Source organism: Exiguobacterium sp. R-39 (assembly GCF_049942815.1).
GTDB lineage: Bacteria > Bacillota > Bacilli > Exiguobacteriales > Exiguobacteriaceae > Exiguobacterium_A.
Map to the genome: position 1 here is coordinate 1,247,702 of NZ_CP187965.1, position 914,804 is coordinate 2,162,505.

Annotated in this window: 1004 protein-coding genes, 2 tRNA genes, 2 other RNA genes, 10 pseudogenes, 2 riboswitches and 5 other annotated features (2 of these 1025 running past the window's edge); of the genes and pseudogenes, 383 read left to right on the forward strand and 635 right to left on the reverse strand. The window is 46.9% G+C overall.

The features are described 5' to 3' along the window. The 6 genes from ACP26N_RS06390 to ACP26N_RS06415 all read right to left on the reverse strand — a co-directional run. Positions 1-75, reverse strand: the beginning of a protein-coding gene (locus ACP26N_RS06390) for a manganese catalase family protein (protein WP_131973016.1). 807 nt of this gene lie to the left of the window's left edge; 75 of the gene's 882 nt are visible here — the first part of the coding sequence; the start codon lies at positions 73-75; its stop codon lies beyond the left edge, outside the window. Between the two features lie 146 nt (positions 76-221). Continuing rightward, on the reverse strand, positions 222-1,193 hold the full coding sequence (locus tag ACP26N_RS06395) for a DUF2817 domain-containing protein (RefSeq protein WP_188005380.1): 972 nt from the start codon (positions 1,191-1,193) through the stop codon (positions 222-224). Between the two features lie 15 nt (positions 1,194-1,208). Beyond that, positions 1,209-1,754 (reverse strand): cysteine hydrolase family protein, encoded by a 546-nt coding sequence (locus tag ACP26N_RS06400; protein WP_426355087.1) that lies wholly within the window; start codon positions 1,752-1,754, stop codon positions 1,209-1,211. A 15-nt stretch (positions 1,755-1,769) separates the two neighbouring features. Then, complete coding sequence (locus ACP26N_RS06405; RefSeq protein WP_131973013.1) at positions 1,770-2,075, reverse strand: hypothetical protein; 306 nt, start codon at positions 2,073-2,075, stop codon at positions 1,770-1,772. Between the two features lie 31 nt (positions 2,076-2,106). Further along, a complete protein-coding gene (locus tag ACP26N_RS06410) occupies positions 2,107-4,479 on the reverse strand; it encodes an ATP-binding protein (protein WP_426355088.1) in 2,373 nt (790 codons plus the stop codon). A gap of 168 nt (positions 4,480-4,647) precedes the next feature. Next, a complete protein-coding gene (locus ACP26N_RS06415; protein WP_131973011.1) occupies positions 4,648-4,941 on the reverse strand; it encodes a hypothetical protein in 294 nt (97 codons plus the stop codon). Positions 4,942-5,113: 172 nt separating this feature from the next. On the opposite strand from ACP26N_RS06415, the gene ACP26N_RS06420 reads away from it, so the two are divergent. Beyond that, positions 5,114-5,506 carry an RrF2 family transcriptional regulator gene (locus ACP26N_RS06420; RefSeq protein ID WP_131973010.1) on the forward strand — a complete coding sequence of 131 codons (393 nt, stop codon included), beginning with the start codon at positions 5,114-5,116 and terminating at the stop codon, positions 5,504-5,506. A gap of 215 nt (positions 5,507-5,721) precedes the next feature. Further along, positions 5,722-6,147 (forward strand): hypothetical protein, encoded by a 426-nt coding sequence (locus ACP26N_RS06425; RefSeq protein ID WP_131973009.1) that lies wholly within the window; start codon positions 5,722-5,724, stop codon positions 6,145-6,147. A 154-nt stretch (positions 6,148-6,301) separates the two neighbouring features. On the opposite strand, the gene ACP26N_RS06430 is transcribed toward ACP26N_RS06425, so the two are convergent. Further along, entirely contained in the window at positions 6,302-6,619 is a 318-nt protein-coding gene (locus ACP26N_RS06430; protein ID WP_426355090.1) for a hypothetical protein, read from the reverse strand. 118 nt (positions 6,620-6,737) lie between these two features. Here ACP26N_RS06430 and ACP26N_RS06435 point away from each other — a divergent pair, with 118 nt between their 5' ends. The 4 genes from ACP26N_RS06435 (at position 6,738) to ACP26N_RS06450 (ending at position 9,422) form a co-directional block, all read left to right on the forward strand. Beyond that, positions 6,738-7,481 carry a nuclease-related domain-containing protein gene (locus ACP26N_RS06435; protein WP_426355091.1) on the forward strand — a complete coding sequence of 248 codons (744 nt, stop codon included), beginning with the start codon at positions 6,738-6,740 and terminating at the stop codon, positions 7,479-7,481. Positions 7,482-7,508: 27 nt separating this feature from the next. After that, on the forward strand, positions 7,509-7,817 hold the full coding sequence (locus tag ACP26N_RS06440; RefSeq protein ID WP_131973007.1) for a hypothetical protein: 309 nt from the start codon (positions 7,509-7,511) through the stop codon (positions 7,815-7,817). A gap of 80 nt (positions 7,818-7,897) precedes the next feature. Then, the gene (locus ACP26N_RS06445; RefSeq protein ID WP_426355093.1) at positions 7,898-8,320 is read left to right on the forward strand and encodes a MarR family winged helix-turn-helix transcriptional regulator; all 423 of its coding nucleotides are present in this window, start codon (positions 7,898-7,900) and stop codon (positions 8,318-8,320) included. Positions 8,321-8,393: 73 nt separating this feature from the next. Next, on the forward strand, positions 8,394-9,422 hold the full coding sequence (locus tag ACP26N_RS06450) for a YhgE/Pip domain-containing protein (RefSeq protein WP_426355095.1): 1,029 nt from the start codon (positions 8,394-8,396) through the stop codon (positions 9,420-9,422). Between the two features lie 44 nt (positions 9,423-9,466). Here the strand turns inward: ACP26N_RS06450 and ACP26N_RS06455 are convergent, their stop codons facing one another. Next, positions 9,467-10,108, reverse strand: a complete 642-nt coding sequence (locus ACP26N_RS06455; protein ID WP_188005384.1) for an SDR family oxidoreductase — start codon at positions 10,106-10,108, stop codon at positions 9,467-9,469. 203 nt (positions 10,109-10,311) lie between these two features. Between ACP26N_RS06455 and ACP26N_RS06460 the strand changes: the two genes are divergently transcribed. The 3 genes from ACP26N_RS06460 to ACP26N_RS06470 all read left to right on the forward strand — a co-directional run bounded on the left by ACP26N_RS06460 (position 10,312) and on the right by ACP26N_RS06470 (position 12,948). Continuing rightward, the gene (locus ACP26N_RS06460; RefSeq protein WP_426355097.1) at positions 10,312-11,133 is read left to right on the forward strand and encodes a transporter substrate-binding domain-containing protein; all 822 of its coding nucleotides are present in this window, start codon (positions 10,312-10,314) and stop codon (positions 11,131-11,133) included. A gap of 128 nt (positions 11,134-11,261) precedes the next feature. Then, positions 11,262-12,179 carry an ATP-binding cassette domain-containing protein gene (locus ACP26N_RS06465; RefSeq protein WP_131502868.1) on the forward strand — a complete coding sequence of 306 codons (918 nt, stop codon included), beginning with the start codon at positions 11,262-11,264 and terminating at the stop codon, positions 12,177-12,179. 1 nt (position 12,180) lies between these two features. Continuing rightward, on the forward strand, positions 12,181-12,948 hold the full coding sequence (locus ACP26N_RS06470) for an ABC transporter permease (RefSeq protein ID WP_131973003.1): 768 nt from the start codon (positions 12,181-12,183) through the stop codon (positions 12,946-12,948). Positions 12,949-12,991: 43 nt separating this feature from the next. Here the strand turns inward: ACP26N_RS06470 and ACP26N_RS06475 are convergent, their stop codons facing one another. From ACP26N_RS06475 to ACP26N_RS06495, 5 genes are all read right to left on the reverse strand, one after another. Beyond that, entirely contained in the window at positions 12,992-14,356 is a 1,365-nt protein-coding gene (locus ACP26N_RS06475) for an amino acid permease (RefSeq protein ID WP_131973002.1), read from the reverse strand. A gap of 195 nt (positions 14,357-14,551) precedes the next feature. After that, positions 14,552-15,421, reverse strand: coding sequence for a hypothetical protein (locus ACP26N_RS06480; RefSeq protein WP_426355098.1), 870 nt, complete (start codon positions 15,419-15,421; stop codon positions 14,552-14,554). Between the two features lie 57 nt (positions 15,422-15,478). After that, positions 15,479-16,072, reverse strand: a complete 594-nt coding sequence (locus ACP26N_RS06485) for a DedA family protein (protein WP_131502864.1) — start codon at positions 16,070-16,072, stop codon at positions 15,479-15,481. 199 nt (positions 16,073-16,271) lie between these two features. After that, the gene (locus ACP26N_RS06490; protein ID WP_026828620.1) at positions 16,272-17,594 is read right to left on the reverse strand and encodes a Na+/H+ antiporter family protein; all 1,323 of its coding nucleotides are present in this window, start codon (positions 17,592-17,594) and stop codon (positions 16,272-16,274) included. 151 nt (positions 17,595-17,745) lie between these two features. Then, positions 17,746-18,297, reverse strand: a complete 552-nt coding sequence (locus ACP26N_RS06495) for a beta-class carbonic anhydrase (RefSeq protein WP_026828619.1) — start codon at positions 18,295-18,297, stop codon at positions 17,746-17,748. A 334-nt stretch (positions 18,298-18,631) separates the two neighbouring features. Here ACP26N_RS06495 and adhE point away from each other — a divergent pair, with 334 nt between their 5' ends. Then, positions 18,632-21,226, forward strand: a complete 2,595-nt coding sequence (gene adhE / locus ACP26N_RS06500; protein WP_188004126.1) for a bifunctional acetaldehyde-CoA/alcohol dehydrogenase — start codon at positions 18,632-18,634, stop codon at positions 21,224-21,226. A gap of 95 nt (positions 21,227-21,321) precedes the next feature. Here the strand turns inward: adhE and ACP26N_RS06505 are convergent, their stop codons facing one another. Continuing rightward, positions 21,322-21,732, reverse strand: coding sequence for an Lrp/AsnC family transcriptional regulator (locus ACP26N_RS06505; protein ID WP_131502861.1), 411 nt, complete (start codon positions 21,730-21,732; stop codon positions 21,322-21,324). A gap of 117 nt (positions 21,733-21,849) precedes the next feature. On the opposite strand from ACP26N_RS06505, the gene ACP26N_RS06510 reads away from it, so the two are divergent. From ACP26N_RS06510 to ACP26N_RS06565, 12 genes are all read left to right on the forward strand, one after another. Next, on the forward strand, positions 21,850-22,608 hold the full coding sequence (locus ACP26N_RS06510; RefSeq protein WP_426355100.1) for an MBL fold metallo-hydrolase: 759 nt from the start codon (positions 21,850-21,852) through the stop codon (positions 22,606-22,608). Between the two features lie 222 nt (positions 22,609-22,830). Further along, positions 22,831-24,003, forward strand: coding sequence for an IS200/IS605 family element RNA-guided endonuclease TnpB (gene tnpB, locus ACP26N_RS06515; RefSeq protein ID WP_426355396.1), 1,173 nt, complete (start codon positions 22,831-22,833; stop codon positions 24,001-24,003). 79 nt (positions 24,004-24,082) lie between these two features. Continuing rightward, positions 24,083-25,156 carry an MFS transporter gene (locus ACP26N_RS06520; protein ID WP_426355101.1) on the forward strand — a complete coding sequence of 358 codons (1,074 nt, stop codon included), beginning with the start codon at positions 24,083-24,085 and terminating at the stop codon, positions 25,154-25,156. Between the two features lie 117 nt (positions 25,157-25,273). After that, positions 25,274-25,828 (forward strand): GNAT family N-acetyltransferase, encoded by a 555-nt coding sequence (locus ACP26N_RS06525; RefSeq protein WP_426355103.1) that lies wholly within the window; start codon positions 25,274-25,276, stop codon positions 25,826-25,828. Positions 25,829-26,150: 322 nt separating this feature from the next. Beyond that, positions 26,151-27,545, forward strand: a complete 1,395-nt coding sequence (locus ACP26N_RS06530) for a hypothetical protein (RefSeq protein WP_426355104.1) — start codon at positions 26,151-26,153, stop codon at positions 27,543-27,545. 204 nt (positions 27,546-27,749) lie between these two features. Continuing rightward, positions 27,750-30,467: a bifunctional 2',3'-cyclic-nucleotide 2'-phosphodiesterase/3'-nucleotidase gene (locus tag ACP26N_RS06535; RefSeq protein ID WP_426355105.1), complete on the forward strand. Its 2,718-nt coding sequence runs from the start codon at positions 27,750-27,752 to the stop codon at positions 30,465-30,467. A gap of 84 nt (positions 30,468-30,551) precedes the next feature. Further along, entirely contained in the window at positions 30,552-31,067 is a 516-nt protein-coding gene (locus tag ACP26N_RS06540; protein WP_214853632.1) for a GrpB family protein, read from the forward strand. Further along, positions 31,060-31,506 (forward strand): DinB family protein, encoded by a 447-nt coding sequence (locus ACP26N_RS06545; RefSeq protein ID WP_426355107.1) that lies wholly within the window; start codon positions 31,060-31,062, stop codon positions 31,504-31,506. The genes ACP26N_RS06540 and ACP26N_RS06545 overlap by 8 nt, the downstream gene beginning before the upstream one ends. Before the next feature lie 12 nt (positions 31,507-31,518). Continuing rightward, positions 31,519-32,388: an alpha/beta fold hydrolase gene (locus ACP26N_RS06550; RefSeq protein WP_131502850.1), complete on the forward strand. Its 870-nt coding sequence runs from the start codon at positions 31,519-31,521 to the stop codon at positions 32,386-32,388. 149 nt (positions 32,389-32,537) lie between these two features. Further along, positions 32,538-33,662 (forward strand): GTP-binding protein, encoded by a 1,125-nt coding sequence (locus tag ACP26N_RS06555; protein ID WP_426355109.1) that lies wholly within the window; start codon positions 32,538-32,540, stop codon positions 33,660-33,662. 103 nt (positions 33,663-33,765) lie between these two features. Beyond that, the gene (locus ACP26N_RS06560; RefSeq protein ID WP_131502848.1) at positions 33,766-35,289 is read left to right on the forward strand and encodes a cardiolipin synthase; all 1,524 of its coding nucleotides are present in this window, start codon (positions 33,766-33,768) and stop codon (positions 35,287-35,289) included. A 157-nt stretch (positions 35,290-35,446) separates the two neighbouring features. After that, positions 35,447-37,822, forward strand: a complete 2,376-nt coding sequence (locus ACP26N_RS06565) for a TIM-barrel domain-containing protein (protein WP_426355111.1) — start codon at positions 35,447-35,449, stop codon at positions 37,820-37,822. A gap of 184 nt (positions 37,823-38,006) precedes the next feature. Here the strand turns inward: ACP26N_RS06565 and ACP26N_RS06570 are convergent, their stop codons facing one another. The 3 genes from ACP26N_RS06570 to ACP26N_RS06580 form a co-directional block, all read right to left on the reverse strand. Then, on the reverse strand, positions 38,007-38,804 hold the full coding sequence (locus ACP26N_RS06570) for an SMI1/KNR4 family protein (protein ID WP_426355113.1): 798 nt from the start codon (positions 38,802-38,804) through the stop codon (positions 38,007-38,009). A gap of 112 nt (positions 38,805-38,916) precedes the next feature. Next, on the reverse strand, positions 38,917-39,498 hold the full coding sequence (locus tag ACP26N_RS06575; RefSeq protein WP_131502843.1) for a DUF1643 domain-containing protein: 582 nt from the start codon (positions 39,496-39,498) through the stop codon (positions 38,917-38,919). Positions 39,499-39,512: 14 nt separating this feature from the next. Beyond that, on the reverse strand, positions 39,513-40,196 hold the full coding sequence (locus ACP26N_RS06580; protein ID WP_131502842.1) for a lytic transglycosylase domain-containing protein: 684 nt from the start codon (positions 40,194-40,196) through the stop codon (positions 39,513-39,515). A gap of 345 nt (positions 40,197-40,541) precedes the next feature. On the opposite strand from ACP26N_RS06580, the gene ACP26N_RS06585 reads away from it, so the two are divergent. Next, entirely contained in the window at positions 40,542-40,964 is a 423-nt protein-coding gene (locus tag ACP26N_RS06585; RefSeq protein ID WP_131502841.1) for a hypothetical protein, read from the forward strand. A 144-nt stretch (positions 40,965-41,108) separates the two neighbouring features. Here the strand turns inward: ACP26N_RS06585 and ACP26N_RS06590 are convergent, their stop codons facing one another. Further along, the gene (locus ACP26N_RS06590) at positions 41,109-42,008 is read right to left on the reverse strand and encodes a hypothetical protein (protein WP_131972986.1); all 900 of its coding nucleotides are present in this window, start codon (positions 42,006-42,008) and stop codon (positions 41,109-41,111) included. A gap of 337 nt (positions 42,009-42,345) precedes the next feature. Continuing rightward, positions 42,346-42,573, reverse strand: coding sequence for a DUF1659 domain-containing protein (locus tag ACP26N_RS06595; protein WP_426355114.1), 228 nt, complete (start codon positions 42,571-42,573; stop codon positions 42,346-42,348). 69 nt (positions 42,574-42,642) lie between these two features. On the opposite strand from ACP26N_RS06595, the gene ACP26N_RS06600 reads away from it, so the two are divergent. The 4 genes from ACP26N_RS06600 to ACP26N_RS06615 all read left to right on the forward strand — a co-directional run bounded on the left by ACP26N_RS06600 (position 42,643) and on the right by ACP26N_RS06615 (position 46,279). Further along, on the forward strand, positions 42,643-43,638 hold the full coding sequence (locus ACP26N_RS06600; RefSeq protein ID WP_233494548.1) for a potassium channel family protein: 996 nt from the start codon (positions 42,643-42,645) through the stop codon (positions 43,636-43,638). 68 nt (positions 43,639-43,706) lie between these two features. Beyond that, the gene (locus ACP26N_RS06605) at positions 43,707-44,399 is read left to right on the forward strand and encodes a hypothetical protein (protein ID WP_114596059.1); all 693 of its coding nucleotides are present in this window, start codon (positions 43,707-43,709) and stop codon (positions 44,397-44,399) included. Between the two features lie 59 nt (positions 44,400-44,458). Continuing rightward, positions 44,459-44,875 carry a hypothetical protein gene (locus ACP26N_RS06610; RefSeq protein WP_147511357.1) on the forward strand — a complete coding sequence of 139 codons (417 nt, stop codon included), beginning with the start codon at positions 44,459-44,461 and terminating at the stop codon, positions 44,873-44,875. A gap of 60 nt (positions 44,876-44,935) precedes the next feature. After that, positions 44,936-46,279: a S8 family peptidase gene (locus ACP26N_RS06615; protein WP_426355116.1), complete on the forward strand. Its 1,344-nt coding sequence runs from the start codon at positions 44,936-44,938 to the stop codon at positions 46,277-46,279. A 55-nt stretch (positions 46,280-46,334) separates the two neighbouring features. On the opposite strand, the gene ACP26N_RS06620 is transcribed toward ACP26N_RS06615, so the two are convergent. Further along, complete coding sequence (locus ACP26N_RS06620; RefSeq protein ID WP_233494547.1) at positions 46,335-46,778, reverse strand: hypothetical protein; 444 nt, start codon at positions 46,776-46,778, stop codon at positions 46,335-46,337. A 134-nt stretch (positions 46,779-46,912) separates the two neighbouring features. On the opposite strand from ACP26N_RS06620, the gene rnpB reads away from it, so the two are divergent. Further along, an RNA gene (gene rnpB / locus ACP26N_RS06625) (RNase P RNA component class B) lies at positions 46,913-47,286 on the forward strand. A gap of 109 nt (positions 47,287-47,395) precedes the next feature. Next, positions 47,396-48,541 carry a THUMP domain-containing class I SAM-dependent RNA methyltransferase gene (locus ACP26N_RS06630; protein WP_026828599.1) on the forward strand — a complete coding sequence of 382 codons (1,146 nt, stop codon included), beginning with the start codon at positions 47,396-47,398 and terminating at the stop codon, positions 48,539-48,541. Positions 48,542-49,287: 746 nt separating this feature from the next. Here ACP26N_RS06630 and ACP26N_RS06635 read toward each other — a convergent pair. Next, positions 49,288-50,487, reverse strand: a complete 1,200-nt coding sequence (locus tag ACP26N_RS06635) for a hypothetical protein (protein ID WP_426355117.1) — start codon at positions 50,485-50,487, stop codon at positions 49,288-49,290. Positions 50,488-50,684: 197 nt separating this feature from the next. Continuing rightward, the gene (locus tag ACP26N_RS06640; RefSeq protein ID WP_188004143.1) at positions 50,685-51,011 is read right to left on the reverse strand and encodes an ABC transporter permease; all 327 of its coding nucleotides are present in this window, start codon (positions 51,009-51,011) and stop codon (positions 50,685-50,687) included. A 159-nt stretch (positions 51,012-51,170) separates the two neighbouring features. On the opposite strand from ACP26N_RS06640, the gene ACP26N_RS06645 reads away from it, so the two are divergent. Together ACP26N_RS06645 and ACP26N_RS06650 are read left to right on the forward strand one after the other, a co-directional pair. Further along, positions 51,171-51,785, forward strand: a complete 615-nt coding sequence (locus ACP26N_RS06645) for an SMI1/KNR4 family protein (RefSeq protein ID WP_426355118.1) — start codon at positions 51,171-51,173, stop codon at positions 51,783-51,785. Between the two features lie 36 nt (positions 51,786-51,821). Further along, positions 51,822-52,295: a GNAT family N-acetyltransferase gene (locus tag ACP26N_RS06650; RefSeq protein WP_188004145.1), complete on the forward strand. Its 474-nt coding sequence runs from the start codon at positions 51,822-51,824 to the stop codon at positions 52,293-52,295. 382 nt (positions 52,296-52,677) lie between these two features. Here the strand turns inward: ACP26N_RS06650 and ACP26N_RS06655 are convergent, their stop codons facing one another. After that, positions 52,678-54,471 carry a type I phosphomannose isomerase catalytic subunit gene (locus ACP26N_RS06655; RefSeq protein WP_426355119.1) on the reverse strand — a complete coding sequence of 598 codons (1,794 nt, stop codon included), beginning with the start codon at positions 54,469-54,471 and terminating at the stop codon, positions 52,678-52,680. A gap of 148 nt (positions 54,472-54,619) precedes the next feature. On the opposite strand from ACP26N_RS06655, the gene ACP26N_RS06660 reads away from it, so the two are divergent. The 5 genes from ACP26N_RS06660 (at position 54,620) to ACP26N_RS06680 (ending at position 58,866) form a co-directional block, all read left to right on the forward strand. Continuing rightward, entirely contained in the window at positions 54,620-54,916 is a 297-nt protein-coding gene (locus ACP26N_RS06660; protein ID WP_131502825.1) for a PTS sugar transporter subunit IIB, read from the forward strand. A 5-nt stretch (positions 54,917-54,921) separates the two neighbouring features. Continuing rightward, a complete protein-coding gene (locus tag ACP26N_RS06665) occupies positions 54,922-55,251 on the forward strand; it encodes a PTS lactose/cellobiose transporter subunit IIA (RefSeq protein ID WP_426355120.1) in 330 nt (109 codons plus the stop codon). Positions 55,252-55,266: 15 nt separating this feature from the next. Next, complete coding sequence (gene celB, locus ACP26N_RS06670) at positions 55,267-56,604, forward strand: PTS cellobiose transporter subunit IIC (RefSeq protein WP_426355122.1); 1,338 nt, start codon at positions 55,267-55,269, stop codon at positions 56,602-56,604. A 29-nt stretch (positions 56,605-56,633) separates the two neighbouring features. Beyond that, entirely contained in the window at positions 56,634-58,055 is a 1,422-nt protein-coding gene (locus ACP26N_RS06675) for a glycoside hydrolase family 1 protein (RefSeq protein WP_426355123.1), read from the forward strand. A gap of 82 nt (positions 58,056-58,137) precedes the next feature. Beyond that, entirely contained in the window at positions 58,138-58,866 is a 729-nt protein-coding gene (locus ACP26N_RS06680; protein ID WP_131972974.1) for a GntR family transcriptional regulator, read from the forward strand. Between the two features lie 672 nt (positions 58,867-59,538). On the opposite strand, the gene ACP26N_RS06685 is transcribed toward ACP26N_RS06680, so the two are convergent. Together ACP26N_RS06685 and ACP26N_RS06690 are read right to left on the reverse strand one after the other, a co-directional pair. Further along, positions 59,539-60,138, reverse strand: coding sequence for a DUF624 domain-containing protein (locus ACP26N_RS06685; RefSeq protein WP_131972973.1), 600 nt, complete (start codon positions 60,136-60,138; stop codon positions 59,539-59,541). 27 nt (positions 60,139-60,165) lie between these two features. Continuing rightward, the gene (locus tag ACP26N_RS06690; RefSeq protein WP_131972972.1) at positions 60,166-61,290 is read right to left on the reverse strand and encodes a GntR family transcriptional regulator; all 1,125 of its coding nucleotides are present in this window, start codon (positions 61,288-61,290) and stop codon (positions 60,166-60,168) included. 364 nt (positions 61,291-61,654) lie between these two features. On the opposite strand from ACP26N_RS06690, the gene ACP26N_RS06695 reads away from it, so the two are divergent. From ACP26N_RS06695 to ACP26N_RS06755, 13 genes are all read left to right on the forward strand, one after another. Beyond that, positions 61,655-63,004: an ABC transporter substrate-binding protein gene (locus tag ACP26N_RS06695; RefSeq protein ID WP_131972971.1), complete on the forward strand. Its 1,350-nt coding sequence runs from the start codon at positions 61,655-61,657 to the stop codon at positions 63,002-63,004. Positions 63,005-63,072: 68 nt separating this feature from the next. Continuing rightward, the gene (locus tag ACP26N_RS06700; protein ID WP_131972970.1) at positions 63,073-63,969 is read left to right on the forward strand and encodes a carbohydrate ABC transporter permease; all 897 of its coding nucleotides are present in this window, start codon (positions 63,073-63,075) and stop codon (positions 63,967-63,969) included. 72 nt (positions 63,970-64,041) lie between these two features. Then, complete coding sequence (locus ACP26N_RS06705) at positions 64,042-64,884, forward strand: carbohydrate ABC transporter permease (protein ID WP_131973272.1); 843 nt, start codon at positions 64,042-64,044, stop codon at positions 64,882-64,884. 68 nt (positions 64,885-64,952) lie between these two features. Next, positions 64,953-66,353: an arabinan endo-1,5-alpha-L-arabinosidase gene (locus tag ACP26N_RS06710; RefSeq protein ID WP_426355125.1), complete on the forward strand. Its 1,401-nt coding sequence runs from the start codon at positions 64,953-64,955 to the stop codon at positions 66,351-66,353. Positions 66,354-66,850: 497 nt separating this feature from the next. Then, entirely contained in the window at positions 66,851-68,542 is a 1,692-nt protein-coding gene (gene araB / locus ACP26N_RS06715; RefSeq protein WP_426355126.1) for a ribulokinase, read from the forward strand. Further along, the gene (gene araD / locus ACP26N_RS06720; RefSeq protein WP_188004151.1) at positions 68,536-69,234 is read left to right on the forward strand and encodes an L-ribulose-5-phosphate 4-epimerase; all 699 of its coding nucleotides are present in this window, start codon (positions 68,536-68,538) and stop codon (positions 69,232-69,234) included. The genes araB and araD overlap by 7 nt, the downstream gene beginning before the upstream one ends. 33 nt (positions 69,235-69,267) lie before the next feature. After that, on the forward strand, positions 69,268-70,755 hold the full coding sequence (gene araA, locus ACP26N_RS06725) for an L-arabinose isomerase (protein WP_131972966.1): 1,488 nt from the start codon (positions 69,268-69,270) through the stop codon (positions 70,753-70,755). Positions 70,756-70,798: 43 nt separating this feature from the next. Beyond that, positions 70,799-72,325 carry an alpha-N-arabinofuranosidase gene (locus tag ACP26N_RS06730; RefSeq protein WP_188004153.1) on the forward strand — a complete coding sequence of 509 codons (1,527 nt, stop codon included), beginning with the start codon at positions 70,799-70,801 and terminating at the stop codon, positions 72,323-72,325. A gap of 88 nt (positions 72,326-72,413) precedes the next feature. Further along, on the forward strand, positions 72,414-72,566 hold the full coding sequence (locus ACP26N_RS06735) for a DUF6171 family protein (protein WP_426355398.1): 153 nt from the start codon (positions 72,414-72,416) through the stop codon (positions 72,564-72,566). A gap of 15 nt (positions 72,567-72,581) precedes the next feature. Continuing rightward, positions 72,582-73,583, forward strand: coding sequence for an aldose epimerase family protein (locus ACP26N_RS06740; RefSeq protein ID WP_426355129.1), 1,002 nt, complete (start codon positions 72,582-72,584; stop codon positions 73,581-73,583). Continuing rightward, complete coding sequence (locus tag ACP26N_RS06745) at positions 73,580-74,749, forward strand: sn-glycerol-1-phosphate dehydrogenase (protein WP_165871649.1); 1,170 nt, start codon at positions 73,580-73,582, stop codon at positions 74,747-74,749. The genes ACP26N_RS06740 and ACP26N_RS06745 overlap by 4 nt, the downstream gene beginning before the upstream one ends. Further along, the gene (locus tag ACP26N_RS06750) at positions 74,746-75,690 is read left to right on the forward strand and encodes a glycoside hydrolase family 43 protein (protein ID WP_131972962.1); all 945 of its coding nucleotides are present in this window, start codon (positions 74,746-74,748) and stop codon (positions 75,688-75,690) included. Before ACP26N_RS06745 ends, ACP26N_RS06750 begins: the two co-directional genes overlap by 4 nt. Further along, the gene (locus ACP26N_RS06755) at positions 75,687-76,637 is read left to right on the forward strand and encodes a glycoside hydrolase family 43 protein (protein WP_426355130.1); all 951 of its coding nucleotides are present in this window, start codon (positions 75,687-75,689) and stop codon (positions 76,635-76,637) included. The genes ACP26N_RS06750 and ACP26N_RS06755 overlap by 4 nt, the downstream gene beginning before the upstream one ends. Positions 76,638-76,759: 122 nt before the next feature. Here the strand turns inward: ACP26N_RS06755 and ACP26N_RS06760 are convergent, their stop codons facing one another. The 4 genes from ACP26N_RS06760 to ACP26N_RS06775 form a co-directional block, all read right to left on the reverse strand. After that, complete coding sequence (locus ACP26N_RS06760) at positions 76,760-77,221, reverse strand: DUF2975 domain-containing protein (RefSeq protein ID WP_131972960.1); 462 nt, start codon at positions 77,219-77,221, stop codon at positions 76,760-76,762. Positions 77,222-77,572: 351 nt separating this feature from the next. Then, a complete protein-coding gene (locus tag ACP26N_RS06765) occupies positions 77,573-78,097 on the reverse strand; it encodes a hypothetical protein (RefSeq protein WP_131972959.1) in 525 nt (174 codons plus the stop codon). An 885-nt stretch (positions 78,098-78,982) separates the two neighbouring features. Further along, positions 78,983-79,324, reverse strand: a complete 342-nt coding sequence (locus ACP26N_RS06770) for a hypothetical protein (RefSeq protein WP_188004158.1) — start codon at positions 79,322-79,324, stop codon at positions 78,983-78,985. A 91-nt stretch (positions 79,325-79,415) separates the two neighbouring features. After that, a complete protein-coding gene (locus ACP26N_RS06775; RefSeq protein ID WP_426355132.1) occupies positions 79,416-81,257 on the reverse strand; it encodes a mechanosensitive ion channel in 1,842 nt (613 codons plus the stop codon). A gap of 352 nt (positions 81,258-81,609) precedes the next feature. Here ACP26N_RS06775 and ACP26N_RS06780 point away from each other — a divergent pair, with 352 nt between their 5' ends. Beyond that, the gene (locus ACP26N_RS06780; protein ID WP_131972956.1) at positions 81,610-81,879 is read left to right on the forward strand and encodes a hypothetical protein; all 270 of its coding nucleotides are present in this window, start codon (positions 81,610-81,612) and stop codon (positions 81,877-81,879) included. 358 nt (positions 81,880-82,237) lie between these two features. Here ACP26N_RS06780 and ACP26N_RS06785 read toward each other — a convergent pair whose 3' ends face one another. From ACP26N_RS06785 to ACP26N_RS06795, 3 genes are all read right to left on the reverse strand, one after another. Next, positions 82,238-84,124 (reverse strand): DUF4084 domain-containing protein, encoded by a 1,887-nt coding sequence (locus ACP26N_RS06785; RefSeq protein ID WP_165871648.1) that lies wholly within the window; start codon positions 84,122-84,124, stop codon positions 82,238-82,240. 205 nt (positions 84,125-84,329) lie between these two features. Beyond that, complete coding sequence (locus ACP26N_RS06790; RefSeq protein ID WP_131972954.1) at positions 84,330-86,594, reverse strand: bifunctional diguanylate cyclase/phosphodiesterase; 2,265 nt, start codon at positions 86,592-86,594, stop codon at positions 84,330-84,332. A gap of 569 nt (positions 86,595-87,163) precedes the next feature. Further along, on the reverse strand, positions 87,164-87,604 hold the full coding sequence (locus ACP26N_RS06795) for a hypothetical protein (RefSeq protein ID WP_131972953.1): 441 nt from the start codon (positions 87,602-87,604) through the stop codon (positions 87,164-87,166). Between the two features lie 546 nt (positions 87,605-88,150). On the opposite strand from ACP26N_RS06795, the gene ACP26N_RS06800 reads away from it, so the two are divergent. Beyond that, positions 88,151-88,780 (forward strand): hypothetical protein, encoded by a 630-nt coding sequence (locus ACP26N_RS06800; RefSeq protein WP_131972952.1) that lies wholly within the window; start codon positions 88,151-88,153, stop codon positions 88,778-88,780. Between the two features lie 58 nt (positions 88,781-88,838). Here the strand turns inward: ACP26N_RS06800 and ACP26N_RS06805 are convergent, their stop codons facing one another. Continuing rightward, positions 88,839-89,807 carry a DUF2268 domain-containing protein gene (locus ACP26N_RS06805; RefSeq protein WP_426355134.1) on the reverse strand — a complete coding sequence of 323 codons (969 nt, stop codon included), beginning with the start codon at positions 89,805-89,807 and terminating at the stop codon, positions 88,839-88,841. Between the two features lie 156 nt (positions 89,808-89,963). On the opposite strand from ACP26N_RS06805, the gene ACP26N_RS06810 reads away from it, so the two are divergent. The 3 genes from ACP26N_RS06810 to ACP26N_RS06820 all read left to right on the forward strand — a co-directional run bounded on the left by ACP26N_RS06810 (position 89,964) and on the right by ACP26N_RS06820 (position 91,128). Next, positions 89,964-90,263, forward strand: a complete 300-nt coding sequence (locus tag ACP26N_RS06810) for a hypothetical protein (RefSeq protein ID WP_131972950.1) — start codon at positions 89,964-89,966, stop codon at positions 90,261-90,263. A gap of 94 nt (positions 90,264-90,357) precedes the next feature. Further along, on the forward strand, positions 90,358-90,576 hold the full coding sequence (locus ACP26N_RS06815; RefSeq protein WP_131972949.1) for a hypothetical protein: 219 nt from the start codon (positions 90,358-90,360) through the stop codon (positions 90,574-90,576). Positions 90,577-90,648: 72 nt separating this feature from the next. Continuing rightward, positions 90,649-91,128, forward strand: coding sequence for a glutathione peroxidase (locus ACP26N_RS06820; protein WP_131972948.1), 480 nt, complete (start codon positions 90,649-90,651; stop codon positions 91,126-91,128). Between the two features lie 84 nt (positions 91,129-91,212). On the opposite strand, the gene ACP26N_RS06825 is transcribed toward ACP26N_RS06820, so the two are convergent. Then, positions 91,213-91,677, reverse strand: a complete 465-nt coding sequence (locus ACP26N_RS06825) for a hypothetical protein (protein ID WP_131972947.1) — start codon at positions 91,675-91,677, stop codon at positions 91,213-91,215. A 14-nt stretch (positions 91,678-91,691) separates the two neighbouring features. Then, on the reverse strand, positions 91,692-92,597 hold the full coding sequence (locus tag ACP26N_RS06830) for a DMT family transporter (RefSeq protein ID WP_131972946.1): 906 nt from the start codon (positions 92,595-92,597) through the stop codon (positions 91,692-91,694). Positions 92,598-92,768: 171 nt separating this feature from the next. Here ACP26N_RS06830 and ACP26N_RS06835 point away from each other — a divergent pair, with 171 nt between their 5' ends. The 5 genes from ACP26N_RS06835 (at position 92,769) to ACP26N_RS06855 (ending at position 95,685) form a co-directional block, all read left to right on the forward strand. Beyond that, the gene (locus tag ACP26N_RS06835; protein ID WP_131972945.1) at positions 92,769-93,713 is read left to right on the forward strand and encodes an SMI1/KNR4 family protein; all 945 of its coding nucleotides are present in this window, start codon (positions 92,769-92,771) and stop codon (positions 93,711-93,713) included. A 15-nt stretch (positions 93,714-93,728) separates the two neighbouring features. Beyond that, positions 93,729-94,679, forward strand: coding sequence for an SMI1/KNR4 family protein (locus ACP26N_RS06840; protein WP_131972944.1), 951 nt, complete (start codon positions 93,729-93,731; stop codon positions 94,677-94,679). 74 nt (positions 94,680-94,753) lie between these two features. Then, positions 94,754-95,170: a hypothetical protein gene (locus ACP26N_RS06845; protein ID WP_131972943.1), complete on the forward strand. Its 417-nt coding sequence runs from the start codon at positions 94,754-94,756 to the stop codon at positions 95,168-95,170. A gap of 21 nt (positions 95,171-95,191) precedes the next feature. After that, complete coding sequence (locus tag ACP26N_RS06850) at positions 95,192-95,458, forward strand: hypothetical protein (RefSeq protein ID WP_214853504.1); 267 nt, start codon at positions 95,192-95,194, stop codon at positions 95,456-95,458. A 26-nt stretch (positions 95,459-95,484) separates the two neighbouring features. Continuing rightward, on the forward strand, positions 95,485-95,685 hold the full coding sequence (locus tag ACP26N_RS06855) for a hypothetical protein (protein WP_426355136.1): 201 nt from the start codon (positions 95,485-95,487) through the stop codon (positions 95,683-95,685). Between the two features lie 117 nt (positions 95,686-95,802). Here ACP26N_RS06855 and ACP26N_RS06860 read toward each other — a convergent pair whose 3' ends face one another. Beyond that, complete coding sequence (locus ACP26N_RS06860; RefSeq protein ID WP_214853498.1) at positions 95,803-96,642, reverse strand: helix-turn-helix transcriptional regulator; 840 nt, start codon at positions 96,640-96,642, stop codon at positions 95,803-95,805. A 119-nt stretch (positions 96,643-96,761) separates the two neighbouring features. Between ACP26N_RS06860 and fabF (ACP26N_RS06865) the strand changes: the two genes are divergently transcribed. Both fabF (ACP26N_RS06865) and ACP26N_RS06870 read left to right on the forward strand, forming a co-directional pair. Then, the gene (fabF, locus tag ACP26N_RS06865) at positions 96,762-98,000 is read left to right on the forward strand and encodes a beta-ketoacyl-ACP synthase II (protein WP_426355138.1); all 1,239 of its coding nucleotides are present in this window, start codon (positions 96,762-96,764) and stop codon (positions 97,998-98,000) included. Between the two features lie 160 nt (positions 98,001-98,160). Beyond that, positions 98,161-98,976 carry an HAD-IIB family hydrolase gene (locus ACP26N_RS06870; protein WP_426355139.1) on the forward strand — a complete coding sequence of 272 codons (816 nt, stop codon included), beginning with the start codon at positions 98,161-98,163 and terminating at the stop codon, positions 98,974-98,976. A gap of 53 nt (positions 98,977-99,029) precedes the next feature. Here the strand turns inward: ACP26N_RS06870 and ACP26N_RS06875 are convergent, their stop codons facing one another. Continuing rightward, entirely contained in the window at positions 99,030-99,671 is a 642-nt protein-coding gene (locus tag ACP26N_RS06875) for a DUF3885 domain-containing protein (RefSeq protein WP_426355141.1), read from the reverse strand. A 594-nt stretch (positions 99,672-100,265) separates the two neighbouring features. On the opposite strand from ACP26N_RS06875, the gene ACP26N_RS06880 reads away from it, so the two are divergent. Beyond that, positions 100,266-101,611 (forward strand): IS3 family transposase gene (locus tag ACP26N_RS06880; protein WP_426355143.1). Its coding sequence is split into 2 segments (ribosomal slippage): positions 100,266-100,704 and positions 100,704-101,611, totalling 1,347 coding nucleotides; the frame shifts between segments, so codons are not numbered across the junction. 265 nt (positions 101,612-101,876) lie between these two features. Here ACP26N_RS06880 and ACP26N_RS06885 read toward each other — a convergent pair. Both ACP26N_RS06885 and ACP26N_RS06890 read right to left on the reverse strand, forming a co-directional pair. Then, positions 101,877-102,860 (reverse strand): aldo/keto reductase, encoded by a 984-nt coding sequence (locus tag ACP26N_RS06885; RefSeq protein ID WP_131972912.1) that lies wholly within the window; start codon positions 102,858-102,860, stop codon positions 101,877-101,879. After that, complete coding sequence (locus ACP26N_RS06890) at positions 102,835-103,245, reverse strand: MerR family transcriptional regulator (protein WP_165871638.1); 411 nt, start codon at positions 103,243-103,245, stop codon at positions 102,835-102,837. Before ACP26N_RS06890 ends, ACP26N_RS06885 begins: the two co-directional genes overlap by 26 nt. A gap of 439 nt (positions 103,246-103,684) precedes the next feature. Between ACP26N_RS06890 and ACP26N_RS06895 the strand changes: the two genes are divergently transcribed. Next, positions 103,685-104,134, forward strand: coding sequence for a DUF1569 domain-containing protein (locus tag ACP26N_RS06895; RefSeq protein WP_131972910.1), 450 nt, complete (start codon positions 103,685-103,687; stop codon positions 104,132-104,134). Positions 104,135-104,199: 65 nt separating this feature from the next. On the opposite strand, the gene ACP26N_RS06900 is transcribed toward ACP26N_RS06895, so the two are convergent. Together ACP26N_RS06900 and ACP26N_RS06905 are read right to left on the reverse strand one after the other, a co-directional pair. Then, the gene (locus ACP26N_RS06900; protein WP_214855119.1) at positions 104,200-104,763 is read right to left on the reverse strand and encodes a GNAT family N-acetyltransferase; all 564 of its coding nucleotides are present in this window, start codon (positions 104,761-104,763) and stop codon (positions 104,200-104,202) included. A 17-nt stretch (positions 104,764-104,780) separates the two neighbouring features. After that, entirely contained in the window at positions 104,781-105,128 is a 348-nt protein-coding gene (locus ACP26N_RS06905; protein ID WP_131972908.1) for a hypothetical protein, read from the reverse strand. A 203-nt stretch (positions 105,129-105,331) separates the two neighbouring features. Here ACP26N_RS06905 and ACP26N_RS06910 point away from each other — a divergent pair, with 203 nt between their 5' ends. Next, complete coding sequence (locus ACP26N_RS06910; RefSeq protein ID WP_131972907.1) at positions 105,332-105,787, forward strand: NUDIX hydrolase; 456 nt, start codon at positions 105,332-105,334, stop codon at positions 105,785-105,787. Here the strand turns inward: ACP26N_RS06910 and ACP26N_RS06915 are convergent. Continuing rightward, positions 105,778-106,356 (reverse strand): histidine phosphatase family protein, encoded by a 579-nt coding sequence (locus ACP26N_RS06915; protein WP_426355147.1) that lies wholly within the window; start codon positions 106,354-106,356, stop codon positions 105,778-105,780. The genes ACP26N_RS06910 and ACP26N_RS06915 overlap by 10 nt on opposite strands. Before the next feature lie 441 nt (positions 106,357-106,797). Between ACP26N_RS06915 and ACP26N_RS06920 the strand changes: the two genes are divergently transcribed. Both ACP26N_RS06920 and ACP26N_RS06925 read left to right on the forward strand, forming a co-directional pair. Beyond that, positions 106,798-107,016: a His/Gly/Thr/Pro-type tRNA ligase C-terminal domain-containing protein gene (locus ACP26N_RS06920; protein ID WP_426355148.1), complete on the forward strand. Its 219-nt coding sequence runs from the start codon at positions 106,798-106,800 to the stop codon at positions 107,014-107,016. Positions 107,017-107,182: 166 nt separating this feature from the next. After that, positions 107,183-107,554 (forward strand): hypothetical protein, encoded by a 372-nt coding sequence (locus ACP26N_RS06925; RefSeq protein WP_426355150.1) that lies wholly within the window; start codon positions 107,183-107,185, stop codon positions 107,552-107,554. Positions 107,555-107,698: 144 nt separating this feature from the next. On the opposite strand, the gene ACP26N_RS06930 is transcribed toward ACP26N_RS06925, so the two are convergent. Continuing rightward, positions 107,699-107,920: a hypothetical protein gene (locus ACP26N_RS06930; RefSeq protein WP_426355151.1), complete on the reverse strand. Its 222-nt coding sequence runs from the start codon at positions 107,918-107,920 to the stop codon at positions 107,699-107,701. Positions 107,921-108,060: 140 nt separating this feature from the next. On the opposite strand from ACP26N_RS06930, the gene ACP26N_RS06935 reads away from it, so the two are divergent. After that, positions 108,061-108,735, forward strand: a complete 675-nt coding sequence (locus ACP26N_RS06935) for a hypothetical protein (RefSeq protein WP_426355153.1) — start codon at positions 108,061-108,063, stop codon at positions 108,733-108,735. Between the two features lie 53 nt (positions 108,736-108,788). Here ACP26N_RS06935 and ACP26N_RS06940 read toward each other — a convergent pair whose 3' ends face one another. Further along, a complete protein-coding gene (locus ACP26N_RS06940; protein ID WP_188004182.1) occupies positions 108,789-109,697 on the reverse strand; it encodes a helix-turn-helix transcriptional regulator in 909 nt (302 codons plus the stop codon). 77 nt (positions 109,698-109,774) lie between these two features. Here ACP26N_RS06940 and ACP26N_RS06945 point away from each other — a divergent pair, with 77 nt between their 5' ends. The 5 genes from ACP26N_RS06945 to ACP26N_RS06965 all read left to right on the forward strand — a co-directional run bounded on the left by ACP26N_RS06945 (position 109,775) and on the right by ACP26N_RS06965 (position 112,548). Next, positions 109,775-110,230: a VOC family protein gene (locus ACP26N_RS06945; RefSeq protein WP_426355155.1), complete on the forward strand. Its 456-nt coding sequence runs from the start codon at positions 109,775-109,777 to the stop codon at positions 110,228-110,230. 178 nt (positions 110,231-110,408) lie between these two features. Next, positions 110,409-110,729 carry a hypothetical protein gene (locus tag ACP26N_RS06950; RefSeq protein WP_426355156.1) on the forward strand — a complete coding sequence of 107 codons (321 nt, stop codon included), beginning with the start codon at positions 110,409-110,411 and terminating at the stop codon, positions 110,727-110,729. A 46-nt stretch (positions 110,730-110,775) separates the two neighbouring features. After that, on the forward strand, positions 110,776-111,051 hold the full coding sequence (locus ACP26N_RS06955; RefSeq protein ID WP_426355157.1) for a hypothetical protein: 276 nt from the start codon (positions 110,776-110,778) through the stop codon (positions 111,049-111,051). A 26-nt stretch (positions 111,052-111,077) separates the two neighbouring features. Next, entirely contained in the window at positions 111,078-111,947 is an 870-nt protein-coding gene (locus ACP26N_RS06960; RefSeq protein WP_426355158.1) for an SMI1/KNR4 family protein, read from the forward strand. Next, positions 111,937-112,548, forward strand: a complete 612-nt coding sequence (locus tag ACP26N_RS06965; protein WP_426355160.1) for a hypothetical protein — start codon at positions 111,937-111,939, stop codon at positions 112,546-112,548. The genes ACP26N_RS06960 and ACP26N_RS06965 overlap by 11 nt, the downstream gene beginning before the upstream one ends. Positions 112,549-112,609: 61 nt before the next feature. Here the strand turns inward: ACP26N_RS06965 and ACP26N_RS06970 are convergent, their stop codons facing one another. Further along, positions 112,610-113,137 carry a hypothetical protein gene (locus ACP26N_RS06970; RefSeq protein WP_426355162.1) on the reverse strand — a complete coding sequence of 176 codons (528 nt, stop codon included), beginning with the start codon at positions 113,135-113,137 and terminating at the stop codon, positions 112,610-112,612. A gap of 367 nt (positions 113,138-113,504) precedes the next feature. Here ACP26N_RS06970 and ACP26N_RS06975 point away from each other — a divergent pair, with 367 nt between their 5' ends. The 26 genes from ACP26N_RS06975 (at position 113,505) to sstT (ending at position 129,941) form a co-directional block, all read left to right on the forward strand. Then, positions 113,505-114,086 carry a hypothetical protein gene (locus ACP26N_RS06975; RefSeq protein ID WP_426355164.1) on the forward strand — a complete coding sequence of 194 codons (582 nt, stop codon included), beginning with the start codon at positions 113,505-113,507 and terminating at the stop codon, positions 114,084-114,086. Between the two features lie 144 nt (positions 114,087-114,230). Further along, the gene (locus ACP26N_RS06980; protein ID WP_426355165.1) at positions 114,231-114,770 is read left to right on the forward strand and encodes a hypothetical protein; all 540 of its coding nucleotides are present in this window, start codon (positions 114,231-114,233) and stop codon (positions 114,768-114,770) included. Positions 114,771-114,800: 30 nt separating this feature from the next. Next, a complete protein-coding gene (locus ACP26N_RS06985; protein ID WP_426355166.1) occupies positions 114,801-115,457 on the forward strand; it encodes a hypothetical protein in 657 nt (218 codons plus the stop codon). Positions 115,458-115,495: 38 nt separating this feature from the next. Next, positions 115,496-116,218 (forward strand): DUF2750 domain-containing protein, encoded by a 723-nt coding sequence (locus ACP26N_RS06990; RefSeq protein ID WP_426355168.1) that lies wholly within the window; start codon positions 115,496-115,498, stop codon positions 116,216-116,218. Positions 116,219-116,332: 114 nt separating this feature from the next. Further along, complete coding sequence (locus tag ACP26N_RS06995; protein WP_131972892.1) at positions 116,333-116,569, forward strand: hypothetical protein; 237 nt, start codon at positions 116,333-116,335, stop codon at positions 116,567-116,569. A gap of 18 nt (positions 116,570-116,587) precedes the next feature. Further along, positions 116,588-116,980, forward strand: a complete 393-nt coding sequence (locus tag ACP26N_RS07000; RefSeq protein WP_131972891.1) for a DUF5412 family protein — start codon at positions 116,588-116,590, stop codon at positions 116,978-116,980. A 29-nt stretch (positions 116,981-117,009) separates the two neighbouring features. Continuing rightward, complete coding sequence (locus ACP26N_RS07005) at positions 117,010-117,576, forward strand: hypothetical protein (RefSeq protein WP_214855088.1); 567 nt, start codon at positions 117,010-117,012, stop codon at positions 117,574-117,576. 26 nt (positions 117,577-117,602) lie between these two features. Beyond that, the gene (locus tag ACP26N_RS07010) at positions 117,603-117,791 is read left to right on the forward strand and encodes a hypothetical protein (RefSeq protein WP_426355171.1); all 189 of its coding nucleotides are present in this window, start codon (positions 117,603-117,605) and stop codon (positions 117,789-117,791) included. Positions 117,792-117,814: 23 nt separating this feature from the next. Next, on the forward strand, positions 117,815-118,288 hold the full coding sequence (locus ACP26N_RS07015; protein WP_426355173.1) for a hypothetical protein: 474 nt from the start codon (positions 117,815-117,817) through the stop codon (positions 118,286-118,288). Next, the gene (locus tag ACP26N_RS07020; protein WP_165871637.1) at positions 118,285-118,455 is read left to right on the forward strand and encodes a hypothetical protein; all 171 of its coding nucleotides are present in this window, start codon (positions 118,285-118,287) and stop codon (positions 118,453-118,455) included. Before ACP26N_RS07015 ends, ACP26N_RS07020 begins: the two co-directional genes overlap by 4 nt. Positions 118,456-118,489: 34 nt before the next feature. Then, positions 118,490-118,936, forward strand: coding sequence for a DUF4304 domain-containing protein (locus ACP26N_RS07025; protein WP_426355174.1), 447 nt, complete (start codon positions 118,490-118,492; stop codon positions 118,934-118,936). A gap of 111 nt (positions 118,937-119,047) precedes the next feature. Then, on the forward strand, positions 119,048-119,533 hold the full coding sequence (locus ACP26N_RS07030) for a hypothetical protein (protein WP_426355175.1): 486 nt from the start codon (positions 119,048-119,050) through the stop codon (positions 119,531-119,533). 153 nt (positions 119,534-119,686) lie between these two features. After that, positions 119,687-120,166, forward strand: coding sequence for a hypothetical protein (locus ACP26N_RS07035; RefSeq protein ID WP_426355176.1), 480 nt, complete (start codon positions 119,687-119,689; stop codon positions 120,164-120,166). A 142-nt stretch (positions 120,167-120,308) separates the two neighbouring features. Next, the gene (locus ACP26N_RS07040; protein WP_426355177.1) at positions 120,309-120,539 is read left to right on the forward strand and encodes a hypothetical protein; all 231 of its coding nucleotides are present in this window, start codon (positions 120,309-120,311) and stop codon (positions 120,537-120,539) included. A 102-nt stretch (positions 120,540-120,641) separates the two neighbouring features. After that, complete coding sequence (locus tag ACP26N_RS07045; RefSeq protein WP_426355179.1) at positions 120,642-120,944, forward strand: hypothetical protein; 303 nt, start codon at positions 120,642-120,644, stop codon at positions 120,942-120,944. A 194-nt stretch (positions 120,945-121,138) separates the two neighbouring features. Further along, on the forward strand, positions 121,139-121,756 hold the full coding sequence (locus tag ACP26N_RS07050; RefSeq protein WP_426355180.1) for a hypothetical protein: 618 nt from the start codon (positions 121,139-121,141) through the stop codon (positions 121,754-121,756). Between the two features lie 45 nt (positions 121,757-121,801). Next, a complete protein-coding gene (locus ACP26N_RS07055) occupies positions 121,802-122,197 on the forward strand; it encodes a hypothetical protein (RefSeq protein WP_426355181.1) in 396 nt (131 codons plus the stop codon). A gap of 480 nt (positions 122,198-122,677) precedes the next feature. Then, a complete protein-coding gene (locus tag ACP26N_RS07060) occupies positions 122,678-123,163 on the forward strand; it encodes a DUF2691 family protein (RefSeq protein ID WP_426355182.1) in 486 nt (161 codons plus the stop codon). 258 nt (positions 123,164-123,421) lie between these two features. Then, positions 123,422-123,601, forward strand: coding sequence for a hypothetical protein (locus tag ACP26N_RS07065; RefSeq protein ID WP_426355183.1), 180 nt, complete (start codon positions 123,422-123,424; stop codon positions 123,599-123,601). A 109-nt stretch (positions 123,602-123,710) separates the two neighbouring features. Beyond that, a complete protein-coding gene (locus tag ACP26N_RS07070; protein ID WP_131972873.1) occupies positions 123,711-124,337 on the forward strand; it encodes a hypothetical protein in 627 nt (208 codons plus the stop codon). Then, complete coding sequence (locus ACP26N_RS07075; protein WP_426355185.1) at positions 124,327-125,010, forward strand: hypothetical protein; 684 nt, start codon at positions 124,327-124,329, stop codon at positions 125,008-125,010. The genes ACP26N_RS07070 and ACP26N_RS07075 overlap by 11 nt, the downstream gene beginning before the upstream one ends. A 529-nt stretch (positions 125,011-125,539) precedes the next feature. Beyond that, on the forward strand, positions 125,540-125,689 hold the full coding sequence (locus tag ACP26N_RS07080) for a hypothetical protein (RefSeq protein WP_426355186.1): 150 nt from the start codon (positions 125,540-125,542) through the stop codon (positions 125,687-125,689). 564 nt (positions 125,690-126,253) lie between these two features. Beyond that, complete coding sequence (locus ACP26N_RS07085) at positions 126,254-127,030, forward strand: ankyrin repeat domain-containing protein (RefSeq protein WP_426355187.1); 777 nt, start codon at positions 126,254-126,256, stop codon at positions 127,028-127,030. 16 nt (positions 127,031-127,046) lie between these two features. Continuing rightward, the gene (locus ACP26N_RS07090) at positions 127,047-127,280 is read left to right on the forward strand and encodes a hypothetical protein (protein ID WP_426355189.1); all 234 of its coding nucleotides are present in this window, start codon (positions 127,047-127,049) and stop codon (positions 127,278-127,280) included. A 126-nt stretch (positions 127,281-127,406) separates the two neighbouring features. After that, positions 127,407-128,258, forward strand: coding sequence for a hypothetical protein (locus ACP26N_RS07095; protein WP_426355190.1), 852 nt, complete (start codon positions 127,407-127,409; stop codon positions 128,256-128,258). A 411-nt stretch (positions 128,259-128,669) separates the two neighbouring features. Then, positions 128,670-129,941 (forward strand): serine/threonine transporter SstT, encoded by a 1,272-nt coding sequence (sstT, locus tag ACP26N_RS07100; protein WP_426355191.1) that lies wholly within the window; start codon positions 128,670-128,672, stop codon positions 129,939-129,941. A gap of 128 nt (positions 129,942-130,069) precedes the next feature. Here sstT and ACP26N_RS07105 read toward each other — a convergent pair whose 3' ends face one another. Beyond that, positions 130,070-130,975 (reverse strand): TerC family protein, encoded by a 906-nt coding sequence (locus tag ACP26N_RS07105; RefSeq protein ID WP_131972868.1) that lies wholly within the window; start codon positions 130,973-130,975, stop codon positions 130,070-130,072. Positions 130,976-131,132: 157 nt separating this feature from the next. On the opposite strand from ACP26N_RS07105, the gene ACP26N_RS07110 reads away from it, so the two are divergent. After that, a complete protein-coding gene (locus tag ACP26N_RS07110) occupies positions 131,133-131,876 on the forward strand; it encodes a class I SAM-dependent methyltransferase (protein WP_426355194.1) in 744 nt (247 codons plus the stop codon). A 54-nt stretch (positions 131,877-131,930) separates the two neighbouring features. Here ACP26N_RS07110 and ACP26N_RS07115 read toward each other — a convergent pair whose 3' ends face one another. Next, entirely contained in the window at positions 131,931-132,167 is a 237-nt protein-coding gene (locus tag ACP26N_RS07115; protein WP_188004212.1) for a hypothetical protein, read from the reverse strand. A gap of 2 nt (positions 132,168-132,169) precedes the next feature. Continuing rightward, the gene (locus ACP26N_RS07120; RefSeq protein ID WP_426355196.1) at positions 132,170-133,372 is read right to left on the reverse strand and encodes an MFS transporter; all 1,203 of its coding nucleotides are present in this window, start codon (positions 133,370-133,372) and stop codon (positions 132,170-132,172) included. Positions 133,373-133,714: 342 nt separating this feature from the next. Between ACP26N_RS07120 and ACP26N_RS07125 the strand changes: the two genes are divergently transcribed. Beyond that, positions 133,715-134,044 (forward strand): winged helix-turn-helix transcriptional regulator, encoded by a 330-nt coding sequence (locus ACP26N_RS07125; RefSeq protein ID WP_012370213.1) that lies wholly within the window; start codon positions 133,715-133,717, stop codon positions 134,042-134,044. 68 nt (positions 134,045-134,112) lie between these two features. Here the strand turns inward: ACP26N_RS07125 and ACP26N_RS07130 are convergent, their stop codons facing one another. Further along, positions 134,113-134,988: a LysR family transcriptional regulator gene (locus tag ACP26N_RS07130; RefSeq protein WP_426355198.1), complete on the reverse strand. Its 876-nt coding sequence runs from the start codon at positions 134,986-134,988 to the stop codon at positions 134,113-134,115. 103 nt (positions 134,989-135,091) lie between these two features. Between ACP26N_RS07130 and ACP26N_RS07135 the strand changes: the two genes are divergently transcribed. Together ACP26N_RS07135 and ACP26N_RS07140 are read left to right on the forward strand one after the other, a co-directional pair. Then, entirely contained in the window at positions 135,092-136,114 is a 1,023-nt protein-coding gene (locus ACP26N_RS07135; RefSeq protein WP_426355200.1) for a ketopantoate reductase family protein, read from the forward strand. Positions 136,115-136,127: 13 nt separating this feature from the next. Beyond that, positions 136,128-136,862: an acetoacetate decarboxylase gene (locus ACP26N_RS07140; RefSeq protein WP_426355202.1), complete on the forward strand. Its 735-nt coding sequence runs from the start codon at positions 136,128-136,130 to the stop codon at positions 136,860-136,862. Between the two features lie 87 nt (positions 136,863-136,949). Here ACP26N_RS07140 and ACP26N_RS07145 read toward each other — a convergent pair whose 3' ends face one another. Then, the gene (locus ACP26N_RS07145) at positions 136,950-137,465 is read right to left on the reverse strand and encodes a hypothetical protein (RefSeq protein WP_214855035.1); all 516 of its coding nucleotides are present in this window, start codon (positions 137,463-137,465) and stop codon (positions 136,950-136,952) included. Between the two features lie 220 nt (positions 137,466-137,685). On the opposite strand from ACP26N_RS07145, the gene ACP26N_RS07150 reads away from it, so the two are divergent. The 3 genes from ACP26N_RS07150 to ACP26N_RS07160 all read left to right on the forward strand — a co-directional run bounded on the left by ACP26N_RS07150 (position 137,686) and on the right by ACP26N_RS07160 (position 142,045). Then, on the forward strand, positions 137,686-139,626 hold the full coding sequence (locus ACP26N_RS07150; RefSeq protein ID WP_426355204.1) for a glycoside hydrolase family 3 N-terminal domain-containing protein: 1,941 nt from the start codon (positions 137,686-137,688) through the stop codon (positions 139,624-139,626). Positions 139,627-139,774: 148 nt separating this feature from the next. After that, positions 139,775-140,659, forward strand: coding sequence for an N-acetylmuramic acid 6-phosphate etherase (gene murQ / locus ACP26N_RS07155; RefSeq protein ID WP_426355206.1), 885 nt, complete (start codon positions 139,775-139,777; stop codon positions 140,657-140,659). A 12-nt stretch (positions 140,660-140,671) separates the two neighbouring features. Then, entirely contained in the window at positions 140,672-142,045 is a 1,374-nt protein-coding gene (locus tag ACP26N_RS07160) for a PTS transporter subunit EIIC (RefSeq protein WP_426355208.1), read from the forward strand. An 89-nt stretch (positions 142,046-142,134) separates the two neighbouring features. On the opposite strand, the gene ACP26N_RS07165 is transcribed toward ACP26N_RS07160, so the two are convergent. After that, positions 142,135-142,623, reverse strand: coding sequence for a DUF4825 domain-containing protein (locus ACP26N_RS07165; protein ID WP_426355210.1), 489 nt, complete (start codon positions 142,621-142,623; stop codon positions 142,135-142,137). Between the two features lie 134 nt (positions 142,624-142,757). Here ACP26N_RS07165 and ACP26N_RS07170 point away from each other — a divergent pair, with 134 nt between their 5' ends. After that, a complete protein-coding gene (locus ACP26N_RS07170) occupies positions 142,758-143,828 on the forward strand; it encodes a DUF871 domain-containing protein (RefSeq protein WP_426355212.1) in 1,071 nt (356 codons plus the stop codon). After that, positions 143,825-144,331 carry a DNA topology modulation protein gene (locus ACP26N_RS07175; RefSeq protein WP_426355214.1) on the forward strand — a complete coding sequence of 169 codons (507 nt, stop codon included), beginning with the start codon at positions 143,825-143,827 and terminating at the stop codon, positions 144,329-144,331. Before ACP26N_RS07170 ends, ACP26N_RS07175 begins: the two co-directional genes overlap by 4 nt. Positions 144,332-144,397: 66 nt before the next feature. Here the strand turns inward: ACP26N_RS07175 and ACP26N_RS07180 are convergent, their stop codons facing one another. Further along, entirely contained in the window at positions 144,398-145,270 is an 873-nt protein-coding gene (locus ACP26N_RS07180) for an alpha/beta fold hydrolase (protein ID WP_426355216.1), read from the reverse strand. A gap of 112 nt (positions 145,271-145,382) precedes the next feature. Between ACP26N_RS07180 and ACP26N_RS07185 the strand changes: the two genes are divergently transcribed. Next, entirely contained in the window at positions 145,383-146,063 is a 681-nt protein-coding gene (locus tag ACP26N_RS07185; RefSeq protein ID WP_426355217.1) for a VOC family protein, read from the forward strand. 25 nt (positions 146,064-146,088) lie between these two features. On the opposite strand, the gene ACP26N_RS07190 is transcribed toward ACP26N_RS07185, so the two are convergent. Then, positions 146,089-146,598: a hypothetical protein gene (locus tag ACP26N_RS07190; RefSeq protein ID WP_426355218.1), complete on the reverse strand. Its 510-nt coding sequence runs from the start codon at positions 146,596-146,598 to the stop codon at positions 146,089-146,091. A gap of 60 nt (positions 146,599-146,658) precedes the next feature. Between ACP26N_RS07190 and ACP26N_RS07195 the strand changes: the two genes are divergently transcribed. The 9 genes from ACP26N_RS07195 (at position 146,659) to ACP26N_RS07235 (ending at position 153,539) form a co-directional block, all read left to right on the forward strand. Continuing rightward, positions 146,659-147,030 carry a hypothetical protein gene (locus tag ACP26N_RS07195; RefSeq protein WP_131972855.1) on the forward strand — a complete coding sequence of 124 codons (372 nt, stop codon included), beginning with the start codon at positions 146,659-146,661 and terminating at the stop codon, positions 147,028-147,030. A 42-nt stretch (positions 147,031-147,072) separates the two neighbouring features. Beyond that, on the forward strand, positions 147,073-147,636 hold the full coding sequence (locus ACP26N_RS07200) for a DUF1349 domain-containing protein (protein WP_131504023.1): 564 nt from the start codon (positions 147,073-147,075) through the stop codon (positions 147,634-147,636). A gap of 182 nt (positions 147,637-147,818) precedes the next feature. Beyond that, positions 147,819-149,432 (forward strand): nickel ABC transporter substrate-binding protein, encoded by a 1,614-nt coding sequence (nikA, locus tag ACP26N_RS07205; RefSeq protein WP_426355220.1) that lies wholly within the window; start codon positions 147,819-147,821, stop codon positions 149,430-149,432. Between the two features lie 14 nt (positions 149,433-149,446). Continuing rightward, positions 149,447-150,391 (forward strand): ABC transporter permease subunit, encoded by a 945-nt coding sequence (locus tag ACP26N_RS07210; protein ID WP_131504025.1) that lies wholly within the window; start codon positions 149,447-149,449, stop codon positions 150,389-150,391. Further along, complete coding sequence (gene nikC, locus ACP26N_RS07215; protein ID WP_426355222.1) at positions 150,388-151,233, forward strand: nickel ABC transporter permease subunit NikC; 846 nt, start codon at positions 150,388-150,390, stop codon at positions 151,231-151,233. Before ACP26N_RS07210 ends, nikC begins: the two co-directional genes overlap by 4 nt. A 23-nt stretch (positions 151,234-151,256) precedes the next feature. Continuing rightward, on the forward strand, positions 151,257-152,054 hold the full coding sequence (locus ACP26N_RS07220; RefSeq protein ID WP_131504027.1) for an ATP-binding cassette domain-containing protein: 798 nt from the start codon (positions 151,257-151,259) through the stop codon (positions 152,052-152,054). Beyond that, positions 152,051-152,839 carry an ATP-binding cassette domain-containing protein gene (locus tag ACP26N_RS07225; protein WP_426355224.1) on the forward strand — a complete coding sequence of 263 codons (789 nt, stop codon included), beginning with the start codon at positions 152,051-152,053 and terminating at the stop codon, positions 152,837-152,839. Before ACP26N_RS07220 ends, ACP26N_RS07225 begins: the two co-directional genes overlap by 4 nt. 125 nt (positions 152,840-152,964) lie before the next feature. Then, on the forward strand, positions 152,965-153,183 hold the full coding sequence (locus ACP26N_RS07230) for a helix-turn-helix transcriptional regulator (RefSeq protein WP_426355226.1): 219 nt from the start codon (positions 152,965-152,967) through the stop codon (positions 153,181-153,183). Further along, on the forward strand, positions 153,180-153,539 hold the full coding sequence (locus ACP26N_RS07235; protein ID WP_426355228.1) for a hypothetical protein: 360 nt from the start codon (positions 153,180-153,182) through the stop codon (positions 153,537-153,539). The genes ACP26N_RS07230 and ACP26N_RS07235 overlap by 4 nt, the downstream gene beginning before the upstream one ends. 38 nt (positions 153,540-153,577) lie before the next feature. On the opposite strand, the gene ACP26N_RS07240 is transcribed toward ACP26N_RS07235, so the two are convergent. The 4 genes from ACP26N_RS07240 to ACP26N_RS07255 form a co-directional block, all read right to left on the reverse strand. Beyond that, entirely contained in the window at positions 153,578-153,937 is a 360-nt protein-coding gene (locus tag ACP26N_RS07240) for a hypothetical protein (protein WP_426355230.1), read from the reverse strand. A 19-nt stretch (positions 153,938-153,956) separates the two neighbouring features. Next, on the reverse strand, positions 153,957-154,382 hold the full coding sequence (locus ACP26N_RS07245) for a MarR family winged helix-turn-helix transcriptional regulator (RefSeq protein ID WP_214854964.1): 426 nt from the start codon (positions 154,380-154,382) through the stop codon (positions 153,957-153,959). A gap of 175 nt (positions 154,383-154,557) precedes the next feature. After that, the gene (locus tag ACP26N_RS07250) at positions 154,558-154,779 is read right to left on the reverse strand and encodes a PLD nuclease N-terminal domain-containing protein (protein ID WP_251138750.1); all 222 of its coding nucleotides are present in this window, start codon (positions 154,777-154,779) and stop codon (positions 154,558-154,560) included. Between the two features lie 23 nt (positions 154,780-154,802). Further along, positions 154,803-155,345: a hypothetical protein gene (locus ACP26N_RS07255; RefSeq protein ID WP_131504033.1), complete on the reverse strand. Its 543-nt coding sequence runs from the start codon at positions 155,343-155,345 to the stop codon at positions 154,803-154,805. Between the two features lie 168 nt (positions 155,346-155,513). Here ACP26N_RS07255 and ACP26N_RS07260 point away from each other — a divergent pair, with 168 nt between their 5' ends. Then, on the forward strand, positions 155,514-155,975 hold the full coding sequence (locus tag ACP26N_RS07260) for a MarR family winged helix-turn-helix transcriptional regulator (protein ID WP_131504034.1): 462 nt from the start codon (positions 155,514-155,516) through the stop codon (positions 155,973-155,975). A gap of 5 nt (positions 155,976-155,980) precedes the next feature. Further along, positions 155,981-156,502, forward strand: a complete 522-nt coding sequence (locus ACP26N_RS07265) for a GNAT family N-acetyltransferase (RefSeq protein WP_426355233.1) — start codon at positions 155,981-155,983, stop codon at positions 156,500-156,502. Positions 156,503-156,658: 156 nt separating this feature from the next. Here the strand turns inward: ACP26N_RS07265 and ACP26N_RS07270 are convergent, their stop codons facing one another. From ACP26N_RS07270 to ACP26N_RS07285, 4 genes are all read right to left on the reverse strand, one after another. Then, positions 156,659-157,159 (reverse strand): DinB family protein, encoded by a 501-nt coding sequence (locus ACP26N_RS07270; RefSeq protein ID WP_354021019.1) that lies wholly within the window; start codon positions 157,157-157,159, stop codon positions 156,659-156,661. 112 nt (positions 157,160-157,271) lie between these two features. Next, a complete protein-coding gene (locus ACP26N_RS07275; protein ID WP_131504037.1) occupies positions 157,272-158,507 on the reverse strand; it encodes an MFS transporter in 1,236 nt (411 codons plus the stop codon). 126 nt (positions 158,508-158,633) lie between these two features. Next, positions 158,634-158,921, reverse strand: a complete 288-nt coding sequence (locus ACP26N_RS07280) for a hypothetical protein (protein WP_131972845.1) — start codon at positions 158,919-158,921, stop codon at positions 158,634-158,636. Positions 158,922-159,059: 138 nt separating this feature from the next. Next, positions 159,060-159,269: a DUF4177 domain-containing protein gene (locus ACP26N_RS07285; protein WP_214854951.1), complete on the reverse strand. Its 210-nt coding sequence runs from the start codon at positions 159,267-159,269 to the stop codon at positions 159,060-159,062. Positions 159,270-159,376: 107 nt separating this feature from the next. On the opposite strand from ACP26N_RS07285, the gene ACP26N_RS07290 reads away from it, so the two are divergent. Then, complete coding sequence (locus ACP26N_RS07290; protein WP_426355235.1) at positions 159,377-159,925, forward strand: GNAT family N-acetyltransferase; 549 nt, start codon at positions 159,377-159,379, stop codon at positions 159,923-159,925. 60 nt (positions 159,926-159,985) lie between these two features. Here ACP26N_RS07290 and ACP26N_RS07295 read toward each other — a convergent pair whose 3' ends face one another. Both ACP26N_RS07295 and ACP26N_RS07300 read right to left on the reverse strand, forming a co-directional pair. Continuing rightward, on the reverse strand, positions 159,986-160,225 hold the full coding sequence (locus tag ACP26N_RS07295) for a hypothetical protein (RefSeq protein ID WP_426355236.1): 240 nt from the start codon (positions 160,223-160,225) through the stop codon (positions 159,986-159,988). Between the two features lie 25 nt (positions 160,226-160,250). Next, the gene (locus tag ACP26N_RS07300) at positions 160,251-161,375 is read right to left on the reverse strand and encodes a diguanylate cyclase (protein ID WP_131504041.1); all 1,125 of its coding nucleotides are present in this window, start codon (positions 161,373-161,375) and stop codon (positions 160,251-160,253) included. 160 nt (positions 161,376-161,535) lie between these two features. Between ACP26N_RS07300 and ACP26N_RS07305 the strand changes: the two genes are divergently transcribed. The 8 genes and pseudogenes from ACP26N_RS07305 to ACP26N_RS07340 all read left to right on the forward strand — a co-directional run bounded on the left by ACP26N_RS07305 (position 161,536) and on the right by ACP26N_RS07340 (position 165,795). Continuing rightward, complete coding sequence (locus ACP26N_RS07305) at positions 161,536-161,790, forward strand: type II toxin-antitoxin system Phd/YefM family antitoxin (RefSeq protein ID WP_114595958.1); 255 nt, start codon at positions 161,536-161,538, stop codon at positions 161,788-161,790. Continuing rightward, a complete protein-coding gene (locus ACP26N_RS07310) occupies positions 161,783-162,049 on the forward strand; it encodes a Txe/YoeB family addiction module toxin (protein ID WP_290830926.1) in 267 nt (88 codons plus the stop codon). Before ACP26N_RS07305 ends, ACP26N_RS07310 begins: the two co-directional genes overlap by 8 nt. Positions 162,050-162,224: 175 nt before the next feature. Beyond that, entirely contained in the window at positions 162,225-162,641 is a 417-nt protein-coding gene (gene arr, locus ACP26N_RS07315; protein ID WP_131972843.1) for an NAD(+)--rifampin ADP-ribosyltransferase, read from the forward strand. 114 nt (positions 162,642-162,755) lie between these two features. Further along, positions 162,756-163,454 (forward strand): response regulator transcription factor, encoded by a 699-nt coding sequence (locus ACP26N_RS07320; RefSeq protein WP_426355238.1) that lies wholly within the window; start codon positions 162,756-162,758, stop codon positions 163,452-163,454. Next, on the forward strand, positions 163,447-164,547 hold the full coding sequence (locus tag ACP26N_RS07325; RefSeq protein WP_426355240.1) for an ATP-binding protein: 1,101 nt from the start codon (positions 163,447-163,449) through the stop codon (positions 164,545-164,547). The genes ACP26N_RS07320 and ACP26N_RS07325 overlap by 8 nt, the downstream gene beginning before the upstream one ends. Before the next feature lie 71 nt (positions 164,548-164,618). After that, a pseudogene (locus tag ACP26N_RS07330) lies at positions 164,619-165,170 on the forward strand (M15 family metallopeptidase); the annotation flags it as partial. Positions 165,171-165,266: 96 nt separating this feature from the next. Further along, complete coding sequence (locus ACP26N_RS07335) at positions 165,267-165,404, forward strand: hypothetical protein (protein ID WP_426355425.1); 138 nt, start codon at positions 165,267-165,269, stop codon at positions 165,402-165,404. Between the two features lie 79 nt (positions 165,405-165,483). Then, positions 165,484-165,795 (forward strand): DUF402 domain-containing protein, encoded by a 312-nt coding sequence (locus ACP26N_RS07340; protein ID WP_370528997.1) that lies wholly within the window; start codon positions 165,484-165,486, stop codon positions 165,793-165,795. 19 nt (positions 165,796-165,814) lie between these two features. Here ACP26N_RS07340 and ACP26N_RS07345 read toward each other — a convergent pair whose 3' ends face one another. Further along, the gene (locus ACP26N_RS07345) at positions 165,815-166,603 is read right to left on the reverse strand and encodes a hypothetical protein (protein ID WP_131504047.1); all 789 of its coding nucleotides are present in this window, start codon (positions 166,601-166,603) and stop codon (positions 165,815-165,817) included. 127 nt (positions 166,604-166,730) lie between these two features. On the opposite strand from ACP26N_RS07345, the gene ACP26N_RS07350 reads away from it, so the two are divergent. The 5 genes from ACP26N_RS07350 (at position 166,731) to ACP26N_RS07370 (ending at position 170,132) form a co-directional block, all read left to right on the forward strand. After that, positions 166,731-166,928: a hypothetical protein gene (locus ACP26N_RS07350; RefSeq protein WP_131504048.1), complete on the forward strand. Its 198-nt coding sequence runs from the start codon at positions 166,731-166,733 to the stop codon at positions 166,926-166,928. Between the two features lie 149 nt (positions 166,929-167,077). Next, positions 167,078-167,884, forward strand: coding sequence for a helix-turn-helix domain-containing protein (locus ACP26N_RS07355; protein WP_426355241.1), 807 nt, complete (start codon positions 167,078-167,080; stop codon positions 167,882-167,884). A gap of 14 nt (positions 167,885-167,898) precedes the next feature. Continuing rightward, the gene (locus ACP26N_RS07360; protein WP_426355243.1) at positions 167,899-168,561 is read left to right on the forward strand and encodes a M15 family metallopeptidase; all 663 of its coding nucleotides are present in this window, start codon (positions 167,899-167,901) and stop codon (positions 168,559-168,561) included. Next, positions 168,558-168,824 carry a phage holin gene (locus ACP26N_RS07365; RefSeq protein WP_131504051.1) on the forward strand — a complete coding sequence of 89 codons (267 nt, stop codon included), beginning with the start codon at positions 168,558-168,560 and terminating at the stop codon, positions 168,822-168,824. Before ACP26N_RS07360 ends, ACP26N_RS07365 begins: the two co-directional genes overlap by 4 nt. A 165-nt stretch (positions 168,825-168,989) precedes the next feature. Continuing rightward, positions 168,990-170,132 carry a GGDEF domain-containing protein gene (locus tag ACP26N_RS07370; RefSeq protein ID WP_426355245.1) on the forward strand — a complete coding sequence of 381 codons (1,143 nt, stop codon included), beginning with the start codon at positions 168,990-168,992 and terminating at the stop codon, positions 170,130-170,132. Positions 170,133-170,211: 79 nt separating this feature from the next. On the opposite strand, the gene ACP26N_RS07375 is transcribed toward ACP26N_RS07370, so the two are convergent. Continuing rightward, a complete protein-coding gene (locus tag ACP26N_RS07375) occupies positions 170,212-170,508 on the reverse strand; it encodes a hypothetical protein (RefSeq protein WP_114595950.1) in 297 nt (98 codons plus the stop codon). Positions 170,509-170,715: 207 nt separating this feature from the next. Then, a complete protein-coding gene (locus ACP26N_RS07380) occupies positions 170,716-171,387 on the reverse strand; it encodes a hypothetical protein (RefSeq protein WP_426355247.1) in 672 nt (223 codons plus the stop codon). 131 nt (positions 171,388-171,518) lie between these two features. Between ACP26N_RS07380 and ACP26N_RS07385 the strand changes: the two genes are divergently transcribed. Then, the gene (locus ACP26N_RS07385; RefSeq protein WP_131504054.1) at positions 171,519-172,589 is read left to right on the forward strand and encodes a beta-eliminating lyase-related protein; all 1,071 of its coding nucleotides are present in this window, start codon (positions 171,519-171,521) and stop codon (positions 172,587-172,589) included. Here ACP26N_RS07385 and ACP26N_RS07390 read toward each other — a convergent pair. Then, positions 172,586-172,966 carry a MerR family transcriptional regulator gene (locus ACP26N_RS07390; protein ID WP_131504055.1) on the reverse strand — a complete coding sequence of 127 codons (381 nt, stop codon included), beginning with the start codon at positions 172,964-172,966 and terminating at the stop codon, positions 172,586-172,588. The two genes, ACP26N_RS07385 and ACP26N_RS07390, sit on opposite strands and share 4 nt — an antisense overlap. An 83-nt stretch (positions 172,967-173,049) precedes the next feature. Here ACP26N_RS07390 and ACP26N_RS07395 point away from each other — a divergent pair, with 83 nt between their 5' ends. Next, positions 173,050-173,808: an SDR family NAD(P)-dependent oxidoreductase gene (locus ACP26N_RS07395; protein WP_131504056.1), complete on the forward strand. Its 759-nt coding sequence runs from the start codon at positions 173,050-173,052 to the stop codon at positions 173,806-173,808. 80 nt (positions 173,809-173,888) lie between these two features. On the opposite strand, the gene ACP26N_RS07400 is transcribed toward ACP26N_RS07395, so the two are convergent. Next, positions 173,889-174,185, reverse strand: coding sequence for a hypothetical protein (locus ACP26N_RS07400; protein WP_426355249.1), 297 nt, complete (start codon positions 174,183-174,185; stop codon positions 173,889-173,891). Positions 174,186-174,414: 229 nt separating this feature from the next. On the opposite strand from ACP26N_RS07400, the gene ACP26N_RS07405 reads away from it, so the two are divergent. Next, on the forward strand, positions 174,415-175,614 hold the full coding sequence (locus ACP26N_RS07405) for an MFS transporter (protein ID WP_426355250.1): 1,200 nt from the start codon (positions 174,415-174,417) through the stop codon (positions 175,612-175,614). A gap of 290 nt (positions 175,615-175,904) precedes the next feature. On the opposite strand, the gene ACP26N_RS07410 is transcribed toward ACP26N_RS07405, so the two are convergent. Then, on the reverse strand, positions 175,905-177,059 hold the full coding sequence (locus ACP26N_RS07410) for a globin domain-containing protein (RefSeq protein ID WP_426355252.1): 1,155 nt from the start codon (positions 177,057-177,059) through the stop codon (positions 175,905-175,907). Positions 177,060-177,236: 177 nt separating this feature from the next. After that, a complete protein-coding gene (locus ACP26N_RS07415; protein ID WP_426355253.1) occupies positions 177,237-178,862 on the reverse strand; it encodes an ABC transporter substrate-binding protein in 1,626 nt (541 codons plus the stop codon). Between the two features lie 102 nt (positions 178,863-178,964). On the opposite strand from ACP26N_RS07415, the gene ACP26N_RS07420 reads away from it, so the two are divergent. Further along, on the forward strand, positions 178,965-180,200 hold the full coding sequence (locus tag ACP26N_RS07420) for an MDR family MFS transporter (protein ID WP_426355255.1): 1,236 nt from the start codon (positions 178,965-178,967) through the stop codon (positions 180,198-180,200). Positions 180,201-180,272: 72 nt separating this feature from the next. Here the strand turns inward: ACP26N_RS07420 and ACP26N_RS07425 are convergent, their stop codons facing one another. Both ACP26N_RS07425 and ACP26N_RS07430 read right to left on the reverse strand, forming a co-directional pair. Beyond that, positions 180,273-180,515: a hypothetical protein gene (locus ACP26N_RS07425; RefSeq protein ID WP_426355256.1), complete on the reverse strand. Its 243-nt coding sequence runs from the start codon at positions 180,513-180,515 to the stop codon at positions 180,273-180,275. Between the two features lie 43 nt (positions 180,516-180,558). Then, positions 180,559-180,744, reverse strand: a complete 186-nt coding sequence (locus ACP26N_RS07430) for a hypothetical protein (protein WP_290830959.1) — start codon at positions 180,742-180,744, stop codon at positions 180,559-180,561. 165 nt (positions 180,745-180,909) lie between these two features. On the opposite strand from ACP26N_RS07430, the gene ACP26N_RS07435 reads away from it, so the two are divergent. Genes ACP26N_RS07435 through ACP26N_RS07445 form a run of 3 tightly spaced genes read left to right on the forward strand, consistent with a single transcriptional unit; the run spans position 180,910 to position 183,242 of the window. Then, on the forward strand, positions 180,910-181,578 hold the full coding sequence (locus tag ACP26N_RS07435; RefSeq protein WP_426355257.1) for a GntR family transcriptional regulator: 669 nt from the start codon (positions 180,910-180,912) through the stop codon (positions 181,576-181,578). After that, complete coding sequence (locus tag ACP26N_RS07440) at positions 181,563-182,480, forward strand: DMT family transporter (RefSeq protein ID WP_426355258.1); 918 nt, start codon at positions 181,563-181,565, stop codon at positions 182,478-182,480. The genes ACP26N_RS07435 and ACP26N_RS07440 overlap by 16 nt, the downstream gene beginning before the upstream one ends. A 51-nt stretch (positions 182,481-182,531) precedes the next feature. Next, the gene (locus ACP26N_RS07445; protein ID WP_188004255.1) at positions 182,532-183,242 is read left to right on the forward strand and encodes a DUF554 domain-containing protein; all 711 of its coding nucleotides are present in this window, start codon (positions 182,532-182,534) and stop codon (positions 183,240-183,242) included. A gap of 63 nt (positions 183,243-183,305) precedes the next feature. Here ACP26N_RS07445 and ACP26N_RS07450 read toward each other — a convergent pair whose 3' ends face one another. Further along, on the reverse strand, positions 183,306-183,785 hold the full coding sequence (locus ACP26N_RS07450) for an NUDIX hydrolase (protein WP_131972824.1): 480 nt from the start codon (positions 183,783-183,785) through the stop codon (positions 183,306-183,308). A gap of 14 nt (positions 183,786-183,799) precedes the next feature. Beyond that, positions 183,800-184,561, reverse strand: a complete 762-nt coding sequence (locus ACP26N_RS07455) for an arylamine N-acetyltransferase family protein (RefSeq protein WP_255508287.1) — start codon at positions 184,559-184,561, stop codon at positions 183,800-183,802. Between the two features lie 169 nt (positions 184,562-184,730). Here ACP26N_RS07455 and ACP26N_RS07460 point away from each other — a divergent pair, with 169 nt between their 5' ends. The 4 genes from ACP26N_RS07460 (at position 184,731) to ACP26N_RS07475 (ending at position 188,817) form a co-directional block, all read left to right on the forward strand. Further along, the gene (locus tag ACP26N_RS07460; RefSeq protein WP_426355259.1) at positions 184,731-185,660 is read left to right on the forward strand and encodes an ABC transporter substrate-binding protein; all 930 of its coding nucleotides are present in this window, start codon (positions 184,731-184,733) and stop codon (positions 185,658-185,660) included. A 55-nt stretch (positions 185,661-185,715) separates the two neighbouring features. Further along, positions 185,716-186,708, forward strand: a complete 993-nt coding sequence (locus tag ACP26N_RS07465) for a FecCD family ABC transporter permease (protein ID WP_188004256.1) — start codon at positions 185,716-185,718, stop codon at positions 186,706-186,708. Continuing rightward, the gene (locus tag ACP26N_RS07470; RefSeq protein WP_426355260.1) at positions 186,709-187,689 is read left to right on the forward strand and encodes a FecCD family ABC transporter permease; all 981 of its coding nucleotides are present in this window, start codon (positions 186,709-186,711) and stop codon (positions 187,687-187,689) included. Between the two features lie 186 nt (positions 187,690-187,875). After that, entirely contained in the window at positions 187,876-188,817 is a 942-nt protein-coding gene (locus ACP26N_RS07475; RefSeq protein WP_131972819.1) for a sensor domain-containing protein, read from the forward strand. A 91-nt stretch (positions 188,818-188,908) separates the two neighbouring features. Here ACP26N_RS07475 and ACP26N_RS07480 read toward each other — a convergent pair whose 3' ends face one another. From ACP26N_RS07480 to ACP26N_RS07500, 5 genes are all read right to left on the reverse strand, one after another. Further along, positions 188,909-189,289, reverse strand: coding sequence for a VOC family protein (locus tag ACP26N_RS07480; protein ID WP_131972818.1), 381 nt, complete (start codon positions 189,287-189,289; stop codon positions 188,909-188,911). A 25-nt stretch (positions 189,290-189,314) separates the two neighbouring features. Further along, positions 189,315-190,493: an MFS transporter gene (locus ACP26N_RS07485; RefSeq protein ID WP_426355263.1), complete on the reverse strand. Its 1,179-nt coding sequence runs from the start codon at positions 190,491-190,493 to the stop codon at positions 189,315-189,317. Continuing rightward, positions 190,490-191,506, reverse strand: coding sequence for an ROK family protein (locus ACP26N_RS07490; protein ID WP_426355264.1), 1,017 nt, complete (start codon positions 191,504-191,506; stop codon positions 190,490-190,492). The genes ACP26N_RS07485 and ACP26N_RS07490 overlap by 4 nt, the downstream gene beginning before the upstream one ends. Before the next feature lie 166 nt (positions 191,507-191,672). Then, complete coding sequence (gene chbG, locus ACP26N_RS07495; protein WP_426355266.1) at positions 191,673-192,377, reverse strand: chitin disaccharide deacetylase; 705 nt, start codon at positions 192,375-192,377, stop codon at positions 191,673-191,675. After that, the gene (locus ACP26N_RS07500) at positions 192,374-193,108 is read right to left on the reverse strand and encodes a GntR family transcriptional regulator (RefSeq protein WP_188004259.1); all 735 of its coding nucleotides are present in this window, start codon (positions 193,106-193,108) and stop codon (positions 192,374-192,376) included. Before ACP26N_RS07500 ends, chbG begins: the two co-directional genes overlap by 4 nt. A 188-nt stretch (positions 193,109-193,296) precedes the next feature. Here ACP26N_RS07500 and ACP26N_RS07505 point away from each other — a divergent pair, with 188 nt between their 5' ends. The 8 genes from ACP26N_RS07505 to ACP26N_RS07540 all read left to right on the forward strand — a co-directional run bounded on the left by ACP26N_RS07505 (position 193,297) and on the right by ACP26N_RS07540 (position 198,669). Next, positions 193,297-194,625 carry a 6-phospho-beta-glucosidase gene (locus ACP26N_RS07505; RefSeq protein WP_223146464.1) on the forward strand — a complete coding sequence of 443 codons (1,329 nt, stop codon included), beginning with the start codon at positions 193,297-193,299 and terminating at the stop codon, positions 194,623-194,625. Then, positions 194,622-195,905: a PTS sugar transporter subunit IIC gene (locus ACP26N_RS07510; protein ID WP_026833097.1), complete on the forward strand. Its 1,284-nt coding sequence runs from the start codon at positions 194,622-194,624 to the stop codon at positions 195,903-195,905. The genes ACP26N_RS07505 and ACP26N_RS07510 overlap by 4 nt, the downstream gene beginning before the upstream one ends. Next, positions 195,905-196,234 carry a PTS lactose/cellobiose transporter subunit IIA gene (locus ACP26N_RS07515; RefSeq protein WP_426355267.1) on the forward strand — a complete coding sequence of 110 codons (330 nt, stop codon included), beginning with the start codon at positions 195,905-195,907 and terminating at the stop codon, positions 196,232-196,234. The genes ACP26N_RS07510 and ACP26N_RS07515 overlap by 1 nt, the downstream gene beginning before the upstream one ends. Continuing rightward, positions 196,231-196,539, forward strand: a complete 309-nt coding sequence (locus ACP26N_RS07520) for a PTS sugar transporter subunit IIB (RefSeq protein ID WP_188004261.1) — start codon at positions 196,231-196,233, stop codon at positions 196,537-196,539. Before ACP26N_RS07515 ends, ACP26N_RS07520 begins: the two co-directional genes overlap by 4 nt. A gap of 256 nt (positions 196,540-196,795) precedes the next feature. Then, positions 196,796-197,383, forward strand: a complete 588-nt coding sequence (locus ACP26N_RS07525) for a YdeI/OmpD-associated family protein (protein WP_131972811.1) — start codon at positions 196,796-196,798, stop codon at positions 197,381-197,383. A 26-nt stretch (positions 197,384-197,409) separates the two neighbouring features. Then, positions 197,410-197,535, forward strand: coding sequence for a VLRF1 family aeRF1-type release factor (locus ACP26N_RS07530; RefSeq protein ID WP_370528999.1), 126 nt, complete (start codon positions 197,410-197,412; stop codon positions 197,533-197,535). A gap of 50 nt (positions 197,536-197,585) precedes the next feature. Next, complete coding sequence (locus ACP26N_RS07535; RefSeq protein WP_188004262.1) at positions 197,586-198,170, forward strand: GNAT family N-acetyltransferase; 585 nt, start codon at positions 197,586-197,588, stop codon at positions 198,168-198,170. 25 nt (positions 198,171-198,195) lie between these two features. After that, positions 198,196-198,669 carry a GNAT family N-acetyltransferase gene (locus ACP26N_RS07540; protein WP_131504082.1) on the forward strand — a complete coding sequence of 158 codons (474 nt, stop codon included), beginning with the start codon at positions 198,196-198,198 and terminating at the stop codon, positions 198,667-198,669. Between the two features lie 52 nt (positions 198,670-198,721). Here ACP26N_RS07540 and ACP26N_RS07545 read toward each other — a convergent pair whose 3' ends face one another. Further along, complete coding sequence (locus tag ACP26N_RS07545) at positions 198,722-199,774, reverse strand: C45 family autoproteolytic acyltransferase/hydolase (protein WP_131972810.1); 1,053 nt, start codon at positions 199,772-199,774, stop codon at positions 198,722-198,724. A 160-nt stretch (positions 199,775-199,934) separates the two neighbouring features. Here ACP26N_RS07545 and ACP26N_RS07550 point away from each other — a divergent pair, with 160 nt between their 5' ends. The 8 genes from ACP26N_RS07550 to ACP26N_RS07585 all read left to right on the forward strand — a co-directional run bounded on the left by ACP26N_RS07550 (position 199,935) and on the right by ACP26N_RS07585 (position 206,974). Beyond that, a complete protein-coding gene (locus ACP26N_RS07550) occupies positions 199,935-201,641 on the forward strand; it encodes a methyl-accepting chemotaxis protein (RefSeq protein ID WP_188004264.1) in 1,707 nt (568 codons plus the stop codon). A 107-nt stretch (positions 201,642-201,748) separates the two neighbouring features. Then, entirely contained in the window at positions 201,749-202,141 is a 393-nt protein-coding gene (locus ACP26N_RS07555; protein ID WP_426355268.1) for a hypothetical protein, read from the forward strand. A gap of 67 nt (positions 202,142-202,208) precedes the next feature. Next, positions 202,209-202,784: a GNAT family N-acetyltransferase gene (locus ACP26N_RS07560; RefSeq protein WP_426355270.1), complete on the forward strand. Its 576-nt coding sequence runs from the start codon at positions 202,209-202,211 to the stop codon at positions 202,782-202,784. After that, a complete protein-coding gene (locus ACP26N_RS07565) occupies positions 202,781-203,218 on the forward strand; it encodes a VOC family protein (protein WP_131504087.1) in 438 nt (145 codons plus the stop codon). The genes ACP26N_RS07560 and ACP26N_RS07565 overlap by 4 nt, the downstream gene beginning before the upstream one ends. A 12-nt stretch (positions 203,219-203,230) precedes the next feature. Then, the gene (locus ACP26N_RS07570; protein WP_131972806.1) at positions 203,231-203,515 is read left to right on the forward strand and encodes a hypothetical protein; all 285 of its coding nucleotides are present in this window, start codon (positions 203,231-203,233) and stop codon (positions 203,513-203,515) included. A gap of 85 nt (positions 203,516-203,600) precedes the next feature. Further along, complete coding sequence (locus ACP26N_RS07575) at positions 203,601-203,915, forward strand: ArsR/SmtB family transcription factor (RefSeq protein ID WP_131504088.1); 315 nt, start codon at positions 203,601-203,603, stop codon at positions 203,913-203,915. A 73-nt stretch (positions 203,916-203,988) separates the two neighbouring features. Then, positions 203,989-205,293, forward strand: a complete 1,305-nt coding sequence (locus ACP26N_RS07580) for an arsenic transporter (protein ID WP_426355272.1) — start codon at positions 203,989-203,991, stop codon at positions 205,291-205,293. A gap of 19 nt (positions 205,294-205,312) precedes the next feature. Continuing rightward, the gene (locus ACP26N_RS07585; protein ID WP_426355273.1) at positions 205,313-206,974 is read left to right on the forward strand and encodes an FAD-dependent oxidoreductase; all 1,662 of its coding nucleotides are present in this window, start codon (positions 205,313-205,315) and stop codon (positions 206,972-206,974) included. 47 nt (positions 206,975-207,021) lie between these two features. Here ACP26N_RS07585 and ACP26N_RS07590 read toward each other — a convergent pair whose 3' ends face one another. After that, on the reverse strand, positions 207,022-207,579 hold the full coding sequence (locus tag ACP26N_RS07590) for a hypothetical protein (RefSeq protein WP_426355275.1): 558 nt from the start codon (positions 207,577-207,579) through the stop codon (positions 207,022-207,024). A gap of 339 nt (positions 207,580-207,918) precedes the next feature. On the opposite strand from ACP26N_RS07590, the gene ACP26N_RS07595 reads away from it, so the two are divergent. The 4 genes from ACP26N_RS07595 to ACP26N_RS07610 all read left to right on the forward strand — a co-directional run bounded on the left by ACP26N_RS07595 (position 207,919) and on the right by ACP26N_RS07610 (position 210,934). Next, a complete protein-coding gene (locus ACP26N_RS07595; protein WP_426355277.1) occupies positions 207,919-209,382 on the forward strand; it encodes a SulP family inorganic anion transporter in 1,464 nt (487 codons plus the stop codon). An 18-nt stretch (positions 209,383-209,400) separates the two neighbouring features. Then, on the forward strand, positions 209,401-209,820 hold the full coding sequence (locus ACP26N_RS07600) for a universal stress protein (RefSeq protein WP_131972801.1): 420 nt from the start codon (positions 209,401-209,403) through the stop codon (positions 209,818-209,820). Positions 209,821-209,908: 88 nt separating this feature from the next. Continuing rightward, positions 209,909-210,412, forward strand: a complete 504-nt coding sequence (locus ACP26N_RS07605; protein ID WP_131972800.1) for a YusW family protein — start codon at positions 209,909-209,911, stop codon at positions 210,410-210,412. A gap of 102 nt (positions 210,413-210,514) precedes the next feature. Next, the gene (locus tag ACP26N_RS07610) at positions 210,515-210,934 is read left to right on the forward strand and encodes a GNAT family N-acetyltransferase (protein ID WP_426355279.1); all 420 of its coding nucleotides are present in this window, start codon (positions 210,515-210,517) and stop codon (positions 210,932-210,934) included. Positions 210,935-210,938: 4 nt separating this feature from the next. Here ACP26N_RS07610 and ACP26N_RS07615 read toward each other — a convergent pair whose 3' ends face one another. Both ACP26N_RS07615 and ACP26N_RS07620 read right to left on the reverse strand, forming a co-directional pair. Continuing rightward, positions 210,939-211,415, reverse strand: a complete 477-nt coding sequence (locus tag ACP26N_RS07615) for a hypothetical protein (RefSeq protein ID WP_426355281.1) — start codon at positions 211,413-211,415, stop codon at positions 210,939-210,941. After that, positions 211,412-211,621: a helix-turn-helix transcriptional regulator gene (locus ACP26N_RS07620; RefSeq protein ID WP_131972797.1), complete on the reverse strand. Its 210-nt coding sequence runs from the start codon at positions 211,619-211,621 to the stop codon at positions 211,412-211,414. The genes ACP26N_RS07615 and ACP26N_RS07620 overlap by 4 nt, the downstream gene beginning before the upstream one ends. Before the next feature lie 218 nt (positions 211,622-211,839). On the opposite strand from ACP26N_RS07620, the gene ACP26N_RS07625 reads away from it, so the two are divergent. The 4 genes from ACP26N_RS07625 (at position 211,840) to ACP26N_RS07640 (ending at position 213,843) form a co-directional block, all read left to right on the forward strand. Continuing rightward, positions 211,840-212,016, forward strand: coding sequence for a hypothetical protein (locus ACP26N_RS07625; protein ID WP_012370320.1), 177 nt, complete (start codon positions 211,840-211,842; stop codon positions 212,014-212,016). Between the two features lie 98 nt (positions 212,017-212,114). After that, positions 212,115-213,200 (forward strand): flavin monoamine oxidase family protein, encoded by a 1,086-nt coding sequence (locus ACP26N_RS07630; RefSeq protein WP_426355282.1) that lies wholly within the window; start codon positions 212,115-212,117, stop codon positions 213,198-213,200. Then, positions 213,197-213,709 carry an NUDIX hydrolase gene (locus ACP26N_RS07635; RefSeq protein WP_426355283.1) on the forward strand — a complete coding sequence of 171 codons (513 nt, stop codon included), beginning with the start codon at positions 213,197-213,199 and terminating at the stop codon, positions 213,707-213,709. Before ACP26N_RS07630 ends, ACP26N_RS07635 begins: the two co-directional genes overlap by 4 nt. Then, a complete protein-coding gene (locus ACP26N_RS07640; RefSeq protein WP_207904762.1) occupies positions 213,694-213,843 on the forward strand; it encodes a hypothetical protein in 150 nt (49 codons plus the stop codon). Before ACP26N_RS07635 ends, ACP26N_RS07640 begins: the two co-directional genes overlap by 16 nt. A 78-nt stretch (positions 213,844-213,921) precedes the next feature. Here the strand turns inward: ACP26N_RS07640 and ACP26N_RS07645 are convergent, their stop codons facing one another. The 3 genes from ACP26N_RS07645 to ACP26N_RS07655 form a co-directional block, all read right to left on the reverse strand. Next, a complete protein-coding gene (locus ACP26N_RS07645) occupies positions 213,922-215,106 on the reverse strand; it encodes an MFS transporter (RefSeq protein WP_426355284.1) in 1,185 nt (394 codons plus the stop codon). Positions 215,107-215,132: 26 nt separating this feature from the next. Beyond that, the gene (locus ACP26N_RS07650) at positions 215,133-215,711 is read right to left on the reverse strand and encodes a TetR/AcrR family transcriptional regulator (RefSeq protein ID WP_426355285.1); all 579 of its coding nucleotides are present in this window, start codon (positions 215,709-215,711) and stop codon (positions 215,133-215,135) included. Positions 215,712-215,816: 105 nt separating this feature from the next. Continuing rightward, on the reverse strand, positions 215,817-216,869 hold the full coding sequence (locus ACP26N_RS07655) for a hypothetical protein (RefSeq protein ID WP_426355286.1): 1,053 nt from the start codon (positions 216,867-216,869) through the stop codon (positions 215,817-215,819). Between the two features lie 337 nt (positions 216,870-217,206). On the opposite strand from ACP26N_RS07655, the gene ACP26N_RS07660 reads away from it, so the two are divergent. The 5 genes from ACP26N_RS07660 (at position 217,207) to ACP26N_RS07680 (ending at position 223,779) form a co-directional block, all read left to right on the forward strand. Continuing rightward, the gene (locus ACP26N_RS07660) at positions 217,207-218,511 is read left to right on the forward strand and encodes a hemolysin family protein (RefSeq protein ID WP_426355287.1); all 1,305 of its coding nucleotides are present in this window, start codon (positions 217,207-217,209) and stop codon (positions 218,509-218,511) included. Between the two features lie 248 nt (positions 218,512-218,759). After that, complete coding sequence (gene licT, locus ACP26N_RS07665) at positions 218,760-219,611, forward strand: BglG family transcription antiterminator LicT (RefSeq protein WP_426355289.1); 852 nt, start codon at positions 218,760-218,762, stop codon at positions 219,609-219,611. 104 nt (positions 219,612-219,715) lie between these two features. After that, on the forward strand, positions 219,716-221,545 hold the full coding sequence (locus ACP26N_RS07670) for a beta-glucoside-specific PTS transporter subunit IIABC (protein WP_426355290.1): 1,830 nt from the start codon (positions 219,716-219,718) through the stop codon (positions 221,543-221,545). A 24-nt stretch (positions 221,546-221,569) separates the two neighbouring features. Continuing rightward, positions 221,570-223,015 (forward strand): glycoside hydrolase family 1 protein, encoded by a 1,446-nt coding sequence (locus ACP26N_RS07675; RefSeq protein WP_426355292.1) that lies wholly within the window; start codon positions 221,570-221,572, stop codon positions 223,013-223,015. Positions 223,016-223,155: 140 nt separating this feature from the next. After that, entirely contained in the window at positions 223,156-223,779 is a 624-nt protein-coding gene (locus ACP26N_RS07680) for a histidine phosphatase family protein (RefSeq protein WP_426355293.1), read from the forward strand. A 105-nt stretch (positions 223,780-223,884) separates the two neighbouring features. Here the strand turns inward: ACP26N_RS07680 and ACP26N_RS07685 are convergent, their stop codons facing one another. Beyond that, positions 223,885-225,270: an MFS transporter gene (locus ACP26N_RS07685; RefSeq protein ID WP_426355294.1), complete on the reverse strand. Its 1,386-nt coding sequence runs from the start codon at positions 225,268-225,270 to the stop codon at positions 223,885-223,887. Between the two features lie 330 nt (positions 225,271-225,600). Between ACP26N_RS07685 and ACP26N_RS07690 the strand changes: the two genes are divergently transcribed. Next, positions 225,601-225,954 carry a hypothetical protein gene (locus ACP26N_RS07690; RefSeq protein ID WP_188004279.1) on the forward strand — a complete coding sequence of 118 codons (354 nt, stop codon included), beginning with the start codon at positions 225,601-225,603 and terminating at the stop codon, positions 225,952-225,954. Between the two features lie 46 nt (positions 225,955-226,000). On the opposite strand, the gene ACP26N_RS07695 is transcribed toward ACP26N_RS07690, so the two are convergent. The 3 genes from ACP26N_RS07695 to ACP26N_RS07705 form a co-directional block, all read right to left on the reverse strand. After that, positions 226,001-226,441, reverse strand: a complete 441-nt coding sequence (locus ACP26N_RS07695) for a hypothetical protein (protein WP_318091684.1) — start codon at positions 226,439-226,441, stop codon at positions 226,001-226,003. Then, positions 226,438-226,899 (reverse strand): GNAT family N-acetyltransferase, encoded by a 462-nt coding sequence (locus ACP26N_RS07700; RefSeq protein WP_426355295.1) that lies wholly within the window; start codon positions 226,897-226,899, stop codon positions 226,438-226,440. Before ACP26N_RS07700 ends, ACP26N_RS07695 begins: the two co-directional genes overlap by 4 nt. Positions 226,900-227,115: 216 nt before the next feature. Further along, a complete protein-coding gene (locus tag ACP26N_RS07705) occupies positions 227,116-227,826 on the reverse strand; it encodes a GntR family transcriptional regulator (RefSeq protein WP_426355297.1) in 711 nt (236 codons plus the stop codon). 166 nt (positions 227,827-227,992) lie between these two features. Between ACP26N_RS07705 and ACP26N_RS07710 the strand changes: the two genes are divergently transcribed. The 4 genes from ACP26N_RS07710 (at position 227,993) to ACP26N_RS07725 (ending at position 232,748) form a co-directional block, all read left to right on the forward strand. Beyond that, the gene (locus ACP26N_RS07710; protein WP_426355299.1) at positions 227,993-229,894 is read left to right on the forward strand and encodes a beta-glucoside-specific PTS transporter subunit IIABC; all 1,902 of its coding nucleotides are present in this window, start codon (positions 227,993-227,995) and stop codon (positions 229,892-229,894) included. Between the two features lie 26 nt (positions 229,895-229,920). Continuing rightward, on the forward strand, positions 229,921-231,381 hold the full coding sequence (gene bglA / locus ACP26N_RS07715) for a 6-phospho-beta-glucosidase BglA (RefSeq protein ID WP_426355301.1): 1,461 nt from the start codon (positions 229,921-229,923) through the stop codon (positions 231,379-231,381). A 172-nt stretch (positions 231,382-231,553) separates the two neighbouring features. Beyond that, complete coding sequence (locus tag ACP26N_RS07720) at positions 231,554-232,051, forward strand: hypothetical protein (RefSeq protein ID WP_426355302.1); 498 nt, start codon at positions 231,554-231,556, stop codon at positions 232,049-232,051. Next, a complete protein-coding gene (locus tag ACP26N_RS07725) occupies positions 232,029-232,748 on the forward strand; it encodes a permease (RefSeq protein ID WP_426355303.1) in 720 nt (239 codons plus the stop codon). The genes ACP26N_RS07720 and ACP26N_RS07725 overlap by 23 nt, the downstream gene beginning before the upstream one ends. A 95-nt stretch (positions 232,749-232,843) precedes the next feature. On the opposite strand, the pseudogene tnpB (ACP26N_RS07730) reads toward ACP26N_RS07725, so the two are convergent. Together tnpB (ACP26N_RS07730) and ACP26N_RS07735 are read right to left on the reverse strand one after the other, a co-directional pair. Further along, positions 232,844-234,019, reverse strand: a pseudogene (tnpB, locus tag ACP26N_RS07730) (IS200/IS605 family element RNA-guided endonuclease TnpB). 119 nt (positions 234,020-234,138) lie between these two features. Further along, on the reverse strand, positions 234,139-234,609 hold the full coding sequence (locus ACP26N_RS07735; RefSeq protein ID WP_426355304.1) for a GNAT family N-acetyltransferase: 471 nt from the start codon (positions 234,607-234,609) through the stop codon (positions 234,139-234,141). A 90-nt stretch (positions 234,610-234,699) separates the two neighbouring features. Between ACP26N_RS07735 and ACP26N_RS07740 the strand changes: the two genes are divergently transcribed. After that, positions 234,700-235,305, forward strand: coding sequence for a GNAT family N-acetyltransferase (locus ACP26N_RS07740; RefSeq protein WP_426355306.1), 606 nt, complete (start codon positions 234,700-234,702; stop codon positions 235,303-235,305). A 46-nt stretch (positions 235,306-235,351) separates the two neighbouring features. On the opposite strand, the gene ACP26N_RS07745 is transcribed toward ACP26N_RS07740, so the two are convergent. Further along, on the reverse strand, positions 235,352-236,014 hold the full coding sequence (locus ACP26N_RS07745; protein ID WP_426355308.1) for a hypothetical protein: 663 nt from the start codon (positions 236,012-236,014) through the stop codon (positions 235,352-235,354). Positions 236,015-236,207: 193 nt separating this feature from the next. Next, positions 236,208-236,687, reverse strand: a complete 480-nt coding sequence (locus tag ACP26N_RS07750; protein ID WP_426355309.1) for a DUF2975 domain-containing protein — start codon at positions 236,685-236,687, stop codon at positions 236,208-236,210. A gap of 203 nt (positions 236,688-236,890) precedes the next feature. On the opposite strand from ACP26N_RS07750, the gene ACP26N_RS07755 reads away from it, so the two are divergent. From ACP26N_RS07755 to ACP26N_RS07770, 4 genes are all read left to right on the forward strand, one after another. Next, positions 236,891-237,109 (forward strand): AbrB/MazE/SpoVT family DNA-binding domain-containing protein, encoded by a 219-nt coding sequence (locus tag ACP26N_RS07755; RefSeq protein WP_188004290.1) that lies wholly within the window; start codon positions 236,891-236,893, stop codon positions 237,107-237,109. A 38-nt stretch (positions 237,110-237,147) separates the two neighbouring features. Continuing rightward, entirely contained in the window at positions 237,148-237,648 is a 501-nt protein-coding gene (locus tag ACP26N_RS07760; protein WP_188004291.1) for a cation:proton antiporter regulatory subunit, read from the forward strand. A gap of 3 nt (positions 237,649-237,651) precedes the next feature. After that, positions 237,652-238,872: a cation:proton antiporter gene (locus ACP26N_RS07765; RefSeq protein ID WP_188004292.1), complete on the forward strand. Its 1,221-nt coding sequence runs from the start codon at positions 237,652-237,654 to the stop codon at positions 238,870-238,872. 100 nt (positions 238,873-238,972) lie between these two features. Then, on the forward strand, positions 238,973-239,905 hold the full coding sequence (locus ACP26N_RS07770) for an NAD(P)-dependent alcohol dehydrogenase (RefSeq protein ID WP_188004293.1): 933 nt from the start codon (positions 238,973-238,975) through the stop codon (positions 239,903-239,905). An 87-nt stretch (positions 239,906-239,992) separates the two neighbouring features. On the opposite strand, the gene ACP26N_RS07775 is transcribed toward ACP26N_RS07770, so the two are convergent. Next, on the reverse strand, positions 239,993-240,514 hold the full coding sequence (locus tag ACP26N_RS07775; protein ID WP_426355312.1) for a dihydrofolate reductase family protein: 522 nt from the start codon (positions 240,512-240,514) through the stop codon (positions 239,993-239,995). A gap of 84 nt (positions 240,515-240,598) precedes the next feature. On the opposite strand from ACP26N_RS07775, the gene ACP26N_RS07780 reads away from it, so the two are divergent. After that, complete coding sequence (locus ACP26N_RS07780) at positions 240,599-241,486, forward strand: helix-turn-helix transcriptional regulator (RefSeq protein ID WP_426355314.1); 888 nt, start codon at positions 240,599-240,601, stop codon at positions 241,484-241,486. Between the two features lie 82 nt (positions 241,487-241,568). Further along, positions 241,569-243,581 (forward strand): Na+/H+ antiporter, encoded by a 2,013-nt coding sequence (locus ACP26N_RS07785; protein ID WP_188004296.1) that lies wholly within the window; start codon positions 241,569-241,571, stop codon positions 243,579-243,581. A gap of 45 nt (positions 243,582-243,626) precedes the next feature. On the opposite strand, the gene ACP26N_RS07790 is transcribed toward ACP26N_RS07785, so the two are convergent. Then, positions 243,627-245,042, reverse strand: coding sequence for an NAD-dependent succinate-semialdehyde dehydrogenase (locus tag ACP26N_RS07790; RefSeq protein WP_426355316.1), 1,416 nt, complete (start codon positions 245,040-245,042; stop codon positions 243,627-243,629). A gap of 194 nt (positions 245,043-245,236) precedes the next feature. Here ACP26N_RS07790 and ACP26N_RS07795 point away from each other — a divergent pair, with 194 nt between their 5' ends. Continuing rightward, positions 245,237-246,481: a polysaccharide deacetylase family protein gene (locus ACP26N_RS07795; RefSeq protein ID WP_426355317.1), complete on the forward strand. Its 1,245-nt coding sequence runs from the start codon at positions 245,237-245,239 to the stop codon at positions 246,479-246,481. A 119-nt stretch (positions 246,482-246,600) separates the two neighbouring features. Here the strand turns inward: ACP26N_RS07795 and ACP26N_RS07800 are convergent, their stop codons facing one another. Together ACP26N_RS07800 and ACP26N_RS07805 are read right to left on the reverse strand one after the other, a co-directional pair. Next, on the reverse strand, positions 246,601-247,113 hold the full coding sequence (locus ACP26N_RS07800; RefSeq protein WP_426355319.1) for a GNAT family N-acetyltransferase: 513 nt from the start codon (positions 247,111-247,113) through the stop codon (positions 246,601-246,603). A gap of 121 nt (positions 247,114-247,234) precedes the next feature. Next, positions 247,235-247,582: a hypothetical protein gene (locus tag ACP26N_RS07805; RefSeq protein WP_214720953.1), complete on the reverse strand. Its 348-nt coding sequence runs from the start codon at positions 247,580-247,582 to the stop codon at positions 247,235-247,237. Positions 247,583-247,856: 274 nt separating this feature from the next. Between ACP26N_RS07805 and ACP26N_RS07810 the strand changes: the two genes are divergently transcribed. Then, complete coding sequence (locus ACP26N_RS07810; protein WP_426355321.1) at positions 247,857-248,846, forward strand: hypothetical protein; 990 nt, start codon at positions 247,857-247,859, stop codon at positions 248,844-248,846. 30 nt (positions 248,847-248,876) lie between these two features. On the opposite strand, the gene ACP26N_RS07815 is transcribed toward ACP26N_RS07810, so the two are convergent. Both ACP26N_RS07815 and ACP26N_RS07820 read right to left on the reverse strand, forming a co-directional pair. Further along, positions 248,877-249,176 carry a hypothetical protein gene (locus ACP26N_RS07815; protein ID WP_426355322.1) on the reverse strand — a complete coding sequence of 100 codons (300 nt, stop codon included), beginning with the start codon at positions 249,174-249,176 and terminating at the stop codon, positions 248,877-248,879. Continuing rightward, the gene (locus tag ACP26N_RS07820; RefSeq protein WP_426355324.1) at positions 249,164-249,940 is read right to left on the reverse strand and encodes a hypothetical protein; all 777 of its coding nucleotides are present in this window, start codon (positions 249,938-249,940) and stop codon (positions 249,164-249,166) included. Before ACP26N_RS07820 ends, ACP26N_RS07815 begins: the two co-directional genes overlap by 13 nt. Before the next feature lie 154 nt (positions 249,941-250,094). On the opposite strand from ACP26N_RS07820, the gene ACP26N_RS07825 reads away from it, so the two are divergent. From ACP26N_RS07825 to ACP26N_RS07840, 4 genes are all read left to right on the forward strand, one after another. After that, positions 250,095-250,976, forward strand: a complete 882-nt coding sequence (locus ACP26N_RS07825) for an ABC transporter ATP-binding protein (protein ID WP_026833021.1) — start codon at positions 250,095-250,097, stop codon at positions 250,974-250,976. Next, the gene (locus ACP26N_RS07830; RefSeq protein ID WP_426355326.1) at positions 250,973-252,094 is read left to right on the forward strand and encodes a hypothetical protein; all 1,122 of its coding nucleotides are present in this window, start codon (positions 250,973-250,975) and stop codon (positions 252,092-252,094) included. The genes ACP26N_RS07825 and ACP26N_RS07830 overlap by 4 nt, the downstream gene beginning before the upstream one ends. After that, entirely contained in the window at positions 252,091-253,209 is a 1,119-nt protein-coding gene (locus tag ACP26N_RS07835; RefSeq protein WP_426355327.1) for an ABC transporter permease subunit, read from the forward strand. Before ACP26N_RS07830 ends, ACP26N_RS07835 begins: the two co-directional genes overlap by 4 nt. Before the next feature lie 438 nt (positions 253,210-253,647). After that, entirely contained in the window at positions 253,648-253,800 is a 153-nt protein-coding gene (locus tag ACP26N_RS07840) for a hypothetical protein (RefSeq protein WP_165871626.1), read from the forward strand. A gap of 81 nt (positions 253,801-253,881) precedes the next feature. On the opposite strand, the pseudogene ACP26N_RS07845 reads toward ACP26N_RS07840, so the two are convergent. Together ACP26N_RS07845 and ACP26N_RS07850 are read right to left on the reverse strand one after the other, a co-directional pair. Then, positions 253,882-254,487 (reverse strand): annotated as a pseudogene (locus ACP26N_RS07845) (SDR family NAD(P)-dependent oxidoreductase); the annotation flags it as partial. Positions 254,488-254,550: 63 nt separating this feature from the next. Then, complete coding sequence (locus ACP26N_RS07850) at positions 254,551-255,318, reverse strand: SDR family NAD(P)-dependent oxidoreductase (protein WP_188004303.1); 768 nt, start codon at positions 255,316-255,318, stop codon at positions 254,551-254,553. Positions 255,319-255,437: 119 nt separating this feature from the next. Here ACP26N_RS07850 and ACP26N_RS07855 point away from each other — a divergent pair, with 119 nt between their 5' ends. From ACP26N_RS07855 to tnpB (ACP26N_RS07865), 3 genes and pseudogenes are all read left to right on the forward strand, one after another. Next, entirely contained in the window at positions 255,438-255,629 is a 192-nt protein-coding gene (locus tag ACP26N_RS07855; RefSeq protein WP_255508292.1) for a hypothetical protein, read from the forward strand. Then, positions 255,626-255,976, forward strand: coding sequence for a hypothetical protein (locus ACP26N_RS07860; protein ID WP_426355330.1), 351 nt, complete (start codon positions 255,626-255,628; stop codon positions 255,974-255,976). The genes ACP26N_RS07855 and ACP26N_RS07860 overlap by 4 nt, the downstream gene beginning before the upstream one ends. A gap of 93 nt (positions 255,977-256,069) precedes the next feature. Further along, positions 256,070-257,241: pseudogene (gene tnpB, locus ACP26N_RS07865) on the forward strand (IS200/IS605 family element RNA-guided endonuclease TnpB). Between the two features lie 152 nt (positions 257,242-257,393). On the opposite strand, the gene ACP26N_RS07870 reads toward tnpB (ACP26N_RS07865), so the two are convergent. Then, positions 257,394-258,260: a LysR family transcriptional regulator gene (locus tag ACP26N_RS07870; protein ID WP_426355332.1), complete on the reverse strand. Its 867-nt coding sequence runs from the start codon at positions 258,258-258,260 to the stop codon at positions 257,394-257,396. Between the two features lie 144 nt (positions 258,261-258,404). Between ACP26N_RS07870 and ACP26N_RS07875 the strand changes: the two genes are divergently transcribed. From ACP26N_RS07875 to ACP26N_RS07890, 4 genes are all read left to right on the forward strand, one after another. After that, the gene (locus ACP26N_RS07875) at positions 258,405-258,743 is read left to right on the forward strand and encodes an ArsR/SmtB family transcription factor (protein ID WP_426355334.1); all 339 of its coding nucleotides are present in this window, start codon (positions 258,405-258,407) and stop codon (positions 258,741-258,743) included. Between the two features lie 6 nt (positions 258,744-258,749). Next, positions 258,750-259,265, forward strand: a complete 516-nt coding sequence (locus ACP26N_RS07880) for an SRPBCC family protein (RefSeq protein WP_426355336.1) — start codon at positions 258,750-258,752, stop codon at positions 259,263-259,265. Between the two features lie 173 nt (positions 259,266-259,438). Next, a complete protein-coding gene (locus ACP26N_RS07885; RefSeq protein ID WP_426355337.1) occupies positions 259,439-260,731 on the forward strand; it encodes a protoglobin domain-containing protein in 1,293 nt (430 codons plus the stop codon). 13 nt (positions 260,732-260,744) lie between these two features. Beyond that, the gene (locus tag ACP26N_RS07890; protein ID WP_131504136.1) at positions 260,745-261,182 is read left to right on the forward strand and encodes a DUF4362 domain-containing protein; all 438 of its coding nucleotides are present in this window, start codon (positions 260,745-260,747) and stop codon (positions 261,180-261,182) included. A 42-nt stretch (positions 261,183-261,224) separates the two neighbouring features. Here the strand turns inward: ACP26N_RS07890 and ACP26N_RS07895 are convergent, their stop codons facing one another. Both ACP26N_RS07895 and ACP26N_RS07900 read right to left on the reverse strand, forming a co-directional pair. Then, on the reverse strand, positions 261,225-261,872 hold the full coding sequence (locus ACP26N_RS07895; protein WP_131504137.1) for a homing endonuclease associated repeat-containing protein: 648 nt from the start codon (positions 261,870-261,872) through the stop codon (positions 261,225-261,227). Positions 261,873-262,004: 132 nt separating this feature from the next. After that, positions 262,005-262,373, reverse strand: coding sequence for a hypothetical protein (locus ACP26N_RS07900; protein WP_131504138.1), 369 nt, complete (start codon positions 262,371-262,373; stop codon positions 262,005-262,007). 85 nt (positions 262,374-262,458) lie between these two features. Here ACP26N_RS07900 and ACP26N_RS07905 point away from each other — a divergent pair, with 85 nt between their 5' ends. Next, positions 262,459-262,869 carry a MarR family winged helix-turn-helix transcriptional regulator gene (locus ACP26N_RS07905; protein ID WP_131504139.1) on the forward strand — a complete coding sequence of 137 codons (411 nt, stop codon included), beginning with the start codon at positions 262,459-262,461 and terminating at the stop codon, positions 262,867-262,869. After that, the gene (locus tag ACP26N_RS07910) at positions 262,850-263,197 is read left to right on the forward strand and encodes a DUF3147 family protein (protein WP_426355338.1); all 348 of its coding nucleotides are present in this window, start codon (positions 262,850-262,852) and stop codon (positions 263,195-263,197) included. Before ACP26N_RS07905 ends, ACP26N_RS07910 begins: the two co-directional genes overlap by 20 nt. A gap of 9 nt (positions 263,198-263,206) precedes the next feature. Here the strand turns inward: ACP26N_RS07910 and ACP26N_RS07915 are convergent, their stop codons facing one another. Together ACP26N_RS07915 and ACP26N_RS07920 are read right to left on the reverse strand one after the other, a co-directional pair. Beyond that, entirely contained in the window at positions 263,207-264,094 is an 888-nt protein-coding gene (locus ACP26N_RS07915; protein ID WP_131972734.1) for an NAD-dependent epimerase/dehydratase family protein, read from the reverse strand. A gap of 21 nt (positions 264,095-264,115) precedes the next feature. Then, positions 264,116-264,409 (reverse strand): hypothetical protein, encoded by a 294-nt coding sequence (locus tag ACP26N_RS07920; protein ID WP_131972733.1) that lies wholly within the window; start codon positions 264,407-264,409, stop codon positions 264,116-264,118. Between the two features lie 149 nt (positions 264,410-264,558). Between ACP26N_RS07920 and ACP26N_RS07925 the strand changes: the two genes are divergently transcribed. From ACP26N_RS07925 to ACP26N_RS07935, 3 genes are all read left to right on the forward strand, one after another. Continuing rightward, complete coding sequence (locus tag ACP26N_RS07925) at positions 264,559-265,206, forward strand: hypothetical protein (RefSeq protein ID WP_426355340.1); 648 nt, start codon at positions 264,559-264,561, stop codon at positions 265,204-265,206. Positions 265,207-265,537: 331 nt separating this feature from the next. Continuing rightward, positions 265,538-266,044, forward strand: a complete 507-nt coding sequence (locus ACP26N_RS07930; RefSeq protein ID WP_131972731.1) for a GNAT family N-acetyltransferase — start codon at positions 265,538-265,540, stop codon at positions 266,042-266,044. A 26-nt stretch (positions 266,045-266,070) separates the two neighbouring features. After that, positions 266,071-266,397, forward strand: coding sequence for a hypothetical protein (locus ACP26N_RS07935; protein ID WP_131972730.1), 327 nt, complete (start codon positions 266,071-266,073; stop codon positions 266,395-266,397). A gap of 46 nt (positions 266,398-266,443) precedes the next feature. Here the strand turns inward: ACP26N_RS07935 and ACP26N_RS07940 are convergent, their stop codons facing one another. From ACP26N_RS07940 to ACP26N_RS07950, 3 genes are all read right to left on the reverse strand, one after another. Further along, positions 266,444-266,875, reverse strand: a complete 432-nt coding sequence (locus ACP26N_RS07940) for a hypothetical protein (protein ID WP_214854714.1) — start codon at positions 266,873-266,875, stop codon at positions 266,444-266,446. A 224-nt stretch (positions 266,876-267,099) separates the two neighbouring features. Beyond that, on the reverse strand, positions 267,100-267,795 hold the full coding sequence (locus ACP26N_RS07945) for a DUF3169 family protein (protein ID WP_131972728.1): 696 nt from the start codon (positions 267,793-267,795) through the stop codon (positions 267,100-267,102). Further along, positions 267,792-267,998 carry a helix-turn-helix transcriptional regulator gene (locus tag ACP26N_RS07950; protein WP_131972727.1) on the reverse strand — a complete coding sequence of 69 codons (207 nt, stop codon included), beginning with the start codon at positions 267,996-267,998 and terminating at the stop codon, positions 267,792-267,794. Before ACP26N_RS07950 ends, ACP26N_RS07945 begins: the two co-directional genes overlap by 4 nt. A 248-nt stretch (positions 267,999-268,246) precedes the next feature. On the opposite strand from ACP26N_RS07950, the gene ACP26N_RS07955 reads away from it, so the two are divergent. Next, complete coding sequence (locus tag ACP26N_RS07955) at positions 268,247-269,896, forward strand: M3 family metallopeptidase (RefSeq protein WP_131972726.1); 1,650 nt, start codon at positions 268,247-268,249, stop codon at positions 269,894-269,896. Positions 269,897-270,016: 120 nt separating this feature from the next. Here ACP26N_RS07955 and ACP26N_RS07960 read toward each other — a convergent pair whose 3' ends face one another. Genes ACP26N_RS07960 through ACP26N_RS07970 form a run of 3 tightly spaced genes read right to left on the reverse strand, consistent with a single transcriptional unit; the run spans position 270,017 to position 271,327 of the window. Continuing rightward, positions 270,017-270,223 carry a hypothetical protein gene (locus tag ACP26N_RS07960; protein WP_131972725.1) on the reverse strand — a complete coding sequence of 69 codons (207 nt, stop codon included), beginning with the start codon at positions 270,221-270,223 and terminating at the stop codon, positions 270,017-270,019. A gap of 42 nt (positions 270,224-270,265) precedes the next feature. Next, positions 270,266-270,832 (reverse strand): hypothetical protein, encoded by a 567-nt coding sequence (locus ACP26N_RS07965; RefSeq protein ID WP_426355343.1) that lies wholly within the window; start codon positions 270,830-270,832, stop codon positions 270,266-270,268. Between the two features lie 24 nt (positions 270,833-270,856). Continuing rightward, positions 270,857-271,327: a GNAT family N-acetyltransferase gene (locus ACP26N_RS07970; RefSeq protein ID WP_426355344.1), complete on the reverse strand. Its 471-nt coding sequence runs from the start codon at positions 271,325-271,327 to the stop codon at positions 270,857-270,859. Positions 271,328-271,489: 162 nt separating this feature from the next. Here ACP26N_RS07970 and ACP26N_RS07975 point away from each other — a divergent pair, with 162 nt between their 5' ends. The 7 genes from ACP26N_RS07975 to ACP26N_RS08005 all read left to right on the forward strand — a co-directional run bounded on the left by ACP26N_RS07975 (position 271,490) and on the right by ACP26N_RS08005 (position 277,948). Then, positions 271,490-271,927: an NUDIX domain-containing protein gene (locus ACP26N_RS07975; protein ID WP_165871623.1), complete on the forward strand. Its 438-nt coding sequence runs from the start codon at positions 271,490-271,492 to the stop codon at positions 271,925-271,927. 14 nt (positions 271,928-271,941) lie between these two features. Continuing rightward, positions 271,942-272,406 carry a GNAT family N-acetyltransferase gene (locus tag ACP26N_RS07980; RefSeq protein ID WP_131972722.1) on the forward strand — a complete coding sequence of 155 codons (465 nt, stop codon included), beginning with the start codon at positions 271,942-271,944 and terminating at the stop codon, positions 272,404-272,406. A gap of 248 nt (positions 272,407-272,654) precedes the next feature. Then, the gene (locus tag ACP26N_RS07985) at positions 272,655-273,029 is read left to right on the forward strand and encodes a YciI family protein (protein WP_426355346.1); all 375 of its coding nucleotides are present in this window, start codon (positions 272,655-272,657) and stop codon (positions 273,027-273,029) included. Positions 273,030-273,138: 109 nt separating this feature from the next. After that, the gene (locus tag ACP26N_RS07990) at positions 273,139-273,843 is read left to right on the forward strand and encodes an ABC transporter ATP-binding protein (RefSeq protein WP_426355347.1); all 705 of its coding nucleotides are present in this window, start codon (positions 273,139-273,141) and stop codon (positions 273,841-273,843) included. Further along, positions 273,840-274,613 (forward strand): ABC transporter permease, encoded by a 774-nt coding sequence (locus ACP26N_RS07995; protein ID WP_426355348.1) that lies wholly within the window; start codon positions 273,840-273,842, stop codon positions 274,611-274,613. The genes ACP26N_RS07990 and ACP26N_RS07995 overlap by 4 nt, the downstream gene beginning before the upstream one ends. Positions 274,614-274,739: 126 nt before the next feature. Then, complete coding sequence (locus ACP26N_RS08000) at positions 274,740-275,483, forward strand: ABC transporter ATP-binding protein (protein ID WP_426355350.1); 744 nt, start codon at positions 274,740-274,742, stop codon at positions 275,481-275,483. Next, on the forward strand, positions 275,480-277,948 hold the full coding sequence (locus tag ACP26N_RS08005; RefSeq protein ID WP_426355351.1) for an FtsX-like permease family protein: 2,469 nt from the start codon (positions 275,480-275,482) through the stop codon (positions 277,946-277,948). Before ACP26N_RS08000 ends, ACP26N_RS08005 begins: the two co-directional genes overlap by 4 nt. A gap of 41 nt (positions 277,949-277,989) precedes the next feature. Here ACP26N_RS08005 and ACP26N_RS08010 read toward each other — a convergent pair whose 3' ends face one another. Continuing rightward, complete coding sequence (locus tag ACP26N_RS08010; protein WP_426355353.1) at positions 277,990-278,178, reverse strand: hypothetical protein; 189 nt, start codon at positions 278,176-278,178, stop codon at positions 277,990-277,992. Between the two features lie 104 nt (positions 278,179-278,282). Here ACP26N_RS08010 and ACP26N_RS08015 point away from each other — a divergent pair, with 104 nt between their 5' ends. Further along, positions 278,283-278,603 carry a hypothetical protein gene (locus tag ACP26N_RS08015; protein ID WP_426355355.1) on the forward strand — a complete coding sequence of 107 codons (321 nt, stop codon included), beginning with the start codon at positions 278,283-278,285 and terminating at the stop codon, positions 278,601-278,603. A gap of 10 nt (positions 278,604-278,613) precedes the next feature. Here ACP26N_RS08015 and ACP26N_RS08020 read toward each other — a convergent pair whose 3' ends face one another. Then, positions 278,614-278,961, reverse strand: a complete 348-nt coding sequence (locus ACP26N_RS08020) for a hypothetical protein (protein WP_426355357.1) — start codon at positions 278,959-278,961, stop codon at positions 278,614-278,616. Between the two features lie 115 nt (positions 278,962-279,076). On the opposite strand from ACP26N_RS08020, the gene ACP26N_RS08025 reads away from it, so the two are divergent. Both ACP26N_RS08025 and ACP26N_RS08030 read left to right on the forward strand, forming a co-directional pair. Continuing rightward, positions 279,077-279,379 (forward strand): antibiotic biosynthesis monooxygenase, encoded by a 303-nt coding sequence (locus ACP26N_RS08025; RefSeq protein WP_131504161.1) that lies wholly within the window; start codon positions 279,077-279,079, stop codon positions 279,377-279,379. Between the two features lie 60 nt (positions 279,380-279,439). Beyond that, positions 279,440-279,889 (forward strand): hypothetical protein, encoded by a 450-nt coding sequence (locus ACP26N_RS08030; protein ID WP_290826747.1) that lies wholly within the window; start codon positions 279,440-279,442, stop codon positions 279,887-279,889. A gap of 71 nt (positions 279,890-279,960) precedes the next feature. Here the strand turns inward: ACP26N_RS08030 and ACP26N_RS08035 are convergent, their stop codons facing one another. The 4 genes and pseudogenes from ACP26N_RS08035 to ACP26N_RS08050 all read right to left on the reverse strand — a co-directional run bounded on the left by ACP26N_RS08035 (position 279,961) and on the right by ACP26N_RS08050 (position 281,305). Next, positions 279,961-280,803 (reverse strand): IS3 family transposase, encoded by an 843-nt coding sequence (locus ACP26N_RS08035; RefSeq protein WP_426355359.1) that lies wholly within the window; start codon positions 280,801-280,803, stop codon positions 279,961-279,963. Further along, a complete protein-coding gene (locus ACP26N_RS08040) occupies positions 280,800-280,955 on the reverse strand; it encodes a hypothetical protein (RefSeq protein ID WP_426355427.1) in 156 nt (51 codons plus the stop codon). Before ACP26N_RS08040 ends, ACP26N_RS08035 begins: the two co-directional genes overlap by 4 nt. Before the next feature lie 6 nt (positions 280,956-280,961). After that, positions 280,962-281,033, reverse strand: a pseudogene (locus ACP26N_RS08045) (hypothetical protein); the annotation flags it as partial. A 23-nt stretch (positions 281,034-281,056) separates the two neighbouring features. Further along, complete coding sequence (locus ACP26N_RS08050; protein WP_426355361.1) at positions 281,057-281,305, reverse strand: transposase; 249 nt, start codon at positions 281,303-281,305, stop codon at positions 281,057-281,059. A gap of 128 nt (positions 281,306-281,433) precedes the next feature. Between ACP26N_RS08050 and ACP26N_RS08055 the strand changes: the two genes are divergently transcribed. The 4 genes from ACP26N_RS08055 to ACP26N_RS08070 all read left to right on the forward strand — a co-directional run bounded on the left by ACP26N_RS08055 (position 281,434) and on the right by ACP26N_RS08070 (position 283,973). Further along, positions 281,434-282,396: a DMT family transporter gene (locus ACP26N_RS08055; protein ID WP_290826746.1), complete on the forward strand. Its 963-nt coding sequence runs from the start codon at positions 281,434-281,436 to the stop codon at positions 282,394-282,396. A 131-nt stretch (positions 282,397-282,527) separates the two neighbouring features. Next, on the forward strand, positions 282,528-283,004 hold the full coding sequence (locus tag ACP26N_RS08060) for a hypothetical protein (RefSeq protein WP_426355363.1): 477 nt from the start codon (positions 282,528-282,530) through the stop codon (positions 283,002-283,004). A 14-nt stretch (positions 283,005-283,018) separates the two neighbouring features. Then, positions 283,019-283,561, forward strand: coding sequence for a nucleotidyltransferase family protein (locus tag ACP26N_RS08065; RefSeq protein WP_426355365.1), 543 nt, complete (start codon positions 283,019-283,021; stop codon positions 283,559-283,561). Between the two features lie 34 nt (positions 283,562-283,595). After that, on the forward strand, positions 283,596-283,973 hold the full coding sequence (locus tag ACP26N_RS08070) for a hypothetical protein (RefSeq protein WP_131503825.1): 378 nt from the start codon (positions 283,596-283,598) through the stop codon (positions 283,971-283,973). A 67-nt stretch (positions 283,974-284,040) separates the two neighbouring features. Here the strand turns inward: ACP26N_RS08070 and ACP26N_RS08075 are convergent, their stop codons facing one another. Together ACP26N_RS08075 and ACP26N_RS08080 are read right to left on the reverse strand one after the other, a co-directional pair. After that, the gene (locus tag ACP26N_RS08075; RefSeq protein WP_131503824.1) at positions 284,041-284,442 is read right to left on the reverse strand and encodes a VOC family protein; all 402 of its coding nucleotides are present in this window, start codon (positions 284,440-284,442) and stop codon (positions 284,041-284,043) included. A gap of 108 nt (positions 284,443-284,550) precedes the next feature. Beyond that, entirely contained in the window at positions 284,551-286,299 is a 1,749-nt protein-coding gene (locus ACP26N_RS08080) for a methyl-accepting chemotaxis protein (protein ID WP_290826738.1), read from the reverse strand. Between the two features lie 226 nt (positions 286,300-286,525). Between ACP26N_RS08080 and ACP26N_RS08085 the strand changes: the two genes are divergently transcribed. From ACP26N_RS08085 to ACP26N_RS08105, 5 genes are all read left to right on the forward strand, one after another. After that, entirely contained in the window at positions 286,526-286,975 is a 450-nt protein-coding gene (locus ACP26N_RS08085) for a MarR family transcriptional regulator (RefSeq protein ID WP_131972709.1), read from the forward strand. Continuing rightward, complete coding sequence (locus ACP26N_RS08090; protein WP_131972708.1) at positions 286,972-287,766, forward strand: SDR family NAD(P)-dependent oxidoreductase; 795 nt, start codon at positions 286,972-286,974, stop codon at positions 287,764-287,766. The genes ACP26N_RS08085 and ACP26N_RS08090 overlap by 4 nt, the downstream gene beginning before the upstream one ends. A gap of 24 nt (positions 287,767-287,790) precedes the next feature. Further along, positions 287,791-288,534 (forward strand): SDR family NAD(P)-dependent oxidoreductase, encoded by a 744-nt coding sequence (locus tag ACP26N_RS08095; RefSeq protein ID WP_426355367.1) that lies wholly within the window; start codon positions 287,791-287,793, stop codon positions 288,532-288,534. Between the two features lie 115 nt (positions 288,535-288,649). After that, on the forward strand, positions 288,650-289,684 hold the full coding sequence (locus ACP26N_RS08100) for a hypothetical protein (RefSeq protein WP_426355369.1): 1,035 nt from the start codon (positions 288,650-288,652) through the stop codon (positions 289,682-289,684). Between the two features lie 20 nt (positions 289,685-289,704). After that, entirely contained in the window at positions 289,705-290,208 is a 504-nt protein-coding gene (locus tag ACP26N_RS08105) for a DUF1572 family protein (protein ID WP_426355370.1), read from the forward strand. A 43-nt stretch (positions 290,209-290,251) separates the two neighbouring features. Here ACP26N_RS08105 and ACP26N_RS08110 read toward each other — a convergent pair whose 3' ends face one another. Next, positions 290,252-290,866 carry a hypothetical protein gene (locus ACP26N_RS08110; RefSeq protein WP_426355371.1) on the reverse strand — a complete coding sequence of 205 codons (615 nt, stop codon included), beginning with the start codon at positions 290,864-290,866 and terminating at the stop codon, positions 290,252-290,254. A 94-nt stretch (positions 290,867-290,960) separates the two neighbouring features. On the opposite strand from ACP26N_RS08110, the gene ACP26N_RS08115 reads away from it, so the two are divergent. Further along, positions 290,961-292,271: a right-handed parallel beta-helix repeat-containing protein gene (locus ACP26N_RS08115; RefSeq protein ID WP_426355372.1), complete on the forward strand. Its 1,311-nt coding sequence runs from the start codon at positions 290,961-290,963 to the stop codon at positions 292,269-292,271. A 70-nt stretch (positions 292,272-292,341) separates the two neighbouring features. Here the strand turns inward: ACP26N_RS08115 and ACP26N_RS08120 are convergent, their stop codons facing one another. Beyond that, the gene (locus ACP26N_RS08120; RefSeq protein ID WP_426355373.1) at positions 292,342-292,557 is read right to left on the reverse strand and encodes a hypothetical protein; all 216 of its coding nucleotides are present in this window, start codon (positions 292,555-292,557) and stop codon (positions 292,342-292,344) included. A 136-nt stretch (positions 292,558-292,693) separates the two neighbouring features. On the opposite strand from ACP26N_RS08120, the gene ACP26N_RS08125 reads away from it, so the two are divergent. From ACP26N_RS08125 to ACP26N_RS08140, 4 genes and pseudogenes are all read left to right on the forward strand, one after another. Next, positions 292,694-292,882 carry a PspC domain-containing protein gene (locus ACP26N_RS08125; protein ID WP_012370394.1) on the forward strand — a complete coding sequence of 63 codons (189 nt, stop codon included), beginning with the start codon at positions 292,694-292,696 and terminating at the stop codon, positions 292,880-292,882. Between the two features lie 25 nt (positions 292,883-292,907). Then, on the forward strand, positions 292,908-293,087 hold the full coding sequence (locus ACP26N_RS08130) for a hypothetical protein (RefSeq protein WP_426355374.1): 180 nt from the start codon (positions 292,908-292,910) through the stop codon (positions 293,085-293,087). 18 nt (positions 293,088-293,105) lie between these two features. Next, positions 293,106-293,926 (forward strand): annotated as a pseudogene (locus ACP26N_RS08135) (hypothetical protein). Next, a complete protein-coding gene (locus ACP26N_RS08140) occupies positions 293,923-294,399 on the forward strand; it encodes a VOC family protein (RefSeq protein ID WP_426355400.1) in 477 nt (158 codons plus the stop codon). Before ACP26N_RS08135 ends, ACP26N_RS08140 begins: the two are co-directional and overlap by 4 nt. Before the next feature lie 47 nt (positions 294,400-294,446). Here the strand turns inward: ACP26N_RS08140 and ACP26N_RS08145 are convergent, their stop codons facing one another. Both ACP26N_RS08145 and ACP26N_RS08150 read right to left on the reverse strand, forming a co-directional pair. After that, positions 294,447-294,962 (reverse strand): DUF2812 domain-containing protein, encoded by a 516-nt coding sequence (locus ACP26N_RS08145; protein WP_165871621.1) that lies wholly within the window; start codon positions 294,960-294,962, stop codon positions 294,447-294,449. Beyond that, positions 294,934-295,275 (reverse strand): PadR family transcriptional regulator, encoded by a 342-nt coding sequence (locus ACP26N_RS08150; protein WP_207904755.1) that lies wholly within the window; start codon positions 295,273-295,275, stop codon positions 294,934-294,936. Before ACP26N_RS08150 ends, ACP26N_RS08145 begins: the two co-directional genes overlap by 29 nt. 240 nt (positions 295,276-295,515) lie before the next feature. Here ACP26N_RS08150 and ACP26N_RS08155 point away from each other — a divergent pair, with 240 nt between their 5' ends. Continuing rightward, positions 295,516-296,427, forward strand: a complete 912-nt coding sequence (locus ACP26N_RS08155) for a methyl-accepting chemotaxis protein (protein ID WP_131972700.1) — start codon at positions 295,516-295,518, stop codon at positions 296,425-296,427. A gap of 139 nt (positions 296,428-296,566) precedes the next feature. On the opposite strand, the gene ACP26N_RS08160 is transcribed toward ACP26N_RS08155, so the two are convergent. The 3 genes from ACP26N_RS08160 to ACP26N_RS08170 form a co-directional block, all read right to left on the reverse strand. After that, positions 296,567-297,019, reverse strand: a complete 453-nt coding sequence (locus tag ACP26N_RS08160; protein ID WP_426355401.1) for a GNAT family N-acetyltransferase — start codon at positions 297,017-297,019, stop codon at positions 296,567-296,569. Between the two features lie 130 nt (positions 297,020-297,149). After that, positions 297,150-298,358: an MFS transporter gene (locus ACP26N_RS08165; protein ID WP_426353472.1), complete on the reverse strand. Its 1,209-nt coding sequence runs from the start codon at positions 298,356-298,358 to the stop codon at positions 297,150-297,152. Beyond that, a complete protein-coding gene (locus ACP26N_RS08170) occupies positions 298,345-298,962 on the reverse strand; it encodes an ArsR/SmtB family transcription factor (protein ID WP_114595801.1) in 618 nt (205 codons plus the stop codon). Before ACP26N_RS08170 ends, ACP26N_RS08165 begins: the two co-directional genes overlap by 14 nt. A gap of 163 nt (positions 298,963-299,125) precedes the next feature. Between ACP26N_RS08170 and ACP26N_RS08175 the strand changes: the two genes are divergently transcribed. After that, complete coding sequence (locus ACP26N_RS08175) at positions 299,126-299,545, forward strand: SRPBCC domain-containing protein (RefSeq protein WP_426353474.1); 420 nt, start codon at positions 299,126-299,128, stop codon at positions 299,543-299,545. Positions 299,546-299,598: 53 nt separating this feature from the next. On the opposite strand, the gene ACP26N_RS08180 is transcribed toward ACP26N_RS08175, so the two are convergent. Then, positions 299,599-300,684 (reverse strand): hypothetical protein, encoded by a 1,086-nt coding sequence (locus ACP26N_RS08180; RefSeq protein WP_426353476.1) that lies wholly within the window; start codon positions 300,682-300,684, stop codon positions 299,599-299,601. A gap of 204 nt (positions 300,685-300,888) precedes the next feature. Here ACP26N_RS08180 and ACP26N_RS08185 point away from each other — a divergent pair, with 204 nt between their 5' ends. Then, positions 300,889-301,434, forward strand: coding sequence for a PadR family transcriptional regulator (locus tag ACP26N_RS08185; protein ID WP_131972695.1), 546 nt, complete (start codon positions 300,889-300,891; stop codon positions 301,432-301,434). Further along, positions 301,431-301,898: a DUF4188 domain-containing protein gene (locus ACP26N_RS08190; protein ID WP_426353478.1), complete on the forward strand. Its 468-nt coding sequence runs from the start codon at positions 301,431-301,433 to the stop codon at positions 301,896-301,898. The genes ACP26N_RS08185 and ACP26N_RS08190 overlap by 4 nt, the downstream gene beginning before the upstream one ends. A gap of 47 nt (positions 301,899-301,945) precedes the next feature. Here the strand turns inward: ACP26N_RS08190 and ACP26N_RS08195 are convergent, their stop codons facing one another. Beyond that, entirely contained in the window at positions 301,946-302,233 is a 288-nt protein-coding gene (locus tag ACP26N_RS08195) for a DUF1272 domain-containing protein (protein WP_426355403.1), read from the reverse strand. 20 nt (positions 302,234-302,253) lie between these two features. On the opposite strand from ACP26N_RS08195, the gene ACP26N_RS08200 reads away from it, so the two are divergent. After that, a complete protein-coding gene (locus tag ACP26N_RS08200) occupies positions 302,254-302,697 on the forward strand; it encodes an Lrp/AsnC family transcriptional regulator (protein WP_426353480.1) in 444 nt (147 codons plus the stop codon). A 73-nt stretch (positions 302,698-302,770) separates the two neighbouring features. On the opposite strand, the gene ACP26N_RS08205 is transcribed toward ACP26N_RS08200, so the two are convergent. Together ACP26N_RS08205 and ACP26N_RS08210 are read right to left on the reverse strand one after the other, a co-directional pair. Continuing rightward, the gene (locus ACP26N_RS08205; RefSeq protein ID WP_290826703.1) at positions 302,771-302,974 is read right to left on the reverse strand and encodes a hypothetical protein; all 204 of its coding nucleotides are present in this window, start codon (positions 302,972-302,974) and stop codon (positions 302,771-302,773) included. An 11-nt stretch (positions 302,975-302,985) separates the two neighbouring features. After that, positions 302,986-303,459, reverse strand: coding sequence for a M50 family metallopeptidase (locus ACP26N_RS08210; RefSeq protein ID WP_290826701.1), 474 nt, complete (start codon positions 303,457-303,459; stop codon positions 302,986-302,988). A 105-nt stretch (positions 303,460-303,564) separates the two neighbouring features. On the opposite strand from ACP26N_RS08210, the gene ACP26N_RS08215 reads away from it, so the two are divergent. Next, positions 303,565-304,269 (forward strand): alpha/beta fold hydrolase, encoded by a 705-nt coding sequence (locus tag ACP26N_RS08215; RefSeq protein WP_426353481.1) that lies wholly within the window; start codon positions 303,565-303,567, stop codon positions 304,267-304,269. A 152-nt stretch (positions 304,270-304,421) separates the two neighbouring features. Here the strand turns inward: ACP26N_RS08215 and ACP26N_RS08220 are convergent, their stop codons facing one another. The 4 genes from ACP26N_RS08220 to ACP26N_RS08235 form a co-directional block, all read right to left on the reverse strand. After that, the gene (locus tag ACP26N_RS08220) at positions 304,422-304,769 is read right to left on the reverse strand and encodes a DUF2200 domain-containing protein (RefSeq protein ID WP_426353482.1); all 348 of its coding nucleotides are present in this window, start codon (positions 304,767-304,769) and stop codon (positions 304,422-304,424) included. A gap of 119 nt (positions 304,770-304,888) precedes the next feature. Continuing rightward, positions 304,889-306,061, reverse strand: coding sequence for a hypothetical protein (locus tag ACP26N_RS08225; RefSeq protein ID WP_426353483.1), 1,173 nt, complete (start codon positions 306,059-306,061; stop codon positions 304,889-304,891). Positions 306,062-306,101: 40 nt separating this feature from the next. Further along, entirely contained in the window at positions 306,102-306,341 is a 240-nt protein-coding gene (locus ACP26N_RS08230) for a hypothetical protein (RefSeq protein ID WP_426353484.1), read from the reverse strand. Between the two features lie 159 nt (positions 306,342-306,500). Continuing rightward, entirely contained in the window at positions 306,501-307,499 is a 999-nt protein-coding gene (locus ACP26N_RS08235; protein WP_426353485.1) for an NADP-dependent oxidoreductase, read from the reverse strand. A gap of 135 nt (positions 307,500-307,634) precedes the next feature. On the opposite strand from ACP26N_RS08235, the gene ACP26N_RS08240 reads away from it, so the two are divergent. The 3 genes and pseudogenes from ACP26N_RS08240 to ACP26N_RS08250 all read left to right on the forward strand — a co-directional run bounded on the left by ACP26N_RS08240 (position 307,635) and on the right by ACP26N_RS08250 (position 309,017). Continuing rightward, positions 307,635-307,874, forward strand: a complete 240-nt coding sequence (locus ACP26N_RS08240) for a hypothetical protein (protein WP_255508299.1) — start codon at positions 307,635-307,637, stop codon at positions 307,872-307,874. Then, positions 307,871-308,574: pseudogene (locus ACP26N_RS08245) on the forward strand (phosphotransferase). The gene ACP26N_RS08240 and the pseudogene ACP26N_RS08245 overlap by 4 nt, the downstream one beginning before the upstream one ends. A gap of 59 nt (positions 308,575-308,633) precedes the next feature. Beyond that, complete coding sequence (locus tag ACP26N_RS08250; RefSeq protein WP_426353487.1) at positions 308,634-309,017, forward strand: YkvA family protein; 384 nt, start codon at positions 308,634-308,636, stop codon at positions 309,015-309,017. A gap of 2 nt (positions 309,018-309,019) precedes the next feature. Here the strand turns inward: ACP26N_RS08250 and ACP26N_RS08255 are convergent, their stop codons facing one another. Continuing rightward, positions 309,020-309,541 carry a shikimate kinase gene (locus ACP26N_RS08255; RefSeq protein WP_426353489.1) on the reverse strand — a complete coding sequence of 174 codons (522 nt, stop codon included), beginning with the start codon at positions 309,539-309,541 and terminating at the stop codon, positions 309,020-309,022. 175 nt (positions 309,542-309,716) lie between these two features. On the opposite strand from ACP26N_RS08255, the gene ACP26N_RS08260 reads away from it, so the two are divergent. Further along, positions 309,717-310,064 (forward strand): potassium channel family protein, encoded by a 348-nt coding sequence (locus ACP26N_RS08260; protein WP_131972681.1) that lies wholly within the window; start codon positions 309,717-309,719, stop codon positions 310,062-310,064. Between the two features lie 90 nt (positions 310,065-310,154). Here the strand turns inward: ACP26N_RS08260 and ACP26N_RS08265 are convergent, their stop codons facing one another. The 3 genes from ACP26N_RS08265 to ACP26N_RS08275 are packed head-to-tail and all read right to left on the reverse strand — an operon-like array spanning position 310,155 to position 314,300. Continuing rightward, on the reverse strand, positions 310,155-312,791 hold the full coding sequence (locus ACP26N_RS08265) for an ABC transporter permease (protein ID WP_426353490.1): 2,637 nt from the start codon (positions 312,789-312,791) through the stop codon (positions 310,155-310,157). 16 nt (positions 312,792-312,807) lie between these two features. Beyond that, entirely contained in the window at positions 312,808-313,584 is a 777-nt protein-coding gene (locus ACP26N_RS08270; RefSeq protein ID WP_426353491.1) for a hypothetical protein, read from the reverse strand. Positions 313,585-313,604: 20 nt separating this feature from the next. Continuing rightward, positions 313,605-314,300, reverse strand: coding sequence for an ABC transporter ATP-binding protein (locus ACP26N_RS08275; protein ID WP_426353492.1), 696 nt, complete (start codon positions 314,298-314,300; stop codon positions 313,605-313,607). A gap of 165 nt (positions 314,301-314,465) precedes the next feature. Between ACP26N_RS08275 and ACP26N_RS08280 the strand changes: the two genes are divergently transcribed. Genes ACP26N_RS08280 through ACP26N_RS08300 form a run of 5 tightly spaced genes read left to right on the forward strand, consistent with a single transcriptional unit; the run spans position 314,466 to position 319,148 of the window. Next, complete coding sequence (locus ACP26N_RS08280; protein WP_131972677.1) at positions 314,466-315,326, forward strand: HlyD family secretion protein; 861 nt, start codon at positions 314,466-314,468, stop codon at positions 315,324-315,326. Beyond that, on the forward strand, positions 315,326-316,006 hold the full coding sequence (locus ACP26N_RS08285; protein ID WP_165871619.1) for an ABC transporter ATP-binding protein: 681 nt from the start codon (positions 315,326-315,328) through the stop codon (positions 316,004-316,006). Before ACP26N_RS08280 ends, ACP26N_RS08285 begins: the two co-directional genes overlap by 1 nt. Then, positions 316,003-317,148 (forward strand): ABC transporter permease, encoded by a 1,146-nt coding sequence (locus ACP26N_RS08290; protein ID WP_426353493.1) that lies wholly within the window; start codon positions 316,003-316,005, stop codon positions 317,146-317,148. The genes ACP26N_RS08285 and ACP26N_RS08290 overlap by 4 nt, the downstream gene beginning before the upstream one ends. 12 nt (positions 317,149-317,160) lie before the next feature. Further along, complete coding sequence (locus ACP26N_RS08295) at positions 317,161-317,832, forward strand: response regulator transcription factor (RefSeq protein ID WP_131972674.1); 672 nt, start codon at positions 317,161-317,163, stop codon at positions 317,830-317,832. Further along, entirely contained in the window at positions 317,829-319,148 is a 1,320-nt protein-coding gene (locus ACP26N_RS08300) for a HAMP domain-containing sensor histidine kinase (RefSeq protein ID WP_426353494.1), read from the forward strand. The genes ACP26N_RS08295 and ACP26N_RS08300 overlap by 4 nt, the downstream gene beginning before the upstream one ends. Before the next feature lie 9 nt (positions 319,149-319,157). Here the strand turns inward: ACP26N_RS08300 and ACP26N_RS08305 are convergent, their stop codons facing one another. Together ACP26N_RS08305 and ACP26N_RS08310 are read right to left on the reverse strand one after the other, a co-directional pair. Beyond that, positions 319,158-319,688 carry an AAA family ATPase gene (locus ACP26N_RS08305; protein ID WP_426353496.1) on the reverse strand — a complete coding sequence of 177 codons (531 nt, stop codon included), beginning with the start codon at positions 319,686-319,688 and terminating at the stop codon, positions 319,158-319,160. Next, complete coding sequence (locus ACP26N_RS08310) at positions 319,685-320,089, reverse strand: group-specific protein (protein WP_426353497.1); 405 nt, start codon at positions 320,087-320,089, stop codon at positions 319,685-319,687. Before ACP26N_RS08310 ends, ACP26N_RS08305 begins: the two co-directional genes overlap by 4 nt. A 95-nt stretch (positions 320,090-320,184) precedes the next feature. Between ACP26N_RS08310 and ACP26N_RS08315 the strand changes: the two genes are divergently transcribed. Beyond that, positions 320,185-320,712, forward strand: coding sequence for an RNA polymerase sigma factor (locus ACP26N_RS08315; protein WP_426353498.1), 528 nt, complete (start codon positions 320,185-320,187; stop codon positions 320,710-320,712). Beyond that, positions 320,709-321,548 carry a hypothetical protein gene (locus ACP26N_RS08320; protein WP_426353500.1) on the forward strand — a complete coding sequence of 280 codons (840 nt, stop codon included), beginning with the start codon at positions 320,709-320,711 and terminating at the stop codon, positions 321,546-321,548. The genes ACP26N_RS08315 and ACP26N_RS08320 overlap by 4 nt, the downstream gene beginning before the upstream one ends. A 6-nt stretch (positions 321,549-321,554) precedes the next feature. Here ACP26N_RS08320 and ACP26N_RS08325 read toward each other — a convergent pair whose 3' ends face one another. Together ACP26N_RS08325 and ACP26N_RS08330 are read right to left on the reverse strand one after the other, a co-directional pair. Continuing rightward, positions 321,555-321,950 carry a GNAT family N-acetyltransferase gene (locus tag ACP26N_RS08325; RefSeq protein ID WP_426353502.1) on the reverse strand — a complete coding sequence of 132 codons (396 nt, stop codon included), beginning with the start codon at positions 321,948-321,950 and terminating at the stop codon, positions 321,555-321,557. Next, complete coding sequence (locus ACP26N_RS08330) at positions 321,947-322,324, reverse strand: HAD family hydrolase (protein ID WP_426353504.1); 378 nt, start codon at positions 322,322-322,324, stop codon at positions 321,947-321,949. Before ACP26N_RS08330 ends, ACP26N_RS08325 begins: the two co-directional genes overlap by 4 nt. 305 nt (positions 322,325-322,629) lie before the next feature. On the opposite strand from ACP26N_RS08330, the gene ACP26N_RS08335 reads away from it, so the two are divergent. Further along, a complete protein-coding gene (locus tag ACP26N_RS08335; protein WP_426353505.1) occupies positions 322,630-323,529 on the forward strand; it encodes an alpha/beta fold hydrolase in 900 nt (299 codons plus the stop codon). An 11-nt stretch (positions 323,530-323,540) separates the two neighbouring features. On the opposite strand, the gene ACP26N_RS08340 is transcribed toward ACP26N_RS08335, so the two are convergent. From ACP26N_RS08340 to ACP26N_RS08360, 5 genes and pseudogenes are all read right to left on the reverse strand, one after another. After that, complete coding sequence (locus tag ACP26N_RS08340) at positions 323,541-324,383, reverse strand: sensor domain-containing diguanylate cyclase (RefSeq protein WP_165871616.1); 843 nt, start codon at positions 324,381-324,383, stop codon at positions 323,541-323,543. A 346-nt stretch (positions 324,384-324,729) separates the two neighbouring features. Next, the gene (locus ACP26N_RS08345) at positions 324,730-325,761 is read right to left on the reverse strand and encodes a serine hydrolase domain-containing protein (protein WP_426355405.1); all 1,032 of its coding nucleotides are present in this window, start codon (positions 325,759-325,761) and stop codon (positions 324,730-324,732) included. A 108-nt stretch (positions 325,762-325,869) separates the two neighbouring features. Next, a pseudogene (locus tag ACP26N_RS08350) lies at positions 325,870-326,040 on the reverse strand (DUF4256 domain-containing protein); the annotation flags it as partial. Between the two features lie 198 nt (positions 326,041-326,238). Then, complete coding sequence (locus tag ACP26N_RS08355; RefSeq protein WP_426353507.1) at positions 326,239-327,003, reverse strand: ABC transporter permease; 765 nt, start codon at positions 327,001-327,003, stop codon at positions 326,239-326,241. Further along, complete coding sequence (locus ACP26N_RS08360) at positions 327,000-327,890, reverse strand: ABC transporter ATP-binding protein (RefSeq protein ID WP_426353509.1); 891 nt, start codon at positions 327,888-327,890, stop codon at positions 327,000-327,002. The genes ACP26N_RS08355 and ACP26N_RS08360 overlap by 4 nt, the downstream gene beginning before the upstream one ends. A 366-nt stretch (positions 327,891-328,256) precedes the next feature. Between ACP26N_RS08360 and ACP26N_RS08365 the strand changes: the two genes are divergently transcribed. Beyond that, a complete protein-coding gene (locus tag ACP26N_RS08365) occupies positions 328,257-328,865 on the forward strand; it encodes a transcriptional regulator (RefSeq protein WP_426353510.1) in 609 nt (202 codons plus the stop codon). 46 nt (positions 328,866-328,911) lie between these two features. Here ACP26N_RS08365 and ACP26N_RS08370 read toward each other — a convergent pair whose 3' ends face one another. From ACP26N_RS08370 to ACP26N_RS08380, 3 genes are all read right to left on the reverse strand, one after another. After that, positions 328,912-329,436 carry a DUF4256 domain-containing protein gene (locus ACP26N_RS08370; RefSeq protein WP_131972660.1) on the reverse strand — a complete coding sequence of 175 codons (525 nt, stop codon included), beginning with the start codon at positions 329,434-329,436 and terminating at the stop codon, positions 328,912-328,914. Between the two features lie 58 nt (positions 329,437-329,494). Further along, complete coding sequence (locus ACP26N_RS08375) at positions 329,495-330,037, reverse strand: recombinase family protein (RefSeq protein WP_131972659.1); 543 nt, start codon at positions 330,035-330,037, stop codon at positions 329,495-329,497. A gap of 258 nt (positions 330,038-330,295) precedes the next feature. Beyond that, positions 330,296-330,922, reverse strand: coding sequence for an NAD(P)-dependent oxidoreductase (locus tag ACP26N_RS08380; protein WP_131972658.1), 627 nt, complete (start codon positions 330,920-330,922; stop codon positions 330,296-330,298). Positions 330,923-331,049: 127 nt separating this feature from the next. On the opposite strand from ACP26N_RS08380, the gene ACP26N_RS08385 reads away from it, so the two are divergent. From ACP26N_RS08385 to ACP26N_RS08400, 4 genes are all read left to right on the forward strand, one after another. Continuing rightward, positions 331,050-331,466: an Rrf2 family transcriptional regulator gene (locus ACP26N_RS08385; protein WP_426353511.1), complete on the forward strand. Its 417-nt coding sequence runs from the start codon at positions 331,050-331,052 to the stop codon at positions 331,464-331,466. 55 nt (positions 331,467-331,521) lie between these two features. Next, the gene (locus ACP26N_RS08390; RefSeq protein ID WP_131972656.1) at positions 331,522-331,920 is read left to right on the forward strand and encodes a hypothetical protein; all 399 of its coding nucleotides are present in this window, start codon (positions 331,522-331,524) and stop codon (positions 331,918-331,920) included. A gap of 92 nt (positions 331,921-332,012) precedes the next feature. Continuing rightward, positions 332,013-332,705 carry an ABC transporter ATP-binding protein gene (locus tag ACP26N_RS08395; protein WP_131972655.1) on the forward strand — a complete coding sequence of 231 codons (693 nt, stop codon included), beginning with the start codon at positions 332,013-332,015 and terminating at the stop codon, positions 332,703-332,705. Between the two features lie 62 nt (positions 332,706-332,767). Beyond that, a complete protein-coding gene (locus ACP26N_RS08400; protein WP_426353512.1) occupies positions 332,768-333,757 on the forward strand; it encodes an LLM class flavin-dependent oxidoreductase in 990 nt (329 codons plus the stop codon). A gap of 37 nt (positions 333,758-333,794) precedes the next feature. Here ACP26N_RS08400 and ACP26N_RS08405 read toward each other — a convergent pair whose 3' ends face one another. After that, complete coding sequence (locus ACP26N_RS08405; protein ID WP_131972653.1) at positions 333,795-334,523, reverse strand: SDR family oxidoreductase; 729 nt, start codon at positions 334,521-334,523, stop codon at positions 333,795-333,797. A gap of 106 nt (positions 334,524-334,629) precedes the next feature. Here ACP26N_RS08405 and ACP26N_RS08410 point away from each other — a divergent pair, with 106 nt between their 5' ends. From ACP26N_RS08410 to ACP26N_RS08440, 7 genes are all read left to right on the forward strand, one after another. Next, a complete protein-coding gene (locus ACP26N_RS08410) occupies positions 334,630-335,070 on the forward strand; it encodes a hypothetical protein (protein WP_426353513.1) in 441 nt (146 codons plus the stop codon). Between the two features lie 291 nt (positions 335,071-335,361). Then, positions 335,362-335,904: an alkaline shock response membrane anchor protein AmaP gene (amaP, locus tag ACP26N_RS08415; RefSeq protein WP_012370438.1), complete on the forward strand. Its 543-nt coding sequence runs from the start codon at positions 335,362-335,364 to the stop codon at positions 335,902-335,904. Positions 335,905-335,919: 15 nt separating this feature from the next. Then, on the forward strand, positions 335,920-336,126 hold the full coding sequence (locus ACP26N_RS08420) for a DUF2273 domain-containing protein (protein ID WP_114595755.1): 207 nt from the start codon (positions 335,920-335,922) through the stop codon (positions 336,124-336,126). Positions 336,127-336,173: 47 nt separating this feature from the next. Continuing rightward, positions 336,174-336,617 carry an Asp23/Gls24 family envelope stress response protein gene (locus tag ACP26N_RS08425; RefSeq protein WP_426353515.1) on the forward strand — a complete coding sequence of 148 codons (444 nt, stop codon included), beginning with the start codon at positions 336,174-336,176 and terminating at the stop codon, positions 336,615-336,617. A 157-nt stretch (positions 336,618-336,774) separates the two neighbouring features. Further along, positions 336,775-337,533, forward strand: a complete 759-nt coding sequence (locus tag ACP26N_RS08430; RefSeq protein ID WP_426353516.1) for an SDR family oxidoreductase — start codon at positions 336,775-336,777, stop codon at positions 337,531-337,533. Positions 337,534-337,709: 176 nt separating this feature from the next. Next, positions 337,710-338,618 carry a methyl-accepting chemotaxis protein gene (locus ACP26N_RS08435; protein WP_426353518.1) on the forward strand — a complete coding sequence of 303 codons (909 nt, stop codon included), beginning with the start codon at positions 337,710-337,712 and terminating at the stop codon, positions 338,616-338,618. A gap of 321 nt (positions 338,619-338,939) precedes the next feature. Then, positions 338,940-340,274, forward strand: a complete 1,335-nt coding sequence (locus ACP26N_RS08440) for an MATE family efflux transporter (RefSeq protein WP_426353519.1) — start codon at positions 338,940-338,942, stop codon at positions 340,272-340,274. Here the strand turns inward: ACP26N_RS08440 and ACP26N_RS08445 are convergent. Then, positions 340,271-340,654, reverse strand: coding sequence for a hypothetical protein (locus ACP26N_RS08445; RefSeq protein WP_131503755.1), 384 nt, complete (start codon positions 340,652-340,654; stop codon positions 340,271-340,273). The genes ACP26N_RS08440 and ACP26N_RS08445 overlap by 4 nt on opposite strands. A gap of 142 nt (positions 340,655-340,796) precedes the next feature. Between ACP26N_RS08445 and ACP26N_RS08450 the strand changes: the two genes are divergently transcribed. From ACP26N_RS08450 to ACP26N_RS08480, 7 genes are all read left to right on the forward strand, one after another. Further along, the gene (locus tag ACP26N_RS08450; RefSeq protein WP_426353520.1) at positions 340,797-341,201 is read left to right on the forward strand and encodes a hypothetical protein; all 405 of its coding nucleotides are present in this window, start codon (positions 340,797-340,799) and stop codon (positions 341,199-341,201) included. Between the two features lie 147 nt (positions 341,202-341,348). Then, positions 341,349-341,831 (forward strand): hypothetical protein, encoded by a 483-nt coding sequence (locus ACP26N_RS08455; protein ID WP_114595749.1) that lies wholly within the window; start codon positions 341,349-341,351, stop codon positions 341,829-341,831. Beyond that, positions 341,824-342,237 (forward strand): nucleotidyltransferase domain-containing protein, encoded by a 414-nt coding sequence (locus tag ACP26N_RS08460; protein ID WP_426353522.1) that lies wholly within the window; start codon positions 341,824-341,826, stop codon positions 342,235-342,237. Before ACP26N_RS08455 ends, ACP26N_RS08460 begins: the two co-directional genes overlap by 8 nt. Continuing rightward, positions 342,195-342,536 (forward strand): nucleotidyltransferase, encoded by a 342-nt coding sequence (locus ACP26N_RS08465; RefSeq protein WP_426353523.1) that lies wholly within the window; start codon positions 342,195-342,197, stop codon positions 342,534-342,536. The genes ACP26N_RS08460 and ACP26N_RS08465 overlap by 43 nt, the downstream gene beginning before the upstream one ends. 66 nt (positions 342,537-342,602) lie before the next feature. Beyond that, positions 342,603-343,211, forward strand: a complete 609-nt coding sequence (locus ACP26N_RS08470; RefSeq protein ID WP_131503751.1) for a hypothetical protein — start codon at positions 342,603-342,605, stop codon at positions 343,209-343,211. 71 nt (positions 343,212-343,282) lie between these two features. Then, entirely contained in the window at positions 343,283-343,606 is a 324-nt protein-coding gene (locus tag ACP26N_RS08475) for an antibiotic biosynthesis monooxygenase (protein WP_426353525.1), read from the forward strand. Positions 343,607-343,716: 110 nt separating this feature from the next. Next, positions 343,717-343,947 carry a hypothetical protein gene (locus ACP26N_RS08480; RefSeq protein ID WP_214854529.1) on the forward strand — a complete coding sequence of 77 codons (231 nt, stop codon included), beginning with the start codon at positions 343,717-343,719 and terminating at the stop codon, positions 343,945-343,947. Between the two features lies 1 nt (position 343,948). On the opposite strand, the gene ACP26N_RS08485 is transcribed toward ACP26N_RS08480, so the two are convergent. Next, complete coding sequence (locus tag ACP26N_RS08485; RefSeq protein WP_426353526.1) at positions 343,949-345,169, reverse strand: hypothetical protein; 1,221 nt, start codon at positions 345,167-345,169, stop codon at positions 343,949-343,951. Between the two features lie 2 nt (positions 345,170-345,171). Beyond that, a complete protein-coding gene (locus ACP26N_RS08490) occupies positions 345,172-346,416 on the reverse strand; it encodes a hypothetical protein (protein ID WP_426353527.1) in 1,245 nt (414 codons plus the stop codon). Between the two features lie 168 nt (positions 346,417-346,584). Here ACP26N_RS08490 and ACP26N_RS08495 point away from each other — a divergent pair, with 168 nt between their 5' ends. Then, on the forward strand, positions 346,585-347,403 hold the full coding sequence (locus ACP26N_RS08495; protein WP_131503747.1) for an alpha/beta fold hydrolase: 819 nt from the start codon (positions 346,585-346,587) through the stop codon (positions 347,401-347,403). 108 nt (positions 347,404-347,511) lie between these two features. On the opposite strand, the gene ACP26N_RS08500 is transcribed toward ACP26N_RS08495, so the two are convergent. From ACP26N_RS08500 to ACP26N_RS08535, 8 genes are all read right to left on the reverse strand, one after another. Then, a complete protein-coding gene (locus ACP26N_RS08500) occupies positions 347,512-348,702 on the reverse strand; it encodes a hypothetical protein (protein WP_426353528.1) in 1,191 nt (396 codons plus the stop codon). A gap of 198 nt (positions 348,703-348,900) precedes the next feature. Next, complete coding sequence (locus ACP26N_RS08505; RefSeq protein ID WP_426353530.1) at positions 348,901-349,941, reverse strand: FAD-dependent oxidoreductase; 1,041 nt, start codon at positions 349,939-349,941, stop codon at positions 348,901-348,903. A 76-nt stretch (positions 349,942-350,017) separates the two neighbouring features. Next, a complete protein-coding gene (locus ACP26N_RS08510; RefSeq protein WP_188004397.1) occupies positions 350,018-350,743 on the reverse strand; it encodes an energy-coupling factor transporter transmembrane component T family protein in 726 nt (241 codons plus the stop codon). Continuing rightward, the gene (locus tag ACP26N_RS08515; RefSeq protein ID WP_255508305.1) at positions 350,709-352,268 is read right to left on the reverse strand and encodes an ABC transporter ATP-binding protein; all 1,560 of its coding nucleotides are present in this window, start codon (positions 352,266-352,268) and stop codon (positions 350,709-350,711) included. Before ACP26N_RS08515 ends, ACP26N_RS08510 begins: the two co-directional genes overlap by 35 nt. Next, positions 352,265-352,840 (reverse strand): ECF transporter S component, encoded by a 576-nt coding sequence (locus ACP26N_RS08520; protein WP_426353531.1) that lies wholly within the window; start codon positions 352,838-352,840, stop codon positions 352,265-352,267. The genes ACP26N_RS08515 and ACP26N_RS08520 overlap by 4 nt, the downstream gene beginning before the upstream one ends. Positions 352,841-352,945: 105 nt before the next feature. Further along, positions 352,946-353,044: riboswitch (TPP riboswitch) on the reverse strand. A gap of 92 nt (positions 353,045-353,136) precedes the next feature. After that, positions 353,137-353,814, reverse strand: a complete 678-nt coding sequence (locus ACP26N_RS08525; RefSeq protein WP_026828270.1) for a 50S ribosomal protein L25/general stress protein Ctc — start codon at positions 353,812-353,814, stop codon at positions 353,137-353,139. A 349-nt stretch (positions 353,815-354,163) separates the two neighbouring features. Beyond that, positions 354,164-356,794 carry a DEAD/DEAH box helicase gene (locus ACP26N_RS08530; protein ID WP_426353532.1) on the reverse strand — a complete coding sequence of 877 codons (2,631 nt, stop codon included), beginning with the start codon at positions 356,792-356,794 and terminating at the stop codon, positions 354,164-354,166. 41 nt (positions 356,795-356,835) lie between these two features. Further along, positions 356,836-357,876: a tyrosine-type recombinase/integrase gene (locus tag ACP26N_RS08535; RefSeq protein ID WP_426353533.1), complete on the reverse strand. Its 1,041-nt coding sequence runs from the start codon at positions 357,874-357,876 to the stop codon at positions 356,836-356,838. 424 nt (positions 357,877-358,300) lie between these two features. Here ACP26N_RS08535 and ACP26N_RS08540 point away from each other — a divergent pair, with 424 nt between their 5' ends. From ACP26N_RS08540 to ACP26N_RS08595, 12 genes are all read left to right on the forward strand, one after another. Next, positions 358,301-358,702 carry a CoA-binding protein gene (locus tag ACP26N_RS08540; protein ID WP_131972640.1) on the forward strand — a complete coding sequence of 134 codons (402 nt, stop codon included), beginning with the start codon at positions 358,301-358,303 and terminating at the stop codon, positions 358,700-358,702. A 167-nt stretch (positions 358,703-358,869) separates the two neighbouring features. Then, entirely contained in the window at positions 358,870-360,831 is a 1,962-nt protein-coding gene (gene parE, locus ACP26N_RS08545) for a DNA topoisomerase IV subunit B (protein WP_131503739.1), read from the forward strand. Between the two features lies 1 nt (position 360,832). Then, positions 360,833-363,238: a DNA topoisomerase IV subunit A gene (gene parC, locus ACP26N_RS08550; RefSeq protein WP_426353535.1), complete on the forward strand. Its 2,406-nt coding sequence runs from the start codon at positions 360,833-360,835 to the stop codon at positions 363,236-363,238. Between the two features lie 330 nt (positions 363,239-363,568). After that, positions 363,569-364,039, forward strand: coding sequence for an NUDIX domain-containing protein (locus ACP26N_RS08555; RefSeq protein WP_233494529.1), 471 nt, complete (start codon positions 363,569-363,571; stop codon positions 364,037-364,039). Positions 364,040-364,276: 237 nt separating this feature from the next. Continuing rightward, positions 364,277-364,924: a hypothetical protein gene (locus ACP26N_RS08560; protein ID WP_426353537.1), complete on the forward strand. Its 648-nt coding sequence runs from the start codon at positions 364,277-364,279 to the stop codon at positions 364,922-364,924. Beyond that, positions 364,921-365,715, forward strand: coding sequence for a DUF3307 domain-containing protein (locus ACP26N_RS08565; protein ID WP_214854502.1), 795 nt, complete (start codon positions 364,921-364,923; stop codon positions 365,713-365,715). The genes ACP26N_RS08560 and ACP26N_RS08565 overlap by 4 nt, the downstream gene beginning before the upstream one ends. An 18-nt stretch (positions 365,716-365,733) precedes the next feature. Then, complete coding sequence (locus tag ACP26N_RS08570) at positions 365,734-366,342, forward strand: histidine phosphatase family protein (RefSeq protein ID WP_426353538.1); 609 nt, start codon at positions 365,734-365,736, stop codon at positions 366,340-366,342. A 2-nt stretch (positions 366,343-366,344) separates the two neighbouring features. Continuing rightward, positions 366,345-367,217 (forward strand): ComEC/Rec2 family competence protein, encoded by an 873-nt coding sequence (locus ACP26N_RS08575; RefSeq protein WP_131503735.1) that lies wholly within the window; start codon positions 366,345-366,347, stop codon positions 367,215-367,217. A gap of 15 nt (positions 367,218-367,232) precedes the next feature. Then, positions 367,233-367,448 carry a DUF3006 domain-containing protein gene (locus ACP26N_RS08580; RefSeq protein ID WP_131503734.1) on the forward strand — a complete coding sequence of 72 codons (216 nt, stop codon included), beginning with the start codon at positions 367,233-367,235 and terminating at the stop codon, positions 367,446-367,448. A gap of 151 nt (positions 367,449-367,599) precedes the next feature. Continuing rightward, the gene (locus ACP26N_RS08585; RefSeq protein WP_131972637.1) at positions 367,600-368,508 is read left to right on the forward strand and encodes an AAA family ATPase; all 909 of its coding nucleotides are present in this window, start codon (positions 367,600-367,602) and stop codon (positions 368,506-368,508) included. Position 368,509: 1 nt separating this feature from the next. Then, entirely contained in the window at positions 368,510-369,556 is a 1,047-nt protein-coding gene (locus ACP26N_RS08590; protein WP_131972636.1) for a DUF58 domain-containing protein, read from the forward strand. Then, positions 369,553-370,527 carry a hypothetical protein gene (locus tag ACP26N_RS08595; RefSeq protein ID WP_426353539.1) on the forward strand — a complete coding sequence of 325 codons (975 nt, stop codon included), beginning with the start codon at positions 369,553-369,555 and terminating at the stop codon, positions 370,525-370,527. Before ACP26N_RS08590 ends, ACP26N_RS08595 begins: the two co-directional genes overlap by 4 nt. A gap of 224 nt (positions 370,528-370,751) precedes the next feature. Here the strand turns inward: ACP26N_RS08595 and ACP26N_RS08600 are convergent, their stop codons facing one another. Both ACP26N_RS08600 and ACP26N_RS08605 read right to left on the reverse strand, forming a co-directional pair. Further along, complete coding sequence (locus ACP26N_RS08600; protein WP_131503730.1) at positions 370,752-371,078, reverse strand: hypothetical protein; 327 nt, start codon at positions 371,076-371,078, stop codon at positions 370,752-370,754. Positions 371,079-371,220: 142 nt separating this feature from the next. Then, a complete protein-coding gene (locus ACP26N_RS08605) occupies positions 371,221-372,246 on the reverse strand; it encodes a helix-turn-helix transcriptional regulator (RefSeq protein WP_131503729.1) in 1,026 nt (341 codons plus the stop codon). A gap of 112 nt (positions 372,247-372,358) precedes the next feature. Here ACP26N_RS08605 and ACP26N_RS08610 point away from each other — a divergent pair, with 112 nt between their 5' ends. Continuing rightward, positions 372,359-373,207: an alpha/beta fold hydrolase gene (locus ACP26N_RS08610; protein ID WP_426353541.1), complete on the forward strand. Its 849-nt coding sequence runs from the start codon at positions 372,359-372,361 to the stop codon at positions 373,205-373,207. Here ACP26N_RS08610 and ACP26N_RS08615 read toward each other — a convergent pair. Then, the gene (locus tag ACP26N_RS08615; protein WP_214854485.1) at positions 373,193-373,861 is read right to left on the reverse strand and encodes a hypothetical protein; all 669 of its coding nucleotides are present in this window, start codon (positions 373,859-373,861) and stop codon (positions 373,193-373,195) included. The genes ACP26N_RS08610 and ACP26N_RS08615 overlap by 15 nt on opposite strands. 196 nt (positions 373,862-374,057) lie before the next feature. On the opposite strand from ACP26N_RS08615, the gene ACP26N_RS08620 reads away from it, so the two are divergent. Further along, a complete protein-coding gene (locus ACP26N_RS08620) occupies positions 374,058-374,387 on the forward strand; it encodes a YolD-like family protein (protein ID WP_165871615.1) in 330 nt (109 codons plus the stop codon). A 116-nt stretch (positions 374,388-374,503) separates the two neighbouring features. Here ACP26N_RS08620 and ACP26N_RS08625 read toward each other — a convergent pair whose 3' ends face one another. From ACP26N_RS08625 to ACP26N_RS08665, 9 genes are all read right to left on the reverse strand, one after another. Then, on the reverse strand, positions 374,504-374,965 hold the full coding sequence (locus ACP26N_RS08625; RefSeq protein ID WP_114595719.1) for a general stress protein: 462 nt from the start codon (positions 374,963-374,965) through the stop codon (positions 374,504-374,506). 94 nt (positions 374,966-375,059) lie between these two features. After that, positions 375,060-376,742, reverse strand: coding sequence for an FTR1 family iron permease (locus ACP26N_RS08630; protein WP_426355406.1), 1,683 nt, complete (start codon positions 376,740-376,742; stop codon positions 375,060-375,062). Then, positions 376,726-377,967 carry an iron uptake transporter deferrochelatase/peroxidase subunit gene (gene efeB, locus ACP26N_RS08635; RefSeq protein ID WP_131972631.1) on the reverse strand — a complete coding sequence of 414 codons (1,242 nt, stop codon included), beginning with the start codon at positions 377,965-377,967 and terminating at the stop codon, positions 376,726-376,728. Before efeB ends, ACP26N_RS08630 begins: the two co-directional genes overlap by 17 nt. A gap of 3 nt (positions 377,968-377,970) precedes the next feature. After that, positions 377,971-378,801: an iron uptake system protein EfeO gene (gene efeO, locus ACP26N_RS08640; RefSeq protein ID WP_131503723.1), complete on the reverse strand. Its 831-nt coding sequence runs from the start codon at positions 378,799-378,801 to the stop codon at positions 377,971-377,973. Positions 378,802-378,932: 131 nt separating this feature from the next. After that, positions 378,933-380,597: a DUF2339 domain-containing protein gene (locus ACP26N_RS08645; protein ID WP_188004412.1), complete on the reverse strand. Its 1,665-nt coding sequence runs from the start codon at positions 380,595-380,597 to the stop codon at positions 378,933-378,935. A gap of 163 nt (positions 380,598-380,760) precedes the next feature. After that, complete coding sequence (locus ACP26N_RS08650; protein WP_131503721.1) at positions 380,761-381,840, reverse strand: C39 family peptidase; 1,080 nt, start codon at positions 381,838-381,840, stop codon at positions 380,761-380,763. A 180-nt stretch (positions 381,841-382,020) separates the two neighbouring features. Then, positions 382,021-383,064, reverse strand: a complete 1,044-nt coding sequence (locus tag ACP26N_RS08655; protein ID WP_131503720.1) for an oxidoreductase — start codon at positions 383,062-383,064, stop codon at positions 382,021-382,023. A gap of 73 nt (positions 383,065-383,137) precedes the next feature. Beyond that, positions 383,138-383,623, reverse strand: coding sequence for a GNAT family N-acetyltransferase (locus ACP26N_RS08660; RefSeq protein WP_131972627.1), 486 nt, complete (start codon positions 383,621-383,623; stop codon positions 383,138-383,140). Between the two features lie 232 nt (positions 383,624-383,855). Then, positions 383,856-384,728 (reverse strand): SDR family NAD(P)-dependent oxidoreductase, encoded by an 873-nt coding sequence (locus ACP26N_RS08665; RefSeq protein WP_426353544.1) that lies wholly within the window; start codon positions 384,726-384,728, stop codon positions 383,856-383,858. A gap of 162 nt (positions 384,729-384,890) precedes the next feature. Between ACP26N_RS08665 and ACP26N_RS08670 the strand changes: the two genes are divergently transcribed. Next, positions 384,891-386,354: a potassium/proton antiporter gene (locus tag ACP26N_RS08670; protein WP_426353546.1), complete on the forward strand. Its 1,464-nt coding sequence runs from the start codon at positions 384,891-384,893 to the stop codon at positions 386,352-386,354. A gap of 57 nt (positions 386,355-386,411) precedes the next feature. Here the strand turns inward: ACP26N_RS08670 and ACP26N_RS08675 are convergent, their stop codons facing one another. Together ACP26N_RS08675 and ACP26N_RS08680 are read right to left on the reverse strand one after the other, a co-directional pair. Further along, positions 386,412-387,614 carry a hypothetical protein gene (locus tag ACP26N_RS08675; RefSeq protein WP_426353547.1) on the reverse strand — a complete coding sequence of 401 codons (1,203 nt, stop codon included), beginning with the start codon at positions 387,612-387,614 and terminating at the stop codon, positions 386,412-386,414. Between the two features lie 19 nt (positions 387,615-387,633). Then, positions 387,634-388,227 carry a hypothetical protein gene (locus tag ACP26N_RS08680; protein ID WP_426353548.1) on the reverse strand — a complete coding sequence of 198 codons (594 nt, stop codon included), beginning with the start codon at positions 388,225-388,227 and terminating at the stop codon, positions 387,634-387,636. Positions 388,228-388,372: 145 nt separating this feature from the next. On the opposite strand from ACP26N_RS08680, the gene ACP26N_RS08685 reads away from it, so the two are divergent. After that, positions 388,373-388,525 (forward strand): hypothetical protein, encoded by a 153-nt coding sequence (locus ACP26N_RS08685; protein WP_165871614.1) that lies wholly within the window; start codon positions 388,373-388,375, stop codon positions 388,523-388,525. 46 nt (positions 388,526-388,571) lie between these two features. Here the strand turns inward: ACP26N_RS08685 and ACP26N_RS08690 are convergent, their stop codons facing one another. The 4 genes from ACP26N_RS08690 to ACP26N_RS08705 form a co-directional block, all read right to left on the reverse strand. Then, positions 388,572-389,360 carry a protein phosphatase 2C domain-containing protein gene (locus ACP26N_RS08690; protein WP_131503714.1) on the reverse strand — a complete coding sequence of 263 codons (789 nt, stop codon included), beginning with the start codon at positions 389,358-389,360 and terminating at the stop codon, positions 388,572-388,574. A gap of 66 nt (positions 389,361-389,426) precedes the next feature. Beyond that, positions 389,427-390,350: an alpha/beta hydrolase gene (locus ACP26N_RS08695; protein ID WP_426353551.1), complete on the reverse strand. Its 924-nt coding sequence runs from the start codon at positions 390,348-390,350 to the stop codon at positions 389,427-389,429. A 40-nt stretch (positions 390,351-390,390) separates the two neighbouring features. Further along, positions 390,391-391,845, reverse strand: coding sequence for a PH domain-containing protein (locus tag ACP26N_RS08700; RefSeq protein WP_426353553.1), 1,455 nt, complete (start codon positions 391,843-391,845; stop codon positions 390,391-390,393). Beyond that, the gene (locus ACP26N_RS08705; RefSeq protein WP_255508308.1) at positions 391,842-392,345 is read right to left on the reverse strand and encodes a PH domain-containing protein; all 504 of its coding nucleotides are present in this window, start codon (positions 392,343-392,345) and stop codon (positions 391,842-391,844) included. Before ACP26N_RS08705 ends, ACP26N_RS08700 begins: the two co-directional genes overlap by 4 nt. Positions 392,346-392,477: 132 nt before the next feature. Here ACP26N_RS08705 and ACP26N_RS08710 point away from each other — a divergent pair, with 132 nt between their 5' ends. Next, entirely contained in the window at positions 392,478-392,933 is a 456-nt protein-coding gene (locus tag ACP26N_RS08710) for a hypothetical protein (RefSeq protein ID WP_114595703.1), read from the forward strand. A 22-nt stretch (positions 392,934-392,955) separates the two neighbouring features. Here the strand turns inward: ACP26N_RS08710 and ACP26N_RS08715 are convergent, their stop codons facing one another. Further along, entirely contained in the window at positions 392,956-393,390 is a 435-nt protein-coding gene (locus tag ACP26N_RS08715; protein ID WP_214854445.1) for a MarR family winged helix-turn-helix transcriptional regulator, read from the reverse strand. Between the two features lie 105 nt (positions 393,391-393,495). On the opposite strand from ACP26N_RS08715, the gene ACP26N_RS08720 reads away from it, so the two are divergent. After that, positions 393,496-393,918: an organic hydroperoxide resistance protein gene (locus ACP26N_RS08720; protein WP_131503710.1), complete on the forward strand. Its 423-nt coding sequence runs from the start codon at positions 393,496-393,498 to the stop codon at positions 393,916-393,918. A 201-nt stretch (positions 393,919-394,119) separates the two neighbouring features. Here ACP26N_RS08720 and ACP26N_RS08725 read toward each other — a convergent pair whose 3' ends face one another. Further along, positions 394,120-395,259, reverse strand: coding sequence for a Six-bladed beta-propeller, TolB-like protein (locus ACP26N_RS08725; protein WP_131503709.1), 1,140 nt, complete (start codon positions 395,257-395,259; stop codon positions 394,120-394,122). A 133-nt stretch (positions 395,260-395,392) separates the two neighbouring features. On the opposite strand from ACP26N_RS08725, the gene ACP26N_RS08730 reads away from it, so the two are divergent. The 3 genes from ACP26N_RS08730 to ACP26N_RS08740 all read left to right on the forward strand — a co-directional run bounded on the left by ACP26N_RS08730 (position 395,393) and on the right by ACP26N_RS08740 (position 397,960). Further along, positions 395,393-396,472, forward strand: coding sequence for a GTP pyrophosphokinase (locus ACP26N_RS08730; RefSeq protein ID WP_255508309.1), 1,080 nt, complete (start codon positions 395,393-395,395; stop codon positions 396,470-396,472). 63 nt (positions 396,473-396,535) lie between these two features. Next, the gene (locus ACP26N_RS08735) at positions 396,536-396,979 is read left to right on the forward strand and encodes a MarR family winged helix-turn-helix transcriptional regulator (RefSeq protein WP_026828229.1); all 444 of its coding nucleotides are present in this window, start codon (positions 396,536-396,538) and stop codon (positions 396,977-396,979) included. Between the two features lie 69 nt (positions 396,980-397,048). Then, positions 397,049-397,960 (forward strand): tetratricopeptide repeat protein, encoded by a 912-nt coding sequence (locus ACP26N_RS08740; RefSeq protein WP_131503708.1) that lies wholly within the window; start codon positions 397,049-397,051, stop codon positions 397,958-397,960. A 93-nt stretch (positions 397,961-398,053) separates the two neighbouring features. On the opposite strand, the gene ACP26N_RS08745 is transcribed toward ACP26N_RS08740, so the two are convergent. From ACP26N_RS08745 to ACP26N_RS08765, 5 genes are read right to left on the reverse strand one after another with little or no spacing between them, the layout of a single operon-like run. Continuing rightward, positions 398,054-398,971, reverse strand: coding sequence for a phosphotransferase family protein (locus ACP26N_RS08745; RefSeq protein WP_426353555.1), 918 nt, complete (start codon positions 398,969-398,971; stop codon positions 398,054-398,056). A 59-nt stretch (positions 398,972-399,030) separates the two neighbouring features. Further along, entirely contained in the window at positions 399,031-399,600 is a 570-nt protein-coding gene (locus ACP26N_RS08750) for a guanylate kinase (RefSeq protein WP_131503706.1), read from the reverse strand. After that, positions 399,590-400,066, reverse strand: coding sequence for a hypothetical protein (locus tag ACP26N_RS08755; protein WP_131503705.1), 477 nt, complete (start codon positions 400,064-400,066; stop codon positions 399,590-399,592). Before ACP26N_RS08755 ends, ACP26N_RS08750 begins: the two co-directional genes overlap by 11 nt. Positions 400,067-400,078: 12 nt before the next feature. Then, positions 400,079-400,810, reverse strand: a complete 732-nt coding sequence (locus tag ACP26N_RS08760; RefSeq protein ID WP_131503704.1) for a glycerophosphodiester phosphodiesterase — start codon at positions 400,808-400,810, stop codon at positions 400,079-400,081. Continuing rightward, positions 400,807-402,285: a carboxypeptidase M32 gene (locus tag ACP26N_RS08765; RefSeq protein ID WP_426353557.1), complete on the reverse strand. Its 1,479-nt coding sequence runs from the start codon at positions 402,283-402,285 to the stop codon at positions 400,807-400,809. Before ACP26N_RS08765 ends, ACP26N_RS08760 begins: the two co-directional genes overlap by 4 nt. Before the next feature lie 144 nt (positions 402,286-402,429). On the opposite strand from ACP26N_RS08765, the gene ACP26N_RS08770 reads away from it, so the two are divergent. Continuing rightward, positions 402,430-403,050 (forward strand): serine/threonine protein kinase, encoded by a 621-nt coding sequence (locus ACP26N_RS08770; protein ID WP_188004424.1) that lies wholly within the window; start codon positions 402,430-402,432, stop codon positions 403,048-403,050. 85 nt (positions 403,051-403,135) lie between these two features. After that, positions 403,136-403,453: a hypothetical protein gene (locus tag ACP26N_RS08775; RefSeq protein WP_426353559.1), complete on the forward strand. Its 318-nt coding sequence runs from the start codon at positions 403,136-403,138 to the stop codon at positions 403,451-403,453. Between the two features lie 227 nt (positions 403,454-403,680). On the opposite strand, the gene ACP26N_RS08780 is transcribed toward ACP26N_RS08775, so the two are convergent. From ACP26N_RS08780 to ACP26N_RS08790, 3 genes are all read right to left on the reverse strand, one after another. Beyond that, entirely contained in the window at positions 403,681-404,049 is a 369-nt protein-coding gene (locus tag ACP26N_RS08780; protein WP_131503700.1) for a PH domain-containing protein, read from the reverse strand. A 92-nt stretch (positions 404,050-404,141) separates the two neighbouring features. Then, positions 404,142-404,336: a hypothetical protein gene (locus ACP26N_RS08785; RefSeq protein ID WP_426353560.1), complete on the reverse strand. Its 195-nt coding sequence runs from the start codon at positions 404,334-404,336 to the stop codon at positions 404,142-404,144. A 2-nt stretch (positions 404,337-404,338) separates the two neighbouring features. Further along, on the reverse strand, positions 404,339-404,842 hold the full coding sequence (locus tag ACP26N_RS08790; RefSeq protein WP_426353561.1) for a hypothetical protein: 504 nt from the start codon (positions 404,840-404,842) through the stop codon (positions 404,339-404,341). Positions 404,843-405,061: 219 nt separating this feature from the next. Between ACP26N_RS08790 and ACP26N_RS08795 the strand changes: the two genes are divergently transcribed. From ACP26N_RS08795 to ACP26N_RS08805, 3 genes and pseudogenes are all read left to right on the forward strand, one after another. Continuing rightward, entirely contained in the window at positions 405,062-405,415 is a 354-nt protein-coding gene (locus ACP26N_RS08795; protein WP_114595690.1) for a YciI family protein, read from the forward strand. 14 nt (positions 405,416-405,429) lie between these two features. Next, positions 405,430-406,194 carry a creatininase family protein gene (locus ACP26N_RS08800; protein ID WP_426353562.1) on the forward strand — a complete coding sequence of 255 codons (765 nt, stop codon included), beginning with the start codon at positions 405,430-405,432 and terminating at the stop codon, positions 406,192-406,194. 2 nt (positions 406,195-406,196) lie between these two features. Next, positions 406,197-406,900: pseudogene (locus ACP26N_RS08805) on the forward strand (class I SAM-dependent methyltransferase). A 64-nt stretch (positions 406,901-406,964) separates the two neighbouring features. On the opposite strand, the gene ACP26N_RS08810 reads toward ACP26N_RS08805, so the two are convergent. After that, a complete protein-coding gene (locus tag ACP26N_RS08810) occupies positions 406,965-407,627 on the reverse strand; it encodes an HAD hydrolase-like protein (RefSeq protein WP_131503696.1) in 663 nt (220 codons plus the stop codon). 256 nt (positions 407,628-407,883) lie between these two features. Further along, on the reverse strand, positions 407,884-408,429 hold the full coding sequence (locus tag ACP26N_RS08815; RefSeq protein ID WP_131972614.1) for a DUF402 domain-containing protein: 546 nt from the start codon (positions 408,427-408,429) through the stop codon (positions 407,884-407,886). Positions 408,430-408,581: 152 nt separating this feature from the next. Here ACP26N_RS08815 and ACP26N_RS08820 point away from each other — a divergent pair, with 152 nt between their 5' ends. Next, positions 408,582-409,331 (forward strand): SDR family oxidoreductase, encoded by a 750-nt coding sequence (locus ACP26N_RS08820; RefSeq protein WP_131503694.1) that lies wholly within the window; start codon positions 408,582-408,584, stop codon positions 409,329-409,331. 44 nt (positions 409,332-409,375) lie between these two features. Continuing rightward, entirely contained in the window at positions 409,376-409,846 is a 471-nt protein-coding gene (locus tag ACP26N_RS08825; RefSeq protein ID WP_426353565.1) for an NUDIX hydrolase, read from the forward strand. Between the two features lie 74 nt (positions 409,847-409,920). On the opposite strand, the gene ACP26N_RS08830 is transcribed toward ACP26N_RS08825, so the two are convergent. Genes ACP26N_RS08830 through ACP26N_RS08845 form a run of 4 tightly spaced genes read right to left on the reverse strand, consistent with a single transcriptional unit; the run spans position 409,921 to position 412,118 of the window. Then, entirely contained in the window at positions 409,921-410,331 is a 411-nt protein-coding gene (locus ACP26N_RS08830; protein WP_426353567.1) for a cupin domain-containing protein, read from the reverse strand. Then, complete coding sequence (locus ACP26N_RS08835) at positions 410,328-410,798, reverse strand: cyclophilin-like fold protein (RefSeq protein WP_426353569.1); 471 nt, start codon at positions 410,796-410,798, stop codon at positions 410,328-410,330. The genes ACP26N_RS08830 and ACP26N_RS08835 overlap by 4 nt, the downstream gene beginning before the upstream one ends. Before the next feature lies 1 nt (position 410,799). Then, entirely contained in the window at positions 410,800-411,384 is a 585-nt protein-coding gene (locus tag ACP26N_RS08840; RefSeq protein WP_370528929.1) for a DapH/DapD/GlmU-related protein, read from the reverse strand. Further along, a complete protein-coding gene (locus ACP26N_RS08845; protein ID WP_188004433.1) occupies positions 411,381-412,118 on the reverse strand; it encodes an SDR family oxidoreductase in 738 nt (245 codons plus the stop codon). The genes ACP26N_RS08840 and ACP26N_RS08845 overlap by 4 nt, the downstream gene beginning before the upstream one ends. Before the next feature lie 112 nt (positions 412,119-412,230). On the opposite strand from ACP26N_RS08845, the gene ACP26N_RS08850 reads away from it, so the two are divergent. Beyond that, complete coding sequence (locus ACP26N_RS08850) at positions 412,231-413,115, forward strand: LysR family transcriptional regulator (RefSeq protein ID WP_426353572.1); 885 nt, start codon at positions 412,231-412,233, stop codon at positions 413,113-413,115. Positions 413,116-413,183: 68 nt separating this feature from the next. Here the strand turns inward: ACP26N_RS08850 and ACP26N_RS08855 are convergent, their stop codons facing one another. From ACP26N_RS08855 to ACP26N_RS08875, 5 genes are all read right to left on the reverse strand, one after another. Next, on the reverse strand, positions 413,184-415,244 hold the full coding sequence (locus tag ACP26N_RS08855; RefSeq protein ID WP_426353573.1) for a beta-galactosidase: 2,061 nt from the start codon (positions 415,242-415,244) through the stop codon (positions 413,184-413,186). A 44-nt stretch (positions 415,245-415,288) separates the two neighbouring features. Beyond that, a complete protein-coding gene (locus ACP26N_RS08860; RefSeq protein WP_114595678.1) occupies positions 415,289-416,137 on the reverse strand; it encodes a sugar ABC transporter permease in 849 nt (282 codons plus the stop codon). 5 nt (positions 416,138-416,142) lie between these two features. Continuing rightward, entirely contained in the window at positions 416,143-417,399 is a 1,257-nt protein-coding gene (locus ACP26N_RS08865) for a carbohydrate ABC transporter permease (RefSeq protein WP_214854398.1), read from the reverse strand. A 57-nt stretch (positions 417,400-417,456) separates the two neighbouring features. Beyond that, positions 417,457-418,731 carry a sugar ABC transporter substrate-binding protein gene (locus tag ACP26N_RS08870; protein WP_426353575.1) on the reverse strand — a complete coding sequence of 425 codons (1,275 nt, stop codon included), beginning with the start codon at positions 418,729-418,731 and terminating at the stop codon, positions 417,457-417,459. A gap of 130 nt (positions 418,732-418,861) precedes the next feature. Further along, positions 418,862-419,854, reverse strand: coding sequence for a LacI family DNA-binding transcriptional regulator (locus ACP26N_RS08875; protein WP_426353577.1), 993 nt, complete (start codon positions 419,852-419,854; stop codon positions 418,862-418,864). Between the two features lie 176 nt (positions 419,855-420,030). On the opposite strand from ACP26N_RS08875, the gene ACP26N_RS08880 reads away from it, so the two are divergent. Then, on the forward strand, positions 420,031-420,939 hold the full coding sequence (locus ACP26N_RS08880) for a hypothetical protein (protein ID WP_426353579.1): 909 nt from the start codon (positions 420,031-420,033) through the stop codon (positions 420,937-420,939). 87 nt (positions 420,940-421,026) lie between these two features. On the opposite strand, the gene ACP26N_RS08885 is transcribed toward ACP26N_RS08880, so the two are convergent. The 3 genes from ACP26N_RS08885 to ACP26N_RS08895 all read right to left on the reverse strand — a co-directional run bounded on the left by ACP26N_RS08885 (position 421,027) and on the right by ACP26N_RS08895 (position 422,624). Further along, complete coding sequence (locus tag ACP26N_RS08885; protein WP_426353580.1) at positions 421,027-421,422, reverse strand: RDD family protein; 396 nt, start codon at positions 421,420-421,422, stop codon at positions 421,027-421,029. Between the two features lie 107 nt (positions 421,423-421,529). Continuing rightward, positions 421,530-421,727: a hypothetical protein gene (locus ACP26N_RS08890; protein ID WP_131503682.1), complete on the reverse strand. Its 198-nt coding sequence runs from the start codon at positions 421,725-421,727 to the stop codon at positions 421,530-421,532. Positions 421,728-422,039: 312 nt separating this feature from the next. Further along, the gene (locus ACP26N_RS08895) at positions 422,040-422,624 is read right to left on the reverse strand and encodes a hypothetical protein (RefSeq protein WP_251138723.1); all 585 of its coding nucleotides are present in this window, start codon (positions 422,622-422,624) and stop codon (positions 422,040-422,042) included. A 217-nt stretch (positions 422,625-422,841) separates the two neighbouring features. Here ACP26N_RS08895 and ACP26N_RS08900 point away from each other — a divergent pair, with 217 nt between their 5' ends. Further along, positions 422,842-423,774, forward strand: coding sequence for an alcohol dehydrogenase catalytic domain-containing protein (locus ACP26N_RS08900; RefSeq protein WP_426353581.1), 933 nt, complete (start codon positions 422,842-422,844; stop codon positions 423,772-423,774). Here ACP26N_RS08900 and ACP26N_RS08905 read toward each other — a convergent pair. From ACP26N_RS08905 to ACP26N_RS08920, 4 genes are all read right to left on the reverse strand, one after another. Continuing rightward, positions 423,739-424,383, reverse strand: a complete 645-nt coding sequence (locus tag ACP26N_RS08905) for a hypothetical protein (protein WP_426353583.1) — start codon at positions 424,381-424,383, stop codon at positions 423,739-423,741. The genes ACP26N_RS08900 and ACP26N_RS08905 overlap by 36 nt on opposite strands. A 12-nt stretch (positions 424,384-424,395) precedes the next feature. Continuing rightward, on the reverse strand, positions 424,396-425,127 hold the full coding sequence (locus ACP26N_RS08910; RefSeq protein ID WP_131972597.1) for a DUF5694 domain-containing protein: 732 nt from the start codon (positions 425,125-425,127) through the stop codon (positions 424,396-424,398). Between the two features lie 179 nt (positions 425,128-425,306). Beyond that, the gene (locus ACP26N_RS08915) at positions 425,307-426,665 is read right to left on the reverse strand and encodes a phenylacetate--CoA ligase family protein (protein WP_426353585.1); all 1,359 of its coding nucleotides are present in this window, start codon (positions 426,663-426,665) and stop codon (positions 425,307-425,309) included. Positions 426,666-426,925: 260 nt separating this feature from the next. After that, positions 426,926-427,315: a hypothetical protein gene (locus ACP26N_RS08920; RefSeq protein ID WP_131503677.1), complete on the reverse strand. Its 390-nt coding sequence runs from the start codon at positions 427,313-427,315 to the stop codon at positions 426,926-426,928. A 198-nt stretch (positions 427,316-427,513) separates the two neighbouring features. Between ACP26N_RS08920 and ACP26N_RS08925 the strand changes: the two genes are divergently transcribed. Next, a complete protein-coding gene (locus tag ACP26N_RS08925) occupies positions 427,514-428,974 on the forward strand; it encodes an NAD(P)H-binding protein (RefSeq protein WP_188004445.1) in 1,461 nt (486 codons plus the stop codon). 266 nt (positions 428,975-429,240) lie between these two features. Then, positions 429,241-432,828, forward strand: a complete 3,588-nt coding sequence (locus ACP26N_RS08930) for a dynamin family protein (RefSeq protein WP_426353588.1) — start codon at positions 429,241-429,243, stop codon at positions 432,826-432,828. 56 nt (positions 432,829-432,884) lie between these two features. On the opposite strand, the gene ACP26N_RS08935 is transcribed toward ACP26N_RS08930, so the two are convergent. The 3 genes from ACP26N_RS08935 to ACP26N_RS08945 form a co-directional block, all read right to left on the reverse strand. Further along, on the reverse strand, positions 432,885-433,838 hold the full coding sequence (locus ACP26N_RS08935) for a LysR family transcriptional regulator (RefSeq protein ID WP_131972593.1): 954 nt from the start codon (positions 433,836-433,838) through the stop codon (positions 432,885-432,887). 14 nt (positions 433,839-433,852) lie between these two features. Beyond that, positions 433,853-434,809: a magnesium/cobalt transporter CorA gene (gene corA, locus ACP26N_RS08940; RefSeq protein WP_131503673.1), complete on the reverse strand. Its 957-nt coding sequence runs from the start codon at positions 434,807-434,809 to the stop codon at positions 433,853-433,855. A 112-nt stretch (positions 434,810-434,921) separates the two neighbouring features. Beyond that, the gene (locus tag ACP26N_RS08945; RefSeq protein WP_114595662.1) at positions 434,922-435,470 is read right to left on the reverse strand and encodes a hypothetical protein; all 549 of its coding nucleotides are present in this window, start codon (positions 435,468-435,470) and stop codon (positions 434,922-434,924) included. 270 nt (positions 435,471-435,740) lie between these two features. Here ACP26N_RS08945 and ACP26N_RS08950 point away from each other — a divergent pair, with 270 nt between their 5' ends. Together ACP26N_RS08950 and ACP26N_RS08955 are read left to right on the forward strand one after the other, a co-directional pair. Further along, positions 435,741-436,841: an FAD-dependent oxidoreductase gene (locus tag ACP26N_RS08950; protein ID WP_165871611.1), complete on the forward strand. Its 1,101-nt coding sequence runs from the start codon at positions 435,741-435,743 to the stop codon at positions 436,839-436,841. Between the two features lie 99 nt (positions 436,842-436,940). Next, a complete protein-coding gene (locus ACP26N_RS08955; protein WP_131503671.1) occupies positions 436,941-437,279 on the forward strand; it encodes a hypothetical protein in 339 nt (112 codons plus the stop codon). Between the two features lie 131 nt (positions 437,280-437,410). Here ACP26N_RS08955 and egtD read toward each other — a convergent pair whose 3' ends face one another. From egtD to ACP26N_RS08975, 4 genes are all read right to left on the reverse strand, one after another. Beyond that, positions 437,411-438,373: an L-histidine N(alpha)-methyltransferase gene (gene egtD / locus ACP26N_RS08960; RefSeq protein WP_131503670.1), complete on the reverse strand. Its 963-nt coding sequence runs from the start codon at positions 438,371-438,373 to the stop codon at positions 437,411-437,413. Beyond that, the gene (gene egtB / locus ACP26N_RS08965; protein ID WP_251138721.1) at positions 438,374-439,645 is read right to left on the reverse strand and encodes an ergothioneine biosynthesis protein EgtB; all 1,272 of its coding nucleotides are present in this window, start codon (positions 439,643-439,645) and stop codon (positions 438,374-438,376) included. Between the two features lie 136 nt (positions 439,646-439,781). Then, the gene (gene guaC / locus ACP26N_RS08970; protein WP_131503668.1) at positions 439,782-440,765 is read right to left on the reverse strand and encodes a GMP reductase; all 984 of its coding nucleotides are present in this window, start codon (positions 440,763-440,765) and stop codon (positions 439,782-439,784) included. A 261-nt stretch (positions 440,766-441,026) separates the two neighbouring features. Then, complete coding sequence (locus ACP26N_RS08975; RefSeq protein WP_131503667.1) at positions 441,027-441,569, reverse strand: GNAT family N-acetyltransferase; 543 nt, start codon at positions 441,567-441,569, stop codon at positions 441,027-441,029. A 158-nt stretch (positions 441,570-441,727) separates the two neighbouring features. On the opposite strand from ACP26N_RS08975, the gene ACP26N_RS08980 reads away from it, so the two are divergent. The 9 genes from ACP26N_RS08980 to ACP26N_RS09020 all read left to right on the forward strand — a co-directional run bounded on the left by ACP26N_RS08980 (position 441,728) and on the right by ACP26N_RS09020 (position 447,786). Further along, positions 441,728-441,988 (forward strand): hypothetical protein, encoded by a 261-nt coding sequence (locus ACP26N_RS08980; RefSeq protein ID WP_251138720.1) that lies wholly within the window; start codon positions 441,728-441,730, stop codon positions 441,986-441,988. Positions 441,989-442,274: 286 nt separating this feature from the next. Then, positions 442,275-442,475 carry a cold-shock protein gene (locus tag ACP26N_RS08985; protein WP_012370557.1) on the forward strand — a complete coding sequence of 67 codons (201 nt, stop codon included), beginning with the start codon at positions 442,275-442,277 and terminating at the stop codon, positions 442,473-442,475. Between the two features lie 202 nt (positions 442,476-442,677). Then, positions 442,678-442,878 carry a cold-shock protein gene (locus ACP26N_RS08990; RefSeq protein ID WP_012370557.1) on the forward strand — a complete coding sequence of 67 codons (201 nt, stop codon included), beginning with the start codon at positions 442,678-442,680 and terminating at the stop codon, positions 442,876-442,878. 202 nt (positions 442,879-443,080) lie between these two features. After that, positions 443,081-443,281 carry a cold-shock protein gene (locus ACP26N_RS08995; protein ID WP_012370557.1) on the forward strand — a complete coding sequence of 67 codons (201 nt, stop codon included), beginning with the start codon at positions 443,081-443,083 and terminating at the stop codon, positions 443,279-443,281. A 202-nt stretch (positions 443,282-443,483) separates the two neighbouring features. Beyond that, on the forward strand, positions 443,484-443,684 hold the full coding sequence (locus ACP26N_RS09000; RefSeq protein ID WP_012370557.1) for a cold-shock protein: 201 nt from the start codon (positions 443,484-443,486) through the stop codon (positions 443,682-443,684). 89 nt (positions 443,685-443,773) lie between these two features. Then, complete coding sequence (locus ACP26N_RS09005; RefSeq protein ID WP_165871610.1) at positions 443,774-444,160, forward strand: nuclear transport factor 2 family protein; 387 nt, start codon at positions 443,774-443,776, stop codon at positions 444,158-444,160. 188 nt (positions 444,161-444,348) lie between these two features. After that, complete coding sequence (gene serC, locus ACP26N_RS09010) at positions 444,349-445,413, forward strand: 3-phosphoserine/phosphohydroxythreonine transaminase (RefSeq protein ID WP_131972589.1); 1,065 nt, start codon at positions 444,349-444,351, stop codon at positions 445,411-445,413. Continuing rightward, the gene (locus ACP26N_RS09015; protein ID WP_426353593.1) at positions 445,414-446,571 is read left to right on the forward strand and encodes a phosphoglycerate dehydrogenase; all 1,158 of its coding nucleotides are present in this window, start codon (positions 445,414-445,416) and stop codon (positions 446,569-446,571) included. It begins immediately after the preceding gene. 12 nt (positions 446,572-446,583) lie between these two features. Then, a complete protein-coding gene (locus tag ACP26N_RS09020) occupies positions 446,584-447,786 on the forward strand; it encodes a DUF1015 family protein (protein WP_131503663.1) in 1,203 nt (400 codons plus the stop codon). 70 nt (positions 447,787-447,856) lie between these two features. Here ACP26N_RS09020 and ACP26N_RS09025 read toward each other — a convergent pair whose 3' ends face one another. Continuing rightward, positions 447,857-449,641, reverse strand: coding sequence for a glycoside hydrolase family 13 protein (locus ACP26N_RS09025; protein WP_426353594.1), 1,785 nt, complete (start codon positions 449,639-449,641; stop codon positions 447,857-447,859). A 202-nt stretch (positions 449,642-449,843) separates the two neighbouring features. On the opposite strand from ACP26N_RS09025, the gene ACP26N_RS09030 reads away from it, so the two are divergent. Both ACP26N_RS09030 and ACP26N_RS09035 read left to right on the forward strand, forming a co-directional pair. Further along, a complete protein-coding gene (locus ACP26N_RS09030) occupies positions 449,844-450,557 on the forward strand; it encodes a YebC/PmpR family DNA-binding transcriptional regulator (protein WP_131503661.1) in 714 nt (237 codons plus the stop codon). A gap of 361 nt (positions 450,558-450,918) precedes the next feature. Next, entirely contained in the window at positions 450,919-451,212 is a 294-nt protein-coding gene (locus ACP26N_RS09035) for a hypothetical protein (protein ID WP_131972585.1), read from the forward strand. Positions 451,213-451,253: 41 nt separating this feature from the next. Here the strand turns inward: ACP26N_RS09035 and ACP26N_RS09040 are convergent, their stop codons facing one another. After that, positions 451,254-451,526, reverse strand: a complete 273-nt coding sequence (locus ACP26N_RS09040) for a hypothetical protein (RefSeq protein ID WP_426353595.1) — start codon at positions 451,524-451,526, stop codon at positions 451,254-451,256. A 349-nt stretch (positions 451,527-451,875) separates the two neighbouring features. Here ACP26N_RS09040 and ACP26N_RS09045 point away from each other — a divergent pair, with 349 nt between their 5' ends. Genes ACP26N_RS09045 through mnhG form a run of 7 tightly spaced genes read left to right on the forward strand, consistent with a single transcriptional unit; the run spans position 451,876 to position 457,668 of the window. Continuing rightward, positions 451,876-454,281, forward strand: coding sequence for a Na+/H+ antiporter subunit A (locus tag ACP26N_RS09045; RefSeq protein ID WP_131972584.1), 2,406 nt, complete (start codon positions 451,876-451,878; stop codon positions 454,279-454,281). After that, the gene (locus ACP26N_RS09050) at positions 454,278-454,718 is read left to right on the forward strand and encodes a Na(+)/H(+) antiporter subunit B (protein ID WP_034769866.1); all 441 of its coding nucleotides are present in this window, start codon (positions 454,278-454,280) and stop codon (positions 454,716-454,718) included. Before ACP26N_RS09045 ends, ACP26N_RS09050 begins: the two co-directional genes overlap by 4 nt. A 3-nt stretch (positions 454,719-454,721) precedes the next feature. After that, positions 454,722-455,063 (forward strand): Na(+)/H(+) antiporter subunit C, encoded by a 342-nt coding sequence (locus ACP26N_RS09055; protein WP_114595646.1) that lies wholly within the window; start codon positions 454,722-454,724, stop codon positions 455,061-455,063. Beyond that, on the forward strand, positions 455,056-456,540 hold the full coding sequence (locus ACP26N_RS09060; protein WP_131972583.1) for a Na+/H+ antiporter subunit D: 1,485 nt from the start codon (positions 455,056-455,058) through the stop codon (positions 456,538-456,540). Before ACP26N_RS09055 ends, ACP26N_RS09060 begins: the two co-directional genes overlap by 8 nt. A 3-nt stretch (positions 456,541-456,543) precedes the next feature. Further along, positions 456,544-457,020: a Na+/H+ antiporter subunit E gene (locus ACP26N_RS09065; RefSeq protein WP_131972582.1), complete on the forward strand. Its 477-nt coding sequence runs from the start codon at positions 456,544-456,546 to the stop codon at positions 457,018-457,020. Continuing rightward, positions 457,020-457,304, forward strand: a complete 285-nt coding sequence (locus ACP26N_RS09070) for a Na(+)/H(+) antiporter subunit F1 (protein WP_014970528.1) — start codon at positions 457,020-457,022, stop codon at positions 457,302-457,304. The genes ACP26N_RS09065 and ACP26N_RS09070 overlap by 1 nt, the downstream gene beginning before the upstream one ends. Next, entirely contained in the window at positions 457,288-457,668 is a 381-nt protein-coding gene (gene mnhG, locus ACP26N_RS09075; RefSeq protein ID WP_131503655.1) for a monovalent cation/H(+) antiporter subunit G, read from the forward strand. The genes ACP26N_RS09070 and mnhG overlap by 17 nt, the downstream gene beginning before the upstream one ends. Before the next feature lie 56 nt (positions 457,669-457,724). Here the strand turns inward: mnhG and ACP26N_RS09080 are convergent, their stop codons facing one another. From ACP26N_RS09080 to gltB, 23 genes are all read right to left on the reverse strand, one after another. Continuing rightward, entirely contained in the window at positions 457,725-458,171 is a 447-nt protein-coding gene (locus ACP26N_RS09080; RefSeq protein WP_426353598.1) for an Rrf2 family transcriptional regulator, read from the reverse strand. A gap of 194 nt (positions 458,172-458,365) precedes the next feature. Then, positions 458,366-459,256: a glycerophosphodiester phosphodiesterase gene (locus tag ACP26N_RS09085; protein WP_188004456.1), complete on the reverse strand. Its 891-nt coding sequence runs from the start codon at positions 459,254-459,256 to the stop codon at positions 458,366-458,368. Between the two features lie 176 nt (positions 459,257-459,432). Further along, complete coding sequence (gene odhB / locus ACP26N_RS09090) at positions 459,433-460,686, reverse strand: 2-oxoglutarate dehydrogenase complex dihydrolipoyllysine-residue succinyltransferase (RefSeq protein ID WP_426353600.1); 1,254 nt, start codon at positions 460,684-460,686, stop codon at positions 459,433-459,435. Between the two features lie 51 nt (positions 460,687-460,737). After that, positions 460,738-463,593: a 2-oxoglutarate dehydrogenase E1 component gene (locus tag ACP26N_RS09095; protein ID WP_426353601.1), complete on the reverse strand. Its 2,856-nt coding sequence runs from the start codon at positions 463,591-463,593 to the stop codon at positions 460,738-460,740. Positions 463,594-463,944: 351 nt separating this feature from the next. Continuing rightward, entirely contained in the window at positions 463,945-464,673 is a 729-nt protein-coding gene (locus ACP26N_RS09100) for an amino acid ABC transporter ATP-binding protein (protein ID WP_131503650.1), read from the reverse strand. Further along, complete coding sequence (locus ACP26N_RS09105) at positions 464,670-465,314, reverse strand: amino acid ABC transporter permease (RefSeq protein WP_131503649.1); 645 nt, start codon at positions 465,312-465,314, stop codon at positions 464,670-464,672. Before ACP26N_RS09105 ends, ACP26N_RS09100 begins: the two co-directional genes overlap by 4 nt. 36 nt (positions 465,315-465,350) lie before the next feature. Then, positions 465,351-466,070, reverse strand: coding sequence for a transporter substrate-binding domain-containing protein (locus tag ACP26N_RS09110; protein WP_426355407.1), 720 nt, complete (start codon positions 466,068-466,070; stop codon positions 465,351-465,353). Between the two features lie 244 nt (positions 466,071-466,314). Further along, positions 466,315-466,398: transfer RNA gene (locus ACP26N_RS09115), tRNA-Leu, on the reverse strand. A 63-nt stretch (positions 466,399-466,461) separates the two neighbouring features. After that, positions 466,462-467,406, reverse strand: a complete 945-nt coding sequence (locus ACP26N_RS09120; RefSeq protein WP_131503647.1) for an alpha/beta hydrolase — start codon at positions 467,404-467,406, stop codon at positions 466,462-466,464. Between the two features lie 22 nt (positions 467,407-467,428). Beyond that, positions 467,429-467,770: a hypothetical protein gene (locus ACP26N_RS09125; RefSeq protein ID WP_131503646.1), complete on the reverse strand. Its 342-nt coding sequence runs from the start codon at positions 467,768-467,770 to the stop codon at positions 467,429-467,431. 20 nt (positions 467,771-467,790) lie between these two features. Then, a complete protein-coding gene (locus tag ACP26N_RS09130; RefSeq protein WP_426353604.1) occupies positions 467,791-468,807 on the reverse strand; it encodes a S66 family peptidase in 1,017 nt (338 codons plus the stop codon). 30 nt (positions 468,808-468,837) lie between these two features. Then, a complete protein-coding gene (locus ACP26N_RS09135; protein WP_131972574.1) occupies positions 468,838-469,179 on the reverse strand; it encodes a thioredoxin family protein in 342 nt (113 codons plus the stop codon). A 164-nt stretch (positions 469,180-469,343) separates the two neighbouring features. Continuing rightward, on the reverse strand, positions 469,344-469,712 hold the full coding sequence (locus ACP26N_RS09140; protein WP_131972573.1) for a DUF779 domain-containing protein: 369 nt from the start codon (positions 469,710-469,712) through the stop codon (positions 469,344-469,346). 21 nt (positions 469,713-469,733) lie between these two features. Further along, complete coding sequence (adh, locus tag ACP26N_RS09145; RefSeq protein WP_426353606.1) at positions 469,734-471,254, reverse strand: aldehyde dehydrogenase; 1,521 nt, start codon at positions 471,252-471,254, stop codon at positions 469,734-469,736. A 206-nt stretch (positions 471,255-471,460) separates the two neighbouring features. After that, positions 471,461-471,982 carry a TraR/DksA C4-type zinc finger protein gene (locus ACP26N_RS09150; protein ID WP_131972571.1) on the reverse strand — a complete coding sequence of 174 codons (522 nt, stop codon included), beginning with the start codon at positions 471,980-471,982 and terminating at the stop codon, positions 471,461-471,463. Between the two features lie 85 nt (positions 471,983-472,067). Continuing rightward, positions 472,068-472,865: a hypothetical protein gene (locus ACP26N_RS09155; protein WP_426353607.1), complete on the reverse strand. Its 798-nt coding sequence runs from the start codon at positions 472,863-472,865 to the stop codon at positions 472,068-472,070. Positions 472,866-473,116: 251 nt separating this feature from the next. Beyond that, entirely contained in the window at positions 473,117-474,262 is a 1,146-nt protein-coding gene (locus ACP26N_RS09160) for a mannitol-1-phosphate 5-dehydrogenase (protein WP_188004461.1), read from the reverse strand. Positions 474,263-474,265: 3 nt separating this feature from the next. Further along, complete coding sequence (locus ACP26N_RS09165) at positions 474,266-474,703, reverse strand: PTS sugar transporter subunit IIA (RefSeq protein WP_255508447.1); 438 nt, start codon at positions 474,701-474,703, stop codon at positions 474,266-474,268. Between the two features lie 24 nt (positions 474,704-474,727). Then, complete coding sequence (locus ACP26N_RS09170) at positions 474,728-476,161, reverse strand: PTS mannitol transporter subunit IICB (RefSeq protein WP_131972568.1); 1,434 nt, start codon at positions 476,159-476,161, stop codon at positions 474,728-474,730. 168 nt (positions 476,162-476,329) lie between these two features. Next, positions 476,330-478,366, reverse strand: a complete 2,037-nt coding sequence (locus ACP26N_RS09175) for a BglG family transcription antiterminator (protein ID WP_426353610.1) — start codon at positions 478,364-478,366, stop codon at positions 476,330-476,332. After that, the gene (locus tag ACP26N_RS09180; RefSeq protein ID WP_426353611.1) at positions 478,359-478,649 is read right to left on the reverse strand and encodes a hypothetical protein; all 291 of its coding nucleotides are present in this window, start codon (positions 478,647-478,649) and stop codon (positions 478,359-478,361) included. The genes ACP26N_RS09175 and ACP26N_RS09180 overlap by 8 nt, the downstream gene beginning before the upstream one ends. A 170-nt stretch (positions 478,650-478,819) precedes the next feature. Then, complete coding sequence (locus tag ACP26N_RS09185) at positions 478,820-480,289, reverse strand: glutamate synthase small subunit (protein ID WP_131503637.1); 1,470 nt, start codon at positions 480,287-480,289, stop codon at positions 478,820-478,822. Continuing rightward, on the reverse strand, positions 480,286-484,764 hold the full coding sequence (gene gltB, locus ACP26N_RS09190) for a glutamate synthase large subunit (RefSeq protein WP_426353613.1): 4,479 nt from the start codon (positions 484,762-484,764) through the stop codon (positions 480,286-480,288). The genes ACP26N_RS09185 and gltB overlap by 4 nt, the downstream gene beginning before the upstream one ends. Before the next feature lie 285 nt (positions 484,765-485,049). Here gltB and ACP26N_RS09195 point away from each other — a divergent pair, with 285 nt between their 5' ends. Next, positions 485,050-485,892 (forward strand): transporter substrate-binding domain-containing protein, encoded by an 843-nt coding sequence (locus ACP26N_RS09195; RefSeq protein WP_114596547.1) that lies wholly within the window; start codon positions 485,050-485,052, stop codon positions 485,890-485,892. Then, positions 485,889-486,575 carry an amino acid ABC transporter permease gene (locus ACP26N_RS09200; protein WP_131503635.1) on the forward strand — a complete coding sequence of 229 codons (687 nt, stop codon included), beginning with the start codon at positions 485,889-485,891 and terminating at the stop codon, positions 486,573-486,575. Before ACP26N_RS09195 ends, ACP26N_RS09200 begins: the two co-directional genes overlap by 4 nt. A 67-nt stretch (positions 486,576-486,642) precedes the next feature. Here the strand turns inward: ACP26N_RS09200 and ACP26N_RS09205 are convergent, their stop codons facing one another. Continuing rightward, positions 486,643-488,475 (reverse strand): putative bifunctional diguanylate cyclase/phosphodiesterase, encoded by a 1,833-nt coding sequence (locus ACP26N_RS09205; protein ID WP_131972563.1) that lies wholly within the window; start codon positions 488,473-488,475, stop codon positions 486,643-486,645. A gap of 156 nt (positions 488,476-488,631) precedes the next feature. On the opposite strand from ACP26N_RS09205, the gene ACP26N_RS09210 reads away from it, so the two are divergent. Further along, positions 488,632-489,261, forward strand: a complete 630-nt coding sequence (locus ACP26N_RS09210) for an FMN-dependent NADH-azoreductase (RefSeq protein WP_426353616.1) — start codon at positions 488,632-488,634, stop codon at positions 489,259-489,261. On the opposite strand, the gene ACP26N_RS09215 is transcribed toward ACP26N_RS09210, so the two are convergent. The 5 genes from ACP26N_RS09215 to ACP26N_RS09235 form a co-directional block, all read right to left on the reverse strand. Then, entirely contained in the window at positions 489,258-490,133 is an 876-nt protein-coding gene (locus ACP26N_RS09215) for a helix-turn-helix domain-containing protein (RefSeq protein WP_131503632.1), read from the reverse strand. The two genes, ACP26N_RS09210 and ACP26N_RS09215, sit on opposite strands and share 4 nt — an antisense overlap. Before the next feature lie 23 nt (positions 490,134-490,156). Continuing rightward, positions 490,157-491,038, reverse strand: coding sequence for a helix-turn-helix domain-containing protein (locus ACP26N_RS09220; protein ID WP_114595616.1), 882 nt, complete (start codon positions 491,036-491,038; stop codon positions 490,157-490,159). Positions 491,039-491,072: 34 nt separating this feature from the next. Next, the gene (locus ACP26N_RS09225; protein WP_426353618.1) at positions 491,073-491,945 is read right to left on the reverse strand and encodes a helix-turn-helix domain-containing protein; all 873 of its coding nucleotides are present in this window, start codon (positions 491,943-491,945) and stop codon (positions 491,073-491,075) included. A gap of 92 nt (positions 491,946-492,037) precedes the next feature. Next, positions 492,038-492,108: transfer RNA gene (locus tag ACP26N_RS09230), tRNA-Thr, on the reverse strand. Positions 492,109-492,222: 114 nt separating this feature from the next. Next, positions 492,223-492,420, reverse strand: coding sequence for a hypothetical protein (locus ACP26N_RS09235; protein ID WP_014970552.1), 198 nt, complete (start codon positions 492,418-492,420; stop codon positions 492,223-492,225). A 149-nt stretch (positions 492,421-492,569) separates the two neighbouring features. Here ACP26N_RS09235 and ACP26N_RS09240 point away from each other — a divergent pair, with 149 nt between their 5' ends. Next, positions 492,570-493,748: a PatB family C-S lyase gene (locus ACP26N_RS09240; RefSeq protein ID WP_131503630.1), complete on the forward strand. Its 1,179-nt coding sequence runs from the start codon at positions 492,570-492,572 to the stop codon at positions 493,746-493,748. 339 nt (positions 493,749-494,087) lie between these two features. Further along, a complete protein-coding gene (putP, locus tag ACP26N_RS09245; RefSeq protein ID WP_131503629.1) occupies positions 494,088-495,560 on the forward strand; it encodes a sodium/proline symporter PutP in 1,473 nt (490 codons plus the stop codon). A gap of 53 nt (positions 495,561-495,613) precedes the next feature. On the opposite strand, the gene ACP26N_RS09250 is transcribed toward putP, so the two are convergent. Further along, positions 495,614-496,330: a class I SAM-dependent methyltransferase gene (locus ACP26N_RS09250; RefSeq protein WP_426353620.1), complete on the reverse strand. Its 717-nt coding sequence runs from the start codon at positions 496,328-496,330 to the stop codon at positions 495,614-495,616. A 123-nt stretch (positions 496,331-496,453) separates the two neighbouring features. Further along, positions 496,454-496,768, reverse strand: coding sequence for a hypothetical protein (locus ACP26N_RS09255; RefSeq protein WP_012370605.1), 315 nt, complete (start codon positions 496,766-496,768; stop codon positions 496,454-496,456). A gap of 204 nt (positions 496,769-496,972) precedes the next feature. On the opposite strand from ACP26N_RS09255, the gene ACP26N_RS09260 reads away from it, so the two are divergent. The 3 genes from ACP26N_RS09260 (at position 496,973) to ACP26N_RS09270 (ending at position 498,684) form a co-directional block, all read left to right on the forward strand. After that, positions 496,973-497,452 carry a GNAT family N-acetyltransferase gene (locus ACP26N_RS09260; RefSeq protein ID WP_131502495.1) on the forward strand — a complete coding sequence of 160 codons (480 nt, stop codon included), beginning with the start codon at positions 496,973-496,975 and terminating at the stop codon, positions 497,450-497,452. Positions 497,453-497,546: 94 nt separating this feature from the next. Then, positions 497,547-498,245, forward strand: a complete 699-nt coding sequence (locus ACP26N_RS09265; protein WP_131502496.1) for a queuosine precursor transporter — start codon at positions 497,547-497,549, stop codon at positions 498,243-498,245. A gap of 73 nt (positions 498,246-498,318) precedes the next feature. Further along, on the forward strand, positions 498,319-498,684 hold the full coding sequence (locus ACP26N_RS09270) for a PilZ domain-containing protein (protein WP_255508321.1): 366 nt from the start codon (positions 498,319-498,321) through the stop codon (positions 498,682-498,684). A gap of 138 nt (positions 498,685-498,822) precedes the next feature. Here ACP26N_RS09270 and ACP26N_RS09275 read toward each other — a convergent pair whose 3' ends face one another. Further along, positions 498,823-500,496: a glycoside hydrolase family 13 protein gene (locus ACP26N_RS09275; protein WP_131972555.1), complete on the reverse strand. Its 1,674-nt coding sequence runs from the start codon at positions 500,494-500,496 to the stop codon at positions 498,823-498,825. A gap of 210 nt (positions 500,497-500,706) precedes the next feature. Here ACP26N_RS09275 and ACP26N_RS09280 point away from each other — a divergent pair, with 210 nt between their 5' ends. The 3 genes from ACP26N_RS09280 to ACP26N_RS09290 are packed head-to-tail and all read left to right on the forward strand — an operon-like array spanning position 500,707 to position 502,659. Beyond that, positions 500,707-501,324: a hypothetical protein gene (locus ACP26N_RS09280; RefSeq protein WP_131502499.1), complete on the forward strand. Its 618-nt coding sequence runs from the start codon at positions 500,707-500,709 to the stop codon at positions 501,322-501,324. 58 nt (positions 501,325-501,382) lie between these two features. Then, positions 501,383-502,177 (forward strand): thymidylate synthase, encoded by a 795-nt coding sequence (locus ACP26N_RS09285; RefSeq protein ID WP_131502500.1) that lies wholly within the window; start codon positions 501,383-501,385, stop codon positions 502,175-502,177. Continuing rightward, complete coding sequence (locus ACP26N_RS09290; RefSeq protein ID WP_131972553.1) at positions 502,174-502,659, forward strand: dihydrofolate reductase; 486 nt, start codon at positions 502,174-502,176, stop codon at positions 502,657-502,659. Before ACP26N_RS09285 ends, ACP26N_RS09290 begins: the two co-directional genes overlap by 4 nt. A gap of 67 nt (positions 502,660-502,726) precedes the next feature. Here ACP26N_RS09290 and ACP26N_RS09295 read toward each other — a convergent pair whose 3' ends face one another. Both ACP26N_RS09295 and fumC read right to left on the reverse strand, forming a co-directional pair. After that, a complete protein-coding gene (locus ACP26N_RS09295) occupies positions 502,727-504,247 on the reverse strand; it encodes a diguanylate cyclase (protein WP_188004469.1) in 1,521 nt (506 codons plus the stop codon). 78 nt (positions 504,248-504,325) lie between these two features. Next, a complete protein-coding gene (gene fumC, locus ACP26N_RS09300; protein ID WP_426353624.1) occupies positions 504,326-505,720 on the reverse strand; it encodes a class II fumarate hydratase in 1,395 nt (464 codons plus the stop codon). 116 nt (positions 505,721-505,836) lie between these two features. Between fumC and ACP26N_RS09305 the strand changes: the two genes are divergently transcribed. Further along, positions 505,837-507,153 carry a hemolysin family protein gene (locus ACP26N_RS09305; RefSeq protein WP_214854322.1) on the forward strand — a complete coding sequence of 439 codons (1,317 nt, stop codon included), beginning with the start codon at positions 505,837-505,839 and terminating at the stop codon, positions 507,151-507,153. 35 nt (positions 507,154-507,188) lie between these two features. Here the strand turns inward: ACP26N_RS09305 and ACP26N_RS09310 are convergent, their stop codons facing one another. The 3 genes from ACP26N_RS09310 to ACP26N_RS09320 are packed head-to-tail and all read right to left on the reverse strand — an operon-like array spanning position 507,189 to position 509,738. After that, on the reverse strand, positions 507,189-507,584 hold the full coding sequence (locus tag ACP26N_RS09310; RefSeq protein WP_114595601.1) for a ribonuclease HI family protein: 396 nt from the start codon (positions 507,582-507,584) through the stop codon (positions 507,189-507,191). Then, positions 507,577-508,536: a CobW family GTP-binding protein gene (locus ACP26N_RS09315; protein ID WP_165871609.1), complete on the reverse strand. Its 960-nt coding sequence runs from the start codon at positions 508,534-508,536 to the stop codon at positions 507,577-507,579. Before ACP26N_RS09315 ends, ACP26N_RS09310 begins: the two co-directional genes overlap by 8 nt. Before the next feature lie 11 nt (positions 508,537-508,547). Then, entirely contained in the window at positions 508,548-509,738 is a 1,191-nt protein-coding gene (locus ACP26N_RS09320) for an HD domain-containing protein (RefSeq protein ID WP_165871608.1), read from the reverse strand. 147 nt (positions 509,739-509,885) lie between these two features. On the opposite strand from ACP26N_RS09320, the gene ACP26N_RS09325 reads away from it, so the two are divergent. Further along, positions 509,886-510,368 carry a hypothetical protein gene (locus ACP26N_RS09325; protein ID WP_131502507.1) on the forward strand — a complete coding sequence of 161 codons (483 nt, stop codon included), beginning with the start codon at positions 509,886-509,888 and terminating at the stop codon, positions 510,366-510,368. A 258-nt stretch (positions 510,369-510,626) separates the two neighbouring features. On the opposite strand, the gene ACP26N_RS09330 is transcribed toward ACP26N_RS09325, so the two are convergent. The 10 genes from ACP26N_RS09330 to yvfG all read right to left on the reverse strand — a co-directional run bounded on the left by ACP26N_RS09330 (position 510,627) and on the right by yvfG (position 519,393). Then, entirely contained in the window at positions 510,627-511,208 is a 582-nt protein-coding gene (locus tag ACP26N_RS09330; RefSeq protein WP_165871607.1) for a deoxycytidylate deaminase, read from the reverse strand. Positions 511,209-511,260: 52 nt separating this feature from the next. Further along, positions 511,261-512,481 carry a toxic anion resistance protein gene (locus ACP26N_RS09335; protein WP_131502509.1) on the reverse strand — a complete coding sequence of 407 codons (1,221 nt, stop codon included), beginning with the start codon at positions 512,479-512,481 and terminating at the stop codon, positions 511,261-511,263. Next, a complete protein-coding gene (locus ACP26N_RS09340) occupies positions 512,468-513,214 on the reverse strand; it encodes a 5-bromo-4-chloroindolyl phosphate hydrolysis family protein (protein ID WP_131972549.1) in 747 nt (248 codons plus the stop codon). Before ACP26N_RS09340 ends, ACP26N_RS09335 begins: the two co-directional genes overlap by 14 nt. A gap of 267 nt (positions 513,215-513,481) precedes the next feature. Then, positions 513,482-514,828: a sodium-dependent transporter gene (locus ACP26N_RS09345; RefSeq protein WP_131972548.1), complete on the reverse strand. Its 1,347-nt coding sequence runs from the start codon at positions 514,826-514,828 to the stop codon at positions 513,482-513,484. A 196-nt stretch (positions 514,829-515,024) separates the two neighbouring features. Next, complete coding sequence (locus ACP26N_RS09350) at positions 515,025-515,909, reverse strand: diacylglycerol/lipid kinase family protein (protein WP_131502512.1); 885 nt, start codon at positions 515,907-515,909, stop codon at positions 515,025-515,027. Next, positions 515,906-517,423 carry an ABC transporter permease/substrate-binding protein gene (locus ACP26N_RS09355; protein WP_131502513.1) on the reverse strand — a complete coding sequence of 506 codons (1,518 nt, stop codon included), beginning with the start codon at positions 517,421-517,423 and terminating at the stop codon, positions 515,906-515,908. The genes ACP26N_RS09350 and ACP26N_RS09355 overlap by 4 nt, the downstream gene beginning before the upstream one ends. Further along, positions 517,420-518,151, reverse strand: coding sequence for an ABC transporter ATP-binding protein (locus ACP26N_RS09360; protein WP_114595592.1), 732 nt, complete (start codon positions 518,149-518,151; stop codon positions 517,420-517,422). The genes ACP26N_RS09355 and ACP26N_RS09360 overlap by 4 nt, the downstream gene beginning before the upstream one ends. Before the next feature lie 145 nt (positions 518,152-518,296). Further along, on the reverse strand, positions 518,297-518,503 hold the full coding sequence (locus ACP26N_RS09365) for a hypothetical protein (protein ID WP_012370627.1): 207 nt from the start codon (positions 518,501-518,503) through the stop codon (positions 518,297-518,299). Positions 518,504-518,563: 60 nt separating this feature from the next. Then, entirely contained in the window at positions 518,564-519,175 is a 612-nt protein-coding gene (locus ACP26N_RS09370; protein ID WP_131972546.1) for an NUDIX hydrolase, read from the reverse strand. Further along, positions 519,172-519,393, reverse strand: a complete 222-nt coding sequence (gene yvfG, locus ACP26N_RS09375; RefSeq protein WP_131502515.1) for a protein YvfG — start codon at positions 519,391-519,393, stop codon at positions 519,172-519,174. Before yvfG ends, ACP26N_RS09370 begins: the two co-directional genes overlap by 4 nt. Positions 519,394-519,482: 89 nt before the next feature. On the opposite strand from yvfG, the gene ACP26N_RS09380 reads away from it, so the two are divergent. Beyond that, on the forward strand, positions 519,483-521,057 hold the full coding sequence (locus ACP26N_RS09380; RefSeq protein ID WP_131502516.1) for an FAD-dependent monooxygenase: 1,575 nt from the start codon (positions 519,483-519,485) through the stop codon (positions 521,055-521,057). A gap of 31 nt (positions 521,058-521,088) precedes the next feature. Continuing rightward, positions 521,089-521,397 carry a hypothetical protein gene (locus ACP26N_RS09385; protein WP_131502517.1) on the forward strand — a complete coding sequence of 103 codons (309 nt, stop codon included), beginning with the start codon at positions 521,089-521,091 and terminating at the stop codon, positions 521,395-521,397. 77 nt (positions 521,398-521,474) lie between these two features. On the opposite strand, the gene gpsB is transcribed toward ACP26N_RS09385, so the two are convergent. The 6 genes from gpsB to recU all read right to left on the reverse strand — a co-directional run bounded on the left by gpsB (position 521,475) and on the right by recU (position 529,254). Then, complete coding sequence (gene gpsB / locus ACP26N_RS09390) at positions 521,475-521,801, reverse strand: cell division regulator GpsB (protein WP_131972545.1); 327 nt, start codon at positions 521,799-521,801, stop codon at positions 521,475-521,477. A 5-nt stretch (positions 521,802-521,806) separates the two neighbouring features. Continuing rightward, the gene (locus ACP26N_RS09395; RefSeq protein ID WP_131502519.1) at positions 521,807-522,367 is read right to left on the reverse strand and encodes a DUF1273 domain-containing protein; all 561 of its coding nucleotides are present in this window, start codon (positions 522,365-522,367) and stop codon (positions 521,807-521,809) included. Then, on the reverse strand, positions 522,364-523,545 hold the full coding sequence (locus ACP26N_RS09400; RefSeq protein WP_131972544.1) for a ribonuclease H-like domain-containing protein: 1,182 nt from the start codon (positions 523,543-523,545) through the stop codon (positions 522,364-522,366). The genes ACP26N_RS09395 and ACP26N_RS09400 overlap by 4 nt, the downstream gene beginning before the upstream one ends. Then, positions 523,542-525,806: a DEAD/DEAH box helicase gene (locus ACP26N_RS09405; protein WP_426353631.1), complete on the reverse strand. Its 2,265-nt coding sequence runs from the start codon at positions 525,804-525,806 to the stop codon at positions 523,542-523,544. The genes ACP26N_RS09400 and ACP26N_RS09405 overlap by 4 nt, the downstream gene beginning before the upstream one ends. Before the next feature lie 106 nt (positions 525,807-525,912). Then, the gene (locus ACP26N_RS09410) at positions 525,913-528,606 is read right to left on the reverse strand and encodes a PBP1A family penicillin-binding protein (RefSeq protein WP_426353632.1); all 2,694 of its coding nucleotides are present in this window, start codon (positions 528,604-528,606) and stop codon (positions 525,913-525,915) included. A gap of 33 nt (positions 528,607-528,639) precedes the next feature. After that, positions 528,640-529,254: a Holliday junction resolvase RecU gene (recU, locus tag ACP26N_RS09415; protein ID WP_188005442.1), complete on the reverse strand. Its 615-nt coding sequence runs from the start codon at positions 529,252-529,254 to the stop codon at positions 528,640-528,642. 74 nt (positions 529,255-529,328) lie between these two features. On the opposite strand from recU, the gene ACP26N_RS09420 reads away from it, so the two are divergent. From ACP26N_RS09420 to ACP26N_RS09435, 4 genes are all read left to right on the forward strand, one after another. Next, positions 529,329-529,622 (forward strand): DUF1798 family protein, encoded by a 294-nt coding sequence (locus ACP26N_RS09420; protein WP_026828103.1) that lies wholly within the window; start codon positions 529,329-529,331, stop codon positions 529,620-529,622. Between the two features lie 231 nt (positions 529,623-529,853). After that, positions 529,854-530,099 carry a hypothetical protein gene (locus tag ACP26N_RS09425; RefSeq protein ID WP_131972541.1) on the forward strand — a complete coding sequence of 82 codons (246 nt, stop codon included), beginning with the start codon at positions 529,854-529,856 and terminating at the stop codon, positions 530,097-530,099. 901 nt (positions 530,100-531,000) lie between these two features. Further along, the gene (locus ACP26N_RS09430) at positions 531,001-531,207 is read left to right on the forward strand and encodes a hypothetical protein (protein WP_426353634.1); all 207 of its coding nucleotides are present in this window, start codon (positions 531,001-531,003) and stop codon (positions 531,205-531,207) included. Between the two features lie 212 nt (positions 531,208-531,419). Then, positions 531,420-532,193, forward strand: a complete 774-nt coding sequence (locus ACP26N_RS09435) for a hypothetical protein (RefSeq protein WP_426353636.1) — start codon at positions 531,420-531,422, stop codon at positions 532,191-532,193. Positions 532,194-532,207: 14 nt separating this feature from the next. On the opposite strand, the gene ACP26N_RS09440 is transcribed toward ACP26N_RS09435, so the two are convergent. The 46 genes from ACP26N_RS09440 to ACP26N_RS09665 form a co-directional block, all read right to left on the reverse strand. Next, positions 532,208-532,891 carry a M15 family metallopeptidase gene (locus ACP26N_RS09440; RefSeq protein ID WP_426353638.1) on the reverse strand — a complete coding sequence of 228 codons (684 nt, stop codon included), beginning with the start codon at positions 532,889-532,891 and terminating at the stop codon, positions 532,208-532,210. Next, positions 532,891-533,409: a phage holin family protein gene (locus tag ACP26N_RS09445; protein ID WP_426353640.1), complete on the reverse strand. Its 519-nt coding sequence runs from the start codon at positions 533,407-533,409 to the stop codon at positions 532,891-532,893. Before ACP26N_RS09445 ends, ACP26N_RS09440 begins: the two co-directional genes overlap by 1 nt. Before the next feature lie 77 nt (positions 533,410-533,486). Then, positions 533,487-533,633: a hypothetical protein gene (locus ACP26N_RS09450; RefSeq protein ID WP_214849028.1), complete on the reverse strand. Its 147-nt coding sequence runs from the start codon at positions 533,631-533,633 to the stop codon at positions 533,487-533,489. Positions 533,634-533,665: 32 nt separating this feature from the next. Continuing rightward, positions 533,666-533,953, reverse strand: a complete 288-nt coding sequence (locus ACP26N_RS09455) for a hypothetical protein (RefSeq protein WP_214849025.1) — start codon at positions 533,951-533,953, stop codon at positions 533,666-533,668. Between the two features lie 14 nt (positions 533,954-533,967). Beyond that, positions 533,968-537,009 (reverse strand): pyocin knob domain-containing protein, encoded by a 3,042-nt coding sequence (locus ACP26N_RS09460; protein WP_426353643.1) that lies wholly within the window; start codon positions 537,007-537,009, stop codon positions 533,968-533,970. A gap of 17 nt (positions 537,010-537,026) precedes the next feature. Beyond that, positions 537,027-537,671, reverse strand: a complete 645-nt coding sequence (locus ACP26N_RS09465; RefSeq protein WP_426353645.1) for a hypothetical protein — start codon at positions 537,669-537,671, stop codon at positions 537,027-537,029. After that, entirely contained in the window at positions 537,672-538,841 is a 1,170-nt protein-coding gene (locus tag ACP26N_RS09470) for a baseplate J/gp47 family protein (protein ID WP_426353647.1), read from the reverse strand. It lies immediately after the preceding gene. Beyond that, on the reverse strand, positions 538,841-539,194 hold the full coding sequence (locus ACP26N_RS09475) for a DUF2634 domain-containing protein (protein ID WP_426353649.1): 354 nt from the start codon (positions 539,192-539,194) through the stop codon (positions 538,841-538,843). Before ACP26N_RS09475 ends, ACP26N_RS09470 begins: the two co-directional genes overlap by 1 nt. Further along, entirely contained in the window at positions 539,191-539,535 is a 345-nt protein-coding gene (locus tag ACP26N_RS09480) for a Gp138 family membrane-puncturing spike protein (protein WP_426353651.1), read from the reverse strand. Before ACP26N_RS09480 ends, ACP26N_RS09475 begins: the two co-directional genes overlap by 4 nt. After that, positions 539,535-540,428 carry a phage protein gene (locus ACP26N_RS09485; RefSeq protein WP_426353653.1) on the reverse strand — a complete coding sequence of 298 codons (894 nt, stop codon included), beginning with the start codon at positions 540,426-540,428 and terminating at the stop codon, positions 539,535-539,537. The genes ACP26N_RS09480 and ACP26N_RS09485 overlap by 1 nt, the downstream gene beginning before the upstream one ends. After that, positions 540,409-540,789 (reverse strand): phage baseplate plug family protein, encoded by a 381-nt coding sequence (locus tag ACP26N_RS09490; protein ID WP_426353655.1) that lies wholly within the window; start codon positions 540,787-540,789, stop codon positions 540,409-540,411. The genes ACP26N_RS09485 and ACP26N_RS09490 overlap by 20 nt, the downstream gene beginning before the upstream one ends. 9 nt (positions 540,790-540,798) lie before the next feature. Continuing rightward, positions 540,799-541,365: a LysM peptidoglycan-binding domain-containing protein gene (locus tag ACP26N_RS09495; RefSeq protein WP_426353656.1), complete on the reverse strand. Its 567-nt coding sequence runs from the start codon at positions 541,363-541,365 to the stop codon at positions 540,799-540,801. Then, a complete protein-coding gene (locus ACP26N_RS09500; RefSeq protein WP_426353658.1) occupies positions 541,365-544,811 on the reverse strand; it encodes a phage tail protein in 3,447 nt (1,148 codons plus the stop codon). The genes ACP26N_RS09495 and ACP26N_RS09500 overlap by 1 nt, the downstream gene beginning before the upstream one ends. Before the next feature lie 15 nt (positions 544,812-544,826). Continuing rightward, a complete protein-coding gene (locus ACP26N_RS09505) occupies positions 544,827-544,955 on the reverse strand; it encodes a hypothetical protein (protein WP_426353660.1) in 129 nt (42 codons plus the stop codon). Between the two features lie 64 nt (positions 544,956-545,019). Further along, a complete protein-coding gene (locus tag ACP26N_RS09510) occupies positions 545,020-545,292 on the reverse strand; it encodes a hypothetical protein (protein ID WP_426353662.1) in 273 nt (90 codons plus the stop codon). A 93-nt stretch (positions 545,293-545,385) separates the two neighbouring features. Beyond that, the gene (locus ACP26N_RS09515; RefSeq protein WP_426353664.1) at positions 545,386-545,775 is read right to left on the reverse strand and encodes a phage structural protein; all 390 of its coding nucleotides are present in this window, start codon (positions 545,773-545,775) and stop codon (positions 545,386-545,388) included. Positions 545,776-545,796: 21 nt separating this feature from the next. Beyond that, a complete protein-coding gene (locus ACP26N_RS09520) occupies positions 545,797-546,786 on the reverse strand; it encodes a DUF3383 family protein (protein ID WP_426353665.1) in 990 nt (329 codons plus the stop codon). Between the two features lie 16 nt (positions 546,787-546,802). Further along, a complete protein-coding gene (locus ACP26N_RS09525; protein WP_426353667.1) occupies positions 546,803-547,258 on the reverse strand; it encodes a phage neck terminator protein in 456 nt (151 codons plus the stop codon). Next, positions 547,258-547,620 carry a hypothetical protein gene (locus ACP26N_RS09530; RefSeq protein ID WP_426353669.1) on the reverse strand — a complete coding sequence of 121 codons (363 nt, stop codon included), beginning with the start codon at positions 547,618-547,620 and terminating at the stop codon, positions 547,258-547,260. Before ACP26N_RS09530 ends, ACP26N_RS09525 begins: the two co-directional genes overlap by 1 nt. 13 nt (positions 547,621-547,633) lie before the next feature. Beyond that, positions 547,634-548,125 (reverse strand): hypothetical protein, encoded by a 492-nt coding sequence (locus ACP26N_RS09535; protein ID WP_426353670.1) that lies wholly within the window; start codon positions 548,123-548,125, stop codon positions 547,634-547,636. 17 nt (positions 548,126-548,142) lie between these two features. After that, positions 548,143-548,502, reverse strand: a complete 360-nt coding sequence (locus ACP26N_RS09540; protein ID WP_426353672.1) for a phage head-tail connector protein — start codon at positions 548,500-548,502, stop codon at positions 548,143-548,145. Positions 548,503-548,504: 2 nt separating this feature from the next. Then, a complete protein-coding gene (locus tag ACP26N_RS09545) occupies positions 548,505-548,756 on the reverse strand; it encodes a hypothetical protein (protein WP_426353674.1) in 252 nt (83 codons plus the stop codon). Between the two features lie 31 nt (positions 548,757-548,787). Next, positions 548,788-549,759: a phage major capsid protein gene (locus tag ACP26N_RS09550; RefSeq protein ID WP_426353676.1), complete on the reverse strand. Its 972-nt coding sequence runs from the start codon at positions 549,757-549,759 to the stop codon at positions 548,788-548,790. Between the two features lie 18 nt (positions 549,760-549,777). After that, positions 549,778-550,422, reverse strand: a complete 645-nt coding sequence (locus ACP26N_RS09555; protein WP_426353677.1) for a hypothetical protein — start codon at positions 550,420-550,422, stop codon at positions 549,778-549,780. Positions 550,423-550,517: 95 nt separating this feature from the next. Then, on the reverse strand, positions 550,518-551,438 hold the full coding sequence (locus tag ACP26N_RS09560; RefSeq protein ID WP_426353679.1) for a phage minor head protein: 921 nt from the start codon (positions 551,436-551,438) through the stop codon (positions 550,518-550,520). Further along, positions 551,435-552,871 (reverse strand): phage portal protein, encoded by a 1,437-nt coding sequence (locus ACP26N_RS09565; protein ID WP_426353680.1) that lies wholly within the window; start codon positions 552,869-552,871, stop codon positions 551,435-551,437. Before ACP26N_RS09565 ends, ACP26N_RS09560 begins: the two co-directional genes overlap by 4 nt. Before the next feature lie 13 nt (positions 552,872-552,884). Continuing rightward, positions 552,885-554,147: a PBSX family phage terminase large subunit gene (locus ACP26N_RS09570; RefSeq protein WP_426353682.1), complete on the reverse strand. Its 1,263-nt coding sequence runs from the start codon at positions 554,145-554,147 to the stop codon at positions 552,885-552,887. Next, a complete protein-coding gene (locus ACP26N_RS09575; RefSeq protein WP_426353684.1) occupies positions 554,144-554,581 on the reverse strand; it encodes a terminase small subunit in 438 nt (145 codons plus the stop codon). Before ACP26N_RS09575 ends, ACP26N_RS09570 begins: the two co-directional genes overlap by 4 nt. A 109-nt stretch (positions 554,582-554,690) precedes the next feature. Continuing rightward, on the reverse strand, positions 554,691-555,170 hold the full coding sequence (locus ACP26N_RS09580; protein ID WP_426353686.1) for a hypothetical protein: 480 nt from the start codon (positions 555,168-555,170) through the stop codon (positions 554,691-554,693). 85 nt (positions 555,171-555,255) lie between these two features. Further along, on the reverse strand, positions 555,256-555,708 hold the full coding sequence (locus ACP26N_RS09585; protein WP_426353687.1) for a hypothetical protein: 453 nt from the start codon (positions 555,706-555,708) through the stop codon (positions 555,256-555,258). A 653-nt stretch (positions 555,709-556,361) separates the two neighbouring features. Continuing rightward, positions 556,362-557,423, reverse strand: coding sequence for a hypothetical protein (locus ACP26N_RS09590; RefSeq protein WP_426353688.1), 1,062 nt, complete (start codon positions 557,421-557,423; stop codon positions 556,362-556,364). A 257-nt stretch (positions 557,424-557,680) separates the two neighbouring features. Beyond that, complete coding sequence (locus ACP26N_RS09595) at positions 557,681-558,145, reverse strand: hypothetical protein (protein ID WP_426353689.1); 465 nt, start codon at positions 558,143-558,145, stop codon at positions 557,681-557,683. A 47-nt stretch (positions 558,146-558,192) separates the two neighbouring features. Beyond that, positions 558,193-558,855, reverse strand: a complete 663-nt coding sequence (locus ACP26N_RS09600; RefSeq protein ID WP_426353691.1) for a hypothetical protein — start codon at positions 558,853-558,855, stop codon at positions 558,193-558,195. 2 nt (positions 558,856-558,857) lie between these two features. Further along, positions 558,858-560,282 (reverse strand): AAA family ATPase, encoded by a 1,425-nt coding sequence (locus tag ACP26N_RS09605; RefSeq protein ID WP_426353692.1) that lies wholly within the window; start codon positions 560,280-560,282, stop codon positions 558,858-558,860. A gap of 442 nt (positions 560,283-560,724) precedes the next feature. Continuing rightward, on the reverse strand, positions 560,725-561,177 hold the full coding sequence (locus ACP26N_RS09610; RefSeq protein ID WP_426353693.1) for a hypothetical protein: 453 nt from the start codon (positions 561,175-561,177) through the stop codon (positions 560,725-560,727). 157 nt (positions 561,178-561,334) lie between these two features. Then, positions 561,335-561,571 carry a hypothetical protein gene (locus tag ACP26N_RS09615; RefSeq protein ID WP_426353695.1) on the reverse strand — a complete coding sequence of 79 codons (237 nt, stop codon included), beginning with the start codon at positions 561,569-561,571 and terminating at the stop codon, positions 561,335-561,337. Beyond that, positions 561,568-561,801 (reverse strand): hypothetical protein, encoded by a 234-nt coding sequence (locus ACP26N_RS09620; RefSeq protein WP_426353697.1) that lies wholly within the window; start codon positions 561,799-561,801, stop codon positions 561,568-561,570. The genes ACP26N_RS09615 and ACP26N_RS09620 overlap by 4 nt, the downstream gene beginning before the upstream one ends. Before the next feature lie 12 nt (positions 561,802-561,813). Further along, on the reverse strand, positions 561,814-562,713 hold the full coding sequence (locus ACP26N_RS09625) for a helix-turn-helix domain-containing protein (RefSeq protein ID WP_426353699.1): 900 nt from the start codon (positions 562,711-562,713) through the stop codon (positions 561,814-561,816). Positions 562,714-562,724: 11 nt separating this feature from the next. After that, the gene (gene recT, locus ACP26N_RS09630) at positions 562,725-563,609 is read right to left on the reverse strand and encodes a recombination protein RecT (RefSeq protein ID WP_426353701.1); all 885 of its coding nucleotides are present in this window, start codon (positions 563,607-563,609) and stop codon (positions 562,725-562,727) included. Positions 563,610-563,611: 2 nt separating this feature from the next. After that, the gene (locus ACP26N_RS09635; RefSeq protein WP_426353703.1) at positions 563,612-564,589 is read right to left on the reverse strand and encodes a YqaJ viral recombinase family protein; all 978 of its coding nucleotides are present in this window, start codon (positions 564,587-564,589) and stop codon (positions 563,612-563,614) included. A 12-nt stretch (positions 564,590-564,601) separates the two neighbouring features. After that, positions 564,602-564,739 carry a hypothetical protein gene (locus ACP26N_RS09640; RefSeq protein ID WP_426353704.1) on the reverse strand — a complete coding sequence of 46 codons (138 nt, stop codon included), beginning with the start codon at positions 564,737-564,739 and terminating at the stop codon, positions 564,602-564,604. Then, the gene (locus ACP26N_RS09645; protein ID WP_426353706.1) at positions 564,736-564,984 is read right to left on the reverse strand and encodes a hypothetical protein; all 249 of its coding nucleotides are present in this window, start codon (positions 564,982-564,984) and stop codon (positions 564,736-564,738) included. Before ACP26N_RS09645 ends, ACP26N_RS09640 begins: the two co-directional genes overlap by 4 nt. Positions 564,985-565,036: 52 nt before the next feature. Beyond that, a complete protein-coding gene (locus tag ACP26N_RS09650; RefSeq protein ID WP_426353708.1) occupies positions 565,037-565,189 on the reverse strand; it encodes a hypothetical protein in 153 nt (50 codons plus the stop codon). 105 nt (positions 565,190-565,294) lie between these two features. Continuing rightward, on the reverse strand, positions 565,295-565,588 hold the full coding sequence (locus ACP26N_RS09655) for a hypothetical protein (protein ID WP_426353709.1): 294 nt from the start codon (positions 565,586-565,588) through the stop codon (positions 565,295-565,297). After that, positions 565,575-565,868: a helix-turn-helix domain-containing protein gene (locus ACP26N_RS09660; protein ID WP_426353711.1), complete on the reverse strand. Its 294-nt coding sequence runs from the start codon at positions 565,866-565,868 to the stop codon at positions 565,575-565,577. The genes ACP26N_RS09655 and ACP26N_RS09660 overlap by 14 nt, the downstream gene beginning before the upstream one ends. A gap of 63 nt (positions 565,869-565,931) precedes the next feature. Beyond that, entirely contained in the window at positions 565,932-566,120 is a 189-nt protein-coding gene (locus tag ACP26N_RS09665) for a helix-turn-helix domain-containing protein (RefSeq protein ID WP_426353713.1), read from the reverse strand. Positions 566,121-566,313: 193 nt separating this feature from the next. Here ACP26N_RS09665 and ACP26N_RS09670 point away from each other — a divergent pair, with 193 nt between their 5' ends. Both ACP26N_RS09670 and ACP26N_RS09675 read left to right on the forward strand, forming a co-directional pair. After that, positions 566,314-566,739, forward strand: a complete 426-nt coding sequence (locus tag ACP26N_RS09670; RefSeq protein ID WP_426353714.1) for a helix-turn-helix domain-containing protein — start codon at positions 566,314-566,316, stop codon at positions 566,737-566,739. A gap of 154 nt (positions 566,740-566,893) precedes the next feature. Continuing rightward, positions 566,894-567,715 carry an HNH endonuclease gene (locus ACP26N_RS09675; protein WP_426353716.1) on the forward strand — a complete coding sequence of 274 codons (822 nt, stop codon included), beginning with the start codon at positions 566,894-566,896 and terminating at the stop codon, positions 567,713-567,715. 37 nt (positions 567,716-567,752) lie between these two features. Here the strand turns inward: ACP26N_RS09675 and ACP26N_RS09680 are convergent, their stop codons facing one another. Next, positions 567,753-567,935 (reverse strand): hypothetical protein, encoded by a 183-nt coding sequence (locus ACP26N_RS09680; RefSeq protein WP_426353718.1) that lies wholly within the window; start codon positions 567,933-567,935, stop codon positions 567,753-567,755. Positions 567,936-568,378: 443 nt separating this feature from the next. Between ACP26N_RS09680 and ACP26N_RS09685 the strand changes: the two genes are divergently transcribed. The 5 genes from ACP26N_RS09685 to ACP26N_RS09705 all read left to right on the forward strand — a co-directional run bounded on the left by ACP26N_RS09685 (position 568,379) and on the right by ACP26N_RS09705 (position 573,126). Next, positions 568,379-569,020 carry a hypothetical protein gene (locus ACP26N_RS09685; protein WP_426353719.1) on the forward strand — a complete coding sequence of 214 codons (642 nt, stop codon included), beginning with the start codon at positions 568,379-568,381 and terminating at the stop codon, positions 569,018-569,020. Positions 569,021-569,307: 287 nt separating this feature from the next. Further along, on the forward strand, positions 569,308-570,375 hold the full coding sequence (locus ACP26N_RS09690; protein ID WP_426353721.1) for a hypothetical protein: 1,068 nt from the start codon (positions 569,308-569,310) through the stop codon (positions 570,373-570,375). A 37-nt stretch (positions 570,376-570,412) separates the two neighbouring features. Beyond that, positions 570,413-570,916, forward strand: coding sequence for a hypothetical protein (locus tag ACP26N_RS09695; RefSeq protein WP_426353723.1), 504 nt, complete (start codon positions 570,413-570,415; stop codon positions 570,914-570,916). A gap of 150 nt (positions 570,917-571,066) precedes the next feature. Next, the gene (locus tag ACP26N_RS09700; RefSeq protein WP_426353724.1) at positions 571,067-572,188 is read left to right on the forward strand and encodes a tyrosine-type recombinase/integrase; all 1,122 of its coding nucleotides are present in this window, start codon (positions 571,067-571,069) and stop codon (positions 572,186-572,188) included. Between the two features lie 23 nt (positions 572,189-572,211). Beyond that, a complete protein-coding gene (locus ACP26N_RS09705; protein ID WP_426353726.1) occupies positions 572,212-573,126 on the forward strand; it encodes a DUF3800 domain-containing protein in 915 nt (304 codons plus the stop codon). A gap of 50 nt (positions 573,127-573,176) precedes the next feature. On the opposite strand, the gene nth is transcribed toward ACP26N_RS09705, so the two are convergent. The 13 genes from nth to bshA all read right to left on the reverse strand — a co-directional run bounded on the left by nth (position 573,177) and on the right by bshA (position 586,126). Further along, the gene (nth, locus tag ACP26N_RS09710) at positions 573,177-573,845 is read right to left on the reverse strand and encodes an endonuclease III (protein ID WP_426353728.1); all 669 of its coding nucleotides are present in this window, start codon (positions 573,843-573,845) and stop codon (positions 573,177-573,179) included. 5 nt (positions 573,846-573,850) lie between these two features. Beyond that, positions 573,851-574,429: a DnaD domain-containing protein gene (locus tag ACP26N_RS09715; protein ID WP_026828099.1), complete on the reverse strand. Its 579-nt coding sequence runs from the start codon at positions 574,427-574,429 to the stop codon at positions 573,851-573,853. 71 nt (positions 574,430-574,500) lie between these two features. Next, entirely contained in the window at positions 574,501-575,799 is a 1,299-nt protein-coding gene (gene asnS / locus ACP26N_RS09720; RefSeq protein WP_131502526.1) for an asparagine--tRNA ligase, read from the reverse strand. Between the two features lie 20 nt (positions 575,800-575,819). Next, positions 575,820-577,001: a pyridoxal phosphate-dependent aminotransferase gene (locus ACP26N_RS09725; RefSeq protein WP_131502527.1), complete on the reverse strand. Its 1,182-nt coding sequence runs from the start codon at positions 576,999-577,001 to the stop codon at positions 575,820-575,822. Between the two features lie 16 nt (positions 577,002-577,017). Next, on the reverse strand, positions 577,018-577,485 hold the full coding sequence (locus ACP26N_RS09730) for a hypothetical protein (protein ID WP_131502528.1): 468 nt from the start codon (positions 577,483-577,485) through the stop codon (positions 577,018-577,020). After that, positions 577,482-577,652 (reverse strand): YpmA family protein, encoded by a 171-nt coding sequence (locus tag ACP26N_RS09735; RefSeq protein ID WP_012370646.1) that lies wholly within the window; start codon positions 577,650-577,652, stop codon positions 577,482-577,484. The genes ACP26N_RS09730 and ACP26N_RS09735 overlap by 4 nt, the downstream gene beginning before the upstream one ends. A gap of 61 nt (positions 577,653-577,713) precedes the next feature. Then, positions 577,714-580,527, reverse strand: a complete 2,814-nt coding sequence (dinG, locus tag ACP26N_RS09740) for an ATP-dependent DNA helicase DinG (RefSeq protein WP_426353731.1) — start codon at positions 580,525-580,527, stop codon at positions 577,714-577,716. Between the two features lie 101 nt (positions 580,528-580,628). Further along, on the reverse strand, positions 580,629-581,012 hold the full coding sequence (panD, locus tag ACP26N_RS09745; protein WP_026828094.1) for an aspartate 1-decarboxylase: 384 nt from the start codon (positions 581,010-581,012) through the stop codon (positions 580,629-580,631). A gap of 2 nt (positions 581,013-581,014) precedes the next feature. Further along, the gene (gene panC, locus ACP26N_RS09750; protein WP_426353733.1) at positions 581,015-581,845 is read right to left on the reverse strand and encodes a pantoate--beta-alanine ligase; all 831 of its coding nucleotides are present in this window, start codon (positions 581,843-581,845) and stop codon (positions 581,015-581,017) included. Next, positions 581,842-582,681, reverse strand: a complete 840-nt coding sequence (gene panB, locus ACP26N_RS09755) for a 3-methyl-2-oxobutanoate hydroxymethyltransferase (RefSeq protein ID WP_114595574.1) — start codon at positions 582,679-582,681, stop codon at positions 581,842-581,844. Before panB ends, panC begins: the two co-directional genes overlap by 4 nt. Before the next feature lie 238 nt (positions 582,682-582,919). Continuing rightward, the gene (locus tag ACP26N_RS09760; protein WP_426353735.1) at positions 582,920-583,891 is read right to left on the reverse strand and encodes a biotin--[acetyl-CoA-carboxylase] ligase; all 972 of its coding nucleotides are present in this window, start codon (positions 583,889-583,891) and stop codon (positions 582,920-582,922) included. Continuing rightward, positions 583,852-584,997, reverse strand: coding sequence for a CCA tRNA nucleotidyltransferase (locus tag ACP26N_RS09765; RefSeq protein WP_426353737.1), 1,146 nt, complete (start codon positions 584,995-584,997; stop codon positions 583,852-583,854). Before ACP26N_RS09765 ends, ACP26N_RS09760 begins: the two co-directional genes overlap by 40 nt. After that, positions 584,984-586,126, reverse strand: coding sequence for an N-acetyl-alpha-D-glucosaminyl L-malate synthase BshA (bshA, locus tag ACP26N_RS09770; RefSeq protein WP_026828089.1), 1,143 nt, complete (start codon positions 586,124-586,126; stop codon positions 584,984-584,986). The genes ACP26N_RS09765 and bshA overlap by 14 nt, the downstream gene beginning before the upstream one ends. Before the next feature lie 174 nt (positions 586,127-586,300). Here bshA and ACP26N_RS09775 point away from each other — a divergent pair, with 174 nt between their 5' ends. Next, the gene (locus tag ACP26N_RS09775) at positions 586,301-587,188 is read left to right on the forward strand and encodes a YitT family protein (protein WP_114595571.1); all 888 of its coding nucleotides are present in this window, start codon (positions 586,301-586,303) and stop codon (positions 587,186-587,188) included. Between the two features lie 66 nt (positions 587,189-587,254). Here ACP26N_RS09775 and ACP26N_RS09780 read toward each other — a convergent pair whose 3' ends face one another. The 26 genes from ACP26N_RS09780 to prsW form a co-directional block, all read right to left on the reverse strand. After that, positions 587,255-587,935, reverse strand: coding sequence for a zinc metallopeptidase (locus ACP26N_RS09780; protein ID WP_114595570.1), 681 nt, complete (start codon positions 587,933-587,935; stop codon positions 587,255-587,257). A 46-nt stretch (positions 587,936-587,981) separates the two neighbouring features. Beyond that, positions 587,982-588,581, reverse strand: coding sequence for a DUF1405 domain-containing protein (locus ACP26N_RS09785; RefSeq protein ID WP_426353739.1), 600 nt, complete (start codon positions 588,579-588,581; stop codon positions 587,982-587,984). Positions 588,582-588,637: 56 nt separating this feature from the next. Next, positions 588,638-589,429 carry a menaquinol-cytochrome c reductase cytochrome b/c subunit gene (locus ACP26N_RS09790; protein WP_114595568.1) on the reverse strand — a complete coding sequence of 264 codons (792 nt, stop codon included), beginning with the start codon at positions 589,427-589,429 and terminating at the stop codon, positions 588,638-588,640. 41 nt (positions 589,430-589,470) lie between these two features. Next, positions 589,471-590,142, reverse strand: coding sequence for a menaquinol-cytochrome c reductase cytochrome b subunit (gene qcrB, locus ACP26N_RS09795; protein WP_012370658.1), 672 nt, complete (start codon positions 590,140-590,142; stop codon positions 589,471-589,473). 3 nt (positions 590,143-590,145) lie between these two features. Further along, entirely contained in the window at positions 590,146-590,652 is a 507-nt protein-coding gene (locus tag ACP26N_RS09800) for a ubiquinol-cytochrome c reductase iron-sulfur subunit (protein WP_026828085.1), read from the reverse strand. 104 nt (positions 590,653-590,756) lie between these two features. Beyond that, entirely contained in the window at positions 590,757-591,197 is a 441-nt protein-coding gene (locus ACP26N_RS09805; RefSeq protein WP_114595567.1) for a DUF2487 family protein, read from the reverse strand. Positions 591,198-591,393: 196 nt separating this feature from the next. Next, on the reverse strand, positions 591,394-591,921 hold the full coding sequence (locus ACP26N_RS09810) for a ReoY family proteolytic degradation factor (protein WP_114595566.1): 528 nt from the start codon (positions 591,919-591,921) through the stop codon (positions 591,394-591,396). A gap of 28 nt (positions 591,922-591,949) precedes the next feature. Further along, positions 591,950-593,212, reverse strand: a complete 1,263-nt coding sequence (locus ACP26N_RS09815) for a tetratricopeptide repeat protein (protein ID WP_114595565.1) — start codon at positions 593,210-593,212, stop codon at positions 591,950-591,952. Positions 593,213-593,256: 44 nt separating this feature from the next. Beyond that, positions 593,257-594,510 (reverse strand): 3-phosphoshikimate 1-carboxyvinyltransferase, encoded by a 1,254-nt coding sequence (aroA, locus tag ACP26N_RS09820; RefSeq protein ID WP_131972538.1) that lies wholly within the window; start codon positions 594,508-594,510, stop codon positions 593,257-593,259. Beyond that, positions 594,501-595,559: a 3-dehydroquinate synthase gene (gene aroB / locus ACP26N_RS09825; protein WP_426353744.1), complete on the reverse strand. Its 1,059-nt coding sequence runs from the start codon at positions 595,557-595,559 to the stop codon at positions 594,501-594,503. Before aroB ends, aroA begins: the two co-directional genes overlap by 10 nt. Further along, positions 595,556-596,710, reverse strand: coding sequence for a chorismate synthase (gene aroC / locus ACP26N_RS09830; RefSeq protein ID WP_188004484.1), 1,155 nt, complete (start codon positions 596,708-596,710; stop codon positions 595,556-595,558). Before aroC ends, aroB begins: the two co-directional genes overlap by 4 nt. Before the next feature lie 22 nt (positions 596,711-596,732). After that, the gene (locus tag ACP26N_RS09835) at positions 596,733-597,506 is read right to left on the reverse strand and encodes a CheR family methyltransferase (protein WP_131502538.1); all 774 of its coding nucleotides are present in this window, start codon (positions 597,504-597,506) and stop codon (positions 596,733-596,735) included. Between the two features lie 140 nt (positions 597,507-597,646). Further along, the gene (ndk, locus tag ACP26N_RS09840) at positions 597,647-598,063 is read right to left on the reverse strand and encodes a nucleoside-diphosphate kinase (protein ID WP_131502539.1); all 417 of its coding nucleotides are present in this window, start codon (positions 598,061-598,063) and stop codon (positions 597,647-597,649) included. Positions 598,064-598,157: 94 nt separating this feature from the next. Beyond that, positions 598,158-599,120, reverse strand: a complete 963-nt coding sequence (locus tag ACP26N_RS09845) for a polyprenyl synthetase family protein (RefSeq protein WP_131502540.1) — start codon at positions 599,118-599,120, stop codon at positions 598,158-598,160. Position 599,121: 1 nt separating this feature from the next. Beyond that, a complete protein-coding gene (locus tag ACP26N_RS09850) occupies positions 599,122-599,829 on the reverse strand; it encodes a demethylmenaquinone methyltransferase (RefSeq protein WP_131502541.1) in 708 nt (235 codons plus the stop codon). Positions 599,830-599,851: 22 nt separating this feature from the next. Next, entirely contained in the window at positions 599,852-600,430 is a 579-nt protein-coding gene (locus tag ACP26N_RS09855) for a heptaprenyl diphosphate synthase component 1 (protein WP_114595557.1), read from the reverse strand. Between the two features lie 142 nt (positions 600,431-600,572). After that, on the reverse strand, positions 600,573-600,845 hold the full coding sequence (locus tag ACP26N_RS09860) for an HU family DNA-binding protein (protein ID WP_012370671.1): 273 nt from the start codon (positions 600,843-600,845) through the stop codon (positions 600,573-600,575). A gap of 85 nt (positions 600,846-600,930) precedes the next feature. Then, the gene (locus ACP26N_RS09865; RefSeq protein WP_426353747.1) at positions 600,931-601,665 is read right to left on the reverse strand and encodes a hypothetical protein; all 735 of its coding nucleotides are present in this window, start codon (positions 601,663-601,665) and stop codon (positions 600,931-600,933) included. Beyond that, the gene (locus ACP26N_RS09870) at positions 601,662-601,859 is read right to left on the reverse strand and encodes a DUF2768 family protein (RefSeq protein WP_026828071.1); all 198 of its coding nucleotides are present in this window, start codon (positions 601,857-601,859) and stop codon (positions 601,662-601,664) included. The genes ACP26N_RS09865 and ACP26N_RS09870 overlap by 4 nt, the downstream gene beginning before the upstream one ends. A gap of 18 nt (positions 601,860-601,877) precedes the next feature. Beyond that, a complete protein-coding gene (locus ACP26N_RS09875) occupies positions 601,878-602,903 on the reverse strand; it encodes an NAD(P)H-dependent glycerol-3-phosphate dehydrogenase (RefSeq protein ID WP_426355408.1) in 1,026 nt (341 codons plus the stop codon). 17 nt (positions 602,904-602,920) lie between these two features. After that, a complete protein-coding gene (der, locus tag ACP26N_RS09880) occupies positions 602,921-604,231 on the reverse strand; it encodes a ribosome biogenesis GTPase Der (protein ID WP_026828069.1) in 1,311 nt (436 codons plus the stop codon). Positions 604,232-604,355: 124 nt separating this feature from the next. After that, positions 604,356-605,489, reverse strand: coding sequence for a 30S ribosomal protein S1 (rpsA, locus tag ACP26N_RS09885; RefSeq protein ID WP_114595553.1), 1,134 nt, complete (start codon positions 605,487-605,489; stop codon positions 604,356-604,358). Positions 605,490-605,582: 93 nt separating this feature from the next. Next, entirely contained in the window at positions 605,583-606,182 is a 600-nt protein-coding gene (locus ACP26N_RS09890; protein ID WP_114595552.1) for a lysophospholipid acyltransferase family protein, read from the reverse strand. Next, entirely contained in the window at positions 606,179-606,850 is a 672-nt protein-coding gene (cmk, locus tag ACP26N_RS09895; protein WP_131502544.1) for a (d)CMP kinase, read from the reverse strand. The genes ACP26N_RS09890 and cmk overlap by 4 nt, the downstream gene beginning before the upstream one ends. A gap of 77 nt (positions 606,851-606,927) precedes the next feature. Then, entirely contained in the window at positions 606,928-607,584 is a 657-nt protein-coding gene (locus ACP26N_RS09900; RefSeq protein WP_426353750.1) for a flagellar brake protein, read from the reverse strand. Positions 607,585-607,609: 25 nt separating this feature from the next. Then, positions 607,610-608,269: a glutamic-type intramembrane protease PrsW gene (prsW, locus tag ACP26N_RS09905; protein WP_114595549.1), complete on the reverse strand. Its 660-nt coding sequence runs from the start codon at positions 608,267-608,269 to the stop codon at positions 607,610-607,612. Between the two features lie 151 nt (positions 608,270-608,420). Between prsW and ACP26N_RS09910 the strand changes: the two genes are divergently transcribed. Further along, positions 608,421-609,389, forward strand: a complete 969-nt coding sequence (locus ACP26N_RS09910; RefSeq protein ID WP_426353752.1) for an asparaginase — start codon at positions 608,421-608,423, stop codon at positions 609,387-609,389. Positions 609,390-609,446: 57 nt separating this feature from the next. On the opposite strand, the gene ACP26N_RS09915 is transcribed toward ACP26N_RS09910, so the two are convergent. From ACP26N_RS09915 to ACP26N_RS09950, 8 genes are all read right to left on the reverse strand, one after another. Then, on the reverse strand, positions 609,447-610,436 hold the full coding sequence (locus ACP26N_RS09915; RefSeq protein WP_131502547.1) for a YpdA family putative bacillithiol disulfide reductase: 990 nt from the start codon (positions 610,434-610,436) through the stop codon (positions 609,447-609,449). A gap of 115 nt (positions 610,437-610,551) precedes the next feature. Then, a complete protein-coding gene (locus ACP26N_RS09920; RefSeq protein WP_012370683.1) occupies positions 610,552-611,817 on the reverse strand; it encodes a Glu/Leu/Phe/Val family dehydrogenase in 1,266 nt (421 codons plus the stop codon). A gap of 131 nt (positions 611,818-611,948) precedes the next feature. Then, positions 611,949-612,896, reverse strand: coding sequence for a D-alanine--D-alanine ligase (locus tag ACP26N_RS09925; protein WP_131502548.1), 948 nt, complete (start codon positions 612,894-612,896; stop codon positions 611,949-611,951). Between the two features lie 178 nt (positions 612,897-613,074). Beyond that, entirely contained in the window at positions 613,075-613,665 is a 591-nt protein-coding gene (locus tag ACP26N_RS09930; RefSeq protein ID WP_131502549.1) for an adaptor protein MecA, read from the reverse strand. A gap of 59 nt (positions 613,666-613,724) precedes the next feature. Continuing rightward, positions 613,725-614,609: a MerR family transcriptional regulator gene (locus ACP26N_RS09935; protein ID WP_131502550.1), complete on the reverse strand. Its 885-nt coding sequence runs from the start codon at positions 614,607-614,609 to the stop codon at positions 613,725-613,727. Between the two features lie 71 nt (positions 614,610-614,680). After that, positions 614,681-614,878: a hypothetical protein gene (locus ACP26N_RS09940; RefSeq protein WP_233494518.1), complete on the reverse strand. Its 198-nt coding sequence runs from the start codon at positions 614,876-614,878 to the stop codon at positions 614,681-614,683. A gap of 39 nt (positions 614,879-614,917) precedes the next feature. Next, a complete protein-coding gene (locus ACP26N_RS09945; protein WP_426353756.1) occupies positions 614,918-616,351 on the reverse strand; it encodes a RecQ family ATP-dependent DNA helicase in 1,434 nt (477 codons plus the stop codon). Beyond that, positions 616,348-617,361 (reverse strand): helix-turn-helix domain-containing protein, encoded by a 1,014-nt coding sequence (locus ACP26N_RS09950; RefSeq protein ID WP_214852662.1) that lies wholly within the window; start codon positions 617,359-617,361, stop codon positions 616,348-616,350. The genes ACP26N_RS09945 and ACP26N_RS09950 overlap by 4 nt, the downstream gene beginning before the upstream one ends. Before the next feature lie 292 nt (positions 617,362-617,653). On the opposite strand from ACP26N_RS09950, the gene ACP26N_RS09955 reads away from it, so the two are divergent. Next, the gene (locus tag ACP26N_RS09955) at positions 617,654-617,902 is read left to right on the forward strand and encodes a ferredoxin (protein ID WP_012370689.1); all 249 of its coding nucleotides are present in this window, start codon (positions 617,654-617,656) and stop codon (positions 617,900-617,902) included. Between the two features lie 102 nt (positions 617,903-618,004). Here the strand turns inward: ACP26N_RS09955 and ACP26N_RS09960 are convergent, their stop codons facing one another. From ACP26N_RS09960 to smc, 85 genes are all read right to left on the reverse strand, one after another. Next, positions 618,005-618,964 carry an ABC transporter permease gene (locus ACP26N_RS09960; protein WP_131502553.1) on the reverse strand — a complete coding sequence of 320 codons (960 nt, stop codon included), beginning with the start codon at positions 618,962-618,964 and terminating at the stop codon, positions 618,005-618,007. Continuing rightward, positions 618,964-620,037: an ABC transporter permease gene (locus ACP26N_RS09965; protein ID WP_131502554.1), complete on the reverse strand. Its 1,074-nt coding sequence runs from the start codon at positions 620,035-620,037 to the stop codon at positions 618,964-618,966. The genes ACP26N_RS09960 and ACP26N_RS09965 overlap by 1 nt, the downstream gene beginning before the upstream one ends. After that, complete coding sequence (locus ACP26N_RS09970) at positions 620,034-621,563, reverse strand: ABC transporter ATP-binding protein (protein WP_114595537.1); 1,530 nt, start codon at positions 621,561-621,563, stop codon at positions 620,034-620,036. The genes ACP26N_RS09965 and ACP26N_RS09970 overlap by 4 nt, the downstream gene beginning before the upstream one ends. Positions 621,564-621,628: 65 nt before the next feature. Further along, complete coding sequence (locus ACP26N_RS09975) at positions 621,629-622,702, reverse strand: BMP family lipoprotein (RefSeq protein WP_131502555.1); 1,074 nt, start codon at positions 622,700-622,702, stop codon at positions 621,629-621,631. A 128-nt stretch (positions 622,703-622,830) separates the two neighbouring features. Next, on the reverse strand, positions 622,831-623,550 hold the full coding sequence (locus tag ACP26N_RS09980; protein ID WP_012370694.1) for a GntR family transcriptional regulator: 720 nt from the start codon (positions 623,548-623,550) through the stop codon (positions 622,831-622,833). Between the two features lie 222 nt (positions 623,551-623,772). Further along, positions 623,773-624,792: a BMP family lipoprotein gene (locus ACP26N_RS09985; protein WP_131972528.1), complete on the reverse strand. Its 1,020-nt coding sequence runs from the start codon at positions 624,790-624,792 to the stop codon at positions 623,773-623,775. Positions 624,793-625,024: 232 nt separating this feature from the next. Continuing rightward, positions 625,025-627,190, reverse strand: coding sequence for a DNA translocase FtsK (locus ACP26N_RS09990; RefSeq protein ID WP_131502557.1), 2,166 nt, complete (start codon positions 627,188-627,190; stop codon positions 625,025-625,027). A 71-nt stretch (positions 627,191-627,261) separates the two neighbouring features. After that, the gene (locus tag ACP26N_RS09995; RefSeq protein ID WP_114595533.1) at positions 627,262-628,926 is read right to left on the reverse strand and encodes a ribonuclease J; all 1,665 of its coding nucleotides are present in this window, start codon (positions 628,924-628,926) and stop codon (positions 627,262-627,264) included. 153 nt (positions 628,927-629,079) lie between these two features. Then, on the reverse strand, positions 629,080-629,742 hold the full coding sequence (locus ACP26N_RS10000) for a M15 family metallopeptidase (RefSeq protein ID WP_114595532.1): 663 nt from the start codon (positions 629,740-629,742) through the stop codon (positions 629,080-629,082). Continuing rightward, positions 629,742-631,001: a lipid II:glycine glycyltransferase FemX gene (locus tag ACP26N_RS10005; protein ID WP_131502559.1), complete on the reverse strand. Its 1,260-nt coding sequence runs from the start codon at positions 630,999-631,001 to the stop codon at positions 629,742-629,744. Before ACP26N_RS10005 ends, ACP26N_RS10000 begins: the two co-directional genes overlap by 1 nt. Continuing rightward, positions 630,998-632,461 carry a UDP-N-acetylmuramoyl-L-alanyl-D-glutamate--2,6-diaminopimelate ligase gene (locus ACP26N_RS10010; RefSeq protein WP_131502560.1) on the reverse strand — a complete coding sequence of 488 codons (1,464 nt, stop codon included), beginning with the start codon at positions 632,459-632,461 and terminating at the stop codon, positions 630,998-631,000. Before ACP26N_RS10010 ends, ACP26N_RS10005 begins: the two co-directional genes overlap by 4 nt. Positions 632,462-632,525: 64 nt before the next feature. Next, positions 632,526-633,767, reverse strand: coding sequence for a M16 family metallopeptidase (locus tag ACP26N_RS10015; protein ID WP_426353762.1), 1,242 nt, complete (start codon positions 633,765-633,767; stop codon positions 632,526-632,528). A 78-nt stretch (positions 633,768-633,845) separates the two neighbouring features. After that, on the reverse strand, positions 633,846-636,065 hold the full coding sequence (gene pnp / locus ACP26N_RS10020; RefSeq protein ID WP_131972525.1) for a polyribonucleotide nucleotidyltransferase: 2,220 nt from the start codon (positions 636,063-636,065) through the stop codon (positions 633,846-633,848). A gap of 135 nt (positions 636,066-636,200) precedes the next feature. Then, on the reverse strand, positions 636,201-636,470 hold the full coding sequence (gene rpsO / locus ACP26N_RS10025) for a 30S ribosomal protein S15 (protein WP_012370703.1): 270 nt from the start codon (positions 636,468-636,470) through the stop codon (positions 636,201-636,203). Between the two features lie 123 nt (positions 636,471-636,593). Continuing rightward, the gene (locus ACP26N_RS10030) at positions 636,594-637,523 is read right to left on the reverse strand and encodes a bifunctional riboflavin kinase/FAD synthetase (RefSeq protein WP_426353764.1); all 930 of its coding nucleotides are present in this window, start codon (positions 637,521-637,523) and stop codon (positions 636,594-636,596) included. A 17-nt stretch (positions 637,524-637,540) separates the two neighbouring features. Further along, on the reverse strand, positions 637,541-638,449 hold the full coding sequence (gene truB / locus ACP26N_RS10035; RefSeq protein ID WP_131502564.1) for a tRNA pseudouridine(55) synthase TruB: 909 nt from the start codon (positions 638,447-638,449) through the stop codon (positions 637,541-637,543). Between the two features lie 51 nt (positions 638,450-638,500). Next, positions 638,501-638,842, reverse strand: a complete 342-nt coding sequence (gene rbfA, locus ACP26N_RS10040; RefSeq protein WP_012370706.1) for a 30S ribosome-binding factor RbfA — start codon at positions 638,840-638,842, stop codon at positions 638,501-638,503. A gap of 36 nt (positions 638,843-638,878) precedes the next feature. Further along, entirely contained in the window at positions 638,879-641,047 is a 2,169-nt protein-coding gene (infB, locus tag ACP26N_RS10045; protein WP_026828043.1) for a translation initiation factor IF-2, read from the reverse strand. 15 nt (positions 641,048-641,062) lie between these two features. Then, a complete protein-coding gene (locus ACP26N_RS10050; RefSeq protein ID WP_012370708.1) occupies positions 641,063-641,365 on the reverse strand; it encodes a YlxQ family RNA-binding protein in 303 nt (100 codons plus the stop codon). After that, a complete protein-coding gene (gene rnpM, locus ACP26N_RS10055; RefSeq protein WP_012370709.1) occupies positions 641,358-641,627 on the reverse strand; it encodes an RNase P modulator RnpM in 270 nt (89 codons plus the stop codon). The genes ACP26N_RS10050 and rnpM overlap by 8 nt, the downstream gene beginning before the upstream one ends. 3 nt (positions 641,628-641,630) lie before the next feature. After that, a complete protein-coding gene (nusA, locus tag ACP26N_RS10060) occupies positions 641,631-642,758 on the reverse strand; it encodes a transcription termination factor NusA (RefSeq protein WP_131502565.1) in 1,128 nt (375 codons plus the stop codon). A gap of 16 nt (positions 642,759-642,774) precedes the next feature. Beyond that, positions 642,775-643,242 carry a ribosome maturation factor RimP gene (gene rimP, locus ACP26N_RS10065; protein ID WP_114595525.1) on the reverse strand — a complete coding sequence of 156 codons (468 nt, stop codon included), beginning with the start codon at positions 643,240-643,242 and terminating at the stop codon, positions 642,775-642,777. Positions 643,243-643,371: 129 nt separating this feature from the next. Continuing rightward, positions 643,372-647,667 carry a PolC-type DNA polymerase III gene (locus ACP26N_RS10070; protein ID WP_188004499.1) on the reverse strand — a complete coding sequence of 1,432 codons (4,296 nt, stop codon included), beginning with the start codon at positions 647,665-647,667 and terminating at the stop codon, positions 643,372-643,374. Positions 647,668-647,791: 124 nt separating this feature from the next. Then, positions 647,792-649,492 carry a proline--tRNA ligase gene (locus tag ACP26N_RS10075; RefSeq protein ID WP_426353766.1) on the reverse strand — a complete coding sequence of 567 codons (1,701 nt, stop codon included), beginning with the start codon at positions 649,490-649,492 and terminating at the stop codon, positions 647,792-647,794. 29 nt (positions 649,493-649,521) lie between these two features. Continuing rightward, a complete protein-coding gene (gene rseP, locus ACP26N_RS10080; protein ID WP_188004501.1) occupies positions 649,522-650,763 on the reverse strand; it encodes an RIP metalloprotease RseP in 1,242 nt (413 codons plus the stop codon). Positions 650,764-650,776: 13 nt separating this feature from the next. Next, a complete protein-coding gene (locus ACP26N_RS10085) occupies positions 650,777-651,931 on the reverse strand; it encodes a 1-deoxy-D-xylulose-5-phosphate reductoisomerase (RefSeq protein WP_131502569.1) in 1,155 nt (384 codons plus the stop codon). Between the two features lie 12 nt (positions 651,932-651,943). Continuing rightward, entirely contained in the window at positions 651,944-652,744 is an 801-nt protein-coding gene (locus tag ACP26N_RS10090; protein ID WP_131502570.1) for a phosphatidate cytidylyltransferase, read from the reverse strand. Positions 652,745-652,763: 19 nt separating this feature from the next. Then, entirely contained in the window at positions 652,764-653,501 is a 738-nt protein-coding gene (locus ACP26N_RS10095; RefSeq protein WP_131502571.1) for an isoprenyl transferase, read from the reverse strand. Positions 653,502-653,584: 83 nt separating this feature from the next. Next, positions 653,585-654,142, reverse strand: a complete 558-nt coding sequence (frr, locus tag ACP26N_RS10100; protein ID WP_114595519.1) for a ribosome recycling factor — start codon at positions 654,140-654,142, stop codon at positions 653,585-653,587. Position 654,143: 1 nt separating this feature from the next. Continuing rightward, a complete protein-coding gene (gene pyrH / locus ACP26N_RS10105; RefSeq protein ID WP_026828033.1) occupies positions 654,144-654,863 on the reverse strand; it encodes a UMP kinase in 720 nt (239 codons plus the stop codon). A gap of 110 nt (positions 654,864-654,973) precedes the next feature. Then, complete coding sequence (tsf, locus tag ACP26N_RS10110; RefSeq protein WP_114595518.1) at positions 654,974-655,855, reverse strand: translation elongation factor Ts; 882 nt, start codon at positions 655,853-655,855, stop codon at positions 654,974-654,976. An 82-nt stretch (positions 655,856-655,937) separates the two neighbouring features. After that, positions 655,938-656,672 (reverse strand): 30S ribosomal protein S2, encoded by a 735-nt coding sequence (rpsB, locus tag ACP26N_RS10115; RefSeq protein WP_012370721.1) that lies wholly within the window; start codon positions 656,670-656,672, stop codon positions 655,938-655,940. A 129-nt stretch (positions 656,673-656,801) separates the two neighbouring features. Then, a complete protein-coding gene (locus tag ACP26N_RS10120) occupies positions 656,802-657,257 on the reverse strand; it encodes a hypothetical protein (RefSeq protein WP_426353769.1) in 456 nt (151 codons plus the stop codon). Positions 657,258-657,268: 11 nt separating this feature from the next. Beyond that, positions 657,269-658,042: a FliA/WhiG family RNA polymerase sigma factor gene (locus ACP26N_RS10125; RefSeq protein ID WP_114595516.1), complete on the reverse strand. Its 774-nt coding sequence runs from the start codon at positions 658,040-658,042 to the stop codon at positions 657,269-657,271. A gap of 13 nt (positions 658,043-658,055) precedes the next feature. Continuing rightward, a complete protein-coding gene (locus tag ACP26N_RS10130) occupies positions 658,056-658,538 on the reverse strand; it encodes a chemotaxis protein CheD (protein ID WP_131502573.1) in 483 nt (160 codons plus the stop codon). Next, positions 658,531-659,139, reverse strand: a complete 609-nt coding sequence (locus ACP26N_RS10135) for a chemotaxis protein CheC (protein ID WP_114595514.1) — start codon at positions 659,137-659,139, stop codon at positions 658,531-658,533. Before ACP26N_RS10135 ends, ACP26N_RS10130 begins: the two co-directional genes overlap by 8 nt. Beyond that, positions 659,132-659,560: a chemotaxis protein CheW gene (locus tag ACP26N_RS10140; protein WP_026828027.1), complete on the reverse strand. Its 429-nt coding sequence runs from the start codon at positions 659,558-659,560 to the stop codon at positions 659,132-659,134. Before ACP26N_RS10140 ends, ACP26N_RS10135 begins: the two co-directional genes overlap by 8 nt. Positions 659,561-659,571: 11 nt before the next feature. Then, positions 659,572-661,560 carry a chemotaxis protein CheW gene (locus ACP26N_RS10145; protein WP_426353771.1) on the reverse strand — a complete coding sequence of 663 codons (1,989 nt, stop codon included), beginning with the start codon at positions 661,558-661,560 and terminating at the stop codon, positions 659,572-659,574. Positions 661,561-661,581: 21 nt separating this feature from the next. Further along, positions 661,582-662,436, reverse strand: coding sequence for a MinD/ParA family protein (locus ACP26N_RS10150; protein ID WP_131502575.1), 855 nt, complete (start codon positions 662,434-662,436; stop codon positions 661,582-661,584). Continuing rightward, complete coding sequence (locus ACP26N_RS10155; protein ID WP_188004504.1) at positions 662,433-663,500, reverse strand: AAA family ATPase; 1,068 nt, start codon at positions 663,498-663,500, stop codon at positions 662,433-662,435. The genes ACP26N_RS10150 and ACP26N_RS10155 overlap by 4 nt, the downstream gene beginning before the upstream one ends. A gap of 3 nt (positions 663,501-663,503) precedes the next feature. Then, positions 663,504-665,528: a flagellar biosynthesis protein FlhA gene (gene flhA, locus ACP26N_RS10160; RefSeq protein ID WP_131502577.1), complete on the reverse strand. Its 2,025-nt coding sequence runs from the start codon at positions 665,526-665,528 to the stop codon at positions 663,504-663,506. A gap of 14 nt (positions 665,529-665,542) precedes the next feature. After that, positions 665,543-666,634 (reverse strand): flagellar biosynthesis protein FlhB, encoded by a 1,092-nt coding sequence (gene flhB / locus ACP26N_RS10165; protein ID WP_131502578.1) that lies wholly within the window; start codon positions 666,632-666,634, stop codon positions 665,543-665,545. A gap of 1 nt (position 666,635) precedes the next feature. Continuing rightward, positions 666,636-667,403 (reverse strand): flagellar biosynthetic protein FliR, encoded by a 768-nt coding sequence (fliR, locus tag ACP26N_RS10170; protein ID WP_114595507.1) that lies wholly within the window; start codon positions 667,401-667,403, stop codon positions 666,636-666,638. Beyond that, complete coding sequence (gene fliQ, locus ACP26N_RS10175; protein WP_012370733.1) at positions 667,400-667,672, reverse strand: flagellar biosynthesis protein FliQ; 273 nt, start codon at positions 667,670-667,672, stop codon at positions 667,400-667,402. The genes fliR and fliQ overlap by 4 nt, the downstream gene beginning before the upstream one ends. An 11-nt stretch (positions 667,673-667,683) precedes the next feature. After that, positions 667,684-668,352 (reverse strand): flagellar type III secretion system pore protein FliP, encoded by a 669-nt coding sequence (gene fliP, locus ACP26N_RS10180; protein WP_114595506.1) that lies wholly within the window; start codon positions 668,350-668,352, stop codon positions 667,684-667,686. Then, positions 668,349-668,825: a flagellar biosynthetic protein FliO gene (locus ACP26N_RS10185; protein WP_251138584.1), complete on the reverse strand. Its 477-nt coding sequence runs from the start codon at positions 668,823-668,825 to the stop codon at positions 668,349-668,351. The genes fliP and ACP26N_RS10185 overlap by 4 nt, the downstream gene beginning before the upstream one ends. 14 nt (positions 668,826-668,839) lie before the next feature. Next, on the reverse strand, positions 668,840-669,205 hold the full coding sequence (locus ACP26N_RS10190; protein WP_026828018.1) for a response regulator: 366 nt from the start codon (positions 669,203-669,205) through the stop codon (positions 668,840-668,842). A 12-nt stretch (positions 669,206-669,217) separates the two neighbouring features. Further along, positions 669,218-670,348 (reverse strand): flagellar motor switch phosphatase FliY, encoded by a 1,131-nt coding sequence (gene fliY, locus ACP26N_RS10195; RefSeq protein ID WP_131502580.1) that lies wholly within the window; start codon positions 670,346-670,348, stop codon positions 669,218-669,220. A gap of 1 nt (position 670,349) precedes the next feature. Further along, positions 670,350-671,333, reverse strand: a complete 984-nt coding sequence (gene fliM, locus ACP26N_RS10200) for a flagellar motor switch protein FliM (RefSeq protein WP_012370738.1) — start codon at positions 671,331-671,333, stop codon at positions 670,350-670,352. A 9-nt stretch (positions 671,334-671,342) separates the two neighbouring features. Continuing rightward, the gene (locus ACP26N_RS10205; RefSeq protein WP_026828016.1) at positions 671,343-671,792 is read right to left on the reverse strand and encodes a flagellar basal body-associated FliL family protein; all 450 of its coding nucleotides are present in this window, start codon (positions 671,790-671,792) and stop codon (positions 671,343-671,345) included. After that, on the reverse strand, positions 671,767-672,003 hold the full coding sequence (locus ACP26N_RS10210) for a flagellar FlbD family protein (RefSeq protein WP_026828015.1): 237 nt from the start codon (positions 672,001-672,003) through the stop codon (positions 671,767-671,769). The genes ACP26N_RS10205 and ACP26N_RS10210 overlap by 26 nt, the downstream gene beginning before the upstream one ends. Beyond that, the gene (gene flgG, locus ACP26N_RS10215) at positions 672,000-672,896 is read right to left on the reverse strand and encodes a flagellar basal body rod protein FlgG (protein WP_014970679.1); all 897 of its coding nucleotides are present in this window, start codon (positions 672,894-672,896) and stop codon (positions 672,000-672,002) included. Before flgG ends, ACP26N_RS10210 begins: the two co-directional genes overlap by 4 nt. Beyond that, positions 672,896-673,366, reverse strand: coding sequence for a flagellar hook capping FlgD N-terminal domain-containing protein (locus ACP26N_RS10220; RefSeq protein ID WP_131502582.1), 471 nt, complete (start codon positions 673,364-673,366; stop codon positions 672,896-672,898). The genes flgG and ACP26N_RS10220 overlap by 1 nt, the downstream gene beginning before the upstream one ends. Continuing rightward, the gene (locus tag ACP26N_RS10225; RefSeq protein ID WP_426353772.1) at positions 673,359-674,531 is read right to left on the reverse strand and encodes a flagellar hook-length control protein FliK; all 1,173 of its coding nucleotides are present in this window, start codon (positions 674,529-674,531) and stop codon (positions 673,359-673,361) included. The genes ACP26N_RS10220 and ACP26N_RS10225 overlap by 8 nt, the downstream gene beginning before the upstream one ends. Positions 674,532-674,547: 16 nt before the next feature. Then, a complete protein-coding gene (locus ACP26N_RS10230; protein WP_426353773.1) occupies positions 674,548-675,102 on the reverse strand; it encodes a MotE family protein in 555 nt (184 codons plus the stop codon). Further along, the gene (locus tag ACP26N_RS10235) at positions 675,099-675,533 is read right to left on the reverse strand and encodes a flagellar export protein FliJ (RefSeq protein ID WP_026828010.1); all 435 of its coding nucleotides are present in this window, start codon (positions 675,531-675,533) and stop codon (positions 675,099-675,101) included. The genes ACP26N_RS10230 and ACP26N_RS10235 overlap by 4 nt, the downstream gene beginning before the upstream one ends. Positions 675,534-675,545: 12 nt before the next feature. Beyond that, positions 675,546-676,859 (reverse strand): flagellar protein export ATPase FliI, encoded by a 1,314-nt coding sequence (fliI, locus tag ACP26N_RS10240; RefSeq protein ID WP_131972514.1) that lies wholly within the window; start codon positions 676,857-676,859, stop codon positions 675,546-675,548. Then, positions 676,852-677,577: a FliH/SctL family protein gene (locus ACP26N_RS10245; RefSeq protein WP_426353776.1), complete on the reverse strand. Its 726-nt coding sequence runs from the start codon at positions 677,575-677,577 to the stop codon at positions 676,852-676,854. The genes fliI and ACP26N_RS10245 overlap by 8 nt, the downstream gene beginning before the upstream one ends. After that, on the reverse strand, positions 677,561-678,568 hold the full coding sequence (gene fliG / locus ACP26N_RS10250; protein ID WP_131972512.1) for a flagellar motor switch protein FliG: 1,008 nt from the start codon (positions 678,566-678,568) through the stop codon (positions 677,561-677,563). The genes ACP26N_RS10245 and fliG overlap by 17 nt, the downstream gene beginning before the upstream one ends. Positions 678,569-678,572: 4 nt before the next feature. Further along, positions 678,573-680,141 carry a flagellar basal-body MS-ring/collar protein FliF gene (gene fliF / locus ACP26N_RS10255; protein ID WP_131972511.1) on the reverse strand — a complete coding sequence of 523 codons (1,569 nt, stop codon included), beginning with the start codon at positions 680,139-680,141 and terminating at the stop codon, positions 678,573-678,575. 28 nt (positions 680,142-680,169) lie between these two features. Continuing rightward, complete coding sequence (fliE, locus tag ACP26N_RS10260) at positions 680,170-680,457, reverse strand: flagellar hook-basal body complex protein FliE (RefSeq protein ID WP_131502589.1); 288 nt, start codon at positions 680,455-680,457, stop codon at positions 680,170-680,172. A 15-nt stretch (positions 680,458-680,472) separates the two neighbouring features. Then, positions 680,473-680,871: a flagellar basal body rod protein FlgC gene (gene flgC, locus ACP26N_RS10265; RefSeq protein ID WP_131502590.1), complete on the reverse strand. Its 399-nt coding sequence runs from the start codon at positions 680,869-680,871 to the stop codon at positions 680,473-680,475. 3 nt (positions 680,872-680,874) lie between these two features. After that, positions 680,875-681,237, reverse strand: a complete 363-nt coding sequence (flgB, locus tag ACP26N_RS10270) for a flagellar basal body rod protein FlgB (protein ID WP_131502591.1) — start codon at positions 681,235-681,237, stop codon at positions 680,875-680,877. A gap of 248 nt (positions 681,238-681,485) precedes the next feature. Further along, positions 681,486-682,265 carry a GTP-sensing pleiotropic transcriptional regulator CodY gene (gene codY, locus ACP26N_RS10275; protein WP_012370753.1) on the reverse strand — a complete coding sequence of 260 codons (780 nt, stop codon included), beginning with the start codon at positions 682,263-682,265 and terminating at the stop codon, positions 681,486-681,488. A gap of 16 nt (positions 682,266-682,281) precedes the next feature. Continuing rightward, a complete protein-coding gene (hslU, locus tag ACP26N_RS10280) occupies positions 682,282-683,652 on the reverse strand; it encodes an ATP-dependent protease ATPase subunit HslU (RefSeq protein WP_131502592.1) in 1,371 nt (456 codons plus the stop codon). Next, positions 683,645-684,241, reverse strand: coding sequence for an ATP-dependent protease subunit HslV (hslV, locus tag ACP26N_RS10285; RefSeq protein ID WP_369835017.1), 597 nt, complete (start codon positions 684,239-684,241; stop codon positions 683,645-683,647). Before hslV ends, hslU begins: the two co-directional genes overlap by 8 nt. Continuing rightward, on the reverse strand, positions 684,210-685,088 hold the full coding sequence (locus ACP26N_RS10290; RefSeq protein WP_426353778.1) for a tyrosine-type recombinase/integrase: 879 nt from the start codon (positions 685,086-685,088) through the stop codon (positions 684,210-684,212). Before ACP26N_RS10290 ends, hslV begins: the two co-directional genes overlap by 32 nt. A gap of 171 nt (positions 685,089-685,259) precedes the next feature. Continuing rightward, positions 685,260-686,564, reverse strand: coding sequence for an FADH(2)-oxidizing methylenetetrahydrofolate--tRNA-(uracil(54)-C(5))-methyltransferase TrmFO (gene trmFO / locus ACP26N_RS10295; protein WP_131972510.1), 1,305 nt, complete (start codon positions 686,562-686,564; stop codon positions 685,260-685,262). 3 nt (positions 686,565-686,567) lie between these two features. Beyond that, positions 686,568-688,664: a type I DNA topoisomerase gene (gene topA / locus ACP26N_RS10300; protein WP_131502595.1), complete on the reverse strand. Its 2,097-nt coding sequence runs from the start codon at positions 688,662-688,664 to the stop codon at positions 686,568-686,570. A gap of 65 nt (positions 688,665-688,729) precedes the next feature. Then, on the reverse strand, positions 688,730-689,539 hold the full coding sequence (gene dprA, locus ACP26N_RS10305) for a DNA-processing protein DprA (protein WP_131502596.1): 810 nt from the start codon (positions 689,537-689,539) through the stop codon (positions 688,730-688,732). A 64-nt stretch (positions 689,540-689,603) separates the two neighbouring features. Beyond that, positions 689,604-690,518: a succinate--CoA ligase subunit alpha gene (gene sucD / locus ACP26N_RS10310; RefSeq protein ID WP_114595489.1), complete on the reverse strand. Its 915-nt coding sequence runs from the start codon at positions 690,516-690,518 to the stop codon at positions 689,604-689,606. A 13-nt stretch (positions 690,519-690,531) separates the two neighbouring features. Beyond that, complete coding sequence (gene sucC, locus ACP26N_RS10315; protein ID WP_026827995.1) at positions 690,532-691,692, reverse strand: ADP-forming succinate--CoA ligase subunit beta; 1,161 nt, start codon at positions 691,690-691,692, stop codon at positions 690,532-690,534. Positions 691,693-691,780: 88 nt separating this feature from the next. Further along, positions 691,781-692,041 (reverse strand): EscU/YscU/HrcU family type III secretion system export apparatus switch protein, encoded by a 261-nt coding sequence (locus ACP26N_RS10320; RefSeq protein ID WP_026827994.1) that lies wholly within the window; start codon positions 692,039-692,041, stop codon positions 691,781-691,783. Continuing rightward, positions 692,038-692,916: a hypothetical protein gene (locus ACP26N_RS10325; RefSeq protein ID WP_426353779.1), complete on the reverse strand. Its 879-nt coding sequence runs from the start codon at positions 692,914-692,916 to the stop codon at positions 692,038-692,040. The genes ACP26N_RS10320 and ACP26N_RS10325 overlap by 4 nt, the downstream gene beginning before the upstream one ends. Positions 692,917-692,929: 13 nt before the next feature. After that, a complete protein-coding gene (locus ACP26N_RS10330; protein WP_131972508.1) occupies positions 692,930-693,682 on the reverse strand; it encodes a ribonuclease HII in 753 nt (250 codons plus the stop codon). 59 nt (positions 693,683-693,741) lie between these two features. Continuing rightward, a complete protein-coding gene (gene ylqF, locus ACP26N_RS10335) occupies positions 693,742-694,608 on the reverse strand; it encodes a ribosome biogenesis GTPase YlqF (protein ID WP_426353781.1) in 867 nt (288 codons plus the stop codon). Positions 694,609-694,822: 214 nt separating this feature from the next. Continuing rightward, on the reverse strand, positions 694,823-695,362 hold the full coding sequence (lepB, locus tag ACP26N_RS10340) for a signal peptidase I (protein ID WP_131502599.1): 540 nt from the start codon (positions 695,360-695,362) through the stop codon (positions 694,823-694,825). 100 nt (positions 695,363-695,462) lie between these two features. Next, positions 695,463-695,816: a 50S ribosomal protein L19 gene (rplS, locus tag ACP26N_RS10345; RefSeq protein WP_012370767.1), complete on the reverse strand. Its 354-nt coding sequence runs from the start codon at positions 695,814-695,816 to the stop codon at positions 695,463-695,465. Positions 695,817-695,928: 112 nt separating this feature from the next. Then, positions 695,929-696,657 carry a tRNA (guanosine(37)-N1)-methyltransferase TrmD gene (trmD, locus tag ACP26N_RS10350; RefSeq protein WP_426353782.1) on the reverse strand — a complete coding sequence of 243 codons (729 nt, stop codon included), beginning with the start codon at positions 696,655-696,657 and terminating at the stop codon, positions 695,929-695,931. Beyond that, positions 696,654-697,163: a ribosome maturation factor RimM gene (rimM, locus tag ACP26N_RS10355; RefSeq protein WP_026827988.1), complete on the reverse strand. Its 510-nt coding sequence runs from the start codon at positions 697,161-697,163 to the stop codon at positions 696,654-696,656. The genes trmD and rimM overlap by 4 nt, the downstream gene beginning before the upstream one ends. Positions 697,164-697,252: 89 nt before the next feature. Beyond that, on the reverse strand, positions 697,253-697,528 hold the full coding sequence (gene rpsP / locus ACP26N_RS10360; RefSeq protein ID WP_012370770.1) for a 30S ribosomal protein S16: 276 nt from the start codon (positions 697,526-697,528) through the stop codon (positions 697,253-697,255). Positions 697,529-697,621: 93 nt separating this feature from the next. Continuing rightward, the gene (ffh, locus tag ACP26N_RS10365; protein ID WP_026827987.1) at positions 697,622-698,974 is read right to left on the reverse strand and encodes a signal recognition particle protein; all 1,353 of its coding nucleotides are present in this window, start codon (positions 698,972-698,974) and stop codon (positions 697,622-697,624) included. Between the two features lie 11 nt (positions 698,975-698,985). Further along, positions 698,986-699,306, reverse strand: coding sequence for a putative DNA-binding protein (locus ACP26N_RS10370; protein WP_426353783.1), 321 nt, complete (start codon positions 699,304-699,306; stop codon positions 698,986-698,988). A gap of 101 nt (positions 699,307-699,407) precedes the next feature. Beyond that, positions 699,408-700,412 carry a signal recognition particle-docking protein FtsY gene (gene ftsY / locus ACP26N_RS10375; RefSeq protein ID WP_114595480.1) on the reverse strand — a complete coding sequence of 335 codons (1,005 nt, stop codon included), beginning with the start codon at positions 700,410-700,412 and terminating at the stop codon, positions 699,408-699,410. Then, positions 700,409-703,978, reverse strand: coding sequence for a chromosome segregation protein SMC (smc, locus tag ACP26N_RS10380; protein WP_426353784.1), 3,570 nt, complete (start codon positions 703,976-703,978; stop codon positions 700,409-700,411). The genes ftsY and smc overlap by 4 nt, the downstream gene beginning before the upstream one ends. Before the next feature lie 126 nt (positions 703,979-704,104). Here smc and ACP26N_RS10385 point away from each other — a divergent pair, with 126 nt between their 5' ends. Further along, positions 704,105-704,305: a DUF1128 family protein gene (locus tag ACP26N_RS10385; protein WP_026827983.1), complete on the forward strand. Its 201-nt coding sequence runs from the start codon at positions 704,105-704,107 to the stop codon at positions 704,303-704,305. A gap of 49 nt (positions 704,306-704,354) precedes the next feature. Here ACP26N_RS10385 and rnc read toward each other — a convergent pair whose 3' ends face one another. From rnc to ACP26N_RS10440, 11 genes are all read right to left on the reverse strand, one after another. Beyond that, complete coding sequence (gene rnc / locus ACP26N_RS10390; RefSeq protein WP_034769816.1) at positions 704,355-705,125, reverse strand: ribonuclease III; 771 nt, start codon at positions 705,123-705,125, stop codon at positions 704,355-704,357. Positions 705,126-705,183: 58 nt separating this feature from the next. Further along, positions 705,184-705,423 carry an acyl carrier protein gene (gene acpP, locus ACP26N_RS10395; protein WP_012370777.1) on the reverse strand — a complete coding sequence of 80 codons (240 nt, stop codon included), beginning with the start codon at positions 705,421-705,423 and terminating at the stop codon, positions 705,184-705,186. Positions 705,424-705,492: 69 nt separating this feature from the next. Beyond that, positions 705,493-706,224, reverse strand: coding sequence for a 3-oxoacyl-[acyl-carrier-protein] reductase (fabG, locus tag ACP26N_RS10400; RefSeq protein WP_131502602.1), 732 nt, complete (start codon positions 706,222-706,224; stop codon positions 705,493-705,495). After that, on the reverse strand, positions 706,221-707,141 hold the full coding sequence (fabD, locus tag ACP26N_RS10405) for an ACP S-malonyltransferase (RefSeq protein WP_131502603.1): 921 nt from the start codon (positions 707,139-707,141) through the stop codon (positions 706,221-706,223). Before fabD ends, fabG begins: the two co-directional genes overlap by 4 nt. A gap of 13 nt (positions 707,142-707,154) precedes the next feature. Then, positions 707,155-708,150, reverse strand: coding sequence for a phosphate acyltransferase PlsX (gene plsX / locus ACP26N_RS10410; protein WP_131502604.1), 996 nt, complete (start codon positions 708,148-708,150; stop codon positions 707,155-707,157). Continuing rightward, positions 708,147-708,716, reverse strand: a complete 570-nt coding sequence (gene fapR / locus ACP26N_RS10415) for a transcription factor FapR (RefSeq protein ID WP_114595475.1) — start codon at positions 708,714-708,716, stop codon at positions 708,147-708,149. The genes plsX and fapR overlap by 4 nt, the downstream gene beginning before the upstream one ends. Positions 708,717-708,801: 85 nt before the next feature. Beyond that, positions 708,802-710,832 (reverse strand): ATP-dependent DNA helicase RecG, encoded by a 2,031-nt coding sequence (gene recG / locus ACP26N_RS10420; protein ID WP_131502605.1) that lies wholly within the window; start codon positions 710,830-710,832, stop codon positions 708,802-708,804. Then, positions 710,816-711,712: an L-serine ammonia-lyase, iron-sulfur-dependent, subunit alpha gene (sdaAA, locus tag ACP26N_RS10425; RefSeq protein ID WP_026827977.1), complete on the reverse strand. Its 897-nt coding sequence runs from the start codon at positions 711,710-711,712 to the stop codon at positions 710,816-710,818. Before sdaAA ends, recG begins: the two co-directional genes overlap by 17 nt. Positions 711,713-711,716: 4 nt before the next feature. Beyond that, positions 711,717-712,379, reverse strand: coding sequence for an L-serine ammonia-lyase, iron-sulfur-dependent subunit beta (gene sdaAB, locus ACP26N_RS10430; protein WP_131972502.1), 663 nt, complete (start codon positions 712,377-712,379; stop codon positions 711,717-711,719). A gap of 92 nt (positions 712,380-712,471) precedes the next feature. Beyond that, positions 712,472-714,145, reverse strand: coding sequence for a DAK2 domain-containing protein (locus tag ACP26N_RS10435; protein ID WP_370528937.1), 1,674 nt, complete (start codon positions 714,143-714,145; stop codon positions 712,472-712,474). Positions 714,146-714,170: 25 nt separating this feature from the next. Further along, positions 714,171-714,533 (reverse strand): Asp23/Gls24 family envelope stress response protein, encoded by a 363-nt coding sequence (locus ACP26N_RS10440; RefSeq protein ID WP_026827974.1) that lies wholly within the window; start codon positions 714,531-714,533, stop codon positions 714,171-714,173. A gap of 283 nt (positions 714,534-714,816) precedes the next feature. Between ACP26N_RS10440 and rpmB the strand changes: the two genes are divergently transcribed. Next, complete coding sequence (gene rpmB / locus ACP26N_RS10445; protein WP_012370787.1) at positions 714,817-715,005, forward strand: 50S ribosomal protein L28; 189 nt, start codon at positions 714,817-714,819, stop codon at positions 715,003-715,005. A gap of 129 nt (positions 715,006-715,134) precedes the next feature. After that, on the forward strand, positions 715,135-716,538 hold the full coding sequence (locus tag ACP26N_RS10450) for an amino acid permease (protein ID WP_131502608.1): 1,404 nt from the start codon (positions 715,135-715,137) through the stop codon (positions 716,536-716,538). A gap of 55 nt (positions 716,539-716,593) precedes the next feature. Here ACP26N_RS10450 and ACP26N_RS10455 read toward each other — a convergent pair whose 3' ends face one another. The 12 genes from ACP26N_RS10455 to gmk form a co-directional block, all read right to left on the reverse strand. Beyond that, positions 716,594-717,202, reverse strand: a complete 609-nt coding sequence (locus ACP26N_RS10455; RefSeq protein WP_131502609.1) for a thiamine diphosphokinase — start codon at positions 717,200-717,202, stop codon at positions 716,594-716,596. After that, positions 717,202-717,762 carry an energy-coupled thiamine transporter ThiT gene (gene thiT, locus ACP26N_RS10460; protein ID WP_131502610.1) on the reverse strand — a complete coding sequence of 187 codons (561 nt, stop codon included), beginning with the start codon at positions 717,760-717,762 and terminating at the stop codon, positions 717,202-717,204. The genes ACP26N_RS10455 and thiT overlap by 1 nt, the downstream gene beginning before the upstream one ends. Before the next feature lie 64 nt (positions 717,763-717,826). Further along, positions 717,827-717,933: riboswitch (TPP riboswitch) on the reverse strand. A gap of 23 nt (positions 717,934-717,956) precedes the next feature. Next, a complete protein-coding gene (gene rpe / locus ACP26N_RS10465) occupies positions 717,957-718,613 on the reverse strand; it encodes a ribulose-phosphate 3-epimerase (protein ID WP_131502611.1) in 657 nt (218 codons plus the stop codon). Between the two features lies 1 nt (position 718,614). Next, positions 718,615-719,520, reverse strand: a complete 906-nt coding sequence (gene rsgA / locus ACP26N_RS10470; RefSeq protein WP_188004513.1) for a ribosome small subunit-dependent GTPase A — start codon at positions 719,518-719,520, stop codon at positions 718,615-718,617. Between the two features lie 37 nt (positions 719,521-719,557). Beyond that, on the reverse strand, positions 719,558-721,483 hold the full coding sequence (gene pknB, locus ACP26N_RS10475; protein WP_131502613.1) for a Stk1 family PASTA domain-containing Ser/Thr kinase: 1,926 nt from the start codon (positions 721,481-721,483) through the stop codon (positions 719,558-719,560). Positions 721,484-721,485: 2 nt separating this feature from the next. Further along, complete coding sequence (locus ACP26N_RS10480) at positions 721,486-722,220, reverse strand: Stp1/IreP family PP2C-type Ser/Thr phosphatase (RefSeq protein ID WP_131972498.1); 735 nt, start codon at positions 722,218-722,220, stop codon at positions 721,486-721,488. Between the two features lie 24 nt (positions 722,221-722,244). Continuing rightward, positions 722,245-723,585, reverse strand: a complete 1,341-nt coding sequence (rsmB, locus tag ACP26N_RS10485) for a 16S rRNA (cytosine(967)-C(5))-methyltransferase RsmB (RefSeq protein WP_131972497.1) — start codon at positions 723,583-723,585, stop codon at positions 722,245-722,247. Further along, positions 723,582-724,967 (reverse strand): methionyl-tRNA formyltransferase, encoded by a 1,386-nt coding sequence (gene fmt / locus ACP26N_RS10490; RefSeq protein ID WP_426353787.1) that lies wholly within the window; start codon positions 724,965-724,967, stop codon positions 723,582-723,584. The genes rsmB and fmt overlap by 4 nt, the downstream gene beginning before the upstream one ends. A gap of 11 nt (positions 724,968-724,978) precedes the next feature. Next, a complete protein-coding gene (gene priA, locus ACP26N_RS10495) occupies positions 724,979-727,303 on the reverse strand; it encodes a primosomal protein N' (protein ID WP_426353788.1) in 2,325 nt (774 codons plus the stop codon). Continuing rightward, on the reverse strand, positions 727,300-728,490 hold the full coding sequence (gene coaBC, locus ACP26N_RS10500; RefSeq protein WP_131502618.1) for a bifunctional phosphopantothenoylcysteine decarboxylase/phosphopantothenate--cysteine ligase CoaBC: 1,191 nt from the start codon (positions 728,488-728,490) through the stop codon (positions 727,300-727,302). The genes priA and coaBC overlap by 4 nt, the downstream gene beginning before the upstream one ends. Positions 728,491-728,546: 56 nt before the next feature. Then, positions 728,547-728,750, reverse strand: coding sequence for a DNA-directed RNA polymerase subunit omega (gene rpoZ, locus ACP26N_RS10505; RefSeq protein WP_012370799.1), 204 nt, complete (start codon positions 728,748-728,750; stop codon positions 728,547-728,549). Position 728,751: 1 nt separating this feature from the next. After that, the gene (gmk, locus tag ACP26N_RS10510; RefSeq protein WP_188005445.1) at positions 728,752-729,369 is read right to left on the reverse strand and encodes a guanylate kinase; all 618 of its coding nucleotides are present in this window, start codon (positions 729,367-729,369) and stop codon (positions 728,752-728,754) included. Positions 729,370-729,537: 168 nt separating this feature from the next. Between gmk and ACP26N_RS10515 the strand changes: the two genes are divergently transcribed. Further along, on the forward strand, positions 729,538-731,232 hold the full coding sequence (locus ACP26N_RS10515) for an Rqc2 family fibronectin-binding protein (RefSeq protein ID WP_426353790.1): 1,695 nt from the start codon (positions 729,538-729,540) through the stop codon (positions 731,230-731,232). A 58-nt stretch (positions 731,233-731,290) separates the two neighbouring features. Here ACP26N_RS10515 and ACP26N_RS10520 read toward each other — a convergent pair whose 3' ends face one another. The 4 genes from ACP26N_RS10520 to ACP26N_RS10535 all read right to left on the reverse strand — a co-directional run bounded on the left by ACP26N_RS10520 (position 731,291) and on the right by ACP26N_RS10535 (position 734,335). Continuing rightward, positions 731,291-732,202: an FUSC family protein gene (locus ACP26N_RS10520; protein WP_214852717.1), complete on the reverse strand. Its 912-nt coding sequence runs from the start codon at positions 732,200-732,202 to the stop codon at positions 731,291-731,293. Next, positions 732,199-733,098 carry a DUF4097 family beta strand repeat-containing protein gene (locus ACP26N_RS10525; protein ID WP_426353792.1) on the reverse strand — a complete coding sequence of 300 codons (900 nt, stop codon included), beginning with the start codon at positions 733,096-733,098 and terminating at the stop codon, positions 732,199-732,201. Before ACP26N_RS10525 ends, ACP26N_RS10520 begins: the two co-directional genes overlap by 4 nt. Positions 733,099-733,305: 207 nt before the next feature. Then, the gene (locus ACP26N_RS10530; RefSeq protein WP_131502622.1) at positions 733,306-733,995 is read right to left on the reverse strand and encodes a metal-dependent hydrolase; all 690 of its coding nucleotides are present in this window, start codon (positions 733,993-733,995) and stop codon (positions 733,306-733,308) included. A 40-nt stretch (positions 733,996-734,035) separates the two neighbouring features. After that, on the reverse strand, positions 734,036-734,335 hold the full coding sequence (locus ACP26N_RS10535; RefSeq protein ID WP_114595454.1) for a winged helix-turn-helix transcriptional regulator: 300 nt from the start codon (positions 734,333-734,335) through the stop codon (positions 734,036-734,038). A gap of 106 nt (positions 734,336-734,441) precedes the next feature. Between ACP26N_RS10535 and ACP26N_RS10540 the strand changes: the two genes are divergently transcribed. After that, entirely contained in the window at positions 734,442-734,933 is a 492-nt protein-coding gene (locus ACP26N_RS10540) for a lactoylglutathione lyase family protein (RefSeq protein WP_426353794.1), read from the forward strand. Between the two features lies 1 nt (position 734,934). Further along, positions 734,935-735,906: a zinc-binding dehydrogenase gene (locus ACP26N_RS10545; protein ID WP_214852729.1), complete on the forward strand. Its 972-nt coding sequence runs from the start codon at positions 734,935-734,937 to the stop codon at positions 735,904-735,906. A gap of 82 nt (positions 735,907-735,988) precedes the next feature. Here ACP26N_RS10545 and ACP26N_RS10550 read toward each other — a convergent pair whose 3' ends face one another. From ACP26N_RS10550 to ACP26N_RS10720, 35 genes are all read right to left on the reverse strand, one after another. Then, positions 735,989-736,798 (reverse strand): GNAT family N-acetyltransferase, encoded by an 810-nt coding sequence (locus ACP26N_RS10550; protein WP_214852735.1) that lies wholly within the window; start codon positions 736,796-736,798, stop codon positions 735,989-735,991. Between the two features lie 110 nt (positions 736,799-736,908). Then, on the reverse strand, positions 736,909-737,550 hold the full coding sequence (pyrE, locus tag ACP26N_RS10555; RefSeq protein WP_131502626.1) for an orotate phosphoribosyltransferase: 642 nt from the start codon (positions 737,548-737,550) through the stop codon (positions 736,909-736,911). After that, positions 737,547-738,245, reverse strand: a complete 699-nt coding sequence (pyrF, locus tag ACP26N_RS10560) for an orotidine-5'-phosphate decarboxylase (RefSeq protein WP_131502627.1) — start codon at positions 738,243-738,245, stop codon at positions 737,547-737,549. The genes pyrE and pyrF overlap by 4 nt, the downstream gene beginning before the upstream one ends. Beyond that, the gene (locus ACP26N_RS10565; RefSeq protein ID WP_131502628.1) at positions 738,220-739,149 is read right to left on the reverse strand and encodes a dihydroorotate dehydrogenase; all 930 of its coding nucleotides are present in this window, start codon (positions 739,147-739,149) and stop codon (positions 738,220-738,222) included. Before ACP26N_RS10565 ends, pyrF begins: the two co-directional genes overlap by 26 nt. Continuing rightward, positions 739,146-739,877 (reverse strand): dihydroorotate dehydrogenase electron transfer subunit, encoded by a 732-nt coding sequence (locus tag ACP26N_RS10570; protein ID WP_131502629.1) that lies wholly within the window; start codon positions 739,875-739,877, stop codon positions 739,146-739,148. The genes ACP26N_RS10565 and ACP26N_RS10570 overlap by 4 nt, the downstream gene beginning before the upstream one ends. After that, positions 739,874-743,086, reverse strand: coding sequence for a carbamoyl-phosphate synthase large subunit (gene carB / locus ACP26N_RS10575; protein ID WP_426353797.1), 3,213 nt, complete (start codon positions 743,084-743,086; stop codon positions 739,874-739,876). Before carB ends, ACP26N_RS10570 begins: the two co-directional genes overlap by 4 nt. Next, positions 743,079-744,167 carry a carbamoyl phosphate synthase small subunit gene (locus ACP26N_RS10580; protein WP_426353798.1) on the reverse strand — a complete coding sequence of 363 codons (1,089 nt, stop codon included), beginning with the start codon at positions 744,165-744,167 and terminating at the stop codon, positions 743,079-743,081. Before ACP26N_RS10580 ends, carB begins: the two co-directional genes overlap by 8 nt. After that, on the reverse strand, positions 744,160-745,431 hold the full coding sequence (locus tag ACP26N_RS10585; RefSeq protein ID WP_426353799.1) for a dihydroorotase: 1,272 nt from the start codon (positions 745,429-745,431) through the stop codon (positions 744,160-744,162). The genes ACP26N_RS10580 and ACP26N_RS10585 overlap by 8 nt, the downstream gene beginning before the upstream one ends. A 1-nt stretch (position 745,432) precedes the next feature. Then, a complete protein-coding gene (locus tag ACP26N_RS10590) occupies positions 745,433-746,332 on the reverse strand; it encodes an aspartate carbamoyltransferase catalytic subunit (RefSeq protein WP_426355409.1) in 900 nt (299 codons plus the stop codon). A 138-nt stretch (positions 746,333-746,470) separates the two neighbouring features. Continuing rightward, positions 746,471-747,787 (reverse strand): uracil-xanthine permease family protein, encoded by a 1,317-nt coding sequence (locus ACP26N_RS10595; RefSeq protein WP_426353800.1) that lies wholly within the window; start codon positions 747,785-747,787, stop codon positions 746,471-746,473. A gap of 51 nt (positions 747,788-747,838) precedes the next feature. Beyond that, the gene (gene pyrR, locus ACP26N_RS10600) at positions 747,839-748,369 is read right to left on the reverse strand and encodes a bifunctional pyr operon transcriptional regulator/uracil phosphoribosyltransferase PyrR (RefSeq protein ID WP_012370818.1); all 531 of its coding nucleotides are present in this window, start codon (positions 748,367-748,369) and stop codon (positions 747,839-747,841) included. Between the two features lie 242 nt (positions 748,370-748,611). Further along, positions 748,612-749,535: an RluA family pseudouridine synthase gene (locus ACP26N_RS10605; RefSeq protein ID WP_026827946.1), complete on the reverse strand. Its 924-nt coding sequence runs from the start codon at positions 749,533-749,535 to the stop codon at positions 748,612-748,614. After that, positions 749,536-750,009 carry a signal peptidase II gene (gene lspA, locus ACP26N_RS10610; protein ID WP_012370820.1) on the reverse strand — a complete coding sequence of 158 codons (474 nt, stop codon included), beginning with the start codon at positions 750,007-750,009 and terminating at the stop codon, positions 749,536-749,538. It lies immediately after the preceding gene. A 72-nt stretch (positions 750,010-750,081) separates the two neighbouring features. Beyond that, on the reverse strand, positions 750,082-752,817 hold the full coding sequence (gene ileS, locus ACP26N_RS10615) for an isoleucine--tRNA ligase (protein WP_426353801.1): 2,736 nt from the start codon (positions 752,815-752,817) through the stop codon (positions 750,082-750,084). A gap of 57 nt (positions 752,818-752,874) precedes the next feature. After that, positions 752,875-753,103, reverse strand: a binding site (T-box leader). Then, positions 753,104-753,625 (reverse strand): DivIVA domain-containing protein, encoded by a 522-nt coding sequence (locus tag ACP26N_RS10620; protein ID WP_131502637.1) that lies wholly within the window; start codon positions 753,623-753,625, stop codon positions 753,104-753,106. A 26-nt stretch (positions 753,626-753,651) separates the two neighbouring features. After that, positions 753,652-754,425, reverse strand: coding sequence for a YlmH/Sll1252 family protein (locus ACP26N_RS10625; protein WP_131972483.1), 774 nt, complete (start codon positions 754,423-754,425; stop codon positions 753,652-753,654). Further along, positions 754,425-754,697: a YggT family protein gene (locus ACP26N_RS10630; RefSeq protein ID WP_034769807.1), complete on the reverse strand. Its 273-nt coding sequence runs from the start codon at positions 754,695-754,697 to the stop codon at positions 754,425-754,427. Before ACP26N_RS10630 ends, ACP26N_RS10625 begins: the two co-directional genes overlap by 1 nt. 2 nt (positions 754,698-754,699) lie before the next feature. Further along, entirely contained in the window at positions 754,700-755,023 is a 324-nt protein-coding gene (locus ACP26N_RS10635) for a cell division protein SepF (RefSeq protein ID WP_233494514.1), read from the reverse strand. 201 nt (positions 755,024-755,224) lie between these two features. Next, a complete protein-coding gene (locus ACP26N_RS10640) occupies positions 755,225-755,896 on the reverse strand; it encodes a YggS family pyridoxal phosphate-dependent enzyme (protein ID WP_131502638.1) in 672 nt (223 codons plus the stop codon). Then, positions 755,883-756,659, reverse strand: a complete 777-nt coding sequence (pgeF, locus tag ACP26N_RS10645) for a peptidoglycan editing factor PgeF (RefSeq protein WP_114595437.1) — start codon at positions 756,657-756,659, stop codon at positions 755,883-755,885. Before pgeF ends, ACP26N_RS10640 begins: the two co-directional genes overlap by 14 nt. An 82-nt stretch (positions 756,660-756,741) precedes the next feature. Further along, positions 756,742-757,899, reverse strand: coding sequence for a cell division protein FtsZ (ftsZ, locus tag ACP26N_RS10650; protein ID WP_114595436.1), 1,158 nt, complete (start codon positions 757,897-757,899; stop codon positions 756,742-756,744). Between the two features lie 38 nt (positions 757,900-757,937). Continuing rightward, positions 757,938-759,242: a cell division protein FtsA gene (gene ftsA / locus ACP26N_RS10655; RefSeq protein WP_426353803.1), complete on the reverse strand. Its 1,305-nt coding sequence runs from the start codon at positions 759,240-759,242 to the stop codon at positions 757,938-757,940. 229 nt (positions 759,243-759,471) lie between these two features. Next, positions 759,472-760,251, reverse strand: coding sequence for a cell division protein FtsQ/DivIB (locus tag ACP26N_RS10660; protein WP_131502640.1), 780 nt, complete (start codon positions 760,249-760,251; stop codon positions 759,472-759,474). A 61-nt stretch (positions 760,252-760,312) separates the two neighbouring features. Beyond that, on the reverse strand, positions 760,313-761,407 hold the full coding sequence (gene murG, locus ACP26N_RS10665; protein ID WP_426353804.1) for an undecaprenyldiphospho-muramoylpentapeptide beta-N-acetylglucosaminyltransferase: 1,095 nt from the start codon (positions 761,405-761,407) through the stop codon (positions 760,313-760,315). Continuing rightward, positions 761,404-762,753, reverse strand: a complete 1,350-nt coding sequence (gene murD / locus ACP26N_RS10670) for a UDP-N-acetylmuramoyl-L-alanine--D-glutamate ligase (protein ID WP_131502642.1) — start codon at positions 762,751-762,753, stop codon at positions 761,404-761,406. The genes murG and murD overlap by 4 nt, the downstream gene beginning before the upstream one ends. Positions 762,754-762,786: 33 nt before the next feature. Next, complete coding sequence (mraY, locus tag ACP26N_RS10675) at positions 762,787-763,749, reverse strand: phospho-N-acetylmuramoyl-pentapeptide-transferase (RefSeq protein ID WP_131502643.1); 963 nt, start codon at positions 763,747-763,749, stop codon at positions 762,787-762,789. A 22-nt stretch (positions 763,750-763,771) separates the two neighbouring features. Further along, the gene (locus ACP26N_RS10680) at positions 763,772-765,091 is read right to left on the reverse strand and encodes a UDP-N-acetylmuramoyl-tripeptide--D-alanyl-D-alanine ligase (protein ID WP_188004529.1); all 1,320 of its coding nucleotides are present in this window, start codon (positions 765,089-765,091) and stop codon (positions 763,772-763,774) included. A 104-nt stretch (positions 765,092-765,195) separates the two neighbouring features. After that, positions 765,196-767,334: a penicillin-binding protein gene (locus tag ACP26N_RS10685; protein ID WP_131502645.1), complete on the reverse strand. Its 2,139-nt coding sequence runs from the start codon at positions 767,332-767,334 to the stop codon at positions 765,196-765,198. Beyond that, positions 767,331-767,717, reverse strand: a complete 387-nt coding sequence (gene ftsL, locus ACP26N_RS10690) for a cell division protein FtsL (protein WP_114595428.1) — start codon at positions 767,715-767,717, stop codon at positions 767,331-767,333. Before ftsL ends, ACP26N_RS10685 begins: the two co-directional genes overlap by 4 nt. Before the next feature lie 13 nt (positions 767,718-767,730). Then, positions 767,731-768,669 (reverse strand): 16S rRNA (cytosine(1402)-N(4))-methyltransferase RsmH, encoded by a 939-nt coding sequence (rsmH, locus tag ACP26N_RS10695; RefSeq protein ID WP_114595427.1) that lies wholly within the window; start codon positions 768,667-768,669, stop codon positions 767,731-767,733. Positions 768,670-768,829: 160 nt separating this feature from the next. Beyond that, positions 768,830-770,389 (reverse strand): bacillithiol biosynthesis cysteine-adding enzyme BshC, encoded by a 1,560-nt coding sequence (gene bshC, locus ACP26N_RS10700; protein WP_426353806.1) that lies wholly within the window; start codon positions 770,387-770,389, stop codon positions 768,830-768,832. A gap of 25 nt (positions 770,390-770,414) precedes the next feature. Continuing rightward, positions 770,415-770,771, reverse strand: coding sequence for a DUF3397 family protein (locus ACP26N_RS10705; protein WP_131502647.1), 357 nt, complete (start codon positions 770,769-770,771; stop codon positions 770,415-770,417). Then, positions 770,768-771,589 (reverse strand): ketopantoate reductase family protein, encoded by an 822-nt coding sequence (locus ACP26N_RS10710; protein ID WP_131972481.1) that lies wholly within the window; start codon positions 771,587-771,589, stop codon positions 770,768-770,770. Before ACP26N_RS10710 ends, ACP26N_RS10705 begins: the two co-directional genes overlap by 4 nt. 87 nt (positions 771,590-771,676) lie before the next feature. After that, the gene (gene rpmF, locus ACP26N_RS10715) at positions 771,677-771,850 is read right to left on the reverse strand and encodes a 50S ribosomal protein L32 (RefSeq protein WP_012370841.1); all 174 of its coding nucleotides are present in this window, start codon (positions 771,848-771,850) and stop codon (positions 771,677-771,679) included. 47 nt (positions 771,851-771,897) lie between these two features. After that, positions 771,898-772,422: a YceD family protein gene (locus ACP26N_RS10720; RefSeq protein WP_114595423.1), complete on the reverse strand. Its 525-nt coding sequence runs from the start codon at positions 772,420-772,422 to the stop codon at positions 771,898-771,900. Positions 772,423-772,577: 155 nt separating this feature from the next. Here ACP26N_RS10720 and ACP26N_RS10725 point away from each other — a divergent pair, with 155 nt between their 5' ends. Next, positions 772,578-773,729 (forward strand): tRNA(Met) cytidine acetate ligase, encoded by a 1,152-nt coding sequence (locus tag ACP26N_RS10725; RefSeq protein WP_131972480.1) that lies wholly within the window; start codon positions 772,578-772,580, stop codon positions 773,727-773,729. On the opposite strand, the gene ACP26N_RS10730 is transcribed toward ACP26N_RS10725, so the two are convergent. From ACP26N_RS10730 to ACP26N_RS10750, 5 genes are read right to left on the reverse strand one after another with little or no spacing between them, the layout of a single operon-like run. Beyond that, on the reverse strand, positions 773,702-774,700 hold the full coding sequence (locus ACP26N_RS10730) for a SepM family pheromone-processing serine protease (protein ID WP_131972479.1): 999 nt from the start codon (positions 774,698-774,700) through the stop codon (positions 773,702-773,704). The two genes, ACP26N_RS10725 and ACP26N_RS10730, sit on opposite strands and share 28 nt — an antisense overlap. Then, positions 774,697-775,191 carry a pantetheine-phosphate adenylyltransferase gene (coaD, locus tag ACP26N_RS10735; RefSeq protein WP_131972478.1) on the reverse strand — a complete coding sequence of 165 codons (495 nt, stop codon included), beginning with the start codon at positions 775,189-775,191 and terminating at the stop codon, positions 774,697-774,699. The genes ACP26N_RS10730 and coaD overlap by 4 nt, the downstream gene beginning before the upstream one ends. Further along, positions 775,188-775,757: a 16S rRNA (guanine(966)-N(2))-methyltransferase RsmD gene (rsmD, locus tag ACP26N_RS10740; RefSeq protein ID WP_426353807.1), complete on the reverse strand. Its 570-nt coding sequence runs from the start codon at positions 775,755-775,757 to the stop codon at positions 775,188-775,190. Before rsmD ends, coaD begins: the two co-directional genes overlap by 4 nt. Positions 775,758-775,811: 54 nt before the next feature. Next, entirely contained in the window at positions 775,812-776,069 is a 258-nt protein-coding gene (locus ACP26N_RS10745; RefSeq protein ID WP_114595418.1) for a YlbG family protein, read from the reverse strand. A gap of 25 nt (positions 776,070-776,094) precedes the next feature. Next, the gene (locus ACP26N_RS10750) at positions 776,095-776,535 is read right to left on the reverse strand and encodes a YlbF family regulator (RefSeq protein WP_131972476.1); all 441 of its coding nucleotides are present in this window, start codon (positions 776,533-776,535) and stop codon (positions 776,095-776,097) included. A 101-nt stretch (positions 776,536-776,636) separates the two neighbouring features. Here ACP26N_RS10750 and ACP26N_RS10755 point away from each other — a divergent pair, with 101 nt between their 5' ends. Together ACP26N_RS10755 and ACP26N_RS10760 are read left to right on the forward strand one after the other, a co-directional pair. Next, positions 776,637-777,404, forward strand: a complete 768-nt coding sequence (locus ACP26N_RS10755; protein ID WP_233494513.1) for an ATP-grasp domain-containing protein — start codon at positions 776,637-776,639, stop codon at positions 777,402-777,404. Positions 777,405-777,514: 110 nt separating this feature from the next. Continuing rightward, on the forward strand, positions 777,515-777,865 hold the full coding sequence (locus tag ACP26N_RS10760) for a YugN family protein (RefSeq protein WP_012370850.1): 351 nt from the start codon (positions 777,515-777,517) through the stop codon (positions 777,863-777,865). Positions 777,866-778,022: 157 nt separating this feature from the next. On the opposite strand, the gene ACP26N_RS10765 is transcribed toward ACP26N_RS10760, so the two are convergent. From ACP26N_RS10765 to cyoE, 9 genes are all read right to left on the reverse strand, one after another. Next, complete coding sequence (locus ACP26N_RS10765) at positions 778,023-778,280, reverse strand: hypothetical protein (protein ID WP_114595416.1); 258 nt, start codon at positions 778,278-778,280, stop codon at positions 778,023-778,025. Positions 778,281-778,288: 8 nt separating this feature from the next. Then, positions 778,289-778,894 (reverse strand): SCO family protein, encoded by a 606-nt coding sequence (locus tag ACP26N_RS10770; protein ID WP_114595415.1) that lies wholly within the window; start codon positions 778,892-778,894, stop codon positions 778,289-778,291. A gap of 12 nt (positions 778,895-778,906) precedes the next feature. Next, entirely contained in the window at positions 778,907-779,368 is a 462-nt protein-coding gene (locus ACP26N_RS10775; RefSeq protein ID WP_114595414.1) for a DUF420 domain-containing protein, read from the reverse strand. Positions 779,369-779,386: 18 nt separating this feature from the next. Then, positions 779,387-780,292, reverse strand: coding sequence for a cytochrome c oxidase assembly factor CtaG (gene ctaG, locus ACP26N_RS10780; protein WP_114595413.1), 906 nt, complete (start codon positions 780,290-780,292; stop codon positions 779,387-779,389). A gap of 130 nt (positions 780,293-780,422) precedes the next feature. Next, the gene (locus ACP26N_RS10785; RefSeq protein WP_426353808.1) at positions 780,423-780,752 is read right to left on the reverse strand and encodes a cytochrome C oxidase subunit IV family protein; all 330 of its coding nucleotides are present in this window, start codon (positions 780,750-780,752) and stop codon (positions 780,423-780,425) included. Between the two features lies 1 nt (position 780,753). Continuing rightward, the gene (locus tag ACP26N_RS10790; RefSeq protein WP_012370856.1) at positions 780,754-781,383 is read right to left on the reverse strand and encodes a cytochrome (ubi)quinol oxidase subunit III; all 630 of its coding nucleotides are present in this window, start codon (positions 781,381-781,383) and stop codon (positions 780,754-780,756) included. Between the two features lies 1 nt (position 781,384). Further along, the gene (gene ctaD, locus ACP26N_RS10795) at positions 781,385-783,253 is read right to left on the reverse strand and encodes a cytochrome c oxidase subunit I (RefSeq protein WP_026827913.1); all 1,869 of its coding nucleotides are present in this window, start codon (positions 783,251-783,253) and stop codon (positions 781,385-781,387) included. 34 nt (positions 783,254-783,287) lie between these two features. After that, on the reverse strand, positions 783,288-784,319 hold the full coding sequence (gene coxB, locus ACP26N_RS10800) for a cytochrome c oxidase subunit II (RefSeq protein ID WP_114595411.1): 1,032 nt from the start codon (positions 784,317-784,319) through the stop codon (positions 783,288-783,290). Positions 784,320-784,383: 64 nt separating this feature from the next. Then, positions 784,384-785,316, reverse strand: coding sequence for a heme o synthase (cyoE, locus tag ACP26N_RS10805; protein ID WP_188004533.1), 933 nt, complete (start codon positions 785,314-785,316; stop codon positions 784,384-784,386). 325 nt (positions 785,317-785,641) lie between these two features. Between cyoE and ACP26N_RS10810 the strand changes: the two genes are divergently transcribed. Next, complete coding sequence (locus ACP26N_RS10810; RefSeq protein ID WP_114595409.1) at positions 785,642-786,535, forward strand: COX15/CtaA family protein; 894 nt, start codon at positions 785,642-785,644, stop codon at positions 786,533-786,535. A gap of 64 nt (positions 786,536-786,599) precedes the next feature. Here ACP26N_RS10810 and ACP26N_RS10815 read toward each other — a convergent pair whose 3' ends face one another. From ACP26N_RS10815 to ACP26N_RS10830, 4 genes are all read right to left on the reverse strand, one after another. Next, positions 786,600-787,955: a cryptochrome/photolyase family protein gene (locus ACP26N_RS10815; protein WP_188004534.1), complete on the reverse strand. Its 1,356-nt coding sequence runs from the start codon at positions 787,953-787,955 to the stop codon at positions 786,600-786,602. A 103-nt stretch (positions 787,956-788,058) separates the two neighbouring features. Then, positions 788,059-791,493 carry a pyruvate carboxylase gene (locus tag ACP26N_RS10820; RefSeq protein ID WP_114595407.1) on the reverse strand — a complete coding sequence of 1,145 codons (3,435 nt, stop codon included), beginning with the start codon at positions 791,491-791,493 and terminating at the stop codon, positions 788,059-788,061. Next, entirely contained in the window at positions 791,486-792,757 is a 1,272-nt protein-coding gene (locus ACP26N_RS10825) for an FtsW/RodA/SpoVE family cell cycle protein (protein ID WP_188004535.1), read from the reverse strand. The genes ACP26N_RS10820 and ACP26N_RS10825 overlap by 8 nt, the downstream gene beginning before the upstream one ends. A gap of 77 nt (positions 792,758-792,834) precedes the next feature. Next, on the reverse strand, positions 792,835-793,113 hold the full coding sequence (locus ACP26N_RS10830; RefSeq protein WP_014970798.1) for a YlaN family protein: 279 nt from the start codon (positions 793,111-793,113) through the stop codon (positions 792,835-792,837). 122 nt (positions 793,114-793,235) lie between these two features. On the opposite strand from ACP26N_RS10830, the gene ACP26N_RS10835 reads away from it, so the two are divergent. Continuing rightward, the gene (locus tag ACP26N_RS10835; protein WP_426353810.1) at positions 793,236-793,697 is read left to right on the forward strand and encodes a hypothetical protein; all 462 of its coding nucleotides are present in this window, start codon (positions 793,236-793,238) and stop codon (positions 793,695-793,697) included. 79 nt (positions 793,698-793,776) lie between these two features. Here the strand turns inward: ACP26N_RS10835 and ACP26N_RS10840 are convergent, their stop codons facing one another. Both ACP26N_RS10840 and ACP26N_RS10845 read right to left on the reverse strand, forming a co-directional pair. Further along, positions 793,777-795,093 (reverse strand): PhoH family protein, encoded by a 1,317-nt coding sequence (locus ACP26N_RS10840; protein WP_114595404.1) that lies wholly within the window; start codon positions 795,091-795,093, stop codon positions 793,777-793,779. 39 nt (positions 795,094-795,132) lie between these two features. Beyond that, complete coding sequence (locus ACP26N_RS10845; RefSeq protein WP_131502661.1) at positions 795,133-795,585, reverse strand: hypothetical protein; 453 nt, start codon at positions 795,583-795,585, stop codon at positions 795,133-795,135. Positions 795,586-795,701: 116 nt separating this feature from the next. On the opposite strand from ACP26N_RS10845, the gene ACP26N_RS10850 reads away from it, so the two are divergent. Further along, complete coding sequence (locus ACP26N_RS10850) at positions 795,702-795,905, forward strand: YlaI family protein (protein ID WP_131502662.1); 204 nt, start codon at positions 795,702-795,704, stop codon at positions 795,903-795,905. 29 nt (positions 795,906-795,934) lie between these two features. Here the strand turns inward: ACP26N_RS10850 and ACP26N_RS10855 are convergent, their stop codons facing one another. The 3 genes from ACP26N_RS10855 to typA all read right to left on the reverse strand — a co-directional run bounded on the left by ACP26N_RS10855 (position 795,935) and on the right by typA (position 799,354). Continuing rightward, on the reverse strand, positions 795,935-796,984 hold the full coding sequence (locus ACP26N_RS10855) for a PQQ-dependent sugar dehydrogenase (protein ID WP_426353811.1): 1,050 nt from the start codon (positions 796,982-796,984) through the stop codon (positions 795,935-795,937). A 141-nt stretch (positions 796,985-797,125) separates the two neighbouring features. Then, entirely contained in the window at positions 797,126-797,479 is a 354-nt protein-coding gene (locus ACP26N_RS10860) for a YlaH-like family protein (RefSeq protein WP_012370870.1), read from the reverse strand. Between the two features lie 27 nt (positions 797,480-797,506). Next, positions 797,507-799,354, reverse strand: coding sequence for a translational GTPase TypA (gene typA / locus ACP26N_RS10865; RefSeq protein ID WP_014970803.1), 1,848 nt, complete (start codon positions 799,352-799,354; stop codon positions 797,507-797,509). 187 nt (positions 799,355-799,541) lie between these two features. Between typA and ACP26N_RS10870 the strand changes: the two genes are divergently transcribed. Then, a complete protein-coding gene (locus ACP26N_RS10870) occupies positions 799,542-799,712 on the forward strand; it encodes a DUF5325 family protein (protein WP_012370872.1) in 171 nt (56 codons plus the stop codon). Between the two features lie 18 nt (positions 799,713-799,730). Here ACP26N_RS10870 and ACP26N_RS10875 read toward each other — a convergent pair whose 3' ends face one another. The 3 genes from ACP26N_RS10875 to ACP26N_RS10885 form a co-directional block, all read right to left on the reverse strand. Continuing rightward, positions 799,731-800,510 carry an inositol monophosphatase family protein gene (locus tag ACP26N_RS10875; protein ID WP_131502810.1) on the reverse strand — a complete coding sequence of 260 codons (780 nt, stop codon included), beginning with the start codon at positions 800,508-800,510 and terminating at the stop codon, positions 799,731-799,733. 138 nt (positions 800,511-800,648) lie between these two features. Further along, positions 800,649-800,837, reverse strand: a complete 189-nt coding sequence (locus tag ACP26N_RS10880) for a hypothetical protein (RefSeq protein ID WP_012370874.1) — start codon at positions 800,835-800,837, stop codon at positions 800,649-800,651. A 234-nt stretch (positions 800,838-801,071) separates the two neighbouring features. Further along, complete coding sequence (locus tag ACP26N_RS10885; RefSeq protein WP_131502664.1) at positions 801,072-801,344, reverse strand: UPF0223 family protein; 273 nt, start codon at positions 801,342-801,344, stop codon at positions 801,072-801,074. 132 nt (positions 801,345-801,476) lie between these two features. Between ACP26N_RS10885 and ACP26N_RS10890 the strand changes: the two genes are divergently transcribed. After that, complete coding sequence (locus ACP26N_RS10890; protein ID WP_114595399.1) at positions 801,477-802,964, forward strand: aminotransferase class I/II-fold pyridoxal phosphate-dependent enzyme; 1,488 nt, start codon at positions 801,477-801,479, stop codon at positions 802,962-802,964. A gap of 53 nt (positions 802,965-803,017) precedes the next feature. On the opposite strand, the gene ACP26N_RS10895 is transcribed toward ACP26N_RS10890, so the two are convergent. From ACP26N_RS10895 to pdhA, 5 genes are all read right to left on the reverse strand, one after another. After that, on the reverse strand, positions 803,018-803,326 hold the full coding sequence (locus tag ACP26N_RS10895) for a DUF3055 domain-containing protein (RefSeq protein ID WP_131972468.1): 309 nt from the start codon (positions 803,324-803,326) through the stop codon (positions 803,018-803,020). A 102-nt stretch (positions 803,327-803,428) separates the two neighbouring features. Beyond that, complete coding sequence (gene lpdA, locus ACP26N_RS10900) at positions 803,429-804,841, reverse strand: dihydrolipoyl dehydrogenase (protein WP_026827898.1); 1,413 nt, start codon at positions 804,839-804,841, stop codon at positions 803,429-803,431. Positions 804,842-804,844: 3 nt separating this feature from the next. Beyond that, entirely contained in the window at positions 804,845-806,143 is a 1,299-nt protein-coding gene (locus tag ACP26N_RS10905) for a 2-oxo acid dehydrogenase subunit E2 (RefSeq protein ID WP_131502666.1), read from the reverse strand. Between the two features lie 99 nt (positions 806,144-806,242). Then, the gene (locus tag ACP26N_RS10910; protein WP_131502667.1) at positions 806,243-807,220 is read right to left on the reverse strand and encodes an alpha-ketoacid dehydrogenase subunit beta; all 978 of its coding nucleotides are present in this window, start codon (positions 807,218-807,220) and stop codon (positions 806,243-806,245) included. 3 nt (positions 807,221-807,223) lie between these two features. Continuing rightward, the gene (gene pdhA / locus ACP26N_RS10915) at positions 807,224-808,306 is read right to left on the reverse strand and encodes a pyruvate dehydrogenase (acetyl-transferring) E1 component subunit alpha (protein ID WP_012370881.1); all 1,083 of its coding nucleotides are present in this window, start codon (positions 808,304-808,306) and stop codon (positions 807,224-807,226) included. 378 nt (positions 808,307-808,684) lie between these two features. Between pdhA and def the strand changes: the two genes are divergently transcribed. Continuing rightward, positions 808,685-809,224: a peptide deformylase gene (gene def / locus ACP26N_RS10920; RefSeq protein WP_012370882.1), complete on the forward strand. Its 540-nt coding sequence runs from the start codon at positions 808,685-808,687 to the stop codon at positions 809,222-809,224. A 56-nt stretch (positions 809,225-809,280) separates the two neighbouring features. On the opposite strand, the gene rnjA is transcribed toward def, so the two are convergent. After that, positions 809,281-810,948: a ribonuclease J1 gene (gene rnjA, locus ACP26N_RS10925; RefSeq protein ID WP_012370883.1), complete on the reverse strand. Its 1,668-nt coding sequence runs from the start codon at positions 810,946-810,948 to the stop codon at positions 809,281-809,283. After that, positions 810,945-811,163: a DNA-dependent RNA polymerase subunit epsilon gene (locus ACP26N_RS10930; RefSeq protein ID WP_114595395.1), complete on the reverse strand. Its 219-nt coding sequence runs from the start codon at positions 811,161-811,163 to the stop codon at positions 810,945-810,947. The genes rnjA and ACP26N_RS10930 overlap by 4 nt, the downstream gene beginning before the upstream one ends. Positions 811,164-811,333: 170 nt before the next feature. Here ACP26N_RS10930 and ACP26N_RS10935 point away from each other — a divergent pair, with 170 nt between their 5' ends. After that, positions 811,334-812,110 carry a Cof-type HAD-IIB family hydrolase gene (locus ACP26N_RS10935; protein ID WP_131972465.1) on the forward strand — a complete coding sequence of 259 codons (777 nt, stop codon included), beginning with the start codon at positions 811,334-811,336 and terminating at the stop codon, positions 812,108-812,110. A gap of 52 nt (positions 812,111-812,162) precedes the next feature. Here the strand turns inward: ACP26N_RS10935 and ACP26N_RS10940 are convergent, their stop codons facing one another. From ACP26N_RS10940 to ACP26N_RS10960, 5 genes are all read right to left on the reverse strand, one after another. Then, positions 812,163-812,831, reverse strand: a complete 669-nt coding sequence (locus ACP26N_RS10940; protein WP_012370886.1) for a potassium channel family protein — start codon at positions 812,829-812,831, stop codon at positions 812,163-812,165. A gap of 187 nt (positions 812,832-813,018) precedes the next feature. Beyond that, positions 813,019-814,041 carry a cytochrome d ubiquinol oxidase subunit II gene (locus ACP26N_RS10945; protein ID WP_012370887.1) on the reverse strand — a complete coding sequence of 341 codons (1,023 nt, stop codon included), beginning with the start codon at positions 814,039-814,041 and terminating at the stop codon, positions 813,019-813,021. A gap of 12 nt (positions 814,042-814,053) precedes the next feature. Continuing rightward, complete coding sequence (locus ACP26N_RS10950; RefSeq protein ID WP_131502670.1) at positions 814,054-815,442, reverse strand: cytochrome ubiquinol oxidase subunit I; 1,389 nt, start codon at positions 815,440-815,442, stop codon at positions 814,054-814,056. A gap of 222 nt (positions 815,443-815,664) precedes the next feature. Further along, complete coding sequence (locus ACP26N_RS10955) at positions 815,665-816,777, reverse strand: N-acetyldiaminopimelate deacetylase (protein WP_114595392.1); 1,113 nt, start codon at positions 816,775-816,777, stop codon at positions 815,665-815,667. After that, entirely contained in the window at positions 816,761-817,651 is an 891-nt protein-coding gene (locus ACP26N_RS10960) for a LysR family transcriptional regulator (RefSeq protein ID WP_012370890.1), read from the reverse strand. Before ACP26N_RS10960 ends, ACP26N_RS10955 begins: the two co-directional genes overlap by 17 nt. A gap of 65 nt (positions 817,652-817,716) precedes the next feature. Between ACP26N_RS10960 and ACP26N_RS10965 the strand changes: the two genes are divergently transcribed. Next, positions 817,717-818,109, forward strand: a complete 393-nt coding sequence (locus ACP26N_RS10965) for a disulfide bond formation protein B (protein ID WP_131502672.1) — start codon at positions 817,717-817,719, stop codon at positions 818,107-818,109. On the opposite strand, the gene ACP26N_RS10970 is transcribed toward ACP26N_RS10965, so the two are convergent. The 7 genes from ACP26N_RS10970 to ACP26N_RS11000 form a co-directional block, all read right to left on the reverse strand. Then, complete coding sequence (locus ACP26N_RS10970; RefSeq protein ID WP_131502673.1) at positions 818,103-819,398, reverse strand: FAD-dependent oxidoreductase; 1,296 nt, start codon at positions 819,396-819,398, stop codon at positions 818,103-818,105. The two genes, ACP26N_RS10965 and ACP26N_RS10970, sit on opposite strands and share 7 nt — an antisense overlap. 106 nt (positions 819,399-819,504) lie before the next feature. Next, on the reverse strand, positions 819,505-820,320 hold the full coding sequence (nadE, locus tag ACP26N_RS10975; protein WP_131502674.1) for an ammonia-dependent NAD(+) synthetase: 816 nt from the start codon (positions 820,318-820,320) through the stop codon (positions 819,505-819,507). A gap of 37 nt (positions 820,321-820,357) precedes the next feature. Beyond that, positions 820,358-820,822: a BsuPI-related putative proteinase inhibitor gene (locus ACP26N_RS10980; protein ID WP_426353815.1), complete on the reverse strand. Its 465-nt coding sequence runs from the start codon at positions 820,820-820,822 to the stop codon at positions 820,358-820,360. A 91-nt stretch (positions 820,823-820,913) separates the two neighbouring features. Then, positions 820,914-821,126, reverse strand: coding sequence for a hypothetical protein (locus ACP26N_RS10985; RefSeq protein ID WP_114595387.1), 213 nt, complete (start codon positions 821,124-821,126; stop codon positions 820,914-820,916). Positions 821,127-821,483: 357 nt separating this feature from the next. Further along, on the reverse strand, positions 821,484-822,575 hold the full coding sequence (locus tag ACP26N_RS10990; protein ID WP_426353816.1) for a virulence factor: 1,092 nt from the start codon (positions 822,573-822,575) through the stop codon (positions 821,484-821,486). Between the two features lie 139 nt (positions 822,576-822,714). Next, positions 822,715-823,440 carry an alpha/beta fold hydrolase gene (locus ACP26N_RS10995; RefSeq protein WP_131502678.1) on the reverse strand — a complete coding sequence of 242 codons (726 nt, stop codon included), beginning with the start codon at positions 823,438-823,440 and terminating at the stop codon, positions 822,715-822,717. Between the two features lie 8 nt (positions 823,441-823,448). Further along, positions 823,449-824,006 (reverse strand): GNAT family N-acetyltransferase, encoded by a 558-nt coding sequence (locus ACP26N_RS11000; RefSeq protein ID WP_012370898.1) that lies wholly within the window; start codon positions 824,004-824,006, stop codon positions 823,449-823,451. A 122-nt stretch (positions 824,007-824,128) separates the two neighbouring features. On the opposite strand from ACP26N_RS11000, the gene ACP26N_RS11005 reads away from it, so the two are divergent. From ACP26N_RS11005 to ACP26N_RS11025, 5 genes are all read left to right on the forward strand, one after another. Then, positions 824,129-824,860, forward strand: coding sequence for a hypothetical protein (locus tag ACP26N_RS11005; RefSeq protein WP_426353818.1), 732 nt, complete (start codon positions 824,129-824,131; stop codon positions 824,858-824,860). Between the two features lie 250 nt (positions 824,861-825,110). Then, positions 825,111-825,404, forward strand: coding sequence for a hypothetical protein (locus ACP26N_RS11010; protein ID WP_026832492.1), 294 nt, complete (start codon positions 825,111-825,113; stop codon positions 825,402-825,404). A 202-nt stretch (positions 825,405-825,606) separates the two neighbouring features. Beyond that, entirely contained in the window at positions 825,607-825,918 is a 312-nt protein-coding gene (locus ACP26N_RS11015) for a branched-chain amino acid transport system II carrier protein (RefSeq protein ID WP_426353820.1), read from the forward strand. Then, positions 825,863-826,930: a branched-chain amino acid transport system II carrier protein gene (brnQ, locus tag ACP26N_RS11020; RefSeq protein ID WP_426353822.1), complete on the forward strand. Its 1,068-nt coding sequence runs from the start codon at positions 825,863-825,865 to the stop codon at positions 826,928-826,930. The genes ACP26N_RS11015 and brnQ overlap by 56 nt, the downstream gene beginning before the upstream one ends. A 64-nt stretch (positions 826,931-826,994) precedes the next feature. Further along, positions 826,995-827,867 (forward strand): DegV family protein, encoded by an 873-nt coding sequence (locus ACP26N_RS11025; RefSeq protein ID WP_131502681.1) that lies wholly within the window; start codon positions 826,995-826,997, stop codon positions 827,865-827,867. Between the two features lie 163 nt (positions 827,868-828,030). Here ACP26N_RS11025 and ACP26N_RS11030 read toward each other — a convergent pair whose 3' ends face one another. The 3 genes from ACP26N_RS11030 to ACP26N_RS11040 are packed head-to-tail and all read right to left on the reverse strand — an operon-like array spanning position 828,031 to position 829,707. Beyond that, positions 828,031-828,537, reverse strand: a complete 507-nt coding sequence (locus tag ACP26N_RS11030) for a hypothetical protein (RefSeq protein ID WP_131502682.1) — start codon at positions 828,535-828,537, stop codon at positions 828,031-828,033. Further along, positions 828,524-829,162, reverse strand: a complete 639-nt coding sequence (locus ACP26N_RS11035; protein ID WP_426353824.1) for a phosphatase PAP2 family protein — start codon at positions 829,160-829,162, stop codon at positions 828,524-828,526. Before ACP26N_RS11035 ends, ACP26N_RS11030 begins: the two co-directional genes overlap by 14 nt. Next, on the reverse strand, positions 829,162-829,707 hold the full coding sequence (locus ACP26N_RS11040; protein ID WP_026827879.1) for a phosphatidylglycerophosphatase A family protein: 546 nt from the start codon (positions 829,705-829,707) through the stop codon (positions 829,162-829,164). Before ACP26N_RS11040 ends, ACP26N_RS11035 begins: the two co-directional genes overlap by 1 nt. A 145-nt stretch (positions 829,708-829,852) precedes the next feature. Between ACP26N_RS11040 and ACP26N_RS11045 the strand changes: the two genes are divergently transcribed. Beyond that, a complete protein-coding gene (locus ACP26N_RS11045; RefSeq protein WP_131502684.1) occupies positions 829,853-830,365 on the forward strand; it encodes a YjcG family protein in 513 nt (170 codons plus the stop codon). A gap of 2 nt (positions 830,366-830,367) precedes the next feature. Here ACP26N_RS11045 and ACP26N_RS11050 read toward each other — a convergent pair whose 3' ends face one another. Continuing rightward, positions 830,368-830,571 carry a hypothetical protein gene (locus tag ACP26N_RS11050; protein ID WP_114595378.1) on the reverse strand — a complete coding sequence of 68 codons (204 nt, stop codon included), beginning with the start codon at positions 830,569-830,571 and terminating at the stop codon, positions 830,368-830,370. A 133-nt stretch (positions 830,572-830,704) separates the two neighbouring features. Next, a complete protein-coding gene (fabI, locus tag ACP26N_RS11055) occupies positions 830,705-831,478 on the reverse strand; it encodes an enoyl-ACP reductase FabI (RefSeq protein ID WP_114595377.1) in 774 nt (257 codons plus the stop codon). Positions 831,479-831,622: 144 nt separating this feature from the next. On the opposite strand from fabI, the gene ACP26N_RS11060 reads away from it, so the two are divergent. After that, complete coding sequence (locus ACP26N_RS11060; RefSeq protein ID WP_131502685.1) at positions 831,623-832,792, forward strand: FtsW/RodA/SpoVE family cell cycle protein; 1,170 nt, start codon at positions 831,623-831,625, stop codon at positions 832,790-832,792. A 45-nt stretch (positions 832,793-832,837) separates the two neighbouring features. On the opposite strand, the gene ACP26N_RS11065 is transcribed toward ACP26N_RS11060, so the two are convergent. Genes ACP26N_RS11065 through ACP26N_RS11075 form a run of 3 tightly spaced genes read right to left on the reverse strand, consistent with a single transcriptional unit; the run spans position 832,838 to position 835,202 of the window. After that, positions 832,838-833,719: an RluA family pseudouridine synthase gene (locus ACP26N_RS11065; RefSeq protein ID WP_131502686.1), complete on the reverse strand. Its 882-nt coding sequence runs from the start codon at positions 833,717-833,719 to the stop codon at positions 832,838-832,840. Between the two features lie 18 nt (positions 833,720-833,737). Further along, on the reverse strand, positions 833,738-834,541 hold the full coding sequence (locus ACP26N_RS11070) for an NAD kinase (protein ID WP_114595374.1): 804 nt from the start codon (positions 834,539-834,541) through the stop codon (positions 833,738-833,740). 10 nt (positions 834,542-834,551) lie between these two features. Beyond that, a complete protein-coding gene (locus tag ACP26N_RS11075; RefSeq protein ID WP_034769792.1) occupies positions 834,552-835,202 on the reverse strand; it encodes a GTP pyrophosphokinase in 651 nt (216 codons plus the stop codon). Positions 835,203-835,307: 105 nt separating this feature from the next. Here ACP26N_RS11075 and ACP26N_RS11080 point away from each other — a divergent pair, with 105 nt between their 5' ends. Both ACP26N_RS11080 and ACP26N_RS11085 read left to right on the forward strand, forming a co-directional pair. After that, entirely contained in the window at positions 835,308-835,883 is a 576-nt protein-coding gene (locus ACP26N_RS11080; RefSeq protein ID WP_251138588.1) for a CYTH domain-containing protein, read from the forward strand. A gap of 92 nt (positions 835,884-835,975) precedes the next feature. Beyond that, the gene (locus tag ACP26N_RS11085; protein ID WP_114595373.1) at positions 835,976-836,767 is read left to right on the forward strand and encodes a DsbA family protein; all 792 of its coding nucleotides are present in this window, start codon (positions 835,976-835,978) and stop codon (positions 836,765-836,767) included. A gap of 170 nt (positions 836,768-836,937) precedes the next feature. Here the strand turns inward: ACP26N_RS11085 and pepF are convergent, their stop codons facing one another. Genes pepF through cls form a run of 3 tightly spaced genes read right to left on the reverse strand, consistent with a single transcriptional unit; the run spans position 836,938 to position 841,339 of the window. Next, on the reverse strand, positions 836,938-838,740 hold the full coding sequence (gene pepF, locus ACP26N_RS11090; RefSeq protein ID WP_188004545.1) for an oligoendopeptidase F: 1,803 nt from the start codon (positions 838,738-838,740) through the stop codon (positions 836,938-836,940). 5 nt (positions 838,741-838,745) lie between these two features. Continuing rightward, positions 838,746-839,813 (reverse strand): competence protein CoiA family protein, encoded by a 1,068-nt coding sequence (locus ACP26N_RS11095; RefSeq protein WP_131502688.1) that lies wholly within the window; start codon positions 839,811-839,813, stop codon positions 838,746-838,748. A gap of 14 nt (positions 839,814-839,827) precedes the next feature. After that, positions 839,828-841,339, reverse strand: coding sequence for a cardiolipin synthase (gene cls, locus ACP26N_RS11100; RefSeq protein WP_426353827.1), 1,512 nt, complete (start codon positions 841,337-841,339; stop codon positions 839,828-839,830). A gap of 61 nt (positions 841,340-841,400) precedes the next feature. Here cls and ACP26N_RS11105 point away from each other — a divergent pair, with 61 nt between their 5' ends. Continuing rightward, a complete protein-coding gene (locus ACP26N_RS11105) occupies positions 841,401-842,123 on the forward strand; it encodes an SDR family NAD(P)-dependent oxidoreductase (protein WP_131972455.1) in 723 nt (240 codons plus the stop codon). 72 nt (positions 842,124-842,195) lie between these two features. Here the strand turns inward: ACP26N_RS11105 and mecA are convergent, their stop codons facing one another. From mecA to ACP26N_RS11120, 3 genes are all read right to left on the reverse strand, one after another. Continuing rightward, a complete protein-coding gene (gene mecA / locus ACP26N_RS11110; RefSeq protein ID WP_131502691.1) occupies positions 842,196-842,822 on the reverse strand; it encodes an adaptor protein MecA in 627 nt (208 codons plus the stop codon). A gap of 169 nt (positions 842,823-842,991) precedes the next feature. Further along, entirely contained in the window at positions 842,992-843,390 is a 399-nt protein-coding gene (spxA, locus tag ACP26N_RS11115) for a transcriptional regulator SpxA (RefSeq protein WP_012370920.1), read from the reverse strand. Between the two features lie 178 nt (positions 843,391-843,568). Next, complete coding sequence (locus tag ACP26N_RS11120; RefSeq protein ID WP_012370921.1) at positions 843,569-843,706, reverse strand: hypothetical protein; 138 nt, start codon at positions 843,704-843,706, stop codon at positions 843,569-843,571. A 222-nt stretch (positions 843,707-843,928) separates the two neighbouring features. On the opposite strand from ACP26N_RS11120, the gene ACP26N_RS11125 reads away from it, so the two are divergent. Further along, complete coding sequence (locus tag ACP26N_RS11125; RefSeq protein ID WP_131502693.1) at positions 843,929-844,462, forward strand: HD domain-containing protein; 534 nt, start codon at positions 843,929-843,931, stop codon at positions 844,460-844,462. Positions 844,463-844,511: 49 nt separating this feature from the next. Here ACP26N_RS11125 and ACP26N_RS11130 read toward each other — a convergent pair whose 3' ends face one another. From ACP26N_RS11130 to ACP26N_RS11150, 5 genes are all read right to left on the reverse strand, one after another. Next, positions 844,512-845,465, reverse strand: coding sequence for an ABC transporter ATP-binding protein (locus ACP26N_RS11130; RefSeq protein ID WP_131502694.1), 954 nt, complete (start codon positions 845,463-845,465; stop codon positions 844,512-844,514). After that, positions 845,465-846,538 carry an ABC transporter ATP-binding protein gene (locus ACP26N_RS11135; RefSeq protein ID WP_426353830.1) on the reverse strand — a complete coding sequence of 358 codons (1,074 nt, stop codon included), beginning with the start codon at positions 846,536-846,538 and terminating at the stop codon, positions 845,465-845,467. Before ACP26N_RS11135 ends, ACP26N_RS11130 begins: the two co-directional genes overlap by 1 nt. Before the next feature lie 27 nt (positions 846,539-846,565). After that, positions 846,566-847,597, reverse strand: a complete 1,032-nt coding sequence (gene opp3C / locus ACP26N_RS11140; protein ID WP_114595364.1) for an oligopeptide ABC transporter permease — start codon at positions 847,595-847,597, stop codon at positions 846,566-846,568. Then, positions 847,597-848,523 carry an oligopeptide ABC transporter permease gene (gene opp3b / locus ACP26N_RS11145; protein WP_131502695.1) on the reverse strand — a complete coding sequence of 309 codons (927 nt, stop codon included), beginning with the start codon at positions 848,521-848,523 and terminating at the stop codon, positions 847,597-847,599. Before opp3b ends, opp3C begins: the two co-directional genes overlap by 1 nt. Before the next feature lie 338 nt (positions 848,524-848,861). Then, entirely contained in the window at positions 848,862-850,478 is a 1,617-nt protein-coding gene (locus ACP26N_RS11150; RefSeq protein ID WP_131502696.1) for a peptide ABC transporter substrate-binding protein, read from the reverse strand. Positions 850,479-850,748: 270 nt separating this feature from the next. On the opposite strand from ACP26N_RS11150, the gene ACP26N_RS11155 reads away from it, so the two are divergent. Both ACP26N_RS11155 and trpS read left to right on the forward strand, forming a co-directional pair. Next, a complete protein-coding gene (locus ACP26N_RS11155; protein WP_426353833.1) occupies positions 850,749-851,129 on the forward strand; it encodes a DUF3899 domain-containing protein in 381 nt (126 codons plus the stop codon). 56 nt (positions 851,130-851,185) lie between these two features. Next, positions 851,186-851,390, forward strand: a binding site (T-box leader). A gap of 52 nt (positions 851,391-851,442) precedes the next feature. After that, the gene (gene trpS / locus ACP26N_RS11160; protein WP_426353834.1) at positions 851,443-852,444 is read left to right on the forward strand and encodes a tryptophan--tRNA ligase; all 1,002 of its coding nucleotides are present in this window, start codon (positions 851,443-851,445) and stop codon (positions 852,442-852,444) included. A gap of 111 nt (positions 852,445-852,555) precedes the next feature. Here trpS and ACP26N_RS11165 read toward each other — a convergent pair whose 3' ends face one another. The 14 genes from ACP26N_RS11165 to recD2 form a co-directional block, all read right to left on the reverse strand. After that, positions 852,556-854,202 (reverse strand): peptide ABC transporter substrate-binding protein, encoded by a 1,647-nt coding sequence (locus tag ACP26N_RS11165; protein ID WP_426353836.1) that lies wholly within the window; start codon positions 854,200-854,202, stop codon positions 852,556-852,558. Between the two features lie 305 nt (positions 854,203-854,507). Beyond that, the gene (fabF, locus tag ACP26N_RS11170) at positions 854,508-855,746 is read right to left on the reverse strand and encodes a beta-ketoacyl-ACP synthase II (protein WP_131972451.1); all 1,239 of its coding nucleotides are present in this window, start codon (positions 855,744-855,746) and stop codon (positions 854,508-854,510) included. Between the two features lies 1 nt (position 855,747). Then, the gene (locus ACP26N_RS11175) at positions 855,748-856,692 is read right to left on the reverse strand and encodes a beta-ketoacyl-ACP synthase III (RefSeq protein ID WP_426353837.1); all 945 of its coding nucleotides are present in this window, start codon (positions 856,690-856,692) and stop codon (positions 855,748-855,750) included. A 111-nt stretch (positions 856,693-856,803) separates the two neighbouring features. Next, positions 856,804-857,508, reverse strand: a complete 705-nt coding sequence (gene mtnN / locus ACP26N_RS11180) for a 5'-methylthioadenosine/S-adenosylhomocysteine nucleosidase (protein WP_318090744.1) — start codon at positions 857,506-857,508, stop codon at positions 856,804-856,806. Positions 857,509-857,566: 58 nt separating this feature from the next. Then, positions 857,567-858,040, reverse strand: a complete 474-nt coding sequence (gene greA / locus ACP26N_RS11185) for a transcription elongation factor GreA (RefSeq protein ID WP_012370935.1) — start codon at positions 858,038-858,040, stop codon at positions 857,567-857,569. Positions 858,041-858,096: 56 nt separating this feature from the next. Continuing rightward, positions 858,097-858,744 carry a uridine kinase gene (udk, locus tag ACP26N_RS11190; protein ID WP_012370936.1) on the reverse strand — a complete coding sequence of 216 codons (648 nt, stop codon included), beginning with the start codon at positions 858,742-858,744 and terminating at the stop codon, positions 858,097-858,099. A gap of 20 nt (positions 858,745-858,764) precedes the next feature. Next, positions 858,765-859,406, reverse strand: a complete 642-nt coding sequence (locus ACP26N_RS11195; RefSeq protein WP_012370937.1) for an O-methyltransferase — start codon at positions 859,404-859,406, stop codon at positions 858,765-858,767. A 72-nt stretch (positions 859,407-859,478) separates the two neighbouring features. Then, entirely contained in the window at positions 859,479-860,627 is a 1,149-nt protein-coding gene (mltG, locus tag ACP26N_RS11200) for an endolytic transglycosylase MltG (RefSeq protein ID WP_114595354.1), read from the reverse strand. Between the two features lie 81 nt (positions 860,628-860,708). Continuing rightward, the gene (locus tag ACP26N_RS11205; RefSeq protein WP_026827849.1) at positions 860,709-861,002 is read right to left on the reverse strand and encodes a DUF1292 domain-containing protein; all 294 of its coding nucleotides are present in this window, start codon (positions 861,000-861,002) and stop codon (positions 860,709-860,711) included. Further along, positions 860,989-861,276 carry a DUF1292 domain-containing protein gene (locus ACP26N_RS11210; RefSeq protein WP_012370940.1) on the reverse strand — a complete coding sequence of 96 codons (288 nt, stop codon included), beginning with the start codon at positions 861,274-861,276 and terminating at the stop codon, positions 860,989-860,991. Before ACP26N_RS11210 ends, ACP26N_RS11205 begins: the two co-directional genes overlap by 14 nt. A 12-nt stretch (positions 861,277-861,288) precedes the next feature. After that, positions 861,289-861,711, reverse strand: a complete 423-nt coding sequence (gene ruvX / locus ACP26N_RS11215) for a Holliday junction resolvase RuvX (protein ID WP_026827847.1) — start codon at positions 861,709-861,711, stop codon at positions 861,289-861,291. Next, positions 861,708-861,977 carry an IreB family regulatory phosphoprotein gene (locus tag ACP26N_RS11220; RefSeq protein ID WP_026827846.1) on the reverse strand — a complete coding sequence of 90 codons (270 nt, stop codon included), beginning with the start codon at positions 861,975-861,977 and terminating at the stop codon, positions 861,708-861,710. Before ACP26N_RS11220 ends, ruvX begins: the two co-directional genes overlap by 4 nt. Positions 861,978-862,011: 34 nt before the next feature. Continuing rightward, positions 862,012-864,654, reverse strand: coding sequence for an alanine--tRNA ligase (alaS, locus tag ACP26N_RS11225; RefSeq protein WP_131502703.1), 2,643 nt, complete (start codon positions 864,652-864,654; stop codon positions 862,012-862,014). A gap of 60 nt (positions 864,655-864,714) precedes the next feature. Next, positions 864,715-864,932, reverse strand: a binding site (T-box leader). Positions 864,933-864,974: 42 nt separating this feature from the next. Beyond that, on the reverse strand, positions 864,975-867,200 hold the full coding sequence (gene recD2 / locus ACP26N_RS11230; protein ID WP_131502704.1) for an SF1B family DNA helicase RecD2: 2,226 nt from the start codon (positions 867,198-867,200) through the stop codon (positions 864,975-864,977). Positions 867,201-867,317: 117 nt separating this feature from the next. On the opposite strand from recD2, the gene ACP26N_RS11235 reads away from it, so the two are divergent. Next, positions 867,318-867,866 (forward strand): VOC family protein, encoded by a 549-nt coding sequence (locus ACP26N_RS11235; protein ID WP_131502705.1) that lies wholly within the window; start codon positions 867,318-867,320, stop codon positions 867,864-867,866. Between the two features lie 49 nt (positions 867,867-867,915). Here ACP26N_RS11235 and ACP26N_RS11240 read toward each other — a convergent pair whose 3' ends face one another. From ACP26N_RS11240 to cymR, 4 genes are read right to left on the reverse strand one after another with little or no spacing between them, the layout of a single operon-like run. Beyond that, a complete protein-coding gene (locus ACP26N_RS11240; RefSeq protein ID WP_426353842.1) occupies positions 867,916-868,572 on the reverse strand; it encodes a tetratricopeptide repeat protein in 657 nt (218 codons plus the stop codon). Positions 868,573-868,585: 13 nt separating this feature from the next. Further along, a complete protein-coding gene (gene mnmA / locus ACP26N_RS11245) occupies positions 868,586-869,710 on the reverse strand; it encodes a tRNA 2-thiouridine(34) synthase MnmA (protein WP_426353843.1) in 1,125 nt (374 codons plus the stop codon). A 12-nt stretch (positions 869,711-869,722) separates the two neighbouring features. Beyond that, positions 869,723-870,853, reverse strand: coding sequence for a cysteine desulfurase family protein (locus tag ACP26N_RS11250; RefSeq protein ID WP_131972447.1), 1,131 nt, complete (start codon positions 870,851-870,853; stop codon positions 869,723-869,725). Between the two features lie 13 nt (positions 870,854-870,866). Continuing rightward, complete coding sequence (gene cymR, locus ACP26N_RS11255) at positions 870,867-871,274, reverse strand: cysteine metabolism transcriptional regulator CymR (protein ID WP_026827839.1); 408 nt, start codon at positions 871,272-871,274, stop codon at positions 870,867-870,869. Positions 871,275-871,337: 63 nt separating this feature from the next. Between cymR and ACP26N_RS11260 the strand changes: the two genes are divergently transcribed. Next, positions 871,338-872,651 carry a replication-associated recombination protein A gene (locus ACP26N_RS11260; protein WP_131502709.1) on the forward strand — a complete coding sequence of 438 codons (1,314 nt, stop codon included), beginning with the start codon at positions 871,338-871,340 and terminating at the stop codon, positions 872,649-872,651. A gap of 35 nt (positions 872,652-872,686) precedes the next feature. Here ACP26N_RS11260 and ACP26N_RS11265 read toward each other — a convergent pair whose 3' ends face one another. The 3 genes from ACP26N_RS11265 to ACP26N_RS11275 form a co-directional block, all read right to left on the reverse strand. Then, a complete protein-coding gene (locus ACP26N_RS11265) occupies positions 872,687-873,451 on the reverse strand; it encodes a tRNA threonylcarbamoyladenosine dehydratase (protein ID WP_131502710.1) in 765 nt (254 codons plus the stop codon). A 98-nt stretch (positions 873,452-873,549) separates the two neighbouring features. Continuing rightward, positions 873,550-873,739: non-coding RNA, 6S RNA (ssrS, locus tag ACP26N_RS11270), on the reverse strand. A 67-nt stretch (positions 873,740-873,806) separates the two neighbouring features. Further along, positions 873,807-875,009, reverse strand: coding sequence for a DASH family cryptochrome (locus tag ACP26N_RS11275; RefSeq protein WP_426353844.1), 1,203 nt, complete (start codon positions 875,007-875,009; stop codon positions 873,807-873,809). Positions 875,010-875,149: 140 nt separating this feature from the next. Here ACP26N_RS11275 and ACP26N_RS11280 point away from each other — a divergent pair, with 140 nt between their 5' ends. Then, positions 875,150-875,272 carry a hypothetical protein gene (locus ACP26N_RS11280; protein WP_012370953.1) on the forward strand — a complete coding sequence of 41 codons (123 nt, stop codon included), beginning with the start codon at positions 875,150-875,152 and terminating at the stop codon, positions 875,270-875,272. 91 nt (positions 875,273-875,363) lie between these two features. On the opposite strand, the gene ACP26N_RS11285 is transcribed toward ACP26N_RS11280, so the two are convergent. From ACP26N_RS11285 to ACP26N_RS11360, 16 genes and pseudogenes are all read right to left on the reverse strand, one after another. Continuing rightward, positions 875,364-875,951 carry a DNA-3-methyladenine glycosylase gene (locus ACP26N_RS11285; protein WP_131502712.1) on the reverse strand — a complete coding sequence of 196 codons (588 nt, stop codon included), beginning with the start codon at positions 875,949-875,951 and terminating at the stop codon, positions 875,364-875,366. A 61-nt stretch (positions 875,952-876,012) separates the two neighbouring features. Beyond that, entirely contained in the window at positions 876,013-877,779 is a 1,767-nt protein-coding gene (aspS, locus tag ACP26N_RS11290; RefSeq protein ID WP_131502713.1) for an aspartate--tRNA ligase, read from the reverse strand. Continuing rightward, positions 877,779-879,056, reverse strand: coding sequence for a histidine--tRNA ligase (gene hisS / locus ACP26N_RS11295; protein WP_114595342.1), 1,278 nt, complete (start codon positions 879,054-879,056; stop codon positions 877,779-877,781). Before hisS ends, aspS begins: the two co-directional genes overlap by 1 nt. 41 nt (positions 879,057-879,097) lie before the next feature. Next, positions 879,098-879,321: a binding site (T-box leader), on the reverse strand. 56 nt (positions 879,322-879,377) lie between these two features. Continuing rightward, complete coding sequence (gene dtd / locus ACP26N_RS11300; RefSeq protein WP_426353846.1) at positions 879,378-879,815, reverse strand: D-aminoacyl-tRNA deacylase; 438 nt, start codon at positions 879,813-879,815, stop codon at positions 879,378-879,380. Positions 879,816-879,828: 13 nt separating this feature from the next. After that, the gene (locus tag ACP26N_RS11305; protein ID WP_114595340.1) at positions 879,829-882,027 is read right to left on the reverse strand and encodes a RelA/SpoT family protein; all 2,199 of its coding nucleotides are present in this window, start codon (positions 882,025-882,027) and stop codon (positions 879,829-879,831) included. 139 nt (positions 882,028-882,166) lie between these two features. Next, the gene (locus ACP26N_RS11310) at positions 882,167-882,685 is read right to left on the reverse strand and encodes an adenine phosphoribosyltransferase (RefSeq protein WP_012370959.1); all 519 of its coding nucleotides are present in this window, start codon (positions 882,683-882,685) and stop codon (positions 882,167-882,169) included. After that, positions 882,664-884,973: a single-stranded-DNA-specific exonuclease RecJ gene (gene recJ, locus ACP26N_RS11315; protein WP_131502715.1), complete on the reverse strand. Its 2,310-nt coding sequence runs from the start codon at positions 884,971-884,973 to the stop codon at positions 882,664-882,666. Before recJ ends, ACP26N_RS11310 begins: the two co-directional genes overlap by 22 nt. 69 nt (positions 884,974-885,042) lie before the next feature. Continuing rightward, positions 885,043-887,254: pseudogene (gene secD / locus ACP26N_RS11320) on the reverse strand (protein translocase subunit SecD). Positions 887,255-887,407: 153 nt separating this feature from the next. Continuing rightward, complete coding sequence (yajC, locus tag ACP26N_RS11325) at positions 887,408-887,698, reverse strand: preprotein translocase subunit YajC (RefSeq protein WP_012370963.1); 291 nt, start codon at positions 887,696-887,698, stop codon at positions 887,408-887,410. A 71-nt stretch (positions 887,699-887,769) separates the two neighbouring features. After that, positions 887,770-888,915, reverse strand: coding sequence for a tRNA guanosine(34) transglycosylase Tgt (gene tgt / locus ACP26N_RS11330; RefSeq protein WP_114595336.1), 1,146 nt, complete (start codon positions 888,913-888,915; stop codon positions 887,770-887,772). Next, a complete protein-coding gene (gene queA / locus ACP26N_RS11335; protein WP_114595335.1) occupies positions 888,912-889,955 on the reverse strand; it encodes a tRNA preQ1(34) S-adenosylmethionine ribosyltransferase-isomerase QueA in 1,044 nt (347 codons plus the stop codon). Before queA ends, tgt begins: the two co-directional genes overlap by 4 nt. Positions 889,956-889,957: 2 nt before the next feature. Further along, entirely contained in the window at positions 889,958-890,953 is a 996-nt protein-coding gene (gene ruvB / locus ACP26N_RS11340) for a Holliday junction branch migration DNA helicase RuvB (RefSeq protein WP_026832440.1), read from the reverse strand. A gap of 4 nt (positions 890,954-890,957) precedes the next feature. Next, entirely contained in the window at positions 890,958-891,551 is a 594-nt protein-coding gene (gene ruvA, locus ACP26N_RS11345) for a Holliday junction branch migration protein RuvA (RefSeq protein ID WP_012370967.1), read from the reverse strand. A gap of 216 nt (positions 891,552-891,767) precedes the next feature. Next, positions 891,768-892,865 (reverse strand): quinolinate synthase NadA, encoded by a 1,098-nt coding sequence (gene nadA, locus ACP26N_RS11350; protein ID WP_131502719.1) that lies wholly within the window; start codon positions 892,863-892,865, stop codon positions 891,768-891,770. Then, complete coding sequence (gene nadC / locus ACP26N_RS11355) at positions 892,855-893,697, reverse strand: carboxylating nicotinate-nucleotide diphosphorylase (RefSeq protein WP_131502720.1); 843 nt, start codon at positions 893,695-893,697, stop codon at positions 892,855-892,857. Before nadC ends, nadA begins: the two co-directional genes overlap by 11 nt. Beyond that, entirely contained in the window at positions 893,666-895,096 is a 1,431-nt protein-coding gene (locus ACP26N_RS11360; protein ID WP_131502721.1) for an L-aspartate oxidase, read from the reverse strand. The genes nadC and ACP26N_RS11360 overlap by 32 nt, the downstream gene beginning before the upstream one ends. 97 nt (positions 895,097-895,193) lie before the next feature. Between ACP26N_RS11360 and ACP26N_RS11365 the strand changes: the two genes are divergently transcribed. Both ACP26N_RS11365 and ACP26N_RS11370 read left to right on the forward strand, forming a co-directional pair. After that, positions 895,194-896,297 (forward strand): cysteine desulfurase family protein, encoded by a 1,104-nt coding sequence (locus ACP26N_RS11365; protein WP_426353849.1) that lies wholly within the window; start codon positions 895,194-895,196, stop codon positions 896,295-896,297. Between the two features lie 8 nt (positions 896,298-896,305). Beyond that, positions 896,306-896,848, forward strand: a complete 543-nt coding sequence (locus ACP26N_RS11370; RefSeq protein ID WP_131502723.1) for a transcription repressor NadR — start codon at positions 896,306-896,308, stop codon at positions 896,846-896,848. An 86-nt stretch (positions 896,849-896,934) separates the two neighbouring features. On the opposite strand, the gene ACP26N_RS11375 is transcribed toward ACP26N_RS11370, so the two are convergent. From ACP26N_RS11375 to ACP26N_RS11475, 21 genes are all read right to left on the reverse strand, one after another. Beyond that, complete coding sequence (locus ACP26N_RS11375) at positions 896,935-898,218, reverse strand: hemolysin family protein (RefSeq protein ID WP_426353851.1); 1,284 nt, start codon at positions 898,216-898,218, stop codon at positions 896,935-896,937. A gap of 41 nt (positions 898,219-898,259) precedes the next feature. Next, positions 898,260-899,555 (reverse strand): GTPase ObgE, encoded by a 1,296-nt coding sequence (obgE, locus tag ACP26N_RS11380; RefSeq protein ID WP_026827820.1) that lies wholly within the window; start codon positions 899,553-899,555, stop codon positions 898,260-898,262. Positions 899,556-899,570: 15 nt separating this feature from the next. Next, entirely contained in the window at positions 899,571-900,056 is a 486-nt protein-coding gene (locus ACP26N_RS11385) for a Spo0B domain-containing protein (protein ID WP_131502725.1), read from the reverse strand. Between the two features lie 70 nt (positions 900,057-900,126). Further along, positions 900,127-900,405 (reverse strand): 50S ribosomal protein L27, encoded by a 279-nt coding sequence (gene rpmA / locus ACP26N_RS11390; RefSeq protein ID WP_012370976.1) that lies wholly within the window; start codon positions 900,403-900,405, stop codon positions 900,127-900,129. 14 nt (positions 900,406-900,419) lie between these two features. Next, entirely contained in the window at positions 900,420-900,758 is a 339-nt protein-coding gene (locus ACP26N_RS11395; protein ID WP_026827819.1) for a ribosomal-processing cysteine protease Prp, read from the reverse strand. Positions 900,759-900,761: 3 nt separating this feature from the next. After that, the gene (gene rplU / locus ACP26N_RS11400; RefSeq protein WP_012370978.1) at positions 900,762-901,070 is read right to left on the reverse strand and encodes a 50S ribosomal protein L21; all 309 of its coding nucleotides are present in this window, start codon (positions 901,068-901,070) and stop codon (positions 900,762-900,764) included. Positions 901,071-901,085: 15 nt separating this feature from the next. After that, positions 901,086-901,156: a sequence feature (ribosomal protein L21 leader region), on the reverse strand. A 77-nt stretch (positions 901,157-901,233) separates the two neighbouring features. Beyond that, positions 901,234-902,571 (reverse strand): ribonuclease E/G, encoded by a 1,338-nt coding sequence (locus ACP26N_RS11405; RefSeq protein ID WP_131502726.1) that lies wholly within the window; start codon positions 902,569-902,571, stop codon positions 901,234-901,236. 63 nt (positions 902,572-902,634) lie between these two features. Further along, the gene (gene minD, locus ACP26N_RS11410) at positions 902,635-903,438 is read right to left on the reverse strand and encodes a septum site-determining protein MinD (RefSeq protein ID WP_188005451.1); all 804 of its coding nucleotides are present in this window, start codon (positions 903,436-903,438) and stop codon (positions 902,635-902,637) included. A 50-nt stretch (positions 903,439-903,488) separates the two neighbouring features. Beyond that, complete coding sequence (locus tag ACP26N_RS11415; RefSeq protein WP_131502727.1) at positions 903,489-904,163, reverse strand: septum site-determining protein MinC; 675 nt, start codon at positions 904,161-904,163, stop codon at positions 903,489-903,491. A 3-nt stretch (positions 904,164-904,166) separates the two neighbouring features. After that, positions 904,167-904,670 (reverse strand): rod shape-determining protein MreD, encoded by a 504-nt coding sequence (gene mreD / locus ACP26N_RS11420; RefSeq protein ID WP_131502728.1) that lies wholly within the window; start codon positions 904,668-904,670, stop codon positions 904,167-904,169. Then, entirely contained in the window at positions 904,663-905,547 is an 885-nt protein-coding gene (gene mreC, locus ACP26N_RS11425; RefSeq protein WP_131502729.1) for a rod shape-determining protein MreC, read from the reverse strand. The genes mreD and mreC overlap by 8 nt, the downstream gene beginning before the upstream one ends. Before the next feature lie 14 nt (positions 905,548-905,561). Beyond that, positions 905,562-906,596 (reverse strand): rod shape-determining protein, encoded by a 1,035-nt coding sequence (locus ACP26N_RS11430; protein WP_012370984.1) that lies wholly within the window; start codon positions 906,594-906,596, stop codon positions 905,562-905,564. Positions 906,597-906,757: 161 nt separating this feature from the next. Next, positions 906,758-907,390, reverse strand: coding sequence for a RadC family protein (gene radC, locus ACP26N_RS11435; RefSeq protein WP_188005452.1), 633 nt, complete (start codon positions 907,388-907,390; stop codon positions 906,758-906,760). A gap of 47 nt (positions 907,391-907,437) precedes the next feature. Continuing rightward, a complete protein-coding gene (locus ACP26N_RS11440) occupies positions 907,438-908,016 on the reverse strand; it encodes a Maf family protein (RefSeq protein WP_426355412.1) in 579 nt (192 codons plus the stop codon). 107 nt (positions 908,017-908,123) lie between these two features. Further along, complete coding sequence (locus ACP26N_RS11445; protein WP_426353853.1) at positions 908,124-908,855, reverse strand: hypothetical protein; 732 nt, start codon at positions 908,853-908,855, stop codon at positions 908,124-908,126. Further along, a complete protein-coding gene (locus ACP26N_RS11450) occupies positions 908,852-910,597 on the reverse strand; it encodes a fimbrial assembly protein (RefSeq protein ID WP_131502731.1) in 1,746 nt (581 codons plus the stop codon). Before ACP26N_RS11450 ends, ACP26N_RS11445 begins: the two co-directional genes overlap by 4 nt. An 18-nt stretch (positions 910,598-910,615) precedes the next feature. After that, on the reverse strand, positions 910,616-911,374 hold the full coding sequence (locus ACP26N_RS11455; RefSeq protein ID WP_426353855.1) for a prepilin peptidase: 759 nt from the start codon (positions 911,372-911,374) through the stop codon (positions 910,616-910,618). Between the two features lie 56 nt (positions 911,375-911,430). Further along, complete coding sequence (locus ACP26N_RS11460) at positions 911,431-911,955, reverse strand: type II secretion system protein (RefSeq protein WP_214852832.1); 525 nt, start codon at positions 911,953-911,955, stop codon at positions 911,431-911,433. 138 nt (positions 911,956-912,093) lie between these two features. Then, a complete protein-coding gene (locus tag ACP26N_RS11465) occupies positions 912,094-913,311 on the reverse strand; it encodes a type II secretion system F family protein (RefSeq protein WP_131502734.1) in 1,218 nt (405 codons plus the stop codon). Between the two features lie 4 nt (positions 913,312-913,315). Further along, on the reverse strand, positions 913,316-914,359 hold the full coding sequence (locus tag ACP26N_RS11470) for a type IV pilus twitching motility protein PilT (RefSeq protein ID WP_131502735.1): 1,044 nt from the start codon (positions 914,357-914,359) through the stop codon (positions 913,316-913,318). Then, positions 914,356-914,804, reverse strand: partial view of a GspE/PulE family protein gene (locus ACP26N_RS11475; RefSeq protein WP_131502736.1) — the end only. 1,216 nt of this gene lie beyond the right edge of the window; the window shows 449 of its 1,665 coding nt (coding positions 1,217-1,665); its start codon lies off the right edge, out of view; it ends in the stop codon at positions 914,356-914,358. Before ACP26N_RS11475 ends, ACP26N_RS11470 begins: the two co-directional genes overlap by 4 nt.

Consider the following 914,804-nt stretch of genomic DNA (forward strand, 5'->3'; position numbering starts at 1 on the left):
GACAGCCCGTGCAAGTTTCGGATCCGGCCGGTCGACCTTAACTTCGAACTGTAATTCCTTTTGGTGTCTGAACATGATTCATTCCTCCCTCAGATTAAAAACATATATAAAACGCACATGATATATATACCTGTTTAAGAAAAACGAAAACCAAAGGGGAAGGATTGTCATCAAAATGTAATGTTTTAGAAAATGATTTGGACCGGTGATGTAGGCAGTTATCAGGAGGACGACCAAGTCAGATTCCGCTTGAGCAACGGATAGTTCAACGGATCATTCATTAATTCCACCATATGCGAAAAGAGCAAATCCGTTTCGTTCATGACATGCTGACGCCAAAGCCGGTTTTCGGTAAAGATCGCTTGCAGAGGCAGTCGAAAACCGGATGAGTCTTTAGCTGTTCCGCATTCGATGATCAGTCCAAGGAAACCAATCTGCTTTTCATGCGTCCACTGATACAGTGAGTTCAACCATTCACCTTCAAAGAGATAAAGTGGATGTTCGACAATCGGATAACGGGTGAATTCTTTTAAATGATCCGGTGTGCGGCAATCAGCGGAAGGCAGGACCAGTTGAACTTCTGTCTGGAGGCCGTGACCCGTGTGACAGTCAAGAAACAAAACGTGCGAGTAGGGAGTGATGAGGTCGGAAACTGCAGAAAGGACGTCATGAATATACGGGTCAGGCGGCTGTCCGTCAAAATGAATACTTATCGGTTGAGGAACTGGTACGGTTGTGGCGCTTTTGAACAAACGACCGGGACCGATTGGAAGTAACCGGCTTACTGTTTGGAACGAAAACGGGAAGTGTCCGAATCGACTACCGGAGCCCGCCTTCGGGATGAAAACACCACGAAACGGTGCATAAGTGTGATGGTCCATGGTGTCTACATTCATAGCGTGAATGAATAAAAGATCGACTTCGCTGCTGTTAAGCCGGGCGAGATGTTCTTCTAAAAATCGCAATTGCATCGCGCTCCCCGTAAACCCTTCGATTCCATGCAGACCGCTGCTGAGAATGAGCAACGCATGATTTCCCTCACGTTTCGCATGAATCAAGTCGCAGCTGGCATTTTGTGCCTGGTTGATCGGCAGGTGTGAAATGGACGGGTATTTTGTCGGCAAATGATGCAGTGCGGTTTCGAGGAGTCGTTTTCGTGCCGTCTCACATGTTCCTGAAAAGTATTGCAACATGATGCTGTCCTCCTTTTAGTCGAACGATACGTCACTGCTGCTGGAACAATCAATGGATAATGTCGTGTGGAGAATTTCCAATGCGTGCTCTTTCGCATCTTGCGTCTCGGCTGCGGTACAGTCTTTTGGCACCCAGATTTCGTATTCCCGCATATAAGCGTCGTTTGCCGTAAACAGGATACACATGTCGGTCGTGATGCCCGTAATGATCAGGCGTGAGATATTGAGATGCTTTAAGAGAATATCCAACTGTGTCCCGTAAAAACCGGAATGTTTCGGCTTGATGATGAAATAATCATCTTCTTGCGGATGCAACGCTTTAACGAAGACATCGCCGAGCCCGCCGCGGCACTCTTCGACAATCTGATCAACGTTTTCTTGCCATAAACCAAAATTGTCATTTACATAAATGACCGGTATATCATGTTCTTTACATATATGTTTAAGGTCGATCAAAGACTTCAATATGGGGCGTGTCTCAGCAAGCAGATTTTCTGCGCCTTCAAAATCCATTTTATTGATGATATCAACGATTAACAAGGCGGTTCCGGTTATTTTCATACTGCAGTCCACTCCTTATAAAAATGTGATGAGGTAATGATAGGGAGAATATAACTGGGCTTTAGCAATAAAGATTTCCGTTGGATCTTCCGATTCTTTTTCCCCCCGGACATCGATGAGACACCGGAAAATCGTCTCTTCGATTTCAGAGACGAATTCCGGATATTGATATAAGGCATACGCTAAATGCCGCCGGACATGATCCTCAATTAAGATAATGGCCGGCGAGGTATCTTTCAAAATCGTGCCTGAGAATGATCCGAGATGATTGCGAAAATCTCGGTTCAAGTAATAAATGATACGATCTAACTCATAATCCATACGTATTCACTTCCTCTGTCTTTAAATCAATTTATGGTTTTCCGTCTTTGGTCCGTTGCACCATCGGCAGCCGGACTAGGAAATCCGTTCCGACATCCAGTTCGGATGAAACAGAAATTTGTCCGGAATGAGCTTCGACGATTTCCTTACAAATCATCAGCCCGAGTCCGGTTCCTTGAATCCGCTTATGGTCGTTGCGCTCCACGCGGTAAAAGGACTCGAACAAATACGGTAGGTCTTGTTTCGGAATGCCGAGTCCGTTATCGCTGATTGTCAGGACAACCTCTTCCTCACTGCAGTCGAGCAGGACCTCGATCTTCGGACTCGACGGCGAGTATTTGATTGCATTACCCAAAAGGTTCGTCAGCAGTTGACGTATTTTTCCACGGTCCGCTTCAATCGTACAGGTCGTATGAGCCGAATCAAACAGGACCTGATGGGAGGTGTTGGAGACATTCATCCAGTCGGCTACTTCCTGTACCAAAGCTGCTATGTCAAAGGATTCAAACGAATAGACTTCCTTTTGGTGACTCAAGCGTTGATAGTCCAAGAAAGCGGTGACAAGCTTACCTAAGCGTTGGGCTTCACTGCGGACAGTTTTTAAATATTTCAATTGTTTTTCACCGGAGACGTTGCGGTGAATCATCAGCTCACTGAATCCTTCAATCGAGGCTAGGGGCGTCCGGAGTTCATGTGAAATCATTGAAATGAAGGCATGCTCCTTTTGTACCGCTTCGACTTCAGCCGTCCGTTCACTTAAGACAAAGATGATACCTTTGCTGTCCGGCAGAAATTCCGTATACAGACGGACGTGACGATTCCTGCTGACTTCGAAATCTTGGGCGTCCATGGCATGGCCGTTCGCTAAATGAATTTTTAATTGTTTCATATAGTCGGTAAGGGCCTCTTTTTCAGTAAAGACCCGGCGAAGGATGGCCATGATGGATTCAAAATCATGCAAAGTATCCGGCAGGTCTCGTAATTCGGGGAACATAGTGACCAACGTCCCGTTGTGAATCAATCGTGAATCGGGAAAATTGACGTACATGACGGCTTCTCGAAGGCTGTCCAAAATCCGTTGGACGTGCTGTTTATCTTCTTTCAGTGCCCGCATATGCTCGATTCGCAAAATCCCGAGTGACAGAATATCGCTGACTGCCGAAAGCTTTTCATATACTTCTGCCGTCGGCTCAGTGAATGTCAACAAGGCAAACGGTTCAGCTTCACGCGAATTCAGCAATGGAATAATCCGTTCAACAAGGTATTGATCCTCTCTGACAGGCTGCGCCAGCCGGGGGATGCTGCCTTCAGACAAAGGATTTTGCCGGTAAATGACTTCTTCTTGCCTCGAAACCAGAGTCAGCTTCAACTCCGGTAAGCCGAACGATCGGGCCACATCCCGTAGCAAATCTTGCGTGCAGTGAAACGTCTCGTATTCCAATAAGTGACGGGCAAGATCCGTCTGAAGTTGTAGCTTGATTTCCGTTTTGTTTTTTTCCGACAGGCTGTCAGAAAGTTCACGGTTCCGGCTTGATAATTGCTGATTGGCACGATCTGTTTCGGATTGTTGAAACGCAAGCATCGTCATCATGTTCTGCATGGCTTTGGCGAGGACGCCGATTTCATCCTGTCGTTTGATCAGAGGCATCAAAGAATAAGCATATGGATTTTTTGTTTGCTTGACCAGACGAACGAGATCATTTGTCAACCGTTGCATGAATCGGAACGTCCAGCTGTTTAAAAGGAAAAAGACAGCAACAAGAACTGTCAACGTTTTCCAAAGGGTCGTTCGCATCTGATCGGCAAGTGTCTGCTGTGCTCTTTTTTCCAGTGTATGAATAGAGTTGATATATTGATCCGCTGCTTGTCGGGTCGTCGAAAAAAAATACATGGTATCGAGTGAAGAACGTTCTGTCCCGCTCAAAGTCGATTGCAACGGGATGACGAAGGACGCATCCTTTAACATCCGTCGCATGGCGGTAAAATCGGTATATCGGTTGGCGGACTGTCGATTTTCCGTTAATGGAATCAATATTTTTTCGTAGTACTGTATTAAAATCATTGCCGTTTTTGAGTAAGAATCTGTTTCTGGGGACGGGTAAGTATGCGCCAAATGTTCAAGATTTTGCTTTGTCCGCTTTAAGTCATTCGACAGTCCGAGAGAAGCCGGTGTTTCATTTAATAAGGCTTCCTGAATCTCAATATTCGTCTCCTGCAAATCATTCCAAATCTCACGTGCAGCAGTTTTTTGATTGGTCAAACGCAACAGCATGACATTATTCTCTTCTAGTTGCTGAATGGAATAGGAATAGGCACCCATCGTCACGCACACTAAAATCATAAAATTTAATAGTAGCAGTCCTGAAAAGGTCCGGGTAATTTTACTGAATATCCATTTCATCATGACCTCTTTCTACAGCGGACAACGGAGATACGTAGTTCGTGTCCCTGATGATCGCTCTGTGAATAACATACTATGATTATACATGTTATGGGAGAGGTTTTGACCCGTTTCATCAATGGAACTTCTATTAAATTTTTGATGGTAGTATACAGACGATCAGTCTGGACTTTATTCTATTAAGTGATGAATGGATCCAATTAATTCATCAAGAGGCTCAAAACTCTCTAGAAAAAATTGATAATTGGATGGATGCCGAATGCCGCGAATGAAAATTCGTTTTTCGAGTGTCGGTAAAAACAGCAGATATTCGATATCCATGATCCGCTCTTCAGAAAATTCGCGACGGAAAACGGAAATTTTAGCTGAATTAGCAGTTAAATACGTCGGATCGACCCGGTAGCGTTCTTCAGAGAATTGTCTTTTGATAAATACTAAAAAGTCCGAACCACTAAAAAATTTCATATGAGTGAACTCCTTCCTATAATCGTTCTTTATATATTAAGTATTTCCTGTACATGTTTAAAGGAAACGTATTTCAGCAAAAAAATAGATACATTTCATAACACTTAAAACTATATCTTATGTCGTTTTTTTTGTACTATAAGTGATATAGAGAACAAAGTAGGTGGAAATAATGAAAATGACTCGATCGACGGATTATGCGATTCGAGTACTATTGTATACGACTCTTCACCCGACTCGACTCGTTCAAATTCAAGAAGTAGCCGATTATTATGATATTTCGAAAAATCATTTAATGAAAATTGTTCATGCACTAAGCCGATTCGGACTCATCACATCCTATCAGGGACGTAACGGAGGTTTTAAGTTGGCGAAAGATCCGTTGGACATCACGTTGGGTGAAATCGTACAGCTTTTTGAAAAGGTCTCTTATCTTGAAAGTATTCCAGCCGTCCATGAAGATGAAAATCTGGGAAATATGAAAGAAGCGTTTGATGATGCATTTTTTCAATTTTCGGAAGCACTCAAGGCATACTCACTGCAAGATTTGATTCAAACGGATTGACGGTGTGTAAAAAAAAGAGTTTAAAACACGTGGCAGATTGGTAAAATTCTGTAGCGTGTTTTTTTGTCATGAACAGAAGATAAAATTCCCTAATAAAACTGGTAAATGTTATACTTAATTTCGGATGAAAATAGGGAACTAAAGTGGTTTCTTTCGTTGCATGTCCTCATCCGGAATAATCATAACTTGAATTCTGTCAGAAAGGAGTTTCCAGAATGTCTGAGATCACCATTGACACATTCACATCCTTTATCAAGACCATAATCAGACCTCCCTTATTTCTTGTAGAGAAAAAAGAACAGCCTGAAAACATAACGGTTGAGATTCGATACGCACAGTTGCGTTCTACAACCAAAGCTCAATTGTTAGAACCCCTTGTCCGTTTGTTCGAGGAAGAGGCGACGGATGAAGCAAGGGAAGTGTTGACGAAGGAATTGATTCATTTAGCTGCACATACACTACATCATTCGAATCATCTTTTAACCGCTTGCTTGACGAAAGAGACAAACTCAAATCGTCATTATGCTTATTTGTATATTGAAGGAAAAGAAGTACTACACCGAATTATGACGGATGAGAAAGATATCCTGCCGTTTGTTCGCCAGATCGATCAATTGATTCAGAAATTTGAATCAGACTAACGCTGACTGAAAATGGTGCAAGCCATTTTATATATAAGGATCACGTTCGAAAAACTGAAATGTACAGTAATCATGTAGGATTGCTGGAACAAGTCCGTTGAACATGACAACAGGCAAGCCTTCCGAAATAACGGAGGACTTGCCTGTTGTTCATTTAACGATTCTCGGACGAGGTATCTTTGAACGTATCGACATATTGTTTCGCTTCAAGTAACGGATAACCAAGCGTTTCCCGGACAAGCTTGATGGCTTCGACCGTTTGATGCTCATTAATAAGACGTTGGATTTGTTCATTGAGTAAGCTATGACTGCTTGCGGCATCCGTCATGCCGAGATGTTCCTGAATCCGGGTCAGTTCGCGCAGGAGCTGTTGCTGCATGACCCTTTGTTTTACAAGTTGTTGCGAGACGAATTGCCAAAACAGAATCAATAGAATAAAGGGCAACCAAATCGAAAAAAATGAGTCCAGCATAAAATCCCTCCTTTCCCTCACCGTACCATAACAAGAATGATGTAACAATTAGTGGAAATTGAAAAGAATACCGTTTATTCTGAAATAGTGGAAAATTAAGGATTTAAAAAAGAGAGGAATGAAAAGTGTGGAAGATTTGTTAGAAACGCTGATTCCGACGTTGCTTCTGATGGGTAGTGTCCTATTGGTCGGGTTCGGGGTTACGCTCGGCAGTTTATTTTATTTCCGTAGACGTTCGTTTGAGAAAAGTACATATAAGCAGGTTACGCAGGAGCGGTTTTTAAAAGCCGTTCGCGATAAAGGGATTTGGGGAGAGTATTTAACGACCCGACAACTTGAAAAAGTCGGAGGCTACGGGAAGTTTGTCATGAATACGTATGTCCCGAAAGCGCGCGGAAAAGGATTGACGGAAATCGACGTGACGTTTATCCATGAGAGTGGCATTTACGTGCTCGAGTCGAAAAATTACAGCGGCTGGATTTTTGGAAAAGAAGCGGACCGGCAGTGGACTCAGATGTTTAAAAACCGGTACAAACAAAAGTTCTATAATCCGATTAAACAAAATGAGCAACACCTCAAAAGTATGGAGCAGTTTTTAGCAGGCACGATCGGAGAAGAAGTGTTCCATTCGGTCATCGTCTTCAGCGAGCGCTGTGAACTAAAAAAAATCACGGTGGATTCGAGTCATGTCCACGTCATCAAACGGAATGAGTTACACCGGACAATTAAGAAACTGGCGACCGTCAACCGTTTAACACCAGCGCAAGTTGATGCTGTCTATAAGCAGCTCAAGCAACAATCGCAGGTTGAACAAGAAATCAAGGATGCCCATATCGAATCGGTTAAATCGTTTACGTCTTAAATTAAACAATCAGAAGGAAGTGGAAACATGGCCATTCATAAAAAGCCGATTGATTACATTGATATTCCTGCTCCGCAACATAGTGAAGGCGCCTATTACCGGGTTGTCTACGGGGATGTCGACTGGGAGGAAAATGAAAACTTTCATCGGGCGATCTACGTGTTAATGGGATACGAGGAAAAAATCATGTATCGCCGAGTCGCGCACATCTTAACGACACCGAATCACCCGAATGATTTGTCGGACTTCGATAAAGTGATGGCTGCAATGACCCGATTGAAAGACCGCAATGCTGTCTATAACGATAAAAAGAGAGAAAATCAGACATCTGTTTGACAATCCACCGATTCCGGCATATAGTAAATAAGTTCAATTAATAAGTAGTGCAACTATTATGCCGAAAGTGGGGAGTCTTAATGAAAGAAGCGGATTGGTCACTTGGTATGCAATTGTCACGCAGCTATCTTTCCTTTAAACGGGCTGCCACGAAACGGATGGAACAACATGGCCTGACACCGGAACAATTTTCAGTGTTGAGTGAGCTGCATAAGCAGGAAGGCATCTCACAAAAACAGTTGGCGTTGACGACCGAGCGGGATCAGACGACAGTGGGAAAAATCCTAGATAAGCTCGTGAAGAAAGGTCTTGTCATTCGTTCAGCGGATCCGAGAGACCGGAGGGCTTTCATTTTGTTGACAACAAAAAAAGGCATACAGACGATTCAGCTGCTCGAACCGACGCTCGATGAACTCCAGCAGCAGGCGTTTTTTGGTCTGTCGAAAAAAGAGATTAAACAATTCATCAAAACACTCGAGACCATTTACAAAAATGTGACGTAAGTGGTTTCTCTTTTTAAACTAATAGTTGCACATGCTATTATAAGTAATGCATATAAAAAGGAGAGTACATTACATGAAGAGTTTTAAAGAAGTATGGTCCATCACACAAACGAAAGTCGGGTTAATGTTTGCCTTGATTGTTCCGGTCTTGTTCCTTGTCGTCTGGATGACCGGTTACCACGGCGCGACGGACCGGTTGGATCAGTTACGCGTCGCCGTCGTCAAAGATGCAACGACGGAAGGACTATATCAAAACCTCAAAGCCGATAGTCCGTTTACCGTCAAAGCCGTTTCGTCCGAAGCGGAAGGAATGAAACAACTCGATGCCGGAAACGTCGAGATGGTGCTTGCGGCAGACTTGACCGATGCAAAACAAATGACGTTTCATGTCAACCAGGCAAATGCCGAGTTCGCGAACGGTATTCTGAAACAGGCGACAGCTGAAATCGCCAAAGGAATCAACGGTCAACCGGCTATCCAATCGGACATCATCATCGAACACGAGGTATCCGATTTCTCAATGTCGATGTTGCCGTTGTTGCTTGGATTTGTCATTTATATTGCCGTCATGACGATGGGAATTCAATTTAATCTCGTGACACAAATTCTCCAAAAACGTTTTTCGAAATGGTCACTCTTTTGGAGCAAACAACTGTTGCACGGGATCGTCCTGCTGGTTGTTCCGCTCGTCATGGTATCGCTTGCGTTTGCCTTTGCCGATATCGAGACATCATTCTTGAAAGTATGGGCGTTCCAACTGTTGCTGACAGCAACGTGTATCAGTGTCACGCAGATGAACTTCACAATTTTTGGTCCGATTGCCCCGCTTGTGAATGTCGCATTGATTCCGTTCCAACTGATGACGGCGGGCAATATCGTTCCGTCTTCGATGCTGGCTCCGTTTTACCAAACGATTGGTCATTATCTGCCGGTTCCGAATGCCGTCGGCGGTTTGACCCGGTTGCTGTATTTTGACGGTGATATCTCGACCTATCTCTTACGATTGGCGGTTATTCTGCTCGTGACGCTTGTGGTCACATTGATTTTGACAGCAGTTCGCCGGGAACAGGCACATATCGTCGAAGTCAAACAGGCTTCCTGAATCAAAAAAACGAGCTTGATCCAATGGATCAGCTCGTTTTTTAGTTAAGCAAACAGTTCAGCAATCGCGGTTTGACCCGTCAATAACGGAATCGTTTGGTGGAATGCCGACTGTTGTCCGATTGATGCGACGACGACACGTGCGACATCCTCGCGGGCAATCGTCGTTTCGTCCGTTGATGCCGGATCCGTCGTCACCGCTCCCATTCCCGCCTCGTCCGTCAGGCCACCCGGGCGCAGAATCGTATAGGCAAGAGAACTTTCACGCAACAGACGATCCGCATAATGTTTCGCGACATAATACGGTTTCATGCTGTCGGACCACGTTTCTGGCGAATCGGCATTTAACGCACTGACCATGATGAACTGGCCTGCCTGAATCCCTTCTGCTGCCGCAACCGATTTTGCGGCTCCGTCGAGATCAATCAAAATGGTTTTGTCGGCACCGGTGTGACCGCCGGATCCTGCTGTGAAGATGACGATGTCACTGCCTTGGATCGCATCTTGAATCGACGCGACATCCTGCTCCAAATCGAGAAAAACCGGTGTTGCCCCGAGGGCTTCAAAATCGGCATACTGTTCTTTTGAACGTAATCCGACGCGGACGTCGTGACTCGATCCGCTTAATTGTTTCGCCACCTGACGACCGACTTTTCCGTTTGCTCCAATAATGAATACGTTACTCATCTTCCATTCCTCCCATTCGTTGATTCGTTCTCTGTCAGTATGGAAGAAAGTAAGTGTATCCTGCAATCAAGAGGACTTGATGAAAGAACATTGCCTCTTTTTGACGAAATAATCAAAAAATTGTTGGAACCGTTAGAACAATATGGTACTGTTTTGAGTATTATACAAAACAGAGTGTCAGACAGAGAGAGGAAGCGGGCAGAGTGAATAAACGAGGATTGGCACTTGGAGGAAGTCTGTTGCTTTCCGGTCTCATGGTAGCGACACGATTAAAGAATGCGATGGGTTCATTCAGCGTTAGTAAACAAAATGTATTCACCAAGAAGAAGATTGTCGTCGGAACGACCGGAGATTATAAACCGTTTACGTACCTGAACCGTCAGACCAACCAATATGAAGGGTTTGACATCGATGTCATCCGTTCGTTTACGGAAGTAGCCGGTCTTGAAGTCGAGTTTGTTCCAACGACATGGGGAACACTGACCCGTGATCTGCGTGCCGGAAAATTTCATATGGTCGTCGGTGGTGTCACGAAAAACATTGAACGCGAAATCGTCGGTGACTTCACGAAAAGTTACTTGTCGTTTCAAAAGACACCGCTCGTCCGGACAACGGATCTCGACCTGCTGACGTCAATCGAGGCAATCAATCGACCGGACGTGACAATCGGCTTAAACCCAGGAGGAACGAACGAACAATTCGTCCGGCAGACGTTTGATCAAGCCTATATCGTCATGTATGCCGATAATTTGGCTATCCCGGCAGCTGTCGCGACCGGCGAAGTCGATGTCATGATCACGGATACGGTTGAAGCGATTTATTATGCGTCGCTGGATACGCGGCTAGGGGCTCCGAAAATCACTGAAAAGTGGATTCCGGCCGAAAAAAGTTATCTGATTCAGGATCGACAGACCGAAGTCCTGGATGTCATGAATCTATGGATGAATTCCTATGAAGGACAGGAACGGATTCGAGCCTTAAAAGAAAAGTGGTCTGTCGCTTCTGTCGTGCATGGTGTCATCTAACTGAAGAAACCGAGGGACAAATCCAATTTGGGATTTGTCCTTTTTTGTGCAACCGATAAAAAAACGGGTAAAGATAAAAATAAGGAAGTGACTGAACGATTGTCTGACCAACGGAAGGGCGGATGAACATGATTGAAGTAGACCGGTTGACGAAGGAATATAACGGGAAAAAAGTCGTGGATCAGATTTCCTTTCATGTCGACAAGGGAGAGATTTTTGCCTTTTTGGGACCGAACGGTGCCGGTAAATCGACGACGGTTCAAATGCTGACGACATTGATTGCCGTCTCGTCCGGCAGTGCAACGATCAACCAGTACGACATTCAGCGAAACCAAAAAGACGTCCGGCTGCAGATTGGTGTTGCCCTCCAGGAAACTGGGATCGACAATGATTTGACAGGTGAGGAGTTACTCGTGCTGCAAGGGAAACTGTTTGGTTTTTCACACGACAAAGCCGTCGGGCGGGCCGTTGAATTGCTTGAGCTCGTCGGATTATCGGCAGACGGGAAACGCCGCGCCGGAACGTACTCCGGCGGGATGAAACGCCGGCTTGATTTAGCTTTGACCCTTGTTCATCAGCCGACCATACTGTTTTTGGATGAACCGACGACCGGACTTGATCCGGCGAGCCGTCAGCAAATCTGGACGGAAGTCCGGCGATTGAATGAAGAATACGGAACGACGATTTTTTTGACGACACAGTACCTGGAAGAAGCGGATCAGCTGGCGGACCGGATCGCGATCATCAATGACGGGAAGCTGATTGCCGAGGGCACGGCGGCGGAGCTGAAAGCGCTGAACGGAACAGAACGGATCGAGGTCGTCCTTGAAGGGGAACAGTCGAGCGAGGCTTTCCGCCAGGCGTTTGATGGTCGGATCGAGAAGGGTCTGATCATTTTGCCGTCCGACGGGACAGAGACGCTGAAGCAGGTCGTCCGCTATCTCGATGAACAGCACTTGACGGCCCGTTCGCTTGTCGTCAAACAGCCGTCGCTCGATGATGTCTTCATTCAACTGACGGGTCAGGCCTATAAGGAGGAGAGCTGATATGTGGCGGGAAACTTTGATATTGACGAAACGCAGCCTGCTCGTGACCTTACGCAATCCGTTTTCGTTCATCCCGAACTTGATCATCAGCGTTTTTTTCCTGCTCGTCTACACGAGCGGGCTGTCCGGCATCTCCAGTCTGCCCCAGTTCGGCGGCGTCGACTATTTGAACTTCATCCTGCCGGTCTCAATCGTCTCCGGTGCCGTCGGAGGAGCCGGGGGAGCGGGGCAGGCACTCGTCAAAGATATTGAGAGCGGTTATTTTGCCCGTTTGCTGTTGACACCGGTCTCACGGACAGCGATCGTTCTCGGTCCGATGCTTGCCGGGATGTTGCAATTATTCGTTCAGACGTTATTGATTTTCGGAATGGGCTTTCTACTTGGTCTATCGATTCCGGCGGGGATCAGCGGCTTTTTCCTGACGATTGTCCTCGCTCTCGGCTTCGGTCTTGCCTTTGCCGGTTATTCCGTCGGTGTTGCTCTGAAAACTCGGAACGCCCAGGCGGCACAAGCCGGGACATTACTGTTCTTTCCATTGATTTTCTTATCGACGACGTTTGTCCCGAAAGAGTTGATTGAAGCGGAATGGTTAAAGGTAGCCGCGACCCTCAATCCGACGACGTATATCATGGAAGGGATGCGGGCCGTCCTGCTACGCGAGACGATTGATTGGAGTGTTTATACGCAGGGTGTCATCGTCGCTGCCGTTTTGAGTATTGCGATGGTCGTATTTGCGGCACTCAACGCAAGGGGTGCCTTGAAGAAATGACAAAACGCTGTCTCCGACTTTTTTAGCCGGGGACAGCGTTGTTTTAAGACGACTTAGGTGTGCGTACTACATAATAGATACCGGAGAGAATCAGGAAAACGAGTCCGATCAGAATCGAGACACGGGTCTCATCATTGAACAACATTCCGACGAGGACGATCAGCAGCATCACAATCGTGATGTAGTTCGTATACGGTGCGCCGGGCATCTTAAACGGATGATCGGCAATCCGGTCGGCTTCGATTTTCCGGTACTGGATATGGCTGACCAGGATGGCGAACCATGGTACCATTCCCGGCAAGACTGACGCACTGTAGACATAGACGAAGATATTCGTGTCTTTGCCGAGAAACAATGGCAGGACGATGTCGAGGATGATTCCGACAAAGATACCGGCTGACACGGCAAGGACCGTGTAGAGTGGAATCCCGTTTTTGTTGACCTTCAGGAAAAGCGACGGCATTTGTCCTTTTTCCGCGAGCGTATAAATCATCCGGCTCGAGCTGAAGATGCCGGAGTTACAACCGGACATCGCAGCCGTGATGACGACGACATTGATGACGGCTGCTGCGGCTGTAATCCCGACTTTAGCAAACGTCGCAACAAACGGGCTGCCGAGATCGGCCAGCTGATCCCACGGATAGACGGTGACGATGATGAAAATTGCTCCGACGTAGAAAATCAGGATCCGCCAGATGACGCCGTTGATGGCACGGGTGATGTTCGTTTCCGGATCCTTCGTCTCCCCGGCTGTCACACCGATTAGTTCAACGCCGATATAAGACGCGAAGACAATCGAGAGGGCGAAGAAGAAGCCGCTGACGCCGTTCGTGAAGAAGCCGCCGTGTGACCACAGGTTCGAGAAGCCGATCGGCGTCCCGTCGTTTCCGAAACCAAACAGGATGATGCCGAGACCGGCGATGATCATCAGGATGATTGTGATAACTTTGACGGAGGCAAACCAAAATTCGAGTTCGCCGAACATTTTGACCGAGGCGAGGTTCGCAAGCGTCAGGATGACGATGACGACGACACCCGGAATCCAGGTCGGTAGATCCGGCCACCAAAACCGCATGTAGGTCCCGACGGCAATGACTTCACTCATCCCGACAATGACCCAGTTGAAAATGTTGCTGCTCGCCGTCATGAAGCCGGCTGCCGGATGAATGTAATCATTCGCGAACTTTGCATACGATCCGGTGTGTGGATGGGTGTAGACCATCTCACCTAAGGCGCGCATGATTAAAAAGATGAAGGCCCCTGCCAACATGTAGGCAAGAATGACAGATGGACCGGTCCAGGCAATCGTACTTGACGATCCAAGAAATAGGCCGACGCCGATGGTCCCCCCTAAGGCAATCATTTGTACTTGTCGTGCTGTTAATTCCCGCTTTAAGTTCGATTCCATAAGTACCCCCATGTACCAAAAAAATGATTACTCTTGAACTTGTCAGACAAGTCCGAAACACTATAACCATGAGTATACTATCTTAAAAAAGAGAATTGAAAGCTTTTTCTGAAAACATTTTCGTTTTTCCTAATATAAATGAAAAGAAATGAAAAAAAGCCGAATCCCTTCAAAATGAAGGGATTCGGCAACTTGTCATTTTGGAATGAAATCTGTAAACGTTCCCGCATAAAGACGGGTATCCGTTGAGAGGACGATTCGGTTTTGGCGCATTTTGATGGTTCCTTGCAGCGGAGAGCCTTTTTCCGACTCGAATAAAATCCGTGCCATCTCGACATACTTATCGCTTTCCCGCTTTAGCAAATACGTATGTTCATTGTCCGTTGAAATCAAATACTCGCCTTGGACGACGAAATCTGAAAAATGCCGACGCGGGACTTGATAGCTTGTACTGTTTCCTTGATGAAAGTGGACGACCCGGTAATCCGGATGATAAAAGAACCAGGCATCGTCCGACGCACAGACGTTCAGCGCATAACAGTCATCAATCGGATAATCCTTGTTCTTAAAAACGGCTTGTCCAAATTCATCGAAGACTACTAATCCAAAGGAACCAACCGAATTGGTCACGGCATCGGCAAAGACGCCCTCATCGAAGTAACTGACCCAAATTTGGTTTTTTTCATCAATATGGACGTTTTGAATCCCGTCATCAAGACAAAAACTATCGAGGAGATGTCCCGCTGAATCGTAAATAAAAGCATTCGGCAGCCACAAACCGTCGATATCATCGTCGCATCGTGAAGCGACAAGGAGAATCCGTCCGTCAGAAAATGAGTCGACATAACTGAAATCTGTTTCGGCCTGAGCGATGATCGTCGTTGTCCGCCATTGGTCATGCAGACGATGGACATGCAGTACGTTCCGATGTCGTTTTGTATCATAAATTTCTTCAATCATCATGATTTGTCCTGAAATCGTCAATCCCGTGGCAATGTGTTTACCGGTAACTTGAGACGCCGTAACGCGGTCGAGGTGAATTTTTAATGTGTTGGAAGTATCCAAGATAAGTCGCTCCTTTTTAAAAACAGTCTGCCGCGGGGACAGACTGCAAAACTTGAATTAGGTTGTACGTTGACGCTTTTTCAGGAAGACATATAAGAGAATCATAACGACAGCAGCAATCAGGACACCGTTCGTATAAGGTGCGGCCACTTCTTTAATCGAGCGCCAGTTCGTTCCGAGCGTCTCACCGAGGTAGAGGAAAAGAATCGACCAGGGAATGATGGCGAGGACAGTGTAGAATGAGAATTTCGTCTGATCCATTTTTGCAAGACCGGCTGGAATCGAAATCGCATGACGGACGACCGGAATGAAGCGGGCTCCGAAAATGACGCCTTGTCCGTATTTCAGGAACCAGCGTTCTGCGAGATCGAGATGGTGTTCCGTAATCAGCAGGTACTTTCCGTATTTTAAAATCAATGGTCGACCGCCGTAACGGGCAAACCAGTATAAAAATAATTGCGAAAACAAACCGCCGATGACAGCAGCAACAACGGCAAGCGGCCAACCGATCGTTCCTTGGGAAATCATGAATCCGCCGTAAGACAAGACGATTTCGCTCGGAATGATCTCAATCATCAATCCTAAGGCAATACCGAAATACCCTAGATCAGCGAGGTATAATAAAACGTTATTAACAACTTGAGATAACACATCGAACACTCCTTCAGCTTCACTTCATTCCTTTATATTAGAGAAGAAAGCCGGAAAATGAAAGAAAAAATCTTTAATCTGACGAAGCAAATATTTACTAAGCATCTTTAAGTAGAAGGTACAGCCCGTTTAATGAAGCAAAATGATTCAAAAAAAGAACCAATACCGATTATGGCATTGGTTCCTGAAAACATACTTTTTATAACACCATCGCGGCAATCGTTCCGAAAACGAGCAGCGGCAGATTGTAGTGCAGGAATGTCGGGATGACGGTTTCCCGCATGTGATCATGCTGTCCGTCAGCGTTCAATCCACTTGTTGGACCGAGCGTCGAATCGGATGCCGGGCTTCCGGCGTCGCCAAGGGCACCGGCCGTCCCGATGATAGCAATCGTCGCTTCCAGACTGAATCCGTACTGGACACAAAGCGGGACGAAAATCGCAGCGATGACAGGAACCGTCGAGAAACTCGAGCCGATCCCCATTGTGACGAGCAGTCCGATCAATAGCATGACGAAAGCGGCAACGAGTTGGGAATCGCCCATCAAGGCTTTTGAATTCTCAACGAGCGGATCGATGTCACCGGTTTTCCGGAGGACGTTCGAAAATCCATTCGCTGAAATCATGACGAATCCGATGAACGACATCATTCGCATACCTCGGGTGATGACATCGTCTGCTTCACTGAAGCGGACGAGACGAAGAAGGAGAAACAGGACGAGACCTGTTGTCGCAGCAAAAATCATCGATTCGGTCGTCAGCTGGACAGCGAGGGTCGCGAGGACGACGAGTCCGCTGAGGAACAATTTTGTTTTCGTGATGACGGGAATCTCATAGTCGTCCGGTGCGATGTTCCTCATTTCGTATTCCCGTGGTTTCCGGTAAACGTAAAGACCAATCAACAGACCAACGAGCATTCCGAGTGCCGGAATCGCCATTGCCTGAATGACGGAAGCACCAGCCGTGTCCATTCCGTTTTTCGAAATGTTCGGCAAAAGGATCTGGTTCAAGTAGATATCCCCGAAGCCGACCGGCAGGAACATGTACGGTGTGACGAGACCAAACGTCATGACGATGGCAATCAGGCGACGGTCAATCTTCATCTCATTAAACAGACCGAGGAGCGGTGGAATGATGATCGGGATGAAGGCGATGTGAATCGGCAAGACGTTTTGTGAGCTGATCGCGAGCAACAAGATTGCAAAGACGATAAAGCCTTTTAACTTCTTGACTGACGCCGCGTCAGCGGATCCTTTTGAACGTTTGATCAGAGCATGTGCCAACGCATCCGGAAGTCCGGTTTTCGACAAGGCGACAGCAAACGCACCGAGTAAGGCATAACTGAGGGCGATTTCGGCCCCGGCGCCAAGTCCTTCAGCAAACGTCGCGATCGTCTTGTTGATGCCGAGACCGCCGATCAGTCCGCCGGCGACGGCACTGAGAACCATCGCGAGGACGATATGGACCCGGAAGATGGCTAAAAGAAATAATAGAGCAACGGCAATAATGACTGCATTAAACATGAACTAAAACCACACTTTCTTTTGGTATCACTGTACTATACTAAAGTATCATACAGACCGATCTTTTGACTGTCAAGAAAAAAACACAAAAAAGGTATGACCGACGTCAAATTGAGGTTGGCCATACCTTTCTTCTTCATTAAAACGTGATTCAGCAATCGACTTGGTCGAGTTTACCTGTTCCCGGATCGATGACAAGTCCGTGGACTTCCGTGCCCGGTGGCAACAATGGATGGTTTTTGATCAGTCCGACCGAGTGGCTGACATTTTCTTCGACCGATGTGAAGCCGCGTAACCATTGCTTCAAATCGACGCCGGAAGCATCCAGCGTGTGCAGAACCTGTTCATTGATGCCACGATCCTGCATCTCGGCGATCATCTTCGCCGGGTCAATCGTGCTCATGCCGCAGTCATGATGTCCGATGACAATGACTTCCTCTGCTCCAAGAGCATAGAGCGCGACGAGAATCGACCGCATGACAGATCCGAATGGATGGGACAGGACGGCTCCGGCATTTTTGATGATTTTCGCATCACCGTTTTTCAGACCAAGTGCGTGGGGAAGGAGCTCCGTCAAACGTGCATCCATACAGGTCAGAATCACAACCTTCTTATCCGGGAACTTATCCGAGATGAATGGTTCGTATTGTTTTTCCTCAACGAACTGTTGATTAAACGCAAGCATTTGATTAACGACTGACATTGAAACTTCCTCCTTTAAGACAAATGAATGATGGAACTATTCCTAGCGTACACGATGAACGATTGGTCAGACAAGCAGATTCATCGATTGCTGTGACAGTTATCACAGGAGCGGTACAAAAAAGCGAATCCTTACGTCAGAACAGGTTGTTTCTTTGAAAACGCTATCATTCGTGTGAAATAGTTCACAGGATAGCCATGCACAAATGTAACAAAAGGCGGTATGATTGATTTGTGAAGGAAAGCACAAACTATTGAAAATCAGCTTGGCATTCCTAACATCTAATAGGGAATTGCAGACTCAGATTCGTTCCAAAATAGGGAGGAAACCTAACATGGCTGTCAAAGAAAAAATCAAACAAGATGTCTCACCTGTCGAACAAGCAATCAATCAAATCGTCGCGAAAGGTCAAACGGCACTTCAAGAATTACTGACATTTGATCAAACGAAAATCGATACGATCGTGCGGGACATGGCGCTCGCCGGTCTTGAACGTCACGTCGAACTGGCGCGTCTCGCGGTTGAAGAGACAGGACGCGGTGTCTTTGAAGATAAAATGATCAAAAACATGTTCGCAACAGAATACATCTACAATAGTCTCCGGAATGAAAAAACGGTCGGGATTTTAGAAGAAGACGTCCAAAACGGTATCACGTACATCGCGGAACCGGTCGGTGTCGTCTGTGGCGTCACACCGGTGACGAATCCGACGTCAACGACGATGTTCAAAGCGTTGATCGCGATCAAGACGCGTAACCCGATTGTGTTCGCCTTCCATCCATCAGCACAAAACTGTTCCCTCGAAGCAGCGAAAACATTACGCGATGCGGCCGTCAAAGCGGGTGCACCGAAAGATTGTATCCAGTGGGTCGAACAACCGTCACTTGAAGCAACAAAAGTTTTGATGAACCATACCGACATCGCGATGGTCCTCGCGACAGGCGGAGCCGGCATGGTCAAATCCGCTTACTCAACCGGTAAACCAGCACTTGGTGTCGGGCCGGGTAACGTACCGTGTTACATCGAAAAATCAGCTAAAATCAAACGCGCCGTCAGTGATTTGGTTCTCTCCAAAACATTTGATAACGGAATGATTTGTGCGTCCGAGCAAGCCGTCATCGTCGACCAGGAAATTTATGCGGAAGTCCGGGCAGAGATGGAAGCACTCGGTTGTTACTTCTGTACACCGGATGAGAAAAAACGTCTCGAAGCACTCGTCATCAAAACCGATACATGTGCCGTCAATGCGGATATCGTCGGAAAACCTGCGACATGGATTGCAGCAAAAGCCGGCATCGATGTTCCGGGCAACACCGTCATGCTCGTCGCGGAACTCGAAAAAGTCGGGGCTGAAGAACCGTTATCACACGAAAAACTAAGTCCGGTTCTCGGTGCGTACAGCGTTGCGTCAACGAATGACGCCTTCCATGTCGCGGAACGGATGCTTGAAATCGGCGGACTCGGTCATACGGCAGTCATTCACACAACAGATGATGAGTTGATGACAGCGTTTGGTCTCCGGATGAAAGCCTGCCGGATTCTCGTCAACAGTCCGTCAGCACACGGCGGAATCGGCGATCTCTACAATGAATTGACACCGTCACTCACACTCGGTTGCGGATCATACGGGAAAAACTCGGTCTCAGAAAACGTAACGGCGAAACATCTACTCAATGTCAAAAAGGTGGCGAGACGACGCGTGAACATGCAGTGGTTCAAAGTACCGGAAAAGATTTTCTTTGAGAAAAACTCGGTTCAATACTTGAAATCGATTCAAAATGTCTCACGTGCATTGATCGTCACCGATCAATCGATGGTTGAGTTCGGTTATGCCGACAAAGTCATCCGTAACTTGCCTGCAGGCGTCAGCTACCGGATCTTTGACCAAGTCGAACCGGATCCATCCGTGACGACCGTTCAAGTCGGTGCCCAGGCGATGCGTGACTTTAAACCGGACCTGATCATCGCCCTCGGTGGCGGATCGGCGATGGATGCTGCGAAAGGGATGTGGTTGTTCTACGAGCAGCCAAACGAAACGTTCTCGAACCTCCGTCAAAAATTCATGGATATCCGGAAACGGGCCTATAAATTCCCGGAACTCGGTAATAAAGCGAAGTTCGTCGCCATTCCGACGACATCCGGTACGGGATCAGAAGTCACACCGTTCACTGTCATCACCGATAAAGAGAAAAACGTTAAGTATCCGATTGCTGACTATGCGTTGACACCAGACGTCGCAATTGTTGATCCGGAGTTCGTCATGACGGTGCCTGCCTCTATCACGGCCGATACAGGGATGGATGTCCTGACCCACGCGACGGAAGCTTTCGTCTCTGTCCTTGCGAACGACTACACGGATGGATTGGCATTAAAAGCAATCAAGATGATTTTTGAGTACTTGCCACGCGCTTACGATAACGGTTCAGACGCCGAAGCACGCGAAAAAGTCCACAATGCGTCCACGATGGCCGGAATGGCGTTTGCCAATGCCTTCCTCGGCATCAACCACTCGATCGCACACAAAATCGGTGGGGAGTTCCACACACCACACGGTCGGACGAATGCGATTCTGATGCCGCACGTCATCCGTTACAATGCAACAAAACCAACAAAACTGGCCGCTTTCCCGAAATACGAATCGTTTATTGCAGATGAACGGTATGCGGAAATCGCCCGTTACCTCGGTCTGCCGGCAGCGACGACAGAACAAGGTGTCGAATCATTCATCCAAGCTGTCAGTGAACTCGGACAACGCCTCAACATCAAGATGTCGTTCAAAGCCCAAGGAATCAAAAAAGCCGACTTTGAAGCGAAACTCGACAAGATGGCCGTCGATGCGTTTGAGGATCAATGTACGACTGCGAATCCGAAAATGCCGCTCGTGACGGAACTCCGTCAAATCATGGAACTCGCTTACGAAGGTATCTAATAGAGAGAAAAACATCATGGCAATTCAAAAGAGCCTTGCTTCCGGTTAACGGAGGCAAGGCTTTCGTGTGTTCATAATCGTGAAGTAAAGTTTACTCATTTGTTAATCACGATCGATAACTGATAATTCACATGCTCATTTAATTCAGTTAAAAACGAATCCAGTTCCTTGTTCGATGGAAAACGACACTCCAATAGATAACAACTGTCCCCGCTGATTTTATAATTATTCAGAACATATAACGGATGTTTTTTGAGAAACGAGAGATACGGCTGGTGATGGGTATCTTTCGTATAGATACTAATCATCGCATGAATCGTATAGCCCATCTTTAAAGGGTTAACAAGAATCGTATACCCTTCGATGATGCCTTGATCCTCTAATTTTAAAACCCGGGCCGATGTTGCGGGTCCACTTAAGTGAATTTTTTGACCCAATTCTTTCATCGTGATCCGGCTGTTTTGTGACAGCTCGTTGATGATTTGTAAGTCCGTTTGATCCAACACGATTTCAAATCCCTTCATAAGTAAAGTAAAACGGCAAAAATACCTTCAGTAAGCTCTGTATCGGGATGACGTTCAAATTATATACTAGGCTCCTAACAACGAAAAGGAGTGGTATACATGAACATCCAACATATCCGTAATGCAACGTTAAAACTGGACTATGCCGGTAAAACATTTTTGATTGACCCGTTTTTAGCAGACAAGGGAGCATATCCGGCATTTCCAAATTCGGCACGACAAGATCAAAAAAATCCGTTAAACGAATTGCCGGTTTCACTCGACTCTATTATCGAGGCAGATGCTGTCATTGTCACACATTTGCACCTCGATCATTGGGACGATGTGGCAAAAGAAGTACTATCAAAAGACATTCCTTTGTTCACTCAGAATGAACAGGATGCCCAAGAAATTAGAAACAGCGGATTCCAAAACGTCAAAGTCTTACAAGAAGATACCGTTTTTGAAGGAATTCAGTTGATTCAAACAAAAGGCGAGCACGGCAGAGGACCCATTTTGGAAATCGCCGGTTCGGTATGCGGAGTCGTCTTTAAACATGAAGATGAAAAAACCGTATATATCGCTGGCGACACGGTCTGGTATGAAGAAGTGGAGAAAGTGATCAAGCAGCATCAACCGGAAGTCATCGTCGTCAACGCAGGCGACAACCAGTTTGTGGAAGGTGGCTCACTGGTGATGGGAGCGGAAGACGTCTTAGCTGTCCACGAGGCCGCACCAACCGCACGGATTCTTTCCGTCCATATGGAAGCTGTGAATCACTGGGCATTGTCTCGGACAGATTTAAGAACGTTTGCCGTTGAACATCACTTTTCTTCTCAACTCATCGTGCCGGAAGATGGCGAGCGGTTTGTGTTTTAAGTTTAACTGGAGTTGCCGTAATTTTTGGAGGCACTCATTTTGAAACAGATAGATAAACGGTCTTTATGGACAAAAGAATTTGTGCTGTTATCAAGTATCAACTTTTTCTTGATTTTTATCAAAATTAGGCGAGAATACTCCCACTTCTAAACGAAGTGAAAGTGGGAGATGAATCGCTGGCCTGCCTTTCGGGTATATTCCCCTTGAAGGAGGTGAAAAATGGTGTTGAAGCACAAGGCCTACAAATTCAGGATCTATCCGACAAAAGAGCAGGAAATCCTGATCGCGAAGACGATCGGGTGTTCGCGCTTCGTTTTTAACCACTTCTTGGCGAAGTGGGAGGAAATGTACAAGACCACTGGAAAAGGACTGTCCTACGGTTCTTGTTCTAAAGAAATTCCTTTGTTGAAGCAGGAGTTCGACTGGTTGAAGGAAGTCGATAGTACATCTGTTCAGATCAGCGTCAAACATCTTGCTGATGCGTTTGACCGCTTCTTCAAGAAGCAGAATAAACGCCCTCGATTCAAGTCCAAGCGCCATCCCGTCCAGTCGTACAAGACCAACATCCAAGGCAAAAACCAGCTTCCTGAAGTCTCGATTGGATGCAACAAGCTCAAACTTCCGAAGCTGAAATGGGTTCGTTTCGCCCATTCGAAACAGGTCAAAGGCCGTATCTTGAACGCCACAATCCGAGGTAACGCATCAGGAAAATACTTCGTTTCCCTGCTCGTCGAGCAGGAGATCAACGAGCTGCCGAAGACCGGTTCATCTGTCGGCGTCGACGTCGGACTCAAGAACTTCGCCATCCTGTCGGACGGCACGATCTATAAGAACGACCGTTACTTCCGTAAGCTCGAGAAGAAACTGGCGCGCGAACAGCGCAAGCTCTCCCGCCGTCAACGCATCGCTTTGAACAAGAAAGTCACGCTTTCCGAGGCGAGGAACTATCAGAAGCAGAAGCGGAAGGTTGCCCGTATCCATGAGAAGATTGCCAACAAGCGAACAGACTTCCTGCACAAGGTATCGACCGAAATCGTCAAAAACCACGACGTCATCGGCATCGAGACCTTGCAGGTGAAGAACATGCAGAAGAACTGCAAGTTGAGCAAGGCCATCTCGGACGTCAGCTGGTCGGCGTTCTTCCGCATGCTGGAGTACAAGGCGGAATGGTACGGGAAGGCCGTCGTGAAAGTCGGCAAGACCTTTGCTTCCAGTCAACTGTGCTCCAGTTGCGGACATCAACACAAAGACGTGAAACACCTCGGCTTGCGTGAATGGACATGCCCGAGTTGTGGCATCCATCACGACCGAGATGTGAACGCAGGACTGAATCTCAAACAAGAAGCAGAACGCATCTTAGCTTCTTCAACCGTCGGAACGACGGGGTTAGCCTGATCAGGTTTCGACCGTCAGGTCGGATAACTCAGGAATCCTCCACCTCCAAGTGAAGCGTAGGTGGAGGTAGTTCAAGTATTTGTTGCTCAACTCCATCATCACACTGTATACCCTCAATGAGTTGGGGACGACGACTGGTCAGGCGGGGTTAGTTGCAGGTATTTTTATCATCGGTGCGTTGGCAGGGCGTCTGGTGACAGGGATGCTTTTGTCGAAAGTGAACGGTCAGTCTTTATTACGCTTTGGATTACTGTTCTTTGCCCTGACGATGGCTCTCTATATTTTGGATTTTGGATTTACCTTTTTTGCCTTTACCCGTTTGTTAAATGGTTTTGCGATGGGGATTGCAACAACTATCATCGGAACGATCGTCGTCTTGACGATTCCGGAAGAAAGAAGCGGAGAGGGCATCGGATATTTTGCAGTAAGTACAGCGTTGGCCACCGGAATCGGTCCGTTCGTTGGACTGTTTTTGATGCCCCGCACAGGATTTACGACAATCTTTTTATTCTGTTTGCTGCTGGCAGTCCTGAGTGTGGTGTGTGGATGGTTTCTTTCGGTTCCAGCGAAGAAAACGAATAAGCCGACTTCGGATTTGAAGTGGACGCATGTGTTTGAACGAAAAGCATTACCCATCAGCTTGATTATTTTAGTGATGACTTTTTGTTTTTCCAGTATTCTCTCGTATATCAGTTTATTTGCCATCGAGCGTAATCTAATCACTGCTGCCAGTTATTTCTTTATCGTCTACACGCTGGCGGTTTTGGTTTCACGTCCTGTCACGGGACGTTTGATGGATCAGCGCGGACCCGACGTCGTCATGTATCCTGCCTTTCTCCTGTTTGCCGTCGGGCTGTTTTTACTGAGTAATGCAACTGATGCCGTTGTCTTTTTATTTGCCAGCCTGTTGATTGGACTCGGATTCGGGAATCTCTCTTCGATCAGCCAGACGATGGCTGTGAAAGCGGTCCCGCGCGAAGGAAAAGCCCGTGCAACGGCGACGTTTCTTATTTTTTTTGATATCGGAAATGGACTCGGTCCGGTTTTACTCGGCTTGATGTTGCCGGTTATTGGATATACCGTCATGTATGTACTGCTTGGAATCATCGTGCTGTTGACGATTCTCTTTTACCGGCGTTTGTCTCTGCGATGAATGCAAAATAGGATGCACCTCTTTCAAAACAATGACTTTAAAAAAACTTGATGTGGTCGGAGAAGACTTTGGTCCTTCGACCACATCAAGTTTATTTTTTTAAAAGGAGTAGTGAAAATGTTTTTGGAAATAGAACAATTGACGAAAGGCCATCGGGATATCGACCGGGTAACTCAATTATACCTGGAAGCATTCCCGGATCATGAACGGATGCCAATGAACATGTTGTTGAGAAAAGCCAACAAACGCTCTGTGGATTTTTGGGCGCTGTATGATCAAAACATTTTTGTTGGTTTTACCTATCTGATCACGCATCAAGATTTAACGTACGTTTTGTATGTTGCTGTTGACGGTCAAGCAAGATCCAGCGGCTACGGCAGTCAACTCTTAAAGAAGATTGAAGAACACCGGCCGGGAAATCGGATTCTATTAAACATCGAGAACCTGGATGAGAGTGCTGAAAATTATCAACAGCGGGTGACACGGAAAAAATTCTATGTGCGGAATGGCTATCGGGATTCCGGGCTGGTGTACGAAGACCGATGGGCAAAATATGAAGTGTTATTGCAGGGAACAGCGGTAGAAACACATGAATTTTATCAGTTACTGCGAAAGTTTGCGGGAATCCTGCTATTTCTCCTCTTTAAACCGCGTATTACCAAAACAGATTGATTCGTTAAACAGTATTAACGAAACCAGTCCCAATACATCGCCCCTTGCGCAACAATCAGATAATCGAGCCATTTGTTGAAAGAAAGTGGGAGCTACTCGAAGCCTCCAACAGCATCCGGCGTGAACACTTAATTATTGAATGCTTTTCTCTTCGTGACACGTCGTTCCTCCTCGTGAAAGCAAAATCCCTCTTCCATACAGATTTGGTTATAATTAGAGTATATCGTACAGAAATGACCAAAAGTTATTGAAAATAGGCAGTTGGCGTTTCTGAACGGCATAGAACAGGAATAATCAAACAAAGGAAAAGGAGGGATTGACGATGGAGCAACGACAAGAGCGGCGCAACAGGCGTTTCTCGATTATGGATTTCGTGTTCGGGATCGGGTTCGGGCTCATCTTCTTTGCCGTGTTATATGGCCTGATGACAGTCGTAACCGGACAAATCGAGTCTTCCAGTGATTATCAGTCACTCGTGAAGCAAATGCAGGACGCGGACGTTACCTGGGGAAGCAGCGACGTGACGGTCACACTGATGTTGCTGTTTATCGGTGGACTCGACGTAACGATGCCGGCTGCCGTCCGGGAAGCAATCATCAACCAAGTAATTGGTGCCAGTTCGGCCGGTGATGTCCTGTCTATCTTCGGAATCGATTTGAACCAGGTTCTATCACCGCTGACGTTCGACGTGACGTATGGTTCCTTGTTGCTGTCGGTATTTGGTATCGTTTTTGTTTTTATTCTCTTTTTAATGATGCGGATCAAAGCCAACCGGCTCGGCTGGACAGTCCGGTCCGTCAGTTTTTTGATAACGGCGTGGATTGGCTGGTTCATGCTCGTTCAGCGCAGTGATTCGGTTCCCTTTTTATCGTTCCAGGACGGTGTGTTGACCCAAGGGTTGCTTGCACTCGGCATCGTGATTGCATTAAGTTATCTGGCCTTGTATCCGCAAGGGTTGTCCGGGTTGTCGGCAGCCGCACGGGGAAGCTTGCTCGTCTTAATGTTTGCGAGCTGTCTTCAGCTGTATCTCGTCGTGACGGATGAAACGCAGTATGACGGGGATTCGGCCCTTCGGACAGCTTTGACCGTCGCCAGTCTTGATGCCGGCAGCGGCGGCATGTATGAATTGTTGCATGGTGGACAGATCACCTATAAGGCGAATGTACTCGGTGCGGATGTTGATGTCCCGGTGACGATGCTGAACGGTGAGACCTCGACCGGTCAATTAAATCAATCGATCGAAGATGTTCTGGAAGAAGTCGACACCGATCGGGTGACGGAACAACTGTTGACGATTATCGGCGGGGAACGACCTGATTTGTCGGATACCCGGTTGAATCTCGAACCGATCGATTACGGCATCGCCCGGCAGACGATTCAAGCGCTTGATGCTGAATCGGCCGGAGTCACGCCGGAGCCGGTCAACTCGGAAAGTGCGTACTGGGTCTTGATTCTGATTCCGTTCCTGCTGTATCTGCTTGCCGGTATCCGGTCCTTCAAGACCATCCTTGATCCGATTGTCTTCGCTGTCCTCGTTGGGGTCACGAGTTTCCTCGTCGCTCAAGCGACGACGGCAGACTTTACGGTCGCTTGGCGCAATGAAGCGCTGTTGCAGTTTTCACAGCAACCGACCGGACTGACACCGCTCTATGCTGCTGGAATGGCATTGATTGCCGGATTGATCGGATTTGTCATCAAACGAAAACCAACTGTATAGTCCATGGCGCCGGTCGACCTGAAAGGGCAGACCGGCGCTTTTTCTTTGGCATGTAAAGTTCATTTAAAGATTATTAATCCAGTATTTGGAATTAGTTAAGCAGGTTAAATAAGACGGATGTCCGACCTATTCAAAGAAGCTATAAGCTACAATGAAAGCGTGTTAAATTAGTTGAGCAGTCAATTATACTTAGGGGGAAATCAGATGAAACAAATCACGAAAATCGTTATTGCCAGCACGTTGATCGCACCGATGCTTGCGCCCGTCATTCAAGTCAAGACACTCGCCGCCGATAACAGCGTCGTCAAACTTCGTTTTTTAGAGACTACTGATTTACATACTAACTCGATGAACTACGATTACTTCAAGGATGTGCAAGATGAGACGATTGGTCTTGTCAAAGCGGCAACCGTCATTAAACAGGAACAAAACGTCGTCGGCGAAGCCAACAGCTTCGTATTCGACAATGGGGATACGTTACAAGGGACACCATTTGGCGATTACGTCAAAAATCAGTACGACAAAGGCAACAAAGGGAAACATCCGATGTACGAACTGATGGAATACATCGGTTATGACGCCGTGACACTCGGCAACCACGAGTTTAACTTCGGGCTCGACTTCCTGAAGTCAGCGATGAAAGCATCAAGCGGCGAAATCAAATTCGTGAACTCGAATGTGCTCGATGCCGTTACGAAAAAACCGATCGTTTCCGAATTCAACACGGACGGGAAAGATTATCAAATCATCGAACGTCAAGTCAAAGACCAAAACGGTCAGATGAAAACGGTCAAAGTCGGTGTCTTTGGTGTCGTCACTCCACAAATCATGGCGTGGGATGCCGGAAACCTGACAGGAAAAGTGACAGCGGAAGATATCGTACCGGTCGCTAAAGCAACGGCGAAGAAATTAAAAGATGCCGGTGCAGACGTCGTCGTCGCACTTGCGCACACAGGAATCGGTGATACAGCGGATCAAAAAGACGGCGATGAAAATGTCGGATACGCGTTGACAAAAATCACGGACATCGATGTCTTGATGACGGGTCACCAGCACGGAAAATTCCCGGACAAGACATCAGCGTTCAATAACTTACCGAACGTCGACGCAGCAAACGGTCTCATCAACGGCAAACCGGTTGTCATGGCCAACACACAAGGAAAAAACGTCGGCGTGATTGATTTGCAATTGAAGCAGGACGGCGAGAAATGGATCGTCGATACAGCCGGATCAAAACTGGCAGACGTCACAAAAGACACGGCAGCTGATGCCGGTGCCGTCAAATTGATTGAAAAAGCACACGAAGGCACACTTGCCTACATCCGCCAGCAAGTCGGAACAATCAATGATGATATCCAAAGCTTCTTTGCGCTCGTTCAGGATGACGATTCCGTCCAGTTCGTCACGAACGCGCAAAAATGGTACGTCGAGAAACAACTGAAAGAAAATGCCGATCTCGCCCAATATAAAGATTTACCGCTCCTGTCTGCCGGTGCACCGTTCAAGACAGGCGGACGCAACCAAGTGAACGCGTCAGACTACACGTTGATCAAAAAAGGACCGATCGCGTTGAAAAACGTCGCTGATCTGTATGTTTATCCGAACACACTCGAAGTCGTCAAAGTGACAGGAGCTGACGTCAAAAACTGGCTCGAGATGTCAGCCGGTCAATTCAACGAAGTGACGGATGCGCAGACAGATTTGCTGAACAAAGAGTTCCGCAGCTACAACTTCGATATTCTGGACGGTTTGACGTACGATATCGACATCACGAAACCGGCGAAGTTTGATTTCAACGGGGTGGTCGTCAAAGAAGACGCAAGCCGTGTTCAAAACATCAAATACCAAGGCAAGGAAATCACGGATGATCAGGAGTTCCTCGTCGCAACGAACAACTACCGTGCCGGCAGCGCAAGCTTCCCTGGTCTCGGCGGCGGAAAGAAAATCGTCTACAAATCGGCTTACGAAACACGCAACGTCATCTCGGATTTCATCAAAGCAAAACAACCGGTTGATTATCAAGCGGACAACAACTGGTCACTCGTCGCAAGCAAACCAATCACGGTTGATTTTGATTCAGCCGAAGCCGCAGCGGACTACACGAAACGTTACGAAGGCATCACGAACACGGGCGTCAAACGCGCCGGTGAGACCGGTACGTTCCTGAAGTTTAAACTCGACGTCCCGATGAAAGACTTTAACGTCAGCGTCAGCGCTGTGAAACCGGGAGCAAAACTTGTCACGGGAACAGCGGTTGCCGGAGCAAAAGTTACAGTCAAACGCGGCACGACAGTCCTTGGCACGACGACAGCCGACGAAACCGGCAAGTATGCCGTGACGGTCCGTCCGGTCAAACTGCGTGACAAGTTGACGGTCGTCTCGGAGCTCGGTTTCATGAAAAAAGAAACGACGGTCACGGTCGGAACAGGTGTCGTGGCGACGCCGGCCATCGACAAGAAATCAGCCGTCTACGGTTCGACGGTCTTGACAGGAAAAGCAACGGAAGGACTCGATGTCACGCTCTATAAAGGGTCGACGAAAATCGCGAAAGCGAAAACGACGGCAAGCGGCTTCAAGATTCCGGTCAAAAATGGTCTGATGACGGGCACGTACACAGTCAAGTCGACGGACATCTCAAACAAGATTACGAAAAAGGCGTCATTTACGATTAAAAATACGTATCCGGTCAAAAAATGGGCGGGTAAAAAGACATTGACGGGCAAAGTGGAAAAACGTCAAATCGTCCGCTTGTTCGAAAAAACAAGCAGCGGTTACAAATTTATTGCGCAGGACGTTGCCGACAACCACGGCAACTACGTCCTGAAGATGCGGACCGGTCTTGCGACAGGGTCATACAAGATGAACATCTATACAGCATCTGATCGTCTCGATCAATCGCGTTACTTCATCACGAAAAAATAAGGCAGGAAAACGGCTTCTCGTCTGAGGAGTCGTTTTAGTTTTGCAGAAAAAACTGGCATACTATATACGAGGGGAGCGGATAGCATGCGGCAAGTCATCGTCACACCATATCAAGCGTCGTGGCCGGAGGCGTTTCAAGAGGCAAAAGAGCAGTTGGAGAAGATTTTCGGCGAACGTCTGCTGGCGGTTCATCATATCGGCAGTACATCGGTTCCGGGATTGTTGGCTAAACCGATTCTCGATATTCTGCCGGTCGTCGATTTAATCGACGGGATTGAAGCGTTTGACGCAGCGATGGAACAGATCGGCTATGAAGCGAAAGGGGAGTTCGGGATGCCCGGGCGCCGCTATTACCGGAAGGGCGGAGACGCGCGGACGCATCACATTCATCTTTATGCAAGCGGCAACCCGGAAATCACCCGTCACGTCGTCTTTCGGGATTACTTGCGGGAACATCCGCACGAAGTCGAAGCGTACAGTACAATCAAAGAGCAACTGGCGAATTGGTATCCGGAAGACATCAGTGCCTACATTGCCGGAAAGGACAGCTTCGTTAAAGCGATGGAACAACGGGCACTGGCCTGGTGGTCGCATGACTGACTGGCAACAGGCACTTGACCGGCATGTTGGTGTCGGCGTCCGGACGACACGTGAGCTGATCAGGCTGATTCAGCCGGAGGATTGGGACAAACGTCCGATTTCCGGCAAACGGTCCGTCTATGAAGTGGCGGTTCATCTCGCTGTGTTGCTCGAAGCCGATCTGCGGATTGCAACAGGGGCGACGGCGGACGAGATGGCACAGTTCTATGCCGTTCCGGTGCTGCCGGAGCAACTTGTCGACCGGCTAGACCAGTCGTGGCGGTATTATCAAGATCGGCTTACGGCCGGTTTTTCGACGGAGACGACCTACTGGAGCGTCACCGATAATTCGACCGGTTGGCTGCTGGAAGCAGCTGTTCACTTGTACCACCACCGGTCACAGTTATTTGATTACTTGAACCTGCTTGGGTATGACATCAAGTTAGATTTGTTTGAATAGGAGAGGATTTTAATGGAACGAATTGTCGATACAGCAGACGGCCGCTTTGATACACGCTTGACGGGGACGGGCAATGTGACATTCATTCTTGATCACGGGATGATGTCGAGTCATTACCAATGGGGCTGGCTCCGCGGGGAATTGTTGAAACAGGGACGGGTCTTTGAATATTCCCGACTCGGTTACGGTCGATCGACCCGTGGCAAAACGAAACGGTTGTTTACGCAACAAGCGGACGAACTGGAACGGGTCCTCGCTTTGCTTGATATTAAAGGGCCGTTCGTCTTCATCGGCCACTCGCTTGGTGCCTACATCTCGCTTGAACTCGGACGCCGCCGTCCGGACGAGACGGCAGGAATCGTTCTGCTCGATCCGTCGCATCCGGAAGTCGACGCCGAACTGCCGAACTGGTACGAACGGACGCAGGAGGAATGGAACCGTTTTTTATATGTCTTGAGTCATGTCCGGCCACTCGCCTGGCTGATTCCGGATGACCTCGGTGCCCGGATGTTTACGAGTCTGCCGGAAGCCGACCGCATTCCGATGTGGCGGAATATGGCACGGAAAAACCACTGGCGGGGGACGCTGGATGAGTGGCAGGCAGTCGAAGCGAATAATCAGAACGTCTTGGAAGTCGTCGAGCATATCACGCCGCCGGTCCTCGTGTTATCCGCATCAGACTGGGCCGGCGGAATGCCCGAGAACTGGCTGAACCCGGAACTGACGAAGCGGATCAATGCGGCGCATGAACGGTTTGCTGCGAGTTTGCCGGACGCGGAATTTCACGTCATTCCGGACACGAATCATTATACGATTGCCGGTTTCTCGGAAGAGGCCGCGACAACAATCGTCCGCTTGATCCGCAACGCCTTTTTTAAATGAGTTTGATCCGAATACCCCGTTTCCATGACGCCTTAAGGATTGTCACGGAAACGGGGATTTTATAATGTTGTGAAACAGCAGTTGACAAGCTAAACCGGAACGATTACTATTTAAAACGTAATGATTCCGATTTAAAAAGGAGACTGTGTATGAATCCGATTCCGATCACCGTCTTGTCCGGCTACCTGGGTGCCGGCAAGACAACTGTATTAAATCATCTGTTGAACAACCGGCAAGGACGCAAGCTGGCCATCATCGTCAACGACATGAGTGAAGTGAACATCGATGCCGTGTTGATTGAACAAGGCGGCTTTTCACGGACGGAAGAATCATTCGTGACGCTATCGAACGGTTGCATCTGCTGTACGCTGCGGGACGATTTATTGCAGGAAGTCCGGCGTCTCGTCGACCAGGGCGATATCGACGGCATCGTCATTGAATCAAGCGGGATCTCGGAACCGATTCCGGTTGCCCAGACGTTTACATATCTTGACGAAGACAGTCAGATTGATTTGACGGAGACGACAAAAATCAATGCGATGGTAACAGTCATCGACGGCTATCGTTTCCTGAAAGACTTTGAGTCCGGTGAATCGTTGATTGAGCGGCAACAGGCAGTCGACGAGACGGATGTCCGGGAAGTCGTCGATCTCCTCGTCGATCAGGTCGAGTTCGCGGATATCATTTTGCTGAATAAAATCGACCGGTTGACCGAGTCGGAAAAACATGATGTCACAAGCTACTTAAAGGCGCTCAATCCGATCGCCAAACTGATCGAGACGACCCACGGGCAAGTCGATCCGGCTGAGATTCTTGACGTCGATCTGTTTGACTTCGAACAGGCGGCAGCAAGTGCCGGCTGGATCCGTGAGCTGAACGCCGAGGAACACGTACCGGAAACGGAAGAATACGGCATCAGCTCGTTCGTCTACAAACGCGATGTCCCGTTTCATCCCGAACGGTTGATGGCACTGATTGAGGCCTGGCCGGAAGAAATCGTTCGCGCGAAGGGCTTTGTCTATCTTGCGACGCGCCCGGAAATCGCCTTGCTGTTCCATCAGGCTGGATATGCTTCGAATATGGAATACGCCGGACGCTTCGAGTCGGTCGCAGATCGCCGGACGGAGTTGGTCTTGATCGGGATTGGTTTCGATCAGGTAACGCTTGAAGCGGAGTTCGACACCTGCCTCGTTCAAGAGCACGAAACGGATTGGGTCAGCCTGAATGATCCGATTCCGGGACGTGAGATGTACGATCTGAATTTTTCAAAATAGGTCAACTTTTCAAGAAATCACATCTGTGGTTTCTTTTTTTGCTATATTTTTAGAGGAGACAGGGAATTAGAAGAACAGAGTACGTTACAGAGGAGGAAGTCTAGTGCGCAATCGGATTTTACAGTTCGCGCTCGTGTTTTTAGTCGCAGGCGGAATCATTTGGGGACTATACCAATTGGGCTACCTGTTTTATGTTTTGACGATTTCCGCGACCGTCGTACCCTTGGCCGTCATCATGATTATCTTCATTGAGAACCGGACGGCGGAGTCGACGATTGCCTGGTTTTTAGTTTTGATCTTCTTACCGATTCTCGGTGTCATCATCTGGATGATGTTCGGGCGCAATCCGCGCCGCCGTCGCCGGAACCGGCGGTCGCACGATGAACGGATGTTGCTGAAACAGGCCATTCGTCCCGTCCGGTCGCTCGCGGTCAGTGAGTTGCCGCCGAACCACCTGAAGCTTGCCAATACGATCCGCAACTTTGGTGGAGGTGGGGTCGACGTCCATACAGCCAGTCAAATCCTGACGAACGGCAACGAGACGTTCCCGGAAATTCTACGGATGATCCGCTCCGCCAAGCATCATGTTCACATCCAGTATTACATTTACCGGAACGACGAGACCGGGCAGGCGATCCGCGAAGCATTGATTGACCGGTTGAACGACGGAGTCGAAGTCCGGTTCATGTTTGACGGTCTTGGCAGTTACATGCTCGGCGAAGGATTTTTGAAACCGCTCCGGGAAGCCGGGGCGAAGATTGCTGCCTACGATCCGATTTCCAGTCCGTTGTTCATCTTCACGGCGAACTTCCGCAATCACCGGAAAATCGTTGTCGTCGATGGGAAAATCGGTTTTACCGGGGGGCTGAACGTCGGCGACGAGTATGACGGAAAAAGTAAGAAGTTCGGCTTTTGGCGCGATACCCATTTGCGGCTCGAAGGACGTGCCGTCAAGGAATTACAGGCGACGTTCCTCGATGATTGGCTGTATGCCCATCTAGACGGCAGTGATACTTGGGAGACATTTGCCGGTGAGGGTGCAATCGAACATTACTTCCCGAAACACGATGTCGAGACGGACGGTGCGGTCCAAGTGGTGACGAGTGGACCGACGTCCAAAGATCCGGCGATCCGGAACGCTTTGATTGCCGCCATCATTTCGGCTCAGCGGTCAATTTGGATTTCAACACCGTATTTGATTCCCGATAACGAGACGATGACACTGCTCCGCCTCGCGGCCCGTGCCGGACTCGATGTTCGGATTCTGACACCGGGTAAGGGGGACAGTTTTACGTCCTACTATGGAACACGGTCTTATTTCGGACCCTTGCTAAAAGACGGAGTCAAAATTTATACGTACAACCGTCATTTCATCCATGCCAAACTGTTTCTCGTCGACGGAAAGATTGCTGTCGTCGGAACGGCGAACATGGATATCCGGAGTTTCGTCTTGAACTACGAACTGATGGCCTTCATGTATGATTCCGAGAGTGCGGCCCGGCTCGAGCGCGATTTCATCGATGATTTCGACGTCTCGATTCAGTTGTCCTCGGCGGATTATCTCAAACGGCCGATGCGGTTCCGGATCTTTGAATCGTTCTCCCGTTTGATTTCACCATTGTTATGATGACAAACGCACCATCCTTGATTTTCAGAGGACTGGTGCGTTTTTTGATTAGTTGTGACTTGAAACGGGAACAACAACTCTTATACACTATTAGTGTAATCGGTTGCACATTCATTTTTGGAAGGAAGTGACAAGGACGTTCGCGTCCTGATCCCGTATGCGCACAATTGACGAATCCCATTTCTATACCCGAGACATGAAACCATTGGCACGACCGGAAGCGATTGTTCAAGGAGACACTTACCGCTTCACCGTTCTCACCAGTCGTCTGATTCGACTCGAGTACGCAGCAGACGGTCGATTTGAAGATCGTCCGACCCAAACCGTCTGGAACCGCGATTTTCCGGTCCCCTCGTATCGAATTGTCGAGGACGAGACGGAACTGCAAATCATCACGGAACACGTCCATTTGCATTATACGAAAGGACCTTTTGCGTCGAACACCCTCTACATCGACGTCCTTGGAAACTTCAGTACGTATTACAGCCGCTACACGTTCGGCGGACCCCTCCGGACTCTTAAGGGGACGGCGCGGACGCTTGACCATGCCGACGGTGAGATTCCGCTCGAAGAAGGAATCATCTCCCGCCAAGGCTACGCGGCAATCGATGACTCGGCGTCATTCGTCCTGACGGAAGACCACTTCGTCGAACCGCGTCAGGAAGGGGCGCAGGACATCTATTACTTCGGTTACGGCCATGATTATAAACAAGCCCTAAAGGACTTTTACCGTCTGACCGGTCCGACGCCGATGTTGCCGCGGCAAGTGCTCGGAAACTGGTGGAGCCGGTACTGGCGGTACAACGAAAAAGAATACAAAGATTTGATGACCCGCTTCAAGGCGGAGGATGTTCCATTCTCAGTCAGCGTCATCGACATGGACTGGCATGTGACGGATATTCCGGAGAGATACGGCAGCGGCTGGACGGGCTATACGTGGAACCGTGATTTGTTCCCGGATCCGAAAGGCTTCCTGCAGTGGCTGAAAGCGGACGACCGGATGGTGACGCTCAACCTTCACCCGGCGGACGGAGTCCGTGGTTTTGAAGAGTCTTATGAAGCAATGGCCGTTGCGTTGGGTGTCGACCCGGATACGGAAGACCGGATTCCGTTTGACTTCTCGGACCGCGACTTCATTGAACATTACTTCACGAAACTCCATCATCCGCACGAAGAGGATGGTGTCGACTTCTGGTGGATCGACTGGCAACAGGGGGCGAACTCAAAGATGAAAGGGCTCGATCCGCTTTGGATGCTCAATCATTACCATGCGCTCGATATCGCGCGTGACGGCAATCGTCCGCTGATTTTCTCACGCTATGCCGGACCCGGCAGTCATCGCTATCCGGTCGGTTTCTCAGGCGATACGTTAATTTCCTGGGCATCACTCAAGTTCCAACCGTACTTCACGGCGACGGCATCAAACATCGGTTACGGCTGGTGGAGTCATGATATCGGCGGTCACCAGCGCGGGGAAAAGGACGATGAACTGTCGACCCGCTGGCTACAGTACGGCGTATTCAGCCCGATTATGCGTCTGCACAGTACGATGAGTATCTTTAACGGGAAAGAACCGTGGCGGTATTCGGTCGAATCGGAACAAGTGATGAAGAAGTATTTACGACTTCGTCATCAGCTCGTGCCGTACATCTATACGATGAACGCCCGCAATCACTTTGACGGCTTACCACTCGTCTCCCCGATGTATTATGAACATCCGGAAGAAGAACTCGCCTACGCGGTGCCGAACCAGTACTATTTCGGGACGGAACTGATGGTCACGCCGATCGTCGAACCGATGAATCCGAAGCTGCACGTCGCGGCGACAACGGCCTGGTTACCGGAAGGGGAATGGTTTGATTTCTTCACCGGTCACCGCTACTCGGGCGGCAAACAGATGCGTCTGTTCCGTAAGCTCGAGGATCAAGGCGTCCTCGCGAAAGCCGGAGCCATCGTTCCGCTCGGTCAACACCTCGAACATTCGAACGCGCTCCACAATCCGGAGCATCTCGAACTGCTTGTCTTCCCGGGGGCGTCGAACCGCTTCACGTTATTTGAGGATGATAACGTCGGTGTCGCGCACCGCGACGGGGAAAATGTCGAGACGGCCTTTGAACTCGACTGGGCGGCCCGGACGTTGACGATTGCAACGCCGTTCGGTAAACGGGAACTGTTGCCGGAAAAACGTGAAGTGACACTGATCCTGCGTGGTGTCAACGAAGGACACGTCTCACGGGATGGAGAAGTGCTGCCGAGCCGTTATGATCATCAGACCCAATCGTTGTCGGTTGATCTTGGTGAACTCGGTGAGACGCAAGTCCTGTCGCTGCAGGTTGACATGTCGACGAACGATAACCGGATGGAGCGGCTCTATACCTTCCTCGACCAGGCGGAAATCGGTTATGATCTGAAAGACCGCCTGTACCGTTTGTTGTCCCAACGACTCGATCCGGTCAATATGATGCATCAGTTGCAGGCCCTAAATCTTGAGAAGAATCTGGTCGACTGTCTGCTTGAAATCATGTTGTTCTAAAAACAAAGCAAGGTGATGTGAAATCTCACTGTCTTTTCATCTGCTTTTCCCTATAGGAGTCGTATGAAGAGTAGTGAGATTCACGAAAATAAAAAAGAAGCGGTGGATACGTCCATCGCTTCTTTTTTATGCAAACATCAATTGGTCAATCAGCATTGCACCAAACTTCAAGATCCGTTTTTCATCAAATTTCTTCATCCAACCATTCGATAAGATCACTCAAATCTGTAATAAGATGTTTGCTCTTCAATAAGTCGATGACGTTTTCAAGAGAATTCTTCAGTTTTTCTGAATGATTGATCATTGTCTCGGCTAGGTATCCCGCATAACTGTCAATCTGATCTTCATTATTACTCTGTTCAATCCGTTGCATCAATTCACGTACCAATCGTTCCGGTTCTTGACCAATCACCATCCAATGGGAGTAAGCAAGTAAAGCGTTATCCTCATCGCCGTGATTAATTAACTCAAGAATTTCTTCCATCGTCAAAAAACTCACAGAAGCGTCAGTTGCATCAATCGGTTCACCTTCCTGGACAGACAACTTCATCAGTAATTCGTCAAAGGAGCTTGCCACAAAATGATTAGAAATAACTGAGATATCCAAACACCAGACGGACGGTTCGTGCGTATTGTCTTCAAAATTGAAATAGTAGAAGTAACTGCCATCACCATTGGCAAAAATCATCTTTTTTCCGGTTACATCCCATTCACTTAAAGTACCTACATTTGATTGGTAAACATCGTAAGATAACGGTTGTACGAAGGAGAACGGCAAAAACGGTTTAATGTCCTGATCTGACCAAGTGTTTTCAAAATCCACTGAAACAGAATTAAAAACGACAGATCCTCCATTTTGTTCTGATAATTTTTCTATGTAGCCTTCAGGAAAACGACCAGCAAGTTCCTGTTGAATCCTGTGGATGTCCGCTTCAAGTAAAGCAGGTGCTTTCAACTCTTCCTCTTCATTCCAAAACTTCAAAGTATCTAACCTTCTTTCTAGTAGTATTCAATTGGTAGCATTTTTCCAAGATATAAAAAACAGTATACAAGAAAGGTGTTCTTCCGCAACTGCGAAAAGAACACCTTTAAGATTATTTACGTTTTAATTTCTTCGCCTTCAACTTCATATCCTGATAAGTGATCATCGGGCTGTCGTCGACGGTCAACCGGAGATGGTTCGGTTCACCTTTTGATGTGATACCGGAACAATACAGAATGTCGGCATACTGGTCAAACAGCTTTTCATAAGCCGGCAAATGGTGCATCAGGCGGCCGGGTGAACCCCAACCGCACAAGACGACACCATTCGTTTCCTTGACCCGGCGTAACGTCTGTTCGATGAACTCGTAATTGATTTCGTCGAAACTGGCTTGAGCGAACGGTAAATCTTCACTGACAAGCAGGTCCGGCATCAGGCTGATGATATCGTATTGTTTGATTGGATCTTCAATGTGTTTCTTCATCAAATTATACGCACGCTGCGTCGTCGTTCCGGATAAAAAAGCATCCGTCGTCCGCGGTGTGTAAATCAGGGCGGCCACGTACGCGCCGTCCGTCACATCATCAAAGATGTAACTCCGGAGATAGCGTTTTGTTTTTGCTTCGTCAAACGTCGTCTTGACGCGGATTGACGATTCCTCAATCGTCAATGACGAACGATCGGGTTGTGTCATGGTGGTGCCTCCTTTTAGTTGGTCAAACGTAAGCTGATGCGAAGGAGTTGGGCAAGTGTCTGTTGTTTGAAATCGAGATCGTTCGCATCAATCAATTCGATTTTTTGTTGATAGGCATCGTATTGGTCGAGGACGTCAATGACATACTGTTCACTGCGATTGTATTCAAACAGGGCAGTTTCAAGCGTTCCTCGGTCAGACCGTTTCGTGACGTCATGCTGATTGAGGTACTTTGCTGCCGTGTGGGCGCTGTCCGTCAAATCTGTCGGATCGGCTTTACCGTCTCCGTTTGCATCGACGCCAAGGCCACCATATTGTTTGATGGCTTCTGGATCGGTCAAATCAATTCCGTCATGCTCGATGTCGCCAAGTGACGTTCCACCTTCATACCCCCAACCGACCCACGTTTTCGGCATGAACTGAAAAGGGCCGATTGCGCCGACAGAAGACTGCATCGCGGACGATTTCGAGAAGATGGTCTCGACGCGGTGAATCGCGGCAAGTAACTTCCAATCGACCTCGTACCGGTCACCGGCTTGTTCGTAGATGTCGATATTCTCGGCTGGGACACCGTACTGTCCATAATAGGTGCGATACAGCTCATTTTGGACGCGTTCCCGGTTTTGCCAGTAGATGATGCTACTACCGATGAGGACGATCAGTACGAACAAGATGCTTAATCGAAAAACTTTTCGCATATTGTTCTCTCCTCTTTCTGTGATTCCACTGAATGGTATCATATTTCGCAAGGCGCTAATAGTTTTTTTATGAACTCCGTTCCCGGGCAACGGTGAGAGCGGTCACACCTTCGATGGATCATGTCCGATTTTTAACATGAAACAAGAGCAGAGTGGATTTAAAAAACAGCTAAATGGGAATGAGGATGTTAATTACTGACATCGTCAACACAACGAAAATTTGTTAGACTAAACGTCAGATGAAGTCATCGTTCATTTTTAAGAAATTGACGGTTGCAGGAACTGTTGATGGGCTTGTAAAATGAAGAGGTAAACGCTTACACATCAAAGGAGATGGACGAAACCATGCGAACGATCACTTCCACTGGCGAACGAAAGAAAACAAGTTGGACTCTAAATATCGGGAGTCAACCGAAGTTGATGATGGATGGACTGACGGAGAAAGAAACAGATCAAGAACAACGGATCATCTTCGATCACTTTTACATTCCGACGACGGCTACACTGATTTTTCGGTTCAAGGAGCGTTTCCCGAACCATCTCTGCGAGAACGGGTATGATGTGTATGGAGCAGCAGCATTTGATGAACAGGTCGTGGAACTGATTTCGAACTGGTTCATCGAACTGGTCACCGTCTTGACGGCCATTCAACGTACAAAAGGCATCCAGCACTTTTTGATTGAGGGTGGGGTCGCCAAACGGACGGATTTCCTTCCGACCGTGCGCCGGACCTGCCGGGCACTTGAATCAACGGTTGATATCGCATAATTCCTTTTGACCGACGGCAGATGCCGTCGGTTTTTTTTGTGAACAGCAAAACGATCCCCTTCATCGCCGAAACAGATGGGAGGACCGTCATTGAAAAATGATTTTAAAACTAACGAGGAAAAGACTTCCCCGTAGTCGAATGCCTTACATAGGGTTCGAGAAGCTTTTTTCAGCCGCCCGACATGCCCGGAGCAAGGCATCTTTGAAGAACCGGTCTTCCTGCGAGGCGAGCAAACGTGTTGCTTCCTCGTCACCGCGTAACGACTTACCGAGCATCTGGATGACTTTGACCCAGCGCCGGACGTGATCGAGCTGTGGACGACCCATTGCGACGTAGACCGTAAACCAGTCGTTCTGATCACGGCGGATCATCCGTTGGAAGAGTGATTTCGCGAGATCGACTTCTTCCGTTGACGGGACCGTCATCGTCTCGAAGTACTGGCGAAGCGAAGCGATGGCCGTAACATAGGCTTCTTTTACGTCAGCGGACGGTTGGTGTTTTCCGTAGTCGGACGTCGACAGGTGAATCAAGGCCGGTTTCTTTTCGATTCCGGTGATCCAGGCGGACATCGTCTTGCTGCTTTTGATGGCTTGACGGTTCGCGACGGGCAGTTTCGCCGTCACTTGGCCGACCTTGCCGATGACGTTGACTTTTCCGTTACGTTCCTGGACTTCCGTCACGGTCATTTCGACCGTGTCGCCCATCTCGAACGGGATGGCTTTCGGTTGCAGTTTTTCACCGGCCGTCAACGGCGCGCGTTTGCGGATCATCCGTAACGCTTCCTGCTCCATCCGGTCGTCGAGCGACCAAAGATGTTCCGGAGGGACGTTTCGGAACCGGCGGCGGCGCACTTTGATGTATTGATCGAGGGCGTCGGCAGCCTGATCCCGGGACATCTCGCCGGTAGCGACCGGTCCGATGATGTCGCGCAATGTGATGGATTCGAGTCGTTCCATGATTCCTTCGAATGGAATCAGCTCCATCACGTAGAGGCTGCTGACGACGAGTTCACATTCGCGGGGCGTAAGAGGGCGTTTGGCCATAAATTGACTTCCTTTCCAGTTGCTTGATGTTTCTAGTATACCAAAAAAAAGTCACCATCACCTTTATTGGTGATGATGACGGAAGAAGTTTTTCAGCTTAAATGACGTAAGGTGATTCCGAACTGTTTTGCAGCTCGGCTTGGCTCAACTTGACGAGCCCGTCATGAAACGGATCGTGGTCGACCATCAATTGTCCGAGTGCCTTGATCTCGGCGACCGACGTGTCGGGTTTCGCACCCGTCAGACGTAAGCGGTACGGTTTTTAAGTAACGTATCGAATGTCAAAACAATCGTGTGTTCCATCCAATTCCTCCTTCATTAGTGTAGTGAGAGTGAATTAAGCGTTAAGTAAAGCGAAGTCACGGCTGATTTCCGTGTGTGTGTACGAACCGGCAAGCATATTGCCGATGGCTTGACCAATCGACGCGACGACTTGCGGTTCGAGATCCGACCGCAGACCGTTAAAACGGCGACGGGCGAGAGCAGCGTCCCCGTTTGGTGTCACCTTGTCGTTTCGTTCGAAGACGACGACTAGACTGGTTTTGATTTCCTCAGCTTGTGTCATGTGTATCACCTCCTTCGCCCTTATTGACAGGACGAAAACAGCAAATGTTCGGAAAGGGTGAAAAAAAGTATGGTCTGGTTACGATTTTTACGACGGATGTCCTTTTTAAAGATGCGAACGCTCGCCTATGCGTCGTTTCTGTTTGTATTCGGTGTCGCCCTGATCATGTATCTGGCGGAGCCGGACACGTTCGGAACTTACTTCCGGGCTGTCTACTGGACGATGACGACGGTCGTGACGGTCGGGTACGGGGACTTTTTCCCGAATACGGATTTCGGACGTTTCATGACGATTTTCGTCTTCATCTTCGGGATCGGAATCGTCGGGGGTTTGATTTCGAAACTCGTCGATGGTGTCCAACTGATTCGCAATCAAAAGGAAAGAGGGTTATTGCAAGTGAAAGAGACGGGACATACGTTAGTATTCGGCTACAGCCGGCGTTCAAAACACGTCATCGACGAGTTGCTTGAAACGACGGACGTCATCCTGATTGACGATCTTGAGCGGGAACCGTTCAGTCATCCGCGGTTCCATTATGTCAGCGGTGATCCGGCGCTTGACGCGACCTTACAGCGGGCGAACATCAAAAAAGCGACCCGGGCGATCATTCTCGCCGATCATTCGATTCCGCCGGCACTTGCCGACGGCCGGACATTGTTGATTGCCGCGAGTATCGAACGGGCGAATCCAAACATCTATACGATCGTCGAGATGATGCTTGAGGAACATCTTGACAGCTTTGAACAGGTCAAAGTCGATGAAGTGCTGCTCGGTGACGAGACGGTCGCCCGTATGGCGATTCTTGCCGCGTATCATCCCGGCGTCTCGAAAGTCGTGACGAACCTGTTGACGAAGGACGGGGACGGCATGTTTTCGATTCCTGCGAAACCAGAGTGGCAAACGTTTCGGGACGCATTCCACGTCCTGCTCGAAGACGGGGTGACGATTTTGTCGGACGGTAAACGACTCGACTTGAACCGGCGGCTGAACGAACCGATTCCTCCGAATACGACGCTGATTGTCTTATGCAGTGAAGAGACGGCGCAGCGAATCGGGGCTTTATAAGGAAAAGGATTACATTAATTCTTTTTCGGGTATAGTAAATACATTTACTATGAAGAGGAGAAAAGTGTATGACAAACCCACAACCAGAATGGATTCAGGAATTATTTGAGACGGTCGATCAAGGGGAATTAAAAGATGTCCCGAAATTACTCTATATGGCGTTGACATTAGAGCCAAGTTATTTCACAAAAGCAGTTAGTCGGTTAAATCAGCGACTCGAAGTAGAGCAGCTTCAGGAAGTCTCGGAACTGTTGACGGTCTATCGCCAATTCTTCATTTCCGCCAATCCGTCGGAAGAATACTGGTCCATCGCCTGGAACGAATTGATTCAGACGATGCACCATTTCATCGACCGCAATGAAGCGCAACAGTTGTTTAAAGAACATATTGATTTGATCGATTGGTGGTCAAGTGAATCGTTATTGTCGTTACCAAGTTGGTTGACGGTACTTGATCTCGCAGAACGAATTGACGCGCTTGATCAATTTTCCAGTTACTTACCAGACATTTTTGAAAGCTATGCGCTTGAGACAGCGAAGGATGAACCGTTTGCCCGCCTCGCGTGGTACGCGCTCGCGAGCGGTCAGCAGGATTTACTGACACCGTTCCGGTCACGGATTGAGCAGTCGGACGCACCGGTCATCCGTTCGCTCGCAGAAGCGGATTTACTTGATCAAATTGATACGACACGGGTTCGTATGTTAAAGTCAAAGGATAACGAACCGATAGAATTGATGTTTGATCGAAAATGGACATTATAAATTAACCCATAGAAAGTGACATCTAGATACTGCATGAATTTAATTCAAGGGGTGTAGGGATGATACACGTCAATTTGCCGCAAGGTGATTATGTCGTTTTGGTTGAAATCAACCGGGAAGTCTTATTGTGCCACTCGCTGGAAGAGGCCGATCAGGCGGAACGGGATCGATATGAACTGGTTGGTCGGATGAGCGAACGTTTGCCGTCTGAAGTAATCGGTCCGTCGATTGCTGATTTTGTTCGGTTTTCCACCGGTTTCATCGGGGAGGCCGTGACGTGGAGCGAGGCAGAGGAAGCATTCTTCTGCCAACAGTTCGAAACGTTTGACGGCTCCCCACTCGGTGAAGATTTGACCGGGATTGATGCCAAGCGTTGGCGTGCCGTTCTCGTCCGTTATTACTCCTATGTCACGATCGGAAAAATCATTCCATTTGAAGTCAGCGAAGAATCCGATGGGACGGTACCATTTTTTTAGTCTGTTTGGATCAGCACATCAATAGAATCGGCGTGTCAAAAGAGAAGGGCAGGGTCCACATTGAAAAAGAAACTTGCACTACTCACATTTGCTGTCGTTGTAGGGTTACCTACTTCTGCGTTCGCTAATTCTCAATATGTGCAGTATGATCCGACGTTTAATGAACAACAGAAACAAACATGGCTTGCAGAACAAGGTCTGCAGGAAGTCCGGGAATTGAAACAGGACGGGTTCTCACTCGTCGAACCGTTGCCGCATATCGACAAAAAAGATGTCGACGCCGACTTGATTCCGGTCAGTGTCGTCGAAAAGGCGACCGATTCCGCCCAATTGCAACAGACATATCTCGATCAATCGCGTATTCCTACTTACTGGAAGTACAGCCGTGGTAAATCGGACGTTCGTGTTGCGGTCATCGATGATGCGATTGATGTCAATCATTCCGAGTTTAAAAACGTCATCTATAAGACGACGACGATTTCCGGCATCCGGAAACCGGACGATCACGGGACGCATGTCGCGGGAATCGTTGCGGCGGCGGAAGACGGCAAAGGAACGGTCGGTGTCGCATCCGGTGTCAAACTGATCGGCGCAGACGTCTTTGATGGCGACTTCGCCAGTTCAATCGATATCGGGGACGGCGTGTTGTATGCCATTTCCCAAGGCGCCGACGTGATCAATCTGTCGCTCGGCCAATACGAATACGATCCGTACATGGAAGCCGCGATTAAAAAAGCGGAAGCGAAAAATATCGTCGTCGTCAGTGCAGCCGGAAACGACGGCCGCAATAAACTGTTATTCCCGGCGTCGATGAAATCCGTCATTGCCGTCGGTTCAGTCGGAACGCTCGGACGCGCTTCGACGTTCTCGAACTACGGCAGAGGGCTGAATATCATGGCACCCGGGGAAGGGGTTTATTCGACGATGGTCGGCAACAAGTACGGGTATCTCGACGGGACATCGATGGCGACACCGATCGTCAGCGGTGTCATTGCCCTGGCAAAATCGAAGAACCCGTTCATTAAGAACAGTACGCTTCGCAGCAAGCTGTATGCGGCAGCAGCGAAAAAGACCGGCGATACGTTGCTACATTACGGGACAGGCCGTCTGAATGCCGGGATGCTCGCAACGATTCCGTCACCGGTCTCGAAAGTGTCCGTCCCGTCCGTCTTAAAGCCGAATCAGCCGTTCGCGCTTTATTTTGACGAGTATTCGAATGCGAAGACGCTGACCCGTCTGTACAAGGACGGCAAAATCGTCAAGACGTTTACGAATGACTATTTGCGTAACGGCACGCATAAGTATACGTACGCCTTAAAAGAAGCAGGGACGTATAAACTCGTCTTTGCGACATCGAGCGGGCGTCATACACGTGTGACGGAGCGGGTCATCACCGTCAAATAACAACAAAAAAGCCGTCTCACCTGAGGAGAGACAGCTCGTTAAGGACTCAAAGTATTTACTTTGGGTCTTTTCCTTTTTTATAGATGGGCGTCGGAACGTCTAGCGTTTCGCCGGTCCACTGAATCGTTGCTTCCATTTTGTACCCGGTATCGTCTTCATGGATGAACGACAAGCGTCCTGAATCGATCAGCTGATACAGACCGTATTCCACTTGATTCGCCCAAGACCGTAACGTCATCGCTTCATCGTACAGCGGAATCTGTTGCGGGAACCGTTCATTCATCAATAAGATGTCATGCTGGTCAAAATGGTAACTCCGTTTCGAAAATGCATCAGGTTGTTTTACATTAAATGGCTCGAACGCATGGATGAGTTCACCCTTGCGGTAAAAGGCAAAAATGCCGTTCCGGAGATGAAGGGCCTTGATTTCATCAATCTCGATCAAGAACGTCAACTTCCGTACGGTACGCTGGTTCGTACCAGAGCGTCTTTTTTTCATGGTATATGCCCCTTTCTGAACCATTGTACTATACCGTGAAATCAGGAAGAATTGCAACTTTTCCGCCCACTAAACGTGAAATACCTCTTGCTAGAAACGCTTACGTGCGCTACACTGTTAAGCAGTGACTATGTTGGTTCGGACAATTGCGGGGCACTTCGGTGCTTTGAGGAAAGTCCATGCTCGCACAACCTGCGATGGTTGTAGTGATCGTGCTACACGAAAAGATAAGTGTAGGCAGCGTCGTGCTGACGGCAGAAGGAACGCCTAAGTCTTCGGATATGGCCGAAACTTCTTGAAAGTGCCACAGTGACGGAGCCTTACTGGAAACAGTAAGGGTGGAACGAGGTAAACCCCACGAGCGAGAAACCCAAATTTGGTAGGGGAATTTCCGGAGCGGAACTGAACGCAAAGGAGAGCGTATGAAAATACGGAGATAGATGATTGTCGCCCGCGTGTGAGGGTCAAACCGTTTGCAACACTAGGGAACAGAACATGGCTTACAGGACCACATAGGCTGTTATTTTTACTTTGAACGAGAGTCCAGGTCCAACTGGGCTCTTTTTTTATTGAAATGATTTTGGAAATTCTAGAAACAGGTAGGAGCGTGAACAATCATGGCAAAACGTTTAGTCATCGCGACGGCGGCAATGGGAATCGAATCCCTCGTCGCCAAGGAAGTCCGCGATTTAGGATACGAGTGTACGGTCGAGGACGGAAAAGTCTACATCGATTGTGAGCTTGAGGACATTCCACGTCTCAACCTTTGGTTACGGACAGCGGACCGTGTCAAACTCGTCGTCGCGGAATTTAAGGCGACATCATTCGAAAAATTATTTGATCAGGTCAAAGACCTCCCGTGGAGCGAACTGTTGCCGTGGGAAGCGAACTACGTCGTCAACGGCCGCTCGGTCAAATCGAAGTTGTTCTCAATACGTGACTGTCAGAAGATCACGGAAAAAGCAATCGTCTCGCACATGCAGGAAGCCTACAACATGGGCGACGAGTGGTTACCGAAAACGGGAGCCAGCTTCCCGATCGAAGTCGCGCTTCTAAAAGACATCGCGACGCTGACGATCGATACGTCAGGCGATGCCCTCCATAAACGCGGTTACCGCGAGTTCCATTCAGCGGCACCGCTGAAAGAAACGATGGCGGCAGCGATGCTGATGCTGACGAACTGGAAACCGGATATGCCGCTTTATGACGTCTTTACGGGATCCGGGACACTGGCAATCGAAGCCGCCATGATCGGCCGTAACATCGCACCCGGTATCAACCGTGAGTTCGCGTCGCAAGAATGGGCCTGTATTCCGAAAAAAGCCTGGTTCGATGCGATCAAGGAAGCGAACGACAAAGCCGAGTGGGACAAGCCGCTTAAAATCTATGCCAACGATACGGACCCGGAGATGGTCAAGCTCGCGAAACAAAACGCCGAGCTCGCAGACGTCCGGGACGCGATCAACGTCATGCAACGCGACGCGGCCGACTTCAAGCCGAAGGAAGACTTTGGTGTCATCATCGGGAACCCGCCATACGGGGAACGTCTCGAGGACGCACGTGAAGTCCATCAGCTGTACCGGAAAATCGGCAATGCGTTCCGTGAATTCCCGTATTACAGTGTCTACATGATTACGTCATACGTCGAGTTCGAAAAAGCATTCGGCCGCCCAGCGACGAAACGCCGTAAGCTGTATAATGGGAATATCGAAGTTCAATTTTATCAGTATTATGGTCTCCGTCGGAAAAGACCACAGTCTTAAGCGGTTTTCAAGGGTAGGGAAGTCGCTAGTTCCCATTCAGTTCCCACTTTTTTTATTTTTCTGCCGAATATTCACGAACCGCTCTGTTGAGCGGTTTTTTGTCGTCCAATGAAGATGCGAACTGAGAAGCCATATTTCTCTTGTTGAATTCGTGTCAGTTCCTTGACGCTTTCACTCAATTTCGTCATCTTTGAGAATGGGTTCAGGTGATGGTCCGTGAAGTCCCATCCGTTTCATCCAAGAAAACAGAACGATCATGATGGCCCGGTAGGAGTTGATGGTCGATGCCTTGAGTCCTTTTTTGTCCCGCTCGATGAGTACACGCTGGGTATACGGTGGTGTGTGACTTTCTTCGATTAGAGTTCTTGAACTAAAGTAGCGGTATTCCCTTGACGATGTTTTGATACGAATGATAGGTCTTTTTCGCTTTGCTCAGGCGAATGTGTTTTTCCAAACAAACGACGAACAGGTCTTCCATACGACGCTTATTGATCATCTGACGGATGAAACCCTCTCGTCGTTTTCGGAGTTGGTCTGCCACCAAAAACTCGACTTTCTTCTTATGTTCAGACGAGTAGGCGAGTTGAACGCGTTTCCTAGTCTTGTCAAATCCCGGATTGATTCGTACTTTCCATCGGCCGTTTGGTTGCTTGGTGATTTTTATATTCTTATTCTTATCCTTTGACGTACATATGTTCTATTCTTAGTTATAAAAAAGGCACTTGGGTGCCTTCAGTGTAATACGGTTAGTTCCTTTGTTCATCTGCGTTTTCTTTAAAATATTTGCTGTATGCCGAAACGTCAGGATGAGTGAGTTTCTCCATCATACTAAAGTTCTGTTTGATGGCACTCACGAGTTGTGCAGCATCCGGATAATCCTGTTTGTCGATGCTATAAAACTGTTGTTGAAGTTCCTCATAAATCTGATTCATTTCAGCTTGGTTAGTGGCAAGTTGTTCTGTCGTGGCGCCAATATCAGACGGTGTACTTGTTTGTTGTAACTTTGTGATTTCTTGACCAGTGTGATCCATCATTTCTTTCAAGCTGAATAGCGAAGACGATAGTGGGGCGGTGATGAGGTCCCCCTTCGTACCAACCATGACGCTAAGTTCTTCGATTTTGAAAGAGAGTTGATCGAATCCTTGCGTAATGATGAATGTACTATTGACGATGGCGGGAGCATCATATGAAATAGATTGTTCAGCTTCTGTTTGCGGTTCTTCCACTGCGTCTTCCGTGACTGGTTCCGCAACGATCGGTTTCTCTTTTTTCACGGAATCAGGTTGTTCTACTACATCATTCGTAGCACCATCTCGCATGTTGTAACGGGATTCATCCATGTTGTCGAAGTTGATAGGGGAGCGAATACCTTCACGTAACTTCTTATCGACATTCAAGAAGATGCCAGGATGTAGCCAGTACCCGTCTGCTTTTTGAAAATAACGCTTCCTATCAACGAGAACCATGTCCGTGAAGTTATCAAGATTCATCTGATCCAGTGTATTGCGGGTATAAAAAGATTTGAATACCGTATCTAACTTCTCATTCCCGTTATCGTCTGTCATCACGGTAGGGCGTTCAAAAGCGAATAAATCAAAGTTTTGGTTCGAATAAAGATCCTCAATCAGGTTGATTGAATCATAGGCGTATTCTTCCAAAAGAGAATTGTCACTCCAAAATGCCGAATCTTTATAGGTCACAATCAATGCTTTATCTCGCACGACGACCTTATCAATATTCTCATCATACAATTTCAAGTCGTTCTCGATTGTGTCCGGCGCCGAGTTTTTCAAATCTGTACTTTTGATTTCTGGCTGCTTTTCAGCAGTTGTTTTTTTCTCATCAGCCACTTTGATTTCCTTCTTAGGTTCATCTGCGATTTTGCTTTGATTGTTTATAGCCCCTAAAAATGCACCAATCATCAGCACGACAAAGATTGCGATCAAAGTCAATTTCCCGCTAAGTGTAGAACGTTACTTATCTAAACGTCTTTTCACGAAGTCCCTCCTTGTTCCATAAAATTAATTGAGTTAATTGTAAAATTGTTGTTTCTGAAAATAGAGACACTTTGTTCAATGAGTTTATACAGATTTATCTGTTCTTTAATTTAATAAGATAAATTCACTTCATATTTTTGTATTCATCATCGTTGATTTAGTTGACGTTTTCTAATGAAGTTCGTAATCACTATTACAAGACCGACAATAAAATAAAGGATTCCGTTACCAACGATAACGAATCCAATAAAAGCTGCTGAAAAAGCAGCCCCAAAACCCTCTCCGTCCGCACTGTAGTCTATCTTTAAAAAGATAGAACCTGATATTAAAGCAATGATTGGTCCAAGAAATCCGATTATTAAACCGGATCCCCATAAGGGCATTTTACCTTTCCTGTATAAAAGAACAGCCGACAAATTTAATACGATTAAGCTTGATATTAGAACACTCCAAACTAGTCCATCACCACTCATTCAAAAACCTCCTTCCTTTTAAAAAGGTAATATATGTATTTTTATTGAGTTGATCATATCATAAACGCGAGAAGTTGGTATCTTTATTTCCAATTAAAGGTATAGAATGAAGAGAATGCTTTTATGTAGGAGCAGTTCGAAAATTGAGGAGGATATAAGATGAAACCGATTGAAAGAACCTTGACTTTGCTCAAACAAATGTTTAAAGATGATCCGAGATTTATTATGGGAAGATACGGTAGAAACGGATGGGCAACTTGTAGTTTTAATAAACCTTTAACTTCTCAAGAAATTGAATCCTGCTTGTCTGAAGATAATTTTTCTTTACCGAAAGACTATAAACATTTTTTAACGTTGCATGATGGATGTGGCTTATTTAGAACTGAATCTGATCTAATCCTAGAATTGTTTTCTATTAAGGAAATGCTGGAAATGTCGGAAGAACACCATTCAGAAGACGGTCTCCTTTCAGAAGGAAACTACTGGATCATAGGTCAAATAGATGAGAATTGGATTTTAATTGATAAAAATCAATGTACGGATGCAGAAGAATCCTTTAAAAAACCATATATCACAGTTGTGCATCCATCAGATGGTCTCGATATGGCGGTTCCATTAAATTTAAATTTCGAATGTTTTTTAGAACGCGCTATTATTGCCCAAGGCGAATACTTTTGGGAGTGGTTAGAAGACACTGAGCTAACTGTAATATACGATGATGCTTCTACATATGAAGAAGTTGACGAAACACTTTACCTTGAAAATAAAAAATAAAGCATTCTGAGTGATTTTAAAAAAGGAGAATGTATGATGACCTATACCTTTTTACCGCTGACGCAAAATCAGGCGGAACAGATTGCCTATGACTGGACATACGAGGGTGACTTTGCCTTCTACGATATGCCGAACGACCAAGAAGACTTGGCGGAATTTCTCGATCCCAATCAACGGACGGAACATTATTATGCGGTGATGAATGGAACACAACTAATCGGATTTTTTGTATTTGAGCTCGGACAGGACAGCCTTGATGTGGCACTGGGGATGCGTCCGGATTTGACGGGGCAGGGGAACGGTACAACGTTTTTAGAAAGCGGTCTTGCCTTTGCGATCGAGAAATATCAACCACATCAAATCGAATTAGCCGTCGCGACGTTTAACGAACGGGCAATCCGGCTGTACACAAAAAGCGGTTTTGAGCCGGTCGAACGGTTTCAGCAGGAAACGAACGGCGAAAGTTATGAATTCGTCAAAATGCGTCTACACACAGGAATGATGAAATAAAATCAAACAGCTGATGATTTTTTATGATGCCGCGGGTTTTGATTTTGTTGGGAACTTTACGGAGCATTCTTTTCAAGAGATAGAAATCATCGATGACTAAAACTGATTCAAATACGATCTATTGAGGTCAGGAAGTATCGTGGGTAGTCTGATTGCTTTTGCATTCTATAGTTCGAAGAAGATGTTGAAGAACTGAACTACCAAATGCATTCACTGCCATAACAAAGGAAAATTCAGTCTACATATTTCCTAAAAGAGGAGCCTTCACATGAAATTGATGTGCAGGCTCCTCTTTTTTAGATTCCTAAATAAAAACAATCAGCGAAAGTTCTAATAAAGAGGACATCTTTGAGATGAAAAAGTCTGTGGGGTAGTGGACGAATTAATCGATATATGCCGCCCCGATGACTCCTGCATGACCCTCCAGCGTCGCGAGACGAATGTCGATAGTTGATCGGAGCGCCGGATAAACCAGTCCGCTGACTGCTTCAAGCAACTCTTCCCAATACAAATCAGCTGATCCGGTAACACCACCACCGATGACGATGACATCTGGATCAATTGTGTGAATAATATTTGCTAGACCTGTCGCCAGGTGGTTGATGAAACGAGTACGCTCTTGCGGGTCCTCGAGTAATCGTTCGATGGACGATGTCTGCTTTTCTAAAGCACGTGATTGAAGAGCTGTGCCGCTGGCTAGTCCTTCAAGCGAACCGGCATTAAGCACAGGATGAACCGGACCGGATGAATCGATGATCGTATTGCCGATTTCTCCAGCATACCCATGTGCCCCGCGGATGAGTTTTTTCTCATAAACATATCCGCCTCCGATCCCTGTGCTGACCGTCACGTAATAGACAGAAGAGTACGGTTGACCCGCTCCGAACAATGCTTCGCCGAGTGCTGCGGCATTCGCATCATTCTCAAGCGACACCGGGATGTCGAACATCGAGGATAGAGGGGTGACGAGATCGACGTCATCCCAACCCGGCAGATTCGGAGGAGACAGGAGATGGCCGGTCTTGGTATCGAGCGGACCAGGTGCGGCGATACCGATTGTCGTCAGCTGGAATTCGTCCGAGAACAGTTGAATGGCTTGTTTGATGTGAGAGATAGTTTGTTCCGGACCGGCTGCCGGACGTGTCGGAAATGACAGCTGTTTGATGATGGTATCTTGATCGACGACGGCGACCCGTGTTTGAGTGCCACCTAAATCGATACCGATCCGGAGCGGACGAGTTATTTTTAGTGCGGGACCGGTGACGATCAGAAGTCCTGTTCCAGAGACGGTATGCTCGCTGTTGGCGGGTAAGAGGACCGTTGTGCCGACCGATAATTTGATACCATTCAATTCTATCGTTCCTTCAATGACCGTAATGATCTGGAACAACGGGGATGACTCCAAGGTATGTGTCTGGCGGATGGTCCATTCTTCCACGAAGAAGTCGGGGGTCTGCGTCAAGATTTTGCGGAATGGAGATAGAACGACAGGCGGCTCCGCGTAGTGAAAATGCGGGAAACGGATGACACGTCGGGCTTGCTCGAGATGAAGAGGACGCTTCAATCCTGTAACAGGATCGAGACGATCATAATCATATAGCCGGTATGTCGTATCTGAACTTTGCTGGATTTCGAGGACGACACAGCCTTTCGTCAAGGCATGGACCGTGCCGGCTGGTACATAGAAGAAGTCACCTTTTGAGATCGGGACGTGTTTCAGCGATTGGACTAAGGTTCCCTGGTCGATTGCCGTATCAAACTCGGATGGTGAGGACAGGGAATGACCATAGATGAGCGTGGCATTCTCTGGACAATCGATGATGTACCAACATTCATTCTTACCGAACGGCTGGTCTTCATAGCGTCTGGCATCTGAATCGGTCGGATGGACTTGGACGGATAAATCCGTCGAGGCATCAATCCACTTCAACAAAAGCGGGAAGTCGGAGTCCGTCTCCCTTCCGAATATTTCAGGGTGGTTTGACCATAATTCTTCCAGTGTCATGCCTGCCATCGGACCGGAGCGGACGGTCGTCATACCGTTCGGATGACTGGCGAGCGTCCAGACTTCGCCTGTCCGTTGCTCATCTGAAATGGAAAACCCATACTGTTGAAGCTTCTGACCACCCCATATCCGCTCTTTTACGATGGGTTCAAAAAAAATCGGTTTCTGCATGCTTCATTCCTCCTTCAATCTGTTTTCAATGACAACTCTACACTTTTGATAAATAAAAATAAACAAAATAATTATCAAGTATAGACATGAGTTTGAAAATCCGTATAATCAAATGTGTAAGCGATTTCAAAAAAGGAGGAAATATCAAATGAAAAAAATTATGTTGGCGTGCAGCTCGGGAATGTCGACGAGTATCCTGGTATCGAAAATGCAGGAACATGCGAAGGGAATCGGAGAAGAAGCCAAGATTTGGGCAGTGGGTCAAGATCAGGCATTGAAGGAGATCGACGGTGCTGATGTCATTCTGATCGGACCTCAAATGCGCTTTTTATTATCGAAATTTCAAAAGGCGACAGATAAGCCGGTCGAAGTGATCGATATGATGGCATATGGAATGGCTGACGGAAAAGCGGCGTACGAACAAGCCGTAAAATTAATGGGGTGAACAATATGCCGACAAATGAACAGACGATCGAACAAGTAGCGTTCATGATGATTTTGCACAGCGGAAATGCACGAAGCACAATCCGCGAAGCCATCGAAGTATACAAAGAGGGCACTTTTGAAGAGTTTGATCAATTAATGACCAGTGCACGTTCGCAACTGCAGGAAGCGCACCAGGTTCACTTCAGCCAAGTCCAAAAGGAAGCAAATGGTGAACCGACGACGTTATCTCTTCTCTTGTTGCATGCAGAAGACCATTTGATGTCGACACAGACGATGCTTGATTTAACCTCAGGGCTCATTGAGCTCATGGAACATAAGTTTTCTAAAAAATAATAAGGAGTGTTTGAGATGACTGAGAATAGTAAGTGGTTCGACCTGTTGAGTCGTTTCCTGATGCCGATGGCGGCATTTTTGAATAACAGTCGTTACCTGCAAACGTTACGTGATGCGTTCATGCTTGCTTTTCCGATTACGATGTTCGGTTCGTTGATCGTCGTCGTCGCCAATCTGCCGTTTCTTGATAAGTTCATGTCTCCCGGCGTACTCGATGCCTTCAAGACGTCACTCGGAAATGCACCGTCCGCGACGATGGGAATCATGTCATTGTTTGTGGTGTTTGGAATTGGCTATTATCTTTCTAAAAGTTACGAAGTTGAAGCCGTATTCGGTGGTGTCATCGCTTTAGTCTCGTTCTTATTACTTACTCCGTTTTTTGTTTCAGTTGAAAATGTCACAGGTCCGGTCGGAAACGTCATTCCACTCGACCGTTTAGGTGCGAAAGGCATGTTCCTTGCCATGATCACCGGATTCTTGGCAGGAGAAATCTACCGCTTCGTCGTCCAAAAGAACTGGACGATCAAAATGCCGGCCGGCGTACCGACCGCGGTCGCCAAATCGTTTTCGGCCCTCGTTCCAGCCTTGTTGACCCTCACGATTTTCCTCGGGATCAACATTGCAGTCACTTCTATTTTGAACACGAACTTACATGACCTTATCTTTGATCTCGTTCAAAAGCCGCTCGTCAATCTAGGAAATGGACTCGTCCCGACCTTGATCGCGATTTTCTTTGTCCAGCTGTTTTGGTTTTTCGGTCTGCATGGTCAGGTCATCGTCAACTCGGTGATGGACCCGATTTGGAACACGCTTTCTCTCGAAAACCTGAACGCCTACACATCGAACGGAGAAATTCCGAACATCATCAGCAAACAGTTTATCGAGATCTATACCGTCGGGATCGGCGGATCAGGTTCGACATTGGCTGTTGTCGTCGCCATCCTGTTGTTCATGCGCTCCAAACAATTGAAACAAATCGGGAAGCTGTCGATTGGACCGGGTGTCTTCAACGTCAATGAACCGATGATTTTCGGACTCCCGATCGTCATGAATCCACTCATCATGATTCCGTGGATCGTCGCACCGCTGATTACTGTCACCGTGACGTACTTCGCCATGTCATCCGGTCTCGTTCCTCCTCCGACCGGTGTCGCCGTTCCGTGGACCGTTCCGATGTTCATCAGTGGAATGATGGCGACGAATTCCCTTGCCGGCGGGTTATTACAGCTCGTCAACTTCGCTATCATCATGGCCGTATGGTTCCCGTTCCTCGTTTTCATCGATCGTCTGAACCTGAAGAAGGAAAGAGAAGAAGAAAAGGCTGCACAAGAGAAGGACCAACAAATCGGTTAAGTGAAAACTACAGATAGGATGTGCATACGATGAATCAGATTGAAAATATGACCGGACGGACAAAAAAATATACCTTCCCGACTGACTTTTGGTGGGGAACGGCTGCTTCCGCAACGCAAATGGAAGGTGCCGCTGATGAAGCGGGGAAAGGCCCGAACATTTGGGACTATTGGTACGAACAGGAACCGAATCGCTTCTTTGACGGCGTTGGGGCCACGGTAGCTTCGAACTTCTATCATCAGTATGAGGAAGACATCGCCCTGATGAAGGAACTGGGACACAACTCTTTCCGTATGTCGATCTCCTGGTCCCGGCTGTTCCCGACAGGTGAAGGGGACATCAATCCGTTGGCCGTGGATTTCTATAATCGTGTCATCGATGAGCTGATCGAGGCAGGGATTGAACCTTTCGTCAATCTCTATCATTTCGATATGCCGCTTGCGTTACAGCAGAAAGGTGGCTGGGAGAGCCGGGACGTCGTCCTGCATTTTGTCGACTATGCTAAGAAATGCTTTGATTTGTTCGGGGATCGCGTGGCGAAATGGTTCACACATAACGAACCGATCGTCCCGGTCGAGGGTGGATATTTATATGATTTCCACTATCCGAACGTGGTGGACTTCAAAAGAGCCGTTCAGGTCGCGTATCATTCGATCCTGTCAAGTGCGCTGGCGATCAAGGCGTATCAGGATTCAGATCAGGCGGGCAAGATTGGTATCATTCTGAACCTGACGCCTTCTTATCCGAGAAGTCAGAATGAGGCGGACGTCCAAGCTGCTCATTTGGCGGACATCCTGTTCAACCGCTCCTTCCTGGATCCGTCCGTCTTAGGCAGCTTCCCGCAGGAATTGGTCAAACTGTTAGAAGAACAGGACGCTTTACCGGTCATGGAAGAAACGGACCGGCAGATGATTGCGACGTATACGGTCGACCTGCTCGGTATCAACTATTACCAGCCAAGACGCATCAAAGTGAAGGAGCATCTTCCGAATCCGGCGGCTCCATTCATGCCGGAGCATCTGTTCGATTATTATGAGATGCCGGGACGTAAAATGAACCGTCACCGGGGATGGGAAATCTACGAGAAGGGTGTCTATGACATCTTGACGAACTTGCGTGAGAACTATGGAAACATCGAGTGCTTCATTTCGGAGAACGGCATGGGCGTCGAGGGGGAAGAACGGTATCGTGATGCGGACGGAAGCATTCAGGATGATTACCGGATTGATTTCATCGCGGAGCATCTCAAGTGGGTGCATCTTGCCTTACAGGAAGGTTCGAACGTCAAAGGGTATCATCTCTGGACGTTCATGGACAACTGGTCATGGAGCAACGCCTATAAAAACCGCTATGGTTTTGTCGGGGTAGATCTGTCCAGTCAGACGAGAACGGTCAAAAAGAGTGGGCATTGGTTCAAGCATTTGATTGAAGAGAACGGATTCATAAAATGAGGAAAGATAATCAGGGTATATCTAGCCCTGATTATCTTTTTTTGTTATATTGTTCTTATATGTCTATACATGGGGTGGAATCATGTCTACAAAAAAGAAACCAAAATATGAAAAAATCGCAGATGAGTTACGCAAACGGATTCTTAACGGAGGTTATGATGTCGAAGAGGCGATGCCGGACGAGATTCAATTAGCCGAGGAATTCGAGGTCAGCCGGATGACGATGAAACGCGCCTTGGAGATCTTAGTACTCGAAGGCATCATCTACCGGCAACGAGGACAAGGAACGTTCATCCTGCCGTCGAGCTTTTCGCAGGGAAGAATCAATGTATTGAACAAAGAATCGCAGGGCTTGACGAAGCTGCTTGGCGAACGGGCAGTCAAGAGTGAGGTCTTGCAGTTCGAGGTCCGTTTTCCGGAAGCGGAAGTTGCGCGTCACCTGATGATCGAAAAGACGGATCCAGTCTACGAAATTCGACGTGTCCGTTACGTAGAAGAAGAACCATATGTCATTGAACATACGTTCATGCCATCTTCCCTGATCACCGGATTGACGAAAGAAATTCTGGATACTTCAATTTACCGGTACATTCAGGAAGAGCTTGGGTATACGATCACCAGCTCACACAAGATGATTCGCGCGGACAAACCGAATCAGTGGGACCGTGAATACCTCGGGAACGAAGAAACCGATCCTGTGATTGAAGTCGAACAAGTGGTATTCCTCGGAAACGGAAAACCGTTCGAGTATTCATTTTCGAGGCACCGGTATGACAAGTTTGTCTTTACGTCTGTTCACATCGGTCGATAAAAATAAAAACACAAATGTATTGTGAAAAATTTAATTCTTATTTGAGGGTTATTAGAAAAATAACGGTAGGAATTAATAATGAAGTGATTATATTTTTCGGGTGGAACATAATTATCCCCTCCTTCCTGATTGATGAACTGAACCTTGAATGGTGGACACTTGATAAAAGCCCCCATTCAGTGTTCAGTTCAGAATGGGGCTTAGCTGGGGAAAAAATGATATTTGGTGAAAATGAAGGGAATTATTCTTGGTATTTTGATTTTTGATGAAAACTTGAAAATCCAAAAGTATGGTGTTTAGAAATCTCTGACGAGACTGCACATTTTGTAACAGAATCTTTTGAAGAACTACTACCAAATCTCGAAAAACGAGATAACGATGTTGAGCTATTATACGACGATGTATTTGCGGACTATCCTAGTATGGATGAAATTCGAGAAACAATTAAAGGAAATGATGAGGATGCACGATTCGAAGCGAACAAAAAACGCTTTTTCTTGATAAAGAAAAGAATGACTACTTTGTCTTCAATCTGAAACACCTCCGATACTAGTACTTTTAAAAGTACTAGTATCGGAGGTGTTTCATGTTATCTCATAAATTTAGATTATCCTAATTGCAATAAAAAGGGAATTTTTCTTTTCTCTTCGTTAAAATTTAAAAATACATTTTTTATGTTTTCGATAATGTACAATTTAATTGATGAAGATACAACTTTGTTGTAAAAAACATAATAAAAGAGAAACCAAACAATAGGTAGAGAGGTGATTGATAAGCCAGGACACCTAATGTTGCTAGTAAGAGGAAAGCAAGCAATAAAACGTGCACGTAACGAATAGTGCTAAAGAAAGCTAACTTCAAGACATCGATTTTTTTCATTTCAAAATGTGACAAAATCGGGAAAAGAAATAGAGAAAGAGCACAAAAGACCAAGCTAACGACGATGAGACCCGTAAATAGAATAGTCTGACCCGAGTCAATCTGACGAATGATCAAGAAATCGAATATCAAGAACAACACTATACACGTCCATACGATTCCGAATTTAAAATGCTGTTGCGTCGCTTCTTTAAAAAAATGAACGTATGAACGAAACACACTATAATCTTGATGAATGGACCACTGCCGAGCTACTGAGGTCAGAGCATACAGAGCTGGAAATATCGTAAAGACGGGTAATAGGGTTAACAGAAAAATGAAATTTAATTGTACGAGCCCGGTGACGAATTCAAGCAACTGAAATAATTTACTTTGTTCATGTTTTAAATTCATAATGGCCTCCTTGAAATTTCCATAAAATTAACCTAATTTGGATTCGAGACGATTGAAGGGTGCTGTCGAATTCCGAATGATAAGCTCAGGTTCATAGATGTGAGAGGGTGGAGCCTCCTGTTTTTCGACTGCAGCGATAATCCATTCTGCTGCTGCGCGGCCTAATTCTTGCTTAGGATGAAGGACTGACGTGAGCTTTACTTCTGTCGCGACCGCAAGAATCGAGTCATCATATCCGACGAGCGAGATATCTTGTGGCACTGATAAATGTAACTTTCGTAACTGATCCAATACGCTTAATGCAAGTTGATCATTGTAGCAAACAACAGCACTCGGTCTTTCTTCCGCATTCTCAAAAAAATATCCAATCGAGTCATAGAAACTCGGAACCATGTCTTCTGTTGTATAGGTAACGATCAGCTCTGGTTCTAAAGGAAGACCGTATTCACGAAATGCTCGGATGAAACCACTCATTCGATGGACACCCTGTAAATCATCTGTTTTGAATAGACCTAGGATTCGTTCATGTCCGAGTTTAATCAAATGTTCCGCCGCTAAAAATCCACCTTTTTCGTCATCCATTATGAGGTGAGCAGGTACCAATTGTGAATAGAACTGATTGATCATGAGGTAAGGTATATGTTGCTGTTCTAGTTCCAAATAATACTTAATATTTGGATTATAGTTACTACTCTTCGTTGGTTCGACAATCAAACCGTCGATTTGACGATCAATCATCATTTCAAGGCATTGACGTTCTCTTTCTACATCATTATCTGTACACGATAAGGTTAACGTATAACCTTTAGAGGCTAAGTGTGATTCTATCCCACGGATGATGGAGGGAAAAATATAATCTGACATATAGGTCGTGATGACGCCGATGTTTTTTCCATTACTTATTCGTTCAATGGTTTCCGGAATGGGATTCGGTAACACATGGGAACAATAAGTTCCTGAACCTTGTTCGCGATAAAGATAGCCTTCATTGACAAGCTCACCGACAGCTTGTCGAATCGTATGTCGACTTACTCCGAAAGAGTGGACCAGTTCACTTTCCGGAGGAATTTTTTCGCCTGGTTTTACTGTTCCATCATTTATCCAATTAAGAATATGATCTTTGACCATACTGTACTTTGTACGTTGTGCCATGAGGCGTCCCTGCTTTCTTTCTTGTACCGGTATCAACTCATCCGTACAAGACATGATATTAACTTCATAGTAGCAAATAATTGTATGGTTTGCCACGAATATAAAGAAAAAAACCAGATTTGTTGAATATATGTACGTACAAAAAAGGAAAAAATGACAAAAATCAAATTGACATGTTCAAATCCATGTAATAGACTCAAGTTGTGTAGAAAACGCTTTCATTACCGTTATGAAAGCTTTTTAGTCGATTTAAGTATAATGTTGTGTGGGCTTCGTTATACATCTATTACTTTTTATTAATTAAATATGTACGTACATCTTAGTTTTTTTGAATCCGAAAAATTAATCAATGGAGGAATTGACGATGAATCGTAAATCAAAAAAGATGTTTGCGTTAACGATGACTGCCCTCATGACAACTTCTATCGCACTTGCTGGTTGTTCAGGAGACGGAAAGAGCGCCGATGGAAAAGTGGAACTGACATTCATGTTCCGTGGAAATCCTGAAGAATTAAAAGCCTATAAAGCGACAGTTAAGCGATTTGAAGAAGCACATAAAGATGTCAAAGTAACGATGGTTCAGACGGCCCCCGATCAATATGATACAAAATTAAAATCTGCTATTGCGGGACGCAAAGTACCTGACGTCTTCTTCTATAATCCAGCGCAAGTCAAAGCGTATGTGAACTCGGGTGTGCTATTAGATATTACAAAAGACGTCGAAGGTTCAAAAGACATCAAATTAGAAGACATCTGGCAAAAAGGTGTTGATAAGTACCGTTATGATGGAAAAGCCCTTGGTAAAGGTGCGATTTACGGGCTACCGAAGGACTTAGGACCTTTTGCACTTGGTTATAACAAGACGATGTTTGAGAAAGAGAATGTTCCACTTCCGGATAAAGATAAACCCTATACATGGGATGAATTTGTGAAAGTAGCTAAAAAATTGACGAAAGATACGAATGGCGACGGAAAGATGGATCAGTATGGTACTGGTTTTAACGCGAACTGGGCACTACAACCGTTCGTTTGGAGCAACGGTGCAGATTGGATCAATGAAGAGGGAACAAAGGTGACGATCGACGACCCGAAATTTATCGAAGCCTTGCAATTCTTCGTCGACCAACAAGTGAAACATAAAATTACGCCTTCTATCGGTGAGACGCAAACACTGGATACGTATCAACGTTGGATGAAGGGGCAACTCGCGTTCTTCCCAGTCGGGCCGTGGGATATGGCAGCGTTCAAAGATCAATTGAAATTTGAGTATGATCTACTTCCTTGGCCAGCGGGATCAACGGGTAAGCCATCTGGTTGGGTCGGATCGCTCGGTATCGGTGTCGGATCTACGACGAAACACCAAAAAGAAGCGGCTGAATTAGCCATGTACTTATCGGCTGATCAGGAAGGACAACAGGAATTAGTCGATGCACAAGTCCAGTTGCCAAATAGCATGGAGATTGCAAAAGACTGGGTGGAGGACACATCCATCCAACCAAAGAACAAAGAAGAGTTCTTAGACTTGATCAATGATTACGGTCGTGGTTTCCCAGCCGAGAAAACGTACACAGCAGAATGGTACGACGAGTTCTTTAAAAACATCCAACCTGTCCTTGATGGTAAAACATCAGTCGAAGACTATGTAAAGAAAGAGCAACCAAAAATGCAGAAGTTGCTGGATGCTGCCATCGCACAAGAGAAACAGGCGAACTGATCAAAGGTTTTAGAAAGGGTGGTGTTTATCACTACCTGACCCTTTGACGTGGAAAGGATGGAAGAACGATGAAAACAAAAACGATTTCTAAGTTATATCGAACCGAGCAACGTTATGCCTACTTGTTTGTTGCAGCGCCAGTCATTGGATTCTTTCTTTTCGCATTATTGCCATTGATGTACTCCTTCTATGGCGCATTCACCAATTGGAATGGACTTGGACAAATGAAATTCATTGGTCTAGAGAACTTCATTAATTTGTTCCAAGATGAGTATTTCTATAAGTCGATGTATAACACGCTCTTCATGATGCTTGGTATTCCAATCGGGATCGTACTCGCTCTCATGCTCGCTTTAGCACTGAATCGCGGAATTTTTGGCACGAATACCTTCCGAGTCATTTACTACATCCCCGTCATTTCCTCTATTGCTGCTGTTTCGATTTTATGGCAGTGGGCGTATAACGGAGATTACGGTCTAGTAAATCAGTTCTTAGATCTGATTGGTATTGACGGTCCGAATTGGCTACAAAATACAAATACGGTCAAACCAGCATTGATTGTCATGGCCATCTGGAAAGGGTTAGGCTATACGATGCTCCTTTATTTGGCGGCATTGCAAAGTGTACCTAAATCCTACTATGAAGCAGCGAAATTAGATGGTGCGAATGCGTGGCACTGTTTTTGGTACATCACTCTCCCGATGGTCAAGCCTGTGACATTCTTCATTATCGTGACAAACATTATCGGTGGTGCTCAAATCTTTACGGAAATTAACGTCATGACGCCAACGGGTGGACCGGAGTATTCTTCTGCTTCTGCTGTCTTTTATATTTGGCAAAAGTCGTTCGGGAACTTCCAGTTGGGATATGCTTCGGCGATGGCACTTGTGCTAGGTCTCTTTATCTTCATCATCACGCTACTTCAATTCCGGATGAACGAAAAATCATCATTCGACATCGATTAAGCAACTAGCACCTTGGAAAGGAGAATAACCATGCAGTTAGCTCTTACGCGTAAAAAAGAAAACGTGGAGAAGATGTCAGTAAAGAAAAAGGATCGGATTACGGATGTCTTTGTCTTTGTCTTCTTAACGATGGGAGCGGTCGTCATGATCGCACCGTTACTTTGGATGGTATCGACATCCTTGAAGTCGAAAGAAGAGGTATTTTCGCTTCCACCGGTATGGATTCCGACTGACATATCGTTTAATAAGTATTTTGAGATTTGGAATATGGGTCCACTCTTATCAGGGATATCAAACAGTTTAATTGTTGCGTTGTCTGTCACGATCGTAGGAACATTTACTTCAAGCTTAGCAGCGTTCGCTTTTGCTAAATTGAATTTTAGAGGGAAAAATAAAATCTTTCTACTTTTGTTCGCCTCAGTCATGATTCCATACCCGGTCCTGATGATTCCACAGTTTATGATGTTCTCGAATATTGGATGGGTCGATACATTACTGCCGCTGATTGTACCTGGATTGTTTGGAAACATCTTCATGATTTTCTTCTTGCGTCAATTCTTGAACAGCATTCCGAACTCAATTATCGAAGCAGCTAAAATCGATGGTTGTTCGTATTTCCAAATCTTCTATAAAATCATCTTTCCACTGATCAAGCCCGCTGTAGCGGCACAATTGATTCTTTGGTTTATGGCCATTTGGAATGATTATCTAGGTCCAATTCTATATCTGAATTCACCTGAGAAACAAACGCTTCAACTGGTTATTGCAAATTTCAATGCATCTTATGCAATTCAAAGTGATTATCCATTAATCATGGCTGCATCCGTTGTGGCATTACTCCCGATGTTAATCGTCTTCATGATATTTCAAAAACAGATCATCGAGTCGATTGCCATTTCTGGTGTGAAGGGCTGAGGTGTATAGAGAGAAGAACACCCGTCTTGATTAAAGGCGGGTGCTTTTGATTGAAGGAGGAAACATGTATGAGAAAAATCATGATAGGAATAACAATGTTAATCCTTGTGATTGGCAGCTTTTTGTTTTGGTGGTCTACGAGTGCATCTATCAAAGATTTGGCACTACCAAAAGCACCTTTTGAAAAACAGATTTCAGATGTACGACCTGAAATACTCCATCAAGAGAACAAATGGACGACCAACTTTACGCATGATGGTGCCATTCTAAAGGAAGCGGATACCTATTACGTCTTTTCAACAGATTATATGGTAGGAAGTCCACCAAAACCTGGGATTCAAATACGAAAATCAAAAGACCTTATTCATTGGCAATTCGCGGGTCGTGTATTTGATCAAGTAACAGAAGAAGCCTTTGATTGGACAGGTGGAAACACATTCTGGGCTCCAGCCATTACGAAAATAGCAGGGAAGTTTTACTTGTACTATTCTGTCTCCAAAGTCGGGAGTCGTACTTCTTATATTGGATTAGCGACCGCTGCGCACATTGATGGACCATGGGAAGATAAAGGAGTCGTCGTAGCATCGAAAGACGGAGATGGAAAGACGGTGAACGCCATTGATCCACACGTTCTTCAAGATGAGCACGGTAAGTGGTGGATGACGTACGGTTCGTACTTTGGTGGTATTTTCTTGACGGAGATTGATCCGAAGGACGGTAAGCTCATGAAGGAATCCTACGAAGGTATGTTGCTCGCCAAAAGAAAAGATATGACGATGGGAATCGAAGGGCCGGAAATTCTCTACAATGCTAAAACAGGTTATTACTATTTGATGGTTTCATATGGATGGTTAGAAGATACATATAACGTTCGAATCGGCCGTTCGAAATCGATAAAGGGTCCTTATGTGGACTCCCGTGGGCGTGATTTACGTGATACATCAGATGAATCGTTTGATACTGGCGTGAAGATTATAGGTGGTTATCAATTTAGAGGAGATGATGGATTCGTCGGCACAGGCCACGCTGCATTCTTAAAGGATGGGAAAGATACGTTCATCATTCACCAAGCGCGGCCTAATGAAGATATTTACTGGTCCCAATTGCAAGTTCGAAAAGTGTACTGGACAAAAGACGGTTGGCCCGTCGTCTCACCTGAACGCTATGCGGGAGAATCTGAAATTAAAATTAAAGACGCGCATATGGTCGGTGAATGGGACATCCTTACATTTCCCCGCTTTGATGATGGACAACAGAAATCGGAAAAAGTGACGTTGAAAAAGAATGGAAAGTTACTAAATGAAAAGGGATCATGGCGTCTGAAAAACCATATGCTTACACTTCGTGTAGGGCAAGAAACGTATGATATGCAAATGGGTGCAGCATGGGATTGGGAGAACTGGAAGTCGACGATAATTATGACCGGTATGAGTAAGGATGGAACTACTATTTGGGCAAAACGCTTATGAAAAATAAGAATGCAATGCTGAATAAGAGAAGCATATATTGAAACGAATACCTGATGTAAGAAGGGTCAACTAATCAAATGCGGATTCAAAAGCAACCTATCTTACTGTGTGCTTTGGTTTGAATTCTAATCTAGTCTCTGAATAATTAGACAAACACAAATGGTGTTCATCATTAAATTAGTCATCTGAATGAACTAAAACTATTGAACGCAATTCAACATGTACGTACCAATGGTGATAAAATAGACATGAAAGAGTCTTGAAACAACCTTAAAAGTCTTTTTGAACAAAAAAATAGCCTTATTTACGAAAAAATAGTTGATTAATTGGAAATAATTGATACAATCATAGTGTAAGTTATACGTACAAATTTTTATTTTTATTTTATTTTTCTACACATTTCTATTAATTGTCCGGATGAAAAAAAAGAGTGCCCACACACTTTATTTTTTTATTCCGAAATGTAAGCGTATTCTTTTTGGAAGTAGGGTGATGAAATGTCTAAGTATACAATTGGAATTGACTATGGGACACAATCAGGTAGAGCGGTCTTGATCGACGTAGAAACAGGTCGCGAAGTAGCGACTGCTGTCAAAATGTATACACATGGTGTCATGGATAAATTTTTACCAGATGGAAAAACGCGTTTGGAACATGATTGGGCACTCCAGCATCCGCGAGATTACCTTGAAGTGTTAGAAGTCACCATACCATCCGTTGTAAAAAAAGCAGGTGTCCTGGCGGATCAAGTGATTGGTCTTGGTATTGATTTTACTGCATGTACGATTTTACCGATTGATAAAGACTTGAATCCGTTATGTTTCCGTGATGAACATCAACAAAACCCACATAGCTATGTAAAGTTGTGGAAGCATCATGCAGCCCAAGATGAAGCAGATGCTTTGAACCGGATTGCTAGTGAACGTGGAGAAAGCTTCTTGCAACGTTACGGTGGGAAAATTTCATCAGAGTGGATGATACCGAAAGTCTGGCAAATCTTAAATGAGGCACCGACTATTTATGCGGAAGCACATGAAATTTTAGAAGCGACAGACTGGGTGGTCTCTCAGTTAACAGGAAAAGTTGTACGTAATAGTTGTACGGCTGGATATAAAGCAATGTGGCATAAACAAGAAGGCTATCCTTCAAAATCATTCTTTAAAGCGCTGGATCCCCGACTAGAGAACGTGGTGGAAGAGAAACTCTCCAACGACATCTCGCCTATCGGAGCAAAAGCAGGTGAACTAACGAAAGCTTTCGCCGCTCGGATTGGACTTCTTCCAGGAACAGCCGTTGCGGTAGGGAATGTAGATGCGCATGTAGCAGTACCAGCCGTTGGAATTACCGAACCGGGTAAATTATTGATGGTGATGGGCACATCCACCTGTCATATCTTGCTTGGAAAAGACGAACAAGTCGTACCGGGTATGTGTGGAATCGTAGAAGATGGCGTTCTACCCGGATTAATGGGCTATGAGGCGGGTCAGTCCTGTGTCGGAGATCATTTTGAATGGTTCACTGAAAATTGTGTGCCAAGCAACTATATAGAAGAAGCAGCTCTAAAAGGAATGAGTATCCATCAACTCCTGACAGACAAGGCGGCAGCACAGCGTGTCGGAGAGCACGGTCTGATTGCTCTAGATTGGTGGAATGGAAATCGCTCTACGCTTGTCGATACGAATCTGACAGGAATACTGCTTGGAGCCACCTTGCTCACAAAAACGGAGGATATGTATCGAGCGCTGATTGAAGCAACTGCCTATGGAACACGAACCATCGTCGAAGCGTTTCGGACAAGTGGCGTTCCGGTACACGAAGTCTATGCAGCAGGTGGAATCGCAGAGAAGAACACACTGATGATGCAAATTTACGCGGACGTATTGAATATGGAAATCAAAATTTCAGCCTCTTCTCAAACGCCAGCGTTAGGATCTGCAATGTTCGGTGCCGTCGCAGCAGGAGCAGAGCGAGGAGGATATGCCACGATCACAGAAGCAGCGACGAAAATGGGACGCGTGAAGGACAAGACCTATGTTCCGATTCCAGAAAATGTCGAGGTGTACGATGCCTTATTCGCTGAGTATACGAAACTGTATGATTATTTCGGTCGTGGAGAGAACGATGTGATGAAGCGTTTGAAAAAAATTAAAGCTGAAGCGTCACGTCAGAAGGGGGAACCCGTATGGTAAGTCGTCAATTGAAAGAAGAAGTACTAAAAGCCAATCTAGCTTTACCTCAACATGATTTGGTTACGTTCACGTGGGGCAACGTCAGTGGAATCGATCGCAATACAGGTTTGGTTGTCATCAAACCGAGCGGGGTGCCCTATGAGCAATTGACGATAGAAGATTTAGTCGTCGTTGATTTAGAAGGAAATATTGTAGAAGGTGAACTGCGTCCATCCTCAGATACACCGACTCATCTTGCATTGTATCGTGCTCTTCCAGAGATTGGGGGCATTGTTCACACGCACTCACCGTGGGCGACGAGCTGGGCCCAAGCAAAACGATCGATTCCTGCTTTTGGGACGACGCATGCTGATTACTTCTATGGAGAAATTCCTTGTACGCGGGAGCTATCAGATGAAGAAATCGAGGCAGCTTATGAGTTAGAGACGGGACATGTCATTATTGAAACATTGAGCGAACTCCACTTAGAAGCCGTTGCTGTACCTGGTGTGCTTGTCGCCAATCATGCTCCCTTCTGTTGGGGAAAGGATGCGGATGAAGCAGTGCATAATGCCGTCGTACTTGAAGAAGTAGCAAAGATGGGAATCCATGCCTTGAACTTGAATCCGAATTTGACACCAATCAAACAAAGCATATTAGACAAACACTATCTGCGGAAGCATGGAGCGAACGCATATTACGGTCAGAAATAATACCTGCTCATAGCTAGATTAGGGGGACTTTAGATGTTGACAGCAAATACGCATGAATTTTGGTTTATAACAGGAAGCCAGATGCTTTATGGAGAGGATGTTCTGCGCCAAGTCGAAACGCATTCAAAAGAAATGGTTTCAGGGTTAGACGGAGCCGACGTCTTTCGTGATCGGATTGTCTTTAAAGGAGTCGTCAAAAATGCCGAGGAAATTCGGCAGATGATGCTCCAAGCCAATGCAGATGATACGTGTGCTGGTGTCATTACATGGATGCATACCTTCTCTCCATCCAAAATGTGGATCAGTGGGATGCGCGTTCTACAAAAACCATTGCTTCATTTTGGTACACAATTCAACCGTGACATTCCATGGGATGCCATCGATATGGATTTCATGAACCTCAATCAGTCGGCACACGGGGATCGAGAACATGGCTTCATCACAAGCCGGATGAATGTGAAACGCAAAGTGCTAGTCGGGCATTGGGAAGATACAGGTACTCGCCAAAAGATGGCGTCTTGGATGAGTGTCGCCCATGCTTTAGCGGAAAGTAAAGTCTTGAAGGTAGCGCGTTTTGGTGACAACATGCGTAATGTTGCCGTGACGGAAGGCGATAAAGTTGAGGCACAGATTCGGCTTGGCTGGACGGTTGACGGTTATGGCGTTGGGGATCTCGTCACATACATGGATGCAGTGACGGAGACAGCGTTGGATGAGCTGATGGAAGAATATCAAACACGATATGAATTGACGAATAAAGGAATGAAAGAAGAAGCATTCCTCGCCTCAGTTCGCTACCAAGGACGCATCGAACTCGGGATGAAAGCTTTCTTGGAAGCGGGAGAATACACAGCTTTCACTACAACTTTCGAAGATTTACATGGAATCAAGCAATTACCCGGTCTAGCTGTTCAACGTTTAATGGAACAAGGCTACGGATTTGCGGGAGAAGGGGACTGGAAGACAGCGGCTTTAGTGCGTCTTATGAAGATCATGGCCAGCAACGAGCGCACCTCCTTCATGGAAGATTATACGTACCACTTTGAGCCTGGAAACGAGATGGTCCTCGGTGCACATATGCTCGAGATCTGTCCGACGATTGCTGTAGACAAGCCACGAATCGAGGTACATCCGCTCGGCATCGGAGATCGGGAGGCACCGGCGCGAATGGTATTCGAAGGACAGAACGGTAAGGCACTTAATGCCAGTCTGATTGATCTAGGACATCGCTTCCGCCTTCTAGTCAACACGGTGGAAGGAATCCAACCTGATGAAGAAATGTCGAACTTACCAGTTGCACGTGTTCTTTGGAAAACACAACCGTCGATGGCTCAGGCCGTTGAAAACTGGATTCAAGCTGGAGGCGCTCATCATACTTGTTACTCTTATGAAGTCACAACAGACCAACTGCGCGACTTTGCGGAACTTCTCAATGTCGAAATTGCTGTCATCGACGAACAAACGGAGACAGTCAGGTTCAATAATGAATTACGCTGGAACGAGCTGTATTATCGACCATAATCTATTGGGACCTGATCAGGTCCCTTTTCATGGAGGAGATATTATGAATAACCAACTCATTAAATCAACACTGAAGACAAAAGAAGCGACAACACAACTGATCGTCAATGCGGATCTACCGAGAGGCAAAATCAGCAAGCATATCTATGGGCACTTCGCGGAACACCTCGGACGTTGCATCTATGAAGGTCTCTGGGTCGGTCCGGAATCGCACATCCCAAACACGGATGGCATTCGGAATGACGTGTTAGCGGCGCTGAAGAAATTGAGTATTCCTGTCTTGCGTTGGCCTGGCGGTTGCTTTGCTGATGAATACCATTGGAAAGATGGAATCGGACCGAACGAGAACCGAAAACGGATGGTCAACACGCATTGGGGTGGCGTTGTCGAAAACAATCATTTTGGGACACATGAATTCATGCGTCTCTGTGAACTACTCGAATGCGAGCCATATATCTGTGGGAACGTCGGAAGTGGAACGGTTCAAGAAATGTCTGAGTGGGTCGAATACATGACATTCAACGGAGAGTCACCGATGGCGAACTGGCGTCAGGAGAATGGTCGCACGGAACCGTGGTCGCTTACATACTTCGGCGTCGGCAACGAGAACTGGGGTTGTGGTGGAAACATGCGTCCTGAGTATTACGCAGACCTGTATCGCCGCTATCAGACTTATGTACGAAACTATGATGGCAATCAGCTCTACAAGATTGCTGGTGGCGCCAATATTGATGACTACAAATGGACAGAGGTTCTCATGCGTGAAGCAGGTACGATGATGGACGGACTCAGCCTTCACTATTACACGATCCCGGGTGATTTCTGGTTAGGTAAAGGATCGGCGTTAGATTTCACAGAAGACGAGTGGTTCATCACATTAAAACGTGCTTATTATATGGATGAATTGATCACGAAGCACGGTCAAATTATGGACCAATATGATCCGGAGAAGCGAGTCGGCCTGATCGTCGATGAGTGGGGAACATGGTTCGATGTAGAACCAGGAACGAACCCAGGCTTCTTGTATCAACAAAATTCAATCCGTGATGCACTCGTAGCAGCGATTCACTTCAATATCTTCCATAAGCACAATGATCGTGTTCACATGGCGAACATTGCACAAATGGTCAACGTGCTTCAGGCGATGATATTGACGGAAGGTGATCAGTTCATTCTTACTCCGACGTATCACGTGTTTGAAATGTATCGTGTCCATCAAGATGCTGAACGTGTCGAACTAGCAGCCATTACACGTGACTATGTCACTAAACAGGAAGCCATTCCCGCGATAAATGCAACAGCTTCTCGTGACGCAGAAGGTGTGTTGCATATCAGTCTTTGTCAGCTCGATCACGAGAACGGCGATAAGGTAGAAATTGATTTGCGTGGTATCGGGATAATTTCTGAAGTATCGGCACGTATTTTAACAGCAGATCATCTCAATGCCCATAATACGTTCGAACAACCTGATTTGGTTTCTCCACGCGATCATGAAGTGCAGCTGACGGAAGAAGGAAAACTTATTTTTGATGTACCCGCAATGAGCGTCATTACGCTTACGGTTAGCTGAGATGAAGGTCGCAGAGACACGACGTTGTCGGACTTGTTCTCCCACAGCGCTAGAGACAGATTGGTTGTTGACGATTGATGCAGAAGTGATGCAACAAGTTACGGATGCCGAGTATCAAGAACGACTTCGTCAGTGTTCGACCTGTCCGTTTCATCAGGACGATACCTGTTTAAAGTGTGGATGTTATATCTCTTACCGAGCACGTCTTGCAACGAAGCATTGTCCTATGAAGGTTTGGTGAGAAAGGAGCAACAATATGGAACGACAGACAGAAGTAGTGGATCAGACGGCAATCATGCTTGAGAATGAGACGTGTCGTTTGCGTATCTTGACATATGGAGCTACGCTTCAAGAATTTTCGATACAAGATGAAGGATGGAAAAATCTTATCCTGTCTTACGATACGTTGGAAGAGTATATGGCAGATACCTATTACTTAGGAGCGACCATCGGGCGCGTCGCAGGTCGAATCGAAAACGGCGCATTTGATCTAGAGAAAATGACGTATCAGTTACCGCAAAACGAAGGGAATCATCATTTACATGGTGGAGACGGTCTGCACTGTCAGTTTTGGAAAGTAGAAGACGTGTCAGCAGATTTCCTAACCCTTCGTTACGTAAGTCCTGATGGTGAGAATGGCTATAAAGGAATGCTTGATATTCGGGCTTCTTTTGAGTTACTTTCTGATGGTATGAGGATTAGCTATGAGGCAACCAGTGATACTGATACGGTGTGTGATCTGACGAACCATACGTACTTTAATCTGAGTGCAGGTAAACGTGATATTTTACAACATGAATTGACATTATCTGCTGATCGCTTTGCTGAGCTACGTGAGGATTTGATACCTACAGGAAAATTACTAGAGGTAGACCAAACACCATTCGACTTCCGATTAGGCCGAACCTTATCGGAAGGTTCTGCTTCGCATCATCCTCAAAACCAATTGGTCGGTGGTTATGATCATCCGTTTGTGTTCGCCGATCAACGAAAAGCGAAGCTCTATGATCCTGAAAGCCAACGCACATTGACATTGTTTACATCTACTCCCGCACTCGTTTTGTACTCAGGAAATCAGATGAATGAGGAGACGGTGTTACGTGAAGGACAATCAAGAAAACATTACGGTGTATGTTTAGAGCCGCAGCATCTTCCTGACGCGGTCCATCATGAAGAGTTCCCTTCTATCCTATTAGCAGCAGGACAGACATATCGATGGGAAACGGTGTATCGAGTCGAGAAAGGAGTCAGCCGATGAACCTCGAACAGATTCAGGAACAGGTAGCCGCTTGCACATGTGGAAATCCGCATCACACCATTACAATAGAACAGATTAGTGCTTCAGAAAATGTTTGGCAATCGTTAGCCGAGTTTGTACAGAAAAAAGAATGGCGTCACCTTCTCGTCATCGCAGATGCAAATACGCAGGCTGTCGGTTATTCTCCATTGAAAAAAGTATTAGAAGAAGTGGGCATCGACGTATCATTCGTCTCACTTTCCTCGAACGAACAAGGGGATGTCTTAGCTGGTGAATTATCAGTTGTTCAAGTGTTGTTAGAGCAAGATGCGAGTGTAGATGCATTGATTGCACTAGGAACAGGTACGATTCATGATGTGACTCGATTCTGTGCTGCAAAAACAAAAGTGCCATTTCTCTCGGTGCCAACTGCTCCTTCAGTGGATGGTTTTACATCGAAAGGGGCACCATTGATTGTAAGAGGTAAAAAGATCACCTATCAACTTGTTTCGCCGATTGCTGTATTTGTACCGAATGATATTATTCGCAACGCACCACAAGCTTTAGTGGCAGCAGGTGTAGGTGATATGCTCGGAAAATATACATCCTTATTGGATTGGCACTTTGGCGCTTTTGATGGAAATGAACCGTTTTGTCCTATTGTCGCTCGATTAACAGAACGAGCATTGTTTGCCTGTATGGAGGTTCTACCAGAGATCTACGAAGGAAAAGCGAAAGGTTTGGATCAACTCATGGACTCGCTACTCCTATCTGGAATTGCCATGTTGATCTTTGGTCATTCGCATCCCGCTTCTGGTGGGGAACATCACCTGTCTCATTACTGGGAGATGGATTTCATTACGCACCATCGCCCGGCAGTCTTACATGGTACAAAGGTGGCTGTCGCCACAATGGAACTCATTGATCTCTACAGAACAATGATCCAGGAACGTTCTGATACGCCAGTGAAGCTGAACGATTGGGCACAACATATGCCGACTCGACAGGAGATGGAGTATATCTTTGGTGCTTTAAAAGCACCTCTTCGACCAGAAGAAATTGGTGTGTCACCCCTTCTGCTAGCAAGTAGTAAACAAGAAGCTTACCGATTGCGAGAACGGCATACACTTTTAAAACAGATGAGCCTACAGTCTACTCATTCTGAGGCAGAGGAGAATTCTTTATGAGAGAAGCAATTATAAACCCTATCGTTGAACAACGCGCAGATCCATGGATAATGCGTCATACAGACGGCTATTATTATTTCACAGCTTCCTTACCTGATTTTAGTGGGATTCCCCTCCGTCGAGCTCAGACTATTAAAGAGTTAACAGAAGCAGAGGAACAAATCATATGGACGAAACGTCCGACAGGTATCATGAGTGCTAACATTTGGGCGCCTGAACTGCATCATATTCAAGGGAAATGGTATCTCTATTTCGCAGCAGCACGTGAGGATGCTATTTTTGATCATCGTATGTATGTTCTTGAAAATAGCGCAGCTAATCCTTTGGAAGGTGACTGGATAGAAAAAGGGCAGATCAAAACATGGCGAGAATCGTTTGCACTCGATGCGACAACGTTCGAACATGAAGGACATCTGTATTACATCTGGGCACAGAAAGATCCTGAAATTGAAGGGAACTCTAATCTGTACATTTCAGAAATGAAAAATCCTTGGACTTTAATCGGACCACAAACGATGATTGCTAGTCCGAAGCATCCATGGGAAAAGATTGGTTTTCTTGTAAACGAGGGTCCGGCTGTTTTGAAGCGACACGGGCGTATATACGTAACGTTTTCAGCAAGTGCGACCGATCATAATTACTGTATGGGTCTTCTTAGTATTGATGAGACGGAGAATGTGCTGGACGTAACCCGTTGGAAGAAGCATCCGAATCCTGTTCTTACAACAAATGAAGCGATCAGCGAATACGGACCGGGTCACAATAGTTTTACGACGCTTACAGATGGGACGGATATTTTGGTTTATCATGCCCGTAGCTATAAAGAAATCGATGGCGATCCACTATGGGATCCAAATCGTCATACGTATATACGACCGTTTACTTGGCAGGGAGAACTACCTGTATTCGAGAAGAGTTTAGCAAACGAGGAGGTAATATGATGAATCAGACAGAGGATCAGCATCTTATAGTAGAGCAACGAGCAGATCCGTGGGTGTATTTACATTCTGATAACTACTATTATTTCACGGCGTCCGTTCCTGAATATGACCGAATTGAATTACGTCGTGCCACATCGCTTCAAGAATTAAGTGATGCAACACCTGTAACAGCCTGGGTCAAACACGAAACAGGTCCGATGAGTGATTTGATTTGGGCTCCAGAGTTACATTATATTGATGGGAAATGGTATATCTATTTCGCAGCTGCAAAATCACGTGAGATTGTGAATGGACTCTTTGATCATCGGATGTTCGTACTGGAAAGTAGTTCTACGAATCCTCTTGAAGGCGAGTGGGTAGAAAAAGGACAAATCGAAACGGAATGGGATTCATTTGCGCTTGATGCGACTGTATTTGAGCATCGAGATGTTCATTATTTAGTCTGGGCACAAAAAGATCCAGCTATTGAAGGGAATTCTAATCTCTATATTGCAGAGTTAGAAAGTCCGTGGACCATCAAATTACCACAAATTATGCTCACAAAACCCGAGTTAGAATGGGAAACAAAAGGGTTTCTCGTCAATGAAGGTGCGGCAGTATTAAAACGCGATGGTCAGATTTTTATAACGTACTCTGCTAGTGCAACAGATGAAAACTATTGCATAGGTATGTTAAGTGCTTCTGAAGAAGGAGATATACTCAATCCTTCCATATGGAAAAAAGTACTTAAGCCAGTATTTAAAACAAATATAGAGGCCGGCCAATATGGTCCTGGGCACAATAGTTTTACTGTGAACGAATATGGTGAAGATGTCATTGTCTATCATGCCCGCACTTATACGAACATTGAGGGCGATCCATTGTATGATCCTAATAGGCATACACGCGCACAAGTGTTTACATGGGATAGAGATATGCAACCCATCTTTGGTAAACCTTCTGAATAAGTAATAGAAATCATAAAAGGTATACATTTCGACGTCGAAATGTATACCTTTTATGATTTCTTGATTGTATAAGAAAGCGTAACACTGTTTTATACTTAATTCCTCATACTAGTTTTTAATCTTTAAGAAAGAAAATGATCTTTAAGAATGTATTGAAAACATCTAAATATAGCGCTTACTGCTAACGGTACTACAATAAGAATTATGCCCACTAGTACCAAACCTGGAGCATCGTCCATTTGCCCAATATAAAAAAATATCGGTAAAATACAAAGAGCTAAAAAGGCAATAAATAAAAACGACTTTCTTATCATTTGAGCCGATAAAAAAATCAAATCGATTGATTTAGAGCTTTTTGATATGAATTGTAATATACGAAGGCCATGAAAAATAGAGAATATTAAAGGTATTAAAGCCATATAAGCAACTAGCAATACTATATATCCGGGTTTTTCAAATATTAAAGAACTTGTTATTCCTTTCATCAGTGCAGAAACTCCATATCCTGCTAATCCAATTAAAAGAAGTAATAGTATGATAAGACATGTTTTTAAAAAAAGAATACTTTTTTGAGGTAACTCCATTTAATTTACTCCTTTCCTTGTTAGAATAAGCCTTACCTTCAAATCAAACTATACAACTAAAGTATAAAAGTTACATTGCACTTAAGACTGACTTTCTCAAAATAGTTAATGAAAATTACTGAGGGATTTTTTTCTACAAATGTCTATTTATTATGTTGAGTTTTTAAAAAATTTTTTTGTTATTCACTGTACTAATTCTTATTAAAAGAGTCGTAGAAAGTAAATAAATTATAAAATTAAAAATGGAGCAAAAAAGTATACTTTCTATTAAAGAAATAGATGAAATAAATAGAAAGCTCCATAATAAAAACATCTTTTATTTGTGTAGATACTCCATAAATAAAAGATGTTTTATGATGATGTATAAATTAACTCATTATTATTCAACTTGAAACCGAAACGAGTGAAACATTCAATAGATATTTTCCCCGAATCAGAGATGTGGTTGAAATTTCCATGAATGCTGAATTTGTCATATCGATTCTTGAAATCACAAATCAATGCTTCGAGCAAAAGTCCTCTCTCTCCGATTCCTTCTTTTCGAACATGAAGATCTAACAACTCAAACTCAGAAGAAGTAGAAGAATTTTCGATTCCTGTACTTATCAGCTGAACACTCATGCAAGACTGTGTATTTAATATAAAAGAGGGTTCAAGTGGTCCCTCGAGAAGAGTTATATAAAAAATGGATGCCGTGTATAAAGAATTTTTTGTGATTTGAACCAGTTGCTTTTCTTTATTAAAAGCCAGTCCAATCAACGTTTCGTGAGGAAGACAATTTAATTTTACCCTTCGGCTATCACATGTTTGTTGCCACTCGGATTGAGGGATCCAAGAATGTTCAAAGACAAGTAGACCTCTTCGAAAAAAACGCAAATCAAGTACCTCCAATATTTGTACATGTGTAAATTATACATGTTTATTAAAGTAATAAAAAGTAATTATTATATAAAATGTAGAAAAAAACTCATTTATAGAATGGTTGGTAGTAAAACAGTAGATAACTAGTTGACCGTGTATGGGTGGCTAACAATGATGTTGTAAACCGTATCTTAGGAAAATCTACTTTTCCACTGCGAGATTTTTAAATTACCTTCTCTACTCATGATCTCATCCTCCTTTTTTAAATGAGAGCGCTCTATAAATAGGCATTTTAAATTTCCCTTCCTTTTTTTCGAATTAAACATCCTCGATATAAATTTTCAGATAATACAAAAGGTACATGTGAACCTGTCTTTTAATAAAGGTTTAAGTAAGGTATAGGAATATGTAAATAAACATTTGAGTTTTTCTAATGAAAAATCGTAAGCGAGAATTATGAGCTGAAAACTGACTAATAGGGAAAAGAAATAAAAAGGAATAACATTTGCATACAACTAAGGAGGTATAGTAATGCACAAAAAAACCTACAAAAATTCGAAAAGAGAAAATATCTTTGAACGAATTTTCAAGGGAGAATTAAATAAATTTTCAATTCTATTTGTTGCATGTCTAATAATTTTCTTTGTTTTAACCTCCTATTTTTAAACACCAAAAAGAACTGATTATTTTTTGGTATAAAAGTGAGTACACGTGCTCTCCGTGAGGCTAAAAATATCTTTCATATCGAATGTTTAAATACTTATCATTTGGGAAAATCAATACTATTCCATTTGATTAGATGACTTGTTTGGTACCGCATTATTAAATGAGCATCGGTATAATCAATCTCCTTTAAAAACGAGTATCAGTTCAAGAACTGATACTCGTTTTTTATTTGTTTCATTGAGAGTGATTTTCGAAGAAGTGGTGAAGTAGGGTAACAATTTTTTCTATAGGTTCATATGATAGAAGAACGATTTGGTGTTTGCTCCCGTTCGAGAATTCTATATCAAAACGTTTTTCGAGTGTTGATAAATTTAGATAATAGTGTATTTCACCTACGACAGACCGTGAAATATCAAATTGTTGAAGATTAGTAGAATACAATGAAACCGGATGATTGGAATAGATTTTTATTTTTGCAACATTAGCGGTACTGATAACTTCTTCAAAAACGAAATCTTGCGGAAAGTCTTGTTTTTCTAGATACTTTTTAAGTTGTTCTCCTTTGAGAAGTTTCACAATTGTTTACCTCCTCACCGTAAGTAAAAGGACATTAATAAATAATGTCCTTTTTGATTACAAAAAATTCTTTGAATTTTCACCTACAACTTTATAATTGATCGTAGTCTGATGGAGGATTGTTCAATTCACGACGAGTATTCGAACGATTAATGTTTGGACCGATAGGATCATTCGGATTGATCGGGTAATCGTCTTGTTGTGCTAAATCATTTTCAGGAAGTGCCCCTTTTGGTGTACCGTGTGTCGGGTTCACGTTCGTAGAAGATGATGGTTTAGAAGCTTTTGGTGCTTGATCTGGTGTGACGTCATCTGCTGCTTTTGACGCGGCACCTTTTGCTGCTTCTTTTAAGCTTGGCTTCGTCGAAGCAGACGATGTGTGGTTTGACGGCAGGTTCGATGTGTCGATATCTGCATTCTCTGCTTTTTTCTGGAGACGATCGAGGTAACGTGATGCATTATCACGGCCACCTAAGCCAAACGCGAGTCCGAAAGCAAGAGCAACAGCACCGAGGATCAAGATGAACGCTGAGTTAACGATTGTAGCAGCAACACCAAGTTGATCAAGTGCCATGAATACAGCAAGAGCAAGGATGGCATATTTTGCGACGCTTGAAAGAACTTTTAAATCTGAGTTAGCAAACAGGCTGTCCATTGTGCGTTTCACCAAGTTGCTGATGATGATACCGATGGCCAAGATGATGATCGCTGTCAAGACGCTTGGAAGGAAAGCAAGAACCGCGCGACCGAGATCAACCATGAAGTTGAGACCGATCAGATTGAATGCTTCAACGACGAACAAGACGACGATGACGATTTCAACGAGTGATCCAACGATTGATGATGGTGATGTCGAGGCATTGTTTGCATCCCAGTTACCGATTTTCAAGTGGCGTGTTAAGTTATTGAAACCGAGGCGTGACAAGAGGTCTGCGACGAATTTCTTAACGAAACGACCGACATAAAGACCGACAAGGATCAAGACGACACCGATAATGATGTTCGGAATCATACCAAGAACATCATTTAACATGTTGATGGCTGGTCCTGTAATCCCTTTGATGTTGAGCTGGTCAAGTGCCGAAATCGTAATCGGGATTAAGATCAGGATGAAGACGACTGTACCTAAGATGGAAGAAAGTGATTTTGTATCTTTTTGTTCGTTTGTACCGATGTTGAAGCGTGAAGCAAATTTGTCTGTACCGACTGCATGCAGGAAGTTCGTGACGATATCGCGAACGATTTTCGCAACGAGGAATCCGACGAAGAAGATCGCTGCTGCAGCAATCAGACGTGGGATGAATCCAAGGAACGACGAGAGTAATTGGCTGAACGGCTCAGAAACACTTTCAATGTTGAGCGCACCCAGTACACCTGGTAGGAACAATAACAAGACAAGATAGAAGACGATTTCGCCTGCAATCTTCGGATAGTTCGAAAGATCCGTTTGACCTTGAAGCATTTTGTTCGAACGGACTTTTTCGTTCGACATCAATTTCGTTCCGCCTTTGACTATGACCATGCGCAGTACGACCGCGATGACGTAAGCCAAAAGAAGAATCAATGCTGCTTTCAGGATGTTCGGGATCGCTGCGAGCAATGTGCTCATCGTATCCGCAAGCGGTCCTGCGATGATGTTCAAGTTCAAGATGTTAAAGACTAGGATGAGAACGAAAACCATCAAGACCCAGAAAATGACTGTCCCGATAATTTTTTCAGGCGTCCACTTTTTCTTTTGTGGTGGTGTACCTTCTTTTTGTGGTGACAACTTATGAACGACACCAGATTTTTCTAATGCTTTTTGAATACCGTTTGCGATCAGTTTCGCAATCAGCCACCCAATCAGGAATACGATAAGTGCTCCTAAAATATTTCCGAGAGTTCCTAGAATCCTGTTGACGTCAAATGACGTCGTGTTCCAAAAGTTGTTCATCATTACACCTCCATATAAGTTTAAGGTATCCAATACATACATGTTTATTTATTCCCTGTTTTAATCAAAAATAGTATAAATATTTATATTTAAGTTCTACTATTTTTTTCAATTAATATGATTAAGTAAAAAAACGTTTTCTTCAGATTTTTTACTTTAAGGAATAAATATTTTTCTAAAGACTTTACGGATCATATACATTTTAAACTTTATAAATCTTAAATTGGTATATTGGAAGGACTTATAATTTTTTTAACCAAAGGTATGATTATCGCCATACAAAAAGGCTCCCTAATAGGAAAACAGATTTTTTATTTCATCTGTCTACAAATTTGGAAGCACATCATAATAAATGATTTTTTTTATTTTTCAGTCAGTCAGTATAGTTTATACAGTTCAAGCCCATAAAGAACCAATTAAATCAACTGCTCCTGTTATGAATACAAAGGCTAAATTGATTATGAGAGTAATTAGAACTCCAATAGTTGCTTTTTTATCATTAAATGAACTGGTTTTTATGATTAGCATGATTGAACAAATACAAGTAATGAAACTAAACGCTAGACAAAAATGTATAGGTTTTGTTGAAGAAAGAGAGAAAATAAATTTAAAAAAATCATAATTGAAAAAAGAATTGTAAATAAATAAAAATAATAAAAAAGTAATAATATATAACAAGTATCTTATGTTTTTCATAAATTCTCCTTTCTGGAAAGATATCCAAAAAAGTACTGAAAAGGATATAGATGCATGTGTCAGATACATCATCAAATGTTGCTCTTCTACTACAATAATAATTAGAAAGGCGACTTCATAGTGCGTACCTCTATATTCCTAATTATTGATCTATAAAACATGGAGCGCTTTAGAAATTTAGAAGAATTGATTTGAAATAGTTCAATAACCGTATATTGTACAGTCTATTCGAGATATTCGATACGTCCATGGAAACGAAAGAGTTTCAGTAGAATGGGGTGCGCTTATAGTGGCATATGTTGAAGTTCACTGTAAAAAACATAGCTTCCTGTTTTGGTTTGTTTCGCATGATACATCGCGAGATCCGCGTGCTTCATCATTTCTAGCATAGTCAAAGCATCATTCGGGTGACAAGAAATTCCGATACTTGGGGGACAAGTGATGACATGATGATCGATTTGATAGGGTTCCTGTAATGCCGTCAACAATCGGTCTGCTAAATGAAGCAACTGTTCATACGTGGCAACATCTCTCAACAAAAGCGTGAACTCGTCGCCTCCCTGTCGCGCCATCATCTCGAAAAGATCTTCGAATGTTTTTAATCGTGTAGCAACGGCTTTGAGTAATTGATCTCCGACATCGTGTCCGAGTGTATCGTTGACATGTTTAAACTGATTTAAATCCATAAAAAACAAAGAAACGTTTGAGTCATTTTTCGAGGGGCGGTGTTTAATAAGTCCAGACAGACGCTCCTCGAAAGCAGGACGATTGAAAAGTCCCGTAAGTGCATCGTGGTAAGCGAGGTAATGAATCTCTTGTTCAATTCGTCGCGCTTCGGTTACATCCTTACCGATGCCAAAAATTCCGACCAATTCGTTTCGGACGATGATCGGGACGTTCGTGATGTTCACATGTAGTGCGGAGCCAGCCACGTTTTGGACGACCGTCTCATAACTACGGGGCATGCCATTAAAGACTGCTTTTAATTCTTGCGATACACGCTTTCGGTGAGAGTCCTTGACGTACCGCAAACTGTTTTGGCCGATCAAATCAACCTTGGATATGCCGAGTAGATGAGTACACGCTGTATTGGCACTATCGAATTTCCCGCTGAGATCCGTTGAATAGACAGGGTCCGGATGGTATTCGAATAACGATTTATAGCGCTCCTCACTCATTTCGAGAATCTGAGCTTGATGATAATAACGCCGGACTAATTTGTGATTTTCGAAAATGATTAAAATTTGCCGGATGATGACCAATAAAATCGAAAGACCAGAACCCATCGTCACGATATCAAAGTTTGTAGAGTGAAATCCCATGAAGACGAACAGGATCAACACGCCGCCATAAGGCGTCAGCATTTGAAACACGTTTAGTCTTTCGATTTCTTCAGGAGAATCTATATTTTTTTGGTCTAAGTTACTTTGAAGACCAGCGAAGCTTAAGAGAATCATTCCAACAATGAACAAAGGATCAATCCAACTACCTGTAATATAAGTGTCTTGCGCGATTAAGTACAGATAGACGGAGTCGGCAATGGCTTGCAATGCCACCGCTACGATAATGAGATACATTGAATGATTTTTGTCTTTAGTCGATAAATTGAAAAATAGAAAAGAAACAGCGACCAGCATGCCTAGGTCTCCAATCGGATAGATCAAAGAAACGACTAAAGCCTCCATAGAAGCAACACTTGTAGTCAGGATAGGTGCAATCAAAAAGTGCCATGAGAACGTACTGGCCACGACTAGAATAATCATGACATCAAACAAAAAAGAAATCCGTTGTTGGATAGCTGCTTCCTTTAAAATTTTATGGATCAAAGCATAGAGGAGGCAAAGAGCCTGTAAAATGTAAAAAATATCTGGTGATCCTGGAAATGACACGTCTTCGTTTAAGACACTCTCTGAAAAAAACCAAATCAATTCAGCGATTAAATAAAAAAAGGTTCCGAGTCCGATGAAGGACCAAAACTTACGGTCTTTGGAATTCGCTTGACTGACGGCTAATTTTAGATAGAAGAGCGCAATCAAGAGTCCGACGATCGAAAAGAGACTTCCTCCTACTATTTGTAGAGAGGCTGAATCAGGGAAGGTGAATATCCAGCCGTAATATCCTAAAACATATAGGAGAATGATCAGGATAAAAATCTTAGGTCGTTTAGACATGCTATTCATATACTCCTTTTAATCATATTTTCTAAGTATACAATGAGTTCTTCTTTCATAAAATATGGTTTATAAAACAGGTCTATGATTTTATAAAGTGAACTCTAGGTATTCCTGTCATATAACTGAATTCATCATACGATTAATAAATCATGAAATGCATGATAGAGACAGTCAAGCATCGTCTCCATCATGCACTTCAATTTCAATAGGACATTTCTTTAGGAATAGGATGATTTTGTAGTAGATGAATGAACGAGTCAAAATCGATGGGCCGAGAAAATAGATAGCCTTGGCCAATCATACATCCATAGGATTCCAGCTGCGATTTTTGCTCAATCGTTTCGATTCCTTCCGCTACGATGGTTAAATTGAGATTTAATCCAAGATCGATAATCGTTTTCACCATGGGGGAAGACGTATTTTGAGTCAAGCGGTCGATGAATGACTTATCAATTTTCAACGTATCAATGGGTAATTGTTCTAATACATTCAAAGAGGAATATCCCGTCCCAAAATCATCGATGGATGTCTTGATGTTTAAAGACCTCAGTTGTTGCAAGATGGAGACACTTTCCTGAATGTTTTGAACGATACTCTCTGTAATCTCCAGTTCAAGCCATTGAGGATCTAACTGTGTTTCTTGAATGATCTGATGGATCATTTTGCAGAAGTACGGATTTTGGAATTGAAGTGCCGATACGTTCACAGACAGGAGTAACGGATCAAATCCAATCAGTTGGAGTTGCTTACTTTGATAGGCCGCAGTTCGAATCACCCATTCGCCGATTTCGTTAATCAAACCAGATTCTTCAGCGATTGGAATAAATTCTATAGGCGATATCCATCCATGTTTTGGATGATACCAACGGAGTAGAGCTTCCATTCCGACAATCCGTCCCGACTTCAAATCAATTTTAGATTGATAGTAGACAGTCAATTGATTTTGGCTGATGGCATGACGTAAATGAGATTCCATTTCGAGTTTACGCACAACGTTTGATTTTAGTTCGGAATCATAAAATACGAAAGAATGATTTCCATGTTGTTTCGCTTGAGATAGAGCTTCCGCTGTTTGTAACTGCACTTCCTCAATGGTTTGACTTTGATCAGGGAATGTCGTGATGCCACCGTGCGCGATGATATTTAATTCAAAGTCCTTTAATTTAAATGAATCTTCTAAAGACATCAGGATATGTTCCTTTACTTTTCCAATAGCTGATTTCGAACTATTCTTGAGAACAAGTAAAAACTCATCTTCACTGAAACGATAGATCGTAACCTTCATCGTATCTAACTCTTTCAGTCGTGAAGAAACTTCCTGAATGAGTTGTTCGCCGACCTGATAACCAAAGGCGTCGTTGAATATCTTTATCCGGTCAATTTGTAACAATATGAAAGAAAGAGATCGTTCTTTATTGTTGAACAAGGATGCTGTTTCTTGTTTAAACGCAGAACGATTACCTAGTCCTGTCAATACATCTATATAAGCAGTCTTTTTTAATTCAAGTAACAACGTATTATTTTTAAGGACAGTAAAAGCTTGTCTTACTATGACGAGAAGAAAAATGATGATCCAACCGGCACTCAATGCATTTAAATTCCATTCGTAACTCTGCATCATCAAGATAGAGAGAATAAGGATGCTCGTGTAAGGAAAGATAAATTCTTTTTTTAAGTAAGGTCCTGTCGCAGGAGGAACATCTCTCTCATTCTGTTCATCTTTGTAAAAAAGAGCAGTGAATCCAATGAAGAGCAATGCGATTGTCCAAATGAAATCCACAATCCCGCCGGTTTTATAACCGCTCTCCATATTCATCTGTGCAAAAAGAACATCGCCTAGAACTTGAAGGGATAATCCAGTAACAAGAAAGAGGAGTGAATGGTTTTTTTTATTGAATTGAATCAGATAAAAAAGTGTGATGACAAAAAATAAAATGCCTAAATCGGCAAGTTGAAAAAGAAATGTGAAGGCTATATTCCATATCGAATGTTGCTCGATCCGATAAAGCGGATAAAGTAGATAGTAATAACTGATTGAGCTGGCTGTAATCATATAGATCATGGTATTAAAAAGGTAGGTGGCGTTCGATACTCCAAGCGAGCTTTTTTTTAGTCTGTTTAAAAGTGCTGCAAAATAAAAGAGATAGGACCCTGTCCATGCAAGATAGGATGTAGTAGGGAAACTCATCGTCTGTTCGAAATAAAGTAAAATGATCCATATGAAGGTACCTGTAGCGGACATGCTAGTTGCTAGGCTCAAAAAAAGCCAAAATTGCTTGAGTGATGGATGAGAGCGATAGTAAGCTCTTGCAATCCAAAAAGTGCTTAATAGACCAACTAGAAACTGAATAATATTTAGTAAAACCAATGCATTCCATTGAGATGCTTCAAAAAAGTTGTTACCATACCAAAATAACAAACCAATTCCAGTGGTTAAAAGAAAAGGATAACTTTTATTTTTGGGCAAAATAGTTCCTCTCCTTTTAAAAATAAGTAAAGTATGTCTTAAAGTAATATCGGATATTTTAGATTGATTTTTAATATAAAAATGATTTTTATAAAATATTGTTGATAATCTAAATTTCTATGTAGATAAAGGTGAACAAGATAGACGAACTGTTCTAGGGTAGATTTGAAAGAAAAAAAGTCCACATCTGAGGAATGATGTGGACTTCTTTCTATAGTAACTATGCTGTTTGCTAGGTTAATTATTTAATTATTCTTCACAACAATCATTTATAAACATCACGACGATGCCCGATATCGAGAATCAAGATGACGAATTTTGTAAGCGATCAAACGATAGTCCGATGCGATACCGCCATTCACCCGAACGATTCGAAACAAGTCCCTTTCCATGACAACGCGAATCATCCGTCCTGACCATATTCTTCTTGATCCAGGACATGATGATCCGCGGATCTATCTTGTTAAGAGACTTTTGAGCTCCGCGCTCAAACTATACCGTACATCTCCTTTGCAATACATTGTAATACGTATTTAGATGTATAGACACAAGATCTATTCGTTCTTCCTTCAATCTACTTTGATTAAGAAAGCAAACTGACCGTCACCATTCTTTGACCATCTTGCTTGAAGTTCATAGGCATATGTGCCGGCTTCTTTCGGTGTTACGAGTTGATTATTTTTTAACCTAACCGGGTTACCGGTCTTCTTGTTGTTAAATTGAAGGATGTTGATTGTATCAGGTTCTGGATCGAAGGCAATCCGGATTTTCTCGTTCGGCATGACGGTGACCGGTTTACTTTTTTCAGTCATGTGTAAACCGTCTACATAGATTTTGTCTACGCATTGGCCGCTAAACAGGCCACTCCAGCAAAATGTCCCTTGAACCGTTGGAATACTTTTTCCCTGTATCTCGACACGGGGATCGGGTGGTTCATCACGGAAGGGTTCGAATTGAACGAACAAAGCAATGATGATAATCACAGAGCCGATTAATAAAAATTTACGCATCTGAAACTGTCCTCCTTCGTAAATGGTATCTTAAAAGGTCAATCGTATGCTTAATCCGATAATCTAATATGGGTTAAACTGAAATGTGGCTTACACTGTATATCAATTTCTGTTTTTCCTGAATTGGCTCTGATTTTTAAACACTCATTTTCATTTCTTATTGATTCTATATGATATAGTTCAAATTCGAAGATTGTTCACCTGTACATATCATTACTTAGACTGACGTTGCATTTATGTTCATATTGTGAGATATACAATAATAGCTGAAACCCAAGTTTGTCGACCTTCTTATACATATAAAAACCGGCACCTTCCTGATAAAGTTCTTCCGGTTCGGATTCGAATAACTCAAGCAGTTCGTATTCATCATAAAACATGTTTTCTACTCCTTCATTTTGTATTTGTTGTATACAGGTACCCGGTTATGACTTTTATTAGGATTTCGTTCTTAAGGTTTAGGAGTAGGTATATTTGTACCTGGTTTTGATAAAACTACTGGAATCAAGCAAGGTGATCTTGCTTGATTCCTTTTGGAGGTTCTAAATGACAATCGAAGTGATTAAAAATATTAGCGTTTTATTTCGTGAAGAAGCGAAAAGACCAGTTTCATTGTTGGACTATCTTAAACTAAATGATTTACGAATCAATGAACTTCTGGAAGATGAAAATAGGAATGGTGAATTTATTATTGAATTCGAGCTGGAACAAGACACCATCACATTATCTTACGAAATGCATGAGCTGGAAGAAACATCGCAAGTAGAATACATCGTGTATTTCATCTGTAAGTGGAAATGGATTTGGGAATGGTATTCGGAACGATTTTTAGAATACGACATACCATTTGGCATTTATCCGACAATCATCGATTACGCGAAAGCCCGCATACGTCCGCTCGAATTAATGGAAGAAAAGATTCTAGAATTAGAAGGATTTACAAAAGAAGACTTACTCTTTTATTATGGTTCAGGACCGTTCGATGACTTTGAGGAAGCCAATCGAAATCTGAATCAAATTTTAGAATTTGATGAAGTGAACAATAAAGAAAACATGCGAAAACAAGGACTTTATTTTGACCAGGTAATGGAAAAATGGATTCAGATTCCAGCTTCTCTCGACATCATCGAAAATGTAATTCGGGCATTATCCAACGTAAGTTTAAGAGAAGATTGAAATCCGTTTACTAAGTAACCATCCTACAATGATAGTTTTTTCGAAATGTATTAATGTATCATTCCAGAATATCTTGGTACTTGTAGCCTTTTAAAATATCCTGTTGATCTGCAAATGTCCATTCCGATATGGAATGATCAGGATTCGTTTTAAAGTAATGATCCATGACATCCCGTCCTAAGATATAGTTACTCCATTGGGGAATGTCTTTTTGCTGACTACCGCCTACAACTTCTTCATAAGTAGCTTCACCGCTCTCGATCAAACTGGCTACATGTTTCTTGGACTTGTCATCCATCGGTACGTTCCACGGCGGTGAAACGTCCTTGACGACACGGTCGGCAAAGGCATCCGCCTTGCCCTCGGTGATGATTGAATCAAGAATCTCATTCATTTTATATTCGGCTGTATCTTGAAGAATCAAATGATGGTATTCATGTGCGACTGTGTAAGCAAGTGTATCCTGATCAAAGTTTGTATCGAGATACAGGATGAACGTGTCCTTATATGCTGCGGCAAATACGCCTTTCATAGATTCACTCATAGAAGAATATTCCGAGTTGGTAGGTACGATGAAAATCGTACTTTTCTTTTTCGGAAGTACCTTATTTGCAGCGGTATAGTTTTTTATGATGATGTCTTTGATTTCGTCATGGTGTTTCATCAACTCGTTTGTCCGATCCACCAGTTCTTGCTCGTAAACAGTTGATTGCAATAAAAAGTAGCCTTTTAAACTGGTCGTATCAAAGTTTTCCTTCTCTCCAATTTCACCTATGTAACCGAGAACAGATTTCGCATAACTATTTTTATCCGCTTCTGGATCATTTTCTTTAAGGGATGCCTTCAAATAGTTTTGATAGGGCGTATAAAGCGGAACGATGTTTAATTCACTATCCTTGTTGATTTTCACAGTTTCCGGTTTAAATTCTTTACTTTCAGAGTGCGTCACTGTTTTTTCTGTTTCGTCTGTACAGGATGATAACAGCAGGAACGGGATGCAAAGAAAAGGAGTAATTACTTTTTTCAACGGGATGACCTCCATTTCTAAATCGTTAGGACTATGAACTTCTTTGTTTCACGATGAGGATAGAGTTCAGAACTTCATATGTAAAATTATACCATAAAAATTAAAGGATTTAATGCCTGAATTATTCATATGATTATTTAATTGGGAGATGATGACATGAGAACTATTCAAATCGATGATGTAATAAAAAAACTGGAACACGTTCTGAAAAAACAACTGACACGAGAGGAAGTATCCGAGTGGGCATATGAACGGATGGCGGATTTGGAGTGGATGGAAGAGAAAGAAGGCAGGTCGTTGACGAAGCAGGAATTGGCTGTTTTTCGTTGTCTGACGACAGTCTGTGGAATGGATTTGCAAAATAGTCCGGACGAGTATTTTCATGTAGACGACGATTTTCGGGATTGGATCAAAGCATTTCAGGAAGTGGAGAGAAGCTTTAAAGCTAGAGGATGAGCCCGTTTCGCTAATTGAATTTTCTCAACCAATTATCATATTCATGAAACCTTTGTTTAAAAAAACAGGTAAAAAGAGGAAAGGGGATGATGAGATGGTACGATGCACGAATTGTGATTATAAGTGGAAAACGAAGGATGTGCTCGCTGTCACTATTGCAAACCATGGCAAGGCCTGTCCGAACTGCGGAAAGAAACAGTATCTATCAAAAGATACCCAACATTATCTGTCACTCGGATACATCAGTCTGTTTTTTCTGTTGATCATGCCGTTTGTCATTAAGCTGAGCGACCGGGAAGAACACATCTGGTAAGTAAGTTGACGCGTGTTCAAAAAAGACGGTGCTTTTTCAGCGAGGTATACTGATGACAAAGGGGGAATGAAAATGAATACATCGCTCTATGAAATCGAGGTACAGGACGCAACCGGTCAGACTGTTTCACTCAACGACTACGCCGGAGAGGTGCTTGTCATCGTCAATACTGCAAGTAAGTGCGGGCTCGTAAAGCAACTCGGAGACCTGCAACAGTTGCATGACAAGTATGCGGATCAAGGTGTCAAAGTGCTCGGATTCCCGTGTGACCAATTCAACAATCAGGAGTTTGCCGATCAGCAGGAAACGATGCAGTTTTGTCAGTTGAATTACGGTGTGACATTCCCGATGTTTCAGAAGATTGACGTAAACGGACCGACGGAACATCAGTTGTATACGTATTTGAAGCAACAGCAGGGTGGTCTGTTATCGTCAAAAATCAAATGGAATTTCACGAAGTTTCTTGTCGATCGAAAAGGACGGGTCGTCAAACGGTTTGCGCCGGTCGATTCGATTCAGACGATTGAAAAAACACTGGAGCGCTATGTATAATTGAATTACGTCCCGTCCGGCGCAAGCCGTCGGGCGGGACGAGTCGCATCACCCTACCTTTGGCGAGGTAGGGCTTTTTTTATATTAATTCTCTTTCGGCAGATTAAAAGAATGTCTGACCGTAAAATCACTCATCTTATGACCAAGATCCGTAAAGACCGGTGGACGCGGGGACAGGACATGAAAGTCCTGTTCAAATGCCCGGATGGCATAGTGCGTCCAGTCGCGCGACGGGTCCCGCTTCAAGCCCATCCAGGCCGTCGCAAAGGTCAGAAGTGCCGAGTCTTGATACAGAGTGAGCGGAACCGGACTGAACTCCAGTCCGTCATCCAGTTCATGTAAATCCGACGAGCGGAGCAGGACGCAATCTGCTTCAAACAACAGTTCAAAATAATTGCAGGAATAGTCACCGATGAGTACCATGATTTCGTCCGTATGGCCGCGAAAATAAAAGGCCAATCGATCACCGTTTTTTTCATCCATGACAAAGTGGTCGAGCGCAATCTGATAGTCTTCCCGGTACAACAGCTTTTCGAATGTGATGTGCATAACGGATTCCCTCCTTAAGAATGTTTTTCCTTGGCGAGTTCGGGAATGTTCGGCTGCCGGATCGAACGCGACGACCAGACGAGCAACCCGATACCGCAAAATAAAAGTAAAATACCGCTCCAGGACAACAGACTGAGCGTCTCCCCGAGGACAAACACACCGAGCAAGGCAGCGGTCAATGGCTCGCCGAGTGACAGTGTAACAGCGGTTGACGACGAGACGTGCGCAAGACCGCGGGCAAACAATAAGTAGGCAAATCCTGTTGCGAGGACACCAAGGTGGAGACTGATACCGGCACCGCGCAGACTGAAGACCCACGACAGATCAAACAGGAATAACAGTGGCGATAACAAGAGGGCGCTGAGTGTAAAGACGACCGCGACGACGGATAGCGGAGGGTGTGTTTTCACTAAGTCCCGGCTGACAAACGTGTAGACGGCAAACGATAGTCCGGCACCGAGTGCGAGCACGATCCCGAACGGATCGACTGAAACGGATGCCTGATTCATGACCAACAGTAAACAACCGGCAATCGAAAGCAATGTCGACAGCCACCAAATGGTACCCGGTCGATTTCTTAAGACAAGCCATTCAATCACTCCGGAAAAAATCGGTGCACTGCCGATTGCGACGACGGTTCCGACGGCGACTCCGGTCATAAGGACAGCGGAAAAGAACAACGGCTGATAAGCGGCCATGCTGAGAGCAGCGAGGAAAATCGTGGGCAGCGGCCAATCTTTCAGAGTCAGCTTTCCGGTCAATAAGACGAGACTGAGTAAAAAGAAGCCGCCGACCGCCAAGCGGACTGCGCCGATTGCAATCGGGTGGGCCGTTTCCGGCGCAAAGGCTTGCGACGTTCCGGTTGTTCCCCAAAGCATCGCCGCCAGTAAAATCAGCAACATCGAAGACTGTTTTTGCATGATTCACCTCCAAATCAATAGACATAGATGCTGTTCGAGTATCATTTTTGATTAGAAAAAGAATACCACAGAAACAGGAAGCTTGAACCACCCAAATTATTGGTAAAATGGTAGACTAAAGGAAGATGAGGCAAAACAGCTCATACATAGAGAAGTAAGAGGGTGGATCCAATGAATCAAATTGCAGTTGTCCTTGACGGACTCAAACAAAAAATCAGCCAGGGATCGACGTTTATTCAACGTAGTTACAATTCAATCGGTCACGCCACGTTCCATTTGCCGAAACCGGTCAAACCGGAAACACTTCAAGCATTCGAAACCGCGTTCAAGCAACCGTTACCGAGCGAATACCAGACTTTTCTCGAACTCCATGACGGAGCGAAACTGTTCATGTTAGGTGACGAGGGACTGGTCTTGTATCCGCTCGAGGAAGTGATCGAAAAGACGATCGAAGCTAAGGAAGACGGTCTGATTGATGAAGACTATGATCATTACTGGATCATCGGTGAGGTGAACGAAGGGTACCTTCTGATTCATACGGATCATGCAAAAACGGAAGATACCCCCTACATGTACTGGAAGTATCATGAAGGGTCCACTGAAGACACCGATGCCATCGGTCAAAACTTTGGGACATTCCTTGAACGGTCGATCATCGCCCAAGGCGACATGTACTGGGAATTTAACATTTTCGATGTCCGGGAAGACGATTACTATGTCGAAGAAGACACCGAACAGGTACAGGCGGGCGTGTCGATTGCATCCAAGGAACGGGTCCGGATTGAAATCGAGTATCCGATTTACCGCCGGGGAGGTTTTATCGTTTCTTTTTATACATATGAAAATGAAAAACCTGATTTATGGTGGAAATCTGACTACGATACGATGAAACAGGTGCATCGTTCTCTCATGAGCACGCTGGAAGAACCACAGTTCCATTTTACAGAAATCACTGTGTTCCAAAAAGAAGCACCGATTTGGCAAAACGAAGATGCATCCGGTGAAGAAATCGCGAAACGAGTCGAACATCCGCAAACCCAAATCATGCAGTACGACGGGTATCAAGCATTTGTGAACGACTTACCGCGTCCGTTACCGGGCTGGGAAAAAGCATGACAGGGAGAGAATGATATGAATCAAATCGCAGCAGTACTCGGTGGGCTTCAGCAGAAAATCAGTCATGGATCAACGTTCATTCAACGGAAGTACAATGAAATCGGGCAGGCAAAATTCAATCTTCCGGCACCTGTGACGGCAGAGTCACTTGCGGCATTCGAAGCCGAATTTAATCAAAAATTACCGAGTGAATACCAAACGTTTCTTGAACTGCATGACGGAGCGGATCTGTTTATTCTTGACGACGGTCTTGGTCTGGTGTTGTATTCTCTTGATAAAGTAATCGAATCGACAATAGAAGCAAAAGAAGATGGTCTTATTGATGAAGATTTTGATTATTTTTGGGTGATTGGTGAAGTCAGTGAAGGATATCTTTTGATTCATACGGAACATGCTAAAACAGAAGACACACCTTACATGTACTGGAAGTATCATGAGGGAACAACTGAGGACACCGATCCAATCGGCCAAAACTTCGGCACGTTCCTTGAGTATTCGATCATCGCCCAGGGTGATATGTTTTGGGAGTTCAAGGGCTTCAGTATTGAAAAGGATAGTTATTTTGTCGACGAAGATACTCCAGAAGAAAACGTCAAGCCGCCATTGCCGATTAAGTTCGTTGATTCCGTCCGGGTCGAAATCGAATATCCGATTTCAAAATCCGGTTCTTACTATACGGTCTCGATCTATGAAGGCAAGTCTCGAAAAGAGCAGTTGATGTCAAAATATAACGATGGACCGCGTTTTAAAAAGCTGATGGAAGACGTCCGTGAGTTACTTGCAGATCGACGATTTCAGTATTCTTCCATCCACGTCCTGCAGGCGGAACCAAGCTTTTTTAGAAATGAAGCCGAAACCGGTGATCCACTGATTCGAAACGAACATCCGCAACGTCAAGGTTTGACGTATGACGGCTACCGCGCCTTTGCGGATCAGTTACCGCGCCCGTTACCAGGCTGGGAATAAGCAAAGCATTACGTTCAAGGAGCACTTTCATTTCATCTACTCTTTTGAAACGCATGCGAAAAGGAGGAATTGAAATGAAAAAAATACTGATTATTCCGTTGTTATTCAGTTTAGCCGGATGTATGTCCCTCGACGTGAAGCCGAGCAGTCAGACAATCGAAACGGGGTACACAGGAAGTGTCAAAGACGGGTTTGTATTTGAATACAAACTGACCAATACCGGCGATTATCCGGTGAAAGTCGCCTCCCGGGCCGGTCATCTGCTCAACGTCAAGGTCCGTAAACATGGTTCACAAAAAGTCGTCTATGATTCGTACGAAGAGGTGGAACCGAAACGGTTGTCGAAAGAAGTACAACCGCATAAAACGGTGACGCTTAAGAGAAAAGTCAAAGCCGGTGTCATTCCGGCGGGTGTGTATGACATTGACTATATCGTTCGTGACGATAAAGGTGAAAGTAGCGGTGGCGATATAGAAATCAGATTAAAATAATTCAATCCAGGAGGAACACACATGTTGAAGAATCCAAATTATCGTTATGGCACGTGGGCATTGATTGTCAGCTTTTTCTTGTTTTTCATTGTTCAACTGTTCAGTGCCTACATCGAGCTGTCACCGAACTTTGCCGGTGAATCGCTTGATGATTATTACCTGAAGTATTTCCCGATTGGTGCTTTGATTGTCGGCTGTACGTTTTTCATCAATGGCTGGTGGAATGAAGATGCAAAACAGGAAGCTCAAAAACGGACAGCACTCGGTGCGGATAAATCGGCAGAGTAAATGTGATTTTAGGAGGAGCGACGATAATGATTAAGAATTTTCCTGCTTTAGTGATGCTGACGATAGCCGGCATCGTCTTCATGCGTTTCTTATCGGATACGGAAATGGGACCATTTTTGAAGATTATTTTAACGCTCGTCGGACTCGTTATGATATTATCGGGCATCATCGGAATGATGTTACATGGTTGGGTCATAGGTTATGAGCGAAACCAAAAACGGATATAAACAGGATAGATGCTTTGAAACCAACTGACGTGAACTCTTCCCGACGCTAAATACAGCGTAGGAGAAGAGTTCACGTTTTTTTGATGAAGAAGATACAAAGCAAAAGCTAGACGTATGTTAAGTGTTGGCGATTAACCGTTTTAACTTTTGTTCCGTCGTCGTGCCCTCCATTGGTGTATAGATACTGCATCTTAAATCAGTCTCTCCCTGAACTTGTAGCGAGGTCAGATCAAACAGCATTTTTCCGGCTTTTGCATGCCGAAATTCAATCATGATCTCGGGAGCTTTACTGACCTGGCTTTGAGTCCATAATTCTAGGAAATCCGGATATGTGATACTCATCTCCTCGATAAAGGCGGTATACCACTCGTCTCCAGAATACTGACCGTAATAGGTGCGGAAAATGGACAAAAAGCCTTTTGCGAAATGTTCCCAGTTAACAGCTAACACCTTAAATTCCTTTTGGGAAAAAACGAGCCGAATTAAATTCCGTTGAGATTCCGGAATGTTTGAAAAGTCTACGAATACGTGGGCCGCCGCCGTATTCCAACCGACGATCTGGCAATAGCGGTCCGTGACAATCGTCGGACAATAAGTCAGGTCCGATAAAATTTTTTCGAGCGATGAACTGATCGGGGATGGATCTTTTTTTAACGACGGAGTGACGGATTTCGCATCAATCGTTAAATCATACAGGTACTCCCGCTCATCCTTGTTCAAACGCAATGCTTGCGCCACACAATCCAATACACTTCTCGAGACTTTGATGTCTCTGCCTTGCTCGAGCCAGGTATACCATGTCGTGCTGACGCCTGCTAATTGGGCGACTTCTTCCCGGCGTAACCCCGGGGTGCGCCTTCTTGCACCTGACGGAAAACCGAGGGATTCCGGTTTAAGCTCGGCTCTTTTGGTTTTTAAAAACGTTGAAAGGGCGTCGAGTCTGTTTTTATCGTTCATGTCTTGGTCCTCCAATCGAAATCACCATCCAAGTATAATTTATAATAGGATAAACAGCCACTTGTAATAGGATAGTAAACGGATATGATTACCCTATACGATTACGAGGAGTGAGGAATTTGGAACGAGTGGTTATTACAGGTGTTGGTGTGATTTCTCCTATTGGAAATGATGTCGATACATTTTGGAAGCATTTAATTGAAGGAAAGTCCGGTATTTCAATGATTGATACGTTTGATACAACGCCGCATAAAGCGAAGATTGCTGGAATCGTCCGTGATTTTGATGCGGAACAGGTCATCGGGAAAAAAGAGGCACAGCGACTGGATCGGTTCACACAGTTTGCACTCGCAGCAGCAACTCAAGCCTGGGAAGATGCGGAATTAGAAGGCATTTCCATCGATCCAGAGAAGATGGGTGTGTATGTCGGTTCAGGAATAGGCGGAATCGAGACCCTGATTCAGAACGTGGATGTCCTGGATAAGCGGGGACCGAGAAGAGTAAGTCCGAGTTTAGTACCGTCCATCATGTCAAATGCGGCTGCGGCTCATATCAGCATCAAATGGAAAACCATGGGCCCGACGATGTCGCCTGTATCGGCATGTGCCATTGGAAATACGGCAATCGGAGAAGCATTCCGGCTGATTCGTATGGGAGAAGCGGATGTCATGTTTGCAGGAGGGACGGAAGCCGCAATCACGGATTTATCTTTAGCAAGTTTCGGAAACGCGACTGCCTTATCTACACGAAACGATGCCCCCACTCAAGCCAGCCGTCCGTTTGATGCAGGACGGGACGGGTTTGTGATGGCCGAGGGGGCGAGCATCCTAATCGTCGAATCACTGACACATGCTTTAGCAAGAGGCGCAAAAATTTATGCCGAGATTACGGGATATGGTGCGAGTTCTGATGCGTATCATATCGTGGCCACCCATCCGGAAGGTCAGGGCGCATATCTGGCCATGAAAAAGGCATTGCAGAGTGCCGGAATCGAAGCCGGTCAAATTGACGTCATCAGTGCGCATGCAACCAGTACCTTGGTGGGCGACCAGTCAGAAACGTTGGCCATCAAAAAACTGTTTCAGGAGCATGCCTACACGATTCCCGTTACAGCAAACAAGTCTATGCTTGGACACATGCTCGGAGCGGCAGGAGGAGCGGAAGCGATTGCCTTGGCGAAGAGTTTACAGGAGGGGATTATCCCGCCGACGATCAATCTCGAAACAGCAGATCCTGTATGTGATCTGGATTATGTTCCGGGAGAGGCCCGGACTGCAGAGATGACATTCGGTTTATCCAATTCCTTTGGGTTTGGCGGTCATAATGCGGCGATTGTCTTAAAAAAATACGAAGGATAACCGATTGATTTCTTAATGAGATGGACGCAACAGGAAACAGTTCGTCACGACCAGTCTTATTCGGCACCGTCTTGACCGGGTATCACTTGCATCGAATTCAGCAGTGAGCCAATATGAAGGGGAAGCTACAAAATCGAGTATTCAAAAGGGGATTCGACAGATGATTAAGCTGATTTTGACTGACATGGATGGCACGTTCTTAAACAGTAGCGGCGATTTTAATAGGACCTTTTTTCAAGAAATCCAGACGTTGTTGAAGCAACACGATATTCAATTTGCACCAGTCAGCGGTAAGCAGTGTGAACGGATTGAAGAGCTCTTTTTGGAAGCCGCCAACGGGATGTGGATTTTAGGCGACAGTGCGACGCGGATTAAACGGGCGGGTACTTACGTTTATGAATCCCTGCTTCCGAACAACATCGGTCGTCAAATTATCCGGCAATTGGAGAAACTGGAGCTCGGACATACGATCATCGCCTGTACAAAAACAGCAGCAGTCGTCAGCGAGACGATTTCAGACGAGAAGTGGGCAATCATCCGTGGATCGTACAGACAGGTGGAGCGGGTCGCAGACTTAACGGCGATTGAAGACGATTTTGTCAAAATTACCATTCATTATCCGAAGTTACGTTGTTTTGAGACGGTCAAGTCACTGGAACCGTTCCGGGATAGTGTTTATTTTGTTGCCTCGGAAGCCGCCTGGATCGATATCGCGAATCATGGGGTCCACAAAGGAACGACCGTTGAACAATTGCAACGGATCTTACAGGTCCGGCCGGATGAGACGATGGCATTTGGTGACGGCTATAATGATTTGGAACTGTTTGAACAGGCGGATTTCAGCTATGCCGTCAGTAATGCCGTACCGGAGTTGAAGGCCCGGGCGCATGCCGTAATCGGATCAAATGATGCGGACAGTGTGTTGCAAACGATTCAGCGGACGATCGAGGAACAGGCGGAAATCAAGATAACTTGAGGACACGTAAGGAAAGCTGAAATAGATGGAGGCAAAACAGTCAAATTAAAATGTCATGGTTTCTCAATCGGAAAGCTATCTGACTGATCCGATTTATATGTTTCCTTCAGACGGTGAAAGGTTTCTTCCTCATTGAGCAGAATGAAACAACCCCGGTCGTCAAAAATATACAGGATGATGTCTTTGCCCGGATTCACAAAATAAATCTCGGGATAGTACGTCTGTCTTGATTTAAATCGGGGATACAACTCAGGAAAGTCTTGATTACAGATCGCTTGAAGCAACTTTTTATAACGAATGGTCTGTCTGCTCGGCAACAAACGGGCGTATTGGTAAATGACTTCCTCCTCACCACGGACATGCTTTTTTTCAAACTCAATCGCGTATCGTTCCTTGTTATTTTTGAGAAAACGCTCAAAAATTTCCGTACTTTTCATTGCAGGAGAATAAAGTTCTTTTCGGACACGTACAATGAGATACAGACGATCATCTTCTTGAAACAGATCTTCAAACAAAGTGAGGGATTTTTGATAGACCTTCTCAAAGTACGCCATGTTCAGTTCGTCAGAATCCTCTTGAATTTGGTAAAGTCCTTTTTGCAAGTCGAGACTGAGTGTCAGCGGACGCTCCGCAAAAGATTCTTCCAAAATATCTGGATTGTCAAAGTGAGTGCGGAAATAAGCATTTAGATTCATAAGGACTTCCTTTCTTATTGATCGTTATGTACTTTTCTGATGGGATTAAATAAAGAATGATGCCTCCAGATAAATAAAAATGTTAGCGTATACATAAGCAAAATAAAACGATTTACCAAAAAAGAATTGAATTCCTAGCGAATCAGCATGTAACATCTCATCCAAAGGACATTATGGACTTTTTTGTTTTCGGATAAATGCAGCACTTAATATTACAATTCAGTTCTTGTATTCGATTTTTTTCAAGATTAGTCGATAGACTAAAAGCAAATAAGACAAATGACCGTCAAGTAGACAAGACAAAATCTTTTAAGCAACTTAATTCCTGATTCTAATAAATTCAAGCTATTTAGTTGTTACTGGTACCGTTCTTCATTATAAAATTGAAGGTGCCACCGAATCGCTTGACAGAGTTGATTAGGAATTACGATTGGTATGTAGAACAAGATGTCATACAGAGTGCACTCCAAGGTGAATTCAAACGTTAGGAAATATGAATGAAAATTCTTCATGTAACCATTAAAAAGCACCCCTCAAAATGAACTGCCCCATAAAAGTTGGACATGAAAATCCAACTTTTATGGGGTGTTTTTTATGGTCAAATATACGAAGGCGTTTAAAATCCAGGTCGCTGAACGTTATCTGACGGGACGAGACGGATACCAAGGTGTGGCGAAAGAATTCGGGATAGCGCGTCAACTGATCCGTGACTGGTCGCGTCTCTATGAAAGTTGGGGGGAGACGATCTTCGATCCTTCCTATACAACCCACTCGCCGACATTTAAACTGGAGGTATTAAATGACATGGCGACCAACGGGCTGTCCCGCATAGAGGCGGCTATAAAATACCGAATCTCCTCCCCAGGGATGATCTCGAACTGGCGATCAACGTATGAACGGGAAGGGGTCGAGGGTCTGGTCGCCAAACCGAAAGGACGTGCCCCGATGGCGAGACGCAAAAAGAATCCTGAAGAGATGACAAAGGTTGAGAAGCTCAAGGAGCGAATCGAGTACCTCGAGATGGAGAACGCTGCGTTAAAAAAATTGAGAGCCTTGGTTCAAGAAGAGAACGCGCGACGAACCGGATCAAGGCGCAAGTGATCGACGAGTTGCGGGCGATCTATCCCGTCCCGGGACTCCTCCGCGTGCTCGGTATGGCCCGAAGCGTCTACTACTACTGGCGGACGCGCCTGACGGGCGAAGACAAGTATGCGGAGGTGAAGGCAGCCATCCATACCCTCTTCCACGAACACGAGGGGCGATGTGGCTATCGTCGCATCCACGCACTCCTCGAACGCCAGGGCTTCCGGCACGACCCGAAGACCATACGCCGTCTCATGAACGAGCTCGGGCTTAAGTGCCTCGTCCGCATGAAGCGATACCGCTCCTATAAGGGGCGAGTCGGGAAGGTCGCGCCTAACCTTCTCCAACGGGACTTTAAGGCCTCCGGCCTGAACCAGAAATGGGTGACCGACGTCACTGAGTTTCACCTCTTCGGGGAGAAGCTCTACCTCTCGCCGATGATGGACTTGGGAAACCGTGAGATCATTGCCTATACCATGTCGGACCGTCCCACATACCAATTCGTCGGCGAAATGTTGGACCAGGCAATCAGAAGGCTCGATGGAGAAGCCCAACCAATCCTCCATTCCGACCAAGGTTGGCATTATCAATACCGAGCGTTCATCGATACGCTCCACGAGCACGGCATCACGCAAAGTATGTCCCGTAAGGGAAACTGTCTCGACAACGCAGCCATCGAAAGCTTCTTCGCCGTGCTCAAGTCAGAGCTCCTATATCTCAAGGAGTTCGATGACATGGACCACTTCAAATGTGAGCTCAAGCGTTATATCGAGTACTATAACCATCGTCGTATTAAGAGACGACTAAAAAACCTGAGCCCGGTGGAATACCGGACTCAGGTCCTCAAGGTCGCCTGACGAATTATTTATTGTCTAACTTTTTTGGTTCAGTTCAAAAAGTAGACATTTTTTATTTCGACCGTCTACTTTTAAGGGGTGCTTATCATTTATGTTGTAATGGCTATAAAAAGAGTTGTTTTGGAGTATCAACCAAAAGTTTAGACACGATTTTTATTCGTTACTAAAAATTGAGTTTTTCGTTTTGTGAAACTGAGTTACATCCTAATTTTTTTGTTCAAAGACGAAGATTGATAAACAGATATTAGGTAAAAATTAATTTATTTTATTTAGCCGACCAGTCGGGAAGTTGTTCTTCTCGGTGACGGTCTCCAGCTGCAATCCCTTTAGGTGAGACTTCCTCAATGCGGGCTATTTCAGCTGGTGTCAGCTCAATTTCACTAGAATATACATTTTCTTCTAAATATTCAACTCTTTTGGTACCTGGAATCGGCGTTACTCCCTGGGCCATTATCCAGGCTAACGCAAGTTGGGAAGGAGTAACACCTTTTTGATGAGCTAAAGATTCGATATGCTTAACTAAATCGACATTACGTTGGAAGTTTTCACCGTTAAAGCGGGGAAGATAACGCCGGGCATCATCTTCGGCTAAGTCTTCGAAGTGCTTAATTTGACCTGTAAGGAATCCCCTTCCTAGTGGGCTATAGGCAACAAACTCAATTTCAAGTTCTTGGCATAAAGAAAATAGGTCGTCTTCGGCCTCACGACTCCACAAAGAGTATTCAGTCTGAAGTGCAGTAATAGGATGGATATCATGTGCCCGTTTAATCTGATTGATAGAAGCTTCGGACAACCCTAAATAACGGACTTTACCTTCCTTGACAAGTTCGCTCATAGCGCCTACCGTTTCTTCAATTGGGACGTTGGGATCAACTCGGTGTTGATAATATAAATCGATATAATCTGTACCCAAGCGTTTTAGGCTGGCTTCACAAGCTGACTTGACGTATTCAGGACGACCGTTAATTCCAAGAAATGAACCACCTTTTCCTCGCACAGAACCAAATTTTGTTGCTAGCACAATTTCAGAGCGGCGCCCTTTAAAAGCTTTTCCAATTAATTTTTCATTAGCACCCGCACCATACGTATCTGCGGTATCCCAAAAATTCACCCCAAGTTCAGCGGCACGATGCAAGGTACGAATCGACTCAGCATCCTTCCGTATGCCGTAGTATTCCGACATCCCCATGCACCCAAGCCCTAATACAGAGACTTCAAGTTCACTATTCTTTAAGCGTTTGGTCTTCATTTAAACTCACTCCTCGAGTTGATTCGATTAGATGTTTGAAATTATTGACTTTGTAGTTTAGTAAATTAAGAGTTTTCTGCATGTCTTCCATTTGCTTCTTGAACTTCTTCTGCTGCTGATCAAGAATCTCGTAACAATGTTCGTATTGTCGTTCATCAGAATAGGATAAATATTCTCTGATATTTTGAAGTGTCATACTCGTTTTCTTTAACTGCACAATAAACTGCAATCGGTGTAAATCGCTTTCGGTATAAATGCGATGGCCATTTGCTTTTTTATTTGGTATGGGCATCACCTTTTCTTTTTCATAAAAACGAATGGTGTCCGTTGTCACACCTGTAAGTTCGCCCAACTGTTTAATGGAATAATTGGATTTTTGATTCATCTTCAGTTCTCTACTTTCTAGAAAGAGTAATAAGTTAAAAGTCCCTGCGCATTGGGATGGTTTCATCCTACTACTTGGAGAAGACTCCAAGTCAAGCTTTTAATGAGAAGGTTATTTAAAAATTCAGTGAGTTGTCATAGATGGCTTCCTCTTGACTAGACCTATACATAATTCCTCTTTTTTTCTCTAGTAATGAGTAAAGAAAGAAACTGGGATAGCCATCAAGAAAAAGCGAACACGTCTTCGCAGACGTGAAGTAGAAATGTGGCAGGAGATAACCCGATCATAGTGTCCTCAAAAAACATTAGTCCAATTGATGCTTACTTTCATTTATTTAAAGTTAATTTTTTTCGTCTCTTACATTAAAGGAAGAAGGGAAAATAACGTAAATGTCGAATTTTATTTCAAATGCATATTTTAAAAAATAAGGAGTTTTCTAATGAATAACATTTTTGATCTTATTCATGCAAAGGAAATAATGCAACGTATTGACAAATTAAATGTAAATTCACGACCCCAATGGGGAGAAATGGATGCCGCTCAAATGTTAGCGCATTGCTCTGCCTTTCAAGATATCGCCATGGGAAATTCTTTTCCTCCACGAAGTTTGTTAGGTGTTTTTGTAGGAAGAATGGCAAAATCGGTTTTTTATAATGACAAGCCCCTGCCAATAAATATGTCTACAATTCAAAGCGTTTTAATTGAAGATAAAAAAGAGTTTGAAAGAGAAAGAGCAAATCTCATCCAAAAGATTAAGACTTTTCAAAAGAATGGACCAGAAAATTGTACAACGCACCCACATCCTTTTTTTGGTAAACTCACTCCCGAACAATGGGGAAAAGGAATCTTTAAACATCTTGACCATCATTTAAAACAGTTTGATGTGTAGTCATTATTAACTGAAATAATTTTTGAACTGCCTCCACTTCTAGGTGAAACTTAAGTGGAGGCAGTTTAATTTCCCCTCATCCATTCTGATTGAAGAAACGAATACATGTACAAATCATCAAAATGACCGCGTGTTTTCTCGTATTGACGCAATAGTCCTTCCCGCTGGAAACCAAGCCGTTCGAGTAACCGTTGAGAGGCCGTGTTGTTCGGCAGAACGAGCGCTTCGATCCGGTTTAGGTCCCATTCATTAAAACCGTGAGCGAGTACGGCCCGAACGGCTTCTTGTGCCAGTCCTTTGCCCCAGTGAGCAGGACTCAGTTCAAAGCCGAGTTCCGCCCGCTGATGCCGGGAAGAACGGTTCAGGAAACCGCAACTGCCGATGATGTCAGAAGTCGCATGTTCGGTGATGCCCCAGCGGAGACCGGTCTGTTCTGTTCGGATGGAGTGATACCAGTTGATTTCGTCCAACGCATCAGCTTCCGTTTGGAACGGGTCGAGTCCCATTTGTGTGACGACCTGTTCGTCCGCGAGATACGTCAGCAGACTCGGAGCGTCAAGCGGCGTGACTTCGCGTAAGGTCAGCCTTTTTGTTGTGAGTACAGGAAATGCAAGTGTCGTCAAAGTCATCCCTTCTTTCTAAACATTTAATACAGTCCGGTCATCGTCAGTTTCAACAGCATCGAGATGATGTAGGTTTTTGCCGTTCGCGTATCTGTAAACTGTTGCTCGTCAAACGTTTTCCCCCGTTCACGGAAGAATGTATGCCATACACCCTGTTCCTGGTAGTAATAGAATCCGTCCGCCAGCCGGTCGCCTGAGGGTGAATCTGGAAAACCGTGTTTTTCGGTATAAGCGAAGACATCTGCTTCGGTGACGGTAAACACATCCAAATAGGAATGATTCCGCATGTCAGAGACATTCAGTGTGTCGCAGGCAAACTGATACGGATTGCCGTACAGGAGAACTCTGATTTGTGTATCGTGGTCAATCATATCCTTCGACTCCTGTCCTTAAAAAATGGTGATATCGACGTTCGAAATGTATTTCCATCATTTTAACATTTGGATTATTGTAAAACCATATGATGGTAAAATAGAAGGAGAAATTTGGCATTCGTTCAGAAGCTTCAAGGTTGTTATAGCACCGTCTCTGGATAGGTTATGTACGATATAAAATGGAAAGCAGGAACAAAATAATGAACTATATCATGGAACTCCGAAAATTTGTCGGTACACGTCCGCTCGTCGTACCCGGCGCTTGTGTCATCGTCCTGAATGAACAAAAGGAAGTGTTATTACAACTGCGCCGCGATAATCACTGTTGGGGACTTGCCGGCGGAGCACTCGATCCGGGTGAAACGCTGGAGCAGGCAGCGGCCCGTGAACTGTTTGAAGAAACCGGACTGACGGCAAATCGGCTTGAGTTATTCAACGTCTACTCCGGCAACGACTTTTACTATAAATATCCGCACGGGGATGAGGTCTACAATGTCATCTCGGCCTATATCTGCCGCGACTATCAGGGGACATTGGTACAGGACGATAAAGAAGTCGCGGACTTACGGTTCTTCCGTTTAGACGACTTACCGGACAAAATCAATCCGCCGGAACATCCGATTTTGCTCGAGTTCATTGCAATGTATCAATCATAAAGCGGCAACGCGACACGAGACACGTTCACAAGTTCTGTTCCTGTAAAAGTAAGTTGATAGATATCCGGTTTGGTCGTCTGCCACAGAAAATCAAAGTCGTACTTCGGATCAAAGTAGTTAAGAATCGCCGTCATGATCAATCCGTGCGTGCCGATGACGATTCGTTTTCCAGGATGATTTTGCAGGATGGAGGTCAACGCTTGAACACCGCGGCGCTGACAGGATTGAAACGATTCCGAGCTGTCGCGTGAAAAAGCATGATCAGCAAACATTTGTCGGACGAGCGGATAAACATCCGTTTGCGGCATCGTCTGGTTTTGTCCGGAGAAAACACATTCCCGCAAGTTCTCGTCGATCCGGATAGCTTGTCCGAGTGAACGGGCTGCTCCTTCAATCGTCAACAAGGAACGTTGATACGAACTGGAGAAAAACAGGTCAATCTTTTCATCTCTTAAGTAAGTTGTAACGTGTTGCGCGGCAATTAGTCCGGCATCAGTCAACCCGCGTTTCCGTTCATCAAAATCGGTTTTCGGAGACTCGGCATGGCGTACAAAGTAAATGGTAGTCATGAGTAGAAGATGCCTCTTTTCTTTGAATAAGTAAGATCAGGTCTTGGAGGTGAAACGTAATTGAAACGGCTGAAACAACGGAAAAAATTCATAGGTCTTGGCTTTGCTATTTTAATAAGTAGTGTATACCTTGTTGATTATTATGAACGATAGACGATGAAGAAACCAACCCGTTTTGTCTATCAAGCGAAAAGTGCCTCATGGGAAGGTATGATCGAAGTAAAGCAGGCAAAGAACGGGTCTGGTTCGTTCGAACATCGGCAGTGTAGGGAGGTATGATAATGCGATCGGAGGATTGCTGAAAACCGGACAGACGTTTTCGGACGTCGGGATTTCGTTTGGTTTGGACGTCATCTTGTATGCCTTTGAACAATTGGGTCGCGTCGGGAACATACGACGACGGACCAGTATATCATTCCGGTCGGCACGATTCCGGAAGCAATGAAACTGGCCGTCCGTTTGAGAAAAGCAGGGCACCGGGTCGAAGTGGAACTATCCGGGAAGAAGGTCAATAAAGCAATGGAGCGGGCCAACCGGGAACACATTCCGGAAGTCATCGTCCTCGGCGAAAATGAGCTCCAAAACGGTTTCTTTGACATTAAAGACATGACAACAGGGGCAACGACACGCATTAAGTATCCTGCTAGCACTTTCTCGTGAGGCCAAGGAAACAAAAAAACGCAGATGCTCTATTCTTCAAAGATATAATTGTTCAAGCATGATTATCAAACTAAATAACCTGTACAATGGTATTTAAAAACGGATTTTCAAGTAGTGACTAAATTATTATAAGTTTTTCAATTTTAATGTTAAAGAGGTGGACGAAATGCCCGAATTTCCTAATGAAATTGACTTTCTTTCTTTGTTTGAATACGAACCCACTTTATTGGATACCTCGGAAGACTATCCATTTTACTACAATGAAGCAACATACCGATTTACTAACGGAGAAGAAGACTTCGTTGTTAAGCTTTGTCCCTCGTATGGAGAAGTGGAAATTCAAGTTACTAAAAGTGATTCAAAGAGATTGTTGTCACTATTGGAATTTAAACAAGTAGAAAATTTTAAAATTATAGCAGATAAAAAAGACCATTCAAACGTATTACTAATGGTTATAAATGAAGAGACTCAGCAAATGATTGAAATAGAATTTAAACCATATTTCAAACTTATTTTCAAAGAGCATCTAACCAGATAAGATTAATTCTTGTCAGTTAATGCTAAATGAAGAGCGAAAGCTCCAGGAAGCACCTTCATTTTTTAAACAGCTCGGTGAGGGTCCTCAATACCTGTATTCACATAGTTTTATATCTAAAATCAACATTAAAAATTAATATAGCTTTTACATAAAATGCTTCCGTTTATACAGTCTATCTTCGATCCGCATCCAAACACGTGTAGCAAGATACACATTTGCAATCGTACTGAGTAAGAGGAGACCAAGCATGATTATGCCACTCTTATCAACAGCGAGGAGCGGTTGGAAGATGCTAAAGACCGCAGTCAACTGTAATGGTACGGTAAGGTTGAGCCAAACAGAAAAAAACAACAGTGGTTTCCACATATAATTCATCCTTTCGTCTTTCATTTTTTCTTTTAGTATATCAAAATGCATACCGGATACTAGAAAAAATGGAAAGCCAAGGCAAGGTTCGTTATGCTTAAAAGAATAGAACGATACGATGATAGGGTGAAGAGAATAAAATGACAGAAGTCCTGATTTTAGAAGAACCTGTTACGACAAATTTCATAGAAGATTTAGTGCATCCCCATCGGTTTGACGGAGGTTTACCTGTTGTGCATCGTTTAAGCGGAGAAGGACACGTCGAAGAAGGTCGAGAATTTTTAATGGCATTCTTAACACATCAAGCGGTCTTCCCGTTGTATGTGCATTTTGTCGACGAGTATGAACTGTCTGAAGACTTTACGACCTTTTTTCAACAACATCAGATTGACTATACGGTTGACGACTGTGGCGGCAACTTGAAATCTTACGGATATAAACGGTACAACTACTACTCTTGTCTTACGGTAAAAATTAAAAATCCTGATGATTTACGGCTTGTATTAAACAAAACGTACTGGCTCGCATCTGAAAATGTATTCTACTGCATCAGTCATGCGGATACTTTGACATTCGAATGGGGAGACTTCCTAGAGCGGGGAGTCAAAAGAAGACGATCCGTCGCTGTATTTGATTTTGATGCTTCAAAGACCTACATCACCACTGATTATGACGGGTTAGGATTTTGTATCCTCAGCCGGGATACGCAGTATGCTTCTCTTGCTGGCATGATTGCCAGTTTGCTGGACCAGATGGTCGTTACGCAAATTAATGATGAAGTCATAGAGGAAGACGATGACTTCTCTCTTCTATAATACTTATGATGTTTGCTGCGTTAGGACCGTTGTGATGAATGATTAAAAAATACTTAATCGTACGATGCAATAGCTTCTCGTAAAAATTCCAAGTAGTTGTCTATGAAATGTTGTGGACTTAGAATTTTAACCATGTTTCCCAAACCGGCTAAGAACTGATAGGAAAACGGGCTCTCAGGTAATTCAATGTTCGCCAAATAGTGATGGATCGTCACTTCCGTAACAGATTTTTTTCCATATCTCTCGATGAATTGATCTCGTACGCGAGCATCAATTAATAGTTGCACCGTGACCATATCTAATTTTGCTGCCTTGTCATGGCTTTTTATTAGGTCTTCTTCAGATCTTGGTTTAAAAAAACCTGCTTTTTGAATGTCTAACATTCTTGTCAACTTAAACGTACGGTAGTCGTTTCGTTCCCGGCTGTAACCAACCAGATACCAATGCCTCTCGATGAATTGCAGTTTATATGGTTCTACGATCCGACACGTTCTTTGTCCAACCTGATCGATATAGTCAAACTTCAACAACCAATGCTGTTCGATTGCCTGATTGATGAATGCAATGTCTTCTTTGATTTCTTCTCTTCCCGACCAATCATAGAAGGACAGGTCAAGCTTTGATGGGATATGTGTTTTAGACATGGCTTTGATTTTTTGAATCGTCATCTGAATGTTGGGATTCGTTATTAATTGATCGTATCCGGCCAACGAAATCAGGATATTTTCTAAATCATTGTGATTTACTAACCGTTTATCGAACTTGTATTCGTCCATCAATGCATATCCACCTTCAGCACCATGTTGCGCATAGATGGGGATGTTTGCATAACTCAATGCTTCCATGTCTCGTTGAATCGTCCGTTTTGAGACATTGAATAGCCGGCTGAATTCTGAAGCGGAGATTATTTCTTTTTGCAGTAGAATCATTACGATGGAGATGAGCCGTTCAATTTTTTTCATGAAGTCCTCCTATATACGACACCTCGTTGTCACCTATAGCCTATTATACTTGGATTAAACAAAGGAGGAGATAAAAAATGAAAACGGTAGCTTATTTACAATTCGATGGTCAAGCAGAAGAAGCATTGACGTTCTATGAAAAAGCGTTACAGGCAACAGATGTTAAGAAAGTACGATTCAATGCTTTAGGAGAGAATCCAAATATGCCGCTTGAAAAAGAGGATCAAGAGTTAATCATGGAGTCACGTATTGAATTTGCGGGGAATACCTTAATGCTTTCAGATGTTCCTTCTGGAATGCAAACCGTGACAGGAGGAATTCACAAAGGGAATTCTCTTCTGATCAGTATTGTCGATGCGACACCGGAAGTGAATTCCTCTCTTTTTAACGGTCTCTCTGAAGGAGGCGCTATCATCATGCCTTTATCACACACGCCTTGGTCGGCCAGTTTCGGAATGCTGATTGATCAATTTGGTGTGACATGGAAATTTAACAGTGAAGCGAGTAAGTTTCTAGAGAGTTTTACAAAGTAAAAATGAAAAGAGTCATCAAAAACGGGATGCATGACATGGAAAGAGCTGGTTCTCCGGATTTATGGAGGCCGGCCTTTTCTATATTTCGCAAATTAGTGACGACCGGTTGGTTGAAGGCGAAACCGATTACCCTTAAAACACGTAAAAGAAATATCGAACGGAAGATGGAGGAATGAAAGTGGAACTTGTTTTATACAATCTGTGTCTGATTGCCTGTATCGGAACAATCGCGGCCCTTCTGTTTAATCGGTTGCAACCGAGTAGTCATATTCGGACGATCAGCGTCAGTTTGACTATTTTGTTGCTGGTTTTGGTCAGTGTAACCGCGTTGCTTGGATGGAATGCTGCAGAGGAAAAGCTGTACCGGTCATTTTATTTTTTAGTCATGAATATCTTTTCGCTCTGGTCTGTACGAATTGAAGGGAATAATAGGAGAACCATCGTCTGGTCGCTGACGCTGGCCTTGGTCGTATTGGTGTTTGGAACAATTTTAGGATGACATATGATAGAAATCATACATAGTCGTTAAAAAGGAGCTGTTCATATTGAAGAAAAAAATGTTGATCATCTCCATTGTGTTGATGGTAGGCGGTGTATTTGGAAACATACTTTTTACCCGACTCGGTTATTTTCCGAATGCAGATTTCCGGATTATGAGTATTCCGTTAGCAGCGGGACCGCATTACTTTAATCTGGGACTGGTGTTGCTTACCATGACGCTAATCGGACTGGTGTTATTCCCATGGTTTCTGGAGAAAAAACAATTTTCGAAAACGTTGATGGCACTTATACTAATTATTTGGTTGCCTGAAGCCGTCTAAACAACATGGACAGGAGCGAAGATGTCGTGAGTAAACTCATTAAACGTCTACACCCCGATTCAAGGGTGCCCGGGGCATCAGCTGTTGACCTGAAAAAAGCAGAACGTGCCTTAGGTGTTTTGTTTCCGGATGAATACAAAGACCTTTTTTTACAGACGAATGGTGCACAGTTTGGCGAATGGAGCCTGTATCCTGTACCAACGAGACAAGAAGTCTTACAGGATATCGTTCGTCACAATGAGAAGCGTCCGGCTGGCTTGCCCGATGACTTGATTTGTATCGGTGAAAATCTAACGGGTGACAAGCTGTGTTACCGGATCCGGAAACGTTTCCTGCAAGAGCTCGTCTTTAGATGGAACGAAAAAACGGGAATCGCAAAATATCCGTCGTCTTCTTTGGAACAGTTCGTCGATTGGCATGTCCCGAAACGAAAAACGAATCAGGCCTACCGACTTGGCCGTTTCATGGTAGAGGGCAACGAACTGATTGTGACAGATCCTTATTACGGATTAGAGGAAGATACCGATTTACAACTGATTTTGTCGAATGTGAAATCAGGCAGCTGGACCGCAGCTATCATTTACACGGAAGACGAATGGGTTAAGCAATTACTTGTTTTTGAAGGGGGCAAAAAGCGGAGCGGCAAATGGCACCGGCAGGATCAACCAATCGGCGTGGACTCGGCACTGGCTGGCATTTTTGATGGGACAGCTTATCGTCAGCATCAAGCGATGGAGTTCGAGACTGTTGTTTCTGCCGACGATCAAGCCGGTATCGTCTCATTTGGTGCCGTCTCAACGTCGGGTTTCGGAGACGGACTGTACGATGTGGACGTACAGTATGATGTCTCGAGGCAAATCGTCGGCGTACGGGTCAACTTCGCAGATGATGAATGAAGGAGTTGGGATAATGGAGTTGGATGGTATGTTGGTCGGTGAAGGAACTGCTTTTATCTTTCCATCCGAGGACAAAGGAAAAGTTCGTTTTCACTGTCATGAGGATGATGAAGAATACGCAGATGTTGATATGGATCAGTTGTTGAAAGAGTCGTGGCAGGAAGGGATGGATCTTTACAGCAAGAACATTCAAGAATTTTTACTTGAATTGGGCCACTATCCTTTGTACGTCCATAGTATGAGTGGTTCGGACAAAATCAATCTTTCACCTGACGCTGACAGCAGAACAAGATTTGACCGGTGGAATATCTATCATCGATTGACCATCACTTCAGAAGAAGCATTTCTTCATTATTTTCCTAAAGTCTATCAAGATGCATACAATAACGAGAGTATATTGTTTTCAAGCGAGAAGACGGTTAAAATCGATGAAACAAAAAATGACTTTTATTTTAAAAAGTTCATGTTGAACTTCTCGGAAGATGAGCGGAATTGTTTCTTCCTATGGTTAAATCATGACGGCAATGGATTTGACTTTATTTCAAATTTTTCAAATCATCCGTATCAACACGAAACGATTGAAATCGAGGACGCTGAATGAGCGGATATGGTAAAAGGAGTGCAACCAGGCGATGGAAACAGATCCGGTTACACTCTTTTTGTTATTCTTTCACTTCTGCAATTGTCTCGAAGATTCGTGAATAGACATCTTTGACATTTTTATCGTTCTTTTGATTGTTGTTTAATCCGTATTCCCAGTAGCGATAGCTGTCCTTTTTCTCTAGCAGATAACCGGATGCATAAGCATCATTTACCTCGCTCGCATTGTCATACGTCAAGTTTTCAAAAACAAAGGGAAGGAACCCTTTTGTCGTCTCTAAGAAGAAAATCGGAACATCGAGTTTCCGGTACACCTTGATGTACTTCTCTTCATCTGCCTGTTTTAGAATATCTTTTGTGATGAACACTGCATCAAATTTTGAGGAAACGCGGTTCGTGTCCTCCAATTCTTCAAATGAGAGTGTTGAAAACTTTACATTTTTCTCTTGGAGATCAGGCTGTTCTCCGATCACACCGATGTTTAAGTATGTTCCATCATAGGAAGAAGCTTTTACTTCTTTTGATATGTCTGAACCACAACCAGCTAGTGCAGTAGCGGCAATGAGTGAACCAAACAACAATTTTTTCATGTACAAACTCCTTTCACATTCATTTAATAATGATGTTATTATACCAATAATTTGGGAAATATAGTTGAGGTGAAGATAGAAAAACAGAAGTTAACAATTAAAAATAAAAATTCCCAATAATGTTATCTGATTATATAATATGAAGTGTAAATGGAAATTCATTTAGACATTGTTTAGACGGTGAAGAAAGAAAATGAAAATTACATATGAATTATATTGTGAATTTGTAAAAATAACGTAGTGATTACTTCAGAAAATAAACGACATGCTCAACAGGAACTGATGGTTTCGGTGAAGAAGCTGAAAACGATTATTTCAAAGAAATATACGCGCAATCATACGTTGCTGAAGAGAGGGAGAAAGCAACATGTTAGTCGATCACTACAAACAGGTTCATCATCTAGAAGTCAATATACCGAAGGATGAGCGTTTTCAAAAGTATGAACATCTCAATATTTATTTTGAGTGGGGATTCGCGATTAACCAATCAACCGAAGAAGTTGCCAGCGAGGATGCGATGTGGTTACTCGGACAAACGAATGCATTTCCAATCTGTATGGTCTTTGATGTATTTGATTTTTCGATGGAGGAAACGATTGCGGTTTTCGAATCCTTCGACATACCGTATGAGACGTCAAGCAATGACGTAATAAAGCTCATTGATGGAGAAGAAGCTTCGCGTGAGACTAACATACGGCTTATCATTGATCAGAAAAAAACGTTGCGAGAAATGATTCCATTCCTGCACGCATGCGGATGTCACGGTCAGAAAAATTATCTCTATTCCGTGATCATGGACGGAACAGATGTATTATCAGCCACAGAAGACTTTCCGGGAATCGATGTCTCATACGCCGTCGTTGCGGTCGGACCGGATGGAGAAGGTGTGGATGTCATCGGACCGAGGGAACAGATCATTCCGCTGTATCGGCAAGTCCGAAACAGGTAGATGCAGGACAGATCATGACCCTTGCCAATTTTATTAGGATTGACGAGAGGTCAGGTCAAGAAGATTGATTGAGGGAATACAGGATCAAATCAGAAAAATCTCACTTCTAAGAAATCGAACGAACATGAAGGAGAGGACGACAGGATGCAAGTCATTCAAACAAAAGATGGTCGTGATCATTACTGGATGTATGTCAAGGACGGCCGGACGTTGTATACGTTGCAAGGCATTGTCGGAGACATAACGGAAGAACCGGAAAGTGAACAGAAATTTTCCCGTTTTTTCAATCTGGATGGCTATATCCGGGAGCTGGTGGAGGCAAAGATTGCAGACGGCTACCGCTTGGTCCATGAACAGGACTTTAAAGAAGTCATCGTTGAGCTGACCTGCAACGAGGAACAGTATGATGCCGTTTGGGAAAGTCGTTCGAAAATCGAGGAAGATCTCGAAGAATTTCTTGGAGTGACCGGAAATGGTTATTTTTTAGAGGATGATTATGGGTCGGAAGCAATCGAATTCGTCCTCTATGTCCTCGCCCCGTCTTATATCGTCGAACCGGTCGTTGAATATTTTAAGGAAAAATATGACGTAACTCAGATCCGGATGGGTCAAGCAAAAGTTCATTACGGCAGGCGCTTGACTGGACTTTATCCTGCAGGAAAGAACTTTAATCGGAAAAATTGAGAAGTGATGAATCTAAAGGGAGTAAAAGGCATGAATGAGCTGATAATCTTCGAAACCCCTTTTCAGAAAAAAATTATCCAGCGGACACTTCAGGCGTATCAAATCAACGTGATTGGTCAAATGCAAACCGTATATGAAGTCATGTGTTATGACCATGCAGTAGACGGCTACATGAGTGAACTGACCGAGAAAGTGTTATGTGATGTGTTAGTACGTTATGATTGTTTTCCCTTATACATCACGACCAGTTTTGATGAATTGAGAGAAGATGATCTGCATATTCTGGAGCATTTAAAAACGCGGCCACTCAGTTGTCACGAACATCCACGATATGAAGGCGATCAGCGTCGCACGAATTTTTATTGTTGTATCGAAGTATTAAATGCGAATGATTTACATTTCGTGTTAGCCGAGACATTTTTTCGAGCCGCTTGGAGTGAAACGTTGATCATCACATTTACGCGACCCACGTATCAATTAAAGATCTCTGGAAAATGGATTTTCAAAGAAGCAAAATATACGCATGTACTCGATGCACGTGATGAGTTGCCGTTCATCCTTCCTTCTCATGACGCGCTTGGCTTCATGTGGTTTACAAACGGAGATGCTTTCAAGACAGTGAATCAGCTAAAAACGATTTTACCGGAAAATTATAAGGTGGATCACATCATTGATACAGAGACGTAAATGGAAGAAACGAAATTATACATAAAGGAGTAGTGGAAATGGAACATCAGATCGGATTACCCTTCATTACAGAAGAACGGTTGCAGGAAGTCGAGGCAGAACTCGGGTTTTCGCTGCCGGCTGAGTTGCGGGCGTACTATAAAAAAGAAAACAAGTTCGAAGCCGGTGAGTGGCAATTTCATCCGATCAAGGACGAACAATATATCAAGCGGACATGGGAGGATATCGTCCATGTCAACTCGACGGATGCAGAAGAATATCCGGACGGCTTTTTCCGGATTGCTACACACGGTTCCGGGGATGAGCTCGGTTATCTCTTGCCGGACGCTGAGACGATCGTCCTGTGGGATCACGAGGAACAGGAATTGTTCCCGGTTGCCCCGGCGCTTGCAGCCTTTATGGAACAAGAGCAACAGCTATTAGAAAGTGCCATGCAAGCGGATGAATTCTTTGAAACCGTGCTCGAGACAAAAGCTGTCTACGGATTATCGAAATTGAAGCAGTCGGGCTGGGCCTATTGCCCGTCGAATCAAGAGGAAACGGATGTCTTGTTGTTCTTCTCGACGGAAGAAGGCGCACGTGCCTGTCAGACAGACGGATGGGAAAATTATCATTTGATTCGTCTCGATCTCGATGTCTTTAGAGACGGCTGGTTACCGAACATGATTCAAGACGGTTTGTACTGCGGACTCAACTGGAATGCCAGTCTGCAAGGACTCGAGCTGAACCCGGAGAACGTTCTCGAGGAACTCGAAGGGTAACGACATAGTAAGCACCACTTTTTCAAGCGGATGAGCGAAAAAGTGGCTTTTTAATGAAACCGACTTTTCAAACAAGACGTAGTTGAAATGATAAGTTAACGAATCGGGGGAAAAATGATCGTATCATTCATCGGAATCGGAGTCGTCCTTGCTTTGTTCGGACTGGGTCTGAAATGCGTCCGATCCAAACATCCAGACGAGACACCCTTTTTAGACGCGGCTAACGGAACAGATTCAATTATTGGATCGGTCGTGATGTTTCTCCTTTGTTCCTTATCCGTCAAACAGTACGGCTATCTTTGTGTTGTCGGTGGTTTTCTACTGCTGTACGGGATCAGTGCGTCATGGTAAAAAGCAAGAAAAGAGGAAATGAACGTGTGGAAAAAAATTAGAATCATCGCCAGTCTACTTGGCATACTGCTGGCGGGATATTTGGCCTGGCAAATCTACATCTCGCTCTTCGCCGTAGATATCAAATACGTACCGCAAGGTGATTTATACAAGACGGTTACTTCTCCGGACGAGCGGTATACGTTACGGTTTTACCGTTCGAGCGGTGGGGCGACGACGGGATTTGCGATGCTCGGCATCATGGAAGATCAAAAAACAAAAGAACAGCGGCGTGTCTACTGGGAATATCCGTGTAGAGAGGTAAGTGTGAAATGGCGACGGGACGTTGTCATTATTAATGACACCCGCTTAAACATCTGGACCGAGATGTATGATTTCAGATTGGATCAACCGATTTATCCAGCAAAATAGAGTTCATGAAGGGAAGATGAAATATACTGATGATCATACTTAGAAAACAAATCGGCAGCTTGATGTATTCCTGGACCATTTATCGCGACGGGCGGACAGTTCAGGCATTTTTTGGAGTCAATGAACCATGGATGCTCGATGAAGATATCGATGAAAAAACGGAAGAACGGTTTACGTTTCGTTATCAAGCTCGACGTCGCGTGAAGGAACTGATTGCCGAGAAGCAGGCAGAAGGATATCAACAGGAAATCACACCGGATCCGGTGCCGAGTCAAGAAGAACAGTTGACGTTTCACAAGAGGGCGACATGGTTTGCATATGTACTTCTCGGAGTAGGGGTGATTCCGCTTGTCACACCCTGGTCTTTATCTCCGTACGTGATGATCATCCTTGCAGTTCCCTTCCTCATCATGTCGACGAGCGGAAAAATGCTGCCGTTTTGGGTCAAAACGATGTGCTTTATCAGTTATGTCCTGATTAACATCAGTTACAGACATGTACCGGACATAAAATATCTGGACGCCGGTCTGTTACTCGCAACGGGCGTGTTCCTATGGGGCTACATGAATAAAAGCAAAAAACGTTTTAACACGTAAGCTGACAAGGAACGGGAGGGTCAGGCATGCCGACAACATTTTTAAAGCAGTTGTTGCAAGAAAAAGAGAGTTCAGACTTCTCATCATTACGTTCAGCTTATCTTGCGAAACAACAGGGATTGCGAAACGTGTTTTTACAGCAGATGAACAAATTCATAGCGGAAGCACTTGTTGGGACATTCAGCGGCAACGGCAGTTCACGGACTGGTTGCTGACCGCATGTGAACGAGAAGAAGATGTGCATGAACTGCTGATTCATCCCTTGAATGAGCGGTTATTGAAACCTGTCCTCAAGCAGTGGATGAATGATTTGCCGGAAGACGTACGACCGTATCGGTGGTTTGGGATCTTCTTTTTTGAAGAAGACAACAGTCTTGAATATCTTCAGACGGCGATTGACCGCGACGGTCGGCAGGAACAACTGGCAATCGAGACGATGATTCGTCATCTGTTGAATTGGCTGTGGTACGCCTTCCATCATCTCAATGAAGATTTGTATTTAAGTGAGACGGAAGACGATGCGGAGACGCTGAAAGAAACCCGTTTGTTGATTGATCAACTCGATGATTCGGTTCAAAAGACCGAGTTCATGGAGGAATGGCAGGAACACGCCCGGACGTATGAACTTTGGTTGCGTTTTTTAAAAGAAGAGACGGAAGGGTTCATGGAGTGGCGGGAACGACAAGAAAAGCAGGGAGAGAATAAGCAATGAAAACTCCTTACGATCCATACAAGAATACGGAACTGTGGAACGTCATTTCGGAAGCGATTAACGAACTGATTGAAAACGATGACTTGAAAGAACGGACGACACATGATCATATCGTCGGATACCTCTGTCAAAAAGTATCATTTAGCCTAACGGAGAAGGGAAACTGAGCAAATGGGAATCGTACCGGTAGGAAATCGAAAAATGATGGCTCAAGCCATTAAAAAAATTATTGTCCCTGAATTGAGGAAACAAGGATTTAAAGGGAGCTATCCACATTTCAGACGGAAACAAGATACCCATCAGGAACTCTTGATGTTTTATATTACAAAGTACAGTGAAAATTTTTATATCGAGACGGCAGTCATCCCGTTAACCGGTTATCTTAACTCTGAAGGAGACCTCATTCCTCCAAATAAAGTGACAATCTTTTCTTTAAAAGGGAAAGAACGATTTACAGTCGGGTCAGACATTGTAGCCAATCATGATGGAATGTATTTTGTGATGAAAGGACTATCTTCTGAAGAAGAGCACGAACAACTGGCTGAAGAGGCTTTTACATACTTGAAAACGAGTGAACCGGACTGGATAGCCCGTTGCTCCGAATGGAATAAGAAATTGTATGAATCGTTTGATGAGGAAGACGCGTAAAAAGAAAACAGCCATGTTTAATTCTAAGTAGAAAATCCATTTATTAAATAATAAGGAGTGACATATATACAATGAAAAAAACTAGGTACTTTTCATAATCAACAAGGCAATATGATTGTCTCAGATCCGGCTTTTCTCGAACCGGATCCGGAATTTAACATGTCGATTCCGATTGCCCCCGATTCGAGATGGACCGTCTGGTATAACGAGGACGACCAGCCGGAAATTAATTTAGTGTACTTGACGACAGATAACAAGTCGGAGCTTGTACCGGATGACTTTGACATTCTTGAAGGTTATGCGGTCGTGGAGTCCTCACAGCTCGTCGTCATGAATACAGCGGATTACGGAAAACGCGAGGCCATTGATTGGGAAATTCGTAATACGCTTGAGTTCGACGATGAGATTGATCCATTTTATATCGCCATCTCAGATGAGGTGATGGAAGAGGAAATCTTTCTGTTTCCGTTTGGTGTTGCCGTCCAGTTGATGGGAGACGGCCACTACAAGGTTCGCGTACGACGAGATGCGGATCAGGTCACCGGTATTTTGCTGGTCATCGGGGAACATGAAGATTTTAAAGAGGACTTCGAATAATTCAATACCAGCGATTGAAAGCGTTTCACCTAAACTTTTAGAAGTAGCAATTCAAGTAGAAGGTGAGATGTTTTAGTATCCATATCCGAAAACTTGATCACAGGATGTTAAAGAGCATTTAAAAGACGAGCTGATGAAAGGAGGACTATTTCCATGAAGACAACGTATTCTCGGGCAGAGCTTCTAAAAATCGACGACCCGTTTGAATATGAGTTTCATCTCCCGTTGAAGATTGATGACCTGCCCTCATCCGTGATGGAAGAAGATATTCCGGACAGTAAATCGAAACTACTCGAGAAGCTGGCGGAAGGTTATTCCTTAATAATTCAAAAACCGCGGATTCCAAACGAAAAGGTGTTTTCCGCGTTTCAACCTTTGGATGAAAATGAGTTCGTGAAGTTGTATGCGATAAACGAAACGACCTTTACTGAAGAATTGTGGAATCTTTTGTATGAGAGTGAATACGACCTTCACTGGGCATTCTTTTTACTAAAAGAGATGAAAGATGTCGTTTTCGAGTTGCCCTATACGGGTGGAAAAACTCGCGCGCTAACACTCTCGGGTCTATACGCAAATACCCTGATTCATTTACGGCTTGAAGTTGACCAAAGTGTTACCTGTAGGTGGGATTAAATAGATGGAAAAATCACAACAATCACCCAAGGAAGAAATTAACGGTATGACCTGAGTAGTCGAACGATGCGATTGGTGAATGGGGTTTTGGATTTGAAACGTACTAAGGAATGAGGTAAACCAAGGTTTAGGAGGAGCAAAAGTGGAATTTCAGAGTGGTGAATGGATTGATGTCTACCGGGAGCTGTTACCGCATGACGATTGGCAAGAACTCGTCCGAATTCAGGTGAATCAGCATAGCTATCCTTTTGAAGTCAGGTTGTTGGAACGTCCGGTGAAACAGAACCGCAATACTTATGATTTATCGGACTGGACGGTCTTATCGCATGTCATTATAACAGAAACGTCGCAACTGGAGACATTTTTAGATTAACTCGAAATCGAACAGATAGGGATTTCAGCCGAGTCGAGGACGATTCTCAGCATTCGGAAACACGGGAAGGAAATCGTTCGTGTTACTAACGATAATGTCTCGATGTATGGTGTCGTCTATGAAGAACTGGACGAGTCAGGTACGGAGTACGAAAACTTTTTTGATGCTGTCTTACCATATGCGACGTTCCCGGTTGAGGTCGTCTTTTGCGGCCGTGGCGTTTTAAATGATGAGGACTCGATCCATGCGATGACATTAACCGATACGAATTGGCAAGCGGTCTTCGAAGATCATCTCTTATACTTGCTGAACCGAAAAGAAATCACTTCTGGATTCCTGCCGACGAATTATTCAAAGTTTTCTCAACGAACGCTCGAGAACTTCATGACAGAGTTCATGTTGTGAATGCCATATAACTTTATTGTGACACGCGATGCAAATGGACGGTTTGGTATGCTCGATCATTTTTGTACCGATGGAAAGATTGCTCACTTTGGAAATACAGACGATATTCAACATGCGTAAATAACTGGATCATTATGCATAGGAAAGTTTCGTTTAGTGAATGTGGAGCAAGCAGGATACGTGGAGGGATTCTTATGCTATACATCTATCTCGAAGAACATACCGATCATAAAAAAGTGATCAAGGACCGCTATCTAGATATCGATAAATCAGATCGTATCAAGTCGATCTATTCGATGGGATGCATCCCGAATGATGAGAAAAGAGACTACCAAGCTGATTCGAACGATGTATTGAAATATTTTTTGAAACGTCTGAATCGATTCCCAATTTTCGTGACGTTCGGTGGCGGCTTTACAGATGAGGAATTAGAACCGTTTTTACAAAGGGAAAACCTATCATATACAAAGATTCAACCATATAAGCGCAGATCTTATTATAGCGTTCAAGTGAACGATGCTAGCGAGCTGGAACGTCTGTTGGACGAAACATACTGGTACGCTGCCGCTAACGATTTTTACTTCCTTTCGTTTAAGAATTTCCTGACTTTTGAATCGAAGATGATCAGACGATGGTTCTTTAAAAGGGAAATGATTGTTCATGTTGTTAATACAACGGAAGAAATGTCATTCATTACGATCGAGCATGATTTCATGGGCTATTATCTGTTCTCGAACGAAGCCTGTTTTGATACCGAGGAAAAGGTGAAAACATTTCTGCCTGAAGGTGAAGGCATCGACTACTATGAGTAAGGGAAATTAAAAACGGCAAATCTTAAAGAAAGGGGAGGCGAGAATATGTTTGGGATCAGTACGTGTTTAAAAGAAGTTCCGGAAGAAGAAAAAGATATTCTCCGTTATCCGAGTCGTGTCCAATTTTTTTTGATTCAAGACTTTTCCCGCGTTTCTGATCGTTGTGATTTGCTGATTCATCTTGATTCCTATGCCGATAAATTGTTTTTAGCAAGAGAAGTAAACGAGCTGATTGGAATTTGTGAACTGCTCATTCAACGGTATTGCACACCGAAGGAACCGTGGTTATTGAATCAAGCAGGATATTATTCGGACGTACCCTGGATGATCCATCAATCAAATGAGTTAATAATGGAGCTACATCATTTTTTAGAGTTGCTCAAGCGAATGTGTATAGAGGCTGTGTACAAAAACTCGTTGATTTGTTTTTGGGGTGACTAATCAACGATTAATACAATTGAGGTGACAATATGAATAAATCAATATTAATAAGGTCTTTCATCGCGGCATTTGTGATTAACATATTATTATGGATTATCATAAGATTTTCAATCGATGAGTTAGTTCCTGATAAACGTATTTTATCTGCTTTTTTTATGATCACTATTTGGTTAATATTTTTCTTGCCGATCAAGAGACTGGATGTTTATAAGAATCAAACGATACCTTATTGGACGTTTAACCTATTTATGACGCTTGGTATGATTTTAATCACCATTATTTGTTTTTCTGTACTTATAGTAGTATTTCCGTAAAAATATTTAAAAATGAATAAAGAGAATGTCCATAGATGAGAAAAAGGCAAAAACAGTAGTAAATCTCTCTAATGCCGGCTGTTGTTTGCAAATACGAAGAACAATTTATAGAAATCAACGGCGATTTAAAGTCTTCTTAGAAATGTTTAGAGCTGAGGTGATCCATATGAAAGTTGGTATCGAATTTGAAATACCTAATAATTTTGGTAAGTATATCAATGATATCTTAGCTCCAATTGATATAACGAAGTATAAGTGGAAACTGGATTGGATTGAAATGTACATAAAAGAAAATAGAGATATAAAGGATCACACTATCGAAAACTTAAAAGAATTTAATATTCCGGATTGTGAGGTCGTGCAAGGAAGAGAATTAGAAAGAATACTGAATATCGAAGCATATTATATAATTTTTTGCAGCTTGCAGGCATTTCATGATTCTCTGCCGGTTGAAATAAATACATACAGCGAATATTTGAATAGTGATTGTACATTCTGTCTGACCATAGACGATTGTACGAATGTCATCTTGTTATGTAAGGATGTCGATTTATTAGAACAGTTGTCTGACAATGCTGTGCGGAATGATTTTAAAAACGTTAAGTACATACTCGAAGATGATCCTCACTTCAAAAGAGTAGCAATCCCTTGAGTGTACATTTTTCGGTAGAAGCTCTATTCACTCCTATTAAAACGAGTCGCATATGGAGATTAAATCATGAAGTATCTTGATCATTTAGAGAAGTAATTTGGAAGATTTACATTACAATCTCTAAACATTTAATTTGGGATTTTTTTCATTAATGAAACTTAATAAAGGAAAATATCGTATTTATTAGTAGTATAATATCTTTATCAAAATTAACTTGCTACCTAATGGAAATGAATACATATCTTGGAGGAACCGATCGTGATCTTACCATTCATCGGTCTTGCTGCCGGACTCTTTTTGCTGATGTTAGGAACGTACTTCATCCGATGTAAGCACGCAAACAAAACGCCGCTATCCGGGCATGGAGACGGGGGCGATCATGTCGATTCGTTTATACTCAGTCTTCTCTTATCAATTGGTGTCAACGCAGTTTGGTAAGGAAAAGAGAAGAAACAGGAGGCTGGTATTATTCATCAGATACGGCTGAATGTCTGAATTCAATCAATAGTTTTAATTCATATAGAGCAGAATAAAGGGAGCTACCAGCATGGTGCAATTATTAAAGCAAATCGACGATGAAGTCTATCACATCGTCTATCATCAAGAAGGACGCACATTATTCATCAGGGAAGGCGTCGCGCGGAAAGAACCAGCCTCAGATAGTGACGACATGATTGAAATTAACGAAGAGACGGCGACTGTCCGAATGCTTTTTAAAAATACGTTTGCCGCCTATCGTCAGAAAAAAGAATGGATGCATCAAAAGATGGAGGATGGGTATTTGAAAGCACCTTTTTCTCAATCTGAGGCGATTGACTACCGTGCAGATCGGCGCAACATCAAACTGCGCCTTATGAGTGCTCTATTACTCATGCTGTGCGGATTATCGACATTGACCGGTCTGTTACCGATCTCGGGATATATTCCGCTTGTGTTCTTACCTTTCTTTTATCCAATCTACATTGAAGGGAAAACAGCCCGTGCCCGCTTCTATCGTTGGTCGGGAGGCATATTCCTGTTCATACTAGCCGGCACGTCAAAAGATTATTTAGAACCATTTAATCTTTCTGCCAACGGAACCGTCTGCCTCATCGCGGGATTCATCCTCTTGCTGTACACGATTCACCAACTGAAGGAACTGACGACAAAGGAGATCACGCAACATGAAGGATAAACAAGCACCACTGATTCAATTAAAACGAGAGATCAGCCAAACCGCCGATTATTGGGTCTGTTACCGGGTGGGGCGGACGCTTTATCAGGTCTCCGTCCAGGAGCAAGCAAATGGTCAAACGAACGAAGGAGAGGTCACGACAGAACGGTTTCCATTTTATGTCGGAATGAAAAAGCGGATGCGCCAGTTAGCGGAAGAAAAAGAAGCACTCGGCTTTCGACCGTTGACAGAGGAAGAACGGGCAGCGCACGTCATCGATGAACCGGAAGAATCATCGCTTGATCCGGCCTTTTTTAAACCGGCCGTTCGTTTGGCGTGGCTGTTTCTTGGACTCGGGATCCTCCTGTTCGTCCTTCCTTACGAGAGGCTAAATAATTTTGCATTCGGTTTAGGACTGTACGTCTGGTATGAAACTTTTCGTCAAGCCGGTCTACCAAAAATTTTCCGACGGTATTTTCACGGAATGTTTGGTGCATTGATGGTGTTGCAGATCCTGTCCGCTTTTGAACTGGAGCGGGAAGTACAGTCATACTACGCCACCTTATCTGTTTTTTCAGCGGTCATGTTGGTATTACTTGTCGTGCAATACCACTGGAAAGAAACAGACCAAATAGCACAGGGTGAAAGCGTTCGTATACGAAAAATCAAAGAATATACGGATTTCGAGGAATGAAACTGAAAATTCCATGCACTCAACTTTCGGAAGACTTGTGGGTTCAACAATCCTGTAAAATAGAGGTAGCACATTAATCGGCACGATTCATGAACTGAATCAGTCTATCGAAAAAGGGAGTGATGTCATGGACGTACAACGGAATTCTGATTTTATCTTTGAGCTTTTTTTAGTCATCTAGGCGATTGGAGCAATCGGGATTCTCTTCACCCAAGCTCGAAATAAGCGAAGTCTTAAATCCAGTCTATTGACGGGTACAGCAATCAATCTGATTTATACAGTGACGGTTTCATTGATTTGGTTTTTTGCTGTCGCAATTGATGGGGTCAGTCAGGTCTTAGTCGTTTATTTCTTCGTAAGCATTTTCCTGATTCTTGAGGTTCTTTTGTTGATTGTTCTTTTGATTGTCAAACGTAAAAAACAAACTACCTTTTAAAAGGCAAAGGAGTGAAGCATGAATCGTTACACCTAAGTCACCCATGCCGCTACACAACTATCGATTCTCGATATGAGACGACGAGCGATTGCGTTGTTAGTGAAACACGTCGGGCGTTTTAAAGAACCGAGAGCAAAATCGAGTATGCTGCTCCATATCGGTATGCTGTATCTCGAACTCGGTGAAGAACAAGAAGCGAGTCGATACTTTGTCGAAGCAATGGAACTCGAATATGCCCCATAGTTTTTAGATATTTTACAAGCTATTTAACGCCAAGAGACACCGATAGTTGCAGACTACTGGATTCAAAACTTTACGAATCGGATGGTAGATCTCCAAAGTTCAAGTGGACGATTGCTGATCTTGCGCTTTAAAGAAAGTGAAATCATAAGGGGGAGTGTCATGCGTTATGTATGCTATTTTCGATGCATCTCACATACGATAAAAAGCTGTTGATGATAGAACGCTTTTTGGCGCGGCGCGTAAAAAAGAAGGGAACGATGTAAGTCGTCTCCTTCTTTTTCTATACATTAAGTTAAAGTATCAAACGTCAGTCGATAGTTTAAATATCAACCCCGACTAATTTAAGAACCGCAACGATTACGATGACAGATAACGCGAATGAACCGGCATAAGCCAATTGCTTTTTCATTGGCCATGTCCCTCCCTCTGTGTTTCGACATTAAAGTTGCTTGGGGCAAGTATGTACTCAAGCGTTTCTTATTCACACTGTTATTGTGACATGGGTGATTTATATTGTAAATAATATCCAAACAAAAAAAAGACTCGTTGAAAGGGGAGCGTAAGATGTCTGGAAAATCACTGCAAGACCATGCTTTTTACGGAAACATCAAGCAAGTGAAAAAGTGTATCAAACGCGGAGATGACTTAAATGCGCTCGACGAAGAAGGATATACCGCACTGCACTGGGCGGTTGAGGAGGGGTATTTCGAAATTGCCAAGCTACTGCTTGATTGCGGGGCTGACATCAATCAACGGGACAAAGGTGGTCTAACGCCACTACACCTTGCGTTGTATGAAAAACAATCCTATATCGCCATACAACTGATTGATTATGGTGCCGCACTTGATCTTGACGGGCATGGCTTTACGGCATTACATTTCATTGCCGCTCGTTCTGGCAACAAACGGGTTCTCCGTCGATTGTTGGAAGACGAATCGCTTGTTAATGGACAGACAGATGATGGAGAGGGATATACGCCGCTGCACTATGCGGCTCAAGAAGGAAAAACGAAGAAGATGGGTATGCTGACGGAAGCGGGAGCCGATGTGAACCGGATTGAAATGAACGGTTTCGCACCTTTACATATTGCCGTCGGGGAAGGGGATGTCAAAGCGGTAGAAGCGTTGCTGGCAGCAGGAGCAGACATTGAAATCGAAAATCCGTTAAATGATAACAATACCCCGTTGATGCTTGCGAGTCAGTACGGTTTGACTGAAATCACCAAATTATTACTAGAACACGGCGCAAATCAACAGCATCAAGACACGGAAGGGAGAACTGCACTCGACTTTGCAATCAAGCACCGTTATCCGGAAATCGTAGCTTTATTACAAACTTGAGCAGGAGGAAATCGACGTGAAGAAATGGATTGGGGTCTTGATTATCGTCCAGACGGTTTTGTTTAGCATGCTCATCATCCAGCTCAATAAAATGACGGAGACGATTGCGGCTGTGGGATCAATGATTGTTACGAAAGACGGGGATCTTGCCTTGGGAGGAGGCTTACCGACAACGGATTATGTCCTGTTCGGAATCTTAATTTTCTTAGGTGTTTTTCTTCTCATACCGGAAGAAAAAATAAAGCGGTAATCCACATGAATTCTGTTCAACAACGGCATCCGGACATGATAAACTGAAGGCATGGAATATATTTACTTATTTCCTTGAAATAGAAAATGACCTAAAAACAATCTACATAAAAAAGGACGTGAACGTATGAAAAAGTTAACAGTTCGTAAAGCAATGGCAAGTACGCTTGTAACGGCTCTTGTATTGACGGGAGTCGGAGTAAACAGCAATGCAGCGGATGCTGCGACCAAGACGACTCAAGTCGCCAAGAAAAAATTCGACTATAAAAAGTACCGCGCCAAACAAACGAAAGTCGTGGCATCGTACGGCAGCACACTCTTCCATATGGGGAATCTGGGCGGAATCAAAGTACCGGAATACATAACGGATTCTGTGTACCGCGCCAAAGTGAAAGCGAATAACAAAAAATCAAAACAGTATATGACGGACCGTAAGAAGGCACGAAAAGAAGCGGAAGCTCTGAAAAAGCTGATTAAAGAAGTGAACACGCAGAAGGAAAGAAAGGCTGCGGACAAGCGGATTGCAGCGTTGAAAAAAGAAACCACCCGTTTGACGAAGGCGGAAAAGGTGTTGACTAAAGAAGGACAGGCTCTGTACAAAGTGATCGTTGACTACGAAAAGAACCAAATCAAGTTATTTGAAGGTCAGTACGGATCCATTACAAAAGCCTTAACGGTTCTCGACTATAAGGACTACGCCAATCGTTTGAAAGCTTACCTGGATGCCAATAACTTCAGTGCAGACGAGAAAATCGAAATCATGGATCAAGTATATGATCGATTACTTTACGCACGGGAAGACGCATCGGAAATCGTCGGAGACAAACGCGGTGCAATCAGACTGCTGGTTTACGCCGGGAAATTTGAAGAAGCGAATCAACTGTTTGTGAATACAAAAGAAACAATCCTGGTACAAGAGAATGCCCGATTGGATGCGTTATACACAAAAATCATTGAAGTCTACATGACGAAAAAGTAAAAAAAAGTCTGACTTTACAACAAAAAGCATCTTTTTGGGATGCTTTTTTTATTTATTTTCATTGAGACGATTTATCGTAAAAAAGGAAGGTGCGTTTTTTGAAATTGGTCAGTCCATTTTTATTACTTATCAAGCGATTTCGTGAAAATTATAAGAAAAAACAGGCCTCTAATTTCTTATTTATGCAATCGATTGCATCTTGAAATTTTTAACACCTAGTCTTAAACGAATCAGGTTTCTTGCAAAAAACTAGTTTTTATTTCACCGGATTTATGTAAAAATAGAACACAACAAACTGAAAGAATTTTTAGAAAAGTAAACGAGTAAACTATCTGTCTTTTGGATAGGAGAGAGAATCGTTATTTTTCAAATTCTAAATAACTTATTCGTTTTGAACCTGGAGGGGAACGTATGAAAGTTTTGAAGATGTGGAACCAAATCAGTTTAGTGAAACAAATTGCAGTCGGTTTGATTATTGGTATTATTTTAGCTGTATCGATTCCTGAAGCTGCCCAGTCCATCACCATCTTTGGAACACTGTTTGTTTCCGCGCTGAAGGCCGTTGCGCCGGTTTTAGTATTTTTCCTGGTCATGGCAGCGATCGTCCAGCATAAAAAAGGACAACAGACGAACATGAAGTCGATTGTCTTCCTGTATCTCCTCGGGACATTCTTGGCGGGAGCCGTTGCAGTTGTATTCAGTTTCCTGTTCCCTGTCAGCATCACGCTGACGGAAAGTACGGAGAAATTAGCTGCGCCGGGTAATGCGATTGAAGTCATCCGGACACTTGTCTTGAATATGGTGGACAATCCAGTCAATGCGTTAGTCCAAGGCAATTACATTGGGATCTTAACGTGGGCCATCGTGTTAGGGTTGGCACTGAAAAATGCTTCCGATTCAACGAAAACGTTCATTTCAAATTTTTCGGATGCGATCGCGAAGATGGTCGGGTGGATCATTAAACTCGCACCACTCGGAATCATGGGGATTGTCATTGAGTCGATTACGAAAAACGGTCTCGGATCCCTTCTCAACTATGGTCAACTGCTTGTGCTGTTGATCGGGACGATGTTGTTTGTTGCGCTTGTCGTCAATCCAATGATCGTCTTCATCAACGTTCGTCAAAATCCTTATCCGCTCGTTTTCAAATGTATCCGTGAGAGCGGAATTACAGCCTTCTTCACACGGAGTTCGGCTGCCAATATTCCGGTTAACATGGAGCTGTGTAAAAAACTGGGTCTCGATAAAGAGACGTATGCAATTTCGATTCCGCTCGGTGCGACCGTCAACATGGCGGGGGCGGCCGTAACGATTTCCGTCCTGACACTTGCTGCGGTCAATACGCTTAACATCCCGGTCGATCTTCCGACAGCTATCATCTTAAGTGTCCTGGCTGCTGTCTGTGCCTGTGGTGCTTCCGGTGTTGCGGGCGGATCACTCCTGTTGATTCCGCTTGCCTGCAGCCTATTCGGGATTCCAAATGAGATTGCAATGCAAGTCATCGCTGTCGGATTCATCATCAGTGTCTTACAAGATTCGTTTGAAACAGGACTCAACTCTTCGACCGATGTTCTGTTTACAGCGACAGCTGAATTCAAAAAACGGTTAAAAGACGGCGAACAACTGTCAATCAATCGACCAATCATGGTTGAAGAACCAACTGAACAAGTCGTCAACAGCTGATTTGCGTTGATGCTGTCAAAAAAGAGATGAAAGACATCCGGTAAGAAGAGATGTCTTTCATCTTTTTTGTCGTCATGGATGGAACGGAAAACAAGGAGAGAATCATGTGATTCCCTCCTTGCCTGAAGTTACTTTTGTGTTTTTGTCTTTTTAAAGCTATAAATGACACTGATCAGGATGACAAGGACGATTGTTCCGAGTGACATCCAGATTGGCATTTTGTAGACATCGCTGAAAATCATCTTCGCTCCGATGAAGACGAGCATGAAGCTGAGACCGTGTTTCAGGTAGTAGAAGCGGTCAATCAGGTTCGCGAGGACGAAGTAGAGACTCCGGAGTCCAAGGATTGCCATGATGTTCGCATAGAAGATGATGAACGGGTCACGCGAGTAGGCGAAGCTTGCTGCGACCGAGTCGACGGCGAAGACGATATCCGAAATCTCGATGAAGATCAACGCGATTAACAGCGGCGTGAAGAATAATTTACCGTTGATCCGTTGCGTAAACTTACCGGACGAGATGTCCTGGGTGATCGGCAAACGTTTCTCGAGCCAACGGACCGTTTTGTTCTCTTCAAGCGACGTTTCCTGTCCGATGTTCTTGAACATCATGTAACCGGTGTAGACGAGGAACGCACCGAAGATGTAGTACACCCAAGCGAAGTTTTCAAGAAGCGACACCCCTGCGACGATGAAGATGACGCGGAAGAGAATGGCTCCGAGAATTCCCCAGAACAAGACTTTGTGCTGGTACTTCAACGGAATGGCAAAGTACGCAAAGACGAGTGAGAAGACGAAGACGTTGTCAATCGCGAGTGCCTTCTCGATGAAATACACGCTCGTGTATTCAATTGCAGCGTCGCTGCCTTGCGCATAGAATAACCAACCGCCAAAGGCGATGGCGAGTCCGATCCAGACGAACGTCCACGTCCAGGCTTCGCGAAGCGAGACCTCATGGGCTTTCCTGTGAAATACGCCAAGGTCCAGTGCGAGCATGATGAAGACGATCGCTAAAAATACAATCAATAGTGTCAACAGCGCTTCCTCCTTTTAAGTTGTGTTCGGTTTATATTTTGATTATAAGTTCATAAGAACTCAAAGTAAAGGGGTGAGTATGCTGTTTATTTACAAAAACGGAATCAGACACTTTTTCGACTTAAAATCAAAATGAAGGGTAAAAGGAGGTAATTGTATGGAAAAATCAAGTGCCATCAACAAAACCGCTTGGGAATACCGGGCCTATGAATTTTGGAATCAACGCGACGGGGCGCCGGCGGACAAGGCAAAAGATATTATGTTAAATCCGATGGCTAGTCTCAAGAAACATCAGAACTTTTTTGAAGAAGTTGTCGGAAAACGAATTGCCAATCTCTGTGGATCGAACGGACGGAAGGCGGTTCCACTGGCGTTGCTTGGAGCGGACGTCACCGTCTTTGATATCTCGGAAGACAACCGGCGCTATGCACTTGAGTTTGCCGCCTGTGCCGGGACGCAGATTGACTATATCGTCGGTGATATTTATGACATCGATTTGCATACCTATCAGCACCAATTCGATGTCCTGTATCTTGAAGGCGGGATATTGCATTATTTTCATGACCTGGAGGCATTCACGGCGATTTTGTTTGTCTTGCTCAAGCCGGGCGGGAAACTGATTTTGAGTGATTATCATCCGATCAAACATTGTATTCATGAAGACAAGTACATCCCGCGTTATTTTGATCAGGATACATATGAAGCCGATATTGCCCATCAAAATCATTTTGATCCGGTCGAGCAAACGGATTTTCCGAAGGTGCTGTTGCGGCACTATACGATGAGTGAAATTGTGAACACCGTCATCCGGAGCGGCTTTACCCTCTTGCAACTGGACGAACATCCGGGGTGGAAGGGCGAAAACATCCCCTGGGAGTTCACGCTTGTCGCGACGAACTAAAACCCAGCGTCCATGAGGACGCTGGGTTTGTTGTTCGATTACTCGAAAGATTGGTTATAAACTTTCACCGGTTGGCGTCAGCTGGTAAATGCTTGACGACCGTTCGATGACTCCGCGTTGTTCGAGTTTTGCGAGACAAACGGTCAAATCACGTGGTGAAGGATACAGTCGGATCGATAACATTTGGTCGAATGAACAAGGCGTTTGTAACAAGACACTAATGACTTGCATCTCGAACACCATTCCGAGTATCCGGACGGTGTAGTCAAGTGCACGCAGATCCGTCGTCAAGATTATAGACGTTCCAGACGACGGGAAACGGCAGTCAGGATGACGGCTAAGATGACCATGATGCCTCCGACCCACGGTGTGTGGACGAGCCCGATCGTGTCGGCAACAATTCCGCCGATCGTTGCACCGAGGGCAATTCCGATATTAAAAGCAGAGATGTTTAACGCCGAAGCGACATCAACGGCTGCCGGGACATATTTTTCCGCCAGTTGGACGATATAGAGTTGAAGCCCCGGGACATTCATGAAGGCGAGTAAGCCCATCAGGATGATGCCGATGATACCGGCGACTTTAAATGGAATCATGAACGACAGGGCAATCATGATGATCGCATGCAGAATGAACATATAGAATAACGCTTTGATTGGATTACCGTTGGCGAGCTTTCCGCCGACTGCGTTACCGATGGCGACAGCAATTCCGTAGACGAGCAGGATGATACTGATCAGGCTCGGGCTGATTTTCGTGACGTCCTGCATGATCGGTGTCAGGTAGGTGAAGGCGACGAACGTTCCGCCGTAACCGAGCGCTGTAATCAGGAATCCGAGAATCAAGCGTCCATTCGTCAACAGTTTAAACATGTCGGAAAATTTCGCCGGTGGAGATTGTTTTAAGTCTTTTGGAATCAGGAAGAAACTGGCGATGATCGAGACAAGACCAAGTGCCGCGACGGCGAAGAATGTCGCGCGCCAGCCGAATGCTTGACCGATGAATGTGCCGAGCGGAACTCCTGTCACGGTTGCAACCGTCAGTCCGGTAAACATCAAAGCGATGGCACTGGCTTTTTTATCGGCCGGTACGAGCTGGACGGCAATCGTTGCGCCGATCGAGAAGAAGACGCCGTGCGAGAACGCCGTGATGAAGCGGGCGACGATCAACAGTTCAAAACTCGGAGCGACGGCAGAGACGAGATTACCGGCGATAAAGACGACCATCAACGACATGAGAAGCGTTTTCCGGTTCATCCGGTTCGTCAGAGCGGTTAAGATCGGCGCACCGACGGCGACGCCGATCGCATATCCGGAAATAATCAGTCCGGCCAGAGTGATACCGATATTTAAATCACCGGCAATCGCTGCGAGCAAGCCGACGGGGACAAATTCGGTTGTTCCGATTCCAAAGGCGCTGATGGCAAGTGCGAGCAGGGCAAGGCGGCCGTTTTGCGGGACCTGTTCCTGTTCGGCACGCGGGTTTAATTGATTCATGATGATTCCTCCTGAATTAGTGAAATAGATAATAGTAGACAACGCAACGGCTGCTCTGAACGACCGGGCCCTGATCGTTTGGATGAAGGGAGAACACTTCTGCGTGATCCCATCATAGAGCGGCGTTGCTTTTCATGGAAGTACGCACTTTCAAGTACCATAGGCACTAAAAAGTACCTTACCCTCGAAGATCGAAGTAACAGACGAAGGTGGCTTGTACTTTCTATTGACAGTTGTTATCATAAACCCATCAAATCTACCTGAGAAGTACGCACTTTCAAGTGCGATAGGCACTAAAAAGTACCTGTCCCCGTACTTCGGGAAACGAAAGGAAGAATCAGCATGGCCTATAACATTCCGGTCGAAGCAACCCTGCAAGTCATCGGAGGCAAATGGAAAGTCGTCATCATGTGTCACCTCATCAAAGGCGAACGCCGGACGAGCGAATTGAAAAAGCTGATGCCGAACATCACACAGAAAATGTTGACGCAGCAACTGCGGGAACTCGAACAGGACGGTGTCATCATCCGGACGGTCTACGAACAGGTTCCGCCGAAAGTCATCTATTCCTTGTCGGATTACGGTTGGTCATTGCGCCCAATCTTAGACGCCATGTGTGCCTGGGGCGAAGGGCATATCGATCTGACGGGCGAGGAAGTCGTGTCTTCTTAAATCGTAACAATCGAATAGCACAGCAAAACGACCGCCTGTCATCAGGACGGTCGTCTTTCGTGTATTCATTATTTAACGAAGGAAGCGGCTTCGCGGAGGAAGAAGTGTTTGATGGCATCGTAAACAGTCTGCTGTTCTTCGGTCAGGCCACGGCTTAAGCGTGACAGATAGATTTTTGAGACAATCGTCAGGTTAGCCTTGGAGACGTACGGAAGCTGCAGTTCACGGCAGACGGAGACGGGAACGAAACTGAAATACCGTTGCTGGCGCAAAGCAATTTGTAACGAGACGTCATCGATGTAACGAATCGAGTCGGCGTACAGACTGAATTCCGTCATCTTTAATTTAATGAAGTTGTTGTAATCCTTATTGTGTGAAGGGAATAGGAAAGATTTTGTCGTCTCGCTGTCATAGAGCACACGCAGGACGTCCTGTTCCGTGCAGTGGCCGGGATACGTCAGGACAATGTCTTCTTCAATGACGGGTTCACTCGTGATCTCCGGATGTTTGATTTCCATGAAACTGATTGAGAAATGGACTTCGTCCGACAAAAGTTGCGACAGAATTTCGCGGTTTGACAGGATTTCCGTATTAAACAAAGTGGATGACGGATTCATTAAAAATTCCGCAAGCAGCAGCTGGATGAATCGACCGTGCGAACTGGCGAGGCTGATCGTTACGTCCTGTTGCGGATTCGCCAGCCGTTCTTTGACCAGTTCCAATTCAGTCTCAATTTTTTCGACGGACCGCAGTAAAATCAATCCTTGATTCGTCAAAGTAATCGTCCGCCCATTGCGGTGAAACAGTTCCGTCTGTAACTCGCGTTCGAGTTTTTTAATCGTCATGCTGAGTGCCGGTTGACTGATGAACAGACGTTTCGCAGCATGGGTGAAGTTCAAATCTTCCGCGACGGTTCGAAAGTATTTTAAATGCAACAGTTCCATGTCTTAAATCCTCCTGTATAAGTAATTGTTTATAGTATTATATATCATTATATATTTTCGTTTATGTAAAAACAGGTATATGCTCATTACAGAGGTGATGGAAATGAATATCGCAATATATGGAGCAGGATCGCTCGGTACCATCATGGGTGCATATTTGAGTGAAACATATCCTGTCGTTGACTTGATTGATACGAACTTAGAACACGTAACGGCACTGAACACGAAAGGGGCACGCGTTGTCGGACCGGAGTTCACGCAACCCGTGACGGCGATGCTGCCGCAAGAAATTGATAAAATGTACGATGTCGTGCTGCTGCTGACGAAACAGCTCTACAATCCGCAAGTCTTACCGGCCGTCAAAGCCATTTTAAAAGAAGACGGCATCCTCGTTTCCTTGCAAAACGGAGTGCCGGAAGAAATCATCCGTCAGCATATTCCGAGCGAACGGATTATCGCCGGCTCGGTAGAATTTGGAGCGACGTATGTCGGACCGGGTCAATCCCGTTTGACAACGGAGTATGCCTTCTTTAAAAAATATGCCTTACAGATCGGTGAACTCGACGGGAAGACGACGGAGCGAATCATAGCCTTAAAAGACATCCTCGATACAATCGGCGGAACAGAAATCTCGGATAACCTGCCGGGAACCAAATGGTCAAAATTAATCATCAACAGTGCGTTCAGCGGATTGTCTGCTGCGTGTAACGGGACGTATGGCGACGTGCTTGACCATCCGGTCCTGTTGCGGGCCGCGATTCACGCGATGAAGGAAGTGCTTGATGTCGGTCATGCGCATGGAATCGAATTTGCGCGGATGGGGGAAGCGGATTTGACGGTGTACAGCGAGCTCGATGATATTGATCAAAAGATGATCGAACTGCCGCAGCTGATGAACAGCTCGCGAAATCTTGAAGCGAGCATGCTGCAGGACTTACGGAAACATCAGTCGACGGAAATCGACTACATTAACGGTGTCGTCACGATGTACGGGGAAACGTACGGCATTCCGACTCCGGTCAACTCCATGATTCAAGCACTCGTGCGAACTGCACAGGACAAACGGGAAGTAACCGACTTTGAACAGAGTGTCGAGCAGTTCAAGGCACTTCTCGCAGTCAAATAAGGGGGATGAGCAGATGAAAAAAGAGGATGTCCAGAATATCGTCGCGACACCGGTCAACGCACCGGTCTTTCCGGCGGTCGATATTTTCTTCCGGAACCGCGAATACATGAATATCGTTTATGAAACGGACCTGGAGCAATTGCGGGCCGTTGTACCGGAACCGCTTGAGCTGATCGGCAACCAGATCAAGTTCGAAGTCATCAATATGCCGGACAGTACGGGACTCGGATCGTATCTGGAATGCGGTCATGTCATCCCGGTCCGGTACAACGGGGAAGTCGGGGAGTTCTACCTGTCGATGTACGTCAATAACCAGGCGGCCATCGCTTCCGGGCGTGAAGTTGCCTCGTTCCCGAAAAAATACGGTTCGCCCAAGCTCTATTTGGATAACGACGTTTTAGTCGGAACCCTCGATTATCATTCGCTTCGTGTCGCCCAGGCGACGATGGGCTACAAATACTATCCGGTCAAGGAAGAAGAGGCGAAAGCGATCATCGGGACACCGCAATTCATGCTGAAGCAACACCGCGGCTACGAAGGAGAGCTGATCATTTCTGAATTGACGCGCAGTCAAATCACGGATATTCAGGTGAAGGAAGCCTATCGTGGCCCGGCCCGCCTGGAATTGTTCCAGCATGTCATGGCACCACTGGCCGACTTCCCGGTCGGAAAAATCATGGATGCGCAACACATTATCGCCGATTTACGACTCGGCGGTCCGAAGAAGATGTTTGATTATATGAAGTAAGAAATGTTTGAAATCATCTTCATTTGACGATTAAACGAGAGCCCATCCGTCATGTCCTTCCAGGACCGTGATGAATGGGCTTTTTTTTTACGGACTCACCGAACGGATGATGTCTTTCTTTTCAATAACGAGTATGTGATCAAAGCTTTCTTCCGGTTCGTCATCAAATTCATCGAAAGTGCACCGTTCGTATGAACGAATATGATACTGCTCGAGGTCAGCGATATCCTGTAGATAGGCTGGAAGTGGTTCAGGATTTTTCGTTAAGGTCGGGAGTACGAACGGGAAATTGTTTCCGTTCGGATTGTTCGTATGAACAAAAACGGCGTCCGCCCCTGCGTCCAACCGTGACAGTTCAATCCACAGCTGATAAGGGTGTCCCCATGCCTTAAGAGCGTCATCAAGCTCATTCATCAGCTGAAACAGTCCCTGAACATGCGCTTTTCGGACTTTAAGATGACCATTTCCGCGTCCGTGAAAATCAAGATGAACGTGCCAAAAATCAAACCAGCTGTCGGGACTGAAATCTAGATGGTGAGCCGTCAGGTGCTGCTCAGCTTGAAGTTGTCGGAAGTAGCGGCGTTTGCCGCGGAATTTTTTCATGCAATGATTGTCTCCTTTTTAGATGTGACGATGTATTAATTGTACCGGAATTCCTATCTTTAGTCTTAAAGAAAAAAGATGATTAAAGAAACTTTGTTTCAAAATGTTTACGCTTTCAAATAAAATATTGTTTCTGATTGTTAGGCTTGTTATACTAACAGTGAACACGGGGAAGCAACAGCAATCAGGCAGGAGTCAAAACAAAAGGGGAGCTGAGCATATGGGACAGAAACTCAACTGGACGGCGACACTCGGATTGACGACGGCGTTACTTGCCGCGTCTCTGCCGGTGCAACCGGTCGCGGCCGAAACGACATCTTCCGTCACGCAACGGGTCGACGCGCAACTGGAACAGATGACACTTGAACAAAAAATCGGTCAAATGATTATGCCGGATTTCCGGTTATGGGATGGGGTCAATCATACGCAACTGGCACCGGAAGTCGGACGGGTCATCGACCGGTTTGATTTAGGCGGTGTCATCCTGTTTGCGGAAAACGTCAGCGAGACGGAACAGACGACGAAACTCGTCCATGATCTGCAGGAAGTCGTCGAGCAGGATCCAAGCAACGACATTCCGTTGTTCGTAACAATCGACCAGGAAGGCGGAATCGTGACGCGACTCGGAACGGGAACGAACTTACCGGGCAACATGGCACTCGGGGCGACCCGCAGTCCGGCTTATGCGGAAGCGGCAGGCGGAATTATCGGTTCCGAACTGCATGCGCTCGGCATCAACGTCAACTTTGGTCCGGTCCTGGACGTCAACAACAATCCGGGCAATCCCGTCATCGGGGTCCGCTCATTTTCCAGTGATCCGAACCTGGTCGGGGAACTGGGTTCGGCCATGACGCGCGGTATCCAGGAACAAGGGGTCGTTGCGACGGCGAAACACTTCCCGGGACACGGCGATACGGCGGTCGATTCGCATTACGGTCTGCCGGTCGTCGATAAATCACTGGCGGAACTGAAACAGCTCGAACTGATTCCGTTCAAGCGGGCAGTGGTGGAAGGAATCGACATGGTCATGACAGGACACATCGGGATGCCGCAGATCGAGGATGAGGTCGTCGAGTCTAAACAAGGAACATTCCCGTTACCGGCGACATTGTCGGATGACGTCATTACCGGTGTCTTACGGGAAGAGCTCGGGTATCAGGGACTTGTCGTCACCGATGCGTTGAACATGCAGGCGATTGTCGACAATTTCACGGAGTCGGAAGCCGTCATCAAAACGTTTAAAGCTGGTGTCGATATCGCGTTGATGCCGACGATCCTCCGGTCCGTGAACGATGTGACGAAACTGGAGTCGATTTTTGACGACGTGATCGAAGCGGTTGAAATCGGGAAGCTTTCGGAAGCGGACATTGATCGTTCGGTCGAACGGATTCTGACACTCAAAGCGAAACGCGGTATTTGGAGTGAAGCAACTTCGAATGTGACGCTTGAGGAAAAACTGGTCGAGGCGAAGTCGATCGTCGGCAGTCCTGAGCACAAGACGCTTGAGCGGCAGATGACGGAAGCGGCAGTCACGCTCGTCAAAAATGACCGGAAGACATTGCCGTTCAAACTGAAAAAAGGGCAGACGGTCCTTGTCCTGTCACCAACAAAAGATCAGACGGACAGCATGGTCAAGACGATCCGGTCGCTTGAGAAAAATGCCGGGAACCTGAAGCAGGTCAACGTGCTGACGGAAAATTATGGTGCCTCGACGCCGCATCTCGATCAAAATCCGGCGCTTCAGGAGAAAATTAGTCAAGCAGACTATCTGATTGTCGGCTCGAACGTCAATAACAGTGCGAAGCTCGGAACATCTTCCGCAGATCATTATGTGCCGGCTGAAGTATTCCGTCAGGCAAACCGAACGGGTAAAAAATCCGTCCTGCTCAGTCTGCGGAATCCGTATGACGTCGCCGTCCAACCGGATGCTGACGCCCAATTACTCGTTTACGGCTTCAAAGGTGATCCGAACGGACCGGATTCGGAAGCGGGAAACACAAAATCAGCCGGACCGAATTTACCGGCAGGAATCCGCGCCATTTTTGGTGAATTCGTACCACAAGGGAAATTACCGGTTGATGTACCGAAGTTTAAGGACGGTACGTTCCAAACCGGCTTGTACCGCGAGTTCGGGGACGGATTCCGCAACTGGAATAAATAACAGGCTCGTTTGAGGGAGTCCAATCGACTCGATTGGGCTTTCCCTATTGACTTCTTCTGAAATTTTATTTCTAATATATTAATTTATTTTTGGATTAATGTTTCGCTATGATCAGGAAAAAAGGAGCTGTTGAGAGAGGATGAAAGTTATGTTAGAGAAATTGGCGACAGAACGCCGCAATGAACGAACGATGAGTCTAGACGATATGTCAGTCGAAGACATCCTGACGGTCATGAACGAGGAAGATCAGACGGTCGCGAGTGTCATCCGGCAGGAAATTCCGGTCATCAAACAAGTCGTCGATCGAGTCGTTCAATCGTTTCAATCAGGTGGACGGCTGATTTATATCGGAGCCGGCACGAGCGGACGACTGGGTGTGCTCGATGCGGCAGAATGTGTACCGACGTTCGGGGTCTCACCGGACATGGTCGTCGGACTGATTGCCGGGGGCGAAAGGGCACTGATCAAAGCCGTCGAAGGGGCGGAGGACAGCAAGACGCTGGCCGTCGAAGATTTACAAGCCCTGCAGTTAAAGGCAAACGATACAGTCATCGGCATTGCGGCAAGCGGCCGGACCCCATACGTCATCGGCGGTCTCGACTATGCACGTGAAGTCGGTGCGGTAACGGCTGCCTTATCCTGTAATAAAGAAGCCATCATCAGCCAGCATGCTGACCTCCAGATTGAAGTCGAGACAGGTCCGGAAGTCTTGACCGGCTCGACCCGGCTCAAAGCCGGGACGGCACAAAAGCTCGTGTTGAACATGATTTCGACGGCGTCGATGATCGGCGTCGGGAAAGTCTACCAAAACTTGATGGTCGATGTCCAATCGACGAATGAAAAACTCGAAATTCGGGCCAAACGGATGATTGTGGAAGCGACAGGGGTTGAGCTTGAGACAGCCGCGCGTTATTTCACATCGGCGAACGGCCACGTCAAGACGGCGATCGTCATGATTTTAGCGGACGTTTCGTATACTGAGGCAGTCGAACGATTACAACGTGCGCACGGATTCGTCCGCGACGCGCTTTAAGGGGGGACGAACATGAAGAAAGAAGAAGTGTTGGCATCCGCCATCCTCGAACATGTCGGGGGAAAAGACAACCTCCGGCAACTGGCCCACTGTATGACACGTGTCCGGTTGTCGCTGAAGGATCCGACGAAAGCCGATATACCGGCACTGAAACAAATTGACGGTGTCATGGGCGTCATCGATGACGAGACGCTGCAAATCGTCGTCGGACCGGGAACGGTCAACCGGGTCGCCGACCACTTGAGCCGCGAGACAGGGCTTGCGATCGGTGAAGAGTCGGTCGATGAGAATTTGACGTTTGAAGAACGGACCGCAATTGAACGGCAAAAAGTGAAGGACAAACAAAAATCACCGTTCAAACGCTTTTTACGCCGTTTAGGTAATATCTTCATCCCGCTCATTCCGGGACTGGTCGCGTCAGGAATCATCAACGGTGCGGCAAACTTTGCGAAAAACGCCGGAGTCGATGCGACAGAAACGTGGATGCAGATTCTATTATTGATTGGTAGTACGGTCTTCGCCTACTTAGCGATTCTCGTCGGTTGGAATACGGCGAAGGAATTCGGTGGCACGCCGGTCCTCGGGGCGATTGCCGGGGGGATTCTGTTTAATCCGTTGCTTGTCGACATCGTTATTTACGGGGAACCGCTTGTCGTCGGTCGGGGTGGTTTGTTTGGGGTCATCTTTGCCGCCTGGTTGATGACGTATCTCGAAAAACATATCCGCCGGTTCATGCCGGTCTCAATTGATATTATCTTTACGCCACTCTTCACCGTTTTGATTGTCGGCTTTACGGCACTTTATGCGATCATGCCGGTCGCCGGCGTGTTATCAGACGGCATCATGAAAGCGATCAACGTGATTCTCGAAGTCGGTGGTCCGCTTGCCGGTGCCGTCCTCGCCGGATTCTTCCTGCCGCTCGTCATGGTCGGTCTCCATCACGGATTGACACCGATTCACTTGGAGCTGTTAAATACGATTGGCAATACGGCACTGTTACCGATTCTTGCGATGGCAGGAGCCGGGCAAGTCGGAGCAGCGATGGCGATTTTCGTCAAGACACGGAATCAACGGTTGCGCAACATTATCAAGGGAGCGATTCCGGTCGGGTTCCTCGGTATCGGTGAACCGTTGCTGTACGGGGTCACGTTACCGCTCGGTCGTCCGTTCCTGACGGCTTGTATGGGAGCCGCAGTCGGGGGTGCCTTCCAAGCGACGATGAAAACGGCGGCGCTTGGCGTCGGTGTATCCGGTCTGTCGTTGACACCGTTGATCGATAACGGGATGTACCTGACGTATATCGGCGGTCTCGTCATCTCGTACGTCTTCGGTTTCCTGTTTACATTCTGGTTTGGATTTAAGGAAGAAATGGCGGACGGAATTTAACGTCAGCAGAAGAACTGTGCACAACAAAAAGATGGAAGATCACATGACCGTGATATTCCATCTTTTTTTGACGCGTTGTCAGTCCTGCATCAGTCGGCGAAAAACTGGTTGATCTTGTCTTCAGACTTCAAATGACGCTGAATCAATTTTGTGACTGCTTGTTCCTGTTCGATTGTACTGAGTTGCGTGTTGTACCAGCCATTCAGTTTATCGCGGGTCACGGTAAAGGTATAATCCGGGAAGGTAAATGTAATCCGGTCCACGTTATCGACGAGGACAAACAGGTAGGTCGCGTTGAACAGGACCGTTTCTTTGATCTCCTGTTCGACTTGTTCCGTCTCGATGTCCTTGTAAGTCAAATGGATTCCATACGGTGTTTGTTTCGTTTCGAGGGCAATCTGATGCAACTCTTGATGGTGTGCCAGTTCTTTGACGATATTCGTGACGGCGCTGTTGTCGCCGACATAGGAATGTTTATAGTGGAACAGGTCCGTCTTTGAATCGGCATGCTGGCTGTAGCCGTTCCAGATCAATACCAGACAGGCGATCGACAGGAATGGAATCAAAATTCGTTTCATACAATCTCTCCTTTATGGATCTCGTACTAATGGTATCATAATTCATGAAGTATATCCTAAAAAATTCTTATATTGGAACTTTGGTGACAATTGATGGTCTTTGAACACTATGCTGACAAGAAGGAGTGGAACAGATGAAAGGACTTGCCGTTTATTTGAGTGAACCACTGACAGATGAGGCGAAAGACAGCATCCAACAGATGCGGACGATTGGTTTTACATCGATCTTTACGTCGTTACATATTCCGGAAGATGATCCGTCGCTCTATACCGAACGGTTGCGGAATTTAGGTGAGTTGGCCGGAGAACTCAAGATGGAGCTTGTCGCGGATATCGCCCCGACGTCACTTGCTGCGCTCGGTAAGACATGGGATGATGCCGGAACGTTAACCGAGTGGGGCGTGACCGGATTACGTGTCGATTACGGGGTGACGCCGAAGCAGGTCGCGAATTTGTCAAAACAGATGATGATCGCCTTGAACGCCAGTACGGTAACAGCGGATGAACTCGACGCGATGAAAGCGGAGGGACTTATCTTGGAGCACGTTGAAGCGTGGCATAACTTTTATCCCCGTCCGGAAACGGGACTCGACCGGAACTGGTTCAACGATAAAAATACGTGGCTTCACGGGCAAGGAATCCGGGTTCAGGCGTTCATCCCGGGAGACGGATCATTACGCGGTCCGTTGCATGCCACGTTACCGACGCTCGAAGATCACCGGGGACAGTCACCATTTGCCTGCTATCTCGAGTTGGAATCGTCCGTCGACCGGATTCTGATTGGCGATCCCGGTATTTCGGAAAGAACGATGCACCAGTTCGCCGCGTATCAGGAGGGCGTCATTGTTCTCCGGGCAACCGGTACCGGTGATGATCCGCTTTTAAAGAGTATCCAGACAAACCGGATGGATCCGGCGCGGGACGTCATCCGGTCGGTGGAGTCACGTGCTTACGGCCGACCTGGAAACGGATTACTTGAATCCGTCGTCCTGGCAGACCGACTGGTTGGATCAATCACGATCGACAATCTGAATTACGGACGGTATGCCGGTGAATTACAAATCACAAAACGGGATCTAACGGCCGACGAACGGGTCAACGTCATCGGTCGTGTGATTGAAGCAGACCGGCCGTTGGTGCAACAGATTGGTCCCGGCGGGCGGTTCCTGCTGGAGTGGGTGGAAACGCAGGAGGAAACGGAATGAAAAAAATCATGCTAATCGGTTCCGGCGGATCGGGCAAGTCGACGTTAGCCCGTCAACTCGGTCAACGACTGGGCATCCGTGTCCACCATCTCGACAGTTTATTATGGCGGGCAGACTGGCAGGCGGTGCCGCGCGAGGAACAACGACAGATTCAAACGAATTTGATCAGCCGGGACGACTGGATCATTGACGGGAACTACGGCGAGACGATGGATCTCCGGTTGAACGTTGCGGATACGATCATCTTTCTTGATCTGCCGCGAACGACCTGCGTCTACCGGATTCTGAAACGGTCGATCCGGTACCGGCACAAGTCACGACCGGATATGGCAGCAGGGTGTCCGGAAAAAATTGATGTTTCCTTTTTGAAGTGGGTGTGGCGATATCCGGATGAACAGCGGCCAGGCATTCAAGCGAGACTCGCTCAAGTCGAAGCGACGAAGACAATTATCGTGTTAAAGTCACGGAAAGAAGTCCGGCGCTTCATCGAAAACGTCGCCTGATCGAAGAATAGACAAAGCAAACGACTCCTCATGAGTAGGGAGTCGTTTTTTAATCAGTCCATCTTTTCAAATGTTAGTGTGTTGTTCGTTGACGGCAAGGGAGTTCGTCCAGTATTCCCGAATGACCTGCAGTACGAATTCCGGATCATCCCAGTGAATGATATGGGACGTCGATGGAGCAGACACGACGCTTCCACCGGTTTTCTCCTGCCATAGGGTAATCGCTTCTTGCCGGAACGGCTCATCGGAGACAGGTAACGTCGCACGGAGTAACACCAGGTTGTCACCGGGGACGTCGTCGAGGAAATCGAGAATTTCGTCCTGGTACATCGCGGTCAGAATCGCACGCGCCGTCTTTGCCCGGGCATGCCAGTAGTATCGCCCGTCCTGCATCCGGACGAAATCCTTTCCGGCTAAGTCAAGCAGCGGTGACCGGCGCATCTTGGGTCCATAAACGGCAACGTCCCGGAATTCTTCCCAGGTCGCGACGGATTCTTCAAAATCCGTCTCGTAAAACGCAGATTCCTGTTCGAGTGGTGTCCCGCGTAACCGTTTGCTCTGATATCCACCGTCAAGCAGGATGGATCCGAGGACCCGCTCTGGCTGTTCCTTCTGATAAAAAAGTGCGATGAAGCTGCCCCAAGAGTGCGAGAGGAAATAAAAGTCCTCGATGTGCAGCTGGTCAAACAGCCGGTTCAGCCAATCGGAGAACCGGGCGAACCGATAGTCGCGCTCGTCCGGAAACGGTTCGGTTTTTCCATGACCGGGTGCATCAATCGAGACGATCCGGTACGTATCTTGTAAGGCGTCCGCTAGTTCAATGAAGCTGAGGCTCGTTCCGCCGAGACCATGCAGGCAAAAAATGACCGGGCGGTCCGCTTCGCCCCATTCGGTAATCTGTGTTGAAATACCGCCGCATTCCAGTGTATAACGTTTCATCTTTCTGCCTCCGTTTCTAAATAGGTATGTACTTACTTTTTAACCAGTATTATACATCATTTATTGTATACTAAAGCTAATCAATTTAAAGCGATGACGAAGGAGAAGGAAGATGAAAATTACAGTAGCGACACTTTGGACGAATGAGTTAAAACCGATGCAGGACTTTTACACGACGACACTCGGTTTTCCACTCGTCGAAGAGACGAAAACGACATTTGCGGTGCAAATCGGAACGAGTCAGCTTCGCTTCGAGCTCGATACGACACAGCAACCGAAACAATACCACTTTGCGTTTAATGTTCCGGGGGATGCCTTCCAACTTGCGAAAGATTGGTTGAAACACCAAGTCCCGTTACTGATCGAGGATGGGGAAGACGAAATCTATTTTGAAAATATCAATGCCCATTCCGTTTACTTTTATGATCCGGACGAAAACGTCGTCGAACTGATTGCCCGGCATGATGTCAATCCGGACAAGTCGCTTGAAACGTTTACCGAACAGAACATTCTTGACATCGGTGAAATGAACGTCACGACGCCGGACGTCGCTGGTGTCGGAGCAAAATTCGCCGAGCTCGGTGTCTTTCACCGCTACCATCAACCGATTAACATCGACTTCCTGAACTTCCTCGGAGCACCGGAAGACGGGACACATCTGTTGCTCGGGCGAGAAGACCGGACATGGTTGTTCTCACCGAAACCGGCCATTACGAGTCCGCTCATTCTCGAACTTGACGGAAATCTGCACGTCCGGCTGGATGCAGAGGGGATCTTGCACCACGAAAAATAAACCCGTTCGGAGACGGGTTAAGGGGTTAAGCGATGAGTTGTAAAATCCCGAACGTCGTCAAGACGACATAAGAAACCGAGACAAAAATCAAGACGGGCTGAAACAGCGAGTCTTTGGCTTGACGCGTGATTCCTTCGACGAAACAGCTGAGGAGGAAGACAAAAATCGCCAGGCCGATGTACATCAGGACAATCGTCAGGACACTTTGGATGATGCCGAACGTGACGAGGGAAAAGACAGTGAAAAACAGATAGCCGAACGCTGCCAGGAGAGCAAAACCAAGCAAGATACCAAGCGCCGGATGAATCCTGTTGACGCGGGCCGTCCAGTTCGGAATACGTGGGCTGAGTAACGTCCAGGCCGTATGTAGTGACAGACAGATTGAGATGAATAACATCAGGAAAAAGAGTGCCTGTAACAGGGCCGACAGTTGAACGGTCCAGAACGGAACGATTAAAAAGACGACCGGGAAACAGAGGCTCAGAAGATGTTTTTTCAAGTGAATCACTTCTTTCGTAAGAGTAGGAACTTGCATTAACAATATCTTCCTTATTCGTACCGTATCATACGTAGAGACAGGAGGAAAGAAGAGCCGATGACGAACTTTTGGAAAGCAAACGGCAAATGGCGGATTGGGCGGTTGATCTTACTTAGCATTCTTCTTGCTTTTATATCTTGCTTTTTGTTTATCTATCATCAAAAGGTGTTGCACCAACTGTATTTAGAAGGCCAGCTGAAACAAGAATTTGGTTTAGAAAAAGAAGATTATCAAATAAAAGGTCAGTATTGGAAATTCGGATACGCATATGACATAATTTTAGAGGACGAACCAAAAACATCTTATCTATTCAATGTAAAGAAAAAAGACGGCAAATACACAGCAGCATATTGGGGACACGGTTTTTTGGATTCATCCAATGATGGGTCGCCTGAGCATCTAGAGTTCGAACGTATGAGAAATGACTAGCGAGTTATAGCGCGCTAACCTGTAAAAATAGGAGGAATCACCATGTGGCAAGATTACGAATGGCTCAACCAACCGTCTGCAATCGACAATCAACAACAATTGAAGTTCACGACAGAGGGCGATACCGACTTTTGGCGCAACACGTACTATCAATTTAACCGGATGACGGGACATGCCTTACTTAAACCGATTCCGGCAGCATCTTTTTCCTGCCGGATCGAAGTGAAGCTGCACCCGCGTCTAACGTATGATCAGGCGGGGATCCTTCTCTATTTAAACGATGACAACTGGTTAAAAGTTTCAGCGGAATTCATTCCGGATGGAAAATCGCATCTCGGAGCCGTTGTCACATCATTCGGTTATTCCGACTGGTCATCGCGGGATATCGACAACACGGTCTTTGATCATCCGTTGACGTTTGAGTTGGTCTGCAATCAACAGGACGTCGAACTGTACTTCGTTGACGGTGAGACGAAGGAGCAGCTACGGATTGCCCATCTGCATGCGGAAGGGGACTGGAAAGTCGGACCGTATGCCTGCAGTCCGAATCTTGAGGGGCAAGGCTGTGACGTCGAAGTATTGGCGTTTGACTGCCGGACCAAATGAAAAGAATTAGAACCGTTCAGCACTCATGCCATTTGATGAGTGCTTTCTTTTATGGATGATCAGATTAAAACGTCTTAAAACACAGCAAAATCAACACTTTCACCGATTATCCATTGACAATTCTTAGCACGGACTCTTACAATTGAAAATGATTATCAATACGAATGGGAGTTTTGTTTACTATGAACGTTTCACGCCGTAAGAAATCCATTATTCAAGCTGTTTCCATCCTCTCGATTACGACACTGTTGTTCGGCTGTTCGAACCCGAACGAAGGTTCTGACAATAAGAAAAATAAAGATACGTTAACGATGGCCTGGCCGCGTGACATCGGCGAGATGAATCCGCATGTCTATAACCCGTCGCAACTGTTTGCCCAGTCGATGGTCTATGAGCCGCTCGTCCATTACGCGGAAGGCGGAAAGCTCGAACCGTTCCTCGCGAAATCATGGGACATTTCAAAAGACGGCAAAACGTATACGTTCACGTTGCGTGACGATGTGAAGTTCTCGGACGGTTCGACGTTTGATGCGACGATCGTCAAAAAGAACTTTGATGCAGTCCTTAAAAACAAAGCCTTACATAGCTGGCTTGGCTTCATCTCCAAAATCGAAAAAACGGAAGCCGTCGACAAGCAGACGTTCCGGATGACCTTATCGGAAGCGTACTATCCGACGATTCAGGAACTGGCGGTCGTCCGTCCGGTCCGATTCCTCGGCGAAGCGGGCTTCCCGAAAAACGGCGACACGTCAAAAGGTGTCGAAAAAGAAGTCGGAACCGGTCCCTGGGTGCTCGACGAGTATAAGGCGGATCAATATGCGACGTTTAAGGTCAACAAAAACTACTGGGGACCGAAGCCGAAAGTGAAAAAAATCAAGGTCGACATCATTCCGGATGCCGAAAGCCGCGTACTCGCTTTTGAAAAAGGCGACATCGATTTGATTTTCGGAGAAGGGGCGATCAGTGTTGACGCCTATAATCAACTGAAAGCAACAAAATCTTACAAGACGACGATGTCGGAGCCGGTTGCGACACGTCTGTTGATCATGAACACGAAGAAAAAACAGCTGGCAGACGAACGCGTCCGTCAAGCCTTGCAATACGGTTTTGATAAAAAGACACTCGTTGAAGGTATTACATCCGGTCTTGAAGCACCGGCTGACTTCATCCTGCCGCCGAACCTGCCGTATACATCAAAACTGAACGTTGAAAAACGGGACTTTGATGTCGAAAAGGCTAAAACGCTACTCGACGAAGCCGGCTGGAAACTGCCGGACGGGAAAAAGGTCCGCGAAAAAGACGGTCAACCGTTACAGGTCGAGATGATGTACGATGCAGCGGAACTTGTCCAAAAAGCGATGGCGGAGACGTTACAATCGGAGTGGGCGAATATCGGCGTCGATCTGAAGATCGTCGGTGTCGAGCTGCCGGACCAGGTCCAGCGTTTCAAAGACAATAAGTTTGACATCAACATGTACAGTAACTTCGGTGCACCATATGATCCGCACACGTTCGTTAATATCATCGGGACTGACGGATTCGGCTTCAAAGAAGCAATTTCCGCTTACCCGAACAAGGATCAGTTATTGAAAGAGATGAAAGATGTCCTGAAAAAGACGGATGAAACGAAACGTCAGGCGATGTATGCCGAAATTCTGCCGTCGCTGCAAGATCAAGGTGCTCTCGTTCCGATCTCGTATTTGAAGAAGATGGCGATTTACCAGTCGGATGTCACGAACTTCAAGTTTGCGGCAAACCGCGATGAAAGTCCGTTCGCACAAATCGGCATTAAATAAGAGAGGTGAACGGAATGGGCGTCTATATTCTCAAACGGGTCGGGTCGGTCATTCCGATCCTGCTCCTCGCGATTTTACTGCTGACGGCAATGATTCATTTGTCACCGGTTGATCCGGCGGAAGCCTATCTGTCTGCCGCCCATATCCAACCGACAGAAGAAGTGCTTGGCCAGAAACGGGCCGAGTTCGGACTCGATCAATCCTTTTTGACACAATACGTGACAACAGTCGCCCGGCTGGCCCGGTTTGATTTCGGAACGTCCTATGTCTCGGGAAAACCGGTCCTGGACGAAGTGTTGCTCCGTCTGCCGGCGACCTTACAACTGGCGATGACCAGTCTGTTTCTGGCGATCATCGTCAGCATTCCGCTCGGCTTTCTCGCCGGGATTCGCAAAAACGGCTTTTTTGATCATCTCAGCCGGGTGATTGCCTTCATCGGTGCGTCGATTCCGTCATTTTGGCTCGGCTATCTGCTGATTTTCTTTTTTGCCGTCCAGCTCGATTTGTTACCGGTCGGCGGCATCGGCAGTCCGAGTCACGTCATCTTGCCGGCGATCACGCTTGCGTTACCGTTGATTGCCCTTTACACACGGCTGTTGCGGACAAGTGTCATCGAGACGATGCGCGAACCGTACGTCCAGTTTGCCCGGACACGCGGAATCCGTGAAACGGTCATCCTCGGGAAACACGTCTTACGGGTCGCGATTCCTCCGATGATCACCGGACTCGGCATGAATCTCGGGAAACTGTTGACGGGAACGATCATCGTCGAGACCGTCTTCTCCTGGCCAGGATTTGGCCGTTATTTCATCGAAGCGATTTTTGACCGGGATATGCCGATCATTCAAGGGTATGTGTTCCTGGCTGCTTTATTATTTATCGGCAGCAGTCTGCTCGTTGATTTGTTGCAACTGGCAATCGATCCGCGGATTGCCCGGAAAGGAGGGAACAGACGATGAATGTGCCGCTCGGACGAACACGTCTGCTGGACCGCCTGTCGAACCAACAGCTGATTTTGATCGGCTGTTCTGTTTTTTTAGGTCTGCTGTTTCTCGCGGCACTGGCCGCACCGTGGCTTGCGCCGCATGATCCGTATCTCGTCAATCTGGCGGTGAAACTGCAGGACCCGTCCTGGACGTATCCGCTCGGGACCGACCACCTCGGACGCTGTACGTTATCGCGTCTGTTATACGGCGCCCGGGTATCGCTCGGATTTGCCGTCCTGATTTTTGCGTCATCGCTGTTAATCGGCTTGTTGATCGGCACGCTCGCCGGCTACATCGGCGGCTGGGTCGACCAACTGCTGATGCGGTTTTGTGACGGTGTGATGGCGTTCCCGAGTCTGATTCTCGTCCTCGGTCTCGTCGGAATTTTCGGACCGGGACTGAAACAAGTCATCATCGCCCTGATGCTTGTCCAGTGGGTTTACTATGCCCGGATGTTCCGTGGGCTTGTCATGACGCTGAAGGAAAAGAACTTCATCGCTGCGGCACGCGTCAACGGCTCCTCGCACTGGAAAATCTTCCGGATGCACCTGTTGCCGAATATCCTGCCGCCGTTGCTTGTCATCGGCACCCTCGAGATGGGCTGGGCCATCATGGACATCTCAGCGATGTCGTTCCTTGGTCTTGGCGTCCAGTCCCCCGGAGCAGAATGGGGAGCGATGATTCACGAAGGAAAATCGTATATCCGGACGAATCCGGAACTGATGATTTATCCGGGTGTGATGATCATGCTCGTCATTGCGAGCTTTAACCTGCTCGGAGAATCATTATCGGAACGGTTCGGTATGAACAAATAATCAAAATGAAAGGAGGCACCCGGATGAAACCTGTATTATCCGTCGAACATCTGACGATTGAGACGATCGCGGACGGTCAGCCGCTTGTCCAAAATATCTCGTTTCAGCTCGCGGCCGGACAAATCACCGGACTGGTCGGTGAGAGCGGTTGCGGGAAGACCGTGACGAGTCTCGCGCTGTTGCGGCTGCTCGATGAAAAGGTCATCCGTCAATCAGGACGGATTCTGCTCGATGCGACCGATTTGATGACATTGTCCGACCGGACGCTTCGTCGTGTCCGCGGCGGTCAAATCGCCTTCATCATGCAAAATCCGATGAGTGCCTTCACACCGGTCTTCACGATTGGTCATCAATTGATGGAAACGATCCGGACACACGACCAGTGCAGTAAACGCGAAGCGAAGGAGCGGGCGATTGAAGCGCTGCTTGAAGTCAATCTTGAACAGCCGGACCGGATTTTAAAAGCCTATCCGTTCGAACTGAGCGGCGGGATGTTACAACGGGTCATGATTGCGCTTGCGGTTTGCCTGCGTCCGCATGTCCTGATTGCCGACGAACCGACGACGGCGCTTGACGTCTACAATCAAAAGCTGGTGCTGTATTATCTGGAGAAAGTCCGGGCGACATACGACACGGCGATTCTGTTGATATCGCACGACTTGAGCGTCATCGCTGAAATGGCGGATCACGTTCTCGTCATGCGGGAAGGGGAAATCGTCGAACAGGCGGATGTCTTTGATTTGTTCGACCGGCCGCAACATCCGTATACACGACGGTTGCTAGAACAGCACGGTCTTCAGGCGGGAGGAATGAACGCATGAGTCTTCTGCAGATCAAACACGTCTCGCACCGGTACGGCAATCAGCGTTTTTTGTCGCGGCAGCCGGAGCAGACCGTCTTACAGGATGTCTCGCTGACACTTGAAGCCGGGACGTGCCTCGGCCTACTCGGCCGGAGCGGTGCCGGTAAAAGTACGCTCGGACGGATTCTGCTCGGACTTGAGCGGCCGAAAGAGGGACAGGTGCTGTTTGAAGGACAGGATATCTATCAGAATCTGTCTTCACGGCAGGACATCCAGGTCGTCTTTCAGGATTCATTTGCTGCCGTCAATCCGAAACTCACAGCAGGACAAATCATTGCCGAGCCGTTGACGAACTTCCTGCGTTTGACGCCGGATGCACTCGAGCAACGGCTCATCACCTTGCTGGAACAGGTCGGACTGACTGAAGCGGATTTGACGAAATATCCGCATCAGTTCAGCGGCGGACAGTTGCAACGGATCTGCATCGCCCGCGCGATTGCGACGAATCCGAAGCTGATTATCCTGGATGAAGCCGTCAGCAGTCTCGACATGGTCAACAAGGCGATGATTCTCGACTTGTTACGGGAGTTAAAAGCGACGCTCGGTCTCGCCTACGTCTTCATCACACATGATGTCCAGGCGGCGCAGACGCTGAGCGACCGGTTCGTGATTTTGGATCACGGTCAGCTGGTCGGTGATTATCCGACGCTCCAATCGTTTACGGAAGCGAGGGACGAGCATGTCGAAGCGATCCGACATGCGGTGCTCGCGACACATCCACGGTACCGGACGATCCGGAAATAGGATTTCTGATGTGTCATTGACCATTCAATCGAGACGGTTGAGTGGTTTTTCTTTTATCTTGCCTGTAAAGGAAACTTGACACAAGGATTCACTTTACCTATTATTGGAAGCGAGAGGTGACAGGAATGAAGAATAGCGTGAAGGTGTTACGGGAAGCCCGTCAGTGGTCGCAAGGCGAACTCGCTAAAGCACTGGGTGTATCAAGGCAGACGATTATCTCCATCGAAAAAGAGCGTTATAATCCGTCGCTCGAGCTGGCGTTTTCAATCGCTGCTCTGTTTGATTGTCCGATCGAAACGATTTTCAGACCAAAAGCAAAGAAAAAAGGAGATAATGTTAAATGAAACGAATGCCTTTGATTAATCGGGTACTGTTCGCCATTCTACTTGTCTACGGCACCTATCTGACTCTTGTTGATGGACCGAGCCCGCACAGTATCATCCTCATCCTCTTCGGAATCAGTCAATTGGCGATTGAATTCGTCTTTCCTTCCGCTGATACATATGACGAGCGGCAAGAAGCGATTAAGATGAAAAGTGGTCAGGTGTCATATGCGGTGAGTATCCTCTATGTGTTTGCGGTAGTCATGCTCGTGCAGTGGGGAATCATCGAAGATGTCCTAACTGCACTATTGTGTGTGCTGTTCATTCAAGTCATGACGTTCCCGGTGACGCTGTTTATGTACAGTCGACGAAGCTGAAGGTGAACCAAAAAAGAACAGATCAAGTGACCTGTTCTTCAGTAGTATTCGGATAACTGTTCTCGTGATTCTTCCGTCAAGTAGCCGAGCGATAAAAAGCTTTTGACGAAGCGGGAGGGACCGACGCTCGAGTCAGGGTCGACGTTCCATATAACATCCTTTACTTGCTCAAGGACTTCAATGTCTGCCGCCTGCATCTTGACGAAATCGAAGTCAAGCGCAACGGTATCCGTCTCGTCCCACGTCAGTTCACCGGAAGAGCGCATGTCATGCATCGTCTGTAACAACCGGTCACTCGGAGGGTGTAAGTAGTGTCCACCTGTATCCTTTACGGACAGCCCGCCGCGGGCGACGATGGCCGGTAAAAAGCGGCGGTGTGTAAAATGTCGAAGAATCATTGGAAGAGCTCCTTCCGGATTAAAAATGATTGCTTTGCATCTTATGGAGAAGACGGTCAAACGACTCATGCTCATCCATCGTAAACTGTTTGAAGTACTGTTCATGAATGACTTCGACGACAGGGGACGATTCCTGGACGATCGTTTCGCCTGACGGTGTCAAGACCAACCGTTTTTCCCGATCGATTCGTTTGCGGGTGATGAGGTGAAGTTCGAATAGTTTTTTTAAGGTTTGGGAGATGGCACCACTCGACAGTTCAAGTGTCGTCTCGAGTGATTTTTGTGTCGCACTTTGTTCCCGGTATAACGTATCAAGCATATCGAACTGTGATTTCGATAAGCCCCAATCTTTCAGGACCGCGTTGACTTCCTTCATATAGCGGTGATGCAGTTTTTGGATGGCCTGCCAATGACGGTAGGATGGAGTAGACAGGTGTGAAGTCATCAGATCCCTCTTTTCTGTCACCGAATAAACGGTAAAATAATGAAAGCCGCTGTTGATTATCAAGCGGTTTCATATATTCAAATTAACACAAAATCGGTTGATCTCCTACCACTTGCGCCTGATAAAAAAGCATCCTTCGTTTGACCCGACAACCGGGTGGACGAAGGATGCTTTTTTAGTTGACACGCGATGCTATTTTCGGTGTCGGGACATGCCGTCCCCAAACCAAATAGAAAATCGGTCCAAGATAATTAACGAGAAAAATCAGGATGCCCCAAAGCCATTTGGGACCGCGTGTCTTCGGACGTTTCCATAAGTCTCGATAAGCCGTGACCATTAAAAAGAATCCAAGCATGTGGACAATATTGTTGAACCACTTTCGGTTGATTAAATCCAAACCAGTTACCTCCTGAGCCATGATTAGCTGACGAACAGTCGGTCATGAAAATTTTTTAAAATCAACCGATCCTGTTCAATTGTAAAGCCGTAACGGGTAAAGCATTCGGCAGAGACGCGTCCACCGTAAGAAATGGCGGTAAAGTCTCCGCTGACCCGATAATGGGTATATTTATGTTGAATATCATGAATTAGCGATTCGAGCAGTAAACCACGTTCGCCGAGACCTTCCTCGCGGACATGGATGTCGAGCAAGCTGAATTCAGCAAATTCATTCGAGTCGAATAGACGTGTCGACAAGTGTTGAATCGTCATATGCGAACGTTTCGATAAAACCGTTTTATGCGTGTGACGATTTTCCAGTAACGTCACGTAATAACTGAACAGTGGTGCATGAATGTTACGTGTCACTTGAACGACCTGCTGTTGATTATTGTAAGCAAGACCGACGAGTTGTTCGTTCGGATGCTGCTGGATTTGAATGGATCGTTTGGCGCAGACGGTTTGCCATTCCTGCTCCGGAATCCATGACAACTCTTTGGTCCGGTTTGTTCTAAAGAATTTCACGGGGTAGGTAGATCCTCCTTTAAACGAATAGATGATTTTAATATACACTTTTTGTCAATTGGATGAAAGGGTTTTTAACAAAATCATACAAATTAAAATATGTTGCATTTGCAACAAAAAACAATATAATAAAGTTATATAATTCTTCAGACAAAAAAAGGAGACGATATGGGAGAAATATTACGTGAAATTGGAATGATTGCGCGGGCACTCGATTCCATCAGCAATGTTGAATTCAAAGAGCTGGAACTGACAAAAGGACAATACATTTATCTTGTCCGGATTTGTGAAAATCCAGGAATCATTCAGGAAAAACTGGCTGAACTGATTCTCGTGGACCGGACGACAGCCGCCCGATCGATTCAAAAATTAGAAAAAGCCGGATTCATCGAAAAACGACCGGATGTCGTGAACAAAAAAATCAAAAAACTGTATGCAACTGCAAAAGGACAGGCAACGTGTCCGGTGATTCTTCAGGAACACGCTTATTCGAAAGGGGTTGCTTTAGCTGGTTTGAGTGAAGAAGAACAAGCCCGGTTACTGGAGTTGACGGAGCGCGTCCGTGAAAATATCGAGCGGGAATGGGACTTTGTCAAAAAAGGTGGAACTCGACATTATTTGAAGGAGTGAACAGGGTGAAAGAAACGATTGAGTTTGTCCGCTGTGACGTCAAGGATGTCAGAACGTTACAGGCGATTAGCATAGAAACCTTTTCGGAGACGTTTGGTTCCCAAAATGATCCGCAACATCTAGAGGATTATCTCAACCAATCCTATAAACTCGAAAAATTAACAGGGGAGCTTGAACGTTCAGATTCGTTTTTCTATTTTATTAAAAGTGATGAGGAAATTGCCGGCTATTTAAAGCTGAACATCGGAGAAGCTCAAACTGAGCCGACGGAAGGGAAGTCGTTGGAACTCGAACGGATTTATATCCGTTCAGCATATCAGGGGACAGGTCTTGGAAAGCAGTTGCTTGAGAAAACATTCGAGATTGCTCAAGCACAGGGGATGGAGCAAGTCTGGTTAGGGGTGTGGGAAGAAAATCACCGGGCGTTACGCTTTTATCGACGTTTTGGTTTTGTACAATCCGGAGCACACGCATTCTATATGGGAGAAGATAAACAAATCGATTTGGTCCTGACAAAGACATTGTAAAACGAAACGAACTCATATCAGTCAAAAATAGCAAGCCCTCAAAAACCCCTCCCGGATCATGGCATCGGGAGGTTTTAGTATAAGACATAGTATTTATCTGACACTCCCACCACTGAAGCAGTGGGCTTCCTGGCCTTAAATACTGTGATATAACAGTCAGCTTAGAAGAATTTGTTCCAACTCTTTTTTCTGCCGGAAATGGTGCCGGGTATGCATTTCGATCAGTTGATACCATTCCTGCGCATTCAACGAACCGAAACCACCGTGTCTTGTTTTCCGTTGCGGTTCGATGTGATCGAGCCGTTTCGACCAGTCTTCCATCCGTTCAATCAGTTCAAGCAGACGTTCTTTTAAGCGATTCCGGCTGTCCGTATTGTCCGGCGGGGCGTTCATCTCGTCCGGCAGTCTGATTTTGACGGGTGGAAAGGCATTTTGACGGAATAATTCTTCTCCGAACGGTGTTTTACCGTCCGCTGTATCGGTCGTCAGCGAAGCACAGATTTCGACTTCGTCCATATATTCATGGGCGACAAGTAAAATATGATCATACATTTGACTAAGCGACCAGACACCCGGTTGCGAAATGTAATGTAATTCGGTTTCGGTATACCGGTCCAGTTCGTGATGCAGATACAACAGGCAGTCGATTCCCGTCATGTAAATCCCTCCTTCAGCGGATACCCATTTTCTTGACTATAGCATGTCCGGTTGTCGCCTGGACGAAAAAAAACAGGGCAACAAGGAATCATTCCCCGTTGACCTGTCCGGTTCAAGATGCTTTGATTTCGTCGTCGACCGTCATCGCATACAGCGCTTGTTTGGTCCGTTTAAAGACGATCGGTAACGACACGAGACTAATCAGTAAAAAGCCGAGCGAGCAGACGATATAGGTTGACCGGATTGAAAACGTTTCGGCTAAAAGACCGATTGACAACGTCAGTCCGATGATCAAGATGGATTCCGCGACATTGATGACGCCGGAGAATCGTCCCATGATCGAAACGGGAACATTGTTTTGATAAAACGACAAGAATCCGGTATTCGCGAACGATAACGCAAACGTCAGCAGGAAAAAACCGATTGCCGCGAAACTGAAATCGGTCGCCGTCGCAAAGATGAGATAGCCGACCGGAGTCGCGATGGCTCCGAAGCCGATCAGGAAGCGTAAACTGAGCCATTTCGTACACGTCGCGTTAATGATGGAACCAGCAATGATACCGAGCCCGGCAATACTGACGAGAAAGCCATACGTACTCTCGGAAAAATCAAGAACGCGGGTCGCGAACGTCGCTTCGAGTGAATCGAGTCCGGACATGAAAATCGTCATCACACAGAACAGTGCATATACAAGCGTAATGTAACGGTGTTTGCGCGCATAACGGAACGTTTCTTTCCAGTCGGCGACGATCATGCTGAAACTGAGCCGCTCGGCACCGGAAATCATTGCCTGTTTTTCGATATCCGGCAGGGAAAACAGAATCAGTGCCGACATACCAAGTACACCGGCATTCAGATAGATGGCGAACGTCGGGGAGCCGACGAGGAACAAGAGACCGGCAATCGTCGGTCCAAGAATGAAGCCGCAGGATTGTATGAAATTTTTTAAGGCATTAAACCGTTGCCGGTTGGTTTTCGAGACGAGTTTCGTCATGTAGATCAGAGAAGCCGATTCAAACAACGAGCTGCCGATATTGATCAAGAAAACCAGTGTATATAAGACGAATAACGAGTCGATCCACGGTAAGATGGCAATCAAGACGGCCCGGGACACATCAAGCAGCACCATCAGATTTCGTTTATCGACGCGATCGATGACCGTGCCGGACCAAAAACTTGATAACAGGGCGGCAATCGGGACAAGCATGTAGAGAATCGAGACAGCGAACGCTGAATTCGTCCGTTCGAGGACAATCAGGTTCAGGGCGATAAAATACACCCATGCCCCGAGATTGGAGATGCCGACGCTCGACAACAATAAAGCAGGATGTTTCCAGGTTTCACGCATGCGTCATCCTCCCCAAATGTTTTTTTAATATATAGAAATTTATTACAATTGATATTAAGGGACAGAAAGGAAGAAAGCAAGAAGAAAATGGAAAAAGTCATCTGGAAGATGACTGGGGTACATCCATTACGTGAGGAAATAGTCGAGTGTCGCAAACAAGCTTGTTAACAGAAAACAAATCAGCAACAGGGCGGACAAAACGATTAAGTCGAGGTGCCGGCGAAGCCCGTTCACAAAAATAAAGAACAGGGTCCAGTAACCGACAAATAAAGTAAGAATGACAGCAAGGACAGGGGCAGCAATCGGTAACGATCCTGCGATATCAGCGCGAAAGGATGGATTCGTGATGGCATAAAAGGAAAAAATGAACGTCGGAAGTGCACCGAGGTAAAGGAGCCATTTGGGGAATTTCATAGAGAACATTACTCCTTTTTTGTATACGGTTAGAATACATCCAGTATAAAGGACTGAAATTGTAAATAAAACGTACAAAATTGTAAGGAAGTGTCATTTTTGATTTGCATGTCTTGTATAATGGATAGGGACAAGTCCTCATCTGTTACGGCTTAAAGAAGACGGACGTTCAAAAATGAGTTCGTAATAGGTTCCGACACCGACACCGGACGTCACGAAATCCGGAGCGATAAGCTGAACGAACCGCCAACCCTTTTCCGCCTGTTGATTGATAACTTCCCGGTAATCTTCTTTTGGATTTCCGGACAATCGTTTGAAGTCAATCCGGATATATTGATATTCATACATACTATCTCCTCCTGAAAGTGCGTTATCATTCCTTACGTCCGGAAAAAGGAAAAGGTTCCCAGGAGTCGGTTAGTTTGAGGCTAAAAAAGAATGATAAGGAGAAACTGATGATTCATTTAACAATAAAACCAACCTTAGTAGGAACCACGACCATCCTCCGGCCGTTTGCAGCAAAAGATCTCCCTTTAATCGAACAATGTTTGCGAGATCCGGAAGTCCTTAAACTGACCGGAAGTGAAGCGGATTTTGACCGGGAGACGCTTAAAACCTGGTACGGAACGAGGTATAACCAGCCGGATCGTCTGGATTTGGCAGTCATCGACAAAGCAACCGGCACGCTGGTCGGAGAGGTCGTCGTCAATGAGTATCAGTCAAGCGACCACAGCATGAACTTCCGAATTCTGATTGGAGAAGCCGGCAGAAACCGCGGGATTGGAACGGAAGCGACCCGGTTGCTGATTGATTACCTGTTCCAACAGACATCGCTTGATCGCTTGACGTTAAGCGTTTTTGACTTTAATCCGCGGGCGCGGCACGTCTATGAAAAACTGGGCTTTCAGGTGACCGGTGTAGAAGAGGACGATCTCGAAGTTGGCGGACGACGAGTTGATTCGATTCTGATGGTCTTAACGCGGGAACGTTATTTAGAGCAGTAAATGAACAACAGCCCGGTTCTGCTCCTAAAAAAGTGAGAGAAACCGGGCTGTTGTTTTTGTTTACCCTTGTTTTGATTCGGACTTTCTGGATTCTTCCTCATCATCAGCCCAATTAATACTCAAATCGACCCGTCGGCCAACGAACGAGCGTAAAAATAAAACTAACGTCATAGTCGGCAACATCCACCACCATGAATCGGCGATGCCGAAGTATTGGATCACATATATCCACATGAATAGGCTGCTGACAAAAAGAATTGTTTCCGAAGTCGTCATGAATTCCCGTTTCGGTTCATACATAAGTAAAACCTCCGATGATATGTCATTAAGTAGTTGTTTCCGTTGAAGTGTGCGATACCGCAACGTCCTGCTGATCGAGCTGATTGAACAGGATCGCCCGATTTCTTCCTTGCTGTTTCGCCGTATATAAGGCTTCGTCCGCTAGTCCGTTCATGTGCTGGATGTGAATCTGTTTTCCGTGAGCAATTCCGATGGAAGCTGTGACCGTGATGGCAGGAAATCCGTCCAGTTGGAACCGTTCATTCGCAATTCGTTCCCGAATCCGGTTCGCGACTTTGATGACTTTGGACGGAGTCAGGTCATAGACCAGAAGCATGAATTCCTCTCCGCCGATCCGTGCCGTGATATCGTGGGGACGCGTTTCCTCCATTAGGATATTCGCGAACTGTTGCAACACGAGATCCCCGTTTCCATGACCGTATGTATCGTTGACATGTTTAAAGTGGTCGATGTCGAGGGCAAGCACGTTATAAATGCGACCTTCCTGTTCCAGTCCTGCTGTCCTGCTGTCCCAGACCCGTCGGTTATACAGTCCAGTCAGATGATCAAGTTCTGAAGACTGTTTGTACAGTTCGACTTGGCGGTTCAGCGTCTGGAAATCAAGCGTCAGCATACTCGACAGGACACCAACGGCAAGACCGATCGTCCAGGTCGCAAGTAACAGACGAAGCGAGGCATCGTTAAAGCCCAAATTAATCAGAACGGCGAATGTAATCATCAACAGCGCCCAGACATTGAGGGCGAGATTCTGCCGAAACGGCTGATTCAGGAGTTGGCGATGAATCCAAATCATCCCGGTACTGATGGCAATGATGGCGATAAAGGCAATAAATGCTTGCGGGGTCACACCAAACAAAAAACGGGAACCGGCGATGATCAAGGTGGCAATGACAAGCGGGAAGCGGCTGCCGTAAAAAGCGAGCAGGACGAGCGGCAAATGACGTAAATCCATCCGTAACGACTCATTGACCTGGATGCCCTTGAACATCAGTATTACCCCGAGTAATCCGGTCGCAAGACCAATGATCAGCGACTTAACGGTATAGGATGAGAATCGGGTGGAATGAATGATTTTTGATATCATATAAAACCCGGTAAACGCGATGCAGGCGTTGACGAGCAGCTCGACGATGAATATGATTTTCCACATCCTTGAACGTGATACTTTTACGATACCATTTTGACAAAAGTTGTCAATCTGGAAGGGAGCCGGGCTTTCTATTGTGAAAGGAAACAGAAACGAAGATTGAGTAGTTGTACGAAATCATGTACAATAAAAATAGAGAAAACCACGTAAGGAGGAACTAATGATGTCGATTGTCACATACAGTGATGCCCGGAAAAATTTTAAACAGATTTTAGATCAAGTGCATGATGATAAGGAAGCTGTCATCATTTCACGAAAAAATAACGAAAATGCCGTTTTACTTTCTGAAGAAGAATATAATCGTTTGATGGAGACCATCTATTTAATGCGAAGTCCTCAAAATTCAGTCCGTCTACTGGAGTCAATCGAACAGCTGGAACAAAAAAAGCTGACAGAAAGAACGTTGATTGATGAGTAAAGTCCGTCTACTTTTTACGGATCATGGATGGGAAGATTATCTGTATTGGCAACAAGAAGACAGAAAAAAATTGAAGCGGATCAATACACTGATTGAAGACGTAAAACGAAACGGCAATTTGACTGGCATAGGCAAACCGGAAGCATTAAAAGGAAATTTACAAGGCTTTTACAGCCGGCGAATTGACTCGGAACATCGTCTCGTTTACAGGTCGACGAGTGAACAAGTGGAAATCCTTCAATGCCGTTATCATTATTAAACGAAAAACTCCCGAACAAAACGCACCGCTCCAACCGGAACGTGACGTATGTCGGGAGTTTTTCATTCTTCTCTACTGGAATTATACCGCGAATCTGTAGACGAAAACAGACTACTTTTACGTTTCGTTCTGTTCTACACTACAAACAAGATTGTAGTAAAGGATGTGAACAGTAATGACCGGACAAACCAAAGTGCTCGACCAGGGACCGTTTCTGCATGGGACAAAAGCCGTATTACGAGTCGGAGATGAATTACAAATTAATTACCTGTCTAACTATCAGGAAAAACGCTCGAATTATATTTATTTCACCGCAACACTTGAAGCTGCAAAGTGGGGAGCCGAGCTTGCCAAAGGTGACGAACGGGAACGGATTTATCTCGTCGAACCGCTTGGACCGTTTGAAGATGATCCGAACTTAACGGATCAGCGCTTTCCCGGCAATCCGACACGGTCCTACCGGTCGAAGGAACCGCTTCTCATCGTCGCAGAGCTCGCCGTTTGGGAACGGCACTCGGAAGAGACGATTCTTCAAATGAAGGATTCCTTAGCCCAGTTAACGAAGGAAGGGAAAAATGTCATTTTGGATTGAGAAGATTTTAAAAGGAAATGGAAATACCTGTTAGAATATGTTTTGAAAAAAGGGGAATGAATCAACCGATATGCCATCATTTAAGCTGTTCAAGTTTAGAAAAGGGGACAGCTTATGCCAATACGAACGATTCTCATCATCGAAGACGAGGTCGAAATTGCCGAACTCGTCTCGATTCATTTACGAAACGAAGGATTTCAGACATTGCTCGCCTATGACGGTACGTCAGGTCTAGAACGCTTCCGGCAACATCCGGTTGATCTCGTCATCCTGGACATTATGATGCCGAACATGAACGGGCACGAAGTCTTGACACAAATCCGGCAAATCGATCAGACGCCGGTCATCTTTTTAAGCGCCAAACAGTCGGATTTTGATAAAATCAGCGGGCTTGTGATCGGAGCAGATGATTATATGACGAAACCTTTTAATCCGCTTGAACTGGTCGCCCGGGTCAACGCCCAGTTACGGCGTGCCTTTCAATGGACGGGACAGTCGAAACCATTTGAGAGTAATTTGATTCGACTGCAAAACGTGATTCTCGATGCCGACCAAAGGAAAGTCCTTGTTAATGAACAGCCTGTCAATTTGACGCCAAAGGAATTTGATATTTTTTGGTTGCTTGCCGGTTCTCCGAATCAGGTCTTCAGTACGGAAAAAATCTTTGAGCGGGTTTGGAAGGAAGATTACTTTGACGGGGCCAACACGGTCATGGTCCACATTCGGACATTAAGGAAAAAGATTTCCGACACCAATAAGACCAAACGGTTGATCGAGACCGTTTGGGGCGTCGGGTATAAAGTCTATGCGTAAGTTCATCAATGGCTTCCGGACCAGAATCATCTATCTGTTTATCAAAAGTCTGTTGATGGCTGCGGTCATCACATTCGCAATCTATAAGGCGCTACAATATTATTACCATCATCACGTCTTTTACGGGGACACGTATATGCGATACCGGTTTTGGATGCGCGAAGTCGGTGACATCTATGTCTTTTTAGCGCTGTACATTCCATTTTCGATTCTCATCTTTTATCTGCTGACGCGGACATATACCAAATATTTTGAGGACATTTCAAGCGGTATTCGTCAGTTGGCAGCGGGTGATTTTTCACATCGTATCGAGATTGCATCGAAAGATGAGTTCCGCCAAATCGCAAACGACTTGAATGCGGCAAGCTCAGGCTTACGGACGGCCATTCAGGCAGAGACGTTGGCGCAACGCAGTAAAGAAACGCTGATTGCCAATTTGGCCCATGACTTACGGACGCCGTTGACATCGGTGACCGGATATTTGGATTTACTGAATCAACCGACGACAACCCCGGAAGAACGGGCTGTCTACATAAAAATCGCCTATAAAAAATCCCGGGATCTCGAACAACTCCTTGAAACCTTGTTTGATATCTCAAAACTTGATTTATCACTGAAGACAACGGAACAGACAGAGGTCGATTTGTATCATCTCCTGCTCCAACTCCTGGATGAAATGTATCCGTTGATCAGCCGTGTCAACGCCCGTCTGAATCAGCAGATTAGTCCGTCCTTGAACATGACGGGAAACGGAAAAGAACTGGCCCGGGTGTTTGAGAATTTGCTTAATAACGCGATACGTTACGGCAATCTAGATTATCCGATTGACATCAGTGCATTCCGCCGCGGCGCGGAAATCGTGATTCAGATCACGAATGCCGGTCCGACGATTCAAGCGGCGGATGTGCCGTACCTGTTTGATATGTTTTATACAGTCGATCAAGTCCGGAACATACCGACGAAACAAACCGGTCTTGGCCTGTTCATAGCAAAGACGATTGTCGAAAGACATGAAGGGACGATTGACTTACAGCAAAGCGCAGGACAGATTCGATTTGAAATCGTTTTTCCGGCTGATTTAAGAAATTCTTAAGAATTTTCCCGACTTTCATTTAAACCCTTTTCTTTATGCTGTCTGTAATGAAGAAAAGGAGAGGGTTTAACATGAAAAAACTAATCGGCGTGCTTTTGATTGTACTTATTCTATTTCAATTTTATCTGACACGAACACCGGCTTTGACGAACAAAATTTCATTGAAGGATGCATCGTTGTATCAAGGAGATTTAGTATTGATCAATAAACAAACGGAGATTCAGGAAGATCCGCGCAATCTTGGCAAAATCCCGAAGGCGGCAACGGAGACACATATCGAAGCGGGTTTATTAGTACAACAGCATGTCGGGACAGCTTTACGACAGATGATACGTCGTGCGGAAAAAGTGGGAGTCAGACATTTTCAAATCAATAGTGCCTACCGAAGCGGGAAGCTGCAACAGCGGCTGTATGAAGAATATGGTGCGGACTTTGCGTTGCCTGCTGGTCACAGCGAGCACCAAACGGGTCTGTCGGTCGATCTCGGTTCGACAAGCGGGAAGATGAGTCAATCCAAAGAAGGCAGATAGCTTGCGAAAAATGCCCATAAGTTCGGTTTTATCATCCGGTATCCAAAAGGAAAGGAAGCAGTAACGGGAATTTCGTTTGAACCGTGGCATATTCGTTATGTCGGCTTACCGCACAGCAGCAAGATGTACGAGGAAGATTTGGTGCTGAAGGAATACATACGCTATTTCGAACAAGAGAACGCGTACAAGATGAAAATAGGAAATCAAACATATTTTGTTCAATACACGAAAATGCGGTCAATCCGTATTCCGGATACACCGCATTTTCAAGTGTCCGGTACGAATGAACACGGTTTTATCGTCACGTCCCGCTTGAAAAAAGACTGAGGAGGAACCAAATTCATTCGTCTATTCATTCAAATATTCAAGTCCAAGCCGTGAAATATGACGGGTCGCTTCACTGCAACTGGGAAACGACTTTGTTACAGGAAACCAATCAGCATGTGCTGGTCTACGGACAACGTCCGGTCTCCGGTTCGTTGATCTTGACCTGGATCTCATCCGGGATACAACCGGTCAGTGGACGGTCGTCGACGAAGAAGAGTTTTTAGAAAATCAACTGACATATCACTATGCGGTTGACGTCATCGAAGTAGCGGAACGGACGTTACGCCGGCTGCAAGACAAGATTCAACGACAGGTCTTTCCGTTTGACGGGTTTTTGGAAAGTTGGCTGAATCGAGTACGGCACGACAGTAAGACAACTCCACTTCCTTAAAACGGCTCTGAGTCTGCTTTCAATTAGGGTGTTTCGTTTGACACTCCGCAGCCAGCCGCCGAATTTCAGCAGCCATCGAGGAATTGACCGGCAGAATCTGTTCGAGCCAGTCAAGCAGTGCAAGCGCCGATTCCGGGACGCGGGCGTATCCTTGCAGGACATCGGTGAACCGTTCCTGCGCCTGGGGGAACCGTTGCTCGGCCCGGCGTTCATTGCCGTAGGCGTCGGGATAATAGACGACTTCCGGCTCGATTAAATGCAGAATCGACAACAAGTTTGAAAAAGCATGCTGTTCGACCAGCTGGAGACCGGACAACCGTTCGCCGCGGGCATAGCGGCACAGTCCAACATAGAGATTCGTCAAGGCTTCGTTCAGTGCAAAGTCGAGTGTATCGCGCCGGATCGGTGGAGGTGATTGTTTTGAAACCGTCAAGTCGACGCCCGGAAATGTTGGATCCTGCCAGACAATCCGTCCCGGGGAAAAAGCGATGTCCGGCATCTCATCGAGTTCGAAAATCGCACACTCCCCGTAGATCCCGTCCGCGAACAATAACTTAAACCCGTCGACGGTATTTTGAAAGATAAAGCTGAGCGGATGAACGGATTCCAGCCAGTCGAGCCGGTCGAGGAACCGTTGTTTTTGACCCGGTTTCGTAATGACGAAAAAATCGAGGTCGGAATAGGCATCAAGCCGTTCCAGCTCCCGACCGACGGAACCGAGTCCGAGCAATAACCAGGCGTCATTTGTTTGTTCCAGCTGTTGGCCAATCTGGTCGAGACGTGTGAGCAGGGTCTGTTGGCGTGACATTAGAAAAACTCCTTTTATATGGTGTAAGCGTTCTCTTGTTCAGTCTAGCAAGCTTAAGCGGTCCGTCAAGGAAAAATCGTCTAATTCAAGATAAAATAATTACTTAGAACAGGAAAGGGTGATTGATATGGAAGTGCTGATTCTCCTGATAGGCTCATGTCTCTTGAGTGGATTAATGATCTGGACGATTGTCAAAGCTGTCATGTTGTCTTATCGAAAACAACAGCTATCAATCTCAAAAGCAATCTTCGTCATCCTGGGTATGGTCGTCTTCAGCATCCTGCTCGCCGGTGTACTGCCGTATTTGTATTTCAGATTCCTCTAACCGTAAGGCACGATTTTTTCGGAACAGTCGCTTCCGATCAAGTCGTGCCTGTTTGTTGTCTAAAAAAATCCGAACAACCAAGTGATTCGTCCTGTTATTTCTTGATAGAAAGGAGGAAATTCCTCCTGAATCTAAAGGGGGACAAATTTATGCAACCTTACTTACGTGTCGAGCATCAATTGTTACGCGACGGATCTGCTTTTTCCTCCGTCCATGAAAAAATGGTCTATCTGCTGCTGCAAAGTTATGCCGGACGGGACGGACTCGCGTTCCCGTCGCATCAGACGCTCGCGGACGCCGTTCCGTGCGGCAAGACGACCGTCAAAAACTGTCTCCAGACACTCGTCGAAAAAGGATGGATTGAAAAGATCGAACGGTTTGACCGGCACGGCGGACAAACGTCAAACGGCTACCGGATCCGGGCGGGGTCTCCGGGTGCTTCCGGACAGGTTCCTAGTCATGAGACGACTTCCGGGGAGACATCTGACGCCTCCAAAGAAAAAGGGGTTAAAAAACCGTCTTTAAAAAAAGAACCATCATCACCCGGAGTCAAGGAAATCATCACTCATTTTGAGAGGGAAATCGGTCGTGTCACCCCGTCGATTGGCAGGCAACTTGAGCGTTTGTTAAAGGAAACGAGTTCGGTTGTCCTGCACCATGCGATCGAACAGGCATCGGCGGCGAACATCCGCAACTTTAACTACATCAAGGTCATCATCGACAGTCTGAAACAGCGGAATTTATTGACGCAGGAACAGATTGACCGTCATGAACAACACCGCCGTGCATCTTCCCGGAAGCGAACATCCCGCCAGACAGACCGCGGTCGGTTGCCGGACTGGGTCGAAAGGGAACGCCGGCAACAGCAGCAGGCAGAAGCGGAGCAAAAACAACGGCTTGAACAAACCGTTCCCGACCAAGGGGAACTGGCATTACTGCTCGCAGAACTTATCTGATCAAGGAGGACTTTATGACACCATCACTTGACTGGCTACTCGTACAAGCGAACCGAAAACTGACAAGCGAAATGGATCCGGACGTCGTCGCGATTACCCGCGCCGTCATTACGGAACTGGCGGCAGAAGGACTGCCGATCGGTATTGCACAAGCCTACCGGACAAAACAGGAACAGGATGCCTTGTATGCCATTGGCCGGACCCGTCCGGGAAAAATCGTCACTTATGCGAAAGGGGGAAAATCAAACCATAACTTGGGTGTGGCCGTTGATCTGTTTGTCTATGCGGACGGCGGCAAACGGGCGGAGTTTCTCGCACCGCCCGATCCGCGGCTGAAACGGCTCGTCGCCGCGATGAAACGTTATCAGATGCAGTGGGGCGGTGACTGGGGCAATTTTCCCGATTATCCGCATTTTCAATTGTATGACGCCGTTAACGGTCAAGCGAAACCGTTACTCGGACCGCGTTATCCCGGTCAACCGCTATATGCAGGAGCAAAGCGGATGGACCGGACGCTGATCCGGCTGATTCAAAAACGGCTCCGGTTGCCGTTGACCGGACAATTTGATCGGAAATTAACGCAACTCATCGAACAGTTTCAACGGCAGCACCGGTTAACGGCAGACGGTGTCATCGGTCCGGTCACGTGGCGCCATCTGTTTGGATTCCGACGATGAAGGAACGTTCAATTGCCCTGATCCGACTGATCGTGCCGCTTTACAGTTTCGTGAATCTGACGTTACTTGCACTCGGCTATACACCTCTGCCGTTTGAGACGAATCAAATCGAAACCGCTCTGACGGCGCTCCTCGGAGCAGGCGGTCTGATGTATGCGTGGTGGAAAAATAACAATATGACCGAGGCGGCGCAACATGCGCAAGTCGTTTTAACGGAATGGAAAAATCATGTCCAGCGAGACGGACAGGAAAAACCAGGATGAATGTGCAACCTGAACTGGTAATTTGTTTGAAATGTGCAGGCAACGGGCAATATTTCGAGTAGAGCGCTAATGGTTTGATCCCAAGATACCGATAATAAGGTAGCGTCCCGTATCGCCAGCATTCCTCAGTTGCTGCCGACGGAAAAGAAAGAGGTCAGACTGAACTTGAAATTATCGACGTTACAATTTTACCTGTTACTCGCATTGTTTTCATTGATGTTTACAAGTATCTGGAGTTACAATGCTTTCCTGAAAGTTGAACAAGAAAACAATCGAATTATGATGGAAGCGATCCCGATTTCGAATGCTGCTTCGCAACTGTTCCCATTGCTGCTCGATCAGGAGTTGACAGTGCGCAGTTATTTGCTTGACCAAAATGATCAGACGTTCCAGCAATTCAAAAATACGAATGCCGAACTGAAAGAGACGATTGTCACATTGAAGATGCTCGATCAACGCCATCCGATTCTCAAGCAATTGCTGGCAGATGAGGCGATTCCACTGATTTTACGAACGGACGGTTTTTATGAACAGCAGATTCAATGGATCCAAAGCAATCAAATCGAACGGGCGACACTGAAACGTTACAGCGGCATGGACTATATCAATCAGTTCCGGCCGATCAATGCAAAAATCAATCAGGACATCGATAAAATCATCCAGGAAGCGACGGACCGTTCCAAACAGGCGTCGGCGTCTGCCAAGTGGGTCATCGTCATCGTCGTCAGTGTCGCTGTCCTGCTGTTGATGGCCTTCCTGCAGACGTTCCGCCTCGAGCGGAGTCAACAGGCGTTGATCCAACGCTCGTTACATGATGCCTTAACCTCGATTCCCAACCGGCGCGCGTTCGATGAGCATTTGGAAGCATGCTTTACGACCGCCCGGGAACAGCAGATAGACGTCGGCTTGATTTTGATTGATGTCGACGAGTTCAAACTGTACAACGATACGTACGGTCACCTGAAAGGCGACTGGTGTCTGCAGAAAGTCGCCGCTACATTAAAAAAACAGGCGGGTGAGTTTGGACTGGTCTCGCGGTACGGAGGAGAAGAATTTGCCGTCATCTTGACGGAGCATGTCGAGCAGATTACGCATGTCGCCGAACGGATCCGCAGTGAAATCCTCCGGTTGAAGATTGAACACAGTGCGTACGAACCGCTTTGCCAGCTCAGTGTCAGTATCGGACTTGCCGTCGTCCGGCCGAGCGAGACGTTGACGGAAGGCGACTTGATCGTCCTGGCCGACCAAGCCCTGTACCGGGCGAAGTCAAGCGGACGCAATCAAATTTCAAGCCATGAAGCGAGTTGAACGTTTCTCCAACGAAAAAGCTCTGATTCCATTCGAAAATGGGATCAGAGCTTTTTTAATCCATAGTTGGTCTTACGGATCATTGCAAAATCACACAATAGGAACGGTCGGAAATCAATGGCGCAGAAATGACGAACACCGTCTTGACGGGTGTACCGCCGACTTTCGCGTCTAATTGATGCAGCTGAGACCGAATCTTTCGACTTAGGACATACCTCGTTTCCGTACTCAATTCATCGACCTCGTCATCATGTACATGTAACAAGAGTTGAAACGGTTCGAGCGAGAAAATGGAAAAGTCGCAGTCGATTCGAGGGTCTTCAAACTGTTCGTTCAGACCATTTTTTATGAAGTACGCTTCTTGTGCTGTAATCATCTCGTTTCGCCTCGCTCTCTTTCAAAAACAGTTCAAAAAATTATAAGCTGTTAGTTAACTATATAGTCTATAATACCCAATTTTTTTGAAAAATATCAGTTTCTGTCCGGAAATGGACCGAATACTGATGAATTAGGGAATCTTTTAACGAACACAAAAAAATCACCTGATTCAGCAGTGCCTGGTCTGGAATCAGGCGCTGCTGGATCAAATGATCGTCGAGCCGACATGACGCAAAAAGTCTTCGGTCGTTTGCTTAAAAAAGGTTAACTGGTGGACCGGAATCGAGACGTGTCCGCCATAACGGACTTCTAAGTAATGGGGATTGACCGGCGATGGAAACTTGATCCGTGCGAACCACTCGGTCATCGTCTCCTGCTCGCGCCGTTGCATCGATTGCGGAAGCCGGCGGTTAAACAGCAGCATATGTTGGCGAATATCTTCTGCCGGTAATTCATGGTGTGGATAATAAAGCACCTCGACGCGACTTTGCGTTAACAGCAGCGGTTGGAAGCGGGTCGGTCGGATGACTTTGATGTAATAGACGAGCAACAGGATGGATGCAACCATCAGGAAAATGAAGATGAACGGATACGGTGGTGCGACGACTGGAGAATCGAAACCTGTTCGTAAAAATAGCGGGTCTGGCTCTGTTGCGACGGTCTCGGCAATCGGGTCAAAGTTAACGACGAGTGGATCGGACGGAAGCGGAAGATTATGCGTGTCGCCACAGCGTGTCGTACAGGAGCTGGTCGTCCGACTGTCGAAAAGAGAAACGAACGACGTCAGAAAACGAGGAACAACGGACTGGATCGCGAACACGGCCAGTAAAACGCCGGAAAGAAACAAACCGATTTTTAATCGGAACGAAGTTTGCATGAGACCACCTCTTTGATACCGTCAAAACGGTTGATAAACAAGTCTGAACTGAGTATAGCAAATAAGACAGGAAAACGTTCTGATTTTTTCAAAAATTAGTCATTATTTCCTAAAAAAATGGAGGTTACCAGATGAATCGCTTACGCACCAGTTTTCAACAAGCAACGGGACAAATCAGCGGGCACGGGAAACGGAATGTCGGCGTGTTAAAAACAGCATTTGAAGAAACCGCGGACGAGACGGCAAGTGATCAATACGGGACGGGATCCATCATCCAACCGTTCGAAGAAAAGTTTGCCGATGTACTCGGGATGGAGGACGCCGTCTTTTTCCCGAGCGGTACGATGGCGCAACAGGTGGCCTTACGGATTTGGTCGGATGAGACGGATAATCGGATCGTCGCCTATCATCCGCTCTGTCATCTCGAAATTCATGAGCAGGACGGATTAAAGGAACTGCATCCGATTAAAACGATTCTTGTCGGAGAAGCCGACCGGTTGATGACACTCGAGGAAATCAAAGCGTTGCCGGAGATTGCCTGTCTGTTGCTCGAATTACCGCAACGGGAAATCGGCGGGGTCGCTCCGGCCTTCAGTGAACTGGAAGCGATCAGCCGGTATTGCCGGGAACAGGGAATCCGTCTGCATCTTGACGGCGCCCGTCTGTTTGAAATAATGCCGTATTACGAGAAGACGGCAGCTGACATCGCCGGTCTGTTCGACAGTGTCTACATTTCATTTTATAAAGGACTCGGCGGAATTGCCGGGGCGATTCTTGCAGGACCGGCAGCGTTTTGTAAGACGGCCCGGATCTGGAAACGGCGGTATGGCGGGGACTTGATCAGCTTGTATCCGTATATCGTTTCGGCCGATTATTATTATGAATTGCGAAAGGACCGGATGGGGCAGTACTATGCGGATGCGAAACAACTGGCGGAACGGTTCAATGCGTTGCCGGGTGTGCATACGACACCGGAAGTCCCGGTCTCGAACATGTTCCACCTGCACTTTGAAGGTCAGGCGGCGGACGTATCCCCGAAACTGGAACAGGTTCAGGAAGAAACGGGACTCGGCTTCGTGGGTTATCTCGTCGACAAAGACGGGAATTGTTCAACAGAAATCAGTGTCGGTGATGCTTACGGGGAGCTGGATCCGGAAACACTCGAAACCGGATTTACCCGGCTTCGGCAAGCCTTTTCTTAAAGTGGTTCTTTGACCGTCGGATGGAGTTGTTGGTAAACGGCGATTTTTTCCGTAATCATCTGTTCCGTCCGGATGAGTTCCGCGAGCTGATTTCGGACGTTTTGCTGGTGTACTTCGAGCAGACGCAGCCGCTCAAGCGACGTGTCGTGCGTTTCGGATGAGGCGAGAAACAGTTCGACATATTCCCGAATCTGATCGATCGGCATATGTGTCGCCCGGAGGCGGAGGACAAAACGGAGCCAGGCCAGCTGGGCTTCATCATAACGTCGGACTCCGCTTGCGGTCCGGGTCGGGAACAACAATCCTTCTTTTTCGTAATAGCGGATTGTATAGGCCGTCGTTTCGGTCAGTTGGCTGATTTCTGAAATCGTATACATCGTGTCAGACCTTTCTTGCTTGACTTAGAGTTCACTCTAACTTGTAGACTTTTACTATACCAAACAGAAATGGGGAATTACAGATGAAATACACGGTCATTACAGGAGCCAGCTCAGGCATCGGATACGAAACAGCGAAAGTACTCGCACAAAAAGGGAAGTCATTGGTCCTCGTTGCCCGCCGGACGGATGAACTGGAAAAATTACGCGACGAAGTCAAAGCCCTGGCACCGGACAGTGACGTCATTCTCCGTTCCGTTGATTTGACGGAATCGGCGAATGTCCATGAACTGTATGATTCCTTACAAGACCTCGACATCGAGACGTGGATCAACAATGCCGGGTTCGGTGATTTCGACAACGTCAAGGATGTGTCAGTCCCGAAAGTAGAAAAGATGCTCCGACTGAACATCGAAGCACTGACCGTCTTAACGAGCCGTTATGTCCATGATTATCATGACGTCGAAGGAGCGACGGTCCTCAACGTCTCGTCCGGAGGCGGCTACCGGATCGTTCCGAACGCGGTTACGTATTGCGCGACGAAGTTTTATGTCAGCGCCTATACGGAAGGACTCGCACAGGAACTGAAAAATGCCGGCGCGAAACTGCGGGCGAAAGTCCTGGCACCGGCTGCGACGGAAACGGAATTCGCCGACCGGTCACGCGGGGAACAAGGATTTGATTACAGCAAAAACGTCGCCAAATATCATACGGCGGCGGAAATGGCGACATTCCTCGACCAACTGCTCGACAGTGACCAAATCGTCGGCATCGTCAATGCGGAAGATTATTCGTTTGAACTGCGCGGACCACTCTTTACGTATGTCGGTGCAAACAACTAAATTCGACAAAAAGCCAGTTTCCGGATAGCGGAAACTGGCTTTTTTTGTCTGAAGCGGATGAAACGTATATGTAGTTCATCTCAAATCAGCGGCATGACAAACGTCGACGTTAAGCTGACGACTAAAAACAGCGCGTAGCTGAAGAATGTAGTTTTAGGGCTGCCATCCGTCCGGCTTCCGAGAATCGAAAACAGACTGATCGCGCAAATCGTAAGCGTGGACAATAAAAACGATTGATGGGAATCGACTGACGGAATGAGCGACTGGGCGAGATGCGCCAGACCTAGCGGCAAGACGATCAATAAAAAGTAATAGCCGAGCCGTTCTTCCGATGGATGATCCGTCGATTCGTGCTGGGTAACTGTTCGTGTATGCATTCTCATGGCTCTTCACTTCCTTCTGCTTTCAGTATAGAGGACTGACGACGAAATCTTCGTTACAGTCCGATTAGAAGTCGATAACAAGATGAACTAAATATGACGAACAGATGTCGGGAACATGTAAGACTGTAAAATATGGAAAGATTTCTGTCTGGATTATGTAAAAAAGTGTAAACTGAGAAGAGAGAAAATGACGGTGAAATCCGTCTGGAGAGGAGACGTTGGCATGAACCGGCTGTTTCGTTATTTTTATGTGTCCGACCTGATTGCTGTCGTTGGCGCCAGTATCTCCTATATTGCGATTTACTGGACGTGTGCCCAGCTGTTGTCGCCGGCAGCCGTCTCGTTAGTGATCGCCGCCGTGTTTGTGATTCGTTTCATCAGTTCGAGTCTGGTCGGACCGTGGATTGATCGGATTGAACCGGTCCGCCTGCTGAAAGCGACCGTCCTGATCCGTTGCTTCCTGCTTGTTGCCGTCTGGTATATCCTGACGCAGACGGATGCCCAGCTTGTGCCGTTATTGTCTTTGCTCGCCGTCCAGACGTTCCTGCAAGTCATCGGCGGCAATACCGCGTTTAAAGTCGTCACCCGGATTGTCGCGTCCGAACAGCTGCCGGTCGCTAATGCTTACTTGAGTACGCTCGACCGGGTCGGAACGCTTGCCGGCTTACTGGCAGGTGGGCTGTTGATCACCGGATTTTCAATTACAGTGATTTTAGGGATGGAGGCTGTTTTGCACCTGCTTGCCTGGTTCCTGTTGTTCCCGTTACGGTCCGGGGAGGAAGCGGCGGACAAACCGAAACTGACCTATTGGGTGGATTTACGGGAAGGGTTGACGTATCTCACCCGTGACACCCGCTTAATCCGGATTTTAGTCTTCGGGATTCTCGCGAACTGGATGATTACACCGGTCAACGCGTTACTCGCGCCGTTTGCGAAAGACGTCATCCAGGGCGGGGCGAATACGTTTTCGCTGCTCGAACTGGCACTTGTCATCGGCGGAATCGGCATGTCGCTCATCTATGCCAAACTTGCGGACCGGCTCGACCTGATGCAGATGTTTTACCTGTCGATGGCGTTACAGGGAGGATTCACGTTGCTGATCGGACTGACGACGACGTTGCCGTTTGCGTTCAGCGGCATGTTATTGCTCGGGATGGCGCTCAGTCTGTTCGGAATCCCGTTCTCGACGTTACTGCAGCAGACGACACCGGATGCCTTACTCGGACGGATCCGTTCGGCGATGGTCGCCGCTTCGACCTTCAGTTCGGCGCTGTTTTTCGGATTATCCGCGTATTTGACGACCGTATTTGCGATCGACACCGTGTTTCTGTTCTTTTCCGGAACCGGTCTGCTCGTCTTGCTGCTCCTTCGTCTTCAGCGTAAAACACCGGCGACGGAAGTGCGACAGGATGAGGTCGGATAACAAATCGGTCTTCAGGCTGAGGGCGACAGAAAGCGGACGCGTTATACTTAAAAAAACGCTTACAGAGGAGAATGTGCAGGATGGATGGAATGACGATGCTTGCCTTGATGTTTTTGATTCCAATTGGTGGAATGACGGTCATGTTGAATGTTTTGTGGCGCCGGATTACACCGGAGCTCGAAAAGTAAGCCTGTACATACAACCGGTTCGAACGGAACCGCGCTAAAAGTAAACGACGCTGCCCGCAGGAACGGGCAGCGTCGTTTTTTTCTGACTAGACTAAAGGAAAGTTACGAAACGGCAGTCGGTGCTTCGAGCGCGAGACTTGGTCCGAAGACTTCAAAATGCAGATTGTCCGGCTGACCGCTCCAGTGGCGGCGGACGAACTGGATCATCGCTTCCGGTCCGCAGACGAATGCGTCCGCTGTCCGGTTGATCTGCGTTACGTCGTCAATCGACAAGCGTCCCGGTGTCGTGCCCGGCAACGCATTTCGTTCTGCAAAACGGAGGATTGTTGCGCCTTGTTCTTCAAATCGTGCCAATTGTTCGGCGAACGGCCGGTCAAGATCGTCCTGGACGGCAACGTATAACGTCGTGTCGCGACCTGCCGCAAGCGCTGCTTCAGTCATTGCGAGCAGTGGCGTCAAACCGATACCGCCGGCGAGACCGACGAATGGAGTAGGCGCGTCCGGTAACGTGAACGAACCGGCCGGCGCGCTGAGCAACACGCTGTCGCCGACGGACAAACCGTGCATTTGGTTCGAGACGGACCCGTCCTGTTTGACACCGATCGTATATGACGTGCCGTTTGCGACCGTCGTTAAACTGTACTGACGGTTTTGCCAAAGACCATCCGGTGCCTGGAGGCGGACCGTAACGTATTGACCGGTTTGATACGGTGCGAGCTGTCGTCCGTCAGCCGGACGTAACGTAAACGATTGGATGTCGCTTGACTGTCGTGTGATCTGTTCGATGACGAACGGCTGATAGCCTTCAAAGGCAGTCGCTTGTTCATCCTGCTGATAGAGCTCCGCTTCGAGCGAAATGAACAGCTTGGCGATTTCCCCGTAGCCAATCGTCCAGGCTTCGATGATCTCCGGTGTCGCCGCGTCTCCGAGGACATCCTGGATTGCCCCGATCAGTTCCGTTCCGACGATGTCATACATGAAAGGTTTGATTTGCAGACTGCGGTGCTTATGGAGGACCGGCAATAACGTCGGTTTGAGCGTTTCGAGCTGATCAATGTAAGCAGCTGCCGCATAGACCGCTGTCGCTAAAGCTTGCGACTGGCGGTCATTTTTTTGATTCGATTGATTAAAGATATGTTTCATTTCCGGATGATTTTCAAACAGTCGTTGATAGAAGACACGTGTAATGCTGTGACCGTGTTCAGCGAGCACCGGGACGGTTGATTTGATGATGGCGATTGTCGATGACGTTAACATAAAGACACTTCCTTTTCGGATAATGGATGTCAGATCAGGTTCGATTTCAGTATCCGTCAAGACTTGTTTTAATGCAATAGATGAAATACTAGATTTAAAATAGTACGTGATATTTGTCACAAGTATGCCATCAATTCGTCAAGCAACCGACAAAAAACCTCCGAGGAAGGTCGGAGGTCAAGAGGAAATCCACAGTTTTGAGAAGTCCAAATAGCCGAACGAATCAATCGTAATATTTTGCAGCTCAATCGGAAACGGAATGATCCGCGTATCATCATACAACGGAATAAAGTAGGACGAGTCGATCAAATGCCGTTCGACCGCCTGGTGCAGAACTATCCAATCTTCGAACGGGGTTTCATCATATTGGGTCAGCCAGGTCTCCATGTCCGGCATCCGGTGAAACAGCTTCGCAGGCGGTGAAAAATCATTCGTCAAAAACTGATGGAAGGCGACCGGTAAGTTCCGTTCGAATACTTCCGCATGGACGGCGAAGTCGATCGTCTCAAAGGCATGGAAATTGGTGATACTCTCCTTAAAGCCGACCGGTACAAACTCATAAGGAATACCGTGCGCATCGAGCGTCTCGCATAACCAGCGGGTCACCTTATCCGTAAAGTCGGTCAATTTTATCCGGAGCGGTTGCGTAAACGTAACGGCAGGACCATCCGGAAGCGGGTGGACAGAGCTGAACTGTTCGAGGAACCCGCGGTCGTTCGGAAAACTCCGTTCACTGACCGACTGAATCGACGGACGGATCGCGGCAATCAACCGGTGAAGGTAGTGCCGGGCTTCCGGGTGCTCGAACGGGCCGCCGGGACGCGGATTCAAAAAGACGAGGCCGAAACCGGACTGGGTCGAAATCGTATCCGTTTCACCGGAGTCCGACCGTGATGTCCGGTAGACGGGATCATAGGCATCGGGCATCTGAATGAACTCAATCCGGTCGAGCAGGGCGCGGATGCCGTAATAATTCGGGAAGGCAGATAACACCGTCTTTTTCGGATCGTTTCGGGTCAGCTGGAACGGTCCTGTTCCGACGTTGTCCTTGCCGATGCTCGTATGAATCGTCGCCAGTTTCGGTAACAGCGAATGCCGCCGTTGATCGAGTGTCAAATCGACCTGATAAGGACCGTTCGACTGAATATGTAAGACGTGCCGGTATGACTTGGCATAGGCCGGATAAGCGACCAGTTTGCGGAGACTTTTCGTGACGTCCTTACTCGTTAAGAGTGATCCGTCATGGAAGCGGACGTCTTTTCGTAAATAGAGCGATAAGGTAGAGCCGTTCCAGGCGTAATGGTGGGCCAGTTCCCCTTGCAGTTTACCGTCGGCGTCAATTGCGAACAGCCGACTGAAGACGTTTTGAACAAGGTGGGCACTGTGGATATCGGCGGCTTCGAGCGGATCGGTCGTCAAAAAGGGGCGCCTTCGCGGAATCAGTAACGCATCCGAGGACTCTTGTGTATAGCCGAACTTTTGCTCAAGCTTTCGCATGAAGCGTCCCGTCTGCGCCGGTGACCAGTCCCAGCTCAGTTCTTCCGTCACGGCATCGACCGACTCGCGTTCGATCCGTTCGAGCATCTGTTTCGCATATTCGCGTTCGACATGACGGAGCCAGACAAGTACCGTCAGATGCCCGCGGCCCCGACCGCTTGTATAGTCGAGCCAACCGTCTTCCTGCCAGCGGTTCAAATACCGTTTCGTTTGTTTGGGACTTAAATGGATCGTGTCGGCGAGTTCGGCAATCGAGTACGATCCTTCCCGGCAGGATTTCCATAACGTGAACAGATAAGCGTCCATCTCATTCCTCCGTTCTAAAAGGGGACATCTTTTCTTGACAATGTCCATTTTTTAGTCACTGTGTCTTGTTTATCATACAGGTAGAGAATGGAAGGTGACAATATGAAATGGAAAGAAATGCCTCGGCCAATTAAAGTCAGATTGGTCACATCGTTTATCAACCGGACGATTTCGTTCGCCATCATGCCGTTTATGGCCCTGTTATTTGTTCAGGCGTACAGCAAAGTATTTGCCGGGATCTTTTTAATCGGGACAGTGATTATCAGCTTCCTGATCGGCTTGATTGGTGGTTACCTCGCGGATCGCTTTCCGCGGAAACGCCTGCTCGTCCTGTCGACGACGGCGACCGGATTAATGTTTTTAGTCATGACGATCAGTCTCGCCGCCAATCAAATGCTGCTCTTTACGATTGCCTATGCCGTATTTACCGTGACGAGCAACATCGGACGGCCGGCGATGAGTGCAATCATCATCGACGCAACGACACCGGAAAACCGGCGGGCCGTTTATGCGATCGACTACTGGTTGATCAATCTGTCGATTGCCCTCGGGACGGCGCTCGGCGGGTGGCTTTACGTCAGCAACCGGCTATTTTTGTTCAGCCTGCTGACGTGTACATCGCTGTTACTGCCGGTCGCCTATCATTTCCTGCTCGACGAGTCGAAACACGTCTGGCAGAAACAACCGCTCCGGAATGTGTTCCGGGATCTCGGGAAAAGTTATCAGATTGCCTGGCGTGACAGGCCGTTTGTCAAGGTTGTCTTCGGTTCGATGTGTATTCTCGCCGCCGAGTTTTCGATGGGCAGTTATGTCGCCGTCCGATTAGCGGACGAATTTGATACGGTGACAATCGTCGATCTGAGTGTCAATGGTGTCCGGATGCTCAGTCTGATCAATATCGAAAATACGATTCTTGTCGTCTGTCTGACGTTCTTCATCCAGCGTTTGTCCAACCGCTTTACAAATAAGCAGGCGCTCGTCGGCGGACTGGCCCTTTACATCATCGGTTACGCGACGGTGACGAGTGCAAATTCATTGACGCTGTTACTGACGTTCATTTTCATCGCGACGATTGGGGAGCTGCTCTATTCACCGACACTGAACGCGGAAAAAGCCAACATGATGCCGGCCGACCAACGCGGCGCCTACTCGGCCTTTGCCGGCACGTCCCACGCCGGAGCCGATTTATTGTCGCGGTCGACGCTAATCCTCGGAGCGGTCCTTGCGCCGTTCATGATGAGTGTCTACATCGGACTGATCGTCTGTCTCGGACTCGGACTGGTCTATCTCGGCTTGTTCCGGAAAGAAAAAGTCGTCGAGAAACAACAGGCTTCCTGAGTGACCTACCCTAATGAAGAAATACAGCAAAAGACGTCCTACTCCAACAGAGCGGGACGTCTTCGTGTGGCATTACATACGTTTTCCTACTTTACGGTTAGACAGCAGAAGACTCAGGACGATACTTGCAATCACGGCACATAAGCTTTTCAGCAGAAACTGGTTTTTCAGTCCTTCCATGACATACCCGTTAAATTTCTGACCGAGCGTCGCTTCCGGTACCCAGTCGATGACATAAGTGATTCCGAAGAAGGCGGGAAGACTTAGTAACAGGTAAATCAGAATGAAGCTGAGAAGAAAGGATTTCATATTCATAGGATATGCCCCGTTTCTTAAAGCGTGATCAACTGTTTTAAGGTCAGAAGATATTTAAAGACTGAACAAGTGTAATGACGAGGATGATGGTCGAAATCGATCCCGCAGTCAGCAACGTCAACATTTTCGAACGACTGATTTCCTCAGAATCCTTTGTGGCTTCTTTGGAAACGGTCATCCAGATGGCGATTGAGAAGATAATGATTAGAAATAATCCGAGACTGGACATCGAGTAACCCTCCATTTACCAAGAATGATCTACCAAATAATTGTAAATTAAATAAGCGATGACTTCAAGGCGGTTTACATCCTATAACAGCGTGTTAAAAAATCTCGCGGCACATTAACAGGAAAAATCTGTACATTCTTAATTGATATGTAATATATTAGTTGTATGAAAACTCAACCGATTCAACGAACTTCCTTAAGTGAAGAAGTGTATCAACGACTGCAACAGCAAATCATCACCTTAGCGCTTGCTCCGGGTCAAAAACTGAACGACCAGGAGCTAGCGGAAGCATTCAGCGTCAGCCGGACACCGGTTCGAGAAGCGTTGAAAAAACTGGAGGAGGAGGGACTTGTCGTCGCGAAACGGGGATCACGGACGAATGTGACGATGCTTGACGCGACGCAGGCAAGGCAGACGTTTCCGATCGTCGCGACACTGCATGCGCTCGCGGCACGTCTTGCGTTTCCTTTATCGGAAGCGGATATCACCCGTTTAATCGAACTCAATCAAATGTTTCAGGAAGCAATCAACCGCAGGGACGCCGCGTCAGCGTTGCAACTCGATGACGCTTTCCACGGGCTGTTTCTCGAACGGAGTCAAAACAGTCAATTGACGGACACGTTAAACCGCTTGACACCGCTGATCCGCCGGCTCGAGTATGCCCAGTTCAGCCGTCACGGGCATGACTCGGTCACGGATCATCGAACGATCATCGAAGCCTGTCAAAACGGCAGGATTGAAGACCTTGTCCGTGCGACGGAACACAACTGGAACGGTCTCGGGCGCCATCTGATTGCTTCCCTAGAGGAGGACACGCCATGCGACCCATCATAATCGGGATTTTGGCGGCGATGTTTTTTGCCGTCACCTTCATCCTGAATCAATCGATGCAAGGAAACGGGGGACACTGGATCTACAGCGCCGCCTTACGGTTTTATCTGATGTTGCCGCTGCTCGTCGTGATTGTCGCCTACCGGCGCCGGCTAGGTCGTGTCTGGTCGGCACTTCGGGAAGCACCGTACTTTTGGCTGACGTACGGGACGATCGGCTTTGGGATATTTTACAGCGGGATTTGCCTCGCCGCCGATTATTCGCCGGGCTGGCTGATTGCCGGAACCTGGCAGGTGACGATTCTTGCCGGACCGCTTCTGGCGCCGCTCTTTAAACAGACGATTCCGTGGGCGTCGCTCCGTTATTCGCTGTTAATCGTCGCTGGTGTCTGCCTGATGCAATTGTCGGTCGCGGAAGGGGTATCCGTTTCGGCGCTGCTGCTTGGCGTCCTTCCGGTCATCTGTGCCGCGATCGCGTATCCGCTCGGCAACCGGAAGATGATGGAACGGTACGGGGACGAACTTGATGTCTTTGACCGGATTCTCGGGATGACGGTGGCCAGTCTGCCGTTTTGGCTCGTGTTATCTGCGATCGCCTACGTGCAGGTCGGCTTACCGTCCGCGGGACAAGTCGGTCAGTCGGGACTGGTCGCCTTATTCTCCGGCGTCATCGCGACATCACTGTTCTTTTACGCGACGACACTCGTCCGGACGGAACCGGTCCGTCTTGCAGCGGTCGAAGCGACACAGTCGTTTGAAATCCTGTTCACCGTCCTCGGGGAGATGCTGTTTTTACACGCCGTCTTTCCGACCGGTCTCGCGTTGTTCGGGATGCTGCTTGTCATGCTCGGAATGACGATTCACAGTTTAAAGCAAGCCCAGTCAAAAGAAGTACCGGATATATAATTATTTCAAATACCATATGTAAATATGATTACTTAGAAAAGAGGACGCAGGATGGTCTTAACCGGCACACTTGTCAATACAGGATTAATCGTCATCGGTACATTACTCGGTCTGCTGTTTCATAAAATTCCCGAACGGACGAAGGAAACGGTTGTTCAGGCAATCGGACTCGCTGTCGTCGTGCTTGGTGTTCAGATGGGGCTGAAGAGTGAGAACTTCCTGATCGTCATCGGCAGTCTCGTCTTAGGCGGGGCAATCGGTGAATGGTTACGAATTGATGAAAAGCTGAACCGAGTTGGCGAATGGCTTGAACTAAAAATCGGACGGGGTCATCCATCGAATATCGCAGAAGGTTTCGTCACAGCCACGTTGATTTTCGTCATCGGAGCAATGGGCGTACTCGGGGCGCTTGACGGCGGTTTACGTCAGGACCATGACGTCCTCTATACAAAAGGATTGATTGACGGCTTCACGGCACTTGTCCTCAGCTCGACTCTCGGGATCGGCGTCATCTTTTCGGCGATTCCGGTTCTCGTTTATCAAGGAGCAATTGCTCTCAGCGCAGTGGCGATTACGCAATTTGTTCCGGACGCTATCCTTCAGCAATTCATCGTGGAGATGACGGCGACCGGCGGTGTGATGATTTTAGCAATCGGCTTGAATCTAGCCGGCATCACCAAAATCCGGGTCGCGAACTTGTTACCCGGAATCGTAATGGTCGGATTGATCGTGACCGGTTTGGAACTGCTTGGTTTTAACTGAAATTTAAAAGACATCCGTTTGCACTGTTGATTTCGGTCAGCAGCAGGCAAACGGATGTCTTTTTTAACGGATGGTTTGTTCCAGTTCAGAAATATGGTGCTCAAGCAGCCGGTGCCCGTCATAGTGAAACGTGTGGAGCTGTGGTGTCGTCTGTTTTAAGACGTGCGGCAGGTAAGTCTTCAGATTACTGATGACACCGGTATTGTCCGGGTCGAGGATCCAGTCGAGTTGTTTCCAGTCGAGAATGCCTTCCCGGGTCGCGAGCGGTGTCACGAGGAGCTGATCAGGCGGAAGTTCGGCAAGGAACAAATAAATCCCGACCGTCTCGTCCGCCTGCAAAAGAATCGTCCCCGAAAACTGGACATCGGTCAGAGTCAGACCGGTTTCTTCAAACGTTTCCCGGGTGACGGATTCCGCCGGTGACTCACCAGCTTCGATTTTACCGCCGACCCCGTTCCACATCCCCATCGCCGGTTGTTTTTGCCGGTTCAGCAGCAACCACTGATCGTTCTTGCGAATCAAACAGAGTGTATAGCGATACAAGTCTCCTCATCTCCTTAAAAGAAGTCGTGTTTAAAGGCCGCGTACTGGTCGTCGGATGTTACCGGTTGAATTGTTTTCTTGCCGTCGGTCCAGGTCGTCAACGCCTGTCGTGTCAGAATACGGTGTCCATCGGCCTTACGGATGGCGAGCAGACTGCGTTTGTTGAAGGGGGAAGCCTGATGCTCCTGGATGATCTGTTCCATGTCGGATAGAGCAGCCGGTTCGATCGTCTGTTGCGTGTAGAAATGGTACCCGATGACAAACTCGTCATCCTGACCGGTCCGTAACATCTCCAGCTGATAACCGGCGCCGTTCGGGGCAATCCGGTAGTTGCCGCTCGGTGATGTGATTGTTTCTCCGGTCAGAGGAATCGGGCGTAGGGCGAGATTGACACCGAATCCCGTATCGACGAGATAGGTCTGCTCCTGGTGCGACAGCAGGACGGCGACGTGGGTCGGACCGGTCGCGGACCAGACGTCATTTTCCTGATCGAAGACAGTCGCCTTGAGAAGTGAAACGTCAAACCCTTTGATTCGTAACACTTCGTACAGCAAATGGTTGAGATCATAGCAGACACCGCCCGCCTGACGTTCGATGAAGGTCTGTCGTAGTCGGTTCTGGTCAAACGGAACCGACTCTTTTTCAAGAACCGCTGCATTGTCAAACGGCAGGTGATAGGCAAAGGCTTCAAGCAGCGCGGGTAAATCGGCAAATGTTAACGTATGGCCGAGCGGATAATGGATCCGGCCGGCTACGTCTTTAATAAATGTAGACAAGACAATTCCTCCTTTAATCGATGATTCCATTATCGCATATTCCTGTTCATGACAGGATACATGTTATCTGAAAATAAGATTTGGTCTTTTGTTTCGTGATGAACTTTGTTATGCTGAAACAGGATTAATTAAGAATGATTCTCATTCCGGATGAAGAAGGAGGCTCCTCATGTTACGAAAACGAATGACCGGCGCATTAGCGCTTTTAGTAATGAGTTGTCTGATGCTTGCGGCGTGTGCCGGACAAGCGAAAGAAGAGACGACGAAAAAGACGCACGCTGTCACGCATGAAGCAGGAACAACGAACGTGCCGGACCATCCGAAACGGATCGTGGCCCTTGAGTTCTCGTTCGTCGACGCGCTCGACGAACTGGGTATTGAACCGGTCGGCATAGCACAGGAAAACAAGGATGATGTATCGGGGCTGCTCGATAAGAAGATTTCCTTTACGGAAGTCGGGACACGCCAGCAACCGAATCTCGAAGTCATCAGCTCGCTGAAACCGGACTTGATCATCGGAGATTTCAACCGGCATAAAGGCATCTACAAACAATTGCAGCAAATCGCACCGACGATCATCTTAAAAAGCCGGAATGCGACCTATCAGGAAAACCTTGCATCATTCAAGAGCATCGCGGAAGCCGTCGGGCAGACCGATCAAATGGAGCAACGTCTGAAATTGCATGACAAGCGACTCGCAGTTGCCAAACAAAAAGTCGATTCGGACGATCAACGCAAAATCATGGTTGGTGTCTTCCGGTCCGATTCATTGACGGCACACGGAGAGACATCGTTTGACGGGGAACTGCTTGAAAAACTCGGCATCGATAATGCCATCACGAAAACAGTAGAACCAACCGTGACGATTACGCTGGAGCAGATTGTCAAATGGGATCCGGACGTCATCTTCATGGCGGAAGCCGACCCGAAACTGCTCAACGAGTGGAAAAAGAATCCGCTCTGGAATCAAATCACGGCTGTGAAAAAAGGTGAAGTCTACGAAGTCAATCGTGACTTGTGGACCCGTTACCGCGGACTGGACGCAGCGGAACAAATCGTCGACGAAGCGATTCAACTGCTGTATCCGAAAAAATCATAAACGACGACACGAGCCAGAGCAATCTGGCTTTTGTTGATGAAAGGGGAAGCCGTTGATGATTCGGAAAACACGATTGATCCGTTTGCTCGTTCTACTTATTGTGCTGATTGGACTCAGCTCCTATCTCAGTCTGTTTCTCGGCGTGACGACGATCCGGCCGCTCGAAGCCATCCGGGAATGGTCATCCGGTGATTTGTCAAAAGAAACATTGGTCCTGACGACACTTCGATTACCACGATTAGTACTGGGACTGATACTCGGGGCAAACCTAGCCGTCGCCGGAGCATTGATGCAGGCCGTCACCCGGAATCCGCTCGCCTCGCCGCAGGTATTTGGTGTCAACGCCGGAGCCTCGTTGTTCGTGGTTCTCGCGTTATTGCTGTTCCCGGCGCTCGGGACGGCCAATCTCGTGTACTTCGCTTTCTTTGGTGCAATGATTGGCGGGTTGCTCGTTTTTTCATTTGCGTCCGTCCGCGGTATGACGAGTCTGAAACTGGCCCTCGTTGGGATGGCGATCCACTTGTTGCTGACGTCTTTGACGAAAGGGTTGATTTTGTTCAATGACCGGATCACGAATGTCTTGTACTGGTTATCCGGATCGATCAGTGACAGCGGCTGGCTTGAAGTCCGGTTGATTGTGCCGTGGTCGATCATCGGCTTGATCTTAGCCTTCAGCCTGGCCAAATCGCTGGCGATTTTCCAACTCGGTCAGGACGTCGCCGTCGGACTGGGGCAAAACATCACCCGGATCCGGATGCTGGCAGCCGTCGCTGTTGTCTTGCTGGCCGGTGTGACGGTTGCCGTCGCCGGAGCCATCGGCTTCATCGGTCTGATGGTCCCGCACATCGTCCGGCGCCTGGTCGGGGAGGATTACCGGTATGTCCTGCCGGTGTCCGCGTTATGCGGCGGACTGTTGCTGACGTCTGCCGATGTCCTCGCCCGGTTCATCGCTTATCCCTATGAATCACCGGTCGGGATCGTGACGGCATTACTCGGGGCGCCGTTCTTCTTGTATTTAGCGAAACGTCAGACGAAAGGGGTGGCGTAAATGAACAGACTCCGTCAACAACCATGGCTTGGTCTCGTCCTCATGTCGCTCCTTGTCACTGTGCTCAGTTTTCTGTTGCTCGGCGTCGGTTCCGTCTACTTGAAACCGGGTGAAATCGTCGCAGCCTTGCAAGGAGATGGAAGTGCCTTCATCGTCTTGAACTACCGGTTGCCGCGGACACTTCTCGCGTTACTCGCCGGCGGTTGTTTTGCCCTATCCGGTGTTTTGTTGCAGGCGATCATCCGGAATCCGCTCGTCTCCCCGGACGTCATCGGCGTGACGAACGGAGCGGCCTTGTTTACCGTTTTGACAATTGCGTTACTTCCGGACGGTCCGCTCGTTTTGACGCCGCTTGCAGCGATGGGCGGAGCGGCACTCGTGATGATTGCCCTGATGCTACTTGCCGATCACGGCAAGCTGCAACACAGTTCCTTTGCTTTGCTCGGCATCGCCGTCAGTGCGATTTGTGCGTCGGGAACGGAATATCTGTTGATCAAGTTTCCGCTCCAGACGAATGATTCACTCGTTTGGCTTGCCGGCAGTCTGTTCGGCAAAGGCTGGACGGAAGTGTATGTCCTGGCGTCGGTCTTTCTGATTCTCGGACTCGCCATCTGGTCTGGACACCGGCAACTCGATATTCTGTCACTCAGTGAAGACGCGGCGATCGGTCTCGGGTTACGGATGAAACGAACCCGGTATGTCTTTCTCGCGCTTGCTGTTGTTCTCGCTGGTGTCGCCGTCGCGATGGTCGGATCAATCGGGTTCCTTGGACTCGTTGCCCCGCATATGGCCCGACGTTTGATCGGTCACCGGCACCACCTGTTGATTCCGATGGCCGTCCTCGTCGGCGGCGGACTGTTGGTCGTCGCCGATGCGATTGGGCGCGGGATTCATCCGCCGCTTGAAATTCCGGCCGGATTGATCACAGCAATCATTGGTGTACCGTACTTCTTGTATCTGCTGCGGAAAAACCGCGCGTGAATGCGACCAAAACACACTGCCTTGTACCCGTTTCTCTGTTGAGAGACTGTGCGACAAGGCGGTGTTTTTTTGAGTTGAACAGTAAATCAATATCCGATATATGGTAAAATGAAATAGATTAGCAGATGCTGTCTATAAAAAAACTCAGACGAAGTGTTTAAAAACTATGACGTGTCGAGGTGCTGAATGAACATACACTTTGAAGAACTGAAAATGTACACGAAATTTGATGATTTAGCAGATGATTTACTGGATCTTGCAAAAGAGATTCTGCCGGAACAGCTGTTTTATTTATCAGCCATCAATGAGACCGAGCAATTGATCATTAAACTGTCCGAAGAGCAGACCCGGATGCCGGTCACAGAAGGAATGGTCATTGATTTGAATTACTCGCTCTGCCAACGAATCGATTTTCAAACGAAACAACCGCTTATATACGAAGATGTCACAAAAGACCGCAGTCTCGACGGCATGAGGGAAGTACTGGAAGGGGCGAATGTTCAGTCCTATTTAGGGATTCCGATTTCGCTTGCGAACGGAGAAAAGTTCGGTACATTGTGCGCCATCAATGATGAAGTCAGTTTGTTCGAGAGCAAGAGTATCGAGTTACTGCAACGGATCGTCCGCCTGTTTTCGTATTATCTGGAACTCGAGCGGTTTGCCTGGCGTGACATGTTGACGGATCTGTACAATCGGCGGTATTTGACACATCAATTCGACCAACATCCTCAGACGGAAGGCGCTTTGTTCTTCCTTGATTTGGACGGCTTCAAAAATGTCAACGATCTGTACGGGCACGATGCCGGGGACGCTGTTCTGCAGGAGGTCGCAAGACGATTGAAGACACTGATTGCAGGACAAAAAGAAGCCTATGCCGTCCGCTTGGGCGGAGACGAATTTGTCATTCGGTTTACGCACTTTGATTCTCAGCAAGCATTGATCGATCAAGCAGATGAAATTCTTGTCCGGTTGAGTACGTGGGACACATATGAACTGTCGACCAGCATCGGAATCGTCGCCTACAAAGACGCTGACATCAGTCTGAAAACGCTGCTCCGCCAAGCGGATATCGCGTTATACGAAGCAAAATCATCAGGAAAAAACAGGTACAAACTGTTTACAGAATGATTGGCCGAACACATACAAAAGAAAACACCATGAAGTTCGACGTCTCCTTGACCGGAAGCGTACGAAACAGCATGGTGTTTTTGAATTGGCGTCAGACGGTCAATTCAATCGTCAGTCCTTCCGGATCAAGAAAGACACTTTCGTAGTAACCGTCGCCTGTCAGACGCGGGCCGTCAAGCCGGGTATAGCCGTCCCGCTCGAGCCGTGCCGTCAGTTGATCGACAGCGAAGCGGCTGCCGAGCGAAAAAGCAATGTGGGCATAACCGAACCGGTCGCGCGGGGCATCGTGGTCGATATCCGTCCGGTGCATCAATTCGAGCCGTGGACCTGACTTAAAGTGGAGAAAGTAGGACGAAAATCCTTTGAGCGGATTATGGTACAACGCATTGGCCTGCGCCTCGAAGTACGTTTCGTAAAAGTGTTTCGTCCGTTCAAGATCCTTGACCCAGATGGCGATATGTTCAATTTTCATGAGAGGAGACTCCTTTTTCAGTGATTTAGGAAGCGCGGGACAATGCCCGTTTCGCAAGGACACGGTTCAGCCGTTCGGAACAGAGCAACAGGAACAGAATCATCAGGAAACCTGTCACCGGGAACAGCTGTAACGTCAGGAACGAGGCGAGAACACCGAACAACGGCGGCAAAAACGTACTGCCGCTGTAGGCGAAGGCCATCTGAACCCCCATCAGCCGTTTCGCCGCGTCCTGGCCGAACCGGACCGGCGTCTCATGTAACATGGCCGGATAAATCGGCGCGAGTCCGAGTCCGATCAGGATAAATCCGGTCAGCATCAAACCGTCGAGCGGCAGGAAGAACAGCAGACTGCCGAGCAGAGCCGTCCCTTGCCCCAACCGAATCAACTGGCGGTTCGTCATCCGGAGCGATAAAAAGCCACTCAAAAACCGGCCGACGGTGATGCTGCCGTAATAGACGGAAATCCAGGTGGCCGCTGTTTCGACGGAAAAAGATTTGACCTGGACGAGATAACTGCTGCCCCATAAACCGATCAGTGCTTCAGCACCGCAATAGAGAACAAACGAGGCGAGCGCGAACGGGAGACCGGTCAACCGCTTCGCCTGTGTCCCTTGTAAGGACAGATCTTCAGGCGGTGCTGTGGCAGCGACCGGTGCCTGTTTCCAGAGTGGAACACTCAGGACGAGTAGCAAGGCAAGACCGAACTGGACCAGAGCGACGGTCAAATAGCCGCTGCGCCAGTCTCCCGATTCGCTCATCATCGCTGCCATGATCAACGGTCCGGTCGTTGCACCGACGCCCCAAAAGCAGTGAAGCCAGTTCATATGGTGCGCTTTGTAACGGGTCGCGACAAAATGATTGAGTGCCGCGTCGACGACGCCGGCACCGAGACCGAGCGGAATCGCAAGCAGGAACAGCCAGAGCAACGAAGGGGCAAAATAAAATCCGAGCAGGCTGCCGGCCGTGATCGCGGCACAGAAGGCGGTGATATGACTTGTTTCGAACCGGTTGAGAATTTTGCCGCTAAACAGACTCGAGATGATCGTTCCGCCGGCAATCGTCATGAACAGCCAGCCGGCGACTTCCAGATCAGCCCCGAACTCTGTCCGCATGACGGGCCAAGCGACGCCGAGTAACGAATCCGGTAATCCTAAACTGATGAAGGCAAGATAGATGATGCTGAGTAATAAGACACCACTCATGAAGAACTCCTCCTGTTCGCTGATAAAGGTTGTTCGGTCAAAAGCTGTAATCCGATTCGGGTCAAACCGTTCAGGTAATCGGTTTCCCAGTTACTCCGGATCAAGAGCGGGATATGTGCTTCCGGGATGTATTCGGTTGTCTTGAACCGGATTTGTTCCAAATCGTGCTCCGTCAGTTCCTCCCCGTTAAAAATCAACAGACGCGGATTCAATGTCGCGGCAAACGTCGCCGTCAAGCGGCTGATCGCATCAATCGTCCGGGCATCCAAGGCGGTTTGCCGCTTGGCAATCGCTTGTCCGAATGTCATCTTGTCGTATTGCGGGACGACGGAGATTTCACCGGCAAAATGACTGCTTCCGCGCACGAGCTGACCGTTGATCAAAATCCCGGAACCGGGACCGTTTTTTCCTAAGTACAAATAAATCAATGATTGTTGACGGTTCTGATCTGCTTCGTGGAATCCGACCACAGCCGCATTCATGTCGTTTTCGACGACGACCGGTAACCGGAACTCGGATTCGAGCGTCTGTTTCAGATCGATCTGTTGCAGGGACGGATAGTCCGGTGCAAAAAAGACTTTCCCGTCTTCGACCGATGCGGCAACCCCGACGCTCAAGAAGGTGATCCGCGTATTCTCTTCCAGCAGTCGCTGAATCAGACGGATCAAAGCCGGGACGTGCGGCTCATCTGCCCCGACCGGTTCGGTGCCAAACGACAGAACCGTTCCGAGTGCATCGAATATCCGAAAGCCGATCGCATCGAGTTCAAGGTAGAGGGCAAGTCCATGGGTATGATCGGCCCGATACCGGTACTGTTTTGCCGGGCGGCCGCCATTTGACGATTCCGACATCTGTTCGTCGATTTCTCCATGTGCGATCAAGATGTCCACGTGCTTTTTGACCGTCGGAAAACTGGCCGACAACATCCGGCTCAGTTCCGGAATCGTATTGATCTGTTGAAACAGGATGGCTTGACGGAGTTGTTTTAATAAATCGGTATTGGTTCCAGCCATAAGCAATCTCCTTTACACTTTTTAAAATATTTTAATAAGTAGTCGGATTGAGTGTAGCAAGCAAAGACTCAAATGGCAAATGGTTTTAAAAGATTTCTATACAAAAAATACGCTAAGGCAATCGATTTGATCGAAGACCTTGGCGTATTTTCAAAAGCGGGGTTTGTCATCTGCTCATGAAGGTCATGTCGTCAGGCAACGTAAGTCTTGTTAATAATGCGAGTTCTTCCTCCCGTTGTGTCGTATACGAACTGACGTCTTGAAGATCGGCATCGACATAAGCCGGGTGGACCATGATTTCGACCGAATCGCTATCGAGTGAACGCAGTTCCTGCCACAAGTCGAGATAAATTCCTTCGCCATAAAAACCGGTATACAGTGTGTCCGTCAACAGATAGTCCGTATGAGCGGCAAGCGTCGGGGCAAAACGGACAGGCACCCCGTAACGCCGGGCCAACTCTAACACGACTTCCTGCAACGGATTCCACCCGTGAATATGATGATGACTGTCGATATGATGCAATGGCAAACCGGTTGCTAAAAAAGCTTCGATTTGGGCGGTCCATTCCGTCAAGACGTCTTCTTGAGAAGGGGGGACCTGTTCCGCATATTGGTTGGTAAAGCGGAAGTGACCGGACGCGTCCGTTAATGTCGTGGTCGTCGTCGTCAATGGACGTCCGTAAGTCAAGACGAGGTGAATACCAACCTGTAACTGTGGAAAACGTTTTGCTTGTTGCACGGCATAGGGGACGGCCAGCCCGTTCATCATCAGCGTTGTCGCATGGACGATGCCCAGTTCGTGTGCCCGGACGATGCCGTCTGTCACACCGCGTGTCAAACCAAAATCATCGGCATTAATGAAAATGTTCATAAGACGTCACCCGCGGCATAGTGCCGTTCGATGACGAAGTTTGTCTTGTCACCTCTGAAATAAGACCGCGAATATTCAATCGGCTCACCGGCAGTGTTTTCAGCAACCGTTTCGATATAAAAACACGGCATGCCGAGTTCACAGTTTAAATGTTCACTGATTCGTTCGTCTGCCAACGTGATTTCAAGGGACTCAGTCGTTTTGGCGACGGAAATTGAAAAGGTTTCGCGGAGCGTCGTGTACAGGGAATGTTCCGCTTGTTTTTTCGTGATGCCGGGCGCAATGTGCCAGGGGATATAGGAGATTTCGTATTGCGTCGGTTCGTCATTGGCCCGGCGAATCCGTTCGATCCGTTGAATCGGATCATTGAGTTTGACATTTAACTTGGCGACGATTGCCGCGTTTGCCGGGACGACCGTCAAATCAACGGCGGCGACATGCCCCCGTTTGCCTTGGACAGCGAGCTGTTCGGTATAGGTGTCAGGTGTATCCGATAAGGTTTGGCGTACCTTTTGATCGGCGACGAACGTCCCTTTGCCTTGTTGCCGAATCAGGTACCCTTCGAGCGTCAATTGATTCAAGGCGGCCCGGACGGTCGTCCGGCTGACATCAAAATCTTCACAGAGCTCATATTCGGTCGGTAATTGTTGACCGGCTTGATAGAGTCCCGATTTAATACGTTCTAACAACTCTTCTTTGATATAGGAGTGTAACGATTGGTTGGTTTCCATGACGGACCTTCCTTCACGATTTTTCTTTTATTGTAGCGATAAAAGACAACTGAATGCAAATGTTATAACAAGTTACGAAAATTTGTATTAATACATTTGATATTTGTATTTACATTTGTTCTTTTTGTATGATACATTACAATCAAGAAAAAGAGGAAGCGGTTACAAAAAAAGAGGAGGTTTTTATCATGGGCATCAAAGTTGTCATCATCGGAGGTGGATCAAGCTATACACCTGAATTAATCGAAGGGTTCATCAAACGGTATGAATCCTTTCCGGTTTCTGAAATCGTATTATGTGATATCGAATCCGGAACAGACAAGTTAGACATCATTACCCGGCTTGCAGAGCGGATGATTCACCGGTCCGGTTTGCCGATTCGTGTCAGTTCAACATTAAATCGCCTTCATGCCCTGGAAGGAGCAGACTTCGTATCGACACAAATCCGCGTCGGAGGGTTGCAGGCACGGGCACTCGATGAACAGATTCCTTTGAAACACGGTTTTATCGGTCAGGAAACGAATGGCGCAGGCGGGATTTTCAAAGCGTTCCGGACGATTCCCGTCCTGCTCGAACTGTCAAAAGAGATGCACGAAATCTGTCCCGATGCCTGGCTGATTAACTTTACGAATCCAGCCGGTATCGTGACGGAAGCGTTATTGAAGCACGGTCCCCACCAAAAAGTCATCGGTGTCTGCAACATACCGTTTAACATGCGGAACTCGACTGCCGAAGTCTTGCACGTCGATGTAGAACGCGTCTCGATCGAGTTTATCGGTTTAAACCATTTTGTCTTTGGTCGCCGGGTCTTTGTCGACGGAAGCGATCGAACGCAAGAGGTGATGCAGCGTCTAATGTCGAATCAGCTTGATTTTTCACCGGCGAATATCGTCAGCCTCGGTTGGTCCGACTCCTTCTTGCAAGCCGTCAACATGTTGCCGAATCCGTACCACCAGTACTATTTCCAAACCGCGGAGACGCTTAAGAAAGATATCGCTACCTACAACACGAACGGCACCCGGGCTGAGATTGTCCAGGAAGTCGAACGGACATTGTTCGAAGCCTATCAGGATGAACAGTTAGACGAAAAACCGGCTGAACTCGAATTACGCGGTGGCGCGTATTACAGTGATGCTGCCTGCTCTTTGATGGATTCGATTCACAACAATCGCGGAGACATCCAGACCGTCAATACATTAAACCGCGGGGCGATTTCCGACTTACCGGTTGATGCCGTCATCGAAGTCAACGCCGTCATTACGAAAGACGGTCCACTCCCGATTGCGGTCGGACCAATACCATTATCCGTCAAAGGATTGATTTTGCAGATGAAGCAGATGGAAGAATTGACGATTCAAGCCGCGTTAAGCGGATCCGTCAAAGATGCTTACTTAGCCTTTTTGATGAATCCATTGATTCAAGATGAAAAACGGGCGCAACCGTTACTCGAGGAGATGCTGCTTGCGCACGCAGCATGGTTACCACAATTTCAATCCAAGGAGGCGCAACGGACATGAATAAATTCATTGAAATCGCAGGAAGAATCGGGGCCCAACGCCATCTCGTCGCGATACGGGATGGATTCGTCGCCATTATGCCTCTGATCATCGTCGGGTCTCTCGCGATACTGATCAATAACTTCCCCGCCATCGGCAGTCTTGACTTCGTCGGTTGGATGAACGGGTTGTTTGGGGAAGGAAACTGGCAGGGGTTAGGGGGAAACATCTGGAACGGATCGTTTGCGATTTTAGGATTGCTGGTGGCTTTTTCGATCGCTTACAGCCTGGCTAAAAGTTACGATGTTGATCCGTTGTCGGCAGGGTTGATTTCCGTCGCCTCCTATATCATTCTCGTTCCGGTCACGAAAGACTGGGGACTCAGTTTTGCCTGGCTCGGCGCGCAAGGACTATTCGTCGCCATCATTCTTTCTCTTTTGACGACCGAGCTATTTCGCATCTTACTGAAGACACGGTTGACGATCTCGATGCCGGATGGGGTTCCGGATGGTGTCGTCCGCTCGTTCCAGGCGTTGATTCCGGCCACATTGATTTTGATCCTCGTCGGAGGTTTCCAATTATTCATGACGCTTGCCATTGAGTCGAGTCTGTTTGAAGTCATCTTCAACAGTATTCAAAAACCGTTGCAAGGGTTCGGGGATACACTTCCGGCTGCAATCGCGATTGCCTTTTTAAATCATATTCTCTGGTTCTTCGGTTTACATGGGACAAACATCATCGGAGCCGTCATCGAACCGATTTATCTGCCGTTGATTCAGCAGAACCTGGAAGCATTCCAAGCCGGGACTTCTGCTTACGATGTCCCGAATACGGTGACGAAACCTTTCCTCGACTCCTTCGTATTCATAGGGGGTTCCGGTACGACGCTTGCTCTTCTCTTTGCCATTTTCTTTGTCATCCGCGAACAGAAAAATCATCCGTACCGCGAAGTCGCCAAGTTATCGACACCCGCTGGATTATTCAACATCAACGAACCGGTGATTTTCGGCTTACCGATCGTCTTGAACCCGATCATGTTGATTCCATTCATCCTGGTGCCGGTCACATTGACGATCGTGTCCTATGTCGCGCTGTCGACCGGACTGGTGCCAAAAACCGTCGCGATTTTACCGTGGACAACACCGCCTTTAATCAGCGGATATCTCGTAACAGGCGGGAGTTGGCGCGGAATCGCACTACAAGTCGTCAATTTGACGCTCGCGACAGCGATTTATGTCCCGTTCGTCGCAGCCGGCGTCCGGGCGATGAAAAAACAAACAGAAGGGAAGATGGCAAGCTGATGACAGAAGAACTGCAAATCCTATCATTTACGATGATTCTTCATGCAGGCAATGCCCGTTCGGCAGCAATGGGATCGATTCAGGCTGCTAAAAAAGGAGACCTTGCGTTAGCCCAATCTAAACTGGAAGAAGCCAATCAGGAAAGTCTGCAGGCGCATCGTGCCCAGACGACTTTACTGCAGGACGAAGCAAAAGGTCTTGAAACGCCGTTATCGATTCTGTTGATTCATGCCCAAGACCATTTGATGACGGCGATGACCGTCAGAGATCTAGCTGTCGAGATGGTTGAACTGTATACACGACTCACACGACTGGAGGAAAATTCATGAACATTTTACTCGTTTGCTCGGCCGGCATGTCGACGTCGATTTTAGTTCGGAAAATGCGTGAACAGGCGGTGATACAAGGACTTGATGTGACAATCGAAGCCATTCCCGAAAGTGAATTATCGCATCATCTGGATCAGACGGACGTGATTTTAATCGGACCACAAGTCCGGTATTTAGAAACAAAGATCCGTCAAGTAGCAGAACCAAAAGGGGTTCGGGTCGCGATCATCAATCAGATGGCCTATGGTCTGATGAAAGGGGACTTAGTCCTCGAACAGGCTCAATCCTTATTAACAGAAGCTTGATGAATTTACGCTAACAGGTAAAAACGGTTGATTCTGCCGATTTTACCTGTTAGCGTTTTTCTGTCTGAAAATTAATCGGTAAAGCGACGGAAACAGGAAAACTAGTAAACATGAAGAAGTAGTTAACATCGGAGACCGATGCCGCAGGACCATCGATGCAATTGATGATTAAAGGTCAATGGATATGGTCGTTCGCGGAGGGGAAGTGAGTTCGAGACGAAACTGAAAATGATTTGATTGAAGTAAGGGGCGACCAATGGACATCACAACACGGCTTTATATCGAACATATTGAACAGTGGCATAGTTGGTTGGAGAATCATCATTTAACGGAGACCGAAGTTTGGCTTATATTTGATAAAAAGGATGCAGAAAAATATCAGTTGGATTATATCGAAACCGTCGAAGAAGCTCTTTGTTTTGGTTGGATCGACGGGATTAAAAAAAGGGACGGGGACCTACTGCTTCAGCGATTTACGCCACGTCGGACAAACAGTCACTGGACTGAACTGAATAAAGAACGGGTCCGCCGACTGACAGCACTCGGAAAGATGCAGGAACAGGGGTTAAAGGTGACACCTGACTTGACGATACCGTTCGACATCGATCAATCCATTATCAGGGAACTGAAAAAAGATCCGGACACCTATCAATTTTTCCGGACGTTGCCGGAGCTCTACATCCGTGTACGGATCAGTTATATCCAGGTCAGCAAGCGAGACAGCCCGGAGTATGAAAAACGTCTAGCAAAGTTTTTGGCGTATACGGCGCAACGTCGATTGTTCGGTCGCTATGACGATGGAGGAAAATTGACGGGGAACTATCAGGTGAAGTCGAGAAACTAAATTGACCGCTCGGTTAGGAGCAAATCATCGTCATCGGCGAACGATTACAAGCAAACTTCCTCGAGCGGGCGTTAACGACGAAACCGAAACAAGTCATCCATAAAAATTTGTCACAATCGAGTCAACACCATATTCTAAAGCAGGTATTTTGAGCGTCGACGTCTAAAGTATAGCTTTAGACGTACATAAGGAGTGAAATCAGATGTTCATGCATCATATTACCGATCAATTGAGCTTAAAATTAATCGAACGACAGGACGCCGACGAGCTGTATGCGTTGATCGACGCCAACCGGGACCACTTGCGGCAATGGCTCCGCTGGGTCGACGGGGCGACCGGACCCGACATCTACCGGAACGAAATCATTCCGGCCTGGTTGACGGACTATGCGAACGGCAACGGCTTTGCCTGCGGCATTTACTTCAAAGGTGAGCTCGTCGGGACGATTGCCTTACACGAAATCAATCAGATGTTACGGCAAACGTCGATCGGGTATTATTTGACCGGGAACGGGCGCGGCAAAGGATTGATGACACCTGTCGTCGCTTTTATCACAGACTATTGTTTTACGACATTACAACTGAACCGGGTCGTCATCGAATGTGCGGTCGGCAATACACGAAGCCGGAAGATACCGGAACGTTTAGGTTTTCAGCAGGAAGGAATCCTTCGTGATGCGGAGAAATTGTACGACGCGTATCATGATGTTGCGGTTTATGCGATGCTTGCACAGGACTGGTCCAATACCTTGGTGTCTGATCAACGCGTAAGCTACCGTTCAAACTGACGGGAAAGAGAAAGGAAGAGGGACGATGGTTAAATTTGAAAAAATGTCGGAAACGGCATACGCAGCGTATCTACCGGAAGCCATCAAAGAATATGCCGAGGAGAAGGTCAAGGCCGGAACATGGGCAGAAGTGGAAGCTGTTGACCGTTCGGCAGCTGAGTACGGGCAATTGTTGCCGGACGGGATTCATACAAAACAGCATTATCTGTTTTCGATTTTGGACGACATCGAACAGACAGACGTCGGCATGATCTGGTTTCAAGTAAGCGAATCGACGCACGGACGGACCGCCTTTATCTTCGACTTTAAAATCGATGACGTTCATCAAGGAAAAGGCTATGGCCGGCAAGCGATGGAGATGCTCGAACAGGTCGCCCGGAGGATGAACATCAAAAAAATCAAATTACACGTTTTTGCGCATAACACGCGTGCGATTCATCTCTATGAAACGACGGGATTTCTCACAACGGATTTACATATGACAAAAACGCTGAACTGACAACCAAACTCCTCTGCTGTCCCAATGGGATGACAGAGGAGTTTGGTTGTTTTCAGCGCCACGTTTGAAGCGTATTGGCGAACTGGATATCGGTTTCAAGTTCACCATGAATGTGGGTTGAGGTAAAGTCATTTCCGGCAAGCCAGTCTTTAAAATTGAACTCAACCGGCTCCTGATCGCCGCCGAGCGCAAACCAGACTTTCATGTCGGACGGGAAATAGGCCGATGTATGAATCGTCCCTGCCCAGTGACTGTACAGGTCGGAGAAAACTCCTTTATCGGAATCGTTCAACAGCCGGAAAGCCGATTCCGCGTCCTGAATCAAATGCTGGTGCGTCTTCAGTTCCATCATCCGCCGTTTTGAATCGTCGAGATGGAACCGGTTTTCGTGTTGCAACAAATCAAAATGATTCGTACAGAGATTCGTCTCGCGGACTTCGATATCCCGTGCCGTCGCCTCGATGACAAATGAGCGGTTCGATTGGTCATGGACGACATAGCTGAACGACCCCCGGTGCGGCATCTCCTTTACGAGCGAAATTGCATCTTCGACCGAGGTACATGTCTCGAGGATAATCCGTCCAATCATGAAACTGACGAAGCCGTCTCCAGGACGACGGCGGTTGATGAAGTTGTACCCCATCGCAAGGCCATGTTCGTTCATTCCGTCCATTCGTCCGGTGACGCGGGACGCCGGTCCGATGATAGCGGAGCCGCCATCCGTCGGTTGAAAAACGGAAAACCGTCCATCGTACGTCATCGGATGATAATCATAATTGCGGACGAGGAAATTATCACCCGTCATGATCGAACAGCCGCTTTTCGGTCCTTCGACCCGGTAGTGACCAAAATGAAGCAGTGTATCGGCGAGCGATAATTCGAGTTCATCCTGTAACCCGAGCAACTCATCCCAAATATACGGGGCATAGCGGAGAAACATCTCTTTCGTTTCGACAGGGTCGACCTGAAAACGGGGAACCCGGATTTTCCAATTGTCTTCGCGGTTATGCAACAGTTGGTTGCGTTTGACGTAACGGCCCTGTTCGCGGCCGAAGTCATAGTGTGTTCCGCGGAACTGCGTGATTTCATTCGAGACAGACTGCACAGACTTCACTCCTTTTGTTTCTGTATGATTCTGATTATATCGAATCCGGTACCCGCTGTCGTAATCAAGGGCTCAGGACAACACATTGCTCACGCCAATCATGAAAAAACACTGAATAATTTGAACAAGTTACCGATAAAGGAGATGGAGGGATGAGAACATGAAAAATTTAACGGTACGTAAAAAGATTCAACTATTGATTGCGACAGCAATCATCGCCATGATTTTACTGGCAAGCGCCGGGCTTTATTTCCTGAATCAGATGTCAAAGGCATCGGAAGCGATGTATCAGGAAAATCTGTTGCCGGTCCAGGAAGTCGCTCAAATCCGGATTGATACCCGGGCGCTTGATTCATTTCTGGTCGAAATGATTCTAACGACGGATCCGAAGCGGATTGAAGAATTGGGAGGCGAAATTGATACACGTCAAGCGCAAATCCGGTCGTCTTTAGATACATACGAACGTACAGCCAAGATGACGGAACAATCAAGTAAGCAATTGGAAACATTAAAGGACAATGTACTGGCATATGATAATGGTATGAGTATGGTCCAAGACTTTGCGTCACGAAATGAAAATGAAGACGCGTATAAGAGTTATTCAGAAAACCTGGAGCAAGTTCGGGAGAACGTCGCGAACTCGGCAAAAAGTCTGATGAAGACGATGACGAAACAAGCGAAAGACATCAACGCGTTGAACCAGCAGGAACAACAAACTGCGTTCTACATCATGCTTGGTATTTTCGTCATCGCCCTGATGTTGTTTGCAGGTCTCGCCATTTACATCACACGTCTGATCACACAACCGATCCGTTCGTTGCAAGGGTGGATGAAGCAGTCGGGTGAAGGTGATTTAACGGTCCGAGGTGATTACGTTTCAAAAGACGAACTTGGTCAATTGACGACATCATTCAACACGATGACGGAGCAACTTCACCAGGTCATCATTGAGATGACGGATACATCAAAACACGTTGCGACAGCATCGGATGAGCTAAGCACGAATGCGGAAGCGACGACGAAAGCGACGGAAATGGTCGCCGTGACGATGGAAGAAATCGCGAGTGGTGCAAGCCAGCAATTGAACCAAGTCTCCGGTGCATCACGGACTGTTCAGGACTTAACGTCCGGCGTCAGTCAAGTCGCCGGTAACGCGCAACAGATGACAGATGCGACAGGTGACGCGATGGATAAAGTCACGCACGGCGGACAAGTCGTCCGGCAACTCGGTCAACAGATGGAGCGGATCAACACCGATTTCACGGAACTCGGTCAAGTCATCGTCGGTCTCGGAAACCGGTCGCAGGAAATCGGACAGATTACCGATTCGATTACGGGAATTGCCGCACAGACGAATCTGTTGGCACTGAACGCGGCGATCGAAGCGGCGCGTGCCGGTGAACAGGGACGCGGATTTGCGGTCGTTGCAGCGGAAGTCAAGACGCTTGCCGAGCAATCTGCTCTTGCGGCGAAGCAGATCGAGAGCTTGATCCAAGTCATCCGACAGGAAACAGAACAATCCGTTGTTTCGATGGAAAAGGTGACGACTGAGATGACGAACGGAATTCAAGTGGCCGGTGAAGCGAGTGCTTCATTCCAGGCGATCGAACGTTCGATTAGCGAAGTGACAGGGCAAGTCGAGGAAGTGTCCGGCGCTGTGCAGGAAATGGCAGCCGGAAGCGAACAGATTTCTGCGATCATGCGCGAGATTCAAGGCGTGACGGAAAGTACGGCCGCCGGAACGGAAAACATCTCGGCTTCGACGGAAGAACAGATGGCATCGATGCAGGAAATCTCGTCAGCGTCACAATCACTGGCGACGATGGCGGAAGATTTAAAACGATTGTCGAGCCGTTTTAACGTGTAACGAATCAAGCAGGTACCTAAAATAGGTACCTGTTTTTTTATGGAAAAAGCAGGGATTTTGAAAAAGGAACGGTAATAAGTAGCAATAGAGAAAAGGAGGTTACGGATATGGGACCACATGAACTCATTGAATGGATTCTTTACGAGATATTCGGTTTGATTGTGCTTCCGATTGTAGTTTTCGGCTTAGTGAAGACGGGAAAAAAGCGTATGCTGACTTTGATGACTGCAGGAGTGCTCTGTCTGATGTTCGGCAGTTTTTTAATGAATCAGCCGGATGAGGAAGACATCCAGGCGCAGATTCAGAAAAACGTGACAGTCGTCAAACCATATCTCGCGAAGGAATTTCCGGGCGAAAAGTGGACCATCTCGACCGTACCCTTTCAAAACGAACCGGATGCTGCGTATGAGTATAAGGTCAATCCCGAAGGACGTGTGGAATTGAGTGGATTTCACAATAAAAACGACACGCATGAATTCAAGCACTTAAAGCATGACTAGGATACAAATATTAAACAGTTAAGTATCAGTACATAACTTACAAATTTAAATACTGGAGGAATCTCCTATGCCTTTTCCAATACTAAAAACTGCACGACTGCAACTGATTGAAGTCACAGACGAACACGCGCCGGCCATCTTTTGCATTCTGTCGAACGAGGACGTCACCCGCTTTTACGGGATGGATCCGCTTCAGAAACAAGACGATGCTTTGAACATCATCGGTTCGTTTAAACACACCTTTGCCAGCCGGCAAGGCATCCGCTGGGGGATCGTCACCCGTGACAGCGGAACGTTCATCGGCACCATCGGACTGAATCATCTCAGTCTGTACAGTAAAAAGGCGGAAATCGGCTTTGAACTTGATCCGGCACACTGGCGGCGCGGCTACGCGGCGGAAGCGATTGAAGCTGTCTTGACATACGCGTTCGAGACACTCGGTTTGTACCGGATGGGGGCGGTGACTTTTGTAGAAAATGAAGCATCAGTCCAGCTGTTGACGCGAATCGGTTTTGAAGAAGAAGGGATGTTACGCGGCTATCTGTTCCAAGGCGGAACGTCGCATGACGGACGGATTTTCTCTTTATTAAAGCCGGACTTTGAAGTGAGCCGGCAAGAACGTAAACAGGAAAACCGGGTATGAACATCAACCGGATGGATCATGTCAGCATTAACGTCTTGGACCTTGTAGAGGCAACACGCTTTTTCGTCAGCCTGGGATTCGTCGTCAAAGGTGAATGGGAGGCGTCCGGACCGCAACTCGACCGGGTGACGGGTCTGCATGAAGCGAAAACAACGTGTGTCGCACTCGGTATTCCGAATGGAGAGACCTGGCTTGAACTCGTTCACTATCAGTCACCGGTTGATTCTCATCCGTCATCTAACGAAGTCTACTCAAGGGGTCTTCGTCATCTTTGCCTCAACGTCGAGTCGCTTGACGAAATGATCCGGCTTGTAGAACAGCAGGGATATACAGCCATTCATCCGGTCGAACAGTTTGGAGAAACATACCGTCTTTGTTATGTCCGGGGACCGGAGGGGATTTTACTGGAACTGGCTGAAACGATTCCAAAATAAAGGAGGGATTGGATGTTTCGTAATCCAAAAGGCAGCACCCAAGTCTGGCTCAATGATCTTGGTGTTTGCTTATTCGTCCTGATTGGTCTGACGCTTGCGACGCATCCTGTCGTCATCACGGCATCGGGACGGTTGATGTACGATGAATCAATCTGGCTGAGTACCAAAGAAATGAAAAAATTCATCAATTTTTACTTCACTGTCTTTTTTGTCTACTTTTTGACAGTCAATCAGCTGTATCCGCGTTTTGTCCGGCGCCAGTCAAAAAAAGGATTGCATAACAAAAAGGTTATATAATAAAGTGGTTATATATAAATCGTCCGTCTGCAACTGTCGATTGACGATTTTCTTATTGTTTACTCTAAAAAAAGGAGGTCTTCCCATGACTCTAACCGTGACACCGGTCGATGAGATGAGTCAGTTCCTGAAATTGCTTAGTGATGGAACACGTCTTGAAATCCTGCGTCGTTTGGCAGTCCGCGAACATTGTGTCTGTGATTTTGTTGAACTGTTTGCCATTTCACAACCGGCCGTGAGCCGGCACTTAAAATTGTTACGGCAGGCGCATTTGATTTTGGAACGTCGTGAACGGCAGTGGACGTATTTTCGTCTCAATCCGGATCATCCCCGGTATGCATTGCTGCTGACAATCTTAACGACAACTCCTTTACCGGATGTTCAACGGAAACAGTGTTAAGTCAGAAATAAAGCGATTTTGAACATAACAGATTGGTTATGTACAGAAAAAGAAAAATTAACAGAGAAATGAAGTGAACGCATTGACCGGCACACATCTACTTGCGATCGGAATTTTCCTGATCACGTTATTCTTAATCATCAAACAACCAAAAGGTCTCGGCATCGGCTACTCCGCCATGGGGATGGCATTGATTGCCTTACTGACCGGCGTTGTGAACCTGGATGATGTCTCGACTGTCTGGGGTATCATCTGGAACGCGACATTTACCTTTATCGCTCTGATCATCATCTCGTTGATTTTAGACGAAATTGGCTTCTTCGAATGGGCGGCGCTTCATATGGCACGGATCGCCAAAGGCGGCGGTGTCAAACTGTTTGTCTATCTGACACTGCTTGGTGCCATTGTGGCGGCCTTGTTTGCGAATGACGGCGCAGCGTTGATTTTGACGCCGATCGTTCTCGCAATTGTCCGCTACTTAAAATTACCGGATTATGTCGTTTTGGCGTACGTCTTTGCTTCCGGCTTCATTGCGGACACGGCGAGTCTGCCGTTCGTCGTCTCAAACCTCGTCAATATCGTCTCGGCCGACTTCTTTGACATCGGCTTTACGGAATATGCGTCGCGTATGGTGTTCGTCAACGTCTTTTCCGTCATCGGCAGTCTGCTTGTGTTGTATTTGTACTTCCGCAAAAGTATTCCGAAGACCTATGATGTGACGCAACTCGTCGCGCCGAGCACGGCAATCAAAGATCAGCGGATGTTCAAGTTATCGTGGCTGGTGCTCGTATTGCTTGTCGTCGGCTATTTCACAAGTGACTTGATCGGCATTCCGGTCAGTCTCGTTGCCGGTGTCATCGCTCTGTTCTTCCTCTTGATGGCACGTCGTTCACCAAGCGTACCGACGAAAAAAGTCATCGCCGGCGCACCGTGGGCGATCGTCTTCTTCTCGCTTGGGATGTATATCGTTGTCTATGGTCTGCAAAATGCTGGATTGACGCAAGTTCTCGCAGATGTCATCGACAGTTTTGCGACGACGATTGCCGGTGCGACATTCGGGATGGGCTTCCTTGCCGCTGTTCTGTCGTCGATCATGAACAATATGCCGACCGTGATGATTGATGCACTGGCGATCGATCTCAGTCAAACGACCGGAATCATCCGGGAAGCCTTGATTTATGCCAACGTCATCGGATCCGACTTAGGTCCAAAAATTACACCGATCGGAAGTTTGGCGACCTTACTCTGGTTGCACGTTTTGCGCTCAAAAGGTGTCAAGATCGGCTGGGGACAATACTTTAAAATCGGTACGATTCTGACGATTCCAACGCTTGCGATTACGTTGCTCGGATTGTACATCAGTTTGTTACTTTATTAATTTTCAGGAGGACACTTACATGAAATTGTTGATCATTGGTTCAGTTGCTGCCGGGACATCGGTTGGTGCAAAAGCACGTCGGAACAGTGAAGATTTACAGATTACGATTTATGACCGCGATCATGACATCTCCTATTCCGGTTGTGGAATTCCATACTTTGTCGGCGGGGAAATTGCCGACATCGACGAATTGACACCACGCGATGCGGCATTTTTCAAAAAACGCTATAACATCGACATCCATACGCGGCACGAAGTCGAATCGATTGATCACGCAACGAAGACGGCAACCATCGTTAATCTGGCGACCGGTGAACGGTTTACAGATACGTACGATACACTGGTGCTTGCGACCGGTGCGTCAAGCATCGTCCCACCGCTCCCGGGTGTTGATCACGACAACGTCTTTACGGTTCGCAATGTCCGGAATGCCGATGCGATCCGCTCGTACATCGAACAGCATGATCCAAAGACGGCAACGATCGTCGGTGGCGGCTTCATCGGTCTTGAAATGGCGGAGCAACTGACGTACCGCGGGATTCAGGTGACGCTCGTCGAACGCCTGCCGCAAGTCATGCCGCCGCTTGACCGCGATATGGCGGAGCGGGTTGCTGATCATTTAGAAGATAAAGGTGTCGAGTTGATGCTTGGTGAATCGGTGACGGCATTAAACGGGACGGAACGGGTCACGGACATCGCCCTTGAGAGCGGCAAGTCGATTGCAACAGATCTCGTCATCCTGTCGGTCGGAGTGAAACCGAATACCGAACTCGCGAAACAGATTGGTGTTGAAATCGGGCAGACGGGTGCGATTGCCGTCAACCGGAAGATGCAGACGAATCTGACCGATGTGTATGCTGTCGGCGACGTCGCGGAAAGTTTCTCCGTCATTACCGGAGAAGCGATTTATCGTCCGCTCGGCTCGACCGCCAATAAGATGGGGCGGATTGCCGGGATGGTCATCACCGGGGAAGCAGCGGAACACCGAGGGATTCTTGGAACCGGCATCTTCAAAGCGTTTGATCTGACGGTCGCGCAGACCGGTTTGACGGAAAAAGAAGCGCGGGAAGCCGGATACGACATCGAAATCCTTCACAACATCAAACCGGATCGCCCAGAATACATGGGTGGGAAAGAAATGACGATCAAGGCGATTGCCGATCGGGCAACAGGACGGGTTCTCGGCGCACAAATCGTTGGTCCGCAAGGGGTCGACAAACGGATTGATGTCCTGGCGACGGCGATTACGTTCAAGGCAAAAGCAGAAGATCTGTTCCATCTCGATCTCGCCTATGCACCACCGTTTTCGACGACTAAGGATCCGGTGCTCTATACCGGGATGGCCCTCGACAATGCGATTAAAAAAACGGCCCGTTTGATGACGCCAAATGAATTGATTGAACAAGTCACGGGCGGCAAGTCGTTCCAAATCATCGATACGCGCTCCAAAACCCAGTTTGAGAAAAGTTGTGTGGACGGGGCGATTCACATCCCGCTCGGTGAACTGCGGACACGGGCGAAAGAACTTGATCCAACTCTACCGACGATCGTGTATTGCAACAAAGGTGTGACCGGAAACGCGGCACAAAACGTGCTCAAGAACCTTGGGTTTACGGATGTCTGTAACTTATCCGGCGGTAATAAAAACTATCAACATTGTAAAAAGTGTCTGGCCCAGTAATCGTCTGACAACAAAAAGCGGTTCTTCTTCGCAGAAGAGCCGCTTTTTTACTGCGCATACCGATAAATATGTTCAATCCGTTGACGGATGCTGTCCGGCAAGGGAGCAGCGAGTGCGATTTGTAACCGTTGCGGCGCATCGAGCGGGTGTGACTTCCAGTAGTCTTCAAGGAGACTGACTTTGGATTCGCGTCCCGGCATCAATAGATAGAAGACGTACCAATCCTCAAGATGCATGAACGGATAGCGTTGTCCCCTGAAACTGACCTGTTCCGTCACAGCCGTTTCATCAAACACGAACGAGAAGATACCTGCTGTATGTTGAATTTTGAAATCGACGATGATGTCCAGTTCAACATGTCCAATCGTATATTCTTCAAATCGACGGGTCAAAAAAATGCCTTTATCTTGAGTTGGTTGCTGTTCACCGAGCTGCTTCAAAATCTGTTCAGCCACAACGAAATCGTCCGGATGGAACAACAGATCCAAATCGTTTGGATGCTCCACTAACCTATGGTGGGCGAGGAGAACCGAACCACCGATGCCCCATCTGACGTGAGAGGAAGCAAAGAGTGGGGAAAGGAGAGAGAGCACGGATTCAATCATTTGAAATTCCTCCTGTATAAACTGTTGCTTCTGTAAAATTACATTCAGCTTAGCAAACAAGCGCACTGAAATGAATCATTTCTTGGTCATCACCGCTGTATTCTCAGGATAGGATTTCTTAAAACGTTTAAGCGACCTGCTCAAAAATAAATCCGGTACTACACAAGGAGTTCATCGATTTGGATGAACTCCTTTTTAGTATGAGTCAAATTTATCACTTAAAAATAAAAAGACCAAAATTGTTCCTTTTTGAAACTAATGGTGCTAGAATGTGGATATTCAAAACAGAACAGGATGTTGAGAAAAGAATAATTCTCAACAGAAAGGTGGAAGAAACAGATGAAAATGAATGTACGAGAACAATGGTTCTCAAATGTCAGAGGAGATATCTTAGCCGGGATTGTCGTTGCGCTGGCGTTAATTCCGGAAGCGATTGCGTTCTCGATCATCGCCGGTGTCGATCCGATGGTCGGATTGTATGCCTCTTTCTGTATCGCTGTCATCGTTGCCTTCGTCGGCGGACGCCCGGGCATGATTTCAGCAGCAACCGGAGCGATGGCGCTTTTAATGGTCCCGCTCGTGAAGGAGCACGGGCTCAATTATCTGCTCGCCGCAACGATTTTAACCGGAATCATCCAAATTCTCTTTGGTGTTTTTAAGGTTGCGCGAGTCATGAAATTCATTCCGCGTGCCGTCATGATTGGTTTCGTTAATGCACTGGCGATTTTGATTTTCATGGCCCAGGTCCCGCATTTTATCGGGATCTCAACGATGACCTATGTGTTCGTCGCGATGACGCTTGCCATCGTTTATCTCTTACCCCGCTTTTTCAAGGCGATTCCCGCTCCGCTGATTGCGATTGTCGTTTTGACGATTGCCGCGATCTACTTGAACGTTGATTTGCGGACGGTTGGTAATCTCGGGGCGATTCAACGTTCGTTACCTTCGTTCTTCTTGCCGAACGTCCCGTTCAATTTCGAGACGCTTCAAATCATTTTCCCGTATTCACTGGCGCTTGCCATCGTCGGGTTGCTGGAATCGTTGCTGACGGCGACGATTGTTGACGACATGACCGGCACGGAAAGTGAAAAAAACAAGGAAGCCCGGGGGCAGGGGATTGCCAACTTCATCACCGGATTTTTCGGCGGGATGGCAGGTTGTGCGATGATTGGTCAATCGGTCATCAACATCAAGTCGGGTGGCCGCGGTCGTCTGTCAACACTTGTTGCCGGACTGTTCCTGATGTTTTTGATCATCGTCCTTGGAAACTTAGTCGTTCAGATTCCGATGCCGGTTCTCGTCGGAATCATGATCATGGTCTCGATTGGCACATTTGACTGGTCGTCGTTTACGTATCTCCGGAAAGCCCCGAAAGCCGATGCCTTCGTGATGCTCGCAACGGTCGTCATCGTCGTTGCAACACACGATCTTTCGATTGGTGTCATCGCCGGTGTCATCTTAAGCGCCTTGTTTTTTGTCGCAAAAGTTTCAAAAATCAATGTCAAGCAACGACCCGAGGCGGGAAAAACCGTCTATATCGTCAAAGGTCCACTGTTCTTTGCTTCCGTCGATCATTTCATCGCTTCGTTTGATTATGAAATGAATAAGCAGGATATTCTGATTGATTTCGGATCGACCCAAATCTGGGATGATTCCGCCGTCGGAGCGATTGACAAGGTGATGCTCCGCTTGCTGGCGAATCAAAACAATGTCGAGATGAGTGGATTAAATCCGGAGAGTAAAAAATTAGTCGATCGTTTAGCGATTCATAATGATCCAACGCCGAAGATTTCTACCCATTAAAATAAGGGAGTGAACAAAATGTATCCACATATCCTACTAGCCGTTGACGGTTCGGAACACTCGGTCCGGGCAACGGAAGAAGCGATTAAAATAGCGGATCTCAGTTCGCAAAGTAAAATTGAAGTCATCTTCGTCGCCGATTTTTCAAAAGCCAAAGACGATGTCCTGCATGCAGAGGGAGCAGCCGGAATCGAGGTTGCCCGGCGGAAAAAACTCGCCCCGGTCGAAGAAAAGTTAGAAGCAGCTGATATCTCCTATTACGTGACGATTCTTCGCGGTGAGCCGGGTCCGACAATTGTGGAACACGCCAATCAAAAGCAGGTCGATTTAACGATTATCGGCAGCCGGGGGTTAAACAGTCTGCAGGAGATGATGCTCGGCAGTGTCAGTCACAAGATCGCCAAACGCGTCAAATGCCCGGTTTTGATTGTGAAGTGACCGATAAATCTTTTTTTGAAAAACGCACATCAAAACGATTTATATGTCTTGACCCAGGGGATAGTCAAAAAAAGAGGGGGTCATTCTAATGAAGAAGACATATTTAGTACCGGTTCTTGGTCTTGCCCTATTTGCAGCAGGATGCGGCAATTCGGACAATCAGGAAACAGAAAAGGTCGAGGAAACGACAACGACGGATGATAATTCGATGAATGATGACAGCACGATGAATGATGATTCGTCGGGTACACAAGATCAGGATACGGTGACGGAAAATGCCGACAAGGATTACGGATTCGTCAGTCTATCAGTCGAGGCAGATACGGCAGATATGATGGATATGGTCGACATCAGTTACGACCGGGATAATGACGGGACGGAAGCCGATTACAAAATGGACGGTGAACGTTCTCAAGGCAATGAAGCGATGAAAATCCTTGATCCGAAGCTCGACGAACTCAACATTGATGCCAATACGTCAAATGACGACGCGATTGCCGAAGTCGAGAAAGTCTTTGGGATTAAGGACGCAACCCGGCTTGAAGTCGAGATTGAGTTTGCTGATGGAACAGAAAAAGAGTTCATGAAGTAAAATAAAGAGGTGCCAAGCGGCGCCTCTTTATTTTGCCAAAGTATTCAAATCGAAGTGTTATCATGAGATATGGATGTAAAATATTTCAATTGGGGGTTTTGGATGATGGAAATCACAAGCGGTACGACGGAAGACGGGCAATGGATCCGGGAACAACTGATTACATATAACCGGCAACACGTTCCAGCAGCGCTCTATACGGAAGCGGAACAATATTGCTTTTTGGCATGGAATGAAGACGAGGAGCTCCTGGGTGGTGTTACGGCAAGCTATGTGTGGAATCATCTGCAGGTGCATTTTTTGTGGATCGACCCGGAAAACAGAACAGGCGGTGTCGGGAAACAACTTATGGCAAAAATCGAATCGATTGCCGAAGAAAAATCATGCAGTAAGATTCTACTCGATACGTTCAATTTTCAGGCGCCGGGCTTTTATAAAAAACTCGGATTCGAGGAATACGGTCGTCTCGACGATCATCCGGCGAAAGGACAGACCCAGTACTTTTTCGTCAAGTATTTATGAAGGGTCAGCGTTGGTAATGATAGACCCAGGCCGCCATGTAAGAAAAGGTTCCTGCTGTTAAGACGAGCGCAATGGCATAAAACGCAAAGTTTGGAAAAATCGACATCAGCGGAACATCAAACAACAAGGCAATCATCAATAGCGGTAAGGTGATTAAAAAGCTCACGTATGCGGCACGTGTCGCCTTTCCTGTAATGACTTCCTCCCGTTCATCTTCATCAGAAAACTCAGTCGTCGACGACGACCACTTGGAAAGCGAACTCTTCTTATCTGTCCGCATCCAGTAGCCGGTGACCGAAAGACCGATTGCGACCAATATAACGGGAAGAATAATGGAAAGGTCCAACGTCAGATTGAAGCCGGCACCGTTGACCGGATCATTTTGAAAAATATTTAGTTGATCGTGAATAGAACTAATGAAAACAGCTGCTAAAAAATACATACAAATGTTTAAACACGATTGAATGATAACACGTTTCATTCCGATTCCTCCTCTAGATAAAAAATCGATTCGACCGGTAGTGCGAATACCCGTGCAATTTGCATCGCGAGCAACAGAGACGGGGTGTAACTGCCTTTTTCAAGCGAGATGATGGTTTGACGCGTGACACCGATCATCTGAGCAAACTGTTCCTGCGTCCATCCGTTGCTGCTGCGCAACGATTTAACCCGGTTCGTCAGCTTCATCACAGTTTCTCCTTCATTAGTTGATACTTAAATTGTAAAGTGTGTTTTACTTTTTGTAAAGTCTGTTTTACATTTAAACGAAAAACATACTGTTACTTTTTTGAGACTCTTTATCAAAAATCATCGAACCTCTTGAATTATCGGAATATTCAACCGATAAACGGGTAACTTAGACAAAACGATGACGGTTGGCTTAAAGAGAGAAAGGAGGCGCCGACATGATGCCGGAATTGTTACCTGACGAGCGTGAACTCGAGCGAAGGATTCGAATCGTCCATTTGCTGCGTAAACTCGGGAAATCCGACGAAGCCATCGCCAAATCATTATATGTTTCCACCGAATGGGTCCAGTCGATCTTTGATGAAGACGACTGGCAACATATGCAATCATCCTAAGCAACAGCGAACAGAGTGTCGGATGACGCTCTGTTTTTCTGTGCCTTCCAAAAAATATTCGGTACACTAGAAAGAAACATGAGAAAGAAGGGATGAACATGCCACGAATCGCTGTCGTCGGTGCCGGTCTGACCGGCTTGTACACCGCTTCGCGTCTGCAGGAAAGGGGAGATGAGGTCACGATTTTTGAAGCACGTGACCGGATCGGCGGCCGGGTCCTGACGAAAACGGTGACGCTTAAAGATCAGTCCTATGCGTTTGATCTCGGACCAACCTGGTATTGGCCGGAAACAGAACGTTTGATGACGACGCTGATTGAGCGTCTGCAACTGTCGGTCCTTGTTCAGGCGATCGAAGAGACGATGATGCTCGAACGGTCACCGGGGCAAGTCGAACAACACCGGTTACCGGACGGTCAAACGGTTTTATCGCACAGACTGGTAAACGGAATGCACAGCGTGACGGAGGCGCTGGCGGAACGGCTGCATCCCGGAACGATTCAACTGGCGCACCGTGTGACGGCGATTGAAGCAACCAATCAGGTCGAACTGACGATGGAGCAGATGGGGAGTCAATTCCGGCAAACGTTTGATCACGTTATCGTGACACTCCCGCCGCGACTCAGCGGACTGATCCAATGGCGTCCCGCTTTACCAGAATCCGTGCACGATCAACTGAGGACAACACCAACCTGGATGGCCGGGCAAGCGAAGGTGGTCGCCGTGTACGATACCCCATTTTGGCGGCAAAGCGGTCGATCCGGTTTCGCCATCAGCTGGTCCGGTGTGCTGCAGGAAATCCATGATGCGTCACCGCCGACCGGCCCCGGAGCCCTATTCGGATTTTTCCGCCTGACGGCAACGGAGCGTGCAACGCTTGGAGAAACAGCAGTAAAGCGGCAGGTCATCGAACAGTTGATCCGTTTATTCGGAAAGGAAGCCGGTCATCCGATTGCCGTTTTGTATCAGGACTGGGCAAATGAACCGGAGACAGCAGCGAGAGCGGATGCTGAACCGTTAACCGAGTTTCCTGCCTATCGACCGATTCGACTCGAAGGCGCGTTGGAGGATAAGGTCACGCTGCTTGGGACGGAAAGTGATCCTACGTTCGGCGGCCATTTAGAAGGGACGTTACAATCGGTCGAGCGATGGTTAACAACGTATATGAGGGAGGATGAATCATGAATACAAACGAACCGACATTTCACCGGGCATTCGGTACATACGGCATCTATTATAATGAAGGAAAACTGCTCGTCATTCATAAGCAGGGCGGACCGTACACGTACCGGTACGATTTACCGGGGGGCAGTCTCGAAGATTTTGAGACGTTACCTGACGCACTGAACCGCGAGTTTCAGGAGGAGACGGGATTAACGGTCCGCTCAAAACGATTAATCGGGGCGTTTGAGTTTTCCGTTCAGTCTGACTGGCACCGGGCGTCGCACCTTCATCATATCGGGGTGTTTTTCCACGTGTTAGAGGTTGACGGAGAGCAGTCTGTTCCGGAGATATTTTTCGGGCAGGATTCGGTGGGTTCGTCCTGGAGGAGCCGGGCAGAAGTCAATACTTCCAATGCATCACCATTAGTATTGAAGGCCTTTGACTATTTGGAAAATCCGGAAACAGACAAATTGACCCGGATACAGGACTGGGTCGTCCGACAGGAGGCGACACCATGTACCGGAATGTGATTTGGGATTTCGACGGAACGTTGCTTGATACGTATCCGGTCATGGCGTCTGTCTTGCAGGACACAGGGCCGGGAATGATTTCTGTTTTATCAGATGTGCAGGACTTGGCTGGCATGTTTGAGATTAGTCCATGAAAAAACCCGAACGGAATGTTGTATCGAAGAGCTACTAGTCAGGGCTCATTTTGATACAGAACACGTTCGGGTTTTTCATTACGATGTTTTTTGTTCTGCTGTCGCTTCAGCCGGCTGCTGTTCCCGCCAGACGAATGTCAAGGCGATCCCGATTGCAAGCATGACGGTCGCAAAATAAAACGGGTAGTTGAGATCGACATCAAACAGGATGCCGCCGATTACCGGTCCGAGAATATTCCCGATGCTCGTAAACATTGAGTTCATCCCGCCAACGAAACCCTGTTCGTTTCCGGCGATTTTCGACAGATACGTCGTGACCGCAGGACGCATTAAGTCAAAGCCGACGAAGACGACCATCGTCACGAGAATAATCGAGAGATAACTTGTCACATACGTCATGACAAGTACGAGCAACGTCGAACCGATCAGACTGTAGCGGATGAGCCGGATCTCACCGAACCAGCGCGTCAGACGTTCAAATAAGCCGACCTGGACAATGACACCGACGATGGCACCAAGTGAAATCGCGAGGGCGATGTCTTTCGCCGTAAAGCCAAACTTCCGGTCGACGAACAGCGCAAACAGTGACTCAAACGAAGCGAGTCCGAATGAAGAAATCAGCAACACCATGAAGGCGATGAAGTAGAGCGGTGAAAAGACTTTCCGGAAACCGGTTTTTTGCTGCGGTGTTGTCGTCTGTTCATAATGGCGTTCCGGTTCGCGTAACGTAAAGACCGACAAAATCATCGCGACGAGTCCAAAGGCTGCGGCAAAGAAAAAGGGGACACGAGTCCCAATATCCGCCAGGAAACCACCGATTCCCGGACCGATGATGAAACCGGTCGAAATCGCCGCTGACATGTAGCCGAGGGCTTTTGGACGGGTTGCATTCGTCGTGATGTCGGCGATGAACGCTGTGACAGCCGGCATGATGAAGGCGGCACTGACCCCGCCCAGAATCCGCGACGCGAATAAGACTTCGACCGATTGACCGAGACCAAATAACAGTTCTGACATGCTGAAGATGAACAGACCGATGATGATCATCGGTTTCCGGCCATATTTATCAACGGCACGACCGGCAAGCGGCGATAACACGAGCTGTGCAAAGGCGAATGCTGAGACCATGTAACCAACGGTCGAACCGGAGATGTTCAGTTCGTTCATGATGGTCGGGGTGACGGGAATGACAAGACCAATTCCTAAAAACGCGATAAAAAGATTAAGCAGCAGGGTGCCTAAGATCAATTTGTTATTTTGCATGGTGAATTCCTCTGTTTCTTTTTTAGTTAGCGGACAAGTCCCCGCCAAAAAATTGGCCAGACGGCAGTAAAACGTCGTTGATAGGCTTCGACACCGTTGTAGACGAACTCCGTCATTGTACCTTCCGTCACCGTCAAGTAGGCGAGGGCGGCACTTTCGTAATCATCCGAATATAAAATCTGTTCTTGTCGGTCGCGTTCCCGCAACAAACGGGTCAAGTGGCGTTGCATCGAATCAAAAAACGGATTAATCAAATCCGTTACTTCCCGCTCTAGTTTGACAGGCGGGAAGTAGGCAATCCGTAAAATGAATTTCAGCTGATCATTTTGGGTGCTTTCCTCGAGAAACCAATCAAAAAAACCTTTTAGGCTCGCTTCGAGCGAGAGATGGCGCGTCGAGATGAAGTACGTGGCGAGATGTGTTTTCTGTGTCTCGAGCGCATGTGTCATCGCTGTGAGAAACAAATCGTCTTTTCCACGGTAGTGGGCGTAAATCGAAGGTTTCTTGATGCCGACTTCCTGGGCAATCTCTTGTAAGGAAGCGCCTTCGTAGCCGTGTTGTGCAAAATGCCGAAGGGCAGTTTGCAATAATAATGAAGCTTTCATTCATTCACCTTCCTAACGGTCGTTAGTTAACAGCCTAACAGATTCAAAACGATTGTCAAACAAAAAAGCCGAAGGTCTCTGGGACCTTCGGCTGCATGTATTCGATTATTTGTTGGCGATACGACCGCGTGATGCAACACGTGAACCTGTGATGCCGGCGATTGATGTCACGATCATCGTTAAGATGAGAGCGACGAAGCCCCAGATTGAAACTTTAGATGCTGTTTGTGTCGCTTGTTCTGTTTGAACACGGACATCTTCAACTGTTTTCTTGAGATCAGCTGATGTTTCATCAAGTGTTTGTTTTGCGTTTTCGATTTGTTTGCTTGTTTCGCTTGTTGCCTGCTTTAAACCGTCAACGATGTTTTTCGTTGCTTTATCTGCTTCTGCTTGTGAGAGATCTGTGTTTTGAGCAACGGCTTCAGCGATTTTATCTTCATCGACCGAGTTTTGGATTTTTTCTGAACGTGCTGTCAATTTGTCACCAAGATCGCTGACGATTTTATCGAAATCTTCCGGTTTTGTTAAGACATCTTTCCCTGCTGCAGTCGCATCATCTTTGACTGCATCGAGTTGACCTTGCAAGTAGTTTGGTTGTAGTTCTTTAATGTCTGTATCTTTTAGAATTTCATCGACATTACCTTCCAGTTCTTTTGTATCAACGTTTGAGACGTTATCTGTCACTGAGCTGAATCCTTTTGAAACAGCATCTGATGTTGTGCTGGCAATGGCGCCGACACCTTGACCTGCTGCACCACCGACTGTACCGAGCACGGAACCAACTGTTTGGAACGTGTTGATTGTCGTGAATGTCAACAAAGCGAACAAGAGGATGACACTTGTCGACCATGTGAGAAAACCGTGAACGAGTCCGGCACGTGATGATGTCACACCGGAAACGAAACCGGCGACGAACAATGAGATTAACAACGACAGGATCGCCCAGATGGCTAATCCGATGCCGACACCGTCAAACGGTTTGTCGGACGTGACGTCCGTGACACCAAAGCCGATCGCTGAACCGATTAAGCTGAATGTAATTAAAAGTGCAAAAAATGATACGACCCCCGCGATGATTGAACTCCACGAGATGTTTCGACCTGCTCCGTCTGCCTCTGGTCGCAAGTACGACGAGAAACCTTTTCTTGTTTTTTCCATAATAATCCACTACCTCTCCACTGACGATTTTACGAACATCATTTGATTTCAAGAAGCTTTGTCTTAAACTACTTTAACTTGAGATGTTGATGTGCATAGCTCTTATATAGCCGCTAAACCATGGGAAGAAACCTAGTATCAAAAGTACTCCTTTTAGAAACTTCAATCAGATTATTCTGAATAATCAAGTCATTACCTGAGGCAAAAAAATTGAAATCCGGAAAAAGATTCGTTATGTTTGTAACTAGAACGTTTCACTGTACGGTTTTAAATTGTGGAATCATTTCTCGATTCAAATTATTTTATTGGAGGTGACCCCCTGATTCAGGGGAAAGAATTGGACATATTGTTGGTATTGAATTTGGCGTTACTGGTGTTGTTGATTGTCTTGACGGCGTTTTTCGTCGGATCGGAGTTTGCGGTCGTCAAGGTTCGGATGTCACGACTTGATCAAATGATTCAGGAAGGAAACAAAGGAGCGGTCCTGGCCAAGAAGGTCGCCAGTGACCTCGATTATTATTTGTCCGCCTGTCAGCTCGGAATCACGATCACGGCACTGGGACTCGGAGCACTCGGGAAACCGACCGTCGAGAAACTGCTCGGACCGGTCTTTGACGAGTTTGGCGTCGCGGCAGCACTGTCGACGGTTCTTTCCTATACGATTGCGTTCGTTTCGGTGACATTTCTGCACGTTGTCATCGGTGAACTTGCTCCGAAGACACTCGCCATCCAGTACGCGGAACGGATGACGTTACTGCTCGCACCGGCTTTGTATGTGTTCGGTAAAATCATGTATCCATTCATCTGGGTGATGAACGGTTCGGCACGAATTTTCTTACGTCTGTTCGGCGTTCAGCCGACCGGGCACGAACAAGCTCACTCGGAAGAAGAGTTGAAAATCATCATGTCGCAAAGCTTCAAGAGCGGTGAAATCAACCAGACGGAACTCGCGTTGATGCAAAACGTCTTTGCCTTCGACGAGCGGGTGACGAAAGACATCATGGTGCCCCGGATGAACGTGACGACGCTGTCGCTCAGCATGACGTGGGCCGAAGTCTTACAAATCATGACGGACAATCAATACACGCGTTACCCAGTCATCGAGGATTTTGATAAAGATAAAATCATCGGGTACGTCAACGTCAAGGAAGTCCTGACCGATCAGGCGAACGATCAACAACGCGACTTAAAGAAGTATATGAAAGACATTCCGGCCGTGTCCGAAATGACACCGCTCCAGGAAACGTTGCTGAAGATGAAGGTGACGCGTTCCCACATCGCGCTTGTCATCGACGAGTACGGCGGGACTGCCGGAATGATTGCGATGGAAGACTTGCTCGAAGAAATCGTTGGCGAAATCCGCGATGAATTCGACGAAGATGAACAAGCCGACATCGAGACGGTTTCGAAGACGGAATATCATCTGTCGGGGACCGTGTTGCTGGCAGATTTACAGGAACGGTTTAACCTGACGTTTACTGACGCGGATGAAATCGATACGATTGCCGGCTTCATTCAAGCACAAGGAACGGACTATCAAGCTGGTGAGCGGCTCGAGATGGAGACATACGATCTCGAACTGTTACACGTCGAAAACCATCAAATCCAGCAGGTAAAACTGGTATTGAAACAGACATCCTGACGAGAAATACCCGCTCCTCTTTTCCGGTGGAGCGGGTATTCATTATTATTTTTGAAAGCGCTTCATAAAATGATTGACGCCATCCGTTTTCCATCGTATTCTAGTAATGAAAAGAATAAACCAACTAGGATTGTTACTGCGATAGCAGGCAAAACCTAAATTGATATCTGTTGCGTGTTGCGGCGATGGATATGAATTTAGGTTTTTTCTTTTCAATACGATGCTCTAGAGTGGAGGTGAGGGATTCCGTGCAAATCGTGAAAGTGTTTAATAATAATGTCGTGGCGATTGAATCGAACGGACAGGAACATGTCGTCATGGGGCGGGGAATCGCATTTCAAAAACGAATGGGTGATGTGATTGACGAATCAAGGATCGAAAAAGTCTTTACGCTCGAGAGTAAAGAGAGCCGGGAACGATTCATCGATTTTTTGAACGAGATGCCGCAGGCTGAAATCGAGACGGTCAAGGAGATCGTCAAGATGGCAGAAGTGAAACTCGACAAATCGCTCCATGATACGGTGTACGTGACACTGGCCGATCATATCCACTACGCACTGTCACGGTATGCAGATGGAATCATGATCCGGAATCCACTCGTCTGGGAAGTCAAACGGTTTTACGGTCCGGAATTTGCCGCCGGAAAAGAAGCCGTCCGCCTGATCAATGAACGGCATGGCGTCAATCTCGACGAAGAGGAAGCGGTCTCGATTGCGCTGCATCTGGTCAACGCCTCGATGTCCGGCGTCAAAGGTGAAAGTTTGCACATCGTTACCGAAATGACAAAGGCAACGCAGGCCATCATGACGATCATCACGTATCATTTTCAAGTCGAACTGGATGAAGAGTCCCACGCGTATGCCCGGTTTTTAACCCATTTAAAGTTTTTTGTCCAGCGGATTGTCTCAAAGACAAAGCTGAACACCGGAGGGGACGAAGAACTGTACGAAATGGTCAAATCCCGATATCCGCTGGCATTTGAGTGTGTCGAAAAGATTGCCAACCTGATTACTGGAAAGTATGACTACATGGTTTCGAAAGATGAACGGCTTTACTTGATGATTCATATCGAAAATCTCATGAAACAGAATCGATCCTAAGGATGGTTACCGCATCGACGGGCCAAACCTAAATGATAACAGGTGTTTTTCACTTGTCGTCGTTTAGGTTTTTTTATTCCAACAATAAGAATGGAGTGAGTCAAGTGGGCAAATATCAAGCACTTGCGCAAGACATCGTCCGATTGGTCGGGGGCGAAGACAATGTCAAGACAGTCTTTCACTGCGCGACACGATTACGGTTCAAATTAAAGGATGAACAAAAAGCCGATGCCGAAGCGTTGAAACAGGTGGATGGTGTCATTACTGTCGTCAAGAGCGGCGGGCAGTTCCAGGTCGTCATCGGAAACCATGTCGGCGACGTCTACAACGAATTGAACGGAATCGGTCAGGAGATTTCGGAAGAAACGGAAAAAACCAGTCTATTCAACCGCTTCATCGATACGATTGCCGGCATCTTCACACCGATCCTTGGTCCAATGGCAGGCAGCGGGCTGTTAAAAGGGTTACTCGCGATTCTTGTCGCGACCGGTCTGTTGACGCCGACGATGGGCACGTACATCGTCCTGAACGCGACGGCGGACGCCCTGTTTTACTTCCTGCCGGTCGTCCTCGGGCATTCGGCGGCGAAGAAATTCGGCGGTAATCCGTATATCGGGATGATTATCGGGGGGGCGCTCGTCTATCCGTCGATCGTTGCCTTGCAAGCTTCCGGTGAAAGTTTGACGTTCCTGACGATTCCGGTCGTCCTGATGAGTTATGCATCGTCCGTCATTCCGATCATTCTTGCGACGTATGTCTCGGCGAAACTCGAAAGATTCTTTAACCGCCACTCGCATGAAGCGGTCAAAAACTTTACGACGCCGATGCTCGTCCTGATGCTGGTCGTTCCGTTGACGTTTCTTGCGATTGGACCGCTTGCGACGTATGCGAGCCAGGGGCTTGCGGCCGGTTACTCGTTCCTCTACAACTTGAGTCCGGTCATCGCGATTGCGTTCATCGGCGCTTTTTGGCAAATCTTCGTCATGTTTGGTCTCCACTGGGGACTGGTCCCGATCATCATCAATAACCTGGCCGTCAACGGTTTTGACACGATTACAGTCGGTGTCCTGATGGCGACATTTGGTCAAGTCGGTGCCGTCTTCGCGATCACGATGCGGGCGAAAGATCCGAAAATCAAAGGACTTGGTACATCTTCGACGATTGCCGGCATCTTCGGAATCACGGAACCGGCGATGTACGGTTTGACGCTGCCGCGGAAAAAACCATTCATTTTCGGTGTTGTCGGTGGAGCAGCCGGCGGTTTGGTCGGCGGCGGGCTCGGAACAGCTTCCTACGCGATGGGCGGACTCGGGATTTTCGGTATTCCGGTCATGATTCCGCAGAACGGTCTCAACTTGACGTTCTGGGGGGCGCTGATTGGTCTTGCTGTCGCGACACTCGTGTCGTTCGGACTGACATACTTCTTTGCCCGCGACAACGAACAGGTTACGCAAGAAATACCGACGATCAGCGAACAGGTCGGCTTACCGGTCCTCGCACCAGTCAAAGGCGAAATCATTTCACTCGAACAAGTCGATGATGCCGTCTTCTCAAGCGGCGCCATGGGAAAAGGATTGGCGATCATTCCGGATGAAGGTGTCGTCTATGCCCCGTTTGACGGGGAAGTCGTCACGGTCTATCCATCGAAACACGCGATCGGTTTACGGTCGGACACCGGCGTTGAGATTTTGGTCCACATCGGTCTCGACACCGTCCAGCTGAACGGACAACATTTTGAGTCGTTCGTCGAGAGCGGCCAGGCAATCCGGGTCGGTGATCCGTTGATCCGCTTCGATATCGAGCAGATCAAACAAGCCGGATACGACGTCATCACACTGGTCATCGTGACGAATACAGCGAGTTATCTCGACGTCTTACCGACGTATCAAGGAACGGTCGAACCGTCACGCGACGTCTTACGCATTTTAGTCTAAAACCAATCAGAGGAGGAATTATTCATGAAACAGATCAAATCCGATTTTCTATGGGGCGGCGCAACGGCTGCCAATCAACTCGAAGGGGCGTACGCAACAGACGGCAAAGGATTGTCGATTGCCGACGTCATGCCGGGCGGCAAACACCGGATGCAGGTCATCCATGATCCGCAGTTCGATTTCGAGTTAAAAGAAGAGTATACGTATCCGAATCATGACGGCATTGATTTTTACAGTCACTATAAAGAAGACATTGCCCTGTTTGCCGAAATGGGCTTCAAGACGTACCGGATGTCAATCGCCTGGAGCCGCATCTTCCCGAACGGGGACGAAACGGAACCAAATGAAGCGGGTCTGCAGTTTTATGACAACGTCTTTGATGAATTGCTGAAACACGGCATTGAGCCGCTCGTCACGATTTCGCATTACGAACTGCCGCTCCATTTGGCAAAAGAATACGGCGGCTGGCGCGACCGCCGGCTCGTGACGTTCTTTGAACGCTACAGCCGGGTGCTGTTCGAGCGTTATCAAGGAAAGGTCAAGTACTGGCTGACCTTTAACGAAATCAATGGTGCCCAGTTCATGCCGATGCTCAGTCTCGGGATGGCGGTCCGCGAAGACGAAAACATGTTGCAGTCGACCTATCAAGGCCTGCATCACCAGTTCGTCGCGAGCAGTCTGGCGACGAAGGCCGCCCGGGAAATTGATCCGACGATGCAAATCGGCTGCATGCTGATTGCCGCTCCGGTTTATCCGTTCAGCTCAAACCCGGTCGACGTCCAGTTTGCACTGGAAGAAGAACGGATGATGAACTATTTCTGCGGGGATGTTCACGTCCGTGGGACCTATCCGGCGTTTGCCGACCGTTTCTTCACGGAAAACAACATCGAGCTGGTTGTCGAAGACGGTGATCTTGAACTGTTGCGTGATTACACCGTTGATTTCTTTTCGCTCAGTTACTACATGTCACGGACGGAAAAAGCGGAGAAAGACGGAAACGATGCCGGTGGAAACATCATGAGCGGGGTCAAAAATCCGTACTTGAAAGCGAGCGACTGGGGCTGGGAAATCGATCCGGACGGGTTGCGGATCATCTTAAATAAATTATACGACCGGTATCAGATTCCGTTGTTCATCGTTGAAAACGGACTTGGTGCCTACGATAAAGTCGAAGCCGACGGTGCGATTCATGATTCGTACCGGATTGCCTATCTCGAAGGCCACTTGAAAGCAATGATGGAAGCGATTCAGGACGGCGTTGACATGATGGGGTATACGAGCTGGGGCTGTATCGATCTCGTCAGTGCGTCAACCGGCGAGTACAGCAAACGCTACGGGTTTATCTACGTCGATAAACACGATGACGGATCTGGAACACTTGCCCGGTCGCGGAAAGATTCATTTTATTGGTACAAGGAAGTCATCGCGTCAAATGGTGCAGTACTGACGCAGACATCTGTTTCGAAATAAGCTAAAGATCAAATGCAATCTTTCTCTTAACCGAGAAGATTGCATTTGGTTTTTTTATTGAATATTTTTCCCGGGTTAATTATCTTTTTAGATGGTAAAATTAAGTGGGTTTTAACAGAAACAGAAAGGATGGAAAGGTGATGACTATAATTTATCTGACACGCCACGGTGAGACGGAATGGAATACCGAAAACAGGCTGCAAGGATGGAAAGATTCTCCGTTGACCGCAAAAGGCCGGCAATATGCCAAACAATTAGGGCGACGTCTGCAAGACACCGCGTTTCAAGCCGTCTATTCGAGTCCGAGCGAACGGACATTCCAAACAGCACAATTGATTTGTGAGGAACGGACTGTGCCGATCCAGACCGATGAACGACTCAAAGAGATTCATCTGGGTGAGTGGGAAGGGAAGACCCATGATTGTTTAAAGCAGAGTGACGCGGAAGCCTATACGGCATTCTGGGAGACACCACATCTGTACATATCAAAAACCGGGGAAAATTTTGAAGTGTTGCAAAATCGTTTGGTTGAATTTTTGAAAGAGATCCAAGTGAAGCATCCAGAGGAAATGATTCTGATCGTTACACACGGCATCGCCATCAAAGTGCTGTTGTCTCATTTTAAAAGAACCGGGATAGAGGAACTGTGGAAATCTTCCTTCATCCACGGGACGAGTCTGACGATTGTCGAATCGACGGAGCAGGGGGATATAATCCTGATGGAAGGCGATATGGACCACGTGAAACAGGATGTATCCTTTTAATTATCTTCCTATCATACAAAAACCCCTCATTTCTAGTTCGAAATGAGGGGTTGTCTGCAATCTGAGGCGGTGCCGCTTTGCGACGCCGGTCCTTTTTTTAATCGATTATTCAGCCCACCATAAAGCATCATCCGGCTTCTTCGCAACGGCATGCAGTTCTTTTTCCGTCGAGACGGTCGGGTGGGAACCTTTTAAGGCTTTGCCCGATGTACTCTTGAAGAAGAAGAAGAACGTGATGAAGCCGATCACGCTGACGGCTGTCAGGTAATATGCCGGAGAGAGCGGATTTTGTGTCGCATGGACGAGCCATGTCGAAACGAGTGGTGTCGTTCCGCCGAAAATCGAGACGGACACGTTAAACGTAACAGAAAGTGTCCGGTAACGGACATCCGTATAAAAGATACTTGGTAATAGACTTGGCATTGTTCCTTCGAAAATCGCGAGGAAGAAACCAAGGATGAAGATTCCGATTCCGACGAACAAGAGTGGTTTCAGACCAATCATGTAGAATGAGAGAATCGACAGGATCGAGAGACCTGCCAAGGCAAACAAGACGATGTTACGGTTACCCTTTTTGTCGCTGAGTTTACCGAAGAAGTAAGCGAGTGGAATCATGATGACCATGACACCGGTAATCAAAATCGTACTCGTTGAACTTGAAATCCCCATGACTTCATTCAGGTAAGACGGCATATACGACAGCAGCATGTAGTTCGTGATATTGAAAAACGCGACGGCGATGAAACAAACGATGATATCACGTTTATGGTCCCGTAGAATTTCCCGGAACGTAGCCGGTTCTTCCGTATTTTCATTGATTTCATTTTCGAAGATCGGCGATTCATCAAGGTGACGACGCAAGTACAGACCAAACAGTCCGAGTGGTGCCCCTAAAATGAACGGGATCCGCCAGCCCCATGACGCCATTTGGTCGTCCGATAACGTTACGAACAAGACGGTTGCGAGAATCGACGCGAGAATGTAACCGGCGAGTGTCCCGATTTCAAGACCACTTCCGAGGGCGCTTCGTTTGTTATCCGGTGAGGATTCAGCAATGTAGACCATTGCGCCGGCATATTCACCGCCGGTTGAGAACCCTTGTAAAATCCGGGCCAGTAACAGTAAAATCGGTGCCCAAACTCCGATTTGATCATACGTTGGTAATAATCCAATGATGAGGGTCGAACCCGCCATCATGACGATTGTCGTCGTAAGGACGACCTTTCGTCCAAGACGATCTCCGATTCGTCCGAAAACGATTCCGCCGATTGGCCGCATTAAAAAAGCGATCGCAAACGTCGCAAAGGTAAAGACAAGCTTCAGTTCATCATTTTCAACAGCACTAAAGAAGTTTTGACTGATGATGATTGCGAGATAGGAATAAAGACCAAAATCGAACCATTCCATCGCATTCCCAATTCCGGTCGCGTAGACACTTTTTTTGGTTTGCTTCATGTCGACGACATTGACTTTTTCTTTTCTGAATTTCATAAGTTCTATTCACTCCCTTTAATAAGTTCGTATCGTAACATAGTAGGAAATGAAGTCAAGTCATTAAGTGGCTTAATGACTTGAAAACGACTGAAAATGGCTCTATGCCGCGAGTTGTTAAACCGTTGAGACTCTAAGGAAGACGTCTTGTCGTCAAGATAAATGAAAAAATAATAATTTTTTTCATTTCTTTTCACAAAAATGACACGTTTCTCATTCGTTTTCATTTTGTTTGGCCGTCAAGAATCCGCCCTAAGCAGGAGGTAAAGGCAAGGAAATGATTGGTAAAATGAGAGGGATACATAGATGAGGGAAGAGGGGCTGGATGACATGAATACGAGACGCATGGGAAAGTGGCTGGCAGGTTTGTTAGGTGTGGTGATCATCAGCGGAACGGCTTGGTATTATCTGTTTGAGACGTCACAAGTGAACGGTTTTCCGATTCCACGGACGGGGACGGTCGAGGAAAAGCCGGAGGGCTTATTAGTCAAGACGCATCTCGTGTCGGAAGTCGAAGGACCCGGCGTATTATACGAAATGCGAATCCGGCAAGCCGGCTGGAAGTGGGTCGACCGGGAAGGACTGGCCGCCTGGTATGAAAAAGACGGTCGAATGATTGAACTGACGACATTTGATGATGAATTGTTTCTCGAACCGGCTGAACGTGCCGGCATCGAACAATAAGACAAGCGGAGTTCCTATTCACAGGGACTCCGCTTGTTTTGTCTGCTCAATTTGCATAGAGCAGCTTTTTCGTATCTTTTTCGTAGACCCGGTAATTAATTTCGAACGCCTGATTCCGAGTCGTCGTCATCCGGCAATAATACGGAACCTTTTTGCCGTAAGCATTAAGATCAGGTGCGTCACGGAAAGAAAATGTGTCGTTGGTTTCCGTTAACGTGATATCGATGGATGTTCTTTTTGACTCAGACGGTTCTAAAACACAGGCACCTTCTAATACACGGTAATCACGAAACACCATCTCGGTGAAGCTCGGCACCGTGATCCAAAGACACAGCAATCCGAGTAACAGGACACCCGTCCACTTGAGCTTTTTTAAGAAAGCATATTGCTTATTGTCGAAGTGAAGCACAAGAACATAACAGGCCGGTAAGACAAACCCGACACCTAGCAAGAAAATGAAAAAATAAGAGATGATTTCAGGATTCATTTGCATACGTCCGTTTGAAGACATGACCAATGGATAAATGTGTCGGACACAGTTGCTTTTTTAAAACCAATTTTCTCCAAGACTCGAATCGAAGCTTGATTTGTCATCGATGTTTCAGCTGAAACAGTTTTAACGTTCGAGCGTGACAAAGCCCAGGCGACAAGAGCGGCGACTGCTTCCGTGGCATAGCCGTTATTTTGATAACAATCGAGCAACCCGTAGCCGATTTCAACGGTCTGATTTGCAGAAGGTAATCCTTTAAATCCGATATCACCGATGATGTTCCCATCCTTGCGAATAACAAGCCAGCTGCCCCAGTGGAGCAGAGCAGGGTTTTCTGCTAGTCCAATTAAATGGTTCTCAAGCTCAGGCCCATTTTCATATGTTTGCGCCAAAACGAGTGGCGTCCATTGCGCGCTATAAGGAACAATCGTCAATCTATCGGTTTCGATGGTCATATGGTGGTCACCTTCCCTTCAAAGTCATTTCGGTCATTCAGACGAATAGAGTAACCGGTTCGTCTTAAAATCGTAGAGCCGGTAAGAAATCTCGAATGCATGATCTTTTGTGGTGGTCACGTGACACGTATACGGGACGTCCGGACCGTACGCACCGAGTTCAGCACGATCCAAGAAACTGAAATAATCGCCTGTTTTGTCGTAGTAAAATCCCCTTCATAAATACAAGCCGTTCGCCTGAACGACGAATTGCGAGTGCTCGTAATGATAGGTAATGACGGAGTAGTCGAACGGACGGCCGTTCGTCAGGTGGAAGATCGTCTCGACCGTCAATGCCGGATCACCGGCTGTGAGCTCCAAATGGGTTGCGATCGCGTCCGGCAACTTACCGACATGCATATACATATCCGAGAACCCGATGTTCAGTCCGAGTGCCGTCTCGAGGTACTCAAAGATCGATTGTTCAACGATTTCCCGGTTTAAGTAAGGCACGATGGCTTGACGATAATAGGATTCCTCAAGACACATGATATGCCCGTCGATGTAGCGGATCCGTTTAATGTAATAAACTATCTCATCAGTCGTGCAGCCGAGATTTTCAGCGATCGCTTCCGGACACGGGATTAACTCAAACGACAGGACTTTGGATTTGATGTCATGTTCGACGAGATTCTGCTTAAAGCCTTGCGTCGAAAACAGCTCGATATAGCCTTTCCGATTGGTCTTGCGGACAAAAATTCCGCTGCCACGGACTTGAAAGATGATGCCTTTTCGCTCCAATAATTCCAGTGCTTTCGTCATCGTTGTCTTGCTGACCGCAAATTGACGGATCAATTGATCGAGAACCGGTAATTTATCTCCTTGCTGTAACGCATGTTGCTCGATGTAGGCTTCGATTTCTGTTGCCGTCTGTTGGTATTTCAGCATGGTTCACCCTCATTTTCCAGTAATTGTTCTGCTTTTTTACTATAGCATAAGACGATTTCGAACTGAATAATACTGATAATTAAATTAAATATTGATTGATAAATTGTACATGTACAATTATAATAAGAACGTACGATACGGATTTACAACATAAGGGGGTTCAGGGATGAGTAAAGTGCGTGATTATCAGCAGCTGGCGCATTCGATTTTAGAGGCGGTTGGCGGCGAGGACAATATCATCAGTGTCGCACGTTGTGCGACCCGGCTGCGTTTAGTGTTGAAACGGTCAGATGCAAAAGCGAAAGATCAAGTCGCTGCCTTACCGGGCGTCATCACGGTCGTCGAATCAGGCGGTCAGTTCCAGGTCGTCATCGGCCAACACGTCGGGGAAGTCTATGAAGCATTTCGACCACTTGTCTCATTAGATGAAGACGGGAATTCGGATCAGGGAACCGAAGCACCGAAAGGGACGGTTTTAAACCGGATCATCGCGACGATGTCGGCTGTTTTTGCACCGTTCGTCTATATTTTGGCGGCAGCCGGGATTTTGCAAGGGGCACTCATCTTAATTTCGCTTGTGTTTAAAGACTTTGCCACGACGGGAACATATGAAGTGTTCAGTTTCATTTCGTGGGCACCGTTTACATTCCTGCCGATTTTCATTGCCATCACGGCAGCGAACCACTTTAAAGTCAACCAATTCATCGCCGTCGCCTGTAGTGCGGCACTCGTCAGTCCGACATGGGCTGAGATGGCGGGACGGATCACGTCAGGCGAGTCGATTTCATTCATCGGTATCGCGTTATCCGGAACGACGTATACGTCATCGGTCTTGCCGCCGTTGTTCCTCGTCTGGTTGCTGTCTTACCTCGAACGGTTCCTGAACCGGACGATCAATGATGTCATTAAGCCGTTGTTCGTCCCGTTCTTCTGTATGGTCATCATGGTCCCGTTGACGATTCTTGTCATCGGTCCGATCACGACGCTCGGAGCGGAAGGAATTGCAAACGGATACAACTATTTAGCGGAAAATGCGCCGGCACTTGCCGGATTGATTATCGGCGGCTTTTGGCAAATCATCGTCATCTTCGGCGTCCACTGGGGCGTCACGCCGATGGTCCTGGCGAACTTCGAACAGTATGGTCGGGATTCGTTCCAGGCGTATCAGACGATTGCCGTCATCGCCCAAGTCGGTGCCGTCATCGGTGTCATTTTAAAAACCCGCAACAAGGAAACGAAAAAGGTTGGTGTCTCAGCCGGTCTGACCGGAATCTTCGGGATTACGGAACCGGCCATCTACGGCGTGACGTTACGCTTTAAGAAACCGTTCATCTACGGCTGTATCTCGGGCGCGGTCGGAGCGGTCGTCGCCAGTTTCTTCAAACCGTATTACTTTGCTTACGCTGGTCTCCCGGGACCGTTGACGCTCGTCAACGGCATCAGTTCCGACTATCCGTCGTCAATCGTCGGATTGCTGATCGGAACGGCGATTGCCTTGATTTTACCGATCGTTCTGATTCAAATTCTCGGCTTTGGTGAAGAGAAAGTCGTCCCGGTGGCAACTGCGCCGGCGACACCGGTGCCGGCGCAGGAAGTCAGTGCAACGTTGACGAACGAAGAAACGATTCAAGCACCACTGGCAGGACAACTCGTGCCACTGTCTGACGTACCAGACGAAGTTTTTGCATCAGGAGCAATGGGACAAGGTATTGCGATTCGCCCGACTTCAAACACGGTCGTCGCGCCATTCACCGGTACGATCGTCATGATTGCGCCGACAAAACACGCGATCGGTCTCCGCTCGACGAGCGGTGTCGAAGTCTTGATTCACGTCGGGCTCGAGACAGTCGAATTGGGCGGGACGCCATTTACCTTACATGTCGAGGACGGGGCAAGTGTCGAAGCCGGTCAAACGCTATTGACGTTTGACGCGGAAGCGATCGAACAGCACGGCTTACAGACAATTACACCCGTTATTGTCACGAACGCGTCGAGTTACGCCGAAGTCATTGCGACGCAAAACGGTACAGTCGAAGCAAACACAGAAATTTTGATCATCGTGAAATAAGAGAAAGAAACAAGGAGGAAATGAAGATGAAAACATTACCAAACGACTTTTTATGGGGCGGAGCACTCGCTGCCCATCAATTTGAAGGTGGCTGGAACGCCGGTGGTAAAGGACCAAGCGTCGTCGATGTCATGACGGCTGGTGAACACGGGGTTGCCCGCCGGATCACCGATACGATTGAAGAAGGAACTTTTTACCCGAACCATGAAGCAATCGATTTTTATCACCGCTATAAAGAAGACATCGCCCTGTTTGCCGAGATGGGTCTGAAGTGTCTCCGAACGTCGATCGGCTGGAGCCGGATTTTCCCGAACGGAGATGAAACGGAACCGAACGAAGCAGGACTGCAGTTTTACGATGACGTCTTTGACGAATTGTTGAAACACGGCATCGAACCGATCATCACCTTGTCACACTTCGAGATGCCGTTACATCTGGCCCGTGAATACGGCGGTTTCCGCAATCGCAAAGTCGCCGAGTTCTTCGAACGGTTCGCCGAAGTCTGCTTCACGCGTTACAAAGACAAAGTAACGTACTGGATGACGTTCAACGAAATCAATAACAAGATGGATGTTGAGAATCCGTTGTTCCTCTGGACGAACTCCGGTGTCAAAGTCGAGCCGGGTGAAAACGCGATGGAAGTCATGTATCAGACCGGTCACCATGAGTTGATTGCCAGTGCTCTTGCCGTCGCGAAAGGGAAAGAAATCAATCCCGACTTCCAAATCGGAGCGATGATTTCGCACGTCCCGATTTATCCGTACTCGTCGCATCCGGAAGACGTCATGCTGGCGGAAAAATCGATGCGTCAGCGCTATTTCTTCCCGGATGTTCAGGCACGTGGTTATTATCCGAACTATGCTTTAAAAGAGTTCGAACGCGAAGGGTATCAGATTCCGATTCTCGACGGCGACGACGAGATCCTGAAAAACGGAACCGTTGACTACATCGGCTTCAGTTACTACATGTCGACGACCGTCAAACACGATGCGACTGTCAACAATACAGGCAACATCGTCAACGGGGGACTGGCGAACGGTGTCGAGAATCCGTACATCCAGTCGAGCGACTGGGGTTGGGCGATTGATCCGATTGGACTCCGCTACGTCCTGAACCGTCTCTATGACCGGTATCAACTCCCGCTCTTCATCGTCGAAAACGGCTTTGGGGCCGTCGATACGATTGAAGACGGCAAGATTCATGATGCTGCGCGGATCGATTACCTGAAGACGCACATCGAAGCGTTGACGGAAGCGGTCACGGAAGACGGCGTCGAACTGATGGGCTATACACCATGGGGCATCATCGACATCGTGTCGTTCACGACAGGTGAGATGAAAAAACGTTACGGGATGATTTATGTCGACCGCGACAACGAAGGCAACGGCTCGATGGAACGGATGAAAAAAGATTCGTTCGACTGGTACAAACAGGTCATTGCGACAAACGGACAAGACCTGGCGTATGACAAAGCAACACAACGTTAATCAGACAGACCTCCACCTGAAGCGGGTGGAGGTTGTTTGTTGTCCCTAAAAAAGGCTTGCCTGAACAACGAAAAGACGTGATGATAAGAAGATGGTTATCCATTATTTGTATGGATAACCAGGTATCATCCTAAATACAGGATGATTCAAAATAGTAATGGAGGTTTTAACCATGTTTACAGTTGATGAATATTTAGCTTCAATCAAAATGAATCTTGCGCAGCACGCAGACGTGCTGGTTCACAATTTGAAAGTGATCGCAGAGGCAACCTTTGCCCCGGATGTCGAACTGCTAGATTTTTCTGCGTTTATCGAACCGTCGCGGCATGATCTATCAATCATGTTCTTTTCGATGGACCGGGAAGCCAATGAAGTGTTTGAAGAAGCCGGGACAATGGGGTTTGCCGGCAGTAAGTCGATGCTCGACGAAGCGGTGTATTATCACGTTACACCGAAACAAGCGGATGACTTTGATGTGTTCCATGAGGAAAATGAAGAAATCTTGATTGAACAGGAGCGACAACTCTTTGCGGATTGGTTCAGCAGTTGTTGGCAACAGGCGGGCGGAGATCGGGTAAAGCTTCCAGCCTATTTTAATGTCCATGACGAAGGAGAAACGTTTGATTTGAAGCGACGGATTTGGATGGATGAAGAGGAAAAATGGGATTGAGTTCGGAGACGGTTGGCAAACACCGCTTCATGGTTGGTATCAGCATCGCGACGGTTTGGGAATTCGAAGCGACGTTAAATCACTTTCACGTGAAAGAAACGGAACGGATGACGTATCCGTATGGAAAATATTTTTCCAGGTAATCAACGGGACACTGGTCGTCTTTTACAGCACCGGTGTCCGCAAAGTAAACGGTGTCGGCGGGAATCAGTACATGCTGGCGCATTTTCCAATCACGAAAGTGCTCGTCGTCGGAACGTGTGCCGGCATCGATAAACGGTTTGACGTACTCGACATCATTATTCCGGATCGTGCCGTCCAATATGACTGTACGGTCAAGGAAATTGAACCGTTGCTAAAACCGTCGTTTGTCGTGCCAATTGATGTCACAAAATACGGCATCGACGGGAACGCTACAATCGGGACAGCTGACCGCGCTGTCGTCATGTGGCGCGATTATTTGGAACTGCAGGAAAACGGTATCACGGTCGCTGATACGGAAGCGGCGGCAATCGCTTACATCTGCCGGAAAAATGAGATCGAGTGCATCATCATCAAAGGCATCTCAGATTTTCCGACCGATGAGACGGGTCTTGATCCGCTTCAATCGAATCAGGAGCAGATCAATGTCTATATCGCAAATACACCAAAAGTCATGACACGGATTTTTGACGATTATCTTCAGTTATTTATTTAAGAGGAAAATGCCATCCCGGATTGAACTACCTCCACCTACGCTTCACTTGGAGGTGGAGGATTCCTGAGTTATCCGACCTGACGGTCGAAACCTGATCAGGCTAACCCCGTCGTTCCGACGGTTGAAGAAGCTAAGATGCGTTCTGCTTCTTGTTTGAGATTCAGTCCTGCGTTCACATCTCGGTCGTGATGGATGCCGCAACTCGGGCATGTCCATTCACGCAAGCCGAGGTGTTTCACGTCTTTGTGTTGATGTCCGCAACTGGAGCACAGTTGACTGGAAGCAAAGGTCTTGCCGACCTTCACGACAATCTTCCCGTACCAGTCCGCCTTGTACTCCAGCATGCGGAAGAACTCCGACCAGCTGACGTCCGAGATGGCCTTGCTCAACTTGCGGTTCTTCTGCATGTTCTTCACCTACAAGGTCTCGATCCCGATGACGTCGTGGTGTTTGACGATCTCGGTCGATACCTTGTGCAGGAAGTCGGTGCGCTTGTTGGCGATTTTCTCGTGGATACGGGCAACCTTCCGCTTCTGCTTCTGATAGTTCCTCGCCTCGGAAAGTTTCACTTTCTTGTTCAGGGCGATGCGTTGACGGCGGGAGAGCTTGCGTTGTTCGCGCGCCAGTTTCTTCTCGAGCTTACGGAAGTAACGGTCGTTCTTATAGATCGTGCCGTCCGACAGGATGGCGAAGTTCTTGAGTCCGACGTCGACGCCGACAGATGAACCGGTCTTCGGCAGCTCGTTGATCTCCTGCTCGACGAGCAGGGAGACAAAGTATTTTTCTGAAGCGTTACGTCGGATTGTGGCGTTCAAGATACGGCCTGTAATCTGTCTCGAATGGGCGAAACGAACCCATTTCAGCTTCGGAAGTTTGAGCTTGTTTCCGACGATTGACACTTCAGGAAGCTGGCTTTTACCTTGGATGTTGGTCTTGTAAGACTGGACGGGATGGCGCTTCGACTTAAATCGAGGGCGTTTGTTCTGCTTCTTGAAGAAGCGGTCAAACGCATCAGCAAGATGTTTGACGCTGATCTGAACAGATGTACTATCGACTTCCTTCAACCAGTCGAACTCCTGCTTCAACAAAGGAATTTCTTTAGAACAAGAACCGTAGGACAGTCCTTTTCCAGTGGTTTTGTACATTTCCTCCCACTTCGCCAAGAAGTGGTTAAAAACGAAGCGCGAACACCCGATTGTCTTCGCGATCAGGATTTCCTGCTCTTTTGTCGGATAGATTCTGAATTTGTAGGCCATGTGCTTCAACACCATTTTTCACCTCCTTCAAGGGGAATATACCCGAAAGGCAGGCCAGCGATTCATCTCCCACTTTCACTTCGTTTAGAAGTGGGAGTATTCTCGCCTAATTTTGATAAAATCAGAATGGCGTTTTACGTATGAGATTGCGTCATGATGAGAAACGTGGCGTGCGTCGTCGAAAAAGTGGCTTGTCGTCGAAATCCAAGCTGTTCATACAGGTGAATCGCCCGTTCGTTAAACGAAGCGACGGTCAAACGGAGTGGTAACGCCGATTTGGCATTGACGGTCTCGAGGACAAACGAACAAAACGCGAAGCCCGTTCCTTGCCCGGTCAGTTCAGGCTGGCGTCCGAGTCCGATATCCAAATAATCATCTGGGTACAGTCCGAGCGGACGACCGGGTGGTACTTGAGCGGATTGGCCGGTACAGAAGAAGCCGACCAGTTGTGCTTGATCGATGACGGCCTGATAGGAACCGTCCAGCAGTTCGGCATATGCTTCCTCCGACGTCTCCATATTGTAAAAATCGTAAGGGGAAGAATATATCCAATTTAAAATGGTGGTCGCATAGTCAAATGTCATCGGGACAGCTTGAAAAGGCATCTTTTTACCTCCTTCAAAATTCTTTCTTTACTATATCGCATTCTCGATATTTTTTCCGTATAATGGTAAAAAGAAACGGGGGCAACTGATATGACGACAACGGGATTTTACCAGAATTTACCGTTCCTTGAGACCAAACGATTGATCCTGCGGCCGCTTCAAGAAAGTGATCGTGATGACTTATTCGAATATACACAAGACGAGGAAACCGCCCGTTATGTGACCTGGAATGAAAATCAGACGATCGAACAGGCGGAACAGTTTTTGAACTATGTCCTGTCGAACTACGCGCAAGGGAAAGAAGCACCTTGGGCCATCGAATGGAAAGAAACCGGCAAGATGATCGGGACAATCGATTTCATTCATCTGTTGTTGGATGAGAATAAACAAGCAGAACTCGGTTATGCGTTATCGCGTCAGTTCTGGGGCAAAGGCATCGTCACGGAAGCGGTCGAATGCGTCATGACATTCGGTTTTGAAGAACTCAAGCTCGAGCGGATCCAGGCGCGGTGCATGGAAGGTAATATCGGTTCCGCCCGGGTGATGGAAAAAGTCGGCATGACGTACGAAGGAACGTTACGCCGGTTAATCTTTATTAAAGGAGCATTTCACGACGTCAAAATGTATTCGCTGTTACGTGATGAGTACGTTACGATGCGTCAAGGTTCGGAGTACAATACGAAACATCATCAATGAGACGAACCCCCCCAAGCCGGTGAGCCGGATTGGGGGGTTTTTCTGATTAAAGTGTCTGCTCGAAGGAAAAAACATCTATGATTTCAACCGTTTTCGTCACGGTATCGAGAATCCGTGTCTGCGGATCATCTTTTGAAAGGAAAATGGCTTCGCCGGTCGCATCAAACGCAAATGCCGTCGGAATCGAGAAACCGCAATTGCGGTAAGAGCCGTCGGCGTGACTCGTTCCGATGAACAGCGCTGACTGCTGGCGGCTGATTTTTTGAGCTTCCCCCGACCAGTCCGTGTATTGTTCCTCACTGAACATCCCGACACCGATCGGATTAAAGATGATATCAACGCTGTCGTTCTTCAGACCATCGAGTCCGAGAAAAATCTCGCGGCAAAGCAGATATCCGGCTGATTGCCCGGCAACGATAGCCGTCGACGGCGTATAGAGTGGACCCGCTTCCGGTGTTTTCGCCCGGTCGAGCAGGATGTCGCCGGCTGTATTGATGATCAGTGCCCGGTCTAATCGATCTGCATCGCGGTAACCGGTCACGATGATCGTCGCATACTGTTTTGCTAACTGACGCAACGTCGCGACATCCGTCTCGCGGCAATACCCTTCCGGATACAGCAGCAGATCTATTTCAGGATGAGCAGCAATCTCACGTCGTAATTGTTCGAGTTGGGTTTCTTGTTTTGGTTGGCCGATCAGGATCTTCATTTAGTATTCACACCGTCCTTAAGTAAAATTAAGTTATGTAGTTTACATCCTATTTTAACATAAATTGTAAATAGATTCGCTCAGGATATTCATCTGTTTAGTTGAAAAGTATTTTGACGAAACAAGAACGGATTTTAAAATCCGTCCTTTGTTCTAAATCCCTTGTTCTAAATCAGATATACTTTTTGTTCTGTTAAGGATTTGTAAGGTCAGTCCTCACGTAATTTCTGATAATTGATTGAAAAAGAGAACTGACTACGCTCAACGTAAAGGGAATCAAAATCAGTAAAAAGGCAAAAAGAATGAGACCGGGTGCATCATCACGGTCGGCGACAATGAACATAACAGGGAACAAACAGATCGCGACGGCACTGATGATATAACCACAAATTGTGATGATTCCGAATGAAGAAGCAACTTCAGCAGCGGTTGCGTTCGATTTGAGGGAATGAAGAATTTTCAAGATATGGATTAAGGCAATCAGACATGGGATGAATGCCAATAGTCCCGCCATCAAAATAAAATAGCCCGGCTTATCGAGTAAAAAGGGGATCGAAAATCCTTTTTGTGACCCTTTGATGAGCACTGAAATAGCGACTCCTGCTAATCCGAACAAACTAATCAGTATTCCGGTGAAAACCAGTTGCAAATAAACTAAACGCCATTTTTTCATGATCAATCTCTCCTTTCTTTCTGTCAGTATAGAACAACCCACATGAAAGATTGCCCGTCTGAAGGCGGATTTAAGCGAAGGAATCGATTCTTTTTTATTAATTCAAAGCAAAGTACTCGGAATTAAACTGGAAGTATGTTATGCTAGGAATAAGAAAAGTAAGGAAGTAAGGAAAATCAGAAAAAGAAAGAAGGAAGTTCGGAATGGAGCTATCCAAGTTGACGTCCAAAGGACAAATCACGATCCCGAAAAAAATCAGACAAGCGTTACAGGTGGAGGAAGGAGATCGCGTTGCATTCATCGAGGAAGACGGGTTTGTCATCATGGCGAAAGCGGATTTACAACAGCTGCATGACCTTCAAGATATTTTGAGTGACGAGAAATTCAAAGCACTCATCCAAAAAGCACATCATCATCTGTGAACTAATCGATTGACCAATTAAAAGGAGGAAATAGAAAAATGGATATGCGCGAAGTAGACTTACCAGGAATCGGACGGAAGTTCGAAGGAATTACAACACGAGGAGATAAGGTGGTCGTGATCGTCCATGATGACGGACGCCGGGAAATGCATCATTACGACGATGACGATTTCGATGAGAGCGTCTCAAGCGTGACATTCAACGATGCCGAAGCACGACAGATGGCAGGGATTTTGGGCGGACTGGCGTACAAACCGAAAGATCTCGAAAAAATTGAACTGGCGTTTGATGATCTCGTCATCGAATGGTTCAAGATTGGACAGGATTCCGCCGTCAATAACCGGACGATTGGTGAACTGGATGTCCGCAATCAATATGACATTTCGATCATTGCCGTCCTTAAACACGATAAATCAAAATCATTGAACCCGGGTCCGGAAACACGTCTTGAAGCAGGCGATACGATCGTCTTGTCCGGAGAACGTCAAAACGTCCGCCATATCACGAAAGCGTTATTCTCAATCGAAGGAGGCGGATGATAGATGGATCATTTAATATTTGAAGTTGGTACCGCGCTTATCTTAGTGGCGATCGCAGCATTGCTTGCGAATAAATTAAATTTTTCGATCATTCCGTTTTTAATTATTTTAGGAATGATCGTTGGGCCGCACGCTCCGACAATCGGGATACTAGACTTCAAGTTCATTGAAAGTGCCGAGTTCATCAGTTTCCTCGGACGCATCGGTGTCCTGTTCCTCTTATTTTATCTAGGACTGGAGTTTTCAATCGGTAAATTGATCCGGTCGGGCAAATCGATCGTCACGAGTGGAACGATTTATTTATCGATTAACTTTACCGGTGGTCTGCTTTACGGATTCATCGCCGGATTCCCCTTATACGAAGTGCTGATCATCGCCGGTATCATCACGATTTCGTCCAGTGCGATCGTCGCAAAAGTCCTCGTTGAATTACGCCGGACCGGCAATACGGAAACCGAGCTGATTCTCGGAATCATCATGTTCGAAGATATCTTTCTCGCCGTCTACCTGTCCGTCTTGTCAGGACTCCTGCTTGGTGACGGGACGAGCTTATTGTCTTCTGTCACATCGATTTTAATCGCCCTCGGTTACATGCTGCTGTTCTTCGTCATCGCAAGAAAAGCGACACCTCTCCTGAACCGGATGCTGAAGATTGCCTCGGACGAAGTATTTATCATCGTCGTCTTTGCCGCCTTGTTCTTCGTCGCCGGCTTCTCGGAAACGATTCATGTCGCGGAAGCGATCGGTGCCTTACTGCTCGGACTCGTCTTTTCGGAGACGGACCAAGGGGAGCGGATTGAACACCTCGTAGTTCCATTCCGTGATTTCTTCGGAGCAATCTTCTTCTTCAGCTTCGGACTGAGCATTGATCCGACAATGTTGCTCGATGCCGTTTGGCTTGCACTTGGTGCCGTCGTCATCACGATTGTCGGAAACTACGTCGCCGGGATGATTGCCGGACGCAGAGCCGGACTGTCGCACAAAGCATCCTCGAACATTGGACTGACAATCGTCTCCCGCGGTGAATTTTCGATTATCGTCGCAAATCTCGGGATCGCCGGCGGACTGATGGATATCCTGTCACCGTTTTCCGCCTTGTACGTCTTGATTCTCGCAATTCTCGGACCACTGATGACGAAGGAATCCAAACGGATTTATAACTTCATGAACGGCATCTTTAAATGGACGGAACCGAAACCGAAAAAGACAAAACCGAAAGCATGATAATGGCGTGTCTCAGGTAAAACGAACAGGCATCAAGCAGGCTTTCAAGGCTCCGCTGTCGTATTCCTTTAAGTAACAAATCTGCTTGAGGAGGGATACGATGAAAGCCGTCATTTGTACTGCCTATGGTCCACCGGATGTGTTGAAGTTGCAAGAGGTCGAAAAACCTGTCCCGAAAGCATTTGATCTGCTGATTCAGGTATATGCATCCGCTGTTCACTCAGGAGACCGGCGGATGCGGGCACTCGATGTCCCGGCAGCAGGAAAGCTTCCGATGCGTCTCGTCGTCGGATGGAAAGCACCGAGACAGCCGATTTTAGGAGTTGTCTTAGCAGGCGAAGTCGTTGCGACGGGCAACCGAGTGAAGGACTTCAAAGTCGGCGATCGGGTCTACGCCCTGACCGGGATGCGCTTTGGCGGCTACGCCGAGTATGCCTGCATCAAGGAAAACAAATGTGTGGAGCAGATGCCGCGCAACGCGAACTTCGCAGAAGCAGCCGGTCTTCCGTTTGGCGGAACGACCGTCCTCCATTTTTTCCGGAAACTGAACCTCGAGCAGGCAAAGTCGATCTTGATTTACGGGGCGTCCGGAGCCGTCGGTTCAATTGCCGTCCAGATTTCGAAACAATATGGTCTTCATGTGACGGCCGTCTGCAGCGGACGGAATGCTGAACTGGTCACACGTCTTGGCGCAGATGTCGTCGTCGACTATAGAACGGATGGTTACGACACTGAACTGACAACGTATGACGCGGTGTTTGATGCATCCGGGAAGGTGGAGAAACGGACGGCCCGGCAGCATGTCAAGGCGGACGGAGCGTTTCGTTCAGTCGCCGGACAAGGCGTCGCACGGGCGCTGAAGGAAGATTTGAGGCTGCTGAATGAGTGGTTTGAAGCAGGAGACCTGAAAGCGGTCATCGATAAGGTGTATCCGCTTGAGGAGATTGTCGCCGCCCACCGGTACGTCGATGCCGGACGGAAGTTTGGTAATGTCATCGTGTCGGTGGTCGATGACTACGACAGAACGGACTAAATAATCGACCGTCATCACAAGAAAAACCTTTGAAACGATGCAGGGATTAAATGCATCGTTTCAAAGGTTTTTTGCTTGTGCTGTAGATTACTTCAAGACATCATAGGTTGCCATGACGAATTGTCCGGACGGACGGCAACCGGTCAGGCGGAAGCGGGTTTCAAGCGTCCCTTCCGGAAACAGCGGGATCCCGCTGCCGAGGACGACCGGTGCGATCGCCAGTTCGAGCTGATCAATCAGTTGCAACCGTAAGGCTTCCTGAATCAATTCACCACCGCCGATCAGCCAAATCTTCCCGTCGATCGTCGGACCGATCCGTTCGAGCAACACATCGAGCGGTTCATTCGTGAAGGTCGCATGTTCCGACTGTTTACCGTTCTGTCGGGTCAAGACATAGTTGTCGATTGCGGGATAGGGGTACTCCTCGCTCAGCACCAAGACCTCGTCAAACGTCTTCCGACCCATGATGACGGCTCCGACGTCTTCCATGAACGCCGCGTAGCCATTGTCACCGTCTCCTTCGACGGCAAACAACCAATCAAGAGAATTGTCCAAACGCGCGATTTTTCCATCCAGACTGCAGGCAATATATAAAACGGTTTTGGTCATCGTAACTCCTCCTTATATTCAATCTATACTTAGTCTACGGTATAATCATGACAAAAGATGTCGTAATTAGAGGAGAAATATTTTATGAAAAGCCGACATTTAAAAGTCATGCGTCTGCTCAACCGGCAGCAGCTGTTGACGGCACGGGAACTGGCGGAAGCATGTGGTGTTTCTTTGCGGACGATTCAACGTGATTTGCTCGAACTCGAAGCGAACGGCTACCCGATTTACAGTGAACGCGGACCGGCCGGTGGATACCGGGTATTACCAAATCGTTTGTTGCCGCCGCTTGCCTTACGGGAACAGGAAGCCATCACGTTGTTTTTGATGATCGACTGGGTCGGTCAGATTCCGGATTTGCCGTTTGGGGCATTGCGGGGCAATCTTGCCGAATGGTATCTGCATGAACTGCCGTCCGATCTCGAAGCCAAGATGGACCGCCTGAAAGGAAGGGTCCGCTTTGCGCGACCGGATACACCGGCGTCTCCCTTGACGCGTAACCTATTGCGTTTAATGGAAGCAGAAGTGAAAGGAGAGATCGTCTATCGGACGACGAGCGGATGCCGGACGATTCTGATTGACCCGGTTGGTCTGACATTTGAGCGCAACCGCTGGTATCTGCTCGCGCAGACGGAGCGGGGATTGCGCCAGTACCGTGTTGACCGGATAGAACAGGTGACTGAGACGACGATCCCGTCGAAACGAATGACGTTCGAAGAAGCAGAACATTTAAATGAAGCAGGAGAACAGGTGACGGTCCTTCTCGAGTTGACACCGCTCGGAGAACGGTTGCTCGAAGGGATTTTACCGCTCAACGAGCAACGGACATGGTCGGTACCACGACTGGAACTCCCGTTTCTCGGCCGGCAGTTATTTGGACTCGGTCGGGAAGTCAAGGTCCTCGAACCGTTATCGTTACAGGAAGAAATCCGGCGCCATGCCAGTGAAGTGCTGGCAATCTATCAGGAATGACAAAGGGTCCTGTTCCTAAGTCAGTAAGAAACTATGTTACGATATAACCAGAGAAACATGGTAAAAACGGAAGGGGTTTTCTATGGAAACGTTATCACTTATTTTGTTAATGCTTGTCTTAATCATTTTGACGCAAGTCCTCGGACACTACATCCGCTTCATTCCGACTGCCTTGATTCAAATCCTCGTCGGAACGATTACGGCACTGTTAATCAGCGGACTGAAGATTGAAGTTGAATCGGAATGGTTCCTGTTATTATTCATCGCTCCATTGCTCTATAACGACAGTTCACATTTTCCGCGCGATGAGCTGTGGAAGATGCGCGCTGCCATTTTCGGTAATGCCATCGTCCTCGTCTTATTGACGACGGTCATCGGTGGATACTTCATCAACTGGCTCGTACCGGTCATTCCGGTTGCGGCGGCCTTTGCGCTCGCTGCAATCCTGTCGCCGACCGATCCAATCGCCGTCAACGGGATTGCGAAACGGGTCCAGATACCGGAACAGATTTTAAATCTCGTCCGGGGAGAGTCGTTGATCAATGACGCGTCAGGACTTGTTGCCTTCAGTTACGCGGTCGCAGCCGTCGTCACCGGTTACTTTTCCATCCAGCAGGCGACGACGGAATTCGTCTACATGTTCGCCGTCGGAGCGGTCGTTGGTCTCGCCATTAGTGTCGCGATGAACTGGTTGAAGATGAAATTACGGCGGACAGGAATTGAAGATGTCGTTTTTTATGCGTTACTGCAAATCCTGACACCGTTCATCATCTTTTTTGTTGCAGAAGAAGTCTTGCATGCGTCCGGTGTCATTGCCGTCGTGACGGGCGGGATTCTCCACGCCTTGATCAAAGAACGGACGGAAACGTTTTTTGCCCAGGAGCAGACGTTGACCGACAACATCTGGACGATGATCGCCTACATCTTAAACGGGATCATCTTCTTGTTACTTGGTTTGACGTTACCGGAAGCGACACGCGAAATCTTTGCCGATGACGCGATTAACAACTGGCGTCTGATGTCATTTGTGATTGAAATTGGAACGGTCATTCTTTTAATTCGCTTGATTTGGACGATGTTCTTCAATTGGTTCGACCATCGCTTCCTGAAAAAAGCGGATCACCGCAAACCGTCGTTTAAGCAGGATGTCATCACGACACTCGTCGGCGTCCGCGGAACGATTACGATGGTCGGGGTCTTGTCATTACCGTTCGTGACCGAATCAGGAGAAGCGTTCCCGGAACGGTCGCTGATCATTTTCCTCGCGGCCGGTGTCATCATCTTCACACTGGTTCTCGCGACAATCCTTTTACCGTTGCTCAACCGCGGTGAGGCCGATGCCCAGCCGGAACTCGATTTGAATTCGTATAAACAGCGGATGGTCAAACGGGCGATCACGGAAATCAAACAGGTCGTCCAGGAAGAAAATTCGACCGTCGCCTTTGATTTATTAAATGAATATCATGTCATGCTGCGCCTGTTACGGGCACAGGAGAAAAGTGAGGAAGAACTGACGCACTTCAACCAACAGCTGAAAAAACTGCGGCTTGAGGCGGTCCAGTGGGAACGTGACTTGACGAAACAATTCCTGCAGGAACATAAAACACCGGACCAGCTGAAAAAAGAAGTCTTCCGGTCGATTGATAACCGCCGCGAAGCCATCGACAAGGAAGCCCGCTTCCGTCTGTTGCAACCGATCCGGAAAATCCTTTGGAAACGAAAACGGTCTAACATGTCGTCCGATCAATTGATCCGTCTGACACAGGTCGAACATGAACTGTACGAACAGGTCATGACAGGAGTCATCACCCGGCTTGAAGGATGCCGCGGCGATTATCCGGTCGATGTCGTTCAAAGCGTACTCGAATTCTATAAACGTTTACGCTTTAAACACACGCGCTGGTCATCACCGGTCGGCGGAAAAGCCGACGTCGATCAGCAAAAAGAAGAACTTTGTCTGCGGGCAATCGAAGTCCAGCGCCAGGAAATCGCTTCGATGTCAAACGAAGGCGATTTGTCCGGCGAGGAAGAAAAAGAATTGCGCCGCTTCATTCACTATATCGAAAGTGTCGTTCTCTATGAGTACGTCGAGTAAATGAAAAAAACAGCCCTTGTCCAGTGGACAGGGGCTGCTTTGTGATTAACCGAGTGAAAGGTATTTGACTTCGAGGTAATCCTCGATGCCGTAGACGCCGCCTTCACGGCCGAGTCCACTTTCTTTGTAGCCGCCAAATGGGGCTTGGGCAGCAGATGGTGCACCGTCATTCAAACCGACGATTCCGTACTCGAGTTTTTTACCGAGCAGGAGAGCTTCGTCGATTTTTTCCGAGAACGCATAGGCCGCAAGACCGTATGGTGTGTTGTTCGCGCGTTCGATGACTTCGTCAAGCGTATCGAAGACCGAAATCGGTGCGAGCGGACCGAACGTTTCTTCCTGCATGCAGATCATGTCTTCCGTGACATTACCGAGGACGGTTGGTTCAACAAAGTATCCGACTGAATCATCAATCGTACCGCCGGAAAGAATCGTTGCGCCTTTTGCGACGGCGTCGTCAATATGTGCTTTGACTTTGGCGACGGCTTTCGCATTGATCAACGGTCCGATCGTCGAATCAGGGTCGAGTCCGTTGCCGACTTTCAAGCGCGTGACTTCGGCGACGAATTTTTCAGTGAAGGCGTCGAGAACAGATGCCTGGACATAAAAGCGGTTCGTTGCGACACACGCTTGTCCGCCGTTGCGGAATTTCGAGCGGATGGCGCCTTGAACGGCTTTGTCGAGATCCGCATTTTCCGTGACGATGAACGGCGCATGACCACCGAGTTCAAGCGACAATTTTTTCATCGTATCAGCCGCTTGACGCATGATTAATTTACCGACCGCTGTTGAGCCGGTGAATGTGATTTTCCGGACACGGGAATCGGCTTGCCAGACACCGCTGATGGTTGCCGCGTCACCTGTCAGGACGTTGATGGCACCAGCCGGAATACCGGCTTCGATCGCGAGTTCAACCAGACGAAGTGCCGTATACGGTGTTTCTTCCGACGGTTTCAACACGACGGTACAGCCGGCAGCGAGCGCCGGAGCGAGTTTCCGTGTAATCATTGCTGCCGGGAAGTTCCATGGCGTGATTGCCGCAACGACACCAACCGGTTCTTTTTCGACGAAGAGTCGTTTCCCGGGAACGGATGCCGGAATTGTTTCTCCATAGATCCGGCGCGCTTCTTCCGCATACCAGCGGACATATTGATTGCCGTAGTCGATTTCTCCGCGTGCTTCGACGAATGGTTTCCCTTGTTCGAGCGTCATGATTTCCGCGAGTTCATCACGGTGTTGTTGAATCAGGCGGTACCAGGCATCGATTTTATCGGCGCGGTCATCGGCTGTCCGTTCCGACCAGTCGACGAATGCTGTACTTGCTGCATCGACGGCACGCGCTGCATCGTCTGCTGTGCTGCTTGGGACGTGTCCGAGTAATTCTTTAGTTGCCGGGTTAAAGACGGGAATCGTTTCCTCTGTGTTATACCAAATATTATTAATGACGTTTTGTTCAATCATGTGTTGCACCTCCGTGTGTTTTCATTACGTCCCTTATTAAACACCCATCCGGGCGGTTTGTGTACTTCCGCTTTGGATGGGGGGCATAACGAACTGGAATGATGCAGGAAAAAATCGTTAATCAACTGAATAATTGGGAATATAAAAATTAAGCAGAGTGGAGTGTTGTTTGTCGGAGAAAGGACGGGATTCACATGAATAAAAAATGGATGGGCGTCAGTCTTGCTGGAATCGTGCTGATCAGTGGATGCGGTCAACAGTCGGTTGGATCGGAAACGAAAACGAAACAGGTCGAACATCAAGCAGCAGACCCGAGCTACATACGTCAGGAATTAAAACGCGCCGATTTCATCGCGTCCCAGTATGATTACGTCCGGGCGATCCGGATTGTCGACCGCTTGAAGACGACGGAAGCAAAACAAAAGCGGAAGGAATATGCGGCGAAACAGGCGAATCTCGGTACGATTAAAGCCGGGACATCTGTCCCGCACTTATTTTTCCACTCCTTGATTGCAGAACCAAAACGCGCCTTTGACGGGGACCGGAAACAGCAGGGTTACGATGATTATATGGTGACGCAAGGTGAATTCGAACGGATGTTGACCGCCTTGTATCAACGGAACTATGTCCTTGTCCGGCCGACCGATCTTGCGACGTGGAAAGACGGACGGATGACCGAAAAGGGACTTCCTTTTCCAAAAGGTAAGAAGCCGCTCGTTCTGTCGCAGGATGACGTCAACTACTATGAATACATGATCGGCGACGGTTTTGCGACGACATTGAAAGTCAAAAATGGACGAATCACCAATTCGATGACCGGAAAACCGGATGGTGCCTATGATCTCGTACCGCTTGTGGACGCGTTCGTCAACCGTCATCCGGATTTTTCTTACCATGGCGCGAAAGGATTACTGGGTATTACCGGCTATAACGGCGTCCTCGGATACCGGTCGTCGTATGCGCAGTACGGGCAATCTGCTAAAGTCGAGCAGGCGCGTCAACAGGCGAAAGCGACGGCGACCGTTCTGAAGAAAGACGGTTGGCAGTTTGCGAGTCACACGTACGGTCATATCTCAGTCGGGAAAGTCAGTCTGGCGACCATTCAAGCGGATACGGACCGTTACAACCGCGACGTCATGCCACTGATCGGGTCGACCCGTCAATTGATATATCCGTACGGCAGTGATATTCAGGACTGGCATGGGTACAGCGGCGACAAGTACCGGTATTTGACGCAAAAAGGATTCCGCTATTTTTATAACGTCGACGCCTCGCAGCATGCTTGGAAGCAGGCGGGGAAAGACTATTACCGACAGGCGCGGATCAATGTCGACGGGATCCGGCTCCGCCAAGCGATTGCTGGGAAGACCAACGTTTTGGATTCGTTCTTTGATGCGAAAACCGTTTTTGATCCGATGCGGCCGGTTCTTAAAAAATAGGTTCTGTTGCGTTTGATTGCAATAGGTTCACAGGAAAAGGCACGAAACGCTGTTAGATAAGCGTTCGTGCCTTTTTAAATTGTTTCCAAATATTCATTGAAGAATGTTATTAAGTATATTCATGTTTCTTTTGTCCATTCCATTAAAAGTGAGTCATGATTTAACTCTTTATTTTGCGTAAAACCGCATTTCTTATAACTTGAAATTGCTCTTTTATTATTTTTCTTAACGTCTAATACGACCTTTAAAGCATCTTTGTCATTCCAAAGATACTCCAGCATCATTTGAATCATCATGGAGCCTATACCTTTGCCCCATAATTGGGGTTCTCCAATAAATTGATCTATACCATAAATATTTTGATTTTTTGGAAGATCATATTTTTCCAAATCAATTTCTTGAATTTTATAGTACTGCATATAACCTATGGGTTCGCTTTTGTACTCTACAATACAAGGTGTAACATAATGCTCACCTTTAATTCTAGGAACATATTTATGTATTACTTCATCTAATTTGGAAGGTGGTTCTTCATAGAATTCTAGTACCTTCTGATTATTTAACCACTTCACCATTAAATAAAAATCATGAGAGGTCATCGCTCGAATATGTATATCAACATTTAGTATCATACGGATTTCCCCAATCGTTTTTTTAGATTGCTCATTGAACTTAGTCGTTAAAGTAGCAAACATGCTGATTGTGATGAGCCATAATTGCTATGACTGAAAAAAGTAATGAAAGAGAAATTTTCTATTCTCTATTCATCACTTTTTCTAAAAGCCACTTTTTATTTTTGTTGTCTTTTACGATGATATAATCTTCCGTTCCCTTAACGGAATAGATTTTCGATCCGACCGGAAAGTAATTCGATTGATTATTCCCTTGAGGCATCTCATTGGCTTTAGTTTTCTTGATTATTTTGTTGATTTCTTCCCCAAGTTGCTTGGATGTATCCAATTGAGCTTCTGTTCCGTTATATTCTTTGTTATTCACCACTACAATCATCGCATAACTACCAGTGCTCTCTGTATCAGATTGACTACACCCAGCCAAGACAAATAAACTTCCACTTAATAAAATGACGAGTATTCTTTTCATATGAACTCCTCAAAATCATTATTTGTATAATTATAACATACGATAAATAAATCACCCTTTAATATGGAAATAATGTAAGGGGTAAACGCCTCATCGTAACTTGGGGCTATCTCACCGAAATGAATTTCAAAAAACAGATTGACCCATTTGATGATTCACAGCTCACCGTGTGCCATTAAATGGGTATTATTTGTATGAAGGGAACATAGCAAGTCTGAAATACGGGACTGTTGATGGAACCTTAATACGGTTCGTGTGGAGAGGAATGGAAAACATGCACACAGGCTACAAGCTGCTGATGGCAGCAACGATTGTCAGTTCTTCATTTGGATTAAATCATCAGGTATCAGCACAAAGCGATACCTATCAAGTCGTTTCAACAAGCTATCAGCAACCGATCACTACTTTTGAGACCTATATCGGCAACAAAAAGATTGAAACGGTGCGCTATGCGTTTGGCAACGCTCAATACATAAACGACGGAGTGATGTATGGTTCGGAGACGGATCGTGTCGTTGATTTAAAGAACAGCAAGCAGACGGTCAAACGGCTCGCGCCTGCACCGGGTCAAATTAGGAAGTACAAAGACGCCTATTATGTCATGAGCCTGGAAGATATGGACCATTCCTCGCTGACGAAATATACTCTTGATTTTAAGAAAGTCGGGAAGACAAAAAAATTCACCGGATATGGACGGCATCTGATTCTTATCGATAATAAAGCGTACGTTTTGGCCGATCATATGAAAGGATACAACTATTCCATCAAACTGCATACCTTTGATACCAAATCATTTGCAACGTTGCACCATGAGACCATCACATCGATGCTTTTCGCCTATCACATGCGCCAGGCGGGTTCTCAACTCAAGATTTACGGCATCCGTCCGGAACATGAGGAAAAGTTGACAGTCTTGTCGTATGACGTCAAAAAACAGCGCAATGTAAAAACAATGACGACGAACCAGTACGTAAAGGGCGGGGTCGAGAAAACACAAACACTTACAAAGGAAACCGAACTGATCTTTAATCAGGACCGGATGTATGAAATCAACCATAAGACGAAACAAGTCCGTGTCTTATATGACAGTAAAGATGATTTAGTCGACTATGCATATGATGCTAAAACGAAAACGTATCATGTCCTCGAAGAAATCACCATAACAGCTGAATTCCGGGTTAAGACGCTGAACAGTCACTTTAAGCCGATTGCGGAATACCGCCTAAAAAAATCCGATAGTGTCAGTCCGTTTCGTGTTTTGTGAAGAAACAAGTCCTGCGACTTGTTTCTTTTTTTAGATTAGCAGACCGGACAGTCGCTCGCCCCGGAGACGGTATGTCTGCAAATGAAGCTGCAGCGGATTATACTGTTCCGGATGTTGCCCGGCTTCCTGCAACAAATGTTTCGTCCGTACAACGAAATGCAGATTGAAGCAGCCCGAGAGCCAGAGCAACGAAGCCAGCCGCGGATCCTCTTCCGGCACGAGCATGGTCGGCGAATTATAATGAGCCAGTAAGATTTTCGCTAAACGACCGGACACAGTATGCGATTCGATACTTTCCGTCCGGGCATACCATTTGATCAGCCAAGCCAAATCCTGTACACGGTCGGTTGCACCGATGTGTTCGTGATCAACGATTCCGACGATTTGTTGATCGGAATCCCATAAGACTCGGAATCCCATAAGACATTGAGCGAATTCAAATCAGTCGAAATGACCGGTTGAATGGAAGGAGACTGGTGATGTTGTGCGGTGTCGAGATGATATTGTGTTAGATTCAGATACTCCTGAAATGAATTTCGGACCGATTCCGGCATCCGTGAGATGGAAAGCCGTTGTAAATCGTCGAGCCAACGCTGATAGGCAACCGTATGGTCAATGAACGGAAACCGGATTTCCTGTTGATGAAGTGAGACATCATGCAATCGACGGGCTAACGTGCCCATCCGAGCGGCCGTATGTCTCGTATTCCCCGTTACGTGGTGGCCATCCATCCAGCGAAACAGACAACATGTCCAATTCTGTCCGTCCGAATCGATGATTGTTGTAAAAAGTGCTTCATGCATCGGTTTCACACGCTCCATGAACGGAATGCCCTGCGTCCGCAAATAATCGGTGTATCTCAACTGTAGCTCCAGTGTATCCAATGTGGAGTGTGAAAGCGCGGACCCGGTATAACGTTGTTCCGGCAACAAACGTATCGAATAGGGATGTCCGTCGATCAGAATTTTATAGTGTACATCTCCATGTTTGCCGTAGGTCGTTAGAGAGACAGGTTCGATTTCGAGTGAGCGAAAATCGAGACCATAACTTGTGACCGCTTGTTCGATTAAATTAAACGATTTTGTCTGTTCCATAGACAGTCTCCTTTCTGCATACCCTCTCATTTGAATCCAAAGAATACCCATTATAGCAAAAACATTTATTTGAAATCCATTACACTGAAAGATACAAATTTTGTATAATGTGTAAGATGCTAGATTAAATCATGAACGTAAGGAGTCAAATGGGATGAAGATTGAGATTCAGAACACCTCAAAAACATATCTGAATGGGAAAAAGGCATTGATGGATGCCAATATCACGTTAGAACCAGGCGTCTATGCGTTGTTCGGAGAGAACGGGGCCGGTAAGTCAACGTTGATGAAGATTTTAGCAGGATTGCTTAAACCATCAACGGGTAAAATTCTTGTTGACGGACAAGAAATGTCGCCGCTTGCTGACGCGTACCGCGAAAAAATCGGCTATCTTCCGCAAGACACGCCAATCTACAGCAACTTTACCGCCGCTAAATTTTTAAGTTATCTCGCGACCGTCAAAGGGGTGCCAAAACAAGATGTCCAAACAAGCGTCATGTCCGCCCTCGAAGCGGTCAACATGACAGAACACGCCAATAAGAAGTTGAAAAGCTTTTCCGGTGGTATGAAGCGGAGAATCGGGATTGCCCAATTGTTGCTGAATGATCCGGAACTCTTGATCATTGATGAGCCGACAGCTGGCCTTGATCCAAAGGAACGGATTCATTTCCGGAATCTGATTGCGTCGATTGCCCGAAAGCGGATTGTTTTGCTGTCGACCCATATCGTCTCGGATGTCGGATCGATAGCGCGTGAAATCATTTTGATGAAGCAGGGACGCATCATCAAACAAGCTAATCCGTATGAGCTGTTGGATGAAATTGCGACTGAAATCTGGACCGTTGATGTGACGGATCAGGAATTGCTCGAATTACAAGACACGTATCAAATCGGATCAATCCAACAAACGCGGCAAGGTAAAAACCGGGTCCGAATCATTTCAAGCCAAATGCCGCATCCGAAGGCGGTCCAAGATGAGCCGCAACTGGAAGATTTATACTTGTATCACTTGGACGAACGGAGTAAAAGTGCATGAGCCGATTGATCCGCTTTGAATTGTATAAACTTTGCACATCGATTCCTGCCATGCTGTTCATCGCCGCCTTATTGCTGTACTTGATGTCTTCGGTCTTTTCAGAAGAGGAAGCAAATGTCCGCGCGAAGTATGCGGCATGGGAAGGTCCGGCGACGGCAGAAACATTTAAGAAAATACATGACCGCGCAAATAAAATTAATGATGAAGATCATGGTTTAAATCGTCAATTTGATTCCGGTGTTTCGTTTGAAAACGAAGCATTCGCCCACTTGTTTAACATTGAAGAAGCCCAAACTTTTAAAGCACAGGGGCTGGAAACTTTAACGAACGGATTGGCCAAATCGGGCTTTGACGAACGGGATCGTGCCTTACATACCAGTCTGGTGGAACAAATCAATCTGGACACGATCCAGTACCACATCCCGGCAGAAAAAGCAGTAACGTTTACGACTCAAGCCGGCGTTGCTGTCCTGCTGTTCCCTTTGCTGTTACTGATTGCTTTCATCTATTCCAAAGAACGGGTTTCGGGCGTCGATCAATACCAACTGCCCGCTGTGAACGGTCGAACGAAGTTACTGACGGCAAAACTGCTTGCCGGATCGATATTCCTCACGGGCATCAGTCTGGTAGTACATCTCGGGATTTTGTGTCTTGCCTGGTATCGTTTTGGAACGATTGATTGGTCCGCTCCGATGCAAGTGATGGAGGGTTTGACGAATTCACCGTATCCGTTCTCCATCGGACAATACTGGTTGGTATCGTTTGGTTATCAGACATTTGTATTAATCGTGCTTGGCATTTGGGTGCTCGCAATCTCATTTTTCGTCAAAACGGCGATTCAAGCGATTCTCTGGTCGAGTATTTTAATGGGTGTCCCGCTTCTTTACCAATTCGTGATTTCGGGCATCTTTTTTCCGGAAACAAAAGTTTTTGAGCAAGGGATTTTAATTTTCCCGAGCCGCGCCTTGTTGACCGGAGAAGTGTTTAAGACGTATCAGACCATCAATCTCGGAATTCCGCTGTTACTGCCGGTTGCCATTCTGCTTGTACAGGTGATCGTGACCCTGATTGTATTGAAGGTTCTTTATCAAACTAGTCGAAAGAGGCAAGTCGTATGAAAAAATCAGACAGTACGTTGCGGGAACTTGTCCGCTTTGAGTTTTACAAGTTGTTGCAGCAACGTTTTTTATTGTTATTGTTACTCGTCATTCTGGTTGTCGGATTGTATTTTTCGGTTCAACGCATGGGATGGCCGTGGGTGGATCGCGTCAACACAGGTTTTGAAGGGGAACTGACTTCAGAAATGATTGCGCGTGCGGAAGCCGGGAGTGAAGCCTATTTCAAAAAAAGTAATCCGACGATAGTGGAAAAGAAACAAAATGCTTCCTATCATAACGTGCTCGAGGCTGCATCGGCTTATGACCTGCAATCTAAAGTTGTCTCTTCGCTCCGTCAGGAAGGAGAGGAGGCATCCACTGTATATGAAAAACGTCAATTCTCATTACAAGCTAATTTGACGGAAGCGATTGATTATCGTCCGGTCGGAAACTATCAAACGTTTGATCAACTGCTGACATTTTCAGGAACCGGTGGATATGCGTTGTTGGCAGTGGTCCTGATTTTTGGAGCAGCCGTCAGTTTCTCGAATGAATATCAGACCGGTGTTGCGGCATATCTGTATTCTTCACGGCACGGGAGAAAACAATTATTGACGGCCAAGCTGCTGGTATCCGTTGCACTGGTAACGGGGACGATTCTAATCTACAATCTGGTTCAACTGCTATGTTTCTTCCGCGGGCATTCCGGTTGGGATATTCCGATCCAAGCGGCTTACGGCAACTCACCTTACCCGTTGACGTTCGCTGAATTATACGGGATTTCCGTATTGTATCAGTGGGTGATTGCCGTTTCGCTTGTCATCATCCTGTTGTTCCTGTCGATGTTGATTAAACAGACAGTGGTCGCTGTATTCCTCGGTGGACTTATCGTCGGCGGACCTTTTCTGATTGAAACGGTTCTGTTTAATACAGAAACACCGGAGTTCATGTGGACTTTGGTGAAGTTCACACAGGGACAGGCACTAAGTGTTTACGTTTTATTCCGGGAGTATGTGACGGTTAATGTCTTCGGTTATCCGGTCTTGTTACCGATTGCCGTACTTGTTGTCACACTTATCACGACACTCATTCTAATCAAACTGATATACCGAGTAATTGGTCGGAGAATGGCATGATGAAATACAAGAAGGTTCGGCTGTCGCGAGACCAAGCCGAACCTTCTTGTGTAAACCGCTTACAAAACAAAAGACGCCGGTTGCGTTCCGTCCGTTAAGTAAAATGCAGATTCATGCAGCACGAGAGCTATAAAAAAGACTGTCAACCGTCTTCTTCCGGTACGAGGACGGTTGGTTAATTATAGCGGATCAGTAAATTTTTCGTGGTAGATTAAGTCACGAGTGTTTGAATGAAATATCGCGTTTCCTCCTTTGTATGTTTCTTTTTCTGCTTAGTTACGTATGTATACTATGAAAATCTGTTATAGAGAGGAGAAGGCATTATAAAAACGTTTTTGAAAATCAATGCAATAAGCATCATGTATGCGGTCACCTTACTTATTCCGTTAGAAGCGTTGCTCAACGTCTATCAGTTAAACCGTACGACAGGAATCTCAAATGACTTATGAAGGGGATGCACCAGGTCCGATTGTCGGCTTTATTTTAATCGGCTCGCTCCTGGTCTACCCGTTTTTCTTGTTGATTACGAACTCAATCGTTAAAAGTGTAAGCGAATCAAATAAATCGCACGTAAAAGGAGCAAACCTCTGATGATGAAGCTAATTTGGATTTTAGCGATTACTGCCTATCCGGTTATTATGGTCATTCAAATGTCAAAGCGGAAAGCGTAAGTTAAGTTATAAACGTCGCCGGCTGCGTTCCGTCCTGGTCCGTGAAACCGTAGTCGCGTGCGAGATCCGACACGAACAAAGCTTGCCCGGTCCGTTGTAGAATGTCCGGATCCTGTGCGAGGGCAACGACAGCCCGTCCAACATAAGCGGTTGTCTCAGTCGCATCACTGCTGAAGCCTGCGTCGACGACCCATTCCGTCCGCATGAAGCCGGGACAGAGCACAATCGAAGCGACACGAGACGTTCGAAGTTCCTGACCCATCACAAATGTCATCCGGTTGATCGACTGCATCGCTAAGTCATAATACAAATTGCCAGCGGCTTGATCCGGCGTGAACGATGTTAAATTAACGATCAATGCAGCCGGACTTTGTTGAAGCAACGGAACAGCCGCCCGTGTCGTCAGTAAATAGGCTTTCGGACCGGCGATCATCATCGCGTCCCAGTGTTCCAGTGGCCGTTCCCAAAATCGTTTGCCTTGTCCCGCGGGAAGGGAAGCTTCCGAACCGCCAAACACACTGTTGACGAGCAGATCGATCCGCCCGTGCTGGTCTTGAATCTGTTGGAACAGGAAAGTTATCTCGTCCGGATCCGTATGGTCACAATAAAAATAGAGTACGACAGAAAAAAGGGACTTTCGATTAAAATCGGAAGTCCTTTTCTTGTCATGTTAAAACCCTTTAATCGTCATCCCGCCGTCAACGAATAACGTTTGACCAGTGACGTATGTTCCGGCATCAGACGAAAGAAAGACAGCCGGTCCAACGAGTTCCGTCAGTTCACCGACCCGGCCGAGCGGTGTCACGTCGACGATATCCTGTAAGTAGGTTGGATCGGCGAGCAACGCTTCTGTCAGAGGCGTCTTGAAATACCACGGACCAATCGCATTGACGCGAATATTTTTCGGACCCCATTCAAGCGCCAATACTTTTGTCATCTGAATCAAAGCCGCTTTGGTCGTCGCATAGACAACACCGGTCCGCAAGGCGACGTGCCCCGCAACCGAAGCGATGTTCAGGATGCTGCCGCCGGTGTCCTGCATCCGGCGCCCAACTTCCTGTGAGAATAGGAAGGCCGACTTTAAGTTCGTCTGTTGAATTGTTTCCCATTCGTCCTCCGTAACGTCGAGCGCTTTCGAGCGAATATTCATCCCGGCGTTGTTGACGAGCACATCAATCTGGTCGACATATGTATAGGCACGCTCGACCATCGCCTGGACTTGCATCCGGTCGGTCACGTCGCACGTCAACACGAACGAACGTCGTCCAAGCTGTTCAATCTGTTTTGCGGTTTCCTGTAAATCGGATTCCGTCCGGGCGACCAGTAAGACATCCGCGCCAGCTTCCGCCATCCCAATCGCCAGGGCACGTCCAATTCCGCGTCCGGCACCGGTCACGAGAACCGTTTTTTGATCCAGTCGAAACGAAGGTAAATACAAACGATCACATCCCATCTGACAGTGTAGTTTCACTGTACGCTGAAATTGACTGAAAAGAAAGAAAAATGCTGATGAACCGATGAATATATGTTATTATTTGGTAAAAAAAGAAGGGCGACATGAAACGGAAGCTCGGACTGATGATCATCTCCGTTTTAGTACTGGCTGCAGCTCTCGTCGCGTTTGAACGGTATGTCTACACGACTTACATTTACAAACCGGCAGATTACACATTCAACTATAAGATTAAATCGCGCAAAGCCATGAGTCACCGGAATTTGGAGCAAAACCGTTCCCGAAAGGTCCGATGATCAAAGGAGCATCCTTATTCTTACCCGATATTCTGTTGCCCATCGGAGCACTGGTGACAGCCTTCTTATCTGTGTTTGTGTTCCGCCGGTTTCTCGGATACCGCTGGCGTAAACGAACGATTGAGCCGACGGAAGAAGGGGGTCCGCAAGTTCTGCGAGTGAAGCCGTCAACGTCTGCCTGGCGACCACCACAACAACAAACGGACTCCGTTTCCAAAGTCCGTCAATTGATTGCTTCCTTTGACCGGCAATTGCCGGACGGATCAAAACGCCGGCCGGAAGAAACCGTCCAGGACTGGCTCGACCGGATTGAGATGACGATTGATCCGGTGCTCTATCTAAATTAGGCGAGAGTACTCACACTTCTAAACGAAGTGAAAGTGGGAGGTGAATCGCCCCCTCTCCCTTTCGGGTATAAACCTCTCAAGGAGGTGAAAATCATGTTGAAGCATAAGGCCTACAAATTCAGGATCTACCCGACGAAAGAGCAGGAAATCCTGATCGCGAAGACCATTGGTTGTTCGCGCTTCGTCTTCAATTACTTCTTATCGAAGTGGGATGAGACGTATAAAGCGACAGGCAAAGGACTGTCTTACGGTTCTTGTTCGAAAGAAATCCCGATGCTAAGCAAGAGTTCGACTGGCTGAAAGAAGTCGATAGCCATTCGCTTCAATCGAGCGTCAAACACCTGACCGATGCGTATGACCGCTTCTTCAAGAAGCAGAACGAACGGCCTCGATTCAAGTCGAAGCGCAATCCCGTCCAATCCTACAAGACCAATATCGAGAAGAAGAACCAGCTTCCAGAGGTCTCAATCGTCGGCAGCAAGCTCAAACTTCCTAAGCTGAAGTGGGTGCGTTTCGCCAATTCGAGGCAGGTCGCAGGACGCATCTTGAACGCGACCATCCGGCGTAACGCTTCAGGAAAATACTTCGTCTCCCTGCTCGTCGAGCAGGAAAGCCACGAACTGCCGAAGACCGGTTCATCCGTCGGCGTAGACGTCGGGTTAAAGAACTTTGCCATCTTGTCGGACGGCACGGTGTACAAGAACGACCGCTACTTCCGTTCGCTCGAGAAAAAGCTGGCGCGCGAGCAACGCAAGCTCTCTCGTCGTCAGCGTATCGCCTTGGACAAGAAAGTGAAACTTTCCGAGTCGAAGAACTACCAGAAGCAGAAGCGAAAGGTCGCCCGCATCCATGAAAAGATTGCCAACAAGCGAACCGACTTCTTGCACAAGGTATCCACCGAGATCGTCAAAAACCACGACATCATCGGAATCGAGACCTTGCAGGTGAAGAACATGCAGAAGAACCGCAAGTTGAGCAAGCCCCTCTCTGACGTCAGCTGGTCGGAGTTCTTCCGCCTGCTCGAATACAAGGCAGATTGGTACGGGAAGACCGTCGTGAAAGTCGGGAAGACCTTCGCATCGAGCCAACTGTGCTCCAGTTGCGGATATCAACACAAAGACGTGAAGCATCTCAGCTTGCGTGAATGGACATGCCCGAGTTGCGGGATCCATCACGACCGAGATGTGAACGCAGGACTGAATCTCAAACAAGAAGCAGAACGCCTCTTAGCTTCTTCAACCGTCGGGACGACGGAGTTAGCCTGATCAGGTTTTGACCGTCAGGTCGAATAACTCAGGAATCTTCCACCTCTAAGCAAAGCGTAGGTGGAAGTAGTTCAACATGTGGTCCGTTACGGGGAAGTCGCGGATCAGACGCTCGACCGTTCCGAAATCGACACACTTCGGATCCGACTGGATCAACGGTTGCGCGGATGACCGATCAGGCGGAGTAACGTTGGATGGTGTATCGCGTCCCGTGTTACGAGAGATAATTCGCGTGTGACGTCAAAGCCGGTGATCGGCAGGGTCCGGATTTCCGGAGGAAGACCATCCTGGAAAATCGCCGGTAAAATCGCGATCCCGAGTTTTGCCCGGATGAAGCCAAGGACGCTTGAACCAAATTCCATTTCCGAGGCGACAGTATAGGTCGCTCCACGTTCCGCAAACGCGGCTTTCAGAATATTCGTCGAGTCACAGTCAATCGGCAACGACAGAAACGATGAAGCATCAATCTGATCAAAGCGGACATCGACACAGCCTTCGAACCGTTCGTCGGCTTCATGGAAGTAGAGTAAAAACGGTTCCGTATACAGATGCGTCGACGGATAAGGGTGATCAATCTGACGATCGTCGAGCAATACGGCATCGTACTGATGCTGCTCAAGACCGGCCATCAGTTTGATATATGTGTGTGCCGTCTTGATCTTCAGTTCCGGTCCATCCATTGTTGGATGGTTGGCGAAGTGTTGCGGCAAATAAGACATGGCGACACTCGGCCAGGAACCGAGGGTAAACGACGTCTGACCCTGCAATTGATCAATTTGCCGTTGCATATCGTCGAGCTGTTCGATGATCCGCTGTCCTTCTTTAAACACGATTTCTCCTGCCGGCGTCAACGAGACGCCGCTCGTCGTCCGTGTGAACAGGGGAGCGCCGACCGCCTGTTCGAGATTTTTGATTTGTTTGCTGAGCGCCGGTTGCGTCATATGCAAAAGTTCGCTCGCTTTCGTCAGGCTGGATGTTTCCGCCGTGACGTGAAAGGCTTCGAGCCATTCGGTTTTCATCAGACTTCACTCTCTCTTTACATGCGTGTGCTTTGACGATACTGTACGTTCGTTTCATCTGACAACTGTTTCGCTCAATTTTATATATTCTTTGTTTGGAATATTCCTTTAAGGGTATATATAAAATAAGAAGAGGTGGAAATCATGTCAGAGAGGCTTGAACGAACATTATTTGCTTTATCCGATGCCAATCGCCTGAACATCGTCGAACTGTTAAAGACAGGTCCGTTGCCGGTCGGTGAGATTGCCGCACAGTTAGGTCTCAACCAACCGCAGACATCAAAACATCTAAAGGTATTGCTCGAAGCGGATCTCGTCCGTATCGAACCGGCCGCCAATCGCCGGATCTATCATTTGCGGACGGAGCCGTTTCAAGGTCTCACTGCGTGGAGCCAATCGTTTGAACAGCAGATGGTCAGCCGGATGACACGACTTGAAGGCTATTTGGAACAGATGCAGGACACAGTCAACCCAAAGGAGTGAACGATGATGCAAGAAAAACTAAAAACGAAAGTCGAAGGTTCCGTTTTACAAATGGAATGGACGTTTGATGCTCCGCGCGAAATGGTATTTGCCGCATTCACGGAAAAAGAGCAGCTCGAAGCCTGGTGGGGACCGGAAGGCTGGCAAACCGAAATCACGACCTTTGATTTCGTCGAAGGCGGTATTTGGCATTACTGTATGCGCTGTGAGGATCCGAATCAGGGCGAGTTTTACGGCATGGAATCCTGGGGAAAAGCGATTTTCCGACAGATTGATGCTCCGCAAAGTTATGCCCACGCCGACTATTTTTCGGATGCTTCCGGAACGATTTCCGAAGAATTGCCGGGCAGTGAAAACGTGACGACGTTCGAAGCCGTCGGTGACCGGACCCGGGTAGTGTTCCGGTCGGACTTTAAGACCGAGGAAGCCGTAAAACAGGTCCTTGAGATGGGGATGAAAGAAGGATTCACGTCACAATTGCATCGTCTCGACCAATGGCTTCTTCAACGAACCATATCCTAAAAGTTTCTGACAATCCGTCACGGACGGGTTGTTTTTTTCGAACAGTCATTCAGAACTGTCACTCTTTTGGAAAAAAAGGTCTTTCATTTTGGGAATTCAAAGGGAAATACTTCATCTTTGGAAGGATGAAGCCGTTATACAAGATGAGATGATTGAAAAAGGGGATCGATAGTGTGAAATGGTGGTCGAAACAACAAGAGATGACGTTTTCAGAACGGATGCAACAAGAACGCGAACACGTTCGCCTGGAAGCGGGGGCGGCATTTGCGCAACAACTTCAGCTGATTGATTTGACGGTCGAGGATTTACAAATCGTCCGTTTGATCCGTCACGATGTCGCAGAGTGGATGCCGCAGATGGTCGATGCATTTTATGCGGAACTGCTCCGGGTGCCGGAGCTGAAACAACTGATTGAACGGCATTCGACACTCGAACGGTTAAAGGGAACGCTTGCCAAGCATATCCTCCAGATGTTTGACGGCCAGGTCACACCGGACTACATCAGCGTCCGGAAACGGATCGCCGACCGGCATGTCCGGATCGGCCTGCAAAATAAGTGGTACATTGCCGCTTTCCAAAAAGTATTAAACGTCTTCAGCCGAAAAATTGAGGAAAGTACGTTACCCGAGTCGGAACAGGTCCGGATTGTCCGCTCTGCCGGGAAACTGTTTAATCTCGAACAACAGATCGTCCTGACGATGTATGAGGAGATGGTCGAAGCCGAGCGGCAGACGGTCACGGATGCGAAACAGCGTGTCGGACAAACTGTCCAAAAGTCGACAGAGGAACTGGCCGCGATGAGTCAACAATCGTCCGCCAGTTTTCAGGAAATGGAGCGACATGCCCAACAGGTGTCCGTGACGACAGGGGCGATTGCGACACAATTGACCCTGGCCGCCAAAGAAGCGGCAGACGGTGTTGAATTGGTCGAGGCGGAAACGAAACGGTTTGAGGAAGTTGTCCAAGAGATGACGCTGACGACGGAACAGATGACACAGCTCGCCTTTTTGTCACGCGAAATCGAACGGATTGCCGGAATGGTGACGGCGATTTCCGATCAGACGAACCTGTTGAGTCTCAACGCCTCGATCGAGGCCGCACGGGCCGGCGAGATGGGACGTGGCTTTACCGTCGTCGCCCAGGAAATCCGGAAACTGGCGGAAGAAAGTAAACGGTCCGCGTCAGAAGCATCAAGCATCGCCCAGGAAATCACTTCGAAAATGGGACAAGTCTCGGAGCGGATGAGCGGGACCGAGCAGTCGGTCGTGCAAACGACGGAAGAACTTACCCGTGTCGTCACCGCCTTTACGACGATTTCCCGCCAAACGGTCGATGTCTCGAAACAGATCATTATTTTGTCGCAGGATACGGAACAGGTCGCCGGAACGATTGAAGGGATGCGCCATATCGCGGAATCGATTGCGGAGACGGCTGACGATTTACAGACCGTCGCGACGACACTCTGAAAGGGGAATAGGGATGAGAAAACGAATCCATCTGTTGTTTGGAGTTGGAATTCTGATGCTTGCCGGTTGTTCAAGTAACGATTACCCGTCAGAGGAAGCCGTCAAAAACGGTGACATCGTCACGACGCCGGAACGGCATAATCTTGACCGATTTGAGACGTTTTTAACGCTAGTCGGGCAACAGAAACAGGATACAATCCGGATTACGGGGTATACCACGGAAGGGGATGCAATCCTTGAAGATATCACCTATGACGGGAAACGCTTTACCTATTCCCTCGATTCGTCGCGTGATGAATATGGTTCCCAGACAGACGACCGGAACAAGGAAATCTGTCAAAACCTTGAGCAACAAACAACTGATGGAGGGAACACCTTTACCCTGACCGGCTGCAAAGAAGGACAGGATCATGAGATTTTCAAATCAAATCCAGGTGAACTTAAAAAATGAAAAACGGTTGATCCTCCGAATCATGCGAGGATCAACCGTTTTTTAGTCGAGTGTCTCTTCAAGAATCCGTAAGGCTTCCCGCCAACTCGTGAACCGTTCGATTAATAAGGTCAAGGAAGGAACCTGGTGCTTACGCGCAAACCGGACATACTCTTGGCTCGTTAAGTCAGGACCGAGCTCTTCGTATGCCTGGCGCAACGCGTTCAGGCAATCTGCGTCGGAATAAAAACCGTTTGACGACAACCGGAAATGTGCCAGTGCCTGTTTCCATGTCCCATAATGCCGGATGATGGTGTTTGCGCTCACCATCTGCGTATGTGTTTCCCGTAACTCAGAGTAAGAGCGGATGGTCACGCGCGAGCCACGCGTCTTGATATAAAAAGCGATGCTTTCATCCACACTCCAGCGTTTTTGGCTGGACGTACCGGGTTTTGCCCGATTCAGCATCAAATGGTCCTCGGTGGACAACTCGAACGGTTTGACGATGCCCGCTTGTTCCAATAGTTTGGTCCAAGAGCCAAACCGTTGTTCAATTTCCTGTAAAGAGGGATAGGGCAGGTAATGTGCTAATTTTTGGTAATGTGCTGCTTTCATCGGTGTTGTATGTAACTGGTGAAGACCTTGGATCAAGCGAATGATTTTTTCATTCGTCGTCAGGGTGGAAGTGGATGTGTGCGTGGTTTCTTTCATCAAGAAGTCTCCCTTAGTGGATCGTTGGAACGTAATGGGATTAGTGTACCATCTACCTCAAAGAGATTTAACTAACAAAATCGTAAGGTTCAATGGGACGGTCGTCTCGAACAGAGAAGGATTTCGCACCCATCAGCCTTCCGGAATGGCCGTATACCGGTAAGCGGTCGTTCCTTTGAAAACAAACAGCACACCGGTCGCGTCTTCACTCCGGTATAACTTCGTTCCGGATTGCCAGTCTGTCGCCGATTGGTCCGTCAACGGTTGTTTGGCGGTAAGTTGTTTCGTGACAGTCGAAAAGGAAATCACGTTCTTTTTTTTGATTGTCGCATCTTTTCCGTCGAGCCGATACACCCGGTCGTCTGCCCGGATTAAATCAGCTGCCGGATCTTGACGGGCTTCCGTCGCAATCGAATCCGTCGTCGAAGTCGTTATGTCAGTCGTACATCCTGCTGTAAAGAATAGACTGCTCATGACGAACAGTGTGATTCGTTTTTTCATGTTCTGTCCTCGCTTTCCTGGCTGTTTATTTATGTCGTAATTTACGATATAATCGGATATGTCGATATAAAAGGGAGTGAACGAGATGTCAGCGATTCATGAAGACTTTGCCCGGTTGTACTATCATCTGCATCCGAAATGGACGGAAAATTTGTCGCATCAAAGTGTCCGGATCTTGCAAACGATTCAAATGACAGGCGCCATGACAGTGAAGGAGATTGCAGCCCGGTTTAATTTGTCTCCGAATACCGCGTCGGAGCATGTAAAGAAACTAGAAGGGCTTGGGTATGTCGTCAAACAACGGTCATCTGTCGACCAGCGTGTCGTTCAAGTCAGTTTGACGCGTGAAGGACGGACGGCCGTCAAAACGCATACCGAACTCGACGCAAAGCGTGTCGAGCATGTTTTAAAACAATTATCTCCTGCAGAACAACACATGATTCAAACGGCATTTCAGCTGTTTCGCGAGGCGACCGATGACTGCTTTTCTGATTAAGATTCTGACCAGTACCGTCATTATCGGTTTTGTCACGGAATTGGCCCGACGTTCCCCGACGTACGGCGGGGTGATTGCGGCCCTGCCGCTCGTCAGTCTGATCAGCCTCATCTTGCTCGTCCGACAGGGTCAATCAAAAATGGAAGTGACGGCGTTTGTCAAAAGTGTCCTGTACGGCTTGCCGGCGACGTTTCTTCTGTTGCTTGTGTTGTACCTGTTATTGAGCCGGGGCGGATCGCTGATTGTCAGCGTCCTCTGCGCCGGAGCATGTTGGTGGGTTGTTTGGATGCTGCAACAACAGTTGGTGTTGTTCTGGAGTCGACAATAGCCCCGGATGTCATTCGCGTGTCGCTGGTAGAGAAAACAAGGCCAGCAATGCATCCATCGTTTCGTCAAACGATCGAACCGGCTCGTAGCCGAGCGACCTGATTTTGTCCGTTGCATACGTCGGGCGTTCAGCCGCACGGGCCGGAACCTGATACGGTTTGCCGGAGGCTTCAATCAGCTGCATCCGAAAGTCCGTTTCCGGAATATTGGCATCGACGGCATGGAACACGTCACCAGCTTTTCCACGTGTAAGGACGAGGACGACCATCTCGGCAATGTTATCGGCATGGACCCAGTTGACAAGATCAGCCGGGTGGACCCAGGTCACGCGATCCGCTTCCTGCATCCGTCTGACTTGCCGGTCCCCCCAGTGCGAATCGTGTTCAGCGCAAATGGCCCCGGGGCGTAGAATCCGGACGTCCAAGCCGCGGGCGGCATAATCGAGGAGAATCTGTTCCGACCGGATTTTGGTACGGATATAAGGCGCCGGATGATCAACCGCAAGTGGAGACGACTCCGTCATGTGACCATTTGCCGGTTCGCCATAGACGGATGTCGTCGAGATGTGGAGGACACGTGCTCCTGCATCTAACGCGGCCGTTGCTAAATGAATGACACCTTCAACATTCGACTGGTGGGCGAGATTTTCATCATCACCGAGATAGGCGGCGCAATGGACGACCCAGTCGATCTGATCCATCGCTTTTTCAAGTGACGTTTGATTGGTCAAATCACCAAAAACCGGCGTGATCCCGAGTGATTCGAATTCATTGAACCGCTCCGCCTGTCGTATCAATCCCCGGACTTCAAGCGCCTCTGACAATAATCGTTTTGCGATGCGCAGTCCAAGCGTTCCGGTAACACCGGTGACGAGAATCCGTTTTCCGGACAGTTCCATCTGTTCAACCTTCTCTCTGGATTATTTGACCCGCTCAATCGTTGCGACGAGCGGTTTTTTGTCGTTTCGGTATTCAAAGCGGATAACATCACCCTTTTGGAGAACGGATAATTGATTCGTCCGCCCATCAATTTTCGTCTCGCCGTCCAGCGTGACTTCGGTCAAGGCATACTGTTCCTCCGGATTTTGCTCATCCGGACCGAGCGAAAGCTGATTGCCGTTCATCTCTTCGATAACGTATGCCTGATCGGAACAACCGGATAAAATGGCTACGATAAATAGACTCAACAGCATCAGCCAAATGGTTCGACGCATGTTTCCACCACACTTTCATTGGTAGGATTCAGAGAGTAATGCGTTATGTTCATTGTAGGGATAGGAAACGAAATGCGAAAGTGAAATATGGATGAATTTAGTCAATTTGATAAATCGGATGGTAATATTAAGAAAAAAGGAGGGGCGTCATGAATACTTTTGCTAAAAAAGTACTGATTCTTTTCGGCGTCATGGTCGTGATGTCCGGTCTAGTGATTTTCCTGTATGTCCAGTCGATGGAACCGGACGAACCGGAAGCGGATCGCGTGGTACGCGAGACAAAAGCATACATCTCGAAACACTTTCGGCAGGCTGAAGTAACGAGCGTCTTCTATGATGCGACAGGCAGGTACATCGAGTTTGATTATGCCGTGCAAATGAAGGATCGGATGATCGGAACCGAGTTTCTCGTTTATGTCGATCAGCAGACAAAGCAGGTCACAGATACGTACTTGTCTGAACAGTGGTCGCAGGAACTGACAGAACAGATTCGTCCGCTTGTTGAAAATGTTTTCGGTAAAGGGACAGCGTACAGGGCCGTCTATTATCAGGACGATGTCCAGCAGTTGAAATTGGATCCGGCATCGTCAAGCGAGTATCAGAAAGCGAAAATTCCGCCGTTCATTACGATTACACTGCAACGGGACCGGTTACCGACGGAAGAAAAAAATCTGACACGGCTGGCGACGGCCATAAAAAAACAGAAAGTACTCCGGCACGGAAATCTGACCACGGAATACATCAATGAAAAAGGTGTTCTGCGGGAAGATGAAATCGGATTTAATACATACTTTTAACAAAAGAGCGGACGACCTGGAATGTCAGGTCGTCCGCTCTTGTTCAGTTTCCAGTTACGAGATTTTGAAGGTAAACGATTCCCATGAACAAAATCCAGACGCCGAGCGGATTGGTGAAAATTTTCGCGGCACAATACATAAAGAGGATGATCAAAATGTCGGATGCCGACAAACTATATTGAATTTAAAAGGAATAATTAGGGTTTAAAAAAGGAACAGTCAAAGGAAACGAGAATATAACAGATAATCATAAGCGAGGACCAAATCAGCCGCTGACTGGAGAGGAGGAGTCGACAATCAGTCACCAAATGATAACGAAGAGGTGGTTTCTATGAACATTCAATTAAAAGCCTGTACCGCGCAGGATGCCGGTGCATTGTACGCGTTTGAACGTGATAACCGGAGTTATTTTGAACAATCGATTCCGTCACGGGGGGATGACTACTACGTGCCGGAGACATTCCGGGAGCGGCATGCCGCCCTCTTACAGGAACAGTTGGACGGCAGTTCGTTCTTTTTTTTGATTCAAGACGAAACCGGATTGATCCTCGGTAGGATCAATCTGGTGGACCGGCATCCGACTGCCAAACGGGCCGAGCTTGGTTACCGGATTGGACGGATGAACACAGGAAAAGGCATCGCGAAAGAGGCCGTCCGCTTGCTGATGGATCACTGTCCGGCACTTGATATTCAGGAAATCCAAGCCCAAACAACAGACGGAAACATCGCGTCGCAAACTATCCTGTTACGTAACGGATTCAAAAGAATGAATGAAGAGGAAACAGCGGAATTAAACGGTCAACGGGTGACACTTATTCAGTTTAACCGGATAATTTAAAAAGGATTAAATCGAGGAGGATGTTTATGTTAACCCTGACGTTAATCAATGCATCGAGTGTTATTTTGAGTGATACGGCACTCCGACTCGTTTTATTTGGTGAACTGTTGGTGCTTGTCCTTTTGTACTGGGCGTTCGCGCGATTCTCAAAACGCAGTCTTTGGATTGGCGGTCTTCTTTTAGTGATCGGATTTGCTGCACTCATTCCGGGCTATTTGTATGTTCAAAATTCGAATCCGCAAGATGCCGTCATTGACGTCGCAATTTTGCTTTATTTTCCGCTTGAATTGATTGCGCTGGTGCTGGCGTTGCTTTCGCTCCGGAAACGTCCGGTGCGAAAGGCTCCTAAATAATTAAAGATCATCTCATGAAAAATGACTCCGGTAACTAAACCGTGAGTCATTTTTTAGGGGGATTGTACGATTTTTTAAGGATTTTCTGCGAAATCCAAAAATACAGAATGGCTATTGCACCGCAAAACATAAGAAGCGGCAACAAAACCGACAGATCACTGAATTGAAACGCTCCGTCATGAAGGAACAAAAGAATGACCAAAGCGATCAGACTGCCCGATACACCGTATAATAAAGGACTGGTCTTCCGTTGCGCAGGAGAGAAGGAAACGACTCCTTTCTTCAGCCAATCGATGAGGATTCCCGAAATGAGGATGACGGGAAACGAAAAGATTGTGCACATGACGAAAAAATTGAACGATGAAAAATAGGTATCATCAAAGAAATCTTCAAAAAAGGTATAAAAAGATAATACTCCTGTCAATATACCGGAAATGGCGATTGCGGTCAGAACGGCCGACAATAATTTGTTCAACATGCTGAAATCTCCTTTTTATGAATATACCGGAAAATCCGTTCAGGCAACCACGATACGAGATAATAGAGCAGAGCGCAGAGCGGAGCCTCCGGCAATCCGGGATATCGAAATCATCTTTTAAAAGTATCAGAATCAAAAACATTTCAATTAAGACGCCCGATAGTCCACATAAAACAGCCAGCACGAAAAAACAGATCCGGGTGGAAAGATGTTTCCATCTGTTCTTAACGATTACGAATCGCCAGATAGTATTTTGCGTTACTGACCACCAGAATGGATGTAATGACAAAAATGCTAAATAGCTGAGAGCTCGACGACGACAGCGAGTAGAAGAGCAACAAGATGATTCCTACGACCAGCAGCAGATTAACAAGTGAATGTGTTTTGTAAAGTCCTTCGAGCATGACATGTTTCTCACCGTCATCCGATGCCGCGAGGAGTTTCAGAGCATAATCCGTTTCGCTGATGTCCGGAAGATTCCGTTCCGGATACATCTGCTGAACCAGCATCTGAAACCGGATCGAACCAATCAGTCCGATAGCCATTACGATGAAGCCAGTCACAACTAATGAGAGTTGTTGATCGAGCACTAAATTCACACTGACCACTGTAAGACTAAGCGGAAGGACTAAGTTTAAACTCAGTGTGCCGTCGCTGAACCAACGATACATCTGTTGATCGGCCAAATCTTCCGCGTCTCCTGTCAACGGTTGGTTGAGAAGACGATGAATTTGCCGGTAGCGAATGAACGACAATAGCAGTAATCCGATTAGAACAACAAGTAAAAATCCATTGATCCACAAGCTGTACTCCGAAAAGGCAATTCCTTCAAGCGGACTGCTTAATACCCAGTACATCAAGAAAAATCCAATGGCACCGCCGACAAGCATCCGTAAAACCAGGTTCAGACTTTTGTTCACAGTAACTCCTCCTCGTTAAATTGAAAGATGTCCTCGATCGTTGTCTCGAAGACTCGAGCGATTTTAGCTGCAATCAGGAGCGACGGCATGAATTCTTCTCGCTCAATCAAACTGACGGTTTGACGCGATATATTGGCGCGCTTTGCCAGTTCAGTCTGATTCCATCCATAACGTGCCCGCAGTTCCTTTACTCTTGACTTCATATCCTTCACCTCACTTGAATTGTAAACGATATTAGTCTTAATGACAATGATATTAGTCAAAAAGATAATGAAAATAGTCAATTAAGAAAAAAACTTGTCAGGAAAAGACTGAGTCAGATTTTCAAGAACTAGAAAACGACATCAAATAATCGTATAGTCATATATAGAATAATGATAGATTTAACAAATATTGGTTAAGGTACTTGATTTGTTCATCATAGAGTATGTACCGATGAAGGGGGAAGCAGATGAAGATCGTAAAGCGCAAACTAGAAAATGATTTTAATGAGTTAATGAAGAGTGCGGACACGTTTCCTCGATTCATAGAACAGATTCGAGCGTTTATTCATAAATATGATGAAATGGTCATCTGGGCATCGATTGATTTTCAAAGGGATACATCAAATCAAAAATACGAAGACCGGCTGAAAGAAGTGCAGCGTGACATCAAACCGCTCTTGGCAGCTTGTAAAAAAAGACTGTACGATATCTGTCTCGAGAAGCACGGCGAAGCAATTGAAAATACACGAATGCAAACCATTTTAATGCATCAACAAATATCGTTTTCAAACAAAAATATCTTGATCCGTCAACAAGAGGATGAACAAATTAATCGATACATCCAATTAATCGGGAGTCTACAATCCATGGATGAAGAAGCTGTCTTGATTCATGATTTAACGGCTTTACTTTTTGAATCTGATGAAGATGTACGCGAGACCGCCTACCGGGCGATTCATTTTTCCTATCAACATCACGCCGAATCACTTCAATCTATTTTTTCAGAGCTGATTCGATTACGCCACGAGAAAGCCAAAAATCTGGAACTTGAACACTATGTGGCATATGCCTTCATGGAATTGGGGCGGATTGATTATACCTCGAAAGAATGTATGCGACTGGCATTGGCTGTCCAAAAGCATATTGTGCCGTTGAAAGAAGTATTTCAAGAGGAACAAACCAGATTTTTAGCGAAACAACAACTTCGCCCGTGGGATGTACGAATCTCACCGTACTCGGATTTCCAAGAGACGGCAAGTACATCTGTTGAAAGTCTGCTGGAGACGGTCGGAATAATTTTAAGTAATCTGGATCCATCTTTTCATAAAGTGTTGAAAGAGCTTGAATCTCAACAGCATCTAGATCTTGAAGGAAGAGCCTATAAAGCGAGTGGCGGTTTTTGTGAATTCCTCCCGGAGTCTGAAACGTCCTTTCTTTTCATGAATCGAACACAAACATTTGATGATGTCGTCATTCTTATTCATGAACTAGGACATGCGGTCCATCATGATTTAATGAAAGACGCGCCGGACAACTTTCAGCAGATTCCAATGGAAGTAGCAGAGTTCGCAGCGATGACATTTGAACTTCTCTCCATGGAGTTTTGGCATCTGGCGATTGAAGATGCAGCACATGTCCGGAGGGCAAAACTGGAGCAATTCAGGCTGGTCATCGAGTTTTTACCTCAAACTATTATCGTGGATCAGTTTCAGGAATGGTTGTATCGAAATCCAGTACATACCGTAAAAGAACGAAATGAACAATTTGCCTCCTTGCGCGATCGATTTGACTCCAACGCCATCGACTGGAGTACAATCTCGAGGTGGAAAGGGGAGGAGTGGCTGAGCATTATTCATTTGTTTGAGACACCTTTTTATTATATCGAGTACGCGATGGCGCAAATTGCGGCCTTACAGATGTACCGGAAATACAAAGAGCAACCGCAACAAACAATCGAAGCTTTTAAAACAGCGCTCCGTGCGACGCGAACACACTCAGTCAAAGAAGTCTACGCCTTGGCGGGCGTGTCATTTGATGTCTCTGAACATGAGATGCAAGCACTCGTTTGTTTTGTTCAAGAAGAAATCGACAAGCTGCAACAGCTTAAAAACCATTAACTATTTTTAAATGCGGGTGTCCTGAAATATTCAAGTTCCTGAGTACTAGTAAGCAGCTGTGTGACTCATGTGTGTTCAAAAACATCCCCACTTCCGTATCAGGAAGTGGGGGTTGTCTGTTTAAACTGCCATGAAGACATCTTCTGACGATGTGACCTCGATTTTAACTTCGTAAATCTTAACGCGTTGGGCTGTCAATCGTTCGATCAAGAGTGGAATGTTTTCCTCATTGTTCACGATCGACGTCAAGGTAACGAACAGGACAATCGCGACAGACTTAAAGCTTTTAAACGTATGAGAAAACTCATTTTTCAATATAGGGATCATGTTAAGCTCCTATGGATATGTATTGGTTTGCAATCAATCGGATCAACTGATTTCACCGTTCCGTCCGCAATGGAATTCCATCGTCGGGATGTGTCCCGTGACGATGCCGTCCATCGTGTAGTAACCGCCGAGGCTGATTTCATACGTTTGATTGGCATCGATGCGCGTCGCTGTATAACCTTTTTGAACCCATGTCCCTTTTGTCCGGGATTCGGACGTGACGGAAACCGTCTCCGCGCAGAGATGACGTCCGGCACTTTGACTGTAGACGGTTGTAATATCCGGCCGGACGTTGATGTCACTTGCTGACTCCTCTTTGACCGCCTGTTTCTCGTTTGATGTCAAAGCGATTTTGAAGGTACTCCGCTTCTTGGCGATTTTTCTAAATTCCTCGACCGGACGCCAGTCTTCATCCTGAAAGGAATAGATCGGGGCCAACTCCAGATCACCGTCCGGATTGCTTTGATTGACGGATTCAATCACGATCTCATATTGCTGATACCATTCATTTTTTTGCTCCGTCGTCGGTCCGTTTGTCTCGGCGATCGCGTCCGGGGATAACGGAATCAGTAACGTAAGAGCCGTTAACGCCGTACATATAGTTTTCATCATCGACATCCTCATTCTCCTTTTTCAGACCATGATTTTCTGATAGTGAATCAGCGTTGCTCTGTCGTTCAATGGCTTACGGATACCGGTTTCAACGTAACCCATCTTTTCGTATAACTGACACGTTTTCGTTTCTTCGAATAGACTCGACAGTTCCCACGTCTTGGCCTGCGGATAACGGGCTTCCGCGAGCAGCATGGCTTTTTTGGTAAATCCTTTGCCTTGTGCATCCGGGGCCAGAAATAGCGGACTGATCCGGAAGTGAACGTCTTCTTTCCAACGAATACAGATTGCGCCGACGAGCTGTCCGTCCGCGATGATCTTTAAGAAACAGCTCGCTGGATGATGAATTCGCGTATAGACCCGGTCAATCGTTTCATTGGCCGGATTGGTATCATAATCTTGATACTTCTCAAGCAAGGGACTGAAGGCTGCGACTTGCAACTTCCATAAAGCGTCGGCATCGTTATCGATTGCCGGTTCCAAGTGAATCATCGTATCCATCCTTCCTATTTGTCCGGGATGGAATTATTTTACCATAAGGTCATTCGCATGGAATTATTTTTCCTTTTTTAGAGAAGACTGTCCCTGCCTGAAAAAGACTATGGTATAGTAGATAAGTTAAAAAATACCATCTATTGACTTGGGGGGATGAGCATGACGCGCCAAAAAAATATCGTCTATAATGTCTTGTTAAATGAGACACGGGATCAGGTCTTGATGGTCAAAAACATTGGACCGTCGTATTCGTATTACACGTTGCCGGGGGGGACGGTCGAAGCGGGAGAGACGTTGCCGGAAGCAGCAGTCCGGGAAGCGAAAGAAGAGACTGGTTATGACGTCGCAGTCGGGGAACTGTTGCACGTCAGCGAAGCCTTTTTTCCGCAAGTCGATGAACATTGTCTGTTCTTCTTTTTCCAGTCCGAAATTCGCGGGGGCGAACTTGGCACGATTTTCCCCGATGAAATCGAGGAGATTTCGTGGGTCACGATTGCTGAGGCCGTTCAGTTCATGAATCTGTCAAAAGAATACGAACAGATTCTGACGACGCAACAGACGGTCCCGTATGTCTTCAACGGACAAATCACCCATTGAGTGGAGGGACACGCATGCAGATTGTCGAAACAACGGATCTCGATATACTGGCCCGGCTGAACCGCTACGTCCATGAGCCGCATGTCGCGCAGCAGCCGGACTTCTTTAAACCGTATGACTTTGCGATGGTCCGGGCGTTTTTTGCGAAAATCGTCGGAACCGGCAGTCATCAGTTTTTGATTGCCGAACTCGACGGCGAAGCAATCGGCTACGTCTGGATCGAATATCTCCGGCGTCCGGAAAGTGCCTTTCATTTTGCCAATTCGAAAGCCCGCGTCCATCATCTCTGTATCGTCGATGATAAACAGCAGCAGGGTTTCGGTCGTCAGTTGTTACTTGAAGTCGAGCGCCGGGCACTCGAACAGGACATACATAAAATCGACCTCGACTACTGGATGAGCAACGACGGGGTCGATGTCTTCTACGAACGGCTTGGCTTTGAAAAGATGCGCCAAGTCGTCACAAAATCGTTGCATTAAGAAAGAGGGAAGTACGAATGGATTATACAGACTTGAATTTTATCTTTGGACTGTTGCATTTGTTTGTTCAGTTCATGGCCGTCCCGGCAGCTATCTACGCGCTGTATTTGTTACGCAAAATTGCCAATAAATAAGCGACACCTTGTTTCCTCGACGGAGACAAGGTGTTTTGTATTATATCCATTAAAAACAGGGTACTTAAATAATGAACGACGTCTCAAGAAAGCCTTGGAACTAGGAGGGATCAGATGTTATTTTTATTCATTGGTTATTACGATGCAGAAAAGATGAATCAGTCCTCGCAGCAAGAGCTCGATGCCGTCATGGAACGCTGTAATGTACCGTTGGAAGATTTTTTTACAAAAACGAACGTCTTGTATGAGTGGCATCCGGGAGCGGAGACGAAACGGGCCCGGCTCCTCGACGGACAGATTCAGCATCAAGACGGACCGGACCCGGATAAAACGGAGCAGATCGGCAGTTTGGTCGTCTTTGAAGCGGTTGATTTGGAACAGGCGGTCGACTTGGCATTACTTCATCCAACGACCCAGTTACCGGAAGCACAGAAGTACGGCTGGCGGATGGAAGTGCGGCCGCTGATCGACCTAAAAGAAGCCAAATAGTCGGTTTTTCAAACATACAGCGCATCGATGCGTTGTATGTTTTTGTGTTTTTCGGGTATACCTGTTTCATAGCGGATCAAAAGAAACCAGAAAGTCAGGTGAAGCAGACGTGTCGATCATTACCTTTGAAGACGTGCAGTACAAACATATACTCCGTGGCATCACGGGAGGATTCACGGAAGACAAAATCACGACGCTCGTCGGACCAAGCGGTGCCGGCAAATCGACGTGCTTAAAACAAATCAACGGATTGATTTCCCCGGACAGCGGTCGGATTCGTTACCGCGGCGAGGACTTGGAACAGATGAACCTCGTCGAACTGCGGAAACAGATCGGGATGGCGTTCCAAAGTGCGCCGATGCTGCCGGGGTCCGTCATGGATAATCTCAGTTTGCCGAAAACAATTTTTCACGAGACATTGGCACCGGACGAAGCGAAGCGACTGCTGGAACAAGTCGATCTGCATGTCGACTTGAAGCAGCCGGTCAAAGAACTGTCGGGCGGTGAACGGAGCCGGCTCGCGATTGCCCGGACGCTCGTCAATCAACCGGATGTCTTGTTGCTCGACGAAATCACGGCCAGTCTTGATTTTCGGATGGTCAAGGAAATCGAACAGCTGATTCAGCGCCTGCAACGCGAGCTTCAGGTGACCGTCATCTGGATCACGCATAATCTGGATCAGGCACGGCGTGTCAGTGAAGACGTTTGGTTCCTAAAAGACGGACAACTGCTGGAGCAGGGCAACGTCTCGCTGCTTGAACCGGATGGAGCACGTTCGGACATTCAGGCGTTCCTAAAGGGGGAATTGTCATGAGTTACATCCAGTTGGCAACTTCCTTGATTTTCATTGCGATTCCACTGATTCTCGCCTTTACACTGAAACTCGGTCTCGAAAAAGACATCCTGATCGCGACCGTCCGCTCGATCATTCAACTGCTGATCATCGGCTATATCCTGACGTTTGTGTTTGAGAGCGATAGTCCGATCTACATCCTGCTGATGATTCTGTTGATGATTGGTGCGGCGACACTTAACGTGATCCGTAAAGGTGACGGGATTCCCGGCATTCAGTGGATTGTCCTCGCGACCTTGGTCTCGGTCGAAGTGTTGACGATGGGACTGATGCTCGGACTGAACATCATTCCGTTTGAAGCCCAGCAAGTCATTCCAATCAGCGGGATGGTCATCGGAAACTGTATGATTCTGTCGCTGTTGTTCTTGAACAAGTTCAAGGATGAAGTTGAACGCAGCGACGAAGTAATCGAATTGATTTTATCCCTCGGCGGTGATACGAAAACGGCGATTGATACGAGTCTCAAAAGTGCCATCCGGACGAGTATGATTCCGACGATTGAGGCGCAGAAGACGATGGGACTTGTTCAGCTACCAGGAATGATGAGCGGTCTTATTATCGGCGGGGCCGATCCGATGGAAGCCGTCCTGTATCAGCTGCTGATTTTATTCCTGTTGCTGATGACAGCAGCGACGTCGGCTGTCCTCGTCGGTTACATGTCGTACCGGAAACTGTTTAATCAGAAATCCCAGTTCATCGGTCTGACGTACCGAAAAAACAAGCGGAACTAATCTGTATCCTCAAACAGCCTCTGAGACGCTCAGCGGGCTGTTTTTGATTTTGGAAAATATTAGTTTGAAGATGACGTCTTGTGTATAATGATAAATGGAATTAAATTGTAAAATAGAGGTGTTGGAATGACCAACTTATTACAGATCGAACGATTGACGAAGACATACATAAGAGGAACCGAAACAATTCATGCGCTCGACGATGTCTCGTTTTCGATGCAAGAAGGGGAATTCATTGCCATCATGGGAACGAGCGGATCCGGAAAAAGCACCTTGCTGAACATTCTCGGGGCACTTGATCAGCCGACAAGCGGTACGTTGCGGCTGCGGGACGAACCGCAACGTGATATCTTTACCGAGCCGGCAGCGACTTTATACCGCCAACAAAATATCGGATTCATTTTTCAATCGTTTCATCTGCTCGACGATTTGACGGTTTCGGAAAATATCGCCTTGCCGTTGATGCTCAAAGGAGTGGACGCAACGACTATCCGGCAACGGATGGACCATCTGCTGGAGCACGTTGGTCTGTCACGGTGGGCGAAACACCGGCTGACTGAACTATCGGGCGGCCAACAGCAACGGGTGGCAATTGCCCGTGCCTTGATTGCCGAGCCACCGATCATTTTAGCGGATGAGCCGACCGGTAATCTTGATTTCAGGACGTCGACGGAAATCATGACGCTGCTGAAGGCGCTGAACAAGGAACAACAGACCAGCATCCTGCTCGTCACGCATGATGCGCAGGTCGCGTCTTACGCGGACCGGGTATTGTACTTCCACGACGGACGTATCGTAGCCGATCAGCCGTCGACCGGAGAACTTGGACCCATCATGGAGACGTTTGAGCGTTATGTGAGGTCGGTATGAAGCAGGAGAAACAGCATTTGTTCCGGTTGGCCATGAAATTATACCGGAAAAGCCCGATGATCCTGCTGACGTCGATCGGCAGCGTCATGATTTCGATTTTGCTTGTCCTGTCGATGGTCTTGTTCGTTTCGCAAAGCCAGGCGTCCGTTCAAGCGGATATCGAGCGGCTTTATGGCAAGATGGATTTATCGGTCGGCTATCAAGATAAACGGACGGAAGTGATTGATCAGTCCTTCCTCGACCGCTTAACGCAGGATAAACAGACCAGGCAGCTTTCACCGGTGTTGATCACGAATCTGACCGTGACCGGTCAAACGACGGCCGATGTGTATACGATCGGGATAAAAAATGATTCGCTCGCCAAAAGCCGCTATCGTTTTAAGCAATCAGTGGGGAGGGGCGAGGTCATTCTGAATGCGGGGTTGGCCAAAGCTTATGACGTCAAAGTAGGACAGACACTCACGATTGCAGGTAACAAGTACAACGTGATTGAAACCCTGCCGGACGCATCAGCGAGCGGAGCAGCACCGGATACGCTAGTGATGTCGTATGCGGATGTCAAAGAATTAAATGCAACCGTCGGGCAAGAAGGTCTTGCGACGTATGTCTTGATTCAGTTGAAAAAGGATTCGGATGTCGTTGCCTATGCGGATCGACTGACACAAGCCATATCTGGACTACGCGTCGAACTTGCCGAAACTGAAACTTCGAACGTCAACGGTGTCTCGGCCATGCAGGTCTATGTCGCCATCATTGCCGGACTGATTTTAATCGTCTCCGCGTTTATCCTGATGACGAATTTTGATGTCTTTCTCCGCAAACACCGGTATCAGTTCGCCATCATGCGGACGCTTGGGGCGACGACGCGGCAATTGTTCCAAATCTTCATGATCCAGTCGAGTCTGATTGTCAGCGCCGGAGCTCTGATGGCTTTCTTATTAAGCGGATTGTTTTACAGCATCCTGCAGGAGCAGTGGCGGGAACTGTTTGCATTGAAGGGAGCGGTCATTCCGTTTGATGGGCAACTGGCCTTTTTCGTTACAATCGGCAGCAACCTGTTGATTCTTTTATTGCTGAGTGCTGCTGCTTACCGCAACCGGCGGATTCTGCCGCTCCATGTCATGCGTCAAAATCATGATGGACCTAAAGCGTCGCAGCTCAGGGGACGTTTCGTTAAAGTTTTCGTCTCACTCACAGCAGGGGCGCTGTTATATGCGACGATTCTCGCGCAAACAGACAATCACCGAGCCGGTGGGTATCTCGTGTCGACCATCAGTTTTCTTCTGATGATGTATAGCGCAACACCCTTGTTTCTGCAACGGCTGTTGGTCCGAATTGAACCGTTGCTTCAAAAAGTGGCTGGGCCGACGACGTTTGTGGCTGTTCGGAGTGTCCTGCCGCAAATACGGAAAAACGCGTTGCTGATGCTGATCGTCCAAATCCTGCTGGTTGTTGTTGTCCTCGGTTCGACCTTCCTTGAGACAATCAAACAAAATGAGCTGACCTATCTGAAGACACAATATCCGACGGAACTGGTCCTGAAAAGCCGCTTGATTGAAGGGACAAAAGCTGATCCACTTGAATTGACACAGACGATTGAAGAGGAGTTGCCGGAAGCAAAAAGTACGTTCGTTTCTCCGGTAAGTGGACTTGAAATCATAAAATCAGATCACACCATCACCTTAGATTATGCATTGACAGACCTTGAAAAACTTGATGCAATTGGGAAACCCGTTCGCTCTTTAAAAAACGATCAATTCATCGTCTCTAAAGCATTTGCGCAAGCGAATGCGTTGGAAGTTGGTGACCGTCTTGAGGTGGGGCGTTTTATAGATGGAGAAACGGGAACCGTCTCGATTGGTCAATTTGAAGTCGGACAGATTGACCCGGACTTACCAACGGACGCCTGGTTTGACTGGCGGTCGTCGATCCGTACTTCTGAAGATCGAATTGGTGCACTGTATATCGATGCAACCGACACGGAGCAGATACAGGGCGTGTTGCAGGAACTGACGACTCGTTATCCGACGCTCCAGTTGAACCGGTATGAGACGTCCGTCAACCTGGCGAATCAGCAACTGCAAGAACGATGGATTGTCTTCATCGTTGCGCTGGCTGTCATGAGTGTATCCGTCTGGTTTGGTCTCGCCAATTCGTTATTGAATTATTTGGCGACGAAACGACGCGAGTATGCGTTACTCCGGACGTTGGTCTTGACCCGGTCGTCCCTCCGGCGTTTGATTTTGATTCAAATGCTGATTTTCATCGGTAGCGGCATCGGATTCGGACTCGTCACCGGGATTGGAACCACCTTCCTGATCTCACGCGTCGATCGCGGAAACATCGCACTGGACTTGACGAGTATCAGCATGACGGTTACCGGACTTGTCGTGTTAGTGTTCGGACTGATCTGGTTCACGACAAGACAGAAACAGGAAAATCTGGTCGAAGAATTGAATCAGTGACGACAAAAACCGTGAACCCGATTCCTGAAAGAGGAATGGATTCACGGCTTTTTTTTGTTCTGCGAAGTTTTCAGCAAACGGACGAAAAAGAAGAATGCGACCAGCACTAGTAGAATATTTGTTACGAGCGTCAATCGCGGCAGATCGAGGACGGTGGTGTTCAGCAGATTGACGAGAATCAATCCCGCCAATAACAAGCGAAACACTAAAGGAACAGTGCGAGAAGACAAATGAAGACCTCCTTTCTCCTCCTGCTTTTCTTCAATAAGCAGGAGGTCTGGAATGAACAGCGAATTCTGTCTAAAGAGAACAAAACGGAAACGGGGCGTTCGAAATGCGAAAGACGGTACTGGCACTACTCTTATTAGGAATGATCGGTGGCATCGGTTGGTTTTTTCTTGAGCAGGAACAGGATGAGACGTTTGAACAAATCGTGCGTGCCCGGGTGACGAAACATGTCGCCGAGCAATATGGCAAAGAGACGATCGTTGCGGTCCGGTCTGCTTATGACAAGACGGCATCTACGAAAGAAGCCCGGCATCAGGTTGCCGTCCAGCTGAACACCGATCCACGCGGTGAATACCAGGTCTTTCGACTGGCGAAGCAACAGGTCGTCTTCATTGGACGCACCCGCTCCTTACCGGAACGGAAATGAGTCACGCGCGTCAGTCTTTCTGCATCCGTAAACGAAAGTAGGAGACAAGCGTCGGGGCAGCGATCACTAAAGTGACAGCCGTTGCGAGCAGGATGGGTACGGTATCGAGCGCAATGTACGAGATGAAGGCTGCTACAATAAGTACGGTTCGAAGGACATTCAATCGAAATGGTGCAGTTGGAACATCCTGATCAGGTACTATGAATGACACTCGGTACTGGAAGTAGAAGTGGATCAACAGTCCAAGTTGGATGATCAGTAAGAAAGTAGAATTCGATTGCTCGAAAAAAATGGCGTAAATCGTCATTATCGTGACGAGCAGATACAAACCGGTCGCTAAAAACAGACGTTTCTTCAAAACAGGTCCTCCCTTTGGTTCTATAGATTATTCATAATATACGTCTGTTCCACCTAAATGTTCCCAGGAGTCTCGAATTAAATAGTCCGTCATTAGATATAAGGAGGAGAGAACAATGTATTACGGATTACTCACGAAGTTCACGACACAATTAGGCGCGGGAAACCGATTGGCGGAATTGCTGTTAGAAGCCGCTTCGTCTCTTGAGCACGTGACGGATTGTCTGCAGTATACCGTCAGTACGACAGGTGAAGCTGATACCGTGATGGTTCGGGAAATTTGGACGGACCAAGCGGCACATGCAGCGTCTTTGCAACTGCCGGCAACGCGACAGTTGATTGAACAGGCGCGACCGATTCTGTTGCATGTCGAACGGGTGCTTGAAGATCAGCCGCATGGGGGAAAAGGATTAAAATGATTTTTCCAAAAAGAGGGAACCTCTATAGGCAGAACACGTAATCCCTTATGAGGTGAGAAGATGAACAAACAAGAACGGATCCAAATCATTCAGACCATTCGTAAGCGGATAAAACCAGTGCGAATGGTATCTGCCTGCTTTGCGGCGATTGGATTCCTAATCCTATTTTTAACCGATCAGCCTATGTGGTCGATTTTTCTGATCGTTTTCGCTTTGATTCTTTTCGGAATATCTTTACGAAAAGAGTGTCTCGAAATCTGTCGGATAACAAACATGAAACAAGCCAAACGGTGGATTCAACTGCGTTATGTTGCTAGTTTTGTTCTTATAAGTATAGCGATGACTCTTTTCGCGATCCCTCATGTGGCGGATGTTTCCGATTCGTACATGTTCTATTGGTATTTGGCTAGTTCGGTAATAATTATAATGACAGTCGTCGTCGAAACCAACTTAGATCACCGCGTTAGACAAGCCGACCCGGAACAGCCGTTAAGCAACGAATACCGGTAATGAAATTCATCTGTTGCAAAAAGCATCCGCGAAATGAACTGAACCAAAAAAGTTAGACAATAAATAATTCGTCAGGCGACCTTGAGGACCTGAGTCCGGTATTCCACCGGGCTCAGGTTTTTTAGTCGTCTCTTAATACGACGATGGTTATAGTACTCGATATAACGCTTGAGCTCACATTTGAAGTGGTCCATGTCATCGAACTCCTTGAGATATAGGAGCTCTGACTTGAGCACGGCGAAGAAGCTTTCGATGGCTGCGTTGTCGAGACAGTTTCCCTTACGGGACATACTTTGCGTGATGCCGTGCTCGTGGAGCGTATCGATGAACGCTCGGTATTGATAATGCCAACCTTGGTCGGAATGGAGGATTGGTTGGGCTTCTCCATCGAGCCTTCTGATTGCCTGGTCCAACATTTCGCCGACGAATTGGTATGTGGGACGGTCCGACATGGTATAGGCAATGATCTCACGGTTTCCCAAGTCCATCATCGGCGAGAGGTAGAGCTTCTCCCCGAAGAGGTGAAACTCAGTGACGTCGGTCACCCATTTCTGGTTCAGGCCGGAGGCCTTAAAGTCCCGTTGGAGAAGGTTAGGCGCGACCTTCCCGACTCGCCCCTTATAGGAGCGGTATCGCTTCATGCGGACGAGGCACTTAAGCCCGAGCTCGTTCATGAGACGGCGTATGGTCTTCGGGTCGTGCCGGAAGCCCTGGCGTTCGAGGAGTGCGTGGATGCGACGATAGCCACATCGCCCCTCGTGTTCGTGGAAGAGGGTATGGATGGCTGCCTTCACCTCCGCATACTTGTCTTCGCCCGTCAGGCGCGTCCGCCAGTAGTAGTAGACGCTTCGGGCCATACCGAGCACGCGGAGGAGTCCCGGGACGGGATAGATCGCCCGCAACTCGTCGATCACTTGCGCCTTGATCCGGTTCGTCGCGCGTTCTCTTCTTGAACCAAGGCTCTCAATTTTTTTAACGCAGCGTTCTCCATCTCGAGGTACTCGATTCGCTCCTTGAGCTTCTCAACCTCTGTCACCTCTTCAGGATTCTTTTTGCGTCTCGCCATCGGGGCACGTCCTTTCGGTCTGGCGACCAGACCCTCGACCCCTTCCCGTTCATACGTTGATCGCCAGTTCGAGATCATCCCTGGGGAGGAGATTCGGTATTTTATAGCCGCCTCATGCGGGACAGCCCGTTGGTCGCCATGTCATTTAATACCTCCAGTTTAAATGTCGGCGAGTGGGTTGTGTAGGAAGGATCGAAGATTGTCTCCCCCCAACTTTCATAGAGACGCGACCAGTCACGGATCAGTTGACGCGCTATCCCGAATTCTTTCGCCACACCTTGGTATCCGTCTCGTCCCGTCAGATAACGTTCAGCGACCTGGATTTTAAACGCCTTCGTATATTTGACCATAAAAAACACCCCATAAAAGTTGGATTTTCATGTCCAACTTTTATGGGGCAGTTCAAAATCCGGATGCTTTTCTTGTGTTCAACTGACGACATAAGCAGGCAAATCGCTTTCCTGTCCGCCTCTGGCATATGATAGGAACGATTCGTACAAAAGGAGGGCTTCTTATTCTTGCCATTATCATTGGATTAATCATCGGGATCCTCGTTCCCGTTCAAACGAGTGTCAACACACGCTTACGCGGCATTGTCGGCTCGCCGTTCCTTGCCTCTCTGCTGTCCTTCAGCATCGGGACGGTTTTTTTGATCTTGCTGACGCTGTTCGTCGAACGTAATTTCAGTCTGAATCCGGGCGTTTGGTCGGAACCCGGCTGGATTTGGATCGGCGGCGTGCTCGGTGTCATCTTTTTAACTGGAAACATTCTGCTCTTTCCGCGAATTGGCGGTGTCCAGACGGTGATCATGCCGATTTTTGGACAGGTGCTGATGGGGCTGTTGATTGACAACTTCGGTTGGTTTTCTACAAATTCCACACCGCTTTCGTCCACAAGACTAATCGGTGCGGGATTTGTTTTACTTGGTGTCGTCGGAACGGTTGCGCTCGGCGATTGGCTTTCAAAACGCCGCTATCCGGAACAAGCGAAACCAGTCGATCCAACGATTTACGGTTGGCGGGTCCTTGGTGTCATCATGGGTATGATGAGTGCCGCCCAAGCTGCGATTAACGGCCATCTCGGAGTTGTGCTCGAGTCCGCCATTAAAGCAGCATTGATTTCCTTTATCGTCGGAACGGTGACCTTGTTGCTTGTCAATCTGATCGTCCGGACGAAGTGGCAGTTTGACCGGTCGCTCCCGACTCCATGGTGGATTTGGATCGGCGGGTTGATCGGCGCCTTGTTTATCGCCGGGAATGCAGTTATCGTCCCGCTCGTTGGAACGGGCGTTGCCGTCGTCATCGTCACGATCGGTCTGTTGACCGGCAGTCTGTTGATTGACCGCTTCGGATGGTTTGGCGCAGCCAAAACGCCGGTCACCGGTGTTCAATTATTTAGCCTTGGTTTGATGATTGTCGGGATCATTTTGATTCGCTTGTAAAGAAATGTCTCCTTTTTGGATCTAATCAATCCGAAAAAGAGACATTTTTAGTTTTAAACACTCCATTCTTTCCATACTATGATTCATCATCTCCTATAAATTGTATAATGAAAGTGGAAGGAGCGAAGAACATGAAAAATAAACAGGAGCGGACCCGGTTCATTCAGGAGGCAAAACGGCGTCTGATGAAACAACGCATATTGAGTGCGCTATTGTACGGAACAAGTATTATTCTGATTATCGCCAATCGCGGAGCATACTGGCCGTTCGCCGTTCTCATCGTTGCACTGGTGCTGATTGCCCAGTTGCATTCCAAAGAAGTCAACCGGGATATGGCGCTGACGCCTTATCCGGCGATGAAGCGGATCATCCAAATCCAGTACGTAATTGATTACTGTTTCATCGTCTTGGTCGGTCTTTTTCTGCCGGTCGTATTGAACCTGAGTCTGCCGTTCTTCACGAGCATCGGTGTGTATCTGTTGCTCGCCATCATGCTCTTGATGGCGGATACGATCCTTGAACGCCGTGGAAAAGTACTCGATCCCGAGCATCCGACAAAAAAAGAGTTGCGGACCTATCCGAAGACGTGGAAAAAGTTGAAGACTTAAATGGGGGCCAATCGATGCAAGAAACCAATGACATTTACCGTGCCTTAAGTGAAAATGAAATACTGCACGAACAGTTAAATTTCGTCGACCGGCTCGGACTGCCGGATGCCTGGATTTGCGCCGGTTACATCCGGTCGTTGATTTGGGGGCTGACTTTGACTGAGGAACAGGATATCGATGTCGTCTTTTACGACGCGACCGATACATCGGAAGCGACGGAAAAACAGTATGAAGCGTTATTGAAATCTTGGCAACCGTTGCCGTGGTCCGTTAAAAACCAGGTCCGGATGCACCAGAAAAACGGGTTTCTGCCGTATCAATCGACCTGCGACGCTATTGCGCATTTTCCGGAGACGGTGACGGCGATTGCGGCGAAATTAACGGACGGACAATTTCAGTTGTACCTGGCATATGGCGCATCCGATTTACAGACCCGGACGATTCGTCCGACCCCGCTGTTCTCAAAAGGATTACCGCATCATACTATCTTTCAAAAACGCGTAGCCGACAAGGGATGGGACAAGCGGCATGATTTACAGATAGTCAATCAGTTCTGAATAATTCATGATCGGCTGTAAAAGGAGGGTACAGATGAACTTTCAAAAGATGTTGCTTGTCAGTCTCGGAGCCTTGATTGTCTTTTACCTATTCCGGGAACCAGCACCGCCACCTGACTACAAAAAGAAGTTTAACGAATCCATCGATACCGTGATTAAACTGGAAAACGAAGAACTCGTACGACGGAACCACGATCCGATCGTCCGAAAAGAAACGGGAATTGAAGTCAGTGATGACGGGGACTGGATTGAATTGTCCTATGATGCACCTGTGCAGGGAGGTAAGAAGTCACTGCAAGAAAGTGTCTATCAAAAGCAGGGTGACCAGTACGTAAGGAAAGAATTGAAAACGGTGTCGGATGAACTCGACAAGGCAAAAACGACGTATATCGAGAACTTGGGAATCAAATGACAAAATTTTTTATTGTAACGGAAAAACGCTTATGCCCTGAATATACGAGGCATAAGCGTTTGTTTGATTATTCTTTGATCGTCCACGTATCCCGTAGTTCGATGATCGTTCCTTCCGGTGCCTTCAGTTTACTGAGATGACCGTCGACGACGAAGTAAATATTACCGCCATGTTTCGGCAAAAACGGCATGCCGAGTTGTTCGAGCCGTGCGACTTCCGCCTGTAAATCATCGACATACAATGCGAAGTGGACGGGACCGGCCGCATGTTTCGTATAGGACTTCAATGTCTCGTCGACTTTGTTTGTCTGGAGTTCGATATAGAAGTCACCCAGCTTCAGCCAGCTGTTGAAGGCACGTGTATGGAAATCGGGTGATTCCTGGATCAGCTCGAAGCCGAGTTGTTCGTAAAAGGTTTTTGACGCGATGTAATCAGTCGTCTGGATACAGAGATGATGGATTTGTTTCAATGAAATAACGTCCTTTCCAGTCAGTCACAAAATAGATTATGTTCAGCGATTCCGGTTTAAATTTTAGCATAAACAAACGTCCGCTTCCTATGAGGAAACGGACGTTTTTCATGATTCCAGTTCAAACTTCTCTGTCTGATCAGTCAAGTAAGCCGATGTTTCATTCAACGTCTCAACCAGGACATGTAATCCGGTAATCGTTGCAATCATCTGTTCCGATGCTGCGGCGACTTCTTCATTACCGGCCGTATGTTCTTCGGCAACGGCGGCAATTTCTGTCAACGCACTGCGAATCCGGGCTTCCGTACGGGCGACATCAAGCATTTGCCTGCGCATATCGGACGCCGACGCAGCGACAGTTCCAACTTGTCCCGCGATTTGCGAAAACGAGCTGTCCGTCGCTTGGATTTCCTGCTGCCCGAGTCGTGTCTCTTGGAGGGTCTCAGCAAACCGGACTTCCATTTGTGTTGAATTCCCGGTGATATTTTGGACAATGGCAGCGATTTGATCGACACTGCTTGCGACATGGGTCGACAGTTTCTTGACTTCGGTCGCGACGACAGCAAATCCTTTTCCCTGTTCACCGGCACGCGCCGCTTCGATGGCTGCATTCAAAGCGAGTAGATTCGTCTGTGCAGCGATGTCCCGGATGATTGTTACGAGAGCCTGGATATCGTTCGATTGTTGTTTCAATTGTCGGACCTGCTCCGTGGCTTCGGCGACGTGCGTATGAATCGTGTTCATCCGGACAACGGATTGTTTCATCTGCGTTTGTCCTTCTTGCGACACGCTTCGCATCGTTTCGACCGTCTGTTCGATGTCTTGACTGTCGTCAGCCGTCTTTTGGACAAGCGCGGAGAAGCCGGTCATCTCGTCCGTCAAGGCGAGTGTCGTATGTGTCTGACTTTCGGTCCCCATCGCAATTTCCGACATCGTCTCGGCAATCTGCGTTGAACCGTCGAGCACTTCCGTCGTGCCGGCGTCGATGGCTTGACTGGTATCCGTCACGAGCACCGTCGTCCGTTTGATGTCGACGATCATCAAACGAAGCGTTTCATTCATTTGCTGAATCGAGCGGGCGAGTGCGTAGATTTCATCTTTTGCCGGAATCGTCAAACGGTGCATCGTCTGATGGGCCAGCTCGAGTTTTCCATCGGCAATCATCTTGGCGACGGACTGCAGGGTCTCAAGCGGTTTCAGTTTCCGGCCGAGTATGTAATAGAGAAGCCCCAGCGTCACAGCGAGTAAACCGATCAACAGACCGATAAAAAGCGGCAACGTTTGTTTGAGCATCGCCGTCGTCAAGTTTTCGACGTCTTTCGCTGCGATGTCAGTTCCTAGAATACCGATGATGTTTCCGGTCGGACTTTTTAACGGAACATAGACGCTGATATATTTTCCGAATTTTGGATCATCGATGACATCGGTTGAGTGGGTCTCTCCGCGTAAGACGTCCTTCATGTCGGAGGCAACAGCACCGGTTGCCGGATCATTGATGTTTGCGGCCTCTGCAACCGGCAGACCGTCAATCAATAGTTTGACCTGATTTTGGTCCACTTTTGCCGTGTAGGCATACAACAATCCGTTTTGCTTGCGGAGTTGATCCAGTGATTCGCGTAATTCATCATAGATCGCGTCATTCGTAGGATTTTTTAAAAATTCTTGATAAGCGGCGGAATCGACGGAGGCTGAAATCCGGAGCGCATCCTGTTCCGCTGTTTTCTTGAGTGTCGATAGCGCGGTTTGTTTAGTTGTCAGGTAAAGCGAGACGCTGCTGAAAACAAAGAAAAGGATGAGAATCAAGCTGATGATGAGTAGTAAACGTGTTCTGATGGAATGAGTCCGTGTTGTGTCCATATAATCCTCCTGGTGATGTTTTGCGTGTTGCTTATCTATTTTATCGGCTGAAATTTTAAAAAGTTATAGCGAGCGTAGTAAATAAAGTACGAGGTGAACAAAAAAACGTGCGGGATATCCTATTACTTAAAAAAGTTTACAGTTAAATAGTTTAGTGTTAAATTATTTAACGTGGTAAGTAAAAATGCTGGTTGGACAGAATACCGACCAAAAGGATGTGGGGACAATGGAACAAGATCAACTTTTTAAGATGATTCATACGGTGGAAGCTGTGACAAATGAAGCCATTATTGATTGGAACGCTCGTTTTCCGCACAAAATCGGCATCTCACCGATTTTGACATTAGGGGAGTTAAAACGAAAAGGACCTCAAAATCAAATGAAGTTAGCGGAAACACTTGGTTTTACGGGAGGGGCGATGACGAATATCGCCAAAAAACTGATCCAGCTTGAACTGGTCGAGCGGGTCTACAACGAACAAGACCGGCGGCAGGTGTTGCTCCAAATCACAGAGCAGGGCGAACAGGTCTTAAGTGAAGCTCAAGCGATCGGAAAACAACAGTATCTTGAACTGTATGACGTGTTGGATGAAGAAGAGATTCGGCTTTATTTAGCAATCAACGAAAAACTGTTGACCCATATCCGGGCAAAGCGGGAGAACGGAGTGAAACGATGAATCGAGTAGCGGGAAAAGTAGCGTTGGTGACAGGAGGTGCGTCAGGTATCGGCTTATCGGCAGCAACATTGCTTGCGGAAGAAGGTGCTGCGGTCGTAATAGCAGATTACAACATCAAGGGTGCAAAAGACGTGGCGGCCGGTTTACGGAGACAAGGAAAACAGGTTCAGGCGGTCTTCCTGGATGCATCGGAAGCCGATTCGATCCAGAATGCCGTTACATTTACCGTCGAAACCTATGGAAAACTTAACATCCTGTTTAACAACGTCGGTCTGACGAATCTTCAGAAAGATCTCGATGTCGTCGCGATGGACCTCGCGGAATGGGATCGTTTGATGAACGTTAACGTCAAAAGTGTCTTGCTCGGTGCCCGTTATGCGATTCCACATATGAAACAGGCTGGCGGCGGCTCTATCATCAATACAGCTTCGATGTCGGCTTTTGCGGGCGACAGTATCCGCTCGGCTTACGGAACATCGAAAGCTGCCGTCGTTCAGCTGACGAAGTATATCGCGACGCAGTACGGGAAGGATTTGATCCGCTGTAATGCGATTGCTCCCGGTTTGATTTTGACACCGGCAGCAAAAGCCAACATGAGTCCCAGTCTGCTTGCGACCTTCGAAAAATACAATGCCCTCCCGTATCACGGTGAGGCGAATGACATCGGACATGCCGTCGTTTATCTTGCGTCGGACGAATCAAAGTTCATGACCGGGCAGACCTTACAAATTGAAGGTGGACATTATATCGGCAATCCGACCAGTCCCGATTTTTTAGCGATGCAACCTTAACATCAAGAAACGGAGTGGATGAAAATGAATCGATTAGCAGAAAAAATCGTGTTAGTGACCGGTGCCGGAAGCGGCATGGGAGAATCAACGGCAATGATGACGGCGCGTGAAGGTGCCGTCGTCGTCGCGACCGACATCAATGAGGAGGCCGTCCGTGCGGTCGTCAAACAGATTCTGCTTGAAGGCGGTCAAGCGTATGCGTTACGCCACGACGTCTCTTCCCGTGAAAGTTGGCAAGGCGTCATGGACATGATCATGCGGGAGTATAATCGACTGGATGTTCTGGTCAACAATGCCGGCATTGCGTTGAGTACCCCGTTTTTAGAGCAGAACGAAACCGATTGGTCCCGAATTTTTAACATCAACATCAACAGTGTTCTGCTCGGGATGCAACAGGCGATTGAGTTGATGCAGGAGACCGGGGGTTCGATCGTCAATATCGCTTCGATTTCTGCCATCAGCGGAATGGCGGGAGCCGGTGGTTATACGGCATCAAAAGGCGCCATCGATGCGGTGACACGGGCGGCGGCTGTCGATTACGGCAAGTACAACATCCGGGTCAATGCCGTTTATCCAGGATACATCGAGACAAAGATGAGTGCCCCGTCGATGGCCGCGTATAAAGATTATTTTGAACAGGTAATTCCGCTTGGTCATGTCGGACAGGCGGAAGAAGTCGCGCATGCTGTTCTCTTCCTTGCGACAGATGAAGCGAGTCATATCTCGGGAATCGGTCTTCCGGTAGACGGTGGCGTCACAGCCCGTTAACCCAAAGGAAATGAAAGACGCTGTCCATCCGACAGTGTCTTTTTTTATCGAATAACAGGTCAATTGGTAATAAAAATTCGTTTTTAAAGAATTTTTTTACAAAAAAAGCGGTACAATGACGTTTACACCGAAAGATGGTCAAGTCATCCTGCTGTATGGAAGCGATATTAACCGTTATAAAGAAACACAGGATGATCCGCAAGAACCGGGATTGATGACGACACTCTCGAAAACGGGGAAAGAGCTGAAGGCAGAAGCAATTGCTGACCCGGATTTCTATTGGATGAGGCTGTCACAAAAAGGAACCGACCCGCGCCACATCTATGCGCATCACCCGGATGGCATCGAAGCCGATCACTTTTTTACGTATGATTTAAAACGGGGCGAGTTTACAAAACATGAGGTGCCGAATACAGCGATCACATCCGTTGCCCATTACGGGAAAGATGTTTGGCTGGAATCGAATGCCTCGAAGCCAAAGGAAAAAATTCAGTTGATCAACGTCCGGACAGACAAACGGTATCCGATTGAAGACCGGCTGATGCCGGTCTTTGATTCACCGATTCTTGAACTGGATCAGACGATTGCTTATGCCAACAACGGTACCGAGGATGATAAAGAAGGGGCGGCCGGAATGATCCTGCTCGACCAGACGACCGGAAAATCACGCGTCATTCGAAAAGCGGACGAACCGTATGCCTATACGGCGTTATACGGTGCGAAAGAGACCGCGTATTTTGCAACGACCGACGGCATGATGATCCGGCTGAAGACGGACGGAACGATGCAGCAAAAGTTATTTTCAGTATTGGATGATGTCAACTACTGGGCGACGGAACCGATGCGGATGATCAACAAACAGACCGGTTATCAAATCATCGGCACCGGTGAAAACGATACGGATCAACGGCTCGTTAAGTGGACGTTCGGACAAGCGTTCCGGGTTGAACCGGTCCGACCTGATTTTTGGAAGGAGGGAAACTATTACCGTTACCTCTACCGGAATCCATATAAGAAGACGTCATATTTCACGGAAAGTAAAACATCATTTTCCGGAAAAGGCCGATTGATTATCACGGATGACAACTTAAAAACGTTACGGACGATACCGGTCGAAGGAGCAAATGGTGTGGACTTTGTGATGGATTAACAGCAAAGGGAGGAAATAAAATGGCTTTTGAAGAGGTGTATTTGACGGCAATTCAAGCACGGTTCCGGGCCGTCCGCGAACCGGCAGAGCAGGCACTCGGCTGGCTGAATGAGGAACAGTTCCGTCAGACACTGGCACCCGACACGAACAGCGTGGCACTGTTGATTCAGCATATGGCGAACAATATGACATCACGTTGGACCGATTTTTTAACGACGGACGGAGAAAAGTCGGACCGCAACCGGGACGCCGAGTTTGTCGACCAGGGTCATGACAAAGGGACCTTGCTGACACTGTGGAACGACGGCTGGCAACTCGTCGAATCAACGCTTGCTTCCTTGACACCGGACGATCTGGAACGAACTGTTTTGATCCGCGGAGAACCGCATCTCGTCGTCGACGCGATTGAACGGCAACTTGCGCATTATGCCTATCACACCGGACAGCTGATTTTTTTAATGAAGATCCTGCTCGGACCGGACTTTAAACCATTGACAATTCCCTTGCCGCATCAACGGCATTGAACGAAACAGACCTGCCTCTTTTTACGAAGAGACAGGTCTGTTTTCATAGTGTACGTGCACTTGGGGTACCGAAGGATTTAGTTGATAATGAAATCGTAAAAGCATGCTCGCCCTTTTTAAGTTTGATGCCTTCAGGAGAATGGATACCAGCTAATGATCTTCCGACCATGGACTCATGAATGGTCGACTTTTCTAACATCAACAGGTCATATTCAGATGCGTGGAATGATTGGTTCTGAAACTCGACACCCATCATCAAGAATTTTTTAAAATCATTTGATTCTTCGGACCACTCATTCATCGTATCCTCAAGCTCATATCTGTAGGACCGGTAGCCTTTTGCGCGATCAGACTGTTGACTGAGTTTCAGTGATTTTCCGTCATATTGACCGGGTTTGATGGTCTCGGAAAACCAGATTTTCTGCTTACCCGACGCGAAATGCTCGATTCCGGTCAGGTAAAGGGGTTGATCCGTTTGACCGGTCATGACATAGGTCGCGCTATTTACAAAGGCAACTGCCGGTTCTTTGGACTCAACTAATTTAAGTGTCAACGGCAGTTCCGTTGATTTGATGACTTTTTTCGGACCGGTTTCTTCTGCGGTGCAACCGGCAAGTAAAAGTGCCGATAGTGAACAGACAAGCAGTTGTTTCAACATCCACGTCACGTCCTTCATCTGTAAGTATATTCAGTGTAAGGGGAATGGATGATATTTACAATCTGATTAGGTGTCACAGGAAGGACGGATTTATATGAAAAAACGTTTTATTCTCTTATTGTCGCTCGGACTGTTCGGCTGTTCGGCGACTTGGAATCAAGAACCGGCGGAGTCGACAGCTGCCAAAAAATTTCTGTATGTCGCTCCGACCGGCAAGGATACGAATGCCGGTTCGCTTAAGCAACCGCTGAAAACGCTGAAACGGGCCAGTCAGCTTGCGAAAGCCGGGACAACGGTCTATCTGCGTAAAGGAACATATCCGGAAGCGTTAACCGTCAAGTACAGCGGGACGAAGCACGCACCGGTCGTCTTCCGGAACTATCAAAAGGAGAAAGTGGTGTTAAGTGGGAAGACGCTGAAGCAGAAAGACGGGGACACAGCACTCGTCCGGATCGAAAATCGACAGTACGTGACGATTCAAGGACTGGTGGTCGCCGACATTGCGACGAAACGAACCGATGAGACACCGATCGGAATTTTTGTTACAGGAACCGGACGGAACATTCAATTGATCGACAACCAGGTCCGGCGAATTCAAACCCATGCGAAAGACGGCAACGCCCACGGGATTGCAATCTATGGAACCGGTCGTTTGAAGCAGATCACTGTCCGGGGTAACCGGGTCGAAGATAACCGGCTCGGGGCCAGCGAAGCCTTGGTGCTGAATGGTAACATCAACGGTTTTTCCGTCACGGACAACACTGTTCGACGGAACGATAACATCGGCATCGACTTAATTGGATATGAAGGGGTCGCAACGAATCCGGCAGAAGATTATGCACGGAGCGGGACGATTGTCGGGAATCACGTTTCCGACAGTTCAAGTTACGGAAATCCGGTCTATGGCAAGGAGTACAATGCAGCCGGTATTTACGTCGACGGCGGCAAACAGCTGACAATCGAAAACAATACCGTCGAGCGGAATGATATCGGCATCGAAGTAACGAGTGAACATGCGGGGAAATACGCAGAACAAGTCACGGTCCGCGGCAATCTGGTCAAACAAAATCGCTTTACCGGCATATCGATCGGCGGATACGACAAGAAGCGTGGTGGAACGAAACAGGTCCGGATTACGGCCAATCAAGTCACTGGCAATGATATGAAAGGCCTGGAAGGGGGACAACTGCTGGTCCAACACGATGTCCGCGATAACCGGATCGACCACAATACGTTTACGACGGGGCAAGACAATCTGTTTGTCGCCCACTTCTTTAAGACGAGCTCCGGGAATCAATTCGAACAGAACACCTATCGCTTGGCTAAAGGAACAGCGAAGCGTTGGATTTGGCAGGATCAAGAATACCGTACTCAAACCGCTTTTGAGCGGGCAGTCATACGATGAATGAAAAACAGACGTCATTCTTCTCCTTGAGGGAAGGTGACGTCTGTTTGTTTACCGGACTCGTATTTTTTTAAGCGTTGTAGCCGACGAACAGTGCGAAAAGCATTAAACAGGCTGAACCGATGATACAGGTCAGGCAGATGACGGTCGTAAAAATACACAACGGCAACGGCAAGCTGACCTGTCTTTTCCAGACGACATACACGACGACGGCACTCGCCATCATCAGTAAAGCCAAAATCGAGAACGGTAACGCCCGTTCCTGAAGTAAATAAAAAATATCCAATGTCGCACGCCCTTTCTTTCGGGTTCCGATTCACAAGGGCTGTCCCCTGCAAAATCGGACTCCGTTACGTTATACTAATTATTGTAACATATGGATGAATCACCCAACATGGAATCAGAGAAAGAAGGGGAGACGATTGGCTCAATCATTACGCAGATCAGCGACAGACCGCTCGATCCAGGGAGTGTGCGGCGGACTCGCGGAACACTTCGGTATTTCGTCACTGGCCGTCCGTCTGATTTTTATAGTGATTCCACTTCCGATCAATTTAATCATTTACATGATTCTCGCTAACGCGATGGCGGATGCACCAAGAACATTGTAAAAAATGAACAAGAGGGGGCATGACGATGACAAACGGAAAGATTGCACTTCGTGTGTTAGGTGTTCTGATTGGCGCAATCGTCGGGTTACTGATTGTTTACGAAGCGAAAGGGACGTTTGATGTCAGTGTCCTGCTCGGATTCGTAGCCGGGGCTCTGATTTTTGCCCTGATCAACATCATCTGGGTACGCGTCAGAAGATCTTAAACGGCAGGGGGAATAGACATGACTTACTTAATTTGTTCGACGTGCGGGGTTCAGATGGATGAGAACATAACACAGGACGACATCTGTCCGATTTGCACCGATGAACGTCAGTATGTGAATCCAAACGGTCAATCGTGGACGACACTTCCGGATCTGATTTCGTCCGGGATGTATCAAACGACCGTAACAGAAGAACAACCGGGACTTTCGAGTCTCGTCACGACACCAAAGTTCGGGATCGGGCAGACGGCTTATCTCGTTGCCGGGACAAAACGGATTCTTTGGGACTGCATCACCTATCTCGATCAGGCGGTCATCGAGAAAGTGGGACAGCTCGATGCGATGGCCTTGTCGCATCCGCACTATTACGCGACCCAGGTCGAGTGGGCGGAAACGTTTGAAATTCCGCTGTACATTCATGAAGCGGACAAGGAATGGGTGACACGTCCGAGTGAGCGGATTGTCTTTTGGTCCGGTGACCGTTTGGAGTTGGCTGACGATGTAGTGTTACACCGGATCGGCGGCCATTTTGACGGGGCGACCGTGCTCGAATGGACGACAGGGGACGAAGGACGCGGGATTTTACTGACCGGGGATATTGTCCGTGTCGTCGCCGATCAGGCGTGGGTCAGCTTCATGTACAGTTATCCGAATTTGATTCCGTTACCGGCAATGACCGTCGCTGAGATGGCGTCTGCTCTAAAAGACGTCCGCTTTAATCAAATCTACGATGCGTTCATAAAATCGTCGTAACGGATGCCAATGCTGCTGTCGCCCGTTCGGCAAGCCGCTATATCGAGGCGTTGAACGGACACGTCAAGGCACGTGAACGGCGATAATTCTTGGCCTATATGAAGCACATCTGCCGGTCCGCGACTTACAGCGGTCCATCGCGTTTTATACGGGACTCGGATTGAAGCTTGATCACATCGTGGATGAAAAAATCGCCTTTCTTTGGATTGTTGAAGAGCAAAGTTGGCTTGGTCTCTGGCAAGCGGACCAAGTCGATATGCCGTATCATCCGTCGATCCGGCATATCGCCTTTCACGTCTCACTCGACGGCTTGCGTGAGTCGGTCCATTGGCTGACGGAGCGTGGTTATACGCCAAGCAAGGCATTTGGTTTTGAAGGGACGGAACCTTTCGTCATGCCGATTGCCCAGCATGCTCATGCGAAGATCCATTTTAACGATCCGGACGGCAACAGTCTCGAGTTCATCACGAAGCTCAACAATCCGCTCGGCGCACAAGATTACATGTACTTAAGCGAATGGGAACGATTATTGAACGAGCAAGGTTATACCTTGAAATAAGCAAAACCTCTTCGATTTACAATAAAATCGAAGAGGTTTTTTTGGTGTTAGAGCGACCGTAGATGCTTTTTAGTCCGGTAGATGATCGAGAAAATCGCTACAATCAACAGAACTTCAAGGACGGCGAATCCGATCATCACCGAAGCAGTCACAGGATGTGTCATCTCTTGTACGATATTTGGGATTAAAAACAAGGACAGCATCGAGATCAGTAAAAACAGTAGGGTGATCCAATACGTTTGGAGTTTCTTTTCTAAGTAGCGTTTGGTCGAGCTTGTATCCGTAAACAATTCAAAGGATTCTTCGGTACCGGCTTTCCGGTAGTATGCCCAAAAAGGATTGGCATGAACGATTTCGACACCTGTTTCTTCTAAAAAAGCGAAATACTCAGAACGGTTTGGCCGTTGAGTAATCATTTCATTCCGGTACGTATAGACCGTATCCTCCCGTTCAAACGTGTAGACGAACGGAGAAAACTTCGTCAGTTGCCAGCCTTTACGACTCATCTCATTGACCCAGCGTTCTTCCGTTTCATCATTTAGGTAAAGTTTGAATTTTTTCATCAGTTGCTCCTTTAAGTAAGTCGTTAGCATGCTGTAATACTTGCGACAGACGAGCCCGTTCTGCCAAACATACTTCATAGCCGGATTTTGTTAAACCATAAATTTTCTGGCGACCGGCTTCTTCGACAATTTTGATCCAACCTTTTTCAAGTAAATTTTTTAAGACCCCATACATCGTGCCTGGCCCCATTCGGACGCGCCCGTCTGTTAATTGTTCAATTTGTTGCATCATCGCGTATCCGTGTTTCGGTGTCGTCAACGAAAGCAAAACATAATACGTACTCTCGGTCAAAACTGATGTATCGTTCCTCAATGTATCGCCTCCCGATATAAATGATACATGATTGGAAATAAGTTGTAAAGCATGAAAAAATAATCCCAAAAAAGACCTCTTTTGAGAAAGGGGTCAATGTTTTTCTTAAATTGAGCAGATTGATGTGAAGCGGAAATGGGACTTGTTATGATGAGGGGCAGATAAAATCGTTTTTCCACAAAATAGTTTTGTTACTAAATGGATGAAATTTGAAATGATGCCCTGAAGGAGATTAACTACATGACGACACCCCAATTAACAAACACGACACTCGCTTCTCCTGATATTCTGGAGGCCCTGACCAACAATGTCGCAATGATCCGTTTTGATACGCAACGCCGGGTCGTTGATGTCAACGACTTGTTTGCCAAGACCATGAAGTACAAACGCGACGAGATGATTGGTATGCACCACCATCTGTTTTGCCGAGCGGACTTTGTGAACAGTGAGGCATATCAAAAATTATGGAACAAACTACTGGCCGGTTTCAGCTCGGCTGATAAAATCGAACGGATTGACGCCCGCGGCGACTCGATATGGCTTGAAGCAACTTATATGCCGATTTATGAAGCAAACCAAGTCGTCGGCGTCGTCAAGATAGCTTCTGATGTCACGGACCGGCAAGAAACCATCCAAGAGTATGCGACGTCCTTTGCCGGCATCGCAATGGATCTTGATGACCGTTCCATGCAAGGCAAACAGGAGAGCCGTCAACTGAAACAAACGATCGAGAAGATGGCGGACGATGCCAAAGAAAATTTACGGACACTCGCGAATCTGCAGGAACAGTCTTCCGAGATCACAAAGATTACCGGGACGATCAAAGAGATTGCGGCGCAGACGAACTTACTGTCGTTGAACGCCTCGATTGAAGCAGCACGCGCCGGTGAGCATGGAAGCGGCTTTAACGTCGTTGCGACGGAAGTCCGTAATCTCTCGAAGCTTGTTGAACTGGCTGTCGTCAACGTCCGAAATACGACGGAACAGATGAACAAGGAGCTGGAGCGGATTCAACAGGGCATCACGCGGGCAAACGCTGATGCCTCGTCGAGTGTTTCCGTCATGGAAGAGACGTTGCAACGGTTTGAGACCGTCAGTGAGTCGGCCCATGAACTCAACGAAACGGCAAAGAAATTTACGACGGTCATTTAAATAAAAGAGTCATGCCCTATGCTTGGACATGACTTACGATTGAAGACGAAGTGGCTTTTCTCTTTATCGAGAAGGACCGCTTTTTTGTCGTTTTCCTGAGACATACGTTGATCCATTAAGTTGTTTAAGTGGAAGACTCTTAGATGTCTTGAGATAACCGAATCATATCGGTACACCGGATCCCGTTTTCTATAATGTCCTGTTCATAGTGCCGTAAGAAGAAGTTCGGGTCGACTCCAATAATACGAAATCCACATTTTTGATAAAGGGCCAACTGGCCAATACTTGAATTTCCTGTCCCGATTTCGATGGTTGTATATCCCATCGCTTTAGCGGTTTCGATGGCATGTTGTAAGAGCATTTTTCCAACGCCGCTTCCTTGAGACTTCTCGTCTACTGCAATATTTACGATTTCGATTGTGTGCGGTCTTGTGGGTAGAAGAACATGCACACCGATCAGTTGATTCCTTATTTCGGCTACGAAACAACGACCTCTTTTTAAATATTCTGCGACTATTTTCTGAGACGGATCCGCTAATAGCAAAAGCTCCATCGGCGGCTTCTCATGAGCTGACAGTTGACGGATGGTGATCTCCATAGATGCACACTCCTCACGGTTAGTTTTGATGGACTTGTTCTTCTATTCTTTGTTCCCGTTTCTTCATTTCGACAACTTAAAGTCATATCTTCCCTGAAACAAGATCTGACTTTTTTTGACGCGTTCACCTGATCCGGACGAATGCAGTACATACTACAAAAACGATCCCGCAGCCGCAGAAGAAAAGAATCTGTTCGAGACGAATCTCAAACGACAGTGTGAGGGACAGGGCAGCGTAAGACAATGGAACCAGACCGTTTGACGCGGCATTGACAAGGCTCATGACCCGGCCCATCATCTGTGGTCGTGTCGTCGTTTGAATCGTCGTCAAAATGAGGACATTGATGATGGAGGAGATGCCTCCCATTGTCAGCAACAGCAGAACGCCTTGCCAGACGTGTCCGATTTGTCCGAGTAATACAAGACCGACTCCAAGCAGACCAATCAGCGATAGCAACAGGCGAAAAGATTGATTGATTAGGTTGCTGAAGCCGATCCAGGCGGCACCAAGCAGCATGCCGAGCTGATACGCGCCTTGGAGATAACTGAGGTCCAGGGCTTGACCTCCTAAAACCCGATCGACGAGTAACGGAATCCCCATCAGCAACGGACCAAAAAAGAAAAAGTTGATGATAATCAGCAGGAAGAGGATCCGTTTTAAGTATGGGTCGGCAAACACATAATGAAATCCTTGAGCAAGTTCAATCCGGGCAGATGTCCGAGTCGGATTGTCGATGGGATGTTCGCGAATGAAAAAGGTACCGAGCGATGCGAGCAAAAGAAACAGTGCAATCGTCAAAAATATGAAGTGGAACGATGAGAAGGTCAGCAGTACGCCGCCAAGCAACGGTCCGGAGAACAAGGCCATCTGATTGGAGGTTTGAAGAATTGAGTTGGCCCGCGTCAGATCTTCTTTTGAAACGAGAAGGGGCAACAGGGACGCACTGGCAGGGGAGAAAAAGGCATCGATGCAACCGAACGTAAACGCAAATAATGCAAGCGGAACAATCGTCAACAGCTCGAAGTGATAGACGGACAGCAACAGCAGAACAAAGGTAAATCGCAGCAGACTGGAATAGCGTAAAATGATCGATTTGTTGAACCGATCAGCAATGACACCGCCAAACACCATTAAAAAAATCCGCGGCAACAACGTCAACATCAAGACGAGACCTAAATACGCATCCAGTTTCAAGACGCGGAGGATATACCACTGCTCGGCAAATAAGTAGGTCGATAAGGCGAGGAAGGAACAGGTACTGGCGAGCCAAAGTGCTCGGAACGAACGATTCCGCAAGAGCGGGTGATGTGGTTTTTGCTCAGTTGCCTGCATGTCCTCCCTCCTCGTCCGCTTGAACTAACGGTGCATCAATCTCAAACGCCGTCGCCATCACGTAATACAATTTTTTATCTGTCTCATCCGTTGATGCATCGTGTTCGACTTCCTGCAACAGTTCCCGGTACCGTTTCGTAAACGTCAAGAATTGCTCAGGTGAAAGTCGAAGTTCTTGTTGGAACGACAGGCTTTCCCAGTCCTCTACGTCAGAGGAACGCGGGGCAAACGAGCGGTCAGGCGCCGTCAAGACACGTGTTTTCGCCCGGTCGAGGACCTCGACATAAGACTGGCGTGTCGCTTGTTTCGTCTCGACAAGATTCAGGAGATGATCAGCCGGAATGAATCCGCGGGCGACGGCCTGATAAAACTTCAATACATTTCCGCCTCGGATTTCTTCCTCGACGAGTTGAATCAACTGATACTTTTCGAGTTCACGCAGATGATACAAAATCTTTGCCCGTGAGACGTCAAGTTTTTGTGCCAATTGCTGGCCGGTATGTGGCTGTTCAATCAGATGCATCAGCATTTTTGTCCGCATCGGATCACTGATGACTTTGAGTTGTTCGTACTGTTCGAGAATCAAAATCGCCTGCTGTTCCATTATTAACACTCCTTTTTATTAACCGGTTAACTTTTATTAACTGTAAAGCTAGTATACCTGAATGATTGACAAAATAAACCATTTTTTTAAAAGAAGGATTTGTTCAGTTAAAACAGAACGTTAAACAAAGAACAGATTCTGAACTTACAGAGGAGTGATTCATATGAACCAAGCTCAAGAAATTCAAATCCAGACCGTAATCCAACGTCCGGTCGCCGAAGTCTGGACGTATTGGACGGAACCGGAACACATCAAAGCATGGAATGCGGCATCGGATGATTGGCATACGACGGAAGCGACGAATGATGTTCAGGCGGGGGGCCGTTTTTCCAGCCACATGGCAGCCAAAGACGGCAGTATGGGGTTTGACTTCTCTGGTGCCTACCAGGAAGTCATCTTATATGAAAAACTTGCCTATACGCTCGACGACGGACGGCATGTAACGGTACAGTTTACGGCGAACGGGGAGGAAACGGAAGTCGTGGAAACATTCGAGGCGGAGTCGGTGAATCCTCCGGAAATGCAACAGGCCGGTTGGCAGGCCATCCTTGACCGGTTCAAGGTTTACGCGGAACAACAGTGAATACGATCAGACAGCAAACAGCCCGTCCAATCTGGAACGGGCTTTTCTCATGTTCAGTTGTTGACTTGAATGATGCGGAAAGACAGGGATCCATCATCCCGGACGACGCTGTAACCAAGTCGCCCGTTCGTGAAGACCGGTTTTGAATATTCGCCTTCCTGGTCCGTCAACGGGACGACGGTTCCATTCGACAGGTCCGTATACAGAAGTTGATTGCGTTCTTCCCGGAAGACGATGTGATCCGGTGTCAGGAAACAAAAACCATCAAGGATGAAATACGGTTCCGGCGTCTTGTAACGATAGGACGTATGATTCGACACATGTGCTTGAAATCCCGCAGACCCTTCCGCTCCCGTAGCCAGATAATGCTGTCCATAGGCGAAATCAAACGGCATCGTCGTCTTTTTGATTGCTTTTCCGGAAAGCGTCGTATAGGCGGTCGTTTTTTCATCTGCTTTGTATGTTGTTTGATCAAGAAGAATTCCCGCATCACCGTCCCGTATGTACTGGGCATAGTCGCCGCTTCGGGTTTCTGATTCCTTCACTGTCAGCGTTTTTTGTGTCGTGACATACCCGGTCGCTGCATCATATTTCTGGACGAGTGACTGGGTCTTATCTTTCTGATTGATATGTTTGATCCAGGAGACATGTGCCGACGTGGCTTGCAAATCCGGATAAAAACGAGACGGTTCTGTTCCGTGGTCAAGTTGTTGAAGCGACCCGGTTGCTAAATCCATCACGTCGAGCGTCCAGTTGCTGTTTTTTCCGTTGTCCTGATAACGGATCCAGTACAGTTGTCGTCCGACGCCGACCAACTTATAGATGGTTTGGTTCGTTGAATAGAGTTTTTTCAGGTGCCGATCCGTCAGCGAGTAACGGAAAACCGAACTGCTTTTTTCGCTTGAGGCATAAAAGTACACGGCCGCTTCATCGATATAGCTTGGACCGGACAGGTAAGGGTAACGTTGATAGACATCTGTTAAGTCGTAATTCGTACTTGGTCCAAGTGTCGAAAAACCCTCACTGCGGATTAATTCTGTTGGTGCCGGTACCGGCTGAATTGATTCCGTCTTTGGCTGACTGCATCCGGCAAGCAGCAGGACAAGGCTGAATAAGCTGAGTTTTAAAAAATAAGGCATATCGGAAAACTCCCGTTCTGTTTTAAGAAAATGAAAACTCTATTAGTGTATAGGGAAATAAATCCATTCCCCTAAAAAAGAAGTGGGACTTACAAAAATGTAAGATAATTTTCTAACTATAAATATTCTGAATATTCGTTTAGTAACTGAAAGACCGGGAATATATATCTAAAAGATACTATCTAAAAGATATAGGAGCGACTTATGCCAAAAGAAAACATGACCCGGTATGCGATTTTAGGTTTACTGGCAAGCGGCTGTACGTCAGGCTACGAAATGAAACATACGATTGATACGAGTCTCAATCACTTTTGGAAGATCAGCTTCGGACAGGTCTATCCGATGCTGAAAACGTTGGTGCAGGAAGGATTGATCGTCGAAGAAACCGGAGAGGGGGATGACCGGAAGACGTTTGTTCTGACACCGGACGGCGAGGCGGAACTCGGACGCTGGGTCGAGGAGCCGACGACCGAACTTCCGGTCCAGCGGAATGAACTGTTGCTGAAACTCTATTTTGCCCGGCATGAATCAAAGGAGATGACGATTCAAAAAATCGACCAGCATGCTGCTCTGCTCCGGGAGCGATTGGAGACATACCAGATGATTGAACAATCGATTTTGGCCTACAAAGAAGCGGATGACGCCATGTATTGGCTGCTGACGCTTGATTACGGCAAACGCAAGACACAAGCACTGCTGGAATGGTGTGAAGCGTCCGTTCAGACACTCGAAGGAGGAACATCATCATGAAACGCGTGATCGCGACACCAAATGAAGACATCGTCGTATTCATCATCGGCTTACGGATCAACCGTCTGCGATCGGTCCGGAAATGGTGGCCGACCGTCCAGGCGATGACACCGATGATTGAGGAATGTTATGAGCAGCAGGTTGGTTTATTGTCGCATGAGATGCTCGTCGGTTGGCGGTCGGTTACGTTGATTCAGTATTGGCATTCCTCCGACGCTCTGATTGCCTATTCGCACGGTAACCGTCACCTGACCGCATGGAAAAAGTTTAATCAGTCGTCGCGGGCGAGTAACGCCGTCGGGATTTTCCATGAGACGTTTGAAATCAGCAACTACGAGACGATGTATGTTAATCTGCCGACACGGGGACTGGCAAAAGCGGTCGGAGAAAGTACGATTCAGAAACATCAGGAACAGGCGAAGGACCGGCTGGCCGAACGGAAACCGGTGTCGACACGTGAATAACGAAAGTAGGGAGCGGACTCCAATGATCCGCTCCCTTGCTGTATGTATTACTGTTCTACCCGGACTAATGTTTCTCCGCAATTTTGACAAATCGAATTCATCGTCTCGGTACACTCTTTGCAGAATGTACAGTTGTGCGAACAGTGATACGTTTCCTGACCGTCTTCAAATGTCTCCGCACAGCGGGTGCAATTTGTTGCCTGCATGTCTTTCACCTCACTTATTTTTGATCTGTCTTTATTGTACGAAAGAAGAACGTGACCAGGCAGATAATTTTCCTTGTTTTTCAGTAGCTTCACCTGAAAATGAATGGTAATTTTAAGATATGTCTTCATAATTTTAGGAGGGTTGAAAAATGGACGAAATTGATTACGCAATTATCCGTGCATTGCAGGCAGACGGGCGGATGTCCTGGACGGAACTCGGCAAAACGGTGGGTCTTTCGACGCCTGCTGTCAACGAACGCGTCAAAAAACTTGAGGACCGAGGTGTCATCGAAGGATACCGGGCCGTCATCAATCCCGTTGCGCTTGAAAAAACAATCATGGCGATTTTGATGTTCGAAGACACAAGATGCGACGCGTTTATCGCATTTTGCAAGAGTCATCCGAATGTAGTCGAGTGCCACCGGCTCGCCGGGACGTTTAACTTCATGGTCAAACTGTACATACCGTCGGTCGAGACATTGGAAGCGTTTATCGACGCCTCGATGAGGTACGGCAAACCGTCGACCTGGATCCGCTTGTCGTCACCCGTTGCGTTTAAAGCGTTTACGGTCGGGGACGGTGTTTTGATTTAATGATGTAATTCAGTACTAAAAAACGGCTATCCCCAGAACTTTTAAAGGAAATAACCGCATGATAATGTTTAAGTTAAGTACAACACTTCGTTGCTTCTTCGACCTGATTTTCCTGAATCAGGACTTGTCCGTCTTTGACCGTAAACTCAATATCATGCTCTTTTAGCCGCTCGATTTGAGCCGGTGTCTCTTCTCCCCATGGAACGGTTTTCGGTTGCTCGAAAGAGTTACACCCGACGAGTAATAAACTGCTTGCAAGCAATAAAAGTCTCAGCATGAAATCATCTCCTACCAGTCGGTCCGTGAGTTTTTGTTAAAGAACAACCTTTTTAATTGCAGTCCGTCACTTGGAAAGCCACTAGTCAACCGAATAGGAATCAGATTAAATAAAATGAAAATGATGGATACCTGAATAAATGGTGGCGCCAACAGATGCATAACCGGACTTGGAAAGAGCTGACTTAATCCGGCGACGAACGTTCCGGCGATAAAATTGGCACCAATCCCGCCGAGTAAGACAACAGCTCGTTGTCCACGGCTGAGCGAAATCTCTGACGGTTGAGACCGGTGCAGTCCTTCCCAAAATTGCTTTCGGGCGATGGAAAAATGACCGATTTTTAAGAATGGTTCACCTTTGCCGATGGAAATTGATTGTAAGCGCAGACCGACTAAGCGGGCGGCGAATGCATGCCCGTACTCATGCAGAATCAAACTCGGTAAGTAAAAGGCGAGCATGATTAGATTAAACCAGAGTAAACCCATGTTCTTCCTCCTCTCATCCACAAACATAACAAAAAATGGATGTTTCAAGCAACTTACATAATTGTCATTTATTCATCTATAGATTAAAAAAAGGAGGCGTATTAAATGAACCTGTTAACTGATTCCATTTTGCCAATTAGGACATTTCCAGCTCAGCGTCAGAATTACCGCAAAATTATCTGTTTGTATCACGGTTGGGGATCAAGCGTGACAAAATATGAAGACTTCGCCCGGATGCTTTCGGAACAAGGGTTTACGGTCATTGTGCCGGAACTGCACCTGCATGACAGCCGCGATCGGCTGGAGGCATGCTTTGACCGCGGTGTCGTCGAACGACATTTTTGGCAGATCGTTTTTCAAAGTATTGAGGAGTCCGTTACGCTCGTGAAGCAGTTGAACGTAACACAAGTAGACATCATCTGGCTCGGTGTTTCGATGGGCGGATTCATCGCGAGCGGTATCGCTGCGAAACAACAGGGCAGTGCCGGGGTAATCAATATTAACGGCTCCGGATCCTTTCTGTTTTCGGAACAGCTTTTCCGGCGGCGGGACAACAGAGCCGATTTGACATTGGAAGAAGAACAACGTTTGCAGGGGTATGATCCTGTCTTGCAAGCAACGTCCGCACCGACATTATTCGTCCATGGTCAATGCGATACCGTCATTCCGATCGAGACGCAGGAACACTGCGTGCAGCAGGCAACGGAACTGAATCGTGATTTAACGTTCCTGACGTATCCGTCCATCAACCATACGGTATCCGATCAGATGATTTCAGATGTTCTGGTTTGGTTAAATCAGCGCTTTTAACGTTAGACAGAAGAACCGGACACCTGTCTGAGGTGCCCGGTTTTTTTGTTACGGAATGATCGAAGGAACGCCATACCGAACGATCATCACCAGTGTGACGATAGCAAAACATGACGCAATCGTTATCAGCATCTGGGTGTCTTCCTTATTTTCTACCGCAAAATTTTTTCAAGGGCTTTTCCTTTCGCCAGTTCATCAATTAGCTTATCGAGATAGCGGATTTCCCGCATCAACGGCTCCTCGACATCTTCGACCCGGACGCCGCAGACGACACCTTTGATTAACAATCGACGTTCCTGCATCTGTGGGGCATCCGCAAAAAAGGCTTCGAATGTCGTCTTATCTGCTGTCAGCGTTGCAAGTTGTTGTTCCGAGTAACCGGTCAGCCAGCAAATGATCGTATCGATTTCCTGTTTCGTCCGACCCTTGCGTTCCGCTTTTGTCACGTAATGCGGATAGACACTCGAAAACGCTGTCGTGTACAAACGGTGTTTCGTCATCGTACTCCCTCCTTGAACCTAATTATTACGAAAAGTGTAGCATACCGAACGTTCGAAATGGACCCCTCCGGACAAAACAAAGACCGTCCTTTTCACACGAAAGGAACGGTCTTAACCAATCATTTTTTTAAATCGATGACATGGAATTCAATCTGTGCTCCGTCTGATACAGCGTACGCCAATTTTCCGTTTACATAAATCGGTTTGGACGTCGTATCGGCCATATCCGTTAAAGGAGCGACGGTCCCATGCGCAAGATCGGCGTACCAAATTTTTGATATGCTCTCCCGGAAAATCACACGGTCAGCCGATAAAAAGCGGAATGCGTCAACCGTCAGCCGGTTATCGGACGGTTTGAACCGGTAACCCGTTTTTTGCGCCTTCTTGTTCATAAAGATGGCCGATCCTTCTTCACCAGTCGCGACATACTTTTTATTGTGTTCAAAATCAATCAGCCCGTTCATCCGTCGTTTGAACGTGCCGTCAAACGTCTCGAGCGTCGGTGTTTGATGACCGTTCTTAAACGTGCTTGTATGCATAATCAGTCCGGCATCGCTCCGGCGGAAGTCAAATGGATACAGACCGTTCCGCTTTTTACCTTCCTTCAATATGTAATTCTGATGAATGATGATTGCATCCTCACCGATATCAAACGACTTGAGGATTGTTTTCGTTCGGATCGGTGTCGCTTCATGCGTCATCCAGGATACCCGTTTTGAGGACGTATCCAGATAAGGAATCGCCGTGTCATAACGGCTGATGCCTTGATCCAGCGTATTGATGTTTCCCGTCTTTAAGTCCAGCGAACGAATCGCCCATTTTTGTCCGGACTTGATTTGATTGTATTCGACCCAAAACAGGTAATGCGATACTCCGGTCATCATACCGATGGTCCGGTTGACCGTATGCAATACTTGATTATCGTTCGACCCTTGGCTGTACCGGTAAATGTAGCTTTTACTGGCGGTGTCACTCGTTTGTTTGATGTGCGTATAGTAGATCGATTGCTGATACAGGTAGTCCGGCGCAATGACGACGGTTTGTCCGGTAAAGAACGGGCTCAGATTGTATGTCTGATGGCTTCCAAGCGTAACCGTTTCCGATTGTCGCTTCAGCGGCACGTATTTTCCATAGTCGGACAACGGAGCAGTGACCGGTTTAACGATTGGCGCAGCTTGAGCCTGATCTGCCGGAACTTTCAAGTGTTGCTTCGTAACAGTCGAATCGGTGCATCCTGCCGTGACGACAAGCGTCAACGTCAACGCCGCCGTAAAGAAAGTCTTCCGGGACATAGTATGTGGTCTCCTTTAAAGTGAAGTGTGGGAATCGAATTCAACGGCGGTGGTGTTTCATTCGCCAACGTATCGAGACCAAAAAAGCAGAAATGCCGGACAAGGTGAGCAAATAGAAACAGATGGCGAAAGCAAACTCGCCATAATCCTCAAGACTGGCGAACGGATTACCCATAATGAACGGGTCAGGTAACGCACCAATCAAAAACAGCGGAATGAACAGCAGAAAAAACCGTTTCCAAAAATAATACTTGTACGGAGTGCCGGTACGTATGTCCATTGATTTCTTCCTTCCCATCTCCAGAATCGATTATCCTATTTTTAACATATTATATCATTTATTGTTTAAGTTGATGAATAAATTTAAAATAAGCCATCAATAAAAAGCGGTCCAGCAAACACCCCATCGTCGGGTGATTGCTGGACCGTTTTTAGTCTCTTACTTGATTTTTAAGATGACCTTACCTTTGGCACGACCAGACTCGGAATACTCGAGCGCAGCCTGTGCCTCTTCAAACGGATAAATGCGGTCGATGACCGGTTTGATTTGTCCGGTCTCTATCCATTCCGTGATGTGTTCCAGTTGCCGGCCGCTCGGTCGCATGAACAAAAATGTGTATCTAACACGATGTTTACGTTCTAGCAACGTCTCGCGAAGGGTGAGCAGACGGAACAGGTTTGTCTTCAGGAAACCGGACCGGTAGGACTTACCGAACCGTCCGTTCGGCAAACCGGAAATCGAGACGATTTGTCCACCCGGCCGGACGATTTTAAACGAGCGCTGGAGCGTCTCGCCGCCGATCGTATCGTAGACGCCGTCATAATCATGCAGGACTTCGTCAAACGCTTCAGTCCGGTAATCGATGATTTCATCAGCGCCAAGTGACGCAACCAGATCATGTCCGGCGGGGCTTGCCGTCGTTGCGACGTACAAGCCCATCGCTTTCGCCAGTTGGATGGCAAAGGTTCCGACGCCGCCGGCACCTGCCTGGATCAGGATCTTTTGTCCCGGTGTCGCCTGCAAGACATCGTGTAATGCTTGATAGGATGTCAAGCCGACGAGTGGGATGGAGGCCGCTTCCTCAAAGGAGAGCGAAGCCGGTTTTAAGGCAAGCATCTGTTCATCAATTGCGATGTATTCGGCAAAGGTGCCGATCCGGTTTTTCTCAGCCCGTCCGTAGACGGCATCACCGATTTGAAACTGTTTTACGGCATGACCGACCTCAATGATGATTCCAGCGAAGTCATTGCCGAGAATCAGCGGGAACTGATACGGAATCAACAGCTTGACGTCACCTTCCCGAATCTTAAAATCAACCGGATTGATGCTCGCTGCGTGAATTTCCACAAGAACATCATGCGGCCGGACGACCGGGCAGGGCTGTTCGGTTTGTTCGAGCGGGACCTGGCCGTATTTTGAAATCGTCATCGCTTTCATGAAAATCCTCTCCATTTCCTGGTTCTTCTGCTTTTAGTCTACCAGTTGATCCAGCGGGAGAACACTTTGAGTGATTCATTCGGACATGATAAGCTAAACAGGAACAGGGAAAAACTGGAGTTTGGGGTGAATGAGATGAACAAGACCGGAGAACGATTGTTACGGCTGTGGTTACGTGTGCCGCGGTTCGTTAAACGGATGGTGCCGCTCAGTCTGACATTGTACGTCCTCTTACTGGTTGTCACGAACGGAGTGGCAACGATCCTTCATTTTGATATCGGGTTAGTCTCATGGCGCGATCTCATCATCAGTTTAGCCGGAGCGGCGATTCTTGTTCCGGTATTCAATCAGTCAAAAGGGGAAGATAAAATATGAAACAATCGGAACAGGAAGAACCATTGACGGGCGGGAATGTCTCCGACGTCTCACGGATCGGGGATACGGTCAGACGGGAACAAAAACCGGAGAGTCTTCGAGTCCACCGGGTACTACAACATCTTGAGCAAAAAGGATTTGAAGGAAGCCCGCGCTATTTAGGAATGGATCCACAGGGGCGCGAAATTCTGTCGTTCATCGAAGGCGAAGCCGGGAATTATCCGCTTCAGCCGTATATGCGGTCAGACCGTGTCCTCGAGGAGACGGCCCGGTTGTTAAGGGGATACCATGATGCCATTGCTGATTTTCCGGTACCAAACGATTGGCAGCCGCTCGACGGAACACCGGAACCGCTCGAACTCATATGTCATAATGACTTTGCTGTCTATAATCTCATCTTCCGAAGCGAACGGCCTGTCGGCATCATCGATTTCGACGTTGCTGCCCCGGGACCGCGGATTTGGGATGTGTCCTACACGCTCTACACCTGTGTCCCGTTAAGCCGGCATCAAATGACGGCAGACGGTGAGCCGGCTCATTATAATCCGGTTAACGATCAGGAACGGAGATCAAAACGATTCACCGGAAAGCGGCGGAAGGTGACGAAGCGTTTCAACGGATGATCGAAGAGGGGCACGTCACGCATTACGAACAAGAACTCGATTTTCTCGAACGCGAGGGAGCCAACTGGTTCCGGTGAACCGGAAATGTTGAAAGGGTTCGCCGCCGGTTTAAACGGACGAAGAATGGAGAATCATCATGTTGGAAAAATTGAAGGATACCGCAAAAAAATTAAAAAAGCAGATTTTTATTTTGTATTTTGCCTACCAGGACGACCGGGTCGCCTGGTACACCAAATTATTTACGGCCTGTGTCGTCGCATATGCGTTCAGTCCGATTGACTTGATTCCGGATTTTATCCCGGTGTTAGGATACCTGGACGACATCATTCTTGTCCCTTTAGGCATCTTGCTTGTATTAAGGATGTTACCGCAGGAAGTCATCGACGACTCTACCGTCAAGGCAGAACAATGGATGGGGGCGGATAAACCGAAAAATTGGTTTGTCGGCGCGTTGATCCTGTTGCTTTGGTGCACGCTAATCATGTGGATAGGTCTGCAGATTTATGATGCCGTCCGGTAGGCTCAGATTGTCAGTTTCTGATAGGTGGATTTGATTTGTTTGTACATCACATCCGTCGGCAACGCGGCATCGACTTCGATGACAGGGGACGCCGAACGAATTATTTGAAGCCGGTGCTCGGCTAACGTCCCAATCATGGCCGGATCGGTCGCGGTTCGGTACGTCCGGCACCAATCGAGAAATTCATTGGATCCGTCGAAATCAGGATACCGTTCTTGTTCCCGTTTGATTAATCGTTGCATTCGTATGTCTTCGTCCAAAGTTAAAAAGACCAGCAATTCCCGGTTATGAAATCCGGTTTCATTCCAGGAAAAGATGGAACCGGAGACTACATACCGGTGATGCCGCTCGATATCCGGAGTAAATATCGCATAACGTTCGGCAATCGACCGTTTTTCGGTAAACGTCTGGTCTTTCCACAGATAATGATCCGTGTCGATCCAGTGAATCCCTTCCTGTTGTCCGATCCACCGGCCGAGCGTGCTTTTACCGGTGCCGGAACCACCGATGATTTGAATCCGCAATGGAAAACCTCCTTGATGTATGGGGCATAGTTTGTATGTATCATACCATGCGGGTCTTAAAACAGAATAGAGCGGACGGGAAGACGATAAAGGAATCGTCTTCCTTTTTTTCGGGTATTCCTCTAACAGATGAGCCGGCGGACAGTCGTGATTACCTGTGAAGGGAGCAACGAAGATGATTGCGTTTTTCATCTTGTTACGCAACATGTACCACGTGCTAAAAATTCTGTTCCGGCAGGACGAACAAAAAGCCGTCATGTTTTCCGTCGTATTTCTGCTGACGGTCGGGATGTTTTTTTACCACGGCGCAGAGGAACTGAGTTATCTCGATGCACTGTATTTTTCCGTCATGACGCTGACGACGGTCGGCTACGGCGATATTCATCCGGTCACGCCGATCGGCAAGATTTTTACGATCTGCTATGTCTTGCTTGGCATTGGTGTCATCAGTGCCCTGATCGTCAACTTCAACCGGGCGTTAAAGGAATTTCATTCCAAGCAGGATCAATCGAAGCGGAAGTGACGATTCCTTTGGAAAAAACTTGTTTGATGAACTGCACGAAGACCGGATCTCATATGTTGAGAGCCGGTCTTCGTTGTCTACTGATTATGGTTATCCGGCATCTTTCAGCTCCTGATACGGATTGACGCGTGCCGCGATTTGCGCCGGCAGGAGCGAAGCGATTGTCCCGAACAACACCGGCAGAAGCAGCGAGACCCCAATCAATAATGGTTCGTCCCATGGAACTAAGTCATACAAGACATAAATCGTGATGTAGGAGATGCTCAGGCCGACGATTCCGGCGACGAACCCAATCAGCACACCTTCTAACACAATCAACTGACGGACGGAACGGTTTGTCCAACCAACCGCTTTTAAGATCGCGAGCGACGCCCGCCGATCGGTGACGTTTTGCCACATGATTTCTCCGGTTGTCAGAATCGCAATCGTAATCGCAACCCCCATCGTGACATAATGCATCGGACCGACCTGCAGGGCGACGAATTGACCAAGCCATGACGTATAGAGGACCCCTTGCAGGTGGAATGTCACGAACAGGAAGAATGTCAGCAAGGCTGTTGGTAAAGCAATCGATAGAATTGAGAGGGCATTCCGTTTCCATTTGCCGAAGATTTCTTTGAGTGCCAGTGTCCAGGTCGAACGCAAGCCGAGTTTGACGTTCGACGAAGACGCATATTCACCCGTCTTGATCGCTTCGTACGGCGAGATTTTCCGAATCGTAAAGGCAGACCAAGCGGCACCGGCAAAGTAAATCAGAAGACTGAACAGGGTAATCCAAAGCAGGCTCCAACCGTTCATCGTCTCGTTTCGGACATACGAGAAAATACTTTCGACAATCAAAGCAACAACGGAGACAAAAGCGGCAAGAAGCGCGGCTTCAATTAACACAATCCGGTACAAGTCTTTTGTCCGCCAGCCGAGTGCGAGCAAGACAGCAAATTCTTTCCGACGCGCGAGCATCGAGACGTAACTCGTCGCGAGGACATAAACGATGGCGACGGCGAGCATTGCAAAGATGACACCGGAAAAACCGACACTCGTCTCGCGGAAGATCGTCATCGCGGCGCCGATATGAATCCACGGCTGTTCAATCCAGCCGAGTGTTTTGCCGTTATCGACGACTTTCGTGACAACAGGCTGGGGAGAGGAACCTTTCGTGATGGTTGCCATCAATCCAGTTTCCTGCTCAATTTGCTTTTTCACGTCTTGGAGCAGTTGTTCCGATTGTTCGCTGACGGTCGTCGCACCTTTGATTTTGAGACGAATCGATGAAATGGCTTGTTCTCCATTGATCGCCCGCGCACTATCAATCGTCGTCAGAATGTTTGGTGAACTCGTCAAAAGGCCGACTGGATTACCAGACGTGTCAATTGATTTTGCAGGATTGACGGGTTCGCCTTTAGCATCTAAAACAAGATCGGCAGATGAGGGACGGTATGTTTCCATTGGTAACTCGTTCAGTGGGTCTTTTGAGACCTTGATGTTATTGGGATCGTACAAGCCAACGACCTTAAATGATAGATAAGGAAACGCAATGTCCACTTCACCTGGTTTTGGCTTTTCTACCTTTCGTCCAGTTGATACAAGGGGACGGAACCCTTTCTTTGGGAAAAATTGTGTACCATACGTCCAATTTTTGATTTTAGTTGGCGAAGCAGATACTTCATAGGCAGTGCTCCAACGACTTGAATATGGACTAGTTGCTGACTTGAACGAGAGAGGTCCGGATTTATACAGAAGCTGTGCTCCTTCGGCACTATCCATATCAAGATATGTGGAATTTGTCTTTCCAATCAATGTTTGTAAATAAGTTTCTTCAACTTTAGATGTTAGAATTTTTAGATGCTGTATTCTCTTTGCAGGATACGTAGATAAAGCTGAATTAAGAACCGAACGTTTCGGCTGTTTTTTTATTAATCCATCAATCAGCTTTTGCTGGTCCTGATCTGATTTAAAGGGGGCATCTAATTTTTCGATTGTATATTCATAACTTCCTTTGTTGAAGGAATTGGGATTAATTAAAACTGGAACAATATGTTCGTCAGGGTAATCACCGGATTCGTGATGATCAGTATTTTTGAAATATCGAGATTTATTATTTGAACGAACACTTTGATCTAATCCAACGAGACGAGCTTCCTCGACAGGGTCGATTCCAACAATTAACACCGGATTTCTTGCAATTGCATTTTTAAAAGATTCAATGGGTTCATTGAAAAAAGAAGCATTTTTCGGAACATCTACTTCCGTACCTTGAGAGATATGAATGACGGTTTGCGATTGACGTTCTCTCGTAAACCCATTTTGTATATAATTTGTCTCTGTTAGACGGTACATACCGGGTTCGGTAGGAAACTTTAATGCATTCTTGAATGTAGTAGAAGAATTAACGTAGCCCATCACCGCTACCGGTGCCGCAATATCAATTTCTTTCATCTGTTTGATTGCTTCATATTGCTTAAAGGAAATCCCACCGTTGATACCGTTTAGATAATTGGGTTCCAATAGATTATTAGATTCGGTCGTCATTTGACTGCCTTTCGGGCGGACGACGATATCGTAAGCGGACGACCATTTTTTCTGTAACGTCTGTTCGACCGTGCCTTGACTGGAGTCTGTCAGGTTGAACATCAGACTGAGTCCGGCACTGATGATGAGCGCTCCGACAAGCGTCAGAATGAACTTAAAACGTTGCCGGCGCCAGTGATTCAAAACGAAACGTAGCATAGGGATTCTCCTTTATTCAGTAATGGGAAGATTGCTGGCGTAAATACGTTGTCAAATCCTGTTGGAAACGATGGAGTTCGTTTGCATCAAGTTCCTTACAATCCGCCTCCGTCGCATACCGGGTAACTAGATAGGGGGCGAGCGGCGTCGACAGATGAATCCGTTCGGTCCATTCCGTCAGTGACTCGTAATACCGGCGTTGCAGGGACTTTGGCAATTGCTGATTGAAGTCGAATAGGAGCAGCCGGACAGATTCCTGCGGTGGCTCGGAATTTCTTGTCTTATTCGTCGAATGGACGGAAAACGGTTGGGTTAAAACAGTTTTGCTTGTCTTTGCGGAAAGCCCGGTAAGCGGACGGTTCCGAAACTGTCGGCGGTTAAAACGACGATAGATGAAAAACCCGGCAAGCAACAGACCTGCCCATAACCAATAGGACGACTTGGAACGGGCGGCTTCCTTGGTAGTTTCGAAGAAAGAGGCCGATTCAGCCGTTTTTACTTTTCCGCGTGAAGCACCTTCGATCTTTTCCGTTTTCCTTGTCGCCCCCCCAAGAACTTCCCCCTCGGAATCTTCTCTAATGATCCCTTCGGAACAGTTATATTTTGAAAAAAACCGATTCGACAACGAATCTTTTCCACATCCCCGTTTTATCGTCGTTTCCTGTTCGGAAAAGTCTGCTTGCCGTAACGATTGATAAACCGATTGTGCCGCAAATGACAGCAGAAAAAAGACTGCAAATGAACTAATTACGCATACAATGAGTTTGGAACGGAACGTTTTGATGAATCGCACCTCGCCTCCATGAATCGTCTTCACACACTCCGAACGGTTTGCTTCCGCCGGTCTTCAACAATCTGTCCATCCTGCATGAATACAATCCGGTCCGCCCGTTCGGCCAGGGCCAAATCGTGCGTGACGAACAGGATGCCGCATTGTTCTTCCTGATGCAGATCGAGCAACAGTTGAAAGATCATCTCCCCGTTGACCGAGTCGAGGTTACCGGTCGGTTCGTCGGCGAGAATCCAGCGCGGGCGATTGATCAGGGCTCGGGCGATCGCGACCCGTTGCTGTTGCCCGCCGGACAATTGCGCCGGCAAGGCATCCTGTTTCGCTGTCAGTCCGACTTTTTCCAAGATTTCTGCAATCCGGTCTTCTTTGTTGAAGCCGGTTTTTTGTTTCAGTAAGGGAACGAGCAGATTTTCTTTGACCGTCAAAGCGGGCAAAAGGTGAAACTGTTGGAACACGAAGCCGATTTCCTGCGCCCGAAATTTTGATAATTGCCGGTTCTTCCACTTCGTGATGTCTTGTCCGTCATAGTCGATTTGCCCCGATGTCGGCCGGTCGAGCGAGCCGATCAGACTTAAAAACGTTGATTTCCCTGAGCCGGACGGACCGACAAGGGCGGTGATGTCACTCGCGGAAAACTGAAAGGTCAACGCTTTTAAGACTTCACTCTGTAAGCCTGCCTGGCTGAAGGTATGCGAAACATCTTTGACCAAAATATCCATCAAACCACTCCTTTTACAAATTAAGGTAAAATAAGTGTAATATTATTTGAAAATTTTGTCTATTGAAGAAAAAAGATTTTCTTGATGAAACGCCACCGGAATTCATAATTGGTTCATAACTTCCTTCTACAGTATGAGTATTCAAGACAAGGGAGGAACATACAGATGAAGCAGACAAAAAAACGAAAATGGTGGATCGGATTGCTAGTCCTCCTGCTGATCGGGACAGCCGGTGTCGCAGCGATGGAGCAACAATCGTCAGCGGATGGATTAAAACGGGAGCAAGTCAAACAAAAAACATTGCAGACGTATTATCATTTCACGGGTCAAGTCATGGCCGATAAGCGTAGTACGGTCGTCAGTAATGAGCTGGTCGAAGTTAAGGCGGTCGAGGTTAAAGTCGGACAACAAGTCAAAGCGGGGGACACTTTGTTTTCAAGCGTGAGTGGCAAAACGTATCAAGCCCCGATCACGGGTGAGATCGCCAAGCTTGAAGTTGAACCAAACGCTAGTTACGGACCCAACACGTCACTCGCTGTCATTACGGACTACAGAGACTTGACCGTTCAACTGAAGGTCGACGAACAGGATATCCATCGCCTCAAACAAGATCAGTCGGTTGAGTTGCGTGTAAACGGCTTGGATGAAATGGTAGACGGTACAGTGGAATCGGTCGGTAAAGAAGCGGTCATGGAAAATGGATTATCGTATTTCACGGCGGACGTCACGATCGATGAGCCGGACCAACTGCGTGTCGGCATGACCGTCGAGGCCCGCATCAACAAACAATTGGTCAAGGAGGCGGCCGTCTTGTCACTCGATGTCGTCGAGTATACGGAAAATGACCGTCCGTACGTCTACGTCGAAGAAGAAGGCGAAGTTGTCCGCCGGTTCATCACGACCGGAGTGACGGACGGGCAAGACATTGAAATCAAACAAGGTCTGTCCGTTGATGACTATATCGTGTTGCCGACCGAACAAGGCAGTTCAGGTCTGTTACCGACTCCTCCGGGAGGTGCATCGTAATGGCCGTCGTCGAGTTGAAACAGATTACGAAAGCTTACGGAGCAGGCGATAACCGACAAACGGTCTTGAGAGATGTGGATTTATCGATCGAGGCCGGGGAATACGTGACGATCCTCGGTCCGTCGGGATCCGGTAAGTCGACCTTGATGAACATCATCGGCTGTCTCGACATCCCGTCGAGCGGCAACTATCATCTGCAACACCAGGATGTCAGTCAACTGTCAGAAGATGAACTTGCCCGAATCCGGAATCAGGAAGTCGGCTTCATCTTTCAACAGTTCCAACTCTTACCGCGATTGACGGTTTTGCAAAACATCGAGTTGCCGCTGATTTATGCGGGTGTCTCGCCAAAAGAACGACGCCAGCGATCGGTCGATTTGCTGACCCGGGTCGGACTCGGGGAAAAGGGGAGTGTCTATCCGCATCAGTTGTCCGGCGGGCAACAGCAACGGGTCGCGATTGCCCGGGCACTCGTCACGAAACCGACGCTGCTGCTGGCGGATGAACCGACCGGTGCACTCGACCAAAAGACCGGCCAGCAAATCATGGGCTTGTTTCAGGAATTGGCGGATGAAGGGAAAACAATCGTCATGATCACCCACGACATTACGATTGCGAAACAGGCGAAACGAATCGTCCGGATTGAAGACGGACAGGTACAGGAGGCGAGTCATCCATGATACGCGAAACCTTTCGGATGGCCTGGACGAATATCGTCCACCATAAAATGCGGTCCTTTTTGACGACACTCGGCGTCATCATCGGTGTCGCTTCGATCATCGCCCTGATTTCAATCGTCAACGGGGCGACGGCCTCGATCAATGCCGAAGTCTCGACGTTCGGGGCCAACAAATTGACGATTCAAACAACGACGTCTCCGTTAAAAGCAGGATTATCCCAAGGGCAACTGGAAGAGTTAAATCAAGTCGACGGGACACGCGGTATTTCCCCGACGTTGACGACTCAATTATCGGTGCGGTCGGCAGACGCCCGACTCGATGACGTGACGATCAGCGGCCGCAATCACATCTATTATCAGGAGTCGGCCGATGTCACGCAGGGGAGAGAAATCACGATTGCTGATGTCGAGCAGGAAACCGTCGTCGCCGTCATCAGTCCGTCCGTCGCCCGGACACTTTTTCCGGGACAGGAACCGGTCGGACAGTCGCTGTTCCTGAACGGTTTGACGTATCAGGTCATCGGCGTGAGTGATGCCGACTCGGAGGAAGTCGTGATTCCGTATACGACGGCACTGCGGACGCTTGACATCGACACGGTGCAACAAGTTGATGTCTTCAAGAAGGAGTCGGCCGACGTCGCGACCGTCAAACGGGATCTGTCAGCGAAAATGTATCAATTCTATAATGAACAAGAAGACCGCTATACAATCGTCAGTCTTGATGAAGCCCTCGATTCAATTGATCAAATCAATACGATGTTATCGTTGCTGTTGACCGGGATCGCCTCGATTTCCTTGTTTGTCGGCGGCATCGGAATCATGAACATGATGCTCGTCTCGGTCACGGAGCGGACGACGGAAATCGGTCTGCGCAAAGCACTCGGCGCACGACCGCGGGCGATTCGGCTCCAATTTTTACTCGAGTCGATCTTATTATCCTTAATGGGTGGTGGGATCGGCATCATCGTCGGGGTCGGTCTGGCTTATCTCGTCAGTCTGTTGATCGGAACGACGTTTACGATTTCCGTCGGGACGTTGCTCCTCGCAGCCGGTTTTTCAATGCTCGTCGGGGTCGTCTTCGGATATGCGCCCGCTCGAAAAGCGTCGTTGCTCCATCCGATTGAAGCCCTGCGCAATGCGTAAAGGAGGTGTGGGATGGTTACCATCCTGATTGCAGAAGATGATCCACATGTCCGGTACCTGTTAGGCGAGACTTTACGTGCGGCAGGATTCCGGACGATCGAAGCCGCAGACGGAGCACAAGCGCTTGCCTGCTTTGACGAACAACACATTGATCTGCTGGTCACGGACGTCATGATGCCGCATGTCTCGGGCATCGAACTCGTCCATGCGTTGCGCCAAGCCGGTTATGATCTGCCGATTTTGATGCTGACGGTCCTCGATACGTTTGCTGATAAGGAAGCAGGATTCGTGACCGGCGTCGATGATTATCTGGTCAAGCCGGTCGACCTTGATGAATGGCTGTTACGGATTCATGCTTTGCTTCGGCGATCGAAAATCGTCGCGACACAGGAACTTGTTGTGAAGACGTTGACGTTACGGATGCGGGATGCGACCGTCGTCACACCGGACGGCGAACTTACGTTACCGCAAAAGGAATTTCAATTGCTCTATCGTCTGTTGTCCCAACCGAAACAGATTTTCACACGCCAACAGTTAATGGATGAGATTTGGGGATACGATGTTGAAAGTGACAGCCGGACGGTTGATGTCCATGTCAAACGGTTACGGGATAAATTCAGTCATTACCAAGCCTTCACGATCGAGACGGTCTGGGGACTCGGCTACAAAGGGGTCGTGTTATGAAGCCGTTTTTCCAGTCGATCTCCGGTCGGTTTTTCCTCATCTTGTTTGGCTTGCTGCTGTTGCCGTTATTGATTCCGCTCGGGGCGACGTTCTTTTTCCAATTCGATTCGGTCCGCCAAGACGTCGCACAACAACTGGCGGAACGGACGAGTACCGTCGAACGGTTGATGGTCGAACAAGAACTGTCCTTCGCTTCAGCCAGCCGCTACGTCGAACAATCGGTGATCGAGACGACGGAAGTCTCGGCCGACCGTTTACAAACGATGGTTTCACTGTCTGAAACTGAAACAGAGACGCTTCGCCGGAAAGGAGAAGTGGCTGTCGCCGGAACCTTTTCGGAGCGCCCGCTTCATATTCGGCAGGTCGGCGAACGTTACTTGGTGGCGACACCGAACCCGGACCAGGACCTTGTCTCAAGTATTCGCAACTCGTCCTTGTTTGGAATCGGTCTGACGATTGCCGTCGCCTTCTTCCTGACCTGGTTTGCCGTCCGGCTCGTGACCCGACGGATCAAACGGATCAGTGAAGCTGCTGTTGAAGTGACGCAAGGCAACTACGATATTCAGATTCCGGATCAGGGGAGTGATGAAGTCGCGAACTTGATTCAGAACTTTAACCAGATGACCGTCGCCTTGCAACGAAACGAGTATTTGGCAAAAGATTTGGCGGCGGCGATTTCCCATGAACTGAAGACACCGATCGCATCGATCCACGGGTTCAGCCGGTTACTGGCACAGCCCGGTCTTCCGGAAGACAAGCAACAGCATTACATCCGGATCATCGCACAGGAAAGTGACCGTCTGTCCCGCCTGACCTCGAATCTTGTCCGGTTATCGCGGCTTGATCACCAGTCAATCATCCAGCGGAAAGCCTATCGTTTTGATGAGCAGGTCCGTCGTGCTTTGCTGTTACTGGAATCCCAATGGACAGACAAACATCTGATCCTCGATCTCGAGTTGGCGGAAGTGACGGTCGTCTGGGAAGAGGAACTGATGCAACAGGTTTTACTCAATCTTCTGCAAAATGCGGTCTTTTTCTCACCTGCAAACGGCGTCCTGTCGATTCGGCTGACAAAAGCAACGGATGTGACGTTGACCATCATCGATCAAGGAAAAGGCATTTCGGCGGCGGAACTCCCATTCGTGTTTGACCGTTTTTATCAGGGCGAGACCTCACGGACAACGGATGGTCACGGACTTGGTTTGTCGATTGTCAAACGGATCGTCGAATTACACGGCGGGACAGTGACTCTTGACAGCACCCCCGGTCAAGGAACGTCTGCCAAAATTCAAATACCGCAAAAAGGACCTGCTTGAGCCGTTTGCTCAAACAGGTCCTTTCGACTCCTTATTCATGAACCAGGCAGTGTCCTGCAGAAAAGACTCGATGTCGGTTTGCGTACGGATCCGGTTCAGGACGTTCCAATCGTTGACGGGACAAGATCTGCCGGTAATCTTCTGCACCGCGGATTTCCGCCCGATTTTTTGTGAAGCGGCAACCCGCGCCAACAGGACTTCTTCGGCAAGGTCAAAGTGAACGAGAATCGTCCGGAACTGGTCCTTTGGAAACTGTTGCAACAAGCGGATGCGCTGTTTTTTTGTCAGATTGGCATTGCAGACAATCAGATCCAGGTCAGACTGAAGACGTGCATGTTCGACAATCGTATCCGTCAGTTGATGCTTTAGGCGGTTTGGACCGTCGAGCGGTAACAATTTTTGATAATGGGTGTTCAGGAAACGGGCATGCACGTCTTGATCAATGACAAGAAACGATGGATACAACCGGGACAAGCGGTCGGCAAACGATGATTTTCCGGCATGTGTCTTGCCGACGGTCAGAAGAACGACGCGTCTCATTGGACTGTCCGCTCAGCCATCGCGTCGAGGATGGTCCGGACCCAGTCATTGACCTGACCGAAGCACGGTCTGACATCACAGACATGATAAAACGTGCTCGCTTCCGAACCGGTCCAACTCGTCGAATCGAGCATACAAAGGAACACCGGAATCTGGACAGTCAGAGCAATCCCGAGCTCGACGTGGCTGCCTTTACCGGCAGGCAGGACCAAAATCAAATAATCACTTGCCTGAACGGCGTCCAGTTCCAGTTGTCCAATTCGGTTCAGCTCTGCCACTGTTTCTACCCGTTCCGATTGTGTCCAGTCGTACGTCAGGTGATGACCTCGCTTGATCAGTTGGTCGTTTATGAAACGGACGTCTTCGATGTTACGGAAGCTACTAGCCGTGTAAAAATTCATTTGAAGATCCCCCTGTCTTATATTTTTTACAGATTTTTGAAACTAAAATGGTACATAATCAGTCTAATGATATAGAAAGGAAAGGGAGGAGTGCCGTGTTCCGTAAAAAAATCGCCGGGAGTTGGACGGATGATGTGTTTCTCGCAGCGTTATATGCCGAAGAACGCTATATTTACCGGATGTCGTATCTGTATTTAAAACACGAGCAGGAAGCGCTTGAAAACGTGCAGGAAGTCGCTTTTCGCGCCTGGAAGTACCTAAAGTCACTGCAGGATGTCACCTATTTTAAGACTTGGCTGACCCGGATCACGATCAATGCAGCACTCGATCATCTTAAGAAATACCAAGTGCTGGTCTGGACAAACGATACGGCACAGGATAGGGGTGAGCCGCAAATCCCGTCGTTTGAACATGTGGTCGTTGATCAACTGTACCTGACTGATTTACTTGAACGACTCGATGTCAAGGAACGGTCGTTAGTCACGTTACGGTATCAAGCCGATTATTCCTTTCAGGAAATTGCTGGTTTACTCGACATTCCGATCAGTACGGTGAAAAGTACGTTATACCGGGCGATTCAAAAACTACAACGCCATCAAGCGAAAGGAGGAGAGTCCGGATGAAACAGCAACTTGAGACAGCATTAAAAGACATTCCCGTACCGGATACCGTTCACGCCCGGATGGAGCAGGGACTCCGCCGGAAAAAACGGAAACATCGTTTACCGCAACTGATTTTAGCAGCTAGTCTGCTGATCGGTCTGTTGCAATATGATCGGATTGAATCCTGGATCCAGCCGCCGATCGACCAATCGACCGCCTCGATGATTCCAGGACTTGTCTACCAGAAAGCGATATACCTGCAAAGTGATACGACAATCGCCGAAGAAACGGAGTTTCAGTTGCGTGGACAAAAGTTAGGTGTCTCCAAAAATACCTGGACCGAAGGCGCGGAAGCCGTTAACGTCAAGCAATCACTTGGATCGAATCTAGAGAATTATACGATTTACGTCGTAAAAGGATATGATCCCGCGATCCGACTGCTCGCGGTCGGACAGGAGGACGGGGCTGAAATCGTCCGCGTGCTGGACCGGTCGACATTCCGTCCGGATTATTTCCAACAGCTTCACCTGCAACAGACAATTCTTCGTGCTAATTATCAAACGTTCTCGACATGGGAATCGACCAACTCGGAACCGATTTCCGCAGGATCCCGGCTGCGTCAATTATTTGCTGAATTGAGCAAGGCGGTTCCGTTACGCGAGTCGGATCTTGCGGCGGATGTCGTCGAGTATCAAAATGACACCGATCTGCGGATTCTGAACGTGACGATGGCAGACGGGGTGACGAACCAATTCCGGTTGATTCGTGAAGGCTATGTTTATTATGAACCGCTCGACCTTTACTTTGCCGTCAACGGGCCAGTATTTGATGATGTCTGGGAGCATTTGAACCAGTAACACTAATTACTCAAAGGACTTCCGAAAGCCGTAAAACGGGCGGAACGCCTGACCGCGGTAAAAACTTTCCGAGCTGCTTGACGCAAGCACTTCGATCCGGGTCGTCGGATACCAGTCATGAAGACGGGCGAACAGCTGTTGCGCGATACCTTGCCCCCGGAATTCAGCATCAATCAGTAATTCACAGATGTACAACGTGACCTGAGTGTCTGTCATTCCGCGGACATAACCTATGACCTCCCCCGCATGTTCGACGACAAGCGCAGCGTTTGAGTGTTGCCAAGCGAGTTGGGTCCGTTCATGGAGACGGACGAGCTGGTTCCAGCCTTCCGCAGCATTTAAGCGCTGAATGGCGGGGAAGTCCTGATCTTGGTATGGTCGAATCTGGTAAGTAGTTGTCATGAGCGTGACCTTCTTTCTGAATTAAGTTGGATGAGAATGGGTTCGAGTTCCGACCAATCGTTCACAGTGTAGGAGGACGGACTATTGACGACCGGTTGATTACTTTTTAATACCGCCGTCATGCCAACTGCTTCTGCTCCTTTGATATCATGCAGTGGATGATCCCCGATAAACAGGACCTGTTCCGGTGTGACTCCCCAGTCTTGTACGGGACGGAGGAACAAAGCGGGATCGGGTTTCGCAAGACCAACTTCTTCCGAAATCAGGATCGGATCAAAAAATGTCTGCAATTGATGGTGGGCGATGACCGATCGTTGCAAGTCACTCCGACCGTTCGTTATGAGCCCAAGGCGAGACGAGACCGTTTTGGTCAAAGGTCAAAAAGAGGGTTTGATAAGCGTCAAGTGGACAAGTTGAAACGGGCGCAATCAGACGAGCATGTTGAGATTTCAAAAAGAGCTGCAAAGAAGTCGTACGATCAAGTAACGTCCCGTCGAGGTTAAATAAAACAGCGGAGAGGGTCATGAAATAGCAACTCCTATTCATTATATATATTTCAATCACCGTAATGTTGACATAAAATTTATTGAAATACTTAGACAGGATATCTTACATCTGTACAGAACATCAATATCTATATTCGTCTATTTCGTTAAACTGATTGCACAAGGAGAATCACATGCAAACAAAAACATCTTCATTTAACCCAGTACAGTATCTGGATACACAAACAGCCGGAACACCCATCGTGATTTTGACCGGAATGGGCTGTTCCTATCATGAATGGTATGAGATTGTCCAAACACTTCAAACAACCAACCGGGTGCTCAGCTTCCACCGGCATTCATGGCGGGAAGGGGACGGGGTTCACCGGACCAGTCACGCTGTTCAACAACTAAAGACACTATTGACCCATTGCAACGTAGACGAACCGATTCTCCTGGTCGGCCATTCCTACGGGGGACTGATTGCGCAAGAGTTTGCGATCCGTCATCCCGATCAATTAAAAGGGTTGCTTTTGGTCGATTCGACGTCGGTTGACTTACACGAACTGGATACTCTTGATACACCGGAGCTTGACACCCTGTCATCCGATGCCACTTGGATCAAACAATGCCGGTATTATGCGACACAAACGAACGATCAGTTGCGTCGTTTGGTTCAACCGGTACTGACGCCGGCGCAACATCGATTACCGAAGACGATTCAGTCGGCATTGCTTGACTTCCAAACCGAACCGGCACTGTATGCGATGATGGCGACCGAAGTCACACACTGGAAAATGGATGCACAACGGATAAAAAGAAACACGTTTCCCGACTTGCCGCTGATTGTCATCGGACGGGACCAGAGGCAAGCCATTGCCGAAGGACTGCAGGACGGATTACCGGAAACGGAAGTTCGTCAGCTGGAAGAGACGTGGCATCAACTCATATTACGACAGGCGAACCTGACAAAAACGGCAACGATTCGGTTTGCTGAAGGAGCAGGCCATGCCGTTCACCTCGACCGACCGGAACTTGTCATCGCGGCAATCCGACAGCTCGACCACACTCCAGTAAAGGACGTGTTGCAATGAAACGGAGCATCTTAGTTCAGTCCAACCAGTGATTTAGTCCGCTGCTTCTCACTGTACATCGCTTGATCCGCTTTTTGAAACACGGTTACTACATCGGTTGTTGCTTCATCATACGCAAACCCAACGGCAATCGACAGGTCATGTTTGAGGAACTCGCTCCGTAATTGTTCCATTAAATGGCGACACTGCTGTTCCGTGTACCCCTGGCAGACGATGACGAATTCATCTCCCCCGAGACGGAACGCTTCTTGGCTGAAACGGCTTAAGCAAAGGGCCGTCTGTTGGAGCAACGCATCACCTGCGATATGACCAAACCGGTCATTGACCCGTTTTAAATCATTCAGATCCAGCGTGAGGACACCCAACGGAATGGCTTCAGAGGATATCTTCTCTTCGATCAAGCAGTCGAATGCATGGCGATTGTAGAGACCGGTCAACGTATCGCGTTGACACAGTTGCTCGAGTTCCTGCTGTTTGGCCTTCGCTGCATTCATGTTCCGGATCACACCTTGAACGGCAACGATTTCGCCGTTCTCATAAATCGGAGTCGTATATTCTTCAAACCAAATATATGTACCGTCATTCGTCCGCCAGCGTTGCAGGAACGGTTCATCGTAGTTGCAGTTACCCGAGATTTTCGACATTAAAATCTCGAGATCATCCGGATGAATCCGGTCGAAACAATCGGACGGGTCGGCATAACTCGCTTCAACCGTTCCAACACCGATATGTTCATCGAGAGAAGGACTGATATAACGAAAGCGATAGACCGGTCTGACTTCAAAGATATACATGATGTCTTTGGAATGGTTCCCGAATGCGGCAATCGTCGAAGGTAGAGACAGCGGACGCATCTTTTTGAATATCCAACAACATAGGAGGGTCAATCCAATCCCAATTGTCATTCCAAACCACAACAAAAGCTTCACCTGCCTTATTTTTAATGCTTCAGCTCGTATCAAAACGTATGTATGCGTAATAATGTAGATGAGATGCTAATAGAACACACTAAATTATAGCAAATGCCTTGAATAATACATACAAAAAATGACAATTCACATATTTACTTTCTTGATATTATATTGAGCGATAGGAGTATATTGATCAGCAAGGTGACGCTTTCTGGAAAGATAAAAGATTTTCTCATTCCACGACAAAAAAGTCAGCAAAATACGAACTGTTTTGCTGACTTTTTTGTGTTCATAGTCGATGCATTTTTGAGCATGTCGGAATCGCAAACGCGTCCGAGGCTCTATTACTAAACTCACGAAGATAGTGGAGATAGTTCTTACCGCCATAGTTATACCGTTTATTATACATCCTCACAACAACAAGCTGACTTTCGGGTACTACGAGTAAGAGTGGACCAGTGTTTCCAAGAATTTGATAAGAACCCTTTGGAACACGTTCTCCTATCTCACTTCTTTCCTTTGCTTCGTCTTGCACGTACCAAAACAATCCATTGGCAGGAAGTCGTCCATCATCGTACTGAAGACTTTGAATGGATGTACAGATTCGAATGACTTCTTCCGGAACAACTTGAATTCCGTCATGACGTCCCATATTTAAATGAAGATTTCCCCATAACGCAAATTCTTTTGCAGTCGTGTGCAGATTTGAACCCATTCCGTCATCATACGGGTACAACTGGAACGTTGCCTTCTGCTCAGGGTCATCGATGACTTTGACCAAAGCTTCCGACTCCTCTGTTGACCATTCGGTAGATTTAAATCCTAATGGAGTGAAGACGCGCTCCTTCAATAATTGAGTGAAATCATAGCCATATAGATACTTAAACAGTTCCGTGATAATCCGGATATTGATTCCACGGTAGGCCCAACTTTCACCTGCAGCGAACTCCCTGTAAATCGATCCGTCATCTCGTTCATCTAAACCATGTGAGTGGGTGACCAGATGCCGAATGGTCATTCCTTGAAAAATCTGTTGATCGTAGTTTTTCAAGTATTTCGAGACACAATCATCAAGACTGTGAATTTTTTTTTCATACAACGCATAACCAATTGCTAACGCTAAATAACTTTTACGAGCGGAAGCAATATTGAACATGGAATCTATACCAATCAAATTCGAATTTTCGTTACCGTGAACTCCTTCATAATGTTCTAAAATGATTTGATCATTCTGCATGATAACTACCGCTGCAGCACTGCTATGATTTAGATGCTTAATCTCACTTACGTAGGAAAGCAGCTTTTGATAGGAAGGGTGCAAATGAACAATGCTCCTTTCGCCTTTTGATGAATTAGTCTCCAAGTTTGTGTCTCTTAACAATTAGAATAAAGCTATAAAATCCATCTGCTCTAACCCATTTCTTAAGACTTAAAGCACTAGATACGTCCGAAACCCCCGATTGGCATAATAGGAGTCCGCTCCATTGTGATAGACAAAAACGTGCTGATACCGCCGGTCGCAAAAAAGGACGCCATCTTTTGTCCGAATCGATTCCAGCGTCTCGATTCAGCCGGATTTCTTCAAATCAAATTTACCTATGCCTTATGTATGTATTCTTTTGATTCAACAATGGAATGATCTGTAAAATGAGATACATTAAAGTATAGTAAACAACCGAATTTAAATATACAAAAAAATCCCATTTTAATTTCTGGAAGTCCTAAAAATATCAAATGCGGCACCTGCCAAAGCGGGTACCGTATTTTCGTAACCTTGAGACGACAGATAGGAAGACAGTCAATTTTTCAGCTTTTTGCTAGCCCATAGTAAGTTGAAAAAAATCAATACCAGACAAGAGACGATACTTAAATAGGAAACATCATACGTTGCCACTAGTTGATGTTCCGCCACGTTTAAGATGGACGAGGGTAACAAATCGGAAAACGCAAGATCAACGTTCTTGATGAGCAGGAGGAAAAAGCTGATTCCGATGGCTGAAACAGCAATCAAAACCTGATGCTTTACATAGACGCTAATCACAATGACAAGACTGGTCAGGTAAAGAATCCATATGCTGTATAGAACAGAAAATAAAATCAGTTTTGTAATCGAGAACGAACCGAATAAGTATACCGTGCAGATATAGGATGTCAGGATTCCAAATCCGATACTGAACATACTGATGAACCAATGGGCGATCAGTTTGGCATATACATAACAATGTATGGATACCGGGCGTGTCAGAATAAAATCCTGCATCCCGTTTTGACGGTCCGTTGCAATCAGTCCCATGAAGCTGATCAGCAGGATGATCAGACCGATTTGATCAAATTGACCAGAGATTGTTGATAAAAAAATTTCACTTGGAGTGGGATCTAGCTTGTTCGGATCCAGGATGACTCCAATCGAACCGCCTAACTGTTGCAAAATGATGTCCATATACAGATTAATCAAAGGTTGGGTTAAACCAAGTAGAACAAAAAAAACCGTTAACCAAACGTATTTATATTCCTTTGCAGCCTCCGTTAATTCTACCCGCACAAGCGTCGCTAAATGGTTCATAAATCCGCCGCCAGTTCGAGAAACACATCTTCTAGTCCTATTTCATGGAAACCAATTGATATCAGGTCAATGTGTTTTAGAGAACAGACGGTTAAGACTTTCTTTAGGTCAAACGCTTGTGTTCCAGTGATGAGGAATGTGGCGGCTGATAACTTTTCCACAATGACGGATGGGAAAAATTCCCGTATTTGATCTACATGTACAGCATCCCTGAACTTGATGCGTAACTGTTTAGGATTAATTGTTTGATCCTTTTGGAATAGGTGTTTGATGATACGACCGTTTTTCATGATGACATAACGGTCACAAATATCTTGGGTATCATGCAGTATATGCGTCGATAACAAAATCGTCATCCGTTGCTTCAAACGACCGATTAACTTTCGAATTTCATTTCGGCCGATTGGATCTAGGGAGGCGACAGGTTCGTCTAAAATTAAAAACCGGGGCTCATGCAAGATGGCTTGCGCAATTCCGAGACGTTGTTTCATCCCTCCCGATAATTGTTCCACCTGAACGTCTTGTTTGTCCTGAAGACCAACTTCCTTTAAAGTTTCTGAAATGCGATTCTTCAAGATATCTTTTTTTATGCCGGACAATTTTCCAAAAAAGAACAGTGACTCTTGGCAAGTCATCCACGGTTTGAAATCTGTGTATTGAGATAAGTAACCGATCTGTTTTTTATAAACTTCAATTGGCTGAGAATGAAATGTAATATCGCCTGATTCATACGAAAGGATTCCCATCAGACATTTGATCAGCGTTGTTTTGCCTGCGCCATTTGGGCCAAGCAATCCGATACATTCGTTATCCTCAATCGAAAGATTGATCCCATCGAGAATCTTTTGTTTATCAATCGTTTTATGCAGATTATGAATCGTAATCATGACGGACGTTTCTCCTTCCTATCATCAAGTAGAGAATTGGACCAACCATTTGCATACTGACAATGATCCATAGCCACAAGTAAGGCAGAACAATTTGATTTTTTCTTTTATACCAATCGAAGAGGGTGATTCCAATCAACAATACATTTAGGAAAAGAATGGGGAGAATCAGAGGAAGTAGTTGAAGCCAATCGATTTCTAATAAAGGTGTGATACTTGTGTTCATTTAATCACCTCTTTCTATTATCATTATCAATAATGATAATTAATAAGTCAACTAGTTTTTTACTTTTTATGGACTCAATGAAATTTTAAACATCATGTAGACATATGGTATGTTCATGTAGCAGGGATAGCCAAAAACAGTTGGCACAAGATGATATTTTAAAAAAGAGACTATCAGGACAAGGTGACGTAACAAATATACTGTTTAACGAAAGGATAGATAAAATGAATTTAGATTTATTTAAAAATCAAATCAGGTTCAAAATTGCATTGGAATTAATTGACCGTGATAATGGATTATCCATTATGCAACTGAATAAGTTACTCTCAGATGTTCCACAAGCTACGCTATATCGCCATGTGAACGCGATGCTTCAAGATTCTTTATTGAAAGTGGTTAGGCTTCAACGTGTCGGAAAAGTCGAAGAAAAAATTTATGCATTGAATACATCCGGATACAAAATTAAAGATGAGGACTGGGCTTCAGCGACATATGAGGAGAAGGTTAATTTTGTCTCGTTCTATTTTATGTACATTTTACAAAACTATAAAAATTATCATGAGAAGCTAATTACAACCGATTCAGCGGATAAAGCAACATTTTCATTGGTTAAGTTAAATTTACCAGATGAAACGTTTCATTCATTCCAGTCAGAACTTGCTACATTATTAGAAAAATACTATGCATTATCAATGGAAAAAGAAGACAATGAAAATAAAAGAACTGTCTCGCTAGTTATCATCCCGTAAACAAAAGAAGTACCCACTATCATAAGTGAGTACTGCTTTTTACCGTTCAAAGCGTGAAGTACGTCCGAAAACCGCGGTTGGCATAATACGAGTCGGCTCCATTGTGGTACACGAAAACATGATCATACCGCCGGTCGCAGTATAACGCGCCGCCTTGCGCCCGGATGGACTCCGGTGTCTCAATCCAGCTCGACGTCTTTACATCGAACGGTTGAATCGTTTGCAGGTGACGATAGAGGTCTTCTGTCAACAAGGCGACACCGTGCGCAGTGGCTTCCGCGACGGCATTGCCGACAGGCTTATTTTTCTTCCGCTTTTCCAGTGCAGCCTCGTCATAACATAAGCTGCGGCGACCCGATGGACTTTCCGCTGCACAATCAACGAAAACCCATTGGCCATTTGGCACTGTTACGATATCCGGTTCACCGCCGGTCTGTTCCATCCAGTCAAGGGAATGGAGCATTTCCGGGGATAACCGGGACACGATATCATCCCACTTCACAGCGGGATGCCGGTCAGGATGATCCGTGAACCGGTGATGGAGGATGTCAATCAACGTCGCTTGATCCATGTTCTTTCCGCCTTTCGATAGCTAGTTTATTTTCTCTAGAAGATGTATTAAATGTACATCATTTTTCCAAATAACGGTAGAGGGTACTTTTGCTGATGCCCGTTTGCTCCCGAATTTCGGACAGACTGTACTGTTTACTTTGATACATGTCGATTGCTCGTTTGACGTTTTCATCCGGCTTTCGCGGGCGTCCCGTCTGTTTGCCGAGCTCTTTTGCTTTCGACAGTCCTTCGCGGGTCGCCATGCTGACGACGTCACTTTGGAGGGCCACGAGATGCTGGACGATGTCACGGAACGACTGGTTCAGGGCCTGCCGGGTGTCAATGTCTTCCCGGATTGACAAGAGGTAGGCTTGCTTCGTATCCAAAGCGTTCAACACTTCGATCAGGTGACGCGTCGAATCCGCCAACACATACAAATGAGAGACAAGGATGATGTCACCCGGTCTGATATCTTCTAACAATTGATCAAGCACGTAACGTCGTTTCGAGGAACTGTGCTCCTCGATCCTTACTTGATCGGTTTCATAGGTCTTAAGTGCCTCGGCTTGCTTCTCACACGTTGGATCTTCAAAATAGGGGCGCATGTAACCAACAATCATAATGTTCTCCTCGCTCGAATCAAAATACCTGCTGCGATGAAAAGAATACGCGGATCTGTTCTAGATGAAACTCGTATTCAAGATTCATCCAGCCGGTGTTTATCTGTCACTTCCTAGTATAAGGGAAACCTGGACGAGAAGAAAGGTGGGGTATTATACAGGAAGCGGTGGAGAAATAAACGACAAGAACACTTTCTGCATGACCTGATTTTTAATACAATAAAAACGTCCTCGTCAGACGAGAACGTCGGCAATCCATTAAGCGGATACAACAGAAATCCGTTCCTTATCATGGCGATGATGCTCGACTTCATCCGCTAAAGCAACGGCATAATCGGCATAACTGATGTAACTGTCACCCGCAGCATTCAGCGTCAAGACATCCTGCGCCAATTGATACTTACCGGTCCGTGGCCCTTCCGGATCAAAGAAGGCGGCCGGGCTGATGAACGTCCAGTGTAGATCGACAGTCTGTTGCAAATCTTCCAGATTTTTCGCCTGATTTTTCGCTGTCGGCAGGTAAGCGGACGGAAAGTCCGGCGTATCTGCCAGACGGGCCGTTTTTTCTTGATCGACGTACAGACTGCCGGCTCCTCCGACCACAATCAGACGGGTCGAATTGCCGCGTAATTGATCAATCAAATGCCGTCCTAAATCAACATGCTGGTGCTCATTTCCGGGTGACGCTCCAAAGGCATTGATGACGACATCAAAATCCGCCAATTCCTCCGTCGTCAGCTCAAACGCATTGCGTTCCAGCACCGTATCATGTTTCGTCCGTGTCGCATCACGGACGATGGCCGTCAAGGCGTGACCCCGTTCTGCCAACTCCTCTAAGATAACCCGTCCTGCTTTTCCACTCGCTCCAATGATGGCAACCTTCACCAAAAACGCCTCCTTTATTTGTATGTAGCTGTACATGTAATTATTTTAGTTACAGAATCTATTATTGTCAAGGCAATTGACATTAAAGGGGATGCTCATTAAAATAAATGCATTGGTGGTGAAACAAATGATTAATAGCCGACTTGCGGTTTCTGTTCATATCCTGGCCTTGATCGCGACACATCCGGACCAAGCCTTGTCTTCTGATTATATCGCCGGAAGTGTCAATACCAATCCGGTCGTCATCCGTCGCTTGATCGGATCGTTACGCCAAGCCGGATTGCTTTCGACGGTCGCCGGAAAAACCGGGGCGACGTTGAAGAAAGATCCGCATGACATCACATTATTGATGATTTACCGGGCAGTCGAACCGAAAGAGACGTTATTCTCAATCCATGATCAGCCGAATCCTGCCTGTCCGGTCGGCCGCGACATCCAATCGACCCTCAACCAGTCCTTCATACGTGCCCAACAGGCGCTTGAAGCCGAACTCGGGAACGAAACCTTATCCGATATCCTCCATCGTCTTGTTCAGGCAAGATGATGCTGGTCTGTCTTTTCATGAAAACGCCTTCACTTTTGAAAGGAGAAATGTCAAGATGCGACTGATCAGTTATTCAGCCGTCAGTGCAATTGGATCCTTTTTATTGTTCACTGCGTATGCCTTTTTAACGAATGTCGAAAATGAGTTTTTATATCAGTTCGGTACGTTCGCGACGACCTTGTTTACATTTGCCGTCGGTTTGCCGATGCTCTTCATTACAAGGCAGTATCCGTTCTCCTTACGCTGTTTGATCTATTTGACGGCCGGTGTCTTTACGATTTTATTGTTCGTCGGATTTTATGATTATTTCGGTCAGGAGACTTTTGTCGAGTCCCGGCAAAACTTAAGCGGAATCGTCCGCTTCGCGACACTGGCCTGTCTGTTTTATATCGTCCCGTATGAATGGATGTACTTAAAAAAATCGTCGACGAATCACCCTTCGATGTCTTCTTGACGCTGACCTTCTGAAAAGAAGGTTTTTTTGCAGGAATTCCCAATAAAAAGGAGAAACAGGTAGACAGCTACATTTAAAGGGGGAGAACACGCATGCAAGCTACATTCATTTGCCGGCAACTCGGAAAATCCTTTACCGGTGACGGCATCGAGACCCATGCCTTGTCGGATATTAATCTGACGCTTGATGGCGGGGACTTCATTTCGATCATCGGTCCGTCCGGCTCCGGAAAATCGACATTGCTCAGCTTGATCGGGACACTTGACCGTCCGACGAGCGGCACGCTGTCATACGGCGATCAAGCGATTCATCAGCTCAAGAGCAAAGAACTGTCCGATTTCCGGTTTGAGAACGTCGGCTTCATCTTTCAACAGTTCCATCTGATTCCGACACTGACCGCGCTCGAAAACGTCATGGCGCCGTTATTCGGGCGGAAAGTGACGTACGATAAAAAAGAGCGGGCCTTGTCGCTGCTCGAGAAAGTCGGACTGGCGGATAAAGCCGGTTCACTCCCGTCGCAGTTATCCGGCGGTCAGCAACAGCGGGTCGCCGTCGCCCGGGCCCTCGTCCACGAACCGAAATGGTTGCTGGCGGACGAACCGACCGGCAATCTCGATACCGAAACCGGTGAAATCATTTTTAGCCTGTTGCGCACTTTGAATGAAGAGAAGGGTTGCGGTGTCCTGTTCGTCACCCACGATCCCGCTCTCGCCGAACGGGCCGACCGCAAAATCGAAATGCGGGACGGTCTGATCATCGAAGACCGCCGGCTCGTCCGCGCCTGATCCCTTCTTTTTGAATTCACCGCAGCGACCGCGTACACTGAATGTGTAGAGGAGGCGAGCGTATGCGCTTAGGAATCTTGGATCAGGTCCCGCGTCACGAGGGGGATACGATCGAACAGACGATGGAGGCGACAAAACGACTGGTCGTCGAGGCGGAACGCCTTGGGTATGACCGGTACTGGTTTGCTGAACATCACAATACGAACGGGTTGCTCAGTGCGGCACCGGAATTGTTCATTGCCCGGATGGGAGATGTGACTTCCCGGATCAAACTCGGGTCCGGCGGGGTGTTATTACCTCAGTACCGTCCATTAAAAATCGCCGAGACGTTTTCGACACTGGCTGCGTTTTATCCGAACCGGATTGAACTTGGAATCGGCAATTCGCCGGGCGGCAGTGAACGGACCCGGCGTGCATTGACAGACGGCGCCGAGAATGCGGCTGCTGAATTTCCGCGGATACTCGACGAGGTTGAAGGTTTTTTGACAGATTCCTTGTCGTCGCGTCATCCGTACCGGATCGTCAAGACGACACCGCGTATAAAGGAACGGATCCCGTTATCCGTGCTCGGACTGTCGCCGCGCAGTGCGATACTCGCCGCTGAGCGGGGACACGGACTCGTGTTTGGTCATTTCATCAATCCCGACAAGTGGCAAGAAACGCTGCAGACGTACCGCGACGCATTCGTTCCGGTCGACGGACGAACACCGAACGTCATCGTCTGTGTTTTCGTCATCTGTGCCGAAACGATGGGAGAAGCAGAAGCCTTGGCACGGACGCAAGACGCCTGGATTCAAGGGATCCGGCTTGGCCATTCGATCGTGCCGTCGTTTGCGACCACAGAAAATAAGTCGTGGAATGCCGAGCAACAACAACGAATCCAGCACGACCGCCGGCGGACAATTGTCGGGACACCAGACGAAGTCGCCGAGGCACTGCAGGCGTTGTCCGACCGTTACCAGACCGATCAGTTTCTATTGATCAATAATGCGTTTGATCAGGACAAGCGGCTCCGGTCCTATCAGTTGATTGCCGAACGATTGCTCCATTAAAAAACACCGCCTGCGTACAGGCGGTGTTCGTTTTGACTTATTGTTGGGCAGTCGGACGGATCAGGATTTCATTGACCGCCACATCGTCCGGTTCATTGACGGCATAAGCAATCGCACGGGCAATGGCGTCAGCGTCCATCGCTTTTAAGTCGCCGATGCCTTGTTTGATTTCTTCGTCCGTGATGTGATCTTTCAGCTCGGTGTCAACTGCTCCCGGTGAAATGATCGTCGCGCGGATATTGTTTTCGACCGACTCTTCTTTTCGCAAACCTTCCGTAATCGCACGGACGGCAAATTTCGTCCCGCTGTAAACGGCACTCGACGGCATGACGTCGTGTCCTGCGACAGACGAGATGTTGATGATATGTCCTCGTTTCTGCTCGCGCATATAAGGCAGAACCGCACCGATGCCGTAGAGGACACCTTTGATGTTGACATCAACCATCGTGTTCCACTCATCCTGTTTGTTTTTGTTCAGTTTCGAAAGCGGCATCAAGCCCGCATTGTTGACGAGTACGTCGACCGAACCGAACGTATCTTGTGCAAGTTTCGCGAGTGCATCGACTTGCGACGCGTCCGTGACGTCCGTCACCTGATAGACGGCTTTACCGCCGAGTTGTTCGATTTCCTGTTGCAAAGTTTTCAAACGATCTTCCCGGCGTGCTGCGAGGACCAGTTGCGCACCTTGTTTAGCGAGTAACTTAGCAGTAGCTTCCCCGATGCCACTTGATGCTCCTGTAATGATGACGACTTTGTTTTCGATCATTTAGAAAACCTCCTGCATATTTTTTAACTCAACTTAGAAGTATTAACCTCTTTTAAACATCAGCAAACCTCGGACAGACAGTTCGAAGACCGAAAGGATGAATACGATGCGAAAAGGATTTTGGCTCGTTCTTATAGTAGCAGTCGGATTGGTTTTATACGTGGAACCGTTTCGCGGGTCACCGCCGGAACCGGATGTTTCCGTCAACGGAACAGACATCGGTGTGACAAGCGGATCATCTTGCTGGCACAGCCTGTTGAACAGAAAATGTATCGACCTTAGTGATACGACCCCGCTTAACATGACAGCCGACCAGACACCAACCGTCGTCAAACCCGGTCAGAAGATTGAGGTCGCCTTTAACGACGGTCCCGCGCCGGAACGGATTCAGACGGAACAATGGTTAAAGGATGGAAGGACGAAAACCGTTCAGCTGAAGAATGAAGACTTAACCGTACCTACCGAAAAAGGTCTGTATATCTATCACGTCTCGGCCTGGTGGAAGAAAGGCGATGGAAACGTCGCATTTTCTGTTCAAGTAAAATGATGTTGACAGAGCTCTATCAATGTGGTAAATAGTAAAAAACTGTTCGAAAACGAAAGTTCCTTCATCTTTTTTTGGTGAAAGGGACTTTTTTTATTAAATATAGTAAATAGAACACTGGATTCCACTTACTAAAAGCTAAATTATCAGAATAATAGAACATTAATTAAAAAGTGCATTTGAATGTTTTAAGGTCTAGTGAACGGGAATAAACACACCATACACATAATATTTCAGCTAGTGAAAGTCTTATGTGAAAGAATCTTACAACGTTATGTAAAAGGAGAGATGAAGATGAATGGGTTCAATCGTTTCTTACTCGTTCTCATCGGTCTGCTTGGGTTAGTGAGCGTTGGCTTACTGGTTCTCGGCGTCTACGATGTTCCACGACTCAGCCCGTTACTTGAACAATGGCAGGATCAACAATGGTACAGCTACACAGTGCTCTCGATTGGTGGGTTTTTAGCTTTCGTATTCGTTATTCTCTTATTCACCGGGTTACTCAGCCGCTCGAAAGGTCAACGGTTGTTGATCCGGACAGGAGACGGTAACATCACGATTTCGAAAGAAACCATCGAACGGACGGCACTTGAGTCGATTCGTGGAATCAATGGTGTCCGGACACCAAGTGTCCATGCGGATATCCATTCGAAAAAAGAAACAGTCGCTTTGACCGTTGACTGTTCGGTTTTCGGGCAGGAAGGGTTGCCGACGATCGGCAAGGATATTCAAGAACGGGCGAAACATGCCGTCGAATCGTTGCTGGAGTTACCGGTAACGAGCACGAAAGTCAAAATCAGTGATACAAAAACAAAAACGTCGGAACGAGTCGTTTAAAGGGAGGAATTGAACATGAGTACGAAAGAACAGTTGTATCCGTACCGGTTCCGGTTAATCGGCGGTCTCGTTGGACTCGTGATCGCGGTTCTGTTCCTGACAATCGGTTTCGGACCTACGATGTTACTGCTCGTCTTCACCGCGATCGGCTTTTTGATCGGAAAGTGGCGGGACGGAGCACTTGATATTGAAGGATGGATTCAGTTCTTTAACCGGGACTGATTCATATATAAAATAACCTACACTTTATTCAAAAGGAGAGATTTCAAATGGCAAACGAATCATTAAACACGGCTGGACAAACGGAAGAGGTACGTTCAAACAAATTAACGTTCGAAGATCAGGTCATTAAAAAAATCGCCGGGATTGCCTCAAATGAAGTACAAGGCATTTTATCGATGAGCGGTGGATTCATGAGCGGTTTGACGGATCGCCTCCGCAGCACGGAAGACATCACAAAAGGTGTCGGCGCAGAAGTCGGTGAACGCCAGGTGGCGCTCGATCTTCGCGTCATCGTCGAATACGGCAAAAACATTCCGTCCATCTTCCAGGAAACGGTCGCCAAAATCAAAAAAGCGATCGGCGATATGACAGGACTTGAAGTCGTCGAAGTCAACATGCATGTCGAAGATGTCATGACACGGGCCGAATTCGAGGCGAAAAGCAAAAACAATGAAGCGGCGGAAGAAAAAACAAGCCGCGAATTAAAATAATCAAATCGACCGGGAATTCTCGCTGTGAGAGTTCCCGGTTTTTTTATATTTTTCAAAAAATCGTTTACCGATTTGCCATCAATCAAAGTGACTGTCCGGATGAAAAACGGGAAAAGACAAAGGAAGACTTCAATCCAATCAGAAAGGATGAGAAATCATGCGTTTAGACGGAAAAGTCATCATCGTCACCGGAGCGGCTTCCGGAATGGGTAAGGCGATGGCAGAGGTATTTGCAGCGGAGGGGGCACATGTCGTTGTTTCGGATATTCACGGGGACGCAGCGAAGCAAGTCGTGCAGACAATCACCGAAAACGGTGGAACCGCACTCGCGGTGGAAACGAATGTAGCAGAGGAGACAGCCGTTCAGCAGTTGATCGATCAAACCATTACGGCATACGGTAAACTCGATGTGCTGGTCAACAATGCCGGCATCATGGACGGGATGGAAGGTGTCGCCGATATCTCGGATGAACGCTGGGAACGCGTTTTCTCCATTAACACGACAGCCGTCATGCATGCGATGCGGCTTGTCGTTCCGTTATTTCAGAAACAAGGTCACGGTGTTATTCTCAACAACATTTCGATCGGCGGATTGAACGGTGCGCGGGCCGGAGCCGCCTATACCGCCTCGAAACACGCCGTCGTCGGCTTGACGAAAAACACCGCCTATCTGTACGCCAAGGAAGGCATCCGTTGCAACGGAATTGCCCCCGGCGCGGTCGAGACGAACATCGGACAGTCGATGACGAACATCAATGAATTCGGAATGGGTCGGACGATGCTCGGGATGGGCTTGAATCCCCGGACGGCGAGTCCGGAAGAAATCGCAAAGCTTGCTTTGTTCCTTGTCTCCGAAGACAGCAGTTTCGTAAACGGAGCCATTGTCGTCGCTGACGGCGGATGGAGTGCCTATTAAAGATATTTTCAAAGGTTCCCGGATCAAAGGGGACTTTTTTTAGATTAAATGATTACTTAGCACAATAATTAGTTTACGAAATCGTATTCAATTTGGAAGGAATTAGTCGATAGTAAGGATAATAAGATAGTGTACCAAATTGATGATTCAGCAGACGGGAAAGGGCGGGTTGATTGATGCAAGAACAGACGACACGCGTGACGGATACCCAGGTCATCCGGGCAATTGAACAGAATCTGGCGATTATCCGATTTGATGACCGACGTAAGGTGGCTTATGTTAATGAGTTGTTTGCCCGGACGATGGGCTATGAGGTAGAGGAGTTGATTGGGCGGTACCACCGTGATCTTTGTTTTTCCGGATTCGCGGACAGTCCAGCCTATGAATTATTTTGGCGCAAGCTGATGCAAGGCATCACCTATCAGGACAAAATCGAGCGGCGGGCGGCTGACGGACAACAGAAATGGCTCGAAGCGACCTATATGCCGATTTTTTCGGAAGATGGACGCCGTGTCGTCGGCGTGTCGAAAATCGCAACCGACATCACAGTTCGGCAGCAGGATGTCCTCCGTATGGCAAAGTCATTAAACGAAACCTCGGCCTTTTTAACGGTTAAGTCAGAAAGCGGACGCCAAGACGGATTGAACGTGCTCGCGACCGTACAACAAGTCGAAGCTGAATCGACAGCCAATCTGGCCAATCTCGTTCAACTCCAGGCGCAGACTGATTCAATCACGACTATCGTCAAGACAATCCGTGACATCGCCGCCCAAACGAATCTGCTGGCCCTGAACGCAGCGATCGAAGCGGCACGTGCCGGAGAACACGGTCGCGGGTTTAACGTCGTCGCAACAGAAGTCCGCAATCTGTCCAATAAAGTCTCCTTATCGATCGGTGAAATCAAAGATAACATCGAAGGGATCGTCCAGCGGATCGAAACGGTCTCAACCAGCATCGAGCAGATCTCTTCGAAATTCAAAACGAGCAGCGGCCAACTCGAACAAACCGTTCGTGAATTTGATCTCTTGGCGGATTCCGCCAAACAGTTGGAACAACAGGCTAAAGAATTTGTCCGTGTCTTATGAAATGACCCATAAACTCATATTTTAATCCTGCAAATGAACAGATCTTCTTTTGTATGACTCTGACAAGAATCATATGAAAGGAGGTCTTTTTGAGTCAAATAGTCAAAAATACCTTATAATAAGCCAATGCTTTATATCGCGAAGCACGAAGTAACATCGTCTACTCAGAAAAGGAGGATTGATGATGCCGGTACTGACAACCAGTCATCTCTTCAGAAAGAATCCGTTCTCGCCTAAAGCGATAGCGTGCTTACAAACGATTCGAAATCGATTTATCTCAATGAATCCGTTCCATCGGAGGCATCTGATCGAGGCACAGACATGGTGACGCCGCCTGTTACAGCGCGCCAGTATGGACTGCTTGCCTATCCGTTGATCTTGTCGAGTATATTGACGCCGTTACTCGGTGTCACCGATACAATCGTCATCGGACAAACCGGCGATGCAGTCGCCATCGGGGCGATTGCGATTGCTGCTGTGTTCTTTAATACGATTTACTGGCTGTTTGGATTTCTAAAAGTCAGCACGACCGGTTTCAGTGCGCAAGCCAGTGTCCATCATGACGAAACGGCTTTGCATTTCGCTTTATACCGTCCTGTGTTGCTCGGTTTGCTGATTGGTCTCGCACTGATGCTATTTCGTGTTCCGTTGACGGAAGGTGGTCTTTACTTACTGGCAGCACCCAGAACCTTGTTGCCGGATGTCACGACATACATCCATTACCGGATGTACGGTGCACCGTTCGTCCTGATCGGTTACGCCGTCCTCGGCTGGCTGATCGGCCAGGGACAGGTGAAACGCGCCTTGTTGATTCAAGTATTCAGTAACGTCATCAATATAGTGCTGGATATCGTCTTCGTCCTCGGACTGGGATACGGTGTCGCCGGCGTCGCGGTCGCGACGCTTGTCTCTGAAATCAGTATCGTCGCTTTCGGATTCCTGTTTATGTTCCGGCAGTTAGCCTGGAAACCGGACTACCGCGGCCTTTTGTTCCATGTCCAGGCGTACCGGCAATTTTTTACGGTCAACGCCGATCTGTTCGTCCGGACGATCTTTCTTTTGATCGTGACCGGCTGGTTTACCCGGACAGGAGCAATTTTTGGACCTGATGTTCTCGCAGCCAACGCCATTTTGCTGCAAATCCAGTATTTGATTGCCTATTGGTTCGGGGGACTCGGCAGTGCTTCGACGATTCTCGTCGGACGGTCGCGCGGACGCCACGATGAAGCCGGTTACCGTCAAAGTGTCCGGTTAACCCGAAAGTTTGGTCTCGCTTCCATTCTTTTGATGATGATTCTGCTAGTTATTTTTCAGTACCCGTTATTGCGGTCATTCTCCACGGATCCGGACCTGCTTGATTTTGCCCGTCTGTATTATGGCTGGATTCTCATCTTTCCGTTAACCGGTGGCTTTGCGATGCTCTATGAAGGCGTTTTTTCCGGTCTGGCTCAGGCAAAACCGGTCCGGAACTCGATGATTCAGGCTTTTCTCGTCTTTGCACTGCTGCTGCTGTCGGTCTACTGGATCGGCAACCACGGCGTGTGGCTGGCGTTCATCGGTTTCGGTCTGATGCGATCCGTCTCCCTGCATTTGGCGGAGCGCCGGAGATCGTCTGTGTTTGAAACACATAACGAAAAAACGGATCTTCCTGTTTAACGATCAACAGTGAAGGTCCGTTCTTTTATCGTGTTACTTTTAACTTGTTTTCGTGCATCAATCGAATCCCGGATATGTATGATGTAACGGCGTCCCTTTTGATAACCCGAGCGGGGCGGCTTGATCCGGAGCTCCTTGCCGTCAATGACTTCAAGCTCCGTCTGCATCCGTTCGCCGGTCGAGTCCGTGATCGTAACCGTACGGTCCGAGACTTGATCCGGACGCAGTCCTTTCGAAAATTCGATATCAAACGTGTGATACTTCGAAATCGTCCGCGCACGAGACTTGAAGTGGGGGCCGTCCGTCTGCTCGTCGAGCGTACAGTAACACCCTGTAAAAAGTAAGCAAACAGTTAAGATAATGGAAAATAACGGTTTCACAATCAAGCTCCTTTCAGCATATTTTTCATTATAAGACAAATAATGGGAGGTTTCAATCGTTCTCAGGGCGGATTGTGAAATAACCCTTCAAGACATGGCGCAGGTGATGTATACTCAAGCGAGAGAAAGGCAGTGGTAGAATATGCAACAAGCTGATCAACGTGAAATCATCGTCTCCATCCGGACGAGTTATGATTTCAATGCCGATGAAGGACGTGCGGTCCGTGTCGTCGAATTCCATGGACGCCGGACGACGGTCATCGATACATTTAAAAAATCAACACCAAAACGGATGATTTTAGTTGAAATGATCCGCGCCGTCCAATCGTTCAAGGAACCGTTCCATATTATCTTTAACGTCGAATGCAACTTCGGTTTCAAGTATTTAAACGATGAACGCCAGTGGGAAAACCGCGATCTCGGAAACACGTTCAACGAATTGATCCAAGCAGGCGGACACACAATCGAACTCCGCGACTGTTCGTTTTATGAAGGCGGCAAAGACTTGCAGAAATGGTTGCTGAACATCCTGAAAAAAGCGAGTTGATCTTTTAAGACAGATGACGTTCACCGGACGGTCATCTGTTTTTTTGTTCGTTCTCCCGTCCTCTGCTAATATGTGGTAAATTTATAAGAAAGAAAAATGACAACACGATTGACATCATCGTCAACTATTTTGTGAAGAGGTGGAATTATGAATAAAGAAGATCATCAAATCGCCCGAAAGCTCGTGTCTACTTATTTGACCGGAACTCAAATTTCGACGATTCACCTGACAGGCTTCATCAGCATCGAACTGATCAATCTCTACGACGCCACGATTCCGGATATCACAATCCGGATCGAGACGGACCGTTTGTATTACGGGGATGTCGAATCGTCGAAGGACTGGGTCGTCCGCCATATGCCGAAAGAAGAGATGCTTCACCTGATCGTGACGTTACATACAGAACGAATCATTGCCGTCCGGATCGGAAAAGCCGCTCCACATCTGTTCATTACGTTCAGTTCGGGGAAAACTCTGGTCATCAACGGATCGGATACTTATTACGAATCCTGGGCCATCGATATGACATTACCGGATAAAGGTCTTGTCTCAATCGTCGCTGTACCGGGCGATGAACTGGCTGTTTTTGCTTCCGATAATACGATGTTACAGAACCAGACACATGAGTGATTTGCTGACGTATGCCAAGCAAACTGCCCGTTTAATCGTCGAGAGCCGTTATCCGGATTGTGACGCTGCGTTACTTGCCGGAAGTTTTGTCCGGGGACAGGCAACCGCGACATCTGACCTCGATCTGATCATATTTCGGGAATCCGTCCCGGCTTCTTACTGGGAATCGTTCACCTTCGATGAATATCCGGTCGAAGCATTTATTCATTCGAGTACGACCATCCGGGATTTTTTCCGGCAGGACCGGGAACGCGGACGTCCGTCGATGCAACGGATGGTCGCAGAAGGATTCGTCCTGCTCGATCATGATCTGCTCAGACCTTTGAAAGCACAGGCGGAATCAGAGCTGCTCGCCGGTCCACCGTGCTGTCGCCTGTCGAAACGGACCGTGCGCGTTACTTTCTGACCGATTTGCTCGACGATTTCATCGGTGTGACGGAGCGGTCGGAAGGACTTGGAATCGCAGCCCGGTTGCTCGAGCAGGCGACGGATTTCCGCTTACGGACGTCGGGTCACTGGACAGGACAGGGGAAGTGGCTGATCCGCAGTCTCGAGACCATCCATCCGGTCGAGGCCGGACGATTGGTCGAGGCCTTTGAAGCCTATTTCCGGTCGGATGAAAAACAAGCTGTCATCGGTTTGCTGGAACAGTGGCTTGCCGAAAGCGGCGGTCGTTATTTTGACGGCTTTTCAATCGGAAAATGAAAGGGGGGCGAGCATCATGAAACGATCCATGCCGGACTGTCATCCGCTTCGTGATGTGGCGCTGTCATGAAACACCGGATGTTCGTATTGTTATTTTTCCTGCTCGGTCTCGGCGGGAGTCTGTTTTATTTCCAGACGAAAGAGGCTGCTCCTCAAGATGTGACACCGAAACGGATTGTCGAGACCGTCCGTCAACAGCAGCCGGAAGTGCGATTTTCGACGAAACAGGTCTACTGGATTGAACCGCTCGGAGACCGGCATTTAGTCGCATTCGTCAAAACACCGACGAGGCAGTATCTGATCCTGCTGAAACAAACGGATGCGTCCTATCAGCTCGTGAAGTTGCTCCGCCAAACGTCGCAGTCATCCGACTGGTTCGAAGGACGGTTACTGGAAGTCGATCAACATCGTTTCCTGGTCGTATACGGGGAAAACCCGTCGCAGAAACTGGATACGTTAATGTTTGATCCGTATAAAGTCACGTCCGTCGGGACACACGAGCGAACCGTACCGCTAACTGATATCAAACGGACGCTCGATGTCGGACAAAAGGATAGCTTCCATACGATTCAGGCCTTACCGAAAGCTTTTCCCCGTTCGCTCTTTTTTGATATTCATGCGGTCGACCGGCAAGGCGACGAACAGTTACGCCGTTTGTCGAATACGCTCGATTGAAGACCTCTCAGTAGGAAGAAGATTTAGTTGTTCGGTATACTGAATATAGTTCAACAAGAGGGGGATTTAGTATGTGGATTGTAATGAATCAATTACGTGTGCAAAACGGGAAAGCCGATCAAGTCGCGGCACGTTTTCAAACGACTAAAGGCATCGAGCAGATGGAAGGATTTATCCGGATGCAGGTCTTAGTCGATCTCAGTCAGGACGAGCATGATATCGTCACGATCATGACGACGTGGGAAAAACAAACGCATTTCCATACCTGGCAGGAAAGCCAAGCCTATAAAGGCGTCCATAAGAAACGGGACGAGGGGACATCGGAAGTCAAACCGCTTGTCCTGTCAAACGCCGTGACAGAATATGCCGTCGTCGCCGATCATACGCATGCCTAAACAAAACCGTCTTTTCCCGCGAGTGGGGAAGAGACGGTTTTTTCGCCTGGAATGGATAAACCGGAAAGCGGGTAAAAGGATTAAAACTGAATCTCGAGAGGTGACGGAAGATGACGACACGGAAAGGCATCGTTTCAGGTTTAACGGTCTTGTTCGGCATGATTTTCATCATCGGTTTTTTCCTGTCCGGCGGTTTTGTCTACCTGTACTTTTTTGCACTGCTGATTGCCTGTTCCTCTTTTTTACGGGAACAGTTGACCCGCGAGGAGTGGTTACACGAAGGGATCGCCTTCATCTTGTTTTGCTGTGTCATCTTCGCTGTCGAACATCTGGTATTTTAAGTCATTTGATGTGATACGTATCAAGAAACACGTCGCGTCCGGCAGCGGAAAGCTTAAAACCGACCTTCCGGTGGACATCTTCGAGATAAACATCGGTTTTTTTGATTCGCTGGTCGAGATAAATTTTAAACTGTTGCGCTTTCCCTTTATTCAGTAACGTCAAATACTGCCGCTCGGCCAATCGTCCTTTTGGCTCCGCCTCTTCACTGTCCTCGATCAGCCGGACCAACTGTTTTGACTCTTCGAGTGACGTCTCGATGTAGGCATCGGGTGAAAGCGGCTCCGCCATATCTAAATCGTTGTTCACAAATTTCATTTTTCCGAGCGACCGGTCATGAAAGAGGGCGAAGCGCGGTAAAGAATAGTCCGCATCGTACAGTTCGTCCGGCGGCACGTCAAGATTAGGCGGAAGTTGTTTTTCGTGCTTGACGCTCAGCTTGTAGCGGGTAGTCTTTCCGGTTTTTTCTTTGACCGTGACCGTACCGTAAGTACCGTCTGCATGCGGTGCCTCCTTGAACTGAATCGTACTTCGCTCCTTCGAAGAATGAATGGGCGCACGATATCGTGCTTGTCCCATCAGGTTCAACTGGACTTCGTACGGTTCTTGAATCTGAATATTTGATTCGAGGACGAGCGGGACGGGTCCGACAAACGGTGTCAGTTCCATGATGTTCGTGACGACCGTCTGCTTCGTTTGTTCATTTGTTGCCCGGACGACGAGATAGCCGGTCGTCGGGACCGTCAGCTGTCGCGCAGATTTCATCAGGGATCTGCCGGAGATGCGGACACTCTCTTCAAAGTTGGAAGATAACTTCTGAAACTCCACCTGATTTTCAGGCATGACGAGATGTTCCGATGAAAAGCGGTCCTGCTTTCGTGTCAACTTGTGATAACCCGGTTTTGACACATAATCATGGCAATACAAAAAACGATCCTGTTTTGTTTTCAGATAGACGGCCTGCTCGCCCATCGATTCCGGAAACTGGCTGACGAGATTCACGAAATATTGTTTGCCGATCGCATACTCTTTCGGTGCGGCAACCGGTTTCGTCGCGCACACCTGTTTAATGAGAACACCCAACTTCGGATCATCTTTCTTGAAGTCTGTCAGATTCAACGTATCGTACACTTCCGGTAAGTAGGTGTACTGGATCGGTTTTACATCCGGACTGCATCCGTTCAACAGGATGGTCGTCATTCCTAACAGCACTATTTTCCGCATCTTTAGTCCTCCAGTTCTGTCAGGAGATCAGTTGCGACTTCACCGGACAGTTTCGCTGTTTTTTTCGTTTTTGCATCTTTGACATAAATATCCGTTTTGTTGGCACGTGCTTTTAAGTAGACTTCAAACGATTGGCTTTTTCCATTTTGAATCAACGTCATATACCGGATATCTGCCCGCTTTCCTTGAAGTTTTTCTAGCGACACTTCCTTTAAATCATTTGAGATCCGCTTCGCCAGTTTGTCCGGTAACAGAGATAATTGCCGGAAGTTTCCGTCTTTGAGTGCAGCATCGTTCGGATGCAGAAATCCGTGGATTTCCTTGTTATCATTCCCAATCCCGTTAAAGCCGCGGGGACGAATGTCTTTGACTGTTGTCTCATAACGCAGAGAAATCGTCTTATTCAGCGGCTTTTCCGTGTCTTTTGATTGGAAGGTCACGTACGGAGTCGTCTTGTTCACCGGTAAGACGTCAGGAAGCGGGTGATAGGTCAAATCAATGGATTGTTTGCCCATCCTGTTGATGATGTCTTCTTGATTAAAGTACTGGTCTGACTTGATCATCAGTGTATAGGTCATAGACGGCAGCCCATCCGTCGTCTTTTCAAATGACAGCTCAATTTCCGGATAGGAAAACGATGCCGGTAAGCCAAAAAGGGGTTTCTGTTTCCCGTCTTTTTCTTTTTCCAAGAACACGATCTGTCCTGTCACTGGAAACTCGATGGACAGACGTTGCACGTTTTTTGATACTCCTACAACCTCTTCCTTCCGTTTTGCTGCTTTGTTATATGTACGTACGGTTAAAGCCGGTTCTGTAATCGGTTTACGTTCTTGGCCTGAAGTTGGTTTCAGCCAAGGGTGGTTTTTCAATTGAATCGGATGTGCCGTCACCCGGTATGTTTTTGGTGAACGGCATGTTAAGTAATACGTATCTCCTGTTGCGATGTATTGTAATTCAATCGGCGGTGTATAGGTGCCGATTTGTTGTAAGTTAAAGTAAAGTCCATATTCACCAAGCGTCCGGTATTGCTTCGGCAGGGGAGCCGTCTTTTTTGTATTTTCGCATGTTTGTAACAGGTAGGCTGACTGTTGTTTTGGTACCGGTTCAAATAAATCATCCGAGAAATTGATTGCTTCCCAGTAATTCGGATTACGTTCTAACTGTAATAAGGATTCTGTCCCGCATCCTGTCAGAAACAGGCTGCCAGTGAAACTGATTGCGAGTACGGATTTTTTAATAGTAATCACCCCTTCCTTCTTTTAACAATATTTTACCATGATAATACCCTTTTACTTCCAATGAAATTCAAAACTAAAAACCTTTTAATATTAAGATGTTAGTTTTCTGTTACAACCGGGTATCTTTTAATTATGCACGGAAGCTAGACTAACTAAAAACAACGGGGGTTTTCACAGATGGGTACATTTATTCAAGCAGTCGATGGAACAAAGATTTATGTAGAAGATATCGGTTCAGGACAACCGGTCGTTATGTTACACGGATGGCCGGCCAACAATAACATGTTTGAATATCAGAAAAACCGCCTGCTCGAAGAAGGGTACCGCTATATCGGCGTCGATTACCGCGGCTACGGGAAATCGGATGCGCCTGCTACCGGATATGACTATACGACGATGGCGTCGGATATCAACGAAGTGATTCAGCAATTGGAATTAACGAATGTCACGTTGCTCGGTTTCTCGATGGGCGGCGGAATCGCGTTAAAATACCTCTTAAACCACGGGGAATCCAACGTCTCGAAATTGATCTTAGCAGGAGCAGCCGCACCGGTCTTCACGCAACGCGACGGTTATCCGTACGGCATGACGAAAGAGGAAGTCGATGCCTTGATTGAAGATACGAAACAGGACCGTCCATCGATGCTGAAAGGATTCGGGGAAATCTTTTTTGCGAAGGAGCATCCGGAACCGCTCCAGCAATGGTTCCATAACTTGAGTGTCGCGGCATCTTCCCACGGAACGATCCAATCGGCGATTGCCTTACGTGACGAAGATTTACGCGACGGTCTGCCGAAGATTTCGGTCGATACGCTCATCATGCACGGTAAACAAGACAAAGTCTGTCCATTCGAATTTGCCGAAGTCATGCATGAAAACATCACGGGTTCACGCCTCGAAGTCTTTGAAGAGAGCGGACACGGGATGTTCCTCGACGAACGCGAGAAATTCACGGAAACACTTGTTTCATACGTCAAATCAAGCCAAGCGGTCTAACTGCAAAAGACACGTAACCCCATCTGCTTTTCCTTCGGGAGAAGCAGATGGGGTTTTTAAGCAGGCGCGTCTCACATCATAACTAGTGGAGCAGGAAACCGATTAGCATCACTGTTCTTCTAATTCTTGACTGACTTGCCGTGCCAACTCACCTGATAATCTGGTACTTTTTTTCGTCCGTTGATCTTGCAAGTAAAGATCTGTCTTGTTGGCACGTTTTTTCAGATACACCTGAAAGGTCTGGGTATTACCGTATTCAAGCAACGTCATGTACGAAAATGGTGATCGCGTTCCTTGTGGTTCTTCCAACGTCACAGCCTTTAACTCTTCGGCCACCGTCCGGGACAGCTTATCTGGCAGGATGACCATCTCACTTAGTTTCGCCTTTTCAAACGATTTCATTGTCGGATGGAAGTAGGCCGTGATTCCGCGCGTCGGCTCATCTTCGATTTGGTATTCCTTGACCGGACGGTAGACCGGCTGATAACGAATGGAAAGCGTCTTTTCTTCTACTACCCGTTCTTTTTTTATGAATTGAAAGGTCACGAAGGGAACGGTTTGATTGACCGGTAACGTTTTTGGCAAGGAATGTTGCTTCGTTTTGATCCGATTCGATTTGTATGCCGTCATGATTTGCCGATCTGCGAGGTCCCACCCGTCGCGTGAAAAGGTTAACGAGCGGGACGTCGATCCGTCAATATGACGGCGGCTCACCAGGTAAAACTCGCCTTGCTGATGAAGGGACGACATCGCAATGTTTCGAATGATGTGCTCTTTGCCCGATTCTGTCATGACGAACAACAGTTGTCCTGAAATCGGCAATTGAAACGCATGGAACGGTTTCAAATCCTTAGCAAATTCATTGTCTGCGCTCATTTCCTGATTGACGGATACATGCTGGTCCAATTGTTCTTCTTTCAGTGGAATGGAGACGGGTGCTTGAAGTGCAATCCGATCCGGATCCTCCATCAAGCGGACCCACGGATGGTCCGACGCTTTAATTGGATGGACACGCAACTCCTGTGTCTTAGGCGAGCGACAGGATAGGTACATCTGATTGCCGTGTGCCAAATAAACGATTTCGGTCGGAAACGGTGCTATTTCCAGATTATTCAACGTAAAAAATATACCGAATGACTGCAACGTCCGGTACGATTTCGGAAGGGACACCGTTTTATTCTGCATACAGGTCCGCAACAATTGTTTCTTTTGTTTAACGGGGACTTCCTGATCTGAGTATTCGTCGGAAGCAAATGAATGGGCAGACCAGTAGGAAGGTACCGGCTTGAGATCTAGCAATCGTTCTTGCCCACAGCCGGTTAACACGATGCTGGATAGCATAGCGAGAGTCAGTAATCTATTTTTGATGATAATTCCTCCTTAATTAATTATCCATCATATTACCATATTTTTAATAGAATCTTCTTTTTTTAAAAAAATGTAATTTATAAATAAAACAGGCAGAAAGATGAATGGCTCATCTTTCTGCCTGTTGATTCAGACCGTATATTTCTTGATAAATCGCTGGTCAATCGATTGTTTGAAATACCAGCTGAGCCGGTTGGTTCGGTAAAATCGTCCGTACAGCAGGGTGGCCTGGCGATGACCGAGCGCAAGAAGCGTCAAATAACGCCGTTGCGGCCGAAACGGCCGTAACGGTTCTTCATTCACGCATCGAATCAGATTCTGAAGCAACAGCGGTGCCTGACGCACCGCCGTCACACCGTTTTTCGGTGTATCCGGATACGCGATCAGAGTCGCACAATCCCCAACGGCAAAGATGGACGGATCCTCGAGCGACTGCAGCGTCTCATGCACCAGTAAAAATCCGCGGTCATCACAATACAGACCGGATACCTGAAACAATTCATGCGCCGTTGCCCCTCCTAAAAACAAAACGGCATCCGTCTCGAGCAAGCGGCCGGATTGGAGCGTTGCTGTTTGACCATCCAGCGTTTCGAACCGGTCAATGATCCGGTTGACACCCAACTGATCGAGTTGCGCGGCCAGTTCCGGACCGGCCGGATGACCGCTGAGCAACGGTTCTTCATGAATCAGGGTGACCGGTGTACCGTTTGACTGAAATGACGCCGCCATCTCGACGGCCGCCGCACCACTGCCGACGATGACAGGGGAGACGGCACTCCTGAACGTCTTTAACGCTTGTTCTATACGATAGTTCGGTTTGATCGTAACGTGGTTCGGGGTGCTTGCTTCCCAGTCGTTTGATCCGATATTAAACGACACGATATCGTACGGCACGACCTGTCCGGACTGAAAGATAACGTGTTTGTTGGCAGCATCGATTCGCACGACCCGGTCCTCCATCCACGTCTTACCGTATCGTTCACATAACGCTTTGACATCGATGCGTATCTCGTCGAGTGTATAGGTTCCGTCCGCCAGTCCGGAGAACATCCCGGAATAATACTGATAACGCGAGGGAGTGATGACAATCCAGTCGACATCCGAATGACTCCCTTGTTTGATACATTCTAAATGCGCATGACCTGCGCCGACTAACAGGATTCGTTTCACGACTCCACCCACTTTTTTGGATTCACTGTATCTATCCTGTTTATTCCCCCAAGTAGTGCCGCGTAATCGTCCGCTGTCAAACCACCAGGCGAAGTGACGTCGCGAGCGTGACGGTCATCAACAGAAAGGCAAGATCCCCTCGTGTTACGACCGGCTCGACATAATAGGTCCGATTGACCCGAAACTGACGGGCTTCCATCGCAATCGCAATCTGTTCCGAGCGGAGGATACTGGTCGTAAACAACGGCAGACTGATGTCAAAAAACGTTTGCCACGGCCAAAGTGACCGTTGTTGCCGGACACGACGCGCTTGACGGATCGTTCGAATCGACTGCCGAAAGATCGGAATGAAGCGGAGACCGGCTAAAAATCCATAGGCCAGGCGAACCGGCAGACGACATTGATGAATCAGACTCATGACGAACCGTGTCGCGTCCGTTGTTGCAACGAACGTTACACTCAACAGGACGAAGGCGAGCATCCGCGTCGCGACCAACCAGGCATGTGCAAGACTCTCTTCCGTGATCCGGAACCAGCCGAATGCCCACAATTCCGTTTCACCTTTTCCGAACGCGGCCATCATCCAAAACGTCAACAGAAACAACACACCATAAGGGACGAGACGAATGAGAAGCGTTGACAGCTGCCAGCCGGAGCAACATACGCCGACGGCGGAAAGGATGAGCAGTGCAAACGTCACTTCTAAACGGGATGTCGAAATCAGCAACAGCATGACATAGACCAGGGTCGCCAGTTTGACGGAAGGATTAATTTGAGCGAGCCATGAGTGGTTTTCCTGCATGACGGATCCCCTCCTTTTGTTGCTGATACTGATAGGACACCGGACGAATCAGCTGATTGTCGTGTAAAATCTTGGTTTCCTGAAACAATTCCTCCGGTGAACCGTCAAATTGAATGTTTCCCGAACCGAGAACGAGCACCCGGTCTGCCTGTTGGTACACCAGCTCCATATCATGCGTCACCATGATGAGCGTCGTCCCGGCTGCACGGGCTTGCCGCAAGACTTCAATCAGTTGTGCCGTCGTCTCGGCATCCTGTCCGAAAGTCGGCTCGTCCAGCAACAAGACAGCTTTTCGCTCAAGCAGCATTGTCGCGACGCTCAAACGCCGTTTTTGACCAAGACTGAGTGCGAGCGGCGACTGACCCGCGACGTCCGCCAAGCGATAGTACTGTAAGGCATCATCCATCTGACCGGACGACGGTGAGGTACAACTGATCGTCAGTTCGTCAAGAACCGTCTGTTTGAGAAACTGAAACTCAGGTTGCTGAAACACAAAGCCGACCTGCCGGTAAAATGTCCGGTCCCGCCATTTCTTCAACGCTGTCTGAAACAACTGAATCGTTCCGCCTTGCGCCGGTAACAGTTTGGCCAGCGTTTCGAGCAGGGTACTTTTGCCGGCTCCATTGCGTCCGACAAGCATGATCCATTCTCCGGCGTGGGCGGTCAGCGAGATCCGCTGGAGAACCGTCTGCTTTCCGTGCCGGACGGTCACGTCAACAAGTTCAAATGTCGGTTCGGTTGAAACGGGTTCGCGGACAGGGGGACGATCGAGTGCCCATTCTGCCGCGACCTCGGCCGGTATCGTTTCGAATGTATACGGGTAAAGGCGCGGTGTCGCAATCCCGAGTTCAGTCAAAACGGTCCGGCGTTCTGAAAAAATATCCCGCGGCGGTCCGTCAAGACGGATCCGTCCGGTTTGAAAGACCAGCACCCGGTCCGCAAACGTCACACACTGCTCCAGTTGGTGTTCAATCAGCACCAGCGTCACGTTCGGATCGTGGTGCAATTCCTCAATCAGCTCCATCATCAAACGTTGACCATGCGGATCAAGTTGCGCCGTCGGTTCGTCGAGCAACAGGATGTCCGGTTCGAGTGCCAATACACAGGCTAGAGCAAGCCGTTGTTTCATCCCGCCGGACAGCTCGGCAATCGGCGTCGTCAAGGCGAGGTCAAGTCCGACCCGTGCCAAGACACCTTTAATCCGCTCATCCATTTCAAATCGGGAGATGCTTCGGTTTTCCAGACTAAAGGCCATTTCGGCACCGACCGTCTGCATGCAAAACTGATCGTCCGGCTGTTGGAATAACATCCCGACCGTTCCCTCGGTCAACCAGTGACCGCTGACATCGGCTTCAATCGTCTCCGGCAACAGACCGGCGAGGACATGTAAAAAGGTCGTCTTTCCACTGCCGCTTGGACCGACGAGCAACGTCGTTTCTCCTTTATCAATCGTAACCGACAAATCCTGTAAGACCGGGTGATCCTGATCCGGATAGCGGACTGTCAGGTGCTCGCACTGCATCATGCGGCACGCTGCTTTCGTTGTCGTCCGATCGCATACCCATTCAGTGTCCCTGCCTTAACGAGCGCATCGACGATGATTTTTGCGAGTAAGCCGCCGAGCAGAGCACCGCTGACAAGTTGTAAGGAAAACGTCAACAGGAGAGTCGTCGTCGTATAGTAGGCAAATCCGTTCACGATGAGGCTGTAGACCATACTTCCGACGGCAGCGAAGACACCGGACAACATCAAGGTAAACGTATTGAATTTCCGGTATCCGAACACGGCAAAGGCAATCTCGGCCCCGATCCCCTGTGCGAATCCAATCAACAGTGCCGATAAGCCGAAGTGACTCCCTGTAAACAATTCGACGGCAGCGGCGACGACTTCCGCAATCAATGCCGCGCCTGGTTTTTGAATGATGTAGGCGACAAGGGGACTGGCGATGACCCAGATGCCGAACATCCAGTTTGATCCGACCGGTCCGAAGATGGCCGAGATCGGTAACCATAACGTCGACCACCCTAAGTAGAGGACACCACACGCGACGGCGAGCATCATCATGACGATGATTTCTTTCATTTTCCAACTGTTCATAATCACTTCTCCTTTGAATGCACACCCACAAAGAAACCACAAAAAAGACCGCCCTCTATGAAAAGAGAGCGGTCGTGTAACCTGCAAGATGCAGAAAAAGAGCACGAGGATTCCGCTCCACTTTCCTACGCTAGTATGAACTAGATCAGGTTCAAAGGGTCCGAAGTGAATCGTCTCAGCCAAATGGCTCCCCTAGTGGATGTGTCAATGATGTGTACCTTCTTCACTGTACGGCTGTCGACCGGACTTGTCAATATGCATAAAAAAAACCTCCCACGAGGGGAGGAGAGAAAAGATTACTCTTTATCTTCTTTGTTTTCTTCAGCTTGCTCTTCAGAAGTTTGTTCTGAATCGTCTGTCGCTGTATCCGCATCAGCTGCTTGTGCCTCAGCTTCTGCTTCTTCGATTTCTTCAAGTTCAGCTTCAAGTGTCGATTCAACGACCGCTGCAACTTGGATGTCACCTTCTGTGACGACACGGAAATCTTTTTCTTCCGGAAGATCAGCTACTGTGATTGAATCTCCGATTGCAAGATCCGTCACGTCGACTTCGATCCGTTCCGGTAATTTATCTGGTGTTGCAGCAACTGTTACTTTAAAGAGTGTTTGTGAAAGGAATCCGCCAAGTTTCGCGCCGGCTGCTTCGCCAACAAGGACGATATCCGTCTCGACTTCTGTTTCTTCATCCATTTTAACAGCGATGAATTCAACGTGTTTGATGGTTGGTGTAAAGATATCCATATCAAGCTTGTTGATCAACGTGTTGACCTTTTTACCGCCGATTTGAAGAGCAACCAAGACGTTTTCGCCGTGATCACGGACAACCTTGACCAATTCTTTTTCGTCGAATGAAATCGGTGTGCTTTCCACTTTGTAGCCATACACGACACCAAGAGCTTTTCCTTCATGACGTAATTGCTTTCTAAGTGAGCGTGGGCGTACTTCGCGTTCTTCTACTTTTAATGTTACTGACATGTTCATTTCCCCCTTGAATTTGGTATAGCCCTCAAAAGGTAATGAATGTAGGAGTGGAACAATAGGTTCCAACAGAAATTCATGCGCTAAATGCTAGTTCAACTGGATTTCATTCAGAAATGAAAAACGAAGTGAGTAAGTAGCATTTCTCTCCCAGGTCATTACGCTGATATTGAGAAACAATAATTGAAAAGCGACCGTGTTGTACGGTGCTAATGTAGATATACCCCTGTCTTTCAAAAGTTAAAACCTTTTTTCTGAATTTGATTGTCGAAAGACCTTCAAACCTGTTGATAGACAACGGATTGAAGGTCTTTCATTTTTTTAAGATTTTCTTTGATTTGTATGGTTAATCACCTGATGAATCGATAAAAGAGGGGGAATCAAGCAGACGGACGAGTTCACGAATCGTTAAAATATCCGGTTTCTGATCCGATAAGACGGCATCAATCATCGTCGCTTTTCGATCTTGTAATTCCGCCATCTTTTCCTCGATCGTCCCGGTCATCAATAACTTGATCACTTCGACCGGTGACTGTTGTCCCAATCGATGGGCCCGGTCAGCCGCTTGCTGCTCGACGGCCGGATTCCACCAGCTGTCGTATAAAATGACGGTATCTGCCGTCGCCAGATTCAGACCGGTCCCGCCGGCTTTCAAGGAAATCAGGAAGACATCGACTTCACCGGCATTAAAACGGTCACACAGTGCGACCCGGTTTTCAACCGGTGTCTCACCGGTTAGTAGAAGGTGGGCAAGTTGTCGTGCTGCCAGTCGTTCCCGGATGTGTCCGAGCATCTTCGTATACTGGGAAAAAATCAACAGCCGGTGTCCCGCTGCCAGTTTTTCTTCGATTAACGTCAACAATCGTTCCAGTTTCGTCGATTCACCGGTATATCCATCAATAAACAACGCCGGATCACAGCAAATCTGCCGCAACCGGGTCAAACCGGCGAGCAGCTTAATCCGGTCTTCACGCTTCGTTTCGTCGAGATGCTGTAACGTTTCCAGTTGCAGTTTCGCCAAGTAGGAAGCATAAAGTTTTTTCTGCGTCGGACCGAGCTCTGTATAATGGTGGACAATCTGTTTTTGCGGTAAATCCTGCAAAACTTCGGCTTTTGTCCGTCGCATCATAAACGGTCGGACGAATCGTTGGATTTCATCATATGACCATGTCTGGAACGTCGGTAAGTCCGGTAACAACGACGGGAAAATGACCCGGAAAATCGACCAAAGATCATCGGTCCGGTTTTCAAGCGGTGTTCCGGTCAAGGCAAACCGACGTTTCGCCCGAATACGGCGCAAGCGGACAGCGGTTTGTGACGCTGGATTCTTCAGATGTTGTGCCTCATCGAAAATGGCGACGTCGTATTCGACGGTCTGGTGTGCCTCCATGTCGGCCCGTAACGACGGGTAGGAAATCAGAAAAATTCCGTCCGCTGGTACTGTCTCGATTTGATCCAACCGTTGTTTCCGTGCTCCGTTCAACAAATGAACGGTTCTTGACGGCGCAAACCGTGTAAGTTCCGCCTGCCAGTTATGGAGCAGGGAAGCCGGGGCGACAATCAACATCCGACCCGGCGGAAGCGTCTCGAGATAACCAATCGCTTGGATCGTCTTCCCGAGCCCCATCTCATCCGCTAAAATTCCGTGCCCGTCATGTCCGGCAAGATTCGCCATGAACTGGATGCCTGCCCGCTGGTACGGATACAAATGCCGATCGAGTACTTCCGGGAAGTTCAGGTAGACACCCGTTCCGTTTTTCAGCTCGAGCCACCGTTCTGTTAATTGTTTATGGATATGCAAGAAGGAGGCACCGACCAGATGTTTGAGGTTCGGCAGGGCGGGTGCGCGCAAAACCGCTTCAAGTTGGTCCTGCTCTGCTGCTTCAAGTTGCCGAAAAACGCGTTGTAACTGTTCAAATGCCCGGGTCTCAAACGAGACAAACTGACCGTTCTTTAACCGGTGATACGTTTTCCGGGTGACAAGCGACTGCAAGACCTGTTTCAGTTCCATTTCCGGGATTCCATCCATAGAAAAGCGGAACGTCAACCAATCCAAGCGGTCCGTCGTCTCGACATCGATCCGTGGATGAAACGGTCCGTTCGGTAAGGATTGGCGGATACTCTCCGTCACTTGGACGATGAGTTTGCCGTAAACGACACGGGGGTCGAGCAAACCTTTCAAAAACTGATATTCCGCTTCCTCTTCTTCTAACCGATAGCGACCGTCCCGCTCCAAGAAACCACTCTCTGTCACGTAGCGGAGGACGGATCCTTCAAGCGATACATCGCGCCCGAGCCAATCCGTCTCCTGTAACGGATTGATCCGAACCCCCTGATAGCTAAACGTCACGAGCAGTTCAAGCCCACCTTGCTCGCGGTCGAGCGCCAGTTCGACTAACGGCGGACCGCTGACGAGCCGTTGTTTGAGCAGGGGACTGAGCCAGACGTCGGCCAGATTCCGTAAACGGTCACGCGTATGCAAAAGGCGGTCAAAATAAGCGGAACTGATCGTAAAACGTTGTTGGGCTGTGATACTTTCCATCACAATCGCCGAACCGTTGACATCAAACCTGATTTTTGCCCGTTCCGTTTTACTTAATGTTTGCAAATAAGCCGTCACTGCTGCGTCTTCTGTCTGGCGCGTCGTCGCAAACGGACGGATCAACGATTGGTTTCCGGCAGGTGTGCCGTAGACTTGCACATGATGCATCGCTAACAACACGGCGACGATATGCCCGCAAAACGATTGATCCATTGCCAGCGACGGACAGTTGCAACCGGCATCCACGCCGTGTTCCTTGACGCGGACGGTGACAGTGAAGACAGATTCACCGTGAACAGCGGCTTCGACGAGCAAATCACCGGATTGGTAGTTCCGTAATGTAACTTTTTTGGCAGCGACGTAACGTTTCCCGCGACGAAAAGCATAGGTATCCGACATTTGTTTGATTTTCCGTTCACTTAAGCCATAATTCATCCAAGTTCTCCTTTCAATGACAATGAGGTGACATAACACAATTATCGTTCACCATCAAATAATTCGATCGCCCGTTTTTTCTCCTGATCACCGATATGGGCGTAGACCTGTGTCGTTGCGACCGATTCGTGGCCAAGTAATTGTTGAATCGTCAAGACATCGACCCCGCCTGTTGCCAGGCGCGTCGCAAACGTGTGCCGTAATTTATGGGGTGTGATCTGTTTTCGCTCCAAAAACGGCAGCACGGGGCGCAACCGGTCAACGTGCCGTTTTAAAATATGTTGAACAGCCCGGGGACTGAGCGCTTTGCCTTGCTTTTGGAAAATCGGATCCGGCCCCCGCATCGTTAGACTATAGTGTGCGGCGTATTTCCGTAAGGCGACCCGGACCGGCTTCGCAAGCGGAATGACCCGTTCCTTGTTGCCTTTCCCGATGACCCGAATCGTTCCTTCGTGAAAATCAATGGCACTCCAGGTCAATTGCGTCATTTCACTGAGCCGCATGCCACTGTAACCGAGCACCTGGAACAACGTGATATCCCGGACGCGATCCCGTTCATAATGTGCCGCTTCCCGGGCATTCATCTCGATATTCGACGGCAACAGTTGGATCAACTCATCCCATTCCCGTTTCGTTAAGTAAACCGGATCCCGTTTTGCCTGTTTCGGACGATTGATTTTTGCGACCGGGTTTTCCGACAGGACCCCGATATCGATCAAATGCCGGAACAAGGACTGCAGTGCTGACAGCTTCCGGTTGATGACACTTGGGGCATTTTGCTTTGTTAAGGCTAAGTATTCCGCATAAGCGGCAATCCCGGATCCGTCAATTTCAAGAAACGCTTCCTGCGTGATATCACGTGCTCGAATCGCTTCACCCGACGCTTCCGCGACAAACTGAAAAAATGAATCAAAATCATACACATACCGCCGCATCGTCGCCTTCGAGAAATTTTTCGATGCCAAATGGTCGATGTAAAACCGGATGAAATCCGGCATCCGGACATATCCCGGAAGATCGATCGTATGGGCGGGAAGGGGGGCCGTTTTCACGGTTTTTCCCAGGTTTTTAAACAAACTCATCATTCTATCCCCTCTCTGTCACTACTATACCAAACGTTGGTAGTTGGTACACTAGTTTGCGTGAAATAGTTATTTCACGCAACGTTAAATTGTCAGACAGGGAGCGCTCAGTTGCATCGAAATCACCAAAGACAGGTAACGGTTCGACTCGATGCAAATTAGGTTTTCATCACTTTGTAAGCAAATTAATACAATAATTATATTATGTAAACAATTAAACAGACTATTTTTCACAAAAAATCATTTCGCTCTCAGTTGCATCGAAATCCAGTCCGACGGGTAGTTGGTCGTCTCGTTTTCGTACAGACCGTTTTTGATTCTCACACTTCGAACACGTTCCTCCCTCCAGTTGAAAGGCTTAATCCAAATTGAATCGGGTATATAGACTAAGACTATCTTGTATTTAACATAAGGGGGAAATAACATGATTTCAGATCAACAAGCACGTCAGTTGTTAAAAGAAGCAAAACGGATCGCCGTTGTCGGGGTATCAAGCGATTCCGGAAAAACGGCGAACTGGATTGCCGATTATCTCGTCCAACACGGGTACGAAGTCATTCCGGTCAATCCAACCTTAAATGAATGGAATGGTCAGAAAGTGTATCCGAGTGTCGCCAGCATCCCGGGCCATATCGATATCGTCGATGTTTTCCGTCGCTCGGAGTTTTTGGCGGACGCTGCGAAGGATGCCGTCGCTCACGGTGACGTCGGCATGATTTGGAATCAGCTCGGATTATCGAGTGTCGAAGCGGAAAGTTTAGCCCTTGGGGCCGGGATTCCGTACATCGAAAACCGTTGCATTAAAATTGAACACCAGTACTTGTGATCGTGATTCAGCAAGACATCTACTCCTTGACAGTAGGTGTCTTTTTTTCTTGTTTTCTAGATTATCCTTGTCAGATAGCAAGAAGATGCCTACAATTAGATACAGACTACTAGAAAAACGAACGAACGTTTGGAATATTCGACGTTTTTCTATTTGAGGTGAAAAACATGGCGACAGATTTAAACAATTATAATGATGATGCCATACAGGTATTAGAAGGACTCGAAGCAGTCCGGAAACGCCCGGGTATGTATATCGGTTCGACCGATCATCGCGGACTCCACCATTTGGTGTATGAGATCGTCGATAACGCGATTGATGAGGCACTGGCCGGATTCGGGGAACAGATCGATGTCATCATCCATAAAGATAATGCAATTACGGTCCGTGACCATGGACGCGGTATGCCGACCGGGATGCATGCTTCCGGCAAACCGACGGCAGAAGTCATCTTCACGGTGCTTCATGCCGGTGGAAAATTTGGTCAAGGCGGTTATAAAACATCGGGCGGACTGCACGGTGTCGGAGCATCTGTTGTCAACGCCCTGTCGACGCAGTTAAAAGTCACGATTTATCGCGACGGGAAACAGTTTGAGCAAACGTTCGAAGACGGGGGAATTCCGAAAACGACGTTGCTTGAGACAGGCACGACGCGCCAAAAAGGAACAAGCGTCTATTTCAAGCCGGACGGAAAAATCTTCAGCACGTTGACATACAATTACGATACGTTAGCGGAACGCCTACGTGAATCGGCCTTCCTGCTGAAAGGTCTGAAAATCACACTGACCGACGAACGGTCGGAAAAAGCGGACACGTTCCAATATGAAGACGGAGTCAGCGAATTTGTCGGCTATTTGAACGACGACAAAGATACGTTACATCCGACAGTCGCCTTTGAAGGTACGGAAAATGACATCGAGGTCGATATCGCTTTCCAGTTCACGGATGCCTATTCGGAAAACGTCCTGTCGTTCGTCAACAACGTCCGGACACGCGACGGTGGAACCCACGAGGTCGGCGCTAAAACGGCGATGACACGGGTGATGAACGAGTATGCCCGTAAAAACACGCTGCTCAAAGAAAAAGACAAGAATTTAGACGGGAATGATATCCGTGAAGGGCTGACGATGATCGTGTCGATCCGGATTCCGGAAGAATTCCTGCAATTCGAAGGACAGACGAAATCAAAACTCGGTTCTCCGGAAGCCCGGACAAGCTGTGACGCCGTCATCACGCGCCGTTTATCGACGTATCTTGAGGAAAACCCGCAAACGGCGACCCTCCTGATCAAAAAAGCGATCCGCGCCGCTCAGGCCCGGGAAGCAGCGCGTAAAGCCCGCGAAGAAGCCCGCAATGGCAAGAAAAAGAAACGTTCGAGCATCCTGAACGGGAAACTGACACCTGCCGCGTCGAAAAACGCGGAGAAAAATGAATTGTTCCTCGTCGAAGGAGATTCAGCCGGCGGTTCAGCCAAACAAGGCCGTAACCGGACGTTCCAGGCGATTTTACCGTTACGCGGGAAAGTCCTGAACACGGAAAAAGCCAAACTTGCGGATATCATGAAAAACGAAGAAATCAATATGATTATCCACGCGATCGGCAGCGGCGTCGGGGCAGACTTCGATTTATCGGACTGTAACTTCGACAAAGTCATCATCATGACCGATGCCGATACCGATGGCGCGCATATTCAAGTCTTGCTGTTGACCTTCTTCTTCCGCTACATGCGCCCGTTGATTGATGCCGGGAAAGTCTTCGTCGCCTTGCCACCGCTCTACCGCGTCTCGAAAGGGAAGGGCAAGTCTGAGAAGTTTGAATACGTCTGGGATGAAGAAACCCTGGCGAAAACAACGAAAAAGTTCGGTAAAGGCTATATGATCCAGCGTTATAAAGGACTGGGGGAGATGAACGCTCCGCAATTATGGGAAACGACGATGGATCCCGAGACCCGGACATTGATCCGCGTCACGATCGATGATGCCGCTGTCGCCGAGAAACGAGTTTCCGTGCTGATGGGCGACAATGTCGGACACCGCCGGAGCTGGATTGAAGACAATGTAGCGTTCGGACTGACGGAAGACCTCTCGATCATTGAAAATGAACACGTGACGAAAGAGAGTGTGAACTGATATGTCTAACCTGCAAAACATTTTGAACCTGTCCCTTGAGCAAGTCGTCGGGGACCGGTTCGGACGTTATTCGAAATATATCATCCAGGACCGGGCCTTACCGGACGCACGCGACGGATTAAAACCGGTGCAACGCCGGATCCTGTATGCGATGCATACGGAAGGCAACCTGTTTGACCGCGCTTACCGGAAATCGGCCAAGACGGTCGGCGTCGTCATCGGTAACTACCACCCGCACGGCGATTCGTCGGTCTATGAAGCAATGGTCCGCCTGAGTCAGGAGTGGAAATTACGTTATCCGTTAGTCGATATGCAGGGGAATAATGGTTCGATCGACGGCGACAGCGCCGCTGCCATGCGATATACGGAAGCCCGTTTATCGAAAGTGTCGAGCCTGATTCTCGAAGGCATCAATAAACAGACCGTTGATTACACGTTGAACTTTGACGATACGACGGAAGAGCCGCTTGTCTTGCCGTCCCTCTTACCGAACCTGCTGATGAACGGTTCGACAGGGATTTCGGCCGGGTATGCGACGGAAATCCCGCCTCACCATGCCGGTGAAGTGCTCGACGCGGCAATTGGCCGAATTTCGGGAACTGTGCATAATGTCGATGATTTACTGACACATATGCAAGGACCCGATTTCCCGACCGGCGGTGTCGTCCAAGGTCTCGACGGCATCAAAAAGGCGTTTGAAACCGGCCGCGGCAAAGTCATCATCCGGTCGCGGGCAGTGATCGAAACGTTACGCGGCGGACGCCAGCAAATCATCATCACGGAACTGCCGTACGAAGTCAACAAAGCAAACCTTGTCAAACGGATGGAAGAACTCCGCCTCGACCGCAAAGTCGAAGGGGTAGCGGAAGTCCGCGACGAGACGGACCGCGATGGTCTTCGTGTCGTCATCGAGCTGAAAAAAGAAGCGGATGCGGAAGGGGTGCTTCACTTTTACCTGAAGCAGACCGACCTGCAAATCGCCTATAACTACAATATGGTCGCCATCCACGAGCGGACACCGCGTCAGATGGGTGTTCTCGCGTTACTTGACGCGTATCTCAGTCACGTCAAGGATGTCGTCATCCGCCGGACAACGTTTGATCTCGAGCAGGCGAAACGCCGTCAAGAGGTTGTATCAGCCCTCATGACCGCTATTTCCGTCCTGGATGAGACACTTGCGTTGATCCGGTCGGCCTCCAACAAATCGGAAGCAAAAGACAAGTTGATTGAACGGTTTAGTTTCACCGATCGCCAAGCGGAAGCCGTCGTCATGCTTCAGCTGTACCGGTTGACGAATACTGATATCGTTGAATTACAGGAAGAAGCGGCGAAACTTGAAAAAGAAATCGCCCGCCTTGAAAAAATCCTGAACGACGAAAAAACACGGAACCGGTTGATCATTAAAGAATTAACCGTTCTGAAAGAGCAAGTCGCGGACAAGCGGCGTTCGACGATCGAAGCGGAAGTCGAAGAGCTGAAACTGAAGACGGAAGTCATGATTGCTGTCGAAGAAACCATGGTCTTCGTCTCGAAAAACGGCTATATCAAGCGGTCTTCGATGCGTTCGTTCGGCGCAACCAACGATTTGCCGGAGATGAAGGAGCAGGATCGTCTGTTGTATCAAGGACAGGCGATGACGACGGATCATCTAATCGTTTGGACGGTTCAAGGGAATTATCTCCTGATTCCGGTCCACCAGTTGCCGGATACGAAATGGAAAGACGGCGGACAACACGTCGCCAATCTCGTGCCGCTTGATCCCGGCGACCGGATTTTATCGGTCGACCTCGTCCGGACGTTTGACGAGAACTCACACTGTCTGTTCGTGACCCGCCAAGGGATGGTCAAACGCTCGAAATTGAGCGACTACAATGCGCAGCGGAAATCAAAACCATTGCAGGGTGTCCGTTTACGAGCGGATGACGAAGTCCTGTATGCCAAGGTTTCTACCGGACAAGAGCAATTGTTCTTAACGACCCAGCATGGATTCGGTCTCTGGTTCACGGAAGACGATGTCCCGGTCGTCGGTGTCCGGGCAGCGGGTGTGAAAGCGATCAACCTTCGTGATCAGGATGTCGTGGCCGGTGCGATCGGCTTCAAACAAGCACCGAATATCGTCCTGTTGACACAACGTGGTGCCTTGAAGAAAATGCGCCTTGCGGATCAGTTCCAGGTCTCGAACCGCGCCTTGCGCGGTACACAACTGTTACGTGATTTAAAATCAAAACCGCATCAGGTCGCGGCATTGATCGACGTCACACAAGCAAAAGAGCTGATTTTGATCGGAAAAGAGCAGGAAAAGACAATTCAAGTCCAATCGTTGTCCTTCCTCGACCGGTTATCGAACGGTTCGTTTGCCTATGATGAAGAAAAATTCGGTCCGCTTCTCGATTGGTATACTGTTTGATGGTCAGATGCCCCTCATTTTGATAGAGGGGTGTCTTTTTTTATGAAATATGGCATAAAGTCGCTGTTTCCCGTTCGTTTCTAGCTTTCTGACGCCTGTTTTGACCGCTTTATCAGACTTTTCTTCGAATTATCGGCAAATCACCCGTTTACAAATTGAAACGACCGCCAATAACCGCTACAATAAAAGAAAATGGTCAGGCAAGATTACCACGAAGTATGTGGAGCGGGCAGTTCGGAGCTTTAGCTTATAGAATTCGTTTCATCAAGCAGCTACGGACATGTTCCTCGGCTGCTTTTGTGCCATCTGCCAACTGGAGAGGTGATGACGATGAAATTCAGAAGACGCGAAAAAGTAGCAATCTATATCACACGGGAGCAACCAGAGGGATGGGAACTACTTGTTTTTCATCCGCAATCTGCTCCAGACAGTGATTGGCAAATTCCTGCCGGCACAATCGAAGATGCCGAAATCGCCAAGGAAGCGGCAGTTCGGGAAACACTCGAGGAAAGCGGTTTATCGCTCGCGACCGTCCAGTACGTAGGTGAAGAAGAAATGCGTTATCCGGAACGCATGCGGGTGCATTACACGTATTTCTATCATGCTCATATCGAATGTCAGGAAAACAGATGGACGCATTGTGTTGCTGGTGACGGTCAAGATTGCGGTGATTTTTTCCATTTCGCCTGGTTACCGCTTGAACGAATCACGCAACTCGAACGCCGGCATCATATTTTCTTGGATCGTTTAATGAGCCGCTTGGAACGGACACATCATTACGATTGTCGGAAACACGGTTAATCCCGTGTTTTTTTGTTTTGTCTCACTATATTGAGTTTACCTTAATTATGAGACAATAATTATCAACTATTGATAATATATGTTATGTTAACTCAAAGAAAAAATAAAAAAGATTTGAATCAGTCTTTGTTTTTTTACGCTTCCCTGTTACTCTAAATACAGTAACAAGTCTATTGTTACCCTTTAACCGGTAACAAATGATAAGTAACCGCATATTCGGTAACAAGGAGGATTTGTATGCAAGCTGTTGCAGTTTCATTTGATATTCAAAATTCCCGTGCGTATTCCAGTAAAGAACAACTGTTAACCGATCTGCATCAGTTGGCGGATCAGCTGAACCAAGCATTTCCGGTAGCACTCGTACCGTTTCAAATCAAGTCCGGTGACAGTCTGCTTGGCGTATTCAACGAATATGCCGTCAGTTATCCACTCATGTTAATGCTGTTGAATCAACCGTTAAACGGCTATATCGGAATCGGATTCGGTCAATATGAGACGTTATCGACGACTCATGCCGATGAAGCCAACGGAAGTGCCATCATTTTCGCTTTTGAGGCCCAGGAAGCGGCAAAACAGACCGCAAACCGGATTTCCTTTGCCGGACCGCCTTATTTGCCGACCGCCCTGCTGAACGGTTATATCGAGATGCTGTATCCCGCTTATTTCGGTAAAACGGACCGGCAAATCGAATTGCACCGGCTGATGGATCAGCATCCGGACGCTACTTACGAAGAAATCGGTTTGAAGATGGGCTTTCACGAAAAAGATGCCCGGATGAATGTTGCGAAACTTGTCGCCCGTTCCCAACGTAAACAACGTAAACGTCTCGAACAGGCATTGATTGATGCCTTAAACCAGTTACAAGTCTGGGAGGCGATCGGATGACTTTGCTGTTAAGCCTGCTTCTGATCCACCTGCTGGCGGACTTTCCGTTCCAGAGTCAACGGATGGCAAAGTTGAAACAACGCACGTTTCGGGTATTACTCGAACATATAACGATACATAGCATCGGCACAGCCGCCGTCCTCGGACTCTTTTACCAGATGAATGACGTGACTGGTCAGACGGCCTGGATCATCGGCGGTGTCATCATCGGGACACATGCCTTACTGGACGGCTCGCCCTTCAAACGTCTTTTGCATCCGGCACTTGCCTTTTGGATCGATCAATTGATCCATATCGGGATTCTGACCGGTATCGTCCTCTTTTTCACCCCTGTCGCTTGGCCGGCATCGTTTACGTTACCGGATCAAATCCTGTGGATCAGCGTCTGGGGCTTGATTGCAACGGAGTTAATCGGACGCGGGATTGCCCCGCTGCTTGCGCCCTTTGCGCCCCGCTTGATTGAATCGCATTTTGAGCGGAAGGTCACACGAAAAGAACAACTGGACGGTCTGAAGCGGTCCGTCACGCATGAAGTCGAGGATTCCGCCCGCAGTTATACGACGGAAATCAACGGCGTCGGCCGTTACATCGGACTCGTCGAACGGGCCATCATCGTCTCTTTGGTGGCAGTCAATGCAACGGGCGCCATTGGATTCATCATTGCCTTAAAGGCATTGGCCCGTTTTAAACAGTTTGACGACCGCCGTTTTGCGGAATATTATATCATCGGCAGTTTACTGAGCATTCTCGGTGCCTTGCTGTGCGGCATGGCGATCCGCCTTGCCCTGTAACGACAGCAAGACGATAGATTGAGAGATAGAAAGAGAGGTGGACGGTTTCTTGATGCAAGCGACCGTCGCAAAAACATGAAACAGATTGGATTAGTCAGACACCACCGGGTAACGGAGGGTTACCCGACAAAAGGCTGGATCAGTGCAGCCGATATCGAAGCCTGGATTGAGCGTTATGACGTCTCGACGATCGATGTCCAGCCGGTTGAACTCGGAAACATCGACTGGACGATTTGTTACGCCAGCAGCATGCCGCGTGCCGTCCAAACGGCAGAAAGCGTGTATGAAGACGACATCATCGTGACGGACTTATTGCGTGAAGTCCCGTTCCCGACCATCCGCTCGCGGATCCGTCTCCCGTTTCTCGCCTGGGCGTTGATCGGACGACTTGTCGCTCCATTCAGCAAACGGATTCAAGCGGAAATCAAAGATGCCAACGAGCGGATTACGGTTCTCTTAAACCAATTGACGTTTGAACAACAAGAACATGACCGGGTTTTGCTCGTCGGACACGGTGGAATGATGATTCTGATGCGTTCTGCATTAAAAAAACGAGGGTATGTCGGTCCCCGCTTCGGCCATCCGCGTAACGGCATGTTGTATCTGTTTGAGAAACGGGAGGGCTAGGTATGAAATGGGGTTCCGTTCTGCTGCTTGCGCTGTGTCTGGTTGTCGTCTTTTATATGACAGGCGACGACGAACCGTTACCTGGTGATCGTCCGGAATCAGGTTCCGTCATTCACGTCTACGGCTTTGACGTCGGTCAAGGTGACAGTACATTGATTCAGACGAAAAACGAAACGATTTTGATTGATGGCGGGAACAACGGCAAAGGAGACGATGTCGTCCGCTATCTGAAAAACCTGGGCATCATCCGCTTAACGGCCGTCATCGCGACACATCCGGACGCAGATCATATCGGTGGCCTCGATACGATTCTCGATGCCCTGCCTGTTGATCAAGTCTACGCACCACGCGTCAACCACACGACGGAAACCTATCGGGACTTTTTACTCGCCGTCAAACGGCAAGGAATCACCATTAAAACGGCTAAGTCCGGTGTCTCGATTCCGAGTGACGAAGTGAAACTGAACTTACTCGCCCCGCTCCGCGACGGCACCCGTGATTTAAATAGCTGGAGTACAGTTCTGCAACTCGTTCATGGCGATAATACCTTTCTCTTCATGGGAGACGCTCCGATTCGGACGGAACAGGATTTGCTCGAATCCGGAATGGATTTAAAGGCTGATGTGTTAAAAATCGGGCATCATGGTGCGGATACCTCGTCCTCGATTCCCTTTTTACAAGCAGTCCACCCTTCCCGCGCCTTGATTTCAGCAGGTGAAGGCAATGCTTACGGCCATCCGCGTCCGACCGTCATGAATGCGCTGGCGGCGGAAAGCATCCAGGTCGACCGGACGGACCGGATGGGCACCGTTCAGTACACGTCAGACGGGGAGACGATTCAAGTCAATAGCCGGACCGACTTACGCCCTGAGTAAAGGAGAGGATTCACGATGAAAATGACCGTCACCGAATTTGACGGAGACCAGGCGATTTGTGAGACGGAAAACCGTGAAACGGTGCAAGTCCCCCGCTCGCGTCTGCCCCGTGCTGCAACGATCGGCGACTGGCTCGAATGGCACGGTCGTTCGATCCGGATTCTCCGGGAGGAAACGCAGAACCGTCGGCAGGAAATTGATGATTTGATGAATGAACTGTTTGAAGACTAAAACTCCGTTCCTTGGCCTGTCAGTGGTCAAGGATTTTTTTGTTTCTCTCCTAGTAAAACCACTAAATCTGGAAAACAGACTTAAATCACTGGCAGTTTTATCTGAATTTTCGTAAACTTTAAGAATACGAAATAAAAAGGAGGATTTATCCATGTTCCAACAATTACGAACGAACTTAAAGCAAGCGGTCCTCGGACAAGAACATGTTATAGATCATCTTCTGATCGGCCTGTTGTCGGAAGGTCACGTTCTGCTTGAGGACCGGCCGGGTACCGGCAAGACGACACTGGCCAAATCACTGGCCAATACACTGGATGCCAAGTTTTCCCGCGTCCAATGTACCGCGGATACGTTACCGACCGATCTGCTTGGGATGGAATTGTTTAATCCGTTGACCGGTTCATTCGAACAACGGTTTGGTCCGCTGTTCGCAAATATCGTCCTTGTCGACGAAATTAACCGGACGACGCCGCGGACACAATCCGCCCTGCTCGAAGCGATGGGCGAAGCACAGGTCACGATCGGAGATACCTCTTATACGTTACCGCAACACTTTTTAGTCATCGCGACCCAAAATCCGTTTGACGGTCAGGGAACGTTCCCCCTCCCCCATGCGCAACTCGACCGCTTTTTGTTTAAGTTGTCGTTCGCTCCGCTTGATCGCCGGGTCGAAAAAGCCTTGTTGCAGGGAGCTCACTTACAACCGAGTACGTTCCAATTGCCGCTTGAGCAACTGAATACCTGGAAACAGGAAGTACAGGCCGTCACGATCGAAGATGCGGTCGAAGATTACCTGCTCGACGTCTGTGATGCCTTGCGGGCGCACCGTGACGTGGAAATCGGTCCGAGTCCCCGTGCTACCTTGGCACTCCTGCAAGCCGCACGAGCACGGGCCTGGATGCACGACCGGACGTACATTACCCCGGAAGACATTAAGCAACTCGCAACGCCGCTGCTTGCCCACCGGCTTGTCCTGACACTTGAAGCGACATTGAAGATGACGAACGGCCGCTTAGTCCAGCAGATTTTGGAGTCATTGACTGTTCCGACCGAGGTGTAACATGCAATTGATTACACCGAAGTCCTTTCACCCGATGATTTTATTTTGGATTGCCGTCACTGCCGGCATCTGTACGCTGTACGGCTCTCTCCTGCTTGCGACACTGCTCGTCGCGTACACATTATATGGTTACCTCTTACCGAAGTACCTCGAGTACCTCGGAGCACGTCTGAGCGTCCGGCTCGTCGAAACCGTCCGCGCCTTCCGGGACGATCCGCTACTCATCCCGTTTGAAATCCATAATCCGACACGGTTTTCCCTTGGTAAAGTGACGGTATCCGGTCTTCTCGGAGAACAAGTCCGGATCGAGGACGCGAGCAGCCAGTTTTGGCGTCAACATGTCTTTGTTCCGCGTCAGGCCAGCGTCCCGTTTCAAATTGACGTCATAGCAGCCAAACGGGGCACGATCCGGATTCAGTCGTTTGATATCATGATTTCCGACCCGTTCCATCTGATGACGCTCTACTTGACGTTGCCGATTCAACAACTCGGGCATGTCTTCCCGGATTTTGCACCGGCTTCGGTCGAATGGAACGAACGCCAGATTCCGGGCGAGACGATTGACCGGTCGAGTCCGTTCACGGATCGGTCGAGCTTTCACTCCGTCGTCCCTTACGCAGGTGATGCAAAGACGATCTATTGGTCTGCTTACGCCAAGACGGGCGAACTGTATTCCTATCAGTATGACCGGATGCGCAATCATGATTATGCCGTCATCATTGATGGGCTGTCCGCGGACGGTTTAGCCTTACGCGGTGATTTTGAAAAGTTACTTTCGCGGGCGGCGACGATTATCCGAGAACTTGAAAAACAAGGCGCCTCGTACAGTCTCTGGATTTCAATGGTCAACCGGGATGGGCAGTGGTATCACGTTCCCTCGGGAAAAGGAAAAGACCAATTTTTACGGACGATGGAGTGTCTCGCCCGGATTTCAGAATATGATTTACCGCTCGAACGCCGCTATTTCACGAAACGTCTTCAACGGACCGTCCCCTCGACGACTGCGGAAATTCATCTTGGACACCGGCACAAGGGGGTGAGCGCATGATTCTCTGGTGGATTCTCGTCATCAGTCTCCTGCAGGCACCGCTCATTATTTTGATGTTCCCGCTGCTTGTAGCCATCCCGGCACGCAACATCCGGATTGGCCTGCAACTGGTCGCGGCAGTCTCGTTTCTTTTGATTTCTCCGCTAATCAGTATACTGTTGTTGCTTGCCATTGCTCTCGGGACATGGCTCGAGACTGTCGATCAGCCGTATAAATTTGCCATCAGTGCGACGGGGCTGACCGGACTGTTTCTGTTATTCCCGGGCCTTTCACCGCCGCTTGGCGCCTATCTGCTGCTTGGTCTGTTATGGGCAATCCCCTTCTTAAGACAGCATCTCGTAGAATGGCGCCGGATCACCACAGCTGTCTCGCTGTTTCTCGGGATAAGCCTTGTCCTCGTTACCGTGATCCGGTTGCTCAAAGAAGCGCTGTTTGGTTCTGTCGCAAACCTGACCCGTCCTGCACTTGAGGCATTCGGCTCTCTCTTTACCTGGACGTTACCGCTCGCGGAACAGATTGATCAAAAGACGGGAGCGAATGCGACGGATTTATCAAACATCGCCCCGCAAGAGAGTCTGAAGGCCGCAAGTATGAGTTCCGCTACGCTGTTTTATCTGAACACGGCAGGGATTGTCTTGGCGATTCTCGCTGTCGGGATCACCTTCTATTTGATTCGGAAACGACAGGTCGTTTCCACGGAAGCCGAACCCGTCGTCCGGATGACGGGGGCGAAGCAACCGGCACCGATTAAAAAGCATAGCCAGCACCCGCTTCTGAAAATCGCTTCACAACTCGAACAGGCATTCCCGCGCCGTCACGAGGAGACGACCGCCGAATGGTTAACGCGGATCGAGTTTCCGGAAGCCGTGGCCCACGCACACCTTCTCGACGGGATTGAATTCAGTCGCAGTGAACCGGCGTACGATCTCCAACTGTTCCGAAAGTATGTCCGGGAACAAATCGAACGTTAAATCAAAAAGAAGGTGCTCCGATACCGGAACACCTTCTTTTGGTTATTTAGAATCAATTTTAGACGCTTTACGCGCGATGATGACAATAAAGACGATGGCAGCAACCGGAAGCACGAGTGGCATCCAGTCCAGGATATACTGTGTATTCATCGTATCCCCTCCTCCAAAACATGCTAATACTCTATCCGTAGCATATTCCAAAAGACCGCACCATGCAAGCATCGTCAGATTCGCGGCAATATCGAGTAGACGACGGAGTAATAAATCAAGACACTGGTCGAGATACTGTAGATTACCAATATGTAAGGTCCGAATTTCGGCTGTGCATGCCGTTTCAGCACTTTCAGCGAAAACATCGTGATGCCTAATGCAAATAAAGGACTAAAGCCGAAGACCACAAGATCCATTGACATTAAGAGCTCTGTACTGAAAAGAAGATTAAATGCAAAAATCGATAATAAATACCAAGACGTGTACGACAGACAGATGAAAAAGAGGTATGACACGCCCGCAATAACGCTTCCCATCCGTGGTTTTTCCATATGTTGCATGATGCCCCTCCTGTAACAAAAATAAGATATCCTTAATGGTAATCGGAAAAAACGCTCAAAAATATTCAAATATGAATATACGACAAAAAACGACAAAAAAAGATCTTCTGCCCCATTCGGCAAAAGATCTGCTTCTATCGTGTTAGACACTCTCATTCATCGGTTGACTGACCGCAATTCCTGTTTTATAGACTTTAGCAAGCTCAAGGACTTTGTTTTTAAAGGCTTCCCGACAAAAGGCCGGTTCAAGAATCTCCGCTTGTTCCGCGAACTGAATCAGCCACATCATGAAACCTTGAGAGAAAAGCGCTCCCACCTTGACTTCAAACCAGTCCCCTTCTAAACGCCGGCAACGAATGTCCGTCCCGAAGCGGTCGACGACGGTTGGCATGACACTCTCATGGAACTTCAACGTCAACTGTTCCTGTTCTCCCCCGTACATATTGAACATACTGCTCAAGTAAGTGGATTCGACCTCGACCGGAGTCTGCGCCGGCTCAAAGACACTGCAATTGACGATGCGATCGACCCGGTACGTCCGAATCTCTTCGACACGTTCATCACGGCCGATCAGATAGTAGTTTCCATTATCGACAATCAAATGTGCCGGGGTAACGAGATAATAATCGCCGTCCCGTCGTAACTCAAACTTTCGTGTCCGTTCATTGAATTTTCCCTGATATTGAAAACTGATGATGTCCTGTTCGATGATAGCCTTTTGAATGGTGTCAATCGAAAAAGGAATGACGCCTTTCGGTTTCTTAACGGTATGTATGACCGGCGTCAACGTTTTCGCCAGACGTTTACTCGTCAAAGTATGAATATTGCGGACCAGGACCTCCGTTTCACTCTCAGAAATGAACTTCGCACTGGCAATCGCATCCACAAGTAAACGCAGGTGGTGGTATTCGAACGGACGGCTGACAAGATGATACGGAATCGCCAGACCGTTTTTAGTTTCTTCCGCATGGATGTCAAAACCTGATTTGGCAAGAGCCGCGATATCTTCTTTTAACGACTTCCGGGACAGCTTTTCAATCAGTCCTCTTTTCGACAATTCCGTACTTAATTCTTCCAATGTCAACGTCTCTTCTTCATCGGAATACTGTTCAAAAATTTCTCGAACCGCTAACAACCGATCCCGATTGGATAATTTTTCATTTGGCACGGGGCATCCTCATTTCCTATCCATAAGATGTTTGATTATACTTGGATTATACCTTAAACAGGTACGAAGATTAACAATAATATGGAAATATTTAAGAGATAGGAGAATTTGGATGCAACACATTGCCGATTGGGAAGGTTACCGATTCGATTACCGGGACAGTGGAACCGGACCCGTCATTTTACTGATTCATGGCACACAGTCCGATTACCGGGAAGTCTATCACGTAGAACGATTGATTGAAGCCGGTTACCGGGTCATTGTCCCGTCTCGTCCGGGATACGGGAAAACACCGCTCCGTGTCGCCTCATCCCCCGGTGAGTTGGCTGCTTTTTACAAAAAATGGATTGCTTCGCGACACATCGAGCAATATACGGTCTACGGGATTTCGGCCGGCGGACCGACAGCAATTGCGTTGGCAAGTAATAATCCGTCTGTCTGTTCACTCGTCCTTGCCTGTGCGATGACACACGAAATCTCGCTTCCTTATCAGGCTTGGCTTGTCCAACCGCTCCTTCAACGTCCGTTGCAGCTCCTGCAATGGGTCTTGTGGCATTACGTCAAAGACAAGTTGGTCAAGTTTCCGCAAGAAGCGTCTGTGCGCATGGTCGAAATGACCAGTCTGTTGCAGCGTGACGAAATTCGACGTCAATTGAATGGAGTCGATCAACAATTGTTGTATCAAGTCGGACTGCAGAACGGACCGGGGCGGGGTGTCTTATTTGATTTGACGCAACAGATTGACCGACCGATCTTGCAAGCCATCCGCTGTCCGGTGCTGATCATCCATTCCAAGGCGGACCGGGCCGTTCCATTCGAACATGCCCTCTATGCCCGGCGTGCCATTGCCCATGCCCAGTTCATCGAGTCGGCAAGTCCCGGTCATTTGATTTGGATCGGTCCCTCCGCGCGTCACGATGAACGCATGATTGAACGTTTCATCTCCTTAAATCACTTGTAGACGAACACGAAGGTTCAGCTTTTCGTTCTCTTCCTCAATCGAGATGATGCCCCGTGCCGTCAGTTCTTCAATCGCCAGACGTGTCCGTTCCAGGTTAAACCGTGCGTACCGGGCAATCTCTGATATGCCCATCCGGCAGGACAGCTGGTTGGCCTTGATCTTCGAAGACGGTTTGGCGACGGAGCGTTGCAACAGACGCCAAAAAACCTGCCGGGCATCATCGGATAACGCGTACGCGTTTTTTTCGATGACGGGCGGCACATAACGGATATCTTCCCGAATACGTCGAATCAGATAGAGACTCAACCAATCTTCCACGTCGGCTTGAATCCGGAAAAACTCAAACCACCATAACTGATCGAGTGCTTCTGCTTCGTCCTGCCGTAATGCCCAGGATGGCGGGATCTCATCAAACTCTTCATCGAGAAAATCTTCATAGTCCAAAGCGGTTTCATATAAAATCTGGGGCGGGATCCGGTCGAGTGTCTCCCGCTTTTGGTATAAATCAAAACTCATCCGCCGGAAGTGTTCGACTGAACCGGCGACCTGACTGAGTTGCATCAATTGTTTGGTAATCAGACGGGCGAGACCGTCCAGCTCAAGTTGAATGGCATATAAGTGTTTTTCAAGGGCAATTAACGTACTTCGTTCCATCAGACAGTTCCTCCTCTGTTCCTGGCATACTTCTAGTCTTTTTCCGCAAATCGGACATTCAAAACCAACCTCTGTTTCTTTACTCCTCTACGGTGTCTTTCTCTTCTTCAACCGGGTTTATCTCCCAAATAAATGGGGAATATTTTGGGGCAGTGTATCGTCGACATGTAAACGATTCAATCGGAGGTGGAACGACGTGTTACAGTCTAAGAAACGAACGGAGCGAAAGTGGCGGCAACGCGCGACACGGAATCATATTCTGCAATTGGAACACTTGTACAAAACGCATCCCGCCCGACAGACGACACAGACAAAGATTGTTTTTCCACAATTGTTAGAAGATGCCATTCGAAGCGGGCGGCTGGTGACGGTCCGTTATCTCGACCAGGGAACCGAGACCGCATTGACGGGAACGGTTACCGCTCTTTTTCACGCCCGCGGAATCATTGAAATCAAGACATCAACCGGTTTACAGCGTCATATTCCGTTCGATGAGGTAATGGATTTGCGTGAATCGCTCCAATAGAAGATCCATAAAAAATGATCCTGCATAGACGAACAAAGGATGACGGATTCAAATCCGTCATCCTTTGTTCGTCTAAAAATTGACACTGTTGCCAGTCCCTGTTTAACCGACGCTTCTTATTTTTTATCCAACTTGACGTTTTGGTCAGCCGGTAAGGTCGTCGTCGTTTCTTCCTCTTCGAGTTTCGGAACACCTGCACCGTATTCTGTCGTCTCATCTTCGACATAAGAAGCGGCAAACGCCGGATTCAGTAAGTCAGATTTTGAGCCGACGATGACAATCCGGCCATGGCGAACTTCCTCTTCCAAATCTTCTGCTACATCCTTTGTCATTCCGAGTTCCGACAACTGGGCAATCCGGTCTTTTCGGTTGCTGCGGACTGTCGACATCAATGTCTCAAAAAATGATTTTTTTGTTACACGATACGCCAACGTCTGAGTGTCATTGGCAATCCGTTCCGCCAATTCTTCATCCTTCGCAAAGATGTAAATTTGTTTATTCGAATAGCCACTTGACTTCAAGCTTGTCACTTCTGCGTCCACCGCCGTCATGTTTCGTACAATTCTTGTTTCAATCATCCTGTTTCCTCTCCTTCATGCGAGCCAACGATCTACTCTCGATATAAAGTTATTCCCGAAACATAATGAATAAAACATGAAACTGAAAAACGGCTTAAACAGCTTTCCGAAGACCCGAAGGAGAGCGACGTCTCAGATATATCAACAAACCAACTAAAACACATAGTCCGACTTGCGGAATGATCGTCTCATACGTCGGATAAATCCCTACCCAAGGCAATGACGGGATGTATGACATGACATGGATCGGCAAGAGGCCCGTAATTTGCAAGGCATGCAGACTGGCACCTAATATTTTGAACGCCATGAGATAAATCAATCCGGTTGCTCCTGCAAAGAGCCGGTTGATTGGTAAACGTACCCCTAAATAAATGACAGCAAGCGAAAGAAGCCCGATGAGTGCAATTGCCAGCACGATCCCTCCAGCTAAAGCAGTCGATGTCATGGCGGGCGCCATGCCGACATAAAACAGCAACGTCTCGGCCCCTTCACGGAAAATCGTCAAAAAGCTGACGGCAAACAAAGACCGTCCCGCCAGATTCAGTGCCAGTTCCGTTTGCCGTGAAGCAACCGCCGTTTTCGAATGTAACCACGAACCGACGAGCAGCATCATCAATACTGCGGCCAGTCCGGTCCATCCTTCAATCTGCTCCCGTCCGACAGCAGCAAGTGCCGTTGAAAAGAACTGTTGGATGATCAGGGCCAGTGCTCCACTCGCGAATAAACCACATAATGCCCCACTCCAAATCATCCGTTCGCCTGTCACCTTGGCTTTTCGGGTAAAGGCAACGAGCGCGCTGATGATCAGCAAGGCTTCCAGCCCTTCCCGCAACATGACGAGCATCGCATCGACAAACGAATACGTCGTTTTCTGCGCTAACACTTCAAGTGACGTGATGATCGGGGCCAGGTCAGACCGGGTGGAAGCCATCGTCGTTTCATCTAAACGCGACAACAGAACGGGTACATCCGATTCAATCGTCGTATACAGAGAACTGCTCCGGGTCCGGACTTCCCCTTCCCCGCTCGGCCAACGTTCGATAAAGGTCGTCAGCGTTTTCTCCGCCGCCGGGACGTCCTGATTCGCGAGTTGCTGATCCGCTTGTTTCAGTAACGCCGTCAACTCGACGAGACCCGTCTGTTTCGCGGCTTTCACCGTATCCCCTTTTAGAAAAGAACGGATACTGGCGTCAAACTGATCCAGTGCCTGATTCAGCTCCGACGGATCAAATGTTTCACGGGCCAAAGCAATCCGGATTGCGGACAGTCCCATCTCGACCTGACCGTAGTGCCCGATGCTCGTCTCCCGGACGACTGTTTCCCGGTCCGTCCAGGCTGTCAGCAATTCCGACTGCAACTGCTGACGCTCGGACATGTCAGTGGCCGTTCTCAGTTGCTTCGTTAGAGTGAACAGTTCTTTTAACCGTTTTTTAGCGGCTGAATCGTCCTTCGGCTGTTTGGTTTTTTCCAGCGCCCGGACCGCAGTCGACAATTCCGTCAATTGCTGCTTGACGGCAGGCAAAGCGGTTTGCTGCTTGACGGCAGGCAACTTCTGCTCGATGTTCTGTTGTTCGGCAGAAGCCGGCAACCGGTCGACCTGCTGTTCAAGCGTCGCGAGCGTTGTCTGTAAGCTGCTCCGGTCACCGTCGTTGACCGCTGACAAAGCTTGACCGATTAAAACATACAGGTCATCGGTTTTCGCATCGGCATGAACGACCGGCATCCCGATCATCGTGCAGAGAAGCACCGGTAAAAAGAAATTAAGCAAAAAGCGCATCACCGATGTAGCCTCCTTTTTGAATTCCGCCGAAACAGGCGAAAACAGCACTGCCACGATGGGTAATGTATTCATTTAAACGGTCGGACGCTGCTAACCGTCTCTGAATGGTGATGAACTGCTCCGGTGACCGTTGATACGATAGAAACAGTAAGCCGGCATCGAGGGCACCGGTCGTTTCGTGAATCCCGGCCTGGTAGGAATAGGAGCGGCGTAACAGTTGTTCTTTTCCTGATCCGTGGGCGACTGCTGTGTGCGAGTCACTTGGAAGTTGTGCTTCACCGTGCGCCGTCCGTTTGCTTGGTGTCACCGCTGCAAATTCCTCTTTCGACCCAAGCGGGGCACCGGATGCGCGTTCGCGGCCAAACGTCCGCTCCTGTTCTTTCAGGATCGTCCGGTCCCATACCTCAAGATGCATCTGGATCCGGCGGACGACCAGGAAACTGCCGTTCGTCAACCAGGGTGAACCGTCCTGCCACTGGTAAAAGAGGTGTTGTTTTCGGACAGCGTCCTGCGTGCCGTCCGGATTACCGGTCCCGTCCTTGAATCCGAACAGATTCCTTGGTGTCCCCCCTGCCGCATCCGCGGCCTTGGAGCGTTGAAAACCGGCTTGCGTCCAGCGGATCTTAACGATACCGCGACCAATCCGGGTCAAATTCCGTAACGCATGAAACACGACTTGTTGATCGTCGGCACAAATCTGGACGACGAGGTCTCCGCCCGCCCATTGCGGGTCCAGTTGATCGAGATCAAAGACCGGCAACTCCCGGAGCAGCTTAGGACGTTTATGACCAATCCCGAATCGGTCCTTGGCAAATAAACTGTGACCGCAACCGAATGTAAACGTCAGGTGGCCCGCTGACAGCCCTTCCGCCTCTCCTGTATCTTCCGGAGGAACATAGGCACTGTCCGCGTCGCCGAGCGGTAATCCGGCTGTCAGTCGGGCGCATGCCCGCGTCCAACGTTTCAACAGATCAATCAATTCATCGCGCCGGGTCGTCTGGACATCAAAGGCGACCACCTGGACGTGGTTTTGAGGCGGTGTCAGGATACCCGCCTGATACTTGCCGTAGAACGGGACTTGATCTGTCGCCTGAGCCGTCAGGGCACGGGGTAAAAACCGTTCGAGTCCACTTGCGTAAAGAGCGGCTCCGAGCCCGGTCAGTCCCGCGACTTTCAGGACGTCACGCCGGGTGACCCCTGCTTCTAAAGTAGTCCGTGTCATCGATCAGCCCTCCAGTACGATACCCATCTTCGAGAGCGGTTCCGCCAGCTCGTTGATGGCTTGACTCAATTGTTTGACATCTGATTTGGACAACTCGGTATAGAGCACGTATCCGTCTTCTTTCTTTTTCGCTTCCAATAATCCGTTAACATCAGCAAAGCGGGCCGCAATCTCTTTCGACAGGGCAGCATCCTGTTTTTTCAGAGCCGGATTTAACAATTGATAAATTTTTTCCGCACCTTGGACGTTGGCTGCAAAGTCATACAGATCGGTATGCGAATACCGGTCTTCTTCCCCTGTGACTTTTGACGTCGAGACTTCGTTTAAAAGATCAGTCGCACCGGTAACCAACAGTTCCGGCGTCACCTCGACCGTCTCGACTTTCGCCCGGAGCAGATGGACATCTTTCATCAATTGGTCGGCATACTCTTCGTATCCTTTTGTCGTACCTTTTTCAAACAAGCCCTGTTCGATCCGGTGGTAGCCGCCCCACTCCGACGTTTTGACGTCCCCTTCACGGGCATCGATTTTCGGATCGAGGTCTCCGAATACTTCCGCGATCGGTTCCGCCCGCTCATAATGCATCCGCGTTGGCGCATAAAGTGCTTTCGCCCGTTCCAGGTCCCCGTCTTTGACAGCTGTCGTGAACGCTTGCGTCTGCTTCGTGAACTGTTCCAGTTCCGCAATCGCATATGTCCGGTAATCGGCAACGACTTGCTCGAATTGATTCGGCTTGGCTGCTGCTGGTTTAGTCGTCGCGGGTTGTTCATTACAGGCTGCCAGTAAAGCCGTCATGGATAAGAGACCGATTGTCAGTGTTTTTTTATGTCGCATAAATGGTTCCCCCTGATGATTAAGTAAGTTCATCAATTAGTATAGTCGATAATGATAATCGTTATCAATATATTTCAATAAAAAAATCCTCCCCTCCAGACAAGGTCCGCAGGCAGAAGATTTTAAATGATTCAAGACTCCCGTTTTTTGAAATACGTCCGCGAAATGATAAAGGCGACGATTCCGAAGCCGATGAACACAAACGCTTTTTGAATCAACGACAAGAATGACAAATCAAACAGCAACAGTTTGAAGGCACTGACCGACAGCAACAGCAGACCCGACAGACGCCAAGCCGCCGCTGCACGGATGCGGCCAATCGCTACAAGAACAAACGATAACAGGATGTAGGCGACAGACAACGTCGTACTCCGGTCCGTTTGATCAAGCATAGCGTAAAACGGCAGTTCCATCACGATCAGCGTATAGGTCACGAACACACCGGCCGCTGCAAAAAACAGAACGATTTGCCAATACTTTTTCCACATCGCTTCCCCGTGTGTCCGGACGAGCAAGACGATGAAGGCTGTCGTCGCGAGCGTCAGACCGAATACGGCGACGGCATACGACCGGTCGTTGAATCGATACGTCTCATACGTTCCAATCGTATACAGGACGAACATCACGTATACGACAATTCCGAAAAAGCGTTGATGCGGCACTTCCTGCCGCTTGATGAACCACAATCCGGCAATCATAAGAGCATAGAGGAGTGAACGGAATTGATCACCGAAACTCAGCGGATCGACCGGAATCTGCGAAATCGCAAACAGGATGGCAACATGTCCGACACCGTTTTGCCACGCCTCCTTCGTTTGATTCGCGACGGCGTAAGCGATGAGTGCAAACAGAACCGCGAGTCCGTAAGCAAACGGCCAGTCGACTACGGACAGGCTAAGCAGAACGAATCCGCCCGCTATCCAGCTCGGGTAATTGTAGGTGATCGGAAGTTTCGTCCCGACGTAAGCGAGACCAAGATAGGCGATGAAGGATGCCCCGAGTAAAGTGATTTCGTCAATCAAGGGACGTGTCTCAAAATTGACGGTGAGACTGCCGAAGATAAGGGCCAGGAAAAAGATCCCGGCAGTAACCGGGTACGCTTTGACCGCCTGCAGACGAAGGATAGCAAACACTAAAGCGGTAAATAACAGGACTTCGTACAGTAAAAATAAGAAGACGTTCGGCTCATCCGTTAACTGGAGAAACGGCAATAAAAAGCCGGTAATCGAGACTAACACGAGTAACGCCGTCGAGCGCATCCACAACATCAATCCGTAAGCGATGGCGAGCACGACGATTTCCAGGAAAAAAGCCAACAACGGCGGATAAAATTGATATAAGGCCATACCGGCAAATAAGGCGGACAAGGAAACGATTGTCCCGGTCGCGACCAGTCCGACGCCGAGATCCCGTCGTTTTTTCTCATACTGGAACTCTCCCAGTGCCATGACGAGTAAGCCGATGACGACTCCACTCCCAATCCGGACGGCTGGACTGATTAGTCCCGCTAACGACGCGTAGGAAAATAGAAAAATCGCTCCGATGGCGGCAAAAATCGCCCCGATTCGCGGCAGCCAGACCGTCGCCAGGACATTTTCCCACTCATCCCGCGTCCGCGCTTGTTTTATGACCGGTGACCGAGTCTTCTTGACGAAAGCAGGCCGGACGGCAGGTCGCGCGACGGAAGAGACCGGTTCCGGTTGTGATTCTTTCGCCGGCTGACGTTCCAACTGATCGACGCGTGCTTTTAATCGGACGATTTCCTGCTCCAGCTGTTCCAGTCGTTTTTCATCCATTTCTTTACCACTCCTTTCGAGAGAAAGCATTCGAGGTTGTCATTATTTTACACGACTTTTTAATCGATTCCCAATTCTTTAAAATTTCGAACATTCCTCATTCTTTTATCACGTCCGTGCCATGAAAAAACCGATGAAGCGGAAGGCTTCACCGGTCAATCGATTAACGGACGGATAATGCGTACTGTCCTGTCGTATTGTAAACGGACGTAAATTGTGAACGGCTAACCGTGTATTTTCCACGGTATGGATCCGACACAGTAAACGCGCTGCTTGAGACACCTGTCACGAGCATGACGTGGTAGTTGCGGTAGCCGGTAAACGTTTTACCATCCGGCTTGATCCATGAGAAGTAGCCGTACGGATTTTTGAAATCAACGGTTGCCCAGACGATGACCGGGTTGCCGCTACGGATTTCACTTTCGATTTTGCTGACTCCTTGTTTGGAGATATCAACAGCGCCACTCCGGTATTTTTTCGCGAGCGGCAGGATGCCTTTCGGGTAAATGCCCCAGTTTTTATAGTAATCGAGCGTTCCTGCCGGATTACCGGTAAACATTTTTTCGGGATCTGCCCAGTAATACTTGCCGTTTTTATAAGTGGCGTTTGCCATGCTTTTCGGCATTTGGTTATATAAAGAAGAGGCAGAAACTGCTTTCTTTTTATATTCGAGTGCCATTTTCAGTGAAACGAACTCACAGCCTGACGGATATCCGAGTGTGTATTGATTGTAATACGGGACGTTTAATTGTTTCGATGAACTGCTTGGTGCTGTTTTCGTCAAATACTGTGTCGATACATAACGGTAACTGCCATTGTACAAAATACGTGTCCAGCTGCCGGTTGTCCCGTAAGATGCCACCTTTACGCCTTTATTCAATTGCGTGACGGTTTTTGCTGTTAAGCTTGGAGAAGTTCTGACATTCAGCGTGCCAACCGTCGTATAACGTGCACCGGTCGATGTATACTTCGATGTCGTAGAGGTACGGACATAATCTTTGTGTATGTAGCCCGGTTTTGATTTGTACGTGATTTTATACCAACTGCCGGACGTCCCGTTCGAAGTATAGACAGCTCCTTTAGTGATGTTCCCCAGGATTTTACTTGTTGTCGATGGTTTTTCACGAACGCGCAACACATCTGTCGTGACCGTCAACTTCGTGGCCGCTTCTGCAATGAGCGATGGACTGAACACACCAAACAAAACACCTGCCAGAATGATGGACGTAATGATTTTTTTCATGATAAACCCCCTTGTGTCTGTAGTATACACAATTTTTCCCATCTTTTTGAAATTTTAATCAATATTCCATAAGAAAATTCTGAAAAATTGTGATATCTTTTCCTTTATAACAAAAAATCTCAGCGCTGCATAGGCAGATCGCTGAGATGTAATTATATTGATATCTAAAGATTTTTAATTTCAGAGGTCTAAAATGAAAGGGGACGGCTTTGAAAATCCTTGTTCCATCAGGTGAGCGACCAGTTTCGTATCTTCTTCCGAGACCGGTAACGGTGTACCATGGACGATGCTTTCATAAAAGGCACGATACAGCTTGCCGTAATCTCCGACCGGGCTCGGAATCCGGACATCCTGTAAATGACCATGGTCGTCATGGTACAACAACCGGCCGAAATCATCTTCGGAATCTTCCCCGAATCCTTCTTCTCCCGGGAAGTAGTTGGCTTTAAGATCCAGCTCCTGGCGGTCAACATGCTGCTTGATGAACGTTCCGTTCGTCCCGTGAAGCATCCAGCGCGGCGCTCCCGCCAACGCGATATGACTGGTCCGGACACTGACTTTTAACTCCGGATAGTAAAAGTCGAGGGCAAATGTATCATCCGGATTACTGTCAAGGCGAACCGTCCGGATATCATATCCGACCCGTTCCGGTTTCCCGAATAAAGCAACAATTTGATCAATCGTATGCACACCAAGACCATATAAGGCCCCGTTTTCCGGACGCGCAATCGCCGGGGCAGCATCCGGTCGATAGAGATCGAAGTGCGAGACGACTTCGACGAGGCGTCCGAGCTTACCGGATCGGATGACTTGCTCGATGACTTGGAAGTCACTGTCGAAACGCCGGTTTTGATATGCAAGCAACTTGACGCCTTGCCGGTGCGCCTCTTCGAACAATTGACGGGTTTCCTGCTCCGTCACCGTAAACGGTTTTTCGACCAGCACATGTTTTCCATGTTGTAACGCTTGCAACGCATAGGCGAAGTGCGTCGCCGGCGGGGTATTGATGACGACGACCTGGAGCTCCGGGTCCTTCAACATCAGATCGAGATCTGTTGTGAACCGGACATGGGGCAATTTGGATTCGTAAGTTGCCTCTAATTCCGGTTTTGATTTCCGATTATAAATCCAGGTAATATCAAACTGGTCCTCAATCATGACATAGGGCAGATGATAACGGGTCGTACTTTTTCCAAAGCCGATAAAACCAATCTGAAGTCGCATCCGATCACTCCTCGAATAATTCTTTCTCTAACCATACCAAAGCCTGAATCGCTTGTCCTATCTAAATGCCGCTTTATTTTGGCACCGGCATCCCCACATGCTCATATGTCGCAAAACCGTCACGAACACCTCTAGGGACAAAACCGAATGACGTATAATAGGTGTTTAAAAAGTCATTGGATGCCACACAATCAAGTCGTAACGCTTCTTGTTCCGCTTGGGCAACGGCAATCACGTGCTGCAATAAACGTGTTCCGATTCCTAAACCTTTTGCGGATTCACTGACGACGATCCGGTGGATGTAAAGCCCCTCTCTGTCAGACCATAGTGTCTGATCCCATTCGAGCGACGGCAATAACGCAATCGAACCCAGTAAGTCCGGTCCCTGTTCATAAACAAACAGTCTTCCGGCATTCAGGTCGCGCTGCACGAGAGCTTCTAAATCGGTCTCGAGATACGCGGACCATTGGCGGCTTCCCCGTTTCTTAAACAGTTCGGCTTTTTCACGCAACAAGGTCGCAATCCGTTGAACATCGTGTGTAGTAGCTGATCGTATCATCGTGTTCCTCCCGTTTTTTAAAATTTACTTTCATCCTAACGAAAGTAATGCCAGAAGAAAACCGTTTTGCTTCAAGACATCAAAAAATCATCAAATCGCATGACTTTGTAAAATTTTTCATATTTCAAAATTCTATCTCGCCCTATTGTATAGTCAGGAGGTGAACAGACCCCCAGTCTGCACAACACAGGTCTACCGACTTCCCACGAGTCGGTAGACCTTTTTTTATCATTTAGACAAGTCCGGCCCAACGTTTCGACAGGGCACGGGCCTGTTTGCGGTACGCCTCATCTTCAACGACCGGATTACTGAGACGCGGGGCGGAATCGGCATAATATCCCCCATTGTCGAGCACATCGTCCGTCGTCGCGAGGTACAGGGCGGTTTTCGCTCCGTATTCCGGTGTATACAGTTTTCCAGTCCAATATCCGACTTGGGCAATCGGTTTCAGGACGGTCTTCAATACTTTTCCGTATTTCCCCCGGTAGAACAGGTCGGTGTTAACGATCCCCGGGTGGACACTGACGAACGTCGCCCGCGTCCCGTATTCCTCGGCCAACTCCCGCATATGGACCATTTGTAACAGCTTCGATTCCCGGTAAGACTTCATCGGATTATACTGTTCTTTTTTGACATGCGCAATCGCCTCGAGTTCGATATCGGTCCGGATCATGCCGCCTTCTCCTGCTAAAGAGGAGATCGAAATGACGCGGGGATCATGTCCCTGTTCAATCAATGGCAACAACCGTTCAATCAAATAAAAGTGACTGAGGTAGTTGACCTGAAACTGGGACTCAAACCCGTCCTTCGTCACATGGTACGGGGGAACCATGATGCCGGCATTTAAAATCAAGCGATCAATCCGACCAATCCGGTCAAATAACACATCCGCAAAACGCCGGACGGAATCGAGTTGATCCAACTGTACGACCTCGACTTCCAGATTCTTGTCCGAAACCGCATGTTCCCGTAACAGTTGGATTAATAATGTCGCTTTTTTCTCCGATCGGACGGTCGCGATGACACGGTCACCACGTTCGAGCAATTCTTGAATCGTCACCATTCCCATACCGGAGTTTGCTCCTGTGACTACGCAGATGTTCATATAAGATGCCTCCTCTTTCATTATTCCATAATTCATTATGATACGTGTTTTCCTTTTTTTACGGATTTATACACATCTTCCGGCAAACTATTTTCTGAATCTGCAACGAGGAATGACGTATACTAAAGAAAAGACGTCTTTCATCGAAGGAAGGGATCGCCTATGAACGAAGGGACCGTCCTGTTGCTTGCCGGTATTCTTTTGTTGCTCGCTATCGTCACGACGAAATTTTCTGTCCGTCTGAACGTCCCGACCCTGATTTTATTTGTGTTCGTCGGCATCCTGGCCGGGACGGATGTCTCTGGATTAATTGATTTTGCAGACATCGAGCAGGCCCGTCTGTTCGGTACGATTGCACTCGTCATCATCTTATTTGACGGCGGCTTGAATACGAAGTGGCGTCATTTCAAAACGGTTCTTCCGGCAGCATTATCGCTTGCAACCGTCGGTGTCCTGGTCACGACCGGACTGATTGCAGCGGTGGCACATTACCTGCTGGATTTCAGCTGGCCGATGGCGTTACTCATCGGCGCGTTGATTGGCTCGACTGATGCGGCGGCGGTCTTTTCATTGCTGAACGGTCGACCGATTGACCAGAAAGTCAAACATACGCTGGAAGCGGAATCGGGAACGAATGATCCGATGGCTGTCTTCTTGACGATTCTGTTCACGGAGTTTGCGTTAAATCCGGAAGCCTTTTCTATCGTACAAGGGATTTTTCTGCTGTTTTACGAGATGGGAATCGGTCTTGTCATAGGGCTGTTTGTCGGCTGGCTGTTGACCTCCTTGATGAACCGGATCCAGTTGCAGTCGTCCGCTTTATATCCGACACTGCTGATCAGTGGAGCGCTCCTTTCCTACGGTGTCGCGACAAGCCTGCATGCGAGCGGCTTCTTAGCCGTTTACGTCACCGGGATTTGGCTCAGTAATCATGATTTGATTTACCGTGATATTCTCGTTCGGTTCAGCGGCAGTCTCTCCCACCTGGCAGAAGTCGGGATGTTCATCATGCTTGGACTGCTTGTGTTCCCAAGGCAATTGCTTGATCCCCAGACATTGTTCGTATCAGGCGTCATCGTCCTGACCTTGATTCTCATCGCCCGTCCGCTCGCCGTTTATTTGTCCTTGTTGCCTTTTCGGTACAATTTCCGCGAACAGAGTGTCATCACAGCGGCCGGTTTGCGTGGCGCCGTCCCGATTATTCTCGCGACCTATCCGTTATCGAGTGGTCTGCCGGATGCCTATCCGTTGTTCAATATCGTTTTTTTCACCGTCATGACGTCGGCGCTTCTGCAAGGAACGGCCTTACCATGGATCGTCAAGCTGATGAAGCTCGATGCGAAACCGGCAATCGACATCGAACCGTTGATTCAATTCATGACGGTCGCGAATCCGAATGCCGAAATCGTCGAAGTCAGCGTTCCGTCCTTTTGCCGAATTGACGGAAAAACGCTGCAGGAGATTGAGATGCCTCAGGATTTGCTGGTCGTCGCTGTCATCCGGCACGACGCCATCATCACACCACGCGGGCAAACCCGGTTGATCGGAGGCGATCAATTGTTGATCTTGACGCCGAAACAATCGGAGGAACGCATCCGGAAGCTGATTGCGTCACTCGGAATTTAAGACCAAAAAGCGGACACCTGAGGGCGTCCGCTTTTTTGATCTGTTCTTTTCAAACCATCAGCTGCTTCCGGACACATCATCTGCCCGTTTAATCTGGACAACCCCCGGTGGACGATGCGGGAACGTGATAGTCAACCCTGCGAATCGGCAACTGTCATTACTGTTTTGCGCCTGGACGATCCATTCAATCGTTTCCTGTCGTGCCAAGGCATTACGGATCCGATTCTCGACCTGTTGTCTTGAAATTCCCTCACAGGTCACGTCCGTTAAATAGGTTGTCTCATCGGACTCAAATTGTTTCCAAATCCCTAACAGCAGCTGACCGACGGCACTGACAGGTGTTCCGTCCGGTTCGCCCGCCCCGACTGCTTGGTCGAGACGTTCGATTGCTTCCGGTGCCGTGTCACCAATCGCTAAAATCCGCCGTGATCCCTGTTGCATGATCCGGAACCTTTTTTGTCCGTCTTCCAGCCAGAGCCGCTGGGCAAACGGATTGACGGGAATGCCATGGAAAAATGTCACCGTCTCCCGCCAGGCAAAACCGAATGACGGATCGTAAGCTTGGATCGTCGCCATCGCTTGCGCGAGGAACGTTTGAACTTCCTGCTGCTCCGACTGCAGTTGTGTCCGAACATCCTCGAACTGATGGAGCGGGACGGTCAGTGGAATCCGGGTAAACAGCTCGCCTTCCGGGACACGATGCGGTGCGAGGACCGTTCCATCCAAACGGTAATCACTCGCCGGACGTCCCGTCCGTCCGACGAACATTTGCCAATCGTCTTCGACGGCAGCAAAGGCATACGTCTGATGGGCAAAGGACGGAGCGACGAACAGACCGGGAAACGGTTCGAACGTCGCAATCCGGAGCGGTTCGCCCGCATTCCATTCTTCTTCGATGATGCGGACCAGTTGTCCGGTCAACGACAGCGTATCTGTCAGATAACGTCCGGTATTGCTGTAGAACCCTAAGATGAATTCCCGTTCTTCCTCTTCAAAGGTCATCATCGTCATTTGAAATAAGGACTGGACCTGGGCTTCGGCAAACAAATCGTCGATGTCCTCCGGATGGTGCGACTCAATCGCCACCATCTGCCATCCCATCCGTTCATATAAATTGATCGTAATCGGGAAAAATAAGAAAGCACCATGGGTTGCCTCAAATTTCAGGATATCCTGCATGGCAAGTCGTTCGATTCGTAAATCAAATCCCATCCGTTCCAGATGATCTTGCAAACGTCTTTTCCAGTGCGTGAACTCCATCTTTTTCCCTCCTTCTGCCTTATGCGCGTTTACGAAGCGGATTTTTGGACCAATAGAGATAGAGTCCGACTAATCCGCCGATTCCAATCAGATATGCCGGGGTACCGCTGACTTGCATCAGAACGACCGGATTCGGCACGAATTGAATCAGGACTGCTTTATATGTGGCAAATAAGATGAAGCTGACTAAAAATTGGACCCACACCCGCTTTTTGACGTCGCGGATTTTCGGGGACGTGATTAAAATCGACATCGCATCAATCAAAAATAAGGCGATGATGGAAAATAAGATGTAATCCGCGAGGGCGAACTGGAAAATACCATCGATGCCTTCGATGAAAATAAACATCAAAATCGTTGAAATGTAATTCCGCGTCCAACGCTTTTGGATCTCGACCCGTCGCAATTCCGGAATCTCGGCAATCATTTGATTCAGCCGTTCTTCCGGTGATTGGCCATGGACCGTTTCAAACGGTTTTTGTAAGCGTTGGGCTTCATAAAGATCCGCTTGGAGACGGCGTTCGATATCCGTCCGTTCCGGTTCTTCGACGTTCAGGTTCAAACGTGGTAACAGTGACTCTAAAATACGTGTGTTGGCTTTAGTAAGTTTCAAGCGAGATCCCCCTTTTTCACGTTTAAGTATACCGGTTTAACGGGAAAAAAGAATACTACGAAGATGGCGATTACTTGACGAATCACACATAAATATTCAGAATAGTTAAAAAGGTGACGCAATTTTAGGAAAGGATGGGTAACGAATGTACCAAACTTTAACGAATGCCACACTGATTGCTTTGTTGACAAGCGTCGGGATTGCCTTGCCGTTGACCCATGCAGAAGAAGACACACCGCATGAGCCGATCCCCTTACAAACAAATCAGACGGATGCTGAACCGGCCGCAACCGAATAAAAGCATGACCCCTTTCCCTTACATATGGAAAAGACGGGTCATGCTTTTATTTTGCGTTACCGGGCATCGTTACATTTTCTTCGATTTCGACTGCCCAGGCTAAGATGGTTGTGCTGTCCCGGACACCAAGCCGTTCAATCGTCGTCAGTAATGTCTTGACGCCGACATACGACGTCGTCAGGACTCTTTCCAGCTGTTTCCCGTCTTCGAACGGCGCTCCCGGACATTCAATCAATCCGTCCGTCGTCAACAACAGCTGATTGATCCCCTGTCGCAACTCACGAATTCCCCGGCTGTAGCAGGGAACGGGCAAATCAAACGTATTGACCCGGCCGATCCATTCAAAAAACTGCCGTTCGTTTAATTTGTATTGCAGATGGTTACTTAAATCGGGATGGAACAGATAGGCGAGAACATCGCCGACCGATAACCACCAGACGTATTTTCCCTTGCGGACAAGAAATAGACAGGCGGTCTCACCTCGAACGGTTTGACAGGCGGTCCGAAACGTTTTATTTTCCAACAACGAGACGACATACCGTTCCAGTGAGGAAAACATCGATTCGACCGGTTCGTTCAGAATCCGTTCGATCTCTAAACGGTGCGACGTCAAGTAGCCGGTTAACAAGACGGCACTCTCGGCAGTGTCATGTGCATCGAGCAGCATCGTCCATTCCCAGTCCACCCCGACCCAAACGACACATCCGTCTTCATTTTTGGTCTGTCCGGAACGGCTGCAACCTCCGAATCGTCCCACCGTGATCGGTCCGACGGATTCCATCGAGATGACGTCGACGAACGGTGTTTCATTTCCTACCCAAACTAACTCGGTCATTTCTCTTGTTGCCCCTTTCAGTCCGTCTTTCCGAACACCCGTCAGCCCTTCTCTTTCCACCACAGGTTAAGGTGTCGTGACAAAGGGTTGAACGAATAAGCGAAGACGTTTTTCATAATTCTCAGGATGATCGGAATAGGTACTGCCGTGACCGGCTCCGCGAACCGGATACAATTGTTTGATGCCGGGTTTGGCTTGATACAGTTCATACACCATCCGGGGCGGAACCACCTTGTCCTCCATCCCCTGAATGAATAACGTCGGTACCATGATCCGACTCGTCTGTCGCGTGACCGAGACATCTCCATAGAAGAAGTCTTGCTCGACTTTATTAAAACTACTTGCGACAGCAAGAGATGGTCCGGCCGGATACGGCAGGTTGACTTTCGCAAGTGACTGGAACCAGTCATCCAGTCGGGCATAGGCGCCTTCAGAAATGACGACCTTCACTTGTTTCGGGACGGTCGGTTCTCCTGCAGCGAGCAGTACCGTCGCCCCGCCAATCCCTACTCCGTGATATACGACTTGCCGGGTTCCGGTCTCTTCCATCAATTGGTTGGTCCAATCAATCAGATCCAACCGATCGAGCCAGCCATAATTCACTGTCCCATCGCTCGCTCCCTGACCACGCCGGTCCGGGACGAACACGTTATAGCCCAGCTGTTCCTGGTAAAAGCGGATCAGTGGTGCCGTCTGTGACGAACCGAAACGAACATCATCGGCAAGGAGTACAACCGTCTTGTCAGAAGAAGTTGTGGCCGGGAGATAACGCCCGATCCGTACTTCATCCGTCGTCGTCAATTGCAGTTGTTCCGTGTCCTGTTGTTTCATCCATGCTTGATCCGCTGTATCGTCCTTCTTCTCGGCAGGCAGGAGGCGGGAACGGTCGGACTGTCCGATTAACGTTTGTTGTATGCGGTATCCGTCATATCCGATCAGACTTCCAATCCCAAGCACAATCAGCAAGAGAACAAACATCCATTTCCGCACTAGTGTTCACTCCCTTTTTCCATCTGTTTCTACTACGAATCTATTCGTCACCGGACAATGGTGTCCCTGCCGGTGGAGTTGGCGGTTTAAGAAAAGTCTGTTGGTACCACGCTAAAACCTCTTCAAACTCCGCCTGTGTAAAGTAACCGGCATGAAACACGCTTGATCCGCGTAATGTGAGTTGAAACTTCAAAATATCTTTCTGTTCGAGAAAACGGGACACGTGGCCGGAGAAAGCTTCTATTTTCAGGCGGGGCGCATAAATCGTTTCCCGGTTGACGAGTTCTTTTCGTAAAATAAACAAATCGTCGTGATGTCCATAGCGGGTATTTTGATAGCCGGACCGGGCAACCGCATAGTACACCGGTAACAGCAGAATGAACGGTAAACCGAAGTAACGAAAAGGTTCCGGTAATCCATACAGCATCGCTCCGTTCAGCAGCACTAGTCCCAGGCTGTAACCGAACAACGGCCAACGGACAACGTAAAAAAATCCCCGATCAACGGCCCGCTTGTGTGGATGCTGCAATTGAAAACGCGGTAAAAATTCCTTTAAAAAAGCATCGATTTCTCCGGTCCGGATGAACGGATGTAACAGCAACTTCTCTTCTTCGCCGCTTGCCGAGATGATGTGCAGCGAGAGATGGGCCCGCTTCAACCGCCGTTTGATCCAGCTTTCCTCGATGACGAGTGCCTGCACCTTATCCTGATGAAACACAACTTCCGTCCGGTTCAGGAGACCGTAGCCGATCGTCATCCGCTGTTTCTCGAGTGTTGCCCGAAACGATCCGTAGCGGAGGACGAATACTAAAATTGATCCAAGATAGATCAAGAGCAACAGCAGGCCGCCGAGGATCAGTAACAAGACCAGTGATAAATGCAACAGCTCATCAAACGCCCGGCTGATGTATTTCTCAATGAACCGGTTGGCGAACTGATAGACGGCTCCGAACCCGACGAGCGCGAGACCCAGTCGGCCTGATAACGCGCCTGCCGTGATTAAATCCATCAAACCGACGGTATAGGTGGCAGCCGGAGCAGTATGTTCAGTTGGTTGCGACACCGTTGTTGCAATCGTCGACTTCAATTGTTTCGCAAACTCGAGCCGGACCCCTTTTAATTCGACTTCCGGTTTGCCGCTGTCGGACGAAGTCTCAACGGTCAGTGTCGCTAAACCAAGAATCCGTTCCAGCAGATTCTGATTGATTCCGATCGATTCAATTCGTTGGCGTTGCGTCGTCCGTTCACTTTTTCGAAAGATTCCTTTGTTGACCCGAATCGACTGTTCATCAATCGTAAACGTATAAAAGTACCACGAAATGATGCCGAACACGAGTAAGAGGAAACTGATGACCACGGCGCCGATCATCGTATACTTTCCGAATCCGTCATTCTTTAAATCATTGAACAAAATGACGGCAATCGGGATGACGAGTGACCGGAGCTGCGTCAACGTCGTCATTAAGATGAACAAAGGATGAACCCGTCGTGTCATAACGATTCCTCCTCCTGTTCCTCGAGTTTCGCGAATCGTTCAATCCGTTGTCGCAAGATGACCGCTTGTGTGACATCGAGTCCCGGCAATTCGATTTGACCGGACGCCGTATGAACGTTCATGTTCATCAAGTTCAATCGGCGAAGCAACGGACCGGACGACGTATCGATGATTTGTACTTTGACTAAAGGAGTCACGACATGGCGTAAAATAAAGATACCGAACTCAACGACTAAAAATTCATCATCCACCCGGTATTTAAAATACTTTTGCCGGATCTTCGGGATGTACACAAACTGGAGTAAAAAGAATACGATCCACACCCCGACGAGAATCCACATCCACCAGGGGGATAAATCCAGCCACTTGACCTGAACCACGGTTGCCGTTCCGATCAGTAGCAAATAAATGGTATACTTAATGCCGACGTATTGACGTTCGGCGGTCACCGAGGCACGTGGCAAACGTTGCCAGTCCTCGGTCGGTTGATTTGGTTGCATCCAATCGCCTGCCTTTCCTTTTTCCATACGGGAAGAGACTTGCTCAAGTTTCATTGTCATAAACAGACGTTGACATTTCGCTGCGAATCATCGCATATATAAGAGAGTAGAAATGTATTTCAAGGAGGAACCATGCTAACATTTGAAGAAAAATTAAACATCATCGAGACTTTCCCACAACTTGTCCGGAAAGAAGTCTCGCTTAACCGTGTCAATTTTCATTTCCCGGAAAGTCAGTTCGAGAAAAAAATCGTCGTCTATCATCTTCACCCGAACGGCAACGGTTTTGTCTACGCTGCAGGATTACCGGGATATGAAACGGATCGGAAAGGTTTCGTCAACATCCGTGAATTCTCCGAGCCTGCTTTAATTCTCTTATTACAAGATGCAATCAAAGCACTTGAGACGGTCGAGACCGTGGAAACACTGGAAGAAACATGGGTCAACGATAACCAGTTCGAATTGACATTGTTAAATGAAGACCTCGATACGTGGCTGGTATACGCGGGCGACTTGCTTGACGGTGCGTTCAATTCGTATAAAGAAGCAGCGAATTATCTGGAAGAAGAAGGATTCCGCCGCAAATAAATAGTTAAAATGAACGGGACTGTCAATCAGTCCCGTTCATTTTTAGAGTCAACCGGTTTAAGGTCTGTTTGACCAGTTCCAAATCTTCTTCCGATACACCGAGTAACTCCTTTAAGGCCAGCGGAATTTGTTCGGCCTCGTTTCGGAGGGTCTGTCCGTCTGCTGTCAACGTGATTTGAATATGCCGTTCGTCAGTCGGATTTTTGACACGTTCCACTAAGCCCGAAGCTTCTAATTTTTTTAATAAGGGTGTTAACGTCCCTGAATCAAGATGCAACCGTTCGCCGACCGCTTTTAATGATTGTTGGTCCTCCTCCCACAAAACGAGCATGACAAGATATTGGGGATAGGTTAATCCAAGCGGCTCGAGCAAGGGACGGTATCGCTTCGTGATTTCACGGGAAATCGCATAAAACGGAAAACAGAGTTGTTCCTCCAGCAATAAGGGATTCGACATATATATCCTCCTTCAAGCAAAATAGTTGCGTTCTCATATAGATTGTATACAATCTAATTGTAAGCTACTTAAATTAATCAGCCAACCCGAAAGGAAGTTATCATTATGAAACCAATGTTCACATCATCTGCTACAGCTGTCGGAGGCCGTGACGGCCGCGTCGTATCGGAAGACGGTATTTTAGACGTCGCTCTCGCTATGCCTGTACCGGGATCGAAGAAACAAGCGACAAACCCGGAACAATTATTTGCTGCCGGATACTCTGCTTGTTTTGATTCCGCTTTAAATCTGGTTGCCCGTAAGCAAGGAATCAAACATGACGGAAGTGAAGTCACTGCACACGTCACGTTGAATGAAGCAGCAGACGGATTTACACTTTCAGTTGAACTGGACGTTCTTGTCCGTGGTGTTTCAGAAGAACAAGCTGCTGAGCTTGGTAAACTCGCACACAGCGTTTGTCCGTACTCACGTGCAACAGCCGGAAACATCCAAGTCGACATCTTCACACGGACGACTGATTCAGAATAAGCATACCACTCCTCCTCTGGATTAGCGTATTTCGCTGAACCGGAGGAGTTTTTTGTTGTTTTTTTTAAAGGGGCAATGTAGACTTTACTCTTTTCTTTGAATCTTTTTATATAATAATTATGGTACATGAAATAAATTATCCTTCAGTTTAAAAATCACACTGCCTTCTTCACAGTGTGATTCGACGATTTGTTCGATTATTTATTTTAATTGGTTGACGGACAGAATGACCAATTCCCCGGATACAATCATATAGTAGGCATCCTCGAACCGGTGACGAACCGCCTGTTCACCGTCGTATACCGTCACCATCGGCTCCGCGTCCGTGCCGATCGATTCATGCAGGTAGAACCGGTCACGTAACACCCGCTCAAACGGATCTCGGTCCAGATAACGGGCACCCGTCCGCAGATTCATCACTTCATGATGATTATTCGATCGGTCATTCACGATGAAAATCGTCGACTCGACATCGTCATACGTGAAGTCCAGCGGTTCGAAATCACTCCATCGGATTCGTTCCCGTTCCGTGATTGCCGATGGTTCCTTGATTTCATAAAAAACTTCTTCATTCAGACGTTCCGTATAGGCACTAAAGACGAGGTGTCCGTCCTGCTCCCCCAGATATTGAACGGTATCCCCTTCCCCGTCCAACCGTAACAAGGTCCGAAATGACAGATGTTCTACACCTTGTTCGATTTCAGCAACAATCGTCGATAGCGGGGCAATCAGTAAACTTTCCGAATGATCAATCGGATCTTCGGGTGAGATGACGCCACTTTCCAGGGCATCGTAAAAGGAAAATTCATCGAGCCGGGCATTGCAGACGATATGATCGATATCCGCCAACGTGACGAGGAAAAAGTACAGTTCGCGGTAGTTTTCCGTGATGCCGTACAATCGTTCATCCTTAATCGGATGCTCGCGGGTCGTCTCGACATCATATAAAAAGGCTGTCGTCGTTCCATCGACATGCAACAACACCATATACCGTTCATTCAACACCCAGTAGAGGGTCAAATCGCCTCCTAGACGCCACGTGGCGAGGTGCTCGCTTTTTCCGGAATGCAGGTCGATGGAAAGGAGTTGTGTTTCTCCGCCGTCTTCCCGGTCCTGTTCATTCAGACAATAGACTTTCCCCTTTTTGACGAATGGTCGTGTCGGTCCGTGGTCTTGCAATACATCAGGCGTCAGATCACTCTGTTCTTGATCCTCTAAATCAAACCGGCTGATATGAAATTGACTGCTGTTGAGTCGGCGTCGGAAATAAACCGATGATGGTGTGACATGTAAGATATCAGAATGATCAGCTGGTAACGCCCGCGCGTCCAAAATTTCCATTCTAGCACCCCTCCCAGATGTTCTACTCTTTCTTTCCCACGAAGCGGGCTCCTTGAAACAGGGTCCTGCCGTGCGTCCGTCGAAAACGAATGCTACAATAAAACAAGAAGAATTGATGAGGAAGGTGAATTCCGTGCAATCGCAGGACTTAAACACGATGATGCTCGAATATGTCAATGACAAGGAAGACTATGATGCCTTTGCCGATAAATTAAAAGTTTTATTATCGGAATTGCTCGATGCAGCCGGCATCAAATACCATTCGATCGTCGCCCGGACGAAAGAGTCCGACAGTCTGTACCAAAAAGTGTTACGGCAACCGAATAAATACCAATCGCTTCGCGATGTCCACGATTTGACGGGGATTCGGATCGTGACGTATTTTCACGATGATGTCCGGGAAGCTGCCCGGATCATCGAAAATGAATTTTCAATTGACCGGGATCAATCCGTCGACAAATCCACTTTGCTCGACACGACCGAGTTCGGTTATCTGTCAGTTCACTTCGTCGCTGCGTTGAATGAACAGCGGCTCGCCCTCAGCGAATACGGTCGTTTTAAGGAACATACCGCCGAAATCCAGATTCGTTCGATTCTGCAGCACGCCTGGGCCGAAATCGAACACGATTTAGGATACAAAAATCCGAACAGCGTACCAGCTGAAGTCCGCCGCAGTTTCAGCCGTGTCGCCGGACTCCTTGAAATCGCCGATCAGGAATTCGTCAACATCAAAAAACAGTTGAAACAATTTGAAGACGAGACGGTCCAACAAATTTTATCGGATCCTCATAAGGTTCGGATCACATCGGACAACTTAAACTATTTCATTGATCACTCCGCCGTCATCAACGATCTCGACAAACAACTGGTCACGTCCCAGATGATGCTTGATTCCGATCAACAGTTGATCAATGAATTAATCCGGATGTTCCATTACGTCGATATCCGCAATTACGGTGAATTGATCGAAGCCGTCTCCGTCCATAGTCCGCTCGCCTTGAAATGTGCCCAGGTCATGCCAAACCCGTTCCTGCCCCGCCAAGGGATCGGCATCGCCTATATCTGTATGGCCGTAACGATTGCCGGGAACGATCCGCACCGGATTGACTATTTCTTCCGCCGGTTCTACCCGGAACTCCGAAATGTCGAGGACATCATCAAACAGGTCCAACCTTTAACTAAACAGATGATTCAAGAGAAAAATATTGATTAAACTAAAATTTTTCACTATACTAAATCTCGGAAGAAGAAACTACGGAACAGAAAGAGTGAAACTATGGCAACTACATTAGAAGTGGCAAACCGCGATCAGTTGATCGTCGATACAGAAAAAGGCTTACGCATGAACTACCGCGCCATCAAAAAAGATGTCCGGAGTATGTTCACGACTTACTTGACGCGAAACGAATTTTTTATCCTGAAGTCGCTTTGCACAAGCAGTCCTCAAATCGCATCGGCTTTATCCAACGAATTTCAGTTTTCAGCGAGTATGATTACGGCACTGGCCGATGAGTTGACGAAAAAAGGTTTGATTTCACGCGAGCGGAGCGAACTGGATCGTCGTGTCGTTGAACTCCGGGCAACAGAAGAAGGCATCGAATTATACGGGAAGCTCGAAGCGATGAAGATGGAATACCTGTCTGACGTCTTCGCTGACTTTTCGGATGCTGAACTGGATACGTTCCGGACACTCTTGACGAAACTCGAACAACAAAATTAATCTCGTTCCCTTCAGCCCCATTGGTTGAAGGGTTTTTGTATCAATTCCACATGCGAGGAGTGATTTCAGATGACAGCTTCCATGACGCTTGAGACCACACGGTTACGGATTCAAGGCGCCGTTAATCCATCCAGGCGAGACGAATATAGATTTGAGTTGTTTCGTGCAGACGACGAAACACTGCTCGGAACGATTATCGTCTCAGCCCTTCATCGTCCGGACATCCGGACGGCACACGTCCACTGCCAGATCAATCCGCTGTTTTTACGACAGGGCTATGCCACAGAAGCCCTTCCTGCCGTGCTGGCGTTTGTCTTCACGAAACTTGATTTCCAACAGATTGAAACTTCAATCCATCCGGACAACGAACCGGCGCTCGCTGTCGCTTCTCGGCTCGGTCTGCAGTTTCGCTACAGCGTATTACCGGATGAACAGCCGCGTCATCCCCTGACCTTCGTCTATCATCAATCAGACCGCATATCTTCTGAGGTTCATTTCGACTTTTCTGCCGTCTCACGTCTCCGTCAAGTGAAACAGTATCACGCAGCGAAAGCCTTGGTCGCTTCTTATCTGCACCAAAAACCGGACGATCCGGTGGTCCATTACCAGATGGCGTGGTGTCACGACAATCTGGGGGAAGAAGCAGCGGCTGTTCCTTATTATGTCACCGCTATCGAACTGGGTCTGGCTGCACCCGATTTGCAGGAAGCGTATGTCGGGCTCGGTAGTACATACCGCGCCCTCGGACGATACGACGAGGCGTATCAGACCCTATCGGAAGGACTCATTCACTTCCCGAATCATGCCGCCTTACAGACCTTTTTCGCATTGACGTTACATAATCTCGACCGGTCATCGGAAGCGATCGAACGGTTGATTGAAACGCTTGTTGATACGACGGAGAATCCCGAAATCCTCGCATATGCCAATGCCCTGCGTTTTTACGCATCCCGTGTCGACGAGACATGGGACAGCGAATAAACTGTACGGTAAAAAAATCCGTCTCTTGGACCGAACAACTCGGTGCAGGAGACGGATTTTTTTAGAAAGACCGGTACCATACGAGGACACCGGTCAAGGCCGGCTGAACGTTTCATACCACTCCGGAATCACACGCTCAAATCGCTGATGGTCGGATAAGACATGTTCCAGCCGCCCACGCATCTGCTCCATCTCTTCCGGTGCATGACGGCTCGTCCAGACGATGGATGAAAAACAGGCCATCGCCAGATAGACGCTGTATACATTCCAAAACTGTTTCGGAACATCTCCCTCAAAATAACCGTTGACTTGACCGACGGCAAACGGAATGCTGTTTTCGACCTGAAACAATCCCATTTTGACGAAATCATGCCACGGATCGCCACTATCGTGATTCGAAAAATCAATGATTCCCACGAGATGCTCCCCGTCCGTAATCAGATTGGCCAGATGAACATCGTCGTGTTGCAAACGATTCGGCCGATCTGCAATCCATCCGATGTTTTGTTCGATGAAGGACAAAATTGCTTGATCGCCGGTCAACGGTAACGCTTCCTGTTGATACAGCGCGACGTACCGGTTGTGTTTCGCCCGACATCGGACCGCCCACTTCGTTGCCAGCGGTCCTTCATAACGATGGATTTGGTTCAACAACCGTCCTGTCTCTTGACCGAGTCGATACTCGCCGGCTCGACCAAGCGGTACACAATCCTGGATCGTCGAACCGGTCAGGAAACGGTAACGGCTGTAACAGACAGATCCTTCCGGAAGCTGATTCAGGTCGAGTGGTTCCGGGACCGGCAGTCCGTCTTGTTTCAGTTGCCGTAAAATCTCAAACTCCCGTTCTTTCCGTCGAAATGATGTGAGCGGAGCCGTATGGAGAATTGATAGTCCGCTTTCGTCTCGGGCTGTATATTTCGGTGAAGCGGAGTAGCGCGTCGGCAGACGGGTCCAGCCGGTCAGATGCCGGAGTTCCGGTTGCTGTTGCAATAGCTGAACGAGTATATCCATCGCAGGTTCTCCTTTCTTCCAGGCAGGCATCAAAAAACAGCAGGGAATCTCCCCTGCTGTTATGATTCGGACGGTTGTCCGGGAATATAAGCGGAAATGATTCCTAACAGATCGGCATAGGCTTGTTCAAAATCGATGTTTTCAATCATGTAATCATAATGATCCCGTTCTTTCCAGGCATCAGCATAATCGACGAGCCGTGCTTCAAATTCCGGGGTATCCCCCCGCATCAGCAACCGCTCCTTCATCAAATCCGGCGGAACGGAGACGAAAATCGTGATGACGTGGTCGGCATACAACGTCTTGAACGCTGTTGCCCCTTTCGGATCAATATCCTTGATGACGATTCCATCCGTCGCCAAAATTTCTTCATACGCCTTTCGTGGTGTACCGTACCATGCCCGGTGTACATGGGCATACTCAATGAATCCGTTCTCCTGGATCAATTGTTGGAACGTCTTGACGTCAACGAAATGATAACTTTCTCCGTCATGTTCCGTCGGACGTTTCGGTCGTGTCGTCACGGACGGAATAAAGCGGACCCGTTCATATTCCTGGCGTAAGCGTTTGATCAAGGAAGATTTCCCGCTGCCCGATCCACCAATCAACAGAATGATTTTACCTGACATCGTCATCCTCCTTTTGTTGTTGTACTGTCATGAAATAGCTTGAAAAGCGAAGCGCAAATTGTTCCAGTTCACTATCTTCGATTACCCCGTAAATCGGGCGGATGACGACGAGGTACCGGTCATACGTTAAAATCCGGGATACGTCATTTCGGGTCATCTGAACATTTTTTTCGGGATAACTCGCGACGAAATACCAATCGACGGCAATACGGGTCGGTGTCGGACTGGAATAAATCCAGGTTTGGCTCGAACGATTGTGCTCGAGCGTGCTGGTACGGGCAAACCGTTGTACCATCTTTAATTCGGTTTTTGCGTCGCGTAGTCCTGCCTGAAAATCATCCGGTCGCGTCACTGATTCCTCGACCTGTTTCGGTTTTGGTGCCGGCAGACTGGCAAAACCAATCTGCAGACCGATGACGAGTGCGACCAATGACGCTAAAATGATGAACAGATGCTCCTTCCGCATGACGCTACCTCCTTATGGGATGGATAGACTTTTCTGAAATGCTTGTGGATCGTTGACGATGACGGCGTCAATCCCGATCTCGATCATCCGTCTGACATCGTCAGCCGATTTCGGCGTATAAACCCGGACCTCAATCCCGGCTTGATGGGCAAGGATGACATCTTCTCGCGTCACCCGGCGGTAATCCGGATGAATCGCCTTTGCCCCGAGCAGGATGGCTTGCTGCTCCGGATGGTACAACGGATACGGATAGAGAATCGCTGTCTCGATCGTCGGATCAAGTTCCCGGACGGTCGCGACCGAGTAATGATTAAACGAACTCAAAATCAGGCGGTCGTTCGAAATGCCGTGGGCGCGACACCGTTCGAGTGTGTATGCTTCGATTCCGGGATACCGGATCGTATCCGTCTTCAGCTCGATGTTGAGCAAAAGCTGTGTCGGTGCAAGCAGGGTCAGTACTTCATCAAGCGTCGGAATCGTCGTTTGAACCGGTCCGCCGTCTCCTTTGAACCGGGCTCCGGCGTTGAGCTGCTTCAGTTCAGCGAGCGTCAAATCGACGACCCGCCCTGTTCCGTTCGTCGTCCGGTTCACCGTCTCATCATGAATGATGACTCCGACTCCGTCACGTGAAAAGTGAACATCGAATTCAATACCGTCCACGTACGGGATTGCCGCTTCTATCGCTTCGAGCGTATTTTCCGGAAACCGGTCACTCGCTCCGCGATGGGCGAACCAGCGCATCATAATGCTTCGACGACCCGTGTATATTTTGCCGTCAAGTAGTTGATCAACGGCTGGACGGAAATCGATTGTCCGGTTGCCGCCTGAATCAGCTCCGCCGGTGTCTTCACTTTTCCGTGCCGGTGAATGTTGATGTTCAACCATTCCTTGATGGGTGCCAGTGTTCCGTCGGCAATCAGTTGATCGACATCATTGACGTCATCGCGCAATGCTTCGTTCAGTTGAGCGCTGTAGACGAGGCCGAGCGCATAACTCGGGAAGTAACCGAACGATCCGCCGGACCAGTGGACATCCTGCAGAACACCTTTTGCATTGGACGGGACATCGACTCCGAGGTATTCCTTGTACAGTCGGTTCCATTCCGCCGGTAAGTCTTTGACTTCGAGTTCGCCCGTAATCAGACGTTTTTCGAGTTCGTAGCGGATGATGATATGCAAAGCATACGTCAATTCGTCCGCTTCGATTCGGATTAGTGACGGTTTGACTTCGTTGACCGCGGCATAAAACGTCTCGAACGGGACGTCCGTCAATGAAGGAATCGCTCGTTGCAGACCGGCATAGCGGGCCGACAGGAATCCTTGATTCCGGCCGATGAAATTCTCAAAGAACAACGACTGCGATTCATGGATCCCCATCGAAGCCCCGTCCCCGAGTCCGAGCGTATCGAGATTCGGATCAATTCCTTGTTCATATGTTGCGTGTCCGGCTTCATGCATCGTTCCGAAAACCGAATTGCGGTAATCCGCTTCATCGTACTTCGTCGTGACGCGGGCATCTTTACGATTGATCGTCGTCTGGAACGGATGAACAGTCTCATCCAGTCGTCCCGCCGTGAAGTCATAACCGATGTCCTGCAGCCACTCGTGATTCAATCGAATCTGTGTCTCGCGGTCGGCTGACCAGTCGAGTGTCGGGAATGTTTTTCCGTCGAGTTGTTGCAGGAGTGTGATGATCGCTTGACGGAGTTCTGCAAACAACGGATCGAGTTCTGCGACCGTCATCCCCGGCTCGTAATCATGTAGCAACGCATCGTATGGATGGTTGTCATATCCCCAGTACTCGACGAACTTCCGTTCCATCGCGACAATCTTTTCCAGGTAAGGTGCAAACAAGTCCCAATCATCCGCGTCCTTCGCCTTCTCCCAGACACTTTCCGCTTCCGAAATTAACGTGATGAATGTCTGGTATTCCGCTTCCGGAATCTTCGAGTCCCGGTCGTACGCTTGTTTTGCTTTGGCATAGGAGACGGCTTCCACACCCGTCAACGCTTCTTGCCCCATCGCTTCAAGTAACGTTTGATATGCTGTTCCCGTCCGGCGGCGGAAACTTTCCGTCGATAAGAAGCCGATTGATTTCGAACGGTTGTCGGCGGATTGTTCCGGCATGTATGTCCGCATGTCCCAATAGAGTAAAGCAACAGCTTCATCGTATGCCCGAAGCGCCTCAAAATGGTCACGCCATTGTTGTAAAGTCGTCATTAAAATGCCCCCTTGAGCTAAGTAGTATCCGTACGTTTTCAGCATATCACAAAATGTTCAAAACTTTCACACAGGAGCCGTTTTATGAAACCATCCGCGGTCAAACGTCGTATAATATAAAAGAAGAGAAAGGAAGTGGCATGTGTGAAGATAGATTCCGAACTGGCTTTTGCCATCCATCTGGCCGAGACGCCGGAGGGATTTACGGTGACGTCCTATCCGGAACAACTCGAATGGATTGGAACAGGCCGCAGTGCCTTTGTATTTCGAGTCACTGGAACCGACCGGGTGATTAAAAAGTTTTTCCCCTCGCACCGACATCTTGCAGCAATCGAAGGGTCGATTTATGAACAATTAAGTCCCTTTGCGACGTATGCGAAACAGTATGAATACGGGACTGACTACCTCGTCATCGAATACATCGAAGGACAAACGTTGTTTGAGTGTTTGATCAGCGGGACACTCATCACGGACGATGTCATCCAAACGGTCGATCGGGCTTTAGCTGAAGCACGTTCCGTCGGTTTGAATCCATCCGACATTCATTTACGAAACATTCTCTTGACGCCGACCGGGACACGGATCATCGACGTCGCCCGATTCCGTCAGACCGATCCGTGCACGCAATGGGATGATTTAAAGCGCGCTTATCACTATTTTTATGCGAAGGCGTATTTCCCGAAACGTTTTTCCGAGTCTTTTTTGAATACAATCGCGGACGTCTACAAAGGACGATTGTTCGAATCGATGCGAAAGACGGGGTAAACCAAAACGACCGACAATCCAGTGACTGTCGGTCGTTGTTTTACATACAACTTCAATATTTTAACTGAAATGGAGTGATTTTCAAATGAAGCGTTGGCAAAAAGTCGGGCTGTCGATTGGTGGATGCGTACTCACCTTGTTAATCGTCTTACCCCTGCTGTCGCCGGTCGTATTTTCGAACGATACCGAGAGCGGCGCCATCCGCCATTATTTGTATGAACAGGGTCATCCGTATCAGAGTTACACCGTCATCCTCGACAAACGAATGGTCGATCCGAACTACGGTCGGATGTATGATGTCGTGTGGTACGACTATGACAGTGAAACCGGCATGACCCCGACGATCTGTTACAGTAAAAAAACGGCGCAACACTATAGCGTCAGCTGCGGAACGGGTCCTTGAAGGATTCGTTTTTTTTGAACATTTTTCTTTTTTTACCTGTTACGACAGCTGATGGTTTGGAAGGAGTAGAATCGATCGTGTCCGTATGAAATCATTTTATACAATCATTACGGGAATTGAAATAAAATTAACGGACTCGTCTCGCTCGGCAGAGGCTTGCAAGTAACGTCAAGACAACCAGCACCGCCGTTTTTGGAATTCCTCGTTTCATCGTCCAGTCCCCCTTTTTAAAGAATCGCGTTCGCAATCAGCAAGTCAATTTTACGGACATCGACCTTTTTGTTGAGATTGATTTTGATCGTTCCGGCCCGTGTAAACAATTGGACTTCCGAATTGATGTCAAACATGCCGCCGGCGTTTTCCGTTGAATACATGTTAATTGATTTATAAGGAATCGAATAGACTTCGACCTTTTTGCCCGTCAATCCTTGCGCGTCCCGAATGATCAGCCGGTGTGTCGTAAAAATCGCGACGTCCCGGATCGTCTTATATGCGGACAACGCTTGTTCGCCTTGAATCAATAATCCTGTTACGTCTTGCGGGATGTCACACTCGGAGACGAAGGTCCATGCGAGTTGGCTCAGTGGATTACTCATCAAACATCGCCTGCTTTCTGCTTTTAATTTTGCTTACCTGTCTAGGATATCCGATTTCTCTACCTTTACCAAGTCATGTGAAATGTCCGGCTTCACTCGCGAAAATGCAGCCGAAACAAAATCATACCGGCGAGTAAAACGGCCTGTGTCTCAAGATCCGGGACATCAAACGTCAGCAGATGCCGTTTTCGGTGACTTGCCGCAATCGTTTTCTTATCGCGTCTCACTTCAATCCGTCGGGATAACCGGGGCGACCGGATCTGATACGTCTCGCCACGGTACGTCATCCTCAGTACTTCAGTGAATTCGACGGCGTGCAGGACCGTATTTTCGGTTTTAATGTCGCCGACGGTTTCGCCGCCTTCTTCGATCGTCCATTCGGTCTGATTGCTCCACAGTCGTTGACCGGTTTTTCCTCGAATCGGAGTTCACGCTGCGAAAGATCAAAAACGAGGTTCAGAAAAAAATTCTCCACTTTCGGAAAAGCGACGAACCAGCGGTGCCAGACCTGTTTAAACGTCCGACGGTAGGAACCGACGACCGTATCTGCCCGGTAGATTTGTTTGATCCCCGTCGATTGCCGGTCACTGAGACGCGACGTGTAACCGGTTCCGCTTCCGTTGAATGCCGCATCTTGTTTTTGTTGCCACCGTTCCACCCAAAAAAGCAACAGCGCTGCCGGGAGAAAAACGAAGACACTCCCCCACTCCGTTAAGCGGAAGATGTCAAAATACAGTCCCCGCGCCGTCAGAGCAACGACACCGAGCACAAACATGCCGATACAATAGATCATTTCCCTGCTCCTTTCCTGGTGAGACCTGATTTTCAGTCTTCTGACTTTATGCTAATCGAAGGAATCTGACGCAGCAACGTTTTTTCCTTTCTTCTTCCACCAAAAGAATTTTAACATCCATTTTTTAGTTAAAATGTAGGAGATGTAACCGATTGGTCGAAATAAATACAATAGAAGTTTTTCATCCCCACCGTTCACATTTTGCAAGGAGGTCGATCCATGTTATTCCTATTGCTGGTTAAAGCGTCAAACCGCTCTGAAGCCGGTCTGTTTCCGGATCCACTCCTTCAGGAAGCGATGGCCGCCTTTAACCGGGACCTGGTCGAAGCCGGGGTCCGGGTCATGGCAAAAGGACTGCACCCGACGCGGGAAGCCGTTCGCTTTTCGTTTCACCAACCAAATGAAGAACCGGACGTCACATCCGGACCGTTTGAACCGTCGGCGGATCAATTGGCAGGATTTATTTTGATCGATGTGGCGTCAAGAGAGGAAGCGATCACTTGGGCCAGACGTATGCCGGATCCGCAAGGTCACGGCGAAGGACAAATCGAGTTACGCCAAGTTTTTGAATGAAGGGAAATGAATTCATGCTTAGTTATAAAAACAGTACGAAGGTTATTCAAGACAGTCAGACTGTCACCGCGATTCTCTCGGTCGGGGCAACCGAACAGTTCGGACAGTATCTGCCGATGCATCTTGATACATTGATTGCCGAGCACCAGGCCGCTGTTTTCGGTGAACGGTTAAACGCCTATGTCTTACCGACACTGCCGTTTAACACCTCCGAAGAACATGCCAATCAAATCGGGACCGTCACCGTCAGTCCGACGGTGATCTCAATGATGCTCGAAGAAATCATCGTCAATCTGTACCGGCAAGGGTTCACTCGATTCATCCTTTGCAACGGGCACGGAGGGGCATACTGGGAATCGGCATTCGTCAAACAGATCAATTTTAAGTATCCGGAACTCGTCGTCATCACGACACACCGCTACCGAGCCTTCGAGGAAGCGTTGCATGCTGCGGGACTCGACGGATTAAACGAACGGCACGGCGGTCTGTTGTCCGTCGCGACCGCGATGTGGCTTTGTCCGGAGCTCGTTGACCTGCAACCGATGGGCGGAAACGTTCCGCTGTCCCATTATCCGGTTGCTGATTATGTCTTTTGGGATCAACTGACGACGGACGGTTGCTGGGGAAGCTTTGAACCCGGTGTCTATTCACCGGACGAACTGGCAACGATTGGTGAGACGTTTTGGACGACCTTTACCGAAAAACGGACGGAACACTTGAAAGAAACACTCACAACGGCAGTCCGCCTGCGAAACCTGCCGGGAAGAAACGAGGACTGATGATGAACGAAACAATTCGGACGCACGACGATCTGTTACAGATGCTTGACGCTTTACTACGGGAACCGACCGCTTTTTGGGACGGATTTTATGCCGACCGGACGAAACGGATCCCTTTTTTCGTCGACAAACCGGATGAGAACCTGGTCCGCTATGTCGATCAACTGGAGATTCCGGTGAACCGGGTGCTCGAACTAGGAAGCGGTCCCGGACGAAATGCCTTGTATCTCGCGGAACACGGTAGTCAGGTCGACGCGGTCGATCTCGCGAAAACCTCGGTCGACTGGGCCAATGAACGGGCACGGGCCCGGCAACTCGATGTTTCGTTCGTCAAGGAAATCTCTTTGAACTGCCGTTCGAACACGGCGCCTACGATTTTGTCTATGATTCCGGCTGTTTTCATCATATCGCTCCGCACCGGCGGCCCGACTACATCCGGATCGTCTCGGATGCCCTGCGGCCAGGCGGCTGCTTTGCTTTGACCTGCTTCGTCGAAGGCGGACAGTACGGCGGATCCGACATGACCGACTGGGATGTCTACCGGCAACGGATTCTAAACGGCGGTCTCGGCTTTACGGAAGAGAAACTGCGGTCGATTTTCGACACGTTTGCTGTGCGTGACATCCGCTTGATGCAGGAGGCCGCTCCGACCGATTCCGTCTTCGGACTGTCCGGACTGTGGACGGCCCTGTTCCAAAAACACTGATCGGGTAAACCAAAACCGGCTGTCTCTTCCGCTGTAGGAGAGGAGCCGGTTTTCGTCTGTTCTGTCACGGTGTTATGGCCTTTAAATCCAGTTGCATCAGTCCCTGTAAGTCTTCAATGACGGCATCGGCCTGTTCCAGCTCGGCTTCGTTTGAAAAATCGAACCGGCAGCCGATTGCTGGTAACCCATTGACTTTAGCCGCCTGAAAATCAGACATCCGGTCTCCGACGACAACCGCTTCCGTTAACTGGTGCCCAGACAAGATGTAGGCGACGAGATCACTTTTTTGTGACGACGCGACGTCTTCGATGCTATAAACGCCATCTAGCCAGCGGTCCAGTCCATACTGCCGGACGATGGCCGTTAAATACACTTTCCAGCCGTTGCTCGCGATATACAGAGCATGTCCGTTTTCCTGTAACGCAGCCAGTACTTCTTCCGTCCCCGGATACAAGGCACCATGCCCCTGTTTAATATGGCGGATCAATGCGTTTTGAAAGATTTGATCGGCCTGTGCCCGGTCCGCCTCCGTATGTGCCGGCAACAATGTCCGCCAGACTTCCGGCAACGGTACGCCCATGATCGCCTGATATTCGGCGAGCGGCGTCTCTTTCGTCCACCGACCCTGTTCACGCAGGAAAACAAAGACATCCTCCAGCGCATGACCGAGAATCCGGTCTGTTTGAAATAACGTGCCGTCCATATCAAAAATGTATGCCTGTTTCACGATCATTTCCTCCTTGATGGTGACTCCTCATTTCGTCATCGTTTCATAACTTCTTTTTTGATACCCTCTATTCGTTTTTTTGAATGACGGGTAAAGACCAGTAACAGCAGTTGCTATTTTTTTCGGCGGGAAAAAGGAGATGAATCCTCATGGTTCTCATCGTAGTTGCCTTAGCTGTCATCAGTATCGTCGTATTTGTCGTCTACAATAACCGCAACAAGATGGTTTAACCGTCTCGCAAGTCCCGTTGATTTTGTCAACGGGACTTGTTTGTCTGCCTGAACAGGTCGTCATGGGCACAGGCAAGTGGACCGGGACCAAACTCCGCTGACCGGATTTGTTGTTGCAGCCGGTTGATTTCCTTCCACGCCCGGTCGTAATCCTCCCGGGTAATCTCGCCGGCCGTCAAAGCCGTTTCCAACTCCTCCGCATCCAGCACAAAATATTCTCCGGATGGCAATAATACGAGATCGAGCATTAAATCGTCCCAAAAAATCCCGGTCGTATCCCGTCCATGCCGAAGACAAATATCGATGTACGATTGAACAATCTGTCCGTGTGCATTGAACATCGTCGTGATGACGTGCTTCTGCCCTGCCGGAAACTGCTGGAGCCAGGAATAACCGTCGCCAGCAATCTGAATCTCCTGCCCGGAATAACGAACCGACAACGGGTCTGTCACCCGAATCATATCGAGCCGTGTCACATAACCCGTAAACGATGTTGTCTCAAGATAAAGCTCCCGGTAATCGCGTTTTACGATCCGCTTCCATGAAGATCGAGCGGCATATTTACGTTCCACAACGGCTCCCTCCTTCTTTTTTCCATCCTATCATTTCCGTATCGACTGTTCCTATTGATTTTTGTAAAAAAATCCCTCTTTTTTCTGGACGTTGTTCCTTCGGGAGCGGTAAGATGAACAAGCACATACTTAATGGAACTGGAGGCGTTGTTATGTCGCATACTCCCCGAATTGCCCTTATCACCGGGGCAAGCCACCCCCGCGATATCGGCACAGCCATTTGCCGGAAGCTTGCGGCAGAAGGGATGACGATTTGTTTTACATACTGGAAAGCGGATCGTAAATGGATCAACACGTTTCAAGCAGAACTGGCGGTAAACGGTGTCCGAAGCGAGGCGCTCGAAATCGACTTGTCGGCGCCGGATGCGGCAGAACGTGTGCTTGCGCATACGTGCTCGACTCTCGGCACCCCGTCCGTCCTGATCAACAATGCGGCACATTCGACACAAACGGATCTCGCGACGCTTGACGCGACGGCACTCGATGCCCATTACGCCGTCAATGTACGGAGTACGCTTTTATTATCGACCTTGTTTGCCCGGGCTTTCGCAGAAGCCGGTTTGCAGGACGGCCGAATCGTCAATTTGACGTCCGGCCAGGATCTTGGCGCGATGCCCGAAGAACTGGCCTATGCTGCAACGAAAGGGGCTGTCTCGTCTTTCACGACTTCCTTTGCGACAGCCGTCGCACCGCTCGGCATTACCGTCAATGCGCTTAATCCTGGACCGACCGATTCGACCTGGATGACGGACGACATCCGGACGCACCTGATACCGCAGTTTCCGCTCGGACGGATCGGGACACCGGAGGACGTTGCACGCACGATTGCGTTTCTCGTCAGTGCAGACGCCGCCTGGATCACCGGACAGGTCATCCATGCCGAAGGCGGATTCGCACGGTAAACATCCATATTGTCAAAACAATGAAAAAGAAAGGATTGATTTAAATGGGATACATCTCAGAATTACGGCAACTCATCGGCAGTCGTCCAATCATCAGTGTCGGTGCTACCATCCTTGTGACAAATGACCAGCAGGAAGTTTTGTTCCAACACCGGTCCGATACGCTTGACTGGGGACTGCCTGGCGGATCGATGGAACTCGGCGAAACGCTCGAAGAAGTCGCCATCCGTGAACTGCAGGAAGAGACTGGATTACAGACAAGCGAACTGGAACTGATCGGCGTCTTTTCCGGTCCCCGCTTTTACTACCAGTATCCGAACGGCGATGAAGTGCACGGCGTCATTCATCTCTATCATGCGAAAAACGTCACGGGGACACTTGCGATGCTTGACGGAGAAAGTCTTGACCTGGCCTACTTTAGTCAAGCGACGTTACCGGAAAGCATTGAAAGCCGGGCCAACGAACTGATGCAGCAACTGGGAGATTCCTTTTGGACACTCGAAAGTTCGTTTTAATTTTTCCCCTCCAAAGACAACGAGATCTACGCTCTGGTCCAGATGACGGACTGAAGGTAGATCTCGTTTTTCATTTATTTCTTCAGCAAGTCATATTCCCGTCCCGAAACCGGCTCCAGCCAGTCCGGAGTCCCTGCCGTGATGGTCAAGTGCGAAAACCAGCTGTCTGACGTCGCCCCGTGCCAATGCTTGACGCCGTCATATGTGACGACCGTATCTCCGCTTCGCAACAGACGGGCCGGTTTGCCCATCTCCTGATACCACCCTTCCCCATCTGTCACGAGTAAGATTTGATATCCGCCCCGATGGATATGCCAATGGTTGCGACAGCCCGGTTCGAATGTCACCTGACCGACTGAAATTTCGAGCGATGAATCATTGACTAACGGATGGAGGTAACTTTGTCCCGTGAAATACGCTTCAAAGGCTTCATTTATTTCTCCCCGTTGAAAAGGATGTTCTACAGGTGTCTTCGATTTTGTCATAGTTGTCCTCCCTCTCCTTCATACCATTGCACGGAAACAGACTGGTTTCCGAACGACGCCTGGATTTCCTGAAAACGACTGATTTTTCCAATCCGTGTATACGGAACAATCGGTTCAGCCGCTTGATAAAAAATCACCAGGCAGTTATTTTGATACAGTAGCACGTCTCCGGCTTCAATCGTCTGAATCGGTTGGGGATTCGCCGGAAACGACTTATCGAAATAATAGTATTTCTCATTCTGGTGTAAATCATCCATCTGAATTGTAAACGGCATTTCCGCAAGTATAGCTTTTACCGTCGCGTTATCTTCCAGTTGTACGGAAGCAACCTGACCGTTGACGTTGATGTTCATCGTATCGCTCTCCTTGATTTCTTGTTTGACTTCGGTTGAAACCGAAACTGACGGACTGCAACCTGAAAGTCCGAGCGAGAGGAGAACGATGACAGTCCCGACTCGACGCTTCATGTCAGTCCTCCGATTCATCGATATAACGGATGATTCGCGCCGGAGTGCCGGCGACAATCGCCAAGTCCGGTACATCTGTTGTCACGGTCGCATTTGCTGCGACAATCGCATGTTTACCGACGGTCACGCCCGGCAGAATCGTTGCCCCTGCTCCGATCCAGGCATTTCGTTTCAGGTGAATCGGTTTCACCGACAGCCCCCGCCGTTTCGACGGACTGACCGGATGATTGACGGTCAACAACTTGGCAAACGGACCGATCAGCACATGATCATCAATTTGAATCGAACCGAGATCCGTCAACATGACTCCGCGGTTGATGAAGATGTCTTTCCCAAGTGAGATATGCCGTCCAAAGTCTGTATAAAACGGGGGTAAGACGACAACACTCTCATCCACCGGCTGACCGATCAGCTCGCCCAGCGTCTCGCGAAACTCGGCCGGAGACAACAGGTGCTGATTCAACCGGTGGAGCAGTCGTTCCCCGTCCCGCTGTACGGCATGAATTTGCTCGAATACGGCATCGTGTGACTCGACCAGCCGATTTTCGATTTGATGGTAGATCGATGAATGCTCCATCCGCATCACACTTGTTGTTGCGTCGGACGGATGATTAAGTTGCTGATTGAGACACGGTCCGGTGTATCGATGGCATACAGGACGGCTTGGGCGACATCTTCGCTCGTCAATCCCCACTCTTGTTGCGCTTGACGCAGTGACTCGCCTGTTGCTTGATCTCTGATCGTCGTATACAATTCCGTCTGCACGGCTCCCGGTGAAATGATTGTCGATTTGACATTATTTTCGCATTGCTCCTGACGTAATCCTTCCATAATTGCCCGGACGGCAAACTTCGTCCCGCAATAGACGGCGGATTCCGGATAGACGACATGTCCCGCAACCGAATCTGTCGCAATGATATGACCGGACTGTTGCTGTTCCATGATTGGCAGTGTCGCGGTAATTCCGTTCAAGACGCCCATCACGTTGATGTCGAGCATGTTTTTCCAGTCCTCCCGGTGTCCGGCCGCAAGCGGAGCGGTCGGCATGATGCCGGCATTGTTGAAGAGAACATCAATCCGTCCGTAGACGGCTTTTGCTTCCTCGACGACGGCTTCAACCTGATCGAATCGGGTGACGTCGGCCTGTTTGATTTGAATATACGCTTCAGGATAGGCTTCCTGAATGACTTGTAACCGCTCGATTCGACGGGCGGCGAGCATTAATTTGGCTCCGCGTGACGCGAGCAGTCGTGCCGTCGCTTCGCCGATTCCGCTTGACGCGCCCATGATGACGATGACTTTATCCAGTGGTGTGTTCATTTGTATTCCTCCTCTTAGTTGTTGCTTGTCTACAAGGTTACGAGTATTCACCTTTCATGTCTAATGCTAATATGAAATCATTAATCATAACTAAAACGCATAGGAGGACGTCATGGAAATTCAACAATTACGTTATTTTTTAGCAGTCGTCGAGGAAAAAAACATCACCCGGGCGGCCCGGATTCTTCGGATTTCTCAACCTGCACTGTCCCGTCAACTCCAACGGTTAGAAGACGAATTGGCCGGTCCGTTGTTCGACCGGACTCCGGGAGGCATCGTCCTGACGGAAAGCGGGTACTATTTGGCGGAACGGGCGCGCGAACTTGTGACGCTGGCCGATAAAATCGTCATCAATCTTGTGACCGAGGAAACGTTGCGTGGCGAACTTTATATCGGCGGCGGTGAAACGGAAAGTCTGTTGCCGGTCATCCGGTCATTCAAACAAATGCAATCACAGCATCCGGACGTCACGATTCGGATTCACAGCGGGAACGGTCAGGATATTCTGGATAAGCTCGATAAAGGAATTCTGGATTTCGGACTGGTCATTGAACCGTTTGACGTCAAGGCCTATCATTACCTGAAACTGAATCAGCCTGATCAATGGGGGATTTTGACACGGCGCGATCATCCGCTCGGGCAACAGGCGACGGTAACGGCAGACGATTTACGGGACCTCCCGTTAATCGTTTCGGAACAACTCCAAGGAAATCGGACGTTCGCGGAACGGACCGGTTTGGACTGGGACACGGTCCATATCGTCGGAACATACAACCTGCTGTTCAACGCTTCGCTCCTCGTCAAGGAAGGAGTAGGTCATGCTTTGTGTCTCGACCGCATCGTCAATACAAGCGGAAGTGAACTCATCTTCGTCCCGCTGACGCCGGCGCTTACCGCCAACACCTACTTGATTTGGAAAAAACAAGCGGTCTTGTCGCGTCCGGCTAAAACACTGCTCGAATGGATGAGCTTTCCACAAGAGAAAACTACCTTTTAACGGCCATACCAAAAAACGGCTTTTCGGACAGAAGTTATTTCTGTCTGAAAAGCCGTTTTTGATTACATTCATATTTGATCGCGATTCTTCCGTTCAACGATCTTGACTTCATAGGGGGCAAGTATCAACTGACTGCTGATCTCCGTTTGTGTCGCAGATTCCAGCAACGGCTCGAACAGTTCAATCGATTGCTCGACTTCGGAAAAGTTCAGGATGAATCCGTAATCTGTCTCCTGACCGCGACGTACTTGAACGGATACTTCCGTTCTGTGCGATGTCGCGAGCGGCGCCTCGATCCGTAAGCGATCCGTCAGCAATGTATACAGGTCACGCTGGAAGGCTGTCTCGAGTCTCCCACCGATATACCAGGCTTCTCCTTGTCCCAGCCGATGTTTCGTCACGGCCGGCGTATGACGATAAAAGTCATCGGTATAGCTGCCGACGATTTCCGCTTCGTCAACCTGAATGACCGTCGCATAATCCTTCAGTTCATACCGTTTACCGGCAAACGTCACCCCGTTCCGGTCATTCGGATAGAGGGTATCCGTTTCGAGTGGCGTCAAACCAAACAGCGTTTTCAGTTCACCCGGCCACCCGGCATACGCCAAATCGTGTTCGTCGACGAGACCCGTCATGTACGTCGTGACTAACGTCCCACCCTGTTCGACAAAACGCTGCAACCGCTCCAGGATCGTCGCACTGACTAAATACAACATCGGCACGATCAACAGGTTGTAAGCATCAAACGGCTGTTCCTTCGTGATGACATCGACCGGAATATCCTGCTCGTAAAAAAAACGGTAATGTTCCTGAAGGGTTTGCGGATACTGTTTCGTGTCGTTTGCGAACCCTTGGGCATCATTTAAGGCCCAGTTGTTTTCCCAGTCGTAAAGAATCCCGACCTCTGCCGGACGCGTCGTGCCGACGACGCCGTCCAGTTGCTCGAGGGTCCGTCCGACTTGGGCGACTTCCTGAAAGACCCGGTTCTGCTCTGACCGGTCATGATCGACGACCGCCCCGTGGAACTTTTCCGACGAGCCGCGGGATTTACGCCACTGGAAATACAGTACGCTGTCGGAACCGTGGGCAATCATTTGCAGCGAGGACAACAGATGCATGCCCGGACGTTTCGCTTTATTGACGGGATGCCAGTTGACGGCACTAGGTGTCGATTCCATCAAGAGGAACGGTTGCTGCTTCAGACTCCGGAACAAGTCATTGATGAATCCGACCTTCATCGCTAAATTGGCGGTCGTCTCCCAGTCGTTGTGCCAGGTCGGATAGGCATCCCAACTGACGACATCGACATTCTTCGCGAATCGACTGTAGTCGAGGGCCTGAAACGGAATCAAGTCCTCTGTATCCGCCATGAAATTAGTCGTAATCGGAAGTGCTGGCGTCAATTCGCGTAAGGGGACGCTTTCCTGCTCAAAAAAGGAAATCGTTTGATCCGTCACAAAGCGTTTCCAGTCCAGATTCAGACCATGGACCATGCTTTCGCCGATCGGTGACGGCGACTCGATTTGCGACCAATCATCAAACGTATGACTCCAAAAGGCACTCCACCACGAGGCATTCAACGCTTCGAGCGACTCATACTTCACTTTCAGCCAGTCGCGAAAGGCTTCCTGACAAAGCGGACAATGGCACTCGCCGCCGTACTCGTTCGAAACATGCCACATCAACAGCGCTGGATGATTCCCGTACCGTTCGGCCAACAAACAGTTTATTTGCTGCGTTTTCTTTCGATACACCGGTGACGTCAGACAGTGATTATGACGCCCGCCGTGGAGCTGTTTGACACGCCGCTCATCGACACGCAGGACTTCCGGATACGTTTGCGATAACCAGGCCGGACGCGCCCCGCTTGGTGTCGCGAGGATGACCCGGCCCCCGTTCGCATGAATATCGTCAATGATCCGGTCGAGCCAGTCGAATGTGAACTGATTTTCGGTCGGTTCGAGCGCACTCCAGGCAAAGATACCAACCGAGTACGTATTCGTGTGCGCGAGACGCATCAACCGTAAATCGTCCTGCAAGACGTCCGGGACATCGAGCCACTGATCCGGATTATAGTCCCCGCCATGCAACAGATGCCTGGCCTTTGATGTATAGATTTTTCGTCCCATTATTAAACTCTCCCTCACTCACCAATTTAGCTGTTCTTTCTCTCTTACCCTTTTGTTCCCCCGGCCGTCAGTCCGGACACAAAATGTTTTTGCAGCAGGACAAACAGAACCGCGACCGGGATGCTGATCAAAATCGCTCCGGCAGCAAACGTCGTATAGCTCGCTCCCATCGCTTCGTTGACAAGATTAAACAGTCCAATCGGCAACGTATACGCTTCCTGCGTCCGTAAAATTGTCGAAGCCAGCACAAAATCCCCGAGTGGTCCCGTAAATCCATTCATCGCGACCACGGCAAGCATCGGACGACAGAGCGGTAAAATAATTTGGATGAAAATCCGGGTATGACCGGCGCCGTCGAGTTTGGCACTTTCATCGAGATCGACCGGAATTGAATCCATATATCCTTTCATCAAGTAGGTATTCATCGGAATTTGCCCGCCGATATATAACAGAATCAGCAGCCAATGACTATTCATCATGCCAAGTAGCTGGGCCAGCACGAACAGGGCAATCAAGGCTGAAAACTGCGGAATCATCTGTAACAGCAAGAACAACGTCAAGGCTTGCTGGCGTCCTTTGAAGCGAAACCTTGAAAAAGCATAGGCTGTAAAAGAAACACTGACAACCGTCCCGAGCATCGTAAAGAGACTGATTTTCAAAGAATTCATATACCAATGACCGTATTGCAGACTTTCTTTTCCGGCAAATAATTCCCGGTAATGATCAAGTGTTGGATTTTTCGGAATGATCGATGTGCTGACTAAACTGTTGCCCGGATTAAAGCTCGCACCAATCGTCCACAGGAGGGGATAGATGATGCAGGTCGCAACGAACAGCAGAATCAAATAGGTCAGCGTCAGACGAACCGTCCGTGTCTTGTTTCCAGTCGCCATCCCGATCACGCTCCTTCCTTAAAGGCGTTCGTACGTCTAAACTGCCATAACGCAATCGCGATGACAAAAATCGACAGTAAGATTGTCAAGGCGGCCGCTAACGCATATTGACCGGACTGCATCGTCAATTTATATATCCAGGAGACGAGAATATCCGTTCCGCCGGCATTGGAACCGGGTACGGACGGTCCGCCCCCGTTAAAGAGATAGATGATATTAAAGTTATTGAAATTAAACGTGAACTGGGTAATGATGATCGGCGACATTGCAATCAGTACCATCGGCATCGTAATATGTCGAAACTTCGCAAACATCGACGCCCCGTCAATCGTTGCTGCTTCGTATAAATCATCCGGAATTGATTGCAGGACACCTGTCGTCACTAAAAAGACGTACGGGAATCCGAGCCATCCCTGCATAAAAACGAGGGCAACACGTGTCCACTTCTCATCCGTTAACCACGGGACCGGATCAAGACCGAACAGAGACAAGATGTCCAGATTGATGGCACCGAAGCTGTCATTAAAGAGTCCGGCAAAGACAAGAATCGTCACAAAACCAGGAACCGCCCACGGCAAGACGAAAATCGTCCGAATGACACGTTTGAACTGGACCTCTTTTTGATTGACGAGTACTGCTAAAAAAATACCGAGCGACACTTGTAAGGTCGAGGCGACCAAGGTCCAGACAATTGTCCAAGACAACACATCAAAGAACGTCGACCGCCAAATATCAACTGTGAAGATTTGAGCAAAGGTAGAAAATCCGACCCAATCCGCCAGTTTGGCAGGCGGGGAATGGTACAAATCATAATTCGTGAACGCCAAGGCGAAACTGAACAAAATGGGAAAGATTACGGCAAAGATCAATAGAAACAACGAAGGTCCGCTGACTAAATAGGGATAACCCTGATCCATTAAATTCCGATAATCCGACCACAAAGAATCCGGTCGGACGCCTTGATCCCGCTTTTCTCCATTACGGTAGGCGTCCCGTAAATTAAATACATACAGACCGATCCCAAATAACAGGACGATGATCGCGATGATGCCTTGTGCCAACAAAAAAATCGAGTTGTCGCGTGGCACTTCTGTTCCGAGTGTTACGATTCCCCATAGCCCCATGTTGAGCAGATCGGCGAACGCTATCCAAAAGGCAATGCTGACTGCGAGCAAGAGTCCGCCTTTCATCCATTGCCGGTGATACAATTGGCCAAGTCCTGGAATGATTGATAACATCAATCCAATTTTCCGGTGTTGCACGTCCTTCACCTCTTTACTAGAATCTCCGACTGTCAGGCATTGTCATATTAAACACGGTTATTTCGTTCCGTGTTTCGCCTTAATCTGACCGTCAATCGTCTTGACGGCTTGCTTCATCGCTGCTTCCGGTCCCGCTTTTCCGGTCGCAATCGTTTGAAGGGCGGCATCGACCGGCTTCCAGACTTCATTCATTTCAGGGATGTTAGGTGTCAACTCGGAAAATTTCGATTGTTCGGCGACTGCCTGTGCGGCCGGACTTTTCGTCACAGCCGGATCCTGTGCCAACGCACTGACGGCCGGGACTTCTTTTGTGATTTCAAAACGCTTTTTCGAGTTTTCTGCATTCGTCAAATAAAGCGCCAGTTTGCTCGCAAGCTCCGATCGTTTGGAATAGGCACTGACATTATAACTTTTGACGCCGATGAAAGAACTCATATTTTTCCCGTTTTCAAGTTCCGGCAGTTTTGTGATACCGAAATCAATGCCGGCTTTCGTAAACGGCTCGACATTCCAGGGACCGGAGATGATGGCGGCTGCCTTCCCTTCCGTAAACAAGGATTCCAAAACATTGATGCCCTGCTCCCCGATGATACCTGCCGGGAATAATTTTTCCTGATAGAACTTTTGAATATAGGACGCACCTTTGATGGCTCCGGTATTCGCAAGACCGACTTCTTTTGTCTGGTATTTTCCTTGATTATCTTGTTTGAAAATATAACCGCCATATCCACTTAAGACACTTTGGGCATAATAGATTTGATCAAATAAAGCGAGGAACCCGAACGATTGCCCAGTTGTCGTTTTTTTCGATAAGGCGTACCATTCTTCCAGTGTTTTCGGTAGCTTGTCTTCTGAGACCAGTTTTTTGTTGTAGTATAAAACCGTCGTTTCCACCGCTTTCGGGACACCGTAGAGTTTTCCGTTCACTTTTTGCGAATCAAGGGCAACATCGGTATAAATCGACTGGACCTCTTCCGGGACATTCATCTCTTTGATGATTCCTTCCGTTACCGCTGTGCCAATCTGATCCCCCGGCATCGTCAACAAATCAGGACCTGTACCAGCCGGACCATCTAATCGTAAATCCTCGATTTGCTTAGCGTACGGTTTTTCGATGACCTGTACGTCGACATCGTTGTCCTGTTCGAATTTTGAAACGATGTCTTTGATTCCTTCGCCTTTTTCAATGTCTTCCCAGACGATCAGCTTCGCTTCTTTATTTGATGATTGTTCCTTGTTTCCCTGCGCTTCTTCCCCAGGACCACACGCCGCGAGCGAAACCGTTAACGCCAGACTACTCAGGACCGTCATATATGTAATGGTTTTTTTCATCTACTTTTTCCTCCTGTGGATCATATTATGAAAAGATTAAAACACTTTTTGTAAGCGCTTTAATAATCAAAATATAGCACCACAAGAAAACATTGTAAATAAATTTAGTAAAAAATTTTACTAAATTTATTTACAATGTACTTTTCCGTCTAATTAATTCAGCACCGATGTAAACGGTTTTGACCACTTTTCGTTTCTTCAAAATTCGTTCCAACAACAATTGAATCGCATTCTGACAAATTTCCTCCAAGTCGATGCGGAACGTTGTCAAAGGTGGTGATACATATTTTGAGATGCTTGTATCATTGACACTGATCAGACTGACGCGTTTCGGAATCTCGATTTGCTGTTCATTCAAGACTTGTAAGCAACCAACCGCAATCGGATCCGCCGCGACATAAAAAGCTGTCGGCAACTCTTCCCCGAGCTGTTGAACCGCTTGATTCATCAAGTAATAACCGTTATCGACCGAAAAACCCCGCCGGCAAAAGATGAACTCTTCACGCAATAACTGACGTTCTTCCATTGCTTGGCGAAATGCCCGTTCCCGCCCATCCATCTCTTCTGTATCCGCATCCTGGTTGTGATACGTTCCACCGATAAACCCAATCTTCTGATGTCCTTGTTCAATCAATACTTCGACTGCCTGCCGGGTAATTTGTGCAAGATCCGGACGAACGGAGTCGTAATACGCCGGATCCGGCGTGGAATCGATGAACACGCCATGCGGTGTCAATTCCCTCAAATATTCCAACTCACGATTCATAAAGGAACCGACAGCAATAAACCCGTCGATATCAAGTGGAATTTTCTCAATTCCCCCCTCTAGTTTGTAGGTCGTCAACTCAATATTGTTTTCACGTGCTTTTTTTTCAATTTCAACCCGCATCGTTTGAAAATAGACGTCTTCGAGCTCTTCGTTGTCAGTCAGCCAGTATAAAAAAGCAATGTTTTTCACGAGCGTTTTCAGTGTTTTTTTTCGGTACCCGACCTCGTCTGCCACTTCAAAAATCCTGGTCCTCGTCTCTTCTCCCACCGATAAAGTCGGATCATTATTTAACACACGCGAAACCGTCGAAATCGAACATCCGGCTTCTTTCGCAATATCTTTAATCGTTGCCATCATCCATCCATCCCTATCTCCAGTTAATTTTATAGTAAATAATTTTAGTAAAAAGATTATTATCTTAAACTTTAATTATGGTAAAATTAAATAAAAAAGTTTACTTAATTTGTAGCTTCACATTTATTATACCGTTAAAAAGCGTTTTATTTCACTTGAAAAGAGGAGGAAAGAAAATGCAGATCGAAATTGATCAATTGACGGATGATCAGTCGAAACAATATCGATTGAAAAACAATCGAGGGATTGAAGTCAGTATTTCGAATAGAGGAGGCAGAATCGACCGGTTGTTAGTTCCTGACCGGAATGGTCATCAAGAAGATATCATCTTCAGCGGCTTTTTTAGGAAGTCGGATGCTTTTGATTCTTCGATTCTTACCGGCGTATCCGGGCAGGTCTATGACGTGTCGTCCGGTACAGTTCGCCATAGCCACTTAGCATTACATGATTTCGTGTTCAATGACGGGGAAAGGTTTACGACGACACGACAAGCAGGACTCCGTCTGTCAACGGAAATCGTAGTCGAGGATCAGAGCATCGACCTCAATATCCTTTACTTACTGACAAATGATAATCAATTGACGATTCACTATGTCGCAACGACAAAACAGCCGCTTCGCCTCTCATTGTCCCTTCCAATTTTCTTTAACTTAAGCGGTAATTGTAAAGAGAGCATCACACAACATGATTTAAAATTTTCGAGTTCTCATTTCCTTCATCCAGCGCCGACGCTTTTAATCGATCCCTTGTTCACACAAACGAAAGGAACAGACTTTGATTTTCAGTTAGGGCGCCGGTTAAACCAGTTCTTTTCAAACAAAACACCGTCCATCCACCAGTTCGATACGTATTTTTTGTTTCATCAACAACCGGTCATCTCTATTCACGAAGCGGTAAGTGGTCGGTGGATGACGATCGAAACCTCTCAACCCGGATTTGTTTTGTCGGCCGCATCGAATAACGACCGGATTTCATCCTATTTTGGTATTTGTTTTGATTCATCCCCTTTTGTACTATCTTCTTTTATCAACCAAGACTCTCCTTATTCGCAACACATCACCTATTCTTTCAGTACTACGTATTAACTGACGTTCTCATTCAAACAGACGAGGGTAGCAGAATTCACATCTGCTACCCTCGCCTTTCTATTCTTTAGCCCTGACTCAACGACTTCATTTTACCGTCCGGACTACCCGCGTCTGCGCGAATTCATCTTCCGGCAAGACGGATCCATCCTGCCAATATACTTCCCGATTTTTCCAGCCTTTAATCGGAGCAATCGTCTCCCGGTACACAATCCGTTTCGCAATCTGTTTGATGGCGAGCGGCTGGCCGTTCTCGCTGACGACCTGAATTTGAAACAGACGTTGCCCGACGGTTTGTCCGCTACCTGTTGACAGTTGGACCGTCTCAATCAAAAAATTAACGACCGGCTCCGTAATGAGTGAATGCACTGCTTTGTTCTTGATACGCTTCAATACCGTTTTCTCGAGCACACCGGAAACCATCCCTTGTACAACTAAGTCGACAACTCCCGCTCCGATTCGACGTTTTAATAATCCATCCATGTTCAGTTCCTCCTTTTTTTCAATTCCACTGACATTATCTCCTTCGTGATGGAAACAAAAAAACCTTTTTTAAAACGGAGATCTCCGCTTCAAAAAAGGTTGTCTCTTCACGCATACAACAGGACAATCCCGCCCAAACCGAACAGACAGCCACCGTACAGGACGGCTGCCAGTCGTTTACCGGATATCGGGATGTCTCGACGAACAAAGAGACGTCCGTACCTTACAGTCAAAACAATACCGATAATGAGTGCTGCAAGCGCAAGATTCGGTATATCAAGAACCGTTAAATACCAATTCAACATCTTCCCCATCCTCTCCCGTCGACTATTATGTATGTCCCCTGTCGGCCCAGCCACGCGGTACTCCTAGAGGCAACAAACAAGTCCTCTCTATTACCATGTTCTCGTGGATTTGATCCTTCTTTATTCGTTGAAGGTTCTACTTTAATGCTCTGAGCGTTCACCTTTGTTCGTTGTCGGTTGAGCTGTCAACGTTGAACTTTCACGTCAGGTTCCGGATAGAACCGATGTGAGGTGCCAGTGCACCGTTGTTTTGTTATCGCACAAAACAAGCGTGTTTGGTCACAGGAGTATCAGGCAAACAGGGGATGTTCCTCAGGCGAAAATTTTGGTCACTGTGTTGCTTTCCGATAACGTAAAATCCACTTCCGTTTCAAACGTATCAATCGTCTCATCGAGTTCAGCAATGACCTGACGCAGGTTCGACGGATCAATCAGATTCGGCTCCAGCCGCTCGAGGAACAGACGGCGTGACTTTTCCATCTCGTCCGCATTCCCTTTTTCCCGCGACCCGTATGTCGCTTCGATATGGCTGTCCGCCCGCCGTACGACGTCTTGCCGTTCCGTCTCAATCGTCTGTTCGACTTGTCGGAGTTGTTCGCGTAACGTCTGCAACAGTTGACGTTCATAGACAAGACCGGTATCCCGACGGTCAATCGCCTCTGCGACGGTCATCTCACGCCCCTCCATCCGGACGATCGTCACGGCATTCGATGCCGTGATAGAAGACTTAATCCGGTTCCGGCGCTCCATTAAATCGCGGACTGACTGAAGGTTCGCTTTCGCTTCTTCCGCAAATACCACGACAGACGGATATCCTGCAGGTGCCTGACTGCCACTTTGCACACCGATAAACGATTTCGTCTGCGCTTTTTGAATCCGTTTATCTAAATTCTTCAACTCTACTAATCCACGATGGATGGACATTTCGATTCGTTCGATGAGGACCACACCCTTTTCTGATTCCATCTTTTTTTCAGAATAACATATCCTGAATTGGAAATGGATCCTCATCCGACAGTTTCCACCTTACAAAATTGTCATATTTTTAATCTGACAAGGGATTATTTACCTTATACTAGAAGAAGACGATTTTTTTCAGAAAAGAGGTTTTTTAATGCATCAACACCGATTACAGGTTACGGCAGCCCGGTCTGTCACCTGGACCAGACACCACCTTCCTCCGGTCCAAGAACACGAACTGCTTGTCCGGACGATTGCCGGCGCGATCAGCATCGGGGCTGAACTGCCGCAAGTCCGGGGCGACGACCCCACTGATCCGTCTCCAGCCTATCCGAAAGAGACCGGCTACGAAAGCTACGCCACCGTTATCGCTGTCGGAGATCAGGTCACCCGGTTTCAAGTCGGCGACCGCCTGCTTGCATTTTACGGACATCAGGATATCGCACTCGTCGAAGAAGCCAAAGCCATTCCTGTTCCGGACGGCATATCCGCCAAACTCGCATTGCTGAACATCCTATCGTGCGATGCCGCGAAAGGCGTCCGGAAACTAGCGCCACGAACGACAGATTCGGTGCTTGTGACCGGAATGGGTGTCATGGGACTGCTGACGGTCTTCTATCTTCGGCACTATTACCGTGTAAAACGGATTGTCGTATCCGATCCTAATCCGGTCCGAACATCGCTTGCCCTGTCACTCGGGGCGCATACTTTGTACTCAGACACTGATCCATTCGTCGAGACGTTTACACATGCACTGGAATGTTCCGCACGCCAGGACGCTTTCGCCTTATTGCAGGAAAAGCTTGTTCCCCATGGACAGCTCTGCATTCTTTCAGACGGGAATCACGAGACCTTATCGTTGACTGCCGCCTTTTACGAAAAGGAATTGCGGCTGATCGGCTCAAGTGACGGCTGGGATTATCAGGACCATGCCGCATGGTTTTTTAAGACGGCACCACATGTCCCGCAGCTCGAACGACTGTTTGAACAAACAGTTGCTTCTCAGGATTTAGCCGGATGTTTCGAGAACTTGCTGACAGACACGACGCCTTTAAAGGTTTTCGTCACGTACCCGTCCACTGATTAACGCGAGCGGACTCACGGTCCGGACTTCAAGACCGTTTGGATCCTGCCCAGGCAGCGTAGGCGTTCCGGAAAACACAGCCTGTCTGAAATGCATCCGTTCCGCTACAATCGTCGTAATTTCCGGAACAGACCGATCCAGTAATTGAGACAACAGCTTCTTAAGACCTGGTGTCGACGTCGCAATGTCGAGTTGCAGCAGTTGGTCACCCGTTTCTGACTGGACGGCATCAGGATGGGTCTGCAGTTCGATCCGGAAACCAAACGGTGTCTGAATGAACGTCCGGCGTTCGTTTGCCTGGACCGTTAATCCGACCGCTTCCGCCCGGCCGAGGATCTGCAGCCGGTCGGCTTCTGTCACGAGAAATCCGATATGATCAAACATCACCTTTTTTCCGTAACCGAACGTCATGTTGATCGCTCCGCGTTTCATCTCAATGATCCGAAACAGAATCGGTTGCTCGCGGAAATCATCCCAGTCGAGCGGAGGATCAAACGAGGTGAACGCTCCTTCGTATCTACCAATCCGTTGTGTCACCTGAAAACCGAGCTGCTGATAAAACCGTTCCGTTTCTTCAACGAAAGGTGTCCATAGATGATAATGAAATAACATATGTATCTCTCCCTATATCATGATATCGTCAAGCGTCAAAAGATTAACCTCGCCACTCTCCGTTAGCAACTGTTTTAGCAAGTGGACGTGTGCAAGACCATAGATGATGACAACCTGCTCATCTTGTCCTGTAAGGCATGCAAGGATATTTTTAAAAATCATCAGGTTGCGATAATACCAATATCGCGATACCCACTCCATTCCAGGTTCACCAAGACAAGCAAGTTTTAAATAAGTCTGATGCATCTCCTGCACCCGTCCATCTGTGTTAATTGTTTGTAGAAAAGAAAGCAACGGCAGTTCGGCAAATTCTTGTTCCATCTGTTGCATTCGTTTTGTCTCCTTGGAAATGATTTCGTCAAATCGTTCAGGCTTTTCCTCTCTAAGCTGTCCAAGCGATGGTATCCCGTCAAGCAACTGATTCCAATCAATTGCTTGAATTAAATTGAGACCAACTTGGGATGCGAGACGAAAACCCAGCTGGTGCCGTTCATCCGCGGTCAGCGTCAAGTTGCCAGCACGATACGCCGCGTATTCATGCGTCAAATCCTGTTGGTTCTCCAATTGCGTTTCCAGCATGATTTTTGTCGGACGAAAGTTAGACAGGACACTCAAAACATCCTTAACTTGTGTTTGCCGGTCCGGTGTCAGGACTGAATTACCTTGTAGATGAAGCAAATCACCGTTATCCGGACGATCAAAATGTATACATCCAAGCAGTAAGACATTGGCGCGTGACCTCATCTCAATCCCCCTTTCTTAATTCTCTTCTCACATATTACAACAATTGTCAAAAAAAACCATACCCCATAAAAAATATCCGACAAAAACACGGATCCTCATTTGGATCCGCGTTACGATTACATCATTACCTTTTTTGAAAAGAAAGGTTAATCTGCCAGCGTTTTTTACGTTTTGAATTTTCAACTGGTCTCCGGTAACAATTGTTTGATTAACAACGTTTTCCCGCTGATTTCTTTCGGAATTTCCGGAACTGCCCGTAACAACACTTCCATTTGTCCGCCAAACAACCGCTTCAAGACGAAGTACAGTTCCTTTTCGTGTTCTTCTTTAAAACAACGTTCATCCGGTACGTACAGCATGACGATTTCTTCCTTGTCGGATTGAATATATTGGACCCGTTCGATACAGTTCGGGAAAGCGCGAACGATACCGGCCAGTTCTCCCTCGAAAATCCGATGACCGTCTTTCAGTTGAATGAAACTTCGTCCCCGTCCGTCAATTGACGCGATGACCGGTCCGTCGTGCCCGCACTGGCACGTTGTTTCACTCAGCGTCATACGATCTCCAACACGGTACCGGACGAGCGGAGTGCCGTGTGTATCAAAGCTCGTCACGAGAATCTGACCATCTTCTTCAACCTCAATGATGCCCATTTCATAGTGCAGATGTTTTTTACCATAGCGACATTCTGCAACGATAGGTGCTCCCTCGGATGAGGCATACTGATCAAAAATCGGCGCATGAAACACTTCCTCAATCAATTGGCGTTCCGCCGGCGTCATCATTTCCGCCGTCGGGAAAATCGCCTTCGGGCGGAACGTACACGGAATATTGTATTTTTTGGCATGACGGGCCACTTCGATCATGCCTGAAGGTAAACCATCGATTGATTCCGGGTTAAACCGGTTCAATTGTTCGATGTACGAGGCTGCCGTTTGTGGATTAATATTTTTTATCGTAAACAACATCTGATTGATCGTTTTATTCATCCGCCAATACACCGGTGCTTTTTGTGATTCTGCCGCTAACGTCTGAGCCGTGAAGCTGGCGCGTCGCATGCCGCGTTCAATCCCGTGTGTCCACTTAAAGTAGTCGAGATGCGCCATCCGGATCTGCATATCTTCTTTTGTGTAATGGACTTGAATCGACTTCCCTGTCGTCCCGCCTGTTTTCCCGAGGATCGGCGCCCGGATTTTAGCATGGACGTCTGCATTACGCGTCCGGAGGATTTCCTTGCTCAATATCGGAATTTGCTTTAACTCATCCAATGCCTGGAGCGGTAATCTGATTTGATGTTGCTCGAACAGCTCTTGATAATAGGAACTGTACGTCTGGCAAAATAGCAGAAATTGATTCAGTCGTGCCAGTTGTTCCACTTGCGCATTCGTCCGAAAACGTTCTTTTTCCTTCAATTCTTGTAACCGTTTTTGATAAACCGGACCATATCGTTCCTGGTAGAGCATGCGACCGTAAACCGTCGTTAAGATATTTTGAAGAAAAATCGGTGAATGAAAGTAAATCGATTGCTTGAGCTGCATACGCTCACTCCTCTCATATCCCAGTCAGAAATTTCAGTTGTAACGTCAGCCATTTCCTGTTACTTACATCTTATTTCCAGTGTTTCACCTGTTCAATCAAATCTTAATAAACAAGCTTAGCTTTTATTCGGATACCGTTTTATGATAATAAACTGATATCACAAACATCTTTTAACGATTCTTCCTTTATTCTTTTTCTTTTACTGTTTTCGGTGAAAAAAAACAAAAAAAGAGGCTATTTCAGCCTCTTTGAACCGTCATCATATTTTTCGTTCCCCCAGCTCTTCGTCTGTCCCAAACATCCGCACCTGAATCGCTCCGAGCACGAGCTTTAACTCTTTCGGGTTCAACTGGTCGATGATTTCGATTACGGTCAACGTCGTACGACCGTTATACAGTTGTACCAAAAGCTGACGTTCCACATCGATCATCCGGTCATCAATCGGTTCAGCCAACATTTCCTGATAAAAAAACTCACCCGTTTCCGGAAAAAAATAATCACTGAACAATTGCATCAATTGTAGATTCCCCGTTGCTAAAAACAGGATTGCCTGAAACGGCGTTTTCGCCCGATTCCGTGTACTCAAGCGTTTTAAAATCATCTGATACCGCTTATTGTGTTGATCATCTAAGAAACAGACTGGATTCATATTCGCCCTCTCCTTAAATTAAAAAGTAAGTAGTATGTACCTGGAAAACGATAATTCGCCTTCACTCATTTGATCTCTTTTTCTTTTTCCCTGTTTTTCACACATCAAGCCTGTTATCTCATGAAAACATCTGAAGGGATTACGAATGGTTTGATTCGGGTAAATTCAACAAGTAATGCCAATCGAGGGGGAAAACATATGACGCAAACACGCAAACGCCTGGCACTTGCAGGTGCAACCGGATATATCGGACACAATCTCTTAAACGAACTCAAGAAAAAATATAACGTCATCGCTTTGTCACGAAACGGGGACGATAAGGACGACGAATCCCATGTCGAATGGCGCTCGTGCGACTTGTTTTCACTCCAGGATACAATCGACGGATTAAAAGGGGCGGATATCGCCATTTATTTGGTCCACTCCATGATGCCGTCCGCTAAATTGACACAAGGGTCCTTTGAAGATATGGATTTGATTTTAGCCGACAATTATGCCCGCGCTGCCAAGGAAAACGGCATTCAGCAAATCGTCTATTTAAGTGGGATCATTCCGGAGGAGACGGAAGAATTGTCGCGCCACTTGAAAAGCCGCTTGGAAGTCGAACGTGTTCTCGGTGCTTACGGGACACCGGTAACGACAATTCGTGCCGCTTTGATTGTCGGCCCAAAAGGGTCTTCCTTCCCGATTTTATCGAAGCTCGTCAAACGACTTCCTGTCATGTTGCTACCAGAATGGACACGGAATCAGACACATCCCGTCGCATTGCCGGACGTCATTCATGCGCTTGGAGCAAGTGTCGGACGGGAGGATCTGAAAGACCGTGCCATTGATGTCGGTGGTCCGGAATCGATGACCTATAAGGAAATGATTTTAAAAACCGCAGAAGTCATGGGGAAACACCAACCGACGTTTGACATCCCTTTGATGACGGTCAAACTGTCCCGCCTTTGGGTGACGTTAGTTTCGGGCGAACCAAAAGAGACGGTCTATCCTCTTGTCGAAAGTATGGTTCATAAGATGGTCGCAGATCCAGATAAGATGGTCGATGGCATCAGCGACGGGAAAATCACGTTTGAAGAATCTGTCCGCATGGCGTTAAAAGAAGAGCAGGAAGAAAAGGACCAAAAGAAACAGAAGAAACAGTCGGGTCATTCCTCTCAAAAAGAGGAAGCGCTTGATGTGCGATCCGTTCAGCGCGTCCGCTTGCCGGAAGGTCGCGATGCCAACTGGGCAGCCGATAACTATGTATCGTGGCTTTCCTCTTTCGCCAAGCCGTTCCTGACTTCAAGCATTGCGAATGAGACCGTCGTAAAGATTCAAGTGCCGTTCGTCGATGCACCGCTTCTTGAATTAACAAAAGATCCGTTTCAGGATGCCGAGCAAGCGACGTACCGGATTACCGGCGGACTGTTTGCACAAGTTCAGGAAGGCAGCAAAGGGCGGATTGAGTTTCGACAGATTCCAGGATCCCAGGAGTGCCTGATTGCCATTCATGAGTATGTACCGGCCTTACCGTGGATCATTTACAAATCGACGCAGGCCAACATTCACCTGCTCGTCATGTACCTGTTTAAACTCCACCTTCTACGTCTGATGCAGACAACGGAACAATCTCCGGACGAATCGGAAATGATTGTCCCTGATACAACCGGATGATTTTCATAAAAAAACGTCACCATCGAGCAGATTGAATTCCTTATTTCTCAGGAATTCAATCTTTTTTTATTCCTCACGAATTTACTGTCCATGACCGATGAATTGGATTGAATATGCTCTTTTTTCATCATATACTATTTTGCAGAATTCGTAAGTCTTGAAGGTCCTTTTCACACTCGGTTGTAGAACTTACGGATGAACAGATGACGGAACCAAAATAAGCGTGATACACTGAAACTGGATTGTAAGAAAGGGGTTTCACACGTATGCGCTCATTTGAAGAACGGTTAACAAATCACATTGAAGCGACCGCGCTTCTCACGACATTGATTCAACCCTCGTCGGATCAACTCCGACTCGACAAATTAAATAAATTTTCCGAAAAACTATTAAAACGCGAATTTACGATTGCTTTCGCCGGTCATTTTTCTGCCGGGAAATCCAGCATGATCAATGCCTTGACGGGCGAGTCCATTTTACCGACCAGCCCGATTCCGACCAGTGCCAATATCGTCACATTACGTCGGGAGGAGCAGGATGCGGCCATCGTCCATTTTCATGATCGTCCTGCCGTCCAGTTGGCCGCAACCGACTTACCGCATCTTGAGACATTAGGACGGGACGGCACCGTCGAACGGATCGATATCACACATGCCGGTTCAAGCTTACCGGAAGGACTCGTTTTAATGGATACGCCCGGTGTTGATTCCGTCGATGACGCCCACCGGATTTCCACGGAGTCAGCTTTACACTTAGCGGACATGATTTTTTACGTCATGGACTACAACCATGTCCAATCCGAATTGAATTTCACTGTCACCCGTGAATTGTTGACTTCCGTGCCTGAATTGTATTTGATCGTCAATCAAATCGATAAACACCAGTCCGGCGAACTATCGTTTGCCGCCTTTAAGCGTTCGGTCGTTCAGTCATTTGCAACCCATGGCGTCGAGCCTAAAGGAATTTTCTTTACGAGCTTACGGGAAGCGGATCATCCGGAAAATGATTTCCTGACCGTTAAACAGCTTGTCGACCAAAGCATTCGTGACGTCCAGCCGAAATTATTGCAATCAGCTGTTACGACACTGGAGTCCTTACACGCCGAACACGTATCGTATCTTGAAACACGCATCGAAGAAGCGGTCCAGTCGACGGACGAACTCATCACTTCGTCAGAGCGGCAACACTCCGAAGCCTTGTTTGAACAGTTGCATCAGCTCGATTTGCAACTCGAACTGATGGCACCGGAACAGTGGGTCAGCCGTTTTTCACAGCACCGGGAAAGCTTATTGCGCAATGCTACACTAATGCCGTTTGAGCTTCGTGAAAAAATGCGAACCTTTTTGGAAACACGACAAGCATCCTTTAAAGTCGGGTTTTTCAGAAGTGCCAAAAAGACGCAGATCACCCAGCAACAGGTCGCGGACGAACTCATACGGGCGTACCGCTCCGTTACGACATCTGAAATCGCTTTGCATCTGCGGAAGTTGATGAAACAATCTTTAGCGGAAGCCGGCCTCTTATCTGATCAGCACACGATGCAGATTGATACCTATCCACTCGACCCGCCACTCCGCGTCATCGAGGATGCCGTCCAGGAAGGTATCACGATTACCGGTGAGTCAGTCCTCCAGTTTACGAATCGTGTCGTCAGTTTGACGGTCGACTGGTATACAAAAGAGACGAACCGCTGGCGTGACAGCATTCGAACAGAACTGGAACAGACAGATGGCAACGTCAAACAGGACTTGCTGACGGAACAAGCCGCATTACGCCAAAAATGTGAGCTGTTGAAAACCGAAGCCGACTCCCGGCAATTGCTCCAAATGTATCTTGAACAGGCGGACTCGCCGACGAACCAACAACTGGAAACGGCTCGACAACAGGTCTTGAAATGGCAACAGGAACTGAGCCAAGCCGAGCAAGCGTTAGTTCCGTTCCAGCCGCAGGAAGTAATCGAGGAAGTCGCCGTTGCTGAAGAAGCAACTCTTTCACAAGACGTCGAGGAGACACGGGCTTATACGTTGGAAGACATACAACAGATCCAAACGATTTTAGCATCCGTTTCCGGATTCGAAGACACGGTCGCCTACCTGCAAGACAAACTGAACCGTGTCTCCTCCAGTACGTTCACGATTGCTTTGTTTGGTGCGTTCAGTGCCGGCAAGTCGTCGTTTTGTAATGCGTTACTCGGACAACCGGTCTTGCCTGTCTCACCTAATCCGACGACCGCTTCGATCAACCGGATCAATCCGGTCAGTACGGTACATCCGCACGGTACTGCGACGATCCGCTTTAAGTCGGAACAGGAACTCGTCGACGAATTAAATGACCTGCTTCAGGCTTTTGACGTGACGATTACGTCCTTGCAGGAAGCAGCACATTGGATTGAATCTCAACCGGACCATACATTGCGGGATACCTCTTTTTTACGTGCCTTTTTAACAGGGTATCCGTCTGTTTCGCCGTTCGTCGGAACGATACAAACCGTTGATCAAACGACGTTTACGGACTATGTCGCACAAGAGCATCTCAGTTGCTTTGTTGATGTCATCGATTTGTACTTCGATAGTCCATTGACCCGCCTTGGGATCACTCTCGTTGATACACCGGGTGCCGATTCGATTAATGCCCGTCATACCGACGTTGCCTTTGACTACATCAAAGATGCGGACGCTATCTTATTCGTGACGTATTTCAATCACGCCTTCGCCCGTGCCGACCGTGAGTTTCTGATTCAGCTCGGTCGTGTCAAAGATGCGTTTGAACTGGACAAAATGTTTTTCATCGTCAATGCGATTGACCTGGCACAAAACGACACTGAAAAACAAGCAGTCCTGCAGTACGTCGGGACTGAATTACAACGGTTCGGTATTCGGTCGCCTCGTCTGTTCGGCGTCTCAAGCCTTCACGCATTAGCCGAGAAGCAGATGGACCGCACGCTGGATTCAGGTCTGCCAGTCTTTGAATCCGCCTTCCATCAGTTCCTGGAACGGGATCTCAAAGGACTGGCCGTTCAAGTATTGTCGGAAGAAACGGAGAAAACCGTCCATCGTTTACGCCAATTGATGGAACAGACCGAATTCAACATCGCCCGAAAAGAAACACGGCTAGAAGAACTGGACGACTTGAGTCAGACGATCGACACACACTTTTCAGACCGGCGGACCGATTTACTCCGTCATGCCTTATTCGCTGAAATTCATGAACTGTTACATCATGTCAACCAACGGATCTATTACCGTTTTCCGGATTTCTTTAAAGAAGCATATCATCCTGTCCGCTTCGCGAATGCCACAAAGCAGCAAGCCTTACACGAAGCATTGGTCGAGCTACTCGGCTTTTTGAAATATGATTTCGAACAAGAATTACGCGTGACTCATTTTCGGATTGACGGTTGGATCAAAACAGCTCTTGTCCAACGCTTCCAGGATGAAGAGCGGTATGCGACGAAGTTGAACCCTTCTTTCCAGCTTTCGCCGTTCGAAGCACCGGCGATGACATCCGTCCATTTTGAGGGTCCTTTCCAAGATGCGACACCGTACCAGTCTGTCAAACAGTATTTTCGTAATCCGAAAGCCTTTTTTGAACGGAATGAAAAAGAACAATTAAAAGATGCCTTGATGCAGTTGACGAAACCGGATGCGGCATCTTATCTTGAAACGGAAGAGCAGCGGTTACGCGAACTGGCGCAGCAACACATCGCCCACTTGCTCGACGAGATGTACACCGCGTTATCCGGAACGTTACAAAAACAAATCGAGATGGAACGAAACAGTTTGGCGACGACGGACCGACTCGAACAATTCAAACAAGCTTATTCGAGCATCAGCCATCTGAATCAAACCGTTTAATTTCCCTCCATGATTGGACCCATTCCTATACAAAGAACCCGAATCAGTTCCACTTCTTAGAAAAGAGGTGGCTGATCCGGGTTCTTTTTAACGCTTTCTCCACGATTGGACGGATGCGGCCAATAGGATTTAAAATAATGTAAGACATAGTCCTGGACGTGCCGCACGAGCGGACGCTGCTCGATTCCTGCTAAATGATTTAACGACACGTCCCATAGCATCGGGGGGTCAAACGGTAAAATCCGGATGTCTTCCGCATGATGAAATCGGAGAATCGGCTCCGGCAAAATCGACACGACGTCGAGTTCCTGCACCATGCCGATCAACAAATCCCACGCACCGGAAGTAAAAAAGATCTGCGGTTCGACTTGTACGTGCCGGAACTGGGATAAAATCTGATGATGCAGCATAAAACTATCATTGAGGATGACCAACGGTTCCGCTGAAAGATCACGGTAAGATACACTTTTGGCCTCGCTTAACGGATGGCTCGGTCTCACCGCGACGACGACCTCATCCTCGATCAATCGATACCGTTTTATGCCATAGGATTCCCCCGGTTCAATTAAAATCGCCAGGTCCAGTTCTTCGAGCAACAGGCGGCGCTTCAATTCAAATGCGCCTTCTTCGATGATTTCCAACTCAATCCCGGGATGTTCCGCCATCAATTTCGGAATCAGTTGCGAAAAAAGGACAGGCAAAATGACCGGTGGAATCCCCAACCGGACTTTCCCTCGGATGACACGCGACCGTTCGTGAAGATGTTCCATCATTTGTTGATGTCCGTGCAAAACACTCAGGGCATCCTCATAAAATTGCTGTCCGGCGTCCGTCAGACCGGTTAATCGTCCATGGTGACGCAAAAACAACTCTACCTGTTCCACCTCTTCAAATTCCCGCACCAGTTGACTGAGCGCCGGTTGTGAAATACGAAGATGCTTGGAAGCCCGTGTTAAATTGTACGCATGATCTACAATTGTCGTAAAAAATGTCAATTGCCGAATGTCCATCTGACTTCCTCCTCTTACTCATCAAACCAGTGATTTTTTCTGAAATATAGAATCATTCCCATCGCAATGACTGCCATCCCTCCCAGTGTGAAGAAATAGCCGAAACGCGTCGTCAGTTCGGGCATATGTTCAAAATTCATCCCGTAGATGCCGGCGATGAACGTTAATGGCATGAAGATGGTCGTAAAAATCGTCAACGTCTTCATGATATTATTCATCCGGTAGGAGTTGAGTGAAATAAAATTATCCCGGAATTCAGACGTCATTTCCCGGTTGTATTCAATCATCTCGTTCAGCTTAAGCAGATGATCATAAATATCCTGAAAAAACGCTTTTTTATTTGCATTAATCGCAAGCCGACGGGATTCAACGACCCGGTACAACAAGTCCCGCATCGGTAAGATGGTCCGGGCGACGACTAACAAATCGGATCGAATCTCAAATACATCTTCCATGATCCGTTTATCATTCCCGCGCTGTTCGTACCGTCCTTCCAGTGCAAAAATCTTATCTTCTAACGTATGAACAATCGGAAAGTAACCATCGACGATTTTATCCATGATTTTATGAACGATCTCAATAGTCCACTGTTCCGGATTATTATGTATACGCTGGAAAGCTTGAAACACGACATCGATTTCACTCGACGGCTCCTCGTGATAAGAAACGACATAATTCTCATTGGCGAACAGGTTAATCTCTTTTCCTTTGAGTGACTCCGTATCCAGGGCATGCAACACAAAAAAGCTGTATCCGTCGTAATATTCTAACTTAGGACGCTGCAAGTATTGAAAACAATCTTCAAGGGCCAACGGATGAAAATCAAAAGCGGACACCAGCTGTTGTTTTTCCTGCTCCGTCGGTTGATTAAAATCGACAAAATACCATTTGATACCGGGTGCGTGAAGACGATTTAAACTATCATCCACTAAAACCTGATGATCTGTCGTCACCATCAGACAGCGTATCATGAACATTCACCTTCTTTTCGTTACGGTTTATTCACACAGTATCGCAAACAATCCGCTCGATTTCCATAAAAAAAAGACTGCAGCCCTATTTCAGCACTACAGTCCCCCTGCTTTATCCCCGTTCGAAGTAAAAGCCATTCCAGTAGACATGACGATACGTAAATTCTTTACCACTTTTTGTTGTCACAAGCATTTCATCTTCCGAAACGACAGCAATCTTGACGGGGGTCTCTCCGTGATCGGTCAAAAAATTTAAAATCTCTAAATGTCGATTTAGCCATAACCGGCGGCGGAACCAACGGAACCGACTAAACGCAGCTGTAAAGTGTAAAATCGATAACAGCATGATGATCATCCCGAACGGTAACGGTACATCAAACAACGCAATTAAATAAAAATCCGCGATGATTAAAAAGACGGATAATCCCATCTCGGTCATCTCCATAAAAGACGCTTTATACGTGGCAAAATAGGTCATGACACGAAATAAAACGATGACCGTCAAATAAGGTACAAAATAAAGACGAAAAACGTTGTCCGACCCACTGTTGACATACATGAGCAAGGGCAGGAAGAAGAGCAACTTCCAAATTAGGATGGCAGAATAAAACAAAGTGTGATCCGTGTAGCGTTTGCGTACGATGGCGCGACTAATGTTCATTGCCTTCCCCTCCTTCAATGGTGACTACATGTTCGAGTCGATGATGTCGGGATCTAATGCCTATAAGGGTATGTTTCCTGATTGGACCGTTTCTAATCGTATATTTTGTGTGAAATATCGGTTTATATTCAGTATACGAAACATTTTGATAAATAGTTTTACTTTCCCATCATTCCCCATATTTATAATGTGCTGAATCGATCGGATTTGTCGTTTGTCTGTTTTTTCTTTACACTTGATACAGATCACTTTAGAAATGAGATGAAAAACATGTACAGCCATATCGTTGTCGGTGCCGGCATCCTCGGAACATCGACCGCTTATCATTTAGCGAAACAAGGTGCAACGGTCCTGCTGATTGACCGGAAAGAAGCCGGACGTGCCACTCATGTCGCAGCTGGTATTATCTGTCCCTGGATGACACAACGACGCAACAAAGCCTGGTATCGACTAGCCAATAACGGTGCTCATTATTACGATACGCTAATTCCAGAACTGGAAGCACTCGGTGAAACGAAGACGGGCTATCAAAAAGTCGGAACCATCGCCTTACATGAGACGTCAAAAATTGAAAAGATGCAGACGATTGCAGAAAATCGTTTCCCGGAAGCACCGGCGATCCAACAAATTGAACGGTTGACAGCTGATCAAGTCCGATCAATGTTTCCCTTGATTGAGTCGATTGAGGACGCCTTATTCGTCTCTGGAGGAGCCCGTGTCGACGGACGTGCCTTACGGGCAGCCTTAGAAAGCGGAGCAATCAAACACCAGGCTACCGTTCTTGAAGCCGATGCTTCGCTAGTCGTCGTCGACGGTCACGTCAAAGGGGTTCAAATCGGGCCCGACATCCATTATGCCGATCAAATCATCTTGACGGCCGGTGTCTGGATTAATGAATTACTCGAACCGTTGCAAACGCGTCTTGATATTCGTGCCGAAAAAGGACAGATTCTTCATTTGGATATTTCGAACGAACAATCAAAAGATTGGCCTGTCATCATGGGACAACGCGGTTTGTATCTCGTGTCGATCGAAGATGGAAAACTCGCACTCGGTTCGACGCATGAAAAACAGCTCGATTACAATCTTCAGCCGACTGTTAAAGGAATGTACGCCTTATTGACACGTGCCATTCCGGTCGCACCGGTACTGGAAGAAGCAAACATCAACGAAATGCGGGTCGGTCTTCGCCCGTATACGAGCAATTCCTTACCTGTCATCGGTCGACTGGCGACTCATCCGAATGTCCTTGTCGCCAATGGTCTCGGGGCTTCCGGTTTAACGATTGGTCCGTATCTCGGTCAGGAGTTATCCAAATTGGCATTAGGAAAAGATTTGGACATTGATTTGAACGATTATCTTTTGCAATAACCTGCTGATGATTCACATATCTCCATCTATAGTAAAGGTATACCCTTTCTAAAAGGGAACAAACGTTCTTATAAAATGAAATTCAAAGGAGTTTTGGATGTGCACCCGATAAAAGATATGGTGACCCCTGAACAATTCGAAACACTGGATATTCGCGTCGGCACCATCCGCTCCCTCCATGTTTCAGATGCAGAACCCGGCTTTTTAAATCTGTCGATTGTGTTTGGAGACTTTCAACAGGCCATATTTCTGGATTGGAAAGAATCCCGGTTCGAGTACGAAGAAATCGTCGGGAAACAGGCTTTGGTCCTGCTGAATGTTCCGGGAATCGTTGCCGGTACGACCGGCCGTGTTCTCGAACTAGGGACACAAGATCATCTGATGCCGGTACTAGCGTGTCCGGAACATCCGATTCCTGACGGTAGTCGACTGAGTTAACACAGAAAAGCAGAAGTCAGCAGACAACGCGCTGTCTTGAACGAAAAGAAGGAATCGCCATCGTCACAGATGAGCAATCCCTTCTTTTTGGCTTATGACACGGACTGATGTTTCAGCCCTTATCGTTTCAATCAGATCCGCGTCTTTTCCAAGTAGTGTACGCTGAAATGGTGCTTTGCATCCGTAAAACATCTAATTGGAGTAAATCCGTTTTGTTTGGCTAACCATTGAAATTCTTCCTGACTGTACTTATAGGAATTTTCCGTATGAATCGTTTCCCCCTCTTTAAACGGAAAGCGCTGATCGGCAATCGTGACGATTTGATCGATCCGGCTTTTCAGATGCATTTCAACCCGCCCCTGCTGTTCGTTATAAAAGGCGATATGTTCAAACAAATCTACATCAAACGTCCCTCCAAGTGTTTCATTGATATGCCGCAAGATATTTAAGTTAAACTGTGCCGTAACGCCAGCTCGATCATTGTAAGCCGCATGGAGCAGATTAGTTTCTTTTTTTGTATCAATTCCGATTAAGAAACCGTCTCCCTTCTCCAGCAATTGACTCGATTGTTGTAAAAAGTCTGCTGCTTCCTGCGGATTAAAGTTTCCGATTGTCGAACCGGGAAAGAAAATCACCTTTTTTTGTTTATCTTCAATCGGTAAATGCAAAGGGGCAGAATAGTCACCACAAACCGCTTTAATCCGGAGTCCCGGATAATCTTGAGATAATTGATGCGCGGATTGGATTAGAAAATCTTTCGAAATATCGATTGGCATATATTGTTCCAATTGATGGAGGGAACTGAGTAAACTTTTGATTTTACGACTGCTTCCGCTTCCATACTCAATTAGTGTGTGGACCGGTCCAATACAATCTGCAATGGCCGTTTGGTGTTCGGATAGAATATCGATTTCCGTCCGCGTCAAATAATATTCCGGTTGCTGTGTAATCCGTTCGAATAATTCCGATCCGGTTTGATCATAAAAGTATTTTGCTTGCAACACCTTTTGAGGTTGCGCTAAACCGTGTAATACTTCTTGGAGCATGTTCTGCTGATCCGTGTACATATCAAAACTTTCGACTTGTTGCCGCATTTAGAGGTCACCCGCCAATCGGAAGCCACTGAACTGCCAACGTTTAGCAGGTGGGAAGAAATTCCGGTACGTCGCACGGATATGATTACCCGGAGTCACACAGGCACCGCCGCGAAGAACCATCTGGTTACACATGAACTTGGCATTGTACTCCCCGAGTGCTCCTTCAAGCGGTCGACTTTTCGGATACGGAGCATATGCACTTGCCGTCCATTCCCAGACATCACCGAACATGCCGTTCACCGACTGATTCGCGTCTTGAACCGGAACGGGATGATAGGAACCTTGTTCCATGAAGTTCCCCTGTTGATCAACTTGCCGCCCGACGTATTCCCATTCGGCTTCAGTTGGTAGACGTTTCCCGCACCACCGGCTGTAGGCATCGGCTTCATAAAAACTCACATGACAAACCGGTTCATCCAACTGCAAAGGTTCAACACCGTTCAATGTGAAGATGGACCAGTCACCCTGTTGATCTTTCATCCAGTAGAGAGGTGCTTTCCACTGTTGTTGCGTCACGACTTGGAAGCCGTCCGACAGCCAATGTTCAGCTTGCTCATACCCGCCCGCCTCAATGAATGCCATGAACTCACGGTTGGTGACGGGGCGTGTTGCGAGTTCAAATGGTTCTAACCACGCTTTATGAACCGGACTTTCATTGTCAAAGGCAAATCCCACACCCTCATGACCGATTTCAACGAGTCCCCCTTCAAATCGCGTAAACGTAAGCGGCGGCGACTGAGCTGTTCCACGCCGCTCGACTTGTCGGGTCTGATACGCCGGCAATAACGGATTAGTAAAGAAGTTGTATTTTACATCCATCAAGATTAACTCCTGATGTTGCTGTTCATGCTGCAGTCCCATTTCGACCAATTGCTCGATGACCTGTTGAAGGGCCGTCTCTCGTTCTTGTCGCAACAATGTCAAGACTGCCTGATCGACATGTTCACGATAAGCAATGACGTCCTTGACGGTCGGACGTGACAACACCCCTCGCTGATGGCGCGGTTGATACGGACCGATCGAATTGTAGTAGGAATTAAATAAATAGTTGTATACCGGATCAAAAACATGATACGTATCGTCATACTCTTGAAGGATCATCCGTTCAAAAAACCATGTCGTATGGGCAATATGCCATTTCGGCGGGCTGACATCCGTACTTGCCTGAATTACAAAATCCTCTTGTTCCAACGGTTCAATCAAGGTTAATGTCTGATTCCGGACCGTATTGAACTTGTCTGCTAAGTAAGTCGTAATCTCTTGACTCAATTCATCCACTTCCTTCAAATAAAATATTCTGAAAATATGCACCATTATCTTTACCCGTTTTCCTTTTAAGTAAGCGTTTACAATCAACTGCAAAAAAATCGGAGTGAGACCCCATGCTGGTCCCACTCCGACTTGTTTAATACACTTTATCGCCGTTAAAAATCGAATTTTTGACAACGACATAATCAACCGTTCGAATCGCCTGCAGTTTATTGCCGCCTGCATAGGAAATCGCCGATTGCAAATCTTGTTCCATCTCAATCAGGGTGTCGGACAAACTTCCTTTAAATTCAACGAACATCTTTTTACCCTCGACATTCTTCTTTTCACCTTTTTGAAATTCCGAAGCGGATCCGAAGTATTCCTTCACCTGTAAACCGTCGACTTCTTGCATTTCACCAGGAGACTCTTCGTGTCCGGCAAACAATGAACCGATCATGACCATCGTCGCCCCGAAACGGACGGATTTAGCAATGTCTCCGTGTGTCCGGATGCCACCATCTGCAATGATTGGTTTACTGGCAGCCTTGGCACACCATCTCAATGCTGCCAACTGCCATCCGCCCGTACCGAATCCCGTTTTGATTTTCGTGATACAAACCTTCCCTGGTCCGATCCCGACTTTTGTTGCATCTGCGCCGGCATGTTCCAGTTCGCGAACAGCTTCCGGTGTCCCGACGTTACCTGCGATGACAAAGCTGTCCGGTAACACGTGTTTGATATGTTGGATCATCCGGATGACCGCTTCTGAATGTCCATGCGCGATATCAATCGTGATATATTCCGGCGTCAATTCTTCGTGTGCCAATGTCTCGATGAACGCATATTCTTCCGTTTTCACACCGACACTGATGGAAGCAATCAATCCCCGTTCCTGCATCGTGCGAACAAAGTTCAGTCGCGTTTCCGGCTCAAACCGGTGCATGATATAAAAATAGCCGTTTTCAGCTAAAAAAGTTGCGATTTTTTCATCGATGATCGTCTGCATATTAGCTGGCACGACAGGCAATTTAAAGCGTCGTCCTCCGAATTCGACCGTCGTATCACATTCCGAACGACTTCCGACGATTGATTTAGCTGGAATCAATTGAATATCTTCGTAATCAAATACTACATCCATCACTAACACCTCAAATAACGAATATTTTTTATGAATAACACTTTAACGTTCGTACTATAATACTGTAACGAACAATTAATGGTTTGTCAAAAACATTTCGTCAAAAAACATACTTTTAGAAAAATAAAAGCACTTAATGTTCGGATTTAAGGTTATTTCACTCTGTCGATTGACCATTTCAGTGATTTATCATTAAAAAAGATAGATTCCGTTTCTTCTATAGCCCAGTCATCAGGACGACGTCACTTTGATATGGATCTGTTAACCGGGTGCAAACTCTTCTTTTAACAGCGCGAACAAAATAAAATCTTCCCATGCACCGTTGATGTACAAGCTTTTTTTCGCAAGCCCTTCTCTTCTGAATCCCACTTTTTCTAACACACGGATGGAACCGATGTTTTCCGGCATCACTTCCGCCCGTAGACGGTGAAACTGATGGGTCTCAAATAAAAGTTTAGCCGCCTGTCGAACAGCTTCCGCCATAATTCCTTTTCCATTGTGTTCCCGGTCCAATTGATATCCGATCATACATGTCTCTGCCGGAAACCGTTCGACAAAAGCTGCAGAAACTTCACCGATTAATTGATTGTTTTCCGTTAAAAAGATTCCATAGGCATATGATCGATCCGCCAAACTGTTTTCAAGCATCTGTTCGATTCGTTCCAGTTGCTTCGGCAATGTATAACTATCCGGTTTCGGTTTTACAGGCATCCAGTATTCAAAATGTAATTGATTCCGGAGGCTTAACCGGAGTAGCTGTTCTGCATCAGACAGTTGATATGGTCGAAGAAAAATGGTTCCCATGATTAATTTCCTCCTTAAAAAAATAGTATGAATTCATAATTCTTTAACTTTAGAGAGTTAAAGCGTTTGATAATTCTTTTTTCGGGAAAATTATAAAATATCTGAATAAGTAACAAAGTGTTTACAAACGTGTTGTAAACAATTAAAAGGAGGAGAGCATGCGTATAAATACAGATACAGAGTTATTTAAACAAATCGAATTAAAAAATAAGCACGCTCTCGAAGCGTTATACGATCGGTACGAAAAGTCCTTATACTTACTTCTCACACGTATGTTGAATGACGAAAAAAGAGTTCAACTTACGTTAAGACAAATTTTTCAGGATGTCTGGACAAGCCCGAACCAACATTCTACTATTCACGGCTATTTGATTACTGCTGTAAAACAAGCCCGATCCCAGCGCGAACCGATCCATTAATCCTTTCGCGATTTTGTTCCTCTTATATGAAGAAGAACATTTTATAGATATTCGAACTGCATGCATACATTCCTTCAAGGAATAACCTTTCTTCAAGTGAGTTTGATATTTTTAGGGGAGATTGCCACTTTTTTTGTTTATTACTTCCTTTTTTCATTTTTTCATGGTATATTATAAACAATTATTGTTGTTCGGTGGAGATACAAAGTTTACACTTTCGACTCGATGAAATTGATCACAGTAGTAATAATCAGTGTGACTTAGTCATACGCAGGAGGCAACACACATGGAACAAGGTAAAGTAAAATGGTTTAACGCAGAAAAAGGTTTTGGCTTCATCGAACGTGAAAGCGGCGACGACGTTTTCGTTCACTTCTCTGCTATCCAAACTGATGGTTTCAAATCACTTGACGAAGGTCAAGAAGTTTCGTTTGAAGTTGAAGAAGGCCAACGCGGACCGCAAGCAACTAACGTTACTAAACTTTAATTTTCCTGAGAGGATCCGCAACTGCGGATCCTCTTTTTTAATTCTTTTCCGCCTACCCCTATCTTTTTCAATCCGGACGTGCTATATTATTAAGTAATTATTGTTGTTCGGTGGAGATATGAAGGTTACACTTTTGACTCGATGAAATTGATCACGGTAGTAATAATCAGTATGGCTCAGTCATACGCAGGAGGCAACACACATGGAACAAGGTAAAGTAAAATGGTTTAACGCAGAAAAAGGTTTTGGCTTCATCGAACGTGAAAGCGGCGACGACGTTTTCGTTCACTTCTCAGCTATTCAAACAGACGGTTTCAAATCACTTGACGAAGGTCAAGAAGTTTCGTTTGAAGTTGAAGAAGGCCAACGCGGACCGCAAGCAACTAACGTTACTAAACTTTAATTTTCCTGAGAGGATCCGCAACTGCGGATCCTCTTTTTTAATTCTTTTCCGCCTACCCCTATCTTTTTCAATCCGGACGTGCTATATTATTAAGTAATTATTGTTGTTCGGTGGAGATATGAAGGTTACACTTTCGACTCGATGAAATTGATCACGGTAGTAATAATCAGTATGGCTCAGTCATACGCAGGAGGCAACACACATGGAACAAGGTAAAGTAAAATGGTTTAACGCAGAAAAAGGTTTTGGCTTCATCGAACGTGAAAGCGGCGACGACGTTTTCGTTCACTTCTCAGCTATTCAAACAGACGGTTTCAAATCACTTGACGAAGGTCAAGAAGTTTCGTTTGAAGTTGAAGAAGGCCAACGCGGACCGCAAGCAACTAACGTTACTAAACTTTAATTTTCCTGAGAGGATCCGCAACTGCGGATCCTCTTTTTTAATTCTTTTCCGCCTACCCCTATCTTTTTCAATCCGACCGTGGTATATTATTAAGTAATTATTGTTGTTCGGTGGAGATATGAAGGTTACACTTTTGACTCGATGAAATTGATCACGGTAGTAATAATCAGTATGGCTCAGCCATACGCAGGAGGCAACACACATGGAACAAGGTAAAGTAAAATGGTTTAACGCAGAAAAAGGTTTTGGCTTCATCGAACGTGAAAGCGGCGACGACGTTTTCGTTCACTTCTCAGCTATTCAAACAGACGGTTTCAAATCACTTGACGAAGGTCAAGAAGTTTCGTTTGAAGTTGAAGAAGGCCAACGCGGACCACAAGCAACTAACGTTACTAAACTTTAATTTTCCAAGACTCTGCTGTTGCAGGGTCTTTTTTTGTTTTATCTTTTTTGAAATCTCATCATTCAGGTAAGAACGAAAGGATGATTCTCATGGAAACTTCAGCTAAACATGAACAGCTTCAACTCCTCTTGACAAACCGTCATGATTATTTGATGCAAGGTAACCGAAAAGAGATGCATCAATTGTTATCACCTGATTTTTCTTTTGTTGACGGACAAGGCCGGCAGTTCGATGCCGAGACGTATCTCGATCATTATGTCGATCCGGATCAAATTCAGTGGAGCGATCAACTCAGTGAGTCGATTATCGTCGAAGTTTTCGAGACGACGGCCCTGGTACAGGAAATCGTGGAAGATCATTTCTCATACGGTCGCAGCATGTATGTCGGTCGCTTCCGAAGTGTTTCGCTTTATCACTGGACGAGCGAAGGCTGGAAGTGGCACTTTCATCAACTTACGCCACTTGATCCGTCCTGAATTCCATACTTTCTTCAGATACATCGATCGGATCAGTCTCTCTTTAGGAGAACTGGTCTTTTTCTGTCGAACGCTCCCCCTGTTCCAAAAAATTCAAATTCCCTTTGAAATGAAGTTTGATTAACTGTTTTCATTCCGTTACACTTTAGTTGTGAATATTTTCTGAAAATTACTGGAGGCGGAATGAGATGACGGTTTTTAATTTTTCAGCTGGTCCGGCAGTACTACCGGTACCGGTTTTACTTAAGGCTCAATCTGAGCTTCTGAATTACCAAGGTTCTGGACAATCCGTTTTGGAATTAAGTCATCGTTCTACCTTGTTTGAAAACATCCTTCAGGATACAGAGGCTTTACTTCGGGAACTCTTGCAGATTCCGGATCATTACCATGTCTTGTTTTTACAAGGCGGAGCAACGCTTCAATTTTCCATGTTACCACTGAACTTGGCGACGAATCAGCAACGTGTCGACTTCATCGATACAGGCAGCTGGTCACAAAAAGCGATGCAGGATGCCGCGGCTTTTGTAAAGACAGGTATCGTTGCTTCATCTAATGCGGACAACTACCGTTCGATTCCGGCCGGTCCCATTTATTCTGACGCGGATTATCTGCATCTCACATGGAACAATACGCTTGAAGGAACGACTTTTACCGACGCTCCACAGGTCGATGTTCCGTTAGTGGCTGATTTCTCCTCCTCCATTTTATCGGAACCGATTGATGTCAGTCAGTTTGATGTGATTTATGCGGGGGCTCAAAAAAATCTCGGGTCAGCCGGAATGACGCTCGTCATCATAAAAGATGAGCTTTTACAACGTACACCGGACCGTTTAGGTTCCTATTTACGGTACGATACACATGCCGCCCATCATTCTTTATACAATACACCGCCCACATACAGCATCTATTTGACGAAACTGGTCCTCGAATGGATTAAGGATCAGGGTTTCGATACGGTCGTCGAGCGTAATCACAAGCAATCCGCCTCCCTTTACGCGTACTTGGACCAATCTGTCCTATTTTCAAATCACGTTGCCCTGCCGGACCGGAGCCGGATGAACATTCCTTTCACTACCGGTCAAACGGATTTAGATAAACAATTTCTGCAATTTGCAGAACGTCATCACCTCGTCAATTTAAAAGGACATCGTTCCGTCGGAGGAATGCGCGCAAGTCTCTATAACGCGATGCCGACTGCAGGCGTCGATGCCCTTATTGCCATCTTAAAACGATTCGAACAGGGGGAACGTTAAATGCATCATGTACAACTTTGGAATGACGTGTCGGAAAAAGGATTAAAACGCTTCACCGATCAATACGTCGTCAAACAAGACATCGAAACAGCGGATGCCTTTCTTGTTCGCAGTAAAGATTTACACGGCATGAAGTTTCCAACTTCCTTGAAAGCGGTCGCCCGTGCCGGCGTCGGTGTCAATAACATCCCACTTGATCAACTGGCGAATCGGGGGATTCCCGTCTTTTCGACACCTGGTGCGAATGCCAATGCCGTCAAAGAGCTTGTCATTGCCAGCCTGTTCTTGACGGCCCGAAAATTAATCCCGAGTATCTTATGGACAAATAACCTGCGTGGACCGGATATCCCGGAACGGATCGAAGCGAACAAAAAACAATTTGCCGGTACGGAATTACTCGGGAAACGGATCGGCATCGTCGGACTTGGTGCCATCGGAGCGAGTTTAGCGAATACACTCCACGAACTCGGCATGACGGTTTCCGGCTATGATCCCCATATGTCTGTCGAATCAGCGTGGCGTGTCTCGAATCAAGTCCACCGTGTCACCAATCTCGAAGAATTGCTGGCGACAAGTGATTACATCACGTTGCACCTCCCTTTGATTGATGCGACCCAACACTTGCTTGATGAACGGTTACTCGGAAAAATCAAACAAGGCGCAACCTTACTTAATTTTTCCCGAGGTGAATTAATCGATGAACAGGCTTTAGCAACAGTCTTGAAATCAGGCCGCCTGGCCAACTATGTCACTGATTTTCCAAATGCTTTCATTCTTTCTCTTCCTCGTGTCATCCCGTTGCCGCACATCGGCGCGTCGACGGCCGAAGCAGAAGAAAATTGTGCCATCATGGCCGTCGATCAATTGAAGCTGTTCCTTGAGACCGGCAACATCCGGAACTCGGTCAACTTCCCGTCTGTTGAGTTACCGTATTCCGGTAAACGACGCATCACGATCGCGCACCAAAACATCCCGAACATGGTTGGTCAAATCGCTTCCGTCCTTGCGACCGAACAAATCAACATCGCCAACATGATCAACGGCAGTAAAGGCGGCATTGCCTATACGATCATCGACATCGATAATCATCTGGATGAAATCATCTCATTACAACAATTAAATACCATTCCCGGTGTGTTAAAAACAAGATTACTTTAAGGAGCGATGATTATGCCTACTTTTGAACCTTTTCATGCCTTGCGACCTAACCCCAAATATGCAGAATCGTTTTCTTCCCTCCCGTATGATGTCTTCAATCGGGCGGAGGGACGGGTGGAAGTCCGCCGACGTCCGTTGTCCTTTTTACGAATCGACAAGGCAGAAGTGACGTTACCGGACTTGATTGACGACCATGACCCACGCGTGTATCAACAAGCGGCCCTTCATTTCAAGGAAGCGATTGAACGGGGCATTCTCACAACAGATGATGTCGAGAGTTATTATCTCTATCGCCTGACAGACGGTGAGCATACGCAGACCGGTTTTGTCGGTTGTGTCTCTGTCACGGATTACGACCAAGGCATCATCCGGAAACACGAATTCACACGGCCTGATAAAGAACGGGACCGCGTCCGGCACGTTCAGTCGCTTGCTGCTCATACCGGTCCGATTTTGCTTGCCCATCATCCGGATGACGAACTAAATCGAGTCGTCAAGGAACAGACCAAACAATCCCCACTCTATCAATTTACAGCGGAAGACGGGATTGAGCATACGATCTATAAAGTCACGGACCGTGATGCCATGATGACGATCGGTAGTCAGTTTGCCCGTCATGATCACCTGTATATCGCTGACGGACACCACCGGGCGGAAGCAGCCGCACAAGTGGCACGGTTGAATCCTCACGAGGATGCCGGACTGTTTCTCGCCGTCTCTTTCTCAAGTGATCAATTGAACATCCAAGGTTACCATCGCGTTGTCGAAGATTTGTACGGTCAGTCCGTCGATGACTTGCTGGAAAGAATCAGTAGCCGGTTCACTATTACCAAGGGACGCGCGACAGAAACAAAAAAACACAGGTTTGAAATGTATCTCAAACAGACTTGGTACACACTCGATTATGAAAAAAACCGTCCTTCTGTCAAAGAGGATCTCGATGTCGCCATCCTTCAAGATGAATTGTTGACACCCTTTCTCGGAATCGAAGATCCTCGGACGGATGCACGGATTCAGTTCGTCGGTGGTGTGAAAGGTTATACCGGGCTTGAGCAACTCGTCGACCAAGGTACGATGGCCGTCGCGTTCCATCTCCATCCAACAAGCTTAACTGAGCTGATGGCAGTTGCTGATGCGGGCGAAGTCATGCCTCCGAAGTCGACCTGGTTCGAACCTAAATTGAGAAGTGGTCTGCTGATTCATCCGTTTTTCTGAGTCTTTCCAAGCATATAAAAAACATCTGTTCAGAAAAGACTATTTTCTGAACAGATGTTTTTTTGTTCGGTTATTCTTGTTTTATTTGGAGAATTTTCCCGGACACCCCGCCTACAGTGACCGATTCTGTATAACGTTGGCCGTCCATCAAATCAACGGTTGGATCTGTCAAATCAAAATGGACGTCCTCTGAACCATTGTTAAACAAAATCAAATAAGTCGCTTCATCAGACTGGCGACGAATCAGAAAGCTTGCCGACGCATCATTCAGTTGCTCGAATTGATAGCCGCTGGCATTGGCGAGACCCGGATGCTGCTTCCGTAAATCAATCAACCGCGTAATATACGCCAAGAGGTCCGCATCTTGTTCGGCCGGATCCCAGACCATACACTTCCGGTTATCCGGATCCTGGCCACCCGTCAAACCAATTTCATCGCCATAATAGATGACCGGACTTCCCGTGAACGTCAACAGCGACAACATCAACAGCTTCATCCGCTCGAGGTTCCCGTCTGCCCGCGTCAAGGCACGAGGTGTATCATGGGAATCAACGAGATTGAACATCACTTCGTTGACATTCATCGTGTTGCTGTTTAAGTTCCTTACGACGGCATGACTGAATGCAGAGGCCGTACTTTCGTTCGTCGCAAAAAAGGTTAAAAAGGCTTCCGTCAATCCATAATTCATGACAGCATCAAACTGATCACCGAGCAACCACCCTTGCGAATCCGTCCAACATTCCCCGACGATATACGCTTCGGGATTAGCAGCCCGTACTTCCCGCCGGAACTCGCGCCAAAAAGCATGGTCCACTTCACTCGCGACATCCAGTCGCCAGCCATCAACCCCGAACTCTTCCACCCAGTAACGACCCACCTTTAATAGATAATCTTTCACATCCGGATGGGCCGTATTGAGTTTCGGCATATTGCTTTCAAAAGCAAATACTTCATAGTTGGGTACCGGTGTTGATTGGACCGGGAACGAATCAATCATAAACCAGTTCGCATACTGCGATTCTTTCCCATGAGATAAAACGTCTTGGAAGGCCGGATGCTCAACGCTGACATGATTAAAGACTGCATCCAGCAAAATCCGGATTCCATTTTGATGAAGCAGTCGAACCATTTCCCGAAAAGTTTCTTCTGTCCCGAAACTCGAATCCAGACGTAAATAATCGAGAGTGTCGTATTTATGGTTGGACGGTGCGACAAAGACCGGGCAAAAATAAATGCCGGTAATACCAAGTGCTTTTAAGTAATCGATATGATCAATCACCCCTTGAAAATCGCCTCCGAAATGATTATCAAAGGCTGGTGCTTCCGTTCCCCATGGCGTTGTACCCGGCCGATCATTCGTTACATCCCCATTTGCGAACCGATCCGGAAAAATTTGATACCAGACCGTATCTTTCACCCATGCCGGAGCGTCAAATACATCTACCGCATTCATATATGGAACGGCAAAATAGTAGCCCGGGTGATCAAGCGGTACCTCATCGTACCACCCGCGTTCGGTGTAAACGGCGGATTCACCGCCTACATGAACTCTGAAACCGTAACGGATCCGCTTTTTTTTCGGCTGAATCGCGATAAACCAAAAATCGTGTGTCGCATCCGATCCCGCGAACGTCATCTCTGCCGTCGCCGTTTTCCAAAACTTCTCTTTATCCGGGTCAAAGTTCCAATCCCGATCTTCTTCTTTTTCCGCATCCCATTCATAAGGATCCCCATAAATCAATTCGACACGATTCACGTCTCCCTTTGCCGACATCAGGCGGATATGTACCGTATCTCGATCGTATGTATAGACATACGGAGACAGGGCCCGGTGAAACACAGCTGCTTTATTCATAGTCCCTCTCCTCTCACACGCTAGATTTCATCTTCTGTTACTTCCCGATTTCAGACTGGTTGTAAACGTTAATCATGAAAAAACACGTATTTCGCTATCTTTTCAGTTTAGCAATCAACAACTTATGCGGTATACTGATGAGGCAGAAGGAACCAATAAGTTCCTAATTAAATCGAAGTCATGTGAAAGCGAGTGGATTCTGATGGGTCGTAAATGGAATAACATTAAAGAAAAAAAGGCGTCGAAAGACAAAAATACAAGTCGCGTCTATGCAAAGTTTGGTCGGGAGATTTATGTTGCCGCTAAACAAGGGGAGCCGGATCCTGAATCAAACCAGGCGTTAAAAGTGGTTCTCGAGCGTGCGAAGACATATAGTGTCCCCCGCGCTATCGTCGATCGTGCCATCGAAAAAGCAAAAGGCGGCGCAGAAGAAAACTTTGACGTGTTACGTTACGAAGGATTTGGACCAAGCGGCTCAATGGTCATTGTCGAAACATTGACGAACAACGTTAACCGGACAGCTTCAGATGTTCGGGCCGCTTTCGGTAAAAACGGCGGAAACATGGGTGTCAGTGGATCGGTCGCTTACATGTTTGATGCGACAGCCATCTTTGCTTTTGAAGGCAAATCAGCTGATGATGTCCTAGAATTGATGATGGAAGCGGATATCGATGTGCGTGACATCCTGGAGGAAGAAGAGTCCGTCATCATCTACGCGGAGCCAGAACAATTCCATGCGGTTCAAGAAACGCTGAAAGAAGCGGGAATCACAGACTTCTCAGTTGCCGAACTGGTCATGCTCGCCCAAAACGAAGTGACGTTATCTGACGAAGACGTCCAACAGTTCGAAAAAATGATTGATGCGCTGGAAGACTTGGAAGACGTCCAGCAAGTCTATCACAACGTCGAACTTTAACTATCGACTCATTAACAAATCGGTTTAATACCGGTTTTCAGACACAAAAAGGAGTTGGACTTACATCCAACTCCTTTTTGTGTCTTCCATTTTCAGCTGCATCTGACACGTTTTAAGACCTCTATTTAGAAAAGAACAGGTCTCCTCCACTACTACTCAGCTGACGCCCATCGTTTACGATAGTCACGCGCTGTCGTGATTTATCATAAAGTATGAAACGCGTTTCATAGCAAATAAAACTTAAAAAAATAAAGATTCATTTAAAAGGTTTAATTTTTCTACATACTGGGAAAATACATAATCGATACTGATTGGTGATTGCTCGTTAGGTCACATAGTTTTCACATAAGGAGGAAATAGCATGTCATATTCATTGATTGAAACTTTTAAACGAATCGTAAGCGAAGCTAACCGCTTCAACCGAGTTGATTTCGGCGGTTACGATATTTATATGCAAGCGAGTGACGGTCGGACGATTACAGCTAAAATCCGTTTTGACGGTGGTGGTCAAGATCAAAACGAAGCGTACCTGTCACTTGAATCCAGTACCGGTCATAGTCGGATGACGACTCTAACGTTACATCAATTTGAGCATCTCTCTTCCTATGCTGCGCACAGCGAACGAATTCAAGCACTTGTTTCGACAAGCGCTTAATTCTTTACATGACAACACGCTCTCAGACGAGAGCGTGTTTTTTACTGGTTATCTTCTTTTTCTAGACGTTCCAGTTCGGCATGCGTTTGCGGAAAACCATTGGCTTGCCAATCCGCCCGGTGAATCGAATCGAGTTGTGTCAGTCCGACTTCTGTTTCATCCCTTTTGGCATCAATGCTCGGTTGACGATCGAGTGCAGCTGGATTGCTGAATCCTTCTGACGAATCCCCCGCTTGCTTATAACGCTTGATGACTAACGCAGATAGGGCTGCGATTCCTCCAATGACCAAACCTTGTTTAAATGACTTTTTCATGACGGCACCTCTGTTCGCTAAATTTTTAGACTTAGTTGGTTTTCCCTGAAAAAGACGATTGTAATCAAATTACCCTCGTCTTTTAAATTTTTTTCGGACTTTTTTCTCATTTTTCTGCCGTGTTCCTACATATTTAATAATTTACTCAAAAACCGCTTTCCTGCACTACATCAGGAAGGTTCGTGTCATGCAGAGAGCCGAAATCTACGTTATACTTTTAACAGATGCTTCATGAGAATCGAATGATTGGATAAAAAGGACTCGTCACAAGCACGACTGCTCGCTTGCGTACTACGTCCTTCTTTCATTTTTTTCGATGAAATGAACGAAATGAAAAGGGGGGAATCATGTGTCATTGCTTCATTTCGCAATTTTATTGCCGCTAGTCGTCAGTCTCTTCATTCCATTGCTGTATAAAAAAATTCGATCGGTGCACACCGGCTGGTTCGTTTTGCTCGTTCCGCTGATATTGGTCGCCTATTTCAGTCAATTCCTCAGCCAGACGATGGCCGGGAAAACAGTCGTTGCGACGATGAAATGGATTCCTTCGCTCGACATCAACTTTACTGCTTACGTTGACGGCCTGGGTCTGCTGTTTGCGTTGTTGATTACCGGAATCGGTTCGCTCGTCGTCCTGTATTCCATCTATTATCTCGATGCCAAAAAAGAAGCTCTTCATAATTTTTATGTTTACCTACTTCTTTTCATGACGGCGATGCTCGGAATCGTCTTATCTGACAATATGATCGTCATGTATCTATTTTGGGAATTGACATCAATTTCGTCCTTCCTCTTGATCGGTTATTGGTACGAGCGGGAACGCTCCCGTTACGGTGCACAAAAGTCGATGCTCATTACTGTATTCGGTGGTTTGTCGATGCTTGGCGGAATCTCCTTACTGTCGCTGCTGTCCGGTTCATTCAGTATCCGGGAATCGCTGGCGACGGTCAGCACTTATTCAGATGATCCACTCTTCACCGTATCGCTTGTTCTGTTTTTACTGGCAGCTTTTACAAAATCGGCTCAGTTCCCGTTTCATATCTGGTTACCGGATGCAATGGAAGCGCCGACCCCGGTCAGTGCTTACCTCCACTCGGCCACGATGGTCAAGGCCGGTCTGTATCTCGTCGCCCGTATGAGTCCCATCTTTGCTGAAACACCACTCTGGTTTTATCTGGTCTCGTCTGTCGGAATGTTCACACTCTTCTGGGGGTCGCTCAACGCCGTCAAACAGGTCGATTTAAAAGCGATTTTAGCGTATTCGACGATTTCCCAACTCGGTCTGATCATGTCATTGCTCGGACTCGGAGCAGCTGCATTGCAGGTCGAAATCTTACCGGACAGCCTCTATACGGTTGCGACCGTTGCTGCCGTCTTTCATTTGATTAACCATGCCACATTTAAAGGAAGTCTCTTCATGATGGCGGGGATTGTTGATCACGAGACCGGCACACGGGATATCCGAAAACTCGGCGGCTTATCGCAACTGATGCCGGTGACGTTTACGATCGCGACCATCGGAGCGTTGTCGATGGCGGGTGTCCCGCCCTTCAACGGTTTCTTGAGTAAGGAAATGTTTTTAACCGGTGTGCTCGAAGTATCAGAGTCCGGATTGTTCCATCTCGATACATTTGGACTCTTGTTCCCATTCGTTGCGGTCATCGGCAGCATCTTTACGTTTGTCTACAGTATCTTAATTGTCTACCGGACGTTCCTCGGTCCAAGACAACTCGACAAGTTGCCGAAAAAACCGCATGAAGCACCGATCGGCATGCTGATTCCGCCGCTCGTTCTCGTTTCATTGGTTATCTTAATCGGCTTGTTCCCGAACCTGTTGTCGAACACGTTGATCCGCCCGGCCGCTGAAGCGATTTTACCGAAAGTGATCGCAAATGGCGGGACGATTCCAGTCGAGATCAAACTCTGGCACGGATTTAACCTGGAACTGTTCTTAACCGTCCTGATTATCTCAGTCGGTACGTTTTTATTCCTGACTTTACCGAAATGGCGCTCGTTGTATCACCGGATGCCGAAACAGGTCTCACTCAACCATCAATATGACGCATTATTGCGTCGAGGTGAACGGACATCGACCGCTATCCATGATACGGTCATGACCGGCTACATGCGGTCTTACTTGGTCTACATTTTCGGTTTTATCGTCGTTTTGGTTTTATCGAGTCTGTATTTCCTTGATGCCTTCCGGTTTGATGTGAATCCGCTCAGTACGGTTCACACTTATGAAGTCGTCTTAGTCCTCGTCCTCGTTGGCAGCGCCTTGTCGATTACGTTTGCCCGGTCCCGTTTGACATCGATTATTCTGCTTGGTGTCGTCGGTTATACGGTCGCTCTGTTCTTCGTCTTATTCCGGGCACCGGACCTGGCTTTAACGCAACTCGTCATCGAAACGGTGTCCGTCGCCCTGTTCCTGCTTGTGTTTTATCATATGCCGGAAATCAGCCGGAAAGAGGAACGGATTAAGTTTAAACTCGGCAATGCCGCCATCTCGGCACTCGTCGGATTAAGCGTCACGTTGGTCGCACTGGCTTCACTCAGCCAACGCTCATTCGCTTCGATTGCCCAGTATTACATCGACAACGTGGCGGACTTAGCCGCTGGCGGTAATATGGTCAACGTCATCCTCGTCGACTTCCGTGGTTTTGATACGTTGTTTGAAATCAGTGTATTAGCAATTGCCGGTCTTGGTATCTACGCGATGATTAATTTCCGGAAGACAGGAGGAATCGATAAATGAAAAATCCGATCAAAAAACATACGAACGACGTCATCTTGGAATCTGCGACGACGTTCATCACGTTCATCATCTTTTTGTTTGCCGTCTACCTGTTTTTCGCCGGTCATTACACACCGGGCGGCGGCTTCGTCGGCGGTCTTGTAACGGCTTCCGCACTCGTCTTGATCTTGCTTGCCTTTGATATCAAGACGCTTCGGCAAATCCTGCCCGTCGATTATAAACAGATGACAGCCATCGGGATGTTGATTTCCGTCCTGACAGCGTCAGGTGCCCTGTTGTTCAACAAACCATTTTTCACACATGCCCACGACTATTTTAATTTGCCGCTGTTCGGAAAAACGTCCTTACATACGGCGATGCTGTTCGACTTAGGCGTGTATCTTGTCGTCGTCGGTGTGACGATGACGATTATTCAAACGATTGGGGAGAGTGATTAACGCATGGAAATCATCATGGCGATTGCAGCAGGCATCCTGACGATGTGTGCTGTGTATCTCATTCTTTCAAAAAGTGTCTTACGGATCATCATCGGAACGGGTTTACTCAGTCACGCCGCTCATTTGCTCGTCATGACGATGGGCGGTTTGAAGACTGGTGCCGCTCCCGTCCTCAAAGACGGAGTCACCCAGTATACGGACCCACTGCCACAAGCGCTTGTCTTGACGGCTATCGTCATCAGCTTTGGGGTGACCGCATTTTTCCTTGTCCTTGCTTATCGGGCTTATCAGGAACTGGGAACAGACAATCTGGAGGAAATGAAAGGAACCGATACGCATGATTAATTTACCGTTACTACCGCTTTTGATTCCACTGATCACCGGGGTCATCTTGATGCTGTTTCCGAGTCGTCTCCGTCTGCAACGGACGCTTTCACTCGTCTCGACCTTCTTGACCATCGTTGCAGCCGTCTATCTCGTTTACAGTATCCGCCAAGATGGCATTCTGACCGTCACACTTGGTAGTTGGCCGGCTCCGTTCGGTATCACTCTCGTGTCGGATATGTTATCAGCCTTGCTCGTCCTGACGACCAGCTTACTTGTCTTTTTTGTCGTCTGGTATTCGATCTATTATTTGTCGGATCTGCATCAACGGTTTTACTATTACATCGCCGTCCAGTTTTTACTCGTCGGTGTCAACGGTGCCTTCACGACAGGTGATATTTTCAACATGTTCGTCTTTTTCGAAGTGTTTCTGATTTCGTCTTACGTCTTGATTGTTCTTGGAGGCAAGCCGGCCCAACTTCGGGAGTCGCTGAAGTATTTGTTGATTAACGTCATTTCATCCGCATTGTTCGTCATGACGGTTGCCTTTTTATATGGTGTCATCGGTTCCCTGAGTATGGCCGATATTTCACAAAAGATTACTGAAATCAATCAACCCGGTATCCTCAGTGTCATCGCGGTTCTGTTTTTAATTGTCTTTGGCTTAAAGGGTGCCATCTTCCCGTTGTACTTTTGGCTTCCCGGCTCCTACCAAGTACCACCGACACCTGTTCTCGCACTGTTTGGTGCATTACTGACGAAAGTCGGTGTCTACGGGATCTTGCGGACATACAGCCTGTTTTTTTCGCACCAGCAAGAGTTTACGCACCAAATTCTCGGGTGGCTTGCACTGGCAACAATCATCATTGGTGTCATCGGTGCGCTGGCGACACGTGACGTCAAACAGATCTTAATCTACAACATCATCGTCGCAGTCGGTGTCATCTTATACGGTGTCTCCGTCATGACCCGTCAGTCGCTCGAAGGAGCAGTGTTTTACCTGGTCCATGACATGTTGATCAAGGCGGCCTTATTCCTGCTGATCGGCGTCATGATTGGTATTGCCGGATCAAGTCGTCTAAAAGACATGGGCGGCATGATCAAAGACTATCCCTTACTCGGATGGACGTATTTCATCGCTGCATTGTCGCTCGCCGGAATTCCGCCACTCAGCGGTTTCATCGGAAAACTGCTCATCGTCCGGGGTGGTTTCGAAGCCGGGGATTTAGTCGGTCCATTCGTCGTCTTGATTTCAAGTCTGCTCGTGCTCTATTCCGTGATGCAGATTTTCATCCGTGGATTCTGGGGAACACCGAAAACCTACAGTGGTCCGAAACACCACCTGATGAAGCAGTTGCTCGCACCGGCATTCGTTTTGGTTGGAATTACCGTTTTGTACGGTATCGGAACGGAAGCGGTCCGGCCGTTCATCTCGCAGGCGGTCGATCCACTTGTCGACCCCTCAATCTATATTCAAGCTGTACTGAAGGAGGATTAACCCATGCCATTTCAGTTATTACTCAACATCTTGCTTGCGTTCCTCTGGATGTTTCTTGCTAACTCCTTCTCGGCGTCATCTTTCATCATCGGCTATTTACTAGGATTGATTGCGATGTTCGCGATGCGACGGGGTTTCAGCAGCCGGTTTTATCTCGGACCGTTCATCGCCTTGATCCGACTGTTCATTCGCTTTTTGTACGAACTGGTTGTTGCGAACCTTCAGGTACTGTCCATCATCTTGAAACCGCGCCTTGATATCAAGCCCGGGATCTTCGCCTATGAAACCGAACTCGAACACAACTGGCAAATCACCTTGTTGTCGATGCTGATTACGTTGACTCCAGGCACATTGGTCGTCGATATTTCGGATGATAACAAAACGTTGTACATTCATGCCTTGCACATGCCGGAGGCGGATGATGCCGTCGCCTCGATCCGAAACAGTTTTGAAAAAGCCATCTTGGAGGTGAGCCGCTGATGTTAGAGACAATTTTATTCATTGCTTTAGGAGGCGTCTTTCTATCCATGCTCGGTTTGTTTTACCGGGTCATCAAAGGACCATCCGTTGCTGACCGGGTCATCGCCCTCGACTCGATCGGGATCAGCTTGATTTCCGTCGTCGGTCTCGTATCCATCATCCTTCGGACAAGCGACTATCTTGAAGTCATTTTATTGATTGGGATATTAGCCTTCATCGGGACCGTCGCCTTCTCGAAATTCATTGAGAAAGGAGAGATCATCGAACGTGACCGCAATCAGTGATATTTTTGTAGCCGCCTTTGCGTTGATTGGGGCATTTTTCAGCCTCGTGACGGCACTTGGGATTATCCGGTTACCTGACCTATATACACGCGCGCATGCCGCCTCTAAGAGTGCGACACTCGGCGTCATGAGCATCCTCATTGGCGTCATCATCTATTTCGTCGTGGAAGATGGATTTTTCTCTTCCCGCGTCCTGCTTGGAATCCTGTTTGTTTTGATTACAGCACCAATCGGCGGACATTTAATTGCCCGCGCCGCGTATTACAGTGATGTTCCGTTGTGGAAAGGATCTGTTCAAGATGATCTTGCCAAAAATCCGGAACATGTCACCCCTAAAAAGCGGCCCGGTCCAAAACTAAAATGAGTGGACTTTTTTTACTAAACTAGACGAGTATACAAAAAATGGATGCCCCCGTTCACTTAACGTGAAGGGTTGGCATCCGTTTTTGCAAATAACAAGTTCAGTTCGTATGGGTTTTTGAGTAGTTCGGCTAATGTATGTTGTTCCAGTTCACGGATAAAGGCGCGCAACGCACGACCGAGAATCCCTTTGAGTTGACATTGAGGTTCGATGACACAATGCCCGTCTGCCGCAAAACATTCGACGATATCCATCGGCTCCATCTCACGAACGACTTTCCCAATATTGATTTCTTCCGGATCGCGAATTAACCGAAGACCCCCAGTCCGTCCACGTGTCGATTCCACGTACCCGAGCCTCGTTAATTGTTGCGTGACTTTCATTAAATGATTGGAAGATATCCCATAATGATTGGCAATCGTCGGCATCGGTGTCACTTCTTTGCGATGAAGACCTAAATAGATCAGAACGCGGAGTCCATAGTCTGTATATTGAGTGATTCGCATTGCATTCCTCTCCATTCTCTGTTCATGGAACCCGTTTAAAATCCCACTTAACACTGTTGTTACATCGTATCATGTTCGATACCAATCGAAAAAAAAGAATGTGCTTTTATGAGTATACGTAACGGAAAGCGATTTAGATGTCATCTGAACAAAAAAAGTCAATTTCCTGAAAAGGAAACTGACTTTCGGGGAAGTTATTTCTTTTTTGGGTGTTGCAATACTTCGTTAAATCGATCGGCGAAGTTCGTGAAGACGCCAGTTACACCGTAATCGAGCATCCGTTTCATATCTACTTTCTCATTGACGGTATACGGATGCAGTAACAACCCTGCACTTCGGATTTGTCTGGTGTTTTCTCGTGTCAATGATTTAAAAGATGGTCCGACGCCAACCGCATAAGACTTGATGGCTTTTAATGTATTTGGAGTCATATCCGTCATTTGCGGTGCCTCAAGAAGCTGGACGAGCGGAAGTTTCGGATCTAATTGCTTCACCTTCAACAAGCTGTCCCGACTGAACGATTGAATCATGACTTGTCCCGGTTTGACCTGCTTGCTCGATAATCCGTGACGTCGTAACGTATCTAATAGTTTTTTCTCCATCCCCGGGTAAACCTCCGGTGATTTCGTCTCGATATAGTAATTGGCTTGTTTGCCGTACCGGTTAAAAATTTCGTTTAACGTCGGCACTTTCAATCCCTTATATGTTTTCTTCGCATAGGCCGGATAGGATTCGTTAAACCAGCTGCCGGCATCGAGGCGTTTGATTTGCGCGAGTGTTTGATCCTTGACGGCGCCGGTACCATTTGTCGTCCGATCGACCGTCTCGTCATGCATCGCAATCAACTGACCGTCCTTCGTCATTTGTAAGTCAATCTCAATATAATCGGCTTTGAATTTTTTATGACCCATCTCATATGCGGTCATCGTATGTTCCGGTGCATACCCGGATGCTCCGCGGTGAGCAATGTTGACAATCCGGTTTGGATCGAGCAGTCCTTTTGCTTTCCCCGCTGCTTCAATGCTCGTTGTGCTGCTTGCGACAATCATTCCCGCGACTACCGTGACACCGATTTGTTTCAACATTCATGGTTCCCCCTTTGAAGTAACGTACAGATGTATCTTATCGGCTTTCAATGAAGGATTTATGAATTCCATGTAATCTTCTGTTTAGATTCGATGACAGAGTTGTCATATCCGCTCAATCCGGTACACAAAAACTCCCTGCTTCAGTTACAGAAACAGGGAGCAGGAATATTCGATTAGGCTTCAAAGATCAATGATTCCGGATCTTCGAGCAAATCTTTGATGTGCTTCAGGAAAGTCACGGCTTCTTTCCCGTCAACGATCCGGTGATCATAGGAAAGCGCGACATACATCATCGGACGGTTTTCCATCCGCTCGGCGTCGATGGCGATCGGACGCAGGTTGATTGCATGCATTCCGAGAATCGCAACTTGCGGTCCGTTGAGGATTGGTGTCGACATCAATGAACCAAACGTTCCACCGTTTGTAATCGTAAATGTCCCGCCTGTCAAATCCGATAAACCGAGTTTGTTGTCCCGGGCTTTGACCGCCAGATTGATGATATCTTTTTCGATTTCACCGAAGTTCTTTTTATCAGCGTCACGTACGACCGGTACAACTAATCCATCCGGTGCTGAAACCGCAATTCCGATATCATAGAATTTCTTGAGCACGATTTCGTCTCCTTGAATTTCGGCATTCAAATATGGCATTTTTTTCAAAGCGGCGACGGCTGCTTTTGTGAAGAACGACATGAAACCGAGTTTGACTTCATTGTCCTTGACGAATTTTTCTTGGCGACGTTTCCGTAACGACATCACAGCAGACATATCGATTTCATTGAACGTCGTCAACATTGCCGCTGTTTGTTGCACTTCGACTAAGCGATTGGCAATTGTTTTACGGCGGCGCGACATTTTAATCCGTTCTTCCGGTTTGCCAGGGGCAACAGCAGGCGGTGCGGCTTGCGGTGCCGGAGCTTGTGGTGCTTTTGCTTGTTCGCGTGGTGCGACTTCAAATGTCGCAACGTCCTGTACACGAATGCGACCGAGTGGATCTTGTGTCGCGACTTGCGCTAAATCAATTCCTTTTTCACGTGCCATTTTCCGGGCAGCGGGTGAAGCGATTGGACGATCGGCGCGTGACGTCGCTTCTGTTGCTGCGACGGCTGCCGGTTGTTCTTTTTTCGGTTCTTGTGCAACAGGTGTTTCTTTTTGTTCAGGTGCTGGAGCTGCTTCTGTCGGTTGTGCCGCTTCTCCACCTGCTGTAATGATAGCAATCGTTTCTCCGACGCGGACTGTTTCCCCTTCGGCAGCCATTACTTCAGACAGAATTCCAGCTTCGTCAGACGGTACTTCGATGTTGACTTTATCTGTCTCCAGTTCGACGATGGCTTCCCCTTTTTCTACCTGATCGCCGGGCTGTTTTAACCACGATGCGACCGTACCTTCCGTAATCGATTCTGCAAGTTCTGGCACTTTGATTTCCATGTTAATTCGTCCCCCTAAGACTTTTCGTGTTTGACCCCACTTGATTTTAGATTAGACATTTGTTTCGGAAGTAGCTGATGTGCTTGGTTGATCGACTGTCGTTCGTGTCAAAGCTTCTGTCAGGATTCGCGCCTGTTCGACTTTGTGCCCTGTCGGATCACCTTCCGCTGTACTCGAACGTCGACGACGACCGATGTAACGGACGGTTGTGATTCCGTTGATGGCAACTGATTCAAGACGTGGCTCGATGTATGTCCAGGCTCCCATGTTTTTCGGTTCTTCCTGAACCCAGACAAATTCACCGACATTCGGATAACGTTCCAACAACGCGTTTAACTGTTTGGCCGGGAATGGATAAATTTCTTCAATCCGTACGATGTGCAACCAGTTGAAATCATCGTCTGATTTCGAGACGGCTTCTGCCAAGTCAATTGCAACTTTTCCGCTGCAGAAGACAATCCGCTCAACCTGTTCCGGTGTTTGTCCCAAACCATCCTGTTCGACAATCCGTTTGAATGAACCGTCTGTCAGTTCAGATAAATCGGACGTCGCGAGTGGATGGCGGAGTAAACTTTTCGGTGTCATGACGACTAGCGGACGTACTTCTTCTTTTCCAAGAATCGCGGCTTGACGGCGAAGCAGATGGAAGTACTGTGCCGCACTTGAAACATTGGCGACTGTCCAGTTCTTTTCGCCTGATAACGTCAAGAACCGCTCCAATCGGCCACTTGAGTGCTCCGGCCCTTGTCCTTCGTATCCATGCGGTAATAGCATGACAAGTCCGGACGTCTGCCCCCATTTTGCACGGCTTGCCGAGATGAACTGATCAAAGATGACTTGACCGGAGTTTGCGAAGTCGCCGTACTGGGCTTCCCATAAAACAAGTGTTTCCGGCGCAAAGACGTTATAGCCGTATTCGAACCCGAGAACGCCTGCTTCCGATAATGGACTGTTGTATACAGCAAACGATGCTGTTGCTGACTTCAGACTGTGCATCGGTGAAAACGATTTGCCGGTCTTCACATCATTCAGATTAATGTTTCGTTGGGCAAATGTTCCCCGTTCCGAATCCTGACCACTTAATCGAATCGGTGTGCCATCGGAAAGAATTGAAGCAAATGCCAATGTTTCGGCATGACCCCAGTCGATGCCGTTTTTCGTCGTCAACGCATCCGTGCGGCGTTTCAGGACTTTCTCAAGTTTATGGAAAACGTTAAATCCACTCGGCCACTCGAGGAGTTGCTCGTTATAGTCCGTCAATTTCTCGACCGCAACCCCTGTCTCGATGTGCGGGACTCCTTTGAAGACGACATCCGGCATGACGCCGCCGTATTCTTTTTCCACATTCGGGACTTTCTCCCGGGCCGCTTTCATCATCTCATTGATGTCCGCTTCAATCTTCGTCACATCTTCTTTTGCGACATCGCCCTGTTCTACCAGTTGCTTGGCATACAGAACGCGTGCTGAATCATGTTTATGGATTAAATCGTAGAGAACGGGATTCGTATTCATCGGCTCATCCATCTCGTTATGTCCGAAGCGACGATACCCGATCAAGTCAATCAAAACGTCCTTGTTGAATGTTGCACGGTATTTGCTAGCGAGCAATGCTACGGCCAGACAACTTTCCGGTTCATCCGCATTGACGTGGAAAACAGGAATCTCGTAGCCTTTTGCCAAATCACTCGAATAGCGTGTTGAACGGGAATCAGTCGGTTCTGTCGTAAAACCAATCGTATTGTTGGCAATGATATGAATCGTTCCGCCCGTATTGTATCCTTTTAAGTTAGTTAAATTAAGCGTTTCAGCAACAATCCCCTGTCCCGGGAACGCAGCATCACCGTGAATAAGAATGGCAGCCGCTTTTCCCTGTTCCTGACGAGGTGCTCCTTTTTGTGAGCGGTCGTCTTGCGCAGCCCGTGTAAACCCTTCGACGACAGGATCGACGAATTCAAGGTGAGACGGATTGTTGGCAAGCGTCATTCGAACGTTGCTCGATTGTTGCTCCATCTTCCGGTTTAATCCGAGGTGATACTTGACGTCCCCCGTCCAACCGTACGTGATCCCGATTGATCCTTCTGAGGGAACCAAATCATGGTTCGGCGCATGTTGGAACTCTGCAAAAATCATTTCATATGGTTTTCCTAAAACGTGCGCTAAGACATTCAGTCGTCCCCGGTGCGCCATTCCGATGTTGATCGTTTCCGATCCGTTGGCAATCAGATGTCCAACAATCGTATCGAGTAACGGAACCATCGCATCAAGTCCTTCGATTGAAAAACGTTTTTGTCCAACGTATGTTTTATGCAAATATTTCTCAAATAATTCGGTTTCCGCTAAACGTTTGAACAATTGCTTTTTTTGATCAATTGTCAGCTTAGCTGTCAATGCCCCTTGTTCAATCTTTTGCCGCAACCATTTCTTTTCATCCAAGTCATCGACATGTTGAAATTCAACCGCTGCCGCCCCCGTGTACTGAGCCTTTAAGTGCTCGATTCCTTCAAAAGCATCTTGAAGATGAGCCGGTGGTTCTGGACAAACGAGTGTGACAGGCATGGCGCGTAAATCGGTTTCTGTCAATCCGAATTGACGGAGCTCGAGCAGTTCTGTTTCCCGTGGATGATCTTTGAGCGGATAAATATCAGCTGCAAGATGACCTTTCGCCCGAATCTGATCAGCTAATCGACTCGCGGCCAAATACTTTTCGAAATCTCCCGTTTCGACCGTTTGCTTCGTTACACGTTCTGAAACCGGAGCACCATTTTGTTCAAAATATGCCCGTGTTTCTTCATCGACTGAAGAAGCATCTTCTAAAAAGCGTTCATACAATTCAATGATGTACCCAAGGTTTGGTCCATAAAATGCTTGTTGGTCCTGGCTTGCCATGTACGGTTCCCCCCGTTTCATTCGTTTCACTCCTGTACTGCATCAGTACGTTTCCAGCTCTCTACCTGTTAGCGCTTTCAAATCATATGACATAAAAATTCGATAATCGTCATGTTCCTGACATTTCATCCGAACATAACCCTTAACGAAGGCCTGTATGTCAAAAGTGTTTGCCTTAGTTATTATATTACTACTTCTTTTAGGTCAGTGCGTTTCGAATTCCCAATTTCTCCGTCACAAATGTATAAGTTTTTCTTATGACTGTAACCTGTGTTCTTTATGATTGAAACGTCTCTAGGCGAAAACAGGGGTTTTCATCAAAAAAAAGCAGGAATGACCTCCCTGAAGGTCATTCCTGCTTCATTTCATCATTTACAAAACTTTACTTAAAAAAGACTGTGTCCGTTCGTGTTGCGGAGAATCAAACAATAAACTCGGAATGTTTTCTTCGACGATAAAACCACCGTCCATGAAAAGAACACGATCCCCGACTTCACGGGCAAATCCCATCTCGTGCGTAACGACAATCATCGTCATCCCTTCGAGTGCCAATTGCTTCATAACGGCAAGAACATCCCCGACCATCTCTGGATCGAGTGCGGATGTCGGTTCGTCAAACAACATGATTTTCGGATTCATAGCCAGAGCACGGGCAATGGCGACCCGTTGTTTTTGACCACCGGACAGTTCACCCGGATAATTATCCGCTTTTTCCCGTAATCCCACTTTATCCAGCAATTCGAAAGCCCGCTGTTTCGCTTGAGTTTTATCCGTTTTCCGAACCTTCATCGGTGCAAGCGTCACGTTCTCGAGCACCGTCTTATGCGGAAACAAGTTGAAGTGTTGAAACACCATCCCTACTTCTTCCCGTACTTTATTGATATCGACTTTCGGATCCGTAATGTCGTGTGTATCGACAATCACGGTCCCTCCTGTAATATCCTCCAGCCGGTTTAAACAGCGGAGAAACGTACTTTTCCCGGATCCTGAAGGTCCGATGACACAAACGACTTCTTTTTCTTGAATCTCAACCGAAATATCCTTTAACACTTCGTTTGAACCAAATGACTTTTTTAATTGTTTTACTTCAATGATACTCATCGCAGTGTAAACCTCCGTTCCAAGAATTTCCCTAACAATGAAAGGAGATAGATGACGACGAAGTACATCAGACCGACAACTGTCCAAACGATGAACGGTTCAAATGTCGTCGCCTGTTGCACTTGTCCCTGTTGCGTCAAATCCGCGATCCCGATGATCGATAGTAACGACGTATCTTTTAGACTGATGATCGATTGGTTCGTAATCGTCGGCAACATCCGGCGGAAGGCTTGCGGTAAAACGATTTGCGTCATCGTTTGACGTCCTGTCATCCCGAGTGATCGTGAGGCCTCGGTTTGACCTTTATCAATCGATTGAATCCCTGCCCGGATGATTTCAGCAAAGTAGGCTCCGGCATTGATCGCAACTGTCAGGATTCCGGCATACATCCGGTCCATGGACAACCACTCGAGCGAGTTGAGTCCAAAATAGATAAAGAACAATTGGACGATAAAGGGGGTTCCCCGAATAACATCGATGTAGACGATGGCGATACCGTTTAAAATCTTAAGTGGTGATAAACGCATCAATGCGACGATCAAGCCGATTAAAAATCCGACGATGACCGCGATGATAAAGATATAAAGGGTGATCTGTAACCCTTCCAAGAAAAACGGAAACGCCGTTTTTGCGACTTCCATCAGTGACTCAACTCCCTTGTCATTCGTTCAAATAGCTTATTTCAAATACGTATCGACGATTTTGTCGTACTCGCCGCTTTCTTTCAGGTTAGCCAGTCCTTTATTGATTTTTTTCAACAACTCTTCGTTTTCACCTTTTAAGACAGCGATTCCGTAGTTATCCCCGTTCAAACGGTCTCCGACGAGTTTCAGACCAAGATTTTGTTGTTTGTTGGCATACGAGATGACCGGATAATCTTCAATCAATGCTGCAGCATTTCCGTTTTTGACTTCTTGGAACATGGCTGGACTGTCATTGAATTGTGTGACTGTGATACCGAGTTTATCTGCATTGTCCGTCGCATATTTTGCACCTGTCGTTCCTTTTTTGACCGCGACTTTCTGTCCTTTTAAATCATCGACCGACTTGATTTTATTGTTGTCATCTTTGACGACTAAAATCAATCCGGCTTTAAAGTACGGATCGGAGAACGTGACGACTTTTTTCCGCTCCGGCGTGATACTCATACCGGCAATTGCAACATCCAACTGGTTCGCTTGAAGAGCCGGAATGATTCCGCTGAAGTCCATTGCTTCAAACTTGATTTTAAACCCTTGATCCTTTGCAATGGCTTTGATGAGATCGATATCGATCCCCTTGTACGTGTCCCCGTCTTTATATTCGAACGGTGGATACGTGACATCGATTCCGACTTTATACGTCTTGTCTTTCGACACCTCGTCCTGTGATCCGATACTGCATGCACTCAATACCATTAAACAGCTGAGCAGTAAAAATAAAACCGATAAATGCTTTTTCATGTTGTTACTCCTCTCTTGAAGACAAATAAGACAAATGCCTTCTCCCTTGTAATTTCCTTAAAATCTTTTCCTTAACACATATTTTATCAGAAAAATTCAAATTTTACGAACAAACTTGTTAAGGACATGAATCAAAAATTTTTATAAAAAAAATAGAAGCCCACTTCTTACGAAGAGTACTCCTATTTTCACTTAAAAATGCCGCCGAGAGGACTTGAACCTCCACGGTGTTGCCACCACTAGATTCTGAGTCTAGCGCGTCTACCAGTTCCGCCACGACGACTTCTATTTATGTTATTAGAATACTAAATAGTGTTTTTGATGTCAACGATTTCACGCATTTTTTTTACACGCGTTCCATTGGTTCGCCTAAAATCCGACGGACAAATGTTTCGACGACCGCATCATAAGTGTCCGGATCTTCAAAGTACGCCATCGCGTGGGCAGCATTCGGAATGACTACCAATTCTTTTTCTGTCGGACAGGCTTGATACAATTCATAGACCATCGAGGTTGGAACAAACGTATCCGCTCCACCGTGTAAAAACAGAATTGGCACCGTCGCCCGCTTCACTTGTTTAAGTGCAGACGCTTCACTGAAAAAATAACCTGCTTTCATTTTCGTCAAAATGCTTGTCATCGTCAAAAATGGAAAATGGGGCAGACGGTACATCCGTTTCATTTGATAGGCAAGGACGGCATTGACCGACGTGTAGGCACAATCGGAGATAATTCCTTTGATTTGCGGCGGCAAAACTTCACCACTTGTCATCAGAACGGTCGCTCCCCCCATTGAGACACCATGTAAGAAAATCGCACTTTCTTGTCCAAGACGGGCCACCAGGTACTCGGTCCACCGAAGACAATCTTCACGGTCATGCCAACCAAATCCGATATAGTTCCCGTCACTTTTTCCGTGTCCTCGGTTGTCCGGCATCATGACATGGAAACCGGCTTGATGATACAGATACGCAAATCCGGCTAAGTCTGTTCCGACTCCACCGTATCCGTGAACTAAAATGACGACCCGATTCGATGGAACAAGCGGCGGTAAGTAATGCCCGCGTAAGGTTAATCCATCATGCGCCTTTACTTCAATCAGCTCCAGCGGCTGTTCTTTGATCCACGTTTGACCCGGTTGCATCAGACGGACCATCTCGTCACTCAAATCACGGTTGTTGGATAAAAAGGGTTTCGGGTTGGTCGCAATCGCCATTTCATAAAAGTAATAACTCGCCGCGAGCATCCCTGAACCGATTACACCTAAGCCGATTTTTGTTCGTGTTCGCATTGCTTCCACTCCTCATCTGCTCTTATAAATCAATTTGTAATTGTGCCGAAGACTCGGCATCTTCTTCTTGTAAAATTTGTTGCCGCAGACGATGTTCGTGTTGTGCCTTTCGGTAAGCAAATTCCTGAACTAATTCTTGTCCTGTGAAACCTTCGTCGACGATGTCCGACAGCAAATCTGTTTCCGTCGTGACGATTTCCTGTGGATTGCGGATAATCAACACTTGACCGACCTGCGCCAACATCAGTTCATCTTTTAACTGTAACGCATCATAAAATGGTTCAGGTAAGGTCATCCGACGTGTTTCCGGATTGATGTGTATCCGTTTATACGCTGCTAACGATTGAAACTTCCGACTCGCCATATCTATCCTCCTCTTCTAGATCACTGAAACGTCATGTCTAATCTAGAATCTTTTCCTTGAATCGTGATGGTTGCCGATGCTCCGTTGACGAGTGTCATTTGCGGCGGTTGATGTCCGATGTCGAGATCGTAAAACACCGGGATATTCAACAGTCTTTTAAACGTTTCATAGACATCTAGGATCGTATAATCTTCGATCGTCCGACCACCTGCCGTTCGTCCGAACACGATTCCAGATGTCCGCTCGAACCAACCCGCGAGATACATCTGCATCAGTGAACGGTGAACGTCAGTAGCGCTCGCTTCCGACACTTCGAAATACCAAAGAATCGGTTCTTCGTTAATCTGGTTTTCCTGAAATGCTGCTACGTCTCCATACGGCGTTCCGATGAGATGACGAATCGTCTCAAGACACCCGCCAAGCAACCGCCCGGATACCTGTTTTTGTATCGGATCCAGCGTTTTCCACTCTGTCGTTGCATCAAGATGATACATATAACGTTCTGGTCGTTCTGAATGGTTCCATTTGGTTTGATACAGATCAGACGTCCACTGAGTGACGGTCCCTCCGGCAGGCGTCGCCAGCACTCGCCGCCAGGCTGTCGTCGTTTCATCCCATTCTTCGCTGCGCATGTCTACAAAATTCGGTCCATGTGCTGTCGCGATGCCTGTCTTGACTGTGATGGCAAACAGGAGCGTACTGATATCCGAGTACCCAAGCAACCATTTTACCGGGATTCGTTCGAAATCCAAAAACGGTAATACATCAATCGCCCGTTCTCCTCCAAAAGGTGGAAGGATTGCATCGATTTCCGGATTTTTCAGCATCTCATTCAGTTCATCCGCTCGTGTTTGAGCCGGAGCGCTTTCCGCCTGATGTTGCGTCCAAACCGTTTGTCCGATTGTGACTGCCATTTGCCGATCCTGGAGACGCAACGTTGCTTCCTCGAGCATTGAATGTAAGTTTTCCGGCACTCCGGAAGACGGGGCTGTCACACCGATTGTTTGGCCGGTCCAGCCTAAAAAGGGATAGCGCATGATTGTTTCCTCCTGACGATGTTGGATTTTTCAGTTCATCGAAGCCACCAATCGGCTGAGTTGTTCGACTTTCCGGATAAACGGTTCGATTGGAACGATTCGTGCTTCCCGGTGAAGTTCTTTTCCTTGAACAAAAAACAACAAAGAAGGCGCGGTAAACACCGAAAATTCTCCGACAATTTCCGGGACGGTAACCAAGTCAACATGTCCAGACCGAAATTCGGGATGATTTGCCAAAATCGGTTCGATTTGTGGAAACAACGAGGCACAAACGCCACAGCCCGGACTGGAAATATAAATGAAACTTGCCGATTCTTGAAGATAAAAGTCCCTTACGTCTTCAATTGACGTCAATTCTTGAAATGTTGCCATGTTTCGCCCTCCTCTTTTTGTAAAATATCTTTTAATTATAACGTGACGCCGCCTATAAATAAAACGTGACCTCTCATTCAGGTTTTTACGCCCAAAAAAACACCTTCGTCTCGAATCTTTAAGGATCATTCCTTAAAGATTCGAGCGAGGTGTTTTTTATCGAATTACGATTTGGTAGATGCCGTGAGTTCTGCATATTCTTCAGTCGTAAAAGCGCGAGAACGTGTCAAAAATCGTTTGCCCTCGACACCTTCCAAAGAAAACATTCCGCCTCGACCATTGACGACATCAATGATCAATTGTGTATGTTTCCAATATTCATACTGATCCTCATGAATATAAAACGGACAACCACCGATTGTGCCGATCAATAAATCCTGATCCCCTAAAAATAAATCGCCTTCCGCAAAACACATCGGGGAACTGCCGTCGCAACAGCCACCCGATTGGTGAAACATCAACGGTCCGTGTTTCGCTTTCAGCCGTTCAATCAATTCCAAGCCGGCATCGGTCGCAAGTACACGTTCGACCATGTCGCCACATCCTTTCTTCGATTAGAAGAAACCAAGTTTATCCGGGCTGTAACTGACGAGAAGGTTTTTTGTCCGTTGGTAATGGTTGAGCATCATTTTATGGTTTTCACGACCGATTCCTGACATTTTATAGCCACCGAACGCGGCGTGTGCCGGGTACTGGTGGTAACAGTTTGTCCAGACCCGTCCAGCTTCGATCGCCCGTCCAAAGCGGTATGCGCGGTTCATATCGCGTGTCCAGACGCCTGCACCTAAACCGTACAGTGTGTCATTGGCGATTTGCAACGCTTCTTCTTCTGTTTTAAACGTTGTGACCGATAGGACAGGACCAAAAATCTCTTCTTGGAAAATCCGCATTTTGTTATGTCCTTTGAAAATTGTCGGCTGAATGTAATAACCATCCGCCAAGTCGCCGTCAAGATGGTTCCGTTCGCCGCCAATCAGGCATTCGGCCCCTTCCGATTTTCCGATTTCAAGATACGAGAGGATTTTTTCCATTTGTTCACTCGACGCCTGGGCACCCATCATGACGTCAGCATCAAGCGGATTGCCGAGTTTGATTGCTTTGACCCGCTCCAGTACACGCTCCATGAATGGTTCGTAGATCGATTCTTCAATCAAGGCACGCGATGGACATGTACAGACTTCGCCTTGGTTCAAGGCAAACATCAATAATCCTTCAATCGCTTTATCGAAGAAGGCATCATCGGCATCCATGATGTCGGCAAAGAAAATGTTTGGTGATTTCCCACCGAGCTCGAGTGTGACCGGAATGATGTTTTGCGAAGCATACTGCATGATGAGCCGTCCTGTCGTCGTTTCACCCGTGAAAGCAATTTTTGCGATCCGTTTGCTCGACGCGAGCGGTTTTCCGGCTTCAAGCCCAAAACCGTTGACGATATTCAAGACACCCGGAGGTAATAAATCTTCAATCAGTTCCGTCAGTAACAGAATACTTGCCGGCGTTTGTTCCGCCGGTTTCAAGACGACACAGTTTCCTGCCGCGAGTGCCGGTGCCAGTTTCCAGACAGCCATTAAAATCGGGAAGTTCCACGGAATGATTTGACCGACGACTCCAAGCGGCTCATGGAAATGATAGGCGACCGTATCGTTGTCGAGTTCCCCGATTGAACCTTCTTGCGCCCGGATGACCCCTGCAAAGTACCGGAAATGATCGATGGCGAGCGGAAGGTCGGCATTCAGTGTCTCGCGTACAGCTTTTCCGTTTTCAAGCGTTTCCGCATAGGCGAGCATCTCAAGATTTTCTTCCATCCGATTCGCAATTTTATTTAAAATGTTTGACCGTTCTGCGACTGACGTCTTGCCCCAGGCATCTTTTGCCGCATGTGCTGCATCAAGTGCCAGCTCGACATCTTCTTTCCCTGAACGGGCTACTTGACATAACACTTTCCCGGTAATCGGCGTCACGTTATCAAAATATTCTCCACCGACCGGTGCCATCCACTTGCCATTAATGAAATTTTCATAACGATCCTTGTACTGTACCTTCGACCCTTGCGTGTTTGGAATCTCATAAATCATCTGATTGTTCCTCCCTCAAATAAAATGGTCAAACGACGAGAAGGTATCTCATGTATGCGCTTTCATTTTACCCCTATCGAAATGTCTTCTCGTTTCTATCGTACCAAATGTTTGATAAAAGTCAAAATTTTCCGATATTTTTTATCCAGAAATTTTTATAAAAAAACACGTCCTCCTAAAACGGGTGGACGTGTTGCTCGTTTAATTTAGCGTGTCGGGTCAATACCATCCTCTTTGTCAGAAGGTGTGTCTGAGTTACCGAACTCACCGACCTTACTGAATCCGTCGGTTGCCCCGTCGATATCTTTTCCGGTTGCCGTGACGGACGGATCAAGAACCGCTTCTTCACTCGGACGGGATGCCGGATCGTTCCCGACTTTTTCTTCTTCTTTTTTAGCGTCTTCAATACATAACAACGTTTCCGGAATGATATCAAGACGTTCGATTTCGATGTCTTTTCCACAGACTTTACAGACGCCGTACGTGCCATCTTCAATCGCTTTCAACGCTAGATCGACGTCCGATAACATCTCTTCCTGCATGTCCGTCATCGCTTGATCCCGTTCCCGTAAAAAGAGTTCGTCTCCTGAATCGCCCGGATGGTTATCGTAGCTCGACAGTTCCCCGGTATCGTAATCGACTTCACGATTTTCGATATTGGTCTCCGTTTTATCTTTTTCCTTTAACAAACGTGTTTTGAATGTCTCGATTTGCTTTTCTGATAACATATCCTTCATCTCCAATTCTTTAGCTTCAGCTTCTTCTCTAAAGGATTTAACCGAAATGAAACCATGTTAAACGTCAAAGACCCTCTCAAGAACATTTATACGAGCGGATCGAACCGTGTAAATCACAGATGACCGTCATGAATTCTTGACCGTCCTTAAAGCAGATTTGATGGCTTCTGCCGTTTTTGGAAGTCGTAATGTCATCAATCCATAGCCGCGTGGCGTCAGCAGACGATAACATCGCCACTTTATCACGAATCAAAAACAGATCAAATGGTAACAGATTTAAGGACTGGATGACTAAGCCGTATTTCCGGAACAGCGGATCTAGTTGATAATGCGATAAACTGTATAAACTTTTTTCCATCCCGCCGATTAACAATTGAATCGAGTGACACGGTTCCCGGCTGTCGATCCGCTCTTTTTGTAAAATGATTTGACCGTTGACACCAGATCCGTCGAAGACACGCTGCATTTTCTCTTGATCGACACGGAGTGCTCCCGGTTTAACATGCAAAACCAAATGAGCAAATTCGGCATAGTCCGGTTTTCCGATTTCAAGCGCTTGAATATGTCTCACTTCTTCTCGTTCAATCAGTTCAATCAGTCCACGTTCCATCGTTTCCGACACGTCTACTTCAGAAAAAAGACGGACATCGATCACGTATTGGTCGACGACGGTATTGACTTCGAGTGTATACATCAAGTGCTGGTTCTGTTCCTGATCGAGTGTCAGACGATTTAACAGCAGTTGATGAAGCAGTTCAACCGGTGTATGCGATGAAAATTGACTTGTATAAATCAAGTGTTTGGCTGTCAAAGAATGATTGGTTTTTAATCGTGCGCCTTTTACCATATATACGTTCACTTTATAATTTTGCATAATGCCACCTTCTCTTAACTAAGAATCGGATCGGAGAATAGTTCCGTTTCTATAGCGTACATCGCAATAACCACAAAAAATATTCGATAACGAATATTCTAAATCTGTTATACACAAGACTATTGATTTATGTTAGAGATTTGGAAATTTCAACAGCATCTCGATGTTTACAGTGTTTGGCTACAATTTTCATGTCTTTATATAAAAAAACCAGTCTCCGCAAAAACGAGACTGGTTGAAAGTAAGCTCTATCACGCAATCGAATCACTCATCGGATGCATCTGTTCGTATTGACTGACAATCAATTGACTGAGACGTTCTTCAGCTTCCAGACCAAGATAGGTCGTGACCGTCTGGCGAATCCCATGTTCTTCGATGAACGTGTTTAATTCAGAAGATTCTGAATCATTTGGATCGGAATAGGTTAAGGCGGCTGCAATCCCTAAGGCTAATCCATTCGCTTCGATTCCGCGATCCATTAATTCCCGGGCCGGTTTGACCAGGCGGTCGCGTGGTCCGAGTTTACGAATCGGCGAACGAGCGACGCGGACGATTTCATCATGAATCCGCGGATTTTCAAATCGTTTAATATTTTTCTGGATGTACGCACTGTGATCTTTTGGATCAAAGCCGTATTTTTCAAGCAACAGCCAACCGGTCTCATACAAAGCGGTCTGGACACCGCGTCGGACACGGACGTCCTGCAGACTTTCAGCAATCGTCTCTTTTCCAAATAACGCACCGAGGTATGAGGCAATCGCGTGTCCGGTGTTAACGGTGAATAACTTTCGTTCGATGAATGGTGTAATGTCCGTGACGTACGTTACCCCTTCAAACGTCGGATACCCGTCCGGTAAGTCTTTCGTCTCAATGACCCATTCGAAAAACGGTTCGACTTCGACATATAACGGATCTTCATGATGTTGTAATGGAACGATCCGGTCGACGGCGGCATTTGGGAAAAAGACGCCCGGCGGCATCGTATCCAGATGTTGCATCACTTCTTGCTGCAAGTGACTGGATCCCTCAATCATGTTTTCACACGCGATGACATATACGTTTTTCATTGTCGTCCGCCGTTTGATTCCCTCTGCCAGTAACGGCGCGATTCTTGCGAGCAACGTTGGACCGACTGCCGTCGTCACAACATCGGCTGTGGCGATTGCTTCCATCACCTGCTCGGCTTCGGTTTGACTATTCAAGGCAGTCACGTTGGATACCTCCTCTGCCGCCGCTTCTTCTGCCGCATAGCCAACCGTATATGCCCGGCGCGACTTCAATGCTTCGACGACTTCGGCGTTGACGTCAATGAAACAGACGTCATAACCGGATTTAACCAATTGTAAGCCGATGAATCCCCGACCGATGTTTCCTGCTCCAAAATGAACGGCTTTCATGCCTTACACCTCCACAGTTAACAATTGAATGATGTCTTCCGCCGTTTGCGCCTTAACCAACCGTTCGACATTCTCTTCGTCTGAACAGATGATGGCAATATGCGACAGCAGTTCCAAGTGTTCGTCGCCGATTCCCGCAATACCGATAATCAGCTTCGCCTGTTCCGCTCCGAACGGGACACCGTTCGGAACTTGCAGAATCGATAATCCCGTTTTCAGGACTTCGCCTTTCGACTCTTCCGTACCATGGGGAATCGCGACGTGGTTTCCGATATAGACCGTCGATAAGCGGTGACGGGTTTTCATCGATTCGATATAGTTCGGACGGACATACCCGTGATTAACAAGTAATTCTCCTGCTGCTTCAATCGCTTCCTCGTCTGAACTAAAGTGTTGATTCAGTAACACCATCTCTTTTTCTAATTTCATCGCTGTTGCCATCATGCATTCACTCCTGTCTATTTTTTAAGAAATTTTATTTCGTGCTGTTTCAATTTCATGAACCAGTTGATCATAGTATCCGGCATTCAAGAAGTTTTCGACGGACCGGTGTTCGGCTTGCGGTACTTGTTCCTTCGCCCGTTGCGTCAAATCCTGGTGCGTAATGATGAACTCTGCGTCTTTCGGGAGTTGACTGATTGACGTGTTCGTCACTTTAATCGGCAATCCGGCTTTATTGATTTTGTTACGTAAGACGGATGCTCCCATCGCACTTGACCCCATTCCGGCATCGCAGGCAAAAATGATATGTTCGACTTCTGCTAACGAAGTTGCCGATTCAGCCGAGACGAGCGATGAAGCGATCGAATTTTTGCCTTTCATCGCGCTGACATTGGCCGTCGCTTCTTCAAGTGATGTTTCTTTTGCTTTACTCGTTTTGAGTAAGACCGCCGAGACGACGAACGTTACCGATGCGGAAATCAAGATACCGGCAACAAGGCCAACGTATGAACCGCGGGACGCCATCGCAAGGACAGCAATGATACTTCCGGGTGAAGCGGGTGCGACAAGACCGACATCAAATAAGACGAATGTCAGGATACCGCTCATTCCTCCGGCAATCATCGCGAGCAAGAGAACGGGTTTCATCAACACATACGGGAAGTATATTTCATGAATCCCGCCGATAAATTGGATGAAGGCCGCCCCTGGAGCCGTCTTTTTCGCTGCGCCGGAACCGAAGATTGAATATGCGAGTAACAAACCGAGACCGGGACCCGGATTCGCTTCAAGTAAAAACAGAACTGATTTTCCGGCTTCACTGACTTGATCCAAGCCGAGTGGACTTAAAATCCCGTGGTTAATCGCATTGTTGAGGAACAAAATTTTAGCCGGTTCGATGAACAGACTGGCGAGCGGTAACAGGTGTGCACTAACAATTGCTCCGACTGCCGCTGCCATGATGTCATCCAGTCCTGTCATTAATGGACCAAACAGTTTAAATCCACCGATCATCAGCAAACCGCCGATAATTCCGACTGAGAAGTTGTTGACGAGCATCTCAAGACCCGGTTTGACTTTTCCTTCAATCAATTGATCAAATTTCTTGATGGTGAATCCCCCGAGTGGTCCCATGACCATTGCGCCGAGGAACATCGGAATGTCTGTTCCGACGATAACCCCCATCGTCGCCAGTGCTCCGACGACTCCTCCCCGGACATCATGCATGAGCTTCCCGCCGGTAAAACCAATCAGTAGCGGTAACAGATACGTGATCGTCGGACCGACTAATTCTGCCAGACTTTTATTCGGTGCCCATCCGGTCGGAATGAATAACGCTGTAATGATCCCCCAGGCGATGAACGCACCGATGTTCGGCATGACCATTCCGCTGAGGAAACTTCCGAACCGTTGAACCTGGACACGCAATCCGCGTTTTCCTGCTTGTGTTGTTGTCATTGGTGTACCTCCATTTCATTTGCATCGTATGATAAGTGCTTTGCTATGCCCTTATTGTATGCGCTCTGGAAACGCTTACTCAATCTTTCCTAGTTCACGTTTTGGCAACCTTCTTGGACAAGACTAAAAGAACCATCCGCATCAACGAATGGTTCTCCTGATTTGCCGTCACAATGAAAAATCAAGCGGTTGCTCGACCGTCTGCAGTTCCCGTTCAATGACTTTTCGGAACGTCCGGTTCAAGATCTGCCGAAGCTGATGGACATCTCCGTATTCAAACTGGTGGGTTTGCACATCATTTTCGATGATGGCACCACTAATCGAACTGAGCAGTTGCAACAGTTGATCCGTCGCTTCTTCCGGTGCAGCCAGAACTAAAATCCGTTCGACCGGTTGAATCGCTTGATCCATCCCGAGCAGCTCAATCGGTTGTTCGAGCTCATAGATGAAAAATCCCCCCCGGTGAATCGAATCGTCGCGACCGTGAAACAATGCCAGACGTGTACCAGGAATCCCGAGTCCGGACATCTCGTGCCGGCGTAACAACTGCGTTGACAACTGAACGGCCGATGAAGTGACATTTTTATCGACCAGTCCGTTGCTGATTTCAAGAAGGATTTCTTCCAATCCTTCCGTTTGTGCGGAAATCGTTTCGATGGAAAAGGCGTCACTTAATTGACGGGCCGTCTTAACCAATTCTTCCAATCTGGATAAATCCAGCCAGCCGGCTGATTCCTGTCGAGGAGCGGCTTGGAAGGATTTAGGTAAGGAAACGAGCAACTTCCGGATTCGTTCAACCTCTTCTTTGGGCAATAACGGGTTGACGAGCAGATGAGGTTGACTGATATCCGGTAACGGCACCGTCGATAACACAAAGTCATAATCCTTCAACTGTAGACGTCCGATGCCAAAGAGCGACGAACTTTCAACCTGCTCCAATTCCGTAAATTCCTGTCGCAACCGGTTCATCAATAATTTGGATGATCCCAGTCCCGCCGAACAGACGACCAGGACACGGTACGGGATTTTCGGCAATGGTTTACTCAAAACGGCACCAAAGTGCATCACCCAAAATGCCAAATCATAATCTGCAAACGTTTGATCGTTGAAGACGAATTCAGCTGCTTGTTTGACGGCATCAAACAGACGCGGATACTCCCGTTCAATTTGTTTGATGACATAGGACGGATTGACGATGTTTTGTTTCGTGTATGACATGATGTGGCTGACTAAACCGTGTTCGAGTGCCCGGTCTTCCATAAAAGCTTCCCCGTACAATAAGGAGACTTGTTCGATGAGTCGTTTAACACGCAGTCGAATGACCAATTCTTCACCGGTCTCCAGCTGATCTTGTTGGAAATTCCGTAATTCCTCAGAAATCCATTGCCGCTCGGCAATCGATAAAGGATACGGCAACCGTTGCTGCAGCGTATCGACGTGATGCAGCACTTCGAGCGGATACGCTTTCAGTTCGTAGACCATCGGGAACCGGTCCATCCGGATTGCTTGTACCGCTAAACTCAGTGCCGCCCGCATCAGGAGACGGTCACTGATATCCTGTTGTTTCGTCAAAGGAACGATGACGGCATACGATTGGTTAATTGCTTCAATCCACTCCCTCTGGTGGATTTGAAGTAAATGAGGCAGTTGATCGACGTGCCCCTGAAGAAATCGGTAAAAGGACAAGACATCCCATTGGGTGAAAATCAAGGATACCAGCAAGCGGCGTTTGTCGATTTCTTCACCGATGACTTCCGCCCCTAATCCTTTTTTACGTTTTAACTCCAGCGCATAATGACAAAACCATTCATCAACCTGTTCTAAATCTTGACTGATCGTACTTGGCGCGATGTACATGGCATGTGCCAAAGCCTGCAGTTTGATCATTCCTTCTTCTTGTAAGAGCCGATACGCAAGCTCGACTTGCCGATCTTCCGCCGATGGTAACTGCCGATGCGATAACAACAATGCTTCACGGAGTTCCCGTTTGTGTCCCTCATCGCCACTCAACTGTAAGCCCCTTCCCCGGATGTAACTCATTTCTAACTGAAACGGCGCTACCGTTTGTCCAAGCCGCTCGCGTTCCCGTTGAATCGTCCGCTCCGAAGTTTCGAGTGCTTCTGCGATTTCCTGAATCTGAACCGGTTCTGATTTCGTCAGTAAATAAAATAGGATTTCCCGCTCGCGGGCCGTAAAATCAATCACGTTGCATCAACTCGTTTCTAATGGTCTCAATTAAATCATCATAGGACGCCGCTGCCAACAGATGATCGACGGCAAATACCTTGCACGTGGAATCGACCGGTAAATCGGATACGATTTTCCGGGGACCGATTAGAAACGTGGTCTCTGTCGGGATTTCTTTCGCCCGGAATGTCTCGACTGTTACGTGAAGATGCTCTTTTTGTAATCGATTCCGCAACACTTTGGCTCCCATGACACTGCTGACCAGTCCCGAGTCGCAGACAAAGATAATAGTAATGGCCATCCTGATCACTCCTTCTCTTTCATCCTATCTGAAAGCGCTTCGAAAAGGGTACAAGATAAACCGGATTATCAATTTTCTTTTTTTAACATTGTCCAACATTCATGACAAACCAAAAAACGTTCGAATCTCCTGCCTGAGGAGTCTCGAACGTTTTTTGATTTCACTACTGATCAACCGGTTTGCTGGTGCAAGCTCAGGAGGTGTTGCTCAACTTTTTCAGCAACTTCCCGTCCTTCCCGGATCGCCCAAACAATCAATGACTGACCGCGCCGGGCATCGCCGGCGGCAAAGACACCCGGTCGGCCGGTCGCGTACGACCGCGTTTTAATCTTCCCGTTTTGTGTCTCAACCGGTAGATGACGTAGAACATCCTGCTCGACACCGCTGAACCCGATTGCAATCAACATCGTATCGACCGGATAATATTTTTCGGTGCCCAGAAGCTTCTGAAACTCAACCCGTCCATCGCCATGGCGGATTTTTTCATTATGAATCGTCCAGACGCCGGTTAATCGTCCGGCTTCATCCGTCGTGTAACGCTCAATCGCAATCAAGTATTCTCGTGGATCACGACCAAATTGAACGAGGGCTTCCTCATAACCATAATCGAGGCTGTACAGGTTCGGTGTATCCGGCCACATGTTGTCCGGTGTGCGTTCCGAACCCGGCATCTCGTGTTTCCCGAACTGGACGACGGAGCGGCATCCTTGCCGCAGTGCCGTCGCTACACAGTCTGCTCCCGTGTCACCGCCTCCGATGACGAGGACATCTTTCCCCCGTGTATCATGCAGGTCGATTAACGCTTGTCCTGTCAAAAGTTGCCGCGTCACGCTTGTCAAATATTCCATCGCGTATCCGACGCCACTACTCGGAGCGTCCGGTATTTTTCTTGGTTCAGTTGCGCCGACACAAAGGATGACGGCATCGTAATCGGCTTCCAGTTGATCCAGTGATAGATCAAGACCGATCGTGACACCGGTTTTGAACGTGATACCTTCCGTCTCAAGCAAGCGGACACGACGGGCAACGATGTCTTTCGAAAGTTTCATCGCCGGAATCCCGTATGTCAATAATCCACCAATTTGGTCTTCCCGTTCAAACACCGTCACTTGATGCCCTGCTTGGTTCAATTGATCGGCTGCCGCTAAGCCGGCCGGCCCTGAACCGACGATTGCAATCCGGTGTTGACTTCTGACCGACGGAATACGCGGTTGGACCCATCCTTTTTCAAAACCGATATCGATGATGGTCCGTTCGATCTGTTTGATCGTGACAGCAGGTTCGTTGATCGAGAGGGTGCACGATCCTTCACACGGCGCGGGACAGACACGGCCTGTGAATTCCGGGAAGTTATTTGTCTCTTGGAGCCGCTGCAGGGCTTCGTGGAAATTTCCCTGTTCGACCAGCACGTTCCATTCCGGAATCAAATTGTAGACCGGACACCCGATTTTGACTTGTCCATACGTCTCACCGACATGGCAAAACGGTGTCCCGCAATCCATGCAACGGCTGGCCTGCTCCGACGCTTCCGATTCAGAAAAACGTTCTTTGTACTCATTAAAATCGCCAACTCTTTCCCTGCTGTCACGTTCCTTGCCTGCCTGGCGAGGAACGTTCATAAATTGATCCCGTCTCTTCATTTTTCCCCTCCTGTTCCGCGTCCGATATGCGTCTCAAATGCCAGCAACATCGCTTCTTCTGTATTGTGTCCCTGTTGCGCGTAGCCTGCCATCAGAGTCGTCACAGCTTGGTAGGTCGTCGGGATGACACGGATGAATGAGCTGAGGACATGATCCCAGTTTGCCAGGATGGCATGACCTTGTTCACTGTTCGTCCGCGCAACATGCCGCTCGATAAACGATTTTAAGCGTGTTGCTTCTTCCAGGTCAGAAACAGCTCCCGTTACGACGAGTTCCCGATTGATCCGGGCCTCAAAACGTGTAACATCTTTTGGCAAGACGTACGCGACGCCACCCGACATTCCGGCCGCGAAGTTTAGTCCGACATCACCCAGGATGACGACACTTCCGCCCGTCATATATTCGAGACCATGATTTCCGATCCCTTCAACGACCGCGGTTGCTCCGCTGTTCCGGACAGCAAATCGTTCCCCCGCTTGACCGTTGACGTAAAGTTCGCCGCTTGTCGCTCCGTACAGTGCGACATTTCCGATGATGACCTGATCAGAAGAGACAAAACTCGATTTTGCCTGTGGACGAACGGCGATGACCCCCCCTGATAATCCCTTGCCGACATAGTCGTTGGCATCTCCTGACACATTCAATGTCATGCCGCGTGGAATATACGCCCCAAGACTTTGACCGGCTGAACCTGTCAGATTCAGCGTTAACCGATCCGTCGGAAGCCCCATTGCGCCGTAGAGCCGTGTCAAACGTGATCCGGTATTCGTTCCGATTGCCCGGTCTATATTGGTGATCGGGAAGGCAAAGGTTTGTTGTTCCGTAAAGGATTCATCCGTGATGACAGTCTCCAGTTCCCGTCCGTCAAAGGAAGCCGAGACGTAATGCTGTTGATACTGCCGGTTTTCTGCCGAATAACCCGGCATGACGAACAGTCGGGATAAATCGAGACTGGAAGCTTTCCAGTGCGTCTTCATCCGGTTGGACGTTTCTAACAGATCGGTCCGACCGACTAAATCGGCTAAACGTCTCACACCGAGTTGTGCTAAATATTCACGGACTTCTTCGGCGACAAATTCCATGAAATGGACGACATGATCCGCCGATCCTGTAAATTTCTCACGTAATTTCGGATCTTGTGTCGCGACACCAACCGGACACGTATCGAGGTGGCAGGCCCGCATCATGATACAGCCGACGGCAATTAACGGTGCCGTTGCAAACCCGTATTCATTGGCTCCGAGCATCGCAGCCATGATGACATCGCGTCCCGTCAATAACTTTCCATCCGTTTCCAAAACGACCCGGTCCCGTAATCCGTTTAATGCAAGTGTCTGATGGGTTTCGGCCAAGCCCAGTTCCCACGGTAATCCCGTATGTTGAATGCTGGTCTTCGGTGAAGCACCGGTCCCTCCGTCATGACCGCTGATGACAATGACATCGGCCAATCCTTTGGCGACGCCGGCAGCAATCGTTCCGACACCGCCTTTGGCGACTAGCTTAACACTGATCCGCGCCTGATCATTCGCTCGTTTCAAGTCGTGAATCAACTGCGCCAAATCTTCAATCGAATAAATATCATGGTGGGGTGGAGGTGAAATCAATCCGACACCGGGTGTCGAGGCCCGGACACGGGCAATCCACGGGTAAACTTTTTCTCCCGGCAGCTGCCCGCCTTCTCCCGGCTTTGCTCCTTGTGCGACCTTGATTTGCAGTTCGTCGGCATGGACGAGGTAATTGCTCGTGACACCGAATCGACCAGATGCAATCTGTTTGATCCGGCTCATCCGGGAATCACCGTTTTCATCCAAATGATACCGTTCCTCTTCCTCACCGCCTTCACCGCTGTTACTTTTCCCGCCGAGCCGGTTCATCGCAATCGCTAACGTCTCGTGTGCCTCTTTGGACAGCGAACCGTAAGACATGGCTCCCGTCTTGAAATACTTGACGATTTCGCTGACCGGTTCAACTTCTTCAAGCGGAATCGGAGTCGTTTCCCGGAAAGACATGAGGTGACGCAAAAACGTCGCCGGTTCTTCCTGGATCCGGGAAGAATAGGTTTTGAACAAGTCATACCGACCGGTTCGGCAAGCATGTTGCAGTAAATGAATCGTTGCCGGGTTGAACGCATGATGTTCTCCGTCGTGCCGATAGCGGAAGACACTGCCTGACTCAAGGTGTGTCCGTCTGATTCCTTCTTCATGTTGACGAAGAGCTTCCTGTTCAATCAGTGACAAGTTCAAACCGTCGAGTTGCGAGACAGTTCCTGTGAAGTAACGGTCGATGACCTCTTCGGCAATCCCGACAGCCTCAAAAATTTGAGCCCCCCGGTAACTGAAGACCGTCGAAATGCCCATCTTCGACATGACTTTGACCACACCCTCTGTCACTGCGGACCGGTATCGCTCCGCATAGTCAGGCATCGTTTCGACAACGGCATCCTGTAACGTCGCATAGACAAGGTAAGGATGAATGGCATCGGCTCCGTATCCGAGCAAGGCGGCAAAATGATGGACTTCCCGGATTTCACCACCTTCGATGATTAAACTGACTTTCGTCCGCAGACCTTCCCGTATCAAATGATGATGGACAGCACTTGTGACAAGCAGGATCGGCATCGGGACAGCACCCGTCCGGACATTCCGGTCGGAAAGAATCAACAGTTCACAGCCCCCTCGGACGGCATGGACAGCTTGCTCGAGTAACGCTTCGAGTGTTTCCTCAAGCGGACCGTCAAATACGGTCGAAAGCGTCTTGTGAACGAGTTTCGTCTGCTTTAAGGCCGCAGCTTCCGATGGCGTGAGAACCGGGGATGTGAGACGAATCCGACGGCAATTCTGCCGGTTCGGCGTCAACAGTTCCCCTTGCTGACCGAGCCAGGTCATCGTCGACGTAACGATTTGTTCCCGCAACGCATCGATCGGCGGATTCGTCACCTGCGCGAATAGCTGTTTAAAATACCGGAACAAGGATTGCGGCCGTTCACTCAGCACAGCAAGCGGGATATCCGTCCCCATCGCACCTAACGGATCTTTTTTCTCTTCCACCAGCGGAATCAAATACTGATCGATGTCTTCCCGTGTGTAACCAAACAACCGTTGTAACGTTCCGAGATTCGAGATCTCTTCCGTTTTCACGTCTGCCGGTAATTTTATCATCTCTTCCGCCAACCACTCGGCATAGGGATGGCGCATCGCGAGTTCACGCTTGACCTCTTCATCTGAAATCAATTGGCCGGACGCAAAATCAAGCAATAACAGTTCTCCCGGAACAAGGCGTTTCTTAAATAAGATATCGTGTTCAGCTACCGGCAGAACACCGGATTCTGAAGATAACATGAAATGACCGTCCCGCATCATCATGTACCGAGCAGGTCGCAGACCATTCCGGTCAAGTGTCGCCCCAATCTGTTTCCCGTTCGTGAAGACAATCGCTGACGGACCATCCCACGGTTCCATCATACTGCTGTGATATTCATAATACGCCCGCTTTGCCGGCCGGACCTCTGCATGTTCGAACGGTTCCGGCACGAGCATCAATGCTGTTTCTGCCAGCGTCAATCCAGACAGATATAAAAACTCGAACGCATTATCAAGCATCGAGGAGTCACTGCCCGATTCGTCCAAAATCGGTAAGACATCTTTCGCCCGACGGCCGTACGTCGTCTTGGCCAATCCGTTTTCACGGCTCCGCATTGCCCGGACATTCCCTTGTAATGTATTGATTTCTCCATTATGGATGAGATAACGGTTAGGATGGGCACGTTTCCAGCTCGGAAAGGTGTTCGTACTGAATCTCGAGTGGACGATCGCGAAACCAGACTGGTACCGTTCATCCTGCAAATCATCAAAATACAAACCGAGTTGATCCGTCGTCACCAGTCCTTTGTAGACAATCGTCTCGCTGGAGCTGCTTAAGACGTATTGTTCGATACCGAGTTGCTCCGCTTCTCGCTCAAACAGTCGACGAATCAAAAACAGTGTCCGCTCGAACGCTAATCCTTCGACGTTTTTGGCTTCAATAAAGCATTGCCGGATGACGGGTTCCGTTTGACGCGCTTTATCTCCGATCACCGTGTTCGTAACCGGGACAGTTCGCCACTCAATTAACCCTTGTCCTTCTGATAAAATAATCGATTCCAAAACACGTTCCAACCGTTGACGCAAGCGGTCTTCCCGCGGCAAAAACATCATCATTACCCCGTAGTCCCCACTGCGTGGCAAGTTGATATTTCGTAACGTTTGGCGGAAGAGACGATCTGGTATTTGTGTGAGGACGCCGGCTCCATCGCCTGTTTTGGCATCACTACCTTGTCCCCCCCGATGTTCCATCTGACACAACATCTTCAAGGCGTTTTGAACGATTTCATGACTTACTCGTCCCGTCCGATGAGCATAAACCCCGATTCCACACGCATCGTGTTCTTGTCTCGGATCATATAGTCCTTGCCGTTGCGGCATTTGATGAAATGACATATTACCACGCTCCTAACCGTTCTAAATTTTCTGTATATTCTGTTAAAATATACATTACACTCTTTTATGTTTATTCGCCACCATGTATATTTCTAAAATCCGGTTCTTCAAATCCCTTGATAGACCGTCTCTTCTTGATGATAACGCTTACATATAGGTGAATATTTTTTTTGAATAAAATATTTTTCAAGAGGCTATTCTTTTTTGCGCCAATTCCATTTTCCATGGTACTTTTAAATAGAAAATAAATTATCAGTGCTTGTTAGGAAAAGGAGAATTGAAACGATGAAAAACTCTGTGAAATGGACGGGTCTCTTGATTGCAGGAACTGCCCTGGTCCTTAGTGCATGTGGTCAGGAAGAAAAACAAATGACTGCATACGATAAGATTCAAAAAGAAGGAACCTTGACAGTTGCAACGGCTGGTACACTTTATCCAACCTCATTCCATGAAGAAAAAAGCAATAAATTAACCGGCTTTGATGTCGAAGTCGTCAAAGAGATTGCTAAACGTCTTGATTTGAAGGTGGCATTTAAAGAAATGTCTTTTGACGGTATGTTGACGAGTGTAAACACTGGTCAAGTTGATTTAGCCGCCAATGATATTACGATTACCGATGAACGTAAAGGAAAGTTCGCCTTCTCTAAACCATACAAATATACGTACGGGACGGCGATTGTCCGTAAAAGTGATTTATCCGGCATCAAGTCTCTGGAAGATTTAAAAGGCAAAAAAGCAGCGGGAGAAGCGACGACGACCTATATGCAAGTCGCTAAGAAATTCGGTGCAAAAGAAGTCACCTATGATAATGCGACGAATGATCAATATTTGCGTGATGTTTCCAACGGACGGACAGATGTCATCTTAAACGATTACTATTTACAAAGTTTAGCTGTCGATTTCTTTAAAGATTTCGACATTACGATTCATCCTGATATCGCCTACAATCCAAGTCAAGTCGGACTCATCATGGATTTAGATAACAAAGAATTACAGTCGAACATCAATGCTGAAATCGACAAGATGAAGAAAGATGGAACGCTTGCTAAACTGTCGAAAACATTTTACGCCAACAAAGACGTCTCGAAAATGCCTGATATCAAGACGACGCTCGTTGACGTGAATTGAACAGCTTCTTTGAAATTGAATGGCGGTCCGTCTTTAATCCAGAATTAGCACGAGAAGCGTTTCCTTACATCTTAGGTGGTCTTAGTCATACTCTTTGGATTTCGATTCTCAGTATGGTGATCGGCCTTGGTCTCGGCTTGTTACTGGCTTTGGCTCGGTTATCCACATCACGACTGTTACGGACGATTGCCACCCTCTATATTTCATTTATGCGCGGTGTCCCGATTCTTGTCTTATTATTCATGTTTTATTTTGGTTTACCGGTCATCAACATTCAACTGGATGCCTTGACCGCTGCCATTGCCGGCTTCAGTCTGAACAGCGCTGCCTATATGGCTGAAATCATTCGTTCATCCCTTTTGTCGGTGGACCGTGGTCAACAGGAGGCTGCCCAATCACTAGGACTTTCCAGATACCGTGTGTTCGTCGGCATCATCTTGCCTCAGGCTGTTCGACTGGCGATTCCTCCGCTGTCAAATGTCCTTCTTGATTTGGTGAAAGCCTCTTCGCTTGCCGCCATGATTACAGTCCCGGAGATTTTTCAACGGGCAAAGATTGTCGGTGGACGGGAGTTCGACTACATGACAGTTTATTTTGTCATCGCCTTCATTTACTGGGGAATCTGTGCCGTCATCGCTGCCGGTCAGGAAATGCTCGAACGGCGTTTCGCCCGCTATTTATAACGTGCAAAAGCTCAACCGTTTTCTACAGACGTCTCGTGACGAAAGTGAAAATGGTTGAGCTTTTGTATTAGGCTTCTAACTCGAGTAATGGTTCAATTGATAACGCTTCCAATGGTTTATGGAACAAATAGCCTTGAAGCGTCTGACACCCTAATCCTGTCAAAAGTTCCGCTTCTACCATCGCTTCAATTCCTTCCGCGACAATTGTCATCTTCAATCGACTTCCCAGCTGAATGATTGTCTCGACGATGGCTCGTTTTTCTTCCGAGTCAATCGCCGCCCGGACAATCTCTTTCGGAATTTTTAACTGATCGAAAGGTAATTCGACGAGCGTCTGCATCGATGAAAAGCCCGTTCCGAAATCGTCAAGCGCAATCCGGATCCCGTGAAGATGCAATTCATTTAAGGTTTTGATGATTTGTACCGTTCCTTCGATAAAAATATGTTCCGTCATTTCAATTTCCAATAAGTAAGGCGGAAAACCGGTCGTTCGTAAAATCTCCAATACCTTTTCGGTAAAGTCTTCTTGCCGCAACTGCCAAGGCGAGACATTAACGGCAATCGTTATTGGTTTTCGTCCTTGTTCCAACCACTGCTGTCCTTGCCGGCAGGCTTTACGCATTACCCATCCCCCAAGTGTTTCGATGAATCGTGTCCGTTCTGCCAACGGAATGAATTCCAGTGGCGAAATCAGCCCATATTTCGGATGATTCCACCGGACTAGTGCTTCAGCACCCGTGATGCGGTGAGTTGCTGCGCTGACTTGTGGTTGAAACAACACAAAAAAGTCCCGGTCAAGATCAGCATCATACAGATCCCGTGTCAGTTGCATTGCTCGTTTGCGTTCATTTTGGGTTACCTGATCCGTAATCGCAAACGTATTTTTCCGATTTGACTTTGCCGTAAACAAAGCAATCTCGGCATCATTGATGACGTGATCAATCGATTCCCCGTTGACGAACGAAACCCCGATGCTTGCCGTTACATTGATTTGCTTAAAATCAATCTGAACACGTTCAGAAATACTGGCTAAAATCTCATCACATAGTTGATGCGGTGGCGTAGATGTTGCATGTAATAAAAAAGCACTTCCACTCGCTTTCGCCACGATACAGTCCGAAAAACGGGTCATCAAGCGCTTGCCGATAACATGAAGCGTCCGATCCCCCGTCCGGTAACCGAATGCATCATTAACTGTCTTAAAATCATCCAAGTCAATCAGACAGATGATATCTCCTGTAACTGCTTTTTTCTCCGTTTCAATGACAAAAAAGGACCGATTCGCCAGTTCCGTAACCGGATCGAAGAAAGCTTGTTCTTTTAATCGTGTCAGGTAATCGATGTTTCTTTCTAAATGCGTGACATATTGTCTATGAATCAACAGACTGATGAGTGTAGCAATCAGAATCAATCCAATTCGCGCGATATGATCAGTCAAACTAAAGGTCGAGATTCCTGTCGGTGCTTTTAACCAGACATACAACAGGGACAGGACACTGATTCCCGTCGCATACAGCAACATCGTCCTATTGATCACGACAAGAGACGTCAAGACAAACAACAACGAGGCTGCCCAAACCGTCTGTGCTCCATTGTCGATGTATGGATAGTAGATGAAAGGTATCAATAAGAAGACGCTCGACATCACATGGGGTTTCCATCGATCGGTCAGATTACTTTTTCCAATTAAAAATTGAACTACACCCACGATAAAAATTAGAAATGCCCGCCATCCGACAGACCGCTCCAACCCAGTTTGACTGATGCTACTTGAAAAAACATACAGAGCGGCACCGCAAGTAGTCAGCACAAAAATAATCATTCCGAACAGCCGATAATTTGCGTTTACTTCGCGATGATAGTGAAGATTTGCTGATGAAGGACGGTTATGCGCCTTCATATCATCCCCTCTTTTCCGTCAATTCATCCTTTCCTTTTCCTTATCAAGTTGGAATTAAAACCTAAATCCTCCATCAATTTGCTTTTCATTCTCCCACGTCTAAAGAAGTCTTCAATCGGGTATTTGACTAGTAAAGATTGAAAGGAGTGTTATGTCATGAGCCGTTTGTTATTTATTGAAGCAAATGATAGTACCCATCAAAAGAAAGGAATCAGCTCGCACATGAACGAAGCGTTTCTCGCGAGTTACCGGACACATCATCCGGATGATGAAGTCGTCGTACTCAATTTATTCGAGGAACGGTTACCGTTTTTTGATTTACGTCTCGCCACTGCTGCCGCCAAACTATTTCGTGGAGAATCCGTCGAGACCGATGAACATGTGCCGCTCGACAAATTACAAGAATATCTGACCGGGTTTCTCGACTCGGATAAAGTCGTTTTTTCTTTCCCGATGTGGAATCTGACCGTTCCGGCTCCGCTTCATAATTATATGGACTATCTTGCACAAGCAGGTCAGACGTTTCGTTATACAGCAGAAGGGTCTGTCGGCTTAGTAACGGGCAAACAAGTTTTGTTGCTGCATTCACGCGGCGGGGACTATTCTACAGCGGATAAAGCTGATTCCGAACATGCCGTTCGTTACATGCTCGATATCCTTCGTTTCTTCGGGATTGAAGATGTCCAGACCATTATCCTGGAAGGACATCAGCAATATCCTGACCGGGCGGAGGAACTCGTCAAAAAAGCCCTCTCCGCATGTGAGAAGGCCGGGGGAAAATTTTAAAATTTGTAGAGTAAAAATTCTTCGTGACTATCAATGACAAGTTGTTCATAGCTCGGCATCTCAAAGGCTTTAAACAGGCTGTAAGAAAGTGTAAAGTCTCTCTTAACGTCTTTGATATCACCATTGGTTTTTTTGGTAAAGTAGCCGCGTTGAAAATAAAAATGCCCTAAAAATGATGCATCGTCCAACGCAAGACTTTCTTTAATTCCAGTCGCTACTACTTTTAGCCCCTTTTCATAATTTTTTTGAAATGATAATTGTTGGGCATGGTTATACATTATTTTAATTCTGGTTTTCTTTAGTTCAATCGTATCAAAATTTAAATTTAATATTTCTTCATATACGTTTTCTGAATGAACAAACTGTTTGTTTTCAAAGTAAAAATTTGCAATCGCCATCTTGATACGGAGGTACATTTGAGGTGATTCAAACCAAACTTCTGCCGTATCCGTTAAACGAACTAATTGTGAGATACTTGTTCGGAAATCGACCTTTTTAGTGCGCTCATTACACACGATTTCAAAATATTTCAACAAGAGTAGAATTTCCTTGACTGTTGACTGACTTCTTATTTGTTCAATTTGATTCATTAGCTCATCAAATTGTTGGCTTCGGAATAAGCTGTTGAGGAGTCGGTCACATTCACGGAATTGTTCACTTTTATATTGATCACGAAATAACATCGACATCGGAATACGCAACCGTTTGGCAATTTGTTGCAACAAGTCAATTGTTGGTGAATTGCGTCCATTTTCAATTTTGCTAATTTCCGCCTGACTACATATACCTTCACACAACTCTTTTTGCGTCATTTTCTTTTGCTTACGAATACGTTTGATTTCATTTCCAATTGATACAGGTAGTGAATTCATTAACTTTCTCCCTTGATGTAACCTTATAAGAACTTAAATAACAGATAATCATTTCTTCCTTTTTCAACAATCTCGACGTAACGCTCTAAATTAAATGCAGTGAATAAAGTATATGACAACGTATAATCTTCTTTTATTTTTTTGATCTCATCAAATTCTAGCTTTTCTTTAAAATTCGCACGTTGATAAAAAAAATGTCCTAAAAAAGAAGAATTTTTTCGTTCTATGCTTTCAGATATACCTATTTCCGTCACTTTCATTCCTTCACGGTAGTCTTCTTGAAAGAACAGTTGTTGGGCATGGTTATATAAAATCTTAATCCGTAAGTTTTTTAATTCTTCTGTATTGTAATCCATTACTAGTAATGCTTCGTAAATCTTTCTAGAATGTACGAACTGATGATTTAAATAATAGTAATTTGCGATTGCTAATTTGATTCTTATATACATTAACGGTGATTCATACCATACTTCTTCTTGATCTGCTAAAAATGATAATTCCGAGATACAGGATCGATAATCCAACCTTTTTTTACCTTCTAATGCGATTAATTCAAAATATTTAGCAAGTAGATATACATTAATATTTATTGGAGTAGATAAAGTTTCTTTAACAGAATTAATAACAGCATCAAATTTTTGATTACGAAAGAGTTGTGTCCACCCCTGATCATATTCTTGAAACAGTACCGCTTGTGCGTCTTCCTCGAATAATTGTAGCATTGAAACATTTAGTCGATTTGCGATTTTTTGAATTGTTTCAATCGTTGCGGATACTTTTCCTTGTTCAATTTTACTTAATTCTGCTTGGCTACAAATATTTTGACAAACTTCTTTTTGAGTAAGTTGTTGTTCAAGCCGAATTCGCCTTAATTGATTTCCGATCGAATTTGAAAGTGGAATCATTTTATAAACAGCCCTTTTTTAATCAATATTCATTTTATTCGGTAAAAAGAAATTTTCGTTTTACTTCTTTAACAGTATTCGCATATCGAGTCATGTGAAATGCTTTAAATAATTCATATGCGATAACATAACTTTGAGAGGTTTCTTCACCATCACCGTTCAGTGCTTCTAACACTTCTCCCTTTTGATAATAAAGATGTGCGATATAAGAAGCATTACTCAACAGCACACTCGAATGAATACCTTTTAATGCAGTAGTCAGACTCTCTTCAAAGTTTCCCATCTTAAACAGTAGTTTTGCATGATTATATATAATTTTTAATTGCTGTTCGATCACTTTTTCATTACTAAATTCAAAATGCGTCTCTTCTAACTCTTTGTACAACTTTTCAGCTTGTCTATATTCCTGATTTTCTGCGTACAATATAGCTATTGCCATCTTTGCTCTTAAGTATAAATCCGGATAATTATATTTAATATCATTGTGTTCAATTAATCGATAAAGTTGAACCGATGTTGTCCGATAATCATAATTATTTATACGATACTCGCTAATGATTCGATAATATTCAAGTAATAATGTCGTCTCATCAAATCTATCACCAGTAGTAATATCATATGATAGAATTTGTTCATAGTTTCCTTCTCGAGTTAATTGTAGCAACGTATGGTCTATTTTTTTTACACTTTCTTGCTGCTTTCGATTTTCGAGTAGGAAAGAAACAGGTATTTCAAGACGTTCCGCAAGTTGTTGTAATAAATCAACCGTCGGTGAATTACGTCCATTCTCGATTTTACTGATTTCTGCCTGACTACAAATTCCCTGGCACAGTTCAGCTTGTGTCCAATTTCGTTCTTGCCGGATCCGCTTAATTTCGTTACCAATCGAAATATTTAATTGATTCATGGATGTCTCCTTCAAGATCAGTCCCTGTTCTAAACAAAAACAGGTCCTCCGTTCAAGTGATTGACTTGTGACGGAAGACCTGTTTATTTTGATGCTTCCGGCGAGAATCGAACTCGCACTGCAGCATTACCATTGCTGAGGTCTGCCATTAACCTACGGAAGCCTGTTTTTTCTAATATTAGTATAACGTAAGCCTAAATGAATATCAACTTTTTCAAGAAAATACAAAAAAAGCAGTTAAGGGAAATTTACTTCCCCCTAACTGTTTCATGATGCATTAAAGGACTGTTTTAGTTAATGAGTTATCAAAGACAATCAACACAGAATAATGTTCATCCGCTTTCGATGCGACGAATGTCGAGAATTTAAGTGTGATGATTGAATTTGAACCGACACCATTTTCCTCAAAGAAATGATTAAGTCGTTCTTCGAGTTCTTCTGGTGATCGTCCTACTAACACTTTTGAATGTAACATAAAATCCACCCCGTCCTTTTTTTTGTGTACGATATTGAGTTTTCCCATGCGCCCTTTTTTTAAAACCTCTATTTTTCTAACTTGCCGAAATGAGACCTGTTCGGTACTGTGAAGATATAGTTAAGTTTATATCGAAAGGACTGAACAAAATGAATGAGCATATGTTTGATGAAGTTTTAGAAAAAAGACAAACCGGGTCCGCCAAATGGGATGGTTTGAAACAACTGTTCGGATCGGATCAACTGATTCCGATGTGGGTTGCAGATATGGATGTCCGCCCTGCCGACTCGATAACGAAAGCTTTGACAAGACGGGCTGCAAGCGGCAACTTCGGCTATTCTCTGTTCGAAGAAAAAGCAAAACATGCCATTCAACATTGGTTTGACAAACGTTATGACCAATCGGTCGATCCGGCAACGATCCTCTATTCGAGCGGCGTCGTTCCCGCACTCGCACATAGTGTATTAGCATTGACGGAAGAAAATGATGAAATTATCATCCAGACTCCTGTCTATCCCCCTTTCCATCATGTTATAGAAGCGAACGGACGACGTTTAGTCGAAAATCCGCTTGCTTTACAGAATGACCGGTATGAAATCGACTTTACATTGCTCGAACAACAGATGAAGACAGCACGCATGATCATTTTATGTAATCCGCATAACCCGACCGGTCGCGTGTTCAGCTTCGATGAATTGAAACAATTGGTCGCACTTGCTAAACAATACGGTGTCTACGTCTTGTCGGATGAAATCCATGCCGATTTGCTGTTTTCGAATGTAACGCATCATCCGATTATCGCGTTTGATTACGATCAGGTAATACTGGTCAGTGCTCCATCTAAAACATTCAATATCCCGGGACTTTATGCTTCTTATCTGATTGTACCGAACGCTGACTTGCGTCTTAAAATCGAGCAGGTGCAACAGGCGAACTTCGTGCATCCGAATGCTTTTGCGGCAACAGCTATCATTGCTGCTTATGAGGACCCGGAAAGCGAGCGCTGGTTACAGGAGTTGTTGGTTTACCTTGAAGAGAACCGTAACCATGCCATACAACGAATTCAAACAGAAATGCCTCGTCTCACCGTCGTTACACCGGACGCCACTTTCTTGCTTTGGATTGACTGTGCCGCTCTTCCTTTTAATTCGAAAGAGCGGGCTGACTGGTTAGTCAAGCAGGCTGGTCTTGCCCTGACACACGGAGAACCATTTGGAAAAAATGCTTCGACGTTTGAACGCTTGAATTTCGGATGCCCGCGAAGTCAGTTGGACGAAGCACTTAACCGTCTTCAAACGGCTTACCAAGCGATTGTCTTTACAGATTAAGTTACGTTCCCACCCGCGATTCAAGTGATTTTTATATCACTTGAATCGCTTTTTTCATACAGACAAATTTTTAATTGTACCTTTTTTGACAACACCATTCATTTCGATTACCTTGCCATTTGACAACATTTCCATGACTGAATTTCGAAAATTAGAACTTCTAGAGGGACGAAAACCGTCCCAACCCCTTGATAGACGAGGGCTGAAGCCACTTTTCATGACATTGTGAAGACTTGCTTTGTCGTTTTAGACCCTGTAAGGTGGGGAACAAATCGATTGTGCTTATTTTGACAGATGAACGAACAGCGCAAAAAAAGATTAATTGGAGGCTTTATTGTTATGACGCAAGAATGGATTTCAATCAGCTTGTATCTGGTCATGATGCTTGCCATCGGTTACATTGCCTACAAGCGAACGACAAACACAGAAGATTATATGTTAGGCGGTCGAGACTTAGGTCCTGGAGTCACGGCACTATCCGCCGGAGCATCCGACATGAGTGGCTGGATGTTGATGGGATTACCCGGAGCCATGTACGCAACTGGTGTATCTGCTTTATGGCTTGCTTTAGGACTGTTAATTGGTTGTTACGTAAATTATTTGATTTTAGCGCCACGTTTTCGTCTTTATACGGAAATGGCAAATGATTCAATTACGATTCCTGACTTCTTAGAAAATCGTTTTAAAGATACGTCACGTGTCTTACGGACTGTTTCTGCAGTTGTCATTATCGTTTTCTTCACCTTCTACACATCAGCTGGTATCGTATCCGGCGGTAAATTGTTTGAAAGCTCATTCGGCTTTGATTATCATTATGGTATGCTCTTGACGATTGCGGTCGTCGTCGCCTATACACTGTTTGGTGGCTTTCTCGCAGTCAGTTGGACCGACTTCGTCCAGGGTTGTATCATGTTCATCGCCCTTGTCCTCGTGCCGGTCGTTGCCTTAACGGACGTCGGTGGCATCGATGGTGCCTACAACTATGCAGAAAACCTGGATCCTACATTGTTTGATCCATTAAAAGGCACAACATTCCTCGGAATCATCGGATTCCTAGCCTGGGGACTTGGTTATTTCGGACAACCGCACATCATTGTTCGTTTTATGGCCATTCGTTCGGTCAAAGATTTGAAAAAAGCACGCCGTATCGGGATTGGTTGGATGTTTATCTCGATTCTCGGTGCCATGATGACAGGACTTGTCGGGATTGCTTACTTTGAAGGGCAAGGCAATGGACTCGGTGATCCGGAGACCGTATTCATCCGTTTCTCTGACGTCTTATTCCATCCTTACATCACAGGATTCCTGATGGCAGCGATTTTAGCCGCTATCATGTCGACGATTTCGTCGCAGTTGCTCGTCACATCAAGTGCTTTAACAGAAGATTTTTATAAAACGTTTTTAAATAAAAAAGCAACAGACAAACAGCTCGTCTTGACAGGACGAATTGCCGTCCTGGTCATCGCTGTCATCGGTTCCGTTTTAGCCTGGAATCCGTCAGCCACGATCTTATCACTGGTCGGTTATGCCTGGGCTGGTTTTGGTTCCGCCTTTGGTCCAATCATCCTGCTTTCGCTTTACTGGAAACGGATGACGAAACAAGGTGCACTCGCCGGTATGTTATCCGGTGCAATCACCGTCATCATTTGGGTTCAGCTCGGTCTCAGTACGACACTCTATGAGATGGTACCTGGGTTCTTCACTAGCTTATTCTTCACAGTTGTCGTTAGTCTCTTGACGAAACAACCGGTTGAATCGGTTCAAGAGAAATTTGACGATATGGAAGAAGAATTAAAAGAAGCAGTCGAATAATTTCAACCAATAAGTAAAACCCCTTTGAGTCTGACTCCGAGGGGTTTTTGTCGTCATAATTCAAGGACACCATAATGCAGTTTGGATGATTTTCGTTTCGTCCGCACGAATCCGTATCGTTCAAATAACTCACTCTCAAAATGAGCTTTTAAGACGATTCTTTGTCGGGCGACTCGTTTGGCTTCGGCTACTACTTGTTCGGTCAACGGTTCATAGTTTGCCAGTTGTCGCAGTCCGTCAAGATGCGTTGATTCTGAAACGGTTTTTTCAAACATCGGATCAAAATAAATGACATCTATTGATTTGCTGGCACATTGCTTCAGGTACGTGAAGTGTTCCGCCAACTGAACTTCAATCTGTCGCATCGCATCAATGATTGGTTGGTATCCTTCGATCCATTGTTGTAATCCTTCCCGTACGATCAAGGCTGTCACCGGATTACTTTCTAAACCGATGACTTGACCAGACTGTCCAACTGCGTGACTCATGACGATTGCGTCCGCTCCTAAGCCTAACGTACAATCAAGAACTGTCATCCCCTTTTGCAATCGGGCGATTGTAATCAATGGATCATGACCATTCCGGTCAAATTGTTTGATTCGAAAAACCGCACTGGACGGATGAAAGAAAAAAGAGCTGTCCGCATCTTGCGGATAATATTCCAATCGGTTTTTATCCACGACAAGAATGGGACGCTGATACTGCTCGTGAAGTGCCTGCAGTCCTATTTTTTTTCGCTCGATGACATCGAAGTCAATGGTTTGCTCCATTTCATAAAGTCGCTGTAATCTGGTCCTGACTTCATCTGTGGGCCTTAAGCACGTCGTCAATACGACTTTTTGTTTGTCCAATCCGTTTCACTCCCAGAAAAAAATAAGCTAGCCTGCGCCAGCTTATTTCTTTTTCTTCAATAACCCTTCGATATCTTCGATGAGTGCTTTTTTAGAAATTAAATCTTCTTGTTTTTCCTGCTCGACTTTGGCATCAACAGTCGTCCGTTGTAACAAGGCCTGCAACGTCTCATCGATACTTGATTTCAAGTGGTCGCGATCTTCTTTATTTAATGCAAGATCATGACGGACTTCGTCCCCTTGTTCGTCAAGTTGGCGTAACCGCTCCGTCAATTGTTTCGCTTCCCGATTCAAATCAGAATATAAGCGTTCGATTTGTTCTAAGCGTAATTTGATTCCATCCCGTTCTGTGAACACATTTTCCAACCCCTTCCAGCATCCAGATGTCTACATCATTACTTTACCATATTCATCACGAATTGAAACAATCACAATCCGTTTACAACTTACTTTTTCGCTTTCCTACCGTTCCTTACTTCTCCAGCTATCTTTTGCAATTTGTTTCCTGAAGTCGCTATAATAAATGAGCAGAGTGAATTGCGATCAGAGGAGGACACCGTCATGGATTTAAAACGTCGAACACTACGTCATGTAGATCAGACTGAATTCGAACATTTTTTAAAGTACGGCGAACAGGCTTACGGATTATCTCGTCAGGAAATTCAAGGATACGACCATGAGCTCGGGGCCGAGCGCGCTTTTGATTCTGTTGAACACAGTTATTCCGAAGACTTCTACTTTGATCTTCTTGTCGACGAACAACTGATTGGTCGTGTACTCTTATTAAAAATGGGACATTATTTCCAACTTGATTTGATGATATTCGACCCATACAGCGGTCGCGGTTTTGGAACAAAGGCAGTTCAACAGGCACTCGAGCAATCAAACGTATTGTCTCTTTACGAAGTACGTGCCCGTGTCTTACCGACGTCTCCCCATCAAGAGATCGCTTCTCAGATTTTGAAGACAAACGGATTCGTCAAACAAGACGATTATTTTAGTAAGGGTCGTCGTAAACGATATTCCTTACAACGCCCTTGAGGCTCGACCGACGCAATCAGGCGTCGGTTTTTTTGACATCGATCCAAAAAAAGCGTAAAATTTTGGATTGTATGATTCAGAAAGGAGTTCTCACATGAACGAATGGTTATGGTTTCCTTCCATCTTACTTACGATGGGATTGTTATTACTCAGTTATCGTCTGTTTGGTAAAACCGGTTTGATGATGTGGATTGCCATCGCAACGATTATTGCCAATATCCAAGTCACACAACAAGTTGAACTTTATTCTTATATTTTCACATTAGGGAACGTCGTATACGGAAGTTGTTATTTGGCTACCGACATCTTAAATGAAAAGTACGGAAAAAAAGTAGCGCGGCAAGGCGTCTACATGGGATTTTTCTCATTGATCACGACAACGTTATTGATGCAATACAGCTTATTGTACACACCACTTAATGACACCCTGGCGAAAGACATGTCGAGTTCTTTGAACCTGTTATTTGGTTTACTTCCTTGGATTGCGCTTGGTAGTTTGTCTGCCTACCTGGTATCACAATTGTTTGATGTCTTTATCTATTCAAAAATCCGTCAAAAGACGGGGGAAAAGAAACTTTGGTTACGGACAACCGGATCGACTGTCCTCAGCCAATTGATTGATACGTTGACGTTTTGTGCGATTGCCTTTCACAACTTACCATTTGATATTTGGTGGCAGATTTTCATTACCACTTATCTCGCTAAATTCGTCATTGCCTGGGTCGCCACTCCTTTCATGTATCTTGCTAAAAGGATTCACCCGACCACTCCATCTAAAGATTTAGCAGCTTGATACAATCACCTTCCTGATTTTCAACATTTCGCTAGAAGATTGTCCTCTTTTAACGGATAATGGAAATCAGGAGGTGTTCATCTTGAAGATCAAACGCAACGAATCTTTCCGGTTTCATTTTGATGAACCGGTTGCTGGTGAATTTTATCTTGTCAAAGGTGGACAACGGACGCCGATTGGATCGATGAATATTCATAATATCTCACCTAGTGGCATGGCGATTGCAACACCGCTGAAGCTGCCGATTGACCGTTCGATGTCGATTGTCGTCGAATTTTCTCTTATACGTGGTCTCGAACCATTGAAGCTGAACGGACGGATTTTGCATGAAAAATGGCTCGATTCCCAGCGTTTGTATGGCATACGACTCGAAACAACTAAAGATGAGCAACAGCAGATTATCGATACGATTAAACAAGTCGTCAAAGCGACCTCTTGAATGTCGTGTATTTTACTTAGAGTAGAAGTTCGTGACTTTTCTTTAATCGAAAGAATGGACTTCAACAACCAAAAACAAGGATGGCGGATTTCATGTCCGCCATCCTTGTTTTTTTCCTTGTTTACATGCTGTTCTTTTTTACCGGAATATTCGGTAGACGATTGCTTCATATGGCCGAAGGACCAACTCTTCTTTCGAGACCAACGGAGAGTCGTTGTAATTTCCGATGACTGAATCAGAGGTATCGTGTGAAAGGGGAACGGTTACTTTGTCTTTACTAAATGAGCAGTAAACGTACCATGTTTCATTTTCATATGTTCTTGTATAGGCATAGATATCGGTCTCATCTTCTAAAATCAACGCATATTCGCCGTATACGATTAAATCGTGCTGATGACGTAACGCAATCAGCTGTTTATAGTAATAGAAGGTTGAATCAGAATCTGCTAAGGCCTGTTCGACGTTAATGGATGGATAATTCGGATTAACCTTCAACCAGGGTGTTCCTGTCGTAAAACCGCCGTGCTCGGTCGCATCCCATTGAATCGGTGTCCGGGCATTATCCCGCCCCTTGATGTGGATAGCACGCAATAACTCTGCCGGTGAAGCCCCCTGCTCGGTCCGCTCTTTCCACATATTGCGGATTTCGATATCCTCATATTCCTCAATCGATTCAAAGGCAACGTTCGTCATGCCGATTTCTTCCCCTTGGTAAATGTAAGGTGTTCCTTTTAACATGTGAAGCAATGTCGCTAACATTTTAGCGGATTCAACACGATACGTCGTATCGTCTCCGAATCGACTGACGACCCGCGGCTGATCATGGTTATTCCAGTACAACGAGTTCCAGCCTTTCTCATGTAAGGCAACTTGCCACTTCGTAAAGTTTTCTTTTAGCTTTTGAAGATTGAACGGTTGGACATCCCATTTGCCTCCTGGACCGGAATCCAAGTCCATATGTTCAAATGTAAAGACCATGTTGACTTCTTTCCGTTCCGGATCCGTATACAGGATCGCATCTTCGGTCGTCGCTCCTGGCATTTCCCCGACCGTCAATACATCATACTGACCAAACGATGCATCATTCATCTCTGTTAAAAATTCATGAATTCTTGGTCCATTAATATAATGTTGTCCGCCGTCTCCATATAGAGCACCGGGAGGAACCGTCGCATCCGGAAGACCGGGTGTCTTCGAGATTAAATTGATGACGTCCATCCGGAAGCCGTCAATCCCGCGATCCAACCAGCGGGTGATCATCTGATACACTTCTTGACGGAGTTTTTCATTTTCCCAGTTGAGGTCGGGCTGTTTTTTAGAAAACAGATGTAAAAAATATTCGTTTGTCGTTTCATCTAATTCCCAAGCCGGTCCGGAAAAAATCGATCCCCAGTTGTTCGGCAACGTACCGTCTTCGTTGGCACTTCTCCAAATGTAATAATCGCGATACGGGTTGTCCTTGCTTTTCCGTGACTCGGCAAACCAGGCATGCTCGTCCGAGGAATGGTTGACTACGAGATCCATTACGATTTTGATGCCCCGCTCATGCGCCTGATCGAGTAGACGATCAAAGTCCGCCATCGTTCCAAACTCGGCCATGATGGCTTCATAATCCCGAATATCATATCCATTGTCATCGTTTGGTGAGTCGTAGACAGGGCTCAGCCAAATGACATCAATTCCAAGTTCTTTTAAGTAATCCAATTTTTCAATGATACCGACAAGATCTCCAATTCCGTCTCCATTGGAATCCTTAAAACTACGCGGATAAATTTGATAGACTACACTGTCATGCCACCATTTTCGTTCCATATGATTGATCGACTCCTCTTGTGAACATTTTATGCAAGCGATTGCACTCATCAATAAAGCGCTTCCATTTATTTCATCGTTAGCGTATCACGAATATTGTAACCAGTACAAGAGGATTCCCTTATCCGGATTCCGGTATACTGGAACTAGCGTTTTACGTTTGAATTTTTCCGATAGAGGAAAATGATTTAAGAGAGGAGGCGTACCAACATGTACCGTCGTTATTTATTGTTTCTAGTCTGGGCTGTTGCCATTGTCTTCATTCTACTATTTGGGAATAACAGAGTTTTTCCTTCCGGTTTTCTTTTGTCCTTTTTACGGTTTGATCAAAGCCAGTTCGATACGTCTGCACTCAGTTTATTTACATTACTTGGCATCTATCCAGCCGCCTTTTTCATGCTCTTTTTAGATGAAAAACGGTTCTTAAAACCTTCACCGATGTTAGCAAGTTTTGGCGCATTTGCGTTAGGATCATTTATCCTCATGCCGTATCTAGCTCTCGCCATCCCGCGTCAAACGTTTTTGCCGTTTCGACGTCGGAAGTTCATCCCTTACGTTGTCGCACTGCTAGCTGTTCTGTCAGCCGTCATCATCTGGTTAGCTTTAGCACGTTCAGACTGGGCCATTTTCCAAGTCTATTTCATGACAAATCAATTCGTTCGGACGATGACTGTCGATTTGGTGATGTTTTATATTTTACAGCTGTTCATGTTACACAGAATACGGGCGCGACAAGACGGACGCCTTGGCTGGCGGGATATCGTACCGTTGTTTGGCCTGTTCAGTCACTTGTTCCGGCTTCACCTTCCAACTTCTTCCAACAGTTGATTCAATCCAGGATGTTCGGCTACAATAGGAAGATAGCTTTAATAGGGGGACATTATTCATGAAACAGTATCATCAACTTTGTCAGGAAATCTTAACGAACGGCATCAAAAAAGAAGATCGGACGGGAACCGGGACCATCAGTATTTTTGGTCATCAAATGCGGTTCCCTTTACAGGATGGTTTTCCGATGATAACGACGAAAAAGTTACATATGAAGTCCATCATTCATGAATTGATTTGGTTTATCTCCGGTGAAACCAACATCTCCTACCTGCAAGAACATGGAGTCCGCATCTGGAATGAGTGGGCGGACGAAGATGGCAATCTCGGACCGGTCTATGGTGCCCAGTGGCGTTCTTTCCCTAAACCGGACGGCACGACAGTCGATCAATTAGCAGATGTCATTGAACAGATCAAAGTGAATCCGGACTCGCGTCGTTTAATTGTCAGCGCTTGGAATCCTGGTCAATTGGAAGAAATGGCTTTACCGCCTTGCCATTTGCTGTTCCAATTTTATGTGGCGGATGGAAAACTATCTTGTCAGCTTTATCAGCGGTCAGCAGATGTCTTCTTGGGTGTACCGTTCAATATTGCTTCCTATGCCTTATTGACCCATATGATTGCCCATGTGTGTAAACTTGAGGTCGGCGATTTTGTTCATACTTTAGGTGACGCCCATATTTATTCGAATCACTTGGATCAAGTCAATCTCCAATTGAGCCGGAATCCAAAACCTTTGCCGACGATTCGTTTTGCCCGGGAAGTGGAACGTATTGAAGATTTTACGTTTGACGATATCATCATTGAAGGATATGATCCCGATCCGCATATTAAAGGAGTCGTCGCCGTATGATTTCGCATATCGTTGCCTATACAAAAAACCGGGTCATTGGTCGGGATAACGAGATGCCCTGGCATCTCCCCGCTGATTTGGCCCATTTCAAGAAAACGACTTACGGCAAACCGGTCATCATGGGCCGAAAAACATTTCTGTCAATCGGACGTCCATTACCGGGTCGCGAAAATATTGTCATTACGCGTGATCCAAATTTCCATTCAGAAGGAATCACCATCTGGCATGATTTAGACGGACTGGCTGCTTTCGCGGAGTCGGAAGAGGAAGTCTTTTTGATTGGCGGTGGTGAACTGTTCCAACAAACACTGTCACTTACCAAGCGGATTTATGCGACGGAAATCGATGCCATCATTGAAGGGGATGTTTATTATCCCGAGATCCCGGTTGACTTCGTTTGTTTGTCCGAGATGTTTCATCCGGTTGATCCACAACATTCAGAAGCTTTTACGATCAAACAGTTTGATCGTCCTCTCCGTTAACATTCTTTTGTTTTCAAAAGACACCTCGACTTCTATAAAGTCGAGGTGTCTTTTTAGTATACTGCCGTTACGGAAGACGAATCACCCATTGTCGAATTTGCTCTTCTAATTGATGTGGATCGAGAGGAGACAAACAATAATCTGTAACGCCTCGTTCAAGCGCTTGACCAAGCAATTGATTTTCTTCGCCGGCAATCGCAATCACGTCAATGATTTGGTCACGTGTCTGCTTCCATTCATCGACAAGCTTAAAATTTGATGCTGCCAGTTCTTCAAGCGGCATGACATACAATTGAATCGCGCCAACTGTTTTTTGATTGTCCGCCACGAGATCAAAATCATATTTCGGATGGCTCGGGATTTCCATCAGCGAAAGAGATGGAAGAATCGACTTTTCGATTTTAATGACGGCTTTCACTTTCTCTTTTTCAGTTGCCATTGCATAGACGATAACCTGATTTCTCCCATTTCGCTTGGCTTGATACAGCGCTTCGTCCGCTTCCGATGTCATTTCCTCCAAATCCAGCATTACATCATCAATGACTGTTAATCCGATGGAAACCGTCACTTTCAATCCATTTGGAAATGTATGACGTTCAATCCGTGCCCGAACTTTCTCCATCATTTCTGTAGCATGATTCGAATCATCCGCACTAAACAACACCATGAATTCTTCTCCACCAAAACGAATCAATTCGTCGTCTTGTCGAAGAGCTTGTTTCGTCAAGGCAGCCAGTTCGGTCAACACAAGATCCCCCGTTGGATGACCATGTGAATCATTGATCCGTTTAAAGTGATCTAAATCAAAGATGGCAAGGGCAAAAAATTGACCATCACGTTCTAACCGGGATGTCCGTCTCCGGTAAGCATTTTGGAGGTATTTCCGGTTAAAGGCTCCTGTCAATTCATCGACTAACATCGACGAAGAAACTGTCCGTAGTTTTCGGAGCAAACGCTTCAGACGAATTTTACGTTCATCGATTCCGACGGTTTCATCCCAATAGTCGTCTGTCCCGAGCGCATAACAAGCTTGACGGACACCCGGGTCATTTGGACCAATCAAAATCAGGGGAATAAACGATGCTTCTAATTTTTTAAACAACTTCACAATCAATGCGTCATTCGTCATTCGGATGATTTCGTAGTCGATCAACATCGCATCGACATGCAAATCGTATCCGACTTCCAATGTATCTTCGATGGATCCAAAGAAACGGGTCATGTATCGTTCTTGTTCCAGTGCTTTTTTCCACTGAATATTATCTAAAAACCGTTTTGTGACCGAAAGAATCATTTCTTTCCGGACGACTTTTTTCCGTCCCCGTTCTGATAGATGATCGATGACCGGTGCGAGTAGTGTCACGATCTGTTCATGCGGCACTTCTTCTACCACACTGTCCAACTCACTCACCCAGCGAGCAGTCTGCCGTTCGAAAAATTCTGCTTGATCGTGTTCGCTAAACCGGTTAAGCCACTGTGCGAAAACAAGCAACTCCGATTTTGGAACAGAATCCATCCGGAGTAAGCGTTCGACCATGAGAATCGTTTGATCGATTTGTTTTTCAATTTGTTTTTTTGTTGTTTCCACAAGTCTTCCCTCTCTTTCTATACAGCCGAAATCATCCGTTCGACTGAAAAGAAAACGAGGGAGGACCCTCGTTTTCGATTATGCCTTTAGGTTAGGATGGACCATCTCTGCTGGAACGATCCACTGGTCATACTGTTCTTCTGTCAACAAATCGGTTGCAAGCGCAGCCTCTTTTAAAGTTGTACCCTCTTTATGAGCAGCTTTAGCAATCCGAGCTGCATTTTCATAGCCGATATGCGGATTCAGTGCCGTGACAAGCATCAGCGACCGTTCGACGTTCTCGGCAATGACCGTCCGTTCCGGCTCGATTCCAATCGCACAATGGTCATTAAAGGACTGAAGAGCGTCCGTTAATAAACGAACCGATTGGATGTAGTTATACATGATGACCGGTTTAAAGACATTTAATTCAAAGTTCCCTTGGCTTGCTGCAAAACCGATTGTCGCATCATTCCCGAGAACTTGAGCGGCAACCATTGTCAGCGCTTCACTTTGTGTCGGGTTGACCTTTCCAGGCATGATTGAACTTCCCGGTTCATTTTCCGGTATCGTGATTTCACCAATTCCCGCACGGGGACCCGATGCCAACCAGCGGACATCATTGGCGATTTTCATCGCATCCATCGCCAGGGCCTTGATGGCGCCATGGGAAAAGACAAGTTGATCATGACTTGTTAAGGCATGGAACTTATTTTCTGCGCTGACGAATGATTTCCCGGTTTCTTGACTCATTTTTTCAGCCGCCCGGTCTCCGAATTCTGGATGGGCATTGATTCCGGTTCCAACTGCAGTCCCGCCAATGGCTAGCTCCGTCAATGGCTCTAACGTCAACTCAATCATCTTTTTCGAAAGCTGTAACATACGGACCCAACCACTGACTTCTTGTCCCAGTGTGATTGGTGTTGCGTCCTGTAAATGTGTCCGTCCAATTTTGACGATGTCTGAGAAGGCTTTTGCTTTCTCATCGAGCGTCGCATGGATGGCATCAATCGCTGGTAACAGTTGATCGATGACAATCGTTTTCGCTGCGATATGCATCGCGGTCGGATATGTATCGTTCGAACTCTGTGATTTGTTGACATCGTCATTCGGATGAATGACTTGCTTGCTTCCCCGTTCGGCAAGTTTTCGTGTCGCGACCCGTGCGACGACTTCATTGACGTTCATGTTCGACTGTGTACCTGATCCGGTTTGCCAAACGACCAGTGGAAATTCTGCGTCGAATTGTCCGGCGATGATTTCGTCACATACTTCAGCAATCACTTCGGCTTTCTCTTGATCCAGGACACCTAAATCACGATTGGCTAAAGCCGCCCCTTTTTTGAGAACCGCAAATGCCCGAATGATTTCAATCGGCATTTTTTCTGTTCCAATCTTAAAGTTTTCCAGGCTCCGTTGTGTTTGTGCTCCCCATTCTTGTGTTTCCGGGACACGAATTTCCCCCATCGTGTCGTGTTCTAAACGGTATTCCATGCTAATTTCCCCCTTTATCTGCTGATACATTAATAGTTTAACGGAAACCGTGACGAATGGGAATGATAGAGGCCAGTTTGGGGAATAGTTTGTTATCGAAAAGGAGTGAATGCTTGATGTGGTTGATTAATTTAATGATTGTCCTGCTGTTGATTTTAGCAAACGGTGTGTTCGCGATGACAGAGCTCGCCTTGTTATCTTCGAAGAAATCAAAACTACAGCAATATGCCGATGAAGGAAAAAAATCGGCTCAAGTCGCACTGGACTTTTTAGAACGTCCAACAGATTTACTATCGACGGTTCAAGTCGGTATAACCTTGATTGGCATCATCAACGGAGCATTTGGCGGTGCTGCATTATCCGCCCCTTTGATTAGCTGGCTGTCGGGCTTTTCATGGCTGGCTCCTTATGCCAGTACGGTCGGCTATATCGTGGTCGTCACCATCATCACCTATTTATCGCTGGTTGTCGGTGAACTGGTCCCGAAACGGATCGCCCTTGTCAGTCCGGAGCGTGTCACGATGGTCTTGGCACAACCGATGCGCTTATTCTCGAGTATTTTAAGACCGTTTATCTTCATCTTAAGTAAATCAACAAGTGTTATTTTTCGGATGATCGGACTTGATCGTCTTCAAACGGAAGACGAGACGGAAGATGAGGTCAAACAATTACTGATTCGCGGGACGAAAGAAGGAACGTTCGCCATGTCAGAAGCAGAACAGGTCTCTCGGGTATTTGCCTTTCATGATCAGTTAGCGTATGAATTAATGGAACCGCGTACGGTAACGGAATGGATTGACTTAACGGACTCACCGGAACAAATCTTAGCAGATTTACGGACTGCAAAACACCGGAATCTTCCCGTCGGTCACGGTGATTTGGATCACTTTGTCGGATACATCGATGCGAAGGAAATCCTGGCTGCCGAGCAACCGATTGCTGTGATCGAGTCGATGATTCATACACCGCTCATTGTCCCGAAACAATTGCAAGCGACCGTCCTGCTCGAACGAATGCGAAAAGAAACGGTTTCGATTGCCTTTGTGCTCGACGAGTATGGCGGCTTTTTGGGGATGATTACGCTGTTTGATATTCTCGAAGCATTTGTCGGTGAAATTACAACTGTTGAAGAGGAGCCGGAACTGGTGCAACGTACGGATGGATCTTACCTGGCGGATGGATTGTTGCATATTGATGACCTAAAGCGTGTTCTTGGTATCAAAACAGATTTACCGGGCGAAGCAAAAAATACGTATCATACGGTGGCTGGACTAGTCTTATATCTGCTCGGCGAATTTCCGGTCCGGGGAAGTCATGTCACGAGCGACGGCTACCGTTTTGAAGTCGTCGACTTGGACGGTCGACGGATTGATCAAATCTTAATCGAACGACTGGAGGAACCTGTCGACGATATATCCCTACCAAAAAGCTGACCGGGTCATAGATCCGATCAGCTTTTTGGTTGATGTTAATATTCATTTAACGCGTCTTTTGCCACACGATCGGCTTTGTTTTCTGATCGTGGAATCCACTTGACGAAAGCAAGCGGTAAACGGGAAAATCGCTCAAATGCCGGATCAAAATAGATTTGAATCCGTTTGTTTTTAGCAAATTCGCGTTCGACCGCCAACGAAACTGCTTCTGAATCCGTTCGGAAAGAAAATACACTTTCCCCTTGTGCCAATAATTCTTCTGCTAATTCGACGGCTTTTAAAAACGCCTGAAATTCAGCTTCATGATTATTCTCAGCCGTAATTCTAAACGTCCGTTCGATGACCTGACCTTCTGAATTTTTGCAAAAAATCCCGACTGCCGCATCATCATTCGAGGGACGGACTGCTCCGTCAAAATATAACTCAACCATGTTCTCTCGCCGCCTTTATACCTTTTCGAATCGCTTGTTCATCTAAATTTTTTCCGATGAAGACCAGCGTTGTTTGTTTCAATCCTTCAAATTCACCACGTGTTGCCGTTCCGTAAATCATGCCTGTTCCTTGTAAAATGATTTTCCGATTCGTATCCGAGAAATGAATGATTCCTTTATAACGATATAAATCTTCCGCATACGCTTCGAGAATTTCCCGAAGAACGGCACCAAAGCGTTGCCGGTGCAACGGGAATTGTTCTGTAATCGTCAACGCGGTGAAGGACTCCGCTGCTTTCTGCATACCGTCTGTTTGTTGTGCCAGCCGCTCTTCTTCCTGCTTCGGGAAATGAAACGTTTCGAATAACTGTTGAATCGGCGTGTCCGATTCGATCGTCGGTAGAATCAATGCCGTTGGATTTAGTTCCGATAACCGTTTGGCTGCCACCGTGACCTCGTCCGCCGAAATCAAATCGGTTTTATTTAACAACAAAGTGTCTGCAAAGCCGATTTGACGGACATTTTCTTCAAACGTCAATTGCCGTTCCAGTTGATAGGCATCGACGACTGTAATGACACTCGAGATGTGATACTGTTGCTCGACTGCCGGTTCAAAGTAAAACGTCTGTAAGATAGGACCCGGATCGGCAATCCCTGTCGTTTCGACAATCAAACGGTCAAAGACCATCTCACCGTCCCGTCTTTTTTTAGCAATACGGAGCAACGCATCCCGCAAATCACCACGAATGGAACAGCAGATACAGCCGTTTGTGAGTTCAATGACTTCCTCGTCACTGCGTTCGATTAGCGCCTCATCGATGTTTACGGCACCTACTTCGTTGACAAGTAAAGCCACTTTTTCAATCGGACTCGCAACAATCCGGTTCAATAATGTTGTTTTCCCTGCCCCTAAAAAGCCGGTTACGAGGGTTGTTTGAATTCGTGCTGACATGTGTTCACTCCTTAAGTTAACTGCGACTGCCGCCATTTTTCTTTTCGTGCATCCAGTAAGTCGATGGCATGTAAATACCAGGCGTCTGTCGTCTGCGGGGTGACGCTTGATCCCCACTCTTTTTTGCCATGATGCGATAAAATCATATGCATCAACCGGTGGTACTGATCAACCGGAAGTCGGACAGCTTCTGTTTGTAGCGCTTGTTCCAGAACAAAACATCCATATGGCATATGTCCCATTAACACACCGTTCGGATCTAAAGCAATACCGGACAGTTTTTCATCGACCGGTTCCGCTTGGACCAAACGGGAAAAACGGTCATCGCTCGCTCCGAGATGGGTATATTCAAAGATTTTTCCAATATCATGCAACAAAATCCCCAACAGTAATTCATCCTGGTGTGGACGTTCGTTCAACAAGGCAATCGAACGTGCAGCCTGATACAAGGCATCAAAACTGTCATCCCAGGCAAACTGACGCATATCCCGTTCACCCGCCTGGAACAAGTCGTTTTTATGATCCGCTTCGGCTTCTTGAATACATTGTAAGAGCGTCAAGTCCGGCCGTTCCGATTGACAGATTCCAAAACCAATCGTCATCATACAAGCCGTATGTTTCAACAATCCGCCAATATAGGCATGGTGATGATACAATGCCGCCGGGCGGGTCGAAAAATCTTCCCAATATGTCGATAAAACACGGTGTGCCACTTGTCGAAGCGGCGCCTGCATCTCGTCGATCAGACCAATTAATTGATTACGATAGTCACGTGCAGATTCACCGGCAGGCATTTGCGGTAAAAATGCCGTACCGGATTGATCGTGAACGGCTTTCACCCGCTGGACGGTTAATGACTTGTTGCCGGAATCAGCGGGATATTCTTCGACTTTGGCAGAGACATGCACGATACCGGTCTCAAGATAAGGACGCATCGCCTCTTCCGCTGTCACTTGGTTCAACCATTGTTTTCCTTTACATGCACCACTTGGAGAGTTGAAGGTAAATTGTAACCATTCACGACCTGTCTGGCTCGTTTTAATTTCAGCCGATGCGACAAGTAGGGTTTCTTCTACCTGTTCTCCCGGAACATGATTGGAAATCAGAAAGCCTGATGTCGTCTCCGTTCCTTCGAGTGGATAGTCTTGTCCGCTATAAACCGGCATCTCATGCTCTGGAATGGCTTTAAATAATCGAATCATCGTCAACACTCCTCTCATTTACTCTGCCTTTCATGATAACAAATCTTTTCTGTTCCTGCATATGTTAAAACATTCATTGTAAGCGCTTCATTTATGATTTAAAATGACAAGTGAAGACAAATTATCCATGATAAGGAGGAATGCCGGATGATTTTTTCATTATCGACTTGTTATGACATGGTTCAAGATTCAGCATCGGAGCCGAATCCATCTACCGTAACACGTGAACAACTTCGCCAAGCCGTCTCTGTTTATGATCCGCTTGTTCTGAAGGAACCTTGTTTGTTACACCAACTCATATATCGAGAAATGGTCTTAGCATGTCAACAGGTTGAAGCACTTGGTTTATCGCTTGATGCTACTCCTGTTAAGCTATTGATTATATCCTCATTTAATCCGGGAGCGGGTTTCGGTGCGGATGAAATCAATCAGATGTCCTATACAACATTAAAACGGCAACTCGCAACGAACGATGTCGTTTTCTCGCGGTTCATCCAACAACTGTTTCTTCATCAAACACAACCGGACATTCTCTGCCAACGTTTGCTGACGGTGTTAGCCGGCGCGACAGCGAAAAAGGCGCTCATTCGAGCCGAGCGGCTTCAAACTTCTTGGTCTATTCTGCAGTAATCATACAAAAAGTCCTGACTCAAATGAGTCAGGACTTTTTTTCAACGACCTGGCATTCCAGCTCCTTGATAGACAATTCTAATGAAAATGCGGCATTCCGCTTCGTCATATTCTATATACATCATTGCAGAATATTGGAAATATGTCAATTTATTTTTCAAAAAAAGTGGGACAACTTCGTCTGAAGTTATCCCGAATGGAAGAGTGAATAATTACCATGGCAATGCTTAATTTCATAATACAATGTGATGGAAGCGTTTACAAGTCTTTATCGAAAATTCTTTCAAGAAAATATTCTTCTGTTAAGGGACGATGAAGCACTTCAATCCCGCTTTGACGCATGAGTGTTAATCCATCCCCATATTCATATCCTGTCGAATAAACAACACGGTCGATTTTTGAAGCAATCAAAGCTAAACTGCAGGCATGGCATGGACTGTGGGTTACGTATGCTGTCGCATGACGGGCACTGGTCGAATCTGCCGCCAGTTTTCCGAGTGCATTGATTTCAGCGTGAATCTCATTCATCTTCGACCACTCATGGTGTTCTTCCTGATTGTCACAGCGGTGAAACATTTGACCGTTATGTACGATAGACAAGTCAGGATGCTTTTGACTTTGTCCTTCTGCTGCGGATTTATAAAGAATGTTATCTTGTTTTAAATACATTTCATTGCAGTTCATGTGTCCACTCGGTGTTCCGTTGATTCCGATTGAAATGGGTTTTTCATCCTTGACGATGACACAGGCAACGGATTTTGAAGCACATTTCGAATGCCGATCCGCCATCATCCGCGCAAACAAAAGCCAGGTCGTATCCCATTGATGTTGTTTTTTCATCATACGTCTCTCCTTTTTAAATAAACCACTAAGGAACACATAAATGTGTTCCTTAGTAAGGACGGTTTGGTAATTCACGATTTTTTGAAGCCACTTCCATGACTTTTTGTTTTAATTCATTTTCCATTCGTTCCAGCTCATGTTCCGCATCACGACGTTTTTGTTTACCGTCCTGTTGAATCCGTAACGTTTCGTCCAACGTTTCAATCAGATTTTGATGCGCCACTTTCAAGGATTCGACCGATACGATTCCTTTTTCATTTTCTTCTGCAATCTCGATGGAAGAATCTTTTAGAAGCCGCGAATTTTGTTCCAGTAATTGATTGGTCGTATTCGTGACGTCTTTCTGCATCTGCAAGGCAGTTTTTTGCCGTGATAGACTCAGCGAAAGCACCACTTGGTTTTTCCAGAGTGGAATCGTATTAACGACCGCCGATTCAATCTTTTCTGCTAAGATTTGATTGTTTTGCTGAATTACACGAATTTGCGGAGCCATTTGTAAACTGATTGTCCGCGATAGTTTTAAATCGTGAATTTTCTTTTCGAATCGATCGGCAAGCTGAATCATATCATTCAACTCCTGTAACCGGGTCTGATCCTGTGACCGTTCGACTTCCATCCGTAACGGTTCGATTTCATGTTCTCTGACGTGTGCGATTTTTGTTTCCCCTGCTGCAATGTAGAGATTCAATTCTTCGAAGTATCGTTTGTTTTTTTGATACATTTGATCAAGCAACGTAATATCTTTCATCAGACCAAATTTGGACCGATCCAGATTATGGACGACTTCTTCCAGATAAGCACTCATTTTTTCATACTGTAAAAAGTACGTTTCTGCTTTTTTCTTCGCCCGACCGATGACCGGAACATTTGACCAGAAACTTTTCTTTTCCTGTAACGTGTCAGGATCCATCTGACGCACCCGCTGCATTAAATCCGACAACAGCTTCCCGGCATCACCGCCGTCTTTCATTTTCACTTCACTCAACACTTGATCTGAAAACTGTGACAATTCGCGTTGAACCGGTGCTCCGTACTGCATGACGGCATCTGATTTTTTTAAATCGATGACTTGAAGTAACCGTTCAATTTTTTGGCGTTGTTCGACCGGAACGTCGCTTGGAATCATGTCTTCAACCGGACGGACCGGTACAGAGGGTTGGGATGAAGTTTCCGCAAGATTTAAATCAACGGACGGATCTGAAATCGTCGGTTGTGTCGTTGATTCTTCCTCCGGCCATTGTTGCCAGCTATTGTTATCAGAATGGGTCATGTTTATAACTCTCCTCCTGTTTTCGTTGTTCTGACTCTTGTGCCAAAACCTTTTCAATCGTCAACAATTCACGTTCTAAATCTACCGTATCGCCTTCCAACAACAGTGTTTGCTGTTGTTTTAGTTTTTCAGCGATGAGTTTTAGGTTGGATTGTAATTGTTCTCGTGTCTCCATTTGAACTTGCGCCCCTCGTCGTTCGAGGTCCGCAAATTTTTCTGAAATCGAGAGCAGGGAATCTAAATAGAATGTAAAGAAATCACGGACTTTTTTGACTTCACGCGGCGCTGTAAATAGTTCTTCAAACAAGACATGGGCTTCACGGGAAACGATCCGCATCTCGGACCGGATTTCACTATCACGAATCGTCGGAATGATTTGATCAAAGGATTGAAGTTTGACGAATCCTTCTTCGACTGTTCGTTGTAAGACCTGAAGCTCTAAGTCATCCGTTTCATCAAATCTGCGTGTTGCTTGTTCTGGTTTTAAGATGACACTTCCGACAAACTCGTCTTCGTCATCCAGTAACAGTTTCTTTTTAACGTTTTTTCGTTTTAACTCCGTTGATTTCCGTTCAGTCCGATACCGCTTTCCCGGTTTAGCGCGATAACCGCTCCAGATGAACCAGAGACCTAATGCAATGAAGATACCGGAAAAATTCAAGGCATCCGCCACTTGAAGAAATACGAACATCAGACCGATTGATCCAAGGACCCACCATGTAGAAGGCTTCATTTCATCACCACCCCTTTTGATTGTTTCTTCTATCTGTCTTCAAGTTAGTTATTTATTACTTATATCTTACCATTACGAATCATATAACAAAAAGTTTCCCGTTTTAGCGAAATGTTAGTCCTCTGTATTTCTTATTTCACCATAATCTTTGACGTGTTGCATCCGCCTCAAGTTTGATTTCTGCGACCTTACCAAAAACAAAAAAAGCCCATCCGCAAAAAAATGCAGACGGACTTTTTCAAAAGACAAGTAGTTACTATATGTTCCTTAAGAACCGAACAACGGCCAAATCAAGATAATCAAAATCGCAACCGGACTCAGATAACAAATACTAAAACGCCAGAATGGCAGTAAGCGTTTCATCATCGGGCTTGTCACAAGTTCTTGTTCAACCAGGGTCCGGTCCAATTTAAATCCGGCAAAAAATGAAATCAACAAGGCACCAATCGGCATAAGGATATTGGAAACGGTAAAGTCCATCCAGTCAAAAACCGTTTTATCCATCCATGTGATGTCAGCTGCCATACCAAATGAAAGAGCCGATGGAATACCGATTACCCCGATTAATATCGTGGCAATGATCGTATTTCGTTTTTTATCCCGGAACGTTGCGGTTTCTTTCCGGTCCGTAATAGCGGACACCACCACTTCAAGCATCGCAATGGAAGAAGTGATCGATGCGAATGCAAACAAGAGGAAAAACAGGACCAAAAACAACGATCCGAATTGGATTTGACTAAACACCGTCGGCAGGACGATGAACAATAACGAAGGTCCTTCCGCCGGATCGAGACCGGATGCGAAAACAGCCGGGAAAATAGCGAATCCTGCAAGCAAAGAGACGACTACATTCAACGACACGATCCAGATCGCGGAACGATTGATTTGTCCCCGTTCCTTCATGTATGAAGCATAAGTCAGCATCGCTGATACGCCTAACGATAAAGAAAAGAATGCTTGCCCTAACGCACTAAGGACCGATGTCCGGTTTAAGGCGGAGAAGTCCGGTTCGATAAAGAAGCGGACTCCTGCCCCTGCGCCTTCAAGCGTCAACGAACGGACGACAAGAATAATGAAACACAGAAACAGTAGCGGCATCATGATTTTACTCATTTTTTCGATTCCTGCCTGTACGCCGCGTAAGACGATCACGCATGTAATGAGCAAGAAGATCAGCTGTCCAGTAATGGCGTAAGCGGGAGAACCGGAGACTGTCGCAAATAATTCACCCAAATCGGCTCCGTTCATCGCCGTTAAATTACCGGAAAATCCTAACACGATATAGATGAGTACCCAGCCACCGATGACACTGTAAAACGAGAGTAACAGAAAACAGGCGATGACACCGAGCCAACCAATAAACGTATATTTTTTATGACCAAGCTCTGAAAAAGCCTGTAACGCTGTTTTTCCACTTGTCCGACCGATTAAAAACTCTGCAATCAGGACCGGTAATCCGAGCAAGAGCGTAAAGGCTAAAAATAATAATAAAAATGCCCCACCTCCGTTTGTTCCCGTTGTATAGGGAAACTTCCAAATGGCGCCCAGCCCAATCGCTGATCCAGCTGCCGCTAAAATAAATCCGACCTTCGAAGCCCATGCATTTCCTTTCATGGCACTCGACCTCCTTTTCAAAAATACTTTTCCATTGTACAAAAGTTCGTCCGGGAAGTCATCCTTTATCAAACATTTTCTTTAAAGCGTCAAAGCATAACCGCATATTCGCGATAAATCGAATGGATTTTAAGATAAAAAAATCGAAGTCCGCGTAATGGACTTCGATTAGTAAATGTTTCAATTGGTGGACACTTTATACTAGTGTATCGATTCGACCACTGTACATCTTTAAATATTCCGGTAATACTTTGACTTCGATTGGCGAATGCATCGCCTTTTCTCCATCCGTATCAATGACTTTCGGAGAGTCGGTTTTTAGAGTGAAACCGCTAGTCAAAACATGCGTAAACGACGGTTCCGTCGCTAGACCGATTTTTTGTAAGATGACATCGCGGATCGTCGTCAAGTTCACTTCGTCGACGATTACGAGATCCAGTTTTCCATCATTGTAAGCCCCTTGCGACAGGTTGGTTTCAATGCCGCCAAGTGATTCGCCGTTCGCTGCTAAAATCAAGACCGCTTCCCCGGTCATTTTTTGACCTTCCGCTAACTCCAGTTCGTACGAAAAAGGCTCTGCTTCCATACTCGACCGGATTGTCGAGAGGTAATATCCCATTTTACCCAAGCGTGCTTTTTCTTCCGTATCAATCCCGATGGACGCTTCCGCAACAAGACCCAGACCAACGAAGTTCAAGAAGTACGTATCATTGACTTGACCAAGATCGACTTCGACGATTTGCTGGGTCGCAATCATCTCAGCGGCTAGTCTTGGAACCATCGGCAAGCCCAAAGTCCTTGCAAAGTCGTTACATGTTCCTCCTGGAATGATACCGAGAATCGGACGGTTTTCTAGTTTCGCAATCCCGTTGATGACTTCAAAAACTGTTCCGTCTCCGCCAATGACGACGAGCGCGTCAAAACCATCCGCTTCTTCTGCGAAACGTAAGGCATCGAGGGCTTGAGCCGTCTGACGGATGACGATTTCATCAAACATCGCTGCCAACGGATCAATCACATCCTGTAAAAGTCCGGCGCGGTTCGTTCCTGCCGTCGGGTTACTGATCAATAATAATCTCATTTCAAAATTCCTTCTTTCCGTAAATAGTCGCGTGCGACTTCGCTCGCTGTTTTTCCACCATAAGCGACCGCTTCATTCATTTTCGACATCTCACTATCGGAAATTTTTCCGTCCAACTGTTTTAATGCCTGTTCGACTTCCGGATACTCATCTAACGTCTCTTGACGAAGAAGAGGTGCTCCCTCGTAAGGCGGGAATAACTGTTGATCGTCTTCCAGGACAACCATATTGTATTTTGCGATTTCCGGATCGGTCGAATAGGCATCAATGACTTGGATGTCTCCCGACTCTACAGCTTTATACCGTAATTTCGGCTCCATCGTCACTACTTCTTTAAAATTAACGCCGTACTTTTCCTGGATCCCTTTGTAACCGTCTTGACGATCTTTAAATTCTAATGTGAATCCGGCTTTTAATTGATCCGCCACTTGCTGTAAATCGGAAATCGTCTTTAATTTGTATTGATTCGCTACTTTTTTCGGAACGGCAACGGCATACGTATTGTTGTAGTTCATCGGTGGCAGTAATGCCAGTTTTTGTTTGACAAGTCCGTCGCGTGCCTGTTCAAAGACGGCTTGTTTATCGTTTGAGACCGGCTTTTCGTTGGTTAGACTGGCAAGGACTGTTCCCGTGAATTCCGGATATAAGTCAATGTCGCCGGACTGTAAGGCTTTATAAACAAATGTCGTTTTTCCGAAGTTCGGTTTGACTTGGACATTCAAATCCGTCTGGTCTTCGATGACTAATTTGTACATATTCATCAGAATTTCTGGTTCGACACCTAATTTACCGGCAACGACCAAATCCGGTTGTTCGGTCCGTCCGAGCGCAAACGGAGTGATGATCAATGTCGCGATTAAAGCAAGTGCGACGACGAGTCGACCCGTTTGGCGTTTTTTTGTAGCAACTTCCGTCTGTCTTAACAACGCATCAAACAAAAGTGCCAACAAAGCGGCAGGAATTGCACCGAGTAAGAGAAGATAATTATCGTTCCGATCAATCCCGAGCAGAATAATTGAGCCGAGTCCTCCGGCACCAATCAAAGCGGCAATCGTCGCTGTCCCGATAATCAGGACCATTGCTGTCCGGATGCCGGCCATCATGACGGGTAAAGCGAGCGGCAACTCGACTTTCATCAGGCTTTGCATCGGTGTCATCCCGCAAGCACGTGCCGCTTCTTTCAAGGAAGGGTCTACTTCCGCCAAGCCGGTGTACGTATTACGAACAATCGGAAGAAGAGCATACAAAACAAGAGCGATGACTGAAGGAACCGTCCCGATTCCAACGAGCGGAATCATCAAGCCAAGCAACGCAAGTGAAGGAATCGTTTGGATGACTGACGTGACGCCGATTGACCATTCACTGAATTTTTGATGCCGCGACAGATAAATGCCGAGGGGAATTGCAATCAGACAGGCAATCACAAGTGATAGAACAGACAGTTGAATATGTTCAATTAAAGCTTGCAGTAATTCAGCTTTCCGGTCCTGATACGTCTCAAACAATCCTGTCATTGGAAAGTCCCCCTGACTTGCCCCATGAATTCTTGAACGAATTCATCCTTACTGGCCAAGATTTCTTCTTTTGTCCCGATTAAAACGATCTCGCCCTCATTCATTAAACAAATCCGGCTGCCGAGTTTTAACGCTTCATTCATGTCATGGGTTACGAATAAGATTGTTTTACCGAGTTCTGCGTTCAATCGCAATAAATCATTTTGTAATTGATCTCTCGAAATCGGATCGAGTGCCGAGAACGGCTCATCCATTAAGATGACGTCTTGTTCTGCCGCTAACGCCCGCATGACACCGACGCGTTGTTGTTGTCCGCCTGAAAGTTCACCCGGATACTTTTTTCTTAAATTCTCATTTAATCCTGTGAGTTGGAACAAGGTATGGACACGTTCTTCCACCTTCTTTTTGTCCCACTTCAGTAAATGCGGCACGACACTTACATTTTCTTCGATCGTCATATGCGGAAATAAGGCAATTTGCTGAAGGACGTAACCAATTTGACGACGTAACTCATGTTCGTCGATCGACATAATCGGTTGACCATTTATCCAAATTTGTCCTTCCGTATGATCAATCAATCGATTGACCATTTTCATCGTTGTTGTTTTCCCACAACCGGACGGACCAATCAGACAAAAGATTTCCCCCTGATTGACTGTAAAGTTTAAATCGCGGACCGCTTTCGTTCCATCTGGATATGTTTTTCCAACTGCTTTAAATTCAATCACGTACGATCCCTCCAACACCTTAATGTAATCAAGTCTATTCTTTAATTATCTTTGTAAAATTTCCCTCATTTAACTTTTCTGAAACCTGCTTTACAAGAATGGAAAACACAAAAAAACCGGCAGAAGATTCTGTCCGGTTCGCTGTTTATTTTGTTTTACGCTCTAATAATTCAATCTCTGATTTGATCAAAACTTGTTTTTCGAATTCAAAACCGAGAGATTCAAAGTTTTTAGTATGCGAGAGGTCACCCACTACTGTATTGGTTAATACAGCTGTGACTTCTGCCACCCAACCTTCTTTTGTTTTTACCATATCACCGACGATATAATCAAATAACTCTTCTTCTTCCATCTTCTTCATCTCCTGACACGTTCAGATATTCTTAATCATATAAAAGAACCTGTGAAAAAGCTAGTATTGCGTCAACGTCCGTAACATCTGCCGTAAAATTTTGGCTGTCAGCCCCCAAATTAAATACTCTTCATGTTCATAAAAATGTTCGACCGTTTTATACGTCCGGTCGACGTATGCATCACGATTCGCCAGACGATCCGTCGGTACGGTTTTACCGGGACGAATTCGCCACTCCATTTCGCCTTGAATCGGTTCCGCTGCAAGTAAGTCAGCGAGCGCTACATAAAAGATGTGGTCGACTTCCATCGGGGATGGGTCGATTTCCTCCGCTGTCAGAATGCCGAGGTACGGATAGATGATGGAGCGATGGGGAGTCACGAGTGGTTCCAATGTCCCGATGATCTCAATATCCGTAAAACTGACGTTCAGTTCTTCCACCGTTTCACGAATCGCCGCTTCTCTTGGTTGTTCGCCCGGATCAATCCTTCCACCCGGAAAAGCAATTTCTCCCGGTTGCGATCGTAACGTCTTCGCCCGAACTTGGAACAACAGATGCACTTCTCCGTCCCGCTCCACTAAAGGAACTAAAACTGCAGCGGCATTTTTAGGAAGTTGTTCCGTCGAAGACGTAAATGCACGCTTGACATCATTTAATTGGAAATCCTTCATCGTGTTTCCTGTGCCACTTTCTGATACGCTTCTTCGAGATGGCGCATCCGAACGATTAAATCGGCATTTTTGGCAATTCGATCCGCTAAAATTGATCCGGCTACAACCTTATAATAGGCATTTAACGCTTGAATTTTCGTCATGTACGCTTCGTTTTGCTGCATGTATTCTCTAAAGTTAGTCACCAAACGTTCTGTCGTAAATAATTGCTCGTTCACTGCTCTCATCCTTTCAGACGGTTTGCCGTCCAGTCGATAGTTTAATGGTAGCGAGTTTCGGCTAAGAAGTAAAATAAGGGGGGCTATCCGTGAAGAAAAAAATAGATGTACTGATCATTGGGGCTGGACCGACCGGCTTAACATTAGCGCTTGCCTTGTCCCGTTACGGACTGACGTTTCGAATCATCGAACGCGCAAGCGGTCCATCTGTCGTTTCAAAAGCAATCGGCATTCAGGCCCGGTCGCTCGAATTGTTTGCACGCCTTGGTGTAGCGGATGCTTTGATGGAGAATGCCATTAAAATCAATCAAGGGAACTTATATGTTAATGGAGCCTGGCAGGCCAAACTTGATTTTACGGATTTAAATACACCGTTTCCTTTCGTCACGTTGTTGCCGCAAAGCGAAACAGAGCGTATTCTTGAAACGCGTTTAAAAGAAGACGGTCATACGGTCGAACGTGAAACAGAGTTGACCGGCTTCGCACAATTTCCGACGTTCGTTACCGCATCGATTCGAAAAAACGATGTCACGGAAACCGTTGATGCTTCTTTTATCATCGGGGCGGATGGAGCCAACAGCTTCGTCCGGCGCGAACTCGGACTTCCGTTCAGCGGTAAGTCTTTTAAGGAATCTTGGGCACTGGCCGACATTGAAGTCGATTGGCCATTATCTTCCGAAGAAGTGCATATCTTCTTCTCTGATCATGGTGTCATTGAATCCTTCCCACTTCAGTCGAATCTTTTCCGGATAACAGGAAACCTGACAAACGGGACTGTCCCGACCGATCATTCTGCCATTGAAGATTTCTTAAAAAATCGCGCAAAGGTTCCATTTACATTGAAGAAGGTCCACTGGTATTCCATGTTCCGGGTGCACAACCGAATCATTGAAAAATTCGGGCACCACCGGATTTATTTAATAGGTGACGCTGCCCATATCAATTCACCGGTTGGCGGGCAGGGCATGAACACCGGAATCGCCGATGCGATGAATTTAGCCTGGAAACTCTGGTGTGTTCACCGCTTCAAGGCAAGTTTCCCCTTACTCGATTCTTACAGCGTCGAGCGGCGTGAAGCGGCACGCGGTATTCTACGTTCTACGAACCTCGCGACTGAATTATTACAGATTAACGTTCCATTTTTACTACCGCTCCAGGAAAAAGTCATTCGGAACAGCCTAAAGATTACACCGTTACATCACTACGTCACGAACCGGATCGCGCAACTTAACAGCAACTATCAAACGTCACGGTTGTTTGTTACACAAGGACGGTTCCCTCTTTTGACACCACGTCCGGGAGAACCGATGCCTTATAGTGAAGTCGTGAATCCGCGAACGAAAAAAAATGAACTGTTATTACGGCGTGCGGACCGCAATTTCCTGCTCTTGCTGTTTCTCCCCCGGGAAGCGAACGAACAAATTCTCCTGCCGTTTAAGGAATTAGCTTATTCTTATCCAGATCTGTTTGAGACCGTTCCGATTCATCAGGAACTGAAAGACGACGGTGTCGTCGACCAAGGTGGCGAACTCGCCCGGAAGTTCGGAATCAAACAAGCCGGTCTCTATTTGATTCGACCAGACGGGTACATTGCGTATCGTCAACAAGGTTTGAAGATTCAATCCTTCTCACGTTATCTTGAACGTTTACTTTATGCCCGTTAAGAACGTATGATAAAGATGAGGTGAGATTTTCATGGACTTTAATACGATTCGGATTATATTGATTGTAGTACTTGTTTTATGTTTTCTCTTCATCGTGACACGGCGGACAAAAGAATCGTTGCGTTGGGTGCTGTTAGGCGAAGAGTTTGGAGAAAAGGGAGAACGGTTGGCCCGTGATCATGACCGGCTCGAACAAGCAGGACTTCATGTCCGGATGGAACGCGGCGTCAAAACATCGTTTCTATTCCGTAGATTCAGTAAGGATTTAGATGATCGTGTAGCACTTTATGTCTTAAAAGAAGAGTTACCGGAAGTAGAAGTGCTTTTGCATCGTTCGTAATACGAAAAACGGATTCTCTATGCAGAGAATCCGTTTTTTCATGCATACCATGATATTTGCTATAAGTAAGACAGAAATCAATCTTCTTGATGGGGACGTCCAAAAACTGCTTTTTCAAGATTAGAAATCCGGCGCAACATATCGTAGTTTGACGAATTAGATGGTGGAGCCGTCACTTCCGGTTCCACTCTTCGTTCTTCCCGTTTGAAACCGACAGAAGAAGATGATGAAGATTTCGCTTCTTCTAGTTCTCGTTTTAAACGCTCGATTTCCCGTTCAAATCCTTCATAATCTTTGATGACTTGATCAAGATAACCATCGACATCTTCAATCACATATCCGCGTAGTCCGGTTTTGAACTCTTTTTTGTAAATATCATCTGCTGTCAATAACGGCTTATACATATGCTTCACTCCCACTGTTCATTGTAGTTCTGCTCTTGTTCCATCATCGCTAAATCATCTTGCGTAATCAGAAACAATTGATAATCCGAACGTTCCATCTCTAGTTTAGCACGTTCCACTAAATACTTGGCGGATCCACCGTGTTCTTCATCATAGACAGACAACAATCCCTGACTCTTTTGAATCATGAATTCTGTTTTATTTCGGAACTGGGATGGATTTTCATACGGTTTTTGACTGATGGCATCCACGAAGTCCGCTTGATTCAACACAGCCAGGTATTGCGCTTGAACCGGCTCTTTCCATTTTGACTCTTGTTCCAAAAAAGGAAGCAGGATTCCCAACCGTATTTCCGGATACTCCTGTTTAAGTTCCAGAATGACTTCACATGCCCAAAGTTCACATCCCGGCGTGGCACTTGTAATGAACCAGGTCGTACCCATGTCTTCGATCAAACGGATTATCCGTTCCCGATAAGCAGCTTTCAAAATGTTGATTCCTGGATGTTTTTGATCAAAAATCCCGAGTTCCGTCGGTTTATATCCTGTTACTGCGACGACATTCATCCGCGACACTTCCTTTGCAGGCGTAAGCTCCGATGGGCTAACTCAGCAGACAATCGTTCTCGCCGCGAAGCTAACAACTGCTGGTTTTCCAATAGACGTTTGGCTTGTTCAGTATAATCATAAGCAACGGATGGTTGTTTGGCAATGTGCTCGGCCCATTTTGCCAGTTCGATGAATCCTTCATACGTTTCACTTTTTTCAAAGCAGATTTTGGCCTTCTCATGTTGGTGCAATTTTTTATATAACCGCCCTTGACGCAACCAGCCTTGAGCCGTCAATTCGTCAGCTTGTCCAAAATGTTCGGCTGATTGTTCATTTATACCTAAATCCGCTAACCAGACCCCGATATTCTCACGGATCCGTGACGTGGCTTCTTGACGGTGCGTCACGAGCCGATTACATTCATCATATAAACTCACCAGTGTTAAACAATCGTGCAGATGATGTTCAAGTACGCCTTCCATAATCGCCGGATTCTGGTGTTCAACATATTGAAAATAATGCATCGGCGCTAAAAATCCCGGTAAATCATCTGTTCGTTCAAATCCGATCCGCTCTTCCATCGCCGTCAAGCGGAACGAATCGTACAGACCTTTGAACATTCGCCGGCAGACATGGAGTAAATCCAAATGACCGACTTTCGGCAGACGGGGAACACGTTCGCGGACAAAGACATGACGTGTCTTAATCTGCGGCCAATCAAAACTTTTTCCGTTGTAGGTGACGAATCGGACATCATCCCCGATATCATGCAGAAAATGGTGATAGAGAGCCGCCTCATAATGCGGGTGCGGTAAAAAATACTGCCGCATCAGCAACTCCCCCTGTTCAAAGCGGGCAAATCCGAGCAAAAAAATCGTCGTCCCCGTTCCCTTTAATCCGGTCGTCTCCGTATCGAAAAATATGACCTGTTCGAGCGGGACATCGAGGGCGAGTGGCGGATGCGGCAACTGCAACGATTCAAACACTTCGGCATACGAACGATGTCCATGTTTGGCTTCCAGTGGATACCGGTGATCGATCCGGACAATCCATTCCTCTTCAAACGTGAGGATATCTGCTCCTCGATCCAGCCATGCGGTTTGTTCCGCTGATGTCATTTGCTCCTGATCCGTCGATGAGGAGCTTGTCGGCTCGGTCTCGGTCGTCTTCAACATCCGTCTCAGCTTATTTTTCATGATAATTCCTTCTCCATTTCAGCTAGCATTCTGATTGTCCGCTCTTTTTCATCAGACAAACCAATCATTCCGATACACGCCGGACAACCATCCTGACAAGGACAGGTCTCGATCGAGTCCCGGGCAGCCCTTAGCATGACACCACGTTGTTTGTAAATCGATTCTGCCAATCCGACACCACCAGGATAACGGTCATACAAATAGATGGTCGGTTTTTGTGTATGCGTCGCTTTGACCTGGGGCACAACGAAGACATCACTGGCATCACACATCAAATACAGCGGGGCGACACGTCTTAAGCTGTTCGCGACGCCTTCGATGACTTGTTCCAGTTCCGTACTCGAGGAAGCTTCTTCCGGCAACGAAAACCAGACACCCGTCGTGTGAATTTCCCGTTCCGGAAGATGAATCGGACCTGATCCGATGTTTTCATGTGTTCCGAACTTTATTTTCTTGAACATCGTGGCCATACCGCGGACACTGACATCCCCTCTGGCGACACTGAAATCTCCGTTCGTGTAACTGTCATCCTCATCGAGCACGGAAAGTTCGACTGAAAAATTGGCATCTGTATAGTAATCGACGTCGACGGCACGAACAAAGGCTTTTTTCTCTTCAAAATCCAAGACCTCGACCTGATATTGATCCGCCCCATGTAAATAGATGGCTTCATCGTGCAACAGCGTCATCGCGCTGAACGTATCCATTTCTCCAATAACACGATTCGGGACTTCTGTTTGGTCCACGATGATGACATTTTCCTGATCACTGGATCGCAGAGAAATACCATGAGCCGGAAACGCATCATTCATCCAATAATAACGTTCCCCGCGTTGATGCAAAACACGTTCTTCGACCAGGTATTCGAGGATATCTTCTGTCTCCAATGTCCCGAACGTCTCGCCCTGCCGGAACGGCAGTTCAAATGCCGCACATTTAATGTGATCGACTGCAATAATCAGATTATCTGGGTCGAGCCGTGCCGCTTCCGGTGATTGATTTAAAAACAATTCAGGACGTTCGGCGACATACTGATCGAGCATCCCGGAAGAAGCGACTAAGATGATCAACGCGTCGTCTTGTCGTCGACCGGCTCGACCGGCTTGTTGCCATAACGAAGCAATCGTTCCCGGATAACCGTTCATGATACAGACTTGTAGTTGCCCGATGTCGACACCGAGCTCTAACGCATTCGTCGAAACGATTCCGGTGATTTCACCTTTACGCAACCGTCTTTCAATATCCCGGCGTTCACTCGGAAGATATCCGCCTCGATATCCTTCAATTGATTTCGGTCCCAGTTCAAACCGGATCAAACTTCGGAGATAGGTCAATAACACTTCGACCCGTACCCGTGAGCGGGCAAAAACAATCGTTTGGAATTTCTTTTTAATAAATCGCGATGCCAATTGTTTTGTCTCAAGGGTTGCCGAACGACGGATACCAAGCTGTGCATTGACGATTGGTGGTTGATAGACGATAAAATGTTTCCGACCGGTTGGTGCCCCGTTGTCGTCAATCAATTGGACTTTTTTCTCTGTCAAACGTTCCGCTAATTCTTGCGGATTGGCAATCGTTGCACTTGTCATGATAAAGATCGGATCACTTCCATAATAACGGCAGATCCGTCGCAACCGGCGAATGACATTCGCTACATGGCTTCCAAATACCCCACGATACGTATGCAGTTCATCAATAACGATATGCGATAGATTTTCAAACAATTCAATCCATTTCGTATGGTGTGGCAAGATTCCGGAATGCAACATATCCGGATTCGTAATGACGATGTTCCCGGCTTTTCGAACTTTTGTCCGAATCGTCGGTGATGTATCCCCATCGTACGTAAAACAACGGATCGGCGCTTCCATCTCATCAATCAGCTCCAACAACTCACTGTTTTGATCTTGGGCCAATGCTTTAGTCGGATACAGATACAGTGCCCGTGCATTCGGATTTTCTAAGAGATGGGATAAAATCGGTAAATTAAAGCAATAGGTTTTCCCTGAAGCCGTCGGTGTTACAATCACCGTTGATTCACCGCTTTGGACGGTTCGAAACGCTAATTCCTGATGGCGATACAACGATGTGATGCCTCTGCCTTCCAGTGCCTGGCGTAAACGCTCCGGCATCGCTTTCGGAAACGGTTCATAACGTCCGGCAGTCGCTTCCATCGTTTTCATATATGTGACACGTTCCATGAAGGAACGATCGGCTTTTAATTCTTCTAAATAGGTAACAAGTGATTGTCTTGATTCCATTGCCCCACTTCCTTCCTGACCTCCATTATACAAAAAAAGAGAAGCAAGACCGAAGAAACGGGTGTGTTTCTTCGGTCTTATCTTCTTCAAGTAATCTCTTTACTCGTTATTGCTGATTTTCTGATTCTGATTGTTGCTCGGCGGGCGCATTATCCTGACCGCGCCCTTGGTTGCCGTTTGATGAATTTCCTCTGTCCGACTGAGTAGATGCTCCGTCGCTTGAGGCTGGCTCATCCGTTGCCGGTTGATCTGTTGCCGGTTCATCTGTTGCCGGTTCATCTGTTGCCGGTTCATCCGTTGCCGGTTCGTCTGTCGCCGGTTCGTCCGTTGCCGGTTCGTCTGTCGCCGGTTCGTCCGTTGCCGGTTCGTCCGTTGCCGGTTCGTCCGTTGCCGGTTCATCCGTTGTCGGTTCGTCCGTTGTCGGTTCATCCGTTGCCGGTTCATCCGTCGTCGGCTCGTCCGTCGTCGGCTCGTCCGTCGTCGGTTCTTCTGTTTCGACGTCTGCAACAGTCACAGTCGTTGATACCGGACCAGACTGTTCCCCGGATGCTTTCGCAACGACTGTGAACGTCGTCCGACCCGGATCAAGTCGATTAATGCCCATCCGATTCGTTGAGCTGGTGCCAAGCAACGACTGTTTTCCATCCGGATCCGTCATCGTCACTTCAAACGACACGCTGTCATAGCCGTTTGTCCGAAGGGCAGAATCATTGTAACTCCATGTCAGTTCACCAGACTCCGAGTCTTCATTGTAAGATGCTTGTAAGCCAGTCGGAGCTGGTACTGCCTTTTTTTCGACAACCGGCTCTTTTGTCCCTTTGACATACAGTTCATCCCCGATACTGAGGACAGAACTCGGTTGCTCAAACGGAGCAGGTGTCCGGTCACGCGTTTTCGTGACAAAATCTTTCCAAATGTTTTGCGCCATCGTACTGTTTGTCGGTCCGCTTAAACCGGCACCGTTGTTGTTACCCGACTTCGTTGTTCCCGTCCAGACACTGATCGAGACATCAGAGGTGTAACCGGCAAACCAAACATCTTTATAGGCATTGGTTGTTCCGGTTTTACCTGCTGCGTCAAAAGCAAGAGCGGCACTCGGGAACGTCCCGCCCGGTTTGAGAACATCACGTAACATATCGGTTAACATATAGGCTGTATAATCCTGCATTGCTTTTTTCGGTTTGACCGGTGATTTGATTTTTGAACCATCGCTGTATTCAATCGTTTTGATGATATGCGGTTTGATGTAGTCACCGCCATTACCAAGCGTCGCATAGGCAGAAGCCATTTGCGTCGTATTGAAGCCGTGTTTCATCCCGCCAATTGCATAAGCCGGTGAAATCGATTCGTCTTTTTCTAAACCTAATCCGGACTTAGCTGCAAAACTTTCAACCGTATCGCCGCCGATTTGTTGGAACGTTTGAATGGCAGGCGTATTGGCAGAAATCTTCAGCCAGTAGCGAATTGTATTTGTTCCACGGTAACCGTCATAGTAGTTGCCGATTTTTTTGCCGTTTACTTCTGTTTCCTGGTCGGTCATCATTTTAGCCGTTGACCATTTCTCATTTTCAATGGCTGGTCCATATGCGAAAAATGGTTTCGCTGATGAACCGGGTTGGTGCGGTTCTTTGGCAAAATTACGCCGCGAAGTGCCTGTACCCGGTTTTTTCCCGTCAACAATCCCTAAAATTTCACCCGTTTGTGTATTGACCGCCGTGGCCGCTGCTTCCGCGTAATCCGGCAACTGGACGACTTGATCTTTTTTAATCGCTTCGTTCATATAATCATGCATCGGCTTATCAATTGATGTATAAACTTTCAATCCTTGACCGTAGATATCCTTGCCTTCTAAGCCAAAGACGTCTTCCAACTCTTGCGACACCATATCAAAGATGACGCTGTCGTAAGCCGCATCGTCTTTTGATTTTGGTGCTGGGTTGATCAATTTTGAAATCGGTTGATTGACTGCTTTATCACGTTGTTGTTGCGTGATGACACCTGTCGTCAACATCGCATCCAAGACTTGCGTTTGACGCCATTTCGTTAACTTCGGATCTCCTTGAATCGGATCGTAAGCCGATGGACGTTGCGGTAAGCCGGCAAGCATCGCCGCTTCTGCATAGTTCAACTTATCGACCGTCTTGTCGAAGTAGGCTTTTGAAGCCGTTTGAATTCCGTATGATTCTTGACCGTAATAGTTTTTATTCAAATACATCTCAAGGATCTGTTCTTTCGTGTAGTCCCGTTCCAACCGGATCGCTAACCATTGTTCCTGGACTTTCCGGGTAATGGTCTTGTCTGAACTTAAAAACGATTGTTTGATGACCTGTTGCGTGATCGTTGAAGCTCCCTCAGAACCAAAACCATCTGTGATGTTGGCAATGATGGCGCCGCCCAAGCGACGGAAGTCGATTCCGTTATGCTGATAGAAGCGTCGATCTTCGATTGAAATAAAGGCATCTTTTACGACATCAGGAACTTCTTTAATCGACACATACTCCCGACTCGTCCCACCCTTTTTGATTTCTTCTTTATTGCTCGCATAAATTTTTAGCGGGAGTGCATCACGTAACTTTGATTCATCAAGTTCCGGTGCGGTCGCGACAGCATATGCTGCGAATCCTCCACCTGCAATCATCATTAGGATGAACAATCCTGTCGCGATCAGTAGGAGCTTTTTCCAAAGTGGACCTTTACCGCCGGTCCCGCCTGATTTTTTCTTTTTCGGACGTTTTGTCCGATTCGTTTGTTTGGCTGACGTCTTCGTTTCTTCACGACGTGCGACACGACTTCTTTCCATATGCTATCCTTCTCCTTCAATCTGTAAAGTTTCTCAAGTGAAATATAACTCGTCCACTGCTGGTAAATAATCAATCGCAGGAAACGCACCTGTCTCGAGTTTTTTTCCATGCCGTTCGATTTCGTCTAGCGGAATCGATTTTCTGCCCGTTTCCAGTTGCTCCCACCAGGGGAACAAATGCTCTGCAGACAACACATATTGCACATTATACATACTGAATCGAATGATGACAAAACAAATTCCTCCATGTGCGATACATTGACGCATATGCTCGATTTGATGGGTATGAAAGTTTTTTAAGGGGAAGGATGTTTTATGATTGGTTTCCTTCGCTTCAAAATCGATGTATTTTCCGCGGTACACACCATTATAGTCGGTTGTCGAAGGTTGCTTGAAGTACGCTTCCTTGACGACGGCTGCCGACCGTTTCGGATAATCGACTTGGACGATTTGTAGAGGGGTCGGTTTCTTGTGAATGATTGCCCGATTATGCGTCAAATAAAACATATTACTTTCATTGATGAGTTTCTCAAGCTTCATTCCGCGATTTGAAAAAGTCGATTCCTTAGAGCGTGCACTTCGGATCGCCATACCATGCGGTTCTACTGGTTTCTGAAATTTTTTACCGTTCGGGTAATTCAAAAGGATTCCCCTCCTAACGCGTTTATTGTACCATGATATGTGATTGTATCGTATCGGCCGAGAGGAGTAGTTAAAAACAAATGACAATAGAACCGTTACTTCAGGATATCGAACGGATTTACCAGGCTGGACGAAATGGTCAGGAATATGACTTTCAAACGGATGTCATCCCCTTCGTCGCACAAGCAGACGTCCTGATTGAAGCCTGGCAACAAAATGCACAGAACAGTCCTTATTTGCGCCCGGCGATGGTCGAGAGTGCCGTTGACCAGTTAAAACAACTGTCCGTCCAGGCATTTCAACCGAAAACCAGTTTAAAACGCTTTAACGAAACCATCAAGTCTGTCCGTTATATCGATCAACTAATGCAATGAGTCAGAGGACTTCTGTTTTCAGATAAGCAATTTAGAAAGTTTCGTGATACCTTTCTTTGCATATCATCTTCTGATATATTTTCAATGTGAAATAAGGATTTTTATACACTCCGAAAGGAGACTCATTCTACAAATGTCAGAATGACAATTTGACGGATTTTAATCAAACAAAGCATAATGAGAAACAGCAAAGCGTTATACAACTCGCTCTGCTACGAAAGGAAGTTGTTTATGTCATCCAAAAAAATGTGGTCGGTAGAAGGTTATGAAGAGCACGGTGTAGAGAACCATCAAAAAGCAACTATGACTGAAACGTTTACGAATGAGGCGGATGCTCGTAAAGCCGCAAAAAAAATGGCGGATACGTACGATCAACTCGATGTCTATGTCATCTATACGAATACGTCAAGCGGTAAAGCAGAAGAAAAATTCTTTAATTCTGATGGATCTTACAGTGAAGAAGGATTTGAATGGTAACATCCCAGCCGTCTATAGGACGGCTTTTTTGTATAACAAGTCTAATTAAAAACAATCTCCCCCCTCTTCTATCGAGCTGCTCATTCCTTTTTTAACAAGAAACATCCTGTTGTCTTTTCCCGAAGCTTCTCCTATTCGAGTAAATGACCGGGTCACTTCATCACGTTACGCTTCTCATTTTTTTATGGGGGGTGTGGTGCCATTTGATCCATCGTCCATTTCACGAAAAATATCCCCACTGTCATAATCAGGCAGGAAGCAGAAGCTATATGACGAATATAAAAAAAGACCCCCACTACCGGTAAACGGGCAGTCCGAATCTGCTTTGGATGCGATGAACGAGAAAAGCGATACTGAGACACATCCTCGTCTGTCTGGACGAAGTCCACAGAACCGTGTCGAGAAAAAATTGGTCATGCAAGTTGTGCAATAACCATGGATTTATATAGCCGTGTCAGTGTAAAGTTACATAAAGAGGTAATAAATGTGCTTGGTTTTAATAAAAGTGTGCAGTATGTGTGCAATTGGAGGAGATTCGCTTGAATAAAAGAGAACCAAGAAACGTGAAAAACGTTGATGTCAAAGGATTTCCTAGGACTACAAACCCAACAGCCAAAAAATACGTCATGTTCGTTGATGAGACGGTGGTTGGGAATAAGCGTACTATATAATAGGAAGTAACATGAATCAGTTCCGTTCACAATCTCTTTTCTTCTTGTTTTGCAACATATAGCTAGTGTGAAATTGAGTGTGTAATCAGAAGAAATATCATAAGTGTGCAATAAGGTGTGCAATGAAAAATTGCACACCTTATTCGTTTCTAAGCGAGGAATATGTGGTAAATACTCATAAATTAGTTAATGTGCAGCTGCTCGTCGTGGGAACGGGAGGTTAGCAATCGATGAAAATTTTACTGCTTGGAGATAATCAATTAGCAATCACTGGGGACATGTTCGAAATCAGACGGGTCATGGAACAACTGACGATCGGGAACCAAGTTGACTTATTGTTACGAACGGAATGCATGACCAAAATAAATGTCGTATTGTCTCCTACTCAACAAGCATCCGCTCCGTTAAATGAACAAGTCGTACTGAGTTTAGATTAACCATCCATGCAACGGGAAAGGGGAAGATCCCCTTTCGCTTTCGCCCCGGCTCCACTCTAACCGTTTAACCGTGCCCCGCTAGATCTTCCCCGCATCCCTTATGGGAAGTCTAAATTATATCATTTAAATTCCTTATTTACCCATTTTAAAACAATCAAATTTGATTCGATTGTTCTGACGGTCATTCTTTTTTGCCAAAAGGAGTGGATGGCATGGGAGTACTAGGAGATTATTCAGCAGCTATTGCAGCTATTGCAGCGGCTGCATCAGCTGGAATAAGTTTATGGCAGTTCAACGCACAAGTTAATAAGCAAAAAGAAAGAGAGCGCCCAAACTTAATCCCATTAAATAAAGACGTTTATTTAAATAAGAACGATGAATTTTTGGATATGCATATAGGTAATGACTGGCAAGAATCTCGCTATGAGAAGCAAACATCAATGAAAATTTATGACTCCTTTAGTCAATTTACTTTTCCTATTATGAATACTGGTGGATCTGCAGCTATAAAAGTGAAAATTATATACTCCTTGGAAAATGCATTTAATTCAATAAAAGAAATTGATACCGAAGAAATTAAGGTTACATTAGAAAATCCAGAGTGTAAACAACTGCCTGACAATGAAGAGTTTTCATTTACGCTCACGCAACATGTTCCTTTGTTTCCAAAAGAAAAAACAGTATCAGAATCGTTTAAAATTCAAGAAACAGAGTTTAGAATGCCCTTGATAAAGAATAATGAGTCCGAAAATATACGTCTCCCTTTCTATTTTTTAGTTTTAAATAACCTTTATTTAGACGGCCTTCAGGACGCCAAGCCTCGATTACGATTTACTATTATTTATGAAGATCAGAATCATGAAAAACATCATGCCAGCTACAGGGTAGAACTGAAAAAGCAAAAAGTGAATCCGCATTATGATAAGGAAGAACACTGGCTAGATTTTACGAAAATAAAAACAAACAACAAAAAAGCCCACCCGTGAGGGTAGGCTTTGGTTTAAAACAATGTATTCCATGTCGCGAGGCCAACAACTTTGTCTGCTTCAAGTTTTTTACGCTTTTGATAAGCTCCTACCTTGTCAGCAGTCTGCTGATCGTACTTACCAGTAACAGCTGCTCCAACAGCACGTTGAACACGTTCGATATCCTTTTTGAACATGCCTTTCGCTCCTTTATAGAGCGGATTGCCCGGATACGGGACGATTGCTTTCCCGTCACCTTGCGCCGGCTTTGTTTTAGCTGCAGGTTTTGAAGCTGGTGTGGATCCAAGTACCTTGTCTGTCCCATACCCTTCGTACTCATACTGCAGGTGCGGCGAGTCAATGAATGTTTCATCCCGTTGGCTGCCGTCCGAGTCCCAGTCCCCGCCCCATGTGAATCCGAGACGTTGAGCTTCTTTAATGGCTTTCTGGATGCTCGAGGCATTATAACCACCCCATAATGCTTTGCCGTCCTTGACCGGTACAAAATCGAGTGCCTGGCCAACAATATGATAGGAATACATCGTTTGCGATGCGCCGGATGCAACGTTCGCTCGTTGTTCAGCAACAGTACGACGAGCATCATAAACTAAGACCTCAATACCATTCTTGACAAGATACTCGTACCATTTGAGTGCGAGTCGTTTTGTGTTCGGTGCTAGTTCGTTTAAAGTTGCGCGGTTTCGTTTATCGTAATACATTATTTTGCCTCCTTTTGTTTTTCATCAAACTTTACTTCAGCAATGCTCACTTCACTTGAAATCGGTGTTACTTGTTCTTCTTCCGCTGCTGCATTCTCGATGATCGAATCAATCGTGCGCGGTTGTTTCTCTTCTTGGAGCTGGGTCAATACATCTACTAACTGTTGCGGCAACGGGACACCAAGCAAGGCAAAGTTTTCGGTGACGGACAGAGCCTCCCGTGCAATGTAGTAATAAAGGACAAGCGTCCGCATGATTGGCAACCCGTTATTGACTAGTTCGTCCACCAACACCGCAATGATGACCACAATAAAAACGACGCCCTTTCGGACGCCGCCCCAAAACATTACATCGGAATTAACCTTCTTCAACTTATAGGCAGCTAAGAAGCCGCTCATGTAATCGACGACCATTAAAACTACTAGAATCTTCAGTGCAGTATCCCACCCTCCCATCAATGCTGTGATGACTGTCCCTATTAAGGCAATCGATCCCTCAAAAAAATAATGTGTCTTCATAAATTCACTCGCTTCCTTATTCACGATTTTGGAAAATAAAAAAAACGTCTTCATTTTGTTTCCAAATGTTAGACGTTTTAAGAACTTGAGTTTTGAGGTGTTCCAAGGATTGCGTTTGCTTCTTCCTGAGTCAGCCGTTTTGCTTCGACTTGATAAAGGACATATGATTCATCGCACCGTCGTTCTTTCCACATTTTCAATACAAATGGATACATTACGCTCATTTGAATAACCTCCCGTTTTTGTTTGTTTTATATCAAAGCTGTGACGTTGTTAGCATCATCACGATGTCTTCAAGCATCGCCACGCTGGATTTTAAGTCTATATTTTCCTTCTCGAGTTGTTCAATCCGTTCGGAATCATTCAAGCCAGGTGGTTTGAAGTAACAAATATGATTGTCTGGATCAAACATGAGCACGTCGTTTTCTTTTTCTGGTTTTGGTAATGAATCATCTAACTTAATGAAATCAAGCATGGTTGAATCTTCCGAATAGAAAACGGCCGTAACTTTATTTCTTTCGTCGTGCTGAACAAATGTATTCATTGGTTACCCTCCTATTATTCAATGTCAATTGCGACCCAGTTAACCCCGGTTGATGACGTGTTTGTTCTGGTTACATAGATTGTGCAACCTGTCGTAGAAGCACTAAACGCTGCAACACCCGTGACAGAACTACCAGGAACGGTTGTGTTTGCCGAAACAATGACGGTCGGCATCTTTTTGAACGGCGTCGGGAATGTGATATTAACACCCGTTGGAACGTTTGCAGCACTAGGTGTAATCGACAATGAACCAGTTTGGATGTTTTGTTGGCCGTACATCGGGGTCCACGTACCCCAAACACCGGTAGATAATCGACGTCTGATATACGTTAAAACGATTACTGTATTACTGTGAGCAACTTGCATAAGCGTCACACCGTCTGTCGGGTGTTTCATTACATGCAGGAACCATCCTTGATCTGGCAATGGTGCATTTGCTTGTCCGGTTACCGCATAAAAGTAACCTGGTCCGGTTGCCTGGTTAAAGTCAGTGATTGAAGCGAGACCAGACCCGTTCGCTTGTGTAAGCGGGTACAATTGCGAGTTGTTCCATTTTGCTTTCTCAGTATCGTTTGTAAAGCGGTGCATCGAATCTTCTGCGATGTTTACGCCCCAATTGCCCCAGCTAACCCCGCCATTTAGTGAGCGGCGATAATAAGAAAGCATTTCCATGTTGTCTGAATAGGACACTTGCACAATCATTTGACCGCTGACTTTTACATCGATGAACCAGCCAAACACATCATCTGGAACGTTTAGACCGAATTTAGGGATATAGTACCGACCTTCAATATCGAGATAGTTGGCGTTCGTTTCACCAGTGATCCGATCCGCAATCTCCACGTTTGGCTTACCCGTGATTTCTCCCCATGCCACATTTCCCCATGCTACGGAATTGGCTGTTGCTCCCGCTTTAAGGACTTTACCGCTGTTCGTTGTTCCTGTTGCCGGGATATGAGAGTTGCCATCACCCGTTGGATGAGCGTAAACGGCGACTTGCGTTCCATCAATCGCTATATTTCCGTTTGTCGCGCTGTTCGTCGTCTTGTTGGCGCCTGTTGAAATGCTGTTCAACTTCGTTTTATCTGCGGCCGATTGGAACCCGCTCGCGCTCGTTGTAGCGTCTGTGTGAGTGTGTGTTGTAGCGGACTTCCCATCGAGTGCTGTTTGTAATCCCGTGACGTCTCCGATTGCGTGACCGTGTGCCGATGGTGCGAACGTAGAAGGGACGCCCGTCAATTCGCTATATGCCACGTTGCCCCATACCGGTGATGCCGGCATTGATCCTGCTTTCAAAACTTTGTTGAGATTCGTGGTTCCTGTCGCCGGAACGTGCAAATTACCGTCGCCGGTTGGATGTGAATAGTTATTGGCGTTTGCTGCAATGCCTGTTAGCTTCGAGAAATCGGCAGCGCTCATTAAGCCCGCTACCGATGCCGTTGCTACTGCTGACGTTGCAAGTTCAATCCAAGTGGACCAGACAAGCGGTGAACCCACACCATAACGCGTCCATAGTTTCTTATTGCCGGAATCAAAAACTAATTGTGTGATTCTATCCACCGCGGATGCAGCGACTAAAATACTGCCGTATGCGAAACCGGCAGGACCGTTTGTGACAGGTGAACCGATGGCCGTTACCTGTGTTGTCGTGTACGTGTTTAGATCGGCGTTATTCACGCGCGTATCATTTCGCGGTACCGACGCATTTTTCGCATTGGTTTCAGCGGTATTTGCTTTCGTTTGCGCTCCTGTCGGCGTTTCTTTTGCAGCATAGGACGCTTTTTCATCATCGGTTGTAAAACGATGCGTAGCATCTTCTGTAATCATGGTTGCCGAGTGTGTAGTGGGATGGGCGTACACGACTTGCGGTGTTCCATCGATTGTGATTTGTCCGTTTGTCGCACTGTTTAGCGTTTTATTCGCACCAGGTGAAACACCATCTAATTTTGCTTTATCCGCTGCAATCATTAGACCGTTTGCCGTTGTGGTTACTGCTGTTTTTTCCGCTTTTGCATTCCAGGCAGTCCGTTCAGCCGCTTCAATGTGCTTGACAGCATCTGCTGCATGGGCGTTTACTTTCGCTTGCGCACCGGCGGTTGTCTCAACTTCTAACCAGTCATTCCATACGCCATTGTAATAGACACGCCAAAATTTTCGGTTATTTACTGCTGGTGTTGAATTTGCGACAAACTCTTGTACAAGATAATTCGCACTAACTGCATGAATCAAAGACCACCCTGTTGTAAAATTGGCGGGTCCGTTCGTCATACCCGATCCGTAATAAAAACCAGTATCTTTTAAGTTGTTCATATCTGCATTTGTCGATGAAATAGAATAGCCGTTTGATTCGGTTAATTTCTTTAATTGAGCCGCATCCCATTTCGCTCGTTCCGTTGCGTTCGTGTGACGGATACTATCATTGTTGTGGTTCGTGTAGTCGGTTTCGACTTCGTTGATTGCCAGGACGACGCTTCCTTTCGCTGTCGTGGCAAGCGTTGCCAGGGAACCGACTTTAATATCAGCCGCCAATTTTGTGTCAGTGATCGAACCATCTGTAAGGTTTGCGGTCGGGATCAGCGGGATTTGAACGATTGGAATTTTTGTTGTGACATCCAATGTGGCGACGCCGTTTGCCGCGGCTCGTTGTGTGAGCGGGATTTTTGCGTCTGCCGCTGTCTTTGTTTCGTTGATTGCTGCCGTTACTGAACCTTTTGCCATCGTCGTGAGTGTAGCTAATGAACCCACCTTGACGTCTGTCGCTAAATCGGTGTTAGTGATTGAATTGTCCGTGATTTGAGCGGAACCAATTGCCGGCAATTGTGAAGCGGTCAATTTGCTATCCGCTCCGAGTGTAGCGACACCACTTGCAGCGCCTAATTTTTCGGAATGAACCGAACTTAACTGCAATTCTTGTAATGCGTAATAGGTATTGTACATATGCCAGTTCCACCAGGCAGCGGGCGGCTTTTCGCCGATCGCCCATCCTGCATCAATTTTTGATTGCGGCGGCTTTGTACCGGCATTTTTCCATTCTGGAAGTGGTTTTGAATAAGGCATGATTTAACCCCCTGTTTTTAGATTGGTAATACAATTTCATCGTCTGGATCAAACGAACCGGACAATGTACCACCCGTTGCTTGCGTGGTTGGTGCAAATCCTGTCGCCGTATCGGTTTCTGATACGTCGTATCGAGAAGAAAAAGAAAAGGTACCACTTAAATCGATAGCGGCAACCCGGACACCGGAAGCGACGACACGTTGCGTTATTTTACCGAACTGAACGGCGGTCATTCCCGATTGGTTGATGACTTCGATTGGTAAACCGGTAATGACGATTGCCGCCGGCTCCGGTGCCAGTGGGTCGTCATATAATTCTTTGATTCGAATGTTGTCCGCCGATGTGTTCAGCGTGACCGCTAATGAATTGATAATGCCGTCCATCGTCCCATTTGATAGGTTACGGGCGACGCGGGCGCGTATAAGGATTCGCAACACCTCGTCCGTCGCCAATCCTCTCATTTGCCCCACATTTTCCGCCAGAAGGTCGAGTGTTGCCCCTTCTGCCTGGTTAATGTCTCGCCAGGTTTCAACTTTTTTCAACGTTTCCTCTAAATCTTCCATCTGACCCGATACGAGCAGGATCAATTTTCCGACGTTGCTATTTGGGTTTTTCGTGTACGATTCGGTTAAGCTGCGCATCATGTTTTCGAAAATACCCATTTAAATCACCGTCACTTTCGCCGTGTCTGTCTGTGCCACCTGGTTATCAGCAATGACAAGGTTTGCGGTACCGAGTGAAGCGGCGCTGGTCCCTACCCGCACTTTTGCATCATCAATGCCGGTGATATTAAACACTGCTCGCGTGATCTGCGAAATAATGATGTCTTCGCCCATCTGCGCACCGATGTAGATAGTTCCATCACTCGCCGTTCCACCTATCAGTTTCACCACTTCATCTTTTACCAGGGTGATGCCGTTCGATGGGAAACCGGCGTTCGTTGTCACGTCTACTTCGACATAAACGTTCACTTGCGCAGCATAATCAAACCGGACTGTTTGAGCGTTTCCCGATGCGTCATATACGGTTCTGACTTGTATTCCGAGTGGCTTAATGCCACTGGCTTTCTTTTCGTATATGGCTTCTGCAATCATTTGAGCGTCGCCACCCAGGACATACGCATGAATCGATTTCGGGTCATTCCCTCCGACCGCTAAGTTTTCATTATTTTCAATGACTGATACCGCCCGAACCCCAGGAACTTCTAAAATAGCGGCGCGAATTGCATTCGTCGTACCGTAGCCATTACCAGCCGTCGAATCAAGTAAGCGGGCGACCAGTTCTGCATCTGTTTCGATGTCTCGCCCTTCCGATGATCCGAGCGGGTTGTTTACCGTTAGTACGTCCGCGGATGGTTCCGCTTGAATCGTAATCGTGTTCGCTGGGACGTTGCCGGCAGCGCCGGGGAACAAGGCAACTGCCGAACCGGTACCCGCTCCGCTTGCGTTCAATTTGACGTCCTGTGTCAGTACAAAATAAACGTCGTTCACGGTCGTGAATTGCGTTCCTTCTAAAATCGTGAAGTTCGGCGTCCCTGTGAACGATAGGTCCACGACTGCCGATTGTTCCGGGTTACGTTGGGTATTGTAGAGCGGTGTTAAATAATCCAGCTGAACCCCCTCCGCCTTGCCGACGAAACCGGAATTATAAACCTTCTCCGCCAGTTCCCAACCCTTCGAATGGAACCAGGCAAACAGTCGAATCAGAATGCCGAGCGGTGAACGTTCCGACGTGTTGATGTCATCCCCGAACAATTCACGGGCTTTCACGTCCATTTCTTCATAGATTTCAGCGTAATTCTTCTTTTTGAATCCGTTTTTGTCTAAATCCATCAGAACTCAATCCCTTCCAGTGCGACTTCTTCGCCCGTTTGTTTAATCAATCGCATCGAGACGGACAAACGGCGGGTCATAAAGTCCGGGGTCAATACCAGGTCTTCGACGGATTGGATTCGTTCGTCTGCCGTTGCTGCTTCGATGATTGCCAGTTGCACCGCTTCTTCGTTGTATGGCTTTGTTTCTATCGATTCACGATCCATGCCGTAATTCAAATCCAAAAACCATTCGCCTTGTGCCGCTTCGATGTTCATTCGTACCGATTGCGCCAGTTCTTCGTCTTCGTCAATCATCACGAAATCGCCGTTATTGATAACGATGTCGCCGTTTGTGACCTTGATTGTCCTCATAACTCAATCACCCCCAAAATAACCGCGTCTCGCACGTCGTGCATCCTGGATGCGTCCGGGTCAAATGGTTTCTTTTGTAGGTTGTCGAGCGCTCTTTCAGAAAAGGCGACGAACACGATGTCATCTTTTGCTAACGCGCCGACGTGTTTCAATACCGGCGCCCCTTCGATCAGCGGATATTGTTCGGTTGATCCGTCCTTGTAAACGGTCATAAAGAGCAATTCAATGTCCGCTTCCTTGTTGGCTGCATCGTACTTGATGACGCGAGCGGGTGCCGATGTATGGATGCCAAGCCGAATCGAACGACTAAAATTATCGAAAAACTTTGCATGTTTCGACATCAAATCACCTCCGCTTCCGTATAGAATCCGTCTGATGTTGCAAAATGTTTCCCACGAATGACACGAAATGTTCCGTTCGCTGTTGACGATTTGATTTTCACGATGCTTGCGACCGTGATTCTGTGTTGTAATAGCATTTTGATTTTGTATCCGTCGTTCTCTTCGTCGTCGAATGGCTCCGGTGATGCGATTAACCCAGTTTCCTCGCTCACCGTGAACCGTTCGTCAAATCCTTCGCGTAATGGGCGAATGACCAGGCGACCGCGCCGATAATAAATAATTGAACCGCAATCCCGCACGACTTCTTCCAGGTTGTTCAGAATCAAGCCCGTGACCACGTACCCTTTCTTATAAACCTTGTCCCGCGTCAATTTGGGTTTGGCTGCTAACTTGATGCCGAGGACGCGGATCAGTTTGTTGATGATGACAGACCCTTTCGTTTCCTTCTTGAAAGCAATCTGTAATTTCTGTTCTTTGTCCTGCCCCTTCTTTTTGCCGGACGTGTATTTCTCCGCCGGGTCCGCCGTTCGTTTCGTAACCTTGATCCGCGAATAGTCATCACCTTCCAGGATGAAAACCGTCGTAATCTTATTTACGCCGTCACGCCTTGTTATAGCGCGGGAAACGATGCCGGAAGCCAGGACACCTATTTCGCCTTTGTAGCCCGCTTGCAGGGTGCATTTCACGCCACGTTTGATTCTTGCGATGCTGTCTTTCGATAGGTTGTAAATTTCGATTTCTGTTTCATTCGGTTTCGAATCGTCATCGAATGGATTTTCGAATCGAATTTCCAGTCCGTTGTCTCCCTCATTGGAATAGGTCGCTTTATAGTTAGCGCTCTCGAATGAGACCCGTTTAACGCGCCCGAATTGTTCAGTCCGTTCCGTCGTCAACGTTATCATCCTCCCCGCTGCCGTCCGCGATATAAAGAAAAACGGATTCTCCGAAATTATCGAAGGAAACCCGTTTCGCTTTCATACCTATATCCAGTGGAATGAGTGTTGGCGCTGGAAGGTCAACGCGCGGGACGTCCGCCCATAACGCGCGACCAAGTACCAACTTTTCACCCATGATAAAATCGACGTCCTCCCCTTCATCACCCGTCTTAAATAAATCGATTGTAAAGAAGTCGCCCGTCTCGTTGTAATTGGCTTGCATCGTGAACGGTTCGTCTCCTAAATCAATATCAAAACGTTCGGGTAACGACTCCTTGTCGATCGGGATGATGTCGTATACCTCTTTTGCCAGTTCCATTTTCCTCACCTACTTTATGCGTAATCTGACACCAATCGGGATGCGCCTGTCTGGGTATTTATTGAACAATCGTAACTTTGAAACCGTCGTCCCATATTTCCGCGCTAAATCCCAGTAGGTATCGCCTTTTTTAACCCGGTGATAGACACGCGGATTCGGTCGCGGCTTTTTCGTTGTCGGTTTCTTTTTACCGCCCCGTGTGATGGGCTTTTGTGCTTTCTTCTTGATCCACGGACTTTTCGACAAGCGGACTTTCTGAACGTTGATCGTCAACGCAACGCCGTTTCGTAAGTTTGAATTATGCACCCGGTTAACGTCTGTGATGACAACCGCGGTTGCGGTGGCACGACCCACATAATTAATGATCGTGCCGTTGTTCATGTAATCCCGCAACGTTCCTAAACGTCCTAAATAGTCTTTACCTAATAGCTGGGCATCAAACGATAGTTTAGGGCTAGTCCGTTCGATGTGGTCCGAGATCGGCGCCCCTTTTTCGATGGGGTATTCTGTGACCCGCACCGATTCGGTCACTACTTCCTCAATGACGTTTAAATAAACCTTTCCGAGTTTCGCCATTAATAGTCCACCTCCGGCGCGAACAAGTCGTTCAAGTGACTAAACGTTCTTTCGTTTGCCTGTTCGATTTGTTCTTTGATAGAAGCCACGTCACTGTCTCCGCTCACTGTGATGTTGTACGTCGGATTGAAGTTGATGTGGACGGTTTTTCTGTTGTTGTTCGTCGTCCCACTAGGACCGATGGTTCCGCCTCCCAACCCTTCGTCTGCGACTGTTAACATGCTTTGCATACGCATGGCAGGGATTGCGGTTGGCATCGGTACCGCCGGCATTTTAGGCATCTGCGGAATTGCAGCGGTTGCCATTTGTTTAGACATGTCGCTGATTTGACGGATGTTGTCATTCATCCCGATTGCGAGACCTTCTGACGTCCATCCGCCGTACTCAATCATTACTTTTGATGGTGAAGCGATACCCAGGATGCCGGTAATCCCATCTTTGACCGTGTTCGCAATGTCGCCAATCGTGCGAGCGACCGAACCAGCCATGCTCGAGATACCACCGATAAGACCCCGGATGATGTTCTTACCGATTCCGGCTAAATCGATGCCGGAAAGCGTGTCCATGATGCTGTTTCCAATACTCATTGCGGCTTGTCCGACCGCTCCGAGCAATTGCAAAATCCCGTTGATTAATGCCTGGATCAATTGGACACCAGCTGAAAGCAATTGCGGTGCTGCCGAAACAAGCGCCTGGACCAGTGCAACGATTAATTGAAGCGCCGCTGCCACTAGTTGCGGAACCATCTGAATGATGCCGTTGATTAAGGACGTAAGGATTTGAACCCCTGCATTAATAATCTGCGGTAAATTCGCAATCAACGTGTTTGTAAGCTGGGTGATAAGGTTGACTGCCATCGTAATTAATTGCGGTAGCATCTGCGTGATTCCCGTTACAAGCTGGGTGATGATGCCGATACCAACCGTAATCAATTGAGGTAACAAGCTGGTCAATGACGTGACTAACTGCATGATGATTTGGGTCGCTGTCGTGAGCAACATCGGCAACATTTGCATGATTCCATTAATGATTGCCATTAAAATTTGCATCGCTGCCGTTAAAAGAAGCGGTAAATTCACCATGATTGCATTTGCCAACGCTAAAATAATTTGCATCGCCGCGGTCAGTAATAACGGTATAGCGGTAGCAATTCCAGAAATCAATTGTTGAATTAACTGCATCCCCATAGTCAGCAATTGTGGAATCAGCGTGACGATTGTATTAATCAGCGTTGTAATAATCTGAATGGCCACCGGGATTAATAACGGTATCATCGTGACGATTCCGGTAATCAGTGTGGTCAAAATATTAAGGGCCGTCGTAAGCAAAACCGGTAAAAGCGTTGTGATACCCGCGATTAACGCCTGTAAAATCTGCATCCCCGCTTGTAGAAGAACCGGCAATAACTGCCCGATGCTTGTTACGAGCATCAAAATGATTTGCGATAAAGCGGTGACCACCATCGGCAATGCCTGGGTGATTCCCTGGACTAAATTCGTGATGATTTTAACGCCTTGATTGATGAAAATAGGAACCTGGGTGACCAGGAACGTGACGATGGATTGTACGATCGTTCCAATCGTTCCCGCTAACGATGTAGCGTTTGACTGAATGCCCTGCGCGATTGCAGGGATGAAGCGGGAACCGGCAATGATTAAACCAGGAATTCCGCCCATTAAGAACCCGATTAGTGTTGGAAGCAATTGTACGAACAGTTGCCCGATTTTGCTGAAATCACCGTTGAACACCGCGACAATAGCGGTACCGAACGCGGACGCCTGTTGAACGATTGTATTAAAGATTGGCGCTAGGAAAGTGGCCAAGAAACCGAAAACTTGTTGCGCGACCTGTTGAATGCTTTTCCAAGCCGAATTGACGGCATCCGCAAACACCTTGTTATTTTGATATAACACTGTTAACGCTATACCCAAAAGAGCAAGCCCCGTAATAATGAGCGGAATCGGTCCGAGGGTTGCCATTAAACTAGCGGCAAGCGCCATTCCTGCTTGTGAGGATAAGAACGCCAGAACGATTTTCGCCGCGACTGCCAGGGCGATTAGACCTTGAACGACACGGTATAAAATCGGGTGTGCTTGTTGGAACGCACCGGCGAACTCATTTACTTTCGTGATGACCGCGAACAGGATATTGAATACCGCTGCAAACGCATTTGTCAGTCCGCTGAAAATCGTGACGACTGCGGAACCGACCATTTTCATCACGTTCATAAATCCGCCACCGAGTTTATCGGTTAAGTTATCGATCATTGCTGCGAACGCTTCATTCTCGCGATACGCCTTGCGGAATCCGGCGACCATTCCGACAATGGCAGCTGCGACCAGATAAACCGTACCGCTCATTGCAGCAAGCCCGGTGACTAGTGGGCCAATCAGCATCCAAGCGGCCGCGAACGCTGCTTTCATCCCCATAATGAGACCAATACCAATTGCGAGCGGGGAAAGGATTAACGTAAGCGCCGGAATGAGCATCAATAGACCTTGCAACATCCGCGCGGTTGCTGGGTGTGCTTCATTGAACGCCGTGACCATGTTCGCGATTACTGTAATGAAGTTATAAATGCGTTTCATCACGTCGCCGAATACTTGCACCATCGGTTCAAATGCTTTTCGAACCGCGCTTTGCATCCGGTTAAACGCTTCCTCATAGCCGGCAACGCTTTTCATTGCTGCTTGATGAAGGGTTGAATATAAAAGTGCCGACGTAATCGCCGCCGCCATTGCGACCATCTGCATCCGCATGAGACCTTGTGAAATCATCATCGTCATTTCATTCAATTGCTTCATGTTTGCGGTAGGTCCTAGCATTTGCAACGCCAGTGCTGCGGGTTGCCCCTGCAAGGCTATGCGGTTTAAACCGTCTGCGACTGCGAGCGCCCCTTTATTGACTTGATATAAAGGATTGTTCATGCGGTCGAAGTTAGCCGCAATTTTATTGGCTTGTGTAGATCGTGCGAGCATTTGCCCCACGCCCTGGATAAATCCCATCTTTGCCATGTGATCGGCTGCCATCATTGCGTCCGTGACTTTCTTGTGTGCCAATCCTGCTTTTTGAACGTCACGCATAAATTGATTGGTTGATCCGCTGTATGTATCAGCGGCTTGCGTCAGTCGGAACATGTCGTATTGAGCTTTCATTAATTGATTCCTAAACGGAACCATCGCCGCTTGTTGTGCTTGTAAAGCGCTGGTCATTTCATATTTCATTTGCAGCGCTTCTTGCGACATCCCGCGGGTTTGCATCATCATCCAGTTTGTCGAATCACCCATACGCCGGTAACCCCGTGTATAGTTGCCGCTCATACGGTTAATATCATTCGTCATTTCGTGGGTGTTGTGTGTAACCTCGTTGATTCGCTGGTTGATTTCCCGTAATGGATCAGCATTTGCCAAAATATCGACAATGATTTGATTCTCACGTAATGCCATCGTTCGCCACCCCCTTTATTTTTTGCTTTGGCTTTTCATATGTGCTTTTTCTACTTTTCGGTATTCTTCGAGCGCGACTGCGGCGGTTCGCAGTTCATGCGGGTCCATCATCGAAACTTCCGTATACGAAAACTTCTCGCTCATTACCAACCACCAGAACGCCTTGTCCCGCTCGACCTCTTTCAGATAAACGGATTTGGGGAAAGGTTTAGCCCATAAGAAATTCCCCAGCTGCTTTCATCAGATCATTGAAGTCTGAATTCCCTAGTTCTTCGACCGAATCCCATGTGACGCGCGGTTCGACGATAACGTATTTCATGTATTCGTCGTACAATTTTTCCTCGACGATTTGCCCGTTCATGTTCTTTGCACGGTCACGAATCTTAACGCCCTCGCGAACTCCTGGGTGTTGTAAGACGAATTCTTTTTGTTCTTCACCGATTTTTACTGTTTTCTGTGATCCTTGCGCTGTTTTAGACATTTGAATGATCTCCTTTTTAGTTGCCATTTTTTTAGTCACTCCTATACAAAATAAATACGCCGAAACAATGAAGTTCCGGCGCTGTGCTTATTCTTATTGATCCGTGTAATCAAATACGCGGATTTCGAACTCGCGGTCCTCGATTTCGTCACTCAATCCACCAGATGGGGACTTAACAAACATAGCTTCTGTGCCACCGACCTTTTCCGCTGGTGTTTTGACCCAGATTGGAAACTTTGCACGCGATTCCGCTAAACGCTTTAATTCCTTTAGATTTGGCGACGTTTGCGACAACGTAAGGGTGATGGTACCCGTGTTGTTGTTCGTGATTGCGACCGCCGTATCTCCCATTGCATCGGTTTTGGAATTGAAGTTGTCTTCGTCCTTCTCCCACTCAACAAACGAACCTTCTGCAAATCCTGTAACGAATTTATTGTTAATATTGACCGATGTTTCCCGTGCGTCAAAAGTGTGAACTGTCATCTGTTTCTTACCTCCCTATTCTTACAATTCGATTTGTCCGTAAACTTCTACTTCATGGATCGCGCCGGCATTTCCGAAGCGGAACGACAACCCTTTGTAAATCCGGTTTGCACGATCCGATTCATTCACCTCATTACGAGAAAGCGCCGTGATTGTGTAGTCCGGCAAGTTGTCAGCCGTGACGCCGATAATCCCTTGCGTGAACGCTCGTTGCAATGCTGTTGTCGCCGCTCCTTCAATCAAGCCGATACCGCGATTGTCGTAAGGGACTTTATCAGCGTTCTGCAATGCCGTTTGAATTTCATTTTCCATCGTGACTTTCACGAAATCTTTTCCGTGTAAGGCGTCGATATATTCACCAGAACCAGTAATCCCGTTCGACAATTGCCCTTTGCCCGCTTTCTTGACGTAAGCAATTGCGTTGTCCTGTTCGATTTCAGCCAGTTCACCTTCTGCGAGATAACGCGGTGTAATACCGGCGAAACCGCCTTTAAACTTCCATGTGATTGATCCGACCGGAAGAGAAGCCAGGGAACCGACCACCGCGGCGTCCAGGTGTTCTCCTGCTGCTGGATGATCGAGAACGATTGTCCGTTTGAACGTTTTGAGTGCTTCACGTCCTGCATTGTCTTTTACGAGTGCTGCAAAAAACTTGAAGTCTTGCCCGTCGATGAATTGAGCTACCTTTAATTGATCCGCCGCAATGCCACCAGTCAGTAAAGCGAAATGCCATTCCCGGTCTGCATATTGCAGCAGTGCCGAATCCGGCGCCCCTGTCTGGTACGTCGCGACTGCCACGGATTGAGCGTGTCCCGCTTGCGAATAAAGCGTTTTAGCTTTTGCGTATGTTTCTGTACCTTCTGCATAGTCCACCGCGAGGGCGTCCAATGAGAAATATTCCTTGAATGATGATGTCCCGACTTTCTCCGTGAGGATCAGCGGTTTACCGAGACCCGCGAGTGGTGCCGGCGTTGCAAGATTGATAATGACGTTAACGTCTTTTAATGCCATGATTCGTGTTCCTCCCTTATTGCGGTATTTCTACCGTGTCGATTAGTTCACCGCCGAATGTCTCAATGTTACGGACGCGGAACCGGATGTCTATTCCGTACCGTCGTTCGTTATCCACTGATAAAAACGTGTCGCGGCTTTGTAGCCCTTCGATTTTCACAAAAACAATTCCCTGGTCACTTAACGTCTGTCGATGTTGCGCCAGCTTAAACAACATTGCGGTATCATGCGATAAGGTTTGTACTTCCGTTGCATCATTCGAATGCCAGGTGAACGAAAAGACCACTTCCACGTCTTCGATCAGTTCGCCGTTGTATTCTGCGGATGATTTCGGCAAGTAAGGGGATGTGAGCGTATACGCGCAAAATGGATAAGCGGGTTGCTCGTCGTTTGACGCTTGCAAGATGACCGGGCGACCTGTGTTGTCTCGTATATGACCGATGATGACGCGTTTAATATTTCTGTAATCCATCACGGCACCACCTTATCAAATGCACTTACATATTTAACCGTATACGAATTGAAATCTGCGTATGTCTCATGTGGGACACCGCGCAAAACGTGATAAATGTTGTTGCCATACCGGATGCGTGTTCCTGTCTCCAAGAATTCCCCGGTAAAATATAACGTCCTGTCGGCTTCTATGAGCGTCCCGCCGCTTTGTTCAATCTGACGTACCCCCAACGGCACTAACGCACCAGAACGGGCAACCCAGACGCTTTCAGCAGTTTGTTTCTCGCCGAGGTCGTCAATATACGTTTCGCCCACAATCTCGAGGAAGAAAGGGACTCTGTACTTCTTGATTAATCGTGTGAACTGAAATCGTTTAGCCATCACGTCACCCCTCTCATTCGATCTTGTGTTCCATTGATTGAATCATGTTGCCGGAATCGACCAGCGGATTACTCGACCCTTTTTGATCAACCGTTAAGCCGACGTTTGCAGGGGCTTGTAAATCACGGGCGAATTCTTGCAGCTTGCCTTGTGCTTCCAGGGCAAGCGCGGATAATAGCGCTTCTGGTGACACACCGTTGAGGATGGCGGCACCGATCAGTTGATTGTACTTGCGAACGATTCCCGGTCCGTGTTGGTCCCATCCCGCTCGAATGAACGAACGTTCTGGAATACGAATGACGGTTGTCGTATTCTTTAAACTGATACCGAACTTATAGCGGAAGAACCCGCGCATCTTATCAGTCACCGGAATATTACAACCGAATTCGTGTACATCTGCCAACATTTGCGTGAACCCTTCACCGAAATAACCAACCCGAATCCGTTTACCGTCAAATGAATCCGCGGCGGATATTGCTTGCGGTAATCGGTTTCGGTCTCTCACCCGTATTCTTGCGCGCATTACGCCCGGAAGAACCGGATGTCTGAATGATACGGTGACCAGTACCGATAAGCGGTGCCGTAAATCAACGCTTCATCGGTACCGAATGATTGAGACATGCCGCCGATTGATTCAGCAACGACGCCGCCGCGCTCGCTCATTCCTTGATTCGCCTTGATCCATTCCGAGATACCCAGCTTCACCGTACCCGGCAGCTTTAACTTTCCATCCATCGGGTCAATCAGCTGCATGAAATCAAGCTGGTCACAATATACGGAAGCGGCTTTTATACCGGCTTCCAATTCGATTTCCAGTCTTACATCTTGCGACACGTCTTCAAGTTCAACGCCCAACAAGGTTTTCAATTCATTTAGGGTCATAATTATTCACCCGTTTCTTTGTTTTCCTTTGCAATTTCCTCGTCAAGCAATGCGCGTAAATCAGCGACCTTTGCTTTCGGGTCGAAATTCACTTCCCGTTTTTTCAGTTCTTCCGCGACTTCCGCTTTCGTCAATTCCTTGACTGTTTGGCGCACCCAACCGAGCGGCTTGTAAAACAGGCGGAATCGGCGTTCATCGACTTCTAGTTCCTGTCCGTCACGTTCAATAACAATCATTTCATCTTTTTCAGCCATGTTATGACCCTCCATTCTTCTAATGAGTTAATTAAGGGGTTACGTCTGGTGTGAGAACCGCGAACGCTTCGTTTTTCAAGACCATGAATCCAACGTACATCGTGACGCGCAATGCAACCATGTCACGTTCCCAAAGGTTGATTGGCACGTTGTTTTCATCGAGAACCGTTGAAATTGTCGCTTGTGTTGAGATGTCATATTCCATTTCTTGCGGAATACCGAATCGAGCCATATTCCAGTCACCAGTCATGGCAACCGCTTTTGTTTTATCAAACGATTTTCCGTTGGTGTAAGAAAGCGGAAGACCGAGGATGTCGTCTGGTGCTGTGCCGTCACCTTTTGTGAAGATCGGGCGCCCTGCTGCATCCAATTCACCGCGGAATTTCTGTTTGAGTGAACGGACCGTGACGATACCGTCTGGATCGATTTCATTATCTTCGACCAATCCAAGCAATCCGTTTAACTGCGGGTAGAGCGATTTTGAATCATCAAGCGGCACGTCATTATCTGCTGCAACGGCAGCTGCAAGAATGTTTTGACCCGCTGCATATGGTGAATTCGTTCCGAACAATGCCGCCTGGTCGAACTTCGTGTAAAACGCTTCTGCGATTTTAGGGCGCATCATGTCGAAGAACGTTGGGACGTTGTAACGTAAGAATTCTTTTGTAACAGGAAGAATGACTGCAAGTTTCTTCGCGCGCAATGTCGCTTTGAGCCATGTTGGTTTGGAAGTCTGAATGCGTTCTCCTTCATCGACCCAGTAAGCGCCGACGCCATCCGCAAGGTACGTGAATTCTTTTTCAAGTGATTCCATTTCCTCGAATTCCGCTTGCTGCATGACTGCTGATTGCTGAACGACTTCACCGATCGTTAGAACGGCGGTTTCTTTCGGGACGTTCCCCGTCATAGCGTCCGACATGAGGACGTTATCTGGTGTGAATGTTGGTTTAGCAAAATACTGAATGTTGAGTGATAGCGGTAATTTCGGTTGTTGTGTTGACATGTGTTGTACCTTCTTTCATTATTTTTTAATTTGGTTTTTGCGGATCGTGTCACGAAGTGATGTCGGACCACTAGCATTTCCACCAGTGTTTCCGTTACCTGGATTGTAGCCGGCTTCCTGGAACTTCGATTGGACTTGTTCAGCTACCAGGGCGTTAATGACTTCCGTTAGGGTTTTGATTTTGCCGTCCATATCAGCTTGACGGGTTTCTTCGTCTTCCCCTTCTGTCGTCACGACAAAATCAAGCAAGCGGGCATCCAATTTCTGTTCATTCAGCTTTTGGGATGCGTAAAACTTTGCCTTGTCACTGATTAACTCCGATTGAGCCGCTAGAAATTTCTTTTCGGCATCTTCTTTCAGCTGTTCTTTTGTCTTGCCTTGATTTTGCAGCTGCTCAATTGTCTTTTCTAAATTCTTAGTGCGGTGACTCCATGAGTTAGTCACGGAATCTTTCGCGCTTTCGATTAGAGCATTGATTGCTTGCTGTTGCTCCGGTGTGAATAGGTCATCTGTACCGCTAGCGCCTTTGTTGTCGCCTGGATTGGTGTAGCCTTGTCCACTGCCTTGAGGATCAGCGTCGCCACCCGCTCCGCCTGTGTCTCCTGAAAAAAATTGAATGGGTAATCGTAATGCGAAACGTGATGATGGTTGATAGATGTTCATGGTTCATTCTCCCTTATGCGTTTTGCTACCCCGACCCGCTTCCGCCCCGTAAACCGTTGCTTTCACGTCCCGCGCATACCAACCCGCAAGTGTTTTTATGATGCCTTGCTTTGTTCCCATCGTTTGAACTGTGCTTTTACCGCCGTTTCGCCGTCCGCGACGCCGACTGATTTAATACCAGCGACCTCATAACGTGCGATGCAGCGGCAACGAATATCGTTGTAAGGTGTTCCGCTATTGCCGGGCATCATAGCTTTTACATCGTTCCCCAGGTCAAACGGTTGATACAGCGCCCGTTTCTGTCCGTGTAAGACCCGGTGATTTGCCTTGCGTGTCTTTCTCACCTTTTCGTCGCCCATGTTGACCCAGAATTTCACCATTTCGATGCCCTGGGTGCTTGCATTTTGAGCGGAATCGAATGTTCCTTGTTCCCGGATGCGGTGTACTTCTGTTTCAGCAATCATTGAAGCGCGGTTGTAATCCATCGTGAACACCGTTTCAATTTCTTTTGCGATTTGCTGATAATTTTGACCCTGCATCAATCCGGTCGATATAGCCGCTTGAATGCCCGCGGTGATCTTCTCCCTGGACTTTTCAAGCGATGCGGTCAGTCGTAACTTCTCAACCTGGTTCTTTCGTGTGAGCGCCAATAGTTCCGGCGTTCGCGGCGTTGCCTTTTCTAACGTCTTATCAATCGCCCGTTCGATGCCGAACGACATCCAGGAATACGACAAGCCGTAAGAATCATCCATAAGCTGTTGAATGGCTTCCCGGTTGAATTGCCCTAACCGGTTCGCCTGTGCGACGGCTTGTTGCTGTATACGCTGCATCTTTCGAAATGAAATGATGTCGGTATATGACAAATTGCCGTCTTCGATCTTGCTGAACACCGCCCCTATTTCTTTAATAAGGGCGGTCGTAATGGCTTCATACTCACGCCGAATCTTCCGTAACGTGTTTCTTTCCCGTCGCGTCAACTCTTTGTAAATCAAATCCATAAAGTTCTGCCAGTTCATTCTGAATCAGCTTCTTTCGGTGGTTGCGGTGGAATTTGGTCCATCATTAACGCCGCCTGGATTTCCCGGTCTTCCTCCATCAATTGCATTTCGTATTCCACATCGTCGATGAAGGTGGCCTGTGCTAAACGGGTTTGTTCTGACACGCTGCCTTTTAGTTTCATCAGCACGTCCGCTTCGTTCAGCAAGTTTTTCGGGAAGTTCCGTTTGAATTCCGAGAAGACTTTGAACGGATTAACCTCGATGTTTTCAATCTTCCATTTCGTTGCGAGTACTTCAAACATGCGGGCATCAGCTGCCTTGAACTTTTGTTCGAAGCGGGCGCATTTCGTCTCCATACCGAACAACTTGAATTTGAGTGATTCACCGCTTTGATTGCCGCCGAATGCTTCATCTGCTAAATCCGGCGTACCGCTGAAACGATAGATAGCATCATGTAGGCGGTTCAAATGGTTTTCGACTGCATTATCATTCAAGTTCTTTTCCAAGAACCGAGCGTCTGCGTTTGAACCGCTTAATGAACGTAGGTTAAGAGCACCGGTTTTTTTCATTTCTTTGATTGCGGTCTGGTCCACGTTCGCACCCAGGATCAATAAATAAGCCAGGCGGAACGCTTCAATTTCGCTGTTCATGTCGGACGTTGTACGGTCGAACGCATCAATTAGCGTCAACACCTTGTCGGGATCGCCTATTAATTCTTCATTGTTCGGGTAACCAATGACCGGGCATTTCTTGAAACCGTGAATCTTTTCTTCGACCAGGTTCAGTTTCTCGCCGTCTTGCTGATAGCGGTACCGCTTCAACCCATCATAGAAATGAATGACGTACTTTCCTTCTTCGCCGTAATAGCGGACCGCGAATTCGGTTTCAATGATGTTGCCGTCTTCATTCAGTAGAATCACCTGGTGTCCTGGTAGGTACATCATGCGGTCTCTTGCTTCTAAATCGAGATAGAGCAAGCGAGCGGAATAACCACCAATCGCACAATATTTTGTTGTCTCCATGTTCACGTCAGCGATCCGGTTACGTTCCAGGAAATCCGAAATGATTTGGTTCGCTGTTTCATACTCCGATTGCTTCTTGTCATAGCTATACGCCGCTTGTTTGCCGGCAAAATAACCTGTCTTCATGTCTACAATCTCCGAAAAATAATCATTGTTGATTCGGTTATCAATCGTGACTTCACGTTCAAATTTGCGTTGGAAGATAGGTACACCGGAAACGTCTGTCTTGTACCGCTCGTAATTCATAAGCATCCGCAAGCGTTGCGGTTTGTGCTTCTCAATTAGTTTCGAGATGATTTCCTGGCGGTTTTCATTTTTCTTCAATGCCACAATTTCTTCTGTGTAGTCGGGAATGTCGAATGAATATCCTTGTTCGGTTCCATTCCCATGAAAGCCGGCGCCGCGTTCCCATTCTGTTGCTTCTGACATCTTTCTCACCTCCTTAGAATGTTAGGGCTTTCGATTCTGGTTGCATGTCCCACTCAAACGCGTAACGCGTCGAATCGATTGAGTGATTGTTTTTATCATCCAAGCGCGGTTTCGGGTTTCCGTCCTTGTCTGTCTGGTAATCAATATCCTCGAACTCTTTTGCGGTGTGTGGCGTCCGTCCTGGATCAATGATGATTTCGTCCAGGTCGTCCAGCCATTCTTCACCAAACTCGACGCTATCGGGTCCTTTTCGTGCGCCCTCGATGCGTCTGACACCGTGTTCTTCAATCTCCGCTATTGATTTAGGTTCTGCACTATCCGCAATGACGCCGTGACTGTGATAACCTCGCTCAATGATCCACTCCGCTAACTTGCGGTTTGAAATCTTTACGCCGTGTAATTCATCCATGAGATAAATACGGTTGCGGGTCTTGTCATAGTGCCAACGAACAAACGCGAGCGGGTCCGTTGCATACCCGAAATCGATTCCTTGACGGATGTTGTCGAACTTCGCCATTTCATCGTCTGTGATCGGACGGAACGTGAGATTGCTGAATGGAACAACGCCGCTGCCGATTGCTTCACCGAGATATTCCCAACGGTACCGGAATTCGTTCCGTGCTTTTGCTGCTTCCGCTTCTGCAATGAACTGTCTCGAGATATGTGGGTTGTCGTGATACGTTGAATGGTGCACAAACGTATTGGCAGCAACAAACACTGATTCGTATTTTTTATTGACCCAGGATTGCTTGCGTTTGGGCGGGTTGTAACTGTAAAAGAATTTATAAAAAAGACCATCGTCCAGTTCCCCACGTAACAGGGAATTGGTGATGGTCGTCACTTCGTCTTCTGTTTTGAATTCTGCCAATTCCTCGAGCCATGCGAGTGCAAACGGAAAATTAGCGGATTTGAGCGACTTGATTCGCTCCGGTTCTTGAGCTCCACGGAATACCATATAGTTACCACGAGGAATGTAGGTAATCCGCATCGGTGATTTATTGACCTTGAATAAATGACTTACACCTGATACCTCGATAGCCCATTTCATTTGTTCGAAAATCGATAGTTCAATTGTGTTATCTATCTTACGAATACCTACCGCATTGACTGGGTATCGCATGAGTAACTGAGCAATGATAATCGCAATATCAGACGACTTACCGGAACCACGGCCACCTTTCTCGACGATGTTTAAAATGTCAGGATTTATGGCCGCTTTCCAGCTGTTGTGAAATGCTTTTGGCAGCAATTGAGATAAACGAACTTGTTTCTTCAACTCGTATCGCCACCTGAGATATCGTCAATGAACTCGACAGCACCGGTTAACTGAATCTCTTGACGATCCGTAAACAGTTTGTAGTACTTACCAAGTATTTCAGCAGCGCGAATCTTTTCGGTATTGGTTGGCGGGACCTGTTCCACTTCCTGTGCTCCCTGTCCTACTCCTACAAGAGCCGTGCCTTGTTCTTCTCCCATTACGATACGAGTCAATAACTTTAAGATGTCATCCTGATTGGCGATGAGCGCAGACTCTTTCTCCGCCAGTCGTTCTTCCAAATAAGATTGGATTTTAGTATTCTTTAGTAACTTGTCTGCATTCTGTCCTACATAGTTTCCTTTGTATCCTGCTTTTTTAGCAGCATCCGTTGCATTCAAGCTAATCAGATATTCATCACAGAAACGCTTTTGACGTGCGTTCAAAGTGGCCAACTCATCACCTCCTCTCTCTTATACTTTCCAACGAACCGACTAGGTCGATCCCCATCAGCTCGTTGCAAGGCACAAAAAAAGACGCCGCAGCGTCAAATAGTATTACATCTCAAATATTTTTATAATTTTCGTCATCGTAAAGTCTAATTTTCCACTCACCAATCAATTCGTTATTAGTGTTCATCGAAGTATCTACTCCTAAATAAAGCGGGAAGACGTTTTCTGGTGATTCTGCAATGTAGTGACGAGGTGCAATCACATTAGGAAGCATGAAAACCATCGGTATGCCAGTTTCCGAAATCCTTAAGTGGTTAGCGATGCCACAATCTCCTTTTAACTTTATGTAATTTGTTTTGAAGGTATCCATAAAATTCACTTTGATGAACTCTGAAAAACTATATTCCTCTTCATTCAAAATTTCATTTTTCAGAAGAGCAGTATAAAACCCAAACGCTCTAGATTGATCAACTGCACTGATACATTCCCAAAAGCTTTTTACATCATCTTCAAACATCACCTTAGTAAAACGAAATGCTAAATCGGATATTTCTTCGTTGATTTCAACGTATGCTTGTTCTTTCGAATTCATAAGATACACCTCCATTATTTTGTTAATTTATGTATTAAACAAAATAATGAGCTTACCTTCTTTTAATTCCAAATAATTCTATTTTTTAAGAAAAAATCTTTCTGAACAAATTTTGAAGTGTATCTCTTTGCAATGGCTGTTCTTTATTCGTAGATCCGTATTCGCTGTTTAACCAAGTAAAGTAGGCACCAAATTTAATGATGTCATGTACATTATCTTTTTCTGAACAAATCCGAATAATTTTTTGAGGTGATGGAGTAGCCGAAGAATCAATCTTACTTATAATCATTACATCAGTAGTAAATACCACATATAGTCCTTTTTTTAATTCTGGCTTATCTACATATAAGAATTGTGCAGAATCCTTAGATAGTTCGCGATGAACAATCATTGCATTATCAATTGATTGTCGTTGCCTTTCTTTTTCAAACGAACTTAACTGCTCGTAAAGATGCGATTTGATTCCCTCATTATTTTTTGTGCTTTCTTCAAATTCATTCCTTGAACAATTTTGACCAAAATCTCTTTTTTTACTCATGTTTATCATCCTTTGTTAGTATATTTAGCGAATAATCACTATACATACATTTTACCCAAATTAGGCAGAGGAGATAACCTCTCAACAACGCACGACTACTCCGCCCTCGTGTTTGATTCACGTTCTCTCTTGGCTGCGTCATACGTTGTTGGCAAGAAGCGAATCATCTCATTCGCTCGAGTTCTTTCTTCCAAAGGTATTTCAACCAATCACTTTGCGAGATCTTCCTGATGGCTTCCGTTCGTTTATCCTTACGATTCTTGTTTACTTTCCAGCAGATCACAAATGGCTTGCTTTCCATAAGATCACTCTCCTTTATATGTACAAATATCCGGATGAGAACAACAGCCGCAATGCATCTGGGGAATGACATGGAGCCATCATCAACCCATCCGGATACTTCTGCATACAAAAAGGACGCCCTGTCCGTTACAAGACGCCCCGTTATGTGAGTGATCGGTATTCAGTAGAACAGTACGACTTTCGCCGCACCCGCTTCGTCTACATGGAAAGAATATCACGAATAAAGCAAGTTTTTGTATCAAGATTGTATTAAAAATGTATCAATATTTTACATGATAAATTTATTTTCATTGCTAATTTAATAGATTAAGTTACTTTTCTCATTTTATTGCTAATCAAAAAATATCAGACTAGTTATTTTTATAGAACCTTTCTAAAATTGATTTGATATGTACTTCTGATTGAAAATTTAAATCTTTGAAGTATTGGAGCGATTCTTTATCTATTTGCTCTATTCTTCTAACCATATTATCCTTTTCTTCCTTTTTTTTATGTGCTTCTGAATCAATTAACATAGTAATAAATTGTACTAAATCTTGAATAAAATTTATTACCTCAGATAATTTATTTTCATATGTATCATTTTTTTGGTATTGATCAGAAGAGTTAATAAATATCTTCAGTGTAATTATATCATTTATTTTTTTTTGTAGTTTTCCAGAAAAATTTTGCAATGTATTTAAAGTTTTATTCATATTCTCATTATTTGAAACCGATTCTTTTTTTAGATAATCCGTATAACCCTGATTGTTTAAAGCTGCACCTTTTCCTAGTACTTTATCGTAGTAAGTATTATTAGTGGGGCGCATTCCAGAGGATTCTTCTAACTTTATTTTTGAGTTTAATTCCCCAACTTTATTTTGTATTTCATAAAACTCTTTCATACTGGTTATCAATTCTGAAAATACTGATTTATGAGAAAAAAATACATCTTCCAATTCTTTAATATTTTTTTGTATTTCAAGATTCTTCTCTAAAATAGTATTTAAATAAATACGCTGTTTCTCTAAATTATCATGAATGTTTGCAGAAATTTCTATCTGTTTAGTTTGATTTTCGAGTTGCTCAATCATTAAATTTCTTGAGCTTTTAATCTGTTTATTTGTTGTGTATATAACTGCCAATAATCCTATAAACGCGCCTAAATATCCTCCCCAAAAACTCATCCATGATTCTGCTTTTTGAGTACCAAAATTCATCCAAGTACGTTCCATAAGATAGGAAACTGCGCTTGGAATAAGTAAAATTACTAATACAATAAATATCGTTATTCTGATTGCATTAAAATTTATTTTTTTTATTTTAAAAGTTTCCTTTTCAATTAAAATTTTATTCTCTTTGTGTATTGTATTGACTTCAACTGAAGTATTGTCTTCATTAGTTTTTAATCCGTCAATTTGTTCGGGTTTCAATCATATCGCCACCTTATGTTTAATTATATAAAAAATTAGAATAATACTTTGCAATGTTTACTATACTTTTTAAGTAATTTGAATTAGAAATAATCATAATAAGAATGACAATACATTAGGCAGATGGTATCAAGCTTTCTATTTAATTCGTAAGAAGACTCATAATATCTAATTTGATTTTCTTAGAACCTAAAAAACGTCTTGTTGATTACAAGACGTCTTTTGTATCAACGATATTGATCGCTCTTTAAAAGTATTTAAAAATTTTCAACTGAAAATGCTAGTCTTATTAAGTCATCTAGATTTTCTCTTGTGAAATCAGCTTTTTTAGTTTTCACATTTATTTTTTCAGAAAATCTGTCAAATTCAAAATAAGGTTTCATATTTCCTAAATGTACCAAGGCTAGTCGTCCTGTACTGTAATCATACATTGCTTCAATTACTACTACTTTTTTTTCTTTCAAGGTATCTATGTAGTAAGATATTCTATAAACACCGGGTTTATCTAATAATGCGTTGTAATAATTTAAAGTGAAAACGTTGTTTGCATCTTCTATTTTCCACGCTATATTACTATCTTTATATTTGATACCACTAAAATTTTCAATGAATTCATCAAAAACTGAATTTATTTCTTCAGTAATTTTTTTTATTGAGTTCATTTCTCTATTTCTAAGTTCTAATGAAACTTTTGTTTTCAATTCCTCTTTCCAATTACTCATTATTTTCCTCCTACTAGGCTATTTTGAATTAAAAACCAAACAACACTTTAACAATTTTTCGTAAAATTCGGTCTGTTTTCTAAACAGTAATCTAAATAAGCTTTATAATTCGAACTACGTGATTTTTCACATGCTCTAATAAATTCCTCAATTTTTTGTTCTTTAGTGCCGACTGGATCAGATCCCGGGAATATTTCAGTGTATGTAACACCTTTTCTTTTCTTATCCACTTTATGTGGAAAACGACCTTTTTCTAAAACTTCTTCTAAATTCCTTGAGTTGTAAATAGGTACTATATATTCATAATACCATTTCCCTCTAAACATCTCTTTATTCATAAAGCTAACGGACTGATGTTGTTCACAGTCATCGGTATCCATTATTATAAAAATCTTAAAATCATCAATGACTTCAACACCATTTTTCTTTGAAAATGACAAGACATCATTAAAGTTTCTTTTAAAATCAATAAAGTTTCTGAGCTTTTCATGAGTATCTAAAAAATGTAGTAATGACGTAATTTGAATTGATTGGGAACCCTCTTTACCAGCACTGTATATTTTCATACACACCCTGTAGGCACTTTTTATATAACTTGAAATTAAATATTCTGACTTACCATGAACAATTGTTATACATTTCAAATCTGAATTCATCTGGCTTTTTAATTGGTTAGAGCTCGAGCTTTTCTTTCTTCCATATTTACTCATAATTATTGATCCGTCTCTTTCTCATCTAAATCAGGCTTACTTTCCAGCAAGCGATTTAAGTCATCTACTAAAGAAAGAAAATCAATATCGAATATATCAGGGATGCCATAAAAATCACCCTTCATATACTTTTTATACAAATTATTATTAGCTTTCACATCACTATTTTTCAGTAAATTCATTTTTTTATTCCCATAAGAATCAACTGCGATTATCCCAACCTTGTCTGCAGAAAGGTTTTCTAATAGTTGTGTATTATGAGTTGTGGCAATAAATTGACCAGATGAGTAATAAAGTAAACCTGACATAATTCTTTCCATCAATTTATCATGAATTCCAGTATCTATCTCATCTATAATAACTACCTTGCCATCCATAAATGCTATTAAAGCAGGAAAAATGCTTAATAAATTTTTAGTACCTTGAGACTCTTTAGAAAACGGAATTAGCGTTTCAATTCCTCCAATTTTTTTTCTTACGCAAAGCTCATATTCAATTTCGTTATCATCAATTTTTATATCATATTCTACTTTAAGAATATCTGAATACAATGAAGTGAAAAAATCACTTAAGATTTTTTCGATACTATTTAATTCTAGAAGCATTTTTTGATTGTCTCTTTTTATAGATCCTTTATCTAAATTTGAAAATATTTTCAGCTTAACTGAAAGATTAGAAATTTCTGTATCAGAGGATTTATGTATTACTGATATTGATCTAAAAAATTTTAAAACACTGGTGAAATTACTATTTAAAGATTTATAAACAATTTTAGAATTTTTTATGCTTAACATATTTACAATTATACTTAATAACGTGTTTTTACCCCAGTAAGCCTCAATATCATATTCTAATTCTTCTTTAAATTTTTTAGAACCATTAAAAAACTTACCACTAAACTTAGTTTTAATTTCATTATCAACATTCTCAATACTAAAAAGAGTACCTACATTTTTTTCAATAATATATTCAAGGCTTTCGTGAATTAATTCACCTTCATCATTGAATACCATCGTATATTCACCTTCAGCATCTGAACCACTTAAAACAAAACCGAAATTGATTACCATATTCTCATTTTCTTTATTAGGACCAAGTGCTTTTACATCTTCTACTAAAGTACTCAAGTTAGATCTTCTTAATATAGGATGGCTCAGTAAAAATTCTTTTACATCATCGATCATCATTTTGTCTGATTCTTCTTTTTGTATTTGAACCATAGCTTTCAAAAATCTTTTATTGTTTCTTAATGTTCGAGTTGAATCCGTTAAAAATGAAAAAACTTCAACTAGATTACTTTTTCCAGAACCATTTTCCCCATAAATGAATAATGCTTTTTTTACTTTTTTGGGATTTGAAGACTCTAGCAGATCTAATTCAAATTCCCTATATGATCTGAAATTTTCTACATACACTCTTGAAAACATATTCACACTCCTTACCATATTTTCAGTCTATTATTACTTCACACCTTTACTATACACTTCTCAAATAAAATTCAACATATTAATTTGCATATTTCGCTCATTTCTGATACATTATGTTTCATTTTCTTCATAAAATGTTATAAATAAAGAAAATATTTAATAAAGAAATTATCTGTGTCTTCAGTGTGAGTATATTTTAAGACCTTAATCTTTTTATATTAATTTTCTAAGGATGATCTTTTTAGCAACTTAAAGTCGAAAAAAACATTCGCTATTACTGGACTACCTTAGTATTACTCTATACTATGAGTGCTATATATTTTCCAACAATGTTTTTAATAGGCCTTTCCTTAACTAAAAATATAATAGCCTATATAATATCTATTACTTTATATTCAATTATCTGTTGTTTCATCACTTTTTCACCTCTTCATTCATAAATTTAGTTGTCAAAACCGAAGTCATCCCAAACACCGAAGCGATCGGCGACGATGCCGAGTAATTTGTCCTTCGCCTCGTAATACGTGTTCCGGTTGCCGTAGCGCATCATTTCGATGACGACGTTATCCGTGTACTTGAATTTCGGCCGGTATCGGAGATTCCAGATTTCGTTCAGGTCCGGGTCAGTCTCATCGAGTTCTTCACGGATCCGGAGCAAGAGACGTTGTTCCGCTTCTGCTTGCCGGAGTTGTTCAAGTAACATGACTGCTTTCTCGACACTGCTCGACGGTCGACTGTTCCGCTGCACCTCACTCGGTTGATAACCGGCTGTAATCGAGGGAGCTGAGCGTGCCTTTAACGATTCGATGCGGGCAGGTAATGTATACAGGCTTTTCAGTTTGTTCTCAACGAGAACGCGTTGTGCTTTCGTCAGCTTATGTGCGATATATTCCATGCAGTGCCGTCTTTCCTTTCGTGTTAGAGTCGGAGCGGTCGCCAGCCGTCCTTGATCATCTTTTGCGTTTCATATTGTGTGGCATCTGGGATGTACAGCACTATGTACTGTTTCTTTTCGTAACGCTCGAATAATTGCGGTTTCGTTCCGCTGTACTTTATTTGCTGATTCGGTCGGGCCATCGCCGTGACACTTCATGTTCATCGAGTGAGCGACCTTCGAGCGTCCAATCCTTTCGCTCTCTCGACAGCATGACCGCGATGCTGATCGGTCGAAGTCCGTCCTCCACTTGAACCAAGCGACCAGCAATCAATGTATGACGACGAATCTGATTAGAGATGAACAGGATTTCTTCACGGTGATCGTTCTTCTTCCGAAAAACGAGTGTTTTCATCGCCCTATCCCCTTCCTTGGCCTCCTCTCCGGGAGCTCCATCAATGCGATATACCGCACATATTCATTTCGAGAAACGAACCTGACACGACCGGAGAATTCTTCTTTCGAGAACTGCTTGCTGCCTTTTACGAACTGATCACGCCGGACGAGCCGGGCGCCGCGGCTTTCATGGTCCGCAATACGCCGGTCAAGTCCTGTCTCACTGATATCCGTCAATTTGAACTGCATCCATCATTCCTCCTATTCCTGATGAAGCGAGCGAAGTAGTTCCTGGACTTCCGATTCATCCGGAACATTGCTTTCAAGCTCCTGCTTTTTTCGTTGTTCGAAGGCTTGCTGTTCCTCTTTCTCTTTTGCGACCCATGCCGGTTCTTCCATATCCGGGGCATTTCGACGATTACGACCGAACCCTTTCGTAGATCGAGAAGTTGACCGTTTGGACTCATGCAACTGGATAGCTTCGAGTGTGAATAGTTTCTTATCAGCAAGCTTCCGAATTATTGCTTTTGCATACTTCCAGTTCCGGACATCGTTGAGAACCGATTGTTCGAGTGCGTACTGAATCACTTCATAGGAACTTTCAGCGAGCGTATGCTGAATGTCATCAATGACATATCCGGATGCCAGGCCAATTTCTTTTTGAAAGAAGCTGACTAATTTTGAAAGATCATCGGGATTATTAATGGCGTCCTCTGATGATGAATTACTTAAAGGGTTATTCTTAATAGGGTTATTCTTAGGGTGCATGTCATGCACTACCCCGGGTGCATGTGGTGCACTACCCCAGTGCATGTCATGCACCACCCCCAGTGCATCCTGTGCACCCCTTACGAAATTATTGATGGTATAAATATTCGACGTTTGATCTCCCGTGTGATCTACACGAGCTTTCTTTTCAATCAAGTTTCGATCAACAAGAGACTGTACCGCATCAATCGCTTTTCGCTTAGAACACTGTGCTTCTTTAGCAATCGTGGCATATGAAGGGAATGCTCCCGTTCCGTTGACCGCATGACTTTTTAGAATGAAGTAGACCATCTTTTCGTAGATGTCCCCAAAGGTCGCATTGTCGCGTACGACCTCGTGGGGAATCATGGTGAAGGGAATTGTATTACTATCGTGAATTCGATCTTGGCTCATGTTCCGTCACCTCACACATTGAATGGGAACTGCTGCCCATCGAATGGATCACCTTCTTGAGGTGGCGCTTCCTGATCGTATCCTTCTTCCGTAAACTCAGCATCTGTATACTCGATCGGCTCCGGCTCCGACGTGATGTCTTTCCGGACGGTTTCATCTTTCGAGACGTTGTCCTGAATCTCAATTGAAATCGGCAGATACTTGAACATGCGACGAATGACGGTTTTCTTGGCCATCTCTTCGTAATGATCTTTCCACGGTCCATACGTGCCTGCTTTAGAACTGCCTTTGATCCGTTCGATTTCCGTTTTATTCATGATTTCCATGTGATACCCGCCGTCTTTAAAGTGAGCAACACCGTAGACATAAATCAGAGCACCCCGGTTACCGATGGCCGGCTTATGATGCAGCTTCGGTTCGAGTCCCAGCTCGTACTCAAAAGCATCGTTCTCATGCACTGTGTAGGCATAAATATTTTTCATGTGTCCGGACCGACGCGCTAGATCAATCATTCCTTTATAGCCAATGAGGAATTGGACATCTTTCTGCCAAACATCCTTGCCATCGATTTTTTTCTTGTTGTTGAATGGAACGAAGTAGCAATGACCGATCAATCCAGGTTCGAGTCCGAGCTGTGCTGCCTGGACGACCGCCCCCAGTAGGGAAGGAACCGTGCATTCAAGCAATTTAGGATTCGAACGAATCACTGTCAACGCGATATTCGTCATTCGTTCCGGTGTCATGTGAGCAGGTAACGCTTTCGAGATATCACCTTGCATGCTTTCCAAGTAATGTCTCACCTGTTGCTTAGGTGTGAGTTGTGAGACATCTTTTTTAGCTACCGTGCCGTTCGCTTTGTTAGCGAGTGCTGCCTTCGTATCTTGGACGTTTGCCATGATTATTTCGCTCCCTTAACTTTTTTAATTCCGAAACGACGTGAGACAAATGGCTTGATGACTGCCTCGTATACGTCCGGGTAGTCAGCCTTTAACATCTTGCTGTCGACACGGTTTGAGATGGTCGATTTCCAAGTCACGATGTGATAGGATGCTTGACCGGTCTCCATGTCGCCCATCATCTGTTTCAATCGATTCTCGTACGTTTTGACGAGCTCATCAATTTTCTTTTTCGACTCTTTCGCTTCTTCCAATTCACTGATCAATTCGTCTGCGGCATCATCCAGCTCCATTTCAGAGCCCGGTTCTCCTCGGAACATGCTGGAGAGGAAGTCTGTCGAAGCATCTGAACCATCGATTGCCGGTGCAAATCCGGTCATGACGTGGTTCTCCCAAAAGTCTTTTTCAATCGCAATCAGATAGTCGATGACTTCTTCATCCCGTTCGATGCGTTTGTACACGAACTTGTTACCACCGATCAGTACCGCGAACCAGACGGCTTTTGCTCCAGTGACCGCAAGATAGTGCATGCCTTGGATATAGTATTGTTGCGGAAGGTCTTCCCCTTCCCATTCGCCTTTGAGGTATTCCGATGCCGTCTTACATTCGAGAATCTCGTTGGTCCCTACGACACGACGATCGATGTTTGCGAGCATCCATGGATAGTCTGGATGCGCCATCATGCGATTGTCACGGCGGACCTTTAACTTGGAACGTAGCGTGAATTCGGCTGCGACCTTTTCTTCGTTTGCATTTCCGAAGTAAGCGGCTTCGCTGCCACTCAGAAATGCACCATCTTCATCGGTGACGTAAACTTCATCTGATGCCACCTGACCAGTTTTTTCGAGGAATAACGTGAACGGTGATTTATATTTATTCAGTCCAGCGACGACAGCTGCATCGCTTCCACCAATCCCTCTATTACGTAATGCAAGCCATTCACTGCGCTCCATATGCTTCGTATTTGCGATGACGTTCATTCCAGTTCCTCCTTATAAGACGGCATTTCGATAGTCGGCCAGCTGTTCCTTAAGTTCCGAATCCAGCTCGAACGTATCGAAGTCCGATTCAGTGTTGGTTTCATCCGACTCATAATCTTCGACGAAATCATTACAGTGGTTGGTCGTCATTTTGACTCCTCCTTCACCGTGTCTAAAGCAATTTTCAACGTCTCGATTTGGTTTTGAAGCACCTGGACGAACGAATAAGCCGGTGCATATGTGCCGAGTACGAACCCTAAACGTGACAGCGTCTTCTCTAACTCTGCGATGGTGTGATTCACAGATTCTGTAGCGCGATTGACTTCGATGGCTGCTTTCTGCTTTTTGATGAACAGCAGACGACGGATTCGTTGCACTCGATTGATCGTGTTCATGGTTTTCCTCCTGTCCGGAGCATGATACACTTAAGTTCCTAGGCAAAAGTGGTCATCGCTCTCTTGAGTGGTGGCTTTTTTTCTTGTCCGCTTGTTCTTGCTCCAACTTTCGCTCTTCACGTCCTTCGATGATGAAGACGGGCACGACGGCAATTATTGAAACGACCCAGACGGTCGCCATCATTACAAATGCTTCCGGGGACATATACTCACCTCCTTCTAAGGTCAATCTCGTTCATCCCACCACCAGCCTCCGAATGCGATAATGAAAGCAATCAATCCGAAATCATAGATGACATATACATTCATTTCAGCTTGATTGGGGTTCCATCCGAAGTAGATGCATATCGAACGTGTCTTCCATAAGATGCAGAACGTGTTTTTTGTTAATGGCGTCAATCACCATAATCGGATCATTTTTGACCATCTGCTTGAAATGGACCAATGCGTCTTGTTCCAACTCCTCGACCATCTCCCGTGTCACATCAACGAGGATGCTTGATACGACGTCCTCAACGTTGATAAAGGATTGAAGCGTTGGGTTTTTGTGGAACCGGTCCACAAGCATGTTGGCTAAGACATCAAGATTTTTATAAAGTGGCATGTTGTTTCACTCTTTCGATTGTTTGATCCCAGTTGTTGCTTTCGACTCGTTTGTCGAGCCATTCATATAAATGCTCGCGGCGGACAATGATTTTTCCATCGACACGAGTAATCGGTAATCCGTTCTCACGGATCTGTTTATCAATCATGCTGCGACTGCACCTTAGTTCTTCGCATACTTCCGGTACTGTGAGATATTCACGCTTCCGCGCAATCGTTGCGAGTGATTCTGCAATTCCGTCTGCAATAATCTTTTTAAATTCTTTCTCGTCAAATAACATCTGTTTACCTCCAATATTAAATTCCGATAGAAAATCACTAAAAGTTGATATATACTCAACTTATCATTCAAAAAAAATTTCTGAAGATACATTAAATATTTTTTTTAGCTTTAGAATATCGACTTCACTGAATTTTGTTTCACCATTCTCTCTTCTCCAGTATGATGAGGCATCCATCTCCATTAACCTCGCCATCTCTCTAATTGTTAATTTATTATCAATTCTAAGCCTGAGTAGTACTTTACGATTCAATTTTCTCACCCTTCCTTTTGTTGAGATATTATCAACTTAATTCGATAATATATAAAAGTTGAGTATATGTCAACTTAATATTCAATAACATTTCCCATTTAAATTATTGTTGAGGTTTCTGAAACAAAATCATCTTATTTTGAGGTAATATCATTGTATAGACATCGTTTAATTACGTAAGGTGGTGTATAAATTGAATCAGGATTTATTAAAAGAGATAATGGCGGAAAGAATAAAAACATGCAGAAAGAATCATGTTCCGAAAATGACGCAAATAGAATTAGCAAAAAAACTTGGGGTAGATAAAGCATTAATGAGTAAATACGAAAATCCTAAATATCCAGATATGCCACCACACAGAGTATTGAATCAAATCGGAGACATCTTTGAAGTATCACTTGACTACCTCAACGGGAGAGTCGACGATCCCCATACAACTTTAAGCGAATATATAGAACAGGTATCTCGTGCAAATAAAATGATTGGCATGAGTTTTTCTGAAGAAGAGCTCAAGTCTTTGGATCAACAAAAAATCGATAAGATTATTCAGTACATGCGTGATCAAGTTAACTTAGCTCTTTCTGAATCCTCCAGTAAAACAAATAGTACGAAGTTTTAGTTTTTATATAAGTGTAAGAAAAAATGATATGTTTACAATTTTTTAAAGGTTCATAAAGTAAAATTATTGCAAAAGACACAGCCTCAATCAGCTGTGCCCCAGGTTACAGACAAAGAGTAATTTTTCTCTCATAACTAAAAAGGAGATTATTATATTGGGTAAATTAAAAGAAGAACACTTAGCTTTAAGTTCTGGAATTGGATTGGCTGGATCCTCTATAGACTATTTTTATGAATTTGGCGAAAATGCATTTGAAATTTTCACGAAAGAAATTATTGAAGCTATTGTTAAGCCCAGTAAAACAACAGCAGTTCACTGGTATTTAAATTTTTTTCAAGATATTTCATCAGACATTCATAACCTAAAAAATAATGTGGATGAATTGGAATTTATCTTTGATTTCATAGTTCGTACATTAAATGAAGTAAACTTGAAACCTGATCTTCCTCTACCGAACTTTGATACTTGCACTGACGAATGGCATGAAGAATGCACGTGTAAGGATACCTTCGAACAATGGGAAAAATATGTTATTAAAAATGCAGCAATAGTAGACAATTTAATTATTCACTCTGCATTTCAGATTATTTTTTTAGATAAAAAATTTCTTCATGATTTTCATTTGAAACTCGCTGATGTTACTGAATGCTATATTGATGATATACAGAAACAACATCCTGATTTCGTAACTCCTAAAAAACGAATTAAGCGAACCCATTTTCCAAAGTGGTTAACTAACGCTGTTTTCTATCGAGACAAGGCAACTTGTTCAATTTGTCGTTGTGACCTTTCAAATCTAATCAGGACACAGAATACTATTCATATCGATCACATTGTTCCATTGGCCGTATTCGGAAGTAATGATGCTTCAAATTTTCAGCTATTGTGTGAGTCTTGTAATACTTCTAAAGGAGCAAGATCAACAACAACGAGTTCAATAAATACTCCATTTTGGAATTTAGAAAGTATTTTTTAACCATCGTAAAATTTTGTTTTCAATCTGAGACACAGCTTCAATCAGCTGTGTCTTTAAATTTATCCAATTTAGGGTGCCAAAGTTCAACTTCTTCAGCACCTAAAATATCTTGATTACGAAACATCACATAAGCATCCAGTTCTTCACTCCAAAATCCCCTAAGTCCTTCGAATCCTTCACTGGTTTTTAAGATTACTTTTTTAGCACACATGCTGTCCATTTAATCCCCACCTTCTTACAAGAACTTATGTTCTCGTTTTATTATGAGGGAACGTTTTTCTTTTTACAAGTTGCCATACTTAGCTAGTAACAAAAACTTTTCGACAATATTAATCTATTTTTGTCGAAACATGTCGGACGGTTGTTGCCACACCTTTCCTTTTTCTTAAAAGAAGGTTGTTTTGGCGTATCTCAAAATTGGTAGAATTAAGGGAAATGCATATTAATGGAGGAAAAACTATGTCTACAAGTCGTCCGTTCCCATTTGGATGAACTCGATCGACTTCATCCAAATGGATTCGTAACGTTGGGTAAAGCAAAATCTGCTACATACAGCGAACCCTTTTACGTTGTTGCCACTGAAAAAGAAGGGCTTTATTTTTACGTTCGTCATCAACAATCCGTTGAACTTTTAGTTTACTATCATTAACTGGAGGAATTATTGTGAAACGATTTATCATTGGAACATCATTAACCGCTGCTATGTTGCTGGCTGGTTGCGCGGAGGAAAGTGCATCTACAAAGAAAGCTGAAGCTACCTCTGCAGCAGAAGTTAAGAAAAAAGAAGAGAAAGAGAATGGAACTAAAGATACTGCAGTAAAAAAAGAGGAGACTCCTAAAGTAGAGAAGTCAGAGTTCGGAACAAAGATTAATTACTTTACGAATAAGAAATTAAACATTTCTACGAACTTAGGACCAATCATCTTTAAAATAAGCAAAGTTCAAACTTCGGACTTCAAACCATCAAAAGAGTATTTAGATATGTTTGATAGCAAAGAGAAAGTCACATTGGTTGTTTTCGAGGTAGAAGCAGAAAATACAAGTGATGCAACGATCAACTTCCATCCGAACCAAGCCAAATTAACAACCAATACTGCCGAGCAAATTGATGCTTCGATGGTTCTATCAGCAGATGTAGGTGGAGAGTATATTGGCAAGGTAAAGAAAAAAGGAACCGTTATTTTTATCGCTAGTGCCGCACCAAACAAAATTACGGACGTCAAATTTATAGTCGATGGTCCAAATGACGAAAACTTTGAAACGTTAGCTGAACGCTATACGGTCGAGATTCCGACGAAACAATGATTTAAAATAGCACTCTAAATGAGTGCTTTTTCATATAAAAAACTTAGTAAAAATATAGTAGTTAACTACTATAGAAATAATCTGAAATAAAGCATATTCCCTGCAAAATTAACGGTTGATAATGAAAAACTCTCAGATCCGTTTATCTAAACGGTGTTCCGAATACTCACCCCACCTCTCAAGATAAAAATGGATCCTGACAATGGTAACTTCGCATGTGAACAGAATTAATATTTAATTAAGCGGAAATCATTAGTAATATTTTTTTAGAAAAGGAATGATTTAACTTGACTAGCTCAAAAACACTTAAATTCTATAATTTTAAGATATTAAAAAGTATTGCCTCTTCATCGACTGATCAAAAACTAAGCCCTGAAAAAGTAAAAGAAGTATTAGATAACTTCATAAAGAAAAAAACAAATGTTTCAAATGCATTGTTCGCTCCAGTAGGCACTACTCAATTTCCTGGTCGAAAAAATGATAGTCGTATTTATTTCGACGTGATTATCAATGATGATGATTTTTTATTTGCATCAATCGGCCAAGAAAGTTCTACGAACATTCAAATCAGAAATGTTGAAGATCTGAAACCTCGACAAATCGAAAGACTACAAGATGAAATATTTGAGTCCCACACGTATTTCATTTTGGATTACAATTCTTTATTTGTCTCGTTTTTTTCGAATCAAGGTGCTCCATCAATCAGTAACTTAGAAAATCTTTTTAACAACTTTGATATCTCTAAAGGACATAAAATCTCTGGTTTTACTGATTACAATATTTATACTGAAACCATAGCAGACCACGATACTTTAGAAAGTTTATTTTCCGGAAAAAAACAAAAGGAATTGATTGATGTCTCAATCAACTTAGCGACTCCTCAATCAAATGTCTTAAGAGACTTTATTCCTGACGTAGATGATTATGAACCATTAGTTGAACACGGAATCAAGCTAGAAGCTAAATTAGTAATTTCAAAACCTAAAGAAAATTCGAATCGATCCTCTACTTTAGGTTCTATTGAAGAAAATGAAAATTTATTAAAGAAACTTAAAAAGTCTATTGGTTTAAAAAGAAGTATTGATTCGAAATCAAATGTTATTTTACGTACAAAAATGGAAGATCAACGTATTCAAACCAAAAAACTTTTTGATGATGTTTTTACTTTTACCATCCCTTTTAACTTATCTGATAAAAAAATTAAGGAAAAGTTAGAATTACTTTCGTCAGAAGATAATGAAGACTATACTTCAGTTAACCATGCTCAATTAGCAATAAATAATATTATTTTTGAAGAGATGAAAAAAGGCTATGCTGAAGTAAAAGACGAATTACGAGATTTGATTAGAAAATAAAATTTCAGAGGTGATACATTTGCAAAAGGAGGAAACCTTGAAAAAAAGATTAAGAAAACTGAACTTGAAACGAAAAAAAAATAAAGTGAATTTTTATCTCATTCTTTTTTCATTACTTCTAATGTTTGTAGCCTCTTATTTTAAGGTAATTCCTAAAGTTCCTGAGAAAGATGATATACATCTTGCTATTTTAACGATATCTACCGTTTTTGCTGGCTTCATGTTTACATCTCTCGGATTACTTATAGGTTTTATTGATAGAGGTAATATGCCTGAACTTGAATCTGCTGGTTTTACGGGTCAGTACTTCAACGGAATAATTATTGGGATTACTTTTTTAGTTTTTTCAATGGCAGTTTCATTTTTTACAGTAATAAATCCTGACTTCACAAAAAATTCTACTGTATACAATGCGGAAGTTTTTTCTTTAATAGCAGGTATTTTATTTTTTTTGAAAGCAGTACTGGATATTTTCAGGATTTTGAGAAAAGTACGTACGTTTGTAAAAGAAGAGTATGAGAAAAAACAACGCGAGAATTAGTATTAATTTTATAAATTCACCTGAAAAGTGTCTTTAATTCTAAGACACTTTTTTTATTAAATCTGAATTATAAAACTCATGACGTATTATTTGATAAAATACATCATAGAGCAATCCATTATCTGTTAAAGAAAGGAGGATGTATCAAGAATGACGAATATAAAAAAGAACCCCACCACCGGCAAATGGGAAGCCAGGATAAGTTTAGGATACGACGAACGAGGGAGACGTATTCAGCGTTTCAAGCGAGCTAACACGAAGCGAGAGCTGGAGTACTGGGTAGCCAAGTTACTCAAGGAACGTGAGAGCGGGGCCATCAAGAAAAAGCGTGTGAAGTTGACTGTCGCCGATTTACTTGCGATTTACTTCGAACGACGCGCTCCCCAACTTGCACAGGCAACGCTCTACAACCGTCGTAAGATTTCAGGATTGCTCGAGAAGGAACTCGGAAAGATGAAGATTGAGCACGTCCGGACGCATCACCTATCGGATGTCTTGGTCAAGTACGCAGAGATACGGGATTGGAATTCGAACAGCTACAATACGATGCTGCAACAAGTCCGTGCCTTCTTCCGGTACGCTGTCGAGATGGAGTACCTCAAGGAAGACCCGAGCAGTGGACTCGCACAGGATCGACGACGCGCCGTTCAAAATCACCAGGTATGGAGTCAAGAGGAATGTGAGCTGTTCATCCAGACGCACGAAAAAGAAATCCGCGCCCTGCCGATCATCTTGATCCTGCATACCGGGATGCGAATTGGTGAAGCCATTACCTTACGCTGGTCGGATATCGATTTTGAAGGGCACACGTTACTCGTCAAGCGTTCCGTCGCAGATCATAACCGTTCTGCTCATCAAAACGAAAAGGCGCCTAAGAATGGCCGTTCTCGCCTCATCGTGCTCAGTGATGCTACGATGGATTATTTAAAAAGCATGAAAAAGCTACAAGCAGCGCACCAGCTGAGCAAGGGATATCGGAATGAGGACGAATATGTCTGTTTGAATACGCTCGGGACACCTTTGAGCGCGACGCTCGTCCATCGTACTTTTAACTGGTTGACGGAACTCGCCGGCGTCTCGCGAATCCGCATCCATGATCTCCGGCATACACATGCTACCCTCCTACTCGAGCAAGGTGTGCATCCAAAAGTTGTGCAAGAAAGATTGGGTCATGCGAGTTACACGATAACGATGGATTTATACAGCCACGTTAGTATAAAGTTGCATCAAGAGGCCGCAAATGTGCTCGTTTTCAAAAAAAGTGTGCAATAATTGTGCAATCGGAGGAGATTCGCTTGAATAAGAGAGAAACAAAAAACGTGAAAAGCGTTGATACTAAAGGGTTTCCGAGACCTACAAACTCAGTTCCTAAAAAATATGTCATGTTCGTTGATGAGACCGGGACACCAAAAGGAAACACCCAATTTAACCTGACCGGCGTCTTGATGGAATATAAATACGCCATCGACTCAGACGAAACCGGTGAACCCAGTCCATTACGCAAACGATTAATGGCATTCAAATCGTCTGTTTTTGAAGATCCGCATATTCCGCTTCATCTGAAAGAAATCTTAAAGGCGGAACACCCGTATGGCAAAGAAGACGGAATCACGATTGATATGTTACGGCATTTTTGGGTCGCCTTACCGGACTTTTTAGTCGACATTGATTGTACGATCGTCAGCGTCGAAGTCGATAAACAAAAACTACAGGAATTTTATTCGACACCGAAAGATCCGTATGTCGTTGCCTTTGCCCACCTGATGAAATCGTTTTACGCGTTTCTTGAGGAGACGGAAGCAACAAGCGCCCGTGTCGTGCTTGAAAGTCGGGATGATTATCAGAATCTACTGATTCAAAAAGCATTTTTTGATATCTTTAACTCCGGTACCGTTCATTTGGATGTGGAGAAAAGCCGTCAAAAAATCAAAGGTTTTATTTTTGCTGAAAAAGATAGCGACCTCTACCAATCGGGTCTTGAGATTGCCGATCTCGTCTGTCTTCCTCTTTCCCGCGTCCGACGTGGTGTCATTGAGGTGAAACCCCGGTTTGTCCATTATGGGGACGAAAACCGAATTTTCAAAGCCATCAAAAATAAAATTTATATCCGCCGTGACAGTCCCGATCAGGATTTCCGAAACTGGGGCTTCAAAAAGGTTCCGATTACGAAAAAGCGCCGCGAGTGGTCCGATACACCGTGGAACGGGTAATTTTCCAACCAACAACAGCGTCCCGCCAAAAGTAGCAGGACGCTGTTTTGTCATTCTCCCTCAGCAGGCGGCAATAATCCTTTTGTCCGTTTTTTCCCTTCCCGACACATATCGAGCAACGGGCATTCCAGACAGTTCGGTCGTTGAGCCTTACAGTGATATCGCCCAAAAAAGATGAACTGGTGATGCAGCTTCGACCATCGTTCCCGCTTAAAGCGTTTCATCAAGGTCTGTTCGACTTTCGGGACGTTGTCTTTCCAGCGGCAGATGCCAAGGCGCTTCGATACCCGTTCGACGTGCGTATCGACCGCGAAGGCCGGCACGTCAAATGCAACGGATAATACAACATTCGCCGTTTTTCGTCCGACGCCCGGTAAGGCTTCAAGCCCTGCGCGATCCGTCGGGACTTCACCATCGTGTAACACCAGCAATTGCTCCGCTAACGCTTTAATGTTTTTTGCTTTGTTGCGGTACAAACCAAGCCGTTTAATTTTTTCCTCAATCTCTTCGACCGGTGCTGCAGCCAACTGATCCGGTGTCGGATAAGCGGCAAATAGCCCCGGGGTCACCTTATTGACCAAGACGTCGGTTGCTTGCGCACTGAGCGCCACGGCGACGACGAGTTCGAACGGATTTTGATGAACCAGTTCACAGAAAGCTTCCGGAAACATCTCTTCGAGTGTCGATTCAATTCGATCAATCTCTGCTTTGCGTAACATCCTTGTCAGCTCCCTCTCGTCGCAAGATCTTCGAGCGTCTTGATGCCTTCTCGTTCCCACGTTCGGAGAATTTGATTGATGTACGTCATCTTCCGGACATTATGGTAGACGGCTTCCCGTAAAGCTGCGAGAACAAGTTCTTCTGCAATGTTTTCAATCGTCAACCATTGAATGATCTGTTCCATCTGAAACGGGGACATCATCCCAAGTTCGCGCTCAAAATGCTGGAAGACAGACGGATTAATCGTATCGAAGTTTGGCGCTTCCTGTTCCGGGGGTGCCATTAACTTTTCATAGAGCGGCACCAGGGAATAACGTTCCGAGCCGGCGACGTTCTCCATGGCGAGTAATCCTTTTTGAAGCAATCCGAGTGTCGTCTCAATCGTTTCCGTTTCTGAAAGTCCGAGCCGGTTACTGAGCTCCTCTGGCGACGGCATCTCCATCCCTTCGGCGCGACAGGCAAACAATTGTCCAATCAGCGTAAACTCAACAAAACTGATGCCAAGACGTTTGGCTTCTGTAAACAATCGTTTGGGAAGGACAACCGTTCCTTCTTCAAACAGCTGAATTAAATTATGATCCATGATACTTCCTCGATTCTTTATTGTAAGCAAGAAATCGACCCGTCCGAGGGATGGGTCGATTTCGATCACTATTACGGATACAATCGGTTCAGCAGACGCGGGAATGGAATCGTCTCGCGGACGTGTTCGACTCCTGTGATCCAGGCGACAGTCCGTTCAAGTCCAAGACCAAAACCACTGTGCGGTACTGATCCATATTTACGTGTTTCCAAGTACCATTTGTAAGCACCGGTTTCATCCAGGTCATGTTCCTTCATACCGGCAAGCAACTTCTCATAGTCTTCTTCCCGTTGTGAACCACCAACGATTTCTCCATAGCCTTCCGGCGCAATCAAATCGTCACATAATACGAAGCCCGGGTTTTCCGGATCTTCTTTCATGTAGAATGGTTTGATGGCTTTCGGCCAGTGTGTAATGAAGACGGGACGCGCAAACGTATTGGCGATTGCCGTTTCATGAGGCGCACCAAAATCGTCGCCGAATTCGATATCGTCAAAACCTTGTTCTTTCAGCATGTCAATCGCTTCCGTATATTTTACACGCGGGAACGGGGCTTGAATGTTTTCGAGAACCGTCAAGTCACGCTCGAGCAACTCGAGCTCTGGACGACAGTTTTTCAAAGCCGATTGAACAAGATGCGACACATAGTTTTCCTGAACTTCGAGATTCATGTCGTGATCATAAAACGCCATCTCCGGCTCCATCATCCAGAACTCGATCAAGTGGCGGCGTGTCTTTGATTTTTCGGCACGGAACGTCGGACCGAATGAGAAGACTTTGCCGAGTGCCATCGCAGCTGCTTCCATATAAAGCTGACCGGATTGCGACAAGTAGGCATCTTCGTCAAAATATTTCGTATGGAACAATTCAGTTGTTCCTTCCGGTGCACTGCCGGTTAAAATCGGAGGATCAACTTTAATGAATCCTTCTTGGTTAAAGAATTCATATGTCGCCCGAATCAGTTCGTTCCGGACAACCATGACGGCATGTTGACGTTTCGATCGTAACCAGAGGTGACGGTTATCCATCAGGAAATCCGTTCCGTGCGCTTTTGGTGTAATCGGATAATCGACCGCTTCATGAATCACTTCGATCGCTGTGATTTCCATTTCGTGACCGATTGCTGTCCGTCCACCATCCGACTTGATGACGCCAGTCACCCACATTGATGTTTCCTGCGTCAAGCCTTTCGCCGTTTTGAACAATTCTTCCCCGACTGTTTCCTTGACGACGACTCCTTGCATGAAGCCTGAACCATCGCGTAATTGAAGAAACGCGATTTTTCCGCTCGAACGTTTATTTGCGAGCCAGCAGCCAATCGTGATTTCCTCGCCTACGTATTTCTCTACATCCCGAATCATTGCTTTCAAAAGTCAACATCCTCTCTCTATTAAACGGCCGTATGTGCCGTGATAAATCCTTCGATCCGGTCTAATGCTTCAAGTACCCGTTTCGGGTCTGTCGCATACGATAACCGGACATATTCTGGTGCGCCGAAGCCGGAGCCCGGAATCAGGGCGACCTTCGCTTCCGACAAGACCGCTGTGCACCAGTCATCGACGTTTGAGAAGCCACACATTTCGGCTGCCCGTAAGGCATGTGGGAACAGGTAAAAAGCACCTTCCGGCTTCAGGCAGGTTAAGCCTGGAATTTGAATCAACCGGTCGTAAATTTGTTCCAAGCGTTCTTCAAACACAACACGCATCGCCTCGACCGGTGCGTCACCTTCCGCATAGGCTGCGACCGATGCCGCTTGCGCGATCGATGTCGGATTTGAAGTCGAATGACTGGCAAGGTTCGTCATCGCACTGATGATGTCTTTCGGTCCGATGGCATAACCAATCCGCCAGCCTGTCATGGCATGCGATTTCGACACGCCGTTGATGATGACCGTCCGCTCGCGCATATGTGGTAACGTCGCAATCGATAAATGCGTCACACCGTTGTATAACAGCTTTTCGTAAATTTCATCACTGATGACAAGCAAATTGTGGGCAATCGCTACATCTGCGACCATTTCAAGTTCTTCCTTCGTGTAGACCATCCCTGTCGGATTCGAAGGTGAGTTTAAAACAAGTGCTTTTGTTTTCGGCGTGATATGCTGCTCGAGCAGATCACGCGTTACTTTAAAGCGTGATGCTTCCGTCGTCTCGAGGATGACCGGAACGCCGTCACTCAGTTTGATTTGTTCCGGATAGCTGACCCAATACGGAGCCGGGACGATGACTTCGTCGCCCGGATCCAAAATCGCCTGGAACAATGTCGATAAGGCATGCTTCGCTCCGGAAGCGACCATGACTTCCGAACGGTCATATGATACCCATAAATCACGGCGGGTTTTTTCAATGATTGCATCTTTTAGAGCCACTGTTCCGCCGGACGGCGTGTACTTCGTATCGCCTGCTTCAGCTGCTGCAAATGCCGCTTGGATGATAAATTCTGGAGTGTTGAAATCCGGTTCGCCTGCACCGAGTCCGATGATATCTTGTCCTTCTTCACGCAAGGCTTTCGCTTTTGCAGTAATCGCCAGTGTCGTTGACGGTGTCAGTTGTTGTACCCGTTTCGATAACATCCTGCCCACTCCTTTTTTAGTTGATCCGTAATCGTTTGATGAAGGATCCCTCTTGATAGGTATAATACGAATAATCGTATCCGGTCGTCGTTTTAGTGACAATTTCAATCAGCGCCCGGTCTTCAAAACCGTATTTCGCTGAAACGATGTTCTCCGGATTGCCCGCTTGTCGAATGACATCGGCAATCTTCATCCCATCCTTGACACGTCTCGTCTCGATTTTACCCTTTTTCGGAACGAATGCCCGTAATGCTTGACCATCCTGTTTAATCGTAAAGACACTATACTGGGTTTTTCCATTAAATACATAATCAAATTGAATCTGTTGCGGTGCCACTTCTTTTTTCAAACGTGATTCCGCCTGTACGGCAACGGTTTGTTCGCGTTCTTTTGCCTCAGCAACGGTGAATTGATACACACCTGTCCCGATGAGCGTAATCAAAAGGATGAAGCCGATCAGACCAATGACGATCTTCCACTTCATGTGCGGTAGATGGTAAAGACCATCTGCTCCTTATCTTTTTCGTCCAATGCCAGACCAAACATCAAATCTTCTGTTTTTAACGTGCGATTCAATAAGTCTACAATCTTGTACGTATCGTCATGGCGGTTGACCTTGACGGTTGCTAGCGTCTCGATTTTCGAATCCATCTTATATCCTCCCTCATTTTTCTACATCTATTATAATGCGATAATGCTTATTTTAACAGACTCAATCCGTCTCATTTAAGAACAATTCCAACTCGGCCGTTAATTCGTCGAGCGGTTGCGCTAAAAGCGGGACATTGGGCAGACTGGAAACGAACCGTTTTCCGTACCGTGTCGTCTCGATCCGGCGGTCAAAAATGAAGACGACCCCCCGGTCATTTGTCGTCCGGATCAAGCGGCCAAATCCTTGTTTGAAGCGAATGATCGCTTGCGGCAAACTGTATTCGAAGAACGACGATTTGCCTTGCTGTTCAATCTGCTCCGAACGTGCTTGAACGATTGGTTGATCGGGTGGTGCAAACGGCAGACGCACAATGACAAGACAGCTGAGATCATCACCCGGAACGTCAACGCCTTCCCAGAAACTGGCTGTACCGAACAGGATGCAGGCATCGAGCTGTTTGAATTGTTTCATCAACCGTTGTCGTGACCCTTGGGTGATTCCTTGGGACAGCAGCGTAAACCGTTCCGGCAAGGCCATTTTCGTCGCATCATGCGTTTGACGCAACATCTCGTTTGACGTAAAGAGTACCAACATCCGGCCTTCCGTCACTTCGGCAATCCGGATGATAGCGTCCGCAATGACTTCAGAATACGTCGCTTGCGGCACGTCCTGCAATAACGGTAAATCGGTCGGGACCATCAGCCGGACTTTTTCTGCATAGCCAAACGGTGACGGAACGATGAAACGTCGTGTCTCAAGTTCCGATAGTCCAAGCCGTTTTTCGATGAACTGGAATTTATTCGAAACCGTCAAGGTCGCAGACGTTAAGATACAGGTCCGTTTCGAAAACACTTCCCGGTGCAGACGGTCTGAAATATCAATCGGTTGCGTATAAATCCTTGTTAACTTTCGATTTTTAGCTGTCGTTTCAATCCAGGAAACCGTCTCGTCGTGAGGTGCGAGCATCGTCTCGAAAATCGCCTGTTCGACTTCCTCCAGTTGGCCGATGACAGCCTTTAGATCGGCTACGACCGAGCGCTCACGGTAACTCATATGTTCCCGTTGATCATGGAACAGTTTATGAATCGCCCGAATGGCTTGCCGTAACCGTCTTAAGACAAGTTCGACCCGTTTCGCGCTCTCCTGTACGGCACGCATTGAATGATCCAGTCGTTTGAAACGAACCGTGACCCGTCCTTCACGCCGTTCTTTTCGTGATGCGAGTTCAAGACCGTAGGCTTGAATGATCGTCAACAGTCCGTCTGCTTCTTCAAGCAGTGCTGTCAACGTCTCATCGATCGTTTCACTGTGCGCTTCGACCAACTCCGTCAAGTCATATTGATCCGATAAACTAATCAGACGCGTCAATAATTTTTTATCGGAAGAGAATCCAAGCTGTCTGAAAATCCGGTCAAAGGAATGGCCGTCAAAAACCAATCCAAAATGATGACTGGCCACTTCTTCGATTTGATGTGCTTCATCTAAAATCAAGGGGCATCCCTTTGGTAAGACGCCGGCTTCATATTGAATATCACTAAACAACAAAGCGTGGTTCGTGACGATAATCGTCGCTTGTTTTGCCCGTCGGACTGCATGATGGAAAAAATCACGGCTGTACCAGGGGTCAAACCGTCCGAGTTGCGACTGGCTGTCCGACTGAATCAGTTGTTTGATGGCGATATTACCTTGCGCTGCCCCGCCGGGTAAACTGACTTCCTCCAGGTCTCCTGTCTCGGTCTGCGTCAACCAGACTAACAAAATCGCTTTAGCGAGCGTGAAGTTATACGGTTCTTCCGTTTCACTGAGAAAAAACTCGAACTTGCGCAAGTCCATGTAATTGCTGCGGCCTTTTAACAGGGTGATGTCAACCGGTGCTTCAAACAATTGGCGTAAAAGCGGCAGATCCCGGGCAAATAACTGTTCCTGCAATTGAATCGTGTGCGTACTGACGATGATCGGCGTTTCATGTTCAATCGCATAATGCGCCGCCGGTACAAGATACCCAAGCGATTTCCCGGTTCCCGTTCCTGCCTCGACCAGTAATGGCGTTTCTTGATCAAGCGATTGATAGACGTGACGCATCATTTCAAGTTGTCCCATACGCGGTTCATATCCAGGAAACAGTTGCGGGAATACCGTTTCATTCAAGCGGTCGACGAACGGACTGAATGGTTCCAGTTCTGTCCGTTCCATCCATTCTTCCGGTTCGGTGCGTTTCTTTAAAGCCAGCTTACGGAAATAATCAAAACGGTCATCCGGCTCCAGTCCCACCGTTTGAATCGCTTGATCGATTTCTTCTTCAATGGCGCTAAACAGCTTTCCCGCTAACCGACGTAAGTGTCGTAATGTATCGAGCGGTAAATCCTGTAGACGCGTAAGTAGATGGAGCAACAATTCCGCTGTTGCCTCGGCATCACTCCCAGCCCGGTGTGCTTCATGGTGCGTCAGTTGTAACGCTTCCGTCAAATGGGACAAGGAATGACTTTCGGCAGTCGGCAATAAGATTCTTGCCAGCTCCACTGTATCAATGACAGGACCGGAGTACGGTAAATACCCTTCTTCCTCTAGTGCTTCATTCAAAAAGCTCAAATCAAACTGCACATTATGGGCTACGAACACACCGCCATCGAGTAATTGAAGAACACGCGGTGCAATGGTCGCGAAGGACTCCGCCTGCGCCACGTCCTCATCTTTAATACCGGTTAACTGAGAAATAAACGGCGGAATCGGTTTTTGCGGACGGACAAATGCCGACAGACGATCTGTAATCTGACCATCTTCAATTACTGCCACTCCGATTTCAATCATCTCATCGCCGGATTTAATCGAATGTCCGGTCGTCTCTAAATCCACTACAACAAACTTCTTTTCCACGACTCATCTCCACCTTTAACCATCCATATCTTATATATATGGCATCTCAAGTTCCATCTTAACAAAAAAGAGACCCGAATGTATCTCGGGTCCCTCAAAAATCATAAGATCGTATGTGCGATTTCCTGCGATAACATCTGCTTGATTGAATTATCCTGATCAAGGACCGCGACTTTCGGAACATGTGATGAGATTTCTTCGTTTGTCAACTGCGCATAGGCCATGATGATGACTTCATCTCCGATCTGGAAATGACGGGCAGCTGCTCCGTTCAAACAAATCACGCCAGAACCGCGGGCACCCTTGATCGCATACGTCTCAATCCGTGCGCCGTTTTGATTATTCGTCACTTGGACTTTCTCATTTTCGAGAATCCCGACCGCATCGAGCAAATCCTCGTCAATCGTAATCGAGCCGACGTAATGGAGATTTGCTTCCGTGACACGGGCTTTGTGTAATTTTGCATGCATGAATGTGCGTAACATAATCATGCTCCTCTCGTATATAGTAAGTTATCAATCAACCGGGCCGATGCAAATTGAACGGCAACCGCCAGTAAAATCGTTTCCGTTGTCGCTTCAACCGGTCCGAGCGTCGGATAGGCGACGGCTTCCACATAATCAATCGTCGTTCCTTCAAATTGAAGGGACGTACGGGTTTGTGCAAGAACGGTTTCAAGTGGTTTCCCGGCGTCGAGCGCTTGTTTTGCTTCCTGCAATGCGTGTTGAATCCCCGGCGCTTGCTTGCGTTCTGCTTCCGACAGATAGACGTTACGCGACGATTTCGCCAGTCCATCCGCTTCGCGAATGATCGGACACCGCTTGATTTCGACCGGGATGAAGTAATCTGTGACGTATCCTTCAATCAATGCCAATTGTTGTGCATCCTTTAATCCGAAATAGGCACGCGTCGGTTGGACAATATTAAACAATTTACTGACGACCGTTAAGACCCCGTCAAAATGTCCCGGACGTGATGCGCCACATAAGACGTCATCACCCGAACGAACGGTAACCCGCGCCATATCGAGCGGATACATGACATCATTCGTTGGATAAAAGAGGTAATCGACACCTGCTGCTTGCGCCAGTTGTTGATCGCGCTGTTCATCGCGCGGATAACGGTCTAGATCTTCGTTTGGACCGAATTGGGTCGGATTGACAAAGATACTCAAAACAACGATATCGTTTTCCTGACGTGCCTGATTCAATAATGAGGCATGTCCTTCGTGCAAGAACCCCATCGTCGGAACGAATCCGATCGATGTTTGTCCTGCCAACGCTTCCCGCAGTTGTTCAACACTCTGCATGATTTTCATTCTTTTGATCCTCCATATAACGCCCCGATCAATTCTTCATCCATCATAAAGGAATGGGCGAGTTCAGGGAAAGTTCCGTTTTTGACTTCTTGGACATACTGCGCAATCGCTTCCGTACCTGATGTGTTCCAATCCGTGTACGCTTTGACGAATTTCGGAAGCCGGCCGACACCGTACGTCAAAAGATCATGATAAACCAATACTTGACCCGCAACATCCGCCCCTGCACCAATCCCGATGACAGGAATCTTCAGGAGTTCCTGAACACGTTTTGCGAGGGGATGCGGTACACATTCGAGGACGAGCATCTTCGCTCCGGCTTGTTCTGCTGCCAAACTGTCGGCAATCAACTGTTCCGCTGCTTCAAGCGATTTCCCTTGGACTTTAAACCCTTCGAGCACCCCGACAGATTGTGGTGTCAGTCCTAAGTGCGCGACACACGGCATCCCGGCATCGGTAAGACGGCGGATTGTCGTCAAGATGTCTCCGGCCCCTTCAAGTTTCAGGGCGTCTGCTCCGCTTTCTTGGAAAATACGGGCTGCTGCTTCAAGCGTCCGGTCAAACGAACCATGGTAACTGGCAAACGGCATGTCGACGACCATGAATGTCGCCGGCGCCCCGCGCCGAACGGCTTTCGCATGATGGACCATATCGTCTACGGTCACGGCAATCGTCGAATCATAGCCGAGAATGACGTTCCCGAGTGAATCACCGACAAGTAGCAAATCGACCTGTCCGGCTTCTGCCAGTTTGGCTGACGGATAATCGTATGCCGTCAGCATGACGAGTTTTTCGCCCGCCTGTTGTTTTTTTAATAAAGGTGTCATCGTGTGCATGTGTGTTCTCTCCTTCGTAGTTTAGAGAAGACAAAAGGAAACGCCTTCCTTCCTAAAATAATCCATAGGAAAGAAGGCGTGGATAAGTGCAATATCATCCTTCTGTCCCTGTCCGAGTAGGATCAAGGCAGTCAAATAAACGTTATGAATAAAAGCCTCTAACCGGTATGACTCCAAATGGCTATCATCCTCGCATTCATTATACATGATTCAAAAAGCAGACTGCAAACGTCCGAGCTTACATTTCCGTCCAGTAAATCAATTCGGCGGAATGAAATGTTGTCAGGCCCGTCTCTGTTTCGATCTGCAAAGTACCATCCGTCCGAATTCCACGTAAGATTCCGGTCACGGTTTCTTGCCGTGTGCGTAACGTTACTAGATCGTTCAACCGGTCGGCATGTCTCTCCCACGCCGGAACAAATGATGCGAATCCGTCCGTCAACCACTTCCGGTACATCGGCTCAAACGTATTTAAAAACAACGCGACGATTTCAGCGCGGGCAATTGATTTCCCTGTCGCTATTTTTAATGATGTCGCCCGGTCTGACAATACTTCCGAAAACTGTTCGTGATGAACGTTGATACCGATTCCGATGATGACGGAATTAATACGATCCGCTTCCGTTTGCATTTCTGTCAAGATACCGGCTACTTTTCGTCCACCGATCAGCAAATCGTTCGGCCATTTAATCGTCGCCGGAACATCGAGCGTCCGGAACGTCTCAGCTAAGGCGATACCGGCAAGTAATGTCAATTGACCGGCTTGGTGAAGCGGTGTTGCCGGTCGCAAAATCAAACTCATCGCAATGCCCGCTCCCCGCGTCTCATACCACGTGCGTCCGAGTTGCCCCCGACCGCCGGTTTGAAAGTCACAGACAATCAGTGAGCCTTCGTTTGCTGCTTGCTGAGCTTGTTCATGGGCAATGCGTTGCGTCGTTTCTGTCTGTTCGAGATGGATGATCTGTTGTCCAAGCGCCTGCGTCCGCAAATGTTGTTGAATCGCAAGCGGGGTCAACCGGTCACCTTGATCGGCTAAATGATAGCCTGTTTTTTTATTCGCTTCAATGATGTATCCGGCTTCTTTTAATGCCGCAATTTGTTTCCAAATGGCGGTACGTGAAATATTTAAATGATCAGCCAACTCTTGTCCCGATATCCAGTCGGTCTGCATCAGTGCGTGGAGGACTCGGTCCCGTGTTGATTTTTCCAACTCTTCACTTCCTTTAACAGAATCTCGCGTTGATTGTCCAGTTGGCAGTGTACGACTTGTCGCTCCAGGTGATGAAGCGCTTCTTTAATCTGGTTTTTTTGCAACCCGAGCTCGATCATGTCACGCCCGTTGACCGTCAAGTCTTGCAGACGCCGGATCGGCAAGGACATCCGCCCTTCATGTCGGCGTCCTGTCATCTCGTTCAAATGTTCCAACTCTTCGTCCGATAGCCGGTAACGTTGCCAATCGGATAACGTCGCTTCCTGAACAAGCGGAGCCAGTGTCTTCGCACGCCCTTCCTGTTTTTTCGAACGTTTCCAGGCCCTTAACGATTCCGGTCGGAGTCCTGCGACTAAGACGAGTGTCCAGACGTCATCTGACGATACACCATTAAACGGGAACGTCATCAACTGCTTGATGATCGTCTCGTTCAGATCGGGCATATACTGCTGGATTCCGGTTCGGAGCATCGCCGCTAAAGCCGCTTCACGTCCGGGACCTAACAACAGTTTTTCGAACTCAATCGCAATGCGCTCAACGGCAACCGATTGAAGATGCTGTTTTTGGTTTTTGATCGCCAGTTCCGTCTCCTGGTCGAGCATAAATTCCAACTGGCTCATGAATCGAAATGCCCGGATCATCCGCAGGGCATCTTCATTAAAGCGTTCTTCCGCTCGACCGACCGTCCGGACGACTTTTGCTGCCAAGTCGTCTTGACCGCCAAACAGATCCACGAGTCCGGTCGGCTTCAATGCCATCGCATTGATTGTAAAGTCACGACGCGTCAAGTCTTCTTCCAAGCTGACACCGAGCGTCACTTCATCCGGACGCCGGCGGTCACTGTACGTGCTTTCCGAACGAAATGTCGTCACTTCAAACGGGACATGATCGAGGACAACCGTGACCGTGCCATGATCGAGTCCGGTCGGAATCACGACCGGAAAGAGGTGCATGACTGCTTCCGGAAGAAGCGAAGTTGCCAGGTCATAATCTCCGGGTTCCCGTTTGAGCAACATATCCCGGACCGCTCCACCGACGATATAAGCTTCGCCGCCCGCCTCTTCAATCGTTCGAATGATCTGATTGGCGTAGTCAAGCATTTTCATAGCGTGCACACACCCGTTCATACAGCAGTTCGTAGGCACGAACGACTTGATTGGAATCAAACCGTCTCCGGGTATCGCGAATCCCTTCCTCTGCCAATTCTTCCCGCAGTGTCGCATCATCCGCCAACTGTCCAATCCGGTCCGCTGCGGCCTTGACATCATACGTCGGTACGATGAATCCCGTTTTCCCGTCTTGAATCACTTCCGGCAATCCACCGGCACTCGAGACGACACTCGGCACACCGACAGCCATTGCCTCGAGGACGACAAGTCCGAATGCTTCTTTTTCCGACAACAGTAAATGAATATCACTGATCGCCAGCAACTGGGCGACATGCTCCTGTTTGCCGGCAAAAATAATTTTGTCGTAAATCCCCAGTTCCTTTGCCCGGCGTCGCGTCTGCCCCATTTCCGGACCGTCTCCGACCAATAACAAGCGCATGGCACGATCCTTTGAAGCAATCGCAAAGGCAGCGATTGTATCATCGATTCGTTTGACCGGTCGGAAATTCGAAATATGGATGACAACGACCTCATCCGGTTCGATGCCGTAGTGGCGTTTCAATCGTTCATCCCGCATCGGATAATACATACTTTCATCAATTGAGTTCGGGATGACTTCAATCGTATATTGTCCGTTTAATGTCATGTTTGTTTCAAGCGCCAGACTTTCGGAAACTGCCGTGACGGCATCCGAACTTTCGATGCCGTACCGGATCGCCGGTTGCATCTCTAAATCCTGTCCAATGACGGTAATATCCGTTCCGTGTAAAGTCGTTACGACAGCCACACCCTTTTTCTTCGCCATGTTTCGCCCGAGCTCCGCACAAACGGCATGCGGCACAGCGTAATGGGCATGAATGACATCAAGATCAAACAAGTCAATGACTTCCGCTACTTTCGACGCCAGCGTGATGTCGTACGGTGGATATTTAAAAACCGAATATTGATTCACCTCGACGAGATGGACGGTAATGTTCGGCCGGTACTCCGTCAGTCGAAACGGAATGCTCGATGTGATGAAGTGTACATCGTGTCCCCGGTCTGCTAATTTCATGCCGAGTTCCGTCGCTACGACACCACTGCCACCGACCGATGGATAACAGAGAATCCCAATCGCTTTTTTCATATCTAGTTCACTCTCTCTTCATTAAGTAATGTCCTGTCCCCTGCTCATTGTAATCAAATTGCCGACTAAAAACTACATCTGCCACTTTTCAAGTGATTTTCATCAGAAAAGCTAGTCTTTTTTGACGTCTGCCGTTACCCTAGAGAAAGAGTCATGTCAGAGAGGAGCAATCAGATGGCACCCCCATTTCAGTTTCCGATTCGTATTCAAAATATCATTTGGATTTTGATCGGATCATTTATTTTCGCTTTTGGTATCTATCATTTTAACGTGCAGAACGAGTTGGCCGAGGGAGGATTTACAGGGATCACCTTGATTTTAAAAGGATTATTCGGGTTTTCCCCATCTGTCACGAACTTGTTGCTCAACATTCCATTATTCTTCGTCAGTTATAAATTGCTCGGGCGGACGACGTTCGTCTATACGTTGATTGGGACGTTCAGTTTTTCAATTTGGTATGGATTGATTGCCAAATACTCACCGCTTGAAATTTTCTTGAAAGATGATATGGTCCTCGCGGCTTTATTTGCCGGTGTCTTTATCGGTGTCGGTCTCGGCATCATCTTCAATAACGGCGGCACGACCGGTGGTGTCGATATCATCGCCCGCTTAACAAAACGGTATTTCGGCTGGTCGATCGGCCGGACATTCATGGTCTTCGACTTTTTTGTCATTATCGCATCACTGAGCTATCTCGATTACAAACAGGCGATGTACACGTTACTTGCCGTCTATGTCGGTGCTCGCGTCATTGACTGGATGCAAGAAGGGACGTATGCCGGAAAAGCCGCGATGATCATCAGTGATCAACGAACGGAAATCGCGGATGGTATTCATGCGACGATGAATCGCGGGACGACTCGCTTGATCGCCAAGGGCGGGTATTCAGGACGCGACTTGGAAGTACTGTACGTCGTCGTCGCCCGAAATGAAATCACACGATTGAAGACACTTGTCAAATCAGTCGATCAACATGCCTTCATCACCCTGCATGACGTTTATGAAGTGACCGGAGAAGGATTCACCTTCGATGAAAACCGAATTCCGATCAAAGAAACGTGATTGGGCAGCATACAAAAAAAAGACGAAAAATCCGATTGGATTCCTCGTCTTTTTATTTACCTGTTTTTAATCATCACTTGACGGTGCAAAGACAATCAATGCTAAGCGAATAAACTCAGCAACCGCAACGAGCGTCGCAGCGACATATGTCCAAGCCGCTGCATTCAGGACACGGCGCGAACCGCGTTCTTCTTCTGCATCGATGATTCCATGTTCCGTTAACTGGACCATCGCCCGTTTTGAAGCATCAAACTCAACCGGCAACGTCACGAGTTGGAAGATGACTGCTCCGAGCATCAAGATGACTCCAAGCATCGCCAGTCCACTCATACCCGCCAAGAAACCGATCAATAGTAACGGGAATGACAAGTTAGACGTAATCGAAGCCACCGGAGCAATCCGGTGACGGACCCGCATCATTCCGTAATCCGTCGCATCTTGGATGACGTGGCCGATTTCGTGTGCCGCGATCGAAACCGCTGATACCGTCGAACCGTAATAGACATCTTCCGACAGGCGGACGACCTTGTTCGTTGGGTCGTAATGATCGGACATCGTTCCCCCAATCGGCTCAAGACGAACATCGGTAATCCCGTTTTGCTTCATGATGAAGTCTGCGACCTGCGCTCCCGTCACTCCACTGTGAATCGGAACTTCCTGATATTTTTTGTACGTCTTTCTGACACGCATCTGTGCCCAAATCGGCACGATGATGATGATTGCCAGATAGATTAAATAGTTCGCCATATCGTCGCTTCCTTTCATAAAAAAAGATTATAGTCTTATTTTATGTTCAAGCGAACTTATTGTCAATCGAATCGCGTGCGACAAACCAATATCCCATCAAAAGACATAATCCGGTCAACCAAAACGAACCGTATCCGATCCACTGGATATGTTCGGCAAGTGCCGGATACCGCGGCCACTGTCCGAGCACATAATCCACAACATCGTTATGAATGACCCAAATTGAGACGAGAACCAGTTCCTTGATCCGAAACGTCATGACAGGCGCATACAAGAGTGCCTGAAATGCCATCGCACCATGTGAAACCATCAGCATCAAAGCCATCGCGGTCAAAAAGGAATCATCCGTCCCGAGTTCCTGTAACATCAACGCATTCATGACGACTGCCCAAACCCCGTATTTAATCAAGGTGACGAAAGCAAGGGCTTCAAATAAACGCGATCGTCGATTGAAAATCCATAAAAAGATGATAATCGTAAAAAAGAGCGAGGCTGTCGGGCTATCCGGAATGAACGGATAATAGTACCATTTCGACTGCGCGAGTTGCGGCTGATACCAGTAATAGCCGTATAATGTTCCGCCCAGATTGATCAATGCAAGCGGCCAAAGCACAGCTTTATGTTTTAAAATATGAATGAACGGCATATATCGTCACCTCATGATAGACAAAAACCGGAGGAAAATTCCCCCGGCCGGTTGTCTTATTTATTGTTTTCTCCGCCTTCACCGTATGATGCGATGAATTTAGCAAGTTCTTTATGATCTGCATCTGAACCTTTGAACTGTCCAGCAGGCATCGAACCGATACCTTTAACTGCGATATCATAAATCTCTTTTTCTGTCTTCTTCGTCCCGACGAGGGCTGGAGCTGCTGCGCCGCCTTCGAGGTTCTTACCATGACAGTTGACGCATGATTGATTCGAGTAAATCTCGAAACCTTTTGCTGCTGTATCGATTTTTGGACCTTCGTTCATTGTCAACTCACCTTGTTTATGGATAGTATCCCAGTGTGTTGTCTGAACTGATTCCCATGTCAAGAAGACGATCGATACGATCGCAAGTAACATCATGCTGACCGCGATCGGACGTTTTGCCGGGCGACGTTCGAGTCCTTGATCGAGCCATGGCGCAACTAACAGTGCCGTAAACGCAAGCCCAGGAAGGATGACGGTACCCATCAAAATGTACGGACCAGCCGCAAATTGATATTTCAAGAGCTGATAGAGGAATAAGAAGTACCAGTCCGGAAGTGGAATGTACGACGTATTCGTCGGGTCAGCGATATTTTGAAGCGGTGCTGCTTCAACGATAGTCAATGTCATGAAGCCGATCAGGAAGACCGCTCCTACCATCCATTCGCGAAGCAAGAAGTTTGGCCAGAACGCTTCCGTCCGACCTGGATACTCCGAATAGTCTTTTGACTTATTCGGCATCCGGTTGTTGATCGACACCCGTGAATCGGTGACGAATTTCATTCCTTTACCACGATGCATCGTGTTCTCCCCCTTTTAGTTGTCTAATGATAAGTGTCGGTTTAAAGTGGTCCAGAGATCCCTTGTTTACGGATCATCATGAAGTGGGCCCCGAGCAAGACGAACAATGCTGCAGGAAGGAAGAAGACGTGAATCGCAAAGAATCGAGCGATTGTGCTTGCACCGACGATTTCCCCACCCGCCAGGAGTGTTTTCGCGATACCACCGATGACAGGAATACTTTCCGCAATTTGAATCGTAACTTTCGTTGCGAACAATGCTTTCATATCCCATGGCAACAGATATCCTGTCAGACCAAGTGCTAAGACAACGAAGAATAACAGTACGCCGACAACCCAGTTCAATTCACGTGGTTTTTTGTATGAACCTGTGAAGAAGACACGTAATGTATGTAGGAACAACATTACGATGACGACCGATGCACCCCAGTGGTGCATACCACGGACGATTTGACCGTGCGCTACTTCATTTTGAAGATAGTACACGGACGCATGCGCATTGATGATGTCTGGTACGTAATACATTGTCAAGAACATCCCTGAAAGAATCTGGATGACAATCGTGAAGAATGTCAACCCGCCAAAACAATAAACGAATGCTGAGAAGTTATGGGCCGGGTTAACGTGTTCTGGAACTTCATGATCGGCGATATCTCGCCAAAGTGGCGTAATATCAACGCGCTCATCAATCCAATCATAAATTTTTTGCATCATCGCTTACGCACCTCTTTCGACTGGTTTACCTAGGTAAAGGAAACCATCTTTCTCTTGCTTTTCATATTCATCAAGCGGTTTCGTCGGAGGCGTACCTGGTACGTTAACGCCATCTTTCGTATACCGGCCGAAGTGACATGGGCAATAGAATTGTTCTGGGTGCGTCGGATCCGCTCCAAAACTGACCTGGCATCCTAAGTGTTTACAGATCGGTGATAAGGCCAATACTTCGCCTTTATCGTTTTTAAACACCCACGCAGATAACGTTTCTTCAAACTCATACCACGCATCCTGTGTCTGTTTTTTGAAGTCGACCCGTTTTGGTTCTGTCGTGATGTCCGACAACTTCATTACTTTTACTTTATCGCCTGCTCCTGATTTCTTCAGGACTGGGTCAACTGCGAAGTTGACCATCGGCATGACCATCGTCGCCGCCATAAAGCCGCCGACTCCAGTCAATGTATACGTCAAGAATTGACGACGTGTTACGTTAGACCCGTTTTGAGCCATCTCGATCCCCCCTCGTGATGTACGTTGTGCCCCAAGACCACAGTACTTCACACAAATTTCTCACATGGTAATAGTATCTTAATAAAATCATTGCGTCAACCGCTTCATAGCGCGGTCCAGCGGTTTCCTAACTGCTCTAAGACTTGCCCGACAAAATTCCCGACCATCTGACCTTGTTGATCGCGACTCATCGTCTCAAGCGATAAACGTGGGACATAAATGATGTCCGTGACCGATGTCTCTTTCCACCGTAAATCGGCAGTAATGAACGTTACAAATCGAAACTGCTCTGAAGATGCGGCCTGCTCCCAACTGGTGAGCTGGTCAATGGACGGTTCACCAATATATGTCATTGGCGGAACAAGCATCGCCCGTCCCGACAATTGCCGTTCGACTTCCGTCGCGACAGTCATTGTCATATCTGCACATTCCGAGAAAGCATGCATCGCTTCGTCGAATCCGACGGGAATCAATGGGACAATCAACGTATCGATATACGCTTGTTCGTTTCTCGTCCTTTGAACATCGGATGGTTTGAAACGCAAGTCATTCCCCCCTTTCCTGTTCACTTACATTTCGTCACATTTAATGTATCATATCCGCTTTTGGAACTGCTTCTTTAATGTGAACGTTTTATGAAATTAGCTACAATTTTTCTTCATATTTTCCCCTTAGTTTCGATTTCGAAAAAAAGCCTTCCTTCGGTTCAGTCGAAGGAAGGCAAACGACTCGATTTTCCGATCAAAGTTGACTGCGAATAATCCGCAATTCGTCCGAAAGCGATTGGAAACGATTTTTATCCCGGGCGTCGAGCGCCTCGTCAATCAATCGGACCAAACGTTCTTCTTCTTGACGGTTGACGGTCGCCGCAATGAAATTCATTGCCGCATCTGCCAATTTCGGTTCAACGGCCACTTCCGGTCGAAAAGGATTTTCCTCTAACAGCGAGAGGTACTCGTCATCCATCATCATTCCTTGAAAGTTTAACTCGATATAGATCGGCTCATCGGTCAAACGAATATCATGATAGGCTTTTTCCGGATCGGTCGTCTTGACCTCTCCTTTTTTAAAGAGAAAAGGGTCTGCATCAAATCCATAGGTCGTAATGATTATTGCCTTGGGCGCAAACATGGCATTTTGAACAAAATGAACCTGTTCGAGCTTCGAATCGTTTCGAAGCCAATAATCGATGATCCACTTTGATTCCCGACGTTTCAACGTATAATAGGTCAAGATGCGGCGCAAGAAACGCTGCTTTCTCTCTGTCATCTTAATCCTACTCCCTTCTCCAGTGAAATCATCCATCCATTCGTTCGACATAGTCGACTAAATCGGCATCTTCCGGTGTCAGATTGGCTGCCCGGCGTAATAAGACCAGTCCTTCGTCGCGGCGCCCTTCTTCTACGAGAGCATACCCGTACTCTTTTAAGAATAATGCATCATCTGCAAAAGCAGCTTCCACTTGCGCATATTTCTCCATCGCCTGCGTATATTCTTCAAGCGCGTATAACGACCGGGCGCGATACCACGTTAAGATCGGTGCCGTCACATGTTCTTCGATGGCGGAAATCGTCTCGAGCGTCGCGTCATGATCTTCGTCTTCTGCGAGTAAGGCCAACAGCCGTTCGGCTGCGACAAGGGATTCTGGGTTGAGGGCTAATGCTTCACGTAACGCTTTGACACTGCCTTCCCGATCACCAAGTTTCAAGAGGAACAAGGCTTCCATCGTCCGTAACTCGTCGTTGTAATCATCACGTTCGATTCCTTGCTTGATGACATTGAGCGCTTCTTTCGTCAAGCCGAGTTCCGACTGACTTTCCGCGTATGGAACATAGGCCGACGTATAGTCGGGATCCTGCGCAATCAGTTGCTGGAATGTCTCGACCGCTTTTTGGTGTTGTCCGACCCGGTGGGCCGTCATGGCGAGACCGAATAACGTATGCAGATCCGAGCGCTCGGCAACCGCGCGTTCATATAGTGGAATCGCTTCTTCAAACTCACCGATCATCGCCAGTGATTCCGCATAGAGGGCATCAAGCGGTAACTCTTCGCGTAAGAGCGGATCGGCCGCGATTTCCGCAAACAAAGGAACGGCTTGATCAAAAGCACCGAGTGTCATATAGAGTTCCGCCAGTCCATACGCCAGCAATGGTTCGTTTGGGGCCAAGTCACGCGCTTGTTTTAATTTAGCTAACGCTACTTCATCGAGCCCTTGGGACTGATACAGGTCAGCCAGCAAAACCAATGTCCGGGGACCATTCTCAATATCCGTCACATCGACCTGCTCAAGCACAGTGATGGCCTCTTCTTCTCGGTCCAAATCGATGTAACATTCTGCAAGTAATAAAGCTACACCGGCATTTCCCGAATAATCGACATACAAAGGTGCCAGTAAATCGACTGCCCGATCGGATAAGCCCAATTCGATATACAAATCGGCGACCGCTAAACGATCTTCATCCGTCCCGGTTTTTTCGAGCTGTTCGAGCGCCGTTAATGCTTCTGACGTGTGACCATGTTCGAGACTTTCGACGATCTCTTTTAATACGTTTTCGTTCAAGGCAAACGCCTCACTTTCCTCTATTTCACTGTTCGCGATCTTTTTCAGGGATTCGTTTGTTGCAGTGTCTTTAAATCATCATAAAACGTTGGGTAGCTGACTTCAACTACTTCATTCCCAAGGACTTGAATTTCCGGCTGTAATGTTGAGGCGATCGTCAACATCATGGCCAGACGATGGTCCCCCGCACTGTCGACCGTCGCTCCTGTGAGTGGTGTCGGTCCATCAATAATCATGCCATCTTCCGTTGCTTCAATCTTTGCCCCGATTTTTTGAAGGGTGGATACGACCGTCTCAATTCGATCTGTCTCTTTGACACGCAGTTCTGCTGCATCCCGGATGACTGTCCGCCCTTCTGCTTGTGTCGCAAGCAAAGCAAGCAACGGGATTTCATCAATTAACGAGGGAATTTGCTCCCCTTCGATGGCTACTGCCTGCAAGTGAGTCGTCGTCAGGGTTACATCCGCCGTCTCTTCTCCCGCCGTTTCACGGCGATTTGTGATTTCGACACTGGCGCCCATTTGGCGTAACACTTGCAAAAATCCAGTCCGGGTCGGATTCATCAAGACATGTTCCGTCGTGATTTGGCTGTCGTCTCCTAAAGCCGCTGCTGCCCACCAAAAAGCCGCAGAAGAAGGGTCACCCGGAATATCGATCGTCGTTGCCTTTAGTCGGACCGGTCCTTGCAGACGAATCTGTCGGCCTTGTTCCAGTTCTTGAATCGTCAGATCTGCTCCGAATTTCGGTAACATCCGTTCCGTATGATCCCGCGATAAAATCGGTTCGACGACTGTCGTCTCTCCTGTTGCAAACAATCCGGCCAATAACACCGCACTTTTGACTTGAGCGCTCGCTACCGGCAATGTGTAGGTCGTGCCGACAAGCGGTTGACCATGAATCGTCAGCGGGGCATATGTGCCCTCAATGTCCGCTCCAAGTGTCGCAAGCGGAACAGTCACCCGGTCCATCGGCCGTCGCTGTAGCGAAGCATCTCCTGTTAAAATGTATGTTTCCTGTCCGCCGGCCAAAATCCCGCTCAACAAACGAATTGTCGTTCCTGAATTGCCGCAGTCAATCGTTGCCGCCTTCAGAGTAGCGGTACCGGTAATCCGAATGTCTTGTTCCGTCCGGTGAATTTGTGCCCCGAGTGCCTCGACTGCTGCGAGTGATGCCAGACAGTCTGCTCCTAGCAAGGCGTTTGAAATCACGGTTGTCCCCTCTGCGATTCCGCCCATCAAAAATGCACGATGGGTCATTGATTTATCGCCTGGTACGCGTACTGTCCCTTTTAACCCCACTTTAAACACCTCACTGTTTGATCGTATGCTTCTTCTAGACGTTTCCGGTTGATTGCTTCTAAGCCAAATCCGTCTTGACCTTGTAAGACAAATCGAATCGACGCATCATTTTTTTTATCCCGTTTCATCAACTCCAAGTATCTTTCAAACGGTTGACGTTCCGGTAATACGACACCGATTCGACCAATCAGTTCCACCAGCTGACGGGCTTGACGCTCATTTCCTTCGAGTAACGATACAAAGACCAGTCCAATTCCGACCGCTTCTCCGTGGGAAAGATCTGCACTCGCATATTCAACCGCATGGCCAAACGTATGTCCATAATTTAAAAAGGCGCGGATGCCCGCCTCACGTTCATCCTGCTCGACGATATGTTGTTTCACTTTAATCCCGGCTGAAATCCAGTCTGCCAGCGCTAACTGTTTGATATCTGCCAATTCAAGTCCGATCAAATCTTCAGCAAATGTCGGACGCGCCAATAATCCGTGCTTCAATAATTCAAAAAAACCGCTTCTCCATTCGCGGTCAGGCAATGTTTGTAAAAAGGCGGGATCGTACAAAACAGCAGAAGGCTGATAAAAAGCACCTACTAAGTTCTTACCCCAACGTAAGTTTAATCCAACCTTTCCCCCGACACTCGAATCGTGAGCAAGCAGGGTCGTCGGGATTTGGATAAACGGAACTCCGCGCAGGAAAGTCGCCGCGACGAATCCGGCCAAGTCACCAATCATGCCGCCTCCGACTGCAAGGATCATCGTCTTACGGGTTGCTCCCTGCTCAATTCCCTCTTCCAATAACCGTTGATAGACAGATAATGATTTGCTGTCTTCTCCCGGCTCGACGATACTGACAGATTGATCTGTCAATGGAAAACAGCTTTCGAGCTGACTTCGAATCGACACCATGTGTAAATACGCTACGGTCTGATCCGTAATGATCCAAAACTGATCTGCTTCTTGCGCTTGTTTGATTTCACGAATATGATGGATAGCCTCCGCTTCGACATAGACCGGATAAGGACGGCTTGCCTCGATGATCAGATGCGTCAAAAGAGACGCACCTCCTCCCGGTAGTCTGTAACAGCCTGCTTAAGACGACCAAGCGTCGATGTACCGAACATCTCAAGGACAGCTGCAGCAATCTCAACGGCTACGACGGCCTCAAGTACGACCGCAGCAGCCGGAACGGCACACGCGTCACTTCGTTCGATTTGGGCAACGAACGGTTCTTTTGTTTCAATGTCGACTGACTGCAGGGGACGATACAGAGTCGGTATCGGTTTCATCGCTACTTGGACCCGAATCGGCATTCCGGTCGACATACCTCCTTCGATTCCTCCCAGATGATTCGTTTTACGGAAATAACCTGTCTCATCATGCAGAATTTCATCTTGGACGGTACTGCCTTTTCGTCGAGCCAGCTCAAATCCGTCTCCGAATCCGACTGCTTTCATCGCATTGACACTGATGACAGCCCGGGCGATACGACTGTCGAGTTTCGTCTCGTTTTGCGTAAAGGAGCCGATTCCCGGCATGACACCCGTCACGACCACTTCGACTTCCCCGCCTAACGTATCTCCGTCTTTTTTGGCTTGATCAATCGCTGCCATCATTCGCTCCGCTGCCGCTTCGTCGGCACAGCGGACAGGTGATGTCTCAATCGCGTCACGATATGTTAGTGGATTGATGACATCCGCATCGACGCCACCAATCGAACGGACATGCGAGAATAAATCGATGTCGAGTTGGCTCAACAGTTGTTTGGCAATCGCACCGACAGCGACACGTGCCGCCGTTTCCCGGGCAGACGAACGTTCGAGGACATCCCGTAAATCCCGGTGCCCATACTTCAATCCGCCGACTAAATCCGCATGTCCCGGTCTTGGACGGGTTAGCGTCCGCGGACGTTCCAACTCTTCTTGCAACGGTTCTGCCTGCATGACTTGTGTCCAGTGGGTATGATCTTTATTTTCAATGAACAGGCTGATTGGTGCGCCCGTCGTATAGCCATGGCGGATTCCCCCACGGACATCTACCGCGTCCTGTTCGATCTGCATTCTCCGTCCTCGACCATAACCACCTTGGCGACGTGTCATCTCACGTTGTACTTTGTCAAAATCAATGATAAGACCAGAAGGGATTCCTTCGATGATGACCGATAATCCTTTACCGTGTGATTCACCTGCTGTCATATAACGCATGTTGCCTCATCCCCTCTTACCCTTAGATTTTTTCGTAAAAAAAGCTTTGCTTCATCTTCAGACCAAATCGTTCTGGTTGGAAAATCTGTTCTGTTCCACCGACGAATAAAATGCCGCCCGGTTTTAAGGCATCGACGAATGAACGGTAGACATGCGCCTTGGCTTCCTCTGTAAAATAAATCAAGACGTTCCGGCAGATGATCAAATCAAATCCGGTATCATATCGGTCACCCAACAAATTGTGTTTACTGAACCGAACGAGACGTCTGATTTCGGGAACGACTTCAAACTGTTGTTCTTGTTCGATGAAATACCGTTTTTTTCGTGCTTCCTCCACTTCATTTAAAGCGGATGCCCCGTAACGGCCTTGTTTCGCCTTTTCGAGAACCAGGTCATCCAAGTCCGTTGCCTGAATCGTAAATTGTGCAGGATCCATCTTTTCGTTTAAGATCATCGCTAACGAATACGGTTCCTCCCCTGTCGAACAGGCAGCACTCCAGGTCCGGATTCGTCCGTGAGCACGGGCTTGCAATACAGGCAAGATATCTTGTTCGAGTTGTTGCCACCGAATCGGATTCCGGAAAAACTCGCTGACGTTAATCGTCATGCGATCCAAAAATTCGTCATACAATGTCGCACTTTTTTCCATCGCCTGCATATAAGAAGCAAATGTACTGTATCCTTTTTTATCGCGTAGCGCTGTCAATCGTCGCTTCATCTGGGCTTCTTTATATTGTCCTAAATCAATTCCTGATTTTTTTAAGAAACGCTGGATGAAAAGCTCATAGTCCTGCATAGTCCACCTCACAAATCCTCTCTCTGTCGGGATTGTTTCTAACACACTCCCTATCTTATTTTCTATCTTAGCATAAAGCCATTTCCTTTCCAAAAAACAAAAAAAGACGATTGAGCAGTTGCTCAATCGTCTTGCCGACATTAAACGTTTAATGGTTGTCCTTGAAACCAAAGACCGAGTTCACGCTCGGCACTTTCCACACTGTCTGAACCATGAATGACATTCTCGCTCATCGTGTTCGCGAAATCGCCCCGAATCGTTCCTGGCAGTGCTTCCGTCGGTTTCGTTTTCCCGATCATCATCCGTGAAACCGTGACGACATCTTCGCCTTCAACACGAAGCGCGACGACTGGACCAGATGTCAAAAAAGTGACCAACTCTCCGAAAAATGGTTTTTCTGCGTGTTCCGCGTAATGAGCTTGAGCCAATTCTTCAGATACCTGCATCATTTTCATTTCACGAATTACAAATCCCTTACGTTCGATACGAGCGATGATTTCCCCAATCAAACCTCGTTCAACGCCATCCGGTTTTACCATTAAAAACGTTTGTTCCATTACTAGTTCCCCCTATGAAATGCAGATAAAAAAGCGCTTACATAGTAAGTTTACTGCGTAAATGGACAAGCGGCAAGAATTTTTTTACATTTTTTCAACCTTTGCGTTTTCCGACATACCGGGCGACTTCTTCCAAGGAACGTTTTGCTGACGATTTCGGCAGATGATTCAAGCGGAGAATCGCCCGTCGGATGTATAAATCAACGGTTTGTTGCGTGCGCTCCAACGCATCTGATTGTTGCAACCGGTCCAGTAAAGGAGCCACTTCTTCATGACTCGGCATCGAACGGATCTTTTGTAACTCACGAAAGAAGTCTTGATCTTCCGAAGCATAAAACACAGGCAAAGTTTTATGACCATGCCGCAAATCTTCCGCGACAGGTTTTCCGAGTTCCGTCCGCTTGGCCGTAAAATCGAGCAAATCATCTGCAATTTGGAAAGCTAGACCGATGTCACGCCCAAATTGTCGTAACGCTTTTGTATCTTCCGGTGAACAGTTCGCGACAATCGCCCCAAGGTGACAGCTGGCTTCAATCAAGATCGCCGTTTTCCGTTCAATCCGCTTGATATACCGTTTGATGGATTGTTCCCAGTCGTACTGATCGTAAATCTGCTCGATTTCGCCCTCACAGATTTCACGCATCGCATGGACCATCACTTGAACAAGTTCCGGTTTCCCGACTTCACCAATCAACTTAACTGCTTCCCCAAATAAAAAGTTACCGGAATAGAGGGCAACTTCTTCATCAAAATGTTGCATGACGGTTGGTTTTCCGCGTCGCAATTCGGCATCATCAATCACATCATCATGCACGAGCGAAGCCATGTGAACCAGTTCAAGACTGGCTGCGACTCGCACGAGTTCATCACGGTCCGCCCGACCGAATTTTGATGCCAACAGAACAAACGCAGGCCGAATCCGTTTGCCGCCTGCTTGAAGCAATTGTTGTCCGGCAGCATCGATTGTCGGATCGTTCGATGCGATGTGACTGATCAAAAATTCATCCACTAAATTCACTTCTTTTGTTACATCCCGATAAATTGAATGCAGTGACATCTCACCACTTCTTTCCGAGGTGCATTGCAGCCGCCCCACCTGCAAATGCTTTTACTTCAACTTGCATAAAACCGGCCTGTTCAAACAGTTGCTTCAGCTCGACACGATCTAAAAAGACTTCTGTTGATTCTTGTAGCCAATTGTATTGATCATAGGATTTCGCAAACAAACGACCGACTTGCGGCATGATTTTCCCGAAATATAGTGCGTATGCTTCTTTAAATAACGGTGCTGTCGGTTGGCTCGTCTCGAGACAAACGACCGTCCCGCCCGGTTTCAGGACCCGATGCATTTCTTTAATGACTTGCAGATAATCCGGAACGTTCCGCAGCCCAAAGCCAATCGTCACGTAATCAAACGAATGGTCGCCAAACGGAAGCTCCATCGCGTTTCCATGAATCAATTCGACATTTTTCATTTCAAGCGCTTCAACTTTTTCCACGCCGACTTTCAACATGTTTTCAGAAAAATCGAGTCCTTTGATCACACCCGTCGGACCGGCTGCTTTCGCAAGTTGAATCGTCCAGTCGGCAGTTCCGCAACATAAGTCGAGACACTTTGCTCCCGGAAACACATTCATCCGCCGCATCGTTTCTTTTCTCCACAATTTATGAAGGCGGAAGCTGATGATGGAATTCATCTGATCATAATTACTTGAAATCGATTGAAACACTTCATATACTTTTTTCTCTTTTTCTTGTGTCTGCACGCAGTTCACCCTTTCGAAGATATTACGCTACTGCCATCTGTTCCAGATGAGATAATAACAGTTGTTGAGCACTTGCCTGTAAGCTTCGTGCCCGTTGACGGATTAAACGTTGTCCGTCCTCCGTCAACCAGTCTCTTCCGCTAATCGTTGCTAGTCCTTGAACCAATCCGAATTCTGCCTTTAACCACAATAAGACATACTCTTCGGTCGAATCGTAGTTTTCCTCATGAAGGGCACATTTTGCTTCGTTCACATGCTGAACGGTCCGTCCGAGTGTTACGAGTGCCGTTTGGGGAAGAGAAGCCAATTCTTCGAAGAAATAGCTCGAAAACAAATCTCCGGCCAAAACCAGCAATTGTCGTTCTTTTGAACCTCTCTCGGTCTCTCCGACACGTTCATGTAACAGTAAGGCCACTTGTGCATAGTGCACACCTTTGACAAGTGATTGCCAAGCCAACGTTTCATTTTGGGCGACATCGATCAACCAACTGATTTGTTCACGATTGATGGAAGGGAAATCCACATGCCGAGCCAATTGTGTTGTTTGTTTTGTAGTGAGTGCAGTGACCATTTCTTCCACGAGCAGCTCTTGATGATTCATGCTTTTACCCCCCGATCTCCAGTGCCATCTCGTTGATGGATTTTCTTCTTTTTTAATATACCATAATCAGTCCGTTTTCTCGTCTCTCAATGTCCACAAAAAAAGCCGTCCGAGGATTTCCTCGAACGACTATGTAGCCGAATTACTTAACCGCATCTTTCAATGCTTTACCTGGTTTGAAAGCCGGTACTTTGCTTGCTGGGATTTCGATATCTTCTTTTGTACGTGGGTTGCGACCTTTACGAGCTGCGCGTTCACGGACTTCGAAGTTACCAAAGCCAATCAATTGGACTTTCTCTCCAGACTGAAGTGTCTCAGTGATCGATTCGAATGTTGATTCTACAACTTTCGTCACGTCTTTTTTAGTCAGACCTGATTTTTCGACAACTGCTTGAATGAGTTCAGTTTTGTTCATTACGTTCACCCCCTCCCAATCACTTCTTCGAGGCTAATCATACCTTATAAACGTTGATATTACAACATTTTCGTTAGAATCCCTATTAATTTTCTGATTCTTCGATCGATTCTTCAGAAAACACAGGTTCGCCTTTTTTATTGATTGTGTAACTTTGGGAGTACGCAGGAACAAAAGGTTGCTCATCGTAGAGCAAATGCCGAATATCTTGGCCGACTTTCGGCTTTTTCTTCGCTGTTTCGACGGCTTTTTTAAGTTCAGGCAAGTAGTTGATAAACAACTGTCCTTGCCCGTCGACATAGATCGACAATTTTTCGTCTGAATACGGACTTGGTACTTTCGGTTCTTCTTTAATAAACAGCTTTTTATAATCCAGCGTAAACTGATTTTTCCCGATCGAACCTTTGAAAGGATACTTGTCATTTTTCTTACGGTACGTATCAATTCGGACTTGGAGCTTTTGAAGTTCTTCTGCTACAAGCAAGTCCATCAATTTGACTGTCGGTTTTTTCTCGACGTCGACGAGTAAATAAATGAATGTACCGCCACCTTCAAAACTGTTTGGAGGCGGGTCACTCATGTATCGCGGAATCAGACGTCCCAGTTCGATTTGATAGCGTTCCATTAACGGCGTATCTGCTTCTCGTGTTTTGATTGGTAAAACTCCCGTATCCTTTTGATACGCGTCCACTGCATTTTGTACCGTCCGAATCTGTTCCGGATAAGGAACCCGATTCGACGGTTTTTGACTGTCCGGAAACAGACAACCGGATAACAACATGACCGGGACCAACATGAAAACCACCAAAAGTTTTTTCATGCGCTCGGACCTGCCATGACGATAAAGACCATGATGATCGATGCAACGATAAAACAAAGAAAAGCAATGGTCGACATCAAAAATTGCCAACCTCCGGATAATTTCGTCCGACTGATTGTGACCAATAAGACACTGATCGCAAACAAACCGATCCCGGCGAACGAAATCCACATTTTTAGTAATCCAGGACTCAAGGTTTCCACCCCACTCCGTTAATCTTTCATCGTAAACAGATGTTCAATCTCATTTTTCTGCGGACGGCGCATCAATTTCTGTACTTCTTCTGCCGGAGTATGTCCGTCGAATAAGACATGATAAAGCGCTGTCGTGATGGGTAACTCACATTGTTTCGTTTCTGCTAAATCGTAAGCAGCTTGTGTCGCCCGGACGCCCTCGACGACCATCCCCATGTTCTCAAGAACGGTTTCGAGTTTTTCGCCCCGGCCGATCGCATTTCCTGCACGCCAGTTCCGGCTGTGGACCGATGTACAGGTCACGATTAAGTCGCCCATTCCCGTCAAACCAGTGAACGTCATCGGATTTGCACCGAACAATGTTCCGAGTCGGGCAATTTCGACCATTCCACGGGTGATCAAGGCAGCTTTGGCATTATCACCGTACCCTAATCCATCTGCCATTCCGGCTGCTAAAGCAATGATGTTCTTGAATGCTCCGCCCAGTTCTGCTCCGATGATATCGGCATTCAAATAGACACGGAAGTTATCATTCGTAAACAATTCCTGCACACGTCCCGCCTCTGCCATATCAGTGGAAGCAACCGTCACAGTCGTCGGCTTCCGTAATGCGACTTCTTCCGCGTGGGATGGACCCGTCAACACACAAATTGCTGAACGTTTAGAGGCATCAATTTCCTGTTCCATCAATTCCGACAGCCGCAAATGTGTTTTAGGTTCAATCCCTTTCGAGGCATGAATCAACACGACCGGTTCCGTCAACAATTCATTCAGCTGACACGATACAGAACGAATCGCAGAAGAGGGCGTCACAATCAAGATATGTGAGACCCCTTCAACAGCTTCGCTTAAAACAGTTGTTGCCTGAAGTGATTCCGGCAACGTCACATCTGGTAAGAACTGCGTATTTTCATGATTTTGATTAATGGCATCAACATTTTTTTGATCCCGACCATAGAGAGTGACCTCATGACCGTTATCGGCTAAAACGAGTGAGAGTGCGGTTCCCCAACTCCCGGCTCCAATGACTGCGATTTTTTTCATCATGATTCACCTTGTCCTTATTGTTTTTGACGTGCCAAAATCCGAATTGGTGTTCCTGTAAAATCAAAAGCTTCACGAATCCGGTTATCCAGATAACGTTTATATGAGAAGTGTAACAATTCCGGATCATTGACGAATAAAACGAATGTAGGCGGACGAGAAGCGACCTGTGTCGCATAGTTAATCCGCAAACGAACACCTTTATCCGTTGGTGCAGGATTCATTGCTACCGCATCTACGATGACATCATTCAAGACACTTGTCTGAATGCGTTGTGCATGACTCTTCGCTGCTTGTTTGATGACAGGAAGTAACGTTTGTAAACGACGTTTTGTTTTCGCCGAGACAAAAACGATTGGTGCATAATCAAGGAACCGGAATTCTTCGCGAATTTCCTCTTCCATTTTTTTCATTGTTTTATCGTCTTTTTCAACGGCATCCCATTTATTGACGACGATCACGATAGCACGACCTGCTTCATGGGCATAACCGGCAACTTTTTTATCTTGCTCGATGATGCCTTCTTCACCATCTAATACGACACAGACGACATCCGCCCGTTCGATGGCTTTTTGTGCACGCATGACACTGAATCGTTCTGTTGATTCATAGACTTTTCCGCGTTTGCGCATACCAGCTGTATCGATGATGACATACTCTTGTTCATCCCGTGAAAACGGTGTATCGATTGCATCACGCGTTGTACCGGCGACACTTGACACGATGACCCGTTCTTCACCGAGAATCGAGTTCGTCATACTTGATTTCCCGACGTTTGGACGTCCGACTAAAGCAAACTTAATCGTGTCCTCATCGTATTCGATCTCTTCTTTATCCGGTGCAAGCTCAAGCACACGGTCAAGCATATCTCCGAGTCCTAAACCGTGCGTTCCGGAAATCGGATACAAATCACCAAATCCTAATGAATAAAACTCGTACATCAAATCGCGCATTTCAAAGTTATCGACTTTGTTGACCGCAATGACAACGGGTTTATTTGAACGGAATAACATATTTGCGACTTCTTCATCTGCTGATGTAATGCCTTCACGGCCGTTGACCATAAAAATAATGACATCCGCTTCATCGATAGCGAGTTCCGCCTGATGACGCATCATTTGAAGTAGGGGCTCATCCCCGACTTCGATTCCACCTGTATCAATCAAATGAAAATGACGATTCAGCCATTCTCCAGTTCCGTATATACGGTCGCGGGTAACGCCTGGCTTGTCTTCTACGATCGAAACCCGATCTCCAATCACCCGGTTAAAAATCGTCGACTTTCCGATATTTGGGCGACCTACGATCGCCACTACTGGAATTGCCATCCCAACACCTTCTTTCTCTTCTCTCGCTTCATAGCCGTTCTATTGTACCAAATGAAGCGGTTTTATACCATATCTATCGGAACATAAAAAAAAGTGAACACGTTTCGTGTTCACTTTTACTACGTTATTCTTTTGAATCCGATTCTTTCTCAGCAAGATCAGCAACTGAAAATCCTTCGTTTTGATCCGTATACTGAGAATAGTCATCTTCCGACGATTCTTCCTGCTCCAGCACACGTGTTGACAAGGAAATCTTATGCTCCGCAAGATGCACTTCAAGAACTTTTGCTTCAATTTCCTGACCTTCTTCAAGCACTTCTGACGGCGACCCGATGTGACGGTTCGCGATTTGCGAAATGTGAAGCAGTCCTTCCACCTGTGGCGCTAGTTCAACAAACGCACCGAATTGGACGATTCGACGGACACGTCCTTTGACGATATCTCCCGCTTCGATTTTACCTTCCATCTGTTGCCATGGACCCGGCTGCGTTTCTTTGATCGAAAGTTTTACTTTTTCCGTATCGCGGTCGACACCAAGTACTTTCACTTCGACTTGTTGTCCTTCCGTGACGATATCAGACGGCCGTTCCACACGATGATGTGCCATTTCAGAAATGTGGACTAAACCATCCACACCGCCAATATCAACGAACGCACCGAAATCCGTTAAGCGTTGAACCGTTCCTTCTAAAATCTGGCCCACTTCGAGCTGCTCGAGGGTTTCTTTTTTCTTCGCATTCAGTTCGCCTTCGACAACGGCTTTATGCGAGAGAATGACACGATTTTTTTCTTGATCCAGTTCGACGACTTTAACAGCAATCGTTCGACCAATATAATCCGAAAAGTCTTCCACGTAATGTCGTTCTACAAGAGAAGCCGGAATGAATCCACGAACACCGATATCGACGACAAGTCCGCCTTTGACGATATCTTTTACAACAACATCAAAAATTTCACCTGATGCGTATTTCGCTTCGACTTTTTCCCATGCCTGCAAGGCATCCACTTCACGTTTGGAAACAACTACTTCTTCATCTGTTATTTTCTTGACCTTTACTTGTAGTTCATCACCGACTTTGAGCGCACCTTGAATGTCATCCAAGTGGAGACTCGATACTTCGCTAATCGGCAGGATTGCTTCTGTCTTATATCCGATATCAATGAGTGCTTGCTTGTCTTCAATCTTCACGACCGTTCCGGTTATCACCTGGTCCCGATGAATTTCAAAATCAGGCATATCTTTCATTTCTTCGACCATTCCAACACAACCTCCTCACGATGAGTACAAGAAACGTATGAATACGTTTATCCTTCTTCTAACTTCTTACAATTCTGACTATTTGTCAAGGCATTACGCGTGATTGAAGTAGACGGTTTTGATTTCTTCCAAAATCCGTTCGGAAATCGCCTTCGCCGCCCCTCGCTGATCTCTTAAATCCGTAATGTCAACCGGTTTTCCGATGGCAACGCGCATTCTTCGGAACGGACGGTAATCCCCGATGATTGCAATCGGTAAGATTTGGGCCGGTGAACGCAAAGCGAAGAATCCGACGCCGGGTTGGGCTGATGTAAACTCTCCTGGTGCCGATCGGGTCCCTTCCGGAAAAATTCCGACCGTTTCATCCGAATTTAACAATTCAATCGTCCGCTTCAGTGCTTGGCGATCACCTTGTCCGCGACCGACCGGATAGGTTCCGGCTGAAATCATGATTTGCTTGAGAACCGGGATATTGAACAATTCTTCTTTCGCCATGTAGCGTACGGAGCGGCTGGTCGGAATAGCACTGACTAAAAAGACCGGGTCCCAGTTGGAACTGTGGTTGGCACAGACTAAGAGTGATCCGTCAGACGGAATATTTTCCTTCCCCGTCACTTTTAAACGGAAGACCGTTTTAGCAATCATCAGGACGATGAATCGTGCTAATCGATAAACAAATTCGTTCTTTTTCATTTCAGGACACCTTCTGCAAGTTCAGTTAACCGGGCGACGACCTGATCAATGTTCAATTCTGTCGTGTCGAGGTAAATGGCATCTTCTGCTTGCTTAAGCGGCGAAACCTTCCGTTCGCTATCCCGCTGATCGCGCAGGGCGATTTCTTCCTGCAATGCTTCTAAGTCGCTGTCTATTCCACGGGCGACATTCTCACGGTGACGGCGGCTCGCTCGTTCTTCGACCGATGCCGTCAGAAAGACTTTCAGTTCGGCTTCAGGCAAGACGACCGTCCCGATGTCACGACCGTCCATGACGATCCCCCCATGTTCCGCCAGTTTGCGTTGGGCAATGACAAGCGCCGACCGGACTTCTGCTTGGCGGGCGACAAACGAAACGTTATTCGTCACTTCATTCGTTCGAATCGCTTCCGTCACTTCCCGTTCTCCGATGAAGACCCGTTGTCCGTGTTCTCCCGGTGTCAGACGAAGATCGAGTGATTTCATCAATTCTCCAAGGACCGGTCCATCTTCTAAATCAAGCCCCTGTTCTAACGCGGCAAGCGTGACGGCACGATACATGGCTCCTGTATCGATGTACACATAATCGAGATGTGCTGCTAATTGTTTGGCAATCGTACTTTTCCCGGCTCCTGCTGGTCCGTCTAAGGCAATTTGAATATTCTTCATGAGTGATTTCGTTCCTTCCATCATCACCAACGTAAGTGGTGTATAGTATCGACCGTTATCATAGCAAAAAAAAGCCCTTACGTGAATGGATTCGTTCCACGTCGTGAATTTTTCATTTGCGCTTGGTAACAGTGCCGTAAGACCAGTTCACGACTTCGGTCATTGATCCGAGTAAACTGAAAGGCTAATTCATAACGGGCTTCTCTCGGGTCAACACGGACGAGTTCTGCCAAAACATCGACTGTATGTGTCACACCGTCTCCCATCGGCAGTAAAAAGGTTAATTCCAGCTCTTCCTTCACTTCAATTGGAATTTGATTAGCCAATACTAAAATTCCGCCTGCCGATAAATCGAGCGTCACAGAAGTGAACGGTTCAAAAGCCGTTTTATGTGGATGAACAGCTACATCCAATAATTGAGGCACACGGACGAACTGCCGGCGCTGGACACGCTGAATCATGTCTTCTTTTGGTCGACGTAACGCATACCGTTGACCTCGTAACGGATCATTTTGACGTTCGACGACTTCCGTCTCAAATCCATACAGCTTTCCTTTTTCCTTAAAAAAGTAAAATCCGACTTGTTCTTGATCCGACAAGATAAAAGTTTTTAACGTCGAGACTTCACTTGGTGCCTCAATCCAAATCAGTCGGTTCGTCACGGCTGTCACTTTCGTTCGCCCTTGCCGGTCCTCTTGATTGGTCAACATGACTAAATCTCCAGTTTCTATCATCTTACTCTCTCCCAGCCCATTCTATTCAGTTACTTTTTCTATTGTGGCGTTGGTTCAAACGATTCGCACTTCGAATTTGATACAGACCGACCGTCCATAATCCAATCATAAATAAAATCGGCACAATAGATATACCACCATTTTCCAATATTAACAAATTAAAGATAGTGTGTACAATCATCGGAACAAAAATCGATAATCCGAGCCAACGATACGGATGATTCGAAAACTTAGCTTTTCCCATAAAAAATCCCATGATGACTGCAAATAAAGCATGTCCTGAGACCGGTAACAACGCACGGAAAATCATATGTTCAACCGTCCCATTGACCATTAAATATAAAATATTTTCCAGTGTCGCAAATCCTAAGGAACAAGCGACTGCATAAATGATACCGTCATAATAGTCATTAAACCGCTGATGGATATAAACGGTATAAAACACAACAAACCATTTTGCAAATTCTTCCGTCACGGCAGAACGAACCAATTGAATCGGTTCCAGTCCTCCAAACTCATTTTGAATGATGTATTCGATGAACATTAAAGGAAAAACAAGAAGTATCCCGAAAATAAAACTACGTAGGATATACCCTACGGGCTCTGATTCATGTTCGTGGCGCAGATAAAAATATGTCAACAATGCAATTCCTGGGGCAATTCCTGAGAAAACGATTGGTAACACGTCTCCTCCCCCTTCCTATTCTCTTAGAATAAAGGTTTCTGTCGAAAAAGAAAACAGCACCCATTGTTTCTCTGGAAAAAAAGGGTACAATGTTAATGAAAATGACGGGAAAGAAGGTGAAGGTTGCTCGTTTTACGACGACGACTACTTAATGAAAAAACTACTTTTGATTCATACCGGAGGCACCATCGCCATGGCGCAAAACCATTCCGGTCACGTTTTACCTAATGAAATCAATCCGCTGGATGCCTCATTGCCCAAAGCGACCGACATTGCTGACATTACAACACGTCACTTTTCCAATCTGCCGTCTCCGCATATCACACCAGAAATCATGTTACGACTTGCTCACTTCATCGGTAAGGAATTACAGGATGGCTCGTATGACGGCGTCGTCATCACACACGGCACGGATACGTTAGAGGAAACAGCATACTTTCTCCAGCTCACGATTGGATCGCCTATCCCGATCGTTTTGACTGGTGCGATGCGTTCTTCCAATGAGGTCGGATCAGACGGTGAATTTAATTTGATTACCGCCTTACGGGTGGCCGTCAGTAAGGCTGCTCAAGACAAAGGGGTCCTCGTCGTCTTCAACGGGGAAATCCACTCTGCGTTTAACGTCACAAAAACTCATACCTCTTCAGTCGATACTTTTAAATCCGTCCATTTCGGAAATCTGGGTATGGTGACGAAAGATCATGTTTACTTATTTAACACACCGCTTCTCAAACCGACCCATATGGTGACACAATTGAGCAAACGCGTTGCCGTCCTCAAAGTCTATGCCGGGATGGAGCCTGATTTACTGCTTGCGGTCAGCGAACTCGGTTACGATGGCCTTGTGCTAGAAGTACTCGGTCAAGGAAACGTGCCGCCGAGCCTGGTAGATGCGATTCAGACACTGACACAACAAATGCCGATCGTTATCGTCAGTCGTTGTTTCAACGGGATCGTCCAGGATGTATACGGGTATACCGGGGGCGGACAACAATTAAAAGAACTCGGTGTGATTTTCTCAAATGGACTGAATTCTCAAAAAGCACGGTTGAAATTAATGATCGAACTTGAGATTAGTGCGACGCACCATGCTTTGGAAGAATCTTTCCGCGTCGAATAGAAGAACAGACAACAAAGGGAGGGGCTATGAACGCCTCTCCCTTTGTGTGCATATACATTATGATCGTGCAGTTTCTTGTTTCAGACGATACAGAAGACTGTCTGCAATCAATTCACCATGGAATCGTCCGTTTTCGATGAAGATTTTATTGGCATCATATCCAGCTGCAACAACACCAGCGATATAGATGCCGTCGATGTTCGACTCCATCGTCGCTTCATCAAATACAGGGATTCCTGTTTCTGAATCGATTTCAATTCCGGCATCGGCGAACAGTCCGATATCCGGTGTATAACCCGTCATCGCGAAGACAAAATCAGCTTTGACGGCCAACTGTTCACCGTGAACAGAATATAACACTTCCGCATTCGTAATTTCTTCGATTGTTGCGTCAAACACCATCGTCACTTTTTCTGCCCGGACCAGGGATTCAAAATTCGGCAGGACCCATGGTTTAATCGACGGACTATACGATTCGCCGCGATACAACATGGTCACACGGGCACCTGCTTTTTCAAGTTCAATTGCTGCATCGACACTCGAATTCTTCCCGCCGATTACGACAACATCCTGGCCATAAAACGGATGACCTTCTTTGAAGTAATGGAAAACGTGTGGCAACTCTTCGCCCGGTATATTCATCTTATTCGGCAGTCCATAATAACCGGTCGCGAGAACAACCGATTTGGCTTCCCGTGTCACGACTTGCTGATTGCGAAGCGAAGTCACGTTAAACCCGCCGTTGATGCGCGCGACGTGTTGAACCGTCTCAAATGGTCGCACGGTAACTTCTTTTCGCCGTACTACTTCCCGGTAATAGACGAGTGCATCTTGTCGTTTCGGTTTCAATTCTTTATTAATAAAAGGCACACCGCCGATTTCCAGCTTTTCACTACTTGAAAAAAACGTCTGGTGTGTCGGGTACTGATAAATGGCTTCCACGATATTTCCTTTTTCAATGACTTCGACGGACAATCCCCGTTCCTGCATTTCAATTGCAGCTGATAACCCACAAGGTCCTGCGCCGATGACGATACAGTCCAACATATCTCTTTCGCCTCTTCCGCTTGCTTTTTTTTCATCTTAGCAAATCTTTCCGGCCGAAGAAAGAAATAACCATACAAAAAAAGCTCACTTCACTTAGAAGTGAGCTTGACTTAGATTAAACCCAACCACGGAATCGTGACGCTTCCGCCATTTTCCGGACACCTACCATGTATGCCGCAAGTCGCATGTCGACATTTCTTGTCTGAGCCGTTTGATACACCTGATTAAAGGAATTCACGAGCACTTTTTCAAGTTTTTCATGCACTTCTTCTTCCGTCCAGTAGTATCCTTGATTATTTTGAACCCATTCAAAGTAAGAGACTGTTACGCCACCACTTGAAGCGAGAACGTCCGGAACAATCAAAATATCACGTTCCGCTAAAATCTTCGTCGCTTCGTTCGTCGTTGGACCGTTCGCCGCTTCGACCACGATACTCGCTTTAATGTCATGGGCGTTGTCTTCTGTGATTTGATTTTCAATGGCTGCCGGGACTAAAATATCACATTCCAGTTCCAACAACTCTTTATTCGAAATCGTATTTTTGAAAAGGGTCGTCACAGTACCAAATGAATCGCGACGATCGAGTAGATACGGAATATCAAGACCGTTCGGATCGTGTAATGCTCCGTATGCATCACTGATGGCGATGACTTTCGCACCGAGGTCATGCATGAACTTCGATAAGAAGCTTCCGGCGTTACCGAATCCCTGAACGACGACACGTGCCCCTTCAAGCGTGATTCCTTTTTTGGCAGCCGCTTCTCGAATCATGATGGCGACACCTTTTGCCGTTGCCGTCTCACGACCATGGGAACCTCCAAGCACTAATGGTTTCCCTGTAATGAAGCCTGGTGAGTTGAATTCATCGATTCGACTGTACTCATCCATCATCCACGCCATGATTTGTGAATTCGTGAAGACGTCCGGTGCCGGAATATCTTTCGTCGGACCAACGATTTGACTGATGGCACGAACATATCCGCGACTTAACCGTTCAATTTCACGGAAACTCATTTCACGTGGGTCACAGATGATTCCGCCCTTACCCCCGCCGTAAGGTAAATCGACGATTCCTGCCTTGAGACTCATCCAGACGGACAATGCCTTGACTTCGACTTCCGTTACGTTAGGATGGAAACGAATTCCACCTTTCGTCGGACCGACAGCATCATTATGCTGAGCACGGTAACCGGTAAAGATTTTGGTCGATCCGTCATCCATTCGAACCGGAATCCGGACTGTCAACATCCGAAGTGGTTCTTTCAACAGTTCATACATCTCGTCTGGGTAACCAAGTTTTTCAAGTGCTTCCTTGACGATTTCTTGTGTTGCTTCGAGTACATTCTTGCGATGATTTGCGTGTTGTTGGTCAGTGATCATTCCAACGTTCCTCCCCATAAGTGGCATCCCCTATGCCGTTTCCTTGTTCGGATAAAGTATACCTTTTTCCGAGCCGTAATGAAAGGGGTTGTCACCATATTTGTAAGCGCTTTCTACCATCTACTTCATTTTCACTTTTTTTTGCTTGCCGATTCACTTTGATGACGCGTAATCGCCAGTTCAATAAATGTTTCGACCAGTTCCGGATAGTCGATTCCGACAGCTCGCGCACCATCTGGGAACAGACTCGTAGAGGTCATCCCCGGTAACGTATTCGTTTCCAGAATAACCGGTGCCCCTTCATCGGGAACAAGGAAATCGGACCGCGAATAACCGGCGCATCCTAACACTTGATGGGCTAAAACGGCCCATTCCTGTAAGATTTGTGTCGTCTTGTCGTTAAACTGCGCCGGACAGATATGTTCCGATCCACCGATTGCATATTTTGACTCGTAGTCATAAAATTCATTTTTCGGAATGATCTCAATGACCGGCAAGGCTTTTTCTTGTCCTTTCGCCCCGAGAACCGGCACTGTAACTTCACGCCCTTTGATGAATTGTTCAATCAAAACAGCATCATCCGCCTGGAATGCCAGTTCGATGCCTTGACGCAGCATCTGTTCGTCCGTCGCAATCGTTAAACCATTCGAAGAGCCTTCTTGTGCCGGCTTGACGACACAAGGGAACTGCTTGTCCCATTGTTTGACTTTTTGTTCGATGTCGTCCCCTCGCTCGACCAATACATCCCGTGCAATTCGAATGCCTGCTTTTTCGAAATGTACCTTTGAGCGCGCCTTGTCCATCGCTAACGCTGACGCCAATACTCCTGAACCTGTATATGGAATGCCTGCCATCTCTAGTAGTGCTTGGACACGACCATCTTCACCAAACTTGCCGTGAAGGGCAATGACAGCGGCCTCGACTTGTAGATTTAAGATTTCCTCTGCACGCTCTGGATGAAAGTCGACGGCAACGACTTCATGCCCTTTACTTTCCAGCGCATTAATTACCGATTTCCCACTATTTAATGAAACTTCACGTTCACCAGAAATTCCGCCAAACAATACTGCCACTTTCATCTTGTTCACTCCTTCATCTTACGTTCAATGCTTATCATACCATCACTTTTTGTATGAAAAAACACAAAATGGTCGCAAGAATCGTCCAGACACATAAAAAGTCACTTCCCGAATGCATTCGGTGAAGTGACTTTTTAGCTACACCTTGACGATTCCCGATTAAAACGGGTCATCCGAATCAAGGTGTAAAGGTTGCGATCAGAGCTGGAACCGCTTGTTCCAACAGAATCGTTTTGCCGTATTCCGACATCACGAGCGGACTTTTCGGACTGGGTACTCCGTATTCCGACAGAATCGTTGTAATCGTCTGCTCAACATGTTGCTTCATTTGTTCTTGGAAGTATAAATAATAACGGTTTTCAAAGAAATACAGTGTGCCACCCGTTTCCGTTTGATCGATGTGACGCCCCAGACTATGACTCGCTTGAATGACATCCTCCAACTGATCCAGTTGATATAAGACATGATGCACGATATCGACCGTCATCCTGATTTCCACTTGATCAAATTCTTCAAACGTTTCTTCCGGCAAGGCGCCTTCCCGCCGAACATCGACCAACATCCCGTCATTCGGAAAAAATGTGACAAAAAAGTCGAGTGTCCCGACGGCATGAAATCCGTAATTCGATTCTGCTTCTTCTAGTAAATTACGTAATAATGCTTGTCCTTTTCCGACAGCCAACGTTTCTGGTCGAACGTCATGGGCAGACAGTTCTTGCTTTGACACGAAGACCCGTAAGTGACCTTGCTTAAATTGCTCAAACCTCATGTTAGACTCCTCCAGTTACTCGGCAGAGTACAAAAGCTCTCCGTTCAATATGACTCACACTATACACCAGTTGTCGGAGTGAGTCGACTTAACCAACTTTTCCAAGCGGTGTCATCTGATCCAAGCAACATATCCCCGTACTTTTCCGGATGTTGGTCAACGGCATAGCCACCCAAACCAATTTCCGTTTGCGGCGCATGCAGATGAATCTCGTCAATTGCTTCATCCAGGTCCTTTAAATGATCAGAAATCGTACAAGATAAAACAACTGCTCGAGGAGTCAGCTGTTTCGTTACCGCCACAAGATCGGGTACTGGAATACCCGCGCCAAGGAAAATGACATCGAATCCGCTCTGACGTAAATACAACGTAAAGAACAGCAATCCAAGTTCATGTTCTTCTTCCGGTGCACAAACGCACAGAATGCGTGGCAAAAATGGATTAATCGGCATTTGAAGGGATAACGTCGAGAGACGCGCCCGTAAGAACGCCGTCGCAAAATGTTCATGTGCAATCGTAATCGTTCCTTTTTCCCATCGCATCCCGATTTCATGTAACAACGGACCTACGATATCTTGAATGACCTTATCAAAGCTAAACATCGAAAAGGCTTTGTTCATGATGTCATGTGCGTGCCGTTCTTCGAAACTCGTCAGTGCTTCGAACAGTTGATCACGCAGTTCGATCCCGTAATCGGTTGGAACCTCCGTTCGGTTCACCGGCATTTCATATAGTTGAATGGCTTTCGAAACCGATAACCCTTCTTTTTGTTTATCGACAATCCACCGCAGCTTGGCAACATCGTTATCGCTGTAAATACGATGTCCTGATTCGCTCCGATCTGGATCCAATACTTGATACCGCCGTTCCCAAGCACGAATGGTCGTCGGATTGAGTCCCACCAATGCAGCAACTGCTTTGATATTATATTTCCCACGATCCATGCACCGTGCCTCCTTTCTTCTTCCCTTTAGTATACCCGTAAAGGAAAAAAATCTCCGTTCACAATGTGCGCTTACATCATGAAACCGATGGAGACAAAGGCAATGATAATGGTAATCATCAAAACGGTGAGGGTAATCGCAAGTGGATTTTTAGCAAATGGTTGTTTTAACCGTTCATTTCGAACGTGCTCGATTCTCGAGGAACGTGGAGGTAATGATGTTCGTTGTTGTTCATCTTGCCGATTTTTTCGTTGATCGTGTTTACTCAATTTCATCACCTTTTCTAAAAAATAAGGAATACTATTAGTTTACACTGAAGGACGGGATGAAAAAAAGACTTCTTCTAGCCGACGTTTCCAGTCAAGTTGGTTCACATCGACCTGTATGACGGGTTCGTCCACCGTGAGTGTACCGCAATTGTCACAACACCGGTCTTGTACAACTGGCTTTTCGCCAAAATGCTCCAAGATGAAGGCCCGGCGACAAAACGTATTTTGAATATAATTTATCATTTGCATAAGTTCACGTAAACGTATTTTTTTCCGGTCCTCTTGCCATTCAATAATTTGTGATTTTGTTTTCCCTTCCATAAGTTGACTTTTTAACAATCGATAGGCGGGATCATCCGGTTCGAGATTAAGGCGTTGTTCAATCGATTCAAAAGACTCCCCTTGTCCGCGGGATTGAGTCACTTGATCAACCCAAAGTAACGACGCATATTGTTTATCCACTAAGAATTGTTGAAGTTGTTGATCACCTGGTGCATAGAGTAATACAGCAGTCGAGGGCTGACCGTCCCGTCCCGCTCGTCCGATTTCCTGCATGTAGGCTTCAATCGTAGCCGGCATCGTATAATGAATGACGGTCCGGACATTTCCTTTGTCAACACCCATACCAAATGCACTGGTACAGACCAGACAGTCAATTTCGTCGTGAAGGAACTGTTGTTGAATCAGTTGTCGATCTTCCGGTTCAAGACCGGCGTGGTAATAGGCCGCCTGAGGAACAAACGTCGCGATTCGCTCTGCTTCTTTCCGCGTCGTCGTATAAATGACGCATGGACGATTGGTAGTCTTCAATCGTCTTTTCAACACTGTATCTTTTTCGCTTTGTTCAGTTTGTTCGACAATGAGTTGAATTTCCGGTCGGTTGACGGAATGACGGATCCGGTTGGGTTGTATAAGTGCCAGCCCTTGAATGATGTCCTGTTCGACTTGATTCGTTGCCGTAGCCGTCAAAGCTAGGCAAGTCGGATTACCCAGCTGTTTTCGGATAGACCCCAGTTTTGCATATTCCGTTCTGAACTCGTGCCCCCACTGCGAGATACAGTGGGCTTCATCGATGACAAACAGATTGATTTTGATGTCCGCTAACCGTTGTTGGATTTGCGGGACAGCCAACTGCTCAGGGGACAGATATAAATAACGTAACTGATTCAGGTGGCGTAAAATGTGCTCTTTTTGATCACGGGACTCAAGCGACGTCAACTTGGCGACGGATCGTTCCCCCCGGCGTTTGATTTGCATGACCTGGTCTTCGATCAGCGACAGCAAGGGGGATACAATCAACGTCAGTCCGGGCGTTTGCAGATAAGATGGCAATTGGTAACAAATCGATTTACCTCCGCCTGTCGGCAGGATAGCGACTGTATCATGACCGTCAAGGACCGATTCGACGATTGGACGTTGCCCGTCACGAAATGCATCATATCGAAAGATTCGCTTTAATACTTCTTCCATCATGGACGAGCCACCTTTCTTGCCAGGACGATACGGATTTGAAAATAGTCCATTTCCTGCGTCAATTCGTGTTTAATCCGTTTCAGTGAGAACGTCTGTAACCGTTCAGAGAGTCGGACAACCTCTTCATATTGGGTAGCAGTCACAAATTGTTCGAGTGGAAAAACAGTAGCATACATTGCGATTTCGACGAGATGATCTTCCATCGTACTTTTTTTTAATCGTCGCCTCTCGGCAATTTGTTGAACGGTGTAACCTTGTTTCAGCAACTCCCAGGTCTTTTTCGCAGACTGCGTCATTTTAAAATGATCAATATCGTTTCCTAGAGACAGTATCAGGCCGTCTTCAGGTAATGCCCGTAAACATCTTCGCCAGGCCATCACAAATTCCAACTGTAGCGAAAGCAAGTCTGTTCCCAGCCGTTCACTCAATTGAGGAAACGATAATCCCGTTTTTTGCCCGGATAACCGGTAACTGATGAGAATTGCATCTCGTTCTGTCAATTGATGTAACGCCTTATTCAGTTCTTGATACACAGTCGTTATCCAAACCGACCGTTCGGGTACCTGACGGATTTGTTGTCTGACCCACTCTTTTATCCCACTGTCTTGTTGTACTGGAATAAAAAAAGTGTTTTGATCAAGACAGGCAATCGATTGAATCAACAGACTGATCCGTTTCCACAAATGTATCGGATAACCGCGTAGCTCTCCACCTAAGTCATCCAGTAAAAAAGGCGGAGTGATTTGTGCTCTTCCGGCATCTGTAATCATCAAAGTTTGTTCCCGCTCGATCCAGCCGGCATGTTCCAGCTCCTGTAACAGCTGCTCAAACCGGTCTTTTTTTAATGGCACCATTCCGAAAATAGCTTCCAGTCCGTAAAAATGTGCGTCTTGTAAGGAAGTCGCTGAACGTTTTCCTTGAATCAGATGAAATAAGCTTCGATCTGTCCGTTCATTTTGCAAACGACTGATGGCTTCTAGTACGATTTGTCGTACGATTGTTTTTTCCATGTCAGTCCTCCTTTCCGTCCTGTTGCAAGTTGTTACTGGGATGCCTCGTTCATGTTCAGAATACACCCGACTCCCAATTCGTACATTTGTTCCTATTTTACATTTCCTATCTGATTTACGCTATGTTGAATCTACTAAAGAAACGGAAAAGGCGATTTCACCCCATCGATTGGTTTATTCACATACTTCTACCTCTTCTTCATTGAAATGCGCGCATGAGTCCGATACAATGACTTATAGATGAGAACAGTACTTGGTTTCCAATGTTTTCGAATCGAGAGGAGAATGACCGATGGCTAAATTTACAATTGTTGACAAAGACACATGTATCGCATGTGGCGCTTGCGGCGCAGCTGCCCCTGATATTTATGATTACGATGATGAGGGCTTGGCTTACGTCATTTTAGATGATAACAAGGGAACAGCTGAAATTCCAGAAGCGTTATTTGATGATATGATCGATGCATTCGAAGGATGCCCGACAGATTCTATCAAAGTAGCGGACGAATCATTTGAAGGCGACGCGCTTAAATACGAATAATGTTCGACTCACCGGTCTGCTCTTACAGGAGCAGATCTTTTTTTCGTAAAAAAAATCACTTTCCTACGGCGAGCGCAGAAAAGTGATTTAAGACAGGAAACGTTACCGTTTTCCTTTGATATACGGTACACCGACAGCTTTCGGTGCATCCGCCCGTCCAACGACACCGGCAAGTGCCAAAATCGTCAGCAAGTATGGTGCAATCAACAAGTAGACTTGTGGAATTTGATCCAAAAGCGGTAACTGTTGTCCAATGATCGAAATCGCTTGAGCGAATCCGAAGAATAAGGCTGCGCCCATCGCTCCGAGTGGATTCCATTTTCCGAAAATCATGGCTGCAATCGCAAGGAATCCTTGTCCAAGAATTGTTGTTACACTGAAGTTGAGTGAAATCGATGTCGCGTAAACAGCGCCGGCAAGACCACCAAAACCACCTGAAATCATGACACCGATGAAACGCATTTTCGTGACATTGATTCCCATCGTATCTGCCGCCATGGGATGTTCCCCGACCGAACGAAGACGGAGACCGAATGGTGTTTTGAAGATGACGTACCACGCAACGAATGCCAAAGCAATCGCAATGTACGACGTGTAATAGACGTTAGCAAAAAACATCTTGAGTACCGGGATATCCGATAAAAACGGAACGTTTTCTTTCGAAATCCGGTTCGGAATCGAATCCGTCTGTCCTTTTCCATAAAACGCACGAACAAGGAAAATCGCCAAACCGACAGCTAACATATTAATCGCTACTCCGAGAACCGTCTGATCGGCACGGAATAAAATGGCCGGAATTGCGAGGAACAACGAGAATATGGCTCCGACAACGATGGCAATCAGCATGGCAATCCAAGGACTGGCAGCGCCTAACCCCATCTTCGATAACGTTAAGGCCGAAACGATACCTGAGAATGCCCCCATGACCATCAATCCTTCAAGTGCGATGTTGACAACACCAGAACGCTCACTGAAGATTCCACCGAGTGCTGCAATGATCAACGGAGCCGAATAGGCAAGTGCGATCGGTACGATAATATACAGTACTTCTAAAAAGCCCATTATTTATCGGCTCCTTTCACTTTTTTATCTTCGGGTTTCTTGACCGTGAACTTCTCGATCAAAAGACGGATCGCATAACCCGATGCGACGAAGATGATGATAAATGCGATGATGATTTTAATTAATTCTGGCGGGATTCCGATTTGTTGCATCGAAAGACCACCGATGTTCAGACCCGCAAACAGTAAGGCGGCAAGTACAACCCCAATCGGATTGTTGGCACCTAGTAAGGCAACGGCAATCCCGTCGAATCCGACACCTGTGAATGAAGCATTCAGCGTCATGTTTTGGAATGTTCCTAACCCTTCCATCGCTCCGGCGAGTCCTGCAAATATACCCGAGATGACGAATGAAAGAACAATGTTCTTGTTGACACCCATACCGGCATATTCTGCTGCACTCTTATTGAAACCAACTGCCCGTAATTCATAACCGAGCGTCGTTTTCCAAAGGATGAACCAAAAGACGAGTGCTGCGAGAACAGCAATGAAAATCCCGTTATGCAGACGTGAGAAATCCGTCAATTCCTGCAGGAATGGTGAAGCAAGTGAAGCGGATTCCTTTACTGACTCCGTCCGTTCGTTTTCAATCCCGATGACGTGACGTAAAATATCATTCGTCACATAGAGGGCGATATAGTTCATCATGATCGACGTGATAACTTCGTGCACGTGGAATTTTGCTTTTAAGATACCCGGGACGGATGCCCAAAGCGCTCCAGCAAGTCCCGCACCAATCAAAGCGAGCGGCAAGTGAATCGCTGTCGGGAGGTCAAACTCAATCCCGATCCAGACGGCAACCATCCAGCCGACCAACACTTGTCCTTCCACTCCGATGTTAAAGAGTCCTGTCCGGAAAGCAAAGGCAACAGCAAGACCCGCAAAAATCAGCGGAGCAGCAGCTCGTAATGTTTCACCGATGCTGTAAGGCTCTCCGAATATTCCGTAAAACAATTGATCAAATCCATCAACCGGATTGTAACCGCCAGCCAGCATAACGATTGCACCGACGACCATTCCTAAAATGATGGACAGAATCGGAATCAATATTCCGTAAAAACGTTCTAGTTTCATGAACGACCGACCTCCTCTTTCTTACCGCCGGCCATCAAGAAGCCAAGTTCGATTTCGTTTGTTTCTTTCGGATCAAGGAAAGCAACGGTACGTCCTTCATAAAGAACCGCAATCCGGTCCGACACTTGTAGAATTTCTTCCAATTCAAATGAAATCAATAGAACAGCACGGCCTTTTTCTCGTTCGAGAACCAATTGTTCATGGATGAATTCAATGGCTCCGACATCTAGTCCACGTGTTGGTTGTGCCGCAATCAGTAAGTCAGGGGAACGATCTACTTCACGGGCGATAATCGCCTTTTGTTGGTTTCCGCCTGACAGGGCGCGCGCAAATGTTTCCGGACTTGGAGTTCGGACGTCGAACTTCTCGATTAAGGTTTTTGCTTTTTCCATGACCTGACCGTAGTTCATGATGCCTGCTTTTGAATACGGTTTTTGATAATACGTTTGTAACACCATATTGTGCCCGATCGAGTAGTCGAGGACCAAACCGTGTTTATGACGGTCTTGCGGAATATGTCCGACACCGGATTCCGTCACTTTTCGCGGTTTTAAGTTCTTGATGGATTTGTTATTGAGGAAAATCTCACCGCTGTCTGCTTTACGCAAACCGGTAATAGCTTCAATCAACTCCGTTTGTCCATTCCCATCGATTCCAGCGATTCCGACGATTTCACCGGCCCGGATATCGAGGTTCAATCCGTCTACTGCCTTGATACCGCGACTGTCTTTGACAACTAAATCTTTGATGTCCAGCACAAGTTCTTGTGGAGTTGCCTTGGAATACTCCGCATTGAAGTTTACTTCCCGCCCTACCATCATCTCAGCCAGTCTTGATTGGGTCATTGTTTCATCGATATCAACTGTTCCGATATACTTACCACGACGAATTGTCGTACAGCGATCGGCGACTTCCATGATTTCCTTCAATTTGTGGGTAATCAAGATAATCGATTTCCCTTCAGCAATCAATCGATTCATGATTTGAATCAATTCTTTGATTTCTTGTGGGGTTAAAACAGCAGATGGCTCATCGAAGATTAGAATATCTGCGCCACGGTACAGTGTTTTTAAAATTTCAACACGCTGTTGCATCCCTACCGAAATATCTTCGATTTTTGCATCTGGATCAACGGCAAGACCGTATTGTTCCGAAATTTGGCGGACTTTTTCACGTGCCGCTGCTCGGTCGATTTTCAGACCGGCTTTCGGTTCTGCACCCAAGATGATGTTTTCTGTTACTGTGAAATTTTGAACGAGCATGAAATGTTGGTGTACCATCCCGATCCCCAGATCATTCGCAACGTTCGGACTCGTAATATTGACTTTCTCACCACGTACACGAATCTCTCCAGCCTCAGGCTGATACAAACCAAATAAGACGTTCATCAGCGTCGATTTTCCGGCACCGTTTTCACCAAGTAAAGCGTGAATCTCACCTTTCCGAAGCTGGAGCGTGATGTTATCATTTGCGACGAAACTGCCAAACTCTTTTCGTATGTTTAGCATTTCAATGACGTATTCCAAGAAAATCCACTCCCATGTTTAGTTTAAAAGGGGAGGCCGCAGTACTAGCGACCCCCGCTTCCAGTTTATTTCAGTGACGCTTCGTATTCTTTGTACTCGTCGTCAGTAGCTGGAACTTTGATGTCGCCAGCGATGATTTGTTTTTTGAAGTCTTCCACTTTCGTCAAGACGTCTTTCGCTACATTGTCTTGTGATGGTGCGATATCAACTCCGCCGTCTTTGAGACCGAACTCAACGACTTTACCAGCTGGGAAGTTACCGTCTTTCGTATCTTTTGCTACTTGTTCAACTGCTGTATCTACACGTTTGACCATTGACGTCAATGTAACGTTTTCTGGCATACCTTCTTCAACTTGGTCACGGTCGACACCGATTACCCAAACATCTTCGCCGTTTTTCTTACGGTTTTTCGCTTCTGTGAAGACACCTTGTCCTGTTCCACCAGCAGCATGATAGATGACGTCGACTTTTTTACCGTACATACCTGAAGCAATTGCTTGTCCTTTTTCAGCAGCGTTAAAGTCTTCTGCATATTGAACTTGGATGTCTGCTTTCGGGTTGACGGCTTTAACTCCAGCTTTAAATCCACTTTCGAACTTTTTGATCAAGTCAGAGTTAACACCACCGACGAAACCAACTTTGTCTGATTTCGTTGTCAAACCGGCAACAACACCAACGAGGAATGATCCTTCGTTTTCTTTGAAGACGATTGACGCAACGTTTGGTTTGTCAACGACCATGTCGACGAGTGCAAAGTTGTTGTCTTTAAACTGATCGGCAACTTTACCGATATCTTCTGCCATTAAGAATCCGATACCGAGAATCAAGTCATATTTCGCACGAGCCAATTGCTGAAGGTTCGGTTGGTAATCCGATTGTTTCGCTGACTGGAGGTACTTGTATCCTGTACCTTCTTTTAAGTCGTTGTCTTTACCGAATTTCTGAATCCCTTCCCACGCTGATTGGTTGAACGACTTATCGTCAACACCGCCCGTATCTGTAACCATACCTACTTTGAAGCCTGCTTTTTCGTCTCCGCCGCTTGAATCTTTCGAATCATCGTTACCACCACATGCTGCGAGTACCGAACTCATTGCTAAACCTGTTGCTGCTAATGCGAGAAGTGACTTCTTTTTCATCTGAAATAATCCCCTTTCGAATATGGTCATACAAAGTTCCTGACTACGTCAAGCACCTGAGGCTGGTGATGAGGAGCGTTACGTAGGTAGGTGGAAAGCGCTTTCAGTGGAACCCCTAAAACGAGTGGTTAGACACGCTTACGGATGACATGGAAATCAAACTTGTCCGCACGGAAATAGTTCGCTGAATAAAGAACGGATCGGTCAAGCTCATCATAATGCGTTTGCCGCAGTACGAGTAACGGTTGGTCCGTATGTAATTGTTCAGCGATCTTTGGATCAATCCGCGGTTCGATGTGCGTGACCGCATGAGTGACACGGCGTCCTAATTCTTTTTCTAGAGCGTCAAACAGTGACGTCGAAGACGTAAACTGTTCTTCATTTTTAATATAATGGCTTGGAATCTTATCGACACAATAGACGACAGGAACATCTCCCGCAAGTCGGATTCGTTCGATTCGATAAACCAGTTCATCCGGTCCTAACTGAAAACGTTCTCGATCACGTTCAGTTGGTTGTACCATTTCTGATGACAGAACTTCTGAGGTCGGAATCATACCTGCACGCGCAATCATCTCCGTGACACTGTAAAGCTCCTCAATCCCTGAAGTAAACGGTGGTCTTGCATTGATAAACGTACCGACACCGTGTTTACGGATGACAATGTTCTCATCTTCAAGAATTCGTAAAGCCTCTCGAAGAGTCGCTCGACTAACGCCAAGTTGCTTTGAAAGTTCAAACTCTGAAGGTAACTTTTCGCCTTCCTTGTAAACGCCGTCATCGATGTCAGACTTGATTTTTTCAATCACACGTAAATAAAGCAAACGATGATCTAATTTAATCGACATGACGCATCTCCATCCTCTATCTAGTTGTAACCAGTGCTCAGACTTCTGACGTATGAGAACTCCAGCCAAGATAAGTATATGATGCCGGACTCAATCCTGCAATCATTTTGTAACAGGTTAGAAGTCTGACTTCTGGCGCTTTTGTAACCCTTTTCATAACGTAAATAAGATTGGAAGAAAATAGGGCATTCTACCTAAGAATACCCCTTTTCCACCTGTCGCTTATTGTTCAGGGACAACTGTTTTTCCTTCAACAACAGCTTTTTTGGCTTGTTCGACTTTTTTCAATGTCTCTTTTGACAGCTTGTCTGACTCTACTAAATCGACACCTTGTTCTTTTAAACCGTAACGAATCGTTTTCCCACCCGTTAGTTTTCCGTCTTTCGCCGCATTGGCTGTATCTTGAACCGCACGATCTACTCGCTTGATGACCGATGTCAACGTCACGTCTTCCGGCATACCTTCTTCTTTTTGATCCCGGTCTACTCCGATGACTGAAACATCTTCGCCGTTCTTCTTACGGTTTTTCGCTTCTGTGAAGACACCGTTTCCTGTTCCGCCGGCAGCCGGGAAAATAATATCCGCGCCTTTTCCGTACATTCCGGCTGCTATTGCTTGTCCTTTTTCCGGTGCTGCAAAATCCTCAGCGTATTGGACGTCAACTTTGATTTTTGGATTAACGGATTTTGCCCCTGCTTCGAATCCGGCACGGAATCGCTCAATGACATCCATCTTCATGCCGCCGACAAATCCGATGTGGTCCGTTTTTGTCTGCATGGCCGCTACAATTCCCGCAAGATAAGCGCCTTCGTTCTCTTTGAACGTAATTGATGTCACATTTTTACCCGGTACGACATTGTCGACGATGGCAAATTGAGTATCCTTAAATTGTTTCGCTACAGTCTCGATGTCTTCGTTAAACGTATTCCCGATTCCGAATACTAAATCTTCCCCGCCTCGTGCGAGTCGAGACAAGTTCGGTTGGTAGTCTTGTTGGGACTTAGACTGAAGATAGGAGTAGCCTTCATTTTGCTTAAGCTGATTTTCTTTTCCGTACGCTTGAAGGCCTTCCCATGCCGACTGGTTAAATGACTTGTCATCGATTCCGCCTTTATCGGCAACCATCGCTACAGAAAACTGTTCCTTTTTACTTGAATTGTTGTCCGCCGAACCTCCACATGCTGCTAATCCGACTGTCGCAATGGTCATCATTGATACGAATGCATACTGCTTTTTCATCATCGCCAACTCCTCTTCCTGTAATGTGAGCGCTTTCATTATCTATTTGTGAAAAAGTCGCTCACGTACCTTTATCGGGTACGCCAACTTATATGACTGAGTATGACAAATATCCCGCACAAAATCAACAGACGTCTGACAACTATTTTGATGAAAACGGTTTAAGTTTTCATTTTTTGATTTTCACCTAAAAAAAGAGGACAAAGCCTCAGGTGGCTCTCTCCTCTTTCAACTGTTAATGCCCCATGACACGACGCGGTTTTGATCCTTCAGACGGACCAATCAAACCATTTTCTTCTAACGCATCAATCAGTCGGGCGGCCCGGTTGTAGCCGATCCGATATTTCCGTTGAATCATCGAGGTGGATGCTGTCTCCTGTGTCAAGATGAACTGAACGACTTCATCGTATAACGGATCGTCGACTTCCGTCTCCCCTTCTGGAATATCTTTAGGAATCATAGCCTCGACATATTGTGCCTTTTGTTGGGAAATGACATGATTGACGATTGTTTCGACTTCTTCATCTGACAGGAATGCTCCCTGGACGCGAACCGGTTTATTCATTCCGTTCCCGAGCAATAACATGTCCCCTCGTCCGAGCAACTTGTCTGCCCCACTTGTATCAAGAATCGTCCGGGAATCCGTCCCACTGGAAACGCTGAAAGCGATCCGGGACGGGATGTTGGCCTTGATGACGCCGGTAATGATGTCGACACTTGGCCGTTGTGTCGCGATGACCATGTGGATCCCGGCTGCCCGCGCCATCTGAGCGAGCCGCATGATGGCATCTTCGACTTCATTTGAGGCAACCATCATCAAATCGGCTAACTCATCAACGATAACGACGATGTACGGCAGGCGTTGATGGACTTTTTCCTCTGCGTTCATCTTATCGATCAAGGCATTGTAGCCTTCGATATTCCGCGCCCCGTTCTGACTGAAGATTTCATACCGCCGTTCCATTTCCGAAACGACCTGTTTTAAAGCCTGTGCCGCTTTCTTCGGATCTGTCACGACAGGTGCGAGCAGATGGGGAATTCCGTTATAGACATTCAGTTCGACCATCTTCGGATCAATCATCATCAGCCGGACTTCATCTGGCCGGGCCCGCATTAAAATCGAAACAATCATTCCGTTGATACAAACAGATTTCCCGGAGCCGGTTGAACCGGCGACTAAGACATGCGGCATCTTATTCAGCTTCGCTGTGACCGTCTCACCGGAGATGCTTCGACCAAGCGCAACAAGTAAGCGATCCGGGTCTGCTTGAACGCTCTCCGCCCCTAAGACCTCTCGTAAAGAGACCATCGCGACTTCCCGGTTCGGCACTTCGATTCCGACGGCAGCTTTTCCGGGAATCGGTGCTTCAATCCGGATATCTTTTGCTGCGAGCGCAAGTGCCAAATCATCGGCCAGTCCGGTGATTCGACTCAGCTTGATACCTTGATCCGGTTCAATCTCATATTTCGTCACACTTGGCCCAAGATGGATTTTTAAGACTTTTGCTCCAATTCCAAACGACTTTAACGTAGCAATCAGTTTCGTCGCATTGTCTTTTAAGCGCTTGTTTTCCCCTGATAAGTCTTTTGTGACGGGTTCTGACAGTAAATCAAGCGACGGCAATTGATACCCGTCCGGTGTCTCCGTCATCGTCAGCGGTCCTTGTGGGTCTTTCGCTTGTGGTTCGACATGATCCGCAAATCCGATGATTGGTACATCTTGAAGATTGACCGGTGCTTCTTCCGGGACGAGTTCTTCGACGGCTTGTTTTTTCAATGTTTTCTTTTTAGCAACCGGTTGTTCTAGCGCTTCTGACTGGGTTGGTTTCTTTTTCTGAGGACGTTCTTTTGCTACTGTCTGTCGCTCGCGTTGCCGGAATTCCTGAATTCGTTCCTTGATCCCGAACGCCAGTTCACTGAAAAATGTCGGCTGAAGCAGATGAATTCCTGTCACCATCAGAAATAAACCGATCATAAATGCCCCAAAACTGGAGATATAATAAGAGGAACCTTGATACAGCCATGCATTCATGGCCCCACGCGGTTGACCAAGTAGCAAATCAATCCAGATTAAGCCACCTAAAATTAAGGAAGACCAGGCCCATTTGGCTACCCGTTCTTGGTTTGATAAGATCAGTAACAACATTCCGCCAATCAAACCGTACAGAAGGGAACCAAACTGTCCCACCTGATCTGTTGCGAATTGCGCCAGTACTTCACCGACACGTCCAAACTGTCCAAGTGCTAAAACGTACGCCAGCAATGAAAGAACCGCGATGATTGCTGCATATGTACGGTATTGGATCGGTTGACGCTGTTTTTTCGCGGGTGGCCGTTTTTTCGCCGGGATGCGCTTTCGTGGCGGTGTTTTCCGGACCGGTCCTTTTTTTGTTGTCGCCATCTTTCTCTGACCTCCTGATAAAAAAACGACTCAGCTGACCATCCATCGGCCTCCCTGAGTCGCTCCTTTTGTTAAATTTCCATGATGATCGGTAAAATCATCGGACGACGTTTCGTCTGTTCATACAAGTATGAACTTAACTTGTCACGAATCAATGATTTCATTTCTGTCCAGTCGAGCTCACCAGTCAATTTACCTTGCAGTTGCTTGGCAACGATACGGTTGGCTTCATTGATCATATCTTCGGATTCGCGCATATAAACGAATCCGCGGGAAATGATTTCTGGCCCGGAGACAATCGTTTTATTTTTTCGGCTGATGGTAATCACACAGAGGACAACACCGTCTTGTGACAACAGGCGACGATCACGTAAGACGATGTTTCCGACATCCCCGACACCAATTCCGTCAATCAGGACGTTTCCGGCGTTCACTTTACGTGACATCCGGGCTTTCCGTTTTTCAAACTCGACGACATCCCCGTTTTCGATGATGAAGATGTTGTTCGCATTGACACCAACCGTTTGTGCTAAACGGCTGTGTGCCTTTTGCATCCGGAACTCCCCGTGGATTGGAACGAAGAATTTCGGTTTAATCAAGTTCAGCATCAACTTCAAGTCTTCTGCGTGTCCGTGACCGGATACATGAACTTTCCGCTGATTGTAGATGACGTTCGCACCGGCGCGGAACAAGAGATCAATTGTTTTCGAAACGGATTTCTCGTTTCCGGGAATCGGTGACGCTGCAACGACAACGGTATCGTTTAAGCGGATGTTGACCTGCTTATGCGCGTTCCGTGCCATGCGTGTGAGAGCTGCCATCGGTTCACCTTGCGACCCCGTCGTTAAAATCACAACTTGATTATCATCAAGTCGATTGATTTCCGACAGTTCGACCAACGTTTTTTGTTTAAAGCGCAAGTAGTTCAAACGTTGAGCGACCTCCACGATATTGACCATGCTACGACCGACAACCGCAACTTTCCGGTTGTTGGCTTCTGCCGCTGCAAAGACCTGTTGCAGACGGTGAACGTTTGATGCGAAGGAAGCTACGATGACGCGACCTGGTGCCTCATAGATGACATCGTTCAGTTCCGAACCGACCGTTGATTCTGAGCCGGACATACCAGGACGTTCGGCATTCGTCGAATCAGATAACAGACAGAGGACACCGCGCTGACCGATTGCGGCAATCTTCCCGAAATCAGCTTGTTTGCCGTCGACTGGTGTGTAGTCAAATTTAAAGTCTCCCGTATGGACAATCGCCCCTTGCGATGTTTGGATACATACCCCGACTGCATCCGGAATCGAGTGATTAACACGGAAGAACGTAATGAAGTGACCTGCTACGGTTAATTTCGTCTTGGCATCAATTGGACGAAGATCTGCCTTTTTCAATAAACCGGCTTCTTTTAATTTAATTTCAATCAAACCAAGCGTTAAACGTGTTCCATAAACCGGTACTTTTAAGTCCCGTAAGACATAACTGAGGGCACCAATGTGGTCCTCATGTCCATGAGTAATGAAAATCCCTTGAATTCGCTCTTTGTTTTCTTTTAAATAACTAATGTCTGGAATGACTTTATCGATTCCAAGCATCTCATCTCCTGGGAACATTAACCCGGCATCGATTACGAAGATGTCCTCGTCGAGTTCGACGACGTACATGTTCTTACCGATTTCACCGGCGCCACCAAGAGCAAAGACGCTTACTTTTTCCGTCTTTTTCTTTGACACGATATGACCTCCTATTTATATTCACTTTTCGTGAGCCGTCCACTTATCACTATCACTATTCTAGCCGAACTTTGCCATTCTGCCAACAACAGGGATGGTGAAAACGAAAAAAAACATCGTGTGACCACTCTTTCGGTCCACACGATGTTCGTTTTACGGATTCAACAGCTTCTCGATTTCCTCTGTTCGGTTTGCTTTTTCCTGTCTGCTCGGTTTCTCGCCTGCTTGAAGCTCGTTCAAGGAATAACCGAATGTCATCTCGAAGTGCGGATAATCGACAAATCGTTTCCAGTCGCCGCCCCATTCAAAGCCAAGCGCTTTCCCGACAGCAGCCACCTCACGCCAGTCACTTTTACCTGATTGATTTCCGTCGTATTCTAAATCGTAAGAAATATCTCCGTCTATCATTTGAACGAAGTCAATCGCTAAACCATAATTGTGCATCGATTCTCCGCCGCGCGCGTTGGTTACTACGTCTCCTGCTTGTGAGCGGCCTTGTTCATACAGTGCATCCTGCTGTTTTTTTGTCCGATACCCTTGTGTGATCCGGATATCAATGTTGTAGCAGGAATGACTGAGACGAATCAAATCCTCCGCACCGGTACGGACTGCCGGATGAAGTTGCTTCAATTGATTGGCACTGTCGTTAATGAGACGGTTCTCGCCGGCACGGTCTCGTGGACAACTTTCCAGCCCTAACTCCGGCTGATCCATCAAAATGCTTGGCATTCGATTAGTAGACGCGGCAAGAAAGGATCCGATGGCAAACATGACCAGCAGGAACAAAATCCAGATGAAGATTGTTCCCCGTTTCATTAGCGGCGTAACTTCTTCCGAATTTTTTGAAGAATCGGCAATCCTGTTTCAAGCAACAGATATAACGGCTTGTTCAGGACATAGTCGAATTCTCCGATTTTTTCAATCATTTCACTGCCCCAACCTGACTTAAAGGCATAGAGACCCGCATAATGATCGTCCGGATCCGTTGATCCACTCACACCGCCAAAGTCATATGAAATGGCTCCGTGCGCTTTCGCATGACGCATCATCGTCCATTGCATCAAGTGGTTCGGCATGAATTCACGGTATTCGTTTGACGAGGCACCGTATAGGTAATACGACCGGCGACCGGCAAGCGTCAACAAACCGCCTGAAAGAATCACTCCGTTTGGATGTTTTGCCGCAATCGCCATCAGTTCAGTTTTCGATTTCTCTGCCTTTTCAATCTGAGCAGTCGTCTGTTCGAGTCGATTATTCAAACTGTTGATTTTTTTTTCGACCGTTTCTTTTTCCAGCTGACGGTGGATTTTCGTTAACTCCTTATCTGCTTGTAATAAGGCTGCTTCCGTATTTTCAAGCGCCCGGACGACATCCAGTTTAGTTAAAAACAATGCCGCATCTCCAGTCGGACGAAGATGATCGTAAAGATTTTCAAAGTAATCGAGACCGCGAATCGAAAACCCATCACGTTCTCCTGTTTCGACCATCAGGTTCGCAAATGTTTTTAACTCTTCCCGCGATGCTTCGTAACAAACAATCCCTTTTCGTTCGGCCAAACGGACATTATAACGAAACTTGGAATGGAAACGGTCAAAGATTTCTTTTTCCGACCCTTCAAGACTTGTCTCCATCGTAAAGCGCGGTTGCGCATAATCAAATCCGCCTCCGAATCCGTTGTGCTTAAATCCGAGTTCCTTCATTTCTTGAAGCAAGTTCGGATATTCCGTCCGGTCGACGTTCGGATCGAGTTTAATCGTAATCGCTTTTCGTTTTTTTGCGACTCGAATCGCCGCATCCCGTAATGCCGCAACGGCTGACTGATCTGTATAATCAACGACAAATCCGCGTGGAGCATAACATAACGTAAACGGTAATTTCGGAACTTTTTTAAACAATAACAATGCGACCCCGACCAGCTGACCGGTTGACGTTCCGACCGCAATCCGTTCATGCGTCCAGCCAGTTGCTGCCTTGACGGATCCCCAAGCAGGTAACTGGAGAAGATCTCCTTTCGGGTGGGTTTTTACAAACTGTTCAAACTGCGCCTGTTCAATTTCAAGTTGTTGATAAGTCACTTCTTTTCCTCCAATTGGCGTATCATCTCTTTAACGAGTACCTCTTCGTCGAGGGGTGTCTTCTCATCCCCAATGATTTGATATTTTTCATGCCCTTTTCCTGCTAGAATAACGATGTTGTCCGGTCGAGCAAGACTCGCTGCGTAGCGGACTGCTTCTTCCCGGTCTCCGATTTCAACGAATTGATCGTGAAGCATCCCGGATGCGATTCCGGATGTGATGGACTCATACGATTCAAAACGGGGATCGTCCGTCGTGATGACGACTGTTCCCGCGTACGTTGAGGCAAGTTGTCCCATCATCGGCCGTTTGGTCACATCCCGATTTCCGCCTGTTCCAATTAAAAAGACGATATTTTCTTTTGGAACATCAACTAATGCTTTCAAACATTGTTCGATACCATCCGGCGTATGCGCATAGTCCACATAAATGTTGTAACCGTCAATCGGCAAACGTTGCATCCGACCTTTTGCCGGCTGAATCTGAGTGATCGCATTCGAAATCTCAGTTAAACTGTAGCCGATTGAAAGAAGGATGCCTGTGGCAAGCAGTAAGTTATAGACGTTGAATCGACCGATGAATTGAACAGTCAGTTCGACCGATTGTTCCTGATAAACCATCGTAAATGTTGTTTCCTGAAGCGTTTGTGTAATATTTGTAGCCATCAAGTCGGCCGATTGATCAATCCCGTATGTCATGACACGGGCACCCGTCATCATCTCAAATAACTGACTGATCTCATCATCTGCATTCAAGACTGCGACTTTTTTATCGGATAGCCGTTGCCCGAGTTGTGCAAAGAGCAATCCTTTTGCCCGTGCATAATTCTCGAATGTTTTATGGAAATCGAGATGATCGTGTGTCAGGTTCGTAAACCCAGCCACGTCAAAATCTGTTCCGGTCACCCGTCCGAGCTCCAATCCGTGTGAAGAGACTTCCATGATGACGTCTTCGACGCCTTCTTGGTGCATTTGATGGAAAAAGGCTTGCAGTTCCGAACTTTGAGGTGTCGTATTACGACTCGGGACGACCCGGTCACCAATTTTGACTTCGACGGTACCGATGATTCCCGTTTTCCGTCCCAACTGGGCCAAGACATCACGGACGATCGTCGTCGTCGTCGTTTTTCCGTTCGTTCCGGTGATTCCGATCATCCGCATCTTTTCAGAAGGATAATCATAAAACTTACCGGCAAGTTCTGCCATCGCCCGGGTCGTACTTCTGACAAGAATGACAGGAATCGTCACATCGAGCAAGCGTTCTGACACGATGGCGACAGCCCCCTGTGCTTCGGCCTGTTTGGCATAATCGTGTCCATCCACTGTATAACCTTTAATGGCGACAAATAACGTACCTGGCTTCACATCACGTGAATCGGTTGTTAAAGACGTCACGACTGCCTCTACCATACGTTCCGTTTTTTGAGTCTGAATGACTTCGATTAGTTCAGCTAAATTCAAGGGTATTCCTTCTTTCTCAACAACTTGTTTTTCAGTTACATGCTATTTCAGTGTAGGGTAAGGTTCACTCGGTTTCAAGGTCTGCCTCATCGATTTCCGGCAAGATGTAAGCTTTAGCCGGTGGTTCACTAAAGATATACGCAATCATTTCCTGAACGTTAGCAGGCGTAATCTGTTCCGCTTCTGCCAGTACATCTTCTAGCGTCGGATGCATTCCTAAATGGAGTTCATTCCGGGCATTACGGTTCATATGACTGGATATACTCTCATTTCCTAAAATCAACGATCCTTTTAACTGCTCGATTCCATCTTCTAGCTCTTTCGTCGTCAGACCATGTTCGAGCAGTTGTTTGATTTCCGTTGAAAGAACGGTTTCAACTTCTTCCAGCGTTTCTTTTGATGTTCCGACATAAATCGTAAACGTGCCATGATCATCGAATGTCGTATAGTACGAAAAGACGGAATAGGCTAATCCACGGTCTTCGCGAATCGATTGGAACAGGCGGCTCGACATCGTCGCTCCGAACGCATTATTGAGTAAGGCTAACGTCGGCAAACGATCATCAGCAGAAGGGATTGCTCGGAAGTTATAACAAACATGGACTTGTTCCGTGTCTTTTTCTTTCTGCAACGTGTCACTTTTCAAAGTCGGTTCTTCAATTTGGCGGACGGTTTCACTTGTCCGCAGTGTACTGAACCGATTTTTAATTTGTGTAATCAATTCATCCGTCACATGCCCTGCAACCGAGATGACGATTTGTTCCGGTGCATACGCTTCCTGCAGGTACTCTACAATCATTTGACGGCTCAGTTGCTTGACGCTTTCTTCCGTACCGAGAATCGGTCGGGCCATGACGTCTTCCCCGTAAGCGGCCACTGCTAACAGTTCGTGCACCAAATCATCTGGTGTATCTTCGTACATTTTAATTTCTTCAATCACGACCCGCTTTTCTTTTTCCAGTTCCTCTTCGTCGAACGTCGACTCCAAAAACATGTCAGCGAGGACATCAAACGCCGTGATGGCATGTTCATCCAATGTCTTTACATAATAACAGGTCTGATCTTTACTCGTGAATGCATTAATATTACCACCCAAGCGGTCAAAATAAACGGCAATTTCTTTTGCCGATTGTTTTTTCGTCCCTTTAAACATCATGTGTTCAATCAAATGGCTGATGCCATGTTCTTCTTTGGTTTCCGTCCGGGAACCGGCTTTGATGAAAATACCGGTTGCTACACTCCGGGCATTCTCGATCCGTTCACTAACGATTCGAACCCCATTCTCTAATACAAGTCTTTCGACCATCGTTCATTCCTCCTTGAAATATGAAACAAGGTGGCCCGCGGTGCACGTATTCGCACCGTTGAGCCACCTTTGTTTTCATTAGTTACGACGCGGTGGACGTTGTCCGTCACGTGGTGGGCGAGATCCAGTATCCCGACGCGGCGGGCGGCTGTCACGCTCTGTTTTTTTCTTTTCATCGTATGCGGCACGATCTTCCGCACTCATACCTTCAACAAGCAATACTTTATGCGATGCATTGACACGTCCTTTGTCATCGACTTCTGTGACACGGACTTTCAATTTATCGCCTAATTTGACGACATCTTCAGTTTGGCCAACACGCTCAAGTGCTAATTCCGAGATGTGTACAAGAGCATCTTTCCCTTTGAATAGTTCGACGAAAGCACCGAATTTTTCGACGCGGCGAACTGTCCCGTCAAATTCTTCTCCGATGACGACTTCACGGACGATATCTTCAATCAACTGACGAGCACGATTGATGCCGTCTTGATCCGTTGACGCGATAAAGACTGTTCCGTCTTGGTCGATATCGATTTTAACACCCGTCTCATCGATGATGCTGTTGATGACTTTACCGCCGGGTCCAATCACATCACGGATTTTATCCGGATTGATTTTCAATGTGACGATTTTCGGTGCATATTTAGACAACTCGACACGTGGTTCAGCAATGACTGAATTCATGTGTTCAAGGATGTGTAAACGACCGAGACGCGCTTGTTCAAGCGCCTCTTCTAAAATTTGACGCGTAATTCCGCCAATCTTCATATCCATTTGAAGAGCAGTCACTCCGTCTTTAGTTCCTGCGACTTTAAAGTCCATATCGCCGAGATGATCTTCCATCCCTTGAATGTCTGTCAGGATCGAATAGTTTTCGCCTTCTTTAATCAAGCCCATTGCAATTCCGGCGACCGGTGCTTTCAGCGGCACACCTGCATCCATCATCGCAAGGATTGATCCACAAATCGATGCCTGTGAAGACGAACCGTTTGATTCAAGAACTTCTGACACGAGACGAATCGTGTAAGGGAAATCTGTTTCTGATGGAAGAACTGGTAACAGTGCACGCTCCCCGAGTGCTCCGTGACCGATTTCACGACGACCCGGTGCACGCATCGGACGAGCTTCTCCGACTGAGAACGGCGGGAAGTTATAATGGTGCATGAAACGTTTTTCTGCTTTGAGTCCAAGTCCATCGATGATTTGCGCATCTCCTGCGACACCGAGCGTCGCGACAGACAAGACTTGTGTTTGACCACGTGTGAACAAACCTGAACCGTGTGCACGTGGTAACAATCCGATTTCCGAGTCAAGCGGACGGATTTCAGCAAGACCACGACCGTCTGGACGGACTTTGTCTTCTGTAATCAAACGACGTACTTCTGTTTTGACGAATTTGTTCAAGACACCCGATACTTCTGCCAATTGCGCTTCCGTAATCGAATCATCTGCTGCGTACTGATCGATATATTTCGAAATGACTTCGTTGATGGCAAGATCACGTGCTTGTTTTTCTTCGACTTGAACCGCCATCGTGACTTCTGCAAGTGCATCGGCTTTCAAGCGGTTGACAAGAGTCTCGTCAAACGAAGAAACCGTATAGGCGAATTTCTCTTGACCAACGGCTGCGACGATTTCTTCTTGGAACGCAATCAATGTCTTGATGACATCATGTCCGAGAAGAATCGCTTCAAGCATCGCTTCTTCCGACACTTCTTTTGCTCCGGCTTCGACCATGTTGACCGCATGTTTCGTTCCGGCAACTTGAAGGTCGATATCACTTTCAGCTGCTTGACTCATTGTCGGGTTGATGATGAACTCACCGTTCACGCGACCAATCGTCACGCCGGCAATCGGACCATCAAATGGAATGTCTGAAATCGACAAGGCAATGGAAGCCCCGATCATCGCTGCGACTTCTGGTGAATTGTCTTCATCTGAAGATAAGACCGTCGTTGCAACTTGGATGTCATGACGGAATCCATCTGGGAACAAGGGACGGATCGGACGGTCAATCAAACGTGATGTCAAAATCGCGTTTTCGCCCGGACGTCCTTCACGTTTTAGGAAGCCGCCCGGAATCTTACCTGCTGCATATAATTTTTCTTCATAGTTCACGGTTAATGGGAAGAAATCTAAGTCTTTCGGTTGTTTTGATGCTACGACCGTCGCAAGGACTGCCGTCTCACCGTAACGGATCAATGCTGCTCCGTTTGCTTGTTTGGCCAGTTGACCGATTTCAATTGTTAATGGACGTCCACCGAGTTCGGTCGAAAACGTCTGCTTTGTTTGTGACATGCACAAATCCCCTCTCACTTCTATCCGTTTTTTCATTCAAATCTAATTATGGATGTTCTTGCGCCAAATGTCCACGAATCGGCAAAAAAAAGAAGCAGGAGACGATGCTCCTGCTTCCTTGTTGATCTGTTCGGATTAGCGACGAAGACCAAGACGCTCGATCAATGAACGGTAACGTGAAACATCCTTGTTACGAAGGTATGTGAGCAAGTTACGGCGACGACCAACCATTTTCAAGAGACCACGACGTGAGTGGTGATCCTTTTTGTGTGTACGTAAGTGATCGTTTAAAGTTGTGATCTGTTCAGTTAAAACAGCAACTTGTACTTCCGGCGAACCAGTATCGCCTTGTTTCGTAGCATAAGCTTCGATAATTTCATTTTTACGTTCTTTAGTGAGTGCCATTGTCACTCCACCTCCATCTTTTGAATGACCGTATTGCCGAGCATCGGATGGTGAGACCTGATGCCAAGCCAACCGGCTGTACGTATTCGTACTGACTCATCATAACGAACCCGTCACCGTCTGTCAAACCGTTAATGCCTGCATCGCGTGAATTTTATCTTGGGCAAGTTGACTTTTTAAACTCTCAATTCCATCGAATGCTTGTTCGTCCCGTAAGTAAGCCATCCATTCGAGCTTCAGTTCCTGTCCATATAAATCTTCGTCAAATGCGAGCAGGTGAGTTTCGATGCTGACTTCTCCCGTCTCATAAAACGTCGGTCTCCGTCCGATGTTCGTCATCGCCGGAAATTTTCGCCCATCCTCTAGATGAACGAACGTCGCATAGACACCTAGTTTCGGAATGACATAAGCAAATTCCGGGCGGATATTGGCGGTCGGAAATCCAATTTGGCGACCGCGGGCGTCGCCATGAATGACAATCCCTTTCGTTTGATACGGCTCACCTAACAACAGAGCTGCCTCTGCAACGGCGCCATCTGCGAGTAAACGACGAATTCGTGTCGAGCTGACCTTTTCATCGTCTGCTTGGTGTTCTGAAACGATCGTATGATCAAATCGTCCACGACTGTGGAAATCAAGCGTCGCCATTTTGCCGGCCCCGAACCGTCCATACGAATAATCAAATCCTGCAACAATGTGGCGTGCTCCGGCAGCAATTAAATAGTGGTCAACGAAGTCTTGTGGTGACAACTCTGAAAAGGCGACTGTGAATTCAATGACATACACCCGGTCAATGCCAAGTTGCGCCATCTTTTCGAGTTTTCGGTCCAGCGGTGTAATGTAGAGAATCTGTTCCGTTCCGTTACCAAGTACTTGTTTCGGATGAGGGTCAAACGTCATGACCGCTACCGGCAGATGTAATTCGCGGCTTTTTTCAATTGCGGTTTGTAAAACACGTTGGTGTCCAAGATGTACGCCATCAAAAAAGCCGAGTGCAATAACAGCCGGGTCTTCTACTGGTTGTTCTGGATATGTTAAATGAATGATGTCCATTCCTGATCTCTCCGATCCTAATCGATTTGTAACATGACTTCTACGCGTCCCATATTGATTTCGGAATCAAGCCGATAGATTGCTAAAGGGATGCCCTCTTCATTATAGACAGTAAAGCGTTCAAATTCGACCGGAATGCCTGCTAACTTGGCACCATTCAAGACACGGGCCGCTGTCTCGGCATCTACAGTCAACCGTGGCCACTTTTGAATGACTTGTTCAATCGGTAAAACGTACTGCATCCGCTCTTCCACCGTCTCACAGGCTTCAAGTGTTGCAAGTGTCACCGCTTCTGTTTCGGACATCGCACCCGAGCTTGTCCGGCGCAATTCACTCATATGGGCCGCATAACCTAACCGTTCACCGATTTCAACCGCAAGTGTCCGGATGTACGTGCCTTTTCCGCAGGCAATTTCGATTTGAAAACGGCAGACACCGTCTTCAAAAGTCAATTCAGATGTTCGGTCCAGTGTATCGATTTGAACGATTCGGGTCGGTCGTTCCACTTCGATGCCTTTACGGGCATATTCATATAATTTTTTCCCGTTTACTTTCACGGCCGAATAATAGGGCGGTGTCTGTTCCAGCTGTCCGGTCAGTTGATTGAGTATTTCATCGACTTGCTGCTCCGTAAATGCATCAGGTGGGACCGGCGTTTCCCGAACGGTTTCCCCGTGGGCATCTTCGGTTGTCGTCGCATAGCCAATCGTCACTTCTGCGACATACTTCTTCCCTTCGTCCGTAATGAAGCGCGCAAGCTTCGTTGCTCGTCCGAGACAAATCGGCAAGACACCTGTCACTTCCGGATCAAGCGTTCCGGTATGTCCGACTTTTTTTGTTTGAAAAAGGCGACGCAGTCGAAAAACACAATCGTGACTCGTCATACCTGCTGGTTTATCTAACGGTAATACTCCGATGGGTTCCATCCTTGTCCCTCCTAAAAAAGGACAACCACAGGTGTGGTTGCCCTTGTCTTGTTAATCCTTGTTCAAGTTCCGGAGCAATTCGTCGATCCGTGATCCGTACTCGACAGATGTATCGATCTCAAACAGCAATTCAGGTGTCTTCCGTAAACGGATCCGTGATCCGATTTCTTTACGCATGAACCCTTTTGACTTTTCAAGACCAACGCGCGCTTCTTCACGCACCGTTTCATCACCGAGCACCGAATAAAAGATCGTTGCTTGTTGTAAGTCACCTGTGACTTCAACACCGGTTACCGTCACCGCCTTGACACGCGGATCATTCACATCTTTAATCAACATTTGCGTAATTTCTTTACGCACCTGCTCTGCTACACGATTGGAACGTACGCTCATTCTATATCCCTCCAGTTCGGATTCTGATCCGTTCTGTTACTTGCGTTTAACTTCTTCCATGATGAACGCTTCGATGACATCGTCTACTTTGATATCGTCGTATCGTTCGATCTTGATTCCACACTCGTAACCGGCTGCTACTTCTTTGACATCGTCTTTGAAGCGGCGCAACGTATCGAGTTTTCCTTCATAAATAACGATGCTGTCACGAACAACACGAACACCTGCAGCACGTGTCAATTTACCTTCTGTGACATAACCACCGGCAATCGTTCCGACTTTCGAGACTTTGATGACGTCACGAACTTCAGCTTGACCAATGATTTTCTCAACGAATTCTGGGTCAAGAAGACCTTTCATCGCTTGTTCGATTTCTTCGATCGCATTGTAGATGATTTTGTGAAGACGAATCTCAACCTTCTCTTGGTCTGCCATCGATTTCGCGTTACCATCTGGACGGACGTTAAAGCCGATGATGATGGCGTTAGCTGCTGAAGCCAAGATGACATCACCTTCTGTGATGGCACCAACACCTGAGTGGACGATGTTGATCTTAGCACCTTCGACGTCGATTTTCTTGAGTGAACCGGCGAGGGCTTCGACTGAACCTTGAACGTCACCTTTGATGATGATGTTGAGGTCTTTGACTTCGCCTTCTTTGATCCGGTCGAAGAGATCTTCCAAACTGACTTTCGCTGAATCGCGGCGTTGTGCCTCGATTTCACGTTGGTAACGCGCTTCCCCGATTTGACGGGCTTTTTTCTCATCTTCAAACGCAAAGAATTGATCTCCGGCTTTTGGTACATCGTTCAAGCCTGTAATTTCGATTGGTGTCGACGGGCCAACCTCTTTGACACGGCGACCGATATCGTTGACCATTGCCCGAATCCGGCCGAACGTATGACCGACGACAATTGGATCTCCGACACGAAGTGTTCCGTGTTGGACGAGCAATGTCGCAACAGGTCCGCGTCCTTTATCGAGTTTCGCTTCGATGACCGTTCCGCGTCCGTGCATGTCCGGTGTAGATTTATATTCTTGGACTTCGGAGACAAGAAGAATCATCTCAAGCAACTCGTCGATTCCGTCTCCTTTAAGAGCTGAAACCGGTACGAAAATCGTGTCACCGCCCCAGTCCTCGGCTACGAGTTCGAACTCCGTCAATTCTTGTTTGACACGGTCTGGATTAGCGCCTTCTTTATCCATCTTGTTGACAGCAACGATGATTGGAACTCCGGCTGCTTTTGCGTGGCTGATCGCTTCTTCCGTTTGCGGCATGACGCCGTCATCTGCTGCGACAACGATGATGGCGATATCCGTGACATCTGCCCCACGTGCACGCATTGTTGTAAACGCGGCGTGACCTGGTGTATCGAGGAATGTAATTTTCTTTCCTTCGATTTCTACTTGGTAGGCACCGATATGCTGCGTAATTCCGCCGGCTTCGCCTGCTGTGACTTTTGTGTTTCGGATCGAGTCAAGCAATGTCGTTTTACCGTGGTCAACGTGTCCCATGATTGTAACGACCGGTGGACGTTCTGACAATTCGTAGTTATCGAGGTTCAGTTCATATGCATCGAAGTCTGTTTCATCGACTTTAACTGTTTTTTCGACTTCAAATCCGAAGTCAGATGCAAGCAATTCAACCGTCTCATCATCGAGATCTTGGTTAATGGTCGCCATAACGCCCATTCCCATCAATTTCATGATCAGTTCGTTTGGTTTTTTATCCATTTTTTCAGCCAATTCGCCGACTGTTAAGTTGTCTGCGTATTGAACGACGTTCGCCATTGCTTCTTCTTGCGCCCGACGTGCTGCTTTTCGTTGACTTGATTTTGAATTTGGGTCTGCTACTTCCAGTTTACGTGGTTCCACTTTTTTCTGTGGACGGCGTTTTCCACCGCGGTTATTGCGGTTTCCGAATTCCGGACGTCCGCCTTTTGTATTGCGTGATTGGTTCCCTGCTGGTTTGTTAGTTGTTCCTGGTCTGTTCGGTTTATTGTCTGATTTCACTTGTTTTGGAGCCTCCGTTTTTTGGACCCGATGTTTCTCGGGATTAAATACTTTGTCGAGTTGCTGTACTGTCTGTTCATCTAAAACCGCCATATGATTCTTAACGGGTTTTTCCAGCTTTTCGAGCTGGGCGATGACCTGCTTACTCGTTACATTCTGTTCTTTCGCGAATTCGTATACACGTTTACCCAAAAGATCCACCTCCAGTTAATCGTTCGAGAGGAGTTCCGTTAGCTTTTTCGCAAATCCGGCTTCGTTGACTGACACGACAACACGCGCGTCTTTCCCAAGTGCATGTCCAAGAATGTTTCGATCTCCGACTTCGATGTACGGAACACGATAACTTGTACATTTATCCGTCACTTTCTTACGCGTGGCAGCCCCCGCATCTGCTGCTAAGAGGACGAGTTTGGCTTGTCCCCCCCGTACTTCTTTCAGTACGAGTTCTTCTCCAGTCGTCACTTTCCGCGCTCGGTTCGCGAGACCAAGGAGCGATTCCCATTTACTCATGTGTACCTCCCGCGATCGCAAGCAATTGATCATATAACGCATCTGTTGTTTTGACTTTCAGATGGTGATCGAGTGTGCGCTTCTTTTTTGCTGTCGCAATGACAGTGGCATCTTTCGTCAAATAGGCGCCTCGCCCATTCATTTTACCATTAAGATCGACGACAACCTCACTGTCAGGTGTCCGGACGACCCGAATTAACTCTTTTTTAGGACGCATCTCTTGTGTGATGACACATTTGCGTAATGGTACCTTTTTTTGCACGAATTATTCCTCGCCTTCGACTTGGACCGTTTCCACGTCAACTGCTTCTGTTGCCGCAGGTTCGACTTTCATGAAGACATCTTTCAATTCCATCGATTCTGCTTCTGATTCGCTCTTGATGTCAATTTTCCATCCTGTTAACTTGGCAGCTAAACGGGCATTTTGACCACGTTTCCCGATCGCAAGTGACAATTGGAAGTCCGGTACGACGACGATTGTCGCTTTTGCCGGCTCATTGACATATACGGCGACGACTTGTGCTGGACTTAATGCATTGGCGACGTATTCTTTCGGATCATCTGAATAACGGACGATATCAATCTTTTCTCCGTTTAATTCGTTAACGATACGTTGGACACGCGCTCCTTTTTGACCGACACATGCACCGACAGGATCGATTTCGTCGGAAGCAACGGCAATCTTCGAACGGTCGCCGGCTTCACGTGCTACCGACTTCACTTCAACTTCGCCGCTGGCGATTTCAGGTACTTCGATTTCAAACAGACGTTTTAATAAACCTGGGTGTGTCCGCGATACAAGAATCGATGCGCCTGATCCCTTGACCATTGGATCGACTTTCGTTACGTATACTTTGATGTATTCCCGGATTCCGAAACGTTCATTCGGCATCTGTTCGTGTGTCGTCAGTACGGCTTCAATCCCCTCCAGGTTAACGTAAAGATTACGTGCATCCTGACGTTCAACCATTCCGGTCATGATTTCATCTTCCCGGTCGGCGAAATGATTGTAAATACGTTCCCGCTCTGCTTCGCGCATCTTTTGTGTGACGATTTGTTTCGCCGTTTGTGCTGCGACACGTCCGAAATCACCTGGTGTCACTTCGACTTTATGGAAATCACCGAGTTCATACGTTGGATCGATTTCGTGTGCTTCCTCGAGTGAAAGCTGTTCTTCCGGCTGTGTCAAACGTTCAACAACCTCTTTTAAGGCAAAGACACGGATATCTCCTGTCTGTTGGTCAAATTCGACTTTTACTGCCTCCGACTCTTTTCCAAAGTTGCGACGATAAGCGGAAATCAATGCCTGTTCCAGCGCATCGATGATGATATTCTTATCAATCTCTTTTTCTTTAGCGATTTGTTCGATTGCTTCAAGTAACTGTGGTCCCATCGTTCTCTTCCTTTCCTTAGAACACTACCGCAAGCCGCGCCATCGCGATCTTGTTCACCGGTATTTCAATTTTCAATTTTCGTGTCTTCACACGGACTTCGAGTTCAAGCATTTCTTCAGAATAAGTCAGTAGTGTACCCTCAAATTCTGTCGCATCCTTGACGGGATCATGTGTCTTGATATAGACGTGTTTGCCAATCGCCTTTTCGAAATCCTCGGTTTTTTTGAGTGGTCGTTCAGCACCTGGACTCGCAACATCTAAATAGTAGGGTTCGTCAATCGGATCATCTTGATTCAATGCTTCCGATAACTTTTCATTGATGTTGACACAGTCTTCCAGGTCAACGCCACCTTCTTTATCGATGGAGACACGTAGGAACCAATCCGCCCCCTCTTTGACGAATTCGACGTCGACAAGCTCCATCCCCTCTCGTTCTACGATCGGTTTAGCGAGTTGTTCGACCTTCTCAGTTACGTTCGTCATCTTCATCCTCCTTCAAAAAACAAACAAGAAAGGAGCAGGTCCCCCTACTCCTTCCAAGTCGTAGTATAAAAAACATTTCCTCACTCAATATAGCATAATGCACCTTCTTAAGCAAGCATCCGCAAGGCTTTAGAGGTCAAATAACGAGAGTTGGTTCTCATCCGGAAGACCTTCCAGACAACCGAGATTATCCAGCGTTTCGATAATCGACTTCGAGAGTTTCGCCCGTTTTTGCAAATCTTCCTTCGACAGGAACTCACCGCCTTTTCGGGCTTCGACGATTTGTTTCGCCGCGTTCGTTCCAAGACCGGTGACAGCATCGAACGGCGGCAGTAGCGAATCTCCATCAATCAGAAACTCGGATGCACTCGATTTATACAAATCGACTTTGCTGAAGGTAAAGCCCCGTTCAATCATTTCAAGCGCAATCTCAAGCACGGTGTACAGCCCCTTGTCTTTCGCCGTTGCTTCAAATCCTTTATCTTTGATATCCTGCAATACTTTGCGGATCGCTGCCGATCCCTTGTTCATCGCCCCGATATCAAAATCACCGGCACGAACCGTGAAGTAAGAGGCATAATAGTACATCGGATGATGGACTTTATAATAAGCAATCCGGACGGCCATCAACACATAGGCCGCGGCGTGGGCTTTCGGGAACATGTACTTGATTTTTTTACACGAATCGATATACCAAAGCGGTACATGATTTTCAATCATCGCCTCTTCCATCTCAATTGAAAGACCTTTCCCTTTACGGACCGATTCCATGATTTTAAAGGCAAGTGACGGTTCAAGACCCGCGTAAATCAAATAGACCATGATATCATCCCGGCAACCGATGACGTCTTTCAGTTCACATGTTCCGTTATAAATCAGCTCACTGGCATTACCGAGCCAGACATCCGTGCCGTGAGACAGACCGGAAATCTGGACAAGTTCTGAAAAAGTCGTCGGTTTTGTTTCTTCAAGCATCTGTCGGACAAATTTTGTCCCAAACTCTGGAATCCCAAGCGTCCCGGTTTTCGAATCAATCTGTTCCGGTGTCACGCCAATCGATTCTGTCGAACTGAAAATCTTCATGACCTCTGCATCATCGACGGGAATCGTTTTCGGATCGCGTCCCGACAAATCTTGCAGCATCCGAATCATCGTCGGATCATCATGTCCGAGGATATCCAGTTTCAATAAGTTATCGTGGATCGAATGGAAATCAAAGTGGGTCGTTTTCCACTCGGACCCCATGTCATCCGCCGGGAATTGAATCGGACTGATATCATAAATGTCCATATAATCCGGAACAACGATGATCCCACCCGGATGCTGACCCGTCGTCCGTTTGACACCGGTCACACCGCTGACGAGCCGGTCGACTTCAGCATTCCGGTAGTTTAAATCATTTTCAGACTGATATCCTTTGACGTAGCCGTAAGCCGTTTTCTCGGCAATCGTACCAATTGTCCCGGCTCGGTACACATAGTCGTCACCAAACAAGACTTTTGTATAGGCGTGGGCTTTCGGCTGGTATTCTCCACTGAAGTTTAAATCAATATCCGGTACTTTATCCCCTTTGAATCCAAGGAACGTCTCAAACGGAATATCGTGCCCGTCTTTGATTAACGGCACGTCACACGTCTTACACGTTTTATCCGGTAAGTCGAATCCAGAACCAACCGATCCATCATCAAAGAATTCCGACTCCTTACAATTCGGACAGACGTAATGCGGTGGTAACGGATTGACTTCCGTGATTTCCGTCATCGTCGCGACGAGGCTCGAACCGACCGATCCCCGGGATCCGACGAGATATCCATCATCGAGTGATTTTTTTACGAGCTTGTGCGAAATCAGATAAATGACGGCAAATCCGTGACCGATAATCGATTTGAGTTCCTTTTCGAGCCGTGCTTCGACGATTTCCGGCAGGACATCGCCGTAAATGCGATGCGCCATGTCATACGACAACGACCGGACCTCTTCATCCGCGCCTTCAATTTTAGGCGTGAACAAATCTTTTGGAATGATATCAATATTTTCAAACCAGCCGGCGATTTTCTGACTATTGATGATGACAAGCCGCTCCGACAGTTCCGGTCCTAAAAATTTAAAATCACTCATCATTTCTTGTGTCGTCCGGAAATGGGCCGGCGGCAATTGTTTACGCATATTCAGCATGTTGGCGCCGCCCTGCGTCCGAATCAACACTTCCCGATAGGTGGCGTCATGTGTGTCCAGATAATGCACATTGCCCGTCGCTACCGGCAGAATATCGTTTTCTTCCGCGACCCGGATGACCTTTTTGATCAAATCCCGCAGTTCCAACTCATTTTGAACGATTTCCCGTTCGATTAAATGACCGTACATCGCAGGTGGCTGAATTTCGATGAAATCATAAAAACGCATGACCTTCGCCAAATCTTCATCTGATTTATTAAGGGCTGCATCAAACACTTCCCCGTTGTCACAGGCCGAACCTATGATCAAACCGTCCCGGTGCGCAACGAGTTGCGAACGCGGTGTCCGGACGACACGGTGGACGTGTTTCGTATGCGCCAGCGAAATCAGCTGATACAAGTTTTTCAGACCTGTCCGGTTTTTGGCATAGACCGTCGCATGATACGGACGTGCCCGTGAAATATCTTTTCCCATCTCCCGGTTAAGCGAAAGGTGAGTCTTCATATTAAACATCTCGTCCGCCATTTGCAGTAGTTTGAGCATCAAATAGCCGGTCGCTTCCGCATCGTAAATCGCCCGGTGATGCTGGGTCAATTCAATATCAAATCGTTTCGCGAGCGTATTCAAACGGTGATTTTTAAGACTCGGCATCAGGACACGCGCGAGTTCGAGCGTATCGATGACGGGTAAAGTCGATTCATCATGGTTACCGGACCGTAATGTGGCATTTAAGAACCCGATATCAAAGGAAGCATTGTGGGCAACGAGAATCGAATCCCCCGCCCAGTCCATGAATTCCTTGACGACTTGTTCCGGGTCCGGTTTTCCGCGGACCATCTCATCGGTAATTCCCGTTAAATCAATCGTTGTCGCTGACAAGAGATGTTTTGGATCAGCAAACGCTTCGAACTTGTCGATGATGTCTCCATCGTAAATCTTAACAGCGGCTAACTCGATGATTTTGTTATACATCGCAGACAATCCGGTGGTCTCGACGTCAAAAACGACAAACGTTGCTTTTTCCAAGTCTTGATCGACCGGATGATACGCGACCTGAACCCCGTCGTTGACGACGTTCGCTTCAATCCCGTATAACACCTTGATGTTGTTTTTCTTTCCGGCATAATACGCATCCGGGAAGCTTTGCGCCCCCGCGTGATCAGTGATGGCGACTGCCGGGTGCCCCCAGGCAGCTGCTCGCTCCACATATTTCGTCACGTTCATGACAGCATCCATCTGACTCATTTGGGAATGGGCATGTAACTCGACCCGTTTCTCACCCGCCCATGGATCGGCCGGCAGTTCCATTTTGACTTCGGACAACTGGGCGATCATCATACACAAGTCACGCAAGAACGTATCAAATTCGACACGGCCCGCTACTTGAATCCACATGCCTTTTTTGATAGCCGACAGGATTTTGACATCGGTCTCGTCACGGGCAAACATTTTGACGACCAAAGAATCCGTATAGTCGGTCAGTTTAAATGTAAAGATTGTTTTTCCGCTGCGGAGTTCCCGACTTTCTGCCGCAAAAACAAGTCCCCGGATTGCAATCCGGCGTTCTTCATCTTGAATCGTCTTAATCGGTACCACTTCGTCTTGAATCGGTTTTCCAATCCGGATATCAATTGGTCCTTCGTCATCGTCACGGGATTGTTCCCGTTTGAATTGAAGTTCAAGCATTCGTTTTGCTTCATCAATATCCTCCTGTTTAACCTGATTCCGTAATTCTTCCTGCTCAGTTTGATCCATCTGGACGACCGGTTCACACACAAATTTCGGGAACCCGTATGCCCCGTATAATAATTGCATTTCACCGCAAAGATCATTTTTCAGGAATCCGGCTTCCGGTTCACTTCGAACCGGAATAAATAGTTTATTGTCCCGGTACTCCGGCAAAACACGGCTTAGATGACTCCGCATCGCTGACGAGGCATCAGCCAAATCCTCGACGATATACGGCCAGTAATCAATAAATAGTTTAGCGTCGGGACGTTGCTCGGATTCAAGCAGTAATTTGACCTCCGCAAACTGTTGGTAACGGCTTTTCAGCCGACTGTAAAACATCTGATAAACGTTTTGAGGTAAGACCTGTAGCAGTCGGATATGGAAAGTCCATGTCGCGGTTGCTTTTTGGACCCGTAATTTTTCAAGTGAAGCATCTGTAAAAAATTCTTCAACGATGCCGGTTGGTAATTCTAAATCGCTCATCAAGAGCGACATGCGTTGTTGTGTATCCACTCGCATTTGTGCTGTCGTTGTTGCTTCACACCATGACAGCCACTCCTCCTCCTCTTGCAGATTGCCCAAGGGGCGAATGGGTGTGAGACAAGAAAACAGTCACTTTACGAAAAGTGACCGTTCCCATTACTTATTGTAAACCTTCATAAAGCGAACGAACAGCTTCAAGAAGATCTGCTTGTTGAATTTCTTCTGCTTCTCCACCGCGTCGTGCTTTCAGTTCCACGATACCGTCCGATGCTTTTTTACCTACATTGATTCTTACAGGCAGTCCAATCAAGTCTGCGTCGGCAAATTTGACGCCGGCACGTTCTTTCCGATCGTCAAAGAGAACCGAGAATCCGGCGGCCGTCAGGTCATGGTAGACCGTTTCCGCCACTTGCATTTGTTCTTCATTTTTACCGTTGACGGCAATCAAATGAACATCAAATGGTGCAATGGCTTTTGGCCAGATGATGCCGCGTTCATCGTAATGTTGCTCGACGACGGCAGACATCGTCCGCGAGACACCAATCCCGTAACAACCCATGATCAACGGTTGGGCTTTCCCGCCTTCATCAAGGAACGTAGCATTCATGCCCTCTGAATAACGTGTCCCGAGTTTAAAGACTTGTCCGACTTCGATTCCTCGAGCGAACTTGACGTGTCCTTGTCCGTCCGGTGAGAGGTCACCTTCTTCGACGAATCGTAAATCTGTGTATTCTGCTTCAAAGTCGCGGTTTGGCTCAACATGCACGTAATGCGTTTCCGGCTTGTTCGCGCCGCAAACAGAATTTGTTAATGCCCGCACTGCATAATCCGCAACAACCTTCATGTCGGCCCCAATCGGTCCGAGCGTTCCCGGTGTCGAATGGAGTGCCTGCTCGATTTCTTCATCCGTTGCCATCATAATATCGAGAGCACCGAGGTAATTCTTCAGTTTAATGTCATTGACTTCATGATCACCACGGACGAGCGCCATGACAAGACCTTCTTCCGTTTTGAAGACAACCGTTTTGATCGACTCCTGTTCCGGTAATCCAAGTACTGCACTGACAGCTTCAATTGTTTTGGCGTCACCTGTGTGAACTTCTTCTAATGCTTCTGATGCTTTATCTTGTTTCGTGTACTGATCGACCGATTCTGCCATCTCCAGGTTCGCCGCATAATCCGACTGATCAGAATACACGATCGTATCTTCGCCGATAGCAGCCAAGGCATGGAATTCATGTGTTCCACTACCGCCAATCGCACCGGAATCTGCGACGACCGGACGGAACTCGAGTCCGACACGTGTGAAGATTTTTGTATAGGCATTAAACATATTTTGATATTCTTCTTCCAAACTCTCTTGCGACGAATGGAACGAATAGGCATCTTTCATGATGAATTCACGGCCACGGAGTAATCCGAACCGTGGACGGCGTTCATCCCGGTACTTCATTTGAATCTGGAACAAGTTGACCGGTAATTTTTTATAGGAGTTCAGCTCATCACGGACGATGGACGTAATCAACTCTTCATGTGTCGCACCAAGCGCAAACCGTCGATCGTGACGGTCCGTCAAACGCATCAGTTCCGGACCGTAAATATCCCAGCGTCCGGTTTCTTCCCATAGTTCTGCTGGTTGAATAGCTGGCATCAACAATTCCTGCGCACCAGCTCCCTCCATTTCTTGACGAATGATCGTCTCGATTTTCGACAGGACGCGTTTCGCCAGTGGAAGATACGAATAGATTCCGGCTGCATTTTGACGCATAAACCCTGCCCGTAACAAAAGCTGATGACTGATGGCTTCTGCATCGGATGGTACTTCACGTAAAGTAGGCATAAATAATTTGGATTGTTTCATGTGAGTCGTGAACCCCTTTGACTAATAATTTAAAAGAACTTCTGGATATCGTTCCATGTGACGACCAACATCAAGAGCATCAAAAGTGCAAATCCAACAAAATGGACTAATCCTTCTTTTTGCGGATCGACCGGTTTCCCGCGCAACGCTTCTAAAAACAGGAACAATAATCGGCCACCGTCTAAAGCAGGTAGTGGTAATAAGTTGAATACTGCTAAGTTGACTGAAAGCAATGCAGTCCATGTCAGCAACATGGAAAATCCACTGTCCGCAACTTGATCCGTCATTTTGACGATTCCGACCGGACCGGATAATTGATCGACGCCGACGACACCCGTTACGAGATCTCCGACAGCTCCGACGATCAATGTCGACATCCGCCATGTTTCGGAAATACCTGTCTGTAAGGCTGTTCCAAATGATTTTTCTGTCTCATTCGTCACACCAATGATTCCAACTTTTTGATCACCTTGCTGTTGTACCTTCGGTGTGATGGACGTCGTTTGCTCCTGACCATCTCGTTCGTAGACGACGGTTGTCTTTTTTCCGGCCTGATCTTGGAACCCGGCCCGTAAATCCGTCCATTTATCCGTTTCTGTTCCATTGACGGAAACAATCCGGTCTCCTTCGACAAGACCTGCCTTATCAGCCGGAGATTCTTTTTGCACCGTTCCAATGACACTTTCTCCGGTCGGTGAACCATTATACAATGCTAAGCCGAACAAGATAACAAACGCGAGAACAAAGTTCATGGCCGGACCTGCCGCAATGGCTAGGACACGTTTGAAAACGGATTTTGATCCAAACGTTCGATCGTATGGCGCGATTTGAGTTTTGGTTTGTCCTTCGACAAGAAATGCCGTCTTCGAGACAGGGTAACGTGCCGATACTTCATCTTGTAAGGCGATGACTTCTAGCTTATGCAATAAATCAATTTTTTCGACGGTTACGACTTGATCCGCCTCCGGACGGGACGCATCCAAATACATCGTCTCAATGATACCGTCACGAAGTCCCAAGCCGATTGTTTGACCCGGTTTGACTTCAACGAATTCCGGTTCTTCCCCGGCCATTTTGACATATCCACCAATTGGTAACAGGCGAATCGTGTACAACGTCTCATTTTTGAAAAAAGAAAAAATTTTCGGACCAAATCCGATGGCGAATTCGCGACAGAGGATTCCTGCCCGTTTTGCCATGACGAGATGACCCCATTCATGCACGGCAACAAGTACACCGAACATCAATACGATTGATATAAAGGTCGTCATTGTTATCCCATCCTTAATTAGCGAGTGAGAGGGACGCAACAAACGCACGGGCCCAACGATCCGACTCTAAAATCTGGTCCAAAGACGGATCTTCGATGTTTTCATGTGCTTGAAGAGCCGCCTCGACGCTCGCTTCAATTTCTAAAAAGCTGATTTCCCCTTTTAAAAAACGGTCAACAGCTTGTTCGTTCGCAGCATTGAGCACGGAAGGCATCGATCCACCCGCACGTCCTGCTTCAAACGCAAGACGAAGCAATGGATAACGTTCAAATGAAGCTTCCGCAAAATTCAGGCGTCCGATTTGTTTTAAGTTTAACCGTTCTCCCCCTTTGATTTCAAGGCGGGACGGATATGTAAGGGCATATTGAATCGGTTCACGCATATCCGGCATCCCGAGTTGCGCCATAACCGCACCATCATTGAATTCGACCATCGAGTGGATGATGGATTCCCGGTGAAGGACGACATCGATTTCATCGTACGTGACATCAAACAACCAGTGCGCTTCGATGACTTCAAATCCTTTGTTCATCATCGTCGCCGAATCAATCGTAATTTTGGCCCCCATTGACCAGTTCGGATGGTTTAGCGCCTGCTCGACTGTTACGTTTGCCAACTGTTCCCGTGTTTGATCACGGAAACTGCCGCCGGATGCGGTTAAGATGATTTGTCGGACGTCTTGGCGACGTTCGCCATTCAGACATTGGAAAATCGCGGCATGTTCACTATCGACCGGAAGAATAGCGACACCTTTTTCACGTGCTTTTTTCATGACGAGGTGTCCGGCTGTCACTAGTGTTTCTTTGTTTGCCAACCCGATCGCTTTTCCCGCTTCAATGGCGGCAAGCGTAGGACGAAGCCCGACGGCACCGACGACGGCTGTAATGACGATATCCGCTTGTTCTGCTGTTGCGACAGCAATCAATCCTTCTTCACCGACGAGCACTGTTGGCGCGTAATCAAGAACAGCTTCGAGTTGTTCTTTTACTGTCTCGTCTAAGACAGCTACCAGCTCCGGACGTAAACGATTCAGCCAGGGTAAGGCAACCTCGATGTTTTTCCCGAACGCAAAGCTGACCAGTTGGAAACGGTCTGGATTTGCTGCGATGACATCTAACGTTTGGGTCCCGATTGATCCAGTTCCCCCAATGATACTAACCTGTTTCATCCTTTTTCCTCCTTATCCGAATATACCGAGTACAATCAGAACGGTAAAGACAATGATCATACTGTCGAACCGGTCAAGAATCCCACCGTGTCCGGGTAATAATGCTCCGGAATCTTTTACGCCATAATGACGTTTATACGCTGACTGGACTAAATCGCCTAATTGACCGACGACGGCAACGATCAGTGCCAACAATACGACAGTTCCGAGACCGACTGTCGGGTGAATCAGTTCAAACACCACTCCGAGTACGATCGCAAGAACGACACCACCGAGTGCTCCTTCAACTGTTTTATTGGGGCTGATGGCTGGCCACAATTTTGTTTTCCCCAGACTTTTCCCAACGAAGTAAGCACCCGAATCCGTGAACCAGATCAGTAAGATGATCAGTAAGGAAAACGTCAAACCGTTTTCAAGCAACCGAATGTACGTAAACGATGCGAATCCTATTCCGACATAGACTGCAGTCAACAGCAAAAAGGCCACATCGTCGAAGGTGAATACGTTTTTGGAGAACACTGTCCAAAATAAACCGATCAAGACAATTAACATGCCCCATGCAATCGGAGACAGCCCGAGTGACAGCGACTGTTCGCTGGCCTGTTCATACAACCCGATGAACGGAAGTAATGTTCCCGCTCCGAACAACAGGACCGGAATTGACTTGAACGACAATTGTCGCATTTTAATCAGTTCGGTATACCCGATGATTGTCAAAATTGCCATGAAAGCAAGGAATGGGAGTCCTCCTAGATAAAGCAATACTAAAAAGATGGCACCTGCCCATATTCCTGTAATAATTCGTGTTTTCATAAGATATGTCCTCGTTTAGTCAGACTCCGCCAAAACGACGCGTCCGTTGATTATAGTCTTCAATCGCCGCTAAGAACTGGTCACGCCGGAACTCGGGCCATAAGACATCTGTAAAGTAAAATTCGGCATAGGCAGCTTGCCATAATAAAAAGTTGGAAAGTCGTTGTTCCCCACTCGTACGAATGACGAGATCGACATCTGTCATCGAACCTGTCATTAATTCTTGTTCAATGACTTCGTTCGTAATCATGTCAGGCCGCAATACACCGGCTTGCACTTTTTCAGCGATTTTTTGCATGACTTGAACGATTTCATCCCGTCCTCCATAATTGAGGGCAAAAATCAACCGAAGTCCTGTATTGTCCGCTGTATCCGTTTTGGCTTGTTGAACGGCTTCCCGTGTATAAATCGGCAGACGCGAAATTTCTCCCGCCACTTCGACTTTGACGTTCCGTTCATTCAAATCTTTAAGATCCGACTCTAAAAATTGGGCCGGCAGTTTCATCAGGAAACTGACTTCTTCTTCAGGACGCGTCCAGTTTTCGGTTGAAAAAGCATATAACGTCAAACTTTTCACACCTAATTCATTTGCCGTCCGAACAACTTCCCGGACAGATTTCATCCCTTCACGATGCCCCATGATACGGGGAAGGCCTCGTTTTTTTGCCCAACGTCCGTTTCCATCCATAATAATCGCAATATGTTCAGGAACTTGTTGTTCAATCACTTCTTTAGTCTGATTTAACCATTGAAACATTTACTTCTTCCTCCCCTCGTTTAGTTTAAGAAGAAAGGGACTCTTCGTGTGACAAAGAGTCCCCAACCTGACAATATTACGTGTCATACTTCCATAATTTCTTGTTCTTTATCCGTCGCCGTTTGATCAAGTACTTTAACGAATTTGTCCGTTAATGTTTGAACGTCTTCTGTGTAACCGCGGAGGTCATCTTCAGTCAACACGCCGTCTTTTTCTTGTTTTTTCAGTTGTTCGTTCGTATCACGACGAATGTTCCGAAGAGCGACTTTTCCTTCTTCCGTGTACTTTTTGACAAGTTTCACGAGTTCTTTCCGACGATCCTCTGTCAATGGTGGAATCGCTAATCGAATGACTGTCCCGTCCGAAGAAGGAGCAAGCCCTAGGTCTGCACGTTGAATCGCTTTTTCAATTTCTGTCACCATCGATTTATCCCACGGTGTAATCAAAATCAAACGCGCTTCCGGTGTGTTGACGTTTGCGACTTGATTGAGTGGTGTCGGTGAACCATAGTAGTCCACTTGAACCGGATCAAGGATTGATACGTTCGCACGTCCTGCACGTAACGTCGCAAGTTCTTTTTTCAATGACAGATGTGCTTTCTCCATCCGTTCTTCTGCTTGTTTCATGATTGCTTGTGACATGTTATTTCCCCCTTACAAGTGTCCCGATTTCATCACCGATGACGACTCGTTTAATGTTTCCTTCTTCCATCAACGAGAATACGATGAGCGGGATGTCATTGTCCATACAAAGTGATGTTGCCGTTGAATCCATGACTTGAAGACCGTCTTTAAGAACATCCAAGTAAGATAATGTCTCAAATTTCTTCGCATCTGGATCAACATTTGGATCAGCCGAGTAGACACCATCGACGTTGTTTTTCGCCATTAAGATGACTTCCGCCTCGATTTCAGCTGCCCGAAGCGCCGCTGTCGTATCTGTTGAGAAATACGGATTCCCTGTTCCGGCTGCAAAGATAACAACCCGTCCTTTTTCAAGATGACGCATTGCCCGACGGCGGATGTATGGTTCAGCGACTTGTCGCATTTCAATCGACGTCTGAACACGTGTTTCGACACCAACGGATTCCAGGCTATCTTGTAAAGCGAGCGAGTTCATGACGGTCGCAAGCATCCCCATATAATCGGCATTTGCCCGGTCCATCCCAAGCTCCGCTCCCGTCTTACCGCGCCAAATGTTTCCTGCACCTACGACGACTGCGACTTCTACGTTCAATTCGACTAGTTCTTTAATTTGATTCGAAATCGAATTGACAATCCCAGGATGAATTCCGAACCCTTGATCTCCTGCGAGCGCTTCTCCGCTCAATTTTAACACAATCCGGTTATATTTCGGTTGCATGACTATGTCCCCCTTGCTAAATTCCGTAAAAAAGGAACACGACCCACTTCCACACGAAAGTGGATTGAAGCATACGTGTTCCTTCTCTTGTCATCAGGAAATCCTGATTCTTATTTTTTAAGTTGGTTCATTACTTCTTCAGCGAAGTTTTCTTCACGTTTCTCCATACCTTCTCCAACTTCGAAGCGTACGAATGAAACGATTTTTCCGCCTTTAGATTCTACATATTTACCAACTTTGAAGTCTGGATCTTTGACGAATGTTTGGTCAACGAGGCAGATTTCTTCGTAGAATTTGTTCATACGACCAGCAATCATTTTCTCAACGATGTTAGCAGGTTTGCCTTCGTTGAGTGCTTGCTCTGTAAGAACTTTTTCTTCACGTGCTTTTTCTTCTTCTGTGACAGAAGAACGGTCGACGTAAAGTGGGCGCGCTGCAGCAATGTGCATTGCGATATCTTTTGCAACAGTTTCGTCTGTTGTGCCTTCGACGACGACGACAGAACCGATACGACCACCCATGTGGAGGTAAGAACCGAATGCTGCGTTGTCTTCTTTAGCGAAGAGCGCTACACGACGAAGTGAAATTTTCTCTCCGATTGTTGATGCTTCTTCTGAGATGTATGTGTCGATTGTTTTTCCTGCTTCGTATTCAGAAGCAAGTGCTGCTTCAGCCGTTTCAGAACCATTGCGGAGTACTGCATCTGCAATGTTTTGAACGAGTGATTGGAAACGTTCGTTTTTCGCAACGAAATCTGTTTCTGAGTTGATTTCAACAAGTGCTGCTTTGTTGCCGTTAACTGCGACAGCTGTCAAACCTTCTGCTGCAATCCGGTCGCCTTTAGCTGCTGCTTTAGCGATTCCTTTTTCACGCAAGAAGTCGATTGCTGCGTTCATGTCCCCATCAGCTTCGACGAGTGCTTTTTTGCAGTCAAGCATCCCTGCACCAGTTTTTTCACGAAGTTCTTTTACCATAGCTGCTGTAATAGCCATTCGATATTCCTCCTTATAACGTCCTTATTTTCAAAAAAAAGGTGATAAAAGGTCAATTCCCTTTATCACCTGGCATCACGAATTACTCAGCGTCTGCTACTACTTCTTCAGTAGTTTCAGGTGCTACGTTATCTTCGCCTTGTTTAACTTCGAGGATTGCGTCAGCCATTTTACCAGTAAGCAATTTGACTGCACGGATCGCATCGTCGTTTGCTGGGATGACGTAGTCGATTTCGTCCGGATCACAGTTTGTGTCAACGATCGCAACGATTGGGATGTTGAGTTTGTGTGCTTCTGCAATCGCGATACGCTCTTTGCGTGGGTCAACGATGAAGAGTGCATCTGGAACGCCTGGCATATCTTTGATACCGCCGAGGAATTTCTCAAGACGAGTCATTTCTTTTTTAAGAATGATGACTTCTTTTTTAGGAAGAACTTCGAATGTACCGTTCTCTTCCATTTTTTCGAGTTGTTTTAAACGGTTGATACGTTTTTTGATTGTAGAGAAGTTCGTGAGTGTTCCACCTAACCAACGTTCGTTGATGAAGTATTGACCAGCACGGATCGCTTCTTCTTTCACAGTGTCTTGAGCTTGTTTTTTCGTACCAACGAAAAGAACGTTTCCGCCTTCAGACGCTACTTCACGGATGAAGTTGTAAGCTTCGTCTACTTTTTTAACCGTTTTTTGTAGGTCAATGATGTAGATTCCGTTACGTTCTGTGAAGATGTATTTTGCCATTTTTGGGTTCCAACGGCGTGTTTGGTGACCGAAGTGTACACCAGCTTCTAACAATTGTTTCATCGAGATTACTGCCATGATGAATTCCTCCTTTTGGGTTTTGGATGTCCTCCGCGATGATCGTTGTTCCAGCTAACCTATTAAAGGCACCGCAGCCGGCGATACATGCGTGCGTAATTAACACCGTAGACTAATATAGCATAAAGTTTAACGCCGGGCAACCTTCGTTTTCTGAGAAAGTTTAGCAATCAAGGCCACTTCTCCGGCTCCCCGGTTCAGTGAACGTGCCAATTGATCTAAATCAGCACCTTTTTCGAGTTGATCTTTAACATCCAACACAGGCGATTCTTCCACCCGGTCGTCCGGTTTGTCTTCTTTTGAAAATACTTTGACCGGTTCAGAAGAATAATCGGGTCGCTCTGATTCTTCAGCTACAATGATTTCGCCTTTCCATTCTTGTTCGACAGGAGTCGACGGGCGGGATCTTACCTCCCCTTCCGTCAGCTCATTCACCTGTTGCATGAATTGTAACAGAATTTCTTCCGTTTCCTGCTTCTGTCGTTCAAGATGTGTAACGCGGTCCTTCAAAAGCGCTTGTTGCTTAAATAATAACAAAAGACCGTAACAAATGAGTGCTGCTAGCAAAATATAAAAAAGTGTCATGGTATGTCCTTTCACATCGCGACGCGGTCAGAAAGATAAGCACTTCCTAACGCTTGTTTCAGTTTTCGGAGCGCTTTCGAATGAATCTGTGAAATTCGTGAAGTAGATAGGCCAAGTACTTCCCCGATTTCCGTCAATGTCAGTTCTTCAAAGTAAAAGAGGGACACAACGTATTGTTCCTTCTCGGACAATTGCTCCACTTCTTCGGCAAGCTTCGAAATCAGCTCGCGCATCAAAAGTGTATCCTCAGGTGTCGCTGCATCTGGATCCAGATAGGAAACGGCCATCGCTTTTCCTTCGTCTTGAAGCGTCACTGCTTCATCGATCGATAGAATATTCGCAAAATAGCTCTCAGCAAGTGCCGTCTTGACTTCTTCCGGGTTCATATCAACAATCGATGAAACTTCATCAATCGTCGGGGTCCGTTGAAGACTTTGTTCTAAAATCTCGACAGCAGCTTCGACCCGCTTTGATTTTTCCCGTAACGACCGGGGTAACCAATCAATTTTTCGTAAGCCGTCTAAAATGGCGCCGCGAATACGAAATGCTGCATACGTATCAAATTTATTATTGTGATTTTGGTCGAATTTTTGAAGAGCATCATACAATCCCATCATCCCAAGACTTTTTAATTCATCACGATCGACACTCTTCGGAAGTGTCGCGCTGAGACGCTGAACGTGGTAGTGCACAAGAGGTTCATAATTTAGCAGTAACTGGTCAGCTACCGCTACATCACGCGTCGATAGCCATTGATTCCAAAGTTGTTGTAATTCCTCACGCATGACCATTCCTCCTCTAAATTTCCAGCGTTCCGACGTTGACTGTCCGGATGACTAACCGTCCAGTCTGAGAATGGAACTCGATCGTTCGACCATTTGTTCCACCAACGTCTTCCGCAACGAGTGGGACGTTCGCTTTTCGTAAAGCCAATTTTACCGCCGCAATATTTCGTTCACCGATTCGCATCGATTCGTGTTCATATTTAAATTGAAACATTTGTGCACCACCGGCAATTTTTGCCCGGAGACGAATTGCTCCACTATGACGAAGACGGCGTGTCAACTCGACGACGGCCGTATCGGCGAACTTTCCGATTTCCAGTGCGATATTCCGACTGATTGCCGAGTCCGGTAACATCACGTGTGCCATACTCGACAGTCCACGCTCTTGATCGTAGATAATGACACCGACACAAGAACCTAAACCAGCCGTCCGAAGAATGATTGGTTTTTGGCTGACTGCATATTCTGCAATTCCAATCCGAACGACTTCATCCATCAATATCCACACCCAATCGTTGAAAGACCGAATCAAAGGCACCTTCTTCAGGTAGTAACAATAAATGACCATTCAAATCATTACCTGAACTGGATAAACGTGTATCGATGTATACTGCCATGTTACCAAATTTTGTTGACTCAAGTAAGGCAACTTCCAAAATTGCTCCTACCATATCAAAAGCAGAGGCCGGGACCGTGACATGGACGGATAAATCCAGCCAATCGGAAATCGAGCGGGCATAAGCGCCGATTAAGATATTCCCGATCTCTTCCCATGCCGAAACACCAAGCGCATGGTGCTCCGAAAAAAATTGAAATGGCTGTTGCAATAACTGCGAAACGAGTTTCTCAGCATCCTTGAGCGGCATTAAAAATAATAAGGATGCTTTAATATCCCCAGAAAACCGAAGGAGTGCTCCTGCTGTGTAGGCTTCAGCACCTCCGACCCTCTCAATGATGGTCGAGAACCCTTCCAAGTCCGCTGAAGGGACTTCGATTTCAACCGGTTGTCCCAGCAACGTGGATAAAGCGGTTGCCGCATGTGCTGCCCCGATATTACCAATTTCTCGAAAGACATCCTGTTCCATTCGATTAAGCATGGATAATCTCTTCAAATAAACGGTTTGGTTCGAGTAAAGAGAACAGTTGGTCTTCCCCTTTAGCGATGGCTGTTAAATAGTTTGTCTCATCTTGTTTTGAATCTGCCAGCGGTTCAATCCGGACATCTGCTGCTTCAACGACTTCATTTGCACAATCCACGATGAATCCTGCATCTCCATGTTCCAGTGTTGCGATGATGATACGCGTTTCTTCTGTTTCTTCGACGGCCTCAAATCCTAAACGCGTCCGCAAATCAATCACGGGTGTAACGACTCCGCGTAAGTTAATGACACCTTTGACATAGGATGCGGCATTGGGGATACGTGTGATCGGAATGACACGTTCGATTGAACGAACCGATTGCACATCAATTCCATATGCATTTTCTTCTAATTGAAAGACGACCCATTTTTGTTCCATTCTTCATTCCCTCACTTTCGTAACAGTGCATTGCTGTCAATGATTAACGCAACTTGTCCGTCACCCAGAATCGTCGCACCTGAAATCGCACGAATCCCCTCAAGATAACTGCCTAACGGTTTCATGACGATTTCCTGTTGTCCTATCAGTTCTGAGACTATCAACCCTGCTAATTTCTCACCACTTCGGACGACGACGACAGAATAGGCATCTGCCTCCACATGTGGTAATCCGTATACTTGATTTAATGAAATCAATGGAACAAGCTGGCCACGGAAATCGAATACCTTTTCCCGGTGGGCTTGTAAAATGGCGTCCTGCTTCAGCGATGTCGTTTCAAGGATGGCTGTTAACGGGATGGCATACGTTTCTTCTCCCAACTTGACGAGCATCGCAGAAATAATCGATAACGTCAGCGGTAAACTGATTCTGAAAATCGTTCCTTCTCCGCGTTTCGTCTCGACGAAGACTTCTCCACCGAGCGATTCAATTTTCGATTTAACGACGTCCAGCCCGACACCACGACCTGATAAGTCGGTGACGGTTTCTGCCGTCGAGAATCCAGGCGCGAACAATAACATTGCCGCTTCTTCCGGCGTCAACATCGCCGCCTCTTCTTCCGTCAACAATCCTTTTTCAAGGGCGATTTTTGTCACCCGTTCCTGATTGATTCCTGCGCCATCATCTTCAATCTCAATGAAAACACGGTTTCCGGAATGATAGGCCCGGAGGGAAAGATTTCCTTCAACTGCTTTCCCGGCTAAAATCCGGTCGGCTTTGCTTTCAATTCCATGGTCGACCGCATTTCGAATCAAGTGGACGAGTGGATCCCCAATTTCATCAATGACCGTCCGGTCGAGTTCCGTTTCTGCTCCTGTAATGTGGAGCTTGATGTTTTTGCCGACATCTTTCGATACCGAACGTACCATCCGCGGGAAACGATTGAAGACTTGTTCGATTGGCATCATCCGTAACGTCAGGACCAGTGACTGCAGTTCATTTGTTCCGCGTTTAATCCGTTCAACCGTCTCCGTCAAATCAGAAGAACCGGCTTCTGCCGCAATCCGCTCGAGACGTCCACGATCGATGATGAATTCTTCAAACAGATTCATCAATCGATCAATCCGCTCGAGGTTGACACGAATCGTTTTTGCCGCAACCGGTGTTTGCGTCTCGTTCGAAGTATCCGTTGCCGGACTGACGACCGGCGTTTCAACCGGCTCAAGCAATGTCGCCGCTGCTGCTGGTTCGACCGGCACTTCGAATGGCTGAATCAACACTTGAGCGACTTCCGAAACGGCTTTGATTTCACCTTGAATGTCTTCAGCAGATTTCATCGTCACGAACAAGACATCAAAACGGGTCTCGAATTGTTCCTGTTCCAGTTCATCCGAAGTCGGATTCGACAAGATGACATCCCCGAGGTTTTGCAACCGGTCAAATACCATATACACCCGGGCTGCCTTCAAAATGACATCCGCCGATAACTCCACCGTAATGACATAGGCTTGATAACCGGAAGCCATCGATTGACGGACAACCGACTCAGAGTAGACATCACACTCAAAGTTTTTCACGACTGTTGCTGCAGGTTTGTCCGTATCCTGACCTGGTTCCGAATCCTTATTGATAAACTGTTTCAAACGAACGACGGTTGTTGCTACATCCAGCTTCCCGGTACCACCTTGACTGATATCCTCGACCATCGTTTCTAACTGTTCAGCTGCGACAAATAGTACATCAATTAATTCGGGTGTAGCAGGTTGTGTCTTCGAACGGACTAAATCAAGTGCACTTTCCATTTCGTGTGTTAAATCGGCAATGGCATCATACCCCATTGTTCCGGCCATCCCTTTTAAAGTATGAGCGGATCGGAAAATTTGATCGATAACGGCTTCATCGTCGAGTCGTTGTTCAAAAATCAGCAAACTCGAGTTAATGGCTTGTAAATGTTCAATCGATTCATCAAGAAACAATCCTAAATATTCATTTAAATCCATGGAACGTATCCTCCTTTATGGTTAGCGGACACGGCTATGCCGTTTTTTCAAACGATTCAGTAACCGGTCTAAAAATTTCTGTTCCTGGACCTGAAGTCCTGTCAGCGATGTCGTGATATGATCAAGTCGCCAACTGACATCACTCGTCCGATCAAATACATAAAATGGTCGTTGGGCTTTGACTGCCTTCATGACAGTCGGATCATCCGGCAAAAAACCGACGAAGCGCAACGATTTTCCCAAAAAGTTCTGACTGACCTGTTGTAGCCGGTCAAACGTTTCAAGCGCTTCTTGTCCGTTCGTTGCCCGATTGACGATGACAGCGACAGGAAGTTCATTTGCATGGTGATGCGCAAGTTTGACGAAAGCATATCCGTCCATGATCGACGTCGGTTCAGGCGTCACGACCAGCCATGCTTCATCCGCACTACTGATGAAATCAAAAGTCTGATGTGTCGCTCCGGCACCTAGATCAAGTAAGACGAAATCATATTCATAGAAAAACCGAAACTCGCTCATCATGAATTCGACATCATGATCCGTCAGATCCATCAGTTCTGTGAATCCGCTCCCGCCATGAATGAAATGCAGATCCGGCGTCGCTTCGACGACCGCTTGTGTCAAGGGTGACCGTTCCTTGACACAATCCATTAATGAAACTTTCGACGATTTTCCGAGTAGCACACCGACATTCGCCATACCGATGTCCAAATCAATGATTAATACTTTTTTAGCTTGCAACGATAACGCGACACCCAGATTCACCGCGACATTCGTTTTTCCGACCCCACCTTTACCGCTGACGATGGCAATGGTTTTGGTCTGCCGTACGGAAACTTTTGATCTTAACGCTCGTGCCTGATCCTCTGGCATCATCTTAACCCTCTTTCTACAATCATTCGGGAAACTTCTGCACTTGTCGGCCAGATGATGTCTTCAGGTACTTCTTGTCCGGTCGTCAGACAAAACACAGGCAACTGTGTCTTTTTCGTAAGTCCGTAAATCGACCACAAATCTGTTGTCTCATCGGCTTTGGTAAAAATGAATCCGGACAACGGTACTTGATCGAACCGTTGTTGAATCTGTTCTAAATCGCGGTACTTCGACGTTAAGCTGAGTACAAGAAATACATCTGTCTCTGAAAAATCATGCCGCTTTTTTAACTGTTCGACATAACCCGCGTCAAGAAAATTTCTTCCCGCCGTGTCGATTAGGATAACGTCACAGTCGGATAAGTCGACTTTCGCTTGTTCGAATTCTTGTAAATCATAGGCGACGTGTAACGGAATATCGATGATGTCGGCATAAGTCCGTAATTGTTCGATGGCTGAAATCCGATATGTATCCGTCGTAATCAATCCAACGGTTTGTTGTTTCGTGAGACGGTAATAAGCAGCCAGTTTGGCAAGGGTCGTCGTTTTTCCGACTCCCGTTGGTCCGGTCACCATGATGAAACGGGAAGTTGCCGTCGTGACTTGAATAGGAGCAGTCACAGTCGTGATGAAGGCTTGTTCGACCTGTCTCACATCATTGGTCTTGTAGTAAGTTGACACTAATAAATCATAGAGTGCCTCCGCTTCATGTTGCAGGGCAGGTTCAGCGAGCAAGACTTCGTATGAGCTAAGCGCTTCCGGCAACCGCCGTGAACTGAACGAGACAATCTTCGGGCTAAGCGGCTCCATCATTGATGGGTGACTTTGAACGACTGATTTAGTTGGTTGTAGCTCATCCGAGACCCGTTTTACAGGCTGTGTTGTTTTTTCGACCGGATGTTCTTCGACTGAGGCGACGAGCTCCACTTTTTTTTGTGCAAACAAGCCGAACAAACCGCCCACTTTGATCTGCCGTGTGTTCAAAATGATGGCATCATTTCCTAAGTCTTGTTTAACCAGTTCCATCGCTTCGCTGACAGAATTTGCGATAATTCGTTTTACCATCATGTGTTAAATCACCCCAATACTCTTGACTTCAATGGTCGGAATCAGTTCGTTATAAGACAGAACAGGCACATCCGGGAAATAACGTTCTGTTAATTGACGAACAAACATCCGAATACTTGGCGATGCCAAAACGATTGGCTGAGCTCCGTATCGTTCGAATTCTGCCGTCAATTCATTTAGTGACTCGATGAAACGTGTTGCCTTATCCGGATCAAGCGCCAAATAATTGCCGAACTCCGTTTTTTGAATCGCTGACTGGATCTCCATCTCCAGTTCACTCGATACCGTCACAACGTGTAAGACGTCTCCTTGTAAGACTTGTTCCGTAATTTGTCGAGCCAATGCTTGACGGACATATTCAGCCAACAAATCACTATCTTTCGTCACGGCAGCATAATCGGCCAATGTCTCAAAGATGAGCGGTAAGTTTCGAATCGAAATTTTTTCTTTTAACAACTGCACGAACACTTTTTGTAGCTCGCCGATCGACAACAATTGTGGTGTCACTTCGTCGACTAAAATCGGATGCGATTCTTTTAAATGATCAACCAGTTGTTTTGTCTCTTCCCGACCGAGTAAATCGGCCGCGTGTTTTTTCAGAAGCTCTGTCAAATGTGTTGCGACAACAGATGGCGGGTCGACGACTGTATAGCCGGACATCTCTGCTCGGCTTCTCGTCCGTTCGTCAATCCATAAGGCCGGCATCCCAAACGCGGGTTCAACCGTCTCGATACCTTGGATTTCCGGATCATCCACTCCCGGACTCATTGCCAGGTAATGATCGAGTAACAGTTCGCCGGTTGCCATCTCACTTCCACGGATTTTTATCCGGTAGTGGTTCGGTGGAAGTTGCAGATGGTCACGAATCCGGACTGTCGGTAAGACGAATCCAAGTTCAAGTGCCAACTGTCTCCGGATCATGACGACCCGGTCGAGTAAATCCCCACCTTGTGCTTCATCTGCGAGCGGGATCAAACCATAGCCAAATTCAAACTCAATTGTATCGACGTTCAAGAGGGAAATGACCGATTCGCTAGATCGCAGATTTTCAGTTGGTGCTTCTTCGACAGCCACTTCTTCTTGTGCTGCTTTTGACGTTCGTGTCAATCGCCAAGCGAAGAAAGCCGCTGCAGCCGCGACAGGAATCGTCACGTAATCGGGAATTGCTGTAAAAAGTCCTAGCAGGAAGATTGCACCGGCTCCAATCATGACGAGGAGCGGTGTCCGTGAGAGCTGACCGATGATGTCTTCTCCTAAGTTACCGTCAGAAGTCGAGCGGGTAACGATGATTCCGGTTGCAACAGAAATCAATAAGGCCGGGATTTGACTGACAAGACCGTCACCGACGGTTAACAGCGTATACAGCTTGACAGATTCCCCCATTGGTAACCCTTGTTGCACGACACCGATGATCATTCCGAAAATCAAGTTGATGATGACGATGATGATTCCGGCAATCGCGTCTCCTTTGACGAATTTCGAAGCTCCATCCATTGCTCCGTAAAAATCGGCTTCCGATTGAATTTTTTGGCGGCGTGTCCGGGCCTGTAATTCGTCAATCATACCGGAATTCAAATCGGCATCAATCGCCATCTGTTTTCCGGGCATGGCATCAAGCGTAAAACGGGCCGACACTTCCGATACCCGCTCTGATCCTTTCGTGATGACCAAAAACTGAATCAATACGAGAATCAAGAAGACGACGAATCCAACCAGGGCGTTTCCGCCGACAACGAAACTACCAAATGCTTCAATGACTTCTCCACCGTTCCCGTTCGAGAGAATCGCACGGGTCGTCGAGACGTTCAATGCCAATCGGAACAAAGTCACAATCAGTAAGAGTGTCGGGAAAACGGAAAATTCCAATGCTTCTTTCGCGTTCATTGCGACAAGTAAGACCATTAAGGCAATTAAAATATTGATGATAATGAGAAAATCGAGTAAAAATCCTGGCAGTGGAATGACGAGCATGAAGACAATCATAATGACGCCTAGCAGGACAGATAAATCTCGTGTTGAAATAGTCATGATGCTTCATCCTTTCATTTCGCTTGTTTCATTTGATAGACAAAGGCGAGTGTTTCAGCGAGTGCCTGATAAAATGATTCATCCACTGCCATTCCTATTTCTGATTTTGCGAATAATGCTCGTGCGAGCGGTCTATTTTCAATAATCGGGATCTCAGCTGCTGTCGCCTTCTCCCGAATCCGGAATGCGACAGCATCCACTCCCTTGGCGACGACAATGGGTGCGGCATGTTTGCCGTCATCATATTGAATCGCTACGGCGTAATGGGTCGGGTTCGTAATGACAACATCGGCATTCGGTATTTCTTGCATCATCCGCCGCATCGCCATCTCCCGTTGTTGCTGTTTAATTTTCCCTTTGATTTGCGGGTCACCTTCCGTATTCTTATGCTCATCCTTTAAGTCTTGTTTACTCATCCGAATCGACTTTTCAAAATCAAATTTTTGATATGCAAAATCGAGTACAGCAAGGACAATCAACGCAATACTGACCGAAATCCCTAACAGGAACGTCAGATGACCGATAATCGCCAAGGCGTCACCAATCGGTTCTGACGTCAAACGTGAAATTTCTACTTTGTTATTCCATAAGACAGTTCCGCTCGTCACACCGATGACAAGTAATTTAAAAACAGATTTTAAGAATTCAATTAATGCTTTCATGCTGACGATTCGTTTGACGCCTTGCAACGGATTGATCCGGTCGAGTTTCGGTTGAATCGATTCGGTGCTAAGCAATGCTCCGATTTGTACAAAATTCCCTAAAATGCCGATGACGACAGCCGTCAGAAAGAATGGTGCAACAAGAATACTCATTTGGACCAGCATTTCAATCATGACTTCCTGGACGCGTCCTTCTTCGACAGCGACTAAAACCGTTTGGGCGCTCAGCCCATCTTCTAATACCATGACGAACCGTTTCCCTAAAAACGGACCAAAGAAAAATAGAATCAAGAACATTCCGAACAACATCAAACTGCTCGTTAAATCAGCCGACTTTGCGACCTGACCTTTTTTCCGAGAGTCATCACGTTTTCGGGGTGATGCCTTTTCCGTCTTTTCGCCCGCAAAATACTGGAGGTCAAGCGTTAATGTGTATTTTTTCATCTCAACCTCCTAGTAATTGAATCGCATCGGACAGTACGTCTTGTAATAAGGGAACAAATCGGGAAATCCCGGTAATGGTCGCTCCGGCGAGTAAAAACAAAATCGCATAACCCATCAATAACTTGACGGAAAATCCAATCGCAAAAATATTGAACTGGGGTGCGGTTTTCGCTAAAAAACCAAGCGCCAAATCGACTAAAAACAAGGCAACCACAAGTGGCATCGCCATTTGAAGAGCCGTGAGCATCGCGAGCCCGACGACACGAACGACTAAGCTCATGCCGGCTTCTCCGGAAACGTTAATCGCACTGCCGGGCGGAAAGATTTTAAAACTCGTATAGATGCCATCCAGTAAAATCAAATGCATATCTGACGCCAGCAGCACGAGCAGTGTCAACATGTAAAAAAATCGACCGACGATCGGCGATTGACCACCAAACATCGGATCATATGCGGAAGCCATCGCCAGCCCCATCTGTAAATCAATGATTGATCCGGCCATTTGTGGCGCATACAGTAAAAAACTGGCGAGCAAACCGAGGGCGAGCCCAATGATGACTTCTGTTCCCATTCGAAAAAAGAAATCGATGTCATCGACTTGAACCGTTGTCTTGACCGCGTAACTGGCAAAATAGGCAAGTCCTGCAGCAATTGCCAACTTATGCTGAGCGGGTAACTGCTTCGATGAAAACAAAGGAGCAGCCACTAAAAATCCAACAAGTCGGCCAAATACAAGTAAAAAAACACTGACAAAGGACAGTAACGTCATTTCCGCGAAACCTCGGCAATCTGTTTGAAGATTTCAATCGTAAACGTTTTGAGTTCTTCCATGATCCATGGTCCAAAAAAGACGAGTGCTAAAAAAACGGCAACAATCTTCGGAACAAACGATAAGGTCTGCTCTTGAATTTGAGTCGTCGCCTGCAAGATGCTGACGAGAAGTCCAACGACGAGTGAGACGAGCAAGAGCGGAGCTGACACCTTTAACAAGGTCCAGACGGCCGAACTGGCTAATTGAATAATCATTTCCTGCGTCATGTCGTCCCTCCCTATCGCATGCTGACGAGTAGTGATTCGACAATCAAATGCCAACCATCTACTAAAATGAACAATAATAATTTAAACGGTAAGGCAATCATGACCGGTGGTAACATCATCATCCCCATCGACATCAAGACACTCGAAACGACCATATCGATGACGAGGAACGGAATGAAAATCATAAATCCGATTTGAAACGCCGTCTTTAACTCACTGATGGCATAGGCCGGTACTAACGCGACGAGCGGAATATCTTCCACCTTCTCGGGCTTCTCGTAATTGCCATACTTCAAAAACAGTTCTAAGTCATTGCTCCGCGTGTATTGAGACATAAAACGTTTCATCGTTCCTCCGGCTTGATCAAAGGCTTCCTCTTGACTGATTTTGTCGTCCATGTACGGTTGTAATGCCGTCGTGTTCAATTCTGTTAAAATAGGTGCCATAACGAACAATGTGATGAATAACGCCAGTCCGACGAGCAGTTGGTTAGGCGGTGTTTGTTGTGTTCCTAAAGCAGAACGAACAAAGGATAAGACGACGATGACGCGTGTGAAACAAGTCATCAAAATCAGTAACGACGGTGCTAATGATAAAAGCGTAAGTAAGACCAGTAATTTGATGGAAGTCGCCGTCCCGGACGGCGTATCCAAGGAAATCAAGTTTTCAATCGTCGTCATGACCGTCCTCGTTTCTTCTGGAACTGATCGAGCTGTTGCTTAAATGATTCCAGAAACGGGGATGCGGCTGACGGATGTGGTAGGCTGTCGGATGTATCCGTTGCTAACCATTCGTCGTCTTCTTCAATCGTATCAAGCAGTTCAACGTTCTGACCGACACCGACAACATAAATCTTACCGTGAACCCTCACGAGCTGAACGGATCGATCTTTGCCAAGCGGGACACCACCGAGATGCGACAGTCGGCTCGATTGACGGACTCCCTTTGTCCGTTCATTGATGAAACGGACGGCAAGAAGGAATCCACCAATCAAAACTGCGAGTGTCACGACGATTTTTACGACCGTGACGACTGTCGATGACCCGTCGACCTGTTGTGTTGTAGGTTCATTTTTCTTAGATGGGTTGAGCTTCTCTTCCACTGTTTCGGCACCGACCTGATGCGTCAGCAGGAACAGGAGAAGACAGGTCAAACAGGTCAGTCTTCTCATGATGAAATGGTTTTCGAAACGGCTTCGAGTACACGGTCTGCCTGGAACGGTTTAACGATGAAGTCTTTTGCTCCGGCTTGAATCGCATCGATGACCATCGATTGTTGTCCCATTGCAGAACACATGATGACTTTGGCAGCCGGGTTAAAGGCTTTGATTTCTTTTAATGCTGAAATCCCGTCCATTTCCGGCATCGTGATATCAAGTGTGACGAGATCCGGCGCTAACTCTTTATATTTCGAAACTGCTTCACGTCCGTTTTCCGCCTCACCGACGACGTCATAGCCGTTCTTCGATAAAATTTCCTTAATCATCATTCTCATGAAAGCTGCATCATCTACAATCAAAACTTTTGCACTCATCCTATTTCCTCCTTAGAACATCCGCAGACGTTCTTTTTTATTGACAATCTCTGTAATCCGGACACCGAAGTTTTCTTCGATGACGACGACTTCACCCGTTGCAATCAATGTATTATTGACGAACACGTCAACGGGTTCTCCTGCTAATTTATCCAGTTCAATGATTGAACCTTGCGTCAGTTCCAAAATGTCCCGGACTGACCGGCGTGTCCGTCCCAGTTCGACTGTGACATTCAATGGTACATCGTAGAGCATGCCAATATTTCCGGGCGGACCTTCTTGTTGCACTTCAGAGAACTGACCGAATTGGACAGGACTGACACCAACCGGCTCTTTTTTGTATTCCGGCGGTGCTTCATACCGGGGTTCCGGTTGTGGCTGTGGCGCGGCCGGCTGTTCCCGGACCGGTTCTGGTGTAGGGACTTGAGCTGTGGGTGCCGGTTCGGTCGTTGTCGTACTGGCACTGAATAATTTCTGAATCAGTTGTTTGGAAAATTCAAGTGGTGCCAATTGTACGATTTTTGAATCGATCAGCGTTCCGATCTTCAAATCAAACTCGATGATGACCATGCTTTCCCATAACGAGAAGCTATCCACGATACTTTTTTCTTGCGAGAAATCAAAAACTTCGACCGCTGGAGGCGAGATATCGATACGCATTGAGAAAACGGTCGACATTGAGGTCGCAGCCGCTCCCATCATCTGGTTCATCGCTTCCTGGACGGCAGATAACGCAATCGGTTCCATTTCAAGACTCTCGTCAACGACACCATCGCCGCCCATCATCAAATTCGCAATGACGGAAGCATCCCGTTGTGTCAAAATTAAAACGTTTTCTCCCTTGAATCCTTCTGTATATCCGACACGAAGGGCGACGTGGGGAATCGGATAACGACTCCGCAATTCTTCCATCGTAATCATCCGCACGTGTGGTGTCGTGATTTCGACTTTTTGATTCAATAACGCGGACAGAGCCGTCGCGGAATTCCCTAGCGAGATATTCCCGACTTCTCCAAGCGCATCAATTTCCATCTCATCCAATTGATGTAAATCGTCTGTTGATTGGGTATCGGTTGGTTCTTCAGCCGATGGGGTTCCACGTAATAATGCATCGATTTCATCTTGCGAAAGCATATCGCTCATGTTATTCCTCCTCAATTCGTTGTAAGACTTGTAAAGCGAGATGCTTCCCGTTCAGACCAGGCCGCGCTTTGAACATTTTCCGATCATCGACGAACAATTCAACCGGATCGGATGTACGTGTCTGGAGGGACAGGCAATCGCCTACCTCGAGGTGTAACAATTCTCCAAACGAAAGTTCCGTCTGGCCGAGCACTGCTTTCAAATCGACGATTGATCCCATCAACTGTGTTTGCATATGTTCTGACTCTTGGTTATCGGCTGACTTTCGTTTCTCTTGTTGCATCCAAAAGTGACTCGAAAGTTTCGGAATGATTGGTTCGAGTGTCACGAACGGCAGACAGACATTAAGCGTTCCGCTTACTTCTCCGACCGTCACGTAAATCGAGACGAGAATGACCGTTTCATTCGGTGAGACGAGTTGAAGAAATTGTGGATTGATTTCCAAATCATCATACTCGGCTTCGATTTCGGCAATCGATTCCCACGCTGCCCCGTATTGAACAAAGGCGCGTTTGAATAACTGCGTCAAGATCCGGGTTTCGATTTCCGTCAAGTTCTCAATCTTATTCATGCCTTCACCCGGTCCGCCGAGCAATCGATCGAGCATCGCATACGCGATGTTCGGATTCACTTCGAAGATGACCCGTCCGTCTAACGGATGAAGATTCACTAAATTAATCAAGGTCATGTTCGGAATGGAATGAATGAATTCATCATAAGGCAGCTGTTCGACCGTATTGACCGTAAACTGGACGTATGTTCTAAGCTGTGCTGAGAAATGGGTCGTCAAGACTCGGGCGAATTGTTCATGAATCCGCGTTAAGTTCCGCATCTGGTCTTTTGAGAATCGCAACGCCCGTTTAAAGTCATAGACTTTCACACGACGTTCTTCTTCTTGACTGCGTATTTCCTCGACTTCCATATCTCCGCTTGAAATGGCTGATAGCAGGGCGTCAATTTCATGTTGTGATAATACTTCGCTCATGCGGCCACCTCACTGGATGATTTTTTTCGTCGTGTAGACACGTTGAACATCGCCTTCTTGCAGGAGCTTTTTAAATTGCCCCCGTAATTTTTCTTCGAGTTTCGCCATGTCTTGTTTAGAATCTAAATCTTGTTTTTTCATCGAAGCTAAATCCCCTAAGATGATATTGTTGATTTGAAACTTGCGTAACTCCAGTTCTTCCCGCGTCGCCGCGTCATCCGTGACGATTGTAAACTGAACATTTAAGAATCGTTCGTCTGCAATGTTCGTCGTTAAATCATCTGTTTGAAAACTTCGCTCTTCGAGTTCCGCTCCTGTCGGTTGTTCGACTTTCGCTTCGGTCGGATCACTCGTTAACAAATATTTTGAAAGCATGTAGCCCGCGCCTACCATCATAATCGCGACGACGACCATGATGAGTGGTAATTTCAACTTACTCTTCTTCTTTTCTTCTGCCATCTTCGAGCCTCCTAGCACTGTTCAAGCCCGTTAAACCGACTTGTCGGTAAAAATCGATTGTGGCTGCTTTTACCTCTTCCAATGTTTCTTTGACGACATAAGTCTGTCCCCCGACCAACTGGATCGTCGTATCGGGTGTCGACCGGACCGCTTCGATTAAGATTGCATTTAAGACAAGCGGTGTTTCACGTAATGTCGTTAAAGTAATCATCGTTTCAAGTTAACGAGTTCTTCTAAAATCTGATCTGATGTTGTAATGATCCGGGTGTTCGCCTGGAATCCGCGTTGGGCGATGATCATTTCCGTAAACTCTTCCGATAAGTCGACGTTTGACATTTCAAGTGTTCCGGATGTTAATTGACCAAGACCGTTTGTGCTTGGCGTTCCAGTCGCTGCGATACCCGAGTTTTGAGAAGCGGCAAATAAGTTCACTCCTGATTTTTCAAGACCACCCGGGTTAGCAAAATTAGCCATTGATACGTAACCAACTCGTTGCAAGTTACCCGTTCCATCGACAAACGTGACTAGTCCATCTTTTCCGATTGCAAGGTTCTGTGCTCCTGTCGGAATTTGTAACTTCATGTAGCCATTATTTACTTTGTTTGTGATTTGACCTTGAGCATCGTATTGGTTGGCAGGTAGGTTTGCTTGATCGGCAGGTGGCTGTCCAGGGTTGGCAGGCGGTGGATCAGACAATCCTACGAGATAATTTCCATCTCCCGTTACGATATTCCCTTGAAGATCTGTATAAAAGTTACCGGAACGAGAATAACGCACACCGTCTGCCGTTAAGACTTGATAGAATCCTTCACCGGAAATCCCGACATCAAGCGTTCGACCTGTATTTTGTAACGCTCCTTGATTGTAAACGTTATCGACCGTTGACATCGAGGCCCCGAGTCCTACCTGTTTCGGGTTTGTCCCACCGACACCTCCACCATTACCTGATGCGGAACCAACTGATTGGTTGACAAGATCCTTAAACGTGACACGGCCTTTTTTATAACCAAATGTATTAACGTTGGCGATGTTATTCCCGACGACGTCTAACTTTGTTTGGAAGTTCTTTAACCCACTGATTCCTGAATACATTGAACGTAACATTATTTTTCCTCCTTTGTTTTAATTTCAGTCAATTCGTAGACACTGACACTTTTTCCGTTCGATAACTCGGCAATGACATCGACCCCGTCACGCTTTACACTGAGGACGTTTGCCGTCACTTTACCGGTCGATGTTACATCTGCTCCTGTCGCATCTTTCGTGACAGTCTCACCTTCATAGCTGACACTTTTTCCAATCAAATTACTATAGTTCATCAGAGCCGCCGCATGCTGATTGAGCATCATCGTATCCATCCCTTTTCCAATCGCTTGCATCTGTTCAAGAGAAGAAAACTGAGCCATCTGCGAAATGAACTCCTTGTCTTCCATCGGTGCCGTCGGATCTTGATTGGACAGTTGGGCAATCAGGATTTTCATGAACATGTCTTTGTCCATCGAGTTACTGGATGGTACTTTCGTTTTCTCCGGTAACTGATAGGACGACGCATCATTTTTGATGGATTCAGTCATCTTCATCCTCCTCTAGTTCTTCTTCGTACGGTGCAGGTTCTTCTTGCTGACGCTCTCGTCGTTCTTGCGGTAAACCTTGTTCAAAGTCTTTGACACTCGATGCTAACATCCCGGTTTCGACTTTGACGAATGGTGCTTGCGGCTGCAACGAAGTATGTAACTTTCCTAGTTGCTGATCCAGCATTTGTTTCGCTTGTTCCGTCGCTGCGAAAAGCTTTACCGTCAATAAACCATCTTTTTTATCCAATTGGACGACGACCTCACCCAACTGTTCTGGATATAATCGGATGGACATCCTTGTCGAACCGTCCGCGCCTTTTAAAAATGGTGCTTGTTTCATCGCCGCTTCAATCCGTGACGTGAGTTGATCATTGACACTTGGCTGCATGACGGATGGCCGAACGCCTACTCCTAATGCACTGTTCATTCGTTCAAATTTCAAACCGGTTAGTGCTGATGGTTGGTCTTTCCCTTCCGGATCAGCAGCTATCTGAATGGATTCAATCACCTTTTTAGTCATGACACTTGTTTTCAGTGTTGGTGTATTTTGTTCAGGAAGTACAAGACGGTTCGAAAACGGAGTCACAACTGCATCTTTTTTGATGCCTGTAGAATCAACCAACGTGGGATTACTCACCGGTGGAGCTGACAAGGCAATTCCTGGAGTGTCAGTCATCCGTATAACCGGAGTATTCATTCCGACCGGTAATTCATTTGATTTCACATTTTCCTTATCGACTCCGATGACAGTTGAAACGGCCGCTGCGAGTACTTGTTGGACCGAGACAGGAAATTGTTCGAATAACTCCATCGCTTGTCCTTGTTGTCCGTCTTGTATCATCTTGATGAACTGAATCAGCTCCGTCGCTTTTTTTGGATCATGTATCATACCTTCTACTTCGGGTTGCTCCAAAAGTTTTAAGACTTTTTCCGGCTGTGCGGTCAATTGTTCCAACAGCGGTTTGACTTCAAGATTCGTCTCCCCTTCAGTTGGTATTGTCTGTTGATCCAGTGAAGGATTCTGTACGCCCTCAGCTAGAGGTTGCACTAAGTATTGAAGTAACGAAGCAAAATTTCCAACGCCATTCGCCGGGAGCTCTTTCCCGTTCCACTTCGTAACCGGTTTAGCTGTTTGTGCTTGCTGTACATCCGTCGTCAAGTTCATTTTATTTTCTCACCCCTTATTGGACTGCCAACAATTGTGTCAACGCTGCAGCTTTTTTAGGATCCATCTTTGCCATGATGGCCGCCTGTTGTTCAGCATCAATTTCTTTAATGATTGCAACGACTTCCGTCGGACTCAATTCGTTAAAAATATTGGCTGCATCTTTCGGCGTCATCTCCGCATAGACATCTGTCACATCAGCAGTCTTTTTCGACGCAGACTTATCTGTCACTATCGTTGCAGGTGTAGCCGGCGTGTTTTTCAACCGATCCCGTTCCGCAATCAACCGGACGACCTCCTGTTCTTTCGCTTGGATGAGTTCTGCTTGATCAGTCGTCTTTGCCCGTAGTTTTTTGATTTCAGCGTTTGCTAATTTCAAACGTTGTTCGATCTCCGAACTTTTTGAAGACGTTACCTTCGTGTTCGTTACTTCTTCTGACGCAAAAGGCAATGAAAAAATCGGCCGCCCATTAGCGTAATTTAATACGAGATAGGCTGTAAATAATAACAATAACAACGGGATGATTAATAAGGGCAAAATCCATTGTTTTGATGACTTGTTCTCACTCATGTCGTTCGCCTTCTTCCAAACTGCAATAATGCTAATTCATCCATTTGGTTCTGTTCCACCAAAGCGAGTGTCCGCCGATTTTCTTCTAATTGATTTGATTGCAGTCGTGTAAATTTCTTTTCTTCAATCAAAGCCTCTTTTAAATCGACTTGAGCCCGTTCATACTGATTTTTCGCCTGGGTCACGTATAGCTGTTGTCGCTCAATCTGTTGTTTGACGACATCACGTGCACGTTCACGGTATTGAGAAGCAAGCAGCTCAACCGTTCCTGTTTCATTTTGTGCTTTTAAAAAAGCTTCATAACGAACGAGAAGATGGTACAGTTTCTCGACCTCGACTTCATATTGCTTCTTTTTTTCAGCAGTATGTTTTGAAACACGATCCTTTTCCGCTTCCGCTAAAGGAATAATACGTTCATATATGGTTTTCATTCGCGCCCTCCCTTAACGGATTGTCGAAATCAGACGATCCATGCCATCTTCGAAATGGCTTTTTTCTTCCACCCGTTGTTTTAAAAAACCGATCAATTCAGGATATTTTTCAACAGCCCGATCAATGTCAGGGTTTGTACCACTTTTATAAGCACCGATATTGATTAAATCCTCGGCATCGAGGTATGTCGACAATAACTGTCTGAACGTAATCGCACTATCTTTATGTTCGGTCGAAGTAATTTGATTCATGACCCGGCTGATGGAGCGTAAGATGTGAATCGCCGGATATTGTCCTTTATTAGCGAGATTTCGGTCGAGGACAAAATGACCATCAAGAATTCCGCGGACCGCATCCGCAATCGGTTCATTCATATCATCGCCGTCAACCAGTACGGTATAAAATGCCGTAATGGAACCTTCTGTCGTTTTCCCGCTTCGTTCCAACAGTTGTGGAAGTAAGGCGAATACACTCGGTGTATATCCCTTCGAAGCAGGTGGTTCACCGGTCGCCAGGCCAATTTCACGTTGAGCCATGGCAAAACGTGTGACGGAGTCCATCATCAATACGACATTTTTTCCTTGATCCCGAAAATATTCAGCGATTGCCGTTGCCGTATACGCTCCTTTGAGTCGAACGAGTGGCGGCTGATCACTCGTCGCTACGACGATGATCGAACGGCTCATGCCTTCCTCACCTAACTCCGCCTCAATGAATTCCTTCACTTCACGGCCCCGTTCACCGATTAAGGCGATGACATTAATATCAGCCGTCGATCGTTTGGCAATCATACCGAGTAATGTCGATTTACCGACACCCGATCCTGCGAATAGTCCGACTCGTTGCCCTTGTCCGACGGTCAATAAACCGTCGATGGCACGAATACCTGTCGATAACACTTGATCGATCCGCGGACGATCGAGTGGACTTGGCGGCTTACGGACAATTGAAGTCGTCCGTAAATGCGCCAGTGATTTCCCGTCTAGCGAACGTCCGAGACCATCCAGGACTTTCCCGATCAAATCATCTCCGACAGGAACATGAAGCGGTTTTCCTGTTGCGATGACAATCGATCCCGGTGCAATGGCCGTCGTTTCACCATAAGGCATCAATAGTACATGTCCTTCTCGAAATCCAACGACTTCTGCCTCAATCTCGTCTCCACGATGAATCCGGATCAAGCACCGCTCGCCGATGGCAACAGCTGTCGGACCACGTGATTCAATCATCAAGCCAATGACTTGAACGACTTTACCAGAATGCTCGACAAGTTCTTCCCGACGAACATCTCGAATCGCTGCTTGTAACTGTTTGAGTTTATACATCGTGTAACACCTCGGTGAGTTGCTCCATTAATCGTTGATAACCGATTGACAATCCACCCGTGATGGCACCGTTCTCTGAATCAATCCGGAAATCTCGTGCAGGAAGCTCGGGATCAATCCGTAAACGGATTGTTGCCGTCCCTCCTAAAATGGTCTGTAACCGTTCATCCAGTAAGACAACCCGTTCAAAGTCTTCAGCTGATGTATAGACAATCAATTTTTCGCGATCTCTAAATTGAAGAATCAACTGTTGAATCGTCTGATAAAGTGCTTCTTCATCCTTATCGTGAAGCTGCTCCAAAAACTGATGTGTCAATTGAAGGGCCAGTGCACACAATTCATCTTCCATCAGGAGGACTCGTTCTGAAAACATCTGTTCGAGCCGGTTCGCAAGTTGATTTGTTTCCTCAATCCGTTGTTCGTATTGTGTTTGTCCAGCTTGTTGACCCGACTGATACCCTTCTTTGTAACCCTGTTGTCTCGCTTCTTCAAACACGAGAAGCTGCTCTTGCTCCAAATCAGCCCGCCGTGTTTGTTCTTGTTGTTCGATCAACAGCTGCTGTTGCTTTAGTTGGGCTTGTCCTTCCCGCATCATCTCGTCATAAGAAACAAGCGGTTCGGTTTCAGTCACCTGCTCGGATTCCGTCTGATGGAAAATCGTTCGTTGCGTCCGGTCGAAAACAACTTGACGCTTAATGACGTTAGACAACGATATCATCTCCTCCACCACGGGCTACCACGATCTCACCCATATCTTCTAGGCGACGGATGATGCCAACAATACGACTTTGTGCTTCTTCGACATCCCGTAAGCGTACAGGTCCCATGAATTCCATATCCTCTTTGAACGATTCGACCATTCGCTGGGACATATTGCGGTACACCATTTCTTTGACATCTTCCGATGAAACTTTAAGTGAAAGCAATAAGTCTTCATTCGAAACTTCCCGGATAATCCGTTGGATGGCACGTGCGTCGAGCGTAACGATATCTTCAAAGACAAACATCCGCTTTTTGATTTCTTCCGCCAACTCTGGATCCTGAATTTCAAGCGTATCGAGAATCGTTCGTTCCGTCGTCCGATCGACACCGTTCAAGACTTGAACTACTGCCTCGATTCCGCCAGATTGGGCATAATCCTGCATTCCTGCTTGCGATAGATTCCGTTCAAGAATTTGTTCGACTTCACTGATGATTTCTGGATTCATCCGGTCCATCGTTGCAATCCGTCGGGCGACATCTGACTGGGCTTCTGCCGGAAGTTCTGATAAAATTTGTCCCGATTTGACCGGATCCAGATGCGCCAAGACCAAGGCAATGGTCTGCGGATGTTCATTTTGAATGAAGTTCAGCAATTGTTTCGGATCCGCTTTGCGGGCAAATTCAAACGGTCTCACTTGAAGCGTCGACGTCAAACGATAAATGAGTTCCATCGCCTTCTCTTCACCTAATGCTTTTTCCAACACGGATTTGGCGAATCCGATACCACCTTGCGTGATATAATTTTGCGCTGTCGCTAATTCATGGAATTCTTCTAACACTTCGAGCTTCTCATCCGGATCAATCCGTTTCATGCTCGAAATCTGTAATGTCAGCCATTCCATTTCTTCTTCAGACAAATGTTTGTATACGCTGGCCGCGACTTCCGGACCAAGCGAAATCATTAAAATGGCGGCTTTTTCCCGACTACTCATCTCTAACTTCTTCATCTCATCAATCCTCCGCTAACCAGGTGCGTAACAACTTCGCAAATTCATCCGGATTGGATGCGGCAAGCTTCTCAAGCTGTTTCCGTTTGACCGTTCCTTCACTTGTGTCCTCTGTCGACAGTTCAGGAATCTCTGTCTCAATCGGAGTCCATTCTTCCAGTTCCTCAATTTCAGCTGTTCTTCTTCTACGCATCAACAGGAAGATGGCTCCTACTACGACCAGTGCTGCGGCACCTAATGCAAACCAGACCCACATCGGTGTTGTTTCCGTTGTTACTGTCTGTTTCGGTGTCTCGGCAAATGGTCTTGACATGACGACGACTTTATTCGCAAGCTCTGCATCGGTTAAGGTCGTCTTCGCATCCGTCTTCGTCAGTGAAGTACGAATGATCGAATACATCATAGTCTGTAAATCTGTTTGAAGTTGCGGATCAATTTGATTTTGTCCTTTAGGTGGCTCAACGATGACTTGAATTCCTAAATCCCGAATTTCATACGGCGCACCGGTAATCTGTTTTGTGATTCGATTGACTTCGTAATTGATGATATCGTGCGTCTTCTCACTTGTGTCTCCTGCCGTACCTGTACCTTGCGGGAAGTTAATGGTCTCATTCTCACCCGTTCCTGCAGTTCCTTCATTTGCCGCTCCCGTATACGCTTCAGCGACTTTCTCTGCCGATGTCACGATTCCCTCGATTTTATCAGGATCAACCGGTTCAACTAATTTTTGTTCCTCTTGCCGTTGCGTGACATCGACATCTGCGGTAACAGAAACCAGTGCTTTTTGTGGACCGAGAACGACTGACAGCATCTGCTGAATTTGTTGGCGTAAATCTTTTTCCGTCGTTTTCTTCAGCTGCATCGGATCCGTTCCTCCTGCAGTCTGTGCTCCCTTACCCGGCTCATAATACGTAAAGTACTGATCCATGATGGTAATGTTTTCTTCTTTTAGATTCGGGATACTTTTCGCAATCAGATGATACAGACCTTGAACCGTCTGCTGATTCAAGTCGCTGCCGGCGCTTGATGTCAAGACGACTGAGACAGTTGACGTCTCTTCTTTATCTGATAAGAAAACACTTTTTTCCGGTAATGTAATCATGACCTTCGCAGCATCAATCCCGTTGACTTGCGTAATCAGATTTTCTAATTCCGTCTGCATCGTGTCCCGCTCGAGAATGTTCATTTCCTTATCTGTTGTTCCAAATCCGGCGTTTTCGCTGAAGAATGAATAATCGATTTGACCTGATTTAGGTATTCCAGCTGTCGCCAACTCCACTTTTAAGTTTTCGGCACTTTCTTCCGGTACAAGAATCGTTACACCGTCTGTCCCACTGACGACTTCGGACTGTACACCATCTTCATTTAATTTCTCAGTCACTTGCCCAGCCTCTTGTGGTGACAACTTTGAGTAGAGCGGTGTCATCGTTGGTTTACTTAACCAAATGGCTGCAACAATGATAGCTGCAATTAGAAATAAGATAATTCCGATGATCGTTGCTTTTTTAACGAGCGACCATTCCTGCCATGTCATTTTTAATGCGCCAAAGCGCGTTTTTAGTCCTTCATTCATCAAACATCTCCCACGCTTTCCTCAACAATCACAGTTGCATACGCATCATTTCTTGGTATGCTTCGATGCCTTTATTCCGGACTTCGATAGCGAGTTGCATAGAAAGCGATGCTTCTTCTGTTTTGATCATGATGTTATGTAAGTCTGTCGTTTTTCCAGTCGCAAGATCTACTCGTGCTTGCGAAGAGGCTTGTTGCGCCTCGTTCAGACCGTTCATGGCCTGACTCAATACTTCACTGAAATCACTTGGTGTCGTTTTGGTAACCGATTGAGACGGTAAGACCATTTGCATACTTTGAATCGGTTGAATCGCCATCGTGTCATCTCCTTCTTACTTGCCGATTTCCATCGCTTTAACCAACATTGCTTTTGTTGCATTCAACGCCGTGACGTTCGCTTCATAAGAACGTGTCGCCCCCATCATGTCGACCATTTCCTTCAGTAGATCGACGTTCGGCATTTTAACGTATCCCAGTTCATCCGCATCTGGATGATTCGGATTGTATTCCAATTTGAATGGTTCTTGATCTTTTCGAATCTCGCTGACTGTCACCCCGTTGCCTGTTTCTTTCAAAACGGCTAATTTGCGGGCATATGGTTGCCATTCTCCGTCAACTAGCTCACCGCGTGTCGTCTGAGCATTGGCGATATTCGCAGAGACGGTATCGAGTCGCAGACGCTGTGCCGTCAATCCCGTTGCGGACGTATGAAAACCTGAAAACATACTCATGAATTAACGTCCTCCCCGGATGACAGACTGGATTCCGGAAAATTTCCGGTTCAATTGTTCGACCAATGCTTCGTACTCAATTTGATTGCGTGATAATTCAGACATTTCGAGGTCAATATCGACCCCATTCCCATCGTTACGCATAGCAGACGATTGTTCGACGATACTTCCTGACGTACCGATCGTCGCGTGTCGTTTTAAACTCATTTTCATTTCAGAATCCAAGACATCTCCGAACACTACGCGCTTTGATTTATATCCAGGCGTATCGACGTTCGCAATATTTGCTGAAATTACTTTCTGCGCAGCTACCGTCCGATCGACGGCCTGTGTCATTGTTGCATAATCTGAACCAAGCCAGTTCATCATTCAACCTCCACCTCTATTTATCTGGTAAAAATTAGTATTATAAAGTAAGCGGTTAGTAACATATCTGAAATAATTGAAACAAATAGGTCAATGTTTGAAAAGAAGTTTTTTGAAAAATAGGGGAATGAGATGTTAGTATTTCGCTTTTTAAACCCTTTTCTTATAAAAATGATAAATAATACCTATAAAAAAAGAAGACCTAGTACTTTACTAGGTCTTCTTTTAAATTCTAATTTTTCCTTTTTTTAGTTCGATTTAATGCGCTCTAACTCATAGAGGAAATTGTCATTTAAAATCTTGATATATGTCCCTTTCATACCAAGCGAACGGGACTCGATGACGCCGGCACTTTCAAGTTTCCGCAACGCATTGACGATGACTGAACGCGTGATGCCGACACGATCGGCAATTTTAGAGGCCACGAGTAATCCTTCGTTTCCATCCAACTCTTCGAAGATATGTTCGATGGCTTCAAGTTCCGAATACGATAAAGAATTGATTGCCATTTGAACGACGGCTTTCTTCCGCGCTTTATCTTCCGCTTCATGAGCTTTCTCACGTAAGATTTCCATTCCGACAACTGTTGCTCCGTATTCCGCAAGCACCAAGTCCTCTTCATTAAAATCTTCGAGCATCCGGCCAAGGACAAGTGTTCCAAGTCGCTCACCGCCACCGATGATCGGAACAATCGTCGTTTTTGATGTCTCGAACATATCGCGGTTATCGATCGGGAAAGCTGTATGCTCACTGTCGATTGCGATGTTCGCTGTCGTTTCCGTCACATTAAACAATTTTTTCGTATAATCTTCCGGAAACTGACGCTCTTCAAGGAATCCACGAATCCGTGCATTCTCGATTTGTTGTTTAATCGCAATTCCTAATAACTTTCCACGACGGCTGACGATAAAGGTATTTGATTCCATAACTTCACTTAAACGATCTGCCATGACCTTAAAGTCGACATGTGTGCTTGCTTCTTGTTGTAACATCGTGTTGAGCTTTCGTGTTTTTGCCAATAAATTCATGATTTTCTTCCTCCACTTATAAGATGAACTGACTTAAGTCACGATCATCTGCTACTTTTCCGACGCGGTCCATGACATATTGTGGTGTGATGGTGACGTCTGTCTCTGGCATCTCTGCCGCTTCAAACGATAATTCTTCTAATACACGTTCCATGATGGTATATAAACGGCGAGCACCGATATTATCTGTTTCATCATTTACTTGTGCCGCAATCCGTGCAATTTGACGAATCGCGTCTTCGGTAAACGTGACATGGACTTGCTCCGCTCCAAGCAAAGCCTTGTATTGTTTCAACAATGCTTGATTAGGCTCCGTCAAAATTTTAACAAAGTCATCTTCGGTCAGACTGTCGAGTTCCACCCGGATCGGAAAACGTCCTTGCAGCTCCGGAATCAAATCGGATGGTTTTGCCATATGGAAAGCCCCGGCTGCAATGAATAACATATGATCCGTCTTCACAGGACCATACTTCGTCACGACAGTCGATCCTTCGACGATTGGTAAGATATCACGCTGCACGCCTTCACGTGATACACCGGCGCTATCTTGCCCCTTCGTTGCAATCTTGTCGATTTCATCGACGAAAATAATTCCCATCTGTTCAGCACGACGAACAGCTTCATCGTGGACTTCATTTAAATCGAGTAATCGTTCCGCTTCTTCTGCTGTCAAAATCGGACGTGCCTCTTTGACACTCAGCTGACGTTTTTTTGTTTTTTTCGGCATGACTTGTCCGAGCATATCCTGCAGATTCGCAAGACCTTCCATACCTTGTTGTCCGGAGAACAAATCCATTTGGCGTTCTTCAATGTCCACATCAATCATGCGGTCTTCTAGTTGACCTTGAAACAATTGTTGACGAATGACGGATCGATCGGCTGTATCGCTGGCAGTTTCCTGCTCGGGCGGTTTTTGAGTTCCACCGAACAGCATCTCAAACGGATTTCCTCCGCCAAGACCAGTCGAAGCTTTTTTACCGACAAGGGCATCGACGATTCGTTCATTCGCAACCGCTTCAGCACGCTCTTTCAAAGCTTCCTTTTTCTCGTCTTTGACAAGCCGTAGTGAAGCTTCGACTAAATCACGGACCATTGATTCAACGTCACGTCCGACATAACCGACTTCCGTGAATTTCGTAGCTTCGATTTTAACGAACGGTGCACGGACCAGTTTAGCAAGTCGACGGGCAATTTCCGTTTTCCCGACTCCTGTCGGTCCGATCATCAAGATGTTTTTCGGTGTCACTTCATCACGCAGACTCGGATCGAGCAACTGACGGCGGTAACGATTTCGGAGTGCAATCGCGACGGCTCGTTTCGCGTCCGCTTGACCAATAACATGTTCATTTAGTTTTTCCACGATTTGTCTCGGTGTAAATTCATGCATCTGCACTTCCCCCAATCGTTTCTAAAATGATTTGATCATTCGTGAATACACATAACTCTCCTGCTGTTTCAAGAGCAGCGCGGGCGATTTCCTCGGCCGTCATGTGTGCAGCGTGCCGAGCCAGTGCCCGACCCGCGGCAAGCGCATAGTTTCCGCCTGAACCGATGGCCAAAATCCCGTCATCGGGTTCGATGACTTCTCCGTTACCTGAAACAAGAAGTAAATGTGTTCCATCCATGACAAGTAACAAAGCTTCCAGCTGGCGTAACATTTTATCGCCCCGCCATTCCTTTGCTAATTCCACGGCAGCTCGTTGCAGGTTGCCGTTGTACATCTCAAGTTTTGCTTCAAACTTTTCGAATAATGTAAACGCATCGGCTACACTTCCTGCAAACCCTGCAATCACTTTTCCACCATAGAGACGCCGGACTTTTTTTGCACTTTTCTTCATGATGACTTGATTACCAAAAGTCACTTGTCCATCCCCGCTCATTGCAGATTGACCGTTATGTTGAATCGCAAAAATCGTCGTTGCATGAAACATGCTATTTCCTCCCTTAGGCACGCGGATGCGCTTGCTGATAAACATGTCGTAGCCGCTCCGTCGTGACGTGTGTATATTGCCCTGTCGTCGATAATGAAGCATGCCCAAGCAATTCTTGCACCGCTCGTAAATCTGCTCCACGTTCCAGTAAATCGGTCGCGAAACTATGTCGTAAAGCATGTGGTGTCACATGTTTCGATAAAAAGGGATCTGCCTTTTTTAAGATTTTCCGAATCCCGTCCGTTGTCAAACGGCGACCTGAACGAGAAAGAAAAACGGCTTGTGCTTCATCCTCGGCCGGTTGTCGTTTCATCAAATACTCGGATAAGGCTTTTCTCGCAAATGATCCGATTGGTGTAATCCGTTCTTTTCGTCCTTTTCCGTATACATGCACATATTCCAAGTCCGGATCTAAATCTTTTACGTTCAATCCGGCTAATTCGCTGACACGCATTCCTGACGCATACAGCAACTCAATCAATGCCACATTCCGTACCCCTAATGAATCCGACGTTCGGAAAACTTCTAAAAATCGTTCGTATTCTGATGGTATTAAAAACGTCGGTAGCGTTTGGACACGTTTGGGTGCCTTCAATCCCTCAAAAGGATTGACGTCATTCGTATCCCGCGTCACAAAACGTCCGAACTGTTTCAAACAAGATACTTTTTGAGCGATCGTTGATTTAGATGCTTTTTGATCATAAAGAGCAAACAAATAACGCCGTGCAGTTGCCAATTCAATCGATCTCAGCTGATGATCGAGGCAAAAAGCGGCGTATTGTCGAAGTGTTTGATCATAAGAGCGGCCCGTATTTGGAGATAATTGACGCTCGATGTGTACATACCGTAAAAATGATTTTCGCAGTACGTCAAACTCTGAGTCTACTCCCATTGATGAGCCCCCTTCTAACCATTTCATACTCGAATCGCCCTTAGCATAGCACACCGTAAGTAGTCTGACAATAGACCAAAAACCGGAAAAATAACAAAATTATCACGCTTTTATGACAAATTAAGAAATGGGAGAAAAGAACGCTGAATTGCGCCTTCTCCCCCATCTTACTTACATATCGGTAAAGTCTTTGATTGCTTCCAATGCCCGCTCGGCAAGAAGCGCATATTTTTCTGGTTTCTTCATTCGACCGGTTTGGTTGGCAAGTCCCGGTACAAGTCCGAAGTTTGCATTCATCGGCTGGAAGTTCTTTCCTTCCGTCGTCGTGATGTAATGCGCCATCGCACCCATCATCGTTTCCTTCGGGAAGGCGATCGGCTCCGCTTCATTAACTAAACGAGCCGCATTGATACCTGCCGTCAAACCGGAAGCAGCTGATTCGACGTATCCTTCGACACCTGTCATCTGACCGGCAAAGAATAGATCCGGACGTGTTCGTGTCTGATACGTCGGTTGCAACAAGTTCGGTGAATTGACAAACGTATTCCGGTGCATGACACCATAACGAACGATTTCAGCATTTTCAAGACCTGGAATCAAACGGATGATCCGTTTTTGTTCGCCCCACTTCAGATGCGTTTGGAATCCGACGAGGTTAAACAATGTCCCGGCTGAGTTATCCTGACGAAGTTGAACGACGGCATACGGACGTTCACCCGTTTTCGGATCTTCAAGACCAACCGGCTTCATCGGTCCGAATAAAAGTGTCTTCGGTCCGCGTGACGCTAATACTTCAAATGGCATGCATCCTTCGAAGTAGATTTCCTTCTCGAATTCTTTTAACGGAACGACTTCCGCTTGAATCAACTCATTGTGGAAATGCATAAACTCTTCTTCTGTCATCGGACAGTTCAAGTAAGCTGCTTCCCCTTTATCATAACGTGACTTTAAATATACTTTATCGCGGTCAATCGTATCACCGTCAAGAATCGGTGCGGCAGCGTCAAAGAAGTACAGGTAATCTTCTCCGGTGAACTGCTTAAGGGATTCGGATAAGGAGGCACTTGTTAAAGGACCTGTCGCGACGATGGTCGGACCATCCGGAATCGCTTCAAGTTCCTCATGATGAACCGTGACGTTCGGATGATTTTTTAACGTTTCCGTCACGTATCCGGCAAAGTCATGTCGATCGACAGCAAGCGCACCACCTGCCGGCACACTCGCAAGATCGGCAGCCTTGAGGATAAGTGAGTCGAGTTGTCGCATTTCTTCTTTTAATACACCGACTGCATTTGTCAGTTGATTAGCTCGAAGTGAGTTCGAGCAGACGAGTTCTGCAAATTGATCGGTATGGTGAGCAGGTGTCTGCTTGACTGGTCGCATTTCATATAAATCTACTTGTACACCACGTTTCGCAAGTTGCCATGCTGCTTCAGAACCTGCGAGACCGGCGCCGATTACGGTTACCCGTTTCATCGGTCATTCCTCCTCTTGCTCCTGATCGATGCGTGTTTCATGATGTCCGCAAGACGTACATTCTACTTTCACACCGTTCTTGATTTTCTTTTGTACCATCATACTGCTACAAACCGGACATGGTTCTTCGACCGGTTTATCCCATGAGACGAATTCACATTCCGGATAATTCGAACAGCCATAGAATAAGCGTCCTTTTTTACTCCGGCGTTCCACGATCTCACCTGTTCCACACGTCGGACATTTAACACCAATCTCAACTTGAATCGGCTTCGTGTTCCGACATTCCGGGAAGTTTGAGCACGCCATGAATTTTCCATAACGGCCCATCTTGATGACCATCGCGTGTCCGCAGACTTCACAATCTTCTCCGGCCGGTTCGTCTTTAATTTCGATTTTTTCGATTTCGGCTTCTGCACGTGTCAGACGCTTTTCGAACGATTTATAAATCGGATCGACGACTTCCGTCCACTGCATGTCCCCTTTTTCGATTGCATCGAGCAACGCTTCCATATCCGCCGTAAATTGAACGGTGATGAATTCTTGGAAATAATCACTGATCATATCGATGACCAGTTCCCCGAGTTCGGTCGGCAGGAATTTTTTCTCTTCGAGCGTCACGTAACCACGTTTTTGGATCGTATCGAGTGTCGGCGCATACGTCGACGGACGACCAATCCCAAGTTCTTCCATCGCCCGGACGAGGCGTGCCTCGGTATACCGCGGTGGTGGTTGCGTAAAGTGTTGTTTCGGCTCAATCATTTCCTGCTCCAAGACTTCACCGTCTTCAAGCGGCGGCAACAAACCGTCCTTGACGTCCGTTACCGTCTCATCGTCTGTATCTTCAATATAGACTTTCATGAATCCGGCAAATTTGACCGTCGAACCGTTTGCCCGGAACATGACATCATTTGAAACCAAGTCGACTTTGACTGTATCGAGAACAGCCGGAGCCATTTGACTCGCAACGAACCGTTCCCAAATCAATTTGTATAACCGGAACTGATCGCGGGATAAATACGATTTGACAAGTTGCGGGTCACGCATCGTCGATGTCGGACGAACAGCTTCGTGGGCATCTTGCGAATTCGCTGCTTTTTTCTCTTTCCGTTTTTCGACAGCGATGTATTCTTTCCCGTATGCATTTTCGATGAACCCCTGCGCTTCGATGTTGGCGGTTTCGGATGTCCGGGTTGAATCGGTCCGCATGTACGTAATCAAACCGACCGTTCCTTCTTTGCCGAGCTCGATTCCTTCATATAATTGCTGGGCAATCATCATCGTCTTCTTCGCACGGAAGTTCAGCTTGCGAGCTGCTTCTTGTTGGAGCGAACTCGTCGTAAACGGCAAGGCTGGATTCCGGCGACGCTCTTTTTTCGTGACGGAGTCGACCGTGAAGGACTCTGAAAGTTTTGCCAATACTTCATTGACTTCCTCTTCTGAGTGCAATTCACGTTTCTTCCCGTCAATCCCGTAGAAGTTGGCTTCGAGCTTTTCACCATTGGCATCAAGCTCTAGTTTGATCGTCCAATATTCTTCTGGTAAAAAGGCATTGATTTCTTGCTCGCGGTCAATGATCATCTTCACGGCAACCGATTGAACACGTCCTGCTGACAAGCCCTTTTTAATTTTCTTCCAGAGTAACGGACTCATGCTGTAACCGACGAGACGGTCCAAGATACGCCGTGCCTGTTGTGCATCGACAAGATCGTAGTTGATCTTGCGGGGTCTCTTGAACGAATCTTTGATGGCGTCTTTCGTGATTTCATTAAAGACGACCCGGCATTCTGTCGATTCATCGACACCGAGGGCTTTCGCTAAATGCCAAGCGATTGCTTCCCCTTCGCGGTCCGGGTCGGCTGCGAGATAGATTTTTTGTGCTTTTTTAGCGGCCGTTTTTAATTCTTTTAAAACCGGACCTTTACCACGAATCGTAATATACTTTGGTTCATAATCATGTTCTACGTCAACACCCATTTGACTTTTCGGTAAGTCGATGACATGTCCCATCGAAGCTTTCACGGTATAGTTTGAACCGAGATAACGTTTGATGGTTTTTGCCTTTGCAGGTGATTCGACAATTACTAAATATTTTGCCATTACAATCGCTCCCTATTAGAGGCGTACTCGTATTTTAATCTCACTTATCATAGTAGTCTCGATTCCTATTTGTCAACGTTCATCAAGATACTTTTTGAAACTTCTTCCGGATTCAAGAGCGGAATCGCCCCTTCCGCAATCAGTTGATTTGTCCCTTGAAAGTGTTTTTCTGTTGGACAACCAGGGATACAATACACGTCTTTTCCCTGTTCCAGCGCGTGACCTGCCGTGTTCATCGTTCCGCTTTTCCGGGTTGCCTCAACGATAATCAATCCTGACGCCAGTCCCGAGATGATCCGGTTTCGTTCCAAAAACTGATATTTCTTGACTGGGGTTGAAGCGGGATACTCAGATAAAAGCAGTCCGGCTTGTTGAATCCGCTGGAACAGTCGTGAATGCCGGACGGGGTACAAGTAATCAAACCCGCTCGCTAACACAGCAATCGTCGCTTGATGATGTTTAAGGGAAAGACGATGTACAAGAGAATCAATGCCAAGGGCGCCACCTGACACCGTGACGAATGGAGACTCAAAAAAGGGACGTAAGAAAGATAAACGTTTTGAGTGAGAAGGAGAAGGTTGACGACTTCCGATGATACTGATCATCGGCTGTTGTAATAGGGAAGGATCACCGCTGAAGAAAAGACCATAAACGGGCTGAGGAATCTGAAGTAACGACATCGGGAAACACGGGTCTCCGGGAACAAGAAGGTTCGTTGGGACTTGATCCAATTGTAAGGCTTGCTGATAACGGTTTTTGATGGATCTTGACACGGGTAAATCCTCTACCGGTAAAAGACCGTACTGCTCGATCAAGACAACGATTGAATACGGAACCCGGCAAGTCGCAAAACGTGCATACAGTTCTCTGTCCATTCATTACGCTCCTTTTATATAGAAGAAAGCCGTCCTGATTAAATCAGGACAGCTGACATCTTGTTTAGTTCACAGTTGAACCTGTGACACATTCATCGTAAATACCGGCTTCTTTGATGACACGAATCAACGTCTCACCGATGATAGCTGGCGTTTCTGCTACTTCGATACCATTGGCACGAAGTGTTTTGATTTTTTCTGCAGCAGTTCCTTTACCGCCTGAAATGATTGCACCGGCATGACCCATCCGTTTGCCTTCAGGTGCTGTTTGTCCACCGATGAATCCGATGACCGGCTTCGTCATGTTGGCTTTGACCCACTCAGCCGCTTCTTCTTCTGCCGTTCCACCGATTTCACCCAGCATGATGACGGCTTTTGTTTCCGGATCTTCATTAAACGCTTTAAGCGTATCAATGAAATCTGTTCCGTTGACCGGATCGCCACCGATTCCTACTGCTGTTGATTGACCAATTCCTGCTGTCGTCAATTGATGAACTGCTTCGTACGTCAATGTTCCAGAACGTGAAACGATTCCAACGTGACCTGGAGTATGAATGTATCCTGGCATGATCCCAAGTTTCGCAACGCCTGGCGTAATCACACCCGGACAGTTTGGTCCGATCAGACGGACTGGTTTTCCGTCCAAATAACGTTTTACTTTAACCATATCAAGAACCGGAATTCCTTCCGTGATACAAATGATCAAAGCGATGTTTGCATCCGCTGCTTCCATGATGGCATCCGCTGCAAATGCAGGCGGTACATAGATGATTGAAGCATTGGCAGCTGTCTTTTCGACTGCCTGAGCTACTGTATCGAAGACCGGTACTCCTAATACTTCCGTTCCACCTTTACCTGGTGTCACGCCACCGACGAGGTTCGTTCCGTAATCAATCATCTGTTCGCCGTGGAACATCCCTTGATTCCCTGTAATTCCTTGAATGATGACTTTTGTTGATTCATTTACCCAAATACTCATCCTTAGCTCCCCCTTACTTCACGAGCGCAGCAATTTTTTCTGCGCCGTCTGCCATTGATGTAGCTGCTGTAATCGCTAGACCTGAATCTTTGAGAATTTGTTTCCCGGCATCGACATTTGTTCCTTCGAGACGGACGACGAGTGGCAATTCTAAGCCCACTTCTTTTGTTGCGGCAACGATACCTTCTGCAATGACGTCACACTTCATGATTCCACCAAAGATGTTAACGAAAATCCCTTTGACGTTCTCATCCGATAAAATCAATTTAAAGGCTTCTGTTACTTTTTCTTTTGTCGCACCGCCACCGACATCAAGGAAGTTTGCTGGATCGCCGCTGAAATGCTTGATGATATCCATCGTCGCCATCGCGAGACCTGCACCGTTGACGAGACATCCGATGTTTCCGTCGAGTGCGATATAGTTTAAGTCATTTTTAGAAGCTTCCACTTCACGTGGATCCTCTTCTGACTCGTCACGGAGTGCAACGACATCCGCATGACGGTATAACGCGTTTGAATCAAAGTTGAGTTTTGCATCAAGTGCCAAGACATCACCGTCTTTTGTTGTGACGAGTGGATTGATTTCAGCAATCGAGCAGTCTTTATCGACGAAGAATGTATACAATTTCGTGACCATACCGACGAATTTATTGACAAGTTTAACCGGAACACCCATTGCAAACGCCAATTTACGCGCTTGGAAGGCTTGTAAACCAACTGCCGGATCAACCACTTCTTTGATGATTTTTTCCGGAGTTGCTTCTGCGACTTCCTCAATATCCATTCCGCCTTCACTTGAACCCATGATGACGACACGTCCCGTTACACGGTCAAGGACAATCCCGAGATAGTATTCCTTGTCAATCGCGCAACCTTCCTCAACAAGAAGACGTTGGATGACTTTACCTTCTGGACCTGTTTGATGCGTGACGAGTGTTTTGCCGAGTAACTCTGTCGCGAATTCTTTCACTTCTTCTTGCGATTTTGCCAATTTAACACCACCGGCTTTACCGCGACCCCCTGCGTGAATCTGTGCTTTTACGACTTTGATCGGACCTGACAATTGTTCTGCTGCATCGACTGCTTCTTCAACTGTAAATGCTGCAATTCCGTTCGGAACAGGTACACCGTACGAACGAAGTAACTCTTTTGCCTGATATTCATGTACATTCATGAAAAAATCCCCCTTAACCCCTTTAGTTTCGGCTCTTTCATTGTAGTTAAAATTGGAAGCGCTGTCTATCGTTATCGACCGAAAGCATTTATTTCTTCGAAATTCCTGTTTGATCGAGTTGATATAAAAAGGCGAATAACTCGGCAATGACCCCATATAATTCATTTGGAATTTGCTCTGAGACTTGGACGGCGTCGAGCAATGTGACCAACGTCTCGTCTTGCCGTATCGGAATACCGTGTTGGAGAGCTTCTTCGAGAATTCGCTCCGCCACCCGTTCTGATCCTTTCGCGACGACCTTAGGAGCCTGCATCTGTTCTTCATATGATAAGGCGATGGCTTTTTTCATATCTGATAATCCACCCTTCCGTTTCGATCCGTCGGTTGGAACGATATCCGTTCTTTTTCCGCTTCTATTTGTTCGAAGCGGATCAAATCATATCCCTGCTCGTACAAACGTTGTTCGATGGTCGGCTGATAGTGGGACATAAAAGCGGCAATCCGGTCATCCGGATGAAAAACGGAAATCGCGATTTTTCGATCCGTGATTAATAAATCCAATGCAATTTCGCCGACTTTCGGCAGTTTTAAATAAAAAGCAATTCGTGCGTGATCCGGATTAAATTCTTTTTGATCAAAGGGTGCCTCCATCGTGACGTCGACTTCTTCTAAAGGACCAAATTGCGGTAATTGAAACAAAAATATACCGCGTCCGGTTTCATTCGTTGCTTGAATGACCTGTTGGGTCAGCACCTGATCACTCGTCTTCCGGTCGAGCTGCCCCTCTGTTGTACCATCCGCACTCCGAGCGAGTTGAACCAACTCGATGATGGCTTGTTTGAAGGCTGTTCCGGATCCCTCCATCACTTTTTGACCCAGCTGTTGCAACACCTCTCGTGTCGTTTGCGGGACGGATTCCGCTGAAAGTGGAGCAATCCGATCAAATGTCGGAAGCACCGGTAATTTCGGAGAACTGGTTTCCTGTGAAACAATTTTTAAAACGGGCTGTCCATCTGTACTCGTGACCAGAAACCGGTAGGTCGCTCCTTCTTTTAGCTCGGCTGTCGTCCCCGCCGTCAAGACACGTTGTCCGACTTGCAGTTCCATCAGACCGTCCGGAAGCAGTTTCAGTACTTTACCGATGACGTTTGCCCCTTCACGCAACGGTTGGTTAGCCGAATCAATAATTTTAAAGGGCAATAAGGCACGATGCTCAATCTGCACGATAGCTCACCTCCTAAAGTCGGTCGAGGACCGGTTTAAATGTCTTCCGGTGAATCGGCGTCACACCTACACGGTCGAGTGCCTGTAAGTGTTGTGCCGTCCCGTATCCGGCATGTTGGTCAAAGCCATATTCCGGGTAGATCATGGCGTATTGTTCCATCATCGTATCCCGTGTTTCTTTCGCGACGACACTTGCTGCTGCAATCGAGATGCTCCGGGCATCCCCTTTGATCAAGGATTCCTGTGGGAGATCGACATCAAGCGTCATCGCGTCCACTAACAGGGCATCCGGCGTCAATTGAGCGACAGCCTGCTGCATAGCCTGTTTAGAGGCCTGGTAAATGTTGATCCGGTCAATTTCTTCCGGTTCGACGATACCGATTGCGACTTCTGCGACTTCCTGAATATGCTCATATGCAGCAAGTCGTTGTTTTTTCGACATCTGTTTTGAATCTGTCAGCCCGGGATGATAAAAATCCACTGGTAAAATAACAGCTGCTGCGACGACCGGACCCGCAAGCGGTCCCCGACCGACCTCATCCACTCCAGCAATACGCTGGTGACCTTGCGCGCGGTACTGGTCTTCAAAATACGATCGTTCTTGAAACTGAAGTCGTTGTTGCTCTTCGTTTAACAACCGGCGTTCTGCTTGTTTCAGGGCAGCGACGACTCCTTTTCGGGTATCTTGTGCGAACTCGATTTTTACTTGTTCAAATTCTCCCTGTGAGACGATTGCTAATCGTGCTTTGATTTCAGTAATGTTCATGATTTGACTCCTTTTCGAAAAAAGCTTGGATTTCTCATCTCGAGAAGTCCAAGCCTGTCTTATTCTGTAACAGTCGCCCACTCTTCGACGGTCTCGAGCGTAACCCGACCAATTTTCTCCGTTCGGAGCTCGTGAAGTAACATTTCACTTGTCCGCTCAAAGTCGACATAGCCGCCGGTTACGAAACCACGGTTTTTTCCGATGGCTTCTAATACATCAACAGCTTCTCCCGTGATTTCCTTGAGACGATAACGCAGTTTTAATTGTTCCGGATAACGAGTCATCAACTCACGGATTGCAAACAAGGCAATATCATCAATATTCAGGATATCATCCTTAATGGCGCCCGTTGCCGCTAACCGGTAGCCGACAAGCTGGTCATCAAACTTCGGCCAGAGAATTCCCGGTGTATCAAGCAGTTCCATCTCACCCGTCTTCATTTTGATCCATTGTTGACGTTTCGTCACACCTGGACGGTCGCCTGTAATCGCGATGTTCCGTCCAGCCAACCGATTGATCAACGTTGATTTCCCGACGTTCGGAATTCCGATGATCAAAGCTCGAATCGCACTTGGATTCCGCCCTTTATCCCGCATCCGGTCATGTTTGTCTTTCATCAGGCGTAAGGCACCTTCATGAATCTGTCCTAACCCTTTGTTATGCTTCGCATCGACTGCGATGACGTCGACACGATCCTTCCGCAGTGCCTGCATCCACTTTTCGGTCAGACGGGCATCAGCCATGTCTGATTTATTCAGGACAATCAGTCGCGGTTTTCCTGCTGTGATTTGTTCGACCATCGGATTACGGCTCGACATCGGTAACCGCGCATCCACCAATTCGATGACGACATCAATCAACTTTAATTTTTCCGTGACTTCACGGCGTGCTTTCGCCATGTGTCCCGGGAACCATTGTATTGTCATTTCTTCCACCTCAAGTTTTCATAGTGCTTGGACTGCTAATAATGAACGATTTATACATCGTGTCTCGTGTGACCGATCCACTGCCTGTTCGAGAGAAACGATCCATTCTCTAGTATACGCAACTTTTAGCCAGAAAAGAACCCTGTGCCGGTCCGAACAAAAAAACGGAGTCCACATGCAGTGAACTCCGTTTCTTAATTACTTGCTGAAATCATCAATTGACCGATCGAACATCATTAAACGGATAAAAAACGAAATTCGTCGTACCGACGATTTGGTCTTCGTCTACAAAACCGATGTCCCGGCTGTCTTTCGAGTTTTGACGATTATCTCCCATTACAAATACTTTTCCTTTGGGAACGGTCGTTTGTGCTGTTTTTTCTTCCAATGTAAAGTCTTCTGTTAACGGAACACCGTTCATCTGCGCCTTAAACTCGTTCAGATAAGGTTCCTCGACTTTTTTATCGTTGACGTATAACGTATCATCTTTGTAGTACATCGTATCACCTGGAACAGCAATCACACGTTTGATGTAATCCCGTGTTTCCGTTGCATGGAAGACGACGATGTCTCCCCGTTCCGGTTCATTGAAATAATAAGGAACCTTATTGACAATCATTCGGTCCGAATTGTGTAACGTCGGCATCATCGATTCGCCGTCTACAATGACCGGAACGAATAAAAACGTTCGGATGATGAACGCAATTACGAGCGCCACGACCAGCGCCTTGATCCAACTAAATAACTCCTTCACGCGTTCCACTCCTTCAACTCAATCTCTTGCCTAAACCTAGTATACGCATAAACGGTAAAAAAAAGAAGCTTGTCCGGAGACAAGCCACTTTTTCACATGATTAACGACGAATTTCTTTAATACGAGCCGCTTTACCGCGAAGGTTACGGAGGTAGTAAAGTTTCGCACGACGGACTTTACCGTAACGAACGACTTCGATTTGCGCAACACGTGGTGAGTGAAGCGGGAATGCACGCTCAACGCCAACTCCGTAAGAAATCTTACGAACTGTAAACGTTTCGCTGATGCCGCCACCGTGACGTTTGATGACTACGCCTTCGAAAAGCTGGATCCGCTCACGCGTACCCTCGACGACTTTAACGTGGACGCGGACTGTATCACCAGGACGGAATGCAGGGACGTCTGACTTGATTTGTTCTTGTGTAATTTCACGGAACAATTGTTGTGTGTTCATGAATGATTTCTCCTTTTTTCACCAATGTTCGTATCTTCATTTGCCCTTGGCATCCAACAGCGGAACATCGTTAATAGGTGGCTTTTGCCACATGTTTTAACTTATCACAGTTTCAGTCGTTTGACAATCCTGAAATTGATTGCAAGTAACGACGGTCAGCCTCGGACAAATCGGCCTGTTCAAGTAAATCCGGTCGCCGTTCAAGCGTCCGTTTCAATGCCTGTTCACGTCGCCATGTTTCGATCCGGGCATGATTGCCGGACAATAAGACATCCGGAACCACTAAACCCCGAAAGTCAGCCGGACGCGTATAATGCGGATACTCGAGCAATCCGGTCGAAAACGAGTCGTCTTCATGACTGGCTGATTTCCCAAGGACATCCGGTAACAGGCGTACGGTGGCGTCAATCATCGTCATCGCGGCAAGTTCCCCGCCCGTCAAAACAAAGTCACCGAGCGACACTTCGTCCGTCACGATCTCATCATGGATCCGTTGGTCAAAGCCTTCGTAATGACCGCACAAAAAGACGAGCTCCGTTTCGGTTGACCATTCTTCCGCAAGACGCTGATCAAATCGCCGCCCCGTCGGTGTCAGAGCAATGATTCGCCGGTTGGCTTCTGGCAATGCCGCAATCGCGTCAAACACCGGTTGGGGAGTCAATAACATTCCGGCCCCTCCACCGTATGGAGAATCATCGACGCGCCCATGACGATTCGTCGAATAGTCCCGGAAATTGACATAGTTGAGTTCAATCCGCTTCTCCTCTTGCGCACGGGCGACAATTGAGTGATTGAGCGCCGTGAACATTTCCGGAAATAGCGTCAGGACCGTGATGTTCATCCTTCGATCAAACCCGGTAACGGTGTGATTTGAATCCGTTTTGCTTCGACGTCGATTGAGGCGACGACTTGTTCGATATAGGGAATCAGAACATCTTTTTTACCAGGACGTTTGATTGTCCAAACGTCATTCGCTCCCGTTTCTAAAATATCAGAGACGACACCGATTTCGTTCTCACCGTCGAAGACCGTACAGCCGATGATTTCATGATAATAAAATTCATGTTCCCCGAGCTCCTGTAAGGCTTCCGGCTGAACATACAGCTTCGAGCCTTTATATTTCTCGACATCATTGATGTGTTGCATTCCTTTGAACGTCACCATAATGAACTGTTTGTGTTTCCGGTAACTGCTGATCGTAAACGGTGTGTATGTTCCGTTTGATTCTAAAAATACATCATTGCCGACTTTAAAGCGCTGTTCCGGAAAATCTGTGCTTGCCAGTAGTTTCAATTCGCCTTTCAAGCCGTGCGTGTTGGCGATTTTTGCGACTTCCAACCATTCCATCTGTTCCACTTCCTTATTCACAAGTCTTGTTTCCCGTTATTATTTTGCCATACAAAAAGGAGGTAAGCTTTCGCTCACCTCCAATCGTCTTACTTCGCGAGTTTCGCGTTGTGGAATTTCTCCATGATACCAGCTTTTGAGAAGAGGTTACGAACTGTGTCTGAAGGTTTAGCACCTTCAGCGAGCCATTTAAGAGCAAGCTCTTCGTTAAGTTTTACTTCTGCTTCTGGTTTAGCAACCGGGTTGTAGTATCCGATTTGCTCGATGAAACGACCATCACGTGGTGCACGTGAGTCTGCTACTACCACACGGTAGAAAGGTGATTTGTTTGCGCCCATGCGCTTAAGACGAATTTTAACTGCCATTCGTAAGTCCCTCCAGATAATAAATAATTTTTTGGTTTAGTCAAATTGACAACTTCACTAGTATACAACGTTCCAGCAAAAGTGAAAAGACTTTTAGAAGAATGGGAGGCCAAAGCCGCCTTTCTTTTTCCCTTTGCCCATTTGGCCGGAGAATTGTTTCATCATCTTCCGCATGTCTTCAAATTGCTTGATCAATCGGTTCACTTCTTGAATGCTACGACCACTACCGCGCGCAATCCGTTTCCGACGACTCGCATTGAGAATTTCCGGTTCAGTCCGCTCTCGTTTTGTCATCGATTGAATAATCGCTTCGACATAAACAAGTTGCTTCTCATCGATTTGGGCATTTTTCAGACCCTTCATCTTTCCTTTACCGGCACCCGGAATCATTCCTAACAACTCATCCAAAGGACCCATCTGTTTCACTTGCTGTAACTGCTCGATGAAATCGTCAAACGTGAACGATGCATCGCGCATTTTGCCTTCGAGCTCTTTGGCGCGTGTCGCGTCCATTTGAGACTCCGCTTTTTCAATCAGCGTCAGCATATCTCCCATGCCGAGAATCCGTGACGCCATCCGCTCCGGATAGAATGGCTCGATTGCGTCCAGCTTCTCTCCAAGACCGACGAACTTAATCGGTGCTCCGGTGACTGCCTTGATGGAGAGTGCTGCTCCGCCTCGAGTATCCCCGTCGAGCTTCGTCAAGATGACACCTGTCACACCGAGCTTTTCATTAAAGCTTTCGGCGACATTGACGGCATCCTGACCCGTCATCGAATCGACGACAAGGAAGATTTCATTCGGTTTGGCGATTTCTTTCACATCAACCAGTTCCTGCATGAGGTCCTCGTCGATATGTAAGCGTCCCGCCGTATCGATCAACACGATATCGTGGTGATGCTCTTTTGCATAGTCGAGGGCATTAGTGACAATCTCTTGTGGACTGACCTGATCTCCCATTGAGAAAACAGGCAGTTCGAGTTGTTTTCCTAATGTCTCGAGCTGTTTGATCGCAGCCGGTCGGTAAATATCCGCTGCAACGAGCAGTGGACTGCGATTTTGTTTCTTCCGTAAATGATTCGCAAGTTTTCCGACTGTCGTCGTCTTACCTGCCCCTTGCAAACCGGTCATCATGATGACGGTTGGCGGACGGTTCGATAACGTCAATGGAGAAACTTCTGACCCCATCAGTTTCGTCAATTCGTCATGGACGATTTTGACGACTTGCTGACCTGGCGTGAGAGACGTCATGACATCTTGCCCGACTGCACGTTCTTTCACATCATTTACGAATTGTTTGACGACTTTGAAGTTGACGTCAGCTTCTAATAACGCAAGGCGAACCTCACGCATCATTTCTTTTACGTCCGCTTCAGAAATCTTACCTTTACCCCGCATTTTAGCGAGACTGGCTTGAAGCCGTTCCGATAATCCTTCGAATGCCATGAAATTGCCCCCTACTCTAATTGCTCGAGTGCCATAATGGTCACGTGAGCTTCGCTCGGAAGGTCTAGTTGCTTCAACTGATCAAGAAGTATCTTTCGCTGTTCATACTTTTCGAACAAACTCAGTCGTTCTTCATATTGTTCAAGCATCGCTTCCGTACGTTTTATGTTGTCGTAGACTGCTTGTCGGCTGACTTCAAACTCATCGGCGATTTCACCTAACGAAAAGTCATCTAAGTAATAGAGTGACATATAATTCCGTTGTTTCGGCGTCAAAAGCTCCTGATAAAAGTCAATCAGATAATTCATCCGGTTCGTCTTATCAAGTGTCATTCGAACACCTCCGCGGTTGTTAAGTGAAATTCCTTTACAGATAGTATAGTACAGCCCTCACAGTGTGTTGTCAAGTTTTTTTCTTTACAAGGAAATCGTGGTCAGTCCTCTTCTCGGACTTCTTCGACCGTTTCTTTTTCTTCAAAGACATCTCCAAATAATCCATATACGAATTGTTCAGCATCGAACGGTTGTAAGTCATCAATTTTTTCACCGAGACCAACGAATTTCACCGGCAAATCCAACTCGTTCTTAATCGCAAGGACGATTCCGCCTTTCGCTGTTCCGTCGAGCTTCGTCAAAACGATCCCGCTGACATCCGTCGCTTGTTTAAAGGCTTTTGCTTGAACCATCGCATTTTGACCGGTTGTCGCGTCAAGCGCAAGCAATACTTCATGCGGCGCCCCCGGAATTTCCCGTTCGATGACACGTTTTACTTTTTCGAGTTCATTCATTAAATTGACTTTGTTTTGCAGTCGACCGGCAGTATCGCAAATCAGGACGTCGACTTTTCGTGCTTTAGCGGCTTGAACCGCATCATAGATGACTGCCGCCGGGTCCGACCCTTCACCTTGACGAATGACAGGCACACCGGAACGTTCACCCCAGACTTGTAGTTGATCGATGGCACCGGCCCGGAACGTATCTCCGGCTGCGAGCATGACCGTTTTGCCTTCGTTTTTCAGACGGTTCGCCAGTTTACCGATCGTCGTTGTTTTCCCGACGCCGTTGACACCGACAAATAAGATGACATTGAGTTCGTGACTGAGATCCAGTTCCGACTCTTCCTCTTCCACCAACATGCTCGCGACGACTTCGACCAGTACGTCACGCACTTCTTTTGTATCCTTGACGTTTTTACGTTTGACTTCAACTTTTAACTTTTCAACAAGATCCATCGTCGTCGTGACACCGACATCGGCCTGAATCAATACTTCTTCCAACTCTTCGAAAAAATCTTCGTCGACTTCACGGAAACGGTAGACGAGATCGTTGACGGCATTCGCCAACCCGTCCCGTGTTTTCGTCAAGCCTTCTGTAAACTTCGACGTCACTTCTTGCGTGGATGTCGTCAGACGATCTTTTAATTTTTTAAAGAAACTCATTTTTTTATCCCCTTTGGTTCTACTTCTTCACTGAGTGTCCGTCTCGCTTCTTCCAGTTTAACGGATAATACTTCAGAAATACCGTTTTGTTGCATCGTAACGCCATACAGGACATCGGCAGACTCCATCGTTCCCTTTCGGTGGGTAATGATGATGAACTGTGTCTCGCGTGCCAGTTGATGGACGAACTCTCCAAACCGGGCGACGTTCGCCTCATCGAGGGCCGCTTCGACCTCATCGAGAACACAGAATGGGACCGGTCGTGTTTTTAAGATGGCGAATAGCAGTGCAATCGCAGTCAAGGCACGTTCCCCACCGGACAATAGGGACAGATTTTGTAACTTTTTGCCGGGTGGTTTGGCTACGATATCGATACCGCTTGTCAAGAGGTCGGTTGGATCCACTAAAATCAAGTCGGCTTCCCCGCCGCCAAACAGTTCACGGAAGGTTTCCCGGAAATATTCCCGAACGGCGGTGTATGTCTGTTTGAACAACCGGACGACTTCCCGGTCCATTTCTTCAATGACAGCATACAAATCAGTTTTCGCATTGACTAAATCGTCACGCTGCGTCGCCAAGAACGTAAAGCGTTGATCGACTTCAGCAAATTCCTCGATGGCACCGAGATTGACAATCCCGATTTCCTCGAGTTGCCGTTTCAAGAGATGTAATTCTTCCTTGGCTTCCTCGAATGAAGTGGTCAATGGTTGGATCAAGTCCGCGACCAGCCCCATTTCTTCCAGTATTTCATGACGTGTCTCAAGACGTGTGCTGAGTCGTCCCTGGGCGAGTCGGGCTTGATCGAGACGTTGCGTCGTCCCCTGACGTGCTTCCGTCAATTTCGCTTCCTGAATCCGTAACAGACGCAAATCTTCTGCTGCCTGCCGGATTTTTTTTGTCACAAGCGTCAATTCATGTTCGACTGAAGTTTGTTCTTGTTGCATCTGCATTTTTTCAACGTGCAGCGCATCAATCTTCGCTTCATCGAATCCTTCCAGAATATGCTTCAAATCACGCCTTTTATGGCTTCTTTCTAATTTCGCATGACTCAGTGTCTCCCGGAGACGCATGACTTCACGGTCGATTTGATCGCGTGTCATACTGACCGTCCGTTCCTCAAGCAATGCTTCAGCTTGTTGTTGTTTCAATTCCTCGACTGCAACAGCCCCGCGTGACTGCGCTTCTTTCAGTTGATTGAGAGCCTGGCGCAGTTCCACTTGGCGTTTCGTCAACTGTTCCATGTCCTGCTCTGATGTTGCAATGATTGCTTTTGCTTCGGTCGCTTGTTCAGCAAGACGATTCAGCTGACCATCGTGAACTGATAATTCCGAGGCGGTGACGGCAAGACTGCGCTTCGCCTCTGTAAAGGCTTCACGGACACTTTCCAATTGCGCCTGGACCAGTTGAATGTTGCGGACATTTTCTTCAAGTGAACCGGCAAGTTGTGCGTTAGCCGTTCTCATTTCATCACGGCGTCGCTCTTGTTCCCGAATAACAGCCTGACCTTGTTTTAATCCTGTCTGCAACTCTTCCAGTTCACGCGACTGGCTGAAGAGAGGTGTTCCTTTTTTCCGGCTGCCTCCCGTCATCGATCCCCCGACGTTGACGACATCGCCTTCGAGCGTCACGATCCGGTAACGGTGTCCTGTCGAACGGGCAATCGTATTCGCTTGTTCAAGCGATTCAACGACCAAAGTCGTCCCCAGCAGATTCTCTTTCAGTTTTGTGAAGTCTTCTCGTGTCGTGACCAGATTGCTCGCAACGCCGAGGTAGCCGGACATGCCGGATAGACTTTCTTGCACGGAAGCACTCAGTTCACGACGCTGAATGGACGCGAGCGGCATGAATGTCGCCCGACCGGCATTCAATCGACGTAGTTCTTGAATCAGTTTCCGGCCTGTGACATCTGTATCGACGACGACATTTTGCATCGCTCCGCCCAAAGCAGTTTCGATTGCCGCCTCAAAACGGGCAGGAACGGTAATCAGTTCCGCAACAGCGCCATGGATCCCTGCAATCCGGTCACGTTGTTTCAAAACGGTTTTGACGGCTCCGAAATAGCCACTGTAGTCCGCTTTGACCGATTCCAAAAACTCGATCCGGTCTTCCGTCTTATCGCGACGCCGGTGGAGATCGATGATGGATTGCTCCATTTGCCGCAACGTCTCTTGTTGCTGACGGTGCTGGTCTTGTTGTGCGTGTTCTTCTTGACGCAACGTTTCTAAACGGTTCCGCAACTCTTCCGCCTGTTGCCCCAGACGGATCGTTTCGGCTTCATACGTCGAGCGGTCCGTTTGTTTTGACCCGACATTTTCAGAAAAGCTGATTTGCTGTTCTTCTGCATGAAGAAGATCTTGTTTGGCACGGTGGTAAGCATTCGTTGCCGCCGCCAGACGGCTGGCCACTTCAAAGGCTTCCGAACGTAATTGTTCGGCTTCTTTTTCAAAATCCCGATCGGAGTAAGACAAGGCAGCATCGGCTTGTTCCCGTTGCGCAACAGTATCGAGGTACAGTTGCTGTGTCTGTTGCTGTTGTTTCAGCACCGCCTGTTCCTCTTGCTCGATTTGCGCTACGCGTTGTTCGGCAACTGCTACTTCCCGTTCCAGACGCGCCTTCATTTCCGCCCCGTGTTTTTCCCGCTCTTTCGCCAGGTTCAAAGCCCCTTCGATTTCAACGAGTTTATTCGAGACAAGCCGTAAACGATCCTGCATCTCCGTCTCAAGTCGCCGTGTCTCTTCTAGCGACGTTTCTTGCGTTTCCCGTGTTGCAATCGTATCTTGCAACCGGTCTTGTTCCATCAATAACTGAGCTTGGCACGATTCGATTTCCGTCGACACGTCAGCAAGCTGTGTCTTATATTGTTGAATTTCGGTTACAATGATGCCCCGTTCCAAGAAGTCGTACCGTTCCCGTGCAACTAAAAATTCTTTTGCCAGAGATGCTTGTTCCCGTAATGGCTCAATTCGTCCACCCAGTTCAAATAAGATGTCGTCGACCCGTGACAAATTTGTTTCTGTATCCGTTAACTTTCGTTCGGCTTGTTTTTTACGGTTCCGGTATTTTAAGACGCCTGCTGCCTCTTCGATGACCGCGCGTCGTTCTTCCGGCTTTCCGGAAATCACTTGTTCGACCCGTCCTTGACCGATGATGGCGAACGCGTCACGCGACAATCCGGTATCCATGAATAAATCCAGAACATCTTTTAATCGGCATGGTTTTTTATTTAAAAAATAATCACTGTCGCCGTTCCGGCTGACACGCCGCGTTACATTGATTTCTTGATACGGCAAGGCAACAGTCCCCGACTCATTGTCGAGCACGAGCGTGACTTCCGCAAATTGTTTCCGGTGTTCCGTGATACTTCCGGCAAAGATGACATCTTCCATCTTCCCACCGCGTAATGATTTAGCTGATTGCTCACCGAGCACCCAGCGCACAGCATCCGATATATTGGACTTCCCACTGCCGTTGGGTCCGACGACGGCTGTGACTCCCGGAAGGAAGTCGAGCTCCGTCCGACTGGCAAATGACTTGAAGCCATTGATTTCAATTCGTTTTAAGTACATCTTGACCACCCATATGTTTAAATTTCTTTTTGATTTTCTTTTAGTTTACCATAGCCGAAAGGTCTACAAAATGGTAGCTTTTATGGTAATGTTAGGCTTAAAGAAATGAAGAGGAGATTTTAAGACATGACAATTGAACAAATGATTGTAGACATTTTGGATAAATTAAACATTATCAACAAAGGCGTCATCAAGGCGGAACAATTCGACGGAACAAAAAATGATGATTTAAAAGAGATTTATGACTTCGTCATGATGCGTGAGTCCTTGACGTTAGCAGAAGTCGATGCTATCGTCGACGAACTGAAATCACTCAAAACCGTTTAAGATTCCTCAAAAAAAGGCACTCCATTTTAAAATGGGTGCCTTTTCCATGTCAGAAGCTGTTTTTAAGTTCCAGCAATGCTTGTTTAGCTGCTTGCTGTTCGGCTTCTTTTTTCGAACGACCGGTCCCGATGCCTTCCAGCTTATCCGCGATGTGTACGCGCGAGATGAACTCACGACTGTGCGCCGGACCACGTTCCTCAATGATTTCATACTCGATTTGTCCAAGTCCGACCCGTTGGATGGCTTCTTGGAGCTGGCTTTTAAAATCAGTTTGTTCTTCAAAAAATCCAGACGCCACTTTCGGAAAAACCGCTTCGGCGAGGAATCGTTCTGCAGCTTCAATCCCTTGGTCCAAATACAAGGCTCCGATGAAGGCTTCAAACACATCCGCTAATAGTGCTGGACGATTTCTTCCCCCTGTCAGTTCCTCACCTTTGCCAAGTAGAATCATTTCAGAAAACTCATAATGATTCGCGAACTGGACCAGTGACGGCTCACACACGATGGCCGCACGCAGCTTTGTTAATTCCCCCTCGGAACGTTCCGGATAGTGCTGAAATAAATACCTGGAGACCGTCAATTCTAATACGGCATCGCCTAAAAACTCCAGACGTTCGTTATCTCCATCTGATTCACGTTGTTCATTTACGAAAGAAGAATGCGTAAATGCTTGCTTCAATAGTTCTACATTCGCAAAATGAATATCCAGCCGTTCTTGCAACTGGCTGAACTTCTGTTCAATTTGCGCCAAAGCCCGTGAGTCTTTCCGTCGCTTTACATACGGTCCTTTTCGGACACGACGTCCCTTTTGATTCGTCATAATGCCTCCTAAACAGCTAAATCCCACCGCAAAAACGCGGTGGGTCCAGCTTCATGTATTAGACTTGTGTTTCGATGTAGCTGACGACATCGCCAACTGTTTTTAAGTTTTCTGCTTGGTCATCTTCGATTGTGATTTCGAATTTGTCTTCGAGATCCATAACGAGTTCCATGACTTCAAGTGAATCTGCTCCGAGATCGTCCTTGAACGATTTGTCGAGTGTGATTTCACTCTGTTCTTTGCCTAATTTCTCTGCGATTGCTTCTTGCACGTCTACTAAAATTTGTTCTTTTGTCATTTGAAAATCCCTCCATGAGTTGAGTATATAAGATGATTGCCAATTTGGCAAAGTAGTACCACAGTTCACTTACATTGTCATGCCGCCATCGACTGCCAAAGTTTGACCAGTGATGTAACGGGCATTGTCTGACGCGATAAAACTGACAAGCGACGCGATATCTTCCGTCTGACCAAATCGTTTTAACGGAATTTGGTCGAGTGTCTGATTGCGTTGTGTTTCTGTCAATTCATCCGTCATATCGGTTTCAATGAAACCGGGACAAATCGCATTTGCCGTAACGCCTTTGCTCGCCAGTTCACGTGCGACCGACTTCGTAAATCCGATCAGACCGGCTTTTGCCGCCACATAGTTGGCTTGACCCGGGTTACCGGTGATTCCGACGACGGAAGCGATATTGATGATGCGGCCGCTCGATTTCAACAAGGGGCGCGTCGCTGCTTGCGTCACAAGAAACGCACCTTTTAAGTTCGTATTCAGAACGGCGTCAAAATCGGCTTCTTTCATTCGCATCAACAGACCATCCCGCGTGATACCGGCATTATTGACGACGCAATCCAACTGGCCGTACGTATCCATTGTCGTCTTCAGCAATGCTTTCACCTGTTCAGCGTCTGCAACGTCTGCTTGGACGGCGATGGCTTCACCACCGGCATCAACGATAGATGATACGACTTCTTCTGCTTTTGCTGTATTACCGGCGTAGTTCACGACGATCCGGAATCCGTCTGTCGCCAATCGTTTGGCGATAGCGGCTCCGATTCCGCGTGATGCACCGGTTACGAGTGCTACTTTATTCAACGAATCGCCTCCGCTTCCAATTGTTCAAGTGTCGTGATGCTGACGATCTTGACATCTTTTTTAATCCGCTTGACGAGCCCACTAAGTGGTGACGACGGACCGAATTCGATAAATGTATCCGCACCCTCTTCAATCAATTTTTCCACACAAGATTCAAAACGAACCGGTGAATACAATTGTTGAACCAGTAAACGAATCAATTCATCCGGCTGATCGTGAAAATCACTATCGACGTTCGAGATGAATTTTGTTTTCGCCGCCTGGAAAGGTGAAGAAACCAAGATATCTTCAAATCGTGAGGCGAATGGAGTCATTAACGACGAGTGGAACGCTCCCGATACATCAAGCGGTAGGACACGTTTCGCACCCAACTCTTTTAATTTCGCAGTCGCCGCCTCGACAGCTGCAACTTGTCCTGAAATCACGAATTGTCCCGGACAGTTGTAGTTTGCAATTTGGACGATCTCTCCTGTTGCCGCGATGGACTCGACCGCATGATGTGCGGCTTCGACATCGTTCAGCCCGATGACAGCTGCCATCGTACCGCCTGTCACTTGATTCATCAGATTACCTCGTTCGCGAACGAGGTAAACCGCTTCACTTGCTGTTAACACAGACGCTGCAACGAGTGCACTGTACTCTCCGACACTATGTCCGAGTACAAAGTCCGGTCGATGACCAAGTGCCGCATAACGATTCGCAAGCAACGTGCTGTGTGCAACGATGGCAGGTTGTGCAATTTCTGTCGGCTTCAAATCTTCTTTTGTCCCCGTCGTCAATAAATCCGTTAAATCGAGACCAATCCGTGTCCCAAGGTCCATCAATGCTTGACGTGACTCTTCATGATGTAGAAGCGTTTGTCCCATTCCTGGCATTTGTGAACCTTGACCTGGAAACATCCAAACTGTTTTACCCATCCGTCTCACCCCTTTAGATTTCTTTCGTTGTCTTTGCCTCGATGATTTTTGTGACTACCTGCTGTTCAACCATTTGTTCTGCTTGTGCCAATGCCCGGCTGAATGCATAGGCATTACTTGAGCCGTGTGCTTTGATGACCGGAGCGGCAATCCCGAACAATCCGGCTCCGCCGTATTCTTCATAGGCAAGCAGTTGTTTCATTTTTTTCAGTTTCGGCTTTAGAATCAAGGCCGCAATTTTTGAACTGAACGAACTCATGAATTGTTCTTTCATGACGCCCATGATCATGCTGGCGGCACCCTCTGTACTCTTTAAGAGCGTATTTCCGGCAAATCCTTCCGTTACGATGACATCCACTTCACCGCTCATCGCTTCTCGCGCCTCAACGTTCCCGACAAAATGGATTGGAGCGGCCTCAAGCAGGGGATATGTCTCTTTCGTCAGTGCGTTCCCTTTACCGGCTTCTGATCCGATATTCAGCAACGCCACTTTTGGCTGTTTGATTCCTCTGACTTGTTCTGCGTAGACCGACCCCATGATCGCATAATCCAAAAGATGTTCTGCTTTTGCATCTGGATTGGCACCGACATCTAAGATGACGACCCCTTTTCCATTTCGTGTCGGGAAAGTCGGCGCTAATGCCGGACGGTCAATTCCTTCGATTCGACCGATCACGAACAATCCGGCTGTCATGAGTGCACCCGTGTTGCCTGCTGAAATCAAAGCATCTGCCTCTTTTGATTTCACCAGGTTTGCAGCCACCACGAGTGAGCTATCTTTCTTGCGACGGATTGCGCGGACCGGCTCGTCTTCCCCGGTAATGACGGATGCAGCGTGGACGATTTTCACACGTGGATCCTTGATGTCATACGAACGTAACTTTAATTCATCGCCGACCAACCGAATTTCAACCTGTTCCGTTGGACGTTCCGCTAAAAATTGGACGACTCCTTCTACGATGGCGCGTGGAGCATGATCTCCTCCCATTGCGTCTACTGCTAAAATCATCTTGACTCCTCCTTACTACTTCGATACACCGTAAATTCACCGATGAACACACACTCATCGCCGACAAAACTCTCGACGTTAATGTCCGATCGTCCATCTTGTCGATGCGAGCTGACGAATGCTTTCGCCACGACACGTTCACCAACGTGGACGGATCGCGTAAACTGGACATTGGCTTTTGTCGTCAAGGCCAGTTCATCATCAATCAGGGCGATTGCCAATGAGTTCGCTTGGGCAAACAAAATATGTCCGCGGGCGATCGCATTTCGGCTGAACGCGTGTTCCGGTAGGATTTCTAAAATCGAAATCGCCGATGTATCCAGTTTCAGGTCAATCATATCACCAATGACTTCATTTTCAGTCAATGTACGCACATCATCTAACCGTTCCGTCGCGACGTGTTTAATACGTTCACGTAGTTCCGGAATCTTCATTTCCATTCGGTCCAGACGAATCGTCTGGATACTGACGTTGAAATGAGTCGCTAATGCTTCATCCGTAATGAACGGATTTTGTTCAATTGTATGCTGTAATTCAGTTTGTCGCTCTTTTTTAGGTACCCGCATGTACGTTCCTCCCACAAGAAGGATGTTTACCATTATCACCTGGTACTAATAGTAGTATATATCCCTTGTTGTTCACTTTCAAGTATTATTCGATTCTTTCTCCGTCCAGCAGTCCCTGCTGTTCGATGTATTGCCGTAAAACTGCGTACTCCGGTTGTTGCCAAAAGGCATCGGAACGTAACAGACGAACTGCGTCGTTTCGTGCAGTCTCCATCACTTGGATGTCGAGTGCCGGATCCGTCAGCACGAATCGGGGCAATCCGCTTTGCTCGGTTCCAAAGAAGTTTCCGGCTCCGCGTAATTCCAAATCTTTTTCAGCCAACTTAAATCCGTCGTTTGTCTCTGTCATCGTTTTAATCCGTTCTTTTCCTGTGTCGGAAGACGGATCGGCAATCAGGATACAAAACGATTGGGCTGCTCCCCGCCCGACCCGACCACGTAACTGGTGCAATTGGGCCAAACCAAATCGTTCCGCGTCATAAATGACGATGATCGAGGCATTCGGGACGTTGACACCGACTTCGACGACGGTTGTCGAAACCAGGACTTGCACTTGATTTTCCTTAAAGGCTTGCATGACGTCGTCTTTTTCTGACGAACTGAGACGACCGTGCATCAATCCGACACGTTGCGTGGAAAACCGTTCTGTCAAAAGCAAATGCAGTTCGATTGCATTTTGAACATCAAGTGATTCAGATTCCTCAATCAGTGGCGTGATGACATACGCTTGATGACCGAGCAGTAACTCTTTTTCGACAAACCCAAAGACACGTTCCATTTGTTCCGGTTTTGCCCAATAAGTTTCAATTTCTTTTCTTCCTGCCGGCATCTCGTCAATGATTGAGACATCCATATCACCAAACACGGAAATCGCAAGTGTCCGTGGAATCGGTGTTGCCGTCATATAAAGAACATCCGCCTTCTCCGCTTTCGCCCGGAGACGTTTTCGTTGTTCGACACCAAACCGGTGCTGTTCATCCGTGATGACAAGATGAAGATCCTTAAAAATGACCGTATCTTGAATCAAGGCATGTGTCCCGACCAACACATCAATTTCCCCTTGCCTTAATGCTTCCAGTAGGAGCACCCGGTTTTTTCCTTTGACGGAGCTCGTCAGTAATCCTACTTTGATTCCCAGCGGCTCGAGCAATGGAGCCAGTGATGAAGCATGCTGTTCCGCTAAAATCTCTGTCGGCACCATCAATGCCCCTTGTTTATTGGCACGGACTGCAGTGAAGAGGGCGATAGCTGCCACTACCGTCTTCCCGCTTCCGACGTCCCCTTGGAGAAGCCGGTTCATCCGTTCCGGTCGATGCATGTCGGCTAAGATTTCTTCCGTCACACGTTGCTGTGCTCCCGTGAGCGGAAAAGGTAACGCTGCGATGAATTGGTCGATTTCTTGCTGGAACAACGGCAAAGCAAGACCTTGTCCCTTTCGTTTTCCGAGACGTAACGTCTGTAACTTCAGTTGGAAGTACAGGCATTCCTCATACACATAACTTCTCCGAGCGGTCGTCAAATCTTGCCGGGTCGTCGGGAAATGCAACCGACGCAACATCGTCATGCGATCAAGTAACCGGTACGTTTTGCGAATGTTATCCGGAACGCGTTCTTCGAGTGTTTCGCTTTCGGCAAAAGCCAGTTCGACAACCCGCCGGAATGTCTTCATCCGCATATCTCCTTTTAGCGAATAGACCGGCGTCAATTCCCCCTCAATCGCTCCGAATTGTAATTCCGTCGCCGAAATCGTCATTCGGTGTAAATCCCATTTGCCACTGACCGTCACTTCTTCGCCGAGTTTTAACTGATCTTTATAAAAAGCACGGTTGAACATCGTCACGGTGACGCTGTAACGGTCTTCGACAAGCAGACGGAATGTGAGCCGGTTTTTTCCTTTTCCATAATAACGGACAAGCGCTTCCGATTGAACCTGCCCCGTGAATTTCACTTTGTCTTCATGGATCGCTTCTGTCAGACTGCCGGTCACAAAATCGTCATAACGAAACGGGACGTGCTCAAGCACGTCCGCAATCGTCAGCATATCCATTTCTTCGAGTTTACGGGCTAAATCACGCCCTACTCCTTTTAGTGCAGTCACTTTACTTAATGGATTCATTCGAGAGTTCCCCAAAGATTTTTGATTCGAGCCAGCGTCCGGTCGGTGTGTTGGCAAGTCCGCCTTTGGCCGTCTCCCGTAAAGCGGATGGCATCATTTGGCCGATTTCATACATCGCTCCGATGACTTCATCACACGGAATCCGTGACGTAATACCGGCTAACGCCATATCAGCTGCAACAAGCGCATTCGCTCCGCCCATGGCATTTCGTTTTACACACGGTACTTCGACAAGTCCGGCAACCGGATCACAGACGAGTCCGAGCATATTCTTAAGGGCGATTGCAAACGCATGGGCCGATTGATCGGGTGTTCCGCCCGCCATTTCAACGATTGCCGCCGCCGCCATTGCCGTTGCCGAACCGACTTCCGCCTGACATCCGCCCGCTGCGCCGGAAATAGACGCATTGTTCGCGACAACGAAGCCGAATGCTCCGGATGTAAACAAGAAACGTAGCATCTGTTCGCGACTCGGATTCAAGCGTTCCCGAACTGCGAATAATGTTCCCGGGACGACGCCCGCACTACCAGCCGTCGGTGTTGCACAAATTTTGCCCATCGCGGCATTGACTTCATTCGTTCCAATCGCCTTGCTGACGGCATCTAACAACAGATCACCGGATAAGCCTTGACCGCTCGCCCGGTATCGTTGCAGCAAGACCGCATCGCCGCCGGTCAGACCGGTGACGGACTCGACGCCGTCCCCTGTCAACGAACGTTCGACCGCCGCTTCCATTACTTCGAGATTCCGTTCCATCATCCCGAGGACTTCATCCCGCTCGAGGTGCCTAACGGTCATTTCCTGTTCAATCATGATTTCTGAAATCGGTACATTTTTTTCAGTCGCCAGTGCGACGAGTTCTTTTACGGATTTAAACATCTCTTCACTCTCCCATCATGACAGAACGCTCGACTTGTGGTAACCGGTTGATTTCTTCAAGTACAGCAATCGGCATCCGGTCATCGATTTCTATGGCCATTAATGCCTGTTTACCTTTTTCATGACGCGATACTTCCATGTGTCCGATATTGATTTCATAATCGGCCAAAATACTTGTGACGGCTGCGATCGCACCAAAGCGGTCATGATGCAGGACGATCAAGGCCGGTCCACCGCCTGACAACTTTAACGGCACACCGTTCAACTCGGTAATCTCAATCGTTCCCCCGCCGATTGAAATACCCACGAGTTCAAACTCCGCCTGTCCATCCGTCAAATGAACGCGAGCCGTATTCGGATGGTCCGTCAACGCCTCACTTGTTTCAAAATGAATCCGGATCCCTTTTTGTTCCGCAATCTTAATCGATTCCGGAATCCGGTCGTCAAACGTGTCATAGCCAAGGACACCGCCGATAATGGCGACGTCCGTTCCGTGTCCCCGGTACGTATCCGCAAATGATCCATAAAACGTAATCGTAATATCCGTCGGTTGTTCGCCAAACAGTTTCCCTGCCATTAATCCAATTCGCGCTGCCCCCGCTGTATGCGAACTGGATGGTCCGACCATAATCGGTCCGATGATATCAAATACACTTCGGTACTTCATCTTCTTTTTCCCCTCTCTTCCAACTAAACAAAAATCCCACCTCTATTATCGCAGATGGTGGGATGTGTGAAAAGGTACGTTCACGTTTTATATTATTCGACGCTCAGGATATACGAGTAGAGTGGCTGTTTGCCGTCATGCACTTCTACTTCCGCTTCCGGATTGATGGATTCGATGTAAGCAACAAGTTCGTCAACCTCTGCTTGCGCCACGCCTTCACCAAACAGGACTGTGATGATTTCATCTTCGTCCGTCACGAGTGTGTCAACGAGTTTCTTGACCGCACCGAGACTCGAACGATCCGTTGCGATGATTTGCTTTTCAGCAATCGCCATATGATCATCTTTTTTAATTTCGACACCATCGATACTCGTATCGCGGACGGCATATGTGACTTGACCAGATTTGACTGCTGCGATCGCATCCATCATATGACGTTCGTTTTCAGCGACTGTCGCTTCCGGATTGTAGACGATTGTCGCGGCAAGTCCTTGAGGAACTGTTTTCGATTTCACGACTGTCACACCACAAGAGGCCACTGATGCCGCTTGTTCGGCCGCCATGATGATGTTTGAGTTGTTCGGATAGACATAGACATGTTCCGCATGGGCATCTTCGATCGCTTTAACGATGTCTTCCGTTGACGGGTTCATCGTTTGTCCGCCTTCGATGACGACACTGACACCCAGTGATTTAAAGAGTTCGCTGATTCCTTCACCCATCGCTACCGTCACAAGCGCCGACTGCGCTTTTGCTTTCGTCGCGACTGGAGCTGCCACTTGATTGACGCCCTCTTCTTCAAGGATCGTCGAGTGCTGTTGACGCATGTTTTCGATCTTGACGGCAACGAGTTCACCAAAACGTTGACCTTTCGTGATGACTTCACCCGGTGTTTCGACGTGAACATGGACCTTCAGTAACTCTTCGTCTGCGACGACGAGTAATGAATCCCCGAATTCCGCGAGCTCATTCCGGAAGGTTTCTTCGCTAAATGGTGTTTTCGCCAGTTTATCGTCCTGGAAACGAACCATGATTTCCGTACAGTAGCCGTAATGAATTTCTTCCGTCGACATGAAGCTTTGAGCCGATTTGTGATGCTCTGCTTCGACGAGTGCTTCCATGACCGGTGCATGCGGTTTTTCAAGTTCTTTCCCTTCAAGTGTCGCAAGGAATCCTTCATAAATACAAACAAGACCTTGACCACCGGAATCGACGACGCCGACTTCTTTAAGTACAGGTAACAAGTCTGGTGTGCCTTCAAGTGATACTTTTGACGCTTCAACGATACCGCGCATCAACTCAAGCAGATCGGTCGTTGATTCTGACTGGGCAATGGCTGCAACAGCTGTCTCGCGTGCTACTGTCAAAATCGTTCCCTCGACAGGTTTCATGACTGCTTTATACGCTGTGTCGACCCCTTTTTGCAGGGCATCTGCGAATTCCTTTGTATCAATCGCATCTTTTCCTTCGATTGATTTCGAGAAACCACGGAACAATTGGCTTAAGATAACGCCTGAGTTCCCGCGTGCTCCCATTAAAAGACCACGTGCAAAAACCGTGGCAACTTCTGAGACCGAGTCTGTCGTTGTTTTTGCGGCTTCTTTCGAACCCGATGTCATCGTCAAATTCATGTTTGTTCCCGTGTCACCGTCTGGGACCGGGAAAACGTTCAGCGAATCGACAAAATCCGCATTTTGATAGAGATTCGCTGCGCCATTCTGGATCATCTTGACCAGTTGCGCTCCTGTTAAACGATCTACGCTCACTAAAGTTTCCTCCTCTATTCCCGCCTTAGACATTCGTCAAGCGGACTCCTTGGACAAAAATATTCACAGATGTCACTTCTAAACCAAGTGCCTGGCTGAGTGAATATTTCACACGGCTCTGGACGTTGTTTGCGACTTCTGAGATTTTCGTACCGTAACTCACGATGATATGCATATCGATGTGAACTTGTTCTGATACCTGCCGCACGATGACACCACGGGCAAAGTTTTCGCGTTTCAGCAGTTCAGCCAGTCCGTCTTTGATTTGCGACTGGGATGCCATACCAACGACACCAAAACATTCCATCGCTGCTCCGCCTGCAAGTTGCGCAACGACATCATTGTCTACGTCAATTTTTCCATAAGTCGTTTTCATCTCGATCGCCACTTGAGTAGCCCCCTTTGTTAATTGTGTTCTTCTCATAATTCTACTATAAGGACCTACTATTGAAAAGTCGCCGTACTGACTATACAATGAATATGTGAAAAATAGTAGCGGTCAAATGAACTTTTACCATCATCCTCATTCATTATTTTAAATTTTGAGGTTGTCTGTCAAGTTTTTTTCTTGTCAGCTACTTTTTTTATGTTGCAACCGTCTTAACAGCATGCTAAGATAGCAAAGTGTCTATTAGGACGAACGCAAAACAACATAAAAGGAGGCGGAACACATGGCACGTAAATGCTACGTTACTGGGAAATCGCCGAAGTCGGGAAACAACCGTTCACACGCATTGAACAAAACGAAACGCACTTGGGGAATCAACGTACAAAAAGTACGTATCCTCGTTGACGGTAAACCTAAAAAGGTTTGGGTTTCAGCTCGAGCGCTCAAATCAGGTAAAGTCGAACGCGTATAAGGCGCAGTAACCGGATGGGAATCTTCCCTTCCGGTTCTTTTTTTATTTTTCTTATAAACTAATTGTCTGAATAATTGAAAACGCTTACAATAAGTGAGCAGTTATTTTTTTCAAGGGGGAAGGGTCAACATGCAGTTAAAAAGAGAAATGACAAGCCGACATCTCTTCATGATTTCACTAGGAGGGATTATCGGTACGGGACTGTTCCTCGGTTCTGGATTGACGATTTCGCAAGCGGGACCGCTCGGGGCGGTTCTCAGTTACATCGTGGGTGGGACCATCATGTATCTGACGATGTTATGTTTAGGGGAGATGGCTGTCCATATGCCGGTCTCAGGATCTTTCCAAACGTATACGACACGGTTCATCGGACCGGGTATCGGATTTGCCGTCGGTTGGATTTACTGGCTCGGTTGGGCTGTCACGGTGGCGCTCGAAATCACGGCAGCCGGCAGTCTGATGGATCGATGGTTTCCGGATACACCAATCGTCATCTGGTGTGCGATTTTCACCGTCATTTTATTCGGTCTCAATGCGGTCTCCGCAAAAGCCTTCGGGGAGGCTGAGTTTTGGTTTTCGAGCCTGAAAGTCCTTGCCATTCTATTTTTCATCGTGCTCGGGGGAGCGGCTTGGTTTGGCTGGATTGATATGGCGGCAGCACGTCCGGAAAGTTTGTTCGCCAATTTTACTTCAAACGGATTATTCCCGAACGGCGCCCTGGGGGTATTGACGACGATGATTGCCGTCAACTTTGCGTTCCAAGGAACCGAATTGATTGGGGTTGCTGCCGGAGAATCAAACGATCCAGAAAAATCGATTCCAAAAGCAATCCGTAATACCGTCTGGCGGACGTTCATCTTCTTCGTCCTCTCGATTACGATTGTCGGCGCCTTGATTCCTTACGAAACAGCCGGCGGCATCAGCAGTCCGTTCATCATGGTATTTGATGCCATCGGAATTCCTTATGCAGCTGATTTAATGAACATCGTCGTGTTGACAGCCTTACTGTCGGTCGGGAACTCGGGGTTGTACGCTGCTACTCGGATGTTATGGTCGATGTCACAAGAAGGCATGATTTCGAAAAAACTTGCCATCGTCAACTCACGCGGAGTACCTATGCGCGCTTTGTGCTTTACGATGCTGTTTGCGATGTTATCACTATTGACTGCCTTTTTCGCGGAAGATACCGTCTTCATCTGGTTGTTGTCACTCGCCGGACTCGGTGCGCAAGTCGGTTGGATTTCGATTTCCGCTTCACAGATCGCCTTCCGTCGTCAATTCATCAAAGAGGGACATGCTGTCAGTGAATTGAAATTCAAGACTCCGTTCTTCCCGGTCTTGCCGATTATCTCGTTCTCTTTAAACATGCTTGTACTGATCAGCTTGGCATTCCAAGCGGATCAACGGATTGCGCTGTATATAGGCGTTCCATTCTTCCTCTTGACGTGGGCCTCTTACCACCTGTTCGTCAAAGGAAAACATATTGCGGCTCAAACTGAACGTCAGGCAGCCAGCTCGACATTAAAATCTTAAAAAACTACAAAAAACGTGATCGACTTTTAGGATATCCTAAAGCCGATCACGTTTTTTAGTGGTCTGACAAACTTCTTAAAGCAATCACTTCACCGGTATGCACCGTCACGTTCGCCACTCCGTGATGTGTCCATTCATTGCTGACGGTCAATGATCCGCCGACCGGCACGTCATGATTCGTCAACGGGTACTTGACCCCGCGGAGGGTCAGACATGTCGGAACGAGCGGGATGAAAGAGAGATAGTGAAATCCATCTGCCTCGATCTCATACGTCCCCGGCTGTAAGAAACGAACCTCTTCCCGCTTCGTCATCAAGCGGACTGCCGGAAATTGTTTTAGCAGATAGACGTTTTGAAGCGTCATATCAAGTCGTCCTCCGGTCGCACCGAATATTAACACTTCCGTTGCTTCATACTGTTGACTGACATGTCGTAAAGCCAGTTCCAAGTCGGTCTCATCCTTTTCAGCCGGATGGATGATCGCTCCTTCCGGTTTGTATCCGAGAGAATCAAAGTCCCCAATCGCCAAGTCAAAAGCGAAACCTTGCTGTGCCAACACGGTGACACCTCCGTCAACAGCGATGACAACCGTCTTCTCATCCATAAACGGTTTCAGGGACGGGATGTCTTCCGCCGGACCGGCCGCTACAATCACAACCCGCATCAGACACCCCGTGCTGAATAACGAAGAAGTCGTGGTGCTGTCGTAAACAGGAGTCCTGCGACAATACCACATAACAGATACGATGGAACCATATACGTCGCGTTATAGATCAACGAATACGGGACGACCGGACCTTCCGCATACTCAGCGAAGAACACGATTCCACTAATGACGTGACAGACATAACGGAAACCTGCACCAAGCAATGTCGCACCTAGTACAATCGCCATTAGACGGCCATTTTTCCCGGCTGCTGCTGCTTTTTTGACTTGCCGTGCGAACAGTCCGCTCAGCCCGACGACTCCAAACGCGATCGTATAATCGAGTAACGGCTGGACGACCGTCAGGATTTGTGGAGCGAACATCAGTTGAATCGTTCCGACGAGCGCTCCCGTCACGACCCCACCGACAACGCCGTGACGAAACGCCATGACGAAAATCGGTAACATCGCTAAACTAATTGAACCACCTTGCGGCATTTTAAATGGGATCAATAAATCGAACACCACACCAAGACTTGCAAAGATTGCAATTTCCATTAACATTTGTAGCCGTTTCATCCTTTTTTCCTCCTAAAAAATAAAATCGCAGGACGGCAAAAAGGCAGTACGACGAACGCCGTACTGCCTGCGTGCGCCACATCCCTACGTCCGTCTGAACGGAACAGGTTCGAAGGGTTAAAGTCCAATCACTTCTCTCAGCCGCTTGACGCGACACCCCTTGCGGTCATCATTTAATTTTGATTCTGCCCCTATTATACGTGAGCAGCATTCCGAATACTAGTGATTGCTTCTGAATAATCCGGTGCATTGTAGATAGCGGAACCTGCAACAAGTACGTTTGCCCCATTCTCGATACATAATTTTGCTGTTTCCGCATTAACTCCACCATCGATTTCAATCTCGAAGGATAGATTTTGTTCTGCTTTCATTGCAGCCAGTTGATTTAATTTCTTCATCACACCTGGAATGAACGCTTGTCCGCCGAATCCCGGATTGACCGTCATCAATAAGACCATGTCCACATCTTCAAGCACGTGTTCGATCGTCGACAGCGGCGTATGCGGGTTGAGTACTACTCCTGCTTTCGCTCCAGCTGCTTTGATTTGTTGCAACACACGATGGACATGATTCGTCGCCTCCACGTGGAAGGTTACGATATCAGCACCTGCTGCAACGAAGGATTCGACAAAGTTTTCCGGACGATCAATCATGAGATGGACGTCGAGAACCATATCTGTTTTTTGACGTAAACTGCTTAATACAGGGAGTCCAAAGGAAATGTTCGGAACAAATTGACCATCCATGACATCAAAATGGATATAATCGGCTCCCGCCGCTTCAACTGCTTTGACATCCCGCTCTAAATTTGCAAAATCTGCTGATAAGATTGATGGTGCGATTTTAATCATCTTAATACCTCCGCGTCCGATTCTTGATTTCCTCTACAAACATACCATAATTCGTATACCGGGAAGCCATGATTTCATGGGCCTCGACGGCTTTTTTAACGGCACAACCGGGCTCATTCAAGTGCAGACAGCCACGGTACTTGCATTCGTCCTGTAAAGCAACAAATTCAGGGAAACACCATCGTAACTCCTCGAGTTCCATTTCGTGCGGAAAATCGAGATTCGAAAATCCCGGGGTATCTGCAATTAAGCCTTCGCCAAGCGGGATCAATGTCACATGACGGGTAGTATGGCGTCCACGACCAAGTGCCTTCGAAATATGACTCGTTTCCAGTGCCAATGAAGGTTCCAAGGCATTCAACAACGAACTTTTCCCTACACCGGATTGTCCGGCCAGGACACTCGTTTTATCTTTTAACAACGGACGGACAGATTCGACTCCGGCCAATGTCTCACTTGAAGTTTCGATGACGTGATATCCGATGGTCCGGTAAGCGGCAATGGCTTCCAATACCCCTTGTTCGGCTTCACCTTGTAACAAGTCCATCTTCGTCAAGATGATGATCGGTTGAATTTCCTTTGCTTCAATCAACACTAAAAACCGGTCCAACAGATGGGCAGAAAAATCAGGTTCTGCTGCCGATACGACCAACAAAGCTTGATCGATATTGGCAACTGGTGGGCGGACCAAGAAATTTTGACGGTCTTTTACTTCCAGGATATATCCGGTCTCACTTTCGATGTGTAACACGACTTCATCGCCGACGACAGGGCTGATGCCCCGTTTTCTGAAATTACCGCGTGCCCGTGAACGGATTTCACCTTGAGGCGTCATGACATCATAAAAGCCACCCTGTAAACGGATAATCGTTCCATCCCGATTATCTTCAATTCGATTTTCTGCCATCCTATGCCCTCCTTTGTCAGGATTAACGTCCTGCTCGTTATTCTTGTGATTTTGCCTGATTGTACGTAATCGTCTTCGCCCGGTAAACTTCGTCATCTTTATAAATCGTAATCTTGCCTTCTTCTCCCGGATCAATCGTCAATGGAACATCAAACGTTTCATCCTGATCAATCGATTCTTCGATGACGGTTCGTTTTCCTTTGGCATCTTCCGTCTCAATCCGGACGAGTTGACGTGGCGCAGGCTCCTCGTCTTCACTGACGCCATCATAGACTACTTTCTCGGGGAACGTCGCCGTGATGGTCTTTTCTTCCTCTCCGCGAGAAATAAAGACCGTTACCGAATCGTTCGGTTCGACTTGCGCACCGGCTTGCGGATATTGACGAATGACCTGATCGAGCGCGACCTCACTTGAGAACTCCTGTTCAAACGTCCCGTCCAGTCCCATCTCATCCAAATAAGCTTTTGCTTCAGCACTCGATAAGTCAGTCAAATCTTTCAGAACGAATACGGGTGATCCATTTGAGACCGTGATGGTAATCATCTGTTCTTTCGCGATGACTTCCGTTCCAGCTGAAATGGATTGCCGGATGACATTCCCACGTTTGATGTCTTCAGAGTCTTCCCGTTCGACATCCACTTTTTCAAAACCGCTGTCCTTTAAGATGGCGATCGCTTTTTTCTCTGTCTCATCTGAGACGTCCGGCACCTCGACCGGATCGCTTCCTGTCGAAACGATCAAATCCACCGTCGATCCTTTTTTAACCGTCGCCTGTTCACGCGGTGACTGACTGATGACGAACCCTTCTTCCACCGTATCACTTGAGCGTTCGGTCGATTCCACGATGAATCCCATTTTTTCAAGCTTCGTTTCCGCGTCGTCGGCATCTTTCCCCGTTACATCCGGAACGACGACCGTCGGGTCAGGCCACATGGCAAAAGTCGTTGCGGCTCCAGCCATTATGAATAACAACAATAAGATGATCCACCACGCACGTTTCTTTTTCTTTTCTGGTTTTGACATGACGGTAGCGACCTTCGGAACCGGTGCTGTGTGTTCGATGTCTGCTGTTGGCAGGGACACTGGACTGAGCACCATCGTTTTTTCCATCAAATCGTCACCGCGAATGCCTTCACTTGCCCGTTCAGCTGACATCGCGGTCACCATGTCTTCTTTGAAGGCAGCGACCGTTTGTTGCCGATCATGCGGCGCTTTCGAGAGAGCTTGCATGATGCAATTTTCTAAAGCTTGCGGCACAGCCGGATTTAACGAGGTCGGACGACGGGCAGTATCTTGCAGATGTTTCAGTGCGACAGCAACCGGTGAATCGCCTTCAAACGGAACTTGCCCCGTCACGAGTTCGTACAAAACGGCTCCCAGCGAATAAATATCTGATTTTTCATCCGCAAATTTTCCTTTTGCCTGTTCCGGCGAAAAGTAATGCACGGATCCAAGGACTGACATCGTGTGGGTCAGGGTCGCATTCGACATGGCGACCGCAATGCCGAAATCGGTCACCTTGACAGTCCCATCCTCACGGACCAGCATATTTTGCGGTTTGATATCGCGATGAATAATCCGGTGTGCATGGGCATGATCAATTGCATCACAAATTTGGCTGATGATGTCAATCGCTTTTGCGACCGGCAATGCTCGCCCTTCACAATACGTTTTCAGTGTCATGCCATCAATATATTCCATTACGATATAATAAATCGCTTCTTCTTCTCCTACGTCATAAACCGCGACGATGTTGGGATGATTTAAACTCGTCGCAGCATGTGCCTCTCGTTCAAATCGACGGATGAATTGTTCATCATGCGAAAACTCTGTACGTAAAATTTTGATTGCGACAGTTCGATTCAAGATTTCATCATATGCCTGATAAACGTTTGCCATCCCGCCATTTCCAACTAACCGTTCTATGCGGTAGCGGTCGTTCAATCGATCTCCGTAACGCATATTCAGATCCTCTCTCTTTCTTTAAAACGGATTGCAGCAATCGTAATGTTGTCTGCGCCTCCCCGGTCATTCGCCTCGGACACGAGACGTTCGACAATCGTATCGAGCGGTGCATCTTCTTGAAGCAACCGCTCGATGACTTCATGAGGCACCTCATCCGACAAGCCGTCGCTGCACACTAACACGATATCATAGTCCGGTGCATCCCGGACTTGAATGTCGACATCCACGGACTCGTTCGAACCGACGGATCGTGTAATGACATTACGACGGGGATGATTTTCAAGCTCTGCTTCCGATAATTCCCCTAATTGTTTGAGCATGTTGACATAGGAATGGTCATCCGTCAGCTGTTTTAATTGTCCTTCTTCCAGGGCATAGACGCGGCTGTCCCCTACGTGTCCAATGACAAGTAAATCATCCGACCAGCAGACACAGGCCATCGTCGTGCCGACAATCGACAAATTTTCGACTTGAGAAAAACGTTGAATCTGCGCATTGGCTTCTTTCACTAATCGTTCAATCCAGGAAGATAACTCCATCGGGCGGTTTGGCATATCTGCGTATGCTTCGGCAAAAATCTGCTTGACGATGGCACTCGCCGTTTCACCGGCTGCATGTCCCCCCATGCCGTCAGCGACGACAGCTAATCCTTGTGTCGCATCGCCTACCAATAAGACCGTGTCCTCATTTTTTGAACGGACCTTTCCAGTCGTCGTCAAATAAGCTAACTCCATACCCGTCCTCCTCATCGTTTTTTATTATCCTGTTGGTTCATTCACTTTTTTGAATGCAGCGATATAAAAACCATCTGTACCAAGTGATGTCGGGAGTAGTTTTAATTCAGCCCGTTCACCAATCAGCGATTGAACGGCTTCCGGCATCCGTGTTTTGAATGTCTCGTCAAAAACAAATCCTTGGCTGAGAATATAGTCCGTTTGCTGCTCATTTTCGAGCGGATCCATCGTACAGGTTGAATAAACGAATGTTCCATCCAGTTTGACCAGCGGAAGAACCGCTTCCAGAATCTGCCGCTGAATGACCGGCAACTGCGTTAAGTCTTCCGGACGTTTCGTCCACTTGATATCGGGTTTCCGGCGAATGACACCGAGTCCCGAACACGGTGCGTCGACCAACACCCGGTCAAACGACGCCTCCTCAAAACGTGTTCCCGCTTGACGGGCATCCAGTGCTTCCGCCTGAACATTTTCAAGTCCAAGACGAACTGCCTGTTTTTCTAGTAATTTCACTTTGTGTGGATGAAGATCCAGTGCCAACAACGAGCCGCTCGCCAAACCTTCCGCGATATGCATCGCTTTCCCGCCTGGGGCCGCACAGCTGTCCAAGACACGGTCTGTTGGTTGTGCGCCTAACGCTGCAGCAACCAGCATCGAACTTTCGTCCTGGAGCGACAGGTAACCACGTTCCAATAAATCCGTCTGTTGCACACTGCCACTGATGATTTCTAGACCGTCTGGTGCCGCATGGGCTGGTTTCGCACTGACGCCCTGGGCTTCCAGTAATTCAATCGCTTCTTGTCTGTCTGTCCGGGTCCGGTTGACACGTACGGTAACGGGGGCCGGTTCATTGTTCAGTCGGCACATCTGCCACGTTTCTTCTTCTCCGAATAATTCAATCCACCGTTCGACGAGCCATGCCGGATGGCTTGTTTCGATACTGATTCGGTCGACCACTGAAGGAATCGCTGAGAAATCAGGTTTTTCTTGTCGAAGGACGTTCCGCAACACACCGTTAACAACTTTCGCGATATGCGGTTTACCTCGTGTCTTGGCAATCTCGACTGCCTCGTTGATGACGGCGTGATCCGGAATCCGGTCGAGATAAAACAGTTGATAGACACTCATCCGTAATAACGGACGCATGAATGGGTCCAGCTTCTTTTGTTTCGTTAAGAACGGTTCTAAAATATAGTCGAGTGTCAATTCACGGCTGAGCGTTCCGTACACCAGTTCCGTATATAAGCCGACATCCGCTTTTGAGATAGCACGTTTTTCAAGCATCTGGTGGACGGAAATCGTGGAGAAAGCCCCACCTTGACCAATTTTTAATAAAGTTGTTACTGCTGCATCTCTGACATTCATGCTTGTTCGCCTACTTTCTGTCCAATCGTCAATGTCTGTCCGACACCACGCATAAATGTGGCACCGTCCATCCGTTTTTTTCCGGCCGGTTGTACATCTACTAATTTCAATGCGACATCAGATCCGGTTGCGATGACCGGTCCGTCGGCTTCGAGGGCAATGATTTCGCCCGCCGGTCCGTGACCCGGGACTTTTTCAGCAAAGTAGACTTTCAGACGGTCTGAACCAAGCATCGTATACGCACTCGGGAAGGGATTCATTCCGCGAATTTGATTGTATAACGCTTCTCCGGGACGTGAAAAATCAAGTCGTTCCCGTTCCCGGCTGATATTCGGAGAAAACGTGACGTCTTCCTCCCGTTGCGCTTCCGGTGTCAACGTACCTGCAATCAACTGCGGTAATGTTTCGATTAATAATCGGGCACCGGCAGCACTGAGCTTGTCAAACATCGTTCCGACCGTGTCACGCTCTTCAATCGGTACGATGATTTTTGATAACATATCTCCAGCATCCAACCGGTCCACCATATACATGATCGTGACTCCCGTTTCCGTTTCACCATCGATGATGGCTTGATGAATCGGAGCGCCGCCGCGATACTTCGGCAACAAGGACGCATGGACATTAATCGCACCATATCGCGGTGCTTCAAGCACGGCCGTCGGAACGATTTGTCCGTAAGCAGCGGTAATGATCAAGTCCGGTTTCAAATCGAGCAAGTCTTGATAATCTTCCCGGATTTTAACGGGTTGTAAGACAGGAATGTCGTGAGCCAGCGCAACTTCCTTCACCGGTGTTGGTTTGATTTCACGTTTGCGTCCGACGGGTTTATCCGGCTGGGAGACGACACCGACGACATCATAGCCGGCATCAATCACTTCCCGGAGCGTATTTGCAGCAAACTCTGGTGTTCCCATGAAAACGACACGAGGAGTTGCTTCCGTCTCCACTAATTTGTCCGTGAACAACACACCGTCCAAATGATCCATTTCGTGCTGGATGGCCCGTGCAAAAAAGCCGTTCGCCTTAATTTTGACACTTCGTCCAAGACGGTCCTGTGATTTGACAACGATTTGCTCGAACCGTTCGACCGGTCCGAAAATTCCCGGCATGCTCAAACATCCTTCGTCATCGATTTCTGAACCGGATGCTTCGATAATTTCCGGGTTAATCAGCTCGATTGGTCCCGTTTCATCATCCGTATGGACGACGGCGACACGAATCGGCTGATTGATTTGCGGCGCAGCGAGTCCGACGCCGTCATATTCGTACATCGTATCGAACATACGATCAATCATTTTCCCTAATTTCTTATCAAACTTCGTTACTCGTTGGCATTTTTGAAGCAATACTTCATTTGGTACTTCTACAACTTTATACATAGTTTGCCACCTCACATGAATACAAATGGATTTAAATCCACTGTTACTTGGACTTTTTGTTTGATGCGTAATGCAAGCATCGCACGGAGTGCCTCCCGTACTTCTTCTTGACCTTTATGTTTTAAAATCACCTGTTGGCGATACATGTTTTTCAACCGTGCGAGCGGGGCTTCGAGCGGACCGTTGACAATTAAATCGTCTGATTCCAAATGCCGGAGTTGTCCGGCAATCGCTTCTGCTTCCGCTTGGGCTTCAAGCGGATGGGCCGCTGAAATCGTGATCAATCCTAAAAACCAGAAGGGCGGGTGCCCCCCTAATTTGCGCAACTGCATTTCCCGCTTATAAAACGCTTCATAGTCATGCCGTTTTGCCGTCTGGATGACGTAATGATCCGGGTTATACGTCTGGATGATCGATTGACCGGCAAGCGCTCCCCGACCGGCCCGCCCTGAAACCTGTGTGATCAACTGAAACGTTCGTTCACTCGCCCGAAAATCGGGAATTCCGAGTGTGGCATCCGCAGCAATGACACCGACCAGTGTCACATTCGGAAAATCAAGTCCTTTTGCAATCATTTGTGTCCCGAGCAAAATATTTCCTTCGCCGCGCTCAAACGCATTTAGTAATTTTTCATGCGCCCCTTTACGTGACGTCGTGTCTTGATCCATCCGAATGATTTTGGCTTCCGGAATTAAATGTGCCAGTTCTTCTTCGATTTTTTGCGTTCCGGTACCGAACTGCCGAATTTTTTTCGATTCACACGACGGACACGTTTTCGGCATCGCTGCTTCAAATCCACAATAATGACACTTCAGACAATCTTGGTGTTGATGATAAGTCAGATTGACAGCGCAATGAGGACATTGAAGCGTTTCTCCACAATCCCGGCACAGCACGAATGTCGTGTATCCCCGTCGATTGAGGAGCAAGACCGTCTGTTCGCCCCGCTCGATGCGCTGTTTGATTCCTTCGACAAGCGCGAGGCTGAACGGCGTTCGATTGCCGCGTTCTAGTTCTTTTCGCATATCGATGATCTCGACCGGTGGAAGTTCGCCTCCGAATCGTTCTGTCAGAGGGAGGTAACGATAGACCCCTTTCTGAGAGCGTGCATACGTCTCTAGAATCGGCGTCGCACTTCCAAGGACGACGGGACATTTATGGTATGCCGCTCGCCATGTTGCCACGTCCCGGGTATGATACCGCGGATTTTCTTCTTGTTTATAGGTCGTTTCATGTTCTTCGTCTAAAATGATCACACCGATGTTCGTTAACGGTGCAAAAATCGCAGATCGTGCTCCGACGACGACGTCCACTTCTCCATGCGAAATCTTGCGCCATTCATCGTATTTTTCACCTAACGACAACCCGCTGTGAAGCACGGCGACACGGTCACCGAACCGTCGTTTAAAACGTTTGACCATCATCGGTGTCAAACTGATTTCCGGTACGAGCAGAATGGCTTGGCGTCCCCGTTCAAGCATGGTATGAATCGATTCGAGATACACTTCCGTTTTCCCGCTCCCGGTCACCCCATGGAGTAAAAACGTATTCGTTTCATCCGGTGCCGTAATCGCATCGACGGCATCCTGCTGGTGCGTCGTCAACGTAGAAGGAACAAAGATATCCTGGACAAGATGTTCATACGGATTCCGGTTCACATCAATCGTCTCAACCGTAATGACGCCTTTTTTCTCCAGACTATTGAGAATGCTGACGGTCAAATCGAGTTCGTGCATCACTTCACTCCATAACACCTCCGGACGTTCCATCAGATAATCACGAAACAGGATCTGCTTGGTAGCTTGTTTTGATAATTCAATCGTCTCATCAAGCAGGCGGATCCGTTTGTCCGTTTTAGAGGTTTTCTTTTCTTTGACAACCGGTTGGAGGTGCACCTCTCCCTTTTGAGCAGCTACTAAAATCTGTTGCTGGACCTCACTCGGAAACTGGCTGATTTTCTTCTGATTCCAGTGAACCAGTCGCGGGTCTTCCGCCAAAATCAGTTTATCATAACTGACTTTCAAAGCAGCAGGTAACATCGCGAGGAGCGCTGTCGCCTGATAGCAAAGTGTCGTCTCTGATAAATAACCCGACAGTCGAAGTAATTCTTCCGTATACGTCGGGGTCTCATCGAGAACACGTACGATCGGTTTGATTCTTGCGAGATCGGTCTCATCCTTCACGTCTACGACGATTCCGAGTAAGGAGCGCGGACCAAACGGAACTTCGACACGCATACCGGGAACGACGAGATCACGCCATAAATCCGGTACTTCATAGTCAAATGGCCGATCGACCGTCGCAGCGGCGACATCGACGATGACTTCAGCAATCATCGTAAGGCCTCCGCGAACTGTTCGATTAATGCGGTTGCTAATCGGGTCTTCGATTGTTGATCGTAATGGACGGCTCCATTACTTTTACCGTAGACCGTGACTTGATTTTCATCACTTGAAAAACCGATATCCGAACGTGAGACATCATTCGCCACGATGAAATCCGCCTGTTTTCGAATTAATTTTTGTTTCGCATGTGTTTCCAGGTTTTCCGTCTCTGCTGCAAAACCAACTAAAATCTGTTTGGTCTTCCGCTCACCAAGTGTTCGTAAGATATCAGTCGTCTCTTCCAGTTCAATCCGTAATGGTCCGTCGATTTTCTTTTGTTTGCGATCATACTGGACAGTCGGGCGATAATCTGCGACCGCCGCTGCCATGATGACCAAGTCTTGTTTGTCATAGACGGCTAACATCGCTTCGAGCATCTCCTCACCGGATTCGACAGCAATCGTCGTCATACCGGTCGGCACTGTCCCACGGACCGGACCGTGAACAAGTGTGACGGTCGCTCCGGCATCCCGAGCCGCTTCCGCAAGCGCGATGCCCATCTTTCCAGATGAATCGTTCGTCAAATAACGAACCGGATCAATTCGTTCCACCGTCGGACCGGCACTGATCAAGACATGACGATTTCCCAGTTTTTTGGTTTCGAAAAGACCGGATAATGTCTCGACCAATTCTTCCGGTTCAGGCAACCGCCCTTTTCCGACCCAACCGCATGCCAAATTCCCGACGCCGGGTGCAATCAAATGGACTCCGTCTGCCATCAGCCGGTCCATATTTCGTACCGTCGCCGGATGTTCGAGCATATTGACGTTCATCGCCGGAGCGACAACGACGGGACAAGTCGCAGCCAAGATGGTCGTCGTGATAAAATCGTCGGCAATCCCGTGGGCAAGTTTCGCAATCAGATTCGCTGTTGCAGGAGCAACGACAATCAAATCGGCTTCATCTGCTAAATCGATGTGGGCAATCTTGGATGCATCATGCTCAATGAAGACATCATCATAGACCGGTTTCCGCGTCAGTGCGGCAAACGTCGTTTTCCCGACGAATTGTTGGGCATTCTTCGTCATCGCGACTTGAACGTTCGCTCCGGCCTGAACGAGCTTCGATGCCAAGGCCGCTGCTTTATATGAAGCGATTCCGCCTCCGACACATAATAGGATGTTACGATTCGTTAGCATGATGAATTCCTCCTTATTGAAAAAAACAGCCACAATGAGGAGTGGCTGCTTCAAAATTAGTCTTGCGGTTGGTTCGTAACCACGACTTCACCAGAAAAGAGTTCTTCGAGCGCTTTTCCGACTGGTTTGTATGATTTCGGGTTCGCTACTTTCACGCGTTTCCCGTCTTGGATTTGACGCGCACGTTTTGCTGCGACCGTCACGATTGTGTATTTCGAAGGCACCGTCTTTTGAAGCTTGTCTACTGATGGATATAACATGTTATTTGACCTCCATGGCTTTTTTATACAAGGACGCAACGCGTTCCCGGCTACAATGTTCTGCAGTGACGATTGCTTGAATTCTGTCACATGCTTTGTGGATCTCATCATTCGTGACGACGTAATCATAAGCATCCATCATCTCAATCTCTTCTTTCGCGACAAGAAGACGTTGTTTGATGACTTCCTCTGATTCCGTTCCACGTCCAACAAGTCGGTTACGAAGTTCCTGTAGACTTGGCGGAGCCAAAAACAGAAAAACAGCTTCCGGAAAATGTTCCTTAACCTGCATCGCACCCTGCACTTCAATTTCTAAGATGACGTCTTTTCCTTCATCCAAGATTTTGTTGACCCAATCGACGGGTGTACCATAGTAATTGCCGACGAATTCCGCATGCTCGAGCAATTGATTATTGGCAATCATACTTTCGAATTCTTCACGTGTCTTGAAGAAATAATGGACACCATCCACTTCTCCCTCACGCGGTTTGCGTGTCGTACATGACACCGAATAGTGCAAATTGTTGTCTTCGTCTTCGCGTAAAGCACGGCAAACTGTTCCTTTACCGACACCACTCGGACCAGACAATACGAGTAATAAGCCACGCTCTTTAAAAATCACTTCAGAACCCCTCCATCTAACAAACTTCACATTGTTTCATATTAGCAGTAGAGACAGGAAGTTCGCAAGTGGTCTTTTTCAGCTCGACTGCTTAATCATACCATAAACGTGCACTTTCTGTTACCTTTAGAAAGTGGAAACGAAATCAAGAAAGAAGGTAATATCATGGCTTTTGATGGACTAATGACGACACGTGTCGTCCGGGAACTCCAACCGCTCGTTGGAGCACGGATTAATAAAATACATCAACCGTATGCACTCGATTTGATTTTCAGTGTCCGGGCAGAACGAAAAAACGTGATGTTGCTCGCATCGGCCAATGCCATGTACGCACGGCTTCATCTGACATCGGAGTCGACCAGCAATCCAAGCGAACCCCCGATGTTTTGTATGATGCTCCGGAAGCATCTTGAAGGTGGATTCATCGAATCGATCGAACAACTCGGACGTGACCGGGTCATTTTAATGCGCGTCCGTTCACGAAACGAACTCGGAGACGAAGAAGCCAAGAAGCTGTACATCGAACTGATGGGCCGCCACTCCAACATCTTGCTGACAGATGGACAGGATAGAATTTTAGATGCCATCAAACATCTTCCGCTCAGCCAAAATACATTCCGGACTATCATGCCGGGTTTACAGTATCAATTGCCACCGGAACAGGATAAAGTCGATCCGTTGACCGGTGACATCGAACAGACGTTACACCTGATTGATTGGAATGCCGGGAAAATCGATCGTCAATTATTAGGATTGTTCAGTGGTTTTTCACCACAAATCACTGCCGAGATCGTATCACGGGCCGGACATTCAAACCGGACGTCACTGGCGCAGGCAATTCATTCCATACTGGGCGAACTGAAAGGACCTTATTATTTCCAGCGTCTCGCAAACGGAAAAGAACGGTTCTCGCCTGTCGCGCTCCATCATGGAGAGATTGTTGAAGAAAAGACGTTCGCAACTAGCGGAGACGTCCTCGATGCGTTTTTCCACCAGAAATCGAATCGGGATCGCGTCAAACAGCAGGCTGCCGACCTGGAACGGTTCATCAAAAATGAATACGATAAAAATATTCTCAAACGAACGAAACTCGAGCGTGATCTCGCCGCCACTGAAAAGATGGACGAGTTGAAACATAAAGGGGAATTATTGACGACCTACCTGTACCAGCTCGAACGCGGGATGAAAGAAGCAACGGTCGTCGATTATTATGAGGAAGACGGCAAGGAAATTACGATTGCCCTTGATCCCCGCTTTTCACCGAATGAAAATGCCCAGCGCTATTACAAACGGTACAACAAACTGAAGACCGCTAAAATCGAAGTGGCGAAGCAACTTGAGAAAAATCAGCTCGAAATCAATTATTTTGAGTCATTGCTGGCGCAACTCGAGGTCGCTTCCCCGGAAGATATTCGGGAGATGCGGGAAGAGCTCGTCGAAGAAGGTTATGTTCGGGAGCGTAGTAAAAAGAAAAAGAAACCGCTCGTCCCGAAACTCGAGTCGTATCAATCTTCGACGGGTATTCCATTTTTCGTCGGGAAAAACAATAAACAAAATGATTATGCGACCTTTAAATTTGGACGTCGGTCCGAGACGTGGTTGCATACAAAAGATATTCCCGGTTCACACGTCATCATTCGCAGTGAACAGCCGGATGAGACTACCCTGAAAGAAGCAGCAATTGTCGCCGCCTACTATTCAAAAGCACGTGAATCGAGTCAGGTCCCGGTCGATTTCACAGAACTCCGTCATGTCAAAAAGCCGAGTGGTGCAAAACCGGGATTCGTCATCTATACGGATCAAACGACACTTTACGTCACACCGGACGCCGATCTCGTCCAGTCATTGCGGACATCTTAAACCAAAACGTCGCCCTCACTCTTTTTCGATTGAAAAAGGGTCTCGAGGACGACGTTTTTTATTTCATTTTTTCGAGTTGTTCCCGGTAATCTAGCAAGTGTCCGTTGATGATGTCTTTGACCTCACTGACTTCCTGGTCAAAGCTGAACATCGGCTGATCGCGTTCATGTGAAAAGATCACATCATAATGATGGCTGAGCAGAAAATCGATTTCTTGTCCAAGTATCTTCTCCTGCTCGTCTGACATCGGCAAGTCACGATGACTGGCGATACTCTCGAGAAGCAACAGAAGTTTATCTTCCAGATCAACAAGCTGTTTCAATTGAATGAACGCTTTACTCTGACCACTGGCAACCAGTGGATATTTCTGATCTTCTTGCAACATGATGATCATTTCCTCATGTTTTAAGACCTGTTTACGGACCGTCAGTAATTTCGCATCGTCTTTGACCAGACTCCGCCAGTCCTCCATCAATTGTTTGGTCGTCTTTTTGACGAACAACAACAAGCGGTCTTCGTAGTGCGGCGGGAAGACGATATAGTTGACGGCGACAGCGGATAAGACGCCGACGACCGTCAATAAAGACCGAGTCAACGCGTAATGGACATAGTCAGCTGTCGGACTCTCAAACATCAGGACGATCGCAAAAGCGGCAAACGTCGACATGTCGGTCCGTCCAATCATCGAGTTGAAGACAAGCGAAACGATGACCGCGAGACCAATCGTCAACGGATTTGCTCCAAGCGTAGCGACGACCGCCAGTCCACAAACTAATCCAAGAATCGTTCCTAAAATCCGATTGAAGACGATTTTAAACGACCGGTGAATCGTCGGTTGCATCGCAACGATGGCAGCGACGGCGCCCATACCTGAATAGATCCCGAAGACATACCAGGAAAAGCTGAGGGCAATCGCTACAGCGATTCCGGTCTTGATCGTCCGGAGACCAATACGAAACTGGAATTTCACTCGAGCGTCACCTGCCCGACTTCACTCTCGACAGTCACTTCCGGTTTTTCTTGTTTGGATAACTCGAATAAAGCCACATCGTCGTCTTTTTGTTTCGTATACCGGTCGGAGGCTTTAATGTCTCCCTCTGTCGTTACAGCAATCGTTCCCGCTGCTTTCGTTGGTTTCAATCGAATCGGACCATCAATCGTTGAGACGGTCAAATCGAGTTTTGCACCGTATTCCGATAAACTGACCGATTCTGCCGTCACTTCAGCATGGACGGCATTCATATTCGATGCTTTGACATTGCCTTTACCTGTCAGAACAATATCGTCGGCGTCCATTTTATTTAAGTCCATCGTCTCGGCTGACAGATTAATTGATTTGGCATAAACACCCATCCCTTTGATCGACTCGGCGTCGACATCAATACGATTCATATAGTTCGGTAATCCGACTTGAATCGAAAAATCACCCGGCTTCTCACTCGGACGGTTCCCGAGTCGTGCTGCAAATCCGTCTCGCCCTGTCACCGTCAATGTATTTCCTGACGTCCCGATCTTTAATCGTTTTTGACTTGACGCACTATCGACCAATTTCAATTGAACGTTTCCGTCCGTACTCCGGACAAAGTTGATCGTGCCGTTCGGGGCATCGATTTGCAACGTTTTATACCGCTTCGTCGTTTTAAATGCTTCGCCCCGCGATAAGGAATCCGTCGTCAAAAACAACGTCACCGCATATAAAACCAGCAAACTTAAAAGAACCGATCCATACACAATCAGTGGACGCCGGATCGGTTTGCGGGTACCAATCCGATCAAATGATGCCGTCATTTTCCGTCGTTTGTCCTTTAGCCGCGTAAACGAGGATTGTTTGCGTTTTCGTTCTGTTCTGCTTGTGTTCTCCTCCATTGGTCTACCTCCATCCAATTCTCTCCCATTATTCCGAATTTATGATTCGTCTGTCAACATTCCTTCTTTATCATACGAAATTGTTCACATATTGCCATCGGGCGGAGGTTGGAGCACAACAAAAAACGAACACCTCTTCCTGCTTTATCAGAAAAAGTGTCCGTTTCGATTACCGAAGACCCTTCGCATGGAAGGGCTCACTGTATTTTAGAGTTCGATGGATGCATCAATTTTTAACGCATGACCCGTCTGCCCTTGTGCTTCGAGATTCGCACAAAATGCCTCGGCGTCCTGTTTGATTAAATCGAACGTATCGTAATGAACCGGAACGACCGCTTTCGCTTGCAGCATGTCTGCTGCAACTAACGCATCATCAGGTCCCATCGTATAGTTATCCCCGATTGGCAAGAAGGCGAGGTCGATATCATAATGCGCACCGTAGAGCGCCATATCACCAAACAGTGCTGTATCTCCCGCATGATAAATGACTTTTTCTTCAATCGTCAATAAGAAACCGGCTGGCATCCCCATATACGTGATCGTCTGTTTTTCTTCGTCAATGATGCTTGAAGAGTGGAATGCCTGCGTCATTTTGACTTTACCAAACGGAAACTCGAACTGTCCGCCCAGGTTCATCGGATGCACGTTCAATCCTTTGAAGCTGAGGTAAGTCGCCAGTTCATGTGTTGCGACAATCGTTGCGCCGGTCGCTTTTGCGATGGCTTCTGCATCCAGCATATGATCAGCGTGTGCATGCGTCAGCAAGATAAAATCTGCTTTGACGTCTTCCGGTTTTGTCATCGCGTGATCGTTACCGCTGAAAAACGGATCAATCACGATATGGTGCCCGTTCGTTTCGATGGTGACAGTAGACTGTCCATGATAAGTCAACTTCATCTAAAATGACCTCCTGAGATTAATGGTATCAACAGAAGACTTAGTTCCCTTCTCCCCAGGCACATAAACCTTTTACCGCAGGTTGCAACGTATAAGCGGCGTCTGTCAAGCGGTACTCGACATGCAGGACGGCTTCATCAAATTCAATCCGTTCGACCATCCCGAGCCGTTCGAGTTCCTTTAACTGATCGGTCAAGACTTTCCGGGAAATACCGGGAATCGCGCGTTGTAACTCTAAAAAACGTTTCGGACCGTCCTCTAGCGTGCAATATAACTGTGGACGCCATTTCCCGCCGATGATGGCGAGCGCCCGATTGACTGGAAATTGTTCTGTCGTCATTACTTCCGTCTCTCCTTCAGGTAGTTACTTCAAAGTGCGTACTATGCAGTCGAGTGTATCGTAAGTTATCGTTGTCGTAAATCAAAATGCAAAGGAGCTGGATGTTATGACATATCCACGTAATTTTTCGCACATCGGACTGTCTGTCCCAAATTTAGAACAAGCCATTTCGTTTTACTCGGAGGTCATGGGCTGGTATATCATCATGGAACCGTCCGATGTCGTAGAAGACGATTCACCAATCGGTGTCATGTGTACGGATGCCTTCGGAGCCGGCTGGGAAAAATTCCGCATTGCGCATATGGCGACGGGTGACCGGGTCGGGATCGAGTTATTTGAGTTCCCGAACAACGAAAAACCGGAAAACAACTTTGAATTCTGGAAAACAGGCATTTTCCACTATGCGATTCAAGATCCGGACATCGAAGGCATGGTCGAAAAAATCGTCGCGCACGGCGGCAAACAACGGATGCCGATCCGTGAATATTATCCGGGCGAAAAACCGTACCGGATGGTGTACTGTGAAGATCCGTTCGGCAACCTCGTTGAACTGTACTCCCATTCGTATGAACTGACCTACTCGGAAGGAGCGTATTAAAATGAAAGCATGGCTAAATCACGCAGGCGACACTATCGATCAATGGACATTTGAAGAAGTCGAAACACCCACACCGGGTGAAGGGCAGGCCATGATTCGCGTCCAAGCCGCCGCCTTGAATCCTGTTGATTATAAAGCGACGAAAAATCCGGCTTGGACGTACCCGCATATTCCGGGTGTTGATTTAACCGGTATCGTTGAACAAGTGGAGAAAAACGTAACGGGTGTCGAGCCCGGTGACCGGGTGGCAATCCATACGAACCTCCAAAAAAACGGAACCTTTGCGGAATATGCAGTCGTCGATGCCCGTGCCCTGGCCAAAATTCCGGATGCTGTCAGCTTCACCGAGGCAGCGGCGATTTTGTGTGCCGGGATGACCGCCTATGAAGCAATCGTTCAAAAGATGAACACGACCGGTAAAGAAACGATCCTCATCCATGCCGGTGCAGGTGGTGTCGGCGGAATCGGTATTCAACTTGCCAAACGTCTCGGGTTATCCGTTGCGACGACGGCCTCAAAGGAAAATCACGATTGGGTCAAGAAACTCGGTGCGGATCTTGCCATCGACTATAAAAAAGAAAACGTGACAGAAGCCATCCGAAACTGGACGAACGGTCGCGGTGCTGATTTGATTTTCAACACGGTAGGTCGTGATGAAGCAACAGCGGATTTCGGACGCCTCGCTTTTTCCGGTCAACTTGCCTTCATCGCCGGTGGACCCGATCAATCGGTCGTCAAACCGTTTACGCTCTCTCCGTCCGTTCATGAAGTCGCACTCGCTGCTGCTTATGCGAGCGAAGATGACCGTGCCATCCGGAATCTCGGTCATATGGCAAGTGAGCTTCTAAAACTCGTTGCAGCAAAAGAACTGGATCCGCTCGTCACGGAAGAAATTCCGGCGGCAGACATCGTCAAAGGCTTACAACGTTTGTCAGAGCGCCACGTCCGCGGAAAAATCATCGCGACGTTTTAACATATCTTATTTCTACAACAAAAGCAGCAGTACTTCCTCATGATTCAGGAAAGCACTGCTGCTTTTTCATGCTGTCATCCGGTCATTGGTATTTCGGACGTTTCGTAATTTGTACCGAACGTCCGACGAGTTTAAAGCCGACTGCTTGATAAATCTTGTTCGACGTCGGATTCGACCAGTCCGTGTACAATGACACCATCGGATACTGCTGTAATAAATGCTCGGACAAACATGCCACTAAGTAAGAAGCAATCCCTTGTTTCCGCCATTTTTGCGGGGTGAAGACATACGAAATCGTCACACCCGAAGCAGTTGGTCGACTGGAAGACGCCATCGCGAGTAACTGCTCCCCGTCGAACAGACCAAACAAGGTATCTGCTTGAATATGTTTTAGGATCGTTTGTTTATTTTTCAAACGACTGCGTTCTGTCGCGGGTAAGGCGCCGGTCTCTTGGATGAATGACCAGCCGAACGCAACAGCCTGATCAGCAAACCGTTCCTCGATTAGACGGAACTCATAGTCGAGCGTTACCGGAGGAATCACCGTCGTCAATGCGTAAATCCCTTGATCCATCTTGATTTGAAACGGACTGTGCGAAGCCAGCAACGGTTTAATGATTGCCTGCTCGCCGACATATCCGGGGCAGTTCAAAATCCGTGATAACTTTCGAATTCCTTCGTATGTAAACACATCCCCTGCCAGGATCGCCTGTTCTTCAATTGTTTGCAGGACGACAATCGTCCGGTCTCCCTCTTCTGCAATCGCCATCAAAATCGGGACATCCCCCCGTTCGAGTATCCCGAGCGGCAACTGATGGACATCAGGTCGTCGTTCAAGCAACGGGACCGCAACCTGTTTGAAGCTCTCATAATCACGATAATGGGTCAACATCTGAAAACAGCTCCTTTTCTTTGTTTTCAGTGTATCAAAAAAAAGAACGCATGACGGATGATTCTCATCATTTCCGTCATGCTCGGCTCACTTCACTCATGCTGTCGTAATTAATTCTGTTTTGCGACCGCTAGGAACGCTTCACTCCACTTCACCGGATCCACCGACCAGGTCTGTAAAGCGTCCTGTTCTTCTTTGGAAATGTAGGCCGTCTCGACAGCTGTCTCCAGCAATTCTGAAAACGTCAGTAACGCATCCGCTTCCACTTCGGCCGCCGTTAAGTTTTCCTTCAGTCGTGTCATGCCGTAAGAGAAGATGGCTTGAATCCGGACAACGGTTGCCCCGGCTGCTTCAACTGCTTGGGTGGCTTCAATCGAGGACGTCCCCGTCGACAATAAGTCTTCGACGACGATGACACGTTGTCCGGCTTGCAAACGTCCTTCAATCTGATTCCCTTTTCCGTGTCCTTTGGCACTCCCTCGGATATAAATCATTGGAAGACCGAGTCGTTCCGCGACGAGCGCCGCATGCGGAATACCGGCTGTTGCCGTCCCGGCGATGACATCGACGTTTAAGAGCCGGATGCGTTCCGCTAATTTGTCGGCAATCAGCGTCCGAACGGCCGGACTGGATAAAGTCAGCCGGTTGTCACAATAAATGGGCGACCGTAACCCGCTCGCCCACGTATACGGTGTCGTCGGTGCTAACGTGACCGCTTCGATTTCGAGTAAAGCCTTTGCCAGTTGATTCATGATCTGATCCCCTTCCATTCTGAGAGTAATGCTTCATAGACGGCTTTCGGATCCTCTGCCTGTGTGATGGCACGTCCGATGACGAGATCCGTCGCCCCGTTTCGTCCGGCGTCCGTCACGGTCGCAATCCGTTTTTGATCATTTGCTGCCGTCCCGTTCGGCCGGATTCCCGGAGTGACCAGTTGGAATCCGGGTCGACAGATGGCCTTGATGTGCGTCGTATCGAGAGCGGAACACACGACTCCGTCAAGACCGGCCTGTTCGGCTTCGCGTGCATAGTGCGCAACCACCTCGTCCATCGTGTGTGGAATCATCAGTTCGGTTAACATCGCTTGATCGGTCGATGTCAGTTGGGTGACGGCAATCAACCGTGTATCGGCCGACGTCTCACGTAATCCTGCAAGGGCCGCCTGCATCATTGTTTTTCCACCTGCTGCGTGGACGTTCGTCAGTTCAACACCGAGTTGACCAATGATCCGCATCGTCCGTCGGGCAGTTTCTGGAATATCATGGACTTTTAAATCGAGAAAAACAGCATGTCCTTGTTTGACCAAATGCCGGACAAAAGCGGGACCTTCCGCATAATACAGCTCCATCCCGATTTTGACTGCCGGACGGTGTGGTGCCAATTTTTCTAAAAATCGTTCGACTTGGTTGGCTGACTCAAAATCAAGCGCGATGTAAAGTTGCTCCATATGCTTTCCCCCTGATGTCCAAAATGTGTTCAATGCCTAACTCGTCCATTCGTTTCGGCAATGCCGTTATCAGTTCCTGACAAATGAACGGATTCACGAAATTTGCCGTTCCAATCGCTACCGCTGACGCGCCTGCGTAAATCATCTCGAGTACATCATCCACTTCCATGACGCCTCCCATCCCGATGATCGGAATCGAGACGACTTGGGCGACATCGTGAATCATCCGAATGGCAACCGGTTTGATGGCTGGTCCGGACAATCCGCCGATCCGGTTAGCCAAAATCGGTTGACCGGTCCGAACGTCGATCCGCATCCCGACAAGTGTATTGATCATCGTCAGTCCATCCGCACCCGCCTGTTCAACTGCTTGGGCCATCTCAACAATCGACGTGACATTTGGAGATAATTTGACATAGACCGGTTTTTCGGAAACCGCTTTGACGCGCCGTGTCAGCTCAGCCGCCATCTTCGGATCCGTTCCGAACTGCAACCCGCCGGACTTGACGTTTGGACAGGAGATGTTCAACTCGATTGCTTTAACGACCGGATCCCGGCTGATCCGTCTCGTGACTTCCTCATATTCTTCTGGTGTCGAGCCGGCCACATTCGCAATGATTTCTGTATCAAACTGACTGAGAAACGGTAATTTCTGTGCGATGATTCCGTCGACACCCGGATTTTGTAAACCGATCGCATTCAGCATGCCCATACCGCTCTCTGCAACCCGCGGCGTCGGATTGCCATACCGTTCTTCCCCGGTCGCCGCTTTGATCATGATGCCTCCAAGCATGGATAAATCGTACAGTTTGGCAAACTCTTCACCGAATCCGAAACATCCGGACGCCGGAATGATCGGATTTTTTAAATTCAGACCGGGTAACGTCACATGTAGACGGTTCATAGAATCACCTCTTCTGCCCGGAAGACCGGACCATCGGAACAGGTTTTGACATAATGTCCGTCAGGTGTCGGACAGACACAAGCGAAACAGGCGCCAATGCCGCACCCCATCCGGTTTTCAATCGATAAAAACTTATGTTCGATCGGAACCTGTTGAATCGAGCGTAACATCGGTTCCGGTCCACAGGCGAACAGTGTATCGAACCGGTTGCTGTCGAGTGCGGCGGTCACGAATCCTTGAATTCCTGCTGTCCCGTCGACGGTCGTCACCGTCGTCGGACCAAGTTTTCGAAACTCGTCTTCATAAAAGACACTGTCTGCCGTATCGAATCCCAAAATTGCTTCGCAGGCAATTCCCCGTTCGACCAGTCGACGCATCGTGTAATAGAGCGGTGGAACCCCGATACCTCCCCCGACCAACACAATTTTGGCATCACGCGCGACATGTTCGACCGGAAACCCGTTTCCGAGTGGGCCGAGTGCATCGATTTGATCCCCCGCCCGAAGACGCGCCAGTTCTTTTGTACCTTGACCGATTTCCTTGAACAAAAATGTGATTAAATCTCCTTCGACGTTAGCAATCGAGATCGGGCGACGTAATAATGGACCGACCCGCAAATGCATGAACCGCCCTGGTTCGATAGGCGTCGCGTCAGGACGGCGACAGACTAATTCTGTCGCGCCTGAAGCAATTTGTCGTCGTGTCACGACCGTCAAAAGTTGAATCATCGCGTCACCGCCTTTTTCATATAGTCGAATGGCTGAATGGCACTGGCTTCAAAGGACAGGCTTTCAATGACCCGTAATAAAGCTTCCGCGGTATCAAGAGAAGTCAGACAGACGACATTGTTTTCTGCTGCTGCCCGGCGAATGATGAAGCCGTCTTTCGTGACTTGCGAATCCCGACTCATCGTATTGATGACATATTCAACTTCCGCTTTTTCAATCCATTCGAGCATTGACCCTTGTTCCGAACCGAGCTTACCGACGACTTGGACACGCAGACCGTGCTCCGCCAAGACACCGGCTGTTCCGGCCGTGGCAAGAAGTGTAAAGCCGAGTGCCGTAAAGCGTTTGGCGAGATCGAGCATTTCCTGTTTATCCTGATCAGCGACCGTCAACAAGACACGGCCGTGTTCCGGAATCGCCATACCGGAGGCAAGCAACCCTTTATAAAGCGCTTTTTCGAGTGTCCGGTCCGTTCCAATGACTTCTCCGGTCGATTTCATCTCCGGTCCGAGCGACGGATCGACTTCCTTCAGCTTCGCAAACGAGAAGACCGGTACTTTTACAGAGACCAGTTCTTCTTCCGGTAAGACGCCACTCGTCAATCCGTAAGATGCGAGCGTATCTCCCAAGATGACATTCGTCGCCAGGCGTGCAACCGGTAAGCCGGTGACTTTTGAGATGAACGGGACGGTCCGACTTGCCCGCGGATTGACTTCGAGCACATACAGTTCTCCGTCTGCAAAGACGAATTGGATATTAAGCAATCCTTTGATCCGGAAGGCTTTGGCAATCCGCGTCGTATAATCGACAATCAAATCCTTGATCGCTTGCGGTACCCGTTGCGGCGGATAAACGCCGATGGAATCCCCGGAGTGGACGCCGGCCCGTTCGATATGTTCCATGATGCCCGGAATGACAACATCTTCTCCGTCACAAATCGCATCCACCTCAAGTTCCATTCCGGTCAAATAACGGTCGACGAGAACCGGACGTTCCGGCGAGGCAATGACGGCGTGTTTCATATAATGTTCCAGCTCCTGCTGTCCGTAGACAATCTCCATCGCACGTCCGCCCAGGACATAAGACGGGCGGACGAGAACCGGATACCCGAGCTCGCTTGCCGCTTCTGTCGCTTCAGCTACTGTGACAGCTGTTTTCCCCGGAGGTTGCGGAATTTCAAGCTGTGTCAGGGCCGCTTCAAACTGTTTCCGATCTTCTGCCCGGTCGAGATCCTCAAGAGCCGTTCCAAGAATCTTCACCCCTTCCGCTTCAAGCGATTCAGCTAAATTGATTGCCGTCTGTCCGCCGAATTGCACGATGACCCCAATCGGCTGTTCGTTTCGGATGACTTCGAGTACATCTTCCGTCGTCAAGGGTTCAAAATAGAGCCGGTCAGAAATCGAGAAGTCAGTTGAGACCGTCTCCGGGTTATTGTTGACGATGATGGCTTCATATCCCGCTTCACGAATCGCTTGAATGGAATGGACCGTTGCATAATCAAACTCCACCCCTTGCCCGATCCGGATCGGTCCGGAACCGAGGACAAGAATCGACGGCCGTGTTGTTGGTGTCGCCTCGTTTTCAACTTCGTACGTGCCGTAGTAATACGGTGTGTCGGATGCAAATTCCGCTGCACACGTATCGACCATTTTATAAACTGGATGCAGTCCCGCTTCGTTACGGATGGACCGGACAGCTGTCTCGGTTTGTTCCGTAATCCGGGCGAGCATTTGGTCACTGAAGCCATAGCGTTTGGCATGATGCAGGCGTTCCTGTGTCAATCCATTCTTGACGATATCCTGTTCAATTCGGTGGATGTGATGCAGTTTTTCTAAGAATAACCGGTCGATGCTTGTCCATTCGTGCAACTGTTCGACGGTATAACCGCGTTCGATGCCGGCATAGAGGGCAAACAATCGTTCATCCGTCGCTTTGACGATCTGACGGTGCAGATCGGCTTCATTCATTTCAGCAAAACGTGTCATGTGTAAATCGGATTGACCGATTTCAAGCGAACGGACTGCTTTCAGCAAGGCTTCCTCCATCGTCCGTCCCATGGCCATCACTTCGCCCGTCGCTTTCATCTGCGTCCCGAGTGTCCGGTCCGCCGACTCAAACTTATCAAACGGCCAACGGGGAATCTTGGCGACGACATAGTCAAGTGCCGGTTCGAACGAAGCAAAACTTGTTTCCGTAATCGGATTCTTCAACTCGGATAAGGCATACCCGACGGCGATTTTCGCGGCCAGTTTAGCAATCGGATATCCTGTCGCTTTCGAAGCCAGTGCCGAAGAACGCGATACACGCGGATTCACTTCGATGACATAATACGTGAAACTCACCGGATCGAGTGCGAATTGGATATTGCACCCACCTTCGATCCCGAGTGCACGAATGATATCGAGCGATACATTACGCATCATCTGATAATCGCGGTCGGATAACGTTTGTGTCGGAGCAAAGACGATCGAGTCACCCGTATGGACACCAACCGGATCAAAGTTTTCCATCGCACAGACGATGATTGCCTGGTTCGTCGCGTCACGCATGACTTCAAATTCGACTTCTTTCATCCCGGCGATTGATTTCTCAAGTAAAACCTGTGTCGCCGGACTGGCTTTGAGTCCGCCTTCGACAATCCGGATGAACTCATCCATCGTTTCAGCGATGCCGCCACCGGTTCCACCAAGCGTATATGCCGGTCGAATAATGATTGGAAGACCGATTTTCGCACAAAAGTGTTCGGCTTCTTCGACTGTATGCACGATCTCACTTTCCGGAACACCGTGCCCGAGTCTAAACATCAATTTTCTGAACAAATCACGATCTTCCGCTTCCTCGATTGCCGTCAGCTTCGTCCCGAGCAGCTCGACGCCATATTCGGCAAGAACACCCAGTCGATCCAGTTCAACAGCAAGATTCAGACCCGTTTGTCCGCCGAGAGTCGCGAGTAACGCATCGGGACGTTCTTTCCGGATGATCCGGGAAACAAACTCTGCTTGTAACGGTTCGATGTACACGCGGTCCGCTACTGTCGGATCCGTCATGATGGTCGCCGGATTGGAGTTAACGAGAACGACTTCGTAACCTTCCTCTTTTAAGGCTTGGCAGGCTTGTGTTCCGGCATAATCAAATTCTGCCGCTTGTCCGATGACGATTGGACCGGATCCGATAACGAGAATCTTTTGAATATCTTGACGTTTAGGCATGAGAGACCTCCTGTTGGTTCGTGATTTCTGTTAAAAATTGATCAAATAAATCATTGGCATCCATCGGTCCGGGAGAAGCTTCAGGGTGATACTGAACGGAAAAGACGGGGTGGATCGTATGCCGGATTCCTTCAACGGTCCCATCATTGATCGCCCGGTGCGTCAGCATGAGATTCAACCCGACCAGCGACTCTTCCTCGACAGCGTAACCATGATTTTGTGACGTGATACTGACTTGTCCCGTTTGAAGATCTTCGACCGGGTGGTTTGCTCCCCGGTGACCAAACGGTAATTTAAACGTATCTGCTCCATGCGCCAAGGCAATCAATTGATGACCAAGACAGATGCCAAAGATGACGACTTGACCGGTCAGTTCCTGAATTAAGGGAATCGCGGTCGGAACATCTTTTGGATTCCCGGGACCGTTCGATAACATGACACCGTCCGGTACGTAACGCAAGACATCCTTCGCCGTCACGTCGTGCGGGACGACGACGACTTCGCATCCGCGTCGGACAAGCTCCCGGATAATCCCGAGTTTGGCACCGAAATCGACCAAGACGATCCGTGGACCGGCACCCGGGATGATATAGGCGCGTTCCGTCGAAGCCCGTTTGACCTGATCGGTTGCAAGCGTCATCTGTTGAATCCGGTCCAGTTGCTCGGACAACTCGTACGCTCCATCGACGAGGAGTCCCCGCATGACTCCTTTTGAACGCAGGTGTCGGGTTAACTGACGGGTATCGATTCCCGTTAAACCGGGAATGTTGAATTCCTCTAGAGCCGCTGCAAGTGACGTCTGGGAGCGGAAGTTTGATGGTGTATGACAGACTTCCCGGACAATCAGTGCTTTCGCAAGCGGACGGGTCGTTTCATAGTCATCACGGTTCATGCCGTAGTTGCCGATCAACGGATTGGTTAAGACGATCATTTGATCACAGTAGGAAGGATCGGATAACATCTCTTGATACCCGGTCATGCCTGTTTGGAAGACCACTTCCCCCATCGTCACCTCGCTTGCACCAAATGCTTCTCCTTCAAACACCATTCCATCTTCTAAAATCAACGTCCGTTTAGACATGTGTCATTTCCCCCTTGAATACAATTTCTCCACCGACGAGCGTCAAGACCGGATAGCCCGTTAGTCGTTCTCCACTAAATGGTGTGTTTTTCCCTTTCGAGAAAAACTGATCCGGTTGAACCGTCCGAACTGTCTTTAGATCGAGTAAGACAAGATCGGCAGGTGCTCCGACTTCGATTCGTCCAAATGGCAAGTCAAACAAATCAGCCGGTTTACGTGACAACCAATCGAGCAACTGGGCAAGCGTGACGATGCCCGGTTCGACCAGCTTCGTATACAACAACGGAAATGCTGTCTCAAATCCTGTAATTCCGAACGGAGCCCGCTCGATGCCGAGTGCTTTTTCCTCTGTTGCATGCGGCGCATGATCCGTTGCGATACAATCAATCGTCCCGTCCAGCAAACCCTCCAGCAATGCTTGGCGATCCGCTTCGCTCCGAAGTGGTGGATTCATCTTGAAGTTTGGATCGCGTCCGACGATATCGTCTTCCGTTAACACCAGATGATGGGGCGTGACTTCCGCCGTCACCCGAATCCCTGCCCGTTTTGCATCCCGGATCACCCGGACGGATTCCTTTGTCGAGACATGGCAGACGTGATAATGACAGCCGGTCGCTTCCGCAATCAAGACATCCCGCGCGATATGAACGCTTTCGGCCAGTGACGGGATTCCCTGTAATCCTTCGCGTGCACTATACGCTCCTTCATGGACACAACCTGCCTTCAGCGAATCATCTTCACAATGGGCGATGATACTTTTATTGACGGCGGCGGCGCGTATCATCGCTTCCCGCATGACAGCGGCACTTTGGACACCGACTCCGTCATCCGTGAAAGCAAAGGCATCGGTCAGTTGTTCAAATGCGACGAGTTCCTGCCCTAGCTGATTTTTTGAAATCGCCGCATAAGGGAAAACACGGACAGATGCCGTTTCTTCAATCTTTTTAAAGAGCGCATCCAGCGTCTCCCGGTCATCCGGAACCGGTCGCGTGTTCGGCATCGGACAAATCGTCGTAAACCCGCCTGCCGCCGCTGCTGCCGTTCCCGTCGCGATCGTCTCCTTATGTTCGCCGCCCGGTTCGCGTAAATGAACATGAATATCGACAAATCCTGGTGCGACCGTATAACCTGTCGCATCAATCACCTGATCCGTCTCGCGTGGTGTCGCATCGAGCTCCGCCAAGACACCCTCTTCGATGCGAATGCTCGACTCGTGCCGTTCCCCATTTTTATACCATGTCGCATGATCAATTCGGATTGCCATCTTATATCGTCTCCTTTGTCGTTGCTGTCTCAAACGCCCGTTCTAAAATCGCCATTCGCGCAAATACACCATTCGTCATCTGATCAAAGATACGCGATTGCGGATGTTCAACCAGTTCTTCGGCAATTTCAACGCCGCGGTTGACCGGTGCGGGATGTAATACAATCGCATCCGGTCGAATCTGGTTCATCCGGTCCTCCGTTAACCCGTACCGTTCGTGATACTCATCTGTTGCAAACGAATGCTTATCCGCATGCCGTTCATGCTGAACGCGGAGCAGCATGATGATATCACTCGTGGCTACTGCCTCATCCATCTCCCGGTAAGTGATTCCCATCGTTTCATCGAACCAGTCCCTCGGTCCGGAACCGATGACGGTCGCTCCCAACCGCTGTAAGACGTGTGCATTGGAGCGGGCAACCCGGCTATGCCGGAGATCCCCGCAGATGACGATCGTTTTCCCGCTGACATGACCGTATGTCTCGTACATGGTCATCAAATCCAGTAAGGATTGTGAAGGATGCTGTCCGCTGCCGTCTCCGGCATTAATGATTGGAATCGACAGATGGTGTTGCAGTGGTTCGTAATAACCGGTCTCTCCGTGACGGATGACGAGCGCATCGACGCCGATCGCCTGTAACGTCTTACATGTATCCAGTAACGTTTCACCTTTTTGAACGGATGAGGTCGCCGTTTCGAATGGCAGGACGTGCAATCCGAGATGATATTCCGCCATGTCAAATGAACATTTGGTCCGGGTCGAATGTTCGAAAAATAAGTTAGCGACGGTTTTCTTCGGCAATGGCCGGGCGGGTGCGCCTTGTTTCAGTTGCAGTCCCCGCTTTATCAATCGTTCGATTTCAGTTGTCGACAGCTCGTCAAGACTTGTAAAATGGGCAATCCGTTGTCGTGTCTGCATGTTCTTCTCTCCTTTGGGCCGCAAAAAAGCGCACCTTCTGATGTGAAGGTGCGCTGAAGAAGACAGATGTCGCCATCTGTTTCTGAAGGGCCTCCACTTTATCGTTCTCTCTGGAACGTCTTAAAAGTCGTTAGCTGCTCGTTTCGGTTGTGATGATTCTTGTTCTTGTTCTGCCACTTCGGTACTCGTTTTCGGCAAGATCAGATTCAAAAGGACTCCTAGAATCGTCGCCAGTGCCATTCCTTCTAACGAGAAATTACCGATTTTCAAAGCAGCCCCGCCGATTCCGATGACCAGGATGACAGCAGTGATCGTCAGATTGCGTTTATCCGCAAGATCGACTTTACTTTCAACCAGAGTCCGCAGACCGTTTGAAGCGATGACGCCAAACAGCAGGATACTGATGCCGCCCATGACAGGTGTCGGAATCGTTTTGATGAATCCTTCGACATAGCCGAGGAATCCGAAGCTGATGGCAAGAACGGCTGCGCCTCCGAGGACAAAGACGCTGTATACGCGGGTAATGGCCATGACACCGTTGTTTTCACCGTATGTCGTCACCGGCGGACCGCCGAGCATTGAGGCAATCGTCTTCGCCAGTCCGTCTGCGAGAACCGTCCGGTGCATCCCCGGATCAAGAAGCGTCTCGCGCCCGATAATCCGTGATGTCACTTTTTGTTCTCCGATGTGTTCTGTTAATGTGACGAGTGTGACCGGGACGATGAGTGCAAGTGCTGCCCAGTTCAAGGTTGGTGAGTAATCCAGGAACGGTACCATAAAGTTAGGAATTTGGAAAAAGCTCGCCTGTTTCAGTGAAGTGAAATCAACGATTCCCGCCGCGACAGCGACCAGATAACCCGTCAAGATACCGAACAGGATCGGCACCGTACTCCACATGCCTTTGAAATACGTCATGGCAAGTAACGTCACGGCGAGTGTCGTCAAGGCAACGAGGAGGAAGGTACCGCTGTACTTTCCGTCCGCTCCGTTCATTGCCATGTTGACAGCTGTCGGCGCAAGCGATAATCCGATGACCATGATGACCGGTCCGATGACGACCGGTGGCAATAGTTTCATCAGCCAACCGACCCCTGTATATGTGATGACGAGTGAAACGATTCCGTAGACCAGCCCGGCGACCATTCCACCGACAAGGGCATCTTCCACTCCCCAGCGTTCACTGACAGCAATGATCGGGACGATATAAGCAAAACTTGAACCTAAGTACGTCGGGACTTTAAAGCGTGTGACGGCGAGGAAAATCAAGGTGCCGACTCCGCTTGCGACGAGGGCAACGGATGTGTTTAATCCCGTTAATAACGGAACCAGGACCGTCGCGCCAAACATCGCGAAGACATGTTGGAGGCTGAGCATCAGCCATTGCAGGGGGTGTTTTGGCCGTTCTTGTACATCAAGAATCGCTGTGTGGGTTTTCATAAGGATAACTCCCTTTCTGGTCTCTCTGGACCACGTTAAAGGTATTTGTGTTTAACGTTTGATAAATACTTGATCGGCGTCATCGACTTCAGATAAGGCGACGACGACTTGTTCTTCGCGTGATGTCGGGACATTCTTCCCGATGAAATCTGGTCGGATCGGAAGCTCACGGTGTCCCCGGTCGACGAGGACAGCGAGTTGAATCATACTCGGACGACCGTGATCAACGAGCGCATCCATCGCGGCGCGGACGGTGCGTCCGGTGTATAGGACGTCATCCACCAGGACGATGATTTTTCCGGTCACCGTCTCCGGCATGTCCGTGCCTTTGATTTCCGGCTCAAGACTTTTTTTCGATAAGTCATCCCGGTACATCGAGATGTCCACGACACCAAGCAGGACCGGTTTGCCTTCAATCTCTTCAATCCGGCGGGCCAGACGGCGGGCCAGTGTCTCACCACGTGTCTTGATACCGACGATCATCAGTTGATCAATTCCTTTGTTGCGTTCGATGATTTCATGGGCGATGCGTGTCAATGCCCGACTGATTGCGGCTTCATCTAAAATGACGGATGGTTTCATCACTTGCTCCTTTCTGCAAAAAAACCTCCTGCGTAAAGTCGCAGGAGGTTGTTGAAGACAATAAGTGTGGGTAGCTCACGCTACACGTATCTACACAAATGAAGTGTCTCCCTTTCGTAGCCTCTCCGGACTCGTTTAAAGGTGTGCTATGGGTAGGATCGTCAACGCGGACGACCGGTTGTGTGAGGCAGATGTCTCGCATCGCTCTCTAGGTGATACTCTACCGTTTTATTAGAAAAACGTCAAGACTCTAATTCAAGTTTTTTCAACTGACTGATCTCGAACGTCATCTCTTCCGGCAACGGTGCCTCGAAATGTAACATCTCACCAGTCCGTGGATGCTTGAATCCAAGAACAGCCGCATGAAGCGCTTGACCGTTCATTTTCATCGTTTTCCGTGGTCCGTATTTCGGATCTCCGGCGAGCGGGAAACCAATATAACGCATGTGGACACGAATCTGGTGCGTCCGTCCTGTCTCGAGCTTACATTCAACAACCGTGAACCCTTCGTAACGGTCAAGGACGCGGAAATGCGTCACAGCGGCTTTTGAGTTTTTATCCGTCACAGTCATTCGTTGACGGTCATTTTTGTCACGGCCGACCGGTGCTTCAATCGTTCCCAGTTCATGCGGAATCTCGCCGTGGACAAGCGCGATGTACAGACGCTCTGTCGTCTTGTCTTTTAGTTGTTGTGCCAGGGATTCATGTGCCAAATCATTTTTAGCGACCATCAGGAGACCGGATGTATCTTTATCGATTCTGTGGACGATCCCTGGACGTTTGACACCATTGATGCCGGACAAATCCTGGCAATGATGGAGCAAGGCATTGACGAGTGTTCCGGATACGTGCCCCGCTGCCGGATGCACGACCATCCCTTTTGGTTTGTTGATGACGATGACATCACTGTCTTCATACACGACATCCAGCGGGATATCTTCCGGTAAAACTTCCAGCTCGACGGCTTCCGGAATCCGGACGAGGATCTCTTCCGTACCGGACATCTTATAGTTCGGTTTGACGATTCGTCCGTCCACTTCGACGTGTCCCGCTTTTAACCAGTCCTGGACTTGTGACCGGGACCAGTCTTGTTGTTCCGCTAACCATTTATCAATTCGACCGGTAGCACCATTGGCTTTAACAGCCCATTCATTTTGTTCATTCATTTAATCAATCGTTCCCTTCTTAGTCAAACGCTCTTCAAACATGACGCTGATCAGCATCAGAATAACCCCAAACGTCAAACTGACGTCTGCCACATTAAATATCGGGAAGTTATACCCGAACGGATAAAAATGAAAAAAGTCGACGACTTCTCCACGTGCCATCCGGTCGATGAAATTCCCGACCGCTCCGCCGAGTAATAAGGCGACGCTCCAAGCAAATACTTTGTTTTTTGTGCCTTCTTTGTAAAGAAAATAAATCAGCCCAATGACGACGACCAGCGTGATGACGAAGAAAAATCCAAACTTCCCTTCAAGCATCCCCCAGGCAGCGCCACGATTCCGGTATGAATTTAAATAAAAGAAATTGGGAATGATCTCAATCGCTTGACCAATCGTCATCTGTTGGACGACGATCCATTTCGTCAATTGATCCACTCCGACGAGTACAGCAGCAATCGCTAAGTAAAGCCACATTCTTTTTTCCTCCACATCCAAAAATAATGAGGGACCGCTACGAAGTCGCCGTAGCTGCCCCTCCCTGATTCATTATAAAGAATTGACGACTTCAGTACAACGTGGGCAAAGTGTCGGATGAGCCGGATCTTGTCCAAGCTCAGTCGAATATGTCCAACAGCGTTCACATTTTTCGCCATCTGCTTTCAGAACAGTGATACCTGTTGTCCCGTATGATTTCTCCGCCGAAGCGACGAACTCAATCTGTGAAACCTGCAATAACTGCTCAAGATGATGGATTGTCGCAAGCAATGCTTTCGTTTCGTCATTTGGTGCCAGTTCCAGTTTCGCTTCGAGCGTTTTCCCGACAAGTTTCTCGGCACGTGCTTCTTCGAGTGCTTTCAAGACATCATCACGGAAGACGAGGAAACTGTTCCATTTCGCAATCAATGCCAATCCTTCCTCTGTCACTTCCGGTGCTTCCGGAAGATCCGTCAAGAAGATGCTTGCCGTCTCGACGCCAGGAACGAATTCCCATGCTTCGTCTGCTGTATGCGGTAAGACCGGTGCCATCAGTTGTAACAATGTGACGACCGTATCGTACATGACCGTTTGAACGGCACGACGCGCTGGTGCATCTGCTTTTTCGATGTACAAGATATCCTTCGTATAATCGAGATAGAACGAAGACAAGTCAAGGACACAGAAGTTATGCAACAATTGATACACCGCCATAAAGTCATACGCGTCATACGCCGCTTTTACTTTGCCAACGAGTTGATCCAGTTTCGTCCGCATGAAGCGATCCGATTCCGGTAAGTCAGCAAAGGCAACACGATGCGTCGTATGATCGAACTGATCCAGGTTTCCAAGCAAGAACCGGACCGTATTCCGGATTTTCCGGTATGATTCCGAAACTTGTTTGAAGTTATCCATTGAAGCCCGGACGTCCGATTGATAGTCGACAGAAGCGACCCAAAGACGAAGGATTTCTGCTCCGAATTGTTGCATGATTTGGATCGGGGCAATCGTATTTCCGATTGATTTCGACATCTTCCGCCCTTGACCGTCAAGGACGAATCCATGACTGACGACAGCTTTGTAAGGTGCTTTCCCTGTCGTTGCGACAGCTGTCGAAAGAGACGAGTTGAACCATCCACGGTACTGGTCAGAACCTTCTAAATACAAGTCAGCCGGACGTTCGAGTTCCGGACGTGTAGCAAGAACACCGGCATGAGATGATCCGGAATCGAACCAGACATCCATGATGTCCGTTTCTTTTTTGAAGATTCCGTTCGGGCTTGCCGGATGGGTAAATCCTTCCGGTAACAAATCAACGGCTTCCCGCTCATACCAGACGTTTGATCCGTGTGCCGCAAACAGGTTCGCGATATGATCGATTGTTTCCGGTGTGACGATTTCCGTACCGTCTTCTGCATAGAAGATTGGCAGTGGAACACCCCACGCGCGTTGACGGGAAATGACCCAGTCTCCACGGTCTTTGAACATGTTGTGAAGACGTGTTTCGCCCCACTCCGGTACCCACTGGACTTCTTTGATTTCGTCGAGGATTTCAGCCCGGAAATCTTTGATTGAAGCGAACCACTGGGGTGTCGCACGGAAGATAACCGGTTTTTTCGTCCGCCAGTCATGCGGATACGAGTGTTTGATGAATGACAGTTTTAATAAAGCACCGGCTTCTTCTAATGCCACACCGATTTCTTTGTTGGCATCTTCATAGAATAATCCTTCAAAACCAGGAGCTTCTGCTGTCATGACACCTTTATCGTCAACCGGACAAAGCACATCCAGACCGTAAGCTTGACCGATTCTGAAGTCATCTTCCCCGTGTCCAGGTGCTGTATGAACAACACCCGTCGCTTCTGCCGTGACGTGATCGCCGAGCATGACAAGTGATTCCCGGTCATAGAGCGGGTGTTTCGCTTTGATGTACTCAAAGTCTGTCCCGTTAAAGACACGACCAACCGTAGCATTTTCCCAGCCGAGTGCTTCGATCACTTCCGGTACGAGGGTCTCGGCTACGATATAGCCTTTTCCTTCGTGTTCGATGCGTGCATATGTCAACTCACCGCTGACTGAGATTCCGAGGTTTGCCGGAATTGTCCAAGGTGTTGTTGTCCAGATGACGAAATGATCTGTCGGCTCCAAGATATTTTTTCCGTCCATGACTTGGAACGCCACGTAGATGGCAGCAGAACGTTTATCCTGGTATTCGATTTCGGCTTCTGCAAGAGCAGATTCCGATGACGGTGACCAGTACACCGGTTTTTTCCCTTTATAGATGTAACCTTTATTGGCCATATCGCCGAACAAACGAATTTGTGCTGCTTCGAATTCCGGTTGCAACGTGATGTATGGATTGTCATAGTCACCGAGAACACCAAGACGCTTGAATTGTTCACGTTGATGATCGACCTGTTCGAGCGCATACTTCGCACACAGCTCACGGAATTCCGCGACCGACATCGATTTACGGTCGACACCCGCTTTTTGAAGAGCCGTCTCGATTGGAAGTCCGTGTGTGTCCCAACCCGGTACGTACGGAGAACGGAATCCGTTCATTGATTTATAACGGACGACGATGTCTTTTAAGACTTTGTTCAATCCGTGTCCCATATGGATGTCCCCGTTTGCATAGGGAGGACCGTCGTGCAGGATGAATGTCGGTTTTCCGGTATTTTTTTCTTGAACTGCTTCATAGAGATTCATCTCGTTCCAGCGTGCCTGCATATCTGGTTCACGTTTCGGTAAGTTTCCCCGCATTAGAAATTCCGTTTTCATCATCAATAACGTATCTTTGTATTCCATTTGGCATTCCCTCACTTGTCTATATTTTACGTACAAAAAAAGCCAAGCTCATCCCCTGATAGGGACGAGCTTGGCTTGAACTCGCGGTACCACCCTACTAGCAATCCTGACAAACAGATTACCACTTAAGAGCCCGATAACGGAGGCGAAACGGCGGAACTTAATGAATATGTTCAGTCCCACACTCAAAGGGGATATCTTTTTTCATTCACTGATCGGGCTCGCACCAGTCCCCGATTCGCTGACAGTATCCTGATAAAAGACGTGTCCTTCTCATTGATTTAGCTTATATGACATCGTCGTCATTATACGCAACTGCCGGAATCTCGTCAAGCGCACCCCGGGTCGAAATATCGAATGCATCCCAGTCATGGCTCGTCAACAATTCCATCTGTGCGTCAATCAACACTTTGAATCGATTCCGGTACAATTCGATTTTTTTACGCATCTGTTCGACTTCGAAATCAGTCCGCTGTGCTCGACGTTGTGCTGCATCTTGCAATTGCTCGGCTTCCCGTTCCGCTTGTTTGACGATTAAGCTCGCTTCTTTCGTCGCATTGGCTTTGACTTCTTCTGCCGCTTCTTGTGCCACGATGATGGATTTGTTTAATGTTTCTTCCATCGAGCTGAAGTAATCGACACGCGACTGCATATTTTGAATGACTTCTTGCTGTTGACGGTTTTCCCGGAGCAACAATTCAAAATCTTTGATGACTTGATCAAGAAATTCATTGACCTCATCTTCGTCATAGCCGCGAAACTTACGTGTGAATTCCTTATTGTGAATATCAAGTGGCGTCAATGGCATGATGAAATCCTCCCTCAGCTTGTTGGTTATCCTTTTAGCAGACCGTATTGCAATTTAATCCGATCCCGTTTCGTCGAGCCGAGTACGGCGATTAACTTGACACGTCCCGTTCCGCGAAGGGACAGTAAGTCGCCTTCCTCTAACAAAAAACTTGGATCTTCGACGATTTTATAATTCACTTTGCTTTCACCTTGTTTAATCAGGCTTTGCGCTTTTTGTCTTGAAAAACCAAGGATTTCACTGACAACCGTATCAAAACGAAGCGAACTGACGAATCCCAGTTCTTCTTGCCATTCTTGATCCTTAATCTTCAACTGTTCTTCTGAATCCACGAGCGACAACCGAATCTTCGTTTTTCCCGCACGATCGACATTTGCTTCGATATAAGAAGCCACTTCTTTCGCAACGGCAAATTGGACGACTTGATCTTGGATGACCACGTCACCGAATTTCCCTCGCTTTAATCCGACATTCAGCAATGTGCCTGTCACCTGGCGATGCGAGAGCTCTACGAATTTGGTGGGATAATGGATACGATAAATGGCAATATCAAAATCGTTGGCCTCAAGCTCATAATAATCAGGGGCAATCAGCGCACGCTGTCGTTCGGCGCCTTCAAAACCGCCCTCAAAAAAGAGGGCACATTTTGTTCCGACGAGTTCTCGGGTAATTTGTTGTTCACGCGGATCCAGAAAATCTGTCACTTTAAACGTATAGGTCGCTTCGACATGGTCGATCCAATTCAAGACGAGATCGACGAACTCCCGCTCATGTCCGCGATAATGATCATAGACACTCATTACAGGAAGATTGCTCGAATACCCGACTGTGCGAGATTAAGCACAAGAAAGGCAACAATAGGTGAAATGTCAAGCATACCTCCGATGGGCGGGATAATCCGTCGGAACGGCGCGAGGAAAGGTTCAACTAACATAGCGAGAACTTGACCGAATCGTGATTCACGTGCGTTTGGGAACCACGATAATAAAATATAGGCAATCATGACGTAGCTGTAGTATTGAAGTAACGTGCTGAGTGTACGACCGATTGCGTACATGACTTGCGAATCCATGCTTACCACCCCTTATGGTTGATATCATCTTCACCGAGCAGATTTGAAATACTTCCGGCCAGCTCGACGTTGTTCGGAACACAGAGGAGTGTATTTTGACTGATTGTCGTAATCGTTCCATCAAGGGCAAACACGACACCTGACAAGAAATTGATCATTTGGCGTGATTGATCTTTAGACATCCGCTGCATGTTAACGATGACAGCACGATTTTGGCGAAGATGTTCGCCAATTTCCTGTGCTTCGTTAAACACACGCGGTTCACTGAGAATGACTTGTGATTTTGTCTTTTTTGTATGAATGGGTACGATGTTCGATTGTCTCACAGGGTCCTCCTTTTGAGTAACACTCGGGGTAGATTCCTCGTAGTACTCGTCGTATTCTTGCTGTGATGCACCTCTACCTTTATTTATTGTAGCATCATTTTCATATTCGAGTTCATCTAAATCGTCTGTGTTACCGAGAAATAGATTTTGCATTTTTGATTTGAATCCCATATCGATTCTCCTTTCGCATATCTAGACAATTTATGATTGGACTAACGTCGTTCCGATTCGGACGTATGTCGCACCTTCTTCAATGGCAATCTGATAATCTGATGACATACCCATTGATAACTCCGTGCATGGTGCGTGCGGTAGATGGCGGGAAGCCACTTCATCCCGCAACACACGCAGCGAATGAAAGACTGAACGCAGTACTTGCTCGTCCTCCGTCAATGGGGCCATCGTCATCAACCCGATGACGCGGACCATCGGATATTGTCCGACTTCATGCAAAAATGAATGGACATCTTCCGGATCAATTCCTTGCTTTGATTCTTCCCCGGAGACGTTGACTTGAACAAAACAATCGACGGGTCGTTTCGCACGTTTGTTGATTTCTTCCGCCAAATGCAGCCTGTCCAAGGAATGCAACACATCAATCCGATCAATGATTTGCCGGACTTTACGAGTCTGTAACGTTCCAATGAAATGCCACTCACAAGCCTCACGTCCTAAGACCGTTTGTTTGTCGGTCAACCCTTCCGGACGATTCTCACCAAGTGCCGTTATCCCTGAAGCGAGTAGCTCGGCTGCCACTTCACTTGACACTGATTTCGTCACGCCGATCAATTGTACCTGCTTTTTTTGCTCAGTCTTTTCATACGCCTGTTTCATGTTTTGTCGGACATGTTGTACATTTTCAGAAATTGACATCGAGAGACTCCTTTACAATCAAACTGGCAAACCGTCCACCATGATCTCCGTGACGATAGGAGAAATAGTCTTCTGCCTGACAGTTCGTACAGATTCCTGTATCGAGCACATCGCCGACACCACTGCGTTCGGCTAACATAGCATTGGTTTTTTGAAGCGATAACATGGCTTTCCCGTCTTCTTTCTTGATGTAAGGAGATTCTTCAAGACCAAGTTGATCTACAGCTTCAAGGACCGGTCCATCGACTTCATAACAACATTCACGAATCGAGGGTCCGATGACCATCTGAATAGAAGACCGTTCGGCACCGGCTTGTTCCATCTTTGTCAGAGTTGCTTCGACGATGTTAGCGACCGTTCCGCGCCAACCGGCGTGAACATTTGCAATGATACCGGTCCGCGGATCACAGAACAGGAGCGGTACACAGTCAGCAAACAGCATCATCAATAAAACGTTTGAGTCCGTTGTCACCAGTCCGTCTGTACCCTTGATTGCCGTTTCGTAATCAGAAGCTCCACGACCGGACTCGAGTGTCGTTACTTGTTCCACGTGATTGCCGTGCACTTGTTCAGCCCAAACAGAGTTTTCTAAAGCTAAATCCAGTTGTCGGACGATGACTTCACGATTTTTGATGACCCCTTCCGGATCATCCTTGACGTGCAGTCCTAAGTTGCCCTTGCCATGAGGGGCTGAAAATTTTGTCGTAAACGCTGCGCGAACAGTACCTGTCGGCGTATCCCATTTTATCCATTGACCAAACATTTCATCCCATCCTTTTTTAAAAAAAGAGGTGTCGCTTACGCGACACCTCTTGATCTAGCAGTCGTGTCTTTGGAATATCGGATTAACGATTATTCCGGCGAAGGAAAGAAGGAATATCCATCGTCTCTTCAACATCTGACCCTTTTGCTGATTCTTGGTTCGAGCTACTAGGTGTCTCTTCGACTTGCGGTTTAGGTTCTTCAGCTACCGGTGATGGTGCCGCTTGCTTTTTCTTAAGCAAGTTTTTCATCATCTCTTGTGCTGATGGGATTTCAAAATCGAGTGGTTCGTTTTCGAATTCAGTTGCGATGACCGTAACAATGATTTCGTCTTCCAAGTTGTCGTTGATGACTGATCCGAAGATTAAGTTAACTTCTTCATCCGCAGCGCTTTGAACGATTTGAGCCGCTTCCGTTACTTCATAAAGGCTCAAGTTCGCACTACCGGTAATGTTCATCAGGACGCCTTTTGCCCCTTCAATCGATGTTTCAAGCAATGGACTTGAAATCGCTTTTTTCGCAGCTTCCGTTGCACGGTGTTCGCCGGTTGCGACACCAACACCCATCAATGCTGAACCTTTTTCCGTCATGATCGTTTTAACATCCGCGAAATCCAGGTTGATGAGACCAGGAACGGCGATTAAGTCCGTAATCCCTTGTACCCCTTGACGAAGAACGTTATCGGCTTCTTTAAAGGCTTCAAGCATCGGTGTGTTACGATCGACGATTTCAAGCAATTTATCGTTCGGGATGACGATGAGTGTATCGACTTTTTCTTTAAAGTTCTGAACACCTGAAACAGCATGTTGCATCCGTTTACGGCCTTCGAACATGAAAGGTTTTGTGACGACACCTACTGTCAATGCGCCGATTTCTTTAGAAATTTCTGCGATGACCGGTGCAGCACCTGTTCCGGTACCTCCACCCATTCCTGCCGTTACGAAAACCATATCGGCACCAGATAAAATTTCTGTCAACTGTTCGCGGCTTTCTTCGGCAGCTTTTTTACCGATTTCCGGATTTGCTCCGGCACCAAGACCACGTGTCAGTTTTGCTCCGAGTTGAAGTTTTACATCTGCCTGTGACATGTTTAATGCTTGTGCATCCGTGTTGACAGCGATGAATTCTACGCCTTGGACACCATGTTCGATCATTCGGTTGACAGCGTTAGATCCACCGCCACCTACTCCGATGACTTTGATTTTAGCTACTTGGTCCATCATTTCATCAAAATGCAACATAAAAGGGGCCCCCTATTTTTTTACTGATAATTTTTTATTTAGCCGAAAAATTTCTCAAAGAAACTGCTGAATGACTTTCGCTCTTTTGGAGGCTGTTCCTTCTGTGGTCGCTCTTCGCGTACTGAAGGTTGGGAAGGGTGTGCAAGTAACTCCTCTTGCTCACGGCCTTGTGCGGCTACTCCCTTTTCGTCCGCACGGTCAAATCCTGACTTCGAAACGGCACTGCGTGATAAAACATATCGTAACATCCCAGCAGCGACAGCATACTTCGGATGACGAATCCCCAAGCTGGCTGGTTGATACACATTCACGCTTTGTTTAAAGATTCGCTTACCGAGCTGGTCAATTCCTGGTAGGGAAGAACTGCCACCACAAAGAATGATTCCACTGTTCATTTGTGTATACCCAGCCTGTGTCATTCGTTTCTGAATCATCTCAAAAATCTCTTCCAGACGGGCTTCAAGGACAAAGCCAATCTCCGTCTGTGGTTCGAAACGGTGTTCCCCGTTGATTGTCACGTACGAGACTTTCTCTTCCGGGTCACCTAACGCTTCTAATGCGACGCCGTATTCTTCTTTGGCTAGTTTCGCATCCTGGTATTTACAATTCATTTTATACGTCAAATCGCGTGTCAGGTGATCTCCACCGTACGCAAGTGTCGTTGAGTAAACTAAATCGTTTTTTTCATAAATTGAAAGAGTGGTCGTTTCATGTCCGATATCAACGATCCCGACACCCAGCTCCAACTCATCAATCGAAGCTGCGATTCGTGAGACGGCTAAACTTTCCAGCACATACCCCGCAAGTTCCAACCCAGCACGTTCGATGGAACGTTTGATGCTATGTAGAATCGTCTTCGCTCCGATAATCAGCTTCCCTGTCACTTCTAGACGATAACCAATCATGCCACGTGGATCTGTGATCTCCGTCTGCTGATCGACAGTAAACGTTTTAGGTAACACATCGACAACGCTCAATTCGTTTGGAATCCGCATCACCATTGCTGAGTGAAGGACATCCTTCACATCGTCATCCGTGATTTCGTTATCTTCCCCTTTGATTGATGTCATCCCTTGGCAATCTTTGACTTGGATGTGCTCACCGGAAATTGCTACATATACTTCACCAATTGGTTCGCCGAGTGTGCGCTCCACTTCTGCAACCGCTTGTTTAATGGCATTTACTGTTTGATCGATGTCGACGATGACACCTCGCTTGACGCCTGCAGATGGTGCAGACCCTTCCGCTAAGACATTCAGTGTTCCACCTAGAAGTTCACCGACGATGAGTTTCACTTCCGATGTCCCAATATCTAGTGCGGCAATTGTACCTTTCGTTTCCATGGGAGTGACACCTCCACTTTCATAATACTAATCCTATCGTCCCTGTTTATATTTACAGGAATCGAGACAATCTTCTTCTCGTTTAAGTCTACACTATAAAAAACCTCACGAAAAGAAGTTATTGTCTAACTTACCCATCTAATAGATTACGATTTGATGACGATGTGTCCGCTTTCCTACTAATGAAAACAAACGTTTGTCAAACCCATCTAATCCATGATGTTATTTTCTAATTTTTACCTTTATATGGTTTGAAATAGATTCCTCCATCAATGGTGATTGTTCCGGTCTTTCCTTTTGGCAAAGCGGAAATCACCTTGACATATTCATTCAACGAGTTAGAAAAAGCCGATGTACTCAATAAGACGGTATTTCCGTCTGTCATGAATAACTTCAATCCCCCCTTGTCCGTCTGATCATTGGCTACGATTTCCGAAATCCGGCTCCGGACTTTCGGCTCGATTTTGACGAGTTCCTTTGTCAGACGTTCCAGGGACTGATCCGTAAATCCTGTTAGAATCGGTGCATCAAACAATTCTTCCTTCGACTTTCCGGGAAGAATCGTCCCATCCGCTAAGACAATCCGGGCACCCGGTTTATCTTTGGCATACGCAATCTCTTTTTCTTCGACGACGTCAACTTCGTAATGATGTAAAAACGTTTTTTTCATCGTCGCTTCACGAATACCCGGGACATCTTCAATCCGTTCCAACACGGCTTCTTCCGACACATTGAAGGCATGTGTCTCCTTCACCTTAATACGTGATGCTTGAATGATGTCTTCCTTCTTGACGTTCACGGTGCCGGTGACGTCAAACGTCGCGACACGCGAAAAACTCGATTGAAGATAGAAGACGACACCAATCAATAGACCGATCAGGATGAGGACATAGATTAAACGCCGGTTCGCCTTTTTCCGACGCTGCTCACGGACATATGGAATTTTATCTTCTAAGCTGCGGACAGTCGTATCCATCTTCGGCTGTCTTGCCGGTTGTTGTTCCTTCACGTAAGCCTCTCCCTCCATTATGTTTAATTTCAGTACCTTATCGGTCTATTCCTGCAATGCTTTAGTTTTTTTGCTGAATCAACCGTAATAATTCATCGACCAAATCACTTGCCGCATTTGGCATGCCGAGTGCGAGCGATGCTTTAGACATGCCGACTTGATCGGCAATCGCCTTCGTACAGGCCTCGAACAATCGTTCCCCCGTCAATTCGGATTCCCGGATCAAAAGACTCGCTCCTGTCTCGACGAGTGAAGAAGCATTTACTTCCTGATGATTTTCCGTCACGTACGGACTTGGAATTAAGATACTCGGTAAACCGAGCGTCGTCAATTCGGCTAACGTACTTGCCCCGGAACGCGAGATGACCAGCTGGCTTGCTTTTAAAATCAACGGCAAATCGTAAATGAACGGTCGCAATTGAATCCGGTCCGGTAATGTTCCTACTTGTGTCTGGATGTCTTCATAGTGGACCTGGCCTGTGACGAACAACAATGACCAGTCAGTTGCTGTCAACATGGGAATCATCTCGACGACCGCTTTATTGATGGCCGGTGCTCCTCGGCTGCCGCCGTAAACGACAATCAGAGGCCGATCTTGTTCAAAACCGTATTTTTGTTTTTCTTCGATTGGATCAATTTGCAACATCGCAACTTCTGAGGCCCGGGGATTTCCGATTAGAATCGTTTTCCCTTCGTTTTTCCCGAAATGATGACTAGACCCTTTAAAGGACAATGCCACCCGGTCGACATAACGCGCCAAGAATTTATTGGTGATTCCAGGTAAGCTGTTTTGTTCATGGACCAGCGTCTTATACCCCATCTTCGCTGCTGTATAGAGGACAGGACCGCAAACAAAACCACCTGTTCCGACAACAATATCCGGTTGAAAATCACGCAGAAGCTTTCGGACTCGGACCACACTTTTCAAAAAGCGGACACCGGTCTTGACGTTCTCAAACGACAAGGAACGGCGTAGTCCTGAAATTTCAATTGATTCGAACGGAATGCCTGCCCGGCGGACAATGTCCGCCTCGAGTCCATTCTCAGTACCGATATATAACACTTCACATGCCATACGACGCTCAACTTCTCGGATCATGGCCAGTGCCGGATAGATATGCCCGCCTGTTCCGCCACCTGAAACTACGATTCTCATTTCGCCGTCCCCCCTACTTTTTGAACGGAACGGATGAAATGTTCGCCACGCTCTTCATATGTCTTATATTGATCCCAACTTGCAGATGCCGGAGATAATAAAATGATATCACCGGGCTTCGAAACATCAAATGCTGTGATAACGGCTTCTTCCATCTCACGTGTTACCGTAGAGGCGATCTGTTGATCGTCAGCTAGATCAGCGAAGCGTTGACCTGTCTCACCGAGTCCGATGACATGTTTGACATGGGTCATCGCACTTTTTAACGGTGTCAAATCTGCACCGCGTTCGAGTCCACCACAGATCCAGATGATAGACGAGTGAAAACCGGACAGGGCCGCTTCCGTCGCCACGTTGTTCGTGGCTTTTGAGTCATTGTAGACTTTTCGTCCGGCAAATTCTCCGATGTATTCTGTCCGGTGCGCGACTCCACCAAATGTCCGCAAAACCTCTTGAATCGCCGTTAAGGCAATCCCAAAAGGTTCAATCAATGTCAAGGCGGCCAGGACATTCTCGAGATTGTGTCCACCGCCAAGCGCCAGTTCACTGACCGGAAGAATTTTTGTCTGACCGACGAAGATCATACCGTTTTCGACATGTGCATAGGCAGGTTGACGACGTGAAAACGTCAATCGTTCCGCTGCCGCTGTTTCGCTCAAGCGCATGACTTCCTCATCGTCTGCATTGACGACAAGTCGTCCAGCTTCATTCATGTTTGAAAAGATCCGTGCTTTTGCTGCCGCGTAAGACGTTACATCTCCGTGATAATCAAGATGAGCCGGCGACAAGTTTAAGAAGGCTGCACTGACTGGTTGGAATGATTCGATTCCCATCAATTGAAAACTGGATAACTCGATGACGATGACATCATCTGCAGCCGTCTGCTGGGCAACTTCAACTGCCGGGAAACCAATGTTTCCAGCTAAATGAACGCGTCTTGACCCCTGTTTCAATAATTCATGGACCAGTGTCGTCGTCGTCGTCTTACCGTTTGATCCGGTAATCGCGACCCAATCTGCTTTCGTTGAACGGTAAGCCAGTTCAACTTCTGTCCAAATCGGGATGCCACGCTCGATTGCCCTCTGTAATAACGGAATCTGATACGGAATGCCTGGATTTTTTACGATTAATTCTGTTCCATCCAGTAAGGATAGCGGATGACTTCCGAAAACCGTTTCGACCTCCAAAGATTCAAGCGTTTGTACGTCGGCTTCCGAAGGAGTCCCTCCATCATTCACCGTCACGACAGCTCCTGCCTTAACAAGATAGGTCGCTGCTGCAATTCCGCTTTTCGCAGTCCCAAGGACCAATACTTTTTTCTTCTCCAGTTCAGAACTCTTCATCATTAAATCGCTCACTTTCTTGACCACGAATTTCGATTACACGAACAGATAGGCGATTAACGCCACGATTAAGCTAATCGAAGCAAATGTTCCAACGATTCGCCATTCACTCCAACCGACCATTTCGAAATGGTGATGAATCGGACTCATCTTAAAGATACGTTTTCCTGTCGTCTTGAAGGAAATAACCTGCAGGATGACCGATAATGTCTCAACAACGAATACAATTCCAATCAATACTAACAATAATTCCAGTTTCAATAAGATCGATAAACCAGCAAGGGCTGCTCCTAAAGCAAGTGAGCCGGTATCACCCATGAAGATTTTAGCCGGGTAGACATTAAACACGAGGAACCCGATCAATGCACCGACAGCTGAAAAAGCAAATAAGGCAACACCTGGCTCATCGGCTATGAACCATCCGTAGAGGCCAAAGAACAGGAACGTCGGAATAGCCGTAAAGGATACGAGTCCGTCCAGTCCGTCCGTCAGATTGACGGCATTCGAGAATCCGACGAGCCAGAATAACGCGACTAATGGATACAGGATACCGAAATCAATCGACCAGGTCGTAAATGGAATCGACAGATACGTTGCCTGACTCGAAAATCCACCGCTCAACCAGACAAACAACAGACCAACAACAATTTGTCCAACTAATTTTTGCTTCGAGTTCAAACCAAGATTACGTTTTTTGACGACCTTGATGTAATCATCGATGAAACCGATTGCCCCGTAGGCAAGCGTTAAGAACAGCAACGACAGATGACTCCGATCCAAGTCTCCCATCAATAAGAGAACAATCAGGCTGCCGATCATAGCCAGCAAAATGACGATTCCACCCATCGTCGGCGTCCCTGATTTCACTTGGTGCCAATCCGGACCTTCTTCCCGAATCTCTTGACCAAATTTAAGGCTGTGTAAAAAAGGAATCGCTTTTGGCATCACGAGTACGACAACCAAAAACGCAATAATTAAACTGATGAATAATGTAATCATTACAAACACCTACTTTTAAGGATTAAGTTTCATTTAAATATGTGAAGATTTGTTCCAGTGCGAGTCCACGCGAAGCTTTCAGCAAAACAACGGTTTGCTTGCCGAGCAACGGTTGGAGCAGACGGGCTGCATCTTCGACCGTGTCCGCAAATTGGACTTGGACGGTCGGATCAACAATTCCATCCGCGATATAACGCCCTTTCCCCCCTACAAGGATAGCATGGGATACAGGAAGTGCAATCTTCTTCCCGACAGAGGCATGCAACAGGCGTTCCTGTTGACCGAGTTCATACATATCGCCGAGAACGACGACTTTATTCGTAAATCCATCGAGCGTTGCAACCGTCTCGATTGCTGCATTCATCGAAGTCGGGCTAGCATTATATGCATCATTGATGATGGCAGTTTGACCATACATTAATCGTTCCATCCGCATCGGTGTCAATTGTACCTCGTTCAATCCTGCCTGAATCACTTCGTCCGTAAGACCAAGTGCTCGAGCTGTCGCAATCGCGTACGCTGCATTCCGGATTTGGTGTTTGCCAAGGACCGGTAGGTTGAACGTCGCACCATCAAATTTGAAAGTCGTCCCGATGAACGTCGCTTCCGCCTGTTCGATGATGTACGTATTGGTCGCATGATACCCAATGCGTTCAGCCGGCACTTCTCCCAACAACGGTTCATCTCCATCGACAAAGAGATGGCCATTCGGTTTTAAACCAGATCGAATCTCTAGTTTAGCTCGGGCGATTCCACTTCGTCCGCCCACCTGTTCGGCATGCGACTCGCCAATGTTCGTCACGAGTGCAATATCCGGTTCGGCAAGATTCGATAAGAGTTCGATATCTCCAAACCCGTTCATTCCCATTTCGAGAACAGCAACTTCCGTCTCGTTCGGCATCATCAAGATCGTCAAAGGCATTCCGATATCTGAATTGAAGTTACCTGCCGTTTTATGTGTCCGAAACGACTGTTTCAGGACACTTTCAATCATATCCTTTGTTGATGTCTTGCCGTTTGATCCAGTAATCGCGATGACTTTTGGTGCCACTTGCTGTAAATACCGTTGTGCGATGACTTGTAACGCGTTTAACGGATCTTCGACTTCAAGAACCGTGATGTCAAGCTCCGGAAGCGGAATGCCTTTTTTCCACAACGTGGCAATCGCGCCTTGAGCAACTGCTCCCTCGATGAACGAATGTCCGTCGACGCGTGCTCCCTGGATTGGGATATACAACCCTTCCGTGAGTGTACTTCTTGAATCCGTCGCAAAATTTCTTAATGACCGTGTATCGGTTTCTTCCAATCCCAACCACTGGGCGATCTGTGCAATTGTTACCATCCCTATTTCCTCCACTCGATTACAGCAAACGAGGACGAACAGAAGTCAACGAATGACTCCGGTCCGTCCTCGTTTCACTGCAGAAATCAGGAGACCGCTGTTTCTTACTCTTTTGGTTCAGCGAGTTCCACCGTCAGCTTTCCATTTTCTTTCACTAGTGTACCAGTTCGTGCCGATTGTTTGGTTACAAAACCTTTACCAATCACGTCTAACTTTAAATCGTAGAGACTGACAAGTTTTTTAACATCCCGTTGTGACCAACCGGTGATATCAGGCATTTTGAACGTCCGTCCTGTTTTAAAAAGGACACGTTCCCCGCTGACGAATTCTTGTCCGCGCGTCGGTATTTGTGAGACGACTTCAACCCCGTCACCGAGAACGACCGGTACGGCCCCCTGTTCCTTCGCCATCTCTTCTGCTTGATTCATACTTTTCCCAATGTAGCTTGGAATGATTTTAGCTTTGACATCCACCGACTCTTTTTGAGTCGCAGGTTTGATGCTTCGATATTGCAAAGCGGTATTCATGACACTTTTGAAGACCGGACTCATGATACTCGGTCCGGAAACCGAAGACTCATTTTTCGATGGCCGGTCGACAGCGATGTACATGATCAATTCGGGATCATCTTTTGGCGCCATTCCAATAAAGGAATGAATAAACTGTCCTTGGATGTATTTTCCGTTTTCTGAAATCTGTGCCGTCCCTGTTTTTCCGATGACACGATAATCTTTCAGCTTATACATTTGTCCAGTACCGATTTTACTGTTGACGACACCATCCAACGCTTCACGGGTCGCTTTTGCCGCTTCCGCAGAAATCGGTTTTCCGACCACTTCCGTTTTTGCTTTATACGGCGCTTTATCCGTATGGTCCGCTTTTTGGATAATATGCGGTTTGACCATCTCACCGTTTCCGGCAATTGCTGTCGCCCCTTGGAGAATCTGCATCGGCGTCACTGCCGTCGATTGTCCCCATGATGTAATCAACGTATTCAACGGTTTGGACAGATCAGATTGGCTGTTTACTTCACCCGAAATATCTATACCCGTTTTTTGATCAAAATGAAACTTCTTGAAATAGTCTTTATACCGTTCGATTCCAAGCTTTTCAGCTGTCAGGATCGAGAACATGACGTTTGAGGAATGGTAGACCCCTTCAATCATCGGGATTGTTCCCCAACCGACATCATTGTAGTCTTTGATGACAGTTCCCTTATAATTGTAACTCCCTGATTTATACGGTTCGTTCGGACGGAAGACACCTGCATCGATGGCAGCAGCCAACGTAAAGATCTTCATTGTCGATCCGGGTTCAAACCGTGAGGAGACAGCAAAATTCGTAAAATCCGTCATATCGCGTAAATTCGGATTAAACGACGGACGATCCGTCATCGCCAAAATTTCGCCTGTCTTGGCATCCATTACGATTCCTGTCGCATTTTTAGGTTTGTATTCGTTGTACATCTTTTGCATCTGTTTCTCGAGTGCTTGCTGGATCCGATGATCGATGGTCAGATAGAGGTTCGATCCGTCTTTCGGCTCATTTGAAATTTTCGAAGTACCTTGAACCAGTTCTCCGCCGCTGCGATCTTTTTCAAAGACACGGGAACCAAACGATTCACGTAAAGCCTCATCATACTGTTTTTCGATACCCATCTGTCCTTTTAAGACGACCCGTCCGTTATCCTCTGTGATTTTCTGGACGAACCCTAACGTATCGGACAGGAAAATCCCGTTCGGATAATAGCGCTTCGGTTCTTCGATCAATCGAATCCCCGGCAGCTTCAACCGATCAATCTGTTCTTTCTGATCAACCGTCAGATCATTCCCTTTTTTACCGAATTCGATTTGGGAACGGTTTTTATTTTCAATCAGATAGGTTTCCAGTTCTTTAACCGACATGCCGAGAATCGGCGCAAGTCCGGTCGCTGTTTTCTTAAAGTCGACCACTGTCTCATCCGGATCTTTTTCCCCGCCTAACCGGTAGACGGCGACCAAATGATAGGACGGGATGTTAATCGCAATCGGCGAGCCCAGTCGGTCAAAGATTTCTCCACGTTCTGCCGGCAGTGTGGCCTGGGACTCCCAACGTTTTTTTTCCGCGTAGACAAGCATGTCTTCCCCGTGGAATTTCTTTGTCGTCGATAAGTACAAAAAGCGTGAAATGAACACCAAAAAGAGAGCAGCAAATATCAACATGACAATGGCTACTCTCCGTCGGGATTTAGATAGTGGATTCATTTAGGAATCACCTTGATGTTCCCTTTTCGCATATCAAGACCTTGTTCTTTCGCAATCTTGTAAATTCGTTCTGGAGAGCTTAAGTTGGTCACTTCGAGTTGAAGACGTTCATTTTCTTTCTTCATCTCTTGCGTGACTTGATTTTCCTTCGCGAGATCCCGGCTTACATTATACGCTTCGTTATGAGCGCCAATCGTCATACTGCCGAAAAGGACGATTCCGCCAATCATCGCACTGTACAAAAACTTCTCAAATGGATATAGACGATATTTCGGACGAACCGCAACACGACGTGCGATATCTTCCGTCTTACGTGGTTCTTGGATAGGTTGCTGCCGAACGGGTTCCATGGTTTGCATCGGCTTGCGAAGTGGCTCTGCCATTTGAATGCTCCTCTCAACTTTCCTTCATTTTTTCAACGATTCGTAACTTGGCAGAGCGTGATCGACGATTGTCATCGAGTTCATCATCTCCTGCTGTAATCGGTTTTCTTGTCACCAGGCGTAGTTCCGGTTCAAACTCTTTAGGAATCATCGGTAACCCTTGCGGAAGCTCAGGTAACGATGACTTCTCTTTGAACGCTTGCTTACACATACGGTCTTCAAGTGAATGGAAGGTAATGACACATAGGCGTCCACCAACAGCCAATAAATCAATTGCTTGATAGACGGCGCGGTCGAAGACATTCAATTCATCATTTACAGCAATCCGAATCGCTTGGAACGTCCGTTTTGCCGGATGCCCCCCTTTGCGGCGGGCCGGTGCCGGAATCGCATCTTTGATCAATTCGACTAGTTCAAACGTCGTTTCAATCGGTGCGATTTCGCGTGCCTTCTCAATCTTGCGTGCAATCTGTTTGGAGAACTTTTCTTCCCCATATGTAAACAAAATTCGAACAAGGTCGTTATACGGCCACTCATTGACGACTTCATATGCCGATAGCGATGACGTTTGGTCCATACGCATATCGAGTCGGGCATCAAAGTTGTAGCTGAATCCACGTTCGCCTTCGTCTAGTTGTGGAGAAGATACACCGAGATCAAATAAAATCCCGTCCACTTTTGTCACAGATCGTGCTGCTAATTCTTCTTTTAAATGTACGAAATTACTTTTTATTAAAGTAAAGCGACCTTCATACGCCGCGAGACGTTCTGCTGCATGTGCCAGTGCGACATCATCCTGATCAAACGCGTACAGATGTCCTGTCGTTAACTGTTTGACGATCTCTTCACTGTGTCCTGCTCCACCTAACGTACAATCGACATAAATCCCGTCAGGTTTGATATTCAGCCCTTTAATGGACTCCCATTTTAATACTGTTTCATGCTCAAACATGTGCTGCCTCACCTTTCACTGTCCAAACTGGACGTTACTCTTTTTCAATGTATCATATTCTTTCTTGAAAACGTTACGAAAATGAGACAGTTTCCTTGATTTTTTGAACTTTTATGTATCTTTCGTTAAAAAAACAAAAAAACCTGCTGATTTCGCAGGTTTATAGCATGATTTTCAATTGTTCCGCCTCAGTTTGTTCATATTGCATCCGCAAGGTCTGAACTAAATTCAAACCATAGCGATTCAGCCAAGGTAAGATCGAATGAATCCGTTCCTGGGGTGCATAATCGGGTGCCAATTGATATTGGAGTGCCCGATCCGACCGATTCGTTTGTTCATGAAGACGCCGTTTTTGTTCGACAATTGTTTCCAAGGCCAGCTGCAGCTGTTTATTGAGCTTCGTTGCGACAGCCGTCGTCTGCAACTCCTGTTTTTCAATCCGGGTGACTTCTTCGACCAGGACCGCACCTAACATGGTCGAGTCATGCAATTGGCGTTTAATCGCAGTCGCATCGAACGCTGCGAGAGGGACACCTGCCTGAAGCGCTTGTTCAAGGCTCAGACCATGACGCCGAAGCCCTTTCTCTTCCTTTGCCTGCAACATGACGGCCCCCATCCGTGGAATCAACAGCGGCATCGTCCAATCGAAGTGATGGAATAATGGTCGTAGTCTCGTCCAATATGCAATTTCACCCGGTCCTCCGATATAAGCGAGTGTCGGGAATAAGTAATCTTGCATCAACGGACGTGTGACGACGCTGTTTGAAAAACGTTCCGGGCTCGCATAAAGTAATGCCAACAGTTCCAGTTCCGTATAGGTCTTCCCTTGTTTCGTCACAAAATCTTGGCCCGGGTATAACAAATCGCGTCCGATATCCTCAACAAAGAGGTGGGCCGCTTCTTCATTTAGAAATGTATCCGGCAATTCGGTGGTTTGTTGGATACCTTTTGATAAGGCTTGGCGGATTTCGGTATTGTCTTGAATCAGCCGTTCGAAAAACGGGATTTCAAGTTGACGGACTGCTTGCGTATCCGCGTCAAAGAAGATGATATCGTGATCGACAAGTTCTCCTAAGAAAGAAGCGAAAAATTCTCCATATGTCGAACTGGATTCGATTAACCGGTCCGACAATGCCAACAATTCTTTTGTATACGGCGTCTCTCGTTCAGTACATAATGCCTGACGTACGATTTCCTTAACGGCTGTCTGATCAAAGGCCAAACGGCTGACAGAGCGCGAAATCGAGTCCGGCGCCTGGACGGCCAGCTTCCGCGTCCGGAAATCATGTGTCGGGACGATCAGATGATTGATTTCATCAAAATCATGGTCTTCGGTTGCCAACCAGAAGATCGGGAAAACCGGGCGACTGATCAGTTCTTCCGTTTGGCGGGCAACCTTTAGACAGGTCAGCAATTTATAAACGGCGTACATCGGACCGCCAAAGATTCCGGTTTGTTGACCGGTAATCACAACTTGCGCCTCACCTGTCCGCAACAGTTCGAGACGGCTCTTCAAGCTGTCGTTCAACCGAGGATTTTGCCGCAACAGTTCGTCGACAAGCGGGTTCAGATGCGGATACTGCCGTTCTTGTAAAAGGCTGCTCCTTGCCCGCATTCCTTCTGTTCCAATATGATCAACGTATTTCGAAAATTCCTGGCGAGAGGCTTTATGCATCAATGAATCTTCGTCATACAAGGCATGAAATGATTGTACCTTCAAACAAAATCCCTTCTTTCTGACAAAATCAATGAATGAACAGTTGTTGAATTCCGATTCCAAACAGCATCAACTGAACTGGAAGAGCAATCAAGATTGTAATCCGCCAACTGTGTCGTATCATTTGTATATAATCCACGTCCACTTTTTTGATGCGTTGCCATAAGGCGTTGACCGCAAAAATCAAGAGTACGGCAATCAATAACCATCCTAAGTAATTTTGACCTGTCAGTGCAATCAACGCGACATGAATCCCATACAATACGATGAATGTACCTAAATCAAGTGCAAACCGAACTGCTTTTCCATGTTGGCGAAAGACAGCAAAAAAAATGATATATAGACTAACCAAGCTGAAGACTGGAAAGATAATAAACCACGTCACATCGAATCCCCTCTTTTTTCCTGAGATTTAATCTGATGAAAATAAAAAGTCAGTAAGGGCGTCGGATTCATCGCGTGTTCCAGGACAAAACCGACAATCGGTTCAATTTCTGTCTGTCTTCCCCGCTCTAGATCTTGAAGCATCGACGAACGATTCAATGCGGTCCGTCTGATGACCTGTGCGATTTCTTCATAACTGATCGGATGCTCTGGAAAGACGTTCCGTAACTCTTCAAAAATACCGTGTGCCTTTTCAGCATAGGGCGCTTCCAACAATTGACCGTTTGTAATCCGGTAATAGGCTGTTAATGGATTGATGACCGCATTCATGAATAATTTCGTTAACATGACCTGCTCGATATTCGGAACATACTCAAACTGTAACGGTGTGGCTTCAAGCATCGGAACAGGTACTCGTCCGTAGCGGATGCGTCCCATCCCGGTATGTTGCACCGCGTATCGTCCCGTTCTCATGGCACCGTGTTCGACGATTCCGAACAAAGCATACTGTACCCGCTCTGCTTCTTTCACATGCCCCATTCCGTTCTGTAAGAACATGACCGGCATCTTTCCGGTCGTCAGGTAAGGCATCACACTTTTTATATCATACGACTTTGTCGTCACGAACACCAAGTCTTGTGACTCGAATTGACTAAGTGGCCGTACCTCTACCGGTTGGCTGACTTGGTCATCCCGGAGGATGGTGATGTCGTGCCCTGTCGTTTGTCTCGTATAGAGTGTCACATGGTGTTGTTCTGCAAGGTAGGACGCGATTAACAATCCAATCGATCCGGCACCGATGATTCCTATATTACTCATCCGCTCACGCTCCTTCTTTCATCAAAAAAAGCGACCTGTCAAACCGATTGCTCGATTCTAGGGTCGCTTTTATACCGATCATTCAGCTTACTTGCTGACGATTTCTTTACCTTTGTACGAGCCACATGCTTTACAAACGCGGTGTGAAAGTTTCATTTCACCACAGTTTGGGCACTCGACCATACCTGGTACACGGAGTTTGAAATGAGTACGGCGAAGACGTTTGCGTGTTTTCGACGTTCTGCGGAATGGTACTGCCATCGTTGTCCACCTCCTTGAAAAAATACACTCGTCTTTTTATGAAAAGATTAGGAATCCTGATCTTTTTTAAAGAACTGAGCGAGACCCGCAAGTCGCGGATCAATTTTTGGTTCAGTTTCTTCTGGCGCTTCTTCAGAGAGAACCGTCCAGCCTTCCCCTTGAACCAACTGATTTTCTTCATCATCCCCATGCACTTGCACTGGCACATGAAGTAAAATCAATTCTTGCACGAGTGGTTGAAGATCAACCGTATTCCCGTTCGGTAAGTTGATCTCATCCGAATCACTCGGAACAGCATCAACCTCGAGCAGGAACGACTCGATGGATTCAATCTCGAACGGGTACGCGACGTCACTCAGCGTCCGGGCATCCGGAAGCGTCATTTCACCTGTAATCCGGAGATTGAATATTAATTGATTCGATGTAAACGATGCATTTGCACGAACGTGCACAGGTTGCACCGCCCGGATATCCGGATGGAGGGCGATAAGCTCAGGAAGCTCAATCGTCTCGTTAACCTGAAGTTGACCCAGATTGCGCAATTTATTCAATTGCATCAGGGACCATTTCATCCGAATCACCTCAATTGCAACAATATGAATTATAGAGAGGACATCTTGTTTTGTCAATGTTTTTTCTTTACACTGAAATCGCTAGAGAACGAACACTTTTGGACGTCTTCATCCATATTACCGCACTTAATTCGGTTTGCAAAGGAGAAAGTTTCATGAGAATGACTGCAATTATTTCTGAGTACAATCCGTTTCACAATGGACACCTTTATCAAGCCAAAATCGCACGCCAGGAAACCGGTGCTGATTTGATCGTTGCGATCATGAGCGGGACGTTCACACAACGCGGGGAACCGGCCTTTACAGATAAATGGTCGCGCGCGCAAGCAGCTGTCGCAAGTGGTGAAATCGATCTCGTTCTCGAACTTCCATTTTATTTCGCTGTCCAACGGGCTGACCGGTTCGCCCTCGGCGGGGTAACGATTGCGGAGACCATCGGAGCCGAAATTTTATCGTTCGGGAGCGAATGTGGTCAGTTAGCCTCTTTCATCCATGCCGCTGCTGAAAATCATGAAGCGAGTCCACGTTATCAAGAATTGGTCCAACAAGGATTAGCGCGCGGACTGTCTTCGGCAACAGCCGCCAGCCAAGCATTTCGGGAAATGACGACAACCCTGGACTTGACGACGCCGAATAATACCCTCGGCTACTATTACGCACGGGCTGCCTCTACGATTACCTTACACACGACTAAACGAATCGGGAGCGGCTATCATGACCTTTCGATCGGTGACATCATGAGTGCGACGGCCATCCGCGCCTACTATGCCAAACACCACTCGTTAATCGGTTTGCCGGCAATGACCGCTGAGACGCTGCAGAACGCGGTCTTCGCTTCATTTGAGCCCTACTATCCGTTTATCCGCCACCGCCTTCTGACAACCAGTCTCGATGATTTAACGCAATTTAACGGGATTGATTCTTCCTTGGCTCCGCGATTGATTGAAGGAGCACGCAAAAACGAGACGTTTGACGACTTCATGGCTGCTGTCAAAACGCGTCGTTATACCCGGACGAGCCTTCAACGCGCCCTGATTTACGTATTGACCTCAACTAAGGCAAATGAGATTGACGAGATTGCATTTGACCGGATTGACTATGTGCGTCCGTTAGCATTCAATGATAAAGGACGCCTCGCTTTACGCGAAATCAAACAACGGGTCCCGGTCATCTCGACATTCGAGAAACATCCTTGGCTCATCAAAGAAAGCCAAGTCACAGCAGCCTATGCTGTGCCCTTGGCTCGTTATGACGCGCTCGAAGAGCATCGCCGTTTTGCTCATTTCGCCGGCAACGCTTCTAAATAATCCAGTGCATCTTCCACTGTCTTGATCGGGACGAGTTTCATATTCGTCTCGATTTTTTTTATGGACGGTTTAGCTTCTTTGTAATTTTCACCGGACGGGACAAACATGATTTCTGCATCCGCTTCGTCTGCTGCCACAACTTTTTGCCAGGCGCCGCCGATCGGACCGACTTTTCCACCTTCTTCAATCGTACCTGTCCCGGCAATTTTATACCCTTTCGCTAAGTCACCCTTCGTCAGTTGGTCGTAAATCTCGAGTGTAAACATCATCCCAGCCGACGGACCGCCGACATCCTTGACGTTAAAATCGACTTCTGGATCCGTCTTTACCGAAGACATCGGAAGCGGCTCATAAATCCCCAGTCCAACTCGCTCTGATTCCTTCGTCAGCTGACTGACTTTGATATTCGTTTGTCGTTGTTTTTTGTTTCGTAGGAACGTCAACTCTACTTCCGTCCCAGCTTTTTTACTGCTGATCGTTTCCATGAATCCGCTCAATGAAGTAATCGCTTCGTCACCAACCGCCGTGATTTGGTCCCCCGCTTTTAACTTCCCGTCTGCCGGACCGTCCGGAATGATGCCAGATACATAAATGCCCTTGAAATCGACCGTCGCCTTCTTCCCTGCGAGCTCATACCCTTCAATCGTCGCGTTATGCTGGGCTTCTTCCATGTAAAGCTTCTGACGTTTCTCATACTGCGTATCTGACTCACCGTCATACAAATAGTCACTGACACTCGAACGATCCGCAAACGGCAAAAATAGGCTCTCTACGAGAAAATACGGAGTCGCCCGGCGCTGGGCAATCGTTAACATCATTAAATCCCCCGGCTCCTTCGTCGCTCCTTCGACATCAATCAATTGCTCCGTCGAGGTCGCATCTCCGGGATAAGAGATAAAATACGGAAGCGGAACAAAAAAAGCAATCATCGCTGCGAGTACAGCGGCCAGTGCCGGTTTCCAAGCTTTCATCTCAATTCTCCTTTGCTGTATTTATGACGTAATGCTTCTTCGACGGCAGGAGGCACAAGTCCGGCAACGGAGGCTCCGTATTTTGCGGCTTCCTTGACAATCGATGAACTCAAAAACGAATATTGGTTATTTGTCATCATAAACAAAGTCTCGATTTGATCATTCATTTTTTTATTGATTGAGGCGACCTGCATTTCATATTCAAAATCCGATACGGCACGTAATCCACGGACGATGACGTCGGCTCCGACCTCCGAAGCATAATCGACGAGTAACCCGTTAAAGGAATCGACTTTAATGTGCGGTAAATGTTCCGTCACTTTCGAAATCAGCTCCATTCGTTCACGCACCGAAAACAGCGGTTGCTTGGAGGAATTGTTCAGTACGGCAACGATTATTTCGTCAAAGATTGGTGCTGCCCGTTCAATGATATCAAGATGTCCGTTCGTGATGGGATCAAAACTCCCGGGACAGATGGCGATTCGTTTCATGCTTGTTCCTCCAGTTCTGTAAATTCATACAATGTAATTGAGATGACCGTAGAGTACCGCAGACGTTTGATGACCTGTAAACGACCGATTTCATCCGGTAACTCCGTCTCCGTTCCATGTTCACAAATAATGACGCCATTGTCTGTCAGCATGTCATGTTGATCTATGTACGCCACTTGGTCAGCAAGTTGCTCCTTCGCATACGGTGGATCAAGAAAAATCAGTTTAAAAGGTGACTCGCCCGAAAGTTCCAATAATGCCACCGTCACGTCCTTCTTTAAGACGCGGCTGCGCTCTGTAAAGCGGGTTATCTCTAAATTTTCTTTGATTGTTTGAATCGCTTTGAAATGTTGATCGACAAAAACTGCTTCATCACACCCTCGTGATAATGCCTCGATCCCAAGACCGCCACTGCCGGCAAATAAATCGAGTGCCTTTCCTCCGTCAAAATACGGTCCGATGACATTAAACAAAGACTCTTTGACTTTATCTGTCGTCGGTCGTGTCTGATCCCCCGGTACAGCTTTGATTCGCATCCCTTTTCGTTCCCCTGATATGACCCGCATGCATTCTCATCCTTTCACAAAAAAGCGACGAGGATGACCTCATCGCTCTACCTGTTAGACTTCTTCTTGTATCTTACCTTTTTTATTTGCATAAGTTTCACTGATGAACGGTCGTTCTGATCGAATGACGCTTTCGACAAACGGTAATTCTGTAATCCGTTCAACCACCTGTTCATGTCGTTCCAAATCAACGTATAAAAAGACGTATCGTTCCCGTTTTGAAGTGAAATAGACATTTCCGAACCGACGCAATTGACGTGATGCTTTCAATGCATTGACATAGACGATAAGTCCAATTCGATCCTTGATCACACACCGTTCCTCCCTTGTGTCGTTCTTAACCGCTACAGCTGCAGCTTCCTCCAGTCGAACATCCGCCTGCGCATCCTTGATCGAAAAACGGATTTCCAGTCGGTACTTTGATTTGAGGAGAGACTTGTCCTGCCAGGACGAGACTGACTTGTCCGAGAAGCGTTTCCAATTGTTTTTCAGCTTTTTTAAACTGCGCGACTTCCTCTTGTAAATCCAGTGCACGTTTAATTTCATGTACTTTTTTTGTGATGGTTTGATAATCCGGATGATACCGGCCAAATCGTTGCACCAATTCGTACTCTTCCTTGATTCGGTTGAAGTCCCGAATCACATCCTGTGCTTGTCTTGAGTTTGCACGTGCCTGTTTTGCTAATCTATATGCTTGACCTGTTTCGCTTTGCGAGAGAGAGTATGCAAGGTCTTCCGCTGCGTTGATGAGGTCGACTGTTTTATCTGAATAAATCACAACGAATCTCCTCCTTAACTTAACCATCATATCATAACATTTATCTCGCTCCTAGCACGCTGAATTGTGTATAATTTGTTCAGAAGGAAGGAATGAATTGTATGCAATTTTTATCATTTAACATGTTCCGGACGATTGGAATCAAAACCGAACATGCGAAGTCGGATTATCATTTTGATTCATTAAATAAAATCGCCCAGGCGGATGTCATCTTGTTCCCGGAATACTGGCAGATTCATTCCATCATCTATGGAATGAAAAAACCGATTTTTCCTTCAGCAGCGACGTTCCATTTGGGTCACGATAAAATCGAAATGACACGGATTTTCAAAACCGTTATTCCCGATAATATTCCCCGGACAGAAATTTACGGAAAAAACGAATTCACGATTTCCCGTGTACTCGATCAGTTCAGTTTTCCGTTCGTCGCCAAGACCGTCCGCAGTTCCATGGGTCAAGGCGTCCATCTGATCAAAAATGACGCGGACTGGGATAAATACGTGGCGCAACATGATACGTTTTATGTACAGGAATATATTCCGAATGAAAAGGATTTACGTGTCGTCGTCGTCGGCGATCACGTTCTCGCTGCCTACTGGCGGGTCGGCGGTACCGAGTTCTTAAATAACGTCGCTCAAGGGGGTGTCCTTGATTTCGAGAACATTCCACAGGAGGCACTTGATTTTGTGCTGACGCTCGCTAAGCAACTTGATATCGATCATGCCGGATTTGATCTCATTTTCCGGGACGGTCATATTTATGTGCTTGAATTTAACGTTTTCTTTGGCGGAGAAGGGTTAAATCATCTCGGCATCCATGCACCGGATACGATTCTTGAATACGTTGAGCGAAAATACGGAAGTTCATGAATTCTTCAAATTGACTTCACAACTTTTTCTTTATCGGTTGTTTCATTATGGTATGATAGCTTGGAAAGACTAGTGTACGCTAGCAAACTGGGGTATAGGGGGATTCACACATGAAGTTTGAACAGTTCGGAATCGAAAATAAGGAAATGAAGTTTGGGTTACTCGAAACGATTATGGCGCATCACCGTTTCGTCCGTGAAGGACAATGGGATTATGAGCGTGCCATGTATGACATGAAGTACGAAAAACAATCGACGGGCGAGGTATTTTACCTCCGTATTCCGGTCTATGCCATTCAAGGTGAGATCGAGGACCGTCAAGCAGTCGTTCGGATGTTGACACCGTTACTCGGAAAACATTACTATCCGCACGGCGTCGAGTACGATGAGGAGTTCCCTCCTGAAATCGTCAAAGACTGCGAACGCCGCTTGACTGCACTACTTGAAACGCTCGAAAAATAAGCATCAAACGAATCAAAATTCACCTTTCGTGGATTTTGATTTTTTTTTGCATATCCATTTCTTAAAAAAGGTTGTAAAAAGGAGGCACCTTCTCATGAACCGAGAAAGTGCCTCCTTTACTTTTTCCGGACATCCCGCTGGAATCGATGGGTTCCGGTTACTTGGCCACCAACTGAAGATAGTCGAGCACATCTTCCCCTAATTGGAGGTTTACTTGTTCACGCAAATAGTGATACAAACCCGGAAGCCGGGTGGCGTCGACCTGGACTTTCAAGCTGAATGAAATCGAGTCTCCGGATAATCGTTTGATCCGTGCTACAGTTGCGCCGAAATCAAGGACTGTACAGAGTAAAAGTTCTTCAATCGCTTGTACGGAGACCGTCACTTCGCCTGTTACTTCATACTGCTGTTCCATCACGGTATTCACTCCTTCGCAAGTTGTTTGACCGATGTCATTACTTCCTCTAAGTCAACCGGTTCGTCTGTCGTTTTTGCCATCGAAGAAATCGCCCGGACTTTATTGTCCCGATCAAGGATGAACATCTGCGTGCCGTGTGTGACCAAGCCGCTTTCTGCTTTTGAATAATAGAAATTCAATTGGCGTGTCAGACGATCGATGACGACATCGTCTCCCGTCAAGACTTTCCAGCCTTCTGCATTCGCCTCGAAGTTGGACGCATATTTTTTCAGGACTTTTTGTGTATCCACTTTCGGGTCGACCGTAACCGCAACAAGTTCAACATCTGTTCCGTACAATTCTTCAGCACGTAACTGTTTTTCTAATTTGCGGTAATCGTTTAACGTCAACGGACAGATGTCCGGACAGTTCGAGTAGAAAAACGTCAAGACTTTGACTTTTCCATCTTCCGAACTAAACTGCTTTCCATCGACTGCATTCGTCAATTCAAACGGAGTTGGTTCCGCAATGACAGGTAATTTTTCTTTCATGAAAAAATAATAATATCCGCCTGCTGCAGCCACTAAAATCAATACGACTGCGGCGACAGTCAAATAACTGTTTTTCTTCAAATCAAGACCTCCTTAATGGTTCCAGATTGCCCGAAACACATTTGTTGTCTCTCCCGGCTCGTAGACCACGTATAAAAGACAGTAGACGATAACACCTGTAATCGCCGTTAAAAACCAAATGACCGATGCTTTCGGACCAATTTTACGGTGTTTCGCAAAGTTTTTCTTATAAGCAAAGAAAAGAGCCATCAGTCCAAGGACACCACCTGATGTGGCGAGCAGGATATGGAAAATCAAAAATCCAGTATAGTACGGTTTAATCGTATCGGGTCCTCCAAATGCAGTGTTGCCCAATAAAATCGTTCGTAACGCATACATGATGAAGAAGAGTAAAGCTAACGCAGCAGCAATCGTCATCACGAATTGGTGTGCTTTCATATTCCGGCGTGTCTGCGCAATCAAAAACCAACCGATTGCGACAAAAATCGCACTGATGACAATCAACGAGACACAAATCAACGGCAAATAACTCATGTTCCAACTTCCCCCAATTTAATCCGCTTTTGGCGAGAAGGACATACCTTCATCGACAGCAGTACTTTTAGAACGTCTGACCCATGTAAAGAACGTCAGACCAAAGAACAGCCCGTACACTAATTCTTGACCGAGTTTCATGAGAACTCCGCCAAAACGCTGGTCCTCAAGCAAATCTTTTGTTGTTCCGAATAGTCGTTCCATGTTGAGTCCACTTAAATCATTATTCGGCATACAGTATGCTAATACTTTCGCAAAAGTAGCCGGATCCTGATAGGCATCGTACTGAAAACTTTGACTAAAGATCATGAACGCACACGCCGGTGTCAACAATACACCGTTCGCCACGATATACACCATCTTCTTCAAGTCCGACAAACTGTCTTCTTCGTTGACGGGTGCAATGATCGGATACCACATCGTCATGCTGAGGAAAATCAGTGTTCCGTGGAAAATCCGGTGCACCGTATAATTCGTCAAGACATAATCAAAGATGAATGGCATGTGGTAAAACGTGAACAAGGAATTAAACAAAATCAGTGCAATCAACGGCAAAATGAAAAATCGTAATGTCCGTCCGAGATATGGCACCTCAAACAACCGTTTGAATACCCACCCTGGAATCGCCATCATCAAGAGCGGTGGCGCCACCATATACACGAATACCATCTGCAGCATATGGGCAGAGAATGTGATGTGCGCGAGGACGTCAAGCGGACTGCCAAAACCGATGTAATAGACGAATAATGCCGCAAGCATCGAAAACTTCTGCCCTAGCGTCGTCTCAGCTTCATCGGGTCGACGGATCTTTTCCGTCAAGACAGCGTATAAAACATATATACCAATCAAAAGTAATGCATAATATGGACTCCATAAAACCGTCCAGTCGAATTGTGATAAAGATCCCCTTAAGTTGCCTAACATGTTTTCACCCCGTTCCTTTTTCCTACAGATTAAGATTACCGTTCCCCTATTTCATTGTAAAGGTTTCTCATAAAACGATTCCAAAATAAAAGACCATCCTGCTAAACGTTAGCAGAATGGTCACAATTTATTACCAGATCAAAAGACGGAGTGTCGCGACGATCGTCAAGGCGACGAAGATACCGAGTGCCATCATGACTTTGATCCATGTATTTCCTTTATTGTTCATGTGCATGAACATATAAAGTTGGAGGTACACTTGCACCATTGCCATGATGATCAGGAATCCACCGGCTGCCCAATGTGGCATGAGTTCTGCCATGACCGCACCAAAAGCAATCAGTGTGAGAAAGATCATCAAAGCGAAACTTGTGAGTTGCAACTGCATCTCGCGGCTGCGATCTGCTTTCATCTCGAGTTCAACTTGATTACGTGTTAATTGCGGTTCGTGTTTTTCCATCTTATTTCACCATCCCCATGAGATAGACGACTGAGAAGATAAAGACCCAGACGACGTCAATGAAGTGCCAGTAAAGACTTGAAACATAATACTTCGGTGCGTTAACGACCGTAATCCCGCGATTCCAGTTCCGAATCAACAATGTAGAGATCCAGAGGAGACCGAACAAAACGTGTGCTCCGTGGAATCCAACCAATGTGTAGAAGGCAGATCCAAAGGCACTTGAAGTAAACGTGTGACCGATGTGGTAGTAATGGTTGAACTCATAAATCTCACCGCTGAGGAACCCTAAACCGAGTGCAAGCGTGATGATCAACCACATTTTCATTTTCTTCACATCATTACGTTTCATCGCCATCATCGCAAGAACACTTGTCAGTGAACTTGTGAGAAGGAGCATCGTCATGATGAAGACAAGACCCATTTCAAAAATATCGTAACTGCGTAATCCTTCTTTCGCACCGGAGTTGTGCAACCCGATGTACGTCCCGAAGAGAGAAGCGAACAATGTCGTCTCTCCTCCAAGGAAGAACCAGAAGGCTACATATTTATTCTTACCCTCAAGTGTTGCTTTTTCAACATGATCCGGAATACCCGTAATCGGGTTGTTTGGTACTGAATGATGTCCCATCTTACTTCGCCTCCTTTTCAGCTTCAAGGCGTAGATCTTTTTCGATTTCCGCTTTCGGGATGTAGTATCCTTCATCGTCAATCCAAGAACGGAGGAACATTGCGAAGAGTGTCATCGCAAGACCGATCAAGGCGATAATCAGACCTACTGTACCGTAGTCAAGGCGAAGAATGAATCCGAGACCGGCAAGGAATAAACCGACAGACATGACGAATGGCAGGATCGAGTTGTTCGGCATGTGGATATCGCCGACTTCTTCCGAAACCGAAACCGTTTTGTTTCCAGCCATTTTTTCGAGCCAGTATGTGTCAAGACCTTTAACAAGTGGAATCTGTGCAAAGTTGTACTCTGGAGTTGGGACAGGAAGTGTCCACTCGAGGGTACGACCGTCGCCCCAGACGTCACGTTTAACGTATTCTTTTGACATCAATGCCGCAACGATGGATACGACAAGAACGATTGTCGAGACACCCATGAAGGCTGCTCCGATTGATGACAGTAAGTTCATTGTTTCCCAGCCTTGGTTTGGCAAGTACGTGAAGACACGACGTGGCATACCAGTCAGACCGAGAATGTGTTGTGGGAAGAACGTCAAGTGGAAGCCGATGAAGAACAACCAGAATTGAATTTTACCCCAGAACTCGTTGAGCTGTTTCCCGAACATGAGTGGGAACCAGTAGTACAGACCTGCGAAGAGACCGAAGACAACTCCACCAACGATAACGTAGTGGAAGTGGGCAACTACGAAGTAGCTGTCATGGTACTGATAATCGGCAGGAGCAACAGAAAGCATGACCCCTGTCATACCACCAACAAGGAACGATGGGATGAAAGCAACCGAGTAGAGCATCGCAACTGGGAACGTCAATTTACCGCCCCATAGCGTAAAGAGCCAGTTGAAGATTTTAACCCCGGTCGGAACGGCGATCGCCATTGTCGCAACCGCGAAGATTGCGTTCGCAACCGGACCAAGTCCAACTGTGAACATGTGGTGAACCCAAACCATGAATCCTAAGAAACCGATTAACATTGTCGCAAAGACCATCGTCGTATAACCGAAGAGACGTTTACGGGCAAAAGTAGGAATGATTTCTGAGAAGATACCGAAGGCCGGTAAAATCAAGATATACACTTCCGGGTGACCGAAAATCCAGAAAAGGTGTTCCCAGATGACGATGTTACCACCGGCTGCCGGATCGAAGAAATGTGCCCCGAACAGACGCTCAAACGTCAAGAGGAACAATCCGACCGTAAGTGGCGGGAATGCGAAAACGATCAATGCTGATGCAACGAATGCTGTCCATGTGAACAACGGCATCCGCATCAGTTTCATACCTGGTGCACGCATGTTCAAAATCGTAACGAGGAAGTTAATCCCCCCCATGAGTGTACCGAAACCAGAAATCTGTAATCCGAGTGAGTAGAAATCAACACCGAGTGATTCTGGAACAGTTGAAAGTGGTGCATATGCTGTCCACCCTGCGTTCGGAGCTGCGCCGAAGAACCATGACAGGTTCAACAAAACTCCCCCGAAGAAGAACAACCAAAAACCAAGTGCATTTAAAAACGGAAACGCAACGTCACGTGCTCCGATTTGAAGCGGAACAGCAGCGTTCATATAACCGATCAACATCGGCATGGCTGCCAGGAAGATCATGGTCGTACCGTGCATCGTGATCAACTGGTTAAATAATTCACCGCTGACGAAATCGTTCATCGGTTTAATCAATTGAAAACGAATCATTAAGGCTTCTACGCCACCAACCAGAAGGAAAAACAATCCAGAGATGATATAGAGAACCCCGATTTTTTTATGGTCGACTGTCGTTAGCCAGTCCATGATGCCGGTTTTTTTCTTCGGCATACCCATAGTATGTGTCCCCACTATGATTCCCCCTTAAATATTATTGGAGCTTTTTGTCCAATAGATAGTCTGCAAGTTCGCTTAACTCTTCATCGCTAATCTTATCTTCAGAGAAACCAGGCATTTTTGTTCCTTGTTTTTCTTTTTGTGGATCGCGAATCCATTTTTCGAGATTTTCTTTGTCATGATCGAGGTATCCAGCGATACGCTGACGATCACCAAAGTTTGTTAAGCTTGGCGCGACTTTCCCGCCACCGTGACAGCTGAGGCAGTTTTGTGCGTAAACCTGCTCGCCAGTCGTCCAGTTTTTTTCATTTTTTGCATCCAATTGTTTTGTTTCTGCTTCTTTAGCTGACTTCATGTCTTTAAGCCATGCATCATAATCATCTTGTTCAAGCGCGATGACCTTGAAGTCCATCAAAGCATGCGATGGTCCACATAACTCGGCACATTTACCGTAGTACGTACCGGCTTCTTGTGCTTGTAACCACATTTCATTCTCAAGACCCGGGTTTGTATCTGTTTTACCTGAAAGAGCAGGTACCCAGAATGAGTGAATGACGTCTTTTGAAGTTAAGTTGACAGCAACACGTTTTCCGACTGGAATAACGAGCTCTTGTCCTGTTGAAACACCTTTGTCTGGATATTCGAACTCCCACCAGTACAGGTTTGCTGTAACGTTGATGACTTCATTTTTCTTCGCTTCTTTCGCATCTGCTAATTCAACCGTCGTTTTGATGGTTGGTACGGCAAGAACGACTAATAAGAGAATCGGAATGACTGTCCAGATGATTTCAAGTGTGTGATTTCCTTCCACTTGTTTCGGAACAGTGTTGTCTCCAGCTTTACGACGGAATTTCATAAGTACGTAAATATAGATGACTGCTACAATCGCAAGGACAAACAACATGACCCATAAGCTGAGCTTAATGATTTCAAGTTGCATTTGTGCGCCTTCCCCGCGAGGCTGTAGTGCGGACAATTCCGGGATTCCACAACCTGATAACAATAATGCCATCAAACCGATCGGAAGAAGCCGGAAGAGCATTTTTCCTGATTTTTTCACAACCATCCCCACTTTCTTTTCCCCAATTTTTTTCTTTCTTAATGGTGTCCGTGAAGTATGTCAAATCGTTTTAGAGAGAAACGAGTACGACCGTCACGATCCAAGCCGTGAAATAAAAGAGCGAGAAGAAAAACATCTTCGAAGCCCACTTAATCTCAGCTTGTTCTTCCTTGATTTTGAGACCTTTCAGTCCCATGTAGAGCCAGTATCCACCAAGCGCAGCCATGACAAGCATGTAAATGATGCCGTAATGCGCGAGGAGGAGTGATGATGGAACTAAAACTGCAATCCACCATACAATTTGCCGTTTCGTGATCGCAAAACCATTGACGACAGGTAACATTGGAATACCGGCAGCCCGGTACTCTTCCGTCCGTCTCATGGCGAGCGCAAGGAAGTGAGGCGGTTGCCATACGAACATGATGAGAAACAAAATCCATGCATCGATATGAAGTGTTGGAGTGACTGCCGCAAATCCAATGATCGGTGGCACTGCTCCGGAAATACCACCTACGACTGTATTGATCGTGTGTGTCCGCTTTAACCACATCGTATAGATGACGACGTAGACAAACGAACCAATCAATCCGAAAACTGCCGCGACATGGTTAACGATCAGCAAGAGAACGGTACCGGTAGCCAGTATCCCAAGTCCTAATGCCAATATCCGTTGCCCATCCATCTTACCGGTAACACTCGGTCTTCCCATCGTCCGCTCCATCTTGTAATCAATGTCACGGTCGATATAGTTATTGAGGTAACAACTACCGGCAATGACCAGTCCACTTCCGAGAAGCGTCCACAATAATGTCAACTTCGTCTGCCACAAATACAGTAGAACATCATCCGTTAAGTATGATGCTGCCACGACATAACCTGCGAAGACGGTGATGAGATTCGCACGAACGATTCCCATCTTTGCTAGGGTGACATAGTCCTTGAACGTCGGCTGATCCGATTGCTCGATCATGATGTCCAGGGTCTCCCCGTTTACTTTCGCCATGTTGTTTCCTCCTTCTAACCGTCCGCGTTCTTTCTGTACGTAGGATTCACGTATTTTCTTCACAGAAATAACACAGACACGCCACGAAACGTCCTTTTCTCTATAAAAGATACCACATATTCAAGGTCATGACGTATGAAAATACTTTCGACATAATGAACAAAATGTGAAATCTATGTGATTAACCTCACAGTTCACCATATTTACCTAATATTAGAATAGCGTTCTTCTAAAAGATTGCAAGCGTTTCGATATTTTTTATGCGATACTATTGCTAGGTATTTCAAGTATCATGTATTTTCTCTAGAAAGGTGGTGGCTGCATTTTGAATCGAAAACTTTCGATTTTTTCAGCATTTGTCACATTCACGATGATGATCGTTCTTCTCATGGGGGGGACCGTCACGAAAACAGATTCCGGAAACGGATGCGGGACCGATTGGCCGCTCTGTCATGGAGAATTGATTCCAACTAATCCAAGTGTCGAAACGATGATTGAGTATAGTCACCGCGCAGTAACAGGAGTCGTCGGTTTATTGATCATCGCCTTGTGTCTTTGGACACTTGTCGCTTTCAAAGATCGCCTGGATATCAAGATTTTCGCTTTCCTGGCCTTCATTTTCATGTTGATTCAATCCATCGTCGGTGCAGGTGCCGTCGTTTGGCAACAGTCGGATCTCGTCATGGCACTCCATTTTGGAATCTCATTGATTTCTTTTGCTTCCTTACTTATCTTGACGATCTTGATTATGGAGCGTCCCGGTCAAGAATTCAGGGAATCGGTCCCAGCGTTCTTGCGTAAACTGTTGTACGGCTTATTGATCTATACGTTAATCGTCGTTTACACAGGAGCGTTCGTCCGCCATGTCGGTGCGACGTATGCCTGCGTCGGCTGGCCGGTCTGTTCGCAACCGACGATGACGTTCGAAGCGTGGGTTCAAATGATTCACCGGATTTTGGCCGGTCTGTTGTTCTTCTATACGCTGTTCGTTCACTACACGGCGATTCGCCTGAAACACCGGACCTCGCGTACCGGTATGTTGTTCGCAACCTTCTTTATCTCTTGTCAGGTTGCAACCGGTGCCTGGATCGTTCTTGGTGGACATGCCACGTACGTTCCGTTATTACACGCATTCTTGATCACTTGCTATTTCGGAGTCATCTCTTACCTCGCTTACCATGCATTCCGGACGCGAAAAGACGATTCCCGGTTACGCTGATTAGACTTTCAACTAAAAAACAGGGAGAGGATTTAATCCTGCTCCCTGTTTTTTTTTGCACGTTTTATTTGAAACGGGCAATCGCTCGTTTTCGGGCCATGTCATGCTCGACAATCGGCATCGGATAATCGTAATCTTGTCGTTGTTGTTCCGTTGGCTCATGAATCGATGTTTTAGGTAAATCCTTGAGTTCCGGCAAATAGTGGCGGATAAAGGTTCCATCCTTATCAAATTTCTTCGACTGAGTCGTCGGATTGAAGACTCGGAAATACGGAACAGCATCCGTCCCGACCGACGCCGCCCATTGCCACCCGCCAATGTTAGACGCGGCTTCATAATCAACCAGTTTTTTTTGGAAATACCGCTCCCCTTTTTGCCAATCGACCAGTAAGTCCTTTGTCAAAAAGGACGCGACAATCATCCGCAGACGGTTATGCATCCACCCCGTCGTGTTGAGCTGTCGCATGGCCGCATCGACAATCGGATAGCCCGTTTTCCCTTCTGTCCAGGCTTTAAAGCCCGCCTCATCTGTTTCCCATTCAACCTTCGTATACTGCTCGTTGACCGGCAGTCGTTTGGACTCCGGATAATGCATCAAAATCGTGTAATAAAATTCCCGCCAAATCAATTCTGTCAGATACGTTTGTTTTCCCTTCGAACCTTCCTCCTGATTGACGGCTTCATAGATTGTCCGAATTCCGATTTCACCGGTCCGCAGGTAACGAGACATCAGACTTGTTCCGTCGACCGCCGGCAGATCCCGTTGCTCGTCATAAGAAGACAGATTGTTTTTGATGAATGCCTGCAATCGTTTCGTCGCCTGTTCTTCCCCTACACCAAAGTCAGCCTCCGATGCCGACCGTTTAAAGTAATCCAACATAAATGCATTGTTTTGACGTCGTGTATGATAACGTTCTTTCAGGAGATCCAGATTGACCGGATACGGCTTACTGATATCTTTCTTCAAAAAAGTATTTTTATATGGTGTAAACACTTTATAATAGGAACCGTCATTTTTTTTGACGGCATGTGGATGAAGCAGATGACGGTCAAGTAGACGTTCCGACTTTTTGTCACCCCGCTTTTTCATAATCCCGTCGTCACGACTCTTAAACGGTTCTACATATTCAGCGTTAAACAATAAGACATCTGCCATATCTGTCGCCTCGAGAAAATCTTTTTCCTGCCCTTCGATGAATCGAATCGGCATCCCGTGTGTTTTACAGTTTTTTGCGAAGTGTTCGAGTGCCTGAAAGAAATATTGTTGCCTCGCATCATACTCTCCGATATAGTCTGGATTCACCCAAAAAACGAACTCGACGTTTGCCTGTTCATCCTTTTCTAGATAGTCGACCGCTTGTGCCAACATGTGATTGTCCTCGATTCGAAAATCACTTCGAATCCAGCAGATGATGTTCATATTCGTGCCTCCCTAAAATAATGATGAACGAAAAGCAGGCAATCCGCCATGCGTTTTGCCTGCTTTCGTCATACTGTATTTATGCCGATTTACGTTTCGTGTGTTAAATGAATTCAATCAATAAGTCTTGACTCGCGATAGCTTCGCCTTCTTTGACGTGGACCGACTTGATCTCACCGTCTTCAGGTGCTTGAATCGTCGTCTCCATTTTCATTGCTTCCGTTACAAGCAACTGCTCTCCCTTACGAACCCGCGTTCCAGGCTCAACTAAGACTTTCAAGACGCTACCCGGCATAGACGCACCAATCTGTTTCGGATTCGAACGATCGGCTTTCGGACGGCTTGATGAGCTTTCTTTAATACTGATATCTTTTACTTCGACTTCACGCGGCACACCGTTCATCTCGTAGTAGATGACACGGACACCATGATCGTTTGGTTGACCAATTTGAATCAACTTCAAATACAACGTTTTTCCGCGCTCGATTTCGACCTCGATCGTTTCCCCAAGACGCATGCCGTGGAAGAACGTGCTCGTATCGAGAACTGAAATATCACCATATCGTGCAACGTACGAACTGTAATCGAGGAATACCTTCGGATACAAAGCGTATGCCAAGGCATCAAACTCCGTCACCGGACGTTCCAGTTTTTCGAACAGTTCATGCTTGATGGCATCAAAATTGAGTGGCTCCATCATTTTTCCAGGACGCTCCGTCAACGGCTCGACGCCTTTGAGGATTGCCGCCTGGACTTGTTTCGGGAAACCGTCTGGTGGCGTCCCAAGCTCCCCTTTCATCAATTCGACGACAGAATCCGGGAAATCGAGATTGCTGGCACGTTCCAGTACATCTTCTTCCGTCAAATGATGCTGGACCATGAATAAAGCCATATCGCCGACGACTTTTGAAGATGGTGTAACTTTAACGATGTCACCGAACAACATGTTGACACGGGCATACATCGTTTTAACTTCAGACCAACGATCCGCGAGACCGACAGCTTTTGCTTGTTGTTGAAGATTTGAGTACTGACCACCCGGCATCTCGTGATCATAGACTGTCGGATTCGGAGCTAACATATCAAGTTCAAACGCTTGATAGAGATGGCGTACATCCTGCCAATAGTCCGACACTTGTTCGAATTTTTGGACAGATACGAGCGGCTGACGTTTATGACCGCTTAATGCATGAATCAAACTTCCTCCGGCAGGCTGACTTGTCAGACCGGCCATACTTGAAGCAGCGACATCCACGATATCGACTCCGGCATCGACAGCCCGGGCATACGTGTAAATTCCGTTTCCGCTTGCATCATGCGTATGCAGATGAATCGGCAAATCAACAGCATCTTTTAATGCTGAGACCAAAGCATAAGCAGCTTCCGGTTTCAGTAATCCTGCCATATCCTTGATGGCAATGATATGAGCACCACTCGCTTCGAGCTGTTTCGCCAGCTTGACGTAATACGGAAGATGATATTTCGGACGATTCGCATCGAACAAGTCGCCTGTATAACAAACTGCTGCTTCGGCGATTTTTCCCGTCGGCAAGACAGCATCGATCGCAAGCTGAATGGATTCCGGATTGTTTAAGCTGTCGAAGATTCGGAACACATCGACACCTGCTTGGGCTGCTTCTTTTACGAAGGCATGAATGACATTGTCCGGATAGTTTTTATAACCTACTGCATTGGCTCCGCGTAACAACATCTGAATCAAAACATTCGGCATTTTTTCGCGTAATTGCATCAAACGGACCCACGGATCTTCTGACAGGAACCGGTATGCCACATCAAATGTTGCTCCACCCCAAGCTTCCACTGAGAAGAGTTCCGGTAACAGTTTAGCTTCCGCTTCCGCGATGGCGATTAAATCCTTCGTCCGCATCCGCGTCGCAAGTAACGACTGGTGGGCATCCCGGAATGTCGTATCCGTCAATTGGACGCGTTCTTGTGCTTTTAGCCAGTTGATGACACCAAGTGGTCCTTCCGCGTCAAGAATCGCTTTAGCTCCTGCTTGATAGTCGGCAGGCAGATCTTTTGGAATCCGGACGTCACGGGCAATCGGTTTTTCGATTTTTCCGATTCCAGGGAAACCGTTGACAGATACTTCTCCAATATACGTCAGCAGCTTCGTTCCACGGTCTTGTCGTTTCGGGAAGATGAACAATTCTTTTGTATCATCGATGAACGACGTATTGTAATCACCGCTGATAAACGCATGGTGTTTCAATACATTACTTAAGAATGGAATATTGGTTTTAATGCCACGGATTCGGAATTCGCTTAAGTTCCGGCTCATTTTTGCAACGGCTTGATCATAGGTTAAGCCGTGTGTCGAAATCTTAACGAGTAAAGAATCGTAATAAGGTGAAATCTCAGCACCGACATAGGCATTTCCACCGTCGAGACGAACACCAAAACCGCCTGGTGAACGGTAGGCCTTGATTTTGCCCGTATCCGGCAAGAAGCCGTTTTCCGGATCTTCTGATGTAATCCGGCTTTGAATGGCGAAACCTAACATTTGAATCTCTTCTTGTGCAGGAATACCCACTAATTTACTATGTAGTGATTCCCCTTCCGCGACTCGGATTTGTGTCTGAACGATATCAATCCCGGTAATCATTTCCGTAATCGTATGTTCAACCTGAACACGCGGATTGACTTCGATGAAATAGAATGATTCGTCTTGTGTCACCAAAAATTCAACCGTTCCGGCATTTTCATAACCGACGTGCTTCATCAATGTGACAGCTGCATCACAAATCTTTTGGCGCCCCTCATCTGATAACGTGACACATGGCGCGACTTCGACAACTTTTTGGTGTCGGCGTTGCACTGAACAATCACGTTCGAACAAATGAACGATGTTGCCATGGGCATCTCCAATGATTTGAACTTCAATATGTTTTGGACGTTCAATCAATTTCTCAACGTATATTTCGTCTGAGCCGAATGCTTTTAAGGCTTCCGATTTTGCCCGTTCAATCATGTCCGGTAACTCTTCTTCGGTCCGGACGACACGCATACCGCGTCCACCGCCGCCTAAAGAAGCTTTGACCATCAATGGATAACCGGCCTTTTCAGCAAAAGCATACGCTTCATCAATTGATGTAATCGGACCATCCGTACCCGGAATAACAGGTAAACCGGCTTCAATGGCCGTCGTCCGCGCACGGACTTTATCGCCAAAACTGTAGAGATGTTCTTCTCGGGGACCGATGAAAATAATGCCTTCTTCGCGGCATCGTGTAGCGAGTTCAATATTTTCTGATAAAAAACCGTACCCGGGATGGATTGCATCACATTCCGCTTTCTTCGCAGTCTCGATGATTCCTTCGATATCAAGATACGCTTCAATCGGCTTTTTCCCCTCGCCAATCCGGTATGCTTCATCTGCTTTATACCGGTGAAGCGATCCCTTATCTTCTCGTGAATAAATAGCGACTGTCCGAATCCCAAGTTCGGTTGCCGCACGGAATACGCGAATCGCGATTTCTCCGCGGTTGGCGACAAGAATCTTTTTGATTTTAGTCAACTGATGCTCCCCCTTTAGGTAATGAACTCGTAGCACTCATCTTTCGTGCTTCCTGTACTTCTTTATGATACGCTATCCGGTGCTTGTTTTGCATCGAAATATTTGCCACGACACCAAGCATCGTACTCATGACGAGAAGCGAAGACCCGCCGTAACTGATGAACGGTAACGTCACACCGGTCCCCGGAAACAGACCGGACATCGCTCCGATATTGATGCCGGTTTGAATAAAGATGATGGACGAAATGCCGAATGCCACCATGCTCGAGTAGATGGAAGCCGATTGCCGGGCAATGAGCGCACCTTGCCACATTAAAAAGAACAACAACCCCAGCACAATCAGGACTCCGACGAATCCGAGTTCTTCCGAGATAATCGACATGATATAATCGGTCTCCGGTTCCGGCAGATAACCATACTTTTGAAAGCTATTCCCTAAACCAACTCCAAAGAATCCTCCGTGGGCAATCGAGATGACCGAATTGATCAATTGATACCCTTTTCCTTCCGCATCCAGAAAGGGATTGAAGATGGCATTGATTCGTTCCATCTGATTGGCGGAAAAATTGTTCCAGGCATACAGAGCGGCTCCTGCTGCGAATACAATGGCAACAGCGATATAGCCGCGCGGTAATCCGACTGCAAACCAAATCATCGCCGTAATTAAGAGTAAAATGAATAATCCGCCATCATCCGGTTGCATCCGGATAATCATGGCATAAGGGGCGAGTAACACGATGAACGGAATCAAAATCCAGTCCGTGAAACTGAGCAAAATCCGCTTGCCGGATGAATCCGGTGCGATTTGACGATGAATGAAGTGGTGGACGATTCCAATCACACCATTCATCTGCCCTTTATGTTTTTGATCAAAATAGTTGGCAAGACCGATGACGAGAACAAATTTACACAGCTCGATCGGCTGAATCAAGAAAATCCCGAAATTCAACCAGGCACGCGCCCCGTTCAACGGTGTAGCAAACAGCGTTGCCGTCAACATACCGAACGTGATGACATATAAAGCCAACCGTACCAATGGTCCTCGGAAAATCTCATGATTCAGATGGGCGACAAACAAGAAGATAGCAATCGCCATCACATCAAACATCAATTGTTTCTCAAAAAATGAGGTGTTTGCGTAATCGCCACCGTTCCAGACACTGGCACTGTAAACCATCACCGTGCTGATCGCCATCAGAATCAGCATCGTGAAGAAGAGGCGATAATCAAAAAACGCACGTTTTTCCTTAAACTTCGATTGCATTATGTACACGTCCTTTTTCTAATTCCTAGTTCTAAAAAAAAATACCCAAACGCCGCATTTCACGTTTGAGTAGAAAATCAGCACGTCTCCGCATCATGTAAATCAGATAATTGCTGTTCTAATGAGTCGAGTAATTGTTTTCCTTCACTCGCATCAATCAGTTCGAGACGAACGGCAAAATCAATTTGGCGTGACAATCCGAACATTTGTGTATCCAATACTTCCTCATACAGAGGACATTGTGGCATCGTTAAATTCGCAAGCTGGACCTCGATCAACCGGCGGATTTTATGGGCATCCGCTTCTAGTAGCTCAAGAGCGCGCTGGCGATGAACTGTCCCGATTTCAGTTGACAATCCAATCCCTCCTCATCAAATGACGCGTTCCTGTTATAGCTAAACTTTACCTTACTTTCGCCAACAATTCAACGTTTCGGTATAATGGATTTGCACGACTCATACATTTAGGGGGAATAATGATGATTTTTCCGATTACAGGTAACGTCCGCTATCCACTGACGATCGACCCAACGGTTTGGATCTTCGATGAACGGAAGATTGAAGTCGACCACATTGGGAAAGAAGTCGGAGATAACGCACAAGAAGCTTATTATGCCAAGATGGGGGCCGCTTGGGATAAAGGAATTACGGAAGGCAGCCGGACTGACCATAACAAACCGATGACGCGCGAAGAAAAAGATGCCGCCTTGCGCGGGTCATTTGCCATGCCGCTTGCACCGTTCATTCAAAATGCCGAGCCGTTCGAAGGCGCAGCCACTTTACGGTTCGAAGGAACGGAAACGGTTGAACTTGATCTGAATACGTTACCGGAACTGTACTTACAGTTTTCAAAAGACGGAAAAGTGTTAAGCGATGGTCCTGTCCATCTGCTTTACCGTGATCAAATCGTCCGCTCTGTGACTCTTATAACTGTAGTATGATCTAAAAAAAGATATAAAAAGCCGCTTCTGTGCCTTCTTAACGTGAAGGAAACAGAAACGGCTTTTTTGTCGCGTTTGCTTAGAGTAAGTCTGCTGCCAAGCGGGCCAGGCTTGACCGCTCGCCTTTAACGAGTTTGACATGCCCCGTCATCTTTTCACCTTTCAATCGTTCGACTGCATAAGACAACCCGTTCGAATACTCATCCAAATACGGATGGTCGATTTGTTGGGGGTCGCCGACTAAGACAATTTTAGAATTTTCACCGACACGGGTCAAAATCGTTTTCACTTCATGTTTCGTCAGATTCTGTGCTTCATCGATGATGATGAATTGCCCCGGCATACTCCTTCCTCTGATATAGGTCAGGGCTTCCAGTTGAATCGATTTCATCCCTGCCAAAATGTTTCCTAGTTCGTCACCGGAACTCGTGTTGAACAAATGTTCCAAGTTATCATAAATCGGCTGCATCCAAGGCCGGAGTTTTTCTTCCATCTCCCCCGGTAAATATCCGATATCATTGCCCATCGGCACAACCGGCCGCGCAACTACCAATTTCTTATACCGGTGTTCATCTTCGACCTGCAATAACCCCGCCGCGAGTGCCAGTAATGTTTTTCCGGTTCCCGCTTTCCCGACGAGTGTGACAAGTGGAACATCATCCCGAAGCAACAGTTCAAATGCCATTCGCTGTTGGACGTTTCGCGGAACGACACCCCAGACTTGATCGATGTCGAGTGAGAGCGCCCGAATAATCGGCATTTCTTGATCGACGACGGCAATGGCAGATGCTTTCGACACATTACTCTTTAAAATGACGAATTGATTCGGATGCACTTTTTCAGGAAGAACATCGACTGACAATCGTTTATCTTGATAAAAAGCATCGATGTATTCTTGATCAACGACCAGTTCAACAAAACCCGTGTATAGTCCTGTCAGGTCAGCGATATGATCCGTCAAGTAATCTTCTGCGACCAAACCATACGCGTCCGCTTTCACCCGAACTAAAATATCTTTTGAGACCAGGATGACATCCCGCCCACTTTGTTGTTCTTTTTGTTCCCGATGAATCGACCAGGCCAGTTCAAGAATCTTGTTGTCGTTTGATTCATGCGTGAACGGTGAAACTTCACTGATGGAATCTCCGATATCAACCCGTAGAATCCCCCCATTCCCGAGCGGAACACCGGCATGGAGATGCCCGGTTTCCCGTAATTGATCAAGAATCCGCGCCGTTTCCCGTGCATTTCGTCCGACTTCATCCATATTTCGTTTTTTCCCATCCAATTCTTCTAAGACAATGGCCGGAATCACGACATCGTGCTCTTGGAATTGAAACAGAGACAAAGGATCATGTAGCATGACATTGGTATCGAGCACATATATTTTTTTCATTCCATCGTTCGCTCCTTTAGAGTCGAGTTTTGATGAATGTTATCCTTTTAAAATATCCTGAATTTGTTGATCAAGTTTCAGAGCTGCTGCTTCATCATACGTTTTATGAACACGCGGCCGGTCCGACACGGCGGCCCCGTAGAATAAGATATCGCGGACTTCTTGAATCTGTCCTTCATACAACGCTACCTGTAAAGGTAATCGATTATTCGTTTCCCAGGCTGCGACATCCGTACACGTTAAACTGTACGTTGATTGATCGGCAAAGAAAATAAGTGTAAAAACGGGATGATCAGCTAACGTTTTGACAAGTAACGAATCCGCTTCAATCGCAAAACGAATCGTTGTTTCATCTTTTGCGTACACCCAACTGATGGCATGTGTAATCGGCCAGCTTTTGCTCTGATCATGTGTGATTAAAAAGACGAGTGGTAAATCTGTTAATGCCTTCATCTGCTGTTCACTCAGACGATGTTCCACTTTATTTGCCATGATACCACCCCCTCCGTTCCTTATTTTATTACTATTCGATATCGAATAAACGCATCCCTTTTTCAAGTTGAATAATTCTTAAATATGATATACTAAGAAAAAAAGGAGGACCTACCATGCGTGTTAAATGCACCATCTGCGATAAACGAGAAACCATCGACGACTGGTCCTTCACAGCCAAAAGATTGCGAAACAAACCAGTGCGCGTCTACATATGCGATGAATGCCATGAACGTATCACAAAGCGGACCGTTGCGCGGCAAGAAACAGGACAGTTCAACCTCTATCCGACCTGGGCGACAACTAAAAAAAGATGGTAAAAACTACTTTGGTTTTCAAAGTAGTTTTTTTACGGTTCGAGACGAACTAGGACATCATCTTCATCCGACGGATTTCCTCGTCCATCGCTATTGTTCGTGACGTAATACAGGTGTTGTCCATCCGTCATCACGTCCCGGATACGCCCCTGGTCCGTTACGAGTTGTTCCACTTTAGAGGTCGACGTTTCAATTGACCGGAGGCTCTGACCGAACAGCGTTCCAAAATACAACTTCCCCCCCTGTTCTGCTATTCCGCTCGGTGCAACTGAATTTTCACCCACTTCGTACCAAGGCGTTACTAATCCTTGCTGTTTTTCCGTTCCTTCAATCAATGGCCAACCATAGTTTTTTTGTTCAATCCGGTTGATTTCATCATGACCGCTCTGACCGTGTTCCGTTGCATACAATGTTTGATCGACAAAAACCAACCCTTGTGGATTACGATGACCGTAACTGTAGACGTATTCTCTTAAATTCCCCTTCGCCGGGCTGCCGTCGAGGTTCATACGGAGAATTTTTCCGGATAAAGAAGATAGTTTTTGAGCGTTTTCGGGGACTGCCGCGTCACCTGCCGTCACATATAATAATCCATCCGGTCCGATTTCAATTCGACCGCCATTATGAATCGATGCACCTGGAATCTCATCAAGTAACACGCGTTGCTCTTTCCACGATTCGTTCTCTTCCGTGATTTCAATGACTCGATTCCAAAGTGCCCCGTCTTTCTCATACGTATGATAGACATACGCTATTCGGTTCTTTTGGAAGTCTGGATCAAGCGCCATCCCAAGCAGTCCGCCCTCCCCTTCTGCAACGACCGGTTCGGTCAATTCGAGCTCCATCCGGCTATACTTCCCTTCTGTTCCTTTGACGATTGTCCCTTCCCGTTCTGTAATATAAAAGGTCTGTTTGTTTTTTTCAATATTCCACGGTATCTTTAAATTTTTGAAAATGATATTACTTTCGACCGGCTCAGATGTTTTCGGAACCGATTTCGATGGATCTTCGGTCGTGGTTTCTGAACATCCGGCTAAAACAACAGCAAGACTGCACGGGATGCTCCATTTTCGGTTGATCATATCTATCACCTCTTGCTATTTTTTTCCCGAACCTGTCGTAAACTATTCCTGGAATCGAACACGGAACGCATTTCCCTTCATTTCACATAAAAAAAGTCCCGTCTCCAAAAGGAAACGGAACTTTTTTATGTTGATTTACGATCAAGAAGCGGTTCGTTCTCGCTCACGTTTGACCATCCACATCCGGAATCGGTAAATTCCGAGAATGACAACCATCGCAAGCAATACTTCAGGGATCGGCCATGTCCAAAAGACAAGTGTTAAAGCGGCAGAGAACACCGCGAGCAACAAGTAGACGATCAGTGATTTCCACCAGGCTAACTCTTTCGCAAATCCTAATTTAAAAACGATTAACGTCAAGATGACGACCGTAATCATCAGTGCATTGAAGCCGGCACTCAAGTTATTCGGATCACTTCCCACACCAAGCAACTTCGCAACGGCGGGAATATCAAATTTCGAGAAATCAGAAGCAACGGCAGGTTGTGCAGTCATTGCCAGTCCCCCTTACGTGTTAAGAGCTCAGTCTTTACCAAGACGACGACGCTTGTCTTGTTTTTCACGTTCGTTTTTGTTTAATACTTGTTTCCGAAGACGAACTGATTGCGGTGTGATCTCACAGTACTCATCTTCATTCAAGAATGTTAATGATTCTTCAAGTGAGAAGACACGTGGACGTTTAAGAACGTTTGTTGTATCTTTCGCAGATGCACGCATGTTCGTCAATTGTTTCGCTTTAACAACGTTAACAGCGAGGTCGACGTCACGGTTACATTCACCGATGATCATTCCTTCGTAAACTTCAAGGCCTGGCTCGATGAAGATCGTTCCGCGGTCTTCAAGTGCAGAAATCGCATATGCAGTCGCTTTACCAGCTTCGATTGAGACCATAACACCACTGCGGCGTCCACCGATATCCGCGTTGATGAACGGACGGTATTCTTCGAATGTATGGTTCATGATTCCGTATCCGCGTGTTGCAGATAAGAATTCATTCCGGTATCCGATCAATCCACGTGAAGGAACGATGAATTCCATTTTTGTTTGTCCGTTATCCATTGTTTGCATGTTCGTCAGTTCACCTTTACGGAGACCGATCGATTCCATGACGCCACCTGTGTACTCTTCAGGTGTATCAATGACAACGCGCTCAAACGGCTCAACTTTAACGCCGTCTTCAACTTTGATGATTACCTGCGGTTTAGATACTTGAATTTCGTATCCTTCACGACGCATGTTTTCAATCAAAATCCCGAGGTGAAGTTCACCACGGCCAGAAACGATCCAGCGGTCTGGTGAATCTGTGTTTTCGATACGGAGTGAAACGTCTGTTTCAAGCTCTTTTTCAAGACGCTCTTCGATTTTACGCGAAGTGACGAGGTCACCTTCACGACCAGCGAATGGCGAGTTGTTGACGATGAACGTCATTTGAAGAGTCGGCTCATCAATGCGAAGTAATGGGAGTGGATCGACGTGTGAAGTCGGGCAAACCGTTTCACCGACGTTGATATCTTCCATACCTGCGATTGCAATCAAATCTCCAGCTTTTGCAGCTTCGATTTCAACGCGTTTCAGACCAAAGTATCCGAATAATTTCGTAACACGGAAGTTTTTGATTGATCCATCAAGTTTAGAAAGCGAAACGCTGTCTCCAACTTTGATTTCTCCACGGAAGACGCGTCCTACTCCGATACGTCCAAGATAGTTATCGTAGTCGAGCATTGTAACTTGGAATTGTAAAGGATCCATGCTGTTGTCAACAGGAGCCGGAGTGTGTTCAAGAATTAAATCAAGTACGTTTGTAATTGTGTCTTCTTGATTTTCAAGTTCAGGGTCGAATGAACTTGAGCCGTTGACTGCCGATGCATAAACGACTGGGAATTCGAGTTGATCTTCATCTGCTCCAAGATCAATCAAGAGGTCGACGACTTCGTCAACAACTTCGAGTGGACGGACCATCGGCTTGTCAATTTTATTGACGACGACGATTGGCTGGAGACCTTGCTCAAGTGCTTTTTTCAATACGAAACGTGTTTGTGGCATACAGCCTTCACGCGCATCGACAACAAGGATAACGCCGTCAACCATACGCATGATACGTTCTACTTCACCACCGAAATCGGCGTGACCTGGTGTATCCACGATGTTGATGCGTGTATTTTTATAATCAATTGCCGTATTTTTAGCAAGGATCGTGATTCCGCGCTCACGCTCGATATCATTTGAGTCCATTGCGCGTTCTTCGACTAGTTCATTCGCACGGAATGTTCCAGATTGTTTTAAAAGCTCATCGACGAGTGTCGTTTTACCATGGTCAACGTGGGCGATGATCGCGACGTTGCGTAAATCGTTTCTTACTACTGTTGTCATAGGTGTGTACCTCTTTCTGTTCATTTAAATAATCCATTAATACTTTCGGTCAACTTTAAGAGTATAGCACAGGTTGACTGGTAGTTGGCAATCACTTAGATCGAAGATGACAGCGAAAGCCTTTTCATTGCCCTTGATTCACGCTAAACTAAAGACGAGTTCATGTATCGCAAGGGGGAAATGACAAATGCGGATTCTTTTTTTATTGTTAGCCATCATCGCAGTCGGTTCAATGGCTGCCATCGGTATTTTTATTGCGGAACAAAACGTACTCATGATCGTCGTCTCACTTCTTTTGACCATCGGGACAATGGGAGTCGGCTTCGTCTTGAAAGCACGTTTACGTAAACAAGCCTAAACGCCCTCTACGGGCGTTTTATTTTTTCACGTACGTCAACACATCCTCGACGAATTGCCGGCTTCCTGCCAGTACGCTCGTTTGTTCAAGATATGTCATGTCCATTCCCTCGATTGTCCCGACACGTCCGCCAAGTTCTTCAATCAATACTTGTCCACCTGTATAATCCCACGGCATATTTCGCATCGTGATGTAACCATCGACCCGTCCCGCCGCGACCCACGCAAGTTCCAGTGAGGCCGCACCGACAGCCCGAACGCCAACCGCATCCCGGACAAGTGGCGCCAATAAATTAGAATCGATTCGCCGGTTCGCCGTCACCCATGTCGCATTCATACAAATGATGGCTTCTTTGACCGGTCTATCCTGGATTGGTGCGAGTCGAATCCCGTTTTCGTAAGCCCCTTGCCCTTTGATGGCATGAAATAGTTCATCAGCCATCACATCATACACGAATCCGTAACGCAATTCCCCTTCTACCATAATGGCAATCGAAATCGCGAATAAGCGTTTTTGACGGATGAAATTCATCGTCCCATCAATCGGATCGACAAACCAGACCGTTCCTTCCAGTGTATCCGGACGAACGATTCGCCCTTCTTCTCCATACACATGATGATCCGGGTATCGATCCAAGATTCCTTGAATCAATAAATCTTCAACATGTTGGTCAATTTCTGTGACGAGATCACTTTTATTTGTTTTTTCTTCTATATGATACGCTTGATCCATCTTTTGACGAATATATTTGCCCGCCCGTTTGATTAGATCGATCGCATGTAACTCAATCCCTTGCATCCGACTCACCCTTTCCTTCTCCTTCAAACCGTCCTACATTCTCATGATAACAAAAAAAATCAACCAACAAAAATTTCGCTGGTTGATTTTGGGATTATTTTATTATCGTTTATTCTATTTTAAAAGATATCATCTTGTTTACGCTTCAAGACGAACCATCTCTTGGCGGTATTTTTCAAGACGTTCCTTACTGGCACCCATCGCTTCCGTATCACTTGCTACGATTGCATCATGCAATGTCGCAAGTTCATAATCGATTTCAAGGCGCAAAACAGGAATGCGTTTTTCTGCATCTTTTCTTTTGTATGCTTCGATCACTTGTTTCACAGTAACCACACTCCTTCGCGGGATAAAAAACTCAGTTATCAGACAATTGCGACTAATTAGTGGATTGAATCCATAATAGTACGATTTAACTTAGATGTAAAGTATCTATTTTTCAATTTTACAGTTGTACGATATCGTCTTGTATGTAGTATATAACCAGTTTTTGTTTTTTCTAAACAAGCACCCCCTCTTCTGAACGGTCAGAAGAGGGGGTGCTTGACGATACGAATGTCGTTACTTTTTTAAACGCAACAAAGCATCTGTTTGTTTTCTTGCTTGCTGAACAGCCCGGTAGCTCGAACATCCTGTCTCTTCAAAATAAAACTGGTCGAGCTGTTTTTCTTCCGACTTTGAATTGACGATGGTTTTAAAAGCCTGGTAGGCATTCAAAAAGACCATTCGATCGATTCCTTTTTCGTAAGCCTCTTCGACCATATTAAAAAATTGGATGACTGTTACGATTTCGTCCGTAGACCAGTCCGGATTAATCGGATAATTGACCGCCATTGTGACACTTCCTTTCTTGACGCTTCCTATTTTACAACGAAATCGAACATAAAACAGTTGCAACCTTATGAAAAATTGTTATAGTTAGCTTGTTTGATTGTTTTTTTATTCGGTTTTAAGGGGGGAAATCTGGTGCAAACAAAAAGCTTAACACAGCTCGATACACCTTTATTCGATGCGCTGCTGGCGCACGCGAAACGTCAACCAATTCAATTTCATATTCCCGGTCATAAAAATGGCCAAGGAATGGATCCTGCTTTTCGATCATTTATCGGTCAAAATGCGCTCGATATCGATTTAATCAATATCGCGCCGCTCGATGATTTACATCATCCAAAAGGAATCATCAAGGATGCTCATCAATTAGCAGCCCAAGCTTTTCATGCAGACGAAACATTTTTCTCCGTTCAGGGAACGTCGACCGCCATCATGGCAATGATCATGAGCGTCGTCGGTCCGGACGATAAAATTTTAGTTCCCCGGAACGTTCATAAATCGGTCATGTCGGCTATCGTTCTTTCTGGAGCGCACCCGATTTTCATTCACCCCGAGTTTGATGAAATGTTTGGCATCGCTCATGGTATTACGCCAAGTGCCGTCGAGCGTGCTCTCAGTCTTCACCCGGACACGAAAGCGGTCCTCGTCATCAATCCGACGTATTTTGGTGTCGCAGGTGACTTAGAGAGCATCGTTACGCTTGCCCATAGTAAAGGGATCCCTGTCCTCGTCGACGAAGCACACGGTGTTCATATTGCGTTTCATGATGATATGCCGCTGTCTGCGATGCAGGCAGGTGCAGATCTCGCTGCGACAAGTGTTCATAAATTAGGAGGATCGCTGACCGGCAGCTCCGTCTTGAATGTACGTCGCGGACTCGTCTCACCGGATAAAGTCCAGGCCGTCCTGTCGATGCTGACGACGACTTCCACTTCCTATCTATTGCTCGCATCACTCGACTGCGCCCGCCGCCATCTGGCGATTAACGGAGAAGCAATGAACCGCCGGGCGCTCGAACTCGCGACACGGATGCGGATGGGACTCGCGAAATTGCCTTATCTCGCCGTGTTTGGTGAATCGGATTTGCATTCAAGTGCGACATTTGCCTTCGATCCGACAAAAGTGTTGATTTCCGTTAAAGGACTTGGTATTTCGGGCCATCTCGTCGAAGAATTTTTACGGGAAGAACACCGGATTGAAGTCGAACTGTCAGACTTAAACAACATCTTGTTGATCATCACTTCTGGTGATTCGGAAGAGACGATTGATGCCTTGCTTGCAGGAATGGCTGATCTTGTAGAGCGTCACCGGGATACGGGATCGAAAACCGCGTCCCACTCGATCGTCTTACCCGATATTCCGGCACTCGCCCTCAGTCCGCGTGATGCTTTTTATGAAGAAACAGAAACGATTCCACTCGCGGATGCTGTCGGTCGGATCTCGGCAGAGTTCATGATGGTCTATCCACCTGGCATTCCGATTTTCATTCCAGGTGAAATGATTACGACAGACAATTTGGCGTATATCAAAGAAAATATCGAAGCCGGTCTACCCGTTCAAGGACTCGAAGATCATACGCTCGAGACAATCAAAGTCATTCAACAATCGAACGCGATTCGTTAAAAAACGTGCATTAAAAAAAAGACCGCAACTGCTGAAAAAGCAATTGCGGTCTTTTAGTCTGCCTGTTCATAACTCGGAACACCCGGCAACAGTGTCGCTAAAAATTCCCCTACCGGCTCGGCATCAATGGTCTCGATGCCGAGTAACCGGTATAAAGCGTCTGCATCCAATACATCTGTGTGATCGAGCAATGCAGCGCGCCCGCTCGTGAGACTGACAACTAGCATCTTCCCAAAAAATTGTTTGGTAAAGACGACACCAAAATCGTACCGTGCTTGTTCCGTCGTCACACCGATAAACCTGACTTTATCTGTTTCTGAGACATGATACAGTTCTTCGAGTGGCGATAATTGCGATTCCATCGTGTCTCACCCTTTCTTTTTTATCCTTTTCCTGTTTTAAAGAAAGGTTAAACGAAACAAAAAAACCTTAAGCGGTCGGCTCCCCGCTTAAGGTTTTCTTGATTATTTAATGATGTGGATCGGGCTACCGATTGCAACTTCAGCAGTTTCCATTGCGATTTCACCGAGTGAAGGGTGCGCGTGGATTGTGAGTGCGATATCTTCAGCAGTCATTCCAGACTCGATTGCAAGTCCCATCTCTGCGATCATGTCAGATGCGCCTGTACCAGCGATTTGAGCACCGATCAAGAGACCGTCTGATTTACGTGTGATCATTTTCAAGAAGCCGTCTGGCTCGTTGAGTGCAAGAGCACGTCCGTTTGCAGCGTAAGGGAATTTAGAAGCAAGGTAATCAAGACCTTCTTCTTTTGCTTGCGCTTCTGTATAACCGACTGTTGCGAGTTCTGGGTCTGTGAAGACAACCGCAGGAATCGCGCTGTAGTCGAGGTATGCCGGGTGTCCAGCAGCCGCTTCAGCAGCAATTTTTGCTTCGAATGAAGCTTTGTGTGCAAGTGGTGGTCCAGGAACGATGTCCCCGATAGCATAGATGTTTTCGTTCGACGTACGGCACTGATCGTCGATTTCGACGAGTCCACGTTCGCTGACTTTAACTTCTGCCATTTCAAGACCGAGATCAGATGTGTTCGGGCGACGACCAACTGTGACGAGGACGTAGTCCGCTTCGACAGTTTGTGTTTCACCTTTGACTTCAAACGTAACTTTCACGCCTTCTTCTGTCTCTTCAACACTTTGTGCAAGTGCTTCGTTGTGAATCGTGATGTTCCCTTTTTGTTTGAGCTTTTTCTTGACGACTTGTGTCATTGCCGGCTCGAATCCAGAAAGGATATCTTTTGTTCCTTCTAAGATGACAACTTCAGTATCAAAGTTAGCATACGCTGTTCCGAGCTCCATTCCGATGTAGCCACCGCCGATGACGATGAGTTTTTTCGGAAGTTCAGGAAGGTTCAATGCGCCTGTTGAAGAAAGGACACGTTTTGACCATTTGAAAGCCGGAAGTTCGATTGGAGTCGAACCAGTTGCGATGATACATTTTTTGAATTTGTAAGGTGTAGAAGAATCTTCATTGATGATACGAACTGTATCTTCAGATTGGAAGTAAGCTTCCCCAACGACTGTCTCGACGTTGTTACCTTTAAGAAGGCCACCAACACCGCCAGTCAATTTGTTGACAACAGACTGTTTCCAAGACTGAACTTTTGAAAAGTCGACTGCGACGTTTTCAGATGTGATTCCCATTGAATCTGAACCTTTTGCATGTTGGAAGTTGTGTCCAGCTGTGATCAAGGCTTTTGACGGGATACATCCGACGTTCAAACAAACACCACCGACGTTTTCACGTTCGACGACTGTTACTTTAAGTCCGAGTTGCGCACCGCGGATTGCAGCGACGTAACCACCAGGGCCAGCCCCGATTACGAGTAAATCTGTTTCTTGTGCGAATTCACCTACTACCATTGCTTATCCCTCCATAATGAGAAGTTGTGGGTCATTTAACAAACGTTTAACCAAGTTAAGCGCGTTTTGTGCTGTAGCACCATCGATGAGACGGTGGTCGAAGCTGAATGAAAGAGCAAGTACTGGTGCTGCAACGATTTCGCCGTTTTTGACGACCGCTTTTTCAGCGATACGACCAATACCGAGGATTGCAACTTCTGGGTGGTTGATGACAGGTGTGAACCATTGTCCGCCAGCAGAACCGATGTTTGTGATTGTGATCGATCCGCCTTTCATTTCGTCACCAGAAAGTTTTCCGTCACGTGCTTTACCAGCAAGGTCGTTAATGTTATCTGCTAATCCGAAGATTGATTTACGGTCTGCATCTTTGACGACAGGAACAACAAGACCGTTGTCTGTGTCTGCTGCGATACCGATGTTGAAGTAGTTTTTGTAAACGACTTCTTCGTTCACATCGTCGATCGATGCGTTGATTGCAGGGTATTTCTTAGCCGCTGCTGTCAATGCTTTCACAACGAATGGAAGATACGTTAATTTCGTACCTTGTGCTGCCGCAACTTCTTTGAAGTTTTTACGGAGTGCAACAAGATTCGTAACATCGACTTCATCCATCAATGTAACGTGTGGTGCTGTATGTTTCGAGTTGACCATTGCTTTCGAAATCGCTTTACGGATTCCTTTGATCTTCTCGCGTGTTTCAAGCTCAGGTTGAGCTGCAACATACGGTTTCACTTCAGATTTAGATGCTGAAGCTTGTGCTGCCGGTGCTTTTTCTTCTGCTGCTGGTGCAGTTGAAGATTGTCCACCGTTTGCAAATGCATCGATGTCTTCTTTGACAACGCGACCGTTGTCACCAGAACCTTGAACTTCACGGATGTCGACACCTTTTTCACGTGCATATTTACGCACTGAAGGCATTGCGATAACGCGTTCTGATTTATGGATTTGAACTTCATTCGGTTTGTCTTCGACTTTTTTATCTGTGTCTTGGACGTCTTTTGCATTGTCTGCCGCTTTAGGCTGCTCTGATGCTTCTTCTTCAGAAGGAGCTGAACCTTCGCCTTCCACATCAAACGTGATCAATACGTCACCAACGACGGCTACGACACCCTCGTCGACTTTTACTTCTTTGACTGTGCCATCAACTGGTGACGGAATTTCAACGACTGCTTTATCGTTTTGTACTTCAAGAAGAATGTCATCCTCTTTGACTGTGTCGCCTGCTTTAACGAACCACTTTACGATTTCACCTTCGTGAATACCCTCACCGATATCCGGTAATTTGAATTCAAATAAACCCATTTGAATTAGCCTCCTTTTATTTCACTCTTCTGGTCGATTGTTATCTTTAAAACGGAAGCAAGGAGAGAATTACCTCTCTCCTCTTTTTCCGGTTCACTCTTAGAAATTGTAAACAGTTTTCACTTTTTCAACGATATCTTTGTGGTCCGGAAGCCATGAATCTTCACCTTGTGCGAATGGGAAGATTGTGTCAGGTGCCGTGACACGAAGAATTGGTGCTTCGAGGTCAAGAATTGCGCGCTCTTGAATTTCAGTTGCGACCATTGCAGCCACACCTGCTTGTTTTTGAGCTTCTTGAACAACAACCACACGGTTCGTTTTCTTAACTGATTCAACGATTGTATCGATGTCAATCGGGCTGATTGTCATCAAGTCGATGATTTCAACGCTGATGTTTTCTTTTTCAAGCTCTTCAGCAGCTTTCAATGATGCGTGAACCATTGCACCGTACGTTACGATTGTAACGTCAGTACCTTCACGTTTGATGTCTGCTTTTCCGAGTTCGATCGTGTAATCGCCCTCTGGCACTTCACCGCGGAATGAACGGTACAGTTTCATGTGCTCAAGGAAAACGACTGGATCGTTATCACGGATTGATGCAATCAAAAGACCTTTTGCATCATACGGAGTTGAAGGGATGACGACTTTAAGTCCTGGTGACTGAGCCATTAATCCTTCCAGGTTATCTGCATGAAGCTCAGGTGTTTTAACACCGCCACCAAATGGTGAACGGATTGTGACAGGTGCGCTGTACGTGCCGCCTGAACGGTAACGTAAACGTGCGAGTTGTGCTGCTACAGAATCAAATACTTCGAATACGAAACCGAAGAATTGAATTTCCATGATTGGACGGAAACCAGTTAAGCTGAATCCGACTGCAAGACCACCAATACCAGACTCGGCAAGTGGTGTATCGAAGACACGGTCTTCGCCTAATTCGTCTTGAAGACCTTCTGTCGCACGGAATACCCCACCGTTTTTACCGACGTCTTCACCGAACAAGAGAACTTGCTCGTCGCGTTTCATCTCGACGCGCATTGCGTCAGTGATCGCTTGGATCATCGTCATTTGTGCCATGGGTTATTTCGACTCCTTTGCTGTATACTCATCAAGCTGCTCTTGCAGGTTTTGTGGTAACTTTTCAGCCATCACGTTGATGAAGTCTGTTACTTTTTGTTTCGGTTCTTTATCTGCTTGAGCGAGTGCTTCTTTTACATCCGCTTTTGCTTGTTCGATGACTTCGTTTTCTTTGTCTTCGTTCCAAAGACCTTTTGTTTCCATGAACGCACGGAAACGAACGAGTGGATCTTGTGCTTGGTACTCATCGTCCATATCTTTTGTACGGTAACGTGTTGGGTCATCTCCAGCAAGTGTATGCGGTCCGTAACGATATGTGAGTGTTTCGATCAATGTCGGCACCCCGTTCAGTGCTTCAACACGAGCTTGTTTCGTTGCTGCGTAGACAGCAAGAACGTCCATTCCGTCAACTTGGATTCCGTTGATTCCGGCTGCAACGGCTTTTTGAGCGATTGTTTTCGCCATCGATTGTTTTTCAACCGGTGTTGAAATCGCAAAGCGGTTGTTTTGGACAACGAAAATTGCAGGTGCTTTGAATGCTCCAGCGAAGTTCATACCTTCGTAGAAGTCACCTTGTGATGATCCGCCATCACCTGTGTACGTAATTGCGACTTGCTCTTTTCCACTTTTCTTAAGACCGAGTGCAACACCGGCAGCTTGCACGATTTGTGCACCGATGATGATTTGCGGCATTAAGACGTTAACACCTTCAGGAATCTTACCACCTGTGATGTGTCCGCGTGAGAATAAGAATGCTTTGTAAAGCGGGAAGCCGTGGAAAACCATTTGCGGGATATCACGGTATCCTGGAAGAATCCAGTCATCTTTATCTAAAGCAAATTGTGAACCGATCATTGACGCTTCTTGCCCAGCGACTGGCGCATAGAAACCGAGACGTCCTTGACGGTTGAGTGAGATTGCGCGTTGATCCCAGATACGTGTGTAAACGAGACGACGCATTAATTCCGTAAGTTCTTCATCTGAAAGATCCGGCATAGCGTCTTTGTTGACGACTTCACCTTTTTCATCCAGAATGCGGAATGTTTCAAAGTTTTCTTCCACGTTTTTAAACATGTTTAAGTTCATCTTTTCACCTCATCCTTTCACTGTGCTCAGCGAAATATTCCTCTGACTGATTTGCTCACATACGAATAGTGTTCAAAAAATGAAGTCCCGTATGACCTTTTCTTGAACATATATCTGTGTACCTATCCAGTTGAGTAAACTGTATTAACATGACTAGACACGAAAGCATGTCTTGTTCATTACGTTACAAGTATAAAACTGTAACACCTATAAAATCAAAGGAAATGTTTTATTTTTTTTAGCGGATGTTCTTGTGAATGACCTCACATTCGAAGAACGGCTTTACTTCTGTACTATTCATCATTTTACAACTGTGTTAGTTATTAATATTCCTCCTTTGATATGCTATAATTTTTCTAGATGAAAGGGGTGTTGTTCATGATTACCATGAATGAAATCGTTCGGGAAGACGTTCCTTCGCTTCACGAACGTTCTGTCGATGTTACCTTCCCCCTCAGCGAGGAAGATAAAGAAACGATGCGTCTGATGATGGAGTATCTTGCCAACAGTCAGGACGACGAGTTAGCTGAAAAATATGATTTGCGTAGCGGGATCGGACTGGCGGCTCCCCAAATCGGGGTCAACAAACGGATGTTTGCCATTCGCCTGCAAGACGGGGATGATATTCTCGAATTCGGGATCTACAATCCGAAAATCGTCAGTCATTCCGTTGAACAAACATATCTTGCCGGCGGTGAAGGTTGTTTGTCCGTTGACCGGGAAGTCGAAGGCCATGTACCGCGCTATATGCGTATTACCCTGTCTGGCATCGATCATAACGGAAATCCTGTAAAATTAAGATTAAAAGGATTAAAAGCAGTCGTCTGCCAGCACGAATATGATCATTTGGATGGCATCATGTTTTACGATCGAATCGATCCGAAAGAACCGTTCAAGGAATATGGTTCATCGCTTTAATTTAATTAAGAAACAACAAAAGGACATTTCCAACATAAGGAAATGTCCTTTTTTATTTATACTTCCATGATGATTGGCATGATCATTGGATGACGTTGTGTTTTTTCAGTCAAGTACGGTGTCAATGTATCATTGATGACTTGTTTGATATCCGTCCATTTTGTATTTCGATTCGCCAAAGATTGCTCAAGTGAACGCTTCAACAAGCGTTCTGCATCCTTGATCAAGTTACCTGATTCACGCATGTAAACAAATCCGCGTGAAATGATATCCGGTCCTGAAACAAGACGATTTGTTTTAGAATCAAGTGTTACAACGACGACGACCAATCCTTCTTCTGAAAGAATTCGTCGGTCACGCAGGACGATATTCCCAATATCTCCAATTCCTTTTCCATCTACATAGACGGCATTCGCTTGGATTTTACCGGTAATCGCAGCTGCATTGGCATCGAGTGCCAAGACTTCACCGTTGTCCATGACGAAACAATTTTCTTCCGGTACACCGGCGTCCATTGCAAGCGACATATGTTTTTTCAACATCCGGTATTCTCCGTGGATCGGCATGAAGTATTTCGGCTGCAGGAGACGAAGCATCAACAATTGTTCTTGTTGACTGCCGTGACCTGATGTATGGATGTCATTTAACTTGCCATACATGACATCTGCACCGGCTTTGTACAATTGGTTGATCGTTTTTCCGACAGAAACGACGTTTCCTGGAATCGGAGAAGACGAGAAGATAACCAAGTCGTCCGGAATGATTGAAATCTGACGGTGTGTCCCGTTAGCGATCCGGCTCAGGGCTGCCATCGGCTCCCCTTGTGAGCCTGTGCAAAGAATCGTCAGTTCGTTCGATTTATACCGTTTCATTTCATTCGGTTCAATGATTGTTCCTTTAGGTGCTTTGATGAAATCAAGTTCCTGACCAATCATCATGACTTTATCCATGCTCCGACCGAACACGACGATTTTACGCCCTGCTTCGACCGATGCATTGACGACTTGTTGCAAGCGATAGATATTCGAAGCGAATGTCGCAAAGATAATCCGACCTTCTGCTTTACGGAAGATGTTTGAAATCGTATCTCCGACGACACGTTCACTCATCGTAAAGCCTTCAATCTCAGCGTTCGTCGAGTCTGATAACAGACAGAGAACACCTTCCTTGCCGAGTTCCGCCATTTTTGTTAAGTCAGCAGGTTCTCCGACTGGTGTGAAATCGAATTTGAAATCACCGGTATGGACAATGTTGCCCTGCGGTGTTTTGACAACGACGCCAAACGAGTTTGGAATCGAGTGTGTCGTCCGGAAAAACGAAATGCTTGTCTTCCGGAATTTGATGATTGAATCCTCATCAATTTCATGTAACTCGGCCGTCCGTAACAAACCGTGTTCTTCAAGTTTTACTTTAATGAGACCAAGTGCAATTTTCCCAGCATAAATTGGTAAGTTGACTTGTTTGAGTAAGAACGGTAATCCCCCGATGTGGTCTTCGTGACCGTGGGTGATGAAGACCCCTTTTACTTTATCTTTATTTTTAATCAAGTACGTGTAATCCGGAATGACGTAGTCAATTCCAAGTAGTTCATCTTCCGGGAACATGACACCGGCGTCGATGACGATGATCTCATCTTGAAATTGAACGACGTACGTGTTCTTCCCGATTTCTCCTAAGCCACCGAGTGCGAAAACGGCTGCTTGATGGTTTTTAACGAACTTCATGCGAACGTTTCAACCTTATAGTCTGGGCTTAGTTTTTCATATTCAAGGAATTCGCCGCTTAACTCACGGATGAATTCGACATTGATATCTTTGATGAGGTGATCAATCGCTGTTCGCACTTCACGAATGTTCTCTCCCTCAACATACATCACTTCTGTCCGTTCCCGTACTGGGGCTTCCGAACGAAGCGGTTGATAAAATACTTTAAAAATCATGTTTAGCAACTCCTTATCAGTCCATTGTTTTTTGTCCTTAGATTAGTATACACGATATCCTACTATTTTTTCATCCTATTCCTAAACCAAGGTCGGCGTAAACGTTAACGCTATGCTATAATTCCACATGTATCCGGCTGAACAGCCAATTAAAAAGAGAAGGTGAAACCATGGCAAATCAGAAAGTCGTCTTTTTCGATATCGATGGAACCTTACTTCACGATGGTCATTTTGTTCCCGAGTCGACCAAACAGGCAATTAAACAGCTACAAGCAAATGGTGTTTATGTAGCCATCGCGACCGGACGTGGTCCGGCGATGTTATCCGGTGTGCGCGAACTGCTCAACATCGATACGATCATTGGTTATAATGGTCAAATCGTTGTTCATCAGAACGAGGTCATTTACAGACGCCCACAACCGATTGAAGATCTTAAGCACTTAACCGCTCGCGCACATCAAAACGGTCATACACTCGTCTATCTAGGTGAAACACAGGGTTTCTCAACTAAACCGTCAGATCAGTTGGTCCAGGAATCCCTTGGAGAACTGGATATTCCTTTACCCGCCTTCGATGAGCAAGCATTTACGACACATGATGTCTTCCAAACGCTTGTCTATTGTACCGCTGAAGAAGAAGCCGAGTACACTCAAAATTACAAAGCCTTTGACTTCATCCGCTGGCATCCGAATGCGATGGATGTCATTAATGTCGGTTCGTCAAAAGCTGATGGTATCAGACAATTCCTGAAGTTGACGAATATCCGGCGCGAAGATACGTTTGCCTTCGGAGATGCGCTGAACGATCTAGAAATGTTACGTTATGTCGGAACCGGCATCGCAATGGGCAATGGTCTTGCTGAAACAAAAGCGGCGGCTGACTTCGTCACAAAACACATTCTAGAAGACGGCATCGAACACGGTCTGAAAGAATTCCAACTCATTTAAATGTAACAAGTACTCAAAAGGCCGAGGAATGATTCCTCAGCCTTTTTTGATATTAATTTTTCACTTTATGGATGGCACGTTCCAAACGGTCCAAGTCATCATTTTCGCCAATGACGACAAGGTAATCCCCTTTTTCAATCAATTCATCCGCTTGTAAGGAAATCATGACGTTTTCGCCTCGTTTGATTGCAACGACGTTGGCACCGTACTTACTCCGCAAATCCAAGTCGATTAATGTCTGATTGGCCATTCGATCACTGACTTTGATTTCAACGATTGAGAATTCTTGTGATAAATCGAGATAATCTAAAATATTTGAACTCATCAGTCCGTTCGCAATCCGGACCCCCATATCCCGTTCAGGGTGAACGATGAAGTCGGCTCCAATCTTACGTAACACCTTTTCATGGTAATCATTTGTCGCTTTGACGGTAATCGATTGAACACCGAGCTCTTTTAAAATTAAAGTCGTCAAAATCGACGCTTGAATATTTTCACCAATCGCAACGATGACATGGTCAAAATTGCGAATCCCAAGACTCTTTAAGACGTTTTCATCCGTCGTATCCGCAATGACAGAATGCGTCGCAATCCCCATGTATTCATTGACACGCTCTTCATCCGAATCAATCGCCAGAACGTCATATCCATTCTTTGATAATTCCCGGACAATCGAACCCCCGAACCGACCTAAACCAATTACTGCGAACTCTCCATTCATGTTCAACTCTCCTTCACAATTCTGCTTCAGTAGTAGTGTACCCGATTCACTTCTAAATTACTATGAACGCTTTTTTAATGCGGTTTTCCGTTTTCAATCCCTTAAAGTGAATGACAAATCCGCTCAAAAAAGTGTGCCACCCTTTATATGGATGACACACGGAATGGTTACGTGACACAGGTTCTGTTTATTTTGCTTTTTTCCCACTGACATAGTCGTTATCAAACAGGAACAATCGTAAGATCAAATACAATGCCGGGATCAATAACATCAATCCGAAGATAAAGACCACAACAAGTGCCGTTGCCATCGTTTCATTAACGACCGCTTTATTGATATCGATGTACGGATAAAGAATGTAAGGAAGATGTGTGTATCCGTATCCGAACCAGGCAACCCCGTATTGCGCCATAACAGCGATAAAGGCAATCCCGTAGTTTTTCTTCAAGTAGACAAGTGTCACCGCGACGCAGAAGAAAAGGAAACTTGCTGCGAACCACCACCAATTACCGTTCAAGATGTTTTCATAATGCCAAGCCGCTTGATTTTTTAAGCCAAAGAAGACTAATGCACAGACAACAATCGTCGGAATACTCCAGAACAATGCCCATTTACGAATCAATGGTGTTGCATTCTCGTCCTTTGCTTTATCCGCATAAAACAACAAGAACATGGCACTGATATAGAGGACGGATACGATTGCAAGCGCGACGACCGTCCAAGAATAGAAGTTTGTGAACAGCTTCGTCCCAAGGAATTCGACTGTCTCATTCGTTTTCCGAATGAATCCACCTTGACTGATCGTCAATGTCGTGGACATCGCTGCCGGAATCAATAGTCCTGTTGCTCCATATAAGAAAGTATAGAACATGCTGTCGTTTGAACCGTAGTTGGCAAACGCGTAAAAGCTACCGCGAATCGCGATTAATACTAAGACGATTGAAGCGGGAACGAGTAAAGCTGTTCCGTAATAATAAGCCGTATCCGGGAAGAACCCGACAAGTCCGACAAAGAAGAAGACGAAAAACACGTTCGTCACTTCCCAAACCGGAGAAAGATAACGGAGAATCAAACGGTTCGTCAAATGATCCCGTTTCGTATATTTTGAATAAAACGCGTAAAAACCGGCACCGAAGTCAATTGAGGCAACGATGAGATATCCATAAAGGAACGTCCAAAGTACGGTTATTCCAAGTGTTTGAATGTCCAACTCGTTCCCTCCTTATTTGTTGTCGTCCGCAAACATCGCTTCACCACGTGTATGATGATCATCTGCGAGTTCTTTGCCGACAGGGTTATTTTTAAACATCCGGAGCAGGACGACTGTACAAATCGTTCCGAGCAACAGATACAGTAAACTGAATAAAATCAACATCGGTCCGACAGCGGTCGAAGTGGTCGCCGCATCAGCCGTTCTCATAATACCATAGAGCGTCCACGGTTGACGTCCGATTTCCGCATACATCCAGCCTGCTTCAATCGAGACGATGGCGAGTGGTCCACCGATAAAGATACCGCGTAACAACCACTTGTTGTATGGATTCAACTTTTTGAGTCGGAAAGCCAATACGAACAGGGCCGAGATGGCGGCTAAATACATGCCGATCGATACCATGATATCGAAGAAATAGTGGACAAACAGTGGTGCCTGGTCCTCTTTGGCGAATTCGTTTAACCCGATGACTTCTGTATCCGGCGCTCCGCCTGCGAGAATGGATAAAGCATACGGAATTTTGACGGCACCTTTGATTTCATAACTGCCGTCCGCTTGTTCATCCAGGATTCCACCGAAAATCAACTCGGCTTCACTTGTTGTTTCAAAATGCCATTCTGCTGCTGCTAATTTTTCCGGCTGGTATTTCGCCAGGTATTTCCCGGAGAAATCTCCGACTAACGCAGTTGAGAACGCAAAGATTAATCCGGCCATGACCGTTAAGCGAAGAGCTTTTTTATGATATGCCGTTTCTGCTGCCGACAAGGTTTTCTTCCGTAACAGATGGAAAGCTGCAATCGCTGCCAGGATAAAAGCAACCGTCAAGTAAGCGGATACGATGACGTGTGTTGCTTTTGTCGGTGTCGCCGTATTAAACATCGCTTTTAACGGTTCGATTTGCGTGAGTGTCCCGTTGACAATTTTAAATCCTTCTGGTGAGTTCATGAATGAGTTGACCGTCGTGATGAAGAAGGCGGATAATGTTGCCCCGATGACGACCGGAATCCCGATTAACCAGTGTAACCACGGATTTTTAAACCGGTCCCATGTGTAGAGATAAATACCGAGGAAAATCGCTTCAAAGAAAAAGGCGAAAGTTTCCATGAACAACGGTAATGCGATCGTTTGACCTGCTACTTGCATCAAAGAAGGCCATAGGAGCGACAATTGTAATCCAATTGCTGTTCCGGTTACGACACCTACCGCTACAGTTACGATATAACCACGCGTCCAGCGTCGAGCCAGAAGAATATAGTCTGAATCTTTTCGTTTAATTCCGATGTACTCCGCTGCGAGTACCATCAATGGAACCCCTACCCCAATCGTCGCAAAGATGATATGGAATGCTAATGTGAGCCCTGTCAATAATCGACTGAGCATGACTGGATCATTGAACATGTGTATAGCCCCCTCTTTCTAGACGTACTTCTATATATTGTTTATATCCGTATCATAGAGAACATAATCATTTGTGTCTGTTTTAAATGTTTGATGTAACAAATTGTTCACATATACTCGTGATTTATTTCACAAAACGTTCGAAAACTGTTCTCTTCTATAAAATGAAAGCCCTTTATCCATTTTTTTCAGGAATAAAGGGCCGATTGTCACGTCTTTTGTTTAGACATATTCGCGGAAATAATGATCGAGTAAATTAATGACGAAGGGAATGGCATCTTCATCCGGATTCAGGGTCGGCTGGTGTAATCCGGACGTAGCATTATTGACACCAAGCCAAAACATCATGCCGGGAATTTCTTTTAACATGAATCCAAAATCTTCTCCTGTCATTGCAGCATCGCACTCAATATAATTCGCATTCATTTTGACGAAGGACGAAAATTTATCAACGACTCGTTGATCGTTGACGACTTCATAATACCGATTTCCAAACTGTAAATCGATTTTTACGCCGAATGAAGCTTCGATGCCGCGTACGATGTCACGCACACGTTGCTCTAGTTTTTCCATGTCTGTTCCGTTAAGCGCACGCATCGTTCCGTCGAGTAAAGCACGACCTGCAATGACATTTTCCCGGATTCCCGCTTCCACTTTCCCGATCGTAATGACACTGCAGTTCATTGGATTGATCGAACGACTGACAATCGTCTGAAGTTGCATGATCAATGCCGCCTGAGCAACAACCGTATCAATCGTCAAATGCGGAAAGGCTGCATGACCGCTTTGTCCATAAATCGTGATATGAACTTCCCGGGCACTCGCAAACAAGACACCAGGCCGGCTTGCAATCGTCCCGACCGGATATTCCGGCGCGACATGCAGACCATACATCTCACTCGGACGATACTTTTCAAACAGCGGGCTTTTGATCATCGGTTCCGCCCCACCCGGTCCTTCTTCAGCCGGTTGGAACAGGAAGACGACATCATCCATGACAGGCAGTTCGACAATCCGGCGTAACAAACCTAAGGCGATGGATGCGTGAACATCATGACCACAGGCATGCATGAAGCCCGGGTGTTCAGAACCAAATGGTAACCCCGTTGCTTCTTCGATTGGTAATCCATCGATATCGGCCCGATATCCAATCGTCCGGTTCCCCGTTAAACCTTTTACGCGGACAAATACTCCTGTTTCGAATGTATCATAACTAACACGATCTTCCGGGTACGACCGGATTTGATCGAGGATAAAAGCTTGCGTTTTAAACTCCTTAAAACCCGGCTCCGGTATTTTATGAAGTTCTCGGCGCATTTCAATTGCGTATTCCATCTGACTGACTTCCTCCTTCTTCTTTGACGATGTCCCAAAACGCTTGGACTTGTTTTAATTCAAGCATCGACTCCGTCGATAGAATCCACGTGTCCCGCTTTAAAATTTTTCCCGATGACGTTTTAAGCGGAATCTGCATCACTTCACTCGCTTCATGAATCGTTGATTCCGGTAAGATGGCAAAACCAATCCCGTGAAGCGCCATCTGTTTACACGTCTCAATCTGGTCAACGACGAGCGTCCGGGCCGGTGGACTCGAAAAACGGTCCTGCCACCATTCTAAAATCTCCTGATAGTACGTCGAGTCACTTTTAAATTGAATGAAAGGACGTTCTGTTTTCCGAAGCTGTTCGAGTGACGTCAGTTCACTGTCAACAAGATATAACGGATCCGAGAACAGCCGTTCCTTCACGCCTTTCCAATCAGGATTTCCGCGGATGATACCAATATGAAAATGCTCTTCCAGCATATGGCGCATCATCTCACTTGACCACCCTGTGACCAATTGGACACGGACATGCGGATAACGTTCGACAAACCGTTTCAGGACACGGGGAAGCCAATATTGTCCCATAATGGACGCGACAGCGATCCGAAGTGTACCGTAAACAGCCCCCTCTTCCGCCGTCAATTCACTTTTAAGCTCCAGTTCTTTTCGGTTCATTTCTTTGGCGAGTCCGATGACTTTTTCACCTTGCGGGGTGATACTCAGTCCACGTGATGAACGAATGAACAGCTTTGTTGCCCAGCGCCGCTCGATTGCGACCAGACGCTGGCTGAGAGCAGGTTGCGAGACAAAAAGACGTTCTGCGGCCCGTCTCATGTTCAATTCTTCTGATAACGTAATCAACATTTCCATTTCCGACACTTGCAATGTATGATTCGACTCCTCATGATATAAGATGGCATTAGTTTAACACGTTAGAGAGGAAGGTACATATGTCACGCTATCATTTTATGTTGATCGTCTCAACGGTCGCGACTTTAGGCAGTTTGTATTTCAGTGAGATTCGCGGATTCATTCCTTGTCCGTTGTGCTGGTGGCAACGTCTGTTCATGTATACGACCGCCATTTATTTGCTTGTATCCTTATTCCGTAATCGCCCGGTCGATGGATTTTTTCTTCGATTATATACGTTACTCGGATTTGCGGTCGCAGCCTATCACGTCATACTCGAACGCTTACCGGACGGAGAAGCACTCTGCACGAACGGTTGCCTCATCAAGTGGGTCAATTATTTTGGTTTCCTGACGATTCCGATGATGAGTTTGATTGCTTTTACGATTTTGATTGCTCTTGCCTTTTATCCGAAACAAAAAAACGCTCAATGAGCGTTTTTTTGTTGCCATTCCGCTGCTACGTTCAACGCGCTCGAGAAAGACAATTCCGATAACTGCCCTTCTCCTTCACACCAATCCCCGACAAAAGCCATCGTCTCCTTATGTCCATCCTGCATAAAATTAGGGAGGGGAGTTTGCCCCATCTTCCATTTGATTTCTTGAACGATCGCCCGCTTCATTGTCCGTTCGACGACCAGACGTTCCTGCCATTGCGGATAATGCTGATCGAGAAGCCGGTGAATCTGTTTGACCTTTTCCGCTAAATAATCTGGATTTCCGACTTCCTGATGCGCAAGATAGGCGACGACTTGTAAGACCTGACCGTTTTCCGGTGCGATACTCGGATCGTAATGAGATAAATCGGTGACGAACAGTTGATGGGTACGGTCGTAAACGTATGAAAACGGTGTTTTGAGATATGGACTGATTCCGACATCGTACACAAGAACTTCTACCGGTTCATATTGGGCAAAAGGTTCGATAAAGGATTGGACGGTGGCAGGTAAGGCGAGCTTTCGCATATCACGGGGCGGAAGCGCCAAGACAACCCGGTCAACAGTCCATTCCGTTTTTTTCCGGTCACGTAACCGGTATCCTTGTTCCTTTTCTTCAATCGCTGTAATTTTAGTTTTCCGGTGAATCGTCCCTCCCTGTTCTTGCAGGACACGTTCCAATTCATCAATTAGGACTTGCCATCCGCCGGCGATATACGAAACCGGTTTTCGTGTCCGAAAAAGTTTCCGGTAATAGTCAAAATAGACGACTGACGGAATGTTTTCAGGTTCGGTCGTAAAAAAATTACTGGACGCTAAATCAAGCATCAAGCGTGACACGTCTTCTTCGACTTTTTCTTGCACCAGCCATTGACCAATTGACAACTCTGGCACTCCTTTTTCAAGACGGAGAACTGTTTTCACAACTTCCCATGTAAAACGAAGTTTATCCGTTCCGCCAATCACTTCTGTCTTCAAGAGACCAATCGCATTAGCCGGAGCAGCAGTTAAGTGGCCGGAAAATTCATATTTTGCTTTCGTCGAAGAAAAGTCCAGCCAGGTAATCTCTAATTTCAAGCTTTTAATGATCGTCTTTAACACGGAATGATCCCGCCCATACACTGCATGCGCCCCGTAGTTAAACGTATACCCTTTGATGATTTGTGAGGTCGCTCTTCCGCCTAACATCGCTGCATCATATAGCTGAACACGTTTTCCTTGTTTGGCAAGCAAGGCTGCGGCTGATAATCCCGCTAGTCCACCACCAACGACTGCAATTGATTCCATGTCTTTACCTCCCGTCCGACTCTCTTATTGATGTGTTTTGAGTCTTTTCCCGATTTTCAGACGAAAAAAACGACAGCTGTTTCAGCTGTCGTCTGCAATGGATTACTCATTTCCACCAAGTATCCAGTGGCGAGACCGGCATATGGTGTTTATGTCCCACTCGTTTGTACTGACCTTCCAGCTTAGCCTGGCTTTCACTGGAAATCGTTTTACCTTCTAAATAATCATCAATTTCATTGTATGTCATTCCCAGCGCTTGTTCATCAGGCAACCCCGGCTGATTGTCTTCTAAGTCGGCTGTCGGAACTTTTTCAATCAATCCTTCAGGTGCCTGTAATTCACGGAGTAACTGTTTTCCTTGGCGCTTGTTCAGTCCGGTCAATGGTGTTAAATCACATGCTCCATCCCCGTGTTTCGTATAAAAACCGGTTACGAATTCTGCTGCATGATCTGTTCCGACGACTAAACAGCCGTAATGAGCCGCTATATCATATTGCACCTTCATTCGTTCCCGTGCTTTTGTATTTCCTTTGCTAAAATCAGACAAAACGCCTCCCGTTGCCTGTTCAAAAGAAGCCATGGAAGCAGCAACGGCCGGCTTGATATCGACTCGCAACGCATGATCCGGACGGATGAATGACAATGCAAGCTGGGCATCCGACTCGTCTTGTTGTTGACCATACGGTAATCGTACGGCGTAAAATTGATAATCTCGATTCGTCTCACTGCGTAACTCTTCAACAGCGAGTTGACAAAGGCGACCCGCTAATGAGGAGTCCTGTCCTCCTGAAATACCAAGAACAAGTCCTTTTGCCCCTGTATGCACAAGATACTCTTTTAAAAATTGAACGCGTTGTTTAATTTCTTCTTCAGCAACGATGACCGGCTTGACCCCCGTCACTTGAATGATTTCCTGTTGCATGAAACCGTCACACTCCTTCAGCTTTTTTTATACTTGCCTAGTTCGAGATTTCATTTTGCGCTTTCCCGTTGGAAATCGCATCTCCCTTTACTTGACGGATGGTCATCGCCTCGACTTGCGTCGGATGACTGGAATCCGGAAGCTCAATTCTTACTTCGTAACGTTTTGTCTCCAACCCTTTGAAGCGCTCTTGTTCAATCGCTTGCGTAAACACTTGCTCTTGCGAAAAAGTATAGAGCACTTTTTGATCCGCATCCTTGATTTTTAATTCAAATCGCTGGGATGTCGGGAATGTCAGGGTCACCGCTTGTTCATTCGGATTTTTTAATTGGACGACAGCTAAGACGACGTTTGGTTCTAATTGTTTTCCGGACACCTTGATTTCAATCGGTTGTTCCGTGGCATCGCCTTGTGTCGTCGCTTTCTTTTGTTCTTGCTGGTTACATCCAGCCAACATCAAGGTCAGTACGCATAAACAGGATAACAGGATAATCCATTTCAAAACAATGCCTCCTCTCTTCTCTCTTCTCAATTTTAGCACAAAAAAGAGGCAGGATAAGGTTCTCCCCCATCCTGCCTCTTTGATTCATCAATTAAGCAACCGGAATGGCTACTGTCATTTTTGATGTAGAAAACAATTGTTCAATCCCCGTTACAAACAATTCATCGCAAATGGCATCCGTTGCCGTTGCCGGTGCCACAAGTGTAATTGTCCGGCTGTCCATTGTTTCAATCGTTACGAATACACCCGAAGCCGTACGTTCTTTGTATCCTACTGCTAGATCTGTTTCAGCAAAAAGTATCATGTCCCCGAATCTCCTTTGTTATGTCAGATGTCAGTCAAACCAGAATAGCTGTTTGAAATCGAATCAGTTATTGTGATTTCACTTTATCAAAACAGGAAAAACATCGGAAAATTCTCGTTCGACATTTCGTGTCAAAACTTTATTCCAAAAAATACAACCATTTATTGGAATGTTAAAATAGTTGGGTTATACACCTTTAAAATGGTGATTTATAACGACATTTCAATTCCGTTTCAAAACCATTACAAAATATTTTTCATATTTTCCCATATCTTTTCGTTAGAAGGTAAAATATACCTAGACATCTTAATTGTTATTTTGTCGAATGGTTCTTCATACACTTCTTTTTTGAGGTTCTTATGAACTTTCACCCGACATTCGATTCATTTGTTGCCAAACCGTACCTAGTGCTTCTTCCCCACTTTCGATTCGTGCCAATGCCAGTTCCGCTTGAAGCGCGACTTCATATTCCTTATCTTGCACGGCTTCCTTTAACCGTGGAATCGATTGTTCCGTTCCAACATCAAATAAAAAGCGGGCAGCCCGCCAACGGACCAGTTTATTTTTATCCGTCAACGCTTCAATCATCATCACTTCCGCCTCCGGCAAGGCCCAGTCGGAAATCGTATCTCCGGCCGTTCGCCGTACACTGCTTGACGGGTCGTGTAGCGCATTTGTTATATAATCCAGCAGCTCTAATCGGTTATCTTCAAACATTCCGAGTTTGACTACAGCCTGTCTTCTGATCTGCATCTTTTCATCTTGAAGCATCTTGGCGTATGCCGGGACCCAGTTCAATTCAATCGGTAATTCATCTAGAGCTGCAAAACGCTGTTTCCAATCTGACGACGTTAACGCCTGTCCGTCAAATGTGACTTCTTCCCCTGAAGCAATAGTCTTTAAGCGATCAATCCGCTCTGCTGGATACGCGACTTCGATTTCTTGAGCTACTTCTGCCAAACTTTCATCTAAATCCCCGTAACGCGGTGCCTGTTCGACCCAGCGGCGGTCACTGATGACATTCTTCACATAAGGTTGAACGAATAGCGCAGCTTCCCGGAACCGGTCGGGTAATCCGCGGCGTTTTTCTTCTAGTCCTTTGACTCCTTTTAGTTGCATCGGTACACCTAAAATAAATTGAATGAACAGATGAACAGGCTCAAATGCCTCATCCGTCTCATGTTGTTCGACATCGCTGAGTACTTCGCCAAAGGACCGGCGAATCTCGATGACTAGCGTACGCCAATCATATTTCGGAAACCGTTCAACGGCTAAAAAGTCACTCACTTGATAAACCGACTTAATGCCTGGAATCTCCAGTAATTTTGCTACATGATCCGGTGCACCAAATGCATGTTCAAACGTTTGTCCCTTTTCCGAAAACGTTTCATCAACGATGACCTTCATATTATTTGGACTTGGTGTTGGTTCAATTGCTATAATTTTCATCTTAATCCCTCCCCTTTCATCATTCAGAAATTCAATTAAAAATGCAACGCATACGCTTTTGTATCTTTTTTCAACCGGTTACGTAAAAGAAGCAAGAAAGCGCCCACCGTGTGGTGAACGCTGATCAGACAGATTGCCCTCAAGACTTCTCCTCTGAGAACACTTCTTCTAAAATTTCACAAAATGCATCCGGTGTCTCAAGCATCCCCATATGACTGCTGTCCGTCGAACGTTTTATAATCCGTTCGTTTTGAGGCGCAAATGCACTCGCTTCCGAAATTAAAGGATCCTTCGTTCCGTGGATGATCACTCCTGGAACATCCGTTCGACTTAAGACGGCTGTCAAATCTCTACGGTCACGCATCGCTGTCAGCGCCCGTATTGCCCCTTCGACAGTCATCATATAACCGATTTCCTTCGCTTCAGAGACGATCATCACATCAGTACCTTCAGCGAATAGGCCGGGAACTAACCCGTCAACAAATTCCCGTACACCGATTTCTTGGACTCGGCTGATGTTTTGATTTCTTTTTTGTTTGGCTTCGTCCGTATCTGCTTTAGCCGTTGAGTAGACAAGACCAAATCCATTGATTTTTTCCGAATACATCTCGACAATCGAGGAGACGATATAACCGCCAAACGAATGTCCAATCAGAATCGGCCGTTCAATCCCTCTTCGTTCCAAGTCCTCCATCACCCATGAGGCAAATTCTTCAATCGTCTCCGGACCGACTGATTGTCCTTCATGACCAGGCAGAGCCAGCACGAGTACATCAAACGACAGACGCAGTTTCGCTTCAACCCGATTAAAATAATCCGTTCCTCCGGCAAATCCATGTAGTAACACAAGTGATTGTTTCGACATTCGACTAGTCATCCTTTCCATTCCGATGCAAGCATTCGATAGATCGTTAAATCCATAAATCGTCCATGACTGTACGCATAATCTTCAAGTAATCCTTCTGCTTGAAAACCAAGTTTCTGAACCAGTGCATTGGACGCGATATTTTCAGGTGCAACGAGTGCACTGATTCGATGCAGCGCGAAGTCTTCAAATCCGTGTGTCAAGACTGCCCGTGCTGCTTCCGAGGCCACTCCCTGTTGCCAATAGTCTTGGCTGACTTCAAATCCGATTTCTGCCCGGTGATACTGGGTCAACCAATTATGAAATCCAATCGTTCCAATCAGTTGATTCGTTTGTTGGTCGGCAATCGCCCATCGAATCGCTTTCCCTTGGGTGAATTGTTCTTTGAAGTAACTGATGACATTTTTTGCTTCATACACCGTGACCAGCGGATCTGATCCGTAGTAATACATGACCTCATCATCCGATAAAATCTTAAATAGATCTCGTGCATCTTTGTTTTCCAGTTCTCTCAAGATGAAGCGTTCTGTTTTTAGTTCCGGGAATGGTTTTCTTAACCCCCACATGCCCAATCACCTCTTTTTTATATTATGCCCGTTTTCAGAAGGAAATACCCTTTTCGCTCATTAGAAGTTTTGCTACTATTGAACTTATTCACGTCCTGACCACGAAAGGAAGTCGCTCGTTTATGTCCAACTCCCTGCTCTACTTGTATGAAGATGCCGAAAATCATCGTTTGACGATGTCCGGTGTTACTTTTGCGGACTTTATCACGTCTATTGATTCAAAAAGTGCCCTGCTCGTCTCAGGAGCCGCTTTCAAATCCATCAAATATTCTTCGAGGACCGCCTTTCATTATGTCGAGGCGCATGAAGTCGAACAATTTGTCCAATCGAATGATGTAGAACGTTTTCCACTGAACGCCATTGATATCCGTTCTTCTCATTCCCTGGATATCCTGACAGATGTTGAAATTGCAGAGCTGTTGTTTTTAATGCATATGAAACGCGGAATGCCTAGTCCATTCATGACTTCCGTCGAAAACGAATGGGCCTATTTCAGTGAGCATAATGGGACACAGGCAACGGCTTATTTAAAAGATTGGCCCAGTATCGAACAAGTCTTATCCACATTAGTGCAACAAAAAATCCGTCGCGAACTCCGTATTCCGACCCTTTCACCTCTTACAGCGGAAATCATCATTAATCTGCGTCAATTGTTACAAGAAGGAATTTTGATCGATTTCACGCATACACGGCAATCGATGTTCACACGTCAAACGACCATTCCGGTTTATATCGCCGGTCGATACGAAGACATGCATGTTCTGAAAGAAGATCTTGAGACAAAAAAAGAATCGATCATCCTTCGTGGTGAGTTGATCCATCGTAAAAAAAATTGGAGTTTGGAGTTACGTTGATCCTAATCACTTTTTTTACTTGATAACAGGATAGTTTTCTCATATTTTTCATACGGTACTTTTTGCTCGTTTTTTGTATAATCCTCTATATGACAATACCATTACTGATTAATCGGAATTTTCACATAAATTAAGACTGGTATCTGGTCCAGACTTCGTTATAATGAGATTAACCTTTTGGAAGTTAGAAGTTGGAACCGCTTTTCTGATGATTTAAATAAGTTTGGATCAACCGAAGGAGGAATTTAGCATGGATCAGTTAAAAGTGAACGGTATCGGTTCATTCACCAAGTTTGCAACGAACGGAAACATCCTGAAATTGAAGGATGCCACAACAGGCGAACTGAAAGTATCGTTGAATGAAGCGAGCTCAATGACTATCTCACCTATTGATGAAGAAACAGGATTATTTATTATCCATGGTCAGCAGCAAGAACCACTCGTGGAACTGACCCTCCCTCGTCAATCGTGCGAAGTCGTTCACGCTTGGCTCCTCCATAAATTAAGACGACAAAAAAAAGGTCGTTTCATGGCGTCTAGCTAAACCACTTACTCCTTTACTTTATCATTCCTGCAACATCCTGCTCATGTCACCGTTAGAGATCTTCTAACCATGACATGGGCTTTTTTTGGTAAAGTCAAAAAATAAACCTTGAAAACAAATGAATTTTCTAAAAATTCTTTCATCACTTCTCATCCGGTGATATAGTGAATAACGTAAAAAAAAACAGGAGGTAAGATATATTATGAGTAAAAAAGATGTTTTTGCTTTAGGTTTTATGATTTTCGCATTATTCTTTGGTGCGGGTAATTTGATTTTTCCTCCTGAACTCGGTGCCCTGGCCGGAACACAGTTTTTTCCTGCAATACTCGGCTTCATTGTTACCGGTGTCGGATTACCTCTGACTGGATTGATTGCTGTCGCATGGGTCGGCGGGGGAATCAGTACACTTGCCCGTCCGCTTCCTAAATTCGTCGGTGCTCTACTGACTTTTGCTTTATATGTCGCCATCGGACCTTTTTTTTGGAATTCCACGGACTTCCGTCGTCACGTATGAACTTGGTGTTGTTCCCTTCTTAAGTGGTCCTAGTCAAACGACGCTGTTGATTTCTTCTTCCGTTTTCTTTTTAATCACGTTGTATCTTGTCCTTAAACCGGGCAAACTGCTCGATATCATTGGTCGTTTTATCACTCCGTTGTTGCTGTTGGCACTTGCGACACTCAGTATCAGCAGTATCTTAACGCCATTATCGGCAGTTCAACCCCCCGCCTCTTCGTACGATGGTTTTACAGATGCATTCATTCAGGGATTTCTTCAAGGATACTTGACGCTTGACGCTCTCGGCGCTCTTGTATTTGGTGTCATCGTCCTGCATACGCTACATGTCAGAGGTTTAAAAAGTCGAAAAGTCCAATTAAAGACCGTGACACAAGCCGGATTGATTGCTGCACTATCACTGACTCTGGTTTACACCGGACTCGGCTTCATTGGTCGGAATAGTTTTGGAGCAGTCGGGGTAATCAATGGTCCTTCATTATTACAACAATATGCCGAAAGTACATTCGGAACGATTGGTCTGATGATTTTGGGAGTCGCTATTTTGCTTGCCTGTTTAACGACATCTGTTGGTCTTGTCACAGCTTTTTCAGAATATATGATGTCGCTCTCAACCCGTCTCACACTTCCGGTCACCGGCATTATCACAACCGTTTTAGGTTTTTCCGTTTCAATTGTCGGACTTGATGCCTTACTTGCGATTGCGGTACCTGTCTTGATGTTCCTGTATCCGATCGTCATCGTCCTGATTGGTTTGACCTTTATCCGTTCTTTGCTGAAGAGACCATCACTTGTGTATCGAACCACTTTATCGGTCACGGCCTTGTTCTCTTTATTAAGTGCTCTCCATACGTTAAAAGTTTTGCCTGATCCGATAGTCGCTGTATATTCATTCTTGCCGTTATCCGATAAAAGTTTAGCTTGGCTGTTGCCTGTTTTGATCACCTTCTTCATCAGTTCATCGATTAGACACGTTTCTCCAAATTCTATTCCTGAAAAACAGATTGGCTAGTGATGCCGCTTTCATCGCTATGGTATGATTAAAAAAATGAAATTCTACTGGAGGCGTCGCTTTAATGGATAAGATTGCTTGGATTACCGATAGTATGGCTTTTTTCCCATCCGGGGAAGCTGAAAAACTCGGAGTCCATGTCGTACCAACAGTCATCATCATCAACGGAGAATCATACCGGGAATATGCTGATCTGTCGATTGAACAACTGGATCAAAAAATGCGCGAAAATTCTTCTGTCATCCCGACGACTTCACAACCGTCGTTTGGTGAGTTAGTTGAACTTTACGAGCGTTTACAAGCAGACGGTTATGATTATGCGTATGCTGTTCACATCACGAGCGGCTTAAGTGGGACGTATGCCAGTTCTGTCGCCGCTGCGGATGCTGTCGGTTTTAAGTTATATGCCATTGACTCTTACACCGGTGCTACGAATCAACAAAACATGTTACGTCTTTCCATCGAAATGGCGCAAGCTGGTAAGCAGCCGGAAGAAGTCATGCAAGTCTTGGAACAGTTCAAGCACCACTCTCATTTCTATCTGATTATCGGCAACATGGAGACGATGCGTCGAAGTGGTCGTGTTTCCAGCAGTCAATTTTTACTGGCCAACATGCTGAACATTAAACCGATCGTGAAGTTCGACGAGGTCGGTAAACTGGTTCCGTTTAAAAAAGTGCGGTCGATTAAAAAAGCTTTTCACGAAATGTCATTCGAGATCGCTACTAAAATCGAACAGTTTGGTTTATACAATCAGACCCTTTACATCGGCCATACACTTGCGCGGTCTTCTGCCGAACAATTACGCGATTTGCTGCAAACAAAATTGCCACAGATTTCAATCGAAATTACACAGTTTGGTCCATCCATTCTCACGCACGCTGGATCGGAAACCGTTGGTGTGTACTGGTTCGATGATTTGACTGTCAACCTATAAGAAGTAACCTTGAACGACTTCCTTTATTTTGGACGCTGCTCCCGCTTATTAGGTGATTCCGATATTACATCGGAGTCATCTTTTTTAGTGCCCGTATAACAGTCCATCTACACAAAAAAACCGAATGGGACCTTTGAATTAAGTGTCCCCATTCGGGTAAGTGTTATCCTTGCTGCAAATCATTCATTTGTTTAAAGACATCATCAAGCATCGTCGCTTCATCTTCTTGGCGCAAAATCGTCTGATGCGGACGAGTGATTCGTTTTTCCCATGCTTCTGCCGGATAAACGGTCCAATCGAACTGCTCCACTTCCTCTAAATAACGGAGTACCGTTTCCAGAGAAGGGTTTTCTTCGTATTGTCGTAACCAGTTTGCATAACGTTTATCTGGTTTCCCATCCTTCAGTAAGGTTCTACCACTCTCAAGAATAGACCATTTCGGCTTCGCATCAATTTGAAACAACTCCAAATGCCGGAATCCCTCAAACGTGCGGCTCGTAAATGGAATCAAACCGTTCTTTTCAACGAGACGTTTCAATCGCAAATGCGTCCGCATCGTCATGAACCGTTTTTCTTCTCCTACTCGCTCTACTAATAAAGTAGGAACTGCAATCGTCTTCATCGCCGTTTCATCAAAAAGCAGACTGTGATCGATATCAATTAATAACATGATGACCGGTCTCCTTTTGTTTACGTCGCGATGAGATGAAGGCATAGGACAGACACAAGATGAACGCAGCAAAACAAAAACCACCAACAACATCTGAGAAGTAATGCACGTTCAAGATAATACGTGACGAACCCATTGCTAAAATCAACAGACTAAGAAAGATTCCCAAAATGATTTTCCCGGCCCGGTTTAAAAACCGCCAACTCAAAATCAAAAATCCACCGTACACTGCAAAAGCCATTGACGAGTGACCGCTCGGAAAACTGTAGCCGACTCCGCCAACCAATTCATTGAGTGAAGGACGATCCCGGACAAAAAAAGTTTTAGCAACTTGATTGAGAACGGCCACCGCCAAAAAGGATAACAGATACCAAATACTTCCCACTCGATCTCGCCACAGGTAATAACTGATGGCGGTTAACAGAAGCGTCACCGTTACGGCTCCTACTCCTGATCCTAACTGCGTGAACCAACTGACATAGTCAGCCGGGACTTGTTTCGACATGCGATTGGACAGTTGCGCGTCAAATAAAAAATAGCCCGTCAACCGGATGGAGATAGCGATTCCGAGAAAGATGACGAACGCAATTCCTGAAACAGCTAAAGCTTTTCGATTTAGTTTCATCAATACGTCCCTTTCCGTTGCTCAAGTTCTTCGGCCGAATAATCTTCTTTATCACGTAATCGGTGTGCAAGACGTCCAGACGCATTGGCAGCGATGGCTGCTACGATATCATCCATGAAGGTATTGACGCGTCCGTCATCGACCTTTGTATCCAGCTCTTTGATAATCCCGATCTTAGCCTTATCCAAGTAACCAAACGTCGTTACGGCAATCGAACCGTACGTATTGACAGCTCCAATTGCAATCGTCTCGTCGACGCCAAACAATCCTTCATCACTACGAATGATGGATAAAAGCGGTTCAGATAACAATCCTTTTTCGGCTAAAATATCGAGTTCTGCCCCAACGAGAATAGCATGCTGCAACTCCCGTTTTTCGAGAACACGTTCCACGGAGCTGACACAGGTTTCAAGCGTAAGTTCAATCGTGTATGGTGCTTGCATTTGATACACGATTTCAGCAATTGCATGAATCGTGACACCTCGCTCATGCAGCTTATCGATTGCTGCTTGTTTTACTTCTTTAGAATGTGCTTTTTCTTTCATGACAAAATCCACCTCTCTGACAAAGTTCTTCACAAGTATACACGGATTGCTGCTCTCCCCTCAAACTTCTTTGACATCACACCGATAATCCGTCATGATTATCCTGTAAAGCGTTATCATTTCAGGGGAAAGTAGGGGATTTTCGATGAACATCGGGGTAGTTTTGTTTCCATCGAAACGAATTCAGGATTTTGCGAATTCATACCGAAAACGGTACGATTCCAAGTATGCGTTAATCACACCACACATTACGATGCGAGAACGGATCAGTGTCGATGATACCGAACTGGATTCCATCGTAGCTGCTCTCAATCAGGTAGCAGAGCAAACGAAACCGGTTTCACTTCATATCCAAGGCGCTCGGTCTTTCCATCCGACGAATAATGTCTTATTTTTAAAAGTCATGCCGACGGATGAATTGGAACAATTACATCAAGCCTTGCATTCGGGTGATCTTAGTCACACACCGAAGTATGATTTCTTACCTCACATTACAATCGGTCAAGATTTATCCGATGTCGAATTATTCGACGTTCTCGAACGATTGAAAATGGAAGATATCCGTTTCCAAGAAGATGTCACCAAGATGGCTCTTCTGTATGAACTCGAAAATGGTTCATGGAGTGTGTACGAAACGTTCCGATTTACAGGTCAATAACATCAAACTTCCCGGTCGAACTTGCGACCGGGAAGTTTTAGTTCTGGCAAAACCCCATAAGCATTTGCTTGTTCTTCCAGCTCAGCATGATGCGGCTCGACACGCTTGATCGGATTGATGCGGGCGACCGGTTCTGTTTTCCGCTCCAAATCGACTCTGACTTGCCGATTCACATATTGGACTACCGTAAAATCTACTTGGTACATAGAATATCCCTCCCTAAAGTTCAGCTCGTTATTCTGTTATTCCCAAAATCTCTTTAAGAAAAACAAAAAACCAAGGTTTCCCTTGGTTTTAACTGTACAGTTTAGTTCGGAATGAACGAAAATTCTTATTATATTATAAGATATGGAAACCGCTGTCGACGTGAAGAATCTCACCCGTAACACCACTCGACATCTGGGACAAGAGGAATAATCCACTTTGACCAATTTGTTCTGTCGTGACATTACGGTGAAGTGGTGCCCGCTCTTCAATACTTTCGAGAATCGAATTGAAATCACCGACACCTTTTGCAGAAACCGTTCGGACCGGACCGGCTGAAATCGCGTTGACGCGAACACCCTGCTTTCCGTATTCTGCTGCTAAGTAACGGACACTTGCATCGAGTGCCGCTTTCGCGACGCCCATCACGTTGTAGTTCGGGACCATCTTTTCGCCACCAAGATACGTCAATGTAATAACAGAGGCATCTTCCGTGAAGAAATCTTTTGCCGCTTTCACAACAGCCGTCAAACTGTATGCCGAGATATCGAGTGCTTGCGCAAACTGTTCGCGTGTCACACCTGAGAATTCACCACGTAATGCTTCTTTATCGGCAAAAGCAATCGAGTGAGCGATTCCTGAAATCTGTCCGTGATCGGCATGAATCGTTTCAAATACTTGTGTGATTTCAGCATCACTCGTGACATCACACGTATAATACGTCGCCGGTCGTGAAAGTTCTTGACCTAACTTTTCGAGTGGCGCCTTGAAGCGTTCTCCGACATACGTAAAGGCAAGACTTGCCCCTGCCGCATCAAGAGCACGTGCGATTCCCCATGCGATTGACCGTTGATTGATGACACCCATTACAACATACGTCTTTCCCTCAAGCGAAGGATAAATATTCATTATGAGTTCCCCCTTAAATTAGTACCTGGTAATAACACCTATATCTAGGTTACAAAAACGTAACGCTTCTGTCAACCATCGCTCTTGATATTGCGATTTTGATAAATTACGGTAATATAGAAAGAGACAGAAAGTAGGGATGGAATGAACCGTTTTAAATCATTTACACAACGTTATGATAACACGTTGCTTTTTTTGCTCGGTTGTTTGATGGTCATCAGTGTCATCGCAATCTATACCGCGCAACCTTTCTTACAAGGGGCAATCAGTGAAATCAATTTCATGGCAAAACAGATTCAGTGGTATATCATCGGATTTATCGCACTGTCTGTCGTCATTCTCATCGATTATGAGCAGCTGAAACGTTTTCACTGGTACTTATATGGAGCAGGGATCATCTCCCTGATTGGTCTCGTTGTTTTACGTAATACGCCGTTGGTCGCAAACATTAAAGGGGCGTACGGTTGGTATCAGTTCCCCGTCATCGGAACCGTTCAACCGGCTGAGTTCATGAAGTTTTTTCTGATTGTTACGTTAGCTGCGGTGATTTCGGAACACAATGCCCGGTATGTCCAACATGAACGGGACTTCCTGCTGTTAGTCAAGATGGCCGCGATTACGTTGCTTCCGCTTGCTTTAATCATCATTCAACCTGACTTAGGAATCGGTTTGATTCTCTGCGTCATCTTAGCGTGTGCGATGTTACTGTCCGGCTTGAACTGGAAATGGTTGCTTACTATGTTCGGCTTGTTGACCGTCGCAATTGTCGGATTCTTTTATCTGTTTTATTTCCAGAATGATTTACTCGCCACCTTCTTCCCGGGGCATGCGATGAACCGGATTATGGCTTGGTTACAACCGTTTGAGTATGCGGATGACCTTTCCTATCAGCTGGTCCAATCGATTAACGCCATCGGCTCAGGTCAGATGTTTGGTGTCGGGTACGGAAAACTGCAAGTATCAGTTCCCGAACTGCATACCGATTTTATCTTCACCGCGATCTCAGCTCACTACGGCTTTATCGGCGCAGCCGTCGTTCTAATTATCTTGTTCCTTTTCATCTACCGGTTGATTCAAATCGCGCTGGAAACAGCAGATCCGTTTGGAACGTATATCGTAACGGGTTATGTCGCCATGTTCACATTCCAAATCTTCCAAAACATCGGTATGACGATGGGTGTCTTACCGATCACCGGTCTCCCGCTTCCCTTCATTAGTTACGGAGGGTCGACGATGATTGTTAACTTGGTTGGACTCGGCTTGATCATGGCAATTGCTTCACAGTCCCGTATCTCGATGTTTGATGAAGATTAACTTCAAAAAAGAGTGGCATCCAGTCGGGTGCCACTCTTTTGGTATTCACGAAAGACTTAAGTCGTCCGGCAACGGTGCGACGAATGTCATCACCTCACCTGTCCCCGGATGCGGAAACGTAGCAGATGCGCTGTGTAGTGCTTGTCTCGCAATCAATGGTGTCCCTTTATACATCGTATCTCCGACTAACGGATGACCAAGTGCAGCAAGGTGAACCCGGATTTGATGCGTCCTTCCCGTCTCCAGTTTAATCGTCAATCGGGACAATTCACGCGAAAACGCAGTAATTCGCTCACTCGTTAAGATATGCGTTACTGCCTGTTGACCATCCTCCCGGACCATTCTTTCCATGAAGGAATGATCGGTTTGACCGATCGGAAGATCAATTGTCTGAGGTTTGATTGATCCTTCAATCAACGCCACGTACCGGCGATCGAGCAAACCATTCTGTTGCATCTTGCTCAACTGATGATGCGCAAGGGCATGTTTTGCAAAAACGACCAAACCACTCGTGTCACGGTCCAACCGATTGACGATATGAATCGCGTATGGAATTTGATGTTGCCGGTAATAACCGAGCACGAAATTCGATAATGACCGCTCTGGATGGAGTCGGGACGGAATGGAAGCCATGCCCGGTGGTTTATTGACAATCAACAGCCATTCATCTTCAAAGAGGATATCGAGTTCCCCGCTTGTCGCATGCATGTCCTGAGCAGGCTGTTCTTCCGGAAACCGGACATGAATCCGGTCGCCTTCATGAACGGGCTCGTTGACGTTGACATGTTGTCCATTCCGTAAAATATTCCCGTGGTGCTTGATCGAAACTAACATTTTTCGGGAAATATGGAGGCGTGTCGTACAAAAATGACCGACACTCCAGCCATCTTCAATAGAAGTTACTTGTTGTTCAATTTGAAATGCCATCACGTTACCTCTTTATAATTAACTTCTTTCTTCTGCTAAAAATGATTCTCGGACGCGTTGCCAAAACGGGAAAGAGCGGAATCGGGCGAATTTGACTTTTTTATCGGACACACGACAACGGATTGACTTAACATTTTGATGCACAATCGATGCATAATGATCGTATGTCAATTGAAAATCAATCGGATTGACCGGTTGAATCTCGACATCGTGGTGCTTCGGCAATAACATCGGGGATCCAATCGTCCGGTACACCCGGTTATTGATTGAAGCCATTTCTGTGATCTGGATCGCCTCGAGCGCCGGGTGCACAATGGCCCCGCCCAGTGCTTTATTGTAGGCTGTTGAACCGGATGGGGTTGAAATACACAGACCATCACCACGAAACGTTTCAAAATACTCTCCGCGAATCGACAGATCACAGACCAATGTCTGATTAAAACTTTTAATCGTACATTCGTTTAATGCCAACAGTTTATTCGTCGAACCGTCTGCATAATCGATCGATAATTCAAGTAGCGGATATTCAACGGTCGCTATGTTATCGTCCGCGATGTGTTGAATCAATTCATCCATTTCTTCCGGTCTCCAGTCGGCATAAAAGCCGAGATGCCCGGTATGAATTCCGACCAGCGTGATTTCCTCGACCTGATCCAAATAAGAATGGAAGGCTTGCAACATCGTACCATCCCCGCCGATTGAAATCACGATTTCCGGAGTAACGACGTCTCGATGACTTCCCCGTTCGATCAACGCCTGTTCTACTTGTTCCTTCAGCATATGGGAACGTTCATCGCCCCGAGCCGTAACCGCAAAACGCATCGTCATCCCCCTACTCTTTTGTTCGATTCTTTGCTTCGGTCGCCTCTCGTTCATGTAAAACGACTTGAGCATCTTGTATCTCTACTTTCAGCTGACTCATCTCCGCATCGAGCAGAAACGCTGCTTCAGCCGCACGCCTCAATCGTTCCCGTGTCTCTTCGGGAATGTTCCCCTGATATTTATAATTCAAAGAATGTTCGATCGTCGCCCAAAAATTCATTGCAAGTGTCCGGATTTGAATCTCAACAAGTGTCGGGATTTCTCCTTCAATCGTTTGGACAGGATAAGCAATGATGATGTGGTACGAACGATACCCACTCTCCTTCTTTTGTGTAATGTAGTTGCGTTCCTCGACAATCTTAAAGTCTCCCCGTGAACGTAACAGTTCTAAGACATGGATGATGTCATCCACGAATTGGCACATGATCCGGAGACCTGCTATATCTTGCATATCTTGTTCCAATAACTCGATATCAATCGATTTTCGTTCAGCCTTCTGTAAGATACTCTTTACAGGTTTGACACGTCCTGTGACAAATTCAATCGGTGAATGTTCCCCACGTTGTTGAAATTGTTTTCGAATGGCTTTTAATTTTACTTTTAATTCATCCACTGCGATTTGATACGGTGCGAGAAATAAGTCCCAATTTTCTTTTGTCATCGTTATTGTCACCACTTTTAGTCTAAATTGTTAGTTCAATTCGTTCCACTACACCATTCATGGTATCATATTTTCAAGCATTCAACTAGAAAGGTGTGGTCGGAAATGAGACAAGAAATGGAAATTGAATTTAAAAACCTGTTAAACGAAACGGATTACACCAAACTGATGGAACGGTACAATACATCCGGGTCTTCTGTTTGGCAAGCAAATGACTATTTTGATACACCTACGTTTGAACTTCGTAGCTACGGTGCTGCATTGCGCATTCGTGAAAAGAAGACCGGTTTGGTTTTGACTTTGAAAGAACCGCAGGACGACGGGTTACTTGAAACACATGTGTCTTTGTCCGAACAAGAGGCGGAAGATTTATTCCAATACGGTTTGATCCACTCTCCTGAAATGAATCAGCAGTTGGAAAAATTCGAATTAACGACTTCACTTGAACATTTAGGACGCCTTGAAACAGAACGATTCGAGAAACAACTGGAAAGCGGTTTGTTAGTTTTAGATAAAAGTACGTATTTAGGCACCACAGATTATGAACTTGAATTTGAAGTGACAAACTACGCGGCCGGTAAACGTGCGTTCGAAGAACTGTTGCAAACAAACGAGATTCCCCTTCGTGAAACAAAAAATAAAATCGTCCGTTTTATGGACCGTAAAGCGCTTACACGTTAATCGTGTAGAAATGTACAAGCAAAACCTTTGCTCTTTCTTTTTTTTCGTTGCTAAAATAGGGTAACGATATTAAAAAGAAAAGGGGTGAACGGATGGAACACGAACAATGCAACGGTTCATATTGTTCATTGGACGAACCATCAATTCAACAACCGACAAAACCACTAGAAATCTATCATTTTCTAGACATCACACAAACGGATGGTTTACGGTTGATTCCCGTTCTCAAGAAATTAGAATTAGAATACGGTCATCTGTTCCGTCTTCGGACAATTGCAACAATTCCTTGTGCGCCTTCGCGATCAGCGTGTGATATGTCACCTCTGCTGATTCTAAAAGCAATTGAATTGCAGGGGAAAACGTTTGGCATGCGATTCATGCGTCGTTTACGCATGTTGCATAATGTCGAAGGAAAAAGCGCTTATTCGCGCTCTTCCCTGATGCGATTGGCAGAAGCATTAACGGAATTTGGTCTTGATTTAGCAGAATTCCATCGTGATATCGAATCAGATACCATTCAATTGATGCTCGAAAAGGAAACTGAACTGGTGACCGATTGGGACGTACGTATTCTCCCGACGCTTGCTTTTGTTGGAGATGAGGAAGCAATCAAGGCTGAAGGCCATTATGAATACTTGATTTATGTATCGATTCTGAACGAATTGTTAGAACAACCGTTTGAGAAACAGGCAAAGCCTCCTCTCGAACAATTCTTGAGACGGTATGACACCGCAACGACTTCTGAAATTGCATTTATCTATGATGCAACAGAAGCGCAGGTTGAACACGAATTGAAAAAGTTAATGCTTCAACAAAAATGCGTTTCACTGACGTATTGTGACGGTAAAGTATGGCGTCATTTAAAAGATTCTGCCCATGCTTAACTTAAAGAAGCTGCTTCCACGTCAATCGCGGAAGCAGCTTCTTTGTCGTTCTTTTAAACTCGGATGGGGGAAAAGAGAATCATCAGGGGGAATGTGATTCGCTTCACATGTTTAGTATAATCGAATACATCCCTCTTCGAAAGCCCTTTGTTCATATTTTCACAAAATTGTCATTCTCCGAGCAGTGCTTCAAATTCATCGAGTACCCGTTCGAATTGACGGAGGGCTGCTTCAACCGGAGCTTTCGTCGTCATATCGACGCCTGCCGCCTTGAGGACTTCAATCGGATAATCACTTGATCCTGCTTTGAGGAAGTTATTGATGTAGCGCTCGACCGCCGGCTCTCCTTCTTCTAAGATTTGCGAAGTCAGTGCCGCTGCTGCAGAAATACCTGTCGCATACTGATAGACATAATAGTTGTAATAAAAGTGTGGAATCCGCGCCCATTCCAAACCAATTTCTTCATCTAACACGATACCCTCACCGAAATACGTTTCATTTAAGGCATAGTACGTCTTAGTTAAGAATTCAGGTGTCAGCGCTTGTCCAAGACGTGCCGCTTCATGAATCTGGTGTTCGAACTCTGCAAACATCGTCTGACGGAATAACGTTCCACGGAATGTTTCCAATTGGTTGTTCAAGAGGTACAGTTTCTCGTTTTTATCCGTCACACGTTTCAACAAGTAATCATTTAGGAGTGCTTCGTTTGTCGTCGATGCTACCTCAGCGACAAAGATTGAATAATCACCATAAGCGTATGGTTGATTCTGACGTGTATAGTAGCTATGGACGGAGTGACCAAACTCGTGTGCTAATGTAAACAAGTTGTTGACGTTATCCTGCCAATTCATCAAGATGAACGGCTGTGTATCGTATGCGCCTGACGAATAGGCACCACTCCGCTTACCACGTGTTTCACGGACATCGACCCAGCGTTCCGCAAGACCTTCTTCAAGAATATGTTTGTATTCAGGTCCTAGTGGTGCTAATCCATCCACCATCAACTGTTTGGCTTCTTCGTACGTCACCTTCATTTCGACTTCACTGACGAGCGGTGTATACATATCATACATATGCAGTTCATCGACGCCTAAAATCCGTTTACGTAAAGCAACATAACGGTGTAACAACGGAAGGTGTTCGTGAACCGCTTCAATCAATCCGTCATATACCTGCTCCGGAATCGTGTTTCCGTGTAACGCTGATTCGCGGGCCGTTTTGAACTTCCGGACCTCGGCATAGAAGTTATCTTTTTTGACGGAACCGGCTAAAGTAGAGGCTAATGTGTTCGTATACTGACTATACGTCCCATACATCGCTTTAAACGCGTCCTCGCGTACAGAACGATCTTTTGACTCCATGAACGTGATGAAACGTCCGTGCGTCAGTTCTGCCTCTTCCCCGTCCTCACCTTTGATTTTCGGGAATTTCATATCTGCATTATTTAACATGCCAAATGTCGTTCCCGACTGTCCGAGAACTTCTCCTGCTTTTGCGAGAATTGCCTCTTCCGCTTCTGACAAGACATGTTCCCGTTCACGGTTCAACTCGTCAAATGCATGACGGTAAAGCGCAAGATCCGGATTCTGATCCAAGTACGAAGCGATCGTCTCTTCTGGAACTTCCAACAGCTCAGGTGTCATGAAGGCTAATGTTGCACCAATTTGCGAAGCCAGCGTCCGGGCACGGTCATTCATCGCCTGATAAAAACTATCCGCCGTATTTTCATCGTAACGCATATGTGCATATGTATAGAGCTTATGCAGCCGTCTTGAGATTTCGTCACGAAGTTGAAGTCCTTCATATAAAGTTGCATCCGACTGTGCAAGACGCCCTTTATACTCGACAAGTAGTGGAAGCATTGCTTTCACTGACTCAAACTCCTCTTCCCATTTTTCGTTCGTTTCATAAATCGATTCTAAATTCCACGTTTCTTCGTTCTTGACGTCTTTCCGTGTTAATACTTCTGCCATATGAATCACTCCTTTACTTCATTTATACCTGTTTCCCTTTCGACAAACAAACGAAGCGCTCCTGCTAACCTTTGATCTTCTTCCAAACGAGCCGATAAATCAGCAGGACGGTTTTGAAAAAGTTCAGACAGGTGGTATTGAAGAAAGTTGATAATCGCCATCCATTCTTCAATCAGAGCATATAAATCAGCTAGCTCAAATCGAATCTTCATCTGTGTCAGACATTCTGTGAGAAATGAAAGGAGATTGGGCACGGAGTAATTTCCTTTTAAACGCAGGTAAACTGCTATTTGAATTTCAAAAGGATGGACGGGTACGGAAAGTAACGCAGATAAGGGCAAAAAACACCAGGATGGAAGTGTAGAGACATAAAGATTGGAGTGATAAAGAGGAAAGCGTACATAACGATGCGGTAACGAAGAAAAAAACGGACGAAGCCGATAGTGTTTTATCAGTGTCGTCCATGGTCGTTCGAGGAATTGTCGCGGAACCGGACGTGGGAAAAGAAATTGCTCCACTGACAAGGACACGCGCTGACAGATTACAAAACGTTGTGCGAACGGAAGTGGATGCATGTAGCGGATAATTCGTTCCTGCTCGATTAAATCAATATAACCATTCTTCATAAATGCCGGTTTCATCCAGCCATCGAGCTTAAGAAACTGACCGCTCGACTCATGAAACCCGATCCACCGTACTTGATATCCGCCTTGTTGATCGATCGACCATCTTCGTCGCCATTCTTCAGCGCTCATTTTCGAGCGCTGAATCTCAATCCCGATTTCTCCGGGCCATATTAAAAGGTCAAATCGTCTTCGCCCCCGTACCGCCTCAATTTCAACCTTAAATCGTAAATTTTCAAAATGGGCAGCAAGTCGTGTTTTCCAAAATTGATGTTCTGACGATTCACCGGTACAGGCCGTTACGTGAACAAAATGTAGCCGTTTTTTCCCTTGCCGGATCCGAAGGCGTGTTTGGCAATACGGACAGTATAGTATTTTACCTGCTAACGATTGTAAGGTCTCAAGCTGACTGTTGATTCGATTTCCTTGCTCATCCATCGCCTCAAACATCTTACTCCTCCTCATTAGAGCAACGGTGAAAATAACCGCGAAATGGATTCAATCAAACGTTGACTAAAACTTCTTTGAATAAAGACACTCCGTTCGACCTGTGAAGAATTCGAAAAATCTTCATAAAAATCACGTGTCAATTCATGGACTGAATTTGTCCCGTACAAAAAGGCGTTTACTTCAAAGTTCAAATGGAAACTTCTTAAGTCCATGTTCGCTGTGCCGATCGTCGCAATCGCATCATCGACTACGATGACTTTCGAGTGCATGAATCCTTTGTTGTATTCGTAAATCTTTACACCTGCTAATAATAAGTCGTCAAAATAAGAGCGGCTGGCATAAAAAACAACTTTATGGTCCGGAAAACTCGGCAAGAGGATTCGGACATCAATACCAGACATGGCGGCGGTCTTCAAAGCTGTCATCAGGTCCTCATCCGGAATTAAATACGGAGAAGCGATGTAAACCGAACTGCGGGCTTCCGTGATTAAACCAAAGTATAAAGACTTCATTGTTTCATGTGGTTCATCCGGTCCGCTCGCAATGATTTGAACACCCCCTGTCGCTTCCTCCATGACTTCGAGCGGTTTCATGTAATACGGTGTAAACAACCGTTCTCCCGTCATGTAGTACCAGTCCTGAAGGAAAATCAGTTGCAACTCCGAGACTGCTTCTCCCCTGACCAACAGGTGGGTATCTCGCCAAAATCCAAAAATCTTATCTTTTCCCATATACTCGTCTCCGACATTGATTCCACCGGTGAAAGCAACTGTACCGTCAATGACAACGATTTTCCGATGATTCCGGTAATTGGATTTACTCGAGATAAAAGGAAGGACGACAGGGAAAAATGGGCGCACTTCGATTCCGACCGCCTCCATCTTTTTGAAGTAGGTTTTGTCCGTTGAGAAACAACCGACAGCATCATATAAAAAACGAATCTCTACTCCCGCTTCTGCACGTTCAATCAATGCTTCTTGCAATTCTAGCGCAAGTGCGTCATCCCGGACGATATAGTACTCCAAATGGATATGGCGTTCTGCTTGACGGATTTCTGCTAACAATAACGGAAATTTCTCTTGTCCGTTCGTCAATACTTTCGTATGGCTATTATACGAAATCGGCAAGCGGCTGATCGAATCGATAAGTTTAACAACTTTCGTGTAATGTCCATGTCGGAACACCCGATTGTGTATCCCATGATCAAACTGGGTACGATATTTAATGTAAGACTCTTCATCGAGCATCGCTTTCAGACGAAACATTCTTTTTCGTCTATAATTTTGACCAAAGGTGAAATACACGAAAACACCGACGACCGGTAATGCCATCATGACAAGTGCCCAGACAAGCGTTCGTTCCGGATTCCGGTTCTCAAGCAAGATGATGACGAAGACACTCAGTACGACGAGAATGATGACGAGAGAGAGCCATCCTACCATGTACACACTCCAGTAATAAGAAAGAAATCCGATCAGACTGACTGTCAACAGCAGCGTCATAAGTAATTGGACACGTCGCAACATGGTATCCCCTCCTGTAATTTGTTATGAATGACATACTTTTATGTAGAAGGGACGATTCAAAATGAAAACGTATCTAGTGACTGGTGCAACAAGCGGAATTGGTGAAGCTACCGCCTTACAACTGGCACAAGAAGGACATACTGTCCTTGCGCTTGGACGAAATGAGGAACGTGGTCACGATTTGGAACGTCGCGGTGAAGGACGGATCAACTTCTTTCCAGTCGACTTGTCGATTCCATCCGACATCGATCGATTTTTCGAAGACACAAAAGAACAATTCCCAATACTTGACGGGATTTTCAACAATGCCGGAACCTTCGGAAAGCCGGTTGCACCAGAACGGGTGACTGACCAACAGAGCGAAGTCTTTCAAGTCAATTATCATGCACCGGAGCAGATCATTCAACATGCAGTCAAACGGCTGAGTCGTGGTGCTTCCATCGTTAATAACAGTGCAATTGTCGGACATGTTAAATTCCCTGCCATGCTCTTGCCGTATGCTTCCTCCAAGAGTGCTCTTCTTACGCTTACGAAAACATATGCTGCTCGGTTTCACGGAAAATATCGTTTTAATGCTATCTGTCCCGGTCCTGTCGACACGAAGTTAAGTCATTCCTTATATGGTGGAAAAGATAAGTTTGATTTAGCGATGAAACATCATTTACGTGGTGAAGCGGCTCAACCGTCTGAAATCGCAGAAGTCGTCTGCTTTTTATTATCCGATAAAGCAAGTTACATCAATGGACAAACCTTAGTCGTCGATGGCGGTTACACCCTCACTTGATTATTCTACACAACAAAGGACTGCTTCCAAACAAATTGGAGCAGTCCTTTTTGATTGTACCGTTTGATTCTGTTAATTCGGAAAATGCTTCCGAATGAACGTAAAGACATCGCCAGGTACGATTATTTTTCCATACTCTGCTACAGGATGAATCGTCTGTTCACTAAAGCTCAAGTACTCTGCAATCAGACTCATTACATTTTCCTGTTCTTCCACTTCTGTTTCTTCTTTAAAGTGAAGGTGCAACAGGTAGAGTCCGTCTTTTTGATAAAGAGACGTTTTCACTTCTTCGAAGATCGGTGCTTCTGCATATTGGCTAAGGGCAATGATATGCTCGAAATCTGTTGTTTCAAATAAGACATCTTGACTGAGTTCCGTTTCTTTTTCTTCCGCATCAGACATTGCGGAACGAAGTAACGAATCCAACTCATCTTCGTCAACTTGTTCTCCGTCAATCGTTGTTTTAGCGATTGTAACGGTGACTTCTAAACCTTTTTCAAATGCCTGTACTTGTATCCATAGTGGACCTTCGAAGGAGATGGACTCTTTTTCATTCGCTTCATCCATCATCTGCCAGAATAACTGTTCTCCACGTTCACGGTTGTACCAAATCTCGTCTCGGGCGAAGCCGCGGCGTTCGATGTCCGTGTACGTAATGAAGAACTTGACGGTGTTGTCATTGACGCGTTCGATTTTCAATATGTCCACTCCTTTCCTCTCGCTCTTATCTAGTATACGAACGAGCACTTCACATAGATTCAAAAGAATCATTAAACATATAGGGTATATTCCTTTGTTATCTCTATTTTAACCTTTTTAGGCGGTAACAAAAAGCACACTGCTCAGAAAGCAGCGTGCTCATGACAATTTACTCGTTGACAAGGCGCTGAGCTTCCAACAACTGGAAGGTACGGACTTTTCGCGGTAAAAAGCGGCGGATTTCATCCTCGTTGTATCCAACTTGAAGACGTTTTTCGTCAATCAGAATTGGACGGCGTAATAAACCTGGATATTCTTGAATCAAATCATACAAGTGTTGTAACGATAAGTTTTCTACCGATACATCTAATTTTGAAAAGACTTTCGAACGTGTCGAGATGATTTCATCTGTTCCGTCCTCTGTCATACGAAGTATTTGTTTAATTTCATCAAGCGATAATGGCTCTGAGAAAATATTACGTTCCACAAATGGGATTTCATGTTCTTCAAGCCACGCGCGCGCTTTACGACAAGAAGTACAGCTTGGTGAAGTATAGAGTGTTACCATTGAAAAACATCCTCCCCCTGATTTCACATCATTTCTCCTGCGTAAATTTATTACCCAGTAGTTGATGATTCTATTACTTGACAGTTTACTTTGATTTTCATTAAAAAATAAAACCCGATATATGTTTTGAGATGAAAGAACTTTTCGTAAAAAAACTTGCTAGAGCCACCAGGTGGCTTCAGCAAGCTGGTGTGTGATCAAAGGGTTGAGAAATCGTCTCTTTTGCTTTAGGGAGTTTAATCTCTTTTAATTTTTTTTCGAAAATGTCCCGCAAAAGGCGTTTTTTCAACTTTTTCTTTTTATCACGTTCTTTCATACTCCGACACCTCACTCGGTCCGAAAAAAGAACTGTTAACCAACGAAAGCTAAATTATCATCTTCTACATTAATTAGTATACCACGTTTACCTGATTTCTATTCCTACTTGAAGCAATTAATTATGTGAGATTGTCGATTTGTCTTTAGTAAATAGTTGCAATTGCTCGCCACTTCACGTAAAGTGTATAGAAATACTTACTCGTGAAAGGAGTTATTTTTTATGCCAGTTACCCTTGTCACTATTATTGAACATCCGATTGCCCAAAAATATTTAGCACGATCCGGCTTGAATCATGCCATTTCTGTAGCAGAACAGGCGTTGAGACTCGCTACCCAGCGTGGTCTGGATGCAGATACAGCAACGAAGGCTGCCCTGCTTCATGATATCGGTCATTATGAATGGTATACAGACGGCACATGGAATTATGATCTCTACCGTCAAAATGACATCCATGCGATCAAAGGAGCGGAACGGGCCCATAAATTACTGATTCGTCTCGGTGAAGAACCGGAACGGGCAAAAGAAATCGCCCTTGCCGTTCTGTTGCACACAGATTCCTATTTACCACCGGGGACGATTAACCGGACTCCATTGCAACAATTGGTCCATGATGCCGATACGCTTGAAGAACAACCGGGTGGTCTTCATCATTATGAGAAAATTCCATTCGAAGAAGCCGTCAGCCGTCTGCATGCTCTTGACTCGGTTGTCCACCGTTTCAACAACCTTCCCCGTATTGCTTCCGAAAATTAAAAAAAGGCATTCCCGAATAACTTCAGGAATGCCTTTTAGTTTGGTTAAATTACACAAGTTGTGCTTGATACGCTTCGAGTTCTGCATCTGTCATCGAGACATAATGACCCGGTTCGATTTCGCGCAACGGCGGGATGCTTGAGTCTTCACTCGATTTCCCAACCGCTCCGCCTGTCGGGCGATCATAAATGATCCGCTTACGTGTTCGCTCATGCTCTGGATCCGGAAGTGGAATTGCTGATAACAAGGATTTCGTATAGGCATGGACTGGATTTTCATAAAGGCGATCCGCATCACACAATTCAACGAGGTGACCTTGATACATGACTCCGATTCGATCTGAGATATATTTGACCATTGATAAATCATGGGCAATAAACAGATACGTCAGACTGCGATCACGTTGCAATTGTTTCATCAGGTTGACGACCTGGGCTTGAATCGATACATCTAGTGCAGAGATTGGCTCATCGGCAATGATGAAGTCTGGTTCGACGGCTAACGCACGGGCAATCCCGATCCGCTGACGTTGTCCACCTGAGAACTCATGCGGATAACGACTCGCGTGTTCTTTCGTTAGACCAACTGTTTCAAGAAGATCATATACACGGTTGTTCCGCTCGTCTTTCGACTTGGCAAGACCGTGAATATCGATTCCTTCAGCGATAATATCCCCGACCGTCATCCGTGGGTTCAACGATGCATATGGATCTTGGAAAATCATCTGCATCGAACGGTTGAATTTCAATTTCTCTTTACGCGATTTTTTAGCATGAACATTTTCACCTTTGAAAAGGACTTCTCCGTCTGTCGCATCGTATAAACCGATGATTGAACGCCCCGTTGTCGATTTCCCACAACCTGACTCTCCAACAAGACCAAGAACTTCTCCTTCATAGATATCGAATGATAAACCGTCAACTGCTTTGACGACACGACCACGACCGATATTAAAGTGTTGTTTGAGGTTCTTTACTTCAAGTAATTTACTACGATTCTCCATTACTTTAGACCGCCTTTCAGAAGCGATTTCGCGAATGTGCTATCTGGACGATATTTCAGCGCAAGATCGCGGATGGCTACCGGTGGTTCTACATACGGTGCTTGTGGATGTAATAACCAAGTTGCCGCTTCATGAGTATCTGTGATCGGGAAGAACGGAGGTTCTTTCTCGAAATCAATTTTCATTGCGTACTGATTACGTGGTGCAAATGCATCACCGAGTGGTGGGTGCAATAAGTTCGGTGGTGTTCCAGGAATTGCCGGTAAGTCTTGCGAACGATCGTCAGACGGTCGTGGCATTGATCCAAGCAGTCCCCATGTGTAAGGGTGACGTGGCTCATAGAAAATTTCATCGACCGTTCCTTTTTCAATCAACTTCCCAGCATACATAACCGCTACACGGTCTGCCATGTTCGCTACGACACCAAGATCGTGTGTAATGAAGATGATAGCTGTACCTGTTTTTTGCTGGATGTCTTTTAACAACTCAAGAATCTGTGCCTGAATCGTAACATCGAGTGCTGTCGTCGGCTCATCGGCAATCAAGACTTTAGGATTACAAGCCAGTGCAATCGCGATAACAATCCGTTGACGCATCCCGCCTGATAGTTGGTGCGGATATTGTTTCAGACGTGCTTCCGGGTTCGGAATTCCGACGAGTGTCAGTAATTCTAACGTCCGTTTTTTAGCTGCATCGCCTGTCAATCCCTGGTGGCGTTTCAAACCTTCGGCAATCTGTTTGAAGATGGTCATCGTCGGATTTAATGATGTCATCGGATCCTGGAAGATCATCGCGATATCACGACCACGTACTTTTTGCATCTCTTTATCAGAGAGTTTGACCAGATCACGGCCGTCAAACATGATTTCACCTTTCGTGATTTCACCGGGAGGATTTGGAATCAAACGCATGATAGCTTTTGATGTAACCGATTTACCTGAACCGGATTCACCAACGATGGCAAGTGTTTCGCCTTTCTTTAAATCAAACGATACGCCGCGGACGGCTTGAACCGTCCCAGCATACGTATGGAAAGCGACAGTCAGGTCGCGTACTGATAAAATAGTTTCCATTGTGGATGAACTCCTCTCTTATTTCCGTTAGCGACGCAGACGTGGGTCGAACGCATCACGTAATCCATCGGCTAGCATGTTAAAGCTGATCATGACAAGTACGAGGATTGTCGATGGGATGACGAGCAAGTAAGGGAATGTTTTTAATTCTTTGTACCCTTCATTGATCAATGTACCCAGTGATGGTTGTGGTGGAGCAAGACCAAGACCGATGAAGCTTAGGAAAGCCTCGAAGAAGATTGCACCTGGAATCGTGAACATCAATGAAATGATGATTGTACCGAGTGTATTTGGAATCAAATGCTTGAATACTAAACGTGCGCTAGAAGCACCAAGTGTGCGTGCTGCAAGAACGAATTCCTGGTTCTTAAGTTTCAGGATCTGTCCGCGGACGAGTCGACTCATCCCGATCCAGCCGGTGATCGTCATCGCGAGGATGATGGTCGTGATTCCGGGTTCAAGAATCAAGATGAACAAGATGATTAAAATCAAGTTCGGAATCCCTGTCAGGATTTCCGCAATCCGTTGCATGATATTATCGACACGTCCACCGTAGTAAGCAGAAATTCCGCCATACGTGACACCGACTAGAACATCAATGATTGCTGCGACAAGACCGATGAAGAGTGAAATTCGTGTTCCTTCCCAGACACGTGACCATAAGTCACGACCGAGATGGTCCGTACCAAACCAAAATGTATCTTTGACTTGTTTCGTTTCATAAAAATCGATTGGCTTTTCACCAAGTGTTGCCATTCCGTCAAAACCAGCCCACTCAAGACCTGTAATTTTTGGCGGTAGTTTAGCTTGAGTAATCGTTTGGGTATAAGCATCTCTACCGGACAACATCGGTCCGAAGAGTGATAACAGTGCGATGATGACGATGATGACGAGCGACAGGATTGCCGCTTTGTTTTTACGAAGGCGTGTCCAGGCATCCTGCCAGAAGTTTAAGCTTTTTCCGGCAATCCGCTCACCCGCTTGTTCATTAAATTCTACTGGTTGGAACAGTGATGAGTCGAACTGTTCTGCTTTTGCGTTTGAATTTTGTTCTGCCATTATTTGCTACCCCCCAAACGAATCCGTGGATCGACGACACCGTACAGAATATCGACGAGCAAGATCATAAAGATAAAGACTGCCGAGAAGAACAGCGTTGTCCCCATGATAACCGTATAGTCATTTTGTGTGATGGACGAAACGAACAATTCACCAAGACCCGGTACGGCAAAGATTTTTTCAATAACGAATGTTCCTGTAATCAAGGCTGCTGTCATTGGTCCAAGAATCGTGATGGCTGGAATCAAGGCGTTACGCACCATGTGTTTCCAAGTGATCGATTGACCGTCTAGGCCTTTTGCTTTAGCAAGTGTCACGTAATCCTGACCGGTGACTTCAAGCATCTCCGTTCGAACGAAACGGGCAATTGAGGCTGTTACTCCAAGCGATAAGGAAACGGTCGGAAGAATCGTATGTGCTGGACTTTCCCAGAAGGCTACTGGCAATACGCCCCATTTCACTCCGATATAATATTGAAGAAGTGACGCAAATACGAATGATGGCACGGAAATCCCTAGTACCGAAATGAACATCGCACCGTAATCAACTGCTGTATTGTGGCGAAGAGCCGCGACAACACCGAGGACAAGACCAAGAACTACACCGAGAACAAGGGCTTGAATACCTAATTGAGCGGATGGTCCAATTCGTTCCATAATCAAATCTGTTACTGGACGGCTGTCATATTTAAATGATACACCGAGGTCTCCTTGAACTAAGTTGACCATGTACGCTGCATAGCGTTGTGGAAGCGGATCATTCAAGTTGTACTTATCCCGCAGGATATCTAACTGTTCAGGAGAAAGTTTCTCCTGGTTTTGGAACGGTGAACCTGGTAACAGATCCATTAGGAAGAAAGTGAACGAAGCGATGAGTAAAAACGTCAGTACGCCGTAAACAAGGCGTTGAGCTAAATAACGGCCCATAGATGGCACCCCCTATAAAGATTTTCTGTTTTTTTCGAAACATCAATAAAATCAGTATGACCCAAAATTGTCGGAACATTCAAGAATTTTGTCGTAAAAATTAAAATTCTTTTTTATTTTGGACTGATTGACGCCCCCCTGGCCGCTGTTTTTTCACAGTTAACCAATATTTCAGAATTTTTCGTTTGATTCCATTATACTTTGCTAACAAAGTAATTAGAACCTATTTTTTACGAAAATTTCACATTTCTGCTAACAAAATGAGTTTCCATTCAGAAAAAATCGTATAAAACAGGAGCGTTCCTTGAAAACGTTCTCAAGGACGCTCCCATTTTCAATTACTTCACATCAACATATTTGTACTGGAAGTCAGCACCAAAAACTTGACGGTTAAAGTCTTTGACCGTCGGACGACTCAGGAATGCAGCACCCGCTTGATAAATCGGTGCGATCGCTTGGTCTTTTTCGATCAATTGTGACTCTGCTTGTTTAAAGAGATCAAGACGTTTTGCGACATCTGATTCTTCGTTGGCAGCGTTCAACAATTTATCGTAGGCAGACGATTTGTATTTGACGTCATTTTGACTGTTTGTCGATTCAAAGATCGATAAGTTCGACATTGGATCTTGATAGTCCGGACCCCAAAGCGCATAAGACATTTGGTAATCGCCTTTTGCTTCTAAATCCAGTTTATTTTTGAACGGTTGTTGTTTGATCGCAACAGTGACATTCGGAAGGTTTTTCTCAATCTGTCCCTTCATGTATTCACTGATTTTCTTCGCGTCTTCGCTATCGAATGACAAGAGTTCAATCGTTGCTTTCTTATCACCGTTTGCTTTTTTCCAAAGATCAGCTGCTTCTTTCGCATCCCGGTCGAACCAATTGATGTCGCTTGTATAGTCTTTACCTGCGTCATCTTTGATGAATTCTTTCGGAATGAAGCTTGTAGTCGGAATCGAACCGTTCGCAAGTAACGTATCCGTGATCCCTTTTGGATCGATTGCCCGTGCGATCGCTTTACGCGCATTGACGTTTTTCATTGTGGCGTCTTCATTGTTGAACTTCAAGTAAGCAATCGATGAACGGAGTGCGGTCTTGAATTCAGGTTTTGATTCATATGTCGCAACTTGCTCTGACGTGAGGCCGGCATAATCGATTTCGTCCGTATCATACAGATTTACAACGGTAGAGTTATCTTTAACGACACTGATCGAGACCTCATCGAGTTTAACGGCATCTTTATCCCAATAGTTTTCGTTTTTCGTCAGAATACGTTTTGAATCCGTTTTCCAAGATGTCCAAACGAAAGGACCGTTGTAAAGAAGTTTATCCGGTTTAAGCGAGAAGTCTTTTTTGTTTTTGTTATAGAAATCTTCGCTGATTGGTGTATACGTTCCGAATGATGTGAGTGAAAGGAAGTATGGTGCCGGACGTTCGAGTTTAACTTCAAGTGTCTTGTCGTCAATCGCTTTGACACCTAGCTCGTCGACTGGTTTTTTTCCTTGTGAGACATCAGCACCATTTTTGACCGTATCAAAGATGTATGCATAACCGGAAGCAGTTTTTGGATCGACGGCACGTTTCCATGCAAATTCAAAATCCTGTGCTTTGACTGGTGTACCATCTGACCATTTAGAATCACGAAGCGTAAACGTATATGTGAGGTTATCACTTGAGATATCTGTTTTTTCAGCAAGTGCCGGAATCGCTTTCCCGTCTTTGTCTAACCGGTAAAGACCTTCCATCGTGTTTCCGATCATGTTGAACGCAACTGCATCTGTTGCTTGTGCCGGATCGACCGTCGTAATATCAGAAGTATCCGTTAATCGTAAAACTTTTTTGCCTTTAGAAGAACCTGCATCTTTATCTCCGTCACCTGTTGTTGAACAACCTGCAAGTACAACGCTTCCTGCAAGCATAACTGATAACGCGAGACCGACTGTTTTTTTATTCATCGGTGAGTCATCTCCTTTTCATTTTCAAAACCGCTTAATATAAACGATTTTTGGACATCTCGTCGAAACTGCCTCAACGTTCCCCAAAACGCATTGACCTAGTTTCAAAAACTTAAACGAAGTGATAAATTGATTTTATGTGAGAATAACAATATCGTCAAGTGAATAGTCACACTATTTGCTATTTTATACGTCCTGAATAGTACAGAGTCGTAACAATCCTTGACTTTGCGTATAATGAAATCATCATCTTGCCGTAGGAGGTTCATCATGTCTGCTAAACTATTACGCCCGCTTCTGATTGCTTTGATTTTAACAACTGTCTACACGATTTGGGCCGTCGCCACCGACGCTACCCATTCATTTGTTTATCACTTGTCAGGCGGCTTGTTCATTGCCGGCTTCCTGTTACTTGCTATCGGATTCTTCTCCAATATGTCTGCCAATGGATTTTTTAAAGGCATCACTGCAGGCTTTAAAAAGCAACGGGAAGCGAAGTTACGGGAAGTCGATGGGGATTATTACGAAGACGAGGATGAAGAAAGTGAACTTTTAAAAGCAAAACAAAAGCGGGCTTCTAACCGGACGGTTCCTTATCTCTCGAGTGGTTTTATTTGTATCGTCGTCTCTTTACTCTTATCGTTCATTTGACGGAATTTTGATGACGATTAGAAGAAACATGTGCTAAAGTGGAGATAACGTTATACGAGAACACAGTGATGGAGAGTAGTACATCTGATAACCACTTACAGAGAGTCCATGGATGGTGGAAATGGACAGTCGGCGCAGATGGAATGGACTTCGGAGTGGCTGATTCGAAATGATGTAGAATCAGACGGGTCTGCCCGTTACAGCAAATGAGCGGCTAGTTTTCTAGCAACTTGGGTGGCAACGCGATGACTCGTCCCTTGAATGATTCAAGGGATGTGTCATCTTTTTTATTTCATTTTTTGGAGGGATTCTCATGAAAACGATTTTTTCAGGCATTAAGCCAACGGGTACGGTGACGCTTGGTAACTACATTGGCGCGATGAAACACTTTGTTAATCTTCAGGACGAACACGATGCATATTACTGTATCGTCGACTTACATTCCATCACGGTCGAAATTGACCGGATTGAACTTATGAACAATACACGGGCGCTTGCTGCACTTTATATCGCAAGCGGACTCAATCCTGAAAAATCAACAATCTTCGTCCAGTCGGAAGTTAAAGCGCACGCTCAGCTCGGGTGGATGCTGACATGTCTGTCCGGTATGGGTGAACTAGAACGTATGACACAATATAAAGATAAGTCGCAAGGCAAAGACCGGATTGGTGCTGGATTATTTGTTTATCCAACCTTGATGGCAGCCGATATTCTCTTATATGATGCAGAGCTTGTTCCAGTCGGCGACGATCAAAAACAACATATCGAGTTGACACGTGACTTAGCGCAACGTTTTAACAGCCGCTATTACGAAACATTTAAAATGCCGGAGCCGGTCATCGCCGAAACGGGTGCCCGTATCATGAGCTTGACGTCTCCCGATAAAAAGATGTCAAAAACGGATACAAATCCAAAAGGCTATATTTCGATGCTCGACGCTCCGGACGTGATTCGCAAAAAAATCAAGTCTGCCGTAACGGATTCCGAGGGGATCGTTCGATTTGACCGGGAAGACAAACCGGGCGTCTCAAACTTGCTCGAAATTTATTCATTGCTGGCTGGTATTTCAATCAAAGACTTGGAAGCAAAGTATGATGGATTGAACTATGGTGTATTTAAATCAGATGTCGCAGAAGTCATCGTTGCTGAACTAGAACCGATCCAGCAACGTTATTACGACTTAATTGATTCAGAAGAACTCGATTTGATTCTTGACAATGGTCGCGACAAAGCAGATCTGGTTGCTTCACGTAAATTGGCGAAAGTCGAAAAAGCGATGGGACTCCAACGGAAACGCGCAAAAGTAAAGAAATAATTTTAGGTGTCTTTCAACGATTCTTGCCTTTCTTCTTATTTTTTTAGAAGAAAGGTTTTTTTATTTGCGCAACAAAAAAAGCGCTCCCAGTTAAGGGAACGCTTTTTATACTTATTTACCTTCGATTGAAGCCCATTTGTACGAGAAATCTGCGCCGAAGTTATGTTCGACAATCCCTTTAACGTATGGTTTAACCATGAATGCACGTCCACGCTGATAAACAGGTGAGATGGCTGCAGAATCAAGAAGGATTTTCTCTGCTTCTTGAAGCTCTGACCAACGTTTTGTAGCATCCGTTTGTGTTTTTGCATCGTTGATGAGTTTATCGTACTCTTTATCTGACCACTTACCACGGTTGTATGGTCCGTCAGTCAAGAAGAGATCGAGGAACGTCATTGGATCTTGGTAGTCAGGACCCCAGCCGGCGAATGAGAACTCAAAGTCGCCTTTGTTTTCGAGATCAAGTTTGTTTTTGAACGGTTGTTGCTTGATTGTGACTTTCATGCCTGGAAGGTTCTTCTCAAGCTCACCTTTCAAGAACTCACCAATTTTCTTCGCGTCATCACTATCGTAGTTAAGAAGCTCAAGTTCAACCGATTTTTGACCGATCTCTTTTAAGCCCTCTTCCCATAGTTTTTTCGCTTCGTCTGCATTGTACTCGTTGAATGTCGGGTACTTTTCACGGAAGTCTTTTCCGTCAGCATCTTTCGCGAAATCTTTTGGTACGAGATAGTTTGCAGGAAGTGATCCGTTCGCCAAGATGACGTCCGTGATTCCTTTTTTATTGTAACCCATGTCGATTGCGCGACGGATTTTTTCGTTGTTTAATGCTTTGACTTTCGTGTTCAAGTAAAGGTAGAAGATTGTAGATTCACCCTTTGTTTTGAACTCGTCATTATCTTGATACTGAGCAACGAATTCTGAAGAGAGACCAGCACGGTCGATATCGCCTTTTTCGTAAAGGTTAACTGCTGTTGAAGTTTCTTTAACGACCTTGACGTTGATTGTGTTCAACTTGACGCTATCTTTATCCCAATAGTTGTCGTTTTTGACCATTTTCCAGCCTTGTTCACGTGTCCATTCTGTTAACTTGAATGGTCCGTTGTAAAGTGATTTATCTGCTGTCGAACCGAAGTCCTTACCGATTTTTTTCGAAAGTTCTTCCGATTTCGGCATGAATGGACCGAATCCAGTTAAACCAAGGAAGTAATCCGCTGGTGCTTTCAATTTGACTTCGAATGTCTTGTCGTCAACTGCTTTGACGCCAACCGCATCACGCTCGCCTTTTTTCGTGTTGTATTCTTCAGCACCTTCGATGTTGTAGAAGACATACGCGTATTGCGAAGCATTTTCCGGGTTCAAGACTTCTTTCCAAGCATATTCGAAGTCTTTTGCTGTGATTGGTGTACCGTCCGACCATTTAGCATCACGTAGCTTGAATGTGTACGTCAATTTATCGTCAGAAACTGTGTGACTTTCAGCAATACCTGGTGTCGGCTGTTGCTTGTCATCTAAACGATAAAGACCTTCCATCGTGTTGTTCAAGACGTTGAACGACACGGCATCCGTAGAAGTTGTTGGGTTAAGCGTCGGAATATCAGCACTTTCGGTCAAGTTTAGCGTTTGCTCACTTGATTTTTTGTCTGAACTTTTGTCGCCCGATGATGTGTCATTTGAATCAGTCGTCGAACAAGCTGCAAGGAACGCGCTTGAAACGAGGGCTACAGATGTAGCCAGTGCAAAACTTTTCTTTTTCATGATACGATGACCCCCCTAAAATTTCCAAAGCTAGTAATCTAAGGTTTTTGAGCGAAAAAAAAAGTCGTTACTTTTATTCGACCAAAACCTCTCGTTACAAATAGTTTACAATGTTCTGATAATTTTGCAAACCTTTTATCCGATTTTTCTAAATATTTTTTCAAAACAATTTGAAAATAAGTGGAATTTTTAGTTTTTTGTGTGACTTTTTATAAAATAAAGCTAAATTTCTTTATTCAAAAAAAGCGATTTAACGGTCATCCGAACCGTTAAATCGCTTTTCCTTCTTCTATTCCTATGCGATATTACGCGTGATAGCGTTTAAAGACGAGTGAAGCATTATGACCACCGAACCCAAGCGAGTTGCTGAGGGCATACTCCACATCCCATGACCGGCTTCCCTCGCGCACGTAATCAAGATCACACCCTTCACTCGGTTGTTCCAAATGAATCGTCGGGTGAACGATTTGTTCTTGCAACGATTTAATTGTCGCGATGGCTTCTACTCCACCGGCACCGCCTAGTAAATGACCAATCATCGACTTCGTCGAGTTGATGGCTAATTTTTCAGCATGATTTCCAAATACGGTATGGATCGCTTTCGTTTCAAGTACATCATTCATCGGCGTACTTGTTCCATGAGCATTAATATATTGAACGGCGGCCGGTTCAATACCTGCATCTTGAATCGCCATCGCCATTGCGCGCGCTCCGCCGTCGCCGTCTGGATCTGGTGCTGTGATATGGTAAGCATCGGCTGTTAATCCGTATCCGCTGACTTCTGCATAGATTTTGGCACCGCGGGCAATCGCATGTTCATACTCTTCAAGTACCAGGATTCCGGCACCCTCTCCCATGACAAATCCGTCACGGCCTTCATCAAACGGACGGCTTGCCGTGTTTGGATCATGGTTCGTCGACATCGCTTTATTGGCACAAAAACCAGCAAAAGCAAGATTGGTAATCGGTGCTTCTGCTCCACCGGCAATCATGACGTCCGCGTCGCCGCGTTCAATGACGCGTAACGCTTCACCAATCGCGTTTGTACCGGAAGCACATGCAGTGACGGAACAGTTATTCGGTCCTTTTGCTCCTGTATAAATCGAAACTTGGCCACTTGCCATGTTTGGAATCATCATTGGAATGAAGAATGGACTGACACGACGATGTCCCCGTTCAAAATAGATTTTCGCCTGTTTTTCAATCGTCTCGACGCCGCCGATTCCTGATCCGATCCAGACGCCGATACGTTCAGCATTGGCTTTAACATCCAGTTCAGCATTTTTGACGGCTTCCATACTTGCGACGAGCGAATAATGAACGAAACGGTCCATTTTCCGGGCTTCCTTTGCTTCAATGAATTCCGTGACATCAAAATTCTGTAATTCTCCTGTTACTTTCGTCGGATACTCATCGATATCAAGACGTTCCATCGGACGAATCCCGTTTTCACCGGCTTTTAACGCATTCCAGAATGTATCGACATCATTACCGATTGGCGTCAGTGCGCCCATACCTGTTACTACTACACGTTTTCTCATCATTTTATGTGTTCTCCCCTTTAGTCCAAGTAATGTAAGCTGCCCCCCATGTCAAACCTGCGCCGAATCCGGCGAGGACAAGTGTCGTCCCCGGTGACAATCTTCCTTGTCGCCGTGCCTCTTCTAGTGCAAGTGGTATTGACGCAGCAGATGTATTCGCATGTTCGTCAATCGTCACGATCACTTTCTCTTCTTCAATTCCAAGCCGTTCACGTGCTGCATCAATAATCCGTAAATTCGCTTGATGCGGAATCAGTAAATCAAGTTCAGCCAGTGTTCCGTCCGCTTTTTGAATGACTTTTTCCACGATGTCCGGTAACTTGCGGACTGCGAACTTAAAGACTTCCCGACCGTTCATTTCAATCGGACCATCCAGGTTTTTAAATAACAGATGTGCTCCGCGGCCATCCGTGCCAAGTTCAAAGGCATTCAATCCTTGCTGCTCGGTTGGACCGAGGACAACCGCTCCAGCGCCATCACCAAACAAGATGGCTGTCGACCGGTCTGACCAGTCAACGATGCTGGACATCTTCTCTGCACCAATGACCAGTGCATGCTTCGATTCCGTTGCCGTCATCATACTCGAAGCCGTCTGTAGGGCAAAAATGAATCCGCTACAGGCTGCGCTGATATCAAAAGCTGTCGCACCGAGTGCGCCGATCCGCTCCTGAACGATACAGGCAGTTGACGGGAAAGCACGTCCGGTTGCCGTTCCGACAACAATCAATCCGATGTCGTCTGCTGTCAAGTTAGCATCCGCTAATGCTTTTTCCGCTGCTTCCGTCGCTAAATCAGTGACATCGACTGCATCATCTGCAATCCGTCGCGCGCCGATTCCTGTACGTGTCCGAATCCATTCATCACTCGTATCGAGTGTCGCTGCTAAATCATCATTTGTCATCCGATGTTCGGGTAATGATGTACCGAGTCCTACAATTCCGATATTCATATGATTGCTCCTTTGAAATTAGTATCTGGTACTAATATAAAGCGTTAAACACATTTTGTCAAAGAGAAAAGAAGGTCTCCCGTTGAGAGACCTTCTTTCACGTAATCCAGATTACTCTGAATCAGCTAATGTGCGGACGACTTCCATGACCATCTTCGCTGAATTAATCGAAGCAATCTCCAAGAATTCATCAAATGACAGAGATGCTTCTTCATCGGCACTGTCAGAAATCGAACGTGTCACGACGAACGGAACATCGAACTGATGGCAAACTTGTGCAATCGGTGCCGCTTCCATCTCAACTGCCGCGACATCCGGGAAGTTCGTTTTAATGAGGTTTGAACGCTCCGTATCATGGATGAACGAATCACCTGTCACGATCAAACCATGGACGACCCGAATCGTATCCATTCGTTCAATGACAGCTTCCGCTGTTGCAATCAATTTTGGATCAGCTGTATAGGCAGCCGGCATCCCCGGGACTTGACCATACTCGTAACCAAACGCCGTCACGTCGACATCATGGTGACGGACTTCCGTCGAAACAACGACATCACCGACTTTTAAACCGGCTCTGAATCCGCCGGCTGAACCGGTATTGATGACGGCACTTGGCTTGAAATGATCAAGCAGTAATGTCGTTCCGATTGCGGCATTGACTTTTCCGATACCGGATTTTAAGATGACGACCGGGACACTGTTCAACAGCCCTTCATAAAAATGATAGTTGGCAATGACCGTATCTTTTCGTTCCGATAATTCATTTCGAAGTAAGTTTACTTCTTCTTCCATTGCTCCGATAATTGCGATCGGCATGTCTTTTTCCCCCGTTCAAGCAGAAAACCGGATTGCTCCGGCTGCTGTTAATTCGTATTTACTTGATTGATGTAATTTTTACAGCGAAATCTCCGCCGGGTGCTTGAACGGAAACTTGCTCGCCGACACTGTGGCCGAACAGGCTTTTCGCAATCGGTGATTCGTTCGAGATTTTCCCGGTGAACGGATCGGCTTCTGCACTACCAACAATCGTATACGTTTCTTCTTCATTGTCTTCAAGGATCAAGAATGTAACTGTTGTCCCGATACCAACAACCGAGATATCCTTCTCATCTTCCGAGATGATGGCGACGTTGCGTAACATCTCTTCCAATTGAGCAATCCGGCCTTCGACCATTGCTTGTTCTTCTTTCGCTGAATCATATTCCGCGTTTTCCGACAAGTCACCAAATGAACGGGCAATCTTAATGTTTTCGACAACTTCTTTACGGCGGACTGACTTCAATTCGTTTAATTCGTTTTCAACATTCGCTTTACCTTCAAGCGTCATGTAATACTGTTTTTCTGCCATTTTTGTCACGCTCCTTTTTATTCCACTAGTATAGTATATTCACATCTTTTTTGGAATCAATATCCTCTTTGATCAAGTGAAGACCGATAATCGAGAATCGCCCGGATCTTCGTGACGAGTAAATCGATTGCCACGTGGTTTTCGCCACCTTCGGGAACAATGATGTCGGCATATCGTTTTGTTGGTTCACAAAACTGAAGATGCATCGGACGGACGACTTTCGTATACTGCTCGACGACAGAATCAATCGAACGTCCCCTTTCATTCATATCACGTTGCATCCGACGCAGAATCCGAACATCGGCATCTGTATCCACGAAGACTTTAATATCCATCAATTCCCGTAAACGTTCATCTTCAAGCGCTAAAATACCTTCGACGATGATGACGTCACGTGGATCAAGCGGAATCGTCTCCGTTGCCCGTGTGTGCGCAACGTAATCATAGACCGGTTTTTCAACCGCCTGATTTTCTCGCAGTGCCTTAATGTGTTCAATCAGCAAATCGTTATCAAAGGCAAACGGGTGATCATAGTTTGTTTGATAACGCTCTTCCATCGATAATTCACTTTGATCCTTATAGTAAGCATCCTGCTCGATCATGACGATGGATTCACTCGGGAACGCGTCGACAAGTGACCGTGCGACCGTCGTCTTTCCTGAACCTGTTCCTCCAGCCACACCAATTACAACCGGTTTTTGCATTGAATTCGTACCTCCATCATTCATTCCGACTTTACTTTCCGACTGACGGACACACCGTCTCCAAGTGGGAAAATCGTCGTATCATATTGATCTTGCTCCATCATCCATGCCGTGAATTCTTTAACCAGACGGACAAGGCGCCGTCTTCTCCGGTCAAAGGTCTTCGGATCTGTCTCAAGGACATCTCCGTGCAAAAACAGGTTATCCGTATATAAAACTCCGCCTATTGGCACCAATCGCCCATAACCGTTAAAGAATTTTTTATACTGTCCTTTCGCTGCGTCGATGAATACGGCATCGAACTGCTGTTCAAGGGTTTCGGCTAATTCTACTGCATCAGCAAAAACGATGTCAATCCGGTCCGCGACGTCTGATCGTTCAATGAACATCTTGGCTTCGGCGTATCGTTTCGCATTTCGTTCTACTGTCGTGATCCGGGCATCCGGTAAGGCACGAGCCATCCGAATCGCACTGTAACCAATCGCTGTTCCAAGTTCAAGAATTCGTTTCGGTTGTTGTAACGTCAACAACGATAACAAAACTTCCGATCCCGTCAGTTCAATGATTGGAATATGGTGCTCTTTCGCGTATGCTTCCATTTCCTGTAACAAGGGATCACGCGGTCGAATCATCCCTTCGACATACGCTGTAAAATCATTCATTCGGAATTCACTCCTTCTGCGCATAAACAGGTTGACCGGGAACGAACATACCGTTCCCAATCAACCCCCTGTTCATTGCTCTTTACTTGCTTCGTATTCGACCCATTCCGGTTTATACTTCACAACATTTCGTTGATGTTCCTCATAGGTTTCCTCATAAAGAATTTGCCCCCGTGGATTTTTATCACTTGGTGGTCGGGCAAAGAAATAAACATATTTCGTCTTTTTCGGATTAAGGACGGCAAGAATTGAATCTTTACTGACCGTTGAAATCGGACCAATCGGAATACCTTCATACTTGTACGTATTGTATTTCGAATTGTTCTCAAGATCCTTCAATGTCGTCAGTGCTGTATTCTCTCCTGTACCGTACCAGACCGTTGGATCCGATTGGAGTTTCATCCCGTCGTTGAGGCGATTCGTAAAGACACCGGCAATCTCACGACGATCGTCTGGTGTTGCGGCTTCCCGCTCGACCATCGATCCGAGACTCAACACTTCATGGAAGGTCATGCCTGATTTCTTAATCGCATCGGTGTTCTCATCATAAATCTTTTCCGTCTCATCTAACATCGTTTCGGCAATTTGATTGATACTTTTTCCTTTGTCGAATTCGTATGTCGCCGGGAAAAGGTATCCTTCGAGTGAATAAAGGACTCCCTGCTTTGTCACTTCATCCGTTAACATCGGATACTTGTCAATTAATGTCTTGATATACGCCTCATCCGTCAATGATTTTCGGATCGAGTCAGCTTTAAAACCGGTTGCTTTCGCAATGATGGCAATTTGACGATCCATCGTGATTCCTTCAGGGATCGTAATTTTAACATCTGCTGCTTTCATGATCGTTCCGGTCTTTAACTCATTGATGATTTCATCCGGTGTCATCGCTTGCGTCAATGTGTATGTCCCGGCTTGGAATGACGATTCATTCTTATAGCGGACATAATAGCGGAAAATCGTTTCGTTCGCGATTAAATCTTTTTCCTTGAGAATGCTTGAAATCGTACTTGTTCCGGCGCCTAAGGGAATTTCGACTTTGACGGACTTCGTCGCCTCTTCGTTGACCGGCTCGAGTGAACTCTTTAAAAAGATGTAGATGGCTGCTCCTGCTACTAAGAAAATCGTGAATAATACTGAAAGGATGATTAACGTAATCCGGCGCGATGTCCGGCGACGTTTCTGTTCGATTTCAGCATTTTTCTTCCATTCATTCTCCATCGGTTCCTCCTTCTTCTCTTAAAACAAGGTGATATCGAAAGAGCTGCTGCTCTGACGACACCACCTTATACACGAGTCGGTTTAGTCAAGCTCGTCTTCTAATGTATTAAAGACTTCTTCAATTTCATCCCAAGTTTCTGCATCGTCTTCTGCGATCGGAACTAGGTTGAAGTCATCATCACCATCACCATATTCTTCTAACTCATAAACAAAGATGTCGACTTCTTCTGCTTCATCATAATCCGCGCCGACTGGCTCAAGGAAAATATACGTTTTGCTTGAGCGCGGGCTTTCATACCGTAAACGCTCGGCAAATTTAAATTCATTACCTTCTCCATCGGGAATTACGTAATGTGTAGGTTCATTCTGTTGCATCATTCATCCGCTCCTTTAATGCAGCCTCAAGTTCATCCCAAGTCTGCTCATCGTTTTCATCAATCAGGCTCAATTCAAAATCATCTTCGCCTTCGCCAAACTCGTCGATTTCACAAATGATCAAATCATCTGCGCCCTCTTCCGGATGACCAATCATTTCGAGAAATAGATAGGTCTTGCCGGTTCGCTCACTGACATAACGGTACCATTCTTCGAAAAGATGTTCGCCACCGTCTTCATCAGGAAAGAGATACTGCCGTTTTTCTTCAGACATCTCATTTCCTCCTTATCGATTTGCCCGATCCAAATAAGATTGTAGGATCATGACTGCTGCCATCTTATCGATGACTTGTTTCCGTTTTTTTCGACTGACATCGGCATCGATCAGCATACGTTCTGCCTGCATCGTCGTCAATCTCTCGTCGACAAGAACGGTCGAAAGGCCTGTCTGCGTCTCGATTTCACGCGCGAACGCTTCACTCGCCTCAGCTCTAGGACCAATTGATCCATTCATGTTTTTCGGATGTCCGATGACGATGATTTCGACACCGTATTCCTTAATAATTGCCTCGAGTCGCTTGAAGGCGACCGGATATTCAGGTTCTGTCCATTTGATGGTCTCGATGCCTTGTGCTGTCCAGCCCATCAAATCACTCACCGCAACACCGATCGTCTTCGAACCGACATCAAGTCCGATGGCACGCTTCATTTTTTGTCTCCACTCTCCGATAGATAAGATTTCACGAGTTCTTCCAGTAGTTCATCACGCTCAATCTTTCGGATCATATTACGTGCATCGTTATGACGAGGAATGTAAGCAGGATCACCGGAAAGTAGATATCCGACGATTTGGTTGATCGGATGATAGCCTTTTTCTTCTAAAGCATGATAGACCGTCAGCAATACTTCGCGTGTTGCCGCCTGGCTATCGTCTTCTGGAAAATTAAATTTCATCGTTTGATCCATCTGACTCACGTTAATCACCTCTTTCATTTACACTACTTCTCTATTATGCCAGTGATTGCACGTAATGTGAAGTAAACGCAAGAGCTTCGTTTAATTTTGCAGGATCTTTTCCGCCAGCCTGTGCCATGTCCGGGCGGCCGCCACCGCCACCGCCGCAACGCGTCGCTACTTCCTTGATCAGTTTACCGGCATGGTATCCTTGATCAATCAAGTCTTTCGAGACACTTGCAACGAGGTTGACTTTGTCTCCCTGCGCGCTGCCGAGGACGATGATTGCCGAACCGAGACTCGACTTCAATTCATCCATCATACCGCGAAGCGCATCCATATCTGAGACGTCGACTTGCTTCGCAAGGACTTGGACTCCATTGATTTGCTCGACATCCTCTTTCAATGATGCTGCTTCAATGTTTGCCAGTTTTGCTTGTAGGGATTCGTGTGCACGTTCCGTTTCGCGGAGCTGGACTTGAAGTGCTTCAATCCGTCCCGGTACTTCAGTCGTCTTCGTTTTCAGTACGCGTGCTGCCTGCTCGAGTGTCTGCAGGTGACCGTTCATCACATGGTATGCTCCAGCGCCTGTGACTGCTTCAATCCGTCGTGTTCCAGCTCCGATTCCTGATTCGGAAACAATCTTGAACAGACCGATTTCTGCCGTGTTTCGAACATGGATTCCACCGCATAATTCGATGGAATATGTTCCAGCCGAAACGACACGAACCGTCTCACCGTATTTTTCACCAAACAGAGCCATTGCACCTTTTGCTTTCGCATCAGCAATGTTCATCTCTTCAATGTCGACTGCAAGTGATGCCCAGATTGCTTGGTTGACATCCTGTTCGATAGTTGTCAATTCTTCAGCCGTGACTGCTCCGAAGTGCGAGAAGTCAAACCGGAGACGATCTGCCGAAACGAGTGAACCAGCTTGGTTGACGTGTGTCCCGAGTGTATCTTTTAATGCTTTGTGCAACAGGTGGGTTGCAGTATGGTTCTTTGTGATGGCTTGACGTGACGACGCTTCGACTGTTGCATGAACTGTCGCATCTGCCAAAGCAATCCCCGTCCGAACAATAACGGTATGCAGGTTTTGACCGTTCGGTGCTTTTTGAACATCTTTGACATCAAGGACGAAATCAGGACCTGTAATGGTTCCTGTGTCCGCCACTTCTCCACCGCTTTCTGCATAAAACGGTGTAATATCAAGCAACAATTGTGCTTCTTCGCCGGCAGCGACTTCTGTCACTCGTTCTCCATCATGCAACAAAGCAATGATTTTAGCATCCGTCTCAAGGTCCGTATAACCGATGAACTGGCTTGGAACAGTCAACGTTGCTAACACTTCTGATTGTTGTTGCATCGAACCGCCGTCTTCACGGGCAGCACGAGCACGCTTCCGTTGCTCATCCATTGCCCGTTTAAATCCTTCTTCATCGACAGACATCTGATGATCTTCCGCATATTCAACCGTCAATTCGAGTGGAAAACCATACGTATCATACAAACGGAAGGCATCTTCTCCGCTGATGACGTGTTCACCGTTACTCTTCGCTGCTTGTGCCACGGTGTTTAAGATGGCAAGACCATCATGTAACGTCTCGTGGAATCGTTCTTCTTCGTTTTTAATGACACGTTTGATGAAATCTGCTTTTTCTGGAACTTGTGGATAGAAATCGACCATGACGCTACCGACTGTATCAACGAGCTCGTACATGAACGGACGTTCGATTCCGAGCATTTTTGCATAACGGACAGCACGACGAAGCAGGCGGCGTAAGACATAACCGCGTCCTTCGTTCGAAGGCAACGCACCGTCTCCGATTGCAAAGGCAACCGTCCGGATGTGATCAGCAATGACTTTGAACGCGACATCCAGTTTTGTGTCTTCACGGTAAAGTTTACCGCTGAGTTCTTCTGTCTTATGGATGATCGGCATGAACAAGTCCGTGTCAAAGTTCGTCGGCACATCTTGCATGACGCTCGCCATCCGCTCAAGACCCATCCCGGTATCAATGTTTTTACGCGGTAATTCTGTGTAATTGCCGTGTCCATCATGATTATATTGACTGAACACGATGTTCCAGATTTCGAGATACCGTTCGTTTTCGCCGCCCGGATACAATTCAGAATCGTTCGGATCGTCGCCGAAAGCCGGTCCGCGGTCGAAGAAAATCTCTGTGTTCGGACCTGAAGGACCCTCACCAATTTCCCAGAAGTTATCTTCCAGCGGAATGATACGTTCAGCCGGCACACCGAGTTCAAGCCAGATTTGACGTGCTGCGTCGTCTTCCGGATGAATCGTCACGGAAAGACGGTCCGGATCAAGTCCGTACCACTCGTCACTCGTCAAGAGTTCCCAGCCCCATTTGATTGCATCTTCACGGAAGTAGTCGCCGACAGAAAAGTTTCCAAGCATTTCAAAGAATGTATGGTGACGTGCTGTTTTTCCGACATTTTCGATATCGTTCGTCCGGATCGATTTCTGCGCGTTGACAATCCGCGGATTTTGCGGAATGACTCGTCCATCAAAATATTTTTTTAACGTAGCGACACCCGAGTTGATCCACAGTAATGTTGGATCCTCGATTGGAACGAGCGATGCGCTTGGTTCGATTGCATGTCCTTTAGACTGGAAAAAGTCGAGATACATCTGACGGATTTGTGCACCCGTCAACGGTTTTAATGGTTTCATCGAAAATACCCCCATTGATTAATTTGTCCTGAACGCAAAAAAACGATACATTCATCCCTGAAAAGGGACGAAAGCATCGCTTTCGTGGTACCACCCTCGTTCGTAAAGACATGTGCTCCCTTTACCTCGAAAAATCCGTTAACGGAGATTACCCGCAAGTGTTTGCACTCGACTCCGGAAGGAGCTTCAATCGAATCGTCATGAAGATGGTTGCAGCAGATCCATCTCTCTCTGGTCATGAAGATTACGACTTACTTATCTTCCATCAACGTTTTGCGTTCATTCATCTACCGTGATTATTACCTATCTGGTGCATTCAGTCAAGTCTTTGTCATACCGCCGAGCCGTTCAATCAGCCGGGTCCGCCGGCGTGGTTCTTCCTCTTGGGAAGCTTTATAAAAGGCACGGGGATCTCCGAACAACAACAAACTGGCTTTTGCCCGTGTGACGGCCGTATAGATGAGATTACGGGAATGTTTAAAGGCTCCGGTGAAAAAGACCGGCATCAGGACAATCGGAAACTCCGACCCTTGTGCTTTATGAATCGTAATCGCATACGCATGTGTGAATTGATCCCACTCACTCCGGTTGTATTCGACTTCCGTCTGATCGAACCGGGCAATGATTTTGTCCACCTTGTCGACATTTTCCTTTGCAAAAAAGATGTTGACGATTTCGCCGATATCCCCGTTATAGACATTTTCTTCCGCATTATTGACGAGCTGAAGAATTTTATCTCCACTCCGGTAAATTCGTGTCCCTTGTTTGACTTCCCGTTTTTTGGGCGCTTCCGGATTATAGACCTGTTGCAGGACGATGTTCAGTTCATCGATTCCTACCTGTCCACGATACGTCGGCGCCAGGATTTGGACGTCAAACTTCGAATAGCCTTTCGCCAGTGCTTTTTCCGCGAAGGCGGCGATACCGCGTAACGACTCTTGCGGGGCGAGCGAATAAAATCGCCGGTCAGATAACGGAGCAAGCAAGTCAGCTGACGTGACCCGGTTTTTCAAATCGTGAGCCAGCCGAAGAATCGAGGAATCCTCGGCTTGCCGGTGAACGACATTGAGCCGAACGACCGGAATTCCGTCTGTGTCCATTAAGTCGGCCAGGACTTGTCCCGGTCCGACCGACGGCAGTTGATCACGATCGCCGACAAATAAAATCTTCATGCCATTCGGTACCGCTCGTAACAAACTCGATAACAGGTAGATATCTATCATCGATGATTCATCAATGATCAAAACCTTGCCCGAGATCGGTTGGTCTTCGTCCAATTGAAAATTTGACCCGTCATATTTTAACAAACGATGGATGGTCATCGCCGGAACATCCGTCGCTTCCGACAAGCGTTTTGCCGCTCGTCCGGTTGGAGCAACAAGGACATAGGGATAGACCTCACCCGACTTGACCTGACTTTTTTCAAGCGGCCAATCATGAATTTCCTGAAGCGCGTGCAAAATCCCTTTAATGACGGTCGTCTTCCCGGTACCCGGTCCACCCGTCAAGACCATCAACGGCGCTTTGACCGCCAGTTCGATGGCTTCCCGTTGTTGGACTGCATATTCCATACCGAACCGTTCTTCGAGCTGACCGATGGCCGACAGAATCGTCGCGACATCAACTTCCTGCTCCGCTCCGTTCGCCATGACACGGGCCAGTTCCTTTGCCGCCCGGACTTCCGCATAAAAAATCGTCGGCAAATACAAACAGCCTTCTTCGAGTTTGACCTTATCTTCGTTCAACAACAGTTCGATGGCTTGTTCGAGACGTTCGCCGGGATCTTCTCCGAGTAGACGGGGTGCCCGTTGCAACAGTGATTCGACGGTTGCAAACGCATGCCCCTCTCCCGCCTCCTGTTCGAGTATATGCATGATGGAGGCTGCGACCCGTTCCGGATGCAAGCCGATAAGCCCCAGATGCGAGGCGATTTGATCGGCTGTCTTAAAACCGATGCCACTGACTTCGTACATTAAAGAATAAGGATTTTCCCGAATTCTCGCCATCGCGTCTCCTTCATATGCCGCATAAATCTTCGCCGCGAGTTTCGGAGTAACATCAAACGGGGCTAAAAAAAGCATCAATTGATCAACACCGTATAGGGTTGCGAGTCGGCTGAAGATGACATCGGCCTGTTTTTGTTTCAGTCCAGGGACACGGTCAAGTGCCTTGCTGTCTTTTAAGATGATATCGATTGCATCTTCACCAAGAGCATCGACGATGTTTTTCGCTGTTTTCGGACCAATGCCGGTAAACGAACCGTTCGTCAAAAAACGGACGGCTGCGTGTTTCGTCATCGGAACCGACCGGCGGATCAACTCTGCTTTTAGTTGTTTACCGAATCGCGGATGATCAATCAATCGTCCGAATGCTTGATACGTTCCGCCGAGTTCGATTCCGACACCGGTTCCTGTGACGACGAGTTCTGTTTCTTTTAATTCAAAGTTCTTTTCTTTAATTGCCATCAAAACGATGGAATGGGCTTCTTCTTCGGAGGAAAAAAGCACACGTTTAATGCGGCCGACTACTTGATGGGGGTGCTCCATCACTCCACCTGCTTTCTGTCTGAACTCCATTACGCTGTTCCAATCATAGCATTCGTTTAAGGGATTTTAAATGAGGGAAACATTTCTTGAATCAATAATTGAATGGAGGAACAAATCATGGGACGATTGCCAGTTGCCGGATTGTGTGAATTAGTGCTGGAAGTGGAAGATATGGAACGGGCTGTTGCCTTTTGGAACGGGACGCTTGGTATTCCGATTGTTGAACAGTGGGCACCGGAAGATGCCGAGCCGAGTCATGAACAGGAAAAGCAGGACGGCGTTTGGGCAACGTGGTTGTACATTGGCGGAAACACCCGTCTCGGCCTTTGGCTCAAACGTGACTTTACAATGGAAGAACGGACAGTCAAACACCTTCCTGTCACAGAGTGGGACAGCTTGTACGATGAAGGCGGAGTCCATGTCCATTGCGCCTTTTATGTCGAGAAAAATGAATTCAAAGAAGCCCTTGATTTGTTGCGTACTGCTTCAATTGATGTCAAAATTCGTGAATGGGATGAACAGGAGACATCGAATGATAAGGAGTACTCCGCTTACTTTAAAGATACGGAACAAAATGTCATCGAACTGTATACGAAAAACATGGACGAAGCGTATGAAGACTTTTCCGGTCCACCGTTACGAATCGTACGTGAAGTCGGACATTAATGAAAAAAGCGTTGCGAAACCGGGATGTTCATCGGTCGCAACGCTTTTTTTAGTTCAATAAGGCATCCATCTTCGCTTTCGCATCCTGTGCCATCGTATGGTTCGGCTGATAAGCAAGAACAGTTTCGAGTTCCGTATAACATGCTTCCTGCTGACCTAAAAAAGCCAGTGCAATGGCATAGTTATAACGGGCATCCGTGTGTGTCTCTTCCAGCAATAATACCTGCTCGAAGATTTCAGCCGCTTCTTCAATCTGTTCGTTCTGAGCAAGGGCAAGACCGTACTGGAAGGCGATTTCAACATCTACACCGTTCAGTTCCGTGGCTTGCTTCAAACGTGGAATTCCCCGGACCGGATCACCCAGCTTTTGATATGTCAGACCGAGCATGAAATGAAGATCCGCGTCATCGAGTCCCTGTAACAAAGCAAGGCGCAATGATTCTTCGGCTTCCACCAGTAAATCCGCCGAGAAATACAATGCCCCTTTGGCATAATGGGCACTGGCAAACGTTGGATCAATCGTCAATGCCTTATCGTAAAACCGGAGTGCCCGGTCAGCATCGTCCATTGATTGGAGCAATGTCCCTAAATTGACGTAACCTGTCGGATCATTTGGTTGTTCTTCGATGGCATCGTTAAAAGCTTGAGCCGCCAGTTCATAATTCCCGGACTCCAGATGTCGGAACCCGACTTCGTTGTAGTTCATTTCATTCTCTCCCTTACGCAAGATACGTTAACTGTTTGCCCGCTTTGTATGCATCGTCAATCGTCGCCCCGCCAAGACAGATATCTCCGTCATAGAAAACGACAGCTTGTCCCGGTGTGATTGCCCGTTGCCGTTCGTCGAACGCGACGTCTAACCGTCCGCCGTCCAGAATACGAACGGTCACAGGTGTATCCGTTTGACGGTAACGGAACTTCGCTGTACAACGGAATTCTGTCCCGACCGGCATCGTTGCCGTCCAGCTGATATCAGACGCATATAACCCCTCTGAATAAAGCAATTCATTATGGAATCCCTGCTCAACGAACAGGATATTCTCTTTGAGGTTTTTCCCGACGACGAACCATGGTTCTCCGTCTCCGCCAATCCCGAGACCGTGGCGTTGTCCCATCGTGTAATACATCAGACCGTCATGACGTCCCATCGTTGTACCGTCAAGTGTCCGCATTTCACCCGGTTGCGCCGGCAGATACTGACTGAGGAACTGTTTGAAATTCCGTTCCCCGATGAAACAAATACCGGTCGAATCCTTTTTCTTCGCCGTCGCGAGGTTCGCTTCTTCGGCGATTTTCCGCACTTCTGATTTTTCCATGTGTCCAATCGGGAACATCGCTTTAGCGATTTGATCCTGCGACAGTTGGTTCAAGAAATACGTTTGATCTTTGTTTGTATCGACGCCGCGTAATAATTTATGCTCACCGTCTTCATATACAGCCCGCGCATAATGGCCCGTCGCAACAAAATCTGCCCCTAAGCGCATCGCATGGTCAAGAAATGCTTTAAATTTAATTTCTTTATTACACATGACATCCGGATTCGGTGTCCGGCCAAGTTTATATTCATCCAAGAAGTACGTAAAGACTTTGTCCCAGTACTCTTTTTCGAAATTGACTGCGTAATACGGAATGCCGATTTGATTGGCGACAGCGATGACATCTTCGTAATCTTCCGTTGCTGTACAAAATCCGTTTTCGTCGGTATCGTCCCAGTTCTTCATGAAGATTCCGATGACGTTGTATCCTTGTTCTTTTAATAAATAAGCCGTAACGGACGAATCGACGCCGCCGGACATCCCGACGACGACCGTTGTTTCCTCCGGTGCTTTTGCGCGTGTATTCATTGTTTTCACCTCTTAATTGTTCTGAAACGATTTTACGACATCTATCAGGCCTTGTGCGAGCAGTTCGACTTGTGCCGCATCGTTTCCACGGCCGAAGCTGATCCGGACCGATTGTTTCGTCCGCGGATTTTCACCGTACATCGCCGACAGGACATGCGACGGCTCAACCGATCCTGCCGTACAGGCACTTCCGCTTGAAACGGCAATCCCCCGCATGTCGAGCATAATTAAAAACGGTTCAATTTCGACGTTTGGGAAATACAGGTTGAGGACTTGCGGCAATCCTTCCGCCCCGTTGACTTCAAAATCAATCGTTGAGGCTCGCAGCCGTTCGAGCAACATCGTCCGTAACAGCCGGTACTGTCGAGTCTGCTCTTCCCGCTCCGTTGCCGTCAGCCGGACAGCTTCCGCAAACCCGACAATTCCGGCGACGTTTTCCGTTCCGGCACGACGCTTGCGTTCCTGTTCCCCACCATACGATTGAGGCGCTAACTTGATAGCAGACCGGACATATAATAATCCGACGCCTTTTGGTCCATTGATTTTATGACTCGATGCCGACAGCAAATCAATGTGCATCGCTTCTACATCGATGGGCGACTTCGCAAATACTTGAACAGCATCCGTATGGAACACAATCTGTTGTTCACGCAAGAAACGACCGCATGCCGCAATCGGCTGGACCGTTCCGACTTCGTTATTCCCGAACATCATCGATACTAAAATCGTATCCGGTCGAACTGCTGCACGTAAAGCCTCTTCCGTCACGATGCCCGACTCCGGAATATCAAGATACGTCACGTCAAATCCACGTTTCTCCAGTTCCTCGAAAGCATGAAGTACGGCATGGTGCTCAAACCGCGTTGTGATGACATGACGCCCTTTCGATTGATACTGGATGGCAGCACCGAGGATGGCATAGTTATCGGATTCCGTGCCACCGCTCGTAAAGATGATTTCCGTCGGTTTGGCGTTTAATTCCGTCGCCATCATTCGTCGTGCCGTGTCAATCGCAGCCCGCCCTGTTCGTCCGAATGCATGGACGCTTGACGGATTTCCGAATTGTTCAAGCATGTATGGTGTCATCTTCTCGAGCACTTCGGGCCGCATCGGCGTCGTTGCAGCGTGATCAAAATACATCATCGTTTTTCACCTCTCATATATAAAACATATAACCTGTATCGTCTTCTTCCGCTAAATCCTTTAATGTCGTCGTATCAAGTACTTGATCCACGGCACTTTGAATTTTATCCCACAATTTCCGTTTCGTCACTTCGTCACAATTGTCGCCTTCGACGACGACAAGCGGACCTTCGAGCAGACGGATGATATCCCCTGCGGTAATGTCTTCGGCTGAACGGCCTAATTTATATCCACCGTATGCTCCGCGAACACTTTTGACGAGACCGCCGTTACGGAGCGGGGCAATCAATTGCTCCAGGTAGTGCTCGGACAGATCATACATCTGCGCAATTTTTTTTAAAGACAATGGCTTTGCCTCGCCTCCTTTGGCGAGTGCAATCATGATTGTCAGACCATAACGGCCTTTTGTCGAGATTTTCATCATGCGAAAAGACATCCTTTCTAGTATAGTAGTAGCTAAAAGTTGAAAGAAGGAACGCTACCTATGGCTAATTTATTTGAATCACATTCTCCGGCCGGGCCACTTGCCAATCGGATGCGCCCTCAATCACTGGATGAAATCGTTGGCCAACGCCATTTGATTGGAGAATCGACCCTGTTACGCCGGGCTATTTTGGCTGACCGGCTCGGAACCGTTATTTTCTACGGACCCCCTGGAACCGGAAAAACGACGCTCGCCCGTGTCATTTCCAGTTATACGAAATCAGCATTTGAACAGTTGAATGCCGTCACGGCAAAACTGGATCAGTTGCGTGAAGTCTTAAAAGCAGCGGAATCCCGTTTGCAGTTTGACCAACAAAAAACCATTTTATTTTTAGATGAAATCCACCGTTTCAATAAAATGCAGCAGGATGCCTTACTGCCGGCACTCGAAGCCGGAACAATCACGTTGATTGGCGCAACGACGGAAAACCCAAGTTTTGAAGTCAATGCTGCCCTGTTATCCAGGGCGACTGTTTTCCGGTTCGAGACACCGACGACAGACGATTTGCGCGTTGTTCTGCACCGGACTTTAGAAGACCCGGACCGCGGTCTCGGCAAGTATCCGGTCACTGTCACCGAGGAGGCCGTCGAGCATTATGTGAAGCTTTCGGACGGTGATTACCGGGCACTGCTCAACGCCCTCGAACTCGCTGTTCTGACAACACCGGAAATTGACGGTGAAATCACGATTGACCTTGCTGTAGCCGAAGAATCGATTCAGCAAAAAGCTTTGAAATACGATAAAGACGGAGACCGGCATTACGATGTCATCTCGGCCTTCATCAAGTCGATTCGCGGCTCGGATCCCGACGCTGCCCTTTACTGGCTTGCTGTCATGATTGAAGCCGGGGAAAGCCCACGCTTCATCGTCCGCCGCCTCTATGTCCATGCAGCAGAAGACATCGGATTATCCGATCCACAAGCGCTACTGATCGTTGATGCGTGTGCCCGGGCCTGTGAGTACATTGGTTTTCCGGAGGCACGAATTCCGCTTGCTGAAACTGTGCTGTATCTCGCGACTGCTCCGAAATCAAACACTGTCATTACAGCGATTGATCAGGCACTTGAACTCGTCCGTCGATCAGATGGTGGTCCGGTCCCTCCGCATTTACGGGATGCACATCATGCCGGTGCCGCAGCACTCGGCAATGGTGTCGAATATCAGTATCCGCACCAGTTTCCGCATGCGTATGTCAAACAGAACTATTGGCCGGAAAACCTGGCACGAACCAAACCGGTTTTTTATAAGCCGAGTCCACGCGGATTCGAAAAACAATTACAGGCACGGCTCGATTTTTGGAAAAAACAACCGTAAACGATTAGAAAAAGCGACCTGCTGAGGTCGCTTTTTTAACGGACACGTTCGATGATGACGCCAGCTTCCCGGACAATCTCATTGATGACATAACTTGCCGCAATCAATCCACCAACCGATGGAACAAACGCGTTTGAACTCGGCGGCATTTTAGCTTTCCGAATAAACGCTTCATCGTTACCGACGACTTGACGGACTTCTTCGATGATTTTGACCGGTGGTTCATCCGAAAAGACGACCGGGACTCCTTTATGGATCCCTTCCTTACGCAGGCGCGTCCGGATCACTTTTGCAAGCGGATCGTAACTCGTATCTTTAATATCAACGATCTTGATTCGTGTCGGATCCATCTTGTTCGCCATTCCCATACTCGAGATAATTGGAATCTGACGTTGTTTACACTCTTTAATCAAATGAATCTTAAACGATACTGTATCCGAAGCGTCAATCACATAATCTGGATTTTCTGCAAAAAAGGCTTCGAACGTTTCTTCGTTGTAGAACATTTTCAAGCGGACAATTTCTAAATCCGGATTAATTTGCATCAAACGATCCGCCATTGCATCGACTTTCGGCTGACCGACTGTCGGTAACAAGGCATGGATCTGACGGTTGACGTTTGTGATATCGATATCATCTTTATCAACAAGAATCAAACGACCGACGCCGCTGCGGGCCAGGGCTTCCGCCGAAAACGAACCGACGCCGCCGATTCCTAAAATCGCAACAGACTTGGATGCCAATGCGTCAAGTCCGGTCTTACCGATTGCCAATTCATTACGTGAAAATTGATTTAACATCTCATAACCTCACAATACTCATACTGTTTTACTCGGAATTATATCATAAAAAAAAACGTCATGCGACGTATGGTGTGATTCATCTAAAAAAAGAAACGATGGGACCCGAAGTGCCGTGTCGATACCTTATTTTTGAACCTGCTGCGCAGGTGGGTGTCTTATCCGATTCCTATTCGTACGTCCTCCTGCTGTGTTACGAGGCATGTACTACTAGTTGGAACGTCAAACTCCCTATCAAAAAAGAGTGGCTCAAAGATAAAAGGCGGCTCTCGTACATCTCAGGAACCCCATCTGTTGCATTTAATATAGCATTCCCCTTATCGAAATGCAACTGGTTCTGACTCTTAAAATTTGGTCATTTTTCAGTCGTTTCGCTTGACATCCAGCGCCGGATAAATGCTTTGGCCGGATCATATTTTTGTTGTTGAAATTCAGGATTAAACCGTGGTGTCCGGGTCGCATTTCCAACGCCTGCAATATAAGCCCAGTTCCCGTAATTGGAGGCTACATCGTAATCAATCAACTGCTGTTCAAAGTATCGCGCACCGATCCGCCAATCCTGCTTTAAGTCATGAATCAGATAACTGGCCGTAATCTGACGTCCACGGTTCGACATCCAGCCGGTCTCCTTGATTTCCCGCATGAACGCATCGACAAACGGTTCACCCGTCTCCCCTGCAATCCAGGAATCAATCGCCGCTGGATCCGTCTTCCAGGTCAAGTGTCCGTCCCGTAACCCATTGGAACGGAACAGCCGGTGTCCTGTCTCACGCATCGTCAAGTGGAAAAAGTCGCGCCATAACAATTCGAAATACAACCAGTATGTTGATTCATTAGCGTCATGCTCGCGTTCGGTCCGTTGAAGTTCTGCCATGACCCGTCGCGGGGACAGCGAACCGTTTGCCAGCCAGGCGGATAATTTCGAAGAGTCATCAACGTCAAAGCCGTTTCGTGTTTCTTTGTAGGTAAAAATCGGCCGTTCCAAATATGCGGCTAATCGGTCCAGCCCTGCCGACTCGCCTCCCGTAAACGGGAACGCAGTTCGCGGGTCGTAGCCTGCTCTCGTTTGCGGTGATTCGATATACCGAACTTCCCCCGGTGCTTCGATTGGATCCGCAAAGCGGCCGTCATGCTCAACTCTTTTCCGGAACGCCGTGAAGACACGTTTCAGTTCGTCACTGCCGATATCTTCCCGGAGATGAAGCGTCTGGGTCTCATACATTCGCGTGGTAAAATGTTTTTGCACTGCGTTTTCCTGTCGTGTTTCGTACTCACCCGTCATCCGGTGAAAGTAAACGATGTCCTCCGGCTGAACAAACGATGTCAGTTGTTCGACTGTCTCCCCTTGTAAAATCGTCAGTTCGACGCCAAGTTGTTCTAAGTGTTCCCGCAAGGACTGAAGCGTTTCCTGTTCAAACCTTACTTGCTGTTTTCCACGGTCTCCGGATTCCTGCTGGATAAATACTGCACGGACCGTGTTTTGTTCGTTGCATGCACGCATCAATGCTTCATGATCGTCGACCCGCAAATCTTTTCGATACCATACGACTCCTGCCACGTCATCAGCTCCTTTCTCTTTTCTACCCGTACTATCTCAATCTTATTTCCTTCCGCAAAGAACCGATGTGCCGGAAAGGTTTTAACTTTTTGCTTTCGTGGAATATGATTAGTACAACTTACTAAGGAGTGAATTATTTCATGGCTGCTAAAAAAGGTAAATTAAGAACATTAATCACGCTTGCTACGACGGTCGGACCAATCGTCTACAAATTCTATAAAAAACAGCAATCTAAAAAATCAATCAATACACCAAAACGATAAAACAGCAAAACGTGCTTCTCTTTTTTGAGAAACACGTTTTTTTGTGTGTGAAGGATGTGTCCGTCAGCGACACGTTTGTTTGCCGTTCCATTTATTTTTTACTGACCCCGGTGCTTCCCGCTTCATAAAACCGCCACGGATAGGCTGTCGCTTCTCCGGCATTCGGAATCCCGATCCGGGTTGTCTGGATGACGTCAGTAACTGGACCGGCTTCAATCTGAAAACGGTGATCCGTATAGAGATCCGTTCCGGAATCCTCCGTCATCAACCCGAACGCTTGGCATAATTTGGCGGGACCATTGACAAGATTTTTTTGTTCGGTTTTCGTCAGTTCCGCATACGGTTTTCCGAAACGGCGGGTCGCAACGAGATCATGTCCGTGGACGACTTCCGCCCCGCGCAACAAAATTCCGTATCCTTCCCCTACTTCCCCGCAGACGATGTTCAAACAATGATGCATGCCGTAGGTAAAATACACATAAATATGACCGGCCGGTCCAAACATCGGTGCCGTCCGTTTTGTTGGTCGTCCACTGTAAGAATGGGCGGCTTGATCGTGCGGTCCGAGATATGCTTCCACTTCGACAATCCGCATCGTGACCTCATCAACCGTCAACAGACTCCCTAACAGTTCCGGGGCCACCTCAACCGGTGACCGTTCAAAAAAAGTGCGCTCCATCACGAATCCTCCTCCATTAAAAAAACAGATTCCCCTCATGACTGAAGGAAATCTGTTGGTATTATGATTGTTTGACAGCTGTCCGAATCGACAGTTCATTCAGTTGTGCGTCTGAAACCGGGCTTGGTGCCGCTGTCAGCAGATCGCTTGCCGAAGCTGTTTTCGGGAATGCAATCGTATCACGTAAGTTCGTCCGGCCAGCAAGCAGCATAATGAGACGGTCAAGACCGAGTGCAATACCTGCGTGCGGCGGCGTGCCGTACTCGAACGCCTCCATCAGGAAACCAAACTGTTCGTTTGCTTCTTCTTCCGTGAAGCCAAGCAGTTTAAACATCCGCTCCTGGATATCACGTTCGTAAATCCGTTGTGATCCGCCACCGAGCTCATACCCGTTCAAGACGAGGTCATAGGCTACGGCAAGGACGCTGCCCGGGTCTGTCTCGAGTTTCTCGAGATCTTCCCGGCGCGGCATCGTGAACGGATGGTGGTTCGCATAAAAACGGCCGTCCGCTTCTTCGAACGTTACGAGTGGGAAGTCTGTTACCCACAGGAAGTTGAAGACGGTTTCGTCAATCAAACCGAGTTCTTTCCCGAGTTTTTGTCGCAGTGCACCGAGGCTGTCGGCAACGATCGAAGCTTTTGCTGCGACGAAAACAAGTAAGTCACCGGCTTCAGCTGCCGTCGCTTCCACGAGTCGGGCCGTTGCTGTCTCGTCAAAGAACTTCGCGATTGGACCGTTCAGTCCGTCTGCTGTCACTTTGACCCAGGCAAGACCCTTCGCTCCATAAATCGCTGTGAATTCTTGTAATTTATCGATGTCTTTGCGGGAGAACTGATCGGCTGCGCCTTTGACATTCAACGCTTTGACTTCGCCGCCTGATTCTAGCGCCATGTCGAAGACTTTAAAGCCGGCTCCTGTGACTGCTTCTGCGACATCAATCAATTCAAGACCAAAACGCGTATCCGGTTTATCTGAACCGAACCGGCTCATCGCTTCTGCATACGGCATCCGCGGGAACGGTGTCGTGATGTCTTTTCCGAGCGTTTCTTTCATGACACGTGTCATCATTGATTCCATCATTGCATATAAATCTTCAACATCCATGAAGCTCGTTTCGATATCGACTTGTGTGAATTCCGGTTGACGGTCGGCCCGTAAATCTTCGTCACGGAAACAACGGGCAATTTGGAAGTACCGCTCAAAGCCCGAAACCATCAACAATTGCTTAAACAATTGCGGTGATTGCGGCAAGGCGTAAAACTCACCCGGGTGAACACGACTCGGAACCAAATAATCCCGTGCGCCTTCCGGTGTCGATTTTGTTAAGATCGGTGTCTCGACTTCGAGGAAATCCTGTTCGTCAAGGAAGTTCCGCATGATGTTCGAAGCTTTCGAACGCAGACGGAATGTCTCTTGTAACGACGGACGACGAAGATCGAGGTAACGGTATTTCAGACGCAAATCTTCTGATGTCTGTTCCGCTTCCTCACTGATCGGGAACGGCGTCATTTTTGAAGCGTTTAAGATGATGACTTCGTCTGCGACGACTTCGACTTGTCCGGTCGGGATGTTCGGGTTCGGATTTTCACGCTGGATGACCGTGCCTTTGATATCGAGCACGTATTCCGAACGAATCGATTCCGCCAGGCGGTGCGCCTGTTCGTTTTCCGGTTGGAAGACGACTTGGACGATCCCGGTCCGGTCACGAAGATCAAGGAAAATTAATCCTCCGAGGTCACGTCTTTTTTGGACCCATCCTTTTAATTGAACGGCTTGGCCGATTGTTTCTTCTGTTACGGTTCCGTTCATGTGTGTACGTCCGATCATTATGCTTCCTCCTTTAATTTCGCGACAATCGTATCGGCGACAGCTGATAATGGCACATCAATCTGTTCACCGGTCGACATGTCTTTTAACGCTGCTGCTCCACGTTCGACTTCTTCGTCTCCCAAAATGACAGTGAAGCGGGCTTTCATCCGATCGGCTGCTTTGAATTGTCCTTTGAACTTCCGTCCGAGATAATCACGGTCAGCGGCAAGTCCTTCGAGACGCATCAATTGCAACAGGCGTGTTGCCGTTTTTTCAACTTCTTCGTTGCCTTGCGCGACGATGAAGACATCAATCGCATCATCGATTTCCGGCAGGACACCTTCATTTTCAAGCGCCATCAACAGACGTTCGATCCCGATTCCAAATCCGATTCCCGGTGTAGCCGGTCCGCCGATTTGTTCGACGAGTCCGTTATAACGTCCGCCGCCGCAAAGTGTCGTGATCGCGCCGAACCCTTCTGCTTCCGACATGATCTCAAACGACGTGTGATTGTAGTAATCAAGTCCTCGGACCAGTGTCGGATCAATCACGTATTCGATGCCGAGCGCATCCAGGTGCAACAGGACTTGATCGAAATAGTCTTTCGAAGCCGGGTTCAGGAAGTCGAGGATCGACGGCGCTGTCGCCATGCTCGGGTGATTACGGTCGACTTTGCAATCCAGTACCCGGAGCGGATTCGCTTCGAGACGGTTCTGACAATCCTGGCATAACTCGTGGGCGACCGGTTTGAAGTGATTGACCAGTGCTTCCCGGTGCGCGGCGCGGCTTTCGCTGTCTCCGAGCGAGTTGATGACGAGCTTCAGTTTTTTCAGACCAAACGAGCGGTAAATACTCATCGCAAGACTGATGACTTCTGCATCGATTGCCGGTTCTTCGCTGCCGAGTGCCTCGACGCCATATTGGTGTAACTGGCGGAAACGACCGGCTTGCGGACGTTCATAGCGGAACATCGGTCCGATATAAAAGAGTTTGACCGGTTGATTGGCGGCGCCGTAGAGTTTATTCGTCACGAATGAACGAACGACGGCTGCTGTCCCTTCCGGACGAAGCGTAAATTGTTCCTTCCCGCGTTTTTCAAGCATGAACATCTCTTTTTGAACGATGTCTGTCGTCTCACCGACACCCCGTTTGAACAACTCTGTTTCTTCAAAGATCGGTGTCCGGATTTCTTTATAGTTGTACCGTTTACTGATCTCCCGCAATTGGTTTTCAATATACTGCCAACGTTCTACTGTACCCGGAAGTACATCAAACGTTCCGCGTGGTAATTTCATCCTAATTCCTCCTTTTTGAATACAAAAAAAGTCCTCGTCCGCAAAGGGACGAGAACCTGAAGATCCCGTGGTACCACCCTGGTTGCTGAAAATTCTCAGCCACTCGGTGCAGTTAACGCCTGCCTACGATTTTCCCTACTCTGTTCGTTTCAGGAAAATACCTCAAAAGGGTCTTTCATCTAGTTCGTCTGATCACCCTTTCAGCCGGGGGGCGACTCTCTATGCAGCCGAGATCTAAATTACTCTTCTTCGTCATCGGTTCTTAATTCGTTCTGTTATCCTTTATATTGCCTCGTTCAAAAGATCCTGTCAAGACTTTGGTCACTTTTCTAAAATCAGCGTGACCGGTCCGTCATTGACGAGTGCGACGTCCATCATCGCTCCGAACTGTCCCGTTTCAACAACAATTCCCTGCTGACGTAAACGCGCGTTAAACGCTTCATACAACTCGTTCGCAAGATCCGGTTTTGCCGCTTTCGTAAAGGCAGGACGACGGCCTTTTTTGATGTCTCCGTATAAGGTGAACTGGGACACCGATAAGATTTTACCTTCGACATCCTGCAACGAACGGTTCATCCGCTCTTCTTCATCCTCGAACACCCGTAAACCGGCAATTTTGTCCGCCAACCAGTTGACTTGCTCCAGCGTATCGTCATGCGTGATCCCGACGAGTAAAAGAAATCCTTGATCGATTTGACCGGTAACTGCCCCTTCGACCGTCACACTTGCTTCTTTGACCCGTTGTAATACGACTCGCATTTCTATCCGCTCCTTATGTCATCATGACGCGATGTACCGCATAGACGTCTGATATTTGTTTAATCCGATCAACGACCTTTTGCAAATGGTTGACGTTGTCGATTGCAATCGTCATTGAAATCTTCGCCTGTTTGCTGTCGTTTCCCTTCCCGCTGACGGCTACGATATTCGTATTCATCGCGGATACCGATTGGAGAACGTCATTTAACAGACCTGCCCGGTCAAAACCGGAGATTTCGATTTCGACGTTATAACTCTTGACTGTTTTTCCTTCGTGTTCCCATTCGACTTCAAGCAACCGTTCCGGATTCTGTTCATGAATGACGTTCAGACAATCGGACCGGTGAATCGAAACCCCGCGGCCACGGGTGATATAGCCGACGATGTCGTCACCCGGAACCGGATTACAGCAACGACTCATGCGGACTAACATATTGTCGATCCCTTTGACGCGAACCCCTTCCGGATTCTGTTTCTGCGGCCGGTCAAATGTCTTCATCCCGCTGATGGCTTCGTTTAATTCCATATTCTTCGATTCTTTGTCTTTGCGCAATTTTTCCGTCAATTTATGGGCGACTTGAGCCGCGGTCAGTCCATGATAGCCGACTGCCGCATACATATCTTCTTCCTGACCGAAGTTAAACTTCCGTGTCACGTCTTCGAGCGTCTTTTCATTGATGACGTCTTTTGGCTCGAAACCGAGTTTCTTCACTTCCGCCTCAATTAATTCGCGGCCCTTTGAGACATTTTCTTCCCGTTGCTGGCGTTTGAACCATTGACGGATTTTATTTTTCGCCTGACTCGACACACAAATTTTCAGCCAGTCTTTGCTTGGACCATAACTGTGTTTGGATGTGACGATTTCAATGATGTCACCGGTCTTCAATTTATAGTCAATCGGCACCATCCGTCCGTTGACTTTGGCACCGATTGTCCGGTGACCGATTTCTGTATGAATCCGGTACGCGTAATCAATCGGGACCGAACCTTTCGGCAGCTCGATGACGTCTCCTTTTGGCGTAAAGACGTATAACATATCACTGAAGAAATCGACTTTGACTGATTCCATGAATTCTTCCGCGTCCGCCGTATCTTTTTGGAGTTCCAAGATTTCACGGAAATGAGCAATTTTATCTTCAAAACCTGATTTGGCTTCCTGCTCTTTTCCTTCTTTATACGCCCAGTGAGCGGCAATTCCGTACTCGGCGATGAAATGCATATCGCGTGTCCGAATTTGCACTTCAAGCGGTTCGCCCTTCGGCCCGATGACCGTTGTATGCAACGACTGGTACATATTCGGTTTTGGCATCGCAATATAATCCTTGAAGCGACCGGGCATCGGTTTATATTGCGTATGAATAATTCCGAGCACCGCATAACAATCCTTGATCGAATCGACAATGATTCGGACCGCCATCAAGTCATAAATCTCACTGAACTCTTTTTTTGAGTTTTGCATCTTGTTATAGATGGAATAAATATGTTTTGGACGACCATCGACCTCAGCTGCAATCTCAACTTCTTCCAGGACCTCATTGACTTCATCGATGACAGACGTGACGAGTGCTTCCCGTTCGGTCCGCTTTTGTTTCATCATCGAGACGATCCGGTAGTACTGTTGCGGGTTGATATAACGCAGACTGATGTCTTCCAGTTCCCATTTGATCGTCGAAATCCCGAGACGATGAGCAAGCGGGGCAAAGATTTCAAGTGTCTCTTCCGCTTTTTGTACTTGCTTCTCTTTGACCATGTGTTGCAAAGTCCGCATATTGTGCAAACGGTCGGCCAGCTTGATCAAGATGACCCGAATGTCCTCGGCCATCGCGATGAACATCTTCCGATGATTCTCGGCCAGTTCTTCCCGTTTCGACTTGTATTTGATTTTACCAAGCTTCGTCACACCATCGACGAGCATCGTAACATCTGCTCCAAATCGTTCCGTCAGTTGTTCCAGCGTAATATCGGTGTCCTCGACGACATCATGAAGAAGCGCGGCAACAATCGTTGTCGCATCCAAACCGATATCCACTAGTATCCCCGCTACTTGAACGGGGTGAATGATGTAAGGTTCACCCGATCGACGAAATTGTCCGTCATGCTCGTCTTTTGCGAATTGATAGGCGCGTTCGATATCTTTAACTTCTGCCTCTGTCATGTACTCCGCACATCGAGCGAGAAGGTCTTCTACATTTACGATTTGTTTATTTGTCATCCCTTATCCTCACCCAGTCCCCGGGATTGATTACGCTGAATCCCTAATATATATCCTCTATTATCGTGAAATTTTGATAATATGTCAAAATAAAAAGAAATACCCCCCCGACCACTGTCGGGAAGGTACTTGCGATTCATTAATCTGCGTAACGAATTAAGGAAAGAATATCGTATCCTTCTAATTTTTCACGTCCACCTAAACCGTCGAGCTCGATCAAGAATCCGATTCCGGCAACCGTTCCACCAAGTTGCTCGATCATTTTGATTGTCGCTTCGATTGTTCCGCCTGTTGCCAGTAGGTCATCCAGGATGACGACGCGTTGTCCTGGTTGAATCGCATCGTGATGCATCGTCAAGACATCTTTTCCGTACTCAAGACCATACTCGACACGGACCGTCTCACGTGGTAATTTCCCTTCTTTACGGACAGGTACAAATCCGATTTCCATCGCGTATGCTGCCGGGCAGCCGACAACAAATCCGCGTGCTTCCGGTCCAGCGATGACGTCCGCTCCTTGTTTACGGGCATAATCGATCAAGGCATCGACCGACTGCTTGTAAGCAGGACCGTTTTGCATCAGGGATGTGATATCTTTGAAACTGATTCCTTCTTTCGGCCAGTTTTCGACCTCTTTTATATGCTGTTTGAACTCCATGTCATTTCCTCCTGCTTCGCCGCTTCTACCAAAGTATCAAAACGCTCTTTCAACTGAGCGAGTGACGAATAAATGTATTGTTGCTCAAGACGTTGACGTTCCTCATGACGCTTGTACGTCGCAGCTTCCGTCAAGTCTCGTTTTTCAGCGTTCGGGTTCACACCCGGCAGCCCGTCCTCCATTGTAACAAGAAAATCAAGTTCCGAAAACACTGAATGCATAAAGTTAATCGAACGTTTCGACCATTTTCGCGATTTCGACAAACGAACAAGTCCAATTCGGAGCTCATCACGGGGGCATTTCGCAAAGTAATTAAAGTAATGCTTAAATTCTTCCCGGGATGGAATCGTCTCGAAATAGTATCCTTCGTCTTTAAACGCACAGTAAATCCGTTCGGCTTCGTTCAAATAAGGCAAGAAGGCCGACTCTTCTTCCGGCAGATCCAAAAAGACGACGTTTGCCTTAGCAGATCCATTTAGCGTACGCTCGGCATACTTGGTTTGTGTTTCTTCCGAGAAGGCGACAAACGTCGTCGTATCATGCGGAAGTTCAAACACATCCGTCAACGGTTTCTTGCCACCACGGTAATCAAATAGTTGGTAATCGACGACTGCTAAATCCTGAATCATCAGTTGCGGTTTACGGAAACCGTTCCATTCATTGATATTCAGACTCCCCATTAACGACACTTCTGCGAGTGATGACACTTCTTCGACGGCGTCACCAAAACCGAATCCGATTCCATCCAGTTCGGTCTTTCCGTCGGTCACGAGAACCTTCAGGTGGGTCAAATCACGGCCAATCCGTTTTAAGTCTCGGATGCTGGCACCTTCCACGACGACACGCGGTGACGGATTCCCCATACCGAACGGTGCGAGTCGTCCCATCTCTTCAATCAAGCCGATGGAGACATCCGAAACATTCAGGCGTAAATCAATTTCTGTCGTCGCGATGAACGCTTCTTCCGGCAAACTTGCCGCTTGGGCATTCAATCGTTCCCGTAAAACACTGACGTTTTCTGATGACAATGTCATTCCGGCAGCAGCCGGATGTCCTCCGAAGTGCGGTAAGATATCAGCCGACTGATTCAACTCGGCAAAGAGATCAAATGCGGCAATCGAACGGCCAGAACCTTTTGCCGTCCCTTTTTCTGCATCATGACACAAAAGAATCACAGGTCGATGATACTTTTCAACAAGCCGGGACGCTACGATTCCGACGACACCCGGATTCCATTGATCCGAATCGACGACTAAGACACGGTCTGCCAGATAATGCTGTTCCACGAGGTCGGTCGCTTCTTCGGCAATCTTTTTGACGATATCCTGCCGTTGTTTATTTTGTTGGTCGAGTTGTTCTGCAAGCAGGCTGGCTTCTTCTATTGTTTCCGCGAGTAACATCTCAAGCGCCGGCATCGCCGAGTCGAGTCGACCGGCTGCATTGATCCGGGGACCAAAGGCAAACCCGACCGACTCTTCCGTCAACTCGTCTTCGACGAGACTGCAGACTTTCCGTAACGCTAAAATACCCGGTCGTTCACTGGCATTTAACGCTTCAATCCCTTTCGCTGCAAGCAACCGGTTTTCACCGACGAGCGGCACTAAGTCGGCAATCGTTCCGAGTACAGCCAAATCAAGCAATTCTTCCGGCACACGTCCCAGTAACGCATGGGCGACCTTAAAGGCAACACCGGCACCGGCAAGCTTCGAATACGGGTAATTGGAATCAACACCCGGATGAATCATGGCGAAAGCGTCCGGCAAGACGTCTTTTGCTTCATGGTGATCGGTAATGATTAAATCAACGCCGAGTTCTTTTAAGACGGCGGCTTCCTCGATACCGGAAATTCCGCAGTCGACCGTGATCACGAGACCGAATCCTTCTTCTGCCGCCCAGCGGAACGCTGCCTCGTTTGGTCCGTAACCTTCTGTAAACCGATTCGGAATGTAGCATTCCGCCATCGCACCGATTTCAATCAACGCATGCCATAAAATCGCAGCGGAACTGACGCCGTCGACATCATAGTCTCCGTAAATCAAAATCATCTCACCTTCATCAGCCGCTTGCTGGATCCGGGCGACTACTTTGTTCATGTCCTGGAACAGGAACGGATCATGAAACGCCATTTGATCGGTTTCCAAAAACGCTTTAGCTTGATCCGCTGTCTCAAAGCCACGTTGCACGAGCAAGTGTGCGACTTGATGGGAAACGTTCACCTGGCCAGCCAGTTCGTCTATTTTAACGGAATCGACTTGCTTATCGATCCATGTTTTCTTTGAATGATACATCTAATCCCTCCAATCAACTTCATCATTATAGAACAAAACCCGCGTTAGCGATAGCTAACACGGGTCAGGTTATGAGGCTTGTTTTGTTGATTTCAGCGTCCGACCTTTCATGACGAGCCACAGTTGGGCTGCGATGAAGATCGAAGAATACATGCCCATGATCAGACCAACGAGTAAGGCAAGACTGAATCCACGGATCGCTTCACTACCGAAGATGTAGAGTGCCGCTGCCGTCATGATGACTGTGACGACCGTGTTGATTGAACGAATGATTGTCTGTTGAATCGATTCATTGACGATATGCGACAATTCACTGAACGTCACTTGACGGCCACCTTTTTCAGCAAGACCCAAGTTTTCCCGGACCCGGTCAAAGGTAACAATCGTATCATTGACCGAATAACCGATGATCGTCAAAATCGCTGCGATGAAGTACAGATTAACTTCAATCTGGAACAACGAGAAGAAGGCAATGATCATCAACGCATCATGGAGCAAAGCAAGGACAGTCGCAATCCCGTATAACGGTTGGAAACGGAACGAGACGTAAATAACGATTCCGAGTGAAGCCAGCAAGACGGCATAAATCGCGTTACGGGCGATTTCCTGACCGACTTGTGCCGACACTGTCGAGATGCTTGGTTCTTTTTTATATTTTGCTTCAATCGTTTGTTTCATTTTCGAGATTTGCTCCTGATCGAATTCTCCGACGAACGTCACGTTCGCGAGCTTTCCGCCTTGCGCGAATTGCACACCATTGATTTCAGCGGCATCAATTCCGGCCTCTTCAATGACGGAACGAACCTCTGCTTCTTTGATCGTGTTCGTTGAAGAAATTTCAACGCGTGTTCCTTCTGTAAAGTCGATTCCGAGGTTCAAGCCGCGGAAGGCCAACAGTAGAATCGAAATGACTACAAGCGCAATCGTGATTGCAAAGTAAACTTTCCGATGCTTCACATAATCAAATTTCGTTGGATTAAAGTTCACGAATTTCATCCTCCTTTACGCCAAACCAGGTTTTTTTCTTATCAAACCAGCGGCTGCTGACGAGAAGTTGCATCAAGTAACGTGAGATGAAAACATTCGTGATGAACGTAACGGCAATCGAGACCATCAACATGATGGCAAATCCTTTGACGGTACTTGTTCCGAAGTAATACAACACGCCTGCTGAAATCAACGTCGTCAAGTTGGCATCAAGAATCGTACCAAATGAGCGGCGGTTACCGGCTTTAAAGGCGGACAAGACGGATTTCCCGCTTCTGAGTTCATCTTTGATCCGTTCTGCCGTGATGATGTTCGCATCAACTGCCATCCCGACACCCAGTACGAGCGCAGCGATACCCGGCAATGTCAAGACTGCATTGATCCCGTTAAAGAAAATCATGACGAGATAGATATAGAACAACAATGTAATGATCGACACTAAACCAGATACCCGGTAGAACAGCAACATGAAGAGGAAGACGGCTGCAACACCGATCATTGACGCAAACAATGTCTGATCGAGGGCATCTTGACCAAACGCGGCCGAGACAGACGTCGAATAGATTTCATCCAGTTTGACGGGTAGTGCTCCGGCATTCAGGATTGACGATAGTTGTTTTCCGTATTCTGCTGTAATGTCACCACCAGAGATGATGGCTTTATCCGAGTTGATCGGCTGTCGGACCGAAGCATCGGAGACGATTTTTGAATTTTCTTTTTGAATCTCTTTTTCGTACGTATCCCCTTTTTCATAGTCGAGCCAGATGACAAGACGATTTGCAGGAGGTTGCATTTTAGACACTTGTTGTGTCACTTCATAAAATTTTTCTTTCGACTTCATTGTCAGTTCGACGAGCGGTGCGTTTGTTTGCGGATCGTATCCGACTTTCGCTCCTTTTGCCTTTAAGTCTGATCCATCAAGTAACACTTTGTCGTTGATGTCCCGGAATGACAGTTCGGCAGTCGAGGATAAAATCTGACGGGCTTCACTTTGATTTTTGACACCGGCTAGCTGGACACGAATCCTGTTGTCTCCTTCAATCCGGATGTCCGGTTCCGAAACACCCAGTACGTTAACCCGGTTTTCGATTGCCGTCAGCGTCGCGCTCATCGCATTGGAATCGATGACATCGCCTTCTTTTAGTGGTTGTACTTCATACAAGACTTCAAATCCGCCTTTTAAGTCCAGACCGAGTTTGGTGTCTTTTAAGAGCCAATTCGATGTCGTGCCAATCAAAACGAGCAGCGCGGCGACGATAATGAAGAACGTGGCCAGTTTTCCCTTCTTAATCATGCTACATTGTCCTTTCTCTCAATCCCTGTATATTTTCAGACAACTTTCTTATCCTATCCTAGCTTACATAAGAATTGGTAATCTTAGCAATCGTTTTTCTCATATAAAAACAGAAAAGACGCTTCCGAATTCGGAAAGCGTCTTTTTCGAGCCTTATTCGACGATTTCGTCGTCCATGACAGTCGTAGTTTTTTTCGTAACTTCTGCGACCGCACTACGGTTGAACGTCAATTGAGCGTTACCCGATTTCAATGTGACGGTCGTCTCATCTACTTTTTGTACGACCCCATGAAGGCCACCGATCGTTACGATCGAGTCACCGCGTGATAATTGGGTTTGCATCTCACGCACTTGCTTCTGGCGTTTGTTCTGTGGACGAATCAACAAGAAATAAAACACCACGAAGATCAAGATCATCGGGAGGAATGTCAATAATTGTTGCATCTGAGTCAGCTCCTTTTCATTCAAATCACGTTCATTATACCGTAAAAAGAATAGAATTGTCAGACCATTTATCAGAAATTCTTCGCGTTCGGTAAATTATAACCGTATTCTTCGAAGAATTCGTCTTTGAAATCAAGCAGACGATCTTCGCGAATCGCTTGACGGACGCCTTCCATCAACTTGACGAGGAAGTGAAGATTATGTGTCGAACAGAGGTGAAGACCAAATGTTTCCTGTGCCCGGATTAAGTGATGGATATAAGCACGCGAGTAATTCTTACAGGCGTAGCAATCACACTTTTCGTCGAGCGGACGGAAATCACGCGCATATTTGGCATTCCGGACGACGAGACGTCCGCTTGATGTCATCAACGTACCATTACGGGCAATCCGGGTCGGCAAGACACAGTCAAACATATCAATCCCGCGGATGGCTCCTTCAATCAAGGCATCCGGCGAACCGACGCCCATCAAATAACGCGGCTTGTCTTCCGGCATGAGTGGTGTCGTGAAATCAAGAGCACGATACATGACGTCTTTTGGCTCTCCGACCGACAGACCACCGACCGCATAACCCGGGAAATCAAGTGATGCAAGATCACGGGCACTTTGACGGCGTAAGTCTTCATACTCGCCGCCTTGAATGATACCGAACAATGCTTGATCCTGCGGCCGTTCGTGTGCTTCAAGGCAACGTTCCGCCCAGCGGCTTGTCCGCTCGACAGAAGCTTTCATGTATTCATGAGAAGCCGGGAACGGTGGGCACTCGTCAAACGCCATCATGATGTCAGAACCGAGGGCATTTTGGATTTCCATTGCTTTTTCCGGTGACAGGAACAGTTTATCTCCATTCAAGTGGTTCCGGAAATGGACACCTTCCTCTGTGATGTTACGTAAATCAGCGAGAGAAAAGACTTGGAATCCACCGGAATCGGTTAAGATGGCGCCGTCCCAATTCATGAATTTATGCAGGCCGCCGGCTTCTTTAATGACATCATGGCCCGGACGGACCCACAGGTGATAGGTATTGGACAAAATGATGTTCGCATTCATGTCTTTAATCTGTTCCGGCGCCATCGTCTTGACTGTCGCTTGTGTACCGACCGGCATGAAAACAGGTGTCTCGAAGCTGCCGTGCGGCGTATGGACGATTCCTAACCGCGCACCAGATTGTTTACAAGTCTTGATATGTTCGTACGTTACTGCATGTTTTGTCATCGGTTTAATTCCTCTCTCGTTAAGAACATTGCGTCTCCGAAACTAAAGAATCGGTAATTTTGCGCAACAGCTTCTTCATAGGCATGTAATATGTGTTCACGGGTCGATAGAGCGGATACGAGCATGATCAAAGTCGACTTCGGTAAGTGGAAGTTCGTGATCAAGCCGTCGATTCCTTTGATTTCCTGCCCCGGATAGATAAAGATATCCGTCCAACCGGATGCTTCGACGAAATCCCCGTGATCCCGGATGACGGTTTCAAGTGTCCGGGTCGAAGTTGTTCCGACGGCAATGATCCGTCCGCCGTTTTTACGGGTCTCCCGTAAAATCTTCGCAGAGGACTCCGGTAATTCGTAGTATTCACTGTGCATTTTGTGACTGTCCACGTCATCGACGGAGACCGGACGGAATGTCCCGAGTCCGACGTGTAATGTTAACGGTGCAAGCTGAACGCCTTTATCAGTCAGTGCCTGCAACAGTTCCGGTGTAAAATGCAGACCTGCCGTCGGGGCTGCCGCACTCCCCCGTTCCCGGGCGTAGACCGTCTGGTAACGGTCCTGATCTTCGAGTTGCTCATGGATATAAGGTGGCAAAGGCATCGTCCCGAGCTGATCGAGTACTTCATAAAAAATGCCGGTGTACGAGAACTTCAGGATTCGCCCGCCATCGTCGAGTGCTTCGACACATTCCGCCCGGAGCAATCCGTCACCAAATGACAGGACAGTTCCCGGTTTAACGCGTTTCGCGGGTTTTGCGAGCGTCTCCCAGACATCTTCGCTCGTCTGCTTGAGCAATAACAGTTCAATTTTGCCGCCGGTCTCTTCTTTGACACCAAACAGTCGGGCCGGTAAGACCTTCGTATCATTGATGACGAGCGTATCTCCTGCGTTAAAATACGAGACGATATCATGAAATTTTTCATGACGAAGGGCGCCTGTTTCCCGATTGACGACCATCAACTTTGAACTTGTCCGATCGAGCAATGGCACTTGGGCAATCTGTTCTTCCGGTAAATGAAAATCAAATAAATTTACATCCATCTTTAGTTTCCTTCTTTCAATCCTAAATGTTGCCGCGCAAACGGCGTCAAGACACGACCGCGTGGTGTCCGTTGTAAAAATCCTTGTTGTAGTAAATAAGGTTCGTAGACGTCTTCAATTGTCTGCGCATCTTCGCCGATCGTCGCTGCAATCGTCTCAAGACCAACCGGTCCTCCGGCAAACCGTTCGGCAAGCGAACGTAACAGACGGTGATCAACATCATCCAGTCCAAGCGCATCGACATGCAAACGATCGAGTGCACTCGTCGCAAGTGTCGCGTCGATTGCGGTCTGATGCGCGACTTGCGCAAAATCACGGACACGTCGTAACAACCGGTTGGCAACCCGTGGTGTCCCGCGGGAACGAAGCGCAATGGCTTCTGCTGCCATCCGGTCTGCTTCAAACCCAAACAGACGGGATGTCCGTGTGACAATCGCCGACAGTTCCGGCATCGTATAGTACTCCAGTTTCAGCGTCACACCAAAGCGGTCACGAAGTGGAGCCGACAACATGCCTGCCCGTGTCGTTGCTCCGACTAGCGTAAACGGTGGCAAATCAATCCGTACGCTGCGTGCCAACTCCCCTTGACCGATGACGATATCAAGACAATAGTCTTCCATAGCCGGATAAAGAATCTCCTCAATCGACCGGCTCAACCGGTGAATTTCGTCAATAAACAAGACGTCTCCCGGTTCGAGCGAAGACAAAATTGCCGCGAGATCCCCCGGCCGTTCAATCGCCGGGCCGGCTGTCGTCTTGATGCCGACGCCCATCTCGTTGGCAATGATTGTCGCAAGTGTCGTCTTCCCAAGACCGGGAGGACCGTATAAAAGCACGTGATCCAGTGTTTCCTGACGGATTTTTGCCGCTTGGATAAAGACACTCAGATTGCCTTTCGCCTTTTCCTGACCAATGTACTGATCCAGTGTCTGAGGACGCAAACTCCACTCTTCCTGATCTTCCGCATGTGCGGATTCTGACAAAATCCGTTCTTCCACGTTCTCACCTCACATTCAATAACAACTGCAACGCCCGCTTCACATATTGGTCCGTCGACAACACTTCACCTTGAAGTGCTTTTTTGACTTTCTCGACTTCCCGTTCACTGTATCCGAGTGCCGTCAAGGCTTCACATGCTTCATTCAATTCCGCATTTCCCTGGGCAAATAATCCTTCACTTGGAATATAGTCCGGTGCGAGCTCAGCCAGTTTCCCTTTTAAATCAAGCGTCATCTGCTTCGCTGTCTTTTTACCGACACCCGGGAACTTAATCAAATAACTTTCCTTCTCCTGCTCGATTGCTTCAACAAGCGCATCGACATCTCCTGACGCCACGATGGCAAGTGATCCTTTAGGACCAATCCCTGTTACGCCAAGCAATTTCGTAAACAGCGCCCGTTCACGTCTTGAACGGAATCCGAACAAGACTTCCTGGTCTTCTCTGACATAATGATACGTATATACGATAACCTGTTCGTCTCCGGTCCGATAAAAAAACGGGTTCGGTGCTACGATTTTGTAGCCAATCCCCCCGACCTCGATCGTCACGAATTCCGCACAGACATAAGCGACTTCGCCGCGTACGAATTCTATCACTTTTGAACGCTCCCATCCATTAACAAACTCTCGTGTTATTGTAGCATATAACGAGGAGGCTCTTCAAAACGTAATTCTCCATAACTGAGACTGTCACGATGGAAATTTGCGTATTCTACTTCTCTCAAAAAAATGAAACAGAGCAACGGATGTCGCATTCCGTTGCCCTGTTTCGTAGTGCGTGAATTGTTCGAGTCCGCTTTACTTTTCGTACTGTTACGAGCGTTCCAGCATCCGTTCGAGTGCGAGGACTGCATAGCGTGTCGTTTCCGGATCGACGGTGATGACATTGACCGGCTGACCGGATTCAATTTGTTCGAGTGACCAGGCGAGGTGCGGTAAATCAATCCGGTTCATCGTCAGACACGGACACATGAATGGATTTAAGGACACGATGTCGAGTTCCGGATAATCTTTTGCCAGCCGTTGGACTAAGTTCATTTCTGTCCCGATGGCCCACTTCGTTCCCGGTTCCGCCTGTCTGATTTGATCAATGATATACGCTGTCGAACCATTCAAATCTGACGCTGCGACGACTTCAAAGGAACATTCCGGGTGAACAAGAATTTTCCGTTCGGGATCTGCTTTACGGAACTGCTCAATCTGTTCGACCGTGAACTTCTCATGAACAGAACAATGTCCCTTCCACAGTACGACCCGGATGTCCTCATCCGCTCCGTCAAACACCAACTGATCGGCAATCGGATCCCAGACAGCCATCTGTTCGAGCGGAATTCCCAAGGCATGCGCCGTATTCCGTCCGAGATGTTGATCGGGCAGGAAGAAGAGGATGTCGCGTTCAGCAAGTGCCCACTCGACCATTCGAACTGCATTCGAGGAAGTAACGGTTGCTCCGCCGTGACGACCGACAAACGCTTTGATTTCAGCTGTTGAATTGACATACGTCAACGGGAGAATCGATCGCCCCAACCGGTTCGTCAACACGCCATATGCCCGTTCCGTCTGAAAGCCGTTCGCCATATCAGCCATTGAACAGCCGGCCCGCATATCCGGCAAGACGACCGTATGCTGTTGATCCGTCAGCATATCCGCCGTCTCTGCCATGAAATGAACACCGCAAAAAACTGTATAGTCGGCATCCGTCATCTGTTTCGCCACTTGCGCGAGTTGGAGTGAATCTCCTGTTGCATCCGCAAACTGAACGACCTCATCTTTTTGATAATGATGCGCGGGTAAAAATAGTCTTGATCCCATCCGCAGTTTGACCCCTTCGATGATTGCCACTAATTCTGCATCTGTTTTTTTTAAGTATGTTCTCGGAATCCCTTGCTCTGTAAATAAATTAAGACTCATCTTTTTTTCCTCCCGCAATTTTCATACTGATGTCTAACGCCGGTGCCGAATGGGTCAATGCACCAAGTGAGATATAATCCGCTCCGCACTCACCATATGCCGGTAACGTATCCAGTGTGATTCCGCCTGATACTTCGACCGTAATCGTTCGCGGAATCCATGACCGGAACAACTTGATCTCTTCCGGTGTCCGGTTGTCGAGCATGATGATATCGACACCGGCTGCGACTGCTTCCTTGACCTCTTCACTTGTCTCGACCTCCACCTCAATCGGTGTCGTGTGACCGACTTGTGCCTTCGCCCGACTGACGGCAGCTGTAATTGAACCGGCGACGGTGATGTGATTATCTTTGATCATGACGGCATCATCGAGTCGACCGCGGTGATTAAATCCGCCCCCGATCCGAACTGCATGTTTTTCAAGCATCCGGAGACCCGGTGTTGTTTTCCGTGTATCGGCAATCCGGACTTTCCCACCGACAAGATTTACTGCCTGGTGCGTCAAGGTCGCGATTCCCGACGTTCGTTGTATGAGATTTAAAGCGACCCGCTCTCCCGTCAGAATCGCCTGCAGGCGACCGGACCATTTCGCGACCACTTGTCCTCGGGAAATCGGTTGTCCGTCCCGGACGATCGTTTCGTGTTCGACTTCGAGCAGTCGGGCTAATTCGCCCAATACAGCTTCACCGCAAAAAATACCGGACTCTTTCGCCATGAATTGACCGGTTCCTTGTTCATCGCCAATCAGACATACTTCACTCGTCACGTCCTGATGACCGATATCCTCCACTAAAAAATCTTCAAGTTGTCGTCGTAGGTACCATCTGTTCATGTGGTTGTTCTCCTTTTAATCGTTGAATTGCTCCTTCAAGTAACAGCTTTGCCGTCATCCGATGCAGACGCCTCAGTTCAGCGTCCCGTCCGGATCCTTGTTCATCCGGTTGATGTTGGAAGGTTTCCAGCGTTTGTTTAAGCAGGCGTTCATCGAGCTGAACGCTTAACGCTTCTGCCCAGGAGGAATCGAGTGGTTCCGGCTCTCTCTCCTGTACGATCTCTATGTCCGGTAACGGCTGGCGTGTCGGCAACTGAAGCCGTAATGCCAATTCCTTGCCCATTACGAAACATTCGAGCAGCGAGTTTGAGGCCAATCGATTTTTTCCATGCAATCCTGTTGATGCCGTCTCACCAACTGCATACAGTCCCGGAACGGTCGTCCGCCCGAGACGGTCTGTTTTAATCCCGCCCATTAAAAAGTGAACACCGGTCGTCACTTCAACGATACCAGGTGATATGTTCAACGTTTCACATTTCTTAACAAACGTCGGAAAGCGTCGGTGCAATTGTTCGACAGACGTCGTATTGAGATAAACCGGTTCTTGTTCGCGTACTGTCGTGATGCGCCTTGCGACTTCATCCCGGGCGGCCAAGTCTCCTTGCGGATGATCCGCCATCACACGGCGACCGTCTGTTGTCATCAAATACGCACCCGCTCCGCGTAATGCCTCCGTAATCAAGCCTTGACTGACACCGTCGTGAAGAAGCACGGTCGGATGATGCTGGATGTACCCTAAATCGGATAGACGTGCTCCGACCTGCGCTGCGAGTGCCAGACCGTCACCCGTCAGGTCCGGTTCGTTCGTCGAAGCCGTGAACAAGCCGCCGATTCCGCCTGTCGCCAGGATGACAGCCCGAGCAGAAAAGACGACCGGCGTTTGACCGCGATACCCGCGTGCGCCGACGACCTGTTGTCTGTTCATCAACAATTCCGTAATGACGGTATCCTCGATGACAGGATGATCCAATTGCTGAAGCAGTTGTGTCATCATTCGTTCACCTGTCCGGTCTCCTCCAATGTGAAAAATACGGGGTCTTGAGTGCGCCCCTTCTTGACCTAAGGCATATTCGCCCGTCACTTCACGGTCAAACACGACACCAAATGTTTCAAGTTCTTGAATGACCTGCCTGCCGGTCGCGGTGATAAATGAAATCATCGTTTCATCTGTCCGTCCCTTCGCGGCCTGCTCCGTGTCAACTTGATGACTGAAATGGTTCTCCTCCAGATATGCCGACGCAATCCCGCCTTGTGCCCGCATCGAATTCGTTTCCGTCTTCGTCCCTTTTGAGACAAGGATGACCTTCAAGTGAGACGGGAGATGCAGGGCAGCTGAAACGGCTGCTAATCCTGTGCCGATGATTAAGACATCAACTTCCTCTACATTATGTAAAGACATATGATAAACACCTCTATACTTAAATATTTACTATTGACTTGACAATAAGTTTGGCATATTTTTAGCTGAGTGACAAGACGAAAGGATACGATAATGAATGATTTATTTAGATCACGCGGCAACGACCCCCATGCACCCGGACGCCCTTGAACAGTATCGATACACGGCAGAACGTGCATATGGCAACAGTTCGTCGCTTCATGACACGGGAGATACCGCCCTCCGATTGTTAGAGCAGGCACGGAATAAATTAATGGAATGGCTTGGTGTGACCGAAGGAACAATTGTCTTTACGGGGAGCGGATCTGAAGCCAACTACATCGCTTTAAGTCATCTCCTCCGTCAAACCAATAAGACAACTGTCTTGACACTTAAATCGGAACACGATTCTGTCTTGTTACCCTTGAAACGGTGGCAGCATGACTGGCAGGCAATCGATTTACAAACGACTGGCGAATTCGATTGGGCGTTGTTCGAAAAAGCGTGTACGGAAGAAATCGGCGTCGTTTCAATCCAACACGTCAATTCAGAAACAGGTTTTATCTTTCCGGTTTCTGACATCGCTGCCTTTTGCCGAAAAAAAGGCATTTTGTTTCACTGCGACGGGATTCAAGGTTTTTTGAAAGATCCGGTTGATTTAACGGACGTCGAGGCCTATACCATCAGTAGCCACAAGGTCTATGGACCGAAAGGACTCGGAGCCGTCTATTTGCGACGTCCCCTGTTCAGCCCCTATTATGAGGCGCACCATGAGTTCGGAATTCGTCCCGGAACTGTCGACGTCCCCGGCATCGCTGCTTTCCTGATGGCGTGTCATCGTTATCTTGAGGAAAATCAGCAGATCCAGGCATCGAGCAAAAGATTTCGTGGTATGCTAAAAAAAAGACTTCCAGCTGCTTATTACCAAATCATTGAATCACCTCAGCAACTCAATTCGATTTGTGCCATTCATACGAAACAACGGGATGGTCAATTCGTCCTCCTCGCCCTAAATCGTGCGGGAATTGCCGTCTCGGCGGGAAGTGCTTGTCGTGCAGGTGAGAATGGACCCAACTCGACTTTACGTGCGATTGGTTTTGATGAAGCAGCGGCTCACGGATTGATTCGACTCAGTTTCGGTCGGATGACGACAGCCGAGGAAGTAGAGCGATGTATCGATGTCCTTTGTTCTTTGGAGGAATCAGATGAACTAGAAAGGTAGGAATGGTCATGGGAAGAAGACAGTCCGGAGAAGAACGCCGGCAAGAGTTACTAGAGATGATTCAGCAAAGCGATCGGCCCGTTACAGGTACGAAGTTAGCGAAACAGGCAGGTGTCAGCCGCCAAGTCATCGTACAGGACTTATCATTACTAAAAGCAAAGGGACATCCTGTCGTCGCGACGGCCCGAGGATATTTATTAAATCACCCCGAGCTTGACGGATCCCGCCATATCAAAAAAGTCGTCTGTCGGCATGGTCGTGATCAATTGAAGGCGGAGTGTGATGCCGTCGTTGACGAAGGTGTCATCATCCGCGATGTCATCGTTGAGCATCCCGTCTATGGATTTTTGACCGGGGAATTGATGCTGAAAAGCCGCCGGGATGTCCGAGCATTGATTGAACAACTTGAAGAAACGCAGGCAACGCCTTTATCTACTTTGACGGACGGCGTTCATATTCATACGCTCGAAGCCGATAACGAAGAAGCTTTACAAGCCGCAATCGACGCCCTTGACCGGTTAGGGATTCTTGTTTCAGAGCTCGATGTCTAATTTTGTATACTTCTTGATCTGTAGATCTTGTCATCACAAAAAAGGTCCATCCCGTTAAACGGAATGGACCTTTTTTGTGATTGGGATCAGACGGTTGGATCATCCGTCCCTTCTGATGATTCATTTTGCGAGAAAACAGCTGAGACGGTTTGAACACGCCGGTTTTCGACATGCAGGACGGTTAAGGTCACCGGTCCATACACCATCTGAGTCCCCACTTCCGGAATATGACCGACATCTTCCATGATCCATCCTCCAAGTGACTGGGCTTCCGTTTCCGGCATCGCCAAGTCAAATTGATGACAGAAATCTTCAATGTCGTACTCCGCCAGACATTCATAGCGGTTAGGACTGACTTGTTTCGTATATTCGAGTGACTCATCATGTTCATCCCAAATCTCTCCGACCAGTTCCTCGAGAATGTCCTCGAGTGTAATCAAACCGGCTGTACCGCCAAACTCATCCAGTACAACAGCCATATGTGACTGTTTGACTTTTAGTTCCGGCAACAAATCGATGATATGGGTTTGCGGAACAACAAATGAGACCGGACGAATCAATTCACGAATCTCGACACGTCCGTTCTTGACGAATTCCCGTAAAAAGTCACGTTCTGATAAAACGCCGATGATATGATCAATCGAATCTTTATAGACCGGCAATCGCGAGAATCCGCCTTTTTGCACTTCACGTAAAATTTCATCAAAACCGGCATCAATGTCAATCGCTTGAATATTCGTTCGCGGTGTCAGTGCCTCTTCGACCGTGACATTCTTGAAGTCAACCGCCCGGTGCACGATTTCCGCCCCTGCTTCGTCCATGACACCCTCTTCTTCACTGATATCGACCAGAGCCCGTAATTCCTGTTCGGTGACGAGCGGTCCTTTCGGATCAGCCCCGATCAGCAGTAACGCAACCTGTCGCAATTTCAGAAACAAGAAGATGGCCGGCTTAAACAGAAGTAGACAGACATGCAGCGGACCACTAATCCAAAACACATAGGTTTCCGCATGTTCCCGCGCATAGGATTTAGGAATAAGCTCCCCAAATAACAAAATGAGCAGAAACGTCAGGAAGACAATACTGATTCGAACCAATAGATCCGTTGATACCGTCATCGTCAACCATCCACCAATCATCGCTACACCCAAATTGGACAGGGTGTTCCCGATTAAGATGGCTGTCAGCGTTTCCTCATACCGTTGCAACAGACGGAGTGCCTGGGTCGCACGGCGGCTTCCTTCTTCCGACTGATGCAAAATCCGTAACCGATTCGCGCTCGACAACGCGGTTTCGGACGATGAGAAAAATGCCGAGACGACAAGCAAGACGAAAAACCAGATGATCTGAATCGCGGGAAGTGGGTCCACGATGCTCTCACACTCCATTTCTCAAATGAACTTGTTTTTTCTTAGAACGAAGACTCGATGAATTCGAATTCGAAGTCGCGGATTCGAACGACGTCGCCGTCAATCGCACCCATCTTACGAAGTTCTTCGTCGACACCCATTTGACGCAACGTCCGGGCAAAGCGTTTGATTGACTCTTCACGCATGAAGTTTGTCATCGTGAACAGCTTCTCGATCCGTGGCCCTTTGATGACGAAGCAATCATCTTCATCTTTCGAAACCGTAAATCCGGCTTCCGGTGCTTCATATCCGTAAACGACACGTGGTGTCGCTGTTTTTTCTTCCAGTTCTTCGAGACCGAATTCAGGCGTCGCGTCAACAAGATCAGCAATACGGAATAAGAGGTCACGTAATCCTTGACGTGTTGCTGCCGAGATGGCAAACACTTCAAGACCCGGGAACGCTTCTTTGAACGCTTCGAGATTCGCTTCCGCATCCGGCATATCCATTTTGTTTGCGACAACGACTTGTGGTCGTTCTGTCAGACGAAGGTTGTAGTCCGCAAGCTCTTTATTGATGATATTGTAATCTTCAATCGGATCGCGTCCTTCCATACCACTCATATCGATGACATGAACAATGACTTTTGTCCGCTCGACGTGACGGAGGAACTGGTGACCAAGACCCACACCTTCGCTTGCGCCTTCAATCAGACCCGGTAAATCGGCCATGACGAAGCTGCGGCTGTCTTCCGTTTCGACGACACCGATGTTCGGTGTAATCGTCGTGAAGTGATACGCCCCAATTTTCGGACGCGCTGCTGAGACGATTGACAGCATCGTTGATTTCCCGACACTCGGGAAGCCGACGAGTCCGACATCTGCGAGCATTTTCAGTTCGAGTTTCAAGTACTTCTCTTCACCCGGTTCACCATTCTCCGCGTGTTCCGGAGCTGGGTTTGCCGGTGTTGCGAAACGTGAGTTCCCGCGTCCGCCGCGTCCACCTTTAGCAACGATTGCCTGTTGTCCGTGATGGACAAGGTCAGCGATGACTGCATCCGTGTCATCATCATAGACGACAGTGCCGGGTGGAACTTTGACGACGAGGTGCTCGGCTTTACGTCCGTGCATCCCTTTCGACATTCCGTTTTCACCTTGAACGGCTTTAAAGTGACGTTTGTAACGGAAGTCCATCAACGTCCGGAGTCCTTCATCCACTTCGAGAACGACGTGAGCACCATGTCCACCATCTCCTCCGGCTGGACCGCCGTCTGGAACATATTTCTCGCGACGGAACGCCACTTGCCCGCGTCCTCCATCTCCTGCTTTTACATAAATATTTACCTGATCGACAAACATGTCAGATTCCTCCTATTACTTTTCTTCCTCTGCAGGAAGACTTTCGATTTCAATCACACACTCATACTCCGTCTGTGACTCGATCTCCATCGGCGTCACTAGATCTTTAAGGCGCGACATATCTAGTAGATCCCGATAGATCTCGATGGTCACGCCCTCATGGAAGGTCACGGATACTTCTCCATTCCCCACTTCTATCATGTCAAGCGCAGCTTCAAGAATAGACGCTACACGTGCATCCTCGATCTGCTTTGGTGTTTCGATTACATCATATTCGACAGTTAGGCCTGTCCAATCTGCTCGTTGCAGTGCGAGTGCCGTTTTCGGTAGTCCGATCAGGGAAAGTCGTCCTTCTCGTGACGCTTGTTCCCGATACATGGAACAAATCGATTCAACAGCCGCCTCGTCACCCATCGCGCTATATGAACGAACAAGTTGTAATCGATTCAACCATTCGTGACGAAGTGACTTCAAAAGATCCAGTACCTGCTCATCCTTCATCAGTCCGTTCCCTCCTAAAAAAAACAGACCCTAACCCCTGAAAGTGGCTAGAGTCTGCTTCATCGATCACTTATGCTGGGTAAACGCTGACTTGTTTTTTGTCGCGTCCGAGACGTTCGAAACGAACGACACCAGTTGCAGTTGCGAAAAGTGTATCATCGCCACCACGTCCGACGTTCATACCTGGGTGAATCTTCGTACCGCGTTGGCGGTAGAGGATTGAACCAGCAGAAACAGTTTGACCGTCTGCACGTTTCGCCCCAAGGCGTTTCGATTGCGAGTCACGACCGTTCTTTGTCGAACCTACCCCTTTTTTCGATGCGAAGAACTGAAGATTAAGTTTCAACATGTGGAATCCACCTCCTATATTTGTTCAAGTTGGATAAACTCACCGTAACTTTCAGCGATAGTTCCAAGCTGGACCAACATCGCTTCCAGTAACAATTGGGTGCGTTCACTGACATCCGGTGCTAAGTCAGCATACGGTTCTACATAAAAGTAGCCACCTTCTTGTTGTTCTGCCATTTCAAGGAGCAGGACCTGCCCGAGCAGTGATTCGATGGCATTGTATGCCCCGAAGATCACACTTGATGTGCCGGCACAGACTAAATCCAAACCAGGCTCAGCGAACTCGGCATGTCCTGTCACTTCGATGGAACGGATTAACTCCGCTTCATCTCGTCGAATCTTGACACGTATCATGGCTTACGCTTCGATTTTCTCGATGCGGACCTTCGTGTAAGGTTGACGGTGACCTTGCTTACGACGGTAGTTCTTTTTAGCTTTCATTTTGAAGACTGTGATCTTTTTCGCGCGAGCGTGTTTGATGACCGTTGCTACGACCTTCGCACCTTCTACGAGTGGAGCGCCGACTTTAACATCGTCACCACCAAGGATCAAGACTTCGCCGAATTCTACTGTGCTGTCGACGTCTGCGTTTAATTTCTCAACGTAGATCTCTTGGCCAGCTTCGACTTTAACTTGTTTACCACCAGTTTTAATAATTGCGTACATTACGTGCACCTCCTCTTAGGAACTCAGACTCGCCATCACGGGCAGCGGATGCTTTAAAGACCCGGTCTGTGCGGTTGTAGTCATTTGGGTGCTTCCAAACGAACTAACGTTATTCAGAATACCAAATGAAGTTGACTATTGTCAATAACGTTCTGCCGGATTCTCAATGTCTTTTGACAAAATCGTCACAGTCGGCTTTCGTACCGGTAAACAGAATGCCCGGTTCACCTTCTATCAGAAGTAATTCAAGAGGACTTTCGGCGAGAAGCAACGGACTGAGCAGAGCGAGCGGAGCGCGAACGACCGCTGCTTCCGCGTGTATCGCGAGTTCCATCAACCGTGGCTCGAGTTGACGGTGGATGGCGACCCGGGACAACTGACCATGATCCCGTGACCGCTCGAACAAGGACTTCCCGTGTCGCTGACGTGTCAGTTCACATAAACCCATTTTCGTAAAACCGTATACTTCGATCTGTTTCGATTCGTGCGCTGCCCGTTCCTTCAACAGTTGTGTCACCCGTGTCTGTCCTTTACTGGATCCCCTCAAAAAATCGACGGCAATCATCCCGCTGATATTTCGCAGACGGAGCTGACGCATGATTTCAACCGCTGCTGCTTCATTGATTTGATCAAACGTCCGTTTTTGTTCCTTGACGGAAACCGTCTTGCCGCTGTTGACATCAATCACGGTCATCGTTTCGACTTCTTCAATCAGCAGGTAAGCCCCGCCGTCGAGCCACACGACCCGGTCCAGCGCCTTCTCAATCGTCCGGTCCACCTGTTCCATAATCGGCAGGCGGCCTTTGATGACGGGACGTTCGACCTGAAACCCCATCTGCTCCAGGCGCTCTTTCTCCATTCTGTTCGTGACGAGTGCCTCTGTGACATGACTCAACCGCTTCGCCTCTTGAATGATCAACGGCTCATCCTGTTCAAGTGTCGTCTGCTGTAACATATGTTGATGACGTGCACGAAGTTGCTTCAATTCCGCCATCAATACCTCGACTTCGGCTTGCGCCGCTTCTGTCCGGTATAAAATCCCTTCCTCTTCCGCCACCGGAATCACTTTAGCCAGTTGCTGTTGGACGACCAAATCCAGCTTCCGGCTGAAACGCACACGGCGTCCGTACGGGAAATAGACGAGGAATCGTCCGCCATACGTGATGTTTTGTGTCACTTTATGCTGTTTCGGGGCTGCCCCTTCTTTTACGACCTGTACGAGTACGGTCTGACCGACTTGAACAGCTTTCCCGATCGTCGGAACTTCCGGATAACGGCGTAACGTCTCCAGCGTTTCATTGATCGGTAAATAAAGCGGCGTCCCGTCCGTCGCAATCAAAAATGCCGCTTCAAGCGTCGGGTGCAGGCGGTCAACTTTCGCATGCAACAAGGTACCGACCCGAAGTTCATCCCGCATCCGTTCGTGGTATTCAACGACCCGCCCCCCTTCGACCAACGCTACCCGTTCCAGGGACGGAGTCTGTTCACTAATCCATTTCATCTTCATTCCTCCATGAAAAATAGACTAGAAGCATAAAACCCTTCTAGTCTATTTTTCCCCATCTTATTTCATGCCAAGCATTTTTTTCAGTTTCACGAAAAATCCTTTTTGCGGCTGTTCCATGATGTCGAGTAACGGAACCGATTCGCCGAGAATCCGTCGTGTGATGTTCCGGTAGCCGAGACCAGCTCGGTTATCCGGATTCATCGTTACCGGTACGCCCCGGTGAGACGCCGCGATGACTTCTTCGTCATCGACGATCAAACCAAGCAGATCGATCGACAAGATACGCATGATTTCGTCGATATCGAGCATATCTCCAGCCGCCATCATATGCGAGCGGACACGGTTAACGACGAGCTTCGGCACGATTTGACGCTCCGAACGCTCCAGCATCCCGATGATCCGGTCTGCATCCTGAACCGCAGCTTTTTCCGGTGTCGTGACAATAATGGCTTCGTCTGCACCGGCAATCGCATTCATGAATCCTTGCTCGATTCCTGCCGGGCAGTCAATCAAAACAAAGTCATACTCTAATTTTAATGAGTCAATGATGCCTTTTACCTGTTCCGGTGTGACGGATGATTTATCCTTAGACTGAGCAGCAGGTAACAGATACATCTCTTCAAAACGTTTATCACGGACGAGGGCTTGATGCAGTTTACATTGTCCGGTCACGACGTCAACGATATTATAGATACTCCGGTTGTCGAGGCCAAGTACGATATCCAGATTCCGAAGACCGATATCTGTATCGACGAGACAAACCGAATTCCCCATCAGCGCAAGTGCTGTCCCGATGTTTGCAGTTGTCGTCGTCTTACCGACTCCACCTTTACCAGATGTGACGACGATGGCACGTCCCACATGCGTTTTCGCATCTTTATGTACCTGTTCTTTCACTTGTTCCATATCTGTCACCCTCTTTCACTATCAATCGCAAATTGATCCATCCGCGCAAGCGGAACGGTTTGAAGACGAGAAAATTCGACTCCTGTTTCCCCTACAAAAGCACAACCCATTTCTAACGCCTTGATCGGTGCATCATCCGGATCTTCATGTACGAAGTCGGAAATCGAAATCCATTTCGGTTGCAGGATACTTGCCGCAATGACAGCCTGCTCGTTCCCGCCTTTTCCTGCATGAACCGTTCCCCGTAACGCCCCCAGACAATAAATACTGCCGGTTGCGTGAACGACGGCTCCCGGATTGATGTCGCCAATGACGACGATCGATCCTTCAACATCTACGACATGCCCACTGCGGGCCGTGCCGCCAAAGTAATGAAACGTTCGGTCCCCGTAAAGAGCTTTTGCTTCATCCTTCGTCAGACACTCGCTGTCGTACCCATTAAACGAAAATGAATCATGACGCGCAACGATGGATTCGACAGCCGTCACAACGCCTTCGTCGACGTAACGGCGACCGAAGAAGAAAGTAATCGGAACGGCGCGTCCGTTCTCGACGGATTTGTCGGCAAGCGTCAATTCTAAATCGTCAAGAAATTCATCCACACTGCACCTTTCATTTACATAGACGGCGAGGCCACCACGATGGCCCTTCATCGTTACATAACGCTTACGCTCAATCATGACTCATCCTCTTTTCTCATCAAATGTGGATTGCACCAGTCGCGTCATCGGATAATACAGCATGATGATCCCAATCAACTGAGCAATGAGACTCCTTGGAATGATTTGTGTCGCGAGTTCCTTGAAGGGAACACCGACTCCTACGACCGAAGCCGTGAAGAAATAAATATCCAGTTCAAACAAAATAGCGCTGAACGTAAAGGTGACGATAATCGTTAATACGTTCTCCTTTACATATTTTAGCACGAAGCTACTAAAAAGCGGAATGGCAGATAGCGCAAATAAATAAATTCCGATGATATCCGAATAGACGAAATCATATAACAGACCGAACAGCAGTCCAAAACCAAGCGCTTGCTCAATTTTTCCATAACGCCCTAAAAACATCAACGCGATCAACGTAACATGAATGACGTAAGGAGAGCCGTCTCCAAGCGGACCTGCGAACAACGTTCCTTCCAAGATAAAAAGAAGGAACACGGCGAAAAACAACTTGATGTTATTCACTAGTGTCCCCTCCCTTGTCGGTCTCAGCGAAAGGTTCCTTCGCTTCGCGTTGAATCACAAAAACGTGACCAAACTGTTCGAAGTCTGCTGCCGGTTTGACGTATGCGATTTTCGAAGCACCGTATTGATCCGATTTCACTTGTTCGATCTTTCCGACCACGATACCACTCGGATACTTACCACCGAGTCCGGATGTCGTAACAGTCTGACCTTTTTTCAGTTTGGCGTCGTTCGGAATCTTCGTGAATTTCAAGAGATTCGTCTCTTCATCAAATCCTTCGATCGTACCGAAGACACTTTTTCCTTTCGTATCGTCCGCAACTGCTGAGACATTGTTCGTCCGGCTCGTATCTGATAACAATTGAACGAGTGATGTGTAGGCACTTGTCTGAATGACACGGCCAATTAAACCATCTGCTGTCACGACGGCCATATTGGCTTTGACACCTTGTTCTTTTCCGATATTGACCGTGACGAAGCGTTGCCATTCGGATGACGTTCGACCGATCATTTCTGCCGGCAATAACGTATAATCCCGAATCGATCCTTTTAGCTTCAACATGTCTTTTAATTCATTGTTCTCACGTTCCAAATCGCGGACTTTGACGGAATTTCCGGCATAGTCGCCCAGTCGTGATTTTAAATACTCATTTTCCTTATACACATCGCGCACTTCTTTAACCGAAGTGACCGTATCATCAATCCAGCCAATCGGTGTCGCAAAAAGACGTTGGCCAACCCCGACGGTATCGCGGACAAAACTTTGATACCAGTGGGTCTGGTTACGTCCTTGGAGCGAAATTCCGATTAAAATCACCAAAAGGAGAAAACTAAGGAGTGTGATGAGCAGTTTTCGATTATTTAAAAATCGCTTCATCGCTCATCCCGTCCTTATCTTTTTTGTGAGATGCCTGATTTCGAACGTAACACATTCATCATCTCCAATGATTTACCTGTACCGATTGCGACACAATCAAGCGCGTTTTCCGCAACGAGTGTCAAGATGCGTGTTTCATCTTCAATCACGGCATCCAAGTTTTTCAGAAGGGCGCCGCCGCCTGTCAAGACAATTCCGCGGTCCATGACGTCTGCTGATAATTCCGGCGGTGTTTGTTCAAGCGTGTGTTTGACACCGGCTAAAATTGCATCGACCGTATCTGATAACGCATCACAAATTTCTGCGCTTGTGACTTCGATTTGTTTCGGAAGTCCCGTCACGAGATCACGTCCACGAATTTCCATCGTCTCGTTTTCCGACTCTTCATCAATCCGGGCATAACCGATCGTCATTTTCAACGTTTCAGCCGTCCGTTCACCGATCATCAGGTTGTATTTCGATTTGATGTAACGAATGATTGACTCGTCCATCTCGTCTCCACCGACACGAATCGATTGGCTTGTCACGATACCGCCAAGTGAAATGACCGCGACTTCCGTCGTTCCGCCACCGATATCGACGACCATTGATCCTGTTGGTTCAGAAACCGGGAGACCTGCTCCGATTGCTGCTGCAAACGGTTCTTCAATCGTATAGGCTTCACGTGCACCAGCAAGTTTCGCCGCGTCTTCGACCGCACGTTTTTCAACGGACGTAATCCCGCTCGGTACACAAATCATGACGTTTGTTTTAGAAGAAAATAATCCTTTTTTCTTTGTTGCTTGATCCATGAAGTATTTGATCATCGTAGCCGTTGTTTCATAATCGGCGATAACCCCATCTTTCATCGGGCGTCGTGCCGTCACGTTTCCCGGTGTCCGTCCAATCATGTTTTTTGCTGCGTTACCTACTGCTTCAATCTTGCCTGTATCGGTACGGAATGCGACGACAGAAGGTTCGCGCACGACGATTCCTTGCCCCTTCACATAAACGAGCGTATTTGCCGTACCTAAGTCAATGCCGATTTCACGGCTAAATGATCCAAACATTATTCAAAAAACCCCTCTCTGAGAATACACTTCACTAATTATAACGGAAAAGCCTTCCTTGGAAAGCGTTAAAACGTTACAGCTTGTTTACAGTTCAATGGTTGTTACAAAACTAAAAACGCCTGAGGTCAGGAAGCACAGTTCCCCCTCAGACGTTATTCTTACATAAATCCCCGCTGTTTCATACTAATAAATTGTCCATGCCCGATGACGAGGTGATCGATGCAACTGATTCCGATCAATCTGCCCGCTTCGACCATTCGTTCCGAGACTTCGATATCTTCCCGGCTCGGCGTCGGATCGCCGGACGGATGATTATGGACAGCAATGAAGCTTGCCGCCGAACAACGGATGGCCTCCCGAAATATGTCGCGCGGGTGAACAATCGATGTATTGAGCCCTCCGATAAACAGCGTCTTCTTCGAGATGACCTCATTTTTTGTATTCAAGTACAGGCAGATGAAGTGTTCCTGCTGATAGAGCCGCATCTCTTCCATCAATAATTCGGCGGCATCATCGGGTGAGCGGACGACCGGACGGACCCATTTCGGTTCCGTGACAAGCCGCCGCCCGAGTTCAAGTCCCGCCATGATTTGAAGCGCCTTTGCTTTGCCGACGCCCGGTGCCTTTTCCAGTCCCCCGACACCTGCCGCTTCCAGTTCAATTAGCGACGGATAAATGTCGAGTAAATCTTCAGCAATTTCAAGCGGGCTCCGGTTCCGTGTCCCGCTGCGGACGAGACATGCCAATAACTCCACCGTCGTCGCCTGTGCCAAACCCTTTAACTGAATCATATCCTTTGGCCATTCAATCACTTCATCCGACCTTTCTGTTCATGAAATTACGCGAACATCGGCTTGATTCCAAATGTTTCGAGACGACGGCTGATTGGATTGATCGGTAAACCGACGACATTATAATAGTCGCCGTCAATCGCTTCGACGAATAGACCACCTTTTCCCTGAATCCCGTATCCGCCTGCCTTGTCATACGGTTCCTCTGTCGCAACATAAGCCAGCATCCAGCTTTCCGGGATATCGCAGAATCGGACCTTCGTCGTGATCGTAAACGTCTCCTCCCGCTCGTCCGTTAATATCGTCACGCCGGTCACGACTTCATGTGTCCGTCCGGATAACCGTCGTAACATCTCGAGAGCAGCCGCTTGATCGACCGGTTTTTCAAGAATGTGCCGATCCAGGGCGACAACCGTATCTGCTGCCAGGACGATTTCACCGGACTTCGCCACGGTCCGGGCTTTTTTCCGTGATAAATACATCACATACTCGTCAGCTGACATCGGATACGGGGCTTCCTCCAACACATCGGCCGGTCGTATCATATGGGGCACACCGATCTGCCGTAACAGTTCGGTCCGTCTCGGAGAGGCCGAAGCCAGAATCAATGAGTGTTGCGTTATCATCAGTATCACGCTCTTTTCCTTCTTTTTCGACCAGTCTTACTGGAATCAACTTTCAGTATAACGAAAAACAAGTGCCGCTCCGAGTCAGAGCAACACCTGTTTTGGGGTTAATTACCTGTAACATCGACAAACGGATCCGATTTCGGGGTCGTCTCCTGAAGCGGCGTCTGTTTATCCGGAATCAACTTGGTTAAATCCGGACGGTAGTAACTTTCGATTTCCACTGTAAAGGACATCATTTCGTCTTCAAGGACAATCGTCTGGCTCCCTGGACCCGGTTCATCCGGACCGGTCAACTGGATTTGGCGTAAAATCGTAATCCGGTCCGTCCGTTCGATTTGTTTAAGAAAAGCCATCAGTTCGAGATAGGACGGGGCTTCGACCGTCAAAGAAGCAGGCAGTGCCGTCGCCGTTGTGGTCGCAACCGGTGTCTCTGCCGTTGCCGCAGCTTCCGTCTCGGATTCCGTCGCCATTGCACCGTCCACGGCAGGCGTTGACTGGACCGGCGATGCAGGAGCTGCTTCCGTTCCGGTTGCGCCAAACGTGATGGCTTGGACTTTCACACCGGCAATTTGACTGGCCGCATTGATCGCATCAATCACATCATCATTCGCCGGTACGACCGGCACCTGTTTTTGGAGGAAGCTGGATTCAGCAACATCGACTTTCTGTTCATTCGCTTTTGTCGCTTCAAGCGCCATCTGTTCCCGTTCAAGCGTTGCTTCGGTTTGCTGTAATTCCTGATACGTCGTGTACGTCGTATAACCGAAGTAGCCGAGCCCCCCGACAATCAAGACAATCGTCAAGGCAAGAAGAATGAGACCACTGTATCGTTTCAATTTTCTTCCACCTCCTCTACTTCAGTCGAAACCGGTTCGTCCGCTTCTGTGCCGGTCGTCGGTGGTTCCACCGTTTCCGTCGCATCCGCTCCCGGGTCGACCACGGCATCCGTCGTTGCATCTTCCTTCGGCGCATCGGGATCCGCCTGGTTCGTTTCCCCTTTGATGACTTCTGCCGGGACAACCGTCAGACCAAATTGCCCGATATAGCGGGGTTCTTCCGTCTCCGTCTCGTCCGTCGGCGTAATGGTCGTCGTCGGAATCTCTTCGCCGGTCGTCGGATCAATCGTCGTCGATGTGACGACTTCCGCTTCTTCATTCATCGTTTTCGTCGTGACATTCGTTAACGTCACTCCGGTAAAGGCCGTATCCGTCAACAATTGACGGTAAAAACCGTTTAACTCATCTAACGTCTCAAACTGGGCATTCATCGTCACAAGATGGTCGGCTCCATAGGCAAACTGGAGAATATAGCCGCGTTCCGGCAGATACCGCGTAATCCGTTCCAAAGCCGGCACAGCCGGACGTGGTGTCGCTTCCAGTCCGTCGACGGTTTGCTTGAGCTGCGCAACTTCTTGTTTGGCCGACTGAGCCGATTCCGATTGCAACGTCCGGACGATTTGGATCTGATTATTTGCCGTCTCGAGCCGGTCAGCAAATTGATCGGTCTGCCAGTACAGATATCCGCCTGCCACCCCGCCGAGTAGCAGCAGGATCAGCGAGGCAATCAACGGAAACTTTGGTGCGACATCACTGTCCGGCAATAAATTAATCCGGTCTTTATGGACTGTCGCTAAACCGACGAGGGGTAAGTAAGCTTTTGGAATCGGCTGCCCCGCTACATCGAGTACATCCGGAACTTGTTCCAACCGGACGTCAAAGTTCGTTTCGAACCGGCGCACCAGTTCCTCTTGAAACGGAAAATCTCCCGTCAGCATGACACGGCTGATTTCCCGCCCGTCACGCGCTAACGAAAAACGATAGAAATCAAGCACACGTGAAAATTCCAGTAACATCTCTTCCAGGATGAATTCGACGTTGGCATCATCTGATTGATATCGGTAATGCAACCGGTCCTCGATGACATCGACTTCCCAGGCATTCGCGACAAATGTATCGACCGAACGTATCAGACGCGGGACTTTGTCTTCGATGATGATCAACTGATGATTCGTCGCATTGACGTTCCAAATCAACAGATTGCTGTCGGCTTCGACTTCATACAGCGAATCGAGACCAAAAAATGTCGCCAGTGGTTGCGGTTCCGCTGCCACGAGGCGGATATGTTTTTTCCGAAACAGTTCCATGTATTGTTTTAACGCTTCGTTTGGTGCTGCATACAACATGATTTCCCGTTTACCGTCTTCTTCGAGCAACGTGTAATCAAAATAAGGTTCTTCAAACGGTAAGACGATACTGTGTCCCAGTTCCATGAACAAATAACCGCGAATCTGATTGGTTTCGACGGTCTCCGGAATTTCAAGTTTCCGTGCCAGGACGAGTGATCCGTCAATCGCGAGGACCGCCTGCGAACCGCGGGGAACCTTCAACTTCGCAAGTAAGCTGTCAAAAATCAGATCGAGCGATGCTTCCGGTTGGAGCCATCCCCCCTGAAGGGTTCCCGGAGGTAAGGAAACGACTCCCCGCCGCTTAATGACCCCCTTTTTGACGACCGCTCCAAAAATCCCGACATCTGTGAAATTAAAGTAGATATATGTACCTCTGCGCCGAGCTTGCGCCATATGTATATTCTTCCTTTCCTAGAGGAACAGATCGAGATAAAGCTTCACCCAATCGTCCGCGAAATAATATGTCAGTAACGTGCCTACGGCAATCGAGGGGACAAACGGAATCGGTTGTTTTCGTTCAACGCGTTTTAAGCCGAGTAAACCCAGTCCGACAATCGATCCGACGAAGGCGGAAACGAACAAGGCGATGACGACGTGTAACGGACCTAAAAAAATCCCGAGCACACCAAACAACTTGACGTCCCCTGCTCCCATCCCTTGTCGTGACGCAAGAAAGATCACGAACAATAGAAAGAATCCGACGAATCCGCCAATAATTGGATTATACCAGTTCTCGAGGGGAGAAAGGTAGCGAACAATCAGACTAATCGGTAAAAAGAATAATAAGATTTTGTTCGGAATCAACATGTAGGCAAGGTCCGACATGACGAGAATACTGAGCAGGCTCGTCAACAAAATCGACAGGACGAATTGCATCGACCAACCGAATTGATAAAAGGCATAGGCGTACATAATACCACCAAGCAGTTCAAGTGCCGGATACTTGATCGAAATCGGCAACTGACACGTCCGGCATTTCCCACGCAATACCAAATACCCGATGACCGGTGTCAGCTCAAGCGGACCAAGGACATGCCCACAGTTCGGACAATGCGAGCGCGGACGGACTATTGATTCCCCGACCGGGACCCGTAAGCCGACGACGTTCGTAAAGGATGTCACGAGCATCCCAATCAGGAAAAAGTAAATGGTAAAGACGACTGTCATCATACAGTTCCCTCCTTAAAAAAGTTCAGAAAAAAACCCCCGAGATGGGGGCTCTCAACTTATTTTTCAACTACTCCAGCACGTTTTAAGTCTTTTGGTGCTGCTGCTGTAAAGTATGTGTAATCTGTTGATGCACTTGTTAAAGTAACTGCATACTCATATGAACCATTTTTCTCAGTAACCGTCACAAATGAATCTGCATAATCTGCATCTGAATTTAAAGCATCCTTCATATCATCGATGTATTTTTTCAATGAGTCTGTTCTTGGTGCCTCTTTTGTACCTTTAGCAACTGCATTAGCTGAAATCGGCTTTTTATTTTCGTTCACTCCAACTTTAACCGTTTCCCCAGGCTGAACTGGGTTCGAAGACGTATAAAGTTTCGCTGCTGCTACCAATTGTTTCGCATCGGATACAACGGCATCCTTACGTGAGTTTTCAATCAATCCGCCGATTGCGACGACAGCGATTGCTGCAATGATTCCTAAAATAACGACAACAACGAGTAACTCGATCAATGTCAAGCCGCGCTCGTCACGCATTTGTTTGGCATCGAGCCAAATCTCTTTCAGACGTTCTAACATGTTTATTATTCCTCCCTAGTACTTTTTTACTGTTCCTGACGTATAGGTCATACTATCCAAATCGATACTATTATAGTAGCACCATATTTTTTGTAGAAAATGGATTTTTTCTACATCAGGTAAATGTTTTCGCAGTTGTCAACTTGCCTGAATATCGGAATAGATTTTGAACATCGGAACAACGACAGCGATGACAATCACACCGACGATAACCGCGAGTACGACAATCAATAACGGCTCGATGATTGACTTCAAGCGGTCGGTCGTCGTCTCAACTTCCGTTTCGTAAAAATCGGCGACTTCCGTCAACATCGAGTCGAGTCGTCCCGATTCTTCCCCAATCGCAATCATCTGTGTGACAAGAGGTGGAAAATATTTGTTTTTCGCTAACGGTTCGTGCATCGGAATCCCCCGCGACATCGCTTCGTTGGCAGCGGCAATTCCTTTACGGATGACCCGGTTCGTAACGATGCGTTCCGTAATGTCAAGCGATGTAAGAATCGGAACCGATGCATTCAATAAGACAGCCAGTCCACGGGTCATTAACGCAATTTGTGACTTTTGAATCAACGGACCGAACACAGGAATCATCAACAGTAAACGGTCGAAGACAACCCGTTGCCGCTCATTTTTTAAGTTAAAGTACAGTAATCCGAGTAAACCAAACACAATCAAGAGTAAGACCCACCAGTAGGCAACAAAAAAGTCAGAGACGGCGACAACGATCTTCGTGATCAACGGCAACTCACTGCCGAGCTGATCAAAAATCGAGGCGAACGTTGGAACGACGTTCAGCATCAAGAAGACGACGACCCCGACGGCGACAATCGAGACGACCGCCGGATAAATCAATGCCGAGATGACTTTCCGTTTGATTTCATACTGTTTTTGGAGCTGGGTCACGATGTTATCGAGCGCTTCTTCTAGGTTTCCGCTTGCCTCCCCTGCCATTGCCATACTGACAAAAAACGTATCAAAAACACGCGGATGTTTTTCAATCGCTTGTGAAAATTGAATCCCGCTCCGCAAATCATCTTCGACTTCGACCAGCGCCCGTTCCAGCGGCTTTGATTCCGTCTGTTTCCGTAAGATTTCCGTCGCTTTGACGATTGAGACACCGGACCGTACGAGTGTCGCGAACTGCCGGGCATACATGACGAGATGCTCGATTTTCGGTTTGGCCGTTAAAAATGTGATTTCCGTATTTAAGCCTTTGGACTCTTGCTTCTCAAGTAACGTCACGGCAATTTGATCCGTCCGTAAGCGTTCCGCCGCTTCCCGTTTCGTAAGTGCCGTAATTTTTCCTTTTTTACGTTTACCGGTCATCGTACGACCTTCATATTTGAAGACTGTCATTGGTTCACCCCGATATGTAAGGTGTCGCGGCTGATGCTGGAATCAAACCTCGACTCACTAAGTCTTGTAATGCCATCTGCATCGTCTGCATGCCGTATTGCTTCCCTGTCTGTAAGACCGATTGGATCTGATATTCTTTCCCGGTCCGGATTAAGTTTGAGACGGCGGGTGTATCAACCATGATTTCAAGTGCTGCGACACGACCGGTTCCATCCGTTCGTGGCATCAGCCGTTGCGAAACTACTCCAGCCAAAACGTTGGCGAGTTGAGCCCGAATCTGGTCTTGTTGCTCGGATGGAAAGACGTCGATGATCCGACTGACCGTCGATGCCGCCGTCGACGTATGGACCGTCGCAAAAACTAAATGACCAGTCTCTGCTGCCGTCACCGCTGTTGAAATTGTTTCAAGATCCCGCATCTCACCTAGCAGGATGACATCCGGATCCTGGCGAAGGGCGGACCGTAAGCCGGTCGCAAAACGCGGGGCATCGATGCCGATTTCCCGCTGGTCGATCAGACTTTTCTGATGACTGTGTAAATATTCGATCGGATCTTCGAGCGTGATGATCCGCTTATACATCGTCTGGTTGATTTCATTGATCATCGCTGCCAGTGTCGTCGATTTCCCGGAACCCGTCGGACCGGTCACGAGAATCAAGCCGTGCGGCTTCGTCAGGAAACGTTTTAAGACCGGCGGCAATGACAATTGATCGAGTGTCGGTACTTCAGTCGGAATCGTCCGAAAGGCCATCGACAACGCCCCGCGTTGATAAAAACAATTGACGCGGTAGCGTGCCACTCCTGTCACACCAAATGAAAAATCGATATCCCGGTCCTGTTTTAACTGTAAAAACATTTCCTCGGTAATAAGGGAGCGGACGAACCCTTCGATTATGACCGGTTTCATCTTTTCTGTACCGAACGGTGTCAAGGTGCCGTTGATGCGAAAGACCGGCGGTGAACCGGCCGTCAGATGGACATCGGATGCTTCTTTTTCTTTCGACGATCGTAAGATATCTTCAATTTGGGCGCGCTCCATCGTACTCATTCGGAAATCACCGTCCGTAGAATTTCTTCTGTCGTCGTGATACCTTGCGCGACTTTGGCTAAACCGTCCGCCAACAATAACCGTTGTCCTTGTGATCTGACATACATCGTGATTTCACTCTCCGTTGATTGATTCATAATCATCCGTCGTAAGCTCTCATCCACCACGACGACTTCCTGAATCGCCAGACGTCCACGATAACCTGTCATATTACAAGAGGAACAGCCTCGTCCACGCATGACGGTCGTCGCCGTGATACCTTCTTGCGCAAACAACTCTTCTTCGCGCTTCGATAACGGCTGAACTTCCCCGCAGTCACGGCAAACCCGCCGGACAAGCCGCTGGGCGATCAGTCCGGTGACCGAAGCGGCCACAAGGAACGGCTCAACTCCCATATCAATCAATCGGGTAATCGAGCTGACGGCTGAATTCGTGTGTAACGTCG

Excerpts from the sequence above, each read along its gene's own strand:
- ACP26N_RS06395 (WP_188005380.1), bottom strand. The coding sequence starts at position 1,193 with ATGTTGCAATACTTTTCAGGAACATGTGAGACGGCACGAAAACGACTC.
- ACP26N_RS06400 (WP_426355087.1), bottom strand. The coding sequence starts at position 1,754 with ATGAAAATAACCGGAACCGCCTTGTTAATCGTTGATATCATCAATAAA.
- ACP26N_RS06405 (WP_131973013.1), bottom strand. The coding sequence starts at position 2,075 with ATGGATTATGAGTTAGATCGTATCATTTATTACTTGAACCGAGATTTT.
- ACP26N_RS06410 (WP_426355088.1), bottom strand. The coding sequence starts at position 4,479 with ATGATGAAATGGATATTCAGTAAAATTACCCGGACCTTTTCAGGACTG.
- ACP26N_RS06415 (WP_131973011.1), bottom strand. The coding sequence starts at position 4,941 with ATGAAATTTTTTAGTGGTTCGGACTTTTTAGTATTTATCAAAAGACAA.
- ACP26N_RS06420 (WP_131973010.1), top strand. The coding sequence starts at position 5,114 with ATGAAAATGACTCGATCGACGGATTATGCGATTCGAGTACTATTGTAT.
- ACP26N_RS06425 (WP_131973009.1), top strand. The coding sequence starts at position 5,722 with ATGTCTGAGATCACCATTGACACATTCACATCCTTTATCAAGACCATA.
- ACP26N_RS06430 (WP_426355090.1), bottom strand. The coding sequence starts at position 6,619 with ATGCTGGACTCATTTTTTTCGATTTGGTTGCCCTTTATTCTATTGATT.
- ACP26N_RS06435 (WP_426355091.1), top strand. The coding sequence starts at position 6,738 with ATGAAAAGTGTGGAAGATTTGTTAGAAACGCTGATTCCGACGTTGCTT.
- ACP26N_RS06440 (WP_131973007.1), top strand. The coding sequence starts at position 7,509 with ATGGCCATTCATAAAAAGCCGATTGATTACATTGATATTCCTGCTCCG.
- ACP26N_RS06445 (WP_426355093.1), top strand. The coding sequence starts at position 7,898 with ATGAAAGAAGCGGATTGGTCACTTGGTATGCAATTGTCACGCAGCTAT.
- ACP26N_RS06450 (WP_426355095.1), top strand. The coding sequence starts at position 8,394 with ATGAAGAGTTTTAAAGAAGTATGGTCCATCACACAAACGAAAGTCGGG.
- ACP26N_RS06455 (WP_188005384.1), bottom strand. The coding sequence starts at position 10,108 with ATGAGTAACGTATTCATTATTGGAGCAAACGGAAAAGTCGGTCGTCAG.
- ACP26N_RS06465 (WP_131502868.1), top strand. The coding sequence starts at position 11,262 with ATGATTGAAGTAGACCGGTTGACGAAGGAATATAACGGGAAAAAAGTC.
- ACP26N_RS06470 (WP_131973003.1), top strand. The coding sequence starts at position 12,181 with ATGTGGCGGGAAACTTTGATATTGACGAAACGCAGCCTGCTCGTGACC.
- ACP26N_RS06475 (WP_131973002.1), bottom strand. The coding sequence starts at position 14,356 with ATGGAATCGAACTTAAAGCGGGAATTAACAGCACGACAAGTACAAATG.
- ACP26N_RS06490 (WP_026828620.1), bottom strand. The coding sequence starts at position 17,594 with ATGTTTAATGCAGTCATTATTGCCGTTGCTCTATTATTTCTTTTAGCC.
- ACP26N_RS06495 (WP_026828619.1), bottom strand. The coding sequence starts at position 18,297 with ATGTCAGTCGTTAATCAAATGCTTGCGTTTAATCAACAGTTCGTTGAG.
- adhE (WP_188004126.1), top strand. The coding sequence starts at position 18,632 with ATGGCTGTCAAAGAAAAAATCAAACAAGATGTCTCACCTGTCGAACAA.
- ACP26N_RS06510 (WP_426355100.1), top strand. The coding sequence starts at position 21,850 with ATGAACATCCAACATATCCGTAATGCAACGTTAAAACTGGACTATGCC.
- ACP26N_RS06525 (WP_426355103.1), top strand. The coding sequence starts at position 25,274 with ATGTTTTTGGAAATAGAACAATTGACGAAAGGCCATCGGGATATCGAC.
- ACP26N_RS06530 (WP_426355104.1), top strand. The coding sequence starts at position 26,151 with ATGGAGCAACGACAAGAGCGGCGCAACAGGCGTTTCTCGATTATGGAT.
- ACP26N_RS06535 (WP_426355105.1), top strand. The coding sequence starts at position 27,750 with ATGAAACAAATCACGAAAATCGTTATTGCCAGCACGTTGATCGCACCG.
- ACP26N_RS06540 (WP_214853632.1), top strand. The coding sequence starts at position 30,552 with ATGCGGCAAGTCATCGTCACACCATATCAAGCGTCGTGGCCGGAGGCG.
- ACP26N_RS06545 (WP_426355107.1), top strand. The coding sequence starts at position 31,060 with ATGACTGACTGGCAACAGGCACTTGACCGGCATGTTGGTGTCGGCGTC.
- ACP26N_RS06550 (WP_131502850.1), top strand. The coding sequence starts at position 31,519 with ATGGAACGAATTGTCGATACAGCAGACGGCCGCTTTGATACACGCTTG.
- ACP26N_RS06555 (WP_426355109.1), top strand. The coding sequence starts at position 32,538 with ATGAATCCGATTCCGATCACCGTCTTGTCCGGCTACCTGGGTGCCGGC.
- ACP26N_RS06565 (WP_426355111.1), top strand. The coding sequence starts at position 35,447 with ATGCGCACAATTGACGAATCCCATTTCTATACCCGAGACATGAAACCA.
- ACP26N_RS06575 (WP_131502843.1), bottom strand. The coding sequence starts at position 39,498 with ATGACACAACCCGATCGTTCGTCATTGACGATTGAGGAATCGTCAATC.
- ACP26N_RS06580 (WP_131502842.1), bottom strand. The coding sequence starts at position 40,196 with ATGCGAAAAGTTTTTCGATTAAGCATCTTGTTCGTACTGATCGTCCTC.
- ACP26N_RS06585 (WP_131502841.1), top strand. The coding sequence starts at position 40,542 with ATGCGAACGATCACTTCCACTGGCGAACGAAAGAAAACAAGTTGGACT.
- ACP26N_RS06590 (WP_131972986.1), bottom strand. The coding sequence starts at position 42,008 with ATGGCCAAACGCCCTCTTACGCCCCGCGAATGTGAACTCGTCGTCAGC.
- ACP26N_RS06595 (WP_426355114.1), bottom strand. The coding sequence starts at position 42,573 with ATGACACAAGCTGAGGAAATCAAAACCAGTCTAGTCGTCGTCTTCGAA.
- ACP26N_RS06600 (WP_233494548.1), top strand. The coding sequence starts at position 42,643 with ATGGTCTGGTTACGATTTTTACGACGGATGTCCTTTTTAAAGATGCGA.
- ACP26N_RS06605 (WP_114596059.1), top strand. The coding sequence starts at position 43,707 with ATGACAAACCCACAACCAGAATGGATTCAGGAATTATTTGAGACGGTC.
- ACP26N_RS06610 (WP_147511357.1), top strand. The coding sequence starts at position 44,459 with ATGATACACGTCAATTTGCCGCAAGGTGATTATGTCGTTTTGGTTGAA.
- ACP26N_RS06620 (WP_233494547.1), bottom strand. The coding sequence starts at position 46,778 with ATGAAAAAAAGACGCTCTGGTACGAACCAGCGTACCGTACGGAAGTTG.
- ACP26N_RS06630 (WP_026828599.1), top strand. The coding sequence starts at position 47,396 with ATGGCAAAACGTTTAGTCATCGCGACGGCGGCAATGGGAATCGAATCC.
- ACP26N_RS06640 (WP_188004143.1), bottom strand. The coding sequence starts at position 51,011 with ATGAGTGGTGATGGACTAGTTTGGAGTGTTCTAATATCAAGCTTAATC.
- ACP26N_RS06645 (WP_426355118.1), top strand. The coding sequence starts at position 51,171 with ATGAAACCGATTGAAAGAACCTTGACTTTGCTCAAACAAATGTTTAAA.
- ACP26N_RS06650 (WP_188004145.1), top strand. The coding sequence starts at position 51,822 with ATGACCTATACCTTTTTACCGCTGACGCAAAATCAGGCGGAACAGATT.
- ACP26N_RS06655 (WP_426355119.1), bottom strand. The coding sequence starts at position 54,471 with ATGCAGAAACCGATTTTTTTTGAACCCATCGTAAAAGAGCGGATATGG.
- ACP26N_RS06660 (WP_131502825.1), top strand. The coding sequence starts at position 54,620 with ATGAAAAAAATTATGTTGGCGTGCAGCTCGGGAATGTCGACGAGTATC.
- ACP26N_RS06665 (WP_426355120.1), top strand. The coding sequence starts at position 54,922 with ATGCCGACAAATGAACAGACGATCGAACAAGTAGCGTTCATGATGATT.
- celB (WP_426355122.1), top strand. The coding sequence starts at position 55,267 with ATGACTGAGAATAGTAAGTGGTTCGACCTGTTGAGTCGTTTCCTGATG.
- ACP26N_RS06675 (WP_426355123.1), top strand. The coding sequence starts at position 56,634 with ATGAATCAGATTGAAAATATGACCGGACGGACAAAAAAATATACCTTC.
- ACP26N_RS06680 (WP_131972974.1), top strand. The coding sequence starts at position 58,138 with ATGTCTACAAAAAAGAAACCAAAATATGAAAAAATCGCAGATGAGTTA.
- ACP26N_RS06685 (WP_131972973.1), bottom strand. The coding sequence starts at position 60,138 with ATGAATTTAAAACATGAACAAAGTAAATTATTTCAGTTGCTTGAATTC.
- ACP26N_RS06690 (WP_131972972.1), bottom strand. The coding sequence starts at position 61,290 with ATGGCACAACGTACAAAGTACAGTATGGTCAAAGATCATATTCTTAAT.
- ACP26N_RS06695 (WP_131972971.1), top strand. The coding sequence starts at position 61,655 with ATGAATCGTAAATCAAAAAAGATGTTTGCGTTAACGATGACTGCCCTC.
- ACP26N_RS06700 (WP_131972970.1), top strand. The coding sequence starts at position 63,073 with ATGAAAACAAAAACGATTTCTAAGTTATATCGAACCGAGCAACGTTAT.
- ACP26N_RS06705 (WP_131973272.1), top strand. The coding sequence starts at position 64,042 with ATGTCAGTAAAGAAAAAGGATCGGATTACGGATGTCTTTGTCTTTGTC.
- ACP26N_RS06710 (WP_426355125.1), top strand. The coding sequence starts at position 64,953 with ATGAGAAAAATCATGATAGGAATAACAATGTTAATCCTTGTGATTGGC.
- araB (WP_426355126.1), top strand. The coding sequence starts at position 66,851 with ATGTCTAAGTATACAATTGGAATTGACTATGGGACACAATCAGGTAGA.
- araD (WP_188004151.1), top strand. The coding sequence starts at position 68,536 with ATGGTAAGTCGTCAATTGAAAGAAGAAGTACTAAAAGCCAATCTAGCT.
- araA (WP_131972966.1), top strand. The coding sequence starts at position 69,268 with ATGTTGACAGCAAATACGCATGAATTTTGGTTTATAACAGGAAGCCAG.
- ACP26N_RS06730 (WP_188004153.1), top strand. The coding sequence starts at position 70,799 with ATGAATAACCAACTCATTAAATCAACACTGAAGACAAAAGAAGCGACA.
- ACP26N_RS06735 (WP_426355398.1), top strand. The coding sequence starts at position 72,414 with ATGCAACAAGTTACGGATGCCGAGTATCAAGAACGACTTCGTCAGTGT.
- ACP26N_RS06740 (WP_426355129.1), top strand. The coding sequence starts at position 72,582 with ATGGAACGACAGACAGAAGTAGTGGATCAGACGGCAATCATGCTTGAG.
- ACP26N_RS06745 (WP_165871649.1), top strand. The coding sequence starts at position 73,580 with ATGAACCTCGAACAGATTCAGGAACAGGTAGCCGCTTGCACATGTGGA.
- ACP26N_RS06750 (WP_131972962.1), top strand. The coding sequence starts at position 74,746 with ATGAGAGAAGCAATTATAAACCCTATCGTTGAACAACGCGCAGATCCA.
- ACP26N_RS06755 (WP_426355130.1), top strand. The coding sequence starts at position 75,687 with ATGATGAATCAGACAGAGGATCAGCATCTTATAGTAGAGCAACGAGCA.
- ACP26N_RS06760 (WP_131972960.1), bottom strand. The coding sequence starts at position 77,221 with ATGGAGTTACCTCAAAAAAGTATTCTTTTTTTAAAAACATGTCTTATC.
- ACP26N_RS06775 (WP_426355132.1), bottom strand. The coding sequence starts at position 81,257 with ATGAACAACTTTTGGAACACGACGTCATTTGACGTCAACAGGATTCTA.
- ACP26N_RS06780 (WP_131972956.1), top strand. The coding sequence starts at position 81,610 with ATGATTTTTTTTATTTTTCAGTCAGTCAGTATAGTTTATACAGTTCAA.
- ACP26N_RS06785 (WP_165871648.1), bottom strand. The coding sequence starts at position 84,124 with ATGTCTAAACGACCTAAGATTTTTATCCTGATCATTCTCCTATATGTT.
- ACP26N_RS06795 (WP_131972953.1), bottom strand. The coding sequence starts at position 87,604 with ATGCGTAAATTTTTATTAATCGGCTCTGTGATTATCATCATTGCTTTG.
- ACP26N_RS06800 (WP_131972952.1), top strand. The coding sequence starts at position 88,151 with ATGACAATCGAAGTGATTAAAAATATTAGCGTTTTATTTCGTGAAGAA.
- ACP26N_RS06810 (WP_131972950.1), top strand. The coding sequence starts at position 89,964 with ATGAGAACTATTCAAATCGATGATGTAATAAAAAAACTGGAACACGTT.
- ACP26N_RS06815 (WP_131972949.1), top strand. The coding sequence starts at position 90,358 with ATGGTACGATGCACGAATTGTGATTATAAGTGGAAAACGAAGGATGTG.
- ACP26N_RS06820 (WP_131972948.1), top strand. The coding sequence starts at position 90,649 with ATGAATACATCGCTCTATGAAATCGAGGTACAGGACGCAACCGGTCAG.
- ACP26N_RS06825 (WP_131972947.1), bottom strand. The coding sequence starts at position 91,677 with ATGCACATCACATTCGAAAAGCTGTTGTACCGGGAAGACTATCAGATT.
- ACP26N_RS06830 (WP_131972946.1), bottom strand. The coding sequence starts at position 92,597 with ATGCAAAAACAGTCTTCGATGTTGCTGATTTTACTGGCGGCGATGCTT.
- ACP26N_RS06835 (WP_131972945.1), top strand. The coding sequence starts at position 92,769 with ATGAATCAAATTGCAGTTGTCCTTGACGGACTCAAACAAAAAATCAGC.
- ACP26N_RS06840 (WP_131972944.1), top strand. The coding sequence starts at position 93,729 with ATGAATCAAATCGCAGCAGTACTCGGTGGGCTTCAGCAGAAAATCAGT.
- ACP26N_RS06845 (WP_131972943.1), top strand. The coding sequence starts at position 94,754 with ATGAAAAAAATACTGATTATTCCGTTGTTATTCAGTTTAGCCGGATGT.
- ACP26N_RS06850 (WP_214853504.1), top strand. The coding sequence starts at position 95,192 with ATGTTGAAGAATCCAAATTATCGTTATGGCACGTGGGCATTGATTGTC.
- ACP26N_RS06855 (WP_426355136.1), top strand. The coding sequence starts at position 95,485 with ATGATTAAGAATTTTCCTGCTTTAGTGATGCTGACGATAGCCGGCATC.
- ACP26N_RS06860 (WP_214853498.1), bottom strand. The coding sequence starts at position 96,642 with ATGAACGATAAAAACAGACTCGACGCCCTTTCAACGTTTTTAAAAACC.
- ACP26N_RS06870 (WP_426355139.1), top strand. The coding sequence starts at position 98,161 with ATGATTAAGCTGATTTTGACTGACATGGATGGCACGTTCTTAAACAGT.
- ACP26N_RS06875 (WP_426355141.1), bottom strand. The coding sequence starts at position 99,671 with ATGAATCTAAATGCTTATTTCCGCACTCACTTTGACAATCCAGATATT.
- ACP26N_RS06885 (WP_131972912.1), bottom strand. The coding sequence starts at position 102,860 with ATGAAGACCAAACGCTTAAAGAATAGTGAACTTGAAGTCTCTGTATTA.
- ACP26N_RS06890 (WP_165871638.1), bottom strand. The coding sequence starts at position 103,245 with ATGAATCAAAAATCCAATTATTCCATTAAACAGTTGGGCGAACTTACA.
- ACP26N_RS06895 (WP_131972910.1), top strand. The coding sequence starts at position 103,685 with ATGAATAACATTTTTGATCTTATTCATGCAAAGGAAATAATGCAACGT.
- ACP26N_RS06900 (WP_214855119.1), bottom strand. The coding sequence starts at position 104,763 with ATGACTTTGACGACACTTGCATTTCCTGTACTCACAACAAAAAGGCTG.
- ACP26N_RS06905 (WP_131972908.1), bottom strand. The coding sequence starts at position 105,128 with ATGATTGACCACGATACACAAATCAGAGTTCTCCTGTACGGCAATCCG.
- ACP26N_RS06910 (WP_131972907.1), top strand. The coding sequence starts at position 105,332 with ATGAACTATATCATGGAACTCCGAAAATTTGTCGGTACACGTCCGCTC.
- ACP26N_RS06915 (WP_426355147.1), bottom strand. The coding sequence starts at position 106,356 with ATGACTACCATTTACTTTGTACGCCATGCCGAGTCTCCGAAAACCGAT.
- ACP26N_RS06920 (WP_426355148.1), top strand. The coding sequence starts at position 106,798 with ATGAAACTGGCCGTCCGTTTGAGAAAAGCAGGGCACCGGGTCGAAGTG.
- ACP26N_RS06925 (WP_426355150.1), top strand. The coding sequence starts at position 107,183 with ATGCCCGAATTTCCTAATGAAATTGACTTTCTTTCTTTGTTTGAATAC.
- ACP26N_RS06930 (WP_426355151.1), bottom strand. The coding sequence starts at position 107,920 with ATGTGGAAACCACTGTTGTTTTTTTCTGTTTGGCTCAACCTTACCGTA.
- ACP26N_RS06935 (WP_426355153.1), top strand. The coding sequence starts at position 108,061 with ATGACAGAAGTCCTGATTTTAGAAGAACCTGTTACGACAAATTTCATA.
- ACP26N_RS06940 (WP_188004182.1), bottom strand. The coding sequence starts at position 109,697 with ATGAAAAAAATTGAACGGCTCATCTCCATCGTAATGATTCTACTGCAA.
- ACP26N_RS06945 (WP_426355155.1), top strand. The coding sequence starts at position 109,775 with ATGAAAACGGTAGCTTATTTACAATTCGATGGTCAAGCAGAAGAAGCA.
- ACP26N_RS06965 (WP_426355160.1), top strand. The coding sequence starts at position 111,937 with ATGATGAATGAAGGAGTTGGGATAATGGAGTTGGATGGTATGTTGGTC.
- ACP26N_RS06970 (WP_426355162.1), bottom strand. The coding sequence starts at position 113,137 with ATGAAAAAATTGTTGTTTGGTTCACTCATTGCCGCTACTGCACTAGCT.
- ACP26N_RS06975 (WP_426355164.1), top strand. The coding sequence starts at position 113,505 with ATGTTAGTCGATCACTACAAACAGGTTCATCATCTAGAAGTCAATATA.
- ACP26N_RS06980 (WP_426355165.1), top strand. The coding sequence starts at position 114,231 with ATGCAAGTCATTCAAACAAAAGATGGTCGTGATCATTACTGGATGTAT.
- ACP26N_RS06985 (WP_426355166.1), top strand. The coding sequence starts at position 114,801 with ATGAATGAGCTGATAATCTTCGAAACCCCTTTTCAGAAAAAAATTATC.
- ACP26N_RS06990 (WP_426355168.1), top strand. The coding sequence starts at position 115,496 with ATGGAACATCAGATCGGATTACCCTTCATTACAGAAGAACGGTTGCAG.
- ACP26N_RS06995 (WP_131972892.1), top strand. The coding sequence starts at position 116,333 with ATGATCGTATCATTCATCGGAATCGGAGTCGTCCTTGCTTTGTTCGGA.
- ACP26N_RS07000 (WP_131972891.1), top strand. The coding sequence starts at position 116,588 with ATGAACGTGTGGAAAAAAATTAGAATCATCGCCAGTCTACTTGGCATA.
- ACP26N_RS07005 (WP_214855088.1), top strand. The coding sequence starts at position 117,010 with ATGATCATACTTAGAAAACAAATCGGCAGCTTGATGTATTCCTGGACC.
- ACP26N_RS07010 (WP_426355171.1), top strand. The coding sequence starts at position 117,603 with ATGCCGACAACATTTTTAAAGCAGTTGTTGCAAGAAAAAGAGAGTTCA.
- ACP26N_RS07020 (WP_165871637.1), top strand. The coding sequence starts at position 118,285 with ATGAAAACTCCTTACGATCCATACAAGAATACGGAACTGTGGAACGTC.
- ACP26N_RS07025 (WP_426355174.1), top strand. The coding sequence starts at position 118,490 with ATGATGGCTCAAGCCATTAAAAAAATTATTGTCCCTGAATTGAGGAAA.
- ACP26N_RS07030 (WP_426355175.1), top strand. The coding sequence starts at position 119,048 with ATGATTGTCTCAGATCCGGCTTTTCTCGAACCGGATCCGGAATTTAAC.
- ACP26N_RS07035 (WP_426355176.1), top strand. The coding sequence starts at position 119,687 with ATGAAGACAACGTATTCTCGGGCAGAGCTTCTAAAAATCGACGACCCG.
- ACP26N_RS07045 (WP_426355179.1), top strand. The coding sequence starts at position 120,642 with ATGTATGGTGTCGTCTATGAAGAACTGGACGAGTCAGGTACGGAGTAC.
- ACP26N_RS07050 (WP_426355180.1), top strand. The coding sequence starts at position 121,139 with ATGCTATACATCTATCTCGAAGAACATACCGATCATAAAAAAGTGATC.
- ACP26N_RS07055 (WP_426355181.1), top strand. The coding sequence starts at position 121,802 with ATGTTTGGGATCAGTACGTGTTTAAAAGAAGTTCCGGAAGAAGAAAAA.
- ACP26N_RS07060 (WP_426355182.1), top strand. The coding sequence starts at position 122,678 with ATGAAAGTTGGTATCGAATTTGAAATACCTAATAATTTTGGTAAGTAT.
- ACP26N_RS07070 (WP_131972873.1), top strand. The coding sequence starts at position 123,711 with ATGGTGCAATTATTAAAGCAAATCGACGATGAAGTCTATCACATCGTC.
- ACP26N_RS07075 (WP_426355185.1), top strand. The coding sequence starts at position 124,327 with ATGAAGGATAAACAAGCACCACTGATTCAATTAAAACGAGAGATCAGC.
- ACP26N_RS07085 (WP_426355187.1), top strand. The coding sequence starts at position 126,254 with ATGTCTGGAAAATCACTGCAAGACCATGCTTTTTACGGAAACATCAAG.
- ACP26N_RS07095 (WP_426355190.1), top strand. The coding sequence starts at position 127,407 with ATGAAAAAGTTAACAGTTCGTAAAGCAATGGCAAGTACGCTTGTAACG.
- sstT (WP_426355191.1), top strand. The coding sequence starts at position 128,670 with ATGAAAGTTTTGAAGATGTGGAACCAAATCAGTTTAGTGAAACAAATT.
- ACP26N_RS07110 (WP_426355194.1), top strand. The coding sequence starts at position 131,133 with ATGGAAAAATCAAGTGCCATCAACAAAACCGCTTGGGAATACCGGGCC.
- ACP26N_RS07120 (WP_426355196.1), bottom strand. The coding sequence starts at position 133,372 with ATGAATCAATTAAACCCGCGTGCCGAACAGGAACAGGTCCCGCAAAAC.
- ACP26N_RS07125 (WP_012370213.1), top strand. The coding sequence starts at position 133,715 with ATGGCCTATAACATTCCGGTCGAAGCAACCCTGCAAGTCATCGGAGGC.
- ACP26N_RS07130 (WP_426355198.1), bottom strand. The coding sequence starts at position 134,988 with ATGGAACTGTTGCATTTAAAATACTTTCGAACCGTCGCGGAAGATTTG.
- ACP26N_RS07135 (WP_426355200.1), top strand. The coding sequence starts at position 135,092 with ATGAATATCGCAATATATGGAGCAGGATCGCTCGGTACCATCATGGGT.
- ACP26N_RS07140 (WP_426355202.1), top strand. The coding sequence starts at position 136,128 with ATGAAAAAAGAGGATGTCCAGAATATCGTCGCGACACCGGTCAACGCA.
- ACP26N_RS07145 (WP_214855035.1), bottom strand. The coding sequence starts at position 137,465 with ATGAAAAAATTCCGCGGCAAACGCCGCTACTTCCGACAACTTCAAGCT.
- ACP26N_RS07150 (WP_426355204.1), top strand. The coding sequence starts at position 137,686 with ATGGGACAGAAACTCAACTGGACGGCGACACTCGGATTGACGACGGCG.
- murQ (WP_426355206.1), top strand. The coding sequence starts at position 139,775 with ATGTTAGAGAAATTGGCGACAGAACGCCGCAATGAACGAACGATGAGT.
- ACP26N_RS07160 (WP_426355208.1), top strand. The coding sequence starts at position 140,672 with ATGAAGAAAGAAGAAGTGTTGGCATCCGCCATCCTCGAACATGTCGGG.
- ACP26N_RS07165 (WP_426355210.1), bottom strand. The coding sequence starts at position 142,623 with ATGAAACGAATTTTGATTCCATTCCTGTCGATCGCCTGTCTGGTATTG.
- ACP26N_RS07170 (WP_426355212.1), top strand. The coding sequence starts at position 142,758 with ATGAAAGGACTTGCCGTTTATTTGAGTGAACCACTGACAGATGAGGCG.
- ACP26N_RS07175 (WP_426355214.1), top strand. The coding sequence starts at position 143,825 with ATGAAAAAAATCATGCTAATCGGTTCCGGCGGATCGGGCAAGTCGACG.
- ACP26N_RS07180 (WP_426355216.1), bottom strand. The coding sequence starts at position 145,270 with ATGAAACGTTATACACTGGAATGCGGCGGTATTTCAACACAGATTACC.
- ACP26N_RS07185 (WP_426355217.1), top strand. The coding sequence starts at position 145,383 with ATGAAAATTACAGTAGCGACACTTTGGACGAATGAGTTAAAACCGATG.
- ACP26N_RS07190 (WP_426355218.1), bottom strand. The coding sequence starts at position 146,598 with ATGCAAGTTCCTACTCTTACGAAAGAAGTGATTCACTTGAAAAAACAT.
- ACP26N_RS07195 (WP_131972855.1), top strand. The coding sequence starts at position 146,659 with ATGACGAACTTTTGGAAAGCAAACGGCAAATGGCGGATTGGGCGGTTG.
- ACP26N_RS07200 (WP_131504023.1), top strand. The coding sequence starts at position 147,073 with ATGTGGCAAGATTACGAATGGCTCAACCAACCGTCTGCAATCGACAAT.
- nikA (WP_426355220.1), top strand. The coding sequence starts at position 147,819 with ATGAACGTTTCACGCCGTAAGAAATCCATTATTCAAGCTGTTTCCATC.
- ACP26N_RS07210 (WP_131504025.1), top strand. The coding sequence starts at position 149,447 with ATGGGCGTCTATATTCTCAAACGGGTCGGGTCGGTCATTCCGATCCTG.
- nikC (WP_426355222.1), top strand. The coding sequence starts at position 150,388 with ATGAATGTGCCGCTCGGACGAACACGTCTGCTGGACCGCCTGTCGAAC.
- ACP26N_RS07220 (WP_131504027.1), top strand. The coding sequence starts at position 151,257 with ATGAAACCTGTATTATCCGTCGAACATCTGACGATTGAGACGATCGCG.
- ACP26N_RS07225 (WP_426355224.1), top strand. The coding sequence starts at position 152,051 with ATGAGTCTTCTGCAGATCAAACACGTCTCGCACCGGTACGGCAATCAG.
- ACP26N_RS07230 (WP_426355226.1), top strand. The coding sequence starts at position 152,965 with ATGAAGAATAGCGTGAAGGTGTTACGGGAAGCCCGTCAGTGGTCGCAA.
- ACP26N_RS07235 (WP_426355228.1), top strand. The coding sequence starts at position 153,180 with ATGAAACGAATGCCTTTGATTAATCGGGTACTGTTCGCCATTCTACTT.
- ACP26N_RS07240 (WP_426355230.1), bottom strand. The coding sequence starts at position 153,937 with ATGATTCTTCGACATTTTACACACCGCCGCTTTTTACCGGCCATCGTC.
- ACP26N_RS07245 (WP_214854964.1), bottom strand. The coding sequence starts at position 154,382 with ATGACTTCACACCTGTCTACTCCATCCTACCGTCATTGGCAGGCCATC.
- ACP26N_RS07260 (WP_131504034.1), top strand. The coding sequence starts at position 155,514 with ATGGGAGAAATATTACGTGAAATTGGAATGATTGCGCGGGCACTCGAT.
- ACP26N_RS07270 (WP_354021019.1), bottom strand. The coding sequence starts at position 157,159 with ATGACGGGAATCGACTGCCTGTTGTATCTGCATCACGAACTGGACCGG.
- ACP26N_RS07275 (WP_131504037.1), bottom strand. The coding sequence starts at position 158,507 with ATGCGTGAAACCTGGAAACATCCTGCTTTATTGTTGTCGAGCGTCGGC.
- ACP26N_RS07280 (WP_131972845.1), bottom strand. The coding sequence starts at position 158,921 with ATGAAATTCCCCAAATGGCTCCTTTACCTCGGTGCACTTCCGACGTTC.
- ACP26N_RS07285 (WP_214854951.1), bottom strand. The coding sequence starts at position 159,269 with ATGTATGAATATCAATATATCCGGATTGACTTCAAACGATTGTCCGGA.
- ACP26N_RS07290 (WP_426355235.1), top strand. The coding sequence starts at position 159,377 with ATGATTCATTTAACAATAAAACCAACCTTAGTAGGAACCACGACCATC.
- ACP26N_RS07295 (WP_426355236.1), bottom strand. The coding sequence starts at position 160,225 with ATGTATGAACCGAAACGGGAATTCATGACGACTTCGGAAACAATTCTT.
- ACP26N_RS07300 (WP_131504041.1), bottom strand. The coding sequence starts at position 161,375 with ATGTGGAAAATCATATTCATCGTCGAGCTGCTCGTCAACGCCTGCATC.
- ACP26N_RS07305 (WP_114595958.1), top strand. The coding sequence starts at position 161,536 with ATGTCGATTGTCACATACAGTGATGCCCGGAAAAATTTTAAACAGATT.
- ACP26N_RS07310 (WP_290830926.1), top strand. The coding sequence starts at position 161,783 with ATGAGTAAAGTCCGTCTACTTTTTACGGATCATGGATGGGAAGATTAT.
- arr (WP_131972843.1), top strand. The coding sequence starts at position 162,225 with ATGACCGGACAAACCAAAGTGCTCGACCAGGGACCGTTTCTGCATGGG.
- ACP26N_RS07320 (WP_426355238.1), top strand. The coding sequence starts at position 162,756 with ATGCCAATACGAACGATTCTCATCATCGAAGACGAGGTCGAAATTGCC.
- ACP26N_RS07325 (WP_426355240.1), top strand. The coding sequence starts at position 163,447 with ATGCGTAAGTTCATCAATGGCTTCCGGACCAGAATCATCTATCTGTTT.
- ACP26N_RS07335 (WP_426355425.1), top strand. The coding sequence starts at position 165,267 with ATGAAAATAGGAAATCAAACATATTTTGTTCAATACACGAAAATGCGG.
- ACP26N_RS07345 (WP_131504047.1), bottom strand. The coding sequence starts at position 166,603 with ATGTCACGCCAACAGACCCTGCTCACACGTCTCGACCAGATTGGCCAA.
- ACP26N_RS07350 (WP_131504048.1), top strand. The coding sequence starts at position 166,731 with ATGGAAGTGCTGATTCTCCTGATAGGCTCATGTCTCTTGAGTGGATTA.
- ACP26N_RS07355 (WP_426355241.1), top strand. The coding sequence starts at position 167,078 with ATGCAACCTTACTTACGTGTCGAGCATCAATTGTTACGCGACGGATCT.
- ACP26N_RS07360 (WP_426355243.1), top strand. The coding sequence starts at position 167,899 with ATGACACCATCACTTGACTGGCTACTCGTACAAGCGAACCGAAAACTG.
- ACP26N_RS07365 (WP_131504051.1), top strand. The coding sequence starts at position 168,558 with ATGAAGGAACGTTCAATTGCCCTGATCCGACTGATCGTGCCGCTTTAC.
- ACP26N_RS07375 (WP_114595950.1), bottom strand. The coding sequence starts at position 170,508 with ATGATTACAGCACAAGAAGCGTACTTCATAAAAAATGGTCTGAACGAA.
- ACP26N_RS07380 (WP_426355247.1), bottom strand. The coding sequence starts at position 171,387 with ATGCAAACTTCGTTCCGATTAAAAATCGGTTTGTTTCTTTCCGGCGTT.
- ACP26N_RS07385 (WP_131504054.1), top strand. The coding sequence starts at position 171,519 with ATGAATCGCTTACGCACCAGTTTTCAACAAGCAACGGGACAAATCAGC.
- ACP26N_RS07390 (WP_131504055.1), bottom strand. The coding sequence starts at position 172,966 with ATGTATACGATTTCAGAAATCAGCCAACTGACCGAAACGACGGCCTAT.
- ACP26N_RS07395 (WP_131504056.1), top strand. The coding sequence starts at position 173,050 with ATGAAATACACGGTCATTACAGGAGCCAGCTCAGGCATCGGATACGAA.
- ACP26N_RS07400 (WP_426355249.1), bottom strand. The coding sequence starts at position 174,185 with ATGCATACACGAACAGTTACCCAGCACGAATCGACGGATCATCCATCG.
- ACP26N_RS07405 (WP_426355250.1), top strand. The coding sequence starts at position 174,415 with ATGAACCGGCTGTTTCGTTATTTTTATGTGTCCGACCTGATTGCTGTC.
- ACP26N_RS07410 (WP_426355252.1), bottom strand. The coding sequence starts at position 177,059 with ATGTTAACGTCATCGACAATCGCCATCATCAAATCAACCGTCCCGGTG.
- ACP26N_RS07415 (WP_426355253.1), bottom strand. The coding sequence starts at position 178,862 with ATGGACGCTTATCTGTTCACGTTATGGAAATCCTGCCGGGAAGGATCG.
- ACP26N_RS07420 (WP_426355255.1), top strand. The coding sequence starts at position 178,965 with ATGAAATGGAAAGAAATGCCTCGGCCAATTAAAGTCAGATTGGTCACA.
- ACP26N_RS07425 (WP_426355256.1), bottom strand. The coding sequence starts at position 180,515 with ATGAATATGAAATCCTTTCTTCTCAGCTTCATTCTGATTTACCTGTTA.
- ACP26N_RS07430 (WP_290830959.1), bottom strand. The coding sequence starts at position 180,744 with ATGTCCAGTCTCGGATTATTTCTAATCATTATCTTCTCAATCGCCATC.
- ACP26N_RS07435 (WP_426355257.1), top strand. The coding sequence starts at position 180,910 with ATGAAAACTCAACCGATTCAACGAACTTCCTTAAGTGAAGAAGTGTAT.
- ACP26N_RS07440 (WP_426355258.1), top strand. The coding sequence starts at position 181,563 with ATGCGACCCATCATAATCGGGATTTTGGCGGCGATGTTTTTTGCCGTC.
- ACP26N_RS07445 (WP_188004255.1), top strand. The coding sequence starts at position 182,532 with ATGGTCTTAACCGGCACACTTGTCAATACAGGATTAATCGTCATCGGT.
- ACP26N_RS07460 (WP_426355259.1), top strand. The coding sequence starts at position 184,731 with ATGTTACGAAAACGAATGACCGGCGCATTAGCGCTTTTAGTAATGAGT.
- ACP26N_RS07465 (WP_188004256.1), top strand. The coding sequence starts at position 185,716 with ATGATTCGGAAAACACGATTGATCCGTTTGCTCGTTCTACTTATTGTG.
- ACP26N_RS07470 (WP_426355260.1), top strand. The coding sequence starts at position 186,709 with ATGAACAGACTCCGTCAACAACCATGGCTTGGTCTCGTCCTCATGTCG.
- ACP26N_RS07475 (WP_131972819.1), top strand. The coding sequence starts at position 187,876 with ATGAACATACACTTTGAAGAACTGAAAATGTACACGAAATTTGATGAT.
- ACP26N_RS07480 (WP_131972818.1), bottom strand. The coding sequence starts at position 189,289 with ATGAAAATTGAACATATCGCCATCTGGGTCAAGGATCTTGAACGGACG.
- ACP26N_RS07485 (WP_426355263.1), bottom strand. The coding sequence starts at position 190,493 with ATGAGTGGTGTCTTATTACTCAGCATCATCTATCTTGCCTTCATCAGT.
- ACP26N_RS07490 (WP_426355264.1), bottom strand. The coding sequence starts at position 191,506 with ATGGCTGGAACCAATACCGATTTATTAAAACAACTCCGTCAAGCCATC.
- chbG (WP_426355266.1), bottom strand. The coding sequence starts at position 192,377 with ATGAACATTTTCATTAATGCCGATGATTTTGGTTTGACACGCGGTGTG.
- ACP26N_RS07500 (WP_188004259.1), bottom strand. The coding sequence starts at position 193,108 with ATGGAAACCAACCAATCGTTACACTCCTATATCAAAGAAGAGTTGTTA.
- ACP26N_RS07505 (WP_223146464.1), top strand. The coding sequence starts at position 193,297 with ATGGGCATCAAAGTTGTCATCATCGGAGGTGGATCAAGCTATACACCT.
- ACP26N_RS07510 (WP_026833097.1), top strand. The coding sequence starts at position 194,622 with ATGAATAAATTCATTGAAATCGCAGGAAGAATCGGGGCCCAACGCCAT.
- ACP26N_RS07515 (WP_426355267.1), top strand. The coding sequence starts at position 195,905 with ATGACAGAAGAACTGCAAATCCTATCATTTACGATGATTCTTCATGCA.
- ACP26N_RS07520 (WP_188004261.1), top strand. The coding sequence starts at position 196,231 with ATGAACATTTTACTCGTTTGCTCGGCCGGCATGTCGACGTCGATTTTA.
- ACP26N_RS07525 (WP_131972811.1), top strand. The coding sequence starts at position 196,796 with ATGGACATCACAACACGGCTTTATATCGAACATATTGAACAGTGGCAT.
- ACP26N_RS07535 (WP_188004262.1), top strand. The coding sequence starts at position 197,586 with ATGTTCATGCATCATATTACCGATCAATTGAGCTTAAAATTAATCGAA.
- ACP26N_RS07540 (WP_131504082.1), top strand. The coding sequence starts at position 198,196 with ATGGTTAAATTTGAAAAAATGTCGGAAACGGCATACGCAGCGTATCTA.
- ACP26N_RS07550 (WP_188004264.1), top strand. The coding sequence starts at position 199,935 with ATGAAAAATTTAACGGTACGTAAAAAGATTCAACTATTGATTGCGACA.
- ACP26N_RS07555 (WP_426355268.1), top strand. The coding sequence starts at position 201,749 with ATGGGACCACATGAACTCATTGAATGGATTCTTTACGAGATATTCGGT.
- ACP26N_RS07560 (WP_426355270.1), top strand. The coding sequence starts at position 202,209 with ATGCCTTTTCCAATACTAAAAACTGCACGACTGCAACTGATTGAAGTC.
- ACP26N_RS07565 (WP_131504087.1), top strand. The coding sequence starts at position 202,781 with ATGAACATCAACCGGATGGATCATGTCAGCATTAACGTCTTGGACCTT.
- ACP26N_RS07570 (WP_131972806.1), top strand. The coding sequence starts at position 203,231 with ATGTTTCGTAATCCAAAAGGCAGCACCCAAGTCTGGCTCAATGATCTT.
- ACP26N_RS07575 (WP_131504088.1), top strand. The coding sequence starts at position 203,601 with ATGACTCTAACCGTGACACCGGTCGATGAGATGAGTCAGTTCCTGAAA.
- ACP26N_RS07585 (WP_426355273.1), top strand. The coding sequence starts at position 205,313 with ATGAAATTGTTGATCATTGGTTCAGTTGCTGCCGGGACATCGGTTGGT.
- ACP26N_RS07590 (WP_426355275.1), bottom strand. The coding sequence starts at position 207,579 with ATGATTGAATCCGTGCTCTCTCTCCTTTCCCCACTCTTTGCTTCCTCT.
- ACP26N_RS07595 (WP_426355277.1), top strand. The coding sequence starts at position 207,919 with ATGAAAATGAATGTACGAGAACAATGGTTCTCAAATGTCAGAGGAGAT.
- ACP26N_RS07600 (WP_131972801.1), top strand. The coding sequence starts at position 209,401 with ATGTATCCACATATCCTACTAGCCGTTGACGGTTCGGAACACTCGGTC.
- ACP26N_RS07605 (WP_131972800.1), top strand. The coding sequence starts at position 209,909 with ATGAAGAAGACATATTTAGTACCGGTTCTTGGTCTTGCCCTATTTGCA.
- ACP26N_RS07610 (WP_426355279.1), top strand. The coding sequence starts at position 210,515 with ATGATGGAAATCACAAGCGGTACGACGGAAGACGGGCAATGGATCCGG.
- ACP26N_RS07615 (WP_426355281.1), bottom strand. The coding sequence starts at position 211,415 with ATGAAACGTGTTATCATTCAATCGTGTTTAAACATTTGTATGTATTTT.
- ACP26N_RS07620 (WP_131972797.1), bottom strand. The coding sequence starts at position 211,621 with ATGAAGCTGACGAACCGGGTTAAATCGTTGCGCAGCAGCAACGGATGG.
- ACP26N_RS07625 (WP_012370320.1), top strand. The coding sequence starts at position 211,840 with ATGATGCCGGAATTGTTACCTGACGAGCGTGAACTCGAGCGAAGGATT.
- ACP26N_RS07630 (WP_426355282.1), top strand. The coding sequence starts at position 212,115 with ATGCCACGAATCGCTGTCGTCGGTGCCGGTCTGACCGGCTTGTACACC.
- ACP26N_RS07635 (WP_426355283.1), top strand. The coding sequence starts at position 213,197 with ATGAATACAAACGAACCGACATTTCACCGGGCATTCGGTACATACGGC.
- ACP26N_RS07640 (WP_207904762.1), top strand. The coding sequence starts at position 213,694 with ATGTACCGGAATGTGATTTGGGATTTCGACGGAACGTTGCTTGATACG.
- ACP26N_RS07645 (WP_426355284.1), bottom strand. The coding sequence starts at position 215,106 with ATGCAAAATAACAAATTGATCTTAGGCACCCTGCTGCTTAATCTTTTT.
- ACP26N_RS07650 (WP_426355285.1), bottom strand. The coding sequence starts at position 215,711 with ATGAAAGCTTCATTATTATTGCAAACTGCCCTTCGGCATTTTGCACAA.
- ACP26N_RS07655 (WP_426355286.1), bottom strand. The coding sequence starts at position 216,869 with ATGGAAAAAACAAGAAAAGGTTTCTCGTCGTACTTGCGACCAGAGGCA.
- ACP26N_RS07675 (WP_426355292.1), top strand. The coding sequence starts at position 221,570 with ATGAAACAGATCAAATCCGATTTTCTATGGGGCGGCGCAACGGCTGCC.
- ACP26N_RS07680 (WP_426355293.1), top strand. The coding sequence starts at position 223,156 with ATGACTATAATTTATCTGACACGCCACGGTGAGACGGAATGGAATACC.
- ACP26N_RS07685 (WP_426355294.1), bottom strand. The coding sequence starts at position 225,270 with ATGAAATTCAGAAAAGAAAAAGTCAATGTCGTCGACATGAAGCAAACC.
- ACP26N_RS07690 (WP_188004279.1), top strand. The coding sequence starts at position 225,601 with ATGAATACGAGACGCATGGGAAAGTGGCTGGCAGGTTTGTTAGGTGTG.
- ACP26N_RS07695 (WP_318091684.1), bottom strand. The coding sequence starts at position 226,441 with ATGAATCCTGAAATCATCTCTTATTTTTTCATTTTCTTGCTAGGTGTC.
- ACP26N_RS07700 (WP_426355295.1), bottom strand. The coding sequence starts at position 226,899 with ATGACCATCGAAACCGATAGATTGACGATTGTTCCTTATAGCGCGCAA.
- ACP26N_RS07705 (WP_426355297.1), bottom strand. The coding sequence starts at position 227,826 with ATGCTGAAATACCAACAGACGGCAACAGAAATCGAAGCCTACATCGAG.
- ACP26N_RS07710 (WP_426355299.1), top strand. The coding sequence starts at position 227,993 with ATGAGTAAAGTGCGTGATTATCAGCAGCTGGCGCATTCGATTTTAGAG.
- bglA (WP_426355301.1), top strand. The coding sequence starts at position 229,921 with ATGAAAACATTACCAAACGACTTTTTATGGGGCGGAGCACTCGCTGCC.
- ACP26N_RS07720 (WP_426355302.1), top strand. The coding sequence starts at position 231,554 with ATGTTTACAGTTGATGAATATTTAGCTTCAATCAAAATGAATCTTGCG.
- ACP26N_RS07725 (WP_426355303.1), top strand. The coding sequence starts at position 232,029 with ATGAAGAGGAAAAATGGGATTGAGTTCGGAGACGGTTGGCAAACACCG.
- ACP26N_RS07735 (WP_426355304.1), bottom strand. The coding sequence starts at position 234,609 with ATGCCTTTTCAAGCTGTCCCGATGACATTTGACTATGCGACCACCATT.
- ACP26N_RS07740 (WP_426355306.1), top strand. The coding sequence starts at position 234,700 with ATGACGACAACGGGATTTTACCAGAATTTACCGTTCCTTGAGACCAAA.
- ACP26N_RS07745 (WP_426355308.1), bottom strand. The coding sequence starts at position 236,014 with ATGAAGATCCTGATCGGCCAACCAAAACAAGAAACCCAACTCGAACAA.
- ACP26N_RS07750 (WP_426355309.1), bottom strand. The coding sequence starts at position 236,687 with ATGAAAAAATGGCGTTTAGTTTATTTGCAACTGGTTTTCACCGGAATA.
- ACP26N_RS07755 (WP_188004290.1), top strand. The coding sequence starts at position 236,891 with ATGGAGCTATCCAAGTTGACGTCCAAAGGACAAATCACGATCCCGAAA.
- ACP26N_RS07760 (WP_188004291.1), top strand. The coding sequence starts at position 237,148 with ATGGATATGCGCGAAGTAGACTTACCAGGAATCGGACGGAAGTTCGAA.
- ACP26N_RS07765 (WP_188004292.1), top strand. The coding sequence starts at position 237,652 with ATGGATCATTTAATATTTGAAGTTGGTACCGCGCTTATCTTAGTGGCG.
- ACP26N_RS07770 (WP_188004293.1), top strand. The coding sequence starts at position 238,973 with ATGAAAGCCGTCATTTGTACTGCCTATGGTCCACCGGATGTGTTGAAG.
- ACP26N_RS07775 (WP_426355312.1), bottom strand. The coding sequence starts at position 240,514 with ATGACCAAAACCGTTTTATATATTGCCTGCAGTCTGGATGGAAAAATC.
- ACP26N_RS07780 (WP_426355314.1), top strand. The coding sequence starts at position 240,599 with ATGAAAAGCCGACATTTAAAAGTCATGCGTCTGCTCAACCGGCAGCAG.
- ACP26N_RS07785 (WP_188004296.1), top strand. The coding sequence starts at position 241,569 with ATGGAAACGTTATCACTTATTTTGTTAATGCTTGTCTTAATCATTTTG.
- ACP26N_RS07790 (WP_426355316.1), bottom strand. The coding sequence starts at position 245,042 with ATGATTGAACAAAACGTCATTAATAATATTTGGTATAACACAGAGGAA.
- ACP26N_RS07795 (WP_426355317.1), top strand. The coding sequence starts at position 245,237 with ATGAATAAAAAATGGATGGGCGTCAGTCTTGCTGGAATCGTGCTGATC.
- ACP26N_RS07800 (WP_426355319.1), bottom strand. The coding sequence starts at position 247,113 with ATGATACTAAATGTTGATATACATATTCGAGCGATGACCTCTCATGAT.
- ACP26N_RS07805 (WP_214720953.1), bottom strand. The coding sequence starts at position 247,582 with ATGAAAAGAATACTCGTCATTTTATTAAGTGGAAGTTTATTTGTCTTG.
- ACP26N_RS07810 (WP_426355321.1), top strand. The coding sequence starts at position 247,857 with ATGCACACAGGCTACAAGCTGCTGATGGCAGCAACGATTGTCAGTTCT.
- ACP26N_RS07820 (WP_426355324.1), bottom strand. The coding sequence starts at position 249,940 with ATGGAACAGACAAAATCGTTTAATTTAATCGAACAAGCGGTCACAAGT.
- ACP26N_RS07825 (WP_026833021.1), top strand. The coding sequence starts at position 250,095 with ATGAAGATTGAGATTCAGAACACCTCAAAAACATATCTGAATGGGAAA.
- ACP26N_RS07830 (WP_426355326.1), top strand. The coding sequence starts at position 250,973 with ATGAGCCGATTGATCCGCTTTGAATTGTATAAACTTTGCACATCGATT.
- ACP26N_RS07835 (WP_426355327.1), top strand. The coding sequence starts at position 252,091 with ATGAAAAAATCAGACAGTACGTTGCGGGAACTTGTCCGCTTTGAGTTT.
- ACP26N_RS07840 (WP_165871626.1), top strand. The coding sequence starts at position 253,648 with ATGACTTATGAAGGGGATGCACCAGGTCCGATTGTCGGCTTTATTTTA.
- ACP26N_RS07855 (WP_255508292.1), top strand. The coding sequence starts at position 255,438 with ATGAAACGGAAGCTCGGACTGATGATCATCTCCGTTTTAGTACTGGCT.
- ACP26N_RS07860 (WP_426355330.1), top strand. The coding sequence starts at position 255,626 with ATGATCAAAGGAGCATCCTTATTCTTACCCGATATTCTGTTGCCCATC.
- ACP26N_RS07870 (WP_426355332.1), bottom strand. The coding sequence starts at position 258,260 with ATGAAAACCGAATGGCTCGAAGCCTTTCACGTCACGGCGGAAACATCC.
- ACP26N_RS07875 (WP_426355334.1), top strand. The coding sequence starts at position 258,405 with ATGTCAGAGAGGCTTGAACGAACATTATTTGCTTTATCCGATGCCAAT.
- ACP26N_RS07880 (WP_426355336.1), top strand. The coding sequence starts at position 258,750 with ATGCAAGAAAAACTAAAAACGAAAGTCGAAGGTTCCGTTTTACAAATG.
- ACP26N_RS07890 (WP_131504136.1), top strand. The coding sequence starts at position 260,745 with ATGAGAAAACGAATCCATCTGTTGTTTGGAGTTGGAATTCTGATGCTT.
- ACP26N_RS07895 (WP_131504137.1), bottom strand. The coding sequence starts at position 261,872 with ATGAAAGAAACCACGCACACATCCACTTCCACCCTGACGACGAATGAA.
- ACP26N_RS07900 (WP_131504138.1), bottom strand. The coding sequence starts at position 262,373 with ATGAAAAAACGAATCACACTGTTCGTCATGAGCAGTCTATTCTTTACA.
- ACP26N_RS07905 (WP_131504139.1), top strand. The coding sequence starts at position 262,459 with ATGTCAGCGATTCATGAAGACTTTGCCCGGTTGTACTATCATCTGCAT.
- ACP26N_RS07910 (WP_426355338.1), top strand. The coding sequence starts at position 262,850 with ATGACTGCTTTTCTGATTAAGATTCTGACCAGTACCGTCATTATCGGT.
- ACP26N_RS07915 (WP_131972734.1), bottom strand. The coding sequence starts at position 264,094 with ATGGAACTGTCCGGAAAACGGATTCTCGTCACCGGTGTTACCGGAACG.
- ACP26N_RS07920 (WP_131972733.1), bottom strand. The coding sequence starts at position 264,409 with ATGCGTCGAACCATTTGGCTGATGCTGTTGAGTCTATTTATCGTAGCC.
- ACP26N_RS07925 (WP_426355340.1), top strand. The coding sequence starts at position 264,559 with ATGAATACTTTTGCTAAAAAAGTACTGATTCTTTTCGGCGTCATGGTC.
- ACP26N_RS07930 (WP_131972731.1), top strand. The coding sequence starts at position 265,538 with ATGAACATTCAATTAAAAGCCTGTACCGCGCAGGATGCCGGTGCATTG.
- ACP26N_RS07935 (WP_131972730.1), top strand. The coding sequence starts at position 266,071 with ATGTTAACCCTGACGTTAATCAATGCATCGAGTGTTATTTTGAGTGAT.
- ACP26N_RS07940 (WP_214854714.1), bottom strand. The coding sequence starts at position 266,875 with ATGTTGAACAAATTATTGTCGGCCGTTCTGACCGCAATCGCCATTTCC.
- ACP26N_RS07950 (WP_131972727.1), bottom strand. The coding sequence starts at position 267,998 with ATGAAGTCAAGAGTAAAGGAACTGCGGGCACGTTATGGATGGAATCAG.
- ACP26N_RS07955 (WP_131972726.1), top strand. The coding sequence starts at position 268,247 with ATGAAGATCGTAAAGCGCAAACTAGAAAATGATTTTAATGAGTTAATG.
- ACP26N_RS07960 (WP_131972725.1), bottom strand. The coding sequence starts at position 270,223 with ATGATCCCTATATTGAAAAATGAGTTTTCTCATACGTTTAAAAGCTTT.
- ACP26N_RS07965 (WP_426355343.1), bottom strand. The coding sequence starts at position 270,832 with ATGAAAACTATATGTACGGCGTTAACGGCTCTTACGTTACTGATTCCG.
- ACP26N_RS07970 (WP_426355344.1), bottom strand. The coding sequence starts at position 271,327 with ATGATTCACTTGGAACCGGCAATCGATAACGATGCCGACGCTTTATGG.
- ACP26N_RS07975 (WP_165871623.1), top strand. The coding sequence starts at position 271,490 with ATGACGCGCCAAAAAAATATCGTCTATAATGTCTTGTTAAATGAGACA.
- ACP26N_RS07980 (WP_131972722.1), top strand. The coding sequence starts at position 271,942 with ATGCAGATTGTCGAAACAACGGATCTCGATATACTGGCCCGGCTGAAC.
- ACP26N_RS07985 (WP_426355346.1), top strand. The coding sequence starts at position 272,655 with ATGTTATTTTTATTCATTGGTTATTACGATGCAGAAAAGATGAATCAG.
- ACP26N_RS07995 (WP_426355348.1), top strand. The coding sequence starts at position 273,840 with ATGAGTTACATCCAGTTGGCAACTTCCTTGATTTTCATTGCGATTCCA.
- ACP26N_RS08000 (WP_426355350.1), top strand. The coding sequence starts at position 274,740 with ATGACCAACTTATTACAGATCGAACGATTGACGAAGACATACATAAGA.
- ACP26N_RS08005 (WP_426355351.1), top strand. The coding sequence starts at position 275,480 with ATGAAGCAGGAGAAACAGCATTTGTTCCGGTTGGCCATGAAATTATAC.
- ACP26N_RS08015 (WP_426355355.1), top strand. The coding sequence starts at position 278,283 with ATGCGAAAGACGGTACTGGCACTACTCTTATTAGGAATGATCGGTGGC.
- ACP26N_RS08025 (WP_131504161.1), top strand. The coding sequence starts at position 279,077 with ATGTATTACGGATTACTCACGAAGTTCACGACACAATTAGGCGCGGGA.
- ACP26N_RS08030 (WP_290826747.1), top strand. The coding sequence starts at position 279,440 with ATGAACAAACAAGAACGGATCCAAATCATTCAGACCATTCGTAAGCGG.
- ACP26N_RS08040 (WP_426355427.1), bottom strand. The coding sequence starts at position 280,955 with ATGGCGAGACGCAAAAAGAATCCTGAAGAGGTGACAGAGGTTGAGAAG.
- ACP26N_RS08050 (WP_426355361.1), bottom strand. The coding sequence starts at position 281,305 with ATGGTCAAATATACGAAGGCGTTTAAAATCCAGGTCGCTGAACGTTAT.
- ACP26N_RS08055 (WP_290826746.1), top strand. The coding sequence starts at position 281,434 with ATGATAGGAACGATTCGTACAAAAGGAGGGCTTCTTATTCTTGCCATT.
- ACP26N_RS08060 (WP_426355363.1), top strand. The coding sequence starts at position 282,528 with ATGAAAAATAAACAGGAGCGGACCCGGTTCATTCAGGAGGCAAAACGG.
- ACP26N_RS08065 (WP_426355365.1), top strand. The coding sequence starts at position 283,019 with ATGCAAGAAACCAATGACATTTACCGTGCCTTAAGTGAAAATGAAATA.
- ACP26N_RS08070 (WP_131503825.1), top strand. The coding sequence starts at position 283,596 with ATGAACTTTCAAAAGATGTTGCTTGTCAGTCTCGGAGCCTTGATTGTC.
- ACP26N_RS08080 (WP_290826738.1), bottom strand. The coding sequence starts at position 286,299 with ATGGACACAACACGGACTCATTCCATCAGAACACGTTTACTACTCATC.
- ACP26N_RS08085 (WP_131972709.1), top strand. The coding sequence starts at position 286,526 with ATGGAACAAGATCAACTTTTTAAGATGATTCATACGGTGGAAGCTGTG.
- ACP26N_RS08090 (WP_131972708.1), top strand. The coding sequence starts at position 286,972 with ATGAATCGAGTAGCGGGAAAAGTAGCGTTGGTGACAGGAGGTGCGTCA.
- ACP26N_RS08095 (WP_426355367.1), top strand. The coding sequence starts at position 287,791 with ATGAATCGATTAGCAGAAAAAATCGTGTTAGTGACCGGTGCCGGAAGC.
- ACP26N_RS08100 (WP_426355369.1), top strand. The coding sequence starts at position 288,650 with ATGACGTTTACACCGAAAGATGGTCAAGTCATCCTGCTGTATGGAAGC.
- ACP26N_RS08105 (WP_426355370.1), top strand. The coding sequence starts at position 289,705 with ATGGCTTTTGAAGAGGTGTATTTGACGGCAATTCAAGCACGGTTCCGG.
- ACP26N_RS08110 (WP_426355371.1), bottom strand. The coding sequence starts at position 290,866 with ATGTTGAAACAACTGCTTGTCTGTTCACTATCGGCACTTTTACTTGCC.
- ACP26N_RS08115 (WP_426355372.1), top strand. The coding sequence starts at position 290,961 with ATGAAAAAACGTTTTATTCTCTTATTGTCGCTCGGACTGTTCGGCTGT.
- ACP26N_RS08130 (WP_426355374.1), top strand. The coding sequence starts at position 292,908 with ATGACAAACGGAAAGATTGCACTTCGTGTGTTAGGTGTTCTGATTGGC.
- ACP26N_RS08145 (WP_165871621.1), bottom strand. The coding sequence starts at position 294,962 with ATGAAAAAATTCAAACTTTACCTAAATGATGAAACGGAAGAACGCTGG.
- ACP26N_RS08155 (WP_131972700.1), top strand. The coding sequence starts at position 295,516 with ATGACGACACCCCAATTAACAAACACGACACTCGCTTCTCCTGATATT.
- ACP26N_RS08165 (WP_426353472.1), bottom strand. The coding sequence starts at position 298,358 with ATGCAGGCAACTGAGCAAAAACCACATCACCCGCTCTTGCGGAATCGT.
- ACP26N_RS08170 (WP_114595801.1), bottom strand. The coding sequence starts at position 298,962 with ATGGAACAGCAGGCGATTTTGATTCTCGAACAGTACGAACAACTCAAA.
- ACP26N_RS08175 (WP_426353474.1), top strand. The coding sequence starts at position 299,126 with ATGAACCAAGCTCAAGAAATTCAAATCCAGACCGTAATCCAACGTCCG.
- ACP26N_RS08180 (WP_426353476.1), bottom strand. The coding sequence starts at position 300,684 with ATGCCTTATTTTTTAAAACTCAGCTTATTCAGCCTTGTCCTGCTGCTT.
- ACP26N_RS08185 (WP_131972695.1), top strand. The coding sequence starts at position 300,889 with ATGCCAAAAGAAAACATGACCCGGTATGCGATTTTAGGTTTACTGGCA.
- ACP26N_RS08190 (WP_426353478.1), top strand. The coding sequence starts at position 301,431 with ATGAAACGCGTGATCGCGACACCAAATGAAGACATCGTCGTATTCATC.
- ACP26N_RS08195 (WP_426355403.1), bottom strand. The coding sequence starts at position 302,233 with ATGAAGACATATCTTAAAATTACCATTCATTTTCAGGTGAAGCTACTG.
- ACP26N_RS08200 (WP_426353480.1), top strand. The coding sequence starts at position 302,254 with ATGGACGAAATTGATTACGCAATTATCCGTGCATTGCAGGCAGACGGG.
- ACP26N_RS08205 (WP_290826703.1), bottom strand. The coding sequence starts at position 302,974 with ATGCTGAGACTTTTATTGCTTGCAAGCAGTTTATTACTCGTCGGGTGT.
- ACP26N_RS08210 (WP_290826701.1), bottom strand. The coding sequence starts at position 303,459 with ATGGGTTTACTCTGGTTTAATCTAATCATGCTCGCCTTTTACTTACCG.
- ACP26N_RS08215 (WP_426353481.1), top strand. The coding sequence starts at position 303,565 with ATGAACCTGTTAACTGATTCCATTTTGCCAATTAGGACATTTCCAGCT.
- ACP26N_RS08220 (WP_426353482.1), bottom strand. The coding sequence starts at position 304,769 with ATGACGAAACACCGTTTGTACACGACAGCGTTTTCGAGTGTCTATCCG.
- ACP26N_RS08225 (WP_426353483.1), bottom strand. The coding sequence starts at position 306,061 with ATGTCCCGGAAGACTTTCTTTACGGCGGCGTTGACGTTGACGCTTGTC.
- ACP26N_RS08230 (WP_426353484.1), bottom strand. The coding sequence starts at position 306,341 with ATGGACATACGTACCGGCACTCCGTACAAGTATTATTTTTGGAAACGG.
- ACP26N_RS08235 (WP_426353485.1), bottom strand. The coding sequence starts at position 307,499 with ATGAAAGCGATGACGATTTCAAAATACGGCCAGGTCCCGCTCGAACAA.
- ACP26N_RS08240 (WP_255508299.1), top strand. The coding sequence starts at position 307,635 with ATGAACAAGACCGGAGAACGATTGTTACGGCTGTGGTTACGTGTGCCG.
- ACP26N_RS08250 (WP_426353487.1), top strand. The coding sequence starts at position 308,634 with ATGTTGGAAAAATTGAAGGATACCGCAAAAAAATTAAAAAAGCAGATT.
- ACP26N_RS08260 (WP_131972681.1), top strand. The coding sequence starts at position 309,717 with ATGATTGCGTTTTTCATCTTGTTACGCAACATGTACCACGTGCTAAAA.
- ACP26N_RS08265 (WP_426353490.1), bottom strand. The coding sequence starts at position 312,791 with ATGCTACGTTTCGTTTTGAATCACTGGCGCCGGCAACGTTTTAAGTTC.
- ACP26N_RS08275 (WP_426353492.1), bottom strand. The coding sequence starts at position 314,300 with ATGGATATTTTGGTCAAAGATGTTTCGCATACCTTCAGCCAGGCAGGC.
- ACP26N_RS08280 (WP_131972677.1), top strand. The coding sequence starts at position 314,466 with ATGAAGCAGACAAAAAAACGAAAATGGTGGATCGGATTGCTAGTCCTC.
- ACP26N_RS08285 (WP_165871619.1), top strand. The coding sequence starts at position 315,326 with ATGGCCGTCGTCGAGTTGAAACAGATTACGAAAGCTTACGGAGCAGGC.
- ACP26N_RS08290 (WP_426353493.1), top strand. The coding sequence starts at position 316,003 with ATGATACGCGAAACCTTTCGGATGGCCTGGACGAATATCGTCCACCAT.
- ACP26N_RS08295 (WP_131972674.1), top strand. The coding sequence starts at position 317,161 with ATGGTTACCATCCTGATTGCAGAAGATGATCCACATGTCCGGTACCTG.
- ACP26N_RS08300 (WP_426353494.1), top strand. The coding sequence starts at position 317,829 with ATGAAGCCGTTTTTCCAGTCGATCTCCGGTCGGTTTTTCCTCATCTTG.
- ACP26N_RS08305 (WP_426353496.1), bottom strand. The coding sequence starts at position 319,688 with ATGAGACGCGTCGTTCTTCTGACCGTCGGCAAGACACATGCCGGAAAA.
- ACP26N_RS08310 (WP_426353497.1), bottom strand. The coding sequence starts at position 320,089 with ATGAATTTTTACACGGCTAGTAGCTTCCGTAACATCGAAGACGTCCGT.
- ACP26N_RS08320 (WP_426353500.1), top strand. The coding sequence starts at position 320,709 with ATGAAACAGCAACTTGAGACAGCATTAAAAGACATTCCCGTACCGGAT.
- ACP26N_RS08325 (WP_426353502.1), bottom strand. The coding sequence starts at position 321,950 with ATGACAACTACTTACCAGATTCGACCATACCAAGATCAGGACTTCCCC.
- ACP26N_RS08335 (WP_426353505.1), top strand. The coding sequence starts at position 322,630 with ATGCAAACAAAAACATCTTCATTTAACCCAGTACAGTATCTGGATACA.
- ACP26N_RS08340 (WP_165871616.1), bottom strand. The coding sequence starts at position 324,383 with ATGCGTCCGCTGTCTCTACCTTCGACGATTGCCGCATTCGGGAACCAT.
- ACP26N_RS08355 (WP_426353507.1), bottom strand. The coding sequence starts at position 327,003 with ATGAACCATTTAGCGACGCTTGTGCGGGTAGAATTAACGGAGGCTGCA.
- ACP26N_RS08360 (WP_426353509.1), bottom strand. The coding sequence starts at position 327,890 with ATGATTACGATTCATAATCTGCATAAAACGATTGATAAACAAAAGATT.
- ACP26N_RS08370 (WP_131972660.1), bottom strand. The coding sequence starts at position 329,436 with ATGGATCAAGCGACGTTGATTGACATCCTCCATCACCGGTTCACGGAT.
- ACP26N_RS08375 (WP_131972659.1), bottom strand. The coding sequence starts at position 330,037 with ATGATTGTTGGTTACATGCGCCCCTATTTTGAAGATCCAACGTGTGAG.
- ACP26N_RS08385 (WP_426353511.1), top strand. The coding sequence starts at position 331,050 with ATGATTAATAGCCGACTTGCGGTTTCTGTTCATATCCTGGCCTTGATC.
- ACP26N_RS08390 (WP_131972656.1), top strand. The coding sequence starts at position 331,522 with ATGCGACTGATCAGTTATTCAGCCGTCAGTGCAATTGGATCCTTTTTA.
- ACP26N_RS08395 (WP_131972655.1), top strand. The coding sequence starts at position 332,013 with ATGCAAGCTACATTCATTTGCCGGCAACTCGGAAAATCCTTTACCGGT.
- ACP26N_RS08400 (WP_426353512.1), top strand. The coding sequence starts at position 332,768 with ATGCGCTTAGGAATCTTGGATCAGGTCCCGCGTCACGAGGGGGATACG.
- ACP26N_RS08405 (WP_131972653.1), bottom strand. The coding sequence starts at position 334,523 with ATGATCGAAAACAAAGTCGTCATCATTACAGGAGCATCAAGTGGCATC.
- ACP26N_RS08410 (WP_426353513.1), top strand. The coding sequence starts at position 334,630 with ATGCGAAAAGGATTTTGGCTCGTTCTTATAGTAGCAGTCGGATTGGTT.
- amaP (WP_012370438.1), top strand. The coding sequence starts at position 335,362 with ATGAATGGGTTCAATCGTTTCTTACTCGTTCTCATCGGTCTGCTTGGG.
- ACP26N_RS08420 (WP_114595755.1), top strand. The coding sequence starts at position 335,920 with ATGAGTACGAAAGAACAGTTGTATCCGTACCGGTTCCGGTTAATCGGC.
- ACP26N_RS08425 (WP_426353515.1), top strand. The coding sequence starts at position 336,174 with ATGGCAAACGAATCATTAAACACGGCTGGACAAACGGAAGAGGTACGT.
- ACP26N_RS08430 (WP_426353516.1), top strand. The coding sequence starts at position 336,775 with ATGCGTTTAGACGGAAAAGTCATCATCGTCACCGGAGCGGCTTCCGGA.
- ACP26N_RS08435 (WP_426353518.1), top strand. The coding sequence starts at position 337,710 with ATGCAAGAACAGACGACACGCGTGACGGATACCCAGGTCATCCGGGCA.
- ACP26N_RS08440 (WP_426353519.1), top strand. The coding sequence starts at position 338,940 with ATGGTGACGCCGCCTGTTACAGCGCGCCAGTATGGACTGCTTGCCTAT.
- ACP26N_RS08450 (WP_426353520.1), top strand. The coding sequence starts at position 340,797 with ATGCAACAAGCTGATCAACGTGAAATCATCGTCTCCATCCGGACGAGT.
- ACP26N_RS08455 (WP_114595749.1), top strand. The coding sequence starts at position 341,349 with ATGAATAAAGAAGATCATCAAATCGCCCGAAAGCTCGTGTCTACTTAT.
- ACP26N_RS08460 (WP_426353522.1), top strand. The coding sequence starts at position 341,824 with ATGAGTGATTTGCTGACGTATGCCAAGCAAACTGCCCGTTTAATCGTC.
- ACP26N_RS08470 (WP_131503751.1), top strand. The coding sequence starts at position 342,603 with ATGAAACACCGGATGTTCGTATTGTTATTTTTCCTGCTCGGTCTCGGC.
- ACP26N_RS08475 (WP_426353525.1), top strand. The coding sequence starts at position 343,283 with ATGTGGATTGTAATGAATCAATTACGTGTGCAAAACGGGAAAGCCGAT.
- ACP26N_RS08480 (WP_214854529.1), top strand. The coding sequence starts at position 343,717 with ATGACGACACGGAAAGGCATCGTTTCAGGTTTAACGGTCTTGTTCGGC.
- ACP26N_RS08485 (WP_426353526.1), bottom strand. The coding sequence starts at position 345,169 with ATGCGGAAAATAGTGCTGTTAGGAATGACGACCATCCTGTTGAACGGA.
- ACP26N_RS08495 (WP_131503747.1), top strand. The coding sequence starts at position 346,585 with ATGGGTACATTTATTCAAGCAGTCGATGGAACAAAGATTTATGTAGAA.
- ACP26N_RS08510 (WP_188004397.1), bottom strand. The coding sequence starts at position 350,743 with ATGCAGGAAAACCACTCATGGCTCGCTCAAATTAATCCTTCCGTCAAA.
- ACP26N_RS08515 (WP_255508305.1), bottom strand. The coding sequence starts at position 352,268 with ATGATGCAGTGCGAGCACCTGACAGTCCGCTATCCGGATCAGGATCAC.
- ACP26N_RS08520 (WP_426353531.1), bottom strand. The coding sequence starts at position 352,840 with ATGAACAGTTGGAAAATGAAAGAAATCATCGTCATGATGATGCTCGCC.
- ACP26N_RS08525 (WP_026828270.1), bottom strand. The coding sequence starts at position 353,814 with ATGTCAGTAACATTAAAAGTAGAAGAACGCGAAGTACGCCCACGCTCA.
- ACP26N_RS08530 (WP_426353532.1), bottom strand. The coding sequence starts at position 356,794 with ATGAATTATGGCTTAAGTGAACGGAAAATCAAACAAATGTCGGATACC.
- ACP26N_RS08535 (WP_426353533.1), bottom strand. The coding sequence starts at position 357,876 with ATGAGTTTGTTTAAAAACCTGGGAAAAACCGTGAAAACGGCCCCCCTT.
- ACP26N_RS08540 (WP_131972640.1), top strand. The coding sequence starts at position 358,301 with ATGATTTCAGATCAACAAGCACGTCAGTTGTTAAAAGAAGCAAAACGG.
- parE (WP_131503739.1), top strand. The coding sequence starts at position 358,870 with ATGGCGACAGATTTAAACAATTATAATGATGATGCCATACAGGTATTA.
- parC (WP_426353535.1), top strand. The coding sequence starts at position 360,833 with ATGTCTAACCTGCAAAACATTTTGAACCTGTCCCTTGAGCAAGTCGTC.
- ACP26N_RS08555 (WP_233494529.1), top strand. The coding sequence starts at position 363,569 with ATGAAATTCAGAAGACGCGAAAAAGTAGCAATCTATATCACACGGGAG.
- ACP26N_RS08560 (WP_426353537.1), top strand. The coding sequence starts at position 364,277 with ATGCAAGCTGTTGCAGTTTCATTTGATATTCAAAATTCCCGTGCGTAT.
- ACP26N_RS08565 (WP_214854502.1), top strand. The coding sequence starts at position 364,921 with ATGACTTTGCTGTTAAGCCTGCTTCTGATCCACCTGCTGGCGGACTTT.
- ACP26N_RS08575 (WP_131503735.1), top strand. The coding sequence starts at position 366,345 with ATGAAATGGGGTTCCGTTCTGCTGCTTGCGCTGTGTCTGGTTGTCGTC.
- ACP26N_RS08580 (WP_131503734.1), top strand. The coding sequence starts at position 367,233 with ATGAAAATGACCGTCACCGAATTTGACGGAGACCAGGCGATTTGTGAG.
- ACP26N_RS08585 (WP_131972637.1), top strand. The coding sequence starts at position 367,600 with ATGTTCCAACAATTACGAACGAACTTAAAGCAAGCGGTCCTCGGACAA.
- ACP26N_RS08590 (WP_131972636.1), top strand. The coding sequence starts at position 368,510 with ATGCAATTGATTACACCGAAGTCCTTTCACCCGATGATTTTATTTTGG.
- ACP26N_RS08595 (WP_426353539.1), top strand. The coding sequence starts at position 369,553 with ATGATTCTCTGGTGGATTCTCGTCATCAGTCTCCTGCAGGCACCGCTC.
- ACP26N_RS08600 (WP_131503730.1), bottom strand. The coding sequence starts at position 371,078 with ATGCAACATATGGAAAAACCACGGATGGGAAGCGTTATTGCGGGCGTG.
- ACP26N_RS08610 (WP_426353541.1), top strand. The coding sequence starts at position 372,359 with ATGCAACACATTGCCGATTGGGAAGGTTACCGATTCGATTACCGGGAC.
- ACP26N_RS08615 (WP_214854485.1), bottom strand. The coding sequence starts at position 373,861 with ATGGAACGAAGTACGTTAATTGCCCTTGAAAAACACTTATATGCCATT.
- ACP26N_RS08625 (WP_114595719.1), bottom strand. The coding sequence starts at position 374,965 with ATGATTGAAACAAGAATTGTACGAAACATGACGGCGGTGGACGCAGAA.
- ACP26N_RS08630 (WP_426355406.1), bottom strand. The coding sequence starts at position 376,742 with ATGCGCTTTTTGCTTAATTTCTTTTTACCGGTGCTTCTCTGCACGATG.
- efeB (WP_131972631.1), bottom strand. The coding sequence starts at position 377,967 with ATGACACGGACTACTTTAGAAGCAGGGGTCACCCGGCGTGACGTCCTG.
- efeO (WP_131503723.1), bottom strand. The coding sequence starts at position 378,801 with ATGCGACATAAAAAAACACTGACAATCGGTCTCTTATCCATGACGGCT.
- ACP26N_RS08645 (WP_188004412.1), bottom strand. The coding sequence starts at position 380,597 with ATGGATGAAAAACGACTGGAACAGCTGGAGCAGGAAATCGTCCGATTA.
- ACP26N_RS08650 (WP_131503721.1), bottom strand. The coding sequence starts at position 381,840 with ATGAAAAAAATCATTACGTCCATCATTCTGGCAGGTGTTTTGTTTGGT.
- ACP26N_RS08655 (WP_131503720.1), bottom strand. The coding sequence starts at position 383,064 with ATGCGACTTCAGATTGGTTTTATCGGCTTTGGAAAAAGTACGACCCGT.
- ACP26N_RS08660 (WP_131972627.1), bottom strand. The coding sequence starts at position 383,623 with ATGATACGATCAGCTACTACACACGATGTTCAACGGATTGCGACCTTG.
- ACP26N_RS08665 (WP_426353544.1), bottom strand. The coding sequence starts at position 384,728 with ATGAACATCTGCGTAGTCACAGGAGCAAACTCCGGTATGGGAATGGTG.
- ACP26N_RS08670 (WP_426353546.1), top strand. The coding sequence starts at position 384,891 with ATGAACGAAGGGACCGTCCTGTTGCTTGCCGGTATTCTTTTGTTGCTC.
- ACP26N_RS08675 (WP_426353547.1), bottom strand. The coding sequence starts at position 387,614 with ATGGAGTTCACGCACTGGAAAAGACGTTTGCAAGATCATCTGGAACGG.
- ACP26N_RS08685 (WP_165871614.1), top strand. The coding sequence starts at position 388,373 with ATGTACCAAACTTTAACGAATGCCACACTGATTGCTTTGTTGACAAGC.
- ACP26N_RS08690 (WP_131503714.1), bottom strand. The coding sequence starts at position 389,360 with ATGACCGAGTTAGTTTGGGTAGGAAATGAAACACCGTTCGTCGACGTC.
- ACP26N_RS08700 (WP_426353553.1), bottom strand. The coding sequence starts at position 391,845 with ATGACACGACGGGTTCATCCTTTGTTCATCTTAATGACGACGTTGACG.
- ACP26N_RS08705 (WP_255508308.1), bottom strand. The coding sequence starts at position 392,345 with ATGCAACCAAATCAACCGACCGAGGACTGGCAACGTTTGCCACGTGCC.
- ACP26N_RS08710 (WP_114595703.1), top strand. The coding sequence starts at position 392,478 with ATGCTAACATTTGAAGAAAAATTAAACATCATCGAGACTTTCCCACAA.
- ACP26N_RS08715 (WP_214854445.1), bottom strand. The coding sequence starts at position 393,390 with ATGTCGAATCCCTTATTGCTGGAGGAACAACTCTGTTTTCCGTTTTAT.
- ACP26N_RS08720 (WP_131503710.1), top strand. The coding sequence starts at position 393,496 with ATGAAACCAATGTTCACATCATCTGCTACAGCTGTCGGAGGCCGTGAC.
- ACP26N_RS08725 (WP_131503709.1), bottom strand. The coding sequence starts at position 395,259 with ATGGAAATTTTGGACGCGCGGGCGTTACCAGCTGATCATTCTGATATC.
- ACP26N_RS08735 (WP_026828229.1), top strand. The coding sequence starts at position 396,536 with ATGGCAACTACATTAGAAGTGGCAAACCGCGATCAGTTGATCGTCGAT.
- ACP26N_RS08740 (WP_131503708.1), top strand. The coding sequence starts at position 397,049 with ATGACAGCTTCCATGACGCTTGAGACCACACGGTTACGGATTCAAGGC.
- ACP26N_RS08745 (WP_426353555.1), bottom strand. The coding sequence starts at position 398,971 with ATGGATATACTCGTTCAGCTATTGCAACAGCAACCGGAACTCCGGCAT.
- ACP26N_RS08750 (WP_131503706.1), bottom strand. The coding sequence starts at position 399,600 with ATGTCAGGTAAAATCATTCTGTTGATTGGTGGATCGGGCAGCGGGAAA.
- ACP26N_RS08755 (WP_131503705.1), bottom strand. The coding sequence starts at position 400,066 with ATGCGGAAGGAGCATCTGTTCATCATTTTAGCGTCATTGGTCGCACTC.
- ACP26N_RS08760 (WP_131503704.1), bottom strand. The coding sequence starts at position 400,810 with ATGATGCGCTGGTTCGCCCATCGCGGAGCGAGTGACCGGTTTCCGGAA.
- ACP26N_RS08765 (WP_426353557.1), bottom strand. The coding sequence starts at position 402,285 with ATGACGACTTTACAACAATGGCGTGACCATTTTGAGGCGCTTCGGGCA.
- ACP26N_RS08775 (WP_426353559.1), top strand. The coding sequence starts at position 403,136 with ATGAAGCGTTGGCAAAAAGTCGGGCTGTCGATTGGTGGATGCGTACTC.
- ACP26N_RS08780 (WP_131503700.1), bottom strand. The coding sequence starts at position 404,049 with ATGAGTAATCCACTGAGCCAACTCGCATGGACCTTCGTCTCCGAGTGT.
- ACP26N_RS08785 (WP_426353560.1), bottom strand. The coding sequence starts at position 404,336 with ATGACGTACCGTGGCGAGACGTATCAGATCCGGTCGCCCCGGTTATCC.
- ACP26N_RS08790 (WP_426353561.1), bottom strand. The coding sequence starts at position 404,842 with ATGATCTATTGTATCGGCATGTTTGTGCTCGGTGTCGTTGCTCTGACG.
- ACP26N_RS08795 (WP_114595690.1), top strand. The coding sequence starts at position 405,062 with ATGTTATTCCTATTGCTGGTTAAAGCGTCAAACCGCTCTGAAGCCGGT.
- ACP26N_RS08800 (WP_426353562.1), top strand. The coding sequence starts at position 405,430 with ATGCTTAGTTATAAAAACAGTACGAAGGTTATTCAAGACAGTCAGACT.
- ACP26N_RS08820 (WP_131503694.1), top strand. The coding sequence starts at position 408,582 with ATGTCGCATACTCCCCGAATTGCCCTTATCACCGGGGCAAGCCACCCC.
- ACP26N_RS08825 (WP_426353565.1), top strand. The coding sequence starts at position 409,376 with ATGGGATACATCTCAGAATTACGGCAACTCATCGGCAGTCGTCCAATC.
- ACP26N_RS08830 (WP_426353567.1), bottom strand. The coding sequence starts at position 410,331 with ATGACAAAATCGAAGACACCTGTAGAACATCCTTTTCAACGGGGAGAA.
- ACP26N_RS08835 (WP_426353569.1), bottom strand. The coding sequence starts at position 410,798 with ATGAAGCGTCGAGTCGGGACTGTCATCGTTCTCCTCTCGCTCGGACTT.
- ACP26N_RS08845 (WP_188004433.1), bottom strand. The coding sequence starts at position 412,118 with ATGAACACACCACTGGATAAAGTCATCGTCATCATGGGCGCGTCAAGC.
- ACP26N_RS08850 (WP_426353572.1), top strand. The coding sequence starts at position 412,231 with ATGGAAATTCAACAATTACGTTATTTTTTAGCAGTCGTCGAGGAAAAA.
- ACP26N_RS08855 (WP_426353573.1), bottom strand. The coding sequence starts at position 415,244 with ATGGGACGAAAAATCTATACATCAAAGGCCAGGCATCTGTTGCATGGC.
- ACP26N_RS08860 (WP_114595678.1), bottom strand. The coding sequence starts at position 416,137 with ATGGCGACTGGAAACAAGACACGGACGGTTCGTCTGACGCTGACCTAT.
- ACP26N_RS08870 (WP_426353575.1), bottom strand. The coding sequence starts at position 418,731 with ATGAAAAAAACCATTACATATATGACGGTCCTGAGTAGTCTGGCGTTA.
- ACP26N_RS08875 (WP_426353577.1), bottom strand. The coding sequence starts at position 419,854 with ATGGCAACGATTAAAGATATTGCGAAAGAAGCCGGATGTTCGATTTCG.
- ACP26N_RS08880 (WP_426353579.1), top strand. The coding sequence starts at position 420,031 with ATGCAGATCGAAATTGATCAATTGACGGATGATCAGTCGAAACAATAT.
- ACP26N_RS08885 (WP_426353580.1), bottom strand. The coding sequence starts at position 421,422 with ATGGATGGATTATTAAAACGTCGAATCGGAGCGGGAGTTGTCGACTTA.
- ACP26N_RS08890 (WP_131503682.1), bottom strand. The coding sequence starts at position 421,727 with ATGTTGAATTGGTATTTAACGGTTCTTGATATACCGAATCTTGCGCTT.
- ACP26N_RS08900 (WP_426353581.1), top strand. The coding sequence starts at position 422,842 with ATGCATCAACACCGATTACAGGTTACGGCAGCCCGGTCTGTCACCTGG.
- ACP26N_RS08905 (WP_426353583.1), bottom strand. The coding sequence starts at position 424,383 with ATGTTATTTCATTATCATCTATGGACACCTTTCGTTGAAGAAACGGAA.
- ACP26N_RS08910 (WP_131972597.1), bottom strand. The coding sequence starts at position 425,127 with ATGAGGTCACGCGCCAATGTCTTACTGCTTGGATGTATACATTTTGAT.
- ACP26N_RS08915 (WP_426353585.1), bottom strand. The coding sequence starts at position 426,665 with ATGCAGCTCAAGCAATCGATTTACTTTCATTCACCGATTTTTCTTCAA.
- ACP26N_RS08920 (WP_131503677.1), bottom strand. The coding sequence starts at position 427,315 with ATGAATCCAGTCTGTTTCTTAGATGATCAACACAATAAGCGGTATCAG.
- ACP26N_RS08925 (WP_188004445.1), top strand. The coding sequence starts at position 427,514 with ATGACGCAAACACGCAAACGCCTGGCACTTGCAGGTGCAACCGGATAT.
- ACP26N_RS08930 (WP_426353588.1), top strand. The coding sequence starts at position 429,241 with ATGCGCTCATTTGAAGAACGGTTAACAAATCACATTGAAGCGACCGCG.
- ACP26N_RS08935 (WP_131972593.1), bottom strand. The coding sequence starts at position 433,838 with ATGGACATTCGGCAATTGACATTTTTTACGACAATTGTAGATCATGCG.
- corA (WP_131503673.1), bottom strand. The coding sequence starts at position 434,809 with ATGATACGCTGTCTGATGGTGACGACAGATCATCAGGTTTTAGTGGAT.
- ACP26N_RS08945 (WP_114595662.1), bottom strand. The coding sequence starts at position 435,470 with ATGAACATTAGTCGCGCCATCGTACGCAAACGCTACACGGATCACACT.
- ACP26N_RS08950 (WP_165871611.1), top strand. The coding sequence starts at position 435,741 with ATGTACAGCCATATCGTTGTCGGTGCCGGCATCCTCGGAACATCGACC.
- egtD (WP_131503670.1), bottom strand. The coding sequence starts at position 438,373 with ATGCGGCAACAAGTCGAAAGTTTTGATATGTACACGGATCAGCAGAAC.
- guaC (WP_131503668.1), bottom strand. The coding sequence starts at position 440,765 with ATGGATGTAGTATTTGATTACGAAGATATTCAATTGATTCCAGCTAAA.
- ACP26N_RS08975 (WP_131503667.1), bottom strand. The coding sequence starts at position 441,569 with ATGGGAACCATTTTTCTTCGACCATATCAACTGTCTGATGCAGAACAG.
- ACP26N_RS08980 (WP_251138720.1), top strand. The coding sequence starts at position 441,728 with ATGCGTATAAATACAGATACAGAGTTATTTAAACAAATCGAATTAAAA.
- ACP26N_RS08985 (WP_012370557.1), top strand. The coding sequence starts at position 442,275 with ATGGAACAAGGTAAAGTAAAATGGTTTAACGCAGAAAAAGGTTTTGGC.
- ACP26N_RS08990 (WP_012370557.1), top strand. The coding sequence starts at position 442,678 with ATGGAACAAGGTAAAGTAAAATGGTTTAACGCAGAAAAAGGTTTTGGC.
- ACP26N_RS08995 (WP_012370557.1), top strand. The coding sequence starts at position 443,081 with ATGGAACAAGGTAAAGTAAAATGGTTTAACGCAGAAAAAGGTTTTGGC.
- ACP26N_RS09000 (WP_012370557.1), top strand. The coding sequence starts at position 443,484 with ATGGAACAAGGTAAAGTAAAATGGTTTAACGCAGAAAAAGGTTTTGGC.
- ACP26N_RS09005 (WP_165871610.1), top strand. The coding sequence starts at position 443,774 with ATGGAAACTTCAGCTAAACATGAACAGCTTCAACTCCTCTTGACAAAC.
- serC (WP_131972589.1), top strand. The coding sequence starts at position 444,349 with ATGACGGTTTTTAATTTTTCAGCTGGTCCGGCAGTACTACCGGTACCG.
- ACP26N_RS09015 (WP_426353593.1), top strand. The coding sequence starts at position 445,414 with ATGCATCATGTACAACTTTGGAATGACGTGTCGGAAAAAGGATTAAAA.
- ACP26N_RS09020 (WP_131503663.1), top strand. The coding sequence starts at position 446,584 with ATGCCTACTTTTGAACCTTTTCATGCCTTGCGACCTAACCCCAAATAT.
- ACP26N_RS09025 (WP_426353594.1), bottom strand. The coding sequence starts at position 449,641 with ATGAATAAAGCAGCTGTGTTTCACCGGGCCCTGTCTCCGTATGTCTAT.
- ACP26N_RS09030 (WP_131503661.1), top strand. The coding sequence starts at position 449,844 with ATGGGTCGTAAATGGAATAACATTAAAGAAAAAAAGGCGTCGAAAGAC.
- ACP26N_RS09035 (WP_131972585.1), top strand. The coding sequence starts at position 450,919 with ATGTCATATTCATTGATTGAAACTTTTAAACGAATCGTAAGCGAAGCT.
- ACP26N_RS09040 (WP_426353595.1), bottom strand. The coding sequence starts at position 451,526 with ATGAAAAAGTCATTTAAACAAGGTTTGGTCATTGGAGGAATCGCAGCC.
- ACP26N_RS09050 (WP_034769866.1), top strand. The coding sequence starts at position 454,278 with ATGAAAAATCCGATCAAAAAACATACGAACGACGTCATCTTGGAATCT.
- ACP26N_RS09055 (WP_114595646.1), top strand. The coding sequence starts at position 454,722 with ATGGAAATCATCATGGCGATTGCAGCAGGCATCCTGACGATGTGTGCT.
- ACP26N_RS09060 (WP_131972583.1), top strand. The coding sequence starts at position 455,056 with ATGATTAATTTACCGTTACTACCGCTTTTGATTCCACTGATCACCGGG.
- ACP26N_RS09065 (WP_131972582.1), top strand. The coding sequence starts at position 456,544 with ATGCCATTTCAGTTATTACTCAACATCTTGCTTGCGTTCCTCTGGATG.
- ACP26N_RS09070 (WP_014970528.1), top strand. The coding sequence starts at position 457,020 with ATGTTAGAGACAATTTTATTCATTGCTTTAGGAGGCGTCTTTCTATCC.
- ACP26N_RS09080 (WP_426353598.1), bottom strand. The coding sequence starts at position 458,171 with ATGCGAATCACTCAATATACAGACTATGGACTCCGCGTTCTGATCTAT.
- ACP26N_RS09085 (WP_188004456.1), bottom strand. The coding sequence starts at position 459,256 with ATGTTGAAACAAATCGGTGTCACGGTAGTCGCGGGAATGATTGTCGCA.
- odhB (WP_426353600.1), bottom strand. The coding sequence starts at position 460,686 with ATGGAAATCAAAGTGCCAGAACTTGCAGAATCGATTACGGAAGGTACG.
- ACP26N_RS09095 (WP_426353601.1), bottom strand. The coding sequence starts at position 463,593 with ATGAAACGGGGGGAACCGTACATGGCAAGCCAGGACCAACAAGCATTT.
- ACP26N_RS09100 (WP_131503650.1), bottom strand. The coding sequence starts at position 464,673 with ATGAGTATCATTGAAGTAAAACAATTAAAAAAGTCATTTGGTTCAAAC.
- ACP26N_RS09105 (WP_131503649.1), bottom strand. The coding sequence starts at position 465,314 with ATGGAAGTCGCAAAAACGGCGTTTCCGTTTTTCTTGGAAGGGTTACAG.
- ACP26N_RS09110 (WP_426355407.1), bottom strand. The coding sequence starts at position 466,070 with ATGGTATTGAGTGCATGCAGTATCGGATCACAGGACGAGGTGTCGAAA.
- ACP26N_RS09120 (WP_131503647.1), bottom strand. The coding sequence starts at position 467,406 with ATGCGAACACGAACAAAAATCGGCTTAGGTGTAATCGGTTCAGGGATG.
- ACP26N_RS09125 (WP_131503646.1), bottom strand. The coding sequence starts at position 467,770 with ATGGCGAGTCGGAAGTTTCAATCGTTAGCAGCGTATAAACGGATACAC.
- ACP26N_RS09130 (WP_426353604.1), bottom strand. The coding sequence starts at position 468,807 with ATGCGCTATCCCTTTTTAGGCTGGACCGGCCAAACAATCGGTGTGACA.
- ACP26N_RS09135 (WP_131972574.1), bottom strand. The coding sequence starts at position 469,179 with ATGGCAACATTTCAAGAATTGACGTCAATTGAAGACGTAAGGGACTTT.
- ACP26N_RS09140 (WP_131972573.1), bottom strand. The coding sequence starts at position 469,712 with ATGGTCGAACGTGTACTTGCGACCGATGCCGGCTTGGAATTGATTGAA.
- adh (WP_426353606.1), bottom strand. The coding sequence starts at position 471,254 with ATGATTTATGAGATTCCAAACACGCAAGGGTCGAAGGTACAGTACAAG.
- ACP26N_RS09150 (WP_131972571.1), bottom strand. The coding sequence starts at position 471,982 with ATGTTATCAGAAAAGCAAATCGAGACATTCAAAACACGTTTGTTAAAG.
- ACP26N_RS09155 (WP_426353607.1), bottom strand. The coding sequence starts at position 472,865 with ATGCAAAATTATAAAGTGAACGTATATATGGTAAAAGGCGCACGATTA.
- ACP26N_RS09160 (WP_188004461.1), bottom strand. The coding sequence starts at position 474,262 with ATGAAAGCCGTTCATTTTGGAGCAGGAAACATCGGTCGGGGATTCATC.
- ACP26N_RS09165 (WP_255508447.1), bottom strand. The coding sequence starts at position 474,703 with ATGGCAACAGCGATGAAATTAGAAAAAGAGATGGTGTTACTGAATCAA.
- ACP26N_RS09170 (WP_131972568.1), bottom strand. The coding sequence starts at position 476,161 with ATGACAACAACACAAGCAGGAAAACGCGGATTGCGTGTCCAGGTTCAA.
- ACP26N_RS09180 (WP_426353611.1), bottom strand. The coding sequence starts at position 478,649 with ATGGCCATTACTATTATCTTTGTCTGCGACTCGGGACTGGTCAGCAGT.
- ACP26N_RS09185 (WP_131503637.1), bottom strand. The coding sequence starts at position 480,289 with ATGAAGAGACGGGATCAATTTATGAACGTTCCTCGCCAGGCAGGCAAG.
- gltB (WP_426353613.1), bottom strand. The coding sequence starts at position 484,764 with ATGTCATTTCATCAAATGCCGCAACGGCAAGGACTATATGATCCGAGA.
- ACP26N_RS09195 (WP_114596547.1), top strand. The coding sequence starts at position 485,050 with ATGAAAAACTCTGTGAAATGGACGGGTCTCTTGATTGCAGGAACTGCC.
- ACP26N_RS09205 (WP_131972563.1), bottom strand. The coding sequence starts at position 488,475 with ATGAAGGCGCATAACCGTCCTTCATCAGCAAATCTTCACTATCATCGC.
- ACP26N_RS09210 (WP_426353616.1), top strand. The coding sequence starts at position 488,632 with ATGAGCCGTTTGTTATTTATTGAAGCAAATGATAGTACCCATCAAAAG.
- ACP26N_RS09215 (WP_131503632.1), bottom strand. The coding sequence starts at position 490,133 with ATGAATTCACTACCTGTATCAATTGGAAATGAAATCAAACGTATTCGT.
- ACP26N_RS09220 (WP_114595616.1), bottom strand. The coding sequence starts at position 491,038 with ATGATTCCACTTTCAAATTCGATCGGAAATCAATTAAGGCGAATTCGG.
- ACP26N_RS09225 (WP_426353618.1), bottom strand. The coding sequence starts at position 491,945 with ATGAATCAATTAAATATTTCGATTGGTAACGAAATTAAGCGGATCCGG.
- ACP26N_RS09235 (WP_014970552.1), bottom strand. The coding sequence starts at position 492,420 with ATGTTACATTCAAAAGTGTTAGTAGGACGATCACCAGAAGAACTCGAA.
- ACP26N_RS09240 (WP_131503630.1), top strand. The coding sequence starts at position 492,570 with ATGAATGAGCATATGTTTGATGAAGTTTTAGAAAAAAGACAAACCGGG.
- putP (WP_131503629.1), top strand. The coding sequence starts at position 494,088 with ATGACGCAAGAATGGATTTCAATCAGCTTGTATCTGGTCATGATGCTT.
- ACP26N_RS09250 (WP_426353620.1), bottom strand. The coding sequence starts at position 496,330 with ATGGAGCAAACCATTGACTTCGATGTCATCGAGCGAAAAAAAATAGGA.
- ACP26N_RS09260 (WP_131502495.1), top strand. The coding sequence starts at position 496,973 with ATGGATTTAAAACGTCGAACACTACGTCATGTAGATCAGACTGAATTC.
- ACP26N_RS09265 (WP_131502496.1), top strand. The coding sequence starts at position 497,547 with ATGAACGAATGGTTATGGTTTCCTTCCATCTTACTTACGATGGGATTG.
- ACP26N_RS09275 (WP_131972555.1), bottom strand. The coding sequence starts at position 500,496 with ATGGAACGAAAATGGTGGCATGACAGTGTAGTCTATCAAATTTATCCG.
- ACP26N_RS09280 (WP_131502499.1), top strand. The coding sequence starts at position 500,707 with ATGTACCGTCGTTATTTATTGTTTCTAGTCTGGGCTGTTGCCATTGTC.
- ACP26N_RS09285 (WP_131502500.1), top strand. The coding sequence starts at position 501,383 with ATGAAACAGTATCATCAACTTTGTCAGGAAATCTTAACGAACGGCATC.
- ACP26N_RS09290 (WP_131972553.1), top strand. The coding sequence starts at position 502,174 with ATGATTTCGCATATCGTTGCCTATACAAAAAACCGGGTCATTGGTCGG.
- fumC (WP_426353624.1), bottom strand. The coding sequence starts at position 505,720 with ATGGAATACCGTTTAGAACACGACACGATGGGGGAAATTCGTGTCCCG.
- ACP26N_RS09305 (WP_214854322.1), top strand. The coding sequence starts at position 505,837 with ATGTGGTTGATTAATTTAATGATTGTCCTGCTGTTGATTTTAGCAAAC.
- ACP26N_RS09310 (WP_114595601.1), bottom strand. The coding sequence starts at position 507,584 with ATGGTTGAGTTATATTTTGACGGAGCAGTCCGTCCCTCGAATGATGAT.
- ACP26N_RS09315 (WP_165871609.1), bottom strand. The coding sequence starts at position 508,536 with ATGTCAGCACGAATTCAAACAACCCTCGTAACCGGCTTTTTAGGGGCA.
- ACP26N_RS09320 (WP_165871608.1), bottom strand. The coding sequence starts at position 509,738 with ATGATTCGATTATTTAAAGCCATTCCAGAGCATGAGATGCCGGTTTAT.
- ACP26N_RS09325 (WP_131502507.1), top strand. The coding sequence starts at position 509,886 with ATGATTTTTTCATTATCGACTTGTTATGACATGGTTCAAGATTCAGCA.
- ACP26N_RS09330 (WP_165871607.1), bottom strand. The coding sequence starts at position 511,208 with ATGAAAAAACAACATCAATGGGATACGACCTGGCTTTTGTTTGCGCGG.
- ACP26N_RS09335 (WP_131502509.1), bottom strand. The coding sequence starts at position 512,481 with ATGACCCATTCTGATAACAATAGCTGGCAACAATGGCCGGAGGAAGAA.
- ACP26N_RS09340 (WP_131972549.1), bottom strand. The coding sequence starts at position 513,214 with ATGAAGCCTTCTACATGGTGGGTCCTTGGATCAATCGGTCTGATGTTC.
- ACP26N_RS09345 (WP_131972548.1), bottom strand. The coding sequence starts at position 514,828 with ATGAAAGGAAATGCATGGGCTTCGAAGGTCGGATTTATTTTAGCGGCA.
- ACP26N_RS09350 (WP_131502512.1), bottom strand. The coding sequence starts at position 515,909 with ATGAGATTATTATTGATCAGTAACCCGACGGCAGGAACGAACCGCGCC.
- ACP26N_RS09355 (WP_131502513.1), bottom strand. The coding sequence starts at position 517,423 with ATGACAGGATTGTTTGAGACGTATCAGGACCGGAAAGCTGAATTACTG.
- ACP26N_RS09365 (WP_012370627.1), bottom strand. The coding sequence starts at position 518,503 with ATGGAAGAAGAAGAGTTATTTGATTATATCGTCGGTGATATGGTAAAA.
- ACP26N_RS09370 (WP_131972546.1), bottom strand. The coding sequence starts at position 519,175 with ATGAAGGATTTCCAATTAAATGATGTCAAGCGTGCATTTACGTCTTCG.
- ACP26N_RS09385 (WP_131502517.1), top strand. The coding sequence starts at position 521,089 with ATGGACTTTAATACGATTCGGATTATATTGATTGTAGTACTTGTTTTA.
- gpsB (WP_131972545.1), bottom strand. The coding sequence starts at position 521,801 with ATGTATAAGCCGTTATTGACAGCAGATGATATTTACAAAAAAGAGTTC.
- ACP26N_RS09395 (WP_131502519.1), bottom strand. The coding sequence starts at position 522,367 with ATGAATGTCGTCGCAGTAACAGGATATAAACCGACGGAACTCGGGATT.
- ACP26N_RS09400 (WP_131972544.1), bottom strand. The coding sequence starts at position 523,545 with ATGAAAAATAAGCTGAGACGGATGTTGAAGACGACCGAGACCGAGCCG.
- ACP26N_RS09405 (WP_426353631.1), bottom strand. The coding sequence starts at position 525,806 with ATGGAATCAAGACAATCACTTGTTACCTATTTAGAAGAATTAAAAGCC.
- ACP26N_RS09410 (WP_426353632.1), bottom strand. The coding sequence starts at position 528,606 with ATGGAAAGAAGTCGTGTCGCACGTCGTGAAGAAACGAAGACGTCAGCC.
- ACP26N_RS09420 (WP_026828103.1), top strand. The coding sequence starts at position 529,329 with ATGACAATAGAACCGTTACTTCAGGATATCGAACGGATTTACCAGGCT.
- ACP26N_RS09425 (WP_131972541.1), top strand. The coding sequence starts at position 529,854 with ATGTCATCCAAAAAAATGTGGTCGGTAGAAGGTTATGAAGAGCACGGT.
- ACP26N_RS09430 (WP_426353634.1), top strand. The coding sequence starts at position 531,001 with ATGAAAATTTTACTGCTTGGAGATAATCAATTAGCAATCACTGGGGAC.
- ACP26N_RS09435 (WP_426353636.1), top strand. The coding sequence starts at position 531,420 with ATGGGAGTACTAGGAGATTATTCAGCAGCTATTGCAGCTATTGCAGCG.
- ACP26N_RS09440 (WP_426353638.1), bottom strand. The coding sequence starts at position 532,891 with ATGTATTACGATAAACGAAACCGCGCAACTTTAAACGAACTAGCACCG.
- ACP26N_RS09445 (WP_426353640.1), bottom strand. The coding sequence starts at position 533,409 with ATGAAGACACATTATTTTTTTGAGGGATCGATTGCCTTAATAGGGACA.
- ACP26N_RS09450 (WP_214849028.1), bottom strand. The coding sequence starts at position 533,633 with ATGAGCGTAATGTATCCATTTGTATTGAAAATGTGGAAAGAACGACGG.
- ACP26N_RS09455 (WP_214849025.1), bottom strand. The coding sequence starts at position 533,953 with ATGAATACATTTGTTCAGCACGACGAAAGAAATAAAGTTACGGCCGTT.
- ACP26N_RS09460 (WP_426353643.1), bottom strand. The coding sequence starts at position 537,009 with ATGCCTTATTCAAAACCACTTCCAGAATGGAAAAATGCCGGTACAAAG.
- ACP26N_RS09465 (WP_426353645.1), bottom strand. The coding sequence starts at position 537,671 with ATGGGTATTTTCGAAAACATGATGCGCAGCTTAACCGAATCGTACACG.
- ACP26N_RS09470 (WP_426353647.1), bottom strand. The coding sequence starts at position 538,841 with ATGGATTTAGACAAAAACGGATTCAAAAAGAAGAATTACGCTGAAATC.
- ACP26N_RS09475 (WP_426353649.1), bottom strand. The coding sequence starts at position 539,194 with ATGAGGACAATCAAGGTCACAAACGGCGACATCGTTATCAATAACGGC.
- ACP26N_RS09480 (WP_426353651.1), bottom strand. The coding sequence starts at position 539,535 with ATGTCGAAACATGCAAAGTTTTTCGATAATTTTAGTCGTTCGATTCGG.
- ACP26N_RS09490 (WP_426353655.1), bottom strand. The coding sequence starts at position 540,789 with ATGGAACTGGCAAAAGAGGTATACGACATCATCCCGATCGACAAGGAG.
- ACP26N_RS09495 (WP_426353656.1), bottom strand. The coding sequence starts at position 541,365 with ATGGCGAAACTCGGAAAGGTTTATTTAAACGTCATTGAGGAAGTAGTG.
- ACP26N_RS09500 (WP_426353658.1), bottom strand. The coding sequence starts at position 544,811 with ATGGCATTACGTGAGAATCAAATCATTGTCGATATTTTGGCAAATGCT.
- ACP26N_RS09505 (WP_426353660.1), bottom strand. The coding sequence starts at position 544,955 with ATGAGCGAGAAGTTTTCGTATACGGAAGTTTCGATGATGGACCCGCAT.
- ACP26N_RS09510 (WP_426353662.1), bottom strand. The coding sequence starts at position 545,292 with ATGTCTAAAACAGCGCAAGGATCACAGAAAACAGTAAAAATCGGTGAA.
- ACP26N_RS09515 (WP_426353664.1), bottom strand. The coding sequence starts at position 545,775 with ATGACAGTTCACACTTTTGACGCACGGGAAACATCGGTCAATATTAAC.
- ACP26N_RS09520 (WP_426353665.1), bottom strand. The coding sequence starts at position 546,786 with ATGGCATTAAAAGACGTTAACGTCATTATCAATCTTGCAACGCCGGCA.
- ACP26N_RS09525 (WP_426353667.1), bottom strand. The coding sequence starts at position 547,258 with ATGGATTACAGAAATATTAAACGCGTCATCATCGGTCATATACGAGAC.
- ACP26N_RS09530 (WP_426353669.1), bottom strand. The coding sequence starts at position 547,620 with ATGGCTAAACGATTTCAGTTCACACGATTAATCAAGAAGTACAGAGTC.
- ACP26N_RS09540 (WP_426353672.1), bottom strand. The coding sequence starts at position 548,502 with ATGACCCTAAATGAATTGAAAACCTTGTTGGGCGTTGAACTTGAAGAC.
- ACP26N_RS09545 (WP_426353674.1), bottom strand. The coding sequence starts at position 548,756 with ATGGCTGAAAAAGATGAAATGATTGTTATTGAACGTGACGGACAGGAA.
- ACP26N_RS09550 (WP_426353676.1), bottom strand. The coding sequence starts at position 549,759 with ATGTCAACACAACAACCGAAATTACCGCTATCACTCAACATTCAGTAT.
- ACP26N_RS09555 (WP_426353677.1), bottom strand. The coding sequence starts at position 550,422 with ATGAACATCTATCAACCATCATCACGTTTCGCATTACGATTACCCATT.
- ACP26N_RS09560 (WP_426353679.1), bottom strand. The coding sequence starts at position 551,438 with ATGAACTGGCAGAACTTTATGGATTTGATTTACAAAGAGTTGACGCGA.
- ACP26N_RS09565 (WP_426353680.1), bottom strand. The coding sequence starts at position 552,871 with ATGTCAGAAGCAACAGAATGGGAACGCGGCGCCGGCTTTCATGGGAAT.
- ACP26N_RS09580 (WP_426353686.1), bottom strand. The coding sequence starts at position 555,170 with ATGAATTCGAAAGAACAAGCATACGTTGAAATCAACGAAGAAATATCC.
- ACP26N_RS09585 (WP_426353687.1), bottom strand. The coding sequence starts at position 555,708 with ATGAGTAAAAAAAGAGATTTTGGTCAAAATTGTTCAAGGAATGAATTT.
- ACP26N_RS09595 (WP_426353689.1), bottom strand. The coding sequence starts at position 558,145 with ATGAGTAATTGGAAAGAGGAATTGAAAACAAAAGTTTCATTAGAACTT.
- ACP26N_RS09600 (WP_426353691.1), bottom strand. The coding sequence starts at position 558,855 with ATGAGTAAATATGGAAGAAAGAAAAGCTCGAGCTCTAACCAATTAAAA.
- ACP26N_RS09605 (WP_426353692.1), bottom strand. The coding sequence starts at position 560,282 with ATGTTTTCAAGAGTGTATGTAGAAAATTTCAGATCATATAGGGAATTT.
- ACP26N_RS09610 (WP_426353693.1), bottom strand. The coding sequence starts at position 561,177 with ATGGAATATATCGCACATAAGCTGACGAAAGCACAACGCGTTCTCGTT.
- ACP26N_RS09615 (WP_426353695.1), bottom strand. The coding sequence starts at position 561,571 with ATGAAAACACTCGTTTTTCGGAAGAAGAACGATCACCGTGAAGAAATC.
- ACP26N_RS09620 (WP_426353697.1), bottom strand. The coding sequence starts at position 561,801 with ATGCAGTTCAAATTGACGGATATCAGTGAGACAGGACTTGACCGGCGT.
- ACP26N_RS09625 (WP_426353699.1), bottom strand. The coding sequence starts at position 562,713 with ATGAGCCAAGATCGAATTCACGATAGTAATACAATTCCCTTCACCATG.
- recT (WP_426353701.1), bottom strand. The coding sequence starts at position 563,609 with ATGGCAAACGTCCAAGATACGAAGGCAGCACTCGCTAACAAAGCGAAC.
- ACP26N_RS09635 (WP_426353703.1), bottom strand. The coding sequence starts at position 564,589 with ATGAACGTCATCGCAAATACGAAGCATATGGAGCGCAGTGAATGGCTT.
- ACP26N_RS09640 (WP_426353704.1), bottom strand. The coding sequence starts at position 564,739 with ATGACGACCAACCACTGTAATGATTTCGTCGAAGATTATGAGTCGGAT.
- ACP26N_RS09645 (WP_426353706.1), bottom strand. The coding sequence starts at position 564,984 with ATGAACACGATCAATCGAGTGCAACGAATCCGTCGTCTGCTGTTCATC.
- ACP26N_RS09650 (WP_426353708.1), bottom strand. The coding sequence starts at position 565,189 with ATGTCCCCGGAAGCATTTGTAATGATGGCGACCGTCTGGGTCGTTTCA.
- ACP26N_RS09655 (WP_426353709.1), bottom strand. The coding sequence starts at position 565,588 with ATGCCACTTTATAAAAATCTTGATGTCTTAGCCAACATGCTTGTGGAC.
- ACP26N_RS09660 (WP_426353711.1), bottom strand. The coding sequence starts at position 565,868 with ATGTTATTTGACGAGAAAGAATTTAAAAAGATTATTGCAGACGGAATT.
- ACP26N_RS09680 (WP_426353718.1), bottom strand. The coding sequence starts at position 567,935 with ATGGACAGCATGTGTGCTAAAAAAGTAATCTTAAAAACCAGTGAAGGA.
- ACP26N_RS09700 (WP_426353724.1), top strand. The coding sequence starts at position 571,067 with ATGACGAATATAAAAAAGAACCCCACCACCGGCAAATGGGAAGCCAGG.
- nth (WP_426353728.1), bottom strand. The coding sequence starts at position 573,845 with ATGTTACGCAAAGCAGAGATTGATCGAATTGAATCGACACTCGAAGAG.
- ACP26N_RS09715 (WP_026828099.1), bottom strand. The coding sequence starts at position 574,429 with ATGGATCATAATTTAATTCAGCTGTTTGAAGAAGGAACGGTTGTCCTT.
- ACP26N_RS09725 (WP_131502527.1), bottom strand. The coding sequence starts at position 577,001 with ATGTTATCGAAACGGGTACAACAACTGACACCGTCAACGACACTGGCG.
- ACP26N_RS09730 (WP_131502528.1), bottom strand. The coding sequence starts at position 577,485 with ATGAAGTGGAAGATCGTCATTGGTCTGATCGGCTTCATCCTTTTGATT.
- ACP26N_RS09735 (WP_012370646.1), bottom strand. The coding sequence starts at position 577,652 with ATGGATTCGAAAATCGAGACGCTAGCAACCGTCAAGGTCAACCGCCAT.
- panD (WP_026828094.1), bottom strand. The coding sequence starts at position 581,012 with ATGTTACGCACATTCATGCATGCAAAATTACACAAAGCCCGTGTCACG.
- panC (WP_426353733.1), bottom strand. The coding sequence starts at position 581,845 with ATGAAAATCATGCAGAGTGTTGAACAACTGCGGGAAGCGTTGGCAGGA.
- panB (WP_114595574.1), bottom strand. The coding sequence starts at position 582,681 with ATGCACACGATGACACCTTTATTAAAAAAACAACAGGCGGGCGAAAAA.
- ACP26N_RS09765 (WP_426353737.1), bottom strand. The coding sequence starts at position 584,997 with ATGAAAATGCTTGACTACGCCAATCAGATCATTCGAACGATTGAAGAG.
- bshA (WP_026828089.1), bottom strand. The coding sequence starts at position 586,126 with ATGAAAAAAGCGATTGGGATTCTCTGTTATCCATCGGTCGGTGGCAGT.
- ACP26N_RS09775 (WP_114595571.1), top strand. The coding sequence starts at position 586,301 with ATGGCACCCCCATTTCAGTTTCCGATTCGTATTCAAAATATCATTTGG.
- ACP26N_RS09780 (WP_114595570.1), bottom strand. The coding sequence starts at position 587,935 with ATGGCGAACTATTTAATCTATCTGGCAATCATCATCATCGTGCCGATT.
- ACP26N_RS09785 (WP_426353739.1), bottom strand. The coding sequence starts at position 588,581 with ATGCCGTTCATTCATATTTTAAAACATAAAGCTGTGCTTTGGCCGCTT.
- ACP26N_RS09790 (WP_114595568.1), bottom strand. The coding sequence starts at position 589,429 with ATGCATCGTGGTAAAGGAATGAAATTCGTCACCGATTCACGGGTGTCG.
- qcrB (WP_012370658.1), bottom strand. The coding sequence starts at position 590,142 with ATGATGCAAAAAATTTATGATTGGATTGATGAGCGCGTTGATATTACG.
- ACP26N_RS09800 (WP_026828085.1), bottom strand. The coding sequence starts at position 590,652 with ATGGCTCAAAACGGGTCTAACGTAACACGTCGTCAATTCTTGACGTAT.
- ACP26N_RS09810 (WP_114595566.1), bottom strand. The coding sequence starts at position 591,921 with ATGACAGAGAGAAAGCAGCGTTTCTTGCGCCGCATCTTGACCTATTAT.
- aroC (WP_188004484.1), bottom strand. The coding sequence starts at position 596,710 with ATGCGTTATATGACAGCAGGTGAATCACACGGTAAAGGATTATCGGTC.
- ACP26N_RS09835 (WP_131502538.1), bottom strand. The coding sequence starts at position 597,506 with ATGCAGGACTATGAGCTTTTCATCCAGCGTTTCTTAAAAAAATCAGGA.
- ndk (WP_131502539.1), bottom strand. The coding sequence starts at position 598,063 with ATGGAACAAACGTTTTTAATGGTAAAACCGGATGGCGTTGAACGAGGT.
- ACP26N_RS09845 (WP_131502540.1), bottom strand. The coding sequence starts at position 599,120 with ATGTCACTGCATTCAATTTATCGGGATGTAACAAAAGAAGTGAATTTA.
- ACP26N_RS09855 (WP_114595557.1), bottom strand. The coding sequence starts at position 600,430 with ATGAATCATCAAGAGCTGCTCGTGGAAGAAATGGTCACTGCACTCACT.
- ACP26N_RS09860 (WP_012370671.1), bottom strand. The coding sequence starts at position 600,845 with ATGAACAAAACTGAACTCATTCAAGCAGTTGTCGAAAAATCAGGTCTG.
- ACP26N_RS09865 (WP_426353747.1), bottom strand. The coding sequence starts at position 601,665 with ATGAAAAAACTTTTGGTGGTTTTCATGTTGGTCCCGGTCATGTTGTTA.
- ACP26N_RS09875 (WP_426355408.1), bottom strand. The coding sequence starts at position 602,903 with ATGAAAAAAATCGCAGTCATTGGAGCCGGGAGTTGGGGAACCGCACTC.
- der (WP_026828069.1), bottom strand. The coding sequence starts at position 604,231 with ATGGCAATTCCAGTAGTGGCGATCGTAGGTCGCCCAAATATCGGAAAG.
- rpsA (WP_114595553.1), bottom strand. The coding sequence starts at position 605,489 with ATGGTCGAAGAAATGAAAGATATGCCTGATTTTGAAATTCATCGGGAC.
- ACP26N_RS09890 (WP_114595552.1), bottom strand. The coding sequence starts at position 606,182 with ATGAAAAAGAACGAATTTGTTTATCGATTAGCACGATTCATCGTCCTG.
- cmk (WP_131502544.1), bottom strand. The coding sequence starts at position 606,850 with ATGAAGAATATTCAAATTGCCTTAGACGGACCAGCAGGAGCCGGGAAA.
- ACP26N_RS09900 (WP_426353750.1), bottom strand. The coding sequence starts at position 607,584 with ATGATAGAAACTGGAGATTTAGTCATGTTGACCAATCAAGAGGACCGG.
- ACP26N_RS09910 (WP_426353752.1), top strand. The coding sequence starts at position 608,421 with ATGAAAAAACTACTTTTGATTCATACCGGAGGCACCATCGCCATGGCG.
- ACP26N_RS09915 (WP_131502547.1), bottom strand. The coding sequence starts at position 610,436 with ATGTTGGACTGTATCGTCATCGGCGCAGGACCTTGTGGGTTATCAGCT.
- ACP26N_RS09920 (WP_012370683.1), bottom strand. The coding sequence starts at position 611,817 with ATGATCACTGACCAACAACACGCAAATCATCGCAAGAATGTACTCGAA.
- ACP26N_RS09925 (WP_131502548.1), bottom strand. The coding sequence starts at position 612,896 with ATGAAAGTGGCAGTATTGTTTGGCGGAATTTCTGGTGAACGTGAAGTT.
- ACP26N_RS09930 (WP_131502549.1), bottom strand. The coding sequence starts at position 613,665 with ATGAGGTTTGAGCAATTTAAGCAAGGTCACTTACGGGTCTTCGTGTCA.
- ACP26N_RS09935 (WP_131502550.1), bottom strand. The coding sequence starts at position 614,609 with ATGGATCGTGGGAAATATAATATCAAAGCAGTTGCTGCATTGGTGGGA.
- ACP26N_RS09945 (WP_426353756.1), bottom strand. The coding sequence starts at position 616,351 with ATGATGGAAGAAGTATTAAAGCGAATCTTTCGATATGATGCATTTCGT.
- ACP26N_RS09950 (WP_214852662.1), bottom strand. The coding sequence starts at position 617,361 with ATGGAAAAAACAATCGTACGACAAATCGTACTAGAAGCCATCAGTCGT.
- ACP26N_RS09955 (WP_012370689.1), top strand. The coding sequence starts at position 617,654 with ATGGCTAAATTTACAATTGTTGACAAAGACACATGTATCGCATGTGGC.
- ACP26N_RS09960 (WP_131502553.1), bottom strand. The coding sequence starts at position 618,964 with ATGGGCTTTTTAGAAGTACTGTATATTATCGTACCGATCGCACTTGCC.
- ACP26N_RS09965 (WP_131502554.1), bottom strand. The coding sequence starts at position 620,037 with ATGAAACTAGAACGTTTTTACGGAATATTGATTCCGATTCTGTCCATC.
- ACP26N_RS09975 (WP_131502555.1), bottom strand. The coding sequence starts at position 622,702 with ATGAAAAAGAAGTCACTTCTCGCATTAGCAGCAACAGGTTTAGCAATG.
- ACP26N_RS09980 (WP_012370694.1), bottom strand. The coding sequence starts at position 623,550 with ATGTCGATTAAATTAGATCATCGTTTGCTTTATTTACGTGTGATTGAA.
- ACP26N_RS09985 (WP_131972528.1), bottom strand. The coding sequence starts at position 624,792 with ATGATGAAAAAGCAGTATGCATTCGTATCAATGATGACCATTGCGACA.
- ACP26N_RS09990 (WP_131502557.1), bottom strand. The coding sequence starts at position 627,190 with ATGGCGACAACAAAAAAAGGACCGGTCCGGAAAACACCGCCACGAAAG.
- ACP26N_RS10000 (WP_114595532.1), bottom strand. The coding sequence starts at position 629,742 with ATGAAACGGGGAACAATCTTCATCTGGATTTTGTTCCTGCTGGTCATG.
- ACP26N_RS10015 (WP_426353762.1), bottom strand. The coding sequence starts at position 633,767 with ATGGTCGAAAGACTTGTATTAGAGAATGGGGTTCGAATCGTTAGTGAA.
- pnp (WP_131972525.1), bottom strand. The coding sequence starts at position 636,065 with ATGTCACAAACAAAGCAGACGTTTTCGACCGAACTCGGTGGACGTCCA.
- rpsO (WP_012370703.1), bottom strand. The coding sequence starts at position 636,470 with ATGGCACTCACTAAAGAACGTAAAAATGAAATTATCGAAGCTTATGCT.
- ACP26N_RS10030 (WP_426353764.1), bottom strand. The coding sequence starts at position 637,523 with ATGGACATCATTCATTTAACATATCCAGAACAACCAGTAGAAGACCCG.
- truB (WP_131502564.1), bottom strand. The coding sequence starts at position 638,449 with ATGGAACCCATCGGAGTATTACCGTTAGATAAACCAGCAGGTATGACG.
- rbfA (WP_012370706.1), bottom strand. The coding sequence starts at position 638,842 with ATGAGCGTACGTTCCAATCGTGTAGCAGAGCAGGTGCGTAAAGAAATT.
- ACP26N_RS10050 (WP_012370708.1), bottom strand. The coding sequence starts at position 641,365 with ATGAGTAAATGGGAATCGCTCCTTGGTCTCGCGAACCGAGCGCGGAAA.
- nusA (WP_131502565.1), bottom strand. The coding sequence starts at position 642,758 with ATGGGACCACAGTTACTTGAAGCAATCGAACAAATCGCTAAAGAAAAA.
- rimP (WP_114595525.1), bottom strand. The coding sequence starts at position 643,242 with ATGACGAACGTAACTGAGAAGGTCGAACAACTCGCTAAACCGATCGTA.
- ACP26N_RS10070 (WP_188004499.1), bottom strand. The coding sequence starts at position 647,667 with ATGCGAGTGGATACACAACAACGCATGTCGCTCTTGATGAGCGATTTA.
- ACP26N_RS10075 (WP_426353766.1), bottom strand. The coding sequence starts at position 649,492 with ATGAAACAATCCAAATTATTTATGCCTACTTTACGTGAAGTACCATCC.
- rseP (WP_188004501.1), bottom strand. The coding sequence starts at position 650,763 with ATGACGACCTTTATATCAATCGTATTGATGTTCGGTGTACTTGTTGCC.
- ACP26N_RS10085 (WP_131502569.1), bottom strand. The coding sequence starts at position 651,931 with ATGAAACAGGTTAGTATCATTGGGGGAACTGGATCAATCGGGACCCAA.
- ACP26N_RS10090 (WP_131502570.1), bottom strand. The coding sequence starts at position 652,744 with ATGAAAACACGAATTATTACAGGAATATGGGCAGGTGCCATCTTTTTA.
- ACP26N_RS10095 (WP_131502571.1), bottom strand. The coding sequence starts at position 653,501 with ATGTTTCAATGGTTAAATCAGACTAAAGAAGTGATTGAACAACAAGTT.
- frr (WP_114595519.1), bottom strand. The coding sequence starts at position 654,142 with ATGTCACAAGCAATCATGAAACAAGCAGAAGAACGGATGGAGAAAGCA.
- pyrH (WP_026828033.1), bottom strand. The coding sequence starts at position 654,863 with ATGCAACCGAAATATAACCGGATTGTGTTAAAATTGAGCGGAGAAGCG.
- tsf (WP_114595518.1), bottom strand. The coding sequence starts at position 655,855 with ATGGCTATTACAGCAGCTATGGTAAAAGAACTTCGTGAAAAAACTGGT.
- rpsB (WP_012370721.1), bottom strand. The coding sequence starts at position 656,672 with ATGGCAGTAATCTCGATGAAACAATTGTTAGAAGCTGGTGTACACTTC.
- ACP26N_RS10120 (WP_426353769.1), bottom strand. The coding sequence starts at position 657,257 with ATGACACTTTTTTATATTTTGCTAGCAGCACTCATTTGTTACGGTCTT.
- ACP26N_RS10125 (WP_114595516.1), bottom strand. The coding sequence starts at position 658,042 with ATGCGTGAGGAATTACAACAACTTTGGAATCAATGGCTATCGACGCGT.
- ACP26N_RS10130 (WP_131502573.1), bottom strand. The coding sequence starts at position 658,538 with ATGGATGAAGTCGTTCGGATTGGAATTGCAGAATATGCAGTCAGCCAA.
- ACP26N_RS10135 (WP_114595514.1), bottom strand. The coding sequence starts at position 659,139 with ATGCTTAATCGAATGGAACAGGATGTCTTTCGAGAAATTGGTAATATC.
- ACP26N_RS10140 (WP_026828027.1), bottom strand. The coding sequence starts at position 659,560 with ATGGAACAAAAATGGGTCGTCTTTCAATTAGAAGAAAATGCATATGGA.
- ACP26N_RS10145 (WP_426353771.1), bottom strand. The coding sequence starts at position 661,560 with ATGGATTTAAATGAATATTTAGGATTGTTTCTTGATGAATCGATTGAA.
- ACP26N_RS10150 (WP_131502575.1), bottom strand. The coding sequence starts at position 662,436 with ATGATGCCAGAGGATCAGGCACGAGCGTTAAGATCAAAAGTTTCCGTA.
- ACP26N_RS10155 (WP_188004504.1), bottom strand. The coding sequence starts at position 663,500 with ATGATGGTAAAACGAATTATCGCAAATTCTGTCAGCGAAGCGATGGAA.
- flhA (WP_131502577.1), bottom strand. The coding sequence starts at position 665,528 with ATGACTATTTCAACACGAGATTTATCTGTCCTGCTAGGCGTCATTATG.
- flhB (WP_131502578.1), bottom strand. The coding sequence starts at position 666,634 with ATGAAAAAATACACATTAACGCTTGACCTCCAGTATTTTGCGGGCGAA.
- fliR (WP_114595507.1), bottom strand. The coding sequence starts at position 667,403 with ATGACGTTACTGTCCTTTGTCAGTGTTTTTTTACTTGTATTTGGCCGA.
- fliQ (WP_012370733.1), bottom strand. The coding sequence starts at position 667,672 with ATGACGCAGGAAATGATTATTCAATTAGCCAGTTCGGCCGTCTGGACC.
- fliP (WP_114595506.1), bottom strand. The coding sequence starts at position 668,352 with ATGACGACGATTGAAAACTTGATTTCCTTGGATACGCCGTCCGGGACG.
- ACP26N_RS10190 (WP_026828018.1), bottom strand. The coding sequence starts at position 669,205 with ATGAGTGCAAAAGTTTTGATTGTAGATGATGCAGCTTTCATGAGAATG.
- fliY (WP_131502580.1), bottom strand. The coding sequence starts at position 670,348 with ATGAGCGATATGCTTTCGCAAGATGAAATCGATGCATTATTACGTGGA.
- fliM (WP_012370738.1), bottom strand. The coding sequence starts at position 671,333 with ATGAGCGAAGTATTATCACAACATGAAATTGACGCCCTGCTATCAGCC.
- ACP26N_RS10205 (WP_026828016.1), bottom strand. The coding sequence starts at position 671,792 with ATGGCAGAAGAAAAGAAGAAGAGTAAGTTGAAATTACCACTCATCATG.
- ACP26N_RS10210 (WP_026828015.1), bottom strand. The coding sequence starts at position 672,003 with ATGATTACTTTAACGACATTACGTGAAACACCGCTTGTCTTAAATGCA.
- flgG (WP_014970679.1), bottom strand. The coding sequence starts at position 672,896 with ATGTTACGTTCAATGTATTCAGGAATCAGTGGGTTAAAGAACTTCCAA.
- ACP26N_RS10220 (WP_131502582.1), bottom strand. The coding sequence starts at position 673,366 with ATGACTGAATCCATCAAAAATGATGCGTCGTCCTATCAGTTACCGGAG.
- ACP26N_RS10225 (WP_426353772.1), bottom strand. The coding sequence starts at position 674,531 with ATGAACTTGACGACGGATGTACAGCAAGCACAAACAGCTAAACCGGTT.
- ACP26N_RS10230 (WP_426353773.1), bottom strand. The coding sequence starts at position 675,102 with ATGAGTGAGAACAAGTCATCAAAACAATGGATTTTGCCCTTATTAATC.
- ACP26N_RS10235 (WP_026828010.1), bottom strand. The coding sequence starts at position 675,533 with ATGAAAACCATATATGAACGTATTATTCCTTTAGCGGAAGCGGAAAAG.
- fliI (WP_131972514.1), bottom strand. The coding sequence starts at position 676,859 with ATGTATAAACTCAAACAGTTACAAGCAGCGATTCGAGATGTTCGTCGG.
- ACP26N_RS10245 (WP_426353776.1), bottom strand. The coding sequence starts at position 677,577 with ATGATATCGTTGTCTAACGTCATTAAGCGTCAAGTTGTTTTCGACCGG.
- fliG (WP_131972512.1), bottom strand. The coding sequence starts at position 678,568 with ATGAAGAAGTTAGAGATGAGTAGTCGGGAAAAAGCCGCCATTTTAATG.
- fliF (WP_131972511.1), bottom strand. The coding sequence starts at position 680,141 with ATGAATGAAGGACTAAAAACGCGCTTTGGCGCATTAAAAATGACATGG.
- fliE (WP_131502589.1), bottom strand. The coding sequence starts at position 680,457 with ATGGCGATTCAACCGATTCAAAGTATGCAAATGGTCTTACCGTCTCAA.
- flgC (WP_131502590.1), bottom strand. The coding sequence starts at position 680,871 with ATGAGTATGTTTTCAGGTTTTCATACGTCCGCAACGGGATTGACGGCA.
- flgB (WP_131502591.1), bottom strand. The coding sequence starts at position 681,237 with ATGAACTGGCTTGGTTCAGATTATGCAACAATGACACAGGCCGTCGAT.
- codY (WP_012370753.1), bottom strand. The coding sequence starts at position 682,265 with ATGAATTTATTGGCAAAAACACGAAAGCTCAACACGATGTTACAACAA.
- hslU (WP_131502592.1), bottom strand. The coding sequence starts at position 683,652 with ATGCATGAATTTACACCGAGACAAATCGTGGAAAAACTAAATGAACAT.
- hslV (WP_369835017.1), bottom strand. The coding sequence starts at position 684,241 with ATGTTTATCAGCAAGCGCATCCGCGTGCCTAAGGGAGGAAATAGCATG.
- ACP26N_RS10290 (WP_426353778.1), bottom strand. The coding sequence starts at position 685,088 with ATGGGAGTAGACTCAGAGTTTGACGTACTGCGAAAATCATTTTTACGG.
- trmFO (WP_131972510.1), bottom strand. The coding sequence starts at position 686,564 with ATGAAACGGGTAACCGTAATCGGCGCCGGTCTCGCAGGTTCTGAAGCA.
- topA (WP_131502595.1), bottom strand. The coding sequence starts at position 688,664 with ATGGCAAAATATTTAGTAATTGTCGAATCACCTGCAAAGGCAAAAACC.
- dprA (WP_131502596.1), bottom strand. The coding sequence starts at position 689,539 with ATGGACAGAGAACTGTATGCACGTTTTGCGACTTGCCGGGTTCCGTAT.
- sucD (WP_114595489.1), bottom strand. The coding sequence starts at position 690,518 with ATGAGTATTTGGGTAAATGAATCAACAAAAGTCATCATTCAAGGAATT.
- sucC (WP_026827995.1), bottom strand. The coding sequence starts at position 691,692 with ATGAATGTACATGAATATCAGGCAAAAGAGTTACTTCGTTCGTACGGT.
- ACP26N_RS10320 (WP_026827994.1), bottom strand. The coding sequence starts at position 692,041 with ATGAAAAAAGCCATCGCCTTATCATATGAAGAACAGATGCAGGCTCCT.
- ACP26N_RS10330 (WP_131972508.1), bottom strand. The coding sequence starts at position 693,682 with ATGAACATTACTGAAATCAAAGCACGATTAGCAATCGTCTCACAGGGA.
- ylqF (WP_426353781.1), bottom strand. The coding sequence starts at position 694,608 with ATGACAATACAATGGTTCCCGGGACACATGGCGAAAGCACGCCGTGAA.
- rplS (WP_012370767.1), bottom strand. The coding sequence starts at position 695,816 with ATGAACACACAACAATTGTTCCGTGAAATTACACAAGAACAAATCAAG.
- trmD (WP_426353782.1), bottom strand. The coding sequence starts at position 696,657 with ATGAACATCACGGTCCTGACGCTATTTCCGGAAATGTTCACGGCGCTC.
- rimM (WP_026827988.1), bottom strand. The coding sequence starts at position 697,163 with ATGGAATGGTTGGAAGTCGCAAAAATCGCCAACACGCACGGCTTGAAA.
- rpsP (WP_012370770.1), bottom strand. The coding sequence starts at position 697,528 with ATGGCAGTTAAAATTCGTCTTAAGCGCATGGGCGCAAACAAATCACCT.
- ffh (WP_026827987.1), bottom strand. The coding sequence starts at position 698,974 with ATGGCATTCGAAGGATTATCGGAACGGCTTCAAGCCAGTCTCGCTAAA.
- ACP26N_RS10370 (WP_426353783.1), bottom strand. The coding sequence starts at position 699,306 with ATGACACTTGATAAGACGAACCGGATGAATTATCTGATTGACTTTTAT.
- ftsY (WP_114595480.1), bottom strand. The coding sequence starts at position 700,412 with ATGAGTTTCTTTAAAAAATTAAAAGATCGTCTGACGACATCCACGCAA.
- smc (WP_426353784.1), bottom strand. The coding sequence starts at position 703,978 with ATGTACTTAAAACGAATTGAAATCAATGGCTTCAAGTCATTTGCCAGT.
- ACP26N_RS10385 (WP_026827983.1), top strand. The coding sequence starts at position 704,105 with ATGACAATTGAACAAATGATTGTAGACATTTTGGATAAATTAAACATT.
- rnc (WP_034769816.1), bottom strand. The coding sequence starts at position 705,125 with ATGACGAATCAAAAGGGACGTCGTGTCCGAAAAGGACCGTATGTAAAG.
- acpP (WP_012370777.1), bottom strand. The coding sequence starts at position 705,423 with ATGACAAAAGAACAAATTTTAGTAGACGTGCAAGAAGCAATCGCAGAG.
- fabD (WP_131502603.1), bottom strand. The coding sequence starts at position 707,141 with ATGGGTAAAACAGTTTGGATGTTTCCAGGTCAAGGTTCACAAATGCCA.
- plsX (WP_131502604.1), bottom strand. The coding sequence starts at position 708,150 with ATGATTTTAGCAGTAGACGCAATGGGAGGAGATCATGCTCCACGCGCC.
- fapR (WP_114595475.1), bottom strand. The coding sequence starts at position 708,716 with ATGCGGGTACCTAAAAAAGAGCGACAAACTGAATTACAGCATACAATT.
- recG (WP_131502605.1), bottom strand. The coding sequence starts at position 710,832 with ATGAATCCATTAAGTAAAGTGACTGCACTAAAAGGAGTAGGGCGTGAT.
- sdaAA (WP_026827977.1), bottom strand. The coding sequence starts at position 711,712 with ATGTTTAAATCCGTAAAAGAACTCGTCGCACTGGCGACTGAAAAAAAT.
- sdaAB (WP_131972502.1), bottom strand. The coding sequence starts at position 712,379 with ATGAAGTACCGAAGTGTATTTGATATCATCGGACCGATTATGGTCGGA.
- rpmB (WP_012370787.1), top strand. The coding sequence starts at position 714,817 with ATGGCACGTAAATGCTACGTTACTGGGAAATCGCCGAAGTCGGGAAAC.
- ACP26N_RS10450 (WP_131502608.1), top strand. The coding sequence starts at position 715,135 with ATGCAGTTAAAAAGAGAAATGACAAGCCGACATCTCTTCATGATTTCA.
- ACP26N_RS10455 (WP_131502609.1), bottom strand. The coding sequence starts at position 717,202 with ATGCGGGTTGTGATTGTAGCGGCCGGTCCGGCGGAAGACATCCCGTCC.
- thiT (WP_131502610.1), bottom strand. The coding sequence starts at position 717,762 with ATGAAACGGCTACAAATGTTAATGGAAATTGCAATCTTTGCAAGTCTT.
- rpe (WP_131502611.1), bottom strand. The coding sequence starts at position 718,613 with ATGATTAAAATCGCACCATCAATCTTATCAGCAGATTTTGCAAATTTA.
- rsgA (WP_188004513.1), bottom strand. The coding sequence starts at position 719,520 with ATGGCAGAAAATCGAATTGAAGATAATCGGGATGGAACGATTATCCGT.
- pknB (WP_131502613.1), bottom strand. The coding sequence starts at position 721,483 with ATGCGTTACGGAGATCGATTGAACGACCGCTACCGCATAGAACGGTTA.
- ACP26N_RS10480 (WP_131972498.1), bottom strand. The coding sequence starts at position 722,220 with ATGGAGTTAGCTTATTTGACGACGACTGGAAAGGTCCGTTCAAAAAAT.
- rsmB (WP_131972497.1), bottom strand. The coding sequence starts at position 723,585 with ATGAATGTCAGAGATGCAGCAGTAACAACTTTATTAAAAATTGGTCAA.
- fmt (WP_426353787.1), bottom strand. The coding sequence starts at position 724,967 with ATGTATAAAGTTGTAGAAGTACCAAATGAAGTATTGCTTCAAAAATGC.
- priA (WP_426353788.1), bottom strand. The coding sequence starts at position 727,303 with ATGATTGCTGAAGTCATCGTCGATGTCGCCGCTGCGACGGTCGATCGG.
- coaBC (WP_131502618.1), bottom strand. The coding sequence starts at position 728,490 with ATGCTAACGAATCGTAACATCCTATTATGTGTCGGAGGCGGAATCGCT.
- rpoZ (WP_012370799.1), bottom strand. The coding sequence starts at position 728,750 with ATGTTATATCCATCAGTAGACAAGCTTCAAAAGACGGTGCCTTCGAAA.
- ACP26N_RS10515 (WP_426353790.1), top strand. The coding sequence starts at position 729,538 with ATGGCTTTTGATGGACTAATGACGACACGTGTCGTCCGGGAACTCCAA.
- ACP26N_RS10525 (WP_426353792.1), bottom strand. The coding sequence starts at position 733,098 with ATGGAGGAGAACACAAGCAGAACAGAACGAAAACGCAAACAATCCTCG.
- ACP26N_RS10530 (WP_131502622.1), bottom strand. The coding sequence starts at position 733,995 with ATGAAGTTGACTTATCATGGACAGTCTACTGTCACCATCGAAACGAAC.
- ACP26N_RS10535 (WP_114595454.1), bottom strand. The coding sequence starts at position 734,335 with ATGACGACAGAACAATTTCCAGTCAATCGGGCGCTCGCCATCATCGGC.
- ACP26N_RS10540 (WP_426353794.1), top strand. The coding sequence starts at position 734,442 with ATGACATATCCACGTAATTTTTCGCACATCGGACTGTCTGTCCCAAAT.
- ACP26N_RS10545 (WP_214852729.1), top strand. The coding sequence starts at position 734,935 with ATGAAAGCATGGCTAAATCACGCAGGCGACACTATCGATCAATGGACA.
- ACP26N_RS10550 (WP_214852735.1), bottom strand. The coding sequence starts at position 736,798 with ATGTTGACCCATTATCGTGATTATGAGAGCTTCAAACAGGTTGCGGTC.
- pyrE (WP_131502626.1), bottom strand. The coding sequence starts at position 737,550 with ATGAATCAACTGGCAAAGGCTTTACTCGAAATCGAAGCGGTCACGTTA.
- pyrF (WP_131502627.1), bottom strand. The coding sequence starts at position 738,245 with ATGGAGCAACTTTACATCGCGCTTGATTTTGAGTCAGCCAACCAAGTC.
- ACP26N_RS10565 (WP_131502628.1), bottom strand. The coding sequence starts at position 739,149 with ATGAACCGTCTACATGTGACGTTACCCGGTCTGAATTTAAAAAATCCG.
- ACP26N_RS10570 (WP_131502629.1), bottom strand. The coding sequence starts at position 739,877 with ATGATTCAACTTTTGACGGTCGTGACACGACGACAAATTGCTTCAGGC.
- carB (WP_426353797.1), bottom strand. The coding sequence starts at position 743,086 with ATGCCTAAACGTCAAGATATTCAAAAGATTCTCGTTATCGGATCCGGT.
- ACP26N_RS10580 (WP_426353798.1), bottom strand. The coding sequence starts at position 744,167 with ATGTCTAAACGGACGTTGATTTTAGAAGATGGAATGGTGTTTGAAGGA.
- ACP26N_RS10585 (WP_426353799.1), bottom strand. The coding sequence starts at position 745,431 with ATGGCAATCCGAATTGATCATGCGACATGGTATAAAAATGGGGAACGG.
- ACP26N_RS10595 (WP_426353800.1), bottom strand. The coding sequence starts at position 747,787 with ATGAAAACCCACACAGCGATTCTTGATGTACAAGAACGGCCAAAACAC.
- pyrR (WP_012370818.1), bottom strand. The coding sequence starts at position 748,369 with ATGAAACCATCCGTCATTTTAGATGAAGCCGCAATCAGTCGGGCATTG.
- ACP26N_RS10605 (WP_026827946.1), bottom strand. The coding sequence starts at position 749,535 with ATGAATGAACAAAATGAATGGGCTGTTAAAGCCAATGGTGCTACCGGT.
- lspA (WP_012370820.1), bottom strand. The coding sequence starts at position 750,009 with ATGTGGCTTTACTTAGCGATTGCTGCTGTACTCGTCGGAGTGGATCAA.
- ileS (WP_426353801.1), bottom strand. The coding sequence starts at position 752,817 with ATGGAATACAAAGATACGTTATTGATGATGAAAACGGAATTTCTAATG.
- ACP26N_RS10620 (WP_131502637.1), bottom strand. The coding sequence starts at position 753,625 with ATGCCATTGACGCCACTTGATATTCACAATAAGGAATTCACACGTAAG.
- ACP26N_RS10625 (WP_131972483.1), bottom strand. The coding sequence starts at position 754,425 with ATGAGTGTCTATGATCATTATCGCGGACATGAGCGGGAGTTCGTCGAT.
- ACP26N_RS10630 (WP_034769807.1), bottom strand. The coding sequence starts at position 754,697 with ATGGATTCGCAAGTCATGTACGCAATCGGTCGTACACTCAGCACGTTA.
- ACP26N_RS10640 (WP_131502638.1), bottom strand. The coding sequence starts at position 755,896 with ATGTCAATTTCTGAAAATGTACAACATGTCCGACAAAACATGAAACAG.
- pgeF (WP_114595437.1), bottom strand. The coding sequence starts at position 756,659 with ATGTTTGGTCAATGGATAAAATGGGATACGCCGACAGGTACTGTTCGC.
- ftsZ (WP_114595436.1), bottom strand. The coding sequence starts at position 757,899 with ATGTTGCATTTTGATGAAATGATGGACCAAGTAGCTAAAATCAAAGTC.
- ftsA (WP_426353803.1), bottom strand. The coding sequence starts at position 759,242 with ATGGAAACGAAAGGTACAATTGCCGCACTAGATATTGGGACATCGGAA.
- murG (WP_426353804.1), bottom strand. The coding sequence starts at position 761,407 with ATGAGAATCGTAGTTTCAGGTGGCGGAACAGGCGGGCATATCTATCCG.
- murD (WP_131502642.1), bottom strand. The coding sequence starts at position 762,753 with ATGATGAAGAGTTCTGAACTGGAGAAGAAAAAAGTATTGGTCCTTGGG.
- mraY (WP_131502643.1), bottom strand. The coding sequence starts at position 763,749 with ATGATTACATTATTCATCAGTTTAATTATTGCGTTTTTGGTTGTCGTA.
- ACP26N_RS10680 (WP_188004529.1), bottom strand. The coding sequence starts at position 765,091 with ATGGTAACAATTGCACAGATCGCCCAGTGGTTGGGATTGGAAGAAACC.
- ACP26N_RS10685 (WP_131502645.1), bottom strand. The coding sequence starts at position 767,334 with ATGAATCCACTATCTAAATCCCGACGGAGAGTAGCCATTGTCATGTTG.
- ftsL (WP_114595428.1), bottom strand. The coding sequence starts at position 767,717 with ATGGCAGAGCCACTTCGCAAGCCGATGCAAACCATGGAACCCGTTCGG.
- rsmH (WP_114595427.1), bottom strand. The coding sequence starts at position 768,669 with ATGTTTGAGCATGAAACAGTATTAAAATGGGAGTCCATTAAAGGGCTG.
- ACP26N_RS10710 (WP_131972481.1), bottom strand. The coding sequence starts at position 771,589 with ATGAGTAATATAGGAATCATCGGTGCCGGATCGATTGGATTGTTAATC.
- rpmF (WP_012370841.1), bottom strand. The coding sequence starts at position 771,850 with ATGGCAGTACCATTCCGCAGAACGTCGAAAACACGCAAACGTCTTCGC.
- ACP26N_RS10720 (WP_114595423.1), bottom strand. The coding sequence starts at position 772,422 with ATGAAATGGTCCCTGATGCAATTGAATAAATTGCGCAATCTGGGTCAA.
- ACP26N_RS10725 (WP_131972480.1), top strand. The coding sequence starts at position 772,578 with ATGAGAATGACTGCAATTATTTCTGAGTACAATCCGTTTCACAATGGA.
- ACP26N_RS10730 (WP_131972479.1), bottom strand. The coding sequence starts at position 774,700 with ATGAAAGCTTGGAAACCGGCACTGGCCGCTGTACTCGCAGCGATGATT.
- coaD (WP_131972478.1), bottom strand. The coding sequence starts at position 775,191 with ATGAAACGAATCGCCATCTGTCCCGGGAGTTTTGATCCCATCACGAAC.
- rsmD (WP_426353807.1), bottom strand. The coding sequence starts at position 775,757 with ATGCGGGTCATATCAGGGGAACGAAAAGGGATGCGAATCAAAGCTGTA.
- ACP26N_RS10755 (WP_233494513.1), top strand. The coding sequence starts at position 776,637 with ATGCAATTTTTATCATTTAACATGTTCCGGACGATTGGAATCAAAACC.
- ACP26N_RS10760 (WP_012370850.1), top strand. The coding sequence starts at position 777,515 with ATGAAGTTTGAACAGTTCGGAATCGAAAATAAGGAAATGAAGTTTGGG.
- ACP26N_RS10765 (WP_114595416.1), bottom strand. The coding sequence starts at position 778,280 with ATGGAACAGCAGTATGAAGTAACAGGCGAAGTGACGGTCTCCGTACAA.
- ACP26N_RS10775 (WP_114595414.1), bottom strand. The coding sequence starts at position 779,368 with ATGAGTTATTTGCCGTTGATTTGTGTCTCGTTGATTGTCATCAGTGCG.
- ctaG (WP_114595413.1), bottom strand. The coding sequence starts at position 780,292 with ATGTTAGGCAACTTAAGGGGATCTTTATCACAATTCGACTGGACGGTT.
- ACP26N_RS10785 (WP_426353808.1), bottom strand. The coding sequence starts at position 780,752 with ATGGAAAAACACGAACCGCAATTAACACGTAATCAAGTTGAACTCGAG.
- ACP26N_RS10790 (WP_012370856.1), bottom strand. The coding sequence starts at position 781,383 with ATGGGACATCATTCAGTACCAAACAACCCGATTACGGGTATTCCGGAT.
- ctaD (WP_026827913.1), bottom strand. The coding sequence starts at position 783,253 with ATGGGTATGCCGAAGAAAAAAACCGGCATCATGGACTGGCTAACGACA.
- coxB (WP_114595411.1), bottom strand. The coding sequence starts at position 784,319 with ATGGTTGTGAAAAAATCAGGAAAAATGCTCTTCCGGCTTCTTCCGATC.
- cyoE (WP_188004533.1), bottom strand. The coding sequence starts at position 785,316 with ATGGCGAAAGTAAACGGGGAGACCCTGGACATCATGATCGAGCAATCG.
- ACP26N_RS10815 (WP_188004534.1), bottom strand. The coding sequence starts at position 787,955 with ATGAACATCATCTGCTGGATTCGAAGTGATTTTCGAATCGAGGACAAT.
- ACP26N_RS10825 (WP_188004535.1), bottom strand. The coding sequence starts at position 792,757 with ATGCAATCGAAGTTTAAGGAAAAACGTGCGTTTTTTGATTATCGCCTC.
- ACP26N_RS10835 (WP_426353810.1), top strand. The coding sequence starts at position 793,236 with ATGATTTTTCCGATTACAGGTAACGTCCGCTATCCACTGACGATCGAC.
- ACP26N_RS10840 (WP_114595404.1), bottom strand. The coding sequence starts at position 795,093 with ATGAAAAAAATATATGTGCTCGATACCAATGTCATGCTACATGATCCT.
- ACP26N_RS10845 (WP_131502661.1), bottom strand. The coding sequence starts at position 795,585 with ATGGCAAATAAAGTGGAACATCGTCTGAGTGAACAGCAGATGAAGGCA.
- ACP26N_RS10850 (WP_131502662.1), top strand. The coding sequence starts at position 795,702 with ATGCGTGTTAAATGCACCATCTGCGATAAACGAGAAACCATCGACGAC.
- ACP26N_RS10855 (WP_426353811.1), bottom strand. The coding sequence starts at position 796,984 with ATGATCAACCGAAAATGGAGCATCCCGTGCAGTCTTGCTGTTGTTTTA.
- ACP26N_RS10860 (WP_012370870.1), bottom strand. The coding sequence starts at position 797,479 with ATGACTGCACAACCTGCCGTTGCTTCTGATTTCTCGAAATTTGATATT.
- typA (WP_014970803.1), bottom strand. The coding sequence starts at position 799,354 with ATGACAACAGTAGTAAGAAACGATTTACGCAACGTCGCGATCATCGCC.
- ACP26N_RS10870 (WP_012370872.1), top strand. The coding sequence starts at position 799,542 with ATGCGGATTCTTTTTTTATTGTTAGCCATCATCGCAGTCGGTTCAATG.
- ACP26N_RS10875 (WP_131502810.1), bottom strand. The coding sequence starts at position 800,510 with ATGCAAGGGATTGAGTTACATGCGATCGATCTAATCAAACGGGCGGGC.
- ACP26N_RS10885 (WP_131502664.1), bottom strand. The coding sequence starts at position 801,344 with ATGGCGGTCAATTATCCGATTAATCCGGACTGGTCTACGGACGAAATC.
- ACP26N_RS10895 (WP_131972468.1), bottom strand. The coding sequence starts at position 803,326 with ATGGAATCGCAATTATCGCCACTCGAAGAACTGTATCATGTCTCAGAA.
- lpdA (WP_026827898.1), bottom strand. The coding sequence starts at position 804,841 with ATGGTAGTAGGTGAATTCGCACAAGAAACAGATTTACTCGTAATCGGG.
- ACP26N_RS10905 (WP_131502666.1), bottom strand. The coding sequence starts at position 806,143 with ATGGGTTTATTTGAATTCAAATTACCGGATATCGGTGAGGGTATTCAC.
- ACP26N_RS10910 (WP_131502667.1), bottom strand. The coding sequence starts at position 807,220 with ATGGCACAAATGACGATGATCCAAGCGATCACTGACGCAATGCGCGTC.
- pdhA (WP_012370881.1), bottom strand. The coding sequence starts at position 808,306 with ATGAACTTAAACATGTTTAAAAACGTGGAAGAAAACTTTGAAACATTC.
- def (WP_012370882.1), top strand. The coding sequence starts at position 808,685 with ATGATTACCATGAATGAAATCGTTCGGGAAGACGTTCCTTCGCTTCAC.
- rnjA (WP_012370883.1), bottom strand. The coding sequence starts at position 810,948 with ATGAAGTTCGTTAAAAACCATCAAGCAGCCGTTTTCGCACTCGGTGGC.
- ACP26N_RS10930 (WP_114595395.1), bottom strand. The coding sequence starts at position 811,163 with ATGATTTTTAAAGTATTTTATCAACCGCTTCGTTCGGAAGCCCCAGTA.
- ACP26N_RS10935 (WP_131972465.1), top strand. The coding sequence starts at position 811,334 with ATGGCAAATCAGAAAGTCGTCTTTTTCGATATCGATGGAACCTTACTT.
- ACP26N_RS10940 (WP_012370886.1), bottom strand. The coding sequence starts at position 812,831 with ATGAATGGAGAGTTCGCAGTAATTGGTTTAGGTCGGTTCGGGGGTTCG.
- ACP26N_RS10950 (WP_131502670.1), bottom strand. The coding sequence starts at position 815,442 with ATGTTCAATGATCCAGTCATGCTCAGTCGATTATTGACAGGGCTCACA.
- ACP26N_RS10955 (WP_114595392.1), bottom strand. The coding sequence starts at position 816,777 with ATGGAATACGCAATTGAAATGCGCCGAGAACTTCATAAAATACCGGAG.
- ACP26N_RS10965 (WP_131502672.1), top strand. The coding sequence starts at position 817,717 with ATGTCACGCTATCATTTTATGTTGATCGTCTCAACGGTCGCGACTTTA.
- ACP26N_RS10970 (WP_131502673.1), bottom strand. The coding sequence starts at position 819,398 with ATGGAATCAATTGCAGTCGTTGGTGGTGGACTAGCGGGATTATCAGCC.
- nadE (WP_131502674.1), bottom strand. The coding sequence starts at position 820,320 with ATGCAACAGGAAATCATTCAAGTGACGGGGGTCAAGCCGGTCATCGTT.
- ACP26N_RS10985 (WP_114595387.1), bottom strand. The coding sequence starts at position 821,126 with ATGATACTTTTTGCTGAAACAGATCTAGCAGTAGGATACAAAGAACGT.
- ACP26N_RS10990 (WP_426353816.1), bottom strand. The coding sequence starts at position 822,575 with ATGAAAATTATAGCAATTGAACCAACACCAAGTCCAAATAATATGAAG.
- ACP26N_RS10995 (WP_131502678.1), bottom strand. The coding sequence starts at position 823,440 with ATGTCGAAACAATCACTTGTGTTACTACATGGATTTGCCGGAGGAACG.
- ACP26N_RS11000 (WP_012370898.1), bottom strand. The coding sequence starts at position 824,006 with ATGTGGGGGTTAAGAAAACCATTCCCGGAACTAAAAACAGAACGCTTC.
- ACP26N_RS11005 (WP_426353818.1), top strand. The coding sequence starts at position 824,129 with ATGTCCAACTCCCTGCTCTACTTGTATGAAGATGCCGAAAATCATCGT.
- ACP26N_RS11010 (WP_026832492.1), top strand. The coding sequence starts at position 825,111 with ATGGATCAGTTAAAAGTGAACGGTATCGGTTCATTCACCAAGTTTGCA.
- ACP26N_RS11015 (WP_426353820.1), top strand. The coding sequence starts at position 825,607 with ATGAGTAAAAAAGATGTTTTTGCTTTAGGTTTTATGATTTTCGCATTA.
- brnQ (WP_426353822.1), top strand. The coding sequence starts at position 825,863 with ATGTCGCCATCGGACCTTTTTTTTGGAATTCCACGGACTTCCGTCGTC.
- ACP26N_RS11025 (WP_131502681.1), top strand. The coding sequence starts at position 826,995 with ATGGATAAGATTGCTTGGATTACCGATAGTATGGCTTTTTTCCCATCC.
- ACP26N_RS11030 (WP_131502682.1), bottom strand. The coding sequence starts at position 828,537 with ATGTTATTAATTGATATCGATCACAGTCTGCTTTTTGATGAAACGGCG.
- ACP26N_RS11035 (WP_426353824.1), bottom strand. The coding sequence starts at position 829,162 with ATGAAACTAAATCGAAAAGCTTTAGCTGTTTCAGGAATTGCGTTCGTC.
- ACP26N_RS11040 (WP_026827879.1), bottom strand. The coding sequence starts at position 829,707 with ATGAAAGAAAAAGCACATTCTAAAGAAGTAAAACAAGCAGCAATCGAT.
- ACP26N_RS11045 (WP_131502684.1), top strand. The coding sequence starts at position 829,853 with ATGAACATCGGGGTAGTTTTGTTTCCATCGAAACGAATTCAGGATTTT.
- ACP26N_RS11050 (WP_114595378.1), bottom strand. The coding sequence starts at position 830,571 with ATGTACCAAGTAGATTTTACGGTAGTCCAATATGTGAATCGGCAAGTC.
- fabI (WP_114595377.1), bottom strand. The coding sequence starts at position 831,478 with ATGAATATTTATCCTTCGCTTGAGGGAAAGACGTATGTTGTAATGGGT.
- ACP26N_RS11060 (WP_131502685.1), top strand. The coding sequence starts at position 831,623 with ATGAACCGTTTTAAATCATTTACACAACGTTATGATAACACGTTGCTT.
- ACP26N_RS11065 (WP_131502686.1), bottom strand. The coding sequence starts at position 833,719 with ATGGCATTTCAAATTGAACAACAAGTAACTTCTATTGAAGATGGCTGG.
- ACP26N_RS11070 (WP_114595374.1), bottom strand. The coding sequence starts at position 834,541 with ATGCGTTTTGCGGTTACGGCTCGGGGCGATGAACGTTCCCATATGCTG.
- ACP26N_RS11075 (WP_034769792.1), bottom strand. The coding sequence starts at position 835,202 with ATGACAAAAGAAAATTGGGACTTATTTCTCGCACCGTATCAAATCGCA.
- ACP26N_RS11080 (WP_251138588.1), top strand. The coding sequence starts at position 835,308 with ATGAGACAAGAAATGGAAATTGAATTTAAAAACCTGTTAAACGAAACG.
- ACP26N_RS11085 (WP_114595373.1), top strand. The coding sequence starts at position 835,976 with ATGGAACACGAACAATGCAACGGTTCATATTGTTCATTGGACGAACCA.
- pepF (WP_188004545.1), bottom strand. The coding sequence starts at position 838,740 with ATGGCAGAAGTATTAACACGGAAAGACGTCAAGAACGAAGAAACGTGG.
- ACP26N_RS11095 (WP_131502688.1), bottom strand. The coding sequence starts at position 839,813 with ATGTTTGAGGCGATGGATGAGCAAGGAAATCGAATCAACAGTCAGCTT.
- cls (WP_426353827.1), bottom strand. The coding sequence starts at position 841,339 with ATGTTGCGACGTGTCCAATTACTTATGACGCTGCTGTTGACAGTCAGT.
- ACP26N_RS11105 (WP_131972455.1), top strand. The coding sequence starts at position 841,401 with ATGAAAACGTATCTAGTGACTGGTGCAACAAGCGGAATTGGTGAAGCT.
- spxA (WP_012370920.1), bottom strand. The coding sequence starts at position 843,390 with ATGGTAACACTCTATACTTCACCAAGCTGTACTTCTTGTCGTAAAGCG.
- ACP26N_RS11120 (WP_012370921.1), bottom strand. The coding sequence starts at position 843,706 with ATGAAAGAACGTGATAAAAAGAAAAAGTTGAAAAAACGCCTTTTGCGG.
- ACP26N_RS11125 (WP_131502693.1), top strand. The coding sequence starts at position 843,929 with ATGCCAGTTACCCTTGTCACTATTATTGAACATCCGATTGCCCAAAAA.
- ACP26N_RS11130 (WP_131502694.1), bottom strand. The coding sequence starts at position 845,465 with ATGGAGAATCGTAGTAAATTACTTGAAGTAAAGAACCTCAAACAACAC.
- ACP26N_RS11135 (WP_426353830.1), bottom strand. The coding sequence starts at position 846,538 with ATGGAAACTATTTTATCAGTACGCGACCTGACTGTCGCTTTCCATACG.
- opp3C (WP_114595364.1), bottom strand. The coding sequence starts at position 847,597 with ATGGCAGAACAAAATTCAAACGCAAAAGCAGAACAGTTCGACTCATCA.
- opp3b (WP_131502695.1), bottom strand. The coding sequence starts at position 848,523 with ATGGGCCGTTATTTAGCTCAACGCCTTGTTTACGGCGTACTGACGTTT.
- ACP26N_RS11150 (WP_131502696.1), bottom strand. The coding sequence starts at position 850,478 with ATGAATAAAAAAACAGTCGGTCTCGCGTTATCAGTTATGCTTGCAGGA.
- ACP26N_RS11155 (WP_426353833.1), top strand. The coding sequence starts at position 850,749 with ATGTCTGCTAAACTATTACGCCCGCTTCTGATTGCTTTGATTTTAACA.
- trpS (WP_426353834.1), top strand. The coding sequence starts at position 851,443 with ATGAAAACGATTTTTTCAGGCATTAAGCCAACGGGTACGGTGACGCTT.
- ACP26N_RS11165 (WP_426353836.1), bottom strand. The coding sequence starts at position 854,202 with ATGAAAAAGAAAAGTTTTGCACTGGCTACATCTGTAGCCCTCGTTTCA.
- fabF (WP_131972451.1), bottom strand. The coding sequence starts at position 855,746 with ATGATGAGAAAACGTGTAGTAGTAACAGGTATGGGCGCACTGACGCCA.
- ACP26N_RS11175 (WP_426353837.1), bottom strand. The coding sequence starts at position 856,692 with ATGAATATCGGAATTGTAGGACTCGGTACATCATTACCCGAACATCGG.
- mtnN (WP_318090744.1), bottom strand. The coding sequence starts at position 857,508 with ATGCCGATCGCAATTATCGGAGCAATGGAAGAAGAAGTAAACTTACTT.
- greA (WP_012370935.1), bottom strand. The coding sequence starts at position 858,040 with ATGGCAGAAAAACAGTATTACATGACGCTTGAAGGTAAAGCGAATGTT.
- udk (WP_012370936.1), bottom strand. The coding sequence starts at position 858,744 with ATGCAAAAACCGGTTGTAATTGGTGTGGCTGGAGGAACAGGTTCAGGA.
- ACP26N_RS11195 (WP_012370937.1), bottom strand. The coding sequence starts at position 859,406 with ATGAATGATTTTACAGCGTATGTCGAAGGGATGATTCGACCGCGTGAT.
- mltG (WP_114595354.1), bottom strand. The coding sequence starts at position 860,627 with ATGGAGAATGAATGGAAGAAAAATGCTGAAATCGAACAGAAACGTCGC.
- ACP26N_RS11205 (WP_026827849.1), bottom strand. The coding sequence starts at position 861,002 with ATGCAACAGAATGAACCTACACATTACGTAATTCCCGATGGAGAAGGT.
- ACP26N_RS11210 (WP_012370940.1), bottom strand. The coding sequence starts at position 861,276 with ATGTCTGAAGAAAAACGGCAGTATCTCTTTCCTGATGAAGACGGTGGC.
- ruvX (WP_026827847.1), bottom strand. The coding sequence starts at position 861,711 with ATGAAGCGTGCCATCGGACTTGATGTCGGTTCGAAGACGATCGGTGTT.
- alaS (WP_131502703.1), bottom strand. The coding sequence starts at position 864,654 with ATGAAACCATTAAAACCGTTGACGGGTGCACAAATCCGTCAGATGTAT.
- recD2 (WP_131502704.1), bottom strand. The coding sequence starts at position 867,200 with ATGGAGCACCCCCATCAAGTAGTCGGCCGCATTAAACGTGTGCTTTTT.
- ACP26N_RS11235 (WP_131502705.1), top strand. The coding sequence starts at position 867,318 with ATGGGACGATTGCCAGTTGCCGGATTGTGTGAATTAGTGCTGGAAGTG.
- ACP26N_RS11240 (WP_426353842.1), bottom strand. The coding sequence starts at position 868,572 with ATGAACTACAACGAAGTCGGGTTCCGACATCTGGAGTCCGGGAATTAT.
- mnmA (WP_426353843.1), bottom strand. The coding sequence starts at position 869,710 with ATGAATACACGCGCAAAAGCACCGGAGGAAACAACGGTCGTCGTCGGG.
- ACP26N_RS11250 (WP_131972447.1), bottom strand. The coding sequence starts at position 870,853 with ATGATGTATTTTGATCACGCTGCAACGACGCCGATGCGGCCCGAAGTG.
- cymR (WP_026827839.1), bottom strand. The coding sequence starts at position 871,274 with ATGAAAATCTCGACAAAAGGCCGTTATGGTCTGACAATCATGATTGCA.
- ACP26N_RS11260 (WP_131502709.1), top strand. The coding sequence starts at position 871,338 with ATGGCTAATTTATTTGAATCACATTCTCCGGCCGGGCCACTTGCCAAT.
- ACP26N_RS11265 (WP_131502710.1), bottom strand. The coding sequence starts at position 873,451 with ATGTTAAATCAATTTTCACGTAATGAATTGGCAATCGGTAAGACCGGA.
- ACP26N_RS11280 (WP_012370953.1), top strand. The coding sequence starts at position 875,150 with ATGGCTGCTAAAAAAGGTAAATTAAGAACATTAATCACGCTTGCTACG.
- ACP26N_RS11285 (WP_131502712.1), bottom strand. The coding sequence starts at position 875,951 with ATGGAGCGCACTTTTTTTGAACGGTCACCGGTTGAGGTGGCCCCGGAA.
- aspS (WP_131502713.1), bottom strand. The coding sequence starts at position 877,779 with ATGATCGGACGTACACACATGAACGGAACCGTAACAGAAGAAACAATC.
- hisS (WP_114595342.1), bottom strand. The coding sequence starts at position 879,056 with ATGAAATTACCACGCGGAACGTTTGATGTACTTCCGGGTACAGTAGAA.
- dtd (WP_426353846.1), bottom strand. The coding sequence starts at position 879,815 with ATGCGAGTCGTATTACAACGGGTCAAAGAAGCAAGTGTGACGGTCGAA.
- ACP26N_RS11305 (WP_114595340.1), bottom strand. The coding sequence starts at position 882,027 with ATGACAAATAAACAAATCGTAAATGTAGAAGACCTTCTCGCTCGATGT.
- ACP26N_RS11310 (WP_012370959.1), bottom strand. The coding sequence starts at position 882,685 with ATGGAGTTCAAACAGCATATAAAAGAGGTCGAAAACTGGCCGAAAGAA.
- recJ (WP_131502715.1), bottom strand. The coding sequence starts at position 884,973 with ATGTATCATTCAAAGAAAACATGGATCGATAAGCAAGTCGATTCCGTT.
- yajC (WP_012370963.1), bottom strand. The coding sequence starts at position 887,698 with ATGCAACAATTATTGACATTCCTCCCGATGATCTTGATCTTCGTGGTG.
- tgt (WP_114595336.1), bottom strand. The coding sequence starts at position 888,915 with ATGACAAAACATGCAGTAACGTACGAACATATCAAGACTTGTAAACAA.
- queA (WP_114595335.1), bottom strand. The coding sequence starts at position 889,955 with ATGGATGTAAATTTATTTGATTTTCATTTACCGGAAGAACAGATTGCC.
- nadA (WP_131502719.1), bottom strand. The coding sequence starts at position 892,865 with ATGAGTCTTAATTTATTTACAGAGCAAGGGATTCCGAGAACATACTTA.
- nadC (WP_131502720.1), bottom strand. The coding sequence starts at position 893,697 with ATGAACAGATGGTACCTACGACGACAACTTGAAGATTTTTTAGTGGAG.
- ACP26N_RS11360 (WP_131502721.1), bottom strand. The coding sequence starts at position 895,096 with ATGTCTTTACATAATGTAGAGGAAGTTGATGTCTTAATCATCGGCACA.
- ACP26N_RS11365 (WP_426353849.1), top strand. The coding sequence starts at position 895,194 with ATGATTTATTTAGATCACGCGGCAACGACCCCCATGCACCCGGACGCC.
- ACP26N_RS11370 (WP_131502723.1), top strand. The coding sequence starts at position 896,306 with ATGGGAAGAAGACAGTCCGGAGAAGAACGCCGGCAAGAGTTACTAGAG.
- obgE (WP_026827820.1), bottom strand. The coding sequence starts at position 899,555 with ATGTTTGTCGATCAGGTAAATATTTATGTAAAAGCAGGAGATGGAGGA.
- ACP26N_RS11385 (WP_131502725.1), bottom strand. The coding sequence starts at position 900,056 with ATGAAGGATGAGCAGGTACTGGATCTTTTGAAGTCACTTCGTCACGAA.
- rpmA (WP_012370976.1), bottom strand. The coding sequence starts at position 900,405 with ATGTTGAAACTTAATCTTCAGTTCTTCGCATCGAAAAAAGGGGTAGGT.
- ACP26N_RS11395 (WP_026827819.1), bottom strand. The coding sequence starts at position 900,758 with ATGATACGTGTCAAGATTCGACGAGATGAAGCGGAGTTAATCCGTTCC.
- rplU (WP_012370978.1), bottom strand. The coding sequence starts at position 901,070 with ATGTACGCAATTATTAAAACTGGTGGTAAACAAGTTAAAGTCGAAGCT.
- ACP26N_RS11405 (WP_131502726.1), bottom strand. The coding sequence starts at position 902,571 with ATGAAATGGATTAGTGAACAGACTCCGTCCCTGGAACGGGTAGCGTTG.
- ACP26N_RS11415 (WP_131502727.1), bottom strand. The coding sequence starts at position 904,163 with ATGATTGAGCGTAAGCGTTATGTAACGATGAAGGGCCATCGTGGTGGC.
- mreC (WP_131502729.1), bottom strand. The coding sequence starts at position 905,547 with ATGAAGCGATTTTTAAATAATCGAAAACTGCTCATCACACTCCTTAGT.
- ACP26N_RS11430 (WP_012370984.1), bottom strand. The coding sequence starts at position 906,596 with ATGTTTGGATCATTTAGCCGTGAAATCGGCATTGACTTAGGTACGGCA.
- radC (WP_188005452.1), bottom strand. The coding sequence starts at position 907,390 with ATGATTCAGTTAAAGGGTTTGGCACAGGCGACGACGGTGGAGTTATTG.
- ACP26N_RS11440 (WP_426355412.1), bottom strand. The coding sequence starts at position 908,016 with ATGATAACGCAACACTCATTGATTCTGGCTTCGGCCTCTCCGAGACGG.
- ACP26N_RS11450 (WP_131502731.1), bottom strand. The coding sequence starts at position 910,597 with ATGGCGCAAGCTCGGCGCAGAGGTACATATATCTACTTTAATTTCACA.
- ACP26N_RS11455 (WP_426353855.1), bottom strand. The coding sequence starts at position 911,374 with ATGATGACAGTCGTCTTTACCATTTACTTTTTCCTGATTGGGATGCTC.
- ACP26N_RS11460 (WP_214852832.1), bottom strand. The coding sequence starts at position 911,955 with ATGTTAGAACGTCTGAAAGAGATTTGGCTCGATGCCAAACAAATGCGT.
- ACP26N_RS11465 (WP_131502734.1), bottom strand. The coding sequence starts at position 913,311 with ATGACAGTCTTCAAATATGAAGGTCGTACGATGACCGGTAAACGTAAA.
- ACP26N_RS11470 (WP_131502735.1), bottom strand. The coding sequence starts at position 914,359 with ATGAGTACGATGGAGCGCGCCCAAATTGAAGATATCTTACGATCGTCG.